This is a genomic window from Geodermatophilus sp. URMC 60, assembly GCF_053502585.1.
Map to the genome: position 1 here is coordinate 172,424 of NZ_CP199958.1, position 909,137 is coordinate 1,081,560.

Sequence of the window (909,137 nt, forward strand, 5' to 3'; positions counted from 1 at the left end):
GCGCCGCGCCGCCGGCGGCACCCGGCTCTCGCTGGCCCGCGAGCAGCAGGTGCTCGCCCGCTTCCAGGCCGCGCTGGGCCGCGACGGCGCCGCGCTGGGCATGATGCTGCTGCGCCAGGGCCGCGGCCGCCTCTGAAGGAGGTAGCAGGACACCCCGTCCCCCTCACCCGTTCGCCGGCTCGCGGCGAGCCTCTGGACGGGGCCCGGAGGAGGCCCGGAGGAGGGCCGTTGTCGTCGGTCACGCACGACGCTGGTCGGCCGGCGGGAAGTCGGCGTGGCGGTGGACCAGCCACCAGTCGTCCTCGATCCGTCGGTAGACGTGCGTGACCCGGATGGTCATCGGCCGGGGCTCCCCGCCGTCGACGCGGACGACGCCGTGCTCCGAGCCGACCGTGTAGGCGAGGTCGCCGCCGACGTCGACCACCTCGTAACGCGGCACGAGCTCACCGTCGCTGAACCGGCTGCCGACCCACTCGAGGGTCCGGGTGACGGCGTGGTGCCCCTTCTCGATCGGACCCCAGGCGCCGAACAACGTCACGTCGACGGAGTCGGCCCAGCAGGCCGCGTACGGGCCGGGGTTCCCGACCGCCATCGCCGCCAGCCCGTCGGCGACGCGATCCAGGGCACGAGCCAGTGCGGCGTCCATGACCGCCTCCTCCCCCGGCGGACGTCGCACGGTCCGCCGTGCAGCAGCCAGGGTCCTCGCGTCCTGCGTCCGGACGGAACCCGCGGCGGCACGTCACGTCCTGCGCCGCCGTCCCGTCTCCATGAGCACCACATCCCACGGAGAGGACGACGACCATGGCCCGCATCCCGCTCGACCCGCCGCGCACCCGCCTGTACCGACTCGCCGAGTGGTACGCGCGCCGGACCTACGGCGTGGTGCCCGACCCGCTCGCGGCGATGGCCCACCACCCGCGGGTCCTGCTCACCGACGTCCGGTTCGAGACGTCGCTCGCCCGGTGGAACCGCCTCGACCGCACGCTGAAGTCCCTCGCCGTCATGGCCTCGGCCGTCGCGATCGGCTGCTCGTGGTGCGTCGACTTCGGCCACTGGATCAGCACCCAGGAGGGCGTGGACCCCGCGAAGCTCCGCGCCGTGCCGCGCTGGCGGGAGAGCGACGTCTTCACCGACCTCGAGCGGCGGGTGATGGCCTACGCCGAGGCGGTGACGGCGACCCCGCCCGCCGTGACCGACGAGCTGGTGGCCGACCTGCGGCGCGATCTGGACGACGCGCAACTCGTCGAGCTCACCATGATGGTGGCCGTGGAGAACGTCCGGTCGCGGTTCAACAGCGCGCTTGGCCTGACCAGCCAGGGCTTCCGGGACCGCTGCGAGCTCCCGGCCTCGGCATGACCACCGCGGATCCGGGCACCGGCCCGCTGGCGGCCTTCGACCGGAACCGACGGCTGCTGTTCACGGTCGCCTACCAGATGCTGGGCAGCGTCACCGACGCCGAGGACGTCGTGCAGGACGCGTGGCTCCGGTGGTCGGCGACCGACCGGGGCGACGTCGCCGACCCGCGGGCCTACCTCGTCCGGATCACGTCCCGGCTGGCCCTCGACCGGCTGGACTCGGCCCGCAGCCGCCGGGAGAGCTACGTCGGGCCGTGGCTGCCGGAGCCCCTGCTCACCGGTTCCGCCCCGGTCGCGGGCGGCGCCCCTCCACCCGCCCCGGACGACGCGGCGGTGCTCGGGGAGCAGGTCTCGCTCGCTCTCCTGGTGGTCCTCGAGACGCTGTCCCCGACCGAGCGGGCCGTCTTCGTCCTGCGGGAGGTGTTCGGGCTGCCGGCGGCGGAGGTGGCCGCGATCCTGGGCCGCAGCGAGGCCGCGGTCCGGCAGACGGCGCACCGCGCCCGTGAGCACGTGCGGGCCCGGCAGCCGCGCTTCGACGCCGACCGGTCAGCCCAGCGGGTGGTCACCGAGCGGTTCCTCGCCGCCTGCGCCGGCGGCGACGTGGAGGCCCTCCTCGCCGCGCTGGCGCCGGACGTGGTCCTGGTGACCGACGGCGGGGGCAGGGCGAAGGCGGCGCTGCGGCCCATCGTGGGCGTGGACAAGGTGGCGCGCTTCCTGCTGGCGACCGCCGCCGAGGGGCTGTCCATCCCGGACCTGCACATCGAGATCGCCGACGTCAACGGCGCCCCCGGCGTCGTCGCGTGGGTCCGTGGCGCGCCCTTCATGACGATGTCGCTGGTGGTGGCCGACGGGCTCGTCGTGCAGGTGCTGGTCGTGCGCAACCCGGAGAAGCTCAGCGGTCTGCCGACGGTGGCGACGGAGTCGACCTAGGCTCGCGCGGGTGACCTCACCGCAGTCTCGCAGGCCCGCCGAGTTCGTGGAGCGCGCGCTGTGCGTGCTCGCCCACCCCGACGACATCGACTTCGGCAGCGCCGGCACCGTGGCGACCTGGACGGCGGCCGGCACCGAGGTCACCTACCTGATCGTCACCGACGGGGACGCCGGCGGGTTCGACGACACCCCCCGCGACCAGATGGGGCCGCTGCGGCGGGCCGAGCAGGAGGCGGCTGCCAAGGCGGTCGGCGTCACCGACGTGCGCTTCCTCGGCTACCCCGACGGCCGGCTCGAGCTGACCCTGGACCTGCGCCGCGACATCAGCCGGGTGATCCGACAGGTGCGCCCGCAGCGGGTGCTGACCAGCTCCCCCGAGCGGATGTGGGACCGGATCGGGGCCAGCCACCCCGACCACATGACCGTCGGCGAGTCCACGCTGCGCGCCGTCTACCCCGACGCGCGCAACCCCTTCGCCTTCCCCGAGCTCCTGGCCGAGGAGGGCCTCGAGGCCTGGACCGTGTCAGAGGTCTGGCTGACCGCCAGCCCGCGCGCCGACCACGTCGTCGACGTCACCGACGTCGTCGAGCTGAAGTTCGCCGCGCTCAACAGCCACCTCACCCAGGTCAGCCACCTCGACGACCTCGAGGGGTTCGTCACCGACTGGATGCGCCAGACCGGCCGACGCCTGGGCCTGCCCCCGGGCCGGCTCGGCGAGGCGTTCCAGGTCGTGCACACGGCCTGAGACCGGACGAAACGGCGACGCAACACCTGGCACCCAGCCGATCACCAGCCGTAACACGGGCCGCGTACAACTCACCCGACTGCCGACTCCGAGCACCGGGAGAGCACGTGACCCGCACCCCGCACCCGCCCACCGACCGGCCGGACCCGGCTCCCCGGCGAGATCCTGCAGCCGGGCAAGGGCCCCATCGACGGGCAGCACTACCTGCCCTCGGTGCCCGACCAGGTCTACTGGGGCTACCTCCCGCGCGTCGGTGACCCCGCGGTGCTGCGGGTCCGTTCCGGCAGCACGGTCACCGTCGACACGGTGAGCCACGAGGGGATCCTGGAGGACCAGGGCCGCGATCCGGTGGCGTGGTTCGGCAGCAAGGGCGTGGCCCGCAGGCAGGTGCTCGACGACGCGGTGGCCGTGGCCCGCGAGTACGACCGGCACCCGCGCGACTTCGACGCCGACGGCCCGCACGTGGTGACCGGGCCGGTGTGGGTCGAGGGCGCCGAGCCCGGCGACGTCCTCAAGATCGAGCCGCTGACCGCGCTGCCCCGGGTGCCCTACGGCGTCATCTCCAGCCGGCACGGCAAGGGCGCGCTGTCCTCGGGCTTCCTGACGCCCCGGGGGGAGCTCACCGCCCAGGAGGTCATGCCGCCGGTCGCGACCGACGGCCGCCCCACCCGGCCCGACGGGTCACGGGGCGGCGGGGACCCCAGGGAGTACGGCAACGTCTCGACCTTCACCCCGCTCGGCAGCGGCCGCGGCGGGACGCCGGTGGCCACGCTCCCCGTCGGCCGCAGCGGGCGGGTGTCCTGGCCGGTCTCGCCCTTCGCCGGCCTCATGGCGGTCGCCACGGTCGGCGACGCGGGAACGCTGAACGACCCGCTCGTCAACTCGATCCCACCCACCCTGGGCGGCGGCAACATCGACGTGAACCTGCTGACCGTCGGTTCGGCGTTCTACGTGCCCGTCGTCGCGCCGGGAGCGCTCTTCTCGGTGGGCGACCCGCACATGTCCATGGGCAGCGGCGAGGTGGCGCTGACCGCGCTGGAGGGCTCGCTGCGGCTGACCTTCCGGCTCACGGTGGTCGAGAAGGGGTCGAAGAAGGCGCCGTCGGTCGCCTACCGGTACCCCTTCGGCGAGACGCCGGACGCCTGGGTGCCCATCGGCCTGTCGGACCCCGACGGTTCCCGTGGGGGGCAGGGGATCGACCTCGACGTGGCCGCCCGGCGGGCGACGCTCAACGCGCTGGACTTCCTGCAGACCGACCTCGGCATGGACCGCGCCACGGCGTACGCCTACCTGTCGGCCGCCGTGGACTTCTCCGTCTCCCAGGTGGTCGACCGGACGGTGGGCGCCCACGCGGTCATCCCGAAGAGCCACTTCGGCTGAGCCGACCCGACGAGCGGGGACCGGAGGCCTCCGCGAGGAGGGGCGGGACGGGCTCCTGCCCGCGTGGGGGACGGCACCCGGCCGCGGTGCGGTCCGGAGGACCGCGAGGTCACAGCAGCCGGTTCGTGGCGGCCCAGCGGGTCAGCTCGTTGCGGTTGGACAGCTGGAGCTTGCGCAGCACGTTCGACGCGTGGGACTCCACCGTCTTCACCGAGATGAACAACCGGGAGCCGATCTCCCGGTAGGTGTAGCCGCGGGCCAGCAGCTGCATGACCTCGCGCTCACGGGCGCTGAGCAGGTCCAGGCCGGGGTCGGTGGCCGGGTCCTCGGGCTGCGGGGCGGACGGCGTCGTCGCGGCGAACGCGTCGAGGACGAACCCGGCCAGCCGCGGGCTGAAGACGACGTCCCCGTCGGCGACGCGGGCGACGGCGTCCCGCAGGTCCGGCCCGGAGATGCTCTTGGTGACGTACCCGCGGGCGCCGGCGCGGATGACGGCGATGACGTCCTCGGCGGCGTCGGACACCGACAGCGCCAGCCAGCGCACCGCCGGCAGTTCGGCCCGCAGCGTCTCGAGGACCGCCCGCCCGCCGCCGCCGGGCAGGTGGACGTCGAGGAGGACGACGTCGGGCGCGGTGGCCCGGATCCCGTCGACCGCGCCGGCGACGTCGGCGGCCTCCCCGACGACGTCCACCGCGCCGCCGAGCTCCGCACGGACGCCGGAGCGCACCATCGCGTGGTCGTCGACCAGGAAGACGGTCGGGCGACCGGACTCGCCGGGGGAGATCCGGGTGCTCACGCCGCCACCTCCTGGCGGGGCAGGCACAGCTCCACCTCGGTCCCCTCCCCCGGCGCCGAGCGCACCGTCGCGGTCCCGCCCAGGCGGGTCAGCCGGCCGGTCACCGAGTCGCGCAGCCCGCGCCGGTCGCCGGGCACCGCGGCCGGGTCGAACCCCGCACCGCGGTCCCGGACGAAGACCGCGACCCGCTGCGGACTCACCTCGGTGTAGAGGTCGGCGGCGGCCGCCCCGGAGTGCTTGGCGGCGTTGACCAGCGCCTCGCGGGTGGCCGCGCCGAGGGCGCTGAGGGCGTCGTCCAGCGGCGCGTCGCCGACGACGACCGACTCGACGGTCAGCGCGTGGTCGGCCTCCACCTCGGCGACCATCCCGGACACCAGGGCCGCCCAGGTCCCGCCGCCCGCGGCCACCGCCGGCTCGTAGAGCCACGTGCGCAGCTCCCGCTCCTGGCTGCGGGCCAGCCGGGAGACCGCGGTGGCGTCGTCGGCGTGCCGCTGGATCAGGGCGAGGGTCTGCAGCACCGAGTCGTGCAGGTGGGCGGCGACGGCGGCCCGCTCCTCGGAACGGACGCGGGCGGTGCGCTCGGCCTCGCGGGAGGCCAGCAGCCGGCGCCACAGCGGCGCGGTGGCCAGCGCCACGCCCATCAGGATGACCAGGGTCGAGGCGAAGCCGTTGCGCGCATCGTCCAGCTGGCCGGTGGAGGCCAGCAGCAGCACCACGCCGGCGACACCGAGGAGCACACCCCCGGCGAGCAGCCACGGGAGGCCGGGTCGGCTGAGCGTGCGGTCGGTGTCCAGCTGCCGCCAGATGACGGTCAGCCCCACCACGACCAGCAGGAGCGGCAGGACGAGGTTGCCGCCACCCCAGCTGCCGAGCTGGGTGACCAGGATCAGCGCGCCGAGGCCGAGCAGCCCGAGGCCGAGGGTCTGCCGGCCGCTGGGCTCCTGGGTGGCCTCGTCCACGACCGGGGCGGCGTCGGCGTCGGCGACCGGCATGAAGAACCACAGCAGCGCGTAGGCCACGACGCCGATGCCGGCCGCCGCGAGCACGACGAACGCCACGCGGACGACGAGCGGGTCGGCCCGCAGGTGCACCGCCGTCCCCGCGGCGACGCCGGCCAGCAGGCGGCCCGAGCGCGGGCGCACGAGCGGCGGCCGCGCGGGCACGGGCAGGGTCGTCGTCACGGTGCTGATCGTCGCACCGCCGCAGCCCGCCCCGACACCAGGAACCACCCGGGTTGGTGGACCCGGGTCGGATGGGGGCGTTCCCTGATGGACCGCGCCCCCGGCGGCGAGCAGGGTCTGTGCCATGACATCCGCACCGCCTCCCGCTCCGCCGTCGCCGGACCTGCCGGCGGCCGCGTACACCCCGCCGCCCGGACCCCCGGTGCGGCCGCCGCTGCGGCGCAGCCGCAGCGACAAAGTCATCGGCGGCGTCGCCGGCGGCCTGGCCGACTACAGCGGCATCGACGCGCTGCTGTGGCGGGTCGGCCTCGTGGCGCTGGCCCTCGCCGGCCCCGGCGTTCCGGTCTACCTGCTGCTGTGGCTGCTCATGCCGGCCGGACCGCCCGGGGACTCCCCCGCCACCACCCGCGCCCCGCGGGTCGCCGGCCCCCGGTCGCCGGTGCCGGGGCTGACGCTGGCCGGGCTGCTCATCGTCGTCGGCTCGCTGGTCCTGCTCAGCCGGCTCACCGACTGGGACGTCGGCCCGCGCATCGTGCTGGGCACCGCGCTGCTCGTCGTCGGGCTCGGCCTGGTGGCCGCCGCCTTCTCCGGCGGGCGGACGGCGAAGGGCGGGCTGCTCGCCCTCGGCGTGCTGCTGTCGATCGCGCTGACCGTGGTGGCGGCCGAGCCGTGGCGGGCCGTCGAGGGCGGCGTCGGGGACACCACCTTCCGGCCGCTGACGGTCGACGACGTCCGGCCGGAGTACAGCCTCGGGATCGGTGACTCGACGCTGGACCTCAGCGACCTCGACCTCGCCGGCCTGGAGGGCCCGGTGACCACGGCGGTGCACGCCGGCGTCGGGGACGTCGACGTGCTGGTCCCCCGCTCGGCCGACGTCCGGGTGCGGGTCAACAGCGGCCTCGGCGAGGTGGACGTGCTGGGGCAGGGGAACGCCGACGGCCTCATCCGGGGCACCGGCGCCGCCTGGAGCGGGGACGACGATCCCGAGATCGAACTGACCATCGACGCCGGTGTCGGTGACGTGGAGGTGCGCCGTGCCTGACTACAGCGAGTTCCCGACGACCCCGACCGCCTGGCAGGAACAGCAGCTGAGGGACTGGCAGATCGTGACCCCGCTGGCGACCGAGGACCCGCCCCGCCCCGAGCGCCGCGGCGTCGACCTCACCGCCCTGGTCCCGGGACTTTTCTTCGTCGTCCTGGCGATCGTGCTGATGGCCGGCGCGGTGCTGCCGATCGGACTGGTGACCGAGGGCGGCCTGCTGTGGCTGGTGCTGATCGGCGGCGGCGTCGCACTGCTGGTCAGCGAACTCCGGAGGGCGCGCCGCAGGCGCTGACCTCCCGCACCGGAGGGCCCGGGGAGCGACCGCTCCCCGGGCCCTCCGCCGTATCACGGCGCACCGAGGAAGGCCAGGGCGCGTTGCCACAGCAGGTCCGCGGAGCGCTGGTCGTACTCCACCGGCAGGCTCGGGTCGGTGAACAGGTGACCGGCTCCCGGGTAGTCGAAGACCTCGACCTCGCCCCCACCGTCCCCGGCCTCGGCGAGCAGTTCGTCGACCCACTCCTGGCGCCGGAACGGGTCGTCGAGGGTGTGGTGGAGCTGGGCCGCCAGGCCGGTGGGCCAGGACTCCCCGATCAGGGCCAGGGGCAGGGCGCCCGAGAAGAGCAGGAGCCCGGCACAGCGTCGCTGCGTGGCGACGTACTCGGCCATCCCCGCGCCGTTGGAGAAGCCCGCGGCGACGAAGCCGTCGGGCAGGTCCCGGACCCCCTCCAGTGCGAGCGCCATCAGCGCGGGGATGCCGACGGCCTCGACGTGCGCGCCGGCCTCCGCGTAGTCGTCGAAGACCCGCCCGCCGTACTGGTCGACGACGTGGACGTCGTGACCGGCGGACCGGAACCGGTCGGCGGTCAGGGTCACGCCGGGACGGACGCCGAGGGCGGAGTGGAACAGCGCGATGGTGGCCATGCGGGGATCCTCGGCGACACCTGGTGACACCGTCCTGTCACCGACTCCTGCCAGGATCCCGGCATGAACCGCACCGACCGGCTGCACGCGCTCACCGAGGAGCTGCGCCGGGCAGGACCGCGGGGCCGGACGGGGCGGCGGCTGGCCGGGTGGCTCGAGGTCTCCACCCGCACGGTCAAGCGGGACGTGGCCGCCCTGCAGCAGTCCGGCGTCCCGATCCGGGCGACCGCCGGGCCGGGCGGCGGCTACGTGCTCGACGCGGCCGCGACCCTCCCGCCGGTCAACCTCACGGCCGCCCAGGCGGTCGCGGTCGCCGTCGCACTGGCCCGGGCGGCCGACGCCCCGTTCGCCCCCGACGGCCGCGCGGCCCTGGAGAAGGTGCTCGACGTCCTGCCTCCGACGGCGCGTGCGGAGGCCGAGCGGCTGGGCGGGCGGGTGTGGGTGCGCACGGCGGCCGGCGTCCGGCCGGGCGCGGCCTCAGCGGTCGAGGAGGCGCTGGTGCGGCGCCGGGTCGTGGTGCTCAGCTACCGCGACCGGGACGGTCGGACGTCCCGCCGCCGCGTCGAGCCGCACCTGCTCGCCTCGACCGGGGGCCGCTGGTTCCTCGTCGCGTGGTGCCGGGAGCGGCAGGCGCCCCGGTGGTTCCGCTGGGACCGCATCGAGGACGCCGACCTGACCACCGAGCCGGTCCCCGACCGCGACCCGGGGGTCTTCGGCACGCCGCCGGGCGACGCCCGCAGCCTCCGGGCAGGGGATCACAGCGCGCGGTAGTAGCGCACCAGCGGCAGGCCGGTGAACCCGTGCCGCTCGTACAGGGCGCGGGCCGGCGCGTGACCGGGGTCGCCACCCGTGCCGATGACGACCAGCGGCACGCCGCGCGCCCCGACCTCGGTAACCGCACGCTCGAGCAGCCGGCCGGCGATGCCCAACCGCTGGTGCGCCGGGGCGACGGCGATCATCTCGACCTCGCCGACCGGGGTGGCGTCCTCCACCGTCCACCGGACGGCGACGAAGCCGACCGGGGCGCCGTCGACGTCGGCGACCCAGGCGTCCACGTCCCCGGACCGGCACACCTCGGCCACCGCACGCGCCTGCGCCGTCCGCCAGTCCGGATGGACCAGCCCGTAGGCCCGCGGGCCCATGACCGCCGCGAAGCTGGCGAACACCGGCGCCCACGCGTCGAGGGAGAACGCGACGACGGCGTCGACGTCCGCGTCGGTGAGCGGCCGGATCGTGACGTCCACGCCGAGGATCAGACCACGAGCCTCAGCGGCGGGTCATTCCCATTCGATGGTGCCCGGCGGCTTGCTCGTCACGTCGAGCACCACCCGGTTGACCTCTTCCACCTCGTTGGTGATCCGCGTGGAGATGCGGGCCAGCACGTCGTAGGGCAGCCGGGTCCAGTCCGCGGTCATCGCGTCCTCGCTGGACACCGGCCGCAGCACGACGGGGTGGCCGTAGGTGCGCCCGTCGCCCTGGACGCCGACCGAGCGGACGTCGGCCAGCAGCACGACCGGGCACTGCCAGATCTCGCGGTCCAGGCCCGCGCCGGTGAGCTCGGCGCGGGCGATCGCGTCGGCCCGGCGCAGCACGTCGAGCCGCTCCTGGGTGACCTCGCCGATGATCCGGATGCCCAGCCCGGGCCCCGGGAAGGGCTGCCGCCACACCAGCGACTCGGGCAGGCCCAGCTGCAGGCCGACCTCGCGCACCTCGTCCTTGAACAGCGTGCGCAGCGGCTCGACGAGGGTGAACGTGAGGTCCTCCGGCAGCCCGCCGACGTTGTGGTGGCTCTTGATGTTCGCCGTCCCGGTGCCGCCGCCGGACTCGACGACGTCCGGGTAGAGCGTGCCCTGCACCAGGAAGTCGACGGTCTCGCCGTGCGCCTGGGCGTCGGCGACGACGTCCAGCGCGGCCTGCTCGAACACCCGGATGAACTCCCGGCCGATGATCTTGCGCTTCTGCTCCGGGTCGCTCACCCCGGCCAGCGCGCCGAGGAACTGCGCGCGGGCGTCGACCACCCGCAGGTCGGCGCCGGTGACGGCGACGAAGTCCCGCTCGATCTGCTCGGTCTCGCCCTCCCGCATCAGCCCGTGGTCCACGTAGACGCAGGTCAGCCGGTCGCCGACGGCCCGCTGCACGAGCGCGGCCGCCACCGCGGAGTCGACCCCGCCGGACAGCGCGCACAGCGCCCGCCGGTCGCCGACCTGGGCGCGGATCCGCTCGACCTGCTCCTCGACGACGTTGGCCATCGTCCAGGTCGGCTCCAGGCCGGCGATGTCGAACAGGAAGTGCTCGAGCACCGTCTGCCCGTGCGCGGTGTGCCGCACCTCGGGGTGGAACTGCACGCCGGCCAGCTTGCGGTCGACGTCCTCGAACGCGGCGACCGGCGCACCCGTGGACGTGGCGGTGACGGTGAACCCGGGCGGGGCGGCGCTGACGGCGTCCCCGTGGCTCATCCACACCGACTGCTCGACCGGCAGGGTGCCGAACAGCCTGCCCTGCGTGGTCACCGTCAGCGGGGTCCCGCCGTACTCCCGGTCCCCGGTGCGCGCCACCGTGCCGCCGAGCGAGGCGGCCATCGCCTGGAACCCGTAGCAGATGCCGAACGCCGGGACGCCGGCCTCGAACAGCGTCGCGTCCACCTGCGGCGCGTCCTCGGCGTAGACGCTGGAGGGGCCGCCCGAGAGGACGATCGCCGCGGGCTTGCGGGCGACGATCTCCTCGGCCGGGACCGCGGAGGAGACGATCTCGGAGTAGACGCCGGCCTCGCGGATCCGCCGCGCGATGAGCTGGGCGTACTGCGCGCCGAAGTCGACGACGAGGACGGTCGGGAACTCCATCAGGAAGCCGAGCCCCCGATCACCAGGTCGACCCGCTGGAACTCCTTGAGGTCGCGGTAGCCGGTCTTGGCCATCGTCCGGCGCAGCGCCCCGAACAGGTTGGTGCGGCCGTCGGCGGCCCGCGCCTCGCCCAGGAGGACGTCGTGCAGCGAGCCGGCCGGGGGAACCGGGGCCGACGTGCCGCCGCGGGGCAGCCGGGGGTGGGCGGCCACGGAGTCCCACCAGACACCGCCGCCCGGGGCCTCGGCCGCCGCGCGCAGCGGCTCCCCGACCTGGACGGCGTCGGCACCGCAGGCGAGCGCCCGGGCGATCGCGCCGCTGGTCTCGATCCGGCCGTTGGCGATGACGTGCACGTAGCGGCCTCCGGTTTCGTCGAGGTAGTCGCGGCGGGCGGCCGCGGCGTCGGCGATGGCGCTGGCCAGCGGCACCCGGATGCCCATGACCGCGTCAGTGGTCGAGAAGCTGTCGGCGCCCACGCCGACGATCACGCCGGCCGCGCCGGTGCGCATGAGGTGCAGCGCGGTCTGGTAGTTCGCCGCCCCGCCCACGATCACCGGGACGTCGAGGTCGGCGATGAACTCCTTGAGGTTGAGCGCGTCGCCCTGGGCGGTGACGTGCTCGGCCGACACGATCGTGCCCTGGATGACCAGCAGGTCCACGCCGGCGGCGAGCACGGCCGGCGCCAGCTGCAGCGTGTGCTGCGGCGAGACGCGGACGGCGGTGGTCACCCCGGCGTCGCGCATCTCCTTGATCCGCGCGGTGATCAGGTCCGGCTTCACCGGCGCGGCGTAGACCTCCTGCAGCAGGGCGACCGGCGGCGGGCCATCGCCGGCCGCGTCCCGTAGCCGCTGGTACGCCGGCTCCGGGTCGTCGTAGCGGGTCCACAGCCCCTCGGCGTTGAGCACCCCCAGGCCACCGGCCTGCCCGACGGCGATGGCCGTGGCCGGGCTGACGACGGCGTCCGACGGGCTGGTCACCAGCGGGATGTCGAACCGGAAGGCGTCGATCTGCCAGGCGGTCGAGACGTCGTCCATGTCCCGGGTGCGCCGGGACGGCACGATCGAGACCTCGTCGAGGTCGTACCCCCGGCGGGCGAAGCGGTTGAGGCCGATCTCCACGGTGTCGCGCACGCTCACGGCTCAGCGCCCCCGGTAGTTCGGGGCTTCGACGGTCATCTGGATGTCGTGCGGGTGGCTCTCGACCAGCCCGGCCGACGTGATCCGGGTCAGCTGGCCACGCTCCTGCAGATCGGCGACGGTCTGCGCCCCGGCATAGCCCATCGAGGCGCGCAGGCCGCCGACGAGCTGGTGCGCCACACCCGACAGCGGGCCGCGGTAGGGCACCTGTCCCTCGATGCCCTCGGGGACGAGCTTGTCGTCGGAGAGGACGTCGTCGGCGAAGTAGCGGTCGCGGCTGAAGGACTGGTCGCCGCGCTTCTGCATCGCGCCCAGCGACCCCATGCCGCGGTAGGTCTTGTACTGCTTGCCGTTGACGAACACGAGCTCACCCGGCGCCTCCTCCACGCCGGCGAACAGCCCGCCGATCATCACCGTGTCGGCGCCGGCGACCAGGGCCTTGGCGATGTCGCCGGAGTACTGCAGCCCGCCGTCGGCGATCACCGGGACGCCGGCCGGCCTGGCCGCCAGCGCTGCCTCGTAGATCGCGGTGACCTGCGGGACGCCGACGCCGGCGACCACGCGGGTGGTGCAGATCGAGCCCGGGCCCACGCCGACCTTGACCGCGTCCACCCCGGCGTCGACGAGCGCCTGGGCGCCGGCGCGGGTGGCGATGTTGCCGCCGACGACCTGCACTCCTCCGTGCTCCCCGCCGAAGTCGGCCTTGACCCGGCCCACCATCTCCAGCACCGCCCGCTGGTGGCCGTGCGCGGTGTCGACGACGAGCACGTCCACGCCGGCGTCGACCAGCAGTCCGGCCCGCTTGTACGCGTCCTCGCCGACGCCGAGGGCCGCGCCGACCACGAGGCGGCCGTCGGCGTCCTTGGTGGCGTTCGGGTACTGGTCGCGCTTGACGAAGTCCTTGACGGTGATCAGGCCGCGCAGCCGCCCGGTGTGGTCCACCAGTGGCAGCTTCTCGATCTTGTTCTTGCGCAGCAGCGCCAGCGCGGTGTCGGCGTCCACGCCGACCGGCGCGGTGACCAGCGGCATCGGCGTCATGACGTCGCGGACGAGGCGGTTCTTGTCGGTCTCGAACCGCATGTCCCGGTTGGTGCAGATGCCGACCAGGACGCCGTCGGCGTCCACGACCGGCGCGCCGGAGATCCGGTAGCGGGCCGACAGCGCGTCGAGCTCGGCCAGGGTGTTGTCCGGGGAGGCGGTCACCGGGTTGGTGACCATGCCGGCCTCCGAGCGCTTGACCAGGTCGACCTGGCCGGCCTGCTCCTCGGCGGCGAGGTTGCGGTGCAGGACGCCGACGCCGCCGACGCGCGCCATCGCGATCGCCATGCGGGCCTCGGTGACGGTGTCCATCGCGCTGGAGAGCAGCGGCACGGCCAGCCGGATGCCGCGGGTCAGCCGGCTGCTGGTGTCCACCTCGGCCGGCACGACGTCGGACGCGCCGGGGATGAGCAGGACGTCGTCGTAGGTCAGGCCGAGCGGCGCGAACTTCGCCGGCAGCTCGGGGACGAACTCATCGGGCTGCATCGGTTGCCGCCACCCTCCGGTCGGCCGGCACCCTCCTGGGCGCGCGGGGAGCCGCACCCGATCGTAGGCGGCGGCCCGCGGGGCTCTGTGTGATGTCCGTCCGGCCACTACCGTGGCACCCGTGAGTTCTTGGGACGACGCCTCCGGGCCCGACTTCGGGTCCGCCGACCAGCCGGGTCCGCCGCCGCTGACCATGGAGGAGCGGGCCGGTGTCCTGGACGACCTCGCCGAGCTGGAGGTGTTCCGGACGCTGCTGGAGCCGACCGGCATCAAGGGCATCGTCGTCGACTGCCCGGACTGCGACGAGGAGCACCACGTCGACTGGGCCCTGATGCAGGCCAACCTCCGCCAGCTGCTCGAGGAGGGGCAGACCGGCCGCCACGAGCCGCCGTTCGATCCCGACCCCGACGACTACGTCAGCTGGGACTACGCCAGCGGCTACGCCGACGGGATCGCCGCGATGGCCGAGCGCGAGGAGCCCGGCAGCGACGGTGGCCGTGCCGGGAAGCACGCCCGCGACGACTGAGAACCGGGGTCCCCTGGGCCGCGCCGCGGCCACGTGCGGTCCTCGGCCCGGGTCGGACCGCCTCCTCGGCCAGGAAGGCCTCCCGGGCTACTCCGCGAACCGATGACCACACGGAGCGCCTGATCCCACGCCGGGAGCAGGAGCGTGCGGGGTGCGTCCGCCGACGCGCCACCCGCCGGGTGGGGATCGCCCGACCGCGCCACAGCTGGACACCGCGGCCGCGACAGCCGCAGAAGGCAACCTCCCAGCAAACACACAGGTCCGGTCGGGGCGCCACGGCGAAGATCGACATCCCGCCGGGGGGACACGTGGACATCTCGACGAAGCGAGGGTTGTGCCGTTCCTCACCCATAACGTGCTGTCGCCCGGTGATCACTGGGCGTCAGACTCGGAACTGCGGCGCTCAGCGCCGAGTGAGGAACCCATCGTGCAGAAGCGCAAGCTGCTCATCGCCGGCGTGTCGGGAGTCGTCCTGACGGCCGGCTCCGTGACCTTCGCCGCGACGGCGCTCGCCGCACCCGCGGCCCCGTCCGTCATCAAGGCCTGCGTCGCCGACAAGGGCGGGGCCATGTACCAGGTCCCCTCGAAGACCACCAAGTGTGCTCGCGGCCAGCACCTGGTCACCTGGAACCAGACCGGCGTCCAGGGTGCGCCGGGCAAGGCCGGCACCACGGGTGCCTCTGGAAGGACCGGCCCGCAGGGTCCGACGGGCGCGCGGGGTCCCGCGGGTCCGCAGGGTCCCCAGGGCGCTCCCGGCCTGGCCGGCCTTGACGGCACGAACATCGCGTGGGGCATCGGTCCGGCCAGCCAGGACGTCGTGGACGCGGCGGAGGCCGGCGACTTCTACCTCGACCTCACCACCGACAACGTCAGCGTCGCCGTCTTCGACGGCACGGTGTACGGCGAGTCGGTCCCGCTGCAGGGCGAGAAGGGCGAGACCGGCGCCCAGGGCATCCAGGGCGAGAAGGGCGAGACCGGCGCCCAGGGCATCCAGGGCGAGAAGGGCGAGACCGGCGCCCAGGGCATCCAGGGCGAGAAGGGCGAGACCGGCGCCCAGGGCATCCAGGGCGAGAAGGGCGACGCCGGGAAGTCCGTGACGGTGCAGCGCAGGCCGGCGACCTCGCCGGCCGTCAACAGCACTGCACGCACCCTGACCGTCAGCTGCGCGGAGGGTGAGACGGCGATCGGGGCGGGCTACAGCGGCCTCGCGGAGGGTGCACTGCTGGTCGGCAGCGACGCCGGCACCCTGCCCACCGACTGGGTGCTCACCTTCAGCGCCGACCCGGGCGCGGACGCCACCGGCACGGCGCTGTGCGCGGCCACGGTCTGATCTGCTCCTAGAACGACACAGCGGGGACCGGCGTACGCGCCGGTCCCCGCTCGTGCGTTCCCGGCCGGGGGCAGCCCGGCTCAGCAGGTCAGGACATCATGCCGCGGCGGAAGCCGGTGGCCACCGCCTCGGCGCGGTCCTTGGCGCCCAGCTTGCGGAACAGCCGCCGGGCGTGGGTCTTGATGGTGTCCTCGGACAGGTACAGCTCGCGGCCGATCTGGGCGTTGCTCTTGCCCTGGCTCATGCCGGTGAGCACCTGCATCTCGCGCATCGACAGGGCCACCGGCGCGGGCTCGCGGACGGTGGAGCGCACCGTGGTGGGCGCGGCGCCGGCGAGCGGGCTGGCGCCGTTCCAGGTCGGCGTCCCGTTGGGGTGGCCCGCGTGCGCGCCGACCGAGGCCAGCGGCACGGGCTGCGGCGGGAGGGACGGCGCGGGACCACGGCCGTCGACCCGCAGGCCGACCCGCGACAGGCCCAGGCCCATCTCCAGTGCGGTCGCGTCCCAGCGCAGGTACCCGCGGGCACCGGCCGCGACCGCCGCCCGGACGGTCTCGCCGTCGTCGGGGGCGCCGAGGACCAGCACCGGCAGCCGCGGGTGGGCCCGCAGCGCCTGGGTGGCGACGGTCAGCCCGGAGTCCACGGCGCGCTGGGTGCCGATGAGCAGGACGTCGGGCTGGCGGGTGGCCAGCCGGGCCATCAGGGCGCCGGCCTCGCCGACGACCTCCACCCGTCCCACGAACGGCAGTGCCACCAGGCGACCCGCGATGTCGTCACGGACCCGTCGGCGCTCGTCGTAGACCCACACGCACGTCGTGCCGTGGCCGGGCCCGCGCATCCTGTCGTCGATCACGCCTGCTCCTCGCTCGCCGGCCCACACGTCGCTGGACCGGGTCCCACCGCCCGGGTCCCCCGGTCGGGTGTCGCTCGGACGTACAGCCCCGTCCGGGGACCTGTCGTCGTCGCTCCGGCCGGAACCGGCACCGCCGACGGGTGTCCCCGCGGCGGTGTTCGGCACGGCCTGCAGCCACCTTGATCGACTCCGGAAGGAGGCAACACCCGCTCTCACCCAGCGGGGGGAGAGCGGAGCGGACAAAATGCAGGGTCGCCGTGGGTTTGACCCGCGGAGGCCTCGGGCACCGGCCCCCATGCAGCCGGACCGCCCCCTCCGGCTCGCACGAGCCGAGGAGGACGAATGGCCGACATCCGCCGCCTGCCCACCCCCGTCGCCGAGGTCTGGGACTGGCAGCTGCACGGCGCCTGCCGCGGGGAGAGCACGGCTCTCTTCTTCCACCCGGACGGCGAGCGCGGCCCGGCCCGGGCCCGCCGTCAGGCGGCCGCCAAGGCGGTCTGCGCCCGCTGCCCGGTCGTCGAGTCCTGCCTGAAGCACGCGCTGTCGGTCCGCGAGCCCTACGGGGTCTGGGGCGGCATGAGCGAGGAGGAGCGGGCCCGGCTGATCGCCGCGGAGCCCGCCGCCGTCGCCGCGGGGGTCTGAAGGGCCACCCTGCCCCCACCGCTCGCAGGCTCGCGGCGGGACCCTGCAGGGGGCACCCACGGACATCACGAGGGCCGGTCCAGCAGCTGCTGGACCGGCCCTCTTCGCGTCAGTCGGGCTGTGCCAGGCGCTCGGCCCGCATCAGCTCGTCGTGCACCCACGTGCCGCCGCGGTCCCGGGAGGTCTCGGCCGACCAGGTGAAGGAGTCCGCGCGGACGTCGGTGAAGCGCCACCGCAGCCACGGCTCCTCGTCGTCGCTGAGCAGCTCCACATCGGCACCGTGCGCGCGTCCGGTGAAGCGCCGGACCCGGCCGTTGACCGGCTCCATCCAGGTCGACAGCCACCGGTCGCCGTCCGGGTGCAGGAAGCGCACCGTCGTCCCGTGGAAGGCCAGTGGCGGTACCCCGGCACCGGGCTCCCCCCGGCCGGGCACGATCCACACGTCCTGGACGGCGCGCCCGTCGAGGACCCAGCCCACGTGCAGCTCCCCGGTCGCGCGGTGCCAGGTGCCGTCGGGGGCCAGGCCGCTCCAGTGCAGCCGCCAGGTCCCGACGAGCCGCCCGAAGTCGTCCATGGCCGCGCGATCCGCCGGACCAGGTGCGTGCAACGCGTCGGCGAGCATCCCGCCATGGTGGTCGAGGACCACCCCGGCGCCCACCCCTCGCTGAGCGCACACGACGGAGGGCCCGGTCCGGACGATCCGGACCGGGCCCTCCGCGCAGAGCTCGGGCGTCAGCTCAGTGGCTGTGCCCGTGGCCGTGCGAGTGGCCGTGGGTGTGGTGCCCGGCCCCGGCCGGCTCCTCCTCCTCCGGCGCCTCGACGATGGCGGAGTCGGTGGTCAGCACCATCGCGGCGATCGAGACGGCGTTGCCCAGCGCGGCCTTGGTGACCTTGACCGGGTCGATGACGCCCTGGGCTGCCAGGTCGCCGTACTCGCCGGTCGCGGCGTTGAAGCCCTGACCGGCACCGGCCTCGCGGACCTTGGCCACCACGACCTGCCCCTCGAACCCGGCGTTGCCGGCGATCCGGACGAGCGGGGCGTCCAGGGCCCGTCGGACCACGCGGGCGCCGGTCAGCTCGTCACCGGAGAGGTCGAGGGAGTCGATCGCCGCGGCCGCGTGGACCAGCGCCGAGCCACCACCGGGGACGACGCCCTCCTCCACCGCGGCGCGGGTGGCGGCGATGGCGTCCTCGATGCGGTGCTTGCGCTCCTTGAGCTCGACCTCGGTGGCCGCACCGACGCGGATGACGCCGATGCCGCCGGCGAGCTTGGCCAGCCGCTCCTGCAGCTTCTCGCGGTCCCAGTCGGAGTCGGTCGCCTCGATCTCGCGGCGGATCTGCGCGACCCGGTCGCCGATGGCCTCACCGGTGCCACCGCCGTCGACGATCGTGGTGTCGTCCTTCGTCACGGTGACCCGGCGCGCGGTGCCGAGGACCTCGAGGCCGACCTGGTCGAGCTTGAGGCCGACGTCCTCGCTGACGACCTGCCCGCCGGTGACGACGGCGAGGTCGGTCATGAACGCCTTGCGGCGGTCACCGAAGTACGGCGACTTCACCGCGACGACCTTGATCGTCCTGCGGATCGAGTTCACGACGAGGGTGGACAGGGCCTCGCCCTCGACGTCCTCGGCGACGATGAGCAGCGGGCGGCCGCCGGTGGAGAGCACCTTCTCCAGCAGCGGGAGCAGGTCGGCCAGCGCGCTGATCTTGCCGCTGACCAGCAGCACGAGGGCGTCCTCGAGGACGGCCTCCATGGCCTCCTGGTCGGTGACGAAGTAGGGCGAGAGGTAGCCCTTGTCGAACTGCACGCCCTCGGTGACGTCGAGCTCGGTGGAGAGGGTGTTGCTCTCCTCGACGGTGATGACGCCGTCCTTGCCGACCTTCTCCATGGCCTGGCCGATGAGCTCGCCGACCTCGGCGTCCTGCGCCGAGACGGTCGCGACGCCGGCGATGGCCTGCTGGTCGGAGACCGGGATGGCGACCTCGTCGAGGGCCTTGGCCACCGCGTCGGCGGCGGCGCGCATGCCGGCGCCCAGGGCCGTCGGGCTGGCGCCCGCGGCGACGTTGCGCATGCCCTCGTGCACCAGGGCCTGGGCCAGCACGGTGGCGGTGGTGGTGCCGTCACCGGCGACGTCGTTGGTCTTGGTGGCGACGTTCTTGGCCAGCTGGGCGCCGAGGTTCTCGTACGGGTCGTCGAGCTCGACCTCGCGAGCGATCGTGACGCCGTCGTTGGTGATGGTGGGGGCGCCGAACTTCTTGTCGAGGACGACGTTGCGCCCGCGCGGGCCGAGGGTCACCTTGACCGCGTCGGCGAGCTTGTCCACACCGCGCTCGAGCGCGCGGCGGGCGTCCTCGTTGAACTTGATGATCTTGGCCATGGGGCCCTTCCGATCGCAGGAGTCCTGGGGTGGGACGGCGACCGCCCCGGGACCCGGTGTACGGGTCGCCGGGGCGGTCGGTGTCGAGCTCGCGGCTCAGAGGTGGAGCGAGGTCACTTCTCCACGACGGCGAGCAGGTCGCGGGCGGAGAGCACCAGGTACTCCTCGCCGGCGTACTTCACCTCGGTGCCGCCGTACTTCGAGTAGATGACCACGTCGCCGACGTTGACGTCGAGCGGGACGCGGTTGCCGTTGTCGTCGACGCGACCGGGGCCCACGGCCACGACCGTGCCCTCCTGCGGCTTCTCCTTGGCGGTGTCCGGGATGACCAGACCGGAGGCGGTGGTGGTCTCGGCCTCGTTGGCCTGGACCACGACGCGGTCCTCCAGCGGCTTGATGTTGACCTTGGTAGCGGTCGTCACGTCGGTGACGCCCCCTTCGGGATCGGACGGCTGGTGGGTACTGCTCTGATGCTGTGGCACGGTGCCGGAGCCTGCCGTCGCGGGGGTCAGGCGCCCGTGCCCGTGTCGATTGGCACTCTACCTACGAGAGTGCCAGCCACTCAACCGGGTCCCCGCGGTCGGCAGCGCCCCCCTGCGCCACGCGCCCCTCGGGGAGCGCTCGTCCGGCACCACCTGCTGCGCCCCCGGGAGGACGGCCGGAGTCCAGGGTCAGCCGTCCCGGGGAACCGTCCCGGTGGTGTGCAGGCGGTGCAGGAAGGCGGCCATGGCCTGCCGCGTCACCGGCGCCGCCGGGTGGAACCCGCCGTCGGCGTAGCCCGTGGTCACGCCGGTGGTCGCCAGCCACGCGATCTCGGTGCAGAACCGGTGGCCGGCCGGCACGTCGGCGAAGGGACCGCCGGTGCAGCGCGTGGCCCGGTCCGCGCCGGAGAACCGGTGGAGGAACGCGGCCATCGCCTGGCGGGACACCGGGTCGCTCCCGCCGAACGACCTGGTCCCGTCGGGCCGGAGGGTGCCGGTGGCGATGCCCTCGGCGGCCAGCCACTCGACCTCCAGGTGGAACGGAGCTGCCGCGGGCACGTCGGCGAACGTCGGTGTCACCGGCGGTGTGAACGCCGGGGATCCGGCATACCGGTACAGGAAGGCCGCCATGGCCTGCCGCGACACCGGCACGCCGGGGCGGAAGGTGCCGTCGGCGTATCCGGTCGCGATGCGCATCTCGACCAGCCAGGCGATGTCCGCGGCGAACGGCCGGCCCTCCGTGACGTCCGTCAAGGAGCCCAGCGGCGTGGGTGTCACCCACGCACTGAACGCGGACGGAGGGCCGCTCCCGACCGCGGTCTCCGCGCGTACCCGGAACCGGTAGGACGTCCCGTTGACCAGCCCCGAGACCGTGGCTGTGCGGGAATCGGCGGCTGCGGTGGCGGTCCGGCCCACCGTCTCCCCCGCGAACACCTCGACGGTGTAACCGGTGATCGGCGAGCTGCCGTCGTCCGGGGGCGCTCGCCACTGCACGACGACGGACCCGTCGGCCGCGAGGGGGACACCGATGGTCGGGGCACCGGGGAGCGCCGTGGCACCGGGTGCGGGTGTCCCGGTGAGCAGCGCGTGGACCCCCAGGAGTCCGTGGCCGGTGTCGTCGTCACGGCCGGGAGCGCCGATGTCGAGCGCGGTGGTCTCGACGGCGGCCTTGACCGCAGCGGGTGTGACGCCAGGGTGCTGCGGGAGGTAGCGCGCGACCACACCGGTCACGAGCGGCGCCGCCATGGAGGTGCCGCTGCGTGCGAGGTATCCGCGCCGGCTGTCCGTGGAGAGGATGGACACGCCGGGGGCTGTGACGGTGTTCGTGGGTCCGCTGTAGCTGAAGGGAGCGGCCGTCCTGTCGTCATCGGAGGCCGCCACCGAGATGACCCCCGGGGAGGCGGCCGGGTAGTTGACCTGGTTGCCCGTCTGCCGGTTGTTGCCGGCGGCGGCCACCACGACGACCCCGTGCTCGTCGGCGTAGCGGACGGCGGCGTCGTACGCGGTGTTGTACGGACCGGTGAGGCTCAGGTTGACGACGTCCGCCCCGTTGTCCACCGCGTGGACGATCCCACTGGACACCGTGCCCGACGTGCCGCCGCCGTCGGCCCCGAGGACCCGGACCGGCATGATCTGGACCGCGCTGACGCCCGCGATGCCCACGCCGTTCCCGGCGGTCGCGGAGACCTCCCCGGTCACGTGCGTGCCGTGGCCGTTCGGGTCGACGCAGCCGTTGCCAGCCGGATCGACCGAGGCGGCGTCCGACGCGAAGTCCGCGCCCAGATCGCATCGGACCCGCCCGTCGAGGTCCTCGTGGGAGGCGAGCACGCCGGTGTCCACGACGGCGACGACGATGCCGGAGCCGTCGGGGACGTCGGCGGGGAGACCGTCGACCGCGAGGTCGTCGAGCGCCCACTGCTGCGACCGGTGGGGATCGGCCGCCGCAGCCATGGTGACCGGTGTGTCGACCGAGACGTTGACGACTCCTGGCTCCGCGCGGAGGTCAGCAGTGACCGACGCGACCCCGGCCTCACCCACCTCGCGGGTGATGACCTCGGCGTCCCCGTCGCGGATGACGATCGCGGAGACCGTCGTGGCTGCGTCTTCCTCGTGCGTGGCCTGCGGGACGGCGGTGGCCTGGCCACCCGAGGCCGGGGACGGTGCCGCCGACGGCAGCACCCCGCCGCCGCTCCCCGGCGATCCGTCGGGCCCGGCATGGGCGGGCAGAGCCGTGACGAGGGTCGCCACGACGACGAGGGGGACGGCGGAGCGGACGATGCCCCGTCCCACTCGACCGGTCTCCCGGGCGCCCCGCGCCCAGGAGCGCCCACTCCGCCGTTCCCGATCCATCAGTCCCCGTGTCGACCGCTGCGGTTGCCGTCGTGGCCGGAGGACACCCGTGCCGTGCTCGTCCGAGCCGGCCGGGTGTCCCGGTGCTCAGTAGCTGAAGTCGAGGCTGCCGCCCCCCATCCCGGACTGGCGGTCGATCAGCTGACCGCCGAGGAAGACCTCCGCGGTCCACGCCGCAGGGGTGCCACAGCTCCTGAACTCGCGGACCTCGACCGTGTACGTCCCCCGGGCCGGTCGGGACCCGGCCGGCCAGACGACGTTCTCCACACCGCCCGGGGTCCCGTCGACCCCGCACGTCCCCACGTTGTCGTCACGGTCGAGGTACCCACCCGTGCTCGTCGGCCCGCGGGACGAGTACCAGATGTGCGAACCGTTCGGCTCCCAGACGTGCAGGTCCTGGTCGTTGTCGTTGTCCCAGCGGAGGGCGACCTGGATCGTCCCGCTGCGGACCTCCAGGTCGGCACCGTCGCAGTCCTGGTCGACGCCGTCGTTCGGGACCTCGGTCCCACCCGGGTTGACGTCCGGGTCGTCCGGGTCGCAGTCCGTGCCGTCCGGGTGACCGTCACCGTCACGGTCGTCCCCGGTGCACCGCTTGAAGATGTCCGACTTCGATGCCAGCGTCCCCTCGACGAGCATCAGCTCGTAGGCCCTGAACCAGACGTCGAGCGTCAGCCGCAGATCGCCCTCGAGCGAGGCGTCGAGGCTCAGGCAGCCCGTCTCGCTGGTGTAGCCCAGAGTCAGGCGCGGACCGAGGAGACCGCTCACCCCGGCCCGGCCGGCGAGGGCGATGGTGGTGTCGATACCCGCGAACGCACTCCCGGACGCTGCGACCGTGAAGTCGGCCTCGGCCACCGGGGAGGCACTGGCGGTGCGGTCGACGCCGTCCGGACTGGCCACGAAACCGGCGCTCAGCTCCACTCCGAGGCTCGCGCTCAGCTGCACTCCTCCCTCGGCCGAGATGGTGAGGACGGGAACGAAACTCATGGTGATCGGCGGTGAGACGCTGACCGGGAACTGCAGGCGGCGGAACGCATCAGCCTTCAACTCGCAGGTCACGGCACCGGAGAGCTCCAGTGACGCCGCCAGCTTCGGGGTCCAGGTCGTGGTCAGGCTCACCTCCAGCGCGGCCAGGTCCAGCCTCGTCCGCACGCGGAAGTCGCTCATGTCGAAGCCCACGTCGACGGCCGCCTGGGCCGACCCGGAGCACGTGAACTTCCCGAGGTCGGCTGCGAAGGAGCCGTTCCGGCTGGCGGCGGGGCCGGGCCCGTCGGCCTGTTGGCCGCTGTTCGGGTCGATGACCTCCGGATCCTGCAGGTCGACCTCGGAGACGATGACCAGCTCGTCGTAGACCTCGTCCAGCGTTGCTGGGGCGGTCGTCACCGTGGCCGTCCCGTCCCCGTTGGGCGCTACGGCCGTCACCCGGCCCAGCAAGCCGTCCGGCGCCTGGTCCGACGGCGGCACCACCAGGCTCCCGCCGACGGCCGGGACCTCCGCACCCGCCGGGAGCACGGCGGTCTGGGCACCGTTCGGGTCCCCGCTGACGGGTACCGCGACCTCGTCGCTGACGACGACCGTGCCCTCCGCGGGCGCACCGACGGTGTCACCGATGAGGCGGTGGAGGAAGGCGGCCATGGCCTGCCGCGTCACCGGCGCCGCCGGGTGGAACCCGCCGTCGGCGTAGCCCGTGGTCACGCCGGTGGTCGCCAGCCAGGTGACCTCGGGGCAGAACTGGTGACCGGTCGGCACGTCGTTGAAGGGGCTGCCGGTACACCCTCCGGCCCGTTCCTCGCCGGAGAAGCGGTGGAGGAACGCAGCCATCGCCTGGCGACTGACCGGAGCGGCCGGGTGGAAGCCCCCGTCCGCGTACCCGGCCGTGATGCCCTGCGCCGCGAGCCAGGTGATCTCGGCACAGAACGGCGCCGAGGCGGGCACGTCCCGGAAAGGAGCGCGCGCACACGGCGGGGCTGTCTGACCCGGGTTGGCTGCGCGGAAGAGGAACGCTGCCATGGCCTGCCGGGAGACGTTGCGGACCGACCCGAAGGTGCCATCCGCGTAGCCCGTGGTGATGCCCTGCCCGACGAGCCAGGAGATGTCCCCGAAGAACGGCGTCGCGGAGCCGTCACGGGCGGTCGGCGGGTAGTCCGGGAAGTAGGCGGCCAGCGTCAGGGAGGCCTCCGACGCGGCGAAGACGCCGTCCCCGGTGTAGGAGACCCTCACCACGTGGTCACCTGCCCTGAGCAGCGGCGAGTCCTCCGGCACCGTGGTGAACGACTCGCCAGCAGCATCGAGGGTCTCGGTGACCAGGGTCGTGCCGTCGAGGGTGAAGGTGACCTGGCCGGTCGGGACGGGCGGCACTCCCGCGGAGGCCTCGTCCGGGTCCTGGACGACCGTCGCGCTCAACGTGACCAGCGCGCCGGCCGCGACCTGCTGCGAGGGCAGCACTGCGACGTTCACGACCGCTCCGACGGTGCCCGCTGCCGCGACCGGAGTCGGCGCCTCGGTCTCCGTCGGAGCGGGTCGAGCGGGTTCCGGTTCAGCCGGCTTGTCACCGGGAGCTGCCTGCGCCGGGGCCAGCAGCCCCAGGAGGACGAGGACCGCCATGAGCAGGACGAGAGGGAGACGAAGGGCTGGAGACAGACGAGACCGCAAGGCGTACCCCCGGAGATGACGGCCGAATGACGCCGCCTCCCCCCGCAGGGCCGCAGCAGCGGCAATGTGCCAACCGGCCCGCCCGAGGGCAAGGAACGACTCGGCTCCGGGCGAGACCGCCGCCCCACGCGCCCATCGGACCCCAGGGGACACAGCGACGTCGACCACGTGCGACAGCACGCCGACAGGGGGGACGAGCGACGACCGTCAAGATGGGGCGGTGCGCCCCACCAGCGACGGCCCCGCCTCCACCCCGGGTTCACGCGAGCGAGCCACCGAGACGCTCATCCGGCTCAGGTGGCTGCAGACGCCGGAGGGGCAGGCCGCCGTGGGTCGCGCGGCCGCGCTGGTGGCCGAGGGCGTCGACCCGCTGACCGGGCTCGGGCGGCTGCGGACGGAGGTCGGCGCGGAGCACGCCGGCCCGGCCTGGGAGCTGGCGCGGCTGCGTGCGCGGGCGCGGCCGGTGTTCGGCGCCGACGCCGACGTCCTGTTCCTCACCGCCGACACCCTCGAGCAGGCCGGCCGCCCCGCCCTGGCCGCCCGGCGGGCACGGCGCCTGCTCTCCGACGACGCCGACTCGGCCGCCGACCTCGGCTGCGCCTCGGGCACCGACACGGTCGCGCTCGCTCGGGCCGGGGCCAGCGTGCTCGCCGTCGACCTCGACCCGCTGGCGCGCGAGCTGACCGCCGCCAACGCCGAGGCGCTCGGGGTGGCCGACCGGGTCTGGGTGGTCGCCGGGGACGCCGTCGAGCTCGTCGCCGCCGCGCGCGGCGGCGAGGTGGCCGGCTGCGGTGCCGCCGTCCTGGACCCCGCACGGCGGGCTGGCGGGCGACGGCAGCTGGACCCCGACCGCTGGTCGCCGCCCTGGTCGACGGTGGAGACGCTGCTGGAGCGGGTGCCCCGCGCGGTGGTCAAGGTGGCGCCGGGCCTGGACCACGAGCGGGTGCCGGCCGGCGTCGAGGCGGAGTGGGTGTCGGCCGGCGGCTCGATCGTGGAGGCGCTGCTCTGGGGCCGGGCGGTGTCGGAGGTCTGGCGGCGGGCGGCGCTGGTCCGCGGGGACACCGTGCTGGAGCTGACCGCCGACACCGACCCCGGGCCCGCACCGTCCGGACCGGTGCGCGGCTGGCTGCACGAACCGGACCCGGCGGTCATCCGCTCGGGCCTGGTGTCGCTGGTCGCGGCCGACCTCGGCGCCACGCTGGTCGACCCGACGATCGCCTACCTGACCTCGGACGCGCCGGCCGACTCCCCCTGGGTGTCCTCGTACCGGGTCGACGAGGTGCTGCCGTTCAACCTCAAGAAGCTCAGGGCGCTGCTGCGGACGCGCGGCGTCGGCCGGGTGGTGGTCAAGAAGCGCGGCTCGGCGGTCGAACCGGAGACCCTGGCCCACCGGCTGCGCGGCGAGGGCGCGAGGGCGGCGGTCGTCGTCGTCACCCGGGTCGCCGGCGCCCCCACCGCGCTGGTGTGCGACCTGTCCGACCGATGAGTCCGCACGCCCGCCCGGGTCAGCACGTCCGAGGACCCGGATCCGAGGAGGACGCATGGCCGGACGAGGCACGCACGTCGACCTGCGGAGGATCGCCCTCGCGGCCGGCGGATCCGTGCTGACCAGCGCCGCCTGGTACACGGCCTGGGGCGACCGGCTCGCGGAGCTGGACGAGGCCTACGCCGACGGCCGACCACCCGCGGCCTGGGTGCTGCCGGTGGAGCTCGCACGCAGCGCGGCGGTGGCCACGGCCGTGGCCGTCCTCTCCGGCTCCACCGGGTCCCGGAAGCCGGGCAGCGCAGCACGCCTGGGGCTGGGCCTCTGGGGAGCGTTCCCGGTCGTCCTGCTCACCGGCTCGGTGGTGCACGAGGAGGTGCCCTGGCAACAGGCCGCGATCCACGCCGGCGACTGGCTGGTCAAGCTCCTGCTGATCTCCGTCACGGTCGGCCGCGGGCCGCTGCGGCGATGACCCGCCTCGCACGTGCGGAGGCGCCGCTCAGCGGGTGACGACGTCGATCGGCAGGGAGCTGTCGGCGCCGACGTCGGGGGCGGACGGCGCCACCCCGGCCTCGACCAGCCGCGAGCCCAGGGCCGCGACCATCGCGCCGTTGTCGGTGCACAACCGCGGGCTGGGCACCCGCAGCACGATCCCGGCCTCCGCGCAGCGCTCCTCGGCCAGCGCGCGCAGCCGCGAGTTGGCCGCCACGCCGCCGCCGAGCACGAGGTGGTCGACGCCGTGGTCGCGGCAGGCGCGCACTGCCTTGGCGGTGAGCACGTCGGCGACCGCCTCCTGGAACGACGCCGCGACGTCGGCCACCGGCACCGGCTCGCCGGCCCGCTGCCGCGCCTCGACCCACCGGGCGACGGCGGTCTTCAGGCCGGAGAACGAGAAGTCGTAGGGCGCGTCGTGGGGGCCGGTGAGCCCGCGCGGGAACCCGATCGCCGTCGGGTCGCCCTCGCGCGCCGCCCTGTCGACGGGTGGGCCGCCGGGGAACGGCAGGCCGAGCACCCGGGCCACCTTGTCGAAGGCCTCCCCCGCCGCGTCGTCGATGGTGCGGCCCAGCGACTGCACCTCCCGGGCGAGGTCGGGCACCAGCAGCAGCGAGCTGTGCCCGCCGGAGACCAGCAGCGCCAGCGACGGCTCGGCGAGCTTCCCGTGCTGGAGCTCGTCGACGGCGACGTGCGCGGCCAGGTGGTTGACGCCGTACAGCGGCTTGTCCAGGGCGAGGGCGTAGGCCTTGGCCGCGGCCAGCCCGACCAGCAGCGCGCCGGTCAGCCCCGGCCCGGCCGTGACCGCGACCGCGTCGACGTCGGCGGCGCTCACCCCGGCCTCGGCCAGCGCGCGGTGCACGGTCGGCACCATGGCCTCCAGGTGCGCCCGCGAGGCGATCTCGGGCACCACCCCGCCGAAGCGCTCGTGTTCGGCCATCGAGGTGGCCAGGGCGTCGGAGAGCAGTGTCCGCCCGCGGACCAGGCCCACGCCGGTCTCGTCGCACGAGGTCTCGAACCCGAGCACCAACGGCTCGCTCACAGTCTCTCCCGCTTCATCACGACGGCGTCCGTGCCGCTCGGCTGGTAGTAGCGCGGCCGCCGGCCGATCTCGGTGAACCCGCGCCGCCGGTACAGGCCCTGCGCCACCTCGTTGTCCGCGCGCACCTCGAGCAGCACCACGGGGCTGCGCCGGTCGGCCTCGGCCAGCAGCGCGTCGAGCAGCTGGGCGCCGATCCCCTCGCCCTGCCGGTCCTCGGCGACCCCGATGGTGGCCACGTGGGCCTCGTCGTCGTAGGCGATGAGCCCGGCGTAGCCGACGACCCGGTCGCCGTCCTCGGCCACCAGGTAGGAGCGGGTGTCGGTGCGGGCCAGCTCGTCGCGGTACATCGCCCGGGTCCAGGTGTCCGGGGCGAACAGCTGTTCCTCGAGCTCGAGGACGGCGTCCAGGTCGGCCGGCCGCATCGGCCGCAACCGCGCGCTCACGACGTGGTCACCGGCTTGAACGACGTCGGCGGGACGGCGTCCGGGCGGCGCAGGTACAGCGGCACGAGCGGGGCGGCGCGCGACGGGTCGGCCAGCTGCGGCGCGGCAGCCCGGACCAGCCCAGCCGTCGTCACCTCGGCCGGGACGACCTCGACGCCGAGCCGCTCGGCGAAGCGGGGGTCGCCGACGACCGGTCCGGTGACGGCCAGCTCCTCGGGGCGGACCACGCCGGGACCGTCGGTGCGTTCCCCGTCGACGTCGTAGGCGGCCCAGTAGACCTCCTTGCGCCGGGCGTCGGTGACCACCGTGCGGGCACCGGAGCCGACGGCGTCCAGCGAGCAGACGCCGAGCACGGGCAGCCCGCGGGCGTCGCCGATGGCGGCGGCCGTGACCACCCCGACGCGCAGTCCGGTGAAGGGTCCCGGGCCCAGCCCGGTCACCACGGCCTCGACGTCGGCCAGTGCCAGCCCGGCGTCGCGCAGCACGTCGGTCACGGCGACGGTGAGCAGTTCGGCGTGCCGGTTGCCCGACGGCACCGCCCGCTCGGCGAGCACGTCGGTCGCGCCGTCCGGCGACCACCGGGCGAGGCCGGCGACCAGCGTCGGCGTGGCGGTGTCGAGGGCGAGGACGAGCACGACCGCCCAGGTTAGTCCGGCGACTCAGCCGGCTCCCGCCACCGCCCGCTGCAGCACGTCGACGTAGGCCGGGTGGGCCAGCCGCAGGAGGTCCAGCTCGGCCGCCGGCACCCACCGCAGCTCGTCGTGCTCGTGCGGCTGCAGGTTGCGCGGTTCGCCGTCCCAGGCCCGGACCACCCAGAGGGACAGGCACACCTCCGCGTCCTCGAGGCGGCTCACCGGCACCGGGTCCCGGGGGACGACGCCGACCTCCTCGCGCAGCTCCCTGGCCAGCGCGGCCGGCTCGTCCTCCCCCGGCTCGACGTGGCCTCCGGGGAGGTCCCACACATCGGGGTACCAGCGCCGGTCCGGGGACCGGTGGCCGAGGAGCACCTCGGTCCCGCGGACCAGCACGCCGGCGACGACGTGGTGCCGACCGCGCGTCACGCGGCGCCGTCGAGGCGCTGCTCCCAGCCGGGACCGTGCGGCACGAGCACCGCCGTCCGGACGTCGTCGTCGCGGCGGTCCAGCCGCACCTCGAGGTGCTCGTCGACCAGCTGCTCGACCAGTCCCTGACCCCACTCGACGACGGTCACCGACTCGTCGGTGGACGCGTCGAGGTCGAGGTCGTCGACGTCGGCGACCCCACCGAGGCGGTACGCGTCGACGTGCACCAGCGGCAGCCGGCCGCCGCGGTGCACGCGGGAGATGACGAACGTCGGCGAGGTGACCGGCTCGCGGACCCCGAGCGCCTCGCCGAGGCCCTGGGTCAGTGCGGTCTTGCCTGCGCCGAGGGGGCCGACCAGCACGACGAGGTCGCCGGCGCGCACCAGCCCGGCCAGCGCGGCGCCGAGCGCCCGGGTGTCCGCCGGCGTCGGCAGCAGGTGCTCACGCCTCACGCCAGGGCCCCCGCGACCGCGGTGAGGTCGGCCAGCAGCCCGGCCCGCGGCGCCCCCTTCGGACCGAACCGGATCGCCGCCGACGGGTGGTAGGTGGCCCAGACCGCCCGGCCGTCGACGTCGTGCGCCCGGCCGCGCGCCTCGGCCAGCACGGTGCGCGGGCCGAGGAACCACTTGGCCGACGACAGGCCCAGGGCGACGACGACCGGCGGGTCCAGCAGCTCCAGCTGGCGGCGCAGCCAGCCGCTGCAGCGGGCCACCTCGGAGCTCTTCGGCGTCCGGTTGCCCGGCGGGCGGCACTTCACCACGTTGAGGACGGCGGCCTGTGCGCGGTCGAGCCCGGCCTCGGCGAGCAACTGGTCGAGCAGTGCTCCGCTCTTCCCGACGAAGGGCCGGCCGGTCTCGTCCTCGGTGGCACCCGGCGCCTCCCCGACCAGCGCGAAGCGCGGGCGCCCGCCGGCCGGGACGTCGCCCACCACCACCTGCTGCCGGGTGGCGGCCAGCTCGGGACAGGCCACGCAGGGGCGGGCGGCGGCGGCCAGCGCGCCCCAGTCGGGCGCGGCCGCGGCGACGCGCGCGACCTCCTCGGCGGCGGCGTCGAACCGGGGCGGCCGGGTCACCGGTCCACCCCTGTGGACAGGTCGGTGCTCACCCGGCGCAGCAGCGCCGACAGCGCCGCGGTCACCTCGTCGGGCTTCTCCAGCGGCACCATGTGCCCGGCGTCGGCGACGACGACGTACTCGACGTCCGGCGCGTCCGTCCCGCCGAGCAGCTGCACGATCATGTCGCTGTGCCCGGGCGGGATCAACGTGTCCTGGTCCCCGGTGAGCACCAGCGTCGGGACGGCGCGCAGCGGCTCCAGCGACGCGCTCCCGTCCAGGCCCGCCAGCGCCGGGTAGAACTCCGCGATCACCTCGACCGGCGTGCCGGCGATCATCGAGTCCACGTAGCGGCCCAGTGCCGGGTCGACGTCGGTCGAGGCGAACGACAGCGACCAGGTCACGTGCGAGATGAGGTCGGCGGCCAGCCGGCGGGTCCGCTCGGCGAGGCCCGGACGGCGGCGCATGGTGAACGCCGCGACCGGCAGGAGCGCCGCGCGCACCCGGGTGAGGAACTCCGGCATGCCGAAGTCGAGCTCGGCGAGGTTGCCGCTGGAGGTGCTCATCAGGGCGGCGCCGACGACCCTCGTCCCGAACAGCGCCGGTCGCAGCTCGGCCAGGGACATGACCGTCATGCCGCCCATGGAGTGGCCGACCAGCACCACCGGCCCGGACGGCACCCGCGCCCGCAGCACCGCCTCCAGGTCGCGGCCGAGCCGCTCCATCGTCGAGTGCTCGGCCGGCCCGCGGCCGGAGGCGCCGTGGCCGCGCTGGTCGTAGAACACCAGCCGCGCCTTCGGACGGGAGCCGTTGGCGGTGGCCAGCTCGGCGCCCAGGGCCCGCCGCTGGAAGGTCCACGACGCCATCGACAGGCAGTAGCCGTGCACGAAGACCACGGTGAGCGGGGCGTCGGTCGGCCCGACCTCCTCCACCGCCAGCAGCACACCGTCGTCGGCGGCGACCAGCGCGGTGCGGTCGGCACGCCGGGATGCCGAACCGAGCGGGTCGTCCTCGCGCAGTTCGGCGTCCGAGGCGCCCGCCGGCAGCCCCGCCGCCGACCCCAGCCGCTCGGCGCCGATCCGCCGGGCGGCGGCCCGGCTGACGGCGACGCCGACGGCGGTGCCGGCCGCGGCCAGGCCGAGGACGGCGCCCACCAGACCGGCCTTGTGGCGCGCCGGGTGCCCGCCCGTCCGCGGGCGTGGCCTCGGGTGCCGCCGCGCCGACATCAGACCGCCCCCGCCGAGCCCACGTAGCGGCGGGTGAAGCGGCCGCCGATGCGGGTGACGAGCTCGTAGTGGATGGTGTCGACCGCGTCGGCCCAGTCCTGCGCCGTCGGCTCGCCGCGGTCCCCCGGCCCCCAGAGCACGACCTCGTCGCCGGCCCGCGCCTCGGCGTCTCCGACGTCCAGGACGAACTGGTCCATGCACACCCGTCCGGCGATCGTCCGGTGCCCCCCGGCGGCCAGGACCGGCGCCCGGTTGCCCGCCGCGCGCGGGATCCCGTCGGCGTAGCCGACCGGCACGAGCAGCAGCGTCGTCTCGGTCTCCGGGAAGTAGGTGTGGCCGTAGGAGACGCCGACGCCGGCGGGCACCCGCTTGGTCAGCGCGGCGCGGGCCCGCACCGTCATCGCCGGGCGCAGCCCGTGGACGGCCGGGTCCCCACCGAGCGGGTCCAGGCCGTAGACCGCGATGCCCGGACGGACCATGTCGTACCAGGTGCCCGGGAGCGCCACCGTCGCCGCGGAGTTGGCCAGGTGCAGCCGGGCATCGGTCAGCCCCGCCGCCCGGGCGACCGCCACGGCCTCCTCGAACACCCGTACCTGCGCGCCGATCGTCGGGTGGGTCGGGGCGTCGGCGTAGGCCATGTGACTCCACAGGCCCACCACGGTCACCTCCCCGTCGGCCTGGGCCCGCGCGGCCGCGGCGACCAGGCCGGGCCACTCGGCCTCGGTGGCGCCCTCGCGGGACAGTCCGGTGTCGGCGAACAGGTGGACACGGGCGGTGCGGCCGGTCGCGCGGGCGGCGGCGACCACCTCGGCGAGGGCCCACTCGGCGTTGACCGACACCTCGACGTCGGCGGGGAGCGCGGCGGCGTAGTCGGTGCCCGGGGCGTGCAGCCACGCGAGCAGCGGCGCGGCGACTCCGGCCGCCCGCAGCGCCAGCGCCTCCTCCAGCACCGCCACACCCAGCGCGTCGGCTCCCCCGGCCAGCGCCGCCCGCGCCGCCGGGACCAGGCCGTGGCCGTAGCCGTCGGCCTTCACCACCGCCATCAGCGGCCGGCCGACGTGCTCGCGCAGCGTGGCCGTGTTGGCGGCGATGGCGTCGAGGTCGACGACCACCTCGGCCCGGGATCTGTCACTCACGCGCCCGAGTCTCCCAGCCGCTCCGCGGGCGCCCGGCGCAGGCGGGCCAGCGTCGCCGGCAGCCGGCGGACCAGGTCGCCGGCGATCAGCGGCCCCTCCTCCGCGGCCAGCTGCCCGGCGCGCCCGTGCACGTGCGCCCCCGTCGCCGCGGCCTCCACGGCCGGCAGCCCGGTGGCCAGCAGCGCGCCGATGAGCCCCGAGAGCACGTCGCCGGTGCCGGCCGTGGCCAGCCACGGTGTACCCGTGGCGTTGACGTAGGCGCTCCCCTCCGCTGCGGCCACGACGGTGGCCTCGCCCTTGAGCAGGACGACGGCGCCCAGGTCGGCGGCCAGCCGGCGGGCCGCGCCGACCCGGTCCTCGCCCACCTCGCCGCCGAACCGGGCGTACTCGCGGTCGTGCGGCGTGAGGACGGTGGGCGCCGACCGGCGTCGCACGAGGTCCGGGTCCTGCGCGGCCATCGTCAGCGCGTCGGCGTCCACCAGCACCGGCAGGTCGGTGGTCAGCACCTCGGTCAGCACGCTGCGGGCGTCCTCGTCGGTGCCCATCCCGGGACCGACGACCCACGCCTGCACCCGCCCGGCGTCGGAGGGCCGGTCCTCTGTGACGATCGCCTCGGGCCAGGCGGCCCGCACGCCGGCGGCCGCCGTCCCCGCGTACCGGACCAGGCCCGGGCGGGCGCGCAGCGCCGCCCCCGTGCAGAGCACCGCCGCACCGGGGTAGGTCGAGGACCCGGCGACGATGCCGACCACCCCCTGCGTGTACTTGTCGTCGCCGGCGTGCGGTGGGCGGCTGCGGGCGGCGACGTCGGCGTCGGTGAACTGGTGCACCCCGGCCGCCGGCAGGTCGAGCCCGATGTCGACCAGGTGGACCCTGCCCGCGTACCCACGGCCCTCCCCCACGACCAGGCCGGTCTTCAGCGCGCCGAAGGTGACCGTGTGCTGCGCCGGGAACGCCGCCCCGGGGACCGCGCCGGTGTCGGCGTCCACCCCGCTGGGGACGTCGACGGCGACCATCAGCCCCGGCCCGGTGGCGGCCCGCTCGACCAGCGCGGCGGCCGGTGGGCGCAGGCCCCCGCGGCCGCCGATGCCGACGATCCCGTCCAGCACGAGGTCGGCGCGCTCGAGCCCGGTCGGCCCGTCGGGGCCGGTGACCCACCCGCCCGCGGCGCGCAGCGCGGCCAGGCCGGCGGCGTGCGCCCGCTCCGGGTCGAGCAGGACGACGGTCACCCGGGCGCCACGACGGGCCAGGTGCGCGCCGGCGAAGAGGGCGTCCCCGCCGTTGTTGCCCGCGCCGACGAGGGCGGTGACGCGGGCGCCGTGCGCGCGGCCGAGCAGCCCCAGGCAGACGGTGGCCAGGCCGGTGGCGGCCCGCTGCATCAACGTGCCCTCGGGCGTGGCGGCCAGCAGCGGCTCCTCGGCCGCACGCACCTGCGCGGCGCTGTACAGCCCGATCACGGGGTCTCCTCCCGCGGCACGCCCTCGGCGACGACCACCGCCGAGGCGATGCCGCCGTCGTGGCTCAGCGAGACGTGCCAGGAGGTGACACCGAGCTGGGCCGCGCGGCCGGCCACCGTCCCGCGGACCGTCAGGTGCGGCCGCCCGTGGTCGCCGACGGTCACCTCGGTGTCGTGCCAGCGCAGGTCGCCGGGAGCGCCGAGGGCCTTGGCCACGGCCTCCTTGGCGGCGAACCGGGCGGCCAGCGACTCACCGGTCCGCGCGCCGCCGCTGGGCGTGCGCTGCTCCTCGGCGGTGAACAGCCGGTCGCGCAGACCCGGGGTGCGGGTCAGGGACTCGGCGAAGCGGTCGACCGGCACCACGTCGATCCCGACCCCGATGATCACCGGGTCAGTCTGCCGTGCCGTCGTCTCCGGCGCCGTCCGGCGAGAGGTGCTCGACGAGCGGCTCGCACCGTCCGGGCTCGGTGTCGCGGGTCCGGGCTCACGACCGGTGGTGAGCCCGGACCCGCGACGATCAGCTGAGCTGATCGTCGCGGGGACTCACTCGACGGTGACGCTCTTGGCCAGGTTGCGCGGCTGGTCGACGTCGTAGCCGCGGCAGTCGGCGATCTCGCAGGCGAGCACCTGCAGCGGCACCGTCGTCACGATCGGCGCCAGCAGCGTCGGGGTGCGGGGCACCCGGATGACGTGGTCGGCGTAGGGCAGGACGTCGTCGTCCCCCTCCTCGGCGATCACGATGGTGCGCGCCCCGCGGGCCCGCACCTCCTGGATGTTCGACACGACCTTGCCGTGCACCGACTCCCGCGAGCGCGGCGACGGGACGACGACCACGACCGGCGTCCCCTGGTCGATCAGGGCGATCGGCCCGTGCTTGAGCTCACCGGCGGCGAAGCCCTCGGCGTGGATGTAGGCCAGCTCCTTGAGCTTGAGCGCACCCTCCAGGGCCACCGGGAAGCCCACGTGCCGGCCGAGGAACAGGATGGTGTCGGCGTCGGCCAGCGTGCGGCCCAGCGCACGCACCGGCTCCATCTGGGACAGCACCTGCTCGACGGCCTGCGGCAGGCCGCGGATGTCCTCCACGATCGCGGCGACCTCGTCGGTGTACTTGATGCCGCGGATCTGGGCCAGGAAGAGGCCCACCAGGTAGCAGGCGACGATCTGCGCCAGGAAGCTCTTGGTCGACGCGACCGCGATCTCCGGGCCGGCGTGGGTGTAGAGGACGGCGTCGGACTCCCGCGGGATGGTCGAGCCGTTGACGTTGCAGATGGCCAGCGTGCGGGCCTTCTGGTCCCTGGCGTGCCGCAGCGCCATGAGGGTGTCCATCGTCTCGCCGGACTGGCTGATGACGACGACCAGCGTGGACCGGTCGAGAACGGGGTCGCGGTAGCGGAACTCGCTGGCCACCTCGACCTCGACCGGGATGCGGGTCCAGTGCTCGATGGCGTACTTCGCGATCAGGCCGGCGTGGTACGAGGTCCCGCAGGAGACGACGAAGACCTTGTCGATGTCGCGCAGGTCCTGGTCGGGCAGGCGGACCTCGTCGAGCACCAGCCGCCCGTCGTCGCCGAGCCGGCCGAGCAGGGTGTCGGCGACCGCCTGCGGCTGCTCGGCGATCTCCTTGAGCATGAACCAGTCGTGACCGCCCTTCTCGGCGGCCGCGGCGTCCCAGTCGACGGTGTAGGCGGTCGGCTCGACGACGGTGCCCTCGAAGTCGGTGACGGTCAGCCCGCGGTGCCGGTCGATCTCCACGACCTGGTCCTGGCCGAGCTCGCGGGCCTCGCGGGTGTGCGCGATGAACGCGGCGACGTCGGAGCCGAGGAAGTACTCGCCGTCGCCGACGCCGACGACCAGCGGGCTGTTGCGGCGGGAGGCGACGAGGGTGTCGGGCTCGTCGGCGTGCGACGCGACCAGGGTGAAGGCCCCCTCGAGCCGGCGGCTGATCGCGCGCATCGCCTCGGCCAGGCGGCCGGGGCCCTCCGGCGTCTCGGCGTAGGCCGACGCCAGCAGGTGCGCGGCGACCTCGGTGTCGGTCTCGGAGCCGAACTCGACGCCGGCCGCCTCGCACTCGGCGCGCAGCGAGGCGAAGTTCTCGATGATCCCGTTGTGGATGACCGCGACCTTGCCGTCCGCGGACAGGTGCGGGTGTGCGTTGCGGTCGGTCGGCCCGCCGTGGGTCGCCCAGCGGGTGTGCCCGATGCCGGTCGTCGACTCGGGCAGCGGCCGGTCGGCGAGGACCTTCTCCAGGTTCGCCAGCTTCCCGGCCTTCTTCGCCGTCGCCTGCCCGCCGTCAGCGAGGACGGCGACGCCCGCCGAGTCGTACCCCCGGTACTCCAGCCGGCGCAGGCCCTCCAGGACGACGTCCAGGGCGCTCTGCGGGCCGACGTATCCCACGATGCCGCACATTCCGTCGAGGCTACCGGTGTGACCGGCCGGACCCGTCCCTCCCGAGAGTGGAACGCGACGGATGTGACGGGAGCGTCAGTCGACTGCCGCGACGATGTCGGCGAGGCGCCGGGCGATCGCGTCGGCGCGCTCCTGGGTGGGCGCCTCGACCATCACGCGGACGAGCTGCTCGGTGCCCGAGGGGCGCAGCAGCACCCGACCGTCGTCCCCCAGCTCGGCCTCGCACCGGTTGACCGCGGCGGCGACCTCGTCGCTCTCCACGACCGCGAGCCGGTCGCGCACCGGCACGTTGACCAGGGTCTGCGGCAGCCGCTGCACCACCGAGGCCAGCTCCGCCAGCGACGAGCCGGTCTCGGCCATCCGGGACAGCAGCGACAGGCCGGTGAGCAGGCCGTCGCCGGTCGTGGCGTGGTCCAGGAACACCAGGTGGCCGCTCTGCTCGCCGCCCAGGCTCAGCCCCTGCGCCCGCAGCGCCTCGAGCACGTACCGGTCGCCGACGGCGGTGGTGTGCACGGCGATGCCGGCGTCGCGCATGGTGTGGTGGAAGCCCAGGTTGCTCATGACCGTGGCGACGACGGTGTCGCCGGTCAGGCGGCCGTGCTCGTGCAGCCCCAGCGCGCAGACGGCGAGGATCGCGTCGCCGTCGACGACGTCGCCCTCGGCGGTGACGGCCAGGCAGCGGTCGGCGTCGCCGTCGTGCGCGATGCCCAGGTCGGCCCCGTGCGCGCGCACGGCCTCGGTCAGCGGGCCGAGGTGGGTGGAGCCGATGCCGTCGTTGATGTTCCAGCCGTCGGGATCGCCGCCGATCACGTGCACGGTGGCTCCGGCCCGCCGGTAGACCTCGGGTGCGCACACCGCGGCTGCCCCGTGGGCGCAGTCGACGACGAGGGTGAGGCCCGACAGCGGCCGCTCGACGGTCGAGAGCAGGTGCTCCACGTAGACCGCGCCGGCGTCGGTGAGGTCGGAGACCCGGCCGATCCCGGCGCCGGTGGGGCGCGGGCCGTCGGTCTCGGCGGCGGTCACGGCCTGCTCGATGGCGGCCTCGACCGCGTCGGGCAGCTTGTGGCCCCCGCGGCTGAACAGCTTGATGCCGTTGTCGGGCATCGGGTTGTGGCTGGCGGAGATCATCACGCCGAGGTCCGCACCGGTGTGCGCGGTGAGGTGCGCGATCGCCGGGGTGGGCAGCACCCCGGCCCGCAGCACCTGCGCACCGGCGCTGGCGAGGCCCGCCACGACGGCGGCCTCGAGCATCTCCCCGCTGGCGCGGGGGTCGCGGCCGACGACCGCGACGGGACGCTGGGTCCCGTCGCGGTCGGCGAGCACACCGGCGGCAGCACGTGCCACCGAGAGGGCCAACTCCGGCGTGAGGTCGGCGTTGGCCCGACCCCGGACGCCGTCGGTCCCGAAGAGGCGACCCACTGGCGTACCGGTCAGCGCTTGGAGTACTGAGGCGCCTTGCGGGCCTTCTTGAGCCCGTACTTCTTGCGCTCGGTCACGCGCGGGTCGCGGGTGAGGAAGCCGGCCTTCTTGAGGGCCGGGCGGTCGTCGGCCTCGACCTCGACGAGCGCGCGGGCGATCGCCAGGCGCAGCGCGCCGGCCTGCCCGCTGACGCCGCCGCCCCGCAGGATGCCGACGACGTCGTACTGCTCGCCCTTCTCCAGGATGACCAGCGGCTCACGGATGAGCTGCTGGTGCACCTTGTTGGGGAAGTAGTCCTCGATGGTGCGGCCGTTGAGCCGGAACTGCCCGGTGCCGGGCAGCAGCCGCACGCGGACGACCGCCTCCTTGCGCCGGCCGACGGTCTGGATCGGACGCCCGTCGGCGTCGGTCACGGTCAGCGGGGTCGTCACTGGGCCACCTGCTTGATCTCGAAGGGCTGGGGCTGCTGAGCGGCGTGCGGGTGCTCGGGCCCGGCGTACACCTTCAGCTTCTTGAGCATCTGCCGGCCCAGGCTGTTGTGCGGCAGCATGCCCTTGATGGCGCGCTCGATGACGCGGTCGGGGTGCGTGCGCAGCTGGTCGCCGACGGGGATCCGCTTGAGGCCACCCGGGTAGCCGGAGTGGCGGTAGGCGATCTTCTCGTCCCGCTTGGAGCCGGTCAGGGCCACCTTGCCGGCGTTGACGATGACGACGAAGTCGCCGACGTCCACGTGCGGGGCGTACTGGGGCTTGTGCTTGCCGCGGAGCAGGACCGCGGTCTGGCTGGCCAGTCGACCGAGCACCACGTCGGTGGCGTCGATGACGTGCCAGGCCCGGCTGACCTCGCCGGGCTTCGGGGTGTACGTGCGCACGGCGCTCGTGTCCTCCGTCGTCGTCGGATCGGCTGGTGGGATCGCCTCACCGAGCACGGGAGACGGCGCGGCACGCGGACACCAGCCGGCCGCGCGCGCCAGCCGATCACGATACCAGCCGCAGGACCCCGTCCTCCCCACCCCTCACGGCGGGAGGGCCCCCTGCCCCCACCGCTCGCAAGCTCGGGGCGAGCCCCGGGACGGCCGCGCAGGAGGGGTCAGGCCTCGACGTCGACCTCGCGCAGCAGCCCGGTGTCGACGTCGTAGACGGTGCCCCTCACCTCGCGCGCGAGCAGGTACGGGCTCTCGCGGATCAGCCGCATCGACTCCCGCACGTCCTCGTCGGCGTCCCGGAAGGCGCGCACCGCCCACGGTGGGCGGCGCCCGGTCGACCGCTCGACGAGGTCGGCGAAGGAGTTGTCGTCGGTCGCCTGCAGACCGCACTGGGTGTGGTGCACCAGCAGGATCTCGCGGGTGCCGAGCACGTGCTGGGAGACGGTGAGCGAGCGGACGACGTCCTCGGTGATGACACCGCCGGCGTTGCGGATGACGTGTGCGTCGCCGACCTCGAGGCCGAGCATCTGGAACAGCGGCATCCGGGAGTCCATGCAGGCCACCACGGCGACGCGGCGGGCCGGACGCACGTCCTTCGAGCCGGGGAACCGCTCCGCCCACTCGGCGTTGGCCGCCAGCATCCGGTCGATCTCGTTCATGCCCGCCCCTCGGTCGCCTCGTCGGTGTGCACGGACCCTAGCCGGGCCGGTCAGCTCCTCCGGACCCGGCGGACGGCCGCGGCGAGGGCGCCGGGGTCGAGCTGCGGGCGGGCGCCGGCGTGCGTCACGGTCAGGCCCGCTGCGGCCGACGCGGCCCAGGCGGCGTCCTCCGGCGCGGCGCCGCCGAGGAGCGTCGCGGTGAGGGTGGCGACGTAGGCTTCCCCGCCTCCGGTGGGGTCGACCGGCGGCCCGCCGAGCAGCGGGACCAGGACGTCCCCGTCGGCCCAGGCGGGGTCGACCTCCAGCTCCTCGGCGGCGACGCCGAACCGCGGCCCGGCCCGCCAGGCGACCAGGTCGCCCTCCTCACCCACGCGGAGCGCGACCACCCGCGCCCCCGCGGTGAGCAGCTCGGCGGCCGCGTCCCGGGCGTCGTCCACCCCGGACAGCTCGCGCCCGGTGAGCAGCCGCGCCTCGGCGGCGTCGGCCCGGACGACGTCGGCACGGGCCAGCACCGCGTCCCGGGTGGCGTCGTCCGCAGGCGCACCGTCGACGACGACCAGCACACCCTCGGGCACCCGCGCCAGCGCGGCGGCGACGGCAGCCGCGGGCTGCTGCAGCTGCAGGCTCACCACCTGCGCGGCGGCGAGCTGGTCGCCGGCGGCGGCGACGTCCTCCGGGGTGAGCAGGACGGCGGCGGGCACGTCCTCGAGCAGCCGGCGCACCCCGCCGTCCTCCACCAGGTCGACCAGCAGCGCCGTGGCCGCACCGCGCCGCCGCACCACGGCGGAGACGTCGATGCCGTCGGCCGCGGCCTGCGCGACCGCCTCGGTGCCCGGATGATCGTCACCCACGACGCCGACCAGGGCGACCGGCACGCCGAGCTGGGCCAGCGCCACGGCCTGGTTCGCGCCCTTGCCGCCGAGGAGCTCGCGTCGCTCGCCGAGCGTCGCCGAGCCGCCGGCCTCGGGGAGGGCCGGGGTGCGCAGCACCAGGTCGCGGCCCACCTGGCCGAGGACCACGACGTCGGCCATCCCTGCTCGCCCTCCCCGGTGTCCCTGCCGCCCATGCGCCTGGCGTCGATCGGTCAGGATGTGCCCCGTGCGCACGGTCGAGGAACACCAGGCGGTCGTCGCGGCGCTCCTCCCCCCGCTGGGCGAGGAGGAGGTGCCGCTGGCGGCCGCGCACAACCGGGTGCTGGCCCGGGACGTGACCGCGCAGGTGTCGCTGCCCGGCTTCGACAACTCCGCGATGGACGGCTACGCCGCGCGGTCGGCCGAGGTCGCCGACCTCCCGGTGCGGCTGCCGGTCGCCGACGACGTCCCGGCCGGGCGCACCGACGTCCGCCCGCTCGAGCCGGGCACCGTGCAGCGGATCATGACCGGCGCGCCGCTCCCCGGGGGCGCGGACGTCGTCGTGCCCGTCGAACTGACCGACGGCGCGACCGACGTCGTGGAGATCCGCGACTCCCCCGCCGCCGGCACCCACCTGCGCCGGGCCGGCGAGGACATCACCGCCGGGACGGTCGCGTTGACCGCCGGCACCCCGCTCGGTGCCGCTCAGCTGGGCCTGGCCGCCGCGGTCGGCGCGAGGACCCTGTGGGTGCGCCGCCGCCCCCGCGTGCTCGTGCTCTCCACCGGCAGCGAGCTCGTCGAACCCGGCGAGCCGCTGCTGCCCGGGCAGATCTACGAGTCGAACTCCGCGCTGCTGGTGGCCGCCGTCGAGGACGCCGGGGGTACCGCGCGGCGGCTGCACTTCGTCCCCGACGACGTCGACGAGTTCCTCGCCACCGTCCGCGCGGAGCTGGGGACCGCCGACCTGCTGGTCACCAGCGGCGGGGTCAGCGCCGGCGCCTACGAGGTGGTCAAGGACGCCTTCCGGGCGCTGGGCACCGTCGAGTTCGTCAAGGTCGCGATGCAGCCCGGCGGTCCGCAGGGAGCCGGCACCGTGGACGGCGTCCCGGTGGTCACCCTGCCCGGCAACCCGGTGAGCTCGTTCGTGTCCTTCGAGGTCTTCGTCCGGCCGGCGCTGCGCCGGGCCCTGGGCCACGCCGCCCCGGGCCGGCTGCGCGCACCGGCGACGCTCACCGCCCCGCTGCGTTCCCCCGCCGGGCGCCGCCAGTTCCTGCGCGGCCGCTACGACGCGGGCACCGTCTCCCAGGTCGGCGGGCCGGGGTCGCACCTGGTCGCCCACCTGGCCCGCGCCAACTGCCTGGTCGTCGTCCCCGAGGACGTCACCGAACTGCCCGCCGGGGCCCCGGTGGACGTCGTCCTGATCGAAGGAGCGCTGCAGTGACCTCCGAACCGCGTCTGACGCACGTCGACGAGGCCGGTGCCGCCCGGATGGTCGACGTCTCGGCCAAGGCGGTCACCGCCCGCGAGGCCACCGCGGCCGGCCGGGTGCTGGTCAGCCCCGAGGTGGTCGCCCTGCTGCGCGGCGAGGGGGTGCCCAAGGGCGACGCGGTCGCCGTCGCCCGGATCGCGGGCATCGCCGGGGCCAAGCGGACGCCGGACCTCGTCCCGCTGTGCCACCCGATCGCCCTGCACGGCGTCACCGTGGACGTGACCGTGGCCGACGACGCGGTCGAGATCGTCGCCACCGCACGGACCGCGGACCGCACCGGCGTGGAGATGGAGGCGCTCACCTCGGTGGCCGTCGCCGGGCTGACCGTCATCGACATGGTCAAGGCCGTCGATCCGCGCGCCGCCATCACCGACGTGCGGCTGCTGGCCAAGTCCGGCGGTAAGAGCGGGGAGTGGCGGCGGTGAGGGCCGCGCTGCCCGACGACGCGCGGGCCGTGGTCGTCACCGCCTCCAACCGCGCCTCCGCCGGCGTCTACGAGGACCGCAGCGGGCAGGTTCTCGCCGAGGGGCTGCGCGCGCTCGGGTTCACCGTCGAGGGGCCGCACGTGCGCCCCGACGACGTCGCGGAGCTGGAGGTGGTGCTGCTCGAGGCCATCGGCTCCGGCGCCGACGTCGTCCTCACCACCGGCGGCACCGGGCTCTCCCCCACCGACGTCACCCCCGAGGCCACCCGGCGGGTGCTGGAGCGCGAGGCGCCGGGCATCGCGGAGGCGGTCCGCCGGTACGGGGAGGGCGAGGTGCCCACCTCGGTGCTGTCCCGCGGGATCGCCGGCACCGCCGGGCGGACGCTGGTGGTCAACCTGCCCGGCTCGACCGGTGGGGTGCGGGACGGCCTCGCCGTCCTCGGTCCGCTGCTCCCCCACGTGGTCAGCCAGCTCCGAGGGGGCGACCACTGAACGGGTGGGCCGACGTCGAGGTCTTCCTGGCCGGGTGGTGCCGGTCCGGGTGGTCGGCAGCCCCGGTCGCTCCGCACGGGGCCAGGTGACGGGCCGTTGCCCGACGTCCTCCTCGAGGAGAGCGGCGTCCTGGTCGGGCTCCGCCTGGAGTCGTCCCGGCGCTAGTCGCCCACCACGATGCGCTCGGTGCGCGTGTAGACGTTGCAGCCGTCGCCGCGGAGGAAGCCGACCAGGGTGATGCCGACGTCGGCGGCCAGCTCCACCGCGAGGGACGACGGCGCCGACACCGCGGCCAGCACCGGGATGCCGGCCATCGCGGCCTTCTGGGTCAGCTCGAAGCTGGCCCGGCCGCTGACCATCAGCACGTGCCCGGCCAGCGGCAGCCTCCCCTGGCGCACCGCGTCGCCGATGACCTTGTCGACGGCGTTGTGCCGGCCGACGTCCTCGCGCAGGGCCACCAGCTCGCCGTCCGCGGTGAACAGCCCGGCGGCGTGCAGCCCGCCGGTCTTGTCGAACACCTGCTGCGCTGCGCGGAGCCGGTCGGGCAGCGCCAGCAGCGTGTGCAGCGGCAGCCGGACGTCGTCCCCGGCGACGTCGTGGCGCGTCTTCGTGCGGATGGCGTCGATGCTGGCCTTGCCGCACACGCCGCAGGAGCTGGAAGTGTAGAAGTTCCGGTCCAGGGCGGTGTCCGGCGGCTCCACCCCGGGCGCCAGGTCAACGTCGACGACGTTGTACGTGTTGCGGCCGTCCGCGTCGACGGAGTTGCAGTAGCGCAGCCCGGCGATGTCGTCGGCCGACCCGATCACCGCCTCGGTGGCGAGGAAGCCGTGCACCAGGTCGAAGTCGTCGCCCGGTGTCCGCATGGTGACCGCCAGCGGCGTCCCGGCGAGCCGGATCTCCAGCGGCTCCTCGGCCGCCACGGTGTCCGGGCGTGTGCTGTGCGCCGCGCCGCGGATCCGTAGCACCGGCGTGCGGCTCGTCACTCGTCCCACGGAGGGCGACGGTACCCACGTCCGGGTCCTACGGTCGCAGCTGTGCCCGTGCTGCCGCCCTACGCCGCCGTCGTCCTCGCCGGCGGCCGCGCGGCGCGGATGGGTGGCCAGGCCAAGCCGCAGCTCGAGGTGGGCGGCCGCACCATCCTCGAGGCGGTCCTGGCCGCCGTGCCCGACGCCGGCCCGCGGATCGTCGTCGGTCCGCCGCAGCCGGTGCCGGCGGACGTCCTCGTCGTGCGCGAGGACCCTCCGCGGGGCGGCCCGGTGGCCGCGATGCGGGCCGGGCTGGCGCACGTCCCCGGCGAGGTGGTGGCGCTGCTCGCCGGCGACCTGCCGTTCCTCACCGCCGGGCTGGTCCGGGCACTGCGCGAACGGCTGACCGGGGACGGCGTGCTGGTCGTCGACGACACGGGCCAGGACCAGCTGCTGCTGGGGATCTGGCGGACGGCGGCGCTGCGCGCGGCGGTCGCCGACGTCGACGGGCCCACGTCGGTGCGCCGGGTGCTCGCCCCGCTGGCGGTACGCCGGCTGCACCCGAAGGTCGCCCAGGGGCAGCCGCCGCCGTGGACCGACTGCGACACCCCGGCCGACCTCGCCCGGGCCCGCGCCGCCGCCCGCCGGGTACCCCGCCGTCCCCAGGGGTAGGGCCCCACCCATGCGCATCGTCATCGCCGGGGCCCACGGGCAGGTCGCCCGCCGCCTCGGACGCCTGCTGTCCGGTCGCGGCGACACGGTCGTCGGCATCGTCCGCAACCCCGCGCACTCCGACGACCTGCGTACCGACGGCGTGGAGCCGGTGGTCCTCGACCTCGAGCAGGCCGGCGTCGACGAGGTGGCCCAGGTGGTGTCCGGAGCCGACGCGGTCGTCTTCACGGCGGGCGCCGGGCCCGGCAGCGGCGAGGCCCGCAAGCACACCGTCGACAAGGGCGCGGCCCTGCTGCTCGCCGATGCCGCCGAGCGGGCGGGCGTCCGGCGTTACCTGCTGGTGTCCTCGATGGGCGTCGAGCAGGCCCGCCAGGGGACGCCCCGGGGCATGGACCCCGTCTTCGCCGTCTACCTGCAGGCCAAGCTGGCCGCCGAGGACGCGATCCTGCCCCGGCCCGCGCTCGACACGGTGATCCTGCGGCCCGGCCGGCTCACCGACGAGCCCGGCACCGGCCGGGTGACCCTCGCCCACGGCGTGGAGTACGGCGAGGTGCCGCGGGACGACGTCGCCGCGGTGCTGCTCGCGCTGCTGGACGCCGGGAAGACCGACGAGGTCGTCGAGCTCGTCAGCGGCGACACCCCCATCGACGAGGCCGTCGCCGCTCTCCCCTGAAGGGCCCCGTCCTCCTCAGGAGCGCAGCCCCCGGGTGACCACCGCCCTGGCGGCCAGCTCCTCGTCGGGCGGGTAGTCGACCGCCACCAGCGTCAACCCGCCGGGCGGGACGACGGGCACCTCGCTGGAGCGTTCGGTGGCACCCAGCAGCGCCGCCGGCCACCCCGGCGGACGGCGGCTCTCCCCCACCGCGGTGAGCGCGCCCACGAGGCTGCGCACCATCGAGTGGCAGAAGGCGTCCGCCGAGGCCCGCACGGTCACCAGGTCGTCCTGCCGGGCCACGTCCAGGGCGAGCAGGGTGCGGATCGTCGTCGCGCCCTCCCGGCGGCGGCAGAAGGCGGCGAAGTCGTGCAGCCCCAGCAGCAGCTGCGCGGCGGCCGCCATCGCCTCGGCGTCCAGCCGCCGGGGCCAGCCGACCGTGTCGGCCCGGCGCAGCGGCGACGGGCCACCGTCGGCGTCGGTGAGCCGGTAGACGTAGTGCCGGCGCAGCGCCCCGAAGCGGGCGTCGAACTCCGGCGGCGCCTCCCGCACCGAGTGGACGGCGATGTCGGGCGGCAGCACGCCGCGCAACCGGCGCACCAGCCGCGCGCGCTGCTCCTCCCACACCGCGCGGGGGACGTCGGCGTGGGCGACCTGGCCCGTGGCGTGCACCCCGGCGTCGGTGCGCCCGGCCACGGTCAGCGCGACCGGCCGCCGCAGCACCCGGGCCAGGGCCTCCTCGAGGTCGCCCTGCACGGTGCGCCGAGCAGGCTGCCGGGCCCAGCCGTGCAGCGCGGTGCCGTCGTACGCGATCCCGAACCGGAGACGGACGAGCCCGCCACCGGGTGCGGTGGCGGGCTCGTCAGGAGTGCGGTGGGTGCTCAGCGACCGCTCACCGGGGGTCGGGAGCGGACTCGCCCCCCGGCGCCTGCAGACCGGCGGTGGCGGCGTCGCCCAGCTCGGCGGCCTCGATCTCGGCGGCGGCGGCAGCGGCCACGTCCGGGGACAGCGCCGGGTCCTCGACGACCGCCACGTTCTCGCGCTTGGGCTCCGGCGTGACGTCGCCGTCGTCCTGCCGCTCACCATCGGGGTTGTAGAGGTCGGTGACGACCTCCTGCGCCTCGGCGTCCACGTCGCCCGAGGTCACGGCCGGCGAGGTGTCGCCACCGGGACCGGTGGTCTCGCCCGCGAAGGTCGCGCCCTGGTCTCCGCCGCCGGCGGAGACCCCGGCCGCGCCGGCGCCGGCGCCCTCGCCCGGGTTCTCGCGGTCGCTCACCGCGCGCCGCCCGTCCCCTCGGCGTCGCCCGGGCTCTCGGCGTCGGCCGCGACGGCCTCGGTGGTGGCGTCCGCGTCGCCCGCGGCGGTCGCACCCGCGGCAGCATCCGTGTCGACGGCCTCGGCGTCGGTGGCCACGGCGTCGCTGGCCCCGGCGTCGCTGGTCCCGGCGTCGGTGGTCACGGCGTCCGTGTCGGTGGCCGTGCCGGTGGCCTCGGTGTCGTCGACGCCGGCGGCCTCGAGCGCATCGGCGGTGACCTCACCGGCGGCGGAAGCGGCACCCGCACCCGAGGCGGCACCGGCGAAGCGGGTGCCACGGGCACGCTCGGCCTCGCCGACGGCCTGCTGGCCCACGGTCTGGCCCTCGACCAGCTCGATGACCGCCATGGGGGCGTTGTCACCCTTGCGCGGGCCCACCTTGGTGATGCGGGTGTAGCCGCCCGGACGGTTGGCGAAGCGCGGCCCGATCTCGGCGAACAGCGTGTGGACGACGTCCTTGTCCCGGATCGTCGTCATCACCTGACGGCGGGCGTGCAGGTCACCGCGCTTGGCGAAGGTCACCAGCTTCTCGGCCAGGGGACGCAGCCGCTTGGCCTTCGTCTCGGTGGTGGTGATCCGCCCGTGCTCGAACAGCGACGTGGCCAGGTTGGCCAGCATCAGCCGCTCGTGCGAAGGGGAACCGCCGAGACGGGGGCCCTTGGTGGGGGTGGGCATGTCGGTCCTTCCTCAGGCTGCCGGGCCGCGGTGCCGGCTGCGTGCCATGGTGGTGCTGACGTCTCGTGCGCGAGAGCGCGGTGGTGCATGCGGGCCAGTGTGCTGGGCCCGGCAGCGGCGCCGGACGGCGGGTCGCCCCACCGTCCGGCGTCCACTGTCAGAGCTGCTCGGTCTCCTGGTAGGAGCCGTCGTCGTACTGCGCCTGGTCGTAGCCGGCGGCGAACTCGCCGTGGCCCTGGTAGGCGTCGGTCTCGTAGCCCTCGTCGTAGCTCTCGACCGAGGTGGGGATGAACCCGGGCGGGCTGTCCTTGAGCGCCAGACCCATGGCCGCCAGCTTCATCTTGACCTCGTCGATGGACTTGGCCCCGAAGTTCCGGATGTCCAGCAGGTCCGCCTCGGACCGGGTGACGAGCTCACCGACGGTGTGCACGCCCTCGCGCTTGAGGCAGTTGTAGGACCGGACGGTGAGGTCCATGTCCTCGATCGGCATCGAGAAGTTGGCGATGTCGGCGGCCTCGGCCGGGCTCGGTCCGACCTCGATGCCCTCGGCGTCGATGTTGAGCTCGCGCAGCAGGCCGAAGAGCTCGACCAGCGTGGAGCCGGCACTGGCGATCGCGTCGCGCGGGGCGATCGACGGCTTGGTCTCGACGTCGACGACCAGGCGGTCGAAGTCGGTCCGCTGCTCGACGCGGGTGGCCTCGACGGCGTAGGTGACCTTGAGGACCGGCGAGTAGATGGAGTCGACGGGGATGCGACCGATCTCCTGGCCGGGCTGCTTGTTCTGCGGCGCCGGCACGTAGCCGCGACCGCGCTCGACGACCAGCTCGATCTCCAGCCGGCCCTTGCCGTTCAGCGTGGCGATGTGCAGCTCGGGGTTGTGCACCTCGACACCGGCCGGGGGCGCGATGTCGGCGGCGGTGACCTCACCGGGGCCCTGCTTGCGCAGGTACATGGTCACCGGCTCGTCGGAGTCGGAGCTGACGACCAGGCCCTTGAGGTTGAGGATGATCTCGGTGACGTCCTCCTTGACGCCCGGCACGGTGGTGAACTCGTGCAGGGTGCCCTCGATCCGGATGCTGGTGACAGCAGCGCCGGGGATCGACGACAGGAGGGTGCGGCGCAGCGAGTTGCCGAGGGTGTAGCCGAAACCGGGCTCGAGCGGCTCGATGACGAACCGCGAGCGCTGCTCGGAGATGGTCTCCTCGGTGAGCGTGGGGCGCTGTGCGATGAGCATGGTGGTGTTCTCCTCCAGGTCCTCCGGCGACCGCCATATGACGCCGTGAGGGGGTGGTGCAGGCCCCGGCGGACATCTGTCCACCCGTCGGAGCCGGCCTGGTGCAGGGACCGGGGTCCCTGCACCAGGCAGCGAGCTCTTACTTCGAGTAGAGCTCGACGATCAGCTGCTCCTGGACCGGGGTGTCGATCACCTGGCGGGCCGGGACGCTGTGGACCAGCACGCGCAGCTGGCTGCTGATGACCTCGAGCCACGGCGGCACGGGACGCTCGCCGGCGCGGGCCTGGGCGATCTCGAAGGGCAGCATGCGCCGCGACTTCTCGGCGACCTCGATGATGTCGTTGGAGCTCACCCGGTACGACGGGATGTCGACCTTGCGGCCGTTGACCCGGATGTGGCCGTGACGCACCAGCTGGCGGGCCATGTCGCGGGACTCGGCGAAACCGGCCCGGTACACGACGTTGTCCAGGCGCGACTCGAGGATCTGCAGCAGGACCTCACCGGTCTTGCCCGACTTCTTGTTGGCCTCTTCGTAGTAGCCGCGGAACTGCTTCTCGAGGACGCCGTAGATGCGGCGCGCCTTCTGCTTCTCACGCAGCTGCAGCAGGTACTCGCTGTCCTTGCTGCGGCCCCGGCCGTGCTCGCCCGGCGGGTAGGGCCGGATCTCGATCGGGCACTTCGGGGACTCGCACTTGCTGCCCTTGAGGAACAGCTTCATCTTCTCGCGCCGGCACATGCGGCAGTCGGCTCCGGTGTAACGGGCCACGTCAGGTACTCCTCGTTCTTCTCGTCAGTGGCCGGTCAGACCCGGCGGCGCTTCTTGGGGCGGCAGCCGTTGTGCGGCTGCGGGGTCACGTCCTGGATCTGGCCGACCTCGAGGCCGGTGGCCTGGAGGGACCGGATGGCGGTCTCACGGCCGGAGCCGGGGCCCTTGACGAAGACGTCGACCTTGCGCATGCCGTGCTCCTGCGCCTTGCGCGCGGCGTTCTCGGCCGCCATCTGCGCGGCGAACGGCGTGGACTTGCGGGAGCCCTTGAAGCCGACGTGGCCGGCAGAGGCCCAGCTGATCACGTTCCCGTTGGGGTCGGTGATCGACACGATCGTGTTGTTGAACGTGCTCTTGATGTGCGCGGCGCCGTGGGCGACGTTCTTCTTCTCCTTGCGGCGGACCTTCTTGGCACCAGCCGCGGCGCGAGCCCTGGGAGGCATGTCTCTCCGGTTTCCTTCTGATCAGTGGCCAGATGAGCACGCAGTGCGCGCCGCCGCTCCCGCCCTCCCGGGACTGTGCGGCGGCGCGCAGCGCGGCTTACTTCTTGCCGGCCTTCTTCTTGCCGGCGATGGTCTTGCGCGGGCCCTTGCTCGAGCGCGCGTTGGTGCGGGTGCGCTGCCCGTGCACGGGCAGGCCGCGGCGGTGACGCAGGCCCTGGTAGCAGCCGATCTCCACCTTGCGGCGGATGTCGGCGGCCACCTCGCGGCGCAGGTCGCCTTCGACGCGGAAGTGCTCGTCGATGTAGTCGCGCAGCCTCAGCAGGTCCTCGTCGCCGAGGTCCCGGACGCGCAGGTCGGGGCTGACGCCCGTCGCGGCCAGGGTCTCCTTGGCGTGGGTCTTGCCGATGCCGTAGATGTAGGTGAGCGCGATCTCCATCCGCTTGTCGCGGGGCAGGTCGACGCCGGCCAGTCGTGCCATGTCCAGGTACTCCCTCAGCCCTGCCGCTGCTTGTGGCGGGCGTTGTCGCAGATGACCATGACCCGGCCGTGCCGGCGGATCACCTTGCACTTGTCGCAGATCTTCTTCACCGACGGCTGGACCTTCACCGGTGCCGCCCCTCATTCCTGTCGATCGTGCGCCGAGCGCGCCCGCCCCTGGGCGGTGCGCGCAGCGGCGGCTACTTGTACCGGTAGACGATGCGACCGCGGGTCAGGTCGTAGGGCGAGAGCTCCACGACCACGCGGTCCTCGGGCAGGATGCGGATGTAGTGCTGGCGCATCTTGCCGCTGATGTGGGCGAGCACCCGGTGCCCGTTCTGCAGCTCGACCCGGAACATCGCGTTGGGCAGCGGCTCGACGACGCGACCCTCGACCTCGATGGCCCCGTCCTTCTTCGCCATGCCCGACACGGCCTCCCTGACTCGGTGGTACTGGTGTCCCTCGTGCACCCACGCCGGAACCCGGCGGACGCACTCGGAGGTGTACAGAACGGGTGGTGCAGGCACTCTCGCGAGGGCGCCCTGGGTCGTACGGCCACAGCACGACAACAGGGCGGCGCGAGCGCCATCGGCTACTGTACCCCGCTCCAGCGCGCCTCTCCAACCCGCCCCGGGTGACCGCGATCATGGCCCCGTCGCGCGGCCCGCGAGAGCGGAGCGAGCGCTGGGGGCGACGGGGTCCTCTCTCAGGTGCGGGGGGTGATCCCGAAGGGAGCGAGCCCCGCGACGCCGCCGTCCTCCGCCGTGAGGACCCACGGGCCCTCGGGGGTGATGGCGACGGTGTGCTCGAAGTGGGCCGCGCGCGACCCGTCCTTGGTGACCACGGTCCAGCCGTCGTCGAGCTCGACGGTGGCGGGGTCCCCCACGGTGACCATCGGCTCGATGGCCAGCGCCAGGCCCGGCACCAGCCGCGGGCCGCGCCCGGCCCGGCCGTAGTTGAGCACGTGCGGGTCCTGGTGCATCTCGGTGCCGATGCCGTGCCCGCCGTAGTGGTCGACGATCCCGTACGGGTGTCGCTCGGCGTTGATCGTCTGCTCGACGGCGTGGCTGATGTCGGTCAGGCGCCCGCCGGCCAGCGCCTTGGCCAGGCCCGCCCACATCGAGCGCTCGGTGACGTCGATCAGCGCCGCGTCCTCGGCCGACGGCTGCCCGACCGTCACGGTGACCGCCGAGTCCCCGTGCCAGCCCTGCAGGATGGCGCCGCAGTCGATGGAGATGTTGTCACCCTCGGCGAGGGTGCGGCCCCGGTTCGGGATGCCGTGCACGATCTCGTCGTTGATCGACGCGCAGATGCTGCCGGTGAAGCCGTGGTAGCCCAGGAAGGACGGCACCGCGCCGGCGCTGCGGATGTGGTCCTCGGCGATGGCGTCCAGCTCACCGGTGGTGACACCGGGCCGGACGGCGGCGCGGACGGCTGCGATCGCGCCCGCCACGACGAGGCCTGCACCGCGCATGAGCTCGAGCTCGTGCGGCGTCTTGATCTGGATCATCCGTCCACTCCACTTCGCCAGCAGCGGGATCCGGTCGAGGATCCCCGCGGCCGTCATCTGCGCCGCCTGCCCTCAGCCTGCGCCCGGCCCGTCGGGACGCCTGCCCCCGCAGGTCTCGAGCGCGCTCATCGCCCGCTCGGTGACCTCCTCGACCGCGCCGATGGCGTCGATGCGGGTCAGCAGTCCCTCGGTGTCGTACCAACCCGACAGCGGGGCGGTCTGTTCCCGGTAGACGTGCAGCCGGTGCCGCACGGTCTCCGGCTTGTCGTCGTCCCGCTGCACCCACTCACCGTCGACGAGCACCCGGCGCCCGGAGAGCCGGCGCACCAGCTCGTCCTCGTCGACGGCGAGCTCCAGCACGCAGTCCAGGGCCTGGCCGAGATCGTGCAGGGAGTCCCGCAGGTGCTCTGCCTGGGCGATCGTCCGGGGGAAGCCGTCGAGCAGGAAGCCGCCCTTGGCGTCGGGCTCGGCGAGCCGTTCCTTGACCATCGCCACGGTGATCTCGTCGGGGACGAGGTCGCCGGCGTCCATGTAGCTCTTGGCCTGCACCCCGAGCTCGGTCCTGCCGCTCACATTCGCGCGGAAGATGTCACCGGTCGAGATGGCCGGGACCCCGAGCCGACCGGCGATGACCTGCGCCTGGGTCCCCTTGCCCGCTCCGGGAGGGCCCAGCAGCACGACGCGCACTACTTCAGGAACCCTTCATAGTTGCGCTGGTTGAGTTGCGTCTCGATCTGCTTCACCGTCTCCAACCCCACTCCGACCATGATCAGCACCGCGGTGCCACCGAACGGGAAGTTCTGGTTCTGCCCCTCCTGCGTGATGGAGAGGAACAGGTTGGGCAACACTGCCACCAGACCCAGGTAGATGGAGCCCGGCAGGGTGATCCTGGACAGCACGTACTGCAGGTACTCGGCGGTGGGCCGACCGGGACGGATGCCCGGGATGAAGCCGCCGTAGCGCTTCATGTCCTCGGCACGCTCCTCCGGGTTGAACGTGATCGACACGTAGAAGTACGTGAAGAAGACGATCAGGCCGAAGTAGATCGCGATGTGCACCGGGCTGCTCTGGTCGATGACGTAGTTCTCGAAGAACTGGCGCACCGGACCGGTCTCGTTGCCCTGCAACTGGGTGATCAGCTGGGGCAGGTAGAGCAGCGACGACGCGAAGATGACCGGGATGACACCGGCCTGGTTGACCTTCAGCGGCAGGTAGGTCGACGTCCCGCCGTACATGCGGCGGCCGACCATGCGCTTGGCGTACTGGACCGGGATGCGCCGCTGGGCCTGCTCGACGTAGACCACCGAGCCGATGACCACCAGGGCCAGGAGGCAGACCAGCGCGAAGACGACGCCGCCGCGGGTCTGCAGGATCGCGCCGCCCTCGGCGGGGATCCGGGCGGCGATCGAGGTGAAGATCAGCACGGACATGCCGTTGCCGATCCCCTTCTCGGTCAGCAGCTCGCCCAGCCACATGATCACGGCGGTGCCGGCGGTCAGCGCGACCACCAGGACGATCGTCGTCCAGACGGAGTCCGACGGGATGATGTCCTGGGAGCAGCCCGGGAACAGCTGGCCGCTGCGGGCCAGGGCGATGATGCCGGTGCTCTGCAGGATCGCGAGGGCGATCGTCAGGTAGCGGGTGTACTGGGTCAGCTTCTGCTGGCCCGACTGCCCTTCCTTCTTCAGCTGCTCAAACCGCGGGATGACCACGACGAGCAGCTGGACGATGATGCTCGCGGTGATGTACGGCATGATGCCGAGCGCGAAGACCGACAGCCGCAGCAGCGCGCCACCGGAGAACAGGTTGACCAGCGAGTAGAGGTCCCGCTGGTCGGAGGCCTGCGCCTGTTCGAGACAGCTGTTGATGGCCTCGACCGAGACGCCCGGCCCCGGGATCGCGGCCCCCAGGCGGTACACGGCGATGATCGCCAGGGAGAACAGCAGCTTGCGCCGGAGGTCTGGCGTCCGGAACGCCGCAGCGAAAGCCTGCAGCACGTGCCCTCCCCTGCTCGGTCGGATGAGGTTAGCAATCGGCCCACCCGGGACTGCTGCAGGGCGGGCCGGAGAAGGCCCCCCTGCAGGCCCCCGCCGCCGGCCTCGTCCCGGGGCTCACCCGAGTGTGCGAGGGGTGAGGAGGACGAGGTGCTCGGACGGCGGGGAGCAGGGGGGCCCTTCTTCAGATGCGGGTGGTGCTGCCCCCGGCCGCGCTGATCTTGTCAGCGGCCGACGCCGAGAAGGCGTGCGCGTGCACGTGCACCTGGACACCACCCAGGTCGCCGGTGCCGAGGACCTTCACCGGCTGGCCGCGGCGCACGGCCCCGGCCTCGGCGAGGGAGTCGGGGTTCACCGAGCCGCCCTGTGGGAACAGGGCCGCGATCCGGTCGAGGTTGACGACCTGGAAGACGACCTTGTTCGGGTTCTTGAACCCCGAGAGCTTGGGCAGCCGCATGTGCAGCGGCGTCTGCCCGCCCTCGAAGCGCGCGGACGTGTTGCCCCGCGCACCGGTGCCCTTGGTGCCGCGACCGGCGGTCTTGCCCTTGGAGCCCTCACCGCGACCCACGCGGGTCTTGGGGGTGTGGGCGCCGGGTGCCGGACGCAGGTGGTGGACCTTGAGAGTCATGTCAGCGTTCCTTCTCGCCCGTGGCTCGGCCGATCTCTTCGACGGTGACCAGGTGCGGCACCGTCGCGACCATCCCGCGGATCTCGGGACGGTCCTCCTGGACGACCGAGTCGTGGATCCGCTTGAGGCCCAGCGAGCGCAGCGTCTGGCGCTGGTTGGGCTTGGTGCCGATCGCCGAGCGGATCTGGGTGACCTTCAGCTGCGCCATCTCAGACCCCCTGGCCCGCACGCGCCCGCAGCATGGCCGCAGGAGCGACGTCCTCGAGCGGCAGACCGCGGCGGGCCGCGATCTCCTCGGGACGGACGAGATCCTTCAGCGCCTGCATGGTCGCGTGCACGATGTTGATCGGGTTCGACGACCCGAGGCTCTTGGAGAGCACGTCGTGGATGCCGGCGCACTCGAGCACGGCACGCACCGGGCCGCCGGCGATGACACCGGTACCGGGGCTGGCCGGCTTCAGCAGCACCACGCCGGCCGCCGCCTCACCCTGCACGGGGTGCGGGATGGTGCTGGCGATGCGCGGCACCTTGTAGAAGTGCTTCTTGGCCTCCTCGACGCCCTTGGCGATCGCCGCGGGCACCTCCTTGGCCTTGCCGTAGCCGACGCCCACGGTGCCGTCGCCGTCGCCCACGATCACCAGAGCGGTGAAGCTGAAGCGCCGACCACCCTTGACGACCTTGGACACGCGGTTGATGGCCACCACGCGCTCGATGAAGTTGCTCTTCTCGGCAGGCGCGCCGCCGGGCCCCCGCCCGCCGTCACGACGGTCGCGGCGGTCGTTGCCGCCGCCGGCGCCGCCGCCGCGTCGCTGTGGTCCTGGCATCAGACGTCCCTCTCGATCTGCTCGTTCGCGGTGAAGCTCATCAGAAGTCCAGCCCACCCTCGCGGGCGCCGTCGGCCAGCGCCGCGATTCGGCCCTGGTACCGGTTGCCGCCCCGGTCGAAGACGACCGCGGTGATGCCGGCGGCCTTGGCGCGCTCGGCGACCAGGGCGCCGACCCGGCGGGCCAGCGTGGACTTGTCGCCCTCGGCGCTGCGCAGGCTGGCGTCCAGCGTCGAGGCACTCACCAGGGTACGGCCGACGGTGTCGTCGACGACCTGGACGTGGATGTGCCGCGAGCTGCGGTTGACCACCAGGCGCGGGCGCTCCGGAGTGCCCCCCACGCGCTTGCGCAGCCGGGTGTGCCGGCGCAGGCGGGAGACCCGCCGCGCGGTGCTGACGTCGGTGCCCACGGGCTTGTGCACCCGAGCGCCGCTCTTCTCGGTCTGTGCCATCACTTACCCGTCTTCCCGACCTTGCGCTTGACGACCTCGCCCTGGTAGCGCACGCCCTTGCCCTTGTAGGGGTCCGGACGGCGCAGCCCACGGATGTTGGCCGCGACCTGGCCCACCAGCTGCTTGTCGATCCCGGTCACCCGAAGGCGGGTCGGGGACTCGACCGTGAAGGTGATGCCCTCGGGGGCCCTCACCGGCACCGGGTGGCTGTAGCCGAGGGCGAACTCGAGGTCCGACCCCCGGGCCTGCACGCGGTACCCGACACCGACGATCTCGAGGGTCTTGGTGTAGCCCTCGGTGACGCCGGTGATCATGTTGGCGATGAGCGTGCGCGACAGCCCGTGCAGGGCCCGGCTCTCCCGCTCGTCGTCGGGGCGCTGCACCTGCAGCGTGCCGTCCTCGCCGCGCTCGACGGTGATCGGCGAGGCGACGGTGTGGTTCAGCGTGCCCTTGGGACCCTTGACGCTCAGCGCCTGGCCGTCGATGGTGACGTCCACGCCACCGGGCACGGGAATCGGCAGTCGTCCGATCCGTGACATGTCACTCGCTCCTCACCAGACGTAGGCGAGGACTTCCCCACCCACGCCCTTCTTGTTCGCCTGGCGGTCGGTCAGCAGCCCGGTCGAGGTGGAGATGATGGCCACCCCGAGGCCGCCGAGGACCTTCGGCAGCGCAGTGGACTTGGCGTACACCCGCAGACCGGGCTTGGAGACGCGCCGGACGCCGGCGATGCTCCGCTCACGGTTGGGGCCGTACTTGAGGTCCACCACCAGCTCCTTGCGGGTGGTGCCGTCCTTCTCGACCTCGTTGACGGTCCAGCCGGCGATGTAGCCCTCCTGCTGGAGGATCTCGGCGATGTGCGTCTTCAGCTTGGACGACGGCATGGTCGTGGAGTCGTGGTACGCCTGGTTGGCGTTCCGGATCCGCGTCAGCATGTCCGCGATCGGGTCGGTCATCGTCATGGGTGTCGTGCCTCTCTCGCCGCGGTTCCTCGCGCGGGTCCGCGCGGGCCTCTCGGCGATCGGTGGTGCCTGGTGACGGGTGGAACGGCCCCGGCTGCAGGGCCCCACGGCACGCGGAGCGTGCCGTGGGGGGCAGCCGGGTCCTTTACCAGCTGGACTTGCTGACGCCCGGCAGCTCGCCGGCGTGCGCCATCTCCCGCAGGCAGATCCGGCACAGGCCGAACTTGCGGAAGACCGAGTGCGGACGACCGCACCGCTGGCACCGGGTGTAGCCGCGGACCGCGAACTTGGGCTTGCGGGCCGCCTTGTTGATCAGCGCCTTCTTGGCCATGTGGGTGTCTCCTCCCCCGGCTCAGCGGGTGGTGGTGACGACGGGCTGGCCGGCGAACGGGAAGCCCAGCAGGCGGAGGAGCTCGCGACCCTCCTCGTCGTTCGTGGCGGTGGTGACCAGCGTGATGTCCATGCCGCGGGGTCGGTCGATCTTGTCGACGTCGATCTCGCGGAACATCGACTGCTCGGTCAGGCCGAACGTGTAGTTGCCGTGCCCGTCGAACTGCTTGGCGTTGAGGCCGCGGAAGTCACGGATACGGGGCAGGGCCAGCGACAGCAGCCGGTCCAGGAACTCCCACATGCGGTCGCCGCGGAGGGTGACCTTCGCGCCGATCGGCATGCCCTCGCGGAGCTTGAACTGGGCGATGGACTTGCGGGCCCGCACGACGGCCGGCTTCTGGCCGGTGATGGCGGTCAGATCACGGACCGCGCCGTCCATCAGCTTGGCGTCACGGGTGGCCTCGCCGACGCCCATGTTGACGACGATCTTGGTCAGCCGCGGGATCTGCATGACGTTCTCGTAGCCGAACTCGCCCTGCAGGGCCGGGACGATCTCCTCGCGGTAGCGGGCGAGCATGCGGGGCAGCTCACGGGTGGGTGCACTCATGGCGTCAGAGGTCCTTACCGGTGCGCCGCGAGACCCGGATGCTGCGGCCTTCCTCGTCCTTGCGGTAACCGACCCGGGTCGGCTTGTCCTCGGAGTCGATCACCATCACGTTGCTCACGTGGATGGGAGCCTCCTGCGTGACGATCCCGCCCGACTGGGCACCACGCTGGTTCGAGCTGATCCGGGTGTGCTTCTTGACCCGGCCCACGCCCTCGACGAGGACCTTCTGCAGCTTCGGGTAGGCGGCGATCACCCGGCCCTTGGCGCCCTTGTCCTTGCCGGACAGCACCACGACGGTGTCGCCCTTCTTCACCTTCATCGACGGCGCCTTGGCCGTCGTGTCCTTCTTCGCAGCCATGGTCACAGCACCTCCGGAGCGAGCGAGATGATCCGCATGAAGCGCTTGTCGCGGAGCTCACGGCCGACCGGGCCGAAGATGCGCGTACCGCGCGGGTCGCCGCTGTCGCGGATGATGACGGCGGCGTTCTCGTCGAAGCGGATGTAGGAGCCGTCCGGACGACGACGCTCCTTCACCGTGCGGACGACGACGGCCTTGACGACGTCGCCGCGCTTGACCCCCGCACCGGGCAGTGCGTCCTTGACGGTGGCGACGATGACGTCGCCGATGCCCGCGTAGCGTCGCCCCGAACCGCCGAGCACCCGGATGCAGAGGATCTCCTTCGCACCGGTGTTGTCGGCGACCCGCAGTCGCGACTCCTGCTGGATCACGTCCTACTCCCTGATCTCAGTTGCGACAGCCGGGCCGGAACGGTGAACCGGCTGTCCGGTACCCACGTGCGGACGCACCGGCAGCGTCAGCCGCCGGTGCGTCCGAGCACGGGTACCGGGATGGGCGCGCACCCGCGGGAGCGCGCCAGTGGTCCAGGGTACTCGCTTCTGGACCCGCCCCGGAGGGCGCCTCCGACGGAGCCCGGGTGGGGCTCCGCAAGTGTCCTACTTGGCCTTCTCGAGGACCTCGACCAGCCGCCACCGCTTGGTGGCCGACGTCGGCCGGGTCTCCATGATCTGCACCCGGTCACCGATGCCGGCGACCTGCTGCTCGTCGTGGGCCTTTAGCTTGCTGGTGCGACGGATGACCTTGCCGTAGAGGCCGTGCTTCACGCGGTCCTCGACCTCGACCACGATGGTCTTGTCCATCTTGTCGCTGACCACGAGGCCCTCGCGGACCTTGCGGTAGCCACGGCCGGCCAGGCCGGGGCCCGACGCAGCAGCGGCGTTCGGCTGCGCCGACTGGGGCTCGCTCATGCCACACCCTCGTTCGGGGCGACCGAGAGGCCCAGCTCGCGCTCGCGCATGATCGTGTAGATCCGGGCGATGTCGCGGCGGACGGTCTGCAGCCGCCGGTTGTTGTCCAGCTGGCCGGTGGCCACCTGGAACCGCAGGTTGAACAGTTCTTCCTTCGACTCGCGCAGCCGCGTGGCGAGCTCATCGGCGGAGAGCTCACGCAGCTCGGGAGCGGTCAGACCGGCGGCCATCACACCTCTCCTTCACGAGTGATGAAGCGGCACTTCATCGGCAGCTTGTGGATCGCGCGGCGCATCGCCTCGCGGGCCACCGGCTCGGCCACGCCCGAGAGCTCGAACATGATCCGGCCCGGCTTGACGTTGGCCACCCACCACTCGGGCGAGCCCTTACCGGAACCCATGCGGGTCTCGGCCGGCTTCTTGGTGAGCGGGCGGTCCGGGTAGATGGAGATCCAGACCTTCCCGCCACGGCGGATGTGGCGGGTCATGGCGATACGAGCGGACTCGATCTGCCGGTTGGTCACGTACGCCGGCTCGAGAGCCTGGATGGCGTACTCACCGAAGTTGATCTCGGTACCGCCCTTGGCACGACCCGAGCGGCTCGGGTGGTGCTGCTTGCGGTGCTTGACGCGCCGTGGGATCAGCACGGTGTCAGACCCCCTGCTCAGTCGACGGGGTGGGGTTCTGCGCGGCCGTGGTCTCGGCCGCAGCGGTGGCCTCGGGGCCGGCGGCCTCGGCGACGGTCTGCTCGGGGGCGGCCTCGCCGGAGGTCACGGCCACCGCGCTGTCGGTGGTGTCCGCGACCGGGCCGGTCGTGGACTCGGCAGCGGCGCGGCCGGCCTCGGTCCCGCCGGCGGTGGTGCCCGAGGAGCCCGAGCGACGCGGACGCTGGGCCCGCTCACGGCGCTGCTGACGGGCGGCGAGGGCCTCGAGGGCCTCCCGCTCGGCACGCGAGCCGCTGGCGTCACCCTTGTAGATCCAGACCTTCACGCCGATGCGGCCGAAGGTGGTCCGGGCCTCGTAGATGCCGTAGTCGATGTTCGCCCGGAGGGTGTGCAGCGGCACCCGGCCCTCGCGGTAGAACTCCGAGCGGCTCATCTCGGTCCCGCCCAGGCGACCGGAGCACTGCACCCGGATGCCCTTCACCTGCGGGCTGCGCTGGGCCGACTGCATGGCCTTGCGCATGGCGCGGCGGAAGCTGACCCGGCTGGAGAGCTGCTCGGCGACGCCCTGGGCGACCAGCTGCGCGTCGGCCTCGGGGTTCTTGACCTCGAGGATGTTGAGCTGCACCTGCTTGCCGGTGAGCTTCTCCAGCTCGCCGCGGATGCGGTCGGCCTCCGCGCCGCGGCGGCCGATGACGATGCCCGGCCGGGCGGTGTGGATGTCGACGCGGACCCGGTCGCGGGTGCGCTCGATCTCGACCTTGGAGATGCCGGCCCGCTCCATGCCCTTGGACATGAGCTTGCGGATCGCGACGTCTTCCTTGACGTAGTCCTTGTACAGCTTGTCGGCGTACCACCGGGACTTGTAGTCGGTGGTGATGCCCAGACGGAACCCGTGCGGGTTGACCTTCTGACCCACTAGCGGGTCCCTCCCCTCGTGTTGCTCTTCTGCTGCGCGGCCGGGCCGGACTGCCCGGTGCGGCGACGGGCCGTGCGCGACTTCCCGGCGAGCTCGGTGCTGGAGGAGACCTCCGCGACCTCGACGGTGATGTGGCAGGTCCGCTTGTTGATGCGGTAGGCGCGGCCCTGGGCGCGCGGACGGATCCGCTTGAGCGTCGGGCCCTCGTCGACGTACGCCGCGCTGACGACCAGCGCCGCGGGGTCGAGCCGCAGGTTGTGCTCGGCGTTGGCGACCGCGCTGGCGACCACCTTGAGGACCGGCTCGCTGGCGGCCTGCGGCGCGTAGCGCAGCAGTGCCAGGGCCTCGTCGGTCGGCAGGTAGCGGATGAGGTCCACCACCCGGCGTGCCTTCATGGGGGTGACGCGGACGAAGCGGGCGGTGGCCCGCGCGACCGGCGTCTCCTGTCCCAGCTGGGATGTCATGGGGATCTCTCTCTACCTGGTCAGCCGCGCCGGGACCGGCGGTCGTCCTTCACGTGCCCACGGAAGGTGCGGGTGGGCGCGAACTCGCCGAGCTTGTGCCCGACCATCGCCTCGGTCACGAAGACCGGCACGTGCTTGCGGCCGTCGTGGACGGCGATCGTGTGGCCGAGCATGTCCGGGATGATCGTCGAACGGCGCGACCAGGTCCGGATGACGTTCTTGGTGCCCTTGTCGTTCTGCGCGTCCACCTTCTTGAGCAGGTGGTCGTCGACGAACGGGCCCTTCTTCAGGCTGCGTGGCATGTCTGTCGGACTCCTCTACCCGCTCAGCGCTTCTTGTTGGTGCGCCGGCGGCGCACGATCAGGGCGTCACTGGCCTTGCGCTTGCGCGTGCGGCCCTCCGGCTTGCCCTTCGGGTTCACCGGGTGGCGACCACCGGAGGTCTTGCCCTCCCCACCACCGTGCGGGTGGTCCACCGGGTTCATGGCGACACCGCGGACGGTCGGGCGCTTGCCCTTCCACCGCATGCGGCCGGCCTTGCCCCAGTTGATGTTCGACTGCTCGGCGTTGCCCACCTCGCCGACGGTCGCGCGGCAGCGGACGTCGACGTTGCGGATCTCGCCCGACGGCATGCGCAGCTGCGCCAGCCGGCCCTCACGCGCGACCAGCTGGACGCTGGTCCCGGCCGAGCGGGCGATCTTGGCGCCGCCACCGGGCCGCAGCTCGATGGCGTGCACGACCGTGCCGACGGGGATGTTGCGCAGCGGCAGGTTGTTGCCCGGCTTGATGTCGGCCGCGGGGCCGCACTCCACCGAGTCACCCTGCTTGAGCCGCGCCGGCGCGATGATGTAGCGCTTCTCGCCGTCCGCGAAGTGCAGCAGCGCGATGCGCGAGGTGCGGTTCGGGTCGTACTCGATGTGCGCGACCTTGGCCGGCACGCCGTCCTTGTCGGCCCGGCGGAAGTCGATCACCCGGTAGGCGCGCTTGTGCCCGCCGCCCTGGTGCCGCGCGGTGACCTTCCCGTGCACGTTGCGCCCGCCGCGACCGTGCAGCGGCCGGACCAGCGACTTCTCGGGATGGTCGCGGGTGACCTCGGCGAAGTCGGCGACACTGGAGCCGCGGCGGCCCGGCGTCGTCGGCTTGTACTTGCGGATAGCCATTGCTGACTCAGTCCTCTATCTCTGGTCCGGTCGGTCACGGCGCTCAGGCGCCGGGACCGCCGAAGATCTCGATGCGGTCGCCGGGCGCCAGCGAGACGATGGCGCGCTTGGTGTCCTTGCGCTTGCCGAGCTTGTTGCCCCGGCTGCGCTTGCGCTTGCCCTGGCGGTTGATCGTGTTCACGCCGAGGACCTTGACGTTGAAGATCTGCTCGACCGCGATCTTGATCTGCGTCTTGTTGGCCTCGGGCAGGACGACGAACGTGTACTGGTTCTCGTCGAGCAGCCCGTAGCTCTTCTCCGAGATGACCGGGGACAGCAGGACGTCCCGGGGGTCGCGGACGCTCATGCCTTCTCCTCGGGGATCGCGTCGGTGGTGCCGTCCTCGGTGGGCGGCGTGGCGTCGGCACCGGCGTTGGCGGCCTCGGCCTGCGCGACCGAAGCCACGGCGGCCTCGGCGGCGGTGGCCGGAGCGGCCTCCTGCGGCGTGGTGGCCGTGGGCGCGGCCGTCCTCGCGGCGGACGTCGTCTCCGGGGCCGGCTCGGCCGGGCTCTCCCCCAGGTCGAGGTCGGTGGTGCCCTCGGCCGGCTGGATCGACGGGATGGCGCCTGGCACGTCCGGCGTCGTCAGGTCGGGCTTGGCCACCTCGCGGCCCCGGGCCGGACCGCCGACGAACTCGGCGAGTGCGGTCTCGGTGAAGACCACCTCGTCGGCGACGAGCACGTCGTAGGTGTTGAGCTGGCCGGCCTCGAGCAGGTGCACCTGCGGCAGGTTGCGCAGGCTCACCCAGTTGAGGACGTCCTCGCGGTCGAGGACCACGAGCACCCGCTTGGCCTGGGTGATCGACTGGAGGGTCGCCAGCGCCGCCCGGGTCTTCGGGGCGTCGCCGTCGACGAAGGTGCTGACCACGTGCACGCGGTTCTCGCGGGCCCGGTCGGAGAGGGCACCGCGCAGGGCGGCGGCCTTCATCTTCTTCGGGGTCTTCTTCGTGTAGTCGCGCGGCTGGGGGCCGTGGACGATGCCACCGCCCTCGAACTGCGGTGCGCGGGTCGAGCCCTGCCGGGCGCGGCCGGTGCCCTTCTGGCGGTAGGGCTTGGCGCCACCACCGCTGACCTGGCCACGGGTCTTCGTCGAGTGCGTGCCCTGGCGCGCGGCGGCCAGCTGGGCCACCACGACCTGGTGCATGAGCGAGACGTTGGCCGAGGCGTCGAAGAGCTCACCGGGCAGCGTGACGCTGCCGGTGGTCTCCCCCGCCGGCGTCCGGACGTCGACCTGCCGGTCGGTCCGGGGCTGGGTCGCCCCGCCGTTGATGGACGTGCTCACTTGTCGTCACTCCCCACGGGGCCGCCCTTGACGGCCGAGCGGACGAGCACGAGGCCGCCCTTCGGGCCGGGGATCGCGCCCTTGATCAGCAGCAGCCCGCGCTCGGCGTCCACCTTGTGGACGGTGAGCGACAGGGTCGTCGTCTTGACCGCGCCCATGCGGCCGGCCATGCGCAGGCCCTTGAAGACACGGCCGGGGGTCGAGGCCCCGCCGATGGAACCGGGCGACCGGTGCTTGCGCTGGGTGCCGTGCGCGGCGCCCAGGCCGCGGAAGCCGTGCCGCTTCATGACACCGGCCGTGCCCTTGCCCTTGCTGGTGCCGATGACGTCGACCTTGGCCACGCCGTCGAAGACCTCGGCGGTCAGCTCCTGGCCGACCGTGTAGTCCGACGCGTCCTTCGTGCGCAGCTCGACCAGGTGCCGACGCGGCGTCACGCCCGCCTTGGCGAAGTGCCCGCCCTCGGGCTTGTTCACCTTGCGCGGGTCGATCTCACCGAAGCCGAGCTGGACGGCGCTGTAGCCGTCGACCTCGGGGGTGCGCACCTGGGTCACCACACACGGGCCCGCCTTGACGACGGTCACCGGCACGATGCGGTTGTTCTCGTCGAAGACCTGGGTCATGCCCAGCTTCTCGCCGAGGAGACCACGGAATGTGCTCGCCATGTCTGCTGACTGCCCTTACTGGATGTTGACGTCGACCGAGGCCGGCAGGTCGATGCGCATGAGCGCGTCGACCGTCTTCGGCGTCGGGTCGAGGATGTCGATGAGGCGCTTGTGCGTGCGCATCTCGAAGTGCTCGCGCGAGTCCTTGTACTTGTGCGGCGAGCGGATGACGCAGTACACGTTCTTCTCCGTCGGCAGCGGCACCGGGCCGACGACGCGCGCACCGGTCTTGGTCACCGTGTCGACGATGCGCCGCGCCGAGGCGTCGATCGCCTCGTGGTCGTAGGCCTTCAGCCGGATGCGGATCTTCTGTCCCGCCATCGCTGTCTTCTGCTCCTGCCGATCGGTGTCTGTTCTAGCTGGGAACGCCGGGAGGTCCGAACCGTCATCCGGTCTGGCCCCAGCGGGTGGGTGGCACTGCACACAGGGCGGTGTGCCCGTGACGTCGCCACCCGGGGACGGGCGGCGGCGCAGGGGTGCGCCGCCGCCCGTCGGGAGGTGCTACTTGATGATCTTGGTGACGCGACCGGCGCCGACGGTGCGGCCACCCTCACGGATGGCGAACCGCAGGCCCTCCTCCATGGCGATCGGCTGGATGAGCTCGACCGTCATCTCGGTGTTGTCGCCCGGCATGACCATCTCGGTGCCGGCCGGCAGGGTCACGACGCCCGTGACGTCCGTGGTCCGGAAGTAGAACTGCGGACGGTAGTTGTTGAAGAAGGGCGTGTGACGACCACCCTCGTCCTTCGAGAGGATGTAGACCGAACCCTCGAAGTTGGTGTGCGGGGTGATCGAGCCCGGCTTCACGACGACCTGGCCGCGCTCGACGTCCTCGCGCTTGATGCCGCGGAGCAGCAGACCCACGTTGTCGCCGGCCTGGCCCTGGTCGAGCAGCTTGCGGAACATCTCGACGCCGGTGACGGTCGTCTTGGTCGAGTTCGGGCGGATGCCGACGATCTCGATCTCCTCGGAGACCTTGACGATGCCGCGCTCGACCCGACCAGTGACGACGGTGCCGCGACCGGTGATGGTGAAGACGTCCTCGACGGGCATGAGGAACGGCTTGTCGATCTCACGCTGCGGCTCGGGGATCGCCGTGTCGACGGCGTTCATGAGCTCCATGAGCTTGTCGCCCCACTCGGCGTCGCCCTCGAGGGCCTTGAGCGCCGACACGCGGACCACGGGGACGTCGTCGCCCGGGAACTCGTACTCGGACAGCAGCTCGCGGACCTCCAGCTCGACGAGCTCGAGGATCTCCTCGTCGTCGACCATGTCGGCCTTGTTGAGCGCCACGACGATGTAGGGGACGCCGACCTGGCGGGCCAGGAGGACGTGCTCCTTGGTCTGCGGCATCGGGCCGTCGGTGGCGGCGACCACCAGGATGGCGCCGTCCATCTGCGCCGCACCGGTGATCATGTTCTTGATGTAGTCGGCGTGCCCAGGGCAGTCGACGTGCGCGTAGTGACGGTTCTCCGTCTGGTACTCGACGTGGGCGATCGAGATCGTGATGCCGCGGGCCTTCTCCTCGGGCGCCTTGTCGATCTGGTCGAAGGCCGACGCCTCGTTGAGGTCCGGGTACTTGTCGTGCAGCACCTTGGTGATCGCCGCGGTCAGCGTGGTCTTGCCGTGGTCGATGTGCCCGATGGTGCCGATGTTGACGTGCGGCTTGGTCCGCTCGAACTTGGCCTTGGCCACTGGGTTCCTCTCCTCGTGGTGTCGCAGTCGTGCGCGAACTCTGGGGTGGGCTTGCTGGGGGCCGGGCGGGGAGCACCCCCGCCCGGCGGGTCACTCGCCGGTCGCCTTGGCGATGATCTCCTTGGCGACGTTCTGCGGGACCTCGGCGTACGAGTCGAACACCATGGTGTAGCTCGCCCGCCCCTGGGTGCGGCTGCGCAGGTCGCCCACGTAGCCGAACATCTCCGAGAGCGGAACCAGGGCCCGGACGACGCGGGCGCCGGAGCGCTCCTCCATCGCCTGGATCATCCCGCGCCGGGAGTTCAGGTCGCCGATGACGTCGCCCATGTAGTCCTCGGGCGTGACGACCTCGACGGCCATCATCGGCTCGAGCAGGGCCGGGCTGGCCTTGCGCGCGGCCTCCTTGAAGACCATCGAGCCGGCGATCTTGAAGGCCATCTCCGAGGAGTCGACCTCGTGGTACTGGCCGTCCACGAGGGTGGCCTTGACACCGACGACCGGGTAGCCGGCGAGGATGCCGTACTGCATGGCGTCCTGGATGCCCTGGTCGACCGAGGGGATGTACTCCCTCGGGATGCGACCACCGGTCACGGCGTTCTCGAACTCGTAGGTCGCCGAGTCGCCGCTGATCTCCAGCGGGGCCAGGGTGACCTGGACCTTCGCGAACTGGCCCGACCCACCGGTCTGCTTCTTGTGGGTGTAGTCGTACTTCTCGACGGCCTTGCGGATCGTCTCGCGGTAGGCGACCTGCGGCTTGCCGACGTTGGCCTCGACCTTGAACTCGCGCCGCATGCGGTCGACGAGGATCTCCAGGTGGAGCTCGCCCATGCCGGAGATGACCGTCTGGCCGGTCTCCTCGTCGAGGCGGACCTGGAAGGTCGGGTCCTCCTCGGCCAGCTTCTGGATGGCCGTGCCCAGCTTCTCCTGGTCGCTCTTGGTCTTCGGCTCGATGGCGACCGAGATGACCGGCGCGGGGAAGGTCATCGACTCCAGGATGACCGGGTTCTGCGGGTCGCAGAGCGTGTCACCCGTGGTGGTCTGCTTCAGGCCGACGACGGCGACGATCTGACCGGCACCCACGCCCTCGCGCTCCTCGCGCTTGTTGGCGTGCATCTGGTAGATCTTGCCGATCCGCTCCTTGCGGTCCTTGGTGCTGTTGAGCACCGGGGACCCGGAGGACAGCCGGCCCGAGTACACGCGGACGTAGGTCAGCTTGCCGAGGTGCTGGTCGGTCTGGATCTTGAAGGCCAGCGCCGAGAACGGCTCGCTCTCGTCGGCGTGCCGCAGCACCTCGGTCTCGCCGTCGAGCGCGGTGCCGACGATCGCCTCGACGTCCAGCGGGCTGGGCAGGTAGTCGGTGACGGCGTCGAGCAGGGGCTGGATGCCCTTGTTCTTGAACGCCGTCCCGGTGAGGACCGGGTTGACCTGCGCGGCGATGGTGGCCTTGCGGATCGCGGCCTTCAGCCGGTCGACGGAGATCTCCTCGCCACCGAGGTAGGCCTCCATGAGCTCGTCGTCGAAGTCGGCGATGCCCTCGAGCAGCTTCTCGCGGTACTCGGCAGCCTGGTCGGCGAGGTCGGCCGGGATCTCCTCGACCGAGTAGTCCTCACCCATGGCGGTCTCACCGCGCCAGGTCAGCGCACGCATCTGCACGAGGTCGACGACGCCGATGAAGTCGGCCTCGGCCCCGATCGGCAGCTGCAGCACCAGCGGGTTGGCGCCCAGCCGCTCGACCATCATGTCGACGCAGCGGAAGAAGTTCGCGCCGGTCCGGTCGAGCTTGTTGACGAAGCACATGCGCGGGACGCCGTACTTCTCGGCCTGCCGCCACACCTGCTCGGTCTGCGGCTCCACGCCGGCGACGCCGTCGTAGACCGCGACCGCACCGTCGAGCACCCGCAGCGACCGCTCCACCTCGACGGTGAAGTCGACGTGCCCGGGGGTGTCGATGATGTTGATGTCGTAGCCGTTCCAGGAGCACTTCGTCGCGGCGGACGTGATGGTGATGCCGCGCTCCTGCTCCTGCTCCATCCAGTCCATCGTGGCCGCGCCGTCGTGGACCTCACCGATCTTGTAGTTGATACCGGTGTAGAAGAGGATGCGCTCGGTCGTCGTCGTCTTGCCGGCGTCGATGTGCGCCATGATCCCGATGTTGCGGGTCTTGGCGAGGGCGGCCTGCGTGTCGGCCATCTGTCTCTCCTCTTCGGATCGGGTCCGCGTGCGGTGTCCGGGTGGTGGCCCGGAGCACCCGCCGGCCGCGGGGGCTGGCAGAGCCAGCCGGTGTGGCACTTACCAGCGGTAGTGCGCGAAGGCCTTGTTGGACTCGGCCATCTTGTGGGTGTCCTCGCGGCGCTTGACCGCAGCACCCAGACCGTTGCTCGCGTCGAGCAGCTCGTTCATCAGGCGCTCGGTCATCGTCTTCTCGCGACGGGCCCGGCTGTACTGGATCAGCCAGCGCAGGCCGAGGGTGGTGCTGCGCGAGGCGCGGACCTCGACCGGCACCTGGTAGGTCGCACCACCGACGCGGCGGCTGCGGACCTCGAGGGCGGGCTTGACGTTGTCCAGCGCGCGCTTGAGCGTGACCACCGGGTCGGTGTCGGTCTTGGTGCGGCAGCCCTCGAGGGCGCCGTAGACGATCGCCTCGGCGACCGAGCGCTTGCCGTCGACGAGCACCTTGTTGACCAGCTGGGTCACCAGCGGCGACTGGTACACCGGGTCGGCGACCAGCGGGCGGCGCGGTGCGGGGCCCTTGCGCGGCATGTCAGCTCTTCTCCTTCTTCGCGCCGTACCGGCTGCGAGCCTGCTTGCGGTTGCGGACACCCTGGGTGTCGAGCGAGCCGCGGATGATCTTGTAGCGCACGCCGGGGAGGTCCTTCACGCGACCGCCGCGCACGAGCACCATCGAGTGCTCCTGCAGGTTGTGGCCGACGCCCGGGATGTAGGCGGTCACCTCGATGCCACTGGTGAGGCGGACGCGAGCGACCTTGCGCAGCGCCGAGTTCGGCTTCTTCGGCGTCGTCGTGTACACGCGGGTGCACACGCCACGACGCTGAGGGGAGCCCTTCAGCGCCGGGGTCTTGGTCTTCTCGACCTTGTCCTCGCGGCCCTTGCGGACCAGCTGGTTGATCGTGGGCATGGGTGGCCTGGATCTCCTACCTGCGCTGGGTCGTGCTGTGGACGGTGCTCTGCTGTGCCAGGTGTCGGTCCTGCCGGGGTCGTACCCACCTCCGGCCGTGGTCCACCACCGGTCCCCGCGGTCGGGCGTGTCGCCCTCCCCGGGACCGGCCGGCGATTCGAACCGGATCGGTCGCCCCCCGCGACTCGGCGCCACCACCTGCCGGCAGGCGCACCGCGAACGGGAGCAGGCCCAGGGCACCCTGGGCACGGCTGACCACGATACCCGCGTGCCGGAGACCGGTCAAAGCCGGGTCCACCACAGCTCGGCGGGCGGGGTCGAGCCCTCTCCACCGGGGGGTACGCGGGTGTCAACGCCGTCCGGGTGCCCTGGTGTTCCCGGGGCGGCGGACCCGGTGCGGCCGGGGGTGGCGCGACTGTAGCGGCTCGGATGGCGGCGCGGGGCAGGACGCCGGACCGACACCCCGGACCGCGCGCGACTGTCACACCCCGGCCCTACGGTCGGTGTCAGGACGCCCACCCACCGCCACCGGAGGACCCGTGCACGTCGACCTCGCCCGCGAGCTGAAGGCCCATCTGTCGGCACGGCTGGCCCGGTCCGGCGGGCCGGTCACGGCCAGCGACGCCGGCGGCCCGCGGTGGACGCGCCCGGCCCTGGGGCTGGCTCCCGTCGGCCCGGACCGGGCGCACCTGGCCATCCGTCTGGCGGCGAAGGAGGACGCCGACGTCCTCCTGTCCGGCCTCGACGACGCGGTGCTCGACGAGGTCGACATCCGCGTCATCGGCGCCGTCCGTGCACTGTCCTCCCCCACGCCCGAGGAGCTGCAGCAGCGCACCCGGCCGCTCTTCCCGGGCCTGTCGGTGGCCCACCCGGCGGTCTCGGCCGGGACGCTGGGCGGCTTCGTCCGGGTCGGTGGGCGGCTGGCGATCCTGTCCAACAACCACGTGCTGGCCGCCGGCGACACCGCCGCGGTGGGCGACCCGGTGCTGCAGCCGGGTCCGGCCGACGGCGGGGACCCGGCGACCGACCGGGTCGCGACCCTGGCCGCCTTCGAGCGCTTCACCGCAGACGGCCGCGCCAACCGGGTCGACGCCGCGGTCGCCGTCGTCGACGCCGAGGTCCCGCTGGAGCCGGGTCGGCTCCCCGGCGGCCCCCTCGGGGCCGACCCCCTCGAGGCGGACGACGTCGACCCCGACGAGCAGGTGGAGAAGGTGGGGCGGACCACCGGGCACACGGTGGGGCGGGTGAGCGCTGTGGAGGTCGACGGCGTGGCCGTGCAGTACGACCAGGGCCTCTACACCTTCGACGACCAGATCGAGATCGACGGCGTCGGCGGCGCGTTCAGCGCGGGCGGCGACAGCGGCTCGGTGATCTGGCGGAGCGCCGACCGGGCACCGCTGGGCCTGCTCTTCGCGGGCAGCGAGACCGGTGGGCGCGCCGGCGACGGGGTCACCTACGCCAACCCCCTGGCGACCGTGCTGTCGGTCCTGGACCTCCAGTGGGTCGCCATGTGAGCCGCCGGCCCCGTTCAGTGCACCACCGCGAGCCCGTGCGCGGCGGGGAGGGCGGTGGCCTCCTGCGGGGTCCCGCCCCGAGCCTGCGAGGGGTGGGGCAGGGGGTCCTTCTACTGTTGCGACGGACTGATCGGGGGCACCATGGGTGCATGACCGACCGCGCGTCCGCCCGAGCCGCCAAGAGCGCCCTCAGCCACCGGCTCGCGGCCGACCCGGGCGTCGTCGGTGTCGGGCTGGCCCGCCGGGACAGCGGCTACGTCGTGAAGGTGGACCTCGCCGACGCACACGCCGCCGAGCGGGTGCCCGGGGACGTCGACGGCGTCCGCGTGGTCACCGAGGTCGTCGGGGTCGTCCGTCCGCTCTGAGGTGGGCCGATAGCGTGCACCCGGCGCCGACGAGGGCGCCGCGGGACGACGGGAGTGCACGTGCGCATCGGCATCCAGGCCAGTTACAGCGGGGGTTTCCAGCAGACGGCAGCGGAGGTCCGCGACCTCGAGGCGGCCGGTCTGGACCTGGCCATGGTGGCCGAGGTCTACACCTTCGACGCGGTGTCCCAGCTCGGCTACCTCGCCGCGGTGACCGAGCGGGTGGAGCTGATGAGCGCCATCCTACCCATCTACAGCCGCACCCCCACGTTGACCGCGATGACCGCCGCGGGACTGGACTACGTCTCCGGCGGCCGGTTCACCCTGGGCCTGGGCGCCTCTGGTCCGCAGGTGATCGAGGGGTGGCACGGAGTCCCCTACGACGCCCCGCTGCAGCGCACGCGGGAGGTCGTGGAGATCTGCCGGAAGGTGTGGCGGCGCGAGCGCCTCACGCACGACGGGAAGAAGTACCAGCTCCCCCTCCCCCCTGACCAGGGCACCGGCCTGGGCAAGCCGCTCAAGCTCATCAACACGCCGGTGCGCGAGCGCATCCCGGTGATGCTGGCGGCGCTCGGGCCGAAGAACGTCGAGCTGGCCGCGGAGATCGCCGAGGTCTGGGAGCCGATCTGGTTCCACCCGGAGAAGGCGAAGGACGTGTGGGGCGACTCGCTGACCGCCGGCAAGGCGAAGCGGGACCCGTCGCTGGGTGACCTCGACGTCATCGTCGGCGTCCCGGTGGCCATCGGGGACGACGTCGACGCCATGCACGATCTGGTGCGGCCGGCGCTGGCGCTCTACGTCGGGGGCATGGGCGCGAAGGGGAAGAACTTCTACAACGACCTCGCCCGCCGGTACGGGTTCGAGGCCGAGGCCGAGCTGGTGCAGGACCTCTACCTCGACGGCAGGAAGGACGAGGCCGCCGCGGCGCTGCCCGATGAACTGGTGCGGGCCGTCTCGCTGGTCGGTCCCGAGTCCTACGTCGCCGAGCGGATCGCCGCGTTCGCCGAGGCCGGCGTCACCATCCTGGCGCTGCAGCCGCTCGACGACAGCCGGGAGAGCCGACTGCGCACCGTGGAGACGATGAAGAGGCTGGCCGGCTGATCGGCCGCACTTCCGTCACGTGACACGAGGGCCCGGCAGGCGCACGGCACCGCCTGCCGGGCTCTCGCACGTGGCGGTCGCCATCGCCGGCGCGGCACCGCTCCTCCGCCGTACCGACTCGCCACCGGAGGTCCTGGCTCACCACCGGGGGTCCTGGCTCGCCACCGGTGGGGAGCCAGGACCCCCGACGATCAGCTGAGCTGATCACCGGGGGAAGCGGCCCCGGAACGGCGGGAGGGGCCCGCAGGCTGATGCCTGCGGGCCCCTCCTCGTGCACTACCGGGAGCTCAGCCCCGCCAGTCGTACTCCTCCAGGCGCACGGCCTCGCCGCTGCCCTGACCGAAGACGTCCGGGCTGTAGTACTGCCCGTCGTCGTACCCGGCCATGGTGTAGACGGCGGCGCGGGCCTCCTCGGTCGGCTCGACCGTGATGTTCCGGTAGCGGCTGATGCCGGTACCGGCCGGGATCAGCTTCCCGATGATCACGTTCTCCTTGAGGCCGAGCAGGCTGTCGCTCTTGCCCTGGATCGCGGCGTCGGTGAGCACCTTGGTCGTCTCCTGGAAGGAGGCGGCCGACAGCCACGACTCGGTCGCGAGCGAGGCCTTGGTGATGCCCATGAGCACCGGGCGGGCCGAGGCCGGCTCGTTGCCCTCGGCGACGACCCGACGGTTCTCGGTCTCGAAAAGCGTCCGCTCGACCAGCGCACCGGGCAGGAACTCGGTGGCGCCCGAGTCGATGATGGTCACCCGCTTCAGCATCTGGCGGATGATCACCTCGATGTGCTTGTCGTGGATCGACACGCCCTGGCTGCGGTAGACCTCCTGGACCTCGCGGACCAGGTGCAGCTGCACCTCGCGCGGGCCCATGATCCGCAGCACCTCGTGCGGGTCCACCGCACCCTCGGTGAGCTGCTCGCCGACCTCGACGTGGGCGCCGTCGTCGACCCGCAGCCGCGACCGGCGCGACAGCTTGTCGTAGACGACCTCGTCGGAGCCGTCGTCCGGGGTGATCGTGAGCTTGCGGAACTGCTCGCCGTCCTCGATGCGGACGGTGCCGGCCAGCTCGGCGATCGGGGCCTTGCCCTTGGGGACGCGGGCCTCGAAGAGCTCCACCACACGAGGCAGACCGTGGGTGATGTCCTCACCCGCGACACCACCGGTGTGGAAGGTGCGCATCGTCAGCTGGGTGCCGGGCTCACCGATCGACTGGGCGGCGATGATGCCGACCGCCTCACCGACGTCCACCAGCTTGCCGGTCGCCAGCGAGCGGCCGTAGCAGGTGGCGCAGGTCCCGAGCAGCGACTCGCAGGTCAGGACGCAGCGGACCTTCACCTCCGAGACACCGGCCTCGACCAGCTGGCTGATCAGCACGTCACCGAGGTCGGCGCCGGCCTGGGCGATCAGCGTGCCGTCCTCGGCCGTCACGTCGGCGGCCAGGGCACGGGCGTAGACGCTGGTCTCGGCGTGCGGGTCACGGGTGAGCACGCCGCCCACCGAGGTCGCGATCGGCATGATCACGCCGCGCTCGGTGCCGCAGTCCTCCTCGCGGATGATGACGTCCTGGGAGACGTCGACCAGCCGGCGGGTGAGGTACCCGGAGTCCGCGGTCCGCAGCGCCGTGTCGGCCAGACCCTTGCGAGCACCGTGCGTGGAGATGAAGTACTCCAGCACGGACAGACCCTCCCGGAAGTTGGCCTTGATCGGCCGCGGGATGATCTCGCCCTTCGGGTTGGCGACCAGACCACGCATACCGGCGATCTGGCTGATCTGCATCATGTTGCCCCGGGCGCCCGAGTTGACCATGACCCAGACCGGGTTGGTGGTCGGGAAGTTGTCCACCATCGCCTGGCTGACCTCGGCCCGCGCACGGGTCCAGATCTCGATCAGCTCACCACGACGCTCGGCGTCGGTGATGACGCCGCGCTCGTACTGGCGCTCGATCTGCCGGGCCTCGGCCTCGTGCCGGTCGAGGATCTCCTGCTTGGCCGGCGGGGTGACGACGTCGTCGATGGCGATCGTGACGCCCGACCGGGTGGCCCAGCGGAAGCCGGCCGACTTGAGCGCGTCCAGCGTCGCCGCGACCTGCACCTTGGGGTAGCGCTCGGCGAGGTCGTTGACGATCGCCCCGAGCTCCTTCTTCGGCACCTGGTAGTTGACGAAGCGGTAGTCCTCGGGCAGGGCCTCGTTGAACAGCACCCGGCCCAGGCTGGTCGCGACCAGCGCGGGTGCACCCGGGGTCCAGTCCTCGGGCTGCTCCCACGGGGGGTTGACCTTGCCGTTGTCGACGCCGAACACCTCGTCGAGGCGGATCAGCGCCCGCTCCTGCAGCCCCAGCGCACCCTTGTCGAAGGCCATGATCGCCTCGGCGGTCGAGCCGTAGGCCACCGGCCGGCCGCCGTCGGCCTCGTGCCGGCTCGGCACCAGGGTGGTCAGGTGGTACAGGCCCAGCACCATGTCCTGGGTCGGCGCGGTGATCGGGCGACCGTCGGCCGGCGACAGGATGTTGTTGCTGGACAGCATCAGGATCCGGGCCTCGGCCTGCGCCTCGGCCGACAGCGGCAGGTGCACCGCCATCTGGTCACCGTCGAAGTCCGCGTTGAACGCGGTGCAGACCAGCGGGTGGATCTGGATGGCCTTGCCCTCGACCAGCTGCGGCTCGAAGGCCTGGATGCCCAGCCGGTGCAGCGTCGGGGCCCGGTTCAGCAGCACCGGGTGCTCGGTGATGACCTCCTCGAGCACGTCCCACACGACCGGCCGCGCGCGCTCCACCATCCGCTTGGCGGACTTGATGTTCTGCGCGTGGTTGAGGTCGACCAGCCGCTTCATGACGAAGGGCTTGAACAGCTCCAGCGCCATCTGCTTGGGCAGGCCGCACTGGTGCAGCTTGAGCTGCGGGCCGACGACGATGACCGAACGGCCGGAGTAGTCGACGCGCTTGCCGAGCAGGTTCTGGCGGAACCGGCCCTGCTTGCCCTTGAGCAGGTCGCTCAGCGACTTCAGCGGGCGGTTGCCCGGGCCCGTGACCGGCCGGCCGCGACGGCCGTTGTCGAACAGCGCGTCCACGGACTCCTGCAGCATCCGCTTCTCGTTGTTGACGATGATCTCGGGCGCGCCGAGGTCGAGCAGCCGCTTGAGCCGGTTGTTCCGGTTGATCACCCGGCGGTACAGGTCGTTCATGTCGCTGGTGGCGAAGCGGCCACCGTCGAGCTGCACCATCGGGCGCAGGTCCGGCGGGATGACCGGCACGCAGTCGAGCACCATGCCCATGGGCGAGTTGCGCGTCTGCTGGAACGCCGCGACGACCTTGAGCCGCTTGAGGGCCCGCAGCTTGCGCTGGCCCTTGCCGCTGCGGATGGTCTCGCGCAGCGAGGCGGCCTCGGCGTCGAGGTCGAAGTCGGCGAGCAGCTTCTGCAGCGCCGCGGCACCCATGCCGCCCTCGAAGTACTCACCGAAGCGGTCGCGCAGCTCCCGGTAGAGGCCCTCGTCGGCGATGAGCTGCTTGACCTCGAGCTTGCGGAAGGTGTCGAGCACCTCCTCGAGGCGGTCGATCTCCCGCTGGGCGCGGTCGCGCAGCTGGCGCATCTCGCGCTCGCCGCCCTCGCGCACCTTGCGGCGGACGTCGGACTTGGCGCCCTCGGCCTCGAGCTCGGCGAGGTCGGCCTCCAGCTTCTGCTGGCGGGCCTCCACGTCGGCGTCGCGGCGGCCCTCGAGGTTGTGCTTCTCCGCGCTGATCTCGGCCTCGATGGTCGGGAGGTCGCGGTGGCGCGTCTCGTCGTCGACCGAGGTGATCAGGTAGGCGGCGAAGTAGATGATCTTCTCGAGGTCCTTGGGCGCCAGGTCGAGCAGGTAGCCCAGACGCGAGGGGACGCCCTTGAAGAACCAGATGTGGGTGACCGGCGCGGCCAGCTCGATGTGGCCCATCCGCTCACGCCGCACCTTGGCGCGGGTCACCTCGACGCCGCAGCGCTCACAGATGATGCCCTTGAAGCGGACGCGCTTGTACTTGCCGCAGTAGCACTCCCAGTCCCGGGTGGGACCGAAGATCTTCTCGCAGAAGAGACCGTCCTTCTCCGGGCGCAGCGTGCGGTAGTTGATGGTCTCGGGCTTCTTCACCTCACCGTGCGACCACTGGCGGATGTCGTCGCCGGAGGCCAGACCGATGCGGAGCTCGTCGAAGAAGTTGACGTCGAGCACTGAGTGGACCCCTTTCCCGGGGCTCGTTACTGCACTTCTAGCTGTGGTCTTGGGTGGACGCCGGCCGACCCCGGGTCACCGGGGCCGGCCGGCGGCCGATCACACGTCCTCGACGCTGGAGGGCTCGCGGCGGGACAGGTCGATGCCCAGCTCCTCCGCCGCCCGGAAGACCTCGTCGTCGGTGTCGCGCAGCTCGATCGCCTGCCCGTCGCCGGAGAGGACCTCCACGTTCAGGCAGAGCGACTGCAGCTCCTTGAGCAACACCTTGAACGACTCCGGGATGCCCGGCTCGGGGATGTTCTCGCCCTTGACGATCGCCTCGTACACCTTGACGCGGCCGAGGATGTCGTCGGACTTGATGGTGAGCAGCTCCTGCAGGGCGTAGGCCGCGCCGTAGGCCTGCATCGCCCAGCACTCCATCTCACCGAAGCGCTGGCCGCCGAACTGCGCCTTACCACCCAGCGGCTGCTGCGTGATCATCGAGTAGGGGCCGGTCGACCGGGCGTGGATCTTGTCGTCGACCAGGTGCAGCAGCTTGAGGATGTAGACGTAGCCGACCGAGATCGCCTCGGGGAAGGGCTCCCCGGAGCGGCCGTCGAACAGCCGCGCCTTGCCGGTGGGCTGCACCATCCGGTCGCCGTCGCGGTTCGGGATCGTCGAGCCGAGCAGGCCGACGATCTCCTCCTCGCGGGCGCCGTCGAACACCGGGGTCGCCGTCCGGGTGCCCGGCTCGGCGGCGCGCGCGGCCTCCGGCAGGTTGGCCGCCCACGCCGGGGTGCCCTCGACCTGCCAGCCGGACTTGGCGACCCACCCGAGGTGGGTCTCCAGGACCTGGCCGACGTTCATCCGGCCGGGGACGCCCAGCGGGTTCAGGACGATGTCCACCGGGGTGCCGTCCTCGAGGAACGGCATGTCCTCCTGCGGCAGGATCTTCGCGATGACGCCCTTGTTGCCGTGGCGGCCGGCGAGCTTGTCACCGTCGGAGATCTTGCGCATCTGGGCGACGTAGACCCGGATCAGCTCGTTGACGCCGGCGGGCAGCTCGTCGCCGTCCTCGCGCGAGAACACGCGGACGCCGATGACCTTGCCGGACTCGCCGTGCTTGACCTTGAGGCTGGTGTCGCGGACCTCGCGGGCCTTCTCACCGAAGATCGCGCGCAGCAGCCGCTCCTCGGGGGTCAGCTCGGTCTCGCCCTTGGGCGTGACCTTGCCGACGAGGATGTCGCCGGGGACGACCTCGGCGCCGATGCGGATGATGCCGCGCTCGTCGAGGTCGGCGAGGACCTCCTCGGAGACGTTCGGGATGTCCCGGGTGATCTCCTCGGCACCGAGCTTGGTGTCACGCGCGTCGACCTCGAACTCCTCGATGTGGATCGAGGACAGGACGTCGTCCTGCACGAGGCGCTGCGACAGGATGATCGCGTCCTCGTAGTTGTGGCCCTCCCACGGCATGAAGGCGACGAGCAGGTTCTTGCCCAGCGCCATCTCGCCCTGGTCGGTGCACGGCCCGTCGGCGATGACCTGGCCGACCTCGACCCGCTGGCCCTCGTCGACGACGGGGGTCTGGTTGATCGAGGTGCCCTGGTTCGAGCGGCGGAACTTCAGCAGCCGGTAGGTCTGCCGGGTGCCGTCGTCGGCCATGACGGTGACGTAGTCGGCGGTGGAGTCCTCGACCACACCGGCCTTCTCCGCCACGACGACGTCGCCGGCGTCGACGGCGGCCCGCAGCTCCATGCCGGTGCCGACCAGCGGCGCCTCGCTGCGCAGCAGCGGGACGGCCTGACGCTGCATGTTCGCACCCATGAGCGCGCGGTTGGCGTCGTCGTGCTCGAGGAACGGGATCATCGCCGTCGCGACCGAGGTCATCTGCCGCGGCGAGACGTCCATGTAGTCGACCTGCTCGGGCGACAGGTAGTCGACCTCACCGCCCTTGGTGCGGACCAGGACGCGGTCCTCGGCGAACCGCCCCTGGGCGTCCAGCGGCGAGTTGGCCTGGGCGACGACGAAGCGGTCCTCCTCGTCGGCGGTCAGGTAGTCGATGGAGTCGGTGACGACGCCGTTCTGGACGCGGCGGTACGGGGTCTCGATGAAGCCGAAGGCGTTCACCCGGCCGTAGGCCGACAGCGAGCCGATCAGGCCGATGTTCGGACCCTCGGGGGTCTCGATCGGGCACATCCGGCCGTAGTGGCTCGGGTGCACGTCGCGGACCTCCATGCCGGCCCGCTCACGGGACAGACCACCCGGGCCCAGCGCCGACAGGCGGCGCTTGTGGGTCAGGCCCGCGAGCGGGTTGGTCTGGTCCATGAACTGGGACAGCTGGCTGGTGCCGAAGAACTCCTTGATGGAGGCGACGACCGGCCGGATGTTGATCAGGGTCTGCGGCGTGATCGCCTCGACGTCCTGGGTCGTCATCCGCTCGCGGACGACGCGCTCCATGCGGGAGAGGCCGACCCGGATCTGGTTCTGGATCAGCTCGCCGACGGTGCGCAGCCGCCGGTTGCCGAAGTGGTCGATGTCGTCGACACCGTGGTCGGGCTCGCCCGCGTGCAGACGCACCACGTACTCGATGGTGGCGACGATGTCGTCCTCGGTCAGCGTCAGCGTGCCCTGCGGGACGTCGACGCCGAGCTTCTTGTTGACCTTGTAGCGGCCGACCTTGGCCAGGTCGTAGCGCTTGGCGTTGAAGAACAGGTTCTCCAGCAGCGCCTGAGCGCTCTCCCGCGTCGGCGGCTCACCCGGCCGCAGCTTGCGGTAGATGTCCAGCAGCGCCTCGTCCTGGCCGGCGATGTGGTCCTTCTCGAGGGTGGCCAGCACCGTGGGCGACCACTGGAAGTGCTCGCGGATGCGGTCCTCGGTCCAGCCCAGCGCCTTGAGGAGCACGGTGACCGGCTGGCGGCGCTTGCGGTCGATGCGGACGCCGACGGTGTCGCGCTTGTCGACGTCGAACTCCAGCCACGCACCACGGCTGGGGATGACCTTGGCGCTGAAGACGTCCTTGTCGGAGGTCTTGTCCAGGGTCTTGTCGAAGTAGACGCCCGGGCTGCGGACCAGCTGCGAGACGACGACGCGCTCGGTCCCGTTGATGACGAACGTGCCCTTGTTCGTCATGATCGGGAAGTCGCCCATGAACACCGTCTGACTCTTGATCTCGCCGGTGGTGTTGTTCATGAACTCGGCGGTGACGAACAGCGGCGCCGCGTAGGTCATGTCCTTGTCCTTGCACTCCTCGAGGGACGCCTTGACGTCCTCGAAGCGCGGGTTGGAGAAGGACAGCGACATCGAGCCGCTGAAGTCCTCGATCGGGGAGATCTCCTCGAGGATCTCGGCCAGGCCGCCGACGGCGTCGGCCTGCTCCTCCGGGGACAGGGTGGCCCGCCACTCGGGGCTGCCGATGAGCCAGTCGAACGAGGCGGTCTGCAGGGCCAGGAGGTCCGGCACCTCGAGCGGCTCGGAGATCTTGGCGAACGAGACGCGCAGCGGCGCGCCTGGGATCTTCTGCTGGTCGGCCTCGCCGGTGCGGGGGCCGGACTGGGGGGCCTGCTGGATCTTGCCGGTGGTGCCTGACTCAGTGGTGCCGGGGTTGATGCTGGTGGGGCGAGAGCCTGCCAAGATGCGTCCTTCCAAGGACCTCACGACGTGCGGGCGGTGGGTGCTTGTTCGTCCTGGGTCGTCGTCGGTAATGGCGGGGCTGTCCGCATTCGTCCTGCCCGGACGGTCGGCGGGCGTCCGGAGGACGGGTCCCCCGGGCACCCCAGGCGACCCGTCTCGGCGGGCAAGCAGTCAGGGGGCAGCGCAACAGAGAACCCTACCCCTGCTGGAGCGGGCTGTCCACGTCGGGGGTCCGCACGCGACGGGGACCACACCCGGGGGTGGCAGCCGGCCGGCGGGGCCGGGTCGGGCCGTCCGGTGACGGCCCGACCATGATGCCAGCCGAGGGGCGGCCGTGGGGCCGCCACGCCGTCGGTCCCTTCCGGGCGCGCCCCGCGCACGCACGACGCTCGGACGGCACAGGGGCCGCCCTCCGGGTGGAGGACGGCCCCTGCGGGTCGTGCGGGTGGTGCGGTCCCCGGTCAGGCGGCCGGGGAGGGGGTCACTTGACGGTGACGGTGGCGCCGGCGCCCTCGAGGGCGGCCTTGGCCTTCTCGGCGGCGTCCTTGTCGACCTTCTCCAGGACCGGCTTCGGCGCGCCGTCGACCAGGTCCTTGGCCTCCTTGAGGCCGAGCGAGGTCAGGCCGCGCACCTCCTTGATGACCTGGATCTTCTTGTCGCCGGCGCTCTCGAGGACGACGTCGAACTCGTCCTGCTCCTCGGCGGCGGGGGCGCCACCGTCGCCGGCACCACCGGCGGCCGGGGCGGCCGCGACGGCGACCGGAGCAGCGGCGGTGACCTCGAAGGTCTCCTCGAACTGCTTCACGAAGTCGGACAGCTCGAGCAGCGTCATCTCCTTGAACGCGTCGAGCAGCTCCGCGGTGGACAGCTTGGCCATGATCTCTCCTTCTGGGGTCAGTCGGTGCTGGCCGCAGCGTCCGCGGCGTCAGCTGTGTCGGTGGTGGAGTCAGCAGCTGCGTCTTCCGAGGCCTGGCCGGCCGCGGCGGAGTCGGCGCCCTCGGCGGGCTTCTTCTCCTGCAGCGCGGCGGCCAGCCGGGCGACCTGCGACAGCGGGGCCTGGAACAGACCCGCGGCCTTGCTGAGGTTGCCCATCATCGCGCCGGCCAGCTTGGCCAGGAGGACCTCGCGCGGCTCGACGTCGGCGAGGGCGGTGACCTCGGCGGCGCCGACCGTGCGGCCCTCGACCACGCCGCCCTTGACGACGAGCAGCGGGTTGGCGCGCGCGAAGTCACGGATGGCCTTGGCCGCGTTGACCGGGTCGCCCTCGATGAAGGCGATCGCGGTCGGGCCGTTGAGCAGCGGCGCCAGGTCGGCGTGGCCGACCTGCTCCGCGGCCCGCTTCGTCAGGGTGTTCTTGACGACGGCGTAGCTGCTGCCCTCACCGAGGGAACGGCGCAGCTGGGTCAGCTGGGCCACGGTCAGCCCGCGGTACTCGGTGAGCACCGCCGCGCTGGACGACTGGAACCGCTCGGTGATCTCGTCGATCACCGCGGCCTTCGCCTGCGTGGGCATGGGCCTCCTCTCGTCTGTCGGGCGGACCACCGGCCGGTGCACGACGGCGGGCGATCAACGGGCCCGGGGACGAGGAACGCCCCGGCGCAGGCGCACGGGGCGAAGAACGCGGGCGCACGGCACCGCGTCGATCGAACCGTCCTCCTGCGCGGGCCGCCCGGCATCCGGGACCTTCGATCGCACGCGGACGTGCGACGACCAGCGGTCTTGGGGGAACGTCGAGGAGCATACGCCATCCGGGAGGGACGCCGGCTGTCGCCGTCCTCACCCGGAGCCGACGGAGGCCCCGCCGCGCGATGCGCGACGGGGCCCCTGGCGACGTGCGGGTGCGGCCTCGTCCCGGGTCCCACCCTGAGCCTGCGAAGGGTGGGGAGGACGAGGTCCTTCCTCAGGCGGTGGGCTCGTCCACCGTCAGGTTGCGGGTGCGGTTCGGGTCGACCGGGATGCCCGGGCCCATGGTGGTGGAGATGGTGACCTTCTTCAGGTACCGGCCCTTGGCGGCGGCCGGCTTGGCCCGCAGCACCTCGTCGAGGGCCGCGGCGTAGTTCTCCACGAGCTTCGTCTCGTCGAACGAGGCCTTGCCGATCACCAGGTGCAGGTTGGCCTGCTTGTCGACGCGGAAGTTGATCTTCCCGCCCTTGATGTCGTTGACCGCCTTGGTGACGTCGGGGGTCACCGTGCCGGTCTTCGGGTTCGGCATCAGGCCGCGCGGGCCGAGGATGCGCGCGATGCGGCCGACCTTGGCCATCTGGTCCGGGGTGGCGATCGCGGCGTCGAAGTCCAGGAAGCCGCCCTGGATGCGCTCGATCAGGTCGTCCGAGCCGACGACGTCGGCGCCGGCGGCCTCGGCCTCGGCGGCCTTGTCGCCGGTCGCGAAGACGATGACGCGGGCGGTCTTGCCGGTGCCGTGCGGCAGGTTCACCGTGCCGCGGACCATCTGGTCGGCCTTGCGCGGGTCGACGCCCAGGCGCATGGCCACCTCGACGGTGGCGTCGTAGGCCGTCGGCGACGTCTCCTTGGCCAGGTTGGCCGCCTGCAGCGGGGTGTAGAGGTTCTCGCGGTCGACCTTCGCCGCGACCTCGCGGTACTTCTTGCCGTGCTTCGCCATGGTGGTGTCCTCTCCCCCGGCGCCTCGGCCGGGAGTCGTGTGGTGCACGGGCCTGGCGGGGCCCTCCCACAGGTGCTCGAACGGGTCCGCTGTGGACCCGGTGGTGCAACGCCGCCGGAGTCAGGCGGCTTCCCGGCCCTCTCCCGGGTCCCGCCCCGAGCCTGCGAGGGGTGGGGAGGAGAGGGTCCTCCGTCAGCCTTGGACGGTGATGCCCATCGACCGGGCGGTGCCGGCGATGATCTTCTCCGCCTCGTCGAGCGAGTTGGCGTTGAGGTCGGCCATCTTGGTCTGCGCGATCTCGCGGACCTGGTCACGGGTGACGGTGGCGACCTTGGTCTTGTGCGGCTCGCCGGAGCCCTTCTCCACACCGGCCGCCTTGAGCAGCATGCGGGCCGCCGGCGGGGTCTTGGTGACGAAGGTGAACGAGCGGTCCTCGTAGACCGAGATCTCGACCGGGATCACGTTGCCGCGCTGCGACTCCGTGGCGGCGTTGTACGCCTTGCAGAACTCCATGATGTTGACGCCGTGCTGGCCCAGCGCCGGACCGACGGGCGGCGCGGGGGTGGCCGCACCGGCGTTGATCTGGAGCTTGATGACCGCGGTCAACCGCTTCCTGGGGGGCATGACTTCCTTCTTCGTGACGGGATGGAGCGGCCCCCTCGCAGTGCCCCGCCGCGGGCGTGCGAGCGGTGGGGGGCGACGGGGTCCTTCTTCAGATCTTCTGGACCTGGTTGAACGAGAGCTCGACCGGCGTCTCCCGGCCGAAGATGGAGACCAGCACCTGCAACTTCTGCTGCTCGGCGTTGATCTCGTTGATCGTGGCCGGGAGGGTGGCGAACGGGCCGTCCATGACGGTGACCGACTCGCCCACCTCGAAGTCGACGACGGCGGTCGGCGCCGCCGTGGTGGCGGCACTCGTCGTCTCCGCCGTCCGGGCCGCCTGCGGGCTGGCCGCGGGCGCGAGCAGGCTGACGACCTCGTCGATGCTCAGCGGCGAAGGACGGGAGGTCGCCCCGACGAAGCCGGTGACGCCGGGGGTGTTGCGCACCGCGCCCCAGGACTCGTCGTTGAGGTCCATGCGGACGAGCAGGTAGCCGGGCAGCTTCTTGCGGTTGACCTGGGTGCGCTTGCCGTTCTTGATCTCGGTGACCTCCTCGGTGGGCACCTCGATCTGGAAGATGTAGTCCTCCATGTCCAGCGACTGGATGCGCGACTCCAGGTTGGTCTTCACCTTGTTCTCGTAGCCGGCGTACGAGTGGATGACGTACCAGTCGCCGAACTGGCTGCGCAGCACCTTGCGCATCGCCTCGGCCGGGTCGGCCTCCTCGTCGTCCTCGGTCCGGTCGCCCAGCTCGTCGAGGTCGGAGGACGCCGCGGGGACGGCCAGCGGGTCGGTGGTCAGGCTGTCGGGGTCGCCACTCTTCACCCCGGGCGCCACATCGGCGACGCCGGTGAGAGCGTCCTGGTCCGCGGTGTCGACGGAGCCCTCGGCAGCCCCGATCTCGCCGGCGCCGGTCTCGACGTCCGACGTGCCGCGCACGTCGAAGCGGGCGTCGTCGAGGTCGGTGGCCTCGACGGCGCTGTCGGTCTCGAAGGGCTCGCGGGGGTCGGTCACGGGTGTCTCTTCCTTGTCGGTGGTGCAGGCGCGGGTGGGCTCAGCCGAAGACGGCGAGCACGCCCTGGGCGAAGAGGAGGTCCAGGCCGGCCACCAGGGCGACGATGAAGGCCACGAAGACGATGACGACGGTCGTGTAGGTGATCAGCTCGCGGCGACCCGGCCAGATGACCTTGCGCAGCTCGGCGACGACCTCGCGGAGGAAACGCCGGAGGCTGCGCCGCTGCCGCGCCTCGGCGGCGCGCTCGCGGTCCGCGGCGGCCCGTGACCGGGTCGCCCCACCCTCGGCGGGGCGGCCGGACGGACGGGACGGCGTGCGCTCGCGGGCGGCCCGGCGGGAGCGGGGGCCGGGCTCGTCGTCGTCCTCGTCGCCCTCGGCGGTGATCCGGCCGCCGCGGCGGGTGCCGGTCGGCCGCGCGGCCACGACCTTGTCCTCGTCGCTCTCGGCCTCGGCGGCGATCTCGGCCTCGGCGGCCTCCAGCTCGGCGGCGTCGGCCACGCCGGGCGCCTCGCGGTCGAGCTGCTCGTCGGTCGGCTGGGCGTCGGAGGCGGCGCGGGGGTCGCCCTCGCGTGCCGGCTTCTCGTCGCTCACTGCGCCTCGCTCGCCTCGCTGGTGGTGGCCGATGTCCTCGGGCCGACGGTCGGTGGTCGTGCTGTCGTACGGGTCGTGCACGTCGCCGGCGGGAGCCGGCGGCACGGGCAGGGGTGACAGGACTTGAACCTGCAGCCTGCGGTTTTGGAGACCGCTGCTCTGCCAATTGAGCTACACCCCTGTGCCCTGGGCCGGGCAGGGACCGCGTGGCCCGCTCCGGCCGGCACCGTTCCCGCGAGGGTTCCGGGGCACGCCGGTGGCGGGGTCAGTGGCCCCAGGACAGCCAGTGTACGGGACCGCCGGAATGAGCAGCCAACGTGCCGGGCGAGGGCCACCGACGCGTCGGACGGGAGGGCCGCGGACGCGGTGGCAGCCGGGATCGGGGACGACCGCGCACACCGTCCTCGGACATGATGGGGCCATGACCGCCGTCTCCCCCTCGGAGTCCGCTGCCCCGTCCCCCGGCCTGTCGCCAGCCGACCGGCGCGTCTCCCGCCGCATCGCTGCCATCGCCGAGTCGGCGACGCTGGCGGTGGACGCCAAGGCCAAGGCTCTCAAGGCCGCGGGCAAGCCGGTGATCGGCTTCGGCGCCGGCGAGCCGGACTTCCCGACGCCCGACTACATCGTCGAGGCCGCCGTCGTCGCCTGCCGTCAGCCGGCGATGCACCGGTACACGCCCGCGGGTGGGTTGCCGGCGCTCAAGGAGGCGATCGTCGCCAAGACCGCGCGCGACTCGGGGCTGCAGGTCACCCCCGCCAACGTGCTGGTGACCAACGGCGGCAAGCAGGCCGTGTACGAGGCCTTCGCCACGATGCTCGACCCGGGCGACGAGGTGCTGCTGCCCGCGCCGTACTGGACGACCTACCCCGAGGCGATCGCCCTGGCCGGCGGCGTGCCGGTGCCGGTCGTGGCCGACGAGGAGAGCGGCTACCTGGTGTCGGTGGCCCAGCTCGAGGCCGCCCGGACGCCGCGCACCAAGGTGCTGCTGTTCTGCTCGCCGTCCAACCCGACCGGCGCGGTGTACCCGCCGGAGCTGGTCGAGGAGATCGGCCGTTGGGCCTACGAGAACGGCCTGTGGGTGCTCACCGACGAGATCTACGAGCACCTCACCTACGACGGGGCGACCGCGCCGTCGATGCCGGTCGTCGTCCCGGAGCTCGCCGACCGCTGCGTCGTCGTCAACGGGGTCGCCAAGACCTACGCGATGACCGGCTGGCGGGTCGGCTGGGTCGTGGGACCGGCCGACGTCGTCAAGGCCGCCACCAACCTGCAGTCGCACGCCACCTCCAACGTGGCGAACGTGTCGCAGGCGGCCGCGGTCGCCGCGCTGACCGGTGACCTGTCGGCCGCGGCCGCGATGCGGGAGGCCTTCGACCGGCGGCGGCGCACGATCGTGTCGATGCTCCGCGAGATCCCCGGAGTGGCCTGCCCCGAGCCGCGCGGCGCGTTCTACGTCTACCCGTCGGTCAAGGGGCTGCTGGGCCGGCCCATCGGTGGGCGCACGGCGGCCGACAGCGTGCAGCTGGCCGAGATCGTCCTCGAGGAGGCGGAGGTCGCCGTCGTCCCCGGTGAGGCCTTCGGCACGCCGGGCTACCTGCGGATGTCCTACGCCCTGGGCGACGACGACCTCGTCGAGGGCGTGACCCGGATGCAGCGGCTGCTGGGCACCGCCGGCTGAGAGGACCCCGTCCCCCGGGCCGGCCCTGTACAGAGCCTCGCCGCCGGCCCCGTCCCGGGCACCGCCCCGAGCCGGCGAAGGGTGGAGAGGACGGGGTCCTGCTACTCGTCGAGGGCGCCCGCCTCGACGAGGACGTCGAGTGCCGCCGGCAGGTCCTCCAGCGCCCGCGCGACGTCGTCCGGGGTGGCGATCGTCCACGCGTTGACGTCGACGTAGCAGCGCAGGGCGGCGTCGAACGCCTCGGCGCCCGCGGCCTCGCGGGCGGCCAGGAGCGCGGCGCCGCCCTTGCCGTACACGCGGCGGAAGTAGCCCGCGGCGGTGTCGAACTGGTCCATCGCCGCGCCGACCTCGCCGGGGGTGCGAAGCGCCCGTGCCGCGGCGTCCCCGGACACCGGGAAGGCGACCGACTCGGCATAGGTGGCGAACGCCTCGTCCAGCCACGGGTCGCGGAACTGGGAGTCGCCGACCATCCCGTAGAACCACATGTGCGCGACCTCGTGCAGCAGCACGAGCCGGTCGGCGCCGGCCAGCAGGATGGAGCTGGGGTACTCGATGCCGCCGCCCTCGTCGGGGAGCAGCGGCACGGTGAGCGTCGCGTACGGGAAGGCGCCGAAGCGGGCCTCGAGCTCGTCTACCGCGGCCAGCGTCCACGCCGTGAGCTCAGGGGCGGATACGTCCGCGCCCGGCAGCACGCCGGTCGTCACCTCCACCCCGCTCTCGCTGGTGGCGCTCGCGGTGTCGAAGACGCCCACCGCGACGCTCACGTCGCGGGCGACCGGCTCGACCGACGTCCAGGTGCGGCGACCGTCCTGCGGGGCGGAGGGCTCGGCCTGGTCGCCGGTCATGAGGACGGTGAGCGCCTCGGGGACGGAGACGCGGATCCTCGTGTCGGCTGCGGGGCTCGTCGCGGTCTCGCCAGGGAGGTCGACGAACGGGTGGCGGGCCCAGCCGACCCCGGGTTCCCACGCCAGCAGAGGCGCGCCGCTGGCCCACCAGGAGACGCCATCGGCCGCGCCCACCCGTTCGAACCCGCCCTCGCCGAGGGTGAGCGTGAAGTCCAGGACCACCTCGGTCGTCTCCCCGGCGGGGAGCTCGCCGTCCAGCCGGACGACGTAGAGGCCGCCCGGACCGCCGGCACCGGCGTCCTCGTAGCCGCTGCCGGCCACGTCGTCCCCACGTGCGGCGTCGACGACCAGGCGGTTGCCGGCCGCCGCGGGATCGGGCCCGTTGGGGACCAGCCGGAAGACCAGCTCGCCGGTGGGCAGGTCGGGCGTGAAGGCGACCGTCTCGGTGCCGGTGACCGTGCGCAGGTCGTCGTCCAGCCGGAGGTCGAGCTCGACGACCGGCCGATCGGGGTCGGGGCCGGCACGCTCCGGGCAGTCCCCGTCGGACGGCGTCGCGGCCGTCTCCCGCGTCGCGGCCGACCGCTCGGCGGCGAGGGTGTCGACGAAGGAGGCGCCGCAGCCGGGGAGCAGCAGCAGGACGGCGCCGAGCACGAGCCCGGCCCGCCGCGGGCTCACGCCAGCTGGACGGTGGCGCGGGCCAGCGAGAGGACCTTCTCGCCGCCGCTGGTGACGGTCAGGTCGACCCGGGCGCGACCGTCCTCGCCGAGCGAGCCGATCTTGCCGCGGACGGTGACCTGCGCGCCCGTGCCGTCGTCGGGGACGACGACGGGCCGGCCGAACCGCACGTGGTACTCGACCAGCGCGCCGGGGTCACCGGCCCACGCGGTGACCGCGCGGGCGGCCAGCGCCATGGTGAGCATCCCGTGCGCGATCACGCCGGGCAGGCCGACCTCGGTGGCCACCCGCTCGTTCCAGTGGATGGGGTTGAAGTCGCCGGAGGCGCCGGCGTAGCGGACCAGGTCCGCGCGGGTGACCTGGTAGCTCTGCTCGGGCAGCTCGGCACCGACGGCGACGTCCGCGGCCCGCACCCCGGCGGTCATGCGCTCCCCCGGGCGACGAGCATCGAGGTGGCCGAGCAGACCGGTTCGCCGTCCTCGGTGGCGACGTCCACCCGGGTGGTGAGCAGGTTGTTGCCGCCGACGCTGCGCACGGCCTCGATGGTGGGCGTGGCGACGAGCCGGTCACCGGCCCGGATGGGCCGGTGGTGGGTGAAGCGCTGCTCGCCGTGGACGACGCGGCTGTAGTCCAGGGCGACGTCGGGGTCCTCGACGACGACACCGGCCGCCGACAGCGTCAGGGCGATGGCGAACGTGGGCGGGGCGATCACGTCGGGGTACCCGGCCGCGCGAGCGGCCTCGGTGTCCCGGTGCACCGCGTCGGCCGCACCGATGGCGTCCGCGAACTCGGCGATCTTCTGCCGGCCGACCTCGTAGACGGCGGAGGGCGGGTAGCTGCGCCCGACCAGTGCCTGATCGAGCGCCATGCTCCCGCCCTCCCTCTCGCAGACCTGCCGGGTCAGCGCGTCCCTGCGGTGGCTCGAGACCGCGTCAGCGGGTCTCTGCGGTGGCTCGAGACCGCGTCAGCGGGTCTCGCGGTGGATCGTGTGCTTGCGGTCCTTCGGGCAGAACTTCTTCAGCTCGAGCCGGTCGGGGTCGTTGCGCCGGTTCTTGCGGGTGATGTAGTTCCGGCTCTTGCACTCCTGGCAGGCCAGGGTGATCTTCGGACGGATGTCGGTGGCTGCCACGGGGCGCTCCTCGCCTTGTCGGGACCGGGCCGGGCCCGGGTTCCGCGCGGACGGGTGCCCGCACGGTGCTGCAACACGCCGACGGACCCCGGGCGAGCGGGGTCCGTCGAGAGTAGCGGTGACCGGATTTGAACCGGTGACACAGCGATTATGAGCCGCTTGCTCTGCCTGGCTGAGCTACACCGCCGGACGTGACCGTGCGGCCCGGTCTCGGCAACCGGGCCGAGCGGCCACTGTGTTGTTCCAGAGCCCCTTTACGGAATCGAACCGTAGACCTTCTCCTTACCATGGAGACGCTCTGCCGACTGAGCTAAAGGGGCGGGCTTCGAGCCGTCAGAGACTCTACCCGACGCCTCCAGGGGTCCGTCGCAGGGGGGTCCCGGCGCGCTCAGGACCGCACGAACAGGCGCCGGTGCGGCGTCCCGGGGACCGCCGAGCGGACGCCGGTGCGGGCCAGGATCCAGTTCTCCAGCCGCTCGTCGGGCAACGGCCGGCTGACCAGGAAGCCCTGGAGCTTGTCGCAGCCCATCTCGGCCAGCAGGTTGCGCGTCAGCTCGTCCTCGACGCCCTCGGCGACCACGCGCAGGCCCAGGTTGTGCGCCAGCTCGATGATCGATCGGGCGATGAACGACTCGCCCTGGCTGGTGGACATCCCCAGCACGAAGGACTTGTCGATCTTCACCTCGTCGATGGGCAGCTGGCGCAGCTGGGACAGCGAGGAGTAGCCGGTGCCGAAGTCGTCCATCGACAGCCGCAGGCCCAGGGCGTGCAGGTCGGTCAGGACGCTGCTGCTGCGCACGGAGTCGTCGACGACGCTGCCCTCGGTGAGCTCCAGCGTCAGCAGCTCACCGGGGACGGCGTGACGGCGCAGCGCGCGCCGCACCCGGTCCACCAGGTCGGGCTCGGTGAGACAGCGGGCCGAGAGGTTGACCGCCACCGACAGCGCGATGTCCTGGTCGAGCCACCGCCGGCAGCGGGCCAGCGCCAGGTCGAGCACGTAGTCGGTCAGCGGGCCGATCCGGCCGATCTGCTCGGCGAGGTGGATGAACTCGTCCGGCGCGATCGACCCGTAGCGCGGGTGCGCCCAGCGCACGAGGGTCTCGACCGAGACGATGTCGGAGCTGCGGGCGTCGATGATCGGCTGGAACACGACGCTGATCTCGCCGTCGGCCATGGCCTGCTCGAGCTCGGTGCCCAGCTGCAGGCGGCGCAGGCTCTGCTGGTCGAGCACCGGGTGGTAGCTGGCCACGCCGCTCTTTCCGGCGCCGGCCAGCAGGGCGACGTCCGCCCGCTGCATCAGCGTGCCGGCGTCCGCGCCGTGCACCGGGGCGGCGGCGACGCCGATGGTCAGCGTCACCTCGAGGTCCAGGCCGGCGACCCGGGCGCGCGTCGAGGTCGCCTCACGCAGCCGGCGCGCGGCCCGCTCGGTCGCGGGCAGCGACAGCCCGGGCAGCAGGACGGCGAACTGCTCGCCCTCCATGCGCGCCAGCAGCGCCTGCGGCGGCGCGTGCTCGCGCAGCAGGCCGGCGGTGACCAGCAGCAGCTCGTCGCTGGCCGCGTGGCCGAGCGTGTCGGTGACCTCGGCGTAGTTGTCCAGCGAGGCGAGGATGAGACCCGCCCTTCCGGCGACCGGGTCCGCGGCGAGCAGCTGGTCGATCTCCGCCGCGAGCCGCTGGCGGTTGGGCAGGCCGGTGAGCCGGTCGTGATCGGCGTCGTAGCGGATCTGGGTCAGCAGCTGCTGCTGCCGGATCGCGGCGTTGACGTGGGTGAGCATGGAGTCCAACGCGGACCGGTCGCCGTCGGCGAAGGACACGATGTCGTGGCGCCGGTCGCACACCTCGAGGTAGCCCGGCTCCCCGGCCGCGGTGGCCACCGGCGCGGCGAGCAGGTCCTGGGCGCCGCGGCGCGCGAGCGCTGCGGCCTCCTCCTCCGTGGCTCGCCCGAGGGACACCAGCACGGGGCCGTCGTGGGCCCCCTCGGTCGCCCGTCGACGGAACAGGTCGGCCGGGTCACCGGGGCCGTCGTACCAGCTCCGACCGTCGTCCGAGGTCACCACCAGTCGCGGCTCCTCGTCCAGGTAGGGCGGCAGCCAGAGGGCGACCCGCTCGGCGTTGAAGAGCTCGCGGATCTCCTCGACGAGGCGTCGGGGACCGTCCTCGTCGGGCCCGATCTGCTCCACCTGGCGGGCGAACGCGTAGACCTTCTCCAGGTCCGCTCCCTCGCGCGCCACCGCGGCGAACCTCCGGTACAGGAGGACCAGTCCACCGAGCAACGGCGCGACGAGCAGGAGCGACCAGGGCGTCACGTCCATCAGCAGCAGCATCGACAGCCCGACGATCACCGCCATCGGCGTGACCGTCACGGCGGCCAGCAGCATGCTGGTCCAGAGCTCCGGGCCGGAGTACCCCTGGGTCGCGATGATGGCCAGGCGGATGAGGGCGCCGCCGACCATCGTGGCGATGACGATGGCGATCAGGACGGAGAGCCAGGTCGCGGGTTCGGTGCGGGCCCCCACGGGCAGCACGTCCAGCAGCGCGGCGGCAACGCTGACCTCGACGACCGCGAGTGCCGTGTTGGCGACGACCTTCGCCAGGCTGAACCGCTGGACCAGGCACACCCCGCCGACAGCGAGCGCGCGCGTGACCGCGGTCCAGGTCGGGCCCACCTCGAAGAGCGCGATGACGAAGACGAGTTCGGATGCCGAGATGGAGACGCCTTGACGACGGAACTCGACGTGGATGTTGTAGCTCTCGGCGACCGCGAAAGCGGCGAGGACCCCTGCGAGCGCGAGCCAGCTCACCGACTCGAACCGTGGCGGGAGGATCACCGCAGCGACGGGCAGGGCGATGACGACGCTGAGCCAGCCGATCGCAGAGGGCCCCAGCAACGCAGTCCGCGGGCGCTGCACGACTGCGTCCTGCTCGGCCACTGACACCTGTATTCGCCGGGGGGAGATGGGCGGGGCCGAGGCTAACAGCGCGACGGTACTCCTCAGCGGTCTCGACCGCCCCCTCCCCCCCGACGAGTGAGGGGGAGGCGGGGAGACGTCCGAGGGTCCCGCCGTCGGCAGCAGCGACACCGCCGTCCCTGACGAGACGCCGTGGCAGGAGCGACCGTGCGGTCAGGCGGCCAGCCGGCTCCACTTCTGGCCGCGGCTCCACTTCTGACCACGGCTCCACTTCTGACCGCGGGTGTTGACGAGCTCGACGGTGCTGCTCATGACGCCTCCTCAGGCATGAAGGACTGCTGTGTCGACCAGCTGGGCAGTCGTCCAGGCGCGGGGGCAGAGCGATGGGTACGGACCGCGCCGGAGAGATTGCTGCCCGTCACCCGTCCGAGGCAAGCACCGTCGATCTCGACGCCACGATCAGGCGACATGCCGTGACTCAGCGTCATCATGCGTGACCCTCGGTACCTCGCTAGGAGTACACGGGAGTCTGCTGTGACTGCGGGGAGTCGACGGTCGGGTGGGACCCGACCGGCCGGCGTGTCGCAGGTGGGTCCACGGTCCGAGGCGCGGCTGACCGCGGTTCCCCCGATCGGGTCCACAGCCCCCCGCAGCACTCCCACAGGCCGTGTGGCAGGCCGGACGGCCACCTAGGCTGCGCCGCGTGCGACGGGACGGGGACGACGCCGAGCGCGGCTCGACGCTGCCGCTGGTCCTCGTGTGCTGGCTGGTCGCCGCGCTCATGGCCCTCGGTGCGATCGCCGCGTCCGACGCCTTCCTGGAGCAGCAGCAACTGCAGTCGGTCTGCGACGGCGCCGCGCTGGCTGCGGCCAACGCCACCGACGAGGCGACCCTCTACGCCACCGGCGTGGGGACGGCGCTGCCGCTGACCCGGGCGAGCACGCAGGCGGCCGTGGCCGACCAGCTGGCAGACGGCGGGACGGCGCTGCACTCCTGGTCGACCGAGACCGACGGGGTCGAGGTCACGGTCCGGTGCACGCGCCACGTGGAGATCGCGTTCGGCTGGCTCTTCCTCGGCGGACAGCCCCTGGAACGCACCGCCGTCGCCGGCGCCCGCGCCCCGATCACCCCCTGAGGCACGCCCACCCCACCAACGGCAGCGGCCCCCTACCTCTGCCGAGGTCGGGGGCCGCGCGTACCGGGTGTGGCGGGTGAAGGATTCGAACCTTCGTAGGCTAAGCCGACGGATTTACAGTCCGCTCCCATTGGCCACTCGGGCAACCCGCCGTGGTGGTACCGGGAGAGCGTACAAGACACCGGAGACCGGCTTCGGCGGTGGCCCCAGGGACCCGCCCGCGGCCGGTGGACGACAGAGGACAAGGAGCAACCGACACATGGCCGACTCGTCGTTCGACGTGGTGAGCAAGGTCGACCGCCAGGAGGTCGACAACGCCCTCAACCAGGCCGCCAAGGAGCTCTCGCAGCGCTTCGACTTCCGCGGTACCAACGCGACGATCGCGTGGGCCGGCGAGGAGGGCGTCACGCTGCAGGCCGACACGGAGGAGCGGGTCTCGGCCGCGCTCGAGGTCTTCAAGGAGAAGCTGGTCAAGCGGAACATCTCGCTGAAGTCGCTCGACGCCGACGAACCGCAGTCCTCCGGGAAGTCGTACAAGATCGGCGCCCGCATCAAGCAGGGCATCGAGTCCGACACGGCCAAGAAGATCGCCAAGATCATCCGGGACGAGGGCCCCAAGGGCGTCCAGGCCCAGATCCAGGGCGACCAGCTCCGGGTCAGCGGCAAGAAGCGGGACGACCTGCAGGCGGTCCAGCAGCTGCTGCGCGGCAAGGACCTCGACGTCGCGCTGCAGTTCGACAACTATCGCTGATCCCCAGCACCTGCGCATGTCAGCGCGGTGATGACCGGGTCGAGTCCGCACACCGTCGGCAAGTCGGCGGACTGCCGCGACCGCGACGGCGCTGTCCCGGTGGCCTCGGAGGCCCCGCCCGCGGTGGTACGCCTGCCGTCCCGGGCGGGGTGCCGCGGGGTCTGGTGACGCCTGGGGATCCGGTCGGCCCTACCGGCCGGGCGCCGGTACGGGCGTCGGCTCGGTCAGGCTGACCAGCAGCTGGCACGGCGCCAGGTCGCTCGCGCGGACGTACTCGGCGAGCTCCGGTATTTCTCCAGTCGCATCCAGGGTGTAGCCGTGGGCGGCAAGTGCGGTGCGGAGCTGCGAGGTCGCAGGCGACCGTGGCGTGCCCGATGCCGTCAACGGCGGCGAGGAAGTCGCGCACGCCGACGGTGTGCAGGCCCCGCCACCGCCCGGCGGCGAACACCCGGGCGCCGATCTGCAGGTGCAGGTGCCGCTGCGGATCTCCGGCGCGGGGGGTGTGGTGCCGCACCGTCACCGCCTCCAGCACCTGCACCTGCCCACCGCGCGGCCCCACCCGGGTGGTGGCGTGCTCGGCCAGCCAGCCGATGACCTGGGCGGCGGCGCGGTCCTGGGCGGTGTCATGGGCGGCGGTGATGTCCGCGTGCACCGCGGCCGCTGGTGACCAGGACTTCGGGCCGTTGACCACCACCTCGACGGACCGCACCGCGTGGGCGTCGGTGCGCAGCCGCCCCCGCGGGTCGCCGGTGTCCGGTTCGCGGCCGGCCACCCAGGTCTCGTAGCCGTCGCCGGTCAGCGACGCGCGCTCCTGCACCCGCCCACCGGTGGCGGTGAAGCGGCGGGCCAGACCGGTGCCCTCGGTCAGGTAGTAGTCATCGGCCCGGCCCCGGTCGGCCTCCAGGTACACCCGGGCAGCCGCCGGCGGCCCGGCGTGCACCTTCATTCCACCGCGCATTCCCGATGCCACCCAGAAATGACCGACAGGTCACCCCTAGGAACGGCGACGGATCCCGCGAAGCGGAAACCGATCTACCACCATTGGTAGCATGCGTGCCGTTCATCGGCGAAGACCTGAGCCTGCCCGGAAAAGGCTGGGGTGACGGCATGAAGACGCCGCGGGCGTCATGTCGTCGATTGTTCTCGGCGATTGTCGACCGAGAGCAGGTCGCTTTCTTCCGAGCTGCAGGTGCGGATGACGATCAGCTCCAGGGTGCCTCGGCTCGCGTTCCCGGCCTCCTGCGACCCGGTGGCGCCGACGTCGAGCGGCAGCCGGACGACGAGGCTGCGACCGGCTCGCAGGGCGTCCCGGTCGCCCTCCCCGTGCGGGAAGGTGCACCGGGCGGGTGTTGCGGAACGGCGGCCGAGGGGCACTCGCTCTGTCCTGCGGTGTTCCCGACCGGGGTTCCCTTCCGTACGCAGCATCCGCTTGGCGCGGTGGTCGACCGGCCCTCGGTGTGGTCTGACCGATGATTTTTCCGCGCCGTGCTGGTCTGTACGCCGAACACCGACTCACGGGAGGTGACGCCATGCGGAAACTGACCTTTGGCATGAACCTGAGCCTGGACGGCTACATCGCCGCGCCCGGCGACGACCTCGGCTGGAGCGTGCCGAGCGACGAGCTGTTCCAGTGGTGGTCCGACCGGGTGGGCGCGACGGGCCTGGCGCTGTACGGGCGCAAACTGTGGGAGACGATGAGTTCCCACTGGCCGACCGCCGACCAGCAGCCTGGCGCCGCACCCGCGCAGATCGAGTTCGCCCGCCGCTGGCGGGGCATGCCGAAGGTGGTGTTCTCCTCGACGACCAGCGCAGTCGACTGGAACGCCCGCCTGGTCACCGGCGACGCGGTCACCGAGATCACCCGGCTCAAGACCGAGGATGGCGGTCCCATGGACGTCGGTGGCGCCACCCTCGCCGCGGCGGTCATGCGGGCCGGGCTGATCGACGAGTACGCGATCGTCACCCACCCGGTCCTGGTGGGCGGCGGCACGCCGTTCTTCACCGCCCTGCACAACTGGGTGAACCTGAACCTGGTGGAGACCCGGACGTTTCCCGACGGCGTGCTCCTGACCAGGTACGAGACCAGGCGGTGAATTCCGACCTCGGATCGGCGCGGGCTCGGGCCACCCGAGGATCTCGTGGCCGTCAGGGGATCCCCTTGTGGTGATCGCTCCGGCATGGTGATCGCTCCGGCATGGTGATCGCTCCGGCCTGCCACACACTCCTGGCTGCTCCTGGCACCCGGCCCCAGTCCGGGTGCGGCGGGTCGGGGGAACGGTGGGCCGCAGGCCCATCCCGAAGGGACGCGAAGCGCCCCTCCGGCGACCCGGTGCAGCCGGGCATCCTCAGGGCGGCTGTGGAGCAGCCTCGTCGTTCGGGGACGGCTCGGAGTCGGCCGCACATCACCCCTCTCGGGCCGCACACAGTCCGCAGAGTTCGCAAGATGTCCGCAACTCGGCCAACTCTCGCGGAGGTCAACCAACCCCGCCCAACGACGAAAACGCAGGTCAGCTGCGCATTCCGTCGATCGCCAACGAGAGCCGCATACCCCGGGCCAGTTCGACGACTACAGGCGACGGCCCCGTCCCGGGTCCCGCCCTAGAGCTTGCGAAGGGTGGGGAGGACGGGGTCCTTTCCTCGCGGGGGCCCGCCCCGAGGAACGAGGGGTGGGGGCGAGGGGGCCCTCAACCGAGCTCCCGGGCCATCTGCTCCAGGCGGGCGATGCGCTCGGGCATCGGTGGGTGGGTGGCGAACATCGACGCCAGGCCCTGCCCGCGGAACGGGTTGGCGATCATCAGGTGGCTCTGGGTCACCAGCCGGTCCTCCTGGGGCAGCGGCCGGGCGGCCGCGCCCGAGGCGATCTTGCGCAGCGCGGAGGCCAGCGCCAGCGGGTCCTGCGACAACGCCGCACCGGAGGCGTCGGCCTGGTACTCCCGGCTGCGGCTGACCGCCATCTGCACCAGGCCGGCCGCCAACGGGCCGAGGAAGACCAGCAGCAGGCTGCCGAGCGCGTTGCCGCCGCCGCGGTCGTCCTCCGACCGGCCGCCGAACAGCGAGGCGAACATCGCCATGTGCGCCAGGTAGGTGATCACCGTGGCCATGGCGCCGGCGACCGAGCTGATCAGGATGTCCCGGTTGTAGACGTGCGAGAGCTCGTGGGCGAGCACGCCACGCAGCTCCCGGCGGTCGAGCAGCTCGAGGATGCCCTGGGTGACGCAGACGGCCGCGTTGCGCGGGTTCCGGCCGGTCGCGAAGGCGTTGGGCTGGTTGGTCGGGCTGACGTAGAGCCGCGGCATCGGCTGCCGGGCCTCGGTGGCCAGGTCGCGCACCATCGCGTAGAGCTGCGGCGCCTGCGTCTCGGTCACCGGGAAGGCCCGCATCGCCCGCAGGGCCAGCTTGTCCGAGTTGAAGTACGCGTAGCCGTTGACCGCCAGCGCGATGGCCAGGGCGATGAGCAGGCCACCCCGGCCGCCGACCAGGGCGCCGGCGGCGAGGATGAGGCCGCCCATCAGACCCAGGAGCACCGCGGTCTTGAGTCCGTTGCTCCAGCGCTGCACGTCCCGACCAACGCCGTCCCCGGGGAGGCCGTTCCCCGGGCGGCCCCCCCGGCGGGATGCGACCGCGCTCACGGAATGGGCCGGCTCCTGCCGGGGTTGGGGCTGTCAGGTGCCGGGGGGGTCCCCGGCCGTCTCGACCGTCACTCGCATCACAGGTCCGCGCGGTGTGACGGACACGTAACCTCGGCCGGTGGAGGTGCACCACTGATGACCACGACAGACCCGTCCGTCGCCGACAGCACGGCGGGGAGCTCGACGCCCTTCGTCAAGAGCGTCGTCGCGCTCGACCGCGTCGTCATCCGGCTCGCGGGTGACTCCGGCGACGGCATGCAGCTCACCGGCAACCGCTTCACCAGCGAGACGGCGTCCTTCGGCAACGACCTCTCGACGCTGCCGAACTTCCCCGCCGAGATCCGCGCGCCAACGGGGACCCTGCCGGGTGTCAGCTCCTTCCAGCTGCACTTCGCCGACCACGACATCATGACGCCGGGCGATGCCCCGGACGTGCTGGTCGCCATGAACCCGGCCGCACTCAAGGCCAACCTCTCCGACCTGCCCGGCGGCGGGCTGCTCATCGTCGACGCCGACGAGTTCACCCCGCGCAACCTGGCCAAGGTCGGCTACGCCAGCAACCCGCTCGAGGACGACTCCCTGCAGGGCTGGCAGCTGGTGAGCGTGCCGCTGACCACCCTCACCCTCGAGGCGCTCGCCGACTCCGGCCTCGGCAAGAAGGAGGCCGAGCGCTCGAAGAACATGTTCACGCTCGGCCTGCTGAGCTGGATGTACCACCGGCCCACCGAGGGCACCGTCCGCTTCCTCGAGCGCCAGTTCCGCCGCAAGCCCCAGATCGCCGCGGCCAACATCGCCGCCTTCCGGGCCGGTTACAACTACGGCGAGACGACGGAGGCCTTCGCGGTCTCCTACGAGATCAAGCCCGCCCCGATGGCGCCGGGCCGCTACCGCAACATCTCCGGCAACCAGGCGCTGGCCCTGGGCATCGTCGCGGCCGGGCAGCGCTCGGGCCTGCCGGTGTTCCTCGGCGCCTACCCGATCACCCCGGCGTCGGACATCCTCCACGAGCTGTCCCGGCACAAGTCCTTCGGCGTCCGCACCTTCCAGGCCGAGGACGAGATCGCCGGCATCGCCTCGGCGATCGGCGCCTCCTTCGGCGGCGCCCTCGGCGTCACGACGACGTCCGGGCCGGGGATCTCGCTGAAGTCCGAAGCGCTGGGCCTGGCGGTCATGACCGAGCTGCCTCTGGTCGTCGTCGACGTGCAGCGCGGCGGCCCCTCGACCGGGCTGCCCACCAAGACCGAGCAGTCGGACCTGCTGCAGGCGATGTTCGGCCGCAACGGCGAGGCCCCCGTGCCGGTCATCGCGCCGCGCTCCCCCGCCGACTGCTTCGACGCCGCCCTCGAGGCCGCGCGGATCGCGCTGACCTACCGCACCCCGGTCATGCTGCTCTCCGACGGCTACCTGGCCAACGGCGCCGAGCCGTGGCAGATCCCGGACGTCGACGAGCTGCCGGACCTCTCGGTGGAGTTCGCCACCGAGCCCAACGGCACCACCGCCGACGGGACGCCGGAGTTCCTCCCCTACCTGCGCGACCCGGAGACGCTGGCCCGCCCGTGGGCCATCCCGGGGACGTCGGGGATGCAGCACCGCATCGGCGGCCTGGAGAAGGCCGACAAGACCGGCAACATCTCCTACGACCCCGCCAACCACGACCTGATGACCCGGCTGCGCCAGGCGAAGGTCGACGGCATCGCGGCGAGCATCCCGCCCACCGACGTCGACGACCCGGACGGCCCCAACGGCGAGAGGGCCCGCGTGGCCGTCATCGGCTGGGGCTCGACGTACGGGCCCATCGGCGCGGCCTGCCGGCGGATCCGGCACTCGGGGCGGTCGGTCGCGCAGATCCACCTGCGTCACCTCAACCCGTTCCCGGCCGACCTCGGCGAGGTGCTGCGCCGCTACGACCGGGTCGTCTGCCCGGAGATGAACCTCGGGCAGCTGTCCATGCTGCTGCGCGCCAAGTACCTCGTCGACATCGAGAGCCACACGCAGGTGCGCGGGCTGCCCTTCCGGGCCGCCGAGCTCGCTGCGGTCGTGCAGGACGTCATCGACTCCACCACCGGAGGCACCCAGTGACCACCATCGACCTCGGCATGCCGGCCGACGGTCCCATCGCCGACGCCGTCGCCCGCTCGCTGGAGACCCAGGGCGACAAGCGCACCGACCTCAAGGCCAAGGACCTCAAGACCGACCAGGAGGTGCGCTGGTGCCCCGGTTGCGGTGACTACGTCATCCTCAACGCGGTCCAGAGCTTCCTGCCCACCCTCGGCATCGCGCGCGAGGACATGGTCATCGTCTCGGGCATCGGCTGCTCCTCGCGCTTCCCGTACTACATGAACACCTACGGGATGCACTCGATCCACGGCCGCGCGCCGGCGATCGCGACCGGCCTGGCGGCGTCCCGCCCGGACCTGTCGGTGTGGGTCGTGACCGGGGACGGCGACGCGCTGTCCATCGGTGGCAACCACCTGATCCACACGCTGCGCCGCAACGTGAACCTGAAGATCCTGCTGTTCAACAACCGGATCTACGGGCTCACCAAGGGCCAGTACTCGCCCACCAGCGAGGTCGGCAAGGTCACCAAGTCCACCCCGATGGGCTCGCTGGACCACCCGTTCAACCCGGTGTCGCTGGCGCTGGGCGCCGACGCCACCTTCGTCGGCCGGGCCATGGACTCCGACCGCAAGGGCCTCACCGAGGTGCTGCGGCAGGCCGCCGAGCACCAGGGCACCGCGCTGGTCGAGATCTACCAGAACTGCAACATCTTCAACGACGGCGCGTTCGACCTGCTCAAGGACCCGACCACCGGTGTGCAGTGGTCGATCCCGCTGGTCCACGGCCAGCCGCTGGTGTTCGGCCCGGACGGCGCCTCCTGCGTGGTCCGTGACGAGTTCGGCGGCCTGCGGATCGCCGAGACCGACCAGGTGGACGCCGGCGAGATCGTGGTGCACGACGCCACCCGCCAGGACCCGTCGTACGCGTTCGCGCTGTCCCGGCTGTCCAGCCAGGACCTGCGCTACACGCCGATGGGCGTCTTCCGGTCGGTCGCGAAGCCGACCTACGACCGGATGATGGCCGACCAGGTCGAGGAGGCCCGCACCTCCTCGCCTGCGGACCTGGACGCACTGCTGAGCGGCAACGACACCTGGACCGTCAGCGCCTGATCCACCTCGACCGGCCCGTCTCCCTCCCGGGGAGGCGGGCCGGTCCGCGTTCAGGCCAGGGCCCGCCGCAACGCCCCGGTCAGCACCGGCAGGGCGCGGCCCAGGTCGGCGCGGGTCGGCGCGGCGAAGCCCACGACCAGTCCGGCCGCGTGCGGACCGGGCCTCGTCCAGTGGCGCCCGAGTCCGTCCACCGCGACGCCGTCCCCGGCCGCCGCGGCGACGACCGCCTCCTCGACGCGCAGGCCGGGCAGCGGCACGAGGACGTGGGCGCCGGCCGGGTCACCCTCGGCCTGCACCCCACCTGCGGCCACCGCCGCCAGCACCTGCTCGCGCCGGGCCGCGAGCTCGCGCCGGAGCCGGCGCAGGTGCCGGGCCAGATCCCCGTTCGCGGCCAGGGCGGCGAACACGCGCTGCCCCGCCCGCGCGGGCCGGGTGCCGGTCGCCGTCCGCCGCGCGACCAGCGCGACGCGCAGTTCCGGCGGGGCGACCAGCCAGCCCACCCCCAGCGTCGGGCTGACGATCTTGCTGCTGGTGCCGAGGTGCACCGTGACGTCCGGGCCGAGCGCGCCCAGCAGCGGCAGCGGCGCGACGTCGTAGCGCAGTTCGCCGTCGTAGTCGTCCTCCAGCACCCACCAGCCCTCGGCGCGGGCACGGGCGACGAGGGCGAGCCTGCGGGCCGCGGAGAGCCGGCGCCCGAGCGGGTACTGGTGAGCGGGCGTGCAGTACACCGCCGCGAGCCCGGGGGGCACCGCCTCGACCACCAGGCCGTCGCCGTCCACGGGGAGCGGCACCACCGTTACGCCGGCGTCGCGGAGCGCGCCGACCACGCGCTGGTAGCCGGGGTCCTCGACGCCCACCCGGCTGCCGGCAGGCAGCAGCCGGGCCAGCTCGGCGACCGCGGCCGAGGTCCCCGTCGTGGCCAGCACGTCGCCGGGCGCCGCGGCGAGACCTCGGTGCCGGAGCAGGTGCTCGGTCACCGCCCGCTGGAAGCCCGGGTCCCCGGCCGGCTCCGGGCCGGCGTCGGGGGCGGGGTCCCCGGCCGCGCGCCACGCACGCCGCCAGGCGGAGCGGTCCAGGACCTCCAGGCAGGGTGCCCCGGCCCGCAGGTCGATCGGTGACGGCGTGCTCCGAGGAGCCGGGGGTGACGCCGGGGACCGTGCCGGGCCCGCGGTCGCCGTACCGACGACGAAGGTGCCGACACCGCGCCGCCCGTCCGCCCACCCCTCGGCCAGCAGCTGGTCGTAGGCGGCGGCGGTGACGGTGCGGCTGACCCGGAGCGCGACGGCGAGCTCGCGCGTGGACGGCAGCCGGTCGCCCGGGCGCAGCGTGCCGTCCACCGTCGCCGTCCGCAGCGCGTCGGCCAGCTGGACCGACAGCGGCGTCCCGGACGCCCGGTCGAGGACCACCGGTGGCACGTCGACCACGCCGCACCCCCCTCGCAGTGGCCTCCCGGAATGGCAGCGTATTGGCCCTGGGAGGAGGCCACCCGGGCGGGCACGGTGGGGCCATGGACACCGCACCGCCGCTCTCCCCCACACCCCGCAGCACGATCCGTCGAGGTGCGAAGCGCGCCCGGACCGACCGCACCGAGCTGTACGCGGTGCTGGACGCCGGCCTGGTGGGGCACCTGGGCGTCGTGCTGGACGGTTCGCCGGTCGTGCTGCCGACCGGCTACGGACGACGGGGCGACACCCTGTACCTGCACGGCTCCACGGGCGCGGCGACGCTGCGGGCGGCGGCCGAGGGCGCGCCGGTCTGCCTCACGGTCACCCACGTGGACGGCGTCGTCTACGCCCGCTCGGCCTTCCACCACTCCCTGAACTACCGCTGCGCCGTCGTGCACGAGGTGGCCCGGCCGGTGACCGACCCGGAGGAGCACCTGCTCGGCCTGGAGGCGCTCACCGAGCACCTGGCCCCGGGCTCCTGGGCCGCGACCCGTCGGCCCGACCGCAAGGAGCTCGCCGCCACCGCGCTGCTCGCCCTGGACCTGACCGAGGCCAGCGTCAAGGTGCGCACCGGCCCGCCGGGGGACGACGAGCGGGACCTGTCCGCGCCGGTGTGGGCGGGCGTCCTCCCGCTGCGCACCGTGGTCGGCGAGCCCGAGCCCTGCCCGCTGCTGCCGCCGGACACCCCCGTCCCGGCCCGGGTGCTCGACCGGGAGCTGTGACACCGCGGTCCTCCGGACCGCACCGCGGCCGGGTGCCGTCCCCGGCTCGCGGTGAGCCCCCGTGTCACGCCGCCTGCGCGGACCTCTCCGGGACCCACTCGGCGCGACAGCTGTCCTACCGCGGCGTGACGCGCAGCAGCTGGTCCTCGCCGTCGCCGTTGTCGGTGGTGACGTAGAGGGCGCCGTCCCCGCCCTGCTGCACGGTCCGGATGCGGCCGTACGTGCCCTCCAGCTCGGGCAGCCGGAACTGCTCGAGCAGGGTGCCGTCGTCGGCCACGCGCAGCGCCAGGACCCCCTGGTCCTTCAGCACCCCCAGCAGCAGCAGACCCTCGTACGCCTGCCACTGCTCGCCGGCGAGGAAGGTCGCGCCCGAGGAGGCGATCGTGGGTTCGCCGGACGCCCAGGTGGCCGGCATCGCGTCGGGCAGGGAGAGGTCGGTCATCGGCACGAACTCCCCGTAGCCGGGGCCCTGGGGCGCGAAGGCGCCGTTGCCGCCGGGCCGCAGCAGGGTCACCTCGTCGTCCCGGCGAGGGCCGTGCTCGGCGGCGTACACCTGCCCGGAGCCGGGCCGGACGGCGAGGCCCTGCACGTTGCGGTGCCCGTAGGTCCACACCCGCGGGTCGGCGCCCGGACGGCCCACGAACGGGTTGCCGGCGGCCGCCTCGCCGGTGGCCGGGTCGACCCGCAGCACCTTGCCCGCGAGGGTGCCGAGGTCCTGGGCGTTGGTGGCCACGGCGTTGTCACCGGTGCCCACGAGCAGGGCGCCGCTGTCGTCGAAGCGCAGCCGGCAGCCGCCGTGCCGGCCGCGGCGCTCGTTGACCGGGATGTCGTCGATGAGCGGGTCGTCGACGCGGGTCGCCGTCGTCCATCCCGGGTCGACGGTCCAGGCGGTCACCTGGATCTCCGCGCCGCCGCCCTCCTCGACGCCCTGGCAGGTGTAGAAGCGGCGGCTCTGCGCGAAGCCCGGGTCGAGCACCAGGCCCATGAGCCCGGTCTCCCCGGTGGCGAACAGGTCCGTGAGACCGGCCGCCAGCTCCCGCACCGCCCCGTCGGGCAGCACCGCGGTGAGCCCGCCGGACCGCTCGTCGAGCAACAGGGTGCCGTCGGGGGCCTGGGCGACGTCCCACGGGTGGTCCAGCCCGTCGGCGACGACGGTCACGTCGAGGGCGGGCGCGGGCTCGGGCGTCGCGGGCGCCGGCGGGACCGTCGTCGCCGCGGGGGTGGTCGGCGCGGAACTGGTCGGCGCGGAGGTGGCCGGCGCGGAGGTGGCCGGCGCGGCGGCGCCGGGCTCTTCCCCCGCCGCCGTGGAACACCCGGACAGCAGCAGGACGGCCACCGCGCAAGCCCCCGCCGGCCCCGTGCGGAGGCTCACCGTGAGCTTGCGAACGGTGAGGACGGGGTCCTTCTACGAGCGGTGGGGAGCACGGGGCCCTCCCTCAGCTGGTGCGCGTGACGACGTAGTCGGACAGCGCCGAGAGCGCCTCGCGGACCGGCCCCACCGGGACGACGGACAACCGCGCCTGGGCCCGGTCGGCGTACTCGCGGAGCACCTCGGTCGCCCGCTGCAGGGCCGCCGACGAGCGCAGCAGCTCCAGCGCCTCGGCGTGCTCGGCGTCGTCGGTGATCGGGCCGGAGACGAGTTCGCGCAGCCGCTGCTCGGCCGGGTCGTCGCCGGCGAGGGCGAAGAGGGCGGGCAGCGTCGCGATGCCCTCCCGCAGGTCCGTGCCGGGCGACTTCCCCGAGGCGCCGTCCCGGCTGACGATGTCGAGCAGGTCGTCGGAGAGCTGGAAGGCGACCCCGACCTCCTCCCCGAAGGCGGTCAGCGCGGCGACCAGGTCGGCGTCCACCCCGGCGAACGAGGCACCGAACCGCGCGGAGGTGGCCACCAGGGAGCCGGTCTTGTCGGCCAGCACCTCGAGGTAGTGGGCGACCGGGTCGTCGCCGGGCTGCGCGCCGACGGTCTCGCGGATCTGTCCGGTGACCAGCCGCTCGAAGGTGCGCGCCTGGATGCGCACCGCCTCGGGGCCCAGATCGGCGAGCAGGTCGGACGCCCGGGCGAACAGGAAGTCGCCGGTGAGGATCGCGATGCTGTTGGACCACCGGCTGTTGGCGCTGGGCGCCCCGCGGCGGACGACGGCCTCGTCCATGACGTCGTCGTGGTAGAGCGTCGCCAGGTGGGTGAGCTCGCAGACCACCGCGGCCTCGGTGACCCCCGTGGCGTGCGGGTCACCGAGCTCGGCGGCGAGCAGGGACAGCAACGGGCGGAACCGCTTGCCGCCGGCGGCGACCAGGTGCCCGGCTGCCTCCCGCACGAACTCGTGCTCGCTGCCGACAGCGGTGCGCAGTGCCTCCTCGACCCGACCCAGGCCCTCGGCGAGCCGGGCACCGAGGTCGCCCTCGGGCAGCCACGGGCCGATCGTCGAGGCGGGGGTCGAGATCCGCTGCCAGGAGTCGGTCGAGGTCTCCCCGCCGACGGCGGCGCTGGCTCCGGTCATCAACCGACGAAGATAGCCGCCCGCTGGGCGAGATCGAGCACCGCCCCGGGGACGACGCCCAGCACCACCGTCGCGGTGACGGTCACGGCCAGCACGAGCGTCGTCGGCAGGCCGGGGACGCCGACGGTCGGGCCGTCGACGGCCGGGTCGGAGAAGTACATGAGCACGATCACCCGCACGTAGAAGAACGCCGCCACGGCGCTGGCCAGCAGGGCCACGACCACCAGCGGCCAGGCCCCGTCGTCGATCGCGGCCCGGAAGACGGCGAACTTGCCGGTGAAACCGCTGGTGAGCGGGATGCCAGCCAGGGCCAGCAGGAACAGCGCCATGACCGCCGCGGTGAGCGGCGACCGGCGGCCCAGGCCCGCCCACTTCGACAGGTGCGTGGCCTCGCCGTTGCCGTCGCGGACCAGCGTGAGCACCGCGAAGGCGCCGATCGTGGTGAGCCCGTAGGCCAGCAGGTAGAACATCGTCGCGCCGAGCCCGGAGCCGGTGCCGTCGGCGCCGCTGCCGTACCCGAGGACACCGGTCAGCAGGAAGCCGGCGTGCGCGATCGAGGAGTAGGCGAGCATCCGCTTCAGGTCGGTCTGGGTGAGCCCCAGGACGGCGCCCACGACCATCGAGACGATCGCGATGCCGTAGACCAGCGGCCGCCACGTCCACTCGGCGGTGCCGAAGGCGACGTAGAGCAGCCGCAGGATCGCCCCGAAGGCCGCGACCTTCGTGCAGGCGGCCATGAAAGCGGTGACCGGCGTCGGAGCGCCCTGGTAGACGTCCGGCGTCCAGGCGTGGAAGGGCGCCACGCTGGCCTTGAACAACAACCCGACCACCAGCAGGGCCAGGCCGAGCACCATCAGCACGCCGCCCCCGGCCTCCGCGGCGGACGCCTCGCGGATGGCCGACAGCCGGATGCTGCCGGTGGCGCCGTAGACCAGCGCCAGGCCGTAGAGGAAGAAGGCGGAGGCGAAGGAGCCCAGCAGGAAGTACTTGACCGCCGCCTCCTGCGACAGCAGCCGCCGGCGCCGGGCCAGCCCGCTGATGAGGTACAGCGGCAGGCTGAGCACCTCGAGCGCGACGAACATGATCAGCAGGTCGTTGGCCGCGACGAACAGCATCATGCCGCCGATGGCGAAGGTGGCCAGCGGGTAGACCTCGGTCTGCACCCGCGACGCGGTGGCCAGCTCACGGTCGCGCGGGCTGCCCGCGGGCACGGCCGCCGCGGCGACGAACGCCGACCGGGCCGGATCCAGCGAGCGCTCGGCGAACAGCAGCAGCGACAGAGCGCCCAGGCCGGCGATGGTGGCCTGCAGGAAGACCGCGGCGCCGTCGACGGCGAGCGCGCCGCCCGCGGTGACCTGCCGCTCCCCCGCCAGCAGCAGGCTGGTGACCAGCCCGCCGAGGGTGCCGACGAGGGCGACGGCGACCTGGACCGGGTGCCGCACCTCCCGCGGCGCGAACGCCTCGACCAGGACGCCGACGCAGGCGGCACCGAAGACGAACAGCAGGGGTGCCAGCGCGGCCAGCGAGAGGGCCGGTGCCTCGATCATCAGTCCGTCCCCTCGACGGGAGCCTCGGGCGAGACGCCGGCCGGGTCGGCCCCGACGTCGCTCATGGTGGCGGCGACCGCCGGTTCGATCAGGTCGATCAGCGGCTGCGGGTAGACCCCGAGCGCGATGATCAGCGCGACCATCGGCGCGGCGACGGCCAGCTCGCGGCGGGACAGGTCCCGCACCCGCAGCCGGGCCGGCGCGGCCGCCGGGGCCTCGAGGGTGGCGGTCGCCGCCGTGGCCCCTCCCCCGCCGCCCATGGTGGTCGCGGGCGTCTCCGGGGACGGCTCGAGCAGCACGCCGCGCGGCGGGCCGTGCATGGTGCGTTGGTAGAGCAGCAGCACGTACAGCGCGGCCAGCACGATGCCGACGGTGGCCAGCACCGTGAACACCGGCCGGGTCGGGAAGGAACCGATCAGCACGAGGAACTCGCTGACGAAGCTGTTGGTGCCCGGCAGCGCGAGGGAGGCCAGGCCCGCGACGAGGAAGACGCCGGCCAGCAGCGGCGCCTGGGCGGCCACGCCCCCGTAGTCGCCGACCTGCCGGGAGCCGCCGCGGGCGATGAGCATGCCGACGACGAGGAACAGCAGGCCGGTCGCGATGCCGTGGTTGACCATGTAGAGCACCGCGCCCGTCGTCGCCTCCGTGGTGAAGGCGAAGATCCCCAGCGCGATGAAGCCGAAGTGCGCGATCGAGGTGTAGGACACGAGCCGCTTCATGTCGCTCTGCCCCATCGCCAGCAGCGCGGCGTAGAGGACGCCGGCGACCGCCAGGGCGAGCACGTACGGCGCGAGGTCGCGCGAGGCGTCGGGGAACAGCGGCAGGCAGTAGCGCAGGAACCCGAAGGTGCCGACCTTGTCCAGGACGCCGACCAGCAGCACCGACCCGCCGATCGGCGCCTCGGCACCGGAGTCGGGCAACCAGGTGTGGAACGGCACCAGCGGCGCCTTGATCGCGAAAGCGACGAAGAACCCGAGGAACAGCAGCTTCTGCACGCCGGGGTCGATCTCGACCTGCCGCAGCGCGTCGAAGGCGAACGTCCCCTCGCCCAGCTCGTTGGCGCCGACCACGTACAGGCCGATGACGGCGGCCAGCATGACCAGCCCGCCGACCAGGCTGTAGATGAAGAACTTGACCGCCGCGTACTGCCGTCGCGGCCCGCCGAAGCTGCCGATCAGGAAGTACATCGGGACGAGCATCGCCTCGAAGAAGACGTAGAAGAGGAAGACGTCGGTCGCGGCGAAGACGCCGACCATCATCGACTCGAGCAGCAGCAGCCAGGCCCAGAAGGCCCGCATGGAACGCCGTCCGGTGGGCTCCTCCCGCCACGAGGCGACCACGACCACCGGCACGAGCACGCCGACGAGCAGCAGCATCACCAGCGCGATGCCGTCGACACCGAGGGCGAAGTCGACGCCGAAGTCGGGGATCCAGGAGACCGAGGTCGTCAGCTGGAACCGCTCCCCGCCGGCGTCGAACGCGACCGTCGCCAGGACGGCGAGCAGCAGCACGACCAGGCTGACGCCCAGCGCGAGCTGCCGGGCGGTCCCCTCGCGCCCCTTCGGCAGGGCGGCGACGGCGGCCGCCCCGACCGCCGGGACGGCGATCATCGCGAGCAGGAACGGGAAGTCGATCACGACCACGCCTCTCGGTTCTGCAGGGACCCGGTCACCCGGCCGTCACCGCCAGCAGCGCGCCCGCGACGACCACCGCGCCCCCGAGCATCGACAGGGCGTAGGAGCGGACGAACCCGGTCTGGGTGCGGCCCAGCCGGGACGACGAGCCGCCCAGCGTCGCGGCCAGCCCGTTGACCGCGCCGTCGACCCCGCGGTTGTCCACGAAGACCAGCGCGCGGGTCAGCCACTGCCCCGGCCGCATGAACAGCGACTCGTTCACCGCGTCGGCGTAGAGGGCGTGGCGGGCGGCGCGGGTCACCGGCGACACCCGCACCGGCGCGGTCACCGGGACCTCGCGGCGGCCGACGAACAGCCAGGCGGTGAGCACGCCGAGCGCCATCACCACGGTGACGAGGATGCTCACCACGAGCGGCGCGACGACGTGCTCGGCCGCCTCGGGCTCGCCGAAGACCGGGGTCAGCCACTCCTCCAGCGGGAAGGCGACGACCAGCAGGAAGCCGGCGAGGACCGAACCGGCGGCGAGCAGCACCATCGGCGCGGTCATCACCGTCGGTGACTCGTGCGGGTGGACGCCGGGCTCCCACCGGGGACGGCCGAAGAAGGTCATGAGCATCAGCCGGGTCATGTAGAAGGCGGTGAGCCCGGCGGCCAGGATCGCCACCCCGCCGAGCAGGTAGCCCCAGCCGTCGCCGCGGTCGAACGCGGCCTCGATGATCGCGTCCTTGGTGTAGAAGCCGGACAGGAACGGGAAGCCGATCAGCGCCAGGTACCCCAGGCCGAACGTCACGAAGGTGACCTTCATCCGCGAGGCCAGCCCGCCGAAGCGGCGCATGTCGACGTCGTCGTTCATCGCGTGCATCACCGAGCCGGCGCCGAGGAACAGGCCGGCCTTGAAGAAGCCGTGGGTGAGCAGGTGCGCGAGGCCCGCGACGTAGCCGACCGGGCCGAGCCCGACGGCCAGGAACATGTAGCCGATCTGGCTGACCGTGGAGTAGGCCAGCACCTTCTTGATGTCGTCCTGGGCGCAGCCGGCGATCGCCCCGATCATCAGCGTGATGGCCCCGACGGCCAGGACGACGGCCCGCGCTGTGGGCGTCGCGTCGTAGATCGGTGCGCAGCGGGCGATGAGGTAGACGCCGGCGGTGACCATGGTGGCCGCGTGGATCAGCGCCGACACCGGGGTCGGGCCCTCCATGGCGTCGGGCAGCCACGCCTGCAGCGGGAACTGGCCGGACTTGCCGCACGCGCCGAGCAGGAGCAGCAGCCCGATGGCGGTCACCGTGCCGCCGGCCAGGCTGCCGACCGCGCCGAAGACGCCGTCGTAGGAGACGGTGCCCAGCTGGGCGAACATCAGGAAGATCGCCAGCGCCAGCCCGACGTCGCCGACCCGGTTCATGATGAACGCCTTCTTCGCGGCGGTCGCCGCCGACGGGCGCTCGTGCCAGAAGGCGATCAGCAGGTAGGACGCCAGGCCCACGCCCTCCCAGCCGACGTAGAGGGCTACGAAGTTGTCGCCGAGGACCAGCAGCAGCATCGCCGCGACGAACAGGTTCAGGTAGGCGAAGAACCGCCGACGGCGCGGGTCGTGCGCCATGTAGCCGATCGAGTAGACGTGGATCAGCGCGCCCACGCCGGTGATCAGCAGCACGAACACCGCCGCCAGCGGGTCGAACAGCAGGCCGGCCTGCACGTCCAGCGACCCGGTCGCGACGAAGGTGAACAGGTCGACGTCGAGCCGCCGGCCGTCCAGCTGCAGCGTGCAGAGCAGGCCGATCACGAAGGCCGCGACCACGGTGCCGGTGCCCAGCAGGTGCCCCCACCGGTCGGTGCGCCGTCCACCCAGCAGCAGGACGGCGGCGCCGGCCAGCGGCAGCGCGATGAGCAGCCAGGACGCGGTGATCAGCCCGTCAGCGGGCACGGTGTCCATCTGCCGGCTCCCGTCAGTACTTGAGCAGGTTGGCGTCGTCGACCGACGCCGACCGGCGGGTCCGGTAGATCGACATGATGATCGCGAGGCCCACGACGACCTCGGCGGCAGCGACGACCATGACGAAGAACGCCATGACCTGGCCGTCGACGGTGCCGTTGGCGCGGGCGAAGGTGACCAAGGTCAGGTTCACCGAGTTGAGCATCAGCTCGACGCACATGAAGACGACGATCGCGTTGCGCCGCACGAGCACGCCGACCGCGCCGATGGTGAACAGGATGGCGGCGAGCACCAGGTAGTGCGTCAGGCTCATCGGTCGCGACCCCCCGGGATCTCGCTGGGCGCCGGGTCGAGGGTGCCCAGCGCCGCGTCGGGCGTGCCGAGCTCGGCCCGGCCGGTGGGACGCGGCATCTGCTCGATCTCCTGGGGCTCGATCCCGGTGGCGAAGCTGTCCTCGGCCAGCCGGCCGTCGGGCAGCAGCGCGGGTGCGGCGACGGAGTTGCCGCGGGCGTAGACACCGGGTCCGGGCAGCGTCTGCGGCCGGTCGGTGAGGAAGCGGGCCCGCGAGAGCTCCTTCTGGGTGCGCCGGGTGCCGGCGTCGCGCTCGATGTGGGCCAGCACCATGGCGCCGACGGCGGCGGTGATCAACAGCGCACTGGTCACCTCGAAGGCCAGCAGGTAGCGGGTGAACAGCACCGCGGCGATCGCCTCGATGTTGCTGGTCTCCCCGCCCTGCACGGCCGCCAGGCCGGTGACGGGGAGGTCCTGGGTGGCCCGGGCGACACCGGCGCCGACCAGCCCGGCGAAGCCGAGGCCGAGCACGATCGCGGCCACCCGCTGTCCGCGCAGCGTCTCCACGACCGAGTCCGACGAGTCGCGGCCGACCAGCATGAGCACGAACAGGAACAGGATCATGATCGCGCCGGTGTAGACGATGATCTGCACCGCGCCGAGGAACGGCGCCTCCTGGACGACGTAGAAGACGCCCAGCGCGAGCATCGTGTTGACCAGCCACAGCGCCGAGTGGACGGCGTTGCGCGAGAGCACCATGCCCAGGGCGCCGGCCAGCGCGATGGGGCCGAGCACCCAGAAGACGACGGCCTCGCCGGTGCCGATGACGACGTCGTTCACCGCCCCTCCTCTCTGGCGCTCGTCGGGTCGGTGCCCGGCGTTGCCGTGTCCTGGCGTGACCTCGCGAGCTCGGTCACGGCCGCGCCCCCGGGAGGGGCTGGTCGATCCGCGCCCCTGCGGCGGGATCGACCGGCGGAGCGGGGGTGTCGGCCGCTCGCACGTAGTAGTCCTTCTCGTCGTCGCCCAGCCGCATGGCGTGCGGCGGGGCCTCCATGCCGGGCAGCAGCGGGGCCATGAGCTGTTCCTTGGTGTAGATCAGGTCGGCCCGGTTGTCGTCGGCCAGCTCGAAGTCGTTGCTCATGGTCAGCGAGCGGGTGGGGCAGGCCTCGATGCACAGGCCGCAGAAGATGCAGCGCAGGTAGTTGATCTGGTAGACGCGGCCGTACCGCTCACCGGGCGAGTAGCGCTCGTCCTCGGTGTTGTCGCCGCCCTCGACGTAGATGGCGTCGGCCGGGCAGGCCCACGCGCACAACTCGCACCCGACGCACTTCTCCAGCCCGTCCGGGTGCCGGTTCAGCACGTGCCGCCCGTGGTAGCGCGGCTTGGTCACCTTGGGCACCTCGGGGTACTCCTCGGTGGTCACCTTGCGGAAGATCTGCGCGAAGGTGACCCCGAAGCCCTGCCCCGGCCCGGGCAGCCAACTGGACCGCTTGACCGGCCCGGCGTCGCGGCCACGGCGTTCCAGCTCGCCGCGGGACGCCTGTTCCAGTCCCTTCTGCTCGCCGCTCACCAGCGGCTCGTGCTCAGACATCGACGTCCTCCTGGGTGCCGGCGCCGCTGCGCCGTCCGGTGCCCACCACGGCGCCGTCGGGCGCGACCGCCTCGCGGCTGCGCAGCCGCGGTGACGGCGGGACGGCGAGGTCCATCGGCGGGATGGGGAAGCCGCCCTCGGCGCGGCTGGGACCGGCCGGGCGGCGGCGCGGCCCGGCCGGCGGGAGCACCTCGGCCTCGGGCTCGGTCGGGTGGATGGAGCCCGCGGCCGCCTCGCGGGCGGCCAGGCGGGTGGCCCGGTTGCTGGCCCGGCTGGCGACGAGCAGCACGGCGATGACCAGCAGCGCGATCGGGACGCCGACGAACAGCGCCACCTGGCCGGTGGAGAGGTCGGCCTCGCGGGCGACGGTGCGCATGGTCGCGACGGCGAGGATCCAGACCAGCGCGGTCGGGACCAGCACCTTCCAGCCGAAGCGCATGAACTGGTCGTAGCGCAGTCGGGGCAGCGTGCCGCGCAGCCAGATGAAGACGAACAGCGCGGCGACGACCTTGAGGAAGAACCACAGCAGCGGCCACCAGCCGGAGTTGGCGCCGTCCCAGATGGAGATCGGCCACGGCGCCCGCCAGCCGCCGAGGAACAGCGTCGCGGCCAGAGCCGAGACGGTGACCATGTTGATGTACTCGGCGAGGAAGAACAGCGCGAACTTCAGCGACGAGTACTCGGTGTGGAAGCCGCCGACCAGCTCGCTCTCGGCCTCGGGCAGGTCGAACGGCGCCCGGTTGGTCTCCCCCACCACGGCGATGACGTAGATGACGAACGAGACGGGCAGCAGGACCGCGTACCAGCTGGGCCCGGTGAACTCCAGCCCGAAGAACGAGACCTGGTTGCCGTCCGCCTGCGCGGCCACGATCTCCGAGGTCGACATCGTCCCCGCGTAGAGGAACACCGCGACGATCGACAGGCCCATCGCGATCTCGTAGCTGATCATCTGCGCGGCGCTGCGCAGCGAGCCGAGCAACGGGTAGGTGGAGCCGGAGGCCCACCCGCCCAGCACGATGCCGTAGATGCCCATCGCCGAGCAGGCCAGGACGATCAGCACGCCGATGGGGGCGTCGGTGAGCTGCAGCGGGGTCTGCTGGCCGAAGATGCTCACCACCGGACCCAGCGGGATGACCGAGAAGGCCAGGAACGCCGGGACGGTGGCCAGCACGGGGGCCAGGAAGTAGACCGGCTTGTCCGCGAGCGCCGGCATGATGTCTTCCTTGAACGCCAGCTTCAGCCCGTCGGCGAGGCTCTGCAGGTAGCCGCGGGGGCCGACCCGGTTGGGGCCGATCCGCTGCTGCATGCGCGCGACGACCTTGCGCTCGAAGACGATGGCGAACAGCGTCAGCAGCACCAGGACGACGAAGACGCCGACGATCTTGATGAGGACGATCCACCAGACGTCGGTGCCGAAGTCGGCGAGGGTCGGCTGGTCGGCGGCGGCGGCGACGTTCACTCGGTACCTCCGGCGACGAGGCGGACGACGCCGCCGGGCGGGGTGCCCAGGCGGGTGCGCAGCTCGCTGCCCGGTGAGCGCATCGGCAGCCAGACCACCTGGTCGGGCATCTCGGTCACGAGGACCGGCAGGCTGATCTCCCCCATCGCGCCGCAGACGGTGACCCGGTCGCCGTCTGCCAGGGCCAGCCGGCGGGCGGCGTCCTTGCCCAGGCGGGCGACCGGCGGGCGGGCGGTGCCGGCCAGCTCGGGCTCGTCGCGCTGCAGCGTGCCGACGTCGAGCAGCTGCCGCCAGGAGGCCAGCACCGCCTCGTCGTCGGCGAGCTCCGGGTCGCCGGGCGCGACGACGTCCAGGCCCGTGACCCGCGGGCGCTCGGCGACGACGCCCAGGGCGGCGAGCTCGGCGCGGGCGACCTCAGGGGCGGGCAGCCGCAGGTCGACGTCCATCTCGTCGGCCAGGCCCTGCAGCACGCGGCCGTCGGGCAGCTGCCCGGCGCCGTGCAGCGTCGTGTCGAACGGGCGCAGCCGGCCCTCCCAGTCCAGGTAGGCGCCGGCCTTCTCCGAAGCGGCGGCCACCGGCAGGACGACGTCGGCGTGCTCGGTGACCGCGCTGGGCAGCATCTCGAGGCTGACCACGAAGTCGGCGTCGGCCAGCGCCGCCTCGGCCAGGCGCGGGTCGGGCAGGTCGGCCGGGTCGACGCCGCCGACCAGGAGTCCGCGGAGCTGTCCGTGGGTGAGGGCGGTGAGGATGCCGTTCGTGTCGCGGCCGGGCGTGGGCGGGAGCTCGGCGACGCCCCACGCGGCGGCGACCTGGGCGCGGGCGCCGGGATCGGTGACCGGCCGGCCGCCGGGCAGCAGCGCCGGCAGCGCGCCGGCCTCCACGGCGCCCCGCTCCCCCGCCCGCCGCGGCACCCAGGCCACCCGCGCGCCGGTGGCGCGGGCGAGCGCGACCAGGGCCGAGAACGCACCCGGGGACTCGGCCAGCCGCTCACCGGCCAGCAGCACCGCGCCGGGCCGGCGCAGCGCCTCGACCGCGGGGCCGCCCCAGGTGCCCTCGGCGAGGGCAGCGAGCGAGCGGGCCTCCGTGCCCGGGCGCGTGGCCAGCACGGTGGCCTGCAGCTTCTCCGCGGCGGTGGTCGCGAACGGGGCGAGGTCGTAGACCGCGAGCCGGTTCTTGCGCACAGCCCGGCGCAGCCGCAGGAACAGGATGGGCGACTCCTCCTCCGGCTCGAGACCGGCGAGCAGCACCGCGGGTGCGCTGGTCAGGTCGTCGTAGGTCACCGCCCCGTTGGCCGGGCCGGTACCGGCGACGTGCGCCATGAGGAACGCCAGCTCCTCCGCCGAGTGGGCGCGGGCGCGGGCGTCCACGTCGTTGGTGCCCAGCGCCACCCGGGCGAACTTGGCGTAGGCGTAGGCGTCCTCGACGGTCAGCCTCCCGCCGGGCAGCACCCCGACGCCGCCGGCATCCCGCGCGGCGCGCAGCCCCTCGGCCGCCGCCGCCCACGCCTCCGGCCAGGACGCCGGCTGCAGCACGCCGTCCCGCCGGACCAGCGGCGTGGTGAGCCGGTCGTTGGCGGTGGCGTAGCGGAAGGCCCACCGGCCCTTGTCGCAGTTCCACTCCTCGTTGACCGCCGGGTCCTCCCCCGCCAGCCGGCGCAGCACCTTGCCGCGGCGGTAGTCGGTGCGCTGGGCGCAGCCGGAGGCGCAGTGCTCGCAGACGCTCGGCTCGCTGCGCAGGTCGAACGGGCGGGAGCGGAACCGGTACTGGGCGCTGGTCAGCGCGCCGACCGGGCAGATCTGCGTGGTGTTGCCCGAGAAGTAGGAGGAGAACGGCTCGTCCTCGTAGATCGCCACCTGCTCCAGGGCGCCCCGCTCGAACAGCTCGATGAACGGGTCGCCGGCGACCTGCTGGGAGAACCGCGTGCAGCGGGCGCAGAGCACGCAGCGCTCGCGGTCGAGCAGCACCTCGCTGCTGATCGGCAGCGGCTTGGGGTAGGTGCGCTTGACGTCGACGAACCGGCTCTCGGTGCGGCCGTTGCTCATCGCCTGGTTCTGCAGCGGGCACTCGCCGCCCTTGTCGCAGACCGGGCAGTCCAGCGGGTGGTTGATCAGCAGCAGCTCCATCGTGCCCTGCTGCGCCTTGTCCGCGACGGGGCTGGTGAGCTGTGTCTTCACCACCATCCCGTCGGTGACCGGCATGGTGCAGGAGGCCACCGGCTTGCGCTGGCCCTCCACCTCCACCAGGCACTGCCGGCAGGCGCCGACGGGCTCGAGCAGCGGGTGGTCGCAGAACCGGGGGATCTGCACGCCGATCGTCTCGGCGGCCCGGATGATCAGCGTCCCCTTGGGCACGGCGACGTCGAAGCCGTCGATCGTGCAGTGGACGGCGTCCGGCGGGGTGTGCGGGCCGGGCGCACCCGGGGGCACCGCCGGCGCGGGGGTCGGGTTGGTGAGCGTCACTGGTCCTCCTCGCTGGCGCTCGTCGGGCCAGTGCCGTGGCGTGCGGTGTCCTTGCGTGCCCTCGCGAGCTCGGTCACGAGGCGACTCCGACGGGCTCGAGCCGGAGGCTGCGGCCGAGGCGGGCCTGTTCCTCCGGGGGCAGCAGGGCGACGTAGTCGTCGCGGAAGTACTTCAGCGAGCTGGAGATGCAGCTGGTCGCACCGTCACCGAGGGCGCAGAAGGAGCGGCCCAGGATGTTGTCGCAGGTGTCGGTGAGCAGGTCCAGGTCGGCCGCCGTCCCCTTGCCGTCGACCAGTCGCTGCAGGATCTGGACCAGCCAGTAGGTCCCCTCGCGGCACGGGGTGCACTTGCCGCAGCTCTCGTGGGCGTAGAACTCGGTGAACCGCAGGGTGGCCTCGACGATCGAGTCGGTCTCGTCGAAGACCATGAGCGCGGTGGTGCCGAGCATCGAGCCAGCGGCGGCGACCGAGTCGAAGTCCAGCGGGACGTCGAGGTGCTCGGGGGTGAAGTACGGCGTCGAGGAACCGCCCGGCGTCCAGAACTTCAGTTCGTGCCCGGGGCGGACGCCGCCGGCCATCTCCAGCAGCTCGCGCATCGTCGTCCCCATGGGCGCCTCGTACTGGCCGGGGCGGACGACGCGGCCCGACAGCGAGTAGATCTTCGGCCCGGGCGACTTCTCCGGGCCGAACTCCTTGAACCAGTCGGAGCCGCCGCGGACGACGAACGGCACGCTGGCCAGCGTCTCGACGTTGTTGATCACCGTCGGGGCGCCGTAGAGCCCGGCGACGGCGGGGAACGGCGGCTTCAGGCGCGGCTGGCCGCGGTAGCCCTCGAGCGAGTCGAGCAGCGCGGTCTCCTCGCCGCAGATGTAGGCGCCGGCGCCCGCGTGCACGATCAGCTCGAGGTCGTAGCCCGAGCCCAGGATGTCGGTGCCGAGGTAGCCCGCGTCGTAGGCCTCGCGGACGGCGTTGACCAGCCGGCGGTGGGCGTGCACGGCCTCGCCGCGGACGTAGATGACCGCCAGGTGCGAGCGGATCGCGTAGGAGGCGATGACCACGCCCTCCACCAGGGAGTGCGGGTCGGCCATCATCAGGGGAAGGTCCTTGCAGGTGCCCGGCTCCCCCTCGTCGGCGTTGACCACGAGGTACTTGGGCATCGCGGCCGGCCCGGTGGGCGTCTCCCCCGGCTTGGGCTGGGGGATGAAGCTCCACTTCATGCCGGTCGGGAAGCCGGCGCCGCCGCGGCCGCGCAGCCCGGACTCCTTGACCAGGCCGACCAGCTCGTCAGGGGTCATGGACAGCGCGGTGCGCAGCCCGGTGTAGCCGTCGAGCCGCTCGTAGGTGGCCAGCCGCCAGGACTGCGGCTCGGCCCAGCGGGAGGTCAGCACGGGTGCGAGGGGCATGTCAGGCCTTCCCGTCTGTGGGCGTGGTGCCGGTGGCCGGCTCGGTGGCGGGCGGGGTCTCGGTGCCGGCCCGTTGCCGGCCGCGCGGCTGCCCGTACTCCGCGCCCTCGTCGGGGTGCGCCTGCGCCGCGCCGGCCCGCTCCGCGGGGTTGTCGGCCGCGGCGACGCGGGCGTCGGCGGCCTCGGCCTCCGGGGTCTCGCCGGTGCGGCCGGTGGGCCGTGTCGTCTCGCGCGGCTCGGTCGCGGCCGGCTCGGCCTCCTCGGCCGGCGGGCGCGCGGGCATCGGCGGGGCGGACTCACCGCGCTCGGCGGCCAGGCGCAGCCCGGCCAGCGTCGGGCCGATCGAGCCCTCGGCGTCCACCGCCGCCACGCGGGAGTCCTCGCCGCCGTACTGGTCGAAGCCGGCCAGCTGGCGGGAGACCCCGCGGAAGTCGGTCAGCGGGGCACCTCGGGTGGGGTGCGGCTTCTCCCCGCGGCGCAGCGCAGCGACCAGCGCCCGGGCGCTCTCGACGTCCTGCTGGTCGTAGAACTCGTAGTCGACGGTCACCACCGGCGCGTAGTCGCAGGCGGCGAGGCACTCGGCGTGCTCGAGGGTGACCGAGCCGTCGGCGGCGGTCTCGTCGTGGTGGACGCCGAGGTCGGCGCTCAGCGCGTCGAAGATGCGCTGCCCGCCCAGCACGCTGCACAGCGTGTTGGTGCAGACGCTGACCAGGTGCCGGCCGGTGGGACGACGCTTGTACATCGTGTAGAAGGTCGCGACCGCGCCCACCTCGGCCTTGGTCAGACCCAGCTCGTCGGCGCACAGCGCGACGCCCTCGGGCGAGACGTAGCCCTGGTGGCTCTGGACCAGGTGCAGCATCGGCAGCAGCGCCGAGCGCGGCTGCGGGTAGCGGGCGATGATCTCCCGCGCCTCGAGCCGGACCTGCTCGGTCAGCGGCGGCAGGTCAGCGGCGGCGGGCTCGACCGGGCTGGAGTCCAGCCCGGTGACCGCCGTCCCCTCGGCCGATCCCGGGAGCGCGCTCACGTCGCCTCCTCGCCGGCGCTCGTCGACGCCGCTCGCGGCGCTGCTGTGTTCCTGGCGGAGCTCGCGAGCTCGCTCATCTGTCACACCCGCCCATCACCGGGTCGAGCGAGGCGATGGCCGCGATGACGTCGGCGATCATGCCGCCCTCGCTCATCGCCGCCGTGGCCTGCAGGTTCACGAAGCTGGGGTCGCGCACGTGCACCCGCCACGGTCTGGTGCCGCCGTCGCTGACCACGTGGTAGCCCAGCTCGCCGCGGGGCGACTCGATGGGCACGTAGACCTGACCGGCCGGCACCCGGAAGCCCTCGGTGACCAGCTTGAAGTGGTGGATCAGGGCCTCCATCGACTGCCCCATGATGTGCTTGACGTGCTCGAGGGAGTTGCCCATGCCGTCGGGCCCGAGGGAGAGCTGCGCGGGCCAGGCGATCTTCTTGTCCTCGACCATGACCGGCCCCGGCTCCAACCGGTCCAGCGCCTGCTCGATGATCTTCAGCGACTCGTTCACCTCGGCCATGCGGACCAGGTAGCGCCCCCAGGCGTCGCAGGTGTCGGCGGTCGGCACCTCGAAGTCGTAGGTCTCGTAGCCCAGGTAGGGCTCGACCTTGCGCAGGTCCCACGGCAGCCCGGCGGCGCGCAGCACCGGCCCGGTGATGCCCAGCGCCACGCAGCCGGTCACGTCGAGGTAGCCGGCGTCCTTGAGCCGGGCCTGCCAGATCGGCTGGCCGGTGAGCAGCTTGTGGAAGTCGGCCACCCGGTCCGGCATGACCTGCAGGAACTCGCGGATGTGCTCGACGGCGCCGGGCGGGAGGTCCTGGGCCAGCCCGCCGGGGCGGATGTAGGCGTGGTTCATCCGCAGACCGGTGATCTCCTCGAGCAGGTCGAGGACCAGCTCGCGTTCGCGGAAGCCGTTCGTCATGCCGGTGAGCGCGCCCATCTCCATGCCGAAGGTGGCCAGCGCGACCAGGTGCGAGGCGATCCGGTTGAGCTCCATGACCAGCACCCGGATGGTCCGGGCGCGCGGTGGCGCCTCCACGCCGAGCAGCTTCTCCACGGCGAGGCAGTAGCCGGCCTCGTTGTACAGCGGGGACAGGTAGTCCATCCGCGTCACGAACGTCGTGCCCTGGGTCCAGTTCCGGTACTCGGTGTTCTTCTCGATGCCGGTGTGCAGGTAGCCGATCACCACCCGCGCCTTGGTGACCGTCTCCCCCTCGAGGTCGAGCACCAGCCGCAGGACCCCGTGGGTGGAGGGGTGCTGCGGGCCCATGTTGACGACGAGGCGTTCCTCGCCGTAGGCCTCGGAGCCCAGCGTCTGGTCCCAGTCGCCGCCGGTGACGGTGTAGACGCGGCCCTCGGTGGTCTCCCGGGAGCCGGCGTACGGGTCGGCGGGGTTGTAGGTGGTGCTCATCGGTGGCTCCGGCGCGTGTCGGGACGAGGGTGGGTGGGCGGGATCCCCTGGAGCCCCCGCTGACGCGAGCCCCGGCTCACCGGTAGCTCCGGCGGGTGTCGGGTGGGGGGATCGTGGCGTCGTGGTACTCGACCGGGACCCCGCCGAGCGGGTAGTCCTTGCGCTGGGGGTGGCCGTCCCAGTCGTCGGGCATGAGGATCCGGGTGAGCGCCGGGTGGCCGTCGAAGACGACGCCGAACATGTCCCAGGTCTCCCGCTCCTGCCAGTCCGCCGTCGGGTAGACCGCGGTGACCGAGGGGACGTGCGGGTCCTCCTCCGTGACCGCGACCTCCAACCGGATCCGCCGCCGGTAGGTCATCGAGGTCAGGTGGTAGACGACGTGCAGCCGCGGCCGGTCGGGCGCGGCCGCGGGGCCGCCGCTGTCGAGGTAGTCGACGCCGGAGACGCTGCTGCACAGCTCGAAGCGCAGCGCCTCGTCGTCCCGCAGCGCCTGGACCAGGGTGAGCAGGTGCTCCCGGGCCACGAAGTAGGTGATCTCGCCGCGGTCGACCAGCACCCGCTGCACCGCCGCGTCGTAGGTGGCCTGCCCGACGGCGTCGACGAGCGCGTCGGTGACCTCGTCGAAGTACCCGCCGTAGGGCCGGTCGGTGGAGTGCAGCGCGACCGCGCCGCCGGGCTCGACGCGGACCAGCCCGCCAAAGCCGGAGGTGTCGCCGCTGCCGCTGACCCCGAACGCGCCCTTCCGGAAGCCGCCGCTGGGCGCGGTGGCGCCCCGGGCGGCGTCCTCGCCGCTGCGGTCCCCAGGGCCGGTCACCGTGTCACCTGCTCGACGCCGGCCTCGTTCCGCTCCTCGGTCGCTGGCGCTCCCTGCGGTGCTCGCTCGGCCGTGGTCGTCGCGATCCCGCTCCTGACGTACGGTTCGGGCAGCAGGACGGCGTTGCCGCCGCGCTGCTCGATGGCGAACTGGCCGGTGCGCCGCTCGGCCGCCGCCCGCTCGTAGGCCGCGCGCTTCTCCTTGTCCACGCGCACCGACGAGGGCATCTCGACGTACAGCTCCTTCGCCCGGCCCTCCTGCCGCGCCCGCTCGAGCTCGCGCGCCCGCCTCGGGCCGAGCGGCTCGTTCATGATCTTGTGGTGCAGCTTGAGGATCGCGTCGGTGAGCATCTCCGGACGCGGCGGGCAGCCGGGCAGGTACATGTCGACGGGGACGACGTGGTCGACGCCCTGCACGACCGCGTAGTTGTTGAACATCCCTCCGGAGCTGGCGCACACGCCCATCGCGAGCACCCAGCGCGGCTCGGGCATCTGGTCGTAGATCTGCCGCAGGACCGGCGCCATCTTCTGGCTGACCCGGCCGGCCACGATCATCAGGTCGGCCTGCCGCGGGGAGGCCCGGAAGACCTCCATGCCGAAGCGGGCCAGGTCGTAGCGGCCGGCACCGGTGGCCATCATCTCGATCGCGCAGCAGGCCAGCCCGAAGGTGGCCGGCCACAGCGACGACTTGCGGGTCCAGTTGACCACCTTCTCCACCGTGGTCAGCAGGACGCCGCTCGGCAGCTTCTCCTCGAGTCCCATGGCCGGCTCCTCAGTCCCAGTCCAGGCCGCCGCGTCGCCACACGTAGACGTAGGCGATGAACACGGTGCCGATGAAGACGACCATCTCGACCAACCCGAAGACGCCCAGCGCGTCGTTGGCGACGGCCCACGGGTAGAGGAAGACGATCTCGATGTCGAAGACGATGAAGATCATCGCCGTGAGGTAGTACTTGATCGGGAAACGGCCGCCGGTCAGCGGCTGGTCCACCGGCTCGATGCCGCACTCGTAGGCGGCGAGCTTGGCGCGGTTGTGCCGGCGGGGGCCCACGAACGGGGCGACCGTCACCGAGAACAGCGCGAAGGCCGCGGCCAGCGCGAACAGGCCGACGATCGGGACGTACTGCGAGAGCACCAGCGTCTACCCCTCGTCGCGGGTCGGGTCGGGGACGGTCACGTCAGACCGCCGGAGCGAGTCGGGTCAGGACGGTCACGGCGCGGTCGAACCGGTCGCCGTCCCGGCCGTCGGAGAGGTTGCCCATCAGCCGCAGCGCCCGGGCCACCAGCGCCGGCCGCTTGAGCCCGTGCGCGGTGGCGAAGCGGACCAGGTCCGGCCGGGCCAGCAGCGCGAGGAAGCCCGTGCCCAGCCGGTGGTGCCGCCCGTACTCCTCGCGCAGCCGCTCGGGGTACCGGCGCAGCGCGGCCTCGCGCTCCGGCCCCTCCGGCGCGGACAGGCCCGCGACGGCGGCCTCCGCGGCCATCCGCCCGGTCTCCAGCGCGTAGCTGATGCCCTCGCCGTTGAACGGGTTGACCGTGCCGGCGGCGTCCCCCGCCAGCAGCAGCCCGCGGGTGTAGGCCGGCCCGCGGTGCAGGGCCATCGGCAGGCCGGCGCCGCGCAGCGGGGTGACCGCGTGCTCCTCGCCGAGCTGCCACTCCGGCGGGAGGGTGGCCAGCCACTCGCGCAGCACCGCCCTCGGCTCCGCGCCGGTGCCGCGGCGGGTGTCGAGGAGGCCGAAGCCGACGTTGCTGGTGCCGTCGCCCATGCCGAAGGCCCAGCCGTACCCGGGCATCGAGTCCGCGCTCGGACCGCCGGGCGAGAGGTCGAAGGAGATGTCGAGGTACTCGTCGTCCGTCCGCGGCGAGGAGACGTACCGGCGGACGGCGACGCCGAGCGGCCGGTCCTCCCGCCGCAGCAGGCCCAGGGCCTTGGCCAGCCGGCCGGAGAGGCCCTCGGCGGAGACGACCAGCGGCGCCCGCCAGGTGGCGGGTGTGCGGTCCGGCCCCTCCTCGGCGTGCACCCCGGTGACCCGGCCGGCGTCGTCGAGCAGCGGGCCGGTGACGGTGACCTCCTGCAGCAGCCGGGCGCCCGCCGCGACCGCGTGCGCGGCCAGCCCGGCGTCGAGGTCCCGGCGGCTGCGCACCAGGCTGTGGCCCGGCCAGCGCTCCAGGGCCGGCCAGTCGACCTCGACCACCTGGCCGCCGCCGGTGACGCGCAGCCCCTTGTGGCGGACCCAGCCGGCGGTGTCGACGCCCATGTCGTCGAGCGCCTTGACGCCGCGGGGGGTCAGCCCGTCGCCGCACACCTTCTCGCGGGGCAGCCGGGACTTCTCCAGGACGGCGACGTCGAGGCCGGCGCGGGCCAGGTGCCACGCCGCCGAGGACCCCGCGGGACCGGCGCCGACGACGACCACGTCGGCCCGCCGGTCGGCGTCGTCCACCTCGTCCCCCTCCGTTCGAGTTCTCCGGCCACTTTGTGAATTGCTTCACAAGGTGGCCCGGTCCCCACTCTAAGCCGGGGTGTGAGCTTGGTGACAAGTGGGCACCTGGGATTGCTACGTCACAGTTCCGTCTCGTCCCACCCGCCCCAGGCGGGAGCGCTCAGACGAGCGGCTTGCGGCCGCGGTGCAGCGCCACGATGCCGCCGGTGAGGTCGCGCCAGGCGACGTCGGTCCAGCCGGCGGACTGCAGTCGCGCGGCGAGTGCGGGCTGGTCCGGCCAGGCCCGGATCGACTCGGCCAGGTAGACGTAGGCCTCGGGGTTGCTGCTCACCGCGCGGGCGATGCGCGGCAGCGCGCGCATCAGGTACTCGGTGTAGACGGTGCGGAACGGCGCCCAGGTGGGGCTGGAGAACTCGCAGACCACCAGCGTCCCGCCGGGGCGGGTGACCCGGGCGAACTCGCGCAGCGCGGCGTCCGGGTCGGCGACGTTGCGCAGGCCGAAGGAGATGACCACGCCGTCGACGCTCCCGTCGGCCAGCGGCAGCGCCATGGCGTCGCTGGCCACCTTGGGCACCGGGCGGGCCGCGCCTGCCCGCAGCATGCCCTGGGAGAAGTCGCAGGCGATGGCCCGCACACCACCGGCGGCCAGCTCCACCGTCGACACCGCCGTCCCGGCGGCGACGTCGAGAACGGTCTGCCCCGGACGGGCGCCCAGGGCCTCGCGGGTGGCCCGACGCCAGGACGCGTCGAGACCACCGGAGAGCACCGTGTTCGTGAGGTCGTAGCGCTCGGCGACCCGGTCGAACATGGCCGCGACCTCGGCCGGCTGCTTGTCCAGACCGGCCCGGAGTGGAAGGGCCCCCTTCTCCCCACCCCCCGCTGGCTCGGCGCGGGTCCCGGAAGGGGGCCCGTGTGCGCTGTCTCGCCGGTCTCCCACGACCGCGACGCTACCGGGCTGCCTACTCTGGGCTGGTGAGCGTGGCGGCCCTGACCACTCCGGACGCGGTCACGCCTGTCGTCACCACGATCCCCCTGCTCGAGACCCCCGCCCTGCTCGACCTCCTGCCGACCGCCGGCGCGGTGTCCTGGGTGCGCCGTGGTGAGGGCCTGGTCGGCTGGGGCGAGGCCGCCCGGCTGGAGGTCACCGGCCCGCGGGCCCTCGCCGAGGCGGCCGAGTGGTGGGAGACCCTCAGCGCCGGCCTCGACGTCGACGACCGGGCCGGGGTCCCCGGCTCCGGGCCCGTCGTGTTCGCCAGCATCGCCTTCGACCCGGCCGCCGGGACGTCGGTGTTCGTCGTCCCCGAGGTCGTCGTCGGCCGACGGGACGGCGCCGCCTGGGTGACCACCACCGGGGACGCCGACCCCGCCGACGTGCTGGCCGCCGCGCCCGCGGCCGCGCGAGCTCCACTGGGCCGGCTGCGCTACGCCGACGGCGCGCTCGACCCGGCCTCGTGGTGCGCCACCGTGGCCGCGGCCGTGGACCGCATCGGCGCCGGCGAGCTGGCCAAGGTGGTGCTGGCGCGCGACCTGCTGGTCACCGCCGACGCGCCGCTGGACGCCCGCGCGCTGCTCGCCCGGCTGGCCGCCCGCTTCCCCGACTGCTGGACCTTCGCCGTCGACGGCCTGCTCGGGGCGACGCCGGAGCTGCTGCTGCGCCGGAGCGGCCGCGAGCTGTCCTCCCGCGTGCTGGCCGGCACCGCACCGCGCGGCGCGGGCGCCGACGACGAGCGCCTGGCCGCGGGCCTGCTCGCCTCGACCAAGGACCGCGCCGAGCACGCGCTGGCCGTCGAGTCGCTGGTCCGGGCGCTGGAGCCGTACTGCACGACGCTCACCGCGCCGGAGGAGCCGGAGCTGCTGACGCTGGCCAACGTGCGCCACCTGGCCACCGACGTCACCGGCGTCCAGCGCCGCGGCGGGGCCCGCGGCCGCGCCGGGCTGCTCGAGCTGATCGGGGCGGTGCACCCGACGGCCGCCGTCTGCGGCACCCCGACCGACGCCGCCGCCGCGCTGATCGGCGAGCTGGAGGGCATGGACCGCGGCCGTTACGCCGGTCCGGTGGGCTGGGTCGACGCCCGAGGCGACGGCGAGTTCGGCCTGGCGCTCCGGTGCGCCGAGCTCTCCGGCGAGGACCCCGCCTCCGCGCGGCTGTTCGCGGGCTGCGGCATCGTCGCTGGCTCCGACCCGGCCGCGGAGCTGGCCGAGACGCAGGCGAAGTTCGCCGCCTTCCAGGCCGCGCTGGAGAGCTGACCGGCACGGGGGTCGCACGCGGCCGGCCGCCCGCCCGGGCCGCGATGCGGCCGTGGACGCCTGACCCCGCTGTCCGCGCCCGGCGTACCGGGCCTGGCGTACCGGGCCTGGCGTACCGGGCGGATCACGGCTGAGGCGTGATCAGGCCTCGCCGAGCGCGTCCGCGGCCGCCGACCGCAGCGCCGCGGCCAGCTCGGCCTCGGCGCGCTGGCCGGTGCCGACGACGACCACCCGCGGCCCGCCGGCGGCGACGGCGTCCCGCAGCCCGGCCGACGACGACACCCGCTCCGCCGGCCAGCCCAGCGACTCGGCCACGGCGACCAGGTCGCGGCCGTGGGGCGTGCCGAACACCCGCCGGTAGCCGGCCTCGTACCGCGGCTGCCCGGGCTCGAGCTGGGCGAAGATCCCGCCGCCGTCGTTGTCCGGGACGACGAGGGTGAGGTCGGGCAGGGGCTCCCCCTCGCCGACGAGCAGGCCCTGCAGGTCGTGCAGGAAGGTGAGGTCGCCGAGCAGGGCGAACCCCCGGCGGATCCCGCGGGGATCACCGGGGACGTCGTCGCGCGAGTGCACGCGTGCCGCGCCGACCGCGGTGGAGACCGTCCCGTCGATGCCGGCGACCCCCCGGTTGGCCACCACCGTGAGCCCCGCCCGCGGTACGGCGAGCCGGTCGACGTCCCGGACCGGCGTCGACGAGCCGAGCACGAGCAGCGCCCCGTCCGGCAGGGCGGCGACGAGGTCGCGGGCGAGCACCCCGGCGGTCAGCCCCGGCAGCGCGTCGAGCACGCCGTCGACCGCCGTCCCCACCCGGTCGGCTGCGGCGCACCACGCCTGGCGCCAGGCCGGGTCGGCCGGCACGCCGGGCGACGGCAGCGCGCCCACCCACGTCGTCGAGCGGCCGGCGTCGGGCCAGCGCGGGGTGGCGGACACGGTCTCCACCCGGACCGCAGGGTCGGCCAGCAGCGCCGACACCGGCCGGGACAGCGTCGGCCGGCCCACGACCAGCACCCGGTCCGGCCGGTGCGCGGCCAGCCAGGCGGGCACACCGAGCAGCAGGGCACCGCCGCGCACGGACCCGGTCCACGCCCCGCTGGACGGCTCGGCGACCACCGGCCAGCCCTGGGTCGCGGCCAGTTGGGCGGCCGCCCGGCCCAGCGCCGGCGGGGCGTCACCGACGACGACCAGCGTGCGGGCGGGCCCGGTGTCGCTGGGCCCCACGACGGGCGCGACCGAGCCGTCGGTCCACGGGGCCCCGTCCGGCCGGCCGCCCCACGGGCCGACCGTCCGCACGTCGGCGTCCTCGGGCAGCAGCGGCTCGCGGAACGGCAGGTTGAGCTGCACCGGGCCCGGGTCGCCGGAGAGCGCGCCGCGGGCCGCCAGCAGCGCCTTGGCCACGAGCGATCGCCAGTAGCGGTTCTGCGCCTCCTCCCGGCCGGCCTCGGGCACGCCGACGTCGACCGCCGCCCGCACCGCCCCGCCGTAGAGCCCGGGCTGGGCGATGGTCTGGTTGGCGCCGGTGTCGCGCAGCTCCGGCGGCCGGTCGGCGGTCAGCGCCAGCAGCGGCACCCCGGCGGCGTCGGCCTCGAGCACGGCGGCGTGCAGGTGCGCCGTCGCCGTCCCGGAGGTCGTCAGCACCGGCACCGGCCGCCCGGATCCCTTCGCCAGGCCGAGGGCGAGGAAGGCCGCCGTCCGCTCGTCGATGCGCACGTGCAGGATCAGCCGGCCGTCCCGCTCGGCGTCGGCCAGCGCCAGCGCGACGGGCGCCGAGCGGGAGCCGGGCGCCACCACGGCATCGGTGACCCCGCCGCGGACCAGTTCGTCGACGAGCACCCGGGCGAGGGCGGTGGAGGGGTTCACCCGCGCACCGCGTCCAGCCGGGCCCGCCACCGCGCCTCGACCTGCGGGGCCGCGGCGACGTCGGTGAGGCGGTCGGGCGTCACGGGTCGCACCGGCAGCACGCCGTCCACCGGCAGCAGGGGGGAGCTCGTGACGTCGTCCCCCAGCAGCGCGACGGTGGCCAGCCCGCAGGCGAACGGCAGCTCGGGCAGCGCGGCCGCCAGCGCCACCCCGGCGGCGATGCCGACCGACGACTCCAGCGCCGAGGACACCACGCACGGCAGGCCGTGCGCCTCCGCGACCTCGAGCGCCGCCCGGACGCCGCCGAGCGGCTGCACCTTGAGGACGACGACGTCGCACGTCCCGCGCAGGTCCACGCGCACCGGGTCGGCCGAGCGGCGGACGACCTCGTCGGCGGCGATCCGGACGTCGATCCGCCGGCGCAGCGCCGCCAGCTCCTCGAGCGACGCGCACGGCTGCTCGACGTACTCCAGGCCCACCCGGTCGAGCTCACGGATGCGGGCGACGGCGGTGTCGACGTCCCAGGCGGCGTTCGCGTCGACCCGGATCGCGCCGTCCGGGCCGAGGGCGTCGCGCACCGCCTCGACGCGGGCGACGTCGTCGCCCGCGGTCTGGCCCGGCTCGGCGACCTTCACCTTCGCCGTGCGGCAGCCCGAGGCGGTCACGATCGCGTGCGCCCGCTCGGGGCCGACGGCCGGCACGGTGACGTTCACCGGCACGGCGTCGCGCACGGGTGGCGGCCAGCCGTCGCACGCGGCCTCGACAGCCGCGGCCCACCAACGGCGGCTCCCGGCGACGTCGTAGTCCCAGAACGGGGAGAACTCGCCCCAGCCGGCAGGCCCACGTACCAGCACGCCGTCGCGGACGTCGATGCCGCGGAACCGCGTCCGCATCGGCACCGACCAGACCCGCGCCCCGTCGGTGTCGATCACGGCAGCAAGCGTAGTTCGGCCCTCCTGCAGGGTCCCGCCGCGAGCCTGCGAGCGGTGGGGGGCAGGAGGGTCCCTACTCTCGGACCTCGTGCCCAGGCACCTGACCCCCGTGCCGGCGCCGGCCGATCCGCTCGCGCTCCTGCCGCAGGTGCGCGCCGCCCTGGACGGCACGGCGCCGCTCGCGGTGCTGCCCGCGGGCCCGCCGGCCTCCGTCGAGGCGGCTCGGGCGGTGCTGCGGCCCGAGCAGCCGCTGGAGGACGGCGCGGACCTCGTCGTCGTCACCTCCGGCTCGACCGGCGGCGGACGCGGTGTGCTGCTGCCGGCGGGTGCGGTGCTCGCCTCGGCCGAGGCCACGCTGCGCCGGATCGGCGGTCCCGGCGCCTGGCTGCTCGCGCTGCCCGTGTCGGCCGTCGCCGGCCTGCAGGTGCTGTGCCGCTCGGTCCTCGCCGGCACCGACCCGACCGTGCCGGCCCCCGGGGAGCCGCTGGCCGCCGCCGTCGCCCGCATGCCGGCCGGCCGGCGCTACACCTCGATGGTGCCCACCCAGCTGCGCCGCCACCTCGACGAGGAGCCCGCGGCGCTGCGCGCCTTCGACGCGGTGCTGGTCGGCGGCGCGGCCACCGACCCGGGCCTGCTGGCCCGCGCCCGCGAGGAGCGCGTCGCCGTCGTGACCACGTACGGGATGACCGAGACCGCCGGCGGCTGCGTGTACGACGGCGAGCCCCTGGACGGGGTCCGCGTGCGGGTCGGCGATGGCGGGGACGCCGCAGGAGCCGGCGGTACGGGCATCGAGCTCGGCGGGCCGGTGCTGGCACTCGGCTACCGGCTCGACCCCGAGGGCACCGCCGCCGCCTTCGCCCTCGACACCGCCGGCACGACCTGGTTCCGCACCCGCGACGCCGGCGCGCTCGACGACGCCGGCAGGCTGACCGTGCTCGGGCGGCTGGACGACGTCGTGGTCACCGGCGGGGTCAACGTCGCCCCGCAGGCGGTGGAGGGCGTGCTGCGCCAGCACCCGGACGTCGCCGACGCCGTCGTCTTCGGCCGGCCGGACGACGAGTGGGGCCAGCGCGTGGTCGCCGCCGTCGTCCCGGCCCCCGGGGCGGCGCCGGACCTCGCCGCGCTGCGCCCGTGGGTGGCCGAGCGGCTGGGCGGTCCCGCCGCGCCGCGTGAGCTGCACCGCATCGACGCCGTCCCGACCCTGCACACCGGCAAGCCCGACCGCCGCGGCGTTGCTGCCCGGCTCACCGCCGCAGCGGTCGTCGACGGGAGGCTCTAGACCGTGGCCACCCCCGCCCAGTGGCTGGCCGGCGCCCGCCCCCGCACGCTGCCCGCCGCCCTCGCCCCCGTGCTGGTGGGCACCGGCGCCGCAGCGGCCCTCGACGGCTTCCGGCCGGTCCCGGCGCTGCTGGCCCTGCTGGTCGCCCTCGCACTGCAGGTGGCGGTCAACTACGCCAACGACTACTCCGACGGCACCCGGGGCACCGACGCGGTCCGCGTCGGGCCGGTGCGGCTGGTCGGCTCGGGTGCGGCGACCCCGCGGCAGGTGCTGGTCGCCGCGCTGGCCTCCTTCGCCGTCGCCGGTCTGGCCGGGCTGGTGCTGGCCGCGCTGTCGAGCTGGTGGCTGGTCGCGGTCGGCGCGGTCTGCATCGCCGCGGCCTGGACCTACACCGGCGGCCCGCTCCCCTACGGCTACCGCGCCCTGGGCGAGGTCTTCGTCTTCGTCTTCTTCGGCCTGGTCGCCGTCGTGGGGACGACGTTCGTGCAGACCGGGTCGGTCGACGGGCTGGCCGTCGCGGCCGCGGTGCCGATCGGTCTGCTGTCGGTGGCGCTGCTGGTCGTGAACAACCTGCGCGACATCGAGGGCGACGCCGCCGTCGGCAAGCGCACGCTGGCCGTGCTGCTCGGCGACCGCGGCACCCGGGTCGCCTTCGCGCTGCTGCCCGCGGTGGCCTTCGCCGTGGTCGTCGCGATCGGGGTGACCCGGCCCTGGGCCCTGCTCGCGCTGCTCGCCGCCCCGCTGGCCGTGCCGCCGGTGCGCACCGTGCTCTCCGGCGGTCGCGGACCGGCGCTGATCACCGCGCTGCAGGGCACCGGCCTGCTCACCCTGGTGACCGGCGTGCTGCTCGGCGCCGGCCTCGCGCTCAGCTGAAGAAGGACCCCGTCCTCCTCACCGCTCGCAAGCTCGCGGCGAGCCTCTGGACGGGGCCAGCCCGCGAGGGTCCGTCAACCGTCGCCGGTGAGGCGAGCCTCCCGCGCGGCCCTGGCCTGCTGACGGGCGACGCTGCGCGCGGCCAGGCCCTCGGTGAGCCGCTCGCGGGACGGCCGCAGCAGCAGGTACGAGACCGGCATCGACAGCAGCAGCCCGAACAGCGCGCCGGACCAGAAGTCCAGGCCCAGCCACCACAGCAGCAGCACCAGCGCGGCGGCGATGGCGAACCGCCCCACGGTGTAGATCAGGAGCCAGGGCGCGATCCTCGGTGGCGCCGCCGGCCCCCCGGTCGGCGCGCCCGGCACCGCCGGCTCAGCCCTCTCCGCCATGGCGGCCCTCCCACTTGGTGCTCAACACGACCGTCGTCCGCGTGCGGGCGACGCCTCTGATCCGGTTCAACGCGTCGATGGTGGCCTCGAGTGCCGGGATGTCGGTCACGCGCACCTTGAGCACGTAGCCCTCGCTTCCGGCCACCCGCCAGCAGTCCTCCACCTCGGGCAGCGCGGCCAGTCCCGCCTCCACGCCGGTGTCGTCGACCGCGTCGCTCTCGATGACGCTCACCAGAGCGGTGACCCCCAGCCCGACCGACGCCGGGTCGACCACCGCCCGGTAGCCGGTGATGACCCCGGCGGCCTCCAGCTTGCCGACCCGCTCGTGCACCGCAGGCGAGGAGAGGCCGACCCGCCGGGCCAGCTCGGCGTAGCTCGCGCGCCCGTTGGCACGCAGCAGGTCGATCAGCTGCCGGTCGACGGCGTCGATGGCGGTTCTCCTCCCGGGGGTGCACGCTGGGTGTGCGCTCGAGTATCGCCCGCGCACGTACTGTGGAGGGGACTCGAGCTCGATCGGCGAGGGGGTGGGCCGCCATGGCCTTCGTGGTGGTGCTGGTGGTGGCGGTGGCCGTCGTGGTCCTGGTGCTGCGGGCGGCGGAGAGGGGCGGCGCCGGCGGGGTGCGCGCCCCGAGGCCGCCTCGGCCGCAGCGCGCCGTCCGCCCGGTGGCGCCCGACGACGACCCGGAGTTCCTGCGCGAGCTGGAGCGCCGCACGCGGCGCGACGACGGCTCCCCCGCCTAGCGGTACGGACCCCTCCCGGCGCTGCGCGCGCCGGATGGCCCCTCTCCAGGGTCCCCCAGCCCTCCCCTGTCGTGCCCTGGGCTCGCGAAGGGCTCGGGGACGGGATCCTTCCACGAGGCATGGGGGAGGGTGGTCCTTCTTCAGGCGGCGCGGAAGAGACGCCGCCACCCGCGGCGCTCCCGCTGCGGCGGCGCGGCGGGAGCGACCTCGTCGGTCATCCCACCGGGCCAGCCCAGGCCCTCGTGCGTGGTCGACGTCCCCGGCCAGCCGAGGCCGCCCTCGGTGCCCTCGGCGCGCGGGTCGCCGTGCCGGCCGGCCGGCGCGTCCGCCGCCCGCTGCGCGAGCGCGGCGGCGACCACGGGGTCCACCGCGGCGCCTTCCAGAGCCGAGTGCCTACCCACGGGGAGCTCCCCTCCGGCGCGACATGGGGGCATGGAAGCACGGTCGCGCCCGGCGCGTCACCGACACGCCGCGCGGCCTGGTCACGTGCTGGGAGGAGCACCCCTCAGGGGCCCGCCGGCCCCGTCCCCGGTCCCGCCCTGAGCCTGCGAGAAGTGGGGAGGACGGGGTCCTCCCCACGAGGCGCGGGGAGGGTGGCCCTCCTTCAGTCCAGACCGCCGTAGCTGTGCAGGCCGGTGGACACCATGTTCACGTACAGGAGGTTGAAGACCATCACGGCCAGGCCGACGACGTTGACCCACGCCGCCGGACGCCCCCGCCAGCCGGCCGTCGTCCGCGCGTGCAGGTAGCCGGCGTAGACCACCCAGGCGATGAACGCCCAGGTCTCCTTGGGGTCCCAGCCCCAGTACCGTCCCCAGGCGCTCTCGGCCCAGATGGCGCCGGCGATGACGGCGAAGGTCCAGATCGGGAAACCGAAGACGGCGGTGCGGTGGGCGACCCGGTCCAGCGTGACCGCGCCCGGCAGCCGGGAGAGGAACGAGCCCTCCGCCTCGGCACCGCGGGCGTCGGACCGCAGCCGCAGCAGGTACAGCACGCTGGCGATCCCGCTGACGAAGAAGATGCCGAAGCCGAGGATCGCCGTGGAGACGTGCACGGCCAGCCAGCTCGAGCGCAGCGCGGCCACCAGCGGCCCCGTCTCGGTGTAGAGGAACAGCCCGGTGGCGACCAGCGCGAGGACGACCGGTGCGAGGACGAAGGCGCCGATGTCGCGGACGGCCGGCATGCGGACCGCCAGCACCAGGTACACCACCACGCCGACGAGGACGACGGCGGTGGCGAACTCGTACATGTTGCCCCAGGGCAGCCGATCGGCGGCCATCCCACGGGTGACCAGGACGGCGGCGTGCACGAGGGCGCCCACGGCGGTGACCGCGAGCCCGACCAGGCCCCAGCGGTCGGTGCGCGACGGCGCGGCGGGCGGCGGTGCGAGCGTGGCCCCGCCCGCCCCGGACCCCGCGGGGACCAGCTGCCGCGCCGGACGGCGGCCGAACGCCAGCTGCGCCGAGAACGCCACGACGGCGACCGAGTAGAGCGCGACGGCGATCGAGAACAGCGTGTCCGACAGCTCGGCCAGCGACGGGTCAACGGTCACGCGGGGGGACCTCCGGTTCCGGTGCGGCCCAGCCGGACGGCGGGGCGGAGGGGGTCGGGGACCGCTCGTCGAGCGCAGTCCGCAGCCGCCCGGTCAGCTCGGCGAAGGACGTGGCGCTCTCGCCACCGCCCCGCGTCAGCGAGCCGACCGAGAGCACGGTACCGCCGCCGTCGGGGTCGGGGCCGACGCGGGCGAAGAAGCGCTCCCGGCGCAGCAGGAGCAGCGCGAGCAGGCCGGCCAGCAGGGCGATCGCCGCGACGAGCACCCACACCTGCCCGGGGTCGTGCGAGAACTGCAGCGCGGCGAACTGGTCGACGCCGGTGAAGGTGATCGCCGTCCCGTCGGGGAGGGTGAGCGTCTCCCCGACCGCCAGGTTGGCCCGGCCCACCTCGGTGAGCCGGCCGCGCTCGATCTGGCTCCGGTCGAGCGAGTACACCGACTGCGGGAGGCCGGAGTCCAGGCCCAGGTAGCCCTGGTAGGCCAGGACCGCCACCTGGGGGTTGAGCGCCCGCGGGTCGATCGAGGTCAGGACGCCGCCCTGCATCAGCCCGGTCGGCGCGAAGAACCCCTCGAGGGCCAACTGGTCCTGGGCGCCGGCGCCGAGGTCGGGCAGCTTGAGCGCGCCCTCGCTGGACATGGTCGTCTGGTCCGAGGGCAGGAACGGCGCCGAGACGTCGGTGAACGCCGTCCCGTCCGGGAGCGTGACGGTGAACCGCGGCGCGTAGCCGTGGCCGGTGACGTAGACCCGGTCGCCGTCGATCCGGAGCGGGTCGTTGACGCCGATCGTCGTGGGCCTGCCTTCCTCGCCGGGCCCGCCGTAGCGGATGTCGGCGGTGTAGGCGGCCGCGGTCAGGTCCTCCTCGTACTCCGCGCGGAAGTCGTCCAGGTCGATGCAGAGCGGGGTGAGGTCCGCACCGTCGACCAGTGCGCCCGAGGAGTAGGTGTCGTACTGCTGGAAGGAGTTGCAGAAGCCCTGGCCCTCGGTGACCAGGATGCTGCCCTCGTAGCCCCACAGCTTGCCGCCGGCCAGGCCGAGCAGCAGCGCCACCAGCGACAGGTGGAACAGGAGGTTGCCGGTCTCCTTCCAGAAGCCCTTCTCGGCCGACAGCTCGTCGCCGTGGGTGCCGCTGGACCCGGCGGTCCCGGCAGAGCCGGAACGGCGGACCACGCGGAAGCGACGGACCCGCAGCTCCTCCTCGACCACGTCGAGGGCGGCCGGGCCGGGCAGCGGGGTGGCCAGCTCCGCGGAGTCGGGCAGCCGCTGCAGCCGGCGCGGCGCCGGCGGCGGATCGGCCCGCAGGGCGCGGAGGTGCTCGGCCAGCCGGGGGACGACGCAGCCGATGAGCGAGACGAACAGCAGCAGGTACACCGCGGCGAACCACGGCGAGCCGAAGACGTCGAAGGCGTAGAGCCGGTCGAGCACCGGCGCCAGCGTCGGGTGATCGGCGAAGTACTGCCGGACGGCGTTTTGGTTCAGCGAGCGCTGGGGCAGCAGCGAGCCGGGTATCGCCGCCAGTGCCAGCAGGAACAGCAGGATGATCGCCGTCCGCATGGCGGTCAGCCGGCGCCACCAGCGCAGCCACAGGCCCGCGGCGCGGGCGCCCGGGGAGGGACGGGCAGGGGGCGGCGGTGCCGCGGCCGGCCGCGGCGGGGCAGTGGTGGTCACAGCGACGTCTCCGCGAAGCCGTTGGCGGCCAGCCAGCCCTGCAGCCAGCGCATCATCTCGGTCCAGGCGCCGGTGACCAGCAGCAGGCCGACGACCACGAGGACGGCGCCGCCGAACCGGGTGACCCCCTGCGCGTGCCGGCGCAGGAAGGACGTGGCGCCCATCGCCCAGCGGGCGCCCAGTGCGACCAGCACGAACGGCACGCCCAGGCCCAGGCAGTAGGCCAGCCCGAGCAGCGCGCCGCGGCCGGCGGTGGCCTGCTGGAAGGCGAGGTTCTGCACCGCGGCGAGCGTCGGGCCCAGGCACGGCGTCCAGCCCAGCCCGAAGACGACGCCCAGCAGCGGGGCCCCGGCCAGCCCGGTCGCGGGCCGGAACGCCACCCGCTTGGTGCGCTGGAGCAGCGGGAGCCACCCGAGGAAGCCCAGCCCCACCAGGACGGTGACCACGCCGAGGACCCGGGTGATCTCGTCGTTGTACTGCAGCAGCAGCCGGCCGAGGCCGCCGAACGCGGTGCTGATCGTGACGAAGACGGCGGTGAAGCCGAGCACGAACAGCGTCGCGCCCAGCAGCATCCGACCGCGGGGCGAGCGCTCGTCGGTGCGGACCGCCACCGCCGTGGCGCCCCCGGCAGCGGCCGCCGCCGGGGCCGTCGTCCGGGCGCCGGAGCCGACCAGACCGGTGACGTAGGAGAGGTAGCCGGGCACCAGCGGCAGCACGCAGGGCGAGGCGAAGCTGACCAGGCCGACCAGTGCCGCGACGGCGGCGGCCACGAGCAGCGGGCCGTCGGTCACCAGGCCGCTGAAGGTCTCCCCCATCAGCCCTCCTCGGCCATCAGCAGCTCGAGCACCGCGCGCAGGTCGTCCTGCGCGACCGCGCCGGTGTAGACGGCGGCCACCCTCCCCTGCGCGTCGAGCACGATGGTGGACGGGATGGCGTTGGCCGGGTAGTCCCGGAACGCCAGGGCCACCTCGCCTCGCGGGTCGTCCAGCGAGGGGAACTCGATGCCGAAGCTGTCCTCGAAGGCACGGGCGAGCTGGTCGGTGTCCTTGACGTTGACGCCGAGGAACCGCACGCCCTGGTCGCGCACCTCGGCGTAGACCTCCTGGAACCCCGGCGACTCGACCCGGCAGGGCGCGCACCAGGAGCCCCAGAAGTTCAGGACGGCGACGTTGCCGTCGAGCTCGCTGGAGGCGAAGTCCCCGCCGTCGAGCAGGGTGCCGGAGAACTCCGGCGCCGCGGCCCGCTCGTCGGGCGGGATGACCTCGCCGGCCGGGGTGCCCTGCACGAAGCGGAACTCCCCGCCGTTGTTGACGTCGACGGCGTCGGTGCCGGTCGAGCAGCCGGCGAGCAGGAGCGTCCCGGCCAGGGCGCCGAGCAGCCGTCGTCTCATGCGCCGGGCACCGCGTCGGGGGGCGTGGCGCCGGCGGGCTCGGCGTAGGACAGCCCCACGAAGCGGTCGCCGTCGTAGGTCAGCGAGGTGATGCTGGCCAGGCCGCACTGCCGGCGACGCGGGTCGTGCGCGTAGCGGCGTCCCTCCAGGTGCAGCCGCAGCGTCCAGATCGGCAGCTGGTGGCTCACGCACACCGCCGCGGCGCCGCGGGCGGCGTCCCGGGCGGCCTCGACCGCGGCCAGCATCCGCGCGGCGATCTCGACGTAGGGCTCGCCCCACGACGGGCGGAACGGGTTGCGCAGCTTCCACCAGTGCTGGGGCGAGCGCAGCGTGCCGTCCCCCACGCCGACCCGCAGGCCCTCGAAGGCGTTGCCCGCCTCGATGAGCCGGTCGTCGACCTCGATCGGCAGCTCGAGCTTCCCGGCGGTGGGCGCAGCCGTCTGCTGCGCGCGCTCCAGCGGGCTGCTGATCACGTGGGTGAGGTCCTTGTCGGCCAGCCACTCGGCGGCGGCCAGGGCCATCGCCTCGCCGGTCTCCGAGAGCCGGTAGCCCGGCAGCCGGCCGTAGAGCACCTTCTCGGGGTTGTGCACCTCGCCGTGGCGCAGCAGGTGGACGACGGTGGTCTCGGCCATCAGGTGCTCATCCCGGTGGTGGCGTCCGCCGGCTCCTCGGCCGGCGGGGCGGACGAGGGGTCGACGGCCGCCGCGGCGCGGGCGGCGGCGGGCAGGGCCTCGAGCACCCGCTCGACGGCCTCGTCGTCGAGCGCGGCGCTGACGAACCACGACTCGAACGCCGACGGCGGCAGGTAGACGCCGCGGGCGAGCATCGCGTGGAAGAAGGCGGTGTAGCGGGCGGCGTCCTGCGAACGGGCGTCGTCGTAGTCGCGCACCGGCCGCTCGTCGGGGACGAAGAACACCGAGAACATCGAGCCGGCCTGCTGGACCCGGTGCGGGACGCCTGCGGCGAACAGCGCGGCGCTGGCCGCCCCGCGCAGGGTGACGGCGACCTGGTCGCAGCGGGCGTAGACCTCGTCGGTGCAGTGCCGCAACGTGGTGAGGCCCGCGGCGACCGCGACCGGGTTCCCCGACAGCGTGCCCGCCTGGTACACCGGCCCGGCCGGCGCCAGGTGCTCCATGAGGTCGGCGCGGCCGCCGAACGCCGCGGCCGGGAGCCCGCCGCCCATGACCTTGCCGAAGGTCATCAGGTCGGCGTCCACCGGGTCCAGTCCGTACCAGCCGGAGCGGGAGACGCGGAACCCGGTCATGACCTCGTCGACGATCAGCAGCGCGCCGTGCGCGGCGGTGGTGCGGCGCAGCGCCTGGTTGAAGCCGTCCAGCGGGGGGACGACGCCCATGTTGCCGACCGCGGCCTCGGTGATGACCGCGGCGATCTCGCTGCCCCGCTCGGCGAAGACCGCCTCGACCGCGGCCGCGTCGTTGTAGGGCAGGACGACGGTGTCGGCGGCGGCGCCGGTGGTGACGCCGGGGGTGTCGGGCAGGCCGAGGGTGGCGACGCCGGAGCCGGCCGAGGCCAGCAGGGCGTCGACGTGGCCGTGGTAGCAGCCGGCGAACTTCACGACGACCCGGCGTCCGGTGACGCCGCGGGCCAGCCGGACCGCCGAGAGCACCGCCTCGGTGCCGGAGTTGACCAGCCGCACCTCCTCCACCGGCGGCATCCGGCGGACGATCTCCTCGGCCAGCTCGACCTCGCCCTCGGTCGGGGCGCCGAAGGTGAGGCCGCGGCGGGCGGCCGCGGTGACCGCCTCGACGACGGCCGGGTGGGCGTGGCCGAGGATCAGCGGGCCCCACGAGGCGACGAGGTCGACGTAGCGGCGTCCGTCGGCGTCGGTGAGGTAGGCGCCCTGGCCCTGCGCCATGAAGCGCGGGGTGCCGCCGACGGCGCCGAAGGCGCGCACGGGCGAGTTCACCCCGCCGGGGGTGACCCGCTGAGCGCGGCCGAACAGGTCGGCCGACGCGGGGGCCTCGTAGGCGTACGGGGGGCTGTCCAGCGAGGTCACGACCCCAGTGTCCCCTCCCTCCCCGGCACGCCGCCGGGGACGTCCGACACAGCCGCGAGCAGAGCGCGCGACAGCGCGGCAGGGTCGCGGGTGGGCACCAGCACGGTGCGCCCGTCGGTCGTGCGCAGCGGCAGGCCGGACCGGCCGCGGGGCAGCGACCAGCCGCCGCCGAGCACCGGGGCGCCGGCGTCCACCCCCGCTGTCCCGGCACCGACCGCGCGCAGGTGCGCGGCGTCGACCGAGGCCAGCGGCACCCGCTCCGGGCCGACCGACAGCGCGGGGGCGTCGCCCCCGGCATCGACCCGCACCGTCCAGGCGCGGCGGGCGGAGACCACGCCCGCCGCCACGACGCCCGGGACGACGACGACCAGGAGCCGGAGCAGCGGCGGCACGTCGGGGCGGGGCAGCACGAGGTCCAGGACGACGACGAGCCCGAGGGCCCCGGCGGCCGACCAGAACGGCCGCCAGGAGCCCCCGGGCTCGACGTAGTCGTCCCCCGCCCGCCCCATCAGCGCAGCCAGCGGGCCGCTTCCACCGCCCAGTAGGTGAGCACGGTGCCCGCACCCGCGCGGCGGATCGCGGTGAGCGTCTCCAGGACGGCCCGCCGCCGGTCCACCCAGCCGTTGGCCGCGGCGGCCTCGAGCATCGCGTACTCACCGCTGACCTGGTACGCGCTGACCGGGACGTCGACGGCGTCGGCGACCCGGGCGACGATGTCGAGGTAGGGCAGCGCGGGCTTGACCATGACGGCGTCGGCGCCCTCGGCGAGGTCCTGCGCCACCTCGCGCAGCGCCTCGTCGGCGTTGGGCGGGTCCATCTGGTAGGTCGAGCGGTCACCGAACTGCGGCGCGCCCTCGGCGGCCTCGCGGAACGGGCCGTAGAAGCCCGAGGCGTACTTCGCGGCGTAGGCGAGGATCGGCGTCTCCTGGAACGCCGCGCCGTCCAGCCCCCGGCGGATCGCCGCGACCTGGCCGTCCATCATCCCGCTGGGGGCGATGACGTGCGCCCCGGCCCGGGCCTGGGCGATCGCGACCGACGCGTAGCGGTCCAGCGTCGGGTCGTTGTCGACGACGCCGGCCGGGGTGACCAGCCCGCAGTGCCCGTGGTCGGTGTACTCGCACAGGCACAGGTCGGCCATGAGCACCAGCTCGTCGCCAAGGTCGGCGCGCAGCTGCTGCAGGGCGACGTTGACGATGCCGTCGGCGGCGTCGGCCTGCGAACCGACGGGGTCCTTCTCCGACGGGATGCCGAAGAGGATCAGCCCGCCGATGCCGGCCTCGGCCGCCTCGTGCGCGGCCTTCCGCAGCGAGTCGGTCGTGTGCTGGACGACGCCGGGCATCGAGCTGATCGGCTGCGGCTCGTCGATGCCCTCCTTGACGAACACCGGCAGCACCAGGTCGGCCGGGGCCAGCCGGGTCTGCGCGGTGAGCCGCCGCAGCGCGGGCGTCGACCGCAGCCGGCGCCCGCGCGCGAAGCCCGGACTCGCGCCTCCGCTCACTTCTCCTCGCCGCCCTCCGCCTCACGGAGGGACAGCGCGTGCGCGGCCAGCGCGTCGACCAGCGGGCCCACGGCTGCGGTCTCGGGCTGGACGTCGACCCGCAGGCCGAACTCCTGCGCCGTGGCCGCGGTCTGCGGGCCGATCACCGCGACGACGGTCTTGGCGTGCGGCTTGCCGGCGATGCCGACCAGGTTGCGCACGGTGCTCGACGAGGTGAAGCACACCGCGTCGAAGCCGCCGCCCTTGATCGCCTCGCGCACCGGGGCGGGCGGCGGGGCGGCCCGGACGGTGCGGTAGGCGGTGACGTCGTCGATCTCCCAGCCGCGCTCCTTGAGGCCCGCGGCGAGGGTCTCGGTGGCGATGTCGGCGCGCGGCAGCAGCACCCGGTCGATCGGGTCGAGCACGTCGTCGTACTCGGGGAAGTCGGCCAGCAGGCCCTCGCTGGACTGCTGCCCGGTGGGCACCAGCTCCGGCACGATGCCGAAGGCGCGCACCGCGTCGGCGGTGGACTCGCCGACGCAGGCGACCTTGACGCCGGCGAACGCCCGCGCGTCGAGGCCCAGCTCGACGAACTTCTCCCGGACGGCCTTCACCGCGTTGACCGAGGTGAAGACGATCCAGCCGTAGCGGCCGGTGACCAGGCCCTTGATGGCGCGGTCCATCTGCGCGGGGCTGCGCGGCGGCTCGACGGCGATCGTCGGCACCTCGATCGGGACGGCGCCGTAGGCCCGCAGCCGGTCGCTCATCCCACCGGCCTGGTCCTTGGTGCGTGGCACGAGCACCCGCCAGCCGAACAGCGGCCGGCTCTCCCACCAGGACAGCCGGGCGCGCTTCTCGACGGCCGACCCGACGGTGGCCACGACCGGGCCGCTGACGGCGTCCAGCCCGGCGGTCTTCTCGGCCACGGCGGCGAGCTTGGCGACGACGCTCTTCTGCCCGGTGCCCGAGCCGCCGGTGGTGACGACGACCGGGGTGGAGCCGGTCAGGCCGCCCTCGACCAGCCGCGCGGCGGCGTCGGGGAGGTCCTCGGCGTTGCCCTGCAGCACCAACGGCGCATCCAGGGCCCTGGCCGCCGTGGCCAGCGCCGCCAGGTCCGCCTCGCCGCCGCGCAGGTCGGCCGACAGCGAGGTGCCACCCAGGGCGACCCCGGCGAAGGCCGGCACGGCGGTGGCGGAGGCGACCCCCGGGACGACGTCGAAGCCGACCGAGGTGCGGCCCACGGCCAGCACCTCCTTGACCACGTGGTCGGAGGTGAACGGGTCGCCGGCGACCAGCCGGACGACGGTGCCGCCGGACTTGGCGGCGGCCACGGCGGCCTTGGCGACCTCGGCCGGCTCCCCGGTCGCGGGGGTCAGCTCGAGGTCGGGCCGGTCGGTGCGGACGGCCTCGGCGATCGCCGGCGTGACGTCGGGGTCGACGAGGACGGTGTGCGCCTCGGCGAGCGCCGCGGTGGCCCGGGCGGTCAGCATCCCGGGGTCGCCCGGGCCGGCGCCGACGAAGACGACCGTGCCGGCCGTCCCGCCGTTCTGCTTGCGGAAGCGCGTCATCGCGTGCTCCTGTCTAGGGCCCCGGAGGGGCTGGTGTGCGGGGTTCGGGAGGCCGGGTCCTGCTGCCCGGCTCGGGGGGTGCGGCTCATCGGGCGGCCGCCATCAGCACGGCGGCACCCCGGTCGAGGAGCTCCGCGGCGAGCTCACGGCCGAGCCGCTCGGCCTCGGCGGGCGGCCCGGTGGTGGAGCCGCGGACGCCGTCGCTGCCGTCGAGCGCGGTGACCGAGGCGCGGAGGAACAGCTCGGGACCGTCCTCGCCCTCGGCGAGTTCGGCGTACGCGGCGACCGGCGCGCTGCAGCCGGCCTCCAGCGCCGCGAGCGTCGTCCGCTCGGCGACGACGCAGGCACGGGTGCCGGCGTCGTCGAGGGCGGCGAGCAGCTGTCGGGTGCGCTCGTCGTCGCTGCGGCACTCCACGGCCAGCGCGCCCTGCGCCGGCGCGGGCAGGACCTGCAGCGGGTCGAGGGTCTCGGTGACGGCGGACAGCCGGCCGAGCCGGGCGAGCCCGGCGCGGGCCAGCACGACGGCGTCCAGGTCACCCGGGACGACGCGTGCCATGCGGGTGTCGACGTTGCCCCGGATCGGCACCACCTCGAGGCCGAGGCCCAGCGCCCGCAGCTGGGCGACCCGCCGCGGAGCGCCGGTGCCCACCTTCGCGCCCGGCGGCAGCTCACCGAGGGTCAGGCCGTCGCGGGCGACCAGCGCGTCGCGCGGGTCCTCCCGGGGCGGGACGGCGGCGATGGTCAGCCCCGGCTCGGGCAGCGTGGGCAGGTCCTTGTAGCTGTGGACGGCGACGTCGACGGTGCCCTCGAGCAGCGCCTGCCGGATCGCCGTCACGAAGACGCCGGTGCCGCCGAGCTGCGCGATCGCGGCCGAGGAGCGGTCGCCCTCCGTGCTGATGTGCACCAGCCGGACCGGGACGCCGCTGGCCGCGGTGATCGCGTCGGCGACCGCCTGCGACTGGGTGGTCGCCAACTGGCTGGCGCGGGTGCCCAACCGCAGCGTGCCCGTGGTGGTGGCCGTCATGCCGTGCCCCCGGGACGCAGCTCGTCGGGGTCGACGGTGACCGCCTCGGCCAGGTTGGTCCGCGCCGGGATGACCTCGGCGTCGATACCGAGACCGAACAGGGCGCGCAGCGCGTCGGCGTAGTCCACGCCGCCGGGGGCGCTGGCCAGCTCCTTGACCCGCACGGTCGGCTCGTGCAGCAGCTTGTCGACGACGCGGCGGACGGTGCGGGCCACCTCGGCGCGGGCGCGCGCGTCCAGGTCGGGCAGCCGGGCGGAGAGCCGCAGCAGCTCGGCGTCGACCACCTCGGCGGCCTGGCTGCGCAGCGCCGAGACCGTCGGCGCGACCGCGGCCGCCTGCCGCTCGGCGCGCAGCAGCGCGGTCTCGGCCTCGATGAGGGCGTGCGCAGCGGCGACGTCGTCGGCCGCCACCGGGCTGGCGGACACGTGCCCGTCGCCACCCCGCTCGCCCTGCAGGAGGGCTGTGTTCTTCTCGCCCTGCAGGAGGGCTGTGTTCTTCTCGCCCTGCAGGAGGGCTGTGTTCTTCTCGCCCTGCAAGAGGGCTGTGTTCTTCTCGCCCTGCAGGAGGGCCCTGCTCCGTTCGCCCTGCAGGAGGGCCAGGTCGACCACGTGCACGCCGGGCAGCGCGGCCACGCCCGGGTCGACGTCGCGGGGCAGCGCCAGGTCGATGACGACCAGCGGCCGGTCCTGCCCGGCGGCCCCGATCCTGGACTGCATCGCCCCGGCCACCACCTCGGTGCCGATGACGATGCCGCGCGCACCGGTGCAGGTGACCAGCACCTCTGCGGCGGCGACCTCGGCGGGCAGGTCGGCGAGGTCGGCGGCCCGGCCCTCGACCGAGGTCGCCAGGCGCTGGGCGTGCGCGGGCGTGCGGCTGCTGACGGTCACGGCGGCGCCGCGGCGGGCCAGCGTGGTCGCGGCCAGGGCACCCATGGAACCAGCGCCCACCACGAGCACCGGCCGGCCGGCGAGCGAGCCGATCCGCTCCTCGGCGCGGTCGAGCGAGACCGACACCAGCGAGGCGCCGGCCTTGTCGATGCCGGTCTCGGAGTGGACCCGCTTGCCGACCCGCAGCGCCCGCTGCGCGACCGGGTGCAGCGCCCGGCCGACGGTGCCCTGCTCGCGGGCGAGTGCGTAGGCGTTGCGCAGCTGGCCGAGGACCTGCGTCTCCCCCACGACCATCGAGTCCAGGCCCGCGGCGACGGTGAACAGGTGCGCGACCGCCTGGTCCTCGTAGTGGACGGTGACGTACGGGGAGAGCTCCTCCACCGTGGCGCCGGCCTGGCGGGACAGCACGCGGCTGACGTCCGTGACGCCGCCGTGGAACCGGTCCACCTCGGCGAAGACCTCGACCCGGTTGCAGGTCGCCAGCACGATCGCCTCGCTGACGTGGTCGCTGCCGACCAGCTCGTGCAGCGCCTTGACGGTGTCGTCGGCGCCCATCGCGAACTGCTCGAGCAGCGCCACGGGAGCGGTCTGGTGGCTCACCCCGACGGCCAGGAGGCTCATGCCCCCTCCTCGCCGGTGCTGGTCATGCGCGCCGGCCGGCTCGCCGGACCCCTCGGTGAACTGGCGAGCTCGCTCACGCGGTCACCTCCACGGTCGGTGCGGCGGCGCCGCGCTGCTGACCGAGGAACGCGAGCACCTGCAGTTCGACGGAGAGGTCGACCTGGCGGACGTCGACCCCCGCGGGCGCGTTCAGCGCCACCGGCGCGAAGTTCAAGATGCTCCTCACCCCGGCCGCGGTCAGCCGGTCGCAGACCGGCTGGGCGACGTCGGCCGGTGTCGCGATGACCCCGATCGTGGCCGCCGTCGCGGCCACCACCTCGTCGAGCTCGGCCATCGGGCGCACCGGCTGGCCGCCGATCCGCCGGCCGACGCGCTCGGGGGCGGCGTCGAAGAGCCCGACGAAGCGGAACCCGCGGCTGCCGAAGCCGGCGTAGTCGGCCAGGGCGGTGCCCAGGTTGCCGATCCCCACCAGCACGCAGGGGCGGGACCGCTCGACGCCCAGGACACGGGCGATGCGGTCGCGCAGCGTGGCCACCTCGTAGCCCACCCCGCGGACCCCGCAGGGGCCCAGGTGGGAGAGGTCCTTGCGCAGCCCGGCCGGGTTCACGCCCGCCGCCGAGGCGAGCTCCCCCGAGGAGACGTTGCTGCGCCCGCCGTCGGCCAGGCCGGTGAGCACGCGCAGGTACACGGCCAGGCGGGCGACGGTGGCCTCCGGGATCCGGGGCCGGGGTGAGGACACGCGGCACTCCACAGACGGTCGCGCCCGGAGTTCCGGCGGGTGCCGGATGCGGTCGAACGACATCGGGACCCGGGCGGTCGGCCGCCCGGCGTCAGCCACGGTAACCGCTTGTGAACGCAGGAACAAAGTCGCCGGGGGGCCAGGAGACCGCTCCCCAGCGCAGACGCGCCCTGCTGTGGTGGAGACCATACCGTGCGTCCCCCGGAGGACCCGCTCGGGTGAGTCCCGGGCCCGACCGTCCGCCCTGGGTGGTGGCCCGGTCCTGACCGACCTGCGCACTCCCGCGCCGTCCCCCGCTCCCGCGCCGGTGCAGCAGCGCGGGGATGTCGGGAACAGCGCGGGAGTGGAGCCGCGCGCGTACGAGTGGCCGGGCGCGGGGCGAGGAGCCTCCTCCTACAGGCCGAGATCCCGTCGCAACCGGGGCACGTCGACGGTGAAGTAGCAGTGCTCCCGCCCGTCGAGCAGCACCACCGGCACCCGGTCGCCGTACTCGGCCTGCAGCTCCGGATCGGCGTCCACGTCGACCTGCGCGACCGCCAGCCCGGCCTCGACCGCGAGCCGGTCGAGGGTCTCGGCGGCCACCGCGCACAGGTGGCAGCCGGCCCGGGTCAGCAGCTGCAGCCGTGGTACGTCACCGGTCACCGTCGCTCCTCTCCTGGTCGGCGCGGGCCAGGCCCAGTTCCCGCAGCCGGGCGCGGCTGACCTTGCCGGTCAGCGAGTGCGGCAGCGCGGCGAGGACCTGCACCGACGTCGGCACCTTGTACCGGGCGAGGGACGCCGCGGCGTGCACGCGCAACTCCTCGAAGCCGACCTCCCGCCCCGGCCGCAGCGCGACCACGGCCCGGACCGCGGCGCCGGTCTGCGGGTCGGGCACGCCGATGACCGCGCTCTCCGCGACGGCCGGGTGGGTGTCGAGCACCCGCTCCACCTCGGCGGGGTAGACGTTGAAGCCGCTGACGAGGATGAGGTCGCTGCGGCGGTCGACCAGGTGCAGGTCGCCGTCCTCGTCGGCGTAGGCGAGGTCGCCGGTGGCCAGCCACCCCTCCGCATCGGGACCGTCGACCCCGTCGGGCCAGTACCCGGAGAAGAGGTTGGCGCCGCGCACCCAGATTTCGCCCGGGCCGTCCTCGGCGAGGTCGCCGGGTACCGCCACCTCGTCGTCCTCCGCCGACCCGTGCAGCGCGGTGTCGCGCAGCTGCAGTTCCACCCCCGGGATCGGGCCGCCGATGCAGTTCGGCTTGGCCCGGCCGGTCGCCAGCGTGCTGGCCACCACCGGGCAGGCCTCGGTGAGGCCGTAGCCCTCCCACACGGTGACCGCGGCACGCTCGCGCATCGCCGCCCAGACCTCCTCGGGCAGCGGCGCAGCACCCGAGGAGGCCATGCGGACGGCGGCGAACGCGCGGCGCAGCAGAGCGTCGGACCCGGTGGCGTCGGCGACGGCCAGCCACGCCTGGAACAGGGGCGGGGCGCCCGGGATGGCGGTGACCTCCTCCCGGGCCATGAGCTCCAGGGAGCCGACGGGGTCGAAGGACTCCAGGAGCACCGCGCAGGCGCCGGCGGCCGCCACCAGGCCGAAGCCGGCGTTGAGCCCGTAGACGTGGAAGAGCGGGAGCACCAGCAGGACGCGGTCGTGGGGCCGGACCGGCGGCGGGTCCATCCGCAGGCACTGCTCCTGGTTGGCCCGCAGCGCGGCCGCCGACAGCATCGCGCCGCGCGGCCGGCCGGTCGTCCCGCTGGTGTAGGCGAGGAAGGCCGTCGTGGCGGGGTCCTCCGGGACCTCCGGTGGCGGACCGTCGTCCGTCGGCGGGCCGGGTACCACCGGCACGCCGGCCACCGCCGTCCGGTCCCCGGCCGCGACCAGCAGCGACGCCCCGGAGTCGGTCAGCACGTACTCCAGTTCCGGGTCGGTGTAGGCGGTGTTGACCGGGACGACGACCAGGCCCGCCCGCAGGGCGCCCAACGCCGCCCGCAGCCAGTCGGCGCCGTTGGGCAGCTGCACGGCCACCCGTTCACCCGGCGTCAGGCCGCGGGTGGCGTAGCCGGCGGCCACGCGGTCGACCTGCGCGTCGAGCTCGCCCCAGCTCAGCCGCTCCTCGCCGGCCACGACGGCCGGCGCGTCCGCGCGGTCCCGCGCCGCGGCGCGCACCAGCCCGGACAGCGAGCTACCGACGTCTGTCATGCACATCTCCTCCGGTGGAGCGCTGATGGCCACCCGCGGGAAGGCGCCTCCCACCGGCCTCTGACGGGGTGGCGTGGACGGACTGCAGCGATGTTGTCACCATGTGCTCAGAACCGCAGCGCCGCGACCCCCGTGCACGGGCATCACGGGTCGGGGACGGCGGGGTCCCCGGCGGGTGGACGAGGAGGACGGGACGCATGCGACGGTCGCGCCCTGCGGACGGGCGCGTGCCCGCCATGTCCGGAGCGGCCGCCGGGCCACGTCCGCGGCCCACCCCGCGTCCGCGCCCGACCCCCTACCCGCGGACCGCCGGCGACACACCGCCCGTACCGGAGCCCCTGCCCCGCCCCGTTCCGGCGCCCGGAGCCGAGCCCGCGGTCGCGGCGGAGGGGGCCGCGGCGTGGCCGGCGGTCGACGCCGAGCCCGACGCGGTCACGCAGGAGGCCGCCGAGGACGAGGTCGCCGAGGACGAGGTCGCCGAGGAGCTCGCCGCCCTCGGCGAGGGGATCCCGCCGCTGGTCGTCGACGTCTGGGCGCTGGTCCGCCGGGCGCAGGACGGCGACGCGGAGGCGTTCGGCCGCCTCTACGACCACTACGTGACGATGGTCCACCGGTACCTGCTGCACCGGGTCGGCGACCGGGCCCAGGCCGAGGACTTCACCAGCGAGACCTTCGTCCGGGCGCTGCGCCGGATCGACTCCCTGTCCTTCCAGGGCCGCGACGTCGGTGCCTGGCTGGTGACCATCGCCCGCAACATCGTCCGCGACCACGTGAAGAGCAGCCGGTTCCGGCTCGAGGTGACCACCGCCGACATGCGCGACGCCGATCGCGCCACCGACGGGCCGGAGGACGCCGTCGTCCAGTCGCTGACCAACGAGCAGCTGCTGGCCTGCATCCGGCAGCTGGGCAGCGAGCAGCAGGAGTGCATCTCGCTGCGCTTCCTGCAGGGTCTCTCGGTGGCCGAGACCGCGGCGGTCATGGGCAAGAAGGACGGCGCCGTCAAGGCGCTGCAGCACCGCGCCGTCCGCCGGCTGGCCAGCCTGTTGCCGGAGGGACTCCGGTGACAGGCTCGGTCGTCCCCCCGCGGAACCCCGTAACGGCCGCGTCCCCGGTGTCGTTCACGGGGTGGAGGCGCTCCACCGGGGAGCGCCACCGCCCGACCGACCGACCCCTCGGAGGCACCTGGTGAGCACGCGCGACGGCGCCGAACCGCCGGGTGGCCGGCGGGCCGTCGTACGCGAGCGGGAGGATGCGGTCGTCGCCCGTCTGCAGCGGCTGGCGGCCGACCTCGACGACGCACCGGACGCACGGTTCCGGTCCGCCACCCGCGACCGGCTGGTCGCGATGGCCGCGGTCCGCTCCCCGCAGCGCGCGCCGCGCTCCGGCCTGCGGCGGCTGCTGGCCGCCCGCGCCGACCACGACCCGCCCGCGACGTGGCGCACCCGGCTGACCGCCGGCCTGGCCGGTGCGGCGATGACCGTGACCGCCCTCGGGACGCTCGTGGCGCTGTCCACCGGGGCCCGGCCCGGTGACGCCCTGTACGGCGTCAAGCGCGGCGCGGAGCAGACCCAGCTCGCCCTGGCCGGCGACGACCGCGGTCTGACGCTGCTGGAGTTCGCCCGGACCCGCCTCGACGAGCTGGCCGACCTGCGCGCTCCCGCGGCGGGCGACGTGGTCGGCCTGCTCGACACGATGGACGCCCAGACCCGGGAGGGTGCCGCGTTCCTGACGACCCAGGCGGTCGCCGGCCGGGATCCCGCGCCGGTCGCGGAGCTGGCCGACTGGGCCGGGCGGCAGGCCGCCGAGTTGAGCGCGCTGCGGGCCGACCTGCCCGCGGAGGCGGCGGTCGCGTCGCAGCAGTCCCTCGAGCTGCTGACCGGCGTGTCCGGCCGGGCCACCGGGCTGCGGGCCGCACTGACCTGCGCCGACGGCCCGGCCACGGCGGGCACCGATCCGCTGGGACCGGTGCCGGCAGGGTGCCCGGCCGGAGCGCCGCAGCGCGGCACACCCACCGACGAGGCCCCGGCCGGGGACACCGGCGACGACGGCATCCCCTCCGGCGACGCCCCTGCCTCCGACGGCGGCGCCCCTCGGGCCGGCACCTCGGCGCGGTCCCCGGCCCCGGCCCCGCGGCCGGCCCCGCCCTCCGCGCCCGCGCCGTCCGCGTCCACGCCGTCCGCGCCTGCGCCGTCCGCGCCCCCGTCGTCCGCGCCGTCCGTTCCCCGCTCCGGGAGCGGCGACCGGGACGGCGGGTCTTCGTCCGGAGACGACGGGACGAATCCGGGAGTGCCGGACACCCCGGCCGTGGAGTCGCCGCTGCCGGTGCCCGATCCGCCGGTGCCCGACCGGCCGCTGGCCACGCCTGTGGCACCCGAGGAGCCCGACGGGGAACCGCTGCTGGAGACCCCGCTGCCGATCTGCATCCAGCCGCTGGTCTGCTGACCCGCGCAGGGTCGATCCGGCTCCACGGGCCCCCGGCCGATGCCCCGCGGGACGCCACTAGGGTCGGGGACGCACCGGCCGTCCGCGAGGGCGGTGGAGGAGCGACAGTGGAGGTCGTCGTGCCGGGACTGCTCTTCCGCGGCCGCCGCGCGCGCTCGGCGGACGTGCCGGACGAGGAGACGCGGGCGCACGTCGCAGGCGCCGCCTCGGCCGCGGCTGCCGAGGTCGAGCCGGCGCCGGCCGCCGTCCCGGACCTGACCGCGGCAGCGTTCTTCGACGTCGACAACACGATGATGGTCGGCGCGTCGATCTTCTGGTTCGCCCGCGGCCTGGCCGCCCGCAAGTACCTCACCACCCGCGACATGTCGCGCTTCGTGTGGCAGCAGGCGAAGTTCCGGATCGCCGGCAACGAGAGCGCCGACGACATGCACACCATCCGCGAGAGCGCGCTGGCCTTCGTGGCCGGGCGGCCGGTCGCCGAGATCGTGCAGGCCGGCGAGGAGATCTACGACGAGCTCATGTCCGACCGCATCTGGGCCGGCACGCGGGTGCTCGCCCAGCAGCACCTCGACGCCGGCCAGCGGGTCTGGCTGGTGACGGCGACGCCGGTGGAGCTGGCCGGCATCATCGCCCACCGGCTCGGGCTCACCGGTGCGCTCGGCACCGTCGCGGAGGTCGTGGACGGGCACTACACCGGCCGGCTGGTCGGTGAGCTGATGCACGGCGAGGCCAAGGCCGAGGCGGTCCGGGCGCTGGCCGAGCGGGAGGGGCTGGACCTCTCGCGGTGCACCGCCTACAGCGACAGCTCCAACGACCTGCCGATGCTCACGCTCACCGGCCGGGCGGTCGCGGTCAACCCCGACACCGAGCTGCGCGCCGTGGCTCGCTCCCGCGGCTGGGAGATCAAGGACTTCCGCACCGGCCGCAAGGCCGCCAAGACCGTCGTGCCGACCGTGGCGGCCGCCGCCCTGTCCGGTGGGCTGGTCGGCGGCGCGCTCGCCCTGCGCCGCCGCAAGCTCAGCTGAAGACGGACTTGCGCTGCAGCAGCAGCTGGTAGATCGACTGCTGGATGGTCTCGCGCACCTGGTCGGTGAGGTTGAAGACCAGCATCGGGTCCTCGGCGGCGGCCGGACCGTAGGAGGCCGTCTCGATCGGCTCGCCGAAGGCGATCAGCCACTTCGACGGCAGCGGCACCAGCCCCAGCGGACCGAGCGCCGGGAAGGTCGGCGTCACCGGGAAGTAGGGCAGGCCGAGCAACCGGGCGACGGTCTTGGCATTGCCGATCATCGGGTAGGTCTCCTCGGCCCCGACGATCGCGCACGGGATGATCGGCGCCCCGGTGCGCAGTGCGGCCGTGACGAAACCCCCGCGGCCGAAGCGCTGCAGGGTGTACCGCTCGCGGAACGGCTTGCCGATCCCCTTGAACCCCTCGGGGAACACGCCGACCAGCTCGCCGCCGGTGAGCAGCCGTTCGGCGTCCTCGTTGCAGGCCAACGTGGAGCCGAGCTTGCGCGACAGCGAGCCGATGAACGGCAGGTCGAAGACCAGGTCGGCGCCGAGCAGCCGCAGGCGCCGCCGGGCCGGGTGGTCGTCGTGCAACGCGACCGTGGCCATCATCGCGTCGAGCGGCACCGTTCCCGAGTGGTTGGCCACGACCAGCCCACCGCCGACGTCGGGCACGTTCTGCACGCCGTGGGTCTCCACCCGGAACCAGCGCGAGAACAGTGGCCGCAGCAGCGGGAGCAGCACGTGGTCGGTGAGGTCGGAGTCGAAGCCGAACTCGTCGGTGTCGTAGTCGCCGGTGACCCGACGGCGGAGGAACTCCAGGCCGCCGGCGACCTGCTCCTCCCACGAGGCGGACGACGGCGGCGGGACCCGCGGCTCGTCGTCGTCGGGCCGCAGCCGGATGACCCGGGCCTCAGGCATCGCGCACCGCCCGCAGACCGGGGGACGGCGGCGTCGGGCGCAACCGCTCCCCCACCGTGCCGACCGTGGCGCCGACGCGGGCCACGAGGTCCTGCGCCCGGCCGGTGACACCGGCGACCAGCTCCGGCGGGATGACCGGCGCGACGGTGCTCGCGTAGTCGGCCAGCGCCTGTTCGGTGGTGTAGCGGGGCGTGTAGCCGAATTCCTCGCGCAACACGGTGGTGTCCACGACCCGGCCGAAGTTGAGGAAGCGCATCTGTTCCGGGGAGTAGTCGACGTAGCCGAACCGGCGGGTGAACCGGCCCAGCGAGCCCAGGGCGGGCGAGGGCAGCGGCACCTGCAGCCGGCCCAGCCGGCGGATGACCTGCGACAGCAGCAACGTGCCCTCTCCGCCGACGTTGACCGTGCCGGTGAAGTCCCCGGTGGTGGCCCGTGTCAGCACGGCGAGGGCGTCGTCCTCGTGCAGCAGCTGCACTCGGGCGTCGTACCCCAGGGCCGTGGGGACCAGCGGCATGCGCAGGAAGGAGGTGAGCACCGAGTCGATGCGCGGGCCGATGAAGTTCGTGAAGCGCAGTGCGGCCACACCGACGTCGGGGCGGCGCCGCGCGAAGGACCGGACGTAGCCCTCGATGTCGAGGCTGTCCCGGGCGAAGCCCCCGGAGGGCACCCGGCGGGCCTGCATCGCCTCGGTGAAGACCGCGGGGTCGCGCGAGGAGGCGCCGTAGACGGCGCTGCTCGACTTGAGGACGAACCGGCGGACCGACGCCGCTTTCTGGCAGGCGGCCAGCAGCTGCATCGTCCCGATGACGTTGAGCTCCTTCATCGGCCCCCGCCCGCCGGAGCCGGCAGGCGTGGAGCTGATGTTCATGTGCACGACCGTGTCGACCGAGGCCGTCGCGATGACCTTGCCGATCAACGGGTTGCGGATGTCGGCCCGCACGAACTCGGTGCGACCCAGCCGGCGGAGCATCTCCGGCGACGGGGGGACGGTGTCCACCCCGATGACGCGTTCGATGGCGCGGTCGCGAGCGAGCTCGGCCGCCAGCGCACCCCCGAGCCACCGGCTGACACCGGTGACCAGGACCACCGCGGGCGGCACGAGCGTCAGCTCACTTCTTGTTGCGGCGCTGGACGCGGGTCTTCTTCAGCAGCTTGCGGTGCTTCTTCTTCGCCATCCGCTTGCGGCGCTTCTTGATGACCGAACCCATGTGCGTGCTCCCGACGTCGTCGCGGCGCGGCGGCCACCGTCGACCGAGAGGTCGCACCGGGCGCCGCGCGAGGTGATCAGCTCGTGTGCGACGACCAGGACCGGAACCGGTCCCGGTGTCGCTCGGCGTCCGAGCGTACCCGGCGGTCCCGCGGCGACGCTGCCGCGTGGACCTGCCGGCGATCCGGCCCCACCCGAGGGGGTGGGGTGGTGCGGTGGTGCGGTGGTGCGGCACCACGTGGGGACGGGTGCAGGCCGGTGGCATCTGCGAGGAGCAGCGGCAACGCCTCCCTGCAGGGTCCCGCCACGGCCCCGTCCCGGGCACCGCCCCGAGCTGGCGGGGGCCTTGCGCGGAGGGAGCAGGGGCCCTCTCAGGCGATGCCGTGGGTGCGACTCCGTGCGCTGCCCAGCGCCTCGCTCGCCCCTCGCTGCGGTGCTCGCAGCGCTGTCGTCACGCGATGTCGGTGTAGGCGTCGCGCAGGTAGTCCTGCACGGCGCGCTCCGGGACGCGGAACGAGCGGCCGACGCGGACGGCGGAGAGCTCACCGGCGTGCACGAGGCGGTACACGGTCATCTTGGAGACACGCATCATGCTGGCGACCTCGGCGACCGTCAGGAAGGTGACGGCGGCGCGGGGGGCCGGGACCGGCGGGCGGCCGACGGGCATGGCGGCCGGGTGCTGCGGCGGGACGGGGCGGGCCATGGTGGCGGCCTGGATGGGCCGGCCGACGGGGCGCGGGCCGGGGACGCCCGGACGGGCGTAGGCGGCGGGAACGGTGCGCTGGGGCATGGTCATCTCTTCATCTCCGGACCTAGCACGCGCCGGGCGTCGGCTTCCCCACCGACTACGGATCCCGCATGTGCTGACACAGAGAGTAGGGGGACATGCGTGACAGAAGCGATGGAAGAAACGGACAGGGGGAACGGTCCGTCCTGGGCAGAACTACACCTATGTAGCCACGTCGACATGTGCCCGGGCGCGTCGTAGGCGACACGTGGCGAAGCGATCACGCATTGTCGATACGTCGATGCTCCGTCGCGGTACGGTCACCGGTCGCGCGTGGCCCGCCCCAGCTCGACCGAGCGCGCATGGGCCGCCTCGATGGCCGCGATCAGCGCCGCGCGCACGCCGTGCCGCTCCAGCTCCCGGATCGCGGCGATCGTCGTCCCGCCCGGGCTGGTGACCGCCTCGCGCAGCTGCACCGGGTGCTCGCCGGAGTCGCGCAGCATCACCGCCGAGCCCAGTGCGGTCTGCACGATGAGGTCCGCGGCGAGGTCGCGCGGCAGGCCGAGCAGGATGCCTGCGTCGATCATCGCCTCGACCAGGTAGAAGAAGTAGGCGGGCCCACTGCCCGACAGGGCGGTCACGGCGTCCTGCTGGGCCTCCGGCACCCGACGCACCCGCCCGACGGCGGCCAGCAGCGCCTCGGCCTCGTCCAGGTGCCCCTCGTCGGCGTGCGCCCCGGCCGACAGCACGCTCATCCCCTCGTCCACCAGCGCCGGGGTGTTGGGCATGACCCGCACGACGGGGACGCCGTCGGGCAGTGCCGCCTCGATGGTCGACGTCGGGACGCCGGCGGCGACCGACACCACGAGGTGCCCGTCGTCCACGCTGCCCGCCAGCAGGCCGAGCAGCGTGCCGATGTCCTGCGGCTTGACCGCGAGCAGCAGCACCCGGGCACGGGCGACCGCCTCGGCCAACTCCAGCACCGGGACGCCGTACCGGTCCGACAGCTGGGCGGCGCGCTCGGGGCTGCGTTCGCAGACGACGATCCCGCCGGACCCGCTGCGGCGGACCAGACCGGAGAGCAGCGCCTCCCCGATCTTCCCGCCGCCGATGATCGCCAGGCCGGAGCGGCCGGCCTCCCCCGCGCTCACGACCGGCCCGCCGGACGGCGGAGGACGGGGGTAGCCGGACCACCGGAGCGCAGGACCACCCGCACCCGGTACCCACCGGCGACCAGCCGGCGCTGCTGCTCGCTGCGGACCTGCCACGGCATGACGTACTCCCAGCTGTCGGGTGCTCGTTCGTTCCAGGCGGCACGCTCGCCGGCGATGGCGACCAGCCGCGGGTCGGAGGTGCCGACGCCAGGGTGCCCGGCCCCGCTCATCAGCACGTTGAGACAGCGCACGAAGGCCAGGTCGGCAGCCGCGCCGCGCCGGCCGGGGAGGGTCAGCCGCACCCGGCCCCCGGCCAGCGCACGGCAGCGCTCCTCGGCGCGGGCGTCGGCCGCACGGACGACCACCGTGACCGGCCCGACCTCCGCCGCGAGGTCGTCCACCGCGGCCGGGGCGCCGGCCAGCGCGACGGCCAGCTCGGCGCCGATGGCGGCACGCGCCACGCCGGCCGCTGCGGCGCCCAGCCGGTCGACGGGGACGGTGAGTTCGCAGGCGCCCGCCAGCCCGGCGCCGGCCACCCGGGAGACGAGGTCGTGCAGCTCGGCGGAGGCGTTCGCGGCAGGGGTGTGCTCCAGGGCGACCGCACAGCCCGCCGCGGTGGCGTCCGCGGCGGCGCGGACCGGGTCGTAGACCCGTGAGCCGGTCCCCGAGAGGACGTCGAGCAGGCGGCGCACCGGGGCTGTGATCTGCGCACGCACGGGGCCGAACCTAGTGCTCGGGGCGTGTGTCCCCGCCGGGGGCCGGGTAGCCGCCGCCGCATGGCTGATGAGCTGAACGGGATGAAGGTGGCCGTCCTCGCGACCGACGGCGTGGAGCAGGTCGAGCTCGACCGGCCGTGGCAGGCGCTCGAGGAGGCCGGCGCCCAGCCGGAGCTGGTGTCGCTCGAGGCCGGCGAGATCACCGCCTACGAGCACATCGACAAGGGCGACACCAAGAAGGTGGACGCGGTGGTCAGCTCGGCCGACCCCGACGAGTACGGCGCGCTGGTGCTGCCCGGCGGCGTCATCAACGGCGACTTCGTCCGCGCCGACGCGGACGCCGTGGCCTTCGTGAAGGCCTTCTTCGACGCGGGCAAGCCGGTGGCGGCCATCTGCCACGCCCCGTGGGTGCTGGTGGAGGCCGACGTCGTCCGCGGGCGGCGGATGACCTCGTGGCCCTCGCTGCAGACCGACCTGCGCAACGCCGGCGCGACGTGGGTGGACGAGGAGGTCGTGGTCGACGGCAACCTGGTCACCAGCCGCAGGCCCGACGACCTCGACGCGTTCGACGCCGCGATCGTGGAGCGGTTCGCCGCCGCGGACCAGGACGTCGACGCCGAGGACGCCGACTGAGGACGGCGGCCCCGTCCCGCGCGCGGTGGCGTACTGGGGCCACCCTCCAGGTGGGGAGGACCCCGTCGTCCTCACCGCCCGCAGGCTCGGGGTGAGCCTCGGGACGGGGCCCGGCGGGAGCCGGGAGGGGGGTCGAGCGTGGGGGAGGGTGGTCCTCACCCGGTGGAGAGCAGGCCGGCTGCGGGCGCGATGGTGAGCACGGTGCCGGCGAAGACCAGGACCGCCACCAGCCGCACGCCGACGGGCTCGCGGTCCTGGCGCTGCCGCACCGCGCTGACGCCACCGACCAGCCCCGCCACGGCGACCGGCGCCAGCAGCACGGCCACGTAGGGCAGCTGCTGCCACAGCACGGTGAACAGGAAGTAGATGCCGACGCCGGCGGCCAGCGCGAGCACCAGCTCGCCGCCGAAGCGCAGCCAGGCCAGCGCGCCCTCGCGGGGCCCGAGGCCCTCGTCCTCCAGCAGCGGCGGGTCGTCGGTCCGGACGACGGGGATCGGGCCGGTCCGCGGTCCGGAGTCCGCGCTCGTCGTCCGCGCCCGTACCGCTCCCTCGCGCCCAGCCCCCTCGCGCAGAGCCCCTTCCCGTACCGCTCCCTCGCGCGTCGCCCCGGCGGCGGCCGGGACGCCGGGCTTGCGGGAGGGCCGCAGGCCGGGGATGGCCGCGGTGGAGGGATCGTGCTGCCGGCGTCCACCCGGCCGCTTGGGCACCGGCGGGGTGGTGTCCTCGATGCGGTCCCGGACGCGGTCCCCGGGCCGGATCCCGGCGCGGTCGCTCGAACGCCGGCCGAACTCCGGCCGGTCGGCCACGCGTCCGGTGTCCCCCGAGCCGCGCTGGCGGACGCCGGTGTCCTCCAGCTCCTCCCCGCGGCGGCGTCGGCCGCGGGTCGGCGACTCGACGCCGGCCTCGCGGAGGATGTCGGCCAGCGGCCGGCCGCCGGTCTCCGGGTCGCGGCGCCCCTCGCCGCGGCTGCCGGGAGGAGTGCTCATCTGTCGTCCTCCAACGAGTCCAGTCGCCGGAGGATGACGCCCTCCCGCAGCGCCCACGGGCAGATCCGCACGGACGGTACGTCCAGCGCCCGCATCGCGGCCCGCGCCACGACGGCGCCGCCGGGGATCTGGTGGGCGCGGTCGGGCGAGACGCCCTGCAGCTCGGCCAGCGCCGAGGACTCGATGCGCGCGACGAACCCCAGCAGCTGCACCAGCCCCTCCTGGCTCAGCTCGCGCGGCGCGCGCAGGCCCGCGGAGTAGGGCGCCGCGCCGGTCAGCCGGGCCAGGGTCCGGAACGTCTTGGAGGTCGCCGTCACGAGGTCCGGTGGGCCGCCGGCCAGCAGCTTCTTCGCCGCCGGCTTGAGCAGGTCCGCGGCGTACTCGTCGAGCTCGGCGAGAGCACGCAGGTCCGGGCGTCCGCCGGTGCGCGCCTCGGGCAGGAAGCGCCGGGTCATCCGGCCGGCACCCAGCGGGAGGGACAGCGCGACGTCGGGGTCCTCGTCCAGGCCGCTGGCCAGCTCCAGCGACCCGCCACCGATGTCGAGCACGAGCAGCCGGCCGGCGCTCCACCCGAACCACCGGCGGACGGCGAGGAAGGTCAGCCGCGCCTCGTCCTCACCGCTGGTCACGTGCAGCTGCACACCGGTCCGCTGCCGGACCCGCTCCAGCACCTCCATCCCGTTGCGGGCCTCGCGGATGGCGGAGGTGACCAGCGCCAGCACCTCGTCGCAGCCCTGCTTCTCGGCCTGCTCGCACGCCTTGCGCACCGCCCTGAGCAACGCCTTCTCGCCGTCCTTGGACAGCAGGTCGTCGTCGCCGACGTGCTCGGCGAGGCGCAGCAGCCAGCGGTCGTCGTGCTGCGGGGTCGGGTGTCCGCCGCGATGGGCGTCCACCACGAGCAGGTGCACGGTGTTCGAGCCGACGTCAAGCACCCCGAGCCTCATGCGGTCAGTCTGCATGGCCCCCTCCAGAGGCTCGCGCCGGAGGCGTGAGGGGGAGGGGGTCCCTTCTCTACGCTGGGCGGGTGCACGACGTCCCGCCCGAGGTGCCGCTCGACTTCGCCCGGGAGTGGGTCGAGTTCCCCGACCCGGCCGATCCGCAGCACGTCGTCCGCGCCGACCTGACCTGGCTGTCGTCGGCCTGGACGTGCGTCTTCGGCCGCGGGTGCGCCGGCGTCGTCGAGGGCCGTCCCGACGACGGCTGCTGCAGCCACGGCGCCTTCTTCACCGACGAGGACGACCTGGCCCGGGTGACCGCCGCCGCCGCCGACCTCACCGACGAGGACTGGCAGCTCGCGCCGGTCGGCCGCGGCGGCTGGACCGAGGAGGACTCGGCCGAGGAGGGGCAGGCCCCCGACGAGGGTGGCGTGCGCTCGCTGCGCACCCGGCTGGTCGACGGCGCCTGCGTCTTCCTCAACCGGCCCGGCTTCCCCGGCGGCACCGGCTGCGCGCTGCACCGCATGGCGCTGCGCGAGGGGCTGCACCCGCTGCTGACCAAGCCCGACGTGTGCTGGCAGCTGCCGGTGCGCCGCGAGCAGGAGGAGGTCGAGCGCCCCGACGGCAGCAGGGTCCTGGTGTCGAGCATCGGCGAGTTCGACCGTCGCGGTTGGGGTCCCGGCGGGCACGACCTGCACTGGTGGTGCAGCGGCTCACCGGCGGCGCACGTCTCCGCCGAGCCCCTGGTGGTCACCTACGCCGGCGAGCTCACGGCCCTCCTCGGGACGCCGGCCTACGAGGAGCTGCGCCGGCTGACCGAGGAGCGGCTGGACCGCGGTCTGGTCGCCCCCCACCCGGCCAGCCCGCCGCCCGTTCCGGTGACGCTGCACCGCCGCCGTCCCTGAGAACTCCCCCGACCGAGGGTCGGACGACATCGGCCGGTCACGTCGCGCCACTACTCTTCCGGCGACGCGACCGACGAGCGGACGGCTGGGACTGTGACCGAGGAGCACGCGACGGCGGGCCCTCCCCCGGTCGGGGGCCGGACCGACAACGCCTTCCTCGCGCTCGTCCGCATCCCGGTGTTCCGCCGGCTGTGGGCGGCGATCACCGTCTCCAGCCTCGGCGACTGGCTGGGCCTGCTGGCCACCACGGCGATGGCCCAGCAGCTCACCCGTGACGAGTCCCTGGCGGTGCAGGGCGCCGCGATCTCCGGCGTCATCCTCACCCGGCTGCTGCCCGACCTGGTGCTCGGCCCGCTGGCCGGGGCCCTGGCCGACCGGCTGGACCGGCGGACGACGGTGGTCGTCGGCGAGCTGCTGGCGCTCACGCTGTACCTGTCGATCGCGGTCACCTACGAGCTGACCTGGCTCTACGTCGCCCAGTTCCTCGTCGAGGCGGTCGGGTTGTTCACCAACCCGGCCAAGCAGGCGATGTGGGTGTCGATCGTTCCCCGCGAGCGGCTCGCCGTCGCCAACCAGGTCTCGCTGTTCTCCGTGTACGGCGCGGTCCCCGTCGCCGCCCTGCTGTTCGCCCTGCTGTCGACGATCAGCCGGCTGATCGGCGAGGGCGACGGGAGCGAGGCGCGGACGGCGATCGTCGTCGCCCTGGTCTTCAACGCCGGCAGCTTCGGCGTCAGCGCGACCACCGTGCTGTTCTCCCGCCGGCTCATCCCGGGCACGCCGGTCGACCGGGACGGCGAGCAGCGCAACGTGTTCTCCCTGGTCGTGGAGGGCGTGGCGTTCCTGCGCGGGCAGCCGTTCATGCGAGCCCTCTACGTCGGCGTGATCGGCGCGTTCGGCGCCGGCGGGCTCACCGTCGGCGTCGCCCAGCTGTACGTGGCCACGCTGCAGGCCGGTGCCGCCGGGTACTCGGTCGTGTTCGGCGTGGTCTTCACCGGCCTGGCCATCGGCATGCTGGCCGGGCCGCGCATCTTCCCCACCGTGCCGCGGCGCAGCGTCTTCACCCACGCCATCGGGCTGGCCGGCGTCGCGCTGCTGGTGATGTCGGTGCTGCGGGACTTCGTGCTGGCCACCGCCGCGGCGTTCTGCGTGGGCCTGTTCGCCGGCGTCAGCTGGATCATCGGCTACACGTTGATCGGCTACGAGGTGGAGGACCGGCTGCGCGGCCGCGTCTTCGCCTTCGTGATCTCCTCGGTGCGCATCGTGCTGCTGCTGGCGGTGGCGGTCGGCCCCGGGCTGGCCGGGTTGCTGGGTACCCACGACATCCGCCTGGGCGACCTGGTGCTCACCCTCACCGGCCCCGGCCTGACGCTGCTGGTCGGCGGCGTGCTGGCCCTGGTGGTCAGCGCGTACGCCACCCGCCAGGTGGTGCCGGCCCGCTCGCGCACCCGCGTGCGCGACGTGCTGCGGCTGCTGTGGGGCCGCTCGGACCTGTTCTCGGCGTCCTCCCACGGAGTCGGGCTCTTCGTCGTCGTCGAGGGGGCCGACCGCGAGCTCACCCGGCGCTACACCGCGGACCTGGCGCAGGTGCTGCGCGACTGCGGCTGCCCGGTCGAGGTCACCGCCGAGCCCAGCGACACCCGGCTGGGCCGGCAGGTGCGCGGTCTGCTCTTCCCGGCCCCGTCCGGCTCGGGCACCGGCTCCACGCGGCCGGACCCGGCCGTCGACGACACCGGCCGCCCGGTCACGGCGCACACCGCCGCGCTGCTGGCCGCCGCCGACCGCGCCCAGCACGTCGCGACGGTGATCCGCCCCGCCCTCGAGCGCAACCGGGTGGTGGTCAACACCCACTACGTGGACACCTCGGTCGCCTTCCACGGCGCCGGCCAGGGCCTCGACGGCGACCGCATCTTCCGGACGTCGCTGTGGGCCACCGGGGGGTTGCTCCCCGACCTGACCGTCGTCGTCGACTCCCCTGTCACCTCCGCGCCCGCGGACGCGGACGCAGAGGCGGTGCGCCGCGCCTTCGTCGCCCTGGCCGAGGCGGCTCCCGACCGCTACGTCGTCGTCCCGGGGGAGCTGCTGGACACCGGTGGCACGGACGGGCTGGTCTCCCCCGTCGTCCGCCGGCGGCTGGCCACCCTGGTGGCGACGCGCTACCCGACCGCGGAGAGCGCGCCGGTCCCGGCCGAGCCGGCGACGCCGGGCGCGGCCTCCACCGCTGCCGCGGAACGGGCCGGTCGCTCCGTACGCTGACCCGGTGACAGAGCTCGCACGCTGGACGGCCGAGGACACCGAGGACGTCGTCTGCTGCCTGTGCCGGGTGCCCGGCACGCTGGTGCACGACGTCGCCCCGTTCGGGGTGGTCCGCTGCCCGCAGTGCGAGCTGGTGTTCATCAGTCCCCGGCTGCGCCCGGAGGCGCTGCAGCGGCTCTACGACGACGTGGGCTACTTCGAGGGTGGCGTCTACGGCTCCGCCGTCTCGAGCGGGGCGGCCGACTCCGACGGCGCGCCCTCGGCCGAGGGACGCTGGTCGCCGGCGATGCTGCTGCAGCGCACCTGGACGGCGGGCCGGCTCGCCCTGGTCGACCGCGAGCGGGGCGGCGGCGCGGCGGCGGGCGGACGGCTGCTCGAGGTCGGCGCCGGCTACGGCCTGTTCCTCGCCGCGGCGCGGGAGGCCGGCTGGACGACGTCCGGCGTCGAGCTCTCCCGCACCGGCGCCAAGCACGCGCAGGACACCCTGGGGCTCGACGTGTTCTGCGGCCAGCTGGAGGACGCGCCGCTGGATCCCGGCTTCGACGTCGTCTGCGCCTGGGACACCGTCGAGCACGTGCCCGACCCGCTGTCCTTCTGGCGGTCGGTGCGCTCGCTGGTCGCCGACGACGGCGTCGTCGTGTTCTCGACGCCGTACGTCTCGTCGCTCCCCGCGCGGCTGCTGGGCACCCGCTGGTGGACGCTCAAGCCGACCGAGCACATCTGGCACTTCACGCCGCGCACCCACGCCCTGCTGCTGGCGCGGGCCGGGCTGGCGCTCACCCGGGTGGTGCGCAGCCCGCTGGCCCCGGCCAACGCCGGTCGGCTGGACTCGCTGGTCGGCGTCGCCCGCCCGATCCCCGGCGCCTGAGGGGACCACGCCCGCGGCGGGATCGGCGATCTCGCACGGATCCCGGCCTCGAAGCCGGCGAGATCGCCGATCTCGCCGGAGTTCAGGCAGCCCGGTCGTCGTCCGCCGCGGCGAATGCGGCCCGGAACGTCTGCCGGTAGGCCCGCGGGGACACCCCGCGCCGGCGGGCGAACTGCTCCCGGAAGCCGGCTGCGGTGCCGAAGCCGACCAGTCGGGCGATCTCCTCGACCGGCGCGTCGGTCTCCTCCAGCAGCGCCTCGGCGGCCGCGAGCCGGCGGCCCAGCAGCCAGGCGTGCGGGGTCGTGCCGGTCGTCGCCTTGAACCGGCGGGCGAAGCTGCGTGGGCTCATGAGCGCGCGCCGGGCGAGCGCCTCGACGCTGACGTCGTCGGCGAGGTGGTTCTGCGCCCACTCGAGGACCGCGCCGAGCAGGTCGTCCTGGCACTCGGCGACGGGGGCGTCGATGAACTGCGCCTGCCCGCCGTCGCGGTGCGGCGGCACCACCATCTCGCGCGCCAGCGCGTTGGCGGCCGCGGCGCCCCACTCGCGGCGCACGAGGTGCAGCAGGGTGTCGACGCCGGCCGCCGTCCCGGCGCCGGTGAGGATCCGGCCGTTGTCGACGTAGAGCACCGACGGGTCCACCTCGATGGCCGGGAAGCGGGCAGCGAGCTCCCCGGCCCACTTCCAGTGGGTGGTCACCCGCTTGCCGTCGAGCAACCCGGCCTCGGCGAGCACGAAGGCCCCCGTGCAGTGGCTGACGATCGTGGCGCCGCGCGCGTACGCCGCCCGGATGGCGTCGAGCAGCACCGGCGAGGGCACACGGTCGAACAGCTCCCACGCCGTGATCGAGATGATGTCGGAGCAGGCCAGCCGCTCCAGGCCGTGCTCCACCGTGATGGGGATGCCGGTGTCGGTGCGCAGCACGCCGGGCGCCTCGCTGACCAGCGCGAAGTCGAACCGTGGCAGCCCCATGTGCCGGCGGTCGTAGCCGAAGACCTCGGCACAGACGCCGAGCCCGAAACTGCCGACGAGACCGTCGGCGACGAGGACGCTCACCACGAGGGGACGGTCGGCTGTCATGCCGGACATCATGGCAGGAAAAATGCGATAGCGGTCACTTCTGCCACTCGTGCAGCCGGTGGGCCAGGAGCACGCTCATCGTGTGTTGCTGATCACCTGCCCCGTGACGAGGACCGACGAGCTGGTCGCCGACCGGCGCATCCGCTCGGTGGTCAACCACCCGACCCACATCGCCCTGCACGTCGACTGCCCCTGCGGCCGCGTGCACGTGTACCGCACTGGCCGCCGGTGGGAGGCCGCTCGCCGTGCGGCCGCGGCTCGACCTGCGCCGGAGCTCACCCCGGCCTAGGATCGAACACATGAGCGAACCCACCGCGAACGACGACCGCAGCGCCGAGAAGGACCCGTCGGACTGGGTGACCGGCGACGAGCCCGCCACCGGAGCGCAGAAGAGCTACCTGCACACGCTGGCGCGCGAGGCCGGCGAGGACGTGCCGGACGACATCACCAAGGCCGACGCGTCGCGCAAGATCGACGAGCTGCAGGAGGAGACCGGCCGGGGCCAGTGAACCCCGGCCGGTGCGCGCCCACCGCCGCGGTGTCGTCGAGGAGTGGGCCCCGGAGGGGTCCGCGACGAGGCGGCGAACCGGGCTCAGCGCCCGCCGGGGACGGCACGTGGCCGCGGTCGGAGGCCGGTAGGCCGACCGAGTGTCACGCCTCGAGCTTGTAGCCGAGTCCGCGGACGGTCACCAGGTACTTGGGGTTGGCCGGGTCCGGCTCGATCTTGGCGCGCAGCCGCTTGACGTGGACGTCGAGGGTCTTGGTGTCGCCCACGTAGTCCGAGCCCCACACCCGGTCGATGAGCTGCACCCGTGTGAGCACCCGCCCGGCGTTGCGCATGAGCAGCTCGAGCAGGTCGAACTCCTTGAGGGGCAGCGCGACCGGCTCGCCGTCCACGGAGACGACGTGCCGCTCGACGTCCATGCGCACCGGCCCGGCCTCCAGTGCCGACTCGACCGGCGTGTCCACCTCACCGCGGCGGCGCAGCACCGCACGGATGCGGGCGACCAGCTCGCGGGCCGAGTACGGCTTGGTGACGTAGTCGTCGGCGCCGAGCTCCAGCCCGACGACCTTGTCGACCTCGGAGTCCTTCGCGGTCAGCATGATGATCGGCACGCCGCTGCGGGACCGCAGCTGGCGGCACACCTCGGTGCCGGGCAGCCCCGGCAGCATGAGGTCGAGGAGCACGATGTCGGCGCCGCCGCGGTCGAACTCGGCCAGCGCCTCCGGCCCGGTGGCGGCCACGACCGACTCGAACCCCTCCTTCCGCAGCATGTAGGACAGCGCGTCGGAGAAGGACTCCTCGTCCTCCACGACCAGCACTCGGGTCATGACCGTCCTTCCGTGGCGTCGGCGGCGGACGAGCCGCCGACCAGGTCGTGCTCGGCCGGCGCGTCGCCGGCGGGTTCGGGGGAAACGTCTGCCAGCGGGATGCGCAGGGTGAACGTGGAGCCGAGGCCCTCCTCGCTCCACACGCTCACCGAGCCGCCGTGGTTGGTGGCCACGTGCTTCACGATGGCCAGCCCGAGGCCGGTGCCGCCGGTGCGGCTGGCCCGGGACTGATCCACCCGGTAGAAGCGCTCGAACACCCGCGAGCGGTCCTCGCGTGGGATGCCGATGCCGCTGTCGGTCACGGTGAGCTCCGCGAAGCCGGCACGGGCCCGCGCGCCGACGGCGATCCGGGTCTGTTCGAGGCTGTAGGAGACGGCGTTGGCCAGCAGGTTGGTGACCGCCGTCGCGAGCTGCGATTCCACGCCGCGCACCACGAGTCCCCGCTCACCGCCGGAGACGATGGCGATCTGCTTGGCGGTCGCGGCCAGCTTGGTCCGGTCGACCGCCTCGGCGATCACCGTGTCGACGTCGACCGGCACCAGCTCGGGCAGCGGCTCCCCGCCCTGCAGCCGGGACAGGTCGATGAGCTCCCGGACCAGGCGGGCCAGCCGGTCGGCCTCGTGGGTCATGCGGCTGGCGAAGCGGCGCACCGTCTCGGGGTCGTCGGCGGCGTCCTCGACGGCCTCGGCGAGCAGGGACAGCGCCCCGACCGGGGTCTTCAGCTCGTGGCCGACGTTGGCGACGAAGTCCCGGCGGACCGCCTCCACACGACGGGCCTCGGTCACGTCCTGCAGCACCAGCGCCACCGGTCCGGGCGCCGGGCCGGACCCACGTTCCAGCCGGACGCCCAACACCCCGACCTGCCGCGGCCCACCACCGACGACCGCGGCGGGCAGCGACACCTCGGCGCGACACCGGCCCTCGTCGCGCACCGTGCGGGCCCGCTCCAGCAGCTCGGGGACCAGCAGGCGTGTCTCGCGCACGATGCCGAGGGAGCGGGCCGCCGGGTTCGCCAGCAGGACCACGTCGTCCGCGTCGAGCACGACGACGGCGGGGTCGATCAGGTCCAGCAGCCGGCGGGACAGGACCGCCTCGGAGGCCGCACCGTCGGACGGGGCGGTGCGCTCGCGGTCGGGACGGCGGGCACGCAGCAGGGAGGCGACCACGACGCCACCGACCACACCGACGACGAGGCCGACCAGCAGGGCGACCGACGAGCTCACGCGCTGATGCTAGGCCGCGCGTCGGGCCGGACATCCCCCGTGCGGGTGACCACGGCACCCCGGATCGTGACTGTTCACGTTCTCGTGCCCCCGCGTTCACCACGGGGGCCGGAGGAGGTGGACGGACCGTCCTACCCTCGGGGTCCGGAGATCGTCGGGGCCTCGAGCAGCGGGTACCCCCGAGGTTGGGCCACGGCCTGCAGGGCCGACGAGGAGGACGACGGTGCGGCAGCACTACCACGAGGAACTCGACGACATCAACAACTGCCTGGTCGAGATGGCGAACTCGGTCGGGTCTGCCATGAGCAAGGCGACGACCTCGCTGCTGGACGCCGACATCGAGCTGGCGAACCTGGTCATCGAGGGCGACGACCACATCGACGCCACGCGGGAGAGCATCGAGCAGCGGTGCTTCACCCTGCTGGCCCGGCAGGCGCCGGTCGCCACGGACCTGCGCACCATCACCGCAGCGATGCGGATCATCAGCGACCTGGAGCGGATGGGTGACCTCGCCGTCCACGTCGCCAAGCTGGCGCGGATGCGCTTCCCCGAGCACGCCGTCCCGCAGGAGCTGCGGCCGATCTTCCTCGAGGCGGGGCACGTCGCCCAGAGCCTGGTGACGCAGACGGCGACCGTCATCGCCAAGCTCGACGTCGAGGCCGCCGTCGCGCTGGAGGCCGAGGACGACCTGATGGACCAGCTGCACCGGCAGCTGTTCAGCGAGCTGCTCAGCAAGGACTGGCCGCACGGCATGGAGGCGGCCATCGACATCACCCTGCTGGGCCGCTACTACGAGCGCTTCGCCGACCACGCGGTCAGCGTCGCCCGTCGGGTGGTCTACCTGGTCACCGGCGAGCGGGAGATGCACGCGACGGCTGACTAGTCGGCCCACCGGCCGGCACCGTGGCTGAGCGATCCGCCTGCCAGCAGAGTGCCCGAAGGGCCCCTTCCCGGCGCGGGACGGGGCCCTTCGGCGTTCGGTGGTCCTACTTCTTGCCCTGGTTCCTGACCGCCTCGATGGCGGCGGCCGCCGCCTCGGGGTCGAGGTACTCGCCACCGGGCTTCGTCGGGCGCAGGTCGTCGTCCAGGTCGTAACGCAGCGGGACGCCGGTGGGGATGTTGAGCCCCACGACCTCGTCCTCCCCCATCCCGTCCAGGTGCTTCACCAGCGCCCGCAGGCTGTTGCCGTGCGCGGCCACGAGCACGGTCAGGCCCGCGCGCAGGTCCGGCACGATCGCGTCGTACCAGTACGGCAGCATCCGGACGACGACGTCGGCCAGGCACTCCGTCTGCGGCCGCACCTCCGGCGGCAGCACCGCGTAACGGGCGTCGCCGTCCTGCGAGTACTCGCTGCCGGCCTCGATGGGCGGCGGCGGGGTGCTGTACGACCGGCGCCAGATCGTGAACTGCTCCTCGCCGTACTCGGCGAGCGTCGCGGCCTTGTCCTTGCCCTGCAGCGCGCCGTAGTGCCGCTCGTTGAGACGCCACGAGCGCTTGACCGGGATCCACTGCCGGTCCGCGGCGGCCAGCGCGAGCTCGGCGGTGGTGATCGCACGCTTGAGCACCGAGGTGTGCACCACGTCGGGCAGCAGGCCGTGCTCGGTGAGGAGCTCACCACCCCGGGCGGCCTCGCCGCGGCCCTTCTCCGACAGCGGCACGTCCACCCAGCCGGTGAACAGATTGGCCTTGTTCCACTCGCTCTCGCCGTGGCGGAGCAGCACGAGCGTTCCGGGGCGGGTCTGGGGCGAGGACATCGTCACGCGGCCATCCTGCCGGACGCGGACCCGTCGGGTCTCACCCGATCAGCAGCGGCCACAGCAGCCAGGCCTCGAACGCCACCGGCGGCAGCAGACCGGCCAGCAGCCACGGACTGCGGACAGGGCGGTCGACGCCCCAGCGCAGCGCCGCGACGGCGGCCACGCTGCACGCCGCGCCGGTGGTCAACCAGAGCACGGTGCCGCCCACGTCGACCGCGAGCAGCTGGGCGAAGGTCAGCCGCACCGCGCACAGCAGCAGCGGGTACACCAGCGCGGTCGCGCCGAGCAGGCCCACGAGGGCCCGTACCTGGCGCTGCTGCTGGCCGGGACCCTCCTGCACCGCCGCCACGCTAACGGCCGGCGGGAGCGCCGGCCTCGCTCCGGGCGCGCCGACCCGGCAGCCAGACCAGGACGACGACGGCGGCCAGCGCCGTGGCCAGCGCCGTCCCGAGGGCGGTGAGGTGCATCGCCGCCACGAACGCCTCCCGGGCGGGACCGACCAGCCCGCCGGCCGCGGCAGCGGCCTCGGGGTCGACACCGGCCAGGGTCTGCTGCACCGCGGCGAGGGTGGCCACGAGCGAGGTGCTGGCCTCCTCGCGGAGGCCGGCGGGCAGCGCGTCGACGGCGCCCCCGAGCCGTGCCGCGTAGGCGTTGGCCAGCAGCGAGCCGAGGATCGCCACGCCCAGCGCGCCGCCGACCTGGCGCACCGAGTTGTTCACGGCCGCCCCGGCGCCGGCCTTGTGCCGGGGGACGACGGACATGATCGACTCGGTCGTCGGTGCCATGACCGTGCCCATCCCCAGGCCCTGCACCGCCAGGATGACGAGCAGCAGCGCCAGCGACGACGTCTCGTCCAGCAGCTGGAAGCCGCAGACGGCCGCCGTCAGCAGGACGAAGCCGGTGCCGACGACGGCCTTGGCCCCGAACCGCTCGGCCAGCCGCGAGCTGCCCGGCGCCATGACCGCCATGCCCAGCGCCATGGGGATCAGCGCCGCGCCGCTGACCAGCGGGCCGTACGCGAGCACGCCCTGCAGGTAGTAGACGACGTAGAAGGTCGCGCCCATGAGGGCGAAGAAGTTCAGCCCGAGGGCGGCCGCGGCGGCGGAGAAGGCCGGGTTGCGGAAGAGCGTGACGTCCAGCGCCGGGTGCGCGGAGCGGCGCTGCAGCCAGACGAACAGCCCGAGCAGGGCCAGCCCGCCCAGCAGTGGCACGAGGACGCCGGGTGAGCCCCAGCTCGCCCCTGACCCGCCGTGGATGATCCCGTAGACCAGTCCCACCAGCGCCAGCACCGACAGCAGGACGCCGGGGACGTCGAGCCGGCCCGGCGACGGGTCGCGGGACTCGGGGACGACGAGCAGCGTCGCCACGATGCCGAGGAGCGCGACCGGCACCGTGATGAGGAAGATGGCGCCCCACCAGAAGTGCTCGAGCACCGCGCCGCTGGCCAGCGGGCCGCCGGCGACGGCGATCCCGGCAGTGCCCGCCCACACGCCGATCGCCCGACCCCGCTCGCCCGGCGGGAACACGTTGGTGATGACCGCCAGGGTCGTCGGCTGCACCGCCGCCCCGCCGACGCCCATGACCGCGCGCCAGGCGATCAGCTCGCCGGGGCTGCTGCTGAACGCGCCCAGCAGCGAGCCGGCCGTGAAGATCGACAGCCCGATCAGCAGCACCCGGCGCCGGCCGATCCGGTCGCCCATGACGCCCCAGGAGAAGAGCAGGCCGGCGAAGACGAGGATGTAGGCGTCGATCGCCCACTGCAGCTCGCCCTGGCTGGCGCCGAGCTCACGCTGCAGCGTGGGGATCGCGACGTTGAGGGTCGTGTTGCCCATGATCACCACGAGCAGGCAGACCGTCATGGTGGCCAGCACCCACCACCGGCGGGCGTAGCCGGGCCGCTCCTCGGCGACCTCGGGGAGCGACCGTTCGGTCGCCGTCACGCCCCGCCGTCCGGGGTTCCGGCGGCGCGGGACCTCCGGCCGGGGTCGACGAAGTCGGCGAAGGCCTCCAGGTTGCGCAGGGACTCCCCCCGCTTGACCCGCCACTCCCACTCGCGCCGGATCGACGTGCCGAAGCCGATCTCGAGCATCGTGTTGAAGTGGTCGTCGGCGTAGCTGAGCACCGCGCCGAGCACGCGGTCGAGCTCGTCGGCGGTGACCGCCGCGTGCGGCAGCCGACCGGTCAGGTAGACGTCGCCGACGCTGTCGATCGAGTACGCGACGCCGTACATGCGGGCGTTGTGCTGCAGCAGGTAGGTCCACAGCTGCTCGCGGTTCTCGTCGGGCTGGCGGCAGACGAAAGCCTCCACCCGCAGCGCGTGCTCGCCGACGATCAGCCCGCAGACCGTCTTGAGCTTCTTGGTGCCGGGCAGGTCGACCAGCCAGCGGCCCGGCGCGGGGTGCTCGTGCACCAGCTCGCTGTCGCGCAGCGTCTGCTCGATGACCGCGTCGAGCTCGGCCACCGTCCGCTCGCGGCTCACCGGGCCACCTGCACACCGAGCGCCCGGACACCGCCGAGCGCCCAGGCGGGGCGCCGCAGCGGACCGGAGGACGCTCTCTGGGATGCCGCGGCCATCTCCTCCGCGGCGGCGGTGTAGGCCGCGACCAGGCTGTCGACGGTGCGCTCCCAGGAGAAGGAGCCGGCGTGCCGGCGGGCGCCGGCCGACAGCAGCTCCCGGCGGGCGAGCACGGCGCGGATGGCAGCGGCGTAGTCAACCGGGTCGCGGCCCTCGACCAGCACCCCGGAGACGCCGTCCCGCACGGCGGTGCGCAGGCCGCCCACGGCGGCCGCGACGACCGGCGTCCCGCAGGCCTGCGCCTCCAGTGCCACCAGGCCGAAGGACTCGTTGTGGCTGGGGACGACGGCGACGTCGGCGGCCCGGTAGTGCTCGGCGAGCAGCTCGGCGTGCACCGGTGGGAGGAACCGGACCAGACCGGCGATGCCCAGCTCGGCGGCGAGCTGCTCCAGCTGGCGGGGGGCCTCCAGGCCCGTGCCGCTGGGCGCGCCGACGACGTGCACCTGGAGCCGGTCCCGCAGCGCCGGGTCGTCGGCGAGCATCCGCGCGGCCGCCTCGAGCAGCAGGTCCGGGGCCTTGAGCGGCTGGATGCGGCCGACGAAGAGCAGGACGACGGCGTCCTCGGCGACGCCGAGCCGGCGGCGGGCCGCCGTCCGGTCGCCGGGGGTGAACCGGTCGAGGTCCACCCCGGGGGGGACGACGAGGGTGCGTCGCGGGTCGGCGCCGTAGTGCTCGACCAGCTGGCGGGCCTCGTCGTCGGTGTTGGCGATCAGCCGGTCGGACTCGGCGACGACCTGCTCCTCGCCGATCACGCGGGCCCGAGGCTCGGGCCGGTCGCCGGCGGCCAGAGCGGCGTTCTTCACCTTGGCCAGGGTGTGCGCGGTGTGGATGAGCGGCACGCTCCACCGGTCGCGGGCCAGCCAGCCGACCTGCCCGGAGAGCCAGTAGTGCGAGTGGACGACGTCGTAGTGACCCGGCTCGTGCTGCGCCTCCTCCCGCAGCACGGCGGCGGTGAAGGCGCACAGCTGCGCGGGCAGCTCCTCCTTGCCCAGACCCTCGAACGGGCCGGCGCTGACGTGCCGCACGGTGACCCCGGGGCTCATCTCGACCACGGGCGGGAGGTCGCTGGACGTGGCCCGGGTGAAGACGTCGACGGCGATGCCGCGATCGGCCAGTCGCCGGGAGACCTCGACGACGTAGACGTTCATGCCACCGGCGTCGCCGGCACCGGGCTGGTCGAGGGGGCTGGTGTGCACCGACAGGGTGGCCACCCGCCGGGGCGCGGCCGAGCGCGGACGACGACGAGCGGCCACGCGTGACCTCCCGCCTCGCTCCTGGGCGCCCGGCGGCACCCGCTCGACATCGCAGTCTGCAACAGCACCAGGATGGGTCTCATGCCCGGCCCCGCCTCCCATCCTGCATCCGGTCCCCGCGAGCTGCCCGGCGCGGGCCGGACCGCCGTCGTCACCGGCGCCTCCAGCGGCATCGGCGCGGCCACCGCTCGGCGACTGGCGGCCGAGGGCTTCGACGTCGTCCTCGGCGCACGGCGGATGGACCGGCTGACCGAGCTGGCCGCCGCCATCGGCGGCCGCGCCCTGCCCCTGGACCTCACCGACCCGGACTCGGTGGCGGAGTTCGCCGGCGCCCTCGACCGGGTCGACGTGCTGGTCAACAACGCCGGGGGCGCCTTCGACGCGCTGCCCGTGGCCGAGGCGGACCTGGACTCCTGGGCCCGCACCTACGAGGTCAACGTGCTGGGCACCGTCCGGCTGACCAAGGCCCTGCTGCCCGCGCTGATCGCGTCGGGCGCCGGCGACCTGCTGTTCGTGGGCTCGACCGCGGGGCTGGTCAGCTACGAGGGCGGCGCCTCGTACACGGCGGCGAAGCACGGCGTGCACACGCTGGCCGAGACGCTCCGGCTGGAGCTGGTGTACGACCCGGTCCGGGTGATCGAGATCGCGCCGGGGATGGTGCGGACCGAGGAGTTCGCCCTGAACCGGGTCGGCGACCAGGGCAGGGCCGACGCCGTCTACCGCGGGGTGCGCGAGCCGCTGGTGGCCGAGGACGTCGCCGACTGCATCGCCTGGACGCTGACCCGCCCGCACCACGTCAACGTCGACCTGCTCGTCGTCCGCCCGCGGGCGCAGGCCGCCCAGCACAAGGTCGCCCGCGAGTAGGGGTCTCGGGGCGCCGCTCCCCCGGGGTCGCCGGAGACGACGGCCCGCTCCTACGGTCGTCCGGTGCAGATCCGCGAGGCGACCGACGGGGACTGGCCGGCGATCCACCCGATCTTCCGGGCGGTCGTCGATGCCGGGCACACCTACGCCTATCCGGAGGGGCTCCCCCTGGAGGAGGCGCGTCCGCTGTGGATGGAGCAGCCGCCGGGGCGGACCGTCGTCGCGGCCGACGGCGACACCGTCCTGGGCAGCGCGAAGATGGGCCCGAACCGGCCGGGCCGCGGGTCCCACGTGGCGACCGCGAGCTTCCTGGTCGACCCGGCCGCGCAGGGCCGCGGTCTGGGCCGGGCGCTCGGCGAGCACGTGATCGGCTGGGCCCGCGACACGGGCTTTCGCGGCATCCAGTTCAACGCCGTCGTCGAGACCAACACACCCGCCGTCTCGCTGTGGCGGTCACTGGGTTTCGTGGTCGTCGGCACGGTGCCCGGCGCGTTCCACCACCCCGAGCGCGGCTACGTCGGCCTGCACGTGATGTTCCTCGACCTCGTCGAGGGCTGACCCCCTGTCGTGCCGCGTGGAGCCCGGGGGTCCCGCGCAGGCGCGACGCAGCGGCTCAGCGCTCGTCGGGGACGGCACCTGGCCGCGGTGTCGTGCGGAGCGGGGGCCCGGAGGGTCCCCCGACGCGCGACGGGACGGTGCTCAGCGCTCGTCGGGGACGGCACTTGGCCGCGGTGTCGTGCGGAGCGGGGGCCCGGAGGGTCCCCCGACGCGCGACGGGACGGTGCTCAGCGCTCGTCGGGGACGGCACCTGGCCGCGGTGTCGCCCGGTAGGGCGGCGGTGTGATCGTCGTCGGCTCGCGCTCCAGGGTCACACCGAACCGCTCCTGCACCGCGGCGATGATCTTCTCGGAGAAGGCGAGCAGTTCCTCGGTGGTCGCCCCGGGATCCGTGGTCAGGGCGAGGCTGTGGCGGGGCGACGTCCCCACGCGTCCGTGGCGCGTGCCGCGGCCGAAGCCGGCGTGCTGCACCAGCCAGGCGGCGCTGAGCTTGACCATGCCGTCGCCGGCGGGCCAGCTCGGGCAGCCCTCGACCGCGCGCACCGCCGGGACGACGGGGTTGGTGAAGAACGAGCCCGCGCTGCGGCTGGTGGGATCGGCGAGGTCCCAGACCATGCCCTTGCCGCGGCGCAGCTCCAGCACGGCGGCGCGCACCTCGGCCAGCGGGGCACGCTCCCCCAGCTCGACGCCGAGGGTGCGCGCCAGCTCCGCGTAGCCGACCGGCCGGGACAGCTCGCCCGGCTCCAGCTCGAACGAGACGGTCAGGACGACGAACCGGCCGGGCTCGCGCTTGAGCCGGCTGTCCCGGTAGGCGAACCCGCACTCCTCCGCGGTGAGCGCCTGCTCAGCCGACCGCGCGCGGTCCCAGACGCGGACGGCGCTGATGACCTGGGCGACCTCCTGGCCGTAGGCGCCGACGTTCTGCACCGGCGTCGCCCCGGTCGAGCCCGGGATCCCGGACATCGCCTCGACGCCGGCCAGCCGCTGCTCGACGGTGTAGGCGACCAGGTCGTCCCAGGGCTCGCCGGCCTGCACCACCAGCCGGCCGCCGTCCCGCTCGACCCCCCTGCTGCGCACCACGACGACGTCACCGGGCCACCCGGCGTCCGGGGCGATCAGGTTGGAGCCGCCGCCGAGGACCAGCAGCGGCCGCCCGGCGGCGTCGGCGTCGTGGACGGCGGCGACGAGCTCGGCGGCGTCGGCGACCTCGACCAGCCGGTCGACGGGGCCGCCCACGCCGAGGGTCGTCAGCTCCGCCAGGCGGGCGTTCCGTCGGACCTGCACGGCACCACGCTAACCGCGACTACGCTATGGACCGGTGAGCGAGGCAGGAGGCGGCGACCACAAGCGCCGGGCCAGCCTCCCCAAGAAGGCCAGTCCGCGGCTGGCCGCCGGCCGGGCCCGCGCCCTGGGGCTACCGACTCGCGGCACCACCAACGCCAACCGGCTGCGCCGGGTCGACCGCTGGCTGCTGGCCACGCAGGTGCCGCGGCTGCGCGACGCCGCCCGGCCGCTCGTGGTCGACCTGGGCTACGGCTCGTCGGCGGTGACCACGCTGGAGCTGGCCGACCGGCTGGGCCCGGAGGTGCACGGCCTCGAGGTGGTCGGCCTCGAGATCGACCCCGCGCGGGTGGCCGCCGTCGCCGCCGACCGCGACCCGCCACGGGTCGACTTCCGGGTCGGCGGCTTCGAGCTGGCCGGCCTGCGCCCGGTGCTGGTGCGCGCGTTCAACGTGCTGCGCCAGTACGACGAGGAGTCCGCCGCTCGGGCCTGGCAGACGATGTGTGCCGCCCTGGGCCCCGGTGGGCTGCTCGTGGAGGGCACCTGCGACGAGTGGGGACGGCGCTCGGCGTGGGTCGCCCTCGACGCCGACGGGCCGCTGACCCTGACGCTGTCGGCGCGGGTGTCGGACCTCGACACACCCTCGGACCTCGCCGAGCGGCTGCCGAAGTCGCTCATCCACCACAACGTGCCGGGCCAGCCGGTGCACGAGTTCCTCCGCGCCCTGGACACCGCGTGGGCCACCGCGGCCGGGCTCTCCACCTTCGGCCCCCGGCAGCGCTGGGCCGCCGCCGTCGAGTCGCTCGCCGAGCAGGGCTGGCCGTTCGTCGGCTCCAGCCGCCGATGGCGCCACGGCGAGGTCACCGTGCGTTGGTCGGCGGTCGCCCCGATCTGAGCGCGGACGCCTCCTGCGGGACCATGGGACCGGCACCGCCGTTGTGACGTGGAACACACGAGCTCTGACCTGCGCGTCCCCTTCACGGTCCCGCCGGCGACCGGACGGGCGTCCAGCCGCTTCGGCGGGAGCGATTTCGATCCGCTACGGTCCGCACATGCGGGGCAACGGAGCCGGAATGCGGAGATAGGACTGCTGCAGCACCATGCACCTGCTGATCCCCGGCCCCGGTCCGTGACGCCCGCGGGGGCCTCCGCCGAGTGGCCACGGCGGCTGGAGTCCGTCCTGGCCGAGCCGTCGCGGCTGCGACTGCTCTTCCAGCCGATCGTCGATCTGCAACGGGGGGTCGTCGCCGGCTACGAGACCCTGGCCCGCTTCTCCGAGCCCGACGGGCAGCCGAGCCGGGTGCCCCCCGACCGGTGGTTCGCCGCTGCCGGTGCCGAGGGAGTCGGTGCGCGCCTGGAGGGCATCGTCGTGCGGCGCTGCCTGGAACTGTTGCGCACGGTGCCGCCCAACTGCTTCCTCACCGTCAACGTCAGCCCGCACCTGCTCACCGAACCCGAGCTGGCCGACTGCCTCCTGGCCGTCCCGGACCTCGCTCCGCTGGTCATCGAGCTGACCGAGCACCAGGACGTGACCGACCTGGCCCCCCTCATGGGCCTGCGCGAACGACTGCGCAGCCGCGGCGCCCTCCTGGCGGTGGACGACGCCGGGTCCGGCTACTCGGGCCTCCAGCAGATCGCCGCCATCAAGCCGCAGATGGTCAAACTGGACCGGGCGATCGTGGCGGGGGTGGACGGTGACGAGGTGAAGCTGGCGCTCACCGAACTGCTCGGTGAGTTCGCCGGACGGATCGACGCATGGCTGCTGGCCGAGGGGATCGAGGCCTGGGGCGAGGTGGAGGCCCTGCTCCGACTGGGGGTCCCCCTCGGTCAGGGCTGGCTCTTCGGCCGGCCCGGCCCCGCGTGGCCCCGGCTCGATCCGGGGGTGGCCGCGCCGCTGCGGTTCCGGTCGGCGAGGGCCCACCTGGTCGAGCACGTGGCCAGCCTGGTCGAGGAGGTGCCCTTCGAGGGCGGTCCCGCCGGAGGCGTCGTGCCCGGTGGCCAGTCGGGGCTGCGCGTCGACGCCGTCGGCCGGCCCGTGGCGCTGCTGCTGCCGCGCCGCCGGGGCGACGACGAGCCCGGTCACCGGATCGCCCCGGTGAGCCTCCGCGTCCCCGCACTGGCGGGGGTCCGCGAGGTGGCCCGGCGTGCAGCGGCGCGCCCCGAGCACGCCCGCTTCGACCCGATCGTCTGCGTCGACGACGTCGGGGTCGCGATCGGCGTCGTCCGCGTGGAACGTCTCCTGCTCCGGCTCGCCGCCGATGGGTGAGACGGCGGGATCGCACCCTCCCCGCACCGGCCGGTCGCACCACCCGACGACCCGTGGCGCATCATCGAGCCGTACCACCACCACCACGATGGGGGAATCGTGAAGCAGTTCTCGTGTGGCGACGTCGTGCCCACCTGTACCCGCACGTTCATCGCGCCCACCGACGAGGAGATCCTGGCCGCCGTCGCCGGGCACGCCCGCGCCGAACACGGATTCGCCGAGATCCCGCCGGAACTCGTGGACCAGGTCCGGCAGCGCATCCGCAACACCGACTGAACCGCTCCGCCGGGAGCGCGTCACCGGCCGGGCACCGTTCCGGCACCATGGGCGCCGGGACGGCCGGGCCCCGTGCCCGCCGCGAGGCCGCCCGGCCCGGGTCCCGGTGACCAGCGACCCGGCCGCGGAGCCCCTCCCCGGGGGCCGGTGGGACGCCGGGCACGATGACGGACGTGCCTCCTGTCCCGGGAACCCGGTGAGCCGGCGCGGCCGGGCCGAGCCGGTCGTCCCGCCCGGTCCCACACCGGTCGACGGCGGCACCGCCGAGCTGCTCGGCGACGCCGACCGCGACGGCTCCTGGGTCCTGATGGTGGACGGCACGCCGCAGTCGCACGTCGACCTGGAGGACCCCACCCACCTGGCGTTCGAGTACGTGCGCCGGATGGGCCACGTGCTCGACCTCGCCGCCGAGGAGGGCAGGCCGATCGACGTCGTCCACCTGGGCGGCGGCGCGCTGACCCTGCCCCGCTACGTCGCGGCCACCCGCCCCGGCTCCCGGCAGCGGGTCGTCGAGCTGGACCAGCCGCTGACCGAGCTGGTCCGCGCCCACCTGCCCCTGCCGCGCGACGCCCGCGTCCGGGTGCGCGCCGCCGACGCCCGGGAGGGGCTCGCGGCGCTGCCGGCCGCCAGTGCGGACGTCGTCGTCAGCGACGTCTTCGCCGGCGCCCGCACGCCGGCGCACCTCACCAGCGTCGAGTACGCACAGGAGGCACACCGCGTGCTGCGGCCCGGCGGCTGCTTCGTCGTGAACGTCGCCGACGGACCGCCGCTGCGCTTCGCCCGCACCCAGGTGGCCACGCTGCGCGCGGTCTTCGCGCACGTCTGCCTGCTGGCCGAGCCGGGCACGTTGCGCGGCCGCCGCTTCGGCAACCTCGTGGCGGTCGCCTCCGACGCCGAGCTGCCGACACCGGCGCTGGTGCGCCGCTGCGCCGCCGACCCGATGCCCAGCCGGGTGGTCGAAGGCGCCGACCTCGACCGCTTCGCGGGGAGGGCGAAGCCGGTGCACGACGCCGCCGCGGTCGCCTCCCCCGAGCCCCCGGAGGGTGTCTTCAGCCGCTGAGCGCGGCCTCGAACGCCGCCACCGCGGAGCGGGCCACGTCCGCCGACCAGACCGGGCCTGCGGTGTGCACCACCCAGCGCGCCGGGAGCCGCCCGGCCGTCGTCGCCACCGCCTGGCCTCGCGGCACGGCCGCCGGGCAGCCCGGCCCTCAGGGCCCGGCACCGGGCCAGGATCTCGGGCCCGCCGGCGGCGTGGATCGCGCCGTCCACCCCACCGCCGCCGAGCAGCCCCGGGTTGGCGGCGTTGACGACGACGTCGGTCCTCGTGATGTCACCGCGGGAGGCCGTCAACCGCACGGCCCCAGACCGTAGGGTCGGCGGCATGACCTCGCCCACCCGCCTCCCGCTCCGTCGCGACACGCACCACAAGGTCATCGCGGGGGTCTGCGCGGGGATCGCCCGGCGCTACGGCATCTCGCGGACCGGCCTGCGCCTGGCGTTCGTGCTCTCGTGCATCCTGCCCGGCCCGCAGGTCATCGCCTACCTGCTGCTGTGGATCGTGATCCCGAAGGACACCCGGGGCTGGTGACCGCCCCGGCGGCTCACCAGCTGCTGCCGCCCCGGCTCAGCCCGCGGACCGCGGGCCGCACGTCGACGAGGTAGACGATCGTGGCGATGACGGCCGGCAGGCCCAGGAAGCTCATCGGGCCCATCAGCAGGACGACCAGCAGCGACAGGCCGAGGATGGCGGCCCAGCCGGGCTTGGTCAGCTTGCCGGCCGCGACGTAGCCGGCTGCCGGCCGGATGAGCGCGTCGACGAAGGCCCATGCGGTGACTGCCAGAGCCGCGAAGAAGAGCACGTCGTAGACGAGACCCTGGAAGCTCAGCATGCCCGGGAGGGTACCCGCCGGGCGGCGTCCGGCCGCGGTCCTGCGCCCCCTCCGAGGGAGTCCGGACACGGCAGGGCCCCGGAGCGCTGTGCGCTGCTCCGGGGCCCTGGGTCGAGAGCGACGGGCGTCCGTCGCGACCCCCTCCGAGCCCCACCGGACCCTTCAGGGGGTCCTTCTCCGAAGGGTGGGGAGGACGGGGGTCCTTGTTCAGTCGCTCTTCTTGGCGGTGCGGGTGCGGGTGACCCGGGCGGAGGTGCCGGCCGGGGCCGACTTCCTCGCCGCGGAGGTCTGCTTGGCCGTGGCGCGCTTGCGAGCCGGCTTGGTGGGCTCGGGCTCCTCGGCCGACTCCAGGGTCGCCTTGGCCGACTCGGCGGCCTCGTGCGTGGCCTCCTCGGCGGAGTCGATGACCTTCTCGGCCTTGGCCGCGGTCTTCTGCGCGATCGAGGTGACCTCGTTGGAGGCCTCGGCAACGGTCTCGGCCGTCTCCTCGAGGACCTCCTCGAGGGTGTCCTCGACGGCGTCCACCACGCGCTCGGCGCGGCCGACGACCTTGCGGACGACGGGCTGGCGGCGGAGCTCCTCGACGACATCGGCACCGCGGACGGCGAGGGTCTCGATGGTGGCGACCGCCTGGGTGCGGGCGGTGCTCACCAGGCCGGCCACCGTGTTCACCACGGTGTCGGGGCGGACGGCGTAGGCGACCTGCTGGGCCGACGTGCGGGCGGTCCGGACGGCCTCCTCGGCGCGGGTGCGGGCCTCCTTGGCGGCCAGGTCGACCTGCACCTGGGCCTCGCCGGGCAGGGCCTCGACGCGCGTGCGCAGCGTGCCGACGACGGCGCGGGTGCGCTCGACGGCCAGGTCGCCGGCACCGACGGCGGCCAGCAGGACCTGCTTGTTCTGGACGGCGACGGTCTCGCCGTACTCCTTCAGCGTGTGCTTCATGCCGACTCCTTCGCGGAACGGTTCGGGGTGGGGTCAGTGGGTCGTGCCGGCGCAGGGGCGCTCGTGGCGTGCTCCCGGACGTAGGTCTCGTAGAGCTCGAGCAGCACCGCCTTGTGCCTCTCGGACAGCGACGGGTCGGCGCGGATCGCCGCCACGGTGTCCGGGTTGCCCGAACGGCGGTCGAGGATCCCGGCCTGCTCGTAGAGCGTCTCGGCCGAGATCTTCAAGCCCTTGGCGATCGCGGCGAGGATCTCCGCCGACGGCTTGCGCAGCCCCCGCTCCACCTGGGAGAGGTACGGATTGCTCACCCCGGCCGTGCGGGCGAGCTCACGGAGGGACACCCGGGCGGCGTTGCGCTGCTCCCGGATGAACTCCCCGACCTGGGAGCCGGTCGCCGAGACCTTGGAGCGCTCGGCGGCCACCGTCTCCGCGACGCTGCCAGCGAACTGGTCCACCACCCCGCGGACGGTGGTCACCTGCTCGCGGACGAAGTCGCTCGGGTTCTGCACACGTCAACGCTAGGCCGGAGTGCTAGCTGTTGCAAGCGGAGGAGCTAGCGCTCCGGCGTGAGACCCAGCACACCCGGCGTGTCGACTGGACCCGTCAGCGCGGCGGCCGGGCGCACCTCGCCGACCACGCCTTCCCCGCCGGGGACCGGCGTCAGCGACCAGGGGGCCAACTGCTCGGCCGGGACGCCGAGGTGCCGCAGGCCGGCGCACAGCGCGGGGGTGCGGCCGCGGTCGCCGCCGTCGTCGAGCTTGAGGGCGACCGCGCCGCGGCCGGGCAGGGCGGCGACGTGCACGCCGTCGGCGCCGCCCTTGACCAGCAGGCCGTCGACGGCGCGCATGAGGTCGGTGTCCTCGCGGCCGGTGCCCGCCACGAACCAGGGGTGCGCCCGCATCGCGTCGGCGACCGCCCGGCCCGACGTGCCGGCCGCGGCCTCGACCAGCGAGGCCACGCCCCGCGCCAGGCCGGCCAGCGGCAGCCCGTGCTGCGGGGCACCGCAGCCGTCGACGACGACCGCCGCCACCGGCGTACCCGCGGCCTCCCCGAGCCGGGCCTCGACGGCCTGCTGCAGCGGGTGCTCCCGGTCGAGGTAGCCCTCGGTCGGCCAGCCGGCGGCGACGCAGGCCGACAGCATCGCCGCGTGCTTGCCCGAGCAGTTCATGGCCAGCCGCTCCGGCGCCCGGCCGGCAGCGCGCCAGCCCGCGGAGGTGGGGTCGTGCATCGGCAGCGCCGGGGGGCAGCCGAGGTCGTCGGGCGAGAGGCCGACGGCGGCCAGCATGCCGGCGACCACCTCCCGGTGGCCGTCCTCGCCGGAGTGCGAGCCGGCGCCGATGGCCAACTCCTCACCCGAGCGCGGCGTCCAGCCGGCGGCCAGCAGCGCGGTGGCCTGCACCGGCTTGTTCGCCGAGCGCGGCAGCACCGGCCGCTCGACGTCCCCCACGGCGTGCAGCACCCCGCCGTCCGGGCCGACGACGACCAGCGACCCCCGGTGCACCGACTCGAGGAAGCCCGAGCGCTCCACCTCGACCAGCACCGGGTTCTCCGGCCATGGAAGGACCTCCTTGCCCCCCGCCACTCGCGAGCTCGCGGCGGGACCCTGCAAGGAGGCCGTCACCGGCCCTCGTCGGCGAGCAGTGCGGCGACGTCGGCCTCGCCGTTGCGGTACCGGCGGCCGAGCTCGGCGGCCAGCCCGTCCATGACCTGCTGCACGCCGCGGCGGCGCTCGGACAGCGACCCCTCGGCCGCGGCCAGCGCGCGGGCGGCCTGCTGGAGCTCCGCGTCCGACAGCTCGGGGACCGCGGACAGGTCGGTACCCGGGGTCAGCGAGTTGACCCAGATCTCGTACTCCTCGGGCGCCGCCGGCTGCACGGTCTGGTGCCGGCCCAGGCCGTGGGCCGGGCCCCGGCCCTTCTCCGCGAGGATCTCCGGCAGCAGGTCGACCAGCGAGCGGCCGTCGTGCTCGGCACGGCGCTGCAGCTCGCGGCGCACGATGTCCAGCCGGCCCTGCAGCAGCCGGCGGGTGTAGGAGAGGTTGACCTCTTCCTGCTCGGCCTGGCGGCGCAGCCGGCGGACGTCGGCCATCGGCCGCTGCACGGCGGCCTCGAGGAAGCCGGGGTCGAGCAGTGCGTCGACGGCGGCGCCGCCGGCGCGGGTCGGTTCGGGGGTCACGGGCGAGCCTCTCCGGAGGGTCGAGCGGTCACCGGGGGATGGTCCCAGATCGCACGGCCTGGACCCGTTCCCGCGCCGCAGCCACCGTGTCGTCGAGCGTCGGCGGGGCGTCGTCGGGATCGATGGCGGCACGGGCGCCGGCCACGGTCAGCTCGGCGTCCATCGCCACCGACTGCTTCACCAGCGCGAGCGCCACGACGCCGAGCTCGTGGTGCCGGACGACGGAGCCGACCCGGCCGACGTCGCGGGTGCCGGCCTGCACCGGCGTGCCGGCCCCGGGCAGTTGCTCGGCCAGCCCGTCGAGGTGCAGCAGCACCAGCCGCCGCGGCGGGCGGCCGAGGTTGTGCACCCGGGCCACCGTCTCCTGCCCGCGGTAGCAGCCCTTGGCCAGGTGGACGGCGCTGGTCAGCCAGCCGGTCTCGTTGGGGATGGTGCGGTGGTCCGTGTCGACGCCGAGGCGCGGACGGCGGGCCTCGACCCGCAGCGCCTCGTACGCGTCCACGCCGGCGGCTGCGGCACCGGCGGCCAGCAGCGCGTCGGCGCGGGCGGCCAGCCCGGCGCGCGGCACCAGCAGGTCGACGACGGGCGCGCCGTCCCCGACCGGCGGCATCCGGCGCAGCCACCCGCCGCCGTCCAGGGCGAGCACCGCGTACGGCTCGGCGGGGACGGGCAGGCCGGCAGCGGTGAGCACGGCCTCGCCGCGCGGGCCGACCAGCGACAGCAGCGCCCACGCGTCGGTCACCAGCGCCGGCTCGACGCGGAGCAGGAACCGCATCCGCTCCAGGTACGTCCGCAGCGCCGCGCCGGTGCCCGGTTCGACGTCCACCCAGGTGGTGCCGGCGAGCTCGGCCAGCACGAGGTGGTGCTCGACGTGCCCGTTCGGCGACAGCTCGAGGGCCTCCGCCCCGACGCCGTCGCCGAGCTGCTCGAGGTGCTGGGTGAGCAGGCTGTGCAGCCAGGTCAGCCGGTCGGCGCCGGGCACGACGAGCACGTCGCGGTCGCTGCGGTCGACGAGGCCGGCGCCCTCGGCGAGCTCGCGCTGCTCGCGCAGTGGGCTGCCGTAGTGCGCGGGGACGGACCCGTCCTCCAGCGGGACGGCGCCGGGGCGCGAGAGCAGGGGGCTGGGGGTGGGCATCAGGACTCCGATCCGGCTCGTTCGCGGCACGCGCGGCACGTCCCCGACAGCGCGACGTGCCCCACGTCCAGCTGGAAACCCAGATCGGTGGCCAGACGTTCCGCGGCGCCGTCGAGCAGGGCGGGGTCGACCGAGGAGACCTCCCCGCAGCCGGCGCACACGACGTGCAGGTGCGGGTGCTCGGCGGCGTGGTAGATCGGGGCGCCCTTGCCGAGGTGGGTGTGCCACACCAGACCGAGCCGCTCGAGCAGCTCCAGGTTGCGGTAGACCGTCGAGGTGTCCGGGGCCGCGCCGTCCGGGCCGGCCTCCTCGCGCAGCCGGGTGGCGATCTCCTCGGGGGTGGCGTGCTCGAGCGCGGCGACCGCGGCCAGCACCCGCTGGCGCTGGGTGGTCAGTCGCAGCCCGCGGGCCCGGAGACGCTCGGCCAGCGGCTGGACACCGGACGGCCGGGCGTCCTGCGGCGGGTGCGGGTGCGGCACGCCGTCGAGCCTAGGCCCGGGCGATCGCCCGGAGACCGGCGAGCAGGTCGGCGTACCCGGCCACCGGGACGCCGTCCACCGTGGCCCCCGGCGCCCCGGTGACGCCGTCGATGGCCCCGGCCGCGGTGGCGGCGTCGAGCAGCTGGGCGTCGACCTGCGGGTCGAGCAGCGCGGCCAGGGCGTCCCGGTGCTGGGGAGCCAGCCGGGCCAGCCCGGCGACCAGTCCGGAGCAGCCCCAGTTGGACGTGCCGGCGACGACGAGGGCGTCCACCGGCACGCAGCAGGCGATCCGGTCGCCGTGCGCGATGCTGGCGGCGACGACGTCGGCCGGCACGTTGCCCATGCCGATCTCGTTGCCGCCGTCGCCCACCGCCCCGGTGACCAGGCCGGGCAGCGCGAAGGCCGCGTGCAGCGGTGCGGTGGAGTCCGTGACGTCGAAGCCGCGCATGGTCAGCACGCGGCCGTCCGCGTTGGGGCCGAGTCGCTCGACCGCGACCAGGTGCGAGAGGCCGAGGCCCGCCACCCGGGCCCGCGCCTGCGCCTCGTCCGCGGACACCAGCAGCACCTCCGGCCGGCCGGTGCCGAGCACCTCCAGGCAGGCGCCGGTCACCTGCGCGCACGGCTCGTCGGTGAGCACCACCGGATCGGCGCCGAGCACCGCCAGGGCGGCGGCCAGGACCGCGGTGCCGACCGGCCCGTCGGTCTCCGCCGCGGGCGTGGGCGCCCAGGCGATGTGCACCCCGGTGACCAGGCCGACCCGACTGCCGGCGCGCCCTGCGGCGGCGAGCTCCCCGGCCAGCCGGGCGAACTGCCCCGGGACGGCGGCGGCCAGCCCGGTCACGTCGCGGGCGCCGGGACGCAGCAGCGCCCGCTCGATCCGCGCGAGCGCCTCCGTCACGCCACCGGCGGGCGGGCCTCCGCGAGCACCCGCTGCAGCGAGGCGAGGTACCGGTCGGGCACCGAGTGGTCCCCGCGCGGCGGCAGGAAGCCCTCGACGGTGGCGCCGGTCACCGCCGCGAAGGACGCCGCCTCCTCCCCGAGCGCGCGGACGACGACGTGCCCGCCCCAGGCGGTGCTCCGCGCCAGGTGCGCCATCGCGGCGGCGCTCTCGGCCCGCTCCCCCACGCAGTCGAACGGCTTCTCCGTGGCCCACAGCCGCCGGAAGCCGTCGGCCTGCGACGGGTCGGCCAGCGGGTCGCCGCCGAACACCTCCCGGGCCTCGACCGGGGTCAGGAAGACCGCGAAGCAGAGGAAGGTGAACAGGCACTTGTCGCAGTGCAGGCACCAGCGCTGGGTGGCCTCGCCGCCCATGTGCGCCTGCGTGTAGCTGCGGTTGCAGCTGAGGATCTCCCCCCGCAGGTCGGGCAGGTTCGCGACCGCCGCGACCGTCGCCAGCTCCGACAGCTGCCGGGTGAGGCTGAAGTAGCCGACGCCCACCTCGGCCGCCGCGGCGGAGAAGAGCCGCTCGAACTCGTAGGACTTCGAGTACTGGTGGTTCACCCGCGCGCCGTTGACCGTCAGCGTCTCCTCGTCGGCCGACCGCTCGTTGGCGAACACGACCGGGTCGAACCCGCCGAGGACGGCGACCAGCGTGGCGATCGCCGAGTTGATCGCGGTGACCGGCACGTGCCCGTTCAGGCCACCGGCCCGCGTGCGCTCACCCAGCAACGGGTCCAGCCGGCGGCGGACGCCGATCAGCGGGACGCCCGCGGCGCGGGCGACGTCGCGCTGGGCGTCGGTCGGGTTGACCGCGAGCGCGGTGGCCGGGGTGACGACGACCAGGGCGAGGGCGGAGTCCTTGCCGCCGCCGACCGGCAGCAGCGCCTCGCGCCCGCCGCCACCGGCCGGTGCGGGGACGTCGTCGGTCGTCTCCAGGTCGAAGGCGACCTCGTGCGGGACCGGCAGCCGGTTGACCGCGGCGAACTCGCCCAGCCCGTGCGTGTACGCGGCCTCGGCGACGGCGGCCTGCGCCTTGGTGACGGGCCGCCGGACGACGACCCGCCCGGGCGCGCGCAGCTTGTAGTAGCTGGTGCCCATGACCAGGTGGACGAGGTCCAGGGCGGCGTCCACCCGCGCCGGGTCGGCGCCGGCGACCAGGCCGGGGTCCAGGGTGAGCCGCTCGGTGAACTCGTCCCCGGCCAGCCGGTAGGTGAAGGCGGCCTCGCCGGTCGCGGGGTCGAGCGAGCGGCCTGCGACGACGAAGGCGTCCTGCTCAGACACGCGACGCTCCGGCGTCGAGGAGGATCTGCTCATAGGTGCGTGCCAACTCCTCGTAGTTGCGGAAGCGGTTGTAGCTCGGCGCGCCCGGCGAGAGCAGCACCAGGCCGCCCGGGCGGGCGCTGCGCAGCGCCGCGGCGACGGCGTCGGCCAGGGAGGCCGTCTCGGTGACCGGCGCGTCGACGCCGGCGGCGGCCGCGGCGGCGCGCAGGTCGGCGGCGAAGCGGGCGCCGGTGTCCGGGATGGTGAGCACCTGCACCGTCCCGCCACGGGCGACGACCGCCGCGGCCAGGTCGGTGTGGTCCAGCCCGCGGTCCTGCCCGCCGGCGATCAGCGTGACCTGCCGACCCGCGAAGGCGTCGATCGCGGCGCGCACCGACACCGGGGTGGTGCTCAGCGTGTCGTCGACGAACGTGACGCCGTTCCGCGTGGCCACCGGCGAGAGCCGGTGCGGCAGCGCCCGGAACCCCGCGACGGCGGCGCGGACGGCCTCGGCGGACCGCTCGAGGTCCACCCCCATCCGGACGCAGGCGGCCAGCGCCACGTGCAGGTTGGCGACGTTGTGCACGCCCGAGAGGCGCTCGAGCGGGAAGCCGGCCAGCCGCGCCTCGGGGACGACGTCGGCCGGGTCGACCAGCACCGCGGGGTCCAGGTGCTGCTCGGCGATGGACCGGGCCGATGCGCCCACGACCACCGAGCCCGGCACGCAGGCGGCGAAGACGTGCAGCTTGTCGCGGTAGTAGGTCGCGACGTCGCCGTGCCAGTCCAGGTGCTCGGGCGACAGCGAGGTCACCGCGCCCCAGCCGGACCAGCCCTCGACCGCGGCCGCCTGGTAGCTGGAGACCTCGACCACGAGCGACGTGGGGTGGGTGGAGGGTGCATCGGTGACGGCCCCGTCCAGCAGGACGTCGAGCAGGGGGGTGCCGATGTTGCCGGCGTGCACGGCCGGCCGGCCGGCCGCGGTCAGGACGACGGCGGCCAGCGCACTGGTCGTGCTCTTGCCCTTGGTGCCGGTGACGCAGAGCGTCGGGACGTCCCGGGCGGCGAACTCGGCCAGGGCGACGCCGGTGCCGGAGGTGAGGGTGGTCCGGGCGGCCAGCGCGCGGGCGTCCTCGCGGTAGGGGCTGATGCCCGGTGAGCGGAACACCACGTCGCAGTCGGCGAGCTCGGCGACGTCGGTGCGCGCCCGCACGCCCGGCGGCAGGTCGGCCGGCGGTACCGCGTCGACGACCACGACCTCCGCCGCGCCGGCGGTGAGTGCGGCGCGCACCGCGGCCCGCCCCTCACGCCCGTGACCCCAGACCCCGACGCGCTGCCCGGCCAGCTCGGCGAGCCTCACCGGCCGTCCCGGGACGGCGGGGCAGCGCGGTGGGTCACGACGCCCACTGTACGGAGGAGGGGTCGGCGGGACGGCGCACGCGGCGGGTCGCCGGTAGGGTCTACGGACAGGTGCGCCGGGAAGTCTGGTCGGCAGGTCCTCCGTCGACGACCCCTCTGGAGCCGCCCATGAGCCCGTCCACCCGCGCACCCCTCCTCGGTCGCGGATCCTGGACCGAGACCCGCCGGATCGCCGACATCCTCCGCAAGGAGACCGTCGGCGGCGCCCTCCTGCTGGCCGCGGCGGCGGTCGCGCTGGTCTGGGCCAACTCCCCGTGGGGGGCCGCGTACGAGACCCTGCGCGACACGCAGGTCGGGCCGGCGTCCCTGCACCTGGACCTGTCGCTGGGCACCTGGGCGGCCGACGGACTCCTCGCGGTCTTCTTCTTCGTCGCCGGCCTGGAGCTCAAGCGCGAGTTCGTCGCCGGCGACCTGCGCGACCCGCGACGCGCGGCGCTGCCGATCGCCGCAGCCGTCGGGGGCATGGCCGTGCCGGCCCTGCTGTTCGTGCTGTTCAACCTCGGCCGGGACGACGACGCGCTGCGCGGCTGGGCCATCCCGTCGGCGACCGACATCGCCTTCGCCCTCGCCGTCCTGGCGGTGATCAGCACCCACCTGCCGAGCGCGCTGCGCACCTTCCTGCTCACGCTCGCCGTCGTCGACGACCTGCTGGCGATCGCGGTGATCGCGGTCTTCTACACCGACGACTTCTCCGCCGGGTCGCTGCTGCTGTCGCTGGTCCCGCTGGCGGTCTTCGGGTTCCTCGTGCAGAAGCGGATCCGCTCCTGGTGGCTGCTGCTGCCCCTGGCACTGGTGACCTGGGTGCTGGTGCACGAGTCCGGGGTGCACGCCACCGTCGCCGGTGTCCTGCTGGCGTTCACCGTCCCGGTGGTGCGCAGCCGTGCCGCGGGCGGCCCGGACGCCGGCCCCGGCCTCGCCGAGCACTTCGAGCACCGGTTCCGGCCGATCTCGGCGGGTGTCGCCGTCCCGGTGTTCGCCTTCTTCTCCGCCGGTGTCGCGGTCGGCGGGCTGTCGGGCCTCACCGAGTCGGTCACCGACAGCGTCGCCGTCGGCATCGCCGTCGGACTGGTGCTGGGCAAGACGATCGGCATCACGGGGGCGACCTGGCTGGTCTCCCGCTTCACCCGGGCCGAGCTGGACGAGGCGCTCGGCTGGCCCGACGTCGTCGGCCTGTCCCTGCTCGGCGGGATCGGCTTCACCGTCTCCCTGCTCATCACCGAGCTCGCCTTCGGTCTCGGGACGGATGCCTACGAGCACGCGAAGGTCGGCATCCTGACCGGCACCCTGCTGGCCGCGCTGCTGGCCACCGTGGTCCTGCGGCTGCGCAACCGCCGCTACAAGCGGATCTACGAGCACGAGCGGGCCGATCTCGACCGGGACGGCATCCCGGACGTGTACCAGCGGGAGACGGTCGACGACCGCGCCGATCACCGGCCGGACTGGAAGGGCGCACCCCCGCCCGGGCGCACTGCGGGCGGTTCGGCCGAGAGCTGAAAATCCGCGTTGCCGATCCCCTCGGACGCGACGTACCGTCGAGGTACACGAGAGGGGAGGTGGTCCGACCAATTGAATTCTTATCGGACTCGTGAGGTGGCTGTCCGCTAGCCGCCGTCCAGATGGGCCGCCCGTTCGGAGTGGAATCCGAACGACGGCATGATCGCCCGTCCGTCGTACGGCGGCGAGCGAGAACCGGACAGTCACCCGACCCCCGGGCTGCCGACATTTGTCCAGTCGGCCCACGTGCCGCCCCCTGGCCCAGCCAGGCAGGGCGCCGTGGAGCAGCCCGGGGGTTGTCCGTTCTCCGGGGAGGTCAGCTGGCCACCGGCCGCTCCGTCGGGACCGGGGACTCCCCCGGCGCCTGGGTCGCTGCCGCCCTCCAGCACGACGGCACCGTCGGCTCGCTCGTGCCGCCGGTCTTCGCGGCCTACGCCCGGGTCCTGCACCCCGCCGTGCGCTACGCCGGCGACGAGGACGTCGACGTCCGCTGGGACGAGGTCGCGGCGTACAACGGCACCACGGCGCACCGCCTGATGCAGTGGCCAGCGGTCACCGGCTCCTGGGAGCACGTGGCCGAGGAGGACCAGCCCGACGTCTGGAACGACAGCCCCGCCGAGGGCCACCTGCCCGCGCACGTGGCCGCCGCGCTGGCCGGGCTGCTCGCCGGGTGGACGACCACGCCGCAGGAGTGCTGGTTCGGCTGGGCCGACGACGCCCACGACGACCGGCCGCGCCTGAGGCTGCCGTCCGGCGAGCTGCTGCTGCGCCGCGGCCCGGTCACGCTGGCCGCGGCCAACTTCGCCCCCGAGCCGCAGGAGCAGAGCGCGGCCGCGTGGTGGCCGGCCGACCGCGCCTGGTTCGTCGCCACCGGCCCGACCCTGATGAGCACCTACGTCGGCGCTCCGGTCGGCGCGGTCGACGCCCTCCTCGGCTCCCTGCTGGAGGTGTACCCGGCGTCCCCCGACGACCCGATCGGCTACGACACCGACCCGGTCAACCCGGCACCGACGCGCTTCTGAAGAAGGACCCTCTGCCCCCCACGCCTCGCAAGCTCGGCGCGGGTGGCCCCGTCCAGAGGCCCGCCGCGAGCTTGCGAGCGGTGAGGAGGACGGGGTCCTCTCTCAGAGGACCGCGAGCTCCGCGGCGAGGTCGTCGAGGCCGAGCGATCCCTGCGACAGCGCGGCCATGTGCCACGCCCTGCGGTCGAACGCCGCACCGCGCGCCCGCTGCGCCGCCGCACGGCCCTCCAGCCAGGCGCGCTCGCCGAGCTTGTAGCTGATCGCCTGCCCGGGCAGCCCCAGGTAGCGGACCAGTTCGCTGTCGAGGAACGCCGGCGTGGCGCCGCTGTGCTCGCCGAGGAAGGCGCGGGCGAGCTCGGGGGTCCACGGCCGCCCACGGTGCTCGGCGAGGGCGCCGTCGGCGTCGTCCGGGACGGGCAGGCGCAGGTGCATGCCGATGTCGATGACCACCCGGACCGCACGCAGCTGCTGCGCGTCGAGGTAGCCCAGCCGCGTGCCCGGGTCGGCGAAGTAGCCGAGCTCGTCCATCAGCCGCTCGGCGTACAGCGCCCAGCCCTCGACGTTCGCGCCCACCGAGCCCAGCGAGGTCTGGTAGGTCGACAGCTGCCCGGACACGTACGCCCACTGGGCCAGCTGCAGGTGGTGGCCCGGGACGCCCTCGTGGTACCAGATCGAGGTCAGGTCCCAGAGCGGGAAGCGCTCCCGGCTCAGCGTCGGCAGCCAGGTGCGGCCCGGGCGGGAGAAGTCCTGCGCGGGCCGCGTGTAGTACGGCGCGGCCGCGCTGCCCGGGGGCGCGATCATCGCCTCGACCCGGCGGATCGGCTCGGCGAGGTCGAAGTGGACGCCGTCGAGGGCCGCGATCGCGTCGTCCATCATCGTCTGCAGCCGCTCGCGGATCGCCTCGACGCCGTCGACGGCCGGGCCGTGCACGTCCAGCCAGCGCATGGCCTCCATCGGCGTGCCGCCGGGCACGACCCGCTCGGCCTCGGCCCGCTGCTCGGCGAGGATCCGGCGGTGCTCGGCCCAGCCCCAGGAGTAGCCCTCCTCCAGCCCCCGGCCGGCGCCGAGGTCCGAGCCGGTCCAGCGGCGGGCGGCCAGGGCGTAGCGGTCCCGGCCGACGGCGTCCGGCGTCCCCCCGGCCTGCGGGAGGTAGGCGTCGCGGAGGAAGTCGCGGACCTCGGCGACCGCGCCGTCGGCGGCCCGCGCGGCGGCGTCCAGCTCACCGCGGAGCGCGTCCGGGCCCCCGGCGGCGAACGCGCCGAAGAAGGGCCCGCCCAGCCACTCGCCGAGTTGCTCCACGACCGTCGACACCTGGCGCGGAGCCACGAGCAAACCGCGCCGGGCGCCCTCCTCGAGCGATGCGCGGAAGCCGCGGTAGGCCTCGGGCACCCGTGCCATGCGGCGGGCCACGACCGCCCAGTCCTCCTCCGAGGACGTCGGCATGAGCAGGAAGACCTGCCGGATCGAGTGCACCGGGCTGAACAGGTTCGACAGCGCCCGCAACCCCTCCCCGGCCTCGTGCGCGTCCAGCTCGGCGCCCAGCCGCTCGCGCAGCAGGCGGGCGCAGCGCCGCTCGACCGGGTCCTCGTCCAGCGACGGGTCGACCGCCAGCACGCGGTCGAGCTCGGCGAGCGTGTCGCGGGCCAGCTGCGCCTCGGCCTCCAGCCCGGCGGGGCTGGGGTCGGGCAGCCGGTCGTCGCCGGGGCGGGTGCCCAGCGAGGTGGCGACGATGGGGTCGAGCTCGCAGACCGCGTCGACGTACCGGTCGGCGACCTGCCTCGGCGTGCCGCTCACCGGAGCCGCTCCAGGCGGGCCGACATGGTGGGGCGCAGCGGCTCGTCGCCGGTGGCACGGTCGATCGCGTACATCAGCGCGCCCTCCACGATCCCGTAGAGCCGGACGGCGCGGGCCACGTCCGGGGCGTCCGGGGTGCGGGCGAGGACGTCGGTGGTCAGCTCCCAGCTGGTCGTCGTCCGGGCCCGGCCGACGTAGAGCTCGACGAGCCCGTCCGGGCTGGTGACCAGCAGCTCGACGTCGTCCCCGCCGCGGGGCCGCCAGAAGCCGGACTCCCGGACGGCCGGCCCGACGACCGTCCCGTCGTCGGTGAGCCGCCAGGTGCGGGAGTCGTAGGCGAGGAAGCCGCGGCCGTCGTGGCTGAACCGGATCCACTGGCCGAAGCGGTGGTCGCCCCCGGCCCCGGCGGCCTGCCCCTCGCCGTGCCACTCGCCGAGCAGCGGCAGGACGGCGAGCAGCTCCTCGGAGACCTCCGGTCCGGAGCGGACGTCGACGGTGTCCTCGACCGGCAGCTCGGTGTCGCCGTTCACCGCCGCGTCTCCCGCGGACGGCGGGCGAGCCGGGCGGCGCCGTACCCGCAGCCGAGTGCCGCGAACGACGCCAGGGCGACGAGGACCCAGGCAGAGACCATGCGCTCCACCGTAGGGCCGCCTGGTGACGTGCTGGAACGGCCCCGTCCAGGGCACCGTCCTGAGCGTGCGAAGGACGGGAGGACGGGGTCCTTCTTCAGCCGGTCACCGGGGCCGCTCCGGCGGTCGCCGCGACCACCTCGTCCCAGGACGTGGCCGAGAGCCCGAAGGTCGCGGTCGTCGCCGAGGCGTCGATGACGTAGGGCCGGTCGAACTGGTGCCGCACGTCGACGATCTCGCGCATCACCGGTGAGGCCAGCCCGACCGCGCGCAGCACCGGCCACGGGATGCTGCGCACCCGTGCCGGCGGAGCACCGAGGGCCGCGGCCAGGTCGGTCAGCGCCTGCCGCTGCGAGCGCGGCGGCGCGCTGGGCACGTGCCAGGCCCGTCCGGGGGCCCGCTCGTCGGTCCCCAGGACCGCCAGGGTCGCCGCCACGTCGGGTAGGTACGCCCAGCTGCGCGGGACGTCGGGGTCGCCGACCACCCACGCCGTCCGGCCCCGGCGCAGCGCGGGCAGCTGGCGGACCAGGTGGGAGTGCTCGGCCGGCACCTGCGGGCCGACGAAGTCCGCGGCGCGGGCCTCGGTCACCCGCACCCGACCGGCCTCGTGGGCGGCGAGAGCGTCCCGCCACATGCGGTTGCGGACCCGCCCCTTGAGATCCGTCGCGGCGAGGGGGGTGTCCGGGCCCATCGGCCCGGTCGGCGCTCCGTAGCCGTAGAGGTTGCCCATGATGACCAGGACCGCGCCGGTCTGCTCGGCCGCGCTCAACAGCGCCGCGGCCACCGGCGGCCAGTCGGTCGCCCAGCGGTGGTACGCCGGGTTGACCGCGTTGTAGAGGGCCGCTGCCCCCTGCGCCGCGCGAGCGACAGCGGCGGTGTCGGCAGCGTCCACCTGCCGGTGCTCGACGGCGTCGGTCGACGTCCCGCCACTGCGGGAGAGCACCCGGACCCGGTGACCCCGCTCCGCGAGCAGCTCGGCGGTCGTCGTCCCGACCGGACCCTTGCCGACGATCACGTGCAATGCCATGACCCCTCCTCGGACCGATTGGAGAGCAGTGCTCTCGGGTGCGACCGACGCTCACACATCCCCCGACGAAGGTCAAGAGCACCGCTCGCGATTGCGTGCACCGATCTCGGGACGCACGATGACCTCGTGCCACCGACCGTTCGCGAGCGCGTCCGCGCCGAGCTCACCGCCGAGATCACGGCCGCCGCGCGCCGGCAGCTGGCCGAGGTCGGCGCGGCCGGCCTCTCGCTCCGGGCGGTCGCACGGGAACTGGGCATGGCCTCGTCGGCGGTGTACCGCTACTTCGCCAGCCGCGACGACCTGCTCACCCGCCTGATCATCGACGGCTACGACGCCCTCGGTGCCGCCGCCGAGGAGGCCGACGACCCGCACGCGCCGCCCCGGGACCGCTGGCTGGCGGTCTGCTGCGCCGTCCGGGCCTGGGCCCGGGCTCACCCTCACGAGTACGCGCTGCTCTACGGCTCGCCCGTGCCCGGCTACGCGGCTCCGCGGGACACGGTGCCGGCGGGTGCACGGGTGGGCGTGGTGCTGGGCCGCATCCTCGGCGACGCCGCACGCAGCGGCGCGCTGCCCGTGGCGGCCGGCGGGGAGCGGGATCCCGAGCTGGTGAGCGACGGGACGGCCGCGATCCTCGGCGGGGAGCACCCCGCGCTGGACGACGCCGTCCGGCTACGTGCGCTCCTGGCCTGGAGCTCGATCCTCGGGACGATCAGCTTCGAGCTCTTCGGTCACCTCGTCGGGTCCGTCACGGACACCGACCGCTACTTCGGCGTCGCGATGGGCGAGCTGGCCGATCTCGTGGGGCTCTGACGTGCCGTTCACCGGCAGCCACCCGCCCGCGGTGCTGCCCCTCCTGCGGACGCCTGGGCGCCCCGGCACGCGCTGCTGGCCCCCGCGGCGCTGTCCGCGGCGCCGGCCGGCCTCCGCGGCAGGCTCGCCTGCGTCCCGATCGGCCTGTGCCGGCGGCTCCGGTCGGCCCGCGCGGCAGGCCTCGTCCTGCTCGCCCTGGCCGTCGGCGGGTTGAGCGCGACCCCCGGCGCGCCGGACCTCCGTTCGGCGGCCGTGGCCGCGGCCTCCCGCGGCGGGGGCGTGGTGCTCGCGACGGCCGTCGCCCTGGCCCTCGTCTCCGTCCTGCCGGCGCGCGTCCGCCCGGCGGGCGGCGCCGGTCGGCGACGCCCCGGTTGAGTTCCGGCCCCGGTGGGCAGGGTGGTGGACCGAAGCGGGGACAGTCGGACGTTGAGGACGTGGCGGCGGCATGCAGGTGCGGGAGGACGGCCGGGACGGCGGGCTCCGTTCCGACGTGGAGACCCTGCTCTCCCGCACCCTGGCCCGCTACGAGCGCGTGCTGGCCAACGTCGCCGACGGCATCTACGGCCTGGACGCCGACGGCCGCGTCGAGTTCGTCAACCCGGCGGCGGTGCGCATGACCGGGCTCGCCCCCGAGGAGCAGCTCGGGCGCGACCAGCACGCGGTGATCCACGGCCGCCGGTCCGACGGGTCGCCCTACCCGAAGCAGGAGTGCCCGGTCTGGCACGCGCTGACCACCGGCCGGACCGTCACCGCCGACCAGGAGGTGTTCTGGCACCGCGACGGCACGCCGGTGCCGGTCGAGCTGATCGCCGTCCCGACGGTGGAGGGCGGCGCGGTGACCGGCGTGGTGGTCTCCTTCCGCGACCTGACCGACCGGCTGGCTGCCCGGCGCCAGGCCGCGGAGCTGCAGCGCGTGACCGAGCGCGCCGCGGTGGAGCGGGCGCTGTCGGACCGGCTGCAGCAGGCGCTGCTGACCCCGCCGCCGGAGCCCGACCACCTGCAGGTCGCCGTGCGGTATCGCCCGGCCGCCCACGGGGCGCAGGTCGGCGGCGACTGGTACGACGCGTTCCTCCAGCCCGACGGCGCGACGACGCTGGTCATCGGCGACGTCGTCGGCCACGACAGCGACGCCGCCGCGGCGATGGGCCAGCTGCGCGGCCTGCTGCGGGTCCTCGCCTACGACGACGACGAGCCACCGTCGGCGACGCTGTCCCGCGCCGAGCACGTGGCACGCGGGCTCGCGGTGAGCACGATGGCGACCGTCGTCCTCGCCCGCATCGAGCGGCACCCGGACGTGCCCGTCGCAGGCACCCGGGTGCTGCGCTGGAGCAGTGCCGGTCACCTCCCGCCGGTGCTGCTCGCCCCCGACGGTTCGACGACGCTGCTCGAGACCCGCCCCGACCTGATGCTCGGCATCAACCCCGACGCACCGCGTACCGACCACACCGCCGAGCTGGGCGACGGGCACACCCTCCTGCTGGTCACCGACGGCCTGGTCGAGCGCCGGGACGCCGACCTCGACAGCGGCCTGGCCGCCCTGCAGGAGGCGCTGCGCGACCTCGGCGAGACGCCCCTGGAGGAGCTCTGCGACACGCTCCTCGCCCGGATGCTGCCCGAGCCGGGGGCCGACGACGTCGCCATCGTCGCCGTCCGGGCCCACCCCGAGGACCGTCCGCGCCCGCCCGAGGCCGGCCCCAACCGCCTGCCGCCCGGCGCCGACTGAGCAGGGACCCCCTGCCCCACCGTGGAAGGACCCGTCCTCCCCACCCCTCGCACGCTCAGGGCCGGACCCGGGACGGGGCCGCGGCGGGACCCTGCAGGGCGCCGTCCTCCCACGCTCCGTGCCACGCACGACAGCGCCCCTCCCGGCCCGAGCCGGGAGGGGCGCTGTGTCGTCCATCTAGGCGATGGCGACGGTCGTCTCGTTCAGACCCACGTCCGCGGTGAGCAGGCGCTCGCCCCTGCCGACCGGGGCCAGCGAGCGGAGCTTCCACTCACCCGGGGCGGCGAAGAAGCGGAACTCGCCCTCCGGGCTGGTGACCACCTCGGCAGTGAACTCGTCGGTGGCGTCGAGCAGCCGCACGTAGGCCCCGGCGACGGGAGCGCCGTCGTGCCAGACCTGGCCCTGGATGACCGTCTGGGTGCTCAGGTCCACGCCGGCCAGCGCGCCGCCCTGCTTGGGAGCGCCGCACATGCTCAGGCCCCCTTCTCGATGGGGACGCCGACGAGGGAGCCGTACTCGGTCCAGGAGCCGTCGTAGTTCTTGACGTTCTCGTGGCCGAGCAGCTCGCGCAGCACGAACCAGGTGTGGCTCGACCGCTCGCCGATGCGGCAGTAGGCGATGGTGTCCTTGCTGGTGTCGAGGCCGGCCTCGGCGTAGAGCTTGGCGAGCTCCTCGTCGCTCTTGAAGGTGCCGTCCTCGTTGGCCGCCTTGCTCCACGGCACGTTCACCGCGGTGGGGATGTGGCCCGGGCGCTGCGCGCCCTCCTGCGGCAGGTGCGCGGGGGCGACCAGCTTGCCGGCGAACTCGTCGGGCGAGCGGACGTCGACCAGGTTCTTCTGGCCGATAGCGGCGAGGACCTCGTCGCGGAAGGCGCGGATCGAGGTGTCGGGCTCCGCGGCCTGGTACTGGGTGGCCGGGCGCTCGACGGCGTCGGCCGACAGCGGGCGGCTGTCGAGCTCCCACTTCTTGCGGCCGCCGTCGATCAGCTTGACGTCGGAGTGGCCGTAGAGCTTGAAGTACCAGTACGCGTAGGCGGCGAACCAGTTGTTGTTGCCGCCGTACAGCACGACGGTGTCGTCGTTGCTGATGCCCTTCTCCGACAGCAGCTCCTGGAACTGCTCACGGTCGACGAAGTCGCGGCGCAGCGGGTCCTGCAGGTCGGTCTTCCAGTCCAGCTTGACGGCGCCCTCGATGTGGCCCTTGTCGTAGGCGCTGGTGTCCTCGTCGACCTCGACGAAGACGATGCCGGGGGCGCCGATGTGCTCCTGGGCCCAATCGGCGGAGACGAGCACGTCGTTGCGGCTCATGAGGGGTGTTCCTCCCGTGGTCGGTGGATGCGGTCGGTGGTGCGCGTGCGGGTCAGGCGGAGGCGGGTCCGGGCCCCGGGACGCGGCGCACCGTCCGGTGGTGCGACTTCAGGACACCTGGGTGCGGGGGCTTCCGGACGGCGGTCGGGGCACGTCTGGGCGAGCGGTGTCGTCCTCAGACGGCCGGACACAGGCTGCTGCCGACGCGGCACAGGTCCACTGTGCGGCGGGAGGTCAGCAGGAAGCCCACGGGCGCGAGGGTAACGGATCAGGCGTCCCTCCCGGCCCGGGAGGCGGCAGCCGGCACGTGCGCATCGACGAGGGCGGCCAGCTCCGCGGGGCGCGGCGCCCCGCTGCTGCGGCCGACCAACCGGCCCGCCCGGTCCAGGTAGAGCAGCGTCGGCGTGCGGTCGACGCCGAGCGCGCGGACGGCGTCCAGGTGGCTCTCCGCGTCGACCTCCACGTGGACCAGGCCGGGCCGGGTAACCTGCAGCTGGCGCAGCCGCGCCCGGGTGGCCCGACACGGCCCGCAGAACGCCGTCGAGAACTGGACGACGGTCAGGTCGGCGCGGCCGGGGTGCACGCCCAGGTCCTCGAGCACCGCCCCGTCCGTCCGGTCCACGTCAGGCACCAACCCGGCCCCGCGCGGGGGTGTTCCGGCTCCGCGCGGACGGGTCAGCCGCGCAGCACCGTGTCGACCGCCTCGACGCGCACCCGCACGCCGTCGTCGGCCGGCGCGACGCCCGTGACCTGCAGGCCGAAGGGCAGCGGCGGGATCCGGTAGCGCAGGTCGAGGGCGTCGCCGACCTGCTCGAGGAGGAAACCCGGGACGTCGACGCCGACTCCGGAGGCCTCGTCGACCTCGACCACCACGGTGTCGCCGTCGAGCGAGAGCGAGCCCGTGGCGGCCAGCGGCAGGCTCACCCCGGCGACCTCGACGGTGCGCTGCACCCGCAGGCCCTCGCCGTCCCGTGTCACGGTCGTGCCCGGGCCCAGCTGGTCGGCGAGCAGGGCGTAGGGCACCGTCGCCGTCCCGTCGACCCGCTCCACCGGCACCTCCTGGACCGAGCCGGACAGGACGTCGCGCAGCGCCACCTGCACGCCCCGCAGGGAGACGTCGGCGCTGGTGCCCGCGGGCTGGCCGAGGTCGGCGCCGGTCAGGGAGACCCGCACGTCCTCGTACCGCCCGGCGAGCGCCTGGGTGAGGAACGGGAAGCCGCCGAACTCCAGGTCGGGTGCGCCGGCGAGCCCGGCCCGCCCGGCGACCACCCGCGCCACCTGGTCCTCGGCGATCTCCTCGCCGACCCGGTCGGCGCCGAGGGCGAGGCCGCCCAGGAGCAGCAGGACCACCAGCAGGGCGCGCACGGCCGGCCGCTCAGAGCGCGTTCTGCAGGACGACGGAGAACGCCACCGCGGCGGCCGCGGCGAACGGCAGCACCGCCTGCAGCACGGTCGCCGCCCACATCCGGCCCGGGCCGCCTGCGACGACGTAACCGGCGGCGAGGCCGACGAGCGCGGCGACGGCACCCAGCGCCAGGCCGGCGACGAGCGCGCTGACGACCGTCCCCACGTCGTCGGCGCCGGAGCCGACCACCGCGACGACGGCACCGGCCAGCACACCGAGCACCAGCGCGGGTACGCCCCGGGGCACGCCGGCCGCGACCGCCGGGCGGGGCCGGAGGAGGTCCACCAGGGCGCCCACCAGCAGCGTCGTCCCGACGACGAGCAGCGGGGTGACCGTCGTGTCGCCGACGTCCGGCAGGAGCAGCAGGACGGCCAGGGCGGTGACCGCGCAGATCAGCAGGAGGACACCGGCCAGTGAACCGACCACGTCCGACCGCGGCGCCCGGCGCAGCATCTGGTGCAGCACCGCGGCGAGGAGGCCCAGGCCGGGGACGGCGAGCAGCGAGCCGATCTCGGGCCGCTCGGGCAACACCAGCAGCACGTCCGCGCCCGCGGCCGCGGCGAGCCCGAGCGCCGGCGCGCCGGCGCGGGCGGGGATGCCGGTGGCCGGCACCCACGCTGCCACCAGCGCCACCTGCAGGACGGCGACCGCTGCCAGCCGACCCGTCTCCCCCGCGGCGGCGGGCAACCCGACGAGCAGGGCCGTGGCGACGACGACGGCGGCAGCAGTCGGCAGGTGCCACGCGCGGGCCGAGAGCCCGGGTCCCGCCCCGATCGCCGTCACGGCCCGATCGTCGCAGACGTCCAGCGTCCGATCCGCTCGACGAGCGGAGCCGGGGCGCTGCCACGGCGTGTCCGAACCCGGGGACCACGCGGGCCGGCCTCGTCGTCGCCCGTGTCGACGGTCACGTGTCGCGATCCGGTCACGGACGGGGACGGGTGGAGCACGTCGGCTATCCTGCTGTCTCTTCGACAGCGCCGTCGTGGGCCCCCGGACGACCTCCGTCGTCCCCGGCTCCCCTGAGGAGACGTCATGCGACTCGTGCTCATGACCGCCGCACGTCAGGCCACGACCGAGGTGCTGCCCGCACTCGGCCTCCTGGGGCACCACGTCCGCGTGGTGGCCCCCGAGCTGTCGAGCCTGCTCGACGGGGACTCCGGCGACGTCGTCCTCGTCGACGCCCGGCACGACCTCATCCAGGCGCGCACCCTCTGCGGGCTGCTCTCCTCCACCGGCGTCGCCTCCGCGCTGGTCGCCGTCCTCTCCGAGGGTGGCCTGGTCGCGTTGTCGGCCGACTGGGGCGTCGACGACGTCCTGCTCGACACCGCCGGCCCGGCCGAGGTCGACGCCCGCCTCAAGTGGGCCACCGCCCGCCGGCTGGCCGCCACCTCCCCGGCCGACGGTCCGGACGGCGGGGTGACGCAGGCCGGCGAGCTGGTGATCGACGAACACAGCTACTCCGTCAAGCTCCGCGGCCGCCCGCTCGACCTCACCTACAAGGAGTTCGAGCTGCTGAAGTACCTGGCCCAGCACCCGGGCCGGGTCTTCTCCCGCGCGCAGCTGCTCCAGGAGATCTGGGGCTACGACTACTTCGGCGGCACCCGCACGGTGGACGTCCACGTGCGCCGGCTGAGGGCCAAGCTCGGCACCGAGCACGAGGCGCTGATCGGCACCGTCCGCAACGTCGGCTACAAGCTCGACCAGCAGGTCGCCGACGCCACCGCGGCCGCCGCACGGGCCGAGGCCGAGGCCCGCTCGCTCGACGACACGGCCCGGAACGACACCGAGCTGGTCTGAGGCCTCCCTGTCCACAGCTCCCCTCGTCCGGGACGTCGGACGGCTCGACCCGGCCGAGGTCGACGCGGTCCTGGCGCTGCTGCGCGCGGCGACCGCGGCAGACGGCGTCCGCCCGCTGTCCGAGGAGGCCGAGCTGCGGCTGCAGCACGGCGGCCCGGCCGGGAGTCGCGACGTGCTCGCCACGGCCGCTGACGGCACGCTGACCGGCTACGCGCGCTTCGAGGGCGGGGACGGCACCGGGGACGCCGAGGCCGAGCTGGTCGTCGCGCCCGCCGCCCGCCGGCAGGGGGTGGGCCGCGCGCTGCTGGCGCGACAGGAGGAGCTGGCCGGCGACCGCCCCCTGCGGGTCTGGGCCCACGGCGACCTGCCCGGATCGGCCGAGCTCGCGCGGCGTCGCGGGTACGAGCGGGCGCGGGTGCTGCTGCAGATGCGACGGAACCTGGCCGGGGTCGACCCCGAGCCCCGGCTGCGCCTGCCCGAGGGCGTCCAGGTGCGCACCTTCCGGCCCGGCCGGGACGAGCAGGCGTGGCTGGGCACCAACGCCCGCGCCTTCGCGTCCCACCCGGAGCAGGGCAGCTGGAGCGCCGAGGACCTGCGGCTGCGCATGGCCGAGCCGTGGTTCGACCCGGCGGGTTTCTTCCTCGCATGGGACGGCGACCGGCTGCTGGGCTCGCACTGGACGAAGGTGCACCCGCCGGGCGACGAGGGGCCGGAGGCGGTCGGCGAGGTCTACGTCCTCGGCATCGACCCCGACGCCCAGGGCCTGGGCCTGGGCCGCGCGCTCACCGACGTGGGGCTGGCCCACCTGCGCGGCCTGGGGCTGCGCCAGGTGCTGCTCTACGTCGAGGAGGACAACACCGCCGCGGTGACGCTGTACGAGCGCAGCGGCTTCACCCGGCACGCCGTCGACGTCTCCTGGCGCCGCGTCCCCTGAGGTACGGGGATCCCGGCCCTCCCGCAGGGGCCCGCCGCGAGCTTGCGAGCGGTGGAGGGCAGGAGGCTCCTTCTCCAGTCGGCGCGCCCTCGTTCACCCGTTGGACGTGAGCTGGCCCACACCCGGTGACCTAGGCCTCGGACACCGTTCACCTGGCGTTCATCGGTGCACCGGGGGGCGGCCACCTCGGCTCTCTAGCGTCGGTTCCCGTTGGTTCCGCGCTGCCCGGGAAGAGGTCCTGGGCACACCGTCGAAGGGCCCCTTCCTTGAAGCTCAGTACCACGTCGCGCGCCGTCGTCCTCTCGACCGCGCTCGCCGGCACCCTCGCGCTGACCGCCTGCGGCGCCGCGAACGAGGGCAACGCCGGTGGCGGCGGCAGCACCAGCACGGGCAGTGCCACGGAGCTGAGCGGCGCCCTGGACGGCGCCGGCGCCAGCAGCCAGCAGGCTGCGATGCAGGGCTGGACGGCCGGCTACTCGGGCGTGCAGCCCGGCGTGACCGTGAACTACGACCCGGTGGGCTCCGGCGGTGGCCGCGAGCAGTTCATCTCCGGGGGCACCGACTTCGCCGGTTCCGACGCCGCGCTCGACGAGGAGGAGCTGACCGCTGCGGCCGAGCGCTGCGGCGGCGGCGAGGTCTTCGAGCTGCCGAACTACATCTCCCCGATCGCGGTCGTCTACAACCTCGAGGGCGTCGACGAGCTGAACCTCTCCCCCGAGGTGGTCGCCGGCATCTTCGACCAGAAGATCACCAACTGGAACGACCCGGCGATCGCCGCGGACAACGCCGGCGTGACCCTGCCGGACCTGCCGATCACCCCGGTGAACCGCTCCGACGAGTCGGGCACCACCGAGAACTTCACCGAGTACCTGGCCGCGGCCGCCGCCGAGGCGTGGCCGCACGAGCCCGACGGCAACTGGCCGGTCGCCGGCGGCGAGGCCGCCCAGGGCACCTCGGGCGTGATCAGCGCCGTCACCGGCGGCAACGGCACCATCGGCTACGCCGACCTCTCCCAGGCCGGTGAGCTGGGTGTGGCGAACATCGGCGTGGGCGAGGAGTTCGTGACCCCGAGCCCCGAGGCCGCGGCCGCGGTCGTCGAGAACTCCGAGCGGCTCGAGGGCCGGGGCGAGTACGACTTCGCCATCGAGCTGGCCCGCGACACCGCGGAGTCGGGCAGCTACCCGATCGTGCTGGTCAGCTACCACATCGGCTGCATCGCGTACGACGACCAGGAGAAGGCCGGCCTGGTCAAGGACTTCATGGGCTACGTGATCAGCGAGGAGGGTCAGCAGGCCGCGGCCGAGGCCGCGGGCTCCGCCCCGATCTCCGACGCGCTGCGCCAGCAGGCTCAGACGGCCGTGGACGCGATCACCGCCGGGTGACCTCACAATGACCGGCAACGGCCCGGGGTGCCCTACGGCGCCCCGGGCCGTTGGCAGGCCCGGCCCCGCCGGGTCCCCGAACCACTCCTCGCCGGGTCCCCAGGCACCGGCCCAGACACCACGGAGCAGCGGTGAGCAGCACCAGGACCACCCCCCCGTCCCCTGCCGGGACCGGACGGTCGGTCCGCCGTCCCGGTGACCGGGTCTTCGCCGGTACCGCCAAGGGCGCCGGCATCCTCATCCTCGTCATCCTCGCCGGGGTCGCCGCGTTCCTCGTCGTGGAGGCGGTGCCCGCGCTGACCGCCCCGGCCGAGGACATCCCCGGCGACGGCGGCCTGGCCTCCTACGTCGGCCCGCTGGTCTTCGGCACCCTGCTCGCGGCGGTCATCGCGCTGCTCGTGGCGACGCCGCTGGCGGTGGCCATCGCGCTGTTCATCGGCTACTACGCCCCGCGGCGGATGGCCCAGGGCCTGGGCTACCTGGTCGACCTGCTCGCCGCGATCCCGAGCATCGTCTACGGCTTCTGGGGCATCTTCTGGCTGGCCCCCAAGCTGGTGCCCTTCTACCAGTGGCTCGAGCGCGACCTCGGCTTCATCCCGCTGTTCGCCGGTCCTGCCTCGACCACCGGGCGCACCATGCTGACCGCCGGACTCGTCCTCGCCGTGATGATCCTGCCGATCATCAGCGCCATCTCCCGCGAGGTGTTCCTGCAGGTCCCGAGCCTGCACCGCGAGGCGGCGCTGGCCCTGGGCGCCACCCGGTGGGAGATGATCCGGATGGCGGTCCTCCCCTACGGCCGCTCGGGGGTCGTCGGCGGTGCCATGCTGGGCCTGGGCCGGGCACTCGGCGAGACCATGGCCGTGGCGATCGTGCTGTCGGTCTCCGGCGGCATCACGTTCAACCTGATCGGCAGCGGCAACCCGTCGACGATCGCGGCCAACATCGCGCTGGAGTTCCCCGAGTCCTCGGGGATCGACATCAACACGCTGATCGCCAGCGGCCTCGCGCTCTTCGTCATCACCCTCGCGGTCAACATGCTGGCCCGCGCGATCGTCAACCGGCGCGCCGACTTCTCCGGAGCGAACTGATGAGCCAGATCTCCACCGCGCCGGCCCCCACGGGCAGCCGTTCCCCCGGCCCGCGCCGTGGCGAGCGCGCCCGGCGGCTGCCGAACTGGGCGCCCTTGGGCGCCTTCCTCGGGGCCGCCGTCGTCGTGGGCGCGCTCTGGCCGGTGTTCGACCTGAACATCGCGCTGTTCGTGCTCTACACCGTCGTCCTCGGGACCCTGGCCGTGTACCTGCTGACCCGGACCACGGAGGGGGCCCGGCGGGCCACCGACCGGCTGGTCACCTGTCTGGTGGTCAGCGCCTTCGGGCTGGCGATGGTGCCGTTGGTCTCGCTGGTCTGGGAGGTCGTCAGCCGCGGCTTCGCGCGGCTCGACGGCGAGTTCTTCAACTCCTCGCTCGTCGGCATCGTCGGCGAGGGCGGCGGCGCCTACCACGCGATCCTGGGCACACTGATCATCACGGCGCTGACCACGCTGATCTCCGTGCCGATCGGCCTGCTGACGGCGATCTTCCTCGTCGAGTACGCCCACGGGCGGCTGAAGCGGTCGATCACCTTCCTGGTCGACGTCATGACCGGCATCCCGTCGATCGTGGCCGGCCTGTTCGCCTACGCGCTGTTCGCGATCTTCCTCGGCCCGGGTGTCCGACTCGGCGTCATGGGCGCGATCGCGCTCTCGGTGCTGATGATCCCGGTCGTCGTGCGCTCGGCGGAGGAGGTGCTCAAGCTGGTGCCCAACGAGCTGCGTGAGGCCTCCTACGCGCTGGGCGTGCCGAAGTGGCGCACCATCGTCAAGGTGATCATCCCGACGGCGATCGCCGGCCTGGGCACCGGCGTCACCCTGGCGATCGCCCGCGTGGTCGGCGAGACCGCCCCGCTGCTGATCACCCTGGGCATCACCAACGCCACGAACCTCAACGCGTTCGACGGCCGCATGGCGACCCTGCCGGTCTACGCCTACTACCAGCTCACCCAGCCTGGGGTGCCCCCGCAGTTCGCCACCGACCGGGCCTGGACCGCGGCCCTCGTCCTGATCATCCTGGTGATGGGTCTCAACGTCGTCGCCCGGCTCATCAGTCGCTTCTTCGCTCCCAAGTCCGGTCGCTGACCGGCAACCCTGGAGGACCTCCTGTGGCCAAGCGCATCGACGTCTCCGACCTGAACATCTACTACGGCAACTTCCTGGCGGTCGAGAACGTCAACGTCTCGATCGAGCCGCGCAGCATCACCGCGCTCATCGGGCCGTCGGGCTGCGGGAAGTCGACCTTCCTGCGCTCGATCAACCGGATGCACGAGGTCATCCCGGGCGGGCGCGTCGAGGGCAAGATCGTCATGGACGGGCAGGACCTCTACGGCGCGGACGTCGACCCGGTGGACGTGCGGCGGCAGATCGGCATGGTCTTCCAGCGGCCCAACCCGTTCCCGACCATGTCGATCTACGAGAACGTCGCCGCCGGCATCCGGCTGAACAACAAGAAGATGAAGAAGTCCGACCTCGACGACCTGGTGGAGCGCTCGCTCCGGGGCGCCAACCTGTGGAACGAGGTCAAGGACCGTCTCAACCGCCCGGGCGCCGGGCTCTCCGGTGGTCAGCAGCAGCGGCTGTGCATCGCCCGCGCGATCGCCGTCGAGCCCGACGTCCTGCTCATGGACGAGCCGGCCTCCGCGCTGGACCCGATCTCCACGCTGGCGATCGAGGACCTGATGGCCGACCTCAAGGAGCGCTTCACCATCGTCATCGTCACCCACAACATGCAGCAGGCCGCGCGGGTGAGCGAGCAGACCGGCTTCTTCAACCTCAGCGGGGTCGGCCAGCCGGGGCGGCTGATCGAGTTCAACCCGACCGAGAAGATCTTCAGCAACCCGGACGAGAAGGCGACCGAGGACTACATCTCCGGCCGCTTCGGCTGAGCCGACCCGGCTCCGAGGGGCCGCTGCGGGAGTTCCCGCGGCGGCCCTCCGTCGTCGTGGGCACACACCGCGCAGCCGGTCGCGGGGTCCGGAGGACCTCCCGGCCGGGGCACCGGCGGCGGCTCAACGGGGCCGGGTAGGCCACGTGGCCGCGGTGTCGTCCGGCAGGACGACCATGTCGGGGCTCAGCAGGTGACGGTGCTCTGCGGGGCCGGCTCGGCGGACGGGGCGGCCGTGGCCGCGGGGGCGGGCGTCTCCGGGGCCGCCACCGGCGCCGGGGGGATCACGACGGGGACGACGCCGGAGAAGCCCGGCCCGATGACCAGCTGGACCGCCCCGCCGGTCGCGTCGCTGGACTGCAGCACCGCGCCGGGGACGGCTGCGGCGATGGTGCGGGCCTGCTGCTCCGCTGCGGCGCCGAAACGGACGACGGTCTCGTTGACCACGCCGAGCTCGTTGCCGACCTGGCCGATGCCGAAGCCCTGCGCCCGCAGCTGATCGGCCACGGTGGCGGCCAGCCCGCTGGTGGCGGTGCCGTTGAGGACGTCGAGGGTGATCCCCGCCGGCGCGGCGGCCAGCGGCTGCTCGGCCGGCGTGGTGACGGGCTGCTCGGCCGCCGCCGGGGCCGCAGCCACGGCGGCCTGAGCGGCCGGCTCCGGGGCGACCAGCTCCGCGGGCAGCCGGCCCGCCTTGATCACCTCGTCGAACAGCGAGCGGGTGGCAGCGGCGTCGAGCACGACGTGGGCCTGCTCCCTGCCGGTCGGGACGTAGCCCACCTGGTCCACCGGGAGGCCGATGCGCTGCACCGCGTCGCCGGAGAGGTCGCCGAGCGTGCCGGCGAGCGTACGCAGGTCGCCGAGGGTGGTCGCCTCGTCGACGGTGAGGGCGTCGGAGGCGCGGGTGAGGAACCCGGTGAGGGTGGCCGGGTTGCCGAGGGTGCCCGCGGACATGGCCGTCCGCAGGGTGGAGGTGAGCACCAGCTGGGCGCGCTCGGCGACCGCCTCGCCGGTGACGTCGGCACCGGAGTCCCCCGGGGCGAGGTAACCGGTGGCGCGCTCCCCCGACATGGTGCTGGTGCCGGTGGGGAGGGGCTCGGACGAGGCGGAGACCGCCGGCGTCGCCGCGGGCAGGCAGACGGCGACGCCGCCGAGGGCGTCCACCATGCCGGGCAGCCGGGCCAGGTCCACGCCCAGGTAGTGGTCGACGCGCAGGCCGGAGAGCTGCTGCACCACACGAACCGTGCAGGACGGCCCGCCCTGGAGCAGCGAGTCGGCGAAGGACTCGGTGACCGCCTCGCGCACCTCCCCGTCGGCGCGAATGCAGCCGGGGGTGTCGACCAGCGCAGTGGGCGGGATGCTGACCAGGACGGCTCGTTCCCCGTCGGCGGTGACGTGTGCCAGCAGGGTGGCCACCGACGCCGGTCCCTCGGCGCCGGGCAGGCCGGTGCCGACGACCAGGTAGGTGGCCGCCCCGTCCTGCAGCGCGGGGGCGAGCACCTCCGCGCCGTCGGGCGTCAGCGCGTCGACGCGCTCGATGCGCTGGTCGACGTAGAAGTACAGCCCCAGGTGGTAGGCGAGGACGACGCCGACGAGGGCCGCGAGGCCGATGGCGACGCGGATCACTCGCCGTCGGCCGGGGCTGCGCGCGGCACGGCGGGCGGCCCGGCGCTCGCGTGGCGAGGGTGGGGTGAGCCGGGTCGCGCCGGACAGCGGGGCGTCACGGCCGGGGATGGGCGGCAGTGGCGCGATCGGGCGGGACGGGCGGTGGCCGGTCCGCTCGTCGAACGGGGGGAAGAGCGGCACCGAGGGCCGGGCCGTCGGCGGCACCGGCGGCAGCCCGCCGCGCGGCGGCTCGGACGGGGACTCCGGCGGGGCGGCGAGGGCGGGCACCAGGGGGACGGCGGCAGGCGGCTCGGGGACCTCGGCAGGCGACTCGGGGACCGCGGGCGTGCGCCCGGCCGACCCACCCGGGACCGGGGGCAGGCCGCGCTGGGGGGCCGGGGTGTCGTCGGCCGCGCGGAGGGCGTCGCCGGCACGCCGTCCGGAGGGCGTCCGGACCGCGGGGGCCGGTGTGTTCTCAACGGGTACCGGCGGCAGGCCGCGGCGTCGCTCCGGCGGCTTCTCGCCGGCGGCCAGGGGAAGCGGGATCTCGCCGGTGCGGGCCGCCCGACGGCGGCCCACCTCGCCGCCCTGGCGGGCGATCAGCTGCTCGACGGTGATCGGCTCACGGGCCGGCGCGCCGCCCGCGGCCGGGGGTGACGCCGCCGGCCGACGGCGGCCGCGGAGACGCCCGGACGACCGGGCCTCCCCCGCCTCGTCGCGCGTGCGCTTGTTCCCCACCCGTGCCGACTTCCCATCGTCGAACTGCCGCCCTGGCGGGCACCGTCGCTCCCCACCGGCGCACGGTGGTACCACTGCGCAGTCGGGCAGTCACCCACGATACGGGCGCGGAGGCCCTCACCCGGGTCGGACGCGCGGGGATCGGCGGGCGGGACCCACGACGCCGTCGTAGCGTCCTCGAGGTGAAGCTGCCGTTCGTGCCGGGCCCGTCGGACGTGATCTCCGCGGTCGAGGGGGTCCGTGAGGGCGTGACCGAGGCACTGGCGCTGGTCCCGCGGCTGGCGCGCGTCGTCGGGCGTGTGGAGTCGTTGCTCGACCGGGTCACCACCGTCGTCGACCGGATCGAGGGCGTCGTGGACCGGGCCGACGCGGCGATCACGTCCGTGGAAGGCACGCGCCAACGGGCGGATGACGAGATCGCCGCGGTGGACAGGACCCGCCAAAGGGCCGACGACGCGATCACCGCCGTCGGCGCCACCAACCAGAAGGCCGACGAGGCGATCACCGCCGTCGGCGCCACCAACCAGAAGGCCGACGACGCCATCACCGCCGTCGGCACCACCAACCAGAAGGCCGACGAGGCCATCACCGCCGTCGGCGCCACCAACCAGAAGGCCGACGAGGCCATCACCGCCGTCGGCGCCACCAACCAGAAGGCCGACGAGGCCATCACCGCCGTCGGCACCACCAACCAGAAGGCCGACGACGCCATCACCGCCGTCGGCACCACCAACCAGAAGGCCGACGACGCCATCACGGCCGTCGGCGGGACGACCTCCGCCGCGGACGGCGCGGTGAACCGGGCCGAGGGGCTGCTGGGCCGGGTCGACCCGATGGTCGACGCCTTCCAGGAGCCACTCCTCTCCCTGGCCCCGGCGGTGCGCCGCCTGGCGGCGAGCATCGACGCGGACGAGGTGGACGCGGTGGTGACCTTCATCGACCGGCTGCCCCAGCTCATGACGCACCTCGACGAGGACATCCTGCCGGTCATGGGGTCGTTGGGGTCGGTCGGCCCGGACGTGCACGATCTGCTGGACACGATGCAGGACCTGCGGCACGTGGTGAAGGGCTTTCCCGGCTCCCGGCTGTTCCGCCGACGGGGCGCGGAGGAGATCGCGGAGGACGAGGAGCAGCAGGCCGCCGAGGGCGGGTGACGGCCGGGAGCCGGTGCACCCGGCTCCCGGCCGCCGCTCAGGTCTCGGTGGGGTAGCCCAGCGCGCGGACGACGTCCCCGATCCGCTCGTAGGTCTCGCCCTCGGGCAGCCGCCGGAGCTCGTCGACGACGACGTCGGGCGCCCGATGGTCCAGGGCGGCCTCGACGAGGGCCGGCCCGTCGCTCGGGAAGTCGGCCCGGTCCAACCAGCGGGCCAGCTCGGCCCGGGCGACGACGGCGTCCTCGGTCATGCCCACCGGGACGCCACCGACCAGCGTGCCCCCGGGGCTGCTGTCGATGTCCGGGTCGCCCTCGGCCTGGGGCTCCACCTCTCGCCACTCCTCGGCGCGGGTGGACCGTTCGGCCTTCAGCATCCCCTGGATCTCGTGCTCGAGCTCCTCGTCGACCCGTGCGCTGTGCTTGGTGCTGCGGGACGCCGTCCCGGCGAACTGGTCTGCGCTCTCGCTCACGATCGCCCTCCTCCGTTCTGCTGGTGCGTGATCACTTCTCGTGCAGGGCGCCGGGCTTGTGCACCGCGGTCTTGCCGGTCTCGTCGCTCTCGACCTCGTACTGCGGCTCGTCCTTGCTGGCCTTGACCTTCCGGCCGGACGCCTCCGTCTCCGAGGTGATCTTGCGCTTGACGGTGCCCTCGACCTCCTGGCCGTGGCTCTTCCAGGTGACGTGGTCACCCTTTGCGAGGTCGTCCGACATCTGGCCCTCCCCTGGTACTTCGCGCGGTAGCTGCCCCCTGCCCGGCGCGGGCCCGGGGCACACATCACCCGTCCGAGAGGCCGGATCACCCGCGAGGGCACTGACGCCGGCGGATCCGTCACGTAGCGTTCAGGTCGACGGGAAGCGTTACGCCGTTCTCGCTGCTCAAAGCGGAGTATACGACCACGGAGCGTGACGACTCGTCCTCGATCGCCGGCCCGGTCGACCCCATTCCCCCGGGGTCGGCCGGGTCGGCCCGCATCTAGGCTCGGGTTCCGTGACCGCCCCTGACCCCACCCGGCCGGTCGACGTCCTCACCGTGACCTCCGTCCAGGACGTCACCCCCTCGGTGCGTCGCGTCGTGCTCGCTGGCACGTCCGCGGCGGTCGCGGCCGCCGGGCCGACGATCTCCCTGCTCGTCCCCCGCGTCGGCGACCCGGCGCCGCGCTGGCCGTCGGTGCAGCGGGACGGGAGGATCGTCTGGCCCGAGGGCGCGCACGGGGTCAGCCTGCGCAGCTACACCGCCCGCCGGCAGGACCCCGAGCGCGGTGAGGTGGAGATCGACTTCGTCCTGCACGGCGACGGCCCGGCGGCGACCTGGGCCGGCGCCGCCGTCCCCGGGACGACGGTGGCCGTCGCCGGCGGGGGCCCGCTGGGCGAACGCCCGGCGGGGTGGCTGTTGCTGGCCGGCGACGAGACGGCGCTGCCGGCGATCACCCGCATCCTGGCGGCGGTGCCGCCATTGACCCGCGGCGTCGCGCTGGTGGAGGTCGCCGACGCCGCCGAGGAGCAGCCGCTGCCGGCGCCGGAGGGGGTGGAGGTCCGCTGGCTGCACCGTGACGGCACGCCGCCCGGGGAGGGCACGCTGCTGGCCGATGCCGTGGCGGAGCTGGAGCGGCCCGACGGCGAGGACCTCTTCGCCTGGGTGGCCGCCGAGTCCGCGACCGTCCGGGCGGTGCGCGCGGACCTGCGCGGTCGGTGGGGGCTGGGCCGGGCGCAGCACCACGCGATCGGCTACTGGCGGCGTGGCCGGGCGATGGGCGGCTGAGCGTCGTCCAGACTCCTCACACGTCCAGACTCCTCACAGGTAACGCCCAGGGCCGCTCCAGCACGGGGTCGCACTCTCGTCCCATGACCACGGCCGCGCGTTCGACGGGAGGTGCTGTGACCAGCACCGGCAAGGACACCGTGCCGGAGGCACGCCTCCTCGTGGTGGACGACGAACCCAACATCCGCGAGCTGCTGTCGGCCAGCCTGCGCTACGCCGGCTTCGAGGTCGCCACGGCCGCGGACGGGCAGCAGGCGCTGGCGATGGCGACGTCCTTCCGCCCCGACCTGCTCGTGCTCGACGTGATGATGCCGGGGCTGGACGGCTTCGGCGTCGTCCGCCGGCTGCGGGAGAGCGGCCGGCACACCCCCGTGCTGTTCCTGACCGCGCGGGACGCGGCGGAGGACAAGGTGTCCGGGCTGACCCTCGGTGGTGACGACTACGTCACCAAGCCGTTCAGCCTCGACGAGGTGCTCGCCCGTATCCGGGCGGTGCTGCGCCGCAGCACCGGGCCGCAGCGCCCCGCCGACTCGCCCCGGCTCTCCTTCGCCGACATCGAGCTCGACGAGGAGTCGCACGAGGTGGTCAAGGCCGGCCAGGTGGTCAGCCTGTCGCCGACGGAGTTCAAGCTGCTGCGCTACCTCATGGCCAACGCCGGGCGGGTGCTGTCGAAGGCGCAGATCCTCGACCACGTCTGGAACTACGACTTCAACGGCGACGCCAACGTCGTGGAGTCCTACATTTCCTACCTGCGCCGCAAGGTCGACACGACCGAGCCGCGGCTGCTGCACACCATCCGCGGCGTGGGCTACACGCTGCGGCTGCCGCGGGGCTCGTGACCGGCATCTCGACACCACGCAGGGACGCGGCACAGTCGGGCACGGGCTCGACGAGCGCCGGCGAGGAGGGCACGTGACGGACGTCGCGGGGTCACGTCGCGAGGTGGCGCCGCCGGTCCCGACGTCGACGAGCACCGGCGAGCTGAGCTCCGCGGGTACCGGTGCGGCCCGGCGGACCGAGGTGGCGCCTGCCCGCTCGTGGGCGGCGCCGCGGCTGCCCCTGCGGGTCACCCTCGTGGCGATGCTCCTGGGGCTGGTCACCGTCGCGCTGACCCTGACGGGGTTCCTCACCAGCGCGCTGCTCGAGGACTACCTCCGGGGACAGCAGCACCAGCAGCTCGAGGACACCCTGACCGGCTACGGCGACGCCCCGTGGTTCGACGACCGCTGCGAGGGGCGGTGGCGGGGGCCGGACGACGTCTCGTTCGGGACGATCTACGTGGCCTGCCTGCCCGCCGGCAGCATGGAGGCCATCCCGGTCTCCCAGCCGCCGCAGGCCACCGGTCCGCCGCCGACCGTCACCGGCGAGGACGCCGAGGTGCTGGCCGCCGGCACCGGCCGGCCGGTCGTCGCCGAGGCTGCGGACGGGACGGACTGGCTGCTCATGAGCCGGGACGTCGGCGGGGGTCTGACGGCGATCGCGGGCGTCGACCTCGACCGCGACGACCGCCTGCTCGCCCGGCTGGTCGCCCTGCAGGTGGTGGTCGGCCTGGTCATCCTGATCCTGCTGGGCAGTGCCGCGTACGTGCTGGTCCGCAACAGCCTCCGGCCGCTCGTCGAGGTGGAGCGGACCGCCCGGGCGATCGCCGCCGGCGACCTCTCCCAGCGCGTCCCGGCCGGCGACGAGCGCACGGAGGTCGGTCGGCTCTCGCTGGCGCTCAACGGGATGCTCGCCCGCATCGAGCGCTCGTTCCGCGCGCAGCAGGAGTCCGAGGAGCAGGCCCGCGCCTCCGAGACCCGGATGCGCCGGTTCGTCGCCGACGCCAGCCACGAGCTGCGCACCCCGCTGACCTCCATCCGCGGGTTCGCCGAGCTCTACCGGCAGGGCGCGGTGGGCAGCCCGGAGGAGACCGCCCGGCTGATGCAGCGGATCGAGTCCGAGGGCGCCCGCATGGGGGTGCTCGTCGAGGACCTGCTGCAGCTGGCGCGGCTGGACCAGCAACGCCCGCTCACCATCACCCCGGTCGACCTGGCCGAGGTCGCCGGCGACGCCGTCCACGACGCCCGCGCCGTCCAGCCGGACCGGCCCCTCAGCCTGTACCTGGACGAGTCGCTCAGCGAGGTGCCGGTGGTGCTCGGCGACGAGGCCCGGCTGCGCCAGGTCGTCGGCAACCTGGTGACCAACGCCCTGGTGCACACGCCCCGGACCGCGCCGGTCACCGTGCACATCTCCGACGAGCCCGCCGGCGACGGGGCGGCGGACGGCGACGACGGCGGCGTGGTCGTGCTGCAGGTGGCCGACCAGGGGCCGGGCATGTCCCCCGAGGACGCGGCGCGGGTGTTCGAGCGCTTCTACCGAGCCGACCCCTCCCGCGCCCGGACGGCAGGGGGCACCGGGCTGGGGCTCGCCATCGTCAGCGCGCTGGTGCACGCACACGGCGGCACGGTGCACCTGGACACCGCCCCCGGCCGGGGCGCGGTGTTCACCGTCCGGCTGCCCCGGTCCGGCCCGGGCCCGGCGGCCCCGCCGGTGCCGGACGGCCCGGCGGTCTGACCCCCCGGACGGTCCGGTTACCGTCCGCTGGTGACCTCCGACGCGGGCGGGCAGCCCTACGACGCCGACCTGATGGCCGCGGTGACCGAGCTCGGCACGGCCCTGCGCGAGCTGGTGGACGCCTCGGTGCGCACCACCGTCCCCGCCGACCAGCTCCGGGCCGCGGCCGCCGACGCCCGGGCCGTCGCCGCCCGCCTGGCCGCCGCCCGACGGCCGGCGACGCAGCTGCCCGTGCTCGACGACCCCCTGGTCTTCCGCCGCGTCTACAACCCGGTGAGCGGTGTGGGCAGCGCGCTCGCCCCGCCGGTCCGCATCCACCGGGTCGAGGGCGGCGTCGTCGCCGAGGCCCTGCTCGGGCCGGCGTACGAGGGCCCGCCCGGCTACGTGCACGGCGGCATGAGCAGCCTGCTCATGGACCAGCTGCTCGGCTCGGCCGCGATCGCCGCGGGGCTCTGGGGCATGACCGTCCGGCTGGAGGTCGACTACCGGCGGCCGGTGCCGTTGTCGACGCCGCTGACGATGCGGGCGCAGGTCACCGAGACCGCCGGCCGCAAGTGCGTCGTCACGGGCACGATCGCGACCGCGGCGGCGCCCGACCGGACGCTGGTCGAGGCCCGCGGCGTGTTCGTCATGCCGCGCGAGGAGCTGCACGCCGACTACTTCGGCGCGGTCACCGACGCCTCGGGCCGGCACCGGCCACCGGGGCGCCCCACCGACGCCACGGCCCTGTCCGATGCCCGTGAGTGACGTCGAGGTCGCCGCGGCCGCGGCCCGGGCGGCCGCCGCCGTCCTCACCGGACTGCGCGAGGAGGGCCGGCTCACCGGCCGGGCACTCGGGGACGCCGGGGACGCCGCCGCGCAGGCCGCGATCGCCGGGGTGCTGGCCGAGCACCGTCCGGGCGACGCGGTCTTCAGCGAGGAGGCGGTCGACGACCGCCGTCGGCTGACCGCCGAGCGGGTGTGGATCGTCGACCCGCTCGACGGCACCCGGGAGTACGGCGAGGCGCCGCGGCCGGACTGGGCGGTGCACGTGGCGCTGTGGCAGGCCGACGAACTGACGGCCGCAGCGGTGGCGCTGCCCGCTCTGGGTGAGGTGCTGGTCACCGATCCGGCGCCCACGGTGCCCCCGCCGGGGGCCGGCCGGCCGCGGATCGCGGTCAGCCGCAGCCGCCCGCCCGCGGTGGCCGGCACCGCGGCGGCCGCCCTGGACGCCGAGCTGGTGCCGATGGGCTCGGCCGGGTGGAAGGTGACCGCCGTCGTCCGCGGCGAGGCCGACGCCTACGTGCACGCCGGCGGGATGTACCAGTGGGACTCGGCCGCGCCGGTCGCCGTCGCCCGGGCCGCGGGGCTCACCGCCGTCCGGCTCGACGGCTCGCCGCTGGTCTACAACGGCCCGGACGCCTGGCTGCCGGACCTGCTGGTGTGCCGTCCGGAGCTGGCCGACCCGCTCCTGGCGGCGGTGCGAGCGGGGTCACCGCCGGCTCCGTAGGGGGATGGCGGAGACTGGACGGCGGGAATCCTCCCCGGGCCGGTGCGGTTGGTGCTGGTTCGAGCCCTGCCCCCGATCCCCCGGAGCACGAGCGCGTGAGCACCCCTGACTACCGGCTCTCCCAGCTGGAGACGCTGGAGGCCGAGTCCATCCACGTCATCCGCGAGGTGGCCGCGGAGCTCGAGCGCCCGGTGCTGCTCTTCTCCGGCGGCAAGGACTCGATCGTGATGCTGGAGCTGGCCCGCAAGGCGTTCGCGCCGGCCCGCATCCCGTTCCCGGTCATGCACGTCGACACCGGGCTGAACTTCCCCGACGTGCTGGAGTTCCGCGACAAGCGCGTCGCCGAGCTCGGCGTGCAGCTGATCGTCGCCTCGGTGCCCGACGCCATGGCCAAGGGCGTGGTCAAGGAGGAACCCAACGGCTCCCGCAACCGCATCCAGACCCCGGTGCTGCTGGATGCGGTCGAGGAGCACGGCTTCACCGCGCTGTTCGGCGGCGCCCGCCGCGACGAGGACAAGGCGCGCGCCAAGGAGCGGGTGTTCTCCTTCCGCGACGAGTTCGGCCAGTGGGACCCGAAGAACCAGCGCCCCGAGCTGTGGGACCTGTACAACGGCCGGATCCACCTCGGCGAGTCGATCCGGGTCTTCCCCCTGTCGAACTGGACCGAGCTGGACATCTGGCAGTACATCCTCCGCGAGCAGATCGCCATCCCGCCGCTGTACCTCGCGCAGGAGCGCGAGGTGGTCGAGCGCCAGGGGATGCTCTACGCGGTCAACGAGTTCATCCGCCCCAAGGACGGCGAGCAGCCGTTCCGGGCCACGGTCCGGTACCGCACCGTCGGCGACGCGAACCTGACCGCCGCCGTCCGCTCGGAGGCCACCACGGTCGAGGAGGTCATCGCCGAGATCGCGGTGACCCGGATGACCGAGCGAGGCGCCACGCGCGGCGACGACAAGGTCAGCGACGCCGCCATGGAGGACCGGAAGAAGGAGGGCTACTTCTGATGGCCGCCCCCGAGACGTACCCCGCCGCCACCGACGCCGACGAGCAGCCGGTCGACGTGCACTCGGCCGCCGCCGAGCACGCCGTGGAGCTGGCCACCGCGCGCAAGGACATCCTGCGCATCGCCACCGCCGGCTCGGTGGACGACGGCAAGAGCACGCTGATCGGCCGGCTGCTCTACGACAGCAAGGCGATCTTCGAGGACCAGTACGAGGCGGTGGCCCGCGCCAGCAAGGGCGACCACGTCGACCTCGCGCTGCTCACCGACGGTCTGCGGGCCGAGCGGGAGCAGGGCATCACCATCGACGTCGCCTACCGCTACTTCGCCACCCCTCGGCGCACGTTCATCCTGGCCGACACCCCCGGCCACGTGCAGTACACGCGCAACATGGTCACCGGCGCCTCGACCGCCGACCTGGCGATCGTGCTGGTCGACGCCCGCAAGGGCATGCTGGAGCAGAGCCGGCGGCACGCCTTCCTCGCCTCGCTGCTGCGGGTGCCGCACCTGGTGGTCGCGGTCAACAAGATGGACCTCGTCGGCTGGTCGGAGGAGGTCTTCGACGCGATCGCCGACGAGTTCAGCGCCTTCGCGGCCAAGTTGAGCGTGCCGGACCTGACCGTCGTCCCCATCTCGGCGCTGCACGGCGACAACGTCGTCACCCACTCGGCGAACACGCCCTGGTACGAGGGTCCGACGCTGCTCCACCACCTGGAGCACGTGCACGTGGCCAGCGACCGCAACCTCACCGACGCGCGGTTCCCGGTGCAGTACGTCGTCCGGCCGCAGACCGAGGAGCACCACGACTACCGCGGCTACGCCGGCACCGTCGCCAGCGGGGTCTTCCGGACCGGCGACGAGGTCACGGTGCTCCCCAGCGGCCTCACGACGACGATCGCCGGCATCGACGGCCCACGCGGTCCGGTGGACGAGGCCTTCCCGCCCATGGCGGTGACCCTGCGGCTGACCGACGACCTCGACGTCTCCCGCGGCGACCTGATCGGCAAGCCGGAGAACGCCCCGACGGCGACGCAGGACCTCGACGCGCTGGTCTGCTGGATGGCCGACGAGCCGCTGCGCCCGCGTCAGCGGATCGGGGTCAAGCACACCACCCGCACGGTGCGCGCCATGGTCAAGGAGCTCGCCTACCGGCTCGACGTGAACACGCTGCACCGGGACCGGGAGGCCACCGAGCTCGGTCTCAACGACATCGGCCGGGTGCGCCTGCGGGTCACCCAGCCGCTGTTCGTCGACGACTACACCCGCAACCGGGTGACCGGTCGGTTCATCCTGGTCGACGAGGCCACCAACGCCACCGTCGGCGCCGGGATGCTCACCCCCGCCGGCTGAGAGAGGACCCTTCCTCGTTCACGCCGCGGCTGCGGGAGCCCCTGCCGCCTTCTCCAGCGCCCGGCGGGTGAGCAGCCGCGCCAGGTGCCGGCGGTACTCCTGGTCGGCGTGCATGTCCGCCCCCGGGCTGGTGCCCTGGTCGGCCAGCGCAGCGGCCTCCTCGATGGAGGCGCCCCGCGCGAGCGCCTCCTCGGTCGCGGTGGCCCGGACGACCGAGCCGGCCATGTTGGCCAGCGCCACCCGCCCGTCGACCGCGGCGGCGGCGACGATCGGCCAGTCGTTGGCCCGGCGGGTGAACTTCTCGTAGGCCCAGCCGGCCGAGCCGGTGCGCGGCACCCGGATCTCGACGATCAGCTCGTCCTCGGCCAGCGCCGTCTCGAAGAACCCGAGCCAGAAATCGGTGATCGGGATGTCCCGGCGCCCGCTGGGGCCCTGGACGACGACCGTGCCGCCCAGCGCCAGCAGCGCGGTGGGCAGGTCGGAGGCCGGATCGCTGTGCGCGACCGTGCCGCCGATCGTGCCGCGGTGGCGCACCTGCGGATCGCCGACCTGGCTGGCGACGTAGGGCAGGATCGGCACCTCGGCCGCGGCGACGGCGTCCTTCTCCAGCTCGTGGTGCCGGGTGCCCGCGCCGATGGCGACCTCGTCACCCTCGCCGCGCACGTAGGACAGCCCCGGGATGCGGCCGATGTCGACCAGCACGGCCGGCATGGCCAGGCGCAGCTTCATCAGCGGCAGCAGCGAGTGCCCGCCGGCGAGGACCTTCGCGTCGTCCCCGTGCTCGACGAGCGCGGCGACCGCCTCCTCGACCGATGTCGGCCGCACGTACTCGAACGACCCCGGGATCATGCCCACTCCTCGCCGGCGCTCGTCGGGCGCATGACCCGGGATGCTGTGCCCTTGGAGGCCCTCGCGAGCTCGGTCATCGGGCCACCTCCTGGCTCTGCGGGACCTCACCGGCGGCGGGGCCGGCCTCGGCCGCGGTCCGGACCGCCCGGACGATGTTGTGGTAACCGGTGCAGCGGCAGAGGTTGCCCTCCAGCCCCTCCCGGATCTCGCGGTCGGTCGGGTCGGGGTTGTCGGCCAGGACGCCGATGGCGGCCATCACCATGCCCGGGGTGCAGAACCCGCACTGCAGGCCGTGCTCCTCGCGGAACGCCTTCTGCACCGGGTGCATCTCGCCGTCCGGACCGGCCAGGCCCTCGAGCGTGGTGACCTGCGCGCCGTCGGTCTGGGCCGCCAGGACCGTGCACGACTTCACCGACAGCCCGTCCACGATGACGGTGCACGCGCCGCACGAGGTGGTGTCGCAGCCGAGGTTGGTGGCCTTCAGGCCCCGGACCTCACGCAGGTAGTGCGCCAGCAGCAGCCGGGGCTCCACCTCGTCGGTGCGCTGCTGCCCGTTGACGGTGATCGAGACCTGCATCAGTTGCCTCCCTGGGCCTGGGCCTGCTGGATGGCCCGGAACACCCGCATCGGGGTGGTCGGCATGTCGATGTGCCGGACGCCGAGGTGGGCCACGGCGTCGATGACCGCGTTCTGCACGGCCGGGGTGGCGCCGATCGTCCCGGCCTCGCCGATGCCCTTCGCGCCGAGCGCGTTCATCGGGGTCGGCGTGGCCATCTCGACCAGCTCGAAGCTGGGCAGCTCGGTGGCGGAGATGAACGGGTAATCGGCCAGCGTCGAGGTCGTCGGGTTGCCGTCCTCGTCGTAGAGGATCTCCTCCAGCAGCGCCTGCGCCACCCCCTGGGCGTAGCCGCCGTGCCGCTGCCCCTCGGCGAGCAGGGGGTTGAGGATGGTGCCGGCGTCATCGACCGCGATCAGCCGGGCGACCTCGGCCTTGCCTGACTCGACGTCCACCTCCACGACCACCACGTGGGCGCCGAAGGGGAACGTCGGCGCCGCGGCGGTGAACCTGGTCTGCACCAGCAGCTGCTCGTCACCGGCCAGCTCGGCGAACGTGATCCCCGTCCCCGGCGTCCCGCGGACGGCGAGCCCGGCGAGACCCAGGTCGACGATCAGGTCCTCGGGGTCGACCTCCAGCTTCTCCGCGGCCCGCTTCCTGGCCAGCTCGACGAGCTCGCCGGCCGCCTGGTGCACCGCGGCGCCGCCCTGCTGCAGGCTGCGCGACCCCATCGTGCCGCCGCCCTGGGGGACCCGGTCGGTGTCGCCGTGCACGACGGTGATCTTCTCCACCGGGATGCCGAGCTGGTCGCTGGCGATCATCGCCCACGCGGTGGCGTGCCCCTGGCCGTGCGGTGAGGTACCGGTGAGCACCGTCGCCGTGCCGTCCGGGTGGACCTCGAGCGAGGCGGCCTCCCCGGTGCCGGCGCCGTTGTCCGCTCCGGTGATCTCGACGTACACCGACATCCCGATGCCCAGCTGCCGCGCGTCCCCCCGCTCCCGGCGCCGGGTCTGCTCGGCCCGGAGCTCGGTGTAGCCCGCGGCGTCGAGCGCCTTGTCCAGGGCCGCGGTGTAGTCGCCGTTGTCGTAGGTGGCGCCCATCGGTGTGGTGTGCGGCTCGCTGAACGGCGGCAGCAGGTTCTTCCGGCGCACCTCGGCCGGGTCCATGCCGATCTCGGCGGCGAAGAGGTCGATCGCCCGCTCCAGGGCCGCGGTCGCCTCCGGCCGGCCCGCGCCCCGGTAGGCACCGATGGACGTCGTCGTCGTGGCCAGTGCGCGCGCCTGGGCGTGCACCCGCGGGAAGCCGTAGACCCCGGGGGCCATCAGCATGGTCAGGGTGGGCAGCACCGTGCCGATCCGGGGATAGGAGCCGCAGTCCTGGTCCACCACGAGGCTGTACGCCTCGATCGTCCCGTCCCGGCGCCCCCCGACGGTGACCACCTGGTCCTGCGCCCGGCCGTGCAGCATGCCGATCAGGTTCTCCGACCGGTTCTCCGCCCAGCGCACCGGCCGGCCGACGTGCTTGGCCAGCCAGGCGATCAGGGCGTACTCGGGGTCGGCGCCGATCTTGGCGCCGAAGCCGCCGCCGACGTCGGGGGTGATCAGGTGGATCAGGTCGGGGTCCATCTTGAGCCAGTCCCCGAACTGCCCCCTGGCCTGCTGGGCGCCCTGGTTGGTGCACCAGACGGTGACCCGGCCGTCCTCCCCCCAGGCGGCGGCTGCGGCCCGGCTCTCCAGCGGCACCGGCGCCACCCGCTGGTTGACCATCGGCTGGGTGACGACGACCTCGCAGCCGTCGAAGAAGTCCGCCGGCGCGGGTTCACCGAACGAGGCCATGACGTTGGTGCCCGCCTCGGGGAACAGCAGCACCTCGTCGGAGGCCGCCGCGGCGGTGCCGACCACCGCGGGCAGCGGGTCGATGTCGACGGCGACCATCTCGGCGGCGTCCTCGCCCTGGTACCGCTCCTCGGTGAGGACGACGGCGATCGGGTCGCCGACGAACCGGACGCGGTCCGACGCCAACCACGGTCGGGTCATCGCGGGGTTGACGAAGGGGAAGGGCGGTGGGATCGGGATGAGGTCGGCGACGTCCTCGGCCGTGACCACGGCGACCACACCCGGCGCCTCCAGGGCGGCGGCGGTGTCGACCGACAGCAGCCGGCCGTGGGCGACGGTGGAGCGCACGAAGGTCGCGTGCAGCGCCCCGGCGAGCCGGTCGTCGGCCAGGTCGTCGGTGTAGGTCGCACCACGTGTGAGGAACAGCGGGTCTTCCGTGCGGACGACCCGCGTACCCAGGATGCTCATGCGCTCACCTTCCGTGCGGTGGGTGACCGCGGCCACTATCGACGATCGAGCGCCTCTCCGCCACTCGCCCGGCGCGTGGTGAGCCGACCGGGATGGGCGATCAGGGGACGACGCGGTCCCGCTGGGCCGCGTTCCTCCTCGTCGCCGCCGTCGTCGCCGTCGTCCTCGACCAGCGGCCCGCCGTCGTCGCCGTGGCCCCGCTGCTGGCCGACCTGCGGACCGACACCCCCCGATGGCCGGGCTGCTCACGACGCTGCCGGTGCCGGCCGCAGTCTGAGAGGGAACTCCTGCCCCACCGCTCGCAGCGGGAGGCCCCCACCTCTGGCAGGCTCGTGGCGGGACCCTGGAGGGGCCGGTGGGGCCCGCCCTCCGGCGCAGCGTCACCCGGCGCCGGGCGTGACCCGTCGGCCACGCCCGGCGGGGTCTGCTGACGGGAGGTCAGCCGGCGGCGTCGGCGTTCGGGTCGGGCGCCTTGCTGGCGTCGCCGTTCCAGTCCTTGCCCGCCTCGTCGGCGTGCTCGGAGATGCTGTCGGTCTGCTCGGCGACGGTGCGCACCATCTCCTCGTCGGAGAGCCCCTCGCCCGCGCTGTAGGTGTTGCCGTCCGGCTCGCTCATGCCGTCTCCTCCTCGGTCGTCGGTCCTCCCGCCCGTCCCCGGGAGCCGTCGTCGGCAAACCCACGGACCCCGCGCGACGGCCGCGGCTCCACCGGCTGCCGAGCTGCGACCTCGAACCAGACGCACTTGCCGTCGGCGTGGTCCTCGACGCCCCACCGGTCGGCGATGCCCTCCACCAGCCGCATGCCGCGCCCCCGCGGAGCGTCGGCCTCGAACTCCCGCACGACCGGTCGGAGAGCGGAGCCGTCGGCGACCGTGATGCGCAGCCAGTCCTCCGACAGCGACAGCTCGAGGGTGAAGGAGGCCTCGCCGGCCACGTGGTCGACCACGTTGGCGACGAGCTCGGTCACGAGGAGCGCGGCGTCACCGGCGTCGTGCGGCGCCTTCCAGGCGCCCAGCAGGTCGAGCACCAGGTGCCGGGCGACCGGGACGCTGGCGGGCACCGGTCTCAGGTCGACGGTGGCCGTGAGCGTGGACATCGGCTCCTCCTCGCCCAGGGTCCGACCGCGCGTGGCACGGCGCAGACTCCATGCCGCGCGACCCCGTTGCACGCAACGTAGTGGGCGCCCCGGCCCACTGCAACGACCGTTGCCCGCGTGTCCTGTTGCACGTCACGGGCCTTGCACTCTGTCCCGCCTGTCTGGATAGTGGGCAACTGGATTGCTTACACCCATCCACCAGAGGCGGAGGGCCCCGTGTCGATCGACCACACCCAGCCGGACCCGGCCGTTCGGGCGCTCACCGAGCTCATGACCGTCCTGGACTCCTGCATGGCCGAGCTCGGCGACGCCCGCGTCCGCGCCGAGAAGCTGCTCGAGGAGCGGCATTCCGGCCGGGCGTGGCTGGACATCGTGACCGCCGAGTCCCGGCCGCTGGTGGTCGAGCAGATCAGCACGGTGATGGCAGCCCTCGCCAGTGCAGGGGGCGCCTGGCGGCGCGAGCAGGCACATGCCCTGGCCTCCGAGCAGGTCAGCATCAACCGGATCGCGGCCATGTACGGCGTCACCCGGCAGCGGATCTCCGCCCTGCTGCGCGAGCGCGCCCGCGGCGCGCACGCCTGACCTCCCGGCCATCTCCGCGGAGATGGCCGGACCCGGCCCCGTCCGTGGCCCCCTGCAGGGTCCCGCCGCGAGCCTGCGAGCGGTGGGGGGCAGGGGGCCTCACTCAGGCGGTGAGCGCGTCGATGGCCTTGTAGACCCGCTGCTCCGACACCGGCCGCGGGGTGCCGACGCTCTGCGCGAACAGGCTCACCCGCAGCTCCTCGAGCATCCAGCGGACCCGGGCGACCGGGTCCTCCGGCGCCCCGGTCGACGGCACCTTGGCCCGCAGCTGCTCGTACTCGGCGGTGACCGCGGCGACCTGCTGCATCCACAGCTCGTCGCGCACGGCGTTGGCCGGCAGCTTCTCGAGCCGGTGCACCATCCCCCTGAGGTAGCGCACCAGGTCCGGCAGCCGGCGCCGTCCGGCCGTGGCGACGAAGCCGCGGTGCAGCAGGCCGCCCATCTGCCGGCGCAGGTCCGCGATCGCCGCCTCGGGCACCCGGCGCCCGGGCGCCGCGCCGATCGCGACGGCGACCTCGCGGGCCTGCACGAGCACCGCCTCGACCCGCCGCACGGTGTCGGCGGTCAGCGGCAGCAGCTGCGCCCGGGCGGTCTGCACCAGGGCGGCGAACCCGGCCTCGTCTCGCGGCGGTCCGCCGGCGGTGGCCAGCAGCTCGTCGGCAGCGGCGTCGACGCAGTCGTCGACCAGGTTCGGTATCTCGCCGTCCGGGTTGAACTGGAGCGCCAGCCGGGTGGCCGGCGACAGCCCCTTCACCACCTGCCGGGTGGGTGAGCCCGCGACGAGCACCACCAGCCGCCGGGCGCCGCGCCAGGTCAGCCGGACGGCCTCGACCTCGGTGGCGACCACGCGGACGCCGACCGTCGTCCCCTCGTCGACCAGGGCCGGGTAGGCGGTGACCACGTGCCCGCCGCGGCGGACCTCGACGGTGCGCGGCAGCTCGCCGAACGACCACGAGGTCAGCCCGGTCCGCTCGACGTCCGCGGCCGCGGTGGCCAGGCTGGCGCGGGCCTGCGGGGCGACCTGGGCCTTGAGCGCCCGCAGGTCCTTGCCGGTGGCCAGCAGCCGGTGCCGGTCGTCGACCACCCGGAAGGTCGCCCGCAGGTGGTCGGGCACCTGGTCGGGCGCCCACGCGTCCGGGGGGACGACGACGGCGGCGGCACGGCGCAGCTCGCGCTCGAGCGCCGGGAGCAGCGGCTCGGTGGGCGCGATGCGCGGCAGCACCTCGCGCACCCGGTCGGGGATCGGCACCAGAGCGCGGCGCAGCTGCTTGGGCAGGGTGCGCAGCAGTGCGGTGACCAGCTCCTCGCGCAGCCCGGGGACGGTGAAGGCGAGCGACTCCCCGGAGGTCCGCTCGGCAACGGTGTCGAGGACGGCCAGCGGGACGTCGACGGTGACGCCGTCGGTCGGGGTGCCCGGCGCGAACGCGTAGGACAGCGGCAGGGTCAGCCCCTGGCTCAGCGGCACCTCGTCGGGGAAGTCCTCGACCCGCACCTGCCCGGCCGCCGCGGCGTTGGTGAGCATCTCGGGGGTGAGGGTGAGCAGGTCCGGCTGCTCGTGCCGGGCCCGCTTCCACCACTTGTCGAAGTGCCGGGTGGAGACGACGTCGGCCGGGATCCGCGCGTCGTAGAGCTCGAACAGCGTCTCGTCGTCCACCCGGATGTCGCGGCGGCGGGCCCGCTCCTCCAGCTCGGCGACCCGCTGCATCGTCTTCTGGTTGTCGTGCCAGAAGCGGTGGTGCGTCGTCCACTCGCCCGCGACCAGGGCGTGCCGGATGAACAGCTCTCGGGAGACGACCGGGTCGATCGAGCCGTACTGCACACGGCGGCCGACGACCAGGGGGATGCCGTAGAGGGTGACCCGTTCGGTGGCGACGACCGAGCCGCGCTTGGCGTCCCAGCGCGGCTCGGAGTACTGCCGCTTCACCAGGTGGTCGGCCAGCCGCTCGACGACCTCGGGATCGATGCGGGCGACGGTGCGGGCGAACAGCCGGCTGGTCTCCACGAGCTCGGCGGCGACCACCCAGCGCGGCGGCTTCCTGGCCAAGGGGGTGCCCGGCGCGATCACGAAGCGGGCGTTGCGGGCGCCGAGGTACTCCCGGCCGCGACCCCGGCTGTTCCTGGTGTCCTCCACCTGCAGGCCGACGTGGGACAGCAGCCCGGAGAGCAGGGCGGCGGAGATCCCGCGCTCGTCGGGCTCGGTCGCGAGCTCGCCGACGCCCATGCCCAGCCGGCGGGCGGTGCTGCGCAGCTGGCCGTAGAGGTCCTGCCACTCGCGGATGCGCAGGTAGTGCAGGAACTCGCGCTTGAGGGTGCGGCGGAACGCACTGCCCGAGAGGTCCTCCTGCTGCTCGGTCACGTAGCGCCACAGGTTGAGCAGGGCGAGGAAGTCGGAGTTCTCGTCGGCGAACCGGGCGTGCATCTCGTCGGCGGCCTGCTGGTGCTCGGTGGGCCGCTCGCGGGGGTCCTGGATGGTCAGCCCGGCGGCGATGACCAGCACCTCCTCCAGGACGCCGCGCCGGTCGGCCTCGACGACCATCCGGGCCATGCGGGGGTCCAGCGGCAGGGCGGCCAGCGCGCGGCCGGTGGGGGTGAGCGCACCGACCCGCCCCTCGGCAGCGCCGTCGAGCGCACCGAGCTCCTCGAGCAGGGCCAGCCCGTCGGCGACCGCCCGGCGGTCCGGCGGGTCGATGAACGGGAAGTCCGCGACGTCCCCCAGGTCCAGGGCGGCCATCTGCAGCAGCACCGAGGCCAGGCTGGTGCGCAGGATCTCCGGGTCGGTGTACTCCGGCCGGCTCTCGAAGTCCTCCTCCGTGTAGAGCCGGATCGCGATGCCCTCGGAGGTGCGCCCGCAGCGGCCGGATCGCTGCCGCGCGGACGCCTGGCTGATCGGCTCGATCGGCAGCCGCTGGACCTTGAGCCGGGAGCTGTACCGGGAGATCCGCGCGGTGCCGGGGTCGACGACGTAGCGGATGCCCGGGACGGTCAGCGAGGTCTCGGCGACGTTGGTGGCCAGCACGATCCGCCGTCCGGTGTGCGGGGCGAACACCCGGTGCTGGTCGGCGGCCGACAGGCGCGAGTAGAGCGGCAGCACCTCGACGGAGGGGAAGCGCTCGGTGAGGACGTCGGCGGTGTCGCGGATCTCCCGCTCGCCGGCGAGGAACACCAGGACGTCGCCCGGGCCCTCGGCGGTCAGCTCGTCGACGGCGTCGGCGATGGCGGTGACCTGGTCGCGGTCCGGGTCGGTGTCCGGGTCGTCGGGGTCGACCACCGGCCGGTAGCGCACCTCGACCGGGTAGGTGCGCCCGCTGACCTCGACGACCGGCACCTCCGCCCCCTCGGCCGAGAAGTGCTTCGCGATCCGGTCGACGTCGATCGTCGCCGAGGTGATGACCAGCTTGAGGTCCGGACGGCGCGGCAGCAGCCGGGCCAGGTAGCCGAGCAGGAAGTCGATGTTGAGGCTGCGCTCGTGCGCCTCGTCGATGATCAGGGTGTCGTACTGGCGCAGCAGCCGGTCCCGGCCGATCTCGGCGAGCAGGACGCCGTCGGTCATGACCTTGACCAGCGTCGCGTCGCCGACCTGGTCGGTGAAGCGCACCTTCCAGCCGACGACCTCACCCAGCGGGGTCTGCAGCTCCTCGGCGATCCGCTCGGCCACGGTGCGCGCCGCGATCCGCCGCGGCTGGGTGTGCCCGATCCGGCCCCGCACGCCACGGCCGAGCTCGAGGGCGATCTTCGGCAGCTGGGTGGTCTTGCCCGAACCGGTCTCGCCCGCCACGACGACCACCTGGTGCTCGCGCAGCGCCGCGGCGATGTCGTCGCGGCGCGCGCTGACCGGCAGCTCGGCGGGGTAGCGCACCGTCGGGACGGCGGCGCGACGGCCGGCGATGCGCTCCTCGGCGGTCGCGACGTCGGCGGCGATCCGCGCCCGCTGCCGGGCCCTCGCCTCGGCGTCCCGGGTCTTGCGGGTGCCGTCGAGGCGGCGGCCCAGCCGGTGCTCGTCCTCGAGGGTCAGGCCGGCCAGCCGCGCGCGCAGGTCGTCGGGCGGGGTGGTCACGACTGTCTCCTCGGGCGGGGTAGGGGTCCGCGCAGCCACAGGCGCGGGCCGGCGCGTTCTCCAGGATCGCACCGCACCCGATCGGGCGGGTGTGGCCCGCGTCGCCTTGCATGCGCCGTACAACTCGTTGCTTGATAGGTACAAGCGCTTGTACCTTGCACGTGTTCCTGTCCCCGCCCTCCCCCCTGGAGCCCCCCGTGCCGTCGTCCCCCGCCGTGCCGGGCCCCGCCTCACCCGGCGACGACCGGCTCGCCGACCTGCGCACGCTCGGCGAGCAGCTGCCGCGCTTCGTCCGGCTGGTGCACGCCCTCAAGGCCGGACAGGCCCAGGAGGGCCGCGCGGCGCTGGTCCTGCTGTTCCCGCTGGAGCGAGTCGGCCCGCTGCGTCAGGGTGCGCTGGCCGAGTTGGTGCACGCCGACCCCTCCACGGTCAGCCGGCACGTGGCCGCCCTGATCGAGCAGGGCCTGGTCCACCGCGTCCCCGACGCGACCGACGGGCGGGCGAGCCGGCTGGTCGTCACCGACGCCGGCCGCGCGGCCCTCGGCCAGTTCCGCGCCGAGCGCGAGGCCCACCTGGCCCGGGTCACGGCCGACTGGCCGGCCGCGGACCTCTCCGCCCTCACCCACCTGCTCGGTCGTCTGCTCGACGGCCTCGCCGCGTCACTGCCCACCGAGCCCGCCGCCGTGCCGGTCGCCGCCCCGTCGAGAGAGAAGTCATGACCCACAGCACCCGCACCAGCGCGGCCGAACGGAGGGACGCCCGGGCGGCGGCCTCCGCGCCCGGCTCGGACGGCGCCTTCACGCACCGGCAGATCCTCACGATCATCGCCGGGCTGATGGTCGCGATGTTCCTCGCGGCCCTCGACCAGACGGTCGTCGCGACCGCGATCCGCACCATCGCCGACGACCTGCAGGGCTACGACCTGCAGGCATGGGCGACGACGGCGTTCCTCATCACGTCGACGATCTCCACCCCGCTCTACGGGAAGCTCTCCGACATCTACGGACGGCGGCCCTTCTACCTGTTCGCCATCGGCATCTTCGTCATCGGCTCGGTGCTCTGCGGCATCGCGGACTCGATGTACCAGCTGGCCGCCTACCGGGCGGTCCAGGGCATCGGTGCCGGCGGCCTGATGTCGCTGGCCCTGGCGATCATCGGTGACATCGTGCCGCCGCGGGAGCGTTCCCGGTACCAGGGCTACTTCATGGCCGTGTTCGGCACCTCCAGCGTGCTCGGCCCGGTCATCGGCGGCTTCCTCGCCGGCCAGACCTCGCTGCTGGGGCTGACCGGCTGGCGCTGGATCTTCTTCATCAACGTGCCCCTCGGCCTGCTCGCCTTCCTCGCCGTCTACCGCGTGCTGCACCTGCCGCACGTGCGGCGCGACCACCGCATCGACTGGCCGGGCGCGCTGGCCCTGGTGACGTTCATCGTGCCGCTGCTGGTCGTCGCCGAGCAGGGCCGGCTGTGGGGCTGGACGTCGGGTCGCGCCCTGACCTGCTACGCCATCGGCGCCGTCGGCTTCGTCCTCTTCGTGCTGGCGGAGCGGGCCTACCGCGACGAGGCGCTGCTGCCGCTGCGCCTGTTCGGCAACCGCAGCTTCACCATCGCCAGCCTCGGCAGCGTGGTGATCGGCGCGGGCATGTTCGGCGGCCTGCTGCTGCTCCCGCAGTACCTGCAGATCGTCCACGGCTCGAGCGCGACCATCGCCGGCCTGCAGATGATCCCCCTGGTCGCCGGGATCATGATCGGCGCGATGAGCTCGGGCATCACGATCTCCAAGACCGGGAAGTACAAGGTCTTCCCGCTGGCCGGCACCACGCTGATGGCCGTCGCCCTGCTGTCGCTGTCCTTCGTCGTCGGCGCCGAGACCTCGATCTGGGCGCTGGTGCCGTTCATGGTCGTGCTCGGCATCGGGCTCGGCTTCAACTTCCAGCCCGCGGTCCTCGCGGTGCAGAACGCCGTGCCTCCGAGCCAGATGGGCGTGGCCACCTCCTCGGTCACGTTCTTCCGGCAGATGGGCGCGACGGTCGGCACCGCGGTCTTCCTGTCGGTGCTGTTCAGCCGCCTCCCGGTGGACATCGAGGAGTCGCTGACCTCGGCCGCGACGACCGACCCGCGGGTGGCCGAGGCGCTGCAGAGCGGCCAGCTGCAGGCCGGTTCCGACCTGTCCGACACCTCGTTCATCCAGGACCTGCCGTCGTTCCTGGCGCTGCCGTTCAAGACCGGCTTCGCCAACTCGATCGACCTGGTCTTCCTCATCGCCGCGTGCGTGTCGGCCGTCGGGTTCTTCGTGTTCCTGTTCCTGCCGCAGCTGGCGCTGTCGAACAAGTCCGGCATCCAGGCCGCCCGGGAGGCGGCGCGGCAGACCGCCGGGCGACCACCGGCCGACGAGCCGGGCGAGCAGGCCACGCAGGCGGTCGGCGCCGCGGCCCCGACGTCCACCGCGCCCCCGGTCGGCCGGCCCGGGGACGCCGTCCCCGACAGCGCCGACGGCGACGGCACCGCGCCCGACGCGGGGGGCAACGGCCACCCCCGACGGCACAGCAGTAGGCACGAGGCGACGCGTCGCGCGCCCACCGGGCTGGCGTCCATCCGCGCTGACCACCCGGAGGACGGCGGGACGGGGTCCGCACGCTCGCGTTGACGGCGGGGTCCGACCCCGCTGGCGACACGACAGCGGCCCCTCCCGCAGGTGCGGGAGGGGCCGCTGTCCTGTCAGAGCCGGCCGGGGACGGCACCTGGCCGCGGTGCCGCCCGGAACGGCGGCAGTGTCACGGCGTGAAGACCGCCCGGACGCAGCCGTCGGTCTTGTCCTTGAACATCTGGTAGCCCCGCGCCGCGTCCTCGAGCGGCATGACGTGGGTGGCCAGGTGCTCGGTGGTCAGCTCACCGCGGGCCATGTGCTCGAGGATCCGCGGCATGTAGCGCTGACCGTGCACCTGGGCGCCGCGCACGGTCAGGCCCTTGTTCATCATCGCGCCGAGCGGGAACTTGTCCACCATCAGCGCGAAGACCCCCAGCACGAAGACGCTGCCGCCCTTGCGGCAGGCCAGGATGGCCTCCCGGACGGCGGAGGGCCGGTCGGTCTGCAGCCGCAGCTGCTGCTTGACCTGGTCGTAGGCGCCCTGGACGCCGGAGCTGTGCGCCTCCATGCCGACCGCCTCGATGCAGACGTCCGGCCCGCGGCCGCCGGTGACCTCGCGCAGCTCGGCCAGGACGTCGGTCCGCGAGTAGTCGATCGTCTCCGCGCCCACGTGCTCGCGGACCTGGGCCAGCCGCTCGGGCAGGCGGTCGATGACGTACACCCGCTCCGCACCCAGCAGCATCGCGGCACGGGCCGCCATCTGGCCGACGCCCCCGGCCCCCCAGACGGCCACGACGTCGCCCGGCCCGGTGCCGGCCAGGTCGGCACCCATCCAGCCGGTGGAGACGGCGTCGGAGGCGAACAGCGCCCGCTCGTCGCTCACTCCCTCGGGGACGACGAAGGCGCCGACGTCGGCGTACGGGACCCGGATGTACTCCGCGTGGCTGCCCGCCCAGCCGCCCATCGCGTGCGAGTAGCCGAAGCAGCCGCCCGGGCTCTGGCCCCACAGCGCCTCGGTGATCCCGGGGTTCGGGTTGCCGTTGTCGCAGAGGCTGTAGAGCTCCTGCTCGCAGTACCAGCATTTGCCGCAGGCGATGAAGGAGTTGACGACGACGCGGTCGCCGACCCTCCGGTCCCGCACGCCCTTGCCGACCTCGACGACCTCGCCCATGAACTCGTGGCCGAGGACGTCGCCGGCCCGCATGAACGGGATGTAGCCGCCGAGCAGGTGCAGGTCCGAGCCACAGGTGGTGGTCCGTCGCACCCGCAGGATGACGTCGTGGTCGTTGAGGATCTGCGGGTCCGGCACGGTCTCCACCGAGACCTCGTTCACCCCGGTCCAGGTCGCCGCCCTCACGATGTCTCCTCGCTCCCGCGGTGGCTCCGCTCCTCGCTCCCGCGGTGGCTCCGCTCCTCGCTCGCAGGGCTCGCTGCGGTGCTCACTCCCCGTCCGCTCGGCCTCCTCCGCCCGCTGCCGGCCGGTGGGGCAGGCACGATCCCAGAGCTGCTCACAGCACACCCTCTCCCCCGGCGCGAGCCGTCGCGCCCTCCAGCGCCGCGCCCTGGGGCGTCGGCTTGCGGACGCCGTGCGGCGCCGGGTCCACGCGGAGCACCTCGCCCACCTCGATGAGCTGCTTGGCCTCCCGCAGCGCGGAGCGCAGGGCACGCAGGTCGTCGTCCGAGGGCCGGTCGCGGTAGCGGGCGGCCAGCTCGGTGCCGCGTTCGCCCGGCGCGGGCGTGATGCGCAGCTCGACGCGGTCGCCGAGCGCGGCCAGCGGCGCGGGGAGGTCCGCACCGGTCCCCACCCGCTCCGGCGAGCGGAGCACGGTGACCGCCCGCCACCGGCGGGCGGCGGTCTCGGGGTCCTCGGTGACCGACGACTGCCCCAGGCCGGGCAACCGCACGTGCTGGAGACGGCCGAGCAGGGCCCCTCCTGCCTCCGTGGCGGCTCCCACCAGGGAGTCGAGGAACCTGGGCACGGCCATGTCGGGTCCTCCCGGCGTCGACGTGTGGAGGACGCGGGCTACCCAGTACGACGACGGCACCAACGTCCGGGACGGGACCGTCCGTCCCTCCGGCGTGTCCTCCGACGCGCGGGCCCGCGGCCCGCCGTCCCCACGACGTCCTACTGTGGCGGCACCGGGCGGACGGAGCCCGGGTCCCTGCCGAACCGCTGCGGAGGCGTCGTGCGCTCGTCGTTGATCCTGTCCCGCCGCGACCTGGACTTCATGCTCCACGAGTGGCTGGACGTCGAGGGCCTGGTGAAGCGCCCGCGCTACGCCGAGCACTCCCGGGAGACCTTCGACGCGGTGCTCGACCTGGCCGAGCAGATCGCCACGGAGCACTTCGCGCCGCACAACCGGAAGGCCGACGAGAACGAGCCCCGGATGGTCGACGGCAAGGCCGTGCTCATCCCCGAGGTGAAGCAGGCGCTCGACGTCTTCGTCGAGGCAGGGCTGATGGCCGGGGAGTTCGACGAGGAGTACGGCGGCATGCAGCTGCCGCACGTCGTCGGCCAGGCGGTCTTCGCCTGGTTCAAGGCGGCCAACGTCGGGACGTCGGCCTACCCGTTCCTCACCATGGGCAACGCCCGCCTGCTGCTCGCGCACGGCAGCCGCGAGCAGATCGACACGTACGTGCGCCCGGAGATCGAGGGCCGCTGGTTCGGCACGATGGCGCTGTCGGAACCGCAGGCGGGCTCCTCGCTGGCCGACATCACCACCCGGGCGGTGCCGCAGGACGACGGCACCTACCGGCTGACCGGCAACAAGATGTGGATCTCCGGCGGCGACCACGAGCTGACCGAGAACATCGTCCACCTGGTGCTGGCCAAGATCCCCGGCGGCCCGCCCGGCGTGAAGGGCATCTCGCTGTTCGTCGTCCCGAAGTTCCTCGTGAACCCGGACGGGTCTCTGGGCGAGCGCAACGACGTCGTCCTGGCCGGCCTGAACCACAAGATGGGCTACCGGGGGACGACGAACACGCTGCTGAACTTCGGCGAGGGCGTGCACACCCCGGGTGGGCGGCCCGGCGCCGTCGGGTACCTCGTGGGCGAGCCGCACCGCGGCCTCACCTACATGTTCCACATGATGAACGAGGCGCGGATCGGCGTCGGCATGGGCGCGACCGTGCTCGGCTACACCGGCTACCTGCACGCCCTCGAGTACGCCCGGACCCGCACCCAGGGCCGCCGCGCCGGCGCCAAGGACCCGAACAGCCCGGGGGTGCCGATCATCGAGCACCCCGACGTGCGCCGGATGCTGCTGGCCGCGAAGTCCTACGCCGAGGGCGGCCTCGCGCTGGGCCTCTACTGCGCCCGGCTGGTCGACGAGGAGCAGACCGCCGAGACCGAGGAGGAGCGCGCCCGCGCCCACCTGCTGCTCGACACCCTGACGCCGATCGCCAAGGCCTGGCCCTCGCAGTGGGGTCCGGTCGCCGACGACCTGGCCATCCAGGTGCACGGCGGCTACGGCTACACGCGCGACTACCCGGTCGAGCAGTTCTACCGGGACAACCGGCTCAACCCCATCCACGAGGGCACCAACGGCATCCAGGCGCTGGACCTCCTCGGCCGCAAGGTGGTCGCGCAGGGCGGGGCCGGGCTGCGGCTGCTCGGGGAGACGATCGCCGCGACGACGGCCCGCGCCGCGGGCACGCAGTGGGCCGGCTTCGCCGCAGACCTCGACGCAGCCGTGGCCCGGATGGGCGCGGTGACCGCCACGCTGTGGGGCGCCGGCGACCCGGACCTGGCACTGGCCAACGCCAGCGTCTACCTGGAGGCCGCCGGCCACCTCGTCGTCGGCTGGCTGTGGCTGGAGCAGGCGCTGGCCTGCGAGGGGTCCACCGACGCCTTCCACGAGGGCAAGCGTGCGGCGGCCCGCTACTTCTGGCGCTGGGAGCTGCCGCGCACCCGCGCCCAGTTCGACCTGCTGGAGTCACTGGACCGCACGGTGCTCGACACCGACGAGGCCTGGCTCTAGTCCGGCCGGGACACACCGCGCCCCGCGGCTCCGAGGAGGAGGCGCGGGGCGCTGGTGAGGTGCTGGAACGGCCACCCTCCAGGGGCCCACCGGCCCCGTCCCGGGTCCCGCCCTGAGCCGGCGAAGGGTGGGGAGGACGGGGTCCTCCCACGAGGCGGGGGGGCAGGAGGGCCCTCGATCAGGCGGCGCGGGCTCCCACCGGTTCGCCGGACGCGGTCCGGGTGGTCGCCGGGCGTGCGGGGACGGCCTGCGCGGCGCGCTGCTCGCGCTCGTACCGCGCGGTCGAGGAGGTGCCCAACCCGATCACCAGCGCGGTCAGGACCAGGAACCCGAGGAGGGTCACGGCCGGCCACAGCACCATGAGTCAAAACCCCTTTGTGCACAGAAGTCGCCGCCCGGGCCGGAGGCCCCGCGGCACGTCGTCGTCGACCCGGCTCTACCCCGCCCGACCGCGGTTCCAATCCTCTGATCAGGTGGTCCACCCCGTGGTGTGTGACCAACCCCACGGGACCGGGGCAGGTGCGCCCGCTGGTGCGGGGCGTGGTCTGATCGCCGGGTGTCCCGCGGCGCCCACGACGAACAGCGCTCGCCGCGGCCGGGGCTGCTGGTCGCCGTCCTCGCACTCGGGACGACGGCGCTGTCGCTCATGCAGAGCCTCGTCGTCCCGCTGCTGCCGACCATCGGCACGCAGCTCGGCGTCTCGGTCAACGCCGCCGGCTGGGTCCTGACGGCGAACCTGCTCGCCGCCGCCGTCGCCACGCCGGTGCTGGGCCGCCTCGGCGACACCTGGGGCGAGCGCCCGGTGGCGCTCGGCGTCCTCGTCGCCATGTCGGCCGGCACGCTGCTGGCCCTGGTGACCACCTCGCTGCCGCTGCTGCTGGTGGCGCGGGTGCTGCAGGGCGCGTCCTACGGCCTGTTCCCCCTGGCGATCAGCGTGCTGCGCCGGGAGCTGCCCGCCGCCCGGCGGGACGTCGCGATGTCGGTGGTCAGCAGCACGCTCGCGGTGGGCGGCGTCGTCGGCCTGGTGGCCGCCGGCGTCCTGACCCGGGACGGCGGCGACTACCACCGCCCCTTCTGGATCGGGCTGGTCGTCTGCCTGGTCACCCTGGTGCTGACGGCGGTCGTCCTCCCCCGCCGCCCGCCCACCGGGTCCGGCCGGGTCGACTGGGCCGGCGCCGCCGTGCTGGGCGTGGGGCTGGTGCTCCTGCTGCTGCCGGTCTCGCAGGGCAACGCGTGGGGGTGGGCGTCGCCGGGGACGCTGGGCTGCCTGGCCGGGGCGGCGCTCGTGCTACCCGGCTGGGTGCTGCTGCAGCGGCGGCGGACCCAGCCGCTGGTCCGTCCGGGCCTGCTGGCCGACCCGCGGATCGTCGTCCCCAACGTCGCCGGCCTGCTGACCGGCGTGGGGTTGTTCGCCTCCTTCCTCGTCGTCCTGCAGTACGTGCAGACGCCGCCCGAGGTCGCCGGGTACGGCTTCGGCGCCTCGGTGCTCGAGGCCGCGGTGGTCTACCTGCTGCCCGGTGGGGTGGCCGGCATCCTGCTGGGGCCGGTCGCCGGGCGGATCGTGGCCCGGGTCGGCGCGCTGACCACGCTGCGCGCGGGCGCGGTGTGCGGGCTGGCCGGTTTCCTGCTCTTCGCGGTGCTGCGCGACACCCCGGCGCAGGTGGTCGCCGCCGGGCTGCTCACCCAGCTGTGGGTCACCGTGGCCTACGCGGCGCTGCCCGCGCTCGTGGTGGCCGCCGTCCGGCCCGAGGAGACCGGTGTCGCCAACGCGGTGAACTCGATCGCACGGTCGGTCGGGCAGGCGGTGGGCAGCACGGTGACCGTCGCGGTCCTCGCCGCCGGCACGGGAGCCGCGACCGGGTTCCCCACGGCGGGGTCCTTCACCGCGGTCGCCCTCGTGGGGGCGGGCAGCGCGGCCGCCGTCGCCGCCGTGACGCTGGCCGGCCGGGGACGTCGGGGCGCGGCCGAGGGGACCGGGACGGTCGCGGTGCCCGGCGCCCGCTGAGGTCACGGAGCGGTCGCGACACACCGGTGGCGGGCATGGACCACGATCATCCGGGGAACTCCGATCCGGATCGCTCCACTTCCGACGGAGGACTGACGATGGCCCGCTCCACCGGTCCGCGTGGCAGCAACGCCGCCGCGAACGAGACCCGCTTCACCGGCAACACCGCCGGTGACCCCGCCCCGGACGACCCCAAGGTCAACGACACCCGGCTCGACAGCGCCCCCCAGGGCACGGACGAGAAGCCCACGGTCGGCGGCACGCTGAAGCGGACGCTGAAGGAGTTCAGCGAGGACAACCTCACCGACTGGGCGGCCGCGCTCACCTACTACGGCACCCTGGCGCTGTTCCCGGCGCTGATCGCGCTGCTGTCCATCGTCGGCCTGCTGACCAACCCGCAGGACCTCACCACCGCGCTGACCGCGGTCGTGCCCGGGCAGGCGGCCAGCACCCTGACCCCGGTGGTCGAGCAGCTCGCCGGCAACACCGCGCCGGTGGGCTTCGGTCTGATCCTCGGCCTCGCCGCCGCGATCTGGTCGGCGTCGGGCTACGTCGGGGCCTTCACCCGCGCGGCCAACGTGGTCTACGAGACCCCCGAGGGCCGCAAGGTCTGGAAGCTCAAGCCGCTGCAGCTGCTGGTCACGCTCATCGGCGTGCTGTTCGCCGCGCTGATCGTGGCCATGCTGGTGCTCAGCGGCCCGGTGGTCGACGCCGTCGCCGGGGCCATCGGTCTGCCCGCCGCGGTGGTGACCGTGTGGAGCTGGGCCAAGTGGCCGGTCGTCGTCGTGCTGGTCGCGCTGATGATCGCCGTCCTCTACTACTCGACCCCCAACGTGAAGCTGCGCGGTTTCCGCTTCACCAGCCCCGGAGCCGCTGTGGCGCTGCTGGTGTGGGCCGTCGCGTCGGCGCTGTTCGCCTTCTACGTGGCGAACTTCAGCAACTACAACGCCACCTACGGCGCGCTGGCCGGCGTGATCGTCTTCCTGGTCTGGTTCTGGCTGACCAACGTGGCGCTGCTCTTCGGCATCGAGCTCGACGCCGAGATCGAGCGCACCAAGGAGCTCAAGGAGGGCGTGCCGCTGGCGGAGAAGGAGATCCAGCTGGACGCCCGCGCCGAGCCGAAGGACCGGAACACGCACTGAAGGACCCTCCTGCCCCCACCGCTCGCGAGCTCGCGGCGGGATCCTGCAGGAGGCCGTTCCAGCACGTCACCAAACGGCGGCCCCCCTCCGATCAGGAGGGGGGCCGCCGTCGTGTGCCGATCAGCGCGAGGTCGGCGGTCGGTCGCCGCGGCGGGCCGGTGGGGTCCGCTCGACCAGGGCGGCGAGCCCGGCCAGACCCCGGCTGACCACCTCGCCGACGGGGGCCAGCGCCGCGGGAGCGCGGCGCACGACAGCGTCGACGACGTCGCGGCTGCGGTCGAGCACCGACAGCGGCAGCGCCGAGACCGCGTTGCCCGGCGGACGGCGGGACACCGTCGGGTGCGGCCGGGTGGGCGAGATGCGGCGGACCAGCTCCCAGCGGCGGCCCAGCGCCCTCAGCTGGTGCGGATCGAGCCGCTCCTGCAGCCGCGGGAAGAGCACGTCCTCCTCGTCGCGGACGTCCTCGCGCAGCACCTCCACGAGCCGGGACAGCCGCTGCGCGCGCCGCGGGTCGTCGTGCCCGAGCGTCTCGAGCTCGGTGACCAGCTCGTTGACCTCCTGGTGCTCCTCCTCGATGCGCAGGGTCAGCTCCTCACCGTCGGGCAGCACCCGGCGGATCGCCGGCCAGAGCACGCTCTCCTCCGCGAAGGCGTGGCTGAACACCAGCCGGTCGATGCGGGTGAGGACCTCCTCCTGCTCGCGGCCGGTCGTGCCGTCCAGCTCGTGCAGGAGCCGGTCCAGCTGGACGTGGTCACGGCGCTGGCGGACCAGGACGCTGCCCGGCCCCCCGAGCTCCTCGTCCGACTGGTCGGCGATGGAACGGCTCACGGTGTGTACCTCCTGAAGGTGACGCTTCGCCGCTGTCCTGCCCGCTGGAGGCCACCGGCATGCGCCCGGCCGGACTCAGCCGACGGGGAGGGGCGGGCACAGCAGCGCACCGGCCTCGTCGGCGGGCAGCGGCCGGTACAGCAGGTACCCCTGCACCAGGTCGCAACCGTCGGCGCGCAGGCGCGCCAGCTGCTCGGGCTCCTCCACGCCCTCGGCGACGACGGTCAGCCCGAAGGTGTGCGCCGCGCGGACCATGAGCGCGACGAGCTCGGCGTGCCCCGGCTCGGTCGAGGCGACGAAGCTGCGGTCGATCTTGAGCGTGTCGACCGGCATGGTCCGCAGCTGGCCGATGGAGGTGTATCCGGTGCCGAAGTCGTCGAGGGCGACGGTGACGCCCACGTCGCGCAGCTCCGCCAGGTGCGCGATCGCCACGGGGTCGTCGACCAGCACCGTCTCGGTGACCTCGAGGACCAGCAGCCGGGCTGGCAGTCCCGACGCGGCCAGCGCGTCGGTGACGTCGCGGACCACCCGACGGTCGGTCAGGTGCCGGCCGGAGATGTTGACCGCGACGGTCGGCTCCGGCTCACCCGGCGCCTGGGGCTCGGCGGCCCGCCAGGCGGCCAGCTGCCGGGTCGCCTCGTGCAGCACCCAGCGGTCGAGGTCGCAGACCAGGGAGCTGCCCTCGGCCACCGGGACGAAGACGTCGGGCGGCACCAGGCCGTGGCCGGGGCGGTTCCACCGGACCAGGGCCTCGTGGCCGACCACCCGGTCGCGGGCGGGGTCGACGACCGGCTGGTAGCGCAGCTCCAGCTCGCCGCGGGCGATGCCGGTGGCCAGCGCGTCCTCCAGCGCCGCCCGCTCGGCGAGCTGCCGGCGCAGCGTCTCGTCGAACACCTCGGTGCGCCCGCGACCCCGGCGCTTGGCCCGGTAGGCCGCGGTGTCGGCCTCCACCAGCAGCACGTCGGCGTCGGTGCCGCCGTCCCGGCCGACCGCGATCCCGACGCTGGCGCCCACGCGGACCAGCTTCTCGCCCACGGTGACCGGCCGGCTGACCGCCTCGATCAGCCGGTCGCCGAGGTCCTGCAGGTCGCGCTCGTCGTGCACCCGCTCGACCAGGACGACGAACTCGTCCCCGCCCAGCCGGCACACCACGTCCCCGGACCGGACGGTGGTCTCCATCCGCCGCGCCACCTCGACGAGCACCTGGTCGCCGCAGTCGTGCCCGTGGTTGTCGTTGACCGCCTTGAACCCGTCGAGGTCGACGAAGAGCAGGCCGGTCACGTCGCCGGCGCGGCGGGCACGGTGCAGCGCGGCGGTGGTCAGGGTGCGCGCCTGGGCGCGGTTGGGCAGCTCGGTGAGCGGGTCGTGCGTGGCCTGGTGGGCGAGGGCGTGCTGCAGCTCCTGGCGGGCCCGCACCGCGGCGACCATCTCGCGCACCGAGGCGTGCACCACCTCGCCCAGCGGGCCGGGCAGCGGCTGGTCGAGCAGGCTGTTGGTCAGGTCACCGCGGGCGACGGCCTGCGCCTGGTCCTGGATGCGGCGCAGCCCGGCGACCGCCGAGTCCAGCGCCGTCGAGACGGTGCGCACCTCCCGGGGGCCGGCCGCCTCCACCTCCACCAGCGAGCCCTCGCTGATCCGGGTGGCCTGGGCGGCGAGCAGACCCAGCGAGCGGGAGACGCTCCGGCCCAGCAGCAGCGCACCGAGCACCGACGCCAGCAGCAGGCCGAGGCCCTGCTGCAGCGTGGTGGTGAGGCGTTCGTGGGCGCGGTCGCGGTCGGCGGCGGCCAGGCCCAGTGCCGACTCCACGGCCTGGTCGATGAGCCCGTTGAGGAGCTCGTCTCGCGCGTTGACCTGCAGCAGGAGGGGCACCAGCTCGCTGACGGCGACCGGCGCGGCGGCGACCGCGGGGCCCTCGGCCAGGGCCGCGTCGACCGCCACGTTGACCGGGGCGGTGCGGACCTCCTGCCAGGCCGCGCGCAGCGAGGCCTGGGACAGGTCGGCCATCGCCCGCTGCGCGTCGGCGTAGGCCAGCCGGGCGTTCTGCCCGGCCAGCCGCGACCCCGCGCTGAGCTCGCCGGCCTGCATCCGGGAGGCGAAGAACAACGGCACCTGACGGGTCGCGGACTGCGCCACCTCGGCGACGAGCTCGACGTCACGCGCGGCGCGCAGCGTGGCGGCCGGGACGTCCTCGGAGCCGGCCCTGGCGGCGGCCCGCCGCTGGGCGTTCATGAGCGTGTTGGAGACGTCGACGTAGGCGAAGTAGACGTCGGCGACGACGATGCCGCCCGCCGCGACCTGCGCGCGCAGGTGGGCCACCCGCTCGGCGGCCTGCCGCACCTCGACCGCCCCCTGGGCCCCCGGCGGCACCGCTGCCAGCGCCCGGTCGGTCACCTCGCGGGCGTCCTGGGCGTCGGCCTCGATGAGGCCGCGCTGCGCGTCGACCGCGGCCGCCGGCAACCCCAGGGCGGCGGCGACGGCCGGGTCCTGCACCACGGCGGTGGCCAGCACCGGGACGATCTCGTGCTCCACGGCACTGCGGGCGGCGTCGAGCACGGCCACCGCGCGGACGGCCTGCTCGGCTCGCTCGGCGCTGCCGGCCTCGGCGGAACGGGCCCGCGCGATGACGGCGGTCAGGACGACGACGCCGACCACGGGGACGAGCACCAGCGCCGTGAGGTAGACCCACAGCGGCACGCCACGCTGGTGCGGGCGGCTCTGCCCGCGGTTCCCGATGCGCATGGGGAGGACATCGTCAGTCCGCCGCCGTCCCTGAACCCGCTCCCCCCGAGGGGTGACCGCCGCCGACGGTCCGAGCGACGTGGACCCCGGGAGCGGCGGCTCAGGTCGAGCCGGGGCGCTGCGACTGGCGGAGCACGCGCTGCAGGCGCTCGAGCAGGTTCTCCAGCGAGTCCTCGAACTCCGCGGCGGACTCGTCCTCTGACAGCAGCGGCGCCAGCCGGCGCACCAGCGGGTACTCGGCCAGCGACCGCTCCCCGGCGTCCGGGGCGCCCTCCGGTTCGTCCAGCGGGGTGATCGGCACCCCGCGCTGCGAGACCTCGAGCAGCAGGTGGCCGAGCAGGAAGCTGGTGTACGCCCGGTAGGCGGCGACCGCGGCCCCGTCGCTGAAGCCGTGGCCGGTCAGTGCGGCGAGGAACGACTCCAGCCAGCGCAGGCTGCGCAGCGGCGGTCGCACCCACGGCGCGGCCGGTGGCCGGGTCGCGATCAGCGGGAAGACGGCCGGGTGGGCGAGGGCGATCCGCCGGACCCCGTGCGCCAGCCGCTGCAGGTAGTCCTGCCAGCCGTGCTGCGGCGCCAGGTACACCTCCGGGTCGCCGTACAGATCGTCGACGACCAGCTCCACCACGCCGTCGAGCAGGTCCTCCCGGCCGGTGACGTGCCGGTACAGCGCCATCCCCTCGACGCCCAGGTGGGCACCCATGCGGCGCATGGTCAGCGCCTCGAGCCCGTGCTCGTCGATGAACTCCAGGGCCGCCGCGAGCACCCGTCGCCGGTCGAGCGGCGTCCGGACCGCCCCGGGCGGGGACGCGCGGAGCGAGCGTGTGTGCGGCTGCCGTTCCCCGGGCACAGCACCGAGAGGTCCAGCGTCGTCGGCCACGCCCGCCTCCCGTCGTTCGGCTGCCCCCGTTGTACGCCGACCCGACCCTGCCACGGGGAGCTGGCTTCCCGATCTCCACTGCACGTCGGTGTTTACGGCGTAAGCACCCGGGCACAGTAACCCCAGCGCCTGCACGACGGTGCGCCAACGGACGGAGCTGCGGACCGCAGCCCTCCCCCCGACACTGGACAGGAGCAGCATGATCACCGAGACGCAGATCCAGCAGGTCATCGGCACCACCGCCGTCGACGCCGACGGCGACAAGATCGGCAAGGTCAGCGAGGTCTACCTCGACGACGAGACCGGTCGCCCCGAGTGGGCGACCGTGCACACCGGTCTGTTCGGCACCAAGGAGACCTTCGTGCCGCTGGCCCAGGCCGACCTCTCCGGTGGCACACTGCGCTTCCCCTACGACAAGGCGAAGGTGAAGGACGCTCCGAAGATCGACACCGACGGGCACCTGTCGCCGCAGGAGGAGCAGGAGCTCTACCGGTACTACGGCCTGGGCTCGGGCACGACCGCCGAGACCACGACGCAGACCACCACGCAGACCACCACGGGGACCGCCGGCCTGGCCGGCACCGGTGGTACGGCGGGCACCGCTGGTACGGCGGGCACCGCCGGCCTGGCCGACCGTGACCGGGACGGGATCCGCGACGACGCGCAGCGCGGCGCCGTGGGCCACGACACCTCCGGGCCCACCACCGACAACGCGATGACCCGCTCCGAGGAGCGGATCAACGTGGGCACCCGCAGCGAGGAGGTCGGCCGGGCGCGGCTGCGCAAGTACGTGGTCACTGAGAACGTGACCGAGACCGTGCCGGTGTCGCGCGAGGAGGTCCGGGTCGAGCGCGAGCCGATCACCGACGCCAACATCGGCAACGCCCTCGACGGGCCGGCGATCTCCGAGGAGGAGCACGAGGTCACGCTCCACGCCGAGCGCCCCGTGGTGGAGAAGGAGGCCGTGCCGGTCGAGCGGGTCCGCCTGGACAAGGACACCGTCACCGAGCAGGAGCGGGTGTCGGCCGACGTCCGCAAGGAGCAGATCGAGGTCGACGGCGTCCAGGACACCGACCGCCGCATCTGACCCGTCCACGACGAGGCCCCGCCGGCGCGATGCGCCGGCGGGGCCTCGTCATGTGCGTGGGGGGGTCAGCTCCCCGTCGGGGTGACGCCGAACATGAGCACGCGGCGCTCGATGTCGTAGTGCACCGTCGCGGTGTTGGCCAGCAGGTCCTGCAGGTTGTCCGCGTCGTCGGGGTCGAGGGTGAGTACCTCCTCCCACGCCCCCTGGTCCAGCACGAGCTGCAGCGTGTAGGTGCCCGGCTGCCCGGGCTCCCCCGCGATCCAGCTGAACTGGTAGTGGCTGAGCTGGCGGACCTTGACGCTGTTGTCGGTGACCGGCTGCGGTACCTCGGGCACGGCATCTCCCTCCGTCGGGGTCGCGCGGTGCTGCGCGACCGCTCGGCCGCCGGTACCCGCCACCGGCGGCCGACACCCGTCGCCCGGCGTGTCCCGTCGGCACGAGACCGCGTCCCCCTGCGCCGTCACCGCCCTGGCCTGCCTGGTGGGCGGCTCACCCGTCGTGGTGACCCCGGCCACGCCGGGACTGCGTCGTGCGCGACCTGCTGCCGATGCACGGGCCGTGTCCGTGTCCCTGCCCGAGCGCTTCGACGTCGCGACATCCGAGTGGGACGCCCGGCTGGCGGCGGTCTTCGCCGACCCCTCGCTGCTGCGCCTGGTGTACCAGCCGATCGTCGACCTGCAGCGGGGCACGATCGCGGGCTACGAGACGCTGGCCCGCTTCACGACGCCGGACGGCCGGCCCAGCGAGGCGACGCCGGACCGGTGGTTCGCCGCCGCGGACGCCGTCGGGCGCGGGGCCGAGCTGGAGTCGATGGTCGTCCGCGAGGCCCTCGCCGTGCTGCCGACGCTGCCGGCGGACTGCTTCCTGACCGTCAACGTCAGCCCGCACCTGCTCACCCAGCGCGAGCTGGCCGAGCCGCTGCTGGCCGTCGACGACCTGGCGCCGCTGATGCTGGAGCTCACCGAGCACCAGGCGGTCGGTGACCTGCGGCCGCTGATCGACCTCCGGGACCGGCTGCGGGCCAAGGGGGCGCTGCTCGCCCTGGACGACGCCGGGTCGGGCTACTCGGGACTGCAGCAGATCACCCAGTTCCGGCCGCAGCTGATCAAGCTGGACCGGGCGCTGGTCACGGGCGTGGACGGCGACGAGGTCAAGCTGGCCCTCGTCGAGATGCTGGGCGAGTTCGGCGGGCGGATCGACGCCTGGCTGCTCGCCGAGGGCATCGAGACGTGGGGAGAACTGCAGGCGTTCCTGCGGCTGCGTGTACCGCTCGGCCAGGGCTGGCTGCTGGGCCGGCCGGGCCCGCCGTGGGTCCGGCTGGACCCAGAGGTGCGCGACCGGCTGCGGCGCCAGGCCGCGCAGGCAGTGCTCACCGAGCACGTGGCCGGGCTGGCCGAGCCGGTGCTGATCGTCGAGGACGGCGCCGCGCCGGACGGGGCGGTCGGCGTCGAGGTCGACGAGTACGGGCACGCCCGGTACCTGCTGCTGCCCAACCGCCGCAGCGGCGACCCGCCCGGCCACCGCCGCGCGCCGGTGAGCTTGCGCGTCCCGGCGTCCGCGGGCCTCAGCGAGGTCGCCCAGCGGGTGGCCTCGCGTCCCGAGGAGACCCGCTTCGATCCCGTCGTGTGCGTGGACGCGCGCGGCGCGGCCCTCGGCATCGTCCGCGTGGAACGGCTGCTGGTGCAGCTGGCCGCGGCGCACGCCGGCTGACCGACCCCCGCCGTCCGCCGGACGGCGGTCTCCCCCACCCCCGGAGGTACCCCGTGAAGCAGTTCGCCTGTGGCGACGTCGTCCCCTCGTGCGGCCGGACGTTCACCGCGCCCACCGACGACGACATCCTCGCCGCCGTCGCCGGCCACGCCCGTGACGACCACGGCCTCACCGACATCCCGGCGAGCCTGGTCGACCAGGTCCGCGCGGCCATCCGCACCAGCTGAGCCGCGCCGCGGCCCCGCCGAGGCCCCGACCCGTTCCCCGGGTCGGGGCCTCGCTGCGTCCGTCGCATCCGCGCCCGGAGCCGCGGGGTGGAGCCGTCCGGGTCGGTGGTACGGGGTGGTTCGGTGACCGCGGTCAGGCCGGTGGCGGTGGGCCGTCGGGCGCCGTGGCGTGGGTCCGCTCCGGTGCCTGGTGCTCGCCGCGGTGGTCGGGCGTGCGGGAGCCGGCGGGGCCGGCCGCGGCGGTGGAGCCCTCCGGCCGGGCGCGGACGTGGTCGGGTGCGCGTCGGCGGGGATGCGGCGGCACCCGGGGAAGCGGCAGCCCGGTCGCGGGCGCGGCCACGAGGGCGGCCCCGACCGCCGACGCGACGAGCCCGGTGGTCCGGGCCGGGGGTACCGGCCCGGACCACCGGGCTCGTGCGAGGTGCTCCGCGTCAGCGGGCGTTGGCCGCCAGGGAGGCCGACAGGGTCAGCCGGAGGGTGTCCGGGACCTCCTCCGCCGCACGCCGCGGGGTGGGCAGCAGGTCGATGACCAGGCGGGTCGGCGCGAAGGCCTCCGCGTAGCCGATCCGGGCCTGGGCGCCCCAGTGCCGGGCCGAGGCCACGACGGCGTCGGGCTCCACCATCGCCGACATCTCCACCTGCGAGGCGTGCGCACCCAGGGCGGCGAGCTTGCCGGAGAGGTAGGCGGTCACGTCGACGAAGGTCGTCGGGTGGAACGTCAGCGTGGACGGGCTCTGGTAGTGCATGACCCGCGAGAGCCGGCGGGCGGCCGACAGCGTCGCTGCCGCGACGGCCCGGTGGTCCTGGTGGCTGTCGTCGGGGGCGTGCACGTACACGACGTCGGCGTCGGTCTCCTTGATCGCGCGCTCGACGATCCCCACCGTGGCGGCGTCGGGAGTGACGGTGCAGTCGACCTGACCGCCCCACAGGAGCCGGGCACCCAGGGTGCGGGCGGCCTGCTCCTGCTCGAGACGCCGGCCGACGATCGTCCCGTCGTCCCCGGGGCCGTTCTCGCCGCCGGTCATGACCAGCATCGTGACGGCGTCGCCGGCCGCCGCGTGGGCCAGCAGGGTGGCGCCGCAGCCGAGCTCGATGTCGTCGGGGTGCGCCCCGACCGCGAGGACCCTACGCATCGCTGCTGCGCCCCTCTCCCAGGGCGCGGGCGCGCCGGTTGGCCCGGTGGACGAGGACGGCGCCGACCACGCCGGCGACGGCCAGCCCGATCGCCGGACCGGTCCCGTTGCCCTCCTCCGGCAGCTCCGTCGACGACGGGCAGACCTGGGAGGCGTAGGCGGCGGCGCGGTAGTCGAGGGTGTAGCCGTCGAGCACCCAGCGGGCGCCGGCGTACACGTCGGCCAGGCTCACCCTGGCGGTGAACGCACCGTTGACCGTGCCGGACTTGAAGGTCTCCGGCAGCAGCGCCGTGAACTTCGACGGGTAGGCCACGTTGTGGGTGCTGCCGCGCGTGATCTTGATCGTCCTGCCGGAGCTGTTGACGTAGCCGACGACGACGGTCCAGGTGCCGTCGGTGTTCTCCTTGTAGCAGTTCAGCACGGGCTTGACCGTGTAGGTGGCCGTGGCCGAGGCCATGCCCGGCGACGCGACGAGCGCCAGCAGGGCGATGACCGCGACCAGGGCGGCGCGGGTGGCACGCGCGCGCAGGCGGCGTGCGGTCGAAGACCTCGGGAGGCCGTCCATGACTCGTGTCCTCGGGTCCGGGGCGGCCGACCCGCCCGACGGGGTCCCATCGGCACGTCCCGGCCGTCCCCGTAGCCCCAGCAGCCCCGTCTCACCCGGAGGAGTGGGACGGCGCCTACGCATCGCCGCGCCCCGCCAGCGCCCGACGCCGCGCCCGCTGCACCGCCACGCCGCCGACCAGGCCGGCCGCCAGCAGCGCGATCACCGGGCCGGTCCCGTTGCCCTCGACGGGCAGCTCCGTCGACGACGGGCAGGTCGCCGCACTGCCGTCGTGCGTCCAGGCCCAGCCCCAGTACACGAACTCCCCGTCGAGCCACCAGTAGGGCCCGCCCATGTACTCGGACTTGCTGATCGTGACCGTGACGGCGCCGTGCCTGGTCCCCGGCTGGAAGACGGTCGGCTGGGGCCCGTCGTACCCGGCCGGCGAGATCCTGTTCCAGGTGCCCCGCGGGATGCTGACCGCCGTCCGGGACGTGTTGGTGTACCCGAGCACGGCCGTGTAGCTGCCGTTCGGGTTCTGCCGGAGGCAGTCGAGGATCGGCGTGACGCCGTTGCTGCCCGCCCAGGCCGGGCCGGCGCCGGCGACCAGCCCGACCAGGACGACGACCGCCACCAGGGCGGCACGCGCGGGACGGGCGCGGGCGTGCCGCACCGTCGATGACCTGCCGTTCATGACCCGAGTCCTCGCGTCCGGGGCGGCTGACCCGCCCGTCGGGGACGCATCGGCAGATCCGGGCCGGGACCCCAGCACTCCGGGACGGAACCGTCCGAACGGGTGACGTCAGCCCCGCACCGGCGCCCCGAGCAGGGACAGGGCCAGCTCGGCGGCCGCCGGGAAGGTGTCGACGACGGCCCAGGCGCGCGGCACGTCGGGGGCGGAGGCGTACTCCCCCTGCCGGACGCGGATCGCCCGCGCGCCCACGGCCGCCGCCACGGCGACGTCCTTGCCCGGCCGGTCGCCGACGACGAGCAGCCGCTCGGGCGGCAGGCCGAGCCGTGCGGCGACGGCGACCAGGCCGGCCGGGTGGGGCTTGCGGACGGCGCGGCCGCCGAGCGTGTCGGTGACGACGACGACCGGCAGCAGCGGGCCGAGCCCGGTCGCGGCCACCTTCGCCGCCTGGATGGCCGGGTTGCCGTCGGTCAGGCAGGCCAGCGGCGCGGACTCCGCCAGCGCGCGCAGCGCGTCCTCGGCGCCCGGGTAGGGCGCCAGCCGCGGCGGCGTGTGCTGCGTGAACGCCGCCACGAGCGGCGGCACCAGCTCGGCCAGCGACGACGCCGGGACGCCGACCGCGAGCAGCGCCCGGTCGATCGTCCCGCCGGCGTCGGAGCCGGCAGCCAGCTCGCGCCGCAGTGCGGCGTGCACCGCGGCGCCGTCCAGCCCCGCGTGCCCGGCTGCCACCCCGACCGCCGCCGCGGCGGAGGCCAGGTAGTCCGACTGCGGGTAGAGCGTGTCGTCGAGGTCCACGACGACGCCCAGCGGAGGAGGCCCCGCCCAGCCGGTCACCACGGCGGCCGGCCGTCGGTGAAGTCGGGCTCGTCGAGGGCCAGCAGGGCGTCGGTGCGCTCGTCGGCGAGGACCGCGGCCACCTGCGGCCCCGTCGTCCCGTCGCCGTACGGGCAGGGCGCGGTCGCGGCCCGCTCCTGCCCCTCGGGGCTGGTGTGCCCGGCCGCGGCGGCCAGCACGGCGGCGGCCGCGCGGTCGTCGGCCAGGCCGGCGAGCGTCGTCGTCCCTGCCTCGACACCCTCCCAGCGCGGCGTCGACCCGCGCAGCACCACCACCGGGACGCCGAGGTGGGCGGCCTCCTCCTGGATGCCGCCGGAGTCGGTGACCGCCAGCCGAGCCGAGGCCAGCGCGGCCAGCAGGACGTCGTACGCGACCGGCCCCGTGAGGGTGATCCCGGGGTGCTCGAGCTCCCGGTCGAGCCCGGTCGACGAGAGGCGGGCGGCGGTGCGCGGGTGCACCGGGAAGGTGACCGGCCCGACCTGCTCGGCGAGCGCCCGCACCACGCCGACGAGGCGGGCGAGGCGGACCGGCTCGTCGACGTTGGTCGGCCGGTGCGCGGTCACCAGCACGCCGGCGCGCTCGGCGACCGGCACCCGCCGCACACCCCGCGCGACGAGGGTGTCGATGACGGGGTTGCCGACGACGAACACCCGCTCGGCGGGGACCCCCTCGTCGGCGAGGAAGGCCGCCGCGCGCTCGGTCGGCGCGAAGTGCAGCTGGGCGGTGGCCGCGGCGACCCGCCGGTTGACCTCCTCGACGCTGCGCGGGTTGAGGCTGCGCAGCCCGGCCTCGAGGTGCGCGAACGGCACTCCGGCGGCGCGGGCGGCCAGCGCGTAGGCCGGCACGGTGTTGGTGTCGCCGAGCGCGAGCACCAGGTCGGGGCCGACCAGGCGCAGCGCCCGGAACGCGTCGGCGTGCAGCGCGCCGGTCCGCTCGGCCGGGTCGGTCGGCAGCGCGAAGCGGTGCCCGGGCGTGAGCCCCAGCGCCGCCTGCAGCTGCGAGCCCATCTGCGGGTCGGTGTGCTGACCGGTGTCGACCACGCTGACCCGGTGCCCGGCAGCGGTCAGGGCGGTGACGACGGGAGCCAGCTTGACCACCTCCGGCCGGGTGCCGAACGGCACCAGCACGTGCCGGCTGCGCGCTCCCCTGCTCCCCGGTGACCTCGCGAGCTCGGTCACCGGGTCACGGCCACGGGCGCGCAGGGGTCGAGGACGGGGCTGCCGTCCTCGCTGCTGTAGGTCTCGGCGAAGTAGCGGCTCATGGCCACCCCGGGCCGGAACGACAGCCCGGGCAGCGGGGCGCCGCGGACGCCGTCCAGGTACGCGCTGACGACGTCCGCCCCGGCGGCGAGGGTCAGCGGCAGCCCGCCGGAGAAGCGCGGGTTGATCTCCATGACGGTCGCGGTGCCGTCATCGGCGACGAAGCCCTGCACGTTGGCCGGCCCGGTGAGCTCCACGGCGGCCAGCGCGGCGGCGACGACCCGGCGAACCGCGTCGGAGGCAAAGGTGCGGCCCTTGACCGAGATGCCGGCCTTGGTCTCCTCGCGCCAGCGCGGCACGACCACGCGCACGGTGCCGTCGCGGTCGACCAGCGCGTCGGCGGTGAACTCACGGCCGGCCAGCCGGGTCTGGGCGATCAGCCCGTCGTCCTCGCCGAGCGCCGCCACCACGAGCGCGCGGTCGTCGAGCAGCCGCACGCCGCGGCTGCCGCGGCCGGCCAGCGGCTTGACCACCCACGGGCCGGGGACGCCGGCGACGTCGCCGGGAGTCGCGGCGGTCGCCGGGTGCGGCACGCCCGCGGCGGCCATGGCCCGGGCGAAGGCGGCCTTGTCGCAGCACACGTCGACGGCGGCGGCGTCCGGCAGCCAGGTGGCGATGCCGGCCCCGGCCAGCCGGCCGGCGCCGGCTGCCAGGTGCGGGAGCTCTTCGGCGACCGTGCTGACCAGCGCGTCGACGCCGTGGGCGGTGCACACGCCGACCAGGGCCTCGACGAAACGCGGGTGGTCGCCGCGCGGCAGCGTGACCGCCACGTCGGCGAGCGCCCCACCGGCCGCGGCGCTGTCGGCGTCGCCGGCGACGACCCGGTGGCCGAGGGCGACCAGCCGGCGGACGACGGCCACACCGGCGGGGCCACCGGCGCCGGTGACGAGCACGGCGGCGCCCTCGGACGGCGAGGCGGCGGCGGGCGGGCGGGGCTGGGGCAGCGAGGGGGTCATCGGTCGTCCTGGGTCGTCGGGGTGGAGACGGGGGTGCGCGGGCGCGGCGGGGGCGGGAGCAGGTCCGTACGGGTGGCGAGGCGCGGCAGCCGCTCGGTGGGCGGCTCGGGGTCGTCCGGCGCGACGTCGGGCCGGGGCGCGGCGGTGGGCTCGGCGACGGGGGCCGGGACGGGGTCCTGCTCCGGGTGCTGGAGCAGCCAGCCGCGCGCCCACAGCCGGAGCGCGGCGATGCGGTGGTTGGTCACCGGCTCCCACTGCCGGGCGGCGATCGACGCCGCGAGCGCATCGAGGACGGCCGGGTCGTCGTCGTAGGTCGCCACCGCGACCAGGGAGGCGGCGTGCGCGCCCAGCCCGTCGCCGGCCAGTGCGCGGACCCGCGCGGCCCGCTCCTCCGGGGGCAGGTGGCCGATCCGGTAGTCGATGCGCCCGGCCTCGCGGCGCGCGCCCATCCAGCGGGCGACCCGCTTCGGCAGCACGTAGCGGTACATCAGGCCGGTCAGGTTGAGCCGCCGGGAGGCGGCGCGCACGTCCTCCTCGGCGAGCCGGTAGCCCAGGCCGGGGCGCGCCCAGCTGTCGGGACGGCGAGCGGTGTGCCGTCCCGCGACGTCCTGCTCGGCGCGCTCGGCGGTCGGCAGCGTGATGCACACCATGAGCAGGAAGCCGCCGAGGGTCGCGGCGAGGTTCCACACCGTGCCGACCCAGTCGTGGAAGAGCACCAGCGCCGGCGTCCCCCAGACCAGGCCGGCGACGGTCGACCCGACCAGCCGGAGGTGGTTGAGCGCCAGCAGCGCGGCGACGGCGACGACGAGCCCGGCGACGGCGTGCTGGCGCCGGCCACGCAGGACGACGGCGGTCAGCGCGGTCAGGCCGAGCACCGACAGGATCGACGAGCAGGACTCCGTGACCTCGGCCAGGATGATCTCGCCGTCGGGCCGGAACACCAGGACGTGGCGCTCCAGGGACGACGAGACCGAGTCGACGCCGACCAGGTTGAGCACGTCGGCGACCCAGCGGGCCTCGTGCACCTGCAGGACGACGGCGCCGTAGCGGAAGCCGACGGCGCAGATGACCACCGCCAGCGCCAGGTCGAACACCACCGGGACCAGCCGCCGACCGCTGCGCCGGGGCCGCCGGGACCGCCGGTACCGGTGCCGGCCGCGCGGCGGGGCGGCGACGGCCGTGGCCGTGGCGGTCGTGGCCGTGGCGGTCGTGGTCGCGATCGCGGTCGCCATCAGGACCCGGCCCCGGCCGGCGCGGCCACCGGCGGGTCGACCCGCACCGTCGACGTCGCACCCGACCGCGAGGTCTTCACCCAGGTGTAGGGGCGGCCGAGCATGCCGTCGACGTAGGCCCGGGTGGTGATCCAGATGGACAGCGCGAAGGCGGGCAGGAAACCCAGCAGCCGCCACGCCGACCGCCGCTCCACCCGGCCGATCAGCAGGCCGACCGAGAGCTCGGCCAGCGGGCCGACGAACAGCAGCATCGACAGCGGCAGCAGCGCGACGACCGGCAGGTCGCCGATGCCGAAGGCGCGCAGCACGGTCAGCAGCAGGCCGATCCCGCTCAGCAGCGGCACGTGGTAGACGAGCAGGAAGAGCGTCGTCTCGACCTTCTCGACGAGGTTCAGGTGCGGCGAGCGCATCAGCGGGCGCCAGTAGTCGCGGAAGCACTTCTGGTGGCCGCGGGCCCACCGGTACCGCTGCTTCCAGAACCGCTGCGCGCTGACCACCGCCTCCTCGAAGTCGACGGCGGAGAGGTCGTAGCGCACGCGCTGGCCGGCCATGAGCACGCGCAGCGTGAGGTCGGTGTCCTCGGTGACGGTGTGCGGGTTCCACCCGCCCAGGCCGCGCAGCGTGGACATGCGGACGGCGCAGTTCGCACCGCCGTACGCGGGCAGCTCGAACAGCGCCTGCCGGCCGTACTCGTTGACGAGGTAGCCGGAGAGGAAGTCGACGAAGACGGTCGAGGCCATCTGCGAGTCGCGGCCGTTGCGGATGACGCAGCGGCCCATCACCGCGCCGACGACCGGGTCGCGGAAGTGCCGGACCAGCCGCCGCAGTGCCGTGTGCTCGGGCTCGTGGTCGGCGTCGAAGACGACGGCGATCTCGGCGTCCACCAGGTCCAGCGCGTCGTTGAGCGCCCCGGACTTGCCGCCGCCGGAGCCCGGCGGGCGGTGCAGCACGCGCAGCCGCGGCTCACGGGCGGCCCAGGCGTCCAGCCGCGCGCCGGTGGTGTCGTCGGAGCCGTCGTCGACGACGACCAGGGTGAGCCGGTCGGCCGGGTAGTCCAGCGCCAGCAACGCGGTGACCATCCCGTCGACGACGAGCTCCTCGTTCTTGCAGCCGACGAAGACGGCCACCGAGGGCGTCCAGCTCGACAGCCCGACGTCGGCGGCCAGCATGTCGTGCTCGGCCCAGCGCGCGGCGGCGACGGCGAAGCCGAGGTGCCGGCAGAAGTAGACGCCGAACACGATGTTGAGCGCGCCGGCGACGACGCCGAGGACGTCGTCGAGGCCGTGGAAGAGGGCGGCCAGGGTGAAGCCGCAGACGTACGCGAGCAGCACCAGGGGCCGGCCCTCCGGCCGGCCGGCGTGCGGGTCCCCCGCGGCCGCGACGCCTGCCGGGGGGACGTCCGCGGCAGGCGGGGACGCGGTGCCGAGCGTGGTCGTGCCGCGGACCGCCCTCACCTCCCGCCCGTGTGACCTGTGGCGGAGGTGGACTCCACCGTGATGGTCCATCGGCAGCGGGGCGGCGGCGGTTGAGCCGAAGGGGGCCGCGACCGCGTCGGACCCCGCCCGGCGACTGCCCCGCCCGGGTGACGGCGCGGCGAGCGGCTCAAGGTCACCGGCGGCCGTGTCGTTGGGAGCGGGAGGTCAGCCGGGGCGAATGGCGATCACCGGGAGGAGCCGTGGACGAACCGATGTCGGCGAACCGCTCGGAGGCGCTCGCCCGGCTGCGGTCCGGCGTGGTCCGCGAGGCCGCCGTGGTGGCGCTGCTGACCCTCGTCGTCGCGGTGGCGAGCGGGGTGTGGGACCTGCCCGGGCGGATCGCCGGCTGGTCCCGGTCGGCCGTCGGCCCCCTGGACGACGTCGTCCTGCTGCTGGCCGCCTCCCACCTGTTCATGGCCGTCTTCGGGTCGCGCCGCGCCCGGGACCTCAAGGCCCAGTACGCCCGGCGCGTGCAGGCAGAGCAGGAGCTGTGCGAGCGCGCCCGCACCGATCCGCTGACCGGGCTGCTCAACCGGGCCGGGCTGGCCGAGGAGCTGCGTGCGGCGGTCGACGACGCGGCCGCCGGCGGCTCGCCGCTCGCCGTGGTCATGCTCGACCTCGACCGGTTCAAGGAGGTCAACGACACCCTCGGGCACGCCGTCGGGGACGCCCTGCTGTGCTCCGTCGCCCAGCGGTTGACCGGTGAGCTGCGCCGGGACGACGTGCTGGCGCGGCTGGGCGGGGACGAGTTCGTCGTGCTGCTGCGCGACGCCGACCCGGACGCCGTCGAGCACACCACCCGCAGGATCCTGGGCGCGCTGCGGCTGCCCTTCGAGGTCGACGGCCTGGTGCTCGAGGTCGACGGCAGCCTGGGCGTGGCCACCTCCGGCGCCGAGCCGACCGAGCTGCTGCGCGCCGCGGACGTGGCCATGTACGCGGCCAAGGCCGACCGCAGCGGGATCGTCGTCCACTCCCCCGACCTGGACCGGCACGACCCCGCGCGGCTGAGCCTCTTCGGTGACCTGCGCCGCGGCATCCGCGAGGGGGAGCTCCGGGTGCACTACCAGCCCAAGGCCGCGCTGGCCGACGGGCGGGTGATCGGGGTGGAGGCGCTGGTCCGGTGGCAGCACCCGCAGCGGGGGTTGCTCCCCCCGGCGGAGTTCATCGGCCTGGCCGAGACCACGGGGCTCATCCGCACGCTCACCGACGTCGTCCTCGGCCGCGCGCTCGAGGACTGCCGTCGCTGGCGGTCCGAGGGTGCGGCGCTCAGCGTCGCGGTGAACCTTTCCGCCCGGGTCCTGCTCGACACGGCCCTGCCCGACCGGATCGCGGCGCTGCTCGCCGAGCACGGCCTGCCGGCGGCCTGCCTGGAGCTGGAGGTGACCGAGAGCGCGGCGATGCAGGACCCCGGCCAGGCCCTCGACGTCCTGCAGCGTCTGCGCGCGCTCGGCACCACCCTGTCGGTGGACGACTACGGCACCGGGCACGCCTCGCTGTCCTACCTCAGCCGCCTGCCGGTGAGCACGCTGAAGATCGACCGCTCGTTCGTCTCGACCATGGAGGTCGACGGCACCGACCAGGTCATCGTCCGCAGCACCATCGAGCTGGCACACGCCCTGGGGCTGCGGGTGGTCGCCGAGGGCGTCGAGACCCGGGGCACGTGGGAGCGGCTGGTCGCACTCGGCTGCGACGAGGCGCAGGGCTACTGGCTGGGCCGGCCGGGGCCGGCCGAGGAGGTGCTCGCGCGGGTGGCTGCGATCGAGTCCTCGACCGCCGGCGGTGCCGTCCTGCCCGCCGGGGCCTGACCGCCCACCGTCGGGCCGGCCGCGGGGACCGTCAGGCCGACGGGTCGAGGGCGCGCAGGTCGCGGACGTAGACCGCGGTGCCGTGGCCGAAGCCCGACACCAGCGGCTGGACGCGGGGGGCGACGGCCGCGACCAGGCCGCGGGTCGTCACGGGCACCCGGAGCGCGTCCCCGGCGACCGACAACGCCAGCACCGCGGCGACCAGGGCGAGCAGCGGCACGGTGGCCAGCGCCACGGGCAGCCCGGCGTGCTCGGCCAGCAGTCCGATCAGCGGCGGTCCGCCCAGCAGCCCGGTGTAGCCGACGGTGGTGGCCAGCGCGATCCCGCGCGCACCCCCGAGGACGCCGGCCCGCGAGATCGCCAGCGGGAAGACGTTGGCCAGGCCGAGCCCGACCAGCACGAACCCGCCCAGGGCCGTCGGCACCGAGGTCGCCGTCACCGCGGCCGCGCCCCCGGCGGCGGCCAGCACGGTGCCGCCGGCCAGCAGCCGCCGCTCCCCCAGCGCCGCCACCAGCCGGCCCCCGGCGAGGCGGCCGCACGCCATGGCGAGGGAGAAGCCGGCGTATCCGGCGGCGGCCAGGGAGGTCGTCGCGCCGAGCTCGTCGCGCAGGTGCAGCGCACCCCAGTCGGACAGCGCGCCCTCGCCGAAGGCGGTGCAGCCGGCGATGGCCCCGAGGACGACGAGCACCGCGGTCGGCCGCGACCGGCCCTCCTCCCCGGCGGGATCGGCCGCCGCGGACCGCGGGCCGTCCGCGCCGACCAGGGACCGCGCGGCCCAGGCGGTCACCAGCAGGCCGAGGGCGCCGACGAGCAGCAGGTGGGCGGCCACACCGGCGACGGTCGCCAGCAGCCCGCCGAGCAGCGCTCCGCCCAGGCCGCCGAAGCTGAAGCCGGCGTGCAGACCCGAGAGCAGCGGCCGGCCGAGCCGGCGCTCGACGGTGACGCCGACGGCGTTGGCCGCCACGTTGACCATGCCGGTGGCGCCGCCGAAGACGAGCAGCGCGGCGCACAGCTCGGGCATCGACGTCGCCAGGCCGGGCAGCACCACGGACACGCAGAGCAGGAGCGACGCGACGGCGGTCACGACGCCCGCGCCGAGCCGGGCGCAGAGCGCGCCGGTGACCTGCATGGCCGCCAGCGCGCCGATGGACAGGCAGAGCAGGGCGAGGCCGAGCGCGCTGTGCCCGACGCCCAGACCGGCGGCCACGTCGGGGACGCGGGTGGCCCAGCTGCCGAAGACGGCGCCGTCCAGGACGAAGACGGCGGCGACGGCGGCCTGCAGGCGGGGCAGCGTCGGGGCGGTCGGCACGGCCGCGGACACCGGGGTCCGGGCACGCGAGAGCAACGGGGAGGTGGGCACGGGGGACCTCGCAGGAGGGAGACACGGGCCACCGCACGGGGTGGCCGCTCGAGGGGCGGGGAGAGCACACGACCTCGGGCACCCATCTCCACGGTTGCAGCTCGCGCCGCGTCCCGCCGTCCGCAGGTCTGTGCAGGTGGCCACAGCACCGGCTCAAACGTCACGGTGGTCACGTCCTGCCTCGCCGGGATGAGGCCCGCGGCACGTTCGTCTCGACAAGGCCGGTCGCGCGGCCGGTGGTCGTGCACGACAGATCGGCTCGACGCGGGCCGCGGGAACGGAGACCACGATGCGGACCAGGCTGCGCCGGCGGGCGGGGGTCGTCCTCGGCGTCACCCTGCTGCTGACCGGCGGCGGTGTCGCCGTCGCGTCCTGGACGGCCACCGGGACCGGCCAGGGCTCCGCGCGGGCCGCGACCGTCACCGGGCTCGTCGTGAGCGCCGGCAGCCCCGTCGGTGCGCTGTACCCGCTGCCTGCGGACACGACGCCCACGACGGGCTACGGCTCGGGCACCGTCGGGTCGGTCGCCACCACCACGGTGACCAACCCCAACCGTTCCCGGTGACGATCACCTCGGCCACCGTCGGCTCGGTGGCGACGAACCCGCTGGCCGGCCGGACCTGCGCCGCCGGCAACGTGCTGCCCACCACGACCGCGCCGATCACGCTCACGCCGGCCGTGACCCTGGCGGCGAACTCCGCGCCCACCCCGGTGACCGTCCCGGGCGCGCTCTACATGATCCCGACGGCCGAGGACGGCTGTCAGGGTGCGGGCTTCAGCGTCCCCGTCACGGTCACCGGCGCCTCCGCCTGACCTCCGCCCGACCCGTCGTGCGCGACCGCCTGCTCGCCGCCGTCGTGCTGCTCGCGCTCGCGGCCGGCCCACCCGGGCCGCCCCGGAGGCGTCCGCGGCCTGGGCCGTCGCCGGCGGGTCGGTGCTCCCCGGCCAGGCCGCCCGGATGCCGGTCGGGAGCACCGCGGCGCCGTCGGTGACCGCCACAGGCGCCTACCCGGCGGTGCGGACCTTCACGGTCACCTGGCCCACGGCGCGGCCGTACGGGGGCCGGCCGGCGACCGGGTACCTGCTGGAGCGGACCGCCACCCTCAGCAACGCGCCCATGGACACCGGCAGCTGCAGGGGCGTGGTGTCCGACGGCGTCTCCGGCGTCTACGTCCCGGCCGACCCCGCCGCGGCCACCCAGACGTGCACCGACAGCACGCCGCTGAACCTGGGCGTGGTCCAGTACGCCGTCGCCCCGGTCCGGGGCCGCTGGGTCGGCAACCCCTCGACGGCCTCGACCCCGGTGCTGTGACCCCCTCGGTCCGCCGACGCCCGGTCGCACTCCCGGCCCGGGGTGGTCCTCAGCCGGTCCGGGCCTCGACCACGGCCATCATCCCGGCGTCCTCGTGGTCGTTGATGTGGCAGTGGAAGACGGTGCGGCCGTCGAAGTCCTCGAAGGGGATGCGCACCGTCGTCTCCCCGCCCGCCGACACCCGGACGACGTCCTGGTAGACGACGTCCTCGACCGGCCGGCCGTCGACGGCGACGAGCTGCATCGGCCACACGTGCAGGTGCATCGGGTGGTCCATGCCGGTGTGGTTGACGTAGGTCCACTCCTCGACCGTCCCCAGCCGGGTGACCTGGTCGGTGCGCGCCGGGTCGAACGGCCGGCCGTTGATGGTCATGACCATCCCGCCGGTGCCGTGCCCGTCGCCGTGGTCCTCGTGACCTCCGCCGGAGTGGTCGAGGCCGAGCACCATCGTGCGGCGGGCGGCAGGCTCGACCCCGCGCAGGTCGGGGAGCTGCGGGTAGGCCGGCACCGGCGGCAGGGCGGGGACGGGGCTGCCGGTCACCTGCAGCCTCGCGAGCGCCCCCGGGGCCCCGGAGGGGCCGTCGCCGCTCCGCGTGCGCGGGTTGGCCAGCCCCTGCAGCTCACCGGTCCGCTCCCCCACGGTCACCAGGACGTCGACCCGGCCGCTGTTGAGGACCTCGACCTCCTCGACCTGACGGGGCTCGGCGAGCCGGCCGATGTCGGTGGCCAGCAGGTCCACCCGGTGGCCGTCGAGCCGCAGCCTGAGGAACCGGGACGTGCAGACGTTGATGATCCGCCACCGCTCCCGCTCCCCCGGGCGGGCCTCGAGCGTGGGCGTCAGCTGCCCGTTCACCAGGACCAGCTGTCCTTCGCGGCCCTTCTTCCGCTCCCACTCGGCGACGTGCACCGGGTGGCCGGCGTCGTCGAGCGTCGTGTCCGACACGACGAGCACCCGGTCCCGCGTGACCGGGACCTCCGGACCGGCGTCCTCCACCACGATGCCGCCGTAGAGGCCGCTCCAGATCTGGTCGGCCGTCAGGTGGTGCTCGTGCGGGTGGTACCAGAACGGGCCGGGCGGGTGGTCGTCGGGCAGCTGGATGTCGTACTGGAAGGACTCCCCCGGGTGCACGTGGACGTCCAGGGTGTTGTCCGAGTTCCCCTTCGGGGAGACGTGCAGCCCGTGCGTGTGCAGGTTGGTCGGATCGGAGAGCCGGTTGACCAGCTCGACCTGCAGCCGGTCGCCGGGGTGCAGCCGGAGCGTGGGCCCGGGCACGGTGCCGTTGTAGGTGAGCATGTGCGCCGGCCGGCCACCGAGGGTCACGGAGGTCTCGGCGACCTCGAGCCGGACCCGCAGCAGGCCGTTCTCGCTGCGCAGCGTCGCCGGCTCCGAGAGCGACTCGGCGGCGAGGGCCACTCCGCCGGACGGCGCCCACACCGGGGCGCCGATCGCGATGCCGAGCAGGCCGAGGCCGCCCAGCTGCAGGGCCCCGCGGCGGCTGAGCCCGGGGACCGGGCGCCTGCCGGCGACGTCGCCCGGGGGCGGGACCGGGGCCGGGGTCCGCTCCGGACCGGTTCGGGGTGAGTCGGGACCTGTCATGGCCGCGTCCTTCCTGCTCCGGGCTGATAGCCGCACCGGTACGGGGCCGGTGCCGATGCGCCCGTGGCGCGGGAGGGAACGCGGAACGGCGCGAGAGGTCATCGCCCATGGGGTGGGCGGACGGCCCGCTGTGTGCTCAGCGGGGGAGTCGGCGGCCCGTGGCTCGGAGGAGCTGCGCCGGGCGCCGTCCGCGTGGTGTCCGGCCGCACCCTAGCCCGGGACCGAGCGGGGCCACCACGTAACGGCCACTTGCGCGGACGCCTCCACGGCCCGGCCCGGGCGCCCGACCTGCACGTTCCCGGAGCGTCCCGCCCCGCGGCAGGTCGGTGCCCCGCCCTGGTCGTTCCGGCGGGCCGCGTCAGGCGGCCGGCGCCGACTGCTCGGAGGCCACCACCAGGTGGCACCCGCTCATCCCGACGGGGGTGACCGGGAAGCCCGTCTCGACCAGGACGTCGGCGATCGCGGCGTTCATCGTGCGCTCCACCGCCGCCTCGACCGCCTCGCCCCGGACGCGCTCCAGGCTCATCCGGTCGTGCTGGCGCCAGGTGACGAGGATGCCGCGGCGGGCCGGGTCCGGGGTCAGGCACACGCCACCGGCCGGGCTGTCGCCGGCGGCGTCGTGCAGGCTGAGGCCGGCCTCGACGAGCGCAGCGCTCACCTCCACCAGGAGGGTGGTCAGCGCGTCGGCGTCCGACAGCAGCTCGTCCCAGTCGTCGGGCAGCCGGTCCAGCTGGCTCCCGAGCTCGGTCAGCCAGGCGCGCTCCTGGGGCGACTGGCGCCGGACCAGCGAGCCGTCGGCCCGGCGCGCGGCGTGGACCACCTGCACGGAGGCGGGGAACCCGCCGGAGACCGCGGCCCAGTCCGCCTCCATCCGGCCGGGGAAGGGGCCGGCCAGGACGACCGTGCCCGGCTGGTCCCCTGACTCGTCGACCAGCCACCACGCCGACGCGCCGCGGCCGGCCGGGTGCGCGGTTCCGTCGGGACGGGTCTGCGGGGCCGGGGGCCGGGTGGCCGAGGCGGCGTCCGCCTGCTGCTGGGCGCGGTGCGCACGCTCGGCCTCGTAGCGAGCCGTCGAGCTCCTGCCCAGCGCCACGACCAGGACGAGCAGCGCGACGAGGGCCAGCAGGGCCTCTCCCAGCTCCAGCATCACCACGCCACACCTCCGCAGTGGGGTCCGGCCGCCGCGGGAGCGGTGGACGGGGTGGTCATCGACGTCGACCGGGGACCGCGCTCACCAGGCACGCCAGGCCCCCTCTGGACCGGCGCCCCAGAGGGCCGCCCGCCGCATCCAGTGCTGCAGCTGCGCGCGGACCCCGGGCCGGTGCCGGCCGGCCGCACGAGGCGCCGGCTCCCCCGCGGACTCGAGCGCGAACAGGTCCAGCAGGAGGGCCAGCCCGTCGTCGGCCGGGATGTGCCCGGCCCCGATCGACGTGCGGGGGATGGTGGTGCTCGGCGTGCTCACGCAGGTTCTCCTCGGGGCGGTCCCGCCGCGGCCGGGGAAGGGCCGCGCGCAGCGGGAAAACTAGGGCCGGGCCGACCACGGGCCGCCCGCCCGGACACCCCGCTCCGGGCCCCGTCACCGCATCGTTGTGGAGGCCCGGAACGGGGGTCGGCGACCCCTCGTTGCGGACGCCGTCTTGTCGACAAGCCCCCTGGTCGCGAGCGTGGAACGACGACGGGTGCCCTCGGTCGCTCCCGGACGCCGGTGCGACGCCCGCGTGTCGCAGCGGCGGATCCCCCGGGAGCCGCGCCGAGCCGAGCCGACGGCGTCACCCGGACGGGCGCGCACCACCCCGGCCGACCCCGCCGATCAGGTAGACAACGAGGGTTGCCGCGACTGCGGAGGCGGCCCGCCCGACGGATGGAGAATCGATGAGCACGGCCACGAGGACCGACACGCAGTCGCCCGCACTGCACGCCGCCGACAGCCACGACCTGATCCGCGTGCACGGCGCGCGCCAGAACAACCTCAAGGACGTCAGCGTCGAGATCCCCAAGCGCCGGCTGACCGTGTTCACCGGCGTCTCCGGGTCGGGCAAGAGCTCGCTGGTCTTCGGCACGATCGCCGCGGAGTCGCAGCGGCTGATCAACGAGACCTACAGCGCCTTCGTGCAGGGGTTCATGCCGACCCTGGCGCGGCCCGACGTCGACGTCATGGACGGGCTGACGACGGCGATCATCGTCGACCAGGAGCGGATGGGCGCCAACCCCCGGTCCACCGTCGGCACGGCCACGGACGCGAACGCGATGCTCCGCATCCTCTTCAGCCGGCTCGCACAGCCCAACCTCGGCTCGCCCAACGCGTACTCGTTCAACCTCGCCTCGGTGCGGGCCAGCGGCGCCATCACCGTCGAGCGCGGCGACAAGACGAAGACCGAGAAGGCCACGTTCAACCGGCTCGGCGGCATGTGCCCGCGCTGCGAGGGCATGGGCTCGATCAACGACTTCGACCTGACCGCGCTGTACGACGAGTCCAAGTCCCTGGCGGAGGGGGCGCTGACGGTGCCCGGCTACAGCATGGACGGCTGGTACGGCCGGATCTTCAGCGGCGCCGGCCTGCCCATGGACAAGCCGATCGCCTCCTTCACCGAGAAGGAGCGGCACCAGCTCCTGTACGCGGAGCCCACCAAGATCAAGGTCGAGGGCATCAACCTCACCTACGAGGGCCTGATCCCGAAGATCCAGAAGTCGATGCTCTCCAAGGACGTCGAGGCGATGCAGCCGCACGTCCGCCGGTTCGTGGAGCGGGCGATCACCTTCACCACCTGCCCCGACTGCGACGGCACCCGGCTCAGCCAGGAGGCGCTGTCGTCGAAGATCGCCGGCAAGAACATCGCCGACCTCTGCGCGATGCAGATCACGGACCTGGCCGCGTGGCTCCGGGACCTCCACGAGCCCTCGGTCGCCCCGTTGCTGCGCGGCCTGCAGCACCTGCTCGACTCGTTCGCGGAGATCGGGCTGGGCTATCTCTCGCTCGACCGGCCGGCCGGCACGCTCTCCGGCGGCGAGGCGCAGCGCACCAAGATGATCCGCCACCTCGGGTCGTCGCTGACCGACGTCACCTACGTCTTCGACGAGCCGACCATCGGGCTGCACCCGCACGACATCCAGCGGATGAACGACCTGCTGCTGCGGCTGCGCGACAAGGGCAACACCGTGCTCGTCGTCGAGCACAAGCCCGAGACGATCGGGATCGCCGACCACGTCGTCGACCTCGGGCCCGGAGCCGGAACCTACGGTGGCGAGGTCGTGTTCGAGGGCACCGTCGAGGAGCTGCGGTCGGCCGACACCCTCACCGGCTGGCACCTGGGCGACCGGGTGGCCCTCAAGCAGGCGGTGCGCCCGTCCACCGGCGCACTGGAGATCCGCGGCGCGCGACAGAACAACCTGCAGGACGTCGACGTCGACGTCCCCACCGGTGTGCTCACCGTCGTGACCGGTGTGGCCGGCTCGGGCAAGAGCTCGCTGATCCACGGGAACCTCGCCAAGCGGGACGACGTCGTCGTCGTGGACCAGGGCGCCATCAAGGGCTCCCGCCGTTCCAACCCGGCCACCTACACCGGCCTGCTGGAGCCCATCCGCAAGGCGTTCGCGAAGGCCAACGGGGTCAAGCCCGCGCTGTTCAGCGCCAACTCCGAGGGCGCCTGCCCCACCTGCAACGGCGCGGGCGTCATCTACACCGACCTGGGCGTGATGGCCACGGTCGAGTCGCCCTGCGAGGAGTGCGAGGGCAGGCGGTTCCAGGCATCCGTGCTGGAGTACACGCTGGGCGGCCGCAACATCGCCGAGGTCCTCGCGATGTCGGTGACCGAGGCCGAGGGCTTCTTCGGCACCGGTGAGGCCCGCACCCCGGCCGCGCACGCCGTCCTCGACCGGCTCGCCGACGTCGGGCTGGGCTACCTCACCCTCGGCCAGCCGCTCACCACGCTCTCCGGCGGTGAGCGCCAGCGCATCAAGCTGGCGACCCGGATGGGCGAGAAGGGCGGCGTCTACGTGCTCGACGAGCCGACCACCGGCCTGCACCTCGCCGACGTCGAGAACCTGCTCGGCCTGCTGGACCGGCTCGTCGACTCGGGCAAGTCGGTGATCGTCATCGAGCACCACCAGGCCGTGATGGCGCACGCCGACTGGATCATCGACCTCGGCCCCGGAGCCGGCCACGACGGCGGCCGGATCGTCTTCGAGGGCACACCCGCCGACCTGGTCGCCGCCCGCTCCACCCTCACCGGCGAGCACCTCGCGGCCTACGTCGGCGCCGGACCGAGCTGACGACGGCCGCGCGGACAGCGCGGCAGCCCCAGGGACGGTGGTGAGGGAGCCGCGCCGGTTGGCCGCGTGGGTAGCCCGCGCGGCCCGCGGGATCGGAGACGGCGCTCTGCCTCCACGCGCCCGGCCGGTGGACCGCCCTCGCGTGCACTGCCCCGCTGGTCCACCTCGTCGACGACCCGTTCGACCAGCCACCGCGCGGGCCCCGGCCGTCCTCTGGCCACCTCACGTGCGGGGCGGGGTGATGGTGCGGTGACGAGGCCGTGACGCCGGCTGCGCAGGCTGGTCGGGGTCCGGCTGCCGGAGGCAGCTCGAGCGGACGACGATGTCACGGAGTCGGGCAACTCGGCGAGGAGCTCCCGTGATCACGGTTCTCGCAGTCCGACACCCGTGGCCGGCGCGTCGGGTCGGCTGCTGTCCGCCGCTCCGGATCATGGCCGGTCCCACGGTGGTCCCAGGAGCGTGCTCGACGCGAGCGGCAGTCTGCTCATGGCCTCTCGGCAGGTGTGCATGACCGTCCCCACGGGTCCGCACGGCGCGGCGGACGAGTACGCCGACCTCGAGATCGGCCTCCACCGGCGCGACGCCGTCACCTGGACCGTGGAGCTGCGCTTCGCCCTCCCCCGGACCGACGCGGAGACGCAGCTGGACGTCTCCGGACCGCTGCTGGCCCACATCGATCCGCGCGAGCTCGACGCCATCGACGACGACGAGGAGTACGGCGTGGCGCTGGGCTCGGGTCTGTTCGGCCACGGGGTCGAGGCCGCGGTGCGGACAGCGGTCGCGACGTCGCAGAGCCAGGGAGTGCGGCTGCGCGTGCGCCTGGTGATGGGCAGCAGCGCCGCCGCGCTGCACGGGCTGCGGTGGGAGACGCTGCGCAGCCCCACGGACCGCTCGACACTGCTGACGAACGAGAACGTGCTGTTCTCCCGGTACCTGAGCAGCCAGGACTGGCGCCCCGTGGGGGTCCGGCCCCGGGGGGACCTCAGGGCGCTCGCGGTCGTGGCCGGGCCGTCGGACCTGGACTCGATCGACGCCGGACGCCCGCTGGCACCCGTGCGCGTCGACGAGGAGCTGGCCCGTGCCCGCGAGGGTCTGGGCTCCCTCTCCCTGACCACCCTGCCCGGAGCGGCCGCCCCGACCGCGGCGAACCTGCTCGACCACGTGCGCCGCGGGGTCGACGTGCTCTACCTCGTCTGCCACGGCTACGTCGTCCGTGATGAGCCGGTGCTGCTGCTGGTGGACGAGGAGGGCCGTGCCGCGCCGCTGCTGGGCAGTGAGCTCATCAGTCAGCTGCGGGACCTCCCCCGGCTGCCCCGGCTGGTGTTCCTGGCGTCGTGCCAGAGCGCGGGCGCGGGCGCCGACCGGCGCAGCCAGGACGCCGGCGTGCTGGCCGCGCTCGGACCGCGGCTGGCCGAGGTCGGCGTCCCGGCTGTCGTGGCGATGCAGGGGGACATCACCATGGCGACGTCGGCGGTCTTCACCAGGGCTTTCTTCACCAGCCTCGAGGAGGACGGGCTCGTGGACCGCGCCATGGCGGTCGCACGAGCGGCCGTGCGGGAGCGGTCGGACTGGTGGGCGCCCGCGCTGTTCATGCGGCTGAAGAGCGGACGGCTCTGGTACCAGCCCGGAACTGCTCCTGGTGGGGAGCGGTTCGACAAGTGGCCCTCGTTGGTCACCGACTTCGAGGTCGGGATGTGCACCCCGGTGATCGGGTTCGGCATCGCCGAAGCGCTGCTGGGCACCCGGCAGGAGATCGCCATGGACTGGGCCCAGAGCTACCGGTACCCCATGGCACCGCACAACCGGGAGAGCCTGCCTCAGGTCGCCCAGTACCTGTCCGTCAACCAGAACCAGCGCTTCCCGGCCCTCCAGTTCATGAGCCACCTGCGCCGCACGGTCGTGGAGCGGTACCGGGACGACCTGCCCGCGGACCTGCTCCGCGAGGACGCCTCGCTGGAGGACCTCCTCGCCGCGGCCTGGGAGGCGCGGCACCGGCGGGAGGATGTCGAGCCCTTCTCGGTGCTGGCGCAGCTGCCGGCGCCGGTCTACATCACGACCCTGAACTCCCGCCTGCTGGCCAATGCCCTGCGCAAGGCCGGGCGGGAGCCGGAGGTGGAGCTCTGCCGCTGGCACGAGGACGCCGACTGGCCTGAATCGGTGTTCGAGCGGGAACCCGGCTACCGGCCCACGCCCGAACGCCCGCTGGTATTCCACCTGCTCGGCACCTTCGACCAGCCGGAGTCCCTCGTGCTGACCGAGGACGACTTCTTCGACTTCCTCATCGGCGTCACCCGCAACCAGGACCTCGTCCCCAAGGTGGTCCGCCGGCGGCTGTCGGACTCGGCGCTCATGTTCCTGGGGTTCGGCCTGGACGAGTGGGACTTCCGCGTCCTGTACCGCAGCCTCATGAACTCCGAGGGAGGACGGCGGCGTGCCCAGTACACGCACGTGGCCGTCCAGCTCGACCCCGAGGAGGGGGCCACGATCGACGCGGGGCGCGCCCGGAGGTATTTGGAGACCTACTTCAGCAGCGCCCGCGTCTCCCTGTACTGGGGCAGCACGGAACACTTCGTCAAGGAGCTCCAGGGCGCCTGGAGCGCCCGGCGATGACCGCCACCGACACGCCCCGGCGAGTCGGCAACCCCTACGTCGGCCCGGCGTCCTTCGGGGTGGGCGACCCGCTGTACGGGCGCGACCAGGAGCGCGAGGACCTGGTCGACCTGCTCGTGGCCGAGCGGATCGTGCTGCTCTACTCGCCGTCCGGCGCCGGGAAGACGTCGCTGATCGAGGCCGCCCTGGTACCGGCCCTGCAGGACGACGGCTTCGAGGTGCTGCCGGTCATCCGGGTCACGCACCCGCTGGATCCCCAGCCGGGGTTGCCGGCGCGCTGCAACCGCTACGTGATGAGCGCACTGCTGTCCCTCGAGGAGGGCCTGCCGCCGGAGCGACAGCGACCGGTCGCCGAGCTGGCGACCCTGACGCTGCGCGAGTACCTGGAGGCCCACGCCGACCGGGACGGCCGGCCGGGCAACGAGGTGCTGGTCTTCGACCAGTTCGAGGAGGTGCTCACCGCCGACCCCACCGACGAGCCGGCGAAGCACGTGTTCTTCAAGGAGCTCGGCCAGACGCTCCGGGACCGGGGCCACTGGGCGCTGTTCTCGATGCGGGAGGACTTCCTCGCCGCTCTCGACCCCTACCTGGTCCACGTCCCGACGCGGCTGCGGACGAGGTTCCGGCTGGACCTGCTCTCCGTGGACCAGGCGCTCGAGGCGATGCGCCGCCCGGCGGAGCGGGCCGGCGTCGACTTCACCGAGGAGGCCGCTCAGCAGCTGGTCGACGACCTGCGCACCGTGCGGGTGCAACGGCCGGGCGGGGTCACCGAGGCGCTCGGCTCCTACGTCGAGCCGGTCCAGCTGCAGGTCGCCTGCCACCAGCTGTGGTCGATGCTGCCCCCCGACGCCGCCCGGATCACAGGTGCCGACGTCGATGCCCTTGGCAGGGTGGACCAGGCGCTGGCCGGCTACTACGCCGAGCGGGTCCGCATGGCGGCGGAGCGGACGGAGGTGCCCGAGCGGACCATCCGGGAGTGGGTCGAGGAGCGCCTGATCACCCCGCAGGGTCTGCGCAGCCAGGTGCTCGCGGGACCCGACCGCTCCGGTGAGGCCGGACGCCGCCTGCTCGGTGAGCTCCTCGACGCCCACCTCGTCCGTGCGGAGACCCGCCGGCAGGCCACCTGGTACGAGCTGGCGCACGACCGGCTGATCGAACCGGTCCGGCGGGACAACGCCGCCTGGCGCGCCCAGCACCTGTCCTCCTTCGAGAGCGCGGCCGCGCTGTGGGAGGAGGAGGGCAGGCCGGACCGCCTGCTGCTGCTCGGCGCGGACCTCGCCGCCGCGGAGCAGGACGACGCCGTCCGGGCGGGCGAGCTCACCGACCAGCAGCGGGTCTTCCTCGACGCGTCGCGGCGGGCCGACGAGCTGCTGCGCAGGGAGCAGCGGACGGCGGCGGCGCTGCGGCGCTCCGCACGGCGACTGCGCATTGCGGTCGCCGTGGTGACGCTGCTGCTGGTCGTTGTCAGCGTGCTCGGTGTGTTCGCATGGACGAGTTCCGAGAGAGCCCGACAGGCGTCCGCCCTGGCCTCGGCGCGCGAGCTGGCAGCCAGTGCGGACCGACTGGTGGGCGCCCGCCCCGATCTGGCCATCCTGCTCGGCCTGCAGAGCCTGAGCCTGGCGCGCGGCCAGGACGAGGACCTCCCCTCCGGCCTGATCACCGGGTTGGCCGAGCTCACCCACCGCACCGCGTGGGTGTCCGACGGCCACGACGGGGCGGCGTTCGACGTGGCGTTCAGTCCGGACGGCACGCTGCTGGCCACCGCCGGCAACGACCGGACGGTGCGGCTGTGGGACACCGCTGCGGGCCGACCGCGGGGCGCCGCGCTCACCGGCCACACCGGCCCGGTTACCACGGTGGCGTTCAGCCCGGACGGCGCCCTGCTGACCAGCGCCGGTGAGGACGGGACGGTGCGGCTGTGGGATCCGGTCAGCGGCCTGCCGCACGGCGCGCCGCTGACCGGCCACACCGGCCCGGTGAACGCGGTGGCGTTCAGCCCCGACGGCACGCTGCTGGCCACCGCCGGTGAGGACGGGACAGCGCGACTGTGGAACACCGCCACCGGCCTGCCGCACGGCGAGCTGCTGGCCGGCCACACCGGCGCGGTAACCACGGTGACCGCGGTGACGTTCAGCCCCGACGGCACGCTGCTGGCCACCGCCGGCGCGGACCGCATGGTGCGGCTGTGGGAGACCGCCACCGGCCGGCCGCGCGGCGAGCCGCTGTCCGGCCACCGGGGCGTGGTCAACGCCGTGGCATTCAGCCCGGACGGCACGCTGCTGGCCACCGCCGGCGCGGACCGCACGGTGGCGCTGTGGGAGACCGCCACCGGCCGGCCGCGCGGCGAGCCGCTGTCCGGCCACCGGGGCGTGGTCAACGCCGTGGCATTCAGCCCGGACGGCACGCTGCTGGCCACCGCCGGCGCGGACGCGACCGTTCAGCTGTGGGACGCCACCACTGGCCGGCCGCGCGGTGGTTCGCTGACCGGCCATGGCGGCGCGGTGACCGCCGTGACGTTCAGCCCTGATGGCGCCTGGCTGGCCAGCACCGGCACCGACGGGGCGGCGCGGCTCTGGCAGGTCGCCGACACCTACACCATCCGCCGGCCGCTGACCGTCGACCGCGGCGTGGTCACCGGTGTGGCGTTCAGCCCCGACGGCGCCCTGCTGGCCGCCGCCGGCGCCGACGGGACGGTGCGGCTGTGGGATCCCGTCACCGGCCGGCCGCACGGCGCGCCGCTGTCCGGCGACCTCGGCGTGGTCAGCGGGGTGGCGTTCAGCCCCGACGGCACGCTGCTGGCCACCGCCGACGGCGGCGGGACGGTGCGGCTGTGGGATCCGGTCAGCGGCCTGCCGCACGGCGCGCCGCTGTCCGGCCATGCCGGTGCCGTCAACGCCGTGGCGTTCAGCCCCGACGGCGCCCTGCTGGCCAGCGCCGGCGCCGATGCGACGGTGCGGCTGTGGGATCCCGTCACCGGCCGGCCGCACGGCGCGCCGCTGTCCGGCCATGCCGGTGCCGTCAACGCCGTGGCGTTCAGTCCCGACGGCGCCCTGCTGGCCAGCGCCGGCACTGACCAGACCGTGCGGCTGTGGGACCCCGTCACCGGCCGGCCGCACGGCGCACCGCTGGAGGGCCACACCGATCAGGTGCGGGCGGTGGCGTTCAGCCCCGGCGGCACGCTGCTGGCCAGCGCCGGCGCCGACCGAATGGTGCGGCTGTGGGATCCGGCCACCGGCGAGCAGCGCGGCGCACCGCTGGAGGGCCACACCGATGAGGTGAACGCGGTGGCGTTCAGCCCCGACGGCACGCTGCTGGCCAGCGCCGGCACCGACCAGACCGTGCGGCTGTGGGACCCCGCCACCGGCCGGCCGGAGGGCGAGCCACTCGGAGGCCACAGCGGCGCGGTCTGGAGCATGGCGATCAGCCGCGACGGGGCCCTGCTCGTCTCCGCCGGCGCCGGCCCGATCGTGCAGTTGTGGGACCTGCGCTGGTGGGGTCGCCCGTCTCAGGACTGGATGGAGGTCGGCTGTGAGCTGGTCAACCGCAACCTGTCCGGCGCCGAGTGGCGCCAGCTCGCCGGGGAGCTGCCGTACCAGCGGACCTGTCCGGCACTCCCAGCAGGAGGAGGTGCACCGGCCGATGTCCCCGGCGCCGAGTACACCTCGTAGCCGTCCAACCCGGGGAACGCATCCCGTATCACGCTCGCTTCTCGTGGACTCTGTCCAAGCGGACGATGCCCAGTGAAAACGGAGATCGATCAAGGAGAGAAGCGCGATGCTCCACCTTCGACGCTCCACGGCCGCGGTGCTCCTCGCCGGTGCGGCCCTGGTCCCGGCTCTCGCAGCCACTCCGGTGTACGCAGCCGGTCCCTCGTCCGCTGCCGTCTCGACGGTCGCCGGGTGGACGTACTACGCGACCTATCCCAATCAGGGCTCATGCCTGGCTGCGGGGCCGGCCAACCGCTATGGCGCTCCCTGGGAGTGTCGCCCCCGTCCGGGGGGTGGGTACGACCTGTACGTCCTCCTGTGAGCGGTGCGTCCGGCGGCGACACGGGGTCCGGGTTCGCGCTCATCCCCAGGCAGGAACGGCGAGAGCCGCCTGCCAGACAGCGTGCGCGACGGGCGGCTTGGTGATGTCGCTGTGCGCCCCCATGACACCCGCGCCGTCGCGGATGACGTCGTCCCCACGCAGGTCGTGGACGACGCCGGGCCGCAGGTCGTAGGGCTCGCCGACCGCCCGCAGGTCGTCGTCCACGACCTGGATGCCGGGTCCCCGCACGCCGAAGGTCCCGATGGCGCCGTAGGTCGGCAGCCGGTCGGGCAGGTAGTCGACCTGGCCGCGCGAACCCGCCCCGATCGGGTAGAAGGACCGCACCGCACGGTCGTGCACCGAGGTGGTGACCACCACGGGCCCCGTGACCAGGCCGTCGGCGAGGACGCGGTGGAAGTAGCCGCTGCGCTCCGGTGCGGAGGGGATGGCGGAGCAGAAGGACCACAGCGACATCGCTCCCTGCACGAGGGCCAGCGAGGCGACCGGGCGGCGTCCTGCCGGTCCTCGGCCCGCCACGGCCGACGAGACGACGATGCAGCCGAAGCTGTGGCCCATGAGGTGGAAGCGCGCGCCCGGCGCCGCCTCCTGCAGGCGGGTGAGCAGGTCAGCCACACCGCCGACGCCGACGTCCCGTGCCCGTCGCTTCATGTGCCAGAAGGTGAGCACCCGCAGAGGGGCGAGCACGCCGCCGAGGGAGGTGCCGCCGAAGGAGGCCAGCTCGTCCACCAGGCACGCCTGGTAGACCGCCTCCGGGTCGAAGGGGGCGCGGTCGTCCCCGGGCGGGGCGCCCTCCCCGTCGGCACCCGGACCCAGCGCGGCGTCCAGCCGCTCGTAGGCCTCGCGCACCGGCCCGGGCAGCGTGACCGGGACGGGGTCGGCGAGCGCCGAGTCCACGATGGCGCGGACCGGGTCCCGGGCGCCCGGCGTGTCACCCAGTGCGGTCGCCGAGGACTCCACGAGCCGGGCCACCCCGTCGAGCTGACCGCCCTGCGGTGCGACGGCGTCCGCGGGGAGGGCGAAGGAGGCCGAGCCGAGGTCCTCGTCCCCCCACGCCCTGCTGGGCCAGTGGACGCCGACGACGACGGGACGGAAGCCACCGGGACGCGCGTCCGCGGCGGCCCGGTCCTCCGGGCACCCCTCCATGGCCGCGACCCAGGCACCGTACTGGCGGCGGGCGGCGGGCACGTCGCCCATCCACCCGTGACTGAGGACGAAGACGTCCGTGGGTCGCTCCCGCGCGAGCAGCGCGGTGAGCTCCCTGCTGTACGGGCCGGTGGCCTCGGGCCGTTCGCGCCCGGCGGCATCGAACGTCACCAGGTGGTAGCGCCCCGCCCTCCCCGGCACCGGCTCCGCTCCCACGAGGTCCTCCGTCCCCTCACCCCTGGACCAGCCCGGCGGAGCCGCGTGGCGCCACCCGGACGGCCGGGTCACCGAGCACCACGTAGGCGCGGGCGTCGTGCGTGGCCGTCCACAGGCCCACCAGGTCGGCGTCGTCGATGCGCTTGCCGTACCTGCGGAACCCGTCCATGCGGCGGGTCAGCTCGGTGGCGATCTCCGCGTACCGGGAGGTCAAGCTCTCCATCGCCCACCCCAGGCGGGCGCCGTCCATCAGGGCGAGCAGGGTGCTCCGGAACGGCGTGACCTGTGCGGCCAGCCCCTTCCACAGGAACGAGCAGCTCCAGGCCCGGTCCACGTGCCCGATGAAGGCCAGCGCTCCGCCGGCGGGCGCGCCCAGCAGCCGCTGTGGGAGCCGTGCGGTGAACCCGGTGGCGGCCAGGTCACCAGCGTCGTCCGGACCGCCTGGGTAGTCGGACACCTGCGGTGTGCCCGCTCCGAAACAGGCGAAGGAGAACACCACCCTCGGCTTGACGGGCGTGCCCGCGGCGAGGTGATGCGCGGCCAGGTACTGCGTCTCGTCGACCGGACCCCGAGCGGCGAGGGGACCTGGCCAGTCCTGGCAGAGCAGCGCCCCGGCGAGGTCGCGGCCCGCCCCCCTGCCCCCGACGCCGTGGCCGGCCGTGAAGAGCAGGTCCGGGGCCTCCGGGCCGGTCAGGAGGTCCGCCAGCCGGCTGCGGGTCGCGCCCGGTCCGACGTCGGTGGTGACCTCCCAGGCGCGCGCGGTCTCCCCCAGCTCCCCGTGCAGTGGCTCCACGAGCCGGGAAGCGCTGAGGGCCGTGGGCGTGTCCCCCGGGTGCCGGGTGGCGAAGAGGTGGAGCCGGCGTGCCGGGGGCGTGGGGACGCCCACGGGAGGGGCGTCCAGGCTCCGCTCGGCCGCCACGACGGTCGCCGCGTAGGCGGCGCACGCCTCGGGGTCCTCGAGGTCGAGGCGCCCGACGGCGTAGGACACGCCCAACTGGTACTGGACGTCGAAGGGCAGCTGGTCCGGCGACCCCAGGAGCAGCAGGAAGTACGGGACCTTGCAGGGGTCGACGACCGAGGGCGCCATCCCGTACCTGGCCAGGAAGTCGTCCTTGTCCTCCCCGGGGCGCAGCTCGAGGCGCCGGAACAGGTCGCCCGCCTGCTCCTCCCGCAGGTGCAGCAAGGGGGCCAGAGCCTCCAGCACCGCGGGGTCGAGGTCCGGCGGGACCACCACACCCCAGCCCACCGAGGCCAGGTCCTGCGGGTCCCGCCCGTAGACGACCCCGAAGTGGTCCTCGTCGTGTTGCCTGCGCCGTCCCAGCTCGCGCGCGCCCGACAGGGGGCTCGGGTCGCCGCGCAGGGCACTGGCCACGTCGGCCAGCCCCAGCCTCGGCGTGAGGTAGTCGCCCGTGTCGACGTCGATCCCGTTGAGCACGAGCAGGTCGTCCTGTGCCGCGGAAATGGTCACCCCGACCCCTCCGTCACGGACGGTAGACCGGGAGAACCGTGCGGCGACAGAGTCGGGTCCCGCGGTCCCGCTCTGCCTCACCGCGCGAACGGAGCAGCCGGTCAGCCCCACGGCCCTGTGCCGACGGCACGGCCTCGGACGCGATGCGCCCCCAGCCCCGGGGCGGAACAACACAGAGGACGGTGGGCCCCGTGGGGATCGAACCCACAACCCGCGGATTAAAAGTCCCAACTCGGACATGTCGAACGGTGCCGCATGATGCCGTTTCCGCAGCTCGAGGCTGCCCTGCATGTCGCGGACTTGCGCCCAGTCACACTGGTTCCCGCGCAGTGCGCGACCACAGTGCGACCACAGCCGACGTACTCTCGCCGCCCCTGGTCCGGTAGCACCTGGCCGCCAGACTCGATGTTCCCCAGCATGACCGACGCTCCTCTACGGGCACACGTACGGGACCTGCACACCGCACGTCTTGGGTTCACCACCCGACCGGTAACCGCCTGTGACAGCAGCCTGCGCCCTGGCGTGTTTCCCCGGGCCGGTGTCTGCTCATGATCGTGAAGGAGACGGCGAACGAGGAGACGGAGCCGCAGGCCGGGTTCACCGACTTGGACGAGGGTCGGCCCGCGGTCGAGGGCGTGGGCGAACGGCTGTTGGGTGCCCTGCTGGATCGGGTGCACCTGATCGCACCCCGGCTGGTCGGCCAGCTCGTTGCGCAGGAGGCGCGGATCGCAGGGGCCACCGACGTCAGCATCCACCTGCAGGACCTCTCGCAGCTGACGCTGCGGCCGCTGACCGGACCCGGTCTGGTCGGGGATCCGCTCCCCATCGCCGACAGCCTGGCCGGGCAGGCGTTCAGCACTGAGGAGTCGGTCGAGGAACCGCTTCCCGACGGTTCGGTGCGGCTGCACCTGCCGCTGCTGGACGGGTCCAACCGGGTCGGGGTGCTCGCCTTGACGCTCCCGCGGCTGACGGACTACGACCGGCAGCTCGCCCAGCGGCTGGCCGGCCTGGTGGCGGACATGATCGTGACCAACGACAACTACACCGACGCGTTCACCCGGGTGCGCACCGCCGGGCCGCTGACCCTGTCAGCGCACCTGCAGTGGCAAACCCTGCCGCCGCTGTCGATGACCACCCCCGTCCTCGACCTGTCGGGGATCCTCGAGCCAGCCTACGAGGTCGGCGGCGACAGCTTCGACTACGCCTTCAACGACCACGTGCTGCACATGGCGGTGTTCGACGCGATGGGCCACGGCCTGGAGGCCGCGACGATGGCCACCGTCATCATCGCCGCCTACCGGCACGGCCGGCTGGCCGGGCTCCCGTTGACCGAGCTGTACCCAGCGATGGACCAGGCGGTGGCCACCTCGTTCCCGGGGCGCTTCGCAACCGCCCAACTGGGCCGGCTGGACACCGAGACGGGCGTGCTGAGCTGGGTCAACGCCGGGCACCCGCCCGCGCTGTGGGTGCGCGGCTGCCGGGTGATCGGTGAGCTCACCGGTCCGGTCAGCCGGCCGGTCGGCTTCGGCGCCGGCACCCCGGTCGTGCAGACGGCCCAGCTGGAGCCCGGGGACCGGGTGCTGTTCTTCACCGACGGGGTCGTCGAGGAGCGGCTGCCCGGCGGCGAGCAGTTCGGCGAGGGGCGACTGCGCGACCTGATCGAGCAGACGACCGCGGCCGACCTGACCTGCGCCGAGACGGTGCGGCGGCTCTCGCACGCGCTGATGGCCGCGCGCTCCGGCCGGACCAGTGACGACGCCTCACTGCTGCTCCTGGAGTGGAAGGGCCCAACCCGGGACGACGAGCTCGACCGCAACATCCCCGAGGCGACCCCCACCGGCTGATGGGCGCCGGGCGCCCGGCGAGAGCGCGACCGACCCGCCCGGCGGCGATGGCGTCGAGCCAGCTGTCGACATCGGTGGATTCCATGACCTCTGGCGACCGGGGGAGGGCCGATGGAAGGCCATCCTGCAGGACGAGTGGCGCGACCTGGGCTTCATGGAGGTGGGGTCCGTCGCGGCTGACTTGCGCCATCACCGGACAGCCGTGCGCGTCGTGCTGGAAGCCGACGACCTCCCGTTCCTCGACCTTGACGCCCTGCAGACCACCGAGTTCCTTCGCGTCGAGCTTGCCCTCGGTCTCGCCTCCCTGGGCGTCACCGGCCTGGACACATCCACCTGCGCGGCGGTGACCGTCGCATCACTCGGCTGATCTCGTCGTGGGCGCACAACGCCAGGGACCCCGAGCCGGACGAGCCCCGCTTTGCCGGCATCCGGTACCCGTCACGCACGCCTCAACAGCGAATGGGAGTGCTGGGCCATCTTCGACCGAGTGCGGCTACAGCCCGTCGAGATACTGCCCGTCACGCGGAGGATGCCGAGTCTGCAGCGCGTCGCCGGGGACTTCGACTTGGTCGTGCACTAGTACGGCAATGGCAGTTATAGCGGCGCTTGTCCGCGGGCCCGGTAGTGGGCGGCGCGGGCTTGGGCCTGGCGTCGTCGGCGCCACCACGATCAGTCCGTGGCGTGGTCGAGGTCGGGCCGCGGAGTGCGGATGAGCGTGTTGAGCAGGCGCCGGAGTTCGGGCACGGTCAGCGCGATGAGCTGGCCGGTTCCAGTGGCGGAGCCCCCTTTTCCGCGATGGCGCGGGTAGCGCTCAGATAGGCGTGGGCGAGCATCGCCAGGGTGATGTGTCGATACCAGGCGGTGTAGTCGCGCGCCTGATAGGAGGCCAACCCAGCCTCGTTTTTGGCCGCCTGGAAGCACTCCTCGATGCGCCAGCGACCGCCGGCCACGGCGACCAGCTGCTCGGGGGTGGCCCCTTCCGGTCCGGCGCAGACGTAGTAGGCCCGCTCGGCCGGCTCGTCAGCACTCTTCGGGATAGTGCGGCGGGCGAGCACCCACCGGGCCCAGCCCGGGTCGAAGCCGCCCAGTAGCTTGACCCGCGCCCAGTCATACAGGCGCAGGCCGTGCGCGCTGGCGCCGGCCGAGCATCGCGCCCAGGCCGTCTCGGGCAGCTCGCCGACCAGGGTGCGGACTTGACGCTGGCGCCAGTCGACGCTGGCGACGGTGTCGTTGGAGCGGGTGGCCAGCACGTAGGGCAGGCCGTGTTGCTCGCACCAGACCCGCAGCCGCTTGTCCTGCCCGTAGATCTCATCGGCGGTCAGCCACTTGGCCGGCACGCCGGCGTCGAGGGTTCGCTGCAGCATGCTGCGGGCCAGCTCGGGCTTGGTAGCGAAGCCGACCTCGTCGCCGATGCCGGCGGCGCGGGCCCGCTCGCGGTCATCAGTCCAGGCCTTCGGCAGATAGAGCTCCCGGTCGATCAGTGCCCGACCAGCGGGTGTGGCGTAGGCGCAGAAGACGCCGATCCGGCAGTTGTCGATCTTGTCGGAGGTGCCGGTGTACTGCCGGGCCACCCCGGCCGAGCGGACGCCCTTCTTGAGGAACCCGGTCTCATCGACGATGAGCACCCCGCCGGGCCCGAGCCGCTCCACCACGTAGTTCCGCAGCTCGTCGCGGACCGCGTCGGCGTTCCAGTCCGCGGTGCGCAGCAGCCGCTGCATCCCGTCCGGGGAGACCTCCCCGGCGGCCTCGGCCAGCGTCCAGCCGTTCTTGCGCTCCAGCTGGCGCAGCAGCCCGCGCAGATAGGCCAGCACCCGAGTGCGTGGCCCGGACCTGGTGAAGCACCGGCGATCCGCCGATGGACTTCGTCCAGGCCCGCCGCCCAGTCCTGCACCTCGGCCACCAGGCCATCGCAGCGCATCGGCCCACGCTGTTACCAGCCCTCAGCCGATCCCGGCCGCGACACGCACAACTGCCGTTGCAATAGTAGGGCCGCGTCCGGCAACGTTCGCCCCTGAACGACCGATTCGGGGCACCTGTGATGACAGATGGCACACCGTCGCGCCGCTCTGCGCGCCGGGACGAGGCGCCCCGACCCGAACCGCCGTGCCCGCCGCCGTCCGGCGCGAACTGCGACCCTGCGAGCGTGGCTTCCAACCCACCAGACTCAGGGGCGCCGCAGTTCGCTCGGGGGACACCAGAGTTCGACCGAGCGCTCGCCTTCTTCGACGGGACCTACGCCGTCGCGCTCACCCTGCTTGTCACCACCCTGGACCGCATGGACACCCCGGGCGCCTGGGCCGACCTCGCCGCCCTGTGGGCGGCGATCGGGAATGAGATCGTGGCCTTCTTCCTAGCCTTCGCCATCGTCGCCTTCTACTGGCGCTCGAACCACGCCTTCGTCGCGCGGCTGCACCACCTCAGCGGGCGCCTCATCACCGTGAACCTCGTGCTGCTCGCGTTCGTTGTGCTGCTGCCGTTTAGCACCGACGCACTCGGGGAGCGCCAGGAGCCGCTGGCGACGGCCGTCTTCGCCGGAAACGTCGCGGTGATCTCCTCGACGGAGGCGGTGATGTACCTGCTGGCGCGGCGGAACGGGCTGCCGAGCGCGCCGCCGTCACCCCAGTGGATACAGCATGAGCTGGTACCCCAGCTCATCCCCCCGGCGGTCTTCCTCGCGTCGACCCCAGGGGCGTACCTAATCTCCTCCCCAGCCGCCCGGCTGTCCTGGCTCGCGCTCCTCGTCCTCCGACCCGTGGTCGGCATCCTGGTCGGCCGCCGCCCCCCTGGTGTGACGGAGCCGGGCGTGAATCCCCAGAGCCGTCTTTAGTACTGCGCGGCACTTGCTCGGAACCCATCCAGAGGCCTCGGCTCAGACGGTTGCTGAGCCCGTCGAAGCGCTTCGGCACTCCAAGCTGCATGCAGATGGTGCACCGGAGTGACACGGCACGCAGCCGGCCGTCACGGTAGGGGCGGTCGGCGTCGTCGGCCGGGATGCTCAGGTCACCCTCGGTCGTGACCGCGTCCCGCCATGAAGCCTCACGGCGTCGCCTTGAGCCGATCGCGGTCGGGGCGTGGCCACCTGCTGTCCATGGGTCCCTTGCTCAGGCGGTCGGGACGGGTACCTCCGTGACCTCGACCCAGCTGCTCCCCCCGAAGTGCACGGTGTTGCGGCACGGGTACGGCGGCACTGGCATGTCGAACTGGGCGTAGCCCTCGCTCGGGTCCATGCGGAGCAGGTCGATCCGGCTGGCGAGCTCGAGCCGCAGCGTGTCGCCGCGGCGTAGCAGCGTCGGCCCGGGAGTGAGACTGAAGCGGAGGACGACCGGCTCGTCCGGGACGAGTGGCTCCCGGCGCCCGGCGTCGATGGCGATCTCCAGCGGCGTGCTGCGGCCCTCTTCCTCGGTGCGGGACACGGGCCGGATGGCACCGAGCGAGAGCTGGTGGCGCTCCCCCGCAGCCTCGACCCTGGACAGCCGGGCCACGACGTAGGAGTCGATTTCGTTGCAGCTGTAGGTGAGGCGTGCGGTGACCGGCCCTGCGAGCTGGGTGTCCTCCTCGACCGGCAGGTCGAAGACGAGGGTCTGGTTTGCCACGTCGTCCATGCCGCCGAGGAGCGGGAGCCCCAGGGGGATCGCGACCCACGTGCCGGTGCCCTCGGCCGTCACGTCCCGGCTCAGCCGGTGGGTCGCGGCGTCCCGGCCAGGTGCACCGAGGTGCAGCCGCCGGACGTCGCCGCCTGGGGGCGGGAAGGCGTCGGCGGTCTCGAAGCGCTCGGCGCCCTCGACCCAGTAGCGCACGTGCGGCTGCTCGGCGTAGCCGTTGTCGGTGCTGCGCAGGACGTGGTCGAAGAAGGCGAGCGCCTCGCCCTGCCACGAATAGACCGGCAGGTCGTAGGCCGGCGGGGCGAGGATCAGCCACTTGTGATCGGCGGGGGTCGCGGCGTTGGCGATCAGGTCGTAGCAGCCGAACTGGTGGAGGTTGAAGTAGCCGAGGTTCTGCACGACCGTGAACGGCACCTCGACGTCGCCGAGTGTGGCGGTCGGGCCCTCGGGGATCGTCGCCTGCGCGCGGGTCTTCTCGTCGAACATCCAGTGCGCGTAGATCCGCCGCATGAACTCCACGGGCGTGGCGTTCTCGAAGGACTCGAACAACCCCGAGACCCTGCGGTGGACCAGCCGCTCGAGCAGGGGGTGCAGCGGTCCGTTGGTGACGTGGCTGATGAGTGCGCGGCGGTCCGGGGACAGGCGCTGGTCGTAGTTCTCCTGGGTGTAGTTCGCGCCCATCCAGAGGCTGACGAAGAACCAGGCGGGCACGCCGGCGAAGTGCACCATGTGCCGCCACAGGTCGGTCGAGACCTCGTTGCAGAACAACGCCTTGAGCGCCGGCGGCCTGCGCGCGGCGACGCTGAGCTGGGACACGGCGTAGTAGGAGGTGCCGAAGAGCACGACCTCCCCGTTGCACCACGGTTGCTCGGCCGCCCAGGCGATGACCGCCTCGTGGTCGTCGATGTCCTGCGGGTCGAAGAACATCACCTGCTCGCCGGTGGAGCGGCCCATCCCCCGACGTTCGACGATGACGGGGCAGTAGCCGCGGTCGGTGAACACCGGCGGCGAGCCGATCTCGTTCGACCCCGTCGGGATGCCGGCCGTGGCCGTCTCGGTGGCGTAGCCGCCGAAGGAGACGACGGCCGGATAGCGGCCCAGCACGCGGGGGACGTAGACGTCGGCGTGCAGCTCGGCGCCTCCGTCGACCGGGATGCGCTGGTCGGCCAGCGCTCGGTCACCGAGTCCTTGCATCGCGATGGCGCGTGGTTCCCAGCCGGCGTATTGCCGGCCGGCCGTCGAGCCCTCCAAGGGGATGTGCGTGCTCATGCCGGCGCCTCTCTGGTCGGTGCTGCGGTGGGTGGCGTGAGTCCGGGTGCGGTCCTATGCGGTACGCAGGCTGGTGAGCAGCTGGATGAGGATCTGCTCGGCGCGGCCGCGGAACGCCTCCCCGCCGGTGGCCAGGGCGAGGACGGCGATGCCGGTGGAGGTCGCCTGCAGTAGAGCGAGTGAGGCCTCGGTCGGCTCAGCGCCGAAGGAGGTGAGCAGCGCGGCGCCGAGCGGAGCGATCCCGGCGCCCAGCGCGGAGAACGCACGGCGTACTCCCGGGTCGGCGTCGGCGCTCTGCGTGAGCGCCGTCAGGATCCGCGTCTGACGAGGGTCGACGAGCACGTCGACGAGGCCGGTGACCTTCGCGGCTGGGTCCTCGGCCGACACCGCTGTACGCAGAGCCTCAATCCGTCGGCGCACGGCCTCGTCGGCGACGGCGAGCAGCAGGTCGGCCCGCGTCGGGAAATAGTAGGTGAGATGACTCTGCCGCAGCCCGGCGCGCCGAGCGACCCGCGGCTGAGTGAAGCCACTTAGCCCCTTCTCCTGGATGACGTCGAGCGCTGCCGCCACGATCGCCTCCCGCCGCACTGGCACGTAGGCCCTCCTGGTTGGTTACTCAACCAATATGACCGACGGCGGCATCACCGACAAGAGCTGAGGGCGCGTCCGCGTCGGCCACCGTCATGCGTGCCGTGGCCGCACCCGCGTAAATGGACGCCCTTGCCCGCCGGAGACGGGCTGTCCACTCGAAGAAGGGTCCACGGGTGACGCGTCGTCCCTAGGTTGGCCTGCGCCACCACCCGCGCGGAGGCTCTCAAGGCGTTCCACCGCTGCTCGAACACCGGCCGCTGGGGTCTGGACGACCAGATGGGCTCGTTGACCCAGAACTGACCCGGGATGCGCGGCTGCGTGCAGTGATCGATGAAATCTGGGCTCGACCTGCGGTTTCGTCATTGAGCGTTGTTGGCCGACGACGAACGATGCTGGCTGAGTTGCGGACTTTCTGCGGACTCTGCGGACTGTGTGCGGACTGAGATGGCGTTATCCGCGGGCCCACCCGGGCCGTCCTGGGGACCAGGCAACCGCTCCACAGCCGGCCGAGGGTGCCGGCTGGAGTGGGTCGCCGGAAGGGCGCTGCGCGTCCCTGCGGGATGGGCCTGCGGCCCACCCTTCCCCCGGCCCGCTGCAGCCGGAGCGATGCCGGTTATGGGGAGCGGCCAGGAGTGTGTGATGGCGTCGGAGGCTCCGCGGTCAGGCGACCCGCTACAGAGTCGACGAGCCACCCCGCGCCAGCTCGTCTGACGGACCGGTAGGGCGATGGCGTACACGGGATTGCGCTTCGGTGAGATGGCCGCCCTGCGCGTCCGTCGCGTCGACTTCCTCCGTCGCCGGCTCACCATCGCCGAGGCCGTTACCGAGGTCGGCGGGCGGCTCGAGTTCGGTACGCCCAAGACCCATCAGCAGCGGACCGTGCCCCTGCCTGCAACCCTCGCCGAGCCGTTGGCCCGCCGCTGCGAGGGCAGGCAGGGCGACGACCTGTTGGTGACCACGGCCAGCGGCACCGTGCTTCGCCTCCGCAACTGGCGTCGCGTCGTCTTCGATCCGGCGATACGAACGGCCGGCCTGAGCGACGTCACTCCGCACGACCTCCGGCACACTGCCGCGTCGCTGGCGGTCGCCAGCGGCGCCACCGTGAAGAGCGTCCAGCGGATGCTCGGGCACGCCTCGGCGGCGATGACCCTGGACGTCTACTCCGGCCTCTTCGACGACGACCTCGCCGTGCTGGCCGACCGGATGGACGCCGCCGCGCGGGCGGCGGCGGAGGCGCGTGTGGGCGCCGTGTGGGCGCGACCGCCAGCCGACACTCCGCCGAACGGTAAACGCGCTGGTCAAGACGGTGGGCCCCGTGGGGATCGAACCCACAACCCGCGGATTAAAAGTCCGCTGCTCTGCCAGTTGAGCTAGAGGCCCGGGGATCCGTGACCTGTCGGTGTCGTCCTCGGGGTTGCTCGGTGGGTTTCCCGGGCCGACTGGGCGGATCCGCCACGGCGGAGCCTACGGCAGCTCGACGGCCCGCCCGCCGTCGTGCGGCAGCGGCGGCGGGCGGGCCGCCTCGCGCACGGCCGCTCCCCCGACCGATCTCCGGACGGCGGCGGGATCGCCGAGCAGGTCAGTCGTCGTTCCAGTCGTCATCCCGATCGTCGTCGTCCCAGTGGTCGCCCCTGTGGTCGCCCCAGTGGTGGTGCGATCCGCCGTCACGGCCACCGCCGCCACCGCTGTCGGACAGCGCCACCCCACCCAGGGCGCCGAGGAGGACGAGGAAGAGGGAGGCGACGAGGAGCACGACCGCCACGCGCGCCGTCCTCAACCGGCCGGTGGTGGCGGTGAGGGAGGCCCGCACCTGCTCGGCCGCGAGCGTCCCGAGCGACGCCCAGCCCGGCGCCGTGCGCTCGGGCGGCGCCGGCGGGAGGTCCTCGGTCAGCGGGTCGAGGTCGGTCAGGTGGACGGCGGCGAAGGCCTCGGCCATCCGCTCGCTGCCCTCGTCCGGCGTGAGCAGGCCGCGGGCCACCGCGTCCTGCAGTTCCTTGACGGTGGCCAGCCGGTCGGCGTCCGACGCGCGCATCCGTGGTGCGGACGTGGCCGCGCTGTCCAGGTCGATCAGGGGTGGCATGGCTGCTCCTCCCGGGGGGTGACGCGGAGAGGGCCACAGCGTGCACCCGCACCGCAGGGACCGGGCGGGTTCCGGCGCGCGCGGGTCCGCAACGACACGAGGCCCGCGCGCGGGTGCGCCGTGCAGGGGCCTCGTGTCGTTCCGTGCCCTCAGGCGCCCACCGGAGCCTGGAGCGGATGCGGGGTGGACGTCGGTGGCTCCCGGCGTTCGCGGCGGACGCCCCCCAGGCCGAGGTCGAGGTCCAGCCGGTCAGCGCCGGGCCACCACGGCGACCAGCGGCTGTCCCGGCGCGAGCCGCCGGGCCGGTTCGGGCCGCAGCCCCGCCTCGGCGAGCTGCCGGCGCAGCGGCTCCACCTCGGGCAGCTCCATGCCCCTCCCCTGGGCGCGGAGGAGCAGGTCGAAGTGCCGGCTGAACGGGTCCGGCGTGGCCGCGGTCGTCGTGACGAGCAGCGCGCCGCCCTCGGACAGCTGTCCCGCCACGGCCCGGAACAGCGGGACCCGATCGGCGGGCGGCAGGTAGTAGACGACGTTGGCGAGCAGCGCGAGGTCGTAGGGGCCGCCTGCCCTGCCGCCGGCCGCGAGGGCGGCGACGTCGCCGCGCAGCACGCGGGCCCGCCCCGCCATGCCCTGCCGCGCGAGCAGTCGCTCGGCGAGGTCGGCGACGGCGTCGTCGACCTCGATCCCCGCACCCTCCGCCCCCGGCGCGGCGGCCAGCATCGCGGCCAGGTTCTGCCCGGCTCCGCAGCCGACGTCCAGCACCCGCGCGGGACGCACGTCCCGCACCGCGGACACCAGCACCTCGTGCAGGACCGGCTCCATCGCCCGGGTGAGCTGCGCGATCGTCTCCCCGTGCTCCGGGATGTCGCGGCGGGGCGGCCCGCCGTGCAACTGGCGGGGGAGCTCCCGGTACAGCTCGGTGTGGAAGCCGGCGAACCCCTCGTACGCCGCGCGCACCACCTCGTCGTCCAGCAGCCGCCGTCCGCGCCGTGACAGTGACCAGCCGCCGGCCGAGGCGCGGACCAGTCCGTGCGCCTGCAGCACCCACAGCCACGGCTCCAGCAGGCCACCGTCGTCAAGACCGAGCTGCGCGCGTACGGAGGCGGTGCCGACCGCCCCGTCCCGCAGGCACTCGAGCACGCCGGTGGACAGGCCTGCCGCGCCCACCGCGAGCCGGATGGCGGCCAGACCGTCACGGGCCGCGCGCTGCCACGGTAGCCCGCCGCCACGGAGGAGCTTCGCGGTCGCCACGAGGCGGCTCATGCGCTCGGCCTCTCAGAGGACGTCGAGGAGCAGGAGGACCAGCAGGGTCAGCAACGCGGAGACGGCCAGCGAGCCCAGGCAGCCGAGCCGGCTGGAGAACAGGAAGAACACGGGCGCCGGGTTCCCCCGCAGTCCGCCGGCGAACCCCGACGTCACGATGCGTGGTCCTCGCCACGGCCGCTCACCCGGTCAGGTGATCGCTCGAGTCCGTCACGTCACCTACCGTTCCTCCTGCCCGTGGACGACCCCGGGCCAGTGGACCCCGGCCCGGCCGCCTCGTTCCCCCCGTGGCGGTCGGGCCGGACTCCCCTTCAGCACACCCGGGCGAGCAGCTCCTGCAGCAGCACCTGCTGCGCGGCGTCGACCGGTAGGGGCACCGGCACCGGCTCGGCGTCCCCCACCTCGATCCACAGCGGGAAGAGGAACGGCTGCTTGGTGTCGGCCAGCACGTGCGGCTCGCACGACGCCGGGGTGAACGCCACCTCCGCGCTCGCCCGCTCCTCCCCCGGCCCGAGCTCGAGCGGCAGCCCCTCGACGGCGACGTCCAGGACGACGCTGCGCCGGACGTCGAGCACCGTGACGGCCCGGTCGTCGTCCCCGGCCCGGGTCAGGACGACGGTGCCGGTCACCGAGTCCCCGGTCGCGACCAGGCCGGTGAGCCCGATGTCCGCGACGGCCAGCACCCCGGCGGCCGCGCACTCCTGCTGCTGGACGACGTCCAGGTCGTCGCCGGCCAGCGGCACCCGCAGCTCCTCCACGGTGCCGTCGGGCCGCGCCACCGTCAGCCGCGCCGCCGGCGGACCGGCCGGAGCAGCGCAGTCCGGCGCGCCGTAGGCGGTGCGCAGGTCGATGGTCCGGCCGGGCTCGAAGGCGGCGGTCAGCGCGGTCGGCGGCAGCGGCGCGAAGCCCGGCGCGTCGATCGCCACGGCTGTCACCGTGAAGGGCTGGTCGCCGGTGTCGGTGACGCGCACGTGCACACGACCGGGGACGGGCACGTCGGTGCGGTGGCGCACCACCTCGGCCTCGATGCCGGGCACGGGTGGCAAGCCCGGCGCTGCGGACGTCGTCGCCGGCGCAGCGGACGTCGTCGCCGGAGCAGCCTCCGCGCCGCCGTCCGCCCCGGAGCAGCCGGCGCACACCAGCGCGAGAGCCAGCACCGCCGTCCACCTCATGCCCGCAGGGTAGGGACGGCGGCGCCGTCCGGGGCCCTACCGGTCGCGCCCGGGCAGCCGGGCCATGACCCGGCCGGCCTGCATGCGGATCTCGAGCTTGTCCTGCGGGTTGGCCGCCGGACCGCGCCGCGGCTGCCCGTCGTCGAGGTCGAACGCCGAGCCGTGCCACGGGCACACCAGGCAGTCGGTGCCGCGCACCTGCTCGACCGACCCCTCGTACAGCGGCCCCGACAGGTGCGAGCAGGCCCCGACGAAGGCGTCCACCCGCGTCCCCCGGCGGACGACGACCAACGGGACGTCGACGCTGCCACCCTTGCCGGTGCGCAGCGCCGGCCGTCCCTCGGGGAGGTCGTCGAGCGGCCCCATGTCGATCCAGTCCGAGGTCAGCGCGCGGGCCGCCGTCGCGGCGTGCGAGGCACCCGAGGACTGGGCGTAGGACATGTGCCCGCCCACGGCCGCCGACCCGGTCGCGATGCCCAGCCCCGTGTACGACAGCACCCGGCCCAACCCGCCGCGGCCCTTGGCGCGGGCGACCAGCGAGCCGATGTAGAGGCCCAGCGCGACGGTGTTGCCCGCGGCGTGCAGCAGGCCCAGCCGCCGGACGCCGATGCCCTGCTCCGACCAGTCGGCCGCACCGGACATCGCCGCGGGGACGGCGACGGCGACGCCCGTGCCGATCAGGACGGTGGCGGCCGGCCGCAGCGGGGGGATCGCGTCGAGCAGGCCGGCCGACGTCCAGCTGCCCACCGGGACCTGCACCAGGACCGGGTGCAGCGGGTGGCCCAGCCATGTGCCGTGCAGCAGGTCCCTCAACGCCTGCGGTCGGAGAGCGGCCTGCACGGCGCGCTGGGCCGGCCCGATCGCCTTGTCGAAGGTCGCCTTGTCCGCGACCCGGTCGAGGATCCCCATGAGGCTCATGGCGGCGTCCTACCCCCGACGACCGGGGTCGATGCCGCTTTGACGGACCGTGATGACGAGTGACCCTCCGTGGCGGCCACTCCGTGCCCCCACGACCGGTGATCAACTACACAGCTGGATCGTCAGCTTTCAGTGGAATAAGTACTGGCGTCCAGCCGATCCCCAGGTGGACCGTACAGAAAGTAGCCATGCCCACAGAGGAGACGTCGTGACCTGCCCGTCGTTGCTGACCCGCCGTCCGGTGGTCGGCGACGCCGTCGACAGCGTCGTGACCCGGGTCCGCGCCGAGGACACGCTCGGCCAGTTCGCCCGGTTCGTCCTCGTCGGTGGGGCCACCACCCTCGTCTACGCCGCCTTCTTCGCCACCCTCGAGGGCTTCGGCTACCTGCCCGCGCACGTCGCCGCGACCGCCGTCTCCACCGTGCTGGCCAACGAGTTGCACCGCCGGCTCACCTTCCACGCCGGCGAGCGGGTGCACTGGCTCACCGCGCAGCTGGAGGCCGGCGGCGTGACCGTCATCGGCCTGCTGCTCACCAGCACGGCCCTCGGCGTCCTCAACACGCTGGCTCCCCACGCCAGCGTCCTCGCCCAGGTCGCCCTGGTCGTCACGGTGACCGGTCTGGTCGGCCTGATGCGCTTCATCGCCCTGCGCTGGTTGTTCCGCCCGCGGGCCACCACGACCCTCTGAACGATGCCGTCCGCCGTGGCGGGTGCCCGTCGACGCCACTGACGGCGAGGAGCCGGCGAGCGGGCGGGCACCGCTGACTCCGCGCGTGACGTCCGCGTGGCACCGGCGCCGCCCTGCCGACGGGGGCGGCGCCGGTCCCGGCCGCGGCTAGGTTGGCGGGCGTGACCGAGCCGACCACCGACAGGCGTGTGGACCTGCGCCCGGTCGCCCGCGCGGTGGGCCGGTGGGCGGTGCGGCTGACCGTCGTCCTGGCCGGCGCCTGGCTCGGCATCCTGCTGCTCGGCCGGGTGTCCGCGCCGATCGGGCCCTTCGACGCGGTGATCGCCTTCCGCCCGTGGGGTGGCGGCGCCGCCCTCGACGTCCCTCCGCTGGGCGCGCTTCAGGTCGACGCGTACGACGGACCGCTGCGGTTGGAGATCCAGCTCAGCCGGGTCGACGAGCTCCGGGCGACGCAGCTGGCCGCCGACCCCGCGGAGCTGGACGGCGTCGTCGACCGGGTCAGCGCCGACCTGCGGGACGCCGTGGAGCGGGTGGCGTGGCTGACCGCCCTGGCCGCGGTGGGCGGCGCGACGGCGGCGTCCCTGGTGGTGCTGCGCCGCCGCCGGGAACCGCTCATCGCCCTCGGCCTGTCCACCGCACTGGTCGCCACCACCGGCGGCCTCGCCGCGGCGACCTGGCGCCCCGAGGCGCTCTCCCAGCCGACCTACACCGGGCTGCTGGTCAACGCCACCAGCCTCATCGGCGGCGCGCAGGACATCGTCGCCAGGTTCGACGCCTACCGCGCCTCCCTCGAGGACCTCGTCGCCAACGTCGGCTCGCTGTACTCGACGCTGTCCGCGCTGCCCCCGCCCGGTAGCGGCGCCGACAACGTCGCGCTGCTGCACGTCTCCGACATCCACCTCAACCCGGCCGGACTCGACCTCGTCCAGCAGGTGATCACCCAGTTCGACGTGGACGCCGTCCTCGACACCGGGGACCTCACCGACTGGGGCAGCCAGCCGGAGAACACCCTGGTCGGCCGGGTCGGCACGCTCGGCGTCCCGTACGTCTTCACCCGCGGCAACCACGACTCCACCGTCACCGCGCAACTGGTGGCCGCCCAGCCCAAAGCGACCGTGCTTGACGACTCGGCCGTCACGGTGGCCGGGATCGAGGTCGTCGGGACGCCCGACCCCCGCTTCACGCCCGACCCCGAGGCCGACGACGGCCTGGAGACGCTGGAGGAGACCGGCGAGGGCCTGGCCGAGTTCGTCCGGACGCTGCCGGGGACGCCGGCCATCGCCATGGTGCACGACCCCGAGCAGGCCCCGCCGCTGGACGGCGTCGTACCGCTGGTGCTGGCCGGGCACACGCACGAGCGGGAGGTCACCCGGCTCGACGCGGGCACCCTGCTCATGGTCGAGGGCTCCACCGGCGGGGCGGGGCTGCGCGCCCTGCAGGGCGAGTTCCCCGAGCCGCTGACCTGCACGGTGCTGTACCTCGACCCGGGGACCGGCGCACTGACCGCCTACGACGAGATCACCCTCGGTGGGCTGGGGCAGACGGAGGTGACCATCCAGCGGCAGGTCGTCCCCCCGGCGGACGCCCCCAGTGGCGACGGCGCCCCGCCGGCCCCGGCCACCCCCGCACCGACACCCCTCCCGGCACCCGCCTCCCCGACCGGGTGACCCGGCCGACCTACCCTCGGCTCATGACCTCCACGACGTCGCGCACCTCCCGGCTGGCTGCCGGGGTCCTCGCCGGGAGCCTCACCCTGCTGCCGCTGACCGCCTGCTCGTTCAGCTCGGACAACGTCTCCTGCGGCGGCAGCGAGTGCTCCGTGACGCTGTCCGGCAACGGGGCGGAGGCCGAGATCCTGGGGACGTCGCTGGCATTCGGCGGCGTCCAGGACGGGCGGGCGACCCTCAGCGTGGGCAACGCGAGCGTGTCGTGCGCCCAGGGCGAGACCGTGAGCGCCGGTCCGCTGACCCTGACCTGCTCCACCGTCGAGTCCGACTCGGTGGAGCTCACCGCCTCGCTGGGCTGATCGAGGACCTTCCCGCCCCCACCGCTCGCAGGCTCGCGGCGGGCCCCTGCAAGAGGGCCGTCCTCAGCCGAGGTCGGCGACCTCGACGACCACGCGGGTGGGGTCCTCGAGGGCGTAGACGCGGAACGGCGCCTCCCCCGTCGTCCCGACGAAGGCGACCGACGTGCCCTCGAAGGTCGCGTCCCAGGCGACCTCGGTGACCGTCCGCGTGCCGTTGCCCGGCAGCGGGTCGGGGCCGGCCCACTCCTCGACGCCGGTGTCGAACGGATAGCCGGCGCCGGTGATGGTGACCTGCAGCACGGCCTCGCCGGCGACCTCGACCGGATCGCCCTTGCCCTGCGAGTACGCCTGGTCGACGTAGCGGACGTCCCAGCCCGGCGTGCCGGTGCCGCCCACCTCGAGGACGACGCGGTCGTAGCCGTCCTGCCGGCCGGTGCGGATCTCGGACACGGTGACCTGGGCGTCGGCCGAGGCCTCCCGCGTGGCCGGCTGGGTGTCGCCCTCGAACGGGGGCGTGTCGGTGCCCGTCTCCTCCGTGGCGGCGCTGGTACCCGGCGCGGCGGAGGAGCTGCTGGAGGCGGGAGCCTCGCCGGTGCTGGCGGACGGCGACGTGGCGGGGTCGCCGCTGCCGCAGGCGGCCAGCAGGGCGGCGGCGAGCAGGAGGGAGGGGCAGACGGCGGCGCGGCGGGTCACCCGCTGAGCCTGACACCCGGTGGCCGCTCGACCCGCGAGCACGCGGGCCGTGTCGCACCGACCCCAGCGGCCGGAGGGGTGGCGAGGGACACGGGCCCCCCGCGTCGGTGGTGTCCCGGGGAGCATGTAGAGTTCTCGCTGCCCCCGGCGAACGCGAGCCCCCATCGTCTAGCGGTCCAGGACGCCGCCCTTTCAAGGCGGTAGCACGGGTTCGAACCCCGTTGGGGGCACGGCAGCACAGCAGTAGCAGCAAGGCCCTGTAGCGCAGTTGGTTAGCGCGCCGCCCTGTCACGGCGGAGGTCGCGGGTTCGAGTCCCGTCAGGGTCGCTCTCCGGTGGAGACACCGGGAGGGGCAGGTAGCTCAGTCGGTACGAGCGCTCGCCTGAAAAGCGAGAGGTCGGCGGTTCGACCCCGCCCCTGCCCACCACGTCATCCCGCACCGGCCCGGCAGACTGCCGCGGTGACCTCCCTCCCCGCCACGCTCGACACGGGCAGCACGACCGTCGGCCTGCGCCGCGCGACGGCGGACGACGTCCCCGCCCTCGTGTCCCTGCTGACCGACGACCCGCTCGGCCGCGACCGGGAGTTCCCCGACCTCGCGCCCTACCGCCGGGCTTTCGCCGCCGTCGACGCCGACCCCGCCCAGCTGCTGCTCGCCGTGACCCGCGGGCCGGACGTCGTCGGCACCGCCCAGCTCACCGAGATCCCCGGCCTGTCCCGCGGCGGGACGACGCGGCTGCAGGTCGAGGCGGTGCGGGTGCGGGCCGACCTGCGCGGGCAGGGCGTCGGCGCGGCGCTGTTCGGCTGGGCCGTCGAGGAGGCCCGCCGGCGCGGCTGCGGGCTGGTCCAGCTCACCACCGACACCCGCCGCCCGGAGGCGCACCGCTTCTACGAGCGGCTCGGGTTCACCGCCTCGCACGTCGGGTTCAAGCTGCAGTTGTGACCGGCCGGCCTCAGCGGGACCGGTCGGCGACCACCTGGGCGTACACCTGCGCGTGCACGGCCCGGACGGCGGCCCGCTGCCCGGCCCGCCACTCCCGGTCGGCCGGCCGTGGCGCCGGCCGGGTGAGCGCCGCGGCGACGGCGGCGTCCAGGGACACCGGGTCCAGGCCGCGCTCCTCGTCGTTGTCGTAGGGGACGACGTCGGACCACTGGTCGGCGAACCACCCGCAGCTGGGCGCCACCACCCGCGTGCCGACGTCGCGGCAGACCTCCAGCTCCCGCGAGTGGGTGCCGCAGGACTGGGGCAGGACGAGGGCGTGCAGCTCCTGCAGCTGCGCGGCCCAGGAGTCGGTCTTCCGCGGCAGGAACTCCAGGCTGTCGCCGGCGGCGAAGACCGGCGGGGGCTCCACGCCGTCGTCGAGGAACACCCGCAGCCGTCCGCCGCCGTTGACCGCGCCGGACAGCGCGGCGCGGACCAGCATCGCGGGGTCGGGCAGGGCCGGGCCCGGCGCCCGCAGCGCGAGCCCGACCAGTCCCCGCTCGGCACCGAGATCGGGCACCGGCTCGACGATCGAGGGGTGCGCCACGACGATCGCCGTCCGGCCGAACCGCTCGGCGATCTCGTCGGCCGCCCCCGGGGTCAGCGTGAGCACCACCTCGGCCGTCGCCAGCAGCGCCTCGAGGTGCGCGTCGTGCCGGCGCCGGATCGCCTGCTCCGGATCCCGCAGCTGGTGCACGGTGAGCACCAGCGGGACGCCCGTGCGCCAGACCGTCTCCGCCCAGCTGACCACCTCGTCCTCGGGCAGGTGCCCGTAGCCGGAGTGCAGGTGCACCACGTCGACGTCGTCGGCGCGGGCGGCGAGGTAGCCCGGGTCGAGCCACGGGCTCGGGCCCTGTTCCGGGCCCACCCGGACGACCCCCTCCGGTACGACGGCGTCGACGTAGGGGTCGGCGTACGGGATGGTCACCACCCGGATCCCCGCAGCTGCCGGAGGGTCGGCGGCGTCGTTCACGCGGTGGTTCTCCTCCTGCGGCCGCGCACTGCGACGGGCTGGGGCGGGACTCTCGATCGAGACGGGCGGGTACCGGTCGTACTACCCCCGGTTCTCCCATCCAACCGAGTGGTGCCCTGGGCCACCCCGGAGGGGGGTGGGCGGGGTCGGCCGGCGTGGACGCCCGGCGCTCGGCGAGCACCCGCGGGCCGCCGTGGCCGTCACGCGTCCCGACCCTCCTGTGCGGCCGCGTAGGCCGGCGCCCGGAAGCGGGCCATCGGCCCGTCCGGGACCAGGTCCGGCGGCGGGTTGCGGACGGCGTCGAAGCGCAGATCGGGGTCGACCTCGGGCACCGGGGCCAGCAGTCGCAGCCGGGCGAACGGCTGCCACGGGCCCGTCCCGCGTGCCGCGGCGAGGGTGAAGGCCAGCCGTCCGGCGCGGGCGGCCGCGGCGACCGGCCCGGGTTCCGCGGTCACCGCTGCGGCCCCGGGCTCGGGCAGCGCCGCCAGGAACACCGGCCCGGCCGGAGTCCGGTAACCCATGATCGACGAGTAGGCGGCTCCGGCGTCCCGCCGCGGCACCGGTAGCCAGCGGGTGAGCCGCCCCCGCCCGGTCGTCGACAGGAGCAGGTCCACCGGGCCGTCCGGGCCGCGCAGTCGGACGGCGAGGCCCAGCAGGTCCGGCAGCGGCGAGGGCAGCCCCGCCCCGCGGGAGAGCCGCACCAGCGCCGCCTCGTCCCCGCTGCGCGCCAGCCAGGGCACGCCCCACCCCGACGGGCCGCCGGTGCGCTCCAGCACGGCATCGAGCACCACACCGCGAGGGTGCATCGGCTTGCCGCGGCGCCGGCGGGCGAGGGCCCCCAGCGGAACGGCGACGGCACGGCCGGCCGTCCGGAGCAGGTCGGTCACGGGCATCCTCCTGTCATCGGTCGCGAGCCCCATACCCCGTTCCGCGGCGGGTCGTCCAGCTGCGGTGATCCGCCCGGGGCGGGTGTGACGGGAGCGATCGGCTCGGCAGAACCTGTCCGAGTTCGCGCCGGACTCCGGTGGAGATCCGCCACGTGACACGGAACAGTCCTCTGCTTACGCTCAGTACATGCTCACGACGTTCCTGGTGATCGCTGGTGTCCTCGTCGGACTCGTCGGCCTGCTCGCCCTGATCGTGAGCCTCAGCGCCCGCCCCGCCACCCGCCCCAGCAGCGGGTGGGCCGCCGACACCGGCCGCCGGCACCCCGACGCCTGGTCCGCGCCGGTGAACCCCGCGACCTCGGAGTTCCTGACCGGCCGCTGAGCACCCCTGATCCGGCGTCCCGGCGGCTGCGGGCAGCGCGCCGCCGGGACGCTCCGTTCTCCCGCGCTCGTCCGGGTGTTCCGGACCGTCGCCGTGCGCAATGCTCCTCCCACGGCGTCGCGCTCCTCCGCACGCCGGGGCTCGAGCGGGGCGAGGCGACATGGCACGGGCGAACAGGTCAGGCTCCTCTCACCGGCGGCTGCACGCGCTCGGCAGGCTGCTGCTGGTCCTCCCCCTGACCGGGGCGCTGTTGGCGGCGCTGCTGGCGCCCTGGGTGGTCGGGCCGGGTCTGGTCGCCAGCGCCTCGGCCACCCTGCTGGCCCCGCTGCCGGTCGAGCTGACCGACGCCACGCCACCGGGCAACACCGTCGTCCTGGCCTCCGACGGGTCGGTGGTCACGTACTACTACCGGAACAACCGGACCCCGGTCGGCGCCGACCGGATCGCCGACGTCATGGAGCAGGCGCTGGTCGACATCGAGGACGAGCGCTTCTACGAGCACAACGGTCTCGACGTGCAGGGCACGCTGCGGGCACTGGTGCGCAACCTGAGCTCCGGCGGCGTCGAGGAGGGCGGCTCGACGATCACCCAGCAGCTGGTCAAGCAGACCCTGCTGCAGACCGCCGTCACCCCCGAGGACCGGCAGGCGGCCACCGAGCAGACGGTGGGCCGCAAGCTGCGCGAGGCACGGCTGGCCCTGGCGCTGGAGGAGACGTACCCCAAGGAGGAGATCCTCACCCGGTACCTGAACACCGTGTACTTCGGCGAGGGTGCCTACGGCGTGCAGGCCGCGGCCCAGGCCTACTTCGGGGTCGACGCCGCCGACCTCACCCTCCCGCAGGCGGCCATGCTCGCCGGCCTGGTCCAGACGCCGACCTCCGACAGCCCGCTGGTCGACCCGGAGAAGGCACGGCAGCGGCGCAACGTGGTGCTCGAGCGGATGCACGCCCAGGGCCACGTCAGCGACGCGCAGCTCGCCGAGATCTCGGCGCAGCCGGTGGAGACCGACCCGGCACCGGCGCCGCCCAACGGCTGCGCCGACAGCGCCGTCCTCGGGGGCTTCTTCTGCGACTTCCTGCAGTCCCACCTCACCGACACCCTGGGGATGACCCAGGAGCAGCTGGAGGACGGCGGCCTGACCATCCGGACGACGATGCGCGCGGACCTGCAGCGCTCCGGTGATGCCGCCGTCCTGGCCACCCAGCCGATGGGCGACCCGGTGGCGGCGATGTTCACGGCGGTCGAACCGGGCACCGGGAACGTGCTGGCCATGAGCGCCAACCGGGTCTACGGCTTCGACGCCGCGGACCCAGCGGAGTCGTCGGTCAACCTCAACGTGGTCGCCAGCAAGGGCTCGGGATCCACGTACAAGGTGTTCGTCGCCACCGCGGCCCTGGAGGCCGGCTTCCCGCCCACCCACACGATCACCACGAGCGACCCCTACACCTCGCGGGTGTACCGCAACGGCCTGGAGCCCTACACGGTCAGCAACGTCGAGGGCACGTTCCCGCCGACGCTGAGCATGCACGAGGCGATCGTCCGGTCCTCCAACACCTACTTCGTGGCCCTGGAGGACGATCTCGGCAGCGTGGAGGGGCCGGTGCGGGTGGCGCAGCGGCTGGGCCTGACCTCCCTCGACCCGGTCGCCGACCAGGTCATCGCCCAGAACCGTGGGTCGTTCACGCTCGGCCCGGAGGCGACCAGCCCGCTCGCGCTGGCCAGCGCCTACTCCACGCTCGCTGCCAACGGCACCCGGTGCACCCCCGTCCCGGTCGTCGAGGTGCTCGACCGGGAGGGGCGGCCGCTGACCCGCGAGGACGGCAGCCCGCTGGGCACCGGCGCCTCCTGCACGCCCGAGGTGGTGTCGCCGCAGATCGCCACGACCGTGAACCAGATGATGGTCAGCGGCTCCTCGCTGCCGTACGGCACCGGCCGGCGCGCCGCGATCCCCGGCCACCAGATCGCCACCAAGACCGGCACCGCGCAGGACCGCGCGTCGGTGTCGTTCGTCGGCTCCACGCCGCGGTACACCGCCAGCGTCATGCTGTTCAACCCGACGGCGAACGTGGACGTCGGCGGGTTCGGCGGCAGCCGCGGCGGTCAGATCTGGCACGACGCGTTCCTGCCGGTCCTGTCGCGCGAGGCGCCGGTCCCCTTCCCGCCGCCGGGCATCCCGCTCCCGCCGCTGCCGGGCCGGTGAGGGTCGGCCGGGTGTCGTCAGACCCCGGTCATCAGCTCCGCAGCGCGCTCGCCGACCGCCACCGCCGTCGCTGCGGGCCCGCGCGAGGGGACCGTGGGCAGCACCGAGGTGTCGACCACCCGCAGCCCCTCGACCCCGCGGACCCGCAGGTGCTGGTCCACCACGGCGCCGGGGTCGGAGTCCGGCCCCATGCGCGCGGTCCCGGCGAGGTGGACGGCGGTGGCCAGGGAGCGCCGGATCCAGCGGTCCAGCTCCCGGTCGGAGGCGAGCACGTCGTCGGGCAGGCCGGTCCGCTCGGCAACCAGCGGGTCCATCGCGTCGGTCCGCAGCAGCTCGGCCGCCAGCCGCACCCCCTCCCGCATCCTCCGCCGGTCGGAGTCGGTGGAGAGGTAGCGGTACTCCAGCCGCGGCGGCACGTGTGGGTCGGAACCGGTCAGGGTGAGCCGGCCGCGGCTGTCCTCCCGCTGCAGCCCGACGCCGAGGAACAGGTCGTCGCGGCGCCGGGCGGTGTCGAGCAGCCGGTGCGGTGAGGCGCCCCGCAGCGCCCGCAGCGTGGCCCCCGGCCGCCGCAGCGCCCGTGCCACGCCGACGGAGGTCCGGGGCACCATCACCCGGCTGAACGGCTTGAGCCAGGGCAGCACCTCGAGGTCGCCGGGCACCGCCGCGCCGTCGGAGGTGGCGTTGAGGACGCCGTGCAGCGGGTGCAGGTCCCGTGGCATCGGCAGCCTGCGGGCCGGCCGCCAGGTGACGTAGACGTCGGGGTGGTCGGTGCAGTCCGCGCCCACCCCGGGGACGTCGGCCACCACCGCCACGCCCAGTGCGCGCAGGTCGTCGGCCGGTCCGATGCCCGAGAGCAGCAGCAGCTGCGGCGAGCCGACGGCGCCGGCCGCCAGCACGACCTCGCCGGCCCGCACCACGCCGTCCGCCGTCTCGACGCCGACCGCGCGACCGCCCTCGACCACCACCCGGCGCACGTGCACGCCGCCGCGCACGGTCAGCCCCGGGTGCCCCCGGCGCGGGGAGAGGTAGGCCATGGCGGTGTTGACCCGCACCCCGTCCGCCACGTTGAGCGGGACCGGCCCCCAGCCGGGCGGCCCGTCGGCGTTCTTGTCCGGCTCGTCGGGGGCGCCGAGCTCCGCGGCCGCCGACCCGAGCGCGTCGGCGAGCGGGTGGCCGTCCCGGGCCCGCCGGACCGGCACCGGCCCATCGGCGCCGTGACCGGGCCGCTGGCCGAACTCGCGGTCGGCCTCCAGGCGGACGAACGAGGACAGGACGGCGTCGTAGGACCACAGGTCGTTGCCCGCGGCGGCCCAGCCGTCGAGGTCGGCCCGGGTGCCGCGGACGAAGTAACCGCCGTTGAGCGCGCTGGACCCGCCGACCACCCGCCCCCGCGGGACCGGGAAGGTCACCTCCTCGGTGAGCACCCCGGTGAGGTCCCAGTTCGCCGGGTGCCCGGGCACGGCGGCGGCCATCCGGGCGGCGTCGCGCAGGTCCGCGGGGAAGTCCTCGGGCGCGGCGTGGTCGGCGCCGGCCTCCAGCACCAGCACCCGCCGTCCGGCGTCGACCAGGCGGGCCGCCAGCGGGGCGCCGGACGTGCCGGCCCCCACCACGACGACGTCCCACTCGTCCGTCCTCCGACCTGTCCCCCGCGAGCGGGAGGTGCTCCCATCCACGCCTCGATCCGCTCCTCGCTCGACACGGCCTCGTCGTCCCCGGTCAGCAGCGGACGACGGCACCGTCACGGCAACCGCACCCGGTCGCCCTCGCGCACCACGTGGCCCTCCGCGGCCAGCTTGGCCAGCGTCGCGCGGGTCGACTGGGCCGCCGCCGGCCACACCTCCCGCGGCACCTCGGCGTACACGTCGGCCACCAGCTCGTCGACGGTCCCGGCACCGCGCACCATCGCCGCGAGCAGCTGCTGCTCCCGGAACGCCCGGTGGGCCAGGTAGAAGTCCAGCACCGCGCCCGGGTCCTCGGTCAGCTCCGGCCCGTGCCCGCAGTACAGCGCGCTCGGGCCGAGGTCGTGCACCCGGCGCAGCGAGGCCAGGTAGGCCAGCACGTCACCTTCCGGGTGGGTCACCACCGACGTCCCGCGGCCCAGCACGTGGTCGCCGACGAGGACAGCGCCCGACTCCAGCCGGAAGGCCAGGTGGTCGGCGGTGTGCCCGGGCGTGGGGACGACGTCGAGCCTCGTCCCGGCCAGCGCCAGCCGCTCCCCCGGCTCCAGCACCCGGCCGTCGGGCCCGGCGACCCGCGCGTCGGCGGCCGCCACCTGCGCGCCGAACCGCGCCCCCCACGGCAGCGCCGCCTCCGCGTGGTCGCCGTGGTGGTGGGTGACCAGGACCGCGACGCAGCGGGCGTCCCGCGCGGCCAGCGCCGCCTCGACCGCCGTCAGGTGCACCGGGTCGTCCGGCCCCGGGTCGACCAGCACGGCCTGCCCGCTGCCCGGGCCGCCCACCAGGTAGGTGTTGGTGCCGTCGAGGGTCATCGGCGAGGGGTTCGGCGCGAGCACCCGGGTGACCAGGGGCTCGAGGTCCGCCGTCCGCGGCAGCGCCCCGGGGGCCGGGAGCTCCCAGGTGGTGCGGGGGTCGACCGGGATCCTCACGTCGGGCACGGTAGCCGCGGCCGGCGGCCCCTGCGCGGCCGGCCGATACCGTCGGGCGCATGCGCTCCCTCGCTCCGCTGCTCCGCTCGGCCGTTGCCGGTGCCGCCGCCGTCGTCCTGCTCACCGCCTGCGGCGGGTCGGGGGACGAGGAACCGGCCGCCGCGTCCAGCACCCCGCCCCCGGCGCCCTCGTCGTCCGCCCCCGCGAGCGGGACGGCGGCACCCGACCCGGCCGCCGAGGAGTTCTGCGGGCAGATGACCAGCGCCTTCACCGAGGTGCAGAGCAGCCTCGCGGCGGCCACCCCCGAGGACGTCGCCGGCCGGCTGCCGGAGGTCGTCAGCAGGCTGGAGCAGGTCCAGGCCCCGGCCGCGATCGCCGGCGACTGGACCGCGCTGCTCGACGGTCTGCGCCGGCTCTCCGACACCGCCGGCACGCTCGACCTCGGCACGCCGGGGGGCCAGCAGGCCTACGCCGACGCGTCGACCCGGATCGGTCAGGAGCTCGGCCCGGCGCAGACGGCCCTCACCGACTACGTCGTCGCCAACTGCGGTCTGACCTCGGCCGCACCCACCAGCTAGCGCCGGCCCCGTCCCGGGCCCCAGTGGCCCCTCCGAGGTCCCGCCGCCAGCTCGCGCGTGGCGAGGGGCAGGGGGTCCTTGCTCAGCAGCCGCTGATGGACACGCCGCGGGCGCGCAGCCACGACACCGGGTCCACCTGGCCGCCGTACATGGCGCCGCCGGGGTGGGCCTCGAAGTGCAGGTGCGGGCCGGTGGACTGGCCGCGGTTGCCGACCTCCGCGATCAGTTCGCCGGCGACGACCCGCTCCCCGGCGCGGACGAAGTACTGGTTGACGTGGCCGTACACGGTGACCGCGCCGTCGTCGCCGCGGATGTAGACGGCGTAGCCGAAGCCGGTGGCCGTGCCGGCCCGCGCGACGACGCCGGAGTGGGCGGCGTAGATCGGCGTGCCGATGGGAGCGGCGATGTCGACGCCGCCGTGCAGGGCGCCCCAGCGCCAGCCGTAGCAGCTGGAGGTGCGGCCGGAGGTCGGCTTGACGTAGGGGCCCGAGCCGCCCGAGCCGGCGGCGGCGCTGCCCGACCCGGAGCTCTGGCTGCGGGCGGCGGCGCGGGCCGCGGCGGCCGCGGCGGCGGCCTCCTCCTCGGCGCGGCGGGCGGCCGCCGCGGCGGCGGCCTCCTCGGCGGCCTTCTGCTGCTGCCAGGCCTGGAAGGCGTCGCGGGCGCCCTGCAGGCGCAGCAGCTCGATCTCGGCGGCCTGCAGCTGCTCGTCGTAGGCGGCCTTCTGCGCGGCGACCTCGTCGTAGGCGCGGCGCTGGGCGGCCAGCTGCTCGTCGGCCGTGGCCTTCGCGGCGGCCGCGGCCGCCTCGGCCTCGGCGGTCCGGTCGCGGGCGGCGCGGGCCGCGGAGTCGGCGTTGGCCTGCCGCACGCGGGCGACCTCGAGCTGACCGAGGACGTCGAGGTGGTTGGCGGAGACGTACTCGAGCATCGCGGCCCGCTGGATCAGGTCGGAGGGCCCCTCGGCGTCGAGCAGGGCCGCGGCGGTGGAGAGGGTGTTGCCGCTCATGTAGCTGTCGCGGGAGAACCCGGCGATGCGGGCGGCGGCGGCGTCCACGGCCTCGGTGGCGGCCTCCAGCTCCGCCGCCGTCCGCTCGGCCTCGGCCTGGGCCTCCAGGAGGGCCTCCTCGGCGGCCAGGTAGGCGGCGCCGGCCGCCTCGGCCTGGACGGCGTAGCCCTCGAGCTGCGACTCGGCCTGCGCGACGAGCGCGGCGATCCGGCCGACCTCGGCGGCGGCGGCGTCCTGGGCCGACTGCGCCTGACCGATCTGCTCGTCGGTGGGGTTGGGCGGCGGCGGTGCGGGGGCGGCAGCGGCAGGAGCGGCCCCGGTCAGCACCACCGTGCCGGCCACGACGCCGGCCAGCAGGCTGCGCACGATCCCGGCGCGCGAGCGGTGCGCCGGGACCGCGGTCCCGGACGTGCGCCGGCGAGGACGGCTCTGCAGCATGTCGCTCCCTGGGGAAGAGGGGTGCGTAGGGGTTGGCGCAGCGTGACACCGCCACACCGGGCTCGGAAGTGTCCACGCGGCACGGCGGCAACTCCGGGCACACGGGGCACCGACCCCACTCCTGTCACATCTGTTCTCGTCACCCGGACGGGTGACCTTGAGGGCTGGCCGCGTCCTTTCTCGTCCCGCGGGCGCACCGGCCCGGCCGTGGGCGCCTCGAGCCCGGCACCGCCGGCCCTCGACCGGGCCGGCCCTCCGCGCTGACCTGGTCCTTCACGCGGTACCCGAGGCCGGTCGCGGTCCGGTAGTGCGGGTGGTGCGTGAGGAACACCACGCCGGGGTCGCGACCCGCGGCGCGACCGGCCGGCGCCGACCGCCGGCCGTGCCGGGCACCCGATCGCACGGGCAGCGCCGTCCTAGGCTCGCCGTGTGGACGTACTCGGCTCCGGTCACGAACAGGTCGTCTTCTGCTCCGATCCCGCCTCCGGGCTGCGGGCGGTGATCGCGATCCACTCCACCGCGCTGGGGCCGGCGCTCGGCGGGACCCGCTTCTACCCCTACGCCACCGAGGACGCCGCGGTGGCCGACGCCCTGGCGCTCTCGCGGGCGATGTCCTACAAGAACAGCCTGGCCGGCCTGGACCTCGGCGGCGGCAAGGCCGTCATCATCGGCGACCCGCAGATCGACAAGACCGAGGCACTGCTGCGCGCCTACGGCCGCTTCGTGGAGTCGCTGGGCGGTCGCTACCTGACCGCCTGCGACGTCGGCACGTACAACGCCGACCTCGACGTCGTCGCCCGGGAGACCCGCTTCGCGCACGGCCGGTCGCTGGCGTACGGCGGCTGCGGGGACTCCTCGGTGCTCACCGCGTACGGCGTCTTCCAGGGGATGCGGGCGGCCGCCCAGCACCGTTGGGGCAAGCCCTCGCTGGCCGGGCGCACCGTCGGGGTCGCCGGCGTGGGCAAGGTCGGCAGCTGGCTGGTCGACCGGCTGGTGGAGGACGGCGCCGACGTGGTGGTCACCGACGTCGACGCCGGCGCGGTCGAGCGGGTGCTGGCCCGCCACCCCGCGGTGGACGCCGTCGCCGACACCGCGACGCTGGTGCGGACGCCGACCGACGTCTACGCACCCTGCGCGCTCGGCGGGGCGCTGGACGACGAGACGGTCGCGGTGCTCGAGGCCGAGATCGTCTGCGGCGGGGCGAACAACCAGCTGGCGCACGAGGGGGTCGCCGCTGAGCTGATGCGCCGCGGCATCCTGTACGCCCCCGACTACCTGGTGAACGCCGGCGGGGTCATCCAGGTCGAGGACGAGCGCCACGGCTTGTCCGGGGTACTGCCCCTGAGCGGCAGGCCTGGCTTCAGCTTCGAGCGCGCCAAGGAGAAGACGGAGCGCATCTTCGACACCACCCTGCGGGTGCTTCAGGTAGCCGAGGAGCAAGGCGTCTCCCCTGCGGTGGCCGCCGACCGGATGGCCGAGGAGCGGATGGCCGACGTCGGCCGGCTCCGGGTCGTTCGGCTGTCGCGTGACTGGTGAGCGGGCGCCTCGACACGGACATCCTGCGGACGCTCACGCCGCTCCGCTCGCGGCCGACGTCGACCGGAGAACAGCGTGGTGACGCTGACCTCCAGGGTCACGTCACAGGACTCGGACCCGTTGGCGACGGTTGACCCGAGCGCCATCGCGGTCAGGCCGGACGGCAGCGATCCTCAGGTCCGGACTCGACGGTCACCGGCGTGGCTGCGGGGGCCGGTCGAGGGCGGTGAGTGGGGTGTCAGGATGCTGCCCGCTCCGGCGGTGGTTCGGGCGGTGGCGTGGGTCTGCGGGGATGGCGCCGGTGGTGGCGATCTCGTCGGCGATGTCCCTGAGCTTGCGGTTGGTGGCCGAGGAGATGCTGGCGAGCACGGCGAAGGCCTGCTCGGGTGTGAGCTTGTACCGCTCCATGAGGATGCCCTTGGCCTGACCGATCCGGTCGCGGCTGCGCAGCGCCGCCTCCAGGTGCTCCTCGCGTTCGGCGGCGGCCAACGCGAGCGCGGCGTGAACGGCGAAGATCCGCGCGATGGCCTCGGAGTCGGCGTCGAAGGCGTGCGGGGTGCTGGCGTAGAGATTCAGCGCGCCGAGCGTCGACTTCGCGGTGTGGTGAAGCCGCACGGTCAACATGCTGCCCACCCCGCGCTCGCTCGCGACGGCGGCGAAGCGGGGCCAGCGGTCCTCGGTGGCCACGTCCGGGGCTTGCACCGTCTCCTGCTCGCGGATCGCCGCGTAGCACGGGCCCTCACCCAGTTGGTCCTGCAGCGTGTCCAGGGCCCTGGCTCGCTCCCCGGTGGGCGCCTGGGCCTCGATGCGGGAACGGTCGACCACGAAGCTGATGCCGGCGTCCTCGGCGCCGGGCACGGCCTCCACGACGGCGGCGGTGATCGCCTCCAGCGTCGTCTCCACCGGCGGATGCCGCCCGGTGCGCAGCTGGGCGGCGACGTCGCACATGACCCGGGCGAGATCGACCATCGGGCACCTCCGAGGCCCCCGCTTCCACTGGCGACAAGCCGACGGTGGCACGCGACCCTCCGGACCGCAACAGGCCTTGCGGCACTGGCCATTGCGGCAATGGTCCCTGCTGCAACGGGCCTTGCTGCAATGGGTCTTGCGCGCGAAGTATCCTGGAGCGCGAGCACCGAGCGGCGGCGTCGCCTCGAACCGACAGGAGACACAGTGCGGCGGCCAGACTCCTCGGAGGATCCGGCGATGACGGCGCTGGAGGAGGTGTGCGCCACCGCGCGCCAGATGATCGCCAATGGCGAGCAGATCCTCGAGCGCGCGGCCTACATCCGGGATCAGCGAGCAGCCGGCGCCTCCTACCGGGACATCGTGCCGGCCGAGCCGCGCCCGCTGATCGTGGAACTGATCAGCGACACCCTGTCCCAGCTCGCCGACGCCGGGAGTCGCTGGCGACGCGCCGAGGCCCGCGCCCTGCACGGTGAGGGTTTGACCATGGACGTGATCGCCCGACTGTTCGGCGTCACCCGCCAGCGGGTCTCCTCCCTGCTCCAGGGCCCCCTCGACCGCTGATCCGGCACGGCGGGCCAAGCCGCTTTCGACGCTGCCGGCACAGGTCGACAGGATCCTGCGCGAGACGCCGACATGCCGACCCGAGGCCCGTCCGGGTCCCGCTCCAGCGTCCGGGCGGTGGTGGAGTGGTGTGCACCGGGCGCCCGGGACTACCGTGTGAGGTAGGTCACCGGAGCAGGCACCGTTCCCTCCGGCGGCCGAGGTTCCGCTGGTCGAACAGCGGCCAGTGGAGCCGTCTCGTCCACGAACCGCTCCGTCGGACTCTGGCGCGACGGTTCGAGCAGTCGATGACCACGGGGCTTCCCGGAACAGGACCGCTGCCCGACGCTGTGCACGTCCAGCAGGTGGAGGACCACGTGCACGGGTTCTCCTTCGACCGCGCCGAGGCCCGCGCCACCGGCATCTTCGACGTCGCGCTGCGGGTGTCCCGGGTCGCCGACGCGGACGGCGTCTCCCCCGCCGTGGCCGCCGACCGGCTGGCGAGGAGCGCACAGCGTCGGTCGGCCGGCCGGCCACCATCCGGCTGCCGCGCTGAGAGGACCCGGTCGGGCGACAGCAGGGGGAGACCCGTGCCGGTCGCCGATCCGTGTCGTAAGCTCGGTCGAGACAGAGACACTCAGTCGGGGTCGCCACGCGGGCCGTCCAGCCCGGAGCTGGGCTCCCGTACTCCGTAACGAGGGGGTCGAGCCGATGGGGCGCGGCCGAGCGAAGGCCAAGCAGACACGCGTGGCCCGTGAGCTCAAGTACAGCTCACCGAACACCGACCTCTCCGCGCTGCAGCGCGAGCTGGCCGGTTCGCCGACGTCGTCGTACACCGCGCCCTCCCGGGCGAGCTCGGATGACGACGACGAGGACGACGAGTACACCGACCGCTGGGCGGACGACGACACGGACGACGACTGGGCCGCCAGTCGTTGAGGGTCGCCTGATCGGCGTGCGCTGACGCGACGACACCGCCACCCCTTCGGGTGCTGCGGTGTCGTCGTGCGCCGTGGGCCCGGGACGGCGCCCAGCAGCTCAGCGGTAGTCGCCGACCAGGCGCGCCGCGTCCCCGCTGCTGCGCGGGCCCACGGTGCCGGCGACCCACGCGGGCACCCCGCGCTCGGCCAGGGTGGCAACCACGTCGTCGGCGGTGTCCCGGGCGACCGCGGCGACCATGCCGACGCCGCAGTTGAACGCGCGCTCGGACTCCACGCGCGGCACGCCGTGCTCCTCGAGCAGTGCGACGGCGGGCGGAAGCGCCCAGGTGTCGCGGTCCAGCACGGCCTCCAGCGCGTCGGGGACGACGCGGGCGGTGTTGCCGGCCAGCCCGCCGCCGGTGATGTGCGCGTAGGCGTGCACGCCCTCGACGCCGAAGCGCTGCACCAGCGCCAGGCAGTCCAGCGCGTAGATGCGGGTCGGCTCGAGCAGCACCTCGCCGAGCGGACGGTCCAGGCCGGCGGGCGTCGCGGCCAGGTCGAGCCCGGCCGCGGCGACGACGCGGCGCACCAGCGAGTAGCCGTTGGAGTGGAAGCCCGACGACGCCATCGCGACCACCGCGTCGCCGTCCCGCACCCGCTCGGGCCCCAGCACAGCGTCGGCCTCCACGACGCCCACCGCGGTGGCGGCCAGGTCGTAGTCGTCCGGGGCCATCAGGTCACCGTGCTCGGCGGTCTCCCCGCCGACCAGCGCGGCACCGGCCAGGCGGCAGCCGGTCGCGATGCCGGTGACGATCGCCGCGATCCGCTCGGGCACCACCCGCCCGCAGGCGACGTAGTCCTGCAGGAACAGCGGCTCGGCGCCGCATGCGACCAGGTCGTCGACGACCATCGCGACCAGGTCGATGCCGACGGTGTCGTGGTGGTCCAGCTGACGGGCCAGCGCGATCTTGGTGCCGACCCCGTCGGTGGAGGAGGCGAGCAGCGGCCTGCGGTACCTGGTGGTGTCCAGCGCGAACAGCCCGGCGAAGCCGCCGAGGCCGCCGACGACCTCGGGGCGGTTGGTGCCCTCCACCGCCGTCCGCATGAGGGTGACGGCCCGCTCGCCGGCGTCGATGTCGACGCCGGAGGCGGCGTAGGTGAACTGCTGGTGGTCGCTCACGGACGGGTCAGCGCGTCGTCCGCACCGCCGGACACCGACGCGCTGCCGGCCTGCTGGCCGGTCCAGCCGCTCACCGCACGGTCCTGACCGACCCGGCGACCGATGCCCTCGAGCTGGTGCTTGCCGAGCAGCTCGCTCTCCGCGAGCGGGATCGGGTACTCGCCGGTGAAGCAGGCGGTGCACAGCCGGGTGACCGGCTGCTCCGTGGCCGCGATCAGGCCCTGCTCGGAGACGTAGCCCAGCGAGTCGGCGTTGATCGAGGCCCGCACGCCGTCGACGTCGAGGCCGTTGGCGATGAGCTCGGCCCGGCTGGCGAAGTCGATGCCGTAGAAGCACGGCCACTTCACCGGCGGCGAGGAGATCCGCACGTGCACCTCGACCGCGCCGGCCTCGCGCAGCATGCGGATCAGCGCCCGCTGGGTGTTGCCGCGCACGATCGAGTCGTCGACGACGACCAGCCGCTTGCCGCGGATGACGTCGCGCAGCGGGTTGAGCTTGAGCCGGATGCCCAGCTGCCGGATGGTCTGGCTGGGCTGGATGAAGGTCCGCCCGACGTAGGAGTTCTTCACCAGGCCGATGCCGTAGGGGATGCCCGAGGCCTCGGCGTAGCCGACCGCGGCCGGCGTGCCCGACTCCGGCACGGGGATCACCAGGTCGGCGTCGGCAGGGTGCTCCTTGGCCAGCCGGCGGCCGATCTCGACCCGGGCGGCGTGCACGCCGCGGCCGACGATCGTGGTGTCCGGGCGGGCGAGGTAGACGTACTCGAAGACGCAGCCCTTGGGCTCGGCCGGGGCGAAGTGCTGGCTGCGCAACCCGTCCTCGTCGATGGCGATCAGCTCGCCGGGCTCCACCTCGCGGACGACGGAGGCGCCGACGATGTCGAGCGCCGCCGTCTCGCTGGCGACCACCCAGCCGCGCTCCAACCGGCCGAGGACCAGCGGCCGCACGCCCTGCGGGTCGCGGGCGGCGTAGAGGGTGTTCTCGTCCATGAAGGTGAAGCTGAAGGCGCCGCGCAGCTGCGGCAGCACCTCCATCGCGGCGGCCTCGACCGAGAGGTCCGGCCGGGCCGCGATCAGCGCGGTCACCAGGTCGGAGTCGGTGGTGGAGGTGAAGGCACCGCGCACGCCGGCGTCGGCGGCCCGGGAGGCCAACTCGGCGGTGTTGACGAGGTTCCCGTTGTGACACAGCGCCAGCCCGGTGCCGGCGTCCGTCGTCCGGAAGGTCGGCTGGGCGTTCTCCCACGTGGAGGCACCGGTCGTGGAGTAGCGGGTGTGCCCGACGGCGAGGTGGCCGCGCAGGCTGCCCAGGGTGGCCTCGTCGAAGACCTGGCTGACCAGCCCGAGGTCCTTGTAGACGACGACCGAGGCGCCGTCGGAGACGGCGATGCCCGCCGCCTCCTGGCCGCGGTGCTGCAGGGCGTAGAGACCGAAGTAGGTCAGCTTGGCGACCTCCTCCCCCGGCGCCCAGACACCGAAGACGCCACACGCGTCCTGGGGTCCGGGGGAATGGGGATCGAGGTCGTGCGTCAGCCGTCCGTCACCGCGAGGCACTCATCGAGGGTACCGGCGCCGGCTGACCGGTTCTGGCCGGGCGGGGTGTCCCTCGACACCCCGCCCGGCCGGATCCGCGGCCCCCTCCAGGGCACCGCTGGCCCCGTCCCGGGCCCCGCCCTGAGCCTGCGAAGGGTGGGGAGGACGGGGTCCTTCTACGAGGGGTGGGAGGAGGGGGGCCTTCTCTAGTGGATGTGTCCGATCTCGGCCGAGATCATGGTGTCGTCGCCGTGGCCGGTCCTGACGACGGTGTCGCCGTGCAGGCTCAGCAGCCGCGACCGGATGGAGTTGAGGATCGTGGGCTTGTCGCTGTAGGACCGCCCGGTGGCTCCCGGCCCGCCGTGGAACAGCGTGTCCCCGGTGAAGACGGTGGCCAGGTCGGGGGCGTGCAGGCAGGTGCTGCCCGGCGAGTGCCCGGGGGTGTGCAGCGCGGTCAGCGTGGTCCCGGCGACGGTGAACCGGGTGCCCTCGACGAGGTCCTCGTCCGGGGCCGTGTCGGGGTGCACGACGTCCCACAGCATCCGGTCGGCGGGGTGGAACCAGATCGGTGCGCCGGTGGCCTCGCGCAGCGCGACGGCGGCGGTGATGTGGTCGTTGTGCCCGTGGGTGAGCACGATGGCGGTCACCCGGCGGCCGCCGATCGCGTCCAGGATCGGGGCGGCGTGGTGCGGGGCGTCGATGACGAGCACCTCGTCGTCGTCGCCGACCAGCCAGACGTTGTTGTCGACGTCGAAGTCCTGCCCGTCGAGGCTGAACACGCCGGAGACCACGGTCTTGTCGACCCGCGCGGTCACTTGAACACCACCACCGAGCGCAGCACGTCGCCGTGGTGCATCTTCTCGAAGGCGGACTCGACGTCGTCGATGCCGATGGTCTCGGTGACGAAGTCCTCCAGCGGAAAGCGGCCCTGCAGGTACAGGTCGACCAGCATCGGGAAGTCGCGGCTGGGCAGGCAGTCGCCGTACCAGGAGGACTTCGTCGCACCACCGCGGCCGAAGACCTCGATCAGCGGCAGCTCGATCTTCATGTCCGGCGTGGGCACACCCACCAGCACCACCCGGCCGGCCAGGTCACGGGCGTAGAACGCCTGCTCGAACACCGCCGGGTGGCCCACTGCATCGATCGCCACGTCCACACCGAACCCGCCGGTGTGGCCCTTGATGGCCTCCACCGCGTCGGTGTTCCTGCTGTTCACGGTGTGGGTGGCGCCGAACTTTCTGGCCCACTCCAGCTTCCGGTCGTCGATGTCGACGGCGATGATCGTCGTCGCGCCGGCCAGCTTCGCCCCGGCGATCGCGGCGTCCCCGACGCCGCCGCAGCCGAACACCGCCACGCTCTCCCCGCGCTTGACGCCACCGGTGTTGATCGCCGCGCCGACGCCGGCCATGACGCCGCAGCCCAGCAGCCCGGCGGCGGTGGCGGGCGCCTCGGGGTTCACCTTGGTGCACTGGCCGGAGTGGACCAGCGTCTTCTCCACGAACGCGCCGATGCCCAGCGCCGGGGACAGCTCGGTGCCGTCCTTCAGCGTCATCTTCTGCGTCGCGTTGTGGGTGTCGAAGCAGTACTGCAGCTCGCCCTTGGCGCAGGCGCGGCACTGCCCGCACACCGCCCGCCAGTTGAGGATCACGAAGTCGCCGACCGCCACGTTGGTGACGCCCTCACCGACCGCGGAGACCACCCCGGCGGCCTCGTGGCCGAGCAGGAAGGGGTACTCGTCGTTGATCCCGCCCTCGCGGTAGTGCAGGTCGGTGTGGCAGACCCCGCAGGCCTGGATGTCGACCACCGCCTCCCCCGGACCGGGGTCGGGGACGACGACCGTCTCCACGCTCACCGGGGCACCCTTGCTGCGGGCGACGACGCCCTTCACCTCGTAGGCCATGGCGGGAGCCTATTCCGGCGGGCGCAGCCGCGGTCCGGCGTCCCCCGTGCGCGATCCGGTCGTTCCGTTGACAACGATCGGGTTGCGAACAGCGATGACTCGGCTCCTCCGTTTCGCGGTACGTACAGGGGCGACGTAGCGTTCCCGCGGGTCCGTGACGCCTGGCACCGACCCTTTCCGGCGGGGGATCCCCCGACCGATGTCCTCCGGAGGTCCGTCCCGTGGCAGTACCGAGTTTCCTGGCCCGAGAACGCATCGTGGCCCGTCCCGGCTTCAACCGCTGGTTGATCCCGCCGGCAGCGCTCGCCGTGCACCTGTGCATCGGTCAGGCGTACGCGACGAGCGTCTACAAGACCGCGCTCGTCGAGCACTTCGACACGAGCCTGACCGCGATCGGGATCATCTTCTCGATCGCGATCGTCATGCTCGGCGTCTCCGCCGCCCTGTTCGGCACCTGGGTGGACCGCAACGGTCCCCGGGCGGCGATGTTCACCTCGGCCTGCTTCTGGGTCCTCGGCTTCCTCGTCGGCGGTGTGGGCATCGAGACCGGCCAGCTGTGGCTGCTGTACCTGGGCTACGGCGTCCTGGGCGGCATCGGCCTGGGCATCGGCTACATCTCGCCGGTCTCGACGCTGATCAAGTGGTTCCCGGACCGCCCGGGCCTGGCCACCGGCATGGCGATCATGGGCTTCGGTGGCGGTGCGCTGATCGCCTCGCCGCTGTCGCGCCAGCTGATGAACTACTACGACCCGGCCTACGACGGCACCGCGGGCACCGTGCCCAACGGTGAGGCCGTCGCGGCGCTGTTCTTCACGCTGGCTGCGGTCTACCTCGTCTTCATGATGTTCGGCGCCTTCATCGTGCGGGTGCCGGCCGACGACTGGCGGCCCGCCGGCTTCGACCCGGCGTCGGTGAAGAAGAAGGCCCTCGTCACCACCGAGAGCGTCTCGGCGAACAACGCCATCAAGACCCCGCAGTTCTGGCTGCTGTGGACGGTGCTCTTCTGCAACGTCACCGCGGGCATCGGCATCCTCGAGCAGGCCGCACCGATGATCCAGGACTTCTTCCGCAACGGTGAGACCTCCACGGTCGCCGCCGCCACGGCCGCCGGCTTCGTCGGTCTGCTGTCGCTGTTCAACATGGGCGGCCGGTTCGTGTGGTCCTCGACGTCGGACTTCATCGGCCGCAAGCCGATCTACATGGTGTACCTGGGCGTCGGCATCGTCCTGTACGTCGTCCTGGCCACCCTCGGCAGCACGGCGACCTGGATCTTCGTGCTGACCGCCGCGATCATCATCAGCTTCTACGGCGGTGGCTTCGCGACGATCCCGGCCTACCTGCGCGACCTGTTCGGCACCTACCAGGTGGGGGCCATCCACGGCCGGCTGCTGACCGCCTGGTCGGCCGCCGGTGTCGCCGGGCCGCTGATCATCAACGGCGTCCTGGACACGCAGGGCACCCCGGGCCAGCTCGTCGCGGCGAACTACCGCCCGGCGCTGTTCATCATGGTCGGCCTGCTCGCCATCGGCTTCGTCGCGAACCTGCTGGTCCGCCCCGTCGCCAGCAAGTGGTACGAGCCGCAGGCCACCACCCCCGCCACCGCCCGCGCCAACCCGGAGAGGAGCGCCGTCCGATGAGCCACCCCGTCACCGACGACCGGCAGCCCACGCACACCCCGGCGGCACTGATCGCCTTCGCCTGGACCCTGGTCGGCGTCCCCCTGGCCTACGGGCTCTACAACACGGTCAAGGCGGCCAGCCAGCTGTTCGGCGGCTGAGCCGCACCACTCCCACAGCGCCCCCGTCCGGATCTCCGGGCGGGGGCGCTGTGCCGTTCCGAGGGGGAATCGAGCCAGGACCGGGACACGGGCAGCGGCTCAGCTCAGCCGGGGGACGGCTCCTGGCCGCGGTGTCGTCCGGTGGGACGACGGTGGTGGAGCGGGGACAACGGCAGGTGCGCGGAGAGGTCGGCGCGGTTGCCGCTGGCGCTGACCCTCCCGTCGGCGACCGCCTGCCCCCAGGTGAGCTCTCCGGTCGCCAGCCGCAGCCACGTGGCCGCGTCGGTCTCCACGACGTTCGGCGGCGTCCCACGGGTGTGCCGGGGACCGGGCACCAGCTGGACGGCGACGTGCGGGGGTACGCGCAGCTCGACCGAGCGGCCGGGCACCTGCTGGGCCAGCCAGCGGGCCGTCGTCTTCACCGCGGCGCCGAGCACCGCGCGCGGGGGCTGCTCGTCCTCCCCTGCCAGCCAGGCCCGCACCGGCGCGAGGGCGGCCCGGAGCTCCTCGGCCGATATGGGTGCCGGAGCGGGCATCAGCTGGTCGGGACGGTTCCCGCCGGGACGCTGCCCGCTGCCTGACCGGTGACCGCCGTGGCCTCCGGCGTGCCGAACAGGGCCGGGAGCGTCGCGCTCCAGGCGGCCCGCAGCTCGGCCAGCGGCAGCTCGGCGACGCCGTCGACGGCGAGCACGTCGCCGCCCGTCGTCCCCAGCTCGGTGACCGCGATGCCGGCCCACTCCGCGGTGGCGCGCACGCCCTCCGGATCGGTCGTGGTGACCACGGCGCGCGCGGTCGACTCGCTGAACAGCGCGGTGAAGGCGTCCCCACCGAAGCCCTGCCCGCCCAGCCGCAGCCGGGCACCGGTGCCGTACCGCAGCGCCGACTCCGCCAGCGCCTGCGCCAGGCCGCCGTCGGCCAGGTCGTGCGCGGAGGTGACCAGGCCGCCGCGGCCGAGCGCGGCCAGCAGCTCGGCGAGGGACCGCTCGGCCTCGAGGTCCACCGCCGGCGGGCGCCCGCCGAGGTGGCCGTGCACCACCGAGGCCCACGCGGAGCCGCCGAACTCGGGGCGGGTGACGCCGAGCAGCAGCACGCTCTCCCCCGCCGTCCGCCAGCCGGTGGACACCCGGGTCCGGACGTCCTCGTGCACGCCCAGGACCCCGATGACCGGCGTCGGGTTGATGGCGACGTCGCCGGTCTGGTTGTAGAGGCTGACGTTGCCGCCGGTGACCGGCAGGCCCAGGTCCCGGCAGGCGTCGGCCAGGCCGCGGACGGCCTCGGCGAACTGCCACATGACCTCGGGCTCCTCCGGGGAGCCGAAGTTCAGGCAGTTGGTGACGGCCAGGGGTCGAGCGCCGCTCACCGCCACGTTGCGGTAGGCCTCGGCGAGGTTGAGCTGCGCGCCGGTGTACGGGTCGAGGCGGGCGTAGCGGCCGTTGCCGTCCAGGGCGAGCGCGATCCCGCGGTGGGTGTCCTCGTCGATGCGCACCACGCCGGCGTCGTCGGGCTGGGCGAGCACGGTGTTGCCGCGGACGTAGCGGTCGTACTGCTCGGTGACCCAGGTCTTGTCCGCGCCGTCGGGGCTGGCGACGACGGCCAGCCAGTGCGCGGCCAGCTCCTCCGGCGTCGCCGGGCGGGGCAGGGCCGCCGGGTCGTCGGCCTGCAGGTCGTCGAGGTCGGCCGGGCGCTGCATCGGCCGGTCGTAGACCGGGCCCTCGTGGGCGACGGTCCGCGGCGGGACGTCGACGATGCGCTCGCCGTGCCAGTCGACGGTCAGCCGGTCGCCGTCGGTCACCTCACCGATGACGGTGGCCAGCACGTCCCACTTGCGGCAGACGGCGAGGAACGCCTCGACCTCGTCCGGCTCGACGATGGCGCACATGCGCTCCTGCGACTCGCTCATCAGGATCTCGGCGGGCGTCAGGGTGCTGTCGCGCAGCGGGACGGTGTCGAGGTCGATGTGCATGCCACCGGTGCCGGCGCTGGCGAGCTCCGAGGTCGCGCAGGACAGCCCGGCGCCGCCGAGGTCCTGGATGCCGGTGACGAGGTCCGCGCGGAAGATCTCCAGGCAGGCCTCGATGAGCAGCTTCTCGGTGAACGGGTCGCCCACCTGCACGCTGGGCCGCTTGGCCGGGCCTTCTGCGTCGAAGGTCTCCGACGCGAGCACCGAGACCCCGCCGATGCCGTCGCCGCCGGTGCGTGCGCCGAACAGGATGACCTTGTTGCCGACGCCCTCGGCCTTGGCGAGGCGGACGTCCTCGTGCCTCATCACGCCGACGCACAGCGCGTTGACCAGCGGGTTGCCGGCGTAGCAGTCGTCGAAGAGGAGCTCGCCGCCGATGTTGGGCAGGCCCAGGCAGTTGCCGTAGCCGCCGACACCGGCGACCACCCCGGGCAGCACGCGGGCGGTGTCCGGGGCGTCGGCGCGGCCGAAGCGCAGCGAATCCATGACGGCGACCGGGCGGGCGCCCATGGTGAGGATGTCGCGCACGATGCCGCCGACCCCGGTGGCCGCGCCCTGGTAGGGCTCGACGTAGCTGGGGTGGTTGTGCGACTCGACCTTGAAGGTGACCGCGTAGCCGTCGCCGACGTCGACCACGCCGGCGTTCTCACCGATGCCCACCAGCAGCGCCTCGCTGCGCGGCAGGTCGCCGAATCGGCGCAGGTGCACCTTCGAGCTCTTGTAGGAGCAGTGCTCGCTCCACATGACCGAGTACATGGCCAGCTCGGCGGTGGTGGGCCGGCGGCCGAGGATCGCCGTGATGCGGGCGTACTCGTCGGACTTCAGGCCCAGCTCGCTGTAGGGCTGCTCGAGGTCCGGCGTCCGGGCGGCGAGCTCGACGGTGTCGAGCTGGTGCTGCAGCGGGCCGGGCCCGGTGTCGAGGTCGCTGAGTCCCTGGGTCACGCGGACACCATCGCCTTCAGCACGGAGGTGAAGAACCCGAGCCCGTCGGTGGAGGGCCCGGTGAGGTCCTCGACGGCGTGCTCGGGGTGCGGCATGAGGCCGACGACGCGACCGTCCGCGCTGGTCACCCCGGCGATGTCGCGCATCGAGCCGTTGGGGTTGCCCTCGACGTAGCGGACGGCGACCTGCCCCTCGCCCTCGATCCGGTCGAGGTCGGCCGGCGCGGCGACGTAGCGGCCCTCGCCGTTCTTCACGGGGACGACGATCCGCTGGCCGGCCTCGTAGTCGAGCGTCCAGGCGGTGTCGGAGCGCTCGATGCGCAGCACCTGGTCGCGGTTGCGGAAGTGCAGGTGGCCGTTGCGGGTGAGCGCGCCGGGCAGCAGGCCGGCCTCGCAGAGCACCTGGAAGCCGTTGCAGATGCCGAGCACCGGCATGCCCTGGCGGGCGCGGTCGACGACGTCCTGCATGAGGGGCGCCCGCGCGGCGATCGCACCCGCCCGCAGGTAGTCGCCGTAGGAGAAGCCGCCCGGCAGGACGACGGCGTCGACGTCCTCCAGATCGTGCGACGCGTGCCAGAGCGCGACGGGCTCGGCACCGGCCAGACGCACCGCGCGTGCGGCGTCGACGTCGTCCAGGGAGCCCGGGAAGGTGATGACACCGATGCGCACGGAGGGGGTTCTCCTCAGTCGGTCGGGAGGTGGAGCTCGACGTCCTCGATGACCGGGTTGGCCAGCAGCGTCTCGGCGATCTGCTCCAGCTCGGCCCGATCGGGCGTGCCGTCGACCTCGAGGACGAAGTGCTTGCCCTGGCGGACGCTGCGGACGCCGTCGTGACCGAGCCGGCCCAGCGCTCCCAGCACCGCCTGACCCTGCGGGTCGGAGATCTCCGGCTTCAGCACGACGTCGACGACCACCCGAGGCACGCCGACGAGGGTACCGGGGTGGCACGGACCACTGACCGGAGCGCGGGTGACGCTGGTCTCGCTCCTGCGCTGCCCGCGAGATCAGGGACCGGCCAGCAGGGACCACACCGCCTCGGGGGCCTCCCAGTGCGCGTTGTGGCCGGCGCCCTCGACGAGCACCGCGGCCGGGTCCACCCGGCGCATCGCGTCGAGACCCACCATCCGGTCCGACGCCCCCGCCGCCAGCCGCAGCGGAGCGACCGAGCGGCGCAGCACCTCCTCGACCGGCGGGCCGACGGCGCCGAACGCCCGCGGGTCGAGGGCCGGCGCCCAGCCGTCGTCCACCTCGCGGACGCCGGCGAGCGCCACCGCGTCGCCCGGGGCCACGAGCCCGGTGAGCCCGGCCAGCCGCAGGTGCCGGTCGGCGGCCTCGGCGGCGGTCGCGAACACCTGCGGCGGGCGGGCCGCCAGCGACCGGGCGCGGCGCACCTCGTCGTCCGTCCAGTCGATCTTGACACCGAGCGCCACGACCCGCGCGACCTCCACGCCGTACCAGCCGCCGCCGAGCACCGCGCCCACCACGCCGCCGAACGAGTGCCCGAGCACGGTGACCCGCGCCGCGCCCGACTCGGCCGCGAGCACCGCCACGTCCGCAGCGTGCACCGCGTAGCCGTACGGCGGTTCGGCGAGCGACCGGCCGTGCCCGCGCAGGTCGGGAACGGCCCAGCGTCCTCGCCACGACGCCTCGACCAGCGGCAGCAGCCGGTCCCACACCGCGCCGGTGGCACCCAGCCCGTGCAGCAGCAGGAGCAGGTGGTCGCCCGAGCCGCCGGAGCGGTACGCGGTGCCCGGGCGCGTCACTGCCACGTCAGCGGAACGCCGTACCGGTCAGGCGCTCGTAGGCGGTCACGTAGCGCTCCCGGGTGGCCTCGACCACGTCGGCGGGCAGCTCCGGCGGCGGGGAGACGCGGTCCCACCCGGACGAGGTGAGCCAGTCGCGGACGTACTGCTTGTCGAACGAGGGCTGCACGTCGCCGGGCGACCACAGCGTCGCCGGCCAGAACCGCGAGGAGTCCGGCGTGAGCACCTCGTCACCGAGCACCAGGCCCTGCCCCCCGTCCGCGGAGTCCGGGGCGAGCCCGAACTCGAACTTGGTGTCGGCCAGCACGATCCCGGCGTCGAGCGCGATCCCCGCACCCCGCCGGTACAGCGCCAGCGTCAGCTCGCGCAGCTCCTCGGCCCGCTCGGACCCGACCGCGGCGACGACGGCGGCGAAGTCGATGGCCTCGTCGTGCTCCCCCTGCTCGGCCTTGGTGGACGGCGTGAACACCGGCTCGGGCAGCCGCGAGCCCTCGACCAGGCCCGCGGGCAGCGGGACGTCGCGGATGGACCCGGTGCGCTGGTACTCGACGGTGCCCGACCCGGAGAGGTAGCCGCGGGCCACGCACTCGACCGGCAGCATCTCCAGCCGGCGGACCAGCATCGCCCGCCCGGCGACCGGGCCCGGGACGTCGGACGCCGAGAGCAGGTGGTGCGTCGCGCCGAACTCCGACAACACCGGCGCGAGCCGGTCGAACCACCACACCGACAGCTGGGTGAGCACCCGCCCCTTGTCGGGGATGGGTGTGGGCAGCACGTGGTCGTAGGCGGAGATCCGGTCGGAGGCGACCAGGAGCAACCGGTCGAAGCCGGCGTCGTAGATCTCCCGGACCTTCCCGCGCGCGACCAGCGGCAGGTCGAGCGCGGTCACGACAGCGCAGCCAGCCGGTCGAACAGCGGGCCCAGGTTGGCCACGTACCGCTCCGGCCGGCAGATCTCGTCGAGCCGCGCCTCGTCGAGCTCGACCCCGGCGTCCTTCGCGCGGACCCGCAGCGTCTCGCGGAACGGCGTCCCGTCCTTCCAGGTCTCCATCGCCGCGGACTGCACCAGCGCGTAGGCGTCCTCCCGCGAGGCCCCGCCCTCGACCAGCTCGAGCAGCACCGAGGAGGTGTAGATCAGCCCGCCGGTGGACTCCAGGTTGGCCCGCATCCGGTCGGCGTCCACCACGAGGTTCTCGACCAGCCCGGTGGTCAGGTGCAGCAGGTAGTCGGTGGTGATCGCGGCGTCGGGCAGGAACACCCGCTCGGTGGAGGAGTGCGAGATGTCGCGCTCGTGCCAGAGCGGGATGCCCTCCATCACCGGGACGACGGCGGCGCGCACGACGCGCGCCAGGCCGGCGATGCGCTCGGAGCGGATCGGGTTCTTCTTGTGCGGCATCGCGCTGGAGCCCTTCTGGCCCGAGCCGAACGCCTCCGACAGCTCGCGCACCTCGGTGCGCTGGCCGTGCCGCACCTCCAGCGCCACCGTCTCGCAGACGGTCGCGACGATCGCCAGGCAGGCGACCCACTCGCTGATCGAGTCGCGCAGCACCACCTGGGTGGAGGCGTCGGCGGGCCGCAGGCCCAGCGCCTCGGCGACGGTGACCTCGACCGACGGGTCGATCAGCGAGTACGTGCCGACGGCGCCGGAGATGGCGACCACGCCGACCCGCTCCCGAGCGGCCCGCAGCCGGTCCCGCGACCGGGCCGCGGCGAACGCGATGTCGGCGACCCGGTGGCCCCAGACGTCGGGCTCGGCGTGCACGCCGTGGGTGCGGCCGACCTTGATCGTGTCGCGGTGGGCCAGCGCATGGTCGCGCAGCACCGCCACCAGCCGGTCGAGCCGGGACAGCAGCAGGTCGGTGGCCTCGGTCAGCTGGACGGCGAGCGCGGTGTCGAGCAGATCGGACGACGTCATGCCGTGGTGGACGAAGGCGGCCGCCGACCGCGGCTCGGTGTTGTCGGCCCAGGCGGTGAGGAAGGCGATGACGTCGTGCTGCGTCGTCTCCTCGATCTCGGCGACCCGCTCCGGCGTCGGCGGCGGCGCACTGCGCACCGGCTCGACGACGTCGGCCGGCACCCGCCCGGCCGCGGCGTGCGCCTCGAGGACGAGGGTCTCGACCCGGCACCACAGCTCGTACTTGTGCTGGTCGCTCCAGACCCGGCCCATGTCGGGCAAGGTGTACCGCTCGATCACGTGTCCGCCCGCCCATCGGTTCGTCGCACCACGTGCCCCAGTCTCCCGCAGGGTCGATGCTGTCAGCGACGGCCCCTCGAGCTTCCCGGAGGATCCCGATGCTGCGACGGGGCACCCACCTGCTGGCGCGGGCCCGCGAGCGGATCCGCGCCGCCCGCGAGCACGACCCGCACGCCTGGCCGCACCGCCCGCACCCGCACGACGACGAGCACGAGGACGACGAGGACCTCTACGACTCCGCGGACGACGCCGAGGCGGGCCCGCCGCCCCTCGGCAGCCCCGAGCCGGGCGCGCCGGACCTCGACGGCCCCCTCGGGCCCGGCGGCGTCAGCGGTCCGCCGGCCGGAGGGCAGCAGCGCCGCGGACGCCAGACCCGGAGACCGGGGGCGCCCGAGGACGAGGTGCCCCGCGGGCTGCGGGTGGCCGCCGCCTGGTCGTGGCGGCTCATCGTCGTCCTGGCCGGTCTGTACGTGCTGCTCTACGCGGCCGCCTACGTGGCCGTGGTCGTCATCCCGGTGATGGTGGCGCTGCTGCTGGCCGCGCTGCTGCAGCCGGGTGCCACCGCGCTGATCCGGCACGGCTGGCCGCGGTCGCTGGCCGCCCTCACCATGCTGCTGGTCGGGCTGACCGTGGTCGCCGGGATCATCACGCTCGTCGTCCAGCAGGTCACCGCCGGGTTCACCGACCTCGCCGACCAGGTGAACCAGGGGCTCACCCAGATCCGCGACTTCGTCGTCGACACCTTCCCGGTCAGCCAGCGGCAGATCGACGAGGCCCTCACCGCCTTCCAGGACTTCGTCGCCGGCAACCAGGAGGAGCTCGCATCCGGAGCCCTCGACACGGTCGGCACCGTCGGCGAGGTCTTCACCGGCATCGTGCTGGCGCTGTTCACGCTGTTCTTCTTCCTCAAGGACGGCCGGTCCATCTGGCTCTGGCTGGTCGGCCTGTTCCCCCGTGACGCCCGTGCCTACGTCGACGAGGCCGCCCGCCGCTCGTGGCGCACGCTGATCTCCTACGTGCGGGCCACGGTCGCCGTCGCCCTGGTCGACGCGGTCGGCATCGGCACCGGGCTGGCCATCCTGGGCGTCCCGCTGGTCATCCCGCTGGCCGCGCTGGTGTTCCTGGGTGCCTTCATCCCGATCATCGGGTCGTTCCTGGCCGGGTCGGTGGCCGTGCTGGTCGCGCTGGTCGCCGTCGGCCCGATCAAGGCGCTCATCGCGCTGGCCATCGTGGTCGCGGTCATGCAGCTGGAGGGACACGTCCTGCAGCCGCTGCTGCTGGGCAAGGCCGTGCACGTGCACCCGCTCGCCGTGGTGCTCGCCATCGCCGCCGGGCTGCTGGTCGCGGGCATCTTCGGCGCGCTGATCGCGGTGCCGGTCGTGGCCTGCGCCAACGTGGCCGGCAGCTACCTCTCGCGCCGGCACGACGGCCCGCGCCCGCCCGAGCCGAGCCGGGAGCGCGCCCGGCCGGCGGTCACCGCCGGGTAGGGAGGGTGATGCGGCCCTCGACCGCCGCCAGCGCGATGTCGGTGCGCCAGTGCGCGTCGGCGAGCCGCACGCCGGCGACCCGCTCGTAGGCCCGCTGCCGGGCCGCCGCGAGGTCCTCGCCCACGGCGGTCACGGCGAGCACCCGACCGCCGGCGGAGCGGACGGTCCCCTCGGCGTCCACGGTGGTGCCCGCGTGCAGCACGCCCTCCGCGTCGGCGCCGGTGACCGGGTCGCCGGTGCGCGGTCGCTCGGGGTAGCCCGGTGCCGCGACGACGACGGTCACCGCGGCACCGTCGCGCCAGCGCAGCGGCGGGTGGTCGGCCAGCGTGCCCGTGGCCGCGGCGTGCAGCAGTCCGGCCAGCGGGGTCTGCAGCAGCGGCAGCACCACCTGGGTCTCCGGGTCGCCGAAGCGGGCGTTGAACTCGACCACCCGCACGCCGCGGGAGGTCAGCGCCAGCCCGGCGTAGAGCAGTCCGGAGAAGGGTTCGCCCCGGCGGCGCATCTCGTCGACCGTCGGCTGCAGCACGGTGGCCAGCACCTCGTCGACCAGGCCCGGCGGCGCCCAGGGCAGCGGCGCGTACGCGCCCATCCCGCCGGTGTTGGGCCCGGCGTCGCCGTCGTCGCGGCGCTTGGCGTCCTGGGCGGGCAGCAGCGGCAGCACCGTCGTCCCGTCGGTGACGGCGAACAGCGAGACCTCGGGCCCGTCGAGGTACTCCTCGACCAGCACCGCGCCGCCGGCCTCGAGCACGCGGTGCCCGTGCGCGACGGCGGCATCCCGGTCGGGAGTGACGACGACGCCCTTGCCGGCGGCCAGCCCGTCGTCCTTCACCACGTACGGCGCCCCACCCGCGACCTGCAGGGCCTCGTCCAGCGCGGTCTCCAGCTCGGCCGGCCCGCCGACGGGCCAGGACCGGGCGGTCGGGACGCCGGCGGCGGCCATCACGTGCTTGGCGAAGGACTTGCTGCCCTCGATCTGCGCGGCCTGCTCCGACGGGCCGAAGCAGGCGATGCCGGCGTCGCGGACGGCGTCGGCCGCGCCGGCGACCAGCGGCACCTCCGGCCCGATGACGACGAGGTCGGCACCCCACCCGGTGGCCAGCGCGGCGACCGCGACCGGGTCGGCGACGGCCAGCGACTCCCCGCCCACTCCCGGCTCGGCGATCGCCCGGGTGCCGGCGTTGCCCGGCGCGCAGGCCAGCGCGGTCACCGCGGGATCGGAGGACAGAGCGACGCACAGGGCGTGCTCCCGGGCACCGGAGCCGATCACGAGCACGCGCACGGACGGCGACGCTACCGAGCGCGCGACCCGCTGGAACGGCCGCCCTTCAGGGTCCCGCGCCGAGCCCCGGTCGGCCCCCTGCAGGGGCCCGCCGCGAGCCTGCGAGTGGTGGGGGGCAGGGGGGTCCTTCAAGGGGGAGAGGGGGTCCTTCAAGGGGGAGAGGTGGTCCTCCCACGGTTCGGCTGCGATCGGTACGCGCGGTGCAGGGCCCGGACGCGGGCGTGCTCGGCGGCACGGGCCCGGGCGTCGGAGCGCAGCGCCTGGCGGTGCGCCTCGGCCTGCAGCTTGCGCCAGGCGGTGTAGCGGGCCGGGTCCAGCCGGCCGTCCTCGATCGCGGCGGCCACGGCGCAGCCGGGCTCGGTGCGGTGGGCGCAGTCGCGGAACCGGCACGCGGCGGCGAGCTCGGTGACGTCGGCGTAGGTGGTGTCGATCCCGGCGTCGTCGACCAGCCCGAGCTCGCGCATCCCGGGGGTGTCGACGAGCAGGCCGCCGCCGGGCAGCAGGTGCAGCTCGCGCGCGGTCGTGGTGTGCCGGCCGCGGCCGTCGGCCTCGCGGACCCCGCGGGTGGTCGCCACCTCCGTCCCGGCCAGCGCGTTGGCCAGGCTGGACTTGCCGACGCCGGACGGGCCCACCATCGCCGCCGTCCGCCCGGGCCCGAGCAGCGCCCGGACGGCGGGGAGCCCCTCCCCCGTCACCGAGCTGACGGCCACGACGTCGACGCCCACGGTGTCGTCCGCGACGGCCAGCACTGCGGCGGGGACGTCGTCGCACAGGTCGGCCTTGGTGAGGACGACGACCGGCGTCGCCCCGCTGCCCCACGCGACGGCCAGGTAGCGCTCCACCCGGCGCAGCCGCGGCGCGGTGGTCAGCGCGTCGACGACGAGCACCAGGTCGAGGTTGGCCGCGACCACCTGCTCGGCCGAGGTCCGCCCGGCGACGACGCGGGTGAACGCCGTCCGCCGGGGCAGCACCGCGACGGCGAGCTCACCGCGCAGCGCGACCCAGTCGCCGACCGCCGGGCCGGTGTCGGCCAGCAACGCCGGCGCGGGGTGGGCACGCAGCTCACCTTCCTCGGTGAGCACGGTCAGCCGGCCGCGGTCGACCCGGGCGACCCGGCCGGGACGGGCGCCCGGGGGGAGCTCGGCCTCGCGCCCCGGCGTCCAGCCCAGGAATGAGAGATGTGTCACGTCGGCATGGTCCCGCCCAGGTCAGCGCGGTGTCCTCCGAATTGTGGGCCGCCAGTCGGCGCGCGTTCGCGTCATGGACACCCCGCTCGGGTGTTGTAAGAGGCATGCGCGCGACCGCGTCGCCGGCAACGGTTCCGGCGACCCGCCCTGCCCGTCCCGTCATCGTCGGTCATCGCGGGGCCCCCGCGTACCGCCCGGAGCACACCGCGGCCAGTTTCGAGCTGGCCATCGACCTGGGCGCCGACCTGATCGAGCCCGACATCGTGGTCAGCCGGGACGGCGCGCTCGTCGTCCGGCACGAGAACGAGCTCTCCCACTCCACCGACGTCGCCGACCACCCCGAGTTCGCCGACCGGCGCGCCACCCGTGTGGTCGACGGCCGTGAGCGCACCGGCTGGTTCGCCGAGGACTTCACCCTCGCCGAGCTGCGCACGCTGCGCGCCGTCGAGCGGATGCCGGCGCTGCGGCCGCTGAACACCACCTACGACGGGCAGGCCGGGATCCTCACGCTCGCCGAGGTCGTGGCGATCGCCCGCCGTCGCTCGACCGCCTCCCGGCAGGTCCGCGTGCTGGCCGAGCTGAAGAAGCCCAGCTGGTTCGACCACGAGGCGGGCGTGCCGATGAACGAGCTCGTCGCCGCCGAGCTGCGCCGCCTCGGCGCCGCGGGCCCCGACGGGACCGTCGTCGTGCAGTCCTTCGACGCCGCCGCGCTGCGGCAGCTCCGGGCCGACCTCGGGGACCGCGGGCCGACGATGCTGCAGCTGGTGGACGACGCCGGCGAGGACGACCACCTGGTCACCCCCGCGGGCCTGCGTGAGGTCAGCACCTACGCGCAGGGCATCGCCCCGAGCCGGCACCGGATCCTGCTGCGCGACACGGACCAGGCGATGACCGGCGTCTCGGACCTCATCGGCCAGGCCCACCGCGCCGGCCTGGCCGTCGTCCCGTGGACGCTGCGCCCGGAGAACGCGTTCCTGCCGCAGCACCTGCGCCGCGGCGAGGCCGTGAGCGGGACCGGCGACATGCAGACCGAGGCCCGGCTGCTGTTGGCCCTCGGCGTCGACGGGCTGATCACCGACGCCCCCGACGTGGCCGCCAGGGCCCGCGCGGAGCTCTACACCTCGCGCCCCTCCCGCACCGCACCGCGGCCGGGAGCCGTCCTCGGCCTGCCCTGAGCCGCTGGGTCGCGGCGCGGGCCCTCCGGCTCCCGCGCCGCGACGGGCTCAGCCGATCAGGTCGTGCAGGACGACGTTCTCGTCGCGGCCGGGGCCGACGCCGATGACGCTGACCCGCGCGCCGGAGAGCTCCTCCAGGCGCCGGACGTAGGCCTGCGCGTTGGCCGGCAGCTCGTCGAAGGTGCGGCACTTCCGGATGTCCTCGAACCAGCCCGGCATCTCCTCGTAGACCGGCGTGGCGTGGTGGAAGTCGGTCTGCGTCATCGGCATCTCGTCGTGCCGGACGCCGTCCACCTCGTAGGCCACGCAGATCGGCACCGTCTCCAGCCCGGAGAGGACGTCGAGCTTGGTGAGGAAGTAGTCGGTGATGCCGTTGACCCGGCTGGCGTAGCGGGCGACGACGGCGTCGAACCAGCCGCAGCGGCGGTCGCGGCCGGTGGTCACGCCGACCTCGCCGCCCTGCTTGCGCAGGTACTCGCCCCACTGGTCGTGCAGCTCGGTCGGGAACGGCCCGGAGCCCACGCGGGTCGTGTAGGCCTTGAGGATGCCGACGACCCGGTCGATCCGCGTCGGGCCGATGCCCGAGCCCGCCGCCGCACCACCGGCGGTCGGGGACGACGACGTGACGAACGGGTACGTGCCGTGGTCGACGTCGAGCAGGGTGCCCTGTGAACCCTCCAGCAGCACCCACTCGCCGGCGTCGAGTGCGTTGGCCAGCAGCAGCCGGGTGTCGGCGATGCGGTGCCGCAGCTGCTCGGCGTAACCGGCGTACTCCTCGACGACCTCGTCGACGTCGATGGCCTTGCGGTTGTAGACCTTGACGAGGACCTGGTTCTTCTCCTGCAGCGTCCCCTCGAGCTTCTGCCGGAGGATCGACAGGTCGAGCAGGTCCTGCACCCGGATGCCAGTGCGGGCGACCTTGTCGCCGTAGGCCGGGCCGATGCCGCGGCCGGTGGTGCCGATCCGGCGCTTGCCGAGGAAGCGCTCGGTGACCCGGTCCAGGGCCCGGTGGTGCGGCATGATCAGGTGCGCGTCGGCCGAGATGACCAGCCGCGAGGTGTCGACGCCGCGCTCCTCGAGCCCGGCGAGCTCGCCGATGAGCACCTCGGGGTCGATGACGACGCCGTTGCCGATGACCGGCGTGCACCCGGGCGTGAGGATCCCCGACGGGATCAGGTGCAGCGCGTACCGCTCCCCGTCGGGCGTGATCACCGTGTGCCCGGCGTTGTTGCCACCCTGGTAGCGGACGACGTACGGCACGCGCCCCCCGAGCAGGTCGGTGGCCTTGCCCTTGCCCTCGTCGCCCCACTGGGCGCCGATCAGCACGACTGCCGGCATCTCGCTGTCGTCCCCCTCGGACTCGTCACCGGCGGTCGACCGGCTGGCAGGTGGCAGGGTATCGGCATGCCCCTCGTCGAGTTCGACCTGCGCGGTCTGGCGCCGGGTTCCGCGCCGGCCCGCGAGCGGGTCGCACCGGCAGCCGAGGCCGACGCGCTGCTGGTGAGGGGGCCGGTGCCGGCGCTCGCGGCGGTGCTCACCGCACTGTGGAAGGCCGGGCGCACGGCTCGCGTCCCCGTCTCCTGGGAGCCCGCCGCCGACCGCGACTCGACCGCCCTGGCCCGCGCCCTCGGCATCGGCACGGGCGGCGAGCGGGAGCTCGGCCTGGTGCGTGACGACCACGGCGGCGTGCTGCTGCACCACGGCCGGTTGGAGGCGGCCGCGGACGACCGGCGCCGTCCGCTGGCACGGCGGCTGGGCGCGCAGGCGCACCACGACGCGGTCAAGATCGCCGACGGGCAGATCACCCGCATCGACGTCCGGCTCGACTGGCGGGCCGTGGACACCCTCGACGTGACCGTCATGACGCTGCCCCTGCGGCCCGGCCGGCGCACCAGCGGGCGGGCGGTGCAGATCGCCAGCGACCCGGCCCGGGTGACCCGGGACGGCGTCCCGTACCCGCGGCCGGTCGACCGCTGGACCTGGTACGCCGACGACCGGGTGCGCTGGCGCCTGCACCCCTGAGCAGCGAAGCCTCCCCGCAGGTACGGGGACCCCGTCCCCCCACCCCTCGCACGCTCAGGGCGGGACCCGGGACGGGGCCGCGGCGAGCCTCTGGACGGCGCCTGGCGCGCGAGCCTGCGAGTGGTGGGGGGAGGGAGGTCCTCTCTCAGGTGAAGACGCTGACCCCGCCCGGTCCGACGAGCAGGCCCACGACGATCAGCACGATTCCCCACAGCAGCTGCCTGCGGACGATCGCCACGATGCCTGCGACGACGAGGACGACGGCGAGGATCCAGAGAAGTGTTGCCATACGGCACCTCCGGGAACGGGCGTCCGGACCGGACGCTGGGTACGGAGAGTAAACGATCTCCCGCACTTCCTACCTGTTCTCCGTCGTCCCCTCACCGAGTGTGACGTCAGGCTGCGGGTCGTCCCAGGCGCTCGCGCAGGTCCACGTGCCAGTCCACCTGCACGCGCCGGCCCACGTGCCCGCACGGCCGGACCAGGTCGAAGCGGGTGATCACGGCGCCGGAGTCGGCCCACAGCAGCGCCAGGTGGCCCGGGGCGGCTCGCTGCACTCCGGGGTCGAGGCCGAGCTGCAGCTGGCGGCTCGGGTCCTGGCGGTAGAAGGCGCGCAGGCCGTCGGTGGCCGCGGCGGGCAGCTCGCCGTCGTCGGAGCGCCAGACGCGCAGCACGTCCGTGGGGGTGCGCAGGATCAGCCCGCTCATCGGCAGGCCCAGGTTGTCGGTACCGCTGTCGAGGTCCAGCTGGCGGGCCTGCAGCGGGTCGGACAGCTCGTCCGGCCCGGCACCCCAGGGTCGCAGCCGCTCCATCGCCTCGCGGCGGACCAGCTGGTGGTCGAGGTGCCGGTCGGCGGTCGGGTTCCAGCCGTGCTGCGCGTGGATCGCCGCGCTGACCGCGACACCGGCCGACAGGGCCTCGTGCACGGCCAGCAGCAGCGGACGCAGGCGCGCGGTCACGACGGCCGGTGAGTGGTCCACGGGAGCAGTCTGCGGGTCGGTGCCGACACCGCGTGGCAGCGCAGTGCGGGCGTTCCCCGCGGATCGCGGGCGCCACAGCGCCGGCAATCCGCGGGAAACGCCGGCAACGGGTCCCTACGGCGCGAGGGAGGGATCGCAGTCGCGCAGCAGCTGGGTGCAGCGCTCCTGCTCGTCGGTCTCGCCGATCGCCTCCGCGGCGCGGGCCAGCACCGTCACGCAGCGCAGGAAGCCGCGGTTGGGCTCGTGCGACCACGGCACCGGGCCATGGCCCTTCCAGCCGTTGCGGCGCAGCGCGTCGAGGCCGCGGTGGTAGCCGGTGCGGGCGTAGGCGTAGGCCTTGATCGTGTCGGTGAGCCCCCGCTCGGGCCGTTCGATCGCCTCCTCGGCCAGCGCCGCCCACGCCGCGCTCACCGTCGGGTGGTGCGCGGCGACCTCGGCCGGCGGGTTCCCGGCCGCGAGCTCACCGTCGGCCTCCGGGTTGCCGGGCAGCAGGGTGGCCGGTGGCTCGCCGAGGAGGTTGTGGTGTGGGTGCCCCATCAGGCGCTCGGCGACTGGCCGGCCGACAGCAGGTCCTCGCACGCCTCCACGACGCGCGCGGCCATGTTCGTCTCGGCGAGCTTCATGTAGGTGCGCGGGTCGTAGGTCTTCTTGTTGCCGACCTCGCCGTCGACCTTGAGCACGCCGTCGTAGTTGGTGAACATGTGCCCGACGATCGGCCGGGTGAAGGCGTACTGGGTGTCGGTGTCGACGTTCATCTTCACGACGCCGTAGGAGATGGCCTCGCGGATCTCCTCCTGCGCCGAGCCGGAGCCGCCGTGGAAGACCAGGTTGAACGGCTTGGCGCCGTCCCCCAGGTTGAACTCCTTGGCGACGATCGCCTGCCCGCGCTCGAGCACGTCGGGCCGCAGCTTCACGTTCCCGGGCTTGTAGACGCCGTGCACGTTGCCGAACGTCGCGGCGAGCAGGTAGACCCCGCGCTCGCCGAGACCGAGCTGCTGCGCGGTGCGCAGGAAGTCGCCGTCGGCGGTGTAGAGCTTCTCGTTGATCTCGGCGACGACGCCGTCCTCCTCGCCGCCGACGATGCCGATCTCCAGCTCGAGGACGATCTTGGCCGCCGCGGCCTTCTCCATCAGCTCCTCGGCGATGTCGAGGTTCTCGGTGAGCTCGATGGCCGAGCCGTCCCACATGTGCGACTGGAACAGCGGCGCCTGGCCGGCGTCGACCCGGTCCTTCGACAGCGCGATCAGCGGGCGCACGTAGGCGTCCAGCTTGTCCTTGGGGCAGTGGTCGGTGTGCAGCGCGACGTTGACCGGGTACTTCTCGGCGACGACGTGCGCGAACTCGGCCAGCGCCACGGCACCGGTGACCATGTCCTTCACCCGCGTGCCCGAGCTGAACTCGGCGCCACCGGTGGAGAACTGGATGATCCCGTCGCTGCCGGCGTCGGCGAAGCCGCGCAGCGCGGCGTTGATCGTCTCCGACGAGGTGCAGTTGATCGCCGGGTAGGCGAAGCCGCCTTCCTTGGCCCGGTTGATCATGTCGGCGTAGACCTCGGGGGTCGCGATGGGCATGCGGGGCACTCCTTGCGTCGGTGGCGGCGCTGGTCCGGCGGCCAGTATCGCGCCCGGCCCGAGGGGTGCGACACCCCGCTACCGGGCTGCCTCCGGTCCGACCCGCAGGCCCAGGGCGGTCACGAGCACCACGGCCTGCCCACCGTCGACCTGGGCGCCGGCCAGCTCGACCTCCCGCGGGTCCAGCGCGGTCAGGTCGCTGCCGCGCAGGTCGGCGCCGGAGAGGTCGGCGCCGGACAGCTGCGCGGCGGAGAGGTCCAGGTGCAGCAGGGTCGCCCCGACCGCCCGCACCTCCGTGAGGTCGGCCTCGCGCATCCGCGCACCGGTGAACGTCGCCCGTGACAGGTCCGCGCGCCGGAGGACGACGAAGGACCAGTCGCCGCCCTCGACGGTGGCCAGGTCGAACGTGCAGCGGTCGAAGGTGCTGCCGACCAGCTTGCAGTCGGTGAAGACGGCCTGGGCGAACGAGCAGCCGGTGAAAGTGCAGTTGACGAACGCGGCGTCGGTGTGCCGGCTGAGGGTGAACCGGCAGTCCCGGAACACGCAGTCGGTGAAGACGGCGCCGTCGTCCGTGGTCTCGGACAGGTCGACGCGGCTGAAGGTGACCCCGGTGTGCTCCTGACCGGAGAGGTCGTCGCCGTACCAGTCCTCGTCGCGGACGTCGGCGCCGCTCACCCCTGCTCCAGCCGGCTGGCGACCCGCGCGGCGACCACCACGGGGTCGTACACCGGCGAGAACGGCGGCGCGTAGGAGAGGTCCGAGCCGGCGAACTCCTCGGCGGTCAGCCCTGCCCAGATCGCCGTCGCGAGGACGTCGATCCGCTTGCCCGCCCCCGGCCCGCCGACGACCTGCGCGCCGAGCAGCTGGCCGGAGCCGCTGTCGCTGACCAGCTTCACCGTGATCGGCTCGGCACCCGGGTAGTAGCCGGCCCGCGTCGTCCCCTCGACGGTCTCGGTGCGGACGTCGTAGCCGGCGGCCTCGGCCTGCCCGCTGCACAGGCCGGTGCGCCCGATCTCCAGGTCCCCCACCTTGGTCAGCGCCGTGCCCAGGACACCGGCGAAGCGGGCGGCCTGCCCCCCGATCACCGAGCCGGCCACCCGGCCCTGCTTGTTGGCGTGCGTGCCCAGCGCGACGTGCACCGCCTCACCGGTCAGCCGGTGGAAGGTCTGGCTGCAGTCACCGGCGGCGTAGACCGCGTCGTGCGAGCGGCTGCGCTGGGTGCGGTCGACCTCGACGGCCCCGGTCTCGCCCAGCCGCAGGCCGGCGGCGCGGGCCAGGTCGACCTCCGGGCCCATGCCCAGCCCGAGGACGACGAGGTCGCAGGGGTAGCTGCCGACGTCGGTGGTGACCGCCCGTGCCGCGCCGTCCGCACCGGTCTCGATCGCCCGCACCGGCTGGTCGGGCTGGACGTCGAGGCCCATGTCGCCCATCGCCTTGCAGATCCGCTCCCCCATGTCGGGGTCGAGCAGGGTCATGGGCAGGTGGTCGGCGAGGACGACGGTGACCTCGAGCCCGCGGGCCTGCAGCACCTCGGCCATCTCCAGGCCGATGTAGCCCCCGCCCAGCACGACCGCCCGGCGGGCACCGGCCGCCACCGCGGCGCGGATGTCGGCGCCGTCGGCCAGCCGGTGCACCCCGTGGACGCCGGGCGCGTCCAGGCCGGGGACGTCCGGGCGCAGCGGCCGGCCACCGGTGGCGAGCACCAGCCGGTCGAAGCCGAGCGTCTCGCCGCCGCTGGTGCGCACCGTGCCGGCGTCGAGGTCGAGCTCCTCGGCGCGGGTGCCGGTGCGGACCTCGATGTCGCGGCTGGCGAACTCCTGCGGCGTGCGGGCGATCAGCCGGTCGCGGTCCTCGACGAGGTCGCCCACCCAGTAGGGGATGCCGCAGGCGGAGAACGAGACCTCCGGGCCCTGCTCGAGGACGGTGACGGCGAGGTCCTCCACCGGCCGCAGCCGCCGGGCCGCTGCAGCGGCGGACATGCCCGCGGCATCTCCTCCGACGACGAGCAGGCGGTCCGCGCTCATGGGGTCTCTGCGCTCATGGGGTCTCCGCGCTCATGGGGTCTCTGCGTTCATGGCGTCTCCGCGCTCATGGGGTCAGCGTGTCCCCGCCGCAGCACCTCACCGGGATCGGGCAGCCCGACGGGTCGAGTGGGGTCGGTCAGGACGCCCCCGGATCCCAGGGCGTCGGCCGGCTCGCCCCACGCCGTCGTCACGGTGATCACGGCGTCACGGTACGACGGGCCCCCGACGATCAGGTCGGTCGACCGAAGCGGGTCCTGGCTCACCACCGGGCGTGAGCCAGGACCGACGACGACCAGCTCAGCTGATCGTCGGGGAGGAGGACCAGCTCACTGCAGGCCGAGGTCGGCGAGGGTGAACGCGGCCCGGTACTCCAGGCCCGCCGCCTCCACCGCGGCCCGCCCGCCGCGGTCCACGACGACCGCCACCGCGACCGGCTCGGCGCCGGCCTCGCGCAGCGCCTCGACGGCGGTCAGCGGGCTGGAGCCGGTCGTGGAGACGTCCTCGACCACGAGGACGGCGCGGCCGGCGACGTCGGGACCCTCGATCCGCCGCTGCAGCCCGTGCGCCTTGCCGGTCTTGCGGACGACGCACGCGTCCAGGAAGCCCTCGCCGGCGGCCGCCGCGTGCAGCATCGCCGTCGCCACCGGGTCGGCGCCCAGGGTGAGCCCGCCGACGACGTCGTAGCGCAGGTCGCCGGTGAGCTGTCGCATGACCCGGCCGACCAGCGGAGCGCCCTCGTGGTGCAGCGTCAGCCGGCGCATGTCGATGTACCAGTCGGCCTCCTGCCCGGAGGACAGCGTCACCCGGCCGTGGACGACGGCGAGGTCGACGACGAGCTCGAGCAGCCGGTCACGGTCGGGCCGGGCGGCCCCCTCCCCGGGTCCCGCTCCGAGGGACGAGGGGCGGGGACGGAGGGGGTCCTTTTCCATGCCGCCGACCCTATTAGGACCCCTCTGCCCCCCCGCCCGCGAGCTCGCGGCGGACCCTGCAGCGGGGCCGGCCGCTCCTCCCCACCGCTCGCAGGCTCGCGGTGGGCCCCTGAGGAAGGCCGTTCCAGCACGCTCAGGCGGACGGGGTGAGGACCTGGTCGACGACGTAGACGGTGGCGTTGAGCGTCGGGAGGTTGCCGCAGATCACCGTCGCGTCGGCGGCGCCCAGCAGGGTCTGGTCGGCGCTGATCGTGAAGACCTCGCCGGCGCGGTCGATGGTGACCCGGCCGCCGTCGAGCGTGGTGTGGGTCCCGGCCAGCTCGCCGGGGGCCAGGCGCCCGGAGATGACGTGGTGGGTGACCAGCGCGGTCAGCCGGGGGATGTCGGCCAGCAGCGGGTCGAGAGTGGCGGTCGGGACGGCGGCGAACGCCTCGTCGACCGGGGCCAGCACGGTGAGGTCCTGGGTCGCGTCGAGGGAGGCGGCGAGCGCGGCCGCGTGCACGGTGACCATCGTGCTGGCCAGCCCGGGGACGCTCGACATCCCGGTGGCCGCGGGCGCGGCGGCGAGGGCGGCCGGGCTGCCCGGGCCCTGGGCCGGCAGGGCGGCGCAGCCGGGGCCGAAGGGGCCGGTCGGGGCAGGCGGAGCGGTCTCCGTCGCGGACGTCGTGGCGGGGGCGCTGCTCGCCGCGGCGACGTCGTCCGCCGGCCCGTCGGAACCGCAGCCGGCCAGCGGCAGTGCCAGCACGGCCGCGGCGGTGAGCAGGGCGCGACGGGTCGGGGTGCGGGTCACGGGTGGGGCTCCTTCGTCGGGGGCGCCGCCATCATCCCCGGCGCGGCACGCGACAGCGTGTAACGGCACGACCGCGATCCGGCACGCCGCACGGGCCGCCGTCCGACAGGACGACGGCCCGCGGCCGGCGGCCACCCTGCAGGGGCCCGCGCCGAGCCTGCGAGGCGCGGGGGGAAGGATGGGTCCTCTCTCAGGCGCCGGCGGGGGCGAGCACCTGGTCGACGATGTAGACGGTGGCGTTCGCCGTCCGGACGTCGCCGCAGATCACCGAGGCCCGGGTGCCGGTCACGGTCCGGGCGACCGTGAAGTCCTCACCGGAGCCCTCGATGGTCACCTCGTCGCCGCCCAGGGTGGTGTGCGTGCCGGCCAGCTCGTCGGGGGCCAGGCGGCCCTCGATGACGTGGTGGCTCAGGATCGCGGTCAGCCGGGCGTTGTCGGCCAGCACCGCCTGCAGCGCGTCGGCCGGGATGGCCTCGAACGCCGGGTTCGCCGGGGCGATGACGGTGATGTCCTGGGCGCTGTTGAGGGTGTCCACGAGGTTGGCCTGCATGACCGCCTGGACCAGGGTCGACAGCACCGGGTTGTTGCTGGCGGCGGTGGCGACCGGGTCGTCGGTCATGCCGGTGAAGGAGCCCTCGCCGTCGGCCGGAACCGCGGTGCAGCCCTCGCCGAAGGGCTCCTCGGAGGCCATGCCGCTGTCGCCGGAGGGCGAGGACGAGCCGCCGCCCATGGCCTCCTCGCCGGCGCTGCTGGCCGCGCTCCCCGCGCTGTTCGCGGCGCCGGATGCGGTGTCCTCGGCGCCGCAGGCGGCCGTGCTCAGCGCCAGGGCCGAGATGCCGGTCAGCAGGGCGGTGCGGGTGAGAGTGCGCTTCACGTCGATCTCCTCGGTCGTCGTGCGGGGTTGCCGGCCCGCGTCCCGGGGACCGGGGCAGGCCGCGCCTGCGGCCGGCGGCCGAGACGTGTACTGGGGTGGGCGGGATCAGGCCGCGACGACCCGGACGGAGTGCAGGCCGCTCGACCCGTCCGGGAACGGGGCGACCCGCTCGTCGGTCTGCACCTCGCCGTCGGCGCTGGTCGCCCGGACGGTGAGCTGGTACGAGCCGGGGGCGAAGTCGTGCGGCAGCACCCACTGCCGCCACAGGTCGGCGTCCACCTGCGGGGACAGCTGCGCCGGCCGCCACGGGCCGTCGTCCACCCGGACGTCGACGGCGCCGATGCCGCGGGTCTGCGCCCAGGCCACGCCGGCGATGGGACGGCGGCCGGCCGGGAAGCGGCGCAGCGGCGCAGGGGTGTCGATGCGGGCGGCGAGCTTGATCGGCGCCCGGGCGGCCCAGTCGCGCTCGGTCCAGTAGGCGTCGTAGGCGTCATAGGTGGAGGCCTCGATGCCCGTCAGCCACTTGCAGGCCGACACGTAGCCGTAGAGGCCGGGGATGAGCATGCGCACCGGGAAGCCGTGCTCCACGGGGAGCGGCTCGCCGTTCATCCCGAAGGCGACCATCGCGTCCTCGACCTCGAGGGCGGACCGGGTCGGGGCGCCGATGGTCATGCCGTCGGAGGAGCGGCAGACCAGCTGGTCGGATCCGCGCTGGATGCCGTTCTCCCGGAGGAGGGCGCCCAGCGGGACGCCGAGCCAGCGCGCCGTCCCGGCCAGCCGGCCGCCGACCTCGTTCGAGACGCAGGTCAGGGTGATGTCGCGCTCGATGACGTCGCCGCGGCCGAGCAGGTCGTCGACCGTGTAGCTGCGCGGGGAGTCGAACATCCCGGTGAGCGTCAGCCGGTGGTCCGCCGGGCTGATCTGCGGCACGGTGATCGCGGTGTCGACCCGGTAGAACTCGCGGTTCGGGGTGAACAGCGGGGTCAGGCCCTCGACCCGCTCGGCGAGGTCGGCGCCGGCCGGCAGCGGCGCGGCCGGCGAGGCCGGTGCCGGGAGGACGAGGTCGGCCCGGGCCCTGCCGACGTCGAAGCGGCTCAGCAGCAGCCGGCCCGCACCGCCGGTCACGACGGCCGCCCCCACGGCGGCGCCGCTGGTGAGGAAGAAGCGGCGGCGGTCGAGGCCGGCGCCCTTGCGGTCGCCGGAGCCGAGGGCCGCCCGCAGGCGCTCGGCGAGCGGCGCCGCGTCGTCGGGAGAGGTGTCCGGACTGTCGGTCGCCGGCACGGTGAGCGGGGCCAGCAGCGCGAGCAGCACTCCGGTCCCCACGAGGGCGCCGACCAGGGCCGGTAGCGCATCGAGCGGCCCGCCGGCGGGGCCGGTGACCGCCGCGGCCGCGCCGACCAGGCCGAACAGCGCGATCCCGGCGACACCGGTCGCCCGGCGGCGCAGCGCCAGGACGCCGAGGACCGCGGCGTACACCGCGACGACGACCAGCGTGCCGACGACGAGGGCGGTCTTGTCGTCCTCGCCGAAGGTCTCGATCGCGAAGGCCTTGACCGGCTCGGGGACGAGGGTGATGACCGTGTCGCCGACCGCGACGACCGGCGAGGACTGCGGGCCGATGAGGCCGGCGACGAGCTCGGCTCCGCCCAGCGCGACGCCGGCGGACAGCAGTCCGGCCGCGGCGGCCAGCGGACGGCGCGCGCGACGGCGCGGCACGTCCGGCCCGGTCGCCGCGGCCGGTGCCTGCTCGGTGGTGGTCACGACTGGTCTTCGGGACCAGCCGCGCTAGGGGTTCAGCACCCCGGTAACAGTTCCGTAACGAACGGTCAGCGCAGTCCGGCCTGCCTGCGGGCGCTCATGGCCCGGTACCACTCGGTGGACGGCCGCAGCGCCAGGGCCACCACGCCGACGATCGTGAGGATCAGCGAGAAGACCGACAGCGAGTCGAGGAAGCCCGACCCCGCGACGCCGCCACCGGCACCGGCCAGGGCGCTGAGGCCGAAGACCGCGCTGATGCCGCCGAGCACCAGGAGCACGATGCGCGCCCAGTTGCGCCCCTTCCAGGCGAACCAGATGAACAGCGCCTGGAGGGCGGTCAGCAGCAGGCCGAGCACCGCACCGAACACGATCCCCGCGCGGATGACCTCCTCCGTGACCGCCGGGTCGTTCGCGACCGCCACGGCCTGCGAGACCAGGCTGTCGATGTCGGAGAACTGCACGAGGGAGGAGATGATGCCGAGGATCAGCGTGGCGAGGAAGGCCCCGACCCCCACGCGCACGGTCGTCGGCCGCTCGGGCGCCTCCTGGGGGAAGGAGTGGCCGGGGGCCGACGGCGCGGCGGCGTAGCCGTAGGGCGGCGGCTGACCCTGCCAGTTCTGCTGCGGGTCCTGCCAGCCGCCCTGCTGGGGGTTCTGCCAGCCGCCCTGCTGGGGGTTCTGCCAGCCGCCCTGTTGGGGGTTCTGCCATCCCTGCTGCTGGGGCGGCGGGCTCGGCCAGCCGCCCTGCTGCGGGGGGTTCTGCCAGCCGCCCTGCCCGGGCGGCGCCTGCCAGCCCGACTGGCCCTCCGGCGGCTGACCCTGCTGGGGGTCCTGCCCGCCCTGCCCTGACGTCATCGCACGCTCCCTCGTTCCACGGGTGTCTGCCCCGATGATCACGGACCCTCCCGGGCCGGGCCAGTGCCGGTCGGCCATCGAGACCGGATCGATGACACTGCGGTCCCCGCGGACCGCACCGCGGTCAGGCCCTCGTCGTGCGCGAGGCCCCGCCGCCCCGGGTGGGACGGCGGGGCCACGGCGACCTCCAGGGGTCCTTCGATCAGCCGCGGCGGACGGTCAGGCCCTCCTCGGCGAGGTCCTCCGGGGCGTCGACGACGACCTCGTCGCCGTCCCGGATGTCACCGGCGAGCAGCGCCTTGGCCAGCTGGTCGCCGATCGCCGACTGCACGAGCCGGCGCAGCGGGCGGGCACCGTAGACCGGGTCGAACCCGTTGATCGCCAGCCACTCGCGCGCGGCGTCGGTTACCCGCAGCGTGAGCCGGCGGGCCGCCAGCCGGCGGGCGAGCACACCGACCTGGATGTCGACGATCCCGGCGAGCTCGTCGCTGCCGAGGGCGTGGAACACCACGACGTCGTCGAGCCGGTTGAGGAACTCCGGCTTGAAGTGCTGCCGGACCACCTCCATCACCGCGTCCCGGCGCCGCTGCTCCTCGATCGACTGGTCGGCGATCAGGTGCGAGCCGAGGTTCGACGTCAGGATCAGGATGGTGTTCCGGAAGTCGACCGTGCGGCCCTGGCCGTCGGTCAGCCGGCCGTCGTCGAGCACCTGGAGCAGCACGTCGAAGACGTCCTGGTGGGCCTTCTCGACCTCGTCGAACAGCACGACCGTGTAGGGCCGCCGCCGCACCGCCTCGGTGAGCTGGCCACCGGACTCGTAGCCGACGTAGCCGGGCGGAGCGCCGACCAGCCGGGCCACCGAGTGCTTCTCGGAGTACTCGCTCATGTCGATGCGGACCATCGCCCGCTCGTCGTCGAACAGGAACTCCGCCAGCGCCTTGGCCAGCTCGGTCTTGCCGACACCGGTCGGGCCGAGGAACAGGAAGGAGCCGGTCGGCCGGTTCGGGTCGGCGACCCCGGAGCGCGCCCGACGCACGGCGTCGGAGACGGCACGGACGGCGTCGGGCTGCCCGACGACGCGCCGGCCGAGCTCGTCCTCCATCCGCAGCAGCTTCTGCGTCTCGCCCTCGAGCAGCCGCCCGGCGGGGATGCCCGTCCAGGCCTGGACGACCTCGGCGATGTCGTCGGGGCCGACCTCCTCCTTGAGCATGGAGTCGGTGCCCGCGACCGAGGCCTCGGCGTCGGCCAGCGCCCTCTCCAGCTGCGGCAGCCGGCCGTAGCGCAGCTCGGCGACCTTGGCCAGCTCGCCGTCCCGCTCGGCCCGCTCGGCCTCCGTGCGCGCCCGCTCCAGCTCCTCCTTGATCTGCTGGATGCGCACGATCGCGCCCTTGTCCTGCTGCCAGCGGGCGGTCAGCTCGTCGAGCTGCTGACGCTTGTCGGCCAGATCGGCCCGCAGGGCCGCCAGCCGCTCCACGGAGGACGGGTCGTCCTCCTTGGACAGCGCCATCTCCTCGATCTCCAGCCGGCGGACGGCGCGCTCCACCTCGTCGACCTCGACCGGCCGGCTGTCGATCTCCATGCGCAGCCGGCTGGCCGCCTCGTCGACCAGGTCGATCGCCTTGTCCGGCAGGAACCGGGCGGTGACGTAGCGGTCCGACAGCGTGGCGGCGGCGACGATGGCCGCGTCGGTGATCCGGACGCCGTGGTGGACCTCGTAGCGCTCCTTGAGGCCGCGCAGGATGCCGATCGTGTCCTCGACCGAGGGCTCGCCGACGAAGACCTGCTGGAAGCGGCGCTCCAGGGCCGGGTCCTTCTCGATGTGCTCGCGGTACTCGTCGAGGGTGGTCGCGCCGACCATCCGCAGCTCGCCGCGGGCCAGCATCGGCTTGATCATGTTGCCGGCGTCCATGGCCGAGTCGCCGGTGGCACCGGCGCCGACGATGGTGTGCAGCTCGTCGATGAAGGTGACGACCTCGCCCTCGGACTCGGCGATCTCCTGCAGGACGGCCTTGAGCCGCTCCTCGAACTCGCCGCGGTACTTGGCGCCGGCGACCATGCTGGCGAGGTCCAGCGCCATCAACCGCTTGCCCTTGAGGCTCTCCGGGACGTCACCGGCCACGATGCGCTGGGCCAGCCCCTCGACGATCGCCGTCTTGCCGACGCCGGGCTCGCCGATCAGCACCGGGTTGTTCTTGGTGCGGCGGGAGAGCACCTGCACGACGCGGCGGATCTCGGTGTCCCGGCCGACGACCGGGTCGATCTTCCCCTCGCGGGCCCGCTCGGTGAGGTCGACGGCGTACTTCTCCAACGCCTGGAAGGTGCTCTCCGGGTCGGCGGTGGTCACCTTGCGGTTCCCGCGGACCGTGCGGAAGGCGGCCAGCAGGGCGTCGCGGGTCGCACCGGCGCTGGTCAGCACCGCGCCGGCCTCACCGTCGGAGCCGGCCAGACCCACCAGCAGGTGCTCGGTCGAGACGAACTCGTCGCCCAGGGCGCTGGCCTGCTCCCCCGCGGCGTTGAGCACGCGGAGCAGCTCGCGGGACGGCGAGGGGGCGGGCACGGTCGCGCCGCTCACGCTCGGCATCCGCCGCAGCGCGGCGTCGGTCTTGGCGCGGACGTCGGCGACGTCGGCCCCCACGGCCTTGAGCAGCGGGGCGGCGATGCCGTCGGTCTGCTCCAGCAGCGCGGCGAGCAGGTGCAGGGGCTCGAGTGCGGCCTGGCCGCGGTCGACCGCGAGCCGCTGGGCGGCCGTGATCGCCTCCTGCGAACGGGTGGTCAGCTTGCTCTGCATGGTCTGCGGGATCGGTCCTCTCGCGCGGGGCCGGCGTGCCGGCCAGCTGTTGTCGAGGAGTTCAACGACGCAAGGGTTGAGCCTGTTCCACTCAACCTCGCTGCGGTCCACCACCCGCACGAGACGCCGCCCCGGCCACTGTGAGGCACGTCAGGGCACTACTGCCCGTAGCGCCGCGTACCGAGGCCCTAGAATCTCGAGGATGACGCGTCTCCCGGCACCGAGCGCGGTCCTCGAGGACCAGCTGTGCTTCGCGCTCTACGCCGCCTCCCGGGCGATGACTGCGCGCTACCGCCCGCTGCTCGACGCCATCGGTCTCACCTATCCCCAGTACCTCGTGATGATGCTCCTGTGGGAGGAGGACAACCAGACCGTCGGGCAACTGGGTGCCCGCCTCTCCCTGGACAGCGGCACGCTCTCCCCGCTGCTCAAGCGGCTCACCACCGCGGGCCTGGTCACCCGCCACCGCCGCGTCGAGGACGAGCGCTCGGTCGCCATCGCGCTGACCGACGCCGGCCGGGCGCTGCGCGACAAGGCCGACGCGATCTCCCACGAGATCATCTGCGCGCTGGACCTGGACCGCGAGGAGTTCGCCGACCTCAAGGCCAAGCTGAACCTGATCACCGAGCGGGTCACCACCAACTGACCCGACGACGGGTTGTCCACGACGGACCGGGGTAGCGCAGCCGCGACATCACATCCCGACGAGGAGGACCCATGCCCACCCGTACCGCTCGCACCGCCTGGAACGGCACCCTGCAGGAGGGCTCCGGTCAGGTCGAGCTGTCCAGTTCGAAGGTCGGCACCTACGAGGTGTCGTTCCCGAAGCGCGCGGCCGAGGAGGCCGACGGCACCACCAGCCCCGAGGAGCTCATCGCGGCGGCGCACTCGTCGTGCTTCGCGATGGCCCTGTCGAACGAGATCGCCAAGGCCGGGGGCACCCCGCAGTCCCTCGAGGTCTCGGCGGACGTCACGCTCGGCCAGAAGGACGGCGGCCCGCACATCACGAAGATCGCGATCACCGTCCGCGGTGAGGTCGAGGGGCTCGACGCCGCCGGGTTCGAGCAGGCCGCCCAGGCCGCCAAGGCCGGCTGCCCGGTGAGCAAGGCGCTCGCCGGCGTCGACGAGATCAGCCTGGACGCCGCTCTGGAGTAGGAGGACCTCGTCCTCCTCACCGCTCGCAGGCTCGCGGCGAGCCCCTGGACGGGGCCGCGGCGGGACCGGGGGGGGGGGAGGCCGTTCGACCTGGTCACCGGGACGGCGGCACGAGCACCGACCAGCCGTGCCGCCGCACCCGCCAGGTCCGCGCCGGGACGCCCTCCTCGACCTCGCCGTCCGCGTCGAGGTCGACCGGCCCCCCGCCGACCGACACCCGGCGGCCGCGCAGCACCAGGACGTCCGGCCGGTCCACGTGCTCCCCGGTGGTCAACGCCGCCGCGAAGGCCGCACGCGCGACCGGGCCGGTCGCGATCGAGATCACCACGTCGGCCAGCCCGTCGTCGGGCTCGGCGCACGGTGCCAGCGGGGTCCCCCCGCCGATCGAGCGGCCCGTGCAGACGCCCAGCATCAGGACCTCGTGGGTCCCGTCGGCCGCCCATCCCTCCGCCGGGTGCGCCGCGACCCGGCCGTCGACCTCGACCCGCAGCGGCCAGCCCGGGCTGCTCACCCCGGCCAGCGCCGCGCCCACGGGGTAGGCGGCCACGCCCAACCGGTCCTTGAGCCGGTCGGCCTGCGCGCCGGCCCGCGCGCCGACCCCGGCGTGCACCGCGTTGACCACCAGGCCCCCGGCGTCGTCGTCGAGGAGGTCCAGCGGCCGCGGCCGGCCGGCGAGGACGGCGTCCGCCCCGGCGTCCGGTTCCAGGGGCAGGCCCAGGGTCCGCGCGAGGTCGTTGCCCGTGCCCCGGGCGATGATGCCCACCGGCTCGGCGGCGTCCAGCGCGCCGGCCCGGTCCAGGGACCGCACCACGGCGTGCACCGAACCGTCGCCGCCCAGCACCACGATGCGGCGTCCGCCCCGGTCGGCGAGGGCCGCGTCCAGCTCGGCCGCCGACCCGGTGGCGACCACCTCGACGTCGGCTCCGGCGCGCAGCGTCCGCACCGCGGCCTCGACCGCGTCGTCCTCCGCCGAGCCGGCGGCCCGGTTGACGACCAGCAGCAACCGAGGCGTCCCGCTCACCGCCGCACCGTAGCCCGCGGCCCCCTGCAGGGCCCCGCGGCGAGCCGGCGAGCCGTGGGGCCCTGCAGGGGTCCTCTCTCAGTGCGACTCGGCGCGGAGCCGCTCGTCGCCGCTCTCGGTCCGCAGCGCCACCTCGCGGATGAGGAGGATGGCGACCACCGCGACCACCGCCACCGCGGCGGAGACGGCGAAGATGCGCCCGGTGGCGTCGCCGTAGGACGCCGCGATCAGCGCCCGCACGGCAGGCGGCGCCTCGGCCAGGTCGGCGAGCCCGGCCCCGCCGGCGCCCTGCGCGGCACCCGGCACCCCGGCCAGGCCCTGCGCGATGAGCTCGCCGACGCGGGAGTCGAGCACCGCTCCGAGGACGGCGACGCCGATGGTGCCGCCCAGGCTGCGGAAGAACGCCACCGCCGAGCTGGCCGCCCCCAGGTCGCGGGCCGCGACGGTGTTCTGCACGGCGAGCACCAGGTTCTGCATCGTCATGCCGATGCCCACGCCGAGGACGAACAGGAAGGCGCCCAGCAGCACCATGTCCGTCTCGTGGTCGATCGTGCCCAGCAGCGCGAAGCCGAGGACGACGAGGAGCGAGCCGGCGACCAGGTAGCGCTTCCACCGCCCGGAGCGGGTGATGAGGATGCCCGACACCGTCGAGGAGATCAGCAGCCCGCCGACCATCGGGAGGGTCAGCAGGCCGGCGGCGGTCGGCGAGTAGCCGCGGGAGATCTGCAGGTACTGCCCGAGGAAGACCGACGAGCCGAACATCGCCACACCGATCGCGATGCTGGCCAGGATCGACAGCGTCGTCGTCCGGTCGCGGAACAGCCGCAGCGGGACGATCGGCTCGGGGGCGCGCAGCTCGGTCACGACGAACGCGGCCACGGCCAGCAGCCCGCCGCCGACGAACAGCGCCGTCTCGACGGACGCCCAGGCGAAGGTGCCGCCGGCGAGGGTGACCCAGATGAGCAGCGCGGAGACGCCGGCGGTGAGGAAGGCCGCACCGAGGTAGTCGATGCGGACGTCGCGCTTGGTCACGGGCAGGTGCAGCGTGCGCTGGAGCAGGACCAGGGCGACGGCGGCGAAGGGCACGCCGACGTAGAAGCACCAGCGCCAGCCCAGCCAGCTGGTGTCGACCAGCAGGCCGCCGATCAGCGGGCCACCGACCGTGGCCACCGCCATGACCGCGCCGATGAGACCGGAGTACCGGCCCCGCTCACGAGGGCTGATCATGGCGGCCATCGCGATCTGCATGAGCGCCTGGATGCCGCCGAGACCGAGGCCCTGCAGCACCCGCCAGGCGATCAGCGTCTCGACCGACTGGGCCAGGCCCGCCAGCATCGAGCCGACGATGAACACCACGATCGAGATCTGGATCAGCAGCTTCTTGCTGTAGAGGTCGGCGAGCTTGCCCCAGATCGGGGTCGAGGCGGTGGAGGCCAGAAGCGTCGCGGTGACCACCCAGGTGTACTGGCCCTGGGTGCCGTGCAGCTCGGTGATGATCGTCGGCAGGGCGTTCGAGACGACGGTCGAGGACAGGAACGCCACGAACATCGCCAGCAACATGCCGGACAGCGCCGAGAGGATCTGCCGGTGGGTCATCCGGCCCTGCTGCTCGGCAGGGGCGATGTCGGCAGGGGCCATGTCTGCGGGGAGGCTGTCTGCGGGGAGGCTGTCTGCGGGGAGGCTGTCTGCGGGGAGGCTGTCTGCGGGGAGGCTGTCTGCGGGGAGGCTGTCTGCGGGGAGGCTGTCTGCGGGCGCCGCGGTGGCGACGGCCGCGGTGCGGTCGTCGCGGGTGGTGGTGGCCACGGTTCTCCTGGTCTGGCGGGTGCGGGTGGGAGGCGGTGAGAGGGGGCCGCGGGTCACGGGACGGCGACCGACGCCTGGTCGAGGTCGGTCGCGAGCCGCTCCAGCAGCCCGGACAGCAGGCGGGCGTCGTCCTCGTCCCAGCCGGCCAGCGCGGTGCCGGCCCACTGGGCGCGCAGGGCGCGGGTGACGGCCAGCGTCCGGGCGCCCTCCTCGGTGAGGTGCATGAGGCTGGCCCGCCCGTCGTGCGGGTCGGGACGGCGCTGGACGTAGCCGGACCGCTCGAGGACGGCCAGCTGACGGCTGGCGACGGAGACGTCGACGCCGGCCCGCGTCGCGAGGGCGCTGCAGCGCTGCTCGCCGTCCTGCTCCAGGGGCACGAGCAGCGCCCAGCCGAACGAGGGCAGGTCGCCGTAGAGGGAGTTCGCCGCGCGGACGCTCAGGTGGCGGCCGCTGCGGATGACCCGGGCGAGGCCGGTGGTCAGCCGGTCACGGGTCTCGGGGGAGATGGGCACGTCGCCGTCCTGGAGAGGTTGCTTGCGTACTGCAACCATACCTCTAGTTGGTTGCTGTAGGCAACGACTCCCCGGTCACGACCCGGGACGGCGACGGCCGCGCCGCCCCTCTCGGGGACGACGCGGCCGCGGACGTTCGGGTGGAGCCGGTTCTAGGCGAGAGCTTCGAGCACCAGCTCCAGCGGGTGCCGGGCGGTGCGCTCGGTGCCGTGGTGGATCTGCTGGCGGCAGGAGACGCCGGTCGCGGCGATCACCGCGTCGGCATCCGCGGCACGGACCGCCGGGAAGAGCCGGTCCTCCCCCACCTGCAGCGAGACGTCGTAGTGCTCGGACTCGAAGCCGAAGGACCCCGCCATCCCGCAGCAGCCGGCGTCGAGCTCCTGCACCGTCACACCGGGGATCCGCTGCAGCAGCGCGACGGTCGCCGCCGTCCCGGCCTCGGCCTTCTGGTGGCAGTGCCCGTGGAAGACGATGGTGCGGCCGGCCAGCCAGCTGTCCTCCCGCAGCCGCAGTCGACCCGCGTCGATCGCCTCGACGAGGAGCTCCTCCGGCAGCCGGACCCGCGCCGCGACGTCGCGGACGTTCGGGTCGTCGGGCAGGAGCTCGACGTGCTCGGCACGCAGCGTGAGGATGCAGGAGGGCTCGCAGCCCACGATCGGCGAGCCGGGCTCGGTGCCCTCGCACAGGTTCGCCGCCAGCTTGCGCGCCTTGCCCCGGGCGTCGTCCAGCAGGCCCTTGGAGATGCTGGGGCGGCCGCAGCAGCCCTTGCTCTCCAGCCGCACCGAGTGGCCGGCGGCCTCCAGCAGCTGCACCACGGCCTGTCCGATGCCGGGCTCGGTGTAGCTGGTGAAGGAGTCCGCGAGCAGGGTGACGGTGCCCTGGGTGGGGGCGGCCGGCGCCCGGTGCCTGCGGAACCAGCGCGCCAGCGTCTGGCGGTGGAAGACCGGCAGCTCCCGCTGGCGGGCGATGCCGAGCCGGGAGTCCATCAGCGCCCGCAGCGGCGTGATCCGCCCCGGCAGGTTCGACAGCGGCGCGGTCGCCGAGCCGAGCTTGTTCAGCGTGCGGATGGCGGCGAAGGCCCGGGAGCGCAGCGGGGTGCCGTGGACGTCGTGCTTGGCCGCCAGCGCCTCGCTCTTCAGCGCGCTCACGTCCACGCCCAGCGGGCACTCGCTCTTGCACGCCTTGCACATCAGGCACAGGTCCAGCGCCTCGTGCAGCCGCTCGTCGGCGAGCGCGGTGTGCGGGTCGGGGTCGCTGAGCGCCTTGACGATCGCGTTGGCCCGGCCGCGGGTGGAGTGCTCCTCCATCCGGGTCGCGATGTAGGAGGGGCACATCGCACCGGACGTGGACTTCCGGCACAGCCCGATGTTCATGCAGCGGTCCGCGGCGCCGAACATCCCGCCGACGACGTCGAACTGCAGCCGGGTGTGCAGCGGCCCGGGCACCGGCCGGTTCGCGTCGCGCAGGTGCTCGGTCATCGACGGCGAGTCGACGATCTTGCCCGGGTTCAGCCGGCCCTCGGGGTCGAAGACCGCCTTGACCTGGCGGAACGCCTCGTACAGCTCGTCGCCGAACAGCTCCCGGTTGAACTCGCTGCGGGCCAGGCCGTCACCGTGCTCGCTGGAGTTCACCCCGCCGTACTCGCGGACGAGGTCCTTGACCTCGACCGCGACCGCACGCATGACCTCGACCTGGCCGGGCTCGCTCAGGTCGACGAACGGCCGGATGTGCAGGCAGCCGACCGAGCAGTGCCCGTAGAACCCGGCCTCCAGCCCGTGCCGGTCCAGCACGTCCTTGAACCGCGCGGTGTACTCCGCCAGGTGCTTCGGGTCCACGGCGGTGTCCTCGACGAAGGCCAGGGGCCGGCGAGCGCCCACGGAGTTGGCCATGAGCAGCCCGAGGGCCGACTTGCGGACCTTCAGCAGCGCGGCCTGCTGAGCAGGCGTGACCGCACGCAGGGTGTGGTAGCCGTGGCCGTTGCGCTCCCAGACCTCGGTCAGCCGGTCCATCTGCGCGACCAGCTCGGTCTCGTCGTCGCCGGTGAAGGAGACGAACAGCAGCGCGTCGGGGTCGCCGACGAGGATCTTCCCGAGGCCGGCGTACTCGATCTTCTGCCGGGACAGGTCGAGGATCGTGCGGTCGAGCAGCTCGACCTGGGCCGGGTCGCAGGTCAGCGCGTCCTCGGTGGCGTTGATCGCGCCCTGCACCGTCTCGAAGTGCCCGACCGCGAACACCTGCTTGGCGGGCTTGTCGACCAGCCCGACCTTCGCGGAGGTGACGATCGCCAGGGTGCCCTCGGAGCCGACGATGAACTTGGCCAGGTCGAACGGCTGCCCGTCGGCCAGCCGGTCCAGCCGGTAGCCGCCGGCCCGCCGCCAGAACTGCGGGAAGCCGGTCTCGATCGCCGCGGCGTGCTCGGCGACCAGCTCGGGCAGCCGGCGGTAGACGGCCGCCTCGAGGGTGTCGCCCTGCGCCCGGCGCGCCCGCTCGGCCTCGTCGACGACGCCGAAGGTGGCCGACGACCCGTCGGCCAGGACGACGTCGACCTCCAGGACGTGGTCGATGGTCATGCCGAACCGCACCGACCCGCTGCCGGCGGAGTTGTTGCCGATCATCCCGCCGATCGTCGCCCGGTTGGACGTGGAGGTGTCCGGCCCGAACATCAGCTTGTGCGGTGCCGCGGCACGGTTCAGGTCGTCCTGCACCACCCCCGGCTCGACCCGGGCGGTGCGAGCCGCAGGGTCCACCTCGGTGATCCGGTGCATGTGCCGCGACAGGTCCAGCACCAGGCCCGGGCCCACCGTCTGGCCGGCCAGGCTGGTGCCCGCGCCGCGGGCCAGCACCGGGACGCCCGCCTCCCCCGCCAGCCGCACCGCGGCCGCCACGTCCGCCGCGTGCCGCGGGTAGGCCACGCCCAGCGGCGTCATGCTGTACATCGACGCGTCCTGACTGAACAGGTGGCGCGTGTAGTCGTCGAAGGCGACCTCGCCGTCCAGGACCCGGCCGAGTTCCCGCTCGAGGTCCGTCGCGAACGCCGGTCCAGGCCGCTCGGGAGCGGCCGTCACGGCTGCGTGAGCAGGTCGAGAGCCGCCTGCAGGCCGTCGGTGCTGATCTTGACCCCGCTGCGGACCAGGCCCATCTGCACGCCGGCCAGGGTGCCCGCGAGCATCAGGTCGTTGAAGTGGCCGAGGTGGCCGATCCGGAACACCTTGCCGGCCAGCCTGCCCAGGCCCGCGCCGAGGGACATGTCGTAGCTCGAGAGGATCACCCGGCGGACCTCGTCGGCGTCGTACTCGTCCGGCAGCAGGATCGCGGTGAGCGAGCCGGAGTACTCCCGCTCGTCGAGGGCCAGCACCTCCAGGCCCCACCCGCGCACCGCGGCACGGGTGGCGGCGGCGTGCCGCTGGTGCCGGGCGTAGACGTTCGGCAGGCCCTCCTCGTCGAGCATCCGCAGCGCCTCGCGCAGGCCGTAGAGGATGTTCGTGGCCGGGGTGTAGGGCCAGAACCCGCGCTCGTTGGCGGCCAGGATCGGCTGCCAGTCCCAGTAGCTGTGCGGCAGCCCCGCCGTTCGGGACGCCTCCAGCGCCTTGTCGCTGACGGCGTTGAAGCTGATGCCCGGCGGGAGCATGAGCCCCTTCTGCGACCCGGAGATCGTGACGTCGACCCCCCACTCGTCGTGGCGGTAGTCGATGCTGCCGAGCGAGGAGATGGTGTCGACGAGGTAGAGCGCCGGGTGCTGCGCGGCGTCGATGGCCGCGCGGATCTCCCCGACCCGGCTGGTGACGCCGGTGGAGGTCTCGTTGTGCACCACCATGACGGCCTTGATCTCGTGGCCGGTGTCGGCCGACAACCGCTCGTGCACCGCCTCGGGCGGCACGCCGTGCCGCCAGTCACCGGGGACGAACTCGACCTCCAGGCCGAGCTTGCGGGCCATCTCCTGCCACAGGGTGGCGAAGTGGCCGGTCTCGAAGCAGAGGACGCGGTCGCCCGGGGACAGCGTGTTGGTCAGCGCCGCCTCCCACGCGCCGGTGCCCGACGCCGGGTAGATCACCACGGGGTTGGTGGTGCCGAACGGCGCCTTGACCGCCTCGAGCACCTCCGTGCCGAGGGCGGCGAACTCCGGCCCGCGGTGGTCGATCGTCGGCATGTCCATGGCCCGCAGTACGCGGTCGGGCACGTTGGTGGGTCCCGGGATCTGCAGGAAGTGACGTCCACCCGTGCTCGTCGCCGTGGTTGGCATGGCATCGCCCTCTCGCCGCCAGGTGTTCCGGGCCACCTGCCCGGACTCCACGATGCGGGACGCTACTACCGCATCCCGGACCCATGTCGGGCAGGCCGCTTCGGGCTGTGACGCTTGACACCGTCGCCTCAAGATCCTTGAATGCCCGATGGACGGGACCTCGTTCCCGCATCGTGGAAGACCCGGACGGCGCCGCGGCGTCCCGTCCCGACCGTCAGGGGACATCGATGTCCGTGCAGCTGTTGTCGATCCTCGTGCTGTTGGCGATCTTCCTGATCTCCACGGTGCTACCCGTGCACATGGGCGTGCTCGCGTTCGTCGCCACCTTCGTGGCCGGCTACTTCATCTTCGGGACCGAGGAGTACGCCGACACGATCTACGGCTTCTTCCCGGGCGAGCTGTTCATCGTCCTGGTCGGCGTCACGTTCCTGTTCGCCATCGCCAAGAACAACGGCACGGTGGACTGGCTGGTCAGCGCATCGGTGAAGGCCTCCGGCGGCCGGCTGTGGGCCATCCCGTGGGTCATGTTCACCGTCACCGGTGTGCTCACCGCCATCGGCGGCGTCGTCCCGGCCTGTGTGGCGATCATCGCGCCGGTGGGCATGGCCTTCGCCCGCCGCTACCAGATCAACCCGGTCCTCATGGGCCTGTTCATCATCAACGGGGCCACGGCCGGCGGCTTCTCGCCGCTGTCCATCTTCGGCGTCATCACCAACACCGTCGTGGCGGACAACGGCCTGCCCGGCAGCCCGGCCTTCCTCTGGGGCGCCTCGATCGTCGCCAACGCGCTGCTCAGCATCGTCGTCTTCTTCCTCTTCGGCGGGCGCAAGCTGCTGGGCAACGCCACCCGCGTCGAGCTGGACGGCTCCGCCCCGGCCGGTCCCGACGGCCGGGGCGCGGAGCCGGTCCCCGTCGGCAGCTCCGGCACGGCCGGCGCCGCCGGCACCGGCCCCGGCGGTGCCGCTGCGGCGCCCGGCCGCTCCACCGCAGGTGAGCGCGCCGACCGGACCTCCGTGCAGACCACCGCGCTGAAGACCCCCGAGCCCGAGGCACCGGTCACCACCCTGGACCGCGACCGCGTGCTGACCCTGGTCGGGCTGGTGCTGCTGGTGGTCGGGGCGCTGGTCTTCCAGCTCGAGATCGGCCTGATGGCCCTGACCATCGCCGCGGTGCTGTCCCTGGTGGCCCCCGCCGGCGCCAAGGGCGCCGTGGGTCAGGTGGCCTGGCCGACGGTGCTGCTCATCTGCGGGATCGTCACCTACGTCGGCCTGCTGCAGGAGCTGGACACCCCCGGCTGGCTCGGTGACAACGTCGCCTCCCTCGGCGTTCCGATGATCGCCGCCCTGCTGATCTGCTACATCGGTGCCGTCGTCTCCGCCTTCGCCTCGACGACCGGCATCCTGGGCGCGCTCATCCCGCTGGCGGTGCCGTTCCTGCTGGGCAGCGACGCCATCGGCGCGATCGGCCTGATCACCGCCCTCGCCCTGTCGTCGTCCATCGTCGACTCCAGCCCCTTCTCGACCAGCGGGGCCCTCGTCGTCGCCAACTCCAACCCCGAGGACCGGGACCGGGTCTTCCGGACCCTGATGATCTGGGGCTTCTCGATGGTGGCGCTCATCCCGCCGGTCACGTGGCTGGTCCTCGTCGTCCCCGGCTGGCTGTGACGCCCCCGCAGCACTGACCGCTCCACCCGACTGCGCCCCGGCCGGCTGCCCGCCGCCGGGGCGCAGCCGTGCGCGGGCCACGATGAGCCCGCCCCTCGGCCCACCACCCGAATCAGCACGCGGAGGCAGACGTGACCGCGACCGGACCGACCCCGACCACCCCCCAGCCACCCCTGACCGGTGTGACGGTGCTGGAGGTCGGCGTCTTCATGGCCGCCCCCTACGCCGCCATGCAACTGGCCGACCTGGGCGCCCGGGTCATCAAGGTGGAGGACCCGCGCTCGGGCGACCCCGTCCGGGCCAGCGGGCCCTTCGTCGACGGCGAGAGCTCGCCGTACCTGCGGCTCAACCGCAACAAGGAGTCGATCGCGCTGGACCTGAAGTCCGAGGCCGGCAAGCGGGCGTTCCTCGCCCTGGCCGGCACCGCCGACGTCGTCATCGAGAACCTCCGGCCCGGTGCCATGGCCCGGCTCGGCCTCGACGCGGCGAGCGTGCAGGCGGTCAACCCCCGGGTGGTCTACGCCTCCGGCTCGGGCTGGGGGCAGGACGGGCCGCTCGCCCCGCTGCCCGGGCTCGACATCATGGCGCAGGCCCGCAGCGGGATCATGAGCATCACCGGCACCCCCGGGGGGGAGCCGGTCAAGGTCGGCGTCCCGGTGTGCGACCTCGTCTGCGGCCTGTACCTCGCCCTCGCCGTCACCGCGGCGCTGCGCGAGCGCGACCGCACCGGCGTCGGCCAGTCCGTCGACGTCTCGCTGTTCGAGGCCGGCGTGAGCCTCGCCGTCTGGGAGGCCGGCAGATACTTCGCCACCGGCGAGGTCGGCGGGCCGCTCGGCTCGGCGCACCAGAGCCAGGCGCCGTACCAGGCGTTCCGCACGGCGGACGGCTGGATCACGATCGGGGCCAACACCCCCAACACCTGGACCGGGCTGTGCCGGACGCTGGGGATGACGGCCGAGCTGGCCGACGAGCGCTACGCCGACGCCAGCCGCCGGCACGCCCACCGCGACGAGCTGGCGCGGACCGTCGAGGCCCGCACCGTTCCCCGGACGACGGCCGACCTGGTCGCCGCCCTCGACGCCGCCGGGGTGCCCTGCGCCCCGATCTCCGACTACGGCCAGGTCTTCACCGACGAGCACCTGCACACCCGCGGGTTCTACTGGGACGCGCCGCACCCGTCGCTGCCACCGCAGCGGCAGCTCGGCTCGCCCATGCGGTTGTCGGCCAGCCCCGCCGTCCGCGACCACGCCGGACCACCGCTGGGTGCCGACACCCGGGCGGTGCTGACCCGTGCCGGGGTGCCGGCCGACGTCGTCGACGCGGTCGCCGGGCCCGTGCAGGCGCCGACCCCGGCTCCCGTCGCCCCGGGGGAGGGCGCGTGAGCGGCGACCTGACGGTCAGCCAGGACGGCGCGGTCCTGACCGTCCTGTTCAACCGGCCCGAGCAGCGCAACGCGATGACCTTCGCGATGTACGAGGGGCTGGAGGCGGCCTGTGAACGGGCCGACGCCGACGACTCGGTGCGCGTGCTCGTGCTGCGCGGCGCCGGCGGCCGGGCGTTCGTCGCCGGCACCGACATCGCCCAGTTCCTCGACTTCACCGGCGGGGACGACGGCATCGCCTACGAGCAGGCGATCGAGCGGGTGGTCAACCGGCTCGAGGACGTCGCGGTGCCCACGGTCGCGGCGATCGAGGGCGCCTGCGTCGGCGGCGGGCTCGCGCTCGCGGCCGCCTGCGACCTGCGGGTGGCCACCACCTCGGCCCGGTTCGGCGTACCGGTGGCCCGCACGCTCGGCAACTGCCTGTCGGTGAACAGCGTGTCCCTGCTGGTGCACCACCTGGGCCCCGGGCGGACGCTGGACCTGCTGCTGCGGGCGCGGCTGCTGGGCGCGGAGGAGGCCGCCGAGGCCGGCTTCGTGGGACAGCTCTGCGCCGACGGCGAGCTGGACGCCGTGCTGCAGGAGCTGACCACGACGCTGCTGGGCCACGCCCCGCTGAGCATGTGGGCGGCCAAGCGCGCGGTGGCCCGGCTGCGCCGGGCCGGCCTCCCCGACGACGCCGACCTGCTGCGAACCGTCTACGGGAGCGAGGACTTCCGCGCCGGCGTCGCCGCCTTCGTGGCCCGCGAGCGGGTCAGCTGGACGGGACGCTGACCGACGCGGCGCCGTCCTCCCGCAGTTCCGCGGCCAGGGCGGCGGCCGCCGACTTCAGCAGGGGGACCACCCGCGGGACGGCGTCCATGCCGAACCGTCCCGCGGGGCCCGACACCGAGATGGCCCCGGCCGAGGGGCCACCCGGCACCGGGACGGCCACGCAGCGGACCCCGGTCTCCTGCTCGCCGTCGTCGACCGCGAAGCCCTGGTCGGCGATCACGGGCAGCTGGCGCAGCAGCTCGTCGGGGTCGGTGACGGTGAGGTCCGTGCGGGCGGGCATGCCACCCCGGACGAGCAGTTCGCGCGCGGTCTCGGGGGGCAGCTGGGCGAGCAGCACCTTGCCGACGCCGGTGCAGTGCAGGTGCACCCGCCGGCCGACCTCGGTGAACATCCGCATGGAGTGCCGCGAGGGCACCTGCGCGACGTAGACGACCCGGTCGCCGTCGAGCATGGCCAGGTTCGCCGTCTCCCCGATCGCGTCGACCAGCCAGGTGAGGTGGGGCTGGGCCCACGTGGCCAGCATCCGCGACGCGAACTCACCCAGGTGGATCAGCCGCGGGCCGAGGACGTAGCGCCGGGAGGGCAGCTGGCGCACGTAGCCGCGGGCCACGAGCGTGCGCACCAGCCGGTGGATGGTCGAGACCGGCAGTCCGCTGTCGGCGGCGAGCCGGCTGATCGCCACCTCGCCCCCCGCGTCGGCCATCAACTCCAGGAGCAGGAACGCCCGCTCGAGTGACTGGACGCCGTCCGCCGTCCCCGCCGAGGCCACCGCTCCTGTAGCCATCGCACCCCTCCCGCTTGCGCCGCCACACCGGGACACCCCACGCTCGTACCTCGGACAACGGCTCCGGTCGCCCCAGGATCCCCCGGGTTGACCGGGGTGAGGGCGGACACTACTTTTCCAGTACCCAGTCTTCGACTTCCGTGATGCGGAAAGAACGATAGCGCCGGCGGCCGCTCGGCGGGACCGGCCGGCGTCCCGCACAGCGACTCCCAGGGAGAAGGATGAGCAGCACCACCGGCGTCGACGGGCTCGAGATCACCGGCCCGATGGGGGACCGGTACGACGAGGTGCTCACCCCCTGGGCGCTGGAGCTCGTCGCACTGCTCCACCGCGAGCTCGACGGGCGCCGGCTCGAGCTGCTCGCCGCCCGCTCCACCCCCGGTGAGATCACCGAGGCGGGGCCGCGCAGCAACATCAGCGTCGGCATCCAGCACATCGAGGCGTGGCTGCGCGGCTCCGGCGCGGTCGGGACCGACGACCTCGTGGAGGACGCCGCCACCGCCTCCGGCCGCCGGGACGACGCCCGCGCTGTTCCTGGAGATGGCGGTGTCCGACGGGTGCAGCGACTTCCCGACCCTGCCGGCCTACGAGCGCATGCCGTGACCCCGCCCCACCGACCCACCGAGCCGATGCCGTGAGGACGCCATGACCGCCATCGCCGAGCCCGTCCTGTCCGACCGCACCTCCGCGCTGGCCGACCGGCTCCGGACCGCGGTCGGCACCGAACGGGTGCTGACCGACCGCACCCAGGTCCGCACGTACGAGTGCGACGGGTTGGCCAACTTCAAGGTCACCCCGGCGATCGTGGTGCTGGCCGAGAACCGACAGCACGTCGTCGACACCGTCCGGCTCTGCTCCGAGGCCGGCGTCCCCTTCGTGGCGCGCGGCTCGGGCACCGGCCTGTCCGGTGGCGCGCTACCCAGCGCCGACGGCGTCCTGCTGGTGATGTCGCGGCTGCGCAAGCTGTCCCCGGTGGACGCGGACAACCGCCAGGTCACCGTCGAGCCCGGGGTCATCAACCTGTGGGTCACCCGCGACGCGACGCCGCACGACCTGGCCTACGCGCCCGACCCGTCGTCCCAGCTGGTCTGCTCGATCGGCGGGAACGTGGCCGAGAACGCCGGGGGCGCCCACTGCCTGAAGTACGGCTTCACGGTCAACCACGTCCTCGGCGCCGAGGTGGTGCTGCCGGACGGCGAGGTCGTGCACCTCGGCGGGCGCGCTCCCGAGCACCCCGGCTACGACCTGCTGGGCGCGTTCATCGGGAGCGAGGGCACCCTGGGTGTGGCCACCGAGCTCACGCTGCGGTTGATCCGGGTGCCGGAGGCGGTGCAGACCATGCTGGTGGGCTACTCCTCGGTCGAGGACGCAGCCGGCACGGTCAGCGACATCATCGCCGCCGGGATCCTGCCGGCCGCCGTCGAGATGATGGACGCGCTGGCCATCGAGGCCGCGGAGGCCGCGGTGAGCTGCGGCTACCCCGCGGGCGCGGTCGCGGTGCTGGTCATCGAGCTCGACGGCCCGCAGGTCGAGGTCGAGGCGCAGTTCAAGCAGGTCGAGGAGATCGCCCGGGCCCGCAACGCCTTCGAGATCCGCATCGCGGCTGACGACGCGGAGCGGGCGCTGATGTGGAAGGGCCGCAAGTCGGCGTTCGCGGCGGTCGGCCGGATCAGCCCGAGCTACTTCGTGCAGGACGGCGTCATCCCCCGCACGAAGCTGCCCGAGGTCCTCGCCGAGATCGACCGCATGGCCGACGAGCGTGGCCTGCGCGTGGCCAACGTGTTCCACGCGGGCGACGGCAACCTGCACCCGCTCGTGCTGTTCGACGACGCGGTCGAGGGCCAGGCCCACGAGGCCGAGGAGCTGGCCGGCGCCATCCTCGAGCTGTGCATCACCTCCGGCGGCTCGATCACCGGCGAGCACGGGGTGGGCCAGGAGAAGCGCATGAAGATGGGCAAGCAGTTCACGCCCGAGGACCTCGACACCATGCAGCTGCTGCGGTGCGCCTTCGACCCCGACGGCATCGCCAACCCGGGCAAGGTCTTCCCGACCCCGCGGTTGTGCGGCGAGCGGCCCGGCGTCCGGAAGGGCGAGCACCCGGTGCAGGCAGCCGGCCTGGGCGAGGTCTTCTGATGACCGCCGTCACCGACACCCGCCGGGCCGGCGGACCCGACGACGCGGTCGGTGGCGTGGTCCCGCGCGAGGTGGTCCGGCCGGGCACCGTCGACCAGGTCGCCGAGGTGCTGCGGGCCGCGGCGGCCGACGGGCGCACCGTCGTGCCGGTCGGCGGGCGCAGCAAGCTGACGTGGGCCGCGCCGCCGGCGTCCTGCGACCTGCTGCTGGACCTCACCGGCCTCGACCGGATCGTCGAGCACGTGGCGGGCGACCTCACCGTCGTGGCCGAGGCCGGGGTGCGCCTCGCCGACCTGCAGGCGCACGTCGGTCGGGCCGGGCAGCTGCTCGGCCTGGACCCGCCCGAGGACGGCGCCACGCTGGGCGGCGTGGTGAGCGCGAACGCGTCGGGGCCGCGCCGGCTGCGGTACGGCACCACCCGCGACCTGCTCATCGGCATCACCGTCGTCCTCGCCGACGGGACCGTCGCGCACGCCGGCGGCAAGGTCGTCAAGAACGTCGCCGGGTACGACCTCGGCAAGCTGTTCACCGGCGCCCACGGGACGCTCGGCGCCGTGGTCTCCACCACCTGGCGCCTGCACCCGGAGCCGCCCGCCCGCCGCGTGGTCACCCTCGAGCTGCCGCACGCCGCGGCAGCCGGGCCCCCGTCGGTCGCACTGGCGCGCTCGACGCTCACCCCGTCGGCCGTGGAGCTCATCGCGGGTGCCGACGGCACCGCACGGCTGGTCGTGCTGTTCGAGTCGATCGCCGAGTCGGTGGCCGGGCAGGCCCGCGCCGCCGTCGCCCTGCTCGGCGGTGGCGAGGAGTCCGAGGACCTGCCCGCCGACTTCGGCCGGCGGCCCGGCGGTGCGGACGACGTCCTGCTGCGGCTGGCCCACGCACCGGCGTCGCTCTCGGCGGTGCTGGGCGCCCTCCCCGCCGGTACGGCGGTGGCCGCGCACGCCGCGACGGGGGTGACCTACGCGGCCGTCCCGGCCGGCCGGGCAGTCGATGCCCTGCCCCGGCTGCGTGCGGCCATCACGGAGCACGACGGGACCGCGGTGGTCCTGCGGGCGCCCGACGCCGTCCGGGACTCCCTGGACCACTGGGGCCCGGTCGGCGACTCGCTGGACCTCATGCGGCGGGTCAAGGAGAGGTTCGACCCCGAGCGGCGGATGTCGCCGGGCCGGTTCGTCGGAGGGTTGTAGATGACGGAGATCACGCCGGGCAGTCATGGCCGGGGCGACTCGCCCCCGCTCGGGTCCCCCGGGGCCTCCCCGAACGTCGGCCCCGTGCGCGACACGGTCGCCGACCTGCCGCCCGGATCGCCCACCGGGGCCGCCCGGGCGGCCGACGAGGCCCCCTCCGCGGTCGTCGGGGCGCGCCGTCCGCTCGACATCGGCCAGGACATCGACCTGCCGGCCGGTACCGGGGCCGCCACCGTGGGCACCCCGGCCCTGCTCGGCCTGCCGAAGACGCGGCAGGCCGTGCAGCCGGCCTTCGACGACCACCACCCGCCGGACGCCGCACTCATCGGCGACTGCGTGCACTGCGGGTTCTGCCTGCCCACCTGCCCCACGTACGTGCTGTGGGGCGAGGAGATGGACAGCCCCCGAGGCCGCGTCTACCTCATGAAGGAGGCGCTGGAGGGCGAGCCGCTCGACGACTCGATGGTCCGCCACTTCGACCAGTGCCTCGGCTGCATGGCCTGCGTGACGGCCTGCCCGTCCGGCGTCCAGTACGACAAGCTGATCGAGGCCACCCGCCCGCAGATCGAGCGGCGGTACCGGCGGTCGCGGGCGGAGAAGTTCTACCGCGACCTCATCTACAACCTGTTCCCCTACCCGCGGCGGCTGCGCGCACTGCGCGGGCCGCTGCGCGCCTACCAGGCCAGTCGGCTCGGCAGCCTGCTGACCCGCACCGGCCTGATGAACAAGCTGCCGGGCCCGCTGATGGCCATGGAGTCGCTGGCGCCCAAGCTCGGCCCGGTGGAGCGCGTCCCCGAGCGGACGCCGGCCGTGGGGCAGCGGCGGGCGGTGGTCGGGCTGCTCGCCGGCTGCGTGCAGGGCACCTTCTTCCCCGACGTGAACGCCGCCACCGTGCGCGTGCTGGCCGCCGAGGGCTGCGACGTCATCACGCCGAGGCGGCAGGGCTGCTGCGGCGCCCTGCCCGGCCACGGCGGCCGCGAGGAGCAGGCGCTGGACTTCGCCAAGCGGACGATCGAGACCTTCGAGCGGGCCGGGGTCGACTACGTCATCCTCAACGCCGCCGGCTGCGGCTCGAACGTCAAGGAGTACGGCCACCAGCTGCGCGACGAGCCGGAGTGGGCCGAGCGCGCCGAGGCGCTCGCACACAAGGCCCGGGACATCAGCGAGTTCATCGTGGAGCTGGGCCCGGTCGCCGAGCGGCACCCGCTGCCCATGACCGTGGCCTACCAGGACGCCTGCCACCTGGCCCACGCGCAGGGCATCCGCGAGGAGCCGCGGAAGGTGCTGCGCGGCATCCCCGGCGTGGAGCTCAAGCAGCTCACCGAGGCCGAGCTGTGCTGCGGCAGCGCCGGCACCTACAACATGCTGCAGCCGGAACCGGCACGGGAGCTCGGGGAGCGCAAGGCGGCCGCCGTCCTCGCCACCGGGGCGGACCTTATGGTCACCGCCAACCCCGGCTGCTGGATGCAGGTGGCGACCACGCTGGCCCGGATGGGCAAGCGGATGCCGGTCGCGCACACCGTCCAGGTGCTCGACGCCTCGATCCGCGGCGTGCCCGTCGAGGACCTGCTCGAGCGCGCGCTCACCGGCCCCGGCACCGCCCTGGCCCGGCCCGCCGCCACGGACGGCTGAACGAGGACCCCCCTGCAGGGTCCTGCAGGGGGGTCGGCGCTGCTCCACACTGAACCGCCCCACGTCCCCCCACCCAGCCTCGCGCCCTCACCGCCGAGGGAAGGAGCTCCGTTGTTCGAGCAGGTCGTCGACCCCGTCGGTGGGTCACTCGCACTGAGCGCCCTGGTGGCAGCGATCCCGCTGCTCACCCTCTTCGTGCTCCTCGGCGCGCTGAAGCTCAAGGCCTGGCTGGCCGGGCTCATCTCGCTGGCCGTCGCGATCGTGCTGGCCATCGTCGCGTTCCGGATGCCGGTCGGGCAGACGCTGCTGTCGGCGTCCGAGGGCGCCGCCTTCGGTTTCTTCCCGATCCTGTGGGTCGTCATCAACGCGATCTGGGTCTACAACCTCACCGTCGCCACCGGCCACTTCGACGTGCTGCGCCGCTCCTTCGAGAAGGTCAGCCCCGACCAGCGGATCCAGGCGATCATCATCGCCTTCTGCTTCGGCGCCCTGCTCGAGGCGCTGGCCGGCTTCGGGACGCCGGTCGCGATCAGCGTCGTCATGCTCATGGCGCTGGGCTTCCAGCCGCTCAAGGCCGCGGTCGTCGCGCTGATCGCCAACACCGCGCCGGTAGCGTTCGGCGCGCTGGCCACGCCGATCATCACGCTCGCTACCGTGACCTCCGGGGTGAGCGACGACGCCCGGCTCACCGTGGACACCCTGGGCGCCATGGCCGGCCGGCAGACGCCGATCCTGGCCGCGTTCGTGCCGCTGGTCCTGGTGTTCGTGGTCGACGGCAAGCGCGGGCTGCGCGACACCTGGCGCGAGGCGCTGGTCGGCGGCGTCGCGTTCGGCGTGGCCCAGTTCGTCGCCGCCAACTACATCTCGGTGCCGCTGACCGACATCATCGCCGCGCTGGTGGCCGCGGCCGCCGTCGTCGCCGTCGTCCGGATGCGCAAGGCCTCCTACGAGCCGGTCACCGCGGCCACCCTGGCCGGTGGCGGTGCAGGCACCGTGGCCGCCGGCTCCGGCGGGCGTGAGCGGGGTGGCGTCGGCGCCACCGCCGGCGAGCAGCTCGGCGACGCCCCGGGCGACCAGGCCCCACGCGACCCGCACGCCCCCGCCGTCGGCAGCGCCGACCGGCCGGTCGACGACAGCCGCGCCGAGGTCGTCAAGGCCTACGCGCCGTACGGGATCATCATCGCGATCTTCTCGCTGGCCAACCTCGGCCCGATCAAGGCCGCGCTGGCCCAGCCGCCGTGGACGACGTCCTTCGCCTGGCCGGGGCTCAACGTGTTCGCGGCTGGGTCGGACACCGAGCTGGCGTCGACGACGTACAGCTTCAACTGGTTACCCGCCGCGGGCACCCTGATGATCTTCGCCGGCCTGCTCACCATGCTGGTGCTGCGGGTCTCCCCGGCCCGGGGGCTCAAGGCCTACGTCGACACCTACCGCGAGCTGAAGTGGGCCATCCTCACCGTGATGGCGGTGCTCGCACTGGCCTACGTGCTGAACCAGTCGGGCATGACCAGCCACCTCGGCCGGCTGCTGGCCGAGACGGGCGGCTTCTTCGCCTTCCTGTCCCCCATCCTGGGCTGGATCGGCGTCGCGGTGACCGGCTCGGACACCTCGGCGAACGCGCTGTTCGGTGCACTGCAGGTGCAGGCGGCGACCAACGCGGGCCTCGACCCGGTGCTGCTCGCGGCGGCCAACTCCTCCGGCGGCGTCATGGGCAAGATGGTCAGCCCGCAGAACCTCGCCATCGCGGCCGCGGCGGTCGGCATGGCCGGCCGGGAGGGCGAGCTGTTCCGGAAGGTGTTCGGCTGGAGCATGCTGCTCCTGCTGCTGATGTGCCTGATCGTGGTCCTGCAGGCCACGCCGGTGCTCGGCTGGATGGTCCCGGGTCAGTAGTGACCTGACCCGCTGACACGACAGCGCCCCCGTACCCGGCCGGGTACGGGGGCGCTGTCGTGTGCAGAGCGGCTCCCTCGCGGGCGGCCGCGCCCCGGGCACCCCCCCCCGAGCCTGCGAAGGGTGGGGAGGACGGGGTCCTCCTTCAGCGTCCGGTCTCGGCCTCGCGCGCCTCGCCGATCCGGTTCAGCCGGGCCAGCAGCTCGCCGAGCGTGGCGACGTCCTCGGTCGGCCAGTCCGCGAGGTCGGCCTCCCAGCGGGCCCGTCGGGCGTCCCGGATGCGGGCCAGTCGGGCCGCACCCTCGGGAGAGGTGGTGAGGACCTGGGCGCGGCCGTCGGCCGGGTCGGCCTCGCGGGTGACCAGGCCGAGCGCGACCAGCGTGGAGAGCTGGCGGCTCACCGTGCTCTTGTCGAGCCCCAGCCGGGCCACCAGGTCGCTGGCGCGCAGCGGTCCGGTGTCCTGCAGCAGCGCCAGCAGCCCGTACGCGGCGCCGTCCAGGTCGGGGTGCAGTTCCCGGGACAGGCGGGCGGAGATGGCGCGGGAGCGGCGCAGCAGCAGTCCGATCTCCCGCTCCACCCGCACGTAGGCCTCGTGCGCGTCCATCTGCGTCACGGTGCCTCCTCGCCGGCGCTCGTCGGCGCCCTGTCGAGAGGTGCTGGGACCACCCGGTGACCTCGCACGCTCGGTCACCGCTCGTCCCGGGGCCGCCAGACGACCAGCGCGGAGGTGGAGGGCCGCAGCGGCACCAGGTCACGCCCGTAGCCGGCACGGACCGCGGACTCGGCCGCGATCGCCCGGCTCTCGGCCAGCTCGAGCTCGGCGAGGAGCTCCTGCACGCGCTGCTGCAGCGCCTCGACCTGCGACTCGAGGTCGATGATCCGCTTGATGCCGGCCAGGTTGACGCCGTCCTCCTGGGAGAGCCGCTGCACCTCGCGGAGCAGCGCGACGTCGCGCGGGCTGTACCGCCGGCCACCGCCCCGGGTCCGGCCGGGGCTGACCAGCCCCAGCCGGTCGTACTGGCGCAGCGTCTGCGCGTGCATGCCTGCCAGCTCGGCGGCCACCGAGATGACGAACACCGGCGCGTCCTCGGCGACGGCGCGCCCGGCGTCGAGCTGCTCGCGGAAACCGTCGGTGGGCAGGCTCACCGCGCACCCCCCTGCTGCACGGCGGCGGTGATCCGCGGCCGCGGGTCGCCGAGCTCGGCCTCGAGGACCTTGACGGCCTCCTCGGCCGCGGGCGTGAGCCGCTTGGGCACCGCCACCTCGACGGTCACCAGCAGGTCGCCGGCCCGGCCCTTGCCGGGGACGCCGCGCCCGCGCACCCGCAGCGTCTGCCCGCTCGCCGTCCCCGCGGGGACCTTGAGCGTCACGTTGCCGTCGAGGGTCGGCACGGTCAGCGTCGCCCCGAGGGTGGCCTCGGCGAAGGTGATCGGCACGGTCAGCGTGAGGTCGTTGCCCTTGCGGCCGAACAGCTCGTGCTCGGACACGTGGACGACGACGAAGAGGTCGCCGGCCGGGCCGCCGCGCCGCCCGGGCGCACCCTTGCCGGCCAGCCGGATCCGCTGGCCGTCCTTGACGCCGGCCGGGATCCGCACGGTGATCGTGCGGGTCTGGTTGGTGACGCCGTTGCCCGCGCAGGTCGGGCAGGGGTCCTCGACGACCTGGCCGGTGCCCCGGCAGTTGCGGCACGGCTCGGAGAAGGCGAACGCCCCCTGGCTGCGGCTGGTCACCCCGGCGCCCTGGCACACGGGGCAGGTGTGCGGGCTGGTGCCCGGCCGGGCCCCGGAGCCGGCGCAGGTCGGGCAGGTTCCGGGGCTCTGCATGCGCAGCGGCACGGTCACGCCGAGGACGGCCTCCTCGAAGGAGAGCGTGGCCTCGGTCTCGACGTCCTGGCCGCGGGCCGGGCCGGACGCCGCCTGGCTGCGCGCCCGGGCCGAGCCCGCGCCCGCCCCGCCGCCCCCGAAGAGGCCGCCGAACAGGTCACCGAGCCCGCCGGTTCCGCCGGTGCGCCCGCCGCCCGCGGCGCCGAACAGGTCGCCGAGGTCGAACGGCTGACCGCCGCCCGTCCCACCGGGGAACCCGCCGGGGAAGCCGGCCCGCGCGCCTGCGCCGCCGGCCCCGAACAGCCGGCGGGCCTCGTCGTACTCGGCGCGCCGCTTGGGGTCGGAGAGGACGTCGTAGGCCTCGGAGACCTCCTTGAACCGGGCCTCCGCCTCTGCGTTGCCGGGGTTCTTGTCCGGGTGCAGGTCGCGGGCCAGCTGACGGTAGGCCTTCTTGATGGCCGCCGCGTCGGCGTCCTTGGCGACGCCCAGAGCGGCGTAGTAGTCCTTCTCGATGAAGTCCCGGGTGCTCATCGGGCGCCCCCTCTCCGGCTCAGTCGGCCGCCGGGCCCTCGCCCGGCTGCGCGGGAGCGGTCCCGTCGGCGGGTGCGGTCGCCACCGGGGTCTCCGGATCGGTGACCGCGACCATCGCCGTCCGCAGCACGCGGTCGCCGCGGCGGAAACCCTGCCGCAGCACCGTCGTCGCGGTCGGGACGTCGACCTCGGCGGAGGTGTCGTGGATGACCGCCTCGTGCAACGCCGGGTCGAACGGGTCACCGGCCACGCCGAAGGCCTCGACGCCCAGGCCGTCGAGCAGCCCCAGGACGCGGTCGGCGACGACCTTGAACGCGCCGGTCAGGTCGCCGTGGTCCCGGGCCCGCTCGATGTCGTCGACGATCGGGAACAGCTGGGTGGCGAACCGCTCGGCGGCCTGGTCCACCACGAGCTGACGGTCCCGGTCCACCCGCCGCCGGTAGTTCGCGTACTCGGCGGTGACCCGCTGGAGGTCCTCGGTCCGTTCCGCCAGCTGGCGGGACAGGTCGTCGTCCACCGCCGTCGGCTGACCGCCGTCGACGGCCTCGTGCTCGCTCATCTGCTCCCCTGCTGGGTCTACGCCCGGGCCGGTGCCGGCCGGCTGCTCACCGGCCGGCACCCGCACGGTGCCGCTGATCGGGTCGATGCGCCGCTTGTCGCGGATGACGACCCGCGGCTCCTCTTCCCTCTCCGTCATCGGCGGTCGTTGTCCTCGTCGATGATCTCGGCGTCCACCACGTCGTCGTCCGACGCGGTCGCACCGGTCGCACCGCCGGGCGTGCCGGCGTCACCGGCACCCGCGGCACCGGCGCCGGCACCCGCGGCCCCCGCCTCGGTCTGCTGGGCGTAGAGCGCCCCGCCGACCTCCTGGGAGACCCGGGCGACCTTCTCCTGGGCCGCCTTGATCGCCGCGATGTCCGAGCCGCCGAGGGCCGAGCGCAGCTCGGTGAGGGCCTCGCCGAGCTCCTCCTTCTTGTCGGCCGGGATCTTGTCACCGTTCTCGGCCAGGAACTTCTCGGTCTGGTACTGCAGCGACTCGGCGAGGTTGCGGGTCTCGGCCTCCTCGCGGCGGCGCTTGTCCTCCTCGGCATGCGCCTCGGCGTCCTTCATCATCCGCTCGATGTCCTCCTTGGGGAGGGCCGAGCCGCCGGTGATGGTCATCGACTGCTCCTTGCCCGTGCCGAGGTCCTTGGCGGACACGTGCACGATGCCGTTCGCGTCGATGTCGAAGGCCACCTCGATCTGCGGGACGCCGCGGGGCGCCGGCGGCAGACCGGTGAGCTCGAACATGCCGAGCTTCTTGTTGTACATGGCCATCTCGCGCTCGCCCTGGAAGACCTGGATCTGCACGGACGGCTGGTTGTCGTCGGCCGTCGTGAAGATCTCGGAGCGCTTGGTCGGGATCGTGGTGTTGCGCTCGATGAGCCTGGTCATGATCCCGCCCTTGGTCTCGATGCCGAGGGACAGCGGGGTGACGTCGAGCAGCAGGACGTCCTTGACCTCACCGCGGAGGACGCCGGCCTGCAGAGCGGCGCCGATGGCGACGACCTCGTCGGGGTTGACGCCCTTGTTGGGCTCCTTGCCGCCGGTCAGCTCGCGCACCAGGTCGGTGACGGCCGGCATGCGGGTCGAGCCACCGACGAGGACGACGTGGTCGATCTCGCCGACGGAGACGCCGGCGTCACGGATCGCCTGGTTGAACGGCGCCCGGGCGCGGTCGAGCAGGTCCTGCGTCATCCGCTGGAACTCGGCCCGGGTGATCGTGACGTCGAGGTGCAGCGGGCCCTCGGCACCGGCGGTGATGTAGGGCAGGTTGACGTTGGTCGACTGCGCGCCGGACAGCTCGATCTTGGCCTTCTCGGCGGCCTCGCGGAGCCGCTGCATGGCCAGCTTGTCCTTGGACAGGTCGATGCCGTTGGACACGTTGAAGGTCTTGACCAGGTGGTCGACGACCTTCTGGTCCCAGTCGTCGCCGCCGAGGTGGTTGTCACCGGCGGTGGCCTTCACCTCGATGACGCCCTCGCCGATCTCCAGCAGGGAGACGTCGAAGGTGCCACCACCGAGGTCGAAGACGAGGATCGTCTGCTCGGTCTCGCCCTTGTCCAGGCCGTAGGCCAGCGCGGCCGCGGTCGGCTCGTTGACGATGCGCAGGACGTTGAGGCCCGCGATCTCACCGGCCTCCTTGGTGGCCTGGCGCTGCGCGTCCTCGAAGTAGGCGGGGACGGTGATGACCGCGTCGGTCACCGGCTCGCCCAGGTAGGTCTCGGCGTCGCGCTTGAGCTTCTGCAGGATGCGGGCGCTGATCTCCTGCGGCGTGTAGCGCTTGCCGTCGATCTCGTTGGTCCGCCAGTCGGTGCCCATGTGGCGCTTGACCGACCGGATCGTGCGGTCGACGTTGGTGACCGCCTGGTTCTTGGCCGACTGGCCGACGAGGACCTCGCCGTTCTTGGCGAACGCGACGACCGACGGGGTGGTCCGCGAGCCCTCGGAGTTGGCGATGACCGTCGGCTCGCCGCCCTCGAGGACGGTGACGACGGAGTTCGTGGTGCCGAGGTCGATACCGACCGCTCGAGCCATGGAGCTGGCCTCTCTTCCGTGTGTTCCGGGGTGGTGCTGATCCGTGTGTGGGGAGTCGGTGGGCCGCCTTGCGCGGGGTCCACTCAACTTTCCTGCCCACCCTAACGGCACCCCCGCGGGAAGTGTTCCCGGGTGTCGCAGATCCGATCGGTCCGCCGCCTTCGCGGCGCAGAGGGTGGGGTGCACAGGAGGACTCTCGGTCGGCCGTCGCTGCAGCGGAACGGGCGACCGACATCTGTGGACAGCGCTCCTCCCGGCTCGGCTGTGCGGGTCCCGGCTCAGCACCGGGGGTGAGGCAGGACCCGCGACGACCAGCTGAGCTGATCATCGGAGGACGGCGCCCCGGTCCGCGGACACCGGGGGACCGGGCGCGGCCGCGAGGGGGTTACCGGCGAGTAGCCTGTGCGCCCGACGGCTATCGTCCGACGCGTGCGGGCGCCGGTGCCCGCACGCGGTCCGTTGGACGATGGCGAGTCCACCCGCCGTCGTGGCGGGCGGGGGATCAACCGACGCCTCCTGGCGTCCGGGAGGGATGTTCGATGGGCCCCTTGCAGATCGTCCTGGGGACGATCAGCGTGCTCTTCCTCATCGTGTCGGTGGTGTTCGCCTACCGGGCGGTGCGGGCCATGGTCCGCATCATCAGGACCGGTCAGCCGGACAGCACCCGCAACGGTCCGGTGGGCCCGCGGCTCAAGACGCTGGTCGTGGAGTCGCTCGGGCACACCCGGATGCTCAAGTGGTCGTCGATCGGCGTCGCCCACTGGTTCGTGTTCCTGGGCTTCTACGGCCTGTTCCTCACCCTGGTCGAGGCCTTCGGCGAGGTCTGGGACCCGGCCTTCCACCTGCCGCTCGTCGGGGAGCTGGGCATCTGGAACCTCTTCGCCGACGTCATCGGCACCGGCACGGTCGTCGGGATCCTCTACCTGATCTACCGGCGCCAGAAGGACCACCCGCGCCGCCAGGGCCGGGCCAGCCGCTTCGCCGGCTCGAACGAGGGACGCGGCTACTTCGTCGAGGCCGTCGTCCTGATCGTCGGTATCTGCATCCTGCTGATCCGGGCGCTCAAGATCTCCTCGGACCTGACCGACGCCCCGGCCTGGTCGCACCCCGTCTCGGGCCTGCTGGCGACCGTGCTGCCGAACAGCCCGGACCTGCTGAGCGTCGTCGCGTTCGTCAAGATCGTGGTCTCGCTGACCTGGCTCGTGGTCCTCAGCCGCACCCTCAACATGGGCGTCGCCTGGCACCGGTTCAGCGCCTTCCCGAACATCTACTTCAAGCGCCACGACGACGGCAGCGTCGCCCTGGGTCCGCTTCAGCCCATGACCTCGGGCGGCAAGGAGATCGACTTCGAGGACCCCGACGAGGACGCGATCTTCGGCCGCGGCAAGATCGAGGACTTCACCTGGAAGGGGATGCTCGACTTCACCACCTGCACCGAGTGCGGGCGGTGCCAGAGCCAGTGCCCGGCGTGGAACACGGGCAAGCCGCTCAGCCCCAAGATGGTGATCATGGACCTGCGGGACCACCTGTACGCCAAGGCCCCGTACCTGCTCGGCGAGAAGACCGCGGCCGAGACCGCGCCCGACTACGACGTCCTCAAGCCGAGCGACGAGCAGGTCTGGGCCTCGGGCTACGCCCGCATCGAGGGCACCAACGACGCGCAGGCCCACCGCCCGCTCGTCGGCACCCTCGCGGAGGGCGGGGTCATCGACCCCGACGTGTTGTGGAGCTGCACCAACTGCGGCGCCTGCGTCGAGCAGTGCCCGGTCGACATCGAGCACATCGACCACATCGACGACATGCGCCGCTACCAGGTGCTCATCGAGTCCAACTTCCCCTCCGAGGCCGGCGTGATGCTGCGCAACCTGGAGAACCGCGGCAACCCGTGGGGCGTGAGCCCCAGCACCCGCGAGGACTGGATGAAGGAGCTGGACTTCGAGGTCCGGCAGGCCGACGGCCCGCTGCCCCTCGATGTCGAGTACCTGTTCTGGGTCGGCTGCGCCGGCGCCATCGACGACCGGGGCAAGAAGGTCACCAAGGCCGTCGCGGAGCTGCTGCACACCGCCGGCGTCGAGTTCGCCGTCCTGGGCTCCGGGGAGACCTGCTCGGGCGACCCGGCCCGCCGCATGGGCAACGAGTTCGTCTTCCAGATGCTCGCCCAGGAGAACGTCGAGACCCTCAACGGCGTCTTCGAGGGCCGCGTGCCGGGCATGCGCAAGATCGTCACCACCTGCCCGCACTGCTTCAACTCGCTGGGCCGGGAGTACCCGCAGGTCGGCGGCGAGTACGAGGTCGTCCACCACACCCAGCTGCTCAACCAGCTGGTGGCCGACGGCCGGCTGACCCCGGTCACGCCGGTCGACCGCAAGGTCACCTACCACGACCCGTGCTTCCTCGGCCGGCACAACAAGGTCTACACGCCCCCGCGCGAGATCCTGGAGTCCGTCCAGGGCCTGTCCACCCAGGAGATGCACCGCTGCAAGGACCGCGGCTTCTGCTGCGGTGCCGGTGGCGCCCGCATGTGGATGGAGGAGAAGATCGGCAAGCGGATCAACATGGAGCGCACCGAGGAGGCGCTCGACCTCGACCCGGACGTCATCTCCACCGCGTGCCCGTTCTGCATCACGATGCTCAGCGACGCGCTGACGACGAAGAAGCAGAACGGCCAGGCCGGCGAGCACGTCGAGGTCCTCGACGTCAGCCAGATCCTGCTGCGCTCGCTCGCACCGGTCGGCACGCCCGGCACCGAGCACGGCGCGGAGGTCGGCACGGAGGGCGACGACGTGGCCGGCACCGGCTCGGCGGCGACGGAGCACGGCGCGCAGAACTGACCCCACCGCACCGCTGACCCCACCGCACCGCGACCCCACCGCACCGCGACGACGGCGCGTGTCCCTCCCGGGGGCACGCGCCGTCGTCGTCGGCGGGCGGGTGCGCGGCCGACCGGGGCCCGGTGCCGGCCGCGCTGCGCCGCCACCCCGCGGCCGTCCCGCGAGCCGCCGTCCCGCGACAGGACCCGGGCACGACGGGCCGCGGGCCCCGGAGCACCATCGTCGGGTGACCGGGATCGCTCCACCTTCCGCCGACCGGGCCGGGACGTCCCGCGGCCTGGTGCTCGTCGGGACGGCGATCGTCCTCACCGGGCTGAACCTGCGGACGGCGGTCAACAGCGTCGGCCCGGTGCTGCAGGAGATCCAGCGTGGGCTGGACGTCTCCAGTGGGCTGACCGGGCTGATCACCAGCCTGCCGGTGCTCTGCTTCGCGGCCATCGGGTTCGCCGGGCCGCCACTGGCCGCCCGGTTCCGCGACGGGCACGTGCTCGCCGGCGCGCTGCTGGCGATGGCCGCGGGCCTGGTGGTGCGCGCGGCGGCCGGGACGTTCTGGCTCTTCGTCGTCGGGACCGTGCTGGCGATGGTCGGCGGCGCCCTGGGCAACGTGCTGCTGCCCAGCCTGGTCAAGCGCTACTTCCCGCAGCGCACCGGGCTGCTCGTCGGGGCCTACAGCACCGCCATGGCCGTCGGCGGAGCGGTGGCCTCCGTCTCCGCCGCGCCCATCGCCCGCGCCGCAGGGGACGGCGGCTGGCGCTGGGCGCTGGGCGTGTGGATGGTGCTCGCGCTGGTGACCGCGCTGCCGTGGCTCGCCGTGCGGCCGCGGGCCGGGGCCTCGCAGAGGACGCACGCGGCGCTGCCCCTGCGGTCGCTGGTGCGCAGCCCCACGGCGGTACTCCTGGCGGCCTTCTTCGGCCTCCAGGCGATGCAGGCCTACGTCATCATCGGCTGGACGGCGCAGTACCTGCGGGACTCCGGGCTCGGCGCGGCGACCGCCGGGCTGCTGCTCGGCGTCAACACCGTCGTCGTCATCCCGCTCAACGCCGTCGTCCCGGTGCTGACGGTGCGCCCGCGGGCACAGCGGCCGCTGCTGGTCGCCTTCGGCGCCTGCTACGTCGCCGGCTGGCTGGGCCTGCTGCTTGCGCCGCGGACCGTCCCGTGGCTGTGGATGAGCCTGCTGGCCCTGGGGATGGGGACCTTCGCGATGGTCCTCACCCTCATCGGGCTGCGCGCCCGCACGCCGGAGACCACGGCCGCCCTGTCCACCGTCGTCCAGGGGTGGGGGTACGTGCTCGCCGCCGGGGGACCGCTGCTGGTCGGCGTCCTGCGCGGGGCCACCGGCAGCTACGCCGGCATGTTCGCCGTCGCCTTCACCTGCGTCGTCGCCCTGCTGGTCAGCGGCTGGGCGGTCACCCGCGAGCGCTTCGTCGACGACGAGGTGGTCGGCCGCGTGACCACCGCGCCGGTCAGGGAGCCGGACGCCGCGTCTCGGCGCGGGTGAAGTTGCGGAACGACCGGGAGGGCGTCGGACCGCGCTGGTCCTGGTAGCGGGAGCCGTAGACCGCCGAGCCGTACGGGTGCTCGGCCGGGCTGGTCAGCCGGAACAGGCACAGCTGGCCGATCTTCATGCCCGGCCACAGCGTGATCGGCAGGTTGGCCACGTTGGACAGCTCCAACGTGATGTGCCCGGAGAAGCCCGGGTCGACGAAGCCGGCCGTGGAGTGGGTCAGCAGCCCCAGCCGGCCCAGCGAGCTCTTGCCCTCCAGCCGGGCGGCCATGTCGTCCGGGACGGTGACGACCTCGAGCGTCGAGCCGAGCACGAACTCGCCCGGGTGCAGCACGAACGGCTCGTCGCCGTCGGGCTCGACCAGCGTGGTCAGGTCGTCCTGCTGCTGGGCCGGGTCGATGTGCGTGTAGCGCGCGTTGTTGAAGACCCGGAAGAAGCGGTCCAGCCGGACGTCGATGCTCGAGGGCTGCACCAGCGCCTTGTCGTAGGGCTCGATGCCCAGGCGGCCCTCGGAGATCGCGGTCGTGATGTCGCGGTCGGACAGCAGCATGCGGCGGAGTCTAGGGACCGCGTCCGCTCGCCACCCCGGTCCGATCGGGCCGGCAGACCCTCCGCGGCCCTGGTGCGCCACCGGCCGGCCCGCCCGGCCGGTGGCGCGGCGCCGTCCACGGGGTCCGTGCCGCCCAGCTGGATCGCCTCCCCACCCTGCCGATGACAAGGGGGCGACATCGTCCGGCAGCGCTGGGAGGACCTCTGTGCTCGACATCCAGGACCGGTCGGCCCCACGGGGAGCCGGCCGGGGCGCCTCCCCCACCGGGGAGGCGCGCACCTTCGCCCCGGACGAGCTGATCGTCTCCAAGACCGACCTCCGCGGCGTGATCACCTACGCCAACGACGTCTTCCTGCGGATCAGCCGGTACGAGGTGGACGACGTGATCGGCCGGCCGCACAACCTGATCCGGCACCCCGACATGCCCCGTGCGGTCTTCGCCCTGCTGTGGCAGACCCTCTCCCAGGGGCGCGAGCTGTTCGCCTACATCAACAACCTCGCCGCCGACGGTGCGCACTACTGGGTGCTCGCGCACGTCACGCCGTCCTACGCCGCCGACGGGTCCGTCGTCGGGTACCACTCCAACCGGCGCCGCCCCTCGCCCGGCGCGATCCGCAGCGTCACCCCCCTGTACCAGCGCCTGGTCGAGGAGGAGCGGCGGCACCCCACGGCCAAGGCCGCCGTGGCCGCCTCCTCCCGCCTGCTCGACGAGCTCGTCGCCGCGCAGGCGGACTCGTACGAGGAGTTCATCTGGTCGGTCATCGCGCGAGAGGAGCGCTGAGGTGGGCATCCGCAGGCGGTCCGGGAGCGGACTGCGCAGCGACGCCGAGGAGCTGGCGGTCTACCGCGCCTTCGTGCAGCAGCTGACCCGGACCTGCCAGGCCGCCGCCCGCGGCGACCTGGAGGCCCGCAGCCGCCCGACGCCCGGCATCGCCGACGTGCCTGAGCTCCAGGCGCTCAACGACGGCGTCAACAGCATGCTCGACGTCTCCGACGCCTTCGTCCGCGAGGCCTCGGCCGCGCTGACCTCCGCGGCGGCCGGCCGGTTCCACCGCTCGGTGCTGCTCGGCGGCCTGGCCGGCGCCTACCGCAAGGGGGCCACCGAGATCAACGCCGCCCGCGACGCCATGCAGGCGACCGCGGGGCGGGTCACCGAGGCCACGAGCGCCCGCCTGCGGCTGGCCGACGAGTTCGAGACCGTCGTCCTGTCCACCTCCGAGCAGGTGGCGACGGCATCGACGGAGATGAGCGCCTCGGCGGCCGGGCTGGCCGGCGCGGCCTCCGCGGCGAGCGCCGAGGCCGCCACCGCCCAGGAGACGATGAGCGCGCTGACCCGCTCGGCGACCGAGATCCGCGACGTCATCGCGCTGATCGACGCCGTCGCGGCCCAGACGCGGCTGCTGGCGCTCAACGCGACCATCGAGGCCGCCCGCGCCGGCGAGGCCGGCAAGGGGTTCGCCGTCGTGGCCTCGGAGGTCAAGGACCTCGCCGACCAGACCGGCCGGGCCACCGAGCGGGTGACCGCTCAGGTCGAGCAGATCCGGGCCGCCTGCGAGGAGGTCGCCGCGGTCATGACCCGGGTCGGGACGACGGTCACCGAGATGAACGGCATGGTGGACGGGATCGCCGCCGCGGTCGACGGCTCGGCGTCCCTGGGCCCCGGCGGCCAGGACGTCAGCGGACTGTCCCAGCTGGCCGAGCAGCTGCGCTCCGAGGCGACCGGCTTCCTCGGGGAGATGCGCCGCTGAGCTCCGGGTACCGTTCGGTCCGGTGCCCGGCTGCGGCCGGGCGCCGGTACCGACGCGCGTCCGGGCCGCGTCGGGAGGGGCAGGGGATCAGCACGGGGAGGTGCGCCGGTACGTGAGCACAGGCGCCGCCCCGTCCCCGGCTCCGGGGGACGACGAGCTCTTCGGTGACGGTGGTGAGAACGGCCGCCTGATGGCCGCCTTCGACTGGTCCGCCACGCCGGTCGGGCCGGTCGGGACCTGGCCGGCCAGCCTGCGGCACGCCGTCCGCACGGTGCTGGTCTCCCGGTTCCCGATGATCCTGGCCTGGGGGCCGGGGTACACCCAGTTCTACAACGACGCCTACGCGACGTTGATCGGCACCAAGCACCCCGGCGCCATCGGCGACGACCTGCGGGTGACCCTCGCCGAGGGCTGGGCGGCGCTGCAGGAGCCGGTGGAGCACGCGATGGCGGCCCGCGAGGCGTCCTGGATCCCGCAGCTGCTCCTGCTCCTCGAGCGCGCCGGCTACCGCGAGGAGACCTACTTCACCGTCTCCCACGCCCCGGCCTACGGCGACGACGGCCGCGTCGCGGGCATGCACGCGGTCTGCACCGAGGTGACCCGGCAGGTGCTGGCCGAGCGCCGGCAGCGCCTGCTGCACGGCGTCGCGACGTCGACCGGGGAGCTGGTCGACGAGGCCGCGACGGTGGCGGCGATGACCGCCGCGCTGGCCGGGGACCTCCTGGACGTGCCCTTCGCCGCCGTCTACCTCGCCACCCCGGGCGCGCCCGGACTGCGCCGCACCGCGGTGGTCGGCTGCCCTCCCGAGCACCTGCCCGAGGTCGCCACCGCACCCGGCGAGCTGCTCCCCGAGGACGTCGCCGGGCTCGGCGTCCCCGGCGGGCCCTTCGGCGACTCGGTCACCGAGGGCGTCGTCCTCCCCCTGGGCGGTACGGACGGCGACAGCGTGGGCGCTCTGGTGGTCGGCGTGAACCCCAACCGCGCGCTGGACGAGGAGTACCGCTCCTTCCACGAGCTGCTGGCCGGCCAGTTCACCGCCGCCGTCCGCAACGCCCGGGCCTACGCCGAGGAACGGGCCCGGGCGGAGGCGCTGGCCGAGCTGGACCAGGCCAAGACGGCGTTCTTCGCCAACGTCAGCCACGAGCTGCGCACGCCGCTCACCCTGCTGCTCGGCCCGATCGCCGACACCCTCGCCGAGAACGGTCCTGCGCTGCCAGCCAGCGTCCGCGAGTCGCTGACCCTGGCCCTGCGGAACGGCCAGCGTCTGCAGCGGCTGGTCAACGACCTGCTGGAGTTCGTGAGCATCGAGGCCGGCCGGGCGTCCGCGGTTCGGGTGCAGACCGACGTCGCCGCCTTCACCGCCGAGCTGGCTGGGGTGCTGCGGGCCGCCGCCGAGCGCGCGGGCCTGCGGCTCACCGTCGACAGCCCGTCGCTGGACCGGCCCGCCTACGTCGACCCGCGGATGTGGGAGAAGATCGTCCTCAACCTGGTGGCCAACGCGGTGAAGTACACCTTCGTCGGCGGCATCGACGTCACCCTGCGGGCCGAGGGGGACGACCTGGTGCTGCAGGTGGCCGACACCGGGGTCGGGATCCCCGCCGCTGAGCTGCCGCACCTGTTCGAGCGGTTCCACCGCGGCGCGGGCACCGCCGCGCGCAGCCGGGAGGGCAGCGGGCTGGGGCTGGCCCTGGTCCGCGAGCTGGTCACCCTGCACGGCGGCGAGGTCAGCGCCACCAGCGAGCCCGGCAGCGGCAGCACCTTCACGGTGCGGGTCCCCTTCGGCGCTCCTGACGCCCCGGCCGGCGCCCCCGCCGTCCCGTCGGCGTCCGCGCGCGGCGGTGTGGTCACGCCGTGGGACGACGTCGCGGGCGGGGCGGGCGTGCGGACGCCGGCCGGCAGCCCGGGCACCAGCGTGCTGGTCGTCGACGACAACGCCGACATGCGCGCCTACCTGGCGCGGCTGCTGTCCCCGCTCTGGACGGTCCGGACGGCCACCAACGGGCAGGAGGCGCTGGAGAGCGTCGCGGCGGCGCGGCCCGACGTCGTGGTGACCGACGTGATGATGCCCGGGCTCGACGGCTTCGAGCTGCTCCGCGCCCTGCGGGCCGATCCCGCGGTGCGCGACGTCCCGGTGGTCATGCTCACCGCCCGGGCCGGCCAGGAGGCCGCGGTGGAGGGCTTCGACGCCGGGGTGGACGACTACCTGGCCAAGCCGTTCGAGTCCGCCGAGCTCGTCGGCCGGCTGCGCGCGGTCCTGGAGCGCACCGCCGGCCGCGCGGTCGTCGGCAGCCGTCCCGCGCCCCCCGGTCCGCAGCCCGCGACCGTCGCAGCGGACGGGGACGCGACCGCCACGGCGCCGCCCCGCCCGCGCCCGCCGGTGACCCCGCCCTCGGCTGCGCCGTCCGCGGTGGACCCGGCGCCGCCGGTCCCGCTCGCCCCCGCGGGCACCACCGTCCGCCGGCACTGGCGCTTCCCGTCCGACACCCGGTCCATCCCGGCACTGCGCCGGCGGCTGTGGACGCTGTTCGCCGAGGCCGGCCTGGACGAGGACCTGGCCTACGATCTTGTCCTGGCGACGTGCGAAGCGGCCACGAACGCCATCGAGCACGCGCAGGACCCGGCCGAGCCGGTCATCGACGTGGGCGCCGAGCTCGCCGACGGCCGCGTCGAGGTAGTGGTCCGCGACCACGGCCGGTGGCGGGAGCGAGTGCCGAGCATGGACCGTGGCCGCGGCTCGATGCTGATGAGCGCCGTCGGGCAGGTCACCGCGACACCCGGCCCGGCGGGCACCACCGTGGTCATCCGCGCCGGCGCCCCCCCGCTCCCCTCCCGGCGGCCGCTCCGGTGAACCCGGGCGGCACTCCGCGGGTGTGGTCCATCGGCAGGACGTCGAGCTCCCCGAGCTCTCGGTGGCGGTGTCCCGATGTCGCTGTCGCGGGGTCCCGGCAGGGACTCACCAGCCGTTCCGCGAGGGGCGACCGCGCTGCGATGTGGCGACGTCGACGCGGGAGCCGGACCACGGGCCCGACTCCCGGGGAGCGCGTACGACCCGCCGCTCAACCGCGCAGTTCCGCGTTGAGCCGTGCGGCCTGTCGCGTGAGGTGGTCGCGTTCGGGGAGGTTGGGCGCTGATCGGGCCGCCTCGGCGTAGAGCCGTGCTGCGGTCACTCGATCACCCTCACGCTCGTGCAGGTACGCCGCGACGGCGGCGTGGCGGGGCAGGGCGGGATCGAGCCCCGCCAGTGCGGCCAGGCCGGCCCGGGATCCGACGGCCTCGCCGACCGCGACGGCCCGGTTGAGGCGGGCGACCGGGCTGTCCGTGAGCCGCACCAGCTCGTCGTACCACTCGACGATCTGCACCCAGTCGGTCTCCTCTGCCGTGCGCGCGTCGGCGTGGAGCGCGGCGATGGCGGCCTGGGCCTGGAACTCCCCCAGTCGGTCGCGGGCGAGGGCGGTCTGGAGCACGTCGACGCCCTCGGCGATCAACCGGGTGTCCCACAGGGTGCGGTCCTGCTCGGCGAGGGGCACGAGGCTGCCGTCGGGGCGGGTCCGTGCCGGGCGCCGCGCGTGGTGGAGCAGCATGAGCGCGAGCAGGCCCGCCACCTCCTCGTGCTCGGTCTTCTCCGCCAGCTGGCGAGCCAGCCGGATCGCCTCGCCCGCGAGATCGACGTCGCCGGAGTAGCCCTCGTTGAAGACCAGGTAGAGCACGCGCAGCACCGTGGCGACGTTCCCGGGCTGGTCGAACCGGACGCCCGAGACGGTCCGCTTGGCCCGACTGATGCGCTGGGCCATGGTCGCCTCCGGCACCAGGTAGGCCTGCGCGATCTGACGCGTGGTCAGACCGCCGACCGCGCGCAGTGTGAGCGCGACCGCCGAGGCCGGGGACAGGGACGGGTGGGCGCACAGGAAGTACAGCTGCAGCGTGTCGTCCACCTCCTCGGCCGGCCCGGGCGCAGGCTCGTCGTCGACGAGCACCTCGCGCCGCCGTCGGGAGGTGTCGGCGCGGGCGGCGTCGAGGAACCTGCGCCACCCAACGGCCACCAACCACGCCCTGGGCTCCCGCGGCGGGTCGTCCGGCCACACGCGCACGGCTTCGACCAGCGCGTCCTGCACGGCGTCCTCGGCCGCCGCGAAGTCGGCTCCGCGGCGGACGAGGACCCCGATCACGGCGGGGATGAGGGCCCGCAGCAGGGCCTCGTCCACCGCGCGTCACTCCGTGATGGTCGGCGGCGCGGCCAGGAACGGCCGCACCTCGAGCCACTCGTGGATCGGCTTCCCACCCGCACCCGGAGCCGCGGACAGCTCGCCGGCCAGCTCGAGCGCCCGCTCGTGGGTCTCGACGTCGATCACCATCCAGCCGGCGATCAGGTCCTTGGTCTCCGCGAACGGACCGTCGGTGACCGGCGGCCGCCCCTCGCCGTCGTAGCGGACGAACGTGCCCTCCGGGGAGAGCGCCTGGCTGTCGACGAACTCCCCGGTGCCCTCGAGCCGGACGGCGAAGTCCTGCATGTACTGCACGTGGGCCGAGACCTCCTCCGGCGTCCACTGGTCCATCGGCACGTCGTTGACCGCCGCCGGCGCGCCACGGTAGTGCTTGAGCAGCAGGTACTTGGCCATCGTGTTCTCCTCGGTGACGTACGGCCCATGGTGGCCGTGTCCACCCCGTGGACGGAGCCGCGCCCGGGTTCTCGACATCCCACCGCGACGATCCTCCGGCGGACTTCGGCGGCACCGTGGTCATCCGCGCCGGCGTACCGAGACGGTCACGCGGACCGATGAGGCGGGCCGCAGCAGTCGTCCGGCCCGCGAGGCGCCCGCTCGGACGACACCCGGACACCGGGTCGGTCCGGCGGAGGGCCGTGGGACCGGTGGGAGACGGTGGGCCGAGTCGCTGGAGGCGGAGATCGACCCGAACGGGGGTGCGCGTGACACTGCACCCACCGTGTATTCTCTCCGGGACTGCTCGATCGGCCCCGGTCGGGAGCTGCGGCAAGAGCGCAGGTCAGAGCGTCATGCGGGTGTAGTTCAATGGTAGAACATCAGCTTCCCAAGCTGACAGTGCGAGTTCGATTCTCGTCACCCGCTCTCCGCCTCCGGGCCGCAGGCACGTCGACCCACTGGTCGGCCGCGTCGCCGGGGCGTCGGTCGTCCCATCCCCGCCGGCCGCGGTGTCCGAGCCGGTCATCGTCGTCGCGCCGGGCGCCGTCGCGTGTCCACCCGCGCGACGAGGCACGTCCTCCCTGGTCAGCACCGTCACACGATCCGGTCACGTCCCGTTTGCCGCGGGGGCGACCGGGCACCGATCCCGGGCCCTGCGCCGCCCCCGAGGAGACGTGATGCCCGAGCCCGACCGCACCCGGACCGACCTCGACGCCCCCACCACGGCGGCTGCCCCCACGGCGCCGGACGGCGCGCACGCCACCCGCGGGGCCGCCCGGGACGCCGTCGACGCCCAGCACGCCCGCTACGGCGGCATCAAGTGGGGGGCTGCGTTCTTCGGCTGGCTGTCGGCCAACGGCCTGGCCGTGCTGCTGCTGGCCATCCTCTCCGCGGCCGGTGTCGCCTTCGGCCTGAGCCAGGTCGACACGGCGGACGAGGCCGCCCGGCAGGCCACCACCATCGGCCTCACCGGCGGCATCGCCCTGCTGGTCGTGCTCTTCCTCGCCTACTTCGCCGGCGGCTACGTGGCCGGCCGGATGGCCCGCTTCGACGGCGCCCGTCAGGGCCTGGCCGTGTGGCTCATCGGCCTGCTGGTGGTGGTCGTGCTCGGCCTCCTCGGCGTGGTGCTGGGCGCGCAGTACAACGTGCTCTCCCAGCTGAACCTGCCGAGCATCCCGGTCAGCGGCAGCACCGCCACCACCGCCGGCGTCGTCGCCGGCGTGGCTGCCGCGCTCGTCTCCCTGCTCGGCGCGCTGCTCGGCGGCGGGCTCGGCACCCGCTACCACCGCAAGATTGACCGTGTGGGCTTCACCGCGTGACCCGCGACGCCGCAGCCGGAGCCGCCTACGGCCCTGCCGGCGAGGCTGCCTCCTCGACGATGACCGGGGAGCGGTCGACGGCGGACCCGTTGTCCTGCACCTCCTGACTGCAGCGCGGGACGAGCAGCAGGACCGCGAGCACGATGGCCAGTCCGGCGAGGAAGGTGGCGGCGACGACTCCCCTGCCCCGGCGGCGCCGCGCGGGCGGTTCGTCCCCGCCGGGGCGTTCCCCGGTCCCGTCGCCGTGGGGTCGTGGGTCCGTTGGCGGCATGGCAGGCTCCCGTGTCGATCGGTCGCGCACTGCTCACGCACGACCCCCCTGCCCCACGGGGGGTCTGCCCATGCACGCCCGGTCCGGCCGTGCCCTCGCGGGCAGCCGGAGTCCGGAGGGAGGCAGGAGCCCGTGCCACCGTTGCGGGACGACGTCCTCCCGGGGTCCCTGGTCGGGCAGTTGCGCGCGGCCGGATGCGTGTTCGCCGAGGAGGAGGCCGCCGCACTGCTGGCCGCCGCGACCGGTCCGGGGCACCTCGCGGCGATGGTGGGCCGCCGGGTGGCCGGCGAGCCGCTGGAGACGGTCCTCGGCTGGGCCGGGTTCTGCGGCCTGCGCGTCGCGGTGGAGCCCGGCGTCTTCGTGCCGCGGCAGCGGACCGCCCTGCTGGTCGAGCGGGCCGTGGCCCTGCTGCGCTCGGCCCCCGGCACCCCGGTCGTGGTCGACCTGTGCTGCGGCTCCGGCGCGGTGGGGCTCGCCGTCGCCGCGGCCCTCGGCGCGGTCGAGCTGCACGCGGCCGACCTCGACCCGGTCGCCGTCGGCTGCGCCCGGCGCAACCTCGCTCCGGTCGGCGGCCGGGTGCACCAGGGCGACCTCTACGCAGCACTGCCGGCCGCGCTGCGCGGCCGGGTCGACCTCCTGGCGGTCAACGCGCCGTACGTGCCCACCGCGGCGGTGGCGCTGATGCCGCCCGAGGCGCGCGACTCCGAGCCGCGCACCGCGCTGGACGGCGGTCCGGACGGCACCGACGTGCAGCGACGGGTCGCCGCCGCGGCGCGGTCCTGGCTGGCACCGGGCGGGGCCCTGCTGGTCGAGACCAGCGCGCGCCAGGCATCGCTCACCGCCGCCGCGGTACGGGCGGGCGGGCTGCACGCGTCCGTGGTGCGGGACGACGAGCGGGACGCGACGGTCGTGCTCGGGACGCCCCAACCGGAGGCAACGTATTCAGATCGTCACCGTCCGCAGTGACACACGCAGTCACTGAGCGGGACGGCTCGGTAACGCCACGACCTCGATCAACGCGGGTCCTTGGTCCCTGCCGCCCCGCAACGGGGCGATGGACGATCGCTGCATGGACGACGCGCACCGGTTCAGGGACGAGCCGGAACAGGATCGGCCGCGCCCACCGCAAGCCCCCGCCGGCGACGACGCGCCGGAGGGACGCCGGGTGGAGCCGATGCGGCTGACCCCGTTGCTGCCGCGGCGCCAGCACCCCTGGTTGCTCGTCGAGGTCGACGGCTCCCCGGCCGCACAGGGCGCCCTGGTCTGGGCGCTCCGGGAGGCCGCCCGGCGGGAGGCCACCGTGGTCGCCGTCTGCGTGGTCGACGACGAGGGCGAGGACCCGCTCGCCGGCCTGTCCCGCCCCGGGGCGCGCGCGGGCGCCGCCGCGCTGGAGCGGCTGGAGGCCCAGGTCCTGCGGGCCATCGCCGAGACCGGCGTCTCCGGCCGGGCCCGCACCGCCGTCCTCGCCCGCCCGGTGTTCGAGGCGCTGAGCAGTGCCGCCCGTGGCGCCGACCTGGTCCTCGTCAGCGGCCAGGGCAAGGCCCTGCTGCGCCCCGCCGTCCCCCGGCAGCCGACCCGCCGCCTCGCCCGCGGCGCGTGACGGGGAGACCTCCATCACCACGTCGCCGACGCTCCCTCGCGAGCACCCCGACCGCCGGGCCCTGACCCCGCCCGGTACCGGGGCGGCCGACCTGCCCACTGCCGAGGTCCCCGCCCACGGCAGCCGGCCGACGGCGCACCGCGCGCAGGTCGACGTCACGCTGCGCGGGGTCGTCCTCGCCGCCGTCGAGGCCACCGGCGCCACGTACGGCGCGCTCGGCGTGCTCGACGACACCGGCGCGGCCTTCGAGCGCTTCCTCGTCGTGGGCATGGACGCCGCCGACCGCGCGGGGATCGGCCGGCTGCCCGTCGGGACCGGTGTCCTCGGCCTGCTGCTGCAGCGACCCGAGCCGCTGCGCCTCGAAGACCTGACCGCGCACCCGGAGGCGGTCGGCTTCCCGCCCGGCCACCCTCCGATGCAGGCCTTCCTCGGCGTGCCGGTCCGGGTGCACGACGCCGTCTTCGGCCACCTCTACCTCACCGTCAAACGCGGCGGCGGGTCGTTCACCGACGCCGACGAGGCCGCGGCGGTCGCGTTGGCCGCCACCGCCGGCCTGGCCATCGCCAACGCCGAGCTGGTCGAGCGGGCCGAGCACCGTCGGGCCTGGGCCCAGGCCGGCACCGACATCGCCACCGCGCTGCTGTCCGGCGCCGATCCCGACACGGTGCTGCGCTCCATCGGCGAGCAGGTCGCCGGTCTCGCCTCCGCCGACGCGGCCGGCGTCCTGGTGCCCGACCCGTGCAACGAGGACGCCCTCACCGTCGTGGTCGCCGTCGGGCTGGACACCGAGGATGCCGAGGGAGTGCGACTGCCCCTGGCCGACACCCAGCTGGGGACGGCGCACCGCACCGGCGTGCCGATGCTCATCCCGGACGCCCGCACCGCCGCGGTCGGGGGTCAGCGGGCGCCGGTGCTCGGCGAGCTGAGCCGCCACTTCGGCCCCACGCTGATGATCCCGCTGGGCGGACGCCCGGCGCTGGGCACCGTCGTCGCCATGCGGCTGCGCGGACGCGAGCCCTTCGCTCCCGACACCCTCGAGCTCGCCTCCGCCTTCGCCGCCCAGGCCTCCGTGGCGCTGGAGCTGGCCCGCAGCCAGCAGCGGGAGCGCCGGCTGCAGGTGCAGGCCGACCGGGACCGGATCGCCCGGGACCTGCACGACCACGTCGTCCAGCGGATCTTCGCCACCGGCCTGGCCCTGGACCGGGTGAGCCGCTCGCTGGAGGAGGAGCACCCCGAGACGGCAGCGGCGCTGGCCGATCGGGTCGACGAGCTCGACGGCACCATCGCCCGCATCCGCTCGGCGATCTTCGAGCTGCACGAGGCCGACGATGCCTCGCCCGACGCCGTCCGCACCCGCATCGTGGACGTCGTCCGTTCGATCACCGGCGGGCAGGGGCTGCGCCCGGACGTGCGGCTGCGCGGGGACGAGGACCTGCCTCCCGCGCTGCTGCCCGACGTCGTCGCCGTCGTCCGCGAGCTGGTGACCAACGTCGTCCGGCACGCGCAGGCGACCCGGGTGACGGTCACGGTGACCGTCGACGCCGAGGTCCGCGTCGTGGTCACCGACAACGGGGTCGGGTTGCCCGCGGTCGCCGTCCGCAGCGGGCTGACCAACCTGGCCGACCGCGCCGAGCGGCACGGCGGCCGGCTGACCACCTCCACCGGGCCGAAGGGGACCCAGATCCGCTGGAACGTGCCCATGCCGCGCCGGGACTGAGCCGGCCCCCGGGTGACGTGCTGGAACGGCCCCCGTCCAGGGGCCCACCCTGAGCCCAGATGGCCCCGCTCAGCGGCTCGCCCCGAGCGTGCGAGGGGTGGGGGGAGCGGGGTCCTTCTCGGGGCGGACGGGGGTTATTCGGGGCGGTCGCGCAGCTCGGTGGCGAGGATCGCGGCCTGGGTGCGCCGCTCGAGCCCCAGCTTGGCCAGCAGGTGGCTGGTGTAGTTCTTCACCGTCTTCTCCGCCAGCCCCATGCGGACGCCGATCTGGCGGTTGGTCAGGCCCTCCCCGATCAACCGCAGCACCGTGCGCTCCTGCTCGGTGAGCACGGCCAGCCGGCGGTCCCGCTCGGCCGGGCGGCGGCGCGCCGAGGCCGCGGCCCCGGCGTCCCGGTCGAAGAGCGTGCCGCCGTCGGCGACGGTCCGGACGGCGGTGACCAGCGCCGAGCCGCGGACCTGCTTGAGCACGTAGCCCGAGGCCCCGGCGGCGACGGCGGCGGCCACGGCGTCCTCGTCGGGGAAGCTGGTCAGCACCAGGCAGCGCAGGCCGGGCACCCTCTGGCGCAGCTCGCGGCAGACCTCCGCGCCGTCCCCGTCGGGCAGGCGCATGTCGACGACGGTGACGTCCGGTCGCACGGCCGGCACCCGGGCGAGGGCCTCGGCGACCGAGCCGGCCTCACCGACGACGGTGATGACCGGGTCCTCCTCCAGAACCTCGGCCACGCCGCGCCGCACGACCTCGTGGTCGTCGACCAGGAACACACGCACGGGACCGTCGCTCGCCCCCACGGGCGCCCCCTCCGGAGAGTGACCTACTTCACAGAGCGTAGCGACTGCTGGTGGGGGTCACCAGCCCGCCCCGCCTCAGGCGGGCAGGAGGAGGGCCGCGTACAACGTCAGACCGGGGCCGAACGCCATCGCCACGACCGGGCCGTCGACGTCGGCGAGCTCCTCGAGCACCAGCAGCACCGTCGCCGACGAGCAGTTGCCGTGCTCGGACAGCACGTGGCGGGAGGCGGCCAGCTGTTCCTCTGCCAGTCCGAGGTGGTCGCGGACGACGTCGAGGATCCGCGGGCCGCCGGGGTGCACCGCCCAGCCGGCGACGTCCTCGGTGCGCAGGCCGGCGCCGGTGAGCAGTTCCTCGACGACGTCGCCGACGTGCCGGGAAAGCACGTCGGGGACCCGCGGCGACAGCCCCATGCGGAAGCCCAGGTCGGTGACGTCCCAGGTCATGTGGTCGGCGGTCGAGGCGTCGGTGCGGGCGACCACCCCGGCCAGCCGCCGCCCGTGCCCCCGCCCCGGCTCCAGGACGACGGCCGCCGCCGCGTCGGAGAACAGGGCGTGCGCGACGACCTGGTCGAGCTCCCGGACCGGCGGCTGCACGTGCAGGCTGGTCAGCTCGCAGCAGAGCAGGACGGCCGGGCGGGACCGGGCGGTCACGTAGTCGCCGACGGCGGCCAGGCCCGGGATCGCGGCGTAGCAGCCCATGTGACCGACGAGCAGCCGCTGCAGTCCCGGTGGCATGCCGAGGTCGCTGGCCAGCCGGATGTCCAGGCCCGGGGTGGCGTAGCCGGTGCAGGTGGCGACGGCGAACAGGCCGACGTCCCCCGGCGCCAGGCCCGCGTCGTCGAGGGCGGCCGCGACCGCCTGCTTGCCCAGCGGCAGTGCCTCCTGCACGTAGCGCTGCATCCGCGCGCCGGTGCTCCACCCGCTGATGTCCTCGTCGAGCGGGTTGGCCACCGCGTGCCGGCGACGCACCCCGGAGCCGGCGAAGACCCGCTTCGCCGCGCGGACACCGGCGTAGTGGCCGGCGAAGAAGCCGTCCCAGGCCGCGTCCTGCTCGATCGTCGTCGGCAGCGCGCGACCGGCGCCGGTCACGACGGCGCTCATCTGCGCAGCTCACGGGCGCTCATGCCCCCGACCCTATGGGCGGCCGGGGTGCTGCGTCGCCCCGCCGGCCCGCTCACCGGCGCTTCCCGTAGCCGGCGAAGACGACGGCGGTCGACCGGACCGGCTTCATCCGCACGGTGTCCCGCCGGCCCAGCCGCCAGGCCAGTGCCTCCCGGAACGAGGGGCGCAGCCCCACCAGCCGGAGGTCCAGGCCGAGTTCGTCGGCGGCGGCCAGCATGCGGTCGCGGTCGACGAAGAGCGCGGGGTCGTGGATGCCAGGCGGCGGGCCGCCCGGGAGCCGCTCGGCCACGGTGACCATGAGGAACCGCCCGATCCGGGTGTCCGCCAGGGCGTCGAGCACCAGCGTGCCGCCGGGGCGCAGCAGCCGGGCGCACTCGGCGAGCACGCCCACGTCGTCCTCGACGTGCTCGAGGATCTCCCCGGCCACCAGGACGTCGGCACACCCGTCGATCAGCGGAACGGCGAGCACAGACCCGCGCACGGCCAGGACACCGTGCTCCCGGGCAACCTGGAGGCCCCGCGCGCCGAGGTCGACCCCCACGTGCCGGTAGCCGAGCCGGGCCGCGTGCGGCGCCATCAGCCCGCCGCCGCAGGCGAGGTCGACGAGCACCGCGTCCGGGCCGGGCGCCGGCGGGATGTGCTCGGCCCGCGAAGCGGCCAGCCAGTGCAGTGCGGCGAACCCGCCGGAGGCCTCCCACCACTGGTCGGCCAGGCCGTCGTACTGGGCGGGGTCGTTGCGGCGCAGCTGGCCCATGCGGCGGCTCTAGTCCTTCTTCAGGGGATCGTGCCCCCAGTTCATCAGCGAGTAGCGCCACTTGGAGGTCTCGACGTCCTCCTTCGCCGGTTCCTGGGCCAGGTGGCGGGCGACGTAGCCGTGCACCTTGCGCATGTGGGCGAGGTCGTCGTCGGTCAGGTCCGCCTCCTCGGCGCGCAGCAGCTCGACGATCCGGCGTCCCGAGGCGTGGCCGGTGGACTCACCGGAGCCGTCCTCCTTCTGCCCGACCGACTGCGACTCCTCCGTCTCCAGCCATCGCTCCAGCTCGGCGGGGGACATGTTGACCGCCTCCCGGAACTCCCTGCGGACGGTGTCCGGATCCTGGTCGTGCGCCATGGCTGCTCCCGCGGGGCTCTGGGCGTGTCGGGTCCTGCTCGTCGCGGTACCGCAGGTGGGTGGTGCGGAAACGGACCGACGTGGCAGGGGCGGCCGTCGCCCGCGGCCAGACGCCAGAGGAGGTGCTCGACCGCAACCTCGCCGAGCTGCTGCAGGAGATGCGGGTGGCGATCACCGGCGTGCAGATCCTCTTCGCCTTCCTGCTCACCCTGCCGTTCAGCGCCCGCTTCGAGGAGCTCGGCGCCTTCGGGACGACGGTCTACGCGGTCACCCTGCTGAGCACCGCGACCGCGACGCTGGTGCTCATCGCGCCGGTCTCGTTCCACCGCACGCTGTTCCGGCAGCGGCGCAAGCAGGAGCTGGTCGCCTTCGCCGACGGCGCGCTGCTGCTGGGCCTGGCGCTGCTCCTCCTCGGCATCGCGGCGGCGGTGCTGCTCGTGCTCGACGTCGTCCTCGGCCGGTGGCCGGCCCTCGTCTGCTGCGCCGCCGTCGTCGTGCTGGGCGTGGTGGCCTGGTACGTGGTGCCGCTGCGCCACCGGCGGCCGCGCGACGGCTGAGGCCCCGGGGGATGCTGCGCGGATGAGCGTCACCGTCGTCGGCAGCCTCAACGAGGACGTGCTGGTCCGGGTCTCCCGGCTGCCCGGCCGCGGCGAGACGGTGGTCGGCCGGGAGACCGAGCTGGCACCGGGCGGCAAGGGCGCGAACCAGGCCGCGGCGGCCGGCGGCCTCGGGAGCGGGGTGGCCATGGTGGGCCGCGTCGGCGACGACCCGGCCGCCGACCGGCAGCTGGCTGCGCTCGCGGACGCGGGGGTCGACGTCACCGCCGTGGTGCGGACGCCGGGCGTCCCCACCGGCAGCGCGACGATCCCGGTCGAGGACGGCAGTGGCGAGAACCTGATCGTCGTCGTGCCGGGGGCCAACGCCGCGCTGCGGCCCCGCGACGTCGACGTCCCGGCGGTGCGCGGGGCGCGGGTGGTGCTGCTGCAGCTGGAGGTGCCGTTGGAGACGGTGCAGGCCGCGGCGGCGCTCGCTGCGGGCACCGTCGTCCTCACCCCCGCGCCGCCGCAGCCGCTGCCGGCCGGGCTGCTCGAGCGGGTCGACGTCCTGGTCCCCAACGAGCACGAGCTCGTGCAGCTGGCCGGCGCACCTCCGGGCGACCGGACACCGGGCGAGCTGGCGCGGCTGGCCCGCGGCCTGGCGGCCGGCACCGTGGTGGTCACCCTGGGCGGGCGCGGCGCGCTGCTCGTGCCGGACGACGGTCCGGCACTGCTGCAGCCGCCGCTGCCGGTGCGGCCCGTGGACACCACCGGCGCCGGCGACGCCTTCTGCGGGGCGCTCGCCGTCGCGCTGGCCGAGGGGTCGTCCGCGGCCGATGCGGTGGCGACGGCAGCCACGGCGGCGGCGCTGTCGACCACCCGGTCCGGCGCCCGCGGGGCGCTCCCCGACGCCGCCGCGCTGGCCGCGGCGCGGTCCGGGCTGCCGGCCGCCGTTCCGGTCGACGAGGCGGTTGACCGGGCGGCCGGCCGGGCACAGGCTCGGCCAGCCGACGACCGAGGAGGATCTGCGATGACCGAACCGGAGCGCCCACCCCGCACCCCCGAACCTGCCGAGGGAGGCGATCCGCCCGGCCAGGAGGACGCCGGCCGCACGCCGCGCACCGAGGAGCCGGCAGAGGGCGGGGACGTCCCCGGCGAGGGCGCCGACACCCCGTGATCCGGGCGGTGCGGAACGCGGCCGGCCCGCGTCCCGCACCGCGCCGCCACGCGGCGAACGTGATGCATCTCTCCGTGATCTGGACTCAACTCACCGTCGCGGGTCTGTTTCGGTCCTGGCCGCCCAGGGGACCCTGGCCCGCATGGAGGACACGCAGCACCAGCCCCGAGTAGGTAACGAGACGTCGGAGGAGCGCCCGGCCGACGAGTCGCAGGCCCGGCAGGCCTCGACCGCTCCCCTGGCCCGCCTGCTGGCCAACCCGCGCCGGATCCGCAGGGCCTGAAGCAGGGCGCCCCTGCTCCCCGCCGCAGGAACCCCGTCCCCCGCCACCCACGAGCCCGGGGTGGACCCGGGACGGGGCGCGGCGGGCCCCGCAGGGGCCGCCGTCCTCCCACCTCCGCCAGCTCGGGGTCGGGCCCGGGACCGGGCCACCTCGGCAGCACGGATCGTCACACCCGCCCCACGGATCCCCGTGGTCCCGGTCAGCCCCGGGCGTACCTCGTCACTCACAGCAACCACCTACCAGCGGGTTCCGGCGTGCCGCGAACTGCTCCGTCACGCTCTGCGGCAGCATCGCCGACGTGACCGCAGCCGCCATCCCCCTCGCCGCCGACGACACCTCGGTCCCCGTCCGCCGGAGCCGGGCCGAGCGGCAGGCCATCGTCCTGGACACCGCCGAGCGGCTGTTCGCCTCCCGCAGCTCGCGCAGCGTCGGCATGGACGAGTTGGTCCGCGAGACCGGCCTGGGCAAGATGACGGTCTACCGGCTGTTCAAGAGCAAGGACGACCTGGTCGGCGCCTACCTGGCGCGCAAGGCGGCCACCGTGCTCGCCCGCATCGACGCCGAGCTCGTGCGCCTCGAGGACGACCCGCGCGCGGCGCTGCTCTCGGTGGTCGACACCGTCGAGGCCGACGTCACCCGTGCCGGCTTCCGCGGCTGCCCGTTCACCAACGTCAGCAGCGAGTACGACGACCCGCAGCACCCCGCGCGCAGCGCCGCGGCCGACTACAAGTTCGAGTTGCACGGCCGGCTCGAGCGCCTCGCCGAGCAGGTCGCCCCGGGCGCCGGCGAGGACCTCGCCGCGCAGGTCCACCTGATCATCGACGGGATGTACCTCTCCGGCGGCCTGCTGGGCCCGGACGGCCCCGCCGCGCACGGCCGCGAGCTGGCCGAGCGCCTCGTCGACATCGCCGTCGCCGACTGAGCACCTCGCGGTCCTCCGGACCGCACCGCGGGCCAGGTGCCGCACCCCGGCCGAGCGGAGCCGACCCGCACCCACTCGTCCGCGGTCGTCCAGCGGGCACCTCCGTGACATCGCAGGATGGGGCGGTGAGCACCGACCGCAGCCGGCCCGACCTCGACGACACCACCGTGGAGGGCCTCGGCAAGCTCTCCGAGGCCCTCGAGACCATCGAGCAGGCGCGCGGCCAGCTCTACGGCTTCCACCAGCACTCCGGCAAGGCCGACCTGCTGCTCCAGGACGCCGTCGAGCTGTTCCGCAAAGCCGGCCACACGCAACTGGCCGACGACCTCGACCGCGACCTCGTCGGCCGCAACGTCATCGCCGACCGCTGGACCTTCCAGATCGTCGAGGACTACGACGCCAACTACTGGTCGGTCTTCCGCGCCTTCGACGAGCGAGCCCGCGACGAGCTGGCCGACGGCGACCGGCACGTCTTCGAGGCGCGGATGAAGCAGCGCGAGCGCACCGAGGGCCACCCCAACCACGAGGCGGGCCCCGTCCTCGACGGCTGAGCGACGGCATCGCGGCCCTCCGGACCGCACCGCCACCCTGGCCCGGCCGCCCCGAGCGGTGCGCGCCGTGCAGTGCGGTCGCCGCGGTGGAGCGGCCACCGCAGACTGGGTCCATGACGATGCCGGAGCCCGACGAGCCGCGCGACGCCCAGCCCCTCGGCAGCGAGGTCGCGCCGCCCGGCGACCCGGAGTCCCAGGGTGGCACCCCTGGACCGGCCGACGGCATCGCGGGTCCGAGCTACCCGCCGGCCGAGACCGAGCCCGACGCGCACGGCTGACCGTGCGCGGGACGGCGGCGGGCAGCAGACTCGAACCGTGACCACCCCCGGCTCCGACCCCACGCGCACCCCGACCGGAACTCCCGGGACGACCACGGGTCCGGCCACTGCCGGACCGGCCACCACCGGCGGGACGAAGACGTCCGAGCGTCATCCCGTCCGCAACGCCGGCCGCACCGCCGGCCGCACGCTCGCCCTGGCGCTGCTGCTGTTCGTCACCGTGCTGCTGGTGCTGTTCGTCGTCTACAACACCCAGACCGTCGAGATCAGCCTGGTCTTCGCGGACGTGCAGGCCCCGCTGGTGCTGGCCCTGGTCATCGCCGCGGCGCTCGGCGGACTATTGGTCGGGCTGGCGAGCCTCGTGCTGCGCGCCCGCCGCCGCAGCGGCTGACCGCTCTCCACGCACCCCGACCCCACGGGGGGAGGGACCTCGAGTTCAACCTCTTCGAGTTCCTCGACACCAAGGACAGGTTCGGCACCGGGCCGTTCGCCCAGATGGACGTCGACACCGCGCGCGGCATGCTCGCCGAGATCCGCCGGCTGGCCGAGGGCCCGATCGCGGCGTCGTTCGCCGACGCCGACCGCAACCCACCGGTGTTCGACCCGGCCACGCACTCGGTGACCCTGCCGAAAGCTTCGAGGCGTCGGTGCTGCTGCTGGCCACCGGCGACCTGGTCAGGGCCCGGCTGCTGGTGCGCCAGGCCGAGGTCGCGCTGGCCGCCCTGGCCGGCGAGGTCAGCGAGCGGGACCGCCACTTCTACGACGGCGAGCTGGCCGCCGCCCGCTTCTTCACCACCCAGGTGCTGCCGCGGCTGTCCGCGGAGCGGGCCATCGTGGAGAACACCGACAACGCCCTCATGGAGGTCGACGAAGCGGCGTTCTCGGAGGACCCGTCCTCCCCACCCCTCGCACGCACGAGGCCGGGCCCTGGGCGGAGCCTGCGGCCGTCGTCCCTCGTGGGCGGCGGCCACTGCTCGTTTCAGGGGGACGACGGCGGGCATGGCCCCTGCGACAGCCGTCGGACAGGAGGCTCCCGTGAGCGACCCCCAGGGCAGCGACCGGATCCAGCAGGACATCCCCACCGCGTCGGGCACCGGCGACAACAGCAGCACCGGCTCGGGCTTCGAGGACGTCCCCCTCACCCGCGAGGAGGCGATCGAGCGAGACGCCGCGACGGACGACGACCTCCCCGCCCGCGCCGACTCCGACATCACCCGGGCCCGGACGGACGGACCGTCCGGCGAGGTCGCGGCACCCGACCCCCGATCCGGAGGACGAGACATCTGATGAGCACACCCGACGACACCGGCTACCGGGAGTCCCCGGACACGACCGACGGCCCCAGCGGGAGCAACCTCGTCGACGGCGTCCCCGGCGAGGACCGGTCGGACGGTGGTGAGCGCGACGAGGTCACCCTCACCACCGACGACGAGGCCCAGCGCGACGACGGCACGGTGCGCCCCGGCAACGTCCCGGACTGAGAGAGGACCCGGTCCTCCCCCCTCTCGAGCTCGGGACGGGGAGCCGGGACGGGGGCCGAGAGGACCGTGCGGAGGCCGTCAGATCCAGCCGTGCCGGCGCGCCGCCTGCACCGCGGCGTGCCGGTTCGGCGCACCCAGCTTCACCGCCGCGGCTGACAGGTGGTTGCGCACCGTCCCCGGTGACAGGTGGGCACGGGCGGCGATCTCCTCGACCGGCGCACCCCCGGCGGCCAGCTCCAGGACGTCGGCCTCCCGCGGCGTCAGCGGGCTGTCCCCGGCACTGATCGCCTCCGCGGCCAGCTCCGGGTCCACGTAGCGCCCGCCGCGGTGCACCGTGCGGACGACGTCGGTGAGCACCGGCGCGCCCACCGTCTTGGGCAGGAACCCGCGCACGCCGGCCTCCAGCGCCCGCTTGAGGTGGCCGGCCCGGCCGTGCCCGGTGACGATCACGACCGCACAGCCCGGGAGCACCGTGCCCAGCTCCCCGGCGACGGAGATGCCGTCCCGGTCGGGCATCTGCAGGTCCAGGACGGCGACGTCGGGGCTGTGCGCCCGCGCCATCGCCAGCGCCTCGGCACCGGACGCGGCCTGGGCCACGACCTCGAGGTCCTCCTCCAGCGCCAGCAGCGCGGCCAGTGCCGAGCGGATGAGGTTCTCGTCGTCGGCCAGCAGCACCCGGATCACGCCGGGACCCCCACCGGCACGGACGCGGCGAGGACGAAGCGGTCGCCGTCGCGACCGGCCGAGAGCCGGCCACCGGTGGCCGCGAGCCGCTCGGCCAGCCCGGTGAGCCCGTTGCCCCAGGCCGTCTCCGTCCCGCGCGCCCCGTCGTTGGCGACCCGCAGCTCCGCCTCGCCGCCGGCCGCGTGCAGCTCGACGGTGCACCGGCTGGCCCGGCTGTGCCGCAGCACGTTGGTCACGGCCTCCCGCACCACCCAGCCCAGCGCCGTCTGCACCGGCTCGGGCAGCGCCACGGCGTCCTCCTCGCCGGTCACCGTGACACCCACCCCGGCCGCCCGCAGCACCGACCGGGCGCCGGCCAGCTCACCGGGCAGGTCGGTGCGCCGGTAGCCGCGGACGACGTCGCGCACCTCGCGCAGCGACTCCTCGGCGACCCGGCTGATGTCGGCGAGCTCCTCCGCCGCGCCGTCCCTCCCGCGCCGCACCAGCTCGGCCGCCAGCTGGCTCTTCACCGCGATGGCCGAGAGGTTGCGCCCCATGACGTCGTGCAGGTCCCGGGCGAAGCGCAGCCGCTCCTCGGCGACGGCGAGCTGCGCCTGCACGTCGCGCGTGCGTTCCATCTCCAGCACGACGTCGAGGATCCAGACGGTGAACCGGAAGGCGGTGACCAGCGCGACCAGCGACACCGCGATCGACACGGCGACGGCCACCACGGTCACCGGCCCGTTGCCCTCGGCCAGCGAGACGCCGCCGGCCAGCAGGCCCCCGACGGCGGCGCCGGCGACGAGCGGGCGGGTGGGGACGGTGACCGACAGGCCGAGCAGGACCCCCGCGCTGACCAGGCCGGCCGCCCACGGCACGGAGGGGGACGGACCGTCCGTGGTGGCCGCCAGGATGGCCCCCACGGTGACCAGGCCCGCGACGACCGCCACGGCCAGCGCCGCCCGGTCGGGCCCCGCGGTGCGGTCGCGGAACCCCCGCTGGGCGAGCAGCAGACAGGCCGCTGTCGTGGTCAGCGCGGCCGCGGCCAGCACGAGCTCCAGCCACCGGGCGGGCCCGCCCCAGGCCGGCGCCACCGCCAGCAGCAGGAGGAACGGCAGGAACACCAGGGTCGAGTAGTACGACCAGCGGGTGTAGAGGTCGATGCGCTGCGGGTCGGTGCGGCTGCTCCACCAGCGCGCGACGGTCGGCACGGCGCCCATGCTGCCGTACCGACCGTCCCGTCCCGGGACGCTCAACGCCGCGGGGCCCAGCGGAACCACCGCGCGGTCGCGAACCCGGCGATCACGATCCAGGCCAGGAGCGTGCCCAGCGGGCCGAGCGCGGCCTCCCACAGCTCGGCGCCGGCGACGGCCGTCCCGTCCCAGGTGCGGCCGGCCAGGCCCAGCCGGACGAGCTCCACGACCGGCGTGACCGGCAGCAGCCGGGCCACCTGCCCGAGGCCGTCGGGTAGCACGCCGAGCGGGAAGAACAACCCGGACAGCGCCGTGGCCACGATGACCACCGGCAGCGTGGTGATCTGCGCGGACTCCGGCGTACGGGTGAAGGTCGTGCTCGCGGTGGCCAGCGCGACCATCAGCACCGCGCCGAGCAGCACCGCCAGGACCGGCAGGACGACGTCCGCCGGCGCCCGCCACTCGCCGAGGACGGCGACGCCGGCGGCCACCAGCACCAACTGGCCGACCGTGACCAGGAGCGTGGGGACGGCGGTCGCGACCAGCACCTGGCCGTCGCTGAGCTCGCCGGTGCGCAGGCGTTGCAGCACGAGGTCCTCGCGCCGGGCGACGTAGGTGGTGACCAGGTTGTAGTAGGTGAGGAAGACCAGCGTGACGCCGACGGCGGTGGTCAGCAGCCCGTGCCCGCCCTCGCCGGCGCCGATGCCGAGCACCGGGACGGCGGCGACGAGCAGCAGCGGTGTGATCACCGAGTTGACGACGGCGGTGCGGTTGCGCGCCAGCAGGCGTGTCTCGGCGGCGGCGAGGGCGCCGACGCGGCGGAGCGGTGAGGGGCCGGCGGGGGCGGCGAGCGTGGTCATCGGGGACCTCCTCCCGGGTCGGGGGTCACTCGGCGTCGGCGACGGCGAGGAAGGCTTGCTCCAGCGAGGCGGCGCGGGCCTGCAGGCCGCGCAGCACCACGCCGTAGGCAGCGGCCCAGGCCAGCAGCTGGGTGAGCACCGGCTGCAGCGCGCGGGTGTGCCACTCGACCTCCGGGCCTGCGCTGACCACCTCGACGCCTGCGGGCACCGGCGGACGCGGCCCGCCGTCGTCGAGGGTGAAGCGGATGGTGGCGGGCTGGGTTCCGGCGATCTCCTCGCGGGTGCCGGCCAGCACGATGTGCCCCGCCCGCATGACCGCGATGTGGTCGGCCAGCTCCTCGGCCTCCTCCAGGTGGTGCGTGGTGAGCACCACCGCGGCGCCGTCGTCCACCAGCCCGCGGACCAGCCGCCACACGGTCCGCCGGCTCTCCGGGTCCAGGCCGGTGGTCGGCTCGTCGAGGACCAGCACCCGCGGGCGGCCGAGCAGGGCCAGCGCGAGGTCGAGCCGGCGGCGCTCCCCGCCGGAGAGGCTGCGCACCCGGACGTCGGCCCGGCCGGTGAGGTCCACCTGCGCCAGCGCCTCGTCGACCGGTCGGGGCGCGGTGAGGGTGCCGGCCCACGTCCGGACGGTCTCGGCGACGGTCAGGTCGCCGGGCAGGCCGCTGGCCTGCAGCAGCACGCCCAGGTGCGGGCGGACGGCGGCCCGCTCGCGCCGCGGGTCGGCGCCGAGGATCCGCACGGATCCGCCGGATGCGGGGGCCAGGCCCTCGAGCACCTCGAGCGCGGAGGTCTTGCCGGCGCCGTTCACGCCGAGCAGCGCGAAGACCTCACCTGGCCGGACCTCGAAGGACACGCCGCGGACGGCCGCGAAGTCGCCGTAGCGACGGTGCAGATCCGTGACGTCGACGACGGGTGGGGGAGACACCGGCGGGGCGGGTGGGGGAGACACCGGCGGGGCGGGTGCGGGAGACACCGCCGGGGTGGGTGGGGGAGACACCGCCGGGGACGGCGGAGCGGACGCGGACCGGTGCACGGCGACCTCCTCGGTGCGCCCGCCGGCCAGGGGTCCGGCCGCTCCTCCCGGGCGCACCCCTGACGCTGCCGCCGGCCGGACGCCGGCACAGGTGCCGTCCCTCACGACTTCCCGCCCCGATGCCACGGACCCCCCGTGACGTGTGTCATGGGTGGTCCGTGGTCCGGCCCCCGTGCGGGTCCCCGCCGGCCCCGCACCGGGGCTGCGAGTGGCGGGCAGCAGGGGGTCCCGTGCGGCCGCACCACGGGACCCCTAGCCTTCGGCGGCATGGCGGACTCAGAAACCCTCAGCGGACGGCGGGCCCTCGTCACCGGCGGCGCCTCGGGCATCGGCCGCGCGTGCGCGGTCCGGCTGGCGCAGGCCGGCGCGGACGTGGTCGTCGTCGACCGCGACGGCGAGGCGGCGAAGGCGGTGGCGGCCGCGGTCGGCGGGACGGCGGTCGCCGTCGACCTCTCCGACCTCGACGCGGTCGACGCTCTGGACGTCGACGTCGACGTGCTGGTGAACAACGCCGGGCTGCAGCACGTGGCCCCGCTGCACGAGTTCCCGGTCGACCGCTTCTCGCTCATCCTGCGGCTGATGCTGGAGACGCCGTTCCGGCTGGTCCGCGGCGCGCTGCCGCACATGTACGACCGCGGCTGGGGGCGGATCGTCAACGTGAGCTCCATCCACGGGCTCCGGGCCTCGGCGTACAAGAGCGCCTACGTCACCGCCAAGCACGGTCTCGAGGGGCTGTCGAAGGTGATCGCCCTGGAGGGCGCCCCGCACGGCGTCACGTCCAACTGCGTCAACCCCGCCTACGTGCGCACCCCGCTGGTGGAGAACCAGATCGCCGACCAGGCCAAGGCGCACGGCCTGTCCGAGGACGAGGTCGTGGCGCAGGTGATGCTCGCTCCCGCGGCGGTCAAGCGGCTGATCGAGCCCGAGGAGGTCGCCGAGGCGGTCGCCTACCTCTGCTCCCCCGCCTCGGCGTCGATCACCGGCAGCTCCCTGGTCATGGACGGCGGGTGGAGCGCCCACTGATGCGCAGACCTCCTGCCCCCACCGCGCGCACGCTCGCGGCGAGCCTCCGGACGGGGTCCTCGGGCGCACCTGGCGCGGCGGCTGCACCGGGTGACGCGTCCCGCCGCCCGAGCCCTCCTACCCTGGTCGGGTGCTCGCCGCCCCGACCCGCCTGCCGGCGGACGACTGGACGGCGCTGGCGCGGGCGCACGCGGACCGGGCCGACGCGCTGACCGCGGCGCACCGCGCCCGCCGGACCACCGGCACCCGTCATCCCGTCGAGGACTTCCTCTACGAGTACTACAGCGCCCGGCCCGCGCAGCTGCGCCGTTGGCACCCGGGGGTCGGCGTGGTGCTCGAGCCCGGCGCGGACGGCCCGGCGCCGCACGCCGCCTGGCGCTGGTACGCCACCGACGACGGCGGCGCGGTCACCCTCGACCTGGACGCCTTCCGCGCCGACCGGGGGGACACCGTCGCCTTCGTCGCCCGGCTGCTGGCGGCGACCGCGTCCCGGCCGGCACACACCGGCTGCTTCGGGCTGCACGAGTGGGCGATGGTCTACCGCGACGACGCGCACCGGCACCCGCTGCCGCTGCGGCTGGGCGCGGCCGGCACCGACGCCGTCGTGGAGTCCCACCCCGTCCGGTGCTCGCACTTCGACGCGTTCCGGTTCTTCACGCCCGCCGCCGTCGGCCGCAACCGGCTGCAGCCCACCCGCGCCACCCAGGTCGAGATGGAGCAGCCGGGCTGCCTGCACGCGACCATGGACCTCTACAAGTGGGCCTACAAGCTCGGTCCCGCCGTCCCCGGCGACCTGCTGCTGGACTGCTTCGTGCTGGCGGCCGACGTCCGCGAGCTCGACATGCGCGCCTCGCCCTACGACCTGCGCGCCGCCGGGTACGAGCCGGTCGCGATCGAGACGCCGCAGGGCAAGGCGGAGTACGTCGCCGCCCAGCGGGAGTTCGCCCACCGCGGCGCCGGGCTGCGGGCGCGGCTGCTCGGGGTCTGCGACCGGCTCCTCGCGGGCTGACGGCCGCCGGCAACCACGCGGTGCGTGGCCACGTGGGTGCCGGCGGTGCCGGGCTCCGCCCGGACCCCGGCTAGCCCGTCACGCAGTCGAAGCTGCTCGCCTCGTCGGGACTCCCCGTGCCGCTGTACCGCGGGTAGGCCGGGTACTCGCACAGCGGCCGGGTGCGGGTGGCGCCGGGGTTGGTGTCCCGGACGACGGGGTCCGCCGGCGCCGCGCCGGTCTCGACCCAGCGCTCCAGGGCGGTGAGGGAGTCCCAGCCGGCGGCGAAGGCGGCGGAGAGGTTGGCGTGGTTGGCACCGGGGACCAGGTAGAACCGGGCGAACGCGTCGACCCTGCGCTCCCCCATGGTCTGCACCAGCCTCTCGTAGTACTCCACCGTGGCCCGGTGGCTGACCAGCTCGTCCGCCGTCCCGTGCAGCAGCAGGAGCTTCCCGCCCTTCCTCGCGAACGGCCGCAGGTCGGTGCTGTTGACGTCCTGCAGCGCGGTCAGCTCCGAGATGCGCTCCTCCCAGGCGCCCGGCGCCAGCGGGTCCAGGGACAGGGAGTCGAAGCCGGGGTCCCGGGTGACGGCGTACTTGACCCAGGCGTCCCAGAACTGCATGCCGTAGCCGGCGGTCTTCGGCATGGGGGTGGCCGGCGCCGTCGTCCCCAGCCCGAGCAGCGGCGTCGACATGTCCGCCCCGGAGAGGAACGGGAAGCCCGGGTACCCGGTCTCGCCGCTGGCCAGCGGGTACGGGGACGTGATGGCGCTGGAGGCGGCACGGATCGCGGTGATCTGCGGGTCGGACAGGCAGCCGTCGCCGAGGTCCTGCCCCTCCGGGCAGCGGAGGACGACGGGGTCGAAGTCGCAGGCCGGCTCGTCGCTGATGACGCCGTCGGTCAGCCCGTCGAGGTCGTCGCAGGCCGCGATGACGGCGTTGTAGAGCAGCACCTGCTGCGCGGGACGGGGGAACGCGCCCGGCGCGGCGAGCTGGCGCGTCATGTGGCCGAAGAAGAGGTCGAGGGTGGCGGCGTTGTACGCGGGGTAGACGCTGATGACCCCGTCGAAGTCGCGCTCCCAGCGCTGCGCGACGGCGAGCGCCTCCCGGCCACCGGTGGAGCCGCCGGCGAAGTAGGTCTGCTCCGGCTCCTCCCGGTCGTAGTACTGGGCGATGACGAACACGGCGGCGTCCCGGGTCTTCTTCAGGGCGTCGCCGGCGAAGTTGCGCAGCGCCTCGTCGTTGGCGAGGAACTCGCCGTAGAGCGAGGTGGTCGGCAGGAAGCCGGCGGGTGCCTGGTGCCCGGAGTCGCTGGCGAAGGTCGCGTACCCGCGGCCGAGCGGTCCGGGCGCGTCGCTCGGACCGAAGGGGACGTTCCCGTCGAGCGCCGGGATGGTCCCGTTGTAGCCGCCCCCGCCGAACATCAGCGCCTTCTGGTTCCACGTGGTGGGCAGCGCCACCTGCATGCGGATGTCCGGGGCGGCGGTGTCCACGGGGTGCAGCGCGGCGCTGACCCTGCAGTACTCGCCGATCGCGGTGGTGCCGGGCCCGGACGGCGCCACGAGGCCGGCGTCGGTCACCTCGCCGCCGGTCGTCGGGAGGCCGATGACGCGTGCGGGGATGTCGACCCCTGCGAGCGCCGCACACCGGGCGGCGGCGTCCGCGGCACCCGCCGGCGTCGTCCAGCCGAGTGCGGCGACGACGGCGAGGACCACCCCCGCCGCGACCGTCCTGGCTCTGGTCAGGTCCATGGGACTCCTGTCGTTCGACGGTGGGGGCGCGGGCGAGGCGGCGGCGTCCAGAGCTCGGCGTGACCCGAACCCCGCCGTGGACGCCCGGTGAGGTGGGTCACACAGTAGGGAGTGGCACGCACGGTCTCCACGTGAGCGGACCCGCCGTCCCGACACCGGGTGTGGGGCCGGGCCCGCACCGGAGCGGGCCCCCGCGGGTCGTACCGTCGTGCGCGTGACCTCCGGAGCCTCCGACCGCCTGCGCACCGACCGCTGGCTGCGCCTCGACGGGACGACGAACACCCGCGACCTCGGCGGGCTGCCCACCCTCGACGGCGGGACGACGGTATCCGCGCGCGTGCTGCGCAGCGACAACCTGCAGACGCTCAGCGAGGACGACGTCCGCCGGCTGGTCGACGACGTGCGCCTGCGCGAGGTGATCGACCTGCGCACCACCGCCGAGGTGCTCCTGGAGGGCCGCGGCCCGCTGCGCGCGGTGCCCGAGGTGACGCACCGGCACTTCACCCTGCTGCCCGAGCGCGGTCACCACACCGACGTGTTCGCCGTCGAGGAGGCCGACGTGCCGGAGCTCCCGGCGGACTGGGCCGAGTCGATCCTGCCGCGGCAGGTGGCCGAGACCGACCAGGGCGAGCCGCCGGCCGTGCGCTCCTACCTCGGCTACCTCGCCCACCGGCCGGAGAACGTGGTCGCCGCGCTGCGCGCCCTGGCCACCCCCACGGACGGCGCCACGGTCGTGCACTGCGCCGCGGGCAAGGACCGCACCGGGGTCGTGGTGGCCTTCGCGCTGGCCGTGGCCGGCGTCCCGCACGAGGAGATCGTCGCCGACTACGCGCTGACCGCCGAGGTCATCGACGACCTGGTCGCCAAGCTGGCCGCGTCACCGACCTACGCCGAGGACATGGTGCGCCGCGACGTCGCCAGCCACACGCCCCGGGCGGAGACGATGCGTCGAGTGCTCGAGCTGCTCGACGAGCGGCACGGCGGCCCGCAGGGCTGGCTCACCACCCACGGCTTCGGCCCCGGTGAACAGGCCGCCCTGCGCGCCCGCCTCCGCGACTAGGGCTGTCCGGCGGATCCTGCGCGCCGCGACTGCTGCCGGTGTCCCTGAGCGGCCCCTCCGGAGACACCCGCTCGACGGGCTCTCGGCCGACGCGGCCCGGGCTCCGGCCGACCACCGGGGACGGGGTCCTCCTTCAGCCGCTGACCGGATCGGCTCCGTCGCGGCCGGCGTGCTTGTGCCGGTACATGTCGGCGTCGGAGGCGCGCAGCAGCGCGTCCGCGCTGCCCCGGCCGCCCCCGTGGACGGCGACGCCCACGCTGGTGCCGACGGCGACGTGGGTGCCCTCGAGGCGGAAGGGCTCGTCGAAGCAGCCCAGCACCCGGGCGACGACCCGGTCGGCGTCCTCCGGCCGGGCGAGGGCGGGCAGCAGGACGGCGAACTCGTCGCCGCTGAGCCGGCCCACCATGTCGCCGGGGCGGATCGCGGCCCGCAACCGGGCGGCCACCTGGCGCAGCAACTCGTCCCCGGCGGCGTGGCCGAGTGAGTCGTTGACCGCCTTGAACCGGTCGAGGTCGCAGAACAGCACGCCGACGTGCTGTTCCGCGGAGCCCGTGGCCAGCACCTCGCCGAGCCGCTCGAGGAAGAGCACCCGGTTGGGCAGTCCGGTGAGCGCGTCGTGGGTGGCCTGGTGCCGCACCGTCTCGAGCAGCCGGGCCCGCTGCAGTGCGGTCGCGGCCTGGTCGCCGACACCGCGCAGGCGGTGCAGCACGTCACCGACGAGGACGGCGGGCGCGCGCCCGGCCGGCCAGCTCGCGGTGACGACGCCGAGGAAGGTGCGCCCGGCCAGGATCGGGACGGCGACGACGTCGGTGACCTGCAGCGACTGGAGCAGGGACCGCAGCAGGGGGCTGCTCGACTCGGGCCGCAGGAACCGCGGTTCCCGGTCGGTGAGCATCCCGACCAGCTCGGGCACCTCCTCGGCGCGCATGGCGGTCCCGCGCATGAGCCGGCGCTTCTCCTCGTCCGCGTGGACGTAGGCGGCCGTGCGCAGGCACCCCTCAGCGGGGTCCCAGAGCATCACCGCGGCGCTGTCGCAGCCGACGACCCGGGGCAGCGCCTCGGCCACCACCGCGCACACGTCCACGGGCTCGGTGGCCCCGGCGAGCTCGTGGGCCAGGGTGAGCAGCGTCCCGGCGCGGTCGGCCTCCTGCCGGGAGCTCTCCAGGGCCATGAGCAGGTCCAGCGCCGCGGCGGCGTAGCCGGCGTAGGCGCCGAGCATGCCGCGCTCGTGACCGAGGCCGCCGTCGCCGGGGCGGTAGACAGCGGCCAGCCGGCCGTGCACCCGCCGGGCGGAGGCGACGTCGACGGCGACGACGTTCCCGCCGGGATCGCCACCGGCCAGCAGCGTCGTGGCCAGCGGGCGGACCTGGTCCTGCGGCAGACCGGCGCTGTGCACCCGCGCCGGGCCTCCCGCCGGGTCGGCCACGGCCAGGACCCACCCGGGGGCGAGCACGGCCTGGGCCGCCTTCTCGACGATGCGCTGCAGGACGGTCTCGACGTCCTCGCTGGCGACCAGGTCGGCAGCAGCCGACTGCAGGATGCGCAGCTGCTCGCGCAGGGCGAGCAGCTCCGGGACGTCGCGGTCGCCGCCACGGCGCCCGCCGATCCGGCGACGCCGTTCCCAGGTCAGGTGGTACAGGCAGATCGGGTGACCGTCGGACTCGCACTGGGTGTGCACCAGCTCCGCCGGCGGCAGTCCGAAGATCGTCGGCACCATGCCGATGAGGCCCTGCGCGTACTCGCAGTCCAGCCGGGAGTGCCGGTAGCCCTCGTGCAGCCGGTAGCTGAGCGTCGCATGGGTGGCCCCGGCCTCGACGACACGCATCGTCGAGGTGGTGGAGAACTTGGCGACGGCGCGCGGCAGCTGGCGGTACACCTGGCGGGGTGAACCCATCGCCCGGATCAGCAGCACCAGGGCCGGGGGCAGGCCGAGGCTCAGGGCCTCACGGCCGACGCGGAACATGGTCTGCCGGTCGCCGAGGACCTCGGTGGCGGCGGTGAACAGCCGGATCCGGGTGTCGTAGCTGGTCCAGTGCGACGGCAGCTCGAGCTCGGGGGCGGTGAAGGGCACGTCGGCACGGCGCAGCACCTCCGCCACCGCGTCGTCCCCGCCCTGACGACGGATGAAGCTCAGCAGCAGCCCCGTCGTGGCACCGGACGTCTCCCGGGCCTCGGACACCGCGGGGCCGCTCACCTGCGGCCACCCCTTCTGCTCACGCCCCTCCCATCGGCAGGAGAGGAGCGCGGATTGAGTGGCGCCACCCCAAGGGGGGACCGCGCGGAGGCGGCGGAGCCGGGAGCCCGGAGCGCGCTGTCCCGGAGCACGGCCTGCACCGGAGGAGGACTCCTCTGCTCGCTACGCCCCGCACGCTCGGCGCGGCCCCTGGAGGCCGGCCGCCCCTGACCTCGCCAGGCTCACGGCGGGTTCCGGGGCGTGGCCGGACAGCGAGCGACCCCGGTCTCCGCGCAGGAGGCCGGGGTCGCGCTTCTCGGCCCTCGGCAGGGCCCCACCGCGAGCCTGCAGGCGGTGGGGCGGAGGGCCTTCCTCAGCGGAGGGAGGAGCCGCCGCTGTTCGCCATCGTCAGCAGCTCGTCGCGCATCGCCGGGCTGCTGGTGCGCGACAGGGCGCGCTCGAGCGCCCGGCGCGTCCGCGCCGCCTGCCGACGCCGCCGCCAGCTGGAGGTCACGCTGTTCATGTCTCGCTGCCTTCTTCCGGTCTCGTGTGGGCCTGCACCTTGAGCAATGCAGGTGCAGCCCGAAGTATTCCGAAGAAAGCCAGGCGGACGGGACGACACGTCGACGATCCATCACTCCGCAGGGTGACCTCGCCCTCAACCGGCGACGCCACCGGACACTCACTCGACGCCGAGCTCCCGACGCGCCGCCGCCCGGGCGGCGTGCGGATCGTCGGTCAGCAGCGCCGCCTCCGCGGCTCGCCGGCAGGCGTCGCTGTCGACGACGGCCAGCCGGGCACCGACCCCGGCGATGGACGACGCCGCACACGACAGCGAGGTGACGCCGAGGCCGACGAGGACGCAGGCCAGCAGCGGGTCGGCGGCGGCCTCCCCGCAGACCCCGACCGGCTTCCCTGTGCGGCGGCCGGCCTCGGCGGTGACCTGCACCAGCGCCAGCAGCGCCGGCTGCCACGGGTCGGTGAGGTCGGCGAGGTCGGCGGAGAGCCGGTCGGCAGCCAGCGTGTACTGCGAGAGGTCGTTGGTGCCGATCGACAGGAAGTCGACGTGCTGCAGCAGCCGCTCGGCCATGAGCGCCGCCGACGGCACCTCGATCATGACGCCGGGGGTGAGCCCGCGGGCGCGCACGCGCGCAGCGAAGTCCGCGGCCTCGGCGACGGTGGCCACCATCGGCGCCATCACCCAGGGCGAGGCGCCGGCCCGGCGGGCACCCTCGGCGACCGCGTCCAGCTGCCGCTCGAGCAGGCCCGGGTCGCGACGGGCGACCCGCAGGCCGCGGACGCCGAGCGCCGGGTTCTCCTCGTCGGGCATCGTGGCGAAGGCCAGCGGCTTGTCCGACCCGGCGTCCAGGGTGCGGAGGACGACCCGCTGGCCCGGGAATGCCTCGAACACCTCGGCGTAGCCCGCCGCCTGCTCCTCCACCGACGGCTCCTCGGCCCGGCTGAGGAACGCCAGCTCGGTGCGCAGCAGCCCGACCCCCTCGGCGTGCCTGGCCGCCGCGGCTCGCGCCCCGGCGCCGTCCTGGACGTTGGCCATCACCTTGACCTCGAGCCCGTCGCGGGTGCGACCCGGGCCGCGATAGCCGGCCAGCGCTGCCGCCGCGGCCTGCGCCGCCTCCACCCGGGCGCGCGCCTCCTCCGGGTCGGGATCGACGGTCACCGTGCCGCGCTCGCCGTCGAGCAGCACCGTGGCACCCTCCGGGACGTCGTCCAGGCCGCCGACGGCGACCACGCAGGGCAGTCCGAGCTGGCGGGCGATGATCGCGGTGTGGCTGGTCGTGCCGCCCAGCCGGGTGGCCAGGCCGGTGATGCGGGTCGGGTCCAGCCCGGCGGTGTCGGCCGGCGCGAGGTCCTCGGCCAGCAGCACCGAGGGCTGCTCCGGGCTCGGGACGCCAGGCTCCCCCTGGCCGGTGAGCTGGGCGACGATCCGGTCCCGGACGTCGCGGACGTCGGTCACCCGCTCGGCCATGAGCCCGCCCAGGCCGGTGAACAGGTCGACGAACTGCTGCGCGGCCTGCACGGTGGCGACGGCCGCGGGCGTGCCGGCGTCGATGCGCTGCTCGACCGCGGACAGCAGGCCGCGGTCGCGGGCCAGGCCGGCGGTGGTCGCCAGCACCTCCGCGCTCACCCCGGTCGCCGCGCTCGCGCGCTCGGCGAGCCGGTCGGCCACCACGCCGGCGGCCGCCGCGAAGCGCTCCTTCTCCCCCGCGCGCCCCTCCTCGGGGACCACGACGCCGTCGTCGGGCGGCAGCACCACCGCGCCGGACGGACGGACGACCGGGCCCCAGGCCACCCCGGGGACGACGGGCGTGCCGGGCAGCACCACCGGGCCGGCGGTCGGCGGGGCGGCGGTTCCGGGAGCGTGGGTGGTCATGGGTACCTCGCACGGGTCGGTAGCGGGACGCGGTTCCGGCTATGACCAGAGTCACGAATAGGTGTTGACTTGTCAACGGATCGGACGTAGAACAACACCATCACAACAGCGAACCAACACAACCGGGCATCCCGAGTGTGCTGTCGAGTGGGAGGTGGCGCGTGTACGCGGAGGAGCGTCAGCAGACGATCGCCGGACTGGTCGCCGACCGCGGCCGGGTCTCGGTGACCGCGCTGGCCGAGGAGTTCGGGGTCACCACCGAGACCGTGCGCCGCGACCTCGCCGTCCTGGAGCGTGCGGGGACCCTGCGCCGCGTGCACGGCGGCGCCGTACCCGCCGGTGCGCTCACCTACGTGGAGACCGCGCTCGGCGAACGGCACGGCACCCGCAGCGAGCAGAAGCGCAAGATCGCCGCGACCGCGCTCGACCTGCTGCCCGGGACGAACGGCAGCCTGCTCCTCGACGGCGGCAGCTCCGTCGCCGCGCTGGCCGAGGTCCTCCCCGGCGACCGGCGGCTGCTGGTCGCCACCCACTCGGTGCCGATCGCCGCCCGGCTGGCCGCCGTCCCCGGCGTCGACCTGCACGTCCTGGGGGGTCGGGTCCGCGGGATCACCCAGTGCGCCGTCGGGGAGCGGACCGTCGCGACCCTCGCCGACCTGCGGGCCGACGTCGCCTTCCTGGGCACCAACGGCGTCACCCCCGAGCACGGGTTCACCACCCCCGACGAGGCCGAGGCCGCGGTCAAGCGGGCGATGATCCGCGCGGGGCAGAAGGTGGTCGTGCTCGCCGACAGCAGCAAGCTCGGCCGCGAGCACCTGGTCCGGTTCGCGACGCCGGCCGACGTCGACGTCCTGGTCACCGACGCCGAGGCCGCACCGGCCGACCTCGCCCGTCTCGAGGACGCCGGGATCGAGGTCGTGGTCGCATGAGTGATCGCACGGGTGGACGTGTCGTCACCCTCACCGCCAACCCCAGCCTGGACCGGACGCTGTCGCTGCCCGGCCCGCTGCTGCGCGGCGGTGTGGCCCGTCTGGCGCCGAGCGCCACCGAGCCCGGCGGCAAGGGCGTGAACGTCGCCCGTGCGGTCGCCGCCGCCGGTGGGGACGTCGTCACCGTGCTGCCCGCGGCCGACGACGACCCGATCGTGCGTGCGCTGCGCGGGCTGGACCTGCCGATGGCCACGGTGCCCGTCGCCACGCAGGTGCGCACCAACTACACGCTGGCCGAGCCCGACGGCACCACCACCAAGCTCAACGAGCCGGGCGCCCCACTGGACGACGAGGCCCGCGAGGCACTGACGATCGCGCTGCACCAGCACGCCGAGGGCGCCCGCTGGGTGGCTCTCTCCGGCTCGCTGCCGCCGGGCACGCCGCTGGACTGGTACGCCGACCTGGTCCGCTCGCTGCGCGACACCGGCGCGAAGATCGCCGTCGACACCTCCGAGGCGCCGCTGCTCGCCCTGCTGGGCGCCGGCCCGGACGCCGCGCCGGACCTGCTCAAGCCCAACTCCGAGGAGCTCGCCCAGCTCTCCGGCGTCCCGGAGGCCCACCTCACCGCCGACCGCGCCACCGCCCTGGCCGCCGTCGACACGCTGCACGCGCGCGGCGTGGCCGAGGTGCTGCTGACCCTCGGCGCCGACGGGGCGCTGCTGTCCTGCGCCGAGGGCGTCTGGGCCGCCACCCCGCCGCGGATCGCCGTCCGCAGCACCGTCGGCGCCGGCGACTGCAGCCTGGCCGGTCACCTGCTGGCCGACCTGGCCGGCGCCGCGCCGGCCGACCGGCTGCGCAGCGCCGTCGCGTACGGCGCGGCGAGCGCCTCGCTGCCCGGTTCCGCCGTCCCCACGCCCGAGCAGGTGGCCGCCCTCGACGTCGAGGTCGTCACCGTCCGGACCGTGGGCCTGCCCAGCACCACCAGCGCACCGCCCGTCACATGGAGCACCACCGTCCCGGCCGCCGGCCGCGACGTCCGCTGACACCTCCGGAGAGGTGGGCCATGCCCGACCTGATCACCCCAGACCTGGTGGCGCTCGACGCCGACCTGGGTTCCGACAAGAGCACGGTGGTGCGCCGTCTCGCCGGGCTCGTCGCCGGCACCGGGCGGGCCACGGGCGCCGACGGCCTCGCCGACGACGCGCTGGCCCGTGAGGCGCAGGCGGCGACCGGCCTGCCCGGCGGCATCGCCATCCCGCACTGCCGCTCGGCGGCGGTCACCGAGGCCTCGCTGGCCTTCGCCCGGCTGGACCCGAAGGTCGACTTCGGCGCCCCGGACGGCCCGGCCGACCTGGTGTTCCTCATCGCCGCGCCGGCGCACGGCGACGCCGACCACCTGACGCTGCTGACCGCGCTGGCCCGCGCCCTGGTGCGGCCGGAGTTCGTGGCCTCGCTGCGCGCGGCCGGCTCCGCCGACGAGGTCGTCCGGCTGGTCCAGGAGGTCGTCGCGCCGGAGCCGGCTCCCGCGGGGGCCCCTGCGGCGTCCGGCTCGTCGAGTGCCGCGACCGCCGCGACCCCCGCCGCCGCGCCGGCCGCCGGCACCGGCGCGGCCGGCGCCCGCCGCAGCCTGGTCGTCGTCAGCGCCTGCCCGACCGGCATCGCGCACACCTACATGGCCGCCGACAAGCTCACCGCCGCCGGTGAGGCCGCGGGGGTCGACGTGCACGTGGAGACCCAGGGCTCCTCGGGCGCCACCCCGCTCGACCCGGCCGTCATCCGGGCCGCGGACGCGGTCATCTTCGCCGTCGACGTCGGCGTCCGGGACCGGGACCGGTTCGCCGGCAAGCCGCTCGTCCAGTCGGGCACCAAGCGGGCGATCAACGAGCCCGACGTGATGGTCCGCGAGGCGCTGGCCGCCGCCGACGACCCGAACGCCCGCCGGGTGCCGGGCGGCGCCGGCGGTGCCGACGAGTCCGCTGCGGCCGCGGGCGGCCGACCGGGCACCGGCACGGAGATCCGCCGCTGGCTGCTCACCGGCGTCAGCTACATGATCCCGTTCGTCGCCGCGGGCGGTCTGCTCATCGCCCTGGGCTTCCTGTTCGGCGGGTACCAGATCGTCAGCACCGACCCGTCGTCGGCCGACGGCAACAGCTACGCGCTCAACTGGGTCCTGAACAACACCTTCTTCAACCTGCCCGACGTCGCCGCCACCGAGGGTCTTAACGACGGCTTCTGGGGCTACCTGGGCGCGGTCTGCACCGTGCTGGGTCAGGCGGCCTTCGGCTTCCTCGTCCCGGCGCTGGCCGGCTACATCGCCTACGCGATCGCCGACCGCCCGGGCATCGTCCCCGGCTTCGTCGTCGGTGCCGTCTCCGTCCAGGTGGGCGCCGGCTTCATCGGCGGCCTGGTCGGCGGCATCATCGCCGGCTTCGCCGCGCTGTGGATCAGCCGCTGGAAGCTGCCGACCGGGGTCCGGGGCCTGCAGCCGGTCGTGATCATCCCGCTGCTCGCGACGCTGATCTCCAGCGGCCTGATGGCCGTCCTCCTCGGCCGTCCGCTGGCCGCCGCGCTCACCGGCCTGGGCAACTGGCTCACGGGCCTGACCGGCACCTCCGCGGCCGTGCTCGGGATCATCCTCGGCCTGATGATGTGCTTCGACCTCGGCGGCCCGGTGAACAAGGCGGCCTACGTCTTCGCCACCACCGGGCTGACCGCCGCCGCCACCGGCGCCCCGCTGGTGATCATGGCGACCGTCATGGCCGCGGGCATGGTCCCGCCGCTGGCGATGGCGCTGAGCACGGCGATCCGGCCGAAGCTCTACACGCCGGCCGAGCGCGACAACGGCAAGGCGGCCTGGCTGCTGGGCGCCTCCTTCATCTCCGAGGGGGCCATCCCGTTCGCCGCGGCCGACCCGCTGCGGGTCATCCCGTCGATGATGCTGGGCGGCGCGACCACCGGCGCCATCGTGGCCGCGGCCGGTGTCGAGCTGCGGGCCCCGCACGGCGGCTTCTTCGTGCTCTTCGCGATCACCGGGATCCTGTGGTTCGTCATCGGGATCCTGGCCGGCACGGTGGTGGGCGCCATCGCCGTCACCATCGCGAAGAGCATCGGCCGGCCGAAGGCCGAGGTCGTGCCCGAGGACGCCGTCGACATGGCCCACGCGCACAACGCCGCCCCGGTCACCCAGCCGGCTCGGGCCTGAACCAGCAGGCTGTAGGCCTCCGCCCCGTCCCCGAAACGAGGGAGAACCACATGCCCAGTCAGACCGTCACCGTCGGCTCCCGGGTCGGGCTGCACGCCCGGCCGGCGGCTCTCATCGCCGAGGCCGTCGGCAAGGCCGGCGTCCCGGTCACGCTGGCCACGCCCGGCGGCAACCCGGTCGACGCCGGGTCGCCATTGATGATCATGACGCTCGGCGCGAAGCAGGGGACGGAGGTCGTCGTCAGCAGCGACGACCCCGGCGTCCTCGAGCAGATCGCAGGCCTGGTCGCCCAGGACCTCGACGCCGAATAGGTGCAGGACCCCGTCCTCCCCACCCTTCGCGAGCTCAGGGTGGGAGCCGGGACGGGGCCGGCGGGCCCCACAGCGAGGCCCCACGGACGACGGCGCCCGTCCCCTGGAGAAGGGGGCGGGCGCCGTCCTGGCCCCTGCAGGGTCCCGCCGCGAGCGTGGAGCGGCGGGGGGCAGGGGGTGTCTCTCAGGTCTGGTCGGGCCGGGGGACGTCGCCGCGCCAGGCACCGGTCTCGGTGCCGCGGCTCTCGATGAACTGCTTGAACCGCTTGGCGTCGGCCTTGACCTGCCGGTCGTCGAAGCCCAGCGCCGCGCCGGCCTTCTCGACGATGCCGGTCGGCTCCCAGTCGATCTGGATCATGACGCGGGTCTTCGTGTCGTCGAGGCGGTGGAAGGTGACCACACCGGCGTGCTTGGCGTCGCCGCTGGTGCTGGTCCAGGCCACCCGCTCCTCGGGGTGCTGCTCGGTGATCTCCGCGTCGAACTCCCGCTTGACGCCGTCGATGTTGGTCACCCAGTGGGTGTGCGTGTCGTCGAGCTGGGTGATCCGCTCGACCCCGCCCATGAACTGCGGGAAGGACTCGAACTGCGTCCACTGGTCGTAGGCCACCCGGATGGGGACGTCGACGTCGATGGCTTCCTGCACGCTGGCCACGATTGGCTCCTCTTCTCGGGATCGGGTGTGTGGTGGCTCTACCCGCCCGGCCGCGCAGGACACCTCCATCGTCTGCGTCAGACCAGCGCGGCGGCCACGCTCCCGCGCACCGGGCGCCCGGACAGGAGCAGCACCTGCGCCAGGTGGTAGGCGTCGGGCTGCCCCTCCCAGGTGCCTGCGGCGACCTCGCCCTCCGGCGTCAGCTCGTGGTGCCAGCTGCCGGTCCCCGCGTCGGCGAAGCGGGCCTCGCCGTGCGCCCACCAGTGCGCGGCCAGGTGCCGGTAGGAGGCGTCGCCGGTGACGGCGGCCAGCGTCGCCGCCGCGGCGACCGCCTCGCACAGCACCCAGTGCATGCGGGAGGTCACCACCGGCCGGTCGTCCCAGTCCAGCGTGTAGGGGAAGCCGTCGTGCCCGTCGGCGGCCCAGCCGCGCGAGGCGGCCGCGGCGACGAGGCCCGTCGCGTCCTCGAGCAGCCAGGACGGCGGGTCGGGCGTCGCGGCCCGCGCGTGCAGGGCCAGCCGGGCCCACTCGAACTGGTGCCCGACCGTCACGCCGTACGGGCGGAACGGGTGGGCAGGCTCGTCGCGGTTGTGGTCGGGCAGCGGCTGCCACTCAGCGGTGAAGTGCTCGGGCAGCCGCCAGTCCCGCTCGCGCGCCCAGCCGTGCACCACCCGCTCGACGGTGCGCAGCGCCTGGCGCCGGAGCTGCGCGGCCCGCGGGTCGCCGTCCCCCAGGGCGTCGGCGGCAGCCAGGGAGGCCTCGACGCCGTGCATGTTGGCGTTGGCGCCGCGGTAGTCCGACAGCCGCGACCAGCCGGCGTCCCACTCCTCGACCGCCAGGCCCTCGGCGTCGTCCCAGAACCGGGTCTGCCAGACGCCCAGCGCCTCGTCGAGCAGCTCCCGGCCGCCGGGCGCGCCCGCGGTGGTGGCCGTGGCCCCGGCCAGGACGACGAAGGCGTGCACGTACGCGGCCTTGGTGTCGTCGGCGGTCGAGGCGTACCAGCCGCCGCGGGCGCCGTCGTGCAGCGGCCCGGCAGCCAGCGCCTCGACCCCGTGCCGGACCAGCTCGTCCCAGCCGCTCCGGCCGGTCAGCTGCGCGAGGCCGAAGACGTGGGTCATGCGGGCGACGATCCAGGTCTGCTGTCCCTGCTCGGGCCGCACCCGGCCGTCGTCGCCGAGGTAGCCGAAGCCGCCGCCGGGCAGCCGGGATCGGGCCGCGAAGTCCAGCAGCCGGTCGAGGTCGGTCACGGACCGCGACGCTACGCAGCCCGCTCGGTCCGCGGCGCGGTCAGGCCCGCGCCACCGGTGCGCGGCCGGCGTTCTCGACCGCCCAGTCCAGCGCGAGGTCGGCCACCGCCTCCCAGCCGGGCTCGGCGCAGGTCCAGTGCGAGCGGCCGGGCAGGTCATGCACCTCCGTGAGCGCCGCCGAGCGGCGGTAGTGCCGGGCGTTGGCGTGGTTCACCGCCGGCGGCATCAGACGGTCCTCGCCGCCGGTGACGAACAGCAGCGGCGCCCGGTCGTCCCGGTCGTAGTCCACCCAGGTCTCCTGGTGCCCGGGCCGGAAGTTGGCGATCAGCCCGTAGTCCCAGATCCAGCGCCCCGGCGCGGGGACGTGGTAGCGCTCGTAGGCCGCGTCGGACTCCTCGCGGGAGAGCGTGGTGGCGAACGCGGAGTGGAACTGCTCGGCCGTGAACCCGACCGCACGGTGCCGGTTCGCCGGGTTGCGGAGGAACGGGAAGAGCGCGCGGAGCTGCGACGGTGGGTTGACCCGCACCCCCTCGGTCGGCGCGGAGTCGATCGCGACCCCGGCTGCGCCCAGCCCGCGGGCCAGGAGCAACTGGGTCAGCGTGCCGCCGAAGGAGTGGCCGATGATCACCGGAGGCCCCTCGAGAGCGGTCACCACCGAGGCCAGGTGCTCGATCGTGTCGGTGATCGACAGGTCCGCGATGACCTGCGGGTCCGCCCGCAGCGCCTCGACCTCGACGTCGAAGCCGGGATAGCCGGGGGTCAGCACGCGCAGCCCGCGGGCCTCGACGTGGGGCACCCAGTGCTCCCAGCTGCGCGGGGTCATCCACAGTCCGTGCAGCAGGACGACGGTGTCGGGCGCCGTGGTCGGCGTGTCGCTCATGGCTCGCCTCTCGTCGGGTCGGGCGCGCGGGCGCACCCGGCGGGCCCGGCCCGCGCTGGCGCCGCGGACGCTAGCGGCGGCGCAGGAGCCGCCCCCAGGGCCGAACGACCCGGGGCCCGCGAGCCGTGCGGGGCCCGGGTCGCCCCGGGCCCCGCACGGTCAGAACGCCAGCGCGGTCCCCGGGTCCGACAGCAGGGCCCCGACGTCGGCGAGGAACCGGCTGCCCAGCTCCCCGTCGATGATCCGGTGGTCGAACGACAGCGCCAGCTGCGTCACCTGCCGCGGCCGCACCTTCCCCTTGTGCACCCAGGGCAGCTCGCGGATCGCCCCGAAGGCGAGGATCGCCGACTCGCCGGGGTTGAGGATGGGCGTCCCCGTGTCGACGCCGAAGACGCCGACGTTGGTGATCGTGATCGTGCCGCCGGTCATGTCCTCCGGAGCGGTGCGGCCGGCCCGGGCGGTCTCGGTCAGCTGCGTGAGCGCGCCGGCCAGCTCGGCCAGCGACAGCCGTCCGGCGTCCTTGACGTTGGGGACGACGAGCCCGCGCGGCGTGGCCGCCGCGATGCCGAGGTTGACCTGCCCGTGGACGACGATCTCCTGCGCGGCCTCGTCCCAGGAGCTGTTGACCATCGGGTGCCGGCCCACGGCCAGCAGCAGCGCCTTGGCGACGAACAGCAGCGGGCTGACCTTGACCCCGGCGAACTCCGGCCGCGCGGCGATCCGCGAGCGCAGCTTTCCCATCCGGGTCACGTCGACGGTGAGGAACTCGGTGACGTGCGGCGCGGTGAACGCGCTGGCCACCATCGCGGCGGCGGTGTGCTTGCGGACCCCCTTCACCGGGATCCGCTGCTCCCCCGCAGTCGTCGCCGCGCCCGGGCGGAGTTCCGTCACGGGCGCCGGCGACGACCCGGCCGCCGCCGCGTGCACGTCGGCCCGGGTGATCACCCCGCCGTCCCCGCTGCCGGTCAGCGCGGTCAGGTCGACGCCCAGGTCCTTCGCCAGCTTGCGCACCGGCGGCTTGGCCAGCGGCCGGGGGCGGCGCCGGCCGTGCTCGGCCGCGCGCGACGGCGCCGCCTCCACCGACGCCGCGTGCGCCTCGGCCTGGCGGCCGACCTCCAGGCCGCCGTGCCGCACCGGCTTGGTGGTCATGTCCGGCGCGGTGGTCAGCAGCGGCGGGCGGTCCTGTCCTCCTGAGCCGTAGTCGGCGCCGGGGGTCGGGGCCGGCGCGGCGTGGACGGCGCGGCGCGGGCGCCGGCGGGCCTCGGTGTTCCGCGGCCCGTAGCCGACGAGCACCGCCGTCCGGCCCCCGGGAGCCGCGCCGCCGATCAGGCCGGCAGCGACCTCGCCCTCCGCGGCGGCCGCGCCGTCCCCTGCGACTGCGTCTCCCCCGCCCTCCCCGCCGACGTCGATGGTGATGATCGGCGTCCCGACGTCCACGGTGGCCCCGGCCTCGTGCAGCAGCGCGGTCACCGTGCCCGCGAACGGCGAGGGCAGCTCGACGGCGGCCTTCGCCGTCTCCACCTCGCAGAGCGGCTGGTTGACGGTGACCGTGTCGCCCACGGCGACCAGCCACTGCAGGATCTCGCCCTCGGTCAGCCCCTCGCCGACGTCGGGCAGCTTGAACTGCTTGAGCGTCCCCATGCCTCAGAACTCCAGCGAACGGTCGACGACGTCGAGGACCCGGTCGAGGTCGGGGAGGTACTCCTCCTCGAGCTTCGACGGCGGGTAGGGCGTGTCGTAGCCGCCCACGCGCAGCACCGGCGCCTCCAGGGAGTGGAAGCACTGCTCGGTGATCCGCGCGGCGATCTCCGCGCCGAGCCCGAGGGTCACCGGCGCCTCGTGGACGACGACGCAGCGGCCGGTGCGGCGCACCGACTCGACCACCGGGTCGAGGTCCAGGGGCGACAGCGTGCGCAGGTCGACGACCTCCAGCGAGCGGCCCTCCTCGGCCGCGGCCTCGGCCGCCTGCAGCGCCGTCTTCACCATGGGGCCGTAGGCCAGCACGGTGACGTCGTCGCCACCGCGGACCACCCGGGACGCGAACAGCGGGTCCGGCGTGGCGGCTGTGTCCACCTCGGCCTTGTCCCAGTACCGGCGCTTGGGCTCGAGGAACACGATCGGGTCGGGGTGCGCGATCGCCTGCTGGATGCCCCAGTAGGCGTCGACCGGGTTGCTGACCGCGACCACCTTGAGCCCGGGCGTGTGCGCGAAGTAGGCCTCGGGGCTCTCGCTGTGGTGCTCGACCGCGCCGATGCCGCCGCCGAAGGGGATCCGGATGACGATCGGCATGGTCAGCTTCCCGCGCGAGCGGGCGTGGATCTTGGCGACCTGGGTGACGATCTGGTTGTAGGCGGGGAAGACGAACCCGTCGAACTGGATCTCGCAGACCGGCCGGTAGCCGCGCATGGCCAACCCGACGGCGGTGCCGAGGATGCCGGCCTCGGCCAGCGGCGTGTCGACGACGCGGTCCTCGCCGAAGTCCTTCTGCAGGCCGTCGGTGATCCGGAAGACCCCGCCGAGCCGGCCGATGTCCTCGCCCATGAGCACGACCTTGGCGTCGTCCTCCATCGCCTTGCGCAGGCCGAGGTTGAGCGCCTTGCCGATGGTGAGCGTCCCGGTGCTCATTCCGACGCCTCCTCGAAGCTCGCCTGGTAGGCCTCGAACTCCGCCTGCTGCGCGACCAGGTGCGGCGTCTGCTCGGCGTAGACCTCGTCGAACATCGCCGTCCCCGGCGGATCGGGCATCTCGGTCGTACCGCGCCGGATCCGCACCGCGAGCTCGTCGGCCTCGGCCTCGACGGCGTCGAAGTAGTCCTGGTCGGCGATGCCACTGCGGGACAGGTGGGCCTTGACCCGGGCGATCGGGTCGCGCAGCTTCCACTCCTCCAGCTCGCTGGCCAGCCGGTAGCGCGTGGGGTCGTCGGAGGTGGTGTGCGCGCCCATCCGGTAGGTGAACGCCTCGATGAACGTCGGGCCCTGGCCCTCCCGGGCGGCGGCGAGCGCCGCCCGGGTCACCGCCAGGACGGCGAGGACGTCGTTGCCGTCGACCCGGACGCCGGGGAAGCCGAAGCCGGCGGCGCGCTGGTACAGCGGCACCCGCGACTGGCGCTCCAGCGGGACGCTGATCGCGTACTGGTTGTTCTGGCAGAAGAAGACGACCGGCGCGGAGAAGCTGGCCGCCCAGATCAGCGCCTCGTTGACCTCGCCCTGGCTGGTCGCGCCGTCGCCGAGGAAGGCCAGCACGGCGGTCTCGGCGCCGTCCCGCTGGACGCCCATGGCGTAGCCGGTGGCGTGCAGGCACTGCGCGCCGATGACGACGGTGTAGAGGTTGAAGCGGGTCGCGACCGGGTCCCAGCCGCCGTTGTCGACGCCGCGGAACAGGCTCATGACGTGCAGCGGGTCGACCCCGCGGGTCCAGGCCACGCCGTGCTCGCGGTAGGTCGGGAAGGCGTGGTCCCCGGGCTCGAGGGCGCGGCCGGCACCGACCTGGGCCGCCTCCTGGCCCAGCAGCGAGGCCCAGATGCCCAGCTCGCCCTGGCGCTGCAGGGCGGTGGCCTCGACGTCCCACCGGCGGACCAGGACCAGGTCGCGGTAGAGGTCGCGCAGTTGCTGGTCGTCGAGGTCGATCGCGTACTCGGGGTGCTCGACCCGCTCGCCCTCGGGGGTCAGCAGCTGGACCAGGTCGGGTTGCCGGGGCAGGTGCGGCGCCTCCGCGCCCGGTACCGGGTCGACCACCTCGGTGGCACTGGACACGCTCACGTGCTCCTCCTCGCCGTCGTCCGCCGCTGCCGGGGTCGCCGTTCGCGCGGGCGGTGTGGACGTCTCGTGGCTCCCGGGTGTGGCGCCACTCACACATCCTGGCACGACCCGACCGCTTCCGGAGCAGACACCCACCCACCGATCTGCGCAAGATCCCTCGATCGGATCGCGCACGATGACCGGTCGGGAGGCCCGCGAGCCTGTCAGACTGAGCGACGTGCCGGTTCTCGACGCCACCGACGCCCGCCTGCTGCAGGCCCTGGGCGAGGACCCGCGCGCGACGGTCATGGCCCTGTCGCAACGGCTCGGCCTGGCGCGCAACACCGTGCAGGCGCGGCTGGCCCGGCTGGAGTCCGGCGGCGCGCTGGCGCCCTTCGAGCACCGGGTCCGCCCGGAGGCGCTGGGCTACCGACTGGGCGCGTACGTGACCGTGCAGGTCGTGCAGCGCAGCCTGGCCGACGTCGGCGACGCACTGGCGGACATCCCGGAGGTGCTCGAGGTGACGGCGCTGTCGGGCGTCGCCGACCTGCTGGTGCGGGTGGTCGCGGTCGACGCCGACGACCTCTGGCGGATCACCGAGCGGGTGCTGGCCATCCCCGGCGTGCAGCGCACCGACACCGCGCTCGCGCTGCGCCGGCTGGTCGACCACCGCATGGGACCGCTGCTGGACCGGGCCGCCGGGGACCGGCCACTCCCGGCCCCGTGAGCAGCACCTAGGTCCTCCGCCGCACCCGCACCGGGCCGCGCGCGGTCGCGACGTCGACGACCTCGCCGCGCTGGGTGACCTCCACCTGCCCGGCCGCGGCCAGCCGCCCGGCCGCCGCGCGGGCCGCGGGCATCAGCTCCCGCCAGCCCTCGGGGTCGACGGCGCGGGCGGCCTCCGAGGGGCAGATCGTCGCGCCGGCCCGGCGGTCGTCGAGCAGCGCGTCGATCGCCTGCTCCAGCCGCGCGTCGACGTCCTCCACACCGCCCAGCGTGCGGCGCGGGACGCCGCCGCGCCACGGCACTCGCCGCACCGATCCGTCCCCGCCGGATCTCCACCCGTGCTCCGCTGGGGGAGCAGGGGTGGAGGACGGCCGGCGGGAGGAGCGACCGGAGCCGGTGTGTCCGGCGCGAGTGGGGGACGCCGGGAGCCCGTCGCGGGTTCGAGGACGCCGGCCGCGGGATGCTGGGCACGTGCGCCGCTGGACGACCGGGCTGCTCGCCGGCCTGCTGCTCGTGCTCGCCGGCTGGGTGCTGGCCCCGGCGGCCTCGGCGTGCAGCTGCGCCGGGGCGACGGCGACCGAGCAGGCCCTCCGCGCCGACGCGGTGTTCTCCGGGCGCCTGGTCGAGCGCGAGGTGGTCGGCGGCACCGAGGACGGCACGGCCCTGCACGTCTTCGCCGTCGACACGGTCTACGCCGGGGAGGTGTCCGCGCGTCAGGGCGTGGTGTCGGCCGCGTCCGGCGCCTCGTGCGGTCTGGAGCTCACCGGGGACGGCCCCTTCCTGGTGTTCGCCACCCGCGAGGACGGCCGGCTGGCCGCCGGCCTGTGCAGCGGCACGGGGCCGTGGACGGCCGAGGCCGCGGCGGAGGTGCAGATGCTCACCGGCTCGGCTCCTCCCCGGCCCGGGGCCGCCGGCACCGAGTTCCCCGGCACCCCGTCCGGCGCGGTCCTCGAGGCGGCCGCCGCCGTCCTGGTCGTGGCGGCGTTCGGAGCCGGGCTGCTCCTGCGCCGGCGTCGGGCGGCCGGTTGGACCGGTGGACCGGAAACGGCCGGGAGGCGAGAGGACGACGTCCGGTGACCTGCCGCCGGGAGGAGCCGCTGGTCGACGGGCCGACGGTCGACCCGGCGAGGGACGTCGTCGGCCTGCTGCGGGGCACCGGCGAGCGCTGCGCGCGGCTCGTGGCCGAGTTCCTGTGCCGACCCGCACCGCGCTGAGCTGGCTGTACGCGACGGCTCGACGGGGGTAGACCGGGCGGATGGCGAAGCGCACCCCGCTGGGGACCATCGGCAAGGGACGACGCGGGATCAGCGTGGCGGGCTGGGCCCTGCGCGGCGCGGCGGCCGGCGCGGCGGGCAGCACCGCGCTCAACGCCGTCACCTATCTCGACATGACCGTCCGCGGCCGCCCGGCGAGCGCCACCCCCGAGCGGACCGTCGAGGAGCTGGCGGAGAGGGCGCACGTGCCGATCCCGGGGGACGACGAGACGCGGCAGAACCGCGTGCAGGGCCTGGGCCCGATCACCGGGCTGGTGGCCGGCGTGGGCGTCGGCGTCCTGGTCGGGCTGGTGCGCGCGGCGGGGTACCGGTCGCAGCCACTGGTCGGCACGCTGCTGACCACGCTGGGCGTGCTGGTCGTCGCCAACGGGCCGATGACCGTCCTCGGCATCACCGACCCGCGCACCTGGTCGGCGACCGACTGGGCCAGCGACATCGTCCCGCACCTCGCCTACGCCGCGGTGGTGAAGACGACCATGGACGCCTTCGACCGCTGAAGGACCCCGCCCTCCCCTCCAAGGACCCCCTTGCCCCCCGCCCTCGCAGGCTCGCGGCGGGACCCTGCAAGGAAGCCGTCAGGGCTCGGGGCGGTGCCCTGGACGGGCCGGGCATGATGCCGCGGTGCACGACATCACCACGGAGGCGGAGCTCGCCGAGCTGCTCGGGGAACCCACCCGGGCCGCCGTCGCCAAGGAGCGGACCACCCTCGACGAGCTGGACCGGCAGTGGCTCGCGGCCTCGCCGTTCTGCCTGGTGGCCACCAGCGGTGTCGACGGCAGCTGCGACGTCTCCCCCAAGGGCGACCCGCCCGGGTTCGCGCTCGTGCTCGACGACCGCACCATCGCCCTGCCGGAGCGGGCGGGCAACCGGCGGGCCGACGGCTACCGCAACGTGCTCGCCAATCCGCACGTCGGGCTGCTGTTCGTCATCCCCGGCCGGGGCGACACGCTGCGCGTCAACGGGCGGGCGCGGCTGACCCGGGATCCCGCGCTGCTGGACCGGATGGTGGTGAGGGGACACCGGCCGCTGATGGCGCTGGTCGTCGAGGTCGAGCAGGTGTTCTCGCACTGCGCCAAGGCGTTCCTGCGCTCGGAGCTGTGGGAGCCGGCGAGCTGGGCGCCGGGCGCCGTCCCGTCGCGGGCGGTCATCGCGCACCGGCTGGAGCGGCGCGGGGAACGGCTCGAGGACATCGAGCGCTACTACGGCGAGCAGTACTCCGCGGGGCTGTACCCGAGCAGCTGACGCAGGCCGGGGGCGCCTCAGGCCCGCCAGCCGCCCTCGTCCACGCCACCGGGCACCGGGGCGTCGGGGTCGTAGGGCTGCCGGGTGAAGACGAAGGTGCCCAGGTCCAGGTGGTCGTCGGCGATGCGCAGCGGCTCGCCGGCGTAGTAGCCGTCGAGGCCCACCCACGTGCCGTCGTCCCGGCGGGCGAAGCGGCTGGCCCGCCCGGCACGGCCCGGCAGGGGGCCCAGGTGCAGCAGTCCGCCGGGCAGCGCCCGCAGCGCGTGCGGCCCCGGACCCCAGTACCAGATGCCGAGGGCCTCCAGCGGCACCGGCGGCGGCGACGGCTCCCACGGCTCGACGACGTGCGGCTCGGCGGCGCGCAGGTCGGCGAGCAGGCCGGGGACCAGCGGGTCCAGGCCGGTGGTCGTGTTGGCCAGCGAGACCGCGCCGGTCTGCTCCTCGCGGTCGACGAGGACGCCGGCGAGGAAGCCGGGCATCGAGCCGCCGTGTCCGACCAGGGTGCGCCCGTCGACCCGCAGCACCTGCAGGCCCAGTCCGTACGCCGACCACCCGGGTGCGGAGGAGTCCACACCCGCGGGCACGGTCATCTCCTCCAGGGTCGCGGGGTCGAGCACGTCCCCGGTGTCGCCGAGCAGGAAGGCGGCGAAGCGGGCGAGGTCGGCCAGCGTCGCCCACAGCTGCCCGGCGGCGGCCATCACGCCGGCGTCGTGCTCAGGCTCGGGCAGGACGACGTCGGCCCACGGGTGCACCGCGCGCCCCTCGGCTGCGGGCGCGACCGGCCGGGGCGTCGTCCGGGTCATGCCGAGGGGGTCGAGCACCTCGGCGGCGACGACGTCCTCCCAGGACCGTCCGCGCAGTCGCGCGACCAGCTCGCCCAGCAGGCCGAAGCCGAGGTTGGAGTAGTGGAACCGGCGGGCGGCGCCGAGGACGACGTGCTCCGGGGCGAGCCGCAGGTCCGCGAGCGAGCCGCCCGGCGTCCGCTCCCACCACGCGCCCGGGCTCTCCGCCGCAGCGCCGGCGACGTGGGCGAGCAGCTGCCCGACGGTGCGGTCGCCGAGCGGGGTCCCGGGCACGTGCCGGTCGAGCGGGTCGTCGAGGTGCACCCGGCCCTCGTCGCGCAGCCGCAGCACGGCGACCGCGGTGACGGTCTTGCTGATCGACCCCAGCCGGTACTGCACGTCGGTGTGCGGCTCCGGGACGTCGCCGCGCCCGGCCGACCAGGCCAGCCCGCCGTCCCGGACGACGCCCGCGACGAGGCCGGGCGCCCGGCCGTCGCGCTGCACGCGCGCGGTGCGGGCCAGGAGCAGGCGGGCGGTGGACGGCAGGACGGCGTCGGGCACGGGCTCAGACGCTAGCGAGCCGCGGGTCAGGAGGTGGGCGCCGCCTCGGGCACGGGCAGCCGGCCGGTCCGGGTGGCCCAGCGGTCGAACCAGAGGGTGGCCAGGGGCGGCACCGAGGCGGCGAGGGCGAGCAGCGTGGTCCCGGCGTTCCAGCGCAGCACCCGGGCGGCCACGACCGCGACGACGACGTAGGCGACGAAGATGCCGCCGTGGATCGGGCCGAAGATCTGCACCCCGCGCTCGGAGGTCGCCAGGACGTACTTGACGAACATCCCGAACAGCAGCCCCACCCAGGAACACGCCTCGGCGAGGGCGACGGCACGGAAGGCGAGGGCGACGGCGCGCGGGGTCACGCCGCCCATGGTCCCCGACGGCGCGGTGCCCCGGGCGCGCCGGTCGCGGTGACCCGCACCACCGTCCCCCCCGTGGCAGGGTCGGCGGCCGTGCGGGGTCTGGCGCGGCGCGAGTTCTGCCTGGTGCTGCTGCGCCGGATGGCCGACCTGCGGCCGGACCTGGTGGCCGAGGCGCTGCCCCGGCTCGGCGCCACCCGCGCGGAGGCGCAGGCGGCGCACACCCGCTGGCAGGCGCTGCAGCACTCGTCCCGGGCGCCGCGCGGGCTGGCGCTGCGCTCTGCCGTGCTCGGCCCACCCGAGGAGACCGAGGACCGCCGCTTCGGCGACCTCGACCTGGAGGTGCGGCGCTGGCCCCTGCCGCTGTGGCCGCACCTGTACTGGGAGGTGCTCACCGGCCCGGGCGGCAGCGTGCTGCAGGAGCACCTGGTGCGCGCACCGGGCTCCCCGGTGCCGCAGGCCACGCCGGGCCGGCTGCGGGTGTGGGAGCACACGCTGGACGACGTGGTCGGCCTGCGCGGGGCGACGAGCGTCGATCCCGGGGTGGTCACCCGCTGGGAGGTGCACCTGCCCGGCGACGTCCGCGCCCGCTTCGTTTGGGGCCTGCTCCAGCAGGTCCACCGGCAGTGACACCCGGCGGCCCCGTCCCGGCCCCGCCCTGAGCCTGCGAAGGGTGGGGAGGACGGGCTCCTTCACCCCGCGATGCGGTTGAACTTCGGCGTCGCGCCCATGTTGTCCACGCTGGCGACCTTGACGACGTCACCGGACGTCGGCGCGTGCACCATCTGCCCGTTGCCCAGGTAGATGCCGATGTGGCTCACCGGGCTGTAGAAGGCGACCAGGTCGCCGGCCTGCGCCTCGGCGCGGGACACCGGGGTGCCCATCTGCGACTGCATGCGGCTGGAGTGCGGCAGGCTCATCCCGGCCGCCTGGAACGCGTACTGCACCAGGCCGGAGCAGTCGAAGGAGCCCGGCCCCGACGCCGCCCACACGTAGGGCTTGCCGCGCTGGGCCAGCGCGCGGTCGACGACCGCCTGGAGCGAACCGCCGGCGACCGCCACGGGCGCGGAGGACACCGCCGGCGCCTCGCGCTCGGTGCGGCTGGCCCGGCCGCCCTCGCCGGCGCCGTGAGCGGCCGCGGCCGCCTCCAGCGCCGCCCGCCGCTCCTCGGCCGAGAGCCGGGCGTAGTCGGCCTGGTACTCGGCGATCTGCGCCTCCAGGTCGGCCTGCTGGCGGGCGACCGCGTCGTACTGCGTCTGCGCCTCGGCGGCGGCCCGGTCGGCGACGATGCGTGCCTGCGCGGCGACCTCTCCGGCGGCGACCGCCGCCTCGAGCAGCTCGCCCTGGTGGCCGGCCACCGCCTGCAGCAGGGTCACCCGGTTGACGAACTCGTCGGCGGAGTCGCTGGTCATCAGCGCCTGGAACGAGCCCATGGTGTCGCCGGTGAAGGCGCTGCGGGCGACTCCGATGACCGACTCCCGGGCGGTGGTGACCGCCGTCTGCGCCTCGGTCACCGCCGCGGCGGCCGCCTGCGCAGCCCCCTGCTGGCCGGCCAGCACCTCCCGGGCCTCGTTGAACTCCTCGGTGAGGACCTCCAGCTCGTGGCCGCGGGCGGCCACGAGGGCCGCGGCCTCCGCGGCGCTGGTCGGCTCCTCGGCACCGGCGGGCGCGGGCGCCAGGGCGAGGCCGATGGCGCCGGCGAGGACGAGGGCGGCGCGGCGGGCGGCGCGAGGGGTCGCCATGGTGCGGCGGCACTCCGTTCATCCACGGCCGCCTACCGGGTCAGCTGACGGGTTCGGGCTGGATGTGCCCGGCGCGGCCGGCCGCGGTGCCGGCGTGCGCTTCACCCCAGTGGTTCGGTGGGTCCCCGGCCCCGCGCTCCCGGGGAGGAGAGCGCCGGCTCGGCGGCATCCGCGGGGTGTCACCCAGGCTGGTGACGGAGCGCCCCGGCGGATGCACACACCGTAAGGGCCGTGACGCCGCCGTGACAATCGCCCCCCTGTGATCTGGTGGACTTTCGACTCAACTGCGCCGGTCACCGCGAACGAGCGGGGCGGGTGTGACGGACGGGGTTCACCGCGGGTGCCGCGGGGCACGCAGGGGTCATGGATCTCAAGCGACCCCTGGTCGTGCTGGCCACCGTCGCCGCTCTGACCGGGTGTGGCGCCAGCACGGGGACCGGCGGCAACACCGACCTGGACCGCGGCGAGGGCGAGTGCAACGCCGCCGAGGCCGGTTCGACCGACGAGGAGCTCTGCCAGGACACCGAGCAGGACAACGAGCAGCAGACCGACCAGGAGGACGACGGCGAGGGCTGACCGCGGTGCGGGGATGACACGGGCCTCCGGCTACGGTCCGCCGGTGGGTGCGCGCAGGTACGACGCCGTCGTCGTGGGAGCCGGGCACAACGGGCTGGTCGCCGCGGCGTACCTGGCCCGCGCCGGCTGGTCGGTGCTGGTGCTGGAACGACTCGCTGAGGCCGGCGGTGCCGCGGTCAGCCGGCAGGTGTTCCCCGGCGTCGACGTCCGGCTCTCGGCCTACTCCTACCTGGTGAGCCTGCTGCCCGACCGGGTGGTGGCCGACCTCGGCCTACAGGTCACGCTGGCCGACCGCGCGGTCGCCTCGTACACCGCCGTCCCCGGCCGGCCGGGGCTGCTCGTGGAGCGGGACGAGGGCCCGGCGACCGCGGCGTCCTTCCGGGCGCTGACCGGCTCGGACGCCGAGCTGGCGGCCTGGCAGCGGTTCTACGGCCGGGTCGCCACGCTCGCCGAGGACCTCGCCCCGACGCTGACCGAGCCGCTGCTCTCGCCGGCCGAGCTGGCCGGGCGGCTGCGTGACCCGCAGCTGTGGCACGACCTGCGCGAGCGTCCGCTGGCCGACGTGGTCGCCGACGCGCTGTCGCACGACGTCGTCCGCGGTGTGGCGCTCACCGACGGGCTGATCGGCACGTACGCCGACGTGCACGCCGCCGACGGCCTGGCCGGGCGCTGCTTCCTGTACCACGTGGTCGGCAACGGCACCGGGCGCTGGCGGGTGCCGGTCGGCGGGATGGGCGCGGTCACCGGCGCGATGGCCGCCGCCGCACGCGGCGCCGGCGCGGAGCTGGTCACCCGGGCCCAGGTGACGGCCGTCGAGCCGCGGGACGACGGCGCGACCGTGCACTGGACCGACGACGACGGCACCGAGCGGGCCGTGGACGCCGGCTGGGTGGTCGGCGGCGCCGCCCCCACCGTGCTCGACCGTCTGCTCGGCGCGGCCCCGCGGCCCTCGGCGGACGGCGCCCAGCTCAAGGTCAACATGGTGCTGGCGCGGCTGCCCCGCCTGCGTTCCGGTGTGGACCCGGCCGTCGCGTTCGCCGGCACCTGCCACGTCGACGAGGCGGCGTCCCAGCTCGACGCGGCGCACGCGCAGGCGGCGGCCGGGGAGCTGCCCGACGTCGTCCCCTTCGAGGTCTACTGCCACTCGCTGACGGACCCGACGGTGCTCGGCCCGGCCGAGCGGGCCGCCGGCTGGCACACCCTCACCCTCTTCGGACTGCACACCCCGGCGGCGCTGTTCCGCGACGACCCCGACGGCACCCGGGACGAGGCGGTGCGCCGGGTCGTGGCCCAGCTCGACGCGCACCTGGCCGAGCCGCTGCTGGACTGCCTGGCGCGCGACGCCGAGGGCCGGCCGTGCCTGCAGGCGGCCTCGCCGCTGGACGTCGAGGCGTCCCTCGCGATGCCCGGGGGGCACATCTTCCACGGCGACCTGTCCTGGCCCGTCGCCGCGACGCCGGAGGAGGTCGGTACCTGGGGCGTGGCGACGGCGCACCCGCGGGTCGTCGCGGCCTCCTCGGGCGGCACCGTGCGCGGCGGCGCGGTCAGCGGCCTGGGCGGGTACGCGGCGGCCCGCGCCCTGCTGGACCGGTGCTGAGGCGCGCCTGGACGGCGCGCCGACTGCGCGCCGAGACGACGTCGCTGCTGCGCGGCGCCGCCGAGCAGCTGCGCGGCCGGGACGTCGCGCTGATCGCTGCCGGGCTGACCTTCTACGCCGGCATCGCCGTGGTGCCGCTGCTGCTGGTCGCCTTCTCGCTGACCGCGCTGCTCACCTCGGCCGAGCGGGTGCGCGAGCTCGGCGACCGACTGGCCCAGCTGCTGCCGCCGGAGCTGGGCGCCCCCGGGGCGCTGCGGACGCTGGCCGAGGCCGGCACCGGCCTGGACCTGCTCGGCTTCGTCCTGGCCCTGGTCCCGCTGTCGTTCTACGGCGAGGGGCTGCGCCGGGCGCTGCTGCGCTTCACTCCCCGCCAGGACCGGCTGACCGGCTGGCGCGGCCGGCTGTTGGCGCTGCCCCTGGTGCTGGCCACGCCGCTGTTGATGTACGCGCTGCTGGTGGCGGCGTCAGTGATGGTGGAGCTCACCGAGCAGGGCAGCGGGCTGGGTGCCTTCGCCGTCGGCTACTACTCGGTGCTCTTCGCGCTCACCGTGCCCCTGCTGTGGGGCTTCGGCGTGGTCGCGGCCGGGAACCTGCGCTGGCCGGCGCTGGTGTCCGGCGTGCTGTTCACCGCCGCCTGCCTCTCGGGCTTCCTGCAGGGCTTCGCGATCTTCCTGGCCCTGCCGCTGGCGCTGGGCGCGCCGTTCGGCGGGCTGACGGTGGTCGGCGCGGTCGTGGCGATCAGCCTCTGGCTGTTCCTGCTGCACCTGGTCGTGATCGGGGGCTGGCTGCTCACCCAGTCCCTCGACGACCGGCTCCGCAGGGGAGCTCAGCCCTCGTCCTGATCCCAGTCCTGGCCCCGGTCCTGGTCCCGGTCCTCGTCCCGGTCCTCGTCCTGGTCCCGCTCGGGAGCCGGCTCGGCGGGCTCCGGGGACGACGGCGGGGGCTCGTCCGATGGGGCGGACGGGTCCGGCTGCTGCTGTCGCGGCGCCGGCTCGGGTTCCGGCTCGGGCCTCGGCGCGACGTAGTCCTCGCCGTTGCTGACCAGGATGGAGACGACCTGGCCCGGCACCGCCCGGCCGCCGCGCGGCGGGCTGGTGCCCAGCAGGACCCCTGCGCGCCGTGCGCTGTCCACCTCGACGGTGCGGTGCTCGAAGCCGGCGTCCGCCAGCGCTGCCCGGCAGGCCCGTACCGACGTGCAGCCCGGGACCGGGCGGGTGTTGCCGTTCTCCACGACCTCGTCGGCCGGGGGGAACTCCCCGCTGCCCCGGGCCTGCAGGATCGGGGCCATCGCATCGCGCCAGATGGTGGCCGCCTTGCCGCCGCCGAAGCCGCCGACGTTCTGCTTCTCCTTCGGGTTGAGCACCATGACGCTCGCGGTGATCTCAGGGGTGTACCCGACGAAGGCGATCGAGTCGTTGTCCTGCGCCGTCCCGGTCTTGCCGGCGATCTGGTGCCCCGCCACGTAGGCGCGGGTGCCGGTCGCGCCGGACTGACCCGGCTCGACGTCCTTGCGCAGCATCTGGTTCAGCGTGTTGGCCACACCCGGGCGGATGGCCTCGGGGGTGCAGCGGTCGCCCACCGCGAGCGGCTCGCCGTCGGACGCGAGCACGGGCTCGCCGTGCTGGTCGAGCACCGCGGTCACCGGGACGACGTCGCACTGGGTGCCGCCGGCCGCCAGCGTCGAGTAGGCGCTGGCCAGGGCCAGCGGGCTGGTGGCCTCCGAGCCGAAGGTGAACGACCCGCGGTTCTCGTCGATGATCCGCTGCGGCAGGGCCGGGTCGCTGAACTGGAACAACCCCATCCGCTCGGCCATCCGCACCGGCTCCTCGACGCTGCCGAGGGCGTCCTCGAGCGCGAGGAAGTAGGTGTTCGACGACTGGTACAGCGCAGTGGTGAGGTCGAGCGTCGAACGGTAGGTACCGGCGTTCTCGACGTCGTAGGGCCTGGCGCCGTCCCGGTAGACGCGGGACACGTAGGGGTCCGAGGTCGTCAGCGTGTAGTACCGCGAGAAGCCCCGCTCCAGGGCCGCGGCAGCGGTGAAGACCTTGTAGGTGGAGCCGGAACCCTTGCTGGCGGCGAGGTTGAGGTTGAACGACTCCTGGGCCGGGTCGCGCTGGTCGTAGCCGAACACCCGGTTGACGCTCATCGCCAGCAGGTGGCCGGTGCCCGGCTCCACCGCCGTGAACATCGCGGCCAGCGAGTCGCCCATCGGCCGGGTCTCCAGGACGGCGGCGTCCCCGGCCCGCTGCAGGTCGGCGTCCAGGGTGGTCCGGATGACGTAGCCGCCGTTGTCCAGCTGCTGCTGGGTCAGCCCGAGGTCCTGCACCAGGTAGCGCTGCACGAAGTCGCAGGCGAACGCGCCGACCGTCGCCTCGGCGCAGCCGCGGCGCGGGGCCGGCGCGGGCGCGAGGCCCAGCGGGGCGGCCTGCGCGGCGGTGGCCTCCGCGGGGTCGGCCAGGCCCTGCTCGGCCATCCGCGAGAGCACCTCGTTGCGGCGCGCGGTGGCCGCCTCCGGGTCGGTGAACGGGTCGTCCTCGGTCGGGCTCTGCGCCAGGCCGGCCAGCAGCGCCGCCTGCGGCAGGGTGAGCGCGGCGGCGTCGACGCCGAAGAAGGCCTGCGCGGCCGGCTGCACGCCGTAGGCGTTCCGCCCGAAGTAGACGATGTTCAGGTAGCGGGTGAGCAGCTCGTCCTTGGAGTAGGCGTCCTCGAGGGCCAGCGCCATGCGGGCCTCGCGCAGCTTGCGGCCCAGCGTCTGCTCGGTGGCCGCGCGGCGCTCCTCCGGGGTGTCGGAGGTCTGCAGCAGGGTCTGCTTCACCAGCTGCTGGGTGAGCGTCGACCCGCCCTCCTGCACCCCGCCGGCGGCGATGTTGGTCAGCAGCGCGCGCGTGGTGCCCTGCACGTCGAGACCGTGGTGCGCGTAGAACCGGGCGTCCTCGATGGCGACCATCGCCCGCTTCATGACCTCGGCGATGCGGTCGCCGGTCACCGGGGCGCGGTTCTCCTCGTAGAAGGAGGTGATGACCTCGCCGTTGGCGGCCAGCAGCACGGTGTTGGCCGGCGGGGCGTCGACGGTGAGCTCGGTCGGCAGGTCGCCGAGCAGGCTGCTCGACTGCTGGGCGGCCACCGCGGGGCCGCCGACCCAGGGGAAGAGGAGTCCCGCGACGAGCGCTCCGGCCACCACGACCGTGGCGGCGAGCTTGAGCACCGTCCTGACCCGTGCGTCGGTGCGCAGGTCCATGCGCCCCCTTCCGTGGAGTGCCACTCGATCAGCAATCGGCGTCGTCCACAACCACCCGCGCCGTGCGGGCCGGTCCACCAGGACCCGCGCGGCACACGCGTCACGCCGTGAGCAGTTCCGGCAGGTCACCGGCGTGCAGCACGACCAGGGTGCTGACCGCCCGGGTCAGGACGACGTAGAGCCGGTGCAGCCCTCGGGGCTCGGCGGCGGCGATCGCGCCCGGGTCCACCACGACGACCGCGTCGAACTCCAGGCCCTTGGCCAGCGTCGCAGGGACGACGGCCAGCCGGCCCGCGTCGCCGTCGTCCCCCAGCACCGTCGCGGGCAACCCGGCGGCGACCAGCGCGCCGGCCACCCCGGGCACGGCCGCGTCGGCGCAGACGACGCCGATGGAGCCCGGCATCGCGGCGAGCTCCCGGACCACGTCCGGCAGCGGCCCGTCGGCCCGGATGCGCAGCGAGCCGGGCCCGCGGCGCACCGCGGTGGCGGCCGGCAGGCCCGGGGCGATCGCCGGCAGCAGCCGGTTGGCGTACTCGAGCACCTCCCCGGGCACGCGGTAGCCGCGGGTGAGCGGCCGGACCGCGGTGCCGGGACGACCCAGGCCGGCCAGCGTGCGACCCCAGTCGGCCGCCGACCACGGACTCGTGGCCTGTGCGAGGTCGCCGAGCACGGTGAGCGACCCGGCCGCCAGCCTGCGGGCGATCGCCCGGCACTGCATGGGCGAGAGGTCCTGCGCCTCGTCGACGACCACGTGGCCGTAGCCGGCGGTGCGCTCCAGCAGGCCGGCTACCTCGTCGACCAGCACTGCGTCGGCCTCGGTCCACGGGGCGCTGCGCAGCGGGCCGGCCGGGCGGAGCAGGAGTGCCTGCTCGGCGTCGTCGAGCACGCCGCGGGCGGCCCGGGCCAGCACGGCGGGATCGGTCAGCAGGGTGTGCACCAGCTCCGCGGCGTCCCACGCCGGCCAGACCGCGTCGCAGAACGCGCGCACCTCGGCGCTGCGGGCCGCCCGGCGGGTCTCGGCGTCCGTGGGGCTGCCGCCGGCGGCCTCGGCCTGGCGGCGGGCGTCCTCGGCCAGCAGCATCGCCAGCCGCTCCCGCCCGGCGGCGTGGTGCAGCACCTGCTGGTCCTCGCCGGCCCGGCCGCGGCGGCGCAGGTCGTCGACGTACCGCTTGAGCCGCTCGACCGGCACGCGGCGGCAGCGCCCGGCCAGCGGCACCTGGACGTCGTCCGCCGGCTTGGCGATCGAGCCCCACAGGGCGCGGTGCAGCACCTCGGCCAGGCGGGCGTCGCCTTTGAGGACGGCGACCTCCGGTGCGTCGGCGGCGCGCACCGGCACCCGGGCGGTCAGCTCCGCGACGGTGGTCTGCTCGACGTCGACCTCGCCGAGGGTGGGCAGCACCTGCTCGATGTAGCGGAGGAACGCGCGGTTGGGCCCGACGACGAGCACGCCGGTGCGGGCCAGCTGTCCGCCGTGCGTGTATAGCAGGTAGGCCGCCCGGTGCAGGCCGACGGCGGTCTTGCCGGTTCCGGGTGCGCCCTGCACGCAGATGGACTCGGCCAGCGGCGCCCGCACGATGGCGTCCTGCTCGGGCTGGATGGTGGCGACGATGTCCCGCATCGGCCCGGAGCGCGGGCGCTCGATCTCCTGCTCGAGCAGCCGGCTGGGCGCGGCCTCCCCGGCGCCGAGCAGCTCGTCCTCGAAACTGGTCAGCTCGCCGCCGGAGAAGCCGAAGCGGCGGCGGCGTACCAGCCCCTGCGGATCGGCGGCGCCGGCCCGGTAGAACGGCCGGCTCATCGGCGCCCGCCAGTCGATGACGACCGGGGTGCCGTCGGTGTCGCGCACGTGCCGGCGTCCGATGTGGAAGACCTCCCCGGCATCGGTGTCGGTGCGCCCGAAGAACGGGGGGACCCCGGGGTCGGCGGCCAGCGCCCGCAGCCGCTCCGCCCGGGCGGCGCCGAGCCGCTCGGAGGCCCAGGCGTCGACGCCGGCGTCGACGACGGCGGAGGCGGCCGAACGCATGGCGGTCAGGCAGTCGGCCGCGCGCGCCAGGTGGGCGCGCTCGGCGGTGAGGACGGTATCGGGGGCGGTGGTCGTCTCGCTCGATGCGGAGGACACGGTCGGAGGACGTTACTCCCGGCGGAGCCCGGGGAGAAAGGGTCCATGCCCGAGACGATGCTCGCCGGACGGTTGGACGTGCGCACCCGCGCCTTCGCGGTCGAGGAGGTGCCCCGGCCCTCCCCCGGCCCCGGTGAGGTGCTCGTCCGGGTGGCCGCCGCCGGCATCTGCCTGTCCGACGTCCACCTCATCGAGGGCCAGCTCTCCCCGCTGTTCCTCGCCGGCGACGCGGTGACCCTCGGCCACGAGGTGGCCGGCACCGTCGCGGAGCTGGGGGACGGCGTGACCGGCCCCACCGTGGGGCAGCGGGTGCTGCTCCAGGCCGGCGAGGAGAAGGACGGCTGGGTGCACACCCGCGGCGTCGACTACGACGGCGGCTGGGCCGAGTACGCGCTGGCCACGGCATCGACGCTGGTGCCCATCCCGGACGGCCTGCCGTTCGAGCAGGCGTGCATCGTGCCGGACGCGGTCTCCACGCCGTGGGCCTCGATCGTGCGCACCGCCGGCGTCCGGGCCGGCCAGCCGGTCGGCGTCTGGGGCATCGGCGGCCTGGGCGCGCACGCCGTCCAGCTGCTGCGCCTGGCCGGGGCGGCGCCGATCGTCGCCGTCGACCCGGTGCCGGCCGCCCGGGAACGGGCGCTGGCCTTCGGCGCCGACCTCGCCCTGGACCCGGCGGACGACGTCGCCGCGCGGGTGCGGGAGCTGACCGGCGGTGCCGGGCTGGCGTACGCCTTCGACTTCGCCGGGGTGGCGCCGGTCCGCGAGCAGGCGGTGCGGACGCTGGAGCGCGACGGTGCCCTCGTCCTCGTCGGGCTCACCGACCAGCCGCTGGCCATCCGCAACGGCACCCAGTTCAGCTACTTCGGCCAGCGGATCCTCGGCCACTACGGCTCGGAGCCCGGCCACGTGGAGGAACTGGTGTCGCTCGTCCGGTACGGCCGGCTGGACCTGTCCCGGTCGATCTCGGGCACGCTGCCGCTCATCGACGCCGCCCGCGGGGTCGAGATGCTCGCGCGCAAGGAGGGCGACCCCATCCGCCTGGTGCTCCAGCCGTGAGGCGGTGACGCCGTGACACCGCGGCCCACGGGCGACACCGCGGCCAGGTGCCGTCCCCGGCTGCCGTCCAGCCGCTGCGTCCCCACGCCGCGGCCTCCCCTCGGCTGAACAGGACGGCGGTGTCACCGTTCCTGCGGTTCCACGATGTGCACCTCGACCGCGCGGAACTGCACCGGCGTCCGCAGCAGCACCGCCTTCGTCGGGTCGCCGACCTCCAGGGCCGGGCCTCGGCGCAGCGCGGCCAGCGCCCGCAGCCGCGGATCGGCCAGGACGTCGTCCACCAGGCCGCGGTCGCCGCCGGTGAACAGCGCCTCGACCTCGCCGGCGTGCGGCAGCAGGACCCGGACGGCGGTCTCGACCGCCGCGCCCACCACCGCGTCGGTCTGGTTGGCCCGCCGCCGGGCGAAGCGCTGCTGCGACCAGCCGCCGGCCGCCGTCCGCCCCTGCACCTGCCGGGCGTCGACCTTGGAGACCACCAGGTCGGTGCCGTCGAACACCCCGACCGCCCACCGCCCGCGGCGGACCAGGAGGACGGCGGCGCGGTGCGGCACCCGGACCGCCGCGCTGAACGAGGTGAGCACCGGCGGGGTGGGTGGGGACGTCGCAGCCGGACCGGGCCGCCAGTCGAACGGCGCCCGCAGGGTGACCTCGGTGCGGTCCGCGCAGGTCACCCGCACGCCCCCGTCGACGGGTTCGACGGGATCGAACGTGCCGTGCCGGGCGGCGACGCCGTCCAGCCAGCGCCCGAGGCGCTCGGGCGGCACCCGCAGCTGCCTGCCACCGCCGGCGGCAGGCCGGGAACGGGTCAGCCGCTGTCCCGGGTGGTGGGCAGGCCGGCCGCGGCCCAGGCCTGGTAGCCGCCGACGACGTCGGTGGCGCGGTGCAGGCCCAGGGCCCGCAGCGAGTCGGCGGCGAGGCTGGAGGCGTAGCCCTCGTTGCACAGCACGATGACCTCGACGTCGTGGCCGGTCGCCTCCGGCAGCCGCGCGTCGCTGGCCGGGTCCAGGCGCCACTCGAGGACGTTGCGCTCGACCACGAGCGCGCCGGGCACCTCGCCGTCGGCCGCGCGCTGGGCGACCGGACGGGTGTCGACGAGCAGGGCGCCCGTGGCCATCCGCGCCGCGGCCTCGGCCGGTGCCAGGCGGTGCAGGCGGCCGCGCGTCTCCTCGAGCACCTCGTCGATGGAGCGGGGGCTGGGCGAGCTGTCCACGGGCTCCATCCTGGCCTCCCCGGTCAGCGGGCCATCGCGGGCTCGGCGGCGTGCTCGGCGGGCACGTGCAGCAGCCGCTGGGTGACGGCGACGACCACCGTGGCGACCGCGGCTGCGGCGGTGGCCACCAGGAACGCGCTGCTCGCCCCCGCCGTGTCGACCAGCTTGCCGGCCGCCGAGGAGCCGAGGGCCACCCCGAGGCCGAGCGCGGTGCCGATCCAGGTGAACGCCTCGGTGGTGGCCGAGCGCGGGACCAGCACCTCGGCCAGCGTGAACGAGCTGATGAGGGACGGCGAGACGGCCAGCCCCGCGAGCACCACGAACGGGACCAGCACCCAGACGTCGCGCACCAGAGCCAGCGGCAGGCTGAGCACGGTCAGCACGGCGAGGACGACGACCAGCCGGTGGCGCAGCGGGTGCCGCCAGTGCACGCTCCCCCAGCCGATGCCGCTGGCCATGGACCCGAGCGCCAGCGCCGCGATGAGCACGCCGGACAGCGGCATGGCGCCGGCCTCGTCGGCGAAGGCCACCAGCGCGATCTCCAGACTGCCGAGGATCGTGCCCACGGCGGCTCCGACGACGAACAGCACCCGGAGGCCGGGCGTGCGGATCGCGGAGGGGCCGCTGCGGGCGGCGTGCCCGTGCGGCGGCGGCTCGGTGCGCTTCTGGGCGGCGAACAGCAGGCTGCCGACGACGGCGAGGACGAACGCGGTGACCACGCCCGAGGTGGCGTGCCCGGTCGTGGAGAGGAACGTGACCAGCACCGGGCCGACGATGAAGACGAACTCGTCGACCACCGACTCCATCGCCAGCGCCGCCGGCAGCCGGTGCGTGCCGCGCAGCAGGTGGGTCCAGCGCACCCGGATCATCGAGGCGACCGGCGGGATGCAGGCACCGGCCAGCCCGGCCGAGGCGAACAGGATCCAGCGCGGCCAGTCCCCCTTGACCGCGGGCAGGAACACGCAGCCCGCGGCGACGAAGACCGCGAGCACCGGCAGGAGCGTGCGTCGCTGGCCGTGGGTGTCGGCCCAGCGCCCGAGCAGCGGGCCGGAGATCGCCGTCGTCACGGCACCGGTGGCGGCCACCGCCCCGCCGAGGCCGTAGCTGCCCGTCTCCGAGGCGATGAGCAGCACCGAGCCGAGTCCGACCATCGACAGCGGCAGGCGGCCGACGAAGGCGGCCAGCACCATCGGCAGCGCGTGCGGCGTGCGGAGCACGGGCAGGTACGGGTTGGGCACGGGGCGGCGACCTGTCGTCTCAGGTGAGGGGGCTCCGGTACGACGAACCACGCTAACCGACCCGTGGGGCCCCGGCCCGGTGGCACCCCGGCCTCCCCGGCGCGTGCGCCGCCGGGACGGCGCAGGGCCCGCGCCGGTCGCCGTTGGAAGAGGACCGCCCTTCCCCACGACTCGCAAGCCCGGCGCGGGCCCCTGGAGGGCGGCCGTCTCCGGTACCCCGTCGGCTACGCCAGCCGGTGCTCCAGGATGGCGAGCTCGTCCCAGAGGGTGCTGGGCAGCTTGTCGCCGAACTTCTCGAACCACTCGGTGATCTGCGGGATCTCGGCGCGCCACTCGTCCTTGTCCACGGCGAGGGCCTTCTCCACCTGCTCGCGGGTCATGTCCAGCCCGGAGATGTCCAGCGAGTCCGGCGTCGGCACGTGGCCGACCGCGGTCTCCTCGGCCGCCGCCGTGCCCTCGAGCCGCTCGACGACCCACTTGAGGACCCGGCTGTTCTCACCGAAGCCCGGCCACAGGAAGCCGCCGTCCTCGTCGCGGCGGAACCAGTTCACGTAGAAGATCCGCGGCAGCTTGGTCGCATCGTGCTGCTTGCCGGTCTCGACCCAGTGGCCGAAGTAGTCGCCGGCGTTGTAGCCGATGAAGGGCAGCATCGCGAACGGGTCGCGGCGGACGACGCCGACGGCGCCGGTGGCCGCGGCGGTCGTCTCCGAGGAGAGCGTGGCGCCCATGAAGACGCCGTGGTTCCAGTCCCGCGCCTCGGTGACCAGCGGGATCGTGGTCTTGCGGCGGCCGCCGAACAGGATCGCCGAGATCGGCACGCCCTTCGGGTCCTCGTACTCCGGCGCCAGGATCGGGCACTGGGTGATCGGGGTGCAGAAGCGGCTGTTCGCGTGGCTGGAGGGCTCCTCGCTCTCCGGCGTCCAGTCCCGGCCCTTCCAGTCGGTGAGGTGGGCCGGGGGCTCGTCGGTCATGCCCTCCCACCAGATGTCGCCGTCGTCGGTGAGGGCGACGTTGGTGAACACCGAGTTGCCCTTCTCGATGGTGCGCATCGCGTTGGGGTTGGTGTCCCAGCCGGTACCCGGGGCGACGCCGAAGAGGCCGAACTCGGGGTTGAGCGCGTAGAGCCGGCCGTCCTCGCCGAAGCGCATCCAGGCGATGTCGTCGCCGAGGGTCTCGACCTTCCAGCCCGGGATGGTCGGCTCCAGCATCGCCAGGTTGGTCTTCCCGCAGGCCGACGGGAACGCCGCGGCGACGTAGTAGGTCTTCTGCTGCGGGCTGGTCAGCTTGAGGATCAGCATGTGCTCGGCGAGCCAGCCCTCGTCACGCGCCATCACCGAGGCGATGCGCAGCGAGTAGGCCTTCTTGCCGAGCAGGGCGTTCCCGCCGTAGCCGGAGCCGTAGGACCAGATGGTCCGCTCCTCCGGGAAGTGGGTGATGTACTTCGTGTCGCTGCAGGGCCACGGCACGTCCTGCTGGCCCTCCTCCAGGGGGGCGCCGATGGAGTGCATGGCCGGCACGAACGCCCGGTCCTCGCCCATGGCCTCGAGGACGCGGCTGCCGATGCGGGCCATGACCCGCATGGAGACGACGACGTACTCCGAGTCGGTGAGCTCCACGCCGAACATCGGGTTCTCGGCCTCGACCGGGCCCATGCAGAACGGGATGACGTACATCGTCCGGCCGCGCATGCACCCGCGGTACAGCCCGGTCATGATCGACTTCATCTCGGCCGGGTCCATCCAGTTGTTGGTGGGACCGGCGTCGGCCTCGTCGACCGAGCAGATGAAGGTGCGGTCCTCGACGCGCGCGACGTCGCTGGGGTCGGAGGCGCACCAGAACGAGTTGGGCTTCTTCTCCAGGCGCGTGAAGGTGCCGGCCTCGACCAGCTTCCGGGTGAGCCGCTGCCACTCCTCGTCACTGCCGTCCACCCACACGACCTGGTCCGGGGTGGTCAGCTCGGCCATCTCCCGCACCCAGGCGAGCAGCCGGGCGTGCGTGGTGGGGGCGTTGTCGAGACCGGGGGTGGCCACAGAAGTCACGGCGTCTCCATCCTCTGGGTACACCGGTCGGGGTGCCGCCGGCGCTGGTGCTCGTCCTGCTCAGCTGTCATCCGGACCGCGGAACGCCGGAGGCGCCGACCACGGAGCCGGGTTCCGAGAGCGTACGCGGGGCCGGGACAACTGTAACCGTGAGAGATGTTACGTATAAGACGTCTACCTCGCGGGACGGAAGGCCCTGGTGAGCCGTGCGTTCACCCGGTCCACCGACACCCCCCGAGCCGCCCCGCTGACGCCGCGCGGGGTCACCTCGCGACCGCTGCTGCAGCGGCTGGGGTCGTGAGCCGGCCCGACGCGGTCCGGGTCGTCGACCCCTCGGCGCGCTGACGCCCGGCCGTCAGGTCGACGGGGCCCGCCCGTAGGCGGGGCCCACCTCGGCGTAGAAGGCGTCCCAGTGCGCGGGCACGGGCCGGCCGGTGACCTCGGCGTCGAACTTGTCGAGGTACCAGTGCCAGCCCAGCACGTAGTCGGTGACCTGGGTGCCCGCCGGGAACAGCTGGGTGAAGAGCAGGACCGTCCGGCCGTCCTCGGCGAAGAGGTCGAGCTCGACCCGCCAGGCCTCCTCGGTGGCCCACTCGACGACGAGCCGGCGGGGGGCGTCGCACTCGGCGATCCGCACGGGCTCGCCGACCGGCTCGTCCTCGTGGGTCATCGTGAACGTGCCGGCCCCCCCGGTCCGGCGCTCGCCCTCGTAGGTGCCGATCCAGCGGGCCGTCCGCTCGGGCTCGGTGAGCGCGGCCCAGACGTCCTCGATCGGGTCGGGCCAGCTGCGGCGGAACCGCAGCCGCACCCCCTCCGGCAGCTCGTCCACCTGGCCCAGCCGCTCGTCCTGCGTCGTCATCGACGGTCCTCCTCCTGTGCTCGGGCCCGCCGGCCGCGGGCGATCTCGGTGTCCAGTGCGTCGAACCGCTGGGCCCACAGGTCGCGGTAGGGCTCCAGCCAGTCGTCGAGCTCCCGCAGCGGGCGCGGGTCGAGCGCGTAGAGCCGACGGCGCCCCTCGACCCGGCTGCGGACCAGCCCGGCCTCGCGCAGCACGCGCAGGTGCCGGCTGATCGCCGGGCGGCTCACCGGGAACCGCTCGGCGAGCTCCCCGGCGGCCAGTTCGCCCCGCGCGAGCAGGGCGACCAGCTCGCGTCGCGTCGGGTCGGCGAGTGCCGCGAGCGCCTCCACGAGAGGATGTGTAACACATCCGTTACGCATGGGCCAGGGGGTTGGCGCGCGGGTCGGCCGGGCAAGCGAGGTCCATGAGCGTGACCGACCCCGACACCCCCGACCCCCTGAACGACCCCCGCACGCTGCAGGCCGACCCCGGCGCCTACGCGCAGGGGGGAGACCTCGCCTCCACCGAGGACGACGCCTCGGCCACCGGCGAGGACGAGCTCGCCGCCGGACAGGGCGTCGCCGACGACGCGGGAGGCGGAGACGTCACCGGGACCGCCCTCGTCGAGGACGAGGGATTCGGCCCGCCAGTGGTCGGCGGAGCGTGGTCGGAGACCCCGAACACCTGAGACCGGGCGGGCGTGACGGATTGGTCCGTTTCGGCCGTCGCCGGCCGGGAACCACGGTCTCCCCACAGTTCCCCAGCGAGGAGGACCGCGATGGCCACCGGTGAGACCGGCTTCGAGGACGTCATGTACGACCTCATCTCCGTGCAGTACCACTCGCTCAAGGCCGGGCACGACTACGGGCAGTACGTCCGGGATGCGGAGAACGCCGGTCTGCAGGACATCGCCGGGTTCTTCCGCGAGGTCATGGAGCAGGACTCCGCCCGGGCGCGGCGCTGCCACGAGTTCCTGCGGCAGCTGTCCGGGACCGAGCAGGGCGGCCCCGCGACGCAGTAGGAGGAGGACCCCGTCCTCCCCAACCTCCGCAGGCTCAGGTCGGGGCCCGGGACGGGGCCGATCAGGAACGGCACCAGGCACGATGGCGGCGTGATACGCACGCCGCTGACCCGCAGGTTCGACCTGGCCGCACCGGTCGTCGGAGCGCCGATGGCCGGTGTGGCCGGCGGTGCGCTGGCGCGCGCCGTCTCCCTCGGCGGGGGCCTGGGGATGATCGGCGTCGGCAACGCCGCGACACCCGACTTCGTCGCCGAGCAGGCCGCCATCCCGGCGGACGACGGCCTGCCGTTCGGCATCGGGCTCATGGCCTGGGCACTGGTCGAGCGCCCCGAGCTGCTCGACGCCACGATCGCCGCGGGCCCGGCGCTGGTGTCGGTGTCCTTCGGCGACCCCGCTCCCGCCACCGAACGGCTGCACGACGCGGGCATCGCCGTCGCCGCCCAGGTGAACACCACCGACGACGTCCGGCGCGCGCAGGAGACCGGCGTCGACCTGCTCGTCGCCCAGGGCACCGAGGCCGGCGGGCACACCGGGCACCGGGCCACGCTGCCGCTGCTGCAGGAGGTGCTGACCCTGGCCGACCGCCCGGTGCTGGCTGCCGGCGGCGTCGCGACCGGGGCGGGGGTGGCCGCGGTGCTGGTCGCCGGGGCCGCTGGGGTGTGGATCGGGACGCCGCTGCTGGCCTGCCCCGAAGCGCTCAACTCCCCGGCGGCCCGCGCCCGGGTCTGCGCGGCCACGGGCGAGGACACCGTGCTGACCCGTGCGTTCGACGTGGCGCAGGGGCTGGCCTGGCCCGAGCGGTGGCCCGGGCGCGCGGTGGCCAACGACTTCAGCCGCGAGTGGCACGGCCGGGAGGCCGAGCTCGCCCGCGACCCGGACGCCGCCCGGCGGGTGGTCGAGGCCCGCCGCACCGGCGACCTCGCCGCCGCCCCCCTCTACGCCGGGGAGTCGGTCGGGCTGGTCCGCGACCAGCGGCCCGCGGCCGACGTCGTCCGGCAGCTGGCCGCGGACGCCGAGCGGGCGCTGCGCGCCGCGGCCGACCTCGTCGTCTAGGACCGGGCGGCCACCGGGTGGGCGTCGGCCCCACGCCTGCTCGAGCACCTGCAGCAGCAGATCGACGGGCTGGGCGCCGGCGGTGCCGTACCTGCGGTCGACGTCGAAGACCGAGCGGCCTTCCTCGACGTGGGCGCGCAGCAGCCGCTCCTCCACCGCCCCCTGCAGCCCGCGCTCGGCACGGACACCACCGACCCCGCGCAGGACGGCCTCAGTCCGGCGGCTGCGCCTCCGCCCGCGCCCGGTCGCCCCCGGGCGTGGGGTCGAGGAAGACGTAGCGCACGCCGGGGTACCGGGCGACCAGCCGCCGCTCGGCCTCGTCGGAGGCGCGCTCGATGTCGGCGACGGTCACCTCGTCGGCGAAGTCGACCTTGGCCGAGACGATGACCTGGCCGGGCCCGATCAGGGTGGTGAGCAGGACGGGGACGTCGACGACCTGGGGCAGGCCGGCGACCTCGGCGCGCAGCTCGTCCTCGAGCCGCCGGGGCAGCGACCGGCCGATGAGCAGCGAGACGTTGGCCCGCGCCAGCGACCCGGCGACCAGCAGCAGCAGGACGCCGATGGCCAGCGCCGCGACGCCGTCCCAGGTGGCGCTGCCGGTGAGCTGCTCGAGCGCCAGGCCGAGGGCGGCCAGCACGAGACCGACGAGGGCGGCGCTGTCCTCGAACGTCACCGCCTTGACCGTGGTGTCCGAGGTGGCGGCGAGGTAGCGGCGGGGCGTCGTCCCCCACCGGCGGGCCGAGCCGCGCACCTGGCGCACCGCCTTGACCAGCGAGGTGCCCTCGAGCACGAAGGACACCGCCAGGACGGCGTAGGCCACCCGCGGGTCGCCCTGTTCCTCGCCCTCCACGATGGTCGTGACGCCCTGGTAGAAGGAGAAGCCCGCGCCGAGGGTGAAGGTGGCCAGGCAGGCCAGCAGCGCCCAGAAGTAGGTCTCGCGGCCGTAGCCGACGGGATGGCGCGCGTCCGGCGCCCGGGTGCCGCGCTTGAGCGCGACGAACAGGAGCACCTCGGTGATCGTGTCGGCCAGCGAGTGCGCCGCCTCCGAGAGCATCGCCGAGGAGTGGCTCATCAGGCCGCCGACGAGCTTGGCGACGGCGATGCCGAGGTTGGCCAGCCCGGCGACGACGACGGTGCCGGTCGACTCGCCCCCGCCGCCGGACTCGCCGCTCGCCTCCTCCGCCAGGGCGTGGTCGCGGATCGGTACCGGCTCGGTCATGGCGCCTGCCGTGCCCTGTCGTTGCTCGGCGCAACCGCCGGCTCCCGCACCAGGAGCACCAGGGCACCGGCCGCAGCCACACCAGCCGCCGTGAGCACCAACCCGGTCGGCCCGGAGCGGGCCAGCACGAGGCCGCCGAGCGCCGCGCCACCGGCGATGCCCACGTTGAGAGCCGTGATCGCGACCGCGCCGGCGACGTCGCGGATCCCGGGCGCAGCGATCCGCGCCATGCGGGTCTGGAACACCGGCGGCAGCAGCCCGATGAGCACGCCCCAGACGGCGATGACCGCGAGAGCGACGGCCGGGTGCGTCCCGACCAGCACCAGCGCCGCGAGCCCTGCGGCGAAGGCGACCGCGACGACGGGCAGCGCAGTGGCGGGCCGGCGGTCCGACAGCGGCCCGGCGACGGCGAGGCCCAGGACGCCCGCCACGCCGAACACGAACAGCACCGCCGGGACGGCGCCGCCCGGGAGCCCGGCGCCGTCGGTCACGAGGACCGCCAGGTAGGTGGCCGCCGCGAAGTGGCCCGCGAGCAGCGCCGCGGTACCGGCCGCGGTCCGCAGGACCGGCCGCGCGCTCGGGTCCCGCCACCAGGCCCCGGCGGCCGTTCCCGCCGCGCCCTGCTGGACCGTGCGGCCGCGGAGCAGCACCAGCGCCGGCGGCAGGGCCAGCGCGGCCAGGAGCGCGAGCGTCCACCTCCACCCGAGCACCCCGCCCAGCGACGCGGCGACCGGGACTCCGAGCACGCTCGCCGCCGTCGGCCCGATCAGCACCGTGGACACCGCGCGGCCCAGTCGCTCGGGCGGCACGAGCCCCGTGACGTGCGGGACCAGCAGCGCCCACACCAGGCCGTGGGCGGCCGCGCCGACCACCCGGGCGATGACGGCGACGCCCAGCGACGGCGCCGCGGCGGTGGCCAGCGTCGCCGCGCCGCACACGAGCAGCGCTCCGGCGAGGACCCGCTCCCGGGGCAGGCGGCGGGTGACCCGCACCAGCGCGAGGCTGGTCGCGGCCAGGGTGACCGCCCAGGTGGCCACGAGGGACCCCGCCGCCGAGGGGCTCACCGCGAGGTCAGCGGCGATCACCGGCAGCAGGCCGGTCGGGCTGAGCTCGATGGTGACCGTGGCGAACGCGGCCGCGGTGAGCGCGGCGAGCGTCCACCGCGGCGGTGCGCACGCGGCGCCGCGGAGCGCCGCTGCGGGGACGGGGACCGGGGTGGTGCCACAGGAGGCCATGCGCGGATGCTCGACCTTGACACCGGTGTGAAGGTCAAGTCACGAGGACCGGGACCGCAGGGAGGTGCGGGGTGAGGATCGGCGAGCTGTCCGAGCGCACGGGCGTCAGCACCCGGATGCTGCGCTACTACGAGGAGCGGGCGCTGCTCGTGCCGGAGCGTGCCGGCAACGGGTACCGCTCCTTCACCCCGTCGGACGTCGAGCGCGTCCGGGCGGTGCGCGGGTTGCTCGACGCCGGCCTCCCGACCCGTTTCGTCCGCGCGGTCCTCGACATGGGCCTGGCCGGTGGCGCCGCCGTCGACGGCTGGACACCGACCTGCACCGCCACCTTCGCGGGGCAGCTGCGAGCCGAGCTGACCCGGCTCGAGGAGCACGTGGCGTGCCTGACCCGCAGCCGCGACGCCGTCCGCCGGTACCTCGAGACGGTCAGCGTCGTCGCCGAGGACGACCCCGCCGCCTGACCCGCTAGCGCACCCCGACGAGGTCGACGACGAAGACCAGCGTCGCGCCGGGCTTGATGACCCCGCCGGCCCCGCGGTCGCCGTAGGCCTTGTGCGCCGGGATGGTCAGCCGGCGACGACCTCCGACGCGCATCCCCTGGATGCCCTCGTCCCAGCCCTGGATGACCATGCCGACGCCGAGCCGGAACTCGAGCGGGTCGCCGCGGTCCCAGGAGGCGTCGAACTGCTCGCCGCCGTCGTGGGTGACGCCGACGTAGTGGGCGCTGACCAGGTCACCGGCCTTCGCCTCGGGGCCCTCACCGACGGTGATGTCCTCGATCACCAGGTCGTCGGGAGCGGGGCCGGTCGGCGGCTCGACGTCGGGGCGGGTGGGCTCGGACATCGGTTCTCCTGGGGAGGTCGGTGCCGGGTGGGTCCCGACGGTCGTCCCATCCAAACAGCGCTCCCGCGGGGCCGCCGGGCGGGCTACGGTCCGGTGCCGTGATCGACCACCTGGGGTTGCAGGTCGCCGACGTCCCGGCGGCGGTGTCCTTCTACACGACGGTGTTCGCCCCGGTGGGCCTGCGCGAGGCGATGCGGTACGAGACGCCGGCAGGCCCGGTCGTGGGGATGTGCGGGCCCGACGGCCACCCGCAGCTGTGGCTGAGCCCGCTGGCGGAGGGCACCGAGCGCCCGGTGCACCTGGCCCTGCGCGCCCCCTCCCGGGAGGCGGTGGACCAGGTCTTCGCCCTGGTCCGCGAGCAGGGTGCCGAGGTGCTGCACGAGCCGCGCGTGTGGCCGGAGTACCACCCCGGCTATTACGGCGTCTTCTTCCGGGACCCGGACGGCAACAACGTCGAGGCGGTCCACCACACCCCGCCCGGCGACTGAGGCCCCACCCGGTCAGCGGCCGCCGGCGACGTCGAGCAGGCTGCCCGTGCAGTAGCCCGCGTCGTCGCCGAGCAGCCACAGGACGGCGGCCGCGACCTCCTCGGGCAGGCCGGCCCGGCCCATCGGCACGGTCGGTCCCACCCGTGCGACCCGGTCGGGCTGGCCCCCGCTGGCGTGGATCTCGGTCTCGATGATCCCGGGCCGCACGACGTTGACCCGGATCCCCTCCCCGGCGACCTCGCGGGCCAGCCCGACGCCGAGGGTGTCGACGGCGCCCTTGCTGGCGGCGTAGTCGACGTACTCGCCGGGCGAGCCCAGCCGGCTGGCGGCCGAGGAGACCAGCACGACCGACCCGCCGGCGCCGCCGTGGCGGGTGGACATCCGCCGCACCGCCTCCCGGCAGCACAGGACGGTGCCGAGCACGTTCACGGCCAGCATCCGCTGCACCCGCTCGACGGTCAGCTCGTCGACCCGCGCCCGCTGTCCCACGATGCCGGCGTTGGCCACCAGCCCGGTCACCGGGCCCAGGCCCTCGGCGGCGGCGAAGGCGGCCAGGACGTCGTCCTCGACCGAGACGTCGGCGCGGACGGCGCAGGCGGTCCCGCCGGCGGCCTCGATGCCGGTCACCACGGCGGCGGCCGCGGGCTCGTCGTCCCGGTAGGTCAGGGCGACCGACCACCCGGCCGCGGCCGCTGCGCGCGCGGTCGCCGCGCCGATGCCGCGGCTGCCGCCGGTCACGAGCACCACACCAGGAGGCACGGTCGGTCACCGTAGCGGAGCGGGTGCGCGACGCCGCACGCCGTGCTGGGCTGGGCGCATGCCCGCCGATCCGCCGTGGTGGACCCGTGCCGTCGTCTACCAGGTCTACCCGCGCTCGTTCCAGGACTCCGACGGCGACGGGATCGGTGACCTCGGCGGGATCCTGCAGCGCCTCGACCACCTCGCCGACCTGGGCGTCGACGTCGTGTGGCTCTCGCCCATCTACCCCTCGCCGCAGGCCGACAACGGCTACGACATCAGCGACTACACCGACGTCGACCCGCTGTTCGGCTCGCTGGCCCAGCTCGACGAGCTGATCGCGGCCCTGCACGAGCGCGGGATGAAGCTGGTGATGGACCTGGTGGTCAACCACACCAGCGACCAGCACCCGTGGTTCGAGGAGAGCAGGGCGTCCCGGACGTCCCCGAAGCGCGACTGGTACTGGTGGCGGCCGCCGCGCGCGGGCACGACGGCGGGGCAGCCCGGCGCCGAGCCGACCAACTGGCACTCGTACTTCTCCGGGCCGACCTGGGAGCTCGACGAGGCCAGCGGCGAGTACTACCTGCACCTGTTCGCCCGCGAGCAGCCGGACCTGAACTGGGAGAACCCGGAGGTCCGGCAGGCGGTGTACGCGATGATGCGGGACTGGCTCGACCGCGGCGTCGACGGCTTCCGCATGGACGTCATCAACATGATCAGCAAGGACGTCGCCCCGGACGGCTCATTGCGCGACGGCCCCCCGCTGCCGGGCCTGCCCTACGGCGACGGGACGGCGTCCTTCCTGTGCGGGCCGCGGATCCACGAGTTCCTGCAGGAGATGCACCGCGAGGTGTTCGCCGGGCGGTCCGACCGGCTGCTCACCGTCGGCGAGATGCCCGGCGTGACCGTGGAGCAGGCCCGGCTGTTCACCGACCCGGCGCGGGCCGAGGTGGACATGGTGTTCCAGTTCGAGCACGTCGGCCTGGACTTCGACGAGTCCAAGTGGCGCCCGCGGCCGCTGCGGATGCGCGACCTCAAGGCGTCCTTCGGCCGCTGGCAGGCGGGTCTGGCCGACGTCGGCTGGAACTCCCTCTACTGGGACAACCACGACCAGCCGCGCGCGGTCTCCCGCTTCGGCGACGACTCGCCGCGCCACCGGCGGGACTCCGCGACCTGCCTGGCCACCCTGCTGCACATGCACCGCGGGACGCCCTACGTCTACCAGGGCGAGGAGATCGGGATGGCCAACGCCTCGTTCACCAGCATCGACGACCTCCGGGACGTCGAGTCGCTCAACCACTTCGCACAGGCGGTGGCGCACGGCGAGGACCCGGAGACCGTGCTGGCCGCGCTCCGCACGATGAGCCGGGACAACGCGCGGACCCCGGTGCAGTGGGACTCCTCGCCGAACGCCGGCTTCACGACCGGGACGCCGTGGATCGCGGTCAACCCCGACCACACCGAGTGGAACGCCGCGGCCCAGCGGGCCGACCCCACCTCGGTGTTCGCCCACCACCGGCGGCTGATCGCACTGCGGCACGACGACCCGGTGGTCGCGCTCGGCGACTTCACCATGCTGCTGCCCGACCACGACGAGCTGTACGCCTTCACCCGCAGCCTGGACGGCGCGGCGCTGCTCGTCGTCTGCAACCTCGGCTCCTCGACGCACCCGCTGGACGAGTTGCTCCCGCAAGCGGTCGGAGCGGAGCCGGTGCTCGGGAACCTGGCCGACGACGGCGACCCCGCCGTCCTCCGGCCGTGGGAGGCGCGGGTGCTGCGGCTGCGCTGACCCGCTGGTCAGGCCCGTGACGCGGGTCACACCGCTTCCCACTACTGTCCGGAGTCCGGCAGCGGCGCCGGGGGACTCCGAGGGGGCGGGATGAGGGCAGCGCAGCGACGGATCCGGGTCTCGGTGGCGGTGGTCGGGGCGACGGCCCTGCTCGGCGCCTGCGGTTCCGGTGACTCCGGAGGCGGCGAGGAGGGCGGCCCGCTGACCGTGTGGACCCTGGAGAACCTCCCCGACCGCGTCGCCGCGCAGGAGGAGATCGCCGCTGCCTTCACCGCGAGCAGCGGGGTCGAGGTCGACCTGGTCGCCGTCGACCCGAACCAGTTCAACCAGCTGCTCACCTCCTCGGCCGCCGCTGGAGAGCTGCCCGACGTCATCGGCGCCCTGCCGCTGGCCGGCGTCCAGCTGCTGGCGACCAACGAGCTCGTCGACCCGGAGGTGACCGCCTCCGTGGTGGAGGGGCTGAGGGCCGACACGTTCTCCGAGCGCGCGCTGGAGCTGACCCGGGACGGCGACACGCAGCTCGCCGTCCCCAGCGACGGGTGGGCGCAGCTGCTCGTGTACCGCAAGGACCTCTTCGACGCGGCGGGCCTGGCCGCGCCGCAGACCTACGAGGACATCCTGGCCGCGGCGCAGGCGCTGGACACCCCCGAGCGGGCCGGCTTCGTCGGGGCCACCGTGCCGAACGACGCGTTCACCCAGCAGACCTTCGAGCACCTGGCCCTGGGCAACGGCTGCGACCTGGTGGACGACGCGGGCGAGGTCGTGCTCGACAGCGACGCGTGCGTGGCCTCGTTCGGCTTCTACGACCAGCTGATCAGGGACTTCTCGGTGTCCGGCGCACAGGACGTCGACACGACCCGGGCGGCCTACTTCGCCGGGCAGTCGGCCATGGTCGTGTGGTCGTCGTTCATCCTCGACGAGATGGCCGGCCTGCGGGCCGACGCGCTGCCGACCTGCCCGGAGTGCTCGGCCGACCCGGCCTTCCTCGCCCGGAACAGCGGTGTGGTCACCGCGATCTCGGGGCCCGACGGCGACCGGCCGGCGCAGTTCGGCGAGATCGTCTCCTGGGCCGTCACGGCCGACGCGCAGGCCGCCGCAGCCGACTTCGTCACCCACATGATGGAGGACGGGTACGAGCAGTGGATCGGCTTCTCGCCCGAGGGCAAGGTGCCCACCCGGCAGGGCACCGCCGAGGAGCCGACGCGGTTCATCGACGCCTGGGCCACCCTGCCGGCGGGGGTGGACACCAAGGCGCCGCTGTCCGACTTCTACCCGGCCGAGGTCCTCGACGCCGTGCGCGAGGCGCCGGACACCATCTCCCCCTGGGGGATCCCGCAGGGACAGGGCGCGCTGGTCGGGGCCTCCCTCGGCGAGCTGCCCGTCCCGCAGGCGATCGCCGCGATGACCGGCGGCGAGGTCGACCCGGGCGGGGCGGCGCGGCAGGCGTCCGAGGCGCTCCGCGAGATCGCCTCGTCGCTGGACTGACGATGGGTCCCGCGGTGTCCACACGCGCGCGTTCCCGAGGAGGGGAGCCGGGCACCTCCCGTCGCGGCACCCTGCGGGCGCGCGAGGCGCGGACGGGGCTGGCGCTGATCTCCCCGACCGTCGTGCTCGTCCTGGTGCTCGTGGTGCTGCCCATCCTCTGGACGGTGGTGCTGGCCTTCCAGGACCTGCGGCTCATCCGGCTGAGCACGGCCGGGCTGCTGGGCGACTACACGTTCGACAACTTCGTCGACGTGTTCTCCTCGTCCGGCTTCTGGAGCTCGCTGACCACGACGCTGGTCTACGCGACCGGGGGGACGGCGGCGTCCATCGGGCTGGGCCTGGCCGCGGCACTCGCCCTGCGCCGCCCCTTCCGGGGGCGCGGCCTGGTCCGGGCGTCGCTGCTGCTCCCCTACGTCGCGCCGGTCGTGGCGGCCACGTTCGTGTGGGGCGTGATGCTCAACCCGCAGTTCGGCATCGTGAACGAGGTGGGCACCGGCCTGCTCGGCTGGGACGAACCGATCGCCTTCCTGTCCGAGCGACCCACCGCGCTGATCACCGTGATCGTCTTCGAGATGTGGCGCTCGTTCCCGTTCGCCTTCCTGTTCCTCACCGCGCGCCTGCAGGCGGCGCCGGCCACGCTGGAGGAGGCCGCGCTGGTCGACGGCGCGACCCCGACGCAGGTGTTCCGGCACATCGTGTGGCCCCAGCTGCTGCCGACGATCGCGGTGCTGGCCCTGCTGCGCTTCATCTGGACCTTCAACAACTTCGACGACATCTTCCTGCTGACCGGCGGCGGGGCCGGCACCGAGGTGATCAGCGTGCGGGTGTTCGACTTCCTGATCAGCCGCGGGGACATCGGCGCGGCATCGGCGCAGGCCCTGGTCCTCTCCGCGGTGCTGCTGGTGCTCGTGACGGTCTACTACCGGTTCGCGGCCAAGGACGAGGTGGCCTGATGACCCGCATCGGGACGGCTCCGGCGGACTCGCCGGCCACGTCCGCCCCGCGACCGCCGTCCGCCCCGCAGGGGCGGCGCTGGTCGCGCACCACGGTGGAGACCCGGGTGCTCGGCGTCCTGCGGTGGGGAGTGATCGCGTTCCTGGTGCTCTTCACCCTCTTCCCCTTCTACTACATGGTGCTGCTCTCCTTCCGGGACCTCAGCGCGCTCCTGCAGGCCCCGGGACGGTTGTGGCCGGCGATCTCGGAGCTCACCGTCGACACGTACCGGAACGTGCTGTCACCGACCGCGTCCGGCGGGCAGGGGTTCGGGCGCTTCATGGCCAACAGCGGTCTCATCGCGCTGGGCACGGTGGTGGTGACCCTGACCTTCGCGGTACTCGGTGCGTACGCCATCGCCCGCCTGCGGTTCCCCGGGCGGCGCCGGGTGAGCGTGCTGTTCCTCGCGGTCTACCTGTTCCCCAGCATCCTGCTCGCCGTCCCGCTGTTCGTGTTCTTCACCCGGATCGGCCTGCGCGGCGCGTTGGGCGCGCTGGTGCTGGTGTACGTCTCGCAGACCATCGCGGTCGCCATCTACATGCTCCGCAACTACTTCCAGACGGTGCCGGCGAGCATCGAGGAGGCCGCCGCGGTCGACGGCGCGGGCCGGTTCACGGTCCTGCGCCGGGTCACCCTGCCGCTGGCGATGCCGGCCATCCTGGCCAACGCCCTGTTCGTGTTCATGATCGCGTGGAACGAGTTCCTGTTCGCGCTGCTGTTCCTGGTCGAGGACCGGCCGCGCTGGACGGTGTCGCTGGGCCTGTCCCAGCTCGCCGGCAGCATCGAGATCCCGACGACCGTGCTGATGGCGGGGTCGGTGGTGCTGACCCTGCCCATCGTCGTCCTGTTCTTCGCGACCGAGAAGCTGCTCACCGGCGGGCTGACCGCCGGGGCGGAGAAGGGCTGAGCGGCCGGAGCGCTCATCCCTTCCAGTCCACGAGTTGGACGATCACGCCGTTGGGGTCACGCACCTGGAAGGCGCGCTCGCCCCACTCCTCGACGGTCAGCGGCATGGTGATCGCCACGCCCTCGTCCTGGAGCCGGCGCAGCTCGCCCTCCAGGTCGTCGACGACGAAGGCGAGGATCAGCCCGGCGGCGTGCACGTCGCGCTGGTCGGCCGGGAGCGTGGGCAGGCCGCGGCGGAGGAAGATTACGGAGGCGCCGGCGTCCTCGTGGGTCAGCGAGGCGAAGCCGTCGGCGGCCATCTCCTCCCGGAACCCGAAGTGGCGGACGAGGAAGGCGCTGCTGGCCGGGACGTCATCGACGTTCAGGGAGACGGCGGTGGCTGAGATTCGCACGGGGCCTCCAGACAGGGGATCGAACTCCGTACAGCGTACGCCGTTATTGCCGGGGAGGATGCCGTCGTGCCGACCGAGCGGAGCAGCGCGGGCGACCCGGCCCGCACCCTGGGCCTGCTGTGGCGGCAGCCGCCCGAGGGCCCGCGGCGCGGACCGACCCGGGCGCTGGACCTGGACGCGGTGGTGGCGGCGGCCGTCGGCCTCGCCGACCGGGACGGCCTGGAGGCGGTGACCATGCGCGCGGTGGCGCAGGCGCTGGGGGTCGCGCCCATGACGCTCTACACCTACGTGCCCGGCCGCGCCGAGCTGCTGGACCTCATGCTGGACGCCGTCCACGCCGGGATGGCCCGCCGGGACACCGCCGGCCGCCCGTGGCGGGAGCGGCTGACCGCCGTGGCGGAGGAGAACCACGCGCTGTTCACCACCCATCCCTGGGCCGCCGTGGTCTCCACGCTGCGGCCGCCGCTGGGGCCGGGCTCCACCGCGAAGTACGAGCACGAGCTGGCCGCCTTCGACGACCTCGGCCTCGACGACGTCGAGCGTGACGACTGCCTGACCCACCTGCTGTCGTTCGTGCAGGCCAACGCCCGGGCGGCCGCGGAGGCGCAGGCCGCCCGGCGGCAGAGCGGGGTGGACGACGCCCGGTGGTGGGCCGCGGCCGGGCCGCTGCTGGCCCGCGTGCTGGACCCGGCGCTCTACCCGCGCGCGGTCCGGGTCGGGGCGGCGGCCGGGGCCGCGCACGGCAGCGCGCACGACCCCGGCCACGCCTACCGGTTCGGCCTCGCACGGGTCCTCGACGGGCTGGCCGCGCTCATCGACGCCAGGCGCTGACCCGCGCTCACAGCGATTCCTGGACGGGTTGGCGGGGCCGGGTGTCGCCCGCGGCGTCCGGGCGTACCGGGTGACGCCTCGAGCGGGGTGGACGCCGCCGGACGATCAGCCCACGCCGCTCACCCCGACCCCGTCCCGCGGGTCGAGCACCGCGGGGACCGCGGACGAGTCCGCGGGGTGCAGGACCTCCGTGGAACCTCCACCCCTGCTTCCACCAGTGAGCAGGGGTGGAGGTCCTACGGGGACAGATCGGCAGCCGTACCTCGGGACGCAGTCCGCGTCGGTGGGCCCGGCCCGGCACCGGGCGAGCACGGCCTCGTCGACCGACACGAGCACCGCTGTCAGGCCGGGGCGCCGACCCGCTCGGCCGCCTCGGGCTCGTCCAGCGGGTGGGCGAGCTCGTCGGCGGGCAGCCGCCACGCCAGGACGGCGACGACGGCGAGCACCGGCGGCACCAGCCCGGCGAGCAGGAAGGTGCCGGTCAGGCCGAGCGACTGGCTGACCGGGCCGGCCAGCGCCATCGACAGCGGCATGAACGCCAGCGAGACGAAGAAGTCGAGGCTGGACACCCGCCCCAGCAGCGCCGGGGGCACCCGCCGCTGCAGCAGCGTCCCCCAGATGACCGTGCCGGCCTCGAACGCCGCCCCGAGCAGCCCGGCCGCCGCGATCATCACCCACAGCTGCGAGGTCGCGCCGAAGACGACCAGCGGCACGCAGCCGGCGCCCCACAGCAGGTTCATCACCGTGAGGTAGCGGCGCGGCAGCCGCAGCGAGGCGACGACGGCCGACCCCAGCGCGCCGCCGATGCCGAAGGCGGCCAGCACCCAGGCGTGCTCGGCGGGCCCACCGCCGGCCTGGTCCCGGACGGCGAAGGGCACCAGCACCTCGAACGGACCCATGATCAGCAGCACCATCAGCGAGGCGAACAGCAGCGTGGCCAGCAGCCAGGGCGTGCCGACCATGTAGGCCACGCCCTCGCGGACGTCGGTCAGCAGCCCCGGGTGCTCGCCCTCGCGGCGGACCGGCAGCGTCGGCAGCGCCGCCACGCACGCGGCCGCGGCGGCCGAGGTCAGCGCCGTCGCCAGCAGCGCCGCGCCCGGCGAGAGGGCCGCCACCAGCAGGCCGCCGACCGCGGGACCGGCGGCCATCGCCAGCGCCGGGCGGACGACGCCCTCCAGGCCGTTGGCCGCGAGCAGCTCGCCGGGCGGGACGACGCCGGGCACCAGGGCCGAGTAGGCCGGGTAGTACAGCCCCATCGCGACCCCGCCGGCCAGGGCCGCGGCGGCCAGCGGCCCGAGCGCCAGCGCGCCGGCCAGCGACAGCAGCGCCACCGACCCGACCGCCGCCGCCTGCAGCAGGGCGACACCGAGCAGGATGCGCCGCTGCGGCACCCGGTCGGCCAGCGCCCCGCCGAGCAGCGTGCTGGCCAGCATGCCGGCGGCCTGCAGCGAGGTGGCCAGCGAGAGCGCGCCGGGACCGCCGCCGAGGTCCACGACCTGCCAGACCAGCGCCACGGTCCACAGGCCCTGCGCGAACAGCGACAGGCCCATGGACGAGGCCAGCAGTCGGTAGTCCCGGGAGCGCAGGGGCGCGAGCGCGCGCGGCAGGCCGGCCATCTCCCCCCTCCGTCGTCGGCGGGCGCGCCGTCGGCACCCGGGCCCCCATGCTCGCGGAGGGCACCGACAGCGGGCACGCGGTTTTCGGGAGGAGAGCAAGGACGGTCGGGTGGCCGGCACGATCCCGGCTCTCGCGCGCGGAAGGCGGGACGCGGGGTCAGGACGACCGCTACGCGGAGCAGGCACGGGAGGCACCGGGCTGGCGGTACCGCGAGCTCGGCTGCTCGCACCTGCCGGCCGTCACCTGCCCGGACCAGCTCGCCGCCGTGCTGCTCGAGCCGGCCGCCGAGGAGCGCTGACGCGGGGGCCCGGCCGGCGCGCCCGGGCCGGTACGGCGCCGCCCGCGTCAGCGCACGCCGCGCTGCTCCGCCAGCCGGACGTAGTGCTCGACCGCCGCGGGGTCGTCGACCGCGCCGACGTTGAGGGCCCTGGCCGGGTCGACGCCCTGGAACAGCCGCTTGAGCGGGACCTCCAGCCGCTTGCCCGTGCGGGTGTGCGGCACGGCCGGGACGACGAGCACCTCGTCGGGCACGTGCCGCGGGCTGGCCTGCCGGCGGATGGCGTCGCGGATGCGGGCGGTGAGCTCGTCGGTGAGCTCCTCCCCCGGCGCCAGCTGGACGAACAGCGGCATCCAGTAACCGCCGTCGCGCTGCTCCACGCCGAGGACGACGCAGTCGACGACCTCCGGGACGGCCTCGACGGCGGCGTAGATGTCCGCCGTCCCCATGCGCACGCCGCCGCGGTTGAGGGTGGAGTCCGAGCGGCCGGTGATGATGCAGGTGCCGCGCTCGGTGATCTCCATCCAGTCCCCGTGCCGCCACACCCCGGGCCAGGGCTCGAAGTAGGTCTCGCGGTAGCGGGACCCGTCGGGGTCGTTCCAGAAGTACAGCGGCATCGTGGGCATCGGCTCGGTGATCACGAGCTCGCCGAGCTCTCCGGTGACCGGCCGGCCCTGCTCGTCCCAGGCGGCCGCGGCGACGCCGAGCATGGGGCGCTGCAGCTCACCGGCCGTCACCGGCAGCAGCAGCGAGCTGCCGATGAAGCCGGTGGCGACGTCGGTGCCGCCGGACAGCGACCCGAGGAACACGCCGGGCTCCACCGCGTCGTACACCCAGCAGTAGGACGAGGCCGGCAGCGGCGAGCCGGTGGACCCGATGGACCGCAGCGCCGACAGGTCGTGGGTCTCCCCCGGCCGGATGCCGGCCTTCTCGCAGGCCGTGAGGTACCCCGCGCTGGTGCCGAGGTAGGTGATGCCGGTCCGCGCGGCCAGGGCGAACTGGGCGTCGACCGAGGGGTACGCGGGCGCGCCGTCGTACACCACCACCGTGGCACCGGACAGCAGCGCCGACGTGGAGATGTTCCACATGATCCAGGCGGTGGAGGCGTACCAGAAGAAGCGGTCGCCGGGCCCGACGTCCATGTGCAGCCCGGCCTGCTTGCGCTGTTCGAGGACGACGCCGCCGTGACCGTGCACGATCCCCTTGGGCAGCCCGGTGGTGCCCGAGGAGTAGACGATCCACAGCGGGGCGTCGAACGGCAGCGGCTCGAAGACCGGTTCCTGCCCCTCGGCGACCGCGTCGGCCCAGCTCATCGCGCCGTCGGGCACCTCGTCCGGGGAGAGACGCGGGACGGCGATCGTCGTCCGGACGCTGGGCAGCGCCTCCCGCAGCTCGGCGACGACGTCGCGCCGGTCGTACTCCCTGCCGTTGAACCGGTAGCCGTCGACGGCGACGAGCACGGTGGGCTCGATCTGGGCGAAGCGGTCCAGGACGCTGCGGGTGCCGAAGTCCGGGGCGCACGAGGACCACACCGCGCCGACCGCCGCGGCACCCAGGAATGCGACGACCGCTTCGGGCACGTTGGGGAGGTAGCCGGCCACCCGGTCGCCGCGCTGCACGCCCAGGCGGCGCAGGGTGGCGGCGAAGGCCCCGACCTGTGCCCGCAGCTGCGCCCAGCTGGTCTCGACCGGCTCGGCGTCCTCGGCGACGGCGATCAGTGCCGCGCTGCCGGGGTCCACGGTGCCGTCCTGCGCGGAGCGCAGCGCCTGCTCGGCGTAGTTGACCGTCGTGCCGGGGAACCACTCGGCGCCGGGCATCTGCCGGCGGGTGAGCACCCGGTCGTCGGGAACGCCGGGCAGCACGCCGGACCAGTCGGCGACCTCCGCCCAGAACTGGTCGAGGTGCTCGACCGACCACCGCCAGATCGCGTCGTAGTCGGCCGGGTCGCCGAGGTCGATCCCGCGCCGCCGGGCCACCCGGTCGGCGAACTCCGCGAGGCGGGTGGCCCGGATCGACTCGGGCGTGGGGCGCCAGAGCACCTGGGGCCCGGTAGACGTGTCGGTACTCACAGCAGCACCTTGCCACGCGGCCCCGGGAGCACCAGGCCGCTGGGCGCGGACCGGCGTCCGGCACCAGGATGGGGAACCATGAGCGAGCCGCAGACCGAGCGCAACGTGCTCGGCGAGCCGCTGCAACCGTGCGGCACGGAGCCGCTCACCGGCTTCTACCGCACCGGCACGTGCAGCAGCGGCCCGGAGGACCTGGGCAACCACACCGTCTGCACCGTCGTCTCGGCGGAGTTCCTGGAGCTGCAGCGGGCACTGGGCAACGACCTGTCCACCCCGCGGCCGGAGTACGGCTTCCCCGGCCTGCGCCCCGGCGACCGCTGGTGCGTGGTGGCCGCGAGGTGGATGCAGGCCTACCAGGCCGGCGCCGCGGCGGGCGTCGTCCTGGCGGCCACGAACATCCGGGCGCTCGAGATCGTCCCGATCGAGGCGCTGCGCCAGCACGCGGTCGACGTCCCCGACGACCTCAGCGGCCTGGACTGAGAGAGGACCCCTGGTGAGCGACGTGCTGGACACCCCGGTGACCACCCTGCAGGGCGAGGCCACCACCCTCCGGGACCTGACCGGCGGCAGCGCGGCCCTCGTGGTCAACGTCGCCAGCCGGTGCGGTCTCACGCCGCAGTACACCCAGCTCGAGGCACTGCAGCAGGAGTACGGCGGGCAGGGCCTCACCGTCGTCGGCGTGCCGTGCAACCAGTTCGCCGGCCAGGAGCCGGGGACGGCCGAGGAGATCGCCGGGTTCTGCTCGGCGACGTACGGCGTCACCTTCCCGATGACCGAGAAGCTCGAGGTCAACGGCCCGGGCGCGCACCCGCTGTTCCAGCGGCTCACCGAGGTGCCCGACGCCTCCGGCGAGGCGGGCGACGTGCAGTGGAACTTCGAGAAGTGGCTGATCGCCGGGAACGGCGAGGTCGTCGCCCGGTTCCGTCCGACGACCCAGCCCGAGGCCCCCGAGGTCCGGCACGCGATCGAGGAGGTCCTGCCCCGGTGAGCGGCTCGACTCCGGGCGCCGACCTGCACTTCTGGTTCGACCCGGTCTGCCCCTTCGCCTGGATGACCAGCAAGTGGGTCCGGATGGTCGCCGAGCAGCGCGAGTACCGCGTCGAGTGGCGGCTGATCTCGCTGCGGCTGCTCAACCGGCACGTCGACTACGACGCGCAGTTCCCGCCCGAGTACGAGGCCGGCCACACCGGCGGGCTGCACCTGCTGCGGGTCGCCGCCCGCACCCGCGCCGAGCACGGCCCCGAGGCGCTCGACCCGCTCTACGCGACCCTCGGGCGGCACGTGTTCGAGGACCCGGCCGGCCAGCCGCCGCCGGAGCGGGCGACCAGCCGGCCCTTCCTCGAGCAGGTCCTCGGTGAGGCGGGACTGCCGGCCGACCTGGCGGCCGCGGTCGACGACGAGTCGTGGGACGCCGGGATCCAGGCGGAGACCGACGCCGCCCTGCGGCTGACGGGCAAGGACGTCGGGACGCCGATCCTGCACTTCCGGCCCCCGGACGGTGCGGCGTTCTTCGGCCCGGTGATCAGCCGGCTGCCGGGCCCCGAGGACGCCGTCGCGCTGTGGGACCACGTCGTCGGCCTCGCCGGGTTCCCGGGGTTCGCCGAGCTCAAGCGCAGCCTGCGGGAGCGGCCGCAGCTGCCGGCGTTCGGGGTGCGTCCGGGCGAGGCGGGGCTCGAGGAGGACTGGCACGGGGGCAGCCGCCGGCAGCACCGCTGAGCGGGTGCCCGGCCGACCGACACCGGCGACTAAGGTGAGCCTTGCCTACGCCGCCTGCCCCGGGAGCCGCTCGTGTCCTCGTCGACCGACGCCGCCCTGCGGGAGGCGCCCGGTGTGCCGGGGGGCGGCGCTCCGCAGCAGGGCGGTCTGCTCCAGCAGCGCCGGGGCCGGCTGCTCGGCCTGCTCCTGCTGCTCGTCCTCGTGGTCGTCACGGCGACGCTGAGCATTGCGGTCGGCTCCCGCAGCATCGGCCTGGGCACCGTCTGGCAGGCGCTGACCGATCCCGGCGTCCCGACCGAGGAGACGGTCATCGTCCGCGAGCTGCGGGTGCCGCGCACCGCGCTCGGCCTCATGGTGGGCCTGGCCCTCGGCGTCGCCGGCGCGCTGGCCCAGGGCCACACCCGCAACCCGCTCGGCGACCCCGGCCTGCTCGGCGTCACCTCGGGGGCCTCGCTCGGCGTCGTCCTCGCCATCCACCTGCTCGGCGTCGGCACGCCCGCCGGGTACGTCTGGTTCGCCTTCGCCGGGGCGCTGCTGGGCACGGTGCTCGTGTTCTCCCTCGGCTCGGCCGGTCGCGGCGGCGCCACGCCGGTGACCCTGGCGCTGGCCGGCGCCGCGCTGTCGGCGCTGTTCTACGCACTGGTGCGCGCGATCCTGGTCAGCGACACCGACAGCCTCGACGCCTTCCGCTTCTGGGTGGTCGGCGCGCTGGCCGGCCGCGGCGCCGACATCGCCTGGCAGGTCGCCCCCTTCATCGCCGCAGGTCTGCTGCTGGCCCTGGTCAACGCCCCCGCCCTCGACCTGCTCGGCCTCGGCGAGGACGTCGCCCGCGGCCTCGGCCAGCGGGTGTGGCTGGCCCGGACGGTCGGCCTGGCCGCGGTCACCCTGCTCTGCGGCGCGGCGACGGCGGCCTGCGGGCCCATCGCCTTCGTCGGCCTGGTCGTGCCGCACGTCGTCCGCGCGTTCACCGGACCCGCGCACCGCTGGCTGGTCCCCTGCTCCGGCCTGCTCGGGGCGGCCCTGCTGCTGGTCGCCGACGTCCTGGGCCGCGTCGTCGTCCGCCCCGGCGAGCTGCAGGTGGGCATCGTGCTCGCCCTCATCGGCGCGCCGTTCTTCATCGCGCTGATCCGCCGGCGCCGGCTGGCCGGCACATGACGCAGCTGGCGCACCCCCCGGCCGGGGCCCGCGCGCGGGTCCGGCAGCCCGGGCAGACCGTCGTCCGCGTCGGGCCGGTCTCCGGCCGGGTCCGCTGGCGGCAGGTGGGCGTGGGGCTCGGCGCGGCCGTCGCCGTCGTCCTGCTCTCGGCGGTGGGCCTCGGCCGCGGCGACTTCCCGATCGGCCTGACCGACGTCCTGCGCACCCTGGTCGGTCTCGGCGAGGGGACCCAGGAGTTCATCGTCCTGGAGCTGCGGGCGCCCCGGATCGTCGTGGGGGCGCTGGTCGGCCTGGCCCTGGGCGTGGCCGGGGCGCTCTTCCAGACCTTCGCCCGCAACCCGCTGGCCTCCCCCGACGTCCTCGGCATCACCCAGGGCGCGTCGGTCGGCGCGGTGGCGGCGATCGTCCTCAGCGGGACGGCGGCCGGCAGCGGCGTGCTCGGCGGCCTCGGCGTCCCCCTGGCCGCACTGCTCGGCGCGCTGGTCACCGGCCTGCTCCTGCTGGTGCTCGCCTGGCGCCGCGGGGTCGACGGCTACCGGCTCGTGCTGGTCGGCATCGCGCTGTGGGCGGTCGCCGCCGCGCTCACCGACTGGCTGCTCACCCGCGCCGAGATCCACGACGCCGCGTCGGCCTACGTCTGGATCACCGGCTCGCTCAACGCCCGCACCTGGGCCGAGGCCGTGCCGCTGCTGATCGCCCTCGCCGTCCTGCTGCCCGCCGCGCTGGCCAGCAGCCGGGCGTTGGGCGCCGTCCAGTTCGGCGACGACACCGCCCGCGGCCTGGGCGTGCGCCTCGTGGCCACCCAGGCCCTCGTCGTCCTCGTCGCCGTCGGGCTCACCGCCGCCGCCGTGGCCGCCGCCGGCCCGATCGCCTACGTCGCGCTGGTGGTGCCGCAGGTCGCCGTCCGGCTCACCGGCGGCGCGCGGCCGCCGCTGCTGGCCTCGGGCCTGCTCGGCGCCGCCCTCGTCGTGGGGGCGGACCTGCTGACCCGCACCGTGCTCCCCCAGGCGCTGCCGGTCGGCGTGCTCACCGCCGCCGTCGGCGCGCCCTACCTGCTCTGGCTCCTCGTCCGCGGAAGGCGGCGATCCACGCTGTGACCGTCAACGACGCTGTGACCGTCAGCACAGCCACCACCCTGCCCGGGGCCGGAACGGTCCGTCTCGCCGCCGAGTCGGTCAGCCTGGCCTACGACGACCGGGTCGTCGTCCGCGACCTGGACCTGCAGCTCACCGACGGGTCGTTCACCGCCATCGTCGGCCCCAACGGCTGCGGCAAGTCCACGCTGCTGCGGGCGCTGGGCCGGCTGTTGCGCCCGGTCAGCGGCCAGGTGCTGCTCGACGGACGGGCGATCTCACGGACGCCGACCCGCGAGGTGGCCCGGGTGCTCGGCCTGCTGCCCCAGACCCCGGTCGCCCCGGAGGGCCTCACCGTCGGCGACCTCGTCGCGCGCGGCCGGCACCCGCACCAGTCGTGGCTGCGGCAGTGGTCGCGCGACGACGAGGCAGCGGTCGCCGAGGCGCTGGCCTGGACCGACATGGCCGACCTCGCCGACCGGCCGGTCGACGAGCTCTCCGGCGGGCAGCGGCAGCGGGCCTGGATCTCCATGGCGCTCGCGCAGGGCACCGACCTGCTGCTGCTCGACGAGCCGACGACCTACCTCGACCTCTCCCACCAGATCGACGTCCTCGAGCTGGTGGCGCGGCTGCACGCCGAGCGCGGACGCACCGTCGTCGTCGTGCTGCACGACCTCAACCTCGCCGCCCGCTACGCGCAGCGGCTGGTCGCGATGGACGGCGGTGCGCTGGTCGCCTCCGGGACGCCGGAGGTGGTGCTCACCGAGCAGCTGCTGGCCGACGTCTTCGACCTGGAGGCGCGGATCGTGCCCGATCCGGTGGTCGGGACGCCGATGGTGGTGCCGGTCCGCCGGCTGCGCTGAGCGGCAGCCTGCCCCCGGTTGCCCCCCGTCTCCCGACCCCCGCCAGGGCACCGTCCCGAGCTTGCGAGGGGTGGGTAGGAGGGGGTCCTCCTTCAGCCGACGACGCCCTCCCGCCAGTAGCCCATGAACGCCACCGACCCGCGGGGGACGCCGAGGTCGCCCACCAGGTGGCGGCGCAGCGTCTTCACCACCCCGGCCTCCCCGGCCAGCCAGGCGTAGCAGCCCGAGGCGGCGTCCGTGTCGGGCACCTCCCAGAGCAGCTCGTCGCCGACCTCCTCCGGGAGCGCGGCCGGCGTCGAGGCGATGCCCAGCTCGCACAGCGCCGCGTGCACCGCCGGCACCAGCCGCGACCCGCGGGCGGCGCCGTCCCGCGGCAGCCAGCGCAGGGTCGCCCCGGCCGGCAGCGCCACGTCCATCTCGTCCCCGGCTGTCGGCACCTCCAGCAGCGCGGCCACCGACCGCGGCCCGTGTCCCAGGGACTCCAGGATCGCGCAGACCGCGGGGACGGCCGTCTCGTCGCCGGCCAGCACCAGCGTGCGCGCGGCCGGCGGCGGCGCCCACTCCACGCCCCACGGCCGGCCGGTGCCGGGGCGGTCGGGGCCGAGCAGCACGATCCGGTCACCGGGCACCGCCGCAGCCGCCCAGCTCGCGGCCGGGCCGGCGTGCCCGTCCTCGATGCCGTGCAGGACGACGTCGACGTCGAGCTCGGCGCGCTCGGGGCGGGCCGCCCGCACGGTGTAGGTGCGGATGGCCGGGCGCTGCTCGTCGGGCATCGCGCAGTACTCCGGGTACCACTCCGGGCCGCGGGTGCGCAGCCGGTCGAGCCCGGCGTCGTCGCGGGAGAGCACCAGTTTGAAGCGCTGGTCGCAGCCGGCCGCACCGAAACCGGCGAGCTCGGGGCCGGTGAGGGTCAGCCGCAGGAAGCTCGGGCCCAGCCGGCGGACGGCGGCGACCGAGGCGTCGAAGAACTGCCAGACGGGAGCGGCTCCGGCCTCCGGCTGCACGGCCAGCGTCATGCGGCGTCCCCCGTCCGGTCGACCCTTGCGGCCTTCTTAGGTGAGGCTAACCTGAGCGGCCGGCCAGGGGAACACCCCGGCCCGATCCGGAGGAGACCAGTTGCACCGCAGACCCCGCCGCCTGGCCGGCGCCACCCTCACCCTCGCCGCACTGGTCGCCACGGCCGGCTGCGCCGGTGGGTCCGCCGAGCCGGCCGCGGCGGCGGACCGAGGCGGCTGGAGCTTCACCGACGACCTGGAGAACACCGTCGAGCTCGACGCGACCCCTGCGCGCGTCGCCGGCCTCAACGACGTGGTGGCCTCCCTGTGGAACTACGGCGTGGAGCCGGTCGCCAGCTTCGGCCAGACCTCGGCGGCCGACGACGTCGCCTTCGAGGGCAGGGACCTCGCCGACCTGGAGATCGTCGGCGAGAACTACGGGCAGATCGACCTGGAGCGCCTGGCCGCGGCCGACCCCGACGTCATCGTCACCTCGGTGTACCCGACCGACTCGTCCGGCAGCCTGGACCCCGGCCAGCCGCTCTACGGCTTCGAGTCCCTCCAGCAGCAGGAGCAGGTCGCCCGGATCGCGCCGATCGTCGCGATCGCCTACCGCGGGTCGGCCGCCGAGGTCATCGAGCGCACCGTCGAGCTCGCGGGGTCCCTCGGCGCCGACACCGAGGTGGTCGACGCCGCCCGCGAGGACTACGAGGCGGCGTCGGCCGAGCTCACCGCTGCGGGCGAGCGCGGGATCACCGTGCTGCCGGTCTACGCCACCGCCGCGGACGGCTGGTGGATGGGCAAGGCGCCCGACGACCCGTCGCTGCGCCTCTACTCCGACCTGGGCGTCGACTTCGTCGACCCGGGCGGCGACACCTACTTCTGGGAGACCACCAGCTGGGAGCGGGTTCCCGACCACCCGAGCGACGTGATCCTCTACTCGCTGCGCGGCGGGGAGACGCCGGAGCAGATGCGCGCCCAGCCGACCTACACGCTGCTGCCCGCGGTGCAGGCCGGCCAGGAGCACCCGTGGAAGTACGTCGGCATGGACCACGTCGCCCAGGCCGCCTACATGTCCGAGCTGGCCGGCTGGCTCACCGCGGCCCGCAAGGTCACCTGAGCGGGGTGCGCGCGACCCCGTCCCGGGCCCGGCCCGAGCCTGCGAGGGGTAGGGAGGACGGGGTCCTCCCTCAGGCGGGGGCCGCCTCCGGCACGGGGGCCGGCGCCCGTTCCGCCCGCGCGGTCTGCGCCAGCCCGATCCCGCCTAGGACGACGAGGCCGCCGAGCACCTGCCAGCCGGAGAGCACCTGCTCCAGCCACAGCCAGGCCACGATCGACGCCAGCACCGGCTCCACCGTGGCGATCAGCCCGGCCGTGGTCGGTGGCAGGTGCCGCAGGGCCGCCAGCGACAGCCAGAACGGCAGCACCGCCCCGAGGACGACGATCCAGCCCACCAGCACCCACAGCGGTACCTCGAGCGACCCGAGGGAGACCGGCACGGAGGTGCCGAGCACCGCTGGGTCGAACGGCCAGAACGGCGCGGCCACCGCCCAGAACAGCGCGGCCGCGACGAAGCTCCAGCAGGTGAGCGCCACCGGGTCGCGGGTGGTCGTGCCCCGCTCCCCCATCAGGTAGTAGGTGGTCAGGCACAGCGCGGCACCGAGGGCCGCGGCCACGCCGCCCGCGTCGAGCGAGCCGCCGCCCTGCCAGACCTCGGCCACGAGGACCAGGCCCGACAGCGACAGCCCGAGTGCGACCCACAGCCGGCTACGGACCCGCTCGCCGCGCACCAGCCACACCCACAGCGCGATGAACACCGGCGCGGTCATCTCGAAGACCAGCGCGATGCCGACCGGCAGCCGGCCGATCGCGACGTAGTAGAGGCACTGGGTGAGCGCGATGCCCACCACGCCGAAGGCGGCCAGGAACGGCACCTCCCGCCAGGACACCCGCAGCCGCGCCGGCGCGACGACGCCCAGCACGGCGAGCAGGACGACCGCCGCGCCGCCGCAGCGCAGCGCGGTCAGCCACGGCGCCGGGATGCCGGCCTGCAGGGCCAGCGTGGAGACCGTGCCGTTGACGGCGAACAGGCCGGCGGCGCCGACGGTCAGCGCGGAGCCGAGCGGAGGACGGGGCACGGGGCCGACGGTAGCGACCGTTCTGCCCCGAGCCCCCTACCGGGGGTCACTGCACGGCGGCGGGGTCCATCCAGACGACCTCCCAGACGTGACCGTCGGGGTCGGTGAAGCTGACGCCGTACATGAACCCGTGGTCCTGCGCCGGCTGCCACGGACGCCCGCCCGAGGCCAGCGCCCGTGCCAGGAGGTCGTCGGCCTCCTGCCGGCTCTCGGCCGACAGCGCGTTGAGCACGGTGGTGCTCTTCGCGGGGTCGCCGACCTCGGCACCGTCCGGGACGAAGTCGGCGAAGCGGTCCCGGGTCAGCAGCATGACCACGATGTTGTCCGCGACGACCACCGACGCCGTCCGCTCGTCGGAGAACTGCTCGTCGAACCCGAAGCCCAGGCCCCCGTAGAAGGCCCGGGACGCGGCCAGGTCGCTCACGGGCAGGTTGACGAAGATCCAGCGCACGGTGTGCTCCCGTCGTCGCGGGGGCCCGGTCGGCCCCGTCGCAGGGTGGACGGGGCCGACCGGCCGAACTCATCGGCGGCCGGGGACCGGTGGGCCGACGTCGCGCACGGTCCGGTCGCCGTCGGAGCCACGGTGCTCCGCGGCCGCCGGCGGGGTGGTGCCCGTGGCGGTGGCCGGGATGCTGTCGCGGTCGGCGTCCGGCGCGGGCTCGACCACCAGGGCCGGGGGCTGTGTGCCCGCCCCGCGCGCCGGGCGCACACTCTGGAGCGAGGTGTCCGCCCGGCCGGGACGGCGGCGCCGCGACGGGGGAGGTACCAGACCGTGAGTGAGCCACGTCCGCCCTGGTCGGCGCGCCGTCGGAGGCTGCTCCTGTGGCTGGCGGTGGGTGCGGCCCTCGGGGGCCTGGGCGCCGTCGGCCTGCCGGCCGAGTTCGGGGTGACGGCGGGCTTCCTGGGTGTCCTGTGCGCCTTCCTCCTGGTGGTCGCCGTGGTGGTGTTCGTCACCGTCCCGGGCCCCGACACGCTGGGCACCCTGTTGCGCACGCCACCCCTGGCGGGGGCGGTCCTCGTGGTCGCCGTCCTGCTGGTGATGGCCAACCCCACCGGGTCGTCGCTGCGCTGGCTGTGGGTGGTCGCCGCGGTCGCCGCCGCCGGGTGGACGGCGTTCGCCGTGTGGGAGACCCGCCGCTCGGGCGGCTGACCGCGGCGGCAGACTGCGGTCGTGATCCCCGGCCTGCCCACCTCCCTCTACGTGCCCGACGGCGACGGCTTCGTCGCGACCGACCTGACCATCGGGCCGTGGGACCCGGGACTGCAGCACGCCGGGCCGGTCGCGGCGCTGCTGGCCCGGGAGGCCGAGCGGGTCACCGAGATCCCCGAGGGGCAGACCGTGCGGCTGGCCTTCGACATCCTCGCGCCGGTGCCGGTGGGACCGGTGCGGGTCAGCGCCCGGCTGCTGCGGCCCGGACGGCGGATCGAGCTGGTGGAGGCGGTGCTCACGGCGGGCGCCTCCCCCGCCGACCGCGAGCGGCCGCTGATGCGGCTGACCGCCTGGCGGATGCGGACCTCGGCGGTGGAGGGGACGGCGGGAGCCGGCGTCCCGCTGCCGGGGCCGGGGGAGAGCCGCCCGGAGACGCCGGCCTTCTTCACCACCGACGTCGCCTACCACCGGGCGCTGGACTGGCGCTTCGCGCACGGCTCGTTCAACGCGCCCGGGCCCGCGGCCGCGTGGACCCGACCCCTGTGCACCCTGGTCGAGGGCGAGTCGATGAGCCCGCTGCAGCACCTGCTGGTGATGACCGACGCGGCGAGCGGCATCTCCGCCGTCCTGGACTGGCAGCGGGCCACCTTCGCCAACGTCGACCTCACCGTCGCGCTGGTGCGCCCGCCGGCCGGGGACTGGCTGGGCGTGGACGCGGCCACCACGATCGGCCCGGGGGGCGCCGGGCAGTGCTTCGCCGACCTCTACGACGCCACGGGCCGGATCGGCCGCTCCGCGCAGGCGTTGTTCGTGGCCCCGCGCTGACCCGGCGTCGGCGCTGCTGAGGTCCGTTGGGAGGCTGGAACGCGATGGCACCGCTGGACCCGCTGCTGACCTGGCTCGCCGGGCGTGGGCTCGAGATCGCCCTCATCATCCTGGGGTCGGTCCTCCTGGCCCGCTTCGTCGCCTGGGTCGGCGAGAAGATCACCGACCGGATCGACGCACGCGCGACCGGCGGTGACGCCCTGGTGCGCTCCGAGGCCGCCAAGCACCGGCACTCGCTCACCCAGGTGATCACCTGGACGCTCGTCGTGATGGTCTACGCGATCGCCGTCTTCGCCGTCCTGGACCGGGCGGGCATCCCGATCGGCGGGCTGGTGGCCCCCGCGACCGTGCTGGGCGTCGGGCTGGGCTTCGGCGCGCAGCGGATCGTCGGCGACGTGCTGGCGGGTTTCTTCATCATCACCGAGCGGCAGTACGGCTTCGGCGACGTCGTGTCGATCACGGTGACCGGAGGTGGTGATCCCGCCGAGGGCACGATCGAGGACGTCACGCTGCGGGTCACCCGGCTGCGCTCCTCCAACGGCGAGGTCATCACCCTGCCCAACGGGCAGATCGTGAAGGTCGTCAACCTCTCCCGCGACTGGGCGCGCGCCGTCGTCGACGTCCCGGTGCCGACGACGCTGGACGTCAGCCGGGTCAACGACATCCTCCGGGAGGTCGGCGCCGAGGCCTTCCGCGACCAGCGGCTGCGCCCGCTGCTGCTCGACCCGCCCAGCGTGATGGGGGTGGAGACCCTCGACCTCGAGCAGGTCAACGTCCGGGTGGTGGCCCGCACGCTGCCCGGCAAGCAGTTCGAGGTCGGCCGCGACCTGCGCGCCCGCGTCGTCCACGCCTTTCGGCGCGCGGGCCTCAACATGCCGGCGCCCACGGCGGTCTCACCGTCCGGTGACCCCTCGCCGTCCCCGGACGGTGCCCGGTGACCACCCCGGAGACCAACGGCCCCGGCGAGCCGGATCGCGAGCTGTCGGTGAGCACCGCACCGCCGTCCGCGCCGCGCCGCTGGTGGTCCGCGGTGCCGCACCACCTGGGCCGCGCGCGCACCTCGACCGTCGTCCTGGCGCTGCTGTTCGTCGGGCTGTACGCGCTCTACCTCCACGTCCGCCCTCCGGACCCGGCAACGACACCGACCCCCTCCTCGACGGTGCAGACGCCGGCGAGCACCGCCCCGGCGGAGCCGGAGGGGACGACCGAGCCGACGACGGCCCCGTCCACGACCACGGCGCCGTCGCCCACCTCCACCCCCACCTCGCCCGGCGGGACGGTCGAGGAGACCCCTCCGGGGACCACGGCCCCGACACCGACGCCGACGCCGACGCCGACGCCGCAGGTGCCACCGGCGACGACCCGGGCGCCGACCCCCGCGGCGCCGACGGCGACCGGCGCGCCCGGGACCTGACCGCTCAGGGGCGGGTGACCACCGCGATGCCGGGGTCGCGGCCCACCGCGGCCAGCGCTGCGCCGGCCTCGTCGAGGAGGAGCTCGCGGGTGACCAGCGCCCGGGGCCGCAGCCGGCCGCTCGCGATGAGGCCGAGCAGCTCGGGATAGGCGTGCGCGGCCATGCCGTGGCTGCCCAGCACCTGCAGCTCGCGGGCGACGACGAGGTCCATCGGCACCGCGGGGCGGCCCTGCGCCGGCGGCAGCAGCCCGACCTGCACGTGCCGGCCCCGCGGGCGCAGCGCCCGGACCGAGTTCTCGCAGGTCACCGCTGCGCCCAGGGCGTCGAGGGAGACGTGCGCGCCCCCACCGGTGAGCGTCGCGATCGCGCCCGGGACGTCGCCGCCGCCGTCGACCGTGTGCTCGGCGCCGTTGGCCGCGGCGAGCTGCAGGGCTGCCGGTGAGACGTCGACGGCCACCACCCGGGCGCCCGCGGCGACGGCCACCTGCACCGCCGAGAGACCCACCCCGCCGCAGCCGTGCACGGCGACCCACTCGCCGGGCCGGACCCGCGCCACGTGGCTGACCGCGCGGAAGGCGGTCGCGAACCGGCAGCCCAGGCTCGCCGCGGTCACGGCGTCGAGCTCGTCCGGGAGGGCGACCAGGTTGACGTCGGCGGCGTCGAGCGCGACGTACTCGGCCATCGACCCCCAGTGCGTGAACCCGGGCTGGGTCTGCCGGGCGCACACCTGGTGCTCTCCGGCGGCGCACTGCGCACAGCGGCCGCACGCGTTGACGAAGGGGACGGTGACGCGGTCGCCCACGCGCCAGCGCCGCACGTCCGCCCCGACCGCGGCGACGGTGCCGGCCAGCTCGTGCCCGGGCACGTGCGGGAGGACGACGTCCGGGTCGTGCCCCTGCCAGGCGTGCCAGTCGCTGCGGCAGACGCCCGTGGCCTCCACCCGGACGACGACGCCACCGGGCGCCGGGCCCGGCTCGGGGACGTCCAGCACGGTCAGCGGGCCGCCGAAGGCCTCGAACACGAGTGCGCGCACCGAGGCAGCCTCTCCCAGGTCGCTCCCCGGGCTGCAGCCGTGTCCACCGCGTCGGACACCTGTTCCACCGAGGTCGGCGGCCTGCCTAGGATGACCCTGGCTCACGAGAGGCAGTGACAAGCACCTGGCTGGCTGCCCGGCAACCTCTACTCCGTCTGAGGTGCTCCCAGGGGAAGAGCCGGCCGGACGGCGCCCGCCGCCCGGCAAGGACGGAGTCCTCGCGCGCCGCGGGTCCTCCGCGAGCGAGAGGACGCGGCGCATGAGCGACCCCCAGAGCTGGAGCTTCGAGACCCGGCAGATCCACGCCGGCACCAGCCCCGACCCCACGACCGGCGCCCGTGCCCTGCCGATCTACGCGACGACGGCCTACCAGTTCCGGGACACCCAGCACGCCGCCGACCTGTTCGCGCTGGCGGAGCTCGGCAACATCTACACGCGGATCATGAACCCGACGCAGGACGCCCTGGAGCAGCGCGTGGCGTCGCTGGAGGGCGGCGTGGCGGCCCTGGCGGTCGCCAGCGGGCAGGCGGCCGAGACGCTGGCGCTCCTCAACGTCGCCTCGGCCGGGGACCACGTCGTCGCCTCGGCCTCGCTCTACGGCGGCACCTACAACCTGCTCCACCACTCGCTGCCGAAGATGGGCATCACCGTCTCCTTCGTCGAGGACCCCGACGACCCCGGCAACTGGCAGTCGCTCGTGCAGGAGAACACGAAGGCGTTCTTCGCGGAGTCGATCGGCAACCCCAAGGGCGACGTCCTCGACATCGAGACCGTCGCCGGGGTGGCGCACCGCAACGGCGTCCCGCTGATCGTCGACAACACCATCGCCACGCCGTTCCTGGTGCGGCCGCTGGAGTGGGGCGCCGACGTCGTCGTCCATTCGGCCACCAAGTACCTCGGCGGGCACGGAACCGTGATCGCCGGCCTGATCGTCGACGGCGGCGGCTTCGACTGGCGCAGCGGCCGGTTCCCCGGCTTCACCGAGCCCGACCCGACGTACCACGGCGTCGTCTACGCCGACCTGGGCGCGCCGGCCTTCGCGCTCAAGGCGCGGGTGCAGCTGCTGCGCGACCTCGGCCCGGCGATCTCGCCGTTCAACGCCTTCCTCGTCGTGCAGGGCATCGAGACCCTGTCGCTGCGCATGGAGCGGCACGTCGCCAACACCCAGCGGGTGGCCGAGTTCCTCAAGGCGCACGACTCGGTCGACCGGGTGAACTACCCCGGCCTGCCGTCGTCGCCCTGGCACGCCGCCCAGCAGAAGTACGCCCCGCAGGGCGCCGGCGCCGTGCTCACCTTCGAGCTGCACGGCGGCGTCGAGGCCGGCAAGCGGTTCGTGGAGGCCCTGGAACTGCACAGCCACGTGGCCAACATCGGTGACGTGCGCTCCCTGGTGATCCACCCGGCATCGACGACCCACTCGCAGCTCACCCCCGAGGAGCAGCTGACGACCGGCGTCACCCCGGGCCTGGTGCGGCTGGCGGTCGGCCTCGAGGGGATCGAGGACATCCTCGCCGACCTGGAGGCCGGGTTCCGCGCCGCCAAGGGAGCCTGATGGGCGGGTGGGTCGAGGGGGACCCGGCCGGCGACCGGCTCTTCCTCGACCTGCCCGGGCCGTTCGCCCTGGAGCGCGGCGGGACCCTGCCCGGCGTGCGGGTCGCCTACGAGACCTGGGGCGCCCTCGCGCCGGACGGCGGCAACGCCGTCCTCGTCGAGCACGCGCTGACCGGCGACAGCCACGTCGTGGGCCCCTCCGGGCCCGGGCACCCGACGCCCGGCTGGTGGGAGGGCCTGGTCGGCCCCGGACGGCCGCTGGACACCGACCGGTTCTTCGTCGTCTGCGCGAACGTGCTCGGCGGCTGCCAGGGGACGACCGGCCCGTCGTCCTCGGCGCCGGAGGACGGGCCGTGGGGGTCCCGGTTCCCGGGGGTGACGGTCGGCGACCAGGTGCGGGTCGAGGCCGGCCTCGCCGACGCCCTGGGCATCGAGCGGTGGGCCTGCGTCGTGGGCGGGTCGATGGGCGGTATGCGGGCGCTGGAGTGGGCGGTCGCCATGCCCGAGCGCGTCGCCACGCTGTTCTTCCTCGCGTCGGGAGCGGCCGCGACGGCCGACCAGATCGGCACCCAGACGACGCAGCAGACGGCGATCCGGTGCGACCCCCGGTGGCTCGGCGGCGACCACCCGCTCGACGCGCAGCCGGTCGACGGTCTCGGCGTCGCACGGCGGATCGCCCACCTCACCTACCGCAGCGCGTCCGAGCTGGGCGAGCGGTTCGGCTCCGTCCTCCAGGACGACGGCCGCTACGCGGTCGCCTCCTACCTGGACCACCACGCCGACAAGCTGGCCCGCCGGTTCGACGCCGGCAGCTACGTGGTCCTCACCGAGGTCATGAACCACTGGGACGTCGGCCGCGGTCGCGGCGGGGTCCGGGCGGCGCTGGCCCGGGTCACCGCGCGGACCGTCGTCGCCGGGATCGACACCGACCGGCTGTACCCGCTCGCGCTCCAGCAGCAGGTGGCCGAGGCCCTCGGCGTCCCGTTGCGGGTGATCACCTCCCCGTACGGGCACGACGGCTTCCTCGTCGAGGTGGACGCCGTGGGCGCGCTGGTCCGGGACCTCCTGGGGTCGTGACCTGCCCGCGGTGCGCAACCCATCGGCCGGTCGCGCGTTGATCCCTCGCGTGGGGGTCCGGAGCAGGCGGCCGTGGTGGTCCGTCGCCGTCGCAGCCGCGGTGGTCGCGGTGGCCCTGGCCGTCGCCGTGGTCACCGTGGTCGACGGCCCCGAGCGCACCGAGCCCCTCGCGTTCGGCGTCACCACGCCGGGAGGCGCGACGGCCGGCGCGGAACTGGACGCGGTCGAGGCCGCCGTCGGGGAGCGCCCGTCGCTGGTCCTCACCTACGCGGACTTCACCACCCCACCGCCGATCGCCGACCTCGACGCCGTGGCGGCGCGGGGCGCCGTCCCGGTGGTGACCTGGGAGCCCTGGGACTGGAACGCCCCCGACAGCGGGGCGTTCGGCCTGGCCGGCATCGCCGCCGGGGCGCACGACCCGTACCTCCGGCAGTGGGCCGATGCGCTGCGGAACTGGGGCCGGCCGGTGCAGCTGCGCTTCGCCCACGAGCAGAACGGGGACTGGTACCCGTGGGCCGTCGGCGTGTCGGGCACCACGGCGGCCGACCACGTCGCGGCCTTCAGGCACGTCGCGGAGGTGTTCGGCGCCCAGGGAGCGGGCAACGTGCAGTTCGTGTGGAACCCGAACGTGCGGTATCCCGGGTCGTCCCCGATGGCCGAGACCTGGCCCGGCACCCGGTACGTCGACCGCGTCGCCCTCGACGGCTACAACTGGGGCACCAGCGCCCCTGGCCACGGCTGGCAGGAGCCAGAGGAGGTCTTCGGCGAGAGCCTCGAGGAGCTGCGCGAGCTGGCCCCCGGGATCCCGATCACCGTCACCGAGGTCGCCTCCGCCGAGGAGGGCGGGGACAAGGCCGCCTGGGTCACCGACCTCGTCGTCTACCTCGACGAGCAGGCCGACGTCGCGGCGTTCGTGTGGTTCGACCACGACAAGGAGGCCGACTGGCGGATCACCAGCAGCCCGGCCAGCGCAGCGGCGATGCGGGCAGCCCTGGCTGGCCGGCGGCTGGTGACCCGGTGACCGCCGCGCGGGTACCGACGGACGTCCGGGTGCCCGCGTCGGCCGACCTGGCAGAGGCCCGACGTCTGCAGGCGCTGGAGCAGCTGCAGCTGCTCGGCACCGACCGGGAGGAACGCTTCGACCGCATCACCCGGCTGGCACAGCGGGTGTTCGACGTCCCGATCGCGACCATCACGTTGGTGGACGAGGACTCCCTGTGGTTCAAGTCCGCTCAGGGGATGCCCGTCGACCGGGCCGAGCGTCAGGCGTCCTTCTGCGACCGGACGGTCGCCCTCGGGGCGACGCACATCGTGCCCGACGCCCTGGCCGAAGCCCGCTACGCCACCAGCCCCGCGGTGAACGGCCCCCCGCACGTCCGCTTCTACGCCGGCCAGCCCCTCGCGGCACCGGGGGGCCCCACCGTCGGCACGCTGTGCCTGTTCGACGTCCGCCCGCGCACGCTCGACGCAGGGGAGGTCGCACTGCTGCAGGAGCTGGCCCGGTGGACCGAGCAGGAGCTCGCCCACTCCGTCGAGATGGACCGCGCCCGGGAGGTGCAGCAGGCACTGCTCCCGCAGCGACCCCCGGAGCTGCCCGGTTACCGGGTCGCCGGCTCCTGCGAGCCGGCCTTCGCCGTCGGGGGCGACCTGTTCGACCACGACCTCGTCGACGGCGACCTAGTTCTCTCCGTCGCCGACGTGATGGGCAAGGGCGCCGGGGCCGCCATCCTCATGGCCACCGTCCGCGCGGTCCTGCGGACCACGGTGCGGGACTCCGGGCGGGCCCGCGACCGGCGCCGGCCGGAGGGCGACGTCCTCACCGCGACGAACCGGACCCTCCTGCCCGACCTCCAGCGCACCGGTTCCTTCGTGACCGCCTTCCACGCGCGGCTGGAGGCCGCGACGGGACGGGTGCGGTACGGGGACGCCGGCCACGGGCTGTCCCTCGTCCGCCGGGCGGCGGGCGGCGTCGAGCGGCTCGCCGGGGAGGACCTCCCGCTGGGCATCGACGCCGACCAGAGCTGGACCGAGCACGAGGTGGTGCTCGAGCCGGGGGACACCCTCTTCTCCTTCAGCGACGGCCTCTTCGACGTGCTCGGGGGCACGCACGAGGCCCTCGGCGAGGTCGCCCGGCTGCTCGAGGCCCACCCGGAGCCCGACGACCTGCTCCGCGCCGTCCGCGCGCTGGCCTCCGCGGCCGCACCCCTGGACGACATCACGGCGGTCGCCGTCCGACGGGTGCCACGGCCGTGAGCCGCCACCGCCGCACGGCCTGGACCGGGTCGGGCGCCTCCTCCGCCCGTGAGCTGCCCGACCGCGAGACCGCGGCGGCGCTCTCCCCGCGGGTCCCGCTGACCCCCGGCCTGGTGGGGCTGCGGGTGCTGGTCCTGCTCACCGCGGTGCTCGGCCTGAACTACGTGGTCTGGCGGTGGCTCGAGTCGGTCAACTGGTCGGCCTGGTGGATCGCCGTCCCACTGGTCGTCGCCGAGACGTACAGCCTCGTCGACTCGCTGCTGTTCGGCCTGACGATGTGGCGGCTGCGCCGCCGGCGGCCACCCCCACCACCGCCGGAAGGCGCGACGGTCGACGTCTTCATCACCACCTACAACGAGCCCGTCGACCTGGTCATGGCCACGGCGGAGGCGGCACAGCGGATCCGGTACCCGCACCGGACCTGGATCCTCGACGACGGGGCACGCCCCGAGCTCCGGGAGCGCGCCGAGGCCGTCGGCGTCGGTGTGATCACCAGGTCCGGGGAGTGGGCGGGGCGCCAGCGGCACGCGAAGGCCGGGAACCTCAACAACGCCCTCATGACCACCGACGGGGAGTTCGTCCTCATCCTGGACGCCGACCAGGTCCCCGACCCGGCGATCCTCGACCGCACCCTGGGGTACTTCCGCGACCCGCAGATGGCCCTCGTGCAGACGCCGCAGGTGTTCCTCAACGTGCCCGAGGACGACCCGTTCGGCAGCCAGGCACCGCTCTTCTACGGCCCGATCCAGCAGGGCAAGGACGGCTGGAACGCCGCGTTCTTCTGCGGGTCGAACGCGGTGCTGCGCCGCGAGGCCCTCATGCAGCTGGGCGTCTCCCGGTACGTCACCGAGGTGGAGCTGGCGGTGACCCGGACGCTCCGGACGGCCGACCGGGTGCTCGCCCGGGCGCGCAAGGGCCTGGACCCGTCGCAGACCGAGGCGCGCGCCGCCCTGGACGCGGTCGCCGAGGCGGTGGCCCGGAGCCGCGCGGACCTGCGGGCCGGTGCCGCCCTGGCGGACGTGACCTACCGCTTCCAGCAGCAGGTCGACGCGGCGGCCCGCCGGCTGGTCGACGCCGATGTCACCGCGCTGGAGAGCGACCTCGCCGAGATCGCCGCCCTGTCCTCGGAGCTGGACGCCGAGGACGCCGGCCCGGCCGAGCTCGACCGTGCGGCGCTGGCCCGGCTGGCGCACCGCGACTGGTCGCCGCTCGGCGCCGTGGAGACGGTGCGGGCCCTGGTCCGGGCGATCGACGTCGACCGGGACGACGAGGCGCAGCCGCTCATGCCGATGGCCACGATCTCGGTGACGGAGGACATGGCGACCTGCATGCGGCTGCACGCGCTCGGCTGGCGCACCGCCTACCACCACGAGACCCTGGCGCTCGGCCTGGCACCGGAGGACCTCGGCACCATGCTCACCCAGCGGCTGCGGTGGGCGCAGGGCACGGTCCAGGTGATGCTGCGGGAGAACCCGCTGGTGCAGCGCGGGCTGACCCTGGCGCAGCGGCTCATGTACTGGGCCACCATGTGGAGCTACCTGTCCGGCTTCGCGGCGGTCGTGTACTTCGCCGCGCCCGTCGTCTTCCTGATCAGCGGCATCCTGCCGGTGCAGGCGCTGTCGGCGGACTTCTTCCTCCGACTGGTGCCCTTCCTCGCGGTCAACCAGCTGCTCTTCTACGTCATCGGCCGGGGGAAGCGGAGCTGGCGCGGGCAGCAGTACTCGCTCGCACTCTTCCCCGTGTGGATCCGCTCGGTGACCTCCGCGGTGGCCAACGTCGTCTTCGGCCGCAGCCTGGCCTTCGCCGTCACGCCGAAGGAACGGCAGGCGGTGGCGCGGCGTCCGTGGCACCTCGTGCGCCCGCAGCTGGTGGTCATGGCCCTGCTGGTCATCGCCGCGGTGGTCGGCACCGTCCGGATGGGAACCGGGGAGGCGTCAGCACTGGGCACGGCCGTGAACCTGGTGTGGGTCGCCTTCGACCTCGCCGTCCTCAGTGTGATCATCAAGGCCGTCCGCCACCGCGGACCCGAGGTGCAGCCGGCGGAGGTCCCCGCATGACCCAGTTCCAGACCGAGACGACGGACACCGGCATCGGCGTGGTGCGGCCGACGGGTCGGCTGAACATGGTGGCCGCTCCGCGGCTGCGGTCGCTGGTCGCCGAGCTGGTGGCACAGGGGACGGCGCGGATCGTCGTCGACCTCTCGGAGACCGAGTCGATGGACTCCTCGGGGCTGGGAGCGCTCATCGCGGGGCTGAAGACCGCCCGCCAGGCGGGCGGCGACCTGCGCATCGCCGGGGCGGGGCCGCAGGTGGAGGCCGTGCTGGACCTGACCAACCTCCGGCGGGTGCTGCGGCCCCGCCCGGACGTCGCCAGCGCCTTCGCCGGCGACTGACGTGCGCGGCGGCGCGAGTCACCTGCTCCAGGCCACGGCCGGCCCCGAGCTGCTGGAACCGGTGCACGACCTCCTGGCCCGCCTGTGGGCCGACGAACCCGGCGTGGCCGAGCGGGACCGGGTCCGCTTCGAGATCGCGGTGGCCGAGGTGGCGGCCAACATCGCCGAGCACGGCGCCGGCGCCGGCGCCGCGCGCGTCTCCCTGCGGCTGTCCAGCAGCCCCGACCGCATCCAGGCGATCTTCGAGGACGACGGTGCGCCGGTCGAGACGGGGTCGGAGGAGCCGCCCGCCGGTGACGCCGAACGGGGCAGGGGTCTGCTGCTGGCCCGCGCCGCAGTGGACCGGTTCAGCTACCAGCGGGACGGGGCCACCAACCGCTGGGTCCTCGTCCTCGGCGACCACTGACGGTGGGAGGACCCCCCTCCCCACCACTCGCGAGCTCCTGACGGGCCCCTGGAGGGGGCGGGTGGCAGAGGGGCAGGGGTCCTCAGTCCATCGCGTCGCCGGGCGTCTGCCCGGCCGGCGGGAGCGGGGTCCGGACGACCGGGCGCACCTTGCGGGCGCTGTCGAGCCGGTCGGTGTAGCTGGCGGCGTTGCCGCGGATGTGCTGCACGTCGTCGTCCGTGGCCTGCCGGATCACCTTGGCGGGGACACCGGCGACGAGCGAGCCCGGCGGCACCTGCGTGCCCTGGGTGACGACGGCGCCGGCGGCGACGATGCTGCCCGAGCCGATGTGCGCGCCGTTCATGACGACGCTGCCCATGCCGACCAGGACGTCGTCGTCGACGCGGGCGCCGTGCAGGACGACGCGGTGCCCGACGGTCACGCCGCGGCCGACGACGAGCGGGAAGCCTGGATCGGAGTGCAGGGTGCAGCCGTCCTGGATGTTGGAGCCCTCGCCGATCGTGATCACCTCGGCGTCGGCGCGCGCGACCGCGCCGTACCAGATGCTCGACCGCGGACCCATCGTCACGGCGCCGACCACGACGGCCGTGGGCGCGACGAAGGCCTCGCCGTCGATCTGCGGGGAACCGAACGGCAACTCGGCGATGTAGTTCTCGGCCACGGGCGACAGCACAGCACAGGGCCGTCCATGTCGCACCGCGGCCCGGCGCGCCGGCCGACGGGTCAGGCGTCCGGCGTGAACACGTCCTCGATCCGGCAGTCGAACAGGGCGGCGATGCGGAAGGCCAGCGGCAGGCTCGGGTCGAAGCGGCCCTTCTCCAGCGAGATCACCGTCTGCCGGGAGACCCCGAGCTCGTCGGCGAGCCGGCCCTGCGACCAGCCGCGGGCCTGCCGGCGTTCGGCCAGGTCGTTGTGCACCCTCAGGCGGCCCGGCGGCGCAGCACCCTGAACCGCACGGCGAGGTCGGCGAAGCCCAGCAGGATGACGCCGCTGAGCACGACCCCCGCGGACACCTCCAGCCCGGTGACCGCGAGCGCGAAGGCGGCCACCCCGGCCACCGTGCGCAGGTCGAGGAAGGAGGCCGCGGCGCTGCGCTGCCACCAGTCGTGCTCGATGCTCTCCTCCGGGTGGGCCACCGGCGGGGGGCCGGTGGCCGCCGACACGAACAGCAGCCAGCCGAGCCCGTACGCCGGCGCGAGGGTGCAGAGCGCGAAGACGGCGACGTGGACCCAGAACCGGTCGTCGGCGAAGGCGCCCGCCAACAGTCCGATCCCCGTGGCGACCAGCAGACCGGTGAGCACGGCAGCGGCGTGGCGGAGCACCGTGAGCGTCCTCCCGAGGACAAGTGTGCTTGACACGCGACAACTCCACCAGCGCCGCCCCCGGGTGTCAAGCACCCTTGACTCTCCCGGACGACCGCGGCCAGGATGGCCGCCGTGACCGTGCCGACCAACCTCCCGGTCCGGGCCTTCGCCGACCAGGCGGCGCTGGAGGAGTGGCTCGACGCCGAGCACGCGACCGCGCCCGGGCTCTACGTGCGGCTGGCGAAGAAGGGGTCCGGCGTCCCCTCGGTGACCTACGCCGAGCTGGTCGAGTCGGTGCTCTGCTTCGGCTGGATCGACGGGAGGTCGCAGCGCCTGGACGACACGTCCTACCTGCAGCGCATCACCCCGCGCCGGGCGCGCAGCGTCTGGTCGCAGAAGAACGTGGCCGCGGTCGAGTCGCTCACCGCCGCCGGGCGGATGCGCCCGGCCGGGCTGGCCGCGGTGGAGGCGGCGCGGGCCGACGGGCGCTGGGAACGGGCCTACGCGGGCCCGGCCACGGCCACCGTCCCCGACGACCTCGCCGCCGCGCTGGCCGCCGACCCCGCCGCGCAGCAGGCCTTCGCCACCCTCGACGGCCGCAACCGCTACGCCGTCCTGCACCGGGTGGCCACCGCCGCCACGCCGCGGACCCGGGCCCGCCGGATCACCGCCCTCGTCACGATGCTCGCGGAGGGACGTCGTCCCCTCTGATCAGCCGGCCGGCGGACGCCCCGCCCAGGACCGCGCGGGCGTCGGCGAGGCCGATGGCGTCGGGGCGCGGGGTGGGCGGGGACGCCGCGGCCGCGCCTCAGAGGACGCGGCGGGCCCCGGCGTAGCCACCCATGTCCACGCTGGTCACCGCGACCGGCTGGCTGAAGGTGCGGGCGTGCACCATCTTCCCGTTCCCGACGTAGATGCCCACGTGGTAGACGGGCGAGCCGAAGAAGACGAGGTCACCGGGCATCAGCTGGCTGCGCGAGACGGCGGCGCCCATCCGCGACTGGGCGCGGCTGGAGTGCGGCAGCGAGACGCCGGCCGCGGCGTAGGCGTAGCTGGTCAGCCCGGAGCAGTCGAAGCCGTCCGGCGTGGAGCCGCCCCAGACGTAGGGGGTGCCGACCTGCGCCAGCGCCGCCTCGAGCACCGCCGCGACGGCGCCGCTGGGGGCGGCGGCCACGACCGCGCCGGTGTCCGGCGGGGCCAGCGACGGGCCGGCGATCGAGGTGGTGACGGCGGCCTGCTCGGCGGCCGAGAGCCGGGCGAAGTCGGCCTCGTAGGCGTCGGCCCGCGTCTGGACCTCCACCCGCTGGCGCTCGAGCTCGGCGAGCGACGCGGTGGCCTGCGCGGCGGTGGCGTCGGCGTCCGCCCGGGCCTGCTCGGCGGCACGCTGCGCCACCGACACCTCGGCCAGCAGACCCTCGGTGTGCGCGGCGATGAGGTCCAGCGTGGTCATCTGCTGGACGACGTCCGCCGCGGAGTCGGAGGTGAGGAACGCGGCCATCCGGGACTGCGAGGTGCCGGCGGTCTGCGCGATGGCTGCCAGCTGCGGGCCGTAGCCGGCGAGCACGCCCTCGGCCCGGGACGCCCGCGCGGCGGCGTCGGCCGCGGTCTGCTGCTGCGCGGCGACGGTCAGCTGGGCCTCGCGGACCTGCTCGTCGAGGGCGGCCAGCTGCCGGCCCGTCTCGGCGACCAGCCGCTGGGCCTCCTCCGCCGACGCCGGGGCGGCGCTCGCGGTCGCCGGGGTCAGCAGCACGGCGACGGCCAGTGCTGCGGAGAGCGGGGCGCTCGCCAGGGCGGCGCACGACCAGCGCCGGCTCGTCGTCCGGTTGCGGCCCATGTCCGGCCCCCTCTCGCCGCGCCCCGCCCCGGGGAGGAGGCGGTGTTCCGAGCGCGTGAGCACGCACGGTAAGGACACCACGTCAAGGGGTAGGGGGCGGCGCGCGGGCCCGGCCCCGGGGTGCGCACCTCAGTGGTCACAGGTCTCCCAGCGGCCCCCTGCGGCGCGGGGGTTCTGGATCCTGTCGGGGGCGCTACCGGCGGCGGGGCGGAGCGGAGCCCGAGGGGGTGCGGTCGGGCGCGAGGGGGACCAGCCGGTCGGCCACCGCGCCGGTCACGAAGGAGTAGACGGCCTTGCCGCCGATGTCGACGACCTGGTCGCGGCGCGACCACGTCCAGGGCGGCGCCCCCACGCCGGTGGCGTTCTCGAGCGTCTGGTCGGTGGCCAGCCGGACCGACGTGTGCCAGGCCGAGGCGCGCCAGCCGCGCAGCCCGCTGGCCGACCACACGCCGCGCAGGGCGCCGACGAGCGCACCGGTGCCCCAGTGCATGAGGTGGTTGCGCACCGGTGGGCGCGCGGACCCCGGCAGCCGGCGACGGGTGGTCAGGGCCGTGAGGGTGCGCGCGGGCACGTAGGAGTCCGGCCGGTGGGTGACGGACTGCTCGACCTTCTCGGCGAGCGTCATGGCCGCGGTGCCGGCCAGACCGGCGAGGGCACCTCGGAGGGCAGCGCGTCCCAGCATGGGCGCAGCCCTACCCGGGCGGGAGTGCGGAGGAACCGCGACCCGGCCCCGCGAGGTGCGGAGCCGGGTCGGGTCGCGGTCGTCGGCCCCGTCCCGGGGCCCGTCCTCGCCCGGCGTGGGACTCCTCCCGGGTCCCGCGCCGAGCTCTCGAGGCGTGGGGGGAGGGGTGGTCCTCCTTCAGCCGGCGAGCGGCTCGGGGGCGTCGAGAGTGGCGACCAGTTCGAGGTCACGGACGATGGCGGTGAGCTCGTCGGCGGTCCACGGCTCGCAGCAGTCGCAGCCGCCCTCGCGGTAGCACACCAGGCCGAGCAGACCCTCGGCCTGGTCCTCGGCGATGGCCAGCCTGCCGGCGGCGGGGTGGCGGTGGCACGCGCACGCCGCAGCGCAGAGGCCCAGCCCCCACCCGGAGACCACGACGGAGTTCCCGTCGTCCCACACCCTGCCGACCTGGAAGACCGACGGCTTCTGAGTCCTCGTCACGGGACCCTCCCCTCACCGGTCCGGCTGTGCCGGAGCCCATCCGTTGCCGGCGGAAGGACCCCTTCCGCCCGGTGCACGTTTCGGCGTGCGTGCGGGGTGGTGAAGCCGAAGGTCCAGCATCCCGCGGAACAGACAGTAGGCGGACAGACGCGGAACGTCATGGCGCCATGCACGACAAGTGTGACGGACCGTTCGCTCCGCCCCACCGGTCCCACGCGTCCCATCCGTGCTGCCGGGCGCGCCCACCCGGACGTCGAGTGGCCGGTTGCCGTGGTCTCCGGACGGTGGCCCCCTGCCGGGCCCGCCGCGGGTTCGCGGGGAGCAGGGGTCCTCCCTCAGCTGGCGGGCGACACCGAGCTCATGTTGAAGTCCGGCACCCGCACGGTGGGCATGGCGGCGCGGGTGAACCAGTCGCTCCACTCGCGGGGCAGGGTCCGCTCGGTGCGGCCGGCCTGGGTGATCCGGCCGAGCAGGTCGACCGGTGACTCGTTGAACCGGAAGTTGTTCACCGCGCCGGTGACCTCGCCGCCCTCGACGAGGAAGACGCCGTCACGGGTGAGCCCGGTGAGCAGCAGCGTCTGGGGGTCCACCTCGCGGATGTACCAGAGCGTCGTCAGCAGCAGCCCGCGGTCGGTGGCCGCGACCATCTCGTCCAGGGACGCCGTGGCGCCCGGCTGCTCGAGGACCAGGTTGTCGACGGCGGCCGTGGCGGGTGCCGTCGTCTTCAGCGCCCAGGCCCGCGGGCGGATCAGGTTGCTGAGCACGCCTCCGGAGATCCACTCGACCGCCGGGGTGGCCATGCCGTTGTCGAACACCGACGCCGAGCCCGACGAGCCGCTGACGACCTGGAACGGACAGGCCTGGAGGCCGGGCTCGAACGGGTCGCTGCGCAGCGTCAGCGGCAGCGCGGCCAGCCGCTCGCCGACCCGGTCGCCGCCGCCCGGCCTGGCGTAGACGTTGCGGCCCTCGTCGGCGTCGCGGGCCTCCATCGTCCAGTACGCGTAGATCATCAGATCGCCGATCGCCGACGGCGGCAGCAGGGTCTCGTAGCGCCCGGCGGGCAGGTCGACCCGGCGCTGCGACCAGCCGAGCCCGCGCTGCACGTCGGCGACCAGGTCGGCCACCGAGACGTCGGCGAAGTCGCGGGTGCCGACGCCGGCCCACACCGAGCGGCTCATGTCACCGCTCTTGCCGTTGAGCTCCACCCGCCCGCTGGGCTGGTCGTGGCGCAGCCGCAGGCCGGTCGACGTCCCGAGGTAGGTGGTGGCCATGCCGTGCTCGGCGTAGCCGAAGAGCAGTTCGTCGCGGTCGCGGGCGCCGCCGAAGGCCTCCCCCAGCGCCGGCGCGAAGTCGCGGAAGACGCCGATCGAGGTCTCCGCGGGGTCGGCGTCCCAGTCGCCGGCGCCGGGCGGCGCCTCGCTGACCAGCGGGACGGCGTCCTCGGCCGGGCCGGCGTCCCGGGCGGCCTGCTCGCTGGCGGCCACCAGCTCCTCGACGTCCGGGCTGCCGGTCCGCGCCACCGTGCCGGCCGCCATCCCGGCGCCGCCGTCGACGAACGAGACGACGACGACCTGCCGCGAGCGCATCGACCCGTTGGTCGTCAGGCTGTTCTTCGCCCAGCGCAGGTTCGCCTCGGAGCTCTCCACGACGAAGGCGACCTGCCCGTCGGCGGTGGAGGCGGCCAGCGCCTTCTCGACGACGTCCTGCGGACGCGACCACGAACTCATCGCCCGGCCTCCTGCACCGTATTGAGGATGTTCACGCCCTCGAACAGGGCCACCGGGCAGCCGTGGCTGACCGGGGCGACCTGCCCGGGCTGGGCCTTGCCGCAGTTGAAGGCGCCGCCGAGCAGGTACGTCTGCGGACCGCCGACGACGCGCATCGCGCCCCAGAAGTCCGTCGTCGTCGCCTGGTAGGCCACGTCGCGCAGCTGACCGGCCAGCTTCCCGCCCTCGATCCGGTAGAAGCGCTGGCCGGTGAACTGGAAGTTGTAGCGCTGCATGTCGATCGACCAGCTCTTGTCGCCGACCACGTAGATGCCGCGCTCGACCCCGGCGATGACCTCGTCGGTGGAGGGGCCGTCGACTGCCGGCTGGAGCGAGACGTTGGCCATCCGCTGCACCGGCGTGTGCTGCGGCGAGTCGGCGAAGGCGCAGCCGTTGGAGCGGGCCATGCCGCCCAGCCGCGCCGTGTTCCGGTCGACCTGGTAGCCGACCAGCACGCCGTCCCTGACGATGTCCCACTGCTGGCCGGCGACGCCCTCGTCGTCCCAGCCGATCGTGGACAGCCCCTGCGGGGCGGTGCGGTCGCCGGTCACGTTCATGATCTCGGAGCCGTAGCGGAGGGTGCCCAGCTTGTCGACGGTGGCGAAGGAAGTGCCGGCGTAGGCGGCCTCGTAACCCAGCGCCCGGTCCAGTTCGGTGGCGTGGCCGATCGACTCGTGGATGGTCAGCCACAGGTTGGACGGGTCGACGACGAGGTCGTAGCGCCCCGCCTGCACCGACGGCGCCTTGGTCTTCTCGCGCAGCAGCTCGGGGATCTCGGCGATCTCGCCGCGCCAGTCCCAGCCGGTGCCGGTCAGGTACTCCCAGCCGCGGCCGGCCGGCGGCGCGATGGTGCGCATGCTCTCGAACGCGCCGGTGGTCCGGTCGACGGTGAGCGCGGTCAGGTCGGGGTGGATCCGCACCCGCTGCTGGCGGGTCCGGGTGCCGGCGGTGTCGGCGTAGTACTTCTGCTCCTTCACCGCCTGGCAGACGGCCTGCACGTGCTCGACGCCATCGGCGGCCAGCAGCTGCTCGGACAGCTCGGTGAGCAGCCCGGTCTTCTCCGCGTCGGGCACCTCGAACGGGTCGACGTCGTGGTCCGACACCCAGACCGCGTCCGGGTACACCGGCTCGGGCGCCAGTTCGACGCGGTCGCTGTTCACCGCCGCCGACACCTGCGCGACCGCGACCGCCTCCTCGGCCAGTCGCACGGCCTCGGCGGCGGTGAGGACGACGCCGGCGGCGAAGCCCCAGGTGCCCTCGTGGACCACGCGCACGGCCAGGCCGAGGTCCTCGCCGTCGGCCAGCGACTCCAGCCGGGCGTCGCGCAGGCTGATCGACTGGGTGCGGATCCGCTCCACCCGCAGGTCGGCGTGCTCGCAGCCGAGGTCGAGGGCCCGGGTGAGCGCGGCGTCGGTCAGCGCGGAGAGCGGGAGGGCGAGGAAGGACGCGTCCACGTCGCGGGAGGCAGCCACCGCCCCTGTCTACCAGGCGGGGTCGGCGGCCCACCGGCGGTGCGGGAGGCGGTCCGGCGGGCCGCCGTCGGCCCGGCCGCCGCGGACGTCGACCCGGTCGGCGCCGGGTCCCAGGGGCCCGCCGCCCGGTCGGAGAGCGGCGCACTAGCCTCGCGGCGTGCCCCGATGCCGGATCCGGGCCGTCGCGGCGGCGGTCCTCACCCTCTCCGCCTGCGCGGGGGCGGGGCTGGACCGGTCCTCGACCGAGGCGTGCGACGCCCTCGCCGCCTGGGCCGCGGCGGGCACCCCGGCCGATCAGCGGGCCGAGGTCACCGAGCGGGTCGGCGACCTGCTCGGACAGTCCGACTCGACGCCGCTCACCGACCCCTACGAGCGGTTCCGCGACACCCGGGAGGAAGACCTCGACTACGCCGCGGTCGTCGAGGCCGGCGCCAACTTCCTCCGCGCCTGCGGTGACCACGGGTGGGAGCGCCCCGGGAGCTGACCCGGTCGCCGGCGCCGACGGCGTGGCCGGGGAGCCGCCGGGGTAGACGCCGCTCATGGCTGCGTCCCTCCCGCCGTCCCCCGCCGACGACGTCACGCTCACCTTCGGCGGGAACGCCACCACGCTGCTGCGGCTCGGGCCGTTCACCCTGCTGACCGACCCGAACTTCCTGCGCCGCGGACAGCGTGCCTACCTCGGCAAGGGACTGTGGACCAAGCGGCTCACCGAGCCCGCGCTGCAGCCCACCCAGCTGCCGGCGCTGGACTCGATCCTGCTGTCGCACCTGCACGCCGACCACTGGGACCGGATCGCCACCCGCACCCTCGACCGCGCCACCCCGGTCATCACCACCCAGGCCGCCGCCCGCGCGCTGGGCCGGCGCGGCTTCCGGGAGACCGTCGACCTCACCCCCTGGCAGCGGCACGAACTGAACCGGGACGGCGCCACGCTGCGGATCACCTCGGTCCCCGGCGTCCACGGCCCCCAGCCGGTCGCGAAGCTGCTGCCGCCGGTGATGGGCAGCGTGCTCGAGCTGGTGCGCGACGGCGAGGTGTCCTGGCGCGGCTACATCAGCGGCGACACCGTCTTCCGCCCCGAGCTCGGCGAGGTGCTGGAGCGCTGCGGACCGCTGGACGTCGTCATCCCGCACCTGGGCGGCACCAAGGCGCTCGGGTTCACCGTGACGATGGACGGCCGGCAGGGCGCCGACCTCGTGGAGCTGCTCAAGCCGCCGGTCACCGTGCCCGTGCACTACGACGACTACGACCGGTTCGCCTCGCCGCTGGGCGACTTCGTCCGTGAGGTGGCCGCCCGCCGCGCGCCCGGCGAGATCCGCGCCGTGACCCGAGGCGAGACGATCTCCCTGCGAGCGTGATCACCGCGGCCACGTGCCGTCCCCGACCTGGGCCGAGCCCCTCAGCCGCCGGCCAGGCGTCTCGCCCGTTCGGCGACGTCGGCGCGCAGCGCCTCGGCGTCCACCGTCGTGCAGGCGCCGTCGCGCACCACCTGCCGCCCCCCGACCCAGGTGTCGCGGACCAGCCGCGAGGTGCCCGACCAGACCAGGTGGGTGAGCAGGTCGGCCGGGTCCAGCACCGGCTCGAAGCCCAGGTCGCGGGTGTCGACGTGCACCAGGTCCGCCCGGCGGCCGACGGCCACCTGACCCAGGTCCGGGCGGCCGATCGCGTCGGCGGCCCCACCGGTGGCCAGCCAGAACGCCTCGGCGGCGGTCAGCGCGGTGGCCGAGCGCTCGCGGAGCCGGGCCAGGCCCGCGGCCAGCCGGACGTCGGCCAGCAGGTCCAGACCGTCGTTGGACGCCGGCCCGTCGGTGCCCAGGCCGACCCGGACGCCGCGGTCGAGCATCGCCCGCACCGGCGCGATCCCGCTGGCCAGTTTCGCGTTGCTGGCCGGGCAGTGCACCACCGCGACGTCGTACTCGCGCCACAGCTCCAGGTCGCCGTCGTCCACGTGCACGCTGTGCGCGGCCAGCACCCGCCCACCCAGGACGTCGTGCGCGGCCAGCAGCGAGGGCACCGACAGCCCGTGGGTGGCCAGCAGGTCCGCGCCCTCGCCTGCGGTCTCGGCGACGTGCAGGTGCAGCAGCAGGCCGCGCTCCCGCGTGGCGGCCGCGGCGTCGCGCAGCACGGGCAGGGGCAGCGTGTAGGCCGCGTGCGGGCCGATGCCGTACTCGACGGCGCCGTCGCCGGGCGCGGCGGCCGCCAGCGCCACCGCGTCGGCCAGCTGCTCGGCCAGCGGCGGCATCCCGGGCAGCGGCAGCAGCGGGGTGGCGATGACCGCGCGGGCCCCGGTGCGGCCGACGGCGGCGGCGATCCGCTCGGGCGAGAAGTACATCTCGACGCTGGTGGTGACCCCGCCGCGGAGCATCTCCGCGGACGCCGCGGTCATCGCCACCTCGACGTCCTCGGGGGTGAGCCGGGCCTCCCGCGGCCAGATCACCTCGCGCAGCCAGCGGGCGAGCGACAGGCCCTCGGCCTGCCCGCGGAACAGCACCATCGGCGCGTGCGAGTGGGCGTTCACCAGCCCCGGCAGCAGCACCCCGGGGACGGCGACCACCTCGGCGTCCCCGGCGTCCGGCGCGTCGGCGGCCGGGCCGACCCAGGTGAGCGTGCCGTCCTCGGCGTCGACCACGGCGTCGGGCACCACCGTGCCGGCGCGGTCCCCGACGACGACGGCCCGGGCGGTGAAGCGCTGCCGCATGGGTGGCGAACCTACCCCCGCAGCTGCCCGGTGCCGCCCCGAGCGCGCCGTTACCGTGGGGCGCATGTCCTTCCTCGCCGCCGCGGCCTCCTCCGACCAGGGCGGCATCACCGGGTTCCTGCTCGACATGGTGGAGCGGCTGGGCGCGGTGGGCGTCGGCTTCGCCATCCTGCTCGAGACGGTCATCCCGCCCATCCCCAGCGAGGCGGTGCTCGGCCTGGCCGGGGTGCTCATCAACGACGACCGGCTCTCCATCGTGCCGGTGGTCCTGTTCGCCACCCTGGGGTCGATCCTCGGCGCGGTCTTCTTCTACTACGTCGGCCGGGCGCTGGGCCCGCGCCGCTCGCACGCCTTCCTCGACAGGTTGCCGCTGGTGGAGACCGAGGACGTCGACAGGACCTTCGCCTGGTTCGAGCGGCACGGGCGCTCGGCGGTGTTCTTCGGCCGGATGGTGCCGATCGTGCGCAGCTTCATCTCCGTCCCCGCCGGGGTCGTGCGCATGCCCTTCGCCCAGTTCGTCGTCTACTCCGCCGCCGGCAGCCTGATCTGGAACAGCGTGCTCATCGGCCTCGGTGTGGCGGCCGGCGACTTCGTGCAGCAGAACCTGCACTACCTCGACTACGCCGTCGTCGCCGCGGTCGCGCTCGGCATCGGCTACCTGGTCCTCAAGCGCTACCGGGACGTCCGCCGGCACCGGCGGGCCCGCCGCGCCGGCAGCGACGAGAGCCGGTCGGCGTGAGCGGGCTGCGCCCCGCGGTCGTCGCCTTCGACGTCAACGAGACGCTGCTCGACCTGGGCCCCGTGCGCGCCGCGCTGATCGAGCTCGGCCAGCCGGCCGACCTGCTGCCCGCCGTCTTCTCCCGCACCCTGCTCACCGGCTTCGCCGCTGCCACGGCGGGCACCTGGTGCCGCTTCCGCGAGGCCTTCGACGCCGCGCTCGCCCAGGCCACCGACCTGGGGGACGCCGACCGGTCGCAGGTGACCGACGCCTTCCTCGAGCTCGCTCCGCACCCCGACGTCGAGCCCGCGCTGCGCCGGCTGGTCGAGGCCGGCGTCCGGGTCGTGACGCTGACCCACGGCTCCCCCGGCGTCGCGGAGGCGGGGCTGGAGCGCGGTGGCATCAGCCCGCTGGTGGAGCGCTCGCTGTCCAGCGAGGTGATCCGGGCGTGGAAGCCGGCGCGCGAGGTGTACCTCTGGGCGGCCGGGGTCTGCGACGTCGAGCCGGGGCGGCTGGCGCTGGTCGCGTCGCACGGCTGGGACGTCCACGGCGCGCTCCGGGCGGGCCTGACCGCCGCGTGGTTCCCGCGCTCCGAGCGGGTCTACCCGGCGGTGTACGACCCCGCCGCGCTCGTCGCCGGCGACCTGGCCGGTGCGGTCGACGCGCTGCTCGCCCTGCCCCGGCCGTGAGCGAGGTCGCGACCCCGCTCGGCCCGGCGCGCGTCGACGTCACCGAGCCCGCGGGCGCCGTCGTCGGCACGCTGGTGCTCGGCCACGGCGCCGGCGGAGGCATCGGGTCGGCCGACCTGGCCGCGGTCACCGCCGACGCCGCCGCGGCCGGCTGGCGGGTGCTGGGCGTCGAGCAGCCCTGGCGGGTGGCGGGGAGGCGGATCGCCCCGGCGCCGCCCCGGCTGGACGAGGGCTGGACGGCGGTGCTCGCCGCACTGCGGGACGACGACCGGCTCACCGGGCCGCTGGTGCTCGGCGGCCGCAGCGCCGGCGCCCGGGTGGCCTGCCGGACGGCGGCTGCGCTCGAGGCGGACGGCGTGCTGTGCCTGGCGTTCCCGCTGCACCCGCCTCGCCGGCCCGAGCGCACTCGCGCCGGCGAGCTGACCGCCGTGGGGGTGCCGCTGGGCGTCGTGCAGGGTGAGCGGGACGCGTTCGGCCGCCCCGAGGAGCTCGCCGCCGTGCTGACCGGACGGCCCGGCGCCTCGCTCTACGCCGTTCCCGGCGACCACGCGCTGACCCGCTCCCCGGGCGTCGTCGCCCTGGCCGCCGTCGACTGGCTGGCCGGGGTCGCCGGGGTCTCCCCCGGCGACCCCGCGGGTGTCAGCGGCGGCGCCGCCGGACGACCAGCGTGACGACCAGCAGCAGCGCCGCGACACCGGCCAGCGGCGCGGCGTAGCGGGTCAGCGCGGCGCCGCCGGCGACCTCGAGCAGGTCGATCGGCTCGGGCTCGGCGTGCTTGGGCCCGGTCTGGCGGGGCGTGGGGGCGACCGGCGTGGTGGCCGGGGCGGAGGCAGCGGGGCTGGTGGCCGGTGCGGCCGGCGCGGTGCTGGTCGCAGCCGGGGCAGCGGTGGCCGCGACGGGCGCGGTGTCGCCCCCCGAGACCCGGTCCGTGGTGGCCGCAGCGGTCTCCCTGGCCGCCGCCGCGGTCGTGCGGGTCTTCTCCGCCACGGCGTTGTCCCCCGGCACCTGCTCGGCGGAGGCGGCGACCTCCTCGGCCGCACCCGCCGCCACGGCCGCGGCCTTCTTCGCCGGCGTCGCCTGCCCCGCGGGCGCGGGTGTGGCGGCCGCCGTCGCCCCCTCGTCACCGGAGGCGAGCTGTGCGGCGAGTTTGTCGGCGAACTGGCCGAGCAGCTTGTTGCCGACGTCGGTCATGACGCCACGGCCGAACTGGGCCGGCCGACCGGTGATGTTGAGGTCGGTCAGGACGTCGACGCGCGTGGTGTCACCTTCGGCCTTCAGCTGCGCGGTGATGAGCGCGGCGGCGGTGCCGTTGCCGCGCTGGTCCTTGCCGCGGCCGTCGATGACCGCCTTGTGCGCCGCCTCGTCCTTCTCGACGAACGAGGCCTTGCCCTGGTAGGTCAGGTTGATCGGGCCGAGCTTCACCTTGACCCGGCCGGTGAAGTCGTCACCGGTGACCGAGTCGAGGGCCGCACCGGGCATGCACGGCGCGATCCGCTCGATGTCCAGCAGCACCCGCCAGGCTTCGTCGATCGGCACGGGGACGGTGAACGAGTTCTCCAACTGCACGGTGCTACCTCCGAGGTGCGGCGGTCGGCCGGCCCGCCCACGAGGGGCGGGCCGGCCGGATCGGGCTCGGCCCCGTCCAGGGCGCCGCCCCGAGCGTGCGAGGGGTGGGGAGGACGGGGTCCTTCAAGCTACAGCCCCGCCGCGGCGGTCACCGCGCGACGAGTCAGCACCTGCGCCAGGTGCTCCCGGTAGTCCGCCTGCGCGTTGAGGTCGCTGGTGGGAGAGGTCCCCTCGGCGGCCGACCGGGCCGCCGCGGCGATCGTCTCCGGGCTGGCCTCGGCACCGGCCAGCGCGGCCTCCACCGCGCTCGCCCGCAGCGGCGTGGTGCCCATGTTGGTCAGCCCGATCCGCGCCTCGGCGATGTGCCCGTCCTCCCGCCGGACGACCGCGGCCACCGCCACGATCGACCACGCCTGCGCCACCCGGTTGAACTTCTCGTAGCGCATCCCCCACTCACCGGCCAGCTTGGGGACGCGGATCTCGACGAGCAGCTCCCCCTCCTCGAGCGCGGTGGTGAGGTAGTCGACGAAGAACTCCGACGCCGGCACCGTCCGCCGCCCCTCGAGGCCGGCGATGACCAGCTCCGCGTCCAGGGCGAGCGCCACCGCCGGCAGGTCGCCCGCGGGGTCGGCGTGGACCAGGGCCCCGCCGAAGGTGCCACGGGCGCGGACCTGCCGGTCGGCCACCGTCTCGGTCGCCTCGGCGATGAGCGGCGCGTGCTGCTGCACCAGCGGGTCGGTCATGACGTCGTGGTGCGTCGTCATGGCCCCGATGACGATGGCGTCGCCGTCGTCCCGGACCCCGCGCAGCTCGGCGATCCGGCTCAGGTCGACCACCGTCTCCGGCGCGGCCAGCCGCAGCCGCATGACGGGGATCAGCGACTGGCCCCCGGCGAGGACCTTGACGTCGTCCCCACCCTCGGCGATGGCCTGCAGGGCCTCGTCGACGGTGGTGGGACGGGCGTACTCGAACGGAGCGGGGATCATGGCTCGACTCCTTCGTCGACGCAGGTCATGGCTCGTCCCCCCTGTCGCCTCGGCGGGATCACCGGTCGCCTCCGAGGGCCGACTGGGGGGTGGACACGCCTGCGGTCGTCTCGGTCTGGGCTCCGCCCCAGGCGTTGGTACCGGCGGTGGCGCGCTCGCCGCCGTCCCCGCCCTGGTGGATGGCCCGCCAGACCCGTTCCGGGGTCAGCGGCATCCGGATGTCGCGCACCCCGAGGTGCCGGACGGCGTCCAGCGCGGCGTTCACCACCGCCGGCGTGCTCGCGATGGTGCCGGCCTCGCCGACCCCCTTCGCGCCGATCGGGTTGCCCGGGGCCTCGTGCACCGTGTTGTCGGTCTCGAAGTGCGGCAGGTCGGCCGCCGAGGGCACCAGGTAGTCGACGAAGCTGCCGGTGGTGAGGTTGCCGTCGGCGTCGTAGACGGCCTCCTCGAACAGCGCCTGGGCGATGCCCTGCGCCAGCCCGCCGTGGATCTGCCCCTCGACGATGAGCGGGTTGACGATCGTCCCGACGTCGTCCACGCAGGCGTACTTGCGGATCTTCGCCATGCCGGTCTCGGTGTCGACCTCCATGGCGCAGATGTGGGTGCCGTGCGGGAAGGAGAAGTTCTCCGGATCGTAGGTCGCGTCCGCGTCGATCGAGGGCTCCACGCCCTCGGGGAAGTTGTGCGCCGCGAACGTGGCCAGGGCGATCTCCTGGATGGAGACCTCCGAGCCGGGGGTCCCGCGGACGGAGAACTTCCCGCCGGAGAAGTCGAGGTCGTCCTCGCTGGCCTCGAGCAGGTGGGCGGCGACCCTGCGGGCCTTGGCGACGACCTTCTCGGCCGCGTTGACCACCGCGGCCCCGCCGACCACCAGCGACCGGGAGCCGTAGGTGTCCAGCCCGCGCGGGGAGATCGAGGTGTCGCCGTGCAGCACCTCGATGTCCTCGAACGGCACGCCGAGCCGGTCGGCGACCAGCTGGCTCCACGCCGTCTCGTGGCCCTGGCCGTGCGGGGTGGCCCCGCTGACCACCTCGACCTTGCCGGTCGGCAGCATCCGGATGGAGGCGTGCTCCCAGCCGCCGGCGCCGTAGGACAGCGAGCCGAGCACCCGGGAGGGGGCCAGGCCGCACATCTCGGTGAAGGTGGAGAAGCCGATGCCGAGCTGCACCGGGTCGTTCGACTCCCGGCGGCGGCGCTGCTCCTCACGCAGCTCGTCGTAGCCGATGAGCTGCAGGGCCCTCTGGGTCGCGGTCTCGTAGTCGCCGCTGTCGTAGGTCATCCCGGCGACCGAGGTGAACGGGAACTCCTCGGCCTTGATCCAGTTCTTGCGGCGCAGCTCCAGCGGGTCCATGTCCAGCTCGACGGCGAGCTCGTCCATGATCCGCTCGACGGCGAAGGTCGCCTCGGGGCGTCCGGCGCCGCGGTAGGCGTCGGTCGGCGTCTTGTTGGTGAAGATGCCGTCGCACTCGAACCGGTAGGCCGGGAACTTGTAGATGCCGTTGAACATGAAGGCGCCGAGCACCGGGACGCCGGGGCTGACCAGCCGCAGGTAGGCGCCCATGTCGGCGAGGATCCGGCAGCGCAGGCCCTTGACGTTGCCCTCGCGGTCGGCGGCGATGTCGATGTACTGGATCTGGTCGCGGCCGTGGTGGGCCGTCATCAGCGACTCGCTGCGGGTCTCGGTCCACTTGACCGGCTTCCCGAGCCGGCGGGCCACCAGCAGGCTGATGACCTCCTCAGGGGTCACCTGCAGCTTGCCGCCGAAGCCGCCGCCGACGTCGGGGGCGACGACCCGCAGCTTGTGCTCGGGCACCCCGGTGACCATCGCGAGCATGATCCGCAGGATGTGCGGCACCTGGGTCGAGGACCACATCGTGTAGTTGTCGCCCTGCGGCTGGACGACGACCGAGCGCGGCTCCATGAACGCGGGGATCAGCCGCTGCTGCACGAACCGGCGGCTGACCACGACGTCGGCGTCGGCGAAGGCCTGGTCGGTGTCGGCACCGGTGCCGGCCTCACCGCCGTCGAAGACGAAGTGGAAGCTGCGGTTGGACTCGAGGTGGTCGTGGGTCAGCTGCGCGCCCTCGGCGACCGCCTCCTCCATGTCCAGCACCGCGGGCAGCAGGTCGTAGTCGACGTCCACCAGCTCGACGGCGTCCTGCGCGGCGGCCTTGCTGCGGGCCACGATCACCGCGACGGCCTCGCCGACGTGGTTGACCTCGTCGACCGCGATCGACGGGTGCCCGGGGTTGACCATGTCGGGGGTGACCGGCCAGGCGCACGGGATCGAGCCCTGCTCGTCGGCCACGTCGCGCCCGGTGAGGACGGCGAGAACGCCCGGGGCCTCCTGGGCGGCGCTGACGTCGATCGAGCTGATCTTCCCGTGCGCCACGGGGCTGCGGACGACGGCCAGGTGCAGCATCCCGGGCAGCACCATGTTGTCGGTCCAGGTGGTCCGGCCGGTGATCAGCCGGGCGTCCTCCTTGCGGCGCCGGGCCTTGCCGACCTCGCGCTCCGGCGCCTCGGTGGAGGCCCGGTCCTCGACGGCGGTCATGAGTTCACCGCCACGTGCGGAGCGGCCGCGGTGTCGACCTCGGCCGGGGAGACGTGCCCGTTGCCACTGCCGCGCATCTCGCCGGCGGCCTGCTGAACCGCGCGGACGATGTTCTGGTACCCGGTGCAGCGACAGAGGTTGCCCTCTATGCCCTCGCGGACCTCGGTGTCGCTGGGGTCCGGGTTCTCCTTGAGCAGGTCGACCGAGGCCATGATCATGCCCGGCGTGCAGTACCCGCACTGCAGGCCGTGCAACTCGTGGAAGGCCTTCTGCACCGGGTGCAGGCCGCCCTCGGGCGCCAGCCCCTCGATGGTGGTCACCTCGCCGCCGTCGGCCTGGACGGCCAGCACGGTGCAGGACTTCACCGCCGAGCCGTCCAGGTGGACGGTGCACGCGCCGCAGTTGCTGGTGTCGCACCCGATGACGGTGCCGACCTTCCCCAGCTGCTCCCTCAGGTAGTGCACCAGCAGCGTCCGGGGTTCGACGTCGTCGGTGTACGTCACCCCGTCCACCCGCACGTTGATCTGGGTCACCGTTTCCTCCGCTCCTCTGCAGGGGTCGCGTGCGGCCGGGCACAGCCCCACCTGGGGCGAGTGTGGCGAGGACCACGTGACTTAGGCCACGCTTACCTGGGGCGGAGGCACGCGCACGGCTCCGCACCAGCGGACATCCAGGGCCCGATCGACCGCGTGAGCGGGGCGTGTGGCCCCTGCAGGTCCGCAGCCGCGGGCGACGGGCAACGTTGCAGCGCCGTTGCAGCCGACCGCAGGCGGGACCCGGGTGGATCAGCCGCGGGACGGCGTAGTTAGGTGAGGCTCACCTACTCGGAGGGATGACCCATGCCCGTTCGCCCGTCCCTGCGCGGCGCCGCCCTGCTCGCCGCCACCGTCCTCGTCGCCGGCTGCGGCACCGGTGACGACGGTTCCTCCGGGGACGCCGCCGCACCGAGCAGCTCGCCGGCCTCCAGCGGCGCCTTCCCCGTCACCGTCGAGACCGCCTTCGGCCCGGTCGAGATCACCGAGGAGCCGCAGCGGGTGGTCGCCCTCGGCTGGTCCGACGCCGAGACCGCGCTGGCGCTGGGCGTGCAGCCGGTGGGCGCCAGCGACTGGCTGGGCTTCGGCGGCGAGGGCGTGGGGCCGTGGGCGGAGGGCCTCTACGACGAGGCCCCGGAGATCATCGAGACGCTCGAGCCGAGCCTCGAGGCGATCGCCGCGCTGCAGCCCGACCTCATCCTCGACACCCGCTCCGACGGCACCCAGGCGCGCTACGACCAGCTCGACGCGATCGCCCCGACCGTGGGCGCGCCCGAGGGCGTCGGCCCGTACCAGACGACCTGGCAGCAGCAGCTGGACCTGGTCGGCCAGGCGCTGGGCCGCGCGGAGCAGGCCGACGAGCTGCAGGCCGAGGTCGAGCAGCAGTTCACCGAGGCCGCGGAGGCCAACCCGGGGTTCGCCGGCACCGAGGTGGCCGTCGGCGCCTACACCTCCGAGGGCTTCGGGGCCTACGTGCGCGGCGACTCCCGGGTCGACTTCATGGAGGCGCTGGGCTTCACCAACGAGCCGGCGATCCAGGACCTGGCCGGCGAGAACTTCTTCGTCTCGATCAGCGAGGAGCAGGTGCCGCTGCTCGACGCACCGCTCACCGTCGTCTTCCCGATCTTCGTCGACGCCGCGCAGATCACCGGCAACCCGCTGTGGCAGGCACTGCCCGCGGTGCAGCAGGGCAACGCCCTGGTGCTCGAGGACCCGACGCTGGTCAGCGCCTTCTCCAGCGGCTCGGCGCTGGGCACCCGGTACGCGCTGGAGAACGGCGTGCCGCTGTTCGCGCAGGCGCTCGCCGGCTGAGGCCGCCCTGCGGTGGAAGGACCCCCTGCCCCCGCCGCTCGGCTCCCTCCAGGGGCCGGCCGCGAGCGTGCGAGCGGTGGGGAGGAGGGGGTCCTCCCCACCCGCCGGGGGCCGCCCGCACCTCTCTCACCGGGCCGGTGCGGGCGCCGTCCGCACCGGCCCCGTGCGCAGCTCGCGGCGGCGCAGCACCGCCGAGCCGGTGAGCGCGACCAGCCCGGTCGCCGCCAGCGCCGCGCCGACGGCGGCCGGGGCGGTCCAGCCCAGGCCGGCCGCGATGACGACGCCGCCGAGCCAGGCACCCAGCGCGTTGGCCGCGTTGAGCGCCGAGTGGTTGAGCGCGGCGCCCAGCATCTGCGCCTCCCCGGCGACCTCCATCAGCCGCAGCTGCAGGGTCACCACCAGCACCGAGGCGGTCGCCGACAGCAGGAAGAGGCCGGTCAGCAGTCCGGGCGCCCAGCGGGCGACGAGCGTCACGAGGGTCAGCAGCAGGCCCATCGTGACCATGGCCCCGACCAACGAGCGGAACAGCGCGAGGTCGGCGAGCCGGCCACCGAGCGCCGTCCCCAGGACCCCGCCGACGCCGAAGACCAGCAGCACCCACGGGACGGCGGTGCGCGGCAGCCCGGCTTCCTCGGTGGTGAGCGGGGAGACGTAGCTGTAGACGGCGAACATGCCGCCGAAGCCGACCGTGCCCACGAGCAGGGTCAGCAGCACCTGCGGACGGCGCAGCGCGGTGAGCTCGGTGGCGACGGTGACCTCGCTCCGCCCGGGCGAGGACGGCACGACGGCCAGCACCGCGAGCACGGTCGCCACGGCGAGGACGACGACCGCCCAGTAGGCCGCCCGCCAGCCCAGCGTCTGGCCGAGCCAGGTCGCTGCCGGGACACCGGCCAGGTTGGCCACCGCCAGGCCCAGCATCACCGAGCTGACCGCCCGGCCCCGCAGCTCGGCCCGCACCAGCGATGCGGCCACGAGCGAGGCCACCCCGAAGTAGGCGCCGTGCGGCAACCCGCTGACGAAGCGGGCGACGAGCAGCGGGGAGTGCCCGACCGCCAGCGCGCTGCCGAGGTTGCCGAGCAGGAACGCGACCACGAGGCCGACCAGCAGCCCCCGACGCGGCAGCCGGGCGCCGAGCGCGGCGATGACCGGGGCGCCCACCACCACGCCGAGCGCGTACGCGGAGATGACGTGGCCGGCGGTGGGGATGTCGACGCCCACGCCCTCGGCGATCTCGGGGAGCACGCCCATCGTCACGAACTCGCTCGTGCCGATGGCGAAGCCGCCCAGCGCGAGGGCGACGACCGCGGCGACGACCCGCCGGGTGCTGAGCGGGGGGACGTCGGCCGGTGCGGTCACGTAGGAGAGGCAAGGCGGCTCCCCCCGGCCGCATTCCCCTGGCGAGGATCCGGAACCGGTCCCGTCCGGAGGCTCGCCGTGGCCCCGTCCCGGGTCCCGCCCTGGGCCTGCGAAGGGTGGGGAGGACGGGGTCCTCTCTCAGTGCAGGCGCAGCGGGCCGCGCGGGATCCGGCGCAGCCGGTGCAGGTGCGCGGCGACGGCCGGCCGGCTCGGGGCTCCGGGCGGCAGGGTCTCCAGGCAGGCCTGCCACACCGCGGCGTCGTGCTGGGCCTCGGGGAGCTGGGTGTAGCGGAGCAGCAGCTCCGGACGGCGGGCGGCGAGCACGGCCTGCCGCAGCGAGGCCGACAGCCGGTCGCGGGCGGCGAGCACGCCGGGCGCGGACGAGCGGGGCAGCACCGCCCCGGGGTACCGCTCCAGGGCGGGCCCGACGGCGCCGCGGGCGAGCAGCCGGCGCACGTGGTCCAGGTCCGTCTCCAGCGGGCCGGTCAACCGGTAGGGGCGGGAGCCGAGCAGGTGGGCGCCGACCAGCCGGCGCAGCCGGGACAGCTCGGCCCGGACGGTCACCGCCGCGGCGTCGCCGGCGTGGCACTCGACGGCCAGCTGCTCGGCCGTGCGCCCGCTCCCGCCGGCCGCCGCCTCCGCGAGCAGCAGGAGCAGCTCGGAGTGGCGCAGCGAGAGCTCCGCCGGGCCGGACGGGAGCTGCAGGCGGGCACGCTCGCGGCCGAGCACCTCCAGTCGCGGGACGGGCCGGGCCGCCGGGCGCGGTGCCGGGGCCGGGGGCCGGGCGGCGTCCTCGCGGTGCAGCCAGCGCAGCTCCGCCTCGACGGCGGCCACCGTGGCCCGCACCAGGGTGAGCACCTGGGGGCTGGCCACGTGGTCGCCGCCGGTGACGTCGATGGCCCCCAGCAGCACGCCGGTGACCGGGTGGTGCACCGGCGCGGCCGAGCAGCTCCACGGCTGCACGGGGCGGCGGTAGTGCTCGCTGCCGTAGATCTGGACGGCGTGGTCGACGGCCAGCGCGGTGCCGGGGGCGTTCGTGCCGGCGACGTCCTCGGACCACCGGGAGCCCTCGACGAAGTGCATCGCCTCGGCCCGCGTCCGCAGTTGCCGGTCGCCCTCGACCCAGAGCATCCGGCCGTCGGCGTCGGTGACCGCGACGATCATCCGGTCGGCCTCGGCGTCCTCGACCAGCAACCGGCGGATCACCGGCATCACGGGCGCCAGTGGGTGCGCGGCGCGGTAGGCCAGCAGCTCGTCGTCGAGCAGGTCGACCGGAGGGGCGGCGCCGTCGGGGTCGACACCGCCGGCGAGGCTGCGCCGCCAGGAGTCCCACACGACGGCGCGCACCAGGTCCGGCGCGGCGGGACCGGAGCGGGTGACGAGGGCCTCGTGGGCGGCGCGCAGCCGCCGGGTGTGCGCGGGGTCGGGCCGGCCGTCGGGCAGCGCGACCCACGGGTTCACCGCCGTCACAGCTCTGTCTTCACGGCGCTGTCTTCACGGCGCTGTCCGCGGGCTCGGGTACATCGTCCGCCCATCGTGACCGCTCATCCGCGATTCCACCAGGGAGCCGGTGGTGCGCAACCGTCTCGGAGGACACGGCATCGGTGCAGGCCGGGCGGGCAGCAGCGCCCCCGGGTCGCGCGCCCGCAGCGCCCCCGCCCACAGCCCGGCGCCGTAGGCGAGGTCCTCCAGGCGCCGGCCGGCGGCGAAGCGCAGCGGACCCACCCGGCCGCGGTGCGGCCACCAGGCGAGCGCGGCGTCGGCGACGGCGGCCGCGGCGACGAGACGGCGGGCCCGGCGGGAGACCGCGGCCGCGGCCAGCGCAAGCGGCCAGTGGTGCCGGGTGACGCTGCGTGCGAGCGTCTTCCCGGCTGCGGCGCTGCCCCGAACGACGAGCACCGCGGCCAGCCCCACCGGCGCCCGCTGTCCGGGCCGGGCCAGCCGGGGTGCCAGGCGGGCCGTCGCGACGGCGAGCACCGCGGCGCCGGCCAGTGCGCCCGACGGGCGTCCGGTCAGCGCCAGCGCCCAGGCCGCGGCCGACCACGGTGAGAGCACCACGGGGGCGACCGCGGCGCCGTGCCGGGCGGCCAGCAGCGCGGCGCCGGTGCCGTAGAAGGCCCGGCGGCGCAGCCACTCCACGGTCGCCGCGCGGTGCTCGTGAGCGACGGCGGCCGACGGCTCGTAGCGCACCCGCCAGCCGGCCGCGACCAGCCGCCACACCAGGTCGACGTCCTCGGCCACCCGCATGGACTCGTCGAAGCCGTCGCCGAGTGCGTCTCGTCGGGCCACCATCGCGGCGCTGGGCAGGTAGGACACCGCCGTCCCCGGTGCGACCGGCGCCGGGTCCGGGCCCATGTCCAGCGCGCTGACCGTGGCCTCGTACGGCTCCACCCAGCCGCCCCCGTCCGCCGGGAGCGCGGTGATCCGGGGAGCGACCAGCGCCAGCCGCGGATCGGCGGTCAGCCGGGCCAGCGGCCCGGACCAGCCCGGCAGCGGCACGCAGTCGGAGTCGAGGAACGCCACGAGCGGCGTGGTCACCGCGCGCAGGCCGGCGTTGCGGGCGGCCGCCGGGCCGCGGGCGGTGGGGTGCCGCAGCAGGCGTGCGCGGTACCGGCCGGCGGCGGCGGCCACCGCGTCCGGGTCGGCGGAGCCGTCGTCGACGACGAGTACCGGGACGGCGGCGGTGTCGGGGTCGGCGCGCAGCGCGGCGAGCAGCCGCTCCAGCTCGGCCGGGCGGTCCTTGACCGGGACGACGACGGCGAGCTCCCCCGCCGGGGTGCCGCCGGGCTCGGGATGGGCGAGACCGGCGTCGAGCAGGCGGGCGGCCAGCGCGGCGGTGGCGGCGTCCCGGACGACGAGCCGGTCGGTCCGCAGCAGGTCCCGGGCTCGGGGCTGTAGGCGCAGCAGCCGCAGCGGGGAGCCGCCGAGCAGCGTCGTCCCCCCGTCGCGGCGGCGGACGCGGGGGTCGAGGCGGACGGCGGTGCCGTCGGGGAGCCGGTCGGGCGGGGGGGCCGCGACCGAGGGCCCCGCGCTCATGCGTCGGCCAGGACCTCGGCGGTCGTGGTGACCTCGACCAGCGGGGCGTAGCACCCGAGGATCCGCATGGTGTCGTCGTGGGCCTCGTCGTCCGCGCCGGCGCAGGCGTCGGAGACCACCCGGACCAGCACGCCGGCGTCCGCCGCGGGCAGCACGGTGGAGAGCACGCAGCAGTCGGTGGCCACCCCGGCCACGGTGACCGGGCCGTCGCCGACCAGCTCGGCGACGGCGGGGACCCACTTGCCGAAGGTCGGCGCGTCGACGACGGGGCGGTGGCCGGGGTCCTCCGACAGCTGGAACAGCGGGATGGCGTGCGCCTGCGTGAAGTAGTCGTACTTGGCGTAGTAGTCGGCCCACGCGCCGGTCGGCTCGTCGGGGACGACGAAGCGGGTGAAGACGACGCGGTCGCCGAAGGCCTCGACCAGGGAGCGGATGCGCGGCCGGATCTCGTCGAAGCGCGGCGTCGTCCACGGCGAGGTCGGGTCGCGGAAGACCTCCTGGTAGTCGACGACGACCAGCCAGCCGGGGGGCGGTGCCATGCTCGCGACACTAGTTGCCGCTCCGAGCGCTCCGCCGCCGGGAGGACCCGTGCCCGAGTACCCGCAGTCCCTCGTGCCCGTCGGCCACGTCGAGCCCGCCCCCCGCCGGGTGCGCGCCTTCCTCGGCGGCCGGACCGTGCTGGACACCCGTCGAGCCAGGTACGTGTGGGAGTGGCCGCACTACCCGCAGTACTACGTGCCGCGGGACGACGTCGACGCCTCCCTGCTCGTCGACGAGCGGGCTGCCGAGGACTCCGGCCGCGGGAGGGCGCTGCGGCACGGGCTCCAGGTGGGGGAGGTGAGCCGGCCGGGCGCGGCCCTGGTGTACGGCGCGGACGCTCCGGAGGCTCTCCGGGACACCGTGCGGTTCGAGTGGTCGGCACTGGACGCGTGGTTCGAGGAGGACGAGGAGGTCTTCGTCCACCCGCGCAACCCCTATGCGCGGGTCGACGCGCTGCGCTCCACCCGCTCCGTCCGCGTCGAGCTCGACGGGGTCGTGCTGGCCGAGTCGTCGTCCCCGGTGCTGGTCTTCGAGACCGGCCTGCCCCCGCGGTCCTACCTGCCGCGCACGGCAGTCGACTTCACCCACCTGGTGCCCAGCTCGACGCGGACCGAGTGCCCGTACAAGGGCCGCACGAGCGCCTACTGGTCGGCGGAGACCGGCCGCGCCGTCTACCCCGACATCGCCTGGTCCTACGACTTCCCGACCCGGGAGATGCTGCCCATCGCCGGGCTGGTGGCCTTCTACGACGAGAAGGTCGACCTCGTCGTGGACGGCCGGCGCCGGCCCCGGCCACGGACGCCTTTCCCGGGCTGAGCGCGGCAGGCCGTGGGGTCCCCTCAGCCGCGCAGCAGGCCGGCCGGGTCGACGTCCCAGGCGCGGACGGCGGCGGCCAGTCGCCCGGCCATCCCCGCGAGCAGGTCCGCGCCCTCCGCCGCCGACGCCCTCGCGGGGTCGCCGAGCACCCCGGTCGGGCTGACCGCGCGCACGCCCTCGGCGCGCAGCCGGGGCAGCAGCTCCGCGATCGGGGTGCGATCCCCCGCGACCGCCCGGTCCTCGCGGACCCCTGCTGGTTCCACGTGCAACATCAGCGAGGTCTCGGTGCGCCCGGCGTGCGCGTCGGCGCCCGCGACGCCGCACGGGAACCAGGCGACCTCACGCCCCTCGGTCCGCAGCTGCGCACCGGCCGTGCGCAGCGCGTCGAGGTTGCCGCCGTGGCCGTTGACCAGCACCAGCCGCCCGGCCCAGCGGCACGCCGAGCGGCCGTACTCGACGAGCAGCCCGGTCAGCGCCTCGGTGCCGATCGAGACGGTGCCGGGGAAGTCCTCGTGCTCGCCGCTGGCGCCGTAGGCGAGCGCGGGCGCGAGCAGGGCGCCGTCCAGGTCGTCGACGGCGGCCTCGGCGACGGCGCAGGCGACGGTCGTGTCGGTGGCCAGCGGCAGGTGGTGGCCGTGCTGCTCGACGGCGCCGAGCGGCACCAGCAGCAGCGGGCGCTCGGGCAGGTCGGGCCAGGTGGCGCCGGCGAGCCGGGTCCCCGGGGCGGCGTCGGTCACCCGGCCGAGGCTAGTCAGACCGCCAGCCCGACCCGGTACCCGTCCAGGGTCGCTGCGCCGGCCTTCCGCGGGGCGAGGCAGTCGCCGACGCGGTGGACGTCCAGGCCGCTGTCGCGCAGCGCGGCCCACAGCTCGCCGTCGGCCCGCGGAGGCACGGCGACCACCACCCCGTCGACGGTGCGCTCCTCGACCGCGCCGGTCGGGTGGTGCAGCAGCCGCACGGTGCGGCCGTCGACGGCGGTGACCAGCCGCTCCGTCGTCCGCCGGATGCCCAGCGCCGCCGCCCGCCGCTCCCAGCCGGGGCGGTCGAGGGTGAGGCCGAGGTCCTGGCCGACGACCATCGCCGCGGTCACCACCTCGACCCTGCATCCCCGCCCGGCGAGCAGCTCGGCCACCGACGCAGCCGCGGCGGTGCCGAGGTCGTCGACGACCAGGACGTCGCCGGAGGGGTCGGCCGCGCCGGTGAGCACGTCGCGGACGTCGACCACCCGGTCGCCGTCCCCGGCCCAGTCCGGCCGCACCGGGCGGGCACCGGTGGCGAGGACGACGACGTCGGGGGCCTCTGCCCGCACGGCCTCGGCGGTGGCCCGCACACCGGTGCGCACCGCGACCCCCGTCCGGGCGCACTCGGCAGCGAGGTCGTCCACCAGCGGGCGCAGCCCGTCCCGGCCGGGGGCGGACGCCGCGACCCGGATCGCGCCGCCGGTGCCGGTCGCCTGCTCCCAGACGGTGACCGCGTGCCCGCGAGCGGCGGCGGTGGCGGCGGCGCGCAGCCCGGCCGGTCCGCCGCCGACGACGAGCACCCGGCGGCGGCGCTCGGGCACCGGCAGCGGCGCCTCCCGGCCGGCCCGCGGGTTGGTCACGCAGCCCAGCGGCCGGTTCAGGCCCACCCGCCCGACGCACTCCTGGTTGCAGCCGAGGCAGCGGCGGATCTGGCCGTCCCGCCCGGTCAGCGCCTTGGCGGCGAACTCCGGGTCGGCGATCTGCGCGCGGACGGCGCCGACCAGGTCGCAGTCGCCGGCGGCCAGCGCGCGCTCGGCCTGACCGGGGGTGAGGATCCGGCCGACGCCGATCACCGGCACGTCCACCGCGGCGCGGACCGCCGCGGACAGGTACCGGGCGTAGCCGGGCGGCGTGCTCATCGGCGGGACGACGCGGTCGAGGGTCGCCGTCGCGACACCGACGGTGGTGCTCACGTAGTCGACCAGCCCGCGGTCGGCGAGCAGCCGTGCGGTGGCCACGGCCTCGCCGAGCGTCGTCCCGCCGTCGCCGCCCTCCTCGTCGGCCAGCCGGACGCCGAGGGCGCGGCCGGGGCCCAGTGCCTCGCGGACGGCGGTGAGCACCTCGACCAGGAAGCGGGCGCGGCGCTCGAGCGGGCCGCCGTAGCGGTCGGTGCGCCGGTTGGTGGCGCCGGAGAGGAACTGGCGCACCAGCGAGGACTGCGAGCCCTGGACCTCCACACCGTCGAAGCCGGCGGCGGCGCAGCGGGCGGCGACGTCGGCGTACCCGGCAACCAGGTGGGCCAGGTCGCCGGTGCTCGCCTCGCGCGGGACCTCGCGGAACAGCGGGTCGGGAACCGGGGACGGCGCGAGGACCGGGCTGCGGGTGTGCAGCGAGTCCGACTGCCCGCCGTTGTGGTTGACCTGGGCGAACACCGGCACGCCGTGCGCGTGGACGGCGGCGGCGACCCGCCGCATGCCCGGTGAGGCGTCGGGGTCGCAGCCGCGGACCAGCTTCTCGTAGGGCCGGTCGGCGGGGTCGGTCGAGCACTCCTCCGTGACGACCAGCCCGGCGCCGCCGGCCGCACGGGCCGCGTAGTAGGCGGCGTGCCGCTCGGTGAACCGGCCGTCGACCGCGTAGTTGGTCAGGTGGGCCGGGAACACCAGGCGGTTGGGCAGCGTCACCGGCCCGACCCGCAGCGGCACGGAGAGGTGTCGCACGTGTCTCCCTCCTGCGCCCGGGGCCGGCCCCCGGACGGTAGAGACTCGCAGGCATGGCTCCTCGACGTTGCCCCTGCGGGACCGGGCTTCCCTACGCCGAGTGCTGCGGGCGACTGCACGACGGCAGCGCGACGGCGGGGACCGCGGAGCAGCTGATGCGCTCGCGGTACAGCGCCTTCGCCGTCGGCGACCCGGCGTACCTGCTCGCCACGTGGCACCCCTCGACCCGGCCGCCGTCGCTGGAGCTCGACCCGACGGTGCGCTGGACCGGTCTCGACGTGCTCGCGACGACCGACGGGGGTCTGCTCGCCGCGGAGGGCACCGTGGAGTTCCGGGCCTGGTACCGGCACGAGGGCGAGACGGGCAGCCAGCACGAGGTCAGCCGGTTCGTCCGCGTGGACGGCCGCTGGGCCTACCTCGACGGCAGCTGACCCCGGCTCCTCTGCGCGCAGGCAGCCGGCAGCCGACCGGTGCCCGTGGGTGGGCGTCGGTCGATCGCCGGCTGTGTGATCGCCGGCTGTGTGACGGTGCGTGGGGTGTGGGTCAGGCTGCGGTGACCAGTGGTGGTCCGGTGCGTTGGGGTCCGGTCAGGATCTCGGTGCCGTCGGGGCGCCGGGTGCGCCACCGGCCGTCGGGTTGTCGCTCGACGGGGAACCCGTGGTGGACCTTGGTGTGGTGCCGTTCGCACAGCAGCGCGGCGTTGGCAAGGTCGGTGGCTCCGCCGTCGATCCAGGCCAGCAGGTGGTGCACGTCGCACCACTGCGTGGGGGCGGCGCAGCCGGTGAACACGCAGCCCCTGTCGCGGACCTCGGCGGCCCGCCGCACGTGCGCCGGGAACAGCCGCACGGTGCGGCCGTGCTCCAGCGGCACGCCGTCGGGGCCCATCACGATTCGGGTGACGGCCCCGTCGCAGGCCAGCCACCGCGCCCGCGCGGCGGAGATGGTTGCGCCGAACCCCAGCCGGGCGGCCCCGCGGCCGGTGCTCGGGTCGGCCAGGTCCTCGATGCCGACCGTGACGATGACCTGGGGCTTGTGGCCGCGCAGCGTCGGCAGGTCACCCGAGGCGAGGACGTTGTCGCACAGCTGCACCAGCGCGTCGGCCTGCTGCTGGGCCCGGGTGCGCTCGTCCCCAGCGCACCGGCCGGCCTGCACCACCGACTCCAGCGCCGCCCGCAGCCTCTCCCCACCCACGGCGTCGAGGTCGAACCGGCCGGTCACTGACCCGTCGGCGTGCCTGGCCAGCACCAGCCGCCGACCCTCGGTGGGGTCGGGCTCCGGCCCGTCCTCGTCGAGCCGGTGCAGGTAGTGGTGCACCGCCTGCGCGGTGTCCGCGTACGGCCGCTCGCAGGCCACGCCGGTCTGCACCGCGTCCACCACGGCCAGGTCGACGCCCTGCTCCGCAGCGGCCGTCAGGTGCTGAGCCTCGGCGACGCGGGCGATCACGCCGGCCTGCTCGCTGGTGACATGACCGGAGGCGAACGCCGCGGCGAGCGCGGGCAAGTGCGCCCGCGCCCGGCCGGTGCGCACCACCCGGGCGGCCTCCGCGGTCGACAGGTGGCCGTGCCCGCGCAGCCAGGAGGCCATGGTCGTGAGCCCGTCGACCTCCGCCGCGCCGGACACCTCGGCCTCGCGCACCGTGCGGGCCACCTCCGCGGCGATCCGGTTCTGCGCCACCAGCAGCGGCCGCAGCCGCTCCAGCAGCGCCGGGCCGAACAACAGCGTCAGGTCCTCGGCGGCCAGGGCGTCGAGCGCGGCCAGCAGCTGCTCCACGACATCTCCGGCCGATTCGATCGGGCGTTCGAAGTCTAGCCGATCCGGCAGCTGCAGACCACGCGTTCCCGCAGGTCGGACGCCCGTCCACAGATCCGGCAGCACCCTTGACGGCAGAGGTCCGGGCGACCCTGCGGACACGTCGTCGGCAGCGCGGCGGAGGTGTGTCAGCGCCCACCGCCGTGGGCAGGAGTCGTGCGACACCCGATCGCACACTCCCGAGAGGACGACATGAGCGCCGAGGACACCCGCAAGGTCGCCGAACTGCTCAAGGGCGAGAGGTTCGGCTTCCTGACCACCACGACGCCCGAGGGCAAGCTGACCAGCCGGCCGATGGCGCTGCAGGAGGTCGAGTTCGACGGCGACCTGTGGTTCTTCGCCGAGCAGAGCGCGCCGTGGCTGGGCCACATTTCGCACTCGCCGCAGGTGAACGTCGGCGCCGGCTCCGGCGGCAGCTGGGTCTCCCTGACCGGTGAGGCCGTCATCGTCAGCGACGTCGCCAAGAAGAAGGAGCTGTGGAACAGCGGTGTCGAGGCCTGGCTGCCGCAGGGCCCGGAGGACCCCTCGGTCGTGCTGGTCAAGGTCGACGGCGACTCCGCGGAGTACTGGGACAGCCCCGGCAACCGGCTGGCCACCGTGTTCAGCTTCGTGAAGGCCAAGGCCACCGGCGACAAGCCGGACACCGGCGAGCACAAGAAGGTCGACCTCTGACAGCCGGCACCCAGCCGGTGAGCACCGGGCCCTCAGCAGGCCGCGTCAGCGTGGACGGCGTCCCCTCTGGAGGTGCCCAGGTGCTCACCATCGCCGTCCTGCTCGCCTTCCTCGCCACGCTCACCGTGGCCGACCTGCTGCCGCACGGCCGTGCGGCGATGGTCCCCCTGCCGCGCTAGCCCTGCCGCGCTAGCCCAGCGGCGCGACGAGCAGCGTCCGCGCCGCGCGCCGTCCCTCGAGCACCGCCTCGAGCACGGTGCGCGGCGCGACGGCGTCCCCGGCGGCCAGCACCCCGGGCGGGACGTCCCCCGGCAGGCCGGGACCCGCATCGACGACGACGGCGCAGGGCACGGACCGCTCCTCCCCCGTCCACCGGTCGGCCAGGACCGCGACCCCGTCGCCGGCCGAGCGCAGCACGGACGACGTCTCCCGCCGCACCCCCGCCCGAGCCAGCCGCGCGTTGGCCGGCGCGAGGTCGCCGCCGAGCCGCTCGCCGACCACCGCGTCCGGAGTCACCACCGTGACCTCCCGGCCGGCTGCGGCGAGCAGCTCCGCGACCCCCACGCCGACCGGCCCGCCGACCGGGTCGTGCACCACCACCGGCCCGGGCGGCAGCTCCCCGCCGGCCAGCACGTCGGCGGCGCGCACACCCATCTGCCGGCGTGCGCCCGTCGCGACGACGTCCCCGGCCGCCGCGGCCGTCCCCAGCTCGATCCGCACTCCCAGCCGCGCCGCCTCCCCGGCCAGCCAGTCGGCGAGGTCGGCGAAGCGAGCCCGGCCGGGCAGCGCGGCGACCAGCCGCAGCGCGCCGCCGAGCCGGTCGGTGCGCTCCACCAGCCGGACCTCGGCTCCCGCGGACGCGAGCACCCGCGCGGCCTCCAGCCCGGCCGGCCCGCCGCCGACGACGGTCACCCGCCGCCCGGCGCCGTCCGGGAGGGCGTCCTCGCCGGACGGGTCGGCGACGCAGCTGACCAGCGGGTTGCGGACGTCGCGCACCTGGCAGGCCTGGTTGCACAGGGTGCACGGCCGCACCGGGACGCCGGCCCGCGCCTTGCGCACGAGGTCGGCGTCGGCGATCTGCGCGCGGGTCATCTCGACGGCGTCGGCTACACCGTCGTCCAGCGTCCGCTGCGCGGCGACGACGTCCACGACCGAGCCCTGCAGCACGACCGGCGTCCCGCCGGCGGCCGCCCGCACGGACCGGGTGAGGTCCGCGTTGAAGCCGGGCGGAGCGTGCCCGTCGGGCCGGTACGCCGACGGCGCCAGGCCGCTCCCGCGGACGACGACGAGCAGGTCCACCAGCGGAGCGAGCGCGCGGACGTGCCTGGCGGCCAGGTCCGGCGTGATCCCGGCCCAGGGCGCCTCCTCGTCGCAGCAGAGGCGCAGCGCCAGGACGCGCCCAGGCCCGAGTGCCGCGCGGACGGCGGCCAGCACGTCGCGCAGCAGCCGCAGCCGGTCGGTGCCGTACGCGTCGGTGCGGGAGTTGGTCAGGCCGGAGGCGAACTGCCGCAGCAGCGAGCGCGCGCCGGCGTCGACCTCCACGCCGTCGACGTCGGCGTCGACCGCGATCCGGGTGCCCGCCGCGAAGCCGGCGACCAGCGCGCCGACGTCCGCCTGCTCCATCGCGACGGGCACCTCGCGGGTGGCGACGTCGGGCACCGCGGACGGCGCCCACAGCGCGGTCTGCGCGTACCCCGGGCTGCCCTGGGCCCCGGTGTGCCCGAGCGAGGCGAGCACCAGCGCGCCGTGCGGGCGGCAGGCGGCGGCGACGTCGGCCCAGCCGGGACCGCAGTGGGCGGCGAGCGGCGCCCGCTCGTAGGGGTGGTCGGACGGGTGCACCGACGCGGTCTCGGTGACCACGACGCCGCAGCCGCCGGCGGCCCGGCGGGCGTAGTACGCGACGTGCCGCTCCGACAGCGCCCGTCCGCGGCCCAGGTTGGTCTCGTGCGGGCCGAACAGCACCCGGGAGGGCGCCGTCCGGCCCGCGAGCACCAGCGGGTCGAGCAGCCCCGTCAGCGCAGCTCGAGCCCGGCCAGCGGCGACTCGTCGCACATCCGGGCGGGCGGTGTGGGTGAGGACACGGCCGGCGCCGTCGGGATCGACGGCATGCCCAGCAGCGTCGGCTGGCCGCGGACCGGGCCGGTGTGCGAGTGGTCGAGGTGGCTCCTGGGCTTCACCAGATCGGCCTCGCGTGCGGCCAGCGCGGTCTCGCCGTAGCCCTGCACGCACTCGGGGTCGGGCCCGTCCAGCGGCAGGCCGGTGAAGAACTTCGCGGCCATGCAGCCGCCCCGGCAGGCGTCGAAGTGCGCGCACTTGGTGCAGGCGCCGCCGGTCTGCGGGCTGCGCAGCTCGGCGAACAGCTCGCTGGACTGCCAGACGCGCTGGAACCCGCCCTCGTCGCGCACGTTGCCGGCCAGGAACTGCTCGTGGATGGCGAACGGGCACGCGTAGACGTCGCCCACCGGGTCGATCAGGCACACGACCCGCCCGGCGCCGCAGAGGTTCAGGCCCGGCAGCGCCTCCCCGAACGCCGACAGGTGGAAGAACGAGTCGCCCGTCAGCACCTTCTCGCCGTTGGCCAGCAGCCACGCGTACAGCTCGCGCTGCTGGGCCTGGGTGGGGTGCAGCTGGTCCCAGACGTCGGCGCCGCGGCCGGACGGGCGCAGCCGGGTGATCCGCAGCTGGGCGCCGTACCGGTCGGTGAGCGCCCTGAACTCGTCCAGCTGGCCGGCGTTCTCCCGGGTGACGACGACGGAGACCTTGAAGTCGCGCATCCCGGCCTCGGCGAGGTTCTCCAGCGCGCGGATGGCGGTGGCGTACGAGCCGGCGCCGCGGACCCGGTCGTTGACCTCGGCGGTCGCGCCGTCCAGGGAGATCTGGACGTCGACGTAGTCGGTGGCCGCCAGCTGCTCGGCGCGGGCCCTGTCCAGCTTGACGCCGTTGGTGGAGAACTTGACGCCGACGTCGTGGCCGACGGCGTAGTCCAGGAGGTGCCAGAAGTCCGGCCGGACGGTGGGCTCGCCACCACCGACGTTGACGTAGAAGACCTGCATCCGCTGCAGCTCGTCGATGACCGCCTCGGCCTCGGCGGTGGACAGCTCCCGCGGGTCCCGCCGCCCGGAGCTGGACAGGCAGTGCGCGCACGCCAGGTTGCAGGCGTAGGTCAGTTCCCAGGTCAGGCAGATCGGCGCGTCCAGCCCGTACTCGAACTGGTCGACGAGGCGGCCACCGGTCGGGCGGGGCGGGACGGCGGGTCGGGACGGCAGGACGGCGGTCATGGGTGAGCCTCCGGGGCGGCCTCGTCGCAGGGACCCGCCGCGAGCTCGCGAGCGGCGGGGGGCGACGGGGTCCTTCTCTCGATCATCTGCGAACGCGCGAGGTCGGCCAGCGCCTTGCGGTAGGCGGGGTGCTGGGCCTCGGGGACCCCGCACGCGACGAGGGTGGCGTCGGCGCTGGGGTGCTCGGCCAGCGTCTCGACGACGGCGACCAGCGCCTTCGACTTCAGGAAGGAGAGCTTCCGGTTCCCGAAGTGGTAGACCAGCGCGCCGAAGGGCTCCGGGCGCAGGGCCACGGAGCGGGCCCGCCGCCAGGGCAGCGACGGGTCGAAGTCAGCGGTGCGGGCCGGCGCGGGGGTGCCGGAGCCCGACGGTGGTGCGGCGCCGGCCTCGCGCACCTGCTGGGCCGGCGCCGCGACGGGGGCGTCGATCAGTACACCCCGCACATGCCGTCGATGGAGACCTCCTCGACGAGGGACTCCTCAACCAGGACCTCCTCGACCGCGGTGGCCTCGGCCGCCTGGGTGTCGTCGGACTCGGGCATGGCGCCTCCTGTGATCTGGGTTACGCGGTGGCGGGGACGTTAGTGACACCCAGTGCCACCCGGCAACACCGCTGCTGGGCCGCGGCGTGCCGTCCGCCGGCACGCCGGTGCCGCAAGATGGGGTCGTGACCGAGGCGCCTGCAGACGTGCGCGCCGACACCCGCGCCCGCATCCAGCAGGTAGCCCTGGAGCTGTTCTCGCGGACCGGCTTCGAGCAGGTCACCGCCGACGAGATCGCCGACGCCGCGGGGATCAGCCGGCGCACGTTCTTCCGCTGCTTCGCGACCAAGGCCGACGCGGTGTGGGGCGAGTTCGGCGCGCACGTCGACCGCCTGGAGCGGCTGCTGGCGGCCACCCGCGACGACCAGCCGGTGCTCGCCTCGATCTGCGCGGCCTACGTCGAGGTCAACGACTACGCCGCCGAGGACCTCCCGATCCTGCGCCAGCGGATGGCGCTGATCCTCGGCGAGCCGGCGCTGCAGGCCCACGCGCAGGTCCGCTACGCCGACGTCGACCGGGTGGTCGCCGAGCACGTCGCCCGCCGCACCGGGCAGTCCCCGGAGGCGCTGCTCCCCCGGCTGGTCGCCACCAGCACGCGGGCGGCGGCGACGACGGCGTTCGAGGTGTGGCTGGCGGACGGGAGGACGACGCTCGCGGCCGCCCTGCACACGGCCTTCGACCAGCTGGCGCTCGGCTTCCCCGCCCTGCGCACCGCGCCGTCCCGCCCCTGACCCCGTCCCGATGATCAGGTGAGCTGATCATCGGGGCTCCTGGCTCACCACTGGTCGTGAGCCAGGAACGTGAGAGGTGAGCCGGGACGCCGAGGTCTTCGCCGACACCTTCACCCGCTTCTTCGGCCTGCGGGCCGTGGTCGACGCCGACGAGGGGCACGGGCACGCCCACGACGACCTGGCCGACACCGGCGAGCTGCAGAAGATGACGTGGTCGCCGGACCCGGCCGCCGACGTGCAGGAGGGGCACAGCCACGGCAAGCCGGTCGACATCAAGGAGTTCTTCAGGCCCGAGGACCTGGCCGCGCAGCACAACCTGCACCAGGAGGCCAACAAGGTCGACCTGGCCTCGTTGACCCAGCAGATCGTGCTGTCGTCGGAGAGCCGCGGGCGGGAGGGGGACGACGCGCAGCAGGTGCAGCTGGAGGTGTCGCGGCTGCACGACCCGGGCCTGCCGGGCGACCTGGTCCGCGGCGGGGGCACGCACCTGGACCTGGAGCTGTCGGTGGCCCAGCAGCAGGCGCTGCGCGACTGGCTGGCCGACCCGGTCGGTGACCTGGACCCCGAGGTGGCCGAGGCGCTGCGCCGCCAGCTCGCCGGGGTGATCGAGGACCTGCCCGAGCTGCTCGCCGCGCACCTGCAGGAGCTCGCCGGGATGACCGACCTCGCCATCGAGGAGCGCGAGCCGGCCCGGGCGCCGGTCGAGAAGGTGACCGAGGCCGAGCGCGCCCGGATCGAGGACTCGCTGCGCCGGCTGGCCACCTCGCTGCACGGCGGGCTGACGCACGAGAAGCGGCAGTCCCCGCGTGGGCGCGTCGACGTCGCCCGCACGATGCGGCGCAACCTGCGCTACGACGGCGTCCCGTTCCGGCCGGTGACCACCCGGCTGACCGAGGACAAGCCGCGGCTGGTCGTGGTCGCCGACGTGAGCCTGGCGGTGCGGACGACGGCGCGGTTCACGCTGCACGTCGTCCACGCGCTGCAGGACCTGTTCGCGCAGGTGCGCACCTTCGCCTTCGTGGACGACGTCGTCGAGATCACCGACCTGTTCGACGAGCACCCGCTGGAGCACGCGCTGGGCCTGGTCTTCGGCGGCGACGTCATCGACGTGGACGCCTCCAGCGACCACGGCGCGGCCTTCGCGCAGCTCGCCGCCGACCACTCCGGCGCCTTCACCCGCCGCTCGACGCTCCTGGTGCTCGGCGACGGGCGCGGCAACGGCAACGCCCCGCGGCTGGACGTCTTCGCCGACCTGACCCGCCGGGTGCGCGAGACGATCTGGCTGACCCCGGAACCGCGGTACTCGTGGGCGCTGGGCGGCTGCGACCTGCCCGCCTACGCGGACAGCTGCGACCGGGTCGAGGTCATCCGGGACCACTCGGGGCTGGAGAGCTGGGCGACCGACGTCGTCACCCGGGCAGCCTCCCGCTAGTGCCTCACCGGGACGGCGGGCCGCCCGGGCCGCCGCCGGCCCACGGGGGCCGGCCGCCCGGGCCGCCACCGCCCCACGCCGGCGGGCCGCCCGGGCCGCCACCGCCCCAGGCCGGCACGCCGCCGGCGGGTGGTCCGCCCATGGTCACGATGCGGTCCAGCTCCTCGATCCCATCGGCGCCGAGCGTCACCTCGGCCGCCCCCAGGAGCTCCTCCAGCTGGGCGACCGAGGTCGCGCTCGGGATGACCAGCACGTTGGGCGAGCGGGCGAGCAGCCACGCGATGGCCACCTGCATGGCGCTCGCGCCCACCCGCTGCGCGACCGCCTCAAGCACCGCGGACTGCTCAGGGTTCATCTCGCCCATGGGGAAGAACGACGTGTAGGAGATGCCTTCCAGCGCCGTGTAGGCGATGCCGTCCCGGGCCAGCTCCTCGACCAGGCGGTCGTCGGTGCGGTGGATCAGGTTGTAGTGGTTCTGCACGCAGGCCAGGGGGGCGATGCCGCGGGCCTCGGCGACCTGCCGGCTGGTGATGTGGCTGATCCCGAGCTGGCGGACCAGCCCCTCCTGCTGCAGCCGCACCAGCGCCTCGAACGGCTCGGCGAGGGAGCGCTCACCCGGCTCGCCCAGCCCCGGCATCCGCAGGTTGGCCACGTGCAGCGCGTCGAGCCCGAGGTGCTCCAGGTCCTCCTCCACCGACCGGCGCAGCCCGTCGGGCGTCAACGCCTCGTCCCAGCCGCCCTCCGGCGTCCGGCGGGCACCGACCCGGGTGACGATGACCAGGTCCTCGGGATAGGGGTGCAGCGCCTCGCGGATCAGGTCGTTCACCACGTGGGGGCCGTAGAGGCCGCTGGTGTCGAGGTGGTCGACCCCCAGCTCGACGGCCCGGTGCAGGACGGCGAGCGCCGCCTCGCGGTCGGCCGGTGGCCCGGTGACCCGGGGCCCCGTGAGCTTCATGCCGCCGTACCCCATGCGGTGCACGGTCCGGTCGCCGAGGGAGATCCGTCCGGATCCCGTCGCGGTGGTCGTCATGCCGGAGGAAGTTAGGGCCGGGCGGGTGTCGGACGACACGGCCGATCACCACCCCCCGGCGCGGCCGTCACGGGTCGTGGACCGCCTCCTGCGTGTCGTGCGCGTGTCGTCACGGCTAGATGAGACCCAGCTTCGAGCCGGCGTAGACGGCCTCGGCGCGGCGGGAGACCGCCAGCTTGCGCATGACGTTGCCGACGTGGAACTTCGCCGTCGTCGCCGAGATGAACAGCTCCCGGCCGATCGCCTCGTTGGACAGCCCGCGCGCGAGCAGGGTGAGCACCTCGCGCTCGCGGGCGGTGAGGTCCGGCCCCGCGGCCGCCGCGGGCGACGGCGCCGGTGTGGCCAGCGAGCGCACCACCATCGTCGCGCTGTGGCTGTCGAAGGCGCTCTCCCCGCGGCGCACCGCCCGGATCGCGGCCACCAGCGCCACCGCGTCGACGTCCTTGAGCACGTAGCCGCGGGCGCCGCGCTGGATCGCCTCGAGCACCAGCTGCTGGTCGAGGAAGGTCGTCACCACCAGGACGCCGGGCGCCGGTGTCGCGGCGGTGAGCTGCCCGCACAGCGTCAGCCCGGCGACGTCCGACCCCGCCGACAGCTTGAGGTCGAGCAGCACGATGTGCGGCCGGCTGGCGGCCACCAGGTCGAGGGCCTCACCGGCGGACGCCGCCTCGCCGACCACCTCGATGTCCGGCTCGCGCTCCAGGATCGAGCGCAGCCCCTGCCGGACGATCGCGTGGTCGTCGACGATGACCAGCCGGATGGTCTCCCCGGGGCGCTCACCCATCGACGGCGTCCCACGGCATCCGGACCTCCACCCGCACCCCGCCCATGCGGGCCCGCGTGAACCGCACCGTCGCTCCCATCTCCGCGCAGCGGGAGGCGATGTTGCCCAGCCCGCGGTGGTACCCGTCGTCCCGGCGCCCGGAGGCCCGCAGCGCCCGGCGCAGCACGTCCGGATCGCCGCAGCCGTCGTCGGCGACCGACAGGCGCAGCTCGTCGGGCCGGTAGGCCAGCCGCACGGTGCTCCGGGTGGCCTGCGCGTGCCGGGCGGTGTTGAACAGGCACTCCGAGGCGATCCGGAACAGCGAGTGCTCGACCTCGGCGGGCAGCTCGCGCGGGCGCCCCTCCACCCGGACGGCGACGGCGAGTCCCGGGACCGGGGAGACGTCGGAGAGCCGGCCCAGCAGCGCGGGCAGCCCGTCGCCGTCCCCGTGGCCGTCCGTGGAGAGCGCGTGGATGGCGCCGCGCAGCCGCTCCACCGCCTCGCGGGTCAGCGCCTTGGCGTGCCCGAGCCGCTCGTAGACCGCGCCGTGGTGGGCCACCTCCGGCCGGCACCACTCGATGGTCATCCCCGCCGAGAGCACGTGCTGGGCCACGCTGTCGTGCAGCTCGCGGGCGATCCGGTGCCGCTCGGCGTCGACCGCCTCGCGCTGCGCGGCGACGTCCAGCCGCCGCTCGGCCTCGGCCAGCTGTTCGTGCCGGTCGGCGAGGTCGCGAGCCCGCTGCTGGGCCTGCGCGTAGAGCTCCTCGGTCTGCCGGCGCAGCCCCTCCGACCGCGCCAGCAGGTGGTCCGAGAGCAGCGCGACGGCCGACTGGTTGGCCGCGATCCGCAGGATGGCCAGGTCGGCGGCGGTCGCCGTCCGCCGCGGCCCGCCGCAGGCCACCAGCGCGCCGACCGGCTCGCCGTCGACCACCAGCGGGACGACGACCGCGCCGTCCCCGGTCTGCCACGGCTCGACGGCGTCGGCGGCCAGCGCCTCGGCCACCGGACGCCGGACCACCTCGGGCAGCAGCGCCATCCGCCCCACCCCGACCCCCGACGGGCCGCGGCCGAGCATCCGCGGCCGGGCAAGCGGCAGCGCCGTCCCGGACAGCGCCAGCACGGCCCACGGCTCGCCGAGGTGCTCGGCGGTGGCGTCGACGACGGCCCGGCACAGCGCGTGGGCACCCTGCCCCGTGGCCGAGAGGACGCCGGCGATGTGCTCCAGCGAACCCAGCGCGCGGTCGAGGTTCTCTGCGGTCTGCCGGTACTCGGCGTACCAGCTCGGCTTGGACGAGCGCAGCCCGGTGAGCTCGCTGATGTCCGGTGCGCGCATCAGCGGCGCGTCACAGGGCCGCGCGGAACAGCGCGGCGATGTCGGTGCAGTCGGCGTCGCGGGGGTTGGTCGACAGGCACGCGTCGCCGAGGGTGGTCACGGCCAGGGTCTCGATGTCGGACTCCCGCACGCCCAGCTCGGCCAGCCCGCGCGGACAGCCCAGGTCCCCGGCCAGCCGGCCGACGGCCTCGGCGGCCTCCTCGGCGGCCACGTCGGCCGGCAGCCCGGTGACGTCGATGCCCATGGCCCGGGCTACGGGGGTGAACCGGTCCGGCGCGCTGCGCGCGTTGAACCGGATGACGTGCGGCAGCAGGACGCCGTTGACGACGCCGTGCGGCAGGTCGAGCAGCCCGCCGACCTGGTGGCTCATCGCGTGCGTGGCGCCGAGGATCGCGTTGGTGAAGGCCAGCCCCGCCTCGAGGCTGGCCTGCGCCATCGCCGTGCGCGCGGCCGGGTCCTCCGGCCGGTCGAGGGTGCCGCGCAGCCAGTGGCAGATCAGCTCGATGGCGTGCAGCGCGTGCACGTCGGTGAGCGGGCCGGACGCCCGGGAGACGAAGGCCTCGATGCCGTGCGTCAGCGCGTCCAGGCCGGTGGCGGCGGCGAGGTCGTCGGGCATCGTGGTGAGCAGCCGCGGGTCGGTGATCGAGATGTCGGGGACCAGCGCCCGGCCGATCAGGGTCGACTTGAGCCGGCGCGTGGTGTCGGTGATGACGGCGAACTGCGAGACGTCGGCGCCGGTGCCCGCGGTGCTCGGGCACATCACGGTCGGGGGGATCGCCGCGGTGACCTTGTCGACGCCCTCGTAGTCGAGGATCTGCCCGCCGTTGCCGGCCACGACCGCGATCGCCTTGGCCGCGTCGATCACCGACCCGCCGCCGAGGCCGACGAGGACGTCGCAGCCGCTCTCCAGGTAGCGCTCCGCGCCCGCGGCGACCTCGTGGTCCTTGGGGTTCGGGGTCAGCTCCTGCCAGACCGTCGCCCGCAGTCCGGCCTCGGCGAGGTGGCCGGCCAGCTCCTCCCACCAGCCGGCCTGCACCAGCCCGGCGTCGGTGACGACGAACGGCCGCTGCGCACCCAGCCGCCGGGCGGCCCAGCCGGCCTCGGACAGCGAGCCCCAGCCGAAGACGACCTCGGGCACCAGGTACTTGGTGAACGCGGCGACGGCCGGGGCCGGGCGCACCGCACCACCGGCCGGGGAGGCGAACCGGGCCGGAGCGGCGGCGGTCGTCGACGCCCTGCTCGGGGTGCGCACGGCAGCGGGCACGACGACCTCCGGGCTCTCGGCGGTGCCGCCCAGACTAGCCCGCCGGTGACCGCTGTCACACGGCCGGATGGCGCACGACCTTCCGCCGTCAGCGGTCGAGCCACTCCCCCAGCCCGACGAGCAGCCGGTCGACGTCGTCGTCGTCGTTGTACGGCGCGAGGCCGACCCGCAGGCCGCCGGTGTCCCCGAGACCGAGGTGGCGGGAGGCCTCGATCGCGTAGAAGGACCCGGCGGGCGCGTTGACCCCGCGCGCGGCGAGGGCGCGGTACGCGTCGGCGGCGTCGCGCCCGTCGAAGGTGAGCAGCAGGGTGGGCGTGCGCCGCTCCGCCCGGGACCACACGGTGACGCCGGGCAGTGCACGGACGCCGTCCTCGATCCGCTCCCGCAGCCGGTCCTCGTGCGCCTCCAGCGCCGCCATCCCGGCCTCCAGCCGCGCCCTGCGGTCGCCCTCCGGGCCGCCCAGACCGGCGAGGAAGTCGACCGCGGCGGTGGTGCCGGCCAGCAGCTCGTAGGGCAGCGTGCCCAGCTCGAACCGCTCGGGGACGGCGTCGGTGGAGGGCAGCAGCTTGTCGGGGTGCAGCGTCCCCAGCAGGCCGGGGTCCGCGACGACGCAGCCCAGGTGCGGGCCGAGGAACTTGTACGGCGAGCAGGCGTAGAGGTCGGCGCCCAGCGCGCGCACGTCGACGGCGGCGTGCGCGGTCAGGTGCACGCCGTCGACGTACGCGAGGGCCCCGGCCTCGTGGGCCAGAGCGCTGATCGCGGCGACGTCGGGCCGGGTGCCGATGAGGTTGGAGGCGCCGGTGACGGCGACCAGCCGGGTGCGGTCGCAGAGGACGCGCCCGACCGCCTCGGGGGCCAGCTCCCCGGTGGCCGGGTCGAAGTCCGCCCAGCGGACGGTCGCCCCGCGGGCCTGCGCGGCCTGCACCCACGGGCGGACGTTCGCGTCGTGGTCCAGCCGGGTCACCACGACCTCGTCGCCGGGGCCCCAGCCGACCGAGAGCACGCGGGAGAGGTCGTAGGTCAGCTGGGTCGTGCTGCGGCCGAACACCACGCCGCCGGGGTCCCCGGCGACGAGGTCGGCGACCGCCTGCCGCGCGGCGAGGACGACGTCGTCGGCGTTGCGCTCGGCCTGGGTGACCCGCCCGCGGTTGGCGATCGGCGAGGTGAGCGTGGCCGCCACCGCGGCGGCCACCGACTCGGGCACCTGGGAGCCGCCGGGGCCGTCGAAGTGGGCGGTCCCGGCGCGCAGGGCGGGGAAGCAGGCGCGGACGGCGCTGGCGTCGTAGCTCACCGGAGGAGCATGCCGGGTCGCGGTGGGTGCACGCAGCGCGGTGTCCCTCGATCGCCGGGTGTGCGCCCGCGGTCGTCCCGACGGGGCCGGGGGCCACCCCGGGTGCACCGTGGCGGCAGCTCACCGCCCGCCGCTCAGGACGCCGAGCGCACGATCCGGTCCGGCCGGACGACGACGGACGTCGCCCCTGCCCGGCGCAGCCACGTGGTGAGCGCCCCGTCGACGTCGGCCACCTCGACCTCGCGCCCCCCGCGCGGGCGCACCGCCAGCCGACCGGGGGCGAGCAGCCGCAGCCGCGCCGTCCCGGGGCCGAGGACGTCGTCCACCGGCACCGCACGGCCGTCGACCGCCACGGCAGCGCGCGGCAGGAGGGACCCCGCCAGCCGCCGGCCGGCGCGGCCGCGGCGCACGACCAGCGGACCGCGGCGCAGCGGCGGGGTGCGGCTGTCGGTGGCGAAGCGCGCGACGGCGGGCACCCGCCCCACCCCGGCCAGCACGACGCGGCGCAGCAGCGCGGCGCCGCCGCTCCCCCCGGTCATCAGCCGGCCCAGCAGCAGCGCCAGCCGCACCATCGCCCGCGCGTGCGGCTCGCGCTCGGCCTGGTGGGTGTCGAGCAGCCGCTCGGGGGCCGTCCCCGCCAGGACGGCGGCCAGCTTCCAGGCCAGCTGGTGGACGTCGCGCAGCCCGAGCCCCAGGCCCTGCCCGATGAACGGCGGGGTCAGGTGCGCGGCGTCCCCGGCGAGCAGCACCCTCCCCGACCGCCAGCGGCCGGCCACCTGGGCCCGGTAGACGTACTCGGCGACCCGCTCGACCTCGGCGTCCGCGGCGCCGTACGGGGCCAGCAGCGCGGGCAGCCGGGCGACGAGGTCGTCACGGGTCTCGCCGGGCAGCAGGCGGAACTCGAAGCGGTAGCGGTCCCCGGACACCGGCATGGCGGTCGCCGCCCGGTGCGGATCGCAGACCTGGTGCACCCCGGGCCACAACGGCAGCGGCCGCACCGATCGCAGGTCGGCCACCAGCCAGCGGTCGGGCCGGCCCAGGTCGCGCATGCGGGCCCCGACCAGCGCCCGCACCGTGCTGTTCGCACCGTCGCAGCCGAGCACCGCCGCGGCCCGCAGCTGCGAGCGCGCACCGGAGGCCCGGTCGGCGACGGTCAGCGTGACCCCGCCGCCCTGCGCCAGGTCCACGAGCTCGCAGCCGGTGCGGAGCTCGACGCCCGGCTCCCGCCGGACGGCGGCCAGCAGCAGCTCCTCGAGGTCGGGCTGGGAGAACAACGACCCCTGAGGCCAGCCGTGCGGTCCGGACGACGACGAGCGGGTGAACTGCGCGAGCACCCGGCCGCGCCCGTCGAGCAGCCGCAGTCCCCGCATCGGGCGGCTGAGCGCGAGGAAGCCGTCGGCGACCCCGGCGTCGGCGAGCGCGCGCAGGGCCTCGTCGTCCAGGTGCACCGCGCGGGGCTGCCCGTAGGGCGCGGCCTGCCGCTCCAGCACCAGCACCGGCAGGCCGCCGCGGGCGAGCAGCAGCGCCGCCGTCAGCCCGACCGGCCCGGCGCCGACGACGACCACCGGGCTCCCCGACACGGCGCCAGTCTCCCGGACCGCGAGTGGCACCTCGACGTTGCACGCTGCGTTGCGGCCCACTTGACGACCACCCCCCGCCCGCTCAGGGTGTGGCGCGGCGCACACTCGGTGAGCTGTGCTCGTGTGGACGACCCGCCGGCGTGGCCGGGTCAGGACGGAGGGACGATCGGGTGAAGACCAAGGGCGCGATCCTGTGGGGTGTCGGCGAGGAGTGGTCGATCGAGGAGATCGAGCTCGGGGATCCCAGGGAGGGTGAGGTCCAGGTCCAGCTGGCCGCCTCGGGGCTGTGCCACAGCGACGAGCACCTGGTCACCGGCGGCACGCCCGTCGCCTTCTACCCGGTCATCGGCGGGCACGAGGGCGCCGGCGTCGTCACCAAGGTCGGTCCCGGGGTGACCGGCCTGCAGGAGGGCGACCACGTCGTCACCGCGTTCATCCCCGCCTGCGGGCAGTGCCCGCCGTGTTCGAAGGGGATGCAGAACCTCTGCGACCTGGGCGCGAACCTGCTCGCCGGCACGTCGATCTCCGACGGCAGCTACCGCATCCAGGCCCGCGGCAAGGACGTCATCCCGATGTGCCTGCTCGGCACGTTCTCGCCCTACATGACCGTGCACCAGGCGTCGGTCGTCAAGATCGAGCCGGACATCCCGCTCGACATCGCCGCGCTGGTCGGCTGCGGCGTCACCACCGGCTGGGGCTCGGCCACCAAGGTCGCCGACGTCCGGCCCGGCGAGAACGTCATCGTCATGGGCGCCGGTGGTGTCGGCATGAACGCCGTCCAGGGCGCGGCGGCGGCCGGGGCCAAGCGGGTCATGGTGATCGAGCCGGTGGCGAAGAAGCGCGAGTGGGCCATGGACCTGGGCGCCACGCACGTCTTCGAGTCGGCCGAGGAGGCGACCGACAAGGTCAACGAGCTGACCTGGGGCCGCATGGCCGACAAGACGATCATCACCGTCGGCGACATCCAGGGCGAGGACATCCAGACCGCGCTCAGCCTGACCGGCAAGGGCGGCCGCGCCGTCGTCACCGGGATGGGCAACGCCGCCAACACCGACGTCAAGCTGAGCCTGTTCGAGCTGACCCTGCTGCAGAAGGACCTGCAGGGCGCCATCTTCGGCGGCCTGGCCCCACGCGCGGCGATCCCCGAGCTGCTCTCGCTCTACCAGGAGGGGCAGCTCAAGCTCGACGAGCTCGCGACCACGCGGTACTCGCTCGAGGACATCAACCAGGGCTACCAGGACATGCGCGACGGCAAGAACATCCGCGGGATGGTCGTCTACACCGACGCCGACCGCTGAGAGAGCACCCCGTCCTCCTCACCGTGGGAGGACCCCGGACGGGGGCCGACGGAGGCGGCTGCGGGTCCTGCCGCCGTCCCCGGTGGGCGGGTACGTCCACCGGGGACCCGGCCGACCCCTAGCCGAGGACGCGGGTCAGCGCCGGCCCGACGTCGGTCAGCGTGCGGACCAGCTCTGCGGACCCGCCACCGCGGGCGGCCAGCGCCCGGGCCGCGACCTCGGCCTCCGGCGTGGGCAGCGGACACAGCACGTGCAGCCGGTCGATGCCGGCCAGTGCCGACTCGGGGGCGTCCCCCGTGGTGTGCAGACAGTCCGACAGCAGGACGACGACGCGCTCGTCGGCCACCGCGGACAGCAGCTGGGTGCGGGCACCCCGCAGGGCGGCGGCCAGGTCGGTCATCCCGTGCCCGCGCAGTCCGATCAACTGCCCGACCAGGTCCTCCGCCGGGCGCCGATGGCCCAGGCGCTGCAGCACCTCCACCCGGCCGGAGAACGTGAGCACGCTGGTCTCCAGCCGCTCGTCGGCGGCCAGCACCACGCCCGCGGCGGCGACCGCCGCGATGGCCACCGCCAGGCCGTTCATCGACCCCGAGCTGTCCACGACCAGGCACACCGCCCGGCGCGCACCGCTCCAGCGGCGGGTCACCAGGTCGTCGGTGGACGGCGGCCAGGTCCCCGACCAGCGGTCGAGGGTGCGGTCGAGGTCCAGGTCGCCCTCGGCGTACCGGTCGTGCACCAGTCGGCGGGTACCCCGGGTGCGGGTGCGACCCACCCGGCCCACCTGGATGAACACGCGACAGGCCAGCCTGCGGGCCGCCGCCCGCAGGTCGCGGTCCATCGCCAGCGCCATGTCGGCGAGCAGCGCAGCAGCGGCATCGGGGTCCTGCCCCATCAGCTCGGCGAACGCCTCCTGGTCGAGCTCACCGACCTCGGGACTGACCTCCTCGAAGGAGGCGTGCCGCATGGCCATCTCCCGGCGGCTGGTCTGCCGGCGGGCGCCACCACCGCCGCGCCGGTCACGACGCAGCGCGGACGCCGACTCGGTCTCCGGGCCCGCCGTCTCCGACGGCAGGCCCTCACCTTTTCCCGGGGAGTCCCCCTCGGCCCCGGCCTCGCTGCCGGCCGGTTCGTCCTCCTCGGGCGGCGGCGCGTCCTCGGGCCAGGCCTCGTCGAGGATCTCGTCCAGGACCGACTCGGGGGTGCGCTCCACGCCCTCGGTGACCCGGACCCGGCCGGAGAGCGCGGCGTGGGTGGCGTCTCGTGCGGCCTCGCGGGCGCCCGGTGCGGACAGGCCGTAGCCGCCGCGCAGGCGCAACAGCCCGCCGAGCAGCAGGACCAGGTCGATCGCGCCGCGCACCGAGGAACCGGTGCGCAGGTCGCGGTGCTCGCGGGTGGCCCGGACCAGCCGCACGGCCAGGCCGATCGGCGACGGGTCGGCTCCGGTGACCGCCGCGACGATGGCGCGTTCGGCGGCCGCGTCCTGGTAGCCGAGGACGACGCGGCACATGCGGTCGGCGATCGCCTGGCCGACGCGCGCGGTGCCGATGGCGTCGAACGGGTTCATGGCGGCGATCAGCCGGAAGCCGGCCGTCGCCCGGACCAGACCCAGCCGCGGGACGGTGATCTCGCCTTCCGTGAGCACCGTGATGAGGACGTTGAGCGTCTCCTCGGGGATCCGGTTGAGCTCCTCGAGGTAGAGCAGGCCCGAGCCGCGCATCGCGGTCAGCAGCGGCCCGTCGGTGAAGCTGCTGGGGACGTACCCGTCGGCCATGACGGCGGCCGGGTCGTACTGGCCCACCAGACGTGCCGGGGTCAGCTCGGCGTTGCCCTCGACGAAGACGACCTCCTTGCCGACCTCGTCGGCGATCGCCCGCAGCAGGGTGGACTTCCCGGTGCCGGGCGGCCCCTCCAGGACGACGTGCCGGTTGGTCTGCAGCGCGACGGTGAGCACCTCGCGCTCCCGGCGCAGCCCGATGACCGGGCTGGTGGCGGGGGGACTGTCGGCTGTCACGGGCTCCCTCTCGTCGCGGTGGGCCGGTCGGACGGCGGGGCGGCCCGCGGCCGGGTCCGGACGACACCCGGACCCGGCCGCGGGGTGTGCCTGAATCAGGCGCCGGCGCCCTCGAGCGGTGCGGTGTCGTAGACGATGACACCGCGGATGTTCCGGCCGTCCACCAGGTCCTGGTAACCCTCGTTGACCTGGTCCAGCGTGTAGGTCTTGGTGATCAGCTCGTCGAGCTTGAGGTCACCGGCCTGGTAGAGCTCAACCATCTTGGGGATGTCGTGGAACGGGTCCCCGGAGCCGAAGAGGCTGCCCTTCACCGTCTTCTCGAAGAGGGTCAGCATCGCGCTGTTGAGCTCGATGTTGGTCTTCGTCGGGTCGGCGAGGCCGGTGATGACCACCGTGCCCCCCTTGCGGATCGTGCCGACGGCGTTGGACACGACGGCGGAGTCGACGACCCCCACGGTGATGATCGCCTTGTCCGCGCCGACCCCGTTGGTCAGCTGCTGGATGAGGTCGTGCGCCTCCTCGGCGGTCTCACAGCTGTGCGTCGCGCCGAGCTGTTCGGCGGCCTCGCGCTTGTTCGGCAGCGGGTCGATCGCCACGACGTTGCGGGCACCGGCGAGCGCGGCCCCCTGCACCGAGTTGATGCCGATGCCGCCGATGCCGTAGATGGCGATGGTGTCGCCCGGTTCGGTGGCGGCGGCGTGCACCGAGGAGCCCCAGCCCGTGGGGACGCCGCAGCCGATCAGGACGACCTTCTCCAGCGGCAGGTCCGGGTCGACCTTGACGGCGGAGTTCTCGCTGATCACCGCACGCTCGGAGAACGTGCCCAGCATGCACATGCCGCCGAGGTCCTCGCCGTCGGAGTGGAAGCGGTACGTGCCGTCGGGCAGGCACCCGTCGAGGATCGTCGCGCCCTGGTCACAGAGGTTCGAGCGGCCGGTGGAACACCACCTGCAGTGGCCGCACACGGGCAGGAACGAGCAGATGACGTGGTCCCCGGGCTGCAGGCGGGTGACACCGGGGCCGACCGCCTCGATGACCCCGGCGCCCTCGTGGCCGCCGACGATCGGGAACCGCGGCACGATGTCGCCGTGACGCAGGTGCTCGTCGGAGTGGCACAGGCCCGCGGCGACGTACCGGATGAGCACCTCCCCGGCCTTGGGCTCGTCCAGGTCGAGCTCGACGATCTCGAAGGGCTGGTGGACGTCGCGCAGGACGGCTGCTCTGGTCTTCATCGATCCTCCAGGTCACGGAACGCCATGCGGGTGGGCCGGGGGTCGCTGCTGTCGCAGGTCGTGCCCCCGAGACCCTCGTGCCGGGCCAGTGTGTCCTGGGTCACGCCGGATCGCAGGTGGTCACGCCCTGGCTCGGGGCGCGGGACGGACCGGCTCCCCCGCGCGGGCCGGGTCGAGCCGGACGGCGGTGGCGAGGACGGCGGGACCGACCCGCAGGACACCGTCCGACAGCGCGGCGCAGCGCACGCCGCCGCGCCCCCGCAGGGCCCGGTGCGCGCCCGGCGCCAGGACGACGTCCATCCAGGCGCAGGGGTGGGCCGGTCGCCCGCCGTCGAGCAGCACCGGCCCGGACCCGGTTTTCAGCGCGAACCGCTGCCCGCGCAGCGCCTCCACCTCCGCACCCCGCAGGACGACGGTGCGCCGGGCCAGCAGCGGGTCGAACGGGGCGGCGCCGATCTCGGCGGCGACGGCCTCCAGCGCCTCGACGGCGAGCACGGTCAGCTGCGCGTCGCGGTGCGCCGGGCGTCCGGCGTAGCGGTCACCGACCACGCCGTACCCGGCCCGCACCTCGATCGCCTCGCGCCGGTCGCCGTCCTGGTCGGGGACGGGGCCGGCGGGCCGGCCGTCGTATCGGTGCACCGGCGAGGCCAGCAGCGCGACGACCTCGACCTCGTACCGGTACCGCAGGGGGAGGACCCCCTCCTCCTCACCCCTCGGGCGCCCGGGGCGGGCCCCGGGAGGGGGCCTAACGTTCGGCCGTCCGGTGGATGGGTCCCTCGGTGCCGGTGAGCCGCTCCCCCGAGCCGCCCCAGCGCCCGGCGATGACCTCGGCGGCGATCGAGATGGCGGTCTCCTCGGGCGTGCGGGCGCCGAGGTCCAGCCCGATCGGGGAGGAGAGCCGGGCCATCTCCTCCTTGGACAGCCCCGCCGCCTCCAGCCGGGCCAGGCGCTCCTCGTGCGTGCGCCGCGAGCCCATCGCGCCCACGTAGGCGACCGGCAGCCGCAGCGCGACCTCCAGCAGCGGGACGTCGAACTTCGGGTCGTGGGTGAGCACGCACAGCACGGTGCGCTCGTCGATCCGGCCGGCGTCGACCTCGGCCTGCAGGTAGCGGTGCGGCCACTCGACGACCACCTCGTGCGCGTCGGGGAAGCGCTTGGGCGTGGCGAAGACCGGCCGGGCGTCGCAGACGGTGACCCGGTAGCCGAGGAAGGCGCCGACCCGGGCGACGGCGGCGGCGAAGTCGATGGCGCCGAAGACCACCATCCGGGCGGCCGGCGCGAAGGCGTTGACGAACAGCGACAGGTCGTCGCCGCGGCGCTCACCGTCGTGGCCGACGTGCAGCATCCCGGTGCGGCCGGCGGCCAGCATGCCGCGCGCGTCGTCGGCGACCGCGTCGTCCAGGCGTTGCAGACCGAGGGTGCCGGAGCTGCGGTCGGGCCAGACGACCAGCCGCCGTCCCACCCGGTCCTCCGGGCCGGCGACGCAGGTGACGACGGCGACCGGCTCGTGCTGCGCCACCGACTCGGCCACCTCGCCGAGCTCGGGGAAGGACTCCCGCGACACCGGCTCGACGAAGACGTCGAGGATCCCGCCGCAGGTCAGCCCCACCGCGAAGGCGTCGTCGTCGCTGACGCCGTACCGCTCGAGGGTGGGGACGCCGGTCTCGACGACGTCCTTGGCCTCCTCGTAGACCGCGCCCTCGACGCAGCCGCCGGAGACGCTGCCGACGGCCGTGCCGTCGGGTCCGACGAGCATCGAGGCGCCGGCCGGGCGGGGGGCGGACCGCCAGGTGGCCACCACCGTGCCCATGCCGACGGTCTCGCCCGCCTGCCACCAGCCGATCAGGTCCTCGAGCACGTCACGCACGGCTGCCCTCCTCTGGGCTCACGCACGGGAGATGACCCCCGCCAGCTGCTGGAACGCGGCCAGGCTGTGTCCGGCCACGAAGTGGTCGACCGACGGCAGTGCCGCCTGCATCCCGCCGGTGAGCGGCTCGTAGCCCTCCCGGCCCTTGTGCGGGTTCACCCACACGACCGTGTGCGCCAGCCGTCGCAGCCGGGTCATCTGCTCGGCGAGCACGTCGGTGCCGCCGCGCTCCCAGCCGTCGCTGCACACGACGACGACCGCGCCGCGGGCGGTGCCGCGCTGGCCCCACCGGTCGAGGAAGGCCTTGAGGACCTCGCCCAGCCGGGTGCCGCCGGACCAGTCGGGGATCGCCGAGCCGCTGGCGGCCAGCGCCTTGTCGGGGTCGCGCAGCCGCAGCTCGCGGGTCACCCGGGTCAGCCGCGTCCCGACGGTGAACACCTCGGTCGCCGCGGGATGCGCCCGGACGGCGGCGTGCGCGAAGCGCAGCAGCGCGTCGGCGTAGGGGCTCATCGAGCCCGAGACGTCGATCAGCAGGACGACGCGGCGCGGTCGCGGCCGGGCCCGCCGGTGCAGCAGCCGGATGACCTCGCCGCCGTCGTGCAGCGCGCGGCGCACGGTGCGCGAGGCGTGGACGGCGCCGTGCGCGCTGGGCCGGCGTCGGCGCGAGGGCCGCATCGGCGCGGCCGGCGCCAGCAGCGCGAACAGCCGGCGCAGCTGCTCGCGCTCGGCCCCGGTCAGGTCGGCGACGTCCCGGTGGCGCAGCACCTCGTCGGCGCTGGCCTGGCCGGCGAGGTCGGGCGGCGACTCGCCGTCCCCCTGGCCCTGCCCGGGGTCCAGCGGCGCGGTCGTGACCGTCCGCTGCCGCTGCTGCGCCGCCGGCGGAACCGGCCGCGGCGACTCGCCGCCGAAGTACGCGGCGAAGGCGGCGTCGTAGCGGTCCAGGTCGTCCGGGCCCGCGCACAGCGTCAACCGGCCGCTCCAGTACACGTCGGTCGCGTCGAGGACGTCGAGCGCGGCGACGGCGGCCAGCATCGCCTCGACCCGGTCCGGGGAGGCGGCCACCCCGGCGACCCGGAGGGTGCGCGCGAAGCCCAGCACCGTGTCGACGACATCCCGGGGAGGACGGGGTCCTCCTTCAGCCCCCACCGAACAGCGCTCCCCGGGCCATCGCGTGCACGCGGTCGGTGTCCTCCCGGTACTTGAGCACCGCGCCCAGCGTGCGCGCGGCGACGTCGGGGTCCAGCTCCCGGGCGCCGAGCGTGTGCAGCGCGGTCGCCCAGTCCATGGCCTCGGCGACCCCCGGCGGCTTGAGCAGGTCGAGGGTGCGCAGCTTCGCCGTCGCGCGGGCCACCTCGCGGGCCAGCTGATCGGTCACGTCCGGCAGCCGGCGGCGCAGGATCGCCACCTCGCGGTCGAAGTCCGGGTGCTGCAGCCAGTGGTACAGGCAGCGCCGCTTGAGGGCGTCGTGCACCTCCCGGGTCCGGTTGGAGGTGAGGACGACGAGCGGCGGGGTGACGGCGCGGACGGTGCCGAGCTCGGGGATGGAGATGGTGAAGTCGGAGAGGACCTCGAGCAGGAACGCCTCGAACTCGTCGTCGGCGCGGTCGACCTCGTCGACCAGCAACACGCTCGGGGAGTCCTCCAGCGCCTGGAGCAGGGGGCGGGCGAGCAGGAACCGGCGGTCGTAGAGGGACGCCTCGAGCTGCTCGGTGTCGCCCGTGGCGTGCGCGGCCTCGGCGGCGCGCAGGTGCAGCAGCTGCCGCCCGAAGTCCCAGTCGTAGAGCGCCTGGCTGGCCTCGAGGCCCTCGTAGCACTGCAGCCGGTACAGCGGCCGGCCGGTGACCTCCGCCAGCGCCTGCGCCAGCGCCGTCTTGCCGACGCCGGCCTCGCCCTCGAGGAACAGCGGGCGGTGCATGACCAGGGCCAGGTACGCGGCGGTCGCCAGGCCCTCGTCGGGCAGGTAGCCCGTGCCCTCCAGGGCCGCGGCGAGCTCGTCGGGCCCGCCGATCCCGCCGTTCGCACCGGGCACCGGCCGCACCGTGGTCTCGCTCACGTCCCGAGCATCCCACCCGCCCGCCTGCACGGCCCTGCCCGGTCGGGTGGTCCTGCCACCGGCCCGGAACGGCAGATGGCCGGCCGGGATCGGGTCCTCGGCCGGCCACCGCCGTCCGGTGCCCGGTCCTACCGGGCGCAGGGGGTCAGGGACCCGCGATCAGCGGCCGATCCTGCCGTCGTTGTCGCGGTCGAGGGTGTCCTTGGCCTTCTGCACGAACCCGCGGTCGTCCCCACCGGCCGTGCCGGTGCCACCGTCGACCTCGATCTCCTCCTTGCGGACGTCGGCCGACACCCGCTCCTGCTCGGTGACGGTGTCCTTGTCCAGGCGGACCCGCTCGACCGGCACGGCCTCCTTCTCCACCACGGGGCGCTCGGCGTGGAGCGTGACCTCGTGCTCCTCCTCGGAGATCGCCGGCCCGTCCATCGCGTTGCCGACGTTGGCGTCGGTGATCGGCTCGCGCTCGACCCGGACCTCCTCGCGCGACACCGGCACGGTCTCGGTCACGTTCTCGGTGACCACGTACTTGCGCAGCCGCGCCCGGCCGACCTCCTCGCTGCGGGTGCCCACGTTGATCCGCTCCTCGGAGCGGGTCATCGCCTCGTCGGTGGTGGGCCCGGAGGTGTCGTGGCCCACCGCGCGGCCCTGCACGTCGTCGCGGATCCCGTCCCGGTCACGGTCGGCGCGGCCGGCGGCGTCCGCCGTGCCCGCGGCGCCGGCAGCACCCGCCATGCCCGCGGTGCCGGCAGCACCCGCCATGCCTGGGGTGCCGGCAGTACCCGCCGTGCCGGTCGTCGTGGTCTGGGTGGTCGTCGAGGGGTCGACGACGTCCCTCGTGCCGCCGGTGCCGGACACACCAGCGGTCTCGGTCGTCGTCGTGGGGTCCATGACCGCCGTCTGGTCGCGGTCGGCGCGGCCCACGGTGGTGTCGGTCATCGCGCCCTGGCCGGAGCCGTACCCGTAGTAGCGGTAGAGCTCCTGCTCCTCCTGCGGCGACAGGTGCCCGTCGGTGTCGACCCGCGGGGCGTCCTTGACCTGGCTCTTGCTCACCGGTACGCGCAGGCCGTCGTCGGTGAGGTCGGCGTCCCGGAGGGGGACGAAGGACTCCTTGGTGCCGAACAGGCCGGTGCGGACCGTCACCCACTCCGGCTGGCCGCTCTCGTCGTCGAGGTAGACCTCCGAGGCCGAGCCGATCTTGTCACCGCTCTGGTCGTAGACGTCCTTGCCGATCACACGGCTGATGGCTTCGGTGCCGATCATGGTGGCTGTCGCTCCCATCTGAGCTGGTGTGTGTCCCTGTCGATCACTGGGGTGACCGCCCGGCGGGTCACGAAACGGCCACGGTCGTCGCGACACGCCCGACAGGGGCTTGTGCCGGGCCGCCCCGAGGCCCCTCGGGCCGTTCCGTGTTCCGTCTGCCCAGCTCACCGGGGGGGGCAACAGAGGGTTCCGGAGGGGACGTGTGCCGCGTCACCTTCCGCCACGGTCTGTCACGTAGAGCGCCTCGGGCGTGTCGGACATGGTCCCGCCCCGGCGCGTCGCGGCCGTTGCCGACGGGATCCGTGCCCATCCTGGAGGGCGTGCCTCCCCGCTCGCCGTACGACGACCTGGTGCACCCGCGCACCGTGAAGAAGCCGAGCCCGCAGGTCGAGGCCGAGCGCGACCTGGTCGTGGAGGACCCGAGCTCCGGGTTCGTCGGCGCCGTCGTGCGCTGCGAGAAGGACGTCGTCCACCTCGAGGACCGGTTCGGCCGCGTCCGCGCCTACCCGCTCGGGCCCGGGTTCTGGGTCGACGGCCGGCCGGTCGTCCTGGTGCGGCCGAAGCCGAAGGCGCCGGTCGCCCCGACCCGCAGCGCGTCGGGCTCGACCTACGTCGCCGGCGCCCGCGCGCGCGTCGCCCGCGAGGGGCGCATCTACGTCGAGGGCAAGCACGACGCCGAGCTGGTCGAGAAGGTCTGGGGCCACGACCTGCGGATCGAGGGCGTCGTCGTCGAGCCGCTGCACGGCGTCGACGACCTGCCGGGCATCGTGCGCGACTTCCGCCCGGCGTCGGGACGGCGGCTCGGGGTGCTGGTCGACCACCTGGTGACCGGCTCGAAGGAGTCGCGCATCGCGGCACGGATCACCGGCGACCACGCGCTCGTCGTCGGCCACCCGTTCATCGACATCTGGCAGGCCGTCAAGCCGTCGGTCGTCGGGATCCGGGCGTGGCCGACGGTGCCCAAGGGCGAGTCGTGGAAGGAGGGCGTCTGCCGACGGCTGGGCTGGGAGGACGACACCGGCTACGTCTGGGCGCAGCGCATCCTCGCGCGGGTCCGCACCTGGACCGACCTGGAGCCCGCGCTCATCGGCCGGGTCGAGGAGCTCATCGACTTCGTCACGGAGTCACCGTGATCCTGCCGTCGGCGAGCGGCGGGTCATCCGGGTCTCCCGGGCACTGAGACCACGACGACGCGCCGCCCGGTGGCGTCCGGACGTGCCCGTGCGGGCAGCGGGCTCCCGTCATCGTCTCGATCCCTTGGGTCGATGAGCCAGAACCGGGTGCCGTGGTGAGCGTCCTCCTGCTGCTGCCCGTCCTCGCCGGGACGGCGGCGCTGGTCGTCACCGGCATCGTGCGGCGCTCGCCGCCGAGCCGCGGGGCTGGTGGCCGGCCGCCGGCGCACCGGGACGGTGGTCACCGGTACCCGTCCCGCCGTCCCCGGCGAGGACCGGCTGCAGCGGACGGCCGACGGCCTCGCCGTCCGGGGCCCGGGCATCGGGCCCGGACGGCGAGGCCGTCCTGGCGCTGGTCCGCGCGGCGCTGCTCCGCGCCGGGGATCAGCCGGGGATGTAGTTGAAGGTGTCCGGGTCGGGGCCGGTGCGCTCGCCGCGGTCGAGCGCCGTCAGGTCGCCCATCGCGTCGCCGTCGAGCTCGAAGTCGAACAGCTCGAAGTTCTGCTGCATGCGCTCGCGGGAGACCGACTTGGGGAAGACGACGTCGCCGCGCTGCACGTGCCACCGCAGCACGACCTGCGCGGGCGTCCGGGAGTAGCGCTCGGCCACCCGCTGCACGACCGAGTCGCCTAGCACCTTGCCCTGGGCGATCGGCGACCACGCCTCGGTGACGATCTCGTGGTCGGCGTCGAAGGCCCGCAGCTCCTCCTGCGTGAGGTAGGGGTGCACCTCGATCTGGTTGACCGCCGGGCGCACCTGCGTCTCGGAGAACAGCCGGCGCAGGTGGTGGGCCTGGAAGTTGGAGACGCCGATCGCGCGGCAGCGACCGCTGGCGTAGATCTCCTCCATCGCCTTCCAGGTCTCGATGTAGTCGACGTCGATCCCGGGCAGCGGCCAGTGGATCAGGAACAGGTCGAGGTACTCGAAGCCGAGGTCGGCCAGCGACTGGTCGAAGGCGCGCAGCGCGTCGTCCCGGCGGTGGAAGCCGTTGTTCAGCTTGCTGGTGACGAAGACCTCGCCGCGGTCGACGCCCGAGCGCGCGACGGCCTCGCCGACCCCCTTCTCGTTGCCGTACATCTCGGCGGTGTCGATGTGCCGGTAGCCGATCTCCAGGGCGGTGGAGACGGCGTCGGCGGTGTCCTCCGGCGGGACCTGGTAGACGCCGAACCCCAGCTGGGGGATCTCGACGCCGTTGTTGAGTCGGATCGTGGGCACGGTTGCCACGTGGGCTCCTCTCGCTGACGGATGGGGCGCCGCGCACACACGTGGGCGCGCAGCCTGCCTCCAGCCCGCCTACCCGGTCACCCGGCGCTCAACCGGCCCCAGGAGCAGTCGAGCAGCTCGGCCGGCGCTCCGGAGCCGAGCAGGTCCAGCGCGGAGGGGGTGTCGGGACCGGGCACCAGCCCGGCCAGCGCCGCGGCCCGTCCGGTCGGAACGCCGCGGTACGGCTGCGCGAACCCGCGAGCCGCACGGTGACGGTCACGCGGCCTCGCGGGCGAGGTCGGCGGGGACCGGCGCGGTGCGGGTCCGCAGCAGCGGGGCGCCGGCCAGGGCGAGCAGGGCCGCGAGCGCCGCGGCCCCCGCCGGGACGGCGAACGCGGCCTCCGCGCCCCAGGCGTCGACGGCGGCGCCGGCCAGCGCGGACCCGGCCGTCACACCGAGGGTCAGCCCGGTCGTGGTCCACGACAGCGCCTCGGTCAGCGCGGTGCGCGGGACCCGCGACTCGACCAGCGAGGTCCCCGACACCAGCACCGGTGCGATGGCGGTACCGGCCAGGAAGCCCGCGGCCACCAGCACCGGCAGCGAGCCCACGCCCCACAGCAGCTGCGCGGCCAGGCCGAAGGCGACGGCGGTGGCCAGGAACCGGGTGGTCAGCGTCCCGGGCAGCCGGGCGACGCCGTAGACCAGGCCCGCGACGAGGCTGCCGAACGCGTAGACGGCCAGCGCCACACCGGCCAGCGCGGGCGACCCCTGCTCGTCGGCGAACCCGACCACGACGACGTCCATGGCGCCGAAGACGGTGCCGACCGCCGCGTAGGTGCCGGCCACGACCAGCACCGTCGCGTTCAGTGCGGCCCACCGGCGGGACGGCGCGCCGGGGTCGACCGGCTGGACGGCGGGCTCGGTGGCGCGCTGCCGGGCCAGCCAGAGGCCGCCGACGGCGCCGAGCGTGATGCCGGTGAGGAAGCCGACCGGCGGGGCGACCAACGTGGCCAGCAGCGTCACCAGCGGTGGGCCGACGACGAAGACGACCTCGTCGACGACGGCCTCGAGCGCGAAGGCGGTCTGCCGGCGGCCCGGTTCGGCCAGCGCCTCGGCCCAGCGGGCCCGCACCAGGGACCCGATGTTGGGCCCGCTCGCGCCGCACAGCGCGGCCAGCAGGAACCAGCTCCACCGCGGCGCACCGAGGGTCACCGCGGCGACGAAGCCGTAGCCGGCGAGCAGGTAGCCGGTCATCGCCCAGCGCAGGACCGCACCCTGCCCGCGGCGGTCCATGGCGCGCGCCCACTGCGGGCTGGCGAGCGAGAAGCTCAGCGCCAGCGTGCCGGAGACGGCACCGGCCAGGCCGTAGCTGCCGGTCTCCCCGGCCACGAGCAGGACGGCGCCCAGGCCCAGCATGGGGATGGGCAGCCGGGCGACCCACCCGGCGAAGGAGAACGCCAGCGAGCCGGGGACGGCGAACAGGCGGGCGTAGGGGCCGAACATGGTGCGGGGTGACACGGGACGTCTCGCGCTTCCTGGCCACAGGCGAGTGCGGGGCTGCCCGCCGGTCTCTCGGGTGGCCCCGCGACGGTAGCAACGGACCGCTGCGCCCCGCCGTCGGTTTCCGCGGAAATCGCCGCTGCGCCGTGTGTCGTACCCGAGGTTGCTTGACGCTTCACTCACTCTGTGTGAGCGACCGCACACGCGCCGCACCCCCGTCGAAGGAGCCCCGTGTCCGCGACCACCCGCCCGCGCCGCCTGCTGGCCCTCCTGCTCGGCCTCGCCGTCCTGCTCGCCCCGGGCACCGCCGCTGCGAAGGGCGGCGACGACCCGGCCACCTCCGACGACGGCGGTGGCAGCGCCACGGCCACGGCCACCACCGGCGACTTCGCCGTCACCGTCAACGGCCGCACCACGAACCCCGCGACCGGCTCGGAGGCCCGGCTGCGCGACGTCACGCCGACCGGTCCGATCGCCGTCCGCGGACGGCACGTCACGTTCACGATCGACCCCGCGACGCTCGGCGTGTACGGCTACACGCTCACCGGCGCGCCGGACCCGCAGCGGATGGTGACCGCCCCGACCGTCGTCTTCGCCTCGAAGGTGCCGCAGCTGACCGCGGCCCAGCTGCGGAGCGTGCGGATCGGCGAGCTGCGGCTGCGCGACGGCGTCCTGGTCGCGGAGTTCACCACGGCCGCCGGCAAGCTCAAGGTGCAGGCCAAGGACGCGCCGCAGGGTGGCATCTTCCAGATGGAGCAGGAGTTCGGCACCGCCGTCGAGTACGTGCACACCCTCGGCGCCGGGGTCTTCTACTTCGTCAACGAGTACACCGGGAAGATCAACTTCGGGGACGGCGTCCCCGGCGACGCGACCCACCAGATGCTCCTGGGCAAGGACAGCCCGCAGGTGGCCACGAAGACGTACCAGGACGGGACGACGACCCGCTGGACGGTCGCCTCGGGCGGCCGGATGGGCGGCGTCCTCGGCGAGGACGCCATCGAGCTGTCGGCCGGCGCGACGAACTGCACCAGCGACTGCCAGGCCCGCAACCAGATCCGGGGCTCGGTCCCGGTGCCCCCGGACCCGACGAGCCCGACCCCGCTCGGCTGACCCAGCACTCCCCGGTGGGGGTGACCGGAGCCCCGGTCACCCCCACCGCCCGTTCCGGCAGGGGCGCACCGGCGTTCCGGCGCACTACATTCGGGGCGTGACCTCGACCAGCCCGCTCCCGGACCCGATGGTCCGCCGACCGGACCCCGCCCCCGGCACCGGTGGGCTGGTGGACCGGCACGGCCGGGTCGCGACCGACCTGCGGGTGTCGCTCACCGACCGGTGCAACCTGCGCTGCACGTACTGCATGCCGCCCGAGGGCCTGGACTGGCTGCCCAAGGTCGAGGTGCTCACCGACGACGAGGTCGCCCGGCTGGTCCGCATCGGCGTCGAGCAGCTGGGCATCCGCGAGGTCCGCTTCACCGGCGGCGAGCCGCTGCTGCGCCCCGGCCTGGTCGGCATCGTCGCCGCCGCGACGCAGCTGTCACCGCGGCCCGAGGTCAGCCTCACCACGAACGCGATCGGGCTGGCCCGCGTCGCCCCGGCGCTGGCCGAGGCGGGGCTGGACCGGATCAACGTCAGCCTCGACACCCTCGACCGCGACCGCTTCAAGCAGCTGACCCACCGCGACCGCCTCGACGACGTCCTCGCCGGCCTGGCCGCGGCGCAGGCGGCCGGGCTCACCCCGGTCAAGGTCAACGCCGTCCTCCTGCACGGTCTGAACGAGGAGGACGCCGTCCCGCTGCTGGACTTCTGCATCGAGCACGACTACCAGCTGCGGTTCATCGAGCAGATGCCGCTCGACGCCCACCACGCGTGGACCCGCGGCCGCATGGTCACCGCCGAGGACATCCTCGAGCGGCTCTCGGCCGCCCACACGCTGACCCCGGACAGCGAGGAGCGCGGCTCGGCGCCGGCCGAGCGCTGGCTCGTGGACGGCGGCCCCGCGACCGTGGGCGTCATCGCCTCGGTGACCCGCTCCTTCTGCGGCAGCTGCGACCGCACCCGGCTCACCGCCGACGGACAGGTGCGCAACTGCCTGTTCGCGCGCGAGGAGTCCGACCTGCGGACGCCGATGCGCGACGGCGCCACCGACGCGGAGCTGGCCGACCGCTGGCGGATCGCCACCCTCGGCAAGCTCCCCGGGCACGGGATCGACGACCCGAGCTTCCTGCAGCCGGCGCGCCCGATGTCGGCGATCGGCGGCTGACCCGGTGGGCGACGAGCGGTCCGTGACGGTGCGGTACTTCGCCGGGGCGCGCGCGGCCGCCGGCGTGGAGACCGAGACGCGCGACGCCGGCACCCTCGACGAGCTCGTCGGCCAGATCGTCGGGACGTACGGGGAGCGCCTGGAGAGGGTGCTCACCGCCTGCTCGTTCCTCGTCGACGGCACGCAGACCCGCGACCGCTCGGTGGCGCTGCGGCCGGGTGCGGTGGTCGACGTGCTGCCGCCCTTCGCTGGAGGATGAGCGCATGAGCATCTGGGACAGGGCCAAGGCCAAGGTCGAGGAGCTGGTCGGCCGCGCCGAGGAGGTGTACGGCGAGTCCCACGGGGATGCCGCCGCGCAGCTGCACGGGGAGGCCCACCGCCTCGAGGGCGAGGCCGAGGAGGAGGCCGCCCTGCGCGACGAGGCCGTCCGGCGGGACCCCGACGACGGAGCGGCCCCCGTCCGCTGATCTGCACACGATCCCGTATCCGAGTCGTCACGCAGCGAGGACGATGGTGAGCATGGCCGCGCCCACCGTCCTGGACGTCGCCCCGTGGGGTGACTTCTCCGCCGCGGCCTGCGAGGTCCTCGCAGCACTGCACGAGCGCCTCGGCTGGGACGTGTGGGTGGTGACCCGCGTCGTGGACGACCGGCAGGTCGTGCTCCACGCGTACCCACCCGACTTGATCCGACCGGGCACCTGGCTGCCGTGGGCGGACACCTTCTGCCGCGCCATGGTCGCCGGGGAGGCTCCACGGGCGGCCACGGTCACCGCTGCCGTCCCGGCCTTCGCCAAGCTCATGACCGGGCCGGTCTCGCGGATCGCCGCCTACATCGGCGTCCCGATCATCAGCCCCGAGGGGGAGCTGTTCGGCACGCTGTGCGCCTGGGGGTTCCGCGCCCGGCCCCGGAGCGCCGCACGCGACCTGCCGCTGGTCGAGACGGTGGCGCGCCTGCTGAGCACGCTGATCGCCGCCGGCATGACGCCGTCGGACCCGCGCGCCTGACCGGGCGTCGGCCCGCTCTCGGGAGCCCGGGCGCCTCCCGGGATCGGGACGGAAGTCCCTACCTCGGTCCACGGAACGCGGGAGAGGCTGACCCGTGACGGTGCGGTCTCGCGCCGTTGCAGGTCCCGCGCGTGGGGCCGTCCCCACCGGTCCGCCGGGCCGGCCCGTCCGCCGAGTCGTGGAGACGTCGACGATGCCCTCTTCCGTCCTGTCCGTCGTCCGGGTGCACGCCGACGGCCGCGTGCTCGCCGAGGCCGAGATCCGCCCGACCGAGGTGCCCGGCGTGGTCGCCTCCGCGATGCACGTGGAATCCGGTCACCTGCCGCTGGGGACCGGCGCCCGCCTGGTCGACGCGGTGCTCGCGGACCCGGCGGTCGGACGGGCCGAGCGGCTGGTCGCCACGATGCCGCTCAACGACACCGAGATGCTCGACCGGGTGCGGCAGCGCAGCGGCGAGGTGGCCGCGCGCGCCGCCGGCGCCACGAAGATCGTCGAGGCGCGGCTGGTCCCCACGCCGCGCTAGGGGCAGGCGACCCACTCCTCGTCGCCGTCGGTGAAGACCTGCCGCTTCCAGATCGGCAGCCGCTCCTTCACCAGGTCGACGAGCTCGGCGCAGGCCGCGAACGCCTGGCCGCGGTGCGAGGAGCTGACCGCGCAGGCCAGCGCGACGTCACCGATGCCGAGCATGCCCACGCGGTGCGAGACGGCGACGGCGTGCACGTCGGGACGGGCGGCGAACTCCTCGGCCAGCTCGACGATCACCTGCTCCGCGGTCGGGTGGCCCACGTACTCGAGCTCGGTGACCGAGCGGCCGCCGTCGTGGTCGCGGACCACGCCGGCGAAGGACACGACCGCGCCGGCTGCCTTGTCGGCGACGGCGTCCTCGTGCTCGGCGACGGAGAGCGGTGCGTCGACGACCCGGGCGATCACGGCGCCGACGGTACCCCGCCGGGGGGCACGTCGAGGTCGGTCGGATCGGCCAGACCGGTGCAGTCGACCTCGGTGACGGCCCGGCCGGCGAGGTAGCGGCGGGCGCCCTCGTCGCCGGTGGCCGACTCCGCAACCCCGGCCCAGTGCTCCCGGCCCAGCAGCACCGGGTGCCCGCGGACGCCGTCGTAGGTGGCGACCGCCAGGGCGTCCGGGGCGGCGTGCGCGGCGACCGCGCGCAGCGCCTCCGGCGTCATGCCCGGCATGTCGACCAGGGTGACCAGCGCGGCGTCGACCCGCCCGGGCCAGCCGCGGAGCCCGTCGAGGCCCGTCCGCAGGCTCGACGCCATCCCGGTCTCCCAGTCGCGGTTGGCCAGCACGGTCGCGCCGTCGAGGTCGGCCGTCCGCCACACGTCGACGGCCTGCGCACCGAGGACGACCAGCACCGGGTCGCACACCGCCCGCGCGGTCCGCACCGCCCGCTCCACCAGCAGGCTGCCCTCGTACTCGACCAGCGCCTTGGGCGTGCCGTAGCGGCGCCCGCCGCCCGCGGCCAGGACCAGTCCTGCGACCGTGCCCACCCCGCCACCCCCTCCGATGACCAGCTGAGCTGATCGTTGCGGCGCCACCCTCTCAGCGCGCGTAGACGGCGACGTCGGAGGCCTTCACCGAGGCCCAGACCGGCGTACCGGGGGCCAGGCCCAGCTCGGCGAAGGCGGTCGCGGTGACGTCGGCGACCAGCGGCACCTCGCCGTCGAGCTCGCAGCGCACCGTCGACCCGTGCGGGGTGGCCGACACCAGCCGGGCGGGCCAGACGTTGCGCGGGCTGCCCTCCGGCCGGGCGGGCCACAGGGCCACCGACTCCGGGCGGACGGCGACGAACACCGGCCCCGCGGTCTCCTCGGCCACCGCGACGCGGCCCCCGCCGTCCAGCCGGACCGTCGTCCCCTCGCCCTCCCCGGGCAGCAGCGCCAGGCCGACCAGCCGGGCGACGTAGTCGGTCCGGGGGTGACGGCTGACGTCGGACGGCGTCCCGGCCTGCACGACCCGGCCCTCCTCGACGACGACCACCCGGTCGGCCAGCGCCATCGCGTCGATCGGGTCGTGGGTGACCAGCACGGTGCTGCCGGGGAACGCGGCGAGGTGGCGGCGCAGCTCGGCGCGGACGGTGAGCCGCGTGCGGGCGTCGAGCGCGGAGAGCGGCTCGTCGAGCAGCAGCAGCGCGGGCTCGCCCACCAGCGCGCGGGCCAGGGCGGCCCGCTGGGCCTGTCCGCCGGAGAGCTGGCCGGGCCGCCGGTCGCCGAGCTCGGCGATGCCCACCCGGGCCAGCCAGTCGCGGGCCGCGGCGCGGGCGGCGGGCCTGCGCACGCCCCGGGTGCGCAGCCCGAAGGCGACGTTGTCGGTGACCGAGAGGTGCGGGAAGAGCAGGTGGTCCTGGAAGACCATGCCCAGGCGGCGCTCGTGGGCGGGGACGTGCACGCCGGCGGGGACGTCGTCCCAGGTCTCGGGGCCGACGGCGACCCGGCCGTCGTCGGGCGGCAGCAGCCCGGCGAGCACGCGCAGCAGCGTGGACTTGCCGGCGCCGTTGGGTCCGAGGACGGCGAGCACCTCGCCGTCGGACACCTCCAGGTCGAGCTCGACGCCCAGCGAGCCGCGGGCGACCCGGACGGTGGCGGCCAGGCTCACCGGTCACCAGCAGTCCACGTGCCCACCTCGGGCCTCACGCCGCGGCTCCCGGCCGGGAGAGCCACCGATCGCGGAGGAGCAGCAGGGTGGCGAGCGAGACGACCAGCAGCACGAGGGAGAGCACGATCGCCGCGTCGGGGTCCTGCTGGAGCGCCAGGTACACCGCGAGCGGCATCGTCTGCGTCGTCCCCGGGAAGTTGCCGGCGAAGGTGATGGTGGCGCCGAACTCGCCGAGCGCGCGGGCCCAGCAGAGCACCGCGCCCGCGGCGATGCCGGGCGCCACCAGCGGCAGGGTCACGCGGCGGAACGTCGTCCACCGGTCGGCGCCGAGGGTGGCGGCGGCGTCCTCGAAGCGGGCGTCGGCGGCCCGCAGCGCGCCCTCGACGCTGATGACCAGGAAGGGCATCGCCACGAACGTCTCGGCGATGACCACGGCCGTGGTGGTGAACGGGATGGTGACGTCGAGGGTCTGGTCCAGCCAGCGGCCGAGGATGCCCTGCCGCCCCAGCACGAGGAACAGCGCGACGCCGCCGACGACCGGGGGCAGCACCAGCGGCACGGTGGCCAGCGCGCGCAGCACCGACCGTCCGCGCGCTCGGGAGCGGGCGAGCACCCAGGCCAGGGGGACGCCGAGCACGAGGGAGAGGCCGGTCGCGGCCGTCGCCGAGACGAGGCTGAGCCGCAACGCCTGCCCGACCGCCGGGCTGGTCAGCTGCGGCCCCAGCTCGGCCCACGGCGCCCGGATGACGAGGCCGGCCAGGGGGAGGACGAGGAAGACGACGGCGAGGGCCGCCGGGACCAGCAGCGGGACCGGGACGCCGGGTTCCCGCCCGCGCCTCACGATGCCCACGGTCCGCTTCCGCGCGGCGGCGCCGCCAGGTCGACAGAGCCGCTCACGGCACCCGGAAGCCGGCGTCCGCCAACGCCTGCCGCCCCTCGTCCGAGCCCACCAGCTCGACGAAGGCGGCGGCCGCCTCCGGGTTCGGGGCCTCGGCCAGCACCGCGACCGGGTAGTCGTTGACCGCCTCCCCGGCCCCCGGGACGTCGATGCCCTCGACGGCGTCCCCGGCCGCGGTCACGTCGGTCGTGTAGACCAGCGCGGCGTCGACCTCGCCGAGCTCCACCTTGGTCAGCGCGGCCCGCACGTCCTCCTCGAGCGTGTCGGGCGCGGCGGTCACCCCGGCGGCGGCGAAGACGTCCTCCGCGGCGGAGCCGCAGGGCACCTGCGGGGCGCAGACGGCGAGCGCGAGCTCCGCCCGCGCGAAGTCGCCCAGACCGGTGACGCCGGCCGGGTTGCCCGCCGGGACGGCGATCTGCAGCACGTTGGCGGCGAAGACCTGCGGCTCTCCGTCGGCCAGGCCTGCGTCGGCGACGACGGCCATCTGCGGCTCGTTGGCGCTGGCGAAGACGTCGGCCGGGGCGCCCTGGGTGATCTGGCTGGCCAGCGCGGAGCTGCCGGCGAAGTTGAACTGCACGTCGAGGCCGGGGTGCTCGGCCTCGAGGCGCCCGCCGAGGTCGGTGAAGACGTCGGTGAGCGAGGCGGCGGCGAAGACGGTGAGCGTGCCGCCCAGCTCGGCGGGGCTCGGCTCCTGCCCCGCGGCCGCGCCGCCGTCCGCCGACCCGCCATCCGCCGACCCGCCGCAGCCGGCCAGCACGAGCACGAGCGCCGTCCCGAGCAGAGCGCGCCTGGACACGAGACCTCCCCACGGCGGACCACCGTGGTCCGCGCCTGCGGGACCGTACCGGGTGACCGCCCGCAGATGCGACTGCCCGATCGGGGAGTGCTCCCGCGGGTGCGGGCAGGTCACGGGACGTCGACGCTGACCTGCGTGGCCTTGACCGTGGCGACGGCACGGACGCCGATGTCGAGGCCGAGCTCGTCGGCCGCCTCCCGCGACATCAGGGAGACCAGCCGGAACGGCCCGGCCTGGATCTCCACCTGCGCCATCACGGTGTCGCGGACGACGCGGGTGACGATGCCGGTCAGCCGGTTGCGCGCCGAGGAGCCGCGGGTGGTGCCGGGGTCGGGGGCCTCGTGCAACTGCGTGGCGAGCCGGGCGAGGTCGGCACCGTCGACCTGTGCGGGGCCGCCGCCGCTGCGGGTGGCCGGCAGCCGGCCGCTGTCGATCCACCGGCGCACCGTGTCGTCGCTGACGCCGAGCAGGCCCGCGGCCTCGGCGATCCGGTAGCTGGTCGTCACCGGGGCAGGCTAGAAGAAGGACCCCTGCCCCCCACCGGCTCGCAGGCTCGCGGCGAGGCCCTGCGGTGGAGCCGTCGTCCTCCCACCCTTCGCGGGCTCGGCGCGGGACCCGGGACGGGGCTCCTCCTGGGCCCTCGCGGGCTCCGGGCGCCGAGGAGGGGACCGCCCGCGCGCGCTCGGGGATCGCGCCACGATGCCGCCCCGGGGTGTAGGGCCCGGCGCCTGGGGCAGGGGACGGACGCAGCCGGTACCCGTCCGGCGTCGAGGAACAGGGGGGCGGGACCCGCATGCGCCGGTGGCGCGGTCCGTTGATCGTCTCCGTGGTGTACCTGGCCCTCTGGCTGGGACTGGACGCCATCGCCAGCGTCTTCCAGGCACGGCAGGAGGTGTCGCTGTGGTACCCCCCGGCCGGGTTGAGCGTCGTCCTGCTGCTCGTGTTCGGGTTGCGGTACGCCCCGCTGCTGCTGCTGACCGCGCCGCTGCACGGGCTGGTCGTGAGCAGCACGGAGGTCAGCTGGGTCAACGTCTGGCTGGGCGGCGCCCTGGGCACCGCCGTCTACACGGCCGTGGCCTGGCTCCTGCTGCGCCGGGTGCGGATCGACCCACGGCTGCCCGGCCAGCGGGACGTCGCCTGGTTGCTCGGGCTGGCCGCCGTCGCCGGTCCACTGGTGCTCGCCCTCGCGCGGGTCCTCGAGCTCGCCGTCGGGGGGCTGCTGACCTGGGGGGAGTTCTTCCGCGCCGTCCTCGGCTTCTGGTCCGGCCGCGCCACCGGCGTGGGGGTCCTGGCGCCCGCGCTGCTCATCGCCAGCCGGCGGATACCCGCGCTCTGGCGCGATCGACCGGCCCTCCCCCACCCACTCCGGCTCGGACTGGGGCACCAGCACTCGTCCTGGTCGGACCGCGTCCGCCCGCGCTGGCTCGGCCGCCTCGCCGACCGTGTGCTGGACCAGCCGCTGGAACTGGCCGGGCAGGCCGTGCTGCTCCTCGCGACGGTGTACCTGGCCTACGGCGAGCCGTCCGTCGGCGGGCTGGACCTGGCCTACCTGGTGTACGTGCCGCTCATCTGGATCGCCGTCCGGGGTGGGCTGCCCCGGGTGGCCTTCGCCGTCCTCGTCGCCAACGCCCTCGCCGTGGCACTGGTCGGCCGGGACGTCGTGGAGAGCCCACTGCGACTCCAGCTCGGCCTGGTGACCCTCACCCTGGCCGGGCTGACCCTCGGCGCGCTGGTCACCGGCCGGCAGGCCAGCATCGCGGCCGCCGAGCACGCGGCGGTCCACGACTCGCTCACCGGGCTGGCGAACCGGGTCCTGCTGATGGACCGGGTGGAGGGCGCGGCGCACCGGGCCGAGCGCAACCCCGAGGCCCGGTTCGCGGTGCTCTACTGCGACCTGGACGGCTTCAAGGGGGTCAACGACCAGCTCGGGCACGACGCCGGCGACGAGTTGCTCGTGGCGGTCGCGCGCCGGCTGGAGAAGGCGGTGCGGCCCGCCGACCTGGTCAGCCGCCTCGGCGGGGACGAGATGGCCGTGCTGCTCGACGGCGTGACGGGCGTCGAGGAGGCTGCGGGGGTGGCCGAGCGGCTGCTCGCCGCGTTGGCCGAGCCGTATGCCGTCGACGGCCGGGAGGTCGTCGTCACGGTCAGCGTCGGGCTGGCGGTCGCCGACGCGGAGGGCCTGGCGGGGCCGCGGCTGCGTGAGGAGCAGGGCGTCTCGGTCGGATCGGACGACGGCGGGCACGGCGAGGAGCTGCTCCGGGCGGCCGACATGGCCCTCCAGCGGGCCAAGGCGACCGGGGGCCACCGGTACGAGGTCTTCAACGAACCGCTGCGCCGGCAGACCCGGGACCGGCTCGGGCTGCGCGCCGCGCTGCGCCGCGCGGTCGAGGCGGGCGTGGTGACCGTCGCCTACCAGCCGATCGTGCGGGTGGCCGACGGCCGGCTCACCACCGTCGAGGCGCTCGCCCGGTGGCACGATCCCGAGCGCGGCGAGGTGCCGGCGGCGGAGTTCATCGCCGCGGCCGAGGAGACGGGGCTGATCCACGAGCTCGGCATGCAGGTGCTCGAGCAGGCCTGCACGCAGGCCGCGCAGTGGCGCGGCGTCCACGGCCCTGCCGCCACCCCGCGCGTGGCGGTCAACGTCTCGATCCGTCAGCTGCTCCCCGGCGACTTCGCCCCCCGCGTGCTCGCGCTGCTCGACCGCGTCGGGCTGCCCGCGGACGCCCTGGAGCTGGAGATGACCGAGTCCTGCGCCATGGAGCCGGGGGCGCGGGCGGCCCTGGAGCGGTTCACCGCCGCGGGCGTCACGCTGGCCGTGGACGACTTCGGCACCGGCTACTCCAGCTTCGCGGCGCTGCGCGAGCGGACGCCCCAGGCGTTCAAGCTCGACCGCTCCTTCGTCGCCCGCCTGCCCGACGACCGCCCGACCGACGCGATCGTCTCCGCCGTGCTCGCGCTCGCCGGGCACCTCGGCGCGACGGTCACCGCCGAGGGCGTGGAGACGGAGGAGCAGCTGCAGCGCCTCCGTGAGCTGGGGTGCCCACAGGTGCAGGGCCTGCTCCTGGGCGGCCCGGTGACCGGGGACCAGATCGCGCGGGACTGGCTCAGCCGTCCGAGGTGATCCGGCGTGGGCGGCCCGGTGCCGTGCCACCTGCGTTCCGTTTGCCGATCGCGGGCGTCGGGCAGCGGGTGCCGGTGCCCCGCAAGAAGCAGGCCGACCCCGCCGGGGCGAGCCCCTCCGTCCGCACCCGCCGCATCCGGGAGACCGCCCGCGAGCTGCTCGGTTACCAGGAGTTCCGGGCGGGCCAGGAGGAGGCGATGCAGTCGGTCGTCTCCGGGCGCGACACGCTCGCGGTGCTGCCCTCGGGCGCCGGGAAGTCCGCCGTCTACCAGGTCGCGGGGCAGCTGGTCGACGGCCCGGTGCTCATCGTCTCCCCGCTCATCGCGCTGCAGCGTGACCAGGTCGGCCGGCTCGAGGAGCTCGACGGGCTCGAGGGCCGGGCCGCCCAGCTCAACTCCGCACTCCCGGCCGGCGACCAGCGCGCCGCCCTCGAGGGGCTCGCGGACGGAACGGTCCGCCACCTCTTCCTCGCCCCCGAGCAGCTGACGAAACCGGAGGTCGTGGCGCCCATCGCCGAGGCGCACCCGGCCCTGTTCGTCGTCGACGAGGCACACTGCGTCTCCGCCTGGGGCCACGACTTCCGCCCCGACTACCTGCGGCTGGGCGGCGTCATCGAGCAGCTCGGCCACCCGACGGTGCTCGCCCTCACCGCCACCGCCGCGCCGCCCGTGCGCGCGGAGATCGTGGAGCGGCTGGGCATGCGCGACGCGCGGGTGGTCGTCGCCGGGTTCGACCGCCCGGAGATCCGGCTGGAGGTCGAGCAGCACGCCGACGCGCACGGCAAGGAGCAGGCGGTGCTCGACCGGGTCACCGGGCTCGTCGGCGAGGGGCGGACCCCGGGCATCGTCTACAGCGCCACCCGCAAGGGCACCGAGTCCATCGCCGCCGACCTGACCGAGCGCGGCCTGCGGGTGCGGCCGTACCACGCGGGGCTGAAGAAGTCCGAGCGCGAGGACACCCAGCGCGCGTTCATGGACGACGAGCTCGACGTCGTCGTCGCCACGACCGCCTTCGGCATGGGCATCGACAAACCCGACACCCGGTTCGTCGTCCACGCCGAGCCCGCCGACTCGGTCGACAGCTACTACCAGGAGATCGGCCGCGCCGGCCGCGACGGGCAGCCCGCGCTCGCCCTGCTCGTGTACCGCCAGGAGGACCTCGGCCTCCGCAGGTTCTTCGCCGCCGGCGTCCCGGGCGAGGAGGAGCTGCAGCAGGTCGCCGGCCTGGTCGCGGCCGCGGAGGCCGCCGGCATCGACGACGGCGTCGACGTCAAGCAGCTGCGCGAGGAGACCGGCCGGCCCGCCACTCCCCTGGCCCGCGACCTGAACCTGCTCGAGCAGGTGTCGGCCGTCGTCCTCGACGAGGAGGGCGCCGCCCACCCGGCCGACGCCGCACCGGACCCGGGCGACGCCGCGGCCGCCGCCCGCGAGCTGGCCGAGCACCACGAGCGGGTCGACCAGAGCCGCGTCGAGATGATGCGCGGCTACGCCGAGACCACCGAGTGCCGGCGGCAGTTCCTGCTCGGCTACTTCGGCGAGCAGCTGGAGCAGCCGTGCGGCAACTGCGACAACTGCGACGCCGGCCTGTCCCAGGAGCAGCCCGACGACGACGAGACGCCGTTCCCCAGCCAGACCCCCGTGCAGCACGCCGAGTGGGGGCCGGGTGTGGTCATGCGGGTCGAGGACGACCGGGTCGTCGTCCTGTTCGAGCAGGTCGGCTACAAGACGCTGGCACTCGCCGCCGTCCTGGACAACGACCTGCTCGAGCGCCGCGACTGAAGGAGGCCCCCGTCCTCCCACCCTTCGCCGGCTCAGGGCGGGACCCGGGACGGGGCCACGGCCGGACGCCTTCGTCCTGCGAAGTGCCGACCACGGCTTCATGATCACCACAGAGACCGGGCGCCACTCCGTGCCCGGCGGCGGGAGGAGTACACGGGTGAAGGTCCTGGGCATCAACGCGATCTACCACGACCCGTCGGCGGCCCTGGTCGTCGACGGGAGGGTCGTGGCCGCGGCCGAGGAGGAGCGGTTCAGCCGGCGCAAGCACGGCAAGCGCCCGCTGCCGTGGAGCGCCTGGGAGCTGCCCGAGCTCTCGGCGGCCTGGTGCCTCGCGGAGGCGGGCATCCGTCCCGAGGAGCTCGACGCCGTCGCGTACTCCTTCGACCCCGCGCTGATGGGCACCCCGGAGGAGTCCGGGCTGTTCGACGACGGCGACGTCATGCGCAAGATGTACGCCGAGAAGGCGCCGGACTTCCTGGCCCACGCCCTCCCCGGCCTCGACCCGGCGAAGGTGCGGTTCGTCAAGCACCACGTCGCGCACGCGGCGTCCGCCGGGCTGGCCGCGCCGCAGCGGGACAACGCGGTGCTGGTGCTCGACGGCCGCGGCGAGGCGCACAGCCACCTCGCCGGCCGCTACACCGACGGGCAGCTGGAGATCCTGGCCGGGCAGTCGCTGCCGCACTCGCTGGGCCTGATGTACGAGGAGCTCACCGACCACCTCGGCTTCCTCCGCAGCTCCGACGAGTTCAAGGTCATGGCGATGGCCTCCTACGGCAAGCCGCGGTTCGTCGGCGAGCTGTCGGAGCTCATCCGGGCCACCGGCGACGGCGGCTTCGTCACCGAGAGGATCGACTTCACCGAGTTCGCCCCGCGCCTGGGCAAGGGCGACGACTGGACCGAGGCGCACGCCGACCTGGCCGCCAGCGTCCAGCAGCGGCTGGAGGAGGTGCTGGTCGACCTGGCCCGGTGGGTGCACGAGCAGACCGGCGAGAAGACCCTCACCCTGGCCGGCGGCACCGCCCTCAACTGCGTGGCCAACACGCGCATCCTCGCCGAGAGCCCGTTCCAGGAGGTGTGGGTGCAGCCGGCCGCCGGCGACGCCGGGACGGCGCTGGGCGCGGCCCTGCAGGTGGCCACCGAGCTCGGCGAGCGCACCGAGCCGATGCCCGGCGCTGCGCTCGGCCGGAGCTGGAGCGACGACGAGATCGAGCGGTGGCTGCAGACCGCGGCCATCGACTACGAGCGGCCCGACGACGTCGCCGAGGCCGTGGCCGAGGTGCTGGCCGACAACGGCATCGTCGCCTGGTTCCAGGGCCGGGCGGAGTTCGGCCCGCGCGCCCTGGGCCACCGCTCGCTGCTGGCCCACCCCGGCTTCGAGGCCAACCTCGAGCGGATGAACGACGTCAAGGGCCGCGAGCAGTTCCGCCCGGTGGCGCCGATGGTCCTGCTCGAGCGGGCTCCCGAGATCTTCAGCCGCGGCCCCATCCCCTCGCCGTACATGCTCTTCGTCCACGACGTCGCACCGGAGTGGAGGGACCGCATCCCGACGGTCACCCACGTCGACGGGACCGCGCGCATCCAGACGATCGACCGCGGGACCGAGCCCCTGGTGCACCGCATGATCACGGCGTTCGAGCGGCGCACCGGCCTGCCGGTCGTGGTCAACACCAGCCTCAACACCGCCGGCCGCCCGATGGTCGACGACGTCCGCGACGCGCTGGAGTGCTTCGGCTCGGCCCCGGTCGACCTGCTCGCGGTCGGCCCCTTCGTCGTCCGGCGGCCGAAGCCGACCCGGCGCTGAACCGATCCGGGGCCCGGTCCCGAACACGTCGATGACAGGTCCGGCCCCGGAAGGTGTCGGTTCGGCAACGGTCGTCCCCCGATCGGGGCACCGCCGTTACCGGCCGCAGGCCAGGGGTAATCCGGGCCCGGGCAGACAACGCGAAGGCGATCACGGAATCCGGGGAGGACCCCATGTCCGCACCATCGAGCAACACCGGCCGCGGCGCCATGACCTGGCCGCAGATCCTGAGCCTGGTGATCGGTGCCGTCTACCTGCTGGTCGGCATCGTCGGCTTCTTCGTCACCGGCTTCGACAACTTCTTCGGCCACGACACGAACGAGACGATCCTCGGGTTCGAGGTCAACCCGTTCCACAACATCGTGCACATCCTGATCGGCGCCACCGGCCTGGCGCTCTTCCGGACCCTGTCCGGTGCCCGGACCTACGGCTGGCTGCTGGCCGTCGGCTACGGCGCGACGTTCGTCTACGGCCTGTTCGCGGTCGGCCAGACCTGGGACTTCCTGAGCCTGAACTGGGCCGACAACTGGCTGCACCTGGTCAGCGCGCTCGCCGGGCTGGCCATCGCGCTGGGTCCGGTGCGCAACGCCGTGGGTGGCCGCACCTCCCGCGTCTAGAAGAGGAACCCGCCGCACACGCCGGAGGCCGGGTCCCGCACGGGGCCCGGCCTCCGGCGTGTCCGGGGGCCGACGGCGCGCACGGAGGGCTGGCGGTCCGAAAGCCCGCGGCGGAGGCTGGAGGGCGGGACGCGACCCGGGGGACGACGCCCCGCCCGTGCCCGAGCCCGGGGCGCCGCACGTGCCGGAACCGGAGGCCCGTGCCGTGGACGACGACGCCGTGCTGCGCGCCCTGGGCGAGGAGCTCGCCCGCGAGGACCCCGACCTGGCCGCCCGCCTTACCGCGGACCCCGGCACCCGGGCCCGCCGACCCGGCCGGGGCGCGCTCTGGCTGGTCCTCCTGGCGGGAACGGCGATGGTGGCGGCACCCCTCCTGCTGGGTCCGATGGCCTTCGGCGTGATGGCCCTGCTGGTGCTGATCGGCTGCCCGTTCGCGTTCAGCTGCTGGCTGCCCATCCCGGAGCCGGGGCCGGACGACGACCTGCCGTACTGATCCCGACCGTGGGACGGACCCTCGGCGAGACGCCGGTCACCGCGCCCTCTACCTTGCGCTCATGGACTTCGCCCTCTCCGCCCGAGCCGAGGACGTCTGCGGCCGGATGTGGGACTTCATGCGTGAGCAGGTCTTCCCCGCCGAGCCGGTCTACGACGAGTGGCGCGCCGAACGCGGTCACGACAACCACGAGCACCCCCCGGTGCTCGAGGAACTGAAGGTCGAGGCCCGCAAGCGCGGCCTGTGGAACCTCTTCCACCACGAGCTCGGCGGGCTGACCAACCTGGAGTACGCCTCCGTCGCCGAGATCATGGGCTGGTCGCCGGTGATCGCCCCCGAGGTCACCAACTGCGGGGCCCCGGACACCGGCAACATGGAGACCCTGATGCTGTTCGGCACGCCCGAGCAGAAGGAGCGGTGGCTCAACCCGCTGCTCGAGGGGGAGATCCGGTCCGGCTTCGCGATGACCGAGCCCGACGTCGCGTCGTCCGACGCCCGCAACATCCAGACCTCGATCGTCCGCGACGGCGACGAGTACGTCATCAACGGGCGCAAGTGGTGGATCACCGGCACCGCCGACGAGCGCTGCCAGATCTTCATCGTCATGGGGAAGACCGACCCGGACGGACCGCCGCACCGCCAGCAGTCGATGGTGCTGGTGCCCCGGGACACCCCCGGCTTCGAGATCGTCCGGCACCTGCCCGTCTTCGGGTACCAGGACCAGCACGGGCACTCGGAGCTGCGGTTCACCGACGTACGGGTGCCGGCCTCGAACATCCTGGCCGGTGAGGGTGACGGGTTCATGATCGCCCAGGCCCGGCTCGGCCCCGGCCGCATCCACCACTGCATGCGGGCGATCGGCATGGCCGAGCGGGCGCTGATGCTGATGGTCGAGCGGTCGAAGGCCCGCGTGGCGTTCGGCCGGCCGCTGGCCGACCAGGGCACCGTCCGGGAGGCGATCGCCCTCTCGCGGATGGAGATCGACCAGGCCCGGCTGTACGTGCTCAAGACCGCCGACCTGATCGACAAGTACGGGGCCAAGGGCGCCCGCACCGAGATCTCCGCGATCAAGGTCGCCGCACCCCGGGTCGCCCTCGACGTCATCGACCGCGCCATCCAGCTGCACGGCGGCGCCGGCGTCAGCAACGACACGGTGCTGGCCCGGTTCTACGCGTCGGCCCGGACGCTGCGGATCGTCGACGGCCCGGACGCGGTGCACATCCGCGGGGTGGCCAAGGAGGAGCTGGCGCGCGAGCGTCCCTACGCCGGCTGAACAAGGACCCCGGCCTCCTGCAGGGTCCCGCCGCGAGCTTGCGAGCGGTGGGGGCGAGGGGGTCCTCGCTCCACCCCTCGCGAGCTCGGGGCGGTGCCCGGGACGGGGCCGGGCACCGGCACCCGTTCCTGGGTGTCGGGGCCCGGTGCCAGGCTGCGCGCGTGCCCAGGGACCCCGGAGCCGACGACCTGCTGAGCGAGCACCCCGACGCGGTGGCGGCCACCGCGCAGCGGCTGCGCGCGGTGCTGCTCGACGCCCACCCGCAGCTCGAGGAGCGGGTGCGCCGCGGCTGGCACTCGCTCAACTACCGCGACCCGGTGGCGGGCTTCGTCTGCGCGGTCTTCCCGACGGCGGACCGCGTGCAGCTGGTCTTCGAGCACGGCGCCCGGCTGCCCGACCCGGACCGACGGCTGTCGGGCACCGGACGGCAGGTCCGCGCGCTCGACCTCACGAGTCCCGACGAGGTCGATCCCGCCCTGGTCGGCACGTTCCTCGACCACGCCGTGGAACTGGGCGCCGCGCTCCGGGGGCGGTGATCGGCCGGGGCGCCGTCAGGGGGCGATGGTGCCGCCGAATCCGCCGCCGGCGAGCTTGGCCATCAGCTGCGTGCGGTCCAGCCCGATCGCGTCCAGCGCATCGCCGTCCCGGTCGGTGTCGATCTCGTCGGGCAGCTGCGCGGCCACCTTGTCGGCGGTCTCGTTGTCGCCCTCCGTGTGCAGCACCCGCAGCAGCTCCTGCTTGTCCAGCTTCACGCCGACCTCCACTCGGTCACCGACAGGTCCGGTCAGCGTGCTGCCGACCACGTCGCGACGCAACGCGATCGCCCACCATCACGCTCCCGCGACGACGGCGTTCGTCCGCGCCCCTCCCCCGACGTCCTGAGGGCAACAGCAGGCCGCGCAGGCCCGCGCGCGGTGGTCAGCGGCGCTGGGCGCGTCGGTACAGGAAGGCCGCCACCGCCACGAGGACCACGCCCAGGAACAGCTGGGCGCCCCCCACGCCGGCCCGGTCGCTGGCGAACCAGGTCGGCGACGACACCAGCAGGACGACGGCGATGCCGGCCACGAGGAGGGCGATGAGGCGCTCTCGGCCGTCCCCGGCGGGTGAGGTCATGTGCCCGACCCTAGGCCGCTGCACAGGTGCGCCCGACGCGCCGGATGCCCTGACGGGAGGAGCCCGCGGCCCGGGTCAGCGGGGGACGGCGCTTCTCCTCGCTCCGCGGACAGCCGGTCGCGCTCCGCGGGCCAGCGGCCCAGCGCATCGGTGAGTTCCCGGTGCACTAAGAGCCGTGTAGTCCCACCTGCCCGCCGGCCTCGTCCAGGTACCTGGTCCTCTTCCGGCGCGCCCTGAGCTCGCGAGGGGTTCGGGGAGGAGGTCCTCCTGCTGCGGGGGGTGGGAAAAGGACGGGCGACCCCGTCCAGGGCACCGCCCCGGGCCTGCGAGGGGGCCGGGCCTCGGTCAGCCGGCCCGGTTCGGCGGCTCGCCGGCGGCCAGCGCCTCGGCGGCCCGGACCGGGTCGTAGGCGCAGGCGTCGGCCACGTCGGTCACCGTCGCCGGGTCGCCCGTGGGCGCGCTGGGCGCCGGGGTGGGCGAGCCGGGAGCCGGTGCGGGCGTCGGCGCCGGGCTCGGCGTGCCGTTCGCTGCGTCGTCGGCCGGGGCCGGGTCCAGCGCCTCGGCGACGATCGCGCGGATCCGGTCGTAGTCGGGGTAGGCCGGGTTGATCACGGTGTCGTCGAAGACGACGCTGCGCACCTCGGCGTCCTTGACCAGGAACGCCAGGTCGACGAAGTCGTCGAGGGCCGACCGCGGGATGTCGGTGCTCACGATGTCCTGCGTCGTGGCGGCCAGCTCCTGGTAGCGCTCCAGCAGGGTGACCGGGTCGGCGGCGTCGATGATCGCGGTGATGGTGCAGCGCTGGCGGGCCATCCGGTCGTAGTCGGTGAGCCCGAAGCGGCCGCGGGCGAAGTCCAACGCCCGCCGGCCGTCCATGCGCTGGTCGGGCCCGGGTTCGATGTAGTCGTCGGGCAGCTCGCCGGTACCGGGGTTGCCGTTGATCGGCACCCAGTAGTTGACGTTGACGGTGATCCCGCCGAGGGCGTCGACCAGCCGGCTGAAGCCGTCGAGGTTGACCAGCACGAAGTAGTGGATGTCGAGGCCCAGCGCCTCGCCGACGCCGAGCTTGAGGAAGTCCGCGCCCGGGTCGTCGGTCGGCCCCAGGATGTCCGGGTGCTCCGTCGGGCCGTTGCGGTACACGGCGTTGAGCAGGCTCTCGCTCTCACTGCCGGCGTCGAAGCCGTCCGGGTACACGTCGGCCAGCGGGCTGTCCTCCGGGAACGGCAGGTCCTCGAGGTTGCGCGGCAGGCTGAACAGCGTCGCGTCGCCGGTCTCGGTGTCGACGCTGGCCACGATCACGGTGTCGGTGCGCACGCCCTCGCGGCCCTCGCCGCCGTCCCCGCCGAGCAGCAGCACGTTGATCCGCTCCTGGTCCCCGAACGGGTCGACCCTGTCGGTCACCGTCGCCGACTCGCGGTCGGCGAAGACGTCGTCGAGGAGTCCGCGCTGGGCGAGCGCCACCTGGCCGGCCGTGACCACCGGATAGGCGATCCCGGCCACCAGCGCGGCCACGAGCACACCTCCCAGGAACTTCCCGCCACGCGAGGTGCGGGGTGACAGGACGGCCCGGTAGCCCGCGACGACGACGAGCACCCACAGCAGCCCCAGCGCGACGAGCCCGCCGAGCACCCAGGTCAGCGCGGTGGTGTCGACGGCGACCCGCGCCGCCGTCCGCTGACCCGCGGTGGCCAGCCAGGCGGCGCCACCGACCAGCAGCAGGAAGACGCCGAGGACGAACACGCCCAGCCGACGCCGGCCGGCCGCGAGGAACGCCGTCCCCGGGAGGACGGCGTTCAGCAGGGTCAGACCCAGCACCGCGGCGAGACCGCGGCCGTGCCGCTGCCGCTCCCGGCCTTCCGGTGGCGGGGGCAGGGGCCGCGACGGGCCGATGGGACGCGTCACGTCCCAGTCGCGCTCGCTCACGGGCCCTCCTCGCTGGTTGTCCTCGGCCGGGGCGATCCGTGGCGGCCCGTCTGCTCCCATGCTCCCACCCGCAGCGTCCCCACACGGCCGTCGCGGTTGCCACCTGGGGACACCCGTCCGGTACCCCGACCACGAGCGGCTCACCTGCGGGCAGGTGGCCGGAGGCCGTACCCACTCGCGAGGCACTCCGTATGGTCGGTGCCCGTGCGTCTCGCCACCTGGAACGTCAACTCGATCCGCACCCGCGCCGACCGCGTGGTGGCATGGCTGCAGCGCTCGGACGTCGACGTCCTGGCACTGCAGGAGACGAAGTGCCGCGACGACCAGTTCCCGGAGTCCCGCTTCACCGACCTCGGCTACCAGGTCGCGCACGTCGGCCACTCGCAGTGGAACGGGGTGGCGATCCTCTCCCGCGTCGGCCTCGACGACGTCGAGGTCGGCTTCCCCGGGATGCCGTACTGGTCGGCCAAGGAGGACGCCGAGCCCGCAGCCGAGGCCCGCGCGCTGGGCGCCACCTGCGGCGGGGTGCGCGTGTGGAGCCTCTACGTCCCCAACGGGCGCGCGCTGACCGACCCGCACTACCGGTACAAGCTGCAGTGGCTCGAGGCGCTGCGGACGGCGGCCGCCGGCTGGCTGGCCGAGGACGCCGGCGCGCAGGTCGCCCTGGTCGGCGACTGGAACATCGCCCCGCAGGACGACGACGTGTGGGACGTCCGGGTCTTCGCCCACTCCACGCACGTCTCCGAGCCCGAGCGCGCCGCCTTCCGCGCGATCGTCGACGCCGGGTACGCCGACGTGGTCCGGCCGCACGCTCCCGGTCCCGGCGTCTACACCTACTGGGACTACACCCAGCTGCGCTTCGCCCGCCGCGAGGGCATGCGGATCGACTTCCTGCTGGGCTCACCCGCGCTGGCCGGCCGGGTGACGAACGCCCTGATAGACCGGCAGGAGCGCAAGGGAAAGGGCGCCAGCGACCACGCGCCCGTGGTCGTCGAGCTGGCCGACTAGCGGATCGGGAGCGCGTCCTGGGGCACATCCGGGGCACACGGGGCACTGGCTATGTCCCACGCCGCGTCGACGGCGCTGCGCGTCCGGTCGTCCGAGTCCGGCATCAGGTGCCCGTAGGTGCTCAGGACCAGCGAGGCGTCCTCGTGCCCAGCCGCTCGGCAACGGCCACGACCGACTCACCGGCCGCCAGCAGAACGCTGGCGTAGTGGTGCCGCAGGTCGTGGCTCGTCGTCCCCCGCGGCAGCCCCGCCTCGGTCACCGCACGGCCCATCAGGTTGTGGCCGTAGTAGACGTGCCCGAGCGGGACACCCTTCCGGGTCGTGAAGATCGTCCCGTCCTCGGCCGCTGGGCACGCCGCCAGGTGGGAGGCCAGCGCTTCGGCAACCACCCGAGGAAGCGGGATCGTCCGCCTCGATCGGGGAGTCTTCGGCTCGCTTCGCTCACCCTTCGACCCCTGGGTGAACTGCCACTCGATCCGCACGGTGCGGCGCAGGAAGTCGACGTCCTGGACGCGGAGCGCGAGCAGCTCGCCGATCCGGAGCCCGAGCCCGGCCTGAGTGAGGACCATGGCCCGGTAGCGCTCCGGCATGGCCCGGGCGAGCGCCGCAACCTGCTCGACCGACAGCGGCACGACCCGCTCCCTCTCGTGCCTGGGGAGCCGGATGCGGACGACCGGGGAGGAGGCCACCAGTCGGTCGAGGACCGCGGCCGCGTACACGCTCCGGAGCAGCCCGACGGCCTGTCGCAGGGTGGTGGGGGCCAGCACCCTCGACCGGTCGGTGGTCCGCGCCTGGACCTCGGACGGGCGCACGTCCGCGAACCTCCGGCCACCGGGACGCGTCCCGTCAATGTGCAGTCGGATCATCATCTCGGTCCGCCGCGCCGTGGTCGGCCGGTGCGGGCGGGTCTCCGCCCACCTCCGGGCGTCCTCGGCGACGGTGGTCTTCGACGGTTCGACGTACGTGCCGCGCGCCTTGTCCGCCTCGACCGTGGCCGCGTGACGATCAGCGTCGCCCTTCTTGCTGAAGGACTTCTTGCGCTGTCTGCCCCGGTCGTCCCGCAATGCTGGAATGCCCGCTGGCAGCGACTCACCTTGCGGTTGAGAGGGTCGAATGAAGGTCTACCTAATGGCGGTCGATGGCAGCTGTTGATTCTCTTTGGCGCCTGAAGAGGCCCGCGATGTTGGCGGTGACCGCTGATGCGGACGCGGTGGCCGAGTCCTGCAGCGCCGTCCACGATGTCGAGCGCATCGAGGAGCCGGGGCCGATGCCCGAGCGCCGGCTCGCGTCGAGAGGTTCCCAGGCGCCGCTCGCGCGAGACGCCTTGAGAAACGGGTCCGACCATCGGCGGCGCTCGACGGTCGCAGCCCGACCCCGTTGCCCGGCGACGGTCCGCCCCCACCGACGCCGGCGTGACCTCCGGCCGGGAGAGCAGATGACGACCCACACAGCGCCCCGCCGCACCGCGCACATAAGGCTCTGCCGCGGCCCGGACCGGTGACGGTCGACTCCGGACACGGGCAGGTCTCCCGTGCGACAGGTAACCGGTGTATGCGTGGAGCGTGAGCGGCCGGGGGACCGACTTCTTCATCAGCCACGCCGGCCGCGATACCGCCTGGGCGGAATGGCTGGCCTGGCAGCTGCAGCAGGCCGGCTACACCGTCGAGCTGGACGTGTGGGACTGGGCACCGGGTGAGGACTTCGTCGCCCGCATGCAGCAGGCGCTACAGCGGGCCGACCGGCTTCTGGCGGTGTGCACCCCCGCCTACTTCGCCTCGGTGTTCGGCGGGGCGGAGCTGCGGGCAGCCTTCGCGGCGCAGGCGGACGAGCCGGGGCGGGTCGTGCCGGTGCTGGTCGAACCGGTCACGGTTCCTCCGCTGTTCGCTCCGTTGATCCGGGTGGACCTGACCGACCTGGACGAGGCCGCCGCCGCGGCCCGCCTGCGCGACCGGCTCGCCGGCGGGCGCCCGACCCGCCCACCGCCGTTCCCCCGCTCGGACGCGTCGCCGGGCGGCGGGGTGGGCGGGCGGCCGGGGTTCGCCGGCACGCTGCCGGGGGTGTGGCAGGTGCCGCCGCGCAATCCGCACTTCACCGGCCGCGACGGCCTGCTGGCCGGGATCCGCCGGCGGCTGCGCGCCCAGAAGGGCACACCGGCGGTACAGGCGCTGTACGGGCTGGGCGGGGTGGGCAAGACCCAGCTGGCGCTCGAGTACGCGCACCGGTATGCCGCCGACTACGAGCTGGTGTGGTGGATCGACGCCGAACAGCCGGTGCTGATCGCCAACCAGCTGGCTGCTTTCGCCGCCCGGCTGGACCTCCCCGCCGGGGCGACGGTGGCCGCCACCGTGGACCGGCTGCTGGCCGAGCTGCGCCGCCGCGACCGCTGGCTGCTGGTCTTCGACAACGCCGAACGGCCCGCCGACGTCGCCGACTACCGACCCGCCGGCGCCGGGCACCTGCTGATCACCTCCCGCTTCCCCGGCTGGGGGGCGCTCGGTGGGCGGATCGAGGTCGACGTGCTGGCCCGTTCCGAGACGGTCGCCCTGCTGCGCGCCCGCCTCCCGGACCTGGACGGGGAGCTGGCGGACAAGCTCGCCGGCGAACTGGGGGACCTGCCGCTGGCCGCCGCCCAGGCCGCCGCCTACCTGGAGCAGACCGCCCTGCCGGCGGCGGACTACCTACGCCGCTTCCGGAAACACCGCGCGAGCCTGCTGGCCCGCGGCGAGGTGCTCGGCTACGCCGGGCGCCTGGACACCGCCTGGACGCTGTCCCTAGAGCGGCTGCGACATCGGGACCTGGCCGCGGTGCAGCTGCTGCAGCTGGCCGCGTTCCTGGCTCCCGGCCCCATCCCCCTGTCGCTGTTCGGGGAGCACGCCGAGCTGCTGGAGGAGCCGCTGCGGACCACCGCGACCGACCTCGACGCCCTCGCCGACACGGTCGGTGCACTGGTCGGCTACTCGCTGGCCCGCCGCACTCCCGACGGCTTCCAAGTGCACCGGCTGGTGCAGGCGGTGATCCGCCAGCGACTGCCCCCGGAGGAGCAGCAGGCCACCGTCGAGCAGGTGGTCAGGCTGCTGGCCGCCGCCACCTGCGGTGACCCGCACGATCCCCGCACCTGGCCGGCCTACGCCGCTCTGGCCTCGCACGTGCTCGCCACCGGCCCGCACGCGGATCGCTCCTCCGCCGGCCGGGAAATGGTCCTGGCTGTGACCAGCTATCTGCAGGACCGCGGCGACAGCCGGGCCAGCCGTGCGACCTGCCAGCAGCTGCTCGAGCGCTGGCGGCCCAGCCTCGGCCCCGACCATCCCGACACCCTCACCGCCGCAAGCACCCTCACCCTTGCCCTCGTCCAGCTGGGCGAGACGGAGGCCGGCCGTGCCCTGGCCGAGGACACCCTGCAGCGCAGCCGCCGAGTGTTCGGTCCCGACCACCCCACCACCCTGATCGTGGCGACCATCCTGCCTCTCGCCCTCGTCGAGCTGGGGGACACGGAGGCCGGCCGCGCCGTGGCCGAGGACACCCTGCAGGGCAGCCGCCGAGTGTTCGGCCCCGACCACCCCACCACCCTGCTGGCGGCGGCCAGCCTGGCGGCTTCCCTCCTGCTGCTGGGCGAGGCAGAGTCGGCCCGCGCCCTGGCGGAGGACACCCTGGCGCGCAGCCACTCCGTCCTTGGCCCGTACCGACAGACCACCTTGATGGCGGCGGCCATCCTGGCCGGTGCACGGGTGCTGCTGGGCCAGGCCGAGCCGGCCCGCGCCCTGGCTGAGGACACCCTGCAGCGCGCCCGCCGAGCGTTCGGCCCGGACCACCCGCTGACCCTGGAAGCGGCCGCCATCCTGGCCGGCGCGCTGATGCTGCTGGGCAAGGCCGAGCCGGCCCGCGCCCTGGCTGAGGACACCCTGCAGCGCAGCCGCCGAGTCCTCGGACAGGACAACCCCATCATTCTGATGGCGGCCGCCGCACTGGCCGGCGCGCTCATGCTGCTGGGCAAGGCCGAGCCGGCCCGCGCCCTGGCTGAGGACACCCTGCAGCGCAGCCGCCGAGTGTTCGGCCCCAGCCACCCGTTCACACTGACCCTGGCCCACGCCAGCATCGGCCATCTCGACCGCGGCGACGATGCCGCCGCCGACCGGCTGCGCCGATCGCCATGAACGGCTGAGGGCTACAACAGCACCAACGCCTGATCATCCGGCGACCCCACTCAAGAATTCACCTTCAGAATGGACGGCAGGAGTTGGCAGTCGCAGGTCAGCGCACAGGCCTCCGACGACGCGTGTCTGCATCGGGGCCAGAGACTGCCTCGGGCGATGGGCCGCCGAGCCGCGGTCAGTCTGCGATGTCCCGGAGCGGCGCCGCTCGCACCTGCTCCTTCGACGAGGTGAGTGCTCGTGCGGAGATCGCGACGTTGCTGATGACGATCAGGCCGATGCCGATCCACTCGTTGAGGTCGAGGGCTTGGTGGAGCACCAGCCAGCCGGCCAGGGCCGCCCAGACGGGGTTGATGCTGGTGAAGGTGCCGAACACCTGGGCGGGTACTCGGCGCAGGGCGAGCAGGTCGGCGACGTAGGGCGCGATCGAGGACATCAGCCCGCAGGCGACGGCGAGGGCGATGGCCGCGGCAGTGGGGGCGTGGAAGGCGAACCAGGTTCCGGCGACCGGGGTCCAGGCGGCGGCGGTGACGAGGCTGGCCACCGCGGTTCCTTGCAGGCCGGGAAGCCGCTGGCCGAGGGTGCGGTTGAGCAGGATGTAGGAGCCCCAGGCCAGCGCCGCGAGCAGGGCCAGGGCGATGCCGATGAGGTCGGTGGCGGGGCCGGGGTTGGTCAGCACCACCACGCCGATTCCGGCCAGGGCGGCGCAGGCGATGTTGGCCGCCCGTCGTGAGCCGGCGATGGCGACGGTGAGCGGGCCGAGGAACTCCAGGGTGACGGCCAGGCCGAGCCCGATGCGGTCGATCGCGGCGTACAGGCTGAGGTTCATCACGCTGAACACGACCACCAGCCCCAGGACCGGCCACCACTGGTCCTGGCGCAGGCCACGGAGCCTCGGGCGCACGATCGGCGTCAGGACGAGGGCGGTGACGAACTGGCGGACCGCGACCACGCCGACCGGACCGATGGCCGGGAACGCCCACGCACCCAGGGCGGCGCCGGTCTGGTTCGACGCCGAGCTGGCGAGCATCAGCGCGATGCCGGCGCCGCGCTGACGCGGGCTCGCCGTGGCAGCGGAGAGCTGCCGGCCGCCGGTAGGGGCGTCGTGCGCGCGTTCCACGGTGTCGAGGGTGTCCATACGCCGACGGTAGGGCCGCGGTCCGCATGACCCTAGTGCATGTTTTCGAACCGCCATACGCTCGTGTTATGGAGTGGAGCCTCCGGGAGCTGCGGTTCTTCGTCACCGCCGCCGAAGCGGGGTCGTTCACCGAGGCCGCCGCGCAGTTGTACGTCTCGCAGGCGGCGGTCTCGCGCACCATCGCGGGCCTGGAGAAGACCGTGGGGGACCGGCTGTTGCGGCGGGTGCCGCGCGGGTGCGAGCTGACCAGCACCGGGCAACAGGTCCTGCCTCATGCCCGGAGGGTGCTGTCCGAGGCGGCGAGGTTCACCGAGTTCCTGACCTCGCGCCACGACGTCCTGCGGCTGGGGTACGCGTGGGCGGCGCTCGGGCGGCACACCGCGCGCCTGCACCGGGACTGGCCTCAGCGCCACGACGGGCTCGAGCTGGAACTGGTCCGGCACAACTCGCCCACCGCGGGCCTGGCCGAGGGCCGGTGCGATGTGGCGATCGTGCGCCGACCGGTCGACGAGAAGCGATTCGACTCCCTCGTGGTGGGGCTGGAACGCCGGCTGGTCGCCTTCGCCTCCGATGATCCGCAGTGGTCGCGACGGCGCCAGCTGAGCATGGCCGAGATCGCCGACCGCACCGTGATCATCGATCCCCGGGTCGGGACCACCAGCGGCCAGCTGTGGCACGGCGCCGACCATCCGCCCCGGTTCATCGAGTCCACCGACGTCGACGGCTGGCTCGACGCCATCGCCGCCGGGCGTGGCGTGGGAACCACCGCCGAGGCCACCGCGCACCACCACCCGCGCCCCGGGGTGGCCTACCGGCCCATCAAGGACGGCCCCCGCATCCCCGTCAGACTCGCCTGGTGGCGCGACCACTCCCCCAACGGCCTGGGCGATCTGGTCGATGCGATCACCCGGCTCTACGCGACTACCTAGCTGCGCGCCCCACCACGGCCCGGCGGAGGCGGCCCCGTCCGTCCGGGACCGAGCCGTCCGTGGACGCCAGAACGACGAGTCGTGACCCACAGCGCCTCCGGCGGCTTCCGTAGTCGTCAGCGCCCCGCGCCCCGGATGTCCTTGCTCGCAGCCTTCGTGTCCCTCTGTCCCTAGGTGGCCGGCCGCTATGAGACGGTCGGCGGCTTGCCGTGAGGGCGGCCCATGGGGCAGTCCCCCGGACAGACTGTTGTGGTGACGCCAAACGTCGAGCGCATGCTGCGTCGAGTCGTGCTCGAAGTGTTCTACGACCGCGTCGAGGTGGCGTGGGACAAGCAACCCGGTGCGCCGTACATACATCGAGCCAGCCTCAGCGCAGAACACGGGCGGGCCGGCGCGCTGTCGGCCTCAGCGCGGCCAGCGGGCGGGTTGACATCACCATCCTCGACCTCGATGTCTCCGCGACGCTCTTGGAGTTCGACGACGAGAGCTACATGCAAGCGATCCTTCGTGAACTCGCGCTCGTTGCCGATGCGTACTTGCGAGGTGAGGGCCTCGTTCAGCAGAAGCGGGGCATCCTTCGAACACGGCCGGCCCTCAAGATCATCGTCAACGGCAACGAGTGGATCTTGGGTCGGCGCACGAGCTCGATCCACTACCCGAAAGGATGCCTCTGCCGGAGGCAGCCCGAACTGAGCCAATAGCCACCGGCACGGTCCCTCGCCTGGCGGACGTGTCCCTAGGTGGGCCTCGCCTCCCCATAACCAGCTCCCCTCTGACTGCGCAGCGCCGGGGGAAGGGTGGGCCGCAGGCCCATCCCGCAGGGACGCACAGCGCCCTTCCGGCGGCCGGCGCAGTCGGAGACGCCCCGATGGGAATGGGGCGGGGCCGCCTTCTTCGGGCAGCTGTCGGGACGATCAACGGCAGGCCCACCCTGAAGCGCGACACGCCCAGTTGGCGCCGAGGGTCGACGGACGGAGCCCGGAGGACGAGGAAGCGAAGGCCTGGGTTAGAGGCGGCGTTGACAGCTGGTTGCTGCGTGGTCTTGCCCGTGAGCTCCGCCCCGGTGGGGCACATCTGGGGCACATGATCTTGTGATTGGTCTTGTTCGGCACTGATCGGCCAAGATGTGTCCTTGCAGGTCAGAACCTAAGTGCGCCTTGATCGTGCTGGTTAGAACACCTCGGTCGCACCTACTGGGACTACACGCAACTGCGGTTCCCCCGCCGCGAGGGCATGCGGATCGACTTCGTGCTGGGCTCCCCCGCGCTGGCCGCCCGGGTCGGCGGCGCACGCATCGACCGTGAGGAGCGCAAGGGCAAGGGCGCCAGCGACCACGCCCCCGTGGCGGTCGAACTCACGGCCTGAAAGAGGACCTCCCTGCCCCCACAACTCGCGAGCTCGCGGCGGGCCCCTGCAGGAAGGCCTCCGGCCCGACGCGGTGTTGTACCGGGTGATGACCGCCGCCGTCGCCCCCTCCCCCACCGTCCCCTCCCCCACCGCCCCCGCACCGACGCGCCTGTGGACGCCGTCGCGCGTGCTGGTCACCCGCTCGGCCGCCGAGCGCCCGCACGGACAGCGCGTCCTGGCCCGGCTCGAGGCCGCGGGCGTGTCCGACGTCGAGCTGCTGCCCGGAGACCGGCTGCCCAACCTCCGCGGGAACGGCGACCGCGCCGCCTTCATGGCCGCCAAGGACACGATGGCGCTGGTCGTACCACCGCCGTCCAAGCGCAGGTTGCAGCCGATCCCGCCGTCTGCGGACTGGCGCGTCGACCTGGCCGAGGGCTGCCCCGCGCACTGCCAGTACTGCTACCTCGCGGGCTCGCTGTCCGGCCCGCCGATCACCCGCGTCTTCGCCGACCTCGACGAGGTGCTCCACGGCCTGGACGCTTACGTCGGACGCGGCGCGGTCACCTCGGGCACGCTGGAGCGTGGCGGCGAGGGGACGACGTTCGAGGCCTCCTGCTACACCGACCCGCTGGCCCTCGAGCACCTGACCGGCGGCCTGGCGCGGATGGTCGAGCACTTCGGCACGCACGACTGGCCCGGGCCGGTGCAGCTGCGGGCGACCACCAAGTTCGACGACGTCGCCGGCCTGCTCGGCCTGCCCCACCACGGGCGGACCCGGCTGCGCTTCTCGCTCAACGCGGCGTCGGTGGCGCGGCGGTTCGAGGGGGCGACGTCCCCGGTGCCCGGGCGGGTCGCGGCGCTCGCCGCGGTGGCCGCGGCCGGCTACCCGGTGGGCCTGACCATCGCGCCGATCATGCCGGTCGAGGGCTGGCGCGAGGAGTACGGCGACCTGCTCGACGCCGTCGCCGCTGCCCTGCCGGCCGGCGCGGACCTCACCGTCGAGTGCATCACCCACCGCTTCACGCCCGGCAGCAAGGAGACGCTGCTGGACTGGTACCCGCGCACGAAGCTCGACATGGACGAGGCCCGCCGCACTCCCAAGCGCGGGAAGTACGGCTCGGTCAAGCACGTCTACCCGCGGGAGACGATGGCCGAGTTGCGGGGCTGGTTCGAGACCGCGCTGGCCGAGCGGCTGCCCCAGGCCCGGCTCCTGTACTGGACCTGAGGCAGCCGCTGGCGCCGGCCCCCCTGCAGGGTCCCGCCGCGAGCTCGCGAGTGGCGGGGGCAGGGGGTCCTTATCTCTTATGCGGCGGGGATCATCCCGTTCGGGTCGAGCACGTACTTCTTCGCCGCGCCCTGGTCGAACTCCTGGTAGCCGCGCGGCGCGTCCTCCAGCGGGATCACCTCGGCGTTCACCGCCTTCGCGATCTGCACCCGGTCGTGGAGGATCGCCATCATCAGCTGGCGGTTGTAGCGCATGACCGGGCACTGGCCGGTGGTGAAGGCGTGCGACTTCGCCCAGCCCAGGCCCAGCCGGATGGACAGCGACCCCGTCTTCGCCGCCTCGTCGGCCGCGCCCGGGTCACCGGTCACGTAGAGGCCCGGGATGCCGAGCGCGCCGCCGGCCCGGGTGATGTCCATCAGCGAGTTGAGCACCGTGGCCGGCGCCTCCCGCTCGGCGTCCTTCCCGTGGCCACGAGCCTCGAAGCCCACCGCGTCGACGCCGCAGTCGACCTCGGGCTCGCCGAGGATCTGCTCGATCTGGTCCTTCGGATCGCCCTGGGAGACGTCGACGGTCTCGCAACCGAAGCTGCGGGCCTGGGCCAGCCGCTCGGTGTTGAGGTCACCGACGATGACCACGGCCGCGCCGAGCAGCTGCGCCGAGGCCGCGGCCGCCAGCCCCACCGGGCCGGCCCCGGCGATGTAGACCGTCGACCCGGTGCCCACCCCGGCGGTCACGCAGCCGTGGTAGCCGGTCGGGAAGATGTCCGACAGCATCGTCAGGTCGCGGATCTTGGCCAGCGCCTGGTCCCGGTCCGGGAACTTCAGGCAGTTCCAGTCCGCGTACGGGACCATCACGTACTCGGCCTGGCCGCCGGTCCAGCCGCCCATGTCGACGTAGCCGTAGGCCGACCCCGGCCGGTCCGGGTTGACGTTCAGGCAGATCCCGGTCTTGCCCTCCTTGCAGTTGCGGCAGCGGCCGCAGGCGATGTTGAAGGGCACGCTGACGATGTCACCGACCTGCAGGAACTCGACGTCGGCGCCCTTCTCCACGATCTCGCCGGTGATCTCGTGGCCGAGGACCAGCCGCTCGGGCGCCGTCGTCCGCCCACGGACCATGTGCTGGTCACTGCCGCAGATGTTGGTGCTGACCGTCTTCAGGATGACCCCGTGCGGGGTCTTGCGACCGACGTTGGCCGGGTTGACCCCCGGCCCCTCCTTGAGCTCCAACCCGGGGTAGTCCAGGTCCGCGACCTCGACCTTGCCCGGCCCCATGTACATGACTGCCTTGTTGCCTGCCACGGACACTCCTCCTCGTCGGCGCCGGCACGCCTCTGTGCCGGCCGGGGTGCGGTGCTCACCGCCCGGGCGCCCCGGTGGCCGATCCCTCTGTCCGCGGCGGTCCTCCGGGGCTCGGAGGCGGCAGGGGTCCGAGTCTGGTCCCCGCTACCCCAGGTGCGGCCCGCCGGAGCGCGGGGCCGGGATCCGACACACGGCCTGTGGACACGTAGCGTGGTTCGTCGTGCTCGTCCTGCTGCCGCCGTCGGAGACCAAGGGCCCCGGTGGGGACGGCGCTCCGCTCGACCTGGCCGCGCTCTCCTGGCCCGAGCTGACCGACGTCCGCGCCGGCCTGGTCAAGGCACTGGTCGAGCTCGCCACGGACCGGCCGGCCGCGCGGGCGGCGCTGGGCCTGTCGGACAAGCAGGACGACGAGATCGCCCGCAACGCCGAGCTGCTCGGTGCGCCGACGACGCCCGCCCTGGAGCGCTACACCGGCGTGCTCTACGACGCCCTCGACGTGCGCTCGCTGACCCGCGCCCAGCGCGCGCGGGCCGACCGGCGCCTCGCGGTCGGGTCGGCGTTGTTCGGGGTGGTCCGTGGGACCGACCGCATCCCCGCCTACCGGCTCTCGGCCGGCTCGGCGCTGCCCGGCCTGCCGACGCTGCGCGCACTCTGGCGGCCCGCGCTGGGGCCGGTGCTCGCCGCCGTCGACGAGCTGGTGGTCGACCTGCGCAGCGGCGCCTACGCCGCGCTGGCGCCGGTGCCCGGCGCGGTCACCCTCGACGTGCTGAGCGAGCGCCCGGACGGCACGCGGGCGGTGGTCAGCCACTTCAACAAGGCGCACAAGGGCCGCGTGGCCCGACTGCTCGCCACCACGACCGCCGAACCCCCGGACGTCGTCCGGTTGCGGGCGCTGCTGCGGCGCGCCGGGTTCCACGTGGAACACGCCGGGGGCACGGTGTTGACGCTCGTCGTCCCGGCGGAGGCGGCGACACGCTGATCCGGCACGGATCGTGGCGTCGAGGGTGATCTGCGTCAGGATCGTTGCGCCCAACCGAGGTGCCGTGGCATAAATCTGGGGACGCGTGGGCCCTAAGAGTGTGGCCGTCAGCGGCTTCGGGGACCCCCCGGCCGGGCGTCGAGGGACGGAAGGTACCGGTGGAGGGTTCCCCGCGGCATCGCGGTGCCGTGCGCGTGTCCGACCTCGAGTCGGCAGCCGAGGAGCTGCAGGGGGACTCGGCGCGCATCCGCGCCGCCCGTCGCCTCCGCATCGCGCAGGGCAGCTCCCCGGCCGTCGACCGGCTGGTCGAGCTCGCCGCGCGCCTGCTCGGCGCGCGAGCCGGCCAGATCTCGCTGCTGGACGACGTCCAGTCGGTCGCCGGCGTCGCCGGGCTGCCGCCCGGCAGCGCCACCCGGGAGACCGACCTGACCGACACCCCCTGCACGCTCGCCGCGGCCGGCACCGAGGTGCTGGCCATCCCGGACGCGCGGGCCGACGAGCGGGTGAACCACCTGCCCCAGGTGACCGGCGGGCTGGTCGTCGCCTACCTGGGCGCCCCGCTGACCGACGGCGGGGGGCACGTCGTCGGGACGCTGTGCGTCTTCGACCCGCTGCCGCGGGAGTGGTCGGAGACCGACGCCGCCACGCTGCAGCAGCTCGCCGCCTCGGTGGTGACCGAGCTCGAGTACGCGGCGCTGACCGGTGAGTACGAGCGCCAGCACCTGCGCTGGCGGCTGGCGATGGACGCCGGCGGCGTGGGCACCTTCGACTGGGACCTGCGTTCCGGCGAGCTGGTGTGGGACGACCCGCTGATGACGATGTTCGGGTACACCCTCGCGGACTTCGACGGCACCATCACCGCCTTCAACCGGCGGCTGCACCCCGACGACCTGCCCCGCGTCAGCGAGGCGCTGCGCGCCTGCATCGACCTCGTCGGCGACTTCGAGGCGGAGTACCGCGTCGTCCGCCCGGACGGCGGGACCCGCTGGGTGCAGGCCCGTGGCCGCGCACTGGCCGGCCCGGACGGGACCGCCGTCCGCGTGCTCGGCGCCGCGTACGACACCACCGAGGACCGCACCGGCGACGTGCGCGTCGCGCGGGTGCTCGAGGCGATGCCGGCCGGCTTCTACTCCCTCGACCACGAGTGGCGCTTCACGCACGTGAACGCCGAGGCCGAACGGCTGCTCGGCCGCAGCCGCGAGGAGCTGCTCGGCCAGGTCATCTGGACGACGTTCCCGGCGACGGTGAACAGCGTCTTCGAGGACGGCTACCGCGGCGCCGTCCGGACCGGGCAGCCGGTCAACTTCGACGCGCACTACCCGGCACCGCTCGACGGCTGGTACGAGCTGCGCGCCTGGCCGAGCCCCGAGGGCCTGTCGGTCTACTTCATCGAGGTGACCGAGCGGAAGCTGGCACGCGACCGCGCCGAGCGTTCCGCGCAGCGGCTGGCCCTGCTCGCACAGGTCAGCGCCGAGCTGGCCGGGACCCTGGACGCCCAGGCCGCGACGAGCCGCCTGCCCCGGCTGGTCGTCCCCGGCCTGGCGCAGTGGTGCATCGTCACCGTGGTCGACGTGGACGGGCGGCCGCGGGACGTCGGCTGGTGGCACGCCGAGCCGGCCGCCCGGGCGCTGGTCGAGCGCTACGCCACCTTCCGGCTCGACGCCATGCCGGCCACCTCACCGGTGGCCCGCGCGCTGCTGGCGGGCGAGGCGGTGCGCGCCGACGCCGTGGAGGTGCGGCGCCTGCTGCCCTCCGGCGAGGCGCGGGACCTGCTGGACGCGCTGGCGCCGGGCTCGGCCGTCTGCCTGCCGATGCGCGGCCGCGGGCGCACCCTGGGCGTGCTCACCCTCTACGCGGACCTCGGCGGGGCCATGTCGCGCGAGGACCTCGCCACCGCGCAGGACGTCGCCGACCGCGCCGGCCTGGCCATGGACAACACCCGGCTCTACGCCCAGCAGCAGCAGCTGGCCGAGGGCCTGCAGCGCAGCCTGCTCACCGAGCCGCCGGAGCCCGACCACGCGGAGATCGCCGTCCGCTACCTGCCCGCCGTCGAGGCCGCGCGGGTCGGCGGCGACTGGTACGACGCGTTCCTGCAGCCCAGCGGGGCCACGATGCTGGTCATCGGCGACGTCGTCGGCCACGACACCGAGGCGGCGGCGGCCATGGGCCAGCTGCGCGGGCTGCTGCGGGGTATCGCCACCTACAGCGACGCGCCGCCGGTCGAGGTGCTGCGCGGGCTGGACGCCTCGATGGCGGTGCTGCAGACGCACGTGCTGGCGACGGCCGCGGTGGCGCGCTTCGAGCAGACCGACGACGAGCGCCGGCGCGGGATCACCCGGATGCGCTGGGCGAACGCCGGGCACCTGCCGCCGCTGGTGATCAACCCCGACGGCAGCGTGGCCGAGCTGGCCGCCTGGAGGGGCGACCTGCTGCTGGGCGTGGACCCCGAGGCCGAGCGCCAGGAGTCGGTGGTCACCCTCGACCGCGGGTCCACGGTGCTGCTGTTCACCGACGGCCTCGTCGAGCGGCGCGACGCCGACCTCGACGCCGGGATGGTACGGCTGCGCGAGGCCCTCATCGAGGTCGCCCACCTGCCGCTGCAGCAGCTGCTGGACGAGGTCCTCGAGCGGCTGGTGGACGGTCGCCCCGAGGACGACGTCGCGCTGGTCGCCGTCCGCCTGCACCGCCAGGACCGCCCACGGCCGGCGGAGGCCGGCCCCAACGACGTCCCGGACGTCGTCCCGCCCGACCCTGCGTCCTGACCTCCAGGGGTGAGCCGCCCTGCGAGTGGGAGGACCCCCTGCCCCCGCCACTCGCAGGCTCGTGGCGGGATCCTGCAGGGGGCCGACATGGCGCGACCGCGGTGTCGTCCGGTAGGACGACGGTGTGACCGACCTGTGCCTGCGCCCGGCGACCGAGCTGGCGACGATGGTCCGCACCCGGCAGCTGTCGGCCCGGGAGCTGGCCGACGCCTGCCTCGCGCGCATCGAGGAACTCGACGGCCGGGTCAACGCGGTGGTCACGCTGGACGCCGAGGGCGCCCGTGCCGCCGCCGACGCCGCCGACGCCGCGCTGGCGGCGGGCGAGGAGGTCGGCCCCCTGCACGGGCTCCCGGTGGCGCACAAGGACACCCACGCCACCGGTGGCATGCGCACCACCTGGGGCTCACCGCTCGCCGACACCGTGCCGGCGGACGACGAGCTGGTGGTGGCCCGGCTGCGCGCCGCGGGGACGGTGCGGGTCGGCAAGACCAACGTGCCGGAGTTCGCGGCCGGATCGCACACGTTCAACCCGCTCTTCGGCGCCACCCACAACCCGTACCGGCACGGCCTGTCGGCGGGTGGCTCGAGCGGGGGCGCGGCTGCGGCGCTGGCGGCGGGGTTCGTGCCGGTCGCCGAGGGCAGCGACTTCGGCGGCTCGCTGCGCAACCCGGCGGCGTTCTGCAACGTGGTCGGGCTGCGGCCCACGCCGGGCCGGGTGCCGACGTGGCCCGTGGCGATGGGCTGGTCGCAGCTGTCGGTGCAGGGGCCGATGGGCCGCACGGTGGCCGACGTCGCGCTGGTGCTCTCGGCGCTGGCCGGGCCGGACCGGCGGGTGCCGATCTCCCTCGACGACCCCGGCGCCCCGTTCGCCGCGCCGCTGCCCGAGCGCCTCGACGGGCTGCGGGTGGCCTGGGCGCCGGACCTGGGCGGGCGGGTGCGCGTGGACCCGGCGATCACCGCGGTGCTGGCGGAGAGCGTCGCGGTGTTCGAGGAGCTCGGCGCGACCGTGGACGCCGACTGCCCGGACCTCTCCGGCGCCGACGACGTCTTCGGCACGCTGCGGGCCTGGGTGTTCGACGCGACGTTCAGCGACTTGGCCCGGCGGCACCCGGACCGGCTGAAGGAGTCGATCCGCTGGAACGCCTCGCTGGGGGCCGGCCTGACCGGCGCCGACATCGCCCGTGCCGAGCAGGCGCACACGGCCCTCTACGAGCGCGTGGTGGGCTTCTTCGACCGCTACGACGTCCTCCTGGCGCCGACGACCCAGGTGCTGCCCTTCCCGGTGGAGGCCGAGTACCCCACGGAGATCGACGGGGAGCCGCTGGAGGACTACCTGGCCTGGATGCGCTCCTGCACGCTCATCACGCCGACCGGCTGCCCCGCCCTCTCGGTGCCCGGCGGGTTCACCCCGGACGGCCTGCCCGTGGGCCTGCAGGTCGTCGCGGCGCCGCGGGCCGACCGGCGGGTGCTCGAGGTCGGGCACGCCTTCGAGCAGGCTACCCGCTTCGGCGAGCGCCGTCCGTCCCTCTGACCCCGTCCCGGGCCGTCCGACGGCCGGGCCGGACGGCCCGTACGGACCTCGACCGCTGTCTGCGGCCATCTCGCTCGGGCGCTAGACAGGTGTAGACGGCGCTCGACCCGACGGCTCGACCACCCGTGCCGCGAACGCGGTCAGGCCGGGACCCGCCAGGTGCTCGAGCGCGACGGGGCGGCCGGCCATGGCCAGCACCAGGTCGACGGTGCGGCCGCGGACCACCGGCCCCTCGCCCGCCGTGAACGACCCGTCGGTGGCCTCCAGCCGCAGCCCCGCCGTCCGCCGCTTCGACGGGACGGTGAAGTCGCGCGCGGCGTAGAACCGCGCGACCCGCCCCAGCGCTGCCGGCGCGTACGCGTGCTTGATCCCCAGGGGACGGCGGATGTCCTCGCCGTGCACGACGATCTCCCCCAGCCACGCGTCGACGTGCCCGCTCGGCGCGGTCCTGCTGTGGACCACCCCTCGGAACCGCGCGAGCGTCTCGGCAGGAGTGCCGCCGAGCTGCTCGCGCAGCCGCATGTCGACCATCCGGTCGACGTCGAAGCGGCACCGGGCGAGGCCGGCCAGCCAGCGGACGGGGCCCGAGCTGGCCCCTGCGGTCAGGTGGGCGACGACCTCCTCGACGCTGAGGCCCTCGCACAGCGACGGCGTCCGCCAGGCGCCGACGCCGAACCACTCCAGGTCCGCCACCAGCGCTGCCCGCTCGTCCGCGACCGCCTGCCACTCGTCCGTCACGCAGGTCCAGACCGGCGTGGGCGCCCGGACTCATCGCTGGAGGCGCCGAGACGCGCGAACTCGTGGCCATCGGGACGCGATGGCCACGAGTTCGCCGCACTCGGCGCGACCGGGCGGACCGGGGAGCCGTCGGCGGTGCCCGGGGCGGTCAGCAGGCCTGGTCCGGGCCGCGCTCGGTGGCGTGCCACGCGGAGCGGACCGTGCCCTTGGGCAGCGGGTGCACCTTCGTGGCCGTCCAGGAGTAGCTCGCCCCGGCGCGGAGCGCTCCGCTGATCCACACCTCCCAGTTGCTGAGGATGTTGCCGCGAGCGTCGTACGCGTTGCGCGTCACCGTCGGCGCGCAGGCGTAGTGGGTGCTGCCGTTGGTGACCGTGCCCTTGATCGTCAGCCCACCGGAGAGCGCCTGGGTGCTCGTGACGCGCGCGGACATCTTCGAGGTGAAGGTCAGCGGACCGCCGGGGAGGAACGTGAACCGGTAGGTCGGCCGACCGGCGATCTCGTCGGTGAAGAAGGACACCCGGGCCCGGGGCGGGACGACCCGGTACACGCCGGTGGCCGAGACGCCCGGGTTGCAGCCGGTGTTGGGGTTCCCGTCGAGGTCGGTGCACGCCCCCGTGACGCTCCAGCCGGCGCCGTCGATGGGCCGGGAGGTGTTGTTGAGGACCTCGAACACGAGCTCGCGGGAGGCGCCCGTGCCGTACTCGGCCTTCGACAGGACGTGCACGCCCTCGCTCAGGCTGCTGAACCGGACCACGTAGGGGCTGGCCACGACCTTGCCGTGCGGAGCGTCCACGCTGGCGTAGTAGGTGCCCGCGGGGAGCTTGGCGTAGACCTCCTCGTTGGCCCGCCCGGACCGGTCGGAGGTGTGCAGCACCCGGCCCTGGGCGTCGAGCAGCCGCAGGCGGTAGTCGGTCCCGAGGTCGCCGAGCAGGACCCGCGCGTACCGGGTGGCGGTGGTGGTGAAGCGGTACGTGTCGACGTCGCGGACCGAGGCCATCACCCCGGGCACCCAGGTGTCGCGGGCCGAGGTGGTGGTGACGCTGCGGGGGGATGCGGGCGCGTCGGTGGCCGCCTGGGCGGGGGTCCCGGCCACGCCGAGGAGGAGCGCGCCGGCGAGGGCGGGGACCAGGACGCGGCGGAGCGTCCTGAGCGTGGGGGGCATGAGACCTCCAGGGATCGGTGTCCCAGAGGTCGGCGCCGCGGGGGCCGGCCTTGACCAGGTCCGGTGCGCGAGTCCCCCGATGGGGTGCGGTCAGGTCCGGCGGTGCAGCCCGCGCAGGGTGCGGACGGCGACCAGCAGCTCGGCCAGCTCCTGGCGGTCCCCCGCCGCGATGTCGACCAGCTGCGCGGCCGCGCGCTGCTGCGCGCCGTCCCAGCCGGACACCCAGCGCTGCACGAGCTCGCCGGCGTCCTCGGCGTCGCTGCTCCGCCCGGCGAGCGCCTCGACGGTGAGCGCGGCCTGCTCGCCGGTCAGGTCGTCGCGCAGCGAGGCACGGGCCATCGCCGGCCAGCGGCGGTCACGGGGCAGCGCGACGACGAGTTCGCGCAGCGGCACCAGTGCCAGCCGCTCGGCCACCGCCTGGTGCACCTGCCCGGCCAGCTCGATCGGGGCACCGGTGCGCTCGGCGACGACCGCGAGGTCCAGCGCCGTCGGCAGCAACGGCGCCGCGGCCACCTCCGCGGCCGGCGCCTCGGGCACCCCGGCCCGCCGCAGCCGGTCGGTCCGCTCGGCGAACGCGGCGGCCTCGGCGCCCAGCAGCCACGACGGCAGCCCTGCGCGCACCGCGGCCACCGGGGCTGCGAAGCGGTCGGTCAGGTCGCCCAGCGGGGCGGCCTCGGCCGCGGTCAGCTCCGGCAGGCGCAGCAGCCAGCGCGCGGCCCGCTCGGCCAGCCGGGTCGCCTCCGTGCGCAGCTCCACCTGGGTCGTCGCCGGCACCCGGTTGTCCAGCGGGCGGACGGCGTCCCACAGCCGGTCCACCTCGAACACCGCGCGGGCGACCGCGTGCGCCCGCACCACGCCGGCCAGCGGGACCCCGGTCTCCTCGGACAGCCGGAACAACCCGGTCACCCCGGCCACGTTGACCGCGCGGTTGGTCAGCGCGGTCCCGACGATCTCCCGCCGCAGCGGGTGCCCGGACACCGCCGCGGGGAAGCGGCGGCGCAGCTCGGCCGGGAAGTAGCCGACGAGCAGCTCCTCCAGCGCCGGGTCGTCGGGCAGGTCCGAGGCGAGGACCGCGTCCCCCGTCTCGAGCTTGGCGTAGGCCAGCAGCACCGACAGCTCCGGGCCGGTCAGCGCCTGCCCGTCGCGCCGCCGCTCGGCCAGCTGCCGGTCGTCGGGGAGAAACTCGACGCTGCGGGTCAGCCGGCCCGAGCGTTCCAGCGCCCGCAGGAACCGGGCGTGCGCATCGAGCAGGCTGCGTGCGGAGGTCACCTCGACGGCGAGGGTCGCGTTCTGCGCGTGGTTGTCGGTCAGGACGGCGGCGGCGACCTCGTCGGTCATCTCGCCGAGCAGCGCCGCGCGGCCCTCGGCGTCCAGCGCGCCGGTCTCGACCACCCGGTCCAGCGCGATCTTGATGTTGACCTCGTGGTCGGAGGTGTCCACACCGGCGGAGTTGTCGATGGCGTCGGTGTTCACCCGGCCGCCGTTCAGCGCGTACTCCACCCGGCCGCGCTGGGTCAGGCCGAGGTTGCCGCCCTCCCCCACCACGCGCACCCGCAGGTCGCGGCCGTCGACCCGGACGGCGTCGTTGGCCTTGTCCCCGACGTCCAGCGCGCTCTCGGTGGAGGCCTTGACGTAGGTGCCGATACCGCCGTTGAACAGCAGGTCCACCGGCGCGAGCAGCACCGCGCGGATCAGCTCGACCGGGGACAGCGCGTCGACGTCGTCGGCCAGGCCGAGGGCGGTGCGCATCGGCTCGCTGACCGGCACCGCCTTCGCCGTCCGGGGCCACACACCGCCGCCCGGGCTGATCAGCGAGGCGTCGTAGTCGGCCCACGACGAGCGCGGCAGCTCGAACAGCCGCTTCCGCTCGGCGAAGGACCTCGCGGCGTCCGGCGTGGGGTCGACGAAGACGTGCCGGTGGTCGAAGGCCGCGACCAGCCGGATGTGCTCGGACAGCAGCATCCCGTTGCCGAAGACGTCGCCGGACATGTCCCCGACGCCGACCACCGTGAAGTCCTGGCTCTGCACGTCCAGGTCCAGCTCGCGGAAGTGCCGGGTCACCGACTCCCAGGCACCGCGGGCGGTGATGCCCATGGCCTTGTGGTCGTAGCCGACCGAGCCGCCCGAGGCGAAGGCGTCGCCCAGCCAGAAGCCGCGCTCCAGCGCCACGGCGTTGGCCAGGTCCGAGAAGGTCGCCGTCCCCTTGTCGGCGGCGACGACCAGGTAGGTGTCGTCGCTGTCGTGCCGGACCACCCGCTCCGGCGGGACCACCCGTCCGTCCACCAGATCGTCGGTGAGCGAGAGCAGCGCGCCGATGAACAGCCGGTAGCAGGCCTGCCCCTCGGCGAGCCACGCGTCCCGCCCCGCGCTCTCCGGCGGCGGCTTCCGGACGACGAACCCGCCCTTGGCGCCGGTCGGGACGATGACGGTGTTCTTCACCATCTGCGCCTTGACCAGGCCGAGCACCTCGGTGCGGAGGTCCTCGTGCCGGTCGGACCACCGCAGGCCGCCGCGCGCGACCGCCCCGAAGCGCAGGTGCACGCCCATCACCCGCGGCGAGCTGACCCACACCTCGCGGGCGGGGCGCGGCTCGGGGACGTCGGGCACCTGCGCCGGGTGCAGCTTCAGCGCCAGCAGGGTGGGCCGGGGTCCGGACATGGCGTAGTACGTCGTCCGCTGGGTGGCCAGGACGGCGGCGAGCAGCGCGGTGAGCACCCGGTCGGCGTCCAGCGACTCGACCGCGCCGATCGCCTGCCGCAGCGAGGCCACCAGCTCCTCCTGGCGCGCCGCCCGCCCGCGGTCCCGGCCCGGGGAGAAGCGGGTCTCGAACAGCGCCACCAGCCGGGCGACGACGTCGGGGTGGGCGGCCAGCGTCGTCTCCACGTACCGCTGACCGAACGGCAGGCCGGCCTGCCGCAGCCACTGCACGTACGCGCGGACGACGGTCACCTGCCGCCAGTTCAGCCCGGCGAGCAGCACCAGCGCGCCCAGTCCGTCGTCCTCGGCGTCGCCGCGCCACACCGCCGAGAGCGCCTCGGTGAAGCGCTCCGGCAGCGAGCCCGGGAAGGGCAGGTCGCCGACCGGCGCGGTCAGCCCGAAGTCGTAGATCCAGGCCAGCGGGGCGCCGATCCGGTCGATCTCGTAGGGCCGCTCGTCGACGACGTCGACCCCCAGGTGCTGCAGCATCGGCAGCACGTCGGACAGCAGCAGCCGCTCCCCCACCCGGTAGACGGCCAGGCGCGGCTCGGACGACGCCGCCCCGGCCGGCCTGCGCAGCACCAGCCCGAGCTCGCCCTCTGCCAGCCCGTCGAGGCGCTCGAGGTCCTCGACGGCGGTCGTGGCGGGGAAGTCCTCCTGGTAGGCGGCCGGGAACGCGTCGGCGGCCCGGGCGAACCGGCGTTCGGCGTCCGCGCCGTAGCGCGCCCTGAGGGCGTCGGCCAGCTCGTCGGTCCAGCTGCGGACCACGGCGGTCAGCTCGTCCTGCAGGCCCGCGACGTCGACCTCGGGCAGCGTGGGCCGCCCGCCCCGCGCCACCGGCGGGCGGACGACGAAGTGCAGCCGGGCCAGCACCGACTCGGTGACCCGGGCGGTGTACTCGATGCTGGTGCCGCCCAGGCGCTCGAGCAGCAGCTGCTGCACCGCCAGCCGCACCTCGGTCGTGTACCGGTCGCGGGGCAGGTAGACGATCGCCGACCAGAACCGGTCGCCGGGGTCGCGGCGCAGGAACAGCCGGGTCTGCCGGCGCTCCTGGAGGTGCAGCACGGCCAGCGCGACCGGCAGCAGCTCGTCGGTGCCGATCTGGAACAGCTCGTCGCGGGGGTAGGTCTCCAGGACGTCGAGCAGTTCCTTGCCGGTGTGGCTGTCGGCGGGGACGCCGGAGCGCTCGACCACCTCGGCCACCCGCCGGCGCACCAGCGGGACCTCGCGGACCGAGTGCGCGGCGGCCGCCGTCGGGAACAGCCCGACCAGCCGGTGCTGCCGGGCCGGGCCGCCGTCCGCGCCGGGCACGGTGACCGTGACCAGGTCCAGCCAGGTGCGGCGGTGCACGGTCGAACGGGCGTCGGCCTTGGTGACCGCGAGCAGGGTGGTGCCGGGGGCGGCGTCGGGCGTGGTGGCGATGTCGGCGTCGCTGCGCAGCACGCCCAGCCCGCTGCCGGCGACCGGGCGGGCCGTCGACCGGCCCCCGGTGCGGACCAGGTCGACGTCGCGCGCCCCGAGCAGGACGAAGTTGCCGTCGGTCAGCCAGCGCAGCAGGGCCGCGGCCTCGGCGGGGTCGTCGGCCGGGTCCCCGGAGCCGCTCGCGGGCTCCCGGTCGAGCCGGTCGGCGAGCTCGAGGGCACGGCTGCGCATCCGGGCGGCGTCCTCGTGGACGGCCCGGACGTCGGCCAGCACGGTGCGCAGGCCCGTGACCAGGTCGCCGCTCGCCTCGTCGTCCAGCGGCCCGTCGAGGACGACGGCCATCCAGGACTCGGCGAGCGCGTCGGTGCCGCACACCTCGGGGTCGTTGCTGTCGCAGAACGCCCTGATCCGGCCGGTCACGTCGCGCCGGACCACCAGGACCGGGTGGACGACGTGCTCGAGGCCGAAGCCCTGGCGCACCACCTCGGCGGTCACCGAGTCGACGAGGAAGGGCATGTCGTCGGTGGCGACCAGCACCAGGGCGCGCGGCCCGGCGCCGCCGCGCGCGGGCAGCTCCTGGACGTCGACCGTGGCCGACCCCTCGGGGCGCACCTCGGCCAGCTGCAGGTGCCGCAGGGTGAGGGCGGCGAGGTCGGCCGGGTCCTGGTCGAGGACCTCCGCGGCCGGCTCGCTCCAGTAGTAGCGGCGCAGCAGGGCCGGGAGGTCGTCGGCGCCGCAGCCGGCGGGCAGCCCCGGACCGCCGTCCACGGCCGTCCGGGCCGCCCGCTCCAGCAGGCGGCGCTTCTCGTCGCGTTCCGCCTCGAGGGCGGCGAGCTCGGTCGCGGCGGCGGGCGTGCCGTCGTCCGCGGGGGCCGGTACCGGGATCGCCGGGACCGTGCCGGTGGTGCGGGCCATGGCAGCGACGCTAGTCGAAGGACCCCGTCCTCCTCACCGCTCGCAGGCTCGCGGCGAGCCTCCGGACGGGGCCGGGCGTCAGCGCCGCTCGGTGAGCTGGTCGGCGATCCAGCCACCGATGGCCAGCAGCAGCCCGCCGACGATCGCCGTGCCGAAGCCGTCGACCTGCAGCCGGTCGGTGATCGCGGCGGTGATGCCGAGCAGCGCGGCGTTGACCACGAGCAGGAACAGCCCGAGCGTGACCAGCACGAACGGGAAGGACAGCAGCCGCAGGACCGGTCCGACGACCGCGTTCACCACCGCGAAGACCAGCGCGATCCACAGGTAGGTGCCGGGCTCGCCCAGCGGCCCCGCCGGGTTGGGGATCACCTCGATGCCGTTCAGCAGGTAGGAGACGCCGTAGAAGACGCCGGCCATGAGGACGACCTTGACCAGGAACCTGAGCACCCGGACCACGCTAGTGGCGGTCCCTGCGAGGACCCTGCGTGTCGGGACCTCTACGCCCGTCTAGCGCCGACGCCAGACAGCCGTAGACGGGGCTACCGACGCCGCGCCCGTCGCGATCCCGGAGTTCCTGCCGCCTGCCCCGGCGCGTCGTCGCGTGTCGCCGGGCGAGAGCCCATGATCGACGGGGGGACCCGTTCCGCGACGAGAGGTGGGGACCGTGCAGCGACCGGCCCTGGTCTTCGACGGCGACTGCGGGTTCTGCACCCGCTCGGCGGCCGTCGCCCGCCGGGTGCTGCCCGCCGGCTGCGCCGTCGTCCCGTGGCAGGGGGCCGACCTCGCCTCCGTCGGGACCACCGCGGAGCGCGCGCAGCGGGAGGTGCTGTGGGTGCCGCGCACGGGCGCCGTCGTCGGCGGGGCGCGTGCGGTCGCCGCCGCCCTGCGCGCGGCCGGGCCGGGATGGGCCCTGCTGGGCCGGTTGCTGCAGCTGCCACCGGTGAGCGTGCTGGCCGACCGGGTCTACCGGCTGGTGGCGGCCAACCGCATGCGGCTGCCCGGCGGGACGGCGGCCTGCGCCCTCCCGCCGTCCCCGGAGCGCCCGGCGTCCTGAGGCATCGGCACGGGATCCGCGGGGAACACCCCGGGTGGAGCGGCCGGGAGGAGAGGTGGCGGTGGTCGAGCGGCTGGTCGTGGTGGGGGCGTCCACGGGTGGCATCGCGCCGCTGCGGGACCTCGTCGCCGGCCTGCCGGCGGACCTCCCGGCGGCCGTGCTGGTCGTCGTCCACCTGCCGTCGACGGGTGGGAGCCACCTGCCGGCGCTGCTGTCCCTCTCGGGGCCGCTGCCGGCGTCCCACCCCCGGGACGGGCAGGAGCTCGTCCCCGGCGAGGTCCTCGTCGCCCCGCCCGACCACCACCTGGTGGTGCGCGGTGGGCAGGTGCGGCTCAACCGCGGCCCGCGCGAGCACCGCCGGCGGCCGGCCATCGACCCGCTGTTCCGCACCGCCGCGGCCGCGTTCGGTCCCGGCGTCGTCGCCGTCGTCCTCTCCGGCGCCCTCGACGACGGTGCGGTGGGTGCGGCGGTCGTCGCCGCCCAGGACGGCGTCGTGGTGGTGCAGGACCCCGCCGACGCGCGGGTCTCGGCGATGCCGCGGGCCGCGCTGGGCACCGTCCGGCAGGCCCGGAAGGTGGCCACCGCGGACCTCGCGGCCGTCGTCACCGGGCTGGTCCGGTCGTCCCCCAGCGTCCCGGACGCGCGGCGCCGGTCCGACGTCCCGGAGAGGAGCCCCTCGACGGGGGGCGGACCCACCGCGGAGACCGAGCGCAGCAGCCCTGCCGCGCTGGGTTGCCCCGAGTGCCAGGGCGGCATGTCCGAGTCCACCCCGGACGGCACGGTCGGCTACGCCTGCCACGTCGGGCACACCTGGTCGGCACGGACGCTGCTGGACGCGCAGCACCAGGCCGTGGAGGGAGCCATCTACTCCGCCGCCGCCAAGCTCCTGGAGATCGCCGCGGTGCAGCGGCGGCTGGCCGAGGTGGACGGCGGGGATGCACCGGGAGGCCGCGAGGAGCACCTGCGCGCGGCCGAGCTGGCCGAGCAGCGGGCGCAGCAGGTGCAGCACCTGGCGGTCGAGGACCCCCGGTCGTGACCTGGTCCGCACACCCCGGGTGACGGCGCGCACGGAGCAGCAGGACACGATCGAGGTCTCTAGCCGCTTCTACGAGCCCCCCTAGACGGCCTCATACGGTGGTCGACATGGACCCCGTGCGGAACCCTTACGCCCCCGGCGCCGGGCAGCGCCCGCCCGAGCTGGCCGGACGGGACGACGAGCTGTCGGCCTTCGACGTCGTCCTGGAGCGGATCGCGCACGGCCGCCCGGAGCGCTCGCTGGTGCTGACCGGGCTGCGCGGGGTCGGCAAGACGGTGCTGCTCAACCAGCTGCGCTCGGCGGCGATCAGCCGTGGCTGGGGCACGGGGAAGATCGAGGCGCGGCCGGACCAGTCGCTGCGCCGGCCGGTCTCCTCGGCGCTGCACATGGCGCTGCGCGAGCTGCGGCACCCCGACCAGGAGTCGATGGACGCCGTCCTCGGGGTGCTCAAGGCGTTCGCGCTGCGGCAGGCGGAGTCGCCGACCCACCCACCCCGGGTGCGCGACCGGTGGCAGCCGGGCATCGACGTCCCGGCGTCCAGCGGGCGGGCCGACTCCGGCGACATGGAGATCGACCTCGTCGAGCTGCTCGGCGACGTCGCGGGGCTCGCCGCCGACGTCGGCAAGGGCGTGGCGGTGTTCATCGACGAGATGCAGGACGTGCAGAGCGCCGACGTGTCGGCGATCTGCGCGGCCTGCCACGAGCTGTCGCAGCAGGGTGCGCCGCTGATCGTCGTCGGCGCGGGGCTGCCGCACCTGCCGGCGGTGCTGTCGGCGTCCAAGAGCTACTCCGAGCGACTCTTCCGCTACCTGCGCATCGACCGGCTGGACCGCCCCGCCGCCGACCGGGCGCTGCTGGCACCGGCCGAGCGCGAGGAGGTGACCTTCGAGCCCGAGGCGCTCGACACCCTGTACGCGGCCGCCGACGGCTACCCGTACTTCGTGCAGGCCTACGGCAAGGTGACCTGGGACGTCGCCGCCGCCTCCCCCATCACCGCGGCGGACGTCGCCATGGCCGCGCCGGTGGCCGAGGCCGAGCTCGCGGTCGGGTTCTTCGGCTCCCGCTACGACCGGGCCACGCCCGCCGAGCGCGAGTACATGCACGCCATGGCCGAGCTGGGCGGGCCGAACGGCAGCGCGGTGTCCACCTCGGAGGTCGCGCTGTCGCTCGGGCGCAAGCCGGCGTCCCTCTCCCCCGCGCGGGACTCGCTGATCAAGAAGGGGCTGGTCTACTCCGCCGAGCGCGGCCAGATCGCCTTCACCGTCCCGCACTTCGGCCGCTACCTGCTCAGCCACCCCGACTGACTCGAGGACCCCGACCTCCCGGACGTGGCAGGGCCCCGTCCTCCTCCCCCTTCGGAGGAGGAGACCCGCTGCCCCCACCGCTCGCGAGCTCGCGGCGGGACCCTGCAGGGGCCTGCGGGGCCCCAGGACGGGGCCGCGGCGAGCCTCTGGACGAGGCCCCCCTCCAGGACCCGCTCGACCGGTCCAAGTGCCCTGGTCCCCCTGCGGGCGGCCGGTCGAGCATGGCCGGAGGGACGCTGCGTCCGCCGTCCCGGATCGCCGTCCCGCCGATCGGGGGCACCACATGACCGCGAGCCCAGCCCCGGCACCTGCTCGTCCCGACCGGTCGGGGCCGCCCGGGCTGACCCCCCTGACCCTGGCCTCCGGCTTCCTGCCGTGGATCGTCTTCTCCGTCATCGCCCAGCGGCTCGCCGCCGACGGTGTCGCCTGGGCCGCGCTGCTGGCGACGGCGATGGCGGCGGTCGCGGTCCTCCGGGACCGCCGCCGGCACGGCCCCCAGATCCTCGGCCTGGCATCGCTCGTCCTCTTCGCCGTCATCGCCGTCACCGGGTTCGTCGGTGGTGCCGGCGTCGACCGGTGGCTGTTCGAGTGGGGCAGGCCCCTGGTCGGCGTGGTCCTGGGCCTGTACCTCCTGCTGACCGTGCCGGTGCTGCCGTTCACCGCCGAGTACGCCCGCCAGACGACGCCCCGCGAGTACTGGGGCTCCCCGACGTTCACGAAGATCAACCGGGTGCTCAGCACGGCCTGGGCGCTCGCGATCACGGCCATGGGCGCGGCGTCGCTCCTGACCACCGCCCTCGGCGTCGACGCGACGGGCACCTCCGGCACCCACCTCCTCGAACTGCTGCTGGACTGGGTGGTGCCGGTCGTCGTCATCTGGGCCATGGTGCGGTTCACCGCCACCTACCCGGACCGGGCGACTGGCGCGGCGACCGGCTCCGCACGCTGACCACGGCCCCTGGGTCGCTGGGCCGACCGCCCCGGAGCGGCTCCGAGCACGTGAGCCGTCCCGGTTGGCGGTGCTCACCCCGGGGGCACTGACGGCGCCGGTGTCCGCAGCCGCGGGACGCCGAGCCGACGGAGGACGGGGGCCGCGCGTGCCGACCTGGCTGGAGGCGGGTGTGGGGCGGCATCGCGATCGTCAGCGGCCTGGCTGCCCTGATCGGCTACGCCGCACTCGGGGGTGCGCCGCCCGAGGCCGTCGCCGTCATCACCGCGGTGGCGGCCGGCGCGATCCTCACCATGATCGCCGACACGATGATCCCCGAGGCGTTCGAGCGCACCGGCACCTGGACCGGCGTCATCACCAGCCTGGGTTTCCTCGTCGCCTTCGCCATCGAGCAGGCGGGGTGAGCGGGCAGGGCCGAGCGGGCGGGCGTCGTCGCACGGGCTGCGAGCGCCGTCCGGCACGGGCAGGCTGACCGGCGTGAGCGACCCCGCCCGTGACCCCGAGCTGATCAGCGTCCCGGTGGAGGGCGGTGGGCTCGCCGCCCTGCACTGGCCCGCCGACGCCCCCGGCGCCCCCATCGCCGTCCTGCTGCACGGCATCACCGCCAACGCCATGGCCTGGGCGCGGGTGGCCGGCGCGCTGGCCGGGGAGTTCGAGGTGGTGGCCCCCGACCTGCGGGGCCGGGCCGCCTCGGCCGGCCTGCCCGCGCCGTACGGCATCGAGGCGCACGCGGCCGACGTCGCCGCACTCCTGGACCACCTCGGGGCGGACCGCGGCACGGGGGCCGAGGCCGCCGTGCTCGTGGGGCACTCGATGGGCGCCTTCGTCGCCGCCGTCGCCGCCGCAGGGACCGCACGCGACCGGGTGCACGGGCTGGTGCTGGTCGACGGCGGGCTCGCGTTCCCCCAGCCGCCGGGTGCCGACGTCGACGCGATGCTCGCCGCCGTCCTCGGCCCGTCCCTGGACCGCCTCTCGATGACGTTCCCCGACCTCGCCGCGGTCCGGGCCTTCTGGGCGCAGCACCCCGCGGTCGGCCCGTGGGTCGACGTCCCCTCGGTCGCGGCCTACCTGGCCCGCGACCTGGTCGGCGAGCCCCCGGCGCTGCGCAGCGCGTGCGTGCCCGAGGCGGTGCGGGTGGACGGCGGCGACGTGCTGCTCAACGAGCGGGTGCTGGAGGCGACCACCGACCTGCCGGTACCCGCCACCCTGCTGTGGGCGACCCGCGGGCTGCTCGACCAGACACCGGGCCTCTACGACGAGACCCGGCTGGCGGTGCTGGGGCTGGAGCCGAGCGGGATCACCGCCCGCGAGGTACCCGACACCAACCACTACTCCATCCTGTGGGCCTCGCAGGGGGTCGAGGCCGTCGCCGCCACCGTCCGCGAGGCCGCCGCGCGCTGAGCTCCCAGGACGCACGGGGCCGGGGGACGCGCCACGCCGGTGCGCCTTGGCAGCGCGCCCGCCCGCTGCCACGATCCGGGCACCTCCCGACCTGCAGGGCGGCGGGAGGGCGTGCCCTGAGGCGGGGGCCGGGGTCAGCCCGACGGAGAGGTGGTCCTCGTGGTGGCCCCAGGACCTCAGCCCCGACAGCGGGAGCCGCTCGACGGGACCGCCCGTGTGGCCTCCGGCGTGCTGGCCACCATGCCCGCCGCGCTGGGCTGCCTCGACCCCGCCGGACGGGTCGCGCTGCTCAACGCCGAGGGCGAGCGGCTGCTCGACCGCCCTGCCGCCGACGTGCTCGGGCGGCCGGTCACCGAGGTGCTGTGCGCCGGCACGGCCGCCGCCGTCACCCGGGCCTGCCGGGAGGCCCTGACCTCGGGCACGCCGGTGTCCCTCGAGGTGCCGGACCCCCGCGGCGGCCCGGGCTGGTCGGCGCTGCACGCCTGGCCGGTGCCCGACGGCGCCGCGTTCACCTTCGTCGACGTCACCGCGCGCCGGCAGGCGCAGCACGAGGCCGAGGCGGCCCGGCGCGCCGCCGAGGCGGCCCGGCGGGCTGCCGAGCGGGCCGGCGCCCGCACCGCGCTGCTGGCCGCGGTGACCGAGGAGCTCTCCGGCGCGCTCGACAGCGAGTCGGCGCTGGGCAGCCTGGCCCGGCTGGCCGTCCCGGCACTCACCGACGGCTGCGTGGTCACCGTCGTCGACCGGGAGGGCCGGGCGCGCGACGTCGGCTCCTGGCACGCCGACCCGGCCCGCCGCCCGCTGCTCGACCGCTACGCCGAGGTGCGCCTGGACACCCTGCCGCCGACCTCCCCCGTCGCCTGCGCGCTGCGGTCGGGCAGCGAGGCGACGGAGCCGGTCGCGGCCGTCCTCGAGCTCATGCCCGACGGCCCTGCGCGCGACCTGCTGGCCGCGCTGGGCCCCGACACCGCCGTCGTCCTGCCGCTGACCGCCGACGGCCGCGCGGTCGGCGTCCTCACCCTCTACCTCGACCCCGGACGCGTGCTGGACGACGACGACCTGGCCACCGCCCGGGAGGTCGCCGCGCAGGCCGGCCGTGCCGTCGACCGGGTGCACCGGCACAGCCAGCAGGCCAAGCTCGCCGAGGGCCTGCAGCGCAGCCTGCTCACCGAGCCGCCGACCATCGCGGGGGCGGAGGTGGTGACCCGCTACGTGCCCGCGGCGGAGGCGGCCCGCGTCGGCGGCGACTGGTACGACGCCTTCCTGCACACCGGCGGCGACCCGGTGGTGGTCATCGGGGACGTCGCGGGGCACGACGCCGCCGCGGCCGCCGAGATGGGCCAGCTGCGCGGGCTGCTCCGGGGCATCGCGCACTACAGCGCCGCCGGGCCGGCGGAGGTGCTCCGCGGCCTGGACGCCGCGATGGCCGCCATGCACGCGGGCACCCTGGCCACCGCCGCGATCGCCCGGCTGGAGGACGGCGGGACCCGGCTGCGCTGGGCCAGCGCGGGGCACCCGCCGCCGCTGGTCGCCGACCCCGACGGCACGGTGACCACGCTGTGCGACGGGCTGGGCGACCTGCTGCTCGGGGTGGACCCGACGGCGGTGCGGCGGGAGTCCACCGTGCCGCTGCGCCCGGGCGCGGTCGTGCTGCTCTACACCGACGGGCTGGTGGAGCGGCGCGACTGCGACGTCGACACGGGGGTCGGCCGGCTGCGCCGGCACCTGGCCGCACTGGCCGGCCGACCGCTCGAGCAGCTGGCCGACGAGCTGCTCGCCCGGATGCTGCCGGCCACGCCGGGGGACGACGTCGCGCTGGTGGCGATCCGCGTGCACCCGCGCGCTGACGGTGCGAACGAGACGCCCATCACTCCGGGGGGTCGGAAACGCCTGCAGCACGATTGAGCGCACAGCTGCCTGGGCACCCCGAGCGATGTCGGAGTCAGCGACGACGGGAGAGGGCAGTGGGTCGACTCGCGTGGCCGTTGCGCCCCCTACCGGACGGCCGGGGCGAGGTGTGGCGCTGGGATCTGCAGGCCGTCGCCGAGCTGCCGGCGGCGCGTGCGGTACTGCGCGCCCGGCTGGACGGCGTCGGTTACCCCAGGGACGACGACGACACGGCGGCCGAGCGGCTGATCCTGGCCTTCGACGAGCTGGCGTCCAACGCGCTGCGGCACGGGTTGTCCCCCGTCGTCGCCACGGTGATCGCCGGCAGCGGCGGCTGGCTGCTCGACGTCAGCGACCGCGACCCCGACACGATGCCCAGCCCCGCGGTCGACCGCGACCCCGCCCAGGGCGGTCTGGGGCTCTACCTGGTGGCCCGGTTGTCGGTGGCCCACGGCTGGTACGTCGACGAGGGCTGCAAGCACGTCTGGGCCTGTCTGCCCACGAGCACCGAGGACCGCGAGCCGGCGCTGAACTGAGGAAGGACCCCGTCCCTCGCACGCTCGCGGTGAGCCTCTGGACGGGGCCGGAGACGACGACGGCCCCGAGGCACAGTGCCTCGGGGCCGTCGTCGTCGTGCGCCCGGGGCGGCGGGAGGGTCTCTCCGGCGCCGTCCCGGGGCGTCTGCCCGGTCAGGGCGGTAGGTCAGGCCCCGGAGGGGATGACCAGGGAGAGCGCGCCCTTGCCGTAACCGGGGACGTCGATGGCGAGGTCCAGCCGGTTGAAGTCGGCCAGCGAGCCGGCGATGTCACCGGGCAGGTCCTCGCCCGGGGCGTAGAGCTTGTACAGCTTGGAGTGCGGCGCACCGGGCACGTTGAACAGCGCCGAGAGCACGTTGACGACCTCGTGCAGCGCCTCGGTGAGCATCGTGGTCAGCTCGCCGTCCTCCTCGACTGCGTCCTGCGCGCCACCGGGGGGCAGCAGCGCGAGGGCGGCGCCGGTGTAGGCCGACGCGCCGAGGTCCATGACGCACAGCGCGTTCACGTTCATCGACGGGTCCACGTACACGGCCACCGACACCGGCGACCGCGGCGTGGGGGTGACCGGCGCGCCCGGGGCCACGCCGACGGGCTTGCCCACCAGGCCGGTGAGCATGTCCTTGACGGCCTTGGGGTCCGGCAGGACGACGGTCAGGGGCGCGCTCATGCGATCACCCCGTCCAGGGCGTCCTTGAAGGTCTCCTCGTTGAACGGCTTGGCGATGAGGAACAGCGCGCCGGCGGCGCTGGCCCTGTCCCGCATCTCGGCCGAGCCCTCGGAGGTGACGAAGCCGAACGGGACGCCGGAGCCCGACGAGCGCAGTGCCTGCAGGCACTCGATGCCGGTCATGTTCGGCATGTTCCAGTCCGACAGGACCAGGTCCGGCTTCTCGCTCTGGACCTTGTCGTAGGCGTCGCGGCCGTCCTCGGCCTCGACGATCTCGTGGTCGTCGTACCCGGCCTGGCGCAGGGTGCGGATGACGATCTGCCGCATCACGCGGCTGTCGTCGGCGACGAGGATCTTCACAGGGACGCTCCGTTCGGGTGCGGGTTCTCGTGCTGGGGGTGGGGGGCGGGCAGGGACGGCAGGGCGCCCTGCACGGACACGGCCAGGGGCTGGCCGCGCCAGAGGACGTCGAGGCGGCAGACGTCCTCGGGATTGCGGACGGCCGGGGCCTCGCCGACCTCGGGGAGGCCCAGGGTCGACGGGCCGGGGAGGGCGGCCTTGACGTTGCCGCCGACCACGTTGGCGATCTCGCCGAAGGCGTCGGCGACGTCCTCGTGGTCCAGCAGCTCGGGCGCGGCCGCGCCGAGCAGTGCCCGGGTCAGCTCGGCGGCGGTCTGCCGGCCGGTGGTGAGGACCACGCTGCCGGTCCACGGACCGACGACGTCGACCCACGCCGACACGGTGTCGGCCGGCAGGTCGCCGGGGACCGGGACGAGCAGCTCGTCCTCGCCGACGAGGGCCGTCCACGCCTCGTTGGCGATGGCCTCGACGGTGGCCTCGTCCATCAGCGCGGTGATGACCTGGCGGGGGTGGCTGGGGCGCGCGTCCGCTTCGGGTGCGAGCGTCACAGGTGGGCCTCCTCGGGGAGCATGCCGAGCAGCGCGAGCTTGTCGCGGAGCGCGTCGGCGGTGAACGGCTTGATCACGTACTCGTGTGCGCCGGCGGCGAGCGCTCGGACGATCTGGCCCTGCTCGCTCTCCGAGGTCACCATCATCAACGTGAGGGCGCGCCAGGCCGGGTTGGCCCGGACGGCGGAGACGAACTGCAGTCCGTCCATGACCGGCATGTTCCAGTCGATCGTGCACAGGTCGGGCGCGTAGCCCTCCTGCAGCACGTCGAGCGCCTCCTGCCCGTGGCCGGCCTGACGGGTCTCGTAGCCGAACCCCTCGAGGGCCGCGCTCACGATCCGCCGCATGGCGCGGGAGTCGTCGATCACCAGTGCACGCACGTCAGTTCCCCTTCAGCGGGCGGTAGGCGGAGCTGCGGCCGATGACGACCCGCTCCCAGGAGTCGTCGACACCGAGGGTCGTCTCAGCGGCGCCGAGGAAGAGCCACCCGTCGGGCCGCATGAGGGCGCGGACCCGGCGGAGGATCGCCTGCTTGGTCGGCAGGTCGAAGTAGATGAGGACGTTGCGCAGGTAGACCACGTCGAACGGGCCCATCCGCGGCAGCGGCGCGGCCAGGTTGCACTCGCTGGCCGTCACCATGCGCCGCAGCGACGGGGAGACCTGCCACTCGGTGCCCGCCCGGGCGAAGTGCCGGACGAGCATCGCCGCCGGCAGCCCGCGGTTGACCTCGAGCTGGCTGAACTTCCCGGCCCGGGTCCGCTCGACCATCTCGCGGGAGAGGTCGGTCGCCGTGATGGAGACCCGGCTCGTGGCGCTGGGCAGCGCGTCCTCGAGCAGCATCGCGATCGTGTACGGCTCCTGCCCGCTGGAGCAGGCCGCCGACCAGATCTGCAGCCGCTCGGCCGGCCCGCGGGCCGACAGCAGCGAGGGCAGCACCGTCGAGGTGAGGGCGGTGAAGGGGTCGCCGTCCCGGAACCACGACGTCTCGTTCGTGGTCAGCGCCTCGACGATCCGCCGGGTGGACTCCGGGTTGGGCCGGGTGCGGACCGAGTCGACGAGCTGGCCGACGTCGGGCAGCCCCATGGAGCGGGCGATGGGCAGCAGGCGCGCCTCGACCAGGTACTCCTTGCCGGGGGCGAGCACGATCGCGCTCTCCCTGTGCACCAGCTGGCGGACCCAGTCGAAGCTGGTGGCAGTGAGGGTCATCGTCGTCCTCCGGCGTGGGCAGGGGCGGTGGTGGCCGGGCGGGCCGCGGGGGCCGTCGGGCCGGTGACGCGCCGGGTGATCGCCTCGGCGACGCGGTCGAGCGGCAGCACCTCGTCGGCGAAGCCGGCCGTGGCCACGGCCCCGGGCATGCCCCAGACGACGGAGGTCGCCTGGTCCTGGACGACGACCGCACCCCCGGTCTCGCGGATGCGGCCGGCGCCGATCCGCCCGTCCGAGCCCATGCCGGTGAGCACGACGCCGAGGACGGCGCCGTCGAAGGTCTCGACCGCGGAGCGGAACAGCGGGTCCACGGCGGGGCGGCAGAAGTTCTCCGGCGGCGACTGGTCCAGGGCGGTGAACAGGCCGCGGCCGCTGCGGCGGATGGTCAGGTGGTGGTCACCGGGGGCCAGGTGCACCGTGCCGGGCGCCAGCGGGGTGCCGTCGACGGCCTCGACGACGCGCAGCGGGCAGAGCCGGTCCAGCCGCTGGGCGAACTGGCGGGTGAACACCGGCGGCATGTGCTGGACGAGCAGGATCGGGACCGGCAGGGACGCCGGCAGGGTCGGCAGCACCTTCGCCAGCGCCTCGGGGCCGCCGGTGGAGGAGCCGATGACCAGGACGGCGGGCTGCTTGACCGCACCGGTGCGCGGGGCCGGCGGACGGACCGGGGCCGGCGCCGGGGCCGACGCCCGGGCGGGGCCGGTGGTGACCGGGCGCCCGGTGAGCGCCTTGATCTTCGGGGTGAGCTGCTCGCGCACGCTCTCCATGGACTGCGCGACGCTGCCGACGTTGGCCGGCTTGGTGACGTAGTCGTTGGCGCCGGCGGAGAGGGCGTCGAGGGTGGCCGACGCGCCCCGCTCGGTGAGCGTGCTGAACATGATGATCGGCACGCGGCTGCGCGTGGCCCGGATGGCGCGGACCGCCTCGATGCCGTTCATCTCCGGCATCTCGATGTCCATCGTGATCAGGTCGGGCTTGAGCTGCTCGAGCTTGCCGAGGGCGATGCGGCCGTTGACGGCGGTCCCGACGACCTCGATCGCCGGGTCCTCGGAGAGGACGTCGGTGACGATCTTGCGGACGACCACCGAGTCGTCGACGACCAACACCCGGATCGGGTCCATGCGTCCTCCGTCTCCCCGTGCGGGGTGCCGGCCAGGGGCGAGCTGGCGTTGCGGGTCGGCACCCGCCCGGGAGCCGGGAACGGGGTCCAGCCGGCGTCCGTCCGGGGTCCCGGCGGCGCCGCTGGCGGTGCCTGTCTGGGGTGTTGTCGGCCGCTCCCCCGTTCTCCTTGAGCCGATCCGGAGCATTGCGCCCAACATTTTCTCGGTGATCATGAATGCGCCGACCACTCCATTGGTGCCATTCGTCGACACGTGCACCGCGGAGCGCACGGTCAGCGCGTCGAGAACCGTCTACGGGCCTCTAGCGTCGACGCGATAGGACCGTAGAGAGAGCTCACGGGGGTGAACCGCGTCCGCGCGGGTAGCCGGTGGCCATGGCTCTCCCCCGGGTGCTCGTCCTCGTCCTCGCCGGCGGTGCCGGCGGCCGCCTCGAGCTGCTGACCGAGCAGCGCGCGAAGCCCGCCGTCCCCTTCGCCGGCGTGTACCGGCTGATCGACTTCCCGTTGAGCAACTGCCAGCACTCGCACCTGGCCGACGTCTGGGTGTCGGTGCAGTTCCACCCCACGTCGCTGTCGCAGCACCTGGCCAACGGCCGGCCGTGGGACCTCGACCGCACCGACGGCGGGCTGCTCGTGCTGCCGCCGTACCAGGGCACCGACCGCGCCGGCTGGGTCTCGGGGACGGCGAACTCGCTGTGGCGCTACGCCCCCCTGGTCCGCGACTTCGACCCCGACGCGCTGGTCGTGGTCAGCTCCGACGCCGTCTACAAGCTGGACTACCGCGAGGTCGTCGACGGACACCTCGGCTCCGGCGCGGAGGTCACCATGGTCACCACCGAGGTCGCCGAGGACGACGCGCCGCGCTACGGCATCGTCGAGGTCGGCGAGGGCGGGCGGGTCACCGACTACGCCTACAAGCCCGACGAGCCGCGCACCACCACCGCGACCAACGAGGTGTTCGCCTTCTCCCCCGGCCCGACGCTGGACCGGCTGGAGGCGCTGGCCGCCGAGCACGGCGAGGAGGGCCTCGAGGACCTCGGCACCCACCTGCTGCCGGCGCAGACCCGCGACGGCCTCGCCCGTGCCCACCGCTTCGACGGCTACTGGCGCGACGTCGGCACCGTGGAGTCCTACTGGGCGGCCCACCAGGAGTTCCTGTCGGCCGAGCCGCCGCTGGACCTCGACGACCCCGCCTGGGCGGTGCACACCCGCGGCGGCCGGCACAGCGCGGCGCGGGTGTTGCTGGACTCGGCGGTGGAGAACAGCCTCATCTCCGGCGGTACCCGGGTGCTCGGCAACGTCCACGGATCGGTGCTGTCCCCCGGCGTCGTCGTGGAGGCCGGGGCGACCGTCGTCGACTCGGTGCTGCTGCCGGGCGCGCAGGTGCGGGCCGGCGCGACGGTGACCCGCACGGTGCTCGACGACGGCGTGGTGGTCGGCGAGCGCGCCACGGTCGGTGGGGACGACGAGGTCACGCTGGTCGGCCGCCGCATCGAGGTGGAGGCCGGCAGCGAGGTCCCCGCCGGCGCCCGCTTCCCCGACCCCGAGAAGGACTGAGACCGGCCCGCTCCGCGGCGACCCCTGGGCGCGTGCTGCCCGGACGGGCGGTCAGGCAGCGACTCCCCGCAGTCGCGCGGGGTGGTGCTCAGCTCGGCGGGGGGACGGCCGCCTCCGGTGTCACCGCGATCCGGAGGGTCGCGATGCGAACAGCACCGCGAGGGCGTCGCTGCCGAGCAGGTCGGCCATGACGATGCCCTGCACGCAGCCGGCGACGGCGTTCCAGGCACCCGAGGCGGCGGCCGCGGCGTCGAAGCCGGCGTCGAGGAACGCCCGGACGGCGAGCAGCTGGGCGGTGGCGAGGGTGCGGGTGCGGCCGGAGACGTGCGCGCCCCACGACGCCTCGTGCATCGCGGTGGCCCACGGACGGCGGACGGCGCGGGAGGCGTCGACGGCGGCCATCCAGCGGGCCCGGCCGGCGGCGTCGAGCGCGCGCAGCCCGGTCAGCAGCTCCGACAGCTCGCCGGTGGCGGGGCCGAGGTCGAGCTCGGGCGTGGTCGGCAGGCCGGTCGCGACCGCGACGGCGAGCGGGCCGGCGAGCTGGCGGGCGACCAGCGGCGGCAGCACCGCAGCGGCCCAGGCGCCCACGGCGGCGTCGGCGAGGACGTCGGCGGCGGCGTCCCGGACCTGCTCGTCGACCAGCGCGACGGCGGGGTGCTCGGGGCCGAGGACGTCCTCGCGGAGCACGCGCTCCACAGCGGCGGCGTCGCCGATGGTGCTGCGCTCGAGCTGGGCGACGAGCACGGCGGTCCGGTCGGCCCCGGGCGGGAGCCCGGCGGCGTCGCGCAGGTGCGGAACGGCGGCGGCGAGCTCGCGGGCCTTGCGCGACCGGACGGCGAGGGCGGCCCGCTGCTCGCGGTCGCGACCCGCGGCCGGGTGCACCGCGGCCAGCTGCTCGAGCGCCGGCGCGTCCGCGGCCAGCCCGGCCAGCAGGGCCTCCGCGACGGCGCGGCCGGCAGGCAGGCGGACCAGGTCGAAGCCGAGCGTGGCGGCACTGACCAGCGAGTAGGGCACGGCAGGCCTCCCAGTCGACGTCCCCCGAGGTGAGGTCGACCCAGACTGACCGTGACCGCGACGCCGCGCCACGTGAGCCTCACCCGTCCGCTGGACCCCCGTGGGGTGAGGACGCGTGTGCCGCAATCCACCGTCCCTGGTCCATCACTCCCCGTACATGACCGGAGCCGGAGATGCCGCGACCCCCGGCCCGGCGACCCTCCGGAGAGAGGGGCCGCCCGACCGGGGGTCGGGGAGAGCGTGGCCGCCGGGGAAGGTCCGGCCGCGCCCGGGTCTTGCCGGCCCCGTCCAGAGGCCCGGCGCGAGCTCGCGAGCGGTGAGGAGGACGGGGTCCTGTCAGGCGCTGACGGCCTTGTGCACGTCCAGGGCCAGCAGCAGGTGCCCGTCGAGCTTGAAGGCGCCGCGGATCAGCTCCCGCGCCGACCCGTCGAGGGTGTCCGGCGGCGCCTCGAAGTCCGCCGGGTCGACGTCCACGACGTCGGCGATGGCGTCGACGAGCAGGCTGACCGCCTCGCCGTGCAGCCGGACGACGATGACGACGGCGTCGGTGCCCTCGGGCCGCGGCGGCCGGCCGAGCCGCTCGCGCAGCTCGATCGCGGTCACCACCTGGCCGCGCAGGTTGATCAGCCCGGCGACGGCGGTGGGCGCCAGCGGCACCCGGGTCAGGCCCTGGCTCTTGAGCACCTCCTGCACGTGCGCCACCTCGACGCCGTAGAGGTCGCCGTCGAGCCAGAAGGTGGCCAGCTGGCCGCCGATGGCCGGGGCCTCGGTGGGAGTGGGCAACTCAGACCTCCAGCAGAGAGGCGGGGACGCCGTGCGGCGTCAGGGACAGGGGGTCGACCGGGGCCGAGTAGAAGGCCGGGTCGGCGGCGAGGATCGCGGCGCGGACGTCGAGGAGCTCGGTCACCTTGTCGCCGAGGACGGCGGAGCCCAGCAGGCCCATGTCGTCGATGTCGCTGCGGACGGCCGCCTCGCCGTCGACGATGTCGAGGATCTCCTCGACGACGATGGCCACGCTGCGGCCGTGGTCGCTGTAGACGATCACCTCGAGGACCTCGTGGTCGCTCTCGCCGTAGGCGCCCAGGTGCCGGTCGAGCCGGACGATGGGCAGGATCGCGCCGCGGTACTGCACGACCTCCCGGTTGCCGACCCGCTCCACCGACTCGGTGCGCACCTGCTCGAGGCGGGTGACGGTGTCCAGCGGGATGGCGACCCGGCGGCCCCCGCCGATGGCGGCCAGCAGCATCCGCTGGCGCTCGGCGTCGGTCGCCGCGGCGTGCAGCGCCGCCTCGCGGGACTCCTGGCGGTCGCCGGTCTCGGTGCGCAGCGCCCGACGGGCCAGGGCCTGCACGTCGAGGATGAGCGCCACCGTGCCGTCGCCCAGGACGGTCGCGCCGGAGTAGAGGCCGATCGCCTTGAGCTGGCCGCCGACGGCCTTGACGACGATCTCCTCGGTGTTGATGACCCGGTCGACGACCAGGCCGAAGCGCCGGCCCTCCGAGCGGAGGACGGCGATGACCACGTGGCCGTCGTGCCGGTCGGAGGCCAGGCCGAGGACGTCGGTGAGCCGGACCAGGGGCAGCAGCTCGCCGCGCAGCCGGTAGACCGGCGCCCCGCCGACCTCCTCGACGGCGTTGGCGGCCTTCTCGGCGTCCAGGGACACCAGCTCCTGCAGGCTGATCTGCGGGATGGCGTAGCGGTCACCGGAGCACTCGACGGTGAGCGCCGGCACGATCGCCAGCGTCAGCGGGATGCGCAGCCGGCAGACGGTGCCCTTGCCCGGCACCGACTCGACCTCGATGGTCCCGCCGATCGCCTCGATGTTGGTCTTGACGACGTCCATGCCGACGCCGCGACCGGAGACGTTGGTGACCCTGGCGGCCGTGGAGAAGCCCGGCAGGAAGATCATCTGCAGGACGTCCTGCGGGCCCATCCGGTTGAGCGCCTCCTGGGTGACCAGCCCACGCTCGACGGCCTTGGCGCCGAGCTTGGCCGGGTCGATGCCGGCGCCGTCGTCGGCGACCTCGACCACGACCTGACCGCTCTCGTGCCGGGCGCGCAGGGTGAGCACGCCCTCGGACGGCTTGCCGAGCCGGACGCGGGTCCCGGCGTCCTCGATGCCGTGGTCGACGGAGTTGCGGACCAGGTGGGTCAGCGGGTCCTTGACGGCCTCCAGCAGGGTCTTGTCGAGCTCGGTCTCGCGACCCTCCATCTCCAGGCGGATCGACTTCTCCAGCTGCAGCCCGAGGTCCCGGACGACGCGGGGCAGCTTGGACCAGATGTGGTCGATCGGCTGCATGCGCGTCTTCATGACGCCCTCCTGCAGCTCGCTGGCGATGAGGTTGAGCCGCTGGGAGGCGCGCACCAGGTCGGTGTCGTTGGAGCGCCCGACGTACTGGACGATCTGGTTGCGGGTCAGCACGAGCTCACCGACGAGCAGCATCAGCTCGTCGAGCAGGTCGACGTCCACCCGGATGGTGCTGTCGGCGACCGCCCGGCGGGCCTGGCCGGTGCCGCTGTCGGCCGCCGGGGCGGACTCCTCGTGCGGGGCCTCCGGCTCGGGGGAAGCCTCGGCGGCCGGCGCGGGCCGCGGGGCCGGAACCGTCGGCGCGGGGACCGCGGCACCGGCGGCCTTGCCGCTGCCGGCCTTGGCCGACCTGCCGCCGCTCGCCTTGGCGGGCGCGGGCTCGGCGGCCGGGACCGCGGCCGGCGCGGCGTCCTCGGCCGGCGCGGCGCCCTCGACCGGCGCGGCGTCCTCGACCGGCGCGGCGTCCTCGGCGGGCGCGGCGCCCTCGGCCGACGGGGCCGGCTCGTCGTCCATCGCGGCGCTGATGGCGGCGACGACGGCGGACACGTCGACCGACCCCTCGCCCCCGGTGGCCTCGATGGAGGTCAGCAGCGACCGCACCGTGTCCACCATCAGCAGCAGCACGCTGGTGCGGTTGGGCGTGAGGTCGAGGGCGCCGTCCCGGAGCCGGGACAGCATGTTCTCCCCGACGTGGGTGACCTCCTCCAGTCGGTGGAACGCCAGGAAGCCGCTGGTCCCCTTGATCGTGTGGATCGTGCGGAAGATGCTGGACAGCCGCTCGCGGGAGTCGGGCTCCTGCTCGAGGGCGACCAGGTCGGTGTCCAGCTGGTCGAGGTTCTCGTGGCTCTCGACCAGGAACTCCTCGACGATGTCGTCCAGACCGTCCACGTTGCTCTTCTCTCTCGTCTCCGGTGCAGCACGCTTCGGAGGGGTCATCGGCCGGGTGTGCGCTGGACTCAAGCCCAACGGCGCGGGACCGTCCCGCGGGCGGAGCCGGGGCCGGCGCGGCGGGGGAAGCCGCCGCGCCGGCCCGGGGGACTCAGTAGGTGAAGCGGGCAACGCCGGTGCGCAGCTCGGCGGCCATCCGGGACAGCTCGTCGACCGCGGTGCGGGTCTGGGTGAGCGCCTGGGTGGTCGACTCCGCGGCCGTGGAGACGCCGGTGATGTTGTCGGCGATCTGACCCGAGCCCTGCGCGGCCTCGCTCACCGACCGGCTCATCTCGCTGGTGGTGGCGGTCTGCTCCTCCACCGCGCTGGCGATGGTGGTCTGCCGGTCGGAGATCTGCGCGACGATCGAGCTGATCTCGCCGATCGCGGCCACCGCGGCGGTGGTGTCGCCCTGGATGGCCTCCACCCGGCGGGCGATGTCCTCGGTGGCCTTGGCCGTCTCCTGGGCCAGCTCCTTGACCTCGTTGGCCACCACCGCGAAGCCCTTGCCGGCCTCACCGGCCCGGGCGGCCTCGATGGTGGCGTTCAGGGCCAGCAGGTTGGTCTGCTCGGCGATCGAGGTGATCACCTTGACCACGTTGCCGATCTCGGCCGAGGACTCCCCCAGCTTGGCCACCGTCGCCGTGGTGGTCTCCGCGGCGGTCACCGCACGCGCGGCCACGTCGGAGGCCTCCGCGGCGTTCGTGGCGATCTCCCGGATCGAGGCGCCCATCTGCTCCGCACCCGCGGCCACGGTCTGCACGCTGCGGCTGACCTCCTCGGCCGCGCCGGCCACCACACCGGACTGCGCCGAGGTCTCCTCGGCCGACGCCGAGATCTGCGCCGAGGACGCGCTGAGCTCCTCCGACGAGGCGGCCACCGCATCCGCCGAGGACGCCACCGACCCCAGCACCGTCCGCAGGCTCCCCACAGCGGTGTCCAGGGCCTGCCCCATCCGCCCCAGCTCGTCCTTTGACGTGAGCCCGCTGGACCTGGTGAGGTCGCCCTCGGCGAGGGCCTGGGCGACGGTCTGGACACGCTGCACATCCCGGCGGATGGCGCGGGCGATGAGGACGCCGAGCGCCAGGGCGACCAGCGCGCCGACGACGATGCCGACGAGTAGCACGGTGCGGGTGCTCTCGTAGCTTGCGGTCGCCTGGTCGGCGCTCTTGGCCGCGTTCCCCTGGCGCACCTTCGACAGCTCGTCCAGGTCCGAGATGACCTCGGTCGCGATCGGGCTGACGGTCGCGTCGCGCTGCAGCGACCACTCCACGAGCCGGCCCTGGTCGGCGAGCGCGTCGAGCGCCACCATCGCGGCCTTGTACTGCTCGACGCCTTCCAGCACCTCCGCGATCAGCTGGCGCCCCTCGGCGGTGGGCTTGGTGTCGAGGTAGTGGTCGGCTGCCGCGGCCAGGTCCTCGTAGGCCTGGTTCCGCTGCTCGAGGAACTTCCGCCGCGCGGCCGGGTCGGCGGTGATCGCGTAGTTGACCGCTGACAGCCGCAGGGCGAACAGCTGCGAGCGCGCGGCCTCGACCTCGACGGTGCCGATGAGTTCCTTGCTGTACATCGTCTCGGTGGCGTCGGCGGTGTCGGAGAGACTCCGGAGCCCCACGACGCCCACGCCGACGGCGACGAGCACCGCGATGGTCACCGCGGAGAGGATCTTGGTGGTGATGCTCAGGTCGCGAAATCTCGCGACGAGGCGGGATGTGGACACGGGGCTGGCTCCGGAGTGTGTCGTGAGGAGGAGTGGCCGAGCACCCGATCGGGCGCCGGAAGGCATGGTGCCGCACCACATAACTGCGCCGTTGCGAATTGCGGCGTGTCGTTCCGACCACCCAAGAACTGTTGACGACCGCCTTCCGGATGTCGACACGGCGCCGATCCGACCCGCTGGAACTGGAATGGCGCGGCGGCACATCGAATGGCCCGCCGCACCGGGTCGGTGGGTGGACTCCCGATGCTGGGGCACAGCTCCGCGGCGGTCGTGGCGCCTCTCCGGGATCGAGGCGCCATCCGCTCTGCGCCGGCGACTCCGCCATCCGGCCGAGCTCGTCCCGGGTGGCGACCTCCGGCGCGACGGTCAGGTCCCCCCGGCGAGGTCGTCCACCCACCGTTGCACGGCCCCGTGTGGTCCCGGTGATCGCGCTCGTGGATCTCCTGCCGGCCGTTGCGCAGGTGCTCGATGCGGTTGACCGCCGCAAGGGCGAGGACGAGATCCACCACCGCGCTGAACGCGGCGAGGGAGGCGATCTCCACGCCGATCGGACGGTCGGCGAGCACGCGGACCCGCGTCGGTCCGCTCAGGGCTTTCTGATGGCACTCACGGCATCTCCCCGATTGTCGGGCATCACTCGTGCGCACGGGGTGTCAACGACGCGTAACGGGACTCTCCGGTTCTGCGCGTATGTCCGCGGTGTGGTCCGAATCGGTCCGATCACCCATTCCGGAGCGCGGATCTGTCGACGCGGATGGCCGGTGGAGCCGACCGCACGACGACGGGGCGGTGATCCCGCCGGGGGATCACCGCCCCGTTCCCGGAGCCGGCGGCTCAGTACGTGAAGCGGGACACCCCGGTGCGCAGCTCGGCGGCCATCCGGGACAGCTCGTCCACCGCGGTGCGGGTCTGGGTCAGCGCCTGCGTGGTCGAGTCGGCAGCCCCGGAGACGTTGCCGATGTTGTCGGCGATCTGGCCGGCGCCGTCGGCGGCCTCGGTGACCGAGCGGGACATCTCGTTGGTGGTCGCGGTCTGCTCCTCCACCGCGCTGGCGATGGTCGTCTGCCGGTCGGAGATCTGCCCGACGATCGTCGAGATCTCCGCGATGGCCGCGACCGCCGCGGTGGTGTCGCCCTGGATCGACTGCACCCGCTTCGCGATGTCCTCGGTGGCCTTGGCCGTCTCCTGGGCCAGCTCCTTGACCTCGTTGGCCACCACCGCGAAGCCCTTGCCCGCCTCACCGGCGCGGGCGGCCTCGATGGTGGCGTTCAGGGCCAGCAGGTTGGTCTGCTCGGCGATCGAGGTGATCACCTTGACCACGTTGCCGATCTCGGCCGAGGACTCCCCCAGCTTGGCCACCGTCGCCGTGGTGGTCTCCGCGGCGGTCACCGCACGCGCGGCCACGTCCGAGGCCTCCGCGGCGTTGGACGCGATCTCCCGGATGGAGGCGCCCATCTGCTCCGCACCCGCGGCCACGGTCTGCACGTTCCGCGAGACCTCCCCGGCCGCAGCGGCCACCACGCCCGACTGCGCACTGGTCTCCTGGGCCGAGGAGGAGATCTGCGCCGACGAGGCCGACAGCTCCTCCGAGCTCGCCGCCACCGCGTCCGCCGACGCGGCCACGTCGGCGAGGACGGCGCGCAGGCCCGCCTGCGCCTCGTCGAGGGCCGCAGCCATCTGCCCGACCTCGTCCCGCGAGGTGACGCCCGAGGAGGCGGTGAGGTCACCCGCGGCCAGCGCCTCCAGTGCCACCTTGACCCGCTGGACGGGACGGGTCACCGAACGCATGGTGAGCCAGCTGATCGCCAGGATGAGGGCGACACCGACGCCGGCCATCGCCAGGGTGAGGCGCTCGGTGCTGTCGATGGTGTCGGCCAGGCGGACCTCGGCGTCGTCGGTGGCCGACTCGAGGGCGTCCTTGGCGGCACCCACGGCGCCGTCGGTCAGGTCGTTGGCGACCTGGATCTGCGCGTACCCGGCGCGGGCGGCGACCTGGTTGGCGACGGTGGAGTCGATGAAGGCACCGATCGCGGTCGTGTAGCCGTCGAAGCTGTCCTCCAGCTCCGCCTCGGCCGCAGCGGCCTCGCCGGTCAGCGCGATGCCGGACAGTTCGGCGAGCAGTTCCTCCGCGGTGGCCACGTCGTCGTCCAGCTCGGCGAGGGACTCGGCCGGGACCTCGCGCACCAGGGCGCGGAAGGCGTCGACCTTGAGCTCGCTGGCTCGCGTGTCGAGCTGCAGGACGAGGCCCTCCGCCTCGGCCAGCGCCGAGAGCTCCTCGTTGACGTCTCGCACGCTCGAGTTGCCGACGACCACGGAGCCGACGACACCGGCGAAGGCGACGACGACGACGCCGACCAGGGCGCCGAACTTGACCGACAGGGGACGGTCGGCGAACCAGCCTCCGGAACCTCTGGGAGGAAGGGGGACGGCGGACGTGGACATGGGTGCTCCTGAGGGCGTGAGGGCTTGCGACACGGTGGCCGCACGTCCGGCAGAATGGCGTCCTCGGCGCTGCCCGTGCGGTGTGTCGCAATGGTGGAGCAGTTCCGGTCCCGTATTCGCCGTACGCGATGGAGTGTCGCACCACGCGCCCCAGAAATGTCGGTGACCACATTTCCGGTGCCCGTTTGTCGACATCCGATGGGCGCCCGCCCATTCCCCGGCGCACCCTCGCAGCCGGGCGGAGGTCAGGCCAGCAGGTCGGCCAGCGCCCCGAGCAGCACGACGACGGCGGCCGGGTCGGCGACGCGGTACCGGGCCGCTGTCTCGCCCTCACCCACCTTGACGGTGAGGTCACCGGGGGAGAGGGCGCGGAAGGCGTCCTCGTCGGTGCGGTCGTCGCCGAGGTAGACCGTCGCGGCGGCACCGAGATCGTCGCGGAGCCTCAGCAGCGCGGTGCCCTTGTCGGCGTCGGTGACCGCGAGCTCGAGCACCTCCTTACCCGGCTTCTTCGTCAGTGACGGATTCGCCGCAGCGTCGGCCTGTTCCAGCAGCGCGGCTGCGGCGATGCGGTCGGTCACCTGCCGCACGTGCACCGCCACGCTGGCCGGCTTGACCTCCAGCCGTGCGCCGGGCACTGCCGCGACGAGCGGGGCCAGCCGCTCGCGGAGCGCGTCGCGGCGCGCCGCGAGCTCCCCGGTCAGTGGACCGTCGTACTCGGCCCCGTGGCTGCCGATCCAGCGGTACGGACCCTCGAAGCCGCTGACGACGCGCAGGTCGGCCACGCCTCGGCCGCTGACCAGCGCCACGGTGACCCCGTCGACGGCCCCCAGCCGTGCCAGCGCTCCGGCGACGCCCGGCACGGGGGCGGCGGCCGCCGGGTCGCCCACCAGGGGCGCGAGGACGCCGTCGTAGTCACTGGCCACCAGCAGCGGCCGCCGTCCGGCCACGGACGCCAGCGCCTCGGCCAGGTCCGCCGGCAGACCAGCGGGGGAGGGGAGGGGGGGCTCCGGCCGGGTCACGCCTGGGCCTGCAGCGCCTCGAAGAACGAGCTGGCCCAGTGTTCGAGGTCGTTGCGCGCCAGGTGGCGGCGCATCGCGCGCATCCGCTTGGCCGCCTCGGCCGGTTCGACGCGCAGCGCCCGCAGCAGCTGGTTCTTCACCCCGGCGATGTCGTGCGGATTGACGAGGAACGCCTGCTTGAGCTCGGCAGCGGCACCGGCGAACTCGGAGAGCACCAGGGTGCCGCCGAGGTCGCTGCGGGCCGCGACGTACTCCTTGGCCACGAGGTTCATGCCGTCGCGGTACGGGGTCACGAGCATGACGTCGGCGGCCCGGTAGAGCGCGGCCAGCTCCTCGCGGGGCACCGACTGGTTGATGTAGTGGACGGCGGGCCCGCCGAGGGTGCCGAAGACGCCGTTGATGTGGCCGACCTGCTGCTCGATCGTCTCGCGCATGTGCACGTAGTGCTCGACGCGCTCCCGGCTGGGCGTGGCGACCTGCACCATCACCGTGTCGGGGACCTCGACGACGCCGTCCTCCAGCAGCTCCTGGAAAGCGTTGAGCCGGACGGCGATGCCCTTGGTGTAGTCCAACCGGTCGACACCCAGGATGATCTTGCGCGGGTTGCCCAGCTCGTTGCGGATCTCCTCCGCCCGCTTGACGACGTCCGGCCGGTTCGCCAGCTCCTCGAACGCCGTGACGTCGATGGAGATGGGGAAGGCGCGCGCGGTGACCGTGCGGCCGTCGTACTCGATCGTCGAGCCGCGGGTGGGCAGGTCGTGCAGCCGGCGGGCCAGCTGCACGAAGTTGGCCGCCGCGGCGGGCCGCTGGAACCCGACCAGGTCGGCGCCGAGCAGGCCCTCGACGATGGCCGACCGCCAGGGCAGCTGGGTGAACAGCTCGTAGGGCGGGAAGGGGATGTGGAGGAAGAATCCGATGGTCAGGTCCGGACGCTGCTGGCGCAGCATGGCCGGTACCAACTGCAGCTGGTAGTCGTGCACCCACACGATCGCGCCCTCGGCGGCCACGTCGGCGGTGCGCTCGGCGAAACGCTTGTTGACCTGGACGTAGGTGTCCCACCACGTCCGGTGGTACTCGGGCTTCTCGACCACGTCGTGGTACAGCGGCCACAGCGAGGCGTTCGACATGCCCTCGTAGTAGCGGTCGACCTCCTCCTCGGACAGCGGCACGGGGACCAGCGACATCCCGCCGGACTCGAAGGGCTCGGGGGCCTCGCCGGCCGACCCGGACCAGCCCACCCAGGCGCCACCACGGCCGGCCACGAAGGGCTCCAGCGCGGTCACCAGGCCGCCCGGGCTGCGCTGCCAGCGCGTGCTGCCGTCGGGGTCGGTGACCTGGTCGACCGGCAGCCGGTTGGCCACCACGACGACGGGGCTGTCCGCCCCTCCGTGTCCTGCTGCTGTCCCAGCCATACCGCCCCTGACCCTACTGAGCGCCGGCGCGAACGGCAGCGCCGGGCTCACCACCCGGAGGCCAGTCCGTACCCCAGAGCGGCAGCCCCCACCCCCAGGACGACGGTGGCGAGCACGTGACCCAGGCCCCGGGCGAGTCGGCGCTGCTCGACCATCCGCACCACGTCGGCGCCGAACGTCGAGAAGGTGGTCAACGTGCCGCAGAAGCCGGTGCCCACCAGGACGACGACCGCCGGGGGAGTCGCGCCGGCCCCCAGCACCAGGCCCAGCAGCGCGCTGCCGACCACGTTCACGGCGAGCGTGCCGCGAGCGGGGTCGCGCCCGCCGCGGGTGGCCAGCCGGGTGACCAGCAGCCGCAGCGGGGCCCCGACGAGTGCGCCGGCCACCACGAGCAGCGGCGTCACCGGGTGCGGGCGGCCCGCACCGCCAGGACCCCGGCGGCCACGGCGAGGACCCCGCCGGCGACGGAGAGGAACACGTAGCCGCCGGCCAGCAGCGGCTCGCCGACCTCGGCCAGTCCGACCACCTCGACCGCGAACGCGGAGTAGGTCGTGTAGCCCCCGAGCACGCCGACGGCGAGGAACGGCCGCACCCACGGCGGCTCGGGGGAGCGGGCCGCCAGGAGTGCGATCAGCGCGCCGAACAGCAGGCAGCCGGTGAGGTTGACCAGCAGCGTGGCCCACGGCCAGCCGCCTGGGGAGTGCGGCAGCGCCGTCGCCACGCCCCAGCGGGCCAGGGCACCGAGCGCGCCACCCAGCGCCGCGAGCAGGTACGCCACGGTCCTGTCCTCCCGTCGTCCCGACGATGATGGCGCCCGCGGTGGCGACACGCCGTCGGCGTCGGCACGTCGCCACCGCGGTGGCGGGACGGCGCGGGTCAGGAGAGCGTCTGCTCCCGTGCCGGCCGGCGACGGCGCCACAGCGGCTCGAGCGCCGCCAGCTCCTCCTCGGTCGCCACACGGAACGGGCTGGTGGTGGGCGACGGCAGGGCGTGGCGGGCCTGGCCGCGGGTGGCCCGCAGGCTCAGCCAGACCGAGACGCCGAGGATCGTGGCGATGACGGCCAGGCTGATCGTCGTCGGGATGTAGTAGATGTCGATCTTGAGCAGCATCTTGACGCCGACCCACATCAGCACCAGCGCCAGGCCCACCTTGAGGTAGACGAAGCGGTGGACGAGGTCGGCGAGCAGGAAGTACATCGCCCGCAGCCCCAGGATGGCGAAGGCGTTGGCGGTGAAGACGAGGAACGGCTCGTCGGTGACCGCGAAGATGGCCGGGATGGAGTCGACGGCGAAGACCACGTCGGTGACCTCGACGAGCACCAGCACGGCCAGCAGGGGGGTGGCCAGCAGGACACCGTCGCGCCGGACGAGGAACCGCTGCCCGTGGTAGGCGTCGGTCATCGGCACGTACCGGCGAAACAGGCGCAGCGCCCCGGACCGCTGCGGGTCGATGTGCTCGTCCCGCTGCCGGATCATCCGGTAGCCGGTCCAGAGCAGGAACGCGGCGAACAGGTACAGCACCCAGCCGACGCTGCTGATGAGGACCGCGCCGCCGGCGATGAACAGGCCGCGCAGCACCAGCGCGCCGAGCACACCGAGGAAGAGCACCCGGTGCTGGTACTCCCGCGGCACGGCGAAGAACGTGAAGACGATGGCCCAGACGAAGACGTTGTCCACGGCCAGCGACTTCTCGATCAGGTACCCCGCGAAGTACTGCTGGCCGAGCTCGGCGCCGTACGCCCACCACACCCAGGCGCCGAAGCCGACGCCGATGACCACCCACACCGCAGACCACGCGGCCGCCTCGCGCACGCCGATGACGTGCGCGCGGCGGTGGGCGAACAGGTCGACGGCCAGCATGCCGACGATGACGCCGAGCACGGCCAGCCACAGGGACAGCGAGACGTCCACCGGGAACCACCTCCGATCGAGACCGACCGGAGGTCTCTCCCAGCCCGTAGCGGGCTCGCTCCGCCGGACCCCTCCAGGTGGCGTCGTACTGGCGACAGGAGCGCTGCGGGATACTCCCCTCCGACAACGAGTGAAGCAGACTTCAGCTGTCCGTGCCAGCCCGCCGAGGAGACCCGTGGCCGACGACCCTCGCCCCTCGTGGACGTTCCTCACCAACCACGGCCACGTGCTGCTCGCGGTCGCCGCCGATCCGGACGCACGCGTCGAGGAGATCGCCGAACGGGTCGGCATCACGTCCCGCGCCGTCCTGACCATCCTGCGCGACCTGGAGGAGGCCGGGTACGTCACCCGCAGCCGCCAGGGCCGTCGCACCCACTACGGGGTGCCACCGCACCGGCCGTTCCGGCACCCGAGCACCGCCCACCGCGAGGTCGACGACCTGCTCGCCATCTTCACCCGCTAGCTGAGGGGGCGCCGCCGCACCGCCGGGTCGGAGCCGTTCAGCGCCGGCGGGTCTCGGGGAACAGCAGGTCGACGAAGCGTTCCACCGTGGGCTGCGGCTCGTGGTTGGCCAGCCCCGGCCGCTCGTTGGCCTCGATGAACACGTGGTCGGGGCCCTCGACGTCGGGCACCAGGAAGTCCAGCCCCGTCACCGGGATGCCGATCGCCCGGCTGGCCCGGACGGCGGCCTGCGCGATCGCCGGGTGCAGCCGGTCGGTGACGTCCTCGATGGTGCCGCCGGTGTGCAGGTTCGCCGTCCGCCGGACCCGGATCCGCTCGCCGACCGGCGGGACGTCGTCCATCGCGTACCCGGACTCGGCGACCACCTCGGCGGTCGCGTCGTCCAGCGGGATGCGCGACTCCCCGCCGGTCGCCCGCTCCCGCCGCCGGCTGGTGGCGCGCACCAGCTCGGTGACCGGGGACCGGCCGTCACCGACCACCTCGGCCGGACGGCGCACCGCGGCGGCCACCACCTCGTGGTCGATCACCACCACGCGCAGGTCGTCGCCCGCCACGAGCTCCTCCACCAGCACGTCGGGGCAGAAGTGCGCGGCGAGGGCCACCGCGCGGCCGAGCGCCTCCTCCGTCGTCACGCCGACGGTGATGCCCTTGCCCTGCTCGCCGCGGGCGGGCTTGACCACCACCTCGCCGCACTGGGCGAGCAGCGCGCGGGCGGGGTCCAGCTCGTCCTCGGGGATCGACACCCCGCGGGGGACGCGGACGCCGGCCTTGTCCACGATCCGGCGGGTGACCCGCTTGTCGTCGCAGCGGCTCATCGCGACCGCGCTGGTGAACTCCGACAGCGACTCGCGGGTGAGCACCGTGCGCCCGCCCAGCGACAACCGCATCTCGCCCCACCCGGCGTCGTTCACCTCGACCCGGATGCCGCGCTCGAGCGCCTCCTCGGCGATGATCCGCGCGTAGGGGTTGAGGTCCTCAAGACCCTCGGGGCGGGCGGCGAACAGCGGCGTGTTGATCGGGTTCTTCCGCTTGACGCAGACCGCCGGCACCCGGTGGAAGCCGAGCTTGCGGTACAGCGCGATGGCGCCGGCGTTGTCGTGCATGACCGACAGGTCGAGGTAGGCCCGCCCGCGGCCGACGTAGCGCTCGGCCAGCACGCGCACCAGCGCCTCGCCGGTGCCGGGCGGCGCGTCCTGGGCGTCCACGGCCAGGCTCCACAGGCTGGCGCCGCCCTCCGGGTCCTCGAAGGCGAGCACGTGGTCGACACCGGTCACCGTGCCGACGATCCGCCGGGTGCGCCGGTCCTCGGCCACCAGGTAGGTGAAGGTGCGGGTGCGGTGGTGGGCCCACATCGTCTCGGCGTGGCCGGTGACCATGCCGTTGCGGGCGTAGATGTCGTTGATCCGGTGCATCTCCTCCAGCGCGGTGACCGTGCGCACGAAGACGCCGCGGATCAGCTCCGCGCGTGGGCGGTAGCGGTGCAGGTCGAGCCGGTAGGTGTAGCTGGGGTCGATGAACAGCTCGTCGGGCGCCAGGCCGACCAGGACGTGCGGGTCCGGCGGGTAGATGCAGATGTCGCGGCGGCCGCTCTCCTCGGCGCGCAGCGCGTCGACGATGCCGCGCAGGTCCGGGAAGGTCTGGCCGAAGACCAGCCGCCCCCACCCCATGTCGAGGACGACGTCGGAGGCCATGCCCTGCCTCTGGTGCTCCGACGGCTGCTGCCAGGACCGCTGGGTGAACGACGGGGTGTCGGGAGCCGGGCTCCGACGCCGGTGACCGGCGATCCGTGTCACGCCGATCAGACCCCGTGCGCCTGCAGCCAGAGCTCGAGCAGGCCGAGCTGCCACAGCTTGTTGCCGCGCAGCGGGGTCAGCTCGCCGTTCGGGTCGGCCAGCAGACGGTCGACGTACTCGGGCCGGAACAGCCCGCGCTCGCGGGCGGCGTCGTTGGACAGGCTGTCGCGGACCAGGTCGAGCACCTTGCCTTCGAGGTGGGTGATCGCCGGGACCGGGAAGTAGCCCTTGGGCCGGTCGATGACCTCCGGCGGGATGATCCGCCGGCCGATGGCCTTGAGCACGCCCTTGCCGCCGTCGGCCAGCTTCAGCTCCGGCGGGCACATCGCGGCCAGCTCGACCAGGTCGTGGTCGAGGAACGGCACCCGCGCCTCCAGGCCCCAGGCCATGGACATGTTGTCCACCCGCTTGACCGGGTCGTCGACGAGCATGACCTCGCTGTCCAGCCGCAGCGCGGCGTCCACGGCGGTGTCGGCGTGCGGCGCGGACATGTGCCGGCGGACGAACTCCAGGCTCGGGTCCCCGTCCAGTGCGTAGCGGTCGCTGACCAGCCGGGCCATGTCGGCGGCGTCGCGGTCGAAGAACGCCTTCGCGTAGGTCTCCACCGCCCGCTCACGGTCCACGCCCTGCAGCGGCGGGTACCAGTGGTAGCCGGCGAAGACCTCGTCGGCGCCCTGCCCGGACTGCACCACCCGGATCGACTGGCTGACCCGCTCCGACAGCAGGTCGAAGGCGACGACGTCGTGGCTGACCATCGGCTCGGCCATCGCGCCGATGGCGTGGCCCAGCGCCGCGGCGAGCTCGTCGGAGGCGACCCGGATGCGGTGGTGGTCGGTCTCGAAGCGCTCGGCGATGACGTCGGAGTAGACGAACTCGTCGCCCTCCCGGCCGCCGACGGCCTCGAACCCGATCGAGTAGGTGGCCAGGCCGGTCTGCCCCTCCTGGGCGAGCAGGCCGACGATCAGGCTGGAGTCCAGCCCACCGGAGAGCAGCACGCCGACCGGGATGTCGGCCACCAGGCGCCGCCGGACGGCGACCCGCAGCGCCTCCTCGATCGCGTCCTCCCAGTCACGGGCCGACCAGTTCGCGTGCTCGGGACGGCGCTCGTAGCGAGCCTCCCAGTACCGGTGCTCGCGGGAGGTGCCGTCGGCCTCGATCACCCGCACGGTGGCCGGGGGCAGCTTGCGGACCCCGTTGAGGATCGTCCGCGGCGCGGGGACGACGGCGTGCCAGGTGAGGTAGTGGTGCAGCGCGACCGGGTCGATGGAGGTGTCGACGTCCCCCGCCTGCACCAGGGCCGGCAGCGAGGAGGCGAACCGCAGCCGGCCGGGCGTCTCGGCCAGGTAGAGCGGCTTGATGCCCAGCCGGTCGCGGGCGAGCACCACCCGGCCGGTGTCGCGCTCGGTGATGACGAAGGCGAACATGCCGTGCAGGTGCTCGACGACCGCGGTGCCCCAGTGGTGGTAGCCCTTGAGGATCACCTCGGTGTCGCTGGTGGAGAAGAAGCGGTAGCCGTGGCCCTCGAGCTCGGCGCGCAGCTCCTTGTAGTCGTAGATGCAGCCGTTGAAGACCGCGGTCAGCCCGAGCTCGTTGTCCACCATGGGCTGGCTGCCGGCCGGCGACAGGTCGATGACCGACAGCCGGCGGTGCCCGAAGGCCACCCGCCCGTTGCTCCAGGCACCCTGACCGTCCGGACCGCGGGGGACGAGGCACTCGACCATCCGCGCCACGGCGGTGGTGTCGGCCAGGGAGCCGTCGAACCTGATCTCGCCGGAGAGGCCGCACATACCGTCGATCCAACCCCACCGGCCAGGCCTGCGCGACCGTCCAGGGGTCACGTCACACGGATGCAACGGAGTCGCGTTCCACGTGGAACGGCCACGCCCGTGCGCGGGCACCCCGTGGTCGGGCCCCGGACCGGGCAGCCTGCCGCAGGCTCCCGTGTCCGGCGCCCAGGACCCCGTCGTCCCCGGCGTGCGCTGCGCAGGGTGGTCGGCCTGCCGTCGGCCGGGCCGAGCACCGGCTCGGCCTCTCACGGGCCTCCATCGCGTTGCGGGTGGCCACCCGCCGCAGCTCTGCCGCCTCCCGCTCCCGCGACGACGGGTCACCGGAACGGCGCGGGCCGGATGACGCCCCACCCAGCTGGCGCACCGGTGGGCACACAACCGTCCGGGACGACGACGTGCCGCTGCCGGCCAGGGCGCCCTGCCCCGACAGCCGCAGGGCGGGGGGTCGACGATCGGGACCTCCGAGGCGACGAGCTCGGTGCGCGGTCTCAGCGGACGAGGCGGAAGAACGCGCGGAGGTCCTCGACGAGCAGGTCGGGGACCTCGAGGGCGGGGAAGTGTCCGCCGCGCGGGTGTTCGGCCCAGTACCGGATGTCGCGGTAGCGGCGTTCTGCCCAACGCCGGGAGGGGCGGGGGACCTCAGCGGGGAAGACCGACGCCCCGACGGGTACGTGCACCTGGTCCAGGCGGGCCCCGCTGATCCACGCCGAGACCAACTCGATGCTCTCGGCGTACAACCGCGCCGAGGACGCTGCGGTGCCGGTGAACCAGTAGAGGCTGACCTGGTCGAGCACCTGGTCGTACGTCAGCCCCGACGGCAGGGGACCGCGCAGCGCGGAGGAGCGCTCGGCCGCCGGGTCGGTCCAGGACAGCAGCTTCTCGCCCATCCACGCGCACAACCCCGCGGGAGAGTCCACGAGGGCGTACCCGAGGGTCTGCGGCGCGGTGCGGTGGACCTCTGAGTACGCAGAGGACGACCGCCCTCGCTCCGCCATCGCGGCCAGCGCGGCGCGCTCGGCGTCGGAGAGCTCGGCGTCTCCGTCCTGCGTCGGAGGAGCGGGCCCGGCCAGGGGCGGGACGAGGTGGACGCCGACCACGTGCGCGGGGTCGAGGACGCCCAGCACGCTGGAGATGCTGGTGCCCCAGTCGCTACCGGCGGCGCCGTACCGGTCGTGACCGAGGCCGGCCATCAGCCGCGCCCACGCGCCGGCGATCCGCTCGACACCCCAGCCGGTGGTGCTCGGCTGGGCGCTGAAGCCGTAACCGGGCAGCGAGGGGACGACGACGTGGAAGGCGTCCTCAGCAGCGCCGCCGTGCGCGACCGGGTCGGTCAGGGGCTCGATCAGGGGTAGCAACTCGAGGACGGACCCGGGCCAGCCGTGCGTGAGCACCAGCGGTAGCGCCTCGGTGTGGACCGAGCGCGCGTGCAGCACGTGGACCTGCAGTCCATCGACCTCGACCAGGTACTGCGGAACGGCGTTGAGCCGCGCCTCGGTGGCCCGCCAGTCGTACTCCTCGGCCCAGTGGCGGCAGAGGTCCTGGACGACCTCGAGCGGCACGCCCTCCGACCAGCCGGGGGCCGGCGAGGCCGCCGGCCAGCGGGTCTGCGTCAGCCGGTTCCGCACGTCCGCGAGTTCGGCGTCCGGCACACGGACCCGGAACGGCCGGGCATCGAGGGTCGGGGCGTCGAGATCCACGGCGGGCTCCTGTCGGTGCCGTTCGGTCCGGTCCGGTGGCGGCGTCCAGCCCGGGCGCCCCACGACGCCGGACGGTACGGACGAGCCCCGTCAGGAGGCGTCCGCGCTCGTCGCCTCCGGGTCCGCGCCGAGCACGGCGCGTCCGCCGTCCACGGGCAGGACGGCGCCGTTGACGAAGCCGGCGGCGGGGGAGAGCAGGAAGGCCACCACCTCCCCGACCTCGGCCGGCGTGCCGACGCGGCCGAGCGGGTGCAGGGCGGCCATCTGCGCGTCGACCTCGGGATGGGCGCCGCGGTACTCCTCGTAGCGCGCCGTCGTGATCGACCCGAGGGCCACGCAGTTGGTGCGGATGCCGGCCGGGCCGTGGTCGACCGCCACCGCCCGGGTCAGCCCCTCGACCGCGGCCTTCGCCGTCGCGTAGGGGAGCGCGCCCCGGACCGGCCGCTGAGCCTGGTGGGAGGAGACGTTGACGATCGCGCCTGGTCGGCCGTGCGCGGTGAAGTGGGTGACGGCGGTGGAGCAGCCGGTCAGCGCCAGGGCGAGGTTCGCGGTGACCAGGTCGAGAACCTCCGGAGCGGGGGCGGTGAGCAGGCCGGCGTCGCGGAAGATCGCCGCGTCGTTGACCCAGCCGACCAGCGGCCCGGCGCTCTCCGCGGTCGCGGCTGCGCGCGCGGCGACGTCCGGGTCACGGGCGTCCCCGCGGACCCACCGCACGCGCTCCGGCAGCTCCTCCGGCTCGCCGGACGTGTCGAGCACGACGACGTGCCCGTCGCGCACCAGTCGCTCGACGACCGCCCACCCCACGCCCTGCGCCCCACCGGTGACGACGTACGAACTGCCGCTCTCAGCCACGTCCTCATCCAACCGGGAGGGGACGGGTGGTGTCGGCGGGTTCCACGTGGAACCCGACCGGGCAGCGGCTCCGGTCCGGCGCCCCGTCGTCGGGACCGGCCGCCGACCCGGCGCGGCAGTTCGTGCCGACGCGCCGGCACCGCGCGGTCGGCCCTTCCGCGATGGTGCCGACACCGGCACAGTGCTCGCCGGACGAGGCCGGACGAGTCCGGGACGGCCAGGTGCGCGAGCCGACCACGGGGGGACCCATGCCGATCACCTCATCCCACCGCCTCCGGCGCCGGATCGCCGCCGCTGCCTGTGCGGCGGCGACGTCCGCCGCACTGCTCGCCGTCCCGCTCGGCGGCGTCGCGGCCGCCGCTCCGGCAGCGACCGCCGCCACGGGGGCGCAGGGGAACGCTCACGGCGAGCCCCCACCGGGTGGCGTACCCGGCGTGCCGGTGCCGTCGATCACCTGGGCGGACGCAGGTGACGGCTACCAGCAGTCCGACGTCGACGTCCCGTACGACTACGCCGACCCGCAGGGCCGCACGTTCAGCCTGCACGTGGTGCGCCTGCCCGCGGCCGACCCGGCGAACCGGATCGGCGCCCTGTTCGTCAACTTCGGCGGCCCGGGCGGCCCGGCGGCGGCGACCGTGCGTGAGATCGGCCGGCTCCTGTTCCCACCGGAGGTGCTCGCGCGCTACGACCTGGTGGGCGTCGACCCGCGCGGGACCGGCGAGAGCCAGCCGGTGCAGTGCACGGGCAGCACCGCCGAGCAGGCCGCTCTGCCCTACGCCACGCTGGCCGACTTCCCCACCGACCGGGTCCAGGAGGAGCAGGCGATCGCGCAGGTGCGCGCGTTCGCGGAGGAGTGCCGGGCTCGCAACGGAGACCTGCTGGACCACGTCGGCACCCTGCACTTCGCCCGCGACCTGGACGTGCTGCGCGCGGCGATGGGTGACCAGCGGATCAACCTCTACGGCCTGTCCTACGGCACCTTCCTCGCCCAGGTGGTCGCCAACACCTTCCCCACACGCACCGGGGCCCTGATCCTCGACAGCGTGGTGGACCCCGCCTGGGCCAGCGGTCCGCCCGACACCATCAGCTGGATCCGCGAGCGCGCCGAGGTGGGCAGCACCGAGACCCTGGACCGGTTCCTCGAGCTGTGCGGGGAGGCCGGCCCGCCGCGCTGCGCATTCGCCGCCGACGGGAGTCCGGAGCAGAAGTACGCCGAGCTCGCCGCCCGGCTGCGGGCCGCCCCGATGCCGATCCCGGTGCCCGGCCAGCCGGCGCAGCCGCTGACCTACTCGATGTTGGTCTCGGGGACCGTGAGCCTGCTCTACGACGCGGGCTCGTGGCCGCTCCTCGGCCAGCTGCTGCAGGCGGTGTACAGCGACGACGGCGCCGCGGTCGCCACCCTGCTGGAGAGCCTGCCGCAGCCGCCGACGCCGGAGGGCTACCTGAACTACCCGGATGCGCGCGCCGCCATCACCTGCGGCGACACCGACAACCCGGACGACCCCTACCGCTACGGCGAGGTGGCGCGCGCACTCGACGCCACGACCGCGCCCTACGTCGGCTCGCCGTGGGCCTACCTCGGGCTCGTCTGCGCGCCGTGGAACGGTCGCTCGACCGAGCGCCACACCGGCCCGTGGGACAGCTGGACCCGCAACCCGGTGCTCGTCATCGGCAACCTGTACGACCCCGCCACCCCCTACCGCAACGCGGTGGTGGTGGACGACCTGCTGCCGAACAGCACCCTGCTGACCGTCGACGGCGTCGGGCACGGCTCGCTCGGCACGAGCTCCTGCGCGGACTCGGCGACCACGCAGTACCTGCTCACCGGGGCCACCCCACCGGCGGGGACGGTCTGCACCCAGGACCGCGAGGCGTTCGACCCGGTACCGGCGTCCGCCCTCTCCAGCGCCGTCCGGACGGGCGTGGCCGCCGGGTAGGCCGTTCGCCCGGGGACCCGCGCCGGCCGGCGCCGCGGGTCAGGTCACGACCAGGGGACGCCGATCCGCCGTCCGGCCAGCTCGTGCACCTCGACCTCGACGTCGAACACCTTGCGCAGCAGCTCAGGGGTCATCAGCTCCGACGTCGGACCCTCGGCGACCAGCTGGCCCTCGCGCATCGCGACGATCCGGTCGGAGTAGCAGGAGGCCACGTTGACGTCGTGCACGACGAGGACGACGGTGCGGCCCAGCTCGTCGGCCATCCCGCGCAGCATGCGCATCATCTGGACGGCGTGCCGCATGTCGAGGTTGTTCAAGGGTTCGTCGAGCAGCACGTGGTCGGTGCCCTGGCACATCACCATCGCCACGTAGGCACGCTGCCGCTGGCCGCCGGAGAGCTGGTCGAGGTGCCGGTCGGCCAGCGGGCCGAGCTCGAACCACGCCATCGCCTCGTCCACCAGCCGGCGGTCCTCGGCGGTCAGCCGCCCGCCGGAGTGCGGGAAGCGGCCGAAGGCGACCAGCTCGCGCACGGTCAGCCGCACCGACATGGCGTTCTCCTGGCGCAGCACCGCCAGCCGCTTCGCCAGCACCGTGCCCGGCGCCGTCGCGACGTCCATCCCGTCGACCCGCACCCGGCCGCTGTCGGCCGGCAGGAGCCGCGCGGCGACCGACAGCAGGGTCGACTTGCCCGCGCCGTTGGCACCGATCAGCGAGGTGATGCCGCCGGTCGGGATCGTCAGCGAGACGTCGTCCAGCACGCGGACGCCGCCGTAGGCCTTGGAGACGGACTCGATCTCGATCACGGGTTCTGCTCCCTCACTGACGAGGCTCTCTGATCAGGAGGGCGATGAAGACGATCCCGCCCACGAAGTTGACGACGATGCTGAGGCTGGAGTTGAAGCCGAACACCTGCTCGAGGACCAGCTGCCCGCCGGCGAGCGCGAGCAGCGCCAGCAGGGCCGCGCCGGGCAGCACCCAGGCGTGCCGGTGGGTGCCCAGCAGCTGGCGGGCCAGGTTGGCCACCAGCAGACCGAGGAAGGTGATGGGCCCGACCAGCGCGGTGGCGACGGCGACGAGGACGGCGACGGCCAGCAACGCCCGGTTGACCACCCGCCGGTGGTCGACGCCCAGGCCCACGGCGGTGTCCCGACCCAGCGCGACGACGTCCAGCCGGGGGAGCAGCCGCCACACGCCCGCGGTGACCAGGACGACGAGGACCGCCGACAGCGCCAGCATCTGCCGGTCGACCGAGTTGAAGCTGGCGAACAGCAGGTCCTGCAGGGTCAGGAACTCGTTGGGGTCGATCAGCCGGGAGACCAGCAGCGTGAGGCTGGTGAACGTGGAGCCGAGCACGACGCCCAGGAGCACCAGCACGTACACGTCGCGCTCGGTGCGGCCGAACAGCGACCGGTAGAGGAGGGCGCCGAAGCCGATGAGCACGACGACCTCGACCGCGAAGCGCAGCCGCGGGTCGGTCGTGGTGACGGTCGAGGCGCCGAGGAAGAACACCCCCACGGTCTGGATGAGCACGAACAGCCGGTCGAACCCCATGATCTCCGGGGTCAGGATCCGGTTGTTGGTGACCGTCTGGAACAGCACGGTGGAGACCGCGACCGCCACGGCGACGACGGCCATCGCGGCCAGCCGGCGGCCGCGCTGCTGCAGGGCGTAGTCCCAGGAGCCGGTCACGTCCACGGTGAGGAACGCGGCGACGACGGCCAGGGTGAGCACGCCGAGGACGAGCAGCGTGCGCCGGCGGCGGGTGGCCCGCTGCGGCGCGGTGAGGACGGCGGTCATCAGAAGGCCCGCTTCCGGGCGCGCAGCAGCAGCCAGATGAACAGCACGCCGCCGATGACGCCGCCGATCATCCCGACCGGCACCTCGTACGGGTACCGGATGGTGCGCGCCAGCACGTCGCACACCAGCACGAACGCCGCACCCGTCAGCGCGGTCACCGGCAGCACGCGGCGCAGGTTGTCGCCCATGGCCAGGGTCACCAGGTTGGGGACGACGAGGCCGAGGAAGGGGATCGACCCCACGCTGACCACGACGATCGCGGTGACCACCGAGGCGATGGCCAGGCCGACCATGACGACCCGGGTGTAGGGGACTCCGAGGTTGATCGCGAAGCTCTCGCCCATGCCGGCGACGGAGAACCGGTCGGCCCACAGGTACGCGACCACGGTGGCGGCCAGCACGAGCCAGAGCAGCTCGTAGCGGCCGGACACGACGCCGGAGAAGTCGCCGTTCATCCAGGCGTCCATCGACTGCAGCAGGTCGAAGCGGTAGGCCAGGAAGGTCGTCGCCGCGCTCACCACGCCGCCGAGCAGGATGCCGACCAGCGGGACCACCACGACGTCGGTGAGCACCATCCGCTGCAGCAGCCAGACGAAGAACGCGGTGCCGACCAGAGCGAACACCACGCCGATCGACATCTTGCCGAGCACCGAGGTGCTGCCGAACCACAGCGTCGCGACGACGATGCCCAGCCCCACCCACTCGGTCGTCCCGGCGGTCTGCGGGGACACGAACCGGTTGCGCGTCAGGTGCATCATCACCAGCCCGGCCACCGCCATCGCCGACCCGGCCAGCAGGATCGAGAGCAGCCGGGGCACCCGGCTGGTCCACAGGACCCGGGCCTGCGCCTCGTCCGGGTCCAGCAGGTCGGCCGGCGTCAGGTCGCTGACCCCGATGAACAGGGACGCGAACGCGGCGAGCGCCAGGGCCGCCAGCGCGACGGCGACGTGCCGGCGCTGCACACCGCGGCGGCGCCGCACCTGCCCGGAGGGGGCAGGTGCGGCGCCGCTGCGTCGTTCGGTCGTGCTGCTCACGCCGCCGCCTCGCCGGCGCTCATCGGCTGCGTTCGCACGGCTGCTGTGCCTCTGGTGAGCTCGCGAGCTCGCTCACAGCTCACCCGACGGCCGCAGCGACTTCCTCGACCATCTGCTCGACCGACGGCAGACCGTTCGGCGCGATGTACCAGACGGACGAGTCGAGGTAGTGGACGTCGTCGTTCTCCCACGCCGTCGTGCTCCGGACGAGCTCGTTGTCGAGCACCTGCTGCGCGGACGTGCCGGACTCGCCGATGGCGGCGTCACGGTCGAGCACCAGCAGGATGTCGGGGTCCTTCTCGGCGATGTACTCGAACGAGACGGCGTCGCCGTGGTCGGCGGCGGTCAGCCCCTCGTCGGTGGGCGTCAGCCCCAGCTCGTCGTAGACCAGGCCGAACCGGGTCTCGGGACCGTAGGCGCTGACCTCGCCGGCGTTGGTCATCACGAAGAGCGCGTCGCCCGCGCCCTCCGCGGCCGTCTTGACCTCGGTGACCCGCTGGTCGAGAGCGGCCAGCCGGTCGGCGACGACGTCCTCCTCGCCGAAGACCTCCGCGAGGGTGGTCACCCGCTCCTCGAAGGAGGCCAGGAAGTCGGAGTTGTCGACGGTCAGGTCGATGGTGGGGGCGATCTCGGCGAGCTCCGGGTACACCGCGGCCGAGCGCCCGCCGACGATGATCAGGTCCGGCGCGAGGGCGTTGACCGCCTCGTAGTCGGGCTCGAACAGCGAGCCGACCTTGGCGTACTCGTCCCCCCCGTACTGCGAGAGCGACTCCGGGTAGGTCGCCTCCGGCACACCGGCGACCTCGACACCGAGGCTGTCCAGGGTCGACAGCACGCCCACGTCGAAGACGACGACCTCCTGCGGGTCGGCCGGGACGGCGGTCTCGCCCTGTGCGTGGGTGACGGTGACCTCGCCGGACCCCGAGGCCGCCTCGGCGGTGGTGTCCTCGCTACCGCCGCAGGCGCTGACGGCGAGGGCGGTGGCCACGGTGAGGGAGAGGGCGGCCAGCGGCCGGGAGGGCGTGCGCATCGTGCTCCTGACAGGAGAGGCTTGCCTTACTGAGGTGTGCCTAACCTGCCACACTCCCCGTTGCGTCTGTCAACCAGCCCCCGGGAGCGGGTTGGACCGGCGCCGGCGCGGGCAGGGCCTGGGCATGGAGACACGCACACTGGGCGGACTGCCCGTCTCGGCCCAGGGACTGGGCTGCATGGGGATGAGCGAGTTCTACGGCACCGGCGACCAGGCGGAGGCCGAGCGCACCATCCAGCGGGCGCTGGACCTCGGCGTCACCTTCCTGGACACCGCGGACATGTACGGCCCGTTCACCAACGAGCGGCTGGTCGGGAAGGCCATCGCCGGCCGGCGGGACGAGGTGGTGCTCGCCACCAAGTTCGGCAACGAGCGCGGCGAGGACGGCTCGTTCCTCGGCATCAACGGCAGGCCGGACTACGTGCGCCGCGCCTGCGACGCCTCGCTGCAGCGGCTCGGCGTCGACGTCATCGACCTCTACTACCAGCACCGGGTCGACACCACCGTCCCGGTGGAGGACACCTGGGGTGCGCTGAGGGAGCTGGTCGAGGCCGGGAAGGTACGGCACGTCGGCATCTCCGAGGCCGCGCCGGAGACCATCCGCCGGGCGCACGCGGTGCAGCCGGTGACCGCCGTCCAGACCGAGTACTCGCTGTGGACCCGCGACCCCGAGGACGACGGCGTGCTGGCCACCTGCGCCGAGCTCGGCATCGGCTTCGTCGCCTACTCGCCGATCGGCCGCGGTTTCCTCTCCGGCCGGATCCGCAGCGTCGAGGACCTCGCGCCCGACGACTTCCGCCGGAACAACCCGCGCTTCCAGGGGGAGAACTTCGCGAGGAACCTGGAACTCGTCGACCGGGTCCGGGAGATCGCCGACGAGAAGGGCGTGACCGCCACCCAGCTGGCGCTCGCGTGGGTGATGGCGCAGAGCGACCGCGGGGGTTCCCCGACGATCGTGCCGATCCCCGGTACCAAGCGGGTGGCCTACCTCGAGGAGAACGCCGCGGCCGCCGACGTGCGGCTCACCGACGAGGACCTGCGCCGGCTGGACGAGGCCGCTCCCGTGGGCGCCACGGCGGGTGACCGCTACCCGGACATGTCGAGCGTGCACCGCTGAGAGGAGGAGGACCACCCTTCCCCCCGCGCCTCGCAGGCTCGGCGCGGGCCCCTGAAGGGCGGCCGTTCCATCACGTCACCAGCTCGCGGCGAACCCCTGGGCGGAGCCGGGACGGCGCCGGCGGGGCCCTGATGGGTGGCCGCGCCCTGCGCGGGAGGATGGTGCCCGTGCCCGCCACCCCCGTCACGGCGTCCGCCCGGTGACCCTCCCGCTGGTCATCGCGGTGACCGTCGCCGCCGGGCTGCTCGCCCTGGCCGGGGTGGCCTCGACCCTCGCCCGCCGGCGGATCGGCCTGCTGCACCTGTGGGGTGCGGCGCTGCTGGAGGTGCTGCTGCTGGTGCAGGCGGGGCTCGCCGTCGTCCTGCTGCTGCGCGGGGAGCGCCTGGCCGACACCCCGACCTTCCTCGGCTACCTGGCCGGGATCGTGCTGCTGCCGATCGCCGGGGCGCTGTGGGCACGGACGGAGCCCAGCCGCTGGGCCGGCACCGTGCTGGCCGTGGCGGCCGGGGCCGTGGGCGTGATGGTGTGGCGGCTGGAGGAGCTGTGGGAGGTGACGGGTGGCTGAGACGACGGGGGACCGGCCGGCGGGCGAGCGCCCCGCGACCGCCGGTGGGCCGGGCCGGGTGCTGGTCGCGGTGTACGGCGTCTTCGCCCTCGCCGCCGGCGCGCGCGCCGCCGTCCAGCTGTCGACCCGCTTCGCCGAGGCGCCGGTCGCCTACCTGCTCTCCGCACTGGCCGCGGCGGTCTACGTCGTCGCGACCGTGGCCCTGGCCCGCGGGGGACGCCGGGTCGCCCTGGTCGCGATCACCGTCGAGCTGGTCGGCGTCCTCGTGGTGGGCACGCTGTCGCTGGTGGACCGCGCCGCCTTCCCCGACGAGACCGTGTGGTCGGCGTACGGCCGCGGCTACCTGTTCATCCCGCTGGTCCTGCCGGTGGTCGGGCTGCTCTACCTGCGCCGCGCCCCGCGGACGCAGGGGCCCCAACCGCTGCGGTGAACCGTGGCGGTGGCCTCGCTGCAGGCTCCCGCCGCGAGCTCGCGAGCAGTGGGGGCGGAGGTCCTCCTAGAACTCCCCACCGCCGAAGTCACCACCGCCGAAGTCACCGCCGAAGTCGCCGCCGGGGTCCGCGCCACCCGCGAGGTCACCACCTGGGTCGCCGCCGTAGTCGCCGCCGTCGCCCTGGGCGTCCTCGTAGCCCTGGGCGTAGGCCTCCTCGTCACCGCCGCCGAACAGGCCGCCGTCGCCGAGGCCGGTGTCGAAGAGCGCGTCGGCGACCGCCGTGCCGACCACCAGTCCGCCGACGGTCCCGAGCAGGCTGGCGCCCAGCGTGCTGCCGAAGCTCGGCCCGCCGTAGCCGCGTCCGTAGCCACCGCCGTAGCCACCGCCGTAGCCACCGCCGTACCCGGGGCCGTAGCCGCCTCCCCCGAAGCCACCGCCGAAAGCGCGCTCCAGCGTCCCGGGCTGGCGCACTTCGGCCCGGGTGGCCGCGCGGGCGAGGGAGCGCGGGTCGTCCGAGCGCGGCCGCTCCGAAGAGGGCACCGCGGCAGCCAGCTGCACCAGCACCTCCTGCCGCTGCTGCGGCGTGAGCTGGGCGAAGGCCTCCGCGTGCGCCTCCTCGATCTTGTCCGGCGGCGCGGTGCGCAGCAGGTAGCGGTAGCGCTCGACCGCCTGCTGGTCCGTCGGCGCTCCACCCTGCGGCGGCGGGGGCGGCGCCTGGTACCCGTCGTACTGCGGCGCGGCCTGCTGGTACCCCCCGTCGTGGTACCGGTCGTGGTCGGGTCGGCGGCGGCCGAAGAGCCGGTCGAGCAGTCCCATGGCGATCGTCTCCCTCCGGTCGGGGAACGGCGTACCTCGACCGGAGGGTTCCCGCGGGACCGCCGTCCACACCTGCGGTCCCGCAACCGCAGGTCAGGCGGGTGACCCTGGTGGTCGACCGGGTGGCCGCCTGGTTACTGTCGTCCCGTGCCGGCCGACCGCGACCGTCCGCGGGACTCGACTCCCGTCCAGCGCCCTGAGGGCGCAGTGGGCCGCGAGGAGGCCGGCGTCGTCACCGCGGCCACCGCCGTCATCGAGCAGGCGGGGACCGGCAGCGTGTCCGCCTCACTGCCGGGCGTGCTGGCCGACGTCCCGGTGGCCGTGCTGCTCATCGACCGCAGCGCCGGGGCGGTCACCTACGCCAACAGCGCCGCGGTGGAGCTGGCGGGCAACGTCCGCCTCCCCGTCGACATCGACACCTGGGGCGCCTCCGTCGGTCTCACCGACCTGGGCGGGCAGCCCCTGGCCAGCACGTCCGGCCCGCTGTCGCTGGTCGCCCAGGGCCTGCCGGTCACCGGCGAGGCGGTGCGGATGGCGCCGGGGCACGGGAACGGGGACGACGACCGCCCCGACCAGCTGCTGTGGGTCACCGGCTTCCCCCTGTCGCGGCCCGACGGTGACGAACACCTGTCACTCGTCGTCTTCCTCGAGGTCCACGTCGGCGGCACCGACGCCGCCGGCGACCAGCTGCAGGCACTGCGGGAGCGGGCGGTCGTCGCCACCGACATCGCCTTCACCATCACCGACCCGCGCCAACCGGACGACCCGCTGGTCTGGGTGAACCCCTCGTTCTCCCGGATCACCGGCTACGACAACGAGGAGGCGGTGGGTCGCAACTGCCGCTTCCTGCAGGGCCCGGCCACCGACCCCGGGTCCGTGGCGGAGATCCGCGCCGCGCTCGCCGAGGGGCGGGCGATCACCACGACGCTGCTCAACCACCGCAAGGACGGCACCGCGTTCTGGAACCAGCTCTCCATCAGCCCGGTCTTCGACGGCCAGGGCGAGCTGGTCAGCTTCGTCGGCGTGCAGACCGACGTCACCGAGCGGGTGCGGGTGGAACGCGAGCGGGAGAAGGCGTTCGCCGCCGAGCAGGCCGCCCGCCACGAGGCCGAGCTGGCCCGCGCGACCGCCGAGCGGGCGCAGGTCGACGCCGAGCGGGCGCGCGCGGACGCCGAACGCATGCAGGGCCGCCTGGCGCTGATGGCCGAGGCGACCAGCACGCTGATCGCCACGCTCGACCTGACCGACGTCCTCGACCGGCTGGCCCGGCTGTGCGTGCCGCTGCTCGCCGACTGGGTGTTCATCTCCCTGGTCGACGACACCGGGACCGTCCGCGAGACCGCCTCCCGGCACCGCGACGGGCTCGAGCAGGAGCTGCACGTGCTGGCCACCCAGCACATCGGGCACCTGCCGGAGGACTCGCCGACCCGCCGCAGCATCGCGTCCTCCCGGCCGGTGCTCGTCCAGCAGGCCGGTGACCACCTCGACGACCTGTTCACCTCCGAGGCCACCCGCCAGGCCGCCGAGCGGCTGGGGGTGCGATCGCTGCTCGCCGTCCCCATGGTCGCCCGCCGGCGGACCCGCGGCGCCATCCTGCTGGCCCGCGCCGACACCGAGCGGCCCTTCGACCGGGAGGACGTCGACCTCGCCGAGGACCTGGCCCGCCGCGCCGCGCTGGCCATGGACAACGTGCGCCTCTACCAGCAGGAGCACACCGTCGCCGACACGCTGCAGCGCTCGCTGCTGCCCGAGCTCCCGGCCATCCCCGGCGTGGAGTCGGCCGCCCACTACGTCAGCGCCTCGACGGCGGCCGACGTGGGCGGCGACTTCTACGACCTGCTGCACCTGCCCGACGGGTCGATCGGCGTGGTGATCGGCGACGTCGTCGGCCACGACATCACGGCGGCCGCCGCGATGGGGCACCTGCGCGGGCTGATCCGGGCGTGCGCCTGGGAGGCGCTCGACCCCGACCCCGGCGTCGTCCTCGCGCGGGTGGACCGGCTGGTGCAGGGTCTGGGCGTGGCCTCCATGGCCACGATCGTCTACGCCCGTGCGGTGCCCCCGGCCGGCGACGACGAGCCGTGGCGGCTGACCCTGGCCAGCGCCGGCCACCCGCCGCCACTGCTCCGCACGGCCGTCGGTGAGGTCCGGGTGCTGGACGGGGTGACCGGCCTGCTGATCGGCGTCGACGGCAGCCGGCCCCGGCGGTCGACGTCGATCGACCTGCCGCGCGACGCCACGCTGCTGGCCTACACCGACGGGCTCATCGAGCGGCCGGGCGCCGACCTCGACGAGGGCATCGCCGAGCTGGTCGACCGGCTCACCGCCACCCCGGCCGGGGCTGGCCCCCGGGCGCTGTGCGACGCCGCGGTCGCCGGCTCCCTCGACGGGCGGGACGACGTCGCGCTGATCGCCGTCCGGTTCTGCTAGGGCACCCGACCCCTCAGCCCCGCGGGCTCTCCAGCAAGCCGTAGTCGCCGCGGTGGAACAGCAGCGGCCGCCGGCCGGGGTCCGCGCCCAGGTCCAGCACCCGCGCGGCGACGAGCGTGTGGTCGCCGCCGTCGTACTCCGCCCACAGCTCGCAGTCGATCCAGGCGACGACGTCCTCGAGCACCGGCTGACCCTGCGGGCTGGGGCGCCAGGACACCCCGGCGAACTTGTCGGCGCCCGAGCGGGCGAACCGTGCCGACAGCGCGGTCTGGTCCTCGGCGAGCACGTTGACGCAGAAGCGGCCGAGGTCGCGCAGCCGCGGCCAGGTGCGCGAGGTGCGCGCAGGCGCGATGACCACCAGCGGCGGGTCCAGCGACAGCGAGCTGAACGACTGGCAGGTGAAGCCGATGGGCCCCTCGTCCCCCTGGGCGGTCACCACGGTCACGCCCGAGGCGAAGTGACCGAGGACGTCGCGCATGGTGCGGGGGTCGACCGCCCCGCCCCCCGACGGCTGGCTCATGCCCACCAGCCAACCACGGGCGCGCACGCCACCGACGGGGTCCTCGGGTCGGGCTCCGCCCCCGGTCCGCTCCTCGCTCGCCGGCGCTCGTTCCGCTCCCTCGCTCGCCGGCGCTCGCTGCGATGCTCGCTCGCTGCCGGATCGGGCGCTCGCTGCGACGCTCCCGGCGGCGTCACCCGACGGATGCCGGACGGGGCACCGAGGGGCCGCCGGCCCGGTAGAGCGAGCTGGGCAGCGCGCGACCCACGGCCTGCTCGGTGACCCGGGCGGCGGCGAGGACGGCGCCGAGGTCCAGTCCGGTGCGCACACCGGACTCCTCGAGCATGTAGACGAGTTCCTCGGTGGCGATGTTGCCGCTCGCGCCGGGCGCGAACGGGCAGCCGCCGAGGCCACCGACCGAGGCGTCCAGCTGGGTCACCCCCGCCTGGACGGCGGCCAGCGCGTTGGCCTGCCCGGTGCCGCGGGTGTCGTGGAAGTGCACGCCCACGTCGATGCCCGGGCAGGCCCGGCGGACGGCGTCGAGCAGCTGCACGACCCGCATCGGGGTGGTCGTGCCGATCGTGTCGCCCAGGCAGATCCGGTCGGCGCCTGCGGTGACCGCGGCGCGGGCGACGTCCACGGTGCGGGGGATGGGCGTGCGGCCGTCGAAGGGACAGTCCCAGGCGGTGGCGATGACCACCTCCAGCGTTCCGCCCGCGCCGTGCGCCAGGCCCGCGATCTCACCGACCGCCGCGACCGCCTCGGCGGTGCCGCGCCCGGCGTTGGCCCGGCTGTGCCCGTCGGAGGCGGAGACGACGTACTCCAGGTCGGCGACTCCGGCGTCCACCGCGCGGGTGGCCCCGCGGGTGTTGGCGACCAGGGCGGAGAAGAGCACGCCGTCGAAGGCGTCCAGCTCGGCGGCCAGCCGGTCGGCGTCGGCCAGCGCGGGCACGGCCTTGGGCGAGACGAAAGAGGTCACCTCGATCCGGCGGACGCCGGTGGCCACGAGCGCCTCGAGCATCGCCAGCTTGCCCTCCAGGGGCACCGGCGCCTCCAGCTGCAGGCCGTCGCGCATGCCGACCTCGCGGACGTCCACCGTCGCGGGCAGCACCAGGTCGAACTCGTTCATGGGCCCTCCTCGGTCTATCCCGTGCCATCCTCCCCCGACCTCGGGTTCCACGTGGAACGTCTCCGGGCACTTCCAGCCGAGAAGCTGCAGGACGAGGGCCTGTCGGCGCAGGATGACCGGCACGGAGGTGGGATGTGACGGACACGGCGGACACGCTCCCCCCGGCGGATCGCCGGAGCGCGTTCGCCAATGCGCCCATGGGCATCGTCCTCGCCACCCCCGCCGGGCTGCTGGTCGACGTCAACCCGGCCTTCGTCGCGATGATCGGGCGGTCGTTCGAGGACCTGTACGGCACCTCGATGCTCGAGCTCGTCCACCCCGACAACCGTCCGGCTGCGCAGGAGGCCTTCGCGGAGCTGCTGACCCGCCGCTTGATGATGCGGCACGAGACCCGGCTGGTCAGGCGGGACGGCAGTGTGGTGCCGGTGCAGGTGACCTCGTCGTGGGTGCCGGCGTCCCCGCAGGGCGATCCGCCGCACATCGTCGCCATCGTCGAGGACATCACCGAGCGCAAGGACCTGGAGGCCGCGCTGGTGCACCGGTCGCTGCACGACCCGTTGACCGGCCTGCCCAACCGGGCCCTCTTCACCGACCGGCTGCAGCACGCCCTGGAACGAGGCCGTCGCGAGCGGACGCCGACCAGCCTGCTCGGCGTGGACCTCGACGGCTTCAAGGTGATCAACGACGTCCACGGCCACCCCGTCGGCGACGCGGTGCTGATCGCCTTCGCCGAGCGTCTCACCTCGGTGCTGCGCGCCAGTGACACCGCGGCGCGCGTGGGCGGCGACGAGTTCAGCGTCGTCTGCGAGAACAGCGGTCGGGCCGACGCCGAGGCCCTCGCCGTCCGGCTGCGGGAGCGGGTGGGCGAGCCGCTGCAGCTGAGCGGAGGGCTGACCCTCTCCCTGGCGCTCAGCATCGGGATCGGGACCGTGGAGGGCGGCACCGATCCGGAGCGGGCGTTCGGGGCGCTGGTGCGGGCAGCCGACGACGCCATGTACGTCGACAAGGCCGCCCGGCGGGGCTGAAGGAGGACCCTCCTACCCCCCACCAGTCGCAGGCTCGCGGCGGGACGCTGCAGGAGGGCCGTTCCAGCGGGCGACGACGTCGGTGAAGGCGGCCGCGGCCTGCTCGAGCTCGGCGAGCTCCACGTACTCGTCGACGGCGTGCATGACCGCCGGGGTGCCCGGCCCCCAGACCACGATCGGGGCGCCGCCGACGACCTGCACCAGCACCGAGGCGTCGGTGAAGTAGGTGGCGGGCGTGGGCAGCACCGGCGCGGGCAGCGAGGCCACCCACGGGTCGTCGGCGGGGGTGCCGACCGGCGGCAGGTCCACCCGCACCTCGACGTCGGCGACCTCGGGCTGCGACCGCCACCAGGCGAGCAGGTCGCCGCCGTCGGCCACGGTGCGCTGGTCGACGACCGCCTCGGCGCGGTCCGGGACGACGTTGGGCACCGTGCCGCCGGCGACGACACCGCAGTTCCACGTCTCGGTGCCGAGGAAGGGGTCGCTGCGCAGCGGCAACGCCCCGCCGGCCCGGGTGAGCAGCGCGGCGAGGTCCAGCACCGCGTTGTGCCCGCGCTCGGGCGTGCTGCCGTGTGCGGCCCGGCCCGCGGTCCGGACGGCGAGCCACAGCGCTCCCTTGTGGCCGAGGACCACCCGGTTACCGGTGGCCTCCGGGACGACGACCGCGCCCACGGGCAGCTCGGCGACGGCCGCGGCGGCCGCGGCGGCTCCCTTCGAGCCGATCTCCTCGTCGCTGGTGAGCAGCAGCGCCACCGGCGTCCCCGGGTCCGCGGCGGCGAGCGCGGCCGCTGCGGCGACCACGCCTGCCTTCATGTCGCTGCCGCCGCGGCCCCACACCCGGCCGCCGTCCACGTCGCCGTCGAAGGGGTCGCGCTGCCAGGCGGAGGGGTCGGTCGCCGGCACGGTGTCGACGTGGCAGGCGAGCAGCAGGCACCGGCGGTCGGGGTCGGCCGGCGTCCGCAGCAGGGTCCACGGGTGGTCGCGGTCGCGGCCCTCGGTGACCTGCAGGTGCGGAGCGCGCTCCCGGAGCACCTCGGTGAGCGTGCCCAGGACGTCGCGCTGCGCGGCGGCGTCACCGGAGACGGTCGGGCGGCGCACCAGCTCCCGCGCGAGCGCCACCACGTCGAGAGCAGGGCCGGTCGCCGTCATGGTCCGATCCTGCCCCGGGTGGACCGGTCGCGGGGCCCGGAGGGTCCCCGACCGGGACACGGGCAGCGGCTCCACGGCGGCCGGGGACGGCACCGGGCCGCGGTGGACCGGTCGCGGGGCCCGGAGGGTCCCCGACCGGGACACGGGCAGCGGCTCCACGGCGGCCGGGGACGGCACCGGGCCGCGGTGCGGTCCGGAGGACCGCAGATCAGACGAGCGCGCGGCCGACCGCGACGGCGCGGGTGTCCGGCGCGGCCACGCGCACCGCGTCGGCCGCCCGGTCGTCGGCCGCCTCCTGCGAGCGGCGCTCGGCGTCGACCCGTGCGCGGTAGCTCTCCACCTCGTTGGCGATCCGCCCCTCGTCCCAGCCGAGGACGCCGGCCACCGCGCGGGCCACCGCCTCGGCCGACTCCACCCCCCGGTGCGGCGTCTCGATCGAGATCCGGGTCCGCCGGGCGAGCAGGTCGTCGAGGTGCTGGGCGCCCTCGTGCGCCGCGCCGTAGACCAGCTCGACCAGGAGGTACTCCTCGGCGCCGGGGACCGGGGCCAGCAGCGACGGGTCGTCATCGGCGAGCGAGAGGACCTCCGGCGTGAGGGACCCGTACCGGTTGAGCAGGTGCTCGGCGCGGAAGTGCGGGATGCCCCACCGCTCGGCGAGCCCGTCCAGGGAGTTGCGCATCGCCGCGTAGCCCTCGGCGCCGACCAGCGGGGTGTTGTCGGTGACGCTGGGCGGCACCGGCCGCGTGACGTCGACGGCGACGGCGTCCACCGCGTCGGCGGCCATCGGCCGGTAGGTCGTGTACTTGCCGCCGGCCACCGCGATGACACCGGGCATCGGCCGGGCCACCGCGTGCTCGCGGGACAGCTGGCTGGTCAGCTCGGACTCGCCGGCGAGCAACGGGCGAAGCCCCGCGTAGACCCCGGTGATGTCGTCGTGGGTGAGCTCGACGGTCAGCACCTTGTTGACGTGCTCGAGGATGTAGTCGATGTCGGCCCGCGACGCCGCCGGGTGGGCCTTGTCCAGCGTCCAGTCGGTGTCCGTCGTCCCGACGATCCAGTGGCTGCCCCAGGGGATGACGAACAGCACCGACTTCTCGGTGCGCAGGATCAGCCCGGTCTCGCCGTTGATCCGGTCGCGCGGGACGACGATGTGCACGCCCTTGCTGGCCCGCACGTGGAACCGGCCGCGCCCGCCGACCAGGGTCTGGATGTCGTCGGTCCACACCCCGGTGGCGTTGACCACGACCTCGGCCTTCACGTCGACCTCGCTGCCGGTCTCCACGTCCCGGACGCGGACGCCGGTGACCCGGCCGCCGGCGTGGTGGAAGGCGACGACCTCGGCCGAGTTGAGCACCGTGGCGCCGTAGGCGGCCGCGGTTCGGGCGAGGGTCAGGGTGTGCCTGGCGTCGTCGGCCTGCGCGTCGTAGTAGCGGACCGCGCCGACCAGGGAATCGGGCTTGAGCGCCGGGAACAGCTTGCGCGCGCCGGTGCGGGTGAGGTGCCGCTGCGGGGGGAGGGGGGTCGACAGCGCGCCGATGCGGGCCAGCCCGTCGTAGAGGGTGAGCCCCGCCGTCACGTACGGCCGCTCCCAGTGACGGGTGAGCGGGTAGAGGAACGGCACCGGCTTGACCAGGTGCGGCGCGAGCCGGGTGACACTCAGGTCGCGCTCGTGCAGGGCCTCGCGGACCAGCCCGAAGTCGAAGGACTCCAGGTAGCGCAGCCCACCGTGGAAGAGCTTGGAGGACCGCGACGAGGTGCCGCTGGCAAAGTCGCGGGCCTCGACCAGCGCCGTCCGCAGGCCCCGGGTCGCCGCGTCCAGGGCGACGCCGCTACCGGTCACCCCGCCTCCGACGACGAGGACCTCGAAGGGTCGTTCGGCCAACTCGGCCCAGGCTCGTGCGCGCTGCTCGGGACCGAGTGCGGGGACTACCGGCATGCCGACTCCTCAGGCGGGGACTGCTCACCGTCCACGGTAGGACGGTGCTCAGGACCAGTCGACGCTCGCCGTTCGACAATGTCGGACGGCGAGGGCCTACGCTGACGCGCCGTGCCCGGCACCGTGCAGTCCATCGAGCGTGCCGCCACCTTGCTGCACGCGATCGTCGAGTCCGGCGGTCAGATGGGCGTGACCGAGCTGGCGGCCTCCGTCGGGCTGCCCAAGACCACGACCCACGGGCTGCTGCGCACCCTGCTGGCGGTCGGCTTCGTCGAGCAGGACCACCGCACCGGCCGCTACACCCTCGGAGCCGGCCTGCTGGGACTGGGCTCGCACTACCTGGACGCCAACGAGCTGCGCTCGCGCGCGTCGAACTGGGCCGACTCCCTGGCCGCCCGCAGCGGCTTCGCCGTCCGGCTCGGGACACCGGCGGGCCTGCAGGTCGTCGTCGTCCACCACGTGTTCCGGCCCGACGACTCCCCGCAGGAACTCGAGGTCGGCGCCGTGCTGCCCGCGCACGCCACCGCGGTGGGGAAGGTCCTGCTGGCCTCCCGCCCGGCGCTGGCCCGGGCGCTGGCCGACGCCCCGCTCGAGGCGCTCACCCCGCGCACCGTCGTCGACCCGGCGGTGCTGCTGGCCGAGCTCCACACCGCGCGGGCGCGGGGCTGGGCCGAGCAGCAGGGGGAGTACCGGCTGGGCGTGGGCGGCATCGCCGCACCGGTGCACGGGCCGGGTGGCCTGGTCGTCGGCGCGCTGGGCGTCAGCGGCCCGGTCGAGGAGCTGTTCGCCGACGCCGCGCGGCCGGCGCTGCGGGCCATGGTGGTCGAGGCCGCGGCGGCCGTGTCCCGGGAGCTCTCCCCATGACGGAGCGGTACGTGCTCGCGGTGGACCAGGGCACCACCTCGACCCGGTCGATCGTGTTCGACCGCGCCGGCCGGCTGGTCGCCGTCCGCCAGCGCGAGCACCGCCAGCACTTCCCCCGCCCCGGCTGGGTCGAGCACGACCCGGAGGAGATCTGGGCGAACACGCAGCTCACCGCCGCCCAGGCGCTGCGCGACGTCGCCGGCCGGCCCGGGCAGGTGGTGGCCCTGGGCATCGCGAACCAGCGCGAGACGACGGTGGTCTGGGAGCGCGCCACCGGGCGGCCGCTGGTGCGGGCGCTGGTCTGGCAGGACACCCGCACCGGGCCGCTCGTGGAGGAGCTGGCCGCCCGCCCCGAGGCCGCGCTGGTCCGTGAGCGCACCGGGCTGGAGCTGGCCGGGTACTTCGCCGGGCCACGGCTGCGCTGGGTGCTCGACAGCGTCCCGGGTGCACGGGCGCGGGCCGAACGCGGCGAGCTGCTGTTCGGCACGATGGAGAGCTGGCTGGTCTGGAACCTCACCGGCGGGCCGGACGGCGGGGTGCACGTCACCGACGTGACCAACGCCAGCCGGACCCTGCTCATGGACGTGCGCCGCTGCTCCTGGGACCCCGAACTGCTCGACCTCTTCGGCGTCCCCGCTGCGATGCTCCCCGAGATCCGCCCCTCGGTCGGCGTGCTCGGCACCGCGACCGCACTGCCGGTGCCGCTGCCCATCGGCGGTGCGCTCGGCGACCAGCAGGCGGCGCTGTTCGGGCAGACCTGCTTCGCCCCCGGCGAGGCCAAGTGCACCTACGGCACCGGCAGCTTCCTGCTGCAGAACACGGGGGAGGACCTCGTCCGTTCCCGCCACGGGCTGATCAGCACGGTGGCCTACCAGCTGGCGGGGGAGCCGGTGCACTACGCGCTGGAGGGCTCGATCGCCGTCACCGGCGCCCTGGTGCAGTGGTTGCGGGACAGCCTCGGGCTGATCGGCTCGGCGGCCGAGGTGGAGACCCTCGCCCGCAGCGTCTCGGACAACGGCGGGTGCTACATCGTCCCGGCGTTCTCCGGCCTGCTCGCCCCGCACTGGGCGGGCCGGGCCCGCGGCCTGGTCGCCGGCCTGACCTCCTACGTCACCAAGGGGCACCTGGCCCGGGCGGTGCTGGAGGCGACCGGCTGGCAGACGCGGGACGTCGTCCGGGCCATGGACGCCGACTCGGGGCTGCCGCTCACCGCGCTGCGGGTCGACGGCGGGATGACCACCAACAACCTGCTGATGCAGTTCCTGGCCGACGTGCTCGACAGCCCGGTGGTGCGCCCGATGGTGGGGGAGACGGTGTCCCTCGGCGCGGCCTACGCGGCCGGGCTCGCCGTGGGGGTGTGGTCGGACACCTGGGCGCTGCGGCGCAACTGGCACCGCTCGGCGCAGTGGGTCCCCGACCCGAAGCGGGTGGCCGCGCTCGACGCCGCGTACCCGGAGTGGGAGCGCGCCGTGCAGCTGAGCATCGCCTGGGGCGAACGTCCCTGACGCGAGATCGCGCTGTGCGACATCGTCGTACAGAACCCGTTGTCCGCCTCCCACCTGTGTGAATAGCGTCACCCGCCCCGGCCGTCGTCCGGGGCGGTGCCGGTCGGGCGCCGCTCCGGGGCCCCCGCATCACCGGCGATGAGGAGCACCGCATGAGCCTGTGGACAGTGTTCGGCAGCGAGGTCGTCGGGACCGGCGTCCTGATACTCCTCGGCGTCGGCGTCGTCGCGAACGTCGTCCTCCCCGGGACGTACGGCAACGGGGCGAACTGGCTGCTCATCAACTTCGGCTGGGGCATCGGGGTCTTCGCCGGGGTCTACGCCGGCGCGAGCTCCGGGGCGCACATCAACCCGGCGGTCACCCTGGGCCTCGCGGTGAGCGGCGCGGACGAGTACGCGCCCGGCGTGCCGATCACCCTGGCGTCGTCACTGGTCTACGTCGTCGCCCAGCTGATCGGCGCCTTCCTCGGCGCCGTGGTGGCGTGGCTGGCCTACCGGCGGCACTACGACGCGGCGACCGAGCCGGTGCTCGGGACCTTCTCCACGGGCCCGGCCATCAAGGCCCCCGCCTGGAACGTGATCACCGAGGTCATCGGCACCTTCGTCCTCGTCTACATCATCCTGCGCTTCGGCGACACGCCCGGCGAGCTCGGCCCGCTGGCGGTGACCCTGCTCGTCGTCGGCATCGGCGCCTCCCTCGGCGGGCCGACCGGCTACGCCATCAACCCCGCCCGCGACCTGGGCCCGCGCATCGCGCACGCCGTGCTGCCGATCCGCAGCAAGGGGGACAGCAACTGGGGCTACGCCTGGGTGCCGATCGTCGGCCCGCTGATCGGCGCCGTCCTGGGCGGCCTGCTGTCCCGCGTCCCCCTCTGACCCCAGCTCCCCGAACCCCACCGCGACGAAGCGAGAGGAATCACCCGTGAGCCAGTACGTGGCAGCCATCGACCAGGGGACCACGAGCACGCGCTGCATGATCTTCGACCACGACGGGGCCGTGGTCTCGGTCGGGCAGAAGGAACACCAGCAGATCTTCCCGCGCGCCGGGTGGGTCGAGCACGACGCCGACGAGATCTGGACCAACACCCGCGAGGTCGTGGGCCAGGCGCTCGCCCGGGGCAACGTCGGGCACTCGGACGTGGTCGCCATCGGCATCACCAACCAGCGCGAGACCACCGTCGTGTGGGACCGGAACACCGGCCGGCCGGTCTACAACGCGATCGTCTGGCAGGACACCCGCACCACGGCGATCGTCGAGCAGCTCGGCGCCCTCGGCGGCGGCGCCGACCGGTACAAGGACAAGGTCGGCCTGCCGCTGGCGACCTACTTCGCCGGGCCCAAGGTGCGCTGGATCCTCGACAACGTCGACGGCGCCCGGGAGCGGGCCGAGCGCGGTGACCTCCTGATGGGGACCATCGACTCCTGGCTGATCTGGAACATGACCGGCGGGGCCGACGGCGGGCTGCACCTCACCGACGTCTCCAACGCCTCGCGCACGATGCTCATGGACTACCGGTCGCTGGCCTGGGACGCCGACATCGCCGAGGAGATGGGCATCCCGACGTCGATGCTCCCGGAGATCCGATCGAACTCCGAGGAGTACGGCCGCGGCCGCCAGGCCGGCTTCCTCGCCGGGGTGCCGATCGCCGGCTCGCTCGGCGACCAGCAGGCGGCGACGTTCGGCCAGGTCTGCTTCACCAAGGGCATGGCCAAGAACACCTACGGCACCGGCAACTTCATGCTGCTCAACACCGGCGAGGAGGCAGTCCCGTCGCAGAACGGCCTGCTCACGACGCTGTGCTACCAGCTCGGTGACGGCAAGCCGGTGTACGCCCTGGAGGGCTCGATCGCCGTCACGGGGTCGCTGGTGCAGTGGGTCCGGGACAACCTCGGGATGATCAAGAGCGCGCCGGAGATCGAGGACCAGGCCCGCTCGGTCGAGGACAACGGCGGCGCGTACTTCGTCCCCGCCTTCTCGGGGCTCTTCGCGCCGCACTGGCGCTCGGACGCCCGCGGCGCCATCGTCGGGCTCACCCGCTACGTCAACAAGGGGCACCTGGCCCGGGCGGTGCTCGAGGCGACGGCGTACCAGACCCGTGAGGTGCTGGACGCCATGAACGCCGACTCCGGGGTCGACCTCACCGAGCTGCGGGTGGACGGCGGGATGGTCGGCAACGAGCTGCTCATGCAGTTCCAGGCCGACATCCTCGACGTCCCGGTGATCCGGCCGCAGATCGCCGAGACGACGGCGCTGGGCGCGGCCTACGCCGCCGGGCTCGCCGTCGGCTTCTGGTCCGACCTCGACGAGCTGACCGCCAAGTGGGCCGAGGACAAGCGCTGGGAGCCGCAGATGCCGGCCGAGGAGCGGGAGCGCAACTACCGCAACTGGCAGAAGGCGGTCACCAAGAGCCTCGACTGGGTCGACGAGGACGTGCGCTGACACTGCCGTCCTACCGGACGGCACCGCGGCCCGGTGCCGTGCCCCTGCGGCACTGAGCCGTACCCCGGGTTCCCGGCGGAGAGCCTCCGGCCCTCGCGCCGGGAACCCGGATTCACCCCCCGAGAGCCGCGGTGACCACCGCCTTGGCCTCCTCCTGCACCTGCGCCAGGTGGTCGGGGCCCTGGAATGATTCCGCGTAGACCTTGTAGACGTCCTCGGTGCCCGACGGGCGGGCGGCGAACCAGGCGTTCTCCGTGGTGACCTTCAGCCCGCCGATGGCCGCGTCGTTGCCCGGCGCGCGCGTCAGCTTGGCGGTGATCGGCTCGCCGGCCAGCTCGGTCGCCGTCACGTCCTCCGGGGAGAGCTTCCCCAGCGCCGCCTTCTGCTCGCGCGTGGCCGGCGCGTCGACGCGGGCGTAGGCCGACTCCCCGTACCGGGCGGTCAGCTCGGCGTGCAGCTGGGACGGCGAACTGCCGGTGACCGCCTGGATCTCGCTCGCCAGCAGGGCGAGCAGGATGCCGTCCTTGTCCGTCGTCCACACGCCGCCGTCCCGCCGGAGGAACGAGGCACCCGCGGACTCCTCGCCGCCGAAGCCGACCGACCCGTCGAGCAGGCCGGGGACGAACCACTTGAAGCCGACCGGTACCTCGACCAGCCGCCGGCCCAGACCCTCGACCACCCGGTCGACGAGCGAGGACGACACCAGCGTCTTGCCGACGGCGACCTCGGCACCCCACTGCGGCCGGTGGGCGAACAGGTAGGAGATCGCGACGGCGAGGAAGTGGTTGGGGTTCATCAGCCCGCCGTCGGGGGTCACGATGCCGTGCCGGTCGGCATCGGCGTCGTTGCCGGTGGCGATCTGGAACTGCTCCCGCTTGCCGATGAGCGAGGCCATGGCGCTGGGGGAGGAGCAGTCCATGCGGATCTTGCCGTCCCAGTCCAGCGTCATGAACCGCCAGGTGGGGTCGACCAGCGGGTTGACGACGGTGAGGTCGAGCCGGTGCCGCTCGGCGATCGCCGCCCAGTAGTCCACGCTGGCGCCGCCGAGCGGGTCGGCACCGATGCGGACGCCGGTCCCCCGGACCGCGTCGAGGTCGAGCACCGAGGGCAGGTCGTCGACGTAGTCGCCGAGGAAGTCGTGCGCCTGCGCCGCCGCCCGGGCCCGGGCCAACGGCACCCGCCGCACGCCCTTGAGCCCGTCCTGCAGCAGCTCGTTGGCGCGGGCCGCGATCACCTTCGTGGCGTCGGTGTCGGCCGGGCCGCCGTTGGGCGGGTTGTACTTGAAGCCGCCGTCACGGGGCGGGTTGTGCGACGGGGTGACGACGATGCCGTCGGCCAGGCCCGAGCTCTTGCCGCGGTTGGCCCGCAGGATGGCGTGGCTGACCGCCGGCGTGGGCGTGTAGCGGTCAGCGGCGTCGACCAGCACGGGGACGTCGTTGGCCACCAGCACCTCCAGGGCCGAGGCCCAGGCCGGCTCGGACAGCGCGTGGGTGTCCCGGCCGATGAACAGCGGGCCGTCGTAGCCCTGTGCCGCGCGGTACTCGCAGATGGCCTGCGTGGTGGCGACGATGTGCGCCTCGTTGAACGCCCGGTCGAACGCCGACCCGCGGTGCCCGGACGTGCCGAACGCGACCTGCTGGGCCGGGTCGGCCGGGTCCGGCTCGAGCGTGTAGTACGCGGTGACCAGCGAAGCGACGTCGACCAGGTCGCTGGGTGCAGCCGGCTGTCCGGCACGGGGGTCGGTCATGCGCCGATCCTGGCCCTGCACCCACCGCCCCCGCGACCCCGGCCGACGCCAACCGGTCGGGCGGGTCGGCGGTCAGACGGAAGCGGCGAGACCGAAGGCGATGAACAGGGCGAGGAACCCCACGCCGATCCAGCCGAGCACGATGCCGGCGGTCGCCATGCCGCCGCCGGCATCGCCTCGCTCACGGATCTGGCTCTGCGCCACGTAGCCGAAGACCAGCGCCAGGATGCTGCCGAACCAGTACAGCCAGAGGATGCCCAGCACCATCGAGGCGATGGCGAACCCGTTGGTGGTCCGCGGCGGCGCGTACGGGTAGCCGCCGTAGGGCTGGCCGTACGGGCCGGGCCCGGTCCCGGGCGGGGGCGGTGGCCCCTGGTGTCCGCCAACCGACGCGTGGCCGCCGTACGGCAGCTGCTGCTGACCCCAGGCAGCCGGGCCCGGCGTGCCGTACGGGTAGCCGGCACCGGACTGGTGCGGACCGGGGTGTGTCATCTGCTCGCTCCTGGTGACTGCGTGCCCGCGGGGACGTCGATCGTCCGGCGTTCCCACATGCTGCCGGGCGCCGACCTGCACCGGGGCTCGGCGCGCGGGCCCGCCACCCCGACTGGGGAGACCCTGGTGGAGGAGCCCTACGCCGGGTCGGCTGCGCGCGTCCCCTCCGGAGCGGCGGCCACCGCCTCGAACTCGGCCAGCGCAGCGGTGAGGTCGTCCGCGATCTCGCGCGCTGTGACCTCGGGCGCCGGGAGGTCGTCGACGTCCTCCGGCGAGGCGACCTGGAGTCAGGTGGTGTCGAGGTTGGCCTTGTCCCGCGCGACGAGATCGTCGTAGCCGAACGACCGGAACCGCTCGCTCCGCACCCGCTCGGACCGGGGGCGGCCGGGCCTGGACGACTCGACGAACTCGTCCCGGTGGCTACGTCGCTCCACAGCTTGTCGACCAGCCGCCGTGCCTCGGTCACCGATCTCCTCGCGGTCCAGAGCGTTCGTGCGTCGACGCTCCCACGGCTACGACGCCGCCCCGCTCAGTAACGGGCGCCTGCGCGTCTCGGGTCGGCCTCCTGGAGGTGCGCCGACGACACTCGTGAAGCTCGCGCCGATCTGCCGCGATGCCGGTCCTGACCTGCGGTTCTGGCGGTCTCGACCATCACCTGGCGCTCCGGGCGAGGAACCCGGCGTCGGCTCCTGCCCCCGGTTCGACGGTCCCGGCGAGGCGCGTCCAGCAGGCCGCACGCGTGCGTCGCCGCCACGGTGGTGGTGCCCGGTTCCGGGCCGGAACCGTCGAATGCGACCGAGCTCCCCGCCGTCAGCGCTCGACGCGCTCCAGGAACCGCCGGACCGTCTCGAGGAACACCTCCGGCTGCTCGGAGTGCACCCAGTGGCCGGCGTTCTTCACCCGCACCAGCCGGGTGTTCGGGCAGAGCTCCTCCATCCGCGCGCGGTCCTCGGGCAGCACGTAGTGCGAGTTCGCGCCGGCGATCCACAGCACCGGCCCGTCGTAGCGGGCGCCCGGCGGTGGCTCGGGGAAACCGCGCAGCTCGCCGAGGTCGCGCTCGAGCAGCTCGAGGTTGAGCCGCCAGCGCCAGCCACCGTCGGCCCCGGCTCCCTCGCGGACCAGGCTCTGCAGCAGGAACGAGCGGACCATCGTGCTCGGGACGGCGGCCTGCAGCGCGGCGTCGGCGTCCTCCCGGGTCTTGAGCCGGTCGAGGTCCAGGGCGCGCATGGCCGCGATGAAGGCGGCGAACGGCGAGGCCTCCTCGTCCGGGTCGTCGGTGCGGCCGCCGGACAACGGGTACTCGACCGGGGCGATGTCCACGACGACCAGCGCGCGCAGCAGTTCCGGGTGCCGCAGCGCCAGCTGCAGCGACACCTTGCCGCCCATCGAGTGCCCCACCAGGGTCACCGGCTCCCCGAAGGAGCCCAGCTCGGCGGCGACCAGCTCGGCCATGTCGACGTAGTCGACCCGGTCCGTCCACGGCGAGTGCCCGTGGTTGGGCAGGTCGAGGAGGGTGACCCGGTGGTCCCCGGCGAGACCCCTGGCGATCGTCGTCCAGTTCTTGCCCTGGCCGAAGAGCCCGTGCACGAAGACCACCCGCGGCCCGGAGGAGCCCAGCGTCCGGGCGTGCAGCCGCTCCTGGGAGTTCGTCGCCATCCGGCGATTCCACCAGATCCCGTCGTCCCGCCGACCTACCGTCGTCGGCCGACGCAGAGGAGGACGCCCGTGCCCGGACGGCGCCGCCGGACAGCCCGGTCGACGAGCCAGACCCGCTCGACCAGCACCACCCGCACCACGACGGCCCGCCGCACGGCGCCGGTCCGTCGCACCGCGAAACCTGCCCCCGAGCGCCCGGTCGCCGGCCCGGGGGAGCGGGTCTGGGTGCTCGCCGTCCCGTTCCGCGCCCCGGCGCCGGGTGCGCAGTGGCGGCCGGACCTGCAGGCGCACGTGTGGGTCGGCCGGGAGCTGCCCCCGGAGCTGGCCCCCTACGACCCGGCGCCGTACACCTTCGAGCGCTTCCTGGAGGACGAGCTCAACGACTCCCCGCGGGCGGTGCGCCCGGGTCGGCCGCTGGTCCCGCGCGAGGAGCAGGCCACCGGCGCGGAGGCCGTCGTCGCCTCCGCGCAGGCCGGGCACCGGGTCTTCCTGCTCGGCGACGACCCGGGCGTGGGCAAGACGGGGACCGCCGTCCTGGCCGCCCGGGAGATCTGCGAGCTGCGGGGCGGCGACCGCGTGCTGGTCGTCGCCGACCGCCCGGCGGCCATCACCATCCCGCACTGGACCCGCTCGATCGCGGGCTTCGGCGACGGCGGGCTGCGCTGGTGCGTCACCACCTGGGACCGGCTGGCGAAGGTCGCGAAGCTCTCGTTCGACGTCGTCATCGCCGACGAGGCGCACATGGTCCGGCACACCACGACCCAGCGCTGGAAGCACTGGAAGGCGGTCTCCGGCGGCAGCCGCGCGAAGGACGTGCCCTTCGTCATCGCCGCCACCGCCACTCCGGCGCACACCCCCCTGGAGCTGCCCTACCTCGCACCGCAGTTCGCCCAGCGGCACGGCGAGCCGCTGCGCGCCTGGGCGGACCTCCCGGCGAAGCTCGCCCAGCACGGGTTCCACGTGGAACGGGGCCGCTACGGCTGGGCGTGGACCGAGGACGCCGACGAGCGCCGCGCCGACCTGGCGCGGCTGCAGGGCTGGCTGGCCGCCGGCGACCCGCCCGCGGCGCTGCACCGGCCGGCCCCGTGGGGACCGGTGTCGGTCACCGGGACGCCGGTCGCGCTGACCCCGGCCGAGCAGGCCGCCTACGAGTCGGGGTGGCAGGAGTTCCGCGCCGAGATGCAGCTGGCCCGCAAGGCGCGACAGACCGCCCGCGGACGGGCCGCACTGCTGCGGTTCCGGCAGAAGGCCGGGCTGATCCGGGTCCAGGCCACCGTCGACTGGGTGCGGGCCCAGGTCGAGGCCGAGCGGCAGGTCGCGGTGTCGGTGGAGTTCGTCGAGACGGCGGCCGACCCGATCCGCGAGGCCCTGCAGGACGCCGGGATCGCGGTGGCCTGCATCTACGGCGGTGCGGGATCAAATAGGGACCGCTTCGACGTCGAGGCGGAGCGGCTGCGCTTCCAGACCGGCGCAGCGCCGGTGTGCGTCTTCACCGTCACCGCCTCGATCAGCCTGCACGCCGGCGAGCTGCTCCCCGGCGGAGCGGCGGCCGCCACGACGCCGCGGGTCGGGCTGTTCCACCAGCCGCGCTTCTCCGGCATCCAGGCCCGCCAGGTCACCGGCCGCACCCACCGCGACGGCCAGGTCTCCCCGTGGCGGGTCGCCTTCGCCGAGGACACGGTGGAGGAGCAGGTGGCCCGGGTGATGGTGGAGCGGCTGGCCGTCAGCGGTTCCACCGCCGGGGCGGACACCTCCGCCCTGCGGGAGATCGCCGAGCTGCTCGACGCCGACTGGCTGCCGCCGGTCGCGCTCACCGAGTGAGGGCCACCTCAGCCGAGCCCCGCCTCGCGTTGCCCCCTCGCCCGCCGAGTTGATCATGGGGTCGATGCTCGAGGGCGCGCCGTCGACTGCGCGTCCGCCTGCAACAACCCCATGATCAACCGGAGGAGGCGCTCGCTCCCGGCAGGTGGCCGCACCACCACCTCAGCCGAGCCCCGCGGCGATGCTGGCCACACCGGCCAGCGCCGACAGCGCCAGCCCGGCCGCGCGGAACCGGCGGACGTCGAGCAGGTGGAACAGCCGGCGGCCCGCCACGTGGCCGACGACCGCCGCCGCCAGCAGCACCAGCACCACCTCCGGGCGGAAGGCCTGCGCGAGCCGCCCCGACGCGGTGAGCACCGCCGCGCCGAGCAGGTTGAGGGCGAGGAACAGCGCCGCGAGGGTGTCCCGCATCTCCGCCGGGGGCACCTGCCGCCGCTCGAGCCAGAGCACCAGCGGTGGCCCGTTGGTGCTGGTCGTGGTGGTGAGGATGCCGGCGAGGAGCCCCACGCCCAGCGTGGCCCACCGTGACGGCTCCTTCCCGCCGGGGGCCGGGCGCCGCAGGACCTGCAGCCCCACGGCCGCGAGCACGCCCACGCCCACCGCGAGCTGCAGCGCCGGCTTGCTGACCACGGCGAGCACCAGCACGCCGGCCAGGACCCCGGGGACGGCGGCGAGGGTCACCACGCGCACGTCGGCCCACCGGACGGCCGGCCGCGACCCGCGGCGCACCAGGAGCAGGAGCAGGGTCGTGGCCGTGGCGAGCACGATCAGCGTGGTCACCGCCTCGGTGGGGGCGAGGACGGCCACGAGGGCGGGGCCGGCGATGAGCGCGAGGCCGAACCCGGCGGCGGCCTGCACCGTCGCGCCCACCAGGACGGCGAGGCACGCGAGCAGCACGACGGCCATCCTGTCGCACGCCCCCGGCGCACCCCGGCCCGCCGCCCGACGCCGCCCACGGCGGGCAGCCAGGCCGCCGTGCCGGCAGCACGACGGCGGAGCGGTGTTACGTTCGGGGTGCACGTGGCACGGGGTGTCCCCGACCGGGGACTGAGAGCACACCCGTCGAACCTGCTCCAGTTCGCACTGGCGAAGGGATGTCACCGGCATGCCGGCCGTCGACCTGCGCGCCGCCCGCGCGGCGCTGCTCGCCCGCACCCCCCTGGTGCACTGCCTCACCAACACCGTCGTCCAGGCGATCACCGCCAACGCCCTGCTGGCGGCGGGCGCCGCCCCGGCGATGGTGGACGCCCCGGAGGAGGCCGCAGACTTCGCCGCGGTCGCCTCGGGGGTGCTGGTCAACGTCGGCACGGTGCACGCCCGCACCGCCGAGGCGATGCGGCTGGCCGCCCGCTCGGCGGGCGCGGCCGGGACGCCGTGGGTGCTCGACCCCGTCGCCGTCGGCGCGCTCGTCTACCGCACCGAGCTGACCACCGAGCTGGTCGGGCTGCGCCCCACGGTGGTGCGCGGCAACGCCTCGGAGGTCATGGCGCTGGCCGGTGCGGGCGGTGGCGGTCGCGGCGTGGACAGCACCGACAGTGCCGACGACGCCGCCAAGGCGGCTGCCGAGCTCGCGGAGCGCACCAGCGGGGTCGTGGCGGTCAGTGGCGAGGTCGACCTGATCACCGACGGACGGCGGACCGTCCGCGTCGGCGGGGGATCGGCGCTCCTGACCCGCACCACCGGCGCGGGCTGCGCGCTGGGGGCGCTGGTCGCCGCCTACGTCGCGGCCACCGGGGACGCGCTCACCGGCACCGTGGCCGCGCACGCGCACGTCGCCCTCGCCGCCGAGCGGGCCGCACGGGTGGCGCACGGCCCGGGCACCTTCGCGCCCGCCTGGCTCGACGCGCTGGACGCCGTCGACGGCGAGGCCCTGACGAGGGCTGACATCCGGTGAACCGCCCGTTCGACCCGACCCTCTACCTGGTCACCGACACCGCGCTGTCCACCCCGCGACCGGTCGCCGACGTCGTCCGTGCGGCGGTCGCCGGCGGCGTCACCACCGTCCAGGTGCGGGACAAGACCGCGCCCCGCCGGGAACTGCTCGAGCTCACCCGCGCGGTGCAGGCGGCCCTGGCCGATCGGCCGGACGTCGCGCTCTGGGTCAACGACGCCGTCGACGTCGCGCTCCTGGCCGGTGCGGACGGCGTGCACGTCGGCCAGGACGACCTGCCGCCGGCCGAGGTGCGCGCCCTGCTCGGGCCCGGCCGGCTGCTCGGCTTCAGCGTCTCCTCCGTCGCCGAGCTGGACGTCGCCCGCGCACTGCCGGCGGGCACCGTCGACCTGGTCGGCATCGGCCCGGTGTGGACCACGCCCACCAAGCCCGACGCCGGCAGCGCCCTCGGGCCGGACGGCGTCCGCGCACTCGCCGACGCGGCCCGCGCCGCGGGGTTCCGGACCGTCGCGATCGGCGGCATCGACGCCGACCGGGCCGCCGAGGTGGCCGCGACCGGGGTGGACGGCATCTGCGTCGTCTCCGCGATCTGCACGGCGGCCGACCCGGACGCCGCCGCCCGCGCGCTGCGGTCGGCGATCGACCGGGGCCGGCTGGCGCAGGTGGTGCGGTGAGCGGGGTGCCGACGGCGCTGACCGTGGCGGGCAGCGACCCCAGCGGCGGCGCGGGGATCCAGGCCGACCTCAAGACCTTCAGCGCGCTCGGCGTCTACGGCACGGCGGTGCTCACCGCGCTGACCGCGCAGAACACCCGCGGCGTGACCGGCGTGCACGGCGTCCCGCCGGAGTTCGTCGCCGAGCAGCTGGCGACCCTCTTCGCCGACGTCGAGGTGCACGCCACCAAGCTCGGCATGCTCGGCACGGCCGACGTGGTCCGCGCGGTCGCCGCCGCGCTGGCCGGCCACCCGGGCGGCCCGGTCGTGTGCGACCCGGTCATGGTCGCGACCAGCGGCGACCGGCTCATCGACGACGCCGCGATCGACGCCGTCCGCACCGACCTCCTGCCGCTGGCCGACCTGGTGACGCCGAACGTGCCCGAGGCCGCCGTCCTGCTCGACGCGCCCCCGGCCGCCGACGTCGGCGAGCTGCCCGGCCAGGCCACCGCGCTCCTGGCGCTCGGCCCCCGTGCGGTGCTGCTCAAGGGCGGCCACCTGGGCGGCGGGGAGAGCGTCGACGTGCTGGCCACCGCCGACGGCGTCACGGTCACCCGGCGACCGCGGGTGGACACCACCTCGACGCACGGCACCGGCTGCACGTTGTCCTCGGCGCTGGCCGCACTCGCCGCCCGCCACCGCACCGACGACTGGACGCGGCTGGTCGACCCGGCACGCGACTACCTGCACCGTGCGCTGGAGGCCGGGAGCAGCCTGGGCGTCGGCTCCGGGCACGGCCCCGTGCACCACTTCGCCGGCATCTGGAGGGTGTGACCTCCGGCCACGGCCCCGCAGCAAGAGTTGATCATGGGGTCGTTGTCGCCCGACCCGCGAACGGACGGCGTGTCCCAAGCGACAACCCCGTGATCAACAGCTGGGCCGGCGACCGGGCACCGGCGGTCGTCAGCTGCGACTCGCTGACGAGTCGCCGTCCGAGACGACCGGGACCAGGGTGACGCCGTCCGCGGCGGGTGCCGCACCACCGAGCCGACGCAGCAGCGCCGCGACGTCCACCCCGGTGAGGTCGCCGGAGAGCTGCAGCCCCTGGGCCACGTTGGCCGCGACCGAGCGGCCCAGGGAGCCGGCACCGTCGGCGGAGATGACGGTCATCTTGTCCACGCCCGCCAGCGGCGCGGCGGCAGCCTGCACGACCTCCGGCAGGACCTTGACCAGCATCTCCAGGACCGCGGCCTCGCCGTACTTCGCGAAGGCCTCCGACCGGGCGTCGAGCGCCTCGGCCTCGGCCTGACCACGGGCGAGGATCGCGGCGGCCTCCGCGCTGCCCTCGCGCTCGACGGCGTCGGCGACCGCCTGCCGGCGCAGCTTCTCGGCCTCGCCGCGCTTGGCGCCCTCGACCGCCTCGGCCTCGGCCAGCGCCGACCGGCGGGCCCGCTCGCCCTCACCGGAGAGCCGGGCCTCCTCGGCGGCGGCCTGGGCCGCGGCGATCGTCGCCTGCCGCTGCGCCTCGGCGGTGAGGATCGCGGCGTTCTTCCGCGCCTCGGCCTCCTGCTCGACCTTGTACCGCTGCGCGTCGGCGGGACGGCGGACCTGGGTGTCCAGCTGCCGCTCGGTCAGCGCCGCCGTCCGGACGGCGACCTTCTCCTGCTCGGCGAGGATGGCCTGGTCCTGCGCGGCCTGGGCCAGCGGGCCGGCGGCGGCCGCGCGGGCGGCGGCCGCGTCGGTCTCCGCCGTGATCTCCGCCTGCCGCAGCGCGAGCTGGCGCTGCGCCACCGCGATCGCCTCGTCGGCGAGCAGCTGCTCCTGCTGGGCGGCCTGCCGGGCCCGCGCCTCGGCGATGCTGGCCTCCTTGAGCACCCGGGCGGCCTCGGGCCGGCCCAGGTCGGCCAGGTAGCTGCCCTCGGCCTGGATGTCCTGCAGCTGGAAGGTGTCGAGCACCAGCCCCTGACCGGTGAGGGAGGACTCGGCCTCCTCGGCGACGGCGGAGGCGAAGGCGGCGCGGTCGCGGATGATCTCCTCGATCGTCAGCCGGCCCACGATCGACCGCAGCGCACCGGCGAGCACCTCCGAGGTGAAGGTGTCGATGCCCTCCTGCTGGTTGAGGAACCGCTGCGCGGCGGCGCGGACGGAGTCCTCGGTGCCGCCGACCTTGACGATGGCCACGCCCTCGAGGTCGCACTTGACCCCCTGCTTGGACACCGCGCCGCGGATGCCCACCGGGATGCGGCGGCTCGACAGGTCGAGGGTGTGCAGCTTCTGCACGACCGGAAGCACGAACACGCTCGCGCCCATGACGACCTTCTGCCCGGAGGCGTCCCGCGACGTGATCCCCGAGGCGCTGGTCACCTCCCGGCCCTGGCGGCCGGTGACGATGAAGGCCTGGTTGGGACCGGCGACCTTGATCCGGGAGAGCACCAGCAGCACCAGCAGCAGCACCAGGACGGCGATGCCGCCGATGGCGATGAGCAGGGTCAGGTCCACGGTCACGTGCCTCCGGTCTCGGGCGGGGGGTCGGGTGCGGTGGAGACCACCCGGACGGCGGTCTCGCTGAGCGTCTCGACGACGTACACGGGGGTGCCGGCACGCAGCGCGGTGTCGCTGCGCGCCGCGTACTTGAGCTGCTGACCGGCGACGACCAGGCGGACCTCGCCGTAGCCGGCGCTCGGCACGTCGGAGACGACGACGCCCTGGGTGCCGACCAGGTGGTGGCGGGTGAGGGTCTCGGCGGTCGGCATGTCGCGCAGCCCGCGGGACAGCCGCACCGCGGCCCAGGCCAGCGGGACGGCGAGGACCAGCCCGGCGAGCAGGGCGAGCAGCGCGCGTCCGGCGTCCGGCAGCGGCTGGGGCAGCAGCACGGCCGCGGCGGCGCCGCCGAAGCCCACCCCGCCGAGCAGCGCGGCCAGCGCCGGGACGGAGAACGGGCCGTCGGCGTCGCCGAGGTCCCCGACCTCCCCGACCGCCAGGGACAGCATCAGGACGCCGAGGCCGAGCGCGCCCACGACGAGGAAGACGAGCTCCACGCACTTCCCCCCCGTCGGTGTCCGGCGACGCACACTCGCAGCCGGGACCGACGGTGATCAACGAGTTGCCGTTCCGGGGCGTCCGTTCCTCACCCGTGCGGATGACGGGCGACCATGGAGCGGGCCGGCGACGACGGGGAGGTGGGGCGTGCGGCGGGAGGCGAGCATCCTGCACCTGGACCTCGACGCCTTCTTCGCCGCGGTCGAGCAGCGGGACAAGCCCTCGCTGCGCGGCCGGCCGGTGGTGGTCGGCGGCGTGGGCGGGCGCGGGGTGGTGGCGACGGCGTCCTACGAGGCCCGCGCCTACGGGGCCCGCTCGGCGATGTCCACCGCCGAGGCGCGCCGCCGCTGCCCGTCCGGCACGGCCTTCCTGGGCGGCCGCTTCGCCGCCTACCGGCGCACCTCCGACGTGGTGATGGGCCTGCTGCGCGAGCTCTCCCCGCTGGTCGAACCGGTGTCGATCGACGAGGCCTACGTCGACCTGGCCGCCGGCGGCGACCGCGACCTGTCGGTGGACGGCGTCACCGAGCTCGCCCGCGGTCTCAAGGAGCGGATCGCCGCGGCCACCGGCGGGGTGACCGGGTCGGTCGGCATCGGCAGCTCCAAGCTGATGGCCAAGATCGGCTCGGACCTCGACAAGCCCGACGGGCTGGTCGTCGTCCCGCCGGGGCGCGAGCTGGAGGTGCTGCACCCGCTGCCGGTGACCCGGCTCGGCGGCGTGGGGCCGGCGACCGCCGAGCGGCTGCACCAGGTCGGCGTGAAGACCGTCGCGGACCTGGCCGCCAAGTCGCTGCCCGACCTGGTGGCGCTGGCCGGCCGGGCGCACGGCACGGGCCTGTACGCGCTGGCCCGCGCCGAGGACGACCGGCCGGTGGTCGCCGAGCGGGAGGCCAAGTCGGTCTCGCAGGAGGAGACCTTCGCCCGTGACCTCACCGACCGCGCCGTCCTCGGCCGGTACGTGGACAGCATGGCGGCGCGGGTCGGCAGCCGGCTGCGCGCGGCGTCCTACTCCGGCCGGACGGTGACGCTCAAGCTGCGCCGCTACGACTTCACCACGCTCACCCGCTCGCAGACGCTGCCCCACCCGACCGACGACCCGCGGGTGATCGCCTCGATCGCGCACCGGCTGCTCGCCGAGGCGGGCACGCAGGGTGGGCTGCGGCTGCTGGGGGTGGGCGTCTCGGGGCTGTCGCTCTACGCCCAGGGCGACCTGTTCGCCCCCGACGACGAGCCGGTGGACGACGACGTCGAGGCCGCCGACGCCGACGTCGAGGAGGCACCCGAGCCGCTGACCGCCGAGGCCCGCTGGTGGCCGGGCCAGGACGTGCGGCACGACGAGCACGGCGCCGGCTGGGTGTGGGGCCGCGGCCTGGGGCGGGTCACGGTGCGCTTCGAGGGCCCGCTGACCCCGCCCGGGCCGGTGCGCACGCTGGCCGCCGCCGACCCCGCCCTGCACCCGGCCGAGCCGCCGGACTGGCGGGTCAGCGAGCCAGCGCCACCCACCCCGTGACCGTGAGGTCCCGGTCGACGGGGACGACGACCTGCTGTCCGAACCAGGTGAGGAGGTGGACGGTGTAGCGGCCCTCGCCGTCGACCTCGACCCGGTCGACGGTGGCGCCGGGGTGCTCGGCCAGGGCCGCCGCCGCCACCCGCACGGTGAGCTCGGCGTCCAGGGCACCGGCGGGCGGCGGGATCAGGGGCGCCCGCGTGCGGCGGCGGGACCGGCGTCCGGTCGTCGTGGGCATCATGGCGGGGTCTCCCGTCGTCCCGCGGCCCCCGGTGGGCCGCTGCTGGCGAGGAGCTTCGGGGGTCCACCTGTGCCCGAGCTGGACGCGAGGTGCCAGTTGCCTCGGGATCGCCGACGATCGGGAGGACCAGTCGCCGTTGCGGAGGGGTGCATGGCCGAGCAGAGCGCGTGGGTGCGGATGACCCAGCAGGACCCGGGCCACTCGGCCGCCTACGTGCAGCGCTTCCGCGACCTCGCCGTCCAGGGCTTCGACCTCGCCGGCGAGGCGCGGCTGGTCGACGCGATGCTGCCGCGCGGCTCCCGCGTGCTCGACGCCGGCTGCGGTCCGGGGCGCACCGGCGGCTGGCTGGCCCGCGCCGGGCACGTCGTCGTCGGGGTGGACGTCGACCCGGTGCTCGTCGCCGCCGCCGAGGAGGACCACCCCGGCCCGCGCTGGCTGGTCGGCGACCTCGCCGAGCTCGACCTGCCGGCGCTCGGCATCGCCGAGCCGTTCGACGCCATCGTGTCGGCGGGCAACGTGATGGCCTTCCTGGCGCCGGGCACGCGGGTCGCCGTCCTGCAGCGGCTGCGGGCGCACGTGGCTCCCGGCGGGCGGGCGGCGATCGGCTTCGGCGCCGGCCGCGGCTACGCCTTCGACGACTTCCGGGCCGACGCCCGCACGGCCGGCTGGGCGGAGGACCTGCTGCTGTCCACGTGGGACCTGCGGCCGTTCACCCCGGAGTCGGACTTCCTGGTGGCAGTCCTCCGCCCCGCCTGACAGAGGACCCCCCTGCCCGCCGCGCCTCGCACGCTCGGCACGGGACCCTGCAGGGGGCCGCCGTCCTCGGCGGGGCAGGGGCGTCACTCACTGCTCCACGATTCCGAGGGCGAGGGTCAGCTCCAGGACGCACTGCGGGTCCTCCAGGCGCTCGCCGTACAGGTCGCGCAGCTGCCCCATGCGGTAGCGGACGGTCTGCGGGTGCACGAAGAGCTCGGCGGCGACCTTCTCCCGGCGTCCGTGGTGCAGCAGCCAGGAGCGCAGCGTCTCGACCAGCTTCTCGCGGGGGCCCGGGCCCAGCCCGTCGAGCGGGGCGAGGACCTGCGCGCGCAGGTCGGCCAGCGCCTCGCCGTCGGCCCGCAGCACCAGGTCGGTCAGCCGCAGCTCGGTGTCGACGGGCAGGTCGCCGTCCGGGCGCAGGTCCAGCTGCAGCGCCCGCAGCGCGCGGGAGTAGGAGGAGCGGGCCAGCTGCCACGGCCGGGCCGGGCCCACGACGGCCTCCCGACCGCTCAGCGCCCGGACCAGCTGGGCGCGGGCGTACCCGTCGGCGTCCGGCACGAGCAGCACCGAGCGCTCGGCGCCGGGCTCGATCCCGGGCAGGTCCTCACCGGCCTGCAGCGTGCGGACGTCGAGCGCGGCGAGGGCGCCGCGGGCGCGGGCCTCGGGCACCAGCACCGCGGTCAGGGTCCGTGGCGGCGTCCAGTCCGCCCGCTCGGCCGCGGTGGTGAGGTCGTACGGGGGCGCGCCTGTGAGCAGCAGCTCGGCCAGCCGCTCCAGGTCGCGGCGGCGCAGCCGGCCGCTGCTGTCGAGCTGGTCGGCGTGCCCGGAGGCGCTGGCCGCCGACAGCTGGTCGATGTAGGCGAACACCAGCTCGGCGAACCGGGCCAGCGACCCGGCGGGCATGCCGGCCTCCACCGCCGTCTCGCTCATGTGCCGCCAGGCGACCCGGGCACCCACCCGGTAGGCGGCCAGCAGGGCGTCCATGGTGCGACCGCTGCGGGCCTCCCCGCGACCGAGGGCGTAGGCGCCCTCGAGCGCGGGGCCGATGGGCCGGCTGGGGTCCGCCCCGCCGCTCGCCGTCGCCAGCTCCAGGAAGCCGCCCAGGGCCAGCTGGACGGCGTTCTCGATCTTGCGGCCCATCACACCGCTGAACGCCTCGGTGTAGCTGGGCACCTCGACGACGATCGCGGCGACGGTCCGCTCGGCCACGGCCGGCAGCTGGCCCTGCATCGCCGCCGCGACCTCGGGCGGGAAGGTGTCCTGCTCCGGCGCCATCGACGCCCCTCCCTCGGAGTCGTTGTCCGTCGGCCGCGTCTCCACGGACGTCCTCCGGGGCCGCGGTTGTTCGGTGGGGACAGTATCCGGCCGCAGGTTCACGCCCAGAGCACAGGTAATTGCGCACAGAGCTGGGAACCATCAGGGGTATGACAGCGACCGTTCCGCGCCCTCCCTCGGCCCGGCCGGCCCTGAGCGCGCTGCGTGACCGGGTGATGCGTCTCGCCGAACTCGCCACCACCCCGCTGCTGCCCGCGGACTACCTGGACATGGTCAACCCGCTGCGCGCGGGCGCCGACCTGCGCGGTCGCATCGTCGCCGTGCAGAGGGAGACCCGGGATGCCGCCACGCTGGTCATCCGCCCGGGCGCCGACTGGCAGCGCCACGTGCCCGGCCAGTGGGTGCGCATCGGCGTCGACGTCGACGGTGTGCGCATGTGGCGGGCCTACTCGCTCACCTCGCACCTCGACCGGCCCGACGGCTGCATCAGCGTCACCGTCAAGGCCATCCCGGGGGGCAAGGTCAGCAACCACCTCGTGCACCGCACGCAGCCGGGCACGCTCGTGCACCTCGACCAGGCCACCGGTGAGTTCGTCCTGCCGGCGCAGGCCCCCGCCAAGGTCCTGTTCGTCACCGCCGGCTCCGGCATCACCCCGGTGATCGGGATCCTGCGCAACCACGACGAGCTCACCGACGTCGTCGTCGTGCACTCGGCGCCCACGCCGGAGGACGTCGTCTTCGGCACGGACCTGCGCGAGCTGGCCGCCGCCGGTCGGATCCGGCTGGTCGAGCAGCACACCGACACCGCCGGGATGCTGGACGCCGCCGCGATCGCCGAGCTCGTGCCCGACCTCGCCGAGCGCGCCACCTGGGCCTGCGGCCCGGTCGGCATGCTCGAGGCGCTGGAGGAGCACTGGAGCGCCGCCGGCATCGCCGACCGGCTGTTCACCGAGCGCTTCCGGCCCACGGTCCTCGTGACCGGCGAGGGCGGCACGGTCACCTTCACCGGGAACGGCACGAGCATCGAGGCCGACGGGGCCACCCCGATCCTCGACGCCGCCGAGGACGCCGGCGTCCTCATGCCCAGCGGCTGCCGGATGGGCATCTGCTTCGGCTGCGTGCTGCCGCTGCGCGAGGGCGCCGTCCGGGACCTGCGCAACGGCGAGGTCACCACGGCCGCGCCTGGCGACGGCGTCCTGATCCAGACCTGCATCAGCGCCGCAGCCGGCGCCTGCGACATCGACCACTGATCCCCGAGACCTGAGGAGCCGCACCGCATGACCGTTCTGCAGAAGAAGACCGAGAACCCGATCGAGCACCTGACCGCCGAGGACATCGAGCTCATCGGCAAGGAGCTCGACGACATCCGCCAGAGCGTCATCGACACCCGCGGCGAGAACGACGCCCGCTACATCCGCAAGGTCATCGACGTCCACCGCAAGATCGAGCTGGGCAGCCGTGCCGTCCTGCTCGCCTCGGGTTTCCCGCCCGCGTTCGTGGTCGGGACGATCGGCCTGTCGGTCGCCAAGATCCTCGAGAACATGGAGATCGGGCACAACATCCTGCACGGCCAGTGGGACTGGATGCGGGACCCGAAGATCCACTCCACGACCTGGGAGTGGGACATGGCCAGCCCGGCCGACCAGTGGAAGCACTCGCACAACGAGATGCACCACACGTACACCAACGTCGTCGGCAAGGACAACGACCTCGGCTACGGCATCATGCGCGTCGACGAGGACCAGCCGTGGCAGCCGTTCCACCTCGGCCAGCCGCTGTGGAGCTTCATCAACGCCTGCTTCTTCGAGTACGGCATCGCCGCCTACGACCTGGAGCTGGCCGGGACCATCGCCAAGAAGCGGACCGGGGACCCGGAGTTCCGGGCGCGCGCCAAGGCCGTGCTGCGCAAGATCGGCAAGCAGGTGCGCAAGGACTACGTCATCCACCCGCTGCTGTCGGGCCCGAACTTCCTGCCCACGCTCGCGGCGAACTTCACCGCGAACCTGGTGCGCAACCTGTGGTCGAACTCGGTGATCCTCTGCGGGCACTTCCCCGAGGGCGTCGAGACCTTCGAGAAGAAGTCGATCGAGGGCGAGACCCGCGGTGAGTGGTACCTGCGCCAGATGCTCGGCTCGGCCAACATCTCCGGCTCCAAGGCCATGCACATCATGACCGGGAACCTGTCGCACCAGATCGAGCACCACCTGTTCCCGGACCTCCCGAGCAACCGGTACGCCGAGATCGCGCCGAAGATCCGCGACCTGTTCGACCGCTACGGCCTGAACTACCACACCGCGCCGCTGCCGCAGCAGGTCGGCTCGGCCTGGCACAAGATCATCCGGCTGTCGCTGCCCAACGGCTGGCTGGACGCGACCAACCGCAGGAACCTGCCGTCGCAGCTGGTCAAGCTCTACAAGGCGACGACCGGCGACCGGCGGACCCGCCGCCGCCTGCAGGCGGAGTGGACGGCGGCCGCGGCCGCCTGACGGGGGACCCGGTCCCCCTACCCTCGGGGAAGGACCCCCTGCCCCTCGCACTCGCGAACTCGCGGCGGGGGACCTGTCGGGGACAGCAGGGCCGCCCCCGACCCGCTGACGACGGAGGGCGGGGAGCGTGGCGGAAGCCGTGCTCCCCGCCCTCCGTCGTGGTGCGCCCCTGCCGGCCGTGCGGGCGTGATCCACGTGGAACACCGCGGGACGTGCGGAGGCCCGGGACGACTCATCGTCCCGGGCCTGCCCGTCGGTCGGTCTACATGCCGAAGTTGAGCGACCGCAGCAGCGCCGGGTCGCGGACGGGCACCTCCCACACGTCGCCGCCGCCGTCCGGGTCGAGCACCCGGCCGCCGCCGAGGAAGGCGGCCACCTGCGCCAGGCCCTGCTCCGCCGCCGTGGGGAAGTTCCGCAGGTCGAGCAGGAACGCGTGGGGGTTGATGGCCGCCCGGTCCGTGCGGTCGTTGCGGTAGAGGCTGGTCCGTGACCAGAGGTCCCCGGCGTCCACCAGCGTGTAGGACGTCGGGTTGGGCACGGTCTGGTCCCCGAACGCCACCTGCAGCAGGACCCGCTCGGGCTCGACGAGCGGGGCGAAGGTCTCCGGGCTGCCCGGACGTGACAGCCAGGTCGACCGGGCCAGGTACTCCTGGACGGCCAGCGCACGGGGGTCGGTCACCGTCACCGGTGGCTGCCCGCGCAGGGGGAGTTGCTCCTGGAAGTCCGTCTCGGTCGGGCCGAGCAGGCCGGCTGCCCGGAGCGCAGCGGTCGTGAGCGGCCGGAAGGCGGGTGCCAGCCGGGCGATCTCGCTGATCGGGCCGCCGGGGACGTCGAGCACCGAGCGGGGGACCGCCGGGTCGACGCCGGTGAGCATGGTCCCGTAGATGCCGCCGAAGCTCTGCCCGAAGTAGGTGACCTCCTCCCCGGAGAGGTCCGGGGTCCCGTCGCGGTCGACATCCGTGCCACCCACCGAGCGGACGAGCGTCATGACGTCCGCGGCCGTCTGCCGCAGCGCGTCCCGCGAGGACTGGGCCGCGGCCGCGCCGGTGGCCGAGGAGCCCTCGCCGGCCTCCACGTCGCCGTCACGGTCCTGGTCGGTGCCGCGTCCGTGGGCGGGGATGGTCGTCGTCGTGCCGCCGCTGGTGACGACCCAGCTGCTGTCCGGCCCGTAGCCGTGGCCGACCACGTTGGTGCCGATGGTGGCGATGCCCCGCTGGGCGTTGACGGTCGCGGCGGGGAAGACGCTCGTGGTCGACGCGGTGAAGCCGTGACCGAACACCGCGACCGGCCACCCCCCGGCGGGTGGGGCACCGGGGGGCAGGACGGCGACGAACGGCAGCCGCTCGGCCGCCACGGGCCGGGGACCGGCGTCCCTGGTCGGCGTCTGCACGATGGTGACGTCCTGCGTCAGCCAGGACGGGGCCCGGAACGTGCCGAAGACGATCGTGCCGCCGACCGCGGCCGGCGGGATCGGCTGCGCGGCAGGCGGGGGGTCCGTGACGCCGCGGTCCTGCGCCCAGGCGATCGTCGTCCCGTCGGCGGGGAAGGCGCCCGTGACCTGCAAGCTGGGGTCGCTGATCCCCACGGCGGAGAAGGCGCTGCCGCTGTCGATCTGCCGTTGCAGGTCGAGCAGGCCGTCCGTGGCGCTCATCGTCGTGAAGGTCGTCCCGCCGGCGCGGGTGTCCCGGCCGCCCCCCACCCGGATCCGGTACGTCGTGCCCGGCGCCAACTGCTCGGCGGGGTGCGCGTGGAGAGTGGTGGTGGCGGGGTCCCAGACCACTCGGTCGACACCGGTCCGCCAGCCGCCACGGGTGGCCTCGACGGTGATCCGGGCGGCGGCGGCGACCGGGTCGACCTCTCGGTCGAAGCGCACCGCGATGCGCGGGTCGAGGTCGAAGCCGTCCAGTTCGTCGAGCTCCTGCAGCAGCCCGCAGGCGACCGGCGTCGCGCAGCCCGCGGTGGGCAGCGCCATGCGACGGCCGGTCAGCTGGCCCGGGTCCTGGACGGTCAGGCGGTCGCTGGGGAAGACCGAGACCGGCACGGCCTTCGGGGGACCGGCCGCCGCGGGTGCCGCGGGAACCGAGAGGGTGGCCGTCAGGGCCAGGACGCCGAGGACCGTCGAGGTCGCCCGGTGCCAGCGTCGTTGCTGCACGGGTTCTCCCAGGGGTGGGGGACCCCCTGTGTAACTGAACGTGACCGGTACCACAAGCTGCGTGAGGGACTCAGGCCCTGACGTGCGGGAGGGGCGCGCCTCGGAGCAGGACGACGCTCTCCTGCTCGTTCGGGTCCGTGCGGGCGATGAGGGCCCGCGTCGGCCGGTCGGTCGGGTTGAACGGCCGGTGCGGCACCCCGGCGGGGATGTGGAGGGAGTCCCCGGCGTGCACGGAGTCGACGTGCTCGAGGTCGGCGCCGTGCCGCAAGGAGCTCGACCCCTCCAGCACGTGGACGGCCGACTCGTGGGCCTCGTGGAGGTGCGGCTCGGCTGGCCGCTGCCCGAGCCGAAGGGCTCGACGTCGGGTAACGGCGTGCGCGCTCCACGTGGAACACGAGGTCGGCAGCGCTGCGGGACCACGGCGCCGCCGGACCGTCCGGAGGAGGCCGCGGACGACGACTCCCCGGACGCACAGGGGCCCGGAGCGCTCAGCGCTCCGGGCCCCTGCTGCATGCGGGGTCGTGCGGTCAGTTCGCCATGTCCACGAAGCGGCTGTAGTGGCCCTGGAAGGCGACCGTGACGTTCGCGGTGGGGCCGTTGCGGTGCTTCACCAGCATGATGTCGGCCTCGCCGGCCCGCGGGCTCTCCTTCTCGTACATGTCCTCGCGGTGGATCATCATGACCATGTCGGCGTCCTGCTCGATCGACCCCGACTCGCGGAGGTCGGACAGCATCGGTTTCTTGTCCTGACGCTGTTCGGACCCACGGTTCAGCTGCGACATCGCGATGACCGGGACCTCGATCTCCTTGGCCAGCAGCTTGAGCGCACGGGAGAACTCCGAGACCTCCTGCTGACGGCTCTCGACGCGCTTGCCCGACGTCATGAGCTGGAGGTAGTCGATGACCACGAGTTTCAGGTCGTTGCGCTGCTTGAGCCGCCGGGCCTTCGCCCGGATCTCCATCATCGTCATGTTGGGGGAGTCGTCGATGTAGAGCGGTGCATCGGCGATCTCGCCCATCCGGCGGGCCAGCTTCGACCAGTCCTCGTCGGACAGTGTGCCGGCGCGCATGTGGTGCAGCGGCACCTTCGCCTCCGCCGACAGCAGACGCATGGTGATCTCGTGCTTGCTCATCTCGAGGGAGAAGATGACCGCCGCCAGGTGGTGCTTGACGGTGGCAGACCGCGCGATGTCCAGCCCCAGCGTCGAGTTGTGGGTCGGGATGAAGCTCCGCCCGGCGAGGAACAGGTGGTCCTCGGCATCCACCTGGATGCAGCGCACCGGCACGCTCTGGACCGGCCGCACGTCAGTGATGAAACGGACGCCGCGGGCGGTGAAGCTGCGCGCACCGCGCTCCTTGTGGGCGAGCTTCTTCCGCTCCAGGCGGAAGACCTCGTCGTCCGTGCTGAAGGTCAGGGTGAAGCAGGTGGACGACGCCCCGCTGCGGCCCTTGACCCGCTTGCGGCTCATCCGCACCCGGTGCCCGAGGCCGGCGACGAGCTCGCGGGCGTCCTCGGCCAGCCGCCGGTCGGTCACCGCGAACTGCACGACGCCGCTGGGCGTCACCGTCCCGTCGGTGTCCAGGAGGCCGGCCAGGAGAGCGCGCCGCTGGGCCACCGAGGCCCGCAGGTAGGTGGTGGGGATGTGCTTGTCGCCGAAGACCCCCAGCGTGCGCAGGACGCCTGGCACGGTGCCGTGGTGGTCGCGGCAGGCCTGGCACTGCGATAGCCCGGCGGACGGCCCTCCGCAGTCCGGGCAGGTCGCCTGACGCCCGAGACCGCCGCCGGCCGGTAGCCGGCCGCCGCAGGTCTTGCCACAGGCCTGCGCCTGGGACGTCGTCGGCATGAAGAGCTCGCCACACATCGGGCACGGCCGGGAGGCGACGGCCGGCCGTGCCGGGAGCCGCAGCGAGTACCGCCTGTCGACGCCCGTCGGCTCCACGATGAGACCGTCCGCCTCGATGTACACGGCGATCTCGGGGTCGTCGCTGGTGAAGTGGGCGGCCCGGGACGTGCCGGCGCCCAGCCACACGCCCAGCGCGTACGGCGGGAGGGGGAGGTCGGCCTCCGGGAGTTGGAGCGCCGCCGCATTGGTCACCGAGTGGTTGAGCCGGGCGTCCTCGGTCGCACAGCGGACGGTGCGGGCGATCTCCTCCGTCGTCCGGACCTCGGCGAACGTGCGCCGGTTGCGGTGGCCGTTGCAGCGGGCAGCCGCCGCCTGTGCGGACTGCCGGCTGGCACGGGTGTCGGTGAGCCACTGGTGCTGGGCGTCGGCCACGACCACCGAGCCGTCGGAGAAGCGCACCTCGTAGCAGGGGCGGCCGGTCATCACCTGGGTGGCGGCCACGACGGTCGTCGGTCGGCCGTCGGACCCCATCACCTGGTCACCGACGGCGACCTCGCCCATCGTCGTCCACCCGGTCGGCGTGGCGATCGGGGTGTCGAGGGCCAGGGCCTTGCCCACACCGGGTCGGGCGGCGATGACGACCATCTGACCGGCCTGCAGGCCGTTGGTGAGCTCGTCGAGGTCGCGGATACCGGTGGGCACGCCGCGGGCGGTGCCACCGCGGGAGGCGATGGCGTCCAGCTCGTCCATCGTGGGCTGCAGGACGTCCTCGAGGCGCGAGTAGTCCTCGCTCATGCGCTTCTCGGTGACGTCGTAGATCTCCTGCTGGGCGCGGTCGACGATGTCGTCGACGTCGCCCTTGCCGCCCGCCGCGCCGTACCCCAGCTGGACGACCCGGGTGCCGGCCTCGACCAGCCGCCGCAGCACCGCCTGCTCGGCGACGATCGCGGCGTAGTAGCCGGCGTTGGCGGCGGTCGGCGTCGACTGGATCAGGGTGTGCAGGTAGACGGCGCCACCCATCTTCGACAGCTGGTCGGTGCGGTTGAGCTCGGCGGCGACGGTGATCGCGTCGGCCGGCTCGCCCCGCCCGTACAGGTCGAGGATGCAGTCGTAGATCACCTGGTGTGCCGGCCGGTAGAAGTCGTTGCCGTGCAGCACCTCGACGACGTCGGCGATCGCGTCCTTGCTCAGCAGCATGCCGCCGAGCACCGACTGCTCCGCTGCGACGTCCTGCGGTGGCTGCCGGTCGTACGCCGGAGCCGTCGGGGACGGGCGCTCGAAGTCGTCGGCCACCGCCACGGGGTTCCTCCATCCACTCCCGGCGCACCCGCGCACAGGCCCCGGCACGAAGCCGGGGCCTGGTGGGGGAAGCACCAGAACGCTGCACACCTGACTCGAACGTGTGTTCGGGTCGTTGCTACCGCGGGGGACCGACAGATCCGCACCGACGGGAGCCGAGGAGGACGTTAGGAAGTACGGACGGACCAGTCCAACACCGGTGTGCACGCGCTTCTGCACAACTTGTGGACAAGTCGGTGGACACAGTCGTGTCGACATGTGGAGACAGCGGGGGACGCCGTGACGCCGTCCCCCGTATCCCGCCGCTGACCTGCGCGGGAACAACTCACCGGGTGTGGACGGGAGAAATTTGCGAGAAATCCGGATGTCGCCCCCGGCGTGTCGACGGGTCCGCCGCAGCCGCCCCAGCGGTCACACATCCACAGGACGACGCGCAGGCACCGGCCGTCGGCGACCGGTCACGGAGACGTTCCGAGGACGCCCGCACCGACGCCCCGGCGGAGCGGTCACAGGAGGGACCCGAGACGCCGCGAGGGGCGCCGGACCGGAGTCCGACGCCCCTCGCGGGCGCAGTTCCCCCACCGGCCCCGCCCCGAGCTCGCGAGGGGTGGGGCGGGAGGGTCCTGCTCAGCCGGGAACGACCTCGATGGTCAGCTGAGAGGTGACCTCGGGGTGCACCCGAACGGTCACCTTGTGCTGGCCGGTGGTCTTGACACTGCTGGGCAGCTCCACCCGGCGCCGGTCGAGCTCGGGACCGCCGGCGGCGGTCACGGCGTTGACGACGTCGGCGGTGGTGATGCGGCCGAACAGCCGGCCACCCTCACCGGCACGCGCCGGCACCCGGACGGTCAGGCCCGACAGGCGCCCGGCCACGGCCTGCGCCTCCTCGAGCGACCGCACCTCGCGGGCGGCACGCGCCCGGCGCAGCGACTCCACCTGCTTCTCGGCACCGCGGGTGGCGACGATGGCCAGGCCGCGGGGCAGGAGGTAGTTGCGGGCGTAGCCGCCCTTGACCTCCACCGTGTCACCGGAGGACCCGAGACCGGTGACCTCCTGCGTCAGGATCAGCTTCTGGGTGCTCATGGTCAGCGCGCCGTCGAGGTGTAGGGCAGCAGGGCCATCTCACGGCTGTTCTTGACGGCCGTGGCGACGTCCCGCTGGTGCTGGCTGCAGTTGCCGCTCACGCGGCGGGCACGGATCTTGCCGCGGTCGGAGATGAACTTCCGCAGCAGGGTCGTGTCCTTGTAGTCGATGTAGGTCGCCTTGTCCTTGCAGAACTGGCAGACCTTCTTCTTGGGCTTGCGAACGGGGGGCTTGGCCACCGGGGTTCTCCAGAGAGTGACGGAATGGAACGGCCCCCTCGCAGGGGTCCGCACCGAGCGGAGCGAGGCGTGGGGGGCGAGGGGGTCCTTCTTCAGAAGGGCGGCTCGTCGGACGGCGGGGCCGGGGTCGACCACGGGTCGCTGGACCCGCCGCCACCGCCGAAGCCGCCACCGCCACCGCCGCCGAACCCGCCACCGCCACCCTCACCGCGCGAGGCCTTCGTGACCTTCGCGGTGGCGTAGCGGAGCGACGGGCCGATCTCGTCGACCTCGAGCTCGACGACGGTGCGCTTCTCGCCTTCCTTCGTCTCGAACGACCGCTGCTTGAGCCGGCCGGAGACGATCACCCGCGACCCGCGGGTCAGCGACTCGGCGACGTTCTCCGCCGCCTGACGCCAGACGTTGCAGCGCAGGAAGAGCGCCTCGCCGTCCTTCCACTCCTGCGACTGGCGGTCGAAGGTCCGCGGGGTCGAGGCGACGGTGAAGTTGGCGACCGCGGCGCCGGACGGCGTGAAGCGCAGCTCCGGGTCCGACGTCAGGTTGCCGATGACGGTGATGACGGTCTCGCCGGCCATGGTCAGTGGACCTCGGGCCGCATCAGCTTCGTGCGCAGGACCGACTCGTTGAGGTTCAGCTGTCGGTCGAGCTCGGCCACCGCGGCGGGCGTGGCCTGGATGTCGACGATGGCGTAGATGCCCTCGACCTGCTTCTTGATCTCGTAGGCCAGCCGGCGGCGGCCCCAGATCTCGGTCTTCACGGTGCCACCGGAGTTGGTGACGACGGTGAGGAACCGGTCGAGGGAGGGAGCGATCGTGCGCTCCTCCAGGTCGGGGTCGAGGATGACCATCAGTTCGTAGTGACGCACGGAGAACCCCACCTCCTCTGGTCTGGGCGGCTGCAGTCGGTCTGCAGCAGGAGGGTCGTACACGCGTCGCGCGCCCCGCCCGGTGACGACCACCGGTGGAACGCGCTCCGTCGAGGGTACCAGCGCGGACGGCGAGCGCCGCCGCCGTCCCCAGCGGGACGACGGCGGCGCGGGCCGGTGGAGGTGTACGGGTCAGCGGCCGGCGGGGTGGGTGGCACCGGCGCCGCGGTGGGGGAGGCCGGCGCGACCCCGCCAGCGGCGCGGCCAGCGGCAAAGCCCGTCCCGGATGCCGTCGGCGGCGACGCGGGTGAGGCGGCAGCGCGGTCGAACTAGGGTCGCGGGGTGCCAGTTCACCCGATCGGCGTACACGTCGGACCCGGCCTGACCGAGGACAACGAGCTCGACGCCGGCGGCCCGCTCGCCCGCGCGGCGGAGATGGACGCCGACGGGGTGCAGGTCTTCCTCGCCGACCCGCAGGGCTGGACGGCGCCGAAGCCCCGTCCGGACGCCGCCGACCTGCTGGCCAGCGACGTCACGGTCGTCGTCCACGCGCCGTACGTGCTGAACGTGGCGACGACGAACAACCGCATCCGCATCCCGAGCCGCAAGTTGCTGGCCGCGCACGCGAAGGCCGCCGCCGCGGTCGGTGCGATGGGCATGGTGGTGCACGGCGGGCACGTGCTGGCCAAGGACGACCCGGCGGCCGGCGTCGACAACTGGCGCAAGACGTTCTCGCGGCAGGCGGAGGAGGGCGGGTTCCCCGTCCCGCTGCTCATCGAGAACACCGCCGGCGGGGGCAACGCCATGGCCCGGGACCTCGACGCCCTCGCCCGGCTGTGGGACGCGGTCGGCGAGTTCGGCGCCGGCTTCGTGCTCGACACCTGCCACGCGTGGGCCGCCGGGTGGGACCTGGCGACCGCGGTGGACGACGTCCGTGCGATCACCGGCCGCGTCGACCTGGTGCACCTCAACAACAGCCGCGACCCGCAGGGCTCCAGCCGCGACCGGCACGCCCCGCTGACCGACGGCGAGATCCCGACCGAGCTGCTGGTCGAGGTGGCCCGGACGGCCGACTGCCCCGTCGTCCTGGAGACCCCCGGCGACGCCGCCTCCCACGCCGAGGAGATCACCCTGCTGCGGTCCGCCCTGGCCTGACCGAGGTCCGTGTTCCACGTGGAGCTGTGACACGTGGAGCTGTGACACCGCGACGCTCAGCGCCGCACCGCGGCCAGGTGCCGTCCCCGGGGTGGGCTGAGCCGCTGCGTCACTCCTCGCGGGACCCCCCGGGCCCCACTCCTCGCGGCAGGACCCGTTCCCGGTGACGGAGGGCCACGGTGTCCTCAGCGTGGTCCAGCGGGCCTCCGGCGGGATCGTCGACGCCGGGCCAGCTGGCGCGGACGACGTCGTCGTCGGGCCGGCGCACCTCACGGGCGACGAGGACCATGAGCGCCACCAGGACGGCGTCGCGGACCAGGACGGCGAGGAAGAACCACTCCACCTCGACGCCACGGTTCTCGGTGCCGAGGTAGTAGAGCATCGTCAGGACCCACACCAGGGCCTCGCTGACCTGCCAGACCAGCAGCGAGCGCCACCGCGGCCGGGCCAGGACCGCCAGCGGCAGCAGCCACAGCGCGTACTGCGGGCTGTAGACCTTGTTGAGCAGCAGGAAGCCGGCCACCAGCAGGAAGGCCACCTGTGCCACCCGCGGCCGCACGGGGGCGGTGAGCACCAGCCAGGCGACCCAGGCGGCCAGCGCGAGCAGCAGCACGGCCACGACGGCGTTGAGCACCGACGGCGTCTCGCCCTCGGCGAGCGGCCCGTCGAGCACCCGGTTGTCGGTGAGCGTCAGCAGGATGTTCCAGATCGATTCGGGGTTGGCGGGGCGCTGCCGGCTGAAGGCGAAGAACCAGCCCCAGTTCTCCGGCGCCAGCAGGGCCACCGGCAGGTTCACGGCGAGCCAGGCGCCGGCCGCGGCCAGCGCCGCCCGCAGCCACACCCCCAGCAGGCCGGCGCGCAGGCACAGCAGGAACAGCGCGCCCAGCACGAGGACCGGGTAGAGCTTCGCGGCCACGCCGAGCCCGAGCAGCGTCCCGGCGAGCACCGGCCGCTGCCGGGCCCACGCCCACATGCCGAGGGTGGCGAGCACCACGGCCAGCAGGTCCCAGTTGTTGAAGGCGTAGACCAGGAGCACTGGCGACAGCGCCACCATCGCGGTGTCCCACGGCCGCCGGCCGGTCAGCGGCAGCACGGCGCGCACCACCACCAGCGCGCACACCGACATCAGCAGCGCCGTGACGACGGTGTAGCTCTCCACCGGCGGGACCGCCGGGAGCACGCCGACCGCCGCGGCCAGCCCGTCGTACCAGCCGGAGAGCAGTGCGGCGACCGCCATGACCGCCCCGGTGAGCACCGGGTACTCCACCCGCGCGTCGAGGTAGGGGACCGCACCCTCGCCCTGCCCGTAGAGGCCGAACAGCGGGACGGGGTCGGAGTAGCAGAGGTGGGTGTACTGCAGCGAGCCGGTCCAGTCGCCGTCGGCGCACGGGGCCTGCTTGAGCCAGGCGACCGCCAGGACGGTCGTGGCGAAGAGCAGGCAGACCCGCAGCGGGGTCCAGAACGGCGCCCGCCCGACGACCGCGTGACGACCCCAGGGGCCGCCCACCGCCTCGCTGGCCTGCGCGACGACCGGATCGGTCCAGCTCGGGACGACGCGGTCGGGTCGGCCGTCCGGGGCCGGGGACGCCACGGGCCCGTCCGCTGGTGCGGACGGGCCCGTGGGGATCGTGCTCATGCGGGTCAGTCTGCCCGCCGGGGATCAGCCGGTCGGCGACTGTCCCTGGATGCTGCCGGTGGACTGCGCCGGCTGGCCGGGGGCGGTGTCGCTGTCCCCACCTGTGGTGCTCTCCTCGTCCTGCCCGCCGCTGTCGCCGTCGGTGTCCTCGGAGTTCCCGCGCGAGCTGGTCGTCGGCGCGCTCGACGGCTCGGTCGTCGGCTCCGCCTCCCGCGTCGGCGTGGCCGACGGCTCGGTCGTCGGCTCCGCCTCCCGCGTCGGCGCGGCGGTGACCTGGCTCGGCGCCTGCGTCGGCTTCCTCGTCTGCGGCGCGGGCACGCCCTCACCGGTGTCGCCGCGGATGAGCGCGCGGTCGGGCAGGTCCTCCTCCGGGGTCCCGTCCAGAACGGTGTTCATGAACTCCTGCCAGATGGCGCCGGGCAGGCCCGAGCCGTAGATGATCCGGCCGTTGACGTCCTCGATCGGCTGGGCGGGCGAGTCGTTGCCCATCCACACCGCCGTGGAGATCGACGGGGTGAAGCCGACCATCCAGGCATCGGAGTTGTTCTCGCCCTGACCCTGCGTACCGGTCTTGCTGGCCACCTCGCGGCCACCGTCGAGCGAGCGCCGCGAGTAGGCGGCGACGTCGGTCATGGCGTAGGTGGTGTCGTTGACGACGTCGGACTCGAACACCTGGTCGCCGGCGTCGCCGTTGTACTCCAGCAGGACGGTGCCCTGGCTGTCGGTCACCCGGGCGACGAAGTACGGCTCGTGCTCGACGCCGTCGTTGGCCAGGGTGGCGAAGCCGTGCGCCTGGTCGATCGGGCGCATCTCGTACTGGCCGATGCCGATCGAGCCGCCCGCCCCGCCGGTGTTCGGGTCGGCCAGGGTGTTGCTGCCGGCGAGCACGCCGTAGGCCGGCTCGTCGGGCCAGGCCTCCGGCAGCCCGGTCGCCTCCAGGATGTTCTGCCGCACCCGCTCCGCGCCGACCTCGTAGGCCAGCCCGTAGAAGGTGGTGTTCAGCGAGCGGGTCAACGCCTCCCGGAGCGTGCAGGCCCCGCAGGAGGCGCCGCCGGAGTTGGTCACCGGCAGGCCCGGGCGGTCGGGGAAGCTCCGCGGCGAGGAGCCGTCCCGCCGGGCGTTGACGCTGATGCCGTCCTCCAGCGCGGTGGCCAGCACGTACGGCTTGACCGACGACCCGGGCTGGCGCAGCGCCTGCGCGTAGTCGACGGCGCCGTCACCGGCGCCGACCGGACCGCCGTAGTACGCCCGCACGGCACCGGTCACCGGGTCGATGGACACGAGCGCCTCGCGCAGGTTCTCCGGCTCGCCCTCCATCACCTCGGCGACGGAGGAGATGGCGGCGTCCTGGTAGCGCTTGTCCACCGTGGTGGTGATCCGCAGGCCGCCGGCCCGGATCTGCTGCTCGTCGTAGCCCTTGGCCTCCAGCTCGGTGATGGCCCGCTGCACGACCAGGCCCTCCGGGCCGCCGGGGATACCGAGGTTGGAGCCCGTGCGCGGCATGATCGGTGGGTAGACGGAGGCGTCGCGCTCCTGCTGGGTCAGCCAGCCCTCCTTGACCATCGCGTCGAGCACCAGGCCCCAGCGGTCCGTCGAGCCCTCGGGGTTGGACTCCGGGTCGTACGTGGAGGGGCTGCGGACGAGGACGGCGAGCACCGCGCCCTGCTGGGCGGTCAGCTGGCTGGCCGGCACACCGAAGTAGGTGTTGGCCGCCGCCTCGATGCCGTAGGCGCCACGGCCGAAGTAGATGGTGTTGAGGTAGTTCTCGAGGATCTCGTTCTTCTCGTACTCGTTGTCGAGCTTGACGGCGAGGAACAGTTCCTGGAACTTCCGGCTGAACGTCTGGTCCGAGGTCAGGAAGGCGTTCTTCACGTACTGCTGGGTGATGGTCGAGCCACCCTGCGTCGAGCCGCCGGTCAGGTTGTTCCAGGCGGCGCGCACGATGCCGGTGAAGGAGATGCCGGGGTCGGAGTAGAAGCTGCGGTTCTCGGCCGCGAGGATCGCCTGGCGCGCCGGCTCCGACACCTCGGCGAGGGGCACGTTGGTGCGGTTCTCCGCGCCCAGCCGGGCCATCTCGGTGGTGCCGTCGGCGTAGTAGACGACCGTCGTCTGCGCGTTCTGCACCGAGTTCGGGTCGGGCACCTCGGTCGTGGCGTAGACGACGCCGACGAAGACGCCGAGCAGCACCAGCGCGCCGGCGATCAGGCCGACGAGGGCCTTGAGCCGGCGCTGGCGGCGCTGCTTCCTGGTCCGCGCGGTCCCGCCGCCGGGGCGGGACCCCCTGGCGGCCGGGCCGGTGCGCGAGGCCGTCGTCCGGCCCCCGCGACCTGCCGGTGGCCGGCCCGCTGCCGGGCGGCCGCCCCCGCCACTGCCGCCGGCGGTACGGCCGGACGGCGGACGGCGGACCGAGCCGCTGCGCGGCCCGACCGGTGAGGTCTCGTCGTGGGGAGGCACGCAGGGGCCCCTCTCTGGTTAGGGTCTCGGTGGGCGCGCAGGACGTCCGCGTCCGGCACCCAGGGTGGCGTCTTCAGCTGTGCGAGCGAGGACGACCCGCGGCGCAGTGACGCCCAGGTGTCCCAACGACCACGCGGGGCACCTCGTGTTCCCCGGTGTGACGCGTACTACTACTCGGTGGCCGCCCGGCGCCGCGTGCGCCGCGGCTGACGACCCGGGTCCGGCTCGGCCCCGAGGACGTAGGAGCAGTCCAGGTGGTTCCACCCGCAACCGCGGCACACCTGGACGGCGTAGACGGAGAACTCCTCCTGCATCGCGTCCATCCGCGCGAGCTCGGCCTGCGTCTTCGCCTGGCCGGCGACGGGACCGAGGTGCTCGCCGTAGACGTAGCTGACGAGCGTGAGCTCCACCTTGCGGCACACCGGGCAGGCGACGTCGGTCGTCTCGCCGTGGTACTTCGCCGCCCGGGTGAGGTACGGACTGGCGTCGCAGACCTCGAACAGCCCTGTGCGACCGGCGTACACGTCGGCGAGGACGGCTCGCCGCTGCAGCGAGTAGTCCACGACGGATCGACGTCCGGGCACGGCGCCAATGTACGCACCAGCGGCGGCACCGCGGTGTGTGCGACCACGTCCGGGCGCTGCCCGCGCGGCCCCGATCCGTTCCCACCCACACCCGTCGATGTATCGTATCGATACATCGATCCGCAGAACGACGGAGGAGGCGGCGTGCTGGAGTTCGCCATCCTCGGCCTGCTGCACCAGTCGCCGATGCACGGCTACGAGCTGCGCAAACAGCTCGCCCAGCTGCTCGGCGGGCTGCGCAGCATCTCCTACGGGTCGCTGTACCCCGCACTGAAGAGGCTGCACGCGGCCGGCTACGTCACCACCGACGAGCCGGACCGGCGGGCCCCCCTGCCGGCGGACGCACCACCGCTGACCGGCCGGCGCGGCAAGGTGGTCTACACGATCACCGCCGAGGGCAAGGAGCGCTTCCACGAGCTGGTCGGGCAGGCCGGGCCGGAGTCCTACGACGACAGCGGGCTCTTCGGCGTCCGCCTGGCGTTCTTCCGGCACACCGCCGCGGACGTGCGGCTGCGGATCCTCGAGGGCCGCCGCCGCACCGTCGAGCGCCAGCGCGAGGGCCTGCGGGCCTCGCTGAGCCGGACCCGCGAGCGGCTGGACCGCTACACCCTCGAGCTGCAGCGCCACGGTCTGGACTCGGTCGACCGCGAGGTCCGCTGGCTGGCGGAGCTCATCGACCGCGAGCTGACCGACAGCGAGCGGCGCCGAGAAGACGGCGCCGACCCCGGAGGTCCACCGGACCCCGCGGGAGAGGCGCCCCGGCGCCCCTGACCGGCACCGTCCCGATGACCCGGCGGGAGAGCACCACGCCCGTCACCCCCCCCCCCGACCAGGACCGTCAGCGGTCCGCGTCCTCCGGCCGCGTGCGGTCCGGAAGTGAGGAGAACCCATGGGATCCGTCAACGTCGCCATCGTCGGCGTCGGCAACTGCGCCGCCTCGCTCGTCCAGGGCGTGCACTACTACCGCGACGCCGACGAGACGACGCCGGTGCCGGGCCTGATGCACGTCCGCTTCGGCGACTACCACGTCCGGGACGTGCAGTTCGTCGCCGCCTTCGACGTCGACGCCAAGAAGGTCGGCCGCGACCTCTCCGAGGCCATCGTGGCCAGCGAGAACAACACCATCAAGATCTGCGACGTCCCGCCGCTGGGCGTGACCGTGCAGCGCGGCACGACCCTCGACGGCCTGGGCAAGTACTACCGGGCGACGATCGAGGAGTCCGACGAGGAGCCGGTCGACGTCGTGACCGCCCTGCGCGAGTCCGGTGCCGACGTCCTGGTGTGCTACCTCCCGGTCGGCTCCCAGCAGGCGGCGGAGTTCTACGCACAGTGCGCCCTGGACGCCGGTGTCGCGTTCGTCAACGCCCTGCCGGTCTTCATCGCCGGCACGAAGGAGTGGGCCGACAGGTTCACCGCCGCCGGTGTGCCGATCGTCGGCGACGACATCAAGAGCCAGGTGGGCGCGACCATCACCCACCGCGTGCTGGCCAAGCTCTTCGAGGACCGCGGCGTGCAGCTCGACCGCACCATGCAGCTCAACGTCGGCGGCAACATGGACTTCAAGAACATGCTGGAGCGGGAGCGGCTGGAGTCCAAGAAGATCTCCAAGACCCAGGCCGTCACCAGCCAGGTCGACCGCGACATGGGCACCGACAACGTGCACATCGGCCCCTCGGACCACGTCCCGTGGCTGTCGGACCGCAAGTGGGCCTACGTCCGGCTGGAGGGCCGCGCCTTCGGTGACGTCCCGCTCAACCTGGAGTACAAGCTCGAGGTCTGGGACTCCCCGAACTCCGCCGGCATCATCATCGACGCCGTCCGCGCCGCGAAGATCGCCAAGGACCGCGGGATCGGCGGCCCGATCCTCTCCGCGTCGTCCTACTTCATGAAGAGCCCGCCGGTGCAGTACAGCGACAGCGAGGCCCGCGACGCCGTCGAGGCGTTCATCCGGGGTGAGTGAAGGACCCCGCGTCCTCACCACTCGCGAACTCGCGGCGGGGCCCTGACGCGGGGCCGTTCCAGCACTGACGGCAGGGCCCGCGATCCGGAGGGATCGCGGGCCCTGCCGCGTCTCCGGGCCACCGCGTGGGACGCCGCCGGTGACCTGCCCGGATGCCTACGCTGACCGCATGCCCGAGCGCCGCCGTCCGCTGCTCCCCGCGCTGGGGCTGACGGTGGCGCTCCTGACCGGCTGTGCCGGCACGGACGAGCGGGCGGAGGGTGCGCCGCTCACCGAGGAGGAGGCCGGCGTCCTCGCCCAGCTGCTGGTCGAGAACCACGACCGGGGCGGCGCGGACTTCGTGGTCACCGCCCCGTACGGCGAGGACACCGTCCTCACCCTCACCGGGGAGGTCGACCTCGCCGGTGGTGCCGGGCGCGCGCAGGCGGTCACCTCGTACGGCGACGGCCGCGCCGACGACACCCGCACGCTGTTCTTCACCGCCGAGGACCTGTGGTTCGGCGAGGTGCCCGGCCTGTCCGCCACGCTGGACGCCGAGGGGCTGGCCGAGGCCTCCTACGTTCGCCGTCCGGTCACGCTGGGGGAGCAGGCGCCGCTGGTCGACGTCCTCACCCAGGTGGTGCTCAACCTCGCCGCCGAGGAGCCGGACGACGCCGGTGACTTCCGCGACGCGGGCTACACGTGGGAGGGCGACCGCTCGATCGACGGCGAGCTGGCCCGGCTCTACGCCTCCGGGACCGGTTGGTCGGTCGCGGTCGACCACTCCACCGACCTGCTGGTGCAGTACCGCACCCCGCTGCCGGGCCAGGAGTTCGAGGTCACGGTGACGCTGTCCGACCACGGTCCGCGGGAGATCACGCTGCCGGCCGAGAGCGAGTCCGTGGACGGCGCGGCACACCCGGAGGTGGCGGAGACCGTCGGGCTCTGAAGGAGGACCCCGTCCGCCCGCCCCTCGCGAACTCACGGCGGGGCCGGCGGGTCCTGGACATGGGGGGAGGGGGCGGCCTCTTCCCCAGACCGCCCCCTCCCAGCACGTTCCTACCAGAGGCGGGGCATCCGCGCACCCGTTGACGCGCCGATCAGTTCGCGCTCGGGTCGGCCGGTGCCGTCGACAGCACCGCCAGGCGCCCTGACTGGCGGCCCATCACCCGGCGCCACAGCTCGGGACCGGCCAGCTCGCTGAGCACGTCGTCCGGCCGGCCCGGCACGCAGGCCCAGGCGCCCTCGGCGACCTCCCCGGCGAGCTGGCCCGGAGACCAACCCGCGTAGCCGGCGAACACGCGCAGCCCGCGCACGCGGCCGACCAGCTCGTCGGGGTCGGCGTCCAGGTCGACCAGGTGCACGTCGCCCGCCACCTGGCGCAGACCGCAGTCCTCGCCCGGGGTCGCGCAGACGGCCAGGCACAGCGCCGTGTCGGTCTCGCACGGGCCGCCCACGTGGAACACGCCGGGGTCGACGGCGAGGTCGCACCAGCCGGGCAGCACGTCGCGGATCTCGACCTGGCTCGGCCGCCCCAGCACCACACCCAGCGTGCCGCTGTGGTTGTGGTCGAGCACGAAGACGACCGTGCCGGCGAAGGTGGGGTCGGTCAGGCTCGGCATCGCCACGAGCAGCGAGCCGGGTCGGACGTCGTCCAGGGTGCCCGTCGACAGCGCAGGAACCGCGTCCGGACGGCGTCGGCCCGTCGCGGGCCGGGCCGGCGGCCTCGACTCGGGATCGGGCGAGGACGGGGGAGTCATCGCCGTCCAGTGTGCCCCACTCGCGGGCCCCCCGGCGGGAGTGGTGGCCTCCACAACAGACGGCTGCGCGGCCCGTCGTCGACCGTGTGGGGAGGAGAGGCCACCGTAGGGTGACCGGGTGCGGCAAGCGGGGACGACCGTGCGCTCGCTGCTGGCCCGCCGCGACTTCCGCCGGCTGCTGGCCACCCGGCTGTCGGCCCAGTTCGGGGACGGCGTGCTGCAGGCCGCCCTCGCCGGGACCGTGCTGTTCAACCCGCAGCGGGCCGCCGACCCGGTCGCGGTCGCCGCCGGCTTCGCCGTCCTGCTCCTGCCCTACTCGCTGGTCGGTCCCTTCGCCGGCGTCTGGCTCGACCGGTGGCGCCGGCGGCAGGTGCTGGTGCACGCCGACCTGCTGCGTGCGGGGCTGGTCGGCGTCCTCGCGCTGCTCGTGGCCGGCGGGTCGGGCGGCCTGCCGTTCCTGCTCGCCGGGCTGCTGCTGTTCTCCGTCGCCCGCTTCGTGCTGTCGGCCCTGTCGGCCTCCCTGCCGCACACCACGGACGACCTGGTGCCGGCCAACGCGCTGTCGACGACGTCGGGCGCGGTGGCCACGGTGGTCGGCGGAGCGGCCGCGGTCGCGGTGCAGCAGCTGGCCGGCATCGCCGGGGACACGGGCTACGCGCTGCTGACCCTCGGCACGGCCGGGCCCTACCTGCTCGCCGCGGCGCTGGCCGCCGGGTTCCCGCAGGGCGCGCTCGGGCCGGACGGGACCGCGGCCTCGTCGTCCGCCCGCCAGGTGGTCGCCGGGCTGGTGGCGGGGGTGCGCCACGTGCGGGCCCGCCCGCCGGCGGTCCCCGCGCTGGCCGTCATCACCGTGCACCGGCTCTGCTTCGGGGTGCTGACCCTGATGACGCTGCTGTTCTCCCGCGCCACCGCACCGCCGGGCGCAGGGCTGCTGGGCGTGGGGGCGGCGGTCGCCGCGGGTGCGGTCGGCACGCTGGTGGCCGCCGCGGTCACGCCCGCGGCGGTGCGCCGCCTGGGGACGGCGCGGTGGGTTCCCCTGGTGCTGGCGGTCGGCGGCGCGCTGCTGACGGCGCTGGGGCTGCCGTTCCTGCCGGTCACGGTGGTGCTGGCCGGCGCGGTGCTCGGCTTCCTCGGGCAGGGCGTGAAGATCTGCGTCGACGCCACGCTGCAGCAGGCGGTGGACGACGACGTCCGCGGCCGGGTGTTCTCCGTCTACGACGTCCTCGTCAACGTCGGCTACGTCGTCGCGCTGCTGGCCGCGGCATACCTGCTGCCGGCGGACGGCGTGTCCCCGCCCGCCGTGGTCGCCGTCGGCGCGGCCTACGCCCTCACCGCCCTCTACGCGGCCCGCGCCCCGCTGCCCCGCTGACCGGCGGAGCCGTCAGAGCTCCGGGACGCAGGACCCCTGGCCGAGACGGCTCAGACCCGTGAGGTCCCCGGCGGCGTAGTCGGTGACGCCCGGCACCGTCTCCGGGTGGAGCAGCTGCGAGGCGTCGTCCACGTGGTCGAGGCCCACCAGGTGCGCCAGCTCGTGCAGCACGATCCCCGAGGCCGTCGCCGCGCCGTCCGGCAGCTCGAGGATCTCGGGGAACTGCCCGGCGTCGAGGGTGACCGTGCCGGTGACGTACACCCGCGTGCCCTCGTCCAGCGACACGGCCAGGCTGCCCGCCTCGCCGACGGTGTCCCCCGCGAGTTCGGGCGCCTCGGCCTCCGTCTGCCAGCTGACCAGGACCGGGGCCCAGCGGTCGCCGTACCGGGCGGGCTGGAACGCCGCCCGGTCCGGGGTGGGCACCTCGTCGGTCGGCCCGTCGTACACGAACACCAGGCCGGTCACCCGGCCGAGCCGGGCGACCGCCGCGTGCACCATCTCCTCCCCGCCGGCCGGGGACCCGTCGGGCCGGATGACGTAGTGGACGACCCGGCACGGGTCGTAGGCCACGGGCGTGACCCCGTCGGCCTGCAGGAGCGAGAACTCGTGCGGTCCGCCGCCCGCGGGTGCGGGCTGCGGGACCCCCCGCGGCGACGGGCTCGCCTCCACCGCGGGGGTGGGGCGGTCCCTGGGCGCGGCGGCCGCGGGGACGTTGCGGTCCGGGCCCGCTCCGGCCGGGACGGTGTGGTCCCAGGGCCACACCACGGCCCCGGTGAGGACGGCGGCCCCCAACGAGCCGGCGACGACCAGGAGGACGGCGAGCAGGCCGACCGGTCCCGACCCGCGGCGCCGGCGCGGAGGCGGCGCCGGCGCGCGCCAGGGGGGCGGCTGGACCGGCAGACCGAGCGCCTCGTCGACCACCCACTGCGGCGTGCGTCCGCTCGGCGAGGAAGGCAGCCGGGAGCCGGACTCCGGGGGCCCCTGATCGCGCACGTGTCTCCTGTCGGCAGCCGGCGGCTCGGGCTGTAGCCCACTCAGCCGTTGCGGGCGGCCCACCAGTCGCGCAGCTCGGCCTCGGCCTCGCCGGGATCCAGCGGGCCGCGCTCCAGCCGCAGCTCCTTGAGGTACTTCCAGGCCTCACCCACCTCGCGGCCGGGCGGGATGCCGAGGATCGCCATGATCGCGTTGCCGTCGAGATCCGGGCGGACCCGCGCGAGGTCCTCGGCCGCCGACAGCTCGGCGATCCGCCGCTCCAGCGAGTCGTAGGTCGCCGACAGCGCGGCCGCCCGGCGCCTGTTGCGGGTCGTGCAGTCCGAGCGCACCAGCTTGTGCAGCCGGGGCAGCAGGTCGCCGGCGTCGGTGACGTAGCGGCGGACGGCGGAGTCGGTCCACTCGCCGCTTCCGTAACCGTGGAAGCGCAGGTGCAGGAAGGTCAGCCGGGCGACCGCCTCCACGACCTCCTTGGAGTACCGGAGCGCCTGCAGCCGCTTGCGGACGAGCTTCGCGCCGACCACCTCGTGGTGGTGGAAGGAGACCCGGCCGCGCGGCTCGTGCCGGCGGGTGGCCGGCTTGCCGATGTCGTGCAGCAGCGCCGCCAGCCGCAGCACCAGGTCCGGCGACTCGGCCTGCGGATCGGCCTCCTCCAGGGCGATCGCCCGGTCCAGCACGGTCAGCGAGTGGGTGTAGACGTCCTTGTGCTGGTGGTGCTCGTCGATCTCCATGCGCAGCGCGGAGAGCTCCGGCAGGACGACGTCGGCCAGACCCGTCGAGACGAACAGCTCCAGCGCCGCCCGGGGCGAGTGCTGCAGCAGCGTCTTGGACAGCTCGACCTGGACCCGTTCCGGGGTGACGCGCCCGAGCTGGGACGCCGACGAGGTCATCGCCTCGACCACCTCGTCGACCGGCGAGAGGCCCAGCTGCGCGACGAACCGGACCGCGCGCAGCATCCGCAGCGGATCGTCGGCGAAGGAGTCGACCGCGGCGCCCGGCGTCCGCAGCCGGCCGGCCAGCAGGTCACCCAGGCCGCCGTAGGGGTCGGTGACCGTGCGGTCGGGTCCCAGGGAGACCGCCATGGCGTTCACGGTGAAGTCGCGGCGGGCGAGGTCGTCGACGAGCGAGTTCCCCCAGGCCACCTCCGGGTTGCGCGACTCCCGGTCGTAGCGGTCGGCGCGGAAGGTCGTGATCTCCAACCGCACGCCGTCCACCTCGGCACCGACCGTCCCGAAGGCGATCCCGGTGTTCCACGTGGAACTGGCGAACCCGTGGAGCAGTCGCAGCACCTCGTCGGGGCGGGCGTCCGTGGTGACGTCGAGGTCGCCGGGCACGGTGCCCGCCTCCCGCCCACCGCCGGACCCGGCGGCGAGCAGCGCGTCGCGGACGGAGCCCCCGACGAGGTGCACCTCGAAGCCGGCGGCGGTGAAGCGCTCCCCGAGCCGGGTCAGCACGGGGGAGAGGTCGACGAGCTCGCGCACGGTCTGCTGGACGGCGGGCGGCACCGGTCCACCTGCCGGGGAAGGACCGCTGACATCTGCCCGACTGCGCACCTGGGTCCGCTCCTCGCTCGCCGGCACTCGCTGCGTGGCCCCTCGGGGACCGGCTGTCATCGGAGGGGAAGGCTCACCGGACACGACGATCCAGGGTAGTGGCGCGCCGAATAGGCCCTGGTCCGGCTCCGCGCCCAGGTGCGCTCCTCGCTCGTTCCTCGCTGCGATGCTCCCTGAGCTGTCGCCGGACGCGCGCTACCCTCCTGGCATGGCTGGGACGGGCGGGCGAGGGCGCCCCGGCCGCCGGTTGCGGCGGGTCGACGAGACCTCCGCCGGGGGGCTGGTGGTCGCCGACGACCCCATCACGGGGCCGCGCGCTGCCCTCATCGGCCGCACCGACCGCCGCGGCCGGCTGCTCTGGTCGCTGCCCAAGGGCCACATCGAGGAGGGCGAGACCCCGGAGGACACCGCCGTCCGGGAGGTCGCCGAGGAGACGGGGATCATCGGCGAGGTCGTCGCCCCGCTGGGCATCATCGACTTCTGGTTCGTCGCCGACGGCCGCCGCGTGCACAAGACGGTCCACCACTTCCTGCTGCGCGCCATCGGAGGGGCGCTGTCCGACGCCGACATCGAGGTGACCGAGGTCGCCTGGGTGCCCCTCGACGAGCTCGGCGCCCGGCTGGCCTACGCCGACGAGCGGGCGCTGGTCGAGCGGGCCCCCGCGCTCCTCGCCGACAGCGCGTGAGCGAGCCCGCGAGCTCACGAGGGGGCACAGCAGCCGGCCGGGTCACGGAGGCGACCAGCGCCGGCGAGGAGCTGCCGTGAGCCGGTCGGCTGCCGGGGCCGCCGGCGGCCGGTCCGCCGTGCGGGGCCCCGGGCGCACTGCCCGGGAGACGACGGTCGCCGTCGCGCTGGCCGGCGTGCTCACCGCTCCGCTGGTCGCGCTGGCGCCGGCCGCGGCCGCCGCGCCCGGCGGACCCGCCGCGACCGAGGCGCCCTCCGACGATCGCCCGGTCGACGTCCGGCTCACCCGCCTCGACCCCCGCACGCTTGTGCCGGGGGCGACGGTCACCGTCGAGGGCGAGCTGACCAACGGCGGCACCGAGACGCTCACCGACGTCGGCGTGCGGCTGCAGCGCGGCGAGCTGCTGGACACCCGCGCCGAGCTGCAGGCCGCCGACGGCGACCCCGACCTGGTGGTCGCCGCCACCACGCCGTTCCAGGACGTCGCCGGCGAGCTGCGCCCCGGCGACTCCGTCTCCTTCACCCTCACCACGACCACCGACGCGCTGGCGATCGACCGGGACGGCGTCTACCCGCTGCTGCTCAACCTCAACGGCATCGGATCCGACGGGGAGCGTCGCCGGGTCGGGGAGCTGACCACCTACCTCGCCCAGCCGCCGGTGGTGCCGGCGACGACGACCGGCGTCGCCTGGCTGTGGCCGCTGGTCGAGCGCACCCACCGCGACGCCTCCGGCGCGTTCGTCGATGACGGGCTGACCGACGAGGTCGCGGCCGGTGGCCGGCTCGACCGGGCGCTGGCGACCGTGGAGCGGCTGCCCGCGACCGTCCCGCTCGAGGGCGGCGAGCCGGTCCCCGTGGTGCCGGTGACCCTGGCCGTCGACCCCGCGCTCGTCGAGGAGCTGCAGGTCATGGCCGGCGGCTCCTACACCGTCGGCCCGGACGAGGACGCCGGGTCGGGCGGCGACGAGGCCGCCGCCTGGCTGCAGCGGCTGCGCGCCGTCGCCGCCGACCACCGGGTGGTCGCGCTCCCCTACGGGGACGTCGACGCCGACTCCCTGACCGGGGCGGGTCTCTCCGCCGTGGTCACCCGCAGCCTGCCGGGCAGCTCCGAGGGGACGGCGCAGGACGACCCCGACGACCCCGACGCGCCCGCCGCGCCACCGGCCGGCGCGCCGGCCGGGACCGGGGCCGACGGGACCACCGGCGCGGACATCCTGCGCGAGGCCCTGGGCGTGGACGCGCGCACCGACCTGGCCTGGGCGGCCGGCGGCGCGCTGCGCCCGGAGACGCTCGACGTCCTCCGGGACGGCGGCGTCGAGGAGGTCGTCCTCGCCCCCGGTGGGCTCACCCGCGGCGCGGCCGCGCTCGGCCTCGAGGGCCCCGCCGCGGCCCGGACGACGGTGCCGACCGGGGACGGCGCGGTGGCCGCCCTGGTCGCTGATCCCGTGCTGAGCGGCCTCGCGGGTGGCGCACCCGTCGCCGGAGGGCCCCGCGCCGCCGAGCAGCGCTCCGTCGCCGAGCTGACCCTGCAGGCGCTCCAGCGGGGGAACGCCGCCACGGGGCAGACCGTGCTGGTGGCCCCGCCGCGCGAGGTCGACCCCGACCCGGCCCGGGTGAGCGCGATGATGGCCGCCGCCGCGGGGCTGCCGGGGCTGCGGCCGCTGTCCGTCGCCCAGCTCGGCGACGGCCCGGTCTCCGACACCGGCGAGCTGGCCGCCCCGCAGGACCCGGCCGGCCTCGAGGCCGCCGGGCTGACCGACGTCGCCGCCGCCGTTCGCGTCCGCGACCAGCTCGCCGGCGCGGCCGTCGGCGACCCGGACGCCGTCCTCGCGCCGTGGGACGCCGCCGTGGCGCGGAGCACCTCCGCTGCGTGGCGGGACGACCCCGCCGCCTTCACCGCGGCCGCCGCGGACCTGCGGACGACGATCGGTGGGCTGCTCGAGCGGGTGACCCTGCTCGCCCCGGCAGCCGGCACCTACAGCCTCGCCTCCAGCGACGCCCCGCTCGTGCTCACCGTCAGCAACGAGCTGCCCTTCGCGCTCCGCGTCCAGCTGCGGGTGCAGGCCCGCGGCAACGCGCTCTCGGTGGGCGACCTCGGCAACCAGGTGCTCGGCCCCGAGCAGCGGACGACGCTGCAGGTGCCGACCGAGGTGCGCCAGTCCGGCCGCTTCGGCGTCGCGGCCACTCTCGTCACCCCGGACGGCGCACCGCTGGGCGACCCTGTCGAGCTGCAGGTGCAGAGCACCGCGTACGGATCGATCTCCGTGATCATCACGATCGGCGCGGCGGCGCTGCTCGGACTGCTCTTCCTGCGCCGGCTGGTGCGCTTCGTGCTGCGCCGCCGCCGCGGTACGCCCGGGAACGAGGACGGCGACCCGCCCGTCGGCCCGGCCCCCGAGGGTGCGGCCGTCCCGCTGCCGCCCACGCGGAGTCCGGTGTGAGCGAGCGTGCGAGCTCACCCATGAGCCCAGCAGCCCCGCTCACGGGTGGCCGAGCGCCGGCGAGGTCGGCCCGTGAGTGACCGACAAGTGGGTGAGCAGCAGCGTCGTCCGCTGCCCCCCGTACCGCCGCCTCCTGCCGCGCCGCGCCCAGCGGCCGCCGACCGTTCCCGGGCACAGGACGACGGCGCCCGGCGCGAGCCGCCGTCGGTCGCCGGTCCGGGGACCCCGCCGGCACGGCCGCTGCCCCCGCCGCCCTACCCCCAGGCGCCTCCCGGGGGACGGTCCTTGCCACCGGTGCCACCGCCGGCGCCGCGCGTCCGCGACCTGCCGCCGGTACCACCACCGCGGCGCGCCTCCCGGTGGGTGCCCGGGCCCGACGACACCCAGCTCATCCCGGTGCTGCCCGCGGTGCCGCGCCGCGTCGACGAGACCGACGAGGAGGTCGAGGCCCGCGAGGGCCGGCCCGGCGCCAGCCGGGGCATCCTGCGCGCCGCCGGCACCATGGCGGTGGCCACGCTCGTCTCCCGCATCACCGGGCTGCTGCGCACGATGGTGCTCACCGCGGCGCTGGGCGTCGGCCTGGTCGGCGACGCCTACAACACCTCGAACACGCTGCCCAACATCGTCTACGAGCTGCTGCTGGGCGGGGTGCTGACCTCGGTCGTCGTCCCCCTGCTCGTGCGGGCACAGGAGCGGGACGACGACGGCGGCGCCGCCTACGCCCAGCGGCTGGCCACGGTCGCGACCACCGGGCTGGTCGTGGTCACCGGCCTGGCGATCCTGGCCGCACCCCTGCTGACCTCGCTGTACGGCCTCGACGGGGACCCCGACCAGTACCGCCTGGCGACCTGGCTGGCCCGCATCCTGCTGGTCGAGATCGTCTTCTACGGGCTGGGCGCCCTGGCGCAGGCGATCCTCAACTCCCGCGGGGTGTTCGGCCCGCCGGCCTGGGCCCCCGTGCTCAACAACGTCGTCGTCATCGCCACCGGGGTGCTGTTCCTCGCCGCCGCCGGCCCCGGGCAGCTCACGCCGGTGACCATCACCGACGGCCAGGTGTGGCTGCTGGGCGTGGGTACCACGCTGGGCATCGCCGTCCAGGCGCTGGTGCTGCTGCCGCTGCTGCGCCGGGCCGGCGTCCCGCTGCGCCCGCGCTGGGGGCTGCGCGGCACCGGGCTGCGCGAGGCGGGCACGCTCGGCCTCTGGGTGATCGGCTACGTGGCGGTCAGCCAGATCGGCGTCGTCGTGGCCACCCGCATCGCCAACGCCGCCGGACGCGAGGGCGGGCTGGGCTCGATCGGCTTCGCCAACGCCAGCCTGCTGTTCCAGATGCCCTACGGGATCATCGGCGTGGCGCTGCTGACCGCGCTGGTGCCGCGGATGAGCCGGGCCGCCGCGCGCGCCGACGTCCCCGGTGTGGTCCGCGACCTCTCCCTCGGCACCCGCCTGTCGGCCCTCGGCCTGCTGCCGGTCAGCGCCGCGCTGACCGTGCTCGGCCCGGCGCTGGCCGTCGTCGCCTTCGCCCGCGGCAACACCGGCGCCGACGAGGCCCGCGCCATCGGCGTCGCGCTCGCCGTGGGGGCGTTCGGGCTGCTGCCGATGGCGGTCACCCTGCTGCAGCTGCGGGTCTTCTACGCCATGAAGGACTCGCGCACCCCCACGCTGATCCAGCTGGGGATGGTCAGCGTCCGGGTGCCGCTGCTGCTGCTCGTGCCGGTCGTCGTCCCGCCGGAGCGGGTGGTGGCCGGGCTGATGCTGGTCACCAGCATCACGTACGTGGCCGGCTGGGTGCTCGGGAACGTCGTCCTGCGCCGCCGGCTCGGGACGCTGGAGAGCCGCGCCACCCTGTCGCCGGTGCTCCGCGTCACCGCGGTGGCGGTCGTCGCCGGCCTGCTCGGCTGGCTGGCGGTGTCCCTGGCCGACGGTGCGCTGGGCCCGTCGGCGGCAGGGTCGCTCGGCACGGTGCTGCTCGGTACCGTGGTCATCGGTGTCACGACCCTGCTCGGGCTCGTGCTCGCCCGCGTCCCCGAGGTCCAGGAGCCCCTGGCGGCCGTCCGGGCGCGGCTGAGGCGCAGGTGAGCAGCGTGGCGCCGCCGCCGGGGCAACCGAGTCGCCGGCACGGAGGGGACAGGGGGCCGGGCGCACCGATGACGTCCACGACCACCGGTCTCCCCGACCGCTACCGCCCGCTCGACGAGGTCGGCCCCACCGAGACCACGGCCACCGGCGTCATCCACTGCTGGCGGGCCAAGGACCGGATCCTCAACCGCGACGTCGCCATCCGGGTGCACACCCCCGGCGGGCCGGCCGCCCGCGAGTGGATCACCCGCGCGCTCACCGCCGGCGGGCTGGCCACCCCCGCGCTGGCCATGGTCTACGACGCCGCCGAGGGCAGCGGGGACGGCGCGGCGCCCGGGGGCGCGGCCTACGTCGTCAACGAGTGGATCGAGGGCCGCACCCTCGCCGAGCGCCTGGCCGAGGGCCCGATGCCCGAGCGGGAGGCGCGCACCGTGCTGCGCCGGCTCGCCGAGGGGGTCGCCGCGGCCCACCGGGTCGGGCTGGCCGTCGGCGGACTCACCCCGGAGACCGTCGTCCTGCGGCCCAACGGCGTGGTGGGGCTGCGGTCGGTACCGGCCGCCAGCGGCAGCGTCCAGGGGGACGTCGCCGCCCTCGGGGAGCTGCTCGAGTACTGCCTCACGGGCCGGCGCCCGGGCACCGGGCCGGCCGGGCGGACGACGGGGATGCCCCCGGACCTCGCCGCGCTGGTGCGCCGCGCCCGCTCCACCGAGCCCGGTGCCGGCCTCTCCAGCGTCGCCGCCATGGCCGCGCTGCTGGCCGAGCGCCCGCGGATCGGGCACACCGCCGACCCGCAGCGCGCCCCGGACGAGTCCGACAGCGGATGGCTGCGCCGGCTGCGCGAGCGCCGCGAGGAGGACCGCGCGGCCGGCGACCGGGACGACGTCGCGGTCGACCCCGCGCCGACCCGGAACGCCTCCGGCAGCGCCCATCCGCCGCTGGACGCCCGTGGCCTGCCGCCCGTCCCCGGCAGCCGGTACGAGGACGACGACGGGGACGACCTGCTGCCGCTGTCGGCCGACCCCGACGACGACGCCGGTGGCGCGGTCCACGCCCGGGACGACGACCCGGCGCAGGAACGGCGGCGGCGCCTGCTCGTGATCGGTCTGCCACTGGCCGCGCTGGCCATCGTGATCGCGCTCGCGGTGTACCTGGGCAACGTGATCTCGCCCGACGACCTCACCGGCGACCAGGCGCCCGTCCCCAGCGCGCCGCCGTCGAGCGCGCCGCCCGCGGAGGAGACGCCCGCGCCCGGCGACGGCCCCGCGCTCTCCATCACCGACGCGAGCGTCTACGACCCCTTCGGCGACGGGAATCCGGACAACCCCGACGAGGTGCCGCTGTCCTTCGACGGCGACCCGTCCACCGCGTGGTCGACGGTGACCTACCGGGGATCGGCGGCGTTCGGCAACCTCAAGGACGGCATCGGCGTCCTCTACGACCTCGGCTCCGAGCAGGCCCTGACCGGCCTCGCCGTCACCGGCACCACCGGCGCGTCCGTGGAGGTCCGGGTCGGCGACCAGCCCGAGGGCGACCTCGACGCCTTCGACGTGGTCGCCGACGGCGAGCTCGGCGACCGGTCCGACCTGTCCTTCGGCGAGCCGGTCACCACCCGCTACGTGCTGCTGTGGCTGACCGCGCTGGCGCCGTCGGACGGCGGCTTCTCCGCCGAGGTCGCCGAGGTCACCCTCACGCCGGCGAGCTGAGGAGGACCACCCTTCCTCCCCACGCCTCGCACGCTCGGCGTGGGTCCCTGGAGGGTGGCCGTTCCGGTGCGTCACCAGGCTCGCGGCGGGACCCTGCAGGGGGGCCGACCGGGTCCGGAACCGGGCCGGCAGTGCCGGCTGACACCCCTCCCGCGGGGGCCTGACCGGGAATGCAGCCCCTACGATCTCCGTTGTGCCGCCCGTGACGACAGAGCACCCGACCCCCGGCCCCGCGGTGACGGCGGAGCACGTGGAGCCCGCGATCCCGCCCGCCGAGCAGGACGGCGTCCGTGACCTGATCATCATCGGGTCGGGTCCGGCCGGGTACACCGCCGCCATCTACGCCGCCCGCGCGAACCTGCACCCGCTGGTGTTCGAGGGCTCGCAGTTCGGCGGCGCGCTGATGACCACCACCGAGGTGGAGAACTTCCCCGGGTTCGCCGAGGGCGTCCAGGGCCCGCAGCTCATGGACGACATGCGCACCCAGGCCGAGCGCTTCGGCGCCGAGCTGGTCGCCCGAGACGTCACCGAGGTCGACCTCACCGCCGAGCCGAAGATCGTCAAGGTCGGCGACGAGGTGCACCGCGCGCACGCGGTGATCGTGGCCACGGGCTCGAAGTACCGGTACCTCGGCCTGGACAACGAGGCCCGGCTGCTCGGCCGTGGCGTCTCGGCCTGCGCCACCTGCGACGGCTTCTTCTTCCGCGACCAGGACATCGTCGTGGTCGGCGGCGGCGACTCGGCGATGGAGGAGGCGACCTTCCTCACCCGCTTCGCCAAGACGGTCACCGTCGTCCACCGGCGGGAGGAGCTGCGCGCCTCCAAGATCATGCAGAAGCGCGCGCAGGACAACGAGAAGATCCGCTGGGCACTGGGCAAGCAGGTCACCGACGTGCTCGGCGACCAGACCGTCTCGGGTGTCCGGCTGACCGACGTCGGCACCGGCGCGACCGAGGAGCTGCCGGTCTCCGGCGTCTTCGTGGCGATCGGGCACGACCCGCGCAGCGAGCTCTTCGTCGGCCAGCTCAAGCTCGACGACGAGGGCTACGTCCAGGTGGAGCACCCCACCACCCGGACCAACATCGAGGGCGTCTTCGCCTGCGGTGACGTGGTCGACCACATCTACCGCCAGGCCATCACCTCGGCGGGCACCGGCGCCGCGGCGGCCATCGACGCCGAGCGCTGGCTGGCCACCGCCTTCGGCGAGCGCTGACGGTCAGGCTCCCGTCCGCCCCACCCTCCGCGAGCGCAGGACGGGGCCTGAGCGGGCATACATCCGCCGCTCGACCGGTTGTCCCCTGACAGACCCACCCGGTCGGAGCCCCTGCGCTCCGACCGTCCACGAGCCACGAGGAGAACGACCATGGCAGGCAACACCGTGACGGTCACCGACGCGACCTTCGCCGACGACGTGCTGGGCAGCGACAAGCCCGTCCTCGTCGACTTCTGGGCCGAGTGGTGCGGACCGTGCAAGATGGTCGCCCCCGTCCTCGAGGAGATCGCCGCCGAGCACGGCGACAGGCTGACGATCGCCAAGCTCAACATCGACGAGAACCCGCAGATCGCGCGCGACTACCAGGTCATGTCGATCCCGACCATGACGGTGTTCCAGGGCGGCAAGCCGGTGAAGAGCATCATCGGCGCCAAGCCGAAGGGCGCGATCCTCTCCGACCTCGCCGACTACCTGTAAGGAGAAGGGCCCTCCTGCCCTCCACCGCTCGCACGCTCGCGGCGGGGCCCTGCAGGAGGGCTGTTCCACCAGGTCGCCTCAGGGCCTCCTCCACCACTGGTGGGGGAGGCCCTCGTGCGTACGGGGACCCCATCAGGCCGGGCGGGCGCCCGGGGACCACAATCGACCCACGATGGGAACCGACAGCAGCATGCAGCCCCTGGGGCCCGGGGACCGTGGCGCCGCGGTGGCCGACGTGCACGCCGCGCTGCGCGCTCTCACCCTCCTGCCGGTGGGAGGTGCCGCTGAGGAGGCATCGCTGGACCAGGCGGTGTACGACCGGGCCACGGAGCTCGCCGTCCGACACTTCCAGCAGGTACGCGGGCTGACCGTCGACGGCCGCGTCGGCGAGGAGACCTACCGCGCCCTGTCCGAGGCCCGCTGGTCGCTCGGTGACCGGCTGCTGCACCACGACCCGGTCCGCCCCATGCGCGGGGACGACGTCACGAACCTGCAGGACCGGCTGCACGAGCTCGGCTACGACGCCGGCCCGGTCGACGGCGTCTTCGGGACGGAGACCGAGGTCGGGCTGCGGGCCTTCCAGCGCGACTACGGCCTGACCTCGGACGGCACCTGCGGGCCGGCCACCCTGCGGGCGCTGCGCCAGCTCGGCCGCAAGGTCATCGGCGGGCGGCCCCAGCTGCTGCGGCAGAGCGCGAGCTTCGTCGAGAGCGGCCCGCACCTCATCGGACGGCGGATCGTCGTCGATCCCGGCCACGGCGGCACCGACCGCGGCAACACCTTCGGGGAGACCACCGAGGCCGACCTGGTGCTCGACCTCGCCTCGCGCATCGAGGGCCGGCTCGCCGCGACCGGCGCCACCGTCTACCTCACCCGTGGCCGCGACCAGGACCCGTCCCCGGCCGAGCGGACGGCGTTCGCCAACGACGCCCGCGCCGACCTGTTCCTCTCGCTGCACACCGACGCACACACCTCCGAGCACGCCCGCGGGGTGGCCAGCTACTACTACGGCACCGGCTCGGGAGCCTCCTCGACCGTGGGCGAGCAGTTCGCCAACCTGGTGCGCCGGGAGGTCGTCGCCCGCACCGGCATGCTCGACCTCGGCTCGCACGCCAAGACCTGGGACCTGCTGCGGATGAGCCGCATGCCCGCCGTCCGGCTCGACGTCGGGTACCTGTCCCACCCGGTCGACCGGCTGCTGCTGCTCGACGCGCGGCTGCGCAGCACCGTCGCCAGCGCCGTCCTCGCCGCCGTCCAGCGGCTGTTCCTGCCCGCGGAGGCCGACCCGCCCACCGGCACCTTCGTGCTCCCCGGGAGAGGGTGAGGGCGGAGCGAGTCGCCGTGCGAGGCGGTTCGAGGGAGTGGGGCCGGAGGCCCCCGCGACGGGAGCCGGGCAGGGCTCGGCGCAGCAGGGGACGGCACGTGGCCGCGGTCCGTCCGGTAGGACGACGGTGTCGGTGTGACGGTTGGGTCCGTCTCGGACCGTGTCCCGGGCGGGGTGGGGCATCCCGGTCCCTACACTCGGTGCGTGGCCGATCTCCAGCCCGGAACACCCCCGGGCCCCGGTGTGCACCACCTCGCTCCGCGCCATCCGCGGCTGGACCCGCTGGCGGACCGGTACGCAGCACGCACGCACGGGATGAAGACCTCGGAGATCCGCGCGCTGTTCTCCGTTGTCAGCCGCCCCGAGGTCGTCTCGCTGGCCGGCGGCATGCCGGCGGTCACCGCGCTGCCGCTGGACGCGGTCGGGTCGATGATCGGCGAGCTGGTGTCCGGGATGGGCGCGCAGACGCTGCAGTACGGCTCCGGCCAGGGCGATCCTCGGCTGCGCGAGCGGATCTGCGACGTCATGGCCCTCGAGGGCATCACCGACGCCTCACCCAGCGAGGTCGTCGTCACCGTCGGCTCCCAGCAGGGGCTGGACCTGGTGACCCGCGTCTTCTGCGACCCCGGCGACCTCATCCTCGCCGAGGGACCCTCCTACGTCGGCGCGCTGGGCGTCTTCCAGGCGGCCGAGGCGCGCGTCCGGCACGTCCCGATGGACGACGACGGGCTGATCCCCGAGGCGCTGGAGCAGGCGCTGCTCGAGTGCCGGGCCGCCGGCGACCGGGTGAAGTTCCTCTACACCGTGCCGAACTACCACAACCCGGCCGGCGTCACGCTGTCCGAGCCGCGGCGGCAGGCGGTCATGGAGATCGCCGAGCGCTACGACCTGCTCGTCATCGAGGACAACCCCTACGGCCTGCTCGGCTTCGACCGCGAGCCGATGCGCGCGCTGCGGGCGCGGGACGACCGGCGGGTCATCTACCTCGGCTCGTTCTCCAAGACCTTCTCGCCCGGCCTCCGGGTCGGCTGGGTCCTCGCCCCGCTCGCCGTCCGCGAGAAGCTGGTGCTGGCCACCGAGGCGCAGGTGCTCTGCCCGCCCTCGTTGACCCAGTACGCCGTCGCCCGCTACCTGGACACCCAGCCGTGGCGGGAGCAGATCAAGCACTTCGTCGAGCTCTACCGGGAGCGGCGGGACGCCACCCTCGAGTCGCTCGAGGCGCTGATGCCCGCGGGCACCACGTGGACCCGGCCCGACGGCGGCTTCTACGTGTGGCTGAAGCTGCCGCACGGGCTGGACGCCAAGCTCATGCAGCCCCGCGCGGTCAACGCGCACGTGGCCTACGTCCCCGGCATCGGCTTCTACGCCGACGGGTCGGGCCAGGAGTTCATGCGGCTCTCCTACTGCTACCCGGAGCCGGACCAGATCCGCGAGGGGGTCCGGCGGCTGGCCCGCGTCATCGAGGCCGAGCTGGACCTGCACTCCACCTTCGACGCTGTGGACACCGGTACCTTCCGGGCCGTCCCCGGGCCGCACGGTGGAGAGGGGCCGGGTGCCGGGACCATCGTCGGCCCGGCCAACAGCGACCGATACGAGGACCGCTGATGACCGGGCTCGCGAGGTCATCGAGGGACACGGCACCGTCGGTCGCGAAGGCGACGAGCGCCAGCGAGGAGTCGAAGTGACCGAGCCCGCGCCCGCACCCGGACCGCAGGCCGCGGCACACCCGCTGCGCGCCGTCGTCCTCGCCGGCGGCCTGAACGTCGAGCGGGAGGTCAGCCTCTCCTCGGGGACCCAGGTGGCCGAGGAGCTCGCCCGCGCCGGCGTGGAGGCCGAGCTGCGCGACGCCGACGCCGAGCTGCTGCCCGGCCTCGCCGCCGCCCCTGCGGACGCCGTCTTCATCGCGCTGCACGGCGCCACGGGGGAGGACGGTGCGCTGCGGGCGGTGCTCGACCTGGCCGGCGTCCGCTACGTCGGGTCCCCGGCCGCGGCCTGCCGGCTGGCCTGGGACAAGCCGGCGGCGAAGTCCGTCGTCCGCTCCGCCGGGGTGACCACGCCCGACTGGGTGGCCCTGCCGCACAGCACCTTCCGGGAGCTGGGCGCCGGTGCGGTGCTGGACCTGATCGTCGCCCGGCTGGGTCTGCCGCTGATGGTCAAGCCTGCCTCGGGCGGCTCGGCGCTGGGCGTGCAGAAGGTCAGCCGGGTCGAGGACCTGCCCGCCGCCATGGTCAGCTGCTTCGCCTACGGCGACACCGTGATGGTGGAGCGCTACGTCGACGGCGTGGAGCTGGCGCTGTCGGTGGTCGACCTCGGCGACGGCCCGGAGGCGCTGCCGGCCGTCGAGATCGCCCCGGAGTCCGGCGTCTTCGACTACACCGCTCGCTACACCCCAGGCCTCACCGAGTACCACTCGCCGGCGCGTGTGTCGGCCGAGGTGGCGGCGCGGGCGGCGGAGATCGCCGTCCGGGTGCACCAGGTGCTCGGCCTGGCCGACCTCTCCCGGACCGACGCGATCGTCACCCCGGACGGCGCGGTGCACTTCCTCGAGGTGAACGTCTCGCCCGGGCTGACCGAGACCTCGATGTTCCCGATGGCGGTCGAGGCGGCCGGCTCCTCGCTGGGCGACGTCCTCGCCCGGCTGCTGACCCGGCGGGCCACCACCGCCCGCTGAAGAAGGACCCTCCTGCCCCCGCCAGGGGGCCACACCCGTCGCTCGACGCAGAGGCCCGGTTCCGTCCGTGACGGAACCGGGCCTCTGCGTCGATCACTCCTCGGGACGGCGTCCGCTGATGTCCGGGGCCATCTGGCCGATGATGCGCTGCAGGTCGTCGACCGAACCGAACTCGACGACGATGCGCCCCTTCGCACGGCCGATCTGGATCTTCACCTTGGTCTCGAAGGCGTCGGAGAGCCGGCCGGCGAGGTCCTCGACGCCTGGCGCGGTGATCCGCCGCGGCCGGCGCTTGGCGGCCGGCTGCTCGGCGACGGCCGTCGCGACCGCCTCCTCGGTGGCCCGCACCGACATCCCCTCCGCGACGATGCGTGCGGCCAGCGCCTCCTGCTTCTCAGCGTCGGGCAGTCCGAGCAGCGCCCGGGCGTGACCGGCCGAGATGACGCCGGCGGCGACGCGGGTCTGCACCTTCACCGGGAGCTTGAGCAGCCGGATGGTGTTGGTGACCTGCGAGCGGCTGCGGCCGATCTTGGTGGCCAGCTCCTCATGCGTGGCGCCGAACTCCTCGAGCAGCTGCTGGTAGGCCGCGGCCTCCTCCAGCGGGTTGAGCTGGACCCGGTGGATGTTCTCCAGCAGGGCGTCGCGCAGCAGCGCGTCGTCCGTGGTGTCCCGGATGATCGCCGGCACGAACTTCAGGTCGGCGGCACGGGCGGCACGCAGCCTGCGCTCGCCCATGATCAGCTCGTAGCCGCCCTCGGGACGCTCGCGGACGACGATCGGCTGCAGCAGGCCGAACTCGCGCACGGAGTACGTGAGCTCCTCCAGCGCCTCGTCGTCGAAGACCTGACGGGGCTGCTTGGGGTTGGGGACGACGTCGACCACCGCGACCTCGCGCAGCTGCGCGCCGGGGACGCCGATCGCGGCCACTCCTGCTGACGACGCGGCCTGCGCGGCCACCGTGGCCGCGGCCTGGGCCGCCGGGGGGAGCAGGTGGACCGGGGGAGCAGGGGGCGCGGCCGGTGCGGCCTCGCGGTCGGCCGCCTGACCGGCGCCGTCATCCGCTGCGGGCAGCGGGGCCTGCTCCTCCTCCGGGGCACTGGTGGGGATCAGCGCCGCCAGCCCGCGGCCCAGACCGCCACGCTTGCTCATGCTCACTCCTCGGAGGACGGGGGGACGGGGACGGTTGCCGCGTCGGTGTCGGGGAACGCCGCCCCCAGGGGCGCGGCGACGGGGGTGCCGGGTGTCGGGCGGGAGGGCAGCGGCGGGAGGGAGACGCCGCGACGGGCCAGCTCGCGGGCGGCCTCCACGTAGCTCGTTGAGCCGCGGGAGCCGGGGTCGTAGGTGACCACGGACTGCCCGTAGCCCGGAGCTTCCGAGACTCGCACGTTCCGTGGGATGACGGTGTCCAGCACCAGGCTGCCGAAGTGGTTGCGCACCTCCTCGGCGACCTGGTCGGCGAGCTTGGTCCGCCCGTCGTACATCGTGAGCAGGATCGTCCGGACGGCGATCCCCGGGTTGAGGTGCCGGCGGACCAGGTCGATGTTGTTGAGCAGCTGTCCCAGGCCCTCCAGCGCGTAGTACTCGCACTGGATGGGGATGAGCACCTCGTCGCCGGCCACGAGGGCGTTGAGCGTCAGCAGCCCCAGGGACGGCGGGCAGTCGATGAGCACGTAGTGGGGGCGCTGCTCCGGCGGGAGCTCCTGGAGGTAGGTCTCGATCGCCCGGCGCAGCCGGTACTCGCGGGCGACGACCGAGACCAGCTCGATCTCCGCACCGGCCAGGTCGATGGTCGCCGGCACGCAGGAGAGCAGCGGCGTGGCCGTCGTCGGGTGCACCACCTCGGCCAGCGAACTGTCGCCGACCAGGGCGTCGTAGACCGACGGCGTCCCGACGCTGTGGTCCACGCCGAGGGCCGTGCTGGTGTTGCCCTGCGGGTCGAGGTCGATCACCAGCGTCCGCAGGCCGTACAGCGCCAGGGCGACCCCGAGGTTGACCGACGAGGTGGTCTTGCCGACGCCGCCCTTCTGGTTGGCGATGGTGATGACCCGGATGCGGCCCGGTGCGGGGAACGGCTCCTGGTCGGCTGCGTGCAGGACCTGGGTGGCCCGCAGCGCCTCCATCGCGATGGGGCTGTCGAACTCGACGGCGGAGGCCGACTGCTCGGCCGTGAGACTGCTCCGCAGCCGCTGGCCCGGGTCGGTCATCTCAGGTCCTTCCTGCCGGTCCGTTTCACGTGGAACGGACGCGGGAAGTCGTACGGGGTTCCACGTGGAACGCGCATCACCGCGTCCCTCGCGTCATCACCACCACGGTAGTGGCAGCCTCCCCCAGCCCCGCACCGACAGCCCGGGCGTGGATCTCGCGCATCCCGGCCGCCTCCAGTTCGGGGACCAGCGACGGGAGCTCCTCCAGGGCGCGGGACCCGACGAGGGCGACCACCTGGGCGCCGGGCCGCAGCAGCCCGCGGCACCACGACACCAGCCGGGGGAGTGCGGCGACGGCCCGCGCCGTGACGACGTCCACCGGCCCGACCGCGGCGCGCACCGACCGCTCCTCGGCCCGGCCGCGCACGACGCGCCAGGGGGCCCCGAGCTCGGCGACGACCTCCTCCAGGAACTCGACCCGGCGGGCCATCGGCTCGAGCAGGGTGATCCGGAGGTCCGGCCGGGCCAGTGCCAGCGGGATGCCGGGCAGGCCGGCGCCGCTGCCGACGTCGACCACCCGTGCCCCGGGTGGGACGGCGTCGGCGACCGCGGCGCTGTTGAGGACGTGTCGCTCCCACAGGCGGGGCACCTCCCGCGGGCCGATCAGCCCGCGGGTGACGCCGTCGGTGGCCAGCCGGGCGACATAGCGCTCGGCGTCGGCCAGGCCCGCCCCGAACACCGACCGGGCGACCTCCGGGGCCGGTGGGACGGCTGGGGTGCCTGCGCCGGGAGTGGTGGTGCCACTCCCGTTCGTCGGCCCGGATCGCGGTGCTGGTGGGTCCCCGGGGAGCTCGCTCACCTGTCCGGCAGGACCACGACGCGGCGGTTGGGCTCCTCGCCCTCGGACTCGCTGTGCACGCCGGCGACCCCGGCGATGACGTCGTGCACGACCTTGCGCTCGAACGGGTTCATCGCCGAGAGCCGCTCCGGCTGGCCGCTGCTCGCCACACGGCGGGCGGTCTCGGCCGCCAGCGAGGTCAGGTCGGCGCGGCGCCGGGCGCGGAACCCGCTGATGTCGAGCATGAGGCGGCTGCGGACGCCGGTGGACTGGGCGACGGCCAGCCGGGTGAGCTCCTGCAGTGCCTCGAGCACGGCGCCGTCGGGGCCCACGAGGTCCTTGAGCTCGCCGCCGACGATGGCGACCGAGGCCCGGTCGCCCTCGACGTCGAGGTCGATGTCGCCGTCCACGTCGAGGATGTCGAGCAGCCGCTCGAGGTAGTCGCCGGCGACGTCGCCCTCACGGACCAGCAGGTCGTCGGCACCCGTGTCGTCCTCGGTCACGTCCACCGGCTCGACGGTCGCGTCGGCGCCGTCGGCGTCCGGGTCGGGCAGGTCGGGCTGCGCCGGGACCCCGGCGTCGGTGGGCACGGGGCTCAGGACCGCGCCGGACGTGGCTTCGCTGACGGGGCCGGCCGGCTCGGTGGGGTGCTGTGGGGCGCTCATGGCGTGTCCTCCAGTCGGTGCGGGCGTCCGGGGTCGACCCCGGTGGTCGGTCGCCGGCGCGGGCGCCCGCAGGGGCGCCGCGCGCGCCGGTTCAGCGGCGCTTGCGCTTGCCGCGGTTGGCCGGTCCCTGGCTGCCGCGCCCGTTCCCGCTGCGCGGACGTCCTCCCGAGGAGCGAGCGGCGGACGACCCGTCGGAGCTCGCGGCCGTGGCGCCGGTCGGGGTGGGGGTGTCATCAGCAGCGGTGTCGTCGGCAGCGGAGGCGCCGGTCGGGTTCGCGGTGTCGACCGTCGACCCCGGAGCCGCCGTGCGGCCGCTCTTGGGCCGGACCGGCTTGGCACCGGGGCGCGGGGCCAGCGTCTTCGGGTCGACGGCTGGCTTCTCCGCGGCGGCCTTGGCCTTGGCGGCGTCGGAGCCGGGCGGCGGCATCTTGCGCAGGATGAAGAACTGCTGGCCCAGCGTCCACAGGTTGTTCGTGAACCAGTAGAGGAGGACGCCGATGGGGAAGAGGAAGCCGGAGACCAGCAGGCCGATCGGCATGACGTAGAGCAGCATCTTCTGCACCATCGCGGCCTGGCCCTCGACCGGCCCGGAGCGCCGCATGATCTGCTTCTGCGTGAAGTAGGTCGTGAAGCTCATGATCAGGATGAGCACGAACGCGACGACCCGGATCTGGGTGTAGTCGCCGGTGATCCCGAGGATCGCCTCTTCCTTGGCCCCGCTCATGAAGAACGACGACGAGATCGGTGCTCCGAAGAACGGTGCCCGCGCGGCCTCGTCGGTGAGCCGGTCGTCCCAGCTGTAGAGGCCCTGCGCGTCCGGAGCCAGCCGCCGCAGCACGTGGAAGAGCGACAGGAAGATCGGGATCTGCGGCAGGATCGGCAGGCAGCCCGCCAGTGGGCTGACGTTCCGCTCCTTCTGCAGCTTCTGCATGGCGACGGCGAAGCCCTGCCGGTCGCTGCCGTACTGCTTGCGCAGGCGCGAGATCTCCGGCTGCAGCTCCTGCATCGCCCGCTGCGACTTGACCTGCTTGACGAAGAGCGGGAAGAGGATCACCCGGACGGTGACGACGAGGAAGACGATCGACAGCGCCCAGGCCAGACCCGACAGCCCCGTCCCCGCCTCCGGGTCCTCGAAGACGAGGCTCCACAGCGAGTGCCACCGGGCCAGGACCCACGAGATGGCGGTGTACAGCCAGTCAAGCACGGGGGGACTCCTCCTGCGGGGCCCGGCGGGGTGCCGACGGGACGGGTCGATCGGTTCCGGGTGGGGGCGTGCGGGCCGGCGGCACCAGGTCGAGGCCACCAGGGTGCCAGGGCGCGCACTTCAGCAGCCGCCGCAGGGCCAGCCAGCTCCCGCGCCCCGCGCCGTGGACGGTGATCGCCTCCGCGGCGTAGGCACTGCAGGTCGGCTGGAAGCGGCACCGCGGCGGGAAGGCCGGGCTGATGGCCCGCTGGTAGAAGCCGACGGCGGCCAGCAGCGCCCGGGCGACCGGACGTCCGTCGCGGGCGGCCGGCGGGTCGGCGGTCACGGCGTGCGGACCCGGAGGACGCGGTCGAGCCCGGCGGCGAGGTCGCGACGCAGGTCCGCCGAGCTGGCGGCGGCCGCCTCCGGCCGGGCGCGGACCACCAGGTCCGCGGTGGGGGGCAGGCGGTGGAGCTGGTCGAGCACCACCGCACGCAGCCGCCGGGTCACACGGTGACGGACGACCGAGTTCCCCACGGTCCGGCCCACCACGAAGCCGGCCCGTGGACCGCCGACCGCCCCGGCGTCGCCGGGGGTCGGGGTCACGGGCCGTTCGGGGAGGTAGTGGAGCACCATGGTCGGCCGTCCGGCACGCCTGCCGGACCGGACGACCGCGGTGAACTCCGGACGCCGGCGCAGGCGTGCCTGCGCGGGCAGCACCTCAGGCGGAAAGCTTCTCGCGACCCTTGCGCCGACGGCCGGCGATGATCGCCCGGCCCGCGCGGGTGCGCATCCGCAGCCGGAAGCCGTGGGTCTTGGACCGGCGGCGGTTGTTCGGCTGGAACGTGCGCTTGCTCACGAGGTACTCCCACTACACGACATCGACGGGGGCGTGCCCACCGGCAGGCGGGCGCGCGCGACAGGGACGGGCACACGGCGCGAGCCGCCTCCCCGTCCACGGATCTCTCGCCAGCATAGCCGAGGGAACGCGGGGACCGGTGGCCTGGCCGGACGCCGACTCCCCAGGGTCCCCCAGCGGTGGGCGGGACGGGCGGTGCCGCGCCGCGGACGGTCGGCGACACGCCACGCGGCGCGCCGCTGGGCGCTCCCGGGCTCGTTGCCGGGCTGTGGACGGGGCTGTTAGCGTCGCCGTCGCTCCACACCGGACACCGACGTCCGGCGCAGGGGCCGCCCCGCTGGTGCCGACCGACCACCACGCACTCCGGAGAACCCCGACTACTCCCTTCTGACCAGCGACGATGCCCCACCCCGGCGACACGCACGGGAGACGGTGCGCCTGCGTCGCCGATCGTGCACAGCCTGTGGACACCGGTGTGGACTCCGTGTGTCCGGATGTCCACAGTGGGGGACCGACCGGGGGGCGACGAACCCGGGGACGGGCGGCCGCGGCGGGGGCCGATGACACACGGGAACCTGGGAGGACGAGGCCATGGCCGATGCCACGGTGGACCTGGCGACGGTCTGGGACCAGATCCGCGAGCGGCTGGCGACGAGCCTGTCCCCGCAGCAGAACGCGATGCTCAACCTGACGCGCCCGGTGGGTGTGTTCGAGGACACCGCGGTGCTGTCGGCGCCCAACGAGTTCACCCAGACCGTGCTCGAGTCCCGGATGCGCCGCGTGCTGGCCGAGGCGCTGTCGGAGCACCTCGGCCGGGACATCCGCGTCGCCGTCCAGGTGGAGGACAGCCCGGTCCGGCCGCCGGCCGCGCCTGCGCCCGAGGTGCCGACCCGCCGTCCCTGGTCGGTGGTCGAGGCGCAGCGCGCCGAGGAGGACCGGGAGACCCGCGACCGCGCCGACGACGGGCGCAGTGCGTTCGGTGTGCGCGCCGACGTCCGGCCGGCGTGGGAGGACGGCGGGGCGACTGCTCCCGACGCCCGCCCGGCCGAGCGCGACGCCGGGGAGTGGTCCCCCACCGACTGGAGCCCGCCGGCACGTCGCCCGGCCGCCCGCGGCACCCGTGCGGCCGACCGCGACTGGGGCGGCACCGACCTCGACGAGGACGGCGTGGCCGTGCTGCCGTTCGAGCTCGACACCGGCGACGACGTCGGCGGTGCACCCGAGCCGCCCGCGCCACCGTCCCGCGGCCGGCGCGGCGGGTCCCGCGGCGGCGGGGACGCCGTCCCGCTGTTCGGTGACCGCCGGGCCCCGGCCGGTGCCCAGGACCCGGGGCTGAACCCCAAGTACGTCTTCGACAGTTTCGTCATCGGCAACAGCAACCGGTTCGCCCACGCCGCCGCCGTCGCGGTCGCCGAGGCACCGGCGCGGGCTTACAACCCGCTGTTCATCTACGGCGACTCCGGGCTGGGCAAGACGCATCTGCTGCACGCCATCGGCCACTACGCGGCGCGGATGTTCCCCAACGTGCGGGTCCGCTACGTGAGCACCGAGGAGTTCACCAACGAGTTCATCAACCTGGTGCACTCCGGCCGGGCCGAGGACTTCCGCCGCCGCTACCGGGACATCGACTTCCTGCTCATCGACGACATCCAGTTCCTGGAGCGCGCCGAGCGGACGCAGGAGGAGTTCTTCCACACCTTCAACACGCTGCACAACGCCAGCAAGCAGATCGTCATCACCTCCGACCGCGCGCCGAAGAAGCTGACGACGCTGGAGGACCGGCTGCGCACGCGGTTCGAGTGGGGGCTGATCACCGACGTCCAGGCGCCGGACCTCGAGACCCGCATCGCCATCCTGCGCAAGAAGGCCTACGGCGAGCGGCTGCAGGTGCCCGACCCGGTGCTGGAGTTCATCGCCAGCAAGGTGCAGACCAACATCCGCGAGCTCGAGGGCGCGCTGATCCGGGTCACCGCCTTCGCCAGCCTCAACAAGCAGCAGGTCGACCTGCCGCTGGCCGAGCTGGTGCTCAAGGACCTGATCAGCGACGAGCAGGGCCCCCAGATCACCGCCGCGATCATCATGGCCGCCACGGCCGAGTACTTCTCCGTGACGATGGAGGAGCTGCAGGGCTCCAACCGGAGCCGCACGCTGGTCAACGCCCGCCAGATCGCGATGTACCTGTGCCGTGAGCTCACCGAGTTGTCCCTGCCGCGGATCGGGGCCTCCTTCGGCGGCAAGGACCACACCACGGTGATGCACGCCGTCAAGAAGATCACCAACCTGATGAGCGAGCGCCGGGCGACCTACACACAGGTCACCGAGCTGACCGCCCGGATCAAGAGCCGCGCACGCTCCTGACACCCGTCCCGTCCGGTCGTCCCCGCGGGGATGGCCGCAGTGGATCGCGTGGACAGCGGCCCTCGGTCGTCCACCCTCCGTGTCCCCGTCGGGTCGCTCGCTGTCCACAGCGCTGTGGGTCCGGATGTGGGCGTCGCCCCCGCTCCGGGCGTGCTGCGCAGGTCACCCGTACCGGTGACCGTTGTCGACTCGTGGACGAGTTGTCCCCAGCGATGTGCACAGGTTGGGGAGATCTCTCCTCGCCCGGTCACGAGCGGTCACGACGTGCCCGGGACGCCCACCGCGCCGTCCACGCCTGGGGATTCGCCTGGGGACTGCCCTGACCTGCGGGTTCACCCGGCGCAAGGCGCTGGACGCCGGTCGCCACGACCCCGGGCGCCCGGCCCTGGGTACGGACTGGGGACGGACGCTGGGGGAAGCAGGGGACAGGACGTGGAGAGACGGCGGCCGGTGTGGGTGACCGTCGAGATGTCCACGTGTCGACACGGGAGTCCGCCGGTCGCCCCACAGCGGGTCAACACGTCGACTCGGGCGCTGAGCAGGGCCGACGTCCTCGATCCCCAGGATCCACACCGGTGATGACGAAGATGAGGGAGATAGATCGGGTCTTCTCGAACCACACTCTGGGTGGGGACGCTGCGCTGGGAGTGACCTGATCGAGGACAGCAGTTACCTCGATGTCCCCCCTAGAGGGCACGATGAGCACCGCACCACGAGGACATCGACGACAGCTGGGGTGGATCAGGTCATGAAGTTCCGGGTGGCACGTGAGGTGCTCGCCGATGCCGTCGCGTGGACGGCGCGAAGCCTGCCGCCACGGCCGTCGGTGCCGGTGCTGGCCGGGATCCTGCTCGAGGTCGACGGGAGCCAGCTGTCGGTGTCCGGCTTCGACTACGAGGTCTCCGCCCGTGCGGAGGTCGACGTGCAGGCCTCCGAGAGCGGCCGGGTTCTGGTGCCCGGTCGGCTGCTCGCCGAGATCACCCGCGCGCTGCCGCCGCACCCGGTCGACCTCACCGCCGAGGGTCCGCGCCTGTCCATCTCCTGTGGCAACGCGCGCTTCAGCCTGCCGACGCTGCCGGTCGAGGACTACCCGTCCCTGCCGTCCATGCCGTCGTCGGCCGGCGTCGTCGACAGCGACGTCTTCGCCGAGGCCGTCGGTCAGGTGGCGGTGGCCGCCGGGCGTGACGACACCCTGCCGATGCTGACCGGCGTCCGGCTGGAGATCGAGGACGACCTGGTGACGCTGGCGGCCACCGACCGCTACCGCCTCGCCGTCCGCGAGTTCGCCTGGCGGCCGGAGACCCCGGGCCTGACCGCGGCGGTGCTGGTGCCCGCGCGCACGCTGGCCGACGCGGCGAAGACGCTGACCAGCGGGCCGGAGATCACCCTGTCGCTGTCCTCGGGCGGCTCCGGGGAGGGCATCCTCGGCCTCTCCGGCAAGGACCGGCAGACCACGACCCGGCTGCTGGACGCCGAGTTCGTCAAGTACCGGGCGATCATGCCCACCGAGTCGGCCAGCAACGCCACGCTGCCGGTCGGGATGTTCACCGACGCCGCCAAGCGCGTCGCGCTGGTCGCCGAGCGGGGCACGCCGCTGCGCTGCGAGTTCACCCCTGGCCAGGTCACCCTGCGCGCCGGCGGCACCGACGACGAGGGCCAGGCCGAGGAGCGCTGCGACGTCGAGTTCGAGGGCGGGCCGCTGACCATCGGCTTCAACCCGACGTTCCTGCTCGACGGGCTGGCCGCGGTGCACACGCCGCGGGCGCGCATGGACTTCACCAGCCCGCTGAAGCCCGCCGTCCTCTCCGGGGTCCCGGAGCCCGCGGCCGACGACGACGAGGCGGCGACCCGCCCGGCCGAGCGGCCGGGCAGCTACCGCTACTTGATCATGCCGGTGCGGCTGCCGGGCTGACGGAGGACCCTGCGGCCCCCACCGCTCGCAGGCTCGCGGCGGGGCCCCTGCCGCAGGGCCGCCCCGAGCTGGCGAGGGGTAGGAGAACGAGGTCCTCTGACTGCAGGGAGGCCGCCGGGCGGGCACGATGGCGGGCGCAGACGACCGACGAGGAGAGGACTGCGTCGTGCAGCTGGGGCTGATCGGGCTGGGCAAGATGGGCGGGAACATGGCCGAGCGGCTGCGCCGCGCCGGTCACGAGGTCGTCGGGTTCGACCACCACCCGGAGAAGCGGGACGTCGACAGCCTGCCGGCGCTGGTCGAGGCGCTCGACGCGCCGCGGGTGGTTTGGGTGATGGTCCCCGCCGGTGAGCCGACGAAGGCGACGGTCAAGGAGCTGGCCGGGCTGCTCGAGCCCGGTGACGTGATCGTCGACGGCGGCAACTCCAAGTTCACCGACGACCAGGTCCACGACGTGATGTGCCGCGAGAAGGGCGTCGGCTACGTCGACGCCGGCGTCTCCGGCGGGGTGTGGGGCCTGGAGAACGGCTACGCGCTGATGGTGGGCGGCACCAAGGAGGACGTCGCCAAGGTGCAGCCGGTCTTCGACGCGCTCAAGCCGCCGTCGCCGAAGGACGAGTCCGGTCAGGAGCTGCCGGGCGCGGGCTTCGTGCACGCCGGGCCGGTGGGCGCCGGGCACTTCTCCAAGATGGTCCACAACGGCATCGAGTACGCGATGATGCAGGCCTACGGCGAGGGCTACGAGCTGCTGGCCGCCGTCGACCTGATCGAGGACGTCCCCGGCGTCGTGAAGTCCTGGACCCAGGGCACCGTCATCCGCTCCTGGCTGCTGGACCTGCTGGTGCGTGCGCTCGAGGAGGACCCGGCCCTCGAGAAGATCAGCGGCTACGCCGAGGACTCCGGCGAGGGCCGGTGGACCGTCGAGCAGGCCATCGAGAACGCCGTCCCCATGCCGGCCATCTCGGCGTCCCTGTTCGCCCGCTTCTCCTCCCGGCAGGACGACTCGCCGACGATGAAGGCCGTCGCCGCGCTGCGCCAGCAGTTCGGCGGCCACGCGGTGCACGCCGTCCGCGAGCAGGAGGTCGAGCGCCCCGCATGAGAAAGGACCCCCCTGCTCCCCACCACTCGCAGGCTCGCGGCGGGGCCCTGCAGGGGGGCCGTTCCAGTACCCCACGGCGGGGATGCTGAGGTGTACCTGCGACACCTCCAGCTGGGCTCGTTCCGCAACTGGGACCGGGTCGACCTCGCCCTGCGCCCGGGACCGACGGTGATCGTCGGCCGCAACGGCGAGGGCAAGACCAACCTCGTCGAGGCGGTCGGCTACCTGGCCACGATGGGCAGCCACCGGGTCGCCGGCGACGCCCCGCTGGTCCGGCAGGGCGCGTCCCAGGCGGTGGTCCGCGCGGCGCTGCGCCGCGAGGACCGCGAGCTGCTGGTCGAGATCGAGATCAACCCGGGCAGGGCCAACCGGGTGCGGGTCAACCGGGCGCCCCTGCCCCGGCCCCGCGAGCTGCTCGGGCTGGTGAAGTCCGTGCTGTTCGCCCCGGAGGACCTGGTGCTCGTCCGCGGGGACCCCGCGGAGCGGCGGCGGTTCCTCGACGACCTGCTGGTCAGCCGCACCCCGCGGCTGGCCGGGGTGCGCAGCGACTACGACCGGGTGCTCAAGCAGCGCAACGCCCTGCTCAAAACGGCCCGGATGGCCCGCGGCAACGCCCTCGCCACGCTGGACGTCTGGGACGGGCACCTGGTCGACCTCGGCGGGCAGCTGCTCGCCGCGCGGCTGCGGCTGATCGCCGACCTGGCCCCGCACGTGGCCCGCGCCTACGCCGGGATCGCCGGTGCCGACGCCGCCGTCGCCACGCTCGGCTACGCCAGCACCGTGCCGCTGGCCGGGGACGGGACGCCGATCGGCGAGGGGACGACCCTGCCCACCGCGGGCGAGCTCTCCACCGCGCTGCGCGAACGGGTGGCCGAGCGCCGCAACGACGAGGTGGACCGCGGCATGACGCTGGTCGGCCCGCACCGCGACGACCTGGTCATCTCGCTGGGCGCGCTGCCGGCGAAGGGCTTCGCCAGCCACGGGGAGTCCTGGTCGCTGGCCCTCGCGCTCAAGCTGGGCTGCTTCGCGCTGCTGCGGGCCGACGGCGACGAGCCGATCCTCGTGCTGGACGACGTCTTCGCCACCCTGGACACCGACCGCCGTGCGGCGCTGGCAGCCGTGGCGCGCTCCGCCGAGCAGTCGCTGGTCACCGCAGCGGTGCTCGACGACGTCCCGGCGGAACTGCGCAGCACGGTGGTCCAGGTCGCCGGCGGGCAGGCGGTACCGCTCGGCGGCGGCTCCGCCGAGGAGGATGCCGAGGACGGCGCGGTGCGGGAGGAGGTCCCATGAGCGACGAGCGGCCGGCGCGGCCCAGCGACATCGCCCGCGCGGCGCTGGAGGCCGCCCGTGCGGCCTCGGCGTCCCGGCCGCGCCCCACCCGTCGGCGGATCGCCGGCCCGAAGCGCACCTGGAGCGGCCCGCGGCCCGGGGACGACGACCCGCAGCCGCTGGCCCGGCTGGTCGACAACCTGGTCAGGACCCAGGACTGGACCGAGCACACCAAGGTCGGCGCCGTCTTCGGCCGCTGGTCGGCGTTGGTCGGGCCCGAGATCGCGGCGCACTGCGCGCCGCAGACGCTCACCGAGGGCGAGCTGCTGGTCGTGGCGGAGTCCACCGCCTGGGCCACCCAGCTGCGGCTGCTGGCGCCGACGATCCTCGCCAAGCTGCACGCCACGGTGGGCGGGGACGTCGTGACCCGGCTGCGCGTTGTCGGTCCGACGGCCCCGAGCTGGAAGAAGGGCCCCCGCTCGGTCCGCGGACGCGGGCCGCGGGACACGTACGGATAGGAGCCGCCGCGCGGCGCGGGGGCTCCGGGAGGACGACCCACATGGAGACGAGGCAGCGATGAGCAGCCCGCACGACCGCGACGGATTCGAGCAGCGCCCCGACGAGGGCAGCGGCTGGCGCGAGCCCGGCCACCTCGGCGGGGACGGCGGGCAGTCCCCGGCCGACCGGACCCCCGGCGACCAGCCGCCCGCCGAGCGCCCGGGTGAGAGCGGCGGCAGCACCGCCTGGCAGCCGCCCGGCTGGGACCTGCCGCCCGCAGAGCCCGACCGGTCGGCGCAGCCCCCGCCCGCCGGCCCGCAGACCGCCGGCGAGCAGCCGCGCGGCGGCCTCTTCGGCAGTCAGCGGCCCCGGCAGCCCGGCGAGCTCGAGCGGGTCTTCGCCTACCAGGGTGACGCCGTCGGCGCGCAGGGCTGGGCCGTCCAGCAGGGGTGGGCCATCTCCGACGGCACCGCTCCCGAGGACGCCGTGCTCGCCGAGCTGGTGCGCACCGCCCCGGTCCGCGCGACGAAGGACCACCGCCCGGCCGGGGTGATGCGCGGCCGCTACGGCACCCTGGACCTGGTCGCGTTCGACGTGCTCTACGCCTCCGGGCGCTACGCGGTGCCGGAGTACGCGGTGACCGCCGCCCCGGTGCTCGGCACCCTCCCGCCGCTGCGCCTCTCGCCGGCCCGCTTCTGGAAGCACCGCACCGGCGGGCTGGTGCAGGTGCCCAGCGGCGACCCCGCCTTCGACACCCGCTGGGTGCTGCTCGCTGCCGAGGACGGCCCGGCCGCCCGCGCCCTGGTCGGCGACGCCACGGTGCGCGGCCTGCTGCTGGGGACCGACGACGGCGACGAGTTCTGGACGGCGGCGGGTCATCTCGCAGCGATCCGCCCCGACGGGCACCGGCCGCAGCTGATCGAGCACCACGCCCGGCTGCTGACCGCGCTGATCAGCGCCCTGGCCCCCGCTCTCTGAGCCCGGCGTCCGGGCCGGTGAGCACCCCCGCGGAGGCCGCGCCCCCGGCGAGGCTGCGCGAGCTGCTGCCGCTGCTGCATCCGCACCGGCGCCCGCTGGCCCTCGCCGCCGTCCTGTCGCTGGTCGCGGCGGCCGGGTCGCTGGCCCAGCCGGCACTGGTCGCCCGGGTCATCGAGGCGGTCGGCGTCGGTGGGGAGCTGCTGCCCGCCGTCGGCCTGCTCGTCGTCGTGCTGGTGGCCTCCTCGGCGCTGGGCGCGGTGCAGGAGTACCTGCTGCAGCGGACCGCCGAGGGCGTCGTGCTCTCCACCCGGCGGACGCTGGCCGACCGGCTGCTCCGGCTGCCGGTCGCCGAGTACGACCGGCGGCGCACCGGGGACCTGATGTCGCGGGTGGGTGCGGACACCACGCTGCTGCGCGCCACGGTGACCTCCGGGGTCGTCGACGTCGCCGGCTCCGCGGTGGTGGCGGTGGGCGCGGTCGTGGCGATGGCGCTGGTCGACGGGTGGCTGCTGCTGGTCACCGTGGCCTCGGTCGCCGTCGGCCTCGCGGTGGTCGTCTCGGTCGCCCGCGGTGTGCAGCGGCTCTCCCGGCAGGCCCAGGAGGAGGTCGGCGCGATGACCGCCGCGGTGGAGCGGGCGCTGTCGGCGGTGCGCACCATCCGGGCCAGCGGCGCGACCGCGCGGGAGGTGGACGTCGTCGCGGGCAGCGCCGGCCGGGCGTACGAGGCCGGCGTGCGGGTGGCGCGGCTCGAGGCGCTGGTCAGCCCGGCCGGCTCGATCGCCGTCCAGGGCGCGTTCCTCGCCGTCCTCGGACTGGGCGGCTACCGGGTGGCGGCCGGCTCGATCGCCGTCGCCGACCTGGTCGCGTTCATCCTGTACCTGTTCCTGCTGGTCATGCCGCTGGGCCAGGCCATCGGGGCGTGGACGCAGCTGCAGAACGGGCTGGGCGCGCTCGCCCGGGTGCGGGAGGTCCTCGCCCTCGAGCCCGAGGACGACGCACGGCCCGAGCGGGGCGGGGGAGTCGTCGCCGTCCCCGCCTCGCCGCCTGCGGCCGACGTCCCGCTGCTGGAGCTGGACGACGTCTCGTTCCGCTATCCGGACGGCCCGGAGGTGCTGCGCGGGGTGTCGCTGACCGTGCCGGCCGGCAGCCGGGTGGCGCTGGTCGGCCCGTCAGGGGCGGGCAAGTCGACGGTGCTGGCGCTCGTCGAGGGCTTCTACCCGCTGACCGGCGGGGCGGTGCGCTGGGCCGGGACCGACGTGCGCGACCTGCCGCGGGCCGGCCTGCGCGCCCGGCTGGGTTACGTCGAGCAGGAGGCGCCGGTGCTCGCCGGGTCGGTGCGCGACAACCTGCTGCTGGCCGCCCCGCACGCGACCGATCCCGAGCTGTGGGCGGTGCTGGCCGACGTCGGGCTCACCGACGTGGTGCAGCGCTCGCCGCGCGGGCTCGACGTGCCGGTGGGGGACGACGGCGTGCTGCTGTCGGGCGGGGAGCGGCAGCGGCTGGCGATCGCTCGGTCGCTGCTGTCCCGCCCGGCGCTGCTGCTGCTCGACGAGCCGACCGCCAGCCTCGACGCCCGCAACGAGGCGCTGCTGCGCGACACCCTGGCCGCCGCGTCCGCCGACCGGGCACTGCTGGTGGTCGCCCACCGGCTGTCGACCGTGCTCGACAGCGACCGCATCGTCGTCCTCGACGGCGGGCGGGTGGTCGCCGCCGGCACCCACGAGGAGCTGGTGGAGATCAGCCCCCTCTACCGCGAGCTGGCTGCGGCGCAGCTGCTGGTGTGAGCACGACAGCGGCCACCTCCGCGGAGATGGCCGCTGCAGCTAGGCGGCGCGGGCGCGTCGTCGACCCACGCCGGCCGCCGTCCCCTGCTCCGCCGCGCGGCAGATGTTGCGCACCATCCCGCCGAAGATCGGGCCGTGGAAGGGGACGAGCACCCACCAGTAGAGGCTGCCGAAGAGACCGTTCGGCTTGAACGTCGCCTTCTGCCGCAGCCGGGTGCGCCCGTCCTCCTGTTCCACGTGGAACTCCAGCCAGGCCAGCCCGGGCAGCCGCATCTCGGCGCGCAGTCGCAGCAGACGGCCCTCGTCGAGCGCCTCGACCCGCCAGAAGTCGAGGGCGTCGCCGACGTAGAGGTCCGACGGGGACCGGCGTCCCCGCCGCAGGCCGACGCCGCCGACGGCGCGGTCCAGCCAGCCGCGCACCTCCCAGGCCAGCGGGAACGAGTACCAGCCGGCGTCCCCGCCGATCCCCTCGACCACCCGCCACACCGCCTCCGGTGACGCGCCGGTCTCCCGGGTCTTCTCGTCGAGGTAGAGGGTGCCGCCGGCCCAGTGCGGGTCGGTGGGCAGCGGGTCCGACGGCACCCCGGGCGTGGACGCCGACGACCAGCGCGTGGCCACCGCCGCGTCCCTGACCCGCTGGATGGCCAGCCGCACCGCCTCGTCGAAGCCGAGCGGCCCCTCCGGCGGGTCCGGGACGTACCGGGCGATGTCGTGCTCGGAGCAGACGACGGTGTTGCGCAGCGACTCCACCAGCGGACGGGCGATCGACGCCGGCACGGGGGTGACGACGCCGACCCAGTGGCTCGACAGCCCCGGGCTGAGCACCGGGACGGGCAGGATCCGCCGCCTGGGCAGCCCGGCCACCGCGGCGAAGCGCTGCATCATCTCCACGTAGGTCATGACGTCGGGGCCGCCGATGTCGAAGCTCCGGTGCACGTCGTCCGGCAGCGTCGCGCAGCCGACGAGGTAGCGCAGCACGTCGCGGATCGCGATCGGCTGGATCCGGCTGTGCACCCAGCGCGGCGTGACCATCACCGGCAGCCGCTCGGTCAGGTAGCGCAGCATCTCGAAGGACGCCGAGCCCGAGCCCAGCACGACCGCGGCCCGCAGGACGGCGGTCGGGACGCCGGAGTCCAGCAGGATCTGGGCGACCTCGGCGCGGGAGCGCAGGTGCGGGGAGAGCTCCTCGCCCTGGGGCTCCAGCCCGCCGAGGTAGACCAGCCGGCCCACGCCGGCGTCCCGCGCGGCGCGCGCCATCACCTCCGCCGTCCGCCGGTCGGTCTCCTCGAAGTCCGGACCGGTGCCCAGGGCGTGGATCAGGTAGTAGACGACGTCGGCCCCCGTGCAGGCCGCCGCGACCGCGTCGGCGTCCCCGGCGTCGGCCCGGGCGACCTCGACCTGCCCGGCCCAGGGGTGGTCGCGCAGCCGCTCGGGCGAGCGGGTCATCACCCGCACCCGGTGCCCGGCGGCGAGCAGCTCGGGCACGAGCCGCCCGCCGATGTAGCCGGTGGCTCCCGTGACGAGGCAGGTCTTCGGCGTGGGAGCTGGGGTGGTGCCGTCGGTCGGGGCCATGTCCCGAGTGTCGGCCGTGGATGCCGTGCGCGCTCGGGTCGCGGGCTCCCGCGGTACCCGCCACCCTGGGCGCACGTCCTGAGGACCAACGGCGGTCGCATCCACCGGCACGAGTCGAGCAGGGGGTCACCATGGCCGACACCACCGCTGCACCCGACCGCACGTCCGACGGCCAGCCGGCACTCAAGCGGGTGATGGGCCCGGGTCTGCTGCTGCTGTTCATCGTCGGCGACGTCCTCGGCACCGGCATCTACGCGCTCACCGGCCAGGTCGCCGCCCAGGTGGGCGGCGTGGTCTGGCTGCCCTTCCTGGTGGCCTTCATCGTCGCGCTGATCACCGCGTTCAGCTACCTGGAGCTGGTCACCAAGTACCCGCAGGCGGCCGGCGCCGCGCTGTACACGCACAAGGCCTTCGGCATCCACTTCGTGACGTTCCTGGTCGCCTTCGCGGTGATGAGCTCGGGCATCACGTCGGCGTCCACCGCCGCGCGGGCGTTCAGCGCCAACTTCGTGAGCGTCACCGGCCTCGGGCTCGGTGAGGGGATCGGCATCACGCTGGTCGGGCTGGGCTTCATGACGCTGGTCGCGCTGGTCAACCTCCGTGGTGTCGGCGAGAGCGTCAAGGCCAACGTCGTCCTCACCTGCGTGGAGCTGACCGGCCTGCTGATCGTCATCGGCGTCGGCGTGTGGGCGCTGGGCGGCGGGGGCGGCGACTTCTCGCGGGTGACCGAGTTCGACACCGGTGAGCGCTCGGTCGTCGGCGGGGTCATCGCCGCCACCGGACTGGCCTTCTTCGCGATGGTCGGCTTCGAGGACTCGGTCAACATGGCCGAGGAGTGCAAGGAGCCGCGGCGGATCTTCCCGAAGGTCCTGCTGGCCGGACTGTGCCTGACCGGCCTGATCTACGTGCTGGTGTCGATCTCGGCGATCGCGCTCGTGCCGGCGGACCAGCTCAGCCAGGGCGACACCCCGCTGCTGCAGGTGGTGGCGGCCGGGGCACCCGGGTTCCCGCTGGGCATCTTCGGTGTCATCACGATGTTCGCCGTCGCCAACTCGGCGCTGATCAACATGCTCATGGCCAGCCGGCTGGTCTACGGCCTGAGCCGCGAGAAGGTGCTGCCGCCCCTGCTCGGCCGGGTGCACCACCGCCGGCGCACCCCGACCACGGCGATCCTCTTCACCACGGCGCTGGCGTTCGGGCTGATCACGTTCGTCGGGGCGGTGCCCGCCCTCGGCGGCACCACGGCCCTGCTGCTGCTCATGGTCTTCACCGTGGTCAACGTCGCCGTCCTGGTCCTGCGCAGGGACAGGATCGACGCCGACCACTTCCGCACGCCGACCGTGCTGCCCGTCGTCGGCGCGCTCGCCTGCGCGTACCTGGCCACGCCGTGGGCGGGCCGGCCGGCCGAGCAGTACCGGATCGCCGGCGTCCTCCTGGCGATCGGCGTCGTCCTCTGGGGAGTGACGGTCCTCGTCAACAAGCGGACCGGCGCCGCGACGCCCCGGTTCGACCCGGCCAACCTGACCGGCGAAGGGCCGACGGGGCCGCACAACTAGAAGGACCCCCTGCCCCCCGCCACTCGCGAGCTCGCGGCGGGACCCTGCAGGGGGCCGCCGTCCTCCCCACCCTTCGCAGGCTCAGGGCGGGACCCGGGACGGGGCCGGCGGGACGCTGCGGAGGGCCGCCGTCCTGCCCACTCCCCGCTCCGCTCGGGGCATGGCCCGGGACGGGCCACCAGGCGCCCCACGGACGGCGTGTCGACCCCCGGGGCAACACCTGTGGTGGCAGGCGTGCTGCGAGTGGCGCAGACACGACGTGAGGGCCGGGACGGCGGCATTCCTGTCGTAGGACCCGGTATCCTGGAGAGCAGAAACCGCCAGCATCCGGCTGAGAGCCGTTCTGCGCCCCTGCCCGCGGTCGGGGCGCCCCGCCGCCGGGTGCGCGACAGAAGGGCCCCACGTGGTCGCTCGACCGAAGACCGACGCCCAGGCTGACGCCTACTCCGGCAGCTCCATCACCGTCCTCGAGGGTCTCGAGGCCGTCCGCAAGCGCCCCGGCATGTACATCGGCTCGACCGGTGAGCGGGGCCTGCACCACATGGTGTGGGAGGTCGTCGACAACGCGGTCGACGAGGCCCTGGCCGGCTACTGCGACACCGTCCGGGTCACCCTGCTGCCCGACGGCGGCGTCCGGGTGGAGGACAACGGCCGCGGGATCCCGGTCGACATGCACCCGGTGGAGAAGCGGCCGACCGTCGAGGTCGTCATGACGATCCTGCACGCGGGCGGCAAGTTCGACGGCAAGAGCTACGGCGTCTCCGGCGGCCTGCACGGCGTCGGCGTCACCGTCGTCAACGCGCTGTCCACCGAGCTCGACGTGCGCATCTGGCGCGACGGCACCGAGTGGCACCAGCACTACGCCGAGGCCAAGCCCTCGCCGTTGGAGAAGATCGGTCCCACGAAGAAGCGCGGCACCCAGATCACCTTCTGGGCCGACCCGGCGATCTTCGAGACGACCACCTACTCGTTCGACACCATCAGCCGCCGGCTGCAGGAGATGGCGTTCCTCAACGCCGGCCTGCGGATCGTCCTGCGCGACGAGCGCCCGGGTCACAGCAAGGTCGAGACCGGCATGGCCGAGGAGCTGTCGCTCGCCGAGGAGGCCCCGTCCCCGCAGGCCGAGGAGCCGGCCTTCGAGCCCACCGAGGTCACCTACTTCTACGAGGGCGGCCTCAAGGACTACGTCGCCCACCTCAACCGGACCAAGACCGCGATCCACCGCTCGGTCATCGGCTTCTCCGCCGACGGCACCGGCAAGAACGACACCGCGATGTCGGTGGACATCGCGATGCAGTGGTCGGAGGCCTACTCCGAGTCGGTCCACACCTTCGCCAACATCATCAACACCCACGAGGGCGGCACCCACGAGGAGGGCTTCCGCGCGGCGCTCACCTCGATCGTCAACCGCTACGCCGAGGAGAAGAAGCTCTTCAAGGCCAAGGACGAGAAGCTCACGGGTGAGGACATCCGCGAGGGCCTCGCCGCCATCGTCTCGGTCAAGCTCGGCGACCCGCAGTTCGAGGGCCAGACCAAGACCAAGCTCGGCAACACCGAGGTCAAGGGCTTCGTGCAGCGGGTCTGCAACGACCAGCTCGCGCACTGGTTCGAGGCCAACCCGACCGAGGCCAAGCAGATCATCACCAAGGCCAGCTCGGCCGCGCGCGCCCGCCGCGCCGCCCAGCAGGCCCGTCAGCTGGCCCGGAAGAACCCGCTGAACTCGACCGGCCTCCCCGGCAAGCTGGCCGACTGCCGCTCGACCGACCCGCGCAACTCCGAGGTCTACATCGTCGAGGGCGACTCGGCCGGTGGCTCGGCCAAGTCCGGCCGCGACTCGATGTTCCAGGCGATCCTGCCCATCCGCGGCAAGATCATCAATGTCGAGAAGGCACGCATCGACCGGGTGCTGAAGAACACCGAGGTCCAGTCGATGATCACGGCGTTCGGCACCGGCATCCACGACGAGTTCGACCTGTCGAAGCTGCGCTACCACAAGATCGTGCTGATGGCCGACGCCGACGTCGACGGCCAGCACATCCGGACCCTGCTGCTGACCCTGCTGTTCCGCTTCATGCGGCCACTGGTCGAGGCCGGGCACGTCTACCTGGCCCAGCCGCCGCTGTACAAGATCAAGTGGGGCGGCAAGGTCGGTGACGAGTACGTCTACACCGACAAGGAGAAGGAAGCCGTCCTCCGGGCCGGCGCCGAGGCCGGCCGCAAGATCAAGGACGACGCGATCCAGCGCTTCAAGGGCCTGGGTGAGATGAACGCGACCGAGCTCTGGGAGACCACCATGAACCCGGAGACCCGGATCCTGCTGCAGGTCACCCTCGAGGACGCCGCGACCGCCGACGAGCTGTTCAGCGTGCTCATGGGCGAGGACGTCGACGCCCGCCGCAGCTTCATCACCCGCAACGCCAAGGACGTCCGCTTCCTCGACGTCTGAGAGGGGACCCCGTCCTCCTCACCGCTCGCACGCTCGCGGCGAGCCGCTGGACGGGGCCACCCCTTCGACCTCACACCCTCCGCACCGAGCTCTGAGGACCTGAACCGTGACGGACATCCCCACCCGCGACCGCATCGAGCCGGTCGACCTCCAGCAGGAGATGCAGCGCAGCTACATCGACTACGCGATGTCGGTCATCGTCGGCCGCGCGCTGCCCGAGGTCCGCGACGGCCTCAAGCCGGTGCACCGCCGCGTGCTGTACGCCATGTACGACCAGGGCTTCCGTCCCGACCGGAGCTACGTCAAGTGCGCCCGCGTCGTCGGCGAGGTCATGGGTAACTACCACCCGCACGGTGACTCGGCGATCTACGACGCCCTCGTGCGACTGGCCCAGCCGTGGTCGATGCGCTACCCGCTGATCGACGGTCAGGGCAACTTCGGTTCCCCGGGCAACGACCCGGCGGCGGCCATGCGCTACACCGAGGCCCGGCTGACACCGCTGGCCATGGAGATGCTGGCCAACATCGACGAGGAGACCGTCGACTTCCAGCCCAACTACGACGGCAAGAACCAGGAGCCGCTGGTCCTGCCTGGGCGGATCCCCAACCTGCTGATCAACGGCTCGGCCGGCATCGCCGTCGGCATGGCGACCAACATGCCGCCGCACAACCTCCGCGAGGTCGCCGAGGCGGTCTTCTGGATGCTCGACCACCCGGACGCCGAGCCCGAGGAGGCGCTGACGGCGTGCATGGAACGGGTCAAGGGTCCCGACTTCCCCACCCACGGTCTGATCGTCGGCCGGGAGGGCATCGAGGAGGCCTACCGGACCGGTCGCGGCTCGGTGCGCATGCGCGCGGTGGTCACCGTGGAGGAGGACGCTCGCGGCCGGGTGCAGCTGGTCGTCACCGAGCTGCCCTACCAGGTCAACCCCGACAACCTGGCCGAGGCGATCGCCGAGGCCGTTCGCGACGGCCGGCTGCAGGGCATCAGCGAGATCGCCGACGAGTCCAGCGACCGCGTCGGCCGCCGCCTGGTCATCACCCTGCGCCGGGACGCCGTCGCCAAGGTGGTGCTGAACAACCTCTACAAGCACACCCAGCTGCAGACGACGTTCGGCTGCAACATGCTCTCGATCGTCGACGGCGTCCCGCGGACGCTGCGCCTCGACGAGCTGGTCCGCTACTACGTGCTGCACCAGATCGAGGTCATCCAGCGGCGGACCCGCTACCGGCTGCGCAAGGCCGAGGAGCGCGCGCACATCCTGCGCGGTCTGGCCAAGGCCCTCGACCAGCTCGACGCGGTCATCGCCCTCATCCGGTCCAGCGAGTCCGCCGATGCGGCGCGCAGCGGACTGATGGAGCTGCTGGACATCGACGAGATCCAGGCGACCGCGATCCTGGACATGCAGCTGCGCCGGCTGGCCGCCCTCGAGCGGCAGCGGATCCTCGACGAGCTCGGCGACCTCGAGGCCCGTATCGCCGACCTGCAGGCGATCCTCGACTCGCCCGAGCGGCAGCGGCAGATCATCCGCGACGAGCTCGCCGAGATCGTGGAGAAGTACGGCGACGACCGGCGCACGAAGTTCGTGGCCAACGACGGCGACGTCTCCATGGAGGACCTCATCGCGGAGGAGGAGGTCGTCGTCACCATCACCCGCACCGGCTACGCCAAGCGGACCAAGAGCGACCTCTACCGTTCGCAGCGTCGCGGCGGCAAGGGCGTGATGGGTGCGGCGCTGAAGCAGGACGACATCGTCGACCACTTCTTCGTGGGCTCCACCCACGACTGGATCCTCTTCTTCACCAACAAGGGCCGCGTCTACCGGGCCAAGGCCTACGAGCTGCCCGAGGCCAACCGCACCGCCCGCGGCGCGCACGTGGCCAACATCCTGGCCTTCCAGCCCGACGAGAAGATCGCCCAGGTCATGCAGATCAAGGACTACGGGGTCGCCCCGTACCTGGTCCTGGCCACGTCCAACGGGCAGGTGAAGAAGACCCGGCTGACCGACTTCGACTCCCCGCGCAGCGGCGGCGTCATCGCGATCAACCTGCGCGAGGGCGACGAGCTGGTCGGCGCCGCGCTCATCGACCCGGAGCAGGACCTGCTGCTGGTCACCCGCAAGGCGATGTCGATCCGCTTCAAGGCCGACGACGCCACGCTGCGGCCGATGGGCCGGGCCACCGAGGGCGTCCGCGGCATCGCGCTGTCCTCGGACGACTCGCTGCTGTCGATGATGGTGGTCGAGGAGGGCGTCGACGTCCTCGTCGCCACCGAACGCGGCTTCGCGAAGCGGACCGGGATCGAGAACTACCCGGCCCAGGGTCGCGGCGGCAAGGGCGTGCTCACCGCCGACCCGAAGGCGCGCAAGGGCAACCTGGTCGGGGCCCTGGCGGTCCGGCTCGGCGACGAGCTCTACGCCATCACCTCCGGCGGCGGCGTAATCCGGACCCCGGTCAACGGCGTCCGGCACAACAAGGACCGCGCCACCATGGGTGTCAAGCTCATGAACTTGCCGGAAGACGTGTCGATCGTGGCGATCGCCCGTACGACGGACAATGACGAGGCTGCCGCCTAGGCTGTGGACGAAGACGGTGGAGGCGGGGTCGCCGACCCCGGGTCCGGCTGCCCCGCCTCCGTCGTCCCAGCCATGACCGGCGCCCAGGCGCTCCCGGCGTCGCGCCGGGCCGACCGGGTGCGAGGCAGCGGCGATGGCCGCTGGGGAACGGGAGACTCGCATGAGCGACCGGACGCAGGGTTCGGTGCGCACCGGGTCCCGGACCGGGGACACCACCCCGGCACAGGGGACGGCGACCGGTCAGCAGCCCGCGGCTGACGACACGCCCTCGGTGGGGTCGACGCAGACCATCCCCGGCGCGAACACCGCCCGGACCCAGGCCGTGGCCGCTGACGGCGCCGCCCCGGCGGCGACCGGCCCGGCGTCGGGCACGCAGACCGCCGTCCCCCCGGCCACCGGTGCCCAGCCGGCTGCCGGTGCGCAGGCCTCCGGTGCCCAGACCGCCGTCCCCCCGGCCACCGGTGCCCAGCAGGCTGCCGGTTCCCAGGCTGCCGGTGCCCAGGCCGCCGGTTCCCAGGCCGCCGGTGCCCAGCCTGCTGCCGGCGCCGCCAGGGCCTCCTCCGGCGGCGGCAAGGCGCCTCGCGGCCCACGCCGCGCCCGCCTGCAGCTGCGGCACATCGACACGTTCTCCGCGCTGAAGATCTCGCTGGTCCTGTCGATCGCGATGTTCTTCATCTGGATGGTCGCCGTCGGCCTGCTCTACGGCATCCTCTCCGGCCTCGGCGTCTTCGAGACCCTCAACGACCTGTTCGGCCAGCTCGGCAGCGCCTCCGGTGACGCCTCCGGTGGCGACGGCGGCAGCGAGGTCATCACCCCGGGCATCGTCTTCGGCGGCGCCGCGGTCATCGGGGCCATCAACATCGTGCTGATGACCGCGCTGTGCACCGTCGCGGCGTTCATCTACAACATGTGCTCCGACCTGGTCGGCGGCCTCGAGGTCACCCTCTCCGAGCGGGATTGAGTCGTCCGTCGGCCCACCGGCCGGCACCGCGGAGTCATCGTCGGCTCACCGGCACGCCAGCGCGCACGTCAGGCGCCCTCTCACGACGGCTGAGAGGGCGCCTGACGTGTGTTCGGTCCCGGTCGCGAGGGCGGGGGAAGTGCCGGCCGGAAGCACGTCCGGGGCAGCGGGTTCCCCGAAGTGGCGTCGGGGTGACGCCGGCTCTGCTGCCCGCACGCGGAGGGCGACCTCACACCACCCCCCTGCGGGCGGCACCGCGTGGCCGGGTACGCTGGTCGAGGTCCACGGGCCTGTAGCTCAGGCGGTTAGAGCGCATCCCTGATAAGGATGAGGCCGGAGGTTCAAGTCCTCCCAGGCCCACCGTGTACTGGCGCCACCGGCCCACCCCGTTCCCGGGGTCGGGCTCCGGCCCCCTCCCGAGGAGGGGGACTCCCCTCGAGGAGGTACCCCGCGTGCTCAGGAAGCTGGTCTTCGCGGCCGCCGCCGCAACTGCTCTGGCCGCCGTCCGGCGGCGAACGACGGGCAGGGCGGAGGCCGACCTCTGGGCCGAGGCGACCCGCGGCCCCCAGGGGGTCAGCACGCCGGGCGCCCACTGACCCGCCGGGAGGGTGCACCTCCCACTCCGGGGACGTAGCTCAATTGGCAGAGCACCGCCTTTGCAAGGCGGGGGTTAGGGGTTCGATTCCCCTCGTCTCCACTCCTCCGGCCTGCGGATTCACCTCCGTCGGGGGCTCCGGCGAGCCCTCCGACGGGGTCTCGGTCCGCAAAAGTCCGCAACTCGTCCGCGGGATGCGGCCCGCAGAGTGTCCAGCCGGTCGGCCACGTCGTCCAGGTCGTCGTCGTCCAGGTCGTCGTCGTCCAGGTCGTCGTCGAACAGGTCGGCGTAGCGGTCCAGGGTCATGGCCGCCGAGGCGTGCCCGAGCATCCGCTGCACGGCCTCGACGTTGGCGCCGGCCTTGATCGCCAGCGAGCTGCGGTGTGCCGGAGTTCGTGCGGTGTGAGCCCGGGCTCTCCGATGGCCCGGGCCGCGGCGTCGAACCAGGCGGACCGGGCGTTGCGGTTGCGCAGCACCGCGCCCTGCGGCGAGGGGAAGGCCAGCTCGTCCGCGGGGCGGGTCACCACCGTGCGGGCCAGCTCGTCGACCAGGAACCGCGGCAGCGGCACTGAGCGGCGGCCGTGGGTCTTGGGGGTGCCCCACACCAGGCGGGAGCCGTCGACCTCGGTGACAGCCTCCTCGACGAGCACCCGCCGGCGCAGCAGGTCGAAGTGCCGCACCCGCAGCGCCGCCAGTTTCGACCAGCGCAGCCCGCAGTAGCCGAGCGCCAGGACGGCGGCCCGGCCGGGCCCGGCGGCGTCGGCGAGCGCCTCCAGCTGCTCGGCGGTCAGGTACCGGCGGCGCTTCTCCTGCATCGGGGGCAGTGTCGAGTGCAATGCAGAGTGACTTCTGCCCGGTGCTCGTGCTGCTGACGACCAGCTCCGTGATGCACCGCTTCTCGTCAGACAGCAGCCTCCAGCGACACGGTGGCGTGGGCGCCGAGCGGGCGGCCGGACAACGCAGTCCTGCCGTAGAGGTGTCCCGGTTGCCCCACCCTTGCGGGAAGCTTCATCGGGCGGGCCCTACGGGACGGCAGCCGAAGGGCACGTGCTCTGTCCTGCGGTGTTCCCGGTTGGGGTTCGCCTTACGGGACAGGGCTGCGGGTCGTCGGTGGACCAGCCGTGAGGCGAGTCGCCCATAGCGGCCCGTTCAGAAAACGTTGCCCAAGTAGGTCTTCGGGCTCTGTCCCGTCCGGACGGTTCGGCGCAGGGTGCCGCGCATGTCGTCGGTGTCTTCCCCGCCGCGGCTGATCAGTGATGAGCTGTGGGCCTTCTTCGAGCCGGTCATTCCGCCGCAGCCTCCGGCGGTGCACGGCCGCACCGGCCGACCCCGGACCGCCGACCGGAACGTGCTCGAGGGCATTGCCTTCGTCCTGACCACCGGGATCGGCTGGACCAAGTTGCCCCGCGAGCTCGGCTACGGGTCGGGCTGGACCTGCTGGCGGCGGATGCGGGAGTGGGCCGACGCCGGCGTGTTCGACCAGGTGCACCAGGCCGTCCTGGACCGCCTGGGTGAGCAGGGTCGGCTGGACTGGTCACGGGCCAGCCTGGACTCCGTCAGCGTCCGGGCGAAAAGGGGGGTGCGCTGACCGGCCCCAACCCCACCGACCGGGGAAGGCCGGCAGCAAGTACCACCTGCTGGTCGACGCACGCGGCCTACCGCTCAACGTGCTGGTCTCGGCCGCGAACCGGCACGACAGCCTGTTCGTCGAACCCATTCTCGACTCGATGCCGGCGATCAAGCGCGGCGGCCGCGGCCACCCGCGGCGGCGGCCGGTCAAGCTGCACGGTGACAAGGGCAATGACAACCCGCGGGTGCGCCACTACCTACGCCGGCGTGGGATCACCGCCCGGATCGCGCGCATCGGCCGCGACTCCAGTGCCCGCCTGGGCTGGCACCGTTGGGTTGTCGAACGAACCCTGGGCTGGCTGCTGTCCTGCAAACGCCTAGCGCTGCGCTACGACCGGACCGCCACGACCATCACTGCGCTGGCCCGACTGGCAGTAACCCTCATCTGCGCCCGCCGTCTGCCGACGAACTAATGCAACGTCTTCTTAGGGCCACCTGCAGCTCCAGTGCCCGCAGCCTGCCGGCCAGCCGTTCGTACGGGGCGACGGCGGGCCGCTCCAACAACATTGGCGGAGAACTGGCGGTTCCTCGACATGTTTCAGGGGCCGCTGCGGTGTCCCCAAGCGGCCCAATCAGGGCGCTCTCGGGCATGGAGGTCGCCGGTGGATGAGCCGTCACAGAGGCCGACTGTGGTGGTCCCCAACAGCATCGTCACCAAGCACGAGGTGGCCGATGCCGGCGTCCTGGGTCAGGTACAGCGTGATCGGGTGGTCGGAGCCGAGCGCCCGGCGAGAGCGCTCCAGGGTGTCCTCGGCCAGGGCGCGGGCCGACTGCGTCTCGCCCAACGTGCCCAGCTCCTAGAGGCCCCCCTTCAGCTACAGGTTGGAGGCCCAGATGCGCCTTCACCGAACAGGGATCCCCTACGGGACACTGGCGGTTGGCTGCCCGCTCCGTCCGAATCGTCGCCGTAGCGGGTTCGCCTTGGGGGACGGGGCCGCGGGTAAGGGCAGATCAGCCGGGAAGCGAGTCGCCCATAGCGACTTATTGAGGGATATCAGGGAGTTCCTGGTCCGGCCCGGCGCTCGAACCGAGGGCCGTCGGGCCGCCCTACGTCAGACCCCCGGATTCTCGCCGGTCTCCACGACGCGGCGGGCGAGCTCGCGGACCTTGACGTTGCCCTCCTGCGAGACCCGGGTGAGGACGTCGAACGCTCGGTCGGGGGTGAGCTTGAAGCGTTCCATGAGGATGCCCTTCGCCTGCTCGATGACAGCCCGAGATTGCATGGCCTGGCGCAGATTTTGGGCTTCCTCACTCACTCGCGCGTAGCGGTCGGCGTTGAGGACCGCGATGGCCAAGACCTCAGCGACCAGCAGCGCCTTCTCTGACACCTCGGGGGCGACGAAGGCTGAGGGCTGGCTGGAGTACAGGTTCAGGGCTCCGATGCTGCTCCCCTGGTACGGCAGCGGCACGGATAGTGAGCTGCTCACTCCTTGGTCTGCTGCGTGCTGCGGGTAGTCGCCGAAGCGTGGCTCGGTGCGCATGTCGTCGATGCGGATGACGACACCTCCACGGGCGGCGTCCATGCAGGGCCCGTAGCCGCGCCCGTACTGCGTCTCTTCTGCCGCGAGGGCCGCTCCGCCGTGATGGGCGGCGGTGTAGGCCCGATCTTGTTGAACCAGCGTGATGGAAGTCGACTCCGCGCCGGGGATAGCTGCTGCGGCGGCCCGGACGATGTCCCCGAGGACCTCCTTGAGGGGCCTGTCGACCAGGGTGATCCGGGTGAGCGCCCGCAGTAGCTGCTCCACGCGCGCATCTTGGCAGGACGGACCGGCCCGCTGACACACCTCGTTCGACCCGACGTCGTCGCGATCAACGAGCGTGCCCATGCCTCGACGGGGAGTCATCCGTTCAGCCGAATCGTCCGCGAGCACTCCTGCAAAGCCCCGACTACGTGGCCCTGAAGCCGCCTTAAGAGACGGGTCGGGGGCGTCGGGTCCTCAGCCACCGCACAGGGATCCCCTGCGAGACACCGGTAGCTGGCCGCCCCTGCCCGCATGAACGTCGCCGTAGCGGTTCGCCCTGCGGGACACGGCTGCGGGGTCGTCGGTGGATCAGCCGTCGAGCGAGGCGCCCATAGCGGCCCACTTTGGGACATCGCCAGCGGCTCGGAGGGCGCCGATGCGAGTAGCGTCAGGGGAAGACGTCGGGATGCCCGGAGTCGAAGGCGCGCCACACAGTCGGCGTACCGCGCACGGACCCCAGATCGAGGTCCGCGGCCGAGGTCACCCACCTTCGGTACCAGCAGTCCGGAGGCCGTGCCGTGGGCAGTCCCGAAAACTCGCAGCCGACGAAAGCCGCCAAGGCGCTGGAGCGCCTGGGCCGGTTGTCCCTACGCAACCTGTCCATGGAGGACCTGCTGCAGACCGTGGCTGACCTGACCAAGACGGTGATGCCGGGCAGCCCCGAGGCGTCGGTGACGCTGGTGGTCAAGGACCACCCGACCACGGTGGCCAGCACCGGCCGACTGGCCACCGACCTCGACGAGTCCCAGTACGAACGCGGCCACGGCCCCTGCCTGCACGCCGCCCACACCGGCGAGCTGATCGAGATCGCCGACTCCCGCACCGATTCCCGGTGGCCGGACTACCTGCCCCGAGCGGTCGAGCACGGTGCCCTCAGCTCCCTGTCCGTTCCGCTGGCCATCGACGAGGACGAGCGGGTCCGCGGCGCGCTGAACATCTACGCCCGCGAGCCGCACGCCTTCGACGAGGACAGCCGGAGCGCGGCCACCCGGTTCGCCCCCTACGCCGCGGTCGCCGCCGGCAACCTGCACGCCTACCAGAGCGCCCGGGACAGGGCCGACAACCTGCAGACCGCGCTGGAGACCCGAGGGGTCATCGACCAGGCCAAGGGGATCCTGATGGACCGCCACAAGCTCACCGCGGATCAGGCGTTCCAGGTCCTGGCCCAGATGTCGATGAAGACCAACCGCAAGCTACGCGAGATCGCCGACGCCCTGGTCCACACCGGCGAACTACCCCTCCGATGAGCCGGGCCCGGCACCGGATGCTGGACCGGCCCAGGTACCTGCCGGGTCCCCCCGGATCGGGGGCCGCGGGCACTGATGAGCAGCCGCAGCGGCCTCCGCGGGCGCCGTCGCGGTCAGGCCCCGCCGTTCCAACACTGTGGACGGCGGGGCCGCCCCCTGTCCCTGAGGCCGCCTTCTGTCCCATAGCGGCCCACCCTGAGGTGGTCAGGTAGTGACTCGCTGCCGTACTGGGGTCGTCGGATGGGGCGTACCGTCCCCACCAGCCGGTGTGGTTCAACCAAGAAGCTGCATCGGTGAGGGGTCATCGACCGACTGCAGGCGGTTGGTGCAACCGCACTATCCGTCGGCGCGCTGACGTTCCTGCCGGTCCCAGCGGGACTCGTTGAACCGCCGGCGGTTCTCCTCGGTGGGCCAGCCATGCGCCCGCCCGTACTTCTGCACCGTGTTGGGCGAGAGTCCCAGCTCGGCGACAGCGCGCACGCTCGCGCTGTTGAAAAGGGCCCGGGCGACGGCCTTCTCCAGCTCGTCCTGGGCGTCGCGGACGCCGATGAGTGCGGCGCGGATCCGGTCGGCGTCCGCTGGCTCGATCTCCCTGGCATCGGGCACGACTGCGACCGTAACCCGAGGGCACGGCGTCGAGCACGCGCCCCGGCTTGAACCGGGACGGCATGTCAACTGCTCCTACGTCTGGTGGGGCTGCACTCCGTCGACGAGGCCCACCGCGATGTCCCGGAGCTTGCGGTTGTATCGCATCGACGCCTCTCGCAGGATCTCGAAGGCCTGTTCGGCGGTTACGTGCCGCTGCGCATGATCACGCCCTTGGCCTGCTCGATGACCGCCCGCGACTCCATGGCGAGGCGCAGATTGGCCGCTTCCTCGGCGAGTCGGCCATGTGCCTGGGCATTGACCATCACGACCGCGACGGTCTCGGCGACGATCAGCGTCGCGTCCAGCGCCTCGGGGGTGGCGAAGGCCGCCGGCTTGCTCGAGTACGCGTTCAAGGCGCCGATGACCTCGACGCCGGTGAAGAACGGACTGATCATCTCGGCCTGGACCTGGTCGCTGTTGTGCGAGCCGAGTTCGGTGGTCACTGCGCCAGGCTCGAGGACGCCGACGCGCACGTGGCGCTTGGTGATCTCCTGGCGGAGCGCCTCGGTGAACCCGTTCACCCCGAACTTGGTCAGGTTGTAGACGCCGTAGCCGCTCCCGGCGACCCGGCCGGCGACGGAGCTGATGTTGACGATGTCGGCGACCCGGCGGGGGCCGTCCTCAGCGGCCCGCAGCAGATGCGGCAGGGCGGCGTTGGTGGTGTAGAGCAGGCCCTGATTGTTGACGGCGATCATCCGGTCCCACTCGTCGGGATCCGCGCCGACGACCGGGCCAAGCAGCATCAGGCCGGCGTTGTTGACCAGGATGTCCAGCCGGCCGAACTGGGCGACGGTCTGTGCGACGGCGGCCTGGGCCTCGGTGCGGTCGGCGATGTCGGCGGCCACCTCCAGCGCGGTGCCGCCGGCTCTCGATGTCGGCGGCGAGGTCGTCCAGCCGGTCCTTGCGGCGGGCTATGAGTGCCACGGCGGCGCCGTGTTCGGCCAGTTGGCGGGCCGTGGCTGCGCCGATGCCGCTGCTGGCGCCGGTGACGAGGGCGACGGTGCCGGTGAGCTTCGAGGTCATCAGGGTGGTCATCTCCGGCAGGTGGTCGGAATGGGCGGTTGCCGTCTCAGGCGGTGGCGTCGTCGTGCGCCAGCGAGCTGGACAGGTCGCGGTGGGCGTCGGCCTGGGCGAGCAGCTGCTGGGCCTTCTGCTCGAGAGCAGCGACGGCGTCGGTGCCGGCGGCCCAGCGCAGCGGGGGCTCGTCGGAGTCGGTGAGCTGGACCAGCGCGCGGGCGAGCTTGACGGGGTCGCCGCCCTGCTGGCCGTTCATGCCCTTCCAGGCGGTGACGGTCTGCCGGGTGCGCTCGGCGTAGTCCTCGATCGACGGCTCGGGATAGCGGGTCGAGTCCTCGGTGAGCAGCTCGGTGCGGAAGAAGCCGGGCTCGACGAGCATCGTGCGGATGCCGAACGGCGCGACCTCCGGCGTCAGCGACTCACTCCACCCTTCGAGGGCGAACTTCGACGCGACATAGGCAGAGGTGAACTCGCCCCCGGTGATGCCGGCTGAGGAGCTGAAGGTCACCACGAGGCCGGAGCGCTGGGCGCGCATGACCGGCAGCACGGCGCGGGTGACGTTGAGCGGGCCGAACAGGTTGGTGTCGATCTGGGCCCGGAAGTCCTCGGGGGTGATCTCCTCGAAGAAGCCGGCGTAGAAGTTGCCGGCGTTGTTGACCAGCACGTCGATGCGGCCGAACCGCTGCACGGCGGCGTCGACTGCGGCGGTGACGCTGGCGGGATCGGTGATGTCCAGGGTGACGGTCAGCAGGTCCTCGTGCGTGCCGAGGGCGGCAGCGACCCGGTCGGGGTTGCGGCCGGTGGCCACGACCGCGTGGCCATCGTCCAGGGCGGCGCGGGCGATGTCGGTGCCCATGCCGCGGCCCGCGCCGGTGATGAGCCAGATCTTCCTGTCAGTCATCTGGGTGCAGTCCTTCGGTCTCGAACGAGTGGGTGGCGAGGTACGGCCCGCGGGCGGCGGGCGGCTGGTCGAACTCGCTGCAACCGAGGAAACGCCGCTCGGCGGCGGTGTGGCAGAGCCTGCTGAGAGGGGGTACTGGCAGGGACCCCCACGCGGGTCTCGGCGGACCTAACGTGGTTGCCGTGGACAACCGGAAGGACCTGCGCGAGTTCCTGGGCACCCGGCGGGCTCGGATCACCCCGCAACAGGCCGGCCTGCCGGCCTACGGCGGGCAGCGGCGCGTGCCCGGGCTGCGCCGCGAGGAGGTGGCGCTGCTCGCCGGCGTGAGCGTCGAGTACTACACGCGCTTGGAGCGAGGCAACGCGAACGGTGTCTCCGGCAGCGTCCTGGAGGCGCTCGTCCGGGTGCTGCAGCTCGACGACGCCGAGCGCGCGCACCTCTACGACCTGACCCGTGGGGCGACGACGGCCGCCCGTGCGCGCCGCCGTCCTGCCCGGACAGGCGTCCGCCCAGGCGTGCAGCAGCTACTCGGAGCGATGACCGACGTCCCGGCGTTCGTGCAGAACGGCCGGCTCGACGTCCCCGCCGCCAACCCGCTCGCCCGCGCCCTCTACGCCGACCTGTTCGACGACGCCGGCCCCGGCAGCGCCGGCCGCACGCCGAACCACGCCCGCTACGCGTTCCTCGACGCGCGGGCCACCGACTTCTACCCCGACTGGAACCGGGTCGCCGCCGACATCGTGTCCCAGTTGCGCGCCGAAGTCGCCCGCAGCCCCGACGACCGCGAGCTCACCGAGCTCATCGGGGAGCTGACCACCCGCAGCCAGCAGTTCAGCACCCTGTGGGCCACGCACAACGTCCGCTGGCACACCACCGGCACCAAGCGCTTCCACCACCGGGTCGTCGGTGACCTCATCCTGGCCTACGAGGGGTTGGCGCTCACCGCCGATCTGGGCCAGACGCTCATCACCTTCACCGCGGAGCAGGGCTCACCCTCGCAGCAGGCACTTGCCTTCCTCGCCAGCTGGGCCACCTCACCCGCACAGCAAGCCGCCCAGGAGCGGACGAACGAGGATCACGCCTCGTCATCGGGCTCCTGACCATCGTCACCGCGGAGTCCACTTACGGCACGCGTCCCGGTAGACGGACGCAGTGTCCAGTGGCCCATCCCGGAGGGACGCGCAAGCGCCCTTCCGACGGCCGGCGCAGTCGGAGAGACTCCCGCGGGGATGGGGCGGGTGCCGCCTCCCAAAGCAGCGTCCGACGCAGCGGCGACCGCGTACCGGCAGTCCGCACGCAGTCCGCAGATAGTCCGCAGAACGACCGGAAACGGGAGCGGCGTGCACACGGACGCCGAGGCAGCGGCGGCTTCCCACCGTGAGCGCGCCCTCGACGTCGTGGTGTTCCCGCGCACGCGAGCAGGCCCTGCGGTCGGCCGCCCCGTGCTCGCCGCGCACGGACCAGTGGGAGAGTGGACGTCGTGACTGAAGCGACTCCTGCCCGCCGCGCCGTCCTGCACACCAACCAGGGCGACATCACCGTCGACCTGTTCCCCGACCACGCCCCCAAGACGGTCGCGAACTTCGCCGACCTCGCCGAGGGCCGCCGGGAGTGGACCCACCCGCAGACGCGCGCGAAGACCACCGACCGCCTCTACGACGGCACGATCTTCCACCGGATCATCGACGGCTTCATGATCCAGGGCGGGGACCCGCTGGGGCAGGGCATCGGCGGCCCGGGCTACCAGTTCGGCGACGAGATCCACCCCGACCTGGCCTTCACCAAGCCCTACCTGCTGGCCATGGCCAACGCGGGGCCCGGCACCAACGGCTCCCAGTTCTTCATCACCGTCGCGCCGACCACCTGGTTGACCGGCAAGCACACGATCTTCGGCGAGGTGGCCGACCAGGCCAGCCGGGACGTCGTCGACCGCATCGCCAAGGTGCAGACCGCCCGCGGCGACCGCCCGGTGGACGACGTCGTCCTGCAGTCCGTCGAGGTGCAGCGCAGCTGACCACCAGCCCGGACGACGGGGGCGCCGGCCAACCGCAGCCGGCGCCCCCGCCACCGACGTGCTACCGGCACCCCGACCGGCCCACGCGCATCTCGTGCACCCGCTGCGGCCGGCCGATCTGCCCGGAGTGCATGACCCCCGCCTCGGTCGGCTTCCAGTGCCCGGACGACGTCCGGGCCGGCAACGCCGGTGTGCGCCGCCCCCGCCAGGCTCCGCTGCTCCAGCGGGCCGGACGGCGCTTCGGCGCGGTCACGGTCACGCTCATCGTGCTCAACGTGGCGGTGTTCGTCGCCACCGCGGTCTCCGCCGGCCTGACCGGGGCCGACCCGCTCGACAACCAGCTCAGCCCGCTGTTCGTCCAGCTCGCGCAGATCCCCGTGCTCGTCGAGCTGGGGGAGGACTGGCGGCTGGTCACGGCGGCGTTCCTGCACATCGGCCTCCTGCACCTGGTGCTCAACATGCTGGCGCTGCTGGTCTTCGGCTCCGAGCTGGAACGCCAGCTGGGCCGGTGGCGCTACCTCGCCGTCTATCTCGTGTCGCTGCTCGGCGGCGCGGCTGCGCTGCAGCTGTTCGGTGAGCCGGGACGCCCGGTCGCCGGGGCCTCGGCCGCGATCTACGGGCTGCTCGGCGGGCTCGCCGTCGTCATGATCGCCCGCCGGGAGGACCTCCGCGGGCTGTTGACGCTGCTGGCGATCAACGTGCTCATCAGCTTCCTGCCCGGCGTCTCGCTGCTGGGGCACCTGGGCGGCCTGGTGGCCGGCTTCGTCGCCACCGGGGTGGTCGTGCTGGCCCGGCGGCGCACCGAGCTGCAGGTGCTCGGCCTGATGCTGCTGACGGCGGCGCTCGTGCTGGTCGCGCTGACCGTGTCCACCCTCGTCGTCCTCGGTTAGAGGGCCCCGTCCTCCCCGCCCCTCGCAGGCTCGGGGCGGTGCCCTGGACGGGGCCGCAGCGCGCGGAGAGCCCGGGCGACGTCGCCGGGGTCGGCGCCCAGGTCCCGGCGGCCGAGCAGCACCAGCTCACCGTCGTCGTCCGGCCCGGCGGCGGTGTCCAGTTCCAGCAGCCGGGAGCGCACTCCCCACCTGCGCGTCTCGCGCACCCGCACCTGCAGCCGTTCCCAGGGCAGCACCGTGGCGCCGGTCAGCCGGCGGACGGCGACCCCTGCCGGCCCGGCGGCCAGCCGGGGGCGCAGCAGGCGGTCGCGGGCGGCCAGGGCCAGCAGCAGGACGGCGGCCGCGCCGACGAGCAGTCGACCGAGCGGGTCCAGGAACACCGTGGCCAGGCCCAGGGCGACGCCCACGACCGCCAGGACCGCCGTCTCCCCGGTGCGCGGCGACCACTGCACGCCGTCCAGCCTCCCAGTAGCAGGACCCCGTCCTCCTCACGCCTCGCACGCTCGGCGCGAGCCTCCGGACGGGGCCAGCGGCTCCGGTGCGTGGACGTCCTACCATCTGGCGCAGGCGGGCGTGATGCCGCCCACGTCGACGAGGAGTGGTCATGCGAGATGCCGTCATCTGCGCCGCGGTGCGCACCCCTGTGGGCAAGCGGGGCGGTGGACTGTCCGGCGTGCACGCCGTCGACCTGTCGGCCAGCGTGCTCGACGCGCTGGTCGAGCGCACCGGCATCGACCCGGCCGTGGTCGAGGACGTGTTCTGGGGGTGCGTGAGCCAGGTCGGCGAGCAGACCTTCAACATCGGCCGCAACGCCGTCCTGGCCGCGGGCTGGCCGGAATCGGTGCCCGGGACGACGATCGACCGGCAGTGCGGCTCCTCGCAGCAGGCGGTCGCCTTCGCCGCCGCCACGGTGATCAGCGGTCAGGCCGACGTCGTGGTCGCCGGCGGCGTCGAGTCCATGAGCCGGGTGCCCATGGGATCCGCCCGCGCGGACGGCCTGGCGGGCAAGCCGCTGGGGCCGCGCTTCCTCGAGCGCTACGGCGGGGTCTTCCCCAACCAGGGCATCGGCGCGGAGATGATCGCCGAACGCTGGGGCTTCTCCCGCACCCAGCTCGACGAGTACTCCCTCGCCTCGCACGAGAAGGCGGCCAAGGCGCAGGCCGACGGCGCCTTCGACGAGGAGATCGTCCCGGTGACCACGCCGGACGGCACCGTGGTGCGCGCGGACGAGGGGATCCGCCCCGGCGGGACCCTGGAGAAGCTGGGGTCGCTGAAGACCCCGTTCAAGGAGGACGGCGTCATCAGCGCCGGCAACGCCAGCCAGATCTCCGACGGGTCGGCCGCGCTGCTGGTCACCACGTCGGAGAGGGCCCGCGAGCTCGGCCTGCGCCCGCTGGTGCGCATCCACACGACCGTCATGGCCGGCGACGACCCGGTCATCATGCTGACCGCCCCCATCCCGGCCACGCACAAGCTGCTGCAGCGCTCGGGTCTGTCGGTCGAGGACATCGGTGTCTTCGAGGTCAACGAGGCGTTCGCGCCGGTGCCGCTGGCCTGGCAGGCCGAGACGGGAGCCGACGGCGACCGGCTCAACCCGCGCGGCGGCGCGATCGCGCTGGGCCACCCGCTGGGCGGGTCGGGCGCGCGGATCATGACCACGCTCGTCCACACCATGCAGGCCACCGGCACCCGCTACGGCCTCCAGACGATGTGCGAGGGCGGCGGGATGGCCAATGCGACGATCCTGGAGCTGCTCACCGACTGAGATCTCCACAGGCCCCTGTCGACGGCCCCCGGTCCCCCGTGGACCGGGGGCCGTCCTCGTCCGCGGGGACGGCGTGGGGGGACGTCGGGATCTGCCGTGGTCAGGCCGCGTGTCGCGCTACCACAGGACGGGCAGGGCGGCGAGCGGAGGAGCGTCGCCCGGCTGCCGCCAAGTCGACTCGTCCACAGTTGTGTGCACAGCTGGGGATGGAGTCACAGGGCTGTAGTTACTCGGCTGCCCTTCTCGTCACATCAGCCACATGCCTCATAAACACGCAGGTCAGCGCCGCGTGGTCGAACAGGCGTTCTCCACACGTCGTGGACAACCCTGGGGGTTCAGCGCTTTGTCGACCTGTGGACAGCGTCGGACCGCTGTGCACAGCGCCGGGTGTGGACAACACTGTGCGTATCTGGTCGGTGACAACAAGAGGCCCCCGTCCCGAGTGGGACGAGGGCCTCTCCGCGTGGGGTGTGCGGCGCCTCCCGGGTCCCGCCGGCTCGGTCCCGGGTGCCGCCCGGAGCCTGCGAGCGGTGGGGAGGACGAGGTCCTGCTACGAGGGGTGGGAGGGAGGGCGACCCTCCTGCAGGGTCCCGGCGCGAGCCTGCGAGCGGCGGGGCAGGAGGGCCTCTCTCAGCGCCAGCGCATCGACATGACCAGACCGGCCACCATGAGGCCGAACCCGATGAGGAAGTTCCAGGCGTTGAGCGACGACATGATCGGGATCCGGTCACCGGCGACGTAGAACACGACGATCCACAACAGCCCCAGCAGCATGAGCGTGACCATGAGCGGGGCGTACCAGCGCGGGCTGGGCTGGAGGACCCGCGCGCTCGCCGTGCCGGACTGCAGGGTGCCCTGCGGCGGCGTGTAGACCGACTTCTTGCGCACCTTGGACTTCGGCACCGATGGACTCCCTCCGGGGCCGGTCCGTCGTGACCGGCCGTGACGGTTTCCCAGCCTAAGCTGCGGATGTGGCCACAGCCCGCACCCTGCGCCTGCGGACGACCCGCGGGGGTACCGCGTGGGCCGCCCTGGTGCCCGTGGTGGCGCTGGCGGCGGGGCTGCTGTTCGCCACCTCGAGCCAGACCGCCCAGGGCACCGATCTGCGCGGCGGTGAGGCCACGGAGCTCTCCGCCCTCATCCCTGCCCGGGGAGAGGCCGTCGCGGCGCAGGAGGAGCAGCTGGCGGCGCTGCAGGAGCAGGTGCAGGCCCTCACCGACCAGGCCGCGTCCCGCAACGGCGACGTGGCGGCCGCCCGCGACGCCGGGGACGCCGGGGCGCTCTCGGCCGGCCTGGTGGCCCTCACCGGCCCCGGTGTGCAGATCACCCTCGACGACGCCCCGCGGCGGCCCGACGGCTCGCTGCCCCTCGGCGCGCGGCCCGACGACGTCGTCATCCACCAGTCCGACGTGCAGGCCGTCGTGAACGCCGTGTGGGCCTCCGGGGCGGACGCGGTGGCGATCATGGACCAGCGGCTGATCGCGACCAGCGCCGTCCGCTGTGTCGGCAACGTGCTGCTGCTCCACGGCCGCACCTGGTCCCCGCCGTTCGTGGTCACCGCCATCGGGGACGCCGACGCGGTCCGCGCCCAGCTGGCGGCGTCGCCCCAGGTCCAGGTCTTCCGGCAGGCCGTGGAGGACTACGGGCTGGGCTTCGCCGTCCAGGCACGCGGGGAGCTCACCCTGCCCGCCTACGACGGCCCACCGGACATGGAGTACGCCACAGCCGCTGCCGGCTGAGGCCTCGTGCAGGGGGGAGGACCACGTCCTCCCCACCCCTCGCGAGCTCGGGTCGGTGCCTGCACGGGTCGGGGCGCGGGGTCCTCCTGGTACACAGGGGACGTGAGCCGTCCCATCCTCGTCGTCGACAACTTCGACAGCTTCGTCTACAACCTGGTCCAGTACCTGGGTCAGCTGGGCGTCGAGTGCGTCGTCCGGCGCAACGACGCCGTCACCGTCGACGAGCTGCCCGACCTCGACGTGGCCGGGGTGCTGCTCTCCCCGGGCCCGGGGACGCCGGCCGCCGCGGGCGTGACCGTGCCGATGGTGCGGGCCGCCGCGGAGGCGGGGACGCCGGTCCTCGGCGTGTGCCTGGGCCACCAGGCGATCGGTGAGGCGTTCGGCGCGGAGGTCGTCCGCGCGCCCGAGCTGCTGCACGGCAAGACCAGCCAGGTGGTGCACGAGGGCGCCGGCGTGCTCGCCGGGCTGCCCTCACCGTTCACCGCCACCCGCTACCACTCGCTGGCCGTCGACCGCGACACCGTGCCCGCCGAGCTCGAGATCACCGGGACGACGCCCTCCGGCATCGTGATGGCGCTGCGGCACCGGGAGCTGCCCATCGAGGGCGTGCAGTTCCACCCCGAGTCGGTGCTCACCGAGGGCGGCCACCGGATGCTCGCCACCTGGCTGGAGGCCTGCGGCCTGGCGCCCGACCCGGCCACCGTCGAGGCGGCCAGCGCCGCGGCCCACCGGCTCACCACGGTCGCGACGACGGCCTGAGAACCCTCCTGACGACGCAGGGCCCCTCCCCGGTGCGGGGAGGGGCCCTGCTGTCGTCCTGCGGCTAGTCCACGGCAGGCGGGGAAGCGCCACCGCCGCCACCACCGCCGCTGTCGCTGTCGTCGTCGTCACCGCTCGGCGTGGTCCCGGACGGCTGGGTCCCGACGACGATCGTCACCGTCGCGCCCTCCGGAGCCCGGCCGGTCGGGTTCTGCTGCAGCACCACCCCGACGTCGGCGGCGTCACCGGCCGGCTGGTTGGTGACGTTGACCGTGAAGCCGGCCGCCCGCAGCTGCTGCTGGGCGGTCGCCTGCTCCTCGCCGACGACGTCGGGGACGGCGACCGTCTCGGGCTCGGCCGGGCCGCTGGAGACCTGCAGGGTGATCGGGTCGTCCGCGGACGCCTGCTCGCCGCCGGAGGGGTCGGTCGCGACGACGGTGCCCGCGGGCTGGCTGGAGTCGACCTCCTCGGGGACGACGTTGGTGAAACCGGCGGCCCGCAGTGCCTGGGTGGCCGCCGCCTGCTGCTGACCGCTGACGTCGGGCACCTCGGCGTCACCGTCGGAGACCTGCAGCGTCACGGTCGTGCTCGGGTCGACCGACTGGCCCTCGCCGGGGCTGACGTCGACGACCTGGTCGGCGGGCGACAGCGAGTCGATCTCCTCGGTCTGCACGTCCGAGAAGCCCGCGTTCCCCAGGGTGGTCTCGGCGCGGTCGGCGTCCAGGCCGATGACCGCCGGGATCTCGATGGTGTCCGGTCCGACACCGACGACCAGGTTCACCGCCCTGCCCTGGTCGACCTGCGCGCCGCCGGCGGGGTCGGTGCTCAGGACGAGACCCTCCTGCGACTCGTCCTGCGTGACCTGCATGCCGACCTCGCCCACGGTCAGCCCGGCGGCCTGGAGGGTCTGGGTCGCCGTCGCCTGGTCCTGGCTGACGACGTTGGGCACGCTCACGCGCGTGGCCGTCGGCGTCGTCGGCTCGTCGTCGCCGGAGTTCATCAGCAGGGCCACGGCGATCACGCCGCCGAGGAGCAGCACGCCGGCGATCACCGCGGCGATGATGCGGTTGCGCCGGCGCTTGCCGGCCGCCTCGTCGTCCTCGTCGTCCCAGTCGCCGTCGCCGTACCCGCCGGGTGGGGTGCCGATGATGGCGGTCTTCTCGGCGTCGCCCATGACCGGCGTCGCCTCGACCCGCTGGCCGGCGAGCGCCCGCAGCAGGTCGTTGCGCATCTCCGCGGCGGACTGGTACCGGTTGGCCGGGTTCTTGCTCAGCGCCTTGAGGAGGACGGCGTCGAGGTCGGGTGGGATCGCCGGGTTGACCGACGAGGGCAGCTTCGGGTCCTCGCGCACGTGCTGGTAGGCCACCGAGACCGGCGAGTCGCCGGTGAACGGCGGGGCGCCGGTGACCAGCTCGTAGAGCAGGCAGCCCACCGAGTACACGTCCGAGCGGGCGTCGACGCTCTCGCCACGGGCCTGCTCGGGGGAGAGGTACTGGGCGGTCCCTATCACCGCGGCCGTGGAGGTCATGGTGGCGGCGGAGTCCGACACCGCTCGGGCGATGCCGAAGTCCATGACCTTGACCGTGCCCTGGGGCGTGATCATCACGTTCCCGGGCTTCACGTCGCGGTGCACGATGCCGTTGCGGTGGCTGAAGTCCAGGGCGGCGCAGATGTCGGCCGCGAAGGTCATCGCCCGCTCCGGGGAGAGCACGCCCTCCCGACGCAGCACGTCGCGCAGGGTCTGGCCCTCGACGTACTCCATGACGATGTACGGGGTCGCGCCGCTCGACGACCGGTCCTCACCGGTGTCGTAGACGGCGACGATCGCCGGGTGGTTCAGCGAGGCCGCGGCCTGCGCCTCCCGGCGGAAGCGGACCTGGAAGGAGGGGTCGCGGGCGAGGTCGCTGCGGAGCACCTTGACCGCGACCTCGCGGCCGAGGCGCAGGTCGCGGCCGCGGTGCACCTCGGCCATGCCGCCGCGGCCGAGCACCCCGCCGATCTCGTAGCGCTCGCCGAGCACTGGAGGCGTGGTCATCGGAGGTCCTCTCGGGCGGTGCGGTCCTGCGTCGGGGCGGGACCCGGCGGAGCGCAACGGACGGGTGGGCCGCCGGGCAGCGTAACCGCTGCGACCGGCCGGACCCGGGTGGCGCGAGGGGCGTGGCTCACCCGGCTGCGCCCGTGTCCGCTGCCGCCGCCTCGCCCTCCAGGGCGCCGCGATCCGAGCCGCCGGGAGCCGGCTGACCGGACAGCGGCCCCTGCTCGGCCTCCGGCCCGGGCGCCGGGGTGCCGGGCTGCTGCGGCTCCTCCTCGTCCTCGTCCGGCACGCTGGACGACGTGGCCGCTGGTGCGGAGGGGGTGCGCGACGCCGGCGCTGAGGAGGTCGGGCTGCTGCCCCGCGTGGGGGTTGTCGGCGCCGGTGCGGTCGTCCGGGGTGCCTGGGTGGTTCCCTGCGCAGGTGCCTCCTCTGCGGGTGCCTCTCCCTCCTCGGTCCCGGTGTCCTCCTCACCGGTGTCGGGTGCGTAGTCCTGCGGTGCGTAGTAGAGCGTGACGGTCGAGTCCGGTGCCACGGCCTGGTTGAACGGGTTGGTGGTCACGACGTCTCCCCCGTCGAGCGCCTGACCCAGCTCGGCCAGCTGCCCGGCGGTGGCCTCCTCCGTCGCCACCCGCAGGCCCTGGCCGGCGAGCACCTGCTCGACGTCGTCCACGGGGTCGCCGATGTAGCCGGTGCTGTCGACGAACACGGTCCCGGCGCCCGGGGCCGGGCTGCTCGGTGCCGCGGTCGTGGGGTCGGCGGCGGTGCCGGTCGAGCCGTCGTCCCCGCCGCTCGACAGGGCCCACAGCCCGCCGCCCAGCAGTACGAGCAGCAGCAGCCCGGCGACCAGCCAGGCCCAGCGGTTGCGGCGTCGGCCGTCGTCCGCGGGCGGCGGGGTGTACCGGTCGTCGGCCTCGTCGTCCTCCGCCCGGCGCAGCGGCGGCATCGCGCCCACCGAGGTGCGCGCCCCGGGAACGGCGGCCCCGCCTGCGGAGGCGGCGCCCAGCACCTGCGTGCGGGAGTCGGCGAGGTCGTCGACCACCTCGGTCCGCGCGGTGGGGGCGGCTCCGAGGTCGTGCGGCGGCGTCGCGGGCCCTGCGGCCGGGGCCGGGGAGAGGCCGTTGCCGGAGGCCACCGACCGGATCGCGGCGGCGAAGGCGGCGCCGTCGGGGAAGCGGTCGGCCGGGTCCTTGGCCAGGGCGCGCTCGATGAGCAGCCGCACCGCCGGCGGCACGTTCGCCGGCAGCGGTGGCGGCGGGCGGTTGATGTGCGCCAGCGCGACCGCGACCTGCGACGTGCCGTCGAAGGGTCGGCCGCCGGTCAGGCACTCGTAGCCGACGACGCCGAGGGAGTACACGTCGGAGGCGGAGGTGACCTCGAAGCCCTGCGCCTGCTCGGGGGAGAGGTACTGCGCGGTGCCGACGACCATCCCGGTGCGGGTCAGCGGTGTGGCGTCGCGGGCCCGGGCGATGCCGAAGTCGGTCAGCTTGACCACGCCGTCGGGGCGCACGATGAGGTTGCCGGGCTTGATGTCGCGGTGGACGACGCCGGCGTGGTGGGCGGCGGAGAGCCCGTCGGCGGCCTGGCCGAGGACGTGCAGCGTCCAGTCGACCGGGAGCTTGCCCTCCTCGTGGAGGATCGTGACCAGGGGCTTGCCCTCGACCAGCTCCATGACGAGGAAGGCCAGCTGGGCGCCGCGCTCGTCCTGGGTCTCGCCGTAGTCGTAGACCGAGGCGATGTTGGGGTGGGAGAGCGCCGCGGTGTGCCGCGCCTCGTTGCGGAAGCGGGCCACGAAGCTCGGGTCGCCGGTGAACTCGCTGCGGAGCACCTTGGCGGCGACCTCGCGGTCGAGGACGCGGTCCCTCGCCCGCCAGACCTCGCCCATGCCGCCGGTGGCGATGGGTGCGGTGATCTCGTAGCGGCCGGCGAGGATCGTCCCGGTCGACAGTGCCATCAGCCGCCCTGCCCGTCGAGGTAGGCCTGCATGACGTCCCGGGCGATGGGGGCGGAGACGTCGCCGCCCGTGCCGCCGCCGTTGGCCACGAAGACCGCCACGGCGATCTGCGGGTCGTCGGCCGGGGCGAACCCGATGAACCAGTTGTGGTCGGGCCCGGCGTTCTCCGCGGTCCCGGTCTTGCCGGCGACGGGAACACCGGGGATCCGCGCGCGGCGGCCGCTGCCGTTCTCCACGACGCTGGTCATCATCTCGGTCAGCCCCTCCGCGACATCGGCCGAGACCGGTTCGCTGAGCTCCTCCGGGTCGGTCTGGTCGATGACCGACAGGTCCGGCGCGCGTACCTGGTCGACGAGGTAAGGGCTCATCAGGGTCCCGTCGTTGGCCACCGCGGAGGCGATCATCGCCGCCTGCAGCGGGGTGAGCTGCACGTCCTGCTGGCCGATCGAGCTGACCCCGAGCTCCGCGTCGTTCTGTATCTCGCCGAGCGTGCTGCCCTCGGTGGTCAGCGGGAGCTCGAGGCCCTCGCCGTCGATGCCGAACGCCTCGGCCATCTCCCGCACCCGGTCCTCGCCGAGGTCGATGCCCAGCTGCGCGAAGGCGGTGTTGCAGGAGACGGTCAGCGCGTCGAGCAGGGTCTGCTGGCCGCTGGGGTCGCAGGCCGAGCCGCCGAAGTTCTCCAGCGCCGTCCTGGTGCCGGGCAGGACGAGTTCCTGCGGCGCCGGGACGACGGTGTCGGGGGTGTACTGGCCGCTGGACAGCGCGGCGGCCGACACGACCACCTTGAAGATCGAGCCCGGCGAGTAGCGGGCGTCGATGGCCCGGTTCAGGCGCGGGTCGATCTCCAGGCCGTCGAGCTGGTCGGAGTACTCGCGGATCGCCGCGGGCTCGTGGCTGGAGAGCTGGTTCGGGTCGTACGTCGGGGTGCTCGCCATGCCGAGCACCGCCCCGGTCGACGGGTCGAGCGCGACGACCGCACCGGTGACGCCCTCGAGCCCGGCCATCGCCGTCTCCTGCACCGCGGGGTCCAGGGTCAGCACGACATCGCCGCCGGCGGGGTCGCGCCCGGTGAACAGGTCGGCCAGGCGCCGGGTGAACAGCCGGGCGTCGTCGCCGGAGAGCACGTCGTCGGCCGCCCGTTCCATCTGGGCGTTGCCGTACACCAGCGAGTAGTAGCCGGTGACCGGGGCGTACACCGGTCCGTTGGCGTACTGCCGCAGGTAGGTGAGCCGGTCGTCGGTCGGGACCGAGTTGGCGACCTCGGTGCCGCCCACCACGATCGAGCCGCGCTCGCTGTCGTACTCCTCGACCAGCACGCGGGTGTTGCGGCCGTCGGATCGCAGTTCGTCGGAGCGGACGACCTGGATGACGTTGACGTTGACGATCAGCAGCGTGAACAGCACGAGCACGCTGATCGCGACGCGGCGCAGCGGGGCGTTCACGTCTGCACCACCTCGGTCGGGGCGTCACCGAGTGCGGGCTTGGGCGGCGCGGCCGGGGCGGCCGGACGGCGGGCGGCGTCGCTGATCCGGACCAGGACGGCGACCAGCACGAAGTTGGCCACCAGCGACGAGCCGCCGTAGGCGAGGAACGGCGTGGTGAGGCCGGTCAGCGGCAGCAGGCCGGTGACGCCGCCGAGGACGACGAACACCTGCCAGGCGATCGCGAAGGACAGGCCCGCGGCCAGCAGCTTGCCGAACGCGTCGCGGCAGATCAGCGAGGTGCGCAGCCCGCGCTCGACGAGCACCAGGTAGACGATGATCACCGCGACCAAGCCGAACAGGCCCAGCTCCTCGCCGACGGCGGCGGCGATGAAGTCGCTCTTGGCGACCGGCACCTGGTCGGGGCGGCCGCCACCCAGCCCGGCGCCGAACAGCCCGCCGGTGCCCAGGCCGAACAGCGCCTGGGCGACCTGGAAGCCGGAGCCGTCGTAGTACTCGAAGGGGTCCAGCCAGGAGTCGACGCGCTGCTGCACGTGACCGAAGAGCTGGTAGGCGACGAGCGCCCCGCCGGCGAACAGGCCCAGCCCGATGAGCAGCCAGCTGGCCCGCTCGGTGGCCACGTAGAGCATCACCACGAAGATGCCGAACAGCAGCAGCGAGCTGCCCAGGTCGCGCTCGAAGACCAGCACGAGGATCGACAGCATCCACGCGACGAGCACCGGGCCGAGGTCGCGGCCGCGCGGCAGCTCCAGGCCGGCGACCCGGCGGCTGGCCAGCGCCAGGACGTCACGCTTGTCGACGAGGTAGGCGGCGAAGAAGACGGTCAGGCAGATCTTGGCGAACTCGCCCGGCTGGATGCTGAAACCGGCCACCCGGATCCAGATCTTGGCGCCGTTGACCTCCGAGAGGGACGACGGCAGCAGCGCGGGGATCGCCAGCAGCACCAGGCCGACGAGGGCCAGCGTGTAGGCGAACCGGGACAGCAGCCGGTGGTCGCGCAGTACGAGGAGCACGCCCACGAACAGCACCAGGCCCAGCGTGGCCCACACCAGCTGGACGGGGGCGTCCTCCCGGCTGACCGAGCTGCCGGCCTGCTGGGCGGCGAGGTCGAGCCGGTGGATGAACGACAGCCCGAGGCCGACCAGCAGGGCGACCGCCGGGAGCAGCAGCGGGTCGGCGTAGGGCGCCCACCTGCGGACGACGAGGTGGGCCACGGCCCACAGCGCGGTGAACCACAGGCCGAAGGTGGCCAGCTCGGTGGTCAGCGAGCCGGTGACGGTGAGGTCGACGATCGCCTGCGCGACCAGCGTGATGACGACGGCGAAGCCGAGCAGCGCCAGTTCGGTGTTGCGGCGCTTGGGCGGGGTCGCCGTCCCCGGCGCCGCGGCGCGCGGGTCGGTCGTGGGGCCGGACGTCACTGGGCCTCCCGGCAGTCCACCCCGGGCTCGGGCGTCGCCGTGGCGCGCCGCGACGTCGGCGCGGAGGTCGTCGGCTCGGGCGGGGTGGGGGCGGCGCCGGTCGGCGCCGCACTGGCGTCCGGGGCCGGTGCGGGTGTGGGCGACCCGGTCGGCGCGAGCGGGGCCGGCTCGGCGTCCTCCTCGTCGGGGCACAGCGGGAGCCGCTGGTCGCGCAGCTTGGAGACGATGCTCTCGGCGTGGGCGGCGTCGCGGGCCGCGATGCCGCGCTCGACCTTGCTGGCACCGGCCGGCGTGAGGTCGGCGACGGCCAGGTCGGTGACGTCGGCGGCCCGGTTGAGCTCCATGCCCAGCAGCGAGGTGTCCAGGCCGCGGAAGACGGTCACCCGCTCGCCGGCCGCGGTCCCCTGCACGCCGACGAACCAGTTGGACAGCACCCACAGGTAGGCGCCGACGGCGGCGGCGCCCAGCAGGACGACGGCGGCGAGCGCGCCGAGCACCCGGCGCCGGCGGCGGCCGGGCGGCGGCGCGACGGCCATCCCGGCTCCCCCGCTCGTCCCCGCGGCGGCCGGGGGCTCCGGCCGCGGATCGGCCAGCGCGGCCCGTCCGGCAGCCGAGCGCGGGTCGACCGCGCGCTGCCCCACGTTGCCGCCCGCGGCGCCGTCGACGACCGGCTCGACCGGGTAGGTGCCCTCCCCGTCGTCCTCCACGACGTCGGCCACGATCACGGTGATGTTGTCCGGCCCGCCGCTGCGCAGCGCCAGCTCGACCAGCCGGTCTGCGGTGGACTGCGGGTCGGGGTCCTGCAGGGCCTCGGCGAGCGTCTCCTCGCTGACCACGCCGGACAGGCCGTCGGAGCAGAGCAGGTAGCGGTCGCCGGCGCGCGCCTCGCGCATCGACAGGTCGGGGTCGACGTCCTGTCCGTTGAGCGCGCGCAGCAGCAGCGAGCGCTGCGGGTGGTGGTTGGCCTCCTCGGGCGTGATCCGCCCGTCGTCGATCAGCGTCTGGACGAACGTGTCGTCGTGGGTGATCTGCTGCAGGACGCCGTCGCGCAGCAGGTAGGCGCGCGAGTCGCCGACGTGGCACAGCGCCAGCCGGCCGCCGGCGAACAGGACGGCGGTGAGCGTGGTGCCCATGCCCTCCAGCTGCGGCGACTCGCGGATTACCTCGCGCAGGTGCTCGCTGCCGTCGAACACCGCCTCCCGCAGCGCCTGCAGCATGTCGCCGGAGGGCGCGTCGTCGTCGAGGTGCTCGAGGGCGGCGATGACGACCTTGCTGGCGACGTCGCCGGCCGCGTGGCCGCCCATGCCGTCGGCCACGGCGAGCAGCCGGGGCCCGGCGTACACCGAGTCCTGGTTGTTGCCGCGGACCAGGCCGCGGTCGGACCGGGCCGCGTAGCGCAGCGCGAGGCTCATCGGGGTCGGCTCCCCCGGGCGCGGCGGGTCACGAGCGCAGCTCCAGCGCGGTCTGCCCGATGCGGATCGGCTGGCCCGGCGCGACGAGCAGCGGCCCCTGGACGCGCTGCTGGTCGAGGTAGGTGCCGTTGGTCGAGCCCAGGTCCTCGACGTACCACTGGCCGCCGCGGTTGGTCAGCCGGGCGTGCCGGGAGCTGGCGAAGTCGTCGGTGAGCACCAGGGTCGAGTCGTCGGCGCGGCCGATGAGGATCGGCTGGTCGCCCAACGTGATCTTGGTGCCCGTGAGCGGGCCGGCGGTGACGACGAGCGTCTTGGGGGCGCCGCGGGTCCTCTTCCCGGGCGCGGCGGCGCGCGGCGGCACCGAGGCCACCCGCCCGGCGCGGCCGCCGAACAGGTCGGCCCGGACCACCCGGAACGCGGCGAAGATGAACAGCCACAGCAGCAACAGGAAGCCGAAGCGGAAGATCTGCAGCACGATCTCGGCCGTCATGGCGCGACCCGCCTCACGCGCCGTCCTGCCGGTAGACCAGCACCGAGTGGCCGATGCGGATGACGTCGCCGTCGGCGAGCGGCTGTCGGGTGATCCGCCGGCCGTTGACCAGGGTGCCGTTGGTCGAGCCGAGGTCCTCGGCGATCGCCGTCCCGCCGTCCAGGACGACGTCGACGTGCTTGCGGCTGACGCCGGTGTCGGGCAGCCGGATGTCGGCGTCGGTGCCGCGGCCGATGACGTTGCGCCCGGTGGTCAGCTCGTGCCGCGTGCCCGGGCCGTCGACCAGGAGCACGTGGGTCATCCCGGGCCGGGAGCCCGCGCGGCCGACCACCGTCGAGGGCGACTGCCGGCCGGTGTCGGTGGCCATGCGGCCCTGCAGCGGGGGCAGCGGGGGGACGGCGCCGCTGCGGGGGCCGACCGGGTCGTCGAGGCGGGGGCCCGGCTTGGCCGACGGGTCGGCCACGTGCGAGCTGACCTCGAAGACACCGGTGGGCAGCCCGTCGTCGCGCTGCAGGCGCACCTGGACGGCGTCGAAGACCTGGTAGCCCTCGCCCTCGACGTGCTCGGTGACCATGTCGGCGAGCTGGGCGGCCAGCTGCTCGGACCACTCGGCGAGGTGGTCGTAGTCGGTGGGGCCCAGCCGGACGTCGTAGATGTTGGGCGCGAGGACGCGGCCCTCGCCCATGACCGCGCGCTGCTCGTCGGCCTCGCGGGTCAGGGCCTTGGCGATCTCGGCCGGGTGGACCTTGCCCTTGAAGATCCGGGCGAAGGCCAGTCCGACCATGCCCTCCAGCCGCCGCTCGAAGCGCTGCAGCACACCCACAGTCGCTCCCTTGCGCTCGCGCGGTCGTCCGGTCTGCCACCGATGATCGTAGCCGTCAACGGAGCGGCCAGCCGGGGACCGACTCACGTTCCCAGGGTGGGCGGCAGGCCCTCGGGATCGACGACCGGCCCCCTCCCGGGGGTCTGCGCAGGGGGCTGATAGTGTCGTTCCTCGCCAGGGCAAGTGGCGGAATGGCAGACGCGCACGGTTCAGGTCCGTGTGTCCGAGAGGACGTGGGGGTTCAACTCCCCCCTTGCCCACGACGACGACAGCGAGCCGGTCCCCTCGGGGGCCGGCTCGCTGCGTCTGCGCGGCTCTAGGCCGTGCCGCCGCGCTCCTGGAGGAATGCCGCGGAGTCGTAGTAGGTGCGGACGCCGGTGAGCCGTTCCTCGTCGCCCTCGATGACGGTCACCCCGCGGTACCGGAACGGCTTGCCGCTGCGCAGGGTGCCGGTCGAGGTCCACTCCAGGGCGGCGCTGTCCTCCCCGACGACGCTGTGCGTGAAGGTCGTCTCCAGGTCGCCGAAGACGTTGCGGTAGTCCTCCCAGAAGGTCTTCGCGCCGTCCTTGCCCCTGGTCTGGTGGTGCTCGTCCAGCTTGACCAGCTCGGCGTCGTCACCCGTGAGGTCCACCATGGGCTGGACGTCGTGGTCGCTGTCGATCCGGTGCAGCGCGTCGGTGAAGCGCTCGGTCATGGAGTGCATCGCGGGTCCCCCGGTGTGCGGCGTGGGCGGTCCGCATCGGTGTACCCGCTCCAGGGACCGTCACCCGCGCCGTCAGGTGAGCCGTCGCCGGTCGTCGCCGTCGCCGCGACCCCGGCCGAGCGTCTGGGCGAGCAGCACCGCACCCCACGGGCCGATGACCCAGATCGGCCAGAAGTAGTTCAGGCCGCCGGAGGCGATCGAGGCGGCGATCCAGACGGTGAGCACGATGACGGCGGTGACGGCCCAGTTGCGCCAGGCCGCCTCACGCGAGGGCCCGCCGCTCCAGCCGCCGTGGTGCCAGCCGTGCGCGGGCTGCCGCTCGACCGGAGCGGGGGCCGGGGGCTGTGCGGCCGGGCGTGGCAGGTCGGCCGTGAGCGCCTCGAGCTCGCCGTAGGTGCGGGCGGCGTAGGCGCGGGCCAGGCGTTCGTCGTACTCGGCGACGGTGAGCCGTCCGGCGCTCATCTGCTCACCGAGCTGGGCGGCGACGGCGGCGCGGTCGGCGTCAGCAGCGCGCAGGTGCGGCTCGGGCATCGGGGTGGCCTCCTCGGGTCGGGGCTCCAGTCTTTCCCGGGGCGGGCCCCGGCGGTACTGACGGACGTCACGGGTTCCACGTGGAACGCGTCAGTACGGTCGGGCGGTGCTCGACGTGCAGCTCGCACCGGCCGCCTGGGACGACCCTGACGTCCAGCGGCTGACCGCCGCTCAGCAGGCCGAGCTGCGGGCGCGTTACGAGGGCGGTCTCGAGCCCGGGACGCCGCCCTCGGCCGCGGACGTCGCCGTCGTCCTGCTCGCCCGTGATGCCGGCGGGGAGGCGGTCGCGTGCGGTGCGCTGCGCCCGCTGGGGGACGACGTCGCCGAGATCAAGCGGATGTACGTCGTCCCGGCGGCGCGCGGGCGGGGCGTGTCCAAGCTCGTGCTCGCCGGGCTGGAGGCGGCCGCGCGGCACCGCGGCTGGACGACGCTGCGGCTGGAGACCGGCCCCCGGCAGCCGGAGGCCATCGCGCTGTACGAGGGCGCGGGCTACCGGCCGATCCCGGCCTTCGGCGACTACGCGGACGACGCCGACGACTCGCTCTACTACGAGCGGGTGCTCGACCCGGCCTGATCCGGCTCACCGTCCCCCCGGCGCGATCGCCGATCACGCACCGCTGCGGGCCTCCGTCCGTGCGAGACCGTCGATCTCGCCGGTGGGCAGAGCCCCGCGTGTGGTGGGGTGGGACCCATGAGCGCTGCCTGGCCCGCGACCGAGCCCACCGAGGTCGAGATCACCTCCGGCGACGCCCGGCTGGCCGTCGACCTCCGCGGTGGCGCGATGCGCACGCTGAGCGTCGGCGACCGCGAGCTGCTCGACGGCTACACCGCAGGCACGGTGCCCAGCGGCAGCCGCGGCCGGGTGCTGCTGCCCTGGCCCAACCGCATCCGTGAGGGCCGGTGGAGCTGGGGTGGCCGCGACCTGCAGCTGGAGCTGGCCGGCCTCGACAAGCCCACCGCGATGCACGGGCTGGTCGGCTGGCAGCCGTGGTCGGTGCTGGAGCAGGCAGGCGACGCGGTCACCGTCGGCACCGTCGTCGAGCCGCGCTCGGGCTATCCGTTCCGGCTGGCCGCGGCGATCGACCACACCCTCGAGCCCGGCCGGCTCACCGTGACGATGCGGGTCCGCAACGCCGGCGCCGACCCGGCTCCCTTCGGCGCCGGCTTCCACCCCTACCTCGCCGTCGGCGCGCAGGAGGACGGCGGCATCGCCGGAGCCGAGCTCGAGCTGCTGGCCCGTACCGAGCTGGTGGTGGACGACGGCGGGCTGCCGACGGGGGAGCGGCGTCCCTTCGACGGGGCGATGGGCCGGATCGGCGACCGCTCCCTCGACACCCCGGTCACCGACCTCGCCCGCGACGCCGACGGCTGGGCCCGGGTGCGGCTGCGCAGCGCGGCGCTGGGCGCCCTGGAGCTCGCCGTCGACGCGTCCTGGCCGTGGCTGCAGGTGTTCACCGGCGACACGCTCAGGGCCGGGCAGCGCCGGCGCAGCGTCGCCGTCGAGCCGATGACCTGCCCGCCGAACGCGCTCGCCGACCACGTCGACCTCGTCGTGCTCGAGCCGGGCGCGGACTGGGCCGGTACCTGGACCCTGGGATGGGAGGCCTGACGTGCAGGTCGCCGAGCTGTGGCGCTACCCGGTCAAGTCGCTGCAGGGGGAGCGGCTGACCAGTGCGGACGTCGGTGCGGAGGGGCTGGCCGGCGACCGGCAGTGGGCGCTCTTCGACGTCTCGACCGGCTTCGGGCTGACCGCCCGGCGGGTGCCCGACCTGCTGTTCCTGACCGGTCGGCTGCGCCCCGACGGCCGGGTGGAGGTGGTGCTGCCGGACGGGTCCGTCACGTCGCACGACGCGGTGCTCTCCGGCTGGCTGGGCCGCCCGGTCACGCTGCGCGCCGCGGCGGACGAGCCCGGCGAGCGGCGGTACGAGAACCCCGCCGAGGTGGGGGACCGTGGGGAGTACGACTGGGACGCCTTCACCGGCGCCCGCGGCGCCTTCCACGACAGCTCCCGCACCCGGGTCTCGCTGGTCTCCACCGGCACGCTGGGCACCTGGGACCGGCGGCGCTTCCGCGCCAACGTCGTCCTCGACGGGGCGGGGGAGGACGCGCTGGTCGGGCGACGGGTGCGGCTGGGCGGCGCCGAGCTGGACGTCGTGAAACAGGTGGACCGCTGCGTCATGGTCACCCGTCCGCAGCCCGGCGGGATCGGCCGCGACAACGGCGTCCTCAAGACCATCCACCGCGAGCGGGACGGCTGCCTGGCGATCGGTGCCCTGGTCGCCCGGGCGGGCACGGTCTCGGTCGGCGACGAGCTGGGAGCGGGATGAGCGGCGTGCGCACCGTCGAACTGCGGCCGGGGGAGGAGTCCATCCGGTTGGGTCAGCTGCTCAAGCTCGTGGACGCCGTCCCGACCGGTGCCCAGGTGAAGGACGTGCTGCTCACCGGCACGGTGCGGGTCAACGGGGAGCCCGAGGAGCGGCGCGGGCGGCAGCTGCGTGCAGGAGACGTGGTGAGCGTCGAGGGCATGGAGGACGTCGTCGTCGGCTGACAGCCGCGGGAGCATCGCAGCGAGCGCCGGCGAGCGAGGAGCGGACCGAGGCGCGGAAGCCGACCGGTGTCGTCGTCGGCTGACAGCCGCGGGAGCATCGCAGCGAGCGCCGGCGAGCGAGGAGCGGACCGAGGCGCGGAAGCCGACCGGTGTCGTCGTCGGCTGACAGCCGCGGGAGCATCGCAGCGAGCGCCGGCGAGCGAGGAGCGGACCGAGGCGCGGAAGCCGACCGGTGTCGTCGTCGGCTGAGGTCCGGCCATCCCCGCGGGGACCGCCGGGGGAGCGCGGTTCCACGTGGAACTGCGAGGCTGACCCCATGACGCCCGCGCCGTACCTGTCGTCCCGGCTGCAGGGCTTCGGGACGACGGTCTTCGCCGAGATGAGTGCGCTCGCCGTCGCCACGGGCTCGATCAACCTCGGCCAGGGCTTCCCCGACTACCCGGGCCCGCCGGAGGTGCTCGACGTCGCCCGCGCGGCGATCGGCACCGCGCACGACCAGTACCCGCCGGGCCCCGGCATCCCGGAGCTGCGGTCCGCGGTCGCCGATCACGTGCACCGCTCCGGCGGCCACGCCTACGACCCGGACACCGAGGTGCTGGTCACCGCGGGCGCCACCGAGGCGCTGACCGCGGCGCTCCTGGCGCTGCTCGAGCCCGGCGACGAGGTCGTCCTGTTCGAGCCGATGTACGACAGCTACGCCGCGGGCATCGCGATGGCCGGCGGGGTCGCCCGGCCGGTGCCGCTGCGGCCCCCGTCGTCGGGCAGCGGGCCGTGGACCTTCGACGCCGCGGAGCTGCGCGCGGCGGTCACCCCCCGGGCGCGGCTGCTGCTGCTCAACACCCCGCACAACCCCACCGGCAAGGTCTTCACCCGCGCGGAGCTGGGCACGCTGGCCGCGCTGGCCATGGAGCACGAGCTGCTGGTGCTCAGCGACGAGGTCTACGAGCACCTGGTGTTCTCCGGCGCCCGGCACGCCTCGCCGGCCACCGTGCCCGGCATGCGGGAGCGGACCCTCGTGGTCGGCAGCGCCGGGAAGACCTTCAACGTCACCGGCTGGAAGATCGGCTGGATCTGCGGACCGGCGCCGCTGGTGTCCGCCGTCCGCACGGCCAAGCAGTTCCTCACCTACGTCAGCGGCGGGCCGTTCCAGCCGGCGGTCGCGGCCGGGCTGCGGCTGCCCGAGGAGTACTTCGCCGGCATCGCGCGCGACCTGGAGCGCCGCCGCGACGTGCTGGTCGAGGGGTTGACCGCCGCGGGCCTGCCGGTGGTGTGCCCGGAGGCGACGTACTTCGCCACGGTCGACGTCCGGCCGGTGCAGCCCGACGGCGACGGCCTGGCGTTCTGCCGGTCGCTGCCGCAGCGCGCGGGGGTCGTGGCGGTGCCGACCGTGGTCTTCTACTCGTCGGAGCACGCGCACCTGGGCCGCCACCTGGTGCGGTTCGCGTTCTGCAAGCGCGACGCCGTGCTCGGTGAGGCCGTGGAGCGACTGGGGAGGATGAGGGCATGAGGTTCGCGGTGGTCCAGCACGACATCGTCTGGGAGGACCGGACGGCGAACTTCGCGCGGCTGGCGCCGCTGGTCGCCCGAGCGGCCGGTGCCGGGGCGGACTTCGTGCTGCTCAGCGAGACCTTCTCGACCGGCTTCTCGATGACGCCGGGGATCGGGGAACACGAGGGCGGCCCGTCGGCGCAGTTCCTGCAGGAGCGGGCGGCCGAGCACGGCGTCTGGGTGGCGGGCAGCTGCCCCGAGATCGCGCCGGATGGCGACCTGCCCTACAACTCCTTCGTCCTGGCCGGTCCCGACGGCACGGTGCACCGCTACCGCAAGCTGCACCCGTTCACCCACGGCGGTGAGCACGAGCGCTTCCGCGCCGGCGAGAAGCCGCTGACCGTGGAGGTCGGCGGCCTGCGGGTGACCCCGTTCATCTGCTACGACCTGCGCTTCGCCGACGTCTTCTGGTCCGCCGCGCTGGACACCGACGTCTACCTGGTGACGGCGAACTGGCCGGCCGCCCGCCGGCTGCACTGGCAGACCCTGCTGCAGGCGCGGGCGATCGAGAACCAGGCCTACGTCGTCGGCTGCAACCGCGTCGGCACCGCCGGCGACGGCACCGAGCACACCGGCGACAGCCGCATCATCAGCCCGATGGGCGAGCTGCTGGCGACCGCCGCCGGCGTGGAGACGGTGCTCGTCGCCGACGTCGACCCGGCCGAGGTGACCGCGACCCGCGAGCGGCTGCGGTTCCTCGCCGACCGGCGGGCCTAGCCGAGGCGGTCCGGGTCCGGGCCCGGGCGGGGCTGGCCGAGGCGGCCCTGGTCCTGGTGGCCCTGGTCCTGGCGGTCCTGGTCCAGGCGGTCCTGGTCCAGGCGGTGCCGGCCCGCGCGGGCCTGGCCGAGGCGGTCCTCGTCGACGTCGATCCGCTCGCGGCGCACCTGGTCGCGGACCTGGACCTGTTCCTGCACCCACTCGGTGCGCAGGCGCACCCGCTCCACCGGCACGACCTCGGTGCCCACCACCGGCCGCTCGGTGTGCAGCACGATCGTCTCCGGCAGGCCGCCCGAGCCGACCTCACCGAGGGCGCCGGCCGCCGCGGGTGCGTCGTCGTCCAGGGGCACCTCCTCGATCCGGATCTCCTCGCGACGGATCGGGACGGTGACCTGCACCTCCTCGGTGACCACGTACTTGACCACCCGCACCCGCTTGGCCGCGTAACGCTCGGTGGTCACCCGCAGCTGCTCCTCGCTGCGGGTCATGGCGCTGTCCGTGCCCGCGGCCGCGGGAGTCGGTACGGCGGCCACCGGAACGGTCTGCCCGCTGGTGGCCGCCTGGTCGATGCTCATGGTGTCCTGCCGGGGACCGGTCGGGACCGCGTCGGGCGGCAGCTGGGAGAGGTCGCGAGTGGTCGTGTCGTCACCGGCCGGGGCCGCCGCCGTCCCGCCGTCCAGGCCGTAGTGCCGGCGCAGCAGTGCCTCGGCCTCGGGGTCGAGGTGCTGGTCGGAGACCGACGGGGCGGTGCGGACGGCCTCCTTGGTCACCGGTAGCCGCACGGTGCCCTCCGAGAAGGTGGCGTCGGCCGCGGGGACGACGGAGTGCCGGGTACCGAACAGCCCGGTGGAGATCGCCACCCAGGTGGGGGCGCCGGTGCGGTCGTCGGTGAAGAAGTGCTCCACTGTGCCGATCTTCTCGCCGTCCGGGCCGTAGGCAGCGCTGCCGATCGCCGCGGACAGTTCTCGCTCGCTCAACACCGGGTCGGCTCCCCTCGTCTCGCAGGTCCCCCACGGGACCCGCAGGAGTCCAGCGTGCCCACCGGGGACACCGGCCGAACATGGGTCGCCGCGCGGCGTCGCCGGTGTGCTGACCTGGCCGTCCCTGCCTACCGTGGCACCCGTGACCACCGAGCACGTCGAGGTCGAGCGCAAGTTCGAGGCCGGCGAGGACTTCTCCCTCCCGGACCTGACCGGGGCCGGGGCGGTCGCCGCGGTCGGCGACCCGGAGGAGCAGTCGCTCGCTGCCACCTACTACGACACCCCGGACCTGCGGCTGCTGCGTTCCCGCGTGACGCTGCGGCGGCGCACGGGCGGAGCCGACGCCGGCTGGCACGTGAAGCTGCCGGGGCCCGACGGCGCACGGCGCGAGCTGCACCAGCCGCTGGGCCGGGCGGCCCGCACCGCTCCGCGCGCCGTCGTCGCCCCGGTGCTCGGCCTGCTGGGCACCGCCGCGGCCGAGCCGGTCGCGACCATCTCCACCCGACGGCTGGTCCACCGGCTGCTGGACGACGCCGGCGGGGTGCTGGCCGAGGTGGCCGACGACGCCGTCGTCGGCACGGCGTTCGCGACCGACCCCGGTGAGCCGGCCACCGTCACCACCTGGCGGGAACTCGAGGTGGAGCTGGTCGACGGCGACGAGGCGCTGATCGAGGCGGTTGCCGAGCGGCTCGTCGCGGCCGGCGCCCGCCCCTCCGCCGCCCCCTCGAAGCTCGGCCGGGTGCTCGACGGGCGGCTGCCGGCGCCGGCGGCCCCCGCTCCGGCGCCGACGACGGTCGAGGCCGTCGGGAAGGCGGGGAAGGGCAAGAAGGCGAAGAAGCAGAAGGCCGCGGTCCGCACGGCCGGCGAGGTGGTCCTCGGCGCGGTGGCCCGGCAGCTCCAGGCGCTGCACGACGCCGACCTGGCGGTGCGCACCGAGCAGCCCGAGGGGGTGCACGACCTCCGGGTGGCGTGCCGCCGGCTGCGCAGCATCCTCGCCGCCTTCCGCCCGGTGCTGGACCGTGAGCACACCGACCCGCTGCGCACCGAGCTGCAGTGGGTGGGCGCGCAGCTCTCCGGCGCCCGGGACGCCGAGGTGGCGCTGTCCCACCTGCGCGAGCTGGTCGCCGCCCAGCCGGTCGAGCTGGTGCTCGGACCGGTCGCCGCCCGCCTGCGGCAGACCGAGGTCAAGGACCACGAGTCCGGTGCCCGCCGGGTCACCCGCACGCTCACCGACCGGCGCTACCTGCAGCTGCTCGACGCCCTCGACGCCCTGCTGGCCGAGCCGCCGGTCACCGAGCTGGCCGCCGCGCCCGCCCCCGTGCAGTTGGCCGAGGCCGTCCGGCGCACCGGGAAGCGGCTGCGCCGGGCCGTCGACGCCGCTCGCGAGACCGAGGGAGCGGAGCGGCACGAGCACCTGCACGAGGTCCGCAAGGCCGCCAAGCGGGTCCGCTACACCGCAGAGGTGGCCGAGGCCGAGTTCGGCGAGCCGGCCACCGCGCTCATCGCGTGCACCCGGCAGGTGCAGGACCTGCTCGGGGCCGCGCAGGACACCGTCGTCACCCGGGACGTCGCCGTGCGGGTCGGGCGGGCCGCCTTCGCGGCGGGCGAGAACGCCTGGACCTACGGCCGGCTGCACGGCCTCGAGGAGGCCCGGGCCGCGACCGCCGAGACGGAGTTCTGGACACTGGAGCCGGGTCTGCGGCGCGCCGTCAAGGCCGTGGCCTCGCTGGGCTGAGAAGGGACCCCTGCCCCCGCCACTCGTGTGAGGACCCTCTCACCGTGCCCCTTGCACGCCCGAGGCACGCTGGGAGGGGACCGGGGGCCAGGGACGAGGCCGCTCCTGGGTCCCCTCGCACGCTCGGGGACGCCGAGGAGGGGGCCGGCCCACCACACGGCGTCCCCACGAGCACGAGGAGTCCGACCTGTCCCTCATCGGCCTGCTGGGGTTCGCCACCGTCGTCCTCCTGGCCGTGCTGCTGCTGCACGGCTTCCTGTGGTGGCGGCTGGTCCGCAGCACCACCCCGCCGGGCCGCACGCGCCGGCTGCTGACACTCGGCGTGGTCGTCCTGGCCGTGCTTCCGGTGGCGGCGGTCCTGCTGCGGCGCCAGGACTCGGTCCTCAGCACCGTCGTGCAGTGGCTCGGCTTCAGCTGGCTGGGCGTCGCCTTCTACCTGTTCGTCACGCTGCTCGCCCTGGAGCCGGTCCGGTGGGTGGCGGGGCACCTCCTCCGGCGCCGGGGTGCGGCGAGCCCGACGACGGTGACCGAGGAGGTCGTCCCCAGCGGGGCCCGGAGGGCTCCGCGCACCGACGACGCAGCAGCTCGACCCGAGCCGGGGACGGCACCTGAGGGCGGTGCCGTCCCGGGTGGGCCTAGTCCAGACGCTCGCCGCGGCCCCGTCCAGGGCACCGCCCCGAGCCCGCGAAGGGCGGGGAGGATGGGGTCCTTCCACGGTGAGGAGGACGGGGTCCTCTCTCCCTCGCGGCGGTTGCTGCTGGCGCGCGGGCTGGCGGCGACGGCGGGGGTGGTCGCGCTGGGCACGGCCGGCACCGGCGCCTACTTCGCCAACAGCGCCCCCGTCGTCCGCCGGGTGCCGGTGGCGCTCGCCGGCCTGGACCCGGCCCTGGACGGCCTGCGCATCGTCACCTTCTCCGACGGCCACCTCTCGGCCATGTCGAGCACCCGGCGCTTCGAGCGCCTGGTCGAGCTCGTCAACGAGCAGCGGCCCGACGTCGTGGCGATCGTCGGCGACCTGGTGGACGGCGAGCTGAGCGAGCTGCGCGACGAGGTGGCCCCGCTGGCCGACCTGGTCAGCGAGCAGGGCGTCTACTTCGTGACCGGCAACCACGAGTACTTCGTCGACACCACCGCGTGGCTGCGCCACCTGCCCACCCTGGGCGTCCAGGTGCTGCGCAACGAGCGGGTGCCGATCGTGCGCGGCGGTGCGGCGGTCGACCTGGCCGGGATCGACGACCGGACGGCGATCAGCTCGGGCGTGCCCGGTCACGGCGCCGACCTCGACAGCGCGCTGGACGGTCGCGACGACGCCGTCCCGCTGGTGCTCCTGGCCCACCAACCGGTGCAGGTGGCGCAGGCGGCAGCGGCCGGGGTGGGGCTGCAGCTGTCCGGGCACACGCACGGTGGCCAGCTGTGGCCCTTCGACTACGCGATCCGGCTGGACCAGCCGGCCGTGCAGGGGCTGTCGCGGGTCGGGGACACCCAGCTCTACGTCACGACCGGTGCCGGCTTCTGGGGTCCGCCGATGCGGATCGGCGCCCGGCCCGAGGTCGCGGTCGTCGAATTGCGCGCCCCCTGAGGCTCACAGCTCCCGCAGCGCGTCCAGGGCCTCCCCGACGACCTCCGGCAACGGCCGCTCGCCGTCGGACTCCCCCCAGCGCAGCAGCGCCTGCGTGTAGGCCGACAGGTGGGCGGCGACGACGACGGAGGCGGCCGTGTCGTCCGCCACGCCGAGGGCCTCCAGGAACAGCTGTGCGGTGGCGCGCTCGTACTCCGCCGCCCGGTAGCGCAGGCGCGGCGTCTCCGCGATGAGCCGCCACCTGTTCAGGGCGTCGGACCAGCGGTCCCCGGTCAGCCCGCGGACGAAGAAGATGATCGCCGAGCGCGTGCGCTCGCCGAGCGGCCGGTCGGCCGGGACCGATGCGATCAGGGCGTCGATCTCGGCACGGTCGGGGAGGGCCATGATGAGCTCGTCCTTGCCCGCGTAGTGGGCGTAGAACGTCTGCACCGAGACCCCGGCCGCAGCGGCCAGGCGGGAGATCGGGACCTCCTCGTAGCCGAACTCGGTGAACAGCTCCATCGCGGCGTCGTGGATCCGCCGGTGCGTGGAGGCGTACTGACGGGCGCGGTGGTCCTGGGCCACGGTCGGTCCCCCCTCCGGTCCGCGACGCCCCCGGCGCTCGACCACATCTGACAGTGATCGGGCAGGAACGCCGAGACGCACCACATCATCTGTGGTGTCCGGCTCTCCCGCACACCCCGTCCCCGGACCGGGTCCACCCGAGGGACACGAGCGGGTGAGCGAGACGTCTGTAGACGACCAGACGTCTACATCCGCAGTACCTTTGGCGCGTGACGAGCGCCGTGTCGGGACCGAAGTACCTCTCGGTCCGCGAGCACCTGCGCCGCCGGGTGTCCGCGCTGCCGGAGCACACGCTGCTCCCGCCGGAGCCGGTCCTCTGCGAGGAGTACGGGGTCAGCCGGATCACGCTGCGCCGCGCGGTCGACGGACTGGTGGCCGACGGGCACCTCGTGCGCGAGCAGGGCCGGGGGACCTACGTGACCCGCCCGGCGATCCGCCACGAGTACCGCGAGAGCTTCGTGCACCGCATCGCCGGGTGGAGCTCGGTGATGACCGAGCAGGGCGCGCAGGTGGGCACCACGGTGCTCACCCAGCGGATCGTCCCCGTCCAGCCGCCGGTCACCACGGAGCTGGGGCTGGAGCCGGCGACCGACGTCGTCGAGCTGGTCCGGCTGCGCAGCGTGGACGGCGTGCCGAACCACGTGGCGCACAGTTTCCTGCCCGCCGCCACGTACCCCCTGGCGGCCGAGGCGGACCTCAGCGAGGGCTCGCTGTACGAGTTCCTCCGCCGGGAGTACTCCGCCGACCTGGCGCACGCGCGGATCGTCGTCGACGTCGGCACCGCCGCACCGGACGAGGCGGACCTGCTGCGCGTGGTCGCCGGCTCACCGCTCCTGGTGGTCCGGACGACGGTCCGCGACAGCGCCGGGCACCCGCTCGTGCACAGCTTCTCCCGGCTGCGGCCCGACGTCAGCCAGGTCGAGTTCGAGGTCTCGGTCAGCGGTCGCTGAAGGTCCTTCCAGGGGCCGGCGGGCCACTGGAGGGTGGCCGGTCGCGGACTACCGTCGGCGGGGCAGCCGCCCGTCGTCCCCGGAGGTCCCGTGCCCCAGCCCGTCACCGCCACCGGCAGCCGCGAGCTCCCCCACGAGCGGCGCCGGGTGTGGGAAGCGCTGGCCGTGCTCGCGCCGTACTGCGCCGTCTGCGACGTCTCCTACGTCGTGGAGGGTGGCGGAGCCCCGGACCGCGGGACCCGGTTCGTGTGCGTACCCGGCCGCTTGGACGACGGCGCCCGACCGCCGGCCGGTGCGCCGCAGGGCGAGATCGTCGAGTGGGTGCCGCGGGAGCGGGTCACCACCCGGCTGCGGCTGACCCCCGAGACCTGGACGACGACGATCGAGCTCGCCGACGCCGGGCCGGGCGCCACGCTCGTGACCATCACCGTGGGCCACGAGCCGCACGCCACCGGCCGGCTCACCCAGCGGCTCACGCAGCGCCTGATGCGCGGTGGCGTCCGCGAGATGGTGCAGCGCACGGTGGACGGCGAGCTGGACCGGCTCCCCGCGCACGTCGCCCGCCTGCCGGGGTGATCATCAGATTGGGCGACGCGCGCATCGACTTCTCGACCGCCGGGTATGGGAGAGCCATGATTCGGTTCGCAGCACCCGGCGCTGTGCCGGGTGCGCGCGCTCCGGACGGGCTACCGAGGAGTTGGCTATGGAGATCATCGGCTTGATCATCGCGGGGCTCATCATCGGCCTGCTGGGGAAGTTCGTCGCCCCCGGGGCGCGAGACAACACGCCCCTCTGGCTCACGCTGCTGTGCGGCATCGGCGGGGTGCTCATCGGGTACTACGTGAGCGGCGCGCTGGGGGTGGCGGCCACTCCGGGCATCGACTGGATGAGGTGGATCATCTCCATCATCCTCGCGGCGGTGCTGGTGGTGGCGGCATCGACGCTCACCGGCCGGAACAGTCGCGCCATCCGCTGACGCCGGTCTCCGGGGGGCTCCACAGCTCGACGGAGCCCCCCGGGGCCGGACGGCTGCACGGGGTCGGCGTCCGCGGCCCGTGAGCACGAGGGAGTAGACGGTGCAGATCCTCGGACTCATCGTGGTCGGCCTGATCATCGGGGCCCTGGCCCGACTGCTCCAGCCCGGCCGCCAGCGGATGAGCATCCTCGCGACGATGCTGCTCGGTGTCGTCGGCGCGATCATCGGCGGTCTGATCGCGGACTGGCTGGACGTCGGCTCGATCACCGAACTGAACTTCTGGGGCTTCCTCTTCGCCCTCCTCGCCGCGGTCCTGCTCGTCGGCGTGGCCGAGGGCGTCGCTGCGGGCCGCAACCGCGCCGTCCGCTGACGACCGGTCCCCGAGGGGCTCAGAGCTCGACGGAGTCCCCCGGGGTCAGCCGGCTGAACGGGGTCGGCGTCCCCGGCCCCCGCTCACCGAGCAGGCCGCCGACGATGCCGAGGCCGGCGTCGTTGAGCAGTCCGTCGTGGATGGCGTACGCCTGGTCCGCGTCCACGGCCCGCACGTAGTCGATCACCTCGGCGGTCTTCGACCAGGGGGCGTGCATCGGCAGCAGCAGCGTGGCCACCGGCTCGCTGGGCACGGTGAACGCGTCCCCGGGGTGGAAGACCACCCCGCCGACCAGGAACCCCACGTTGGCCACCCGCGGGATCTCCGGGTGGATGACCGCGTGCAGCTCGCCGTGCACGGTCACGTCGAAGCCGGCGACGGTGAGCGCGTCGCCGTCCCCCACCACGTGCACCCGGCCGGCCGCGCCGTCGAGCCGGCCGGCCACCGACCCGTTGGTCCACACCTGCAGCTCGGGGTCGGCGTCCATGGCCGCGCTCAGCACGTCGGGGGCGAAGTGGTCCACGTGCTCGTGGGTCACCAGGACCGCGCTCGCCCCCTGCAGCACCGACGGGTCGGTGAACACCCCCGGGTCGATGACGAGCCGCCGGTCGTCCTCGCCCAGGACGACACAGGCATGGCCGTGCTTGGTCAGCTCCATGTCCCGCATCCTGCCCCCGGCCCGCGAGACCCGCCCGACCCGCCTCGGGGGTGAGCCGTTCACCCGGAGGGGTGAGGTCCCCGCCCTCGGCAGTGAGCCGGCAGCGGTGTCCTGCCGACACCTCGGGACATGAGCGCCCCCACCCTCGCCGTCACCACGTTCGTCGCCGCCCGCAGCCGCGCGCACGGCCCGACGTCCGCCCTCTGGCACGCCGTCGAGCTCCACCGCCCGACCGCCGAGGTCGACGGCGCCTGCGAGCTCACCCTCTGCGGCTCGCTGGCCCGCGTCGACATCGAGCAGCCCTGGCCGACGCCGGCCCGCGACGTCTGCCCCGCCTGCGTCGTCCTCGCCCGCTGAGAGGACACCCTGCCCCCCGCCCCTCGTGAGCTGGCGCCGGGGCCCTGCAGGGGGCCGGGTCCCCCCTAGCGACCGGTGAACCGCGGGGTGCGCTTCTCGAGGAAGGCCTCGACGGCCTCGCGGTGATCGGCGGTCCGGCCCAGGTCGGTCTGCAGCCGGGCCTCGAGCGCCAGGGTGTCCTCGAGGGAGTCGGTGGCCGCCGTGGCCAGGACGGTCTTGATCGCCCGGTATGCGGCGGTCGGACCGGCGGCCAGCCGCGCGGCGAGCGACCGCGCCTCGGCCAGCACCTGCTCGGCCGGCACGACCCGGTGCACCAGGCCCCACTCGGCGGCCCTCTCCGCCGGGAACGGCTCGGGCAGCAGCAGCAGCTCGGCCGCGCGCGAGGCGCCCACGCAGTGCACCAGGCGGGAGGCCAGGCCCGAGTCGCTGGACAACCCGATCCCCGCGAACGCGGTCGTGAACTTCGCGCCCGCGGCGGCCACCCGGAGGTCGCCGGCCAGCGCGATGCCCAGCCCGGCGCCGGCCGCGGCGCCGTTGACCGCCACGACGACCGGCACCCGCAGCGCGGCCAGCGCCAGGACCAGCGGGTTGTACTCCTCCTCGACCACCGACAGCGACGTCGCGGCATCCCCGCGCAGCGCCTCCACGTGCTGGCCGAGGTCCTGCCCGACGCAGAAGGCCCGGCCCGTGCCGGTGAGCACGACGGCCCGCACCGCCTCGTCGGCCCCGACCTCGCGGACCACGTCGAGCAGCTCGCCCCGCGACCGGTGGGTCAGCCCCGACCGCAGCATGGTGATGGTGGCGACCTCGCCGGCGTCCTCGCGGGTCACGGTCTCGGGCATCGTCGCCCCTCCTCGTCCTCGGCGGCCCCCCGCGCACGGGAGATCGGCGGTCCCTCCCGGCTCCGGGACCGGGAGCGTACGAGACCGGGGCCCTCGTCCCGGGTGGGCCGGGGTCCCCGATCGGTGTGGGTAAGGTGAGGCTGCCCTACGACGCCGTCGCAGGGTTCCACCGCGTCCCGGAGGGGTCCTCCCATGGACCAGGCCTTCCTCGCCAGCTACCTGATCGGTCTGCGCGAGGGCCTCGAGGCGACCCTGGTGGTCAGCATCCTGATGGCCTACCTGGTGAAGGCCGGGCGCCGCCGCCAGCTGGTCCCCCTGTGGGCCGGTGTGCTGGCCGCCGTCGCGCTGTCGGTGCTGTTCGGGGCGCTGCTGACCCACACCGAGACGTCGCTGCTGGCCGACTACCGCTCCCGCGAGCTCTTCGAGGCCGTCACCTCGGTGCTGGCCGTCGGCCTGGTCACCTGGATGGTCTTCTGGATGCGGCGCACCGCGCGCCGGCTGAGGGGGGAGCTGACCGGCCGGCTGGAGAACGCCCTGGCGGTGGGCGGGCTCGCCGTCGCCGGGGTCGCCTTCCTCTCCGTCGTCCGCGAGGGCCTGGAGACGACGCTGCTCTTCTTCGCCGCGGCCCAGGGCGCCACGACGACCACGACACCGCTGGTCGCCATCACCGCCGGCGTGCTCACCGCCGTGGTCATCGGCGCCGGCCTCTACGCCGGGGCCGTCCGCATCGACCTGTCGCGGTTCTTCACCGTCAGCGGTGTGCTGCTGGTGTTCGTGGCGGCCGGGATCCTCAAGTACGGCGTCCACGACTTCCAGGAGGCCGGCGTCCTGCCGGGCCTGGACGTCCTGGCCTTCGACGTCTCGGGCGTCCTGCACCCCGACAGCTGGTACGGCGCGGCGATCGCCGGGATGTTCAACATCACCGCGGCCCCCACGGTGCTCGAGACGGTCGCCTACGTCGCCTACCTGGTCCCCGTGCTCGCCGCCTTCCTCTGGCCGGCCCGCCGGCCCACTCCCGCGGCCGACCGCGCCGAGTCCTCCCCGCCCGGCCCGACCACCTCGTCCACCTCGTCCACCTCGTCCCCGGAGGCTCCCGAGCATGTCCGTGCGTGACCGCCGCCTGCCCCTCCTCACCGCCGGCCTGCTCGCCGCGCTGACCACCGCCGCCTGCGGCGGCGACGCCGGCAGCGGTGCAGCCGCAGGCGAGGAGGCCGCCGACACGATCGCCGTCGCGGCCGCCGACGACGCCTGCGACGTCGCCACCGGCGAGCTCGCGGCAGGCACGCACCAGTTCCAGGTGACCAACAGCGGCGACCAGGTCACCGAGTTCTACGTCTACGCCGAGGGCGACCGGGTGATGGGGGAGGTGGAGAACATCGCCCCCGGGCTGACCCGCGAGCTGCTCGTCGAGCTGCCGGCCGGCGACTACGAGACCGCCTGCAAGCCGGGCATGGTCGGCGACGGCATCCGCAGCGCCCTCACCGTCACCGGCGAGGCGGCGCAGCTGTCCGAGGACGAGACCCTCGCCCAGGCCGGCGCCGACTACCAGCGGTACGTGCGCAGCCAGACCGGCGCGCTCGTCGAGCGGACGACGGCCTTCGCCGACGCCGTCCGGGCCGGGGACGTCGAGGGCGCCAAGGCGCTGTTCCCCGTCGCCCGCACCTACTGGGAGCGCATCGAGCCGGTCGCCGAGGTCTTCGGCGACCTCGACCCGCGGATCGACGGCCGCGAGGGTGACCAGGCGGAGGGCGAGGACTTCACCGGCTACCACCGCATCGAGCAGGCGCTGTGGGTCGACGGCACCACCGAGGGCATGGCCCCGTACGCCGACCAGCTGCAGGCCGACGTCGAGGAGGTCGCCGGCCTGGCCGACGACACCACGCTGGACCCGCTGCAGCTGGCCAACGGCGCCAAGGCGCTGCTCGACGAGATCGCCACCGGCAAGATCACCGGCGAGGAGGACCGCTACTCGCACACCGACCTGTGGGACTTCGCCGCCAACCTCGAGGGCTCGGAGGCCGCGGTCCAGGCGCTGCGCCCCTACCTCGAGGAGGCCGATCCCGACCTGGTGGCCGAGATCGACGAGCGGTTCGCCGCGACCGAGGCCGAGTTGGAGCAGTACCGCACCGGCGACGGCTGGGTGCTCTACGACCAGCTCACCCAGGAGCAGCTGCGCGGCCTGAGCGACAGCATCACCGCGCTGACCGAGTCGGTCAGCCGGGTCGCGGCGGTCGTCGCCGACCGATGAAGGTCCCCTCCGCCCCCACCGTGGAAGGACCCCCTCCCCTCATCCCTCGCAGGCGCGGGACGAGCCTCTGGACGGGGCCAGCGGCGGGACCCTGCAGAGGGGCCGGACGCCCAGCCCAGCCGAGGGAGCCATGACCGGACCGATCGCCGACCCGCCGCCCGGCCGGGGCCTGACCCGGCGCCGGCTGTTCGGGCTGCTCGGCGCCGGGACGGCGGGGGTGGTCGCCGCCGGCGCCGCCGGTGGCGCCATCGGCCGCGCCACGGCGGACGACGCGACGGCAGCCGCCGGACCGGGCCCCACCGACGCGGTGCCGTTCCCCGGCGCGCACCAGGCCGGCATCGTCACTCCGGCCCAGGACCGGCTGCACTTCGTCGCCTTCGACGTCACCACCGACCGGCGCGAGGACCTGGTGGAGGTGCTCCAGGCCTGGACGGCGGCCGCGCGGCGGATGACCGCCGGGCAGGACGCCGGCCCGGTCGGCGCCGTGGCCGGCTCCCCGTACGCGCCCCCGGACGACACCGGGGAGGCGCTCGGCCTGCCGCCGTCCGGGCTGACGCTGACCGTCGGCTTCGGCCCCACCCTGTTCACCACCGCCGACGGCACCGACCGCTTCGGCCTGGCGGCCCGCCGCCCGGCGCCGCTGGCCGAGCTGCCGGCCTTCGCCGGCGACCAGCTCGACCCGGCGATCAGCGGCGGCGACCTGTGCGTCCAGGCCTGCGCCAACGACCCGCAGGTCGCCGTCCACGCGATCCGCAACCTGGTGCGGCTCGGTGCCGGGGTCGTCAGCGTCCGCTGGTCGCAGCTGGGCTTCGGCCGGACGTCGTCCACCAGCACCGGCCAGGCCACCCCGCGCAACCTGTTCGGCTTCAAGGACGGCACCGACAACCTCAAGGCGGAGAACACCGCGGCGCTGGACCGGTTCGTGTGGGTCGGCGACGACGACCCGGGGGCGGACTGGCTGGCCGGCGGCACCTACCTGGTCACCCGGCGGATCCGGATGCTCGTCGAGCCGTGGGACACCGCCTCGCTGGTCGAGCAGGAGCAGACCATCGGCCGCACCAAGGGCTCCGGCGCCCCGCTCGGCCAGCGCGCGGAGTTCGACCCGGTGGACTTCACGAAGCAGGTGGACGGCGAGTTCGCCATCCCGGAGCGCAGCCACGTCTTCCTCGCCCACCCGACCAACTCGGGGACGGCGATCCTGCGGCGCGGGTACAGCTTCGTCGACGGCTCCGACGGGCTCGGGCGCCTCGACGCCGGGCTGTTCTTCATCGCCTTCCAGCGCGACCCCTCGACGGGGTTCGTGCAGGTCCAGCGCAACCTGCGCACGGACGCGATGAACGAGTACGTCCGGCACACCTCCTCGGCGGTGTTCGCCTGCCCGCCGGGCGTCCGCGACGACGGCGACTGGTGGGGCCGGGCACTCTTCACCGACTGATCACCGGATCGTGGCCGGAACGTGACGGGACGGTCCCCTCACCGGGCCCCGTCGGCCTGGGAGGATGGACGGCGGACGGACGCGGCGCAGGCCGGAGCGCGCGGCGCCGTCCCCCCGGTCGGCGACACGCCCGGCGTCCTGCGCCGATGTGTAGCCGCGAGGGGTGCGGGACATCCAGACCCAGGGGCACCGGCGTCCCCCGGGCCGCGGACGACGGCCGGGTCGCAGGCGAGGAGTGAGCCACGGTGGTGGAGCCGGGTCGGCGCAACCTGGGTGAGCGGTACGAGCTCGCCGAGCTGATCGCCGCCGGCGGCATGGGGCAGGTCTGGCGCGGCACCGACGTCCTCCTGGGCCGTCCGGTCGCGGTGAAGGTCCTCCGCAGCGAGTACACCGGCGACCCGACCTTCCGCGCCCGCTTCCGCGCCGAGGCGCAGCACGCCGCCGGGCTCTCCCACCCGAACATCGCCGCCGTCTTCGACTACGGCGAGACCGAGGCCACCGACGGCAGTGGCGAGACGCTGGCCTTCCTGGTGATGGAGCTGGTCGAGGGCGAGCCGCTGTCGGCGGTGCTGCAGCGCGAGGGCCGGCTGTCGGCCGCCGTCACGCTGTCGCTGCTCGAGCAGACCGCCTCCGCGCTGGCCGAGGCCCACCGGGTCGGGCTGGTGCACCGCGACGTCAAGCCCGGCAACATCCTGGTCCGCGACGACGGCAGCGTGAAGATCACCGACTTCGGCATCGCCTGGTCGGCCGGCAGCGTGCCGCTCACCCGCACCGGCCAGGTGATCGGCACCCCGCAGTACCTGGCCCCGGAGGTCGCCGAGGGCCACCACGCCACCCCGGCCAGCGACGTCTACGCCCTGGGCCTGGTCGGCTACGAGTGCCTGACCGGCCACCCCGCCTTCGACGGGGACAACGCCGTGACGATCGCGCTCAAGCAGGTGCGCGACGACCCCGAGCCGCTGCCCGAGGACCTGCCCGGCGGCGTGCGGAGGCTGATCCGCTGCGCGCTGGCCAAGGACCCGGCGGCCCGCATGCCGGACGGCGCGGCCTTCGTCGCCGCGGTCGAGGACGTCCGCGCCGGCCGCCCCGTGCCCGAGCCCGCGCCGACGCGCAGCGTCGCCGTTCGTCCGGGGCCGCCCGGAGGGGCCGTCGCGGCGGCCGCGTCCGGTGTCGGGACCGTCGGGCCGCCGACGCACCGCCGGCGCGGGCTGGCCGCCGTCCTGGTGCCGGCGGTGACGCTGCTGCTGGGCGCCGCCGCGGCCGCCGGGGTCTTCGTGGCAGTCTCGAGCGACGAGGCGGCCGGGCCGACCGTGGTGGCCGCGCAGACCGAGGACGCCCGGATCGTGCTGGCCGCCGAGGACTACGTCGGGCGGCAGGTCGACGAGGCGGCGCTCGCGCTGTCCGCGCTGGGCCTGCTGGTGCAGCGGGTGGAGGAGGTCACCGGGGACGCCCAACCCGGCGTCGTGACCGCCGTCGACCCGGTCGGCGCGCAGCTGCGGCCCGGCGACGCGGTACGGGTCCGCTACGCCGTGGCGCCCGAGCCCGCCCCGCGGCAGCGCGACTCCTCGCCGGCCACCCGCGTCTCCGAGGACACCGGCGACGCTCCGCAGCCACCGCGGGTGACCCAGCCGGAGCCCACCGAGGTGGCGTCCACGCCGACCGCCACGCCGGAGGAGCTGCCGGCCAGCACCCCGCCGACGTCGACCGCACCCCCGACGCCGACGCGGTCCCGGCCGACGACCTCCGCGCCGAGCGACTCCGAGCCGTCGACGACCCCGTCCAGCCCGTCGACGTCCTCCTCGTCGTCGTGGGACGACCGGGACGACGGGGACGGGAGCGACGGGGACGGCGAGGGTGACGGGGGCGACGGGGGCGGCGACCGGGACCGCGACGACCGCTGAGCGCCCCCGGACGAGTGACCGTTCCGCTCCGGGCTGTCTGCGGGGGCTCCGGGTGGCACGCTGGGAGGTCGCCGGGGGACGGCTGCCGGTGCTGACGTGCGGGAGGAACGGGTGGCTGAGCCGGGGGTGCGCACGCTCGGCGGCCGCTACACGCTGTCCTCGCTGCTGGCCACCGGCGGCATGGGCCAGGTCTGGCGGGCCCACGACGCGCTGCTGGACCGGTCCGTCGCGGTCAAGGTGCTGCGCAGCGAGTACACCGGCGACCCCACCTTCCTCGCCCGGTTCCGCGCCGAGGCCCAGCACACCGCACGGCTGGTGCACCCGAACATCGCCGCCCTGCACGACTACGGCGAGGTCGTGGCGGCCGGCGGGGAGACCCTCGCCTACCTGGTGATGGAGCTGGTGGAGGGTGAGCCGCTGTCGGCGCTGCTGACCCGCTGCGGCCGGCTGGACCCGCACCGGACGCTGGACATCGTGGGCCAGACCGCTGCGGCGCTGGCCGTGGCGCACGCCGCCGGCGTGGTGCACCGCGACGTCAAGCCCGGGAACGTGCTGGTCGGCTGGGACGGCGTCGTCAGGATCACCGACTTCGGGATCGCCTGCTCGGCGTCGAGCGTGCCGCTCACCCGCACCGGCCAGGTGGTCGGCACCGCCCACTACCTGTCACCGGAGCAGGCCGACGGCGGCAGGGCCGGCCCGGCCAGCGACGTCTACGCGCTCGGGGCGATCGCCTACGAGTGCCTCGCCGGCCGGCGCGCGTTCGACGGCGAGAGCCCGGTGCAGATCGCACTGGCGCAGATCCGCGACGAGCCCGAGCCGCTGCCCGACGACGTCCCCGAAGCGGTGCGCACCCTCGTCGCCCGCGCCATGGTCAAGGACCCGGCGCTGCGTCTCCCGGACGGCGCCGCCTTCCGTGCCGCCGTCGACACCGTGCGCGCCGGCCGGCCCCTGGCACCGCTGCCGCCGACCACGGCGGCACTCCCGGCAGGCGGGGCGGGGTCGTCCCGCGGGCGGCTGCTGGTGCCGGCGGCCGCGCTGCTGCTCGGCGCGGGGCTGGGCATGGGGGCCCTGCAGGTGCTCGGCGGCGGGGACGCCGGCACGCCGGTGCCCGTCGCCGGCGCCGAGGCCCCGACCAGCGTGCCCGTGGAGCCGGTGGCGGCGCTGGTGGTCGCGGCAGCGGACCACGTCGGGCGGCCGGCCGACCAGGTCGAGGGGGAGCTGGCGGCCCTTGGCCTGCGGGTGCAGCGGGAGACCGCGGAGCGCTCCGACGTCCCCGTGGGGTCGGTCGTCGGGCTCGGGCCGGTCGGTGCGCTGCTGCCGGGCGACCTGGTGACGCTGACGGTCGCGGTGGCCCCGCCGGCTCCCGTCGCCCCGGAGCCCGCTCCGGCGCCCGTCGTTCCCCGGCCTGCCCCCGTGCCCGTCGTTCCCCAGCCCGCCCCGGCGCCGGTCGCGCCTGCTCCTCACCCCGTCCCGGCTCCCGCGCCCGCGCCGGTGGTCGTCGACGACGCGGACGAGGGGTCGGGCCCCGGCAGGAGCGATGACCGGGGACGGGGCAGGGACAGGGAGAAGCCGGAGGGCTCCGGCAGGGGGAACGGGCGGGGCTGACCCCCGCCGCTGCTCCCGGCTCGCCGTGTCAGCCCCGGCTGCGGCCGGGGGCGATCCAGAGCGCGGCACCCAGGGCGGCGAGCGCGCCGGTCAGGACGAAGCCGCGGTCGCTGTCGACGCGTGGCAGCACGACGAGCACCCAGAACACGGCCAGGCCGGTCAGCCCCGCGGCTGCGGCCTTCCACGCGGCGTCGGGGTGCTGCCGGGCCGCGGGGACGACGCGACCGGCGAACGGCAGCGCCCCGACGAGCACGGCCAGGGTCGCGAAGACCGACCACAGCGTCACGGTCGTCCACAGCCGCACCTCGCCGAAGCCCAGGCCGAGACCCAGCTGGAGCAGCAGCAGGGACAGCGCGGTCAGACCGGTGCCGATGCGCACGGCGCGCTCCTGCGGGGACCGTCCGGTGCCGGGGGTGCGGGGAGGACGGGGGGTGCGGGGCGCGCGCGGCGTCCGGCTCCGGCGGGAGCGCTCCTCGGCGGAGAGCGGCCGGCCGAGGGAGGAGGCCCCGGTGCCGGCGGCCGGCGGCACCGTTCCGTGGCCGAGCGGTCCGGGCCACGAGCCGACCGGGCCGGTCGGCTGGATCCCGCCGGGCAGCGGCTCGGCGTCCACCCGCGGGAACTGGTGCGTGCCGGCGGCGGTCGCACCGCCGGGAGCTAACGTGGTCCCGTGCGTGCCCGGGTCGGTCGGGTCGCGCGGCGCTGGCGGCTCGGGGCTGGGACTCGGGTGGGTCACGGTTCCTCCTCGGGACGCGGGCGCGCGCCGGACCGGTTCGTCCCGCACGCTAGCGGCGGGGCGGCCGGGTGCCCGGCAGGAAACGCGGGCGGGCGGACAGCTCACTAGGGTCGGCCGGGTGGCCGTGCGCGCAGGGATCGTCGTCACCGGGACCGAGGTCCTCACCGGCCGGGTGGAGGACCGCAACGGCCCGTGGGTGGCCGAGCAGCTGCGGCAGCTGGGGGTGGACGTCGGCGCGGTGGTCGTCGTCGGCGACCGGCCCGAGGACCTGCGCTCCGCGTTGCGCTTCCTCGCCGGCGAGGACGTCGTCCTCACCACCGGTGGTCTCGGCCCGACCGCCGACGACCTGACCGCGCAGATGGTCGGCGAGGTGCAGGGCCGGCCGTCGTCGGTCGACCCCGAGCTGGAGCGGCAGATCGCCGGCATCGTCGAGGGACTCATGGACGGCCGCGGCTGGCGCGCCGATCCGGAGGCGACGGCGGCGGGCGTCCGCAAGCAGGCGCTCGTGCCGGAGGGGGCGACCGTGCTGCCGCCGGTCGGGACGGCGCCGGGTCTCGTCGTCCCCCCGGCGGAGGGGCGGGACGGGCCGGTGGTCGTCGTCCTGCCCGGGCCGCCGTCGGAGCTGCAGGGGATGTGGCCGGCGGCGCTGGCCGCCGAGCCGGTGCAGCGGGCGCTGGCCGGGCGCAGCGAGCTGCGCCAGGAGACGCTGCGGCTGTGGGGGACGCTCGAGTCGCAGCTCGCGGCGACGCTGCGGCAGCACGAGTTCCCCGCCCTGGAGGTCACCACCTGCTTGCGGGACGGCGAGCTGGAGATCGTCACCCGCTACGGCCCGGAGGCGCAGCCGGAGTACGACCGGCTGGTCGAGGAGGTGCGCGGGGCGCACGGGCCGCAGCTGTTCTCGACCGGCCCGACGGTCGACGACCTGGTGGCCTCCGCGTTCGCCGACGGCGGGCTGACCGTGGCGACGGCGGAGTCGTGCACCAGCGGGCTGCTGGTGGCGCGGCTGACCGAGCGGGCCGGGTCCTCGGCGTGGGTGCTCGGCGGGGTGGCGTCGTACGCGAACTCGGCCAAGCAGGGGCTGGTCGGCGTCCCGTCGGACGTGCTGGCGTCGTACGGCGCGGTGAGCACGCAGGTCGCTGCAGCGCTGGCCGAGGGGGCGCGGGAGCGGTTCGGAGCGGACGTCGGCGTCGGCATCACCGGGATCGCCGGCCCCGGCGGGGGCTCCCCGGGGAAGCCGGTCGGGACCGTGCACCTGTGTGCCGTCGGTCCCGACGGACGCCAGGCTCGCTCGGTCGTGCTCCCCGGCTCGCGGTCGGCGGTGCGGCACCGGTCGGTCTCCCTGGCGATGCACATGCTGCGCCAGCTCCTGCTCGGCGGCCCGCCGGCCTGATGGAGCTGCTGGCGCCGCCCGCGCGGCAGCTGGGGAGGCCGCGCTCCCCGGCTCCGGGCACCCTGGCGTCGTGACCACGCTGACCCTGCACGCGACCGGGCCCGTGGCGCCGGCCGAGGCCTGGGAGCGGTACGCCCTCCCCGCGCGGTGGCCGCAGTGGGCGCCGCAGATCACCGGGGTGGATCTGCCGGTGGCGCGTCTGACGGCCGGCGCGCGTGGGCGGGTCCGCGGACCGCTGGGGGTGACGCTGCCGTTCGTCGTCGAGACGGTGGACGAGGCGGCCCGGCAGTGGTCGTGGACGGTGTCGCTCGGGCCGGTGCGGCTGCACCTGCTGCACTGGGTGACCGACGGGCCGGACGGCGGCAGCACGACGGGGCTGCGGATCTCCGGGCCGGCGCCGCTGGTCGTCGGCTACGCGCCGCTGGCCCAGCTGGCGATCGGCCGACTGGTCCGCCCGCTGCGCTGAGCCGGCCGCTCGTGGACCGGCACGGGGACGCCGGACGGCCGCACGTGCTCGCGGTGGACGCGGAAGCCGAGCCGGGGTGGCCGGCGCCCGGCTGGCTGCGTTGTCGGGGTGGATGACCTCGGTCAGGCGGCGCGGGCCGAGCTCGCGGAACGCGACGTCGAGCCAGGCTCGCGTGACCTCCATGGCGAGGTCGTGTCCCTGCGCGTTCTGCCCTGCCCTGCGGCCGCTGGCACAGGGTCCGCCGGATCTGTGAACAGGCTTCTGACCTGGAGAAGCGATCTGCCTGGGGGTGTCGGATCGGCTAGACCCCGAACGTCTGATCGAATCGGCGGGGAGGTGTCGTGGAGCAGCTGATCGCCGCCCTCGACGCCCTGGCCGCGGAGGACCTGACGCCGTCGTTCGGTCCGGCGCTGCTGGAGCGGCTGGGTCCGCTGCCGGTGGCGCAGAACCGGATCGCCGCGGAGGTGGCCCGCACGGTGCGCGAGGCCGAGGTCTCCGGGGCCGCGGAGGTCGACGGGCTGCAGACGATGGCCTCCCGGCTGCGCGGGCACGCGCACTGCTCGACCGCCGGGGCTGCGCGGGTGGTGCGCACCGGCCGCGCGCTGGAGTCTCTGCCCACCCTCGCCGAGGCCTTCACCGCCGGCACGTCACCGGTGAGCAGGCGGGCCTGGTGGCCCGCGTGGCCGAGCCCGAGCCGCTGGCCCGCGCCGCCGCGCAGGGCGTGGACCTGGCCGGGGTGGACACGGTCCTCGCCGACGTCGCGGTGACCCGCCCGTACACCGACACCGCCAGGGCGGTGCACCACTACCTCGACCGCCTGGACGCCGACGGGCCGGGACCCGACCCCACCGAGGGCCGCCGGCTGGTGCTCGCCGAGCACGCCGACGGGTCGATCACCGGCCGCTCCGACCTCGACGCGGTGGGCGGGCAGAGGCTGCAGGCGGCGCTGGAGTCCCTGGTGCAGGCCGGCCGCGGCGCCGGCGACGCGCGCAGCCGCGGCCTGCAGCGGGCCGACGCGCTGGTCCAGCTGTGCGACAACCAGTTGGCCGCCGGGCAGCTGCCGACGCTGCGCGGCCACAAGCCGCAAGTCATCGTCATCGTCGGCATCGAGGACCTGGTCGACCCCGGCACCGGGCGGGGTGCGGCCCGACTGGGGTCCGGCGCGCCGATCTCGGCGGCCCGCGCCCGCTGGCTTGCCTGCGACGGGCAGCTCACCCGCGTCGTGCTGGGCCCCGACGGCGTGCCGCTGGACCACGGCCGCGCCGTGCGGCTGTTCCCGCCGCACGTGCGGCGCGGTGGAGGTGCGCGATGGCGGCTGCGTGTTCCCCGGCTGCTCGGCGCCCATCTGGTGGTGCGATGTGCACCACCTGCTGGCCTGGATCGACGGCGGCGCCACCGACCTGGGCAACCTCGCTACATCCCAGTACATCCCCTTCGGATAGCCTGGATGGGTGCCCGTAAGCTTGCCTTCTGCACCAAGCGCGCTTTCGTTCGGCCTGGGTTGTTTCGTCTTTGAGATGGCTCCGCAACCCGAGGAACGGGAAGTCCTTCACGAGACGTGGCGCTCCAAAGTGGAGGAAGCACTTGGCAGGATTTCGAGCGTTGAGAAAGTCGAGGTCACCTTCGACGCTGCTCTCCTGAGGTCTGACCGGTGGACACTGAAACCCGCAGTCACCGACGGGCCTCCAGTGATGCAAAGATTTCAGCCGAACATTCCGGATGCGGAAGTCACCTTCGAGGTGGCAATTCCTCGACGACTTCATCCAGAGTTGCTAGATGGGGAAACCCACGCGTCCGAGCGCTTCCGCGTTGAGACAATCTACGACTATCACGGTCCGTGCACATTCGTCACTTGTCTCGACGGCGACGGCGACCGCGACGGGTCCCTGGCCGTGCGGCTGCTGTGGCGGTTTCTTAGGCAACAGATCCCGCGCGTCAGTGATGACATAGTATTCACGTTGCTAGGGCCTAGCCCCTTCCATGCATCCTTTCAACTGGAGCCGGGAGACACCAAGGGTCAGCCGGTCTCATGGGAAGTGGTTCGTCATGTCGGCTACTCGGACATACGAGTGCACTTCTCTGCGGAGCAGTTCTCAGACGCGCATCGAGCGTTCACTTATGTGCAATTCCGCTTAGCGCGTGAGCTTTCGCTTTTTTACTATCTGGTACGTATGCAGAACTGGGGCCGGGAATACTCCCGGCACCTGACCGCACGAACCTCCGCGTTGGTGTCCGACCATAATGCGACTGGATGGCGAGCCTCGATGCATCGCGTCTTTGGTTCGGCCGCAGAAGCCCGCAGCCTTGGCCTGGACGCGTTAGGCGCAAAATTGCTATTTGCCCATAACGAAGAGTACGCACTTGATTCGGTCACTAGAGTGTATGCGCAAAGCGATGCAGTGGGATGCTTGCGTAAATGGGTTGACGAAGTGTCGCCCACTACAGCGAGCCCGGAGCTAGAAACCACGCTCGAAGTGGTCCGCTTTGCGGAGGCTGGCCGCAGTAAAGAACTTGAAATCGCCATCCTCTCCGCCTCGACCTTGCTCGGCGGCATTGCGGGCGCAGCCGCGGCGATGATCGCGGGGTAGCAAGGTGAGCTGGTCAGGCGGTTCGGTCGACCGCTTGGCGGTGGGGGTTCGGGGCGTTCTTCCCCCGGACCCACAGCTGCCTGCTGCGGTCGTTCCACTTCGCGAACCGCAGCCGGTGCCTGAGTTGGGGACGGGTAGGGCGCTGCAGGCGCCCCTTGGGAAACCTGCGAATAGGTACCCCACCGCAGGTCAGGGCCACGTTGAATGACAACCCAGGTTCATGCCCGCAGCAAGGTACGTTCACGGCTGTGAGCCGCTCTCAGAGGCGCGCCGCTGAGCGGCGCGCGGCCAAGCACCGCCCGAGGCCGAGCCTGCGGGTCGAATCGCCGCCACCGGCGGCGCAGCCGCCGAGTGCGGCGAGAGTTAACCCTGCGCCGGTCGCTCCGACAGTCAGCGAGGTGGACGTGCTGGTTCGGCTGCGTCGGGCGGCCCAGCGGCGCGCCGCCGCCGAGCGGGAACTGGTGGATGCAATGCGGCAGGCCCGAGAGGCAGGGCTGTCGTTCGCGCGGATCGGCGGCGCGGTGGAGGTGTCGGCGCAGGCGGTGCGCCAACGGCTGCTGCGCGCCTGACCCGGGTTTGTCGGACCCCTCAGGCAGACTGGGCTGCGGCGCGGAAGAGTCGTCGGGTCACCCACTCGGGCCCGGTGGCGGGTAGGACCCCAATCCCCGTGTGCTGGGCCTCTACAGAGTCGAGTGGGCGGCAGCCTGCTGATGCCGGAGCAGGAAACAAGCCGAGGGCGTAGGCGCCGGGGTCGATCCCTACTGGATCGATGCCCGGGAGCGCGTCGTGCACTGCTGTTGTGTCCCCTCGCCTGGTCGGTCGCCGTGGCGACGCTGAGCCGCGAAGAGGTCGCCGCCTGGTTGGCGGCGTCGTGTGCCGAGCAGGGCGTGCCAGTGCGGGTGACCGATCCGCAGGTGCTGGGCAAGGTGGCGGCGCTGCTGGCGCCCGGCGGTGGCGGGCCCCGGAACCGCGCGAAGCGCGGGTAGGGGCCGCCCCGGCGGCGTCTCAGACCCGCCAGATCGCCCGTACTCGGCTCGGGTCCAGGGTCCGGGCGCCGGGCTGGCCGGGGGCGATCACGGCGTGATCGAGCACCGCGCCGACGATCGCCGCCTGCCGAGTCAGACTCAACTCGTCCCACCGCTGCCGCAGCTCGCCGCCGTGGCCGGGCAGCCCGGCCAGCGCGTCGGTGCCGGTGGCGGCGGTGAGCTGCCGCTGGCGCTCGCGCATCCGAGCCTCGATGGGTTCCCGGGCGGCGCGCCACTCCCGCGCGCTGATCTCCTGCTTGCCGAACATCACCGCCAGCTCGTCGAGCTGCTCGGAGTCGGTGGCCAGGCCCTCGCTGAGCTCGGCGGCTAGGGCATCCCCGCCACGGCCGGTGAGCACCTCGGCCAGCTCGGGGCTGTCCAGCCGCTGCATGACCGCCTCGGTCAACAGCTGCTCGAGCGGCTCGGCCACCACGGTCAGCCGCCCGCAGCCGCCGTGGTCGGGCCCGGACAGGCACACATAGCGGCGGCTGTTCTCGCGCGGTGAGGCGAACAGCTTGCCGCCGCAGCGGCCGCAGCGCAGCAACCCGGACAGCACATAGCGGCGCGGCGTCCGCCGCCCGGTGATGGTCTGCTCCGCCATCCGGGCCAGCACCCGGTCCCGCTCGGCGGGGCTGATGATCGGCTCCCAGGCGGCCGGGCCGATCACCTCACCGCGGTGCTCGCGCAGCCCGGCGATCCGCCCCGACCGCAGCAGGCCGCGCAGGGTGGGGCTGCGCCACTCCCCGCCGTTGACGGTGCGGATGCCCTCGGCGTCCAGCCACGTGCACAGCGAGCGCAGGCTCTCCCCGGCCACGTAGCGGGCCACCAGGGCCCGGATGACCGCCGCCTCGTCGGGGCGGACGGTCACCTTGTCCGGCTCGTAGCCGAACGGGCGCTGCGCGCCGCCGTGTGGCCGGCCCTCGGCGGCGAGCTGGTCGAGCTTGCGGCGCACCCGCCGGCTCTTGGCCGCTGACTCGTTCGCCGCCACCGCCGCCATGATCCTCCCGATCAGCAGGCCGTCCCCGGTGCCCAGGTCCATGTCCCCGGCCACGAACCGCACCTGCCGGACCCCGGCGGCGTCCACCGTGGCCACGAAGCTCTCCAGCTCCACCGGGCGGCGGCTCAGCCGGTCCACGTGATAGCAGATCACCGCGTCGCGCAGGCCCTCCGCAACGTCGGCCAACAGCTGCTGATACGCGGGGCGGGTCTTGCCGGAGTAGGCCGACAGGTCGTTGTCCACGTACTCCTGCGCCACCGGCCAGCCCAGCTGGTCGGCCAGGCGGCGGCAGTCCTCCACCTGGCGGGCCACGCCCAACGCGCGCCCTTCGGTATCGCTGCTGATCCGGGCGTACACCGCTGCGGCCCTTACCGTCGTCACAAGGGGGCAGACTAGTGAAGTGCCGTCAACGCCGCGCTGCTGTGCGAGCGGCACCACACCCAGGTCCACCACGGCTTCCAGGTCGCACGCCGGCCCGATGGTCGATGGCGCACCTGGCGGCCCGATGGCACCGAGATCCTGATCGGTCCCCACCGCACCGGGCCACCACTCATCACCGCAGCCTGACCCGACGGACGACCCCCGGCTGAAGCGCGTTCCACGTGGAACGCGCTTCAGCCGTGCGTGCGTGACCGGATCGGTCCGCACGAGCGTGTGCGGCAGCCCGAGGGCCGGGGGAACGGCGTCGGGAGCGGTGCCTGTCGTCGCTACCCGCGTGGCTCGACCTCGGTCCCGTCGGGTTCGGACTGCCCGCTCGAGTGCCGGAACCGGGTGGGCGCTGAGGGTCCCGCGAGGAACGAGGGGCTCAGCGCGGCAGGAGGACGGCACCTGGGGTCGGTGCGGGCCGGAGGAACGCGGTGTCATCCTTCGGCCATGGGCGTCACGCACGAGGTCACCAACCAGGTCCCGCCGCTCGCCGGGCACGACCCCGTCGCCGGCGACACCGCCCTGGCCGAGGCCTGCGTCCGGCACGCCGACGTCGCCACCCTCGACTCGCTCAAGGCGCTGGGTGCGCTGGCCGGCAGCGAGCAGGCCCAGGAGTGGGGCCGGCTGGCGAACGAGAACCCGCCCCATCTGCGCACCCACGACCGCTACGGCCACCGGATCGACGAGGTCGAGTTCCACCCCGCCTGGCACGACCTCATGCGCACCGCGGTCGAGCACGGCCTGGCGGGGGCTCCGTGGAACTCGACCGAGCCGCACGCGCACGTCCGCCGCGCCGTCGGCTACCTCGCCTGGACGCAGGTCGAGATGGGCCACGGCTGCCCGGTGACCATGACCTACGCCGCCGTCCCCGTGCTGCGCGCCGCCCCGGACCTCGCCGCCCGCTACGAGCCCGGCCTCACCGCGGCCTCCTACGAGTTCGGCCTCGCCGAGCCGGCCGGCAAGAGCGGCCTGGTCGCCGGCATGGGCATGACCGAGAAGCAGGGCGGCTCCGACGTCCGCGCCAACACCACCCGCGCGGTCCCGAACGCCGCCGGGCACAACGGGGACGGGACATTCGCGCTGACCGGCCACAAGTGGTTCACCAGCGCCCCGATGGGCGACCTGTTCCTCGTCCTCGCCCAGCTGCCCGAGGGGGTCTCCTGCTTCCTCGTCCCTCGCGTGCTGCCCGACGGCACCCGCAACGTCTTCCGGCTGCAGCGGCTCAAGGACAAGCTCGGCGACCGCGCCAACGCCTCGAGCGAGGTCGAGTTCGAGGGGACGACGGCCTGGCTGGTCGGCGAGCCCGGCCGCGGCGTGCCGACGATCATCGAGATGGTCAACACGACCCGGCTGGACTGCGTGCTGGGCTCGGCCGCCACCGTCCGCGCCGCCCTCACGCAGGCCATCCACCACGCCCGGCACCGTCGGGCCTTCGGTGCGCTGCTCGCCGACCAGCCGCTCATGCAGAACGTCCTCGCCGACCTGGCCGTGGAGAGCGAGGCCGCCACCGCGCTCGCCATCCGGCTGGCCGCCGCCGTCGACGCGGGCGAGTCCGACTTCCTCCGCCTCGCCGGGGCCGCCGCGAAGTTCTGGGTCTGCAAGCGCACCCCGACGGCCGTCGCCGAGGCACTCGAGGTGCTCGGCGGCAACGGTTACGTCGAGGAGTCCGGCATGCCCCGGCTCTACCGCCAGGCGCCGCTGAACAGCATCTGGGAGGGCTCGGGCAACGTCATCGCCCTCGACGTCCTCCGCGCGATGGGCCGCTCCTCGGCGTCCCTCGCCGCCGTCCGCGCCGAGATCGACCTGGCCCGCGGCGCAGACACCCGGCTCGACGCCGCCGTGGGCCGGCTCGACACCGAGCTCGCCGATCCTGAGCAGCTGCCCGTGCGGGCCCGCCGCATCGCCGGCCTGCTGGCCCTGTGCCTGCAGGCCTCGCTGCTCCTGCGGCACGCTCCCGCGGAGGTCGCCGACACCTTCTGTGCCACCCGGCTGGACGGCGACTGGGGCGCGGTCCTCGGCACCCTCCCGGGCGGGACGCCGATCCGCGCGATCGTCGAACGCGCCCGGGTCGCCCCTGTCTGATTTGCATCCGTGTGGTTACCCTCGGTCGTGCGTCGCGCGCCCGAGGCCGTCGTGGGGGGCGGTCGAGGGCTGCGGTCCCCGGGACGGGGACCCGACGCGAGTTCCGCAGGGGAGAGAGAGCGGGCAGGGGTGCACGGACACGTTCCAGCTGGGCACGTCGCTCCCGCCGACCCCTTCTCCTCGGTCACCGATGCCGTCTACCGGATCGACCGCAGGGGGCGGTTCACCTACCTGAACGCCGCCGCTGAGCGGCTGCTGGGCCGCCGGGCCGACGACACGATCGGCCGGTACGTGCTCGAGTGCTTCCCGGAGACGCTCGGCACGGTCATCGAGGACGAGTACCGGGCGGTGCTCACCGACGGCGGCTCCCGCGAGTTCGAGTACTTCTACGAGCCCTTCGGCCGCTGGTACGAGATCCGCGCCTTCGCCGACGCCGGCGGCCTCACCGCCTTCCTCCGCGACATCGACGAGCAGCGCCGCCTCGGGCAGGAGCGCGCCACGGAGCTGGAACAGCTCAGCGCCGTCCTGGAGGCGTTGCCGCCCGCCACGGTGCTCCTGGACGGCGACGGCCGCATCGTCTCGACCAACCGCCGGTGGCGCGAGGCGTCGGTGGCCATCGAGCGGGCGGGGTTGCGGGCCGGCAGGGTCGGCGACGACTACCTGCACGCCCTGTCCCAGCGCCTCACCACGGCGGACCACCAGGCCATCGCCGACGGGCTGGCGCAGCTGCGGGCTCCGGGTCGGGATGCCGCCGACCGCCAGTTCGTGCACGACTACCCCTACGCGATCGGTGCCGACCCGAGGTGGTTCCGGCTGCAGGCGGCCCCCGTCGGGACCTCGGGCCGGGTCGTCGTCGCCCTCACCGACATCACCGGGCGGGTGCGCGACCAGGAGGCTCTCGCCTGGCGGGCCAGCCACGACGACCTCACCGGGCTGCCGAACCGAGCCCGGCTGTTGCAGCTCATCGGCGAGGCGCTGGAGGACGGGGCGGGCCGGGCGGCACTGCTGTTCCTCGACCTCGACGGGTTCAAGACCGTCAACGACTCCCTCGGCCACGAGGTCGGGGACGAGCTGCTGCGGCAGGTCGGCGGCCGGCTCGCCGAGCAGGTCCGGCCGGGGGACGCCGTGGGTCGGCTGGGTGCCGACCAGTTCCTGGTCCTCGCCCGGGACTGCGACACCGCCGAGGCCGCGGCCCTGGCCTTCCGGCTGCAGGACTCCTTCTCCCGTCCCTTCCACGCCGAGGGCATCTCGGTGCCGCTGTCGGCCAGCATCGGCGTCGCCGCCGCGACGCCCGGCGCCGACCGGGCGCACCAGCTGCTCAGCGACGCCGACACCGCCGCCTTCGCCGCGAAGGGCTCCGGCCGGGACCGCGTGCACGTCTTCTCCCCCGGGCTGCGCGAGGCGGCGCGGTGGCGGCTGGAGGTCGCCAACCGGCTGCGGGACGGCGCTGTCGACCAGTTCGTCGTCCACTACCAGCCGCTCGTCCGCGTGGACACCGGGGAGATCGAGGGCGTGGAGGCGCTGCTGCGCTGGCAGCACCCCGAGCGCGGACTGCTCACGCCCGACGCCTTCCTCTCCGTCGCCGAGGAGACCGGTCAGCTCATCCCGATCACCCGGTGGCTGCTCGGCGAGACGACCCGGCAGGCCGCCGAGTGGGCCGACCAGGGGCTGCCGCTGCGGATGTCGGTCAACATCAGCGCCCGGCACTTCTCCGCCGAGACGCTGGTGCGCGACGTGCGGGTGGCGCTGCACGACTCCGGGCTGGCCCCGGAGAACCTGGTGCTCGAGCTGACGGAGACCAGCGTCGCCGAGGACCCCACCCGCGCCGAGGACCAGCTCGCCGTGCTCCAGAACTTCGGCGTACGGGTGGCGATCGACGACTTCGGGACCGGCTGGTCCTCCCTCGCCCAGCTGCTCGCGCTGCCCATCGGGACGCTCAAGATCGACCGCTCGCTGCTCAGCGCCGCCGCCAGGCTGGCCGCCAACGGCACCGGACCGGTGCTGGCCGCGATCGTCTCGCTGGCCCGCACGCTCGGGATCCGCTCGGTCGCCGAGGGCGTGGAGACCGCCGAGCACCTGCAGATGGTGCGCGACGCCGGCTGCGACCTCGCCCAGGGCTACCTCCTCGCCCACCCGATGCCGGCCTCCGACGTGATGCGGTGGGCGTCCCGGGTGCGAGCGGCAGGTGGTGACTCGTGCGCCTTCGCGCTGCAGACCCGCGGCTGCTGAGCGACCCGGCGCGGGCCCGCCGGCTGCGCCGCCGCACGCCGCGACGGGCCACGTCACCGGCCGGTCCACCACGCGCTGCTGGTGCGCCGTCCCCCGTTCCGCCCCCGGCCGGGCAGACTGCCCCCGTGACCGACCTGGACGCCGCCGCGGAGACTGCCGACACCGACGCGTTCGACGGGCGGGCACGCCCGGCGCTGGACCTGCTCATCTGGGACGCGCCGAACATCGACATGACCCTCTCGACGGTGATCGGCGCCCGCCCCACCGCGGCCTCACGCCCCCGCTTCGACGCGATCGCGGCCTGGTTCGTCGAGGGTGCCGGCGACGCCGGCGCACCCGACGCCCCCGAGGTCGAGGCCTGCGTCTTCGCCAACATCCCGCCGGTCGTGGGCACCCTGCAGCGCTGGGTCGAGGCGCTGCGCAGCTTCGGCTTCGCCGTCTTCGCCCGGCCCAAGCAGCAGCCCGACGACGACATCGACCAGGCGATGCTCGACCACATCGAGGTCCGGCAGCACAGTCACCGGCTGCGCCGGCTGGTCGTCTTCTCCGGCGACGGCCGCAACTTCGCCGAGCCGCTGGAGGAGCTGGCCCGCACCGGCACCCAGGTCACCGTCGTCGCGTTCAGCGAGGTCGCCGGCTACGCCATCGGCTCGGACCTGCTCGAGTTCATCGACATCGAGGACGTGCCGGGTGCCTTCGCCGCCCCGCTGGACCGGGTGCGCCTGGACGCGCTCCCGCCGGACGGCGCGTGGCTGCGGCCCACCCGCAGCCTGCGGGACTTCGTCAGCTCCTACGTCCGCCGCAACGGCTGACCGGGGTGGCCGACGGAGGTGCCGGGCCGGTCGCCACCGAGGACCTGCTGGTCCCCGGGGAGACCTGCTGGCGGATCGAGCGGGCCGATCGGCACGCCGTGTTCGTCGACGCCGCCGGCTACTTCGCTGCGCTGCGCGGCGCGGTGCTGCGCGCACGGCGACGGGTGCTGTTCATCGGCTGGGACTTCGACCCGCGGATCCGGATGGACCCGCGCGGGGCCGGCCGGCGCCACACCGGGCGACGCCGGCCGGACAAGCTGGGGCGGGTGCTGGAGGACGCCGTCCGCAGCAATCCGCAGCTGGAGATCGGCGTCCTGGTCTGGGACTACGGCGTCATCGGCGCGCTCGGCCGCGGCCTGGTGCCGGTGGTGCTGCTCGACCGGCGCACCTCCGACCGGCTGACGATGACGGTCGACACGCACCACCCGGTGGGCGGTGCCCACCACCAGAAGATCGTGGTCGTCGACGACTGCCTGGCCTTCGCCGGCGGGATCGACGTCACCGCCGACCGCTGGGACACCTCCGAGCACCTCGACCGCCACCCGCTGCGCCGCCGTCCCTCCTCGCACCGGCTCACCGGGCCCTGGCACGACGTGACCAGCCTCGTCTCCGGTCCGGCCGCCCGCGCGATCGGCGACCTGGCGCGGGAGCGGTGGGAGAGCGGTACCGGGCGGTCGCTGGAGCCGGTCGAGGACGTCGAGGCCTGCTGGCCGCCGGAGGTGGAGCCGCTGCTCACCGACGTGGACGTGGCCGTCTCCCGCACCCGCCCCGAGCACGGCGGCACGAGCCTGGTGCACGAGATCGAGCTGCTGTGGCTCGCCGTGATCGCCTCCGCCCGGCGCAGCGTCTACATCGAGAGCCAGTACTTCGCCAACCGCCGGATCGCCGAGGCCATCGCCGAGCGGCTGCGCGAACCCGAGGGCCCGGACTTCGTCGTCGTCAACCCCGAGAGCGCCGAGGGGTGGCTGCAGGAGAAGGCGATGGGCACCGCCCGCGCCAAACTGCTCGCGATGGTGCGGGAGGCCGACGTCCACGGCCGGTTCCAGCTCTACGTGCCGGTGACCGAGGGACGGCGGCCGATCTACGTGCACGCCAAGGTCACGGTGGTCGACGACCGGTTCCTGCGGATCGGCTCGTCCAACCTGAACAACCGGTCCATGGGGCTGGACACCGAGTGCGACGTCTCCATCGAGGTGCGCCCCGGCGACCCGCGCGCGGCCGAGAAGAGCGCCGCCGTCACCGGCCTGCGCGACCGGCTGCTGGGCGAGCACCTCGGCGTGCCCCCGTCCGCGGTCGCCGACGCGGTGGAGGCCTGCGGCGGCTCGCTGCTGCGGGCGGTGGAGAGCCTGCGCCGTCCGGTGGGCCGCTCCCTGGTGCCCTTCGCCCCGCCGGACCTCGGCCCGGTGGAGCAGGCGCTGGCCGACACCGAGCTGCTCGACGCCGAGCGGACGCCGAACCGGTGGCGGCGGGTGCGCCGCAGCTTCCGGCCGCGGGTGCCCGGCTCGAGAACCCGCCGCCGCTGACCGCCGGTGTCCGGCGGCCCCCGCCGGGGAAGGACCTGACCCTCGGACGACGAGGAGGGGTCATGGCGGTCTGCGAGGTCTGCGGCAACGACTACGACATGAGCTTCGAGGTGGTCGCCCAGGGGGCGCGGCACACCTTCGACAGCTTCGAGTGCGCGATCCACAAGATGGCGCCGATCTGCGAGCACTGCGGCGTGAAGGTCGTCGGCCACGGCGTCGTGGTCGACGGGCACTTCTACTGCTGTGCGCACTGCGCGCGGCACGAGCACGGGGACGCGCCGATCCGCGACTCCGCCTGAGGACAGCCGAGGGAGCATCGCAGCGAGCGCCGGCGAGCGAGGAGCGGACCGAGGCGCGGAGTCAGGCCAGGGGGATCCGCCTGAGGGAGGAACCGCCTCCCCCGCCACGCGCAGGCTCGCGGCGGGCCCTCCAGACGGGCCGCTGTCCTTCCCACCAGCGGGGCCCGGGAGGGGCCGGGCGGGGCCGCGCCCTCGACGGAACGGTCCGCACGCCGTACCGCTCAAGTCCTCGGCGGGGCTGCCGAAGCCCTACGGGTACGGACACGTGCGCAGGTGATCGGAGGGCGTCCTTGAGCGTGGCGGAGATCGGTGTGGCCGACGTGCGCCCGGACACCGACGTGGAGGTGCAGGTCACCGCCGTCCGTGGCGGCGCCACGGTGACCGCCCGCGTCGAGGGTGGCGACGCGTCCACGGTGCTGGTCCGGCCGTCGGTGAGCGAGTACGTCGACCAGGCGGTGGTCGCCGTCGGCGAGGAGGTCACCGTGCTGTGGCTGAGCGGTGACGGCGCGCGCGCCCTCCCCGCGGAGGTCGCCACGGTCCAGCGCGGCGCGGCGCCGCGCTGGCACCTGAGGGTCGTGGGCCCCACCGAGAACGTCCAGCGTCGCCAGGCCGTTCGGGCCCGGGTGTCGGTCCCGCTCACCGCGAGCTTCAACGGCGCGGCCCTGGCCGGCGAGATGCTCGACCTGAGCGAGGGCGGGGTCCGCGCCACCCTGGAGCCCCACGGCGTCACCCCGGCCCCCGGCAGCGTGGTCGGGGTCACGGTGCAGTTGGAGGACGGCCCGATCGCAGCGCGGGCGGAGGTCGTGCGCCAGCAGACGATCGACGCCCGGTGGGCCTTGTCGCTGCGGTTCCTCGACCTGCCCGAGAGGGAGCAGGACCGTCTGCGCAGGCGGGTGTTCCAGGCGATGCGCGAGGAGCGGGCCCGCCAGTCCGACTAGAAGCCGGACCAGCGGGATAGTCCCCTGGTCGTGACCGCCCCCGTTCGCCTGCCCGAGGCCCTGACGGCCCTGAGGGACGCCGTCGCGGCCGCCCCGCTCGGCCTGGCCACACCGGGCAGCGAGGCCGCCCGCCGAGCAGCCCGCGGGGTGGTCGAGCAGGTCGACGACTACCTGCTGCCCCGGCTCCGCGACCTCGACGCCCCGCTGCTCACCGTCGTCGGCGGTTCCACCGGCGCCGGCAAGTCCACGCTCGTCAACAGCATCGTCGGCGCCTCGGTCACGACCTCCGGCGTGCTGCGGCCGACCACGCGGGCGCCGGTGCTGGTCTGCGCCCGCGCCGACGTGGCCGCCTTCGAGGGCGACCGGGTGCTGCCGGGCCTGTCCCGCGTCACCGGCGGGGCCGGCGGCCCCGGCACGCTGCAGCTGGTACCTCGGGACGACGTCCCGCCCGGTCTCGCGCTGCTCGACGCACCGGACGTCGACTCGGTCGTGGAGTCCAACCGCGAGCTGGCCGCGCAGCTGCTCGCCGCCGCCGACCTGTGGGTCTTCGTCACCACCGCGGCCCGCTACGCCGACGCCGTCCCGTGGGACGTGCTGCGGACGGCGCAGGAGCGCGGCACCGCGCTGGCCGTCGTCCTGGACCGGGTGCCGCCGGGCGCCGCCGGCGAGATCGCCCCCGACCTCGCCGGGATGCTCGACCGTGCCGGGCTGGCCGGGGTGCGGCTGTTCGTCGTGGAGGAGCGTCCGCTGGTCGACGGGTTCCTCCCCGGGGACCAGGTCGCCCCGCTGCGCGAGTGGCTGCACGCGCTCGCGGCCGACCAGGAGCAGCGCGCCGCCGTCGTCCGGCAGACCCTCACCGGCGCGCTGGCCAGCCTCGAGGACCGGGTGGCCGGCATCGCCGCCGAGGTCGAGCAGCAGGCGCAGGCCGCCACCGCGCTGCGCGAGGCCGCCGCCGCGGCCTACACCGCCGCCTACGAGGGCATCGACGAGGGCGTCCGCAGTGGCAGCCTGCTGCGCGGCGAGGTGCTGGCCCGCTGGCAGGAGTTCGTGGGCACCGGCGAGTGGATGCGCTCGCTGCAGAGCTCGATCGGCCGGTTCCGCGACCGGGTCACCGCCGCACTCACCGGCCGGCCCTCGCCCGCGGCCGAGCTGCAGGGCGCCCTGGAGACCAGCGTGGAGACGCTGCTGCGCGCCGAGGCCGACCGCGCCGCCGAGCGCACCGTCACCACCTGGCGCGCGCTGCCCGGCGGCCCGCCGCTGCTCGCCGCCGCCGACAGCGACCTCGACCGGGTCTCGCCGGACTTCCCCGAGGCCGCCGCCGCGCAGGTGCGCGACTGGCAGGGCTACGTGCTCGACCTCGTCCGTGAGGAGGGCGCGGGCAAGCGCACCCAGGCCCGGGTGCTCTCCTGGGGCGTCAACGGCGCCGGCGCCGCGGTCATGGTCGCCGTCTTCGCGCACACCGGTGGGCTCTCCGGTGGGGAGGTGGCGGTCGCCGGCGGGACGACGGCCCTCGGCCAGCGCGTGCTCGAGGCCGTCTTCGGCGACGCCGCCGTCCGCTCCCTGGCCGCTCGGGCCCGGGAGGACCTGCAGGCGCGCGCCGACGCGCTGCTGCGCTACGAGCAGGGCCGGTTCGACGCGCTCGTCGACGCGGCCGGGCCGGGGCCCGAGGCCGCTGACGGGCTGCGCGCCGCCGCGACCGCGCTGACCGCGGCGCGGGACCGGGCATGAGGGGACGGACGCCACCGCTGGCCGACCGGCTGGCGGCGCTGCGCGAGGCGGTCGAGGTGGCCGACGGCCGCCTCGAGGTGCCCGAGCTCGCCCAGGCCCGGACGCTGCTGGCCAAGGCGGGCGCCCGCGAGGCGCTCGGCGACGCCACCGTCGTGGCCCTGGCCGGCGCCACCGGCAGCGGCAAGTCCACGCTGTTCAACGCGTTGTCGGGCAGCGAGGTGAGCACCCCCGGCGTCCGCAGGCCGACCACCGGCGTCGCGCACGCCACCGTCTGGGGCGGCAACGACGACCCCACCCACCCGACCGACCGGCTGCTCGACTGGCTGCAGGTGCCGCGCAGGCACCGGCACGCCCCCGAGCCGGCACTCGACGGCCTGGTGCTGCTCGACCTGCCCGACCACGACAGCGTGCGGCTCGAGCACCGGCTGGAGGTCGACCGGCTGGTGCAGCTGGTCGACGTGCTGGTGTGGGTGCTCGACCCGGAGAAGTACGCCGACGCCGCCGTCCACGAGCGCTACCTGGTACCGCTGGCCGGGCACGCGGGCGTGCTGCTCGTCGTCCTCAACCAGGTCGACCGGCTCGACGCCGCGGCCGCGCGGGCCTGCCTGACCGATCTCCGCCGGCTGCTCGACCAGGAGGGCCTGGCGGACACACCGCTGCTCGCGGTCTCCGCGCGCGTCGGCACCGGCCTCGGGGAGCTGCGCGCCGACCTGGCGCGGCGGGTGTCCGCCCGGCGGGCGGCGACCGACCGGCTCAGCGCCGACGTCCGCGGGGTCGCGATGTCGCTGGCGGCGCACTGTGCCGCCGGGTCCCCCGCCCGCCCCGGCGGGGGCGGCGTCAGCCGGGCCGAGCGGGATCAGCTGACCGACGCGCTGGCCGAGGCCGCCGGGGTGCCCGCGGTGACCGCGGCCGTCGAGCGCTCCGTGCGCCGCAGCGGGACGGCAGCCACCGGCTGGCCGCTGGTGCGCTGGACCCGGAAGCTGCGGCCCGACCCGCTCGAGCGGCTGCACCTGGGGCAGGGCGAGGGTGAGGTCGTGGCCCGGACGTCGCTGCCCGCCGCCGGTGCGGTGCAGCGGGCCGGGGTGACGCGGGCGGTGCGCGCGGCGCGCGAGGCCGCCGGCGACGGGCTGCCCCAGGCCTGGCGCGACGAGCTGCGGCGGACCGTCGAGGTGTCGGAGGAGCACCTGGCCGACCGGCTCGACCGGGCCGTCGCCGGCACCGACCTCGGCCCGCAGCGGACCCCGCTGTGGCAGCGGGCGGTGGGCGCGCTGCAGTGGCTGCTCACCCTGGTCGCGCTCGCGGGGGCGCTGTGGCTGCTGGCCCTGGTCGTCCTCGGGTTCTTCCAGCTCGACGACGTCGTCCCGCTGCCCCGGGTCGAGGGCCTGCCGCTGCCCACGCTGCTGCTGGTAGGCGGGTTGCTGGCCGGGGCGCTGCTGGCACTGGTGGCCCGGCCGCTGGTCGGACTGCGCGCGCGACGCCGGGCGCGGCGGGCCGAGCAGCGGCTGTACGCGGCGGTGGACGTCGTCGCGCAGGAGGAGGTGCTCGCCCCGATGGCCGAGGTCCGCGAGGACCACGCCCGCTACTGCGCCTCGGTGACCAGAGCACGGAAATAGTGGGGAGGGTGGGTCGCCCTGCGAGGCGGCGCGAGGAGTGGGGGCCGGAGGCTCCCGCGATCGAGTGCCAGGACGGGCTCGTCGCGACCGGGGGGAGCACGTGGCCGCGGTGCCGGCCGGAGGCCGACGGATCGCTCAGTCGCGGTGGGGGGACTGCTCCCCGGCCCGCGGCTCGGGAACGCGGTCGTGGCCCTGCTCGAGCGGCTGCAGGCCGTTGGGCAGCAGGGCCCAGACGTGCTTGCGGCCCGGGCGGCTCTCCCAGCCGTAGCGGGTGGACAGCTGCGCGACCAGGTGCAGGCCCATGCCGCCCAGCGCCGGGTCGCGGTCGACGGCGGGGACGGGCGGCCGGTCGGGCGCCTCGTCGCTGAGGTCGAGCAGCCAGCCGTCGGTGCCCGCGACGACCAGCGCGCGCACCGCGCCGCCACCGTGCCGCAGGGCGTTGGAGGCCAGCTCCTCGAAGACCAGCAGCAGGCCGTCGCGCGCGTCGTCGGTGGACGTCGAGCAGACCGACGGGTGGGCGATGCGGGCCCGCAGGTCGGCCCGGACGCGGGAGACGACGTGCATGGCCTCGAGCTGCCAGTGCCACACGTCGCCCGCGAGGGACGGCACGGGTGCGTGCGGCCACGGCTCCTGGCCCAAGGCAACCTCCTCCGCCGTCGGGTGGGCGATGGGACCGGGGTGGACCCACGGCCGACCCTCGACTCCATCCTGACCGACAGGCCCGTTTCGTGCAGCGGCGGCCCCCGGGGGCTCGGGGCGGCCCCGGACGGCCGGGTCAGGGGAGACTGTCGCCGTGGAGGAGTTGTGGCGCGACCTCAGTCGGGTGGCACTGGGCGACCGACCCCTGGACGAGGTCCTCGGGGAGGTCACCGGCATCGCCGCCCGCAGCGTCCCCGGCGCGGAGTCCACCTCGGTCACCCTCATCCGCGGCGACAAGGCGTTCACCGCGGCGCACACCGGCGACATGGCGCTGGCCGCCGACGAGCTGCAGTACGAGCGCGGCTACGGCCCCTGCATGGACGCCGGTCGCGCCGGTGTCGTCATCCGGATCGACGACATGCGCACCGAGCGCCGCTACTCGGACTACACCGCCCGTGTGGTCGAGCTCGGCGTCCGCAGCTCGCTGTCCATGCCGCTGCCCTACCAGGGCTCCTCCATCGGTGCGCTCAACGTGTACTCCCCCGACCCCGGGGCCTTCGCGGCGGTGGAGTCGGAGCAGGCGGCGACGGCGGTGGCCGAAGCGGTCGCGGTCGCGGTCGCCAACGCCGATGCGCACGACCGACTGGCCGAGCACGCCCGGAACATGCGGCTGGCGATGGAGTCGCGCGCGGAGATCGAGCAGGCCAAGGGCGTGTTGATGGCACAGCAGGGGCTGGACGCCGAGCAGGCGTTCGAGGTCCTCCGGGAGGCCTCGCAGCGCTACAACCGCAAGCTGCGGGACATCGCCCGCGGCATCGTCGAGAGCACCCGCAGGCGTTAGACCGACCGGGCCAACGCCGCCAGCCGGCTGACCAGGAACTCCACCGCCGCAGCGCTGTCCACCGTCTCGGCCACCTCCACCGCGGTCGGCGACCCGGAGACCGTGCGCCGGTCGACCAGCGTCTGCCCGCGGCCGGCGCCCAGGGTGGTGTCGACAACGACGTCCCGCCGCACGGTGCCCAGCGTGCCCGGCACGATCGCCTCGGTCAGCGCCAGCGCGTCGTGCAGCACGACGCCGCTCGTGCCGTAGCTGCTGCGGGCGTGGTCGACGTACTGCTGCAGGATCGCCGCCGCGGTCCGCCCGACCGGCCCGGCCGCGGCGAACCGGGCGATCCCCGCGTCGTCCAGCACGGTGGGCAGCGTGACGTCCAGGCCGACCAGCACGGTGGGGACGCCGGAGCCGAGCACCCGCTGGGCGGCCTCCGGATCGGCCCACACGTTGAACTCCGCGGCCGCGGTGACGTTGCCGCCGCGTCCTGCCGAGCCGCCCATGAGCACCAGCCGGCCGATCCGCTCGGCGGCCTCGGGGTAGGTGGCCAGCAGCAGCGCGACGTTCGTCCACGGGCCGATCGCGGCCACCGTCACCGGTGCCTCCGCGGCCAGCAGCACCTCGGCCATCGCGACCACCGCCGGGCGCGGGTCCAGGGCGGCCGGCGAGGGCTCCAGCTGGACGCCGCCCAGGCCGGTCGCGCCGTGCACGTGGCCGGCCCGTTCGGGCTGCCGGTAGACCAGCGAGTCGCGGGCGCCGGCGGCCACCGGTACGTCGGAGCGCCCGGCCAGGTGCAGCACCCGCTGCGCGTTGTCGGTCGTCCGGGCCAGCTCGACGTTGCCGTGCACCGTGGTGACCAGGCGCAGGTCGACCTCCGGGCTGGCCAGCGCCAGCAGGATCGCCAGGGCGTCGTCGATGCCGGGATCGGTGTCGATCACCAGGGGTCGCGGTGGGGAGGGAGCCACGGGACCCGATCCTGTCAGCCGCGCCGGGCGTCCTCGGGGGCCCTCGGACGACGTCCGGCCAGCCTCGTGAGCAGGTACAGCACGACCCCGCCGGCGAGCAGCAGCGCGGCGAGCCCCCAGACCCGCGCCTCCTGCTGCGAGAGCAGCAGCAGGCAGGAGGCGATGCCCAGGACCGGCAGCACCGTCGGGGCGCGGAAGTGCCCGGTCCCGACGTGGTCGCGGCGCAGCACGAGGACGGCGGTGTTCGTGCTGAGGAAGACGAACAGCAGCAGGAGCACCACGGTGTTGGCCAGCGTGGACAGGTCGCCGACGAGGGTGAGCGCCATCGCGACCAGCGTGGTGACGGCGATCGCCACCCCCGGCGTCCGGCGGGAGGGCAGCACCCGGCCGAGGACGGCGGGCAGCAGCCGCTGCTCGGCCATCCCGTACGCCATCCGGCTGGCCATGATCATCGTGAGCAGGGCGCCGTTGGCCACCGCGACGAGCGCCACCGCGCTGAACAGCCAGTCGGGGACCCCGGCGTCCGCGGCCCGCACCACCTCGAGCAGCGGGCCGCTGGAGGCGGCGAGCTCCCCCGGGGGCAGCACCACCGACGCCGCCAGGCCGACCAGCACGTAGACCACGCCGGCGGTGAGCAGCGCGCCGAACAGCGCCCGCGGGTAGACCCGGCGCACGTCGCGCACCTCCTCGGCGAGGTTGGCCGAGGTCTCGAAGCCGACGAAGGAGTAGTAGGCCAGCAGTGCGGCGGCCAGCACCGCGGAGGCGGGGGCGACGCCGGGCGGGAACTCCACGGTGCGGCCCAGGTCGCCGTCCTCGCGGCCGAGGACCAGCGCACCGAGCACGACGACGAGCACCAGCCCCGACACCTCGACGAGCGTCATGACCAGGTTGGCACCCAGCGACTCGCGGATGCCGCGGGCGTTGAGGAGCGCCACCAGCAGCAGGAACACCAGCGCGGCCGGCGTGGTGGGCACGTCGAGGAAGACGCCCAGGTAGTCGCCGGCGAAGGCCAGCGCCAGGCCCGCCGCGCTGGTCACCCCGGCGGCGAGCATGCAGAAGCCCACGAGGAAGGCCACGAGCGGCCGCCGGAACGCGCGCTCGGCGTACACCGCCGACCCGCCGGCGCGCGGGTACTTGGTGGCCAGCTCCGCGTAGGAGGCCGCGGTGAGCAGCGCCAGCAGCAGCGCGACGAGCAGCGGCACCCAGATCGCCCCGCCGACCTCCGCGGCCACCTGGCCGGCCAGCGCGTAGACGCCGGCGCCGAGGACGTCACCGAGGATGAAGAGGAACAGCAGCGGCCCGGTGACGGCGCGGCGCAGCCGGGTGTCGGTCTGGTCGGCGGGCGCTGCGGCCTGGTCTGTCACCGGTCGAGTCTCGGCAGCGCGGTGCGGCCCGGCAACTCCGCGGACCGGGTGGCGCGAACCCCCGACACGCCGGGCGCGTCGTTCCGCGTCCCGGGGCGACCGACGCCCTGGCCAGCGCGTTCCACGCTCGCGAGGGGTGGTCGTGTCGACTTGCGGGCGCCCCGGCGGAGGGGTCACCGGCCGCCGCGGAGGGCCGCCGCAACGGTTCGGTCACGCGCCCCCGGGGAGGTGTCGCAGGAGGCCGTCGCGAGGCGTCGTCGTCCCTACCGTTCTCCCTGTCCGCAGCGACTGCGGCACCGACCTCAGGAGGACGTCATGGCGAACGACCGGGCAGTGGCTCCGCGTTCCTCGCGCGTGACCGACGACCTGACCCTCAGCGGCCTGCTCGACGTCCTGGACCGGGCCGAGCCGCTGCCCGCCCGCAGCGGGTCCCGGCCCGGCCGCGCGGCGCTGCACCGCACCGGTGCGGTCCGCCGCCCGGCCGCCGTCCGCCCCGTCCCCGTCCCCGCCGCGCGCCCCCGACCGGTGGCCTCGGCCCCGGCGCCGGCCGCCGCGCCGATCTGGACCCCGCCGGCCCCCGCCCCGGCGGCCCGCCCGGGCCTGCGGGCCCGGGTGCGCGGCCTGGTCCGCCGGCTCGCACTCTGGGGCGCCGGACCCGACGGCGCCCACCTCGCCTGGAGGCGCCCGGCGGCACCGGCCCCCCGCCCCGACGGCCCGGTGGTGCTCACCGAGCTGCCGAACACCCCCACGGTCCAGCCCGCGGCGCCTTCCCCCGCCGCGGCGCTCCGTCCGGCCCGGGTCCCCCGGCCGGCTGCCCGCCCCCGCGTCCCGGTGGTCGCCCCGCTCGCCCGGCACGTGCCGGCACCGCGGCCCGCCCCCGCACCGAGGACCGCGCAGGGAGGCCGCCCGCCGGGAGCCGCCCGGACCTCCGCCCCGGCCCGGTCCCGGGGCGATCCGCGACCTCCTCCGGCCCGCGGTCAGCCACCCGGCTGACCCACCACGGCACCCGCCGCGGACGCCGTCCCCCGCTCCGCCTCCCGGCACCGGCCGCCGCCCCCTCCGACGGCCGCAGCCCGGTGGTCTCCGCTCCTCCCGACCCACCCCGCAACCGCTCCTGGCTGTCCCCTCCGACGGTGCTGTCCCCGTCGCCCCAGACGTCGCTGCTCCACCGGTACCCGCCTCGACCCCCCGCCGACTGCCCCCCGAGCGCAGCGCGCGGACCCTCCAGGGAGGCGGCGACCGCAGCGCGGCACGGCTGTCCGGCGACGCGGTCCGTCCGACGGGACGACAGGTCCGCGCCGGTACCCGTCCCCCGGGTCTCTGACCGGCACCGACCTGGCCCGGCGCCGCTGCGGGCGGGTGTCCGGCCGCTGCCGGGCCGGGAGTCGACCGCAGGAGACGACCCGCAGCCAGGAGCCGGTGCGCCGCAGGACGACCCCGCACGGGAGCGAGACCGTGCCGCGGACGGCGACACCCGTCCACCCCCGCCGACGGCGGGCGCCCCTCCGGCCGAGGCGCCCGCCGTCGGCGTTCCCGGTTGCTGCTCCACGACCCGTGCCCGCCACAACCCGTGCCCGCAGCGTCATCGCGTCGTCCTCCAGGTGCGGGCGACGCACGAGCGGCGGTGGCCCCCCGGCACCGCCGGCCGACACGCGGAGCCCCGCCTCCCGCCCGAGGCGAGTCCCGCGCAGCTCCCCTTGTCACTTCCGGCACAACGGGTGGCCGCGGAGGCCCCCGGCGTGAGAGAAAGGGGTGCGCGCGTCCCGGTGCACCCGACCGGGCAACGTGGACGGAGTACCGACGTCCGCGCCCGACCTGCCGAGGATGCGAGTGAGCCGACCGTGAACCTGGAGCGCGTGCCGGCGGACGCCGGAGCTCCCGACATGGACGCGACGGCCACCCGCCTGCGCTTCGGCCTCGCCATCGACGCCGCGGGGATCGGCAGCTTCGACTGGGACCTGGTGTCGGGCCGGCTGGAGTGGGACGACCGGCTGCTGGAGATCTTCGGCTACGACCGGGCGAGCTGGCCCGGCACGATCGACGCGTTCGCCGAGCGTCTCCACCCCGACGACGCGCCCCGCACCCTGGGGGCGCTGCGGCAGGCCATCGACACCCAGGGGGAGTACGACGCCGAGTTCCGGATCGTGCTGCCCACCGGCGAGACTCGCTGGGTGCAGGGCCGGGGCCGGGCGCTGGCCGACGTGTCCGGGAAGTCCGTGCGCCTGCTGGGGGCGGGGTACGACACGACGGAGCACCGCCGGGCCGACGCCCGGGTGGCGCGGGTGCTCGAGTCGATGAGCGCCGCGTTCTTCGCCCTGGACCGGGACTGGCGGTTCACCTACGTCAACGGCGAGGCGGAGCGGGTGCTGCAGCGCTCGCGCGGTGACCTGCTGGGCGGCGACATCTGGGAGCTGTTCCCCGCCGCCGTGGGCAGCGACTTCGAGGTGCACTACCGCGGGGCGGCGGCCACCGGGCGCGAGCGGGTCTTCGAGGCGTACTACCCGGCGCCGCTGGACGCCTGGTACGAGGTCCGGGCGTGGCCGGGGCCCGACGGGCTGTCGGTCTACTTCCTCGACGTCACCGAACGCCGGGCCGCCGAGGAGCGGGCCCGCGCCAGCGCCGCCCGCCTGGCCCTCATCGCCGAGGTCGGTGCGGTCACCGGCGAGACGCTGGGCTCCGGTGCGGGGGAGGACGCCGCGCTGCAGCGGCTGGCCGAGGCCGTCGTCCCCGTGCTGGGGGACTGGGTCATCGTCAGCCTCGCCGGCCCCGACGGCCGGATGCGCGACGTCGGCAGCTGGCACACCGACCCGGCCCAGCGGGCCACCGTCGCGCGCTACGCCGAGCTGCGCCTGGCCGCCCTGCCACCCGGCGCCCCGGTCCTGCGCGCGCTGGCCTCGGGCCGGACGCTGACCGTCACCGACGTCGGCGCGGTCGTCGGGCGCGGCCTGCCCCCGGGTGAGGTCAGCGACGTGTTCTGGGCCCTCGACCCGCGGACGGGGGTGACGCTCCCGCTCGTCGCCCGGGGCCGCACGCTGGGCGCGCTCAGCGTCTACCGCTCGGCCGGCCGGCCGGCTCCCGACGAGGACGACGTGGCGACCGCCCAGGAGGTCGCCGCGCGGGTGGCGCTGGCCGTGGACAACGCCCGCCTCTACGAGCAGCAGCGGGGGCTGGCCGAGGGCCTGCAGCGCAGCCTGCTCAGCGCCCCGCCGACGCCGGACTCCGCCGAGATCGTCGTCCGCTACCGGCCGGCGGTGGAGGTCGCCCAGGTCGGCGGCGACTGGTACGACGCCTTCGTCCAGCCGGGCGGGACGACCATGCTGGTGATCGGTGACGTCGTCGGCCACGACACGGAGGCCGCTGCCGCCATGGGCCAGCTGCGCGGGCTGCTGCGCGGCATCGCCTACCGCGACGGCGTCGGCCCGGCGCAGGTGCTCAGCGACCTCGACGCCGCCGTCCAGGGGCTGGGCATGCGCACGATGGCGACCGCGGCGGTGGCGCGGGTCGAGCAGACCCCCGAGCAGCGGGACGCCGGGCTGACCACGCTGCGCTGGTCGAACGCCGGGCACCCGCCGCCACTGCTCCTGCACACCGACGGCCGGGTGGAGGCGCTCGAGGCCGAGCGGCCGGACCTGATGCTGGGCGTCGACCCGGTCACCCGGCGCAGCGAGAGCGTGCTCACCGTGCGCCGGGGGGCGACCCTGCTGCTCTACACCGACGGGTTGGTGGAGGGCCGCGACCTGCCGCTGGACGAGGGCATCGGCCGCCTGCGTGCCGCGCTGGCCGACCTCGGCGACCAGCCGCTGGAGCGGCTGTGCGACGCGGTCATCGAGCGGCTGCGCCCCGAGCGGCTGCAGGACGACATCGCCCTCGTCGCCATCCGGCTGCACCCCCAGGGCTAGTCGCGCCGGGTCCGGCTGGCGCTCCGCCGTCGGTGGCGTGCGCGAGCCGCGCACCCCGGCTCCGCGCGCCGCGGGTGCACACCACCTCACCGAGGCCGGCGGTTCTCCGCTGCCGTGCTAATGCGAATGATTCTCGTTCTTGCTAGCGTGCCGGCGTTCCCACCTCCCCCTCGGAAGGAGTGGGCGGGCCGGACCCGCCCGTACCGACGATGCCGCGCACCCCCACGTCCCCCCGTCCCCTCGTCGCTGCCGGCCTGGCCCTGCCGCTGCTGCTCACCGCCTGCGCGCCCGGGACCAGCGGCACCTCCGCCGCTCCTCTCGCGACCCCGGCTGCCGAGCCGACGCCGGCCTCCGACGTGCAGGAGGTCGCCGCGAGCACCCCGCGGCTGGCGCTCACCCACGACGGGGGAGTGCGGGTCCTCGACGCGACCTCGCTCGAGACCGTCGCCGACCTGCCGCTCGACGGCTTCAACCGGCTCAACGGCGCCGGCGACGGCCGCCACCTGCTGGTGAGCACGCAGGGTGGTTTCCGCGTCCTGGACGCCGGCACGTGGACGGAGCCGCACGGCGACCACGGCCACCACTACACGTCCGCCCCACAGCTGACCGACGTGCTCCACCCCGCCGAGGAGCCCGGGCACGTCGTCGCCCACGACGGACGCACCGCCCTGTTCGACGACGGCACCGGCGAGGTCGTCGTCCTCGACAGCGACGCGGTCGCCGACGGTCCGGACGGGGCACGGCGGCTGACCACGCCCTCCCCGCACCACGGCGTGGCGGTGGCGCTGGCCGACGGCACCCTGGTCGTGTCCGAGGGCACCGAGGACGAGCGCACCGGCATCCGCGTGCTCGACGCCGCGGGGGAGGAGATCGCGTCGTCCGACGGCTGCCCGGGCGTGCACGGCGAGGCGGTCGCCGCGGACGACGCCGTCGTCATCGGCTGCGAGGACGGGGCGCTCGTCCACGCCGACGGGCAGATCCGGGAGGTGCAGAGCCCCGACGCGTACGGCCGCATCGGCAACCAGGCCGGCAGCGAGGCCTCCCCGGTGGTGCTCGGCGACTACAAGACCGACCCCGACGCCGAGCTGGAGCGCCCGACCCGGATCGCGCTGGTGGACACCCGGACGGCGCAGCTGCGGCTGGTCGACCTGCCGGCGTCCTACTCGTTCCGCTCCCTCGGCCGCGGTGAGGACGGCGAGGCGCTGGTGCTCGGCACGGACGGCGCGCTCCACGTCATCGACCCCGAGACCGGCACCCTGGAGCGCTCGGTCCCGGTCGTCGCGCCGTGGGAGGAGCCGCTGGAGTGGCAGCAGCCGCGCCCGGCGCTGCACGTCCTCGACGGCACCGCGTACGTCACCGAGCCGGCGACCCGACAGGTCCACGCCGTCGACGTCGCGACCGGCGAGGTGTGGCAGTCCGTCGACGTCGGCGTCGTCCCCGACGAGCTCGCCGGCGTGACCGGCGGGGACCACTGACTCCCGCGCCGGCCCCTCCGGAGATGGCCCCGTGACCGCCCGTCCCGCTCCGGTCCTGCGCTGCTGGACCGCCGCCTGCGTCCTGCTCGCGACCGCAGCCTGCTCCGGGAACCCCGCAGCTGACCCGGCGGGGGTGGAGGTCACGGCGGGGGTGGAGGTCATCGCCTCCAGCTATCCGCTGGAGTACGTCGCCGAGCGGGTCGGGCAGGGGCACGCCACGGTCGAGGGGCTGGTGCCGCCCGGTGGCGACAGCCACCAGGTCGAGCTCACCCCCCGGCAGGTCGGCCGGCTCGGAGAGGTCGACCTCGTCGTGCACCTCTCCGGCCTGCAGCCGTCCACCGACGCCGCGCTCGAGCAGCACGGCCCCGGACGCGTCGTCGACGCCGCCGAGGTCGCCGACCTCGGCGTGGCCCCCGACCGTCCGCCCGGGGCCGCGCGGACGGAGGCGCTGGACCCGCACTTCTGGCTCGACCCCACCCGCCTCGCGGCGGTCGTCCACGCCGTCTCCGACGAGTTCGCCGCGGTCGACCCCGTGCACGCCCGGGACTACGCCGCGGCGGCAGAGGCCCTGGTGGCCGAGCTCGACGAGCTGGACGCGGCGTACCGGGAGGGGCTGGCCGGCTGCCAGGGGCGCACCCTGGTGACCTCGCACGAGGCGTTCGGCTACCTCGCGGAACGCTACGGCCTGGTGCAGGTCGGGATCACCGGGCTCGACCCCGCGGTCGAGCCCTCACCGGCCCGCCTGCGGGACGTCGTCGAGGTGGTGGAGGGCCGCGACGTGCGGACGGTGTTCTTCGAGGTGTCGACCGGCCCCGGCCTGACCCGCGCCCTCTCGGGCGACCTCGGCCTGCGCACCGGGGTCCTCGACCCGGTCGAGCGCGCCCCGGCGTCGGGCGAGGACTACCTGAGCACCATGCGGGCCAACCTGCGGGCGCTGCAGCAGGGGCTGGACTGCGTCCCCGCCCGCGACTGAGCGACGCGATCCCGGGCTCGGCGCACCGGGGGACGGCCCCTGACCGTGGTGGGGTACCGGGGCCGCCCCTCAGGTGCGCGGTTCGCGACCGGCCGGCTGCCTCGGCTCGTCGAGCAACGGGGTGGGCGCACGGAGCGCCACGGAGACCGGGGCGGCGGCCGTGACCGACAGACGGGCGCCGTCCACGACGACGGTCACCGGCTCCCCGCCGCGCACCAGCGTGACCGTGGTGCCCTCCCGCGTCGTCTCGACGCGGAGCAGCCGGCTGCGCCAGGTGACGTGGTAGGCGGTGCGCGCGAGCGAGGACGGCAGCAGGGGCGCGAGCTCGAGGTCCTCGTGGTCCTCCCGCAACCCCCCGAGACCGGCGACGAAGGCCAACCACGCCCCTCCGACCGAGGCCAGGTGCAGCCCCTTGGCGGTCCCGCCGTGGACGTCGCGCAGATCCACCAGGGCGGCCTCCCGCAGGTAGCGCAGGGCGAGGTCGGGGTGCTGCGCCTGGGCGCACACCACCGCCTGGACGGCGGCCGAGAGCGAGGAGTCCCGGACGGTGCGCGCCTCGTAGTAGTCGAGGTCGCGCGCCACCTCCTCGGCCGTGAAGTCGTCCCGGCACCACCACAGCGCCTGGACGAGGTCGGCCTGCTTGAGCACCTGCCGCCGGTAGAACGTGGCGTAGTGCTGGTGCTCCTGGACCGGGTAGGCGTCCCGCAGGTCCTCGAACGGCCACTCCTTGTAGGTCGTGAAGTTCGCGTTCATCGGGTGCACACCCAGGCCCTCGTCCCACGGGACGTGGACGGCGTCCGCCGCGGCCCGCCAGGCGGAGGTCTCGGCGTGGTCCACGCCGAGCTCCGACGCGCGCGCCTCCAGCCTCTGACAGGCCTCGGCGGCGCGCCGGAGGTTGGCCCGGGCCATGAGGTTGGTGAAGACGTTGTCGTCGACGACCCCGGTGTACTCGTCCGGCCCCGTCATGCCGAACAGGTGCCAGCCGCCGGCCGCGTCCTCGTGGCCGATCGACATCCACAGCCGCGCCGTCTCGACGAGCACCGCCAGCCCCCCCAGGGAGTCGAGGTCGTGGCCCGTGGCGTTCTGGTAGAGCCAGAAGGCGCGGGAGATGTCGGCGTTGACGTGCATCGCCGCGGTGCTCGCCGGCCAGTACGCGGAGACCTCGCGCCCGCTGATCGTGCGCCACGCGAAGGCCGCGCCCGCCAGCCCCAGCGTCTCGGCACGCTCCCGGGCGAGGTCGAGCGTGGCGGCACGCCACCGCAGCAACCGTGCCGCGGCGTCGGGGCGCAGCAGCGTCAGAGCGGGCAGGACGAACCCCTCGACGTCCCAGAACGTGTGCCCGCTGTACCCGATGCCGGTCAGGCCCTTGGCGCCGACGGGGGCATCCGAGATGCAGGCGGCGGCGCAGAAGAGCTGGAAGACGGTGTAGCGCAGCGCCTGCTGGAGCTCGGGGTCACCGTCGACCTCGACGTCCGCCGTCGCCCACAGCTCGTCGAGAACGGCACGCTGCCCGGAGAGCAGGCCCTCCCACCCGAGGTCGAGCGCGGAGCTCACGGCTGCCGACGCCTCGCCGACGACGGAGTCGGACCCCGCGTCGTGCGACCAGCTGTACCCGACGACCTTGACGATCGTGATGCTGTCCCCGGGGCGCAGGTCGGCGGCGACCGTGGTGACGATGTGCTGCTCGTCGACGTGGGTGCGCACCCGCCCGCCGTCGACCTCGTGGGCGACCGCGGACGCGATCGTGATGCCCGACCGGCGCGTTCGTTCCACGAGCGCGCCACCGTTCGCGGTGCCGATCTGAGCGCGCGGCTCGAAGGCCTCGTCCAGGGCCGCCGCGACGCGCGGGTCGTCGTTCTCCACGCCCGCGGGCGTCACCTCGCCGGCGGCCAGCTCGGACCGGACGAGCACGTGCGCGGACGCGGGCGCGGGCGCGGGCGCGTCCAGGACACGGACCTCGTACCGCACCGCGCAGACGGACCGCTCCGCCAGGGAGACGAGCCGTCGCGAGGTCACCTCCACCGTGGCGCCCGACTGCGCCGTCCAGCGCACGCGGCGGTCGAGCGTGCCGGCGCGCAGGTCGAGCGTGCGTTCGTGGACCTGCGGCCGGACCTCGCGCACGTCGAGCACGATCCCGTCGACCAGGAGGCGCAGGGGCGTGCCGTCGGCGACGGTGAGCAGCGCCTGCCCCTCCCCGGGCTGCCCGAAGCCACCCTCGGGGTAGGACAGCGGGTGGGTCTCGTAGACGCCGGACAGGTAGGTGCCCCGCATGCCGAAGGGCTCGACCTCGTCGAGCGTCCCCCGGATGCCGACATAGCCGTTGGAGAGGCTGAAGACCGACTCGGCGGCGGCGAGCGTCTCGGGGTCCACGTGCGGCTCGCGGACCAGCCAGGGGTCGGTGTCGAGGGTCGGGGCGCTCACGTGCGGTCCTCGCCTGCGTCGTCCGGGAACGGGACGGACGCCCAGGGCCGGCGTCCCGCTCCTGTCCTACCGGTCGGCCCACCTCGGCGCGATCCGGAGGGCTCCGCGGCTGTCGGCATCTCCGGCACGGCCCCTCTGCAGGTAGGAGGATCCCGTCCAGGGACTCACCGCTCGCAAGCTCGCGGCGAGTCCCTGGACGGGGCCTGGCGCAACCTGCGAGCGGTGGAGGCAGGGGGTCCTCTCACGAGGGGTGGGGAGGACGGGGTCTCCGAGGCCTGAGCAGGACGGGGTCCTTCTTCAGGGCGCGAGAACGGCCCAGACGTGCTTCCCGTCGGCGGTGACGTACCAGCCGTGGTCGGTGGCGAGCTCGGCGATGAGGTAGAGCCCGAGGCCGCCCTCGCTGGGGTCGCGGCCGACCGCGGGGGCGGGCGGGGTGCCCGGTGCGCCGTCACGGACCTCGATCAGCCAGGCGTCGGCGAGCGGGCGCACGGTGGCGCGGACCCGGCCGCCGCCGTGCCGCAGCGCGTTGGAGGCCATCTCGTCGAGGGCCAGGACCAGCCGGTCACGCAGGTCGCCCTGCTGCGGACCGGCGAGGTGGGCCCGCACCTCGGCGCGGACGGAGGGCAGCTCGGCGACGCTCTCGAGGTCCCAGGCGAAGTGGTCGGGCGCTGCTGGCGGTCGTGCGGACGGCCAGAGCTGCTTGGCCGTCTCGCCTGTCACGCCGTGGTCCCCTCACGTGCTCGTACCGCCCGGAGGCGCCCCTGGCCCTCGCCCGCCGGGGCGCGGCCGACCGATGGCTCGCGGGCGAGCCGAACACTTGCGTATGGGTCCGTGGAGGCGGTCCGAAACATCGTGAGACGGGAGTCACAGACCGGCGCGCGCGGGGCAGGGTGCTGCGCCACCCGGTCGGGGACGCCGAGGAGCGCTGTTCGACCCGGGCATCGCCGTCGCAGCCGTCGCAGCCGTCGCAGCCGTCGTCCGCCCGTCGGCGGCCGACGCTCAGGTCAGGGCCGCCAGGTAGTCCCGGACGGCGGACGGGTCGCGCATCACCGGGCCCATGACGGCCACCCCGGCAGCGCCGGCGGCGAGCAGGGCGGGGACGTCGGCCGGGCCGACCCCACCCAGGGCGTACACCGGCGGCCCGAGCGGCCGCAGGCGGGCGAGACCCTCGACGCCGAGGGCCGGGCCGTAGCCGGGCTTCGACGCGGTCGGGAACACGGGTGAGAGGAAGGCCCAGTCGCAGCCCTCGGCGCGGGCCTGCGCCAGCTCGGCGGCGGAGTGGCAGGAACGGCCGACCAGCGCCGGGCGCGGGTCGGGGAACGGCTCGGCCGCGGCCAGGTGGATGGCGGGGTGGATGGCGGGGTCGATGGCGGGGTGGGCGGGTCCGGCGACCGACCCGGCCGTGACCAGCAGCCCGCCCACCGGGTCGAGCAGGGCCCGGAGGTCGGCGGCGAGGGCGGCCCGCTCCTCGTCCGGGAGGTCCCGGTCCCGGAGCAGGACCACCCGGGCCCCGGCGTCGACGGCTGCGGCCACCACGTCCACGAGAGGTCCGGCGGCCTGCGTCCGGTCGGTGACAACGAGCAGCCGGTGGAGACGGGCCGGCCCTGCCGGCTCGCTCACAACTCCGGCAGGCCCTCGAAGGAGGTGGACGCCTCGGCGTGCCAGCGGCGGGGGATCCGGCCGGCGAGCAACGCCTGCCGGCCGCCCTCGACCGCCTTCCGCATGGCCAGCGCCATCCGCTCGGGGTCGCGCGCGCGGGTCACCGCGGAGGCCAGCAGCACCGCGTCGCAGCCGAGCTCCATCGCCAGGGCGGCGTCCGACGCGGTGCCGATGCCGGCATCCAGCACCACCGGGACGTCGACGCCCTCGCGCAGCAGCGCGATGTTGTGCGGGTTGCGGATGCCCAGCCCGCTGCCGATCGGCGAGCCCAGCGGCATGACCGCCGCGCAGCCGGAGTCGGCCAGCCGGCGACCGAGGATGGGGTCGTCGGTGGTGTAGGCCAGCACGGTGAAGTCGTCGGCGACCAGTTGCTCGGCGGCGTCGAGCAGCTCGACTGCGTCGGGCAGCAGGGTGTGCTCGTCGCCGATCACCTCGAGCTTCACCCAGGACGTGCCGAACGCCTCCCGGGCCAGCCGGGCGGTGAGCACGGCCTCGCGGGCGGTGCGGCAGCCGGCGGTGTTGGGCAGCAGCCGCACGCCGCAGCGGTCGAGCACCTCGAGCATCGACGCGCTGGACGATGCCTCCACCCGGCGCAGGGCCACCGTGACCAGCTGGGTGCCCGAGGCCCGCACCGCCGCCTCGAGGGTCTCCAGGTCGGGTACGCCGCCGGTGCCGAGCAGCAGCCGGGAGGTGAAGGTCTCGCCGGCGATCACGAACGGGTCGGCGGCGTCGGGCAGGCCCCCTTGCGGGGGCCCGCTGCGAGCGTGCGAGCGGTGGGGGGCGAGGGGGTCCTTCAACATGTCAGCCTCCTGCGGTCGGGGCGAGGACCTCGAGGGTGTCGCCGGGGGAGATGCGCGTCCCCGGCCAGCTGCTCCGGGGGACGACGTCCCCGTTGAGCGCCACCGCGACCCGGTCGTGCGCGCCGCTGCGCGCGGCGACCAGGTCGGCGACGGTGGCGTCCGCGGCCAGCTCGGTGTCCTCGCCGTTGACGGTGACCTGCATGACGGCTACCTCCCGAAGCGGTCGGCGGTGAAGGGGGCGGCGAGCTCGGGCAGCCTGCCCGTGGCCAGCAGCTCGGCGGTCACCTCGGCGGTGACCGGGGTGAGCAGCACGCCGTTGCGGTGGTGCCCGGTGGCCAGCACCAGGCCCGGCAGCGGGCCGGGGCCCAGGAGCGGGGCGTTGTCCGGCGTGCCGGGGCGCCACCGGGCCAGCGTCTCGACCAGCTCCAGCTCGCTGATCCCGGGGACGACGTCGATCGCGTCGTGCAGCAGGTCGTGCACCCCGCCCGCGGTGACGGTCGGGTCGAACCCGCGGTCCTCGGTGGTCGCGCCGACGATGAGCCGGTCGCCCGCGTAGGGCACCAGGTAGACGGGCCGGCCGCGGACCAGTGCGCGCACCGTGCCCTCGAGCAGGTCGCTCGCGCCGGCCAGCCGCAGGATCTGGCCCTTCACCGGGCGCACCGGCAGCGGTGGGAGCCCGGGCAGGCGCCCGCTGTGCGCGCCGAGCGCGAGGACGACGGTGCCGGCCGACACCGGACCGCCCTCCGCCGTCTCCAGGCCCGCCGCCCGGCCGCCGACGACGCGCAGCTCGGTGACCCGGTCGCGGACCAGGCGCACCCCGGCGTCCAGCGCGGCGACCAGCAGCGCGGCGTGCAGGGCGCGACCGTCGACGGAGTGGTCGCCGGCGACGAGCAGCCCGCCGCGCACCCGCGGGGTGAGCGAGGGCTCGCGGCGGCGGGCCTCTCGCGGGGTGAGCCGCTCGGCGTCCAGGCCCAGCTCCTGCTGGAAGGCGTGCAGCGCGGCGAGCTCCCGGACGTCGTCCTCGTCGAAGCCGACGACGAGCGTGCCGGCGGTGCGCAGCCCGATCGACATGCCGGTGGCCTGCTCGACGTCCGCGGCGAAGGCCGGCCAGCGCTCGACCGAGGCCAGGCCCAGCCGCAGCAGCGATTCCTCGCGGTACCCGGCCTCGGTGACCGGGGCGAGCATCCCCGCCGCGGCGGCCGACGCGCCGGTGCCGGGGGAGTCGTCGACGACGGTGACCGACAGGCCGCGCCGGGCGGCCCGCCAGGCCGTGGCCAGCCCGATGAGCCCCCCGCCGGCGACCGCGACGTCGGTCATGCCGGGATCCTCCGCCGGCGCAGCCACCCGGGCAGGCAGATCAGGGCGGTGGACAGCACCGCGACGCCCAGGCCCACCAGCGACGCCGACCAGCCGTTCGCCGGGTCGATGCCGACATCGGCCTGCCGGGCGCTCCACCACGCCGTCCAGCCGGCGCCCGGGCCGGAGAAGTACGTCGGCAGCGTGAGCTGGTAGGCGAGGAAGCCGGCGAGCCACGGCAGCAGGAGCAGCGGCCGGGCGGGAGCGGTGTCGGAGGTGTCCCAGGCACCCCGCGGCGTCGCGGCGTAGGCGACCGCGAAGACGCCGACCAGCGGGACGAAGACCGCACCGATGAGGAAGAGGAACGGCTCGTAGGCGGCGATGTCGAAGGTCAGCGCCAGCAGCGTCGCGACGGTCCCGACGCCCAGCGCGAGCAGCCGGCGGTCGGCGCGGGCGACGAGGTTCTGCGTCGAGACCGCCGTCGAGTAGACGTTGGCGAAGGCCTCGTCCAGCTCGACGGTGACCAGCACGAGCACCGCCACCGCACCCAGCGGCACGGCCAGCAGCGCGTCGATGACGTCCAGCCCGGCGCTGCCGTAGGCGGCCAGGGCGACGACGCCGAGGGTGAACATGGCGACGGTGGCCAGGCCGTAGCCCAGCGACGCCCCGGCGAACGCCGCCCGGCCGCTGCGCACGTGCCGGGTGTAGTCGGCGACCAGCGGGAACCAGGAGATCGGCAGGGCGATCACGATGTCGGCCGCCGTCCAGAACGACGTCGCCGCGCCGGCGGTCAGCGGCGGCAGCGGTTCGGCGAGCACCTCGACGAACAGGTAGACGACCGCGGCGAGCGCGGCCCAGACGGCGTAGCGCGCCAGCACGCGGGCCACGCCGAGCGGGCGCAGCGCCATCGCGGTGGCCAGCACGCCCGCGGCCAGCACGAACGGCCAGCGCGGCGCGTCGAGGACCCGGGACGCGGCCTCGGCGATGATCACGATCTCGAAGGTCGCCCAGCCGACGCACTGCACGAGGTTGAGCGCGGTGGGCAGCGCGGAGGCGTGGCGGCCGAGCAGCCCGCGCAGCAGCACCATCGTCGGCACCCGCTCGCGGGCGCCGGCCGCCGCGGCCAGCCCGAGCAGGACGCTGCCGATCACCGCGCCGACGACGATGGCGCCGATCGTCGTCGACAGCGGTCGGCCCGGGAGGACGACGAAGACGGCGGCGACCGGCAGCAGCAGGCTGACGCCGAGGTTTGCCCACAACCCGAACGTGTCGCGCAGGCCGAGGGTGGGGGCCGGGGCCTCGTCGAGGGTGAGGGGCGCGTCCCCGGTGGGCGCGCTGGTGCGGACGTCGTCCGACGTGCTCATGGTCGCTCCCTACGCCGGCATTACCCGGTCAGGTTCCAGCGGTCGGCGACGCGTCGGAGTCGCCCTCTCAGCCCGGTCCGCCCGAGCTCCCGCACATGGCGCTGTCCACCATAGGCCCATCCGCGGCGCGGGTTACGGGCCTCCGGGCACGGCCGCGTACGGTCGCCGCCGTGCCGGTCGCCGACCTCCTGTCCTCCCATCCCGACGCCTGGCGGGGAGCGACCCGCCACCCCTTCCTCGACGCCGTGCGCGACGGGACGATCCCGGTCGCCGCGTTCGACACCTGGCTGGTGCAGGACGCACGCTTCGTCGCCGACCTGCTGCGCTTCCAGGCCCGGCTGCTGGCCCGCGCGCCCCGCCCTGCGCAGGCCGTCCTCGCCGGCGGGCTGGTCGCGCTGGTCGACGAGCTGACCTGGTTCGAGGAGCAGGCCGCCGTCCGCGGGCTGGACCTCGGCGCGCCTGCGCTGCCGGCCGCGGCCGCCTACGCGCAGCTGCTCGAGCGGCTCGAAGCCGCCGACGTCGGGACGGCGCTGACCGCGCTGTGGGCCATCGAGCGCACCTACCTCGACGCCTGGTCGGGAGCCCGGCCCGGGGCGCCGGAGTACCAGGCCTTCGTGGAGCACTGGACGCTGCCGGGCTTCGCGGCCTACGTGGCCGGCCTGGAGACGGCGGCGGACGGCGTCCCCGCGCCGGACGCCGACGGGACGTTCACCGAGGTGGTCGCCGCCGAGACGGCCTTCTGGGCGATGGCGGTGGAGGCCCGATGAGCCTCGCCGCCGAGCTCTGGACGGCGAACGCCGACCTGGCCGCCGAGGCGCTGGCGCACCCGTTCGTCGCGGGCGTCGGCGACGGCACGCTGCCGCGGTCGGTCTTCGCGGGCTACGTCGCCCAGGACGCGTTCTTCCTCGAGTCCTTCGCCCGCGCCTATGCCGTCGGGATCACGCACAGCCCCGACCGGGCGACCCTGGACACGTTCGCCGACCTGCTCGCCGGCGTCCGGGAGGAACTAGCGCTGCACGCCGGCTACGCGGCGCGGTGGGGGATCGACCTCGTGGGGGTCGAGCCGCTCCCGGCGACCCTGGCCTACACCGACTTCCTCCTGTCGACGGCGTTCCTGGGTGGGATCACGTTGACCGCTGCGGCGATGACCCCCTGCGTGCGGCTCTACGCGCACCTGGGCCGGTCGCTGTCCGCCGAGTCGGCGGGGGACTACGCCGAGTGGGTCACCACGTACGCCGATCCGGGCTTCGAGGAGCTGGCCGACACCCTGGAGCGGCTGCTCGACCGGCACGCCGAGGACACCCCCGCCGTCCGGACGGCCTACCGGCGGGCGATGCAGTTGGAGGTCGGCTTCTTCGACGCCGCCTGGCACATCGTCTGACCGCGGTTCCACGTGGAACCCGCGGTGCTCGCAGGACGTGACGATCCGATGGAGGGGACGAGGTGGCGGCGGTGCCGGGCGCCGGCTCGTCGTGCACCCGTGGACGGGTCCCGGGCTGCGGAGTCTGCAGCGTTCGGCGGGGAGCACTGGTTGACTCACCGCATGGTCGCGCCGATCCCCGAGCCGGACCCGAGCATCGATCCCAGCCAGCCGGTGCCCGACGATCCGGGCGAGCTGCTCCCCGACGCACCGGAGCCGCTCCCGCCCCCGCCGATCGAGCCGACGCCCGGCGACCCCGGCGGTGACCCGGGCGGCGTCCCCGAACCCGCGTGAAGGGGGACCCCCTGCAGGGTCCTCTCAGAGGACGAAGCCGATGAGCAGGTGGGCGTTGAGGCCGATGATCAACGCGGCGACCACCGCGCCGGCGACCGTGGTGACCCGCCGGTTGACCCAGCCGCCCATGAGGTCGCGGCGGCTGGTCAGCCACAGCAGCGGCACGAGTGCGAACGGGATGCCGAAGCTGAGGACCACCTGCGACCAGACCAGCGCGGTCGTCGGGTCGCCGCCCAGCACGAGCACCAGCAGTGCCGGGGCCAGGGTGATCAGCCGGCGGGTCAGCACCGGGATGTGCCGGCGCAGGAACCCGGCCATGACCACCTGGCCGGCGTGCGTGCCGACCGACGACGAGGCGAACCCCGAGGCCAGCAGCGCGAGCGCGAAGGCCAGCGCCGCCCCGGCGCCGAGCTGGTCGCCCAGGCCGGCGTGCACGCCCTCCAGCGAGCCGGCGTCGCCGCCGCCGGTGAACAGCTGGGCCGCGATGACCAGCATCGCCGCGTTCACCAGCCCGGCCAGCCCCATGGCGAGCAGCACGTCGAGCCGCTGGGCCCGCAGCAGCCGGCGCCGTCCCTCGTGCGTGCGGCCGGCGGTGACGGCGTCGCCGTAGCGGCCCGGGGTGAGTGCGGAGTGCACGTAGATGACGTGCGGCATGACCGTGGCGCCGAGGATGCCGGCGGCCAGCACCAGGCTGTCGGGGCCGGCGAAGGAGGGCACCAGGCCGCCGGCCAGCCCGCCCATGTCGACGCCGGAGCCGACCAGCGTGTAGGCGAAGCCCAGGCCGATGACCAGCAGCAGCCCGGTGATCACCCGCTCGAAGGGCCGGTGCCCGCGGGACTGCGCGGCCAGCAGCACGAAGGCGACGACGGCGGTGATCAGCCCGCCGATCGGCAGCGGGACGCCGAACAGCAGGTTGAGCGCGACCGCGCCGCCGACGATCTCGGCCAGGTCCGTGGCGATCGCGACCGCCTCGGCCTGCAGCCACAGCCCCCGGGTGACCGGCTTCGGCAGCTGCTCGCGGCAGTTGGTGGCCAGGTCGCGGCCGGTGGCCAGGCCCAGCTTCGCGGTCAGCGACTGGATCAGCATCGCCATGAGGTTGGCCGCGACGATCACCCACAGCAGCGTGTAGCCGAAGGCCGCGCCGCCGGAGAAGTTGGTGGCGAAGTTGCCCGGGTCCACGTAGGCGACCGCGGCCACGAACGCCGGGCCCAGCAGTGGCCAGATCCGCCGCCGGCCCGACGGCACCTGCGGTGGGCGCCTCGGGGTGCCGACCAGCGTGGTGGGCAGGACGGCGGCCTCGGTCTTCGACAGGTACACGGCGGCCTCGCAGCGGTGGGTCAGGCGTGGGCGGTCGCTCCTGCACTGCCCGCCGGGGGTGTCACGCCGGGGCCAGCCTGTGGCCCCCGGGGGCCGAGGTGAGGCTGGCCTGAGTGACCCGGCGCCCGGGGTCGCGGGCGGTCGGCCCGCGACCCCTGACCGCGATCAGGCGACGATCAGGCCCTGGGTGGCCGTGCGCGCCGTGGTGAACCGCCGGTCGACGTCGACCCAGTTGACGACGTTCCACCAGGCCTTGACGTAGTCGTTCTTCACGTTGCGGTACTGCAGGTAGAACGCGTGCTCCCACATGTCGAGCATCAGCAGCGGGACCAGGCCCACGGCGAGGTTGCCCTGGTGGTCGTAGAGCTGGCAGATGAGCAGTTTCTGGCCGACCGAGTCCCAGGCGAGGATCGACCAGCCCGATCCCTGCACGCCGCCGGCGACCGCGGTGAAGTGCGCCTGGAACGCCTCGAAGGAGCCGAACTGGTCGTCGATGGCAGCGGCGAGCTCACCGTCGGGGCGGTCGCCGCCGTCGGGGCTCATGTTCGGCCAGAACACCGAGTGGTTGACGTGCCCGGCGAGGTTGAACGCCAGGTTCTTCTCGTGCAGGTTGGCCGTGCCCAGCCCGTCGTTCGCGCGCGCCTCGGCGAGCTTCTCCAGCGCCGTGTTGGCGCCGGTGACGTAGGTCTGGTGGTGCTTGGAGTGGTGCAGCTCCATGATCTCGCCGGAGATGTGCGGCTGCAGTGCCCCGTAGTCGTAGGGCAGGTCGGGGAGCTGGTACTCGGGCATCGGGTTCCCTCCGCCGGGCTGGCCGGACACCGTCGTCCTGCCCGCGGGAGGTGACACGGCGGGGCCGTCCGTGGCCCAGGAGGGCCAGGATCGGCTCAGCCGCCGACCTGCCGGGCGGCGCGCCCCACGAGCTCCTCGATCCGGCGGGCGTGCGCGCCGTGCCAGTAGACCCGGCCGCACGCCGGACACCGGGCGAAGTCGTCGAAGGTCCGGCGGGTGCCCGGCGGGAGCAGGTGGGCGACGTCGGCCTTCGGCACCGGTTCGAGTCCGGCGCCGCAGGCGGTGCACCGGGTCAGCGGGGCCAGGGACGGGGCGAACCGGTCGAGGACGTCGGCCAGCTGGTCGTCGGGTCGGCTGCCCCGCACGAGCGCCCCCTGTACGCCCCGCCGCATCAGCAGGCCGCGGTCCTGGGTGAGCAGCACCCGCTCCTCGGCGACGGCCCGCGCGGCGAGGTCGGCGTCGTCGGCGTCGTTGGACCAGGCGGCGTCCAGCCCGAGCAGCCGCAGCCGGCGGGCCAGCGCGCCCAGCCCGACGTCGAGCAGGAAGCCACCGAGCGGCACCGGCTGCGGCCGGGGGACCGGGTCGACCTCCAGCACGGCGCCGGGACCGGTGCGTGCCGACAGCGGTACGGGCTCGCCGTCCACCCGCACCCCGCCCACTTCGGTCAGGGGCACGCCGGCGGCCTGCACCAGGTGCGCGACCGTGGCGTCCGGATCGTGGCCGAGCGGACGCTCGCCGGACACCCGGAACCGCGGGGTCAGCAGCCACCGCAGGTCCGGGTCGAGCCGGACGAGCACCGTCACCCCGCGACGACCCCGGCCCGGTTCCGCGCTCCGCCGCGTTCCTGCTGCGCCTCGAGGGCGGGTGCGCGGAAGCGGTCCATGGGCGGGCTCTACCCGATCAGGCGCGCCAGATACTTGAAGTCTCAAGCAATCACGCGCACACTGGACGGCGTCGTCCTCGTCCCCGAAGGAGCCCGCCGTGCCCGTCCAGCGCCTCAACCACGCCGTCCTCTACGTCCGCGACGTGGAGCGCAGCCTCGCCTTCTACCGCGACGTCCTCGGCTTCCGGGTGAAGACCGAGATCCCCGGCGCCGCGGTGTTCCTGCAGGCCGAGGGGTCGACCAACGACCACGACCTCGGCCTGTTCCAGGTCGGCGCCGCGGCCGGCGCCTCCGAGGCCGGTCGCCGCACCGTCGGCCTGTACCACCTGGCCTGGGAGGTCGACACGCTCGTCGAGCTGGCCCGCGTCCGCGACGCGCTGCTGCGGGCCGGCGCGCTCGTCGGGGCCTCGGACCACGTCACCACCAAGGCCCTCTACGCCCAGGACCCCGACGGGCTGGAGTTCGAGGTCTCCTGGCTGGTCCCTGCTGCGTCGATCACCCCGGAGCTCACCGAGGGTGCCCCGATGACCGCCCCGCTGGACCTCGACCGCGAGATCGCCCGCTACGGCGCCGAGACCCGCGGCGGCGTGGGGGTCTCCGTCCCCGCCTGACGAGGACCACCCTTCCCCCCACGCCCCGTGAGAGGACCCGTCCTCCCCACCCCTCGCAGGCTCGGGGCGCCGGGGAGCGGGCCGGTTCCGTGCGGGACCATGGCTCGATGTGGAACCGGTCGAACTCGACGTCGGCGCGCTGCGCCTGCGGCCGTGGCGGGAGGACGACGCCGACGACGTCGTCGCGGCGATGCAGGACCCGGCCATGCAGCTGTGGAACGGCCTGCCGGCGACGACCCGCCCGGATGCGCTGGCCTTCCTGCGCCGGCGCGGTGACTGGAGCACCGGGGACCACGCCTCCTGGGCGGTCACCGATGCCGCGACCGGCGCGCTGCTCGGCTCGGTGTCGCTGCACTCCATCGCCGTCGCGCAGGGCAACGCGCAGGTCGGCTACTGGACCGTCCCCGCCGCCCGCGGGCGCACCGTCGCCGCGCGGGCGGTGGACGCCGCCTGCCGGTGGGCCTTCGCGGCCGTGCCCCTCGACCGGGTCGAGCTGTGCCACGCCGTGGAGAACCCCGCCTCCGGCCGGGTGGCGGAGAAGGCCGGTTTCACCCTCGAGGGACGGCTGCGCCGCTCGTACCGCTACGGCGACGGCGTCCGGCACGACGAGCTGATCTGGAGCCGGCTCGCCGACGACCCGGCGCCCGCGCTCGACGGCCGCAGCTGACCGTCGTCGGTGCGGTGAGCGGGTCGACCGCCGCGCGGTGGACGCCGTCCGCCGTCGCCACCGGTCCCGGGCCACGACGTCCTCGGCCGCCGACGACCGCAGCGAGTCGGCCAGCCCCTTGACGCGGCACCCGCTGACATCTGAGATGTCAGTTGTGGCGCTCGCTCCTGTCCCGCGCGTGCTCCTGCGCGACGTCGCGCTCGATCGCATCCGGGCAGCGATCGTCTCCGGCGACCTCGAGCCCGGCGCGGTGGTCAAGGACGCCGAGCTGGCCACCCGGCTCGGGCTGTCGGTCGCGCCGGTGCGGGCGGCGCTGTCCCGGCTGGCCGACGAGGGCCTCGTCGAGGCCAAGCCGCAGAGCCACACCCGGGTGACGCCGCTGCGGGTGCGCGACGTCCGCGACGCCGCCGTCGTCGTCCGGGCGATGCACGAGCTCGCCGTGCGCGAGGCGGCTGCACGCACCACGCCGGACGACGTCTCCGCGCTCCGGGCCGCCAACGAGCGGTTCGCCTCCGCCGTGCGCGCCGGGGACGTCGACGCCGCGCTGGCCGCCGACGACGACCTGCACGGCGTGCTCCTGGCCCGCTGCGGCAACACCGCACTCACCGCGACCGTCGAGCGGCTCACCCCCGCCGTCCGCCGGCTCGAGCGCCGGCGCTTCGCCGCGGCGCACGGGGCGGTGTCGGTCGACCTGCACGACCGCCTGATCACCGCCTGTGCGGCCCACGACGTCGACGCCGCCGTCGCCACCACCACCGAGATCTGGACGGCGCTGCTGTCCGAGCTGGAGGAGACCCCCGATGGCACTGGCTGACTTCCCCCGGTACCCGCTGCTCTTCAGCCCCTCGCCGGTGCACCGGCTGGACCGGCTCACCGAGCACCTCGGCGGCGCCGCCGTCTGGGCCAAGCGCGAGGACGTGAACTCCGGCATCGCCTTCGGCGGCAACAAGACCCGCAAGCTTGAGTACCTCGTCGCCGACGCGCTCGCGCAGGGCTGCGACACCCTGGTGTCGATCGGCGGCGTGCAGAGCAACCACACCCGCCAGGTGGCCGCGGTCGCCGCCCGGGTGGGCCTGCGGTGCGTGCTCGTGCAGGAGAGCTGGGTCGACTGGCCCGACGCGGTCTACGACAAGGTCGGCAACATCCTGATCAGCCGGCTCGCCGGCGCCGACGTGCGGCTGGTGAAGGCCGGCTTCGGCATCGGGTTCAAGGAGAGCTGGGAGGCCGCGCTCGCCGAGATCGAGGCGCGCGGCGGCAAGCCGTACGCGATCCCGGCCGGGGCGAGCGACCACCCGCTGGGCGGGCTGGGCTTCGCCCGCTGGGCGGAGGAGGTCGCCGCCCAGGAGGCCGAGCTGGGCGTCTTCTTCGACACCGTCGTCGTCTGCTCGGTCACCGGCTCGACCCAGGCCGGCATGGTCGCCGGCTTCGCGGAGCTCGAGGAGGACGGGGCCCGCCCGCGCCGGGTCCTCGGCGTCGACGCGAGCGCCAAGCCCGCCGAGACCCGCGACCAGGTGCTGCGGATCGCCCAGCGCACCGGGGAGCTGATCGGCCTGCGCCGGGAGCTCACCGTCGACGACGTCGAGCTCGACGAGCGCTACCACGCCGGCGTGTACGGCATCCCCGACGAGACGACGATCCGCGCGATGCGGACCGCGGCCCGCACCGAGGGCATGGTCACCGACCCGGTGTACGAGGGGAAGTCGATGGCCGCGACCATCGACCTCGTCGGCCGCGGCGAGATCGACCCGTCGTCCACCGTGCTCTACGCGCACCTCGGCGGGCAGCCGGCGCTGAACGGTTACAGCGCCCTGTTCTCCTGAGCGCCGAGCAGCTCGCCGGCCGAGCCGTCGAGCTCGTCGAGGGCGTCGCGGATCCGGCGCTCCTCGAACGAGAAGTGCGACTCCATGATCGCGGCGAGGCCGTCGAGCTCCCCGGCCGGCGCGGGGGCGCCGGACGCCGCGACCTCCTCGATCCGGGCCACGATGCCGCTGATCAGCTCGTGGTCCTCGGCCATCTTCTCCAGCAGCGGCCGCAGCTCGGGGAACCGGGTGGCCAGGGCGGGGAACGCGCCGGCGTCCTCGCCGGTGTGGTGCCGGGTCAGGGCCGCGCAGAACGCCAGGCAGTGGACGGCGAGCGGGCGGCCCGGCTCGCGGACGCCGTCCTGCAGCCGGCGCAGCTCGGCGCGCAGGGAGTCGTGGATGCGGAGGAGCTCGTCGCCGAGCGCGGCGACGCGGCGGCCGGTCACCGTGGCTCCAGGACGACGACGGGCAGCACCCGGGTCGTCTGCTCCTGGTAGGCACCCCAGCCGGGGTCCTCGGCGACGGCGCGCGCGAAGGCGGCGTCGCGTTCGTCCCCCTCGAGGACGACGGCGCAGGCGGTCCAGGTTCGCGCGCCGTCCTCGACGGTGACCTCGGGGTGGGCCAGCAGGTTGCGGAACCACTGCGGGTGGCGTGGGGCGCCGCCGGCGGAGGCGACGACGAGGGTGCGGCCGAGCGGGTCGGTCAGCCGCCCGACGGGCGTGGTGTGCGGGCGGCCGGTGCGGACGCCGCGCGTGGTGAGCAGCAGCAGGGTGGCGCCCTCGAAGGGGCCTCCGACGCGACCGCCGGTGGCGCGGAACTGGTCGATGACGTGCTGGTCGAACGGGTTGGGCATGCGTGTCCTGTCCGGGGAGGGGGTGCGGCGGACGCCGCGGGGAGGGGGACTGGACGACGCCGGCGGGCTCCTGGCCCGCCGCGGGCTCACCCGGCTGCCGGGGACCCGTCTCGTGCGCGGCGCGAGGCCGACCCGGCAGTCACGGGAGCGGAGCGTAACGGGGCCGGTGGGCCCGGGGAAGGCTCAGAGCGGAACGGCGAGCTCCCGGCTCTCCAGCGCCGTCCGCAGGGCCGGCCGCCAGGGCGCCAGCCCGGTCCCGGCGAGGACGACGTCCCGCACGAAGGCGTGCCACACCGGCGCTCTGCGCACCATGCTGTGCCCGCCGGCGATGGTGAACCGGGCGATGTGCACGCCGGCCCGCTCGGCGCGGACGGCGAAGTCGGCCGACAGCGCGGCCGGCACCCAGCGGTCGCCGCGGCCGTGCAGGATCGCGACCGTCTGCCCGCGCAGGTGCTCGACGGGCTCGCCGGGCGGTGTCCACGGCGCCAGCGCGCAGACCGCGCGGACCGAGGCGTCGTCCCCCGCCCGCAGCACCGCCCGGCCGCCCATCGAGTGGCCGACCAGCACCACCGGGACGTCGCCGTGCCGCTCCCGCAGCTCGCCGAGCGTCCACCGGACGTCGGCGTACGCGTCGGCGGCCACCCCGTTCCAGCCGGCCACCCGGTAGCGCAGCAGGTAGGTGCCCAGGCCGCGGTCGGCGGCGGAGGCGCGCACGAACTGCTCGATGGCGCGCATCCGCAGCAGGGACAGCGCCCGCTCCTTGGGCGGCTGGACGCTGGCCACGGTGCCGCCGTGGCAGAAGACGGCGAGCGCCCGGGTCGGTCCCGCAGCCGGCTCGTGGTCCAGGCCCGGGCGCGCGCCGCCCGTGGTCACCGGCGCCGGCGCCCGCCGCGGAGCGTCGCGCGGGCGCGGTCGCCGAGGTCGCCGGCCTTGTACAGCGCGCGGGTCACCTGGGTGGACCCGGTGCGCCGTTCGAGGGCCCGCGCGGCGCGGCGCAGGAGGCCGGTGGCGAGGGGGACGACGACGGTGAGCAGCAGCCAGGTGCGCAACCGGCTGACGAGGAAGAACCACATGATCGGCATCCTGCCCCGGAGGACCCCCCGGGAACCTCAGTCGGGGTCGGGCGCGAGGCGGACGACCATCTTCCGACGTTGCCGCCGCGCAGCAGGTCCAGGAACGACGGCACGGGCGACAGCCGTGCCGGGTCGATCTCCCTTGCCACCCAGAGGACGCAGCCAGGCTTGAACTCCATATTCACAGGGGCCCACCTACGAGGAGTGCCTAGCCGCTGGAGCCAAGCGCGCGTCACTGCGCAAGGTTTACAACTCGTCACGTAGGGTTTGTCCGTGGGGTACCCGTTCGAGGACCTGGACGATAGTCAATTTGAACGGCTTGTCGTGCAGTGTTCGCGCAAACTCTTTGGTGTAGGCGTTCAGTCCTTCTCGACTGGACCAGACGGCGGACGCGACGCCCGATTTCACGGCGTCGCCGAGAGATTCCCCAGCTCGCAATCGCCATGGCGCGGCATAACAGTAATTCAGGCCAAACACACGATCGCCACCAATGCGCACTTCAGCGATGCTGACTTCAGTTCCGATGCCGAAACGTCAACCTTGACCAAAGAGATTCTTCGGATAAAGAAGCTGGCGGAAGCTGATGAAGTCGAGAATTACATGCTGTTCAGCAATCGACGCCTTGGGGGCGTCGTTGGCCCAGAGATTACCAATAGGATCGCGGACGAGGTCGGACTCCCACGCGCTAGAGTCTGGCTTGCGGGGACCGAGTATCTCGACGACATGCTTCATCAGTACAGAGATCTGCCAATTCTTGCTCGCCTCGACCCGGTTGACGCGCCACTCAACGTATCAAGCTACGAGCTGGCTGAGGTAATCCTCGCCATCGCGAGGGGGCTTGACGTGGACCTCCCGAGCAGCGATGCTCCCGTCGTTGACCGCGTCTCTTACAATGAAAAGAATAGTTTGAATAACATGTCCAATGAGTTCGCCTTGACCTTGAGCAAGCGATACCTTGCGGAAACTCGCCGAATCGGTCGATTTCTTGCGGACCCGGCGAACACAGGCGCCCTCAGGATGTATGAGGGCGCGGTGGACGAGTTTCAGATTAAGATCATCGCCAAGCGCCGCGACTACCAGTCTTTCGATGACGTGTTCAACTACTTGGTGGATTTTTTGGCCAAGCGGGATGCTGTCTTGGCCCGTAATCGACGACTCTTGCGCGCGATGGTATTCTACATGTATTGGCATTGCGACATTGGCGAGAGTGTAGATGCTGAGGCCGAGTAAGCATTCGCACCCCGACGAGACGGTGCTTGCCGCCGCCACGGCGATGCTGCGCGACTTGAAGCGCAAGCGCGCTGTGCCTTATGACGACCTCAAGTCGACTCTTCAGCGGCGATCCGAGAGTGCAGAATTTCTATTTACGCCGGCAGTCAGCCTCCTCTATGTGCTCGGCCTGCTTGAGTACAGGGCCAAGGTGGACGCTTTCGAATACACGGGTCAGTGATGAAGCTCTCGAGGCTGTACTCGAATCGTCCTGACGCCTTCAAGGCATTAACTTTTAACGATGGGTTCTCCGTCGTTTTGGCTGAAATCAGGTTGCCGGAAAATCGGAACCTGGACACGCACAATCTCGGCAAGAGTACTGTTGGAGAACTTATCGACTTCTGTCTACTGAAGGGTAAGTCCTCTTCTTTCTTTCTATTCAAGCACCCCACCAAATTCTCCGCCTTCACCTTTTATCTCGAGTTGCAGCTACTGGACGGCAGCTTCCTTACTATTGCTCGCCCAGTTACTCCCGGGTCGCGGATCGACCTCAAGCGCAGCGACGACTCAATTCCTGATGCCAGTGTCTTACAGATTGACGACTGGGATCACACCAACTTGCCGTTCGACCGAGCGAGGCTTCTCGTAGACGGCCTGCTAGGGCTGGAGGCGCTGAAGCCTTGGGGCTTCCGTAAACTGGTTGGCTACTTGATTCGCTCGCAAGCGGACTACATGGACGTCTTCCAGCTCGGAAAGTTTTCTGGGAAGCACCAGGACTGGAAGCCGTTTGTGGCCCATCTGCTGGGCCTTGACGCCGGCAATGTTACTGCCCTATATGAAAAGAGGGAGGAGGTGGCTGCGGCTACATCACGCCTGAATTCGCTAGTCCAGGAATGGGGCGCCGATGAAGTTGACCCCTCCATCCTTGACGGTCTTATTGCAGTCAAGCGACGAGACATCGAGGCCATTTCCGAAACGCTCGAGTCGTTTAACTTCGGCGAGACAGACTGGAGAGTCACAACCGTAGTTGTGGAGGAAGTTGAGGCTGCCATCGCCGGACTAAATGAGCAGCGGTATCGCGCCACGCAGCTTCTGCAAAGACTCCTCGAATCACTTGAGGATGAGAAGGTCATCTTTCGGACTGAGGAGGCTCAAGCGCTATTTAGAGAGGCTGGGGTTGTTTTCGACGGTCAACTCCGACGTGATTACGATCAGCTAATCGCCTTCAACCGTGCCATCACGCAAGAGCGTCGAGAAGCCTTGCAGGAGCAAGTCCGGGAGACGCGCACAGAAATCGCCTTAATTGAGGCGCGGCTGGTTGAGTTGAACCGAGAACGCGCCGAGTCCCTCGCTTTCTTGCGAGAGTCGGAATCCTTGGACAAGTTCAAACAACTATCGCATGACTTCAGTATCCTTCAAGCGGACCTATCCACGCTTGAGGCTAAGCGCTCGGCTGCCTCACGACTCGTGGAGCTTCGTCGTCGGGTCAGAACCCTCTCCGAAGAGTTCGGACACCTTCAATCGACGGTGGAAGCTGAAATTGAACAAATCAGTGGGGACGAGAAAAGCCGTTTCGGGAGCCTGAGACGCTTCTTTACGGAGATAGTCTACGACGTGTTAGGGCAAAATGCGATCCTAGCGGTAAGGTTGAATAGCCATGGCGGCGTTGACTTTACTGCGGAGTTCGTCGGCGACTCCGGGATTGCGACTAGCGGAGATAGGGGGACGTCCTACAAGAAGCTACTGTGCATCGCTTTCGACCTCGCCATGCTCCGGTCTCACCTAGACGTCCCCTTCGCCAAGTTCGTCTACCATGACGGTGCGCTTGAGCAGTTGGAGCCGAGAAAACGTCAGAATCTTATTGAGGTGTTTAGGCAGTATGCTGAACTTGGCTTGCAACCGGTGATATCTGCTCTGGATAGCGATCTACCTGAGCAGGTCGGGCGCTCGGTGCAGGCTATCGCCGAATACGAAGTTGTCGTGACCTTGCATGACCAAGGAGACGCTGGTCGGCTCTTCATGATGGCGCCGTGGTGAGGGAGTTGCCGTGCCGGGAGTTGGGCGCTGGGAACGACTCATGTTGCGACCCTGTCACCCGCGAATGCGGTCCATCTAGAAGGCGGGGATGCCGTCAGTCGGGGTCGGGCGCGAGGCGGACGACCATCTTCCCGACGTTGCCGCCGCGCAGCAGGCCCAGGAAGGCCGGCACGGCCTGGTCGATGCCCTCGTGCACCGTCTCCCGGACGGCGAGCTCGCCCGAGCGCAACCAGCCGGTGACCGTCTCGGTGAACTCCGGGCGCAGGTCGGCGTGGTCGCTGACGAGGAAGCCGCGCAGCGTCAGCCGCTTGCCGACCATCAGGCCCATGTTGCGCGGCCCGGGCGGCGGCTCCACGGCGTTGTAGCCGGAGATCGAGCCGCACAGCGCGGCCCGCCCGTGCACCCGCAGCGCACCGATCGCGGCCTCCAGGTGCTCGCCGCCGACGTTGTCGAAGAAGAGGTCGACGCCGTCCGGGGCGGCCTCTGCCAGCGAGTCCGCCACCCCGGAGTGGTAGTCGAAGGCGGCGGTGAAACCGAGTTCCCGCAGCCAGGCGACCTTCTCCGCCGACCCGGCGCTGCCGACGACGCTGCCGGCGCCGCGCAGCCGCGCGAACTGGCCGACCAGGCTGCCCACCGCACCGGCGGCCCCGGAGACGAAGACGTCGTCCCCCTCGCGGAACGCACCGACCCGGAAGAGCCCGGCGTACGCGGTCAGCCCCGGCATGCCGAGCACACCCAGGTACCAGGACGGCGAGACGTCGTCGGCCGCCGGCAGCCGGGTCACCGCGGCGGCGTCGAGGACGGCGGTCTCCCGCCAGGCGGCGTCGGTGAGGACCAGCGAGCCCTCCGGCAGGTCGGGCGCGCGCGAGGCGACGACCCGGCCGACGGCGCCGCCCTTCATCACCTCGCCGACCTCCCACGGCGGCGCGTACGACGGGCCCGAGCGCATCCGGCCGCGCATATAGGGGTCGACCGACATCACGACCATCCGGACCACGACCTGGCCCTCGGCCGGCTCGGGGAGGGGCACCTCCACCAGCCGGAAGTCCTCGGGGGTCGGCTCGCCGTGCGGCCGGGCCGCCAGGTGCCACTCACGCGTCGTCGCAGCCACGCTGCCGATCCTGCCTCCGCCGCGACCGGGCCGCTCCCCTTGCCGGTCGGGCCTACGCTCGGAGCATGTTCTTCTCCCGGTTCAAGACGCAGCCGGTGGCAGCCGAGGACGCGCTGCCGGGCCGCCCGACGCCGCTGCCGCACGTCCCGGAGCTGCACGCGGTCAACGGCAACCGCATCCAGCCGCCTTTCCCCGACGGCATGCGGACCGCCGTCTTCGGCGCGGGGTGCTTCTGGGGCGTGGAGAAGGTCTTCTGGGAGCAGCCGGGCGTCTACTCGACCGCGGCCGGTTACGCCGGAGGCTACACGCCCAACCCGACCTACGAGGAGGTCTGCTCGGCGCAGACCGGCCACACCGAGGTCGTGCTGGTCGTCTTCGACCCGGCCGTCACCTCCTACGAGCAGCTGCTCAAGGTCTTCTGGGAGGACCACGACCCGACGCAGGGCATGCGCCAGGGCAACGACGTCGGCACCCAGTACCGCTCGGCGATCTACGTCCAGGGCCCGGAGCAGGAGGCGGCCGCCCGCGCCAGCCGTGAGGCGTTCCAGCAGCGGCTGACCGCGGCCGGCTACGGTGAGATCACCACCGAGATCGCGCCGCTCGGAGACTTCTACTACGCCGAGGACTACCACCAGCAGTACCTGTACAAGGTGCCGAACGGCTACTGCCCGATCCACTCGACCGGCGTCTCCTGCCCGGTGGGCCTCTCCGGCGTCTAGGCAGCCGCCTCGTCCGGGCGAGATCGCCGATCTCGTGCGGTTCCCGGGCCGTACACGTGCGAGATGGCGCGATCCCGACGGGGGAGGGGGTGCTGTGGCCGACCCCGGGCTCCTCGAGCGACTGCGGCGGGAGCCGGACGTCGAGGCGCCGGACCTGGTCGCCGTCGACGCGACCGACCGGCTGCTGCTCGACGAGGCGACCGACCTGCTCGCGGCCGCCCCGGGTGAGGTCGCCGTCGTCGACGACTCCTACGGCGCGCTGACCCTGGGCGCGGTCGCGGCCGGTGCCCGCGACGTGCGGGTGCACCAGGACCTGCTGGTCGGCGAGCTGGCCCTGGCGCGCAACGCCGAGCGCACCGGGCTGACCGGCACGTACCGCTCACTGCCCCTGGGCCCCGGGCTGGCGGACGGCGTGCGGCTCGTGCTGGCCAAGGCGCCGAGGTCGCTCGACGCGCTGCGCGAGCTCACCGAGGTGGTGGCCGCGTCGGCCGCGCCCGACGTCACGCTCCTGGTCGGTGGGCGGGTCAAGCACATGACCCACGCGATGAACGACGTCCTGGGCATCGGGTTCACCGAGGTGCGCGCGACGCTGGCCCGGCAGAAGTCGCGAGTGCTGGTCGCCCGCGGGCCCCGGCCGGGGGTGACGCCGTCCTTCCCGCGCCGGCAGGAGCACCCCGACCTCGGTCTGACCGTCTGCGCGCACGGTGCCGCGTTCGCCGGCACGAAGGTCGACGCCGGCACGCGCGCCCTGCTCGCCGCGCTGCCCCGGATGGCGCCCGACGCCCGGACGGCGCTGGACCTCGGCTGCGGCACCGGCGTGCTGGCCACCGCGCTCGCCCTCGCCCGGCCGGGACCGACCGTGCTGGCCGGTGACCAGTCCGCGGCGGCGGTGGCCTCGGCAGGGGCGACCGCGGCGGCCAACGGGGTGGCCGACCGGGTGCGGGTGGTGCGGGACGACGCGGCGTCGACCGTCCCGGACGCGAGCGTGGACCTGGTCGTCTGCAACCCGCCCTTCCACCTGGGCGGGGCCGTGGTGACCGGCGCGGCCGACCGGCTGTTCGCCGCGGCGGGGCGGGTGCTGCGGCCCGGCGGCGAGCTGTGGTGCGTCTACAACAACCGGTTGCCGCACCGGGCCGCGCTGCGCCGCCTGGTCGGCCCCACCCAGGTCGCGGCGTCCGACCGGCGGTTCACCGTCACCGTCTCCGTGAAGGACCCCCTGCCCCCCGCCACTCGCAGGCTCGCGGCGGGACCCTGCAGGGGGCCGTTCCACTAGCTCACCCGGGCCGGACGGCCCTGGCTGACCGGCCCCGAGCGGGCCACGGTCGGGGGGCATGACGACGACCGAGACCCCGCCCGTCGACGCCACCACCGCCTTGGCCGAGCGCCTCCTCGACGGGGTGATCGCGACCCTCGAACTCGCCGCGGTGCACCTCGGCAGCGAGCTGGGCTGGTACCGCGCGCTGGCCGAGGCCCCCGCGACCGCCCCCGAACTGGCCGAGCGCACCGGCACCGCCCCGCGGTACGCCCGCGAGTGGCTGGAGCAGCAGGCGGTGGCCGGCCTCCTCACGGTGGACGACGACGCCGCCGGCCCCGACGAACGGCGCTACACCCTCCCGGAGGCGCACCGCCCCGTCCTCGTCGACCGCGACGACCTCGCCTTCATGCCTCCGTTCGCGCACGCCGCGCTGGTCTTCGCCCGCAACGTCCCCCGGCTGCTCGAGGTCTACCGCACCGGTGGCGGGCTGTCCTGGGCCGAGATGGGCGACGCCCGCGACGCGCAGGCCGCCGCCAACCGCGCCTACTTCCTCGGCCCCATGGCCTCGCAGGACCTCGCCTCCGTGCCCGAGATCGACGCGGCGCTGCGGGCCGGCGGCCGGGTCGCCGACGTCGGCTGCGGCATGGGTTGGTCGGCGATCGGCATCGCCCGCGCCTATCCGCAGGCCCGCGTCGACGGCTTCGACGTCGACGAGCCCTCGGTCGAGCAGGCCCGGCGCAACGCCGAGGAGGCCGGCGTCGCCGACCGGGTGCGGTTCACCACCGTGGACGCCGCGGCCGCGGGGGAGGACGGCGGCTACGACGTGGTCGCCGCCTTCGAGTGCGTGCACGACCTCGCCGACCCGGTCGCGGTGCTCGCCGCCATGCGCCGGATGGTCCGCGCCGGGGGCACCGTCCTGGTCGTCGACGAGAAGGTCGCCGAGCGGTTCACCGCGCCCGGCGACGCGGTCGAGCGGCTGATGTACGGCTACAGCCTCACCTGCTGCCTGCCCGACGGTCTGTCCACCCGGCCGTCGGCGGGCACCGGCACGGTGATGCGCCCGGCCACGCTGGAGCGGTACGCCCGCGAGGCCGGGTTCACCGGGGCCGACGTCCTGCCCGTGGAGCACGACTTCTTCCGCTTCTACCGACTGGCGCTGTGAACCGGGCCACATTGTGGAACGAGAAAGTCCATGAAGGCTGGAGCAGCTCGGCTGTAGCCGTTCCGGGCACGGGCCGAACAGGGGTGCAACGGCGCGCACATCCGCGCCGATCCTCTCCTGCAGGAGTGCCGGCATGGCGCGCAACCTCTGGTCCGACCGTCCCCTCGGCGTGAAGCTCGCGGCCCTGGTCGCCGCCGGCGCCGTCGTCCTCGCCGTCTTCGCGGTCCTCACGGTGCAGGCGCTGCGCGGCACCGGGGAACGCACCGACGAGCTGCTCGCCACCACGCACGCCACCGGCGAGGCGCTGGAGGCGGACATGATGCACGACGCCGTCCGCGGTGACGTGCTGCAGGCGATGCTCGCCGGCGCCGGCCCGGAGTACTCCGCCGCGGTGGCCGACCTGGCCGAGCACGGCCGGACCTTCCGAGACAGCCTGGCGGCGGTGGACGCCGAGGACCTCGGTGGCGACGTGCACGCCGCCGTGCTGGAGGTCGGCCCCGTCGTCGAGGACTACCTCGCCACGGCGCAGCGCGTCGTCACCCTGGCCGGCCAGGACCCGGCCCAGGCGCGCGCCGCCTACCCCGAGTTCTCGGCCGCCTTCTCCGCCCTGGAGGACGCGCTGCCCAGCGTCGGCGAGGTCGTGGCCGGCCACGCGGCGACCGCCGCGGAGGAGGCCGCGGACCAGCGGTCGAGCGCCACGACGCTCGCGGTGGTCGTCGCCGTCGCGGGCGTGCTCGTCCTGGCCCTGCTCGGCCGGGTGGTCACCCGCTCGGTCGTGCGGCCCCTGCAGCGGGTCGGCGCGGTGCTGACCGCGATGGCCGACGGCGACCTGCGCGGCTCCACCGGCGTGACCAGCAGGGACGAGGTGGGTCGGATGGCCGCCGCGCTGGAGGCCTCGATGGGCAACGTGCGGGCCGTCCTCACCTCGATCGGCGAGACCACCGGGACCCTCGCCTCGGCCACGGAGGAGCTCTCGGCGACCGCCCAGGACATGACCCGGCTGGCCGACGAGTCCTCGGTGCAGAGCGGGGTGGTCGCCGACGCCGCCGGTCAGGTGTCGGTCAACGTGCAGACCGTGGCCGCCGGCTCGGAGGAGATGGGCGTCTCCATCCGCGAGATCGCGCAGAACGCCAGCGAGGTGGCGAGGGTGGCCGGCCAGGCCGTGCAGGTCGCCGACGCGACCAACGCGACCGTCGCCAAGCTGGGGGAGTCCTCGCTGGAGATCGCCGGCGTCGTCAAGACGATCACCGCGATCGCCGAGCAGACCAACCTGCTGGCGCTCAACGCCACCATCGAGGCCGCGCGGGCCGGCGAGGCGGGCAAGGGCTTCGCCGTCGTCGCCAACGAGGTCAAGGAGCTGGCGCAGGAGACCGCCAAGGCCACGCAGGACATCACCGCCCGGGTCGAGGCCATCCAGGGCGACACCGAGGGCGCGGTGCGGGCGATCGGGGAGATCGCGCAGATCATCGCCCTCATCGACGACTCGCAGGGCACCATCGCCGCCGCCGTCGAGGAGCAGACCGCGACCACCACGGAGATGAACCGCAACGTCGCCGAGGCCGCCCGGTCGGCCGGGCAGATCGCCGACAACATCACCTCGGTGGCCGGCGCCGCCACCGCCACGACCCGCGCCATGACCGACGCCCGGACGGCGATGGACGAGGTGGCGCGGATGGCCTCGGCGCTCAGCGCGTCGGTCCAGCGCTTCCGGTGCTGAGAGGACCCTCCTCCCCCCGTCCCCGGCTGTCGCTCGGGCCGGGCCCCTGCGGGAGGGCCGTTCCAGCACCTCACCGGGCTCGCGGCGGGCCCTGCAGGGGCCGGGCGCCTCAGGTGGCCGGGGACGTCGCGCGGCGGGGCACCGGGGGCTGCGACGACCAGGGGAAGTCGATCCACCGGTCGGTCCGGCGCCACACGTAGTCGCAGCGCACGACCGAGTGCGGCTTCTCGTAGACGACCGCCGTCCGCACCTCGGTCACGTGCCCGGCGCAGAAGTCGCGCACCAGCTCCAGGGTCTTGCCGGTGTCGGCGACGTCGTCGGCGACCAGCACCCGGGCGCCGGTCAGGTCGACGACGTCGAGGGTCGGGGGCAGCACCACCGGGAGGTCGAGCCGCTGGTCGACGCCGGTGTAGAACTCCACGTTCATCACGAACAGGTTCTTCACGTCGAGGGCGTAGCCCAGCGCGCCGCCGAGGAAGAGGCCGCCCCGGGCGATGGAGAGGATCAGGTCGGGTTCGAAGCCGTCAGCGGCGACCTGCTCGGCGAGCTCGCGCGCCGCCGTGCCGAACGCCTCGTAGGTCAGGACCTCACGCTCGTCGCCCACGCCGGTCGATGCTGCCAGCCCCGACCGGCCGGGGCGCCGGGCCTGGGCAGCGGGCGGGACGGCAGGCAGGCTGACCGCATGAGGACTCCGAGCACCCTGCCGCCCGCCGTCCGCCGGGTGCTGCCCTGGCTGCTGGGCTGGTGGGCGCTGCAGGCCGTGCTCGCCGTGACCGGCCGGCTGGTGGCCCGGAGCAAGGACGAGGGTGACGAGAGCACGGCCGGCATCCGGCGGGTCGTCGCGCTCGGCGGCGTCGAGCTGCGGCCCGTCAACCCCGAGCTGTCGCGGGTGCGGCTGGACGTGCTGATGGGCGGTGTCCGGCTGGACCTGACCGCGGTGCCCAAGGTGCCCGGCGGGGTGGACCTCACCGTGCGGGCGCTGATGGGCGGGGTGTCGGTGCGGGTGCCGGCCGGCTGGCACGTGTGGGAGAGCTGCCGCGGTGTGGGCGGCGTGGGCGTCGCCGAGGGCACCGACGTCCTGCACACCGACGACGAGCGGGGCGCCGACCTGCGCGTGCACGCCGACCTGCTGTTCGCCGGGGTCGGCGTCGAGCGGGTGCCGCAGGACGACAGCTGGGGTCGCTGACGGCTCCCGGGGGCCGGGCGTCCGCAGGAGCGGCACTGTTGCACGTGGAACGTCGCACGAGGGCGACGCGCGCAGGTCAGGACGGCGGCGAGCCCTCCGAGGGTCAGCTCCCGCGGTAGGTCGAGTAGGCGAAGGGGGCCAGGAGCAGCGGCACGTGGTGGTGCTCGGCCGGCTCGCGGACGTCGAAGGCGAGCACCACCTCGGGGTAGAAGGTGTCCCGCGCCTGCCCGGCGAACCACGGGCCGGTGGCGAAGACCAGCCGGTGGCTCCCCGGCGCGGTCGCCCCCTCGGCCAGCCGGCACCGGCCGTCGGCGTCGGTGACCCCCTCGGCGACCAGGTCCTCGCCCGCGAACAGCCGGACGGCCATCCCCGCCGCCGGCCGCCCCAGCACGGAGTCCAGCACGTGCGTGGACACGCTCACGCGTCCTCCTCGCCGGCGCTCGCCTGCCGCACCCGCGACGCTGCCGTGTCCCCGCGTGAGCTCACGAGACGAGCTCGCGCACCCGCAGCGCGGTGATCTCGGCCAGCTGGCCGGTCACCTCGGCGCGTTCGGTCTCCTCGTCGTTGTCCAGCCGCCGGCGCAGCTCGGCGAGGATTTCCTCCGGCGAGCGGCCCGCGGCGCGGACCAGGAACACCCGGTCGAAGCGCTCCTCGTACGCCCGGTTGCCCTCGGCCAGCGCGGCCCGCGTCGCGTCGTCCGCCGAGCCCACCGCGCTCTGCTCGCGACGGGAGGCCTCCGCCTCGGGCGAGGAGCCCTCGGGCCGTTCGCCGATCCGCGGGTGGACGGCGATGGCCAGCTCGACCTCCTCCCACGGCAGCCCGCGGGCGACCTCCTCGGCGCGGGCGACCAGCGCGTCGACGTCCGGATAGGGCCGGCCGGCGACCACACCTGCCGCGAAGCGCGGCGCGGCGTTGCAGGCCCGGAGGGCCTGGACGGCACGGTCGGCGGGCTCGGCGTTGAAGTCGTCGAGAGCGGCCATGCGACGAGGATGGCAGCCGGCGGGCGACGTGGCAGGGTCGACGGATGCCGCTGCCGGAGGACCTCTACGCCGAACTGGACCGGCGGCTCGCGCCGGTCGACGCCGCCCGCGCCGCCGCGTTCCCGGGCGACGCGGCAGCCGGTGCACACCTGCTACGTGCCGGCCGACGCCGTCGTCCCCGGCCTGGCCGCCACCTGGGGCGCGACCGCGCCGGCCGCCCTCGACGAGCACGGCCTGCCCGACCTCGGGCACGATCCCGCGCTGCTCGAGCAGGTGCTGCCCCGGGTGCGCGCCAAGCTCGCCGCCGAGCCGGTCGAGGACCTGCGGGTGGACGCCGAGGACGGCTACCGCGGCCGGCCCGAGCGGGAGGACGACGACGTCCTGCGGGCCGCCGCGGCCGTCGCCGCCGACCGCACCGCCGGCATCACGCCGCCGTCGGTCGGCATCCGGGCCAAGAGCCTGGAGGGCCCGACCCGCCGCCGCGGCGTCCGCACCCTCGACCTCTTCCTCGGGGGTCTCACCGGTGTCCCCCGCGCCACGGTCACGCTGCCCAAGGTGACCGACGTCGAGCAGGTGCGCGCCTTCCTGCCGGTGCTCGACCCGTTGGAGGCCGCGCACGGCGTCGCCCTCGGCCTCGAGCTGCAGGTCGAGACGCCGCAGTCGGTGGTCGGCCCCGACGGGGCGGTGGCGCCCGCCCGGCTGGTGCACGCGGCCGGGCCCCGGCTGACCGGCCTGCACTCCGGCACCTACGACTACAGCGCCGCGCTCGGCATCGCCGCGGCCCACCAGTCCTCCGACCACCCAGCGCTCGACCTGGCCAAGCAGCTCGTGCAGGTCGCCGTCGCCGGCACCGGGGCCGTGGCGGTCGACGGCTCGACCAACGTGCTGCCGGTCGGCGACCGCGACCGGGTGCACGCGGGCTGGCGGCTGCACGCCGGGCTGGTGCACCGGGCCCTGGAGCGCGGCCTCTACCAGGGCTGGGACCTGCACCCCGCCCAGCTGGTCACCCGCTACACCACCACCTACGCCTTCTTCCGGGCCGCACTGCCCGCTGCGGCGGCCCGGCTCGGGGCCTACCTGGAGCGGGTGGACGGCGGCGTCCTCGACGAGCCGGCGACCGCGCGGGCGCTGGCCACGGTCGTGCTGCGCGGTCTGGACTGCGGCGCCCTCGACGACGCGGAGGTGCGCGCGGCGACCGGCGTCGACCGCGCGGACCTGGCGCGACTCGCCGGGCGCAGCACGCGGATCGACCCGCCAGCGACCGGCGGTGGCGGGCTCCGACCTACCATCCCCTCGTGATGGTGTCCGTGACCGAGCGTGCGAGGTCACGGACGGGGACAGCAGCGCCGCTCGCGGAGCCGGCGGGCGCCGGCGAGGGGACGCGGTGAGCGACGAGCACCCCGGCACGTCGTTGTTCGCCGGCGGCGGCGAGGTCGGCCGCGCCATGGCGGCCGTCGACTGGTCGCAGAACCCGCTCGGCCCGCCGGACCGGTGGCCCTCGGGGCTCCGCCACACCGTCCGGATCCTGCTGACGTCGCGCTTCGCGATGTGGGCCGGATGGGGCCCGGACCTCGCCTTCTTCTACAACGACGCCTACCGGCACGACACGCTGCAGGCCAAGCACCCGTGGGCGCTGGGCCGGCCGGCGTCGGAGGTGTGGGCCGAGATCTGGCCCGACATCGCGCCGCGCACGCAGGCCGTGCTCCGCGACGGCACCGCCACCTGGGACGAGGACCTGCTCCTCTTCCTGGAGCGCAGCGGCTATCCGGAGGAGACGTACCACACCTTCTCCTACAGCCCCCTGCCCGGCGACGACGGTGGCATCGAGGGCCTGTTCTGCGTGGTCACCGAGACCACGCAGCAGGTGATCGGCGAACGCCGGATGGGCACGCTGCGCGACCTCGCCGCGGCACTGGGGGCCGCCCGCTCCGAGGAGGCGGTGCTCGCCGCCACCGGCGAGCAGCTCGCCCGCAACCCCTCCGACCTGCCGTTCGGCGCGGTCTACCTGCTCGATGACGACGGCACCGCCCGGCTGGGCCGTGCCGTCGGCATCGAGCCGGGGTCGCCGGCCGTCCCCCCGGTGCTGACCGACGACGGCGTGTGGCCGCTGACCCGGGTGCTGGCCGGCGAGGACGTGCTCGTGGAGGACCTCGGCGAGCGGTGCCCCGGCCTGCCGACCGGCGAATGGGACCACCCGCCGGTGCAGGGCGCCGCGCTGCCGATCGCCTCCTCGGCGCCCGACCGGGGCGGGCTCGCCGGCTTCCTCGTCGTCGGGCTCAACCCCCACCGTCGCTGGGACGACGCCTACCGCGGCTTCCTCGGCCTGGTGGCCGGCCAGGTCTCCTCCGCCCTCACCAACGCCGGCAGCTACGAGGCCGAGCGGCGCCGGGCCGAGGCGCTGGCCGAGCTGGACCGCGCCAAGACCGACTTCTTCAGCAACGTCAGCCACGAGTTCCGCACCCCGCTGACGCTCATCGCCGGCCCGGTCGCCGAGCTGCGCGCCTCGTCCGCCGCGGAGTCCGACCCGCGGCTGCGCGAGGAACTGGAGGTGATCGAGCGCAACGCGCAGCGGCTGGGCAAGCTCGTCAACACCCTGCTCGACTTCTCCCGCATCCAGGCCGGCCGCATCGACGCGCGCTTCGAGCCCGTCGACCTCGCCGCGACCACCGCGGAGCTGGCCAGCGTCTTCCGCTCCGCCGTCGACCGCGCGGGGCTGGACTTCACCGTCGACTGCCCGCCGCTGGACGCGCCGGTGCACGTCGACCGTGACATGTGGGAGAAGGTCGTCCTCAACCTCCTCTCCAACGCGCTGAAGTTCACGTTCACCGGCGGCATCGCCGTCCGGCTGCGGCAGGACGACGGCGTCGCGCGGCTGACCGTCAGCGACACCGGCACCGGCATCCCCGCCGACGAGCTGCCCCGCCTGTTCGAGCGCTTCCACCGGGTGGCCGACGGCCGCGGGCGGTCGGGCGAGGGCAGCGGCATCGGCCTGGCGATGGTCCGCGAGCTGGTCACCCTGCACGGCGGTGACATCGACGCCGAGAGCACCCCGGGCGCCGGGACGACGTTCACCGTCACCCTGCCGCTGGGCGACGCCCACCTGCCCGCCGACCAGCTGGCCGAGCCCGCCCCGGGCGCGCCCGCCGTCTCGCCGGCCGCCGTCCCGTTCGTCACCGAGGCGATGCGCTGGCTGCCGGGAGGTGAGGCGGCCCCCGGCGCCGAGCTGCCGCCCGCCGTCCCGGGTCCGGCCGCGGCCTCCGGGCGGGTGCTGGTCGCCGACGACAACGCCGACATGCGGGCGTACCTGCTGCGGCTGCTGGGCCCGCACTACGAGGTCCGGGCGGTCGCCGACGGCCGGCAGGCGCTCGAGGCGGCGTCGGCCGACCCGCCCGACCTCGTCGTCAGCGACGTGATGATGCCCGAGCTCGACGGCCTGGGGCTGCTCGTGGCCCTGCGCGCCGAGCCGCGCACCGCCCGGGTCCCGGTGGTGCTGCTCTCGGCCCGGGCCGGCGAGGAGGCCGCCGTCGAGGGCCTGGCCGCCGGTGCCGACGACTACCTGGTCAAGCCGTTCTCCGCCCAGGAGCTGCTGGCCCGGGTCGGCGCGCACCTCGAGCTGGGCCGGACCCGCCGGGCCGCGGAGGAGCAGTTCACCGCCATGGCCGACCTCGCGCCGGCCCTCATCTGGGTGGCCGACCCCGACGGGCGGCGGGTGTTCGTCAACCGGGGCTGGACCGAGTTCACCGGCCGCCCGGCCCGCGAGGAGGTGGGCGACGGCTGGGCGCAGGGCCTGCACCCCGAGGACCGCGACCGCTACGCCGAGGTGGTCGCCGCCGCCACCGCCCGCCGCGAGGGCTGGGAGGTCGACGTCCGGCTGCGCCGCGCCGACGGCACCCACCACTGGCTGCTGGAGCGGGCGGTACCGATCGGGGGGAGGCCCACCGGGGCCGGCGAGACGTTCGCCGGGTACGTCGGCAGCTGCACCGACATCAACGCCCGGACCCGCGAGACGGCCCGGCAGACGCTGCTCGCCGAGGTGGGCACCGTGCTGGACCGGGAGACCACCGTCGACGGCCAGCTCGACGCGCTGGCCCGGCTGCTCGTCGAGCAGCGGTTGGCCGACCTGTGCAGCGTGCGGCTGCTGGGGGACGACGGCCGGCTGCGCTTCGCCGGCATCGCGGGTCTGGACGAGACCGCCGAGGCCGCGATGGCATCCCTCGACCCGCACAGCGGGCTGAGCCTGCAGGTGCTGGAGAGCGGCGCCGCGGTCCTCGGCGAGCAGCTGTCCTGGCCGCCGCCCCCCGGTCGGGAGGAGGCGAGCTGGCCGCTGACCGGACTCTCGGCGATCGCGGTGCCCCTCGCCGTCCGCGGGGTGCTGCGGGCGGTGCTGGTGCTGGGCCGGGACAGCGCCGCGCCGCCCTACGACGACGACGACCGGGCGCTGCTCGAGGAGGTCGCCGGCCGCGCCGCTCTGGCGGTCGACAACGCGGCGCTGCTCGCCGAGGAGCGGGCCGCCGCCCAGCGGCTGGTCCTGCTGCAGCGGGCGACCGCCGAGCTGTCGGCGGCGACCACCCCGCTGGAGGTCGCCGTGGCCGCCGGCGGCCACGTCCGCGCGCTGACCGGCCCGGACAGCCGCGTGGCGGTCTACGAGCTCGACCCCTCGCACCGTGCGCTGTCCGTGCTGGCCATCGACGGCGGCAGCCCGGCCGGCCTGGAGATCTGGCGGACGGTGCCGATGTCGGCCCCGCTGGTCGCCGCCACCGCCGTCTCCGAGCGCCGTCCGGTCTGGATCGAGGACGTCACCGCGCAGCCCGCGGCCGACCGCGAGCTGGCACCCGAGCTGGCCGCGTCGGTGCGGGACTTCGGGCTGGCTGCGGTGGTGGCACTGCCGCTGGCCGCGGCCGGCCGGGTGGTCGGCGTCCTGTCGGTCGCCTGGCCCCGGGTGCAGCGCTTCTCCACCACCGACCGGGCGATGCTGCTCGCCGTCGCCGAGCAGTGCGCGCAGGCCCTCGACCGCGCCCGGCTGTACCGGGCCGAGCGGGGCATCGCCGAGACCCTGCAGCTGAGCCTGCTGCCGGCGCAGCTGCCCGCTCTGGAGCGGCTCGCGCTGGCCGCGCACTACCTGCCCGGCGCCGAGGGCACCCAGGCCGGCGGGGACTGGTACGACGTCGTCGAGCTGGCCGACCACCGGATCGCGATCGCCGTCGGGGACGTCGTCGGCCAGGGGCCGGCCGCCGCTGCGGTGATGGGCCAGCTGCGCAGCGCGCTGTCCACGGCGCTGCTGCAGGGCTGCGGTCCGGCGGAGGCGCTGGAGCTGCTGGACCGCTTCGCCGCCCGGCTGCCCGGCGCGCTGGCCTCCACCGCGGCCTGCCTCGTCGTCGACGGCACGGCCGGCACGGTCCGCTGGGCCCGGGCCGGGCACCTGCCGGCGCTGCTGGTGACGCCCGACGGCGCACGGCTGCTCGACGGCCCGGGGTCCGGGGCCGTCCTCGGCGCGCCCGGTCGTCGTCCCTACACCGAGGGCACCGCCGACATCGCCCCCGGCGCGACCCTGCTGCTCTACACCGACGGCCTGGTCGAGCGCCGGGGCGAGGTCCTCGACGAGGGGCTGGAGCGGGTCCGGGCGGCCGCCGCCCGCCACGCGGCGGCCGATCCGGTCGCGCTGACCGGGCGGCTGCTCGCCGAGGTCCTCGCCGACGCCGACCAGCCCGACGACGTCGCGCTGATCGCCGCCCGGCTGCTGCCCGAGCCGCTGGCCGCGCGGCTGCCCGCCGACCCCCGCCGGCTGTCCGCCGTGCGGCGGGCCGTGACGGCGTGGACGGCGGCGGCCGGGCTGCCCGACGAGACCGCCGAGGACCTGCAGCTGGCGCTGGGCGAGGCGCTGGCCAACGCGGTCGAGCACGCCTACGCCGCGTCCTCCGACCACAGCGAGTGCAGCTACCGAGTGGCCCGCGAGGCCGACGGCGGCGTGCGGGTCGAGGTGCGCGACACGGGCGTCTGGCGGCCACCACCCGCCGACCGCGGCTACCGGGGCCGCGGCCTGGAGATGATCGAGGCGCTGGGGACCGACGTCGAGGTGGTGCACGCCCCGGGGGGCCCCGGGACCACCGTCCGCTTCCGGATCGCCCCCGCCGTCCCCGCTCCCCCGCCCCGCACCGAGCGGGGACCGGCGCGCCCACCCTGGGACGGCGGCGCGAGCGTGGCCGTGCACGACGAGCCGCGCGGCCCGCGCCTGGAGGTGCACGGCGAGGTCGACCTGGCCACCGCGGGGCGGGTCCGCCAGCAGGTGCTCGCCCGGGTCGAGCAGCTCGCCCCGGGCGCGGTGGCCACGCTGGACCTCACGTCCACCGGCTACCTGGCCAGCGCCGGCGTCGGGCTGGTCCTGGAGGCGGTGGCCAGGGCACGGCAGGCCGGCGTCGAGCTGCGGGTGCGCACCGGGCCGGGGACCCCGCCGGCGCGGATCCTCACCCTGGCGGGGGTCGAGGAGGCGGCCGCGGGGTCGTCGCCGGCGTGACGGCCTGGGCTCCGGGCACCCCGAGCGAGCGATCGGGCGTGGCCGTGTACGAAGATGACGCAACACCCGGCGGGAGTTCCCGGCCGGAGGGAGGACCGGACCAGGTGGACCACGTGGTGGGCGAGCCCCGTTCGCCCCTGCCGGCCCCGCGGAGCGGGGCCGGGTCCCCGGTCCTGTCGCGGCACGCTGCCGCTCTGGTGCGCGGGGAGGCCGACCTGCTGGCCGTGGCCCTGCCGTTCCTCGACGCCGGGCTGCGCGCCGGGGACGTCGTCGCGCTGACCTGCCCGCCGGACGTCACGGCGCTGCTGTGCGACGAGCTCGGCCAGCGCGCCGAGCAGGTCCGCAGCGACCCGGGGCTCAGCCTGCTGGGGGCCCGGGCGCCCGACGCGCTGGCACACGCCCGGCGGACCACCCAGCGGGCGGCCGGTGGTCAGCTGCGCTTGCTCTCCCTCGTCGACTTCGGGCCCACCCCCGCCGGCTGGCGCGAGGGGCTGCGGTTCGAATCAGCGGCCAACCACGTCCTGCAGGACGCGCCGATCGACTCCCTGTGCATCTACGACCGGCGCCGGCTGCCCGCCGCGGTCGTCGAGGCCGCCGCGGCCACGCACCCGTACCTCGTCCACGACGGTGCGTGGGCGCCCAGCCCGGCCTACCGGGACCCGGCCGACTACCTGCTGCAGCTGCCCTGGCCGCGCGAGCCGGTCGAGGACACCCCTCCGGTGCTCGCCCTCGACGACGTCCCCAGCCTGGTGACACTGCGCCACGCGATCGGCGCGGTCCTCGCCGCCCGGGTGCCCGACCGCGACCAGCGGGAGGACCTGCACCTCGCGGCCGCCGAGGTCGCCGCCAATGCCTTCCGGCACGGCGTCCGGCCGGTGTCGGCGCGGATGTGGACCGACGGCGAACGGCTGGTCTGCGCCATCACCGACTCCGGGCACGCCTTCGCCGACCCGTTGGCCGGCTTCCGCCCGGCCCACGGCGCCGACCTGGGACGCGGGGGCATGGGCCTGTGGCTGGCCCGCAAGCTCTGGGACTCCGTCGACCTGCTCCCCGGCGCTGCCGGGCTGACCGTCCGGCTCAGCACCCGCCTGCAGCCGGCTTGACGCCCCGGATACCTCACTGCTGAGGTACCGGCGTGGGGGACGCCGTCGACCAGATCCTGGCCCAGTGGGCCCGGGAGCGGCCCGACCTCGACTGCAGCCCGATGGGGGTCGTCGGGCGCATCTCGCAGCTGCAACGGGAGGTGTTCCTCGCCCAGCGCGCCACCTTCGCCCGCCACGGCCTCGACGTCCCCTCGTTCGACGTGCTGGCCGCCCTGCGTCGGGCCGGGGCCCCGTACCAGCTCACCCCCACCGCGCTGATGCGGACCGCGCTGGTCACCTCCGGCGCGATCACCCAGCGGCTGGACCGGCTGGAGGAGAAGGGGCTGATCACCCGCGAGCGCAGCGGGGCCGACGGACGGGTCGTCGTCGTCACGCTGACCGAGGCCGGCCGGGCGGCCCTCGACGGGGTGCTGCCCGACCACCTGGAGACCGAGCGCCGGCTGCTCGCCGGGCTCTCCGACGACGACCTCGACGCCCTCGCGGGGCTGCTGCGCCGGCTGCTGATCGCCCTCGGCCGCGTGCCCGGCTGAGTGGTGTCGTCGAGGAGTGGCCCGGAGGGGTCCCGCGACGAGGCGGCGGATGAGCTCAGCGCGGGTCGGGGACGGCTACTGGCCGCGGTGCCGACCGGTAGGCCGACGAGGTGGAGGGCTGGCCGGTGGCCTCGAGCACCGAGAGCCACAGGTCGCCCTGCGGGTCGACCTGGTTGCGGCTCCCGGTGGCCAGCGCGATGGGCAGGTGCACGAACCGGCCGTGCCAGCGGCCGACGACGGTCGCCGTCCGGCCGGCCATGGCGGCGTGGACGGCGGCCTGTGCCAGCCGTGCGCAGTAGACGCTGTCGAAGGGGTTGGCCGGCACGCTGCGGATGGCATAACCCGGGTCGACGTAGCGCAGGCTGATGTCGCGGCCGCAGGCCCGCGCCGCGGCGGTGATCCGGTCGCGCAGCAGCGCGCCGATGTCGCCCAGGCGGAGGTTGCCCGAGGCGTCCCGATCCTGCGGGTTCCCGGCGAAGAACTCCTGCCCGGCGCCCTCGGCGACCACGACGACGGCGTGGCCCTGCCGGTCGAGGACGCGACCGAGGTGGGAGAGCACGACGTCGAGGTCCATGGGCACCTCCGGCACGAGGACGACGTCGACGTCCTCGCTGGCCAGCGACGCGTAGGCGGCGATGAAGCCGGAGTGCCGGCCCATCAGCTTGATCAGCCCGACGCCGTTCGGGGTGGACCGGGCCTCGGTGTGCGCGGCGCGGATCGACTCGGCGGCCCGGCCGAAGGCGGTCTGGAAGCCGAAGCTGGCGTCGATCCACGGGATGTCGTTGTCGATGGTCTTGGGGATGCCGACGACGGCGATCGGCAGACCGCGCCGCGCGGCCTCGTCGGCGATGTCCTGCCCGCCGCGCAGCGTGCCGTCGCCGCCGATGACGAAGAGGACGTCGATGCCGCGCGCGACGAGGGTGTCGACCATCTCGGCCGGGTCCTGCCCGCCGCGGGAGGTCCCCAGCACGGTGCCGCCCTGGTCGTTGAGCCCGCGAACGGCGGACGGCGTCAGCTGGACCGCGTCCGCCGCGCCGGCGCGGGTCAGGCCGAGGTAGCCGTTGCGGAAGCCGGTCACCGAGGCGACGCCGTAGTGGCCGCACGCCTCCAGCACCAGGCCGCGGATGACGTTGTTGAGCCCGGGGCACAGCCCGCCGCAGGTCACCACGCCGACGCGGGTGCGGGGCGGGTCGAAGAACAGCCGGGAGCGCGGGCCGCCGGGCTCGAACGCGGGCAGCTCCCGGGTGGGCAGTCCGCGGCGCACGGCCATGTCGAGGGTGTCGTCGAGCAGCACCCGGTCGGTCTCCGCGACGTAGTGGACGCTGTCGCGCGGGTCGAGCAGGGAGCCGTCGAGCGGGGAGGGGACGGTCGCCGGGCCCAGGGTGCGGACCGCCAGGTCGGCCGCCGTCAGGCTGAGCTGGTCGCCGGTGTGCACCCCGCCGATCGTCCGCGCCCCGTGTTCCGTCCGGGTTTCCTCAGGGGATCCCCGGCACGTCGTCGGGCGCGAGGTCGGGGCGCACCCGCACGAAGCGCAGCGGATGGCGGAAGACGCCGGCCTGCAGCGCGGCGTCCGCGCTGACCTCGACGACGACGTCCGGGCGCACGCGGGTGAGCGGCACCGACAGCCGGCCGCCGCCGAAGGCGCCGGTGCCGATCCGGTCCGGCCACGGGTGGTCCGGCCCGGCCGGGGTCAGGACCGCGGCCAGCTCGGCGGACTGCGCGGGCGAGAGCGGACTGGTGCGCCCGACGACGACCAGCTCGCCGTCCCGGTACCGCCCGGCCACCAGCTGGCCGGGCCGCTCGAGCGACCCGATCACGCCGCCGGCGAGCACCTCGGTGCTCTCCCAGGACTTCACCTTCAGCCACTCCCGGCGGCCGGGCGCGTACCGGGTGCCGGCGCCCTTGGCGACCAGCCCCTCCACGCCCGCGGGGCGGAAGTCGGCCGACCACTGCCGGGCCTCGGCGGGGTCGGTCGTGACCGGCGAGAGCTGCATCGGCGGCGCCCAGCGGGCGGCGAGCTCCTCCAGGGCGGCCCGCCGCTCGCGCAGCCGGCGGCCGCGCAGGTCGGCACCGCCGAGCGCCAGCAGGTCGAAGGCGACGTAGGACGCGGGCGCGGCGGCGGCCAGCGTGCCGATCCGGCCGCCGGCGGCGACCATCCGCTGCTGGAGCAGCCCGAAGTCCAGCCGCGAGCCGTTCCAGACGACGACCTCGCCGTCGAGCACGGTGCCCGGCGGCACCTGGGCGACGGCGGCGGCGACGACGTCCGGGAAGCGCGACGACAGGTCGCGGCCCTGCCGTGACCACACCCGGGTCGTGCCGCCGGTCCGGACGACGACGAGCCGGTAGCCGTCCCACTTGGGTTCGTAGAGGACGCCGCCGGGCAGCGCGTCGGCCCGCGGCAGGTCGCGCACCGGCTTGGCCAGCTCCACCGCGACCGGCCCGGCCAGCTCGGGCGGCACGTCGGGCAACCCGGGGACGGACAGCGGCACGACGGCCAGGGTGGGGGCTCCCGGCCGCGCGCACAGGCCCCTGAGCTGCCGGTTCACCCCTTCGTGGCAGGTCGCCACGCTGCGCGAGGACACCGGGGGACCGCACGAGCGGCGGCGGCGGTCAAGACACGATCCGGCAACGGCGGGGTACCAAGGAGGGTGATGACCGAGCGCAAGCCCCCGGGGATGGCCTTCGAGACCTGGATCGACCACCAGATCACCCAGGCGCAGCAGCGGGGTGCCTTCGAGGGGCTCGAGGGCACCGGCCGCCCGCTCCCGCGGCGGGACAAGGAGCAGACCAGCTACGAGTGGGCGCTGGAGTGGGCGCGCCGCGAGCAGGCCGACCCGCGCGACCTGCTGCCGCCGGGCATGGCGCTGCGCCGAGAGCGGGAGGACCTCGCGCTGCGGGTGCCGCAGCTGCCCAGCGAGGCAGCGGTGCGGGCCACGGTGGTGGAGTTCAACGCCCGGGTGGAGCAGCACTGGCGGCGGCCGGCGGACGGCCCCGACGCCGTGCCGGGGCTGGCCGACGAGGACGCGCTGGTGCGGCTGTGGCACGCCACCCGCCCGCCGCCGTCGCCTCCCGAGCCGGTCGGGGCGCCGCCGCCCGTGCCGGTGCGCTCCCGCTGGTGGCGCCGCCGCCGTTCGCCGGGGGCGTAGCGCCGGGCGCATCCGCCGTGCGGCAGCGGGTAGGTGAGCGGCCCCGAGATGAGGAGGTCGCCATGACCGAGGTACCGGGCACCGACCGCGACGCGGCGCGCGAGCACGTCCTGCACGAGACGCCGCTGGTCCCCGAGGACGTCGACGACACCGACGACGACCCGCGCCACACCGACCACCCGACGAACCGCGGCGACGAGGGCCAGGACGGCGAGAGGGCCAAGCCGCCGGCCGGGAGCACCGACTTCGGCACGCCCTGAGGAAGGACCCCGCTGCCCCCACCGCTCGCACGCTCGCGGCGGGCCCCTGCACCGGGGCCGCAGCGGGCCCTGCAGCAGGGCCGGCTTCAGAGCACGTCGAACTCGTTGAACGCCGCGCCGCCGGACAGCCGCGCGTAGCCCGGGCCGCGGTCGAAGAACGGCTCCTCGCCGGTGCGTGCGGCCCGGATCCCTGCCCGCAGGGCCTCGGTCGCGGCGACGTCGGCGGTGCCGTCGTCCCGGATCACCACGCCGTAGTCCGCTCGCGCACCGCCCACCGAGACCTTGCGCCAGGCGACGTCCCGCAGCACCTCCTCGACCGGCCGGTCCAGCGGGTCGCCCCACCCGCCGCCGCCCGTCGTCCGGATGCGCACGACCGTGCCCGCCGCCAGCGGCTCGGCGTCGGCGAGCGCGTCGACGTCGTGCTCGTCCGGGCCGCCGGGGTCGACGGTGATCTGGAACGGCCGCCCGGCGCGGCCGCCGGCGACCCCCCAGCAGGACAGGATCGAGCGGTCGGCGATGGACATGAAGTGCGCGTCGCGCAGCACCCGGATGTGCTTCTCGTAGCCGCAGCCGCCGCGGTGCCGCCCCGGGCCGCCGGAGTCGAGGGCCAGCCCCAGCCGCTCGACGCGCAGCGGGAAGCGGGACTCGGTGAACTCCGTCGGCAGGTTCCGTGAGTCGGGGACGACGTGGATGGTGTCCTCGCCGTCGGCGTAGTACCGCCCGCCCGAGCCGCCCCCGAGCACCTCGCGCATCAGGTAGGGCTGGCCGTCGGCATCGGTGCCGTACACGCCCGTGTAGCGGATCGTCTCCTGGTCGGCGGGCATCCGGCCGCCGGTCGCCTTGGCCAGCACCCCGGCCAGGACGCCGAGCAGCCGCAGGATCACGAACGTGCGCGCGTTGGTGGGCGCGGGGAACACCGGGGTCAGCAGCGTGCCCTTCCCGGGGAACCGCATCTCGATGAGCGGGACGACGCCCTCGTTGACGTCGAGCTCGGCCATCCGCTCCGGCGTCTCGGCCAGGTTGCGCAGGATCGGCGCCAGCCACTTCTTGAGGAAGTTGCCGTCGGCGTGGTCGCCGCAGTGGTTGATCGGCCCCTTGGCCTGCGGCCCGGTGCCGGTGAAGTCGATGACCAGCGGGACGTCGGCCGAGCCGTCCATGGTCAGCGTGATCCGCTGCCGGTGCAGCTTCGGCGGCTCCACGCCGTCGTGCTCGGCGTAGTCCTCCCAGACGTAGGTGCCGTCGGGGATCTGCGAGAGCAGCTCCCGCCGGTAGACCTCCGTCGAGTTGGCCAGGATCGCGTCGAAGCAGGCCTCGACGGCAGCGACGCCGTACCGCTCGAACAGCTCGCCGAGCCGCCGTGCGCCGGCCAGGCAGGCGGAGCACTCCGCGTCGAGGTCGGCGGCCAGCGAGTCGGGCATGCGCGAGTTGCGGGTCATGATCGCCAGCGCCGCCTCGTTGCGGACGCCGCGGTCCCACAGCTTGATCGGGGGGACCATCAGGCCCTCCTCGAAGACGCTCGTCGCCGCCGAGGGCATGGAGCCCGGCACCGCGCCGCCGATGTCGTCGTGGTGGCCGAACGCCTGCACGAAGGCGACGACCTCGGCGGCACCGTCCACCTCGGCGAACACCGGCACCGTGACGCACAGGTCGGGCAGGTGCCCGATGCCGCCCTCGGAGAGGTAGACGTCGTTGTGGAAGTAGACGTCGCCGACGTTCATCGTCCCGATCGGGTGGTCGCGCACCACGGGGTGCACCAGCGCCGAGTACGAGCGGCCGGTGAGCTTGCGCAGCCGGCGGTCGTGGATGCCGGCGCGGAAGTCGTGCGCGTCGCGGATCATCGGCGACCGCGACGTCCGGCCGATCGACGTCTCCACCTCCTTCTCGATCGCGGCGAGCGTGCCGGCGACGATCTCCACGAGGACCGGGTCCGCGGCCACCTCGCCGTCAGAGGGGCCGTCTCCGCGGAGATCGCCGGGGGGCGTGGTGCTCATCGGGCGTCCCTCTCGATCAGCAGGTTGCCGTGGACGTCGACGGTGGCCCGGAACCCCGGGTGCACCGGCACGGTCGAGCCGAACTCCTCGATGACAGCGGGCCCGTGGACGACGTCACCGGGGGCCAGCCGCGGCCGGTCGTACGTCGGCGTCTCCACCCAGTCGTCGTCGAAGAACACCGGCCGGGACCCCGTGACGGCCCGGTCCGTTCCGGGACCCTCGGCCGGCACCAGCTCCACCAGGTCGGGACGGCGGATCGGCCCGATGCCGGTGACCCGCAGGTTGACCCACTCGACGGCCTGGCGGGGGTCCTCGGCGAAGTCGTAGCCGTAGAGCCGGCGGTGCGCGGCGTGGAAGGCCTGCGCGACGTCCTCGGCGGCCTGCCTCGTGATGACGGCGTCCGGCTCACCGCCGGCCACCGGCACGCGGACCTCGAACGCCTGGCCCACGTAGCGCAGGTCGGCGCTGCGCTGCACCCGCTGCCGGTCGCGGGGGAAGCCCTCCCCGTCGAGCGCCCGGCGCGCCCGGGCCTCCAGCTCGCCGAACACCGCGCGCACCCGGCCGAGGTCGAGGTCGGCGTGCCGGCTGATCGTCGTCTGCACGTGGTCGTTGCGGACGTCGACGGTGAGCAGACCGAAGGCGCTGAGGTTGCCCGGGTCCGGCGGGACGAGCGTGCGCGGCAGGCCGAGGACGTCCATCAGCCGGCAGGCCAGCAGGGAGCCGGAGCCGCCGAACGTGGTGAGCGTGAAGTCGCGGACGTCGAGGCCCCTGGCCACCGTGACCTGGCGCAGCGCGTTCGCCTGGTTCCACGCGGAGATCTCGAGGATGCCGGTGGCGGTGCGCTCGAGGTCCAGGCCGAGCTTCTCCCCGAGCTGCTCCAGGCCGCCCCGGGCGGCGTCGACCGACAGCGGGATCTCCCCGCCGAGCAGGTGCGGCGGGATCCGGCCGAGGACCACGTGGGCGTCGGTGACGGTCGGCTCGGTGCCGCCGGACGGGTAGCAGACCGGCCCCGGATCGGCGCCGGCCGAGCGTGGCCCGACCTTGAGCGTGCCCTCCGGCGACAGCCAGGCGATCGAGCCGCCGCCGGCGCCGACGGTGACCACGTCGATCATCGGGATCTTCGACGGGTAGGCGCCGACCGAGCCCTCGGTGGTGAGCGCCGGCTCGCCGTCGACCACGACCGTGACGTCGGTGGAGGTGCCGCCGCCGTCGCAGGTGAGCACCCGGTCGAAGCCGGCCGTGCCCGCGACCAGGGCCGCGCCCAGCGCACCGGCGGCCGGCCCCGAGAGCATCGTGGTGATCGGCTGGTGCACGACCTCCTCGGCCGACAGCACGCCGCCGTTGCTCTTCATCACGTAGAAGGGGACGCCCAGGGCGATCCCGTCCAGCCGCTCACGGATCGCCGTCACGTACGCGCCCACCCGCGGCTTCACCGCGGCGTCGACCAGCGTGGTCACCGACCGCTCGTACTCCCGGTACTCGCGCAGCACCTGCGAGCTGATGCTCACCACCGCGCCGGGGTGCTCCTCGCGCAGGACCTCCAGGACGCGGCGCTCGTGGGCGTCGTTCGCGTAGGAGTGCAGCAGGCAGACGCCGACGGTGCCCACCCCGGCGTCGCGGAAGAACCGGGCGGCGGCGCGGGCGTCGTCCTCGTCGAGGGGGCGGACCTCGGCCCCGTGGTGGTCGAGCCGGCCGCGCACGGTGCGCACGAGGTCGGCGGGGACGATCCGCGGCGGCTTGACCCAGAAGTAGCTGTTGCCGTAGCCGTCGGGCACCGACTGGCGCGCGATCTCCAGCACCGACTCGTAGCCCTCGGTGGTCACGAAACCGATCCGGTCGAGCTCGCCCTGGAGCAGCTGGTTGGTCGCGACCGTCGTCCCGTGGCTGACCGCGGTGACCGCGCTGCCGTCGAGTCCCAGCAGGTCGAGCACCTTGCGGACGCCGGTGAGGAAGCCCTCCGCCGGGTCGGCAGGGGTGGACGGCGTCTTGGTGGTGGTCGTCCTGCCGGTCGCCTCGTCCACCGCGACGACGTCGGTGAAGGTCCCCCCGGTGTCGATGCCGATGCGGACGCGGCGCGGCTCCATGCGTCGATACCTTAGGGCTGAGATACCTCGCGCGGAAGCGTCAGATGGCGACGGTCGCCAGCGCGGTCGTGACCACGATGAGCGCCACGCCGAGCACGGGGAGCACCAGGGCGCCGAGGCGCACGGCGCGCAGTGCGCGGCGGCGCGCGGCGAGGACGACGAGCACCACCCCGGCCAGCAGCAGGACCACCTGGCCGATCCACCCGGCGTCCAGCCAGGCGCTCGTCGTCTCGCAGGGCGTGCACCCGGTCGCGGTGCAGCCGTAGGTGTTGGTGCAGTTCGTCAGCACCCCGAAGCCGACGCCGAGGCTGCCGATCGTGGCCAGGAACAGCACGACGGCGAGGGCGACGCCCAGCGGCGTCCACACCGTCCACGGCCGGACGGCGGAGGGGTCCCGGGGCGCGGTCATGCGCAGCATCCTCCCCTCGGGGACCCGCCCCGCTGTCGTGCGTCCGACGAGGTGCAGGGATACGTTCGGGGTCGCCCCCGCCGGCAGGCGGCTCGGCCCCGTCCCCAGGTGGTCCTCGTGTTCACGACACGCCCGGAGCTCGCCGGCACCTTCGGCATGGTCGCCTCCACGCACTGGCTCGCCACGGCGGCGGGCATGGCGACCCTCGAGGCCGGGGGGAACGCTTTCGACGCGGCCGTCGCGGCGGGGTTCACCCTCCAGGTGGTCGAGCCGCACCTCAACGGCCCCGGCGGCGAGGTCCCGATCCTGTTCGCCCGTGGCGGGCGGGGGGAGGGCGCCGGCCGGCCGGTCGTCCTCTCCGCCCAGGGGGTTGCTCCGGCCGGGGCGAGCACCGCGGCCTTCGCCGACCTCGGCCTCGCCCTGGTCCCCGGAACCGGCCTGCTGGCCGCCACCGTGCCCGGCGCCGTGGGCGGCTGGCTGACGCTGCTGCGCGACCACGGCACGCTGCCGCTGGACGCCGTCCTCCGCTTCGCGATCGGGTACGCCGGGTCCGGCCAGCCCCTCGTCCCCCGCGCGGTGGCGACCATCGCCTCGGTCGCCGACCACTTCCGCGCCCACTGGCCCACCTCGGCCGCCACGTGGCTCCCGGACGACGGCGCGGTACCGCGCGCCGGCGACCTGTTCCGGAACCCTGCCCTCGCCGCGACCTACCGCCGGCTGCTCGACGCGGCACGCGGCGCCTCCCGGGAGGCGCAGATCGAGGCGGCCCTGGCGGCCTGGTACTCGGGGTTCGTCGCCGAGGCGGTCGACGAGTTCTGCCGGCAGCCGGTGATGGACGACTCCGGTCGCGCACACGCCGGCTTCCTGACCGCGCAGGACATGGCCGGCTGGACGCCGACGTACGAGCCGCCGGTGACCCTGGACTGGCGGGGGTGGACGTTGGCGAAGGCGGGACCGTGGTCGCAGGGGCCGTCGCTCCTCCAGGCGCTGGCCGTGCTGGACGGCCTGCGGGTCACCGGGCCGGAGGCCTACGCGTCAGGGGTCGCCGGTGCCGACCTGGTGCACGCCGCCGTCGAGGCGGTGAAGCTGGCGATGGCCGACCGCGAGGCCTGGTACGGCGACGCGCCCGACGTGCCGGTCTCCGACCTGCTGTCGGCCCGTTATGCCGACGGACGGCGTGCGCTGGTGGGCGAGCGGGCGAGCCGGGAGCTGCGGCCGGGCTCGCCCGGGGGGCGCGCGCCGCGGCTGCCGGGGTTCGTCTCCGAGGTGTCCGCGCGGTCGCACCCGTCGGCAGCGACCCTGGCCGGGGTGGGGGAGCCGACCGTGGACACCCGCGCGACGACCCGGGGCGACACCTGCCACGTCGACGTCGTCGACCGGTGGGGCAACCTGGTCTCGGCCACCCCGTCGGGCGGCTGGCTGCAGAGCTCGCCGGTGATCCCGTCGCTCGGCTTCGCGCTGGGCACCCGGGCCCAGATGTTCTGGCTGGAGCCGGGCCTGCCCGGCTCCCTGGTGCCCGGCCGGCGCCCGCGGACCACGCTCACCCCGTCGCTGGCCCTGCGCGGTGGCGTGCCCGCGCTCGCCTTCGGCACCCCGGGCGGGGACCAGCAGGAGCAGTGGCAGCTGTGCTTCTGGCTGGCCCACACCGTGGGCGGGCTCGACCTGCAGGCGGCCATCGATGCGCCGGCGTGGCACACCACGAGCTTCCCGTCGTCGTTCTACCCGCGGCAGACGACCCCCGGCGAGGTCGTCGTGGAGGACCGGCTCGGCGACCGGGCGATCACCGAGCTCCGCCGGCGCGGGCACGACGTCACGGTCTCCGGCCCCTGGTCGCTCGGCCGGCTGTCGGCGGTGTCGCGGGACCCGGAGACCGGTGTGCTGCGTGCCGGGGCCAATCCGCGTGGCATGCAGGGCTACGCCGCCGGCCGCTGACCCCGGAGGGGAGTGCCCTCCTACCCGGGCTCGGTCCCGTCGCCCAGGGAGCCGGCCGAGCGGCCGGCGTCCTCGACAGCGGCTCCGGCGGGGTTCGGGCGCTCGACGTCGTCGGCCCCGGGGCGCTCGTCGCCGCCCGTGCCGGACTCGACGTCACTGTCGTCGTCGAAGCCGCGCAGCGCGTCGTCAGGAGCCAGGAAGGCATCGTCGGGACCGGTCATGGTGGTCTCCTCTCCGTCCGTCACAGCGTCCTCCAGGGTGGCGCGGATCCCATCCCTGTGGGTGACCGAGGATGCTGCCGCTCAAGTCGCTGCGCCGGCGTGCCGATGCGCGGGGGTCAGGCTCCGACTCCCCGTAAGCAGGTCCGCGTGCGCAAGGTCCGCACCATCTCGCTCGGTGTGCTGCTCGCCGTCCTCCTGGTGCTGAGCGCCGCGCCCACCGCCTCGGCCGCGCCCGTGCCCCGCATCGCCTGGTACACCTACGGCTCGACCCTCTCCGCGGACAGCACCGTCGACGTCTGCTCGACGGAGGCGTCCTTCCAGCGCGGGCAGACGCTCAAGATCCAGGTGGCCCGCAGCGGGGTCTGGAAGACCGCGCGGTCCTACGACGCCGCCCGTCTGCGGGGGCAGTGGTGTGTCTCCGCCCGCCCCTCCGAGCTGGTCTCCCGCCCCGGGACCTACTGGCTGCGCGCCACGACGTGGACGGCCGGTGGTGCGAAGGCCGAGCAGCGCATCCGGCTCACCTTCACGCGTGCCGGCGTGTGGCCCGACGTGCGGACGGCCGAGTACACCACCACGAGGGCCGACCGGACGGTCCGCGTCACCCTCAGCAGCGCGTACGGCCAGAGCGTCGACCTCCAGCGCAAGTCGGGCTCGTCGTGGCGGACGGTGCAGCGGGTCAAGGCCCCCCGCGCCGGCAACGGCGTGACCGTCCGGCTCGGCGTGCCCACCCGCGCGGGCACCGCCACCTACCGGGTCATCAGTCGCGCGACGTCGTGGACCGCCACCGGCATCTCGTCGACCTTCTCCGTCCACCAGACCGACACGGCCCGGTACGGCGGGTACATCGCCAAGGCGCGCCGGCACATCGCCCGGTGGTGCCCCAAGACGCCGATCCACGTCGACACGCAGTACGTCGTGCCGGGGAACCCGTACGGGCGCATCGGCTCCGCCAGCCAGTCGTGGTCCTGGGAGGGCAGCGGTGGGTCCTACTCCGCCCGTATCGATCTGCGCTCGGGGATGACCGGCGACCAGCTGCGGCACGTCGCCGTGCACGAGTGCGCCCACGTCGTCCAGGGGCGCGCGGTGGTGCAGGGCCGCCGCGACGTCGAGGAGCGCAACGCCTGGCAGCGCTATCCCGAGGTCGGGGACGAGGGGCAGGCCGACTGCATGGCGTACGCCATCGTCCGGTCCTCCCGGCACCTCTACTACGTCCGCGGATGCTCGGCGAGCCGCCTCAGGGACGCCGAGCGGATGTGGCAGCGGTACGGCGGGAAGTACCAGGCGGCCACCTACCGCTGGTGACTCCGGTCAGCCGGCGAACGCGACGTCCTTGAGCAGTACCCCGCGGAAGGCGGCCAGGCGCTCGGCGGCCTCATCGACCGCCTCGCGCGGGACCGGCGCCCAGAGCTCCACCGCCACGGTCAGCGACGAGCCGGCCTTGCGCGGCCGCCAGGTGCCCGCGACCTCGCCGTCGGCCAGCACCGCACCGGGCCGGCCGAGCACGGGCCACAGCGCCTTGGCCCGAGCGGGGTCCTCCACCAGCAGCGACCGGTCGCGCGCCTGCAGGAAGAGGTCGAACGGGCCGAGCAGGGCCACGCCGGCCGCAGGGGGGACGGCGTCGAGGCGGGCGGTGTCCTCAGCCAGCAGCCAGCGCCGCTCGCCGTCCACCGACACCTCGACGGCGTCGTCGGGCCACCGGGCCTGGACGTCCTTGACGGGCGCGTCGAGGTAGCCGGCGACCAGCTTGGGCGTCGCCGGGCCGAGCAGCCGCAGGTAGCCGCGGACGACGTCCAGGTGCGGCGGCACCGTGTCGGTGGGCGCCAGGCCGGGCACCGGGCGCAGCACCGGCGGTGAGGTCCCGGGCTCCAGCTCCAGCCCGGCGCGCAGCGCGGCCAGCCGGAACGGCATCTCGTGGACGTGCGTGGCGTTGCACGGGCGGCAGAACCGCAGGTGGGGCTCGGGCAGGAGCTCGGTCAGCCGCCCGGACACCTCCCCCTTGACCATCGGGGTCGTGACCAGCGAGCGCATGGTCGTGGCGACGGCGTCCAGCGCCTCGAGGTTGCCGATGCCCGCGGCCTTGAGCGGCTTGGCGGCGTCGAAGATGCGCTTGCCGGCGTCGGCGTCGGAGAACGGCGCGGTGGCCGCGGCGACCCCGGGCAGGTCGGCGCGCCGGTACAGGTGCGGAGCGCCGCGGAGGGTCCACACGGTCGCCAGCTCGTCGCCCCCCAGCGCCGCGACGTCCACGCCGCGCAGGGCCAGCGCCCAGAGTCCGCCGTCGGGACCGGTGTCCTGCACCCCCAGGTCGAGGACGGCGGTGTCGGCCGGGTCGCCACCGGTGCGCCCCAGCTGCTGGGCGTGCACCCGCAGGTCGAGCACCTGCCGGCGGGTGAGGGTGGTGGGCACGGCGGTGGTGGGCACGGCGTCAGCGCCGCGGGCGGCCGATGCCGACGACGTACAGGACGAGCAGGGCGGCGCCCGGGACCGACAGCCAGATCCACCACGGGTAGACGGGCTCGTCGCTGGTGAACGACACCAACCCCCACACCATCAGGTTCACCGCGGCGATGCTGGCCCAGATGATCGTCAGCACCCGCATGGCGGTGCCGGCGTCGTCGTCGGAGAACCGCCGGCCCAGCGGCGGCGGGGACGGCGGCTCGGGCGGCGGCTCGGGCAGGTCGCGGGTCACCCGGGACAGCTCGCCGCGGGTCCGGGCGGCCCAGGCCGACTGGACCCGGGTGTCGAACTCGTGCAGGTCGAGCTGGCCCGCGGCGACGGCGCGGCGCAGCTTCTCCTGGACGGCGGCCCGCTCGGGGTCCGACACACGCAGCTCGTCGGGGTGCACCGGCTCGATCACCCGTCGATCGTGGCACCGCGGCCGCCCCCAGCGGGAGACCCGGCGCGCGGCGGGAGTGTCCGTGCCCGCGGCGCAGGGGCCGGTTCCCGGCGACCGTCCGGGCGACCCTGCAGGGATGTCGGGTCTCCTCCAGACCCACCGGTTGGTCCGCGCGGTGGTGCTGCTCGGGGATCAGCCGGACGGGCGAGCGCCGGCGGTGCCGACCTGCTCACGACCTCCATCCCGGTGCCGGCCCAGCAGGTGCGACCGGCGTCGGAGGGCGACCCCGGCCGACTCAGTCCGCGGCCAGCGTGCGCAGGATGCGGGCCAGCGTGGCCCGGTCGGCGGCGTCCAGGCGGGCGAACAGGTCGCGGGTGTCCGCGGCGCGGGCGGCGGCGATCTCGGCCTGCACCCGGCGTCCCTCCTCCGTCGGCGTGAGCACGACGGCCCGCCGGTCGGTGGGGTCGGGTTGCCGCTCGGCCAGCCCGCGGGCCTGCAGGGCGTCGGCGACCTCGGTCGCCGAGCGCGGGGCGATGTGCAGCGCCTCGGCCAGGTCGGACAGCCGGGTGCCGGACCGGTCGGCGACCACGCGCAGCGCGCGGGCGTGGTGCGGGGAGAGGTCCCAGGGGGCCAGCGTCTCGCGCCACCGTCGGCGCTGCCCGCGGGCGGCCCGCACGAGCAGCTCGCCCAGCACCTCGGCGTCGTCGTCCGGCATGCGGGAATCCTAGCGATGACCGCGCGGTTCCCTCACCATGAGGTAGCCTCAGCATCCGGACAGGAGGTGGTCGCCATCGACGACACCAGAGGAGCAGGCGGAGGCAGCGGGCGCTCGGGGCGCACCGTCGACCCGGCCGACCGGGCCCAGCTCGAGCGCAACCCGGTGCCACTGCGCCGGGTGACCGCGCTGTTCGCACCCTTCCGCTGGCAGGTCGCCACGGTCGTGGTGCTCATCGTCGCCTCGTCCCTCGTGGCGCTGGCGACGCCGTTCCTCGTCCGGCTGGTCATCGACGACGCGCTGCCGCGGCAGGACGTGCGCCTGCTGGCCTGGGCGGTCCTCGGCATGCTGGCCGTGGCCGCGACCACCGCCGTCCTCGGGGTGGTGCAGACCTGGCTGTCGACGACGGTCGGCCAGCGGGTCATGCACCGCCTGCGGACGGCGGTGTTCAGCCACCTGCAGCGCCAGTCGCTGGGCTTCTTCACCCGCACGCGCGGCGGCGAGGTGCAGTCGCGGCTGACCCACGACATCGCCGGCATGCAGTCGGTGGTGACCTCGACGGCGACGTCGCTGGCGTCCAACGCGACCACCGTCGTCGGCACGGTCGCGGCGATGGTGGCGCTGTCCTGGCGGCTGTCACTGCTGTCGCTGGTGGTCCTGCCGCCCGCCGTCCTGCTCACCCGCCGGGTCGCCCGGATGCGTCGCGCGGTCACCGCGCAGCGCCAGCGGCACCTGGCCGACCTGCACGCCCAGGTCGAGGAGGGGCTCAGCGTCAGCGGCGTGCTGCTCGGCAAGACCCTCGGCGCCGGCCCCGCCCAGTCCCGCCGCTTCGCCGAGACCTCGGAGGACCTCGTCGGCCTCGAGGTGCGCGCGCAGCTGGCCGGCCGGTGGCGGATGGCCACGATGAGCATCGTCTTCGCCGGCATCCCGGCGCTGATCTACCTGGCCGCGGGTCTGCCGGCGACCTCCGGCGAGATGACCATCGGCACGCTGGTCGCCTTCACCACGCTGCAGGGCACCCTGTTCCGCCCGCTGATGGGCCTGCTGGACGTCGGTGTGCAGGTGACCGCGTCGATGGCGCTGTTCAGCCGGGTGTTCGAGTACCTCGACCTGCCGGTGGAGGTCGACGACCCGGCCGACCCGGTGCCGCTCGACCCGGCCGCCGTACGCGGCGCGGTGCGGCTGGAGGGCGTCTCGTTCACCTACCCGGACGGGCACCGGCCGGCGCTGGACGGCGTCGACCTCGACGTCCCCGCCGGGACGACGCTGGCGCTGGTGGGGGAGACGGGCTCGGGCAAGAGCACGCTGGCCTCGCTGGTCGCCCGTCTGGCCGACCCGACCGCCGGCCGGGTGACCGTCGACGGCGTCGACCTGCGCGCCCTCTCGCTGGCCACGCTGTCGCAGGTGGTCGGCGTCGTCGCGCAGGAGACCTACCTGCTGCACACGACGGTGCGGGAGAACCTGCGGCACGCCCGGCCGGACGCGACCGACGCCGAGCTCGAGGACGCCGCCCGCCGCGCCCAGGTGCACGACGTGATCGCCGCACTGCCCGACGGCTACGACACCGTCGTCGGCGCCCGCGGGCACCGGTTCTCCGGAGGGGAGAAGCAGCGGCTGGCCATCGCCCGCACGCTGCTGCGCGACCCCCGGGTGCTGGTGCTCGACGAGGCCACGAGCGCCCTGGACACCGGCACCGAGCGGGCGGTGCAGGCCGCGATCGACGAGGCCAGCCGGGGCCGGACGACGATCACCATCGCGCACCGGCTCTCCACCGTGCGGCACGCCGACCGCATCGCCGTCCTCGATGCCGGCCGGGTCGTGGAGAGCGGTCCGCACGACGAGCTCGTCGCCCGCGGCGGCCGGTACGCGGCCCTCGTGGCCGCCGGGGACCGCGAGCCCGCGCTGGCCGCCTGACCCGACGAGTGCTGCACCCGGGCGAGGCGGCGGCGTGCAGCCGGTCCCCCGCACCGCCGCAGGGCCCGCACCACCGGCAGCAGTGCGACGCGGTGGCCGCTGCCGGCTGGCCCGGCTCCGAGGTCCGCTGACATCCTGCAGTGCCGGATCCGCCGGCGCACCGTCCCACCGACCCACGGGAGGACTGCGATGACGCAGACGACGCAGGTGGCACAGAGCTTCCGCCAGGAGGCCGACGCGATCCTCGAGCGCTCGGTCGAGGCCGACGCCCCGGTCGCAGGGGTGGTCGCCATGGCCACCGACCGCGAGGGCAACGTCTACGAGGGGGCGGCCGGTGCCCGCCGCATCGGCGGGGACGTCCCCATGACGACCGACACGGTCTTCGCCCTGTTCTCGACCACCAAGGCCGTCACCGCCACCGCCGTCCTGCAGCTGGTGGAGGAGGGGCGGCTGGACCTCGATGCCCCCGCCCGCACGTACGCACCGGCGATCGGCGAGCTCAAGGTGCTCGACGGGTTCGACGACGACGGCTCACCCCGACTGCGGGACCCGAAGCGGGAGATCACCACCAAGCACCTGCTCACCCACACCGCGGGGTTCGGCTACGACTTCTTCAACGAGCACTACGAACGGCTGGCCCGCGAGCACGGGCAGCCCAGCATCATCACCGCGACCAGGGCCTGCCTGCAGACCCCGCTGCTGTTCGACCCGGGCGAGCGGTGGGAGTACGGCAGCAACATCGACTGGGCCGGCCAGGTGGTGGAGGGCGTCACCGGTGAACGCCTCGGCGACGTCTTCGCCGCGCGGATCTTCCAGCCGCTCGGGATGACCGAGACGACGTTCGAGCCCGACGACCGGCTGCAGCGCCGGCGGGCGACGATGCACGCCCGGGGGGGCGACGGGTCGCTGACGACGATGGATGACTGGGACCTGCCCCAGCCGCCCGAGGCGCACATGGGCGGCCACGGGCTCTACGGCACGGTGGGGGACTACATGCGCTTCATCCGCATGTGGCTCAACGACGGCCGCGGGGAGGACGGCGCCGTCCTGGCGCCGGACACGGTGCAGATGGCCGTGCAGAACCACCTCGGCGACCTCAAGGTGACGATGTTGCCCGGGGTCATCCCGTCGCTGTCCAACGACGCGGAGTTCTTCCCCGGGCTGCCGAAGTCCTGGTCGCTGCCGTTCATGGTCAACGACGAGCCGGCGCCGACCGGCCGACCCGCGGGCGCGCAGGGTTGGGCCGGGCTGGCCAACCTCTTCTACTGGGTCGACCGGGAGAACGGCTACGGCGGCTTCTGGGCGACGCAGGTCCTGCCCTTCGGGGACGCCACCTCCTTCGGCGGCTACCTGGAGTTCGAGACGGCGCTGTACGCGTCCCTGCAGCGCTGACCGACGACAGCGGGCGGGGCCGGGTCCTCCCGGTCCTGCCCGCTGTCGCGTGCGAGCGCCCTCAGAGCGTCGGGCTCCACAGGCCGCCGGGCCCGTCCAGCGCCGGGAACACGGCGAAGAGCAGCAGCGCCGCCGCGGCGAGGACGAGCAGGACGGCCGTCGCCACCCGCACCGCGAGCGGACCGGGCAGGTGGCGCCAGATCCAGGAGTACACGGCTCAGACCTCCTCGAGCGCCGCCGGGCCCTCCGGGGCCGCGGTCTTGCTGGTCGAGCCCTCCAGCTCCCCGTGCACGACGAGGCGTTCGCGGGTGGAGAACTTCGGGTGGCAGGTGGTCATGGTCAGGAAGGCGCCGGTCGCCTCCCCGTCGGCCTGCCCGCCGGGGGTGGGCGCGACGACGCTGCTCTCGCTCGGGTCGACGACGGTCGTCGTCGTCACCCGGTAGACGTGCCAGGCGTCCACGGTCTCCACGACGACGGGGTCGCCGGGCTCCAGGACGTCGAGGGCGAGGAACGGGCTGCCGCGCCCCACGCGGTGGCCGGCCAGGGCGAAGTTGCCCTGCTCGCCGGGCATCGCCGAGCCGACGTAGTGGCCGGGACCGTCCTCGAGCTCGTCGGGGTCGGTTCCCTCGACCACGGCGCGGGTCCAGTCCTCGCCGAAGCGCGGGATGTGGACGAAGGCGAAGGCCTGCCCGAAGTCGGGCTCGGTGCCGGGCGTCCCGGTCGCCCAGTCCTCGCGGAGCTCCTCGGCCACCCGGTCCTGCGCCCGGTCGCTGGAGAGGTCGGTCACCCAGACCTCGTATACGACGTAGAGCAGCAGCACCGCACCGACGGTGATGGCGAGCTGCGAGAGCCCGCGGACGAGCGTGCGGATCATCGGTCCCCCTGACCGAGGGCGTCCCGCCCGCCGGGGGAGCCGGCGGGCGGGACGCGACGGACGTCGGTCAGGACGCGGAGCCGGCCTTCCGGCGACGGCTCGCGACCAGCCCGGCGCCGCCGCCGGCCAGGACGAGGCCGCCGATCGCGGCCAGGCCGAGGACGTCCGCCCCGGTGTCGGGCAGCGGGGTGCCGTACTCCGTAGGGTCGGTCGGGTCGGTCGGGCCGCCCGTGCCGGTCGCCGGCGCGACGACCTGCCGGGTCGCCGTGGTGGTGGCGCCGTCGTCGTCGGTGACGGTCAGGGTGACGGTGTAGGTGCCCGCCGCGGCGTACTCGTGCACCACCTGCTCGCCCTCGGCGGGTGCCGAGCCGTCGCCGAAGTCCCACCGGTAGCCGGTGATCCGGCCGTCGCTGTCGGTCGACCCGGCAGCGGAGAAGGTGAAGGTCGCACCCTCGTTGGTGGCCGTGACCGCGGCCAGCGGCGCCTGGTTGACGGGGTCGCCACCGGGCCCGTCACCCGGGTCGCCACCGGGGCCGTCACCCGGGTCGCCGCCGGGGCCGCCGCCCGAACCGGAGCTGAACCGGAACTCGTTGCAGCCGAAGGTCAGGCCGTGCACGACCACGTCGGCGCCGGGCTGGTAGAGCAGCTGGAAGCCGAGGCTGGTGACCACGGCGTCGGGGTAGGCGGCGCTGACCTCGACGAGGGTGGCCTCGTCGGTGCTCTCCGACTCCAGCTGCGTCAGCGGACCGAGCGCGCTCCACCAGAGGTCGGTGGGCTCGCCGGCCTCCGGCGCCCAGTGCACGAGGATGGCCTGGGCGGTGTCGTCGGTCCCCGGGCCGTCGAGGTCGACGTACAGCTCGTACGTCGGGTGGTTGGCGACGGGCTGGCCCGCGGCGAGCGTGGTGTCGAGGTCGAAGTTGGACTGGGCCGTGGCGTCGGCCAGCGGGATCTCGAGCCCGTCCATGAAGTACGAGGCGTACGCCGCGCCGTCCGGGTCGGCCTCCGCCGACGGCATCGTGAGGTGCAGCCCCGCGGCGAGCATCTCGGCGGTGGCGCCGGCGCCGACGCCGGTCAGCTGCCCGTCGAAGGCGGCCTCCAGCCCCGCCAGGTCGAGCGGGGTGACGCCGCAGCCGCTCGCCGAGGCGACCCCCGGTGCGACCACGCCGATCACGGCGAACGTGCCGAGGCCCAGGGCCCCGGTGGTGAGCAGACTGGCGGTGCGCTTCAAGACAACCCCCGTTGTCGTCGTGGACGAGCAGGGGCTGGCGAGCCCGGCCCCCGTCGAGCTGTGCCGACCCTGACCGCCGGCGGCAGGGGAGGACACCCCCCGTTTCCGTCCTCCGGCACTCCCCAGGCCTGGGGGTGATCCGTCGTGCCCTCACTCGCAGTGAGCGTCCCCACCGCACTCCGCAGTCGTAGACCCCCTCGTTCCGGGGGTTGCCCTCCCGGCCGATGAGAAGGCCCGCTCCCCGTGGTCGTACGAGCGAGAGGCCGCCACCGGAGGCGGCCGGGAACGCAGGAGGCAGCCGTGCGACCACTGGTGGTCACCGAGTTCACGACGCTCGACGGGGTCGTGCAGGCCCCCGGCGGCCCCGACGAGGACACCACCGGCGGCTTCGCCCACGGCGGCTGGCTGGTGCCGTTCTTCGACGACACCCTGGGCGCCCAGATGGACGCCTGGTTCGCCGGCGTCGAGGACTTCCTGCTCGGCCGCGGTACCTACGAGATCTTCGCCTCGGCCTGGCCCCAGGCGCCGACCGAGGACGACCCGGTCGCCGAGGCGCTCAACACGCGCACCAAGCACGTCGCCTCCCGCACGCTGGGCTCGCTCGGCTGGTCCGGCGCGCGGCTCGTCGAGGGCGACGTCGTCGACGCGGTGCGCGCACTCACGGCCGAGGACGGCGGAGAGCTGCAGGTGCACGGGTCGCCCGGGCTGGTGCAGACGCTGCTGCGCGCCGACCTGGTCGACGAGCTCCGCCTGGTGGTGGCGCCGGTGGTGCTGGGTGAGGGCAAGCGGCTGTTCGGGGACGGGGCCGTCCCGCGGTCGTGGCGGCTGACCGCGTCCTCGGCCACGCCGACCGGCGTGCTGCTGTGCACCTACCGCCGGGGCGGCGAGGTGGAGACCGGCGCGATGGGCGCCGAGTACGAGGACGCCGTCAGCGGCTGAGCGCCGTCTCGGGGACCAGGGCGCCGGCCGGCGTCCCCGGTGCCGGGACGGCGAGGGCCTCGGGCGGCCCCGGCCGGCCGAAGTGCCAGCCCTGGCCGTGGTCGACCCCCAGCGCCCGCAGCGCCGCCGCGTCGTCCGCCGTCTCCACGCCCTCGGCGACCACCCGGGCGCCGGAGCCGTGCGCGAAGGTGACCAGCGAGCCGACCAGCGTGGTGAGCACCCGGTCGGTGGCCACCCCGGTGGCGATGCTGCGGTCGAGCTTGATGACGTCGGGTGCGGTCACCACGATGTGCCGCAGGCTGGAGAAGCCGGCGCCGACGTCGTCGATCGCCAGCCGCAGCCCGGCGGCCCGGAACGGGGCCAGGGCTGCGGAGAGGGCGTCGTAGTCCTCCACCGCGTCGTGCTCGGTGAGCTCCAGCACGACGCGGTCCAGCGGCAGCCGCGCCAGCAGCTCGGCGCACCCGGGGGTGAGCACGGTGGCGGGGGAGACGTTCACCGCGACGTACCCGCCGACCCGGTCGAGGTGCCCGGCGGCGCGGGCCATGGCCTGCAGCTCCAGGGCGTGCCCTCTGCCGACGCGGTGTGCCTCGGCGAAGACGACGTCGGGGCCGCGACCCCACTCGGCGGGGAACCGGGACAGCGCCTCGGCGCCCACGCGGCTGCCGGTGGCGAGGTCGACGATGGGCTGCAGCAGGACGACGGGCCCACCCGCGGCGACGACCGGGTCGAGCCGGCCCTCGATCTCGGTGCGCCGCTCCTGGCTGCGGACCTCGGGCTCGACGATCACCGCCGCCGCGGAGGCGAGCACCCGCATCAGCGCCTCGTCACGCTTGCCGAGCTCCTTGTCCGAGCGGAGGCCGAACGCGCAGAAGGTGCCGTAGAGACGGCCGTCGGACAGGTGCACGGGCGTGGAGACGTAGCTGCGGATCCGCGGGACGCGGGCCGGACGCAGCCGCATCGCTGCGGGGAACTGCTTGACGTCGGGCATGACCGCCGGCAGCTCGCCGTCCAGGACGGCCTGGCAGAACGAGGTGGCCTGCGGCTGCGTGACGCCGTCCCGGATGAAGGGCAGCGAGGACTCGACGACCTCCAGGTGCTGGGTGGTGCCGTCCATGCGGCTGAGGAAGGCGACACTCAGGTCCAGGGACTCCTTCGCGGTGACCAGCAGGTCGGCGATCTGCTCCTCGGCCGCCGAACGCCTCGCGCGCATGAGCAGCCTCCTCTCGTCCCGGGCGGGATCGACCAGGACCGCACGGAGCTGTAGCGACCCTCGCCGACGTCATCCGTTGGAGGGGGAAGGACGGCGGGACCGTGGTGGTTGCCCGTGACAACACCAGCTGAGGGGTTTGGAGCACATGAGCATCCCGTTGTCCGTCCTCGACCTGGCGCCGATCTCCAGGGGTCAGACGCCGGGCGAGAGCATCGCGGCCAGCGTCGCGCTGGCCCAGCGCGCGGAGCAGTCCGGCTACCGCCGCGTCTGGTACGCCGAGCACCACAACATGCCGACGATCGCGTCGTCGGCGACCAGCGTGCTGATCGCGCACGTCGGCGCGCACACGTCGTCCATCCGGCTGGGCGCCGGCGGCGTCATGCTGCCCAACCACTCCCCGCTGACCATCGCCGAGCAGTTCGGCACCCTCGAGGCCGTCCACCCGGGCCGGATCGACCTGGGGCTGGGCCGGGCTCCGGGCTCGGACCAGAACACCATGTACGCGCTGCGCCGCGACCCGCGCTCGGCCGACCGCTTCCCGCAGGACGTGCTCGAGCTGCAGGGCTACCTGGCCGGCGAGACCCGGGTGCCCGGCGTCGACGCCGTCCCCGGCAAGGGCTCGAACGTGCCGCTGTACATCCTCGGCTCGTCGATGTTCGGCGCGACGCTGGCCGCCGCGCTCGGCCTGCCGTACGCGTTCGCCTCGCACTTCGCGCCGGCCATGCTCCAGCCCGCGGTCGAGGCCTACCGGCGGGAGTTCACGCCGTCCGCGCAGCTGGACCGGCCGTACGTCATCGCCGGGGTCAACGCGGTGGCGGCCGACAGCCGCGAGGCCGCGGAGAACGCGTACGCCGCCGTCCGCCGGACCCTCGCCGTCGGCCTGTTCGGCCGGGGCAGGAAGCTGTCGGACGACGAGGCGCAGCTGCTCCTCGACGGCGGCGCCGGGCTGCACGTCGACACGATGCTGACCCACACCGCCGTCGGCACCCCGGCCGAGGTGCGCGAGTACCTGACCGGCTTCGCGCGGGAGGCCGATGCCGACGAGCTGATCGTCGCCCACCAGTTCCCCGGGGTGGAGGGCCGGCTGCGGTCGGTCGAGCTCACCGCCGAGGCGATGGAGACCGTGTCCGCCTGAGGAAGGACCCCCTGCTCCCCGCCGCCCGCGAGCTCGCGGCGGGCTCGCGGCGGGACCCTGCAGGGGGCCGACGAGGCCCGTCCGGACCGCGGGGCGTCAGTACCAGTTGTTCGCCTGGTGGAAGGCCCAGGCCGCGCAGGCGGTGTCGTAGCGCTCGTCGATGTAGATGAGGCCCGCGTCGATCTGGCGGTACGGGTCCGACGTCTTGGCGATGCCGGTGGTGGCCCAGGTCGCGTCCAGGAACTGGGCGATGCCGTACGCGGTGCTCGTCGGGTTCTGCGCCTTGGGGTTCCAGTTGCTCTCGGCCTCCCAGAGCTGGTCGAGGCAGTCGAACTGGGCGGGGCTGCGGAACTGGCTCGCCCCGTAGTCCTTGTAGGCCTGTTTGGCCGACGCCGCCTGCGCCACCGCCTGGCCGGCGGAGGTCAGCGCGAGCGTCACGACGCCCGTGGCGGTCAGCAGCTGCAGCGTGCGGCGAGCGGGTGCGTGCATCGGGCAGTCCTCCGGGGTGCGATCTGCGGGGGCGCACGTCGCGGGCCGGCGCGCACCGGTGGCGGGTCGTACGGGGCGAGCTGCGGCACGGGGCGTGAGCGGGGCAGGGGAGGGCGGCCGGCCCGGGGTGGTCCCGGGCCGGCCGGACGACGCCGGCGGTCAGGTGGTCGCCGGGGCGCGGTCGTGCTCGTCGAGGTAGTGCGGGACGGTCAGGACGCCCTGCAGGCCGAGCAGGTTGCCGAAGGGGTCGATGACGACCGCCGTGATGAACGGCCCGTGCGGCGTCGCCGGCTGGAACTCCTCCGCGCCCATCGACGCCAGACGCGCGAGGGTGGCCTCGAGGTCGTCGACGCGCCAGTGCACGATCGCGCCGCCCGGCCCGGCCACGGTGGCGGGCGGGGCCTTGCGGCGGTCGGCGATGGCGAGCTCGATCCCGGAGTCGCCGATGGCGAACTTGGCGTACTGCACGCGCCCACCCGGGCCGGGCCGGGTGAAGACCGGCCCGGCGCCCAGCAGCTCGGTGTACCAGTCCGTGGCCGCGGCCACGTCGTCCACGACGAAGATGAGCGTGGAGATCCCGCGCAGCGTCATCGTCAGCCCTCGGGCTTCCAGTCCGGAGCCGTCCAGCGGTGGAACACCCGGGCCACCGAGTCGCGCGGGCTCTGCCAGGTCTCCGGGCGGTACGGGCTGACGTAGGGGGCGAGGTCCGCCATGACCTTCGCGAAGGCCGGCCGCATCGACTCGTGGTTCTCCCGCACGGCCGCGGCCTTGACCCGGTCCTGCTCGAGGAGGTGCACGAACACGTCCTCCATCGAGTACAGCCAACGGCCGGTGACGCCGGTCTCCGTCGGCAGCCCACCCGCGTCGGACTCGGCGAACACCCGGGCGATGTCCTCCTCGCTGCCCGGCCGCATCCGCTGGACGATGACGGTCATCTCCCGGTCGGGGGAGACCTCGCCCTCGGGGACCCACGTGTAGAAGTGCTTCGCCACCGAGTGCGACGGGTTCTGCCAGTAGCTCGGGTAGGGGGTCACGTACGGGGCGATGGCCTCGGCGATCGCCTGGAACGCCGGCAGGCCACGGCGCTGCCCGGACACCTCCGGGTCCTCCTTGCGCTCGATGACGTGCAGGTACAGGTCCTCGTACGAGAGCAGGGCCCGGCCGACGACGCCGAGGTCCTGCGGCCGGGTGGTCCGGTCGTAGTAGGCGAACACCGGACCGACCTTGTCCTCGCTACCGGGGGCCAGCCGGCAGACGATGACGTTGCGGAACGGGCGCCAGGTGCCCGAGTACCAGGTCGCGGGCGCCGAGGCGGTGTTCGCGAACTCGACGGTGTCGTTGGCCCAGGGCTGTTCCGTGGGCGTCGTCGAGGCGTCGGCCGCAGGGTCGGCCGAGGGAGTGGCCTGGGGGTTGGCCGAGGGTGTCGTCTGTGTCATCGGGGGCCTCCTGGGGTGGGAGTGGGGGTGAAGCGGAGTGGGAGCTCGAGCAGCCCACGGAAGGCCGAGGCCGCGGGGAGCCACTGCAGCTCCTCGACGGGGACGTCGAGGCGCAGGTCGGGCAGGCGGACGAGGATCCGCCGCAGGGCGGTCGTCGCCTCCAGCCGGGCGAGTGCGGTGCCCAGGCAGTAGTGGATGCCGTGGCCGAACGACATGTGCTGCGTCTGGCCGCGGCGCAGGTCGAGCGCGTCCGGGTCGGGGACCAGCGCGGGGTCGTGGTTGGCCGCGCTGAGCACGACCGTGACGATCGAGCCCTCGGGGATCGGCACGCCGCCGATCTCGAGGTCCTCGGTGGCGAACCGGAAACTCGACACCGGGACCGACCCGTCGAAGCGCAGCAGCTCCTCCACGGCGTCGGGCACCAGGTCGGGGTGGTCCAGCAGCTCCTGCAGCTCCTCGGGGTGGGTCAGCAGCGCGACCACGGCGTTGCCGAGGAAGTCCGAGGTCGTCTGGTAGCCGGCGAACAGCAGCAGGAAGCACGTGGACACCAGCTCCGCCTCCGACAGCCGGCCGTCCCCGTCGCGCGCGGCGATCAGGGCGCTGACCAGGTCCTCGCCGGGCTCGCGCCGCTTGGTCGCGACCAGACCGGTGAAGTAGGCGTGCAGCCGCTCCTGGGCCTGCCCGATGGCCGCGCGGTCCTCCTGGGGGCTGCGCCCGCCGGTGCCGACGGTCCGGATGACCTGGGTGCCGGACAGGATCTCCTCGTGGTCGGACTCGGGGATGCCGAGGAGGTGGCCGATCACCGCCAGCGGCAGCCGCAGGGCGAACTCGTCGACGAACTCGGTCTCCCCCCGCGGCGCCATCCGGTCCAGCAGCCCCTCGACGATCTCCTCCACGCGCGGGCGCATCGCCTCGATCCGCCGCGGCGTGAACGCCTGCGTCACCAGGCGGCGCAGCCGGGTGTGCTCGGGCGGGTCGGAGTTGAGCATGTTCGTGTTGATCTGCCGCGCCTTCTCGCCGAACACCGCGAGGTAGGTGTCCCCGGCGCGGTACAGGTCCTTGGACAGCCGCGGGTCCGACAGCGCCTGCCGGGCGTCCTCGTAGCGGGTGACCAGGAACGAGTCGAAGCGCGGCGTCCGCACCTTGACCACCGGGCGCTCGGCGCGCAGCCGGGCGTAGACGGGGTAGGGATCGGCGCGGAACTCCGGCGTGTAGATCTCCTGACCGGGGACGACGTCGTCCGGAGGTGCGGCCGACGCCGGCGGTGCGGTCTGGGTCATGTCGTCTCCCTCGGGGGTGGGGCGGTCTCTGGTGCGGTCCGTCGGGGGCGGGCCGGGGTTGGGCCGGTCACTGGGCCGGTCACTGCGCGAAGACCCCGGCCAGGTGGTCGAGGAGGGCGTCCTCGTCCAGCGGGCGGCTGCGGAAGCCGACGTGACCGTCGGGGCGGACCAGGTAGGCCGCCGTCCCCGCGCCCGCGGTGCCGTAGGCGGCGGCGAAGGAACCGTCGGCGTCACGGACGACGGGCAGGTCGACGAGCACCGGCACCCGGGCGTCGGGGGCGGCGACGAGGTAGGCCCCCACCTCGCCGCGGGTCTGCTGCCGCACGGCGACGGCCAGCTTCTCCAGGTCCGACACCTGCTCCTCCGACGCGGTGGCGTCGGCCGACAGCAGCAGCGTGGAGCGGGTGCCCCGGGTGAGGTCGAACAGCCGCAGCGGGTGCGCAACGCCGAAGCGCCGCAGCCCGTGCACGTCCGGTGCGCGGTGCCCGGGCTCCGGCCCGGTGGGGAAGCCGCCGGGGGCCGTCTCGCCGACCAGCGGGCTGCCGGCGTAGTTCATGGTCATCTGCATCTCGAGCAGGAACTGGGCCTTCTCGTCCTCCATGTCCATCTCGTCGGTGAACGCGATGGCCACGGCCCGGTCGACGATCATCTTCCCGGCGGGACGGCGCTCGGCCTCGTAGCTGTCGAGCAGTCCGGGTGCCGCCTGCCCCCGGACGGCGAGGGCGAGCTTCCAGCCGAGGTTCCAGGCGTCCTGGATGCCGGTGTTCATCCCCTGCCCACCGGCCGGCGGGTGCAGGTGCGCGGCGTCGCCGGCGACGAAGACCCGCCCCTCGCGGTAGCGGTCGACGATGCCGTGCTTGATCCGGAAGATCGACGACCAGCGGAGGTTGCTCGCCGTCGTCCCGGGCGGACCCAGGTCGTCGATCGCGGCCTGCATGTCGGCCAGGGTCGGCGGCTCGTACTCCTGCCAGAACCCGGGCGGGACGACGCCGGAGCCGACCGCCTCCTGCCACCGCTGGGGGGCCAGGGTCGCGATCCGGTAGCGGTTGCGACCCTTGAGCGGGACGCAGACGAGCATCCCGGTGAAGTCGTCGTCCTCGATGCGCACGAAGCGCACCAGGTGCCCGGCCGGCAGGTCCCAGTCCACGTCGACGTCCCCGAGCATGAACAGCTGGGGGAACATCGACAGCCCGCCCTCGAAGGCCAGCCCCAGCCCGGACCGGACGGCGCTGTGCGCCCCGTCGCAGCCGACCAGGTACTGCGCCCGGGAGGTCTCCGGCTCGCCTGCGGCGTGCCGCAGCTGCGCGGTGACGCCCTCGTCGTCCTGGGTGAAGCCGACCAGCTCGACCCCGCGCTCGACGACCACGCCGAGGGAGGCCAGCTTGGCGCCGAGGATGCGCTCGGTGTCGTACTGCGGCAGCCCCAGGTGGGCGTAGGGCAGCTCGTCGAGGCCGGCCCAGTCGACCTGGTGGGTCTGCTCGCCGTTGACGAACACCGTCTGGCCGTACAGCCAGATCCCGGCGTCCATCGCGTCGGTGACGATGCCCTGGTCCTCCCAGATCTCCATCGTCCGGCAGTGGATGCCGATCGCCTTGTCCGCCTGCGTGGAGGCCTGGGGACGCTTGTCCACGACGCGGACGGCGATGCCGCGGCGGGCCAGCTCGATGGCGTGGGTCAGGCCGGCCGGGCCGGCGCCGACGACGAGCACCTCGACCGCCCGCCCGGGAGCGCGGGAGACGGCTCCGGCGCCGGACGGCGCCGGCAGCAGCGCCGCAGCGGCGGGTGCGTGCCCGTCGTCCGGCTTCTCCACGAACTCCTGCACGGTGGCGCTGGGCACCGTGGTCGTGATGAGCGGGACGGCGGGGGCGAGCTCGGTGTCGGCGGCCTGTTCCACGGACACCTGCAGCGGCGGCCCGGCCACCACCTCCAGGTCCGGTTCCGGCGCCACGGGCACCCCGTCGGGGACGGGAGCCGGCTGCTGCGCGGGCTCGGGCACCGCCCCGGCGGCGACCGACGGCGGCTCCGGCCGGACGCGCAGCGCGAAGACCCTGCGGTCCTCGCCCCTCGCCAGCCACCGGCCCAGCGGCCCGGCGGCCCAGTTCGCCGGCTCCGCCGTCCAGTCGGTGAAGCGCTGCTCGGACTCCCACTCGGCGACCACGTGGTAGCGCCGCCCGCCGGGCTCGCGCAGCAGCTCCTCGCGGGCGTGGCCGGGGGCGCTGCGGGCCAGCTGCGCGGCGGCGAGGTAGGCGAGCTCGAAGGCCTCTTCCTCCCAGGGCTCGACGGCGACGGCAGAGTCGACGCGCACCCGCTCCACCTCGACGTCCCCGCCGGGCGGGGGCAGCGGCGGGAAGTCGGTGTCCGCGTCGGGCCGCCGGCGGATCTCCAGCACCTCACGCCGGAACTCCACCGAGTGCCACCGGGCCAGCGGTGCGCCGGCCGCCATGTGGGACGGGTCCTCGACCCACTGCACGAAGTCGTCCTCGGACTCCCACTCCGCGAAGATGTGGTAGCGCAGGCCGCCGGCGTCGCGCAGCAGCTCCTCGCGCACGTACCCGCGCGAGTCCCCGATCCGCTGGGTGACCGTGGTGTACGCGCGCTCGAAGGCCTCCTGCTCGCCCGGCTTGACGCTGGTGGAGAAGTCGATGCGCACCGGCCGGGGCCGGTCGGCCTCCACCGTCGCCAGCACGGTGAAGGTCGAGCGGGTGGCGTCCTCGCGCAGGTCGCGCAGCGCCTCGGTGAGCGTCTCCCGGGCGGCACTGCGCCCGAAGGCGTCCACCGACGCCCGGTCGGTCCAGTCGCTGACGATGCCGAACCAGCGCGGGTCGTCCTCGTCGCGCATCAGCTCCTGGCGCAGGTTGCCGGGGACCCGGCTGATCTCCGCGGCGGCCCGGTGCCAGGCCGCCGCGAACTCCGCCTCGCACCCCTCCCGTGCACGCATCCGCAGGACGGTCCGCACGCCGACGCGGTCTCCCCACCCGGTGGCCGGTGCCGTCATGCCGGTGCCTCCACCGGGCGCCCCGCCCCCGGCACGACGGCCAGCACCTCGTAGGTGTTGCGGCCCGCGTCCTCGCGCAGGTCGCGCAGTGCCTCGGTCAGCGTCTCCCGGGCGCTGCTGCGACCGAACCCGTCGACCGCGGCCCGGTCGGTCCAGTCGCTGGTGATGAGGAAGGTGCGGGGGTCGTCGACGTCGCGCACCAGTTCCTGGCGCAGGTTGCCCGGCACCCGGGCGATCTCCGCCGCCGCCCGACGCCAAGCCGCCTCGAACTCCGCCTCGCAGCCCTCCCGCGTCCGCATCCGCAGCATCGTCCGGACGCCGGGGAGCTCCTCGCCGGCGCTCACGTCCGCGCCTCCTCGGGCGTGCGGCGCAGCACCAGGCTGCTGTTGAAGCCGCCGGCGCCGCGGGCCAGGACGACCACGGTCGACACGTCCTGCACACGGGTGTCCCGCACCAGGTCGACGCCGGGCGCCTCGACCGGCTGCTCGAGGAACGCCGTCCCCGGGACGATGCCGTCCCGGGCGGCGAGCAGCGCCGTGGCGACGGCGAGCGCCGAGCCCCCGGCCATGAGCCGGCCGGTCCACGACGAGGGCGCGGCGACCGGCACCGGCGTCCGCCGGTCCCCGAACACGGCGCCGATCGCCTGCAGCTCGAGGGCGTCGAGCTCCGGCGTCCCGGCCCCGTCGGCGACGACGAGGTCGACCTCGTCGGGCGACACGCGGGCGTCGGCGAGGGCCAGCCGGATCGCCCGGGCGTACTGGGTGGCGTCGGGCGCCGGGTCCTCGTGGTGGTGGGCGTCGTGCGTGGCGCCGTAGCCGGCGACCTCGCCCCACACCCGCTGCGCCCCGCGGGCCCGGGCGGCGCCGGGCTCCTCGAGCAGCAGGATGGCGCCGCCCTCCCCGACGACGTGCCCGTTGGCCCGCCGGTCGAAGGGCAGGTACGCCTCCTCGGGGCGGGTGGCGGTCGAGAGCCGGCCGCTGGTCGCCTGGCACAGCAGCGCGTACGGGCACAGGCCGGCCTCGGTGCCGCCGACGAGCACCGCCGGGGTGCCGCGACGCGCGACGCGGCGCGCCCACCCGATGCTGTCCAGGCCGCCCGCGCCCTCGCTCACGACGACGCCGGAGGGGCCCTTGTAGCCGTCGCGGATGGAGATCTGGCCGGTGCTGGCCGCGTAGAACCAGGCGATGGACTGGTAGGCGCCCACCGACCGCGGGCCCTTGGCCCACAGCCCCTGGATCTCGTGCTGGCTGAACTCGTTGCCGCCCGAGCCCGATGCGAGGAACACGGAGGTGGCGTAGACGTCCTCGGGCTGCTCGTAGCGGGCGTCGGCCGCCGCCAGGGTGGCCGCGGCCAGCGACATCCAGGTCCAGCGGTCGGTCTGCACCTTCAGCTGCGTCGCGACGTGCTCGTCGACGTCGAAGTCGCGGACCTGGCCGGCCAGCGAGATGCCGTAGGGGGAGGGGTCGAAGCCCTCGATCGGCCGGATCGCCGGCTCGCCGCGCAGCATCGCCTCCCAGTGCGCCTCGACGCCGATGCCGGTCGGGGCGACCACCCCGATCCCGGTGACCAGCAGGCCGCTCACGACTCCTCCTCGCTGACGTTCGTCGGCGTCGCGAGCGACGCTGCTGTGTCCATGGGTGACCTCGCGAGCTCGGTCACTCCGTCCTCCTCGTGGGAGCGGCCAGCACGATGGCCGACTGGAAGCCGCCGAACCCGCTGCCGACCGAGACCGCGACGTCGACCTTCTGCTCGCGGGCGACCTTCGGCACGTAGTCCAGGTCGCACTCGGGGTCGGGCACCTCGTAGTTGGCGGTGGGTGGCAGGACGCCGCGCTGCACGGCCAGCGCCGTCGCCGCGACCTCGATCGAGCCGATCGCGCCCAGGGAGTGGCCGACCATCGACTTGATCGAGCTCATCGCCACCCGGTCGGCCGCCGATCCGAGGCTCTTGTGCACCGCCGCGGTCTCGTGCCGGTCGTTCTGCTTGGTCCCTGAGCCGTGCGCGTTGACGTAGCCGACCTCGCTGGGGTCGATGCGGCCCTGGTCGAGCGCCTGGCCGACCGCCTCGGCCATCTCGGTGCCGTCGGGCTTGAGGCCGGTCATGTGGAAGGCGTTGCACCGGCTGGCGTAGCCGGTGACCTCGCAGTACACCTCCGCGCCGCGCCGCCGGGCGTGCTCGAGCTCCTCGAGGACGAGCACGGCGGCGCCCTCGCCCATGACGAAGCCGTTGCGGCGGGCGTCGAAGGGCTTCGAGGCGTGCTCGGGGTCGGCGTTGTTGTCCGTCGTGGCCCGGATGGTGTCGAAGCAGGCCATCGAGATCGGCGAGATGGGGGCGTCGCTGGCCCCCGCGACCACGACGTCGGCGTCCCCGTCCTCGATCAGCTGGCTGCCGTAGCCGATCGCGTCGATGCCCGAGGTGCAGCCGGTGGAGACCACCGTGGCGGGTCCGTGGGCGCCGAAGCGGACGGCGAGCTCGGTGGCACCGCAGCTGGGCACGAGGGCGTGGGCGAGGAACCGGGAGGCGTAGCGGGGGTCGACCAGCCAGTGCCGGCCGGCGTCGCTGACCGACACGTACTCCTGCTCCAGCCGCATGGTGGCCCCGACGGCGCTGCCCAGGGTGACCCCGACCCGGTCGGGGTCCGGGGCGTCGGGCGAGTCCGACCCGATGGGGAGCCCGCTGTCGGCCACGGCCTCGTCGGCGGCCACCATCGCCATCTGCACGAAGCGGTCGTTGCGGTGCACCTCCTGGGCGGTGAGCCCGTGGAGCCGGCCGTCGAAGTCGACCTCCGCGGCGACCTGGGACCGGAACCGGCTCGCGTCGAAGAAGGTGATCCGGCGCGTCGCCGTCCGCCCGGCGGTGATCATGTCCCAGAAGCCCTCGCGGCCCATCGACCCGGGCGCGACCACCCCGATGCCGGTGACGACGACCCGCCGCCGTCCGTCGGCGCTCACCGCACGCCCGGCGGGAGCTCGGTGTCCACGTGCCCCAGCTCCGGCCGCGGGGCCAGCGGGCCGCAGAGGAACACGAAGGTCGCCGTCGTCGCCGAGTCGTTGACGATCCGGTGCCGCACCCCGATCGGGATGTGGACGGCGGACTCGCCGACCAGCCGCCGCTCCTCGCCGTCCAGGGTGACCAGGACGTCCCCGCTCTGGCAGTAGAGGAACTCCTCCGAGTACGGGTGCCAGTGCTCGGTGACGACCTCACCGGGCTCGAGGGTGAGCGTGCCCATGAAGCCCGCGGTGGAGCCGACGCTGGCCGGCGAGAGCAGGACGCGGATGTCCCCGCCGCGGCGGCGGTTGGGGGGCGTGTCGGCGCGGTGGACGGTCGGCCCGCAGCGCGTCGGCGTGGCCGGCGCGTGCTGGATGGTGGTCATGTCTCTCCTCGGGTCGGGACGGGCACCGCGGGGGCGGGCCGGAGCGGATCGGTGGGGAGCGGCGTCCCCGGCCCGGAGGCCAGGTGCACCGGGAGGTCGGGGTGGACCTGGCGGACCAGCGGCCCCAGGACCGGGACGGCGGCCACCTCGACCACCGCGGTGGCGCCGGCCTCGACCAGCGCGCGGGAGGTCGCCTCCCACTGCACCGGCGAGGTCAGGTGGGCGCGCAGGCAGCCGGCCAGGTGCCCGGGGTCGCGGGTCGGCCGGCCGTCGGCGTTGGGGACGACCGGCACCTCGGGCTCGGACCAGTCGAGGTCGGCCAGGGCCGCGGCGAGGTGCCGGGCGACCGGCGCCACCAGGGGGCCGTGGCAGGCGTTGCGCCCCGGGAGCCGGACGAGGTCCAGCCCGGCTGCCTGCACGGCCGCCCGCGCCCGGTCCAGCGCCTCGCAGCCGCCCGAGAGCAGGACCTGCGCCGGCCCGTCGATCGACGCGACGGTCAGCACGGCGCTGGAGCCCACATCGGCGACGACCGCGCGGGCGACCTCGCCGGCACGGGGCCCGACGACCGCGGCCATGCCCGCGCAGGACGGGCGCGGCGACAGCGACAGCAGCTCGGCACGCCAGTGGACCAGTTCGACGACCTGGTCGAGGGGCAGGGCGCCGGCGGCCACCAGGGCGGCGTACTCGCCCACCCCGTGCCCGGCGACGACCACCGGCCGCAGGCCCCGCGCGGTGAGGCTCCGGTAGCCGGCGACCCCGCTGACCACGACCTCGACGTGCGCGGCCGTGGTGTCGCAGCTGAGGTTGAGCGGGTCGCGCCACCACGTGGCCACGTCCCGCCCGACCACCGCGGTGGCCTCGTCCACCACCGCGCGGGCCGCCTCGTCGCCGAGCCAGGCGTCGATCGCCCCGGCCCGGACGCCGGCCTCGCCGGCGAGGACGACGGCGGGCCCGGTCACCTCTCCGGCTCCCCGATCGGGGCGGGGGCTGCCGCCTCCACCTTCTCCTTGATGACGGCCATCTGGACCTTGCTGTTCGCGTCGATCCGCCGCGTCATGCCCTCGGTGTCGATGGGGGCCTCCGGGCGCATCCGGAAGTCCTGGACCCACCGCATCCGGGTGCCGGACCCCTCCGGGGCGTAGCTCCAGTAGATGTCCATGAACTCGAAGGGCCCCGGCTCGACGCGGCGGGCGCGCACCTCGTGGGTCGCCGGGTCGAGCGTGCGCTCGGAGACCCAGCTCCAGACCCGCCCGCTCTCGTCCGGGTGCATCTTGAGCCGGAAGCGGAACCACGTCTCCGTCTCGGCCAGGATCTCCACCTCGCTGTACTCGGTGAACAGGTCCGGCCACGACGGCAGGTCGTTGGTCATCGCCCAGACGTGGTCGATCGGGGCGTCGATGAGGATCGAGTTGTCCGTGTGCCCGGCGGTGGCGGTGGCGGTGCCCGGCTCGACGGTGCTGCTCATGGGGGGAGCTCCTCGGGGTGTCGGTAGGTGGACACGGCGGTGTCCGGCCCTGGTGAGGTACTGGAACGGCCACCCTTCGGGGGCCCGCGCCGAGCCTGCGAGGCGTGGGGGAAGGGTGGTCCTCTTTCAGGCCATGCCGGCCGAGGACTGGGCCGCGTTGACCGTGTCGACGATCTCGCCGAGCGTGTAGCGGTCCGGGCTGTCGTCGGGCATCTCCGTGCCGAAGCGGTCCTGCAGCTCGGTCTGCAGGTTGAGGAAGGCCAGCGAGTCCAGGCCGATGTCGCAGAAGCGCGCGTCGGGGTCGGTGGTGTGCGACGACGGGGGCAGCCCGGCCTTGTCGGTGAGCAGGGTCATGAGGTCGCTGAGAGTGAAGGTCGTGTCGGGCACGGTGTCGGTCCTTCCGGTGGGGTGGCGGGGTCCGGCTGCGCGTCTGCGGCCGGCTGGACGAGGGAGAGGGCGCCGCGGGAGGCGGGGAGCCCGGGGGTGGGGGAGTCGGCGAGCGTGGCCGCGCGGGCCAGCACGTCGGGCAGCTGCCGGTCGAGGAACTGGATGTCGTGGCGGTCGGCGGTGACGTCGGGGTCCCGCAGCAGGGCCCGGTGCAGGGCGACGGTGGTGTGCACGCCGGGGCCCTCCACCCGCAGCTCGGCGAGGGCGCGGTCCATCCGGCGGATGGCCTGCTCCCGGTCGGGGGCCCAGACGACGAGCTTGCCCAGCAGCGAGTCGTAGTCCGGGCTGACCGTGTCGCCCTGGCGGTAGCCGGTGTCGAACCGGGTCCACGGCCCGTCGGGCACCTGCAGGACGTCGAGCCGGCCGGGTGCCGGGGCGAAGCCGCGCGCCGGGTCCTCGGCGTTGATCCGGCACTCGATGGCCGCCCCGCGGGGGACGACGTCGGACTGGCGCAGCTGCAGCCGCCGGCCGGCCGAGACGAGGATCTGCTCGCGCACGAGGTCCACGCCGGTGAGCAGCTCGGTGACCGGGTGCTCGACCTGGATCCGGGCGTTCATCTCCATGAAGTAGGCCGACCCGGACTCGTCGACCAGGAACTCCATGGTCCCGGCGCCGGTGTAGCCGACCGACAGGGCGCCGTGCACCGCGAGCCGGCCGAGCTCCGCGCGCTGGTCGGGGCTGAGGTGGCCGGCCGGCCCCTCCTCGAGCAGCTTCTGGTGGCGCCGCTGCAGCGAGCAGTCCCGCTCGCCGAGGGAGACGCCGTTGCCGTGGGTGTCGCAGAGGACCTGCACCTCCACGTGCCGCGCGCGGGCGAGGTGGCGCTCGAGGTAGACGGCGGGGTCCCGGAACACCGCGCGGGCGGTGGCCCGGGTGGCGGTGAAGGCGTCGGCCAGGTCCCGCGGGTCGCGGACGACGGTCATGCCGCGCCCGCCCCCGCCCGCGGTCGCCTTGATGATCAGCGGGTAGCCGATCTGCTCGGCGACCTCGCGCGCCTCGTCGACGCTGCCGACGGGCTCCACCACGCCCGGCAGCAGCGGGAGTCCGGCCTCGGCCATGAGCCGGCGCGCGGTGGCCTTGTTGCCCATCTGCTGCATCACCGCGGGGGGCGGGCCGACGAACGTCAGCCCTTCCGCGGCGCAGATCTCGGCGAAGTCCGGGTCCTCGGAGAGGAAGCCGTAGCCGGGGTGGATCGCGTCGGCGCCGGTGCGCAGCGCCGCCTCCACGATGTTGGCCACGTGCAGGTAGCTGCGCCGGGGCGCGGCCGGCCCGATGTGCACGGCCTCGTCGGCCAGGTCCACGACGGCGGAGTTCCGGTCGGAGGTCGAGTAGACGGCGACGACCTCGATGCCGAGCTCCCGGCAGGCCCGGGCGACCCGGACGGCGATCTCGCCGCGGTTGGCGACGAGCAGGCGGCCGATCACCGGGACCGTCCCGGAGGCCGCAGGCGCATCAGGACCTGGTCGTACTCGACCGACTCGGCGTCGCCCACCAGGATCTCGGCGATCACGCCGGCCTCGTCGACCACGATCGGGTTCATCAGCTTCATCGCCTCGACGATCCCGACGGTCTGCCCCGGCTCGACCTCGTCGCCGACGCGGACGAAGGGGTCGGCCCCGGGCGACGGCGCCGTGTAGAAGGTGCCGACGAGGGGGGAGCGGACCGTCCCCGCCACCTCGGGTGCGGCCGGCGACGGGTCGGCGGTGGCGGCCGGGCGGACGTCGGGGGTCCCCTGCACCGGGGGCGGCGCGGCGGGCCCGGCCGCCGGTGCCGCGGCGGCCCACTCGACCTCGATGGCGCGGTCGCCGTTGCGGACGGTGAGCCGGCGCAGTTCACCGGGCAGGGTGAGGGCCAGTGCCACGACCTCGTCGCGCAGGTCGGTGGCTCCGTCGTTCGGCTCGGGCGCGGGCGTCGTCGCTATCGTCCGCGGGGGGAACTCGCTGGCTGCCACGGTCATCCCTCCACCGGCTGCAGGGGACGCTCGTCGTCCGCGCCGATGCGCTCGAGCCGCCGGGAGCGGGTGTCCAGCAGCGTCGGCACGTCCAGGCGGCAGACGTCGTCCAGTTCGCGGATCAGCGCCCGGCGCAGCAGGCGGGCGGCCTCGGCGGGGTCGGTGTGGGCGCCGCCGGTGGGCTCGGGCACCACCGAGGTGGCGATGCCCGAGGCCCGGAGGTGGGCGGCGCCCAGTCGCATGGCGCGGGCGGCGGTCGGTGCGGCCACCGCCGTCCGCCACAGGATGGCGGCGCACCCCTCGGGGCTGATCACCGACAGGTAGGCGTTCTGCAGGACCAGCAGCCGGTCGGAGGTGCACAGGGCGAGTGCCCCGCCGCTGCCGCCCTCCCCGGTGACCACCGACACGACGGGGACCCGGAGCCGGCTGCTGCGCATGATGATCTCGGCGATCGCGTGCGACTGGCCGCGCTCCTCGGCCTCCGGTCCGGGGTGGGCCCCGGGCGTGTCGACCAGGGTGACGACCGGGAGCCCGAAGGCCTCGGCGTGGTCGAGCAGCCGCTGCGCCTTGCGGTAGCCCTCCGGGTGCGGCATCCCGAAGTTGCGGGCGACCCGCTCGCGGACCGTGTGACCCTTCTCCTGGCCGATGACGACGACCGTGCGGCCGCCGATCGAGGCGATCCCGCCGACCACGGCGGGGTCGTCGGCGAAGGCCCGGTCGCCGTGCAGCTCGACGAAGTCGTCGAAGGCGGTGTGCAGGTAGTCCTGGGTGGTGGGCCGCTCGACGACCCGAGCCCGCTGGACGACGTCCCACGGGTCGTCGTCCGCGCCGTCGGCGGCGAGGACCCCGTCGTCCCCGGCGGCGTCCTCCCGCTCCGCGGGCGGGACGCCGGGCCCGTGCAGGGCGAGCAGGCGGGCGAGCAGCGGCCGCAGGTCGGCCCGGTTCTCCACCCGGTCGACCAGGCCGTGCGCGAGGAGGAACTCGGCGGTCTGGAAGTCGGCGGGCAGCTCGGCGCGGATCGTCTCCTGGACCACGCGCGGCCCGGCGAAGCCGACGTGCGCGCCCCGCTCGCCGATCAGGACCGACGCGAGGGTGGCGAAGGAGGCCGACACCCCGCCGTAGGTCGGGTCGGTCAGCACGCACACCGAGAGCAGCCCGGCCTCCCGGTGCCGGCCGAACGCCTCGCTGACGCGGGCCATCTGGAAGAGCGAGAAGACGCCCTCCTGCATCCGGGCCCCGCCGCTGGCGCACACGGTGACCAGGGGCAGGCCCCGCTGGAGGGCCAGCTCGGCGGCGCCGCTCACCCGGCGGCCGACCTCGACGCCCATGCTCCCGCCGAGGAAGGCGAAGTCCATGACCGCGACGACCGTCTCGCACCCGCCGATGCGGGCCACGCCGACCACGACGGCCTCCGACTCGCCCGAGCGGCGCGCGGCGTCGGCCAGCCGGTCGGGGTAGTCGCGCAGGTCGGTGAAGGACAGCGGGTCGGGCGTGCCCGGCTGGAACGCCACCTCCGCGAAGCTGCCCGGGTCGGTGAGCAGGACGATCCGAGCCCGCGCGCTCAGCCGGAGGTGGTGGTCGCACTCCGGGCAGACGTGCAGGTTGCGGTCGAGCCGCTTGCGGTAGAGCAGCCACCCGCAGTCGGGGCAGCTGACCCACCCCACGTGCTCCGGCGCATGAGCATCCGCCGGAGCCGCGGTCGGAGAAGAACGGGTCATGACGGTCTCCACATCGCTCGGAGTGCACTCACTCCGCGGCCGACGTCCAGTGGTAGAAGCGGCGGGCCATCGCGTCCTGCGGGGAACGCCAGCCGGGGTCGTAGGGCTGGATGAACGGCCGGAGCTCGTCGCTCACGGCACGGAAGGCCGGCAACGACTGGGCGATGCGCATCGCCTCCGAGGCCGGCCGGTCGAAGTCGATGAGGTGCACGTAGAGCTCGTGGAACTGGTACAGGGACCGGCTCCGCACGCCGATGTCGTGCGGCATCGAGGTGGCGTCGGAGCGGCCGAAGACGTCGGCCACCTTGTCGGCGTCGGCCGGCGCCATCCTCGCGATGATCATCGTCTGGTGCACGGGGGTCTCCCAGCGTCGCTGCGGCCCGGGGAGGGGCTCGGTGTGCGACGACGCTATGGAGGCGGCACGGGCCCGCACATCGGCCGCAGGTCCAGTTCGGGAGCACACCCCGGGGAGGGTGGGGAGCACCCGGCGGACGCACTCCGAGGAGCAGGGCGGCCGTCCGGGCGGCGGGGTAGCTCATCCGACAGGACGAACGCCGTCCACCCCCCGGGTGTACGACCCCCCACCCGGAGGAGGCAGGGCCCTACCCGGGTATGAACTCGCCGACGGAACGTGAGCGGCTCGCCCGCACGTGTGGCGACCTGCCTGTCAGCGCCCTAACTTCCGGAACCGACCTGGCGGTATCCCCACGGGGCCGGGCGGGAGCGGAGGTGGGGCGCGTGGCCGAACCGGACGACGCTCTGCCCGCTTCGGGGGTGTCCGCCACCGAGACGCCGGTCCGGGTGCTGATCTGCGACGACCACGAGGTCTTCCGGCACGGCCTCCGGGCGGTGCTCCGCCGCATCCCCGGCCTCTGCGTCGTCGCGGAGGCGGCATGCGTCAGCGAGGCACTGCCGCTGGCCTGCACGGCCCGCCCGGACGTCGCCCTGATGGGCGTCGACGGGCAGGGGCCGGTCCTCCCGGACGTGGTGCGCGAGATGACCGGGACCGGGACGCGCGTCCTCCTGCTCGGTGAGGCCGGCGCCGCCGGCGACCTGATCGAGGTGCTGCGGGCCGGGGCGCGCGGTTACGTGCACGCGGCCGTCACCTCCCAGCGGCTGATCGAGTGCGTGCGTGCGGTGGCCCGCGGAGAGACCGTCCTCGACGCCGATGTGACCGGTGAGCTGCTGCACCGGCTCGACGACGTGGTGCGGTCGGAGGACGACGAGGGGACCAGGAGCCACGGCCCGCTGACCGCCCGGCAGCAGGGCGTGGCCGAGCTCGTGGCCGAGGGCCTGACCAACGCGGAGATCGCCGAGCGCCTGCAGCTGAGCCGGGCCACCGTCAAGGGCCACATCACGGTGGCGCTGCGCCGGCTCGGCCTGCGCGACCGGACCCAGCTGGCGATCCACGTGCACCGGAGCACCCAGCCCGGCGACGGGCGGGGGGTGTTCCCCGCCGGTTGCTGAGCGGGGTGAGAAGAGCCTCGGGCAGCGTCCTGTGAAAATCCTGTGAAGCCTCTGGACAGAACCTGCTACCTCGACGTTAGAGTCACTCCAGTCCGGAGGAGACGGGCACGTGTCGGAATACCGGCTCGCCAGGCGGGAACCTCGCCGGGTCGGACACAGGGGGACGACATGGATCACCATGCGGTCGGCTCAGGGCCCGGACGAGCGGGCGACCCGCGACTGCGCCCCGCGGGCGCTGTGCCCGCCCCTCGGTACGGCGAACCCGCGCCCGTGCGGCCGCGCACCACCCGGCCGCCGACGAGCCTGGTGTGCGTGTTGCTCTGCGAGGACCGCGAGGTGTTCCGCACCGGGCTGCGCGTCGTCCTCGAGGCCGAGCCGGACATGGCGGTCGTCGCCGAGACCGCCCACCTCCCCGAGGCCCTCGAGGCGACCGGGGACCAGGAGGCCGTGGTGGTCGTCGTCCGGCAGGGTCTGGTCGCCGGCGATGCCCTCCCCCTGTTGCGCACCCTGTGCCGGCGTAACACGGCGGTCCTCGTGCTCGCCGAGCCGGAGACGGAGTCCGAGCACGAGCTGGTCGAGATCCTGCGGGCCGGCGTCCGTGGTTACCTGCCCCGGCGCTCGGGTGCGCAGCGGCTCGTCGACGGCGTGCGGGCGCTCGCCCGCCACGAGGCCGCGCTCGACCCGGCCGCCACCAGCCACCTCGTGCGCCACCTGACGACCGGACCGCAGCCGCCGTCGGCCCCGGCTCTGCGGCCGCTCGACCGGCTGACCGACCGGCAGCGCGAGGTCGCCGAGCTGGTGGCCGAGGGGCTGAGCAACGAGGAGATCGCCGGCCGGCTGTTCCTCAGCCTGGCCACGGTGAAGAGCCACCTGACGACGTCGATGCGCCGCCTCGGCATCCGCTCCCGGACCGAGCTGGCCATCATGGTCGCCCGGGAGCGCTCGCCCGCCGCCTGAACGAGGACCCCCTGCCTCCCCTTGCTCGCAGGCTCGTAGCGGGACCCGGGACAGGGAGGAAGCCCGGCGAACCCGAGGACGCCGGGCCGGACCAGGACGGGCGTCACTGTGAGCGGCGTGACGGTCGCGGCCCGGAATGGCGGCCCCCGTCGCAGCGATCCACCTACACGTGGACCTGTTCTCCCCTGTGACCCTGGGCGACATCGAGCTCGCCAACCGCATCGTCATGGCCCCGCTCACCCGCATGCGCTCCGGCGCCTCCGGCGTCCCCGGAGACCTCGTCGTCGAGCACTACCGGCAGCGCGCGGGCCTCGGGCTGATCATCACCGAGGGCACCTATCCCGACCACGAGGGCCAGGCCTTCGTCGGCCAGCCCGGCATCGTCACCGACGAGCAGGTCGAGGGCTGGCGCCGCGTGGCCGAGGCCGTGCACGCGCGCGGCGGCAAGATCGTGATGCAGGTCATGCACGGCGGCCGGGTGACCCACCCCGACGTCAACGGCGGTCGCCGCGTCGTGGCCCCGAGCGCGATCGCCATCGACGGCGAGGGCCACACCGAGAAGGGCAAGCAGCCCTACCCGGTGCCGCACGCGCTGACCGTCGACGAGGCGCGCCAGACCCTGCAGGACTTCGTCTCCGCCGCCAAGCGGGCCGTCGACGCCGGCCTGGACGGCGTGGAGATCCACGGCGCCAACGGCTACCTGCTGCACGAGTTCCTCTCGCCGGCGGCCAACCGGCGCACCGACGAGTACGGCGGTTCCCCGGAGAACCGGGCACGCTTCGTCGTCCAGGTCGTGACGGCGGTGGCCGCGGCGGTCGGGGCGGGCAAGGTCGGCCTGCGGATCTCGCCCGAGCACGACATCCAGGACGCCTACGAGACCGACCGGGACGACGTCCGCGCAACCTACGGGGCGCTGCTCGACCAGCTGCGCCCGCTGGGCCTGGCCTACCTGTCGGTGCTGCACTCCGACCCGGCCGGCGAGCTGGTGCAGGAGCTGCGCGAGCGCTTCGGCGGGCCGCTGGTCGCCAACAGCGGCTTCGGCACGGTCACCACGCGCGAGGAGGCGGTGCGCCTCATCGAGGCGTCGCACGCCGACGCCGTGGCCGTGGGCCGGGCCGTGATCGCCAACCCCGACCTGGCCGAGCGCTGGAGGGGCGAGCACCCGGAGAACGAGCCGAAGGCGCACCTCTTCTACGCGCCCGGCGCGGAGGGCTACACCGACTACCCGACCCTCGAGGCGCTGCGCGCCGGCTGACGGGACGCCGTCCGGCCGGACAGCCGGCCCTGACCGCGGCCGCCGTCCGCCCCGGGGACCGCAGGACGGCGTGCCCGACCGCCGTCGCCACGCCTCGGCGACGAGCCTGACGTCGACGCTGCGCGCGAACTCTCGTGGCAGCAGCCGGCGTCGCCGCTTCGTGAGCGGGGCGTGTTCTCCTCGTCGCGGCGCGACACCGGGGTCGCGTCGTGACGAGGAGGCGCCATGGCCCAGGTGCACGGCAGCTGCGACGACCGCTTCTCCGGGGTGCGGGAGGCGCTCGAGCGGGCGCTCGACGCCGACGAGCTGGGCGCGTCGGTCGCCGTCGACCTCGACGGGGAGACCGTCGTCGACCTGTGGGGCGGGTACCGCGACGAGGAGCGGACGACGCCGTGGACCGAGGACACCGTCGTCAACGGCTGGTCGACGACGAAGACGGTCCTCGCCCTGGCCGCACTGCTCCTGGTCGAGCGCGGGGAGCTGGACCTCCACGCGCCGGTCGCCGACTACTGGCCGGAGTTCGCGGCCAAGGGCAAGAAGGACGTCGAGGTCCGGCACCTCCTGTCGCACACGTCGGGCGTCTCCGGCTGGGAGCGGCCGTTCTCGATCCGGGACATGTACGACTGGCAGAGCGCGACCGAGCGGCTGGCCGGGCAGGCGCCGTGGTGGCAGCCGGGGACGGCATCGGGCTACCACGCGAACAACCAGGGGCACCTGGTCGGCGAGGTGATCCGCCGGATCGCGAACAAGTCGTTCAAGCAGTTCGTGGCCGACGAGATCGCCCGGCCGCTGGGCGCGGACTTCCAGATCGGCGCGCGCGAGTCGGACTGGCACCGGATCGCGCCGGTCGTCCCACCGCCGCGGCCGGAGGAGGACCCGCGGGAGCTGGACCCGGAGTCGGTGATGGTCAAGACGTTCACCGCACCGGTCGCCTCGGCGAGGGCGGCGAACTCGCCGGAGTGGCGCCGGGCGGACCTGGGCGCGCTCAACGGGCACACCAACGCGCGCGGCCTGATGCGGGTCATGCGGGTGATGTCGCTCGGCGGGGAGGCCGACGGCGTGCGGCTGCTGTCGCCGGGGACGATCGACCTGGTCTTCGAGCAGCTATCCGACCGCGTGGACCTGGTCCTGGGGGAGCGGTTCCGCTTCGGCATCGGCTACTGCCTCGGCTCGCCGATCGTCCCGTACGTGCCCGCGGGGCGGACCTTCTTCTGGGGCGGCTGGGGCGGGTCGATGATCGTGATGGACCTCGACCGCCGGCTGACCATCAGCTACCTGATGAACCGCATGGCACCGGGCATCCTGGGGTCGGACCGCAGCGAGGCCTACATCCGGGCGGTGTACGCCGCGCTCGGCTGAGGTCTGGGGGAGGTGCGGCATGGACCTCGATGACGTCGTCCCGGTGGCCGACCACGTGACCCGGCAGGCGCGGGTGATCGACGCGCCGCCGTCCGTGGTGTGGGAGGAGCTGCACCGGCTGCGGCTCTCGTCGCTGCCGGTCACCCTGCTGTTCAGCGCCGTGCGCGCGCTGCCGGTGCTGCTGGCCGGCCGGGGGCGCCGGCGCGGCGGCCTCGACCGGACCTTCCTCGACGTGGTGCCGATCCCGGAGCTGGCCTCGGACCCGCCCTCGCACGTGCTGTTCGGGGGCGTGCTGCAGCCCTGGCGGCTGACCGGCGGCGGACCACCGCCCGAGCTGGACGCGGCCGGGGTCCGGGAGTGGTCGAAGCCGGGCTGGGTGAAGGTCGGCATGGAGTTCCGGCTGACGCGGACCGTCGGTGGTACGCGGCTGAGCTGCGAGACGCGGATCGCCGCCACCGACCCGGTGGCGCGGCGGCGCTTCGGTCTCTACTGGCTCGCCGTCCAGCCGGGCAGCTCGGCCATCCGGTGGGAGCTGCTCACGGCCGTCGCCATGCGGGCGGAGGCGCGGTCCGGGTAGGTGAAGTGTGTACCGTGTGTGTATGCCTCGGGTGAACGTGTACCTCCCGGACGACCTCGCCGCGGCGGCACGGGCGGCGGAGCTGAACCTGTCGTCGCTCACGCAGGACGCGATCAGGCGGGAACTGGCCGCGCGGACGACGGATGCCTGGCTGGCCACGCTCGATCCGGCGCCGTCGCAGGTCTCGCATGACGAAGCGCTTGCCGCCGTGGACGCGGCGCGGGAGGAGCCTGCGACCCGACATGGCTGAGGTGGTCGTCGACGCATCGGCGTTCGTGGACCTGCTGCTGGGCAACCCGCTGGGCGTCGCCGTCCGCGCGCGGCTCGCCGGCCAGTCGATGCACGCGCCCGGGCACGTCGATGCCGAGGTGCTGTCGGCGCTCGGGCGCCTGAACCGGGCAGGCGACCTGGACGACGACACGGTGACGCGGCTCCTCGGTCACGTGGTCGACGCCCCGATCGAGCGCCATCCCGTGCACGAACTGGTGCCCGGCGCCTGGGCCCGCCGTTCCCAGTTGAGGCTCGCCGATGCGTTGTACGTGGAGCTGGCGACTGCTCGAGGCGCACCGCTGGTGACGACCGATCGACGGCTGAGGGATGCGCCCATGGCAGACGTCGTGGTGGCGTAGAGGGGACGACGCATGGCCTGGACCGAGACCGACATCCCCGACCTGACCGGGCGGACGGCGGTGGTGACCGGCGCGAACGGTGGGCTCGGCCTGCAGACGGCGCTGGCGCTGGCCGGCGCGGGCGCGCACGTGGTCCTCGCCGCGCGTGCTGCCGCGAAGACCGAGGCAGCGGAGGCGCGGATCCGGGTGAGCTCCCCGTCGGCGTCCCTGGAGGTCGTTCCGCTGAACCTGGGCGACCTGCCGGCGGTGGCGGTGGCTGCGCGGTCGGTGCTCGACCGGCACGAGCGCGTGGACCTGCTGGTGAACAACGCCGGGGTGATGGCGATGCCGCAGCGGACGACTGCGGACGGGTTCGAGATGCAGTTCGGCGTCAACCACCTGGGGCACTGGGCGCTGACCGCACACCTGCTGCCGGCGCTGCTGCGGGCGCCGGCCGCGCGGGTCGTGACGGTGACGAGCACGGCGCGACACCGGGCACGGCGGCTGGACCCGGCGGATGTCCATCTGGAGCAGGGCTACGGGGCGTGGGCGTCCTATGCGCGCTCGAAGATGGCCAACCTGCACTTCGGCCTGGGCCTGCAGCAGCGGTTCACGTCGGCCGGTGTCGCCGCGATCAGCCTGGTGGCGCACCCGGGGCTGACGAACACCGACCTGCAGGCGCGGGCCGTGCGTGAGGGCGGCGCCGGCCGGGTCGGGGCGTTCTTCGAGGTGATGACCGCGCGGTCGGGGATGCCGCCGTTCGAGGGCGCCCGGCCGCAGCTCCGGGCCGCGACCGACCCGCGGGCCCGTGGCGGAGAGCTGTACGCGCCGCGGTACGGCTCTCACGGTCCGGCCGTGCGGCGGCCGATCCTGCGCCGGTTGGGGCTGCAGGAGCAGATCGACACGCTGTGGCAGGTCTCCGAGCGCGAGACGGGCATCCCGCTGGACGTCGCAGCCGCCGGGTCGGCCCGGTGATCGACGCTTCCTGTTCGACGGGCGATGTTGCTGGGCGCAAGGACAGTCATGCGTGACCACTGTGGCCCGACCACGATGGCGCGAAGTCCCTCCACGGCGGCCGGGTCGCTGTGGAGCTCTTCCAGCCTCGAGGAAGGCCGGGGAGCGTGCCCTGTCGCGATGATCGCCGGAGCCGAGCGCGGCCTCCTGCGTCGGACCCTGTCGAGCATGACGAACAGCGAGCGGGCGCAGTCTTCGGAGCCGCCTCACGTGCTGGCTCTCGCTCCGGTGGGGACGGTGGCCGACGTGTGGCTGCGACCAGTGGGCGGTGCTGCTGTCGGGCTGCCTCGGACGGTGGCGAGGGTCGCCCGCGCTGCTCCCCTCGCTCGGTTTCCCCTTGCGCCCGCCAGTGCAATCTCAAGCCCTTGAATGCGGCGCGTCGGTGCTCTGATCAGCAGATTGCTGGATATGCTGCCGGGCGCGAATGGGCGGTCCGCTCGCTGTGGCGTTCGACAGGGGTTGCGTTCCGGGTTCATGGGCGACGACGTGATGTCACTTGTTGAAGCGACTGGCACCGCTGTGGGCGGCTTGGGTGCTGTCGTTGCCGTCGCCGTGGCGGTGAGGGCCTTGCGCGCCACGCGACGGGGTGCCGTTGCGCAGCCTCTGCTCCAGGCTTTCGGCGAGCTGTCCGCAAGTATCACTGCGCTGGCCGATCGAGCGGTGCAACTCGGTGCTCTTGGCCGAGATGGCGAGCGGCAGAGTCGCTCACTCCTGGCCGAAGACTTCCGAAGTCTCGAAGTGGCCAACTCCAAGATCGAGTTCCTCGCCCCCTCGGTTTCCCGCAAGCACCTCGACTATGGGCAGTGGCTACGCGATGTCACCCACAACTTGGCTGCGAACCTCCTCCAGGCAGACGAGTTCGCAGACATGGCCAGGAACAGCACCGACCCTGGCTTCCCTCGGCTGCGGCCGGACTGGGTCGACGCGGCTGATTGGCAGTTCCTGCGGAGGTCCCTCTCCTTCTACAGCGTCCAGGGTATCGACCACGATCTGCCGGCCGGTGCGCTACCGAGAAGGGTCGAACCCCTGGACCGCTGGTGGGGCATGCGCATCTTGCGGTTCAGGCACGAGGACCCTGCGTCTGTCTACAGTCCCACGGCTTCCTATCTGGTCCAGAATGCTCGACTGCTTGAAGACTTCTCGCGCGAGTACTTGACTCCTTGGGCGCAGACGTTCCTCGGTAAGACCCTCCTAGGGCGGTCGCCTCGCGGCGTGGCCCCGCCACGCAGAGGAAAGAGCGAGAAATCGATACCGGTCCAGGCTTGTCCAGCGGCCCCATGAGGCCTGTGGTCAGGCTTGACTCGCTGGCTGCCGCTGGCCTGGTCGCTGCTCTCCAGCGTTGATCGCAACTCAACGACGGCGGCCCAGGAGGTAGCCGACGAGGACGCCGAGCAGGGTGAGCGCGCTGCCGCCGACCGCGCCGAGGGCCAGGGTGCGGAGGTCGCCGGACGATGCCGCGGGCACGCCGGCGCGCCCGGTGAAGACCTGCGGCTGGGGAGCAGCGGGAGCCTCGACGTCCGTCGTGCTCACCGCGGCGGCCGACGGGCGCGGCTCGGCCGGTGCCGCAGGAGCCACGCCGGCGCCGGCCAGTTCGGCGTCCACCGCGGTGAAGAACTGCGCGGCCATCCGCTTCGCCACGCCGGTGATCATCCGCTGCCCGACCCCGGCCACCGGCCCGCCCACCACGGCGTCGGCCGAGTAGGTGAGGACGGTGCCCTCGCCGTCCGGCGTCAGCTCGATGGTCACCGTCGCCCGCACCTGACCCGGCGCCCCGGCCCCGGACGCGTGCATCACGTACGACCTCGGCGGCTGCTGGTCGGTCAGGTGCACCTCGCCGGCGTACGTCCCCTTCACCGCACCGACGCCCACGGAGACGTCCATCCGGTACGAGTCCTCACCGACCCGCTCCAGCGCCAGGCACCCCGGGATCGTCCGCGCCAGCACCGCGGGGTCGGTGAGTGCCCGCCACACGTCGTCCGGCGAACCGTGCAGCACCGCCGAACCGTCGAGGTTCACGCACCCACTCCCGTCCTGCGGACCGAGGCCGCCGTCCGTTCGCTCTCCGGGGACCGCACCAGGTCGTACAGCTCGGTGGGGGAGATCGGCATCGAGGTGACCCGCCGTCCCACCGCGTCCTCGATGGCCGACGCCAGTGCCGCGGACCCCGGGATCACGCCCGCCTCGCCGGCGCCCTTGATGCCCAGCGGGTTCAGCGGCGAGGGCGTCTGCTGGTGGTCGATCACGATGTCGGGGACCTCCGACGCGTACGGCATCAGGAAGTCCATGAACGACGCGTTCTGCAGCTGCCCGTCGGCGTCGTAGGCCATCCGCTCGTACAGCGCCCCGCCCACGCCCTGCGCGACCCCGCCGTGCACCTGGCCCTCGACGATCATCGGGTTCACCACGTTGCCGCAGTCGTGCACCACCGCGTAGTCCACGACGTCGATCTCCCACGTCTGCGGGTCGATCTCCACGATCGCCGCGTGGGCGCCCGACGCGAACGTCGAGCGGATCGGCGAGTAGTAGTCGCGGTGCTCCAGCCCGGGCGCGTCCCCGCGGGCCACGGGCGGCTTGGTGTCGTCGTGCGTGGCGAACTGCGTCGCCTGCTTGGCCGCCTCGTCGAACGCGTAGCGCAGCGGGTTGGACAGCACGGCGACCGTCCGGAGCGGGATCGAGGCGCCCGGCGTCCCGCGGACCTGCACCACGCCGTCCTCGATGTCCAGGTCGGAGGGCTCGGCCTCCAGCACGTCGGCGGCGATCCGCAGCGCCTTCTCCCGCACTCCCCGCGCGGCCAGCGCGATGGCGTTGCCGCTCATCACCGCCGCCCGCGACGCGAACGTGCCGACCGCGTAGCCGAAGCGGCGGGTGTCACCGGTGGTCACCTCGACGTCCTCGATCGGCACCCCGAGCTCGGTGGCGACGATCTGCGCGAACACCGTCTCGTGGCCCTGGCCCTGCGAGGTCAGGCCGGTCGACACCAATACCTTGCCGCTGCCCAGCACCTGCACGTGCCCGCCCTCGTACGGGCCGGGGCCGGTGCCCTCCACGTACATCGCCATCCCGACGCCGAGCAGCTTGCCGCGCGCCTCGGCGTCGTCCCGCAGCGCGTCGACGCCGTCCCAGCCGACGAGCGCCTTGAGCTTGGCGAGCAGCCCCGGGTAGTCGCCGGAGTCGTAGATGACCGGCCGGCCGTCCTGGAACGTCAGGTGGTGGTCGTACGGGAACTGCGAGGGCCGGATGAGGTTGCGCTCGCGGACGACGGCCCGGTCCAGGCCGAGGGCGTCGGCGATGCGGTCCATCGTCCGCTCCATCGCGAAGCAGCCCTGCGGCCGGCCGGCGCCGCGGTACGGCGTCACGATGACGGTGTTCGTGTAGACGCTCTTCACGACCACCCGGTACACGGGGATGACGTACGGGCCGACCAGCTGGGTCGCGGTCACGATCGGCACGATGATCCCGTAGGGCGTGTACGCGCCGTTGTCGTGCCAGATGTGGACGTCGAGGGCGGTGATCCGGCCGTCGTCGTCGAACCCGACGCTGATCTCCTGCCGCTGCTGCCGCTCGTGGGCGCTGGAGATGAAGTGCTCGCGGCGGTCCTCGGTCCACTTCACCTCCCGGCCCAGCGCGATCGCCGCCATCGGCACCAGCAGCTCCTCCGGCCACGGGTGCACGATCTTCACGCCGAACCCACCGCCGACGTCGGGCGCGATGACCTCCACCTCGTCGAGGGAGAGCTGCAGCTTGGCGGCGATCGCGGCCCGCACCGACGTCGAGGCCTGCGTGCTGGTGTGCACCCGCAGCGAGCGGTCGTCGGCGTCCCACCGCGCGTGCACGCCCTTGCCCTCCAGCGGCATGCAGGCGCTGCGCTCGACGTACTGGCTGAAGGACAGCGTGTGCGGCGACGCGGCCAGCGCCGGCTCGACGTCCCCGGTCTCCTGGTGGTGCCGCGCCGCGACGTTGTCCGGGATCTCCGCGTGGACCGCGGCGGCCGCCGCCCGCGCCGCGTCCACCCCGACGACGGCGGGCAGCTCCTCGTAGGTGACGGCGATCCGCTCGGCGGCGTCCTCGGCGACGTACCGGTCGGTGGCCACCACCATCACGACCGGCTCGCCGACGTGGTTCACCTCGCCGTTGGCCAGCGGGTAGCCGGTGCGCGGCGCGTGCAGCTGCGGGTGGGGGATGAGCACCGGCAGCGGCTCGGCCAGCGGGCCGGTGAGGTCCTCGTAGGTGTAGATGGCGACCAGGCCCTCGACGTCGAGGGCGGCGTCGACATCGACGTCCACGATGCGGGCGTGCGCGTGCGGGCTGCGCACGAAGGCGGCAGCGAGCGCGCCGGCGCCGATGTCGTCGAGGTAGCGGCCGCGACCGGTGATGAGCCGGGCGTCCTCGCGCCGGCGGACCGGCTCGCCGAACAGCTTGGTGGTCACGGCGAGCCCCCGTCCGCGGCGGTCCCCGCGGGGACGGCCATCGTGGCGGCCGCGTGCCGGACGGCCTTCTTGATGTTCGCGTAGCCGGTGCACCGGCAGAGGTTGCCGCCGACCATGTCGTCGACCTCCTCCTCGGTGATCTCGTCGGTCGTGTCGCGCCCCTCCAGTCCGGCGGCGATCGTCACCAGGAAGCCCGGCGTGCAGAAGCCGCACTGCAGGGCGTGGCACTCGCGGAAGGCCTCCTGCACCGGGTGCAGAACCTGCCCGCCCTGCCCGTCGTCGCGGGCCAGCCCCTCGACCGTCGTGACCTGGGCTCCGTCCACCTGCACGGCGAGCAGCAGGCAGGAGCGCACCGGTTCGCCGTCCACCAGCACGGTGCAGGCCCCGCAGACGCCGTGCTCGCAGCCGACGTGCGTGCCGGTCAGCCCGAGGTCGTGCCGCAGGGCATCGGACAGGAGCCGCCGCACCGGCACGGTGGCTTCACGTGGAACACCGTTCACGGTCAGCCAGACCGTGCGCTCGGTGTCGACGGAGACGGTCACTCGGATCCCCCTGTGCACATGGCTCGGTTCCGGACTCGCTCCGCTCCTCGGTCGCTGTCCCCCGCAAGCGGGAGGTGCCCCCAGCACGCGGCGATGCTCACTCGCCCGTCACCTTCGCGGTCGCTTCGGCGGCGGCATCGGCCAGCGTCCGCTCGGTCAGCACGCCGACCAGCAGGCGGCGGTAGTCGGCGCTGGCGTGCAGGTCGCCGTCCGGGTCGACCAGCGTGCGGGCCAGCGCACCGGCCGCGGCCCAGTCGGCCTTCTCGACCGGCGAGCCGGCGACGGCGTCGGTGAGGTCGTGCACCTCGGGGACCAGTCCCACCGAGACGTAGGACGCACGGACGGCGGCGACGCGGCGGTCCTCGTCGAGGGTGACGACGACGCCGGCGCCGCACACCGCGTAGTCGCCCTTCCGGCGGGCGACCTCGGCGAAGGCCGTGCCCGACCGCGGGGGCAGCGCCGGGAAGAAGGCCGAGGTGACGACCGCGGCGGATGGCAGCGACGTCTCCAGCGGGCCGACGAACAGGTCCGACCAATCCACGGTGCGCTCGGCGGCGGGCTCGGCCACGGTCACCGACCCGCCGGTCAGCGCGAGCGCGGAGGTCATCTCGCCGGAGGGGTCGGCGTGTGCGATCGAGCCGACCGTCGTCCCCCGGTTCCGGATCGCGGGGTGGGCGACGTTCGCCGTCGCCCGGGCCAGCAGCGGCTGCACCCGGGCGGCTCCCTCGTGCGCCAGCAGCCCCGCGTGCCGGACCAGCGCCCCGATCCGCACGCCGTCCCCGGTGGCCTCGACGGCGTCGAGGCCGGGCACCCGGTTGAGGTCCACCAGCGTGGCCGGCGCCGCGAGCCGCATGGACAGCAGCGGGAGCAGCGACTGACCGCCGGCCAGCACCTTGGCGCCCTCCTCGGCGGCGAGGACCTCGAGGGCCTCGGGCACCGAGCGGGGGTCGGCGTACCGGAAGGGGGCGGGCTTCACCGGGAGCGGGTCTCCCCGGGGGTCGCCGAGCCGGTCGCGCCCGGGCGGCCGACCTCGTCGACCGACGAGGGGTCGGCACCGTAGTCGTGCGCACCCGTGTGCCCCAGCGCCGGACCCGTGCCGCCGACGAATTCGCGCTCCGCGTGCAGCGCGGCCTTCATCTCGGCCGGCGCCAGGGCACGGGCGACGTGCCAGCCGACGACCGCCACGATCGAGCCCAGCGCGATGCCGCCGAGGGAGAAGGACTCGGAGAAGGCGAGCTGGACGTCGCCGATCGCGATGATGATGCCCGCGGCGAGCGGCACCAGGTTGATCGGGTTGGCGAAGTCGACCCGGTTCTCCTTCCAGATCTTGGCGCCGAGCAGGCCGATCATCCCGTAGAGGACGACGGTGATCCCGCCGAGCACCCCACCCGGGACGATGTTGATCAGCGCGCCGAACTTCGGGCACAGGCCCAGCAGGATCGCGACGACCGCGGCCACGTAGTACGCCGCCGTCGAGTAGACGCGGGTGGCGGCCATGACGCCGATGTTCTCCGCGTAGGTGGTGGTCGGGGAGCCGCCGACCGAGGTGGCGACGACGGTGGCCACACCGTCGGCCGCGATGGCCCGGCCCATGTACGGGTCGAGGTCGCGCCTGGTCATCTCGGCGACCGCCTTGACGTGCCCGGTGTTCTCCGCGATCAGCGCGATGACCGCCGGCAGCACGAGCAGGCTGAAGTTGAGCGAGAAGGACGGCGCGATGAAGTCGGGCAGGCCGAACCAGTCGGCCTGCGCCACCGAGTCGAAGTTGATCCGGTCGCGGGTGGACACCGTGCCGGTGCCGTCGGGGGAGGTGATCTGGCCGGCGGTCGCGTCGAGGAGCACCGACAGCAGGTAGCCGAAGACCAGGCCGAGGAGGATCGAGATGCGGGCCCAGAAACCCCGCAGCAGCAACGAGGCGACGATGACGAACGCCATCGTCGCCAGCGCCACCCACTGGTCCTGGGGCCAGTAGATGCCGGCCACGACCGGGGCCAGGTTGAAGCCGATCAGCAGCACGACCGCGCCGGTGACCGCCGGCGGCAGGACCGCGTGCAGGAAGCGCACGCCGGCGAAGTGGATCAGTACACCGACCAGGGCCAGCACCACGCCGGAGACCAGGATCGCGCCGACGACGTCGGAGGAGTCCCCGCCGGAGGCCCGGACGGCGACCACGCCGCCGACGAACGAGGCGCTGGTGCCCAGGTAGCTCGGCACCTTCCCGTTGACGATGAGCAGGAAGATGATCGTCGCGATCCCGCTCATCATGATCGCGAGGTTCGGGTCGAGCCCCATGACGATCGGGAAGACGAACGTCGCCCCGAACATGGCGACGACGTGCTGCGCGCCGATGCCGATGGTCCGCGGCCAGGACAGCCGTTCGTCCGGGGCCACCGCCTCGCCCAGCGGCGGGGTCTTCCCGTCCCCGTAGAGCTTCCAGCCGAACGCCATGCCGCCTCCTCGACCCGCGCTCCTGGGACGTGGCCGGCGCCGCGGACGGCGGTCACCGGCACCCAGGGTGCGCCAATGTGACACGCCCGGCCGACAGGACGGAAGTACCTCAGTGCTAAATCGTCGTTGCGCCGATGTCTCACCGCTGAGAGACCTGCCGGTACGGTCGGCGGGGTGTCAGCGACCCCCGTCCGCCACGTCTCCCTGCGCAGCGGCGTGTACGCCGACTCCGTCCGGTTGATGCAGGTCAGCCGCGACGTCGGCGCGCGCGAGGGTGTGACCGCGGTGCTCGTCGCGATGGCCACGCCGCTCAACCTTGAGCTCGCCGCGGGCATGGGCCTGGCGCCGGCCGGCGACGCCTCACCCGACCAGCTGCTCGTCGCGCTCTCCGCCGTGGACGACGACACGCTGGCCGCCGCGGTCGCCGCCGTCGACGCCGCGCTGGCCGCCCGCGAGCGCGCGGCCGGCCCCGCGCAGGCCGTTCCGCTGCGCACCGTCGGCGCAGGGCTCGACGCACTGGACGACGACGGCCCTGCGCTGGCCGTCGTCAGCGTCCCCGGGCAGTACGCCGTCGCCGAGGCCGCCGACGCGATCGCCGCCGGCCGCAGCGTGCTGGTCTTCTCCGACGGCGTCCCGGTGGAGTCCGAGGTGGCGCTCAAGCGCGCCGCGCACGACGCCGGGGTGCTCGTCATGGGCCCCGACTGCGGAACGGCGATCGTCTCCGGCCTGGCGCTCGGCTTCGCCAACGTGGTCCGCCGCGGGCCGGTCGGGCTGGTCGCGGCGTCGGGCACCGGCGCCCAGCAGGTGTCGTGCCTGCTGGACACGGCCGGCGTCGGGGTCTCGCACGTGCTCGGCGTGGGCGGTCGCGACCTGTCCGAGGCCGTGGGCGGGCTGGCCACGCTCGACGCGCTGGCCCTGCTCGACGCCGACCCGGCCACCGAGCGGGTGCTCCTGGTGTCCAAGCCGCCCGCGCCCTCGGTGGCGGTGGCGGTGGCGGAGGCAGCCGCGGAGCTGTCGGTTCCGGTGCGCTCGGCCGCGCTGTCGCCGGAGAGCCCCGACCTCACCGCCGCCGTCGAGGCGCTGCTCGCCGACATGGACGTCGCGGTGCCGCAGTGGCCCTCCCGCACCTCCTCCGCCACGGCCGCGCCGGGCGCCGTCCTCAAGGGGCTCTACGCCGGCGGCACCCTCGCCGACGAGGCGATGCTGCTGGCCGCCCCGCTGCTCGGCGACGTCCGCTCGAACACCCCGCTGCGCCCGGAGCTCGACCTCGGGACGGACCTGTCCGCCCGCGGCCACGTGGTGATCGACTTCGGCGACGACGCGCTCACCGTCGGCCGGGCGCACCCGATGATCGACCCGACGCTGCGGCTCGACGCGCTGGCCCGGGTGGCGGCCTCCGGCGAGCCGGCGGTCGTGCTGATGGACGTCGTCCTCGGCCACGGCGCCGACCCCGACCCGGCCGCGAGCCTCGCCCCGGCCCTGCGGGCGGCCGGCCTGCCCGCCGTCGTCGCGCTGGTCGGCACCGAGGACGATCCGCAGGGCTGGTCGCGCCAGGCCGACGCGCTGGCCGCGGCGGGTGCGGCGGTGTTCGCCTCGAACGCGCAGGCCACGCGGTACGCACTCGACCTGCTGGGAGCAACGCGATGAGCCTGCTGTCCGGGACGCCGACGGTCGTGGCCGCGGGCGTCGACGTCTTCTCCGCCGCGCTGCGCGCCCAGGGCGCCGACGTGCACGAGGTCGACTGGCGCCCGCCGGCCTTCGGCGACCCCGCCGACCTGGCGACCCTCGCACTCGACCGGCGCCGGGTCGCGGCCAACCGCACCGCGGTCGAGCGGGTGGTGGCCGCGGGGTCGCACCTGGTCGACGTCCGGCCGGCGCGCGACGTGCTCGGCCTGCCCGACCGCACGCTGCTGCACGCCGGGCCGCCGATCGGCTGGGACGACGCGAGCGGCCCGCTGCGGGGCGCGCTGGTCGGCGCCTGCCTGTTCGAGGGCTGGGCGACCTCCGTCGAGGACGCCGAGCGGCTGCTGGCCTCCGGCGGCGTCGCGCTCGACCCCTGCCACCACCACCGCGCGGTCGGCCCGATGGCGGGGGTGACCTCGCCGTCGATGTGGACGTGGTGCCTGGAGGACCCGGTCACCGGCGGTCAGGCGTTCTGCAACCTCAACGAGGGCCTGGGCAAGGTGCTGCGGATGGGCGCCTACAACGAGGAGGTGCTCACCCGGCTGCGCTGGATGCGCGACGTCCTCGGGCCGGTGCTGCAGGCCGCGGTGCGCTCGATGGCCGAGCCGCTGGACGTCAAGGCCGTGCTCGCGCAGATGCTGCAGATGGGCGACGAGGGGCACAACCGCAACCGCGCCGGCTCGCTGATGACCCTGCGCGAGCTCTCGCCGGCGGTGGTGGAGGTGGACGCGCCGTCGTCGGACGTCGCCGCGGTGCTGCGCTTCATCGGCGGCAACGAGCACTTCTTCCTCAACCTCGGCATGCCGACGGCGAAGCTGGCCATGGACGCGGCGAGGGACGTGCCCGGCTCGACGGTGGTGACGGTGATGTCCCGCAACGGGACCGAGTTCGGCATCCAGACCGCCGGCACCGGCGACCGCTGGTTCACCGGCCCCGCGAACACCCCGGTCGGCCTCTACCTGGGCGACTACGGCCCGGAGGACGCCAACCCCGACATCGGCGACTCCGCGATCATGGAGACCTACGGCGTCGGCGGCTTCACCATGGCCGCGGCCCCCGCGATCGTCCGCTTCGTCGGCGGCACCGTGCCCGACGCGCTGGCCACCACCGAGCGGATGTACCAGCTGACCCTGGCCGAGAACCCGGCGATGCAGGTGCCGATCCTGGGCTTCCGCGGCTCCCCGACCGGGATCGACGTCCTCGCCGTGGCGCGCACCGGGTGGTTGCCGCAGATCAACACCGGCATGGCCGGGCGGGTCGCCGGCACCGGACAGGTGGGCGCCGGGCTGGTGCAGCCGCCGCGGCAGTGCTTCGAGCAGGCGCTCGAGGCGCTGGCCGAGGAGGCCCGCACCGCAGCGTGACCGATCCCTGGATCCGCACCGCGGGGGTCGCGCCCCGTGGTGCGGATCCAGCGAGGGGGCTCAGTCGCGCGGGCGCGTGGGGTGCGGCGTCCGCCGGTAGAGGTGCACGGACACCGCGGCGATCCAGGCCCACCCGATGACGACGCCGGTCCACAGGCCGAGCACCGCCCACGAGGACGTCGACCCGCTGGCGACGCCCGTGAAGCCGGCCAGCACGACCACGCCGGTGGCCGCTGACCCGCGAGCCCAGCCGTGCCGCCCCTCCGCGGCGAACCGCCGGACCAGCACCCACGCCGACGCGACGAGGCAGGCGAACCCGACGCCGCCGGCGGCCAGGTGCAGCACCCCGGAGAGGCTGACCTCCACCGGCGCACCGGCCGGCGTGCCCACGGGGAAGCCGTCCACGGGGTCGGCGACGAACGCCCCGGCGGCCACCAGCGCCAGCCCGTAGCCGGCCAGCGACCCGGCGCCCCAGGCCGAACCGCGCCCACCGGCCAGGGCGCGGCGCACACCGACGGCGGCGGCCACGGTCATCAGACCCGTGAGGACGAGCGTCGTGACGTGGACCCAGCCCAGCGGACCGTTCGCCAGCAGGCTCAGGCTGTGCCGGGTGAGGTCGAAGCCGTCCCGGGTCAGCCCCTGGACCAGCCCGGACCCGAGGTACACGGCGCCCGCCAGCGGTCCGTAGCCCAGCAGGGACCGGGTGACGGCGGACGGCCGTTCGCAGATCCGGCCGCCGTCGGTCCGGACGGTGGAGGAGGGGACTGCACTCGTGGTCATGGGACTGCCTCTCGAGAGTCTTACACTCAGCAGTACTCAGACGTCGCAGGCCGGCGGAACTCATCGCAGGGGTGGGCTGATGGGCGGAGCACGGGGCCGTGCGCCCGACCCGCGGGTCGTCCGCAGCCGAACCGCTGTGGTGGAGGCGGCGACCGCCCTGTTCCTCGAGCGGGGCTACGTCGACACGAGCGTCGACGACGTCGCCGCCCGCGCGAGGGTGTCGAAGAAGACCGTCTACAACAACTTCGTCGACAAGGAGCGGCTCTTCACCGAGGTGGTCCTGGGGGTCACGGCCACGGCGGAGCGGTTCGCCGACGACCTCATCGCATCGCTCGACGAGGCCCCGGACGTGACGCGGGCGCTGCACGACCTCGCTCGCCGGCACCTGGCCGCGGTGACCCGCCCGCACGTCGTCCGGCTGCGCCGACTGGCCGGTGCGGAGTCCGGACGCTTCCCCGAGCTGGCCCGCGAGTACCACCGGCGGGCGCCGGACCGCGTGGTGAGCGCCCTGGCCGCGGCCTTCGCCGACCTGGGGCGACGCGGGCAGCTGCGCGTCCCCGAACCCCGTCGGGCGGCCGAGCACTTCGCGTTCCTCGTGGTGGGCCCGACGCTCGACCACGTCATGTTCGAGGGTGAGGGCGCAGTCCCGGACGGACCCGAGCTGGAGGCGAGGGCACGTGCCGGTGTCGAGGTGTTCCTCGCCGCCTACGGCCCCTGACCCGCGTGGTCAGGCGCGGACGCAGGCGAGCAGGCTGCGGACGGCGGCCGGCAGCTCCCCGGTCGACACCAGCGGAGCGGGGAACGGCGTCCGCACGTCGTAGCAGCCGGAGCGGGGCTCGACCCGGAACAGCACCCCGTGCCGGTCGAGGCCGAGCAGGTGCACCGGGTCCTCGCCGGCCCACGCCTGCACCCGGGCGCACAGCTCGGCCAGCGGACCGGCGTGCTCGCCCATCAGGTCGTCCTCGGCGGCGGCCAGCGGGTCGGGCCGGGCCGCGGCGTAGTCCTCCGGCGTGACCTCGGTCCAGCCGCCGCCCTCGTGCAGCAGGACCTCGGCGACGTCGAGGTGCAGCAGCGTCGCGCTGAGCCCCACGTCGAGCAGGACGTCGTCCGGGCGGACCGCGGCAAAGGCCAGCGCCAGCTCGGCCTCGTCCCCGGCGGGCACCGGCGTCAGCCAGCCGGAGAGCTCCAGCCGGGCCCGCAGCGGGTTGCGCAGCGGCTGGGACGACCGCGAGGTCACCGTCACCTTGGCCGGCAGGTCGCCCTCCGGGGCCTCGCGCACCGCCGCCGCCAGCCCACCGGACCGGGGGACGACGACCAGCACCCGCCCGTCGTCCAGCGTGGCCGCGGCCAGCAGCCGGCTGGTGCCCAGCCCGAGGGCCTGCACCGAGGCGGCCGGCCGGGTGGCGACCGTGCGCGCCCGCTCGGCGGCGTCCGGGGCGCGGTCCTGGTCCACGGGAGAGGACCTCGGGCGTCCGATGGTCATGGGTGCCCCTCGGGGTCGACGTGCTGGAATAAGGTGAGCCTAACCAAACATTGGAGGTCCCGTGAACACCCCGCGTCCCAAGGTCCGGATCAGCCGCGCCCTCGGCATCCCGCTCACGCCCAAGGCCGTCGAGTACTTCGAGCGCCGGCCGTACCCGCCCGGCGAGCACGGCCGCAAGCGCCGCAAGGACAGCGACTACTCCACCCGGCTGCGCGAGAAGCAGCGGCTGCGGGCCCAGTACGACATCAGCGAGACGCAGATGCGCGCCGCCTTCGACCGCGCGCGGCGGACCGGCGGCAAGACCGGCGAGGCGCTGATCCAGGACCTCGAGTCCCGCCTCGACGCGACCGTGCTGCGGGCCGGGTTCGCCCGGACCATCTACCAGGCGCGCCAGTTCGTCACCCACCGGCACGTGCTGGTCAACGGCAAGCGCGTCGACCGCCCCTCCTACCGGCTCGAGCCGGGCGACTTCGTGCAGATCGCCGAGAAGTCGAAGACCAAGGAGCCGTTCGTCGTCGCAGCCTCCGGTGCGCACGCCACCGCGCCGGCCTACCTGGAGGTGCGGCTGGCCGACCTGGTCGCCCGCGTCGAGCGGGTGCCCGACCGCGACGAGGTCCCGGTCGTCTGCGAGGAGCAGCTCGTCGTCGAGCACTACTCCCGCTGAGCCGGGGACCGGGGGACGTGGACGTCGTCCGGCGCAGCAAGCGCCTCTCCTACGTGCTGCGCCACGCCCCCGGCAGCATCGGGCTCACCCTCGACGCGGCCGGCTGGGCGGACGTCGACGCGCTGCTCGCGGCCCTCGGCTGGACCCGCGCGGAGCTCGAGCGCGTCGTCGCCACCAACGACAAGCGCCGGTTCGCGTTCGACGGCACCGGCGCGCGGATCCGCGCCAGCCAGGGCCACAGCGTCGCCGTCGACCTCGGCTACGCCGCGGAGGAGCCGCCACCGGTGTTGTTCCACGGGACGGCGGAGCGCAACCTGCCGGCCATCGAGGCCGAGGGCCTGCGCCCCGGACGCCGGCACGCGGTGCACCTGAGCCCGGACGAGGTCACGGCTCGACGGGTGGGGGCCCGCCACGGCCGGCCGGTCGTCCTCCGGGTGGACGCCGCGGCGATGGCGGCGGGCGGTGCGGTCTTCACCCGCTCGGCGAACGGCGTCTGGCTCGTCGACGCCGTCCCGCCGGCCTTCCTCGCCGTCGTCGGCTGACCGGCCGGCCCCGGCGGTCCCGGTCAGACTGGGCCGGTGATCCGCAACGTCGTCGTCGGCCGGGTGCGCCCGGGCACCGACCCCGCCCTCGTCCAGGAGGCGCTCGACGCCATCGTCGCCCTGCCCGTCGAGGGGCTGGTCGACGTCCGGGTCGGCCTGGACGCCGGCCTGCGCCCCGGTGCCTGGAGCTTCGCCATCACCAGCGACTTCGTCGACGCCGGGGCCTACCGGGCCTACGACACCGAGGCCGAGCACAACCGCATCCGGCGCGAGATGTTCGACCCGGTCTGCGAGGAGATCGCGCGGGTCCAGTTCTCGGCCTGAGAGCTCAGCCTGGCAGCGCGTCCAGCGGCAGGCCGACGTAGAGCATCCCGACCAGCTCGCCGCCGGCGGAGTGCAGACCCTCGTACGCGGTGAAGTACGGCCGATCGGCGACGGTCGCCTCGCCGGTGTAGGTCCGCCCGGCCAGGACGGCGGTCAGCACCGGGTTGGCGCTGCCGTCGGCGTTGCGGCGGGGGATGTAGCTGCCGACGTTGCGCCGGCCCTGCGCCGTGACGACGGTCGTGGCCGCGCGCACCATGCTGCCCTCGCCGTCCAGCCGCTGGAACAGCGTGCAGCTGCCGCCCACTGCCGCCACCACGTCGTCGACCAGCGGCGCGGGACGGCGCGGGTCGTCGTCACGGGTCAGCGGCACGCCGCCGAGGAGCAGGTCGGGCAGCTCGACGTCCCGGCTCGCCCCGGTGACCTGGTCGCGCACGGTCACCCTGCGGCGGCCGTCGCCGAGCTGCACGCCGCCGGCCTCGTCGAGCAGGTCCTCGGCCACGGCCAGCGCCCGCCGGACGTAGGTCTCGCGCTGGTCGTCGGCGAGCGCGGCGACCGCCGCGGTGATCCGGGCAGAGCCGCCGGCCGCCCGCTCGACGCTCTCGACGACCCGGTCGGTGGCGGCCCGCTGCTGCTCGACCGCTGCGGCGACGGTGTCCTGTGCCGCGGCGATCGACCCCAGCGTCGTGGTGATCCGCGAGACGGCGTCGACGGCCGAGCGGGTCTCCCGGTGCACCGCCTCCACCTGGGCGCCGATGTCCCCGGCAGCCCGGGCGGTGCGCTCGGCGAGCTGCTTGACCTCGTCGGCGACGACGGCGAAGCCGCGGCCCACCTCCCCGGCACGGGCGGCCTCGACGTAGGCGTTGAGCGCCAGGAACCGGCTCTGCTGGCTGATGGCCGACAGCAGCCGGACGATCTCGGTGATCGCCTCCGTGGCGCCCTGCAGTGTCGCGATCCGCTCATCGACGGCCTTCGCGTCGCGGACCGCCTCCTCGGCGACGGTGGAGGCGTGCGTCGTGCGCTCCGCGATGTCGCCGATCGCCGACCGCAGCTCGGCGAGGGACTCCGCGGCCTGCCGCGACGTGTCGGAGACCTCCCGGCTGGCCTGGGCGAGCACCCCGGCCCGCCGGGCGGCGTCGTCGGCCCCGCCCTCGCGCTCGAGCCGCCGGCGCGCCCGGCCGGCGAGCGGCCGGGCCTCCGGCGCGGACGCGGACGCCGGCCGTGGCCCGGGCAGGACGCTCCGCTGCACCGACGACCTGCGCACCACTCGCCTCCTCGCCGACCGGGTGGGGGAGCACCGGTGCCGAACCGGGTGGCGCTCGGTGCGCCACCACGATAGGTCACCGCTGGTCACTCCGAGTGAGACGCGCCGCGCTGCGGGTGAGCCCGCGGCTCAGGCCTTCACGATGGCCGCCACCGGGCCGCCGCCCGACGGGCCCTGGTGCACCGCCGCGACGGACACGAACACCGCCGGGTCGCCGGTCACCGACGCCGCCACGCCGCCCACCGTCGCCTTGATCTGCCGGTGCCAGAAGACGTCGGAGTCGTCGAGCATCGCGTTGCGCCGGCCGCGGACGTAGCCGGTCGGGTCGGCCTCGCACTTCAGGAAGACGTTGACCAGCCGGTCGCCGAGGTCGCTGGGGTGCGGCCGCTCGGGCAGCTCGAGGCCGGCGTCGCGGATGGCGTTCCAGATGCCGTCCTGGTCGAGCGCGTCCCGCATCACCGAGTGGCCGATCCGGTACGCGCCACCGTGCCCGCGCGCGTTGCCGACGACGACGATCTGCGCCCGGTCCAGCTCCACACCCGACGAGCACGACGCCACCGACGAGAACAGCGACAGGTCGCGCATGACCTGCTCCTGCGTCGGCATCTCGATCTCGCCGAGCGCCACCGCGACGCCCAGCGCCGTCGTCCCGTTGGACAGGTCCATCGAGCCGTGCGGCTCGTCGTAGTAGGTGTCCTCGCCGCGCGCCTTGGCGTCGCGGATGGTCTCGATGGTCAGCAGCGGCGTCTTGGTCTGCACGTAGTGGACGTCGGCCGGGTCGGTGATGCCGGCCTCGGCCATCGCCCGCCGGACGCCCTCGGCCACCTTCTCCACCATCGCCAGCCGGCCGATGTCCTCGGGGAGGATGACGTCGCTCATCGCGTAGCCCACGGTCAGCCGCGGCTCGTTGGTCTTCTCCACCGCGTCCTCGGGCAGCGTGGCGAAGACCGTCGCGTGCGGGCTGATGACGCCGTCGGTGCCGCCCGACCACACGATCGGGATCTGCGCGACGTCCTCCTTGGCGCGGGTGCCCTTCTCGAGCAGGACCTCGCGGAATGCCCGGTCGGCGATGATCCGCGTGTAGTCGTTGATCCCGCCGTTGCCCTCCGTCTTGCCGATGACGGCGACGACCCGGTCGGCCTCCATGACGCCGTCGTCGATGAGCTTCGCCAGCTCGGAGGCGTCGCTGACGTTGTGCAGGGGGATCTTGCGGACCTCGATCGGTGCGGGCACTGGATCACTCTTCCTCGGTCGGGAGGTGGTGGCCCTCCTGCAGGGTCCTCCCACGGTGGGGAGCAGGAGGGTCCTTCTGCAGGACGGTGCCGACGTCGTCCCTCGTGACGGCGTCGGCGATGTGCTCCAGGGACGTGACGACGGCGCGGGCGGGGTGGCCGGGGCCCGACGACTCGACGAAGCGCAGCGCGGCCTCGACCTTGGGGCCCATGGAGCCGCGGGGGAACTCGCCGGCCGCGGCGTGCGCGCGCAGCTCGGCGGGGGTGACCCGGCCAAGCGGCCGGGCGGCGGGGGTGCCGTACCCGACGAGCACCTGGGGGACGTCGGTCGCGATCACCAGCGTCCCGGCGTGCAGCTCGCGGGCCAGCAGCGCGGCGGTGAGGTCCTTGTCGACGACGGCCTCGACGCCGCGCAGCGCCCCGCCGGGGCGGGTGGGGTCGACGGAATCGTCCACCACAGGGACGCCGCCCCCGCCGGCGCACACCACGACGAACCCGGCCGCGAGCAGCGCCTCGACGGCCGGCACGTCGACCACGCGCTGCGGCTCGGGCGAGGCGACGACCCGCCGCCAGCCGCGCTCGCCGCGGTCCTCCCACACCTGCCCGTGGGCCATCGAGCGCTCGGCCTGCTCGCGCGGGAGGAACCGGCCGACCGGCTTGGAGGGCTCACGGAAGTGCGGGTCGTCGGCGTCGACGAGCGTTCGGGTGACCAGGGCGGCGGTGCGCTGCGGCAGGCCGCGCGCGGCCAGGGCGGCGTCGAGCTCGTCGGTCAGCGTGAAGCCGATGGTCGCCTGGGTCTGCGCGACGCACCAGTCCAGCGGCACCGGCGGGACCTCGTGCGCGGCGAGCTCGTTCTTCACCAGCAGGTTGCCCACCTGCGGCCCGTTGCCGTGCGTCAGCACCACGGGGACGCCGGTGGCCACGACCGCCGCCACGTGCCGGCAGGCCGCGGCGATCGCCTCGCGCTGCGCGCCGGGCGTGGCCGAGCCGTCCGGGCCGGTCATCGCGTTGCCCCCGAGGGCGATCACGACGCGGCCGGAGGTCACCCTGCGAACCGTAGCCGTCGTTCTCTCAGCGCTGAAGTAAATCCGTCATCTGCGCCAGAAGTCGAAGGCGTCCCGTCCGGGCCGGAAGCCGGCGGCCTCCACGACGTCCACCGCGAGGTCGAAGTACTGGCCGACGCCGGCCGGCTGGTGGGCGTCGCTGCCGAAGCTGATCGCCTCGCCGCCCTCCTCGTGGAACCAGCGCACCTGGTCGACGGAGGCCATCGGGCTGGTCGTGTTCACCTCGAGCGCCCGGCCGGTGCCAGCCAGCGCCCGGAACACCGCGCGGTACTCCTCCTCGAAATCCTTCTCCGCGTACCGGTCGCTGCCGCCGGGCCAGTACCGCCGCGGGAAGTCGACGTGCGCGAGGACCTCGAACACGTCGCTGGTCTCGACCATGTCGACGACCTCGGCCAGGTATCGGCGCATCGTCGTGTCGGGGTCGGGATAGAGCAGCCGGCCCACGCCGTAGAGCCGGCCGTCCTGGCTCAGCGAGTGCAGCGAGCCCAGCACCCGGTCGACGGGGGAGTTCCGCAGGTGGGCGGCGACGCTGGCGGCGAACAGGTGCGGCTCCCCGGTCTCCACGCCCGACCAGATCCGCAGCTCGGGAAAGCGCTCGCGGCACTCCTCGAGCTCGGCGAAGTACCCCTCGACGTCGATGGGCAGGTGCCGGGAGGCGTGCCGGTCGACCAGCCCGTCGGCGGTGGCGCGGTCCTCCGGCGTCCAGGTCGTGAAGTCGAGGTGCTCGGTGAAGGCGATGGCGGGCAGGCCCCGGTCGACCGCCCGCTCGCAGACGCGCACCATCGTGGAGGAGTCGGCGGTGTCCCAGGACCACCTGGTGTGCACGTGGTTGTCCGGCGGTCGCATCACCTGTGGATCCTCCCTCTCCGTCCCCAGGGTGCGCGCGGCGGCCGGTCCTGTCGCTCCCGCTGCCTACTGTCGGGAACCATGACCACCGCCGCGCCGTCCGCCGACCTCGCCACCGAGGCCCTCCAGGTCCTCCGCGAGCTGACCGGCCGTCCCGACGCGGTCTTCCGCGAGGGCCAGGACGCCGCCGTCGCCGCGCTGGTCGAGCGCTCCGAGCGGGCCCTGGTGGTGCAGCGCACCGGGTGGGGCAAGTCGGCGGTCTACTTCGTCTCCACCGCGCTGCTGCGCCGGCGCGGCGCCGGCCCCACGCTGCTGGTCAGCCCGCTGCTCGCGCTGATGCGCGACCAGGTCGCCGCGGCGGCGCGCGCCGGGATCCGCGCCGTCGAGATCTCCAGTGCCAACGCCACCGAGTGGGACGACGTCGCGGCGGCCCTGGCCGCCGACGAGGTCGACGTCCTGCTCGTCTCCCCGGAGCGGCTGACCAACCCGCGCTTCCGCGAGGAGCAGCTGCCGGGGTTGGTCGCCCGGTGCGGCCTGCTCGTCGTCGACGAGGCGCACTGCGTCTCCGACTGGGGCCACGACTTCCGCCCGGACTACCGCCGCATCCGCGACCTGCTGGGCACCCTCCCGGCCGGGACGCCGGTGCTCGCCACCACCGCCACGGCCAACGAGCGCGTGGTCGCCGACGTCGCCGAGCAGCTCGGCGCCGGTGGCGTGGATGTGACGACGGTGCGCGGTCCCCTGGCCCGCGACTCGCTGCGCCTCGGCGTGCTCCGGCTGCCCACGGACCGGGCGCGGCTGGCGTGGCTCGCCGCCCACCTCGGCGACCTGCCGGGCAGCGGCATCGTCTACACGCTCACCGTGGCCGCCGCCGAGGAGACCGCCGCCTTGCTGCGCGACGCCGGCCACGAGGTGCGCGCCTACACCGGCCGGCTCGACGACGCCGACCGCAAGGACGCCGAGGAGGCGCTGCGGGAGAACCGGGTCAAGGCGCTCGTGGCGACCTCGGCGCTGGGCATGGGCTTCGACAAGCCCGACCTCGGCTTCGTCGTCCACCTGGGGGCGCCGTCGTCGCCGGTCAGCTACTACCAGCAGGTGGGCCGCGCCGGCCGCGCCGTCGAGCACGCCGACGTGCTGCTGCTCCCCGGCCCCGAGGACCTCGCGATCTGGCAGTGGTTCGCCACCTCCTCCATGCCGCGGGAGGACCACGCCGCCGCGGTGCTGTCCGCGATGGCCGACGGGAAGGCGTGGTCGGTGGCACGGCTCGAGACGGTGGCCGACGTCCGCCGCTCCCGGCTGGAGCTGCTGCTCAAGGTGCTCGCCGTCGACGGCGCGGTCGAGCGGGTGCAGGGCGGCTGGCGGTCCACCGGTCGGCCGTGGGTGTACGACGCCGACCGCTACGCCCGCGTGACCCGCACCCGGGAGGCCGAGCAGCGGGCCATGATCGCCTACGCGCGCCCGGTCGACGAGGCGCAGTGCCGCATGGCCTTCCTCCAGGAGTCCCTCGACGACCCGACCGCTGCGCCCTGCGGCCGCTGCGACGTCTGCGCGGGCCCCTGGTACTCCACCGACGTCCCGGAGGGTGCCGCCCAGGCCGCCTCCGCCGCGCTCGACCGACCCGGCGTGGAGCTCGCGCCGCGCGCGCAGTGGCCGACCGGCGCCGACCGGCTAGGCGTCGAGGTCAAGGGCAGGATCGCCCCGGGCGAGCAGCTCGACCCCGGCCGGGCCGTCGCCCGGCTCACCGACCTGGGCTGGGGCCAGCGACTGCGCGGCCTGCTGGGCGACGACGGCGTCGGCGGGGTGGTCGACCTCGAGGCCCCGGGCCTGGAGGAGGACCCGGACGCCGCGTTCGACGTGCCGGTGCGGCGGGCACCCTCGGACGTCCCCCCGGACGCGGAGTTGCTGCGGGCGTGCGCCCGGGTGCTCGCCGCCTGGGACTGGGCAGAGCGCCCGGCCGGGGTGGTCGCCGTCCCCTCCCGCCGCCGGCCGCGCCTCGTCACCGGACTGGCGCGGGGACTGGCGGGGCTGGGCCAGCTGCCCTACCTCGGGGAGCTGTCCCTCGCGCACGGCGGCCCGACCGGGCAGCCCGGCGGGAACAGCGCCTTCCGGCTCGCCGGCGTGTGGCAGCGCATCGTCGTCGGCCCGGAGCTGCGCGAGCGGCTGGCCGAACTCGGTCCGGTGCCGGTGCTCCTCGTCGACGACCTCGCCGACTCGCGCTGGACGATGACCGTCGCCGGCCGGGAGCTGCGACTGGCCGGGGCCTCGCGCGTGCTGCCCTTCGCGCTGGCGCTCACCGCCTGAAGAAGGCCCCTCTCGCGACCTCGGGTGGGACCCGGGACGGGCCTCCTCGGGAGGAACCGCGCACGCCGTAGGCACTCGTACACAGGTTCGATCCAGCGTAGCCTGCCGCCATGTCGCTCGCGCACCAGCCGTCGATGTGGGACCTCGCCGAGGAGGCCACGCTCGGGCCGCTCTCGGTCACCCGGCACCACCTCAGCCACGGCGCCTGGGTCGACCACCTGCCCGGCTGGGTCCAGGGGTCCGACGAGGTCCTCGACGTGCTGCTCGGCGACATCGGCTGGCGGGCCGACCGGCGGCAGATGTACGAGCGCGAGGTCGCCGTCCCCCGCCTGCTGCGGTGGTACGGCGGCGGCGAGCCGCTGCCCCACCCCCTCCTCACCGAGGCCCGGGACGCACTGGACGCGCACTACGGACCCGAGCTCGGCGAGTCGTTCGTCAGCGCGGGCATGTGCTTGTACCGCGACGGCCGCGACAGCGTCGCCTGGCACGGGGACCGGCTCGGCCGCGGCCGCAGCGCCGACACGATGGTGGCGATCGTGTCCTTCGGGTCACCGCGGCCGCTGCTGCTCCGTCCGGTCGGCGGTGGCGAGGGTCTGCGGTTCCCCCTGGGCCACGGCGACCTGGTCGTGATGGGCGGGTCGTGCCAGCGGACGTGGGAGCACTGCATCCCGAAGACGGCCAAGCCGGTGGGTCCCCGGGTGAGCGTCCAGTTCCGGCCCCGCGGGGTCGCCTGACACACGGGGCGCCGGGTGCCGCACCGTGACGGCGACCACGGGTACGGGGGGTTGCCTGACACGCGGGGCGCCGGGGTGCCGCACCGTGACGGCGACCACGGGTACGGAAGGAAGCCGGCGGCCGGACGTCGCGTTCATGCCGGGTGCCGGGACACCGCCGCCCACACCGGCCGGTTGCCCGCCCCCGACTCCATGACGCGGAGCGGATGTGGCGGGAGGCGGACGAGGGGCTCGGCGCCGGCTCCGGCAACGGGTCGCCCGACCGCCGCCCGACTCCTGCACCGGTCCCGTGATGCACAGCGACCGGCGTGGGGAGCAGGGCGCGGCGGGCGACGTCGACCCTGGTGTCCCTCGAGGCCGGCCCACGGGCTGATCCCGGCGGACGCCGATGCCCTGGCGACAGGGCATCGGTGGGGGGACGGACCTCCGCGGACCCCCCTGCAGGGCCTCCGCGAGTCGTGTATGGTTCTTCCTGCACCGAGCGAGAACAGACCGGGCCGCAAGCCTGGGAAACCGCCGGACGAACCCCCGAGGTCCGACCGATGCGGAGCGCGGTGTACAGTGGGGAACACCGCCTCGAACGAAGGCCGAAAGGCTGGAGTACGAGCGCGTCCGCTCCTTGAGAACTCAACAGCGTGCCGAAAGTCAGTGCCAAGTAACAACCCCTTTTTTGTGGGTTTCTTTGGGTTGATGGATGTACGAGAGTGTCAGCTCTTGGTCTGTCAGGCCGGGATGTCAAGCATCTACGGAGAGTTTGATCCTGGCTCAGGACGAACGCTGGCGGCGTGCTTAACACATGCAAGTCGAACGGTGAACCGTCTTCGGATGGGGATCAGTGGCGAACGGGTGAGTAACACGTGGGCAACCTGCCTCCGGCTCTGGGATAACTCCAAGAAATTGGGGCTAATACCGGATATGACCGCTGACCGCATGGTCTGGTGGTGGAAAGGGTTTCCGGCTGGGGATGGGCCCGCGGCCTATCAGCTTGTTGGTGGGGTAGTGGCCTACCAAGGCGACGACGGGTAGCCGGCCTGAGAGGGTGACCGGCCACACTGGGACTGAGACACGGCCCAGACTCCTACGGGAGGCAGCAGTGGGGAATATTGCGCAATGGGCGGAAGCCTGACGCAGCGACGCCGCGTGGGGGATGACGGCCTTCGGGTTGTAAACCTCTTTCAGCAGGGACGAAGCCGTGAGGTGACGGTACCTGCAGAAGAAGCACCGGCCAACTACGTGCCAGCAGCCGCGGTAATACGTAGGGTGCAAGCGTTGTCCGGAATTATTGGGCGTAAAGAGCTCGTAGGCGGTTTGTCGCGTCGGCTGTGAAAACCCGGAGCTCAACTCCGGGCCTGCAGTCGATACGGGCAGACTTGAGTGTTGCAGGGGAGACTGGAATTCCTGGTGTAGCGGTGAAATGCGCAGATATCAGGAGGAACACCGGTGGCGAAGGCGGGTCTCTGGGCAACAACTGACGCTGAGGAGCGAAAGCGTGGGGAGCGAACAGGATTAGATACCCTGGTAGTCCACGCCGTAAACGTTGGGCGCTAGGTGTGGGGGCCATTCCACGGTCTCCGTGCCGCAGCTAACGCATTAAGCGCCCCGCCTGGGGAGTACGGCCGCAAGGCTAAAACTCAAAGGAATTGACGGGGGCCCGCACAAGCGGCGGAGCATGTTGCTTAATTCGATGCAACGCGAAGAACCTTACCTAGGCTTGACATGCACGGAAATCTCGCAGAGATGCGGGGTGCCTTTGGCGTCGTGCACAGGTGGTGCATGGTTGTCGTCAGCTCGTGTCGTGAGATGTTGGGTTAAGTCCCGCAACGAGCGCAACCCTCGTTCCATGTTGCCAGCACGTAGTGGTGGGGACTCATGGGAGACTGCCGGGGTCAACTCGGAGGAAGGTGGGGATGACGTCAAATCATCATGCCCCTTATGTCTAGGGCTGCAAACATGCTACAATGGCCGGTACAAAGGGCTGCGATACCGCGAGGTGGAGCGAATCCCAAAAAGCCGGTCTCAGTTCGGATTGGGGTCTGCAACTCGACCCCATGAAGTTGGAGTCGCTAGTAATCGCAGATCAGCAACGCTGCGGTGAATACGTTCCCGGGCCTTGTACACACCGCCCGTCACGTCACGAAAGTCGGTAACGCCCGAAGCCGGTGGCCCAACCCCTGGTGGGAGGGAGCCGTCGAAGGCGGGATCGGCGATTGGGACGAAGTCGTAACAAGGTAGCCGTACCGGAAGGTGCGGCTGGATCACCTCCTTTCTAAGGAGCATCTCGCCGCCGGGTCCCGGATCGGGGCCGGTGGTGCAGAGCCGCGCTCAGCACGGGATGGTCGCTCCGGTCGGAGCGGTCGCGGGTTGCTGGGGTGGTGCTCGAGGGTGGAACGCTGACCAGTTCGGCCGCCGGCTTGTTGCCGGCTCCTAGTACGGCATGCCTCCTGGTGGGGTGTGCGGGGAACGGGGTCGGTGGCGGGTGCGGGGTCGTAGGCACGCTGTTGGGTCCTGAGGGAGCGGACCCCCGGAGGCCGGCGCGGTGCGCCGGGTGGGGGTGTGTTGTCTCGGTCGGGGCCGCCCGGGTCCTCGTACCACTCGCCGTCGCTCCTGCGTTGTTCGCGGGGGTGGGGTGGGGTTCGGCGGGGCGCAGCACCGGGTGGTGGCCGGTTGGTCGTTGAGAACTGCACAGTGGACGCGAGCATCTTCTTTGATTGCAGGCCCGCGTGACATCCGCAGGTCTTCTGCCGTGGTCGTTTCGTTCTTCCCGCGTGGAGGAGTGGAGCGGCCGGTGGGGGTCGGGGTGTGCGTGGGGTGTGTTGTAGTGGTGTGGCCAAGTTGTTAAGGGCACACGGTGGATGCCTGGGCACCAGGAGCCGATGAAGGACGTAGGAGGCTGCGATAAGCCTCGGGGAGCTGCCAACCGAGCGTTGATCCGAGGATGTCCGAATGGGGGAACCCCGCACCAGTCATGTGGTGTGACCCGCGCCTGAACACATAGGGCGTGTGGAGGGAACGTGGGGAAGTGAAACATCTCAGTACCCACAGGAAGAGAAAACAACCGTGATTCCGTGAGTAGTGGCGAGCGAAAGCGGATGAGGCTAAACCGTTTCCATGTGATACCCGGCAGGGGTTGTGGAAGCGGGGTCGTGGGACCGTTCGCGCCAGTCTGCCGGCTGGCGAGGGAGTGAGAAAGTGCTGTCGTTAGTGGAAGGCCTCTGGAAGGGGTCGCCGTAGAGGGTGAGAGCCCCGTACACGAAAACGCTGCACCTCCCGAACGTGTTTCCCAAGTAGCACCGAGCCCGTGAAATTCGGTGTGAATCCGGCGGGACCACCCGCTAAGCCTGAATACTCCCTGGTGACCGATAGCGGACGAGTACCGTGAGGGAAAGGTGAAAAGTACCCCGGGAGGGGAGTGAAATAGTACCTGAAACCGTGTGCCTACAAGCCGTGAGAGCCGTGCAAGCGCACCTTCGGGGTGCGGCGGTGATTGCGTGCCTTTTGAAGAATGAGCCTGCGAGTTAGTGGTACGTGGCGAGGTTAACCCGTGAGGGGTAGCCGTAGCGAAAGCGAGTCCGAACAGGGCGTGTGAGTCGCGTGCTCTAGACCCGAAGCCGAGTGATCTACCCATGGCCAGGTTGAAGCGCGGGTAAGACCGCGTGGAGGACCGAACCCACCAGGGTTGAAAACCTGGGGGATGAGCTGTGGGTAGGGGTGAAAGGCCAATCAAACTCGGTGATAGCTGGTTCTCCCCGAAATGCATTTAGGTGCAGCGTCGCGTGTTTCTTGCCGGAGGTAGAGCACTGGATGGCCGATGGGCCCCACAAGGTTACTGACGTCAACCAAACTCCGAATGCCGGTAAGTGAGAGCGCGGCAGTGAGACTGCGGGCGATAAGGTTCGTAGTCGAGAGGGAAACAGCCCAGATCATCGGCTAAGGCCCCTAAGCGTGTGCTAAGTGGAAAAGGATGTGGGATCGCAGAGACAACCAGGAGGTTGGCTTAGAAGCAGCCATCCTTGAAAGAGTGCGTAATAGCTCACTGGTCAAGTGGTTCCGCGCCGACAATGTAGCGGGGCTCAAGCACACCGCCGAAGCCGTGGCACTCCGCCGTTCGCCCGTCGGCACCCTCGGGTGCCGGCCAGGTGGCGGGGTGGGTAGGGGAGCGTCGTGTGGCGGGTGAAGCGGCGGAGGAATCCAGCCGTGGACGCCACGCGAGTGAGAATGCAGGCATGAGTAGCGAGAGGGGAGTGAGAACCTCCCCCGCCGGAAGACCAAGGGTTCCTGGGCCAGGCTAATCCGCCCAGGGTGAGTCGGGACCTAAGGCGAGGCCGACAGGCGTAGTCGATGGACAACGGGTTGATATTCCCGTACCCGCGAAGGAACGCCCATGCCGAACCCAGCGATGCTAACCCACCGAAGCCGGTGGGCCCACTTGTGGGCCCGGCGGTGGAGCTGGGGGCCCGGACTGGTAGTAGGCAAGCGATGGGGTGACGCAGGAAGGTAGTCCTACCGGTGAGTGGTAGTACCGGTGCAAGGGTGTGGCCCGTGGAGCAGGTAAATCCGTTCCACACGTGGGTGAGGCCTGACGCATAGCCGATTGCGGTGAATGGGATGATCCTATGCTGCCGAGAAAAGCCTCTAGCGAGTTCCGAGCGGCCCGTACCCCAAACCAACTCAGGTGGTCAGGTAGAGAATACCGAGGCGATCGAGCGAACTGTGGTTAAGGAACTCGGCAAAATGCCCCCGTAACTTCGGGAGAAGGGGGGCCGTTGACCGTCAAGCACCTAGCGTGCGGCAGCGGTGGGCGGCCGCAGAGACCAGTGAGAAGCGACTGTTTACTAAAAACACAGGTCCGTGCGAAGTCGTAAGACGATGTATACGGACTGACGCCTGCCCGGTGCTGGAACGTTAAGGGGACGGGTTAGTGCACGTTCGTGTGCGAAGCTCAGAACTCAAGCGCCAGTAAACGGCGGTGGTAACTATAACCATCCTAAGGTAGCGAAATTCCTTGTCGGGTAAGTTCCGACCTGCACGAATGGCGTAACGACTTCTCAGCTGTCTCAACCACAGGCTCGGCGAAATTGCACTACGAGTAAAGATGCTCGTTACGCGCGGCAGGACGGAAAGACCCCGGGACCTTCACTACAGCTTGATATTGGTGTTCGGTTCGGCTTGTGTAGGATAGGTGGGAGACTGTGAAGTCCGCACGCCAGTGTGGATGGAGTCGCCGTTGAAATACCACTCTGGTCGAATTGGATGTCTAACCTCGGTCCGTGATCCGGATCAGGAACAGTGTCAGGTGGGTAGTTTAACTGGGGCGGTTGCCTCCCAAAATGTAACGGAGGCGCCCAAAGGTTCCCTCAGCCTGGTTGGCAATCAGGTGTCGAGTGCAAGTGCACAAGGGAGCTTGACTGTGAGACCGACGGGTCGAGCAGGAGCGAAAGCTGGGACTAGTGACCCGGCACCGGCATGTGGAAGCGGTGTCGCTCAACGGATAAAAGGTACCCCGGGGATAACAGGCTGATCTTCCCCAAGAGTCCATATCGACGGGATGGTTTGGCACCTCGATGTCGGCTCGTCGCATCCTGGGGCTGGAGTAGGTCCCAAGGGTTGGGCTGTTCGCCCATTAAAGCGGTACGCGAGCTGGGTTTAGAACGTCGTGAGACAGTTCGGTCCCTATCCGCCGTGCGCGTAAGAGACTTGCGAAGAGCTGTCCCTAGTACGAGAGGACCGGGACGGACGAACCTCTGGTGTGCCAGTTGTACCGCCAGGTGCACTGCTGGTTGGCTACGTTCGGCAGGGATAACCGCTGAAAGCATCTAAGCGGGAAGCTCGCTTCAAGATGAGGTCTCTCACCGGATCAACCGGGTAAGGCCCCCGCCCAGACCAGCGGGTTGATAGGCCGGAAGTGGAAGCACCGCAAGGTGTGGAGCTGACCGGTACTAACAGGCCGAGGGCTTGACCACACGACTACACCACCCCCCACCGCTGTTCGGGGGCCGGTCGTGCCCAGAAGCAGATGTCACGCGTCCACTGTGCGGTTCTGAACGCACCAACCCCACCCCGCATCCGCGGGGCGCCCCGGGGTCGGGAAGTTCGCAGTGTTACGGCGGCCATGGCGAGAGGGAAACGCCCGGTTCCATTCCGAACCCGGAAGCTAAGCCTCTCAGCGCCGATGGTACTGCCCTGGAGACGGGGTGGGAGAGTAGGACGCCGCCGGACAACCGTCCCGAACGGGGGTCGGAGCCACGTGCTCCGACCCCCGCTCCGTCATGTCCGGACCAGGTCGGGCCTCGATCGGTGCCGCCACGGAGTCGGGCCCAGGTCCCGTGGTGACAGGACCTGGGCCTGACCGGTGGTGTGGTGCCGGGGAACTGCTTCCGTCAGGGGACCACGCGACGGATCCCCGGGAACGACGCCAGCGCGACGACCAGGGCGAGCGCCGCCGGGAGTCCGATGGTGAGGGTGGCGATCGACTGGTCTCCGAACCAGGTCGCCAGGTCGCCCCAGGCCTCCAGCCAGGTCAGCAGGATGGCGAGCCCGCCGAAGAGCACCATCGATCCCACGATCAGCCCCCAGGTGCCGGCCTGGCCGTACCGCTTGTGGACGACCCCCATCCCGACGCCGGTGAAGGCGAAGGCCAGCATGGGCGCCCCCGAGGTGAGCACCTGCAGGAGGAAGGCGTCCACCTCGAAGGGACCGGGTGCCCAGTAGTTCAGGCCGCCACCCCAGCCGCCGGTCGCGTTCTCGATCGCGACCAGCACCGCGATGGCGAGGCCGTAGAACAGGGACTGGACGACCGCGACCAGCGCCGTGCCGAGGTAGAAGGTGCGCCGGCTGATGCTGATGCCCATCGCGAAGGGCAGGAGCTGGGTCACCGCCTGCACGTAGACGACGAGGACGGTGACGTACAGGGCCAGCACGCCGCCGGTGATGCCGCCGCCCGGCTGCTCGCCGGCGGGCGTGAGGTGCCAGATGGCGAGATTGATGGCGAAGCTGATGGCGACCACCAGCCACGGGACCCCGAGGACCGCCAGGGGGTTGATCAGGTGCAGGCGCGTGGCCTGGAGAACGCGGGTCATGAGGAGACCTCCTCGAGGTCGGCGGAGGATGCGAGGTGCAGGGGTCGGCGCTCGGCGGGGGCCTGCAGGCTCATGGCGACGACCAGCTGCTGCAGGTTGGTCGGCTCGACGGTCAGTCCGGAGGCGGTGGCCGACCGGCGGGCGGCGACGTCGACGACGCGGACGACGGCACGGCTGTGCCCGCCGAGCGACTCCGAGTGCAGCAGCTCGTGCTGTCGCGCGAATGCCTGCACCTTGTCGCCGGGGCCGCTCACGGTCACGGCGCTGCTGCGCAGCGACTCGGCGTCGGCGTCGAGCAGCACGCGTCCCCGGTCGATGAGCAGCACCCGCTCGAGCAGGGGGGCGATCTCCTCGATCAGGTGCGTGGAGAGGACGACGGTCCGCGGGTTCTCGGCGTAGTCGGCGATCAGCCGGTCGTAGAACAGCTGCCGGGCGACGGCGTCCAGCCCGAGGTAGGGCTCGTCGAACAGGGTGAGCGGAGCCCGCGAGGCCAGGCCGATGGCGATGCCGACCGCGGAGGTCATGCCGCGGGACAGCTTCTTGATCGACCGCTTGGCCGGCAGGTCGAAGTCCGCCACGAGCTGGGCCGCCAGGTCGGCGTCCCACCGGGGGAACACCAGCGATGCGGCCGTCAGCGCGTCGACGATCCGGAACTGGTCCGGGTAGCGCTGCCCCTCCTTGACGAAGCAGATGTCGCGGAGGACGGCGTCGTTCTCGTACGGCGAGGCGCCGAAGACCCGGACGCTGCCGCGGGACGGCACCCGGTGTCCGGTGACCAGCTGCATCAGGGTCGTCTTGCCCGCGCCGTTGCGGCCCAGCAGGCCGGTGATGCTGTCCCTCTCGAAGCCGGTGGTGATGCCGTCGAGCGCGGTGTGCTCCCGGAAGCGCATCGTGGCGTCGTGCAGGGTGGCCACGGGGTCGGTGGCGTGCGGGGTCATCGCTGGCCCTCCCATTCGTCGATCATGGCGGCGAGATCGCGGGCGGAGATGCCGAGCTTCTGCGCCTCGGTCATCAAGGGGCGGACGTACTGATCGGCGAACTCGCTCCGCCGGCGCTTGAGCAGCTGCTCGCGGGCGCCCGTGGCGACGAACATCCCGACTCCTCGTCTCTTGTAGAGGACCCCGTCGGCCACCAGCTCGTTCAGTCCCTTGGCGGCTGTGGCGGGGTTGATCCGGTGGAAGGCGGCCAGCTCGTTGGACGAGGGCGCCTGGGCTTCCTCGGCGAGGGAACCGTCGACGATCGCGTTCTCGATCTCCGCGGCGACCTGCCGGAAGATCGGGCCGGCGTCCTCGTTCACCCCGGCGTCCGTTCGACACCAGGGCCTCGCCGGTCCCTGGGTTCATTACTCATGTAACGAACCGTAGAACCTGTCCGGCATCCCGCGCAAGCACCTTCCCCGGAGGAGGGAAGCGGCGGTGCAACACGACCGTCACACGGCGCGGCTAGCGTCCGGGCTCCGTCCAGCACCGGAGGTCGACCGCGTTGCACCTGTCGCCGCACGAGCAGGAGCGCCTGCTGCTCTCCTACGCCGCCGAGCTCGCCCGCCGCCGGCATGCGCGGGGGCTGAGGCTGAACCTCCCGGAGGCGACGGCGATCGTCACCGACCACGTGCTCGAGGGGGCCCGGGACGGCGTCCTCGTCGCCGAACTCATGCAGTCGGGCCGCACGGTCCTCAGCCGGGACGACGTGATGGACGGCGTCCCCGAGCTGCTCGAGGAGGTGCAGGTGGAGGCGACCTTCCCGGACGGGACCAAGCTCGTGACCGTCCACCACCCGATCCCGTGATCCCCGGGGAGGTCCTCGCGACCGAGGGGACGATCGAGACGCTGGCGGGCGCGGCCCGCGTCGAGCTCGAGGTGACCAACGCCGGGGACCGTCCGGTGCAGGTGGGCTCGCACTTCCACTTCGCCCAGACCAACCGGGCCCTGCAGTTCGACCGGGCGGCGGCCCACGGTCACCGGCTCGACATCGCTGCCGGCACCGCCGTCAGGTTCGAGCCCGGCATCACCCGCACGGTCAGCCTCGTCCCGCTGGCCGGCGCCCGTGTCGTGCCGGGCCTCACCGCAGAAGGGGGCCCGTCCTAGTGGTCCAGCTCAGCCGCGAGCGCTACGCCCAGCTCTACGGGCCCACCACCGGCGACCGGGTGCGGCTGGCCGACACCGATCTGCTCATCGAGGTGGAGGAGGACCGCTGTGGTGGCCCCGGCCGCGCCGGTGAGGAGGCGGTCTTCGGCGGTGGCAAGGTGATCCGCGAGTCGATGGGCCAGGGCCGGGCCACCCGGGCCGAGGGCGCGCCGGACCTGGTCATCACCGGCGCGGTCGTGCTCGACCACTGGGGCGTCGTCAAGGCCGACGTCGGCATCCGGGACGGCCGGATCATGGCGCTGGGCAAGGCCGGCAACCCCGACACAATGGACGGCGTCCACCCCGACCTCGTCATCGGTCCGGGCACCGAGGTGCTCGCCGGGAACGGGAGGATCCTCACCGCGGGCGGCGTCGACTGCCACGTCCACTTCATCTGCCCCCAGATCGTCCCGACGGCGCTCGGCTCCGGCGTGACGACGCTGATCGGCGGCGGCACCGGCCCGGCGGAGGGCTCCAAGGCCACGACGATCACCCCGGGCGACTGGTACCTGGCCCGGATGCTCGAGGCGATGGACCCGTGGCCGGTCAACGTCGCGCTCCTCGGCAAGGGCAACACGGTCTCGCAGGAGTCGATGGAGGAGCAGCTGCGCGGGGGCGCCAGCGGCTTCAAGCTGCACGAGGACTGGGGGTCCACGCCCGCGGCGATCGACGCCTGCCTCACCGTGGCCGGGCGCAACGGCGTCCCCGTGGCGCTGCACTCGGACACGCTCAACGAGGCCGGCTTCGTCGAGGACACGCTAACAGCGATCGCCGGCCGGAGCATCCACGCGTACCACACCGAGGGGGCCGGTGGCGGGCACGCGCCGGACATCATCACCGTCGCCGGCCACCCGAACGTGCTGCCCAGCAGCACGAACCCGACCCGGCCGCACACCGTCAACACGCTCGACGAGCACCTCGACATGCTCGTGGTCTGCCACCACCTGGACAGCTCCGTGCCCGAGGACCTCGCCTTCGCCGAGAGCCGGATCCGGCCGACGACGATCGCCGCCGAGGACCTGCTGCACGACATCGGGGCGATCTCGATGATCGGCTCGGACGCCCAGGCGATGGGCCGGGTCGGCGAGGTGGTGCTGCGCACCTGGCAGACCGCGCACGTCCTGAAGCGCAAGCGCGGGTCGCTGCCGGGGGACGGCGCGGCGGACAACCTGCGGGCGCGGCGGTACGTCGCCAAGTACACGATCTGCCCGGCCGTGGCCCACGGGATCGACGGCGAGGTGGGCTCGGTCGAGCCCGGCAAGCTCGCCGACCTGGTGCTGTGGGACCCGAGGTTCTTCGGCGTCCGGCCGCACGCCGTCCTCAAGGGCGGGGTGATCGCCTGGGCGCAGATGGGTGACGCCAACGCCTCCATCCCCACCCCGCAGCCGCAGCTGCCGCGGCCGATGTTCGGCGCCTACGGCCGGGTGCCGGCCCGGACGTCGCTGCACTTCGTCGCTCCCGCGGCGGTCCAGGCGGGCCTGGCCGACCGGCTCGCCGTGGACCGGCAGCTGGTCGCCGTCACCGACACCACGCGGCTGACCAAGGCCGACATGCCGGAGAACACCGCGCTGCCGGAGATCCGCGTCGACCCCGACACGTTCACCGTGCGCGTGGACGGCGAGGTGTGGGAGCCCGAGCCGGTCCGCGAGCTGCCGATGGCCCAGCGCTACTTCCTCTTCTGATGACGGCAGCACTCCTGACGCTGGCCGACTCCCGCCTGCCGGCCGGCGGGCACACGCACTCCGGCGGTGTGGAGCAGGCCATCGCCGCCGGGGTCGTGCGCGACCCGAGGACGCTGACGGCGTTCCTGCAGCGCCGCCTGCACACCGCCGGCGCGGTCGCCGCCGGACTCGCCGCCGCTGGGTGCAGGGACGCCGGCGACCCCGGACAACTGTTCCGGCTGGACGAGGAGGCGGACGCGCGGACGCCGTCCCCGGCGCTGCGGGCGGCCTCGCGGGCGCAGGGGCGCGGGCTGGTGCGGGTCGGACGGCGCGCCTGGCCCTCCCCTGCTTGGGACCACCTGCCCGAGCGGCCGCACCACCCCCTCACCCTGGGCGTCGCCGCGCACGCCGGCGGGCTGACACCCCGGGACGCCGCCGCGGCCGCCGCGTACCTGTCGGTCAGCGGTCCCGCGACCGCGGCCCAGCGGCTGCTGGCCATGGACCCCCTGGCCGTCGCCGCCCTCACCGCCCGCCTCGCCGCCGCGATCGACGAGGTCGCCGCCGTGGACGGTGCCCCCGCGGCGGCGGATCCCCTGCTCGACCTCCTCGCCGAGGTCCACGCCGCACGGAAGGACCGGTTCTTCGCATCATGAGCCTCACCAGGAGTCCACATGCCGCCTGACCACAACCTCGACGACTACGTGGACGCGCCGGCGCCGCACCGCCACGGCGGTCCGCTGCGCGTGGGCCTCGGCGGGCCGGTCGGCTCCGGCAAGACCGCGCTGGCCGCGGCGCTGTGCCGCACGCTGGGCGCCGAGTACGACCTCGCCGTCGTCACCAACGACATCTACACGACCGAGGACGCCGACTTCCTGCGCCGCAACGCCGTCCTCCCCGACGACCGGATCGAGGCGGTGCAGACCGGCTGCTGCCCGCACACCGCGATCCGCGACGACATCACCGCCAACCTCGACGCCGTCGAGCTGCTCGAGGCCCGGCACCCGGGGCTGGAGCTCGTGCTGGTCGAGTCCGGCGGGGACAACCTCACGGCGTCGTTCAGCTACGGCCTGGTCGACGTGCAGGTGTTCGTCGTCGACGTGGCCGGCGGGGACAAGGTGCCGCGCAAGGGCGGGCCCGGGGTCACGGCCGCCGACCTGCTGGTGGTCAACAAGACCGACCTCGCCCCGCTGGTCGGCGCCGACCTCGGCGTCATGCGGCGGGACGCCGACGCGGTGCGCGGCGGCCGGCCGACGCTGCTCGTGTCGCTGCGCGAGGACCCGAGCGCCGCACCGGTGGCCGAGTGGGTACGCGAGCAGCTCCGGGCCCGCGTGGCCGCGGGCGCCGACACGACGCGGGCGTGAGCATCGCAGCGAGGAGCGAGCGAGGAGCGGAGCGGCCGCGGAGTGGAGCCGGCGGGTGAGGACGGTCGTCGAGGTCGTCGCCTGCTCAGGACCCGGTGGTCGCACCGTCCTCCCGGTGGTGCGCGCGGGCGGCCAGTACGCCGTCCGCCGGACCGGCCCCGAGACGGTGCACCTCGTGGCCACCGCCTTCGGCCCCCTGGGCGGGGACGACGTGACGGTCCGGCTGGTCGTCGAGGAGGGCGCCCGGCTGTGCGTCCGCTCGGTCGCGGCCGCGGTCGCGCTGCCCTCCCGCGGCGCTGCCCGGCCGTCGGTGCAGCGCATCGAGGCGACCGTGGCCGGGGAGCTGGACCTGGGGCCGGAGCCGACCGTCGTCGCCGCGCGCGCCCGGCACGTCGCCGAGCTCGAGGCCGAGCTGGGGCCGGTCGGCGCGCTCACCGCCGCGGAGCAGGTGCTGCTCGGGCGGCGCGGTGAGGAGCCCGGCCGCTGGACCGGCACCACGCGGGTCGTCCGCGGGGGCCGGCCGCTGCTGCACACCACGGTCGACCTCGGACCGGGTGCACCCGCCTGGATGCCGCCGGTGGCCCCGCGGGCGTACGCATCCACCGTGCACGTGAGCAGCGACGAGCGGCCGGTCGCGACGGGGGAGGACGCCGTCCGGCTGCCGCTGCCCGGCGGGTGGACGGCGACCGCGTGGGGGGCCGAGCTGCACCGGGTCACCGGCGCGCTGGCCGCGCTGACCGCGCCCGACCCGACCGTCTGATCGACGCACCGAGGACCGGCCAAGGGCGGCGGGAACGGCAGCCGCACCCCGTCTAGACGTCGTCGTCGAGCTCCTGCGAAGGGCGGGGGGCGCGGCTCTCCTACTGCTGTTCGCCGTCCTCGCGGGCGGCCTGGTCGAGCACCTGCGGGTCGTCCTGGACGCCACCCGCGGGGTCGGCGTTGCCGAGGGCCGTCTCGGCGGGGAGCTGCTCGATGTGCTGGCGAGCGCGCTCGCGCAGGTCGTCGGTGGGTTCGGACACGGGTCCTCCTCGGAGCGACTGGACGGACACCGGCTCCCCTACCCGCCCCGTGCCACAGTGACCCCCGCGCAACCCTGCGACCACCGCGAGGAGCCCGATGAGCGACCCCACCCGCCTGCCCGACCTGGCCAGCCGAGCGTTGGGCGGAGCGGTGATCGCGGCGAACGACGAGTCCTTCGCCGCGAAGGAGAACCTCGTGCTGCCGCACCCGGCCCAGGCGCTGCCCGGCTTCGGCCACCGTGGCAAGGAGTACGACGGCTGGGAGACCCGGCGACGGCGCTCCCCGGGGTCGGACTGGGCGGTCGTCCGGCTGGGCGTGCCGGGCATCGTCGCGGCGGTCGTCGTCGACACCGCGCACTTCACCGGCAACTTCCCGCCGCAGGCATCGGTCCAGGCGGCCGCCGTCGAGGGCAATCCCACCGTCGCCGAGCTGGAGCGTGCCGACTGGCAACCGCTGCTGACGCTGTCGGACCTCGCCGGGGACACCGCCAACACCTTCCCGGTCGACTCGACCCGGCGGGTCACCCACGTGCGGCTCACCATCGTTCCCGACGGTGGCGTGGCGCGGCTGCGGGTGCACGGCACCGCCGTCCCCGACCCGCGCCTGCTGGACGCCGGCCCGGTCGACCTGGCCGCGCTGGACAACGGTGCCCTGGTGACCGGGGTCAGCGACGAGTTCTACGGCCGTCCGGTGCAGCTGGTGTCACCGGGGCTCGCCCGGTCGATGGGCGAGGGCTGGGAGACCCGTCGGCGGCGCGGGGAGGGCAACGACTGGGTGGAGCTGTCGCTGGCCTGCGAGGGCGTGGTGACCCTGGCCGAGCTGGACACCTCCTACTTCCTGGGCAACGCGCCCGGATCGGCGTCCCTCACCGGCAGCGGCCCGGACGGCGAGGTCGTCGTCCTGCCGCGGACCCGGCTGCAGCCCGACACCCGGCACCGCTTCGTCCTCGCGGGTGGACCGGCGGTGGAGCGGGTGCGGCTGGACGTCTTCCCGGACGGCGGCATGGCCCGGTTGCGGCTGTGGGGCCGCCCGACCGTGGCCGGGCGCGAGGCGCTGGGACGGCGCTGGTTTGACGCGCTGCCCGACGTCCGGGCGCTGGAGGTGCTGCAGGAGGCCGGGGTGGCGCCGGTCGAGGCGGGCCGGCTGGTCGGCGCCCGCCCGCTGGGGGCGGACCTGCCCCCGGCGGTGGCCCGGCTGGTCCTCGGTCCGGAGCGGTGACCGAACCGGTCCGGCACGCCCCCGGACGTCGCTAGGGTCTGCCCGTGCCGCGCCGCCTCACGCTGCTCGCCGCCGCGCCCGTCCTCGGGTTCGGCCTCGCCGCCTGCAGTTCGTCGATCGAGCAGGACGAGCTGGAGCAACAGGTGTCGACCACCATCGAGTCCCAGTTCGGCGTCGCCGCCGACGTCACCTGCCCCGGCGGCCTCGACGCCGAGGTGGACGCCAGCACGGGCTGCACCGCCACGGATCCGGACACCGGCGAGAAGATCTCGCTGCAGATCACCGTCACCTCGGTGGAGGGCGACACGGCGAACTTCGACATCGTGCCGCTCGACTGACCCGTCGTCACGCCGTCGTGACCTGGGGTGGGCAGGATGCGGCCCGTGGAGACCGCCGCTGACCTGCTGGTGCACGACGCCGAGCTGCTGGCCACCGTGGACGGCGCCCGCCGCGAGATCGCCGGCGGCTGGGTGGCCGTCACCGGCGGGGTGGTGACCGGCGTCGGCGGCCCGGCCGACCCGCCCCCGGCCGCCGCCCGGCGGGTCGACGCCCGCGGCTGCCTGGTCACCCCGGGGCTGGTGAACACCCACCACCACCTGTACCAGAACTTGACGCGCGCCTTCGCGCCCGCGCTGACCGGCGGGCTGTTCGAGTGGCTGGTCACCCTCTACCCGCTGTGGGCGCGGCTGGACGAGGAGGCCGCCCGGGTCAGCGCGTACGTGGGCCTGACCGAGCTGGCGCTGTCGGGCTGCACCACCTCCACCGACCACCTCTACGTGCACCCGCGCGGCGGCGGCGACCTCGTCTCCGCCGAGGTCGCCGCCGCCCGCGAGCTCGGCGTCCGGTTCCACCCCACGCGGGGCTCGATGTCGCTGTCGGTCGAGGACGGCGGCCTACCCCCGGTCACCGTCGTCCAGGACGACGACGAGATCCTCGCCGACTCGCAGCGCCTGGTGGCGGCCCACCACGATCCGTCCCCGCACGCGATGACCCGCATCGCGCTCGCGCCGTGCTCGCCGTTCAGCGTCTCGCCCGCGCTCATGCGCCGGACCGCCGAGCTGGCCGAGCGCCTCGACGTCCGGCTGCACACGCACCTGTGCGAGACGCAGGACGAGGACGCCTTCTGCCTGGCCACCTTCGGCCGGCGCCCGGTCGACCACCTCGCCGACGTCGGCTGGCTGTCCGACCGGACGTGGCTGGCGCACGTGGTGTGGCCCTCGGCCGAGGAGGTGCTGCGGTTGGGCGCGGCGCGGGTCGGCGCCGCGCACTGCCCGTCGTCCAACATGATCCTGGGCAGCGGGCTGGCCCCGGTCGCCGAGCTGCGGGCCGCCGGGGCGCCGGTGGGGCTGGGGGTGGACGGGTCGGCGTCGGCGGACTCCGCGTCGCTGTGGCTCGAGACCCGGACGGCGATGCTGCAGGGCAAGCTGCGGCACGGCGCGGGCGCGATGTCGGCCCGGGACGCACTGGAGATGGCCACCCGCGGCGGCGCGGCCTGCCTGGGGCGCACCGGTGAGATCGGCGAGCTGGCGGTCGGCGCCTGCGGGGACCTGGTGGTGTGGCCGCTGGAGGGCCCGGCGTTCGCCGGCGCGCTGTCGGACCCGGTCGAGGCGTGGCTGCGCTGCGGCCCGGTCACCGCGCGGCACACCGTGGTCGCCGGGCGGCTCGTCGTCGAGGACGGCGTCCCGGTGCACCCCGGCCTCGGCGAGCAGCTCGCCCTCCACCGCCGGGTGTCCGCCGCGATGCAGGCGGCGCTGTAGGCGGCGGTTCCCGCGGGATGGCAGCTAGAGGGCGGCGGCGAGGGCCTCGAGGTCGTCGACCGTGGCGTCCAGGTGCGGCGAGACGCGCAGCACCGGCCCGGTCATCTCGTCCGGTGCCCGCTGCGGACCGATCGCGGTGGTGACGATGCCGTGCTCGGTGAGCAGCCGGGCCCGCGTGGTGACGACGTCGACGCCCTCCGGTGGGCGCAGCGTCGTCGTGGCGGTCGGCTCGTCGCGCGGCTCGACCACCCGCCAGCCGGCCGCCCCGTCGAGCACGTCGCGGCCGGCCCGGCCCAGCGCGGCCAGCCGCTCGTGCACCCGGACCGGCCCCGAGGCCAGGTGCTCGCCCACGGCCAGCACCAGCCCGACCCGGCCGGCGACGTGCGCCTCCCCGGACTCGAAGGCGCGCAGCAGCGGGACGTCGTCCGGCGGGGTCAGCAGCGGGGTGAGCTCGGCGGCGAGCGCCGGCCGCACGCACAGCACGCCGACTCCCCGCGGCCCGGCCATCCACTTGCGCGAGGTCGAGTAGACGACGTCGGCGCCCAGGTCGGTGTCGACGTGCCCCAGCGACTGCGCGGCGTCGAGCACCAGCGGCACCCCGGCCCCGCGGCACAGCGCGGCGACCTCCGCGGCCGGCTGGAGGACGCCGCGGTGGCTGGGGACGTGCGTCAGGTGCACCACGCGCGGCGGGGCGCCGGCCAGCAACCGGGCGACGCCGTCGAGGTCGGCGCGCCCGAGGTCGTCGACCGGCAGGTGCTCGACCGTCAGGCCGGCGGCGCGCAGCTGCGCCGCGTTGGGGGCGTACTCGCCCGGCAGGCACGCCACCCGCGCACCGGCCGGCAGCCGCCACCCGGCGAGCAGCGCGGCCAGCGCGGCCTGCGCGGACTCGACGAAGACGACGTCCGCGGCGGCCATCCCGACGAGCCCGCCGACGACCGACCGGCCCTGCTGCAGCAGGTCCTCGGCGGTCGCCTCGGCGACGTACCCGCCGAGCTCGGCCTCGTGCCGCGCGTGGTGGGCGACGGCCTCGAGCACCCGGTGGCTCTGCCGGCTGCACGCGGCGCTGTCCAGGTGCCGGCCCGCCGGACGGGGGCGGGCCGAGCGCCACGTGGCGCCGAGGTCCTCGTGGACGAGATCGGTGTCGAGCACGGTCACGCGCCCACGCTAGAAGAAGGACCCCGTGCCCCCACGGCCCCGTCCCGAGGCTCGGGCCCCCTGCAGGGTCCCGCTGCGAGCTGGCGAGCAGTGGGGGCAGGGGGTCCTTCCCCGAGGGGTGAGGAGGACGGGGTCCCCCTGCTGCAGGAGGGCCGTCAGGCCAGCAGGCCGCGGGCCACCGAGACCCCGGAGTGGGTCGGGTCGCCGTCCAGCGGCTCGACCGAGACGTCGACGACGGGGAACTCGGTGAGGTCGACGCCCGGGGGCACCTCGAGAGTGACCTCGTCGCCGCTCTGGACCACCCCCAGGGAGTACATGTCCTCGACCGACTCGTCGATGAGCCACACCTCGTAGAAGCCGTCCTGCAGGTCCGCGGCGGTGAGGTCGAGCCGGAGCACGCGGGTGCCGTCGTCGCGCTCGAGCGCCTGCGCCCGGCCGGTGGCGCCGCTGTCGTCGAGCGGGTCCAGCGCGGCCGCGGCCACGGCGACCCCGTCGTCGTCCCCCGTGCCGAGGGCGACCGCGCCCGCGCCGATCCCCACGCCGACGACCAGGGACGCCGCGGCCGCCAGCAGCAGCCGGGAGCGGCGGGTCCGCAGCGGCACGACGGGCGCCGGAGCGGGCTCGGGTGCCGGTGACGGCGGGGGGACGGCGGCCGGGACGGCGGTCGCGGGGGCGGGCCGGACGACGGCACCCGCCGCGGGCCGCGGCGCGGTGGTGACCCCCGTGGCCGCGGCGATCCCCGCCCACACGCCCGGCGGCGGAGGGATCGCGGCACCCGGCGCGGCCAGCTCGGGGACGGCGAGCGCGGCGACCCCGCGGCGCAGCGAGGCCACCTCCGTCCGGCAGTGCGCGCAGGAGTCGAGGTGGGTGGCGTCGTCGGCGGGCAGCGGCTCGTGCAGCGCCGCCAGCGCCAGCTGCTCAGGCGTGCAGTGCCGCACCGTCCACCTCCAACCGTGACCTCAGGCGTTCGAGGGTGCGCCGGATGTGGGACTTCACCGTGCCGAGGGGCAGGCCGGTGCGGTCGGCGATCTGGGTGTGCGTGAGGTCCTCGAAGAAGGCGAGCTCGATGATGCCCCGCTGCGGCTGGCCCAGCCGGTCCAGCTCGCCGAGCAGCAGCACCCGGTCGGCGACGGCGGTGTCCACCTGGAAGCCGGTCGTCGCCGGCGCCGAGCGGGCCTCGGTGGCGGCGGCCTCGGCGGCACGGCGCTGCCGGTCGCGCCGGGCCCAGGCGTCGGCGATCTTGTGCCGGCAGATGCCGACCAACCAGGCCGGCAGCGGGCCCTGCTCGGGGCGGTAGCCGGCGCGGCCGGTCCAGGCGGAGACGAAGACCTGCTGGGTGACGTCCTCGGCGTCCGGACCGGGACCGAAGGCGCGCACCGCCATGCCGTGGACCTGCCCGGCGAAGCGCTCGTAGGCCCAGGCCAGCGCCTGCTCGTCGCCGGCGGCGAACCGGCGGCCGACCTCGGTGTCGTCGGGCTCGGGATCGGCGTCCCGCAGCGGTACGACGTCCGGGGGCACCCGCCCGACCCTAGCCGTTCCGCGCTCCAGCAGTCCGGTCACGACAGCGACTCCGCGGCGGCCGGCGCCGGCCCGGGGGTGCGGATGCTGGCCACGGGGGTCCTTCCGGGGACGGGTGCGTCTGACACCCCTCCTTCCGGGCGGTCGCCGCGCCCGGATGCACGTGCCCGCCGGCGTCCTCAGGCGGGCACGGAGAGGGAGACGCCGAAATCGCCGTCGGGGTCGGTCCACCACCGCGTCATCCGCAGACCCGCCGCGCCCAGCTCGGCCTCGACCCGCTCGCGGCGGAACTTCGCCGACACCTCGGTGCGCATCTCCTCGCCGGCGGCGAACCGGACGTCGAGGTCCAGCGCGGGGACCTGCACCACCTGGTCGGCGCGCGAGCGCAGCCGCATCTCGATCCACTCGTGCTCGGCGTCCCACACGGCGACGTGCTCGAAGGCCGCCGGGTCGAAGTCGGCCCCGAGCTCCCGGTCGAGCACGCGCAGCACGTTCCTGTTGAACTCCGCGGTGACCCCGGCGGCGTCGTCGTAGGCGCGCACCAGCCTCGCGGGGTCCTTGACCAGGTCGGTGCCGAGCAGGAAGGAGTCCCCGGGCTGCAGCGTGCCGGCCAGCTCGGCGAGGAACGCCGCCCGCGCCTCCGGCTCCAGGTTGCCGATCGTGGAGCCGAGGAAGGCCACCAGCCGGCGTCCCGACCGCGGCAGCTCGCCCAGGTGCCGGGTGAAGTCGCCGACGACCGCCGCCACCTCCACCCCCGGGTACTCGGCGGTGATCGCCGCCCCGGCCGCCTGCAGCACCGACGGGTCGACGTCGCAGGGCACGAACCGGCGCAGCGTGCCCGCGTCGCGCAGCGCGTCCAGCAGCAACCGGGTCTTCTCCGACGTCCCGCTGCCCAGCTCGACCAGCACGTCGGCGCCGGAGGCAGCCGCGATCTCGTCCGCGCGCACGGTGAGCACGGCCCGCTCGGCGCGGGTCGGGTAGTACTCCGGCAACCGGGTTATCTCGTCGAACAGCTCGCTGCCCCGCTCGTCGTAGAACCACCGCGGCGGCAGCGACTTCGGCGTGGCGGTCAGGCCGGCACGGGCGTCGGCACGCAGCGCCTCCGCGGCGTCCTCGGGGGCGAGGTGGTTCGTGAGCGAGATCGACACGGTGCTCCAGTGCTCGTCAGGTCAGCGGGGTCGTCGTCAGGCCGTCGGGGGTGACCTCGACCAGCGACCGGTCGGGGACGTCGGTCCACCGCGGGTCGTCGTCCCACGGCTCGCTGGCCAGCGCGGTGCCGTCGGGGGTGACCAGCGCCGACAGCGTGTCGCCCCAGGTGGTCGCCAGCAGGCGGGTCCCGTCGGCGGCCAGCAGGTTCAGCCGGGCGGCGGGGTCCGCGGCGCCCACCTCGCGGACCGTGGCGGCCAGGGCGTCCGGCCCGCGGTCGAACACCAGCGCGGCCAGCAGCGCGCTGTCGACGGTCGACTCGGCGTCGCGGACGGGGGGCAGCACCGCGCGGTCCACCCGGCCGTTGTGCGAGAGCAGCCAGCGCCCGTCGGTGAACGGCGCCACCGCGCTCTCCTCCAGCGGCATGCCGACGGTCGCGGAGCGCACGGCGGCCACCACGCACCCGGAGGACAGCACCGGCGCGACCGAGGCGAAGGACGGGTCGGCCCACAGCGGCCGCGCCGAGCGCCAGCGCGCCGGCCGGGTCCGCCCCGGGACGTGGAAGCCGACGCCCCAGCCGTCGGCGTTGACCGTGCCGTACCGCTGGCGACGCGGCGCGTACGACTGCACCAGCAGCGAGGACGGCGGCTCGAGCACCAGCTCGGCCAGCGTCCGCGGCCGGCCGAGCCAGGCGAGGTGGCGGCACACGGGTCAGGCGGCCGTCGTGTCGACGGGCCAGGCCAGGCGGAAGCCGCTGAAGACCTGCCGGCGGATCGGGTGGTCCCAGTTGCGGAAGCTGGGCCGCAGGATCGACGGCCCCACCGCCCAGGACCCGCCGCGCAGCACCTTGTAGTCGCCGCCGAAGAACGGCGCGGAGTAGTCGGCGTAGAGCATCGGCCGGAACCCGGGCCACGGGGTGAGGTCCGAGGAGGTCCACTCCCAGACGTCGCCCATCAGCTGCTCGGCCCCGCAGGCCGAGGCGCCGGCCGGGTAGGCGCCCACGGGTGCCGGGCGCAGCGCGTCGCCGCCGAGGTTGGCCAGCGCGGACGACGGCTCGGCCGAACCCCACGGGAACCGACGCCGCCGCCGGGTCGCCGGGTCCCAGACGGCGGCCTTCTCCCACTCGACCTCGGTGGGCAGCCGGGCGCCGGGCGGGGCAGCGCCGGTCGCCCCGGCCCAGGCCGCGTAGGCCTCGGCCTCGAAGTACGTCACGTGCTGGACCGGCTCGTCGGCGGGGAGGGGTTCCACGACGCCGAAGCGGGTGCGGGTGCCGTCGGCGCCCCAGAACTGCGGCCGCTCCAGCTGGGCCTCGACCCGGTGCGCCCAACCGCGCCCGGACCACCAGCGCCGGTCGTCGTAGCCGCCGTCGGCGACGAAGGCGGCGTACTCGGCGTTGGTCACCGGCACCCGGCCGATGCGGAACGACGGGACGTCGACGACGTGCGCCGGCCGCTCGTTGTCCAGCGAGAACGGCTCGTCGGCGGCGTCCACGCCCAGGACGAACTCCCCGCCCGGCACGGGCACCGACGTGCCGGCCACCCCCGGCCGGCCGGGCGGCAGCGGCGTCCCGGCGCCGAGCAGCGGTGGGCCCGAGCGCAGGTTGAGCGCCTGCAGCATCGTCTCGTCGTGCTGCTGCTCGTGGCTGACGACCATCGCGAAGTCGAACGGGTCGCCGTCGTCGTCCCGGCCGAGCCGCCCCAGCCGGTCGAGCACCCGGCCGCGCACCTCGCCGCAGAACGACCGCGCCTCGACCGGCGGCAGCAGCGGCAGCCGCGAGCGGACCGCGCGCGGGTGGGTGAACGCGTCGTAGAGCGCCTCGACGTCGGCCGGCAGCAGGCCCTCGCGACGGGCGTCGCCGCGGCGCAGCAGCCAGAGGTCCTCCTGCTGGCCGATGTGCGCGAGGTCCCAGACCAGCGGGCTGAGCAGCGGGGTGTGCTGGCGCAGCAGCTCGGGCTCGTCGTGGTCGGTCAGCCGCAGCGTGCGCTGCCGGGCTGCGTCCAGGTCGCGGGCGAGGGTCTCGGTCAGGCCGGTCACTGGGGATCCTCCGTGGCTGAGAGGAGGGCGGCGACGGGGCCACCGGCCCGGGCGGTGTCGAGCAGGGCGTCGCCGGGGCAACGGCCCCGGTCGACGAGGTCGGCGAGCGCCTCGACCTCGGGCCGCAGCGCCGCGGGGACGGCGACGCAGGCGGCGGCGAGGCAGGCGCGAGCGGCGGCGTGCAGCGCGGGGTCGGCCAGACCCGCGCGGGCGGCGCGGTCCCAGGCGGCAGCGACCGGCACGGTGGCTGCCGCGGCGTGCCCGGCCGCGACCGGGTCGTCGAGCAGCACGGTGGTGACCGCCGCCAGCGCCGGCCACCACGGCTCGGGCGCGGCGTCGAGGTAGCGGATCTCCAGGTACCCCCGTGGCCGCACCGGCGGGAAGAGCGTGGTCAGGTGGTAGTCGAGGTCGGCCGTCGTGGGCGCCCGGCCGCCCAGCCGCACGTCACCGGTGACCCAGTCGGTGAACCGGACCCGGTCCCGCACCGGCACCGCGCCGTCGCCGGCGGGGTCGCGCACCAGCATCACGGGGGCGGTCAGCGCGTACTCGGCCCACTCGCCGCACGGGTCCGCGCCGCCCAGCAGGGGCCCGCAGCGCGCCTGGTCGAGGTCCCCCCACACCCGCTGCCGCTGCGACACCCAGCCGGTCGGGCGGCCGCCGGCGAGCGGTGAGCAGCCCGCGACGGCGACGAGGGTCGGCCCCAGCTGGTGGGCCAGCGACACCCGCTCGCTCCAGCCGGCGCACGGCCCGGCGTCCAGGTTGACCTGCAGCGCGGCGGTGCCGCTCATCATCGCCGTCCCCGCCTCGGCGCAGCCGACGGCGGCGAAGTGCTGCTCCATCGCGGCGTAGCGGGGCGCCGGGCACACCCGGGCCGGGGGCCGCAGCGGGTCGGCCCCGACCGGGGCCACCGCCAGCCGCTCGGTGGCCAGGGCCGCGGCGAGCACGTCGCGGTCGGCCCGCAGCGCCGTCACCGCGGGGGCGACGCCCGGGTACGGCGGGGTGGACAGCTCCACCTGGCCGCCGGGCTCGAGGGTGACCCGGCTGCCACCGGGCAGCGCGGGCAACGCGTCGACGAGGTGGCGGATCCGCTGCCAGGGGACCCGCGACGTGGGCGCGTCGAGGTCGACCAGGTGTGCCTCGAGCTCCAGGCCGACCGAGCCGACCGGGCCCGGGCGCAGCGCCGTCCCGGCGACGTGCGCGGCGGCAGCCTCCAGGTCGAGAGCAGCCGTGCGCTCCTCGGTGACCGGGGCCACGAGCCCCACCCCCCTCCAGGTCCGGACCGGTCGACGACGACCGCGGGTCGGTGCGGGGGCGGCCCGCCTGCGGCCGTCCTCGGGCCCATCCTGCACACGGCCACCGACAAAAGGCACGACCCTGCGGCACCCGACCGGTGTTCGCGTCAGGATCGTCGGGTGGATGCCGACCGGGACCGAGATCCTGCGGGCCGGGCCCGCAACGCCCGGCCACGCGACGCGCTGGGACGCCCGCTCCCGCGCGGTGCCGTGGGGGACGAGCGAGCGCCGGAGGGCGTGCTGCGCACCCCGGACCGTGCGCTCGCCGAGGCCCAGGAGCTGCTGGACGCGGGGCGGCCCTTCCACGCCCACGAGGTGCTCGAGGACGCGTGGAAGTCCGCGCCGGACCCGGAGCGGCAGCTGTGGCGTGGACTGGCCCAGCTCGCCGTCGGGTTGACCCACGTGGCCAGGGGCAACGACCGGGGCGCCGCGCGGCTGCTGGAGCGCGGGGCGGGCAACGTCGCCGCCTACGCCGACGCCCCGCCACACGGCATCGACGTCGCCGGCCTGGTCGCCTGGGGTCAGGAGCTGGCCGCTTCGCCGCCGTCGTCCCGCGACGCCGCCGCGCTCGCGCCCCGCCTCCGGTCCGGTCGAGGACCCGCCTGGACGGACGACCGACCCGGAGGCGTGCGGGAGCCGCCGCGGCCGGGTAGGGATCCGGGGTGAGGAACGGACGACGGGCGGATGCCCTGCGGGCGGCAGCGGTCCTGCTCGCGGCGATCGCCCAGATCGCCGGCAGCCCGCTCGGCGCGGCGCTCGCCGGGCGCAGCGTGGGTGAGGTCAGCGACGCGACCCGCTCACTGATCACCCCGGGCGGATACGCCTTCTCGATCTGGGGGCCCATCTTCGCCGGGGCGCTGGCCTGGGCGGTCCACCAGGCCCTCCCCGGGCAGCGGGACCGCGCGGTGCACCGGTCGACCGGCTGGCCACTGGCGGCGGCCTTCGCCGGGAACGCCGTCTGGGAGGTGCTGTTCCCGCTGGTGGGTGACCGCGTCCCGGTCCTCCCCGCGGTGCTGCTCTTCGCGATCGTCGCCGCCGCCGCGACCGCCTGGGCGCGACTGCAGGCCATGTCGCTCACCGGGTTGCCGCGGCTGCTCCCGGCGGCGGTCACCGGGCTCCTCCTGGGCTGGGTGACGCTGGCCTCGGCGGTGCAGATCGCCAGCGCCGGCGTCGCGCTCGGGGCGCCGGCCCAGGGGGCGGCGGCGCAGGTGTGGGCGGTCGCCGCGCTCGCGGCGGTGGCGGTCCTCGGGACGGCGCTCGTGCGCGGCGCCCGGGTGGCGGCCGGGCCGTTCGCCCTGGCCGTGGTCTGGGGCCTGGTCGCGGTCGCCGTCGACGGCGGGCCGGGCGTGGTGGCGGTCGCTGCCGTGGGCGCCGCCGCGGTCGTGACCGCGGCTCTGGTGGCCCGGGTGGCCGGACTGCGGGAGCGCGGCGCGCTGCTGGTCGGCTGATGGAGGACCCCGCTGCCGCTCGCAGGCTGGCGCCGGGACCCTGCCGGGGAGGCCGGCACCTCGACCCGGGACGGCGGCCCGGGCATCGTGGTACCCAACACCTACCTGCGGACGACGGCCGTGCGGGCCGGGTGAGGGAGGGGCCGTGAGGAGCTACGAGGCGGCGGCGCGCATCGACGCGAGCCCGGAACAGGTCTGGGGACTGCTGGTCGACGTCGGCGGCTGGCGGGACTGGGACTCCGGTGTCGACCGGGTGGAGGGCCGGGTGGCGCTGGGCGAGAAGCTGACGCTCTACGCCACGATGATCCGCACCCGCCCCTTCACGGTGACGGTCACCGAGATCCGCCCGCGCGAGGCCATGCGCTGGCGCGGCGGGCTGCCGCTGGGGCTGGCGGTCATCGAGCGCACCTACTCCCTCGACGCGCAGGAGGACGGCGGCACCCTGCTCACCGTCCGCGAGGACCACACCGGCCCGCTCGCCGTGCTGCTCGCCCGTTCCACTCCGGACCTCAACCCCTCGTTCCGGCACTTCTGCGAGGGCCTCAAGGCCCGCGCCGAGGGGCGCACCTCCCGCCCGGTCCGCTGACCCGTCAGCTCGTCAGGACGACGAGGCCCCAGCACGCCACGGTGAGGACGGCGAGGGACGCGCCCATGCCCAGGGCGACCACGGCTGGGCTGGTGGTGATCAGTCGACCGGTGCGGGGATCGCGCGCACCGGGACGCTGCCGCGCAGCACGGCCACCAGCACCGGGATCCACAGCACCAGCCCCGCGGTGAGCACCACCCAGGCCGGCAGCCCGAGCGCCGGCTCGCCGTCGACCAGGCCGATCATCCCCACGACGATGAGGAAGCCGCACAGCGCGCCCGGCAGGGTCGGTGACACGAGGGCCGCCACGAACCAGCGGCTGCGCGTACGGCGGAAGCCGGCCGCGTAGTCCCGCGCCGGGCCGAAGGCCTCGCGGGGGTCCTCGCCGGTGTCGGCGACGTGGCTCTCCTCGGCGACGATCTCGCCGATCCGCTCGGGCGGCACGTTCCCCGCCCGCAACGCCTGCACCAGCTCGCGGCGGTAGGTGTCGGTGCTGGTGGTCATCGAGGACTCCCCACGGACGGGAGCAGGCCGGCGGCCCGCTCGGTGAACGTGTGCCAGGCAGCGGTGCGCTCGGCCAGGTGTGCCCCGCCGCGCGGCGTGACGGTGAAGAACTTGCGGCCCGGACCGCCCGCGCCCTCGCGCCAGGACGACGTGACCAGCCCGTCCTGCTCGAGCCGGTCGAGAACCGGGTAGAGGGTGCCGCCCTTGACCGCCCCCAGGCCGGCCGCCTGCAGACGCCGGGCGATCGCGTAGCCGTAGGTCTCCTCCTCGGCGACGACCGCCAGCACCGTCAGCGGCAACGTCGCGCGCATCCACTCGGCGGGCCAGGGTTCGAGCGACACGGCTGGACGGTATTGCCGACTAGTCAGTGAGACAACCTAGCCGAGCCCGTGTGACCACTGTGACCGCAACCACCCCTCGTCGGCGTTCCGGTGCGACGATGGGCGACGCCATGAGCACCGAGACCGCAGCCACGCCCAGCACCGACGACACCTCCCTCGGCGAGCCGGCCACGCCGCCCCGCGGGCCGGTCACGTCGGCGTCGTACTCGATCACCGTCCGGGTCACCGCCGACGGCGACCCGGCCTCCATCGGCCGCATCGCGACCGCGGTCGGCTCGGCCGGCGGCGCGGTGACCGCCATCGACGTCGTCGACTCCCGGTCGGACGGCCTGACCGTCGACGTCACCTGCTCCGCCGCGGACGCGGCCCACTCCGAGGAGATGGTCGACGCGCTGCGCGCCGTCCCCGGGGTGAAGGTCCGCAAGGTCAGCGACCGCACCTTCCTGCTGCACCTGGGCGGCAAGCTGGAGGTCGCCTCCCGGGTGCCGCTGAAGACCCGCGACGACCTGTCGATGGCCTACACCCCCGGCGTCGCGCGGGTCTGCCTGGCGCTGGCCGACAACCCCGACGACGTCCGCCGGCTGACCATCAAGGGCAACACCGTCGCCGTGGTCACCGACGGGTCGGCCGTCCTGGGGCTGGGCGACATCGGCCCGGGCGCGGCCATGCCCGTCATGGAGGGCAAGGCCGTCCTGTTCAAGCGGTTCGCCGACATCGACGCCTGGCCGATCTGCCTGGACACCCAGGACGTCGACGAGATCGTCCGCACCGTCGAGCTGATCGCCCCCGGCTTCGGTGGCATCAACCTCGAGGACATCGCCGCGCCGCGCTGCTTCGAGATCGAGGCCCGGCTGCGCGAGAAGCTCGACATCCCGGTCTTCCACGACGACCAGCACGGGACGGCGATCGTCGCGCTGGCCGCGCTGCGCAACGCGCTGCGCGTCGTCGACAAGCAGCTCGAGGACGTGAAGATCGTGGTCGCCGGCGGCGGCGCGGCCGGGACGGCGATCGTGCACCTGATGCTCAAGGCCGGCGCCCGGCGCGTGCTGGTGTGGGACCGCGAGGGCATCCTCTCGCCGGACGACGAGCGCCTCTCGCCGGCCAAGCGGGACCTCGCCGAGCGCACCAACCCCGATGGCGTGCGCGGCGAGCTACCCGACGCGCTGGTCGACGCCGACGTCTTCATCGGCGTGAGCGCCGGCAACGTGCTGCCCGTCGAGGCGCTGGCGCGCATGGCGCCGAACGCCGTCGTCTTCCCGATGGCCAACCCGACCCCCGAGGTGGACCCGGTGCGGGCCCGGCAGCACGCCGCCGTCGTGGCCTCGGGCCGCTCGGACCTGCCGAACCAGATCAACAACGTGCTGGCGTTCCCCGGGATGTTCCGCGGGCTGCTCGACGCGCGGGCGCGGGAGATCAGCGACGGGATGCTGCTGGCGGCGGCAGAGGCCATCGCCGGTGTCGTCAAGGACGACCAGCTCAACGCCAACTACATCATCCCGAGCGTCTTCGACCCCGCCGTCACGTCGGCCGTCGCCGCGGCGGTGGCCGACCAGGCGCGGCAGGAGCCCGGCGCCACCGCGCCGGTGAGCGAGGTGGAGAGCCTCACCGGCCAGTAGGCCCGCGGGTCGGGCCCGCAGGAGCTGCTGCCGATCCGCCGCGCCAGACCACCTCGACGGCCCGGGTCCGGGTCACGTCGCGTTGCGGCTCGCCGCGGACGAGGACCAGGTCGGCACGGAGTCCCGGTGCGATCCGGCCGCGGTCGGCGAGACCGAAGGCGGCGGCGGGAGCGCTGGTCGCCGCGGCCAGCGCAGCCGCGGTGGACAGGCCCGACCGCACCAGCAGGGCGAGCTCGTCGTGCAGGCTGGCGCCGTGGGCGGTGCCCGGGCTCCCGGCATCGGTCCCGGCCAGCAGCGGCGCGCCCGCCTCGGCCAGCCGGGCGACGCCGGTCATGGCGTGCTCGAGCCCGCCGGGGACGGCGGGTGGGCCGGGGAAGCCCGCCTCCAGCAAGGCACGGTCTCGCGGGTCGAGGCGCGGCCCGAGGTCCGGATCGGCGCTGAGGTCGTGTCCCCGCGGCTGCCCGGTGCGGGCAGCCAGCGAGGTCAGGGTCGGCACCACGAAGACGCCCTTCCGCACGACGGCCTCGACGAGACCCGCGGACGGGGGCTGGTCGACGAACAGGTGGGCCAACCCGTCCACGCCGGCGTCCACGGCGAGCAGCGCGTCCGCGTGGGTGAGGACGTGCGCGACGACGAGCAGGCCGTGTGCGTGCCCGGCGCGGACCAGGGCGCGCACCGTGGCGGGGTCCAGGGTGGGGCAGGGCTGCCCGGTGACGGTGCCGTCCTCGAGCACCAGCTTGAGGTGGTCCGAGCCCTCCGCCACCCGGGCCGCGACGAAGCCCTCCGCCTCCTCGGGCCCGCGCACCGTCGGGAAGGGAGCCAGGAGGCCCCGCTGGACCAGCCGGCTCGGGTGCCCGCCGGGCGCAGTCGCGCCGGTACCGGCGGAGCGGACGTCAGCCGTGCGGGGATCGACCGCGGCCTGACGGCGCAGCGACCGGACGAGCTCGGGGTCGGCGAACATGTCGACCTCGGTGGTGACCCCGCACCGCAGCGCCGTCTCGAGCGCGCCGGGGGAGACGTGGGTGTGCGCGTCGACCAGGCCAGGGAGGAGGGTGGCGCCGCGGCCGTCCACCACCGGGGTGCCCGGCGGCGGGACCGGCCGGCCCCCGACCGCTGCGATCCGGCCGTCGAGGACCAGCACCGGGGTCGCCGCGGAGAAGAGCCGCCCGTCGAAAACCGTCGCGCCCTCCACCAGGAAGCTGCCCGACGCCGGTCCCATCACGCCCCCCTCGAGCCCCCGTCCGGTCCCCGTTCCGCTGCCGCCGGACGGCGCGACCGCCAGGACGCCGACCCGCCCTCACCCGGGGGCTCCGGCGGACGACGAGTGGCTAGTCGCGGTCGGCGTCCTCGGCGGCGGTGGACTCCTCCGGCTCGAAGGTGTCGGCCTCGCCGAGCCCGATGCCGACGCCGGTGTCGGTCGGGACCGACGGTCCGTCCTCGGTGCCCTGCTCCGGCGCCGACGGACGGGTCTCGTCCACCGGCGGCCGGCCCTCTGCGCTCTCGGTCACGTCCCGGCCTCCCCACGCCGACTGGCCAGGACGCTAGGGACAGCCGGCATCCGGTGACAAGGCGCAGCGGCGCGTCGTCCTCGGACGGGGACGACCTCCGGCAACTCGCCGGCACCGGAGAGGGCTACCGGGATCGCGGGTGACCGGGCGCCGGTGGGGTGTCCCGGCGCGGCGGGACCACACGATCGGGGACGGCGGGAGACGGTCCTGCGCGGCATAGTGGCCGGGTGCCCGAGTTGCCCGAGGTGGAGGCGCTGACCGCGTTCCTGCGCGAGAACGCGGTGGGCCACGTGGTGACCCGCGTCGACCTGGCCGCCGTCCAGGCGATCAAGACCTTCGACCCGCCGCTGTCGGCGCTGGGCGGGCTGGAGCTCACCGGCGTCGCCCGGCACGGCAAGTTCCTCGACCTGGACGTCTCCGGCCTGCACCTCGTCGTCCACCTGGCGCGGGCCGGCTGGCTGCACTGGCGCACCGGGCTGCCCGCCGCTCCGCCCAAACCGGGCAAGGGGCCGCTGGCGCTGCGTGTGCACCTCGATGACGGGAACGGCTTCGACCTCACCGAGCAGGGCACCCGCAAGGGGCTGGCGGTCTACGTCGTCCGCTCGCCGGCCGAGGTGCCGGGCGTCGCGCGGCTCGGGCCCGACGCGCTGGAGGTCGACCGGGACGCGTTCGTGGCGCTGCTGGCCGGGCGCAGCGGCCAGCTCAAGGGCGCGCTCACCGACCAGACGCTGATCGCGGGGATCGGCAACGCCTACTCCGACGAGATCCTGCACGCGGCGCGGCTCTCGCCGTTCAAGATGGCCGACAAGCTCACCGACGAGGAGGCCCTGCGCCTCTACGACGCGATGCGGGCCACCCTCGCCGAGGCGCTGGAGCGCCAGGTCGGGCAGCAGGCGGCCACCATGAAGGGCGAGAAGCGCTCGGGGCTGCAGGTGCACGCCCGCACCGGCCTGCCCTGCCCGGTGTGCGGCGACACCGTCCGCGAGGTCAGCTTCGCCGACACCTCGCTGCAGTACTGCCCGACCTGCCAGACCGGCGGCAAGCCCCTGGCCGACCGGCGCATGTCCAAGCTGCTGCGCTGAAGGAAGGACCCGGTCCTCCCACCCCTCGCAGGCTCGGGGCGGGACCCGGGACGGGGCCGGCGGCGGGCCGGTGCGGCGCAGAATGCGCGCCGTGGCACTCTCCCGGCTGGTCACCCTCGACCTGTTCAGTGCGCTCATCGACTCGCGCACCGGCGGCTCGGCCGCGCTGGAGCGGATCACCGGCGGGCCGGGGGAGCGGCTCTACGACGCGTGGGACGCGGCCAACAAGGCCTCCCAACGCGACCTCGCGACCTGGGTGCCCTTCGCCGAGCACTGCCGCCGCGCGCTGACCGCCGCCTACGCCGAGCTGGGTGTCGCCCGGGACCCGGACGCCGACACCGAGCGTCTGCTCGACTCGGTCGGGGACTGGCCGCTGTGGCCGGACGTCGCGGAGGGGGTGCCGGCGCTCGCGGCCCGCGCCCGGGTCGGCGTCCTGTCCAACGTGGACGACGCCGTCTTCGCCCGCACACGAGTGGCGCCGCTCGTGGACGACGCCGGCGTCCTCACCTCCGAGCGGCTGCGGGCCTACAAGCCCGCCCCGGAGATCTACCTCCGGGCGCGGGAGCGCGCCGGCGGTCGGCTGGTGCACGTGGCGACGTCGGCGCGCGACGTCCGGGGCGCCCTCGCAGCCGGCATCGAGGTGGTCCGGCTGCGTCGGCCCGGCCACCGGCTGGACCCCGAGGGCGGGACGCCCCAGGTGGAGGCGGCCGATCTGCGCGAGGTCGCCCGGCAGCTGGACTAGCTCGATCGCGATCTTCCCGGGAGGTGCCGAGCGTCGTCGATCACGAGGGACAGCGGGGCCGGCCCGCGCTGTCGCCAGTGGCTGCTGTCGGCTGCTCGCAGCCGAGGCTGGATGTGCTGAGGACGGATCGAGGACGTCATCTGCGAGGAATTGCCGCCAGTGCAGTGCACCCATAGCCTCCAGGCTGGGTCAGAGGCGCCCCCGCGATGGCGACAGGACCGGCGATGACAACCTCACAACACGAGACGCCTGCCCTCGACCGTCGGTCGCTGCGCAAGCTCATGACCGCAGGGCTCATCGGGAGCTCGATCGAGTGGTACGACTTCTTCATCTACGCCACTGCGGCGGCGTTGGTCTTCGGTGAGCTGTTCTTCCCCGACGCCTCTCCGCTCGTCGGCACGTTGCTGGCCTTCAGCACCTTCTGGGCCGGCTTCATCGCCCGCCCCATCGGCGGCCTGGTCTTCGGCCACTTCGGGGACAAGGTCGGCCGCAAGCCGGCCCTCGTCACCTGCCTCGTCCTGATGGGGTCGGCGACCTTCCTCATCGGTCTGCTGCCTACGGCCGACTCGATTGGCGTGCTCGCGCCGATCGCGCTCGTCGTGCTGCGCTTCCTGCAGGGCATCGCGGTCGGCGGGCAGTGGGGCGGGGTCATCCTCCTGCTCACCGAGAACGCTGGGCGGGACCGCCAGGGACGCGCGGGCACCTTCGGACAGATGGGCGTTCCCATCGGCGTCATCCTGGGCAACGTCGTCTTCCTGGTGGTCAGCGCCACCGTGAGCCCGGAGGCCTTCCTCTCCTGGGGCTGGCGCATCCCGTTCCTGGCCAGTGCCGTGCTGCTCCCCGTGGTCATGTTCATCCAGCTCCGGGTCGAGGACACCCCGGTCTTCCGCCAGTTGCAGGAGCACCACGGCCAGGCTCCCGAGGCACAGGTGGCGCAGGCGCCGATCAAGGAGGTCGTGCGCAAGCACCGCCGGCCGGTGCTGCTCGGCGCAGGTCTGCTGTTCGGCACCAACGCGATCTTCTACATCAGCATCGCCGGGGTCCTGGACTACGCCACGCGCGACCTCGGCGTCGACCGCGACGAGTTGCTGACCATCACGCTCGCCGCCTCGGCGATCTCCGTGTTCGTCATCTACTTCAGCGGGGCGCTGTCGGACCGGATCGGCCGCCGGCCGCCGATCCTGCTGGGCGCGGCGATCATCGCCCTGTGGGCGTTCCCGTTCTTCTGGCTCATCGACACCGCGTCGCTACCACTGATCTTCCTGGCGCTCGTCGGTGGGCTGATCGGGTCATCCCTCACCTATGGCCCCTTGGCCGCCTACCTGGCCGAGCTGTTCGAGCCGCGGATCCGTTACTCGGGGGCCTCGCTGGCATATCAGCTGGCTGCCATCCTGGTGAGCGGAGCCACACCATTTCTGATGACCGCGTTGCTCGCGGCCACGGGTACGTCGGCCTCGGTGTCGGTCTACATCTTCCTCATGGGCGCGATCACGTTCGTCTCGGCGCTCGTCCTGCGCGAGACCCGCACCAAGGACGAGATCCGCGGCGGGCCGGGCCAGGGCACCAGGAGGACGGAGTCGACGACCGGGATGGCCCCTGGCGACCCGCGGCCGAGCACCTGACGGTGATGACGGTCGCGCCGCCTGGCCGACCATGACGGGTCGGCCGCGGACCAGGACTCGACCTCGACCACGCCGCTGACTGGTGCGGGTGGTGGCGACGACGCCAGGCCCAGACCGCGCCGCCCACCACCGGACCCGAGGAAGGCGCCACCGTGAGTGCCGGTGCAGTACTAGTCGGCCGGGCGGCGGACGGTCAGCCAGGACGCGGCTCGCGCCACGACGGAGCTGCTGGCGCCGCCGTCCCCGGTCTCGGTCGGCGCGTCGGCGAGCGAGCCGACCTCCGACCACCAGTCGGTCAGCGGCGGCGGCGCCAGGACGTCGACCCGCTGTCCCGGCCGCGGCACCGCCACCCGGACCTCCGAGCGCTCCGCCGCGGCGCACAGCCGCTGCACCGGCTCGGCCCAGCGGTGGAAGGCCAGGTTGAACGTCGCCCAGTGCACCGGCACCAGCAGCCCGCCGCCGAGGTCGCCGTGCGCCCGGACGGCCTCCTCCGGCGTCATGTGGATGTAGGCCCAGGCGTCGTTGTAGGCGCCGATCGGCAGCAGCGTCAGGTCGAAGGGGCCCAGCAGCGCGCCGATCGCGGCGAACGCCGGGGTGTAGCCGGTGTCGCCACCGAAGAAGACCCGGTGCCGCGGTCCGGCCACCACCCAGGACGCCCACAGCGTCGTGTCGCGGGTGAGGAAGCGCCCGGAGAAGTGCCGCGCCTCGGTGCAGGTCAGCCTGAGGCCGGCGACGTCCACCGCGCCGTCCCAGTCCAGCTCGACGACCCGCTCCTCCGGCACGCCCCAGCCGCGCAGGTGCGCGCCCAGCCCCAGCGGGACGACGAACGGCGCGGTCTGCGTGCGCAGCAGCCCGCGCACCGTGGGCAGGTCGAGGTGGTCGTAGTGGTCGTGCGAGACGAGGACGGCGTCGACCCTCGGCAGCTCCTCCAGCGGTAGGGGCACCGGGTGCAGCCGGGTCGGCCCGACCAGCGGGGACGGCGACACCCGCTCGCCCCACACCGGGTCGACCAGCACCCGCCGGCCGTCGACCTCGAGCAGTGCGCTGGAGTGGCCGAACCAGGTCACGGCCAGCTCGCCGGCCTCCGCGGGGAGCTCGGGGCGGGCCAGCGGCACCGGGCGCGCCGGCAGGCCGGTGGAGCGCTCCTCGTGCATCTGCCGCAGCAGGCCGCGCTGCGCGCTGGCCGGTGGCAGCGCCGGGGTCCTCAGCCGGTTGTGGAAGCGGCCCTCGGCGAACTGCGGCGAGCCGGCGGCGTGGGCCCGGACCTCGCGCTGACTGGCGCCCAGGGCGGTGGGCAGGCCCCAGGCGGCGCGGGCGACCCACGCGGCGGGTCCGGCGAGGCTGGCGGCGACGGCCAGCGCGGTGCGGCGGGAGGCGGAGGAGGGCACGACACCCAGCATCCCAGCCGGGGACGGCGAGGCGGCGTCGGCCGGGAGGGGAGCGCACCCCGCCGGCGGCGGTTGCCAGGCCGGAGGCGGCGTCCGAGCATGGCCCCGTGACCGACGACGCACGGCCCGCCGACCCGGACGGCGACGGCGGCGACCCGGCGTGCTGGCTGCGCCGGGTGTGCCCGGCCTGCGGGCGACTCGCCGACACCGACCCACCGGTCCGCTGCGCCGCCTGCGGAGAGCTGCTCCCCGCGGAGTAGGCCGGCTCCGGGGCGTCCCCGGGACTGCGAGGGGACCCGGGGGAGCGGTCCCGTCCCGGGTCGAAGGGTGGGGCGGACGGGGTCCTCTCAGGCGGCGCTGCGGTCGGCCCGTGGCGCGGCCAGGACGAAGTCGCTCAGCGCACGGCGCAGGGCCACGCCCAGCCGGTCGGCGGGCACGTGCAGCTCGTCGCGCACTGCCAGCGGCAGCCCCTGGCCGGCCAGGTGCGCGGCCAGGGCGAGGTCCTCGTCGAGCAGCTGCTGCCGGAGGGCCACCGCACGCTGGACGTCGGCGGGGGCGGGCAGCGGGTGGCCCGGGCCCGCCGACAGCAGCAGCCGCGTGTAGACGCGGGTCGAGTCCTGGTCCTCCGGCTGCAGGAGGAACTGGACGACCGTGACCGCGCCGGAGTCGAGGGACTCGAGCCGCAGCAGCACCTGGAACGGCGCCCGGTACACGCAGGTCACCCGTCGGCGCTGCCGCAGCGGCCGCTCGCCGGTGGCCACGCCCGGGTCGGCCGGGTCGTCGAACCACTGCTCCTGCACGCTGCGGAAGCCGCCCGGCTCCGGCTCGACGTCGTACGCGGGCACCTCCGGGTGGTCGGCCGCGCCGACGGTCGCGGCGTGCGCGAACGGGACGTGGGCGACGTCGAGGAAGACGTCGGCCAGCACGCCCGCCGTCGCCCCGGAGCGCTGCGGCGGCAGCCGGCCGGTCACGAAGCGCCGGTCGCCGTCCTCGGGGAAGTCCAGCGGCGCGTCGCGCGGCTCGGCCGGGGCGAGCCAGACCACGCCGAGTCGCTCGCGGACGCCGTGCGCGGGCGGGTCGACCTCCAGCCGGTCGGTGCGGCGCAGCGTCCAGGTGCGCCCGAGCAGCCGCACCTGCAGCCAGCCGCCGGTGCGCAGCTCGCCGGAGAGCGCCACCGGGTGCCAGGCCGACTCCAGCGCCGGGTCGAGGTTGCCGAGGACCGGCCCCCGAGGAGCCGGCGACGACGGGACCGGCTCGGGCGCCGTGTCCGCTGTCGGCCGCGGCGGCGTCGGGACGACGGTGCGCTCGGGGGCCAGCCAGACCCAGCCGTGCCGCTCCTCCACCGCCCAGGGCACCGGCAGGTCCGCCCGCGGGGGCGCCGTCCCCTCGGGTCCCAGGGACGGGAGGGAGACGCAGCGGCCCTCGGCGTCGTACTGCCAGCCGTGGTACGGGCAGGTCAGCCGCCCGTCGACG

Annotated in this window: 871 protein-coding genes, 12 tRNA genes, 3 rRNA genes, 10 pseudogenes and 3 riboswitches (2 of these 899 running past the window's edge); of the genes and pseudogenes, 385 read left to right on the forward strand and 511 right to left on the reverse strand. The window is 74.4% G+C overall.

Annotation, left to right across the window (positions count from 1 at the left end; all coding sequences use genetic code 11):
• A protein-coding gene (locus ACWIX3_RS00755; protein ID WP_448610200.1) for a chorismate mutase crosses the window boundary here: on the forward strand, positions 1–136 show its final stretch. Its footprint begins 137 nt before the window's first position; only the last 136 of its 273 coding nucleotides appear in the window; its start codon lies off the left edge, out of view; the stop codon is at positions 134–136.
• A gap of 102 nt (positions 137–238) precedes the next feature.
• On the opposite strand, the gene ACWIX3_RS00760 is transcribed toward ACWIX3_RS00755, so the two are convergent.
• Entirely contained in the window at positions 239–646 is a 408-nt protein-coding gene (locus ACWIX3_RS00760) for a YybH family protein (protein WP_448610201.1), read from the reverse strand.
• A 155-nt stretch (positions 647–801) separates the two neighbouring features.
• Between ACWIX3_RS00760 and ACWIX3_RS00765 the strand changes: the two genes are divergently transcribed.
• From ACWIX3_RS00765 to ACWIX3_RS00780, 4 genes are all read left to right on the forward strand, one after another.
• Positions 802–1,356, forward strand: coding sequence for a carboxymuconolactone decarboxylase family protein (locus tag ACWIX3_RS00765; RefSeq protein ID WP_448610202.1), 555 nt, complete (start codon positions 802–804; stop codon positions 1,354–1,356).
• Positions 1,353–2,285, forward strand: a complete 933-nt coding sequence (gene sigJ / locus ACWIX3_RS00770) for an RNA polymerase sigma factor SigJ (RefSeq protein ID WP_448610203.1) — start codon at positions 1,353–1,355, stop codon at positions 2,283–2,285. Before ACWIX3_RS00765 ends, sigJ begins: the two co-directional genes overlap by 4 nt.
• A gap of 10 nt (positions 2,286–2,295) precedes the next feature.
• Positions 2,296–3,030 (forward strand): PIG-L deacetylase family protein, encoded by a 735-nt coding sequence (locus ACWIX3_RS00775; RefSeq protein ID WP_448610204.1) that lies wholly within the window; start codon positions 2,296–2,298, stop codon positions 3,028–3,030.
• A 213-nt stretch (positions 3,031–3,243) separates the two neighbouring features.
• Complete coding sequence (locus ACWIX3_RS00780) at positions 3,244–4,410, forward strand: acetamidase/formamidase family protein (protein ID WP_448610205.1); 1,167 nt, start codon at positions 3,244–3,246, stop codon at positions 4,408–4,410.
• Positions 4,411–4,519: 109 nt separating this feature from the next.
• Here the strand turns inward: ACWIX3_RS00780 and ACWIX3_RS00785 are convergent, their stop codons facing one another.
• Together ACWIX3_RS00785 and ACWIX3_RS00790 are read right to left on the reverse strand one after the other, a co-directional pair.
• On the reverse strand, positions 4,520–5,206 hold the full coding sequence (locus tag ACWIX3_RS00785; protein WP_448610206.1) for a response regulator: 687 nt from the start codon (positions 5,204–5,206) through the stop codon (positions 4,520–4,522).
• Entirely contained in the window at positions 5,203–6,387 is a 1,185-nt protein-coding gene (locus ACWIX3_RS00790; RefSeq protein WP_448610207.1) for an ATP-binding protein, read from the reverse strand. Before ACWIX3_RS00790 ends, ACWIX3_RS00785 begins: the two co-directional genes overlap by 4 nt.
• Positions 6,388–6,511: 124 nt before the next feature.
• Here ACWIX3_RS00790 and ACWIX3_RS00795 point away from each other — a divergent pair, with 124 nt between their 5' ends.
• Together ACWIX3_RS00795 and ACWIX3_RS00800 are read left to right on the forward strand one after the other, a co-directional pair.
• Positions 6,512–7,429 carry a PspC domain-containing protein gene (locus tag ACWIX3_RS00795; RefSeq protein WP_448610208.1) on the forward strand — a complete coding sequence of 306 codons (918 nt, stop codon included), beginning with the start codon at positions 6,512–6,514 and terminating at the stop codon, positions 7,427–7,429.
• Positions 7,422–7,721: a hypothetical protein gene (locus ACWIX3_RS00800; protein WP_448610209.1), complete on the forward strand. Its 300-nt coding sequence runs from the start codon at positions 7,422–7,424 to the stop codon at positions 7,719–7,721. Before ACWIX3_RS00795 ends, ACWIX3_RS00800 begins: the two co-directional genes overlap by 8 nt.
• Positions 7,722–7,774: 53 nt before the next feature.
• Here the strand turns inward: ACWIX3_RS00800 and ACWIX3_RS00805 are convergent, their stop codons facing one another.
• Positions 7,775–8,350, reverse strand: coding sequence for a dienelactone hydrolase family protein (locus ACWIX3_RS00805; RefSeq protein WP_448610210.1), 576 nt, complete (start codon positions 8,348–8,350; stop codon positions 7,775–7,777).
• A gap of 63 nt (positions 8,351–8,413) precedes the next feature.
• On the opposite strand from ACWIX3_RS00805, the gene ACWIX3_RS00810 reads away from it, so the two are divergent.
• Positions 8,414–9,121, forward strand: coding sequence for a helix-turn-helix transcriptional regulator (locus ACWIX3_RS00810; protein ID WP_448610211.1), 708 nt, complete (start codon positions 8,414–8,416; stop codon positions 9,119–9,121).
• On the opposite strand, the gene ACWIX3_RS00815 is transcribed toward ACWIX3_RS00810, so the two are convergent.
• From ACWIX3_RS00815 to guaB, 4 genes are read right to left on the reverse strand one after another with little or no spacing between them, the layout of a single operon-like run.
• Positions 9,106–9,594 (reverse strand): GNAT family N-acetyltransferase, encoded by a 489-nt coding sequence (locus ACWIX3_RS00815; protein ID WP_448610212.1) that lies wholly within the window; start codon positions 9,592–9,594, stop codon positions 9,106–9,108. The genes ACWIX3_RS00810 and ACWIX3_RS00815 overlap by 16 nt on opposite strands.
• A 33-nt stretch (positions 9,595–9,627) precedes the next feature.
• On the reverse strand, positions 9,628–11,190 hold the full coding sequence (gene guaA, locus ACWIX3_RS00820) for a glutamine-hydrolyzing GMP synthase (RefSeq protein WP_448610213.1): 1,563 nt from the start codon (positions 11,188–11,190) through the stop codon (positions 9,628–9,630).
• Entirely contained in the window at positions 11,190–12,326 is a 1,137-nt protein-coding gene (locus ACWIX3_RS00825; RefSeq protein WP_448610214.1) for a GuaB3 family IMP dehydrogenase-related protein, read from the reverse strand. Before ACWIX3_RS00825 ends, guaA begins: the two co-directional genes overlap by 1 nt.
• A gap of 3 nt (positions 12,327–12,329) precedes the next feature.
• Positions 12,330–13,850, reverse strand: a complete 1,521-nt coding sequence (guaB, locus tag ACWIX3_RS00830; RefSeq protein ID WP_448610215.1) for an IMP dehydrogenase — start codon at positions 13,848–13,850, stop codon at positions 12,330–12,332.
• Between the two features lie 121 nt (positions 13,851–13,971).
• On the opposite strand from guaB, the gene ACWIX3_RS00835 reads away from it, so the two are divergent.
• Together ACWIX3_RS00835 and ACWIX3_RS00840 are read left to right on the forward strand one after the other, a co-directional pair.
• Positions 13,972–14,376 (forward strand): DUF5319 family protein, encoded by a 405-nt coding sequence (locus ACWIX3_RS00835; protein WP_448610216.1) that lies wholly within the window; start codon positions 13,972–13,974, stop codon positions 14,374–14,376.
• 427 nt (positions 14,377–14,803) lie between these two features.
• Complete coding sequence (locus tag ACWIX3_RS00840) at positions 14,804–15,706, forward strand: hypothetical protein (protein ID WP_448610217.1); 903 nt, start codon at positions 14,804–14,806, stop codon at positions 15,704–15,706.
• A gap of 88 nt (positions 15,707–15,794) precedes the next feature.
• On the opposite strand, the gene ACWIX3_RS00845 is transcribed toward ACWIX3_RS00840, so the two are convergent.
• The gene (locus ACWIX3_RS00845; protein ID WP_448610218.1) at positions 15,795–16,556 is read right to left on the reverse strand and encodes a LuxR C-terminal-related transcriptional regulator; all 762 of its coding nucleotides are present in this window, start codon (positions 16,554–16,556) and stop codon (positions 15,795–15,797) included.
• A gap of 342 nt (positions 16,557–16,898) precedes the next feature.
• Between ACWIX3_RS00845 and ACWIX3_RS00850 the strand changes: the two genes are divergently transcribed.
• Positions 16,899–17,198 (forward strand): WhiB family transcriptional regulator, encoded by a 300-nt coding sequence (locus tag ACWIX3_RS00850; protein WP_091156592.1) that lies wholly within the window; start codon positions 16,899–16,901, stop codon positions 17,196–17,198.
• Positions 17,199–17,307: 109 nt separating this feature from the next.
• Here the strand turns inward: ACWIX3_RS00850 and ACWIX3_RS00855 are convergent, their stop codons facing one another.
• From ACWIX3_RS00855 to ACWIX3_RS00875, 5 genes are all read right to left on the reverse strand, one after another.
• A complete protein-coding gene (locus ACWIX3_RS00855) occupies positions 17,308–17,772 on the reverse strand; it encodes a hypothetical protein (protein ID WP_448610219.1) in 465 nt (154 codons plus the stop codon).
• Positions 17,773–17,935: 163 nt separating this feature from the next.
• Complete coding sequence (gene groL, locus ACWIX3_RS00860; RefSeq protein ID WP_448610220.1) at positions 17,936–19,576, reverse strand: chaperonin GroEL; 1,641 nt, start codon at positions 19,574–19,576, stop codon at positions 17,936–17,938.
• Between the two features lie 113 nt (positions 19,577–19,689).
• Complete coding sequence (groES, locus tag ACWIX3_RS00865) at positions 19,690–19,998, reverse strand: co-chaperone GroES (protein ID WP_012950428.1); 309 nt, start codon at positions 19,996–19,998, stop codon at positions 19,690–19,692.
• Between the two features lie 249 nt (positions 19,999–20,247).
• Positions 20,248–22,347, reverse strand: a complete 2,100-nt coding sequence (locus tag ACWIX3_RS00870) for a S8 family serine peptidase (protein ID WP_448610221.1) — start codon at positions 22,345–22,347, stop codon at positions 20,248–20,250.
• 147 nt (positions 22,348–22,494) lie between these two features.
• Positions 22,495–24,861, reverse strand: a complete 2,367-nt coding sequence (locus ACWIX3_RS00875; RefSeq protein ID WP_448610222.1) for an S-layer homology domain-containing protein — start codon at positions 24,859–24,861, stop codon at positions 22,495–22,497.
• A 415-nt stretch (positions 24,862–25,276) separates the two neighbouring features.
• Here ACWIX3_RS00875 and ACWIX3_RS00880 point away from each other — a divergent pair, with 415 nt between their 5' ends.
• On the forward strand, positions 25,277–26,542 hold the full coding sequence (locus tag ACWIX3_RS00880; protein WP_448610223.1) for a class I SAM-dependent methyltransferase: 1,266 nt from the start codon (positions 25,277–25,279) through the stop codon (positions 26,540–26,542).
• A 55-nt stretch (positions 26,543–26,597) separates the two neighbouring features.
• The gene (locus tag ACWIX3_RS00885; RefSeq protein WP_448610224.1) at positions 26,598–27,011 is read left to right on the forward strand and encodes a DUF1761 domain-containing protein; all 414 of its coding nucleotides are present in this window, start codon (positions 26,598–26,600) and stop codon (positions 27,009–27,011) included.
• 27 nt (positions 27,012–27,038) lie between these two features.
• Here the strand turns inward: ACWIX3_RS00885 and tsaD are convergent, their stop codons facing one another.
• The 16 genes from tsaD to ACWIX3_RS00965 all read right to left on the reverse strand — a co-directional run bounded on the left by tsaD (position 27,039) and on the right by ACWIX3_RS00965 (position 40,883).
• Entirely contained in the window at positions 27,039–28,073 is a 1,035-nt protein-coding gene (tsaD, locus tag ACWIX3_RS00890) for a tRNA (adenosine(37)-N6)-threonylcarbamoyltransferase complex transferase subunit TsaD (protein ID WP_448610225.1), read from the reverse strand.
• Positions 28,070–28,516, reverse strand: coding sequence for a ribosomal protein S18-alanine N-acetyltransferase (rimI, locus tag ACWIX3_RS00895; protein WP_448610226.1), 447 nt, complete (start codon positions 28,514–28,516; stop codon positions 28,070–28,072). Before rimI ends, tsaD begins: the two co-directional genes overlap by 4 nt.
• Positions 28,513–29,151, reverse strand: a complete 639-nt coding sequence (gene tsaB / locus ACWIX3_RS00900; RefSeq protein ID WP_448610227.1) for a tRNA (adenosine(37)-N6)-threonylcarbamoyltransferase complex dimerization subunit type 1 TsaB — start codon at positions 29,149–29,151, stop codon at positions 28,513–28,515. Before tsaB ends, rimI begins: the two co-directional genes overlap by 4 nt.
• Positions 29,152–29,175: 24 nt before the next feature.
• The gene (locus ACWIX3_RS00905; protein WP_448610228.1) at positions 29,176–29,577 is read right to left on the reverse strand and encodes an NUDIX domain-containing protein; all 402 of its coding nucleotides are present in this window, start codon (positions 29,575–29,577) and stop codon (positions 29,176–29,178) included.
• Positions 29,574–30,029, reverse strand: a complete 456-nt coding sequence (gene tsaE, locus ACWIX3_RS00910; protein ID WP_448610229.1) for a tRNA (adenosine(37)-N6)-threonylcarbamoyltransferase complex ATPase subunit type 1 TsaE — start codon at positions 30,027–30,029, stop codon at positions 29,574–29,576. Before tsaE ends, ACWIX3_RS00905 begins: the two co-directional genes overlap by 4 nt.
• Positions 30,026–30,649 (reverse strand): uracil-DNA glycosylase, encoded by a 624-nt coding sequence (locus ACWIX3_RS00915; RefSeq protein WP_448610230.1) that lies wholly within the window; start codon positions 30,647–30,649, stop codon positions 30,026–30,028. The genes tsaE and ACWIX3_RS00915 overlap by 4 nt, the downstream gene beginning before the upstream one ends.
• Positions 30,646–31,782 carry an alpha/beta fold hydrolase gene (locus tag ACWIX3_RS00920; protein ID WP_448610231.1) on the reverse strand — a complete coding sequence of 379 codons (1,137 nt, stop codon included), beginning with the start codon at positions 31,780–31,782 and terminating at the stop codon, positions 30,646–30,648. The genes ACWIX3_RS00915 and ACWIX3_RS00920 overlap by 4 nt, the downstream gene beginning before the upstream one ends.
• A 71-nt stretch (positions 31,783–31,853) precedes the next feature.
• Positions 31,854–32,990, reverse strand: a complete 1,137-nt coding sequence (gene alr, locus ACWIX3_RS00925) for an alanine racemase (protein ID WP_448610232.1) — start codon at positions 32,988–32,990, stop codon at positions 31,854–31,856.
• Entirely contained in the window at positions 32,987–34,444 is a 1,458-nt protein-coding gene (locus ACWIX3_RS00930) for an NAD(P)H-hydrate dehydratase (protein WP_448610233.1), read from the reverse strand. Before ACWIX3_RS00930 ends, alr begins: the two co-directional genes overlap by 4 nt.
• On the reverse strand, positions 34,441–34,830 hold the full coding sequence (locus ACWIX3_RS00935; RefSeq protein ID WP_448610234.1) for a holo-ACP synthase: 390 nt from the start codon (positions 34,828–34,830) through the stop codon (positions 34,441–34,443). The genes ACWIX3_RS00930 and ACWIX3_RS00935 overlap by 4 nt, the downstream gene beginning before the upstream one ends.
• Positions 34,831–34,986: 156 nt before the next feature.
• Positions 34,987–36,849, reverse strand: coding sequence for a glutamine--fructose-6-phosphate transaminase (isomerizing) (gene glmS, locus ACWIX3_RS00940; protein WP_448610235.1), 1,863 nt, complete (start codon positions 36,847–36,849; stop codon positions 34,987–34,989).
• A 75-nt stretch (positions 36,850–36,924) separates the two neighbouring features.
• On the reverse strand, positions 36,925–38,268 hold the full coding sequence (glmM, locus tag ACWIX3_RS00945; RefSeq protein ID WP_448610236.1) for a phosphoglucosamine mutase: 1,344 nt from the start codon (positions 38,266–38,268) through the stop codon (positions 36,925–36,927).
• 11 nt (positions 38,269–38,279) lie between these two features.
• Complete coding sequence (gene rpsI, locus ACWIX3_RS00950) at positions 38,280–38,699, reverse strand: 30S ribosomal protein S9 (RefSeq protein ID WP_448610237.1); 420 nt, start codon at positions 38,697–38,699, stop codon at positions 38,280–38,282.
• Positions 38,696–39,139: a 50S ribosomal protein L13 gene (gene rplM / locus ACWIX3_RS00955; protein WP_448610238.1), complete on the reverse strand. Its 444-nt coding sequence runs from the start codon at positions 39,137–39,139 to the stop codon at positions 38,696–38,698. The genes rpsI and rplM overlap by 4 nt, the downstream gene beginning before the upstream one ends.
• A 218-nt stretch (positions 39,140–39,357) precedes the next feature.
• Positions 39,358–39,852 (reverse strand): beta-class carbonic anhydrase, encoded by a 495-nt coding sequence (locus ACWIX3_RS00960; RefSeq protein ID WP_448610239.1) that lies wholly within the window; start codon positions 39,850–39,852, stop codon positions 39,358–39,360.
• A 50-nt stretch (positions 39,853–39,902) separates the two neighbouring features.
• The gene (locus tag ACWIX3_RS00965) at positions 39,903–40,883 is read right to left on the reverse strand and encodes a PfkB family carbohydrate kinase (protein ID WP_448610240.1); all 981 of its coding nucleotides are present in this window, start codon (positions 40,881–40,883) and stop codon (positions 39,903–39,905) included.
• Positions 40,884–40,941: 58 nt separating this feature from the next.
• Here ACWIX3_RS00965 and moeA point away from each other — a divergent pair, with 58 nt between their 5' ends.
• From moeA to ACWIX3_RS00980, 3 genes are read left to right on the forward strand one after another with little or no spacing between them, the layout of a single operon-like run.
• Entirely contained in the window at positions 40,942–42,144 is a 1,203-nt protein-coding gene (moeA, locus tag ACWIX3_RS00970; protein ID WP_448610241.1) for a molybdopterin molybdotransferase MoeA, read from the forward strand.
• A complete protein-coding gene (gene moaC, locus ACWIX3_RS00975) occupies positions 42,141–42,617 on the forward strand; it encodes a cyclic pyranopterin monophosphate synthase MoaC (RefSeq protein WP_448610242.1) in 477 nt (158 codons plus the stop codon). The genes moeA and moaC overlap by 4 nt, the downstream gene beginning before the upstream one ends.
• Positions 42,614–43,108 (forward strand): MogA/MoaB family molybdenum cofactor biosynthesis protein, encoded by a 495-nt coding sequence (locus tag ACWIX3_RS00980; protein WP_448610243.1) that lies wholly within the window; start codon positions 42,614–42,616, stop codon positions 43,106–43,108. Before moaC ends, ACWIX3_RS00980 begins: the two co-directional genes overlap by 4 nt.
• A gap of 161 nt (positions 43,109–43,269) precedes the next feature.
• On the opposite strand, the gene fdhD is transcribed toward ACWIX3_RS00980, so the two are convergent.
• A complete protein-coding gene (fdhD, locus tag ACWIX3_RS00985; RefSeq protein WP_448610244.1) occupies positions 43,270–44,100 on the reverse strand; it encodes a formate dehydrogenase accessory sulfurtransferase FdhD in 831 nt (276 codons plus the stop codon).
• 42 nt (positions 44,101–44,142) lie between these two features.
• Here fdhD and mobA point away from each other — a divergent pair, with 42 nt between their 5' ends.
• Together mobA and ACWIX3_RS00995 are read left to right on the forward strand one after the other, a co-directional pair.
• Complete coding sequence (gene mobA / locus ACWIX3_RS00990) at positions 44,143–44,745, forward strand: molybdenum cofactor guanylyltransferase (RefSeq protein ID WP_448610245.1); 603 nt, start codon at positions 44,143–44,145, stop codon at positions 44,743–44,745.
• A 10-nt stretch (positions 44,746–44,755) separates the two neighbouring features.
• Positions 44,756–45,418, forward strand: a complete 663-nt coding sequence (locus ACWIX3_RS00995; RefSeq protein WP_448610246.1) for an NAD(P)-binding oxidoreductase — start codon at positions 44,756–44,758, stop codon at positions 45,416–45,418.
• Positions 45,419–45,433: 15 nt separating this feature from the next.
• Here the strand turns inward: ACWIX3_RS00995 and truA are convergent, their stop codons facing one another.
• The 37 genes from truA to rpsL all read right to left on the reverse strand — a co-directional run bounded on the left by truA (position 45,434) and on the right by rpsL (position 68,894).
• Complete coding sequence (gene truA / locus ACWIX3_RS01000; protein WP_448612504.1) at positions 45,434–46,282, reverse strand: tRNA pseudouridine(38-40) synthase TruA; 849 nt, start codon at positions 46,280–46,282, stop codon at positions 45,434–45,436.
• A gap of 7 nt (positions 46,283–46,289) precedes the next feature.
• Positions 46,290–46,673 (reverse strand): hypothetical protein, encoded by a 384-nt coding sequence (locus ACWIX3_RS01005; RefSeq protein WP_448610247.1) that lies wholly within the window; start codon positions 46,671–46,673, stop codon positions 46,290–46,292.
• Positions 46,670–47,386, reverse strand: a complete 717-nt coding sequence (gene rplQ, locus ACWIX3_RS01010) for a 50S ribosomal protein L17 (protein ID WP_448610248.1) — start codon at positions 47,384–47,386, stop codon at positions 46,670–46,672. The genes ACWIX3_RS01005 and rplQ overlap by 4 nt, the downstream gene beginning before the upstream one ends.
• A gap of 157 nt (positions 47,387–47,543) precedes the next feature.
• On the reverse strand, positions 47,544–48,620 hold the full coding sequence (locus ACWIX3_RS01015; RefSeq protein ID WP_091213383.1) for a DNA-directed RNA polymerase subunit alpha: 1,077 nt from the start codon (positions 48,618–48,620) through the stop codon (positions 47,544–47,546).
• A gap of 139 nt (positions 48,621–48,759) precedes the next feature.
• Entirely contained in the window at positions 48,760–49,386 is a 627-nt protein-coding gene (gene rpsD, locus ACWIX3_RS01020; protein ID WP_072919096.1) for a 30S ribosomal protein S4, read from the reverse strand.
• A gap of 35 nt (positions 49,387–49,421) precedes the next feature.
• Positions 49,422–49,829: a 30S ribosomal protein S11 gene (gene rpsK / locus ACWIX3_RS01025; protein WP_014377968.1), complete on the reverse strand. Its 408-nt coding sequence runs from the start codon at positions 49,827–49,829 to the stop codon at positions 49,422–49,424.
• A 97-nt stretch (positions 49,830–49,926) separates the two neighbouring features.
• Entirely contained in the window at positions 49,927–50,307 is a 381-nt protein-coding gene (gene rpsM / locus ACWIX3_RS01030; protein ID WP_012950457.1) for a 30S ribosomal protein S13, read from the reverse strand.
• A gap of 14 nt (positions 50,308–50,321) precedes the next feature.
• Positions 50,322–50,435, reverse strand: coding sequence for a 50S ribosomal protein L36 (gene rpmJ, locus ACWIX3_RS01035; RefSeq protein ID WP_012950458.1), 114 nt, complete (start codon positions 50,433–50,435; stop codon positions 50,322–50,324).
• A gap of 71 nt (positions 50,436–50,506) precedes the next feature.
• Positions 50,507–50,728, reverse strand: coding sequence for a translation initiation factor IF-1 (gene infA, locus ACWIX3_RS01040; RefSeq protein WP_012950459.1), 222 nt, complete (start codon positions 50,726–50,728; stop codon positions 50,507–50,509).
• A gap of 284 nt (positions 50,729–51,012) precedes the next feature.
• Positions 51,013–51,873: a type I methionyl aminopeptidase gene (gene map / locus ACWIX3_RS01045; RefSeq protein ID WP_448610249.1), complete on the reverse strand. Its 861-nt coding sequence runs from the start codon at positions 51,871–51,873 to the stop codon at positions 51,013–51,015.
• Between the two features lie 15 nt (positions 51,874–51,888).
• A complete protein-coding gene (locus ACWIX3_RS01050) occupies positions 51,889–52,503 on the reverse strand; it encodes an adenylate kinase (protein ID WP_448610250.1) in 615 nt (204 codons plus the stop codon).
• Positions 52,503–53,813, reverse strand: a complete 1,311-nt coding sequence (gene secY / locus ACWIX3_RS01055) for a preprotein translocase subunit SecY (protein ID WP_448610251.1) — start codon at positions 53,811–53,813, stop codon at positions 52,503–52,505. Before secY ends, ACWIX3_RS01050 begins: the two co-directional genes overlap by 1 nt.
• A 181-nt stretch (positions 53,814–53,994) precedes the next feature.
• On the reverse strand, positions 53,995–54,438 hold the full coding sequence (gene rplO / locus ACWIX3_RS01060) for a 50S ribosomal protein L15 (protein ID WP_448610252.1): 444 nt from the start codon (positions 54,436–54,438) through the stop codon (positions 53,995–53,997).
• A 1-nt stretch (position 54,439) separates the two neighbouring features.
• Entirely contained in the window at positions 54,440–54,646 is a 207-nt protein-coding gene (gene rpmD, locus ACWIX3_RS01065; protein WP_448610253.1) for a 50S ribosomal protein L30, read from the reverse strand.
• Between the two features lies 1 nt (position 54,647).
• Positions 54,648–55,262, reverse strand: a complete 615-nt coding sequence (gene rpsE / locus ACWIX3_RS01070) for a 30S ribosomal protein S5 (protein ID WP_072919083.1) — start codon at positions 55,260–55,262, stop codon at positions 54,648–54,650.
• 40 nt (positions 55,263–55,302) lie between these two features.
• Positions 55,303–55,713: a 50S ribosomal protein L18 gene (gene rplR / locus ACWIX3_RS01075; RefSeq protein ID WP_448610254.1), complete on the reverse strand. Its 411-nt coding sequence runs from the start codon at positions 55,711–55,713 to the stop codon at positions 55,303–55,305.
• On the reverse strand, positions 55,713–56,252 hold the full coding sequence (rplF, locus tag ACWIX3_RS01080) for a 50S ribosomal protein L6 (RefSeq protein WP_448610255.1): 540 nt from the start codon (positions 56,250–56,252) through the stop codon (positions 55,713–55,715). The genes rplR and rplF overlap by 1 nt, the downstream gene beginning before the upstream one ends.
• Positions 56,253–56,264: 12 nt before the next feature.
• Entirely contained in the window at positions 56,265–56,669 is a 405-nt protein-coding gene (gene rpsH / locus ACWIX3_RS01085) for a 30S ribosomal protein S8 (RefSeq protein ID WP_425432555.1), read from the reverse strand.
• Positions 56,670–56,820: 151 nt separating this feature from the next.
• A complete protein-coding gene (locus ACWIX3_RS01090) occupies positions 56,821–57,006 on the reverse strand; it encodes a type Z 30S ribosomal protein S14 (RefSeq protein ID WP_012950469.1) in 186 nt (61 codons plus the stop codon).
• Positions 57,007–57,027: 21 nt separating this feature from the next.
• Positions 57,028–57,612: a 50S ribosomal protein L5 gene (rplE, locus tag ACWIX3_RS01095; RefSeq protein WP_448610256.1), complete on the reverse strand. Its 585-nt coding sequence runs from the start codon at positions 57,610–57,612 to the stop codon at positions 57,028–57,030.
• Between the two features lie 4 nt (positions 57,613–57,616).
• A complete protein-coding gene (gene rplX, locus ACWIX3_RS01100; protein ID WP_425284244.1) occupies positions 57,617–57,970 on the reverse strand; it encodes a 50S ribosomal protein L24 in 354 nt (117 codons plus the stop codon).
• Between the two features lie 2 nt (positions 57,971–57,972).
• Positions 57,973–58,341, reverse strand: a complete 369-nt coding sequence (rplN, locus tag ACWIX3_RS01105) for a 50S ribosomal protein L14 (protein ID WP_012950472.1) — start codon at positions 58,339–58,341, stop codon at positions 57,973–57,975.
• Between the two features lie 225 nt (positions 58,342–58,566).
• Entirely contained in the window at positions 58,567–58,878 is a 312-nt protein-coding gene (gene rpsQ, locus ACWIX3_RS01110; RefSeq protein WP_448610257.1) for a 30S ribosomal protein S17, read from the reverse strand.
• Positions 58,875–59,108, reverse strand: a complete 234-nt coding sequence (rpmC, locus tag ACWIX3_RS01115) for a 50S ribosomal protein L29 (protein ID WP_040338545.1) — start codon at positions 59,106–59,108, stop codon at positions 58,875–58,877. Before rpmC ends, rpsQ begins: the two co-directional genes overlap by 4 nt.
• The gene (gene rplP / locus ACWIX3_RS01120; RefSeq protein ID WP_012950475.1) at positions 59,108–59,524 is read right to left on the reverse strand and encodes a 50S ribosomal protein L16; all 417 of its coding nucleotides are present in this window, start codon (positions 59,522–59,524) and stop codon (positions 59,108–59,110) included. The genes rpmC and rplP overlap by 1 nt, the downstream gene beginning before the upstream one ends.
• Before the next feature lie 4 nt (positions 59,525–59,528).
• On the reverse strand, positions 59,529–60,458 hold the full coding sequence (gene rpsC / locus ACWIX3_RS01125) for a 30S ribosomal protein S3 (protein WP_448610258.1): 930 nt from the start codon (positions 60,456–60,458) through the stop codon (positions 59,529–59,531).
• Positions 60,458–60,922 carry a 50S ribosomal protein L22 gene (gene rplV, locus ACWIX3_RS01130; protein ID WP_091213408.1) on the reverse strand — a complete coding sequence of 155 codons (465 nt, stop codon included), beginning with the start codon at positions 60,920–60,922 and terminating at the stop codon, positions 60,458–60,460. Before rplV ends, rpsC begins: the two co-directional genes overlap by 1 nt.
• 20 nt (positions 60,923–60,942) lie before the next feature.
• Positions 60,943–61,224 carry a 30S ribosomal protein S19 gene (gene rpsS / locus ACWIX3_RS01135; protein ID WP_012950478.1) on the reverse strand — a complete coding sequence of 94 codons (282 nt, stop codon included), beginning with the start codon at positions 61,222–61,224 and terminating at the stop codon, positions 60,943–60,945.
• Between the two features lie 23 nt (positions 61,225–61,247).
• The gene (gene rplB / locus ACWIX3_RS01140) at positions 61,248–62,081 is read right to left on the reverse strand and encodes a 50S ribosomal protein L2 (RefSeq protein WP_448610259.1); all 834 of its coding nucleotides are present in this window, start codon (positions 62,079–62,081) and stop codon (positions 61,248–61,250) included.
• A 43-nt stretch (positions 62,082–62,124) separates the two neighbouring features.
• Positions 62,125–62,427: a 50S ribosomal protein L23 gene (gene rplW, locus ACWIX3_RS01145; protein WP_448610260.1), complete on the reverse strand. Its 303-nt coding sequence runs from the start codon at positions 62,425–62,427 to the stop codon at positions 62,125–62,127.
• Entirely contained in the window at positions 62,424–63,401 is a 978-nt protein-coding gene (rplD, locus tag ACWIX3_RS01150; RefSeq protein ID WP_448610261.1) for a 50S ribosomal protein L4, read from the reverse strand. Before rplD ends, rplW begins: the two co-directional genes overlap by 4 nt.
• Positions 63,398–64,063 (reverse strand): 50S ribosomal protein L3, encoded by a 666-nt coding sequence (rplC, locus tag ACWIX3_RS01155; RefSeq protein WP_448610262.1) that lies wholly within the window; start codon positions 64,061–64,063, stop codon positions 63,398–63,400. The genes rplD and rplC overlap by 4 nt, the downstream gene beginning before the upstream one ends.
• A gap of 15 nt (positions 64,064–64,078) precedes the next feature.
• Positions 64,079–64,384 carry a 30S ribosomal protein S10 gene (gene rpsJ / locus ACWIX3_RS01160; protein ID WP_014742859.1) on the reverse strand — a complete coding sequence of 102 codons (306 nt, stop codon included), beginning with the start codon at positions 64,382–64,384 and terminating at the stop codon, positions 64,079–64,081.
• A 180-nt stretch (positions 64,385–64,564) separates the two neighbouring features.
• Positions 64,565–65,758, reverse strand: coding sequence for an elongation factor Tu (tuf, locus tag ACWIX3_RS01165; protein WP_012950484.1), 1,194 nt, complete (start codon positions 65,756–65,758; stop codon positions 64,565–64,567).
• Between the two features lie 90 nt (positions 65,759–65,848).
• The gene (gene fusA / locus ACWIX3_RS01170) at positions 65,849–67,948 is read right to left on the reverse strand and encodes an elongation factor G (RefSeq protein ID WP_448610263.1); all 2,100 of its coding nucleotides are present in this window, start codon (positions 67,946–67,948) and stop codon (positions 65,849–65,851) included.
• 99 nt (positions 67,949–68,047) lie between these two features.
• A complete protein-coding gene (rpsG, locus tag ACWIX3_RS01175) occupies positions 68,048–68,518 on the reverse strand; it encodes a 30S ribosomal protein S7 (RefSeq protein ID WP_012950486.1) in 471 nt (156 codons plus the stop codon).
• Position 68,519: 1 nt separating this feature from the next.
• Complete coding sequence (gene rpsL / locus ACWIX3_RS01180; protein ID WP_012950487.1) at positions 68,520–68,894, reverse strand: 30S ribosomal protein S12; 375 nt, start codon at positions 68,892–68,894, stop codon at positions 68,520–68,522.
• A gap of 539 nt (positions 68,895–69,433) precedes the next feature.
• Here rpsL and ACWIX3_RS01185 point away from each other — a divergent pair.
• The 3 genes from ACWIX3_RS01185 (at position 69,434) to ACWIX3_RS01195 (ending at position 71,874) form a co-directional block, all read left to right on the forward strand.
• Positions 69,434–70,408: a hypothetical protein gene (locus ACWIX3_RS01185; protein ID WP_448610264.1), complete on the forward strand. Its 975-nt coding sequence runs from the start codon at positions 69,434–69,436 to the stop codon at positions 70,406–70,408.
• A gap of 149 nt (positions 70,409–70,557) precedes the next feature.
• On the forward strand, positions 70,558–70,773 hold the full coding sequence (locus tag ACWIX3_RS01190; protein WP_072919054.1) for a hypothetical protein: 216 nt from the start codon (positions 70,558–70,560) through the stop codon (positions 70,771–70,773).
• A gap of 60 nt (positions 70,774–70,833) precedes the next feature.
• A complete protein-coding gene (locus ACWIX3_RS01195; protein ID WP_448610265.1) occupies positions 70,834–71,874 on the forward strand; it encodes an LLM class F420-dependent oxidoreductase in 1,041 nt (346 codons plus the stop codon).
• Between the two features lie 287 nt (positions 71,875–72,161).
• Here ACWIX3_RS01195 and ACWIX3_RS01200 read toward each other — a convergent pair whose 3' ends face one another.
• The 9 genes from ACWIX3_RS01200 to ACWIX3_RS01240 form a co-directional block, all read right to left on the reverse strand.
• Entirely contained in the window at positions 72,162–76,067 is a 3,906-nt protein-coding gene (locus ACWIX3_RS01200) for a DNA-directed RNA polymerase subunit beta' (RefSeq protein ID WP_448610266.1), read from the reverse strand.
• Between the two features lie 99 nt (positions 76,068–76,166).
• A complete protein-coding gene (rpoB, locus tag ACWIX3_RS01205) occupies positions 76,167–79,676 on the reverse strand; it encodes a DNA-directed RNA polymerase subunit beta (RefSeq protein ID WP_448610267.1) in 3,510 nt (1,169 codons plus the stop codon).
• A 481-nt stretch (positions 79,677–80,157) separates the two neighbouring features.
• Entirely contained in the window at positions 80,158–80,553 is a 396-nt protein-coding gene (gene rplL, locus ACWIX3_RS01210; RefSeq protein WP_448610268.1) for a 50S ribosomal protein L7/L12, read from the reverse strand.
• A gap of 17 nt (positions 80,554–80,570) precedes the next feature.
• The gene (gene rplJ, locus ACWIX3_RS01215; protein ID WP_448610269.1) at positions 80,571–81,188 is read right to left on the reverse strand and encodes a 50S ribosomal protein L10; all 618 of its coding nucleotides are present in this window, start codon (positions 81,186–81,188) and stop codon (positions 80,571–80,573) included.
• 388 nt (positions 81,189–81,576) lie between these two features.
• Positions 81,577–82,296 carry a 50S ribosomal protein L1 gene (gene rplA / locus ACWIX3_RS01220; RefSeq protein WP_448610270.1) on the reverse strand — a complete coding sequence of 240 codons (720 nt, stop codon included), beginning with the start codon at positions 82,294–82,296 and terminating at the stop codon, positions 81,577–81,579.
• A 192-nt stretch (positions 82,297–82,488) separates the two neighbouring features.
• Positions 82,489–82,920, reverse strand: a complete 432-nt coding sequence (gene rplK, locus ACWIX3_RS01225) for a 50S ribosomal protein L11 (RefSeq protein ID WP_091446692.1) — start codon at positions 82,918–82,920, stop codon at positions 82,489–82,491.
• Between the two features lie 88 nt (positions 82,921–83,008).
• Positions 83,009–83,911, reverse strand: coding sequence for a transcription termination/antitermination protein NusG (gene nusG / locus ACWIX3_RS01230; protein ID WP_448610271.1), 903 nt, complete (start codon positions 83,909–83,911; stop codon positions 83,009–83,011).
• A gap of 40 nt (positions 83,912–83,951) precedes the next feature.
• A complete protein-coding gene (gene secE / locus ACWIX3_RS01235; protein WP_448610272.1) occupies positions 83,952–84,503 on the reverse strand; it encodes a preprotein translocase subunit SecE in 552 nt (183 codons plus the stop codon).
• A 108-nt stretch (positions 84,504–84,611) separates the two neighbouring features.
• A tRNA-Trp gene (locus ACWIX3_RS01240) sits at positions 84,612–84,684 on the reverse strand.
• Between the two features lie 240 nt (positions 84,685–84,924).
• Between ACWIX3_RS01240 and ACWIX3_RS01245 the strand changes: the two genes are divergently transcribed.
• Entirely contained in the window at positions 84,925–86,181 is a 1,257-nt protein-coding gene (locus tag ACWIX3_RS01245; RefSeq protein WP_448610273.1) for a pyridoxal phosphate-dependent aminotransferase, read from the forward strand.
• Positions 86,182–86,282: 101 nt separating this feature from the next.
• Here the strand turns inward: ACWIX3_RS01245 and ACWIX3_RS01250 are convergent, their stop codons facing one another.
• From ACWIX3_RS01250 to ACWIX3_RS01280, 7 genes are all read right to left on the reverse strand, one after another.
• Positions 86,283–87,701 (reverse strand): M1 family aminopeptidase, encoded by a 1,419-nt coding sequence (locus ACWIX3_RS01250; protein WP_448610274.1) that lies wholly within the window; start codon positions 87,699–87,701, stop codon positions 86,283–86,285.
• Positions 87,698–88,126, reverse strand: coding sequence for a MaoC/PaaZ C-terminal domain-containing protein (locus tag ACWIX3_RS01255; RefSeq protein ID WP_448610275.1), 429 nt, complete (start codon positions 88,124–88,126; stop codon positions 87,698–87,700). Before ACWIX3_RS01255 ends, ACWIX3_RS01250 begins: the two co-directional genes overlap by 4 nt.
• Positions 88,123–88,569 (reverse strand): FAS1-like dehydratase domain-containing protein, encoded by a 447-nt coding sequence (locus tag ACWIX3_RS01260; protein ID WP_448610276.1) that lies wholly within the window; start codon positions 88,567–88,569, stop codon positions 88,123–88,125. The genes ACWIX3_RS01255 and ACWIX3_RS01260 overlap by 4 nt, the downstream gene beginning before the upstream one ends.
• A gap of 96 nt (positions 88,570–88,665) precedes the next feature.
• Complete coding sequence (gene rpmG / locus ACWIX3_RS01265; protein WP_012950506.1) at positions 88,666–88,830, reverse strand: 50S ribosomal protein L33; 165 nt, start codon at positions 88,828–88,830, stop codon at positions 88,666–88,668.
• Positions 88,831–88,943: 113 nt separating this feature from the next.
• A tRNA-Met gene (locus ACWIX3_RS01270) sits at positions 88,944–89,017 on the reverse strand.
• A gap of 60 nt (positions 89,018–89,077) precedes the next feature.
• Positions 89,078–89,150, reverse strand: a tRNA-Thr gene (locus ACWIX3_RS01275).
• Positions 89,151–89,218: 68 nt separating this feature from the next.
• Positions 89,219–91,738 (reverse strand): putative bifunctional diguanylate cyclase/phosphodiesterase, encoded by a 2,520-nt coding sequence (locus tag ACWIX3_RS01280; protein ID WP_448610277.1) that lies wholly within the window; start codon positions 91,736–91,738, stop codon positions 89,219–89,221.
• A gap of 703 nt (positions 91,739–92,441) precedes the next feature.
• Here ACWIX3_RS01280 and ACWIX3_RS01285 point away from each other — a divergent pair.
• Positions 92,442–92,873 (forward strand): pilus assembly protein TadG-related protein, encoded by a 432-nt coding sequence (locus tag ACWIX3_RS01285; protein ID WP_448610278.1) that lies wholly within the window; start codon positions 92,442–92,444, stop codon positions 92,871–92,873.
• A 70-nt stretch (positions 92,874–92,943) separates the two neighbouring features.
• On the opposite strand, the gene ACWIX3_RS01290 is transcribed toward ACWIX3_RS01285, so the two are convergent.
• A tRNA-Tyr gene (locus tag ACWIX3_RS01290) sits at positions 92,944–93,025 on the reverse strand.
• A gap of 107 nt (positions 93,026–93,132) precedes the next feature.
• Between ACWIX3_RS01290 and ACWIX3_RS01295 the strand changes: the two genes are divergently transcribed.
• Positions 93,133–93,624 (forward strand): YajQ family cyclic di-GMP-binding protein, encoded by a 492-nt coding sequence (locus ACWIX3_RS01295; RefSeq protein ID WP_448610279.1) that lies wholly within the window; start codon positions 93,133–93,135, stop codon positions 93,622–93,624.
• Positions 93,625–93,891: 267 nt separating this feature from the next.
• On the opposite strand, the pseudogene ACWIX3_RS01300 reads toward ACWIX3_RS01295, so the two are convergent.
• Together ACWIX3_RS01300 and ACWIX3_RS01305 are read right to left on the reverse strand one after the other, a co-directional pair.
• A pseudogene (locus tag ACWIX3_RS01300) lies at positions 93,892–94,570 on the reverse strand (relaxase domain-containing protein); the annotation flags it as partial.
• Between the two features lie 179 nt (positions 94,571–94,749).
• Positions 94,750–94,998 carry a hypothetical protein gene (locus ACWIX3_RS01305; RefSeq protein ID WP_448610280.1) on the reverse strand — a complete coding sequence of 83 codons (249 nt, stop codon included), beginning with the start codon at positions 94,996–94,998 and terminating at the stop codon, positions 94,750–94,752.
• 155 nt (positions 94,999–95,153) lie between these two features.
• On the opposite strand from ACWIX3_RS01305, the gene ACWIX3_RS01310 reads away from it, so the two are divergent.
• Positions 95,154–95,717, forward strand: coding sequence for a dihydrofolate reductase family protein (locus ACWIX3_RS01310; protein ID WP_448610281.1), 564 nt, complete (start codon positions 95,154–95,156; stop codon positions 95,715–95,717).
• A 591-nt stretch (positions 95,718–96,308) separates the two neighbouring features.
• Here the strand turns inward: ACWIX3_RS01310 and htpX are convergent.
• Complete coding sequence (gene htpX / locus ACWIX3_RS01315; RefSeq protein ID WP_448610282.1) at positions 96,309–97,181, reverse strand: zinc metalloprotease HtpX; 873 nt, start codon at positions 97,179–97,181, stop codon at positions 96,309–96,311.
• A gap of 207 nt (positions 97,182–97,388) precedes the next feature.
• Between htpX and ACWIX3_RS01320 the strand changes: the two genes are divergently transcribed.
• On the forward strand, positions 97,389–99,332 hold the full coding sequence (locus ACWIX3_RS01320; RefSeq protein WP_448610283.1) for a 2-oxoacid:acceptor oxidoreductase subunit alpha: 1,944 nt from the start codon (positions 97,389–97,391) through the stop codon (positions 99,330–99,332).
• Positions 99,329–100,420: a 2-oxoacid:ferredoxin oxidoreductase subunit beta gene (locus ACWIX3_RS01325; RefSeq protein WP_448610284.1), complete on the forward strand. Its 1,092-nt coding sequence runs from the start codon at positions 99,329–99,331 to the stop codon at positions 100,418–100,420. The genes ACWIX3_RS01320 and ACWIX3_RS01325 overlap by 4 nt, the downstream gene beginning before the upstream one ends.
• Before the next feature lie 50 nt (positions 100,421–100,470).
• On the opposite strand, the gene pdxR is transcribed toward ACWIX3_RS01325, so the two are convergent.
• Positions 100,471–101,844 carry a MocR-like pyridoxine biosynthesis transcription factor PdxR gene (gene pdxR / locus ACWIX3_RS01330; protein WP_448610285.1) on the reverse strand — a complete coding sequence of 458 codons (1,374 nt, stop codon included), beginning with the start codon at positions 101,842–101,844 and terminating at the stop codon, positions 100,471–100,473.
• Positions 101,845–101,927: 83 nt separating this feature from the next.
• Here pdxR and ACWIX3_RS01335 point away from each other — a divergent pair, with 83 nt between their 5' ends.
• Positions 101,928–102,587 (forward strand): pyridoxamine 5'-phosphate oxidase family protein, encoded by a 660-nt coding sequence (locus ACWIX3_RS01335; RefSeq protein WP_448610286.1) that lies wholly within the window; start codon positions 101,928–101,930, stop codon positions 102,585–102,587.
• A 115-nt stretch (positions 102,588–102,702) separates the two neighbouring features.
• Here ACWIX3_RS01335 and ACWIX3_RS01340 read toward each other — a convergent pair whose 3' ends face one another.
• The 18 genes from ACWIX3_RS01340 to ACWIX3_RS01425 all read right to left on the reverse strand — a co-directional run bounded on the left by ACWIX3_RS01340 (position 102,703) and on the right by ACWIX3_RS01425 (position 124,012).
• Entirely contained in the window at positions 102,703–103,923 is a 1,221-nt protein-coding gene (locus tag ACWIX3_RS01340; RefSeq protein ID WP_448610287.1) for a PQQ-dependent sugar dehydrogenase, read from the reverse strand.
• A 100-nt stretch (positions 103,924–104,023) separates the two neighbouring features.
• Positions 104,024–105,082 (reverse strand): polyprenyl synthetase family protein, encoded by a 1,059-nt coding sequence (locus ACWIX3_RS01345; protein ID WP_448610288.1) that lies wholly within the window; start codon positions 105,080–105,082, stop codon positions 104,024–104,026.
• A complete protein-coding gene (gene nuoN / locus ACWIX3_RS01350) occupies positions 105,082–106,629 on the reverse strand; it encodes an NADH-quinone oxidoreductase subunit NuoN (protein WP_448610289.1) in 1,548 nt (515 codons plus the stop codon). The genes ACWIX3_RS01345 and nuoN overlap by 1 nt, the downstream gene beginning before the upstream one ends.
• Positions 106,629–108,266, reverse strand: a complete 1,638-nt coding sequence (locus tag ACWIX3_RS01355) for an NADH-quinone oxidoreductase subunit M (protein WP_448610290.1) — start codon at positions 108,264–108,266, stop codon at positions 106,629–106,631. Before ACWIX3_RS01355 ends, nuoN begins: the two co-directional genes overlap by 1 nt.
• Before the next feature lie 31 nt (positions 108,267–108,297).
• Complete coding sequence (nuoL, locus tag ACWIX3_RS01360; RefSeq protein ID WP_448610291.1) at positions 108,298–110,193, reverse strand: NADH-quinone oxidoreductase subunit L; 1,896 nt, start codon at positions 110,191–110,193, stop codon at positions 108,298–108,300.
• A 13-nt stretch (positions 110,194–110,206) separates the two neighbouring features.
• Positions 110,207–110,506, reverse strand: a complete 300-nt coding sequence (gene nuoK / locus ACWIX3_RS01365; RefSeq protein ID WP_100500616.1) for an NADH-quinone oxidoreductase subunit NuoK — start codon at positions 110,504–110,506, stop codon at positions 110,207–110,209.
• The gene (locus tag ACWIX3_RS01370) at positions 110,503–111,324 is read right to left on the reverse strand and encodes an NADH-quinone oxidoreductase subunit J (protein WP_448610292.1); all 822 of its coding nucleotides are present in this window, start codon (positions 111,322–111,324) and stop codon (positions 110,503–110,505) included. Before ACWIX3_RS01370 ends, nuoK begins: the two co-directional genes overlap by 4 nt.
• Before the next feature lie 73 nt (positions 111,325–111,397).
• Positions 111,398–112,075, reverse strand: a complete 678-nt coding sequence (gene nuoI / locus ACWIX3_RS01375) for an NADH-quinone oxidoreductase subunit NuoI (protein WP_448610293.1) — start codon at positions 112,073–112,075, stop codon at positions 111,398–111,400.
• Positions 112,068–113,534, reverse strand: a complete 1,467-nt coding sequence (nuoH, locus tag ACWIX3_RS01380) for an NADH-quinone oxidoreductase subunit NuoH (RefSeq protein ID WP_448610294.1) — start codon at positions 113,532–113,534, stop codon at positions 112,068–112,070. Before nuoH ends, nuoI begins: the two co-directional genes overlap by 8 nt.
• On the reverse strand, positions 113,531–115,993 hold the full coding sequence (locus ACWIX3_RS01385; protein ID WP_448610295.1) for an NADH-quinone oxidoreductase subunit G: 2,463 nt from the start codon (positions 115,991–115,993) through the stop codon (positions 113,531–113,533). Before ACWIX3_RS01385 ends, nuoH begins: the two co-directional genes overlap by 4 nt.
• A 73-nt stretch (positions 115,994–116,066) precedes the next feature.
• Positions 116,067–117,395, reverse strand: a complete 1,329-nt coding sequence (nuoF, locus tag ACWIX3_RS01390) for an NADH-quinone oxidoreductase subunit NuoF (RefSeq protein WP_448610296.1) — start codon at positions 117,393–117,395, stop codon at positions 116,067–116,069.
• A 1-nt stretch (position 117,396) separates the two neighbouring features.
• A complete protein-coding gene (gene nuoE, locus ACWIX3_RS01395; protein WP_448610297.1) occupies positions 117,397–118,419 on the reverse strand; it encodes an NADH-quinone oxidoreductase subunit NuoE in 1,023 nt (340 codons plus the stop codon).
• Between the two features lie 73 nt (positions 118,420–118,492).
• Positions 118,493–119,824: an NADH-quinone oxidoreductase subunit D gene (locus ACWIX3_RS01400; protein ID WP_448610298.1), complete on the reverse strand. Its 1,332-nt coding sequence runs from the start codon at positions 119,822–119,824 to the stop codon at positions 118,493–118,495.
• Positions 119,825–119,900: 76 nt separating this feature from the next.
• On the reverse strand, positions 119,901–120,638 hold the full coding sequence (locus ACWIX3_RS01405) for an NADH-quinone oxidoreductase subunit C (RefSeq protein ID WP_448610299.1): 738 nt from the start codon (positions 120,636–120,638) through the stop codon (positions 119,901–119,903).
• A complete protein-coding gene (locus ACWIX3_RS01410) occupies positions 120,635–121,399 on the reverse strand; it encodes a NuoB/complex I 20 kDa subunit family protein (RefSeq protein WP_448610300.1) in 765 nt (254 codons plus the stop codon). Before ACWIX3_RS01410 ends, ACWIX3_RS01405 begins: the two co-directional genes overlap by 4 nt.
• A gap of 10 nt (positions 121,400–121,409) precedes the next feature.
• The gene (locus tag ACWIX3_RS01415; protein ID WP_217635944.1) at positions 121,410–121,772 is read right to left on the reverse strand and encodes an NADH-quinone oxidoreductase subunit A; all 363 of its coding nucleotides are present in this window, start codon (positions 121,770–121,772) and stop codon (positions 121,410–121,412) included.
• Between the two features lie 43 nt (positions 121,773–121,815).
• Positions 121,816–123,075, reverse strand: a complete 1,260-nt coding sequence (locus ACWIX3_RS01420; RefSeq protein WP_448610301.1) for a geranylgeranyl reductase family protein — start codon at positions 123,073–123,075, stop codon at positions 121,816–121,818.
• Between the two features lie 160 nt (positions 123,076–123,235).
• A complete protein-coding gene (locus tag ACWIX3_RS01425) occupies positions 123,236–124,012 on the reverse strand; it encodes a demethylmenaquinone methyltransferase (protein WP_448610302.1) in 777 nt (258 codons plus the stop codon).
• A 35-nt stretch (positions 124,013–124,047) separates the two neighbouring features.
• Here ACWIX3_RS01425 and ACWIX3_RS01430 point away from each other — a divergent pair, with 35 nt between their 5' ends.
• Positions 124,048–125,322 carry an isochorismate synthase gene (locus ACWIX3_RS01430; protein WP_448610303.1) on the forward strand — a complete coding sequence of 425 codons (1,275 nt, stop codon included), beginning with the start codon at positions 124,048–124,050 and terminating at the stop codon, positions 125,320–125,322.
• Positions 125,323–125,463: 141 nt separating this feature from the next.
• Here ACWIX3_RS01430 and menD read toward each other — a convergent pair whose 3' ends face one another.
• Positions 125,464–127,176 (reverse strand): 2-succinyl-5-enolpyruvyl-6-hydroxy-3-cyclohexene-1-carboxylic-acid synthase, encoded by a 1,713-nt coding sequence (menD, locus tag ACWIX3_RS01435; protein WP_448610304.1) that lies wholly within the window; start codon positions 127,174–127,176, stop codon positions 125,464–125,466.
• Positions 127,173–128,108, reverse strand: a complete 936-nt coding sequence (locus ACWIX3_RS01440; RefSeq protein WP_448610305.1) for an o-succinylbenzoate synthase — start codon at positions 128,106–128,108, stop codon at positions 127,173–127,175. Before ACWIX3_RS01440 ends, menD begins: the two co-directional genes overlap by 4 nt.
• Positions 128,109–128,196: 88 nt before the next feature.
• On the opposite strand from ACWIX3_RS01440, the gene menE reads away from it, so the two are divergent.
• Together menE and ACWIX3_RS01450 are read left to right on the forward strand one after the other, a co-directional pair.
• The gene (gene menE, locus ACWIX3_RS01445) at positions 128,197–129,387 is read left to right on the forward strand and encodes an o-succinylbenzoate--CoA ligase (protein WP_448610306.1); all 1,191 of its coding nucleotides are present in this window, start codon (positions 128,197–128,199) and stop codon (positions 129,385–129,387) included.
• A gap of 3 nt (positions 129,388–129,390) precedes the next feature.
• Entirely contained in the window at positions 129,391–130,260 is an 870-nt protein-coding gene (locus tag ACWIX3_RS01450) for a 1,4-dihydroxy-2-naphthoate polyprenyltransferase (protein WP_448610307.1), read from the forward strand.
• A 74-nt stretch (positions 130,261–130,334) separates the two neighbouring features.
• Here the strand turns inward: ACWIX3_RS01450 and ACWIX3_RS01455 are convergent, their stop codons facing one another.
• Both ACWIX3_RS01455 and ACWIX3_RS01460 read right to left on the reverse strand, forming a co-directional pair.
• On the reverse strand, positions 130,335–130,649 hold the full coding sequence (locus ACWIX3_RS01455) for a DUF4229 domain-containing protein (protein ID WP_448610308.1): 315 nt from the start codon (positions 130,647–130,649) through the stop codon (positions 130,335–130,337).
• Positions 130,633–131,136, reverse strand: coding sequence for an Lrp/AsnC family transcriptional regulator (locus ACWIX3_RS01460; protein WP_448610309.1), 504 nt, complete (start codon positions 131,134–131,136; stop codon positions 130,633–130,635). Before ACWIX3_RS01460 ends, ACWIX3_RS01455 begins: the two co-directional genes overlap by 17 nt.
• A gap of 47 nt (positions 131,137–131,183) precedes the next feature.
• Here ACWIX3_RS01460 and ACWIX3_RS01465 point away from each other — a divergent pair, with 47 nt between their 5' ends.
• Positions 131,184–131,390 (forward strand): hypothetical protein, encoded by a 207-nt coding sequence (locus ACWIX3_RS01465; protein WP_448610310.1) that lies wholly within the window; start codon positions 131,184–131,186, stop codon positions 131,388–131,390.
• Between the two features lie 140 nt (positions 131,391–131,530).
• Here ACWIX3_RS01465 and ACWIX3_RS01470 read toward each other — a convergent pair whose 3' ends face one another.
• The 15 genes from ACWIX3_RS01470 to ACWIX3_RS01540 all read right to left on the reverse strand — a co-directional run bounded on the left by ACWIX3_RS01470 (position 131,531) and on the right by ACWIX3_RS01540 (position 146,510).
• On the reverse strand, positions 131,531–131,791 hold the full coding sequence (locus ACWIX3_RS01470; protein WP_448610311.1) for a hypothetical protein: 261 nt from the start codon (positions 131,789–131,791) through the stop codon (positions 131,531–131,533).
• Positions 131,792–131,994: 203 nt separating this feature from the next.
• On the reverse strand, positions 131,995–132,942 hold the full coding sequence (gene ccsB / locus ACWIX3_RS01475) for a c-type cytochrome biogenesis protein CcsB (protein WP_448610312.1): 948 nt from the start codon (positions 132,940–132,942) through the stop codon (positions 131,995–131,997).
• Complete coding sequence (gene resB, locus ACWIX3_RS01480; protein WP_448610313.1) at positions 132,932–134,608, reverse strand: cytochrome c biogenesis protein ResB; 1,677 nt, start codon at positions 134,606–134,608, stop codon at positions 132,932–132,934. The genes ccsB and resB overlap by 11 nt, the downstream gene beginning before the upstream one ends.
• Positions 134,605–135,423: a cytochrome c biogenesis CcdA family protein gene (locus tag ACWIX3_RS01485; RefSeq protein ID WP_448610314.1), complete on the reverse strand. Its 819-nt coding sequence runs from the start codon at positions 135,421–135,423 to the stop codon at positions 134,605–134,607. The genes resB and ACWIX3_RS01485 overlap by 4 nt, the downstream gene beginning before the upstream one ends.
• Positions 135,423–135,998 (reverse strand): TlpA family protein disulfide reductase, encoded by a 576-nt coding sequence (locus ACWIX3_RS01490; RefSeq protein ID WP_448610315.1) that lies wholly within the window; start codon positions 135,996–135,998, stop codon positions 135,423–135,425. Before ACWIX3_RS01490 ends, ACWIX3_RS01485 begins: the two co-directional genes overlap by 1 nt.
• Positions 135,995–136,630, reverse strand: a complete 636-nt coding sequence (locus ACWIX3_RS01495) for a histidine phosphatase family protein (protein WP_448610316.1) — start codon at positions 136,628–136,630, stop codon at positions 135,995–135,997. The genes ACWIX3_RS01490 and ACWIX3_RS01495 overlap by 4 nt, the downstream gene beginning before the upstream one ends.
• On the reverse strand, positions 136,630–138,015 hold the full coding sequence (gene hemL, locus ACWIX3_RS01500; RefSeq protein ID WP_448610317.1) for a glutamate-1-semialdehyde 2,1-aminomutase: 1,386 nt from the start codon (positions 138,013–138,015) through the stop codon (positions 136,630–136,632). The genes ACWIX3_RS01495 and hemL overlap by 1 nt, the downstream gene beginning before the upstream one ends.
• The gene (locus tag ACWIX3_RS01505) at positions 138,012–138,524 is read right to left on the reverse strand and encodes a hypothetical protein (RefSeq protein ID WP_448610318.1); all 513 of its coding nucleotides are present in this window, start codon (positions 138,522–138,524) and stop codon (positions 138,012–138,014) included. Before ACWIX3_RS01505 ends, hemL begins: the two co-directional genes overlap by 4 nt.
• Positions 138,524–139,513 carry a porphobilinogen synthase gene (gene hemB, locus ACWIX3_RS01510; protein WP_448610319.1) on the reverse strand — a complete coding sequence of 330 codons (990 nt, stop codon included), beginning with the start codon at positions 139,511–139,513 and terminating at the stop codon, positions 138,524–138,526. The genes ACWIX3_RS01505 and hemB overlap by 1 nt, the downstream gene beginning before the upstream one ends.
• Positions 139,510–141,060, reverse strand: coding sequence for a uroporphyrinogen-III synthase (locus ACWIX3_RS01515; RefSeq protein ID WP_448610320.1), 1,551 nt, complete (start codon positions 141,058–141,060; stop codon positions 139,510–139,512). Before ACWIX3_RS01515 ends, hemB begins: the two co-directional genes overlap by 4 nt.
• A gap of 85 nt (positions 141,061–141,145) precedes the next feature.
• Positions 141,146–142,084 carry a hydroxymethylbilane synthase gene (gene hemC / locus ACWIX3_RS01520; RefSeq protein WP_448610321.1) on the reverse strand — a complete coding sequence of 313 codons (939 nt, stop codon included), beginning with the start codon at positions 142,082–142,084 and terminating at the stop codon, positions 141,146–141,148.
• A complete protein-coding gene (gene hemA, locus ACWIX3_RS01525) occupies positions 142,081–143,592 on the reverse strand; it encodes a glutamyl-tRNA reductase (protein WP_448610322.1) in 1,512 nt (503 codons plus the stop codon). The genes hemC and hemA overlap by 4 nt, the downstream gene beginning before the upstream one ends.
• A gap of 73 nt (positions 143,593–143,665) precedes the next feature.
• Positions 143,666–144,331 carry a redox-sensing transcriptional repressor Rex gene (locus ACWIX3_RS01530; RefSeq protein ID WP_448610323.1) on the reverse strand — a complete coding sequence of 222 codons (666 nt, stop codon included), beginning with the start codon at positions 144,329–144,331 and terminating at the stop codon, positions 143,666–143,668.
• A gap of 393 nt (positions 144,332–144,724) precedes the next feature.
• Positions 144,725–144,973 carry a glutaredoxin family protein gene (locus ACWIX3_RS01535; RefSeq protein ID WP_448610324.1) on the reverse strand — a complete coding sequence of 83 codons (249 nt, stop codon included), beginning with the start codon at positions 144,971–144,973 and terminating at the stop codon, positions 144,725–144,727.
• Positions 144,963–146,510: an AMP-binding protein gene (locus ACWIX3_RS01540; RefSeq protein WP_448610325.1), complete on the reverse strand. Its 1,548-nt coding sequence runs from the start codon at positions 146,508–146,510 to the stop codon at positions 144,963–144,965. Before ACWIX3_RS01540 ends, ACWIX3_RS01535 begins: the two co-directional genes overlap by 11 nt.
• Positions 146,511–146,746: 236 nt before the next feature.
• On the opposite strand from ACWIX3_RS01540, the gene ACWIX3_RS01545 reads away from it, so the two are divergent.
• The 3 genes from ACWIX3_RS01545 to ACWIX3_RS01555 all read left to right on the forward strand — a co-directional run bounded on the left by ACWIX3_RS01545 (position 146,747) and on the right by ACWIX3_RS01555 (position 149,977).
• Positions 146,747–147,574, forward strand: a complete 828-nt coding sequence (locus ACWIX3_RS01545; RefSeq protein WP_448612505.1) for a sigma-70 family RNA polymerase sigma factor — start codon at positions 146,747–146,749, stop codon at positions 147,572–147,574.
• Positions 147,575–147,695: 121 nt separating this feature from the next.
• On the forward strand, positions 147,696–148,952 hold the full coding sequence (locus ACWIX3_RS01550; protein ID WP_448610326.1) for a hypothetical protein: 1,257 nt from the start codon (positions 147,696–147,698) through the stop codon (positions 148,950–148,952).
• 107 nt (positions 148,953–149,059) lie between these two features.
• On the forward strand, positions 149,060–149,977 hold the full coding sequence (locus ACWIX3_RS01555; RefSeq protein WP_448610327.1) for an HAD family hydrolase: 918 nt from the start codon (positions 149,060–149,062) through the stop codon (positions 149,975–149,977).
• Here ACWIX3_RS01555 and ACWIX3_RS01560 read toward each other — a convergent pair.
• The 6 genes from ACWIX3_RS01560 to ACWIX3_RS01585 all read right to left on the reverse strand — a co-directional run bounded on the left by ACWIX3_RS01560 (position 149,970) and on the right by ACWIX3_RS01585 (position 154,682).
• Entirely contained in the window at positions 149,970–150,878 is a 909-nt protein-coding gene (locus ACWIX3_RS01560; protein WP_448610328.1) for a lysophospholipid acyltransferase family protein, read from the reverse strand. The genes ACWIX3_RS01555 and ACWIX3_RS01560 overlap by 8 nt on opposite strands.
• Positions 150,871–151,977 (reverse strand): NAD-dependent epimerase/dehydratase family protein, encoded by a 1,107-nt coding sequence (locus ACWIX3_RS01565; RefSeq protein WP_448610329.1) that lies wholly within the window; start codon positions 151,975–151,977, stop codon positions 150,871–150,873. The genes ACWIX3_RS01560 and ACWIX3_RS01565 overlap by 8 nt, the downstream gene beginning before the upstream one ends.
• 10 nt (positions 151,978–151,987) lie before the next feature.
• Positions 151,988–152,086 (reverse strand): 30S ribosomal protein bS22, encoded by a 99-nt coding sequence (locus ACWIX3_RS01570; RefSeq protein WP_012854759.1) that lies wholly within the window; start codon positions 152,084–152,086, stop codon positions 151,988–151,990.
• 450 nt (positions 152,087–152,536) lie between these two features.
• Positions 152,537–152,881: an excisionase family DNA-binding protein gene (locus ACWIX3_RS01575; protein ID WP_448610330.1), complete on the reverse strand. Its 345-nt coding sequence runs from the start codon at positions 152,879–152,881 to the stop codon at positions 152,537–152,539.
• A 251-nt stretch (positions 152,882–153,132) separates the two neighbouring features.
• Positions 153,133–153,963: a pyrroline-5-carboxylate reductase gene (gene proC, locus ACWIX3_RS01580; protein ID WP_448610331.1), complete on the reverse strand. Its 831-nt coding sequence runs from the start codon at positions 153,961–153,963 to the stop codon at positions 153,133–153,135.
• Positions 153,960–154,682, reverse strand: a complete 723-nt coding sequence (locus ACWIX3_RS01585; RefSeq protein ID WP_448610332.1) for a hypothetical protein — start codon at positions 154,680–154,682, stop codon at positions 153,960–153,962. The genes proC and ACWIX3_RS01585 overlap by 4 nt, the downstream gene beginning before the upstream one ends.
• A gap of 60 nt (positions 154,683–154,742) precedes the next feature.
• On the opposite strand from ACWIX3_RS01585, the gene ACWIX3_RS01590 reads away from it, so the two are divergent.
• Positions 154,743–155,315 carry a type 1 glutamine amidotransferase domain-containing protein gene (locus tag ACWIX3_RS01590; RefSeq protein ID WP_448610333.1) on the forward strand — a complete coding sequence of 191 codons (573 nt, stop codon included), beginning with the start codon at positions 154,743–154,745 and terminating at the stop codon, positions 155,313–155,315.
• A 155-nt stretch (positions 155,316–155,470) separates the two neighbouring features.
• On the opposite strand, the gene ACWIX3_RS01595 is transcribed toward ACWIX3_RS01590, so the two are convergent.
• Complete coding sequence (locus tag ACWIX3_RS01595; protein WP_448610334.1) at positions 155,471–156,301, reverse strand: hypothetical protein; 831 nt, start codon at positions 156,299–156,301, stop codon at positions 155,471–155,473.
• Positions 156,298–157,260: a Ppx/GppA phosphatase family protein gene (locus ACWIX3_RS01600; RefSeq protein WP_448610335.1), complete on the reverse strand. Its 963-nt coding sequence runs from the start codon at positions 157,258–157,260 to the stop codon at positions 156,298–156,300. Before ACWIX3_RS01600 ends, ACWIX3_RS01595 begins: the two co-directional genes overlap by 4 nt.
• Before the next feature lie 65 nt (positions 157,261–157,325).
• Between ACWIX3_RS01600 and ACWIX3_RS01605 the strand changes: the two genes are divergently transcribed.
• The 3 genes from ACWIX3_RS01605 to ACWIX3_RS01615 all read left to right on the forward strand — a co-directional run bounded on the left by ACWIX3_RS01605 (position 157,326) and on the right by ACWIX3_RS01615 (position 161,262).
• Positions 157,326–158,141 carry a hypothetical protein gene (locus ACWIX3_RS01605; RefSeq protein ID WP_448610336.1) on the forward strand — a complete coding sequence of 272 codons (816 nt, stop codon included), beginning with the start codon at positions 157,326–157,328 and terminating at the stop codon, positions 158,139–158,141.
• Positions 158,142–158,234: 93 nt separating this feature from the next.
• Positions 158,235–160,394 (forward strand): bifunctional MFS transporter/dTMP kinase, encoded by a 2,160-nt coding sequence (locus tag ACWIX3_RS01610; RefSeq protein ID WP_448610337.1) that lies wholly within the window; start codon positions 158,235–158,237, stop codon positions 160,392–160,394.
• Between the two features lie 4 nt (positions 160,395–160,398).
• The gene (locus ACWIX3_RS01615) at positions 160,399–161,262 is read left to right on the forward strand and encodes a class I SAM-dependent methyltransferase (protein ID WP_448610338.1); all 864 of its coding nucleotides are present in this window, start codon (positions 160,399–160,401) and stop codon (positions 161,260–161,262) included.
• 82 nt (positions 161,263–161,344) lie between these two features.
• Here the strand turns inward: ACWIX3_RS01615 and ACWIX3_RS01620 are convergent, their stop codons facing one another.
• On the reverse strand, positions 161,345–162,340 hold the full coding sequence (locus ACWIX3_RS01620; RefSeq protein ID WP_448610339.1) for a helix-turn-helix domain-containing protein: 996 nt from the start codon (positions 162,338–162,340) through the stop codon (positions 161,345–161,347).
• 103 nt (positions 162,341–162,443) lie between these two features.
• Here ACWIX3_RS01620 and ACWIX3_RS01625 point away from each other — a divergent pair, with 103 nt between their 5' ends.
• On the forward strand, positions 162,444–162,629 hold the full coding sequence (locus ACWIX3_RS01625) for a hypothetical protein (RefSeq protein WP_448610340.1): 186 nt from the start codon (positions 162,444–162,446) through the stop codon (positions 162,627–162,629).
• 10 nt (positions 162,630–162,639) lie between these two features.
• Positions 162,640–162,849, forward strand: a complete 210-nt coding sequence (locus ACWIX3_RS01630) for a DUF3072 domain-containing protein (RefSeq protein ID WP_448610341.1) — start codon at positions 162,640–162,642, stop codon at positions 162,847–162,849.
• Positions 162,850–162,991: 142 nt separating this feature from the next.
• Here the strand turns inward: ACWIX3_RS01630 and ACWIX3_RS01635 are convergent, their stop codons facing one another.
• Together ACWIX3_RS01635 and ACWIX3_RS01640 are read right to left on the reverse strand one after the other, a co-directional pair.
• Complete coding sequence (locus ACWIX3_RS01635; RefSeq protein ID WP_448610342.1) at positions 162,992–163,672, reverse strand: winged helix-turn-helix domain-containing protein; 681 nt, start codon at positions 163,670–163,672, stop codon at positions 162,992–162,994.
• Positions 163,669–164,895: a sensor histidine kinase gene (locus ACWIX3_RS01640; RefSeq protein ID WP_448610343.1), complete on the reverse strand. Its 1,227-nt coding sequence runs from the start codon at positions 164,893–164,895 to the stop codon at positions 163,669–163,671. Before ACWIX3_RS01640 ends, ACWIX3_RS01635 begins: the two co-directional genes overlap by 4 nt.
• 223 nt (positions 164,896–165,118) lie before the next feature.
• Between ACWIX3_RS01640 and phoU the strand changes: the two genes are divergently transcribed.
• Positions 165,119–165,778 (forward strand): phosphate signaling complex protein PhoU, encoded by a 660-nt coding sequence (gene phoU, locus ACWIX3_RS01645; protein ID WP_448610344.1) that lies wholly within the window; start codon positions 165,119–165,121, stop codon positions 165,776–165,778.
• 103 nt (positions 165,779–165,881) lie between these two features.
• On the opposite strand, the gene ACWIX3_RS01650 is transcribed toward phoU, so the two are convergent.
• The 5 genes from ACWIX3_RS01650 to mshA are packed head-to-tail and all read right to left on the reverse strand — an operon-like array spanning position 165,882 to position 170,480.
• Positions 165,882–166,649, reverse strand: a complete 768-nt coding sequence (locus ACWIX3_RS01650; protein ID WP_448612506.1) for a phosphoglyceromutase — start codon at positions 166,647–166,649, stop codon at positions 165,882–165,884.
• Positions 166,650–166,689: 40 nt separating this feature from the next.
• Positions 166,690–166,992 carry a hypothetical protein gene (locus ACWIX3_RS01655; RefSeq protein WP_448610345.1) on the reverse strand — a complete coding sequence of 101 codons (303 nt, stop codon included), beginning with the start codon at positions 166,990–166,992 and terminating at the stop codon, positions 166,690–166,692.
• 10 nt (positions 166,993–167,002) lie between these two features.
• Positions 167,003–168,592 carry an MFS transporter gene (locus ACWIX3_RS01660; RefSeq protein WP_448610346.1) on the reverse strand — a complete coding sequence of 530 codons (1,590 nt, stop codon included), beginning with the start codon at positions 168,590–168,592 and terminating at the stop codon, positions 167,003–167,005.
• Positions 168,589–169,131, reverse strand: coding sequence for a YbjN domain-containing protein (locus tag ACWIX3_RS01665; RefSeq protein WP_448610347.1), 543 nt, complete (start codon positions 169,129–169,131; stop codon positions 168,589–168,591). The genes ACWIX3_RS01660 and ACWIX3_RS01665 overlap by 4 nt, the downstream gene beginning before the upstream one ends.
• The gene (gene mshA / locus ACWIX3_RS01670) at positions 169,128–170,480 is read right to left on the reverse strand and encodes a D-inositol-3-phosphate glycosyltransferase (protein WP_448610348.1); all 1,353 of its coding nucleotides are present in this window, start codon (positions 170,478–170,480) and stop codon (positions 169,128–169,130) included. The genes ACWIX3_RS01665 and mshA overlap by 4 nt, the downstream gene beginning before the upstream one ends.
• Before the next feature lie 81 nt (positions 170,481–170,561).
• Between mshA and ACWIX3_RS01675 the strand changes: the two genes are divergently transcribed.
• Both ACWIX3_RS01675 and ACWIX3_RS01680 read left to right on the forward strand, forming a co-directional pair.
• Entirely contained in the window at positions 170,562–171,344 is a 783-nt protein-coding gene (locus tag ACWIX3_RS01675; protein ID WP_448610349.1) for an SDR family oxidoreductase, read from the forward strand.
• Positions 171,345–171,407: 63 nt separating this feature from the next.
• Positions 171,408–171,902, forward strand: coding sequence for an N-acetyltransferase family protein (locus tag ACWIX3_RS01680; RefSeq protein WP_448610350.1), 495 nt, complete (start codon positions 171,408–171,410; stop codon positions 171,900–171,902).
• Positions 171,903–172,129: 227 nt separating this feature from the next.
• Here ACWIX3_RS01680 and ACWIX3_RS01685 read toward each other — a convergent pair whose 3' ends face one another.
• Positions 172,130–173,185, reverse strand: a complete 1,056-nt coding sequence (locus ACWIX3_RS01685) for a UDP-N-acetylmuramate dehydrogenase (protein WP_448610351.1) — start codon at positions 173,183–173,185, stop codon at positions 172,130–172,132.
• Between the two features lie 34 nt (positions 173,186–173,219).
• On the opposite strand from ACWIX3_RS01685, the gene ACWIX3_RS01690 reads away from it, so the two are divergent.
• The 4 genes from ACWIX3_RS01690 to ACWIX3_RS01705 all read left to right on the forward strand — a co-directional run bounded on the left by ACWIX3_RS01690 (position 173,220) and on the right by ACWIX3_RS01705 (position 176,784).
• Complete coding sequence (locus ACWIX3_RS01690; RefSeq protein ID WP_448610352.1) at positions 173,220–174,077, forward strand: class I SAM-dependent methyltransferase; 858 nt, start codon at positions 173,220–173,222, stop codon at positions 174,075–174,077.
• Positions 174,078–174,311: 234 nt separating this feature from the next.
• Complete coding sequence (locus ACWIX3_RS01695; RefSeq protein WP_448610353.1) at positions 174,312–175,448, forward strand: EAL domain-containing protein; 1,137 nt, start codon at positions 174,312–174,314, stop codon at positions 175,446–175,448.
• A gap of 99 nt (positions 175,449–175,547) precedes the next feature.
• The gene (locus ACWIX3_RS01700) at positions 175,548–175,724 is read left to right on the forward strand and encodes a DUF1059 domain-containing protein (protein WP_448610354.1); all 177 of its coding nucleotides are present in this window, start codon (positions 175,548–175,550) and stop codon (positions 175,722–175,724) included.
• Positions 175,725–175,920: 196 nt separating this feature from the next.
• Positions 175,921–176,784 carry a spermidine synthase gene (locus ACWIX3_RS01705; RefSeq protein WP_448610355.1) on the forward strand — a complete coding sequence of 288 codons (864 nt, stop codon included), beginning with the start codon at positions 175,921–175,923 and terminating at the stop codon, positions 176,782–176,784.
• Here ACWIX3_RS01705 and ACWIX3_RS01710 read toward each other — a convergent pair.
• Complete coding sequence (locus ACWIX3_RS01710; protein ID WP_448610356.1) at positions 176,774–176,893, reverse strand: macro domain-containing protein; 120 nt, start codon at positions 176,891–176,893, stop codon at positions 176,774–176,776. The two genes, ACWIX3_RS01705 and ACWIX3_RS01710, sit on opposite strands and share 11 nt — an antisense overlap.
• Before the next feature lie 73 nt (positions 176,894–176,966).
• Positions 176,967–177,158: pseudogene (locus tag ACWIX3_RS01715) on the reverse strand (macro domain-containing protein); the annotation flags it as partial.
• On the opposite strand from ACWIX3_RS01715, the gene ACWIX3_RS01720 reads away from it, so the two are divergent.
• Positions 177,106–177,312, forward strand: a complete 207-nt coding sequence (locus ACWIX3_RS01720; RefSeq protein ID WP_448610357.1) for a PspC domain-containing protein — start codon at positions 177,106–177,108, stop codon at positions 177,310–177,312. The pseudogene ACWIX3_RS01715 and the gene ACWIX3_RS01720 sit on opposite strands and share 53 nt — an antisense overlap.
• A 13-nt stretch (positions 177,313–177,325) precedes the next feature.
• Here the strand turns inward: ACWIX3_RS01720 and ACWIX3_RS01725 are convergent, their stop codons facing one another.
• The 10 genes from ACWIX3_RS01725 to murD form a co-directional block, all read right to left on the reverse strand.
• The gene (locus ACWIX3_RS01725) at positions 177,326–177,613 is read right to left on the reverse strand and encodes a DUF2516 family protein (RefSeq protein ID WP_448610358.1); all 288 of its coding nucleotides are present in this window, start codon (positions 177,611–177,613) and stop codon (positions 177,326–177,328) included.
• A 207-nt stretch (positions 177,614–177,820) separates the two neighbouring features.
• On the reverse strand, positions 177,821–178,555 hold the full coding sequence (locus ACWIX3_RS01730; protein WP_448610359.1) for a hypothetical protein: 735 nt from the start codon (positions 178,553–178,555) through the stop codon (positions 177,821–177,823).
• Positions 178,552–179,064: a helix-turn-helix domain-containing protein gene (locus ACWIX3_RS01735; RefSeq protein ID WP_448610360.1), complete on the reverse strand. Its 513-nt coding sequence runs from the start codon at positions 179,062–179,064 to the stop codon at positions 178,552–178,554. Before ACWIX3_RS01735 ends, ACWIX3_RS01730 begins: the two co-directional genes overlap by 4 nt.
• A gap of 44 nt (positions 179,065–179,108) precedes the next feature.
• The gene (locus ACWIX3_RS01740) at positions 179,109–180,095 is read right to left on the reverse strand and encodes an asparaginase (RefSeq protein ID WP_448610361.1); all 987 of its coding nucleotides are present in this window, start codon (positions 180,093–180,095) and stop codon (positions 179,109–179,111) included.
• 77 nt (positions 180,096–180,172) lie between these two features.
• Positions 180,173–180,730: an RsiG family protein gene (locus tag ACWIX3_RS01745; protein ID WP_448610362.1), complete on the reverse strand. Its 558-nt coding sequence runs from the start codon at positions 180,728–180,730 to the stop codon at positions 180,173–180,175.
• Positions 180,731–180,758: 28 nt separating this feature from the next.
• Positions 180,759–181,865 carry a CAF17-like 4Fe-4S cluster assembly/insertion protein YgfZ gene (ygfZ, locus tag ACWIX3_RS01750; protein ID WP_448610363.1) on the reverse strand — a complete coding sequence of 369 codons (1,107 nt, stop codon included), beginning with the start codon at positions 181,863–181,865 and terminating at the stop codon, positions 180,759–180,761.
• Positions 181,865–182,344: a Fur family transcriptional regulator gene (locus ACWIX3_RS01755; RefSeq protein WP_448610364.1), complete on the reverse strand. Its 480-nt coding sequence runs from the start codon at positions 182,342–182,344 to the stop codon at positions 181,865–181,867. Before ACWIX3_RS01755 ends, ygfZ begins: the two co-directional genes overlap by 1 nt.
• Positions 182,345–182,354: 10 nt before the next feature.
• Positions 182,355–183,242 carry a glutamate cyclase domain-containing protein gene (locus ACWIX3_RS01760; RefSeq protein WP_448610365.1) on the reverse strand — a complete coding sequence of 296 codons (888 nt, stop codon included), beginning with the start codon at positions 183,240–183,242 and terminating at the stop codon, positions 182,355–182,357.
• Complete coding sequence (locus tag ACWIX3_RS01765) at positions 183,239–184,564, reverse strand: hypothetical protein (protein ID WP_448610366.1); 1,326 nt, start codon at positions 184,562–184,564, stop codon at positions 183,239–183,241. The genes ACWIX3_RS01760 and ACWIX3_RS01765 overlap by 4 nt, the downstream gene beginning before the upstream one ends.
• Complete coding sequence (gene murD, locus ACWIX3_RS01770) at positions 184,557–185,900, reverse strand: UDP-N-acetylmuramoyl-L-alanine--D-glutamate ligase (protein ID WP_448610367.1); 1,344 nt, start codon at positions 185,898–185,900, stop codon at positions 184,557–184,559. The genes ACWIX3_RS01765 and murD overlap by 8 nt, the downstream gene beginning before the upstream one ends.
• 167 nt (positions 185,901–186,067) lie before the next feature.
• On the opposite strand from murD, the gene nhaA reads away from it, so the two are divergent.
• Complete coding sequence (gene nhaA / locus ACWIX3_RS01775; protein ID WP_448610368.1) at positions 186,068–187,453, forward strand: Na+/H+ antiporter NhaA; 1,386 nt, start codon at positions 186,068–186,070, stop codon at positions 187,451–187,453.
• Between the two features lie 296 nt (positions 187,454–187,749).
• Positions 187,750–188,475 (forward strand): hypothetical protein, encoded by a 726-nt coding sequence (locus tag ACWIX3_RS01780; RefSeq protein ID WP_448610369.1) that lies wholly within the window; start codon positions 187,750–187,752, stop codon positions 188,473–188,475.
• A gap of 102 nt (positions 188,476–188,577) precedes the next feature.
• On the opposite strand, the gene ACWIX3_RS01785 is transcribed toward ACWIX3_RS01780, so the two are convergent.
• From ACWIX3_RS01785 to ACWIX3_RS01795, 3 genes are all read right to left on the reverse strand, one after another.
• On the reverse strand, positions 188,578–190,269 hold the full coding sequence (locus ACWIX3_RS01785) for a DUF885 domain-containing protein (protein ID WP_448610370.1): 1,692 nt from the start codon (positions 190,267–190,269) through the stop codon (positions 188,578–188,580).
• Positions 190,266–190,799, reverse strand: a complete 534-nt coding sequence (locus ACWIX3_RS01790; protein ID WP_448610371.1) for an FABP family protein — start codon at positions 190,797–190,799, stop codon at positions 190,266–190,268. Before ACWIX3_RS01790 ends, ACWIX3_RS01785 begins: the two co-directional genes overlap by 4 nt.
• Before the next feature lie 196 nt (positions 190,800–190,995).
• Complete coding sequence (locus ACWIX3_RS01795) at positions 190,996–191,925, reverse strand: NAD-dependent epimerase/dehydratase family protein (RefSeq protein WP_448610372.1); 930 nt, start codon at positions 191,923–191,925, stop codon at positions 190,996–190,998.
• Positions 191,926–192,051: 126 nt separating this feature from the next.
• Between ACWIX3_RS01795 and ACWIX3_RS01800 the strand changes: the two genes are divergently transcribed.
• Complete coding sequence (locus tag ACWIX3_RS01800) at positions 192,052–192,735, forward strand: TetR/AcrR family transcriptional regulator (RefSeq protein ID WP_448610373.1); 684 nt, start codon at positions 192,052–192,054, stop codon at positions 192,733–192,735.
• Between the two features lie 445 nt (positions 192,736–193,180).
• On the forward strand, positions 193,181–194,458 hold the full coding sequence (locus tag ACWIX3_RS01805; RefSeq protein ID WP_448610374.1) for a PP2C family protein-serine/threonine phosphatase: 1,278 nt from the start codon (positions 193,181–193,183) through the stop codon (positions 194,456–194,458).
• A gap of 177 nt (positions 194,459–194,635) precedes the next feature.
• On the opposite strand, the gene ACWIX3_RS01810 is transcribed toward ACWIX3_RS01805, so the two are convergent.
• From ACWIX3_RS01810 to ACWIX3_RS01835, 6 genes are all read right to left on the reverse strand, one after another.
• Entirely contained in the window at positions 194,636–194,929 is a 294-nt protein-coding gene (locus tag ACWIX3_RS01810; protein ID WP_448610375.1) for a DUF1416 domain-containing protein, read from the reverse strand.
• 2 nt (positions 194,930–194,931) lie between these two features.
• Positions 194,932–195,765 carry a sulfurtransferase gene (locus ACWIX3_RS01815; protein ID WP_448610376.1) on the reverse strand — a complete coding sequence of 278 codons (834 nt, stop codon included), beginning with the start codon at positions 195,763–195,765 and terminating at the stop codon, positions 194,932–194,934.
• A gap of 175 nt (positions 195,766–195,940) precedes the next feature.
• A complete protein-coding gene (locus ACWIX3_RS01820; RefSeq protein ID WP_448612507.1) occupies positions 195,941–196,015 on the reverse strand; it encodes a putative leader peptide in 75 nt (24 codons plus the stop codon).
• An 18-nt stretch (positions 196,016–196,033) separates the two neighbouring features.
• On the reverse strand, positions 196,034–196,387 hold the full coding sequence (locus ACWIX3_RS01825) for a thioredoxin family protein (RefSeq protein WP_448610377.1): 354 nt from the start codon (positions 196,385–196,387) through the stop codon (positions 196,034–196,036).
• A 53-nt stretch (positions 196,388–196,440) separates the two neighbouring features.
• A complete protein-coding gene (locus tag ACWIX3_RS01830) occupies positions 196,441–197,130 on the reverse strand; it encodes an LmeA family phospholipid-binding protein (RefSeq protein WP_448610378.1) in 690 nt (229 codons plus the stop codon).
• A gap of 10 nt (positions 197,131–197,140) precedes the next feature.
• Positions 197,141–197,953: a hypothetical protein gene (locus tag ACWIX3_RS01835; RefSeq protein ID WP_448610379.1), complete on the reverse strand. Its 813-nt coding sequence runs from the start codon at positions 197,951–197,953 to the stop codon at positions 197,141–197,143.
• Positions 197,954–198,202: 249 nt separating this feature from the next.
• Here ACWIX3_RS01835 and ACWIX3_RS01840 point away from each other — a divergent pair, with 249 nt between their 5' ends.
• The 6 genes from ACWIX3_RS01840 (at position 198,203) to pstB (ending at position 204,259) form a co-directional block, all read left to right on the forward strand.
• The gene (locus ACWIX3_RS01840; RefSeq protein ID WP_448610380.1) at positions 198,203–198,967 is read left to right on the forward strand and encodes a winged helix-turn-helix transcriptional regulator; all 765 of its coding nucleotides are present in this window, start codon (positions 198,203–198,205) and stop codon (positions 198,965–198,967) included.
• A gap of 7 nt (positions 198,968–198,974) precedes the next feature.
• A complete protein-coding gene (gene mshD / locus ACWIX3_RS01845; protein WP_448612508.1) occupies positions 198,975–199,901 on the forward strand; it encodes a mycothiol synthase in 927 nt (308 codons plus the stop codon).
• 266 nt (positions 199,902–200,167) lie between these two features.
• Positions 200,168–201,283: a phosphate ABC transporter substrate-binding protein PstS gene (gene pstS / locus ACWIX3_RS01850; protein ID WP_448610381.1), complete on the forward strand. Its 1,116-nt coding sequence runs from the start codon at positions 200,168–200,170 to the stop codon at positions 201,281–201,283.
• A 131-nt stretch (positions 201,284–201,414) separates the two neighbouring features.
• Positions 201,415–202,371: a phosphate ABC transporter permease subunit PstC gene (gene pstC, locus ACWIX3_RS01855; protein WP_448610382.1), complete on the forward strand. Its 957-nt coding sequence runs from the start codon at positions 201,415–201,417 to the stop codon at positions 202,369–202,371.
• Positions 202,371–203,456 carry a phosphate ABC transporter permease PstA gene (pstA, locus tag ACWIX3_RS01860; protein ID WP_448610383.1) on the forward strand — a complete coding sequence of 362 codons (1,086 nt, stop codon included), beginning with the start codon at positions 202,371–202,373 and terminating at the stop codon, positions 203,454–203,456. The genes pstC and pstA overlap by 1 nt, the downstream gene beginning before the upstream one ends.
• Positions 203,457–203,479: 23 nt before the next feature.
• On the forward strand, positions 203,480–204,259 hold the full coding sequence (gene pstB, locus ACWIX3_RS01865; protein WP_448610384.1) for a phosphate ABC transporter ATP-binding protein PstB: 780 nt from the start codon (positions 203,480–203,482) through the stop codon (positions 204,257–204,259).
• Positions 204,260–204,444: 185 nt separating this feature from the next.
• Here pstB and ACWIX3_RS01870 read toward each other — a convergent pair whose 3' ends face one another.
• Entirely contained in the window at positions 204,445–206,598 is a 2,154-nt protein-coding gene (locus tag ACWIX3_RS01870; protein WP_448610385.1) for an LCP family glycopolymer transferase, read from the reverse strand.
• 182 nt (positions 206,599–206,780) lie between these two features.
• Between ACWIX3_RS01870 and ACWIX3_RS01875 the strand changes: the two genes are divergently transcribed.
• Complete coding sequence (locus ACWIX3_RS01875) at positions 206,781–207,752, forward strand: hypothetical protein (protein WP_448610386.1); 972 nt, start codon at positions 206,781–206,783, stop codon at positions 207,750–207,752.
• Positions 207,753–207,789: 37 nt separating this feature from the next.
• On the opposite strand, the gene ACWIX3_RS01880 is transcribed toward ACWIX3_RS01875, so the two are convergent.
• Both ACWIX3_RS01880 and ACWIX3_RS01885 read right to left on the reverse strand, forming a co-directional pair.
• Positions 207,790–208,221 (reverse strand): DUF2795 domain-containing protein, encoded by a 432-nt coding sequence (locus tag ACWIX3_RS01880; RefSeq protein ID WP_448610387.1) that lies wholly within the window; start codon positions 208,219–208,221, stop codon positions 207,790–207,792.
• A 31-nt stretch (positions 208,222–208,252) separates the two neighbouring features.
• Positions 208,253–208,462: a DUF2945 domain-containing protein gene (locus tag ACWIX3_RS01885; RefSeq protein WP_448610388.1), complete on the reverse strand. Its 210-nt coding sequence runs from the start codon at positions 208,460–208,462 to the stop codon at positions 208,253–208,255.
• Positions 208,463–208,739: 277 nt separating this feature from the next.
• Here ACWIX3_RS01885 and ACWIX3_RS01890 point away from each other — a divergent pair, with 277 nt between their 5' ends.
• The 7 genes from ACWIX3_RS01890 to ACWIX3_RS01920 all read left to right on the forward strand — a co-directional run bounded on the left by ACWIX3_RS01890 (position 208,740) and on the right by ACWIX3_RS01920 (position 215,902).
• On the forward strand, positions 208,740–209,510 hold the full coding sequence (locus tag ACWIX3_RS01890) for a siderophore-interacting protein (protein WP_448610389.1): 771 nt from the start codon (positions 208,740–208,742) through the stop codon (positions 209,508–209,510).
• A 116-nt stretch (positions 209,511–209,626) separates the two neighbouring features.
• Complete coding sequence (locus ACWIX3_RS01895; protein ID WP_448610390.1) at positions 209,627–210,349, forward strand: response regulator transcription factor; 723 nt, start codon at positions 209,627–209,629, stop codon at positions 210,347–210,349.
• 73 nt (positions 210,350–210,422) lie between these two features.
• A complete protein-coding gene (locus ACWIX3_RS01900) occupies positions 210,423–212,063 on the forward strand; it encodes a sensor histidine kinase (RefSeq protein ID WP_448610391.1) in 1,641 nt (546 codons plus the stop codon).
• Between the two features lie 30 nt (positions 212,064–212,093).
• On the forward strand, positions 212,094–212,810 hold the full coding sequence (locus ACWIX3_RS01905; protein ID WP_448610392.1) for a PaaI family thioesterase: 717 nt from the start codon (positions 212,094–212,096) through the stop codon (positions 212,808–212,810).
• Entirely contained in the window at positions 212,797–213,552 is a 756-nt protein-coding gene (locus tag ACWIX3_RS01910; RefSeq protein WP_448610393.1) for an inositol monophosphatase family protein, read from the forward strand. Before ACWIX3_RS01905 ends, ACWIX3_RS01910 begins: the two co-directional genes overlap by 14 nt.
• 95 nt (positions 213,553–213,647) lie before the next feature.
• On the forward strand, positions 213,648–214,556 hold the full coding sequence (gene cysD / locus ACWIX3_RS01915; RefSeq protein ID WP_448610394.1) for a sulfate adenylyltransferase subunit CysD: 909 nt from the start codon (positions 213,648–213,650) through the stop codon (positions 214,554–214,556).
• Positions 214,556–215,902: a sulfate adenylyltransferase subunit 1 gene (locus tag ACWIX3_RS01920; RefSeq protein WP_448610395.1), complete on the forward strand. Its 1,347-nt coding sequence runs from the start codon at positions 214,556–214,558 to the stop codon at positions 215,900–215,902. The genes cysD and ACWIX3_RS01920 overlap by 1 nt, the downstream gene beginning before the upstream one ends.
• A gap of 18 nt (positions 215,903–215,920) precedes the next feature.
• Here the strand turns inward: ACWIX3_RS01920 and ACWIX3_RS01925 are convergent, their stop codons facing one another.
• The 5 genes from ACWIX3_RS01925 to ACWIX3_RS01945 form a co-directional block, all read right to left on the reverse strand.
• Positions 215,921–216,751 carry an FAD binding domain-containing protein gene (locus tag ACWIX3_RS01925; RefSeq protein WP_448610396.1) on the reverse strand — a complete coding sequence of 277 codons (831 nt, stop codon included), beginning with the start codon at positions 216,749–216,751 and terminating at the stop codon, positions 215,921–215,923.
• 73 nt (positions 216,752–216,824) lie between these two features.
• On the reverse strand, positions 216,825–217,328 hold the full coding sequence (locus ACWIX3_RS01930) for a (2Fe-2S)-binding protein (protein ID WP_448610397.1): 504 nt from the start codon (positions 217,326–217,328) through the stop codon (positions 216,825–216,827).
• Positions 217,328–219,610: a xanthine dehydrogenase family protein molybdopterin-binding subunit gene (locus tag ACWIX3_RS01935; protein ID WP_448610398.1), complete on the reverse strand. Its 2,283-nt coding sequence runs from the start codon at positions 219,608–219,610 to the stop codon at positions 217,328–217,330. Before ACWIX3_RS01935 ends, ACWIX3_RS01930 begins: the two co-directional genes overlap by 1 nt.
• A 438-nt stretch (positions 219,611–220,048) precedes the next feature.
• On the reverse strand, positions 220,049–220,225 hold the full coding sequence (locus ACWIX3_RS01940; RefSeq protein WP_448610399.1) for a hypothetical protein: 177 nt from the start codon (positions 220,223–220,225) through the stop codon (positions 220,049–220,051).
• The gene (locus ACWIX3_RS01945; RefSeq protein WP_448610400.1) at positions 220,222–220,704 is read right to left on the reverse strand and encodes an ATP-binding protein; all 483 of its coding nucleotides are present in this window, start codon (positions 220,702–220,704) and stop codon (positions 220,222–220,224) included. Before ACWIX3_RS01945 ends, ACWIX3_RS01940 begins: the two co-directional genes overlap by 4 nt.
• A 216-nt stretch (positions 220,705–220,920) precedes the next feature.
• Between ACWIX3_RS01945 and ACWIX3_RS01950 the strand changes: the two genes are divergently transcribed.
• A complete protein-coding gene (locus ACWIX3_RS01950) occupies positions 220,921–221,286 on the forward strand; it encodes a hypothetical protein (protein WP_448610401.1) in 366 nt (121 codons plus the stop codon).
• A 103-nt stretch (positions 221,287–221,389) separates the two neighbouring features.
• On the opposite strand, the gene hrpA is transcribed toward ACWIX3_RS01950, so the two are convergent.
• Positions 221,390–225,340: an ATP-dependent RNA helicase HrpA gene (gene hrpA, locus ACWIX3_RS01955; protein WP_448610402.1), complete on the reverse strand. Its 3,951-nt coding sequence runs from the start codon at positions 225,338–225,340 to the stop codon at positions 221,390–221,392.
• Between the two features lie 197 nt (positions 225,341–225,537).
• Between hrpA and ACWIX3_RS01960 the strand changes: the two genes are divergently transcribed.
• Complete coding sequence (locus ACWIX3_RS01960) at positions 225,538–226,059, forward strand: MarR family winged helix-turn-helix transcriptional regulator (protein ID WP_448610403.1); 522 nt, start codon at positions 225,538–225,540, stop codon at positions 226,057–226,059.
• Positions 226,056–227,984 (forward strand): DHA2 family efflux MFS transporter permease subunit, encoded by a 1,929-nt coding sequence (locus tag ACWIX3_RS01965; protein WP_448610404.1) that lies wholly within the window; start codon positions 226,056–226,058, stop codon positions 227,982–227,984. Before ACWIX3_RS01960 ends, ACWIX3_RS01965 begins: the two co-directional genes overlap by 4 nt.
• Before the next feature lie 127 nt (positions 227,985–228,111).
• Here ACWIX3_RS01965 and ACWIX3_RS01970 read toward each other — a convergent pair whose 3' ends face one another.
• Both ACWIX3_RS01970 and ACWIX3_RS01975 read right to left on the reverse strand, forming a co-directional pair.
• On the reverse strand, positions 228,112–229,281 hold the full coding sequence (locus tag ACWIX3_RS01970) for a zinc-dependent alcohol dehydrogenase (protein WP_448610405.1): 1,170 nt from the start codon (positions 229,279–229,281) through the stop codon (positions 228,112–228,114).
• 151 nt (positions 229,282–229,432) lie between these two features.
• Entirely contained in the window at positions 229,433–229,909 is a 477-nt protein-coding gene (locus ACWIX3_RS01975) for a hypothetical protein (RefSeq protein WP_448610406.1), read from the reverse strand.
• A gap of 201 nt (positions 229,910–230,110) precedes the next feature.
• Here ACWIX3_RS01975 and ACWIX3_RS01980 point away from each other — a divergent pair, with 201 nt between their 5' ends.
• A complete protein-coding gene (locus ACWIX3_RS01980; RefSeq protein ID WP_448610407.1) occupies positions 230,111–231,904 on the forward strand; it encodes an acyl-CoA dehydrogenase in 1,794 nt (597 codons plus the stop codon).
• Positions 231,905–232,082: 178 nt separating this feature from the next.
• Here the strand turns inward: ACWIX3_RS01980 and ACWIX3_RS01985 are convergent, their stop codons facing one another.
• Positions 232,083–232,247 carry a hypothetical protein gene (locus ACWIX3_RS01985; RefSeq protein ID WP_448610408.1) on the reverse strand — a complete coding sequence of 55 codons (165 nt, stop codon included), beginning with the start codon at positions 232,245–232,247 and terminating at the stop codon, positions 232,083–232,085.
• A 213-nt stretch (positions 232,248–232,460) separates the two neighbouring features.
• On the opposite strand from ACWIX3_RS01985, the gene ACWIX3_RS01990 reads away from it, so the two are divergent.
• Positions 232,461–233,909, forward strand: coding sequence for an MFS transporter (locus ACWIX3_RS01990; protein ID WP_448610409.1), 1,449 nt, complete (start codon positions 232,461–232,463; stop codon positions 233,907–233,909).
• 98 nt (positions 233,910–234,007) lie between these two features.
• The gene (locus tag ACWIX3_RS01995; RefSeq protein ID WP_448610410.1) at positions 234,008–235,051 is read left to right on the forward strand and encodes a YihY/virulence factor BrkB family protein; all 1,044 of its coding nucleotides are present in this window, start codon (positions 234,008–234,010) and stop codon (positions 235,049–235,051) included.
• Between the two features lie 120 nt (positions 235,052–235,171).
• On the opposite strand, the gene ACWIX3_RS02000 is transcribed toward ACWIX3_RS01995, so the two are convergent.
• The 3 genes from ACWIX3_RS02000 to ACWIX3_RS02010 all read right to left on the reverse strand — a co-directional run bounded on the left by ACWIX3_RS02000 (position 235,172) and on the right by ACWIX3_RS02010 (position 239,381).
• Positions 235,172–235,879, reverse strand: a complete 708-nt coding sequence (locus ACWIX3_RS02000) for a hemerythrin domain-containing protein (protein ID WP_448610411.1) — start codon at positions 235,877–235,879, stop codon at positions 235,172–235,174.
• 75 nt (positions 235,880–235,954) lie between these two features.
• Entirely contained in the window at positions 235,955–238,618 is a 2,664-nt protein-coding gene (locus tag ACWIX3_RS02005; RefSeq protein WP_448610412.1) for a putative bifunctional diguanylate cyclase/phosphodiesterase, read from the reverse strand.
• 100 nt (positions 238,619–238,718) lie between these two features.
• On the reverse strand, positions 238,719–239,381 hold the full coding sequence (locus ACWIX3_RS02010) for a TetR/AcrR family transcriptional regulator C-terminal domain-containing protein (protein WP_448610413.1): 663 nt from the start codon (positions 239,379–239,381) through the stop codon (positions 238,719–238,721).
• Between the two features lie 313 nt (positions 239,382–239,694).
• On the opposite strand from ACWIX3_RS02010, the gene ACWIX3_RS02015 reads away from it, so the two are divergent.
• The gene (locus ACWIX3_RS02015) at positions 239,695–240,582 is read left to right on the forward strand and encodes a DUF2382 domain-containing protein (RefSeq protein WP_448610414.1); all 888 of its coding nucleotides are present in this window, start codon (positions 239,695–239,697) and stop codon (positions 240,580–240,582) included.
• A gap of 65 nt (positions 240,583–240,647) precedes the next feature.
• On the opposite strand, the gene ACWIX3_RS02020 is transcribed toward ACWIX3_RS02015, so the two are convergent.
• Complete coding sequence (locus ACWIX3_RS02020) at positions 240,648–240,917, reverse strand: hypothetical protein (protein WP_448610415.1); 270 nt, start codon at positions 240,915–240,917, stop codon at positions 240,648–240,650.
• Positions 240,918–241,140: 223 nt separating this feature from the next.
• Here ACWIX3_RS02020 and ACWIX3_RS02025 point away from each other — a divergent pair, with 223 nt between their 5' ends.
• Positions 241,141–242,292, forward strand: a complete 1,152-nt coding sequence (locus tag ACWIX3_RS02025) for an EAL domain-containing protein (RefSeq protein WP_448610416.1) — start codon at positions 241,141–241,143, stop codon at positions 242,290–242,292.
• Between the two features lie 53 nt (positions 242,293–242,345).
• Positions 242,346–242,519, forward strand: coding sequence for a DUF1059 domain-containing protein (locus ACWIX3_RS02030; RefSeq protein WP_448610417.1), 174 nt, complete (start codon positions 242,346–242,348; stop codon positions 242,517–242,519).
• A gap of 431 nt (positions 242,520–242,950) precedes the next feature.
• On the opposite strand, the gene ACWIX3_RS02035 is transcribed toward ACWIX3_RS02030, so the two are convergent.
• The 8 genes from ACWIX3_RS02035 to ACWIX3_RS02070 form a co-directional block, all read right to left on the reverse strand.
• Positions 242,951–243,652, reverse strand: a complete 702-nt coding sequence (locus tag ACWIX3_RS02035) for a PIG-L deacetylase family protein (protein WP_448610418.1) — start codon at positions 243,650–243,652, stop codon at positions 242,951–242,953.
• Positions 243,645–244,217 carry a hypothetical protein gene (locus ACWIX3_RS02040; RefSeq protein ID WP_448610419.1) on the reverse strand — a complete coding sequence of 191 codons (573 nt, stop codon included), beginning with the start codon at positions 244,215–244,217 and terminating at the stop codon, positions 243,645–243,647. Before ACWIX3_RS02040 ends, ACWIX3_RS02035 begins: the two co-directional genes overlap by 8 nt.
• Before the next feature lie 115 nt (positions 244,218–244,332).
• The gene (locus tag ACWIX3_RS02045; protein ID WP_448610420.1) at positions 244,333–244,890 is read right to left on the reverse strand and encodes a hypothetical protein; all 558 of its coding nucleotides are present in this window, start codon (positions 244,888–244,890) and stop codon (positions 244,333–244,335) included.
• A gap of 108 nt (positions 244,891–244,998) precedes the next feature.
• Positions 244,999–245,682 carry an HAD family hydrolase gene (locus tag ACWIX3_RS02050; protein WP_448610421.1) on the reverse strand — a complete coding sequence of 228 codons (684 nt, stop codon included), beginning with the start codon at positions 245,680–245,682 and terminating at the stop codon, positions 244,999–245,001.
• A gap of 35 nt (positions 245,683–245,717) precedes the next feature.
• On the reverse strand, positions 245,718–246,899 hold the full coding sequence (gene wecB, locus ACWIX3_RS02055) for a non-hydrolyzing UDP-N-acetylglucosamine 2-epimerase (RefSeq protein WP_448610422.1): 1,182 nt from the start codon (positions 246,897–246,899) through the stop codon (positions 245,718–245,720).
• Positions 246,896–247,936, reverse strand: a complete 1,041-nt coding sequence (locus tag ACWIX3_RS02060; protein ID WP_448610423.1) for an ATP-grasp domain-containing protein — start codon at positions 247,934–247,936, stop codon at positions 246,896–246,898. Before ACWIX3_RS02060 ends, wecB begins: the two co-directional genes overlap by 4 nt.
• Positions 247,933–249,168, reverse strand: a complete 1,236-nt coding sequence (locus ACWIX3_RS02065) for an exosortase/archaeosortase family protein (RefSeq protein WP_448610424.1) — start codon at positions 249,166–249,168, stop codon at positions 247,933–247,935. The genes ACWIX3_RS02060 and ACWIX3_RS02065 overlap by 4 nt, the downstream gene beginning before the upstream one ends.
• A complete protein-coding gene (locus ACWIX3_RS02070) occupies positions 249,168–250,622 on the reverse strand; it encodes a glycosyltransferase (protein ID WP_448610425.1) in 1,455 nt (484 codons plus the stop codon). Before ACWIX3_RS02070 ends, ACWIX3_RS02065 begins: the two co-directional genes overlap by 1 nt.
• Before the next feature lie 221 nt (positions 250,623–250,843).
• Between ACWIX3_RS02070 and ACWIX3_RS02075 the strand changes: the two genes are divergently transcribed.
• Positions 250,844–252,448 (forward strand): putative bifunctional diguanylate cyclase/phosphodiesterase, encoded by a 1,605-nt coding sequence (locus ACWIX3_RS02075; RefSeq protein ID WP_448610426.1) that lies wholly within the window; start codon positions 250,844–250,846, stop codon positions 252,446–252,448.
• A gap of 31 nt (positions 252,449–252,479) precedes the next feature.
• On the opposite strand, the gene ACWIX3_RS02080 is transcribed toward ACWIX3_RS02075, so the two are convergent.
• Positions 252,480–253,757 (reverse strand): MFS transporter, encoded by a 1,278-nt coding sequence (locus ACWIX3_RS02080; RefSeq protein WP_448610427.1) that lies wholly within the window; start codon positions 253,755–253,757, stop codon positions 252,480–252,482.
• Between the two features lie 340 nt (positions 253,758–254,097).
• On the opposite strand from ACWIX3_RS02080, the gene ACWIX3_RS02085 reads away from it, so the two are divergent.
• From ACWIX3_RS02085 to ACWIX3_RS02095, 3 genes are all read left to right on the forward strand, one after another.
• Positions 254,098–254,373, forward strand: a complete 276-nt coding sequence (locus tag ACWIX3_RS02085; RefSeq protein WP_448610428.1) for a hypothetical protein — start codon at positions 254,098–254,100, stop codon at positions 254,371–254,373.
• Complete coding sequence (locus tag ACWIX3_RS02090; protein WP_448610429.1) at positions 254,370–254,621, forward strand: hypothetical protein; 252 nt, start codon at positions 254,370–254,372, stop codon at positions 254,619–254,621. The genes ACWIX3_RS02085 and ACWIX3_RS02090 overlap by 4 nt, the downstream gene beginning before the upstream one ends.
• Before the next feature lie 145 nt (positions 254,622–254,766).
• Positions 254,767–255,120 (forward strand): hypothetical protein, encoded by a 354-nt coding sequence (locus ACWIX3_RS02095; RefSeq protein ID WP_448610430.1) that lies wholly within the window; start codon positions 254,767–254,769, stop codon positions 255,118–255,120.
• 49 nt (positions 255,121–255,169) lie between these two features.
• On the opposite strand, the gene ACWIX3_RS02100 is transcribed toward ACWIX3_RS02095, so the two are convergent.
• From ACWIX3_RS02100 to ACWIX3_RS02110, 3 genes are all read right to left on the reverse strand, one after another.
• Complete coding sequence (locus tag ACWIX3_RS02100; protein WP_448610431.1) at positions 255,170–256,717, reverse strand: multicopper oxidase family protein; 1,548 nt, start codon at positions 256,715–256,717, stop codon at positions 255,170–255,172.
• A 358-nt stretch (positions 256,718–257,075) separates the two neighbouring features.
• Entirely contained in the window at positions 257,076–257,864 is a 789-nt protein-coding gene (locus ACWIX3_RS02105; RefSeq protein WP_448612509.1) for a hypothetical protein, read from the reverse strand.
• Between the two features lie 84 nt (positions 257,865–257,948).
• Positions 257,949–258,179 (reverse strand): hypothetical protein, encoded by a 231-nt coding sequence (locus ACWIX3_RS02110; RefSeq protein WP_448610432.1) that lies wholly within the window; start codon positions 258,177–258,179, stop codon positions 257,949–257,951.
• Positions 258,180–258,589: 410 nt separating this feature from the next.
• Here ACWIX3_RS02110 and ACWIX3_RS02115 point away from each other — a divergent pair, with 410 nt between their 5' ends.
• From ACWIX3_RS02115 to ACWIX3_RS02125, 3 genes are all read left to right on the forward strand, one after another.
• Positions 258,590–260,986, forward strand: a complete 2,397-nt coding sequence (locus ACWIX3_RS02115) for an ATP-binding cassette domain-containing protein (protein WP_448610433.1) — start codon at positions 258,590–258,592, stop codon at positions 260,984–260,986.
• A 507-nt stretch (positions 260,987–261,493) separates the two neighbouring features.
• On the forward strand, positions 261,494–263,596 hold the full coding sequence (locus ACWIX3_RS02120) for a CHAT domain-containing protein (RefSeq protein ID WP_448610434.1): 2,103 nt from the start codon (positions 261,494–261,496) through the stop codon (positions 263,594–263,596).
• Positions 263,593–267,264 (forward strand): nSTAND1 domain-containing NTPase, encoded by a 3,672-nt coding sequence (locus tag ACWIX3_RS02125; RefSeq protein ID WP_448610435.1) that lies wholly within the window; start codon positions 263,593–263,595, stop codon positions 267,262–267,264. The genes ACWIX3_RS02120 and ACWIX3_RS02125 overlap by 4 nt, the downstream gene beginning before the upstream one ends.
• Positions 267,265–267,664: 400 nt before the next feature.
• Here ACWIX3_RS02125 and ACWIX3_RS02130 read toward each other — a convergent pair whose 3' ends face one another.
• On the reverse strand, positions 267,665–269,005 hold the full coding sequence (locus ACWIX3_RS02130; protein ID WP_448610436.1) for a hypothetical protein: 1,341 nt from the start codon (positions 269,003–269,005) through the stop codon (positions 267,665–267,667).
• A gap of 16 nt (positions 269,006–269,021) precedes the next feature.
• Positions 269,022–270,473 carry a hypothetical protein gene (locus ACWIX3_RS02135; RefSeq protein WP_448610437.1) on the reverse strand — a complete coding sequence of 484 codons (1,452 nt, stop codon included), beginning with the start codon at positions 270,471–270,473 and terminating at the stop codon, positions 269,022–269,024.
• 548 nt (positions 270,474–271,021) lie between these two features.
• On the opposite strand from ACWIX3_RS02135, the gene ACWIX3_RS02140 reads away from it, so the two are divergent.
• Positions 271,022–272,317 (forward strand): PP2C family protein-serine/threonine phosphatase, encoded by a 1,296-nt coding sequence (locus ACWIX3_RS02140; protein ID WP_448610438.1) that lies wholly within the window; start codon positions 271,022–271,024, stop codon positions 272,315–272,317.
• A 202-nt stretch (positions 272,318–272,519) separates the two neighbouring features.
• Positions 272,520–272,684, forward strand: coding sequence for a hypothetical protein (locus ACWIX3_RS02145; RefSeq protein ID WP_448610439.1), 165 nt, complete (start codon positions 272,520–272,522; stop codon positions 272,682–272,684).
• 379 nt (positions 272,685–273,063) lie between these two features.
• On the opposite strand, the pseudogene ACWIX3_RS02150 reads toward ACWIX3_RS02145, so the two are convergent.
• Positions 273,064–274,235: pseudogene (locus ACWIX3_RS02150) on the reverse strand (IS701 family transposase).
• Positions 274,236–274,460: 225 nt separating this feature from the next.
• On the opposite strand from ACWIX3_RS02150, the gene ACWIX3_RS02155 reads away from it, so the two are divergent.
• A complete protein-coding gene (locus tag ACWIX3_RS02155) occupies positions 274,461–275,144 on the forward strand; it encodes a TMEM175 family protein (protein WP_448610440.1) in 684 nt (227 codons plus the stop codon).
• A 274-nt stretch (positions 275,145–275,418) separates the two neighbouring features.
• On the opposite strand, the gene ACWIX3_RS02160 is transcribed toward ACWIX3_RS02155, so the two are convergent.
• Positions 275,419–277,188 (reverse strand): CocE/NonD family hydrolase, encoded by a 1,770-nt coding sequence (locus ACWIX3_RS02160; protein WP_448610441.1) that lies wholly within the window; start codon positions 277,186–277,188, stop codon positions 275,419–275,421.
• Positions 277,189–277,242: 54 nt separating this feature from the next.
• A complete protein-coding gene (locus ACWIX3_RS02165; protein ID WP_448610442.1) occupies positions 277,243–277,782 on the reverse strand; it encodes a TetR/AcrR family transcriptional regulator in 540 nt (179 codons plus the stop codon).
• A gap of 723 nt (positions 277,783–278,505) precedes the next feature.
• On the opposite strand from ACWIX3_RS02165, the pseudogene ACWIX3_RS02170 reads away from it, so the two are divergent.
• Positions 278,506–278,931 (forward strand): annotated as a pseudogene (locus ACWIX3_RS02170) (site-specific integrase); the annotation flags it as partial.
• 155 nt (positions 278,932–279,086) lie between these two features.
• Here the strand turns inward: ACWIX3_RS02170 and ACWIX3_RS02175 are convergent.
• The 6 genes from ACWIX3_RS02175 to ACWIX3_RS02200 all read right to left on the reverse strand — a co-directional run bounded on the left by ACWIX3_RS02175 (position 279,087) and on the right by ACWIX3_RS02200 (position 283,209).
• Positions 279,087–279,159: transfer RNA gene (locus tag ACWIX3_RS02175), tRNA-Lys, on the reverse strand.
• Between the two features lie 199 nt (positions 279,160–279,358).
• A complete protein-coding gene (locus tag ACWIX3_RS02180) occupies positions 279,359–279,859 on the reverse strand; it encodes a DUF1707 SHOCT-like domain-containing protein (RefSeq protein WP_448610443.1) in 501 nt (166 codons plus the stop codon).
• Positions 279,860–280,108: 249 nt separating this feature from the next.
• A complete protein-coding gene (locus ACWIX3_RS02185) occupies positions 280,109–281,119 on the reverse strand; it encodes a methyltransferase domain-containing protein (protein WP_448610444.1) in 1,011 nt (336 codons plus the stop codon).
• A gap of 12 nt (positions 281,120–281,131) precedes the next feature.
• Positions 281,132–281,275: a hypothetical protein gene (locus ACWIX3_RS02190; protein WP_448610445.1), complete on the reverse strand. Its 144-nt coding sequence runs from the start codon at positions 281,273–281,275 to the stop codon at positions 281,132–281,134.
• A 155-nt stretch (positions 281,276–281,430) separates the two neighbouring features.
• Positions 281,431–282,291 (reverse strand): hypothetical protein, encoded by an 861-nt coding sequence (locus tag ACWIX3_RS02195; protein WP_448610446.1) that lies wholly within the window; start codon positions 282,289–282,291, stop codon positions 281,431–281,433.
• A gap of 36 nt (positions 282,292–282,327) precedes the next feature.
• Positions 282,328–283,209, reverse strand: coding sequence for a Rieske 2Fe-2S domain-containing protein (locus ACWIX3_RS02200; RefSeq protein WP_448610447.1), 882 nt, complete (start codon positions 283,207–283,209; stop codon positions 282,328–282,330).
• Between the two features lie 208 nt (positions 283,210–283,417).
• Here ACWIX3_RS02200 and ACWIX3_RS02205 point away from each other — a divergent pair, with 208 nt between their 5' ends.
• The 3 genes from ACWIX3_RS02205 to ACWIX3_RS02215 all read left to right on the forward strand — a co-directional run bounded on the left by ACWIX3_RS02205 (position 283,418) and on the right by ACWIX3_RS02215 (position 285,923).
• Entirely contained in the window at positions 283,418–283,897 is a 480-nt protein-coding gene (locus tag ACWIX3_RS02205) for a GtrA family protein (RefSeq protein WP_448610448.1), read from the forward strand.
• Positions 283,898–284,058: 161 nt separating this feature from the next.
• Positions 284,059–285,564, forward strand: a complete 1,506-nt coding sequence (locus ACWIX3_RS02210; protein ID WP_448610449.1) for a metallophosphoesterase — start codon at positions 284,059–284,061, stop codon at positions 285,562–285,564.
• Positions 285,565–285,587: 23 nt separating this feature from the next.
• Positions 285,588–285,923: a hypothetical protein gene (locus ACWIX3_RS02215; RefSeq protein WP_448610450.1), complete on the forward strand. Its 336-nt coding sequence runs from the start codon at positions 285,588–285,590 to the stop codon at positions 285,921–285,923.
• Between the two features lie 63 nt (positions 285,924–285,986).
• Here the strand turns inward: ACWIX3_RS02215 and ACWIX3_RS02220 are convergent, their stop codons facing one another.
• A complete protein-coding gene (locus ACWIX3_RS02220; protein ID WP_448610451.1) occupies positions 285,987–286,616 on the reverse strand; it encodes an AMIN-like domain-containing (lipo)protein in 630 nt (209 codons plus the stop codon).
• A 157-nt stretch (positions 286,617–286,773) separates the two neighbouring features.
• Here ACWIX3_RS02220 and ACWIX3_RS02225 point away from each other — a divergent pair.
• The 4 genes from ACWIX3_RS02225 to ACWIX3_RS02240 all read left to right on the forward strand — a co-directional run bounded on the left by ACWIX3_RS02225 (position 286,774) and on the right by ACWIX3_RS02240 (position 287,559).
• A tRNA-Glu gene (locus tag ACWIX3_RS02225) sits at positions 286,774–286,846 on the forward strand.
• Positions 286,847–286,869: 23 nt separating this feature from the next.
• Positions 286,870–286,943 (forward strand) — tRNA-Asp (locus tag ACWIX3_RS02230).
• A 23-nt stretch (positions 286,944–286,966) separates the two neighbouring features.
• A tRNA-Phe gene (locus ACWIX3_RS02235) sits at positions 286,967–287,043 on the forward strand.
• Positions 287,044–287,076: 33 nt separating this feature from the next.
• A complete protein-coding gene (locus tag ACWIX3_RS02240; RefSeq protein WP_448610452.1) occupies positions 287,077–287,559 on the forward strand; it encodes a GNAT family N-acetyltransferase in 483 nt (160 codons plus the stop codon).
• A gap of 10 nt (positions 287,560–287,569) precedes the next feature.
• Here the strand turns inward: ACWIX3_RS02240 and ACWIX3_RS02245 are convergent, their stop codons facing one another.
• Together ACWIX3_RS02245 and ACWIX3_RS02250 are read right to left on the reverse strand one after the other, a co-directional pair.
• On the reverse strand, positions 287,570–288,571 hold the full coding sequence (locus tag ACWIX3_RS02245; RefSeq protein ID WP_448610453.1) for a glycosyltransferase: 1,002 nt from the start codon (positions 288,569–288,571) through the stop codon (positions 287,570–287,572).
• A gap of 200 nt (positions 288,572–288,771) precedes the next feature.
• Positions 288,772–289,464, reverse strand: a complete 693-nt coding sequence (locus ACWIX3_RS02250; protein WP_448610454.1) for a phosphodiesterase — start codon at positions 289,462–289,464, stop codon at positions 288,772–288,774.
• Positions 289,465–289,645: 181 nt separating this feature from the next.
• Here ACWIX3_RS02250 and ACWIX3_RS02255 point away from each other — a divergent pair, with 181 nt between their 5' ends.
• Complete coding sequence (locus ACWIX3_RS02255; protein ID WP_448610455.1) at positions 289,646–289,840, forward strand: hypothetical protein; 195 nt, start codon at positions 289,646–289,648, stop codon at positions 289,838–289,840.
• Between the two features lie 160 nt (positions 289,841–290,000).
• Positions 290,001–292,040, forward strand: coding sequence for a transglycosylase domain-containing protein (locus ACWIX3_RS02260; protein WP_448610456.1), 2,040 nt, complete (start codon positions 290,001–290,003; stop codon positions 292,038–292,040).
• 17 nt (positions 292,041–292,057) lie between these two features.
• On the opposite strand, the gene mftG is transcribed toward ACWIX3_RS02260, so the two are convergent.
• Positions 292,058–293,713, reverse strand: a complete 1,656-nt coding sequence (gene mftG / locus ACWIX3_RS02265; RefSeq protein WP_448610457.1) for a mycofactocin dehydrogenase MftG — start codon at positions 293,711–293,713, stop codon at positions 292,058–292,060.
• 65 nt (positions 293,714–293,778) lie between these two features.
• A complete protein-coding gene (locus ACWIX3_RS02270; RefSeq protein WP_448610458.1) occupies positions 293,779–294,645 on the reverse strand; it encodes an MBL fold metallo-hydrolase in 867 nt (288 codons plus the stop codon).
• A gap of 59 nt (positions 294,646–294,704) precedes the next feature.
• Between ACWIX3_RS02270 and ACWIX3_RS02275 the strand changes: the two genes are divergently transcribed.
• The gene (locus ACWIX3_RS02275) at positions 294,705–295,223 is read left to right on the forward strand and encodes a hypothetical protein (RefSeq protein ID WP_448610459.1); all 519 of its coding nucleotides are present in this window, start codon (positions 294,705–294,707) and stop codon (positions 295,221–295,223) included.
• A gap of 82 nt (positions 295,224–295,305) precedes the next feature.
• Here ACWIX3_RS02275 and ACWIX3_RS02280 read toward each other — a convergent pair whose 3' ends face one another.
• Positions 295,306–296,664: a M23 family metallopeptidase gene (locus ACWIX3_RS02280; RefSeq protein WP_448610460.1), complete on the reverse strand. Its 1,359-nt coding sequence runs from the start codon at positions 296,662–296,664 to the stop codon at positions 295,306–295,308.
• A gap of 429 nt (positions 296,665–297,093) precedes the next feature.
• Here ACWIX3_RS02280 and ACWIX3_RS02285 point away from each other — a divergent pair, with 429 nt between their 5' ends.
• Positions 297,094–298,200: a Leu/Phe/Val dehydrogenase gene (locus ACWIX3_RS02285; RefSeq protein WP_448610461.1), complete on the forward strand. Its 1,107-nt coding sequence runs from the start codon at positions 297,094–297,096 to the stop codon at positions 298,198–298,200.
• 192 nt (positions 298,201–298,392) lie between these two features.
• Here ACWIX3_RS02285 and ACWIX3_RS02290 read toward each other — a convergent pair whose 3' ends face one another.
• On the reverse strand, positions 298,393–299,169 hold the full coding sequence (locus ACWIX3_RS02290) for a GAF and ANTAR domain-containing protein (protein ID WP_448610462.1): 777 nt from the start codon (positions 299,167–299,169) through the stop codon (positions 298,393–298,395).
• A gap of 237 nt (positions 299,170–299,406) precedes the next feature.
• Here ACWIX3_RS02290 and ACWIX3_RS02295 point away from each other — a divergent pair, with 237 nt between their 5' ends.
• Complete coding sequence (locus tag ACWIX3_RS02295) at positions 299,407–299,730, forward strand: hypothetical protein (RefSeq protein WP_448610463.1); 324 nt, start codon at positions 299,407–299,409, stop codon at positions 299,728–299,730.
• Positions 299,731–300,420: 690 nt separating this feature from the next.
• Positions 300,421–300,648, forward strand: coding sequence for a DUF3073 domain-containing protein (locus ACWIX3_RS02300; RefSeq protein WP_448610464.1), 228 nt, complete (start codon positions 300,421–300,423; stop codon positions 300,646–300,648).
• Positions 300,649–300,747: 99 nt separating this feature from the next.
• Here the strand turns inward: ACWIX3_RS02300 and purM are convergent, their stop codons facing one another.
• The 4 genes from purM to ACWIX3_RS02320 all read right to left on the reverse strand — a co-directional run bounded on the left by purM (position 300,748) and on the right by ACWIX3_RS02320 (position 305,238).
• Positions 300,748–301,809, reverse strand: a complete 1,062-nt coding sequence (purM, locus tag ACWIX3_RS02305) for a phosphoribosylformylglycinamidine cyclo-ligase (protein WP_448610465.1) — start codon at positions 301,807–301,809, stop codon at positions 300,748–300,750.
• Positions 301,806–303,359, reverse strand: coding sequence for an amidophosphoribosyltransferase (gene purF / locus ACWIX3_RS02310; protein WP_448610466.1), 1,554 nt, complete (start codon positions 303,357–303,359; stop codon positions 301,806–301,808). The genes purM and purF overlap by 4 nt, the downstream gene beginning before the upstream one ends.
• Positions 303,360–303,544: 185 nt before the next feature.
• Positions 303,545–304,153: an MBL fold metallo-hydrolase gene (locus ACWIX3_RS02315; protein ID WP_448610467.1), complete on the reverse strand. Its 609-nt coding sequence runs from the start codon at positions 304,151–304,153 to the stop codon at positions 303,545–303,547.
• A complete protein-coding gene (locus tag ACWIX3_RS02320) occupies positions 304,150–305,238 on the reverse strand; it encodes an S-(hydroxymethyl)mycothiol dehydrogenase (RefSeq protein WP_448610468.1) in 1,089 nt (362 codons plus the stop codon). Before ACWIX3_RS02320 ends, ACWIX3_RS02315 begins: the two co-directional genes overlap by 4 nt.
• A 221-nt stretch (positions 305,239–305,459) precedes the next feature.
• Between ACWIX3_RS02320 and ACWIX3_RS02325 the strand changes: the two genes are divergently transcribed.
• A complete protein-coding gene (locus tag ACWIX3_RS02325; RefSeq protein ID WP_448610469.1) occupies positions 305,460–306,875 on the forward strand; it encodes an OFA family MFS transporter in 1,416 nt (471 codons plus the stop codon).
• Positions 306,872–307,015 carry an MFS transporter small subunit gene (locus tag ACWIX3_RS02330; protein WP_012950725.1) on the forward strand — a complete coding sequence of 48 codons (144 nt, stop codon included), beginning with the start codon at positions 306,872–306,874 and terminating at the stop codon, positions 307,013–307,015. The genes ACWIX3_RS02325 and ACWIX3_RS02330 overlap by 4 nt, the downstream gene beginning before the upstream one ends.
• A gap of 104 nt (positions 307,016–307,119) precedes the next feature.
• Here the strand turns inward: ACWIX3_RS02330 and ACWIX3_RS02335 are convergent, their stop codons facing one another.
• The 7 genes from ACWIX3_RS02335 to purB form a co-directional block, all read right to left on the reverse strand.
• Entirely contained in the window at positions 307,120–307,551 is a 432-nt protein-coding gene (locus ACWIX3_RS02335; protein ID WP_448610470.1) for a sterol carrier family protein, read from the reverse strand.
• A complete protein-coding gene (gene purL / locus ACWIX3_RS02340; protein WP_448610471.1) occupies positions 307,551–309,917 on the reverse strand; it encodes a phosphoribosylformylglycinamidine synthase subunit PurL in 2,367 nt (788 codons plus the stop codon). The genes ACWIX3_RS02335 and purL overlap by 1 nt, the downstream gene beginning before the upstream one ends.
• Positions 309,914–310,585 (reverse strand): phosphoribosylformylglycinamidine synthase subunit PurQ, encoded by a 672-nt coding sequence (gene purQ, locus ACWIX3_RS02345; protein ID WP_448610472.1) that lies wholly within the window; start codon positions 310,583–310,585, stop codon positions 309,914–309,916. Before purQ ends, purL begins: the two co-directional genes overlap by 4 nt.
• 14 nt (positions 310,586–310,599) lie before the next feature.
• Positions 310,600–310,839, reverse strand: a complete 240-nt coding sequence (gene purS, locus ACWIX3_RS02350; RefSeq protein WP_448610473.1) for a phosphoribosylformylglycinamidine synthase subunit PurS — start codon at positions 310,837–310,839, stop codon at positions 310,600–310,602.
• Positions 310,840–310,920: 81 nt separating this feature from the next.
• Entirely contained in the window at positions 310,921–311,679 is a 759-nt protein-coding gene (locus ACWIX3_RS02355; RefSeq protein WP_448610474.1) for an alpha/beta fold hydrolase, read from the reverse strand.
• A 7-nt stretch (positions 311,680–311,686) separates the two neighbouring features.
• Positions 311,687–312,568 carry a phosphoribosylaminoimidazolesuccinocarboxamide synthase gene (locus ACWIX3_RS02360; RefSeq protein ID WP_448610475.1) on the reverse strand — a complete coding sequence of 294 codons (882 nt, stop codon included), beginning with the start codon at positions 312,566–312,568 and terminating at the stop codon, positions 311,687–311,689.
• Positions 312,565–313,872: an adenylosuccinate lyase gene (gene purB, locus ACWIX3_RS02365; RefSeq protein WP_448610476.1), complete on the reverse strand. Its 1,308-nt coding sequence runs from the start codon at positions 313,870–313,872 to the stop codon at positions 312,565–312,567. The genes ACWIX3_RS02360 and purB overlap by 4 nt, the downstream gene beginning before the upstream one ends.
• A gap of 98 nt (positions 313,873–313,970) precedes the next feature.
• Between purB and ACWIX3_RS02370 the strand changes: the two genes are divergently transcribed.
• Entirely contained in the window at positions 313,971–315,359 is a 1,389-nt protein-coding gene (locus ACWIX3_RS02370) for an AI-2E family transporter (RefSeq protein ID WP_448610477.1), read from the forward strand.
• On the opposite strand, the gene purD is transcribed toward ACWIX3_RS02370, so the two are convergent.
• Both purD and rsgA read right to left on the reverse strand, forming a co-directional pair.
• Entirely contained in the window at positions 315,346–316,638 is a 1,293-nt protein-coding gene (gene purD / locus ACWIX3_RS02375) for a phosphoribosylamine--glycine ligase (RefSeq protein ID WP_448610478.1), read from the reverse strand. The two genes, ACWIX3_RS02370 and purD, sit on opposite strands and share 14 nt — an antisense overlap.
• Before the next feature lie 149 nt (positions 316,639–316,787).
• On the reverse strand, positions 316,788–317,825 hold the full coding sequence (gene rsgA / locus ACWIX3_RS02380; protein ID WP_448610479.1) for a ribosome small subunit-dependent GTPase A: 1,038 nt from the start codon (positions 317,823–317,825) through the stop codon (positions 316,788–316,790).
• A 104-nt stretch (positions 317,826–317,929) separates the two neighbouring features.
• On the opposite strand from rsgA, the gene ACWIX3_RS02385 reads away from it, so the two are divergent.
• Positions 317,930–319,000, forward strand: coding sequence for a glycerophosphodiester phosphodiesterase family protein (locus tag ACWIX3_RS02385; RefSeq protein WP_448610480.1), 1,071 nt, complete (start codon positions 317,930–317,932; stop codon positions 318,998–319,000).
• A 48-nt stretch (positions 319,001–319,048) separates the two neighbouring features.
• Here the strand turns inward: ACWIX3_RS02385 and ACWIX3_RS02390 are convergent, their stop codons facing one another.
• Positions 319,049–320,338, reverse strand: coding sequence for an adenylosuccinate synthase (locus ACWIX3_RS02390; protein ID WP_448610481.1), 1,290 nt, complete (start codon positions 320,336–320,338; stop codon positions 319,049–319,051).
• Between the two features lie 66 nt (positions 320,339–320,404).
• On the opposite strand from ACWIX3_RS02390, the gene ACWIX3_RS02395 reads away from it, so the two are divergent.
• Positions 320,405–321,022, forward strand: a complete 618-nt coding sequence (locus ACWIX3_RS02395) for a hypothetical protein (protein ID WP_448610482.1) — start codon at positions 320,405–320,407, stop codon at positions 321,020–321,022.
• A gap of 145 nt (positions 321,023–321,167) precedes the next feature.
• On the opposite strand, the gene ACWIX3_RS02400 is transcribed toward ACWIX3_RS02395, so the two are convergent.
• The 13 genes from ACWIX3_RS02400 to clpB form a co-directional block, all read right to left on the reverse strand.
• Positions 321,168–321,311 carry a GPGG-motif small membrane protein gene (locus ACWIX3_RS02400; protein WP_012950741.1) on the reverse strand — a complete coding sequence of 48 codons (144 nt, stop codon included), beginning with the start codon at positions 321,309–321,311 and terminating at the stop codon, positions 321,168–321,170.
• Positions 321,312–321,417: 106 nt separating this feature from the next.
• Positions 321,418–322,002, reverse strand: coding sequence for a hypothetical protein (locus ACWIX3_RS02405; RefSeq protein WP_448610483.1), 585 nt, complete (start codon positions 322,000–322,002; stop codon positions 321,418–321,420).
• A gap of 114 nt (positions 322,003–322,116) precedes the next feature.
• Positions 322,117–322,539, reverse strand: a complete 423-nt coding sequence (locus tag ACWIX3_RS02410) for a DUF3151 domain-containing protein (protein ID WP_448610484.1) — start codon at positions 322,537–322,539, stop codon at positions 322,117–322,119.
• Positions 322,539–323,573 carry a class II fructose-bisphosphate aldolase gene (gene fbaA / locus ACWIX3_RS02415; protein ID WP_448610485.1) on the reverse strand — a complete coding sequence of 345 codons (1,035 nt, stop codon included), beginning with the start codon at positions 323,571–323,573 and terminating at the stop codon, positions 322,539–322,541. The genes ACWIX3_RS02410 and fbaA overlap by 1 nt, the downstream gene beginning before the upstream one ends.
• A gap of 78 nt (positions 323,574–323,651) precedes the next feature.
• Positions 323,652–324,248 (reverse strand): pentapeptide repeat-containing protein, encoded by a 597-nt coding sequence (locus ACWIX3_RS02420; RefSeq protein WP_448610486.1) that lies wholly within the window; start codon positions 324,246–324,248, stop codon positions 323,652–323,654.
• The gene (locus ACWIX3_RS02425; protein WP_448610487.1) at positions 324,245–325,597 is read right to left on the reverse strand and encodes an FAD-dependent oxidoreductase; all 1,353 of its coding nucleotides are present in this window, start codon (positions 325,595–325,597) and stop codon (positions 324,245–324,247) included. Before ACWIX3_RS02425 ends, ACWIX3_RS02420 begins: the two co-directional genes overlap by 4 nt.
• A gap of 47 nt (positions 325,598–325,644) precedes the next feature.
• Positions 325,645–325,797, reverse strand: coding sequence for a hypothetical protein (locus ACWIX3_RS02430; RefSeq protein WP_448610488.1), 153 nt, complete (start codon positions 325,795–325,797; stop codon positions 325,645–325,647).
• Positions 325,798–325,923: 126 nt separating this feature from the next.
• The gene (gene pyrE / locus ACWIX3_RS02435; RefSeq protein ID WP_448610489.1) at positions 325,924–326,526 is read right to left on the reverse strand and encodes an orotate phosphoribosyltransferase; all 603 of its coding nucleotides are present in this window, start codon (positions 326,524–326,526) and stop codon (positions 325,924–325,926) included.
• 133 nt (positions 326,527–326,659) lie between these two features.
• Positions 326,660–327,316: a fasciclin domain-containing protein gene (locus tag ACWIX3_RS02440; protein ID WP_448610490.1), complete on the reverse strand. Its 657-nt coding sequence runs from the start codon at positions 327,314–327,316 to the stop codon at positions 326,660–326,662.
• A 190-nt stretch (positions 327,317–327,506) separates the two neighbouring features.
• Positions 327,507–328,190 carry a fasciclin domain-containing protein gene (locus ACWIX3_RS02445; RefSeq protein WP_448610491.1) on the reverse strand — a complete coding sequence of 228 codons (684 nt, stop codon included), beginning with the start codon at positions 328,188–328,190 and terminating at the stop codon, positions 327,507–327,509.
• A gap of 105 nt (positions 328,191–328,295) precedes the next feature.
• Positions 328,296–329,951, reverse strand: coding sequence for a molybdopterin-dependent oxidoreductase (locus ACWIX3_RS02450; RefSeq protein WP_448610492.1), 1,656 nt, complete (start codon positions 329,949–329,951; stop codon positions 328,296–328,298).
• Positions 329,952–330,016: 65 nt separating this feature from the next.
• Positions 330,017–330,802 carry a hypothetical protein gene (locus tag ACWIX3_RS02455; protein ID WP_448610493.1) on the reverse strand — a complete coding sequence of 262 codons (786 nt, stop codon included), beginning with the start codon at positions 330,800–330,802 and terminating at the stop codon, positions 330,017–330,019.
• A 202-nt stretch (positions 330,803–331,004) separates the two neighbouring features.
• Complete coding sequence (gene clpB / locus ACWIX3_RS02460) at positions 331,005–333,590, reverse strand: ATP-dependent chaperone ClpB (RefSeq protein ID WP_448610494.1); 2,586 nt, start codon at positions 333,588–333,590, stop codon at positions 331,005–331,007.
• Positions 333,591–333,792: 202 nt separating this feature from the next.
• Between clpB and ACWIX3_RS02465 the strand changes: the two genes are divergently transcribed.
• Positions 333,793–334,236, forward strand: a complete 444-nt coding sequence (locus ACWIX3_RS02465) for a MarR family winged helix-turn-helix transcriptional regulator (protein WP_448610495.1) — start codon at positions 333,793–333,795, stop codon at positions 334,234–334,236.
• Between the two features lie 71 nt (positions 334,237–334,307).
• Entirely contained in the window at positions 334,308–334,745 is a 438-nt protein-coding gene (locus ACWIX3_RS02470) for an OsmC family peroxiredoxin (protein WP_448610496.1), read from the forward strand.
• 94 nt (positions 334,746–334,839) lie between these two features.
• Here ACWIX3_RS02470 and ACWIX3_RS02475 read toward each other — a convergent pair whose 3' ends face one another.
• The 5 genes from ACWIX3_RS02475 to ACWIX3_RS02495 all read right to left on the reverse strand — a co-directional run bounded on the left by ACWIX3_RS02475 (position 334,840) and on the right by ACWIX3_RS02495 (position 342,321).
• Positions 334,840–335,766 carry a diacylglycerol/lipid kinase family protein gene (locus ACWIX3_RS02475; protein WP_448610497.1) on the reverse strand — a complete coding sequence of 309 codons (927 nt, stop codon included), beginning with the start codon at positions 335,764–335,766 and terminating at the stop codon, positions 334,840–334,842.
• A 78-nt stretch (positions 335,767–335,844) separates the two neighbouring features.
• On the reverse strand, positions 335,845–337,404 hold the full coding sequence (locus tag ACWIX3_RS02480; protein ID WP_448610498.1) for an MDR family MFS transporter: 1,560 nt from the start codon (positions 337,402–337,404) through the stop codon (positions 335,845–335,847).
• Positions 337,405–337,622: 218 nt separating this feature from the next.
• Entirely contained in the window at positions 337,623–338,081 is a 459-nt protein-coding gene (locus ACWIX3_RS02485) for a MarR family winged helix-turn-helix transcriptional regulator (RefSeq protein ID WP_448610499.1), read from the reverse strand.
• Between the two features lie 152 nt (positions 338,082–338,233).
• Complete coding sequence (locus ACWIX3_RS02490; protein WP_448610500.1) at positions 338,234–341,146, reverse strand: FAD-binding and (Fe-S)-binding domain-containing protein; 2,913 nt, start codon at positions 341,144–341,146, stop codon at positions 338,234–338,236.
• The gene (locus ACWIX3_RS02495; RefSeq protein ID WP_448610501.1) at positions 341,143–342,321 is read right to left on the reverse strand and encodes a pyridoxal-phosphate-dependent aminotransferase family protein; all 1,179 of its coding nucleotides are present in this window, start codon (positions 342,319–342,321) and stop codon (positions 341,143–341,145) included. Before ACWIX3_RS02495 ends, ACWIX3_RS02490 begins: the two co-directional genes overlap by 4 nt.
• 227 nt (positions 342,322–342,548) lie before the next feature.
• Here ACWIX3_RS02495 and ACWIX3_RS02500 point away from each other — a divergent pair, with 227 nt between their 5' ends.
• The 3 genes from ACWIX3_RS02500 to ACWIX3_RS02510 all read left to right on the forward strand — a co-directional run bounded on the left by ACWIX3_RS02500 (position 342,549) and on the right by ACWIX3_RS02510 (position 346,137).
• Complete coding sequence (locus ACWIX3_RS02500; protein WP_448610502.1) at positions 342,549–343,985, forward strand: SLC13 family permease; 1,437 nt, start codon at positions 342,549–342,551, stop codon at positions 343,983–343,985.
• 131 nt (positions 343,986–344,116) lie between these two features.
• Entirely contained in the window at positions 344,117–345,367 is a 1,251-nt protein-coding gene (locus ACWIX3_RS02505) for a CaiB/BaiF CoA transferase family protein (RefSeq protein WP_448610503.1), read from the forward strand.
• Positions 345,364–346,137, forward strand: a complete 774-nt coding sequence (locus tag ACWIX3_RS02510) for an enoyl-CoA hydratase (RefSeq protein ID WP_448610504.1) — start codon at positions 345,364–345,366, stop codon at positions 346,135–346,137. The genes ACWIX3_RS02505 and ACWIX3_RS02510 overlap by 4 nt, the downstream gene beginning before the upstream one ends.
• Here the strand turns inward: ACWIX3_RS02510 and ACWIX3_RS02515 are convergent.
• Positions 346,118–346,921, reverse strand: a complete 804-nt coding sequence (locus tag ACWIX3_RS02515; protein ID WP_448610505.1) for an IclR family transcriptional regulator — start codon at positions 346,919–346,921, stop codon at positions 346,118–346,120. The two genes, ACWIX3_RS02510 and ACWIX3_RS02515, sit on opposite strands and share 20 nt — an antisense overlap.
• Before the next feature lie 221 nt (positions 346,922–347,142).
• Between ACWIX3_RS02515 and ACWIX3_RS02520 the strand changes: the two genes are divergently transcribed.
• The 5 genes from ACWIX3_RS02520 (at position 347,143) to ACWIX3_RS02540 (ending at position 353,763) form a co-directional block, all read left to right on the forward strand.
• The gene (locus ACWIX3_RS02520) at positions 347,143–347,559 is read left to right on the forward strand and encodes a hypothetical protein (RefSeq protein WP_448610506.1); all 417 of its coding nucleotides are present in this window, start codon (positions 347,143–347,145) and stop codon (positions 347,557–347,559) included.
• A gap of 7 nt (positions 347,560–347,566) precedes the next feature.
• Positions 347,567–349,054 (forward strand): FAD-linked oxidase C-terminal domain-containing protein, encoded by a 1,488-nt coding sequence (locus tag ACWIX3_RS02525; protein WP_448610507.1) that lies wholly within the window; start codon positions 347,567–347,569, stop codon positions 349,052–349,054.
• A complete protein-coding gene (locus tag ACWIX3_RS02530) occupies positions 349,054–350,241 on the forward strand; it encodes an FAD-binding oxidoreductase (protein WP_448610508.1) in 1,188 nt (395 codons plus the stop codon). Before ACWIX3_RS02525 ends, ACWIX3_RS02530 begins: the two co-directional genes overlap by 1 nt.
• Before the next feature lie 84 nt (positions 350,242–350,325).
• Positions 350,326–351,873 carry a glycolate oxidase subunit GlcF gene (gene glcF, locus ACWIX3_RS02535; protein WP_448610509.1) on the forward strand — a complete coding sequence of 516 codons (1,548 nt, stop codon included), beginning with the start codon at positions 350,326–350,328 and terminating at the stop codon, positions 351,871–351,873.
• A 111-nt stretch (positions 351,874–351,984) separates the two neighbouring features.
• The gene (locus ACWIX3_RS02540; RefSeq protein ID WP_448610510.1) at positions 351,985–353,763 is read left to right on the forward strand and encodes an L-lactate permease; all 1,779 of its coding nucleotides are present in this window, start codon (positions 351,985–351,987) and stop codon (positions 353,761–353,763) included.
• A 145-nt stretch (positions 353,764–353,908) separates the two neighbouring features.
• Here ACWIX3_RS02540 and ACWIX3_RS02545 read toward each other — a convergent pair whose 3' ends face one another.
• The 5 genes from ACWIX3_RS02545 to dnaK all read right to left on the reverse strand — a co-directional run bounded on the left by ACWIX3_RS02545 (position 353,909) and on the right by dnaK (position 358,694).
• On the reverse strand, positions 353,909–354,367 hold the full coding sequence (locus tag ACWIX3_RS02545) for a MarR family winged helix-turn-helix transcriptional regulator (protein ID WP_448612510.1): 459 nt from the start codon (positions 354,365–354,367) through the stop codon (positions 353,909–353,911).
• 83 nt (positions 354,368–354,450) lie between these two features.
• Positions 354,451–354,909 carry a heat shock protein transcriptional repressor HspR gene (locus ACWIX3_RS02550; RefSeq protein ID WP_448610511.1) on the reverse strand — a complete coding sequence of 153 codons (459 nt, stop codon included), beginning with the start codon at positions 354,907–354,909 and terminating at the stop codon, positions 354,451–354,453.
• Positions 354,906–356,117, reverse strand: coding sequence for a molecular chaperone DnaJ (dnaJ, locus tag ACWIX3_RS02555; protein WP_448610512.1), 1,212 nt, complete (start codon positions 356,115–356,117; stop codon positions 354,906–354,908). The genes ACWIX3_RS02550 and dnaJ overlap by 4 nt, the downstream gene beginning before the upstream one ends.
• 19 nt (positions 356,118–356,136) lie before the next feature.
• Positions 356,137–356,814, reverse strand: a complete 678-nt coding sequence (gene grpE, locus ACWIX3_RS02560; RefSeq protein ID WP_448610513.1) for a nucleotide exchange factor GrpE — start codon at positions 356,812–356,814, stop codon at positions 356,137–356,139.
• Entirely contained in the window at positions 356,811–358,694 is a 1,884-nt protein-coding gene (gene dnaK, locus ACWIX3_RS02565; protein ID WP_448610514.1) for a molecular chaperone DnaK, read from the reverse strand. The genes grpE and dnaK overlap by 4 nt, the downstream gene beginning before the upstream one ends.
• Positions 358,695–359,233: 539 nt before the next feature.
• On the opposite strand from dnaK, the gene ACWIX3_RS02570 reads away from it, so the two are divergent.
• Together ACWIX3_RS02570 and ACWIX3_RS02575 are read left to right on the forward strand one after the other, a co-directional pair.
• Complete coding sequence (locus ACWIX3_RS02570) at positions 359,234–361,525, forward strand: (Fe-S)-binding protein (protein WP_448610515.1); 2,292 nt, start codon at positions 359,234–359,236, stop codon at positions 361,523–361,525.
• 226 nt (positions 361,526–361,751) lie between these two features.
• Positions 361,752–363,023: a CynX/NimT family MFS transporter gene (locus ACWIX3_RS02575; protein ID WP_448610516.1), complete on the forward strand. Its 1,272-nt coding sequence runs from the start codon at positions 361,752–361,754 to the stop codon at positions 363,021–363,023.
• Here ACWIX3_RS02575 and dcd read toward each other — a convergent pair.
• Positions 362,989–363,579: a dCTP deaminase gene (dcd, locus tag ACWIX3_RS02580; protein WP_448610517.1), complete on the reverse strand. Its 591-nt coding sequence runs from the start codon at positions 363,577–363,579 to the stop codon at positions 362,989–362,991. The two genes, ACWIX3_RS02575 and dcd, sit on opposite strands and share 35 nt — an antisense overlap.
• Positions 363,580–363,784: 205 nt before the next feature.
• Here dcd and ACWIX3_RS02585 point away from each other — a divergent pair, with 205 nt between their 5' ends.
• The 3 genes from ACWIX3_RS02585 to ACWIX3_RS02595 all read left to right on the forward strand — a co-directional run bounded on the left by ACWIX3_RS02585 (position 363,785) and on the right by ACWIX3_RS02595 (position 368,175).
• Positions 363,785–364,360 (forward strand): PAS domain-containing protein, encoded by a 576-nt coding sequence (locus tag ACWIX3_RS02585; protein WP_448610518.1) that lies wholly within the window; start codon positions 363,785–363,787, stop codon positions 364,358–364,360.
• A gap of 1 nt (position 364,361) precedes the next feature.
• The gene (locus ACWIX3_RS02590; protein ID WP_448610519.1) at positions 364,362–365,327 is read left to right on the forward strand and encodes a methyl-accepting chemotaxis protein; all 966 of its coding nucleotides are present in this window, start codon (positions 364,362–364,364) and stop codon (positions 365,325–365,327) included.
• A gap of 112 nt (positions 365,328–365,439) precedes the next feature.
• Positions 365,440–368,175, forward strand: a complete 2,736-nt coding sequence (locus tag ACWIX3_RS02595; protein WP_448610520.1) for an ATP-binding protein — start codon at positions 365,440–365,442, stop codon at positions 368,173–368,175.
• Between the two features lie 208 nt (positions 368,176–368,383).
• Here the strand turns inward: ACWIX3_RS02595 and ACWIX3_RS02600 are convergent, their stop codons facing one another.
• On the reverse strand, positions 368,384–369,529 hold the full coding sequence (locus ACWIX3_RS02600; RefSeq protein WP_448610521.1) for an RNA polymerase sigma factor: 1,146 nt from the start codon (positions 369,527–369,529) through the stop codon (positions 368,384–368,386).
• 6 nt (positions 369,530–369,535) lie between these two features.
• On the reverse strand, positions 369,536–369,943 hold the full coding sequence (locus tag ACWIX3_RS02605; RefSeq protein ID WP_448610522.1) for a YciI family protein: 408 nt from the start codon (positions 369,941–369,943) through the stop codon (positions 369,536–369,538).
• 397 nt (positions 369,944–370,340) lie between these two features.
• Here ACWIX3_RS02605 and ACWIX3_RS02610 point away from each other — a divergent pair.
• Positions 370,341–370,411, forward strand: a tRNA-Gly gene (locus ACWIX3_RS02610).
• Between the two features lie 251 nt (positions 370,412–370,662).
• Entirely contained in the window at positions 370,663–371,304 is a 642-nt protein-coding gene (locus ACWIX3_RS02615; RefSeq protein ID WP_448610523.1) for a hypothetical protein, read from the forward strand.
• Positions 371,305–371,329: 25 nt separating this feature from the next.
• Here the strand turns inward: ACWIX3_RS02615 and ACWIX3_RS02620 are convergent, their stop codons facing one another.
• On the reverse strand, positions 371,330–371,575 hold the full coding sequence (locus ACWIX3_RS02620) for a hypothetical protein (protein WP_448610524.1): 246 nt from the start codon (positions 371,573–371,575) through the stop codon (positions 371,330–371,332).
• A gap of 132 nt (positions 371,576–371,707) precedes the next feature.
• Here ACWIX3_RS02620 and ACWIX3_RS02625 point away from each other — a divergent pair, with 132 nt between their 5' ends.
• From ACWIX3_RS02625 to ACWIX3_RS02635, 3 genes are all read left to right on the forward strand, one after another.
• On the forward strand, positions 371,708–372,541 hold the full coding sequence (locus ACWIX3_RS02625) for a putative protein N(5)-glutamine methyltransferase (protein ID WP_448610525.1): 834 nt from the start codon (positions 371,708–371,710) through the stop codon (positions 372,539–372,541).
• Positions 372,542–372,644: 103 nt separating this feature from the next.
• Entirely contained in the window at positions 372,645–373,175 is a 531-nt protein-coding gene (locus ACWIX3_RS02630) for a universal stress protein (RefSeq protein ID WP_448610526.1), read from the forward strand.
• Positions 373,078–374,892 carry a GAF domain-containing protein gene (locus ACWIX3_RS02635; protein WP_448610527.1) on the forward strand — a complete coding sequence of 605 codons (1,815 nt, stop codon included), beginning with the start codon at positions 373,078–373,080 and terminating at the stop codon, positions 374,890–374,892. Before ACWIX3_RS02630 ends, ACWIX3_RS02635 begins: the two co-directional genes overlap by 98 nt.
• A gap of 134 nt (positions 374,893–375,026) precedes the next feature.
• Here ACWIX3_RS02635 and ACWIX3_RS02640 read toward each other — a convergent pair whose 3' ends face one another.
• The 4 genes from ACWIX3_RS02640 to ACWIX3_RS02655 all read right to left on the reverse strand — a co-directional run bounded on the left by ACWIX3_RS02640 (position 375,027) and on the right by ACWIX3_RS02655 (position 377,913).
• The gene (locus ACWIX3_RS02640; protein WP_448610528.1) at positions 375,027–375,659 is read right to left on the reverse strand and encodes a response regulator transcription factor; all 633 of its coding nucleotides are present in this window, start codon (positions 375,657–375,659) and stop codon (positions 375,027–375,029) included.
• A gap of 96 nt (positions 375,660–375,755) precedes the next feature.
• Complete coding sequence (locus ACWIX3_RS02645; RefSeq protein ID WP_448610529.1) at positions 375,756–376,781, reverse strand: type III polyketide synthase; 1,026 nt, start codon at positions 376,779–376,781, stop codon at positions 375,756–375,758.
• Positions 376,782–376,854: 73 nt separating this feature from the next.
• Positions 376,855–377,556 (reverse strand): methyltransferase domain-containing protein, encoded by a 702-nt coding sequence (locus ACWIX3_RS02650; protein WP_448610530.1) that lies wholly within the window; start codon positions 377,554–377,556, stop codon positions 376,855–376,857.
• Between the two features lie 9 nt (positions 377,557–377,565).
• Entirely contained in the window at positions 377,566–377,913 is a 348-nt protein-coding gene (locus ACWIX3_RS02655) for a DUF3140 domain-containing protein (RefSeq protein WP_448610531.1), read from the reverse strand.
• 59 nt (positions 377,914–377,972) lie between these two features.
• Between ACWIX3_RS02655 and ACWIX3_RS02660 the strand changes: the two genes are divergently transcribed.
• From ACWIX3_RS02660 to ACWIX3_RS02705, 10 genes and pseudogenes are all read left to right on the forward strand, one after another.
• Entirely contained in the window at positions 377,973–378,470 is a 498-nt protein-coding gene (locus tag ACWIX3_RS02660) for a DUF6328 family protein (RefSeq protein WP_448610532.1), read from the forward strand.
• Between the two features lie 22 nt (positions 378,471–378,492).
• Positions 378,493–379,626 carry a ribokinase gene (locus ACWIX3_RS02665; RefSeq protein ID WP_448610533.1) on the forward strand — a complete coding sequence of 378 codons (1,134 nt, stop codon included), beginning with the start codon at positions 378,493–378,495 and terminating at the stop codon, positions 379,624–379,626.
• 142 nt (positions 379,627–379,768) lie between these two features.
• Positions 379,769–379,909: a hypothetical protein gene (locus ACWIX3_RS02670; RefSeq protein ID WP_448610534.1), complete on the forward strand. Its 141-nt coding sequence runs from the start codon at positions 379,769–379,771 to the stop codon at positions 379,907–379,909.
• A gap of 298 nt (positions 379,910–380,207) precedes the next feature.
• The gene (locus ACWIX3_RS02675; RefSeq protein WP_448610535.1) at positions 380,208–380,831 is read left to right on the forward strand and encodes a TetR/AcrR family transcriptional regulator; all 624 of its coding nucleotides are present in this window, start codon (positions 380,208–380,210) and stop codon (positions 380,829–380,831) included.
• Between the two features lie 125 nt (positions 380,832–380,956).
• Positions 380,957–381,382, forward strand: a complete 426-nt coding sequence (locus tag ACWIX3_RS02680; protein WP_448610536.1) for a hypothetical protein — start codon at positions 380,957–380,959, stop codon at positions 381,380–381,382.
• Positions 381,383–381,495: 113 nt separating this feature from the next.
• Complete coding sequence (locus ACWIX3_RS02685; protein WP_448610537.1) at positions 381,496–381,660, forward strand: hypothetical protein; 165 nt, start codon at positions 381,496–381,498, stop codon at positions 381,658–381,660.
• Positions 381,661–381,697: 37 nt separating this feature from the next.
• Complete coding sequence (locus ACWIX3_RS02690) at positions 381,698–382,051, forward strand: LapA family protein (RefSeq protein ID WP_448610538.1); 354 nt, start codon at positions 381,698–381,700, stop codon at positions 382,049–382,051.
• 256 nt (positions 382,052–382,307) lie between these two features.
• Positions 382,308–382,469 (forward strand): annotated as a pseudogene (locus tag ACWIX3_RS02695) (acyl-CoA dehydrogenase C-terminal domain-containing protein); the annotation flags it as partial.
• A 226-nt stretch (positions 382,470–382,695) separates the two neighbouring features.
• Positions 382,696–382,947 (forward strand): hypothetical protein, encoded by a 252-nt coding sequence (locus ACWIX3_RS02700; protein ID WP_448610539.1) that lies wholly within the window; start codon positions 382,696–382,698, stop codon positions 382,945–382,947.
• The gene (locus ACWIX3_RS02705) at positions 382,947–383,141 is read left to right on the forward strand and encodes a hypothetical protein (protein WP_448612511.1); all 195 of its coding nucleotides are present in this window, start codon (positions 382,947–382,949) and stop codon (positions 383,139–383,141) included. The genes ACWIX3_RS02700 and ACWIX3_RS02705 overlap by 1 nt, the downstream gene beginning before the upstream one ends.
• Before the next feature lie 78 nt (positions 383,142–383,219).
• Here ACWIX3_RS02705 and ACWIX3_RS02710 read toward each other — a convergent pair whose 3' ends face one another.
• The 4 genes from ACWIX3_RS02710 to ACWIX3_RS02725 are packed head-to-tail and all read right to left on the reverse strand — an operon-like array spanning position 383,220 to position 386,782.
• On the reverse strand, positions 383,220–383,825 hold the full coding sequence (locus ACWIX3_RS02710) for a response regulator (protein WP_448610540.1): 606 nt from the start codon (positions 383,823–383,825) through the stop codon (positions 383,220–383,222).
• Positions 383,822–385,015, reverse strand: coding sequence for a sensor histidine kinase (locus tag ACWIX3_RS02715; protein ID WP_448610541.1), 1,194 nt, complete (start codon positions 385,013–385,015; stop codon positions 383,822–383,824). Before ACWIX3_RS02715 ends, ACWIX3_RS02710 begins: the two co-directional genes overlap by 4 nt.
• A 41-nt stretch (positions 385,016–385,056) precedes the next feature.
• Positions 385,057–385,857, reverse strand: coding sequence for an ABC transporter permease (locus ACWIX3_RS02720; RefSeq protein WP_448610542.1), 801 nt, complete (start codon positions 385,855–385,857; stop codon positions 385,057–385,059).
• Between the two features lie 25 nt (positions 385,858–385,882).
• Positions 385,883–386,782 (reverse strand): ABC transporter ATP-binding protein, encoded by a 900-nt coding sequence (locus ACWIX3_RS02725; protein ID WP_448610543.1) that lies wholly within the window; start codon positions 386,780–386,782, stop codon positions 385,883–385,885.
• Between the two features lie 375 nt (positions 386,783–387,157).
• Here ACWIX3_RS02725 and ACWIX3_RS02730 point away from each other — a divergent pair, with 375 nt between their 5' ends.
• Both ACWIX3_RS02730 and ACWIX3_RS02735 read left to right on the forward strand, forming a co-directional pair.
• A complete protein-coding gene (locus ACWIX3_RS02730) occupies positions 387,158–387,913 on the forward strand; it encodes a 3-hydroxybutyrate dehydrogenase (protein ID WP_448610544.1) in 756 nt (251 codons plus the stop codon).
• Between the two features lie 130 nt (positions 387,914–388,043).
• Positions 388,044–388,922, forward strand: coding sequence for a 3-methyladenine DNA glycosylase (locus tag ACWIX3_RS02735; protein ID WP_448610545.1), 879 nt, complete (start codon positions 388,044–388,046; stop codon positions 388,920–388,922).
• 70 nt (positions 388,923–388,992) lie between these two features.
• Here ACWIX3_RS02735 and ACWIX3_RS02740 read toward each other — a convergent pair whose 3' ends face one another.
• Positions 388,993–390,651, reverse strand: a complete 1,659-nt coding sequence (locus ACWIX3_RS02740; RefSeq protein ID WP_448610546.1) for a tannase/feruloyl esterase family alpha/beta hydrolase — start codon at positions 390,649–390,651, stop codon at positions 388,993–388,995.
• 214 nt (positions 390,652–390,865) lie between these two features.
• Here ACWIX3_RS02740 and ACWIX3_RS02745 point away from each other — a divergent pair, with 214 nt between their 5' ends.
• Positions 390,866–391,711: a tyrosine-protein phosphatase gene (locus ACWIX3_RS02745; RefSeq protein WP_448610547.1), complete on the forward strand. Its 846-nt coding sequence runs from the start codon at positions 390,866–390,868 to the stop codon at positions 391,709–391,711.
• A 133-nt stretch (positions 391,712–391,844) separates the two neighbouring features.
• On the opposite strand, the gene ACWIX3_RS02750 is transcribed toward ACWIX3_RS02745, so the two are convergent.
• The 3 genes from ACWIX3_RS02750 to ACWIX3_RS02760 form a co-directional block, all read right to left on the reverse strand.
• Positions 391,845–393,905 carry a diguanylate cyclase domain-containing protein gene (locus ACWIX3_RS02750; RefSeq protein WP_448610548.1) on the reverse strand — a complete coding sequence of 687 codons (2,061 nt, stop codon included), beginning with the start codon at positions 393,903–393,905 and terminating at the stop codon, positions 391,845–391,847.
• Positions 393,906–394,257: 352 nt separating this feature from the next.
• Entirely contained in the window at positions 394,258–394,407 is a 150-nt protein-coding gene (locus ACWIX3_RS02755) for a hypothetical protein (RefSeq protein ID WP_448610549.1), read from the reverse strand.
• Between the two features lie 159 nt (positions 394,408–394,566).
• On the reverse strand, positions 394,567–396,276 hold the full coding sequence (locus ACWIX3_RS02760) for a phosphoenolpyruvate--protein phosphotransferase (RefSeq protein ID WP_448610550.1): 1,710 nt from the start codon (positions 396,274–396,276) through the stop codon (positions 394,567–394,569).
• A gap of 161 nt (positions 396,277–396,437) precedes the next feature.
• On the opposite strand from ACWIX3_RS02760, the gene ACWIX3_RS02765 reads away from it, so the two are divergent.
• The 4 genes from ACWIX3_RS02765 to ACWIX3_RS02780 are packed head-to-tail and all read left to right on the forward strand — an operon-like array spanning position 396,438 to position 400,718.
• Positions 396,438–397,205: a DeoR/GlpR family DNA-binding transcription regulator gene (locus ACWIX3_RS02765; RefSeq protein WP_448610551.1), complete on the forward strand. Its 768-nt coding sequence runs from the start codon at positions 396,438–396,440 to the stop codon at positions 397,203–397,205.
• Positions 397,202–398,248, forward strand: coding sequence for a 1-phosphofructokinase family hexose kinase (locus ACWIX3_RS02770; protein WP_448610552.1), 1,047 nt, complete (start codon positions 397,202–397,204; stop codon positions 398,246–398,248). The genes ACWIX3_RS02765 and ACWIX3_RS02770 overlap by 4 nt, the downstream gene beginning before the upstream one ends.
• 20 nt (positions 398,249–398,268) lie before the next feature.
• Positions 398,269–400,407: a PTS fructose transporter subunit IIABC gene (locus ACWIX3_RS02775; protein ID WP_448610553.1), complete on the forward strand. Its 2,139-nt coding sequence runs from the start codon at positions 398,269–398,271 to the stop codon at positions 400,405–400,407.
• A gap of 50 nt (positions 400,408–400,457) precedes the next feature.
• Positions 400,458–400,718 carry an HPr family phosphocarrier protein gene (locus ACWIX3_RS02780; protein ID WP_448610554.1) on the forward strand — a complete coding sequence of 87 codons (261 nt, stop codon included), beginning with the start codon at positions 400,458–400,460 and terminating at the stop codon, positions 400,716–400,718.
• 184 nt (positions 400,719–400,902) lie between these two features.
• On the opposite strand, the gene ACWIX3_RS02785 is transcribed toward ACWIX3_RS02780, so the two are convergent.
• The 6 genes from ACWIX3_RS02785 to pdhA all read right to left on the reverse strand — a co-directional run bounded on the left by ACWIX3_RS02785 (position 400,903) and on the right by pdhA (position 407,255).
• A complete protein-coding gene (locus tag ACWIX3_RS02785) occupies positions 400,903–401,370 on the reverse strand; it encodes an SRPBCC family protein (RefSeq protein ID WP_448610555.1) in 468 nt (155 codons plus the stop codon).
• 77 nt (positions 401,371–401,447) lie between these two features.
• A complete protein-coding gene (locus ACWIX3_RS02790) occupies positions 401,448–402,617 on the reverse strand; it encodes an AGE family epimerase/isomerase (RefSeq protein WP_448610556.1) in 1,170 nt (389 codons plus the stop codon).
• Between the two features lie 40 nt (positions 402,618–402,657).
• Entirely contained in the window at positions 402,658–403,497 is an 840-nt protein-coding gene (locus tag ACWIX3_RS02795; RefSeq protein WP_448610557.1) for an alpha/beta hydrolase, read from the reverse strand.
• Between the two features lie 159 nt (positions 403,498–403,656).
• Entirely contained in the window at positions 403,657–405,138 is a 1,482-nt protein-coding gene (locus ACWIX3_RS02800) for a dihydrolipoamide acetyltransferase family protein (RefSeq protein WP_448610558.1), read from the reverse strand.
• A 3-nt stretch (positions 405,139–405,141) separates the two neighbouring features.
• Positions 405,142–406,122 carry an alpha-ketoacid dehydrogenase subunit beta gene (locus tag ACWIX3_RS02805; RefSeq protein ID WP_448610559.1) on the reverse strand — a complete coding sequence of 327 codons (981 nt, stop codon included), beginning with the start codon at positions 406,120–406,122 and terminating at the stop codon, positions 405,142–405,144.
• Positions 406,119–407,255, reverse strand: coding sequence for a pyruvate dehydrogenase (acetyl-transferring) E1 component subunit alpha (pdhA, locus tag ACWIX3_RS02810; RefSeq protein WP_448610560.1), 1,137 nt, complete (start codon positions 407,253–407,255; stop codon positions 406,119–406,121). The genes ACWIX3_RS02805 and pdhA overlap by 4 nt, the downstream gene beginning before the upstream one ends.
• A gap of 217 nt (positions 407,256–407,472) precedes the next feature.
• Between pdhA and ACWIX3_RS02815 the strand changes: the two genes are divergently transcribed.
• Positions 407,473–407,961: an Lrp/AsnC family transcriptional regulator gene (locus ACWIX3_RS02815; RefSeq protein WP_448610561.1), complete on the forward strand. Its 489-nt coding sequence runs from the start codon at positions 407,473–407,475 to the stop codon at positions 407,959–407,961.
• Positions 407,962–407,968: 7 nt separating this feature from the next.
• On the opposite strand, the gene ACWIX3_RS02820 is transcribed toward ACWIX3_RS02815, so the two are convergent.
• Positions 407,969–408,271, reverse strand: coding sequence for a DUF3253 domain-containing protein (locus ACWIX3_RS02820; protein WP_448610562.1), 303 nt, complete (start codon positions 408,269–408,271; stop codon positions 407,969–407,971).
• Between the two features lie 160 nt (positions 408,272–408,431).
• On the opposite strand from ACWIX3_RS02820, the gene ACWIX3_RS02825 reads away from it, so the two are divergent.
• From ACWIX3_RS02825 to ACWIX3_RS02840, 4 genes are all read left to right on the forward strand, one after another.
• Positions 408,432–409,037: a hypothetical protein gene (locus ACWIX3_RS02825; protein ID WP_448610563.1), complete on the forward strand. Its 606-nt coding sequence runs from the start codon at positions 408,432–408,434 to the stop codon at positions 409,035–409,037.
• The gene (locus ACWIX3_RS02830) at positions 409,034–409,174 is read left to right on the forward strand and encodes a hypothetical protein (protein ID WP_448610564.1); all 141 of its coding nucleotides are present in this window, start codon (positions 409,034–409,036) and stop codon (positions 409,172–409,174) included. Before ACWIX3_RS02825 ends, ACWIX3_RS02830 begins: the two co-directional genes overlap by 4 nt.
• Before the next feature lie 41 nt (positions 409,175–409,215).
• The gene (locus ACWIX3_RS02835) at positions 409,216–409,731 is read left to right on the forward strand and encodes a hypothetical protein (RefSeq protein ID WP_448610565.1); all 516 of its coding nucleotides are present in this window, start codon (positions 409,216–409,218) and stop codon (positions 409,729–409,731) included.
• A 124-nt stretch (positions 409,732–409,855) separates the two neighbouring features.
• On the forward strand, positions 409,856–410,476 hold the full coding sequence (locus ACWIX3_RS02840; protein ID WP_448610566.1) for a pyridoxamine 5'-phosphate oxidase family protein: 621 nt from the start codon (positions 409,856–409,858) through the stop codon (positions 410,474–410,476).
• A gap of 17 nt (positions 410,477–410,493) precedes the next feature.
• On the opposite strand, the gene ACWIX3_RS02845 is transcribed toward ACWIX3_RS02840, so the two are convergent.
• Both ACWIX3_RS02845 and ACWIX3_RS02850 read right to left on the reverse strand, forming a co-directional pair.
• Positions 410,494–411,819 carry a serine hydrolase domain-containing protein gene (locus ACWIX3_RS02845; RefSeq protein ID WP_448610567.1) on the reverse strand — a complete coding sequence of 442 codons (1,326 nt, stop codon included), beginning with the start codon at positions 411,817–411,819 and terminating at the stop codon, positions 410,494–410,496.
• A 26-nt stretch (positions 411,820–411,845) separates the two neighbouring features.
• Positions 411,846–412,181 carry a DUF3817 domain-containing protein gene (locus ACWIX3_RS02850; protein ID WP_448610568.1) on the reverse strand — a complete coding sequence of 112 codons (336 nt, stop codon included), beginning with the start codon at positions 412,179–412,181 and terminating at the stop codon, positions 411,846–411,848.
• Positions 412,182–412,244: 63 nt separating this feature from the next.
• Between ACWIX3_RS02850 and ACWIX3_RS02855 the strand changes: the two genes are divergently transcribed.
• A complete protein-coding gene (locus ACWIX3_RS02855; RefSeq protein WP_448610569.1) occupies positions 412,245–412,799 on the forward strand; it encodes a hypothetical protein in 555 nt (184 codons plus the stop codon).
• Between the two features lie 62 nt (positions 412,800–412,861).
• Here ACWIX3_RS02855 and ACWIX3_RS02860 read toward each other — a convergent pair whose 3' ends face one another.
• Complete coding sequence (locus ACWIX3_RS02860; RefSeq protein WP_448610570.1) at positions 412,862–413,911, reverse strand: C40 family peptidase; 1,050 nt, start codon at positions 413,909–413,911, stop codon at positions 412,862–412,864.
• Between the two features lie 363 nt (positions 413,912–414,274).
• Between ACWIX3_RS02860 and ACWIX3_RS02865 the strand changes: the two genes are divergently transcribed.
• From ACWIX3_RS02865 to ACWIX3_RS02875, 3 genes are read left to right on the forward strand one after another with little or no spacing between them, the layout of a single operon-like run.
• Complete coding sequence (locus tag ACWIX3_RS02865; protein ID WP_448610571.1) at positions 414,275–414,487, forward strand: hypothetical protein; 213 nt, start codon at positions 414,275–414,277, stop codon at positions 414,485–414,487.
• Between the two features lie 43 nt (positions 414,488–414,530).
• Positions 414,531–416,084 carry a phytoene desaturase family protein gene (locus ACWIX3_RS02870; RefSeq protein WP_448610572.1) on the forward strand — a complete coding sequence of 518 codons (1,554 nt, stop codon included), beginning with the start codon at positions 414,531–414,533 and terminating at the stop codon, positions 416,082–416,084.
• Positions 416,078–416,926, forward strand: a complete 849-nt coding sequence (locus ACWIX3_RS02875) for a YihY/virulence factor BrkB family protein (protein ID WP_448610573.1) — start codon at positions 416,078–416,080, stop codon at positions 416,924–416,926. Before ACWIX3_RS02870 ends, ACWIX3_RS02875 begins: the two co-directional genes overlap by 7 nt.
• Here ACWIX3_RS02875 and ACWIX3_RS02880 read toward each other — a convergent pair.
• Together ACWIX3_RS02880 and ACWIX3_RS02885 are read right to left on the reverse strand one after the other, a co-directional pair.
• Positions 416,911–419,322: a transglycosylase domain-containing protein gene (locus ACWIX3_RS02880; protein WP_448610574.1), complete on the reverse strand. Its 2,412-nt coding sequence runs from the start codon at positions 419,320–419,322 to the stop codon at positions 416,911–416,913. The two genes, ACWIX3_RS02875 and ACWIX3_RS02880, sit on opposite strands and share 16 nt — an antisense overlap.
• 100 nt (positions 419,323–419,422) lie before the next feature.
• Positions 419,423–421,438 (reverse strand): HelD family protein, encoded by a 2,016-nt coding sequence (locus ACWIX3_RS02885; RefSeq protein ID WP_448610575.1) that lies wholly within the window; start codon positions 421,436–421,438, stop codon positions 419,423–419,425.
• A 45-nt stretch (positions 421,439–421,483) separates the two neighbouring features.
• Between ACWIX3_RS02885 and ACWIX3_RS02890 the strand changes: the two genes are divergently transcribed.
• The gene (locus tag ACWIX3_RS02890; RefSeq protein ID WP_448610576.1) at positions 421,484–422,494 is read left to right on the forward strand and encodes a zinc-binding dehydrogenase; all 1,011 of its coding nucleotides are present in this window, start codon (positions 421,484–421,486) and stop codon (positions 422,492–422,494) included.
• 122 nt (positions 422,495–422,616) lie between these two features.
• Here the strand turns inward: ACWIX3_RS02890 and ACWIX3_RS02895 are convergent, their stop codons facing one another.
• The 6 genes from ACWIX3_RS02895 to ACWIX3_RS02920 form a co-directional block, all read right to left on the reverse strand.
• On the reverse strand, positions 422,617–423,258 hold the full coding sequence (locus tag ACWIX3_RS02895) for an acVLRF1 family peptidyl-tRNA hydrolase (protein WP_448610577.1): 642 nt from the start codon (positions 423,256–423,258) through the stop codon (positions 422,617–422,619).
• A 41-nt stretch (positions 423,259–423,299) separates the two neighbouring features.
• On the reverse strand, positions 423,300–423,704 hold the full coding sequence (locus ACWIX3_RS02900; protein ID WP_448610578.1) for a rhodanese-like domain-containing protein: 405 nt from the start codon (positions 423,702–423,704) through the stop codon (positions 423,300–423,302).
• Positions 423,705–423,727: 23 nt separating this feature from the next.
• Positions 423,728–424,942, reverse strand: a complete 1,215-nt coding sequence (locus tag ACWIX3_RS02905) for an MFS transporter (protein ID WP_448610579.1) — start codon at positions 424,940–424,942, stop codon at positions 423,728–423,730.
• A 224-nt stretch (positions 424,943–425,166) separates the two neighbouring features.
• Positions 425,167–426,981: a phosphoenolpyruvate carboxykinase (GTP) gene (locus ACWIX3_RS02910; protein WP_448610580.1), complete on the reverse strand. Its 1,815-nt coding sequence runs from the start codon at positions 426,979–426,981 to the stop codon at positions 425,167–425,169.
• A 355-nt stretch (positions 426,982–427,336) separates the two neighbouring features.
• Positions 427,337–427,840, reverse strand: a complete 504-nt coding sequence (locus ACWIX3_RS02915) for an SRPBCC family protein (RefSeq protein ID WP_448610581.1) — start codon at positions 427,838–427,840, stop codon at positions 427,337–427,339.
• Entirely contained in the window at positions 427,837–428,169 is a 333-nt protein-coding gene (locus ACWIX3_RS02920; RefSeq protein WP_448610582.1) for an ArsR/SmtB family transcription factor, read from the reverse strand. The genes ACWIX3_RS02915 and ACWIX3_RS02920 overlap by 4 nt, the downstream gene beginning before the upstream one ends.
• Before the next feature lie 74 nt (positions 428,170–428,243).
• Between ACWIX3_RS02920 and ACWIX3_RS02925 the strand changes: the two genes are divergently transcribed.
• The 3 genes from ACWIX3_RS02925 to ACWIX3_RS02935 all read left to right on the forward strand — a co-directional run bounded on the left by ACWIX3_RS02925 (position 428,244) and on the right by ACWIX3_RS02935 (position 429,893).
• Complete coding sequence (locus ACWIX3_RS02925) at positions 428,244–428,507, forward strand: hypothetical protein (protein WP_448610583.1); 264 nt, start codon at positions 428,244–428,246, stop codon at positions 428,505–428,507.
• 90 nt (positions 428,508–428,597) lie between these two features.
• On the forward strand, positions 428,598–428,840 hold the full coding sequence (locus ACWIX3_RS02930; RefSeq protein WP_448610584.1) for an acyl carrier protein: 243 nt from the start codon (positions 428,598–428,600) through the stop codon (positions 428,838–428,840).
• Between the two features lie 90 nt (positions 428,841–428,930).
• Positions 428,931–429,893 (forward strand): NAD(P)H-dependent flavin oxidoreductase, encoded by a 963-nt coding sequence (locus ACWIX3_RS02935; RefSeq protein ID WP_448610585.1) that lies wholly within the window; start codon positions 428,931–428,933, stop codon positions 429,891–429,893.
• Between the two features lie 211 nt (positions 429,894–430,104).
• Here ACWIX3_RS02935 and ACWIX3_RS02940 read toward each other — a convergent pair whose 3' ends face one another.
• Together ACWIX3_RS02940 and ACWIX3_RS02945 are read right to left on the reverse strand one after the other, a co-directional pair.
• Complete coding sequence (locus ACWIX3_RS02940) at positions 430,105–431,112, reverse strand: cation diffusion facilitator family transporter (protein ID WP_448610586.1); 1,008 nt, start codon at positions 431,110–431,112, stop codon at positions 430,105–430,107.
• Positions 431,109–432,347, reverse strand: a complete 1,239-nt coding sequence (locus ACWIX3_RS02945) for an MFS transporter (RefSeq protein WP_448610587.1) — start codon at positions 432,345–432,347, stop codon at positions 431,109–431,111. Before ACWIX3_RS02945 ends, ACWIX3_RS02940 begins: the two co-directional genes overlap by 4 nt.
• 71 nt (positions 432,348–432,418) lie before the next feature.
• On the opposite strand from ACWIX3_RS02945, the gene ACWIX3_RS02950 reads away from it, so the two are divergent.
• Complete coding sequence (locus tag ACWIX3_RS02950; protein ID WP_448610588.1) at positions 432,419–432,808, forward strand: MerR family transcriptional regulator; 390 nt, start codon at positions 432,419–432,421, stop codon at positions 432,806–432,808.
• 4 nt (positions 432,809–432,812) lie between these two features.
• Here ACWIX3_RS02950 and ACWIX3_RS02955 read toward each other — a convergent pair whose 3' ends face one another.
• Complete coding sequence (locus tag ACWIX3_RS02955) at positions 432,813–433,190, reverse strand: FKBP-type peptidyl-prolyl cis-trans isomerase (RefSeq protein ID WP_448610589.1); 378 nt, start codon at positions 433,188–433,190, stop codon at positions 432,813–432,815.
• Between the two features lie 98 nt (positions 433,191–433,288).
• Here ACWIX3_RS02955 and ACWIX3_RS02960 point away from each other — a divergent pair, with 98 nt between their 5' ends.
• Positions 433,289–433,678 carry a VOC family protein gene (locus tag ACWIX3_RS02960; protein WP_448610590.1) on the forward strand — a complete coding sequence of 130 codons (390 nt, stop codon included), beginning with the start codon at positions 433,289–433,291 and terminating at the stop codon, positions 433,676–433,678.
• A 12-nt stretch (positions 433,679–433,690) separates the two neighbouring features.
• Here ACWIX3_RS02960 and ACWIX3_RS02965 read toward each other — a convergent pair whose 3' ends face one another.
• Entirely contained in the window at positions 433,691–434,437 is a 747-nt protein-coding gene (locus ACWIX3_RS02965; protein ID WP_448610591.1) for an SDR family oxidoreductase, read from the reverse strand.
• Between the two features lie 58 nt (positions 434,438–434,495).
• Between ACWIX3_RS02965 and ACWIX3_RS02970 the strand changes: the two genes are divergently transcribed.
• The 4 genes from ACWIX3_RS02970 (at position 434,496) to ACWIX3_RS02985 (ending at position 439,590) form a co-directional block, all read left to right on the forward strand.
• A complete protein-coding gene (locus tag ACWIX3_RS02970) occupies positions 434,496–436,205 on the forward strand; it encodes an alpha-glucosidase (RefSeq protein ID WP_448610592.1) in 1,710 nt (569 codons plus the stop codon).
• A 90-nt stretch (positions 436,206–436,295) separates the two neighbouring features.
• Positions 436,296–437,690 (forward strand): ABC transporter substrate-binding protein, encoded by a 1,395-nt coding sequence (locus ACWIX3_RS02975; protein WP_448610593.1) that lies wholly within the window; start codon positions 436,296–436,298, stop codon positions 437,688–437,690.
• Between the two features lie 14 nt (positions 437,691–437,704).
• Positions 437,705–438,643: a carbohydrate ABC transporter permease gene (locus ACWIX3_RS02980; protein ID WP_448610594.1), complete on the forward strand. Its 939-nt coding sequence runs from the start codon at positions 437,705–437,707 to the stop codon at positions 438,641–438,643.
• Positions 438,643–439,590, forward strand: a complete 948-nt coding sequence (locus ACWIX3_RS02985) for a carbohydrate ABC transporter permease (RefSeq protein WP_448610595.1) — start codon at positions 438,643–438,645, stop codon at positions 439,588–439,590. The genes ACWIX3_RS02980 and ACWIX3_RS02985 overlap by 1 nt, the downstream gene beginning before the upstream one ends.
• A gap of 13 nt (positions 439,591–439,603) precedes the next feature.
• On the opposite strand, the gene ACWIX3_RS02990 is transcribed toward ACWIX3_RS02985, so the two are convergent.
• Complete coding sequence (locus ACWIX3_RS02990) at positions 439,604–439,981, reverse strand: VOC family protein (protein ID WP_448610596.1); 378 nt, start codon at positions 439,979–439,981, stop codon at positions 439,604–439,606.
• 66 nt (positions 439,982–440,047) lie between these two features.
• Between ACWIX3_RS02990 and ACWIX3_RS02995 the strand changes: the two genes are divergently transcribed.
• Positions 440,048–440,812, forward strand: a complete 765-nt coding sequence (locus ACWIX3_RS02995) for a TetR/AcrR family transcriptional regulator (RefSeq protein ID WP_448610597.1) — start codon at positions 440,048–440,050, stop codon at positions 440,810–440,812.
• A gap of 341 nt (positions 440,813–441,153) precedes the next feature.
• Here ACWIX3_RS02995 and ACWIX3_RS03000 read toward each other — a convergent pair whose 3' ends face one another.
• The gene (locus ACWIX3_RS03000) at positions 441,154–442,428 is read right to left on the reverse strand and encodes an MFS transporter (protein WP_448610598.1); all 1,275 of its coding nucleotides are present in this window, start codon (positions 442,426–442,428) and stop codon (positions 441,154–441,156) included.
• A gap of 47 nt (positions 442,429–442,475) precedes the next feature.
• Here ACWIX3_RS03000 and ACWIX3_RS03005 point away from each other — a divergent pair, with 47 nt between their 5' ends.
• On the forward strand, positions 442,476–442,727 hold the full coding sequence (locus ACWIX3_RS03005) for a hypothetical protein (RefSeq protein ID WP_448610599.1): 252 nt from the start codon (positions 442,476–442,478) through the stop codon (positions 442,725–442,727).
• A gap of 47 nt (positions 442,728–442,774) precedes the next feature.
• Here the strand turns inward: ACWIX3_RS03005 and ACWIX3_RS03010 are convergent, their stop codons facing one another.
• Complete coding sequence (locus tag ACWIX3_RS03010) at positions 442,775–444,745, reverse strand: acetoacetate--CoA ligase (protein ID WP_448610600.1); 1,971 nt, start codon at positions 444,743–444,745, stop codon at positions 442,775–442,777.
• Positions 444,746–444,853: 108 nt separating this feature from the next.
• Between ACWIX3_RS03010 and ACWIX3_RS03015 the strand changes: the two genes are divergently transcribed.
• The 6 genes from ACWIX3_RS03015 to ACWIX3_RS03040 all read left to right on the forward strand — a co-directional run bounded on the left by ACWIX3_RS03015 (position 444,854) and on the right by ACWIX3_RS03040 (position 449,582).
• Positions 444,854–445,255, forward strand: a complete 402-nt coding sequence (locus ACWIX3_RS03015; protein WP_448610601.1) for a DUF2237 family protein — start codon at positions 444,854–444,856, stop codon at positions 445,253–445,255.
• Positions 445,256–445,268: 13 nt separating this feature from the next.
• Positions 445,269–445,763 carry a glutathione peroxidase gene (locus ACWIX3_RS03020; protein WP_448610602.1) on the forward strand — a complete coding sequence of 165 codons (495 nt, stop codon included), beginning with the start codon at positions 445,269–445,271 and terminating at the stop codon, positions 445,761–445,763.
• A complete protein-coding gene (locus tag ACWIX3_RS03025) occupies positions 445,760–446,491 on the forward strand; it encodes a mycothiol-dependent nitroreductase Rv2466c family protein (RefSeq protein WP_448610603.1) in 732 nt (243 codons plus the stop codon). Before ACWIX3_RS03020 ends, ACWIX3_RS03025 begins: the two co-directional genes overlap by 4 nt.
• A 72-nt stretch (positions 446,492–446,563) precedes the next feature.
• Positions 446,564–447,646 carry a FecCD family ABC transporter permease gene (locus ACWIX3_RS03030; RefSeq protein WP_448610604.1) on the forward strand — a complete coding sequence of 361 codons (1,083 nt, stop codon included), beginning with the start codon at positions 446,564–446,566 and terminating at the stop codon, positions 447,644–447,646.
• Positions 447,643–448,743 carry a FecCD family ABC transporter permease gene (locus ACWIX3_RS03035; protein WP_448610605.1) on the forward strand — a complete coding sequence of 367 codons (1,101 nt, stop codon included), beginning with the start codon at positions 447,643–447,645 and terminating at the stop codon, positions 448,741–448,743. Before ACWIX3_RS03030 ends, ACWIX3_RS03035 begins: the two co-directional genes overlap by 4 nt.
• Positions 448,744–448,757: 14 nt before the next feature.
• The gene (locus ACWIX3_RS03040) at positions 448,758–449,582 is read left to right on the forward strand and encodes an ABC transporter ATP-binding protein (protein WP_448610606.1); all 825 of its coding nucleotides are present in this window, start codon (positions 448,758–448,760) and stop codon (positions 449,580–449,582) included.
• A gap of 92 nt (positions 449,583–449,674) precedes the next feature.
• On the opposite strand, the gene ACWIX3_RS03045 is transcribed toward ACWIX3_RS03040, so the two are convergent.
• On the reverse strand, positions 449,675–450,598 hold the full coding sequence (locus ACWIX3_RS03045; RefSeq protein WP_448610607.1) for a siderophore-interacting protein: 924 nt from the start codon (positions 450,596–450,598) through the stop codon (positions 449,675–449,677).
• Positions 450,599–450,698: 100 nt separating this feature from the next.
• Here ACWIX3_RS03045 and ACWIX3_RS03050 point away from each other — a divergent pair, with 100 nt between their 5' ends.
• Positions 450,699–451,697, forward strand: coding sequence for an ABC transporter substrate-binding protein (locus tag ACWIX3_RS03050; protein WP_448610608.1), 999 nt, complete (start codon positions 450,699–450,701; stop codon positions 451,695–451,697).
• A gap of 70 nt (positions 451,698–451,767) precedes the next feature.
• Here the strand turns inward: ACWIX3_RS03050 and ACWIX3_RS03055 are convergent, their stop codons facing one another.
• Both ACWIX3_RS03055 and ACWIX3_RS03060 read right to left on the reverse strand, forming a co-directional pair.
• A complete protein-coding gene (locus ACWIX3_RS03055) occupies positions 451,768–452,715 on the reverse strand; it encodes an EamA family transporter (RefSeq protein ID WP_448610609.1) in 948 nt (315 codons plus the stop codon).
• Between the two features lie 46 nt (positions 452,716–452,761).
• Complete coding sequence (locus ACWIX3_RS03060) at positions 452,762–453,166, reverse strand: VOC family protein (protein WP_448610610.1); 405 nt, start codon at positions 453,164–453,166, stop codon at positions 452,762–452,764.
• 321 nt (positions 453,167–453,487) lie between these two features.
• On the opposite strand from ACWIX3_RS03060, the gene ACWIX3_RS03065 reads away from it, so the two are divergent.
• From ACWIX3_RS03065 to ACWIX3_RS03080, 4 genes are read left to right on the forward strand one after another with little or no spacing between them, the layout of a single operon-like run.
• Positions 453,488–453,865: a hypothetical protein gene (locus ACWIX3_RS03065; protein ID WP_448610611.1), complete on the forward strand. Its 378-nt coding sequence runs from the start codon at positions 453,488–453,490 to the stop codon at positions 453,863–453,865.
• 21 nt (positions 453,866–453,886) lie between these two features.
• Positions 453,887–454,690: a thioesterase family protein gene (locus ACWIX3_RS03070; protein WP_448610612.1), complete on the forward strand. Its 804-nt coding sequence runs from the start codon at positions 453,887–453,889 to the stop codon at positions 454,688–454,690.
• Between the two features lie 44 nt (positions 454,691–454,734).
• On the forward strand, positions 454,735–455,628 hold the full coding sequence (locus tag ACWIX3_RS03075) for a mechanosensitive ion channel family protein (protein WP_448610613.1): 894 nt from the start codon (positions 454,735–454,737) through the stop codon (positions 455,626–455,628).
• Positions 455,625–456,104, forward strand: coding sequence for a hypothetical protein (locus ACWIX3_RS03080; RefSeq protein WP_448610614.1), 480 nt, complete (start codon positions 455,625–455,627; stop codon positions 456,102–456,104). Before ACWIX3_RS03075 ends, ACWIX3_RS03080 begins: the two co-directional genes overlap by 4 nt.
• A gap of 4 nt (positions 456,105–456,108) precedes the next feature.
• On the opposite strand, the gene ACWIX3_RS03085 is transcribed toward ACWIX3_RS03080, so the two are convergent.
• Positions 456,109–457,137 carry a zinc-dependent alcohol dehydrogenase family protein gene (locus ACWIX3_RS03085; protein WP_448610615.1) on the reverse strand — a complete coding sequence of 343 codons (1,029 nt, stop codon included), beginning with the start codon at positions 457,135–457,137 and terminating at the stop codon, positions 456,109–456,111.
• Positions 457,138–457,236: 99 nt separating this feature from the next.
• Positions 457,237–457,353, forward strand: a riboswitch (SAM riboswitch).
• 40 nt (positions 457,354–457,393) lie between these two features.
• On the opposite strand from ACWIX3_RS03085, the pseudogene ACWIX3_RS03090 reads away from it, so the two are divergent.
• From ACWIX3_RS03090 to ACWIX3_RS03120, 7 genes and pseudogenes are all read left to right on the forward strand, one after another.
• A pseudogene (locus ACWIX3_RS03090) lies at positions 457,394–458,689 on the forward strand (bifunctional o-acetylhomoserine/o-acetylserine sulfhydrylase); the annotation flags it as partial.
• Positions 458,689–459,765 (forward strand): homoserine O-acetyltransferase MetX, encoded by a 1,077-nt coding sequence (gene metX, locus ACWIX3_RS03095; protein WP_448610616.1) that lies wholly within the window; start codon positions 458,689–458,691, stop codon positions 459,763–459,765. The pseudogene ACWIX3_RS03090 and the gene metX, both read left to right, overlap by 1 nt.
• A 109-nt stretch (positions 459,766–459,874) precedes the next feature.
• Entirely contained in the window at positions 459,875–460,786 is a 912-nt protein-coding gene (locus tag ACWIX3_RS03100) for a glycoside hydrolase family 26 protein (RefSeq protein ID WP_448610617.1), read from the forward strand.
• Entirely contained in the window at positions 460,783–462,018 is a 1,236-nt protein-coding gene (locus tag ACWIX3_RS03105) for a PP2C family protein-serine/threonine phosphatase (RefSeq protein ID WP_448610618.1), read from the forward strand. Before ACWIX3_RS03100 ends, ACWIX3_RS03105 begins: the two co-directional genes overlap by 4 nt.
• Complete coding sequence (locus ACWIX3_RS03110; RefSeq protein ID WP_448610619.1) at positions 462,015–464,075, forward strand: glycosyltransferase family 2 protein; 2,061 nt, start codon at positions 462,015–462,017, stop codon at positions 464,073–464,075. Before ACWIX3_RS03105 ends, ACWIX3_RS03110 begins: the two co-directional genes overlap by 4 nt.
• The gene (locus ACWIX3_RS03115) at positions 464,072–464,410 is read left to right on the forward strand and encodes an STAS domain-containing protein (protein ID WP_448610620.1); all 339 of its coding nucleotides are present in this window, start codon (positions 464,072–464,074) and stop codon (positions 464,408–464,410) included. The genes ACWIX3_RS03110 and ACWIX3_RS03115 overlap by 4 nt, the downstream gene beginning before the upstream one ends.
• A gap of 1 nt (position 464,411) precedes the next feature.
• Positions 464,412–464,816, forward strand: coding sequence for an ATP-binding protein (locus ACWIX3_RS03120; protein WP_448610621.1), 405 nt, complete (start codon positions 464,412–464,414; stop codon positions 464,814–464,816).
• 82 nt (positions 464,817–464,898) lie between these two features.
• Here ACWIX3_RS03120 and ACWIX3_RS03125 read toward each other — a convergent pair whose 3' ends face one another.
• From ACWIX3_RS03125 to ACWIX3_RS03135, 3 genes are all read right to left on the reverse strand, one after another.
• Entirely contained in the window at positions 464,899–465,477 is a 579-nt protein-coding gene (locus ACWIX3_RS03125) for a gamma carbonic anhydrase family protein (protein WP_448610622.1), read from the reverse strand.
• Between the two features lie 62 nt (positions 465,478–465,539).
• Positions 465,540–465,734: a helix-turn-helix transcriptional regulator gene (locus ACWIX3_RS03130; RefSeq protein ID WP_448610623.1), complete on the reverse strand. Its 195-nt coding sequence runs from the start codon at positions 465,732–465,734 to the stop codon at positions 465,540–465,542.
• Positions 465,735–465,736: 2 nt separating this feature from the next.
• Positions 465,737–466,138: a hypothetical protein gene (locus ACWIX3_RS03135; protein WP_448610624.1), complete on the reverse strand. Its 402-nt coding sequence runs from the start codon at positions 466,136–466,138 to the stop codon at positions 465,737–465,739.
• Positions 466,139–466,252: 114 nt separating this feature from the next.
• Between ACWIX3_RS03135 and ACWIX3_RS03140 the strand changes: the two genes are divergently transcribed.
• Entirely contained in the window at positions 466,253–466,831 is a 579-nt protein-coding gene (locus ACWIX3_RS03140; RefSeq protein WP_448610625.1) for a YdeI/OmpD-associated family protein, read from the forward strand.
• Between the two features lie 97 nt (positions 466,832–466,928).
• Here ACWIX3_RS03140 and ACWIX3_RS03145 read toward each other — a convergent pair whose 3' ends face one another.
• The 5 genes from ACWIX3_RS03145 to ACWIX3_RS03165 all read right to left on the reverse strand — a co-directional run bounded on the left by ACWIX3_RS03145 (position 466,929) and on the right by ACWIX3_RS03165 (position 472,354).
• The gene (locus ACWIX3_RS03145; protein ID WP_448610626.1) at positions 466,929–467,954 is read right to left on the reverse strand and encodes a C40 family peptidase; all 1,026 of its coding nucleotides are present in this window, start codon (positions 467,952–467,954) and stop codon (positions 466,929–466,931) included.
• A gap of 193 nt (positions 467,955–468,147) precedes the next feature.
• Positions 468,148–468,636, reverse strand: a complete 489-nt coding sequence (locus ACWIX3_RS03150) for a hypothetical protein (RefSeq protein ID WP_448610627.1) — start codon at positions 468,634–468,636, stop codon at positions 468,148–468,150.
• A gap of 177 nt (positions 468,637–468,813) precedes the next feature.
• A complete protein-coding gene (locus ACWIX3_RS03155) occupies positions 468,814–469,116 on the reverse strand; it encodes a hypothetical protein (protein WP_448610628.1) in 303 nt (100 codons plus the stop codon).
• Between the two features lie 335 nt (positions 469,117–469,451).
• Positions 469,452–470,843: a metallopeptidase TldD-related protein gene (locus ACWIX3_RS03160; RefSeq protein WP_448610629.1), complete on the reverse strand. Its 1,392-nt coding sequence runs from the start codon at positions 470,841–470,843 to the stop codon at positions 469,452–469,454.
• Positions 470,840–472,354 carry a TldD/PmbA family protein gene (locus ACWIX3_RS03165; protein WP_448610630.1) on the reverse strand — a complete coding sequence of 505 codons (1,515 nt, stop codon included), beginning with the start codon at positions 472,352–472,354 and terminating at the stop codon, positions 470,840–470,842. The genes ACWIX3_RS03160 and ACWIX3_RS03165 overlap by 4 nt, the downstream gene beginning before the upstream one ends.
• Positions 472,355–472,511: 157 nt before the next feature.
• Here ACWIX3_RS03165 and ACWIX3_RS03170 point away from each other — a divergent pair, with 157 nt between their 5' ends.
• On the forward strand, positions 472,512–472,838 hold the full coding sequence (locus ACWIX3_RS03170; protein ID WP_448610631.1) for a hypothetical protein: 327 nt from the start codon (positions 472,512–472,514) through the stop codon (positions 472,836–472,838).
• Positions 472,839–472,893: 55 nt separating this feature from the next.
• The gene (locus tag ACWIX3_RS03175; RefSeq protein ID WP_448610632.1) at positions 472,894–473,712 is read left to right on the forward strand and encodes an MBL fold metallo-hydrolase; all 819 of its coding nucleotides are present in this window, start codon (positions 472,894–472,896) and stop codon (positions 473,710–473,712) included.
• Positions 473,713–473,753: 41 nt separating this feature from the next.
• Here ACWIX3_RS03175 and ACWIX3_RS03180 read toward each other — a convergent pair whose 3' ends face one another.
• Positions 473,754–475,052, reverse strand: coding sequence for an amidohydrolase family protein (locus ACWIX3_RS03180; RefSeq protein WP_448610633.1), 1,299 nt, complete (start codon positions 475,050–475,052; stop codon positions 473,754–473,756).
• 64 nt (positions 475,053–475,116) lie between these two features.
• Between ACWIX3_RS03180 and ACWIX3_RS03185 the strand changes: the two genes are divergently transcribed.
• The 3 genes from ACWIX3_RS03185 to ACWIX3_RS03195 are packed head-to-tail and all read left to right on the forward strand — an operon-like array spanning position 475,117 to position 477,130.
• Complete coding sequence (locus ACWIX3_RS03185) at positions 475,117–475,791, forward strand: DedA family protein (RefSeq protein ID WP_448610634.1); 675 nt, start codon at positions 475,117–475,119, stop codon at positions 475,789–475,791.
• A complete protein-coding gene (locus ACWIX3_RS03190) occupies positions 475,788–476,459 on the forward strand; it encodes an HAD-IA family hydrolase (RefSeq protein ID WP_448610635.1) in 672 nt (223 codons plus the stop codon). Before ACWIX3_RS03185 ends, ACWIX3_RS03190 begins: the two co-directional genes overlap by 4 nt.
• Positions 476,456–477,130: an alpha/beta hydrolase family protein gene (locus tag ACWIX3_RS03195; RefSeq protein WP_448610636.1), complete on the forward strand. Its 675-nt coding sequence runs from the start codon at positions 476,456–476,458 to the stop codon at positions 477,128–477,130. The genes ACWIX3_RS03190 and ACWIX3_RS03195 overlap by 4 nt, the downstream gene beginning before the upstream one ends.
• Here ACWIX3_RS03195 and ACWIX3_RS03200 read toward each other — a convergent pair.
• The 4 genes from ACWIX3_RS03200 to ACWIX3_RS03215 all read right to left on the reverse strand — a co-directional run bounded on the left by ACWIX3_RS03200 (position 477,099) and on the right by ACWIX3_RS03215 (position 482,098).
• Entirely contained in the window at positions 477,099–478,025 is a 927-nt protein-coding gene (locus ACWIX3_RS03200) for an SRPBCC family protein (RefSeq protein ID WP_448610637.1), read from the reverse strand. The two genes, ACWIX3_RS03195 and ACWIX3_RS03200, sit on opposite strands and share 32 nt — an antisense overlap.
• 128 nt (positions 478,026–478,153) lie before the next feature.
• Positions 478,154–479,011 carry an FAD binding domain-containing protein gene (locus tag ACWIX3_RS03205; RefSeq protein WP_448610638.1) on the reverse strand — a complete coding sequence of 286 codons (858 nt, stop codon included), beginning with the start codon at positions 479,009–479,011 and terminating at the stop codon, positions 478,154–478,156.
• 58 nt (positions 479,012–479,069) lie between these two features.
• Positions 479,070–481,565 (reverse strand): xanthine dehydrogenase family protein molybdopterin-binding subunit, encoded by a 2,496-nt coding sequence (locus ACWIX3_RS03210; RefSeq protein ID WP_448610639.1) that lies wholly within the window; start codon positions 481,563–481,565, stop codon positions 479,070–479,072.
• A complete protein-coding gene (locus ACWIX3_RS03215; protein WP_448610640.1) occupies positions 481,562–482,098 on the reverse strand; it encodes a (2Fe-2S)-binding protein in 537 nt (178 codons plus the stop codon). Before ACWIX3_RS03215 ends, ACWIX3_RS03210 begins: the two co-directional genes overlap by 4 nt.
• 306 nt (positions 482,099–482,404) lie before the next feature.
• On the opposite strand from ACWIX3_RS03215, the gene ACWIX3_RS03220 reads away from it, so the two are divergent.
• Entirely contained in the window at positions 482,405–483,409 is a 1,005-nt protein-coding gene (locus ACWIX3_RS03220; RefSeq protein WP_448610641.1) for an iron-siderophore ABC transporter substrate-binding protein, read from the forward strand.
• A 126-nt stretch (positions 483,410–483,535) separates the two neighbouring features.
• On the opposite strand, the gene ACWIX3_RS03225 is transcribed toward ACWIX3_RS03220, so the two are convergent.
• From ACWIX3_RS03225 to ACWIX3_RS03240, 4 genes are all read right to left on the reverse strand, one after another.
• A complete protein-coding gene (locus ACWIX3_RS03225; RefSeq protein ID WP_448610642.1) occupies positions 483,536–484,765 on the reverse strand; it encodes an MFS transporter in 1,230 nt (409 codons plus the stop codon).
• A 138-nt stretch (positions 484,766–484,903) separates the two neighbouring features.
• A complete protein-coding gene (locus ACWIX3_RS03230) occupies positions 484,904–486,235 on the reverse strand; it encodes a GAF domain-containing protein (RefSeq protein WP_448610643.1) in 1,332 nt (443 codons plus the stop codon).
• 24 nt (positions 486,236–486,259) lie between these two features.
• On the reverse strand, positions 486,260–487,801 hold the full coding sequence (gene mftF / locus ACWIX3_RS03235) for a mycofactocin biosynthesis glycosyltransferase MftF (protein ID WP_448610644.1): 1,542 nt from the start codon (positions 487,799–487,801) through the stop codon (positions 486,260–486,262).
• Complete coding sequence (locus ACWIX3_RS03240; protein ID WP_448610645.1) at positions 487,798–488,340, reverse strand: cysteine hydrolase family protein; 543 nt, start codon at positions 488,338–488,340, stop codon at positions 487,798–487,800. Before ACWIX3_RS03240 ends, mftF begins: the two co-directional genes overlap by 4 nt.
• Before the next feature lie 49 nt (positions 488,341–488,389).
• Here ACWIX3_RS03240 and ACWIX3_RS03245 point away from each other — a divergent pair, with 49 nt between their 5' ends.
• On the forward strand, positions 488,390–489,157 hold the full coding sequence (locus ACWIX3_RS03245; RefSeq protein WP_448610646.1) for a DUF427 domain-containing protein: 768 nt from the start codon (positions 488,390–488,392) through the stop codon (positions 489,155–489,157).
• Between the two features lie 23 nt (positions 489,158–489,180).
• On the opposite strand, the gene mftE is transcribed toward ACWIX3_RS03245, so the two are convergent.
• Together mftE and ACWIX3_RS03255 are read right to left on the reverse strand one after the other, a co-directional pair.
• Positions 489,181–489,894 (reverse strand): mycofactocin biosynthesis peptidyl-dipeptidase MftE, encoded by a 714-nt coding sequence (gene mftE, locus ACWIX3_RS03250; protein WP_448610647.1) that lies wholly within the window; start codon positions 489,892–489,894, stop codon positions 489,181–489,183.
• Between the two features lie 14 nt (positions 489,895–489,908).
• Positions 489,909–491,834: a mycofactocin system FadH/OYE family oxidoreductase 2 gene (locus ACWIX3_RS03255; protein WP_448610648.1), complete on the reverse strand. Its 1,926-nt coding sequence runs from the start codon at positions 491,832–491,834 to the stop codon at positions 489,909–489,911.
• Between the two features lie 53 nt (positions 491,835–491,887).
• Here ACWIX3_RS03255 and ACWIX3_RS03260 point away from each other — a divergent pair, with 53 nt between their 5' ends.
• Positions 491,888–492,265, forward strand: a complete 378-nt coding sequence (locus ACWIX3_RS03260; protein ID WP_448610649.1) for a YchJ family protein — start codon at positions 491,888–491,890, stop codon at positions 492,263–492,265.
• A 112-nt stretch (positions 492,266–492,377) separates the two neighbouring features.
• Here the strand turns inward: ACWIX3_RS03260 and ACWIX3_RS03265 are convergent, their stop codons facing one another.
• On the reverse strand, positions 492,378–493,604 hold the full coding sequence (locus ACWIX3_RS03265; RefSeq protein ID WP_448610650.1) for a DUF222 domain-containing protein: 1,227 nt from the start codon (positions 493,602–493,604) through the stop codon (positions 492,378–492,380).
• Between the two features lie 231 nt (positions 493,605–493,835).
• On the opposite strand from ACWIX3_RS03265, the gene ACWIX3_RS03270 reads away from it, so the two are divergent.
• Positions 493,836–494,315, forward strand: a complete 480-nt coding sequence (locus tag ACWIX3_RS03270; RefSeq protein WP_448610651.1) for a pyridoxamine 5'-phosphate oxidase family protein — start codon at positions 493,836–493,838, stop codon at positions 494,313–494,315.
• Between the two features lie 50 nt (positions 494,316–494,365).
• The gene (locus ACWIX3_RS03275) at positions 494,366–494,494 is read left to right on the forward strand and encodes a hypothetical protein (protein WP_448610652.1); all 129 of its coding nucleotides are present in this window, start codon (positions 494,366–494,368) and stop codon (positions 494,492–494,494) included.
• A gap of 10 nt (positions 494,495–494,504) precedes the next feature.
• Here ACWIX3_RS03275 and ACWIX3_RS03280 read toward each other — a convergent pair whose 3' ends face one another.
• From ACWIX3_RS03280 to mftA, 4 genes are read right to left on the reverse strand one after another with little or no spacing between them, the layout of a single operon-like run.
• Positions 494,505–496,307, reverse strand: a complete 1,803-nt coding sequence (locus tag ACWIX3_RS03280) for a mycofactocin system FadH/OYE family oxidoreductase 1 (protein WP_448610653.1) — start codon at positions 496,305–496,307, stop codon at positions 494,505–494,507.
• A gap of 20 nt (positions 496,308–496,327) precedes the next feature.
• Positions 496,328–497,593 (reverse strand): mycofactocin radical SAM maturase, encoded by a 1,266-nt coding sequence (mftC, locus tag ACWIX3_RS03285; RefSeq protein ID WP_448610654.1) that lies wholly within the window; start codon positions 497,591–497,593, stop codon positions 496,328–496,330.
• Entirely contained in the window at positions 497,590–498,036 is a 447-nt protein-coding gene (gene mftB, locus ACWIX3_RS03290) for a mycofactocin biosynthesis chaperone MftB (protein WP_448610655.1), read from the reverse strand. Before mftB ends, mftC begins: the two co-directional genes overlap by 4 nt.
• The gene (gene mftA / locus ACWIX3_RS03295) at positions 498,021–498,134 is read right to left on the reverse strand and encodes a mycofactocin precursor MftA (protein WP_448610656.1); all 114 of its coding nucleotides are present in this window, start codon (positions 498,132–498,134) and stop codon (positions 498,021–498,023) included. The genes mftB and mftA overlap by 16 nt, the downstream gene beginning before the upstream one ends.
• Before the next feature lie 125 nt (positions 498,135–498,259).
• On the opposite strand from mftA, the gene mftR reads away from it, so the two are divergent.
• Together mftR and ACWIX3_RS03305 are read left to right on the forward strand one after the other, a co-directional pair.
• Entirely contained in the window at positions 498,260–498,865 is a 606-nt protein-coding gene (gene mftR / locus ACWIX3_RS03300) for a mycofactocin system transcriptional regulator (protein ID WP_448610657.1), read from the forward strand.
• 76 nt (positions 498,866–498,941) lie between these two features.
• Complete coding sequence (locus ACWIX3_RS03305; RefSeq protein ID WP_448610658.1) at positions 498,942–500,297, forward strand: VWA domain-containing protein; 1,356 nt, start codon at positions 498,942–498,944, stop codon at positions 500,295–500,297.
• A gap of 4 nt (positions 500,298–500,301) precedes the next feature.
• On the opposite strand, the gene ACWIX3_RS03310 is transcribed toward ACWIX3_RS03305, so the two are convergent.
• The 6 genes from ACWIX3_RS03310 to ACWIX3_RS03335 all read right to left on the reverse strand — a co-directional run bounded on the left by ACWIX3_RS03310 (position 500,302) and on the right by ACWIX3_RS03335 (position 507,558).
• The gene (locus tag ACWIX3_RS03310; protein ID WP_448610659.1) at positions 500,302–501,327 is read right to left on the reverse strand and encodes an oxidoreductase; all 1,026 of its coding nucleotides are present in this window, start codon (positions 501,325–501,327) and stop codon (positions 500,302–500,304) included.
• Between the two features lie 115 nt (positions 501,328–501,442).
• Positions 501,443–502,111, reverse strand: coding sequence for a MadR family response regulator transcription factor (locus tag ACWIX3_RS03315; RefSeq protein WP_448610660.1), 669 nt, complete (start codon positions 502,109–502,111; stop codon positions 501,443–501,445).
• Positions 502,104–503,423: a GAF domain-containing sensor histidine kinase gene (locus tag ACWIX3_RS03320; protein ID WP_448610661.1), complete on the reverse strand. Its 1,320-nt coding sequence runs from the start codon at positions 503,421–503,423 to the stop codon at positions 502,104–502,106. The genes ACWIX3_RS03315 and ACWIX3_RS03320 overlap by 8 nt, the downstream gene beginning before the upstream one ends.
• Before the next feature lie 10 nt (positions 503,424–503,433).
• Positions 503,434–504,687: an iron-containing alcohol dehydrogenase gene (locus tag ACWIX3_RS03325; RefSeq protein WP_448610662.1), complete on the reverse strand. Its 1,254-nt coding sequence runs from the start codon at positions 504,685–504,687 to the stop codon at positions 503,434–503,436.
• 88 nt (positions 504,688–504,775) lie between these two features.
• A complete protein-coding gene (locus ACWIX3_RS03330) occupies positions 504,776–505,978 on the reverse strand; it encodes a cysteine desulfurase-like protein (protein ID WP_448610663.1) in 1,203 nt (400 codons plus the stop codon).
• Between the two features lie 134 nt (positions 505,979–506,112).
• Complete coding sequence (locus tag ACWIX3_RS03335; RefSeq protein WP_448610664.1) at positions 506,113–507,558, reverse strand: bifunctional 3-(3-hydroxy-phenyl)propionate/3-hydroxycinnamic acid hydroxylase; 1,446 nt, start codon at positions 507,556–507,558, stop codon at positions 506,113–506,115.
• Between the two features lie 170 nt (positions 507,559–507,728).
• Between ACWIX3_RS03335 and ACWIX3_RS03340 the strand changes: the two genes are divergently transcribed.
• Positions 507,729–508,856 carry an NDMA-dependent alcohol dehydrogenase gene (locus tag ACWIX3_RS03340; RefSeq protein WP_448610665.1) on the forward strand — a complete coding sequence of 376 codons (1,128 nt, stop codon included), beginning with the start codon at positions 507,729–507,731 and terminating at the stop codon, positions 508,854–508,856.
• 118 nt (positions 508,857–508,974) lie between these two features.
• Here ACWIX3_RS03340 and ACWIX3_RS03345 read toward each other — a convergent pair whose 3' ends face one another.
• The 7 genes from ACWIX3_RS03345 to ACWIX3_RS03375 form a co-directional block, all read right to left on the reverse strand.
• Positions 508,975–510,867: an AAA family ATPase gene (locus ACWIX3_RS03345; RefSeq protein WP_448610666.1), complete on the reverse strand. Its 1,893-nt coding sequence runs from the start codon at positions 510,865–510,867 to the stop codon at positions 508,975–508,977.
• A gap of 95 nt (positions 510,868–510,962) precedes the next feature.
• The gene (locus ACWIX3_RS03350) at positions 510,963–512,099 is read right to left on the reverse strand and encodes an NDMA-dependent alcohol dehydrogenase (RefSeq protein ID WP_448610667.1); all 1,137 of its coding nucleotides are present in this window, start codon (positions 512,097–512,099) and stop codon (positions 510,963–510,965) included.
• Positions 512,100–512,219: 120 nt separating this feature from the next.
• Positions 512,220–512,738 (reverse strand): MOSC domain-containing protein, encoded by a 519-nt coding sequence (locus ACWIX3_RS03355; protein WP_448610668.1) that lies wholly within the window; start codon positions 512,736–512,738, stop codon positions 512,220–512,222.
• Positions 512,739–512,844: 106 nt separating this feature from the next.
• Positions 512,845–513,966 (reverse strand): XdhC family protein, encoded by a 1,122-nt coding sequence (locus ACWIX3_RS03360; RefSeq protein WP_448610669.1) that lies wholly within the window; start codon positions 513,964–513,966, stop codon positions 512,845–512,847.
• Positions 513,967–513,984: 18 nt separating this feature from the next.
• On the reverse strand, positions 513,985–515,064 hold the full coding sequence (locus ACWIX3_RS03365) for a vWA domain-containing protein (RefSeq protein WP_448610670.1): 1,080 nt from the start codon (positions 515,062–515,064) through the stop codon (positions 513,985–513,987).
• A 37-nt stretch (positions 515,065–515,101) separates the two neighbouring features.
• Complete coding sequence (locus tag ACWIX3_RS03370; protein WP_448610671.1) at positions 515,102–516,019, reverse strand: AAA family ATPase; 918 nt, start codon at positions 516,017–516,019, stop codon at positions 515,102–515,104.
• A 159-nt stretch (positions 516,020–516,178) separates the two neighbouring features.
• Positions 516,179–517,279 (reverse strand): DUF2382 domain-containing protein, encoded by a 1,101-nt coding sequence (locus tag ACWIX3_RS03375; RefSeq protein ID WP_448610672.1) that lies wholly within the window; start codon positions 517,277–517,279, stop codon positions 516,179–516,181.
• A gap of 320 nt (positions 517,280–517,599) precedes the next feature.
• Here ACWIX3_RS03375 and ACWIX3_RS03380 point away from each other — a divergent pair, with 320 nt between their 5' ends.
• The gene (locus tag ACWIX3_RS03380; RefSeq protein ID WP_448610673.1) at positions 517,600–518,412 is read left to right on the forward strand and encodes a DUF3097 domain-containing protein; all 813 of its coding nucleotides are present in this window, start codon (positions 517,600–517,602) and stop codon (positions 518,410–518,412) included.
• Positions 518,413–518,835: 423 nt separating this feature from the next.
• On the opposite strand, the gene ACWIX3_RS03385 is transcribed toward ACWIX3_RS03380, so the two are convergent.
• Both ACWIX3_RS03385 and ACWIX3_RS03390 read right to left on the reverse strand, forming a co-directional pair.
• Positions 518,836–519,675, reverse strand: coding sequence for an aldo/keto reductase (locus tag ACWIX3_RS03385; RefSeq protein ID WP_448610674.1), 840 nt, complete (start codon positions 519,673–519,675; stop codon positions 518,836–518,838).
• 255 nt (positions 519,676–519,930) lie between these two features.
• On the reverse strand, positions 519,931–521,172 hold the full coding sequence (locus ACWIX3_RS03390; RefSeq protein WP_448610675.1) for an MFS transporter: 1,242 nt from the start codon (positions 521,170–521,172) through the stop codon (positions 519,931–519,933).
• A 213-nt stretch (positions 521,173–521,385) separates the two neighbouring features.
• Between ACWIX3_RS03390 and ACWIX3_RS03395 the strand changes: the two genes are divergently transcribed.
• The 6 genes from ACWIX3_RS03395 (at position 521,386) to ACWIX3_RS03420 (ending at position 524,942) form a co-directional block, all read left to right on the forward strand.
• Complete coding sequence (locus ACWIX3_RS03395; RefSeq protein ID WP_448610676.1) at positions 521,386–522,264, forward strand: hypothetical protein; 879 nt, start codon at positions 521,386–521,388, stop codon at positions 522,262–522,264.
• A gap of 97 nt (positions 522,265–522,361) precedes the next feature.
• Complete coding sequence (gene moaA, locus ACWIX3_RS03400) at positions 522,362–523,414, forward strand: GTP 3',8-cyclase MoaA (protein WP_448610677.1); 1,053 nt, start codon at positions 522,362–522,364, stop codon at positions 523,412–523,414.
• 22 nt (positions 523,415–523,436) lie between these two features.
• Positions 523,437–523,673, forward strand: coding sequence for a MoaD/ThiS family protein (locus ACWIX3_RS03405; RefSeq protein ID WP_448610678.1), 237 nt, complete (start codon positions 523,437–523,439; stop codon positions 523,671–523,673).
• 4 nt (positions 523,674–523,677) lie between these two features.
• Positions 523,678–523,881: a hypothetical protein gene (locus ACWIX3_RS03410; RefSeq protein WP_448610679.1), complete on the forward strand. Its 204-nt coding sequence runs from the start codon at positions 523,678–523,680 to the stop codon at positions 523,879–523,881.
• A gap of 52 nt (positions 523,882–523,933) precedes the next feature.
• Positions 523,934–524,419, forward strand: a complete 486-nt coding sequence (locus tag ACWIX3_RS03415; protein WP_448610680.1) for a GAF domain-containing protein — start codon at positions 523,934–523,936, stop codon at positions 524,417–524,419.
• A 193-nt stretch (positions 524,420–524,612) separates the two neighbouring features.
• On the forward strand, positions 524,613–524,942 hold the full coding sequence (locus ACWIX3_RS03420; RefSeq protein WP_448610681.1) for a hypothetical protein: 330 nt from the start codon (positions 524,613–524,615) through the stop codon (positions 524,940–524,942).
• Here ACWIX3_RS03420 and ACWIX3_RS03425 read toward each other — a convergent pair.
• The 7 genes and pseudogenes from ACWIX3_RS03425 to ACWIX3_RS03455 form a co-directional block, all read right to left on the reverse strand.
• The gene (locus ACWIX3_RS03425; protein ID WP_091223576.1) at positions 524,939–525,349 is read right to left on the reverse strand and encodes a molybdenum cofactor biosynthesis protein MoaE; all 411 of its coding nucleotides are present in this window, start codon (positions 525,347–525,349) and stop codon (positions 524,939–524,941) included. The two genes, ACWIX3_RS03420 and ACWIX3_RS03425, sit on opposite strands and share 4 nt — an antisense overlap.
• On the reverse strand, positions 525,346–525,927 hold the full coding sequence (locus ACWIX3_RS03430; protein WP_448610682.1) for a nucleotidyltransferase family protein: 582 nt from the start codon (positions 525,925–525,927) through the stop codon (positions 525,346–525,348). Before ACWIX3_RS03430 ends, ACWIX3_RS03425 begins: the two co-directional genes overlap by 4 nt.
• A gap of 52 nt (positions 525,928–525,979) precedes the next feature.
• Positions 525,980–526,435, reverse strand: coding sequence for a TOBE domain-containing protein (locus ACWIX3_RS03435; protein WP_448612434.1), 456 nt, complete (start codon positions 526,433–526,435; stop codon positions 525,980–525,982).
• Between the two features lie 120 nt (positions 526,436–526,555).
• Positions 526,556–527,014 (reverse strand): annotated as a pseudogene (locus tag ACWIX3_RS03440) (ATP-binding cassette domain-containing protein); the annotation flags it as partial.
• Positions 527,015–527,066: 52 nt separating this feature from the next.
• Complete coding sequence (locus ACWIX3_RS03445) at positions 527,067–527,873, reverse strand: ABC transporter permease (RefSeq protein ID WP_448610683.1); 807 nt, start codon at positions 527,871–527,873, stop codon at positions 527,067–527,069.
• A gap of 52 nt (positions 527,874–527,925) precedes the next feature.
• Positions 527,926–528,726: a molybdate ABC transporter substrate-binding protein gene (gene modA, locus ACWIX3_RS03450; RefSeq protein ID WP_448610684.1), complete on the reverse strand. Its 801-nt coding sequence runs from the start codon at positions 528,724–528,726 to the stop codon at positions 527,926–527,928.
• A 110-nt stretch (positions 528,727–528,836) separates the two neighbouring features.
• On the reverse strand, positions 528,837–529,232 hold the full coding sequence (locus ACWIX3_RS03455; RefSeq protein ID WP_448610685.1) for a TOBE domain-containing protein: 396 nt from the start codon (positions 529,230–529,232) through the stop codon (positions 528,837–528,839).
• Positions 529,233–529,540: 308 nt separating this feature from the next.
• On the opposite strand from ACWIX3_RS03455, the gene ACWIX3_RS03460 reads away from it, so the two are divergent.
• The 7 genes from ACWIX3_RS03460 to ACWIX3_RS03490 all read left to right on the forward strand — a co-directional run bounded on the left by ACWIX3_RS03460 (position 529,541) and on the right by ACWIX3_RS03490 (position 538,345).
• Positions 529,541–531,847: a putative bifunctional diguanylate cyclase/phosphodiesterase gene (locus tag ACWIX3_RS03460; RefSeq protein ID WP_448610686.1), complete on the forward strand. Its 2,307-nt coding sequence runs from the start codon at positions 529,541–529,543 to the stop codon at positions 531,845–531,847.
• Between the two features lie 74 nt (positions 531,848–531,921).
• Entirely contained in the window at positions 531,922–533,625 is a 1,704-nt protein-coding gene (locus tag ACWIX3_RS03465) for a RecQ family ATP-dependent DNA helicase (protein ID WP_448610687.1), read from the forward strand.
• Positions 533,626–533,782: 157 nt separating this feature from the next.
• The gene (locus ACWIX3_RS03470) at positions 533,783–535,426 is read left to right on the forward strand and encodes a carbamoyltransferase family protein (RefSeq protein WP_448610688.1); all 1,644 of its coding nucleotides are present in this window, start codon (positions 533,783–533,785) and stop codon (positions 535,424–535,426) included.
• Positions 535,427–535,599: 173 nt separating this feature from the next.
• On the forward strand, positions 535,600–536,043 hold the full coding sequence (locus ACWIX3_RS03475) for a DUF4383 domain-containing protein (protein ID WP_448610689.1): 444 nt from the start codon (positions 535,600–535,602) through the stop codon (positions 536,041–536,043).
• Between the two features lie 205 nt (positions 536,044–536,248).
• Positions 536,249–536,536 (forward strand): DUF3040 domain-containing protein, encoded by a 288-nt coding sequence (locus ACWIX3_RS03480; RefSeq protein ID WP_448610690.1) that lies wholly within the window; start codon positions 536,249–536,251, stop codon positions 536,534–536,536.
• A 61-nt stretch (positions 536,537–536,597) separates the two neighbouring features.
• Complete coding sequence (locus ACWIX3_RS03485) at positions 536,598–537,809, forward strand: acyl-CoA dehydrogenase family protein (RefSeq protein WP_448610691.1); 1,212 nt, start codon at positions 536,598–536,600, stop codon at positions 537,807–537,809.
• 161 nt (positions 537,810–537,970) lie between these two features.
• Positions 537,971–538,345 (forward strand): DUF1801 domain-containing protein, encoded by a 375-nt coding sequence (locus tag ACWIX3_RS03490; RefSeq protein WP_448610692.1) that lies wholly within the window; start codon positions 537,971–537,973, stop codon positions 538,343–538,345.
• Between the two features lie 15 nt (positions 538,346–538,360).
• On the opposite strand, the gene ACWIX3_RS03495 is transcribed toward ACWIX3_RS03490, so the two are convergent.
• The 3 genes from ACWIX3_RS03495 to ACWIX3_RS03505 form a co-directional block, all read right to left on the reverse strand.
• The gene (locus ACWIX3_RS03495) at positions 538,361–538,561 is read right to left on the reverse strand and encodes a hypothetical protein (protein ID WP_100501378.1); all 201 of its coding nucleotides are present in this window, start codon (positions 538,559–538,561) and stop codon (positions 538,361–538,363) included.
• 166 nt (positions 538,562–538,727) lie between these two features.
• Positions 538,728–538,922, reverse strand: coding sequence for a hypothetical protein (locus ACWIX3_RS03500; protein WP_448610693.1), 195 nt, complete (start codon positions 538,920–538,922; stop codon positions 538,728–538,730).
• A 345-nt stretch (positions 538,923–539,267) separates the two neighbouring features.
• Entirely contained in the window at positions 539,268–540,845 is a 1,578-nt protein-coding gene (locus tag ACWIX3_RS03505; RefSeq protein WP_448610694.1) for an LCP family protein, read from the reverse strand.
• Between the two features lie 204 nt (positions 540,846–541,049).
• Here ACWIX3_RS03505 and ACWIX3_RS03510 point away from each other — a divergent pair, with 204 nt between their 5' ends.
• Positions 541,050–541,853: an exodeoxyribonuclease III gene (locus tag ACWIX3_RS03510; RefSeq protein ID WP_448610695.1), complete on the forward strand. Its 804-nt coding sequence runs from the start codon at positions 541,050–541,052 to the stop codon at positions 541,851–541,853.
• A 121-nt stretch (positions 541,854–541,974) separates the two neighbouring features.
• On the opposite strand, the gene ACWIX3_RS03515 is transcribed toward ACWIX3_RS03510, so the two are convergent.
• Positions 541,975–542,916: a tyrosine-type recombinase/integrase gene (locus ACWIX3_RS03515; RefSeq protein WP_448610696.1), complete on the reverse strand. Its 942-nt coding sequence runs from the start codon at positions 542,914–542,916 to the stop codon at positions 541,975–541,977.
• A 498-nt stretch (positions 542,917–543,414) separates the two neighbouring features.
• On the opposite strand from ACWIX3_RS03515, the gene fxsT reads away from it, so the two are divergent.
• Entirely contained in the window at positions 543,415–546,003 is a 2,589-nt protein-coding gene (fxsT, locus tag ACWIX3_RS03520; protein ID WP_448610697.1) for an FxSxx-COOH system tetratricopeptide repeat protein, read from the forward strand.
• A 175-nt stretch (positions 546,004–546,178) separates the two neighbouring features.
• On the opposite strand, the gene ACWIX3_RS03525 is transcribed toward fxsT, so the two are convergent.
• Positions 546,179–547,138, reverse strand: coding sequence for an EamA family transporter (locus ACWIX3_RS03525; RefSeq protein WP_448610698.1), 960 nt, complete (start codon positions 547,136–547,138; stop codon positions 546,179–546,181).
• Between the two features lie 68 nt (positions 547,139–547,206).
• Between ACWIX3_RS03525 and ACWIX3_RS03530 the strand changes: the two genes are divergently transcribed.
• The 3 genes from ACWIX3_RS03530 to ACWIX3_RS03540 all read left to right on the forward strand — a co-directional run bounded on the left by ACWIX3_RS03530 (position 547,207) and on the right by ACWIX3_RS03540 (position 550,639).
• Positions 547,207–548,067, forward strand: coding sequence for a LysR family transcriptional regulator (locus ACWIX3_RS03530; protein WP_448610699.1), 861 nt, complete (start codon positions 547,207–547,209; stop codon positions 548,065–548,067).
• 1,233 nt (positions 548,068–549,300) lie between these two features.
• A complete protein-coding gene (locus ACWIX3_RS03535) occupies positions 549,301–549,432 on the forward strand; it encodes a hypothetical protein (RefSeq protein WP_448610700.1) in 132 nt (43 codons plus the stop codon).
• A gap of 88 nt (positions 549,433–549,520) precedes the next feature.
• Complete coding sequence (locus ACWIX3_RS03540) at positions 549,521–550,639, forward strand: spore photoproduct lyase family protein (protein ID WP_448610701.1); 1,119 nt, start codon at positions 549,521–549,523, stop codon at positions 550,637–550,639.
• A gap of 77 nt (positions 550,640–550,716) precedes the next feature.
• On the opposite strand, the gene fdhA is transcribed toward ACWIX3_RS03540, so the two are convergent.
• Entirely contained in the window at positions 550,717–551,937 is a 1,221-nt protein-coding gene (gene fdhA / locus ACWIX3_RS03545; protein ID WP_448610702.1) for a formaldehyde dehydrogenase, glutathione-independent, read from the reverse strand.
• A 220-nt stretch (positions 551,938–552,157) separates the two neighbouring features.
• Between fdhA and yaaA the strand changes: the two genes are divergently transcribed.
• The 3 genes from yaaA (at position 552,158) to ACWIX3_RS03560 (ending at position 557,209) form a co-directional block, all read left to right on the forward strand.
• Positions 552,158–552,916 carry a peroxide stress protein YaaA gene (gene yaaA, locus ACWIX3_RS03550; RefSeq protein ID WP_448610703.1) on the forward strand — a complete coding sequence of 253 codons (759 nt, stop codon included), beginning with the start codon at positions 552,158–552,160 and terminating at the stop codon, positions 552,914–552,916.
• 188 nt (positions 552,917–553,104) lie between these two features.
• Complete coding sequence (locus ACWIX3_RS03555) at positions 553,105–555,678, forward strand: SpoIIE family protein phosphatase (protein WP_448610704.1); 2,574 nt, start codon at positions 553,105–553,107, stop codon at positions 555,676–555,678.
• Positions 555,679–555,802: 124 nt separating this feature from the next.
• A complete protein-coding gene (locus ACWIX3_RS03560) occupies positions 555,803–557,209 on the forward strand; it encodes an amidase (protein WP_448610705.1) in 1,407 nt (468 codons plus the stop codon).
• Between the two features lie 81 nt (positions 557,210–557,290).
• Here ACWIX3_RS03560 and ACWIX3_RS03565 read toward each other — a convergent pair whose 3' ends face one another.
• The 4 genes from ACWIX3_RS03565 to ACWIX3_RS03580 all read right to left on the reverse strand — a co-directional run bounded on the left by ACWIX3_RS03565 (position 557,291) and on the right by ACWIX3_RS03580 (position 564,590).
• Positions 557,291–557,947 (reverse strand): maleylpyruvate isomerase family mycothiol-dependent enzyme, encoded by a 657-nt coding sequence (locus tag ACWIX3_RS03565; protein ID WP_448610706.1) that lies wholly within the window; start codon positions 557,945–557,947, stop codon positions 557,291–557,293.
• 148 nt (positions 557,948–558,095) lie between these two features.
• The gene (locus tag ACWIX3_RS03570; protein ID WP_448610707.1) at positions 558,096–559,109 is read right to left on the reverse strand and encodes a hypothetical protein; all 1,014 of its coding nucleotides are present in this window, start codon (positions 559,107–559,109) and stop codon (positions 558,096–558,098) included.
• A gap of 90 nt (positions 559,110–559,199) precedes the next feature.
• Positions 559,200–564,143, reverse strand: coding sequence for an NAD-glutamate dehydrogenase (locus ACWIX3_RS03575; protein WP_448610708.1), 4,944 nt, complete (start codon positions 564,141–564,143; stop codon positions 559,200–559,202).
• Positions 564,144–564,221: 78 nt separating this feature from the next.
• A complete protein-coding gene (locus ACWIX3_RS03580; RefSeq protein WP_448610709.1) occupies positions 564,222–564,590 on the reverse strand; it encodes a phage holin family protein in 369 nt (122 codons plus the stop codon).
• Between the two features lie 217 nt (positions 564,591–564,807).
• Here ACWIX3_RS03580 and ACWIX3_RS03585 point away from each other — a divergent pair, with 217 nt between their 5' ends.
• From ACWIX3_RS03585 to ACWIX3_RS03620, 8 genes are all read left to right on the forward strand, one after another.
• Positions 564,808–565,197, forward strand: coding sequence for a thiol-disulfide oxidoreductase DCC family protein (locus tag ACWIX3_RS03585; protein ID WP_448610710.1), 390 nt, complete (start codon positions 564,808–564,810; stop codon positions 565,195–565,197).
• A gap of 55 nt (positions 565,198–565,252) precedes the next feature.
• The gene (locus tag ACWIX3_RS03590) at positions 565,253–566,233 is read left to right on the forward strand and encodes a chemotaxis protein CheB (protein ID WP_448610711.1); all 981 of its coding nucleotides are present in this window, start codon (positions 565,253–565,255) and stop codon (positions 566,231–566,233) included.
• 107 nt (positions 566,234–566,340) lie between these two features.
• Positions 566,341–567,537, forward strand: coding sequence for an AAA family ATPase (locus ACWIX3_RS03595; RefSeq protein WP_448610712.1), 1,197 nt, complete (start codon positions 566,341–566,343; stop codon positions 567,535–567,537).
• A gap of 283 nt (positions 567,538–567,820) precedes the next feature.
• Positions 567,821–568,486, forward strand: a complete 666-nt coding sequence (locus tag ACWIX3_RS03600) for a hypothetical protein (protein WP_448610713.1) — start codon at positions 567,821–567,823, stop codon at positions 568,484–568,486.
• Between the two features lie 170 nt (positions 568,487–568,656).
• Positions 568,657–568,890: a hypothetical protein gene (locus ACWIX3_RS03605; RefSeq protein ID WP_448610714.1), complete on the forward strand. Its 234-nt coding sequence runs from the start codon at positions 568,657–568,659 to the stop codon at positions 568,888–568,890.
• 73 nt (positions 568,891–568,963) lie between these two features.
• A complete protein-coding gene (locus ACWIX3_RS03610; RefSeq protein ID WP_448610715.1) occupies positions 568,964–569,887 on the forward strand; it encodes an alpha/beta fold hydrolase in 924 nt (307 codons plus the stop codon).
• 216 nt (positions 569,888–570,103) lie between these two features.
• The gene (locus ACWIX3_RS03615; RefSeq protein WP_448610716.1) at positions 570,104–571,789 is read left to right on the forward strand and encodes a SpoIIE family protein phosphatase; all 1,686 of its coding nucleotides are present in this window, start codon (positions 570,104–570,106) and stop codon (positions 571,787–571,789) included.
• Between the two features lie 59 nt (positions 571,790–571,848).
• On the forward strand, positions 571,849–572,307 hold the full coding sequence (locus tag ACWIX3_RS03620; RefSeq protein ID WP_448610717.1) for an ATP-binding protein: 459 nt from the start codon (positions 571,849–571,851) through the stop codon (positions 572,305–572,307).
• Between the two features lie 166 nt (positions 572,308–572,473).
• Here the strand turns inward: ACWIX3_RS03620 and ACWIX3_RS03625 are convergent, their stop codons facing one another.
• The 6 genes from ACWIX3_RS03625 to ACWIX3_RS03650 are packed head-to-tail and all read right to left on the reverse strand — an operon-like array spanning position 572,474 to position 576,208.
• Positions 572,474–572,974, reverse strand: coding sequence for a hypothetical protein (locus ACWIX3_RS03625; RefSeq protein ID WP_448610718.1), 501 nt, complete (start codon positions 572,972–572,974; stop codon positions 572,474–572,476).
• Complete coding sequence (locus tag ACWIX3_RS03630) at positions 572,971–573,333, reverse strand: response regulator (RefSeq protein ID WP_448610719.1); 363 nt, start codon at positions 573,331–573,333, stop codon at positions 572,971–572,973. The genes ACWIX3_RS03625 and ACWIX3_RS03630 overlap by 4 nt, the downstream gene beginning before the upstream one ends.
• Positions 573,330–573,881, reverse strand: coding sequence for a chemotaxis protein CheX (locus ACWIX3_RS03635; protein ID WP_448610720.1), 552 nt, complete (start codon positions 573,879–573,881; stop codon positions 573,330–573,332). The genes ACWIX3_RS03630 and ACWIX3_RS03635 overlap by 4 nt, the downstream gene beginning before the upstream one ends.
• Complete coding sequence (locus ACWIX3_RS03640) at positions 573,878–574,261, reverse strand: response regulator (protein WP_448610721.1); 384 nt, start codon at positions 574,259–574,261, stop codon at positions 573,878–573,880. Before ACWIX3_RS03640 ends, ACWIX3_RS03635 begins: the two co-directional genes overlap by 4 nt.
• Before the next feature lies 1 nt (position 574,262).
• Positions 574,263–575,087, reverse strand: a complete 825-nt coding sequence (locus ACWIX3_RS03645; protein ID WP_448610722.1) for a CheR family methyltransferase — start codon at positions 575,085–575,087, stop codon at positions 574,263–574,265.
• Positions 575,084–576,208, reverse strand: coding sequence for a protein-glutamate methylesterase/protein-glutamine glutaminase (locus tag ACWIX3_RS03650; protein WP_448610723.1), 1,125 nt, complete (start codon positions 576,206–576,208; stop codon positions 575,084–575,086). Before ACWIX3_RS03650 ends, ACWIX3_RS03645 begins: the two co-directional genes overlap by 4 nt.
• Before the next feature lie 374 nt (positions 576,209–576,582).
• On the opposite strand from ACWIX3_RS03650, the gene ACWIX3_RS03655 reads away from it, so the two are divergent.
• Positions 576,583–577,764: a glucose-1-phosphate adenylyltransferase family protein gene (locus tag ACWIX3_RS03655; RefSeq protein WP_448610724.1), complete on the forward strand. Its 1,182-nt coding sequence runs from the start codon at positions 576,583–576,585 to the stop codon at positions 577,762–577,764.
• 120 nt (positions 577,765–577,884) lie between these two features.
• Here the strand turns inward: ACWIX3_RS03655 and ACWIX3_RS03660 are convergent, their stop codons facing one another.
• The 10 genes from ACWIX3_RS03660 to ACWIX3_RS03705 all read right to left on the reverse strand — a co-directional run bounded on the left by ACWIX3_RS03660 (position 577,885) and on the right by ACWIX3_RS03705 (position 590,514).
• Positions 577,885–578,778, reverse strand: coding sequence for a hypothetical protein (locus tag ACWIX3_RS03660; RefSeq protein WP_448610725.1), 894 nt, complete (start codon positions 578,776–578,778; stop codon positions 577,885–577,887).
• Positions 578,779–579,114: 336 nt separating this feature from the next.
• On the reverse strand, positions 579,115–579,561 hold the full coding sequence (locus ACWIX3_RS03665) for a chemotaxis protein CheW (RefSeq protein ID WP_448610726.1): 447 nt from the start codon (positions 579,559–579,561) through the stop codon (positions 579,115–579,117).
• 1 nt (position 579,562) lies between these two features.
• A complete protein-coding gene (locus tag ACWIX3_RS03670; RefSeq protein WP_448610727.1) occupies positions 579,563–581,974 on the reverse strand; it encodes a chemotaxis protein CheA in 2,412 nt (803 codons plus the stop codon).
• A 151-nt stretch (positions 581,975–582,125) separates the two neighbouring features.
• Positions 582,126–583,730, reverse strand: coding sequence for a methyl-accepting chemotaxis protein (locus tag ACWIX3_RS03675; RefSeq protein ID WP_448610728.1), 1,605 nt, complete (start codon positions 583,728–583,730; stop codon positions 582,126–582,128).
• Between the two features lie 834 nt (positions 583,731–584,564).
• The gene (locus tag ACWIX3_RS03680; RefSeq protein WP_448610729.1) at positions 584,565–586,172 is read right to left on the reverse strand and encodes a methyl-accepting chemotaxis protein; all 1,608 of its coding nucleotides are present in this window, start codon (positions 586,170–586,172) and stop codon (positions 584,565–584,567) included.
• A gap of 245 nt (positions 586,173–586,417) precedes the next feature.
• On the reverse strand, positions 586,418–587,191 hold the full coding sequence (gene otsB / locus ACWIX3_RS03685; protein ID WP_448610730.1) for a trehalose-phosphatase: 774 nt from the start codon (positions 587,189–587,191) through the stop codon (positions 586,418–586,420).
• Entirely contained in the window at positions 587,188–588,603 is a 1,416-nt protein-coding gene (locus tag ACWIX3_RS03690) for an alpha,alpha-trehalose-phosphate synthase (UDP-forming) (RefSeq protein ID WP_448610731.1), read from the reverse strand. Before ACWIX3_RS03690 ends, otsB begins: the two co-directional genes overlap by 4 nt.
• A gap of 47 nt (positions 588,604–588,650) precedes the next feature.
• On the reverse strand, positions 588,651–589,007 hold the full coding sequence (locus ACWIX3_RS03695; RefSeq protein ID WP_448610732.1) for a fluoride efflux transporter FluC: 357 nt from the start codon (positions 589,005–589,007) through the stop codon (positions 588,651–588,653).
• A complete protein-coding gene (locus ACWIX3_RS03700) occupies positions 589,004–589,381 on the reverse strand; it encodes a fluoride efflux transporter FluC (RefSeq protein WP_448610733.1) in 378 nt (125 codons plus the stop codon). The genes ACWIX3_RS03695 and ACWIX3_RS03700 overlap by 4 nt, the downstream gene beginning before the upstream one ends.
• Positions 589,382–589,479: 98 nt before the next feature.
• The gene (locus tag ACWIX3_RS03705) at positions 589,480–590,514 is read right to left on the reverse strand and encodes a TerC family protein (protein ID WP_448610734.1); all 1,035 of its coding nucleotides are present in this window, start codon (positions 590,512–590,514) and stop codon (positions 589,480–589,482) included.
• Positions 590,515–590,689: 175 nt separating this feature from the next.
• Between ACWIX3_RS03705 and ACWIX3_RS03710 the strand changes: the two genes are divergently transcribed.
• Positions 590,690–590,977: a winged helix-turn-helix domain-containing protein gene (locus ACWIX3_RS03710; RefSeq protein WP_448610735.1), complete on the forward strand. Its 288-nt coding sequence runs from the start codon at positions 590,690–590,692 to the stop codon at positions 590,975–590,977.
• 37 nt (positions 590,978–591,014) lie between these two features.
• Here the strand turns inward: ACWIX3_RS03710 and ngg are convergent, their stop codons facing one another.
• From ngg to ACWIX3_RS03730, 4 genes are all read right to left on the reverse strand, one after another.
• Complete coding sequence (ngg, locus tag ACWIX3_RS03715) at positions 591,015–592,667, reverse strand: N-acetylglutaminylglutamine synthetase (protein ID WP_448610736.1); 1,653 nt, start codon at positions 592,665–592,667, stop codon at positions 591,015–591,017.
• Between the two features lie 107 nt (positions 592,668–592,774).
• Complete coding sequence (locus ACWIX3_RS03720; RefSeq protein ID WP_448610737.1) at positions 592,775–594,556, reverse strand: N-acetylglutaminylglutamine amidotransferase; 1,782 nt, start codon at positions 594,554–594,556, stop codon at positions 592,775–592,777.
• 488 nt (positions 594,557–595,044) lie between these two features.
• Entirely contained in the window at positions 595,045–596,253 is a 1,209-nt protein-coding gene (locus ACWIX3_RS03725; protein ID WP_448610738.1) for an epoxide hydrolase family protein, read from the reverse strand.
• A 90-nt stretch (positions 596,254–596,343) separates the two neighbouring features.
• The gene (locus ACWIX3_RS03730) at positions 596,344–597,105 is read right to left on the reverse strand and encodes an SDR family NAD(P)-dependent oxidoreductase (protein WP_448610739.1); all 762 of its coding nucleotides are present in this window, start codon (positions 597,103–597,105) and stop codon (positions 596,344–596,346) included.
• A 248-nt stretch (positions 597,106–597,353) separates the two neighbouring features.
• On the opposite strand from ACWIX3_RS03730, the gene ACWIX3_RS03735 reads away from it, so the two are divergent.
• On the forward strand, positions 597,354–599,042 hold the full coding sequence (locus ACWIX3_RS03735; RefSeq protein ID WP_448610740.1) for an alpha/beta hydrolase: 1,689 nt from the start codon (positions 597,354–597,356) through the stop codon (positions 599,040–599,042).
• A gap of 44 nt (positions 599,043–599,086) precedes the next feature.
• Here ACWIX3_RS03735 and ACWIX3_RS03740 read toward each other — a convergent pair whose 3' ends face one another.
• The 4 genes from ACWIX3_RS03740 to ACWIX3_RS03755 form a co-directional block, all read right to left on the reverse strand.
• Positions 599,087–599,845, reverse strand: coding sequence for an iron ABC transporter ATP-binding protein (locus ACWIX3_RS03740; protein ID WP_448610741.1), 759 nt, complete (start codon positions 599,843–599,845; stop codon positions 599,087–599,089).
• A gap of 13 nt (positions 599,846–599,858) precedes the next feature.
• A complete protein-coding gene (locus tag ACWIX3_RS03745) occupies positions 599,859–600,839 on the reverse strand; it encodes an iron chelate uptake ABC transporter family permease subunit (RefSeq protein ID WP_448610742.1) in 981 nt (326 codons plus the stop codon).
• On the reverse strand, positions 600,839–601,873 hold the full coding sequence (locus tag ACWIX3_RS03750) for an ABC transporter permease (protein WP_448610743.1): 1,035 nt from the start codon (positions 601,871–601,873) through the stop codon (positions 600,839–600,841). Before ACWIX3_RS03750 ends, ACWIX3_RS03745 begins: the two co-directional genes overlap by 1 nt.
• Before the next feature lie 79 nt (positions 601,874–601,952).
• The gene (locus tag ACWIX3_RS03755; RefSeq protein ID WP_448610744.1) at positions 601,953–602,903 is read right to left on the reverse strand and encodes a siderophore ABC transporter substrate-binding protein; all 951 of its coding nucleotides are present in this window, start codon (positions 602,901–602,903) and stop codon (positions 601,953–601,955) included.
• Between the two features lie 124 nt (positions 602,904–603,027).
• Here ACWIX3_RS03755 and ACWIX3_RS03760 point away from each other — a divergent pair, with 124 nt between their 5' ends.
• The 3 genes from ACWIX3_RS03760 (at position 603,028) to ACWIX3_RS03770 (ending at position 605,015) form a co-directional block, all read left to right on the forward strand.
• Positions 603,028–604,020, forward strand: a complete 993-nt coding sequence (locus ACWIX3_RS03760; protein WP_448610745.1) for an aldo/keto reductase — start codon at positions 603,028–603,030, stop codon at positions 604,018–604,020.
• A 199-nt stretch (positions 604,021–604,219) separates the two neighbouring features.
• Positions 604,220–604,585 carry a hypothetical protein gene (locus tag ACWIX3_RS03765; protein WP_448610746.1) on the forward strand — a complete coding sequence of 122 codons (366 nt, stop codon included), beginning with the start codon at positions 604,220–604,222 and terminating at the stop codon, positions 604,583–604,585.
• On the forward strand, positions 604,578–605,015 hold the full coding sequence (locus ACWIX3_RS03770) for a hypothetical protein (RefSeq protein WP_448610747.1): 438 nt from the start codon (positions 604,578–604,580) through the stop codon (positions 605,013–605,015). The genes ACWIX3_RS03765 and ACWIX3_RS03770 overlap by 8 nt, the downstream gene beginning before the upstream one ends.
• Before the next feature lie 66 nt (positions 605,016–605,081).
• On the opposite strand, the gene ACWIX3_RS03775 is transcribed toward ACWIX3_RS03770, so the two are convergent.
• Positions 605,082–605,834, reverse strand: coding sequence for a hypothetical protein (locus ACWIX3_RS03775; RefSeq protein ID WP_448610748.1), 753 nt, complete (start codon positions 605,832–605,834; stop codon positions 605,082–605,084).
• A 147-nt stretch (positions 605,835–605,981) separates the two neighbouring features.
• On the opposite strand from ACWIX3_RS03775, the gene ACWIX3_RS03780 reads away from it, so the two are divergent.
• Positions 605,982–608,264, forward strand: coding sequence for a SpoIIE family protein phosphatase (locus ACWIX3_RS03780; RefSeq protein ID WP_448610749.1), 2,283 nt, complete (start codon positions 605,982–605,984; stop codon positions 608,262–608,264).
• Positions 608,265–608,277: 13 nt separating this feature from the next.
• On the opposite strand, the gene ACWIX3_RS03785 is transcribed toward ACWIX3_RS03780, so the two are convergent.
• The gene (locus ACWIX3_RS03785; protein ID WP_448610750.1) at positions 608,278–608,784 is read right to left on the reverse strand and encodes a flavin reductase family protein; all 507 of its coding nucleotides are present in this window, start codon (positions 608,782–608,784) and stop codon (positions 608,278–608,280) included.
• 172 nt (positions 608,785–608,956) lie between these two features.
• A complete protein-coding gene (locus ACWIX3_RS03790) occupies positions 608,957–609,892 on the reverse strand; it encodes a hydroxymethylglutaryl-CoA lyase (protein WP_448610751.1) in 936 nt (311 codons plus the stop codon).
• 134 nt (positions 609,893–610,026) lie between these two features.
• Between ACWIX3_RS03790 and ACWIX3_RS03795 the strand changes: the two genes are divergently transcribed.
• Positions 610,027–610,917 (forward strand): diguanylate cyclase domain-containing protein, encoded by an 891-nt coding sequence (locus ACWIX3_RS03795; protein ID WP_448610752.1) that lies wholly within the window; start codon positions 610,027–610,029, stop codon positions 610,915–610,917.
• Between the two features lie 12 nt (positions 610,918–610,929).
• Here the strand turns inward: ACWIX3_RS03795 and ACWIX3_RS03800 are convergent, their stop codons facing one another.
• Complete coding sequence (locus ACWIX3_RS03800; RefSeq protein WP_448610753.1) at positions 610,930–612,066, reverse strand: M20 family metallopeptidase; 1,137 nt, start codon at positions 612,064–612,066, stop codon at positions 610,930–610,932.
• A gap of 208 nt (positions 612,067–612,274) precedes the next feature.
• Positions 612,275–614,002: a glycerol-3-phosphate dehydrogenase/oxidase gene (locus tag ACWIX3_RS03805; RefSeq protein ID WP_448610754.1), complete on the reverse strand. Its 1,728-nt coding sequence runs from the start codon at positions 614,000–614,002 to the stop codon at positions 612,275–612,277.
• Between the two features lie 111 nt (positions 614,003–614,113).
• Here ACWIX3_RS03805 and ACWIX3_RS03810 point away from each other — a divergent pair, with 111 nt between their 5' ends.
• The 4 genes from ACWIX3_RS03810 (at position 614,114) to glpK (ACWIX3_RS03825) (ending at position 618,810) form a co-directional block, all read left to right on the forward strand.
• Positions 614,114–614,866 (forward strand): IclR family transcriptional regulator, encoded by a 753-nt coding sequence (locus ACWIX3_RS03810; RefSeq protein WP_448610755.1) that lies wholly within the window; start codon positions 614,114–614,116, stop codon positions 614,864–614,866.
• Positions 614,863–616,371, forward strand: coding sequence for a glycerol kinase GlpK (glpK, locus tag ACWIX3_RS03815; protein ID WP_448610756.1), 1,509 nt, complete (start codon positions 614,863–614,865; stop codon positions 616,369–616,371). The genes ACWIX3_RS03810 and glpK (ACWIX3_RS03815) overlap by 4 nt, the downstream gene beginning before the upstream one ends.
• A gap of 152 nt (positions 616,372–616,523) precedes the next feature.
• A complete protein-coding gene (locus ACWIX3_RS03820) occupies positions 616,524–617,246 on the forward strand; it encodes an MIP/aquaporin family protein (protein ID WP_448610757.1) in 723 nt (240 codons plus the stop codon).
• Positions 617,247–617,292: 46 nt separating this feature from the next.
• Complete coding sequence (gene glpK / locus ACWIX3_RS03825) at positions 617,293–618,810, forward strand: glycerol kinase GlpK (protein ID WP_448610758.1); 1,518 nt, start codon at positions 617,293–617,295, stop codon at positions 618,808–618,810.
• A gap of 112 nt (positions 618,811–618,922) precedes the next feature.
• Here glpK (ACWIX3_RS03825) and pgm read toward each other — a convergent pair whose 3' ends face one another.
• From pgm to ACWIX3_RS03845, 4 genes are all read right to left on the reverse strand, one after another.
• Positions 618,923–620,557 (reverse strand): phosphoglucomutase (alpha-D-glucose-1,6-bisphosphate-dependent), encoded by a 1,635-nt coding sequence (gene pgm, locus ACWIX3_RS03830; RefSeq protein WP_448610759.1) that lies wholly within the window; start codon positions 620,555–620,557, stop codon positions 618,923–618,925.
• Positions 620,558–620,629: 72 nt separating this feature from the next.
• Complete coding sequence (locus ACWIX3_RS03835; RefSeq protein WP_448610760.1) at positions 620,630–621,049, reverse strand: DUF4190 domain-containing protein; 420 nt, start codon at positions 621,047–621,049, stop codon at positions 620,630–620,632.
• A gap of 287 nt (positions 621,050–621,336) precedes the next feature.
• The gene (locus ACWIX3_RS03840; RefSeq protein ID WP_448610761.1) at positions 621,337–621,483 is read right to left on the reverse strand and encodes a hypothetical protein; all 147 of its coding nucleotides are present in this window, start codon (positions 621,481–621,483) and stop codon (positions 621,337–621,339) included.
• A gap of 376 nt (positions 621,484–621,859) precedes the next feature.
• Positions 621,860–622,705, reverse strand: a complete 846-nt coding sequence (locus ACWIX3_RS03845) for an alpha/beta fold hydrolase (protein WP_448610762.1) — start codon at positions 622,703–622,705, stop codon at positions 621,860–621,862.
• Between the two features lie 69 nt (positions 622,706–622,774).
• Here ACWIX3_RS03845 and ACWIX3_RS03850 point away from each other — a divergent pair, with 69 nt between their 5' ends.
• Complete coding sequence (locus ACWIX3_RS03850) at positions 622,775–624,526, forward strand: helicase (RefSeq protein WP_448610763.1); 1,752 nt, start codon at positions 622,775–622,777, stop codon at positions 624,524–624,526.
• A gap of 162 nt (positions 624,527–624,688) precedes the next feature.
• On the opposite strand, the gene ACWIX3_RS03855 is transcribed toward ACWIX3_RS03850, so the two are convergent.
• Complete coding sequence (locus ACWIX3_RS03855) at positions 624,689–625,423, reverse strand: TSUP family transporter (protein WP_448610764.1); 735 nt, start codon at positions 625,421–625,423, stop codon at positions 624,689–624,691.
• Between the two features lie 119 nt (positions 625,424–625,542).
• A riboswitch (TPP riboswitch) is annotated at positions 625,543–625,638 on the forward strand.
• Between ACWIX3_RS03855 and thiM the strand changes: the two genes are divergently transcribed.
• From thiM to thiD, 3 genes are all read left to right on the forward strand, one after another.
• Positions 625,632–626,420, forward strand: a complete 789-nt coding sequence (gene thiM, locus ACWIX3_RS03860) for a hydroxyethylthiazole kinase (protein ID WP_448610765.1) — start codon at positions 625,632–625,634, stop codon at positions 626,418–626,420. (Overlaps the previous riboswitch by 7 nt.)
• Entirely contained in the window at positions 626,417–627,091 is a 675-nt protein-coding gene (gene thiE / locus ACWIX3_RS03865) for a thiamine phosphate synthase (RefSeq protein WP_448610766.1), read from the forward strand. Before thiM ends, thiE begins: the two co-directional genes overlap by 4 nt.
• Positions 627,088–627,903: a bifunctional hydroxymethylpyrimidine kinase/phosphomethylpyrimidine kinase gene (gene thiD / locus ACWIX3_RS03870; protein WP_448610767.1), complete on the forward strand. Its 816-nt coding sequence runs from the start codon at positions 627,088–627,090 to the stop codon at positions 627,901–627,903. The genes thiE and thiD overlap by 4 nt, the downstream gene beginning before the upstream one ends.
• Before the next feature lie 129 nt (positions 627,904–628,032).
• Here thiD and ACWIX3_RS03875 read toward each other — a convergent pair whose 3' ends face one another.
• Both ACWIX3_RS03875 and ACWIX3_RS03880 read right to left on the reverse strand, forming a co-directional pair.
• On the reverse strand, positions 628,033–629,574 hold the full coding sequence (locus tag ACWIX3_RS03875; RefSeq protein ID WP_448610768.1) for a flotillin family protein: 1,542 nt from the start codon (positions 629,572–629,574) through the stop codon (positions 628,033–628,035).
• Positions 629,571–630,107: a hypothetical protein gene (locus ACWIX3_RS03880; protein ID WP_448610769.1), complete on the reverse strand. Its 537-nt coding sequence runs from the start codon at positions 630,105–630,107 to the stop codon at positions 629,571–629,573. Before ACWIX3_RS03880 ends, ACWIX3_RS03875 begins: the two co-directional genes overlap by 4 nt.
• Positions 630,108–630,255: 148 nt before the next feature.
• On the opposite strand from ACWIX3_RS03880, the gene ACWIX3_RS03885 reads away from it, so the two are divergent.
• Positions 630,256–631,617, forward strand: coding sequence for a DNA polymerase IV (locus ACWIX3_RS03885; RefSeq protein WP_448610770.1), 1,362 nt, complete (start codon positions 630,256–630,258; stop codon positions 631,615–631,617).
• Here the strand turns inward: ACWIX3_RS03885 and ACWIX3_RS03890 are convergent.
• A complete protein-coding gene (locus ACWIX3_RS03890) occupies positions 631,589–631,855 on the reverse strand; it encodes a hypothetical protein (protein WP_448610771.1) in 267 nt (88 codons plus the stop codon). The two genes, ACWIX3_RS03885 and ACWIX3_RS03890, sit on opposite strands and share 29 nt — an antisense overlap.
• 150 nt (positions 631,856–632,005) lie before the next feature.
• On the opposite strand from ACWIX3_RS03890, the gene ACWIX3_RS03895 reads away from it, so the two are divergent.
• Positions 632,006–632,611: a class I SAM-dependent methyltransferase gene (locus ACWIX3_RS03895; RefSeq protein WP_448610772.1), complete on the forward strand. Its 606-nt coding sequence runs from the start codon at positions 632,006–632,008 to the stop codon at positions 632,609–632,611.
• An 87-nt stretch (positions 632,612–632,698) separates the two neighbouring features.
• On the opposite strand, the gene ACWIX3_RS03900 is transcribed toward ACWIX3_RS03895, so the two are convergent.
• Positions 632,699–633,886, reverse strand: a complete 1,188-nt coding sequence (locus ACWIX3_RS03900; protein WP_448610773.1) for a PucR family transcriptional regulator — start codon at positions 633,884–633,886, stop codon at positions 632,699–632,701.
• Positions 633,887–634,035: 149 nt separating this feature from the next.
• On the opposite strand from ACWIX3_RS03900, the gene ACWIX3_RS03905 reads away from it, so the two are divergent.
• Together ACWIX3_RS03905 and ACWIX3_RS03910 are read left to right on the forward strand one after the other, a co-directional pair.
• Positions 634,036–635,136: a ferredoxin reductase gene (locus tag ACWIX3_RS03905; protein ID WP_448610774.1), complete on the forward strand. Its 1,101-nt coding sequence runs from the start codon at positions 634,036–634,038 to the stop codon at positions 635,134–635,136.
• A gap of 27 nt (positions 635,137–635,163) precedes the next feature.
• Entirely contained in the window at positions 635,164–636,372 is a 1,209-nt protein-coding gene (locus ACWIX3_RS03910; protein WP_448610775.1) for a fatty acid desaturase family protein, read from the forward strand.
• Positions 636,373–636,634: 262 nt separating this feature from the next.
• On the opposite strand, the gene ACWIX3_RS03915 is transcribed toward ACWIX3_RS03910, so the two are convergent.
• The 7 genes from ACWIX3_RS03915 to rpsF all read right to left on the reverse strand — a co-directional run bounded on the left by ACWIX3_RS03915 (position 636,635) and on the right by rpsF (position 643,854).
• Positions 636,635–638,524 carry a hypothetical protein gene (locus ACWIX3_RS03915; RefSeq protein ID WP_448610776.1) on the reverse strand — a complete coding sequence of 630 codons (1,890 nt, stop codon included), beginning with the start codon at positions 638,522–638,524 and terminating at the stop codon, positions 636,635–636,637.
• Positions 638,525–638,594: 70 nt separating this feature from the next.
• Positions 638,595–638,999, reverse strand: coding sequence for a cupin domain-containing protein (locus tag ACWIX3_RS03920; protein WP_448612435.1), 405 nt, complete (start codon positions 638,997–638,999; stop codon positions 638,595–638,597).
• Between the two features lie 52 nt (positions 639,000–639,051).
• On the reverse strand, positions 639,052–641,667 hold the full coding sequence (gene dnaB / locus ACWIX3_RS03925; protein ID WP_448610777.1) for a replicative DNA helicase: 2,616 nt from the start codon (positions 641,665–641,667) through the stop codon (positions 639,052–639,054).
• A gap of 627 nt (positions 641,668–642,294) precedes the next feature.
• Positions 642,295–642,750, reverse strand: a complete 456-nt coding sequence (gene rplI, locus ACWIX3_RS03930; RefSeq protein ID WP_448610778.1) for a 50S ribosomal protein L9 — start codon at positions 642,748–642,750, stop codon at positions 642,295–642,297.
• Positions 642,751–642,752: 2 nt separating this feature from the next.
• Positions 642,753–642,989 carry a 30S ribosomal protein S18 gene (gene rpsR, locus ACWIX3_RS03935; RefSeq protein ID WP_012951016.1) on the reverse strand — a complete coding sequence of 79 codons (237 nt, stop codon included), beginning with the start codon at positions 642,987–642,989 and terminating at the stop codon, positions 642,753–642,755.
• A gap of 92 nt (positions 642,990–643,081) precedes the next feature.
• Complete coding sequence (locus ACWIX3_RS03940; protein WP_091377888.1) at positions 643,082–643,564, reverse strand: single-stranded DNA-binding protein; 483 nt, start codon at positions 643,562–643,564, stop codon at positions 643,082–643,084.
• A 2-nt stretch (positions 643,565–643,566) separates the two neighbouring features.
• The gene (gene rpsF, locus ACWIX3_RS03945; RefSeq protein ID WP_091378522.1) at positions 643,567–643,854 is read right to left on the reverse strand and encodes a 30S ribosomal protein S6; all 288 of its coding nucleotides are present in this window, start codon (positions 643,852–643,854) and stop codon (positions 643,567–643,569) included.
• A gap of 342 nt (positions 643,855–644,196) precedes the next feature.
• Between rpsF and ACWIX3_RS03950 the strand changes: the two genes are divergently transcribed.
• Positions 644,197–645,009, forward strand: a complete 813-nt coding sequence (locus tag ACWIX3_RS03950; protein ID WP_448610779.1) for a deoxyribonuclease IV — start codon at positions 644,197–644,199, stop codon at positions 645,007–645,009.
• A 109-nt stretch (positions 645,010–645,118) separates the two neighbouring features.
• On the opposite strand, the gene ACWIX3_RS03955 is transcribed toward ACWIX3_RS03950, so the two are convergent.
• From ACWIX3_RS03955 to ACWIX3_RS03965, 3 genes are all read right to left on the reverse strand, one after another.
• Positions 645,119–646,645, reverse strand: a complete 1,527-nt coding sequence (locus ACWIX3_RS03955; protein ID WP_448610780.1) for a glycosyltransferase family 87 protein — start codon at positions 646,643–646,645, stop codon at positions 645,119–645,121.
• Positions 646,646–646,669: 24 nt separating this feature from the next.
• Positions 646,670–649,099 (reverse strand): transglycosylase domain-containing protein, encoded by a 2,430-nt coding sequence (locus tag ACWIX3_RS03960; RefSeq protein ID WP_448610781.1) that lies wholly within the window; start codon positions 649,097–649,099, stop codon positions 646,670–646,672.
• 170 nt (positions 649,100–649,269) lie between these two features.
• Positions 649,270–649,683, reverse strand: a complete 414-nt coding sequence (locus tag ACWIX3_RS03965) for a DUF5318 family protein (RefSeq protein ID WP_448610782.1) — start codon at positions 649,681–649,683, stop codon at positions 649,270–649,272.
• A gap of 144 nt (positions 649,684–649,827) precedes the next feature.
• Between ACWIX3_RS03965 and ACWIX3_RS03970 the strand changes: the two genes are divergently transcribed.
• From ACWIX3_RS03970 to ACWIX3_RS03980, 3 genes are all read left to right on the forward strand, one after another.
• Positions 649,828–650,454: a PadR family transcriptional regulator gene (locus ACWIX3_RS03970; RefSeq protein WP_448610783.1), complete on the forward strand. Its 627-nt coding sequence runs from the start codon at positions 649,828–649,830 to the stop codon at positions 650,452–650,454.
• A gap of 118 nt (positions 650,455–650,572) precedes the next feature.
• Positions 650,573–651,643 carry an inositol-3-phosphate synthase gene (locus ACWIX3_RS03975; RefSeq protein WP_448610784.1) on the forward strand — a complete coding sequence of 357 codons (1,071 nt, stop codon included), beginning with the start codon at positions 650,573–650,575 and terminating at the stop codon, positions 651,641–651,643.
• 169 nt (positions 651,644–651,812) lie between these two features.
• The gene (locus ACWIX3_RS03980; protein ID WP_448610785.1) at positions 651,813–652,571 is read left to right on the forward strand and encodes a hypothetical protein; all 759 of its coding nucleotides are present in this window, start codon (positions 651,813–651,815) and stop codon (positions 652,569–652,571) included.
• Between the two features lie 151 nt (positions 652,572–652,722).
• On the opposite strand, the gene ACWIX3_RS03985 is transcribed toward ACWIX3_RS03980, so the two are convergent.
• On the reverse strand, positions 652,723–653,382 hold the full coding sequence (locus ACWIX3_RS03985; protein WP_448610786.1) for a YqgE/AlgH family protein: 660 nt from the start codon (positions 653,380–653,382) through the stop codon (positions 652,723–652,725).
• Between the two features lie 118 nt (positions 653,383–653,500).
• Between ACWIX3_RS03985 and ACWIX3_RS03990 the strand changes: the two genes are divergently transcribed.
• A complete protein-coding gene (locus tag ACWIX3_RS03990; protein ID WP_448610787.1) occupies positions 653,501–654,751 on the forward strand; it encodes an MFS transporter in 1,251 nt (416 codons plus the stop codon).
• 12 nt (positions 654,752–654,763) lie between these two features.
• On the opposite strand, the gene ACWIX3_RS03995 is transcribed toward ACWIX3_RS03990, so the two are convergent.
• Positions 654,764–655,744, reverse strand: a complete 981-nt coding sequence (locus ACWIX3_RS03995; RefSeq protein ID WP_448610788.1) for a peptidase — start codon at positions 655,742–655,744, stop codon at positions 654,764–654,766.
• A gap of 41 nt (positions 655,745–655,785) precedes the next feature.
• The gene (locus ACWIX3_RS04000; RefSeq protein WP_448610789.1) at positions 655,786–657,246 is read right to left on the reverse strand and encodes a CCA tRNA nucleotidyltransferase; all 1,461 of its coding nucleotides are present in this window, start codon (positions 657,244–657,246) and stop codon (positions 655,786–655,788) included.
• 256 nt (positions 657,247–657,502) lie between these two features.
• Here ACWIX3_RS04000 and ACWIX3_RS04005 point away from each other — a divergent pair, with 256 nt between their 5' ends.
• The 9 genes from ACWIX3_RS04005 to ACWIX3_RS04045 all read left to right on the forward strand — a co-directional run bounded on the left by ACWIX3_RS04005 (position 657,503) and on the right by ACWIX3_RS04045 (position 669,883).
• Entirely contained in the window at positions 657,503–657,979 is a 477-nt protein-coding gene (locus ACWIX3_RS04005; RefSeq protein ID WP_091220955.1) for an NUDIX hydrolase, read from the forward strand.
• A 76-nt stretch (positions 657,980–658,055) separates the two neighbouring features.
• Entirely contained in the window at positions 658,056–660,419 is a 2,364-nt protein-coding gene (locus ACWIX3_RS04010) for a DUF6049 family protein (protein ID WP_448610790.1), read from the forward strand.
• Between the two features lie 363 nt (positions 660,420–660,782).
• Positions 660,783–662,495, forward strand: a complete 1,713-nt coding sequence (gene murJ, locus ACWIX3_RS04015) for a murein biosynthesis integral membrane protein MurJ (protein ID WP_448610791.1) — start codon at positions 660,783–660,785, stop codon at positions 662,493–662,495.
• Between the two features lie 68 nt (positions 662,496–662,563).
• Positions 662,564–664,198 (forward strand): hypothetical protein, encoded by a 1,635-nt coding sequence (locus ACWIX3_RS04020; protein ID WP_448610792.1) that lies wholly within the window; start codon positions 662,564–662,566, stop codon positions 664,196–664,198.
• A 202-nt stretch (positions 664,199–664,400) separates the two neighbouring features.
• Positions 664,401–665,411 carry a thioredoxin-disulfide reductase gene (gene trxB, locus ACWIX3_RS04025; protein WP_448610793.1) on the forward strand — a complete coding sequence of 337 codons (1,011 nt, stop codon included), beginning with the start codon at positions 664,401–664,403 and terminating at the stop codon, positions 665,409–665,411.
• Positions 665,412–665,561: 150 nt separating this feature from the next.
• Entirely contained in the window at positions 665,562–665,888 is a 327-nt protein-coding gene (gene trxA, locus ACWIX3_RS04030) for a thioredoxin (RefSeq protein ID WP_448610794.1), read from the forward strand.
• Positions 665,889–666,060: 172 nt separating this feature from the next.
• Complete coding sequence (locus ACWIX3_RS04035; RefSeq protein WP_448610795.1) at positions 666,061–667,212, forward strand: N-acetylmuramoyl-L-alanine amidase; 1,152 nt, start codon at positions 666,061–666,063, stop codon at positions 667,210–667,212.
• Between the two features lie 204 nt (positions 667,213–667,416).
• Entirely contained in the window at positions 667,417–668,817 is a 1,401-nt protein-coding gene (locus ACWIX3_RS04040) for an aminotransferase-like domain-containing protein (protein WP_448610796.1), read from the forward strand.
• A 76-nt stretch (positions 668,818–668,893) separates the two neighbouring features.
• A complete protein-coding gene (locus tag ACWIX3_RS04045) occupies positions 668,894–669,883 on the forward strand; it encodes a D-alanine--D-alanine ligase family protein (protein ID WP_448610797.1) in 990 nt (329 codons plus the stop codon).
• Positions 669,884–669,976: 93 nt separating this feature from the next.
• On the opposite strand, the gene ACWIX3_RS04050 is transcribed toward ACWIX3_RS04045, so the two are convergent.
• The 8 genes from ACWIX3_RS04050 to rpmH form a co-directional block, all read right to left on the reverse strand.
• The gene (locus tag ACWIX3_RS04050) at positions 669,977–671,032 is read right to left on the reverse strand and encodes a ParB/RepB/Spo0J family partition protein (protein WP_448610798.1); all 1,056 of its coding nucleotides are present in this window, start codon (positions 671,030–671,032) and stop codon (positions 669,977–669,979) included.
• A gap of 2 nt (positions 671,033–671,034) precedes the next feature.
• Positions 671,035–672,087: a ParA family protein gene (locus ACWIX3_RS04055; protein ID WP_448610799.1), complete on the reverse strand. Its 1,053-nt coding sequence runs from the start codon at positions 672,085–672,087 to the stop codon at positions 671,035–671,037.
• A 76-nt stretch (positions 672,088–672,163) separates the two neighbouring features.
• The gene (rsmG, locus tag ACWIX3_RS04060) at positions 672,164–672,766 is read right to left on the reverse strand and encodes a 16S rRNA (guanine(527)-N(7))-methyltransferase RsmG (protein WP_448610800.1); all 603 of its coding nucleotides are present in this window, start codon (positions 672,764–672,766) and stop codon (positions 672,164–672,166) included.
• Between the two features lie 116 nt (positions 672,767–672,882).
• Entirely contained in the window at positions 672,883–673,530 is a 648-nt protein-coding gene (locus ACWIX3_RS04065; protein ID WP_448610801.1) for a Jag family protein, read from the reverse strand.
• Between the two features lie 91 nt (positions 673,531–673,621).
• The gene (gene yidC, locus ACWIX3_RS04070; protein WP_448610802.1) at positions 673,622–674,734 is read right to left on the reverse strand and encodes a membrane protein insertase YidC; all 1,113 of its coding nucleotides are present in this window, start codon (positions 674,732–674,734) and stop codon (positions 673,622–673,624) included.
• Entirely contained in the window at positions 674,727–675,059 is a 333-nt protein-coding gene (gene yidD, locus ACWIX3_RS04075) for a membrane protein insertion efficiency factor YidD (RefSeq protein ID WP_448610803.1), read from the reverse strand. Before yidD ends, yidC begins: the two co-directional genes overlap by 8 nt.
• Positions 675,056–675,433: a ribonuclease P protein component gene (gene rnpA / locus ACWIX3_RS04080; RefSeq protein WP_448610804.1), complete on the reverse strand. Its 378-nt coding sequence runs from the start codon at positions 675,431–675,433 to the stop codon at positions 675,056–675,058. The genes yidD and rnpA overlap by 4 nt, the downstream gene beginning before the upstream one ends.
• 1 nt (position 675,434) lies before the next feature.
• Positions 675,435–675,572 carry a 50S ribosomal protein L34 gene (rpmH, locus tag ACWIX3_RS04085; protein ID WP_089305879.1) on the reverse strand — a complete coding sequence of 46 codons (138 nt, stop codon included), beginning with the start codon at positions 675,570–675,572 and terminating at the stop codon, positions 675,435–675,437.
• Between the two features lie 591 nt (positions 675,573–676,163).
• On the opposite strand from rpmH, the gene dnaA reads away from it, so the two are divergent.
• The 7 genes from dnaA (at position 676,164) to ACWIX3_RS04120 (ending at position 685,470) form a co-directional block, all read left to right on the forward strand.
• A complete protein-coding gene (gene dnaA, locus ACWIX3_RS04090) occupies positions 676,164–677,930 on the forward strand; it encodes a chromosomal replication initiator protein DnaA (RefSeq protein WP_448610805.1) in 1,767 nt (588 codons plus the stop codon).
• Positions 677,931–678,678: 748 nt separating this feature from the next.
• Positions 678,679–679,842: a DNA polymerase III subunit beta gene (gene dnaN / locus ACWIX3_RS04095; RefSeq protein WP_448610806.1), complete on the forward strand. Its 1,164-nt coding sequence runs from the start codon at positions 678,679–678,681 to the stop codon at positions 679,840–679,842.
• 166 nt (positions 679,843–680,008) lie between these two features.
• Positions 680,009–680,941 (forward strand): phosphogluconate dehydrogenase (NAD(+)-dependent, decarboxylating), encoded by a 933-nt coding sequence (gene gnd, locus ACWIX3_RS04100; protein WP_448610807.1) that lies wholly within the window; start codon positions 680,009–680,011, stop codon positions 680,939–680,941.
• A 90-nt stretch (positions 680,942–681,031) separates the two neighbouring features.
• Positions 681,032–682,231: a DNA replication/repair protein RecF gene (gene recF / locus ACWIX3_RS04105; protein WP_448610808.1), complete on the forward strand. Its 1,200-nt coding sequence runs from the start codon at positions 681,032–681,034 to the stop codon at positions 682,229–682,231.
• Positions 682,228–682,728 (forward strand): DciA family protein, encoded by a 501-nt coding sequence (locus tag ACWIX3_RS04110; protein WP_448610809.1) that lies wholly within the window; start codon positions 682,228–682,230, stop codon positions 682,726–682,728. The genes recF and ACWIX3_RS04110 overlap by 4 nt, the downstream gene beginning before the upstream one ends.
• A gap of 58 nt (positions 682,729–682,786) precedes the next feature.
• A complete protein-coding gene (locus tag ACWIX3_RS04115; RefSeq protein WP_448610810.1) occupies positions 682,787–683,686 on the forward strand; it encodes a hypothetical protein in 900 nt (299 codons plus the stop codon).
• A 17-nt stretch (positions 683,687–683,703) separates the two neighbouring features.
• The gene (locus ACWIX3_RS04120; protein WP_448610811.1) at positions 683,704–685,470 is read left to right on the forward strand and encodes an ABC transporter ATP-binding protein; all 1,767 of its coding nucleotides are present in this window, start codon (positions 683,704–683,706) and stop codon (positions 685,468–685,470) included.
• A 39-nt stretch (positions 685,471–685,509) separates the two neighbouring features.
• Here the strand turns inward: ACWIX3_RS04120 and ACWIX3_RS04125 are convergent, their stop codons facing one another.
• Positions 685,510–687,042: an SDR family oxidoreductase gene (locus tag ACWIX3_RS04125; RefSeq protein ID WP_448610812.1), complete on the reverse strand. Its 1,533-nt coding sequence runs from the start codon at positions 687,040–687,042 to the stop codon at positions 685,510–685,512.
• A gap of 131 nt (positions 687,043–687,173) precedes the next feature.
• Here ACWIX3_RS04125 and ACWIX3_RS04130 point away from each other — a divergent pair, with 131 nt between their 5' ends.
• The 7 genes from ACWIX3_RS04130 (at position 687,174) to ACWIX3_RS04160 (ending at position 695,277) form a co-directional block, all read left to right on the forward strand.
• Entirely contained in the window at positions 687,174–688,598 is a 1,425-nt protein-coding gene (locus tag ACWIX3_RS04130; RefSeq protein WP_448610813.1) for an APC family permease, read from the forward strand.
• A gap of 403 nt (positions 688,599–689,001) precedes the next feature.
• Entirely contained in the window at positions 689,002–691,044 is a 2,043-nt protein-coding gene (gyrB, locus tag ACWIX3_RS04135) for a DNA topoisomerase (ATP-hydrolyzing) subunit B (RefSeq protein WP_448610814.1), read from the forward strand.
• A gap of 106 nt (positions 691,045–691,150) precedes the next feature.
• A complete protein-coding gene (gene gyrA, locus ACWIX3_RS04140) occupies positions 691,151–693,619 on the forward strand; it encodes a DNA gyrase subunit A (protein ID WP_448610815.1) in 2,469 nt (822 codons plus the stop codon).
• A gap of 160 nt (positions 693,620–693,779) precedes the next feature.
• The gene (locus tag ACWIX3_RS04145) at positions 693,780–694,580 is read left to right on the forward strand and encodes a DUF3566 domain-containing protein (RefSeq protein WP_448610816.1); all 801 of its coding nucleotides are present in this window, start codon (positions 693,780–693,782) and stop codon (positions 694,578–694,580) included.
• Between the two features lie 286 nt (positions 694,581–694,866).
• Positions 694,867–694,940: transfer RNA gene (locus ACWIX3_RS04150), tRNA-Ile, on the forward strand.
• A 92-nt stretch (positions 694,941–695,032) separates the two neighbouring features.
• Entirely contained in the window at positions 695,033–695,176 is a 144-nt protein-coding gene (locus ACWIX3_RS04155) for a DLW-39 family protein (protein ID WP_448610817.1), read from the forward strand.
• A 28-nt stretch (positions 695,177–695,204) separates the two neighbouring features.
• Positions 695,205–695,277: transfer RNA gene (locus ACWIX3_RS04160), tRNA-Ala, on the forward strand.
• 200 nt (positions 695,278–695,477) lie between these two features.
• Here ACWIX3_RS04160 and ACWIX3_RS04165 read toward each other — a convergent pair.
• Positions 695,478–695,990 carry a tyrosine-type recombinase/integrase gene (locus ACWIX3_RS04165; protein WP_448610818.1) on the reverse strand — a complete coding sequence of 171 codons (513 nt, stop codon included), beginning with the start codon at positions 695,988–695,990 and terminating at the stop codon, positions 695,478–695,480.
• A 404-nt stretch (positions 695,991–696,394) separates the two neighbouring features.
• Here ACWIX3_RS04165 and ACWIX3_RS04170 point away from each other — a divergent pair.
• Positions 696,395–697,217: pseudogene (locus ACWIX3_RS04170) on the forward strand (IS5 family transposase).
• A 201-nt stretch (positions 697,218–697,418) separates the two neighbouring features.
• Here the strand turns inward: ACWIX3_RS04170 and ACWIX3_RS04175 are convergent.
• Positions 697,419–697,589: a tetratricopeptide repeat protein gene (locus ACWIX3_RS04175; RefSeq protein WP_448610819.1), complete on the reverse strand. Its 171-nt coding sequence runs from the start codon at positions 697,587–697,589 to the stop codon at positions 697,419–697,421.
• Positions 697,590–697,856: 267 nt separating this feature from the next.
• Positions 697,857–698,630, reverse strand: coding sequence for an ANTAR domain-containing protein (locus tag ACWIX3_RS04180; RefSeq protein ID WP_448610820.1), 774 nt, complete (start codon positions 698,628–698,630; stop codon positions 697,857–697,859).
• 434 nt (positions 698,631–699,064) lie between these two features.
• Here ACWIX3_RS04180 and ACWIX3_RS04185 point away from each other — a divergent pair, with 434 nt between their 5' ends.
• Positions 699,065–699,793 (forward strand): ANTAR domain-containing protein, encoded by a 729-nt coding sequence (locus tag ACWIX3_RS04185; protein WP_448610821.1) that lies wholly within the window; start codon positions 699,065–699,067, stop codon positions 699,791–699,793.
• Between the two features lie 336 nt (positions 699,794–700,129).
• Here ACWIX3_RS04185 and ACWIX3_RS04190 read toward each other — a convergent pair whose 3' ends face one another.
• The 4 genes and pseudogenes from ACWIX3_RS04190 to ACWIX3_RS04205 all read right to left on the reverse strand — a co-directional run bounded on the left by ACWIX3_RS04190 (position 700,130) and on the right by ACWIX3_RS04205 (position 702,359).
• Positions 700,130–700,399: a hypothetical protein gene (locus ACWIX3_RS04190; RefSeq protein ID WP_448610822.1), complete on the reverse strand. Its 270-nt coding sequence runs from the start codon at positions 700,397–700,399 to the stop codon at positions 700,130–700,132.
• A 75-nt stretch (positions 700,400–700,474) separates the two neighbouring features.
• On the reverse strand, positions 700,475–700,564 hold the full coding sequence (locus ACWIX3_RS04195) for a hypothetical protein (RefSeq protein ID WP_448612436.1): 90 nt from the start codon (positions 700,562–700,564) through the stop codon (positions 700,475–700,477).
• A gap of 20 nt (positions 700,565–700,584) precedes the next feature.
• Positions 700,585–701,476: pseudogene (locus tag ACWIX3_RS04200) on the reverse strand (SDR family NAD(P)-dependent oxidoreductase).
• A 34-nt stretch (positions 701,477–701,510) separates the two neighbouring features.
• On the reverse strand, positions 701,511–702,359 hold the full coding sequence (locus ACWIX3_RS04205; RefSeq protein WP_448610823.1) for an SDR family oxidoreductase: 849 nt from the start codon (positions 702,357–702,359) through the stop codon (positions 701,511–701,513).
• A 182-nt stretch (positions 702,360–702,541) separates the two neighbouring features.
• On the opposite strand from ACWIX3_RS04205, the gene ACWIX3_RS04210 reads away from it, so the two are divergent.
• The 3 genes from ACWIX3_RS04210 to ACWIX3_RS04220 all read left to right on the forward strand — a co-directional run bounded on the left by ACWIX3_RS04210 (position 702,542) and on the right by ACWIX3_RS04220 (position 705,263).
• Positions 702,542–703,459 (forward strand): helix-turn-helix transcriptional regulator, encoded by a 918-nt coding sequence (locus ACWIX3_RS04210; RefSeq protein WP_448610824.1) that lies wholly within the window; start codon positions 702,542–702,544, stop codon positions 703,457–703,459.
• A gap of 380 nt (positions 703,460–703,839) precedes the next feature.
• On the forward strand, positions 703,840–704,373 hold the full coding sequence (locus ACWIX3_RS04215; RefSeq protein ID WP_448610825.1) for a peptidylprolyl isomerase: 534 nt from the start codon (positions 703,840–703,842) through the stop codon (positions 704,371–704,373).
• 131 nt (positions 704,374–704,504) lie between these two features.
• On the forward strand, positions 704,505–705,263 hold the full coding sequence (locus ACWIX3_RS04220; RefSeq protein WP_448610826.1) for a rhomboid family intramembrane serine protease: 759 nt from the start codon (positions 704,505–704,507) through the stop codon (positions 705,261–705,263).
• Here ACWIX3_RS04220 and ACWIX3_RS04225 read toward each other — a convergent pair.
• On the reverse strand, positions 705,260–705,715 hold the full coding sequence (locus tag ACWIX3_RS04225; protein ID WP_448610827.1) for a PH domain-containing protein: 456 nt from the start codon (positions 705,713–705,715) through the stop codon (positions 705,260–705,262). The genes ACWIX3_RS04220 and ACWIX3_RS04225 overlap by 4 nt on opposite strands.
• Positions 705,716–705,867: 152 nt before the next feature.
• Here ACWIX3_RS04225 and ACWIX3_RS04230 point away from each other — a divergent pair, with 152 nt between their 5' ends.
• Positions 705,868–707,028 carry a thiolase family protein gene (locus tag ACWIX3_RS04230; protein ID WP_448610828.1) on the forward strand — a complete coding sequence of 387 codons (1,161 nt, stop codon included), beginning with the start codon at positions 705,868–705,870 and terminating at the stop codon, positions 707,026–707,028.
• Between the two features lie 630 nt (positions 707,029–707,658).
• On the opposite strand, the gene crgA is transcribed toward ACWIX3_RS04230, so the two are convergent.
• On the reverse strand, positions 707,659–707,931 hold the full coding sequence (crgA, locus tag ACWIX3_RS04235; protein WP_448610829.1) for a cell division protein CrgA: 273 nt from the start codon (positions 707,929–707,931) through the stop codon (positions 707,659–707,661).
• Between the two features lie 68 nt (positions 707,932–707,999).
• Between crgA and ACWIX3_RS04240 the strand changes: the two genes are divergently transcribed.
• Complete coding sequence (locus ACWIX3_RS04240) at positions 708,000–708,767, forward strand: DUF881 domain-containing protein (RefSeq protein ID WP_448610830.1); 768 nt, start codon at positions 708,000–708,002, stop codon at positions 708,765–708,767.
• Positions 708,768–708,869: 102 nt separating this feature from the next.
• On the forward strand, positions 708,870–709,526 hold the full coding sequence (locus ACWIX3_RS04245; protein WP_448610831.1) for an aminodeoxychorismate/anthranilate synthase component II: 657 nt from the start codon (positions 708,870–708,872) through the stop codon (positions 709,524–709,526).
• A gap of 64 nt (positions 709,527–709,590) precedes the next feature.
• Here ACWIX3_RS04245 and pknB read toward each other — a convergent pair whose 3' ends face one another.
• The 7 genes from pknB to ACWIX3_RS04280 all read right to left on the reverse strand — a co-directional run bounded on the left by pknB (position 709,591) and on the right by ACWIX3_RS04280 (position 719,091).
• Positions 709,591–711,561 (reverse strand): Stk1 family PASTA domain-containing Ser/Thr kinase, encoded by a 1,971-nt coding sequence (pknB, locus tag ACWIX3_RS04250; RefSeq protein WP_448610832.1) that lies wholly within the window; start codon positions 711,559–711,561, stop codon positions 709,591–709,593.
• Between the two features lie 127 nt (positions 711,562–711,688).
• Positions 711,689–713,512, reverse strand: coding sequence for a serine/threonine-protein kinase (locus tag ACWIX3_RS04255; RefSeq protein ID WP_448610833.1), 1,824 nt, complete (start codon positions 713,510–713,512; stop codon positions 711,689–711,691).
• Positions 713,512–714,954, reverse strand: coding sequence for a peptidoglycan D,D-transpeptidase FtsI family protein (locus tag ACWIX3_RS04260; RefSeq protein ID WP_448610834.1), 1,443 nt, complete (start codon positions 714,952–714,954; stop codon positions 713,512–713,514). Before ACWIX3_RS04260 ends, ACWIX3_RS04255 begins: the two co-directional genes overlap by 1 nt.
• Positions 714,951–716,372, reverse strand: a complete 1,422-nt coding sequence (locus tag ACWIX3_RS04265) for an FtsW/RodA/SpoVE family cell cycle protein (RefSeq protein WP_448610835.1) — start codon at positions 716,370–716,372, stop codon at positions 714,951–714,953. The genes ACWIX3_RS04260 and ACWIX3_RS04265 overlap by 4 nt, the downstream gene beginning before the upstream one ends.
• Positions 716,369–717,784 (reverse strand): PP2C family protein-serine/threonine phosphatase, encoded by a 1,416-nt coding sequence (locus ACWIX3_RS04270; RefSeq protein ID WP_448610836.1) that lies wholly within the window; start codon positions 717,782–717,784, stop codon positions 716,369–716,371. Before ACWIX3_RS04270 ends, ACWIX3_RS04265 begins: the two co-directional genes overlap by 4 nt.
• A gap of 28 nt (positions 717,785–717,812) precedes the next feature.
• Complete coding sequence (locus ACWIX3_RS04275) at positions 717,813–718,274, reverse strand: FHA domain-containing protein FhaB/FipA (RefSeq protein ID WP_448610837.1); 462 nt, start codon at positions 718,272–718,274, stop codon at positions 717,813–717,815.
• Positions 718,275–718,287: 13 nt separating this feature from the next.
• Positions 718,288–719,091, reverse strand: coding sequence for an FhaA domain-containing protein (locus tag ACWIX3_RS04280; RefSeq protein ID WP_448610838.1), 804 nt, complete (start codon positions 719,089–719,091; stop codon positions 718,288–718,290).
• A 183-nt stretch (positions 719,092–719,274) separates the two neighbouring features.
• Between ACWIX3_RS04280 and ACWIX3_RS04285 the strand changes: the two genes are divergently transcribed.
• A tRNA-Leu gene (locus ACWIX3_RS04285) sits at positions 719,275–719,357 on the forward strand.
• 56 nt (positions 719,358–719,413) lie between these two features.
• Here ACWIX3_RS04285 and ACWIX3_RS04290 read toward each other — a convergent pair.
• Entirely contained in the window at positions 719,414–719,791 is a 378-nt protein-coding gene (locus tag ACWIX3_RS04290; protein WP_448610839.1) for a nuclear transport factor 2 family protein, read from the reverse strand.
• An 81-nt stretch (positions 719,792–719,872) separates the two neighbouring features.
• Positions 719,873–720,331 (reverse strand): DUF1707 SHOCT-like domain-containing protein, encoded by a 459-nt coding sequence (locus ACWIX3_RS04295; protein ID WP_448610840.1) that lies wholly within the window; start codon positions 720,329–720,331, stop codon positions 719,873–719,875.
• A 106-nt stretch (positions 720,332–720,437) separates the two neighbouring features.
• Here ACWIX3_RS04295 and ACWIX3_RS04300 point away from each other — a divergent pair, with 106 nt between their 5' ends.
• From ACWIX3_RS04300 to ACWIX3_RS04325, 6 genes are all read left to right on the forward strand, one after another.
• Positions 720,438–720,905: a GNAT family N-acetyltransferase gene (locus ACWIX3_RS04300; RefSeq protein ID WP_448610841.1), complete on the forward strand. Its 468-nt coding sequence runs from the start codon at positions 720,438–720,440 to the stop codon at positions 720,903–720,905.
• 117 nt (positions 720,906–721,022) lie between these two features.
• Positions 721,023–721,940: an aldose 1-epimerase family protein gene (locus ACWIX3_RS04305; RefSeq protein WP_448610842.1), complete on the forward strand. Its 918-nt coding sequence runs from the start codon at positions 721,023–721,025 to the stop codon at positions 721,938–721,940.
• A gap of 1 nt (position 721,941) precedes the next feature.
• On the forward strand, positions 721,942–722,658 hold the full coding sequence (locus ACWIX3_RS04310; RefSeq protein ID WP_448610843.1) for an MOSC domain-containing protein: 717 nt from the start codon (positions 721,942–721,944) through the stop codon (positions 722,656–722,658).
• Positions 722,655–722,879 (forward strand): RNA-binding S4 domain-containing protein, encoded by a 225-nt coding sequence (locus ACWIX3_RS04315; protein ID WP_448610844.1) that lies wholly within the window; start codon positions 722,655–722,657, stop codon positions 722,877–722,879. The genes ACWIX3_RS04310 and ACWIX3_RS04315 overlap by 4 nt, the downstream gene beginning before the upstream one ends.
• Positions 722,880–723,195: 316 nt before the next feature.
• Positions 723,196–724,386: a pyridoxal phosphate-dependent aminotransferase gene (locus tag ACWIX3_RS04320; protein WP_448610845.1), complete on the forward strand. Its 1,191-nt coding sequence runs from the start codon at positions 723,196–723,198 to the stop codon at positions 724,384–724,386.
• Complete coding sequence (locus ACWIX3_RS04325; protein WP_448610846.1) at positions 724,383–725,144, forward strand: nitrilase-related carbon-nitrogen hydrolase; 762 nt, start codon at positions 724,383–724,385, stop codon at positions 725,142–725,144. Before ACWIX3_RS04320 ends, ACWIX3_RS04325 begins: the two co-directional genes overlap by 4 nt.
• Here ACWIX3_RS04325 and ACWIX3_RS04330 read toward each other — a convergent pair.
• Positions 725,141–726,124, reverse strand: coding sequence for a PRC and DUF2382 domain-containing protein (locus tag ACWIX3_RS04330; protein ID WP_448610847.1), 984 nt, complete (start codon positions 726,122–726,124; stop codon positions 725,141–725,143). The two genes, ACWIX3_RS04325 and ACWIX3_RS04330, sit on opposite strands and share 4 nt — an antisense overlap.
• 142 nt (positions 726,125–726,266) lie before the next feature.
• On the opposite strand from ACWIX3_RS04330, the gene ACWIX3_RS04335 reads away from it, so the two are divergent.
• Both ACWIX3_RS04335 and ACWIX3_RS04340 read left to right on the forward strand, forming a co-directional pair.
• Positions 726,267–727,859 carry a CYTH and CHAD domain-containing protein gene (locus ACWIX3_RS04335; protein WP_448610848.1) on the forward strand — a complete coding sequence of 531 codons (1,593 nt, stop codon included), beginning with the start codon at positions 726,267–726,269 and terminating at the stop codon, positions 727,857–727,859.
• Positions 727,860–728,094: 235 nt separating this feature from the next.
• A complete protein-coding gene (locus ACWIX3_RS04340) occupies positions 728,095–729,438 on the forward strand; it encodes a metallophosphoesterase (RefSeq protein WP_448610849.1) in 1,344 nt (447 codons plus the stop codon).
• Between the two features lie 3 nt (positions 729,439–729,441).
• Here ACWIX3_RS04340 and ACWIX3_RS04345 read toward each other — a convergent pair whose 3' ends face one another.
• Positions 729,442–730,002, reverse strand: coding sequence for a TetR/AcrR family transcriptional regulator (locus ACWIX3_RS04345; protein WP_448610850.1), 561 nt, complete (start codon positions 730,000–730,002; stop codon positions 729,442–729,444).
• Between the two features lie 209 nt (positions 730,003–730,211).
• Here ACWIX3_RS04345 and ACWIX3_RS04350 point away from each other — a divergent pair, with 209 nt between their 5' ends.
• The 4 genes from ACWIX3_RS04350 (at position 730,212) to ACWIX3_RS04365 (ending at position 732,298) form a co-directional block, all read left to right on the forward strand.
• Positions 730,212–730,952, forward strand: a complete 741-nt coding sequence (locus ACWIX3_RS04350) for a GntR family transcriptional regulator (RefSeq protein ID WP_448610851.1) — start codon at positions 730,212–730,214, stop codon at positions 730,950–730,952.
• A 90-nt stretch (positions 730,953–731,042) separates the two neighbouring features.
• Positions 731,043–731,528, forward strand: a complete 486-nt coding sequence (locus ACWIX3_RS04355) for an SRPBCC family protein (RefSeq protein WP_448610852.1) — start codon at positions 731,043–731,045, stop codon at positions 731,526–731,528.
• 127 nt (positions 731,529–731,655) lie between these two features.
• Positions 731,656–731,928 (forward strand): GlsB/YeaQ/YmgE family stress response membrane protein, encoded by a 273-nt coding sequence (locus tag ACWIX3_RS04360; RefSeq protein ID WP_091158295.1) that lies wholly within the window; start codon positions 731,656–731,658, stop codon positions 731,926–731,928.
• A gap of 100 nt (positions 731,929–732,028) precedes the next feature.
• The gene (locus tag ACWIX3_RS04365) at positions 732,029–732,298 is read left to right on the forward strand and encodes a GlsB/YeaQ/YmgE family stress response membrane protein (RefSeq protein ID WP_448610853.1); all 270 of its coding nucleotides are present in this window, start codon (positions 732,029–732,031) and stop codon (positions 732,296–732,298) included.
• A 19-nt stretch (positions 732,299–732,317) separates the two neighbouring features.
• Here the strand turns inward: ACWIX3_RS04365 and ACWIX3_RS04370 are convergent, their stop codons facing one another.
• Positions 732,318–732,956 carry an MBL fold metallo-hydrolase gene (locus ACWIX3_RS04370; RefSeq protein ID WP_448610854.1) on the reverse strand — a complete coding sequence of 213 codons (639 nt, stop codon included), beginning with the start codon at positions 732,954–732,956 and terminating at the stop codon, positions 732,318–732,320.
• Positions 732,957–733,085: 129 nt separating this feature from the next.
• Here ACWIX3_RS04370 and ACWIX3_RS04375 point away from each other — a divergent pair, with 129 nt between their 5' ends.
• A complete protein-coding gene (locus ACWIX3_RS04375) occupies positions 733,086–733,313 on the forward strand; it encodes a hypothetical protein (RefSeq protein WP_448610855.1) in 228 nt (75 codons plus the stop codon).
• A gap of 65 nt (positions 733,314–733,378) precedes the next feature.
• Here the strand turns inward: ACWIX3_RS04375 and ACWIX3_RS04380 are convergent, their stop codons facing one another.
• Complete coding sequence (locus tag ACWIX3_RS04380) at positions 733,379–734,155, reverse strand: enoyl-CoA hydratase-related protein (RefSeq protein WP_448610856.1); 777 nt, start codon at positions 734,153–734,155, stop codon at positions 733,379–733,381.
• Positions 734,156–734,347: 192 nt separating this feature from the next.
• On the opposite strand from ACWIX3_RS04380, the gene efeU reads away from it, so the two are divergent.
• The 5 genes from efeU to ACWIX3_RS04405 all read left to right on the forward strand — a co-directional run bounded on the left by efeU (position 734,348) and on the right by ACWIX3_RS04405 (position 741,344).
• Positions 734,348–735,268, forward strand: coding sequence for an iron uptake transporter permease EfeU (gene efeU / locus ACWIX3_RS04385; protein ID WP_448610857.1), 921 nt, complete (start codon positions 734,348–734,350; stop codon positions 735,266–735,268).
• The gene (gene efeO / locus ACWIX3_RS04390) at positions 735,255–736,403 is read left to right on the forward strand and encodes an iron uptake system protein EfeO (protein ID WP_448610858.1); all 1,149 of its coding nucleotides are present in this window, start codon (positions 735,255–735,257) and stop codon (positions 736,401–736,403) included. Before efeU ends, efeO begins: the two co-directional genes overlap by 14 nt.
• A gap of 130 nt (positions 736,404–736,533) precedes the next feature.
• Positions 736,534–737,838, forward strand: a complete 1,305-nt coding sequence (gene efeB, locus ACWIX3_RS04395; RefSeq protein ID WP_448610859.1) for an iron uptake transporter deferrochelatase/peroxidase subunit — start codon at positions 736,534–736,536, stop codon at positions 737,836–737,838.
• Between the two features lie 245 nt (positions 737,839–738,083).
• Complete coding sequence (locus ACWIX3_RS04400; protein ID WP_448610860.1) at positions 738,084–739,739, forward strand: serine/threonine-protein kinase; 1,656 nt, start codon at positions 738,084–738,086, stop codon at positions 739,737–739,739.
• A 111-nt stretch (positions 739,740–739,850) separates the two neighbouring features.
• Positions 739,851–741,344 (forward strand): protein kinase domain-containing protein, encoded by a 1,494-nt coding sequence (locus tag ACWIX3_RS04405; RefSeq protein WP_448610861.1) that lies wholly within the window; start codon positions 739,851–739,853, stop codon positions 741,342–741,344.
• Between the two features lie 28 nt (positions 741,345–741,372).
• Here ACWIX3_RS04405 and ACWIX3_RS04410 read toward each other — a convergent pair whose 3' ends face one another.
• Positions 741,373–742,077 (reverse strand): hypothetical protein, encoded by a 705-nt coding sequence (locus ACWIX3_RS04410; RefSeq protein ID WP_448610862.1) that lies wholly within the window; start codon positions 742,075–742,077, stop codon positions 741,373–741,375.
• A gap of 118 nt (positions 742,078–742,195) precedes the next feature.
• Between ACWIX3_RS04410 and ACWIX3_RS04415 the strand changes: the two genes are divergently transcribed.
• The 7 genes from ACWIX3_RS04415 (at position 742,196) to ACWIX3_RS04445 (ending at position 747,507) form a co-directional block, all read left to right on the forward strand.
• Entirely contained in the window at positions 742,196–743,467 is a 1,272-nt protein-coding gene (locus ACWIX3_RS04415) for a competence/damage-inducible protein A (RefSeq protein WP_448610863.1), read from the forward strand.
• Between the two features lie 70 nt (positions 743,468–743,537).
• Positions 743,538–743,933: an SRPBCC family protein gene (locus ACWIX3_RS04420; protein WP_448610864.1), complete on the forward strand. Its 396-nt coding sequence runs from the start codon at positions 743,538–743,540 to the stop codon at positions 743,931–743,933.
• A gap of 341 nt (positions 743,934–744,274) precedes the next feature.
• Entirely contained in the window at positions 744,275–744,700 is a 426-nt protein-coding gene (locus tag ACWIX3_RS04425) for a hypothetical protein (RefSeq protein ID WP_448610865.1), read from the forward strand.
• Entirely contained in the window at positions 744,613–745,449 is an 837-nt protein-coding gene (locus ACWIX3_RS04430; protein ID WP_448610866.1) for a DUF222 domain-containing protein, read from the forward strand. Before ACWIX3_RS04425 ends, ACWIX3_RS04430 begins: the two co-directional genes overlap by 88 nt.
• Position 745,450: 1 nt before the next feature.
• Positions 745,451–746,521, forward strand: a complete 1,071-nt coding sequence (locus ACWIX3_RS04435) for a hypothetical protein (RefSeq protein WP_448610867.1) — start codon at positions 745,451–745,453, stop codon at positions 746,519–746,521.
• Positions 746,522–746,919: 398 nt separating this feature from the next.
• Positions 746,920–747,090, forward strand: coding sequence for a hypothetical protein (locus ACWIX3_RS04440; protein WP_448610868.1), 171 nt, complete (start codon positions 746,920–746,922; stop codon positions 747,088–747,090).
• A 255-nt stretch (positions 747,091–747,345) separates the two neighbouring features.
• Positions 747,346–747,507 carry a hypothetical protein gene (locus ACWIX3_RS04445; protein ID WP_448610869.1) on the forward strand — a complete coding sequence of 54 codons (162 nt, stop codon included), beginning with the start codon at positions 747,346–747,348 and terminating at the stop codon, positions 747,505–747,507.
• A gap of 19 nt (positions 747,508–747,526) precedes the next feature.
• On the opposite strand, the gene ACWIX3_RS04450 is transcribed toward ACWIX3_RS04445, so the two are convergent.
• Positions 747,527–748,996 (reverse strand): recombinase family protein, encoded by a 1,470-nt coding sequence (locus tag ACWIX3_RS04450; protein WP_448612437.1) that lies wholly within the window; start codon positions 748,994–748,996, stop codon positions 747,527–747,529.
• Between ACWIX3_RS04450 and ACWIX3_RS04455 the strand changes: the two are divergent.
• The 9 genes and pseudogenes from ACWIX3_RS04455 to ACWIX3_RS04495 all read left to right on the forward strand — a co-directional run.
• Positions 748,943–749,110, forward strand: a pseudogene (locus ACWIX3_RS04455) (endonuclease); the annotation flags it as partial. The gene ACWIX3_RS04450 and the pseudogene ACWIX3_RS04455 overlap by 54 nt on opposite strands.
• 306 nt (positions 749,111–749,416) lie before the next feature.
• A complete protein-coding gene (locus ACWIX3_RS04460) occupies positions 749,417–751,051 on the forward strand; it encodes an acyl-CoA dehydrogenase family protein (protein ID WP_448610870.1) in 1,635 nt (544 codons plus the stop codon).
• A 129-nt stretch (positions 751,052–751,180) separates the two neighbouring features.
• The gene (locus ACWIX3_RS04465) at positions 751,181–753,280 is read left to right on the forward strand and encodes a putative bifunctional diguanylate cyclase/phosphodiesterase (protein WP_448610871.1); all 2,100 of its coding nucleotides are present in this window, start codon (positions 751,181–751,183) and stop codon (positions 753,278–753,280) included.
• Positions 753,281–753,405: 125 nt separating this feature from the next.
• Positions 753,406–754,092 (forward strand): NYN domain-containing protein, encoded by a 687-nt coding sequence (locus ACWIX3_RS04470; RefSeq protein WP_448610872.1) that lies wholly within the window; start codon positions 753,406–753,408, stop codon positions 754,090–754,092.
• 5 nt (positions 754,093–754,097) lie between these two features.
• Positions 754,098–755,615 (forward strand): phospholipase D-like domain-containing protein, encoded by a 1,518-nt coding sequence (locus tag ACWIX3_RS04475; RefSeq protein ID WP_448610873.1) that lies wholly within the window; start codon positions 754,098–754,100, stop codon positions 755,613–755,615.
• Between the two features lie 62 nt (positions 755,616–755,677).
• A complete protein-coding gene (locus ACWIX3_RS04480; RefSeq protein ID WP_448610874.1) occupies positions 755,678–755,914 on the forward strand; it encodes a hypothetical protein in 237 nt (78 codons plus the stop codon).
• A gap of 296 nt (positions 755,915–756,210) precedes the next feature.
• Entirely contained in the window at positions 756,211–756,852 is a 642-nt protein-coding gene (locus tag ACWIX3_RS04485) for a flagellar brake protein (RefSeq protein ID WP_448612438.1), read from the forward strand.
• Positions 756,853–756,882: 30 nt separating this feature from the next.
• A complete protein-coding gene (locus ACWIX3_RS04490; protein ID WP_448610875.1) occupies positions 756,883–758,580 on the forward strand; it encodes an ABC transporter in 1,698 nt (565 codons plus the stop codon).
• Positions 758,577–760,193, forward strand: a complete 1,617-nt coding sequence (locus ACWIX3_RS04495; protein WP_448610876.1) for a GTPase — start codon at positions 758,577–758,579, stop codon at positions 760,191–760,193. Before ACWIX3_RS04490 ends, ACWIX3_RS04495 begins: the two co-directional genes overlap by 4 nt.
• Before the next feature lie 135 nt (positions 760,194–760,328).
• On the opposite strand, the gene ACWIX3_RS04500 is transcribed toward ACWIX3_RS04495, so the two are convergent.
• A complete protein-coding gene (locus ACWIX3_RS04500; protein ID WP_448610877.1) occupies positions 760,329–760,832 on the reverse strand; it encodes an ATP-binding protein in 504 nt (167 codons plus the stop codon).
• Positions 760,833–760,986: 154 nt separating this feature from the next.
• Here ACWIX3_RS04500 and ACWIX3_RS04505 point away from each other — a divergent pair, with 154 nt between their 5' ends.
• Positions 760,987–761,673 carry a GAF and ANTAR domain-containing protein gene (locus tag ACWIX3_RS04505; protein ID WP_448610878.1) on the forward strand — a complete coding sequence of 229 codons (687 nt, stop codon included), beginning with the start codon at positions 760,987–760,989 and terminating at the stop codon, positions 761,671–761,673.
• Here ACWIX3_RS04505 and ACWIX3_RS04510 read toward each other — a convergent pair.
• Both ACWIX3_RS04510 and ACWIX3_RS04515 read right to left on the reverse strand, forming a co-directional pair.
• A complete protein-coding gene (locus ACWIX3_RS04510) occupies positions 761,670–762,626 on the reverse strand; it encodes a nucleoside hydrolase (protein WP_448610879.1) in 957 nt (318 codons plus the stop codon). The genes ACWIX3_RS04505 and ACWIX3_RS04510 overlap by 4 nt on opposite strands.
• 14 nt (positions 762,627–762,640) lie before the next feature.
• Positions 762,641–763,990, reverse strand: coding sequence for an APC family permease (locus ACWIX3_RS04515; protein ID WP_448610880.1), 1,350 nt, complete (start codon positions 763,988–763,990; stop codon positions 762,641–762,643).
• Between the two features lie 315 nt (positions 763,991–764,305).
• Between ACWIX3_RS04515 and ACWIX3_RS04520 the strand changes: the two genes are divergently transcribed.
• From ACWIX3_RS04520 to ACWIX3_RS04535, 4 genes are all read left to right on the forward strand, one after another.
• Complete coding sequence (locus tag ACWIX3_RS04520) at positions 764,306–764,983, forward strand: hypothetical protein (protein ID WP_448610881.1); 678 nt, start codon at positions 764,306–764,308, stop codon at positions 764,981–764,983.
• Between the two features lie 848 nt (positions 764,984–765,831).
• Positions 765,832–767,889 carry a SpoIIE family protein phosphatase gene (locus ACWIX3_RS04525; RefSeq protein ID WP_448610882.1) on the forward strand — a complete coding sequence of 686 codons (2,058 nt, stop codon included), beginning with the start codon at positions 765,832–765,834 and terminating at the stop codon, positions 767,887–767,889.
• A gap of 209 nt (positions 767,890–768,098) precedes the next feature.
• Positions 768,099–769,364 (forward strand): zinc metallochaperone AztD, encoded by a 1,266-nt coding sequence (gene aztD / locus ACWIX3_RS04530; protein WP_448610883.1) that lies wholly within the window; start codon positions 768,099–768,101, stop codon positions 769,362–769,364.
• 31 nt (positions 769,365–769,395) lie between these two features.
• On the forward strand, positions 769,396–770,337 hold the full coding sequence (locus ACWIX3_RS04535; protein ID WP_448610884.1) for a metal ABC transporter substrate-binding protein: 942 nt from the start codon (positions 769,396–769,398) through the stop codon (positions 770,335–770,337).
• 69 nt (positions 770,338–770,406) lie between these two features.
• On the opposite strand, the gene ACWIX3_RS04540 is transcribed toward ACWIX3_RS04535, so the two are convergent.
• The 7 genes from ACWIX3_RS04540 to ACWIX3_RS04570 all read right to left on the reverse strand — a co-directional run bounded on the left by ACWIX3_RS04540 (position 770,407) and on the right by ACWIX3_RS04570 (position 777,877).
• On the reverse strand, positions 770,407–772,758 hold the full coding sequence (locus ACWIX3_RS04540) for a glycoside hydrolase family 65 protein (RefSeq protein ID WP_448610885.1): 2,352 nt from the start codon (positions 772,756–772,758) through the stop codon (positions 770,407–770,409).
• A 297-nt stretch (positions 772,759–773,055) separates the two neighbouring features.
• A complete protein-coding gene (locus ACWIX3_RS04545; protein WP_448610886.1) occupies positions 773,056–773,478 on the reverse strand; it encodes an ATP-binding protein in 423 nt (140 codons plus the stop codon).
• A gap of 279 nt (positions 773,479–773,757) precedes the next feature.
• Entirely contained in the window at positions 773,758–774,378 is a 621-nt protein-coding gene (locus ACWIX3_RS04550) for a thiamine phosphate synthase (protein ID WP_448610887.1), read from the reverse strand.
• Positions 774,375–775,217, reverse strand: coding sequence for a thiazole synthase (locus tag ACWIX3_RS04555; protein WP_448610888.1), 843 nt, complete (start codon positions 775,215–775,217; stop codon positions 774,375–774,377). Before ACWIX3_RS04555 ends, ACWIX3_RS04550 begins: the two co-directional genes overlap by 4 nt.
• Before the next feature lies 1 nt (position 775,218).
• A complete protein-coding gene (thiS, locus tag ACWIX3_RS04560; RefSeq protein ID WP_448610889.1) occupies positions 775,219–775,419 on the reverse strand; it encodes a sulfur carrier protein ThiS in 201 nt (66 codons plus the stop codon).
• A 5-nt stretch (positions 775,420–775,424) separates the two neighbouring features.
• A complete protein-coding gene (thiO, locus tag ACWIX3_RS04565) occupies positions 775,425–776,534 on the reverse strand; it encodes a glycine oxidase ThiO (protein ID WP_448610890.1) in 1,110 nt (369 codons plus the stop codon).
• Positions 776,531–777,877: a purine-cytosine permease family protein gene (locus ACWIX3_RS04570; RefSeq protein WP_448610891.1), complete on the reverse strand. Its 1,347-nt coding sequence runs from the start codon at positions 777,875–777,877 to the stop codon at positions 776,531–776,533. The genes thiO and ACWIX3_RS04570 overlap by 4 nt, the downstream gene beginning before the upstream one ends.
• Positions 777,867–777,980: riboswitch (TPP riboswitch) on the reverse strand. It overlaps the preceding gene by 11 nt.
• Positions 777,981–778,047: 67 nt before the next feature.
• Here ACWIX3_RS04570 and ACWIX3_RS04575 point away from each other — a divergent pair.
• The 3 genes from ACWIX3_RS04575 to ACWIX3_RS04585 all read left to right on the forward strand — a co-directional run bounded on the left by ACWIX3_RS04575 (position 778,048) and on the right by ACWIX3_RS04585 (position 779,591).
• Positions 778,048–778,644, forward strand: a complete 597-nt coding sequence (locus ACWIX3_RS04575; RefSeq protein ID WP_448610892.1) for a thiaminase II/PqqC family protein — start codon at positions 778,048–778,050, stop codon at positions 778,642–778,644.
• A complete protein-coding gene (locus tag ACWIX3_RS04580; protein ID WP_448610893.1) occupies positions 778,641–779,258 on the forward strand; it encodes a TenA family protein in 618 nt (205 codons plus the stop codon). Before ACWIX3_RS04575 ends, ACWIX3_RS04580 begins: the two co-directional genes overlap by 4 nt.
• Before the next feature lie 162 nt (positions 779,259–779,420).
• On the forward strand, positions 779,421–779,591 hold the full coding sequence (locus ACWIX3_RS04585; protein ID WP_448610894.1) for a hypothetical protein: 171 nt from the start codon (positions 779,421–779,423) through the stop codon (positions 779,589–779,591).
• A 24-nt stretch (positions 779,592–779,615) separates the two neighbouring features.
• On the opposite strand, the gene ACWIX3_RS04590 is transcribed toward ACWIX3_RS04585, so the two are convergent.
• From ACWIX3_RS04590 to ACWIX3_RS04600, 3 genes are all read right to left on the reverse strand, one after another.
• The gene (locus ACWIX3_RS04590; protein WP_448610895.1) at positions 779,616–780,908 is read right to left on the reverse strand and encodes an Nramp family divalent metal transporter; all 1,293 of its coding nucleotides are present in this window, start codon (positions 780,906–780,908) and stop codon (positions 779,616–779,618) included.
• A gap of 165 nt (positions 780,909–781,073) precedes the next feature.
• A complete protein-coding gene (locus tag ACWIX3_RS04595; protein WP_448610896.1) occupies positions 781,074–781,697 on the reverse strand; it encodes a superoxide dismutase in 624 nt (207 codons plus the stop codon).
• A 95-nt stretch (positions 781,698–781,792) separates the two neighbouring features.
• Positions 781,793–782,500 carry a Mut7-C RNAse domain-containing protein gene (locus ACWIX3_RS04600; RefSeq protein ID WP_448610897.1) on the reverse strand — a complete coding sequence of 236 codons (708 nt, stop codon included), beginning with the start codon at positions 782,498–782,500 and terminating at the stop codon, positions 781,793–781,795.
• 178 nt (positions 782,501–782,678) lie between these two features.
• On the opposite strand from ACWIX3_RS04600, the gene ACWIX3_RS04605 reads away from it, so the two are divergent.
• From ACWIX3_RS04605 to ACWIX3_RS04620, 4 genes are all read left to right on the forward strand, one after another.
• Entirely contained in the window at positions 782,679–783,191 is a 513-nt protein-coding gene (locus ACWIX3_RS04605; protein WP_448610898.1) for a VOC family protein, read from the forward strand.
• A gap of 109 nt (positions 783,192–783,300) precedes the next feature.
• Positions 783,301–783,858, forward strand: a complete 558-nt coding sequence (locus tag ACWIX3_RS04610) for a GNAT family N-acetyltransferase (RefSeq protein WP_448610899.1) — start codon at positions 783,301–783,303, stop codon at positions 783,856–783,858.
• 178 nt (positions 783,859–784,036) lie between these two features.
• The gene (locus ACWIX3_RS04615; RefSeq protein ID WP_448610900.1) at positions 784,037–784,672 is read left to right on the forward strand and encodes a GntR family transcriptional regulator; all 636 of its coding nucleotides are present in this window, start codon (positions 784,037–784,039) and stop codon (positions 784,670–784,672) included.
• Positions 784,659–785,678 carry a 1-aminocyclopropane-1-carboxylate deaminase gene (locus ACWIX3_RS04620; RefSeq protein WP_448610901.1) on the forward strand — a complete coding sequence of 340 codons (1,020 nt, stop codon included), beginning with the start codon at positions 784,659–784,661 and terminating at the stop codon, positions 785,676–785,678. Before ACWIX3_RS04615 ends, ACWIX3_RS04620 begins: the two co-directional genes overlap by 14 nt.
• Here ACWIX3_RS04620 and ACWIX3_RS04625 read toward each other — a convergent pair.
• From ACWIX3_RS04625 to ACWIX3_RS04640, 4 genes are all read right to left on the reverse strand, one after another.
• Positions 785,657–786,103, reverse strand: a complete 447-nt coding sequence (locus ACWIX3_RS04625; RefSeq protein WP_448610902.1) for a hemerythrin domain-containing protein — start codon at positions 786,101–786,103, stop codon at positions 785,657–785,659. The genes ACWIX3_RS04620 and ACWIX3_RS04625 overlap by 22 nt on opposite strands.
• Entirely contained in the window at positions 786,100–786,510 is a 411-nt protein-coding gene (locus ACWIX3_RS04630; protein WP_448610903.1) for a nitroreductase family deazaflavin-dependent oxidoreductase, read from the reverse strand. Before ACWIX3_RS04630 ends, ACWIX3_RS04625 begins: the two co-directional genes overlap by 4 nt.
• Before the next feature lie 183 nt (positions 786,511–786,693).
• Positions 786,694–787,383, reverse strand: coding sequence for an alpha/beta fold hydrolase (locus ACWIX3_RS04635; protein ID WP_448610904.1), 690 nt, complete (start codon positions 787,381–787,383; stop codon positions 786,694–786,696).
• Positions 787,380–787,583, reverse strand: a complete 204-nt coding sequence (locus ACWIX3_RS04640; RefSeq protein ID WP_448610905.1) for a hypothetical protein — start codon at positions 787,581–787,583, stop codon at positions 787,380–787,382. The genes ACWIX3_RS04635 and ACWIX3_RS04640 overlap by 4 nt, the downstream gene beginning before the upstream one ends.
• Positions 787,584–787,856: 273 nt before the next feature.
• Here ACWIX3_RS04640 and ACWIX3_RS04645 point away from each other — a divergent pair, with 273 nt between their 5' ends.
• Genes ACWIX3_RS04645 through ACWIX3_RS04655 form a run of 3 tightly spaced genes read left to right on the forward strand, consistent with a single transcriptional unit; the run spans position 787,857 to position 790,829 of the window.
• The gene (locus ACWIX3_RS04645) at positions 787,857–788,813 is read left to right on the forward strand and encodes an ABC-three component system protein (protein ID WP_448610906.1); all 957 of its coding nucleotides are present in this window, start codon (positions 787,857–787,859) and stop codon (positions 788,811–788,813) included.
• Between the two features lie 22 nt (positions 788,814–788,835).
• Positions 788,836–789,033 carry an ABC-three component system middle component 8 gene (locus ACWIX3_RS04650; protein WP_448610907.1) on the forward strand — a complete coding sequence of 66 codons (198 nt, stop codon included), beginning with the start codon at positions 788,836–788,838 and terminating at the stop codon, positions 789,031–789,033.
• Positions 789,033–790,829 (forward strand): DUF2326 domain-containing protein, encoded by a 1,797-nt coding sequence (locus ACWIX3_RS04655; RefSeq protein WP_448610908.1) that lies wholly within the window; start codon positions 789,033–789,035, stop codon positions 790,827–790,829. The genes ACWIX3_RS04650 and ACWIX3_RS04655 overlap by 1 nt, the downstream gene beginning before the upstream one ends.
• Before the next feature lie 94 nt (positions 790,830–790,923).
• Here ACWIX3_RS04655 and ACWIX3_RS04660 read toward each other — a convergent pair whose 3' ends face one another.
• Positions 790,924–791,940: an NADP-dependent oxidoreductase gene (locus tag ACWIX3_RS04660; protein ID WP_448610909.1), complete on the reverse strand. Its 1,017-nt coding sequence runs from the start codon at positions 791,938–791,940 to the stop codon at positions 790,924–790,926.
• Positions 791,941–792,005: 65 nt separating this feature from the next.
• Here ACWIX3_RS04660 and msrA point away from each other — a divergent pair, with 65 nt between their 5' ends.
• From msrA to ACWIX3_RS04680, 4 genes are all read left to right on the forward strand, one after another.
• Positions 792,006–792,659, forward strand: a complete 654-nt coding sequence (gene msrA / locus ACWIX3_RS04665; RefSeq protein ID WP_448610910.1) for a peptide-methionine (S)-S-oxide reductase MsrA — start codon at positions 792,006–792,008, stop codon at positions 792,657–792,659.
• 94 nt (positions 792,660–792,753) lie between these two features.
• Positions 792,754–793,932 (forward strand): class I SAM-dependent methyltransferase, encoded by a 1,179-nt coding sequence (locus ACWIX3_RS04670; RefSeq protein WP_448610911.1) that lies wholly within the window; start codon positions 792,754–792,756, stop codon positions 793,930–793,932.
• 58 nt (positions 793,933–793,990) lie between these two features.
• A complete protein-coding gene (locus tag ACWIX3_RS04675) occupies positions 793,991–795,076 on the forward strand; it encodes an SAM-dependent methyltransferase (protein WP_448610912.1) in 1,086 nt (361 codons plus the stop codon).
• 133 nt (positions 795,077–795,209) lie between these two features.
• On the forward strand, positions 795,210–796,793 hold the full coding sequence (locus ACWIX3_RS04680) for a methyl-accepting chemotaxis protein (RefSeq protein WP_448610913.1): 1,584 nt from the start codon (positions 795,210–795,212) through the stop codon (positions 796,791–796,793).
• A gap of 109 nt (positions 796,794–796,902) precedes the next feature.
• On the opposite strand, the gene ACWIX3_RS04685 is transcribed toward ACWIX3_RS04680, so the two are convergent.
• A complete protein-coding gene (locus tag ACWIX3_RS04685; protein WP_448610914.1) occupies positions 796,903–797,397 on the reverse strand; it encodes a phosphoribosyltransferase in 495 nt (164 codons plus the stop codon).
• A gap of 78 nt (positions 797,398–797,475) precedes the next feature.
• On the opposite strand from ACWIX3_RS04685, the gene ACWIX3_RS04690 reads away from it, so the two are divergent.
• Positions 797,476–797,979, forward strand: a complete 504-nt coding sequence (locus ACWIX3_RS04690; RefSeq protein WP_448610915.1) for a hypothetical protein — start codon at positions 797,476–797,478, stop codon at positions 797,977–797,979.
• 103 nt (positions 797,980–798,082) lie between these two features.
• Here the strand turns inward: ACWIX3_RS04690 and uraH are convergent, their stop codons facing one another.
• Together uraH and uraD are read right to left on the reverse strand one after the other, a co-directional pair.
• On the reverse strand, positions 798,083–798,400 hold the full coding sequence (gene uraH, locus ACWIX3_RS04695) for a hydroxyisourate hydrolase (protein WP_448610916.1): 318 nt from the start codon (positions 798,398–798,400) through the stop codon (positions 798,083–798,085).
• A 61-nt stretch (positions 798,401–798,461) separates the two neighbouring features.
• On the reverse strand, positions 798,462–798,959 hold the full coding sequence (gene uraD / locus ACWIX3_RS04700; protein ID WP_448610917.1) for a 2-oxo-4-hydroxy-4-carboxy-5-ureidoimidazoline decarboxylase: 498 nt from the start codon (positions 798,957–798,959) through the stop codon (positions 798,462–798,464).
• A gap of 156 nt (positions 798,960–799,115) precedes the next feature.
• On the opposite strand from uraD, the gene ACWIX3_RS04705 reads away from it, so the two are divergent.
• From ACWIX3_RS04705 to ACWIX3_RS04720, 4 genes are all read left to right on the forward strand, one after another.
• A complete protein-coding gene (locus ACWIX3_RS04705) occupies positions 799,116–800,258 on the forward strand; it encodes a DUF6986 family protein (protein ID WP_448610918.1) in 1,143 nt (380 codons plus the stop codon).
• Between the two features lie 85 nt (positions 800,259–800,343).
• On the forward strand, positions 800,344–805,470 hold the full coding sequence (locus ACWIX3_RS04710; RefSeq protein WP_448610919.1) for a SpoIIE family protein phosphatase: 5,127 nt from the start codon (positions 800,344–800,346) through the stop codon (positions 805,468–805,470).
• A 116-nt stretch (positions 805,471–805,586) separates the two neighbouring features.
• Complete coding sequence (locus ACWIX3_RS04715; RefSeq protein ID WP_448610920.1) at positions 805,587–806,573, forward strand: anti-sigma factor RsbA family regulatory protein; 987 nt, start codon at positions 805,587–805,589, stop codon at positions 806,571–806,573.
• A 32-nt stretch (positions 806,574–806,605) separates the two neighbouring features.
• On the forward strand, positions 806,606–807,103 hold the full coding sequence (locus ACWIX3_RS04720; protein WP_448610921.1) for a MarR family winged helix-turn-helix transcriptional regulator: 498 nt from the start codon (positions 806,606–806,608) through the stop codon (positions 807,101–807,103).
• Positions 807,104–807,158: 55 nt separating this feature from the next.
• On the opposite strand, the gene ACWIX3_RS04725 is transcribed toward ACWIX3_RS04720, so the two are convergent.
• Positions 807,159–808,538, reverse strand: a complete 1,380-nt coding sequence (locus ACWIX3_RS04725) for an ATP-dependent 6-phosphofructokinase (protein ID WP_448610922.1) — start codon at positions 808,536–808,538, stop codon at positions 807,159–807,161.
• 40 nt (positions 808,539–808,578) lie between these two features.
• Positions 808,579–809,592, reverse strand: coding sequence for an ATP-dependent DNA ligase (locus tag ACWIX3_RS04730; protein ID WP_448610923.1), 1,014 nt, complete (start codon positions 809,590–809,592; stop codon positions 808,579–808,581).
• A 162-nt stretch (positions 809,593–809,754) separates the two neighbouring features.
• Here ACWIX3_RS04730 and ACWIX3_RS04735 point away from each other — a divergent pair, with 162 nt between their 5' ends.
• Together ACWIX3_RS04735 and ACWIX3_RS04740 are read left to right on the forward strand one after the other, a co-directional pair.
• Positions 809,755–810,249, forward strand: a complete 495-nt coding sequence (locus ACWIX3_RS04735) for a DnaJ family domain-containing protein (protein WP_448610924.1) — start codon at positions 809,755–809,757, stop codon at positions 810,247–810,249.
• A gap of 62 nt (positions 810,250–810,311) precedes the next feature.
• Positions 810,312–810,509, forward strand: a complete 198-nt coding sequence (locus tag ACWIX3_RS04740; RefSeq protein WP_448610925.1) for a hypothetical protein — start codon at positions 810,312–810,314, stop codon at positions 810,507–810,509.
• 86 nt (positions 810,510–810,595) lie between these two features.
• Here ACWIX3_RS04740 and ACWIX3_RS04745 read toward each other — a convergent pair whose 3' ends face one another.
• From ACWIX3_RS04745 to ACWIX3_RS04755, 3 genes are read right to left on the reverse strand one after another with little or no spacing between them, the layout of a single operon-like run.
• Positions 810,596–812,500 (reverse strand): hydantoinase B/oxoprolinase family protein, encoded by a 1,905-nt coding sequence (locus tag ACWIX3_RS04745; protein ID WP_448610926.1) that lies wholly within the window; start codon positions 812,498–812,500, stop codon positions 810,596–810,598.
• Positions 812,497–814,584, reverse strand: a complete 2,088-nt coding sequence (locus tag ACWIX3_RS04750) for a hydantoinase/oxoprolinase family protein (RefSeq protein ID WP_448610927.1) — start codon at positions 814,582–814,584, stop codon at positions 812,497–812,499. The genes ACWIX3_RS04745 and ACWIX3_RS04750 overlap by 4 nt, the downstream gene beginning before the upstream one ends.
• A gap of 40 nt (positions 814,585–814,624) precedes the next feature.
• The gene (locus ACWIX3_RS04755; RefSeq protein ID WP_448610928.1) at positions 814,625–814,993 is read right to left on the reverse strand and encodes a hypothetical protein; all 369 of its coding nucleotides are present in this window, start codon (positions 814,991–814,993) and stop codon (positions 814,625–814,627) included.
• 117 nt (positions 814,994–815,110) lie between these two features.
• Here ACWIX3_RS04755 and ACWIX3_RS04760 point away from each other — a divergent pair, with 117 nt between their 5' ends.
• Positions 815,111–816,925 carry a gamma-glutamyltransferase family protein gene (locus ACWIX3_RS04760; protein ID WP_448610929.1) on the forward strand — a complete coding sequence of 605 codons (1,815 nt, stop codon included), beginning with the start codon at positions 815,111–815,113 and terminating at the stop codon, positions 816,923–816,925.
• A gap of 20 nt (positions 816,926–816,945) precedes the next feature.
• Here ACWIX3_RS04760 and ACWIX3_RS04765 read toward each other — a convergent pair whose 3' ends face one another.
• A complete protein-coding gene (locus tag ACWIX3_RS04765) occupies positions 816,946–817,146 on the reverse strand; it encodes a hypothetical protein (protein ID WP_448610930.1) in 201 nt (66 codons plus the stop codon).
• A 147-nt stretch (positions 817,147–817,293) separates the two neighbouring features.
• Here ACWIX3_RS04765 and ACWIX3_RS04770 point away from each other — a divergent pair, with 147 nt between their 5' ends.
• Entirely contained in the window at positions 817,294–818,448 is a 1,155-nt protein-coding gene (locus ACWIX3_RS04770; protein WP_448610931.1) for a hypothetical protein, read from the forward strand.
• 6 nt (positions 818,449–818,454) lie between these two features.
• Here the strand turns inward: ACWIX3_RS04770 and ACWIX3_RS04775 are convergent, their stop codons facing one another.
• The 3 genes from ACWIX3_RS04775 to ACWIX3_RS04785 form a co-directional block, all read right to left on the reverse strand.
• Entirely contained in the window at positions 818,455–819,564 is a 1,110-nt protein-coding gene (locus ACWIX3_RS04775; RefSeq protein ID WP_448610932.1) for a winged helix DNA-binding domain-containing protein, read from the reverse strand.
• A 4-nt stretch (positions 819,565–819,568) separates the two neighbouring features.
• On the reverse strand, positions 819,569–820,000 hold the full coding sequence (locus tag ACWIX3_RS04780) for a DUF1707 SHOCT-like domain-containing protein (protein WP_448610933.1): 432 nt from the start codon (positions 819,998–820,000) through the stop codon (positions 819,569–819,571).
• A 274-nt stretch (positions 820,001–820,274) separates the two neighbouring features.
• Positions 820,275–820,694, reverse strand: coding sequence for a MarR family winged helix-turn-helix transcriptional regulator (locus tag ACWIX3_RS04785; protein ID WP_448610934.1), 420 nt, complete (start codon positions 820,692–820,694; stop codon positions 820,275–820,277).
• A 66-nt stretch (positions 820,695–820,760) separates the two neighbouring features.
• On the opposite strand from ACWIX3_RS04785, the gene ACWIX3_RS04790 reads away from it, so the two are divergent.
• Both ACWIX3_RS04790 and ACWIX3_RS04795 read left to right on the forward strand, forming a co-directional pair.
• Positions 820,761–822,608 carry an ABC transporter ATP-binding protein gene (locus tag ACWIX3_RS04790; protein ID WP_448610935.1) on the forward strand — a complete coding sequence of 616 codons (1,848 nt, stop codon included), beginning with the start codon at positions 820,761–820,763 and terminating at the stop codon, positions 822,606–822,608.
• Positions 822,609–822,797: 189 nt separating this feature from the next.
• Entirely contained in the window at positions 822,798–824,000 is a 1,203-nt protein-coding gene (locus ACWIX3_RS04795; protein WP_448610936.1) for a serine hydrolase domain-containing protein, read from the forward strand.
• Positions 824,001–824,061: 61 nt separating this feature from the next.
• On the opposite strand, the gene ACWIX3_RS04800 is transcribed toward ACWIX3_RS04795, so the two are convergent.
• The 3 genes from ACWIX3_RS04800 to ACWIX3_RS04810 all read right to left on the reverse strand — a co-directional run bounded on the left by ACWIX3_RS04800 (position 824,062) and on the right by ACWIX3_RS04810 (position 826,102).
• A complete protein-coding gene (locus tag ACWIX3_RS04800) occupies positions 824,062–824,214 on the reverse strand; it encodes a hypothetical protein (protein ID WP_448610937.1) in 153 nt (50 codons plus the stop codon).
• 3 nt (positions 824,215–824,217) lie between these two features.
• Entirely contained in the window at positions 824,218–824,874 is a 657-nt protein-coding gene (locus ACWIX3_RS04805; RefSeq protein ID WP_448610938.1) for a class E sortase, read from the reverse strand.
• Between the two features lie 67 nt (positions 824,875–824,941).
• Entirely contained in the window at positions 824,942–826,102 is a 1,161-nt protein-coding gene (locus ACWIX3_RS04810) for a PKD domain-containing protein (RefSeq protein WP_448610939.1), read from the reverse strand.
• A gap of 300 nt (positions 826,103–826,402) precedes the next feature.
• On the opposite strand from ACWIX3_RS04810, the gene ACWIX3_RS04815 reads away from it, so the two are divergent.
• Complete coding sequence (locus tag ACWIX3_RS04815) at positions 826,403–827,041, forward strand: dihydrofolate reductase family protein (protein WP_448610940.1); 639 nt, start codon at positions 826,403–826,405, stop codon at positions 827,039–827,041.
• Here the strand turns inward: ACWIX3_RS04815 and ACWIX3_RS04820 are convergent.
• Positions 827,031–828,251, reverse strand: a complete 1,221-nt coding sequence (locus tag ACWIX3_RS04820) for a sensor domain-containing phosphodiesterase (protein WP_448610941.1) — start codon at positions 828,249–828,251, stop codon at positions 827,031–827,033. The genes ACWIX3_RS04815 and ACWIX3_RS04820 overlap by 11 nt on opposite strands.
• Before the next feature lie 145 nt (positions 828,252–828,396).
• Here ACWIX3_RS04820 and ACWIX3_RS04825 point away from each other — a divergent pair, with 145 nt between their 5' ends.
• The gene (locus ACWIX3_RS04825; RefSeq protein WP_448610942.1) at positions 828,397–829,386 is read left to right on the forward strand and encodes an LLM class flavin-dependent oxidoreductase; all 990 of its coding nucleotides are present in this window, start codon (positions 828,397–828,399) and stop codon (positions 829,384–829,386) included.
• A 96-nt stretch (positions 829,387–829,482) separates the two neighbouring features.
• Here the strand turns inward: ACWIX3_RS04825 and ACWIX3_RS04830 are convergent, their stop codons facing one another.
• The 16 genes from ACWIX3_RS04830 to ACWIX3_RS04905 all read right to left on the reverse strand — a co-directional run bounded on the left by ACWIX3_RS04830 (position 829,483) and on the right by ACWIX3_RS04905 (position 844,892).
• Positions 829,483–829,875, reverse strand: a complete 393-nt coding sequence (locus ACWIX3_RS04830; RefSeq protein ID WP_448610943.1) for an aggregation-promoting factor C-terminal-like domain-containing protein — start codon at positions 829,873–829,875, stop codon at positions 829,483–829,485.
• Between the two features lie 159 nt (positions 829,876–830,034).
• Positions 830,035–830,466 (reverse strand): VOC family protein, encoded by a 432-nt coding sequence (locus tag ACWIX3_RS04835; protein WP_448610944.1) that lies wholly within the window; start codon positions 830,464–830,466, stop codon positions 830,035–830,037.
• 2 nt (positions 830,467–830,468) lie between these two features.
• Positions 830,469–831,311, reverse strand: a complete 843-nt coding sequence (locus ACWIX3_RS04840) for a TcmI family type II polyketide cyclase (RefSeq protein ID WP_448610945.1) — start codon at positions 831,309–831,311, stop codon at positions 830,469–830,471.
• On the reverse strand, positions 831,308–832,591 hold the full coding sequence (locus ACWIX3_RS04845; RefSeq protein WP_448610946.1) for a cytochrome P450 family protein: 1,284 nt from the start codon (positions 832,589–832,591) through the stop codon (positions 831,308–831,310). Before ACWIX3_RS04845 ends, ACWIX3_RS04840 begins: the two co-directional genes overlap by 4 nt.
• A gap of 79 nt (positions 832,592–832,670) precedes the next feature.
• Positions 832,671–835,586, reverse strand: coding sequence for an FAD-dependent monooxygenase (locus ACWIX3_RS04850; protein ID WP_448610947.1), 2,916 nt, complete (start codon positions 835,584–835,586; stop codon positions 832,671–832,673).
• A complete protein-coding gene (locus ACWIX3_RS04855; protein ID WP_448610948.1) occupies positions 835,583–835,930 on the reverse strand; it encodes an antibiotic biosynthesis monooxygenase family protein in 348 nt (115 codons plus the stop codon). The genes ACWIX3_RS04850 and ACWIX3_RS04855 overlap by 4 nt, the downstream gene beginning before the upstream one ends.
• Entirely contained in the window at positions 835,927–837,168 is a 1,242-nt protein-coding gene (locus tag ACWIX3_RS04860; RefSeq protein WP_448610949.1) for a beta-ketoacyl synthase N-terminal-like domain-containing protein, read from the reverse strand. The genes ACWIX3_RS04855 and ACWIX3_RS04860 overlap by 4 nt, the downstream gene beginning before the upstream one ends.
• 73 nt (positions 837,169–837,241) lie before the next feature.
• Positions 837,242–838,537, reverse strand: a complete 1,296-nt coding sequence (locus ACWIX3_RS04865) for a beta-ketoacyl-[acyl-carrier-protein] synthase family protein (protein WP_448610950.1) — start codon at positions 838,535–838,537, stop codon at positions 837,242–837,244.
• The gene (locus tag ACWIX3_RS04870) at positions 838,534–838,959 is read right to left on the reverse strand and encodes a cupin domain-containing protein (RefSeq protein WP_448610951.1); all 426 of its coding nucleotides are present in this window, start codon (positions 838,957–838,959) and stop codon (positions 838,534–838,536) included. Before ACWIX3_RS04870 ends, ACWIX3_RS04865 begins: the two co-directional genes overlap by 4 nt.
• Positions 838,956–839,918 (reverse strand): ACP S-malonyltransferase, encoded by a 963-nt coding sequence (locus ACWIX3_RS04875; RefSeq protein ID WP_448610952.1) that lies wholly within the window; start codon positions 839,916–839,918, stop codon positions 838,956–838,958. Before ACWIX3_RS04875 ends, ACWIX3_RS04870 begins: the two co-directional genes overlap by 4 nt.
• Complete coding sequence (locus ACWIX3_RS04880; protein WP_448610953.1) at positions 839,915–840,424, reverse strand: SRPBCC family protein; 510 nt, start codon at positions 840,422–840,424, stop codon at positions 839,915–839,917. Before ACWIX3_RS04880 ends, ACWIX3_RS04875 begins: the two co-directional genes overlap by 4 nt.
• Positions 840,425–840,550: 126 nt before the next feature.
• On the reverse strand, positions 840,551–840,811 hold the full coding sequence (locus ACWIX3_RS04885; RefSeq protein WP_448610954.1) for an acyl carrier protein: 261 nt from the start codon (positions 840,809–840,811) through the stop codon (positions 840,551–840,553).
• Positions 840,775–842,292, reverse strand: a complete 1,518-nt coding sequence (locus tag ACWIX3_RS04890) for an acetyl-CoA carboxylase biotin carboxylase subunit (RefSeq protein ID WP_448610955.1) — start codon at positions 842,290–842,292, stop codon at positions 840,775–840,777. The genes ACWIX3_RS04885 and ACWIX3_RS04890 overlap by 37 nt, the downstream gene beginning before the upstream one ends.
• Positions 842,289–842,825, reverse strand: coding sequence for an acetyl-CoA carboxylase biotin carboxyl carrier protein (accB, locus tag ACWIX3_RS04895; RefSeq protein ID WP_448610956.1), 537 nt, complete (start codon positions 842,823–842,825; stop codon positions 842,289–842,291). The genes ACWIX3_RS04890 and accB overlap by 4 nt, the downstream gene beginning before the upstream one ends.
• Entirely contained in the window at positions 842,822–844,537 is a 1,716-nt protein-coding gene (locus tag ACWIX3_RS04900; RefSeq protein ID WP_448610957.1) for an acetyl-CoA carboxylase carboxyltransferase subunit alpha, read from the reverse strand. Before ACWIX3_RS04900 ends, accB begins: the two co-directional genes overlap by 4 nt.
• Positions 844,538–844,565: 28 nt before the next feature.
• On the reverse strand, positions 844,566–844,892 hold the full coding sequence (locus tag ACWIX3_RS04905) for a TcmI family type II polyketide cyclase (protein ID WP_448610958.1): 327 nt from the start codon (positions 844,890–844,892) through the stop codon (positions 844,566–844,568).
• Between the two features lie 383 nt (positions 844,893–845,275).
• Here ACWIX3_RS04905 and ACWIX3_RS04910 point away from each other — a divergent pair, with 383 nt between their 5' ends.
• The 9 genes from ACWIX3_RS04910 (at position 845,276) to ACWIX3_RS04950 (ending at position 853,055) form a co-directional block, all read left to right on the forward strand.
• Positions 845,276–846,004, forward strand: coding sequence for a LuxR C-terminal-related transcriptional regulator (locus tag ACWIX3_RS04910; RefSeq protein ID WP_448610959.1), 729 nt, complete (start codon positions 845,276–845,278; stop codon positions 846,002–846,004).
• A gap of 312 nt (positions 846,005–846,316) precedes the next feature.
• Positions 846,317–846,961, forward strand: a complete 645-nt coding sequence (locus ACWIX3_RS04915) for a LuxR C-terminal-related transcriptional regulator (protein WP_448610960.1) — start codon at positions 846,317–846,319, stop codon at positions 846,959–846,961.
• 169 nt (positions 846,962–847,130) lie between these two features.
• A complete protein-coding gene (locus tag ACWIX3_RS04920) occupies positions 847,131–848,216 on the forward strand; it encodes an alkene reductase (protein WP_448610961.1) in 1,086 nt (361 codons plus the stop codon).
• Positions 848,217–848,441: 225 nt separating this feature from the next.
• Positions 848,442–849,575, forward strand: coding sequence for a serine hydrolase domain-containing protein (locus ACWIX3_RS04925; protein WP_448610962.1), 1,134 nt, complete (start codon positions 848,442–848,444; stop codon positions 849,573–849,575).
• A gap of 19 nt (positions 849,576–849,594) precedes the next feature.
• Complete coding sequence (locus tag ACWIX3_RS04930) at positions 849,595–850,152, forward strand: hypothetical protein (RefSeq protein ID WP_448610963.1); 558 nt, start codon at positions 849,595–849,597, stop codon at positions 850,150–850,152.
• 31 nt (positions 850,153–850,183) lie between these two features.
• A complete protein-coding gene (locus tag ACWIX3_RS04935) occupies positions 850,184–850,402 on the forward strand; it encodes a type II toxin-antitoxin system CcdA family antitoxin (protein ID WP_448610964.1) in 219 nt (72 codons plus the stop codon).
• The gene (locus ACWIX3_RS04940; RefSeq protein WP_448610965.1) at positions 850,395–850,781 is read left to right on the forward strand and encodes a type II toxin-antitoxin system VapC family toxin; all 387 of its coding nucleotides are present in this window, start codon (positions 850,395–850,397) and stop codon (positions 850,779–850,781) included. Before ACWIX3_RS04935 ends, ACWIX3_RS04940 begins: the two co-directional genes overlap by 8 nt.
• A gap of 12 nt (positions 850,782–850,793) precedes the next feature.
• Entirely contained in the window at positions 850,794–851,735 is a 942-nt protein-coding gene (locus ACWIX3_RS04945) for an oxidoreductase (protein ID WP_448610966.1), read from the forward strand.
• 513 nt (positions 851,736–852,248) lie between these two features.
• The gene (locus ACWIX3_RS04950) at positions 852,249–853,055 is read left to right on the forward strand and encodes a hypothetical protein (RefSeq protein WP_448610967.1); all 807 of its coding nucleotides are present in this window, start codon (positions 852,249–852,251) and stop codon (positions 853,053–853,055) included.
• A 69-nt stretch (positions 853,056–853,124) separates the two neighbouring features.
• On the opposite strand, the gene ACWIX3_RS04955 is transcribed toward ACWIX3_RS04950, so the two are convergent.
• From ACWIX3_RS04955 to ACWIX3_RS04975, 5 genes are all read right to left on the reverse strand, one after another.
• On the reverse strand, positions 853,125–853,790 hold the full coding sequence (locus tag ACWIX3_RS04955) for a CoxG family protein (RefSeq protein WP_448610968.1): 666 nt from the start codon (positions 853,788–853,790) through the stop codon (positions 853,125–853,127).
• Complete coding sequence (gene cutA, locus ACWIX3_RS04960; RefSeq protein WP_448610969.1) at positions 853,787–856,201, reverse strand: aerobic carbon-monoxide dehydrogenase large subunit; 2,415 nt, start codon at positions 856,199–856,201, stop codon at positions 853,787–853,789. Before cutA ends, ACWIX3_RS04955 begins: the two co-directional genes overlap by 4 nt.
• Positions 856,198–856,743: a (2Fe-2S)-binding protein gene (locus tag ACWIX3_RS04965; protein WP_448610970.1), complete on the reverse strand. Its 546-nt coding sequence runs from the start codon at positions 856,741–856,743 to the stop codon at positions 856,198–856,200. Before ACWIX3_RS04965 ends, cutA begins: the two co-directional genes overlap by 4 nt.
• 97 nt (positions 856,744–856,840) lie before the next feature.
• Positions 856,841–857,719 carry an FAD binding domain-containing protein gene (locus tag ACWIX3_RS04970; protein ID WP_448610971.1) on the reverse strand — a complete coding sequence of 293 codons (879 nt, stop codon included), beginning with the start codon at positions 857,717–857,719 and terminating at the stop codon, positions 856,841–856,843.
• On the reverse strand, positions 857,716–859,191 hold the full coding sequence (locus ACWIX3_RS04975; protein WP_448610972.1) for a uracil-xanthine permease family protein: 1,476 nt from the start codon (positions 859,189–859,191) through the stop codon (positions 857,716–857,718). Before ACWIX3_RS04975 ends, ACWIX3_RS04970 begins: the two co-directional genes overlap by 4 nt.
• Before the next feature lie 174 nt (positions 859,192–859,365).
• Here ACWIX3_RS04975 and ACWIX3_RS04980 point away from each other — a divergent pair, with 174 nt between their 5' ends.
• Complete coding sequence (locus ACWIX3_RS04980) at positions 859,366–860,838, forward strand: FdrA family protein (RefSeq protein WP_448610973.1); 1,473 nt, start codon at positions 859,366–859,368, stop codon at positions 860,836–860,838.
• Positions 860,835–862,235, forward strand: coding sequence for a DUF1116 domain-containing protein (locus tag ACWIX3_RS04985; protein WP_448610974.1), 1,401 nt, complete (start codon positions 860,835–860,837; stop codon positions 862,233–862,235). The genes ACWIX3_RS04980 and ACWIX3_RS04985 overlap by 4 nt, the downstream gene beginning before the upstream one ends.
• Positions 862,236–862,295: 60 nt before the next feature.
• Here the strand turns inward: ACWIX3_RS04985 and ACWIX3_RS04990 are convergent, their stop codons facing one another.
• Positions 862,296–863,015 (reverse strand): DUF998 domain-containing protein, encoded by a 720-nt coding sequence (locus tag ACWIX3_RS04990; protein ID WP_448610975.1) that lies wholly within the window; start codon positions 863,013–863,015, stop codon positions 862,296–862,298.
• A 79-nt stretch (positions 863,016–863,094) separates the two neighbouring features.
• Here ACWIX3_RS04990 and ACWIX3_RS04995 point away from each other — a divergent pair, with 79 nt between their 5' ends.
• Positions 863,095–863,733, forward strand: coding sequence for a TetR/AcrR family transcriptional regulator (locus ACWIX3_RS04995; RefSeq protein ID WP_448610976.1), 639 nt, complete (start codon positions 863,095–863,097; stop codon positions 863,731–863,733).
• A gap of 9 nt (positions 863,734–863,742) precedes the next feature.
• Here ACWIX3_RS04995 and ACWIX3_RS05000 read toward each other — a convergent pair whose 3' ends face one another.
• On the reverse strand, positions 863,743–864,468 hold the full coding sequence (locus ACWIX3_RS05000; RefSeq protein WP_448610977.1) for a DUF2470 domain-containing protein: 726 nt from the start codon (positions 864,466–864,468) through the stop codon (positions 863,743–863,745).
• Positions 864,469–864,559: 91 nt separating this feature from the next.
• Here ACWIX3_RS05000 and rpsD (ACWIX3_RS05005) point away from each other — a divergent pair, with 91 nt between their 5' ends.
• Genes rpsD (ACWIX3_RS05005) through ACWIX3_RS05015 form a run of 3 tightly spaced genes read left to right on the forward strand, consistent with a single transcriptional unit; the run spans position 864,560 to position 866,028 of the window.
• Positions 864,560–865,162 carry a 30S ribosomal protein S4 gene (gene rpsD / locus ACWIX3_RS05005; protein WP_448610978.1) on the forward strand — a complete coding sequence of 201 codons (603 nt, stop codon included), beginning with the start codon at positions 864,560–864,562 and terminating at the stop codon, positions 865,160–865,162.
• Between the two features lie 17 nt (positions 865,163–865,179).
• On the forward strand, positions 865,180–865,704 hold the full coding sequence (locus ACWIX3_RS05010) for an RNA 2'-phosphotransferase (protein ID WP_448610979.1): 525 nt from the start codon (positions 865,180–865,182) through the stop codon (positions 865,702–865,704).
• Positions 865,705–865,740: 36 nt separating this feature from the next.
• Positions 865,741–866,028 (forward strand): Dabb family protein, encoded by a 288-nt coding sequence (locus tag ACWIX3_RS05015; protein WP_448610980.1) that lies wholly within the window; start codon positions 865,741–865,743, stop codon positions 866,026–866,028.
• Positions 866,029–866,032: 4 nt separating this feature from the next.
• Here the strand turns inward: ACWIX3_RS05015 and ACWIX3_RS05020 are convergent, their stop codons facing one another.
• The 4 genes from ACWIX3_RS05020 to ACWIX3_RS05035 form a co-directional block, all read right to left on the reverse strand.
• Complete coding sequence (locus ACWIX3_RS05020) at positions 866,033–867,289, reverse strand: Cache 3/Cache 2 fusion domain-containing protein (protein WP_448610981.1); 1,257 nt, start codon at positions 867,287–867,289, stop codon at positions 866,033–866,035.
• 129 nt (positions 867,290–867,418) lie between these two features.
• Positions 867,419–868,522 (reverse strand): barbiturase, encoded by a 1,104-nt coding sequence (gene bar / locus ACWIX3_RS05025; protein WP_448610982.1) that lies wholly within the window; start codon positions 868,520–868,522, stop codon positions 867,419–867,421.
• Positions 868,523–868,526: 4 nt separating this feature from the next.
• Positions 868,527–869,567, reverse strand: a complete 1,041-nt coding sequence (locus ACWIX3_RS05030) for a carbamate kinase (protein WP_448610983.1) — start codon at positions 869,565–869,567, stop codon at positions 868,527–868,529.
• 45 nt (positions 869,568–869,612) lie between these two features.
• Positions 869,613–870,431: a PHP domain-containing protein gene (locus tag ACWIX3_RS05035; RefSeq protein WP_448612439.1), complete on the reverse strand. Its 819-nt coding sequence runs from the start codon at positions 870,429–870,431 to the stop codon at positions 869,613–869,615.
• 81 nt (positions 870,432–870,512) lie between these two features.
• Between ACWIX3_RS05035 and ACWIX3_RS05040 the strand changes: the two genes are divergently transcribed.
• The 5 genes from ACWIX3_RS05040 to rrf all read left to right on the forward strand — a co-directional run bounded on the left by ACWIX3_RS05040 (position 870,513) and on the right by rrf (position 879,682).
• Positions 870,513–872,732: a DEAD/DEAH box helicase gene (locus ACWIX3_RS05040; protein ID WP_448610984.1), complete on the forward strand. Its 2,220-nt coding sequence runs from the start codon at positions 870,513–870,515 to the stop codon at positions 872,730–872,732.
• Positions 872,733–872,842: 110 nt separating this feature from the next.
• Positions 872,843–873,466: an alpha-ketoglutarate-dependent dioxygenase AlkB gene (locus ACWIX3_RS05045; RefSeq protein WP_448610985.1), complete on the forward strand. Its 624-nt coding sequence runs from the start codon at positions 872,843–872,845 to the stop codon at positions 873,464–873,466.
• Between the two features lie 742 nt (positions 873,467–874,208).
• Positions 874,209–875,732 (forward strand): 16S ribosomal RNA (locus tag ACWIX3_RS05050).
• A 559-nt stretch (positions 875,733–876,291) separates the two neighbouring features.
• Positions 876,292–879,426: ribosomal RNA gene (locus ACWIX3_RS05055) — 23S ribosomal RNA — on the forward strand.
• 139 nt (positions 879,427–879,565) lie between these two features.
• A 5S ribosomal RNA gene (gene rrf, locus ACWIX3_RS05060) occupies positions 879,566–879,682 on the forward strand.
• Together the 16S, 23S and 5S rRNA genes form the textbook arrangement of a ribosomal RNA operon.
• A gap of 161 nt (positions 879,683–879,843) precedes the next feature.
• Here rrf and ACWIX3_RS05065 read toward each other — a convergent pair.
• The 3 genes from ACWIX3_RS05065 to ACWIX3_RS05075 are packed head-to-tail and all read right to left on the reverse strand — an operon-like array spanning position 879,844 to position 881,839.
• Positions 879,844–880,542 carry a hypothetical protein gene (locus ACWIX3_RS05065; protein ID WP_448610986.1) on the reverse strand — a complete coding sequence of 233 codons (699 nt, stop codon included), beginning with the start codon at positions 880,540–880,542 and terminating at the stop codon, positions 879,844–879,846.
• On the reverse strand, positions 880,539–881,480 hold the full coding sequence (locus tag ACWIX3_RS05070; RefSeq protein ID WP_448610987.1) for an ATP-binding cassette domain-containing protein: 942 nt from the start codon (positions 881,478–881,480) through the stop codon (positions 880,539–880,541). Before ACWIX3_RS05070 ends, ACWIX3_RS05065 begins: the two co-directional genes overlap by 4 nt.
• Entirely contained in the window at positions 881,477–881,839 is a 363-nt protein-coding gene (locus tag ACWIX3_RS05075; RefSeq protein WP_448610988.1) for a GntR family transcriptional regulator, read from the reverse strand. Before ACWIX3_RS05075 ends, ACWIX3_RS05070 begins: the two co-directional genes overlap by 4 nt.
• A gap of 185 nt (positions 881,840–882,024) precedes the next feature.
• Between ACWIX3_RS05075 and ACWIX3_RS05080 the strand changes: the two genes are divergently transcribed.
• Genes ACWIX3_RS05080 through ACWIX3_RS05105 form a run of 6 tightly spaced genes read left to right on the forward strand, consistent with a single transcriptional unit; the run spans position 882,025 to position 886,447 of the window.
• On the forward strand, positions 882,025–882,327 hold the full coding sequence (locus tag ACWIX3_RS05080; RefSeq protein WP_448610989.1) for an urease subunit gamma: 303 nt from the start codon (positions 882,025–882,027) through the stop codon (positions 882,325–882,327).
• Positions 882,324–882,626: an urease subunit beta gene (locus ACWIX3_RS05085; RefSeq protein WP_448610990.1), complete on the forward strand. Its 303-nt coding sequence runs from the start codon at positions 882,324–882,326 to the stop codon at positions 882,624–882,626. The genes ACWIX3_RS05080 and ACWIX3_RS05085 overlap by 4 nt, the downstream gene beginning before the upstream one ends.
• Positions 882,626–884,347: an urease subunit alpha gene (locus ACWIX3_RS05090; protein ID WP_448610991.1), complete on the forward strand. Its 1,722-nt coding sequence runs from the start codon at positions 882,626–882,628 to the stop codon at positions 884,345–884,347. Before ACWIX3_RS05085 ends, ACWIX3_RS05090 begins: the two co-directional genes overlap by 1 nt.
• Positions 884,347–884,979 carry an urease accessory protein UreF gene (locus ACWIX3_RS05095; protein ID WP_448610992.1) on the forward strand — a complete coding sequence of 211 codons (633 nt, stop codon included), beginning with the start codon at positions 884,347–884,349 and terminating at the stop codon, positions 884,977–884,979. Before ACWIX3_RS05090 ends, ACWIX3_RS05095 begins: the two co-directional genes overlap by 1 nt.
• An 18-nt stretch (positions 884,980–884,997) precedes the next feature.
• Entirely contained in the window at positions 884,998–885,687 is a 690-nt protein-coding gene (gene ureG, locus ACWIX3_RS05100; RefSeq protein WP_448610993.1) for an urease accessory protein UreG, read from the forward strand.
• A 55-nt stretch (positions 885,688–885,742) separates the two neighbouring features.
• Entirely contained in the window at positions 885,743–886,447 is a 705-nt protein-coding gene (locus ACWIX3_RS05105; protein WP_448610994.1) for an urease accessory protein UreD, read from the forward strand.
• A gap of 100 nt (positions 886,448–886,547) precedes the next feature.
• Here ACWIX3_RS05105 and ACWIX3_RS05110 read toward each other — a convergent pair whose 3' ends face one another.
• The gene (locus ACWIX3_RS05110) at positions 886,548–886,706 is read right to left on the reverse strand and encodes a hypothetical protein (protein WP_448610995.1); all 159 of its coding nucleotides are present in this window, start codon (positions 886,704–886,706) and stop codon (positions 886,548–886,550) included.
• Between the two features lie 97 nt (positions 886,707–886,803).
• Between ACWIX3_RS05110 and alc the strand changes: the two genes are divergently transcribed.
• The 3 genes from alc to ACWIX3_RS05125 are packed head-to-tail and all read left to right on the forward strand — an operon-like array spanning position 886,804 to position 889,682.
• Positions 886,804–887,925, forward strand: a complete 1,122-nt coding sequence (alc, locus tag ACWIX3_RS05115) for an allantoicase (RefSeq protein WP_448610996.1) — start codon at positions 886,804–886,806, stop codon at positions 887,923–887,925.
• 44 nt (positions 887,926–887,969) lie between these two features.
• Positions 887,970–888,263 carry a DUF4333 domain-containing protein gene (locus tag ACWIX3_RS05120; RefSeq protein ID WP_448610997.1) on the forward strand — a complete coding sequence of 98 codons (294 nt, stop codon included), beginning with the start codon at positions 887,970–887,972 and terminating at the stop codon, positions 888,261–888,263.
• A 36-nt stretch (positions 888,264–888,299) separates the two neighbouring features.
• Positions 888,300–889,682, forward strand: a complete 1,383-nt coding sequence (locus tag ACWIX3_RS05125; RefSeq protein ID WP_448610998.1) for an 8-oxoguanine deaminase — start codon at positions 888,300–888,302, stop codon at positions 889,680–889,682.
• 24 nt (positions 889,683–889,706) lie between these two features.
• On the opposite strand, the gene egtE is transcribed toward ACWIX3_RS05125, so the two are convergent.
• The 7 genes from egtE to egtA form a co-directional block, all read right to left on the reverse strand.
• Positions 889,707–890,837 (reverse strand): ergothioneine biosynthesis PLP-dependent enzyme EgtE, encoded by a 1,131-nt coding sequence (egtE, locus tag ACWIX3_RS05130; RefSeq protein ID WP_448610999.1) that lies wholly within the window; start codon positions 890,835–890,837, stop codon positions 889,707–889,709.
• 155 nt (positions 890,838–890,992) lie between these two features.
• Positions 890,993–891,775: an anti-sigma factor gene (locus ACWIX3_RS05135; protein WP_448611000.1), complete on the reverse strand. Its 783-nt coding sequence runs from the start codon at positions 891,773–891,775 to the stop codon at positions 890,993–890,995.
• Positions 891,756–892,355 carry an RNA polymerase sigma factor gene (locus ACWIX3_RS05140; protein WP_448611001.1) on the reverse strand — a complete coding sequence of 200 codons (600 nt, stop codon included), beginning with the start codon at positions 892,353–892,355 and terminating at the stop codon, positions 891,756–891,758. The genes ACWIX3_RS05135 and ACWIX3_RS05140 overlap by 20 nt, the downstream gene beginning before the upstream one ends.
• 179 nt (positions 892,356–892,534) lie before the next feature.
• Positions 892,535–893,503: an L-histidine N(alpha)-methyltransferase gene (egtD, locus tag ACWIX3_RS05145; RefSeq protein ID WP_448611002.1), complete on the reverse strand. Its 969-nt coding sequence runs from the start codon at positions 893,501–893,503 to the stop codon at positions 892,535–892,537.
• A 16-nt stretch (positions 893,504–893,519) separates the two neighbouring features.
• Positions 893,520–894,209 (reverse strand): ergothioneine biosynthesis protein EgtC, encoded by a 690-nt coding sequence (gene egtC, locus ACWIX3_RS05150; RefSeq protein WP_448611003.1) that lies wholly within the window; start codon positions 894,207–894,209, stop codon positions 893,520–893,522.
• 3 nt (positions 894,210–894,212) lie between these two features.
• A complete protein-coding gene (gene egtB / locus ACWIX3_RS05155) occupies positions 894,213–895,535 on the reverse strand; it encodes an ergothioneine biosynthesis protein EgtB (protein ID WP_448611004.1) in 1,323 nt (440 codons plus the stop codon).
• Positions 895,532–896,788, reverse strand: a complete 1,257-nt coding sequence (gene egtA / locus ACWIX3_RS05160) for an ergothioneine biosynthesis glutamate--cysteine ligase EgtA (protein ID WP_448611005.1) — start codon at positions 896,786–896,788, stop codon at positions 895,532–895,534. The genes egtB and egtA overlap by 4 nt, the downstream gene beginning before the upstream one ends.
• 276 nt (positions 896,789–897,064) lie before the next feature.
• Here egtA and ACWIX3_RS05165 point away from each other — a divergent pair, with 276 nt between their 5' ends.
• The 3 genes from ACWIX3_RS05165 (at position 897,065) to ACWIX3_RS05175 (ending at position 898,861) form a co-directional block, all read left to right on the forward strand.
• On the forward strand, positions 897,065–897,493 hold the full coding sequence (locus tag ACWIX3_RS05165) for a DUF309 domain-containing protein (RefSeq protein ID WP_448611006.1): 429 nt from the start codon (positions 897,065–897,067) through the stop codon (positions 897,491–897,493).
• A complete protein-coding gene (locus tag ACWIX3_RS05170) occupies positions 897,490–898,275 on the forward strand; it encodes a hypothetical protein (protein ID WP_448611007.1) in 786 nt (261 codons plus the stop codon). The genes ACWIX3_RS05165 and ACWIX3_RS05170 overlap by 4 nt, the downstream gene beginning before the upstream one ends.
• Before the next feature lie 145 nt (positions 898,276–898,420).
• The gene (locus ACWIX3_RS05175; protein ID WP_448611008.1) at positions 898,421–898,861 is read left to right on the forward strand and encodes an SRPBCC domain-containing protein; all 441 of its coding nucleotides are present in this window, start codon (positions 898,421–898,423) and stop codon (positions 898,859–898,861) included.
• Positions 898,862–898,960: 99 nt separating this feature from the next.
• Here ACWIX3_RS05175 and ACWIX3_RS05180 read toward each other — a convergent pair whose 3' ends face one another.
• A complete protein-coding gene (locus ACWIX3_RS05180; protein ID WP_448611009.1) occupies positions 898,961–899,365 on the reverse strand; it encodes a hypothetical protein in 405 nt (134 codons plus the stop codon).
• The gene (locus ACWIX3_RS05185) at positions 899,362–899,706 is read right to left on the reverse strand and encodes a PadR family transcriptional regulator (protein WP_448611010.1); all 345 of its coding nucleotides are present in this window, start codon (positions 899,704–899,706) and stop codon (positions 899,362–899,364) included. Before ACWIX3_RS05185 ends, ACWIX3_RS05180 begins: the two co-directional genes overlap by 4 nt.
• A gap of 110 nt (positions 899,707–899,816) precedes the next feature.
• On the opposite strand from ACWIX3_RS05185, the gene ACWIX3_RS05190 reads away from it, so the two are divergent.
• The gene (locus ACWIX3_RS05190) at positions 899,817–901,322 is read left to right on the forward strand and encodes a malic enzyme-like NAD(P)-binding protein (protein ID WP_448611011.1); all 1,506 of its coding nucleotides are present in this window, start codon (positions 899,817–899,819) and stop codon (positions 901,320–901,322) included.
• Here the strand turns inward: ACWIX3_RS05190 and ACWIX3_RS05195 are convergent.
• Together ACWIX3_RS05195 and ACWIX3_RS05200 are read right to left on the reverse strand one after the other, a co-directional pair.
• Positions 901,309–902,541 (reverse strand): amidohydrolase family protein, encoded by a 1,233-nt coding sequence (locus ACWIX3_RS05195; RefSeq protein WP_448611012.1) that lies wholly within the window; start codon positions 902,539–902,541, stop codon positions 901,309–901,311. The two genes, ACWIX3_RS05190 and ACWIX3_RS05195, sit on opposite strands and share 14 nt — an antisense overlap.
• 109 nt (positions 902,542–902,650) lie before the next feature.
• Positions 902,651–902,830, reverse strand: coding sequence for a hypothetical protein (locus ACWIX3_RS05200; RefSeq protein ID WP_448611013.1), 180 nt, complete (start codon positions 902,828–902,830; stop codon positions 902,651–902,653).
• A gap of 227 nt (positions 902,831–903,057) precedes the next feature.
• Between ACWIX3_RS05200 and ACWIX3_RS05205 the strand changes: the two genes are divergently transcribed.
• From ACWIX3_RS05205 to ACWIX3_RS05215, 3 genes are all read left to right on the forward strand, one after another.
• Entirely contained in the window at positions 903,058–903,912 is an 855-nt protein-coding gene (locus tag ACWIX3_RS05205) for an Fpg/Nei family DNA glycosylase (RefSeq protein ID WP_448611014.1), read from the forward strand.
• A 91-nt stretch (positions 903,913–904,003) separates the two neighbouring features.
• On the forward strand, positions 904,004–904,654 hold the full coding sequence (locus tag ACWIX3_RS05210; RefSeq protein ID WP_448611015.1) for an HAD family hydrolase: 651 nt from the start codon (positions 904,004–904,006) through the stop codon (positions 904,652–904,654).
• A 224-nt stretch (positions 904,655–904,878) separates the two neighbouring features.
• On the forward strand, positions 904,879–906,276 hold the full coding sequence (locus ACWIX3_RS05215; protein WP_448611016.1) for an MFS transporter: 1,398 nt from the start codon (positions 904,879–904,881) through the stop codon (positions 906,274–906,276).
• Between the two features lie 170 nt (positions 906,277–906,446).
• On the opposite strand, the gene ACWIX3_RS05220 is transcribed toward ACWIX3_RS05215, so the two are convergent.
• Entirely contained in the window at positions 906,447–907,664 is a 1,218-nt protein-coding gene (locus ACWIX3_RS05220) for an MBL fold metallo-hydrolase (protein ID WP_448611017.1), read from the reverse strand.
• 107 nt (positions 907,665–907,771) lie between these two features.
• On the opposite strand from ACWIX3_RS05220, the gene ACWIX3_RS05225 reads away from it, so the two are divergent.
• Positions 907,772–907,924, forward strand: a complete 153-nt coding sequence (locus ACWIX3_RS05225) for a hypothetical protein (protein ID WP_448611018.1) — start codon at positions 907,772–907,774, stop codon at positions 907,922–907,924.
• 87 nt (positions 907,925–908,011) lie between these two features.
• Here the strand turns inward: ACWIX3_RS05225 and ACWIX3_RS05230 are convergent, their stop codons facing one another.
• On the reverse strand, positions 908,012–909,137 hold the 3' portion of the coding sequence (locus ACWIX3_RS05230; protein ID WP_448611019.1) for a Rieske 2Fe-2S domain-containing protein. The gene runs 191 nt beyond the window's last position; 1,126 of the gene's 1,317 nt are visible here — the last part of the coding sequence; the start codon falls outside the window, past its right edge — the gene reads right to left on this strand; the stop codon is at positions 908,012–908,014.

Coding starts and splice junctions, on each gene's coding strand:
- ACWIX3_RS02850 (WP_448610568.1), bottom strand. CDS start 412,181: ATGGGCGGCGTGACCCCGCGCGCCGTCGCCCTCGCCTTCCGTGCCGTC.
- ACWIX3_RS01995 (WP_448610410.1), top strand. CDS start 234,008: ATGGCCCGCTCCACCGGTCCGCGTGGCAGCAACGCCGCCGCGAACGAG.
- ACWIX3_RS01465 (WP_448610310.1), top strand. CDS start 131,184: ATGGCCTTCGTGGTGGTGCTGGTGGTGGCGGTGGCCGTCGTGGTCCTG.
- ACWIX3_RS02400 (WP_012950741.1), bottom strand. CDS start 321,311: ATGGCAACACTTCTCTGGATCCTCGCCGTCGTCCTCGTCGTCGCAGGC.
- ACWIX3_RS04835 (WP_448610944.1), bottom strand. CDS start 830,466: ATGACGCTGCGCGGGATCTCCACGCTCATCTTCGTCGTGGACGACGTG.
- ACWIX3_RS01590 (WP_448610333.1), top strand. CDS start 154,743: ATGGCTGATGAGCTGAACGGGATGAAGGTGGCCGTCCTCGCGACCGAC.
- infA (WP_012950459.1), bottom strand. CDS start 50,728: ATGGCGAAGAAGGACGGGGCCATCGAGGTCGAGGGTCGCGTCGTCGAG.
- ACWIX3_RS02515 (WP_448610505.1), bottom strand. CDS start 346,921: ATGGCTACAGGAGCGGTGGCCTCGGCGGGGACGGCGGACGGCGTCCAG.
- ACWIX3_RS04205 (WP_448610823.1), bottom strand. CDS start 702,359: ATGACTGACAGGAAGATCTGGCTCATCACCGGCGCGGGCCGCGGCATG.
- ACWIX3_RS01720 (WP_448610357.1), top strand. CDS start 177,106: ATGACCTCGCCCACCCGCCTCCCGCTCCGTCGCGACACGCACCACAAG.
- ACWIX3_RS01015 (WP_091213383.1), bottom strand. CDS start 48,620: ATGCTCATCGCACAGCGCCCCACGCTCACCGAGGAGACCATCTCCGAG.
- ACWIX3_RS02100 (WP_448610431.1), bottom strand. CDS start 256,717: ATGACAGGTCCCGACTCACCCCGAACCGGTCCGGAGCGGACCCCGGCC.
- ACWIX3_RS02015 (WP_448610414.1), top strand. CDS start 239,695: ATGATCACCGAGACGCAGATCCAGCAGGTCATCGGCACCACCGCCGTC.
- ACWIX3_RS04950 (WP_448610967.1), top strand. CDS start 852,249: ATGGGCGACGACGTGATGTCACTTGTTGAAGCGACTGGCACCGCTGTG.
- ACWIX3_RS02800 (WP_448610558.1), bottom strand. CDS start 405,138: ATGGGGACGCTCAAGCAGTTCAAGCTGCCCGACGTCGGCGAGGGGCTG.
- ACWIX3_RS02545 (WP_448612510.1), bottom strand. CDS start 354,367: ATGGACGCGCACGAGGCCTACGTGCGGGTGGAGCGGGAGATCGGACTG.
- ACWIX3_RS00760 (WP_448610201.1), bottom strand. CDS start 646: ATGGACGCCGCACTGGCTCGTGCCCTGGATCGCGTCGCCGACGGGCTG.
- ACWIX3_RS04745 (WP_448610926.1), bottom strand. CDS start 812,500: ATGAGCACCACGCCCCCCGGCGATCTCCGCGGAGACGGCCCCTCTGAC.
- ACWIX3_RS02915 (WP_448610581.1), bottom strand. CDS start 427,840: ATGACGACGCAGGACGAGCGGCTGGGCCAGGTGGACGAGCTGCCGGAG.
- ACWIX3_RS05190 (WP_448611011.1), top strand. CDS start 899,817: ATGAGCACCGAGACCGCAGCCACGCCCAGCACCGACGACACCTCCCTC.
- grpE (WP_448610513.1), bottom strand. CDS start 356,814: ATGACGGAGAGGGAAGAGGAGCCGCGGGTCGTCATCCGCGACAAGCGG.
- ACWIX3_RS01400 (WP_448610298.1), bottom strand. CDS start 119,824: ATGAGCACCACCTACAACCCCGCCGACCCGTACGCCGGCTCCCGGGAG.
- ACWIX3_RS01840 (WP_448610380.1), top strand. CDS start 198,203: ATGCGACTCGTGCTCATGACCGCCGCACGTCAGGCCACGACCGAGGTG.
- ACWIX3_RS02620 (WP_448610524.1), bottom strand. CDS start 371,575: ATGCCGCCAACGGACCCACGACCCCACGGCGACGGGACCGGGGAACGC.
- ACWIX3_RS02525 (WP_448610507.1), top strand. CDS start 347,567: ATGACCGCCATCGCCGAGCCCGTCCTGTCCGACCGCACCTCCGCGCTG.
- dnaN (WP_448610806.1), top strand. CDS start 678,679: ATGAAGTTCCGGGTGGCACGTGAGGTGCTCGCCGATGCCGTCGCGTGG.
- ACWIX3_RS03000 (WP_448610598.1), bottom strand. CDS start 442,428: ATGGCCGGCCTGCCGCGCGCGCTCGCGCCCCTGCGCTCCCGGGACTAC.
- dnaK (WP_448610514.1), bottom strand. CDS start 358,694: ATGGCTCGAGCGGTCGGTATCGACCTCGGCACCACGAACTCCGTCGTC.
- ACWIX3_RS02925 (WP_448610583.1), top strand. CDS start 428,244: ATGAGCGTGACCGACCCCGACACCCCCGACCCCCTGAACGACCCCCGC.
- ACWIX3_RS04845 (WP_448610946.1), bottom strand. CDS start 832,591: ATGACCCAGACCGCACCGCCGGCGTCGGCCGCACCTCCGGACGACGTC.
- ACWIX3_RS04570 (WP_448610891.1), bottom strand. CDS start 777,877: ATGAGCACGTCGGACGACGTCCGCACCAGCGCGCCCACCGGGGACGCG.
- ACWIX3_RS03015 (WP_448610601.1), top strand. CDS start 444,854: ATGAGCGAGCCGCAGACCGAGCGCAACGTGCTCGGCGAGCCGCTGCAA.
- ACWIX3_RS04830 (WP_448610943.1), bottom strand. CDS start 829,875: ATGCACGCACCCGCTCGCCGCACGCTGCAGCTGCTGACCGCCACGGGC.
- ACWIX3_RS03625 (WP_448610718.1), bottom strand. CDS start 572,974: ATGAGCGCGCCCCTGACCGTCGTCCTGCCGGACCCCAAGGCCGTCAAG.
- ACWIX3_RS03315 (WP_448610660.1), bottom strand. CDS start 502,111: ATGGGTGAGCGCCCCGGGGAGACCATCCGGCTGGTCATCGTCGACGAC.
- ACWIX3_RS02035 (WP_448610418.1), bottom strand. CDS start 243,652: ATGCGTAGGGTCCTCGCGGTCGGGGCGCACCCCGACGACATCGAGCTC.
- rpsE (WP_072919083.1), bottom strand. CDS start 55,262: ATGCCAGGACCACAGCGACGCGGCGGCGGCGCCGGCGGCGGCAACGAC.
- ACWIX3_RS04065 (WP_448610801.1), bottom strand. CDS start 673,530: ATGAGCGCCCCACAGCACCCCACCGAGCCGGCCGGCCCCGTCAGCGAA.
- ACWIX3_RS01260 (WP_448610276.1), bottom strand. CDS start 88,569: ATGGCGCTCGATCAGGCACTGGTCGGGCGCAGCTACCCGCCCTCCGCC.
- ACWIX3_RS02880 (WP_448610574.1), bottom strand. CDS start 419,322: ATGGACCTGCGCACCGACGCACGGGTCAGGACGGTGCTCAAGCTCGCC.
- ACWIX3_RS02605 (WP_448610522.1), bottom strand. CDS start 369,943: ATGGCCAAGTACCTGCTGCTCAAGCACTACCGTGGCGCGCCGGCGGCG.
- ACWIX3_RS04990 (WP_448610975.1), bottom strand. CDS start 863,015: ATGACCACGAGTGCAGTCCCCTCCTCCACCGTCCGGACCGACGGCGGC.
- ACWIX3_RS02005 (WP_448610412.1), bottom strand. CDS start 238,618: ATGCGCATCGGGAACCGCGGGCAGAGCCGCCCGCACCAGCGTGGCGTG.
- ACWIX3_RS02495 (WP_448610501.1), bottom strand. CDS start 342,321: ATGCCAACCACGGCGACGAGCACGGGTGGACGTCACTTCCTGCAGATC.
- ACWIX3_RS04315 (WP_448610844.1), top strand. CDS start 722,655: ATGAGCGGCGTGCGCACCGTCGAACTGCGGCCGGGGGAGGAGTCCATC.
- ACWIX3_RS02085 (WP_448610428.1), top strand. CDS start 254,098: ATGCGGACCAGGCTGCGCCGGCGGGCGGGGGTCGTCCTCGGCGTCACC.
- ACWIX3_RS02390 (WP_448610481.1), bottom strand. CDS start 320,338: ATGCCGGCAGTCGTGCTGATCGGCGCCCAGTGGGGCGACGAGGGCAAG.
- ACWIX3_RS03240 (WP_448610645.1), bottom strand. CDS start 488,340: ATGGCACCGCCCCCCGGCTGGCTGGTCGTCGTCGACTACCAGGAGGTC.
- ACWIX3_RS03845 (WP_448610762.1), bottom strand. CDS start 622,705: ATGGCGACGAACTCCCAGGAGCGGCTGCACGCCCGGACGCTGGGCTCC.
- mftA (WP_448610656.1), bottom strand. CDS start 498,134: ATGCCCGAGTCCGACGACACCCAGGCGGCCGAGGCCACCGCGGTCGAG.
- ACWIX3_RS04275 (WP_448610837.1), bottom strand. CDS start 718,274: ATGACGGCCGAGATCGTGCTGCAGATCTTCCGCTTCGGCTTCCTGTTG.
- ACWIX3_RS03220 (WP_448610641.1), top strand. CDS start 482,405: ATGCCCGTTCGCCCGTCCCTGCGCGGCGCCGCCCTGCTCGCCGCCACC.
- ACWIX3_RS04755 (WP_448610928.1), bottom strand. CDS start 814,993: ATGACCGCGCCCCGGGACCCCTCCGCCGTCCGGCCGTGGACGGTGTGG.
- ACWIX3_RS05070 (WP_448610987.1), bottom strand. CDS start 881,480: ATGACCCCGCACGCCACCGACCCCGTGGCCACCCTGCACGACGCCACG.
- ACWIX3_RS03775 (WP_448610748.1), bottom strand. CDS start 605,834: ATGGGACTGCTCGACCGGCTCTTCGGCCGCCGCCGACCCGACCACGAC.
- ACWIX3_RS04880 (WP_448610953.1), bottom strand. CDS start 840,424: ATGAGCAGCACCGTCGAGCCGGGCACCGCCACCGCCACCGCCGGGCAC.
- ACWIX3_RS03145 (WP_448610626.1), bottom strand. CDS start 467,954: ATGGGCCGCAACCGGACGACGAGCCGGCGCTGGTCGTGCGCCGCCCTG.
- trxA (WP_448610794.1), top strand. CDS start 665,562: ATGGCAGGCAACACCGTGACGGTCACCGACGCGACCTTCGCCGACGAC.
- mftC (WP_448610654.1), bottom strand. CDS start 497,593: ATGACCGCCGTCCTGCCGTCCCGACCCGCCGTCCCGCCCCGCCCGACC.
- ACWIX3_RS02770 (WP_448610552.1), top strand. CDS start 397,202: ATGAGTGATCGCACGGGTGGACGTGTCGTCACCCTCACCGCCAACCCC.
- ACWIX3_RS03790 (WP_448610751.1), bottom strand. CDS start 609,892: ATGAACGAGTTCGACCTGGTGCTGCCCGCGACGGTGGACGTCCGCGAG.
- ACWIX3_RS02255 (WP_448610455.1), top strand. CDS start 289,646: ATGCTCACGACGTTCCTGGTGATCGCTGGTGTCCTCGTCGGACTCGTC.
- ACWIX3_RS04270 (WP_448610836.1), bottom strand. CDS start 717,784: ATGAGCCTCGCGCTGCGCTACGCGGCCCGGTCCGACCGCGGCCTGGTC.
- ACWIX3_RS03210 (WP_448610639.1), bottom strand. CDS start 481,565: ATGACCGCCGTCGAGGACCGGGCCTCCACCGAGGCGCCGGAGCGCGAG.
- ACWIX3_RS02755 (WP_448610549.1), bottom strand. CDS start 394,407: ATGAACAGCGTGACCTCCAGCTGGCGGCGGCGTCGGCAGGCGGCGCGG.
- ACWIX3_RS02630 (WP_448610526.1), top strand. CDS start 372,645: ATGGACGACGCGCACCGGTTCAGGGACGAGCCGGAACAGGATCGGCCG.
- ACWIX3_RS00855 (WP_448610219.1), bottom strand. CDS start 17,772: ATGGACGACTTCGGGCGGCTCGTCGGGACCTGGCGGCTGCACTGGAGC.
- ACWIX3_RS04305 (WP_448610842.1), top strand. CDS start 721,023: ATGAGCGCTGCCTGGCCCGCGACCGAGCCCACCGAGGTCGAGATCACC.
- rplX (WP_425284244.1), bottom strand. CDS start 57,970: ATGGCTGCGAAGAAGGACACGACGGCCAAGGCGCCGTCGATGAAGGTG.
- ACWIX3_RS02295 (WP_448610463.1), top strand. CDS start 299,407: ATGACGGCGCTGGAGGAGGTGTGCGCCACCGCGCGCCAGATGATCGCC.
- ACWIX3_RS04785 (WP_448610934.1), bottom strand. CDS start 820,694: ATGCCGGACGACGACGCCGAGGTGCTGGGCGAGCTGCTCGTGCGGGCC.
- ACWIX3_RS02940 (WP_448610586.1), bottom strand. CDS start 431,112: ATGACCGAGCCGGTACCGATCCGCGACCACGCCCTGGCGGAGGAGGCG.
- ACWIX3_RS02655 (WP_448610531.1), bottom strand. CDS start 377,913: ATGGCGCACGACCAGGATCCGGACACCGTCCGCAGGGAGTTCCGGGAG.
- ACWIX3_RS01310 (WP_448610281.1), top strand. CDS start 95,154: ATGCGGAAACTGACCTTTGGCATGAACCTGAGCCTGGACGGCTACATC.
- ACWIX3_RS04655 (WP_448610908.1), top strand. CDS start 789,033: ATGAAGCTCTCGAGGCTGTACTCGAATCGTCCTGACGCCTTCAAGGCA.
- ACWIX3_RS03955 (WP_448610780.1), bottom strand. CDS start 646,645: ATGAGCACGATCCCCACGGGCCCGTCCGCACCAGCGGACGGGCCCGTG.
- ACWIX3_RS01795 (WP_448610372.1), bottom strand. CDS start 191,925: ATGGCATTGCACGTGATCGTCGGCAAGGGTCCGGTCGGGACGACGACC.
- ACWIX3_RS01620 (WP_448610339.1), bottom strand. CDS start 162,340: ATGACAGCCGACCGTCCCCTCGTGGTGAGCGTCCTCGTCGCCGACGGT.
- rpsG (WP_012950486.1), bottom strand. CDS start 68,518: ATGCCGCGCAAGGGCCCCGCACCGCGCCGCCCGCTGGTCGCCGACCCG.
- ACWIX3_RS03575 (WP_448610708.1), bottom strand. CDS start 564,143: ATGGCCCGCACCACCGGCACGGTCCCGGCGATCCCGGTACCGGCCCCC.
- ACWIX3_RS02330 (WP_012950725.1), top strand. CDS start 306,872: ATGAGCCACCCCGTCACCGACGACCGGCAGCCCACGCACACCCCGGCG.
- ACWIX3_RS05215 (WP_448611016.1), top strand. CDS start 904,879: ATGACAACCTCACAACACGAGACGCCTGCCCTCGACCGTCGGTCGCTG.
- ACWIX3_RS04900 (WP_448610957.1), bottom strand. CDS start 844,537: ATGACCCGTTCTTCTCCGACCGCGGCTCCGGCGGATGCTCATGCGCCG.
- ACWIX3_RS03805 (WP_448610754.1), bottom strand. CDS start 614,002: ATGCCGGTAGTCCCCGCACTCGGTCCCGAGCAGCGCGCACGAGCCTGG.
- map (WP_448610249.1), bottom strand. CDS start 51,873: ATGACGGCCGCGGGGATCCTCGACCGGATCCCGCTGCTGGCGAAGTGG.
- ACWIX3_RS02160 (WP_448610441.1), bottom strand. CDS start 277,188: ATGAGCACGCACATCCCCTTGGAGGGCTCGACGGCCGGCCGGCAATAC.
- ACWIX3_RS01485 (WP_448610314.1), bottom strand. CDS start 135,423: ATGGGGGAGACCTTCAGCGGCCTGGTGACCGACGGCCCGCTGCTCGTG.
- ACWIX3_RS01725 (WP_448610358.1), bottom strand. CDS start 177,613: ATGCTGAGCTTCCAGGGTCTCGTCTACGACGTGCTCTTCTTCGCGGCT.
- ACWIX3_RS04020 (WP_448610792.1), top strand. CDS start 662,564: ATGACGTCCACGACCACCGGTCTCCCCGACCGCTACCGCCCGCTCGAC.
- ACWIX3_RS00805 (WP_448610210.1), bottom strand. CDS start 8,350: ATGGCCACCATCGCGCTGTTCCACTCCGCCCTCGGCGTCCGTCCCGGC.
- ACWIX3_RS03475 (WP_448610689.1), top strand. CDS start 535,600: ATGTCCGCACCATCGAGCAACACCGGCCGCGGCGCCATGACCTGGCCG.
- ACWIX3_RS02975 (WP_448610593.1), top strand. CDS start 436,296: ATGAGGGCAGCGCAGCGACGGATCCGGGTCTCGGTGGCGGTGGTCGGG.
- rpsS (WP_012950478.1), bottom strand. CDS start 61,224: ATGCCACGCAGCCTGAAGAAGGGCCCGTTCGTCGACGACCACCTGCTC.
- ACWIX3_RS04220 (WP_448610826.1), top strand. CDS start 704,505: ATGACCCCCGCCTCGGTCGGCTTCCAGTGCCCGGACGACGTCCGGGCC.
- ACWIX3_RS02300 (WP_448610464.1), top strand. CDS start 300,421: ATGGGGCGCGGCCGAGCGAAGGCCAAGCAGACACGCGTGGCCCGTGAG.
- ACWIX3_RS02105 (WP_448612509.1), bottom strand. CDS start 257,864: ATGCTGGAGCTGGGAGAGGCCCTGCTGGCCCTCGTCGCGCTGCTCGTC.
- ACWIX3_RS01515 (WP_448610320.1), bottom strand. CDS start 141,060: ATGACGCGCTTCCGCAAGCAGAACGGCGGGACGGCCGGCACGGTCGTC.
- ACWIX3_RS02500 (WP_448610502.1), top strand. CDS start 342,549: ATGTCCGTGCAGCTGTTGTCGATCCTCGTGCTGTTGGCGATCTTCCTG.
- rplR (WP_448610254.1), bottom strand. CDS start 55,713: ATGGCACAGACCGAGAAGAGCGGCGCTCGGGTGCACAAGCCCGTGGGC.
- ACWIX3_RS04480 (WP_448610874.1), top strand. CDS start 755,678: ATGGCGGTCTGCGAGGTCTGCGGCAACGACTACGACATGAGCTTCGAG.
- ACWIX3_RS01255 (WP_448610275.1), bottom strand. CDS start 88,126: ATGACCGCCGGGGTGCGGGCCGCGGACGTCGCCGTCGGTGCCGAGCTG.
- ACWIX3_RS02665 (WP_448610533.1), top strand. CDS start 378,493: ATGAGCGTCACCGTCGTCGGCAGCCTCAACGAGGACGTGCTGGTCCGG.
- groL (WP_448610220.1), bottom strand. CDS start 19,576: ATGGCCAAGATCATCAAGTTCAACGAGGACGCCCGCCGCGCGCTCGAG.
- ACWIX3_RS01940 (WP_448610399.1), bottom strand. CDS start 220,225: ATGAGCGAGCCGGACGGCAACACCTACAGCGCGGGCGAGGGGCTCTCC.
- rplE (WP_448610256.1), bottom strand. CDS start 57,612: ATGAGTGCACCCACCCGTGAGCTGCCCCGCATGCTCGCCCGCTACCGC.
- ACWIX3_RS04975 (WP_448610972.1), bottom strand. CDS start 859,191: ATGGCGTTCGGCTGGAAGCTCTACGGGGACGGGAAGACCCCGCCGCTG.
- pyrE (WP_448610489.1), bottom strand. CDS start 326,526: ATGGAAAAGGACCCCCTCCGTCCCCGCCCCTCGTCCCTCGGAGCGGGA.
- ACWIX3_RS03185 (WP_448610634.1), top strand. CDS start 475,117: ATGTCCTTCCTCGCCGCCGCGGCCTCCTCCGACCAGGGCGGCATCACC.
- rplA (WP_448610270.1), bottom strand. CDS start 82,296: ATGGCGAAGCACGGCAAGAAGTACCGCGAGGTCGCGGCGAAGGTCGAC.
- ACWIX3_RS04125 (WP_448610812.1), bottom strand. CDS start 687,042: ATGGCCCCGACCGACGGCACCACCCCAGCTCCCACGCCGAAGACCTGC.
- ureG (WP_448610993.1), top strand. CDS start 884,998: ATGCCGCCTGACCACAACCTCGACGACTACGTGGACGCGCCGGCGCCG.
- ACWIX3_RS04795 (WP_448610936.1), top strand. CDS start 822,798: ATGACGCAGACGACGCAGGTGGCACAGAGCTTCCGCCAGGAGGCCGAC.
- ACWIX3_RS03160 (WP_448610629.1), bottom strand. CDS start 470,843: ATGAGTTCGTGGTCGCGTCCGCAGGACGTCGTCGAGAAGGCGCTGGCC.
- ACWIX3_RS03760 (WP_448610745.1), top strand. CDS start 603,028: ATGGAGACACGCACACTGGGCGGACTGCCCGTCTCGGCCCAGGGACTG.
- ACWIX3_RS04255 (WP_448610833.1), bottom strand. CDS start 713,512: ATGGCACTGTCGACCGGGACGATCCTCGCCGGCCGCTACGAGATCACC.
- ACWIX3_RS04940 (WP_448610965.1), top strand. CDS start 850,395: ATGGCTGAGGTGGTCGTCGACGCATCGGCGTTCGTGGACCTGCTGCTG.
- ACWIX3_RS04005 (WP_091220955.1), top strand. CDS start 657,503: ATGGCTGGGACGGGCGGGCGAGGGCGCCCCGGCCGCCGGTTGCGGCGG.
- accB (WP_448610956.1), bottom strand. CDS start 842,825: ATGACCGTGGCAGCCAGCGAGTTCCCCCCGCGGACGATAGCGACGACG.
- ACWIX3_RS01490 (WP_448610315.1), bottom strand. CDS start 135,998: ATGAGACGACGGCTGCTCGGCGCCCTGGCCGGGACGCTCCTGCTCGCC.
- ACWIX3_RS04320 (WP_448610845.1), top strand. CDS start 723,196: ATGACGCCCGCGCCGTACCTGTCGTCCCGGCTGCAGGGCTTCGGGACG.
- ACWIX3_RS04460 (WP_448610870.1), top strand. CDS start 749,417: ATGGGCGTCACGCACGAGGTCACCAACCAGGTCCCGCCGCTCGCCGGG.
- alc (WP_448610996.1), top strand. CDS start 886,804: ATGAGCGACCCCACCCGCCTGCCCGACCTGGCCAGCCGAGCGTTGGGC.
- ACWIX3_RS03800 (WP_448610753.1), bottom strand. CDS start 612,066: ATGACGGCGACCGGCCCTGCTCTCGACGTGGTGGCGCTCGCGCGGGAG.
- ACWIX3_RS04620 (WP_448610901.1), top strand. CDS start 784,659: ATGGCACTGGCTGACTTCCCCCGGTACCCGCTGCTCTTCAGCCCCTCG.
- ACWIX3_RS04325 (WP_448610846.1), top strand. CDS start 724,383: ATGAGGTTCGCGGTGGTCCAGCACGACATCGTCTGGGAGGACCGGACG.
- ACWIX3_RS02385 (WP_448610480.1), top strand. CDS start 317,930: ATGCGCGCGACCGCGTCGCCGGCAACGGTTCCGGCGACCCGCCCTGCC.
- glmS (WP_448610235.1), bottom strand. CDS start 36,849: ATGTGCGGCATCGTGGGATACGTCGGCCCGCAGAGCGCCCTGGACGTC.
- ACWIX3_RS04825 (WP_448610942.1), top strand. CDS start 828,397: ATGAGCATCCCGTTGTCCGTCCTCGACCTGGCGCCGATCTCCAGGGGT.
- ACWIX3_RS03900 (WP_448610773.1), bottom strand. CDS start 633,886: ATGGCGCCGGAGCAGGACACCTTCCCGCCCGAGGTCGCGGCGGCGATG.
- ACWIX3_RS05125 (WP_448610998.1), top strand. CDS start 888,300: ATGCGGCCCGTGGAGACCGCCGCTGACCTGCTGGTGCACGACGCCGAG.
- ACWIX3_RS02955 (WP_448610589.1), bottom strand. CDS start 433,190: ATGTCCGAGCCCACCCGCCCCGACGTCGAGCCGCCGACCGGCCCCGCT.
- hemC (WP_448610321.1), bottom strand. CDS start 142,084: ATGACGGCCACCACCACGGGCACGCTGCGGTTGGGCACCCGCGCCAGC.
- ACWIX3_RS03975 (WP_448610784.1), top strand. CDS start 650,573: ATGGGATCCGTCAACGTCGCCATCGTCGGCGTCGGCAACTGCGCCGCC.
- ngg (WP_448610736.1), bottom strand. CDS start 592,667: ATGGCCTCCGACGTCGTCCTCGACATGGGGTGGGGGCGGCTGGTCTTC.
- ACWIX3_RS03735 (WP_448610740.1), top strand. CDS start 597,354: ATGCCGATCACCTCATCCCACCGCCTCCGGCGCCGGATCGCCGCCGCT.
- ACWIX3_RS01090 (WP_012950469.1), bottom strand. CDS start 57,006: ATGGCCAAGAAGGCGCTGATCAACAAGGCGGCCCGCAAGCCCAAGTTC.
- ACWIX3_RS02185 (WP_448610444.1), bottom strand. CDS start 281,119: ATGAGCCGCCTCGTGGCGACCGCGAAGCTCCTCCGTGGCGGCGGGCTA.
- ACWIX3_RS03650 (WP_448610723.1), bottom strand. CDS start 576,208: ATGGACCCGATCCGGGTGTTGGTCGTCGACGACTCGGTGGTCGTCCGC.
- metX (WP_448610616.1), top strand. CDS start 458,689: ATGGGCGGGTGGGTCGAGGGGGACCCGGCCGGCGACCGGCTCTTCCTC.
- ACWIX3_RS02260 (WP_448610456.1), top strand. CDS start 290,001: ATGGCACGGGCGAACAGGTCAGGCTCCTCTCACCGGCGGCTGCACGCG.
- ACWIX3_RS02275 (WP_448610459.1), top strand. CDS start 294,705: ATGCGCTCCCTCGCTCCGCTGCTCCGCTCGGCCGTTGCCGGTGCCGCC.
- ACWIX3_RS04675 (WP_448610912.1), top strand. CDS start 793,991: ATGACGACGACCGAGACCCCGCCCGTCGACGCCACCACCGCCTTGGCC.
- efeO (WP_448610858.1), top strand. CDS start 735,255: ATGTCCGTGCGTGACCGCCGCCTGCCCCTCCTCACCGCCGGCCTGCTC.
- rpsQ (WP_448610257.1), bottom strand. CDS start 58,878: ATGAGCGAGCCCCAGTCGGCGCAGCCGAACGCCGCTGCTGCGTCGGGC.
- ACWIX3_RS00960 (WP_448610239.1), bottom strand. CDS start 39,852: ATGAACGAGATCGACCGGATGCTGGCGGCCAACGCCGAGTGGGCGGAG.
- rplQ (WP_448610248.1), bottom strand. CDS start 47,386: ATGCCCACCCCCACCAAGGGCCCCCGTCTCGGCGGTTCCCCTTCGCAC.
- ACWIX3_RS02865 (WP_448610571.1), top strand. CDS start 414,275: ATGGATCTCAAGCGACCCCTGGTCGTGCTGGCCACCGTCGCCGCTCTG.
- ACWIX3_RS04640 (WP_448610905.1), bottom strand. CDS start 787,583: ATGTGGTTCTTCCTCGTCAGCCGGTTGCGCACCTGGCTGCTGCTCACC.
- ACWIX3_RS02520 (WP_448610506.1), top strand. CDS start 347,143: ATGAGCAGCACCACCGGCGTCGACGGGCTCGAGATCACCGGCCCGATG.
- ACWIX3_RS01815 (WP_448610376.1), bottom strand. CDS start 195,765: ATGAGCCGCAACGACGTGCTCGTCTCCGCCGATTGGGCCCAGGAGCAC.
- ACWIX3_RS04115 (WP_448610810.1), top strand. CDS start 682,787: ATGAGCAGCCCGCACGACCGCGACGGATTCGAGCAGCGCCCCGACGAG.
- ACWIX3_RS04945 (WP_448610966.1), top strand. CDS start 850,794: ATGGCCTGGACCGAGACCGACATCCCCGACCTGACCGGGCGGACGGCG.
- ACWIX3_RS04035 (WP_448610795.1), top strand. CDS start 666,061: ATGGGAACCGACAGCAGCATGCAGCCCCTGGGGCCCGGGGACCGTGGC.
- ACWIX3_RS04765 (WP_448610930.1), bottom strand. CDS start 817,146: ATGACCGGTCCCGACGATGCCTTCCTGGCTCCTGACGACGCGCTGCGC.
- rplL (WP_448610268.1), bottom strand. CDS start 80,553: ATGGCCAAGCTGTCCACCGCGGAGCTGCTCGACGCGTTCAAGGAGATG.
- ACWIX3_RS02200 (WP_448610447.1), bottom strand. CDS start 283,209: ATGAGCCTCATGGGGATCCTCGACCGGGTCGCGGACAAGGCGACCTTC.
- ACWIX3_RS03755 (WP_448610744.1), bottom strand. CDS start 602,903: ATGCGCACGCCCTCCCGGCCGCTGGCCGCCCTCTCCCTCACCGTGGCC.
- ACWIX3_RS00850 (WP_091156592.1), top strand. CDS start 16,899: ATGGCCGACATCCGCCGCCTGCCCACCCCCGTCGCCGAGGTCTGGGAC.
- ACWIX3_RS02890 (WP_448610576.1), top strand. CDS start 421,484: ATGCCCGAGACGATGCTCGCCGGACGGTTGGACGTGCGCACCCGCGCC.
- ACWIX3_RS04290 (WP_448610839.1), bottom strand. CDS start 719,791: ATGACCGAGCGCTTCACCGACGCGCTGCACCGGATCGACAGCGACCAC.
- dcd (WP_448610517.1), bottom strand. CDS start 363,579: ATGCTGCTGTCCGACCGCGACATCACGACCGCGATCTCCGAGGGCCGC.
- rplO (WP_448610252.1), bottom strand. CDS start 54,438: ATGACTCTCAAGGTCCACCACCTGCGTCCGGCACCCGGCGCCCACACC.
- ACWIX3_RS03645 (WP_448610722.1), bottom strand. CDS start 575,087: ATGACCCTCACTGCCACCAGCTTCGACTGGGTCCGCCAGCTGGTGCAC.
- ACWIX3_RS03075 (WP_448610613.1), top strand. CDS start 454,735: ATGGCACCGCTGGACCCGCTGCTGACCTGGCTCGCCGGGCGTGGGCTC.
- ACWIX3_RS01935 (WP_448610398.1), bottom strand. CDS start 219,610: ATGAGCATCCTGGGTACGCGGGTCGTCCGCACGGAAGACCCGCTGTTC.
- ACWIX3_RS03820 (WP_448610757.1), top strand. CDS start 616,524: ATGAGCCTGTGGACAGTGTTCGGCAGCGAGGTCGTCGGGACCGGCGTC.
- ACWIX3_RS05065 (WP_448610986.1), bottom strand. CDS start 880,542: ATGACCCGCGTTCTCCAGGCCACGCGCCTGCACCTGATCAACCCCCTG.
- ACWIX3_RS03835 (WP_448610760.1), bottom strand. CDS start 621,049: ATGACACACCCCGGTCCGCACCAGTCCGGTGCCGGCTACCCGTACGGC.
- ACWIX3_RS02470 (WP_448610496.1), top strand. CDS start 334,308: ATGCCCACCCGTACCGCTCGCACCGCCTGGAACGGCACCCTGCAGGAG.
- ACWIX3_RS03980 (WP_448610785.1), top strand. CDS start 651,813: ATGCCCGAGCGCCGCCGTCCGCTGCTCCCCGCGCTGGGGCTGACGGTG.
- efeU (WP_448610857.1), top strand. CDS start 734,348: ATGGACCAGGCCTTCCTCGCCAGCTACCTGATCGGTCTGCGCGAGGGC.
- ACWIX3_RS05195 (WP_448611012.1), bottom strand. CDS start 902,541: ATGGGACCGGCGTCGGGCAGCTTCCTGGTGGAGGGCGCGACGGTTTTC.
- ACWIX3_RS02740 (WP_448610546.1), bottom strand. CDS start 390,651: ATGGACCTGACCAGAGCCAGGACGGTCGCGGCGGGGGTGGTCCTCGCC.
- ACWIX3_RS03270 (WP_448610651.1), top strand. CDS start 493,836: ATGAGCGCCGAGGACACCCGCAAGGTCGCCGAACTGCTCAAGGGCGAG.
- ACWIX3_RS01495 (WP_448610316.1), bottom strand. CDS start 136,630: ATGGCCGAGACCACCGTCGTCCACCTGCTGCGCCACGGCGAGGTGCAC.
- guaB (WP_448610215.1), bottom strand. CDS start 13,850: ATGCAGCCCGATGAGTTCGTCCCCGAGCTGCCGGCGAAGTTCGCGCCG.
- ACWIX3_RS03035 (WP_448610605.1), top strand. CDS start 447,643: ATGACGCAGCTGGCGCACCCCCCGGCCGGGGCCCGCGCGCGGGTCCGG.
- ACWIX3_RS02120 (WP_448610434.1), top strand. CDS start 261,494: ATGACCGTCCCCACGGGTCCGCACGGCGCGGCGGACGAGTACGCCGAC.
- ACWIX3_RS02045 (WP_448610420.1), bottom strand. CDS start 244,890: ATGAACGGCAGGTCATCGACGGTGCGGCACGCCCGCGCCCGTCCCGCG.
- ACWIX3_RS01630 (WP_448610341.1), top strand. CDS start 162,640: ATGAGCGAACCCACCGCGAACGACGACCGCAGCGCCGAGAAGGACCCG.
- ACWIX3_RS01560 (WP_448610328.1), bottom strand. CDS start 150,878: ATGCCTGAGGCCCGGGTCATCCGGCTGCGGCCCGACGACGACGAGCCG.
- ACWIX3_RS02805 (WP_448610559.1), bottom strand. CDS start 406,122: ATGAGCACCGGGACGCTCACCATCGGCAAGGCGCTCAACCTCGGCCTG.
- rplV (WP_091213408.1), bottom strand. CDS start 60,922: ATGACATCCCAGCTGGGACAGGAGACGCCGGTCGCGCGGGCCACCGCC.
- ACWIX3_RS03905 (WP_448610774.1), top strand. CDS start 634,036: ATGACAGCGACCGTTCCGCGCCCTCCCTCGGCCCGGCCGGCCCTGAGC.
- ACWIX3_RS03890 (WP_448610771.1), bottom strand. CDS start 631,855: ATGATGCCCACGACGACCGGACGCCGGTCCCGCCGCCGCACGCGGGCG.
- rpsJ (WP_014742859.1), bottom strand. CDS start 64,384: ATGGCGGGACAGAAGATCCGCATCCGGCTGAAGGCCTACGACCACGAG.
- ACWIX3_RS05180 (WP_448611009.1), bottom strand. CDS start 899,365: ATGACCACCAGCACCGACACCTACCGCCGCGAGCTGGTGCAGGCGTTG.
- msrA (WP_448610910.1), top strand. CDS start 792,006: ATGTTCTTCTCCCGGTTCAAGACGCAGCCGGTGGCAGCCGAGGACGCG.
- ACWIX3_RS04840 (WP_448610945.1), bottom strand. CDS start 831,311: ATGACACAGACGACACCCTCGGCCAACCCCCAGGCCACTCCCTCGGCC.
- ACWIX3_RS04750 (WP_448610927.1), bottom strand. CDS start 814,584: ATGGAGCCGCGCCGCGTCCGCATCGGCATCGACACCGGGGGGACCTTC.
- dnaA (WP_448610805.1), top strand. CDS start 676,164: ATGGCCGATGCCACGGTGGACCTGGCGACGGTCTGGGACCAGATCCGC.
- ACWIX3_RS01505 (WP_448610318.1), bottom strand. CDS start 138,524: ATGGGGCGGGCGGGGGACGACTACGTCGAGCCCGGGGGCTCCTGGCGG.
- ACWIX3_RS00995 (WP_448610246.1), top strand. CDS start 44,756: ATGCGCATCGTCATCGCCGGGGCCCACGGGCAGGTCGCCCGCCGCCTC.
- ACWIX3_RS04735 (WP_448610924.1), top strand. CDS start 809,755: ATGACCGAGCGCAAGCCCCCGGGGATGGCCTTCGAGACCTGGATCGAC.
- ACWIX3_RS04555 (WP_448610888.1), bottom strand. CDS start 775,217: ATGTTGAAGGACCCCCTCGCCCCCCACCGCTCGCACGCTCGCAGCGGG.
- uraD (WP_448610917.1), bottom strand. CDS start 798,959: ATGGCCGCTCTCGACGACTTCAACGCCGAGCCCGCCGACCGTGCCGTC.
- ACWIX3_RS04435 (WP_448610867.1), top strand. CDS start 745,451: ATGGCTCCGCAACCCGAGGAACGGGAAGTCCTTCACGAGACGTGGCGC.
- ACWIX3_RS04585 (WP_448610894.1), top strand. CDS start 779,421: ATGGTCGCGCCGATCCCCGAGCCGGACCCGAGCATCGATCCCAGCCAG.
- ACWIX3_RS01595 (WP_448610334.1), bottom strand. CDS start 156,301: ATGAGCACTCCTCCCGGCAGCCGCGGCGAGGGGCGCCGCGACCCGGAG.
- ACWIX3_RS01975 (WP_448610406.1), bottom strand. CDS start 229,909: ATGGCCGTGCCCAGGTTCCTCGACTCCCTGGTGGGAGCCGCCACGGAG.
- ACWIX3_RS04495 (WP_448610876.1), top strand. CDS start 758,577: ATGAGGGGACGGACGCCACCGCTGGCCGACCGGCTGGCGGCGCTGCGC.
- ACWIX3_RS03680 (WP_448610729.1), bottom strand. CDS start 586,172: ATGTCCACGTCCGCCGTCCCCCTTCCTCCCAGAGGTTCCGGAGGCTGG.
- ACWIX3_RS01805 (WP_448610374.1), top strand. CDS start 193,181: ATGCAGGTGCGGGAGGACGGCCGGGACGGCGGGCTCCGTTCCGACGTG.
- ACWIX3_RS03350 (WP_448610667.1), bottom strand. CDS start 512,099: ATGAAGACCAGAGCAGCCGTCCTGCGCGACGTCCACCAGCCCTTCGAG.
- rpsH (WP_425432555.1), bottom strand. CDS start 56,669: ATGACCGACCCGATCGCGGACATGCTGACGCGGATCCGGAACGCCAAC.
- ACWIX3_RS03310 (WP_448610659.1), bottom strand. CDS start 501,327: ATGACGACCACCGCGACGGGATCCGGACGGATCTCCCTCGGCGACCGG.
- ACWIX3_RS02455 (WP_448610493.1), bottom strand. CDS start 330,802: ATGACGTCAGGGCAGGGCGGGCAGGACCCCCAGCAGGGTCAGCCGCCG.
- ACWIX3_RS03720 (WP_448610737.1), bottom strand. CDS start 594,556: ATGTGCGGCCTCTCCGGCGAGATCAGGTTCGACGGCTCCCTGGCCGAC.
- ACWIX3_RS04925 (WP_448610962.1), top strand. CDS start 848,442: ATGGCCCAGGTGCACGGCAGCTGCGACGACCGCTTCTCCGGGGTGCGG.
- ACWIX3_RS00795 (WP_448610208.1), top strand. CDS start 6,512: ATGACATCCGCACCGCCTCCCGCTCCGCCGTCGCCGGACCTGCCGGCG.
- ACWIX3_RS02250 (WP_448610454.1), bottom strand. CDS start 289,464: ATGCCCGTGACCGACCTGCTCCGGACGGCCGGCCGTGCCGTCGCCGTT.
- ACWIX3_RS02335 (WP_448610470.1), bottom strand. CDS start 307,551: ATGCCCGCTCCGGCACCCATATCGGCCGAGGAGCTCCGGGCCGCCCTC.
- ACWIX3_RS03205 (WP_448610638.1), bottom strand. CDS start 479,011: ATGATCCCCGCTCCGTTCGAGTACGCCCGTCCCACCACCGTCGACGAG.
- pgm (WP_448610759.1), bottom strand. CDS start 620,557: ATGACCGACCCCCGTGCCGGACAGCCGGCTGCACCCAGCGACCTGGTC.
- ACWIX3_RS04850 (WP_448610947.1), bottom strand. CDS start 835,586: ATGACGGCACCGGCCACCGGGTGGGGAGACCGCGTCGGCGTGCGGACC.
- ACWIX3_RS02775 (WP_448610553.1), top strand. CDS start 398,269: ATGCCCGACCTGATCACCCCAGACCTGGTGGCGCTCGACGCCGACCTG.
- ACWIX3_RS03525 (WP_448610698.1), bottom strand. CDS start 547,138: ATGGACACCCTCGACACCGTGGAACGCGCGCACGACGCCCCTACCGGC.
- ACWIX3_RS03570 (WP_448610707.1), bottom strand. CDS start 559,109: ATGCCCCCCACGCTCAGGACGCTCCGCCGCGTCCTGGTCCCCGCCCTC.
- ACWIX3_RS03150 (WP_448610627.1), bottom strand. CDS start 468,636: ATGCTGGGACGCGCTGCCCTCCGAGGTGCCCTCGCCGGTCTGGCCGGC.
- ACWIX3_RS01545 (WP_448612505.1), top strand. CDS start 146,747: ATGTCCGGAGCGGCCGCCGGGCCACGTCCGCGGCCCACCCCGCGTCCG.
- ACWIX3_RS01345 (WP_448610288.1), bottom strand. CDS start 105,082: ATGACCGGAGCCAGCGCCGCCGTCGGCGGGGAGACCTCGACCGACTCC.
- ACWIX3_RS02180 (WP_448610443.1), bottom strand. CDS start 279,859: ATGCCACCCCTGATCGACCTGGACAGCGCGGCCACGTCCGCACCACGG.
- guaA (WP_448610213.1), bottom strand. CDS start 11,190: ATGGAGTTCCCGACCGTCCTCGTCGTCGACTTCGGCGCGCAGTACGCC.
- ACWIX3_RS03940 (WP_091377888.1), bottom strand. CDS start 643,564: ATGGCCGGCGAGACCGTCATCACCGTCATCGGCAACCTGACGTCGGAC.
- ACWIX3_RS03595 (WP_448610712.1), top strand. CDS start 566,341: ATGGACCCCGTGCGGAACCCTTACGCCCCCGGCGCCGGGCAGCGCCCG.
- ACWIX3_RS01455 (WP_448610308.1), bottom strand. CDS start 130,649: ATGGCGGAGAGGGCTGAGCCGGCGGTGCCGGGCGCGCCGACCGGGGGG.
- ACWIX3_RS03420 (WP_448610681.1), top strand. CDS start 524,613: ATGCCCTCTTCCGTCCTGTCCGTCGTCCGGGTGCACGCCGACGGCCGC.
- ACWIX3_RS01635 (WP_448610342.1), bottom strand. CDS start 163,672: ATGACCCGAGTGCTGGTCGTGGAGGACGAGGAGTCCTTCTCCGACGCG.
- ACWIX3_RS04680 (WP_448610913.1), top strand. CDS start 795,210: ATGGCGCGCAACCTCTGGTCCGACCGTCCCCTCGGCGTGAAGCTCGCG.
- thiS (WP_448610889.1), bottom strand. CDS start 775,419: ATGCAGGTCACCGTCAACGGCGAGGACACCGAGCTGGCCGCGGACGCC.
- ACWIX3_RS03415 (WP_448610680.1), top strand. CDS start 523,934: ATGGCCGCGCCCACCGTCCTGGACGTCGCCCCGTGGGGTGACTTCTCC.
- ygfZ (WP_448610363.1), bottom strand. CDS start 181,865: ATGCCCACCCCCAGCCCCCTGCTCTCGCGCCCCGGCGCCGTCCCGCTG.
- nhaA (WP_448610368.1), top strand. CDS start 186,068: ATGAGCCCGTCCACCCGCGCACCCCTCCTCGGTCGCGGATCCTGGACC.
- ACWIX3_RS04130 (WP_448610813.1), top strand. CDS start 687,174: ATGGCCGACACCACCGCTGCACCCGACCGCACGTCCGACGGCCAGCCG.
- ACWIX3_RS01810 (WP_448610375.1), bottom strand. CDS start 194,929: ATGTGCGGCGCTCCCAAGCAGGGCGGCGCGCTGGCCGGCGTGGACCTG.
- rplC (WP_448610262.1), bottom strand. CDS start 64,063: ATGGCGAGCACATTCCGTGGTCTCCTCGGCGAGAAGCTGGGCATGACC.
- ACWIX3_RS02945 (WP_448610587.1), bottom strand. CDS start 432,347: ATGGCCTCCTGTGGCACCACCCCGGTCCCCGTCCCCGCAGCGGCGCTC.
- ACWIX3_RS02685 (WP_448610537.1), top strand. CDS start 381,496: ATGACGATGCCGGAGCCCGACGAGCCGCGCGACGCCCAGCCCCTCGGC.
- ACWIX3_RS04820 (WP_448610941.1), bottom strand. CDS start 828,251: ATGCGCGCGAGGCGTTCGGCGGCCGAGGAGCAGATCGCCGACCTGCTG.
- ACWIX3_RS04055 (WP_448610799.1), bottom strand. CDS start 672,087: ATGACCGACCCGGGCCAGCGGCTGCGGAGCAGTCTCACGGCCGAGCAG.
- ACWIX3_RS02215 (WP_448610450.1), top strand. CDS start 285,588: ATGACCTCCACGACGTCGCGCACCTCCCGGCTGGCTGCCGGGGTCCTC.
- rpsL (WP_012950487.1), bottom strand. CDS start 68,894: ATGCCCACGATCAACCAGCTGGTCCGCAAGGGCCGCGAGGACAAGGTC.
- ACWIX3_RS02290 (WP_448610462.1), bottom strand. CDS start 299,169: ATGGTCGATCTCGCCCGGGTCATGTGCGACGTCGCCGCCCAGCTGCGC.
- ACWIX3_RS04595 (WP_448610896.1), bottom strand. CDS start 781,697: ATGCCCGAGTACCAGCTCCCCGACCTGCCCTACGACTACGGGGCACTG.
- ACWIX3_RS03910 (WP_448610775.1), top strand. CDS start 635,164: ATGACCGTTCTGCAGAAGAAGACCGAGAACCCGATCGAGCACCTGACC.
- rplJ (WP_448610269.1), bottom strand. CDS start 81,188: ATGCCCACGCAGGCGAAGGCCGCGGTGATCGACGAGATCACCGAGCGG.
- ACWIX3_RS04630 (WP_448610903.1), bottom strand. CDS start 786,510: ATGCCCAACCCGTTCGACCAGCACGTCATCGACCAGTTCCGCGCCACC.
- ACWIX3_RS01335 (WP_448610286.1), top strand. CDS start 101,928: ATGGACACCGCACCGCCGCTCTCCCCCACACCCCGCAGCACGATCCGT.
- ACWIX3_RS04805 (WP_448610938.1), bottom strand. CDS start 824,874: ATGATCCGCACGCTCGTCCGCGGGCTCTCGCAGCTCGCCATCACCGTC.
- ACWIX3_RS01885 (WP_448610388.1), bottom strand. CDS start 208,462: ATGTCGGACGACCTCGCAAAGGGTGACCACGTCACCTGGAAGAGCCAC.
- ACWIX3_RS03180 (WP_448610633.1), bottom strand. CDS start 475,052: ATGCGGCAGCGCTTCACCGCCCGGGCCGTCGTCGTCGGGGACCGCGCC.
- ACWIX3_RS04295 (WP_448610840.1), bottom strand. CDS start 720,331: ATGCCCGAGCCGCACCTGCGCGCTGCTGACGCCGACCGCGCCGCCGTC.
- fbaA (WP_448610485.1), bottom strand. CDS start 323,573: ATGCCCATCGCGACCCCCGAGGTCTACGCCGACATGATCAACCGGGCC.
- rpsM (WP_012950457.1), bottom strand. CDS start 50,307: ATGGCACGACTGGCCGGCGTCGACCTGCCCCGCGACAAGCGGATGGAG.
- rplF (WP_448610255.1), bottom strand. CDS start 56,252: ATGTCACGGATCGGACGACTGCCGATTCCCGTGCCCGGTGGCGTGGAC.
- ACWIX3_RS01295 (WP_448610279.1), top strand. CDS start 93,133: ATGGCCGACTCGTCGTTCGACGTGGTGAGCAAGGTCGACCGCCAGGAG.
- ACWIX3_RS02705 (WP_448612511.1), top strand. CDS start 382,947: ATGAGCACACCCGACGACACCGGCTACCGGGAGTCCCCGGACACGACC.
- ACWIX3_RS02570 (WP_448610515.1), top strand. CDS start 359,234: ATGGGCCCCTTGCAGATCGTCCTGGGGACGATCAGCGTGCTCTTCCTC.
- ACWIX3_RS01600 (WP_448610335.1), bottom strand. CDS start 157,260: ATGCAGACTGACCGCATGAGGCTCGGGGTGCTTGACGTCGGCTCGAAC.
- rplB (WP_448610259.1), bottom strand. CDS start 62,081: ATGGCTATCCGCAAGTACAAGCCGACGACGCCGGGCCGCCGCGGCTCC.
- rplK (WP_091446692.1), bottom strand. CDS start 82,920: ATGCCCCCCAGGAAGCGGTTGACCGCGGTCATCAAGCTCCAGATCAAC.
- ACWIX3_RS03435 (WP_448612434.1), bottom strand. CDS start 526,435: ATGGCGCTGGCCGACCGGGTGGTCGTCGTCGAGGAGGGCCGGGTCGTG.
- hemA (WP_448610322.1), bottom strand. CDS start 143,592: ATGAGCCTCCTGGCCGTCGGGGTGAGCCACCAGACCGCTCCCGTGGCG.
- ACWIX3_RS03530 (WP_448610699.1), top strand. CDS start 547,207: ATGGAGTGGAGCCTCCGGGAGCTGCGGTTCTTCGTCACCGCCGCCGAA.
- ACWIX3_RS03410 (WP_448610679.1), top strand. CDS start 523,678: ATGAGCATCTGGGACAGGGCCAAGGCCAAGGTCGAGGAGCTGGTCGGC.
- ACWIX3_RS03375 (WP_448610672.1), bottom strand. CDS start 517,279: ATGATCGGCACCGAAGCCATCAGCCGTGTGATCGGCAAGGACGTCTAC.
- aztD (WP_448610883.1), top strand. CDS start 768,099: ATGCCGCGCACCCCCACGTCCCCCCGTCCCCTCGTCGCTGCCGGCCTG.
- ACWIX3_RS03600 (WP_448610713.1), top strand. CDS start 567,821: ATGACCGCGAGCCCAGCCCCGGCACCTGCTCGTCCCGACCGGTCGGGG.
- ACWIX3_RS04740 (WP_448610925.1), top strand. CDS start 810,312: ATGACCGAGGTACCGGGCACCGACCGCGACGCGGCGCGCGAGCACGTC.
- ACWIX3_RS03005 (WP_448610599.1), top strand. CDS start 442,476: ATGCTCGCGGAGGGCACCGACAGCGGGCACGCGGTTTTCGGGAGGAGA.
- nuoF (WP_448610296.1), bottom strand. CDS start 117,395: ATGCCCCTCGCACCCGTGCTGACCTCCCGCTGGGCCGAGCCGCAGTCC.
- ACWIX3_RS01675 (WP_448610349.1), top strand. CDS start 170,562: ATGCCCGGCCCCGCCTCCCATCCTGCATCCGGTCCCCGCGAGCTGCCC.
- ACWIX3_RS02425 (WP_448610487.1), bottom strand. CDS start 325,597: ATGAGCGCGGACCGCCTGCTCGTCGTCGGAGGAGATGCCGCGGGCATG.
- ACWIX3_RS02125 (WP_448610435.1), top strand. CDS start 263,593: ATGACCGCCACCGACACGCCCCGGCGAGTCGGCAACCCCTACGTCGGC.
- ACWIX3_RS01730 (WP_448610359.1), bottom strand. CDS start 178,555: ATGAAGCACACGCTGAAGGAGTACGGCGAGACCGTCGCCGTCCAGAAC.
- ACWIX3_RS02095 (WP_448610430.1), top strand. CDS start 254,767: ATGCCGGTCGGGAGCACCGCGGCGCCGTCGGTGACCGCCACAGGCGCC.
- clpB (WP_448610494.1), bottom strand. CDS start 333,590: ATGCAGAGCAAGCTGACCACCCGTTCGCAGGAGGCGATCACGGCCGCC.
- ACWIX3_RS00810 (WP_448610211.1), top strand. CDS start 8,414: ATGAACCGCACCGACCGGCTGCACGCGCTCACCGAGGAGCTGCGCCGG.
- ACWIX3_RS01920 (WP_448610395.1), top strand. CDS start 214,556: ATGGCCGCCCCCGAGACGTACCCCGCCGCCACCGACGCCGACGAGCAG.
- ACWIX3_RS02115 (WP_448610433.1), top strand. CDS start 258,590: ATGAGCACGGCCACGAGGACCGACACGCAGTCGCCCGCACTGCACGCC.
- ACWIX3_RS01410 (WP_448610300.1), bottom strand. CDS start 121,399: ATGGGACTCGAGGAGAAGCTGCCGAGCGGCGTCCTGCTGACCACGGTG.
- ACWIX3_RS02480 (WP_448610498.1), bottom strand. CDS start 337,404: ATGGCCCCTGCCGACATCGCCCCTGCCGAGCAGCAGGGCCGGATGACC.
- thiO (WP_448610890.1), bottom strand. CDS start 776,534: ATGACCGACGTCGCGGTCGCCGGCGGGGGGCTCATCGGGCTGGCCACG.
- ACWIX3_RS02040 (WP_448610419.1), bottom strand. CDS start 244,217: ATGGACGGCCTCCCGAGGTCTTCGACCGCACGCCGCCTGCGCGCGCGT.
- ACWIX3_RS04985 (WP_448610974.1), top strand. CDS start 860,835: ATGAGCCTGCTGTCCGGGACGCCGACGGTCGTGGCCGCGGGCGTCGAC.
- ACWIX3_RS03785 (WP_448610750.1), bottom strand. CDS start 608,784: ATGAGCCAGCCGTCGGGGGGCGGGGCGGTCGACCCCCGCACCATGCGC.
- ACWIX3_RS03500 (WP_448610693.1), bottom strand. CDS start 538,922: ATGACCTCACCCGCCGGGGACGGCCGAGAGCGCCTCATCGCCCTCCTC.
- ACWIX3_RS00765 (WP_448610202.1), top strand. CDS start 802: ATGGCCCGCATCCCGCTCGACCCGCCGCGCACCCGCCTGTACCGACTC.
- ACWIX3_RS00885 (WP_448610224.1), top strand. CDS start 26,598: ATGGCCGGACGAGGCACGCACGTCGACCTGCGGAGGATCGCCCTCGCG.
- ACWIX3_RS04375 (WP_448610855.1), top strand. CDS start 733,086: ATGAGCGCCCCCACCCTCGCCGTCACCACGTTCGTCGCCGCCCGCAGC.
- rpmC (WP_040338545.1), bottom strand. CDS start 59,108: ATGGCCGCCGGTCTGACCGCTCCCGAGCTGCGTGAGCTCTCCGCCGAT.
- ACWIX3_RS04180 (WP_448610820.1), bottom strand. CDS start 698,630: ATGGGCACGCTCGTTGATCGCGACGACGTCGGGTCGAACGAGGTGTGT.
- ACWIX3_RS04580 (WP_448610893.1), top strand. CDS start 778,641: ATGAGCCTCGCCGCCGAGCTCTGGACGGCGAACGCCGACCTGGCCGCC.
- ACWIX3_RS03985 (WP_448610786.1), bottom strand. CDS start 653,382: ATGACTCCCCCGTCCTCGCCCGATCCCGAGTCGAGGCCGCCGGCCCGG.
- ACWIX3_RS00965 (WP_448610240.1), bottom strand. CDS start 40,883: ATGGCCGACGTCGTGGTCCTCGGCCAGGTGGGCCGCGACCTGGTGCTG.
- ACWIX3_RS03895 (WP_448610772.1), top strand. CDS start 632,006: ATGGCCGAGCAGAGCGCGTGGGTGCGGATGACCCAGCAGGACCCGGGC.
- ACWIX3_RS02530 (WP_448610508.1), top strand. CDS start 349,054: ATGACCGCCGTCACCGACACCCGCCGGGCCGGCGGACCCGACGACGCG.
- ACWIX3_RS02280 (WP_448610460.1), bottom strand. CDS start 296,664: ATGCTGCAGAGCCGTCCTCGCCGGCGCACGTCCGGGACCGCGGTCCCG.
- ACWIX3_RS04380 (WP_448610856.1), bottom strand. CDS start 734,155: ATGCCCGAGACCGTGACCCGCGAGGACGCCGGCGAGGTCGCCACCATC.
- ACWIX3_RS01945 (WP_448610400.1), bottom strand. CDS start 220,704: ATGTCCACGCTCACGGCCACCGTCGACCTGAGACCGGTGCCCGCCAGC.
- ACWIX3_RS05045 (WP_448610985.1), top strand. CDS start 872,843: ATGTCGCTCGCGCACCAGCCGTCGATGTGGGACCTCGCCGAGGAGGCC.
- ACWIX3_RS03745 (WP_448610742.1), bottom strand. CDS start 600,839: ATGACCGCCGTCCTCACCGCGCCGCAGCGGGCCACCCGCCGCCGGCGC.
- ACWIX3_RS04370 (WP_448610854.1), bottom strand. CDS start 732,956: ATGGAGCTGACCAAGCACGGCCATGCCTGTGTCGTCCTGGGCGAGGAC.
- ACWIX3_RS02780 (WP_448610554.1), top strand. CDS start 400,458: ATGCCCAGTCAGACCGTCACCGTCGGCTCCCGGGTCGGGCTGCACGCC.
- ACWIX3_RS02195 (WP_448610446.1), bottom strand. CDS start 282,291: ATGAGGTGGACGGCGGTGCTGGCTCTCGCGCTGGTGTGCGCCGGCTGC.
- ACWIX3_RS02670 (WP_448610534.1), top strand. CDS start 379,769: ATGGAGGACACGCAGCACCAGCCCCGAGTAGGTAACGAGACGTCGGAG.
- ACWIX3_RS03535 (WP_448610700.1), top strand. CDS start 549,301: ATGCGGATCGACTTCGTGCTGGGCTCCCCCGCGCTGGCCGCCCGGGTC.
- ACWIX3_RS04360 (WP_091158295.1), top strand. CDS start 731,656: ATGGAGATCATCGGCTTGATCATCGCGGGGCTCATCATCGGCCTGCTG.
- ACWIX3_RS02985 (WP_448610595.1), top strand. CDS start 438,643: ATGACCCGCATCGGGACGGCTCCGGCGGACTCGCCGGCCACGTCCGCC.
- ACWIX3_RS02760 (WP_448610550.1), bottom strand. CDS start 396,276: ATGACCACCCACGCTCCCGGAACCGCCGCCCCGCCGACCGCCGGCCCG.
- dnaJ (WP_448610512.1), bottom strand. CDS start 356,117: ATGAGCACCCGGGACTTCATCGAGAAGGACTACTACGCCGCTCTGGGC.
- rplW (WP_448610260.1), bottom strand. CDS start 62,427: ATGAGCGTCCGCGACCCCCGGGACGTCCTGCTGTCCCCGGTCATCTCG.
- ACWIX3_RS02465 (WP_448610495.1), top strand. CDS start 333,793: ATGACGCGTCTCCCGGCACCGAGCGCGGTCCTCGAGGACCAGCTGTGC.
- ACWIX3_RS04050 (WP_448610798.1), bottom strand. CDS start 671,032: ATGAGCAAGCGTGGCGGTCTGGGCCGCGGGCTGGCGGCGCTGATCCCC.
- ACWIX3_RS04230 (WP_448610828.1), top strand. CDS start 705,868: ATGCGAGATGCCGTCATCTGCGCCGCGGTGCGCACCCCTGTGGGCAAG.
- ACWIX3_RS03175 (WP_448610632.1), top strand. CDS start 472,894: ATGGCTGCGTCCCTCCCGCCGTCCCCCGCCGACGACGTCACGCTCACC.
- ACWIX3_RS05040 (WP_448610984.1), top strand. CDS start 870,513: ATGACCACCGCCGCGCCGTCCGCCGACCTCGCCACCGAGGCCCTCCAG.
- sigJ (WP_448610203.1), top strand. CDS start 1,353: ATGACCACCGCGGATCCGGGCACCGGCCCGCTGGCGGCCTTCGACCGG.
- fusA (WP_448610263.1), bottom strand. CDS start 67,948: ATGGCCGACACGCAGGCCGCCCTCGCCAAGACCCGCAACATCGGGATC.
- ACWIX3_RS01925 (WP_448610396.1), bottom strand. CDS start 216,751: ATGATCCCGGGGTCGTTCGAGTACGTGCGGCCGACATCGGTCGAGGAG.
- ACWIX3_RS01245 (WP_448610273.1), top strand. CDS start 84,925: ATGACCGCCGTCTCCCCCTCGGAGTCCGCTGCCCCGTCCCCCGGCCTG.
- ACWIX3_RS05035 (WP_448612439.1), bottom strand. CDS start 870,431: ATGCGACCGCCGGACAACCACGTGCACACCAGGTGGTCCTGGGACACC.
- ACWIX3_RS02645 (WP_448610529.1), bottom strand. CDS start 376,781: ATGAGCGCCGTCGTGACCGGCGCCGGTCGCGCGCTGCCGACGACGATC.
- ACWIX3_RS02065 (WP_448610424.1), bottom strand. CDS start 249,168: ATGGCGACCGCGATCGCGACCACGACCGCCACGGCCACGACCGCCACG.
- mftF (WP_448610644.1), bottom strand. CDS start 487,801: ATGAGCGCGGGGCCCTCGGTCGCGGCCCCCCCGCCCGACCGGCTCCCC.
- efeB (WP_448610859.1), top strand. CDS start 736,534: ATGACCGGACCGATCGCCGACCCGCCGCCCGGCCGGGGCCTGACCCGG.
- ACWIX3_RS02730 (WP_448610544.1), top strand. CDS start 387,158: ATGGCGGACTCAGAAACCCTCAGCGGACGGCGGGCCCTCGTCACCGGC.
- ACWIX3_RS02650 (WP_448610530.1), bottom strand. CDS start 377,556: ATGGGCCAGCTGCGCCGCAACGACCCCGCCCAGTACGACGGCCTGGCC.
- ACWIX3_RS05095 (WP_448610992.1), top strand. CDS start 884,347: ATGACGGCAGCACTCCTGACGCTGGCCGACTCCCGCCTGCCGGCCGGC.
- ACWIX3_RS02395 (WP_448610482.1), top strand. CDS start 320,405: ATGCCCCTCGTCGAGTTCGACCTGCGCGGTCTGGCGCCGGGTTCCGCG.
- glpK (WP_448610756.1), top strand. CDS start 614,863: ATGACGGAGCGGTACGTGCTCGCGGTGGACCAGGGCACCACCTCGACC.
- ACWIX3_RS03540 (WP_448610701.1), top strand. CDS start 549,521: ATGACCGCCGCCGTCGCCCCCTCCCCCACCGTCCCCTCCCCCACCGCC.
- thiM (WP_448610765.1), top strand. CDS start 625,632: ATGCCGGCCGTCGACCTGCGCGCCGCCCGCGCGGCGCTGCTCGCCCGC.
- rpmD (WP_448610253.1), bottom strand. CDS start 54,646: ATGGCGCAGCTGAAGGTCACCCAGATCCGCTCGGCGATCGGCACCAAG.
- ACWIX3_RS02370 (WP_448610477.1), top strand. CDS start 313,971: ATGCTGCGACGGGGCACCCACCTGCTGGCGCGGGCCCGCGAGCGGATC.
- nuoN (WP_448610289.1), bottom strand. CDS start 106,629: ATGATCGAGGCACCGGCCCTCTCGCTGGCCGCGCTGGCACCCCTGCTG.
- ACWIX3_RS01570 (WP_012854759.1), bottom strand. CDS start 152,086: ATGGGTTCGGTCATCAAGAAGCGCCGCAAGCGGATGGCGAAGAAGAAG.
- ACWIX3_RS02970 (WP_448610592.1), top strand. CDS start 434,496: ATGCCCGCCGATCCGCCGTGGTGGACCCGTGCCGTCGTCTACCAGGTC.
- ACWIX3_RS03690 (WP_448610731.1), bottom strand. CDS start 588,603: ATGGCTGGGACAGCAGCAGGACACGGAGGGGCGGACAGCCCCGTCGTC.
- ACWIX3_RS02795 (WP_448610557.1), bottom strand. CDS start 403,497: ATGAGCGACACGCCGACCACGGCGCCCGACACCGTCGTCCTGCTGCAC.
- nuoK (WP_100500616.1), bottom strand. CDS start 110,506: ATGAGCCTGACGCACTACCTGGTGCTCGCCGCCATCCTGTTCACCATC.
- ACWIX3_RS02860 (WP_448610570.1), bottom strand. CDS start 413,911: ATGGCGACCCCTCGCGCCGCCCGCCGCGCCGCCCTCGTCCTCGCCGGC.
- ACWIX3_RS01965 (WP_448610404.1), top strand. CDS start 226,056: ATGACCCACAGCACCCGCACCAGCGCGGCCGAACGGAGGGACGCCCGG.
- moeA (WP_448610241.1), top strand. CDS start 40,942: ATGTGCCCCGTGCGCACGGTCGAGGAACACCAGGCGGTCGTCGCGGCG.
- ACWIX3_RS01910 (WP_448610393.1), top strand. CDS start 212,797: ATGCCCGTGAGTGACGTCGAGGTCGCCGCGGCCGCGGCCCGGGCGGCC.
- ACWIX3_RS02615 (WP_448610523.1), top strand. CDS start 370,663: ATGCCCGAGCCCGACCGCACCCGGACCGACCTCGACGCCCCCACCACG.
- ACWIX3_RS01575 (WP_448610330.1), bottom strand. CDS start 152,881: ATGACCATGCCCCAGCGCACCGTTCCCGCCGCCTACGCCCGTCCGGGC.
- ACWIX3_RS04690 (WP_448610915.1), top strand. CDS start 797,476: ATGAGGACTCCGAGCACCCTGCCGCCCGCCGTCCGCCGGGTGCTGCCC.
- ACWIX3_RS01320 (WP_448610283.1), top strand. CDS start 97,389: ATGACCACGACAGACCCGTCCGTCGCCGACAGCACGGCGGGGAGCTCG.
- ACWIX3_RS01190 (WP_072919054.1), top strand. CDS start 70,558: ATGACCGACCGCGCGTCCGCCCGAGCCGCCAAGAGCGCCCTCAGCCAC.
- ACWIX3_RS02720 (WP_448610542.1), bottom strand. CDS start 385,857: ATGACCACGCTCGCCGCCCCCGCCGGCCCCTCACCGCTCCGCCGCGTC.
- ACWIX3_RS02410 (WP_448610484.1), bottom strand. CDS start 322,539: ATGGGGCACCCACACCACAACCTCCTCGGCGAGCCACCGGCCACCCTG.
- ACWIX3_RS04165 (WP_448610818.1), bottom strand. CDS start 695,990: ATGCAGGAGAAGCGCCGCCGGTACCTGACCGCCGAGCAGCTGGAGGCG.
- pknB (WP_448610832.1), bottom strand. CDS start 711,561: ATGACCACGCCTCCAGTGCTCGGCGAGCGCTACGAGATCGGCGGGGTG.
- ACWIX3_RS03485 (WP_448610691.1), top strand. CDS start 536,598: ATGGACTTCGCCCTCTCCGCCCGAGCCGAGGACGTCTGCGGCCGGATG.
- ACWIX3_RS02060 (WP_448610423.1), bottom strand. CDS start 247,936: ATGACCCCCTCGCTGCCCCAGCCCCGCCCGCCCGCCGCCGCCTCGCCG.
- ACWIX3_RS03115 (WP_448610620.1), top strand. CDS start 464,072: ATGACCCAGTTCCAGACCGAGACGACGGACACCGGCATCGGCGTGGTG.
- ACWIX3_RS04520 (WP_448610881.1), top strand. CDS start 764,306: ATGGCGAACGACCGGGCAGTGGCTCCGCGTTCCTCGCGCGTGACCGAC.
- ACWIX3_RS01540 (WP_448610325.1), bottom strand. CDS start 146,510: ATGACAGACGTCGGTAGCTCGCTGTCCGGGCTGGTGCGCGCCGCGGCG.
- ACWIX3_RS03045 (WP_448610607.1), bottom strand. CDS start 450,598: ATGACGCTGGCCGTGCAGCCGGAGGCCGGAGCCGCTCCCGTCTGGCAG.
- pstA (WP_448610383.1), top strand. CDS start 202,371: ATGAGCCAGATCTCCACCGCGCCGGCCCCCACGGGCAGCCGTTCCCCC.
- nuoL (WP_448610291.1), bottom strand. CDS start 110,193: ATGGACACCGTGCCCGCTGACGGGCTGATCACCGCGTCCTGGCTGCTC.
- ACWIX3_RS02140 (WP_448610438.1), top strand. CDS start 271,022: ATGATCGTGAAGGAGACGGCGAACGAGGAGACGGAGCCGCAGGCCGGG.
- ACWIX3_RS04995 (WP_448610976.1), top strand. CDS start 863,095: ATGGGCGGAGCACGGGGCCGTGCGCCCGACCCGCGGGTCGTCCGCAGC.
- ACWIX3_RS04930 (WP_448610963.1), top strand. CDS start 849,595: ATGGACCTCGATGACGTCGTCCCGGTGGCCGACCACGTGACCCGGCAG.
- nuoI (WP_448610293.1), bottom strand. CDS start 112,075: ATGTCTGAGCACGAGCCGCTGGTGAGCGGCGAGCAGAAGGGACTGGAA.
- rplI (WP_448610778.1), bottom strand. CDS start 642,750: ATGAGCACCCAGAAGCTGATCCTGACGCAGGAGGTCACCGGTCTCGGG.
- ACWIX3_RS02320 (WP_448610468.1), bottom strand. CDS start 305,238: ATGGCCTACGAGGTGAAGGGCGTCGTCGCCCGCAGCAAGGGTGCCCCG.
- ACWIX3_RS04870 (WP_448610951.1), bottom strand. CDS start 838,959: ATGACCACCATCCAGCACGCGCCGGCCACGCCGACGCGCTGCGGGCCG.
- ACWIX3_RS01930 (WP_448610397.1), bottom strand. CDS start 217,328: ATGCAGGTCTCGATCACCGTCAACGGGCAGCAGCGCACCGACGAGGTG.
- ACWIX3_RS01650 (WP_448612506.1), bottom strand. CDS start 166,649: ATGTCCTCGCCCCAGACCCGCCCCGGAACGCTCGTGCTGCTCCGCCAC.
- ACWIX3_RS04145 (WP_448610816.1), top strand. CDS start 693,780: ATGAGCGACCGGACGCAGGGTTCGGTGCGCACCGGGTCCCGGACCGGG.
- ACWIX3_RS03320 (WP_448610661.1), bottom strand. CDS start 503,423: ATGCGCGCACCGGACATCAGCGAGCTCACCGGGCTGCGCTCGTCCAAG.
- ACWIX3_RS04110 (WP_448610809.1), top strand. CDS start 682,228: ATGAGCGACGAGCGGCCGGCGCGGCCCAGCGACATCGCCCGCGCGGCG.
- rpsK (WP_014377968.1), bottom strand. CDS start 49,829: ATGCCTCCCAGGGCTCGCGCCGCGGCTGGTGCCAAGAAGGTCCGCCGC.
- ACWIX3_RS03260 (WP_448610649.1), top strand. CDS start 491,888: ATGGCTCCTCGACGTTGCCCCTGCGGGACCGGGCTTCCCTACGCCGAG.
- ACWIX3_RS02930 (WP_448610584.1), top strand. CDS start 428,598: ATGGCCACCGGTGAGACCGGCTTCGAGGACGTCATGTACGACCTCATC.
- ACWIX3_RS02835 (WP_448610565.1), top strand. CDS start 409,216: ATGGCGAAGCGCACCCCGCTGGGGACCATCGGCAAGGGACGACGCGGG.
- ACWIX3_RS03655 (WP_448610724.1), top strand. CDS start 576,583: ATGGCTCTCCCCCGGGTGCTCGTCCTCGTCCTCGCCGGCGGTGCCGGC.